Origin of the sequence: Phenylobacterium sp. NIBR 498073, assembly GCF_027286305.1 — a bacterium.
Classification (GTDB): Bacteria; Pseudomonadota; Alphaproteobacteria; order Caulobacterales; family Caulobacteraceae; genus Phenylobacterium.
Genome location: NZ_CP114599.1, coordinates 822,729 through 1,711,654 on the forward strand (window position 1 = coordinate 822,729; position 888,926 = coordinate 1,711,654).

Below are 888,926 nucleotides of genomic sequence, written 5' to 3' on the forward strand. Positions count from 1 at the left end.
TCCGCCGAATCGAAGTGCCCCTCCTGCACGCCGCCGCGCTCGCCCCAGCGCGGCCAGGGCCCCATGTTGTAGGGGATCTTGCTCCAGTTCACGACAACCGGATTGGTCAGCTCCGCGTCGCGTCCGGGGTGCAGTTTGCCGACCACGCTGCGGGCCATGGCGATCTGCTCGGCCAGCGGGCGCTTGGCGAAGCCCTCGGCGCGCGAGCCTGAGCCGTAGCAGGCCAGCAGCATGCCGCGCTCGGTGTGCAGGCCGTTGGACGGATACCAGACCAGGCTGGTCTCGCCGCCGACGAACGAGATGCCGCCGTAGATCTGCTCCTTCTCCCAGAACCGCGGCGCGTCGAAGCCGATCTTGTTGGAGAAATCGTTGGGCGCCGAGGCGATCGCCGCCTTCACGTCCTTGGCGAAGTTGTTGTCGATCTTGGCCAGCAGCGCCAGCGGCAGGGTGATGATCGTGTAGTCGCCCTCGACCGCCTGGGTCTTGCCGCTGACGGTGTCGCGATAGGTGATCTTCACGCCCTTGCCGTCGGCCCGGATCTGGGTGACCTCGGCGTTCCTGATCACCGGGCTGCGGATGGCGCGCTCGAAGCCGGCGATGATCTGGTCCATGCCGCCGACCGGCTGGAACATCGTCGCCTGCATGTTGATGTTGTCTTCGAACAGGGTGGCGCCGATCTGCGGGTGGCCGATCAGGTCGCGGAACGCCGCCGGATCGCGCGCCTTCGCGAACTGGTCCGCCGCGCCGGGCGCCTGCAGCAGGCCCGAACGCTCGGTGCCCTTGAACGCCATGTCCTCGCCGAGGTCGCCATAGGCCTTCAGGAACGGCAGCAGCTTTTCCTTGTCCTCGAGGCTCAGGTCCTGGTCGAGGGCGCCCTTGTTCACCGCCTTGGCCAGCAGCTCGGAGATGTAGCCGCGGGTGTCGTTGACCCCCTGGCGCATCTGCAGCTTCTTGCCGCCGTCGGCCCAGAGGTAGGCGCTGCGGCTGGAGTTGATCTCGACCTCCAGCGGCACGCCCAGCTTGCTGCAATAGGACAGCAGCCCCTGGTGATGGCTGGGAATGCGCGCCGGCCCCGCGTTCATGTAGAGCCCGTCGGAGAAGCGCACGGTCTGCGTCTCCTCGCCGACCATCTCGACCTTGTCGCCGTCGCGCAGCGTCCAGTTGCGCCCGCCCAGGCGCCCGCGCGCCTCCAGCAGCGTCACGTCATAGCCGGCCCGCTCCAGCTCATAGGCCGACACCAGGCCGGCGACGCCGCCGCCCAGAATGACCACCCGCTTGCCGCGGCCCGCGTCCGCGGCCATCGCCGGCGTCGCCGCCGACGCCACCGCGCCCATCAGACCCAAGGTCCGCATCGCCGAATAGGTCGCGCCGTAGCCGCCGGTCGCGCCAAGGCGGTGAAGAAACAGACGCCGACTGATCCCCATCTCTCAAGTTCCCCGATCAACCACCAAGGCGGTCATGACCGGCCCGCTCGCCTGTCGGTTCAAGCACGCGGCCGGTCTTCGGCCGGCTCCCTCGACGGCGTGATCAAGCGCGGGGCGCCGCCCGCTTGAATATTCCGCACTCGGAACACTGTCCGAATGCCAGGAAAAACCCATCCCGCAGGTATTGGTTAAAAGCGCAGGCGCCGGTGTACGAATGTCGGGCAGCAGTCGGCCCATCGGCAGCCTCGCGGGCGGGCGCTGATTGACAGTGGACGCCTGCCGCGCGGAGTCTTCCGACGTCGCGGCGGTTCATTTTCCTGCCTGGGCGCCAGTAGCGGCAAGACAAGAAGCAAAAGATGCGCCTGCGATGCCTGTGCCAAGTCCAGACGCGCCGATGCTCTGCGCATCGCTCGCTGCGACCCTTTTTCGAAACGTTCCGCCGCGATGCGGCCAGGCCCGCGCGCGCCCGGCAACGACGCGATCATCGACTGCGCCAAGATTCAGGTGAAGTTCTGATCCGAAATGGGGCGGCCTCGCGCGGGCCGCCCGATTTCGTCTCAGATCGCCTTGCCCATCCGCACCAGCGGCACCTTCACACCGTTCGAGGTCTGCGCCTCGAACGGTTCGATGCGCTGGTAGCCGCAGGCGGCGTAGAGCGGCTCGCCGGCCATGGTCGCGGCCATCTCGCAGCGGCTGAAGCCCTCGGCTTTCGCCTTCGCTTCGCAGGTGGCCAGGATCAGGCGTCCGACCCCGCATCGGGTGAAGTCGGGACTGGTGTACATCGCCCGCACCCGCGCCGGGTCTGTGGCGGGGTCGACCAGCGCCGCGTCGCGCCCGGCCGAGTGGTCGCCGCCGAACAGGGTGGCGCGCCGGCTCCAGCCGCCGCACCCGGCGATCGCGCCGTCGGCCTCGACCACATAGTAGGTGCCGTCCTCGATCAGCTGCGTGTCGAGGCCCATCACCTCCTGCGAGGCGAGCACCTCGGCCGGCGGCAGGAAGGCGGGCAGCAGCTCCTTGATCGCGCGGTCCATCACCGCCTTCAGGGCGGGGATGTCGCCGCTGACGGCGGAGCGAATGGTCAGGGTCTGGCTCATGGACATTAGCTAGCGACGCGGGCCGCCCGCGTCACCCTTACGGCTTTCACTAGGGGACGCCTTGCCCCGGCTTGGCGCAATTCACGCAATGACGTACCAACCTGCCATGGCGAGCGCGTTCGATTTGTTCAAGTTGGGTGTGGGCCCGTCCAGCTCGCACACCATGGGTCCGATGACCGCCGGCGCGCGCTTCCTGCGGCGCCTGGGCGACCAGGGGCGCTTGGCGAAGGTCACGCGCGTGGAGGCCGTGCTCTACGCCTCGCTGGCCCTGACCGGGCGCGGCCACGCCACCGACCGCGCGGTGATCCTGGGTCTCGCTGGCTTCGTGCCGGCCAGCATCGATCCCGACGCCGCCGACGCCGCCCTGGAGACGATCCGCGCGACCGGCCGCCTGAAGCTCGGCGACGAGGGGCCGGAGATCGACTTCGACGAGGCCCGCGACATCCTCTGGGAAGGCCGCACCCGCCTGCCGCAGCATCCCAACGGCCTGGCCTTCCGCGCCTTCGGCGGCGAGGCGATGCTCGACGAAAAACTCTACTTCTCGATCGGCGGCGGCTTCGTGGTCGACGAGGCCGAGTTGGCGGTCAACGCCGCGCCGGTCCGCGCCGCGGCCGAGCCCTATCCCTACGCCTCGGGCGCCGAACTGCTGGCCCAGGCGCAGGCCGCGGGCCTGACCATCGCGCAGCTGATGTTCGCCAACGAGACGGTCGTGCGGACCCCCGCCGAGGTCGAGGTCGGCCTCGACGCCATCTTCGCGGGCATGGAGGCCTGCATCGAGCGCGGCCTGCGCCAGGAGGGCTGCCTGCCCGGCGGCCTGAAGGTCCGCCGCCGCGCGCGGCAGATCCACACCGACCTGATGAGCAAGGTCGAACGCAACATCTCCGATCCGCTCGCCGCCCTCGACTGGGTCAATCTCTGGGCGCTGGCGGTGAATGAGGAGAACGCCGCCGGCGGCCGCGTCGTCACCGCCCCGACCAACGGCGCGGCCGGGCTGCTGCCGGCGGTGCTGCGCTACTACGACCGCTTTCACCGCGGCGGGCCGGAGGGGCGGCGGACCTTCCTGCTCACCGCTGCGGCGATCGGCTCGCTCTACAAGCGCAACGCCTCGATCTCGGGCGCCGAGGTCGGCTGCCAGGGCGAGGTGGGCGTCGCCTGCTCGATGGCCGCCGCGGGGCTCACCGCCGCGCTGGGCGGGACCAACGCCCAGATCGAGAACGCCGCCGAGATCGCCATGGAGCATAATCTGGGCCTCACCTGCGACCCGATCGGCGGCCTGGTCCAGATCCCCTGCATCGAGCGCAACGCCATGGGCGCGGTGAAGGCGATCGACGCCTCGCGCCTGGCCCTGCTCGGCGACGGCCAGCACACCGTCTCCCTCGACAAGGTCATCGCCACCATGAAACGCACCGGCGAGGACATGAACGAGATCTACAAGGAGACCTCGCTGGGCGGCCTGGCCGTCAACGTCGTCGAGTGCTGAGCCGCCCGATGAACGCCCGATGAACGACCCTCTCAAGGGCAGTTCAAGGCGTCGTTTCTAGCGTTCGGTCCTGGGCTGGGCGTCCTCTGAAAGGGACACGCGACATGAAGATCCTGATCGCCGCGCTCGCTGGAGGCGCGATGCTGCTGGGCGCAACGCTCGCCGCGGCGAACCCGGCCCCGAACTCCGCGACGGCCGAGCGCCCGCTCGGCGTCGACGCCCGCATTCCGTTCGCCGCCACCACCGGCATTCGCAACTTCCAGGCCGACGGCGACGATGCCCTGTGGATCGAGGGCCAGCGCGGCGAGTGGTATCGCGCCGAGCTGTTCGGCCCCTGCATCGGCCTCGACCATGCGATGAAGGTCGGCTTCGTGCCCCGCGGGACCAGTTCGCTCGACCGCTTCGGTCAGGTGCTGGTCGACGGCTCCAAGTGCCAGATCTCCAGCCTGGTGACCTCGGCCCCGCCGCCGGCCAAGGCCAAGAAGGCCAAGGCCTCCTAGGGCGGCGACAGCCGCAGCACGACCGCCTGGCCGCCCAGCGCGCCGCCCAACAGCGCCTCGCCCGGACGGCTGGCGTCGATATCTGACAGGTAGATGTTGGAGCCTGAATCCAGCAGCTTGGGCGCGGACACCGTTCCATTGTCGCCCAGGGTCAGCACCATCGCCCCGACTCGGCTGCTCACCGTCGGGTCCAAACCAAGTTCGTCTCGAAAGTCGACCTGAGCGACCTTTGCCGCGGCCACCAGGGTCCCGCCGTCGGCGCGCGGTCCCATCGCCCGCACCTCCGACCAGCCCAGGCTGTCGTCGCGATAGACGAGGCGCGACTGCAAGCCGGCGTCCAGCGCGATCACCCCGGCCTTCAGCTCGCCGTCGCAGGCGGCCATGAAGCCGCCGCCCAGCAGCACGCGCCCGCCCTGGGCCAGGGCCGTGGGCGCCGTCCAGCCGGTCAGCTGTTGAGACCCGATCAGCGCCCCGGTGCGGCGGTCGCGCAGCTCGGCCCAGGTGATCGGCACGCCCCTACAGGGCTCCAGCTCCCAGTCATCCTCACCGAACGGCGACCTTGGCGGCTCGGGATGGCGCGCGGAGTAGGTGAGCAACAGGTGCTCGCCCAGCATTGATAGCGTCGCGTCCTCGATCGCCATAGCTCGGGGCGGCGTGACGGCGAACAGCCGCCGCGGCCCCTGCGCGGCGTCAACCAGCATCACCTGCAGGCGGTCGGCGATCTCCTCGCCGCCGGTGTGGACACGCGCGGTCCTGTCCAAGATCGCCACCGCGGCCTGGCTCGACCCCAGCGCGACGCCGGTCGCAGCCAGCAACTCCCGTCCAGGCGCGCTCTCGCCGCGCCAGGTCGCGCGCACCGCGCCGCTGGCCGTGTCCAGGGTCATCAGCACGGGCGCCATCCGTCCGTCGTCGCCTAGGGCGCCGCCGCCGGCGATGACGCTGGAGCCCAGCTCGACCAGCAACTGGGTCGGGTGGTTCATGGCGGTCTCACGTCGCCAGCGCCCGATGCTTTCCACGTGGGAGCCCGCCGGAAAGTCCAGCACCCGCGCTAGCGAGGCCTCGCCGGAGCGTCGCAGCGCGACGACCTCGCCGCCGACGCCGGAGAGCGGCTCCACCGCCACGACCCCGCCCGCCCGCGGGGCCGGCGGCGGCGGTCGCGCGCCGTCGCCCAGTACGATCAGCGGCGCCCAGAACCGCGGATGCAGGTAGGCCCGCGAGGGCGGCGCGGTCAGGAACGCTCGTTGGGCGCCGGCCAGCGCCAGGGCCGGGCTCTCGCCATGCTCGGTCCGCAGGGTCGCGAAGGTGGTCGCCACCACCTCCTTGGTGGTCTCCGAATCCACCGCCCACAGCGAGCCCAGGGTCGAGGGCACGCCGGCCACCGCAAAGGCCGAGGCCAGGGCCGGCAGCTCGCCGGCCATCTGCGCGACGTCGTAGTTGGCGGTGTTGCAGGCCGACAGCGCCACGAACCGCGCCCCCAGGTTCAGGTCGGCGATCTCCGAGGCGGTCAGCAATCCGTCGTCCCAGGAATCGATCGACGAAATTGGGGTCAGGGCCAGCGCCGGCTCGCTCAGCCCCTCGATCTCGTCGCGTATCAGCCCATGCGTGGCGAACGACAGGTAGCGGTAGGATCCCAGAAGCTGGCCGCGCACGCCGCGCTCGGTCGCCGCGTTCTGGACCAGCAGCTTGGTCGAAGCGAACCCCTTGGCCGAACGCTCCAGCTCGTCCTTGGTCTCCGGCAGCGGCGCCAGGGCGGCCAGGCCCGCGCTGCGCGAGCCCTTGAGCAGCATCCTGGCGCGGTCCTCGCCCTGGTCGGTCGCCCCGCTCAGCACCGGGTCGCCGACGCCCAGAAAGTCGAAGTCCGACGCCGGGGCCAGCGCGCCTGAGCGCGCCGCCAGGATCGCGCCCGGCGAGCCGGCGTAGCTGACCGCGTGCCGGCGCATGAGCCAGTCGGCCTGCGCCAGGTCGTAGCCTTCGCCGAGCTTCGGCGGGGCCTGGGGCAACAGCACCGACAACGGCAGCGGCGTGACCGAGGCGTCGGCCAGCCACAGCAGGTGGTCGCCGGCCTTCACGCAGCCCTCGAACGGCGCGATCAGCAGCTTGTGCATCCGCACTGCCGCGGCGGCCGGGAACTGGGCGTCGAGCTCGTCGGAGGGCGCGTGCCCGGCGGTCAGCGCCGCCTGCAGGATCTTGATGTCCAGCGTGGCCTGCCGCAGGTCGGCCGGCGCGACCAGCCGCATCGCCCGGTCCTGGCGTACGCACATATAGGCCATGCCGCCCGGAACCATGGCCACGCTGAGCGCCGCCTCGCCGGGACGCAGCGCCGCCTGGAACCGCTTGAGGTCGACGAGGTTCGACCCCGTCGCCGGCTCGAGCGAACGGTCGATCTCCGCCAATCGGACGGCGAAGTCGCGCAGCGCTGCGCGCGTCCCCCAGACATGCGTCAGCGGGACGACCGGCTCCGGCGCCCGGGGCGCGGCCAGCTTGGTCAGTTCCGCGCGCTCGTACGCATCGCGCCGCGCCCGCAGCCGCAGGCCCTGGTGGATCGCGCGGCGCTGCAGCGCGTCCTTGGCCTGGGACAGGGCGACCAGGGCGTCGGCATCGATGTTCGCCTGCATCCGTCCGGCCAGCTGGAACAGGATGAAGTTCGTGTCGTCCGCCCTGGGACCATCCTGGTCGGCCTGGGTAAGGGCGAACGAGATCAGGATCTGCTCGATCGCGGCCGGCCGGCGCGAGGCCCCGACGCCCAAGGCCGGCGCCCGCTTCGCAGCGTCTGCGATCAGGCGGCCGGTCTGCGCCAGGCCCGCCTGCCGCTCGGCCCCCGGCGGCAGCGCCAGGGCGCGTCCGGCCATGCGGTAGATCGCGGCCGGCTCGGCGTTTGCCCCCGCGCCCGCCTCAAAGGGCGCGGCCTGCGCCAGGGCCTTGGCGACGACCGGGTCGGGCCGCTGTTCGATCGCCGCGACCAGGGCCCGCGCCGCCAGATAGGTGGTTTCCTCGAAATCGGCCGGGGTTCGTCCCGCGCGGTCGTAGAGCTTGCGGTAGGGATGGGCGTCGATCGCCTCGCGCGCGCACTCCGGCTTGAGCAGGGCGGTGCAGGCGACGGCCTTGCGGGTCAGGGCCTGGGCGGTCACGTAGGCGCGGCTGTCGGCGTCCAGCTCGATGGCGCCGGCGGTGGCGGCGGCCAGGTCCAGCACCGGCAGGGCGGCGGCGAACTGACCCTGCTCCAGCAGCAGTTCGGCCTCGATCAGGCGGTACATCATCGCATCGACGCTGTGCGGCGGCAGCGAGGCGGCGATGAACCCGCTGCCGGCCCGATAGACGCCGTAGGCGCGGTCGCTCTGGCCCAGCACCCGCAGGCTGTCGATGGCGTCCGACAGCGCCCAGGCGATCAGGAAGGCGTCGTCCTGCGGGTTCCTCAGCGAGGCGATCAGCGACAGGGTCTTGTCGACGCTCACGCGGGCGCCGGCGTAGTCGTCCTGTTCGAGCTGGATGCTCGAAGCCAGCGAGAGGCGGCGCAGGTAGAGGCTGGGGTTGGCGGCGTTCTCCTGGCGCCAGAGGTCGCCCTCCAGGATCTTCGCGGTCACCGGCGCGGCCCCGTAGGTGAACTTGCCGTAGTCCAGGAAGTAGCCGGTGCGCCGGACGTCCTCGCGCCGCGCAAGCTCGTTCGCCGCGGCCGGTGGGGGCAGGGCGATGTAGTTCGGAACCTGCTCCAGGACGCAGTCGCGGTCGCGGCCGTGGATGCAGATCTCCAGCAGCGTGGCGGTCGCCGCCCGGCGTGCGGTGGGATCCAGGTCCTTGCCTGCCAGCTGGCGCTCCAGCTGCTGGCGCGCGGTCTGGGCCTTGCCCTGGAAGTACAGGCCCCATGGCGAGGTCTCGGCCGCCACCGCCGGTTGCGAGCTGAGCAACAACGCGCCTGCGAGCGCGCTCCACGCCGCTAGGCTCCGCCTGGGCGAAGTCTTCGGGGGAAAAGGCGCCATGCGGCGGCTCCAAATCTGCGCGGCGGTGGTGCTTCTAGCTTCACCATCATACGGATTAGCGCAATCGGCGGTAGGCCATGCGGGCGGCGCGATGCCCGCTCCTGGTCCCGACGCGGTCGGCGGCAAGCGCCCGGTGGGCGCCGCCCCCTCGCTGCCCGGCGCGGCCGCGGCGCGCTATGCGGCGGCCCTGGACGGGGCGGCCGCGCAGCCCCGACAGGTCACCCGCGGGGCCAAGGACGCCCAGGTCTACCAGGCCGCTGCGCCCTCGGTGGTGCTGGTGCTGGCCGGCGACGGCTTCGGTTCCGGCGCCCTGATCAGCGCCGACGGCAAGATCGTCACCAACCTGCACGTCGTCGGCGACGCCAAGGAGGTCGGGGTGGTGTTCAAGCCGGCGGCCGAGGGCGCGTCCTTCGGCAAGGCCGACGTCCGCCGCGCCAAGGTGATCCGCCGCGACGAGGTCGCCGACCTCGCCCTGCTGCAGGTCTCCGAGGTGCCGGCCGGCGCCAAGCCGCTGCCGCTGGCCGCCTCGAGCGCGGTGCAGGTCGGCTCGGACGTCCACGCCATCGGTCACCCGACCGGCCAGGCCTGGACCTACACCCGCGGCATCGTCAGCCAGGTGCGCAAAGACTACGCCTGGCGCACCGAGATGGGCCTCGACCACAAGGCGACGGTCGTGCAGACCCAGACCCCGATCAATCCGGGCAATTCCGGGGGCCCGCTGCTGGACGACAATCTCGAGATCATCGGCATCAACAGCTTCAAGAGCGACGGCGAGGGGCTGAACTTCGCGGTCTCCGCCGACGACGTACGCGTCTTCCTGGCCTTGAAGGAGGATCGCCGTGCGAACCGGTCGGCCGGGCAGCGCGCGGTCTCCGCCGGCGGCGAGTGCGAGGCGGTGGCGCTGAAGGAGTGGGCCGTCTCCGATCCTAAGGGGCTCGGCTACCTGATCGACGTCAACTGCGACGCCGAGGGCGACTTCGTGATGATCGAGCCGGCCAAGAAGAGCGAGCCCTACACCTACCTGTTCGACCACGACGGCGACGGCAAGATTGACGCCGAGATCACCGACCTCGGCCGCGACGGGAACTTCGACGAGGCGCTGCTCGACGTCGACGGCGACGGGACCTACGACCTGGTCGGCCAGTTCAAGCCCGGCGAGTCCGACCCCTACCGCTACGAGCGCATCAAATAGCCGGCGGGGTCATTCCCCGCGCTGGAAGGTGATCCCCATCTCGTCGGCGGCCGACCACCAGGGGCCAGCAGGGCGAGGATGAGTTCGAACGCTTCGACGCCGTGCATCCGCTCGGTCCCCCGACGACGGCGCCGCGCGGCCGTCCAGCTGCTGGATCTCGAACGAATCGCGCTCGTGCGCCGGCCCGGACATCAACAGCCCACGTATCCGCCGGTCAGGCGCTACGCAAAGTCGTCATTGGGGGAATTTGGCGGTGAGAGAGGGAAGAGACCCTGAACTCTGGCCGATCGGTTAAGTCCATGTTTTCACGATAGCTTTGGGTCGAGTGGGGTCAATGTTGTGGAGCTCCGGGTGGAGCATTGTGGAGCAGGTGCCGTTGGATTGACGTTCTGAGCTTCAGGGGTGAGCCTCTCACCCCGTTTGGTCATCAGTCCACCGATCAGAGAAACCCCTCATCGGTTCGCCATGCACCACCGCTACCGAGCAAGCTCGCAAGGTCCTTTTCTGGAAGGGTGATGGGGGAACCCATTTTGTACCGCTGGGGAGCGCCCAGGAGCGGCAGAGCGGCCTGGGCGGGTAGGTTGGTAGCCCCGGCAAGAGGAGCCGCTGTAGGGCCCGAAACCTGAGCTGTCCTATCCACCGCTTGCAGGACTGAAAGGCGCAGATGGTGGAGCCGTTGCAGATGACTTCCTGCAGCGTGGACAAGCGCCTGCGCCTGGCTCGATGCGGTGAGCCCATAGTAGGCCAGTTCGACAGTGGTCGCCTCGAAATGGACCCGGTCGAACTCGGGAAGGGATAGCCGGAGGTTCAGAAGCCCGCCCTCGACCGCGAACACCGCGGCGAAAAGTGCGGACAGACGTGCCTCCGGCGGGGCAGGCGCCAGGACGGAGCCGACACCGGGGGTCCGCGCGAGCATTTGCAATGCGGCCCGACCCTCGCGCGTATGCATGTCGTAGGCGGCGGATAGCAGGGGGCCGATGCGCTCCTGGTTAGGCAGGCTGTTGCTGCGCAGCTCGATCTCGCGTGTGGCACCCTGGAATATCTGCCAGAGCGGCAGGAAGCTGACGAACATGCAGCCTCCGCCCCGCGTCGCCGCCCGGTCGGCCAACCAGTAGAAGATCAATGGCATTCCGCTGTCGGCCATCACCTTCATCAGGCTCCAGCGAGGGCGCGCATTGTCCGTCGGAACATTGACGTTCCAGTACCGCTTGGTCCCTGCCAGCAGCCATGCTGCGAGCATCCGACGCTCGACAGGCTGGACGAGATCCGTCGCCAGGGTCGTAAGGTCAGAGTCGGAAAGGAACTTCCACTCGTCCATCGTGGGATGCAGCGCGCGGTTGAAGTCCACGACGACGCAAAGGTTACACGCGCTTCGGTCCTTCCACCCCGAGGCCAGCAAGGCGGCCAGCCACACCGCTGCTTTCTGCTCCCCCGCGAGCTTCCGGCTTGGCCGATGTCCTGCTAGCGCCAGAGTGGCGGCCAACCGGGCGCAGTCGTGACCGGGACGGTGACATGGTCGCGGCGGGGCGCACCTGCCGGTCAGGCGGCTGTTCGGGTTGATCTGACGAAAGGCGACGCGGGCGTGGTGACGGTGGCCTTCGCATTGAACGGCAAGGCCCACCGGCAGGAAGTCATCATCACCTCGCGGCCCTTGCCCTATGGCGGTCACCGCTACTTCTTCACCTGTCCGGATACCGAGAAGCCATGCGAAGCCCTGGCGCTTGTGGGCGACAGGTTCGCGTCCCGGCAGGCGCATCGCCTCGCTTATTGGTCCCAAAGCGAAGACGGGCTTGGTCGTCTTCATCGTCGGGTTGACGCGCTCGGGGCTCGTCTCTGGCCTGGTGATCGTGGGCGACCGCGAGGGCGAAACCGAAAACGCCTCAGCGAGGCCTGGGCCGAGGCCAGCGCTCAGCTCGAAGCGCGGCTTGAAGCGGCCCTGGGCTCCGCCGCCGCCACCGAAGCTGGCCAGGAGAAGCCGGTGGAGGCGTTCGGCCTAGGGCGGCGTCAGTGGCCCTCGGCGGCGGCTCCGAAGCGCGGACGGCTGCGTCGGCGCGGGGCCGACTGACGCGTCGGCCCCGTAGCGCTTCACGGTGGCCTCTGAGAGGCCAAAGTGCTGGGCGGTCATTTTGATGCTGGCCCCTTGCTCACGCCGCCAGGCGATCACCTGGGCGGCGTCGGCGGCCTTTGGGCGGCCTAGGCTCTCCTTGCCCCGGTGCGTCCTCCCTGTGGCCTCCAGCGACGCCCTAGCGGCCTTTCGGCCCGCCTCGGTACGCTCGCGGATCTTGCGGCGCTCAAGGTCTGCGACTTGGGCCAGCACCGCTAAGATCAGTTCGCCTATGTCGCCTGAGATGGCGCCGAGGCCGTGGACGTGCACGGTGATGCCGTCCCGCATCAACCTGCGCACGGTAGCCTGCACGTCCAAAGCATCGCGGCCCAGGCGGTCCACCGCGTAGACATGCAGCTCGTCGCCCTTGCGGATCTGCTCTAGCAGCTTTGCGAAGCCAGCGCGTTCGGCAGCCATCACAGCGCCGCTCACGCCGTTGTCGTTGAACTCCCTGTCGAACGGACCACCAAGCGCCTGGCGCTGGGCCTCAATGGACTGATCGGCGGTCGACACTCGGTAGTAGGCGAAGCGCATGGCTGGTGGCTCAAAAGATAGGGTGACGATTTCTCTAGCTCATAAGGTGGCTCACATGTGCGCGTCAAGTATGTTGTGAGCCATCGCGCAAAAGGTACAAGTTGCGCGCTATGTGGCGGCTTCGAGGAATGCTGCAGTCGATTCCCTCCCGAGAATTTTCGCGCGGCTGTGCCCCCCCCGGCCCGCGATGGGTGGCCCTGGGGGAGGGGGCTCTTAAGCTGGAAGGGCGTTCGTCCGCATCTCCTAACCCGGGGGTACTTGTTCCTCTCTCCGCCCCGAACAGGTTACTTCCGTCATGGCCAGGCTGGCGCGCGGAGCGGTTCGGCGGCAAGATCGGAAGTCATGGTTCGTGCGACCGAATTTGGCGTGCCTACCGGTAGGTTACGGCGTGTCGGGTGATGCGCTCGGGGGGAGTCGTTGGAAGAACAGTTTCTGGATGCGCTCCGCGCCCTTGGCGGGTCGGCGGGGAATGGGCGGCTGCGTGAGGCGCTCGGCTGGGACGGGGCGGCCTATGACGGCGTACGCGCGACCCTGATCGAAAAGGGGCTGGTCAAGCCCGGGCGCGGGCGCGGCGGTTCGGTGGCGCTGGCCGACGGCGAAGGCTCGACCGATGGGGGCGCGGGCGAGAAGGCGGCGGCTCCCAAGCGTGCGCCCCGCGAGAAAGCCGCCAAGTCCGCCAACGGCGGCGATCTCGGTTTCGAAGGGGAGCTGTTCAAGGCGGCTGACAAGCTGCGTGGTAACCTGGAGCCCTCGGAGTACAAGCACGTCGCGCTCGGCCTGATCTTCCTCAAATACATCTCCGAGGCCTTCGAGGCGCAGTACGAGAGGCTACAGGCCGAGGAATTCGCCGATCCTGAGGACCCGGAGGAGTACCTGGCGGCCAACGTCTTCTGGGTGCCGCAAGAGGCGCGCTGGGCCAACCTCCAGGCCAACGCCAAGCGGCCCGAGATCGAGTTCTTCGATGTCGTCACCAAGCAAACCAAGAAGGGCGACATCGGTGGCCTGATCGACAACGCGATGGAGGCCATCGAACAGGCCAACGTCGCCGTCCTAAAGGACGTGCTGCCGAAGACCTACGCCCGGCCCCAGCTCGACAAGACCATGCTGGGCGAGCTGATCGACCTCTTCTCCAACATCGACCTGATGCACAAGCACGGCGAGGCGAAGGACCTCCTGGGGCGCGCCTACGAGTACTTCATCTCGCAGTTCGCCGGGGCGGAGGGAAAGCGGGGCGGCGAGTTCTTCACCCCTCGCTCGGTGGTGCGGACCATCGTGGCGATGCTGGAGCCGACCAAGGGCCGCGTCTACGACCCCTGCTGCGGGTCTGGTGGAATGTTCGTGCAGTCCGAGGCGTTCGTCGAAGAGCACCAGGGCAAGCGATCAGACATCGCCATCTACGGTCAGGAGCGCAACCACACGACTTGGCGGCTCTGCAAGATGAACCTCGCGGTGCGGGGCATTGACGCCGACATCAAGTGGAACAACGAGGGCTCCTTCATTCGCGACGAGTTCCCCCAACTCAAGTTCGACTACGTGATGGCGAACCCGCCGTTCAACATCTCGGACTGGTGGCAGGGGAGCCTGGACGGGGACGCGCGCTGGGCGTTCGGCACGCCACCGCAGGGGAACGCCAACTTCGCTTGGCTCCAGCACATCCTCCACCATCTGGCCCCGCGCGGCACGGCGGGCGTGGTGCTGGCCAACGGCTCGATGTCCTCACAGCAGTCCGGCGAGGGCGATATCCGCAAAGCCATGGTGGAGGCCGATGTTGTTGACTGCATGGTCGCGCTGCCGGGCCAGCTCTTCTACTCCACGCAGATTCCCGCCTGTCTGTGGTTCTTGGCCCGCGACAAGAGCGCCAACGGTCACCGCAACCGGGGCGGCGAAATCCTGTTCATCGACGCCCGCAAGATGGGCCACTTGGTGGATCGGACGCGGCGGGAGCTGTCCGAGGCGGATATTCAGACCATCGCGGACACCTATCATCGGTGGCGAGGGAACCCGGAGACGGTCGCGGCGCTCGGGCTGGAGCCTTACGCGGACCAGCCGGGGTTCTCCCGGTCGGCCTCGCTTGACGAGGTGCGGAGTCACGCTCACGTGCTCACGCCGGGGCGCTATGTCGGGACCACGAACGAGGAGGAAGACGGGATCAGCTTCCAGGAAACGTTCGGGAGGCTGCGGACGAAGTTGGAGGCGCAGTTCGCCGAGGCGCGAGCCTTGGAGGCGCGAATTGAAACCGCTCTCGGAAGGCTGAACTGATGCTTAGCCGCCCACTGGGTGAAATAGCCTCTTTCGTGAACGGCGACCGGAGTTCCAATTATCCGAGCGGAACGGATTTCGTGCCTGTCGGAGTGCCGTTCGTCAGCGCCGCTGATCTGGAAAACGGGGCAGTAGATTGGGCTTCGACAAGGAAGATATCCGAGGCTGCTTTTGATCGGTTGCGAAGTGGAAAAACGCTCATCGGAGACCTACTTTTTTGTCTTCGAGGCTCCTTGGGAAAGGTTGCCCGGGTTCAGGGACGAGACAGGGCCGCCATTGCATCCTCACTCGTTATCGTCCGCGCTAAGGAAGCGGTCCTCCAGGATTACCTCTTCTATGTCTTGAGTGGCCCTGTTGGTCAAAGAGCCGCGGAAATACTAAACAACGGTTCAGTTCAGGGGAATATATCGGTCCGAGATCTGCAAAGGACACCCGTTCCCCTGCCGTCCTTGGCTGAGCAGAAAGCAATAGTAGAAGTTCTTGGCGCTCTTGAAGACAGGATCGAGCTGAACCAGCGAATGAACAAAACGCTGGAGAAGATAGCTCAGGCGATTTTCCGCGATTGGTTTGTTGAATTCGGCCCCGTTCGACGCAAGCTTGCTGGTGTTTCTGACGCCACCAAAATACTGGGAGGTCTCGTCCCCGGTGAGAATAGGGCTGCGGAGCTTGCGCAACTATTCCCCTCGAAATTTTCGCCGGATGGTGCGCCTGAGAACTGGTCGCGAGCATTTCTAGGCGACTACTTCGCTCTTGAACGCGGCCTGTCCTACAAGGGAGAGTTTCTCGCCGACGAGGGCAATCCCATGATTAATCTGGGATGCTTCTTGGGGCGCGGACGATTTTCCAACGAAAGTCTAAAGCGTTATGTCGGTGAGTACCGACCGCGGCATACGGTGTCCATCGGGGATCTGGTGATAGCGAACACCGATATGACTCAGGATCGCGTTATATTGGGAAGCCCTCACATCGTAGAGGATTGCCCAGATACCCAGCCGCTGCTGTTCTCGCATCATGTCTACGCGGCGCGGCCACGATCCCCAGGCGCAGAAGCGTGGGTTCAATTCTTCTTTTATCATTTGCTGCAACCAGCGTTCCGTGAGCGCGCAGAGGGATTTGCGACTGGAACAACCGTCCTCGCGCTGCCCAAAGACGCTATTGAGCGGTTCGAATTCGTGATGCCGTCCGAGCCACTTTACCTTGAATTTCGTGAGATTGTCGGCCCGCTAAGGGCACGCCACGCTGCCAACCAGCGCGAATGCGTCACCCTGGCTGAAGCTCGCGACTACCTCATTCCTCGCCTCATGTCTGGCGAAGTCAAGGTGCGCGATGTCGCCCGCGGATTGGCGGCATAGGTCATGGCGGAGGGCTTCTCTGAGGACGTCGTCGAGCACGCCGGGATCGAAATCCTGAAGGACCTCGGCTGGGTACATCTCCATGGGGCGTCCATCGCGCCGGACGGTCCCGTGCCGCAGCGTCAGTCTTTCTCCGAGCCGCTGCTGATCAAGCGCCTCGCGACGGCCCTGGAGAAGCTCAACCCCACCGCCCCGCAGGGCGCACGGGAGGAGGCGATCCGCAAACTGGTCACCAGCGAGACCCCGTCGCTGGTCGAGGAGAACCGCCGCATCCATCGGATGATCACCGGCGGGGTCGATGTGGAGTACCGCGCGGCGGATGGCCGGATTGTCGGCGACAAGGTCTGGCTGATCGACCTTGCCAATCCCGACGCCAACGACTGGCTGGTGGTCAACCAATTCACCCTGATCGAGGGGCGGAACAACCGGCGGCCGGACCTCGTGCTGTTCGTCAACGGCCTTCCGCTGGCGGTGATTGAGTTGAAGAACGCGGCGACCGAGTTCGCGACCATCGCCGAGGCCTATAACCAGCTCCAGACCTATCGGGAGCAGATCCCCAGCCTGTTTCGCACCAATGCGGTGCTGATCACCTCGGACGGCATGGAGGCGCGCATCGGCTCGCTGACCGCCGACCAGGAGCGGTTCATGCCCTGGCGGACGGAGACCGGCGAGGACTTCGCCCATCGCGGCACGCCGGAACTGGAGACCCTTCTGCGCGGGGTGTTCAACAGAGAGCGCTTCCTGGCGCTGATCCGCGACTTCATCGTCTTCGGCGACAAGGGCGACGGGCCGTTCAAGATCATCGCGGGCTACCACCAGTTCTTCGGGGCGCGGAAGGCGGTGCGCGAGGCTGTGGAGGCCAGCCAGCCGGACGGCGACCGCAAGATCGGCGTGATCTGGCACACGCAAGGGTCCGGCAAGAGCTTCCTGATGGCCTTCTTCGCGGGTCTGGTGGTCAAGGCTCGTGAGCTGGAAAACCCTACGGTGGTCGTGCTGACCGACCGCAACGACCTGGACGATCAGCTCTTCTCGACGTTCAGCCTCTGCCAGGACCTGATCCGCCAGACGCCGCAACAGGCCGACAGCCGCGACGCCTTGAAGGCGCTCCTGGAACGCAACTCCGGCGGGGTGATCTTCACGACGGTCCAGAAGTTCTCGCCGGAGCGGGGCGAGGAGGTGTTCCCGCAGCTCAGCGACCGCCGCAACGTCATCGTCATGGCGGATGAGGCGCACCGCAGCCAGTACGGCTTCGACGCCAAGCTGAACCGCGAGACGGGCGTGCGGCGCTACGGCTACGCGCACTACATCCGTCAGGCCCTGCCGAACGCCTCGTTCATCGGCTTCACCGGCACGCCCATCGAGGCGGCCGACGTAAACACCCCAGCGATCTTCGGCGACTACATCGACATCTACGACATCAGCCGGGCGGTCGAGGACGGCGCGACGGTGCCGATCTACTATGAGAGCCGTCTGGCGCGCATCGAGCTGAACGAGGACGAGAAGCCGAAGATCGACGCCGAGATCGAGGCCCTGGTCGAGGACGAGGCCCTCACCGAAGCCGAGAAGATGAAGGCCAAGTGGTCCACGGTGGAGGCGCTGGTCGGGTCGAAGAAGCGCCTGTCGCTGATCGCCGCCGACCTCGTGCAACACCTGGACGCCCGCATCGATGCGCTGGACGGCAAGGCCATGGCGGTCTGCATGAGCCGCCGCATCTGCGTCGAGCTCTACAACGAGATCGTGGCCTTGCGGCCGCAATGGCATTCAGACGACGATGCGGCGGGGGCGATCAAGATCGTGATGACGGGCGCGGCGTCCGACCCGCTGGAGTGGCAGCAGCACATCGGCGGCAAGCGGCGGCGCGACGACCTCGCCAAGCGCGCGCGCAATCCCGACGATCCCCTGCGGCTGGTGCTGGTGCGTGACATGTGGCTGACCGGCTTCGACGCGCCGTGCATGAACACCATGTACATCGACAAGCCGATGCGCGGGCACGGGCTGATGCAGGCTATCGCGCGGGTGAACCGGGTGTTCAAGGACAAGCCCGGCGGGCTGATCGTGGACTACATCGGCATCGCCCAGAACCTGCGCTCTGCGCTCGGCCAGTACACGTCCTCGGATCGCGAGAAGACCGGCATCGACGAGGAAGCCGCCGTCGCGGCCATGTTAGAGCGGTACGAGATCGTGCGCGGCATCTTCCACGGCTTCGACTACATGCCGGGGATCACCGGCGCGCCGATGCAGCGCCTGAGCTGTCTGGCGGGAGCCATCGACTGGGTCCTGCGGTGGGGCGAGGCGGAGGCCGCCAAGGCCAAGACGCCGGACGACAAGAAGAAGGCCTTCCGCCGCTACCAGGACCTCATGCTCGAACTCGGCAAGGCCTACGCGCTGGCGTCCTCCAGCGACGCTGCAAGGGAAGTCCGCGACGAGGTCGGCTTCTTCCAGGCCGTCCGCGCAGCCATCGCCAAGAGCACGCTCAGCGGCAAGATCAGTGCCAAGGACCGCGCCTTCGCGGTGCAGCAGCTCATCGACCGCGCCGTGGCCTCCACCGAGATCGTGGACGTGCTCAAAGTGGCCGGGATCGAGACCCCGGACATCTCGATCCTGTCGGACGAGTTCCTGGTTGAAATCCAGGGCATGGAGAAGAAGAACCTCGCCCTGGAGGCCCTGCGGAAGCTCCTGAACGGGGAGATCGTCAGCCGCTCGCGGACCAACGTCGTGGAGAGCCGCGCGTTCTCAGCGCGGCTTGAGGAGGCTGTGGCCCGCTATCACGCCGGGGCGCTGTCGGCTGCGGAGATGATTTCCGAGCTGATCGCCATGGCGAAGGACATGAAAGAGGCCCGGCTGCGGGGCGACGCCCTGGGGCTGAGCGCCGAGGAGTTGGCCTTCTATGATGCGCTCGCCGAGAACGACAGCGCCCTCGAAGCCATGGGCGACGAGAAGCTGCGGGTGATCGCCCACGAGTTGCTCGAACACCTGCGGGCCAACGTCACTGTGGATTGGCAACACCGGGAAAGCGCGCGGGCGCGGATGCGAATCCTCGTGAAGCGCATCCTCAAGCGGTACGGCTACCCGCCTGACCTCGCCGACGACGCCGTGCAGACCGTCCTGGCCCAAGCCGAAATTCTTCTTCGTGAAGTGACGGCGCAGAGCGGTAAGTGAAGCGGTGGGGCAGAGGATGTTCGCCGTCGGATTCTTGAGGCTCTGACAATCTATCTTGGTCACCGCATTCTGGACCATACGCCTATCGCCTCGCTGGTTGGCGGGGTGATTGGCGGGTCGGGACGCGAAATCGCCTAAATATTCAATGAAATCAACGGGGGTTGGCGGATCGCATAGCCAGGCGCGAACGCGTCTCCAGCCTGGCCGCCGTGGCTGACGGGACCGATGCGCGCCTCACCCGCGAGGCGCGCATCTCGTCATGCGCATTACGCGTCCGGAGCGGGCGGCTTTCTGGCGACGAGGTCGATCAAGGCGGACATGCCCGAATGGCCTTGGCCTTCGTGCAGTTCGCTGTCGTGCTCGGCAAGTTGGAGAATCTCGAAATCAGCGAAGGCCTCTTCCAGCAGGCCTCGCGTATAGAGTTGTTCGCGCTGCCTCGGCCCGCCGGTGGCGTAGGCGATCTGTTCGGGCCTGTAGCCCTCCATCAGGATAAGGCCGCCGGGCTTCAGCGTGCGCTTCATGCCCTCGAAAATCACCGATCGGAGTTGGGGGGCGGCGAACTGGATGAAGATGGCCGCGACGACGTCGAAGCATTCGGCCCGCCATTCCCAGTCTTCGATCTGCGACAGCCGATAGTCGACCGCCACGCGCTTCTCGGCGGCAAGCTGGCGGGCCTTGCTCAGACCGGTGGTCGAGGCGTCAAAGGCCGTTACGCTCAGGCCTTGCGAGGCGAGCCACACGCTGTTCCGCCCCTCGCCGTCGGCGACGGCGAGCGCGGTCTGGCCCGGTTCAAGAAGATGACCGCAGGAGATCAGGAAGCGGTTGGGTTCGACGCCGAACACATAGTCCGCCCCCGAGTATCTTTGATCCCACATCAGCTATCTCCGTTCCGGGGCCGTCATGTTGCAAGCTTGCACGAGTGAAGGGCGATGAGGAGACGTCAGCTCCAGATCGCCGCTGCGCTGCGCCACAGCATGTAGGCGGCGACCGCGAAGATCAGGAGGGCGAAGATGGTGTTGAGCGCGCCCTTGTGGGCGGACAGCCGCTTCGAGAGCGCTGCGCCGACCAGGCCCCCGACCACCCCGCCCCCGATGAATACGGCCGCGAGCAGCCAATCGACCAGACCTGAAACCGCATAGTTGAGCGCGGCCGTGAGCCCGAAGGCGGCGACGGCGACCAGAGACGAGCCGATGGCGTTGCGCATCGGCATCCCGGTCGAGGCCATGAGGCCGGGCACGATCAGGAAGCCGCCGCCAATGCCGAAGAAGCCTGAGAACAGCCCGGTCGCGGCGCCATAGCCGAGCACCTTCGGCGCGTTCTCCCGGCGGCACTGGGCGTCGGGGTCGCCCGGATCGCCGCGCGTCTTCAGCATCAGCGCGCCGACGGCGATCATCAGCAGCGCGAAGAGGAACAGCAGCTTCTGGCCGTCGAACGCCTTGCCGAGCATCGATCCGGCATAGGCGCCCGCGACGCCGGCGGCGGCGAACATGCCTGCGCAACGCCATTTGACGGCGCCTTGGCGGGCATGTGGCATCAGATTGGCCCCGGCGTTGACGGCGACCGCAAGCGCGCTTGTGCCGATCGCGACGTGCGGCGAGGCGACGCCCACGAGATACACCATGAGGGGAACGGCGAGGATCGACCCGCCGCCGCCGACCAGGCCCAGCGTAAAGCCGACGAGCGAACCCGATCCCGCGCCGAGCAGATATTGGACGGGCTCCAGCGTCATGGCGTCAGAGCCTGTTGACCGGCAGCTTCAGGTAGCTCGCGCCGTTGTCTTCCGGCTCCGGCAGGCGGCCGCCGCGCATGTTGACCTGAATGGACGGCAGGATCAGCCGTGGCATGCCGAGCGTCGCATCGCGCGCCTGGCGCATGGCGACGAACTGGTCCTCGCTCACCCCGGCGTGGACATGGACATTATGCTCGCGCTCCTCGCCGACCGTCGTCTCCCAGGCGTAGGTGTCGCGGCCCGGGGCCTTGTAGTCGTGGCAGAGATGAAGGCTGGTCTGGTCCGGCAGCGACAGCAGGCGCCGGATGGAGCGGTAGAGCGTACGTGCGTCGCCGCCGGGGAAATCGGCGCGGGCGGTCCCGTAGTCGGGCATGAACAGCGTGTCGCCGATGAACGCGGCGGCGCCGATCACATAGGTCATGTCGGCCGGGGTGTGGCCGGGGACGTGCAGCGCGATCGCCTCGATCGAGCCGACCCTGAAGCGGTCGCCGTCATCGAACAGGCGGTCGAACTGCGACCCGTCGCGGGCGAAACGCGTGCCTTCGTTGAAGATCTTTCCGAAGACCTGCTGGACGGTGAGGATGTGACGGCCGATGGCGAGCCTGCCGCCCAGCTTTTCCTGGAGATAGGGCGCGGCGGAGAGGTGGTCGGCGTGGGCGTGGGTTTCGAGCAGCCATTCGACCTCCAGGCCCTCGTTCTCGACATAGGCGATCACCTTGTCGGCGGACGCATAGGAGGTGCGCCCCGACGCCGGGTCGAAGTCGAGCACGCTGTCGATGATCGCGGCCTTGCCGGTGGCCGGATCGGAGATGACGTGGGTGACGGTGAAGGTGTCCTCGTCGAAGAAGCTGCGGATGACCGCGGGCCGCGCCTTGCTCGCGGCCGCGATGATCCGGGCGGCTTCACCGATGTGCGGGTCGGTCATGGTCCTGTCCTTTCCTGACGAGCGGGCGCCGGCTTCGCGCGACGGGCCCGCGAAGCCGGCCGACCGGCTCAGAGCGTCTTCTTGCTGAAGTACCAGTCGGTGTAGTCGTAGCCCTCGTTGGCGCGGGCCTTGGCGGCCTCGGCGGTGGCGGGCGGCGGCACGATCACCGGCTCGCCGGGCCGCCAGTTCTCCGGCGTCGCCACCTTGTTCGCATCGGACGTCTGGAGCGCGGTGAGCAGGCGGATGAATTCTTCGACCGAGCGGCCGTTCGACATCGGGTAGTAGACCATCGCCCGGACGATCCCGTCCGGATCGATCAGGAAGGTCGCCCGCACGGCCGAGGTGTCGGACGCGCCGGGGTGGATCATCCCGAACGCCTTGGCGACGTTCATCGACAGGTCGTCGATGATGGGGAACGGGATCTCGACCCCGAACTTCTCCTCGATGCTGCGCATCCAGGCGATGTGCGAATGCACGGAGTCGATGGAGAGGCCCAGCAGCTCGCAATTGAGCGCCTGGAAGCGGTCGGCCGCTTTCGCGAAGCCCATGAACTCGGTCGTGCAGACCGGAGTGAAGTCCGCGGGGTGGGAGAAGAGGACCAGCCACTTGCCCCGGTAGTCGTCGAGCGAGCGCTCGCCGTGGGTGGTCCTCGCCTTGAAGGCCGGCGCCGGCTCGTTGATGCGCGGCATCGAGGGGCGGATGTCGGTTTGGTCTGTCACCGTGATCTCCTGCGGCTATGGTGCATAGCTATGAGATACATATTTCATTTAATCATGTGAATATAATTTAATTGATGCTCAGGATCGGATTTTTCAATGGGCCTGGAAACCCTTGTGCATATTGCGCGGGCGGCGATCGGCGGAGGCGTCTCTGGACGCTCCGCTGCGTTCAATTTCTGAAACTAAGCGATGGGGCGTCGCTCAGGCGGCCGATAGGACCTGCCTTACCCATGCCATGAGATGCGTGCGGTCCATGGCGCCGGCGACTCGGGCGATCTCGTTCCCGTTCCTGAAGGCTATGAGGGTGGGGATGGAGCGTATGGCCAATCGCCCGGCCAGGCGCGGCTCTGCTTCGGTGTCGACCTTCAGAAGGCGGACGTGCGGCTCCAGCTCCGCGGCCGCGCTCTTGAACGCGGGAGCCATGGCGCGGCACGGCCCGCACCAGTTCGCCCAGAAATCCACAATGACGGGCAGGCTGCCGCGATTGATGTGGCGATTGAACGCGGCCTCGTCGACCTCGATGGGCTGGCCCTGGAACAGCGGGGCTTTGCACCGGCCGCATTTCGGTGCGGCGTCGAGCTTGGCCTCGGGGATGCGGTTGATGCTCGCGCAGGCCGGGCACGTCACCAGTACGGGGTCGGGCATGAGGGCGTCCTCCAGGGCGAATTCGGCTGATCGTTTACCCGTATGATGTAACCGTGTAAAAGATGGATTCAATCCGTTACGGGAGCGGGATTTTGAACCCCAGTGCAGACGACGACGCGCTATCGCGGCCGAGGACGGTCCAGATCGGCGACGTCGCCCCCAATTTCCAGGCGCGCACCACGATGGGCGAGATGAGCCTGTCGGACTATCGCGGCCGCTGGGTGCTGCTGTTTTCGCATCCTGCGGATTTCACGCCGGTCTGCACGAGCGAGTTCGTCGCCCTGTCGCGGGCGAGCGACCGGTTCAAGGCGCTCAATTGTGAACTGGTCGCGATCTCGGTCGACAGCCTCTACGCCCACCTGGGCTGGATACGGGCGATCCATGAGCACTTCGGCGTGACCGTCAGTTTCCCGATCGTCGAAGACCCGTCGATGGTCATCGGCCGAGCCTACGGAATGCTGGCCGAGGACGCGCCGGACGCCGCGACGCTGCGCGCGACCTTCTTCATCGATCCGGACGGCGTCGTGCGCGCCAAGCTCTGCTATCCGGCCACCATCGGGAGGTCGGTGGACGAACTTCTGCGCGTGGTCGCCGCTCTGCAACGGGTCGACAGCGACAACGTGGTGACGCCCGAGGGCTGGCGGCCGGGCGACGATGTGCTCCTCCCACCCCATCAGGATCAGGCGTCCGCGCTGGATGCGTCCGGCGAGGCGTGCTGGTTCCATCGCACCCGGCCCGACAGGCAGGCAAAGGCAGGCAAGTGACGACCTTCACGGACAAGGAACTCGATGCGATCACCGACGTCCTGAAGGCGCTGGCCCACGACGTCCGGCTGAAGCTCATGCGGACGCTGCTCGAGAACGGGGAAAAGTCGGTCGGGGAGTTGGAAACCCTCACCGGTATCGGCCAGCCGGGGCTGTCGCAGCAGCTCGCCATTCTTCGCAAGGCCGAGCTGGTGCAGACGAGGCGCGATGCGAAGCTCGTATTCTACAGCCTTTCCTCGGACGCGTTGCGGGACACGGCGAGGCTGATTTGCGCATTGGGGGGCCTTTCCCCGAAGAGCAAGCCGATGACCACGAAAAGGGCTCAGTCGCGCGCGCGGGGTTCGGCGGCCGCCTTCGCCAAGATCCTGTAGCCGGCGCGGCGCGTCATTCCTCCTCGATCGGCGGCCTCGGCCGGCCGAACTGGTCGCACAGCATATCGATCAGCTGGCGGACGCCGTCGTCGGCGAGGCGATAGTAGATCGTCGTTCCCTCGCGGCGCGTGCGCACCAGGCCGCCGGCGCGCAGCTTGCCCAGGTGCTGCGAGACGCTGGACTGCGACTGCTCGCAAAGTTCCACCAGCTTGCCGACCGACAACTCTCCCTGGGTGAGGCGGCAGAGCAGCAGCAGTCGCTGCTCGTTGGCGAGCAGCTTCAGGATGTTCGCGGCTTCGGCCGCATGTTCCGCCAACTGCGCCAACGGCGTGTCGAGGGGCATCATCGGGTCGCGGGCCTCCCATCATCCCGAAGCAACACATAGATGGCCGGGATGACCAGAACAGTAAGCAGGGTCGAGGAGGCAAGCCCGAACAGGAGCGAGATCGCCAGGCCCTGGAATATGGGGTCGGTGAGGATCACGGCCGCGCCGATCATGGCGGCGAGCGCGGTCAGGAGGATCGGCTTGAACCGGATCGTACCAGCCTCGATGAGAACGTCCCGCAGCGGCTTGTCGGCCGTGGCCGCGTGCCGGATGAAGTCCACCAGCAGGATCGAGTTGCGCACGATGATCCCGGCCAAGGCGATGAAGCCGATCATCGACGTCGCCGTGAACGGCGCCCGGAACAGCATGTGGCCGATGACGATGCCGACCAGGGTCAGCGGCACCGGGGTCAGGATGACCAGCGGCAGGCGGAAGCTGCGGAACTGCGCGACGACCAGGACATAGATCCCCAGCAGGGCGACCATGAAGGCCGCGCCCATGTCGCGGAACGTGACCCAGGTGATTTCCCATTCCCCGTCCCAAAGCATGGATGACACGCTTTCGTCCGTCGGCTGCCCGTTGAGCCGGATGACGGGCTTTGAAAGGCCCTTGCCGGCCCAATCGTACTCGTTCACGGCGCGATCGACCGCCAGCATGCCGTAGATCGGCGCTTCATAGGCGCCGGCGAGTTCGGCCGTCACCATGTCGGCGTAACGGCCGTCGCGCCGGAAGATGGCGAGGCCGCCGGTCTCGGTCCTGGCTTCGACCACGGCGCCCAGGTCGATGAGCTGACCGCTCGACGTCCGTGCGATGGGCGTGCTCGAAAGGGTCTGCGTCCAGCTCCGGTCCTTTTGCTCTAGCGCGACGGTGATCGGGAGCGGCGAGCGCCCGTTCCCACGGGCGGCGTAGCCCACGGTCTGGCTGCCCATCAGCATGGCGAGGCTGTCGGCGACCTCACGCTCGGAGAGGCCGTAATAGTCGATGCGGTCCCGCTGCAGGTCGAGGCGCAGCTTGGGCCGGGGCGCGCCGAAGCTGTTGTCCACGTCGACGATGAAGGGGACGGACTTGAAGATCTTTTCCAGTTCGGCGGCGGTCCTCTGGCGGGTGGCTTCATCTGGACCATAGACTTCGGCCAGCAGCGTCGCGAGCACCGGCGGCCCCGGCGGCGTCTCGACGACCTTGACCGAGGCCCCGACCGGCAGTTTCAGAGCCTTCAACTGCTGGCGCAGATCGAGCGCGATCTCGTGGCTGGAGCGGCTGCGGTCGCTCTTGGGGAGGAGCGTCACCATCACGTCGCCCTGTTCGGGCTGCGAGCGCAGGAAATAGTGACGAACCAGGCCGTTGAAGTTGAACGGCGCCGATGTGCCGACATAGGCCTCCATCGACGTCGCTTCGGGCAGGCCGCGCGCGACGCCGGCGACGTCCTCCAGCACACGGCTCGTGCTTTCGAGAGCCGCGCCTTCGGGCATGTCCACCACCACCTGGACCTCCGACTTGTTGTCGAACGGCAGCAGCTTCACCGTCACGGCCTTGAAGTAGAACATCGAGCAGGCGAGGAGCGTCGCCACCCCGACCCCGATCAGGAAGTTGCGGGCCGACTTGCGGGTGTCGATCACGCGATGGGCGATGCGGGCGTAGAGCCGGCCCAGCCGGCCGCCGCTCTCGTCATGTCCATGGCCGTGGCCGTGGGCGAGGGTCTTCCGCGCGAAGCGGACCATCAGCCACGGCGCAATGACCACGGCGACGAAGAAGGAGAAGATCATCGCCGCCGAGGCGTTGACCGGGATCGGGGCCATGTAGGGGCCCATCAGCCCCGAGACGAACAGCATCGGCAGCAGGGCGGCGACCACGGTCAGGGTCGCCACCACGGTCGGGTTGCCGACCTCGGCCACGGCCTCGACCGCCGCCTGGGTGCGGCTGCGCCCGTCGTTCATCGCCCAGTGGCGGGCGATGTTCTCGATCATGACGATCGCATCGTCCACGAGGATGCCGATGGAGAAGATGAGCGCGAACAGGCTGACCCGGTTGATCGTGTAGCCCATCAGGTTCGAGGCGAACATGGTGAGCAGGATCGTGGTCGGGATCACCACGGCGGTGACGCCGGCCTCGCGCCAGCCGATGGCGAAGCCGATCAGGACCACGATCGAGACAGTGGCGAGCCCCAGGTGGAACAGGAGTTCGTTGGCCTTCTCGTTCGCCGTCTCGCCATAGTTGCGGGTGACGGCGACGGTGACGTCGTCGGGGATCAGCTTGCCGTGGAGGCTTTCGACGCGTTCGAGGATGGCCTCGGACACCACGACCGCATTGGCGCCGGCGCGCTTGGCGAACGCTATGCTGACGGCGGGTGCGGAGTCCCACTTGCCGTTTTCCGCCTTGGTCCAGCGCCAGGCTCGCGCCTGGTCCTCGCGAGGCCCCTGGGTGACCGTCGCGACGTCGCGCAGATAGACGGGCGCGCCGGCGCCGCTGCGCACGGTCAGAAGCCCGACCTCCTGCGCCGACGACAAGGTCCGGCCCGCGGCGACGCCGACCGCCTTGCCGTCCTCGCGGATATGGCCGAGCGGAAAGCTGCGGTTGGCCTGGCTCGCCGCCTCGATCACATTGCCCAACGGCACGCCGTATTGGCGCAGCTTTGCCGGATCGGGCGCGATGCGGATCTCCTCCGGGCGGCCGCCGACGAGGAAGGTGAGGCCCACATCGTCGACCTTGGCGATCTCGGTGCGCAGCTTCGAGGCCAGTTCGTAGAGGCTGGCGTCGTTCCATTGGCCTGCGGCGCCCGGCTTGGGGGTTAGGGTCAGGACGACGGCGGGCACGTCGTTGATGCCCCGCACCGTCACCTTGGGGTCGGGGATCCCGACCGGCTTCCTGTCCCAGTTGGCGCGCAGCTTCTCCTCGATGCGGATGGCCGCATCCTCGGGGTTCGACCCGACGAGGAAGCGGGCCGTGACCATCACGCCGTCGTCCTGGGCCTGGGTGTAGACGTGCTCCACCCCGTCGACGCTCTTGACGATCGTCTCCAGAGGGATGCCGACCAGCTCGGTCGCGTCGGCGGCGGAGAAGCCAGGGGCCATCACCTGGATGTCCACCATCGGCACGCTGATCTGCGGTTCTTCCTCCCGAGGGATGGAGATCAGCGCCAGCAAGCCGACCGCTATCGCGGCGAGCAGGAACAGCGGCGTCAGGGGCGATGCGATGGTGGCTTTGGTGAGGCGACCGGAGATGCCGAGGTTCATTGGCCGGCCGTCCCTGCAGGCCTTGCGGGCGCCCACAGGGCGTCGCCGGGCGACACGCCGCTCAGGATCTCGACCATGCCAGGATCGTCGGTGGGCGCGATCTGCACCGGAACCATGCTCAGACGCTTGCCGTCGGCCACCACCTGGACCTGATCTATGCCGTAGCGCGTGGTGACGAAGGTCTTGGGCGCCACCAGCGCCTTGCGCGTCCCGATCTCGACGGAAGCGCTCACGCGGCGGCCGACGAACTGGGCGGTGAGGTCGGGCAGAGTCGCATCGACGCGCACCTGACCGCCGGTGATCCCGGGATAGACCTGTGTCACGCTGCCCTGAGACGAGCTCGAAGGCATGTTCGCTTCGTTGACGATCACGCGCGCGCCGGGCCGCACCTGTCCGGCGACCGATTCCGGCAGCATCAGGCGCAGGATCGGCGGGCCTGCGGTGACGGTGGCGATCGACATGCCCGGCGCGACGACCGAGCCTGCCGGAATGTCCGCCCGAAGCACGCGCCCGGTCGCCGGCGCCAGGACCGCGCCTTGCTCGGCCACGCTGGCGCTGGCGCCCTGCTGGGCGCGCGCGGCGGCGACCTGGGCATTGGCCGCATGCGCGGCGGCCACGGCCTGGTCGAGCCGCGCCTTGGCGTAGACGCCGTTGTCGTAAAGGTCCCGGATGCGTGCGAGGTCGGCGTCGGCGCGTGCGACCTCGGCCTGGGCGGCGGCGACCTGGGCGCCATAGGCGCGCGTCTCGAAGCCTAGGCGGGAATCAACGATCAGGCCGATCTTCTGGCCCTTTCGCACCTCGTCGCCCGCGCGCACCGAGAGGGATGCCAGCACGCCAGGAATGCGGGCCAGCGCCTCGGCCTGGTCGCGCGTGGCGATCTCCGCGCCGACCACCTTCAGGTCGGCGATCTCCTTTGGCGCCAGACGCAGGATGTCGCCCGCCGGCAGGGGCGGCGCCGGCGGCTCGCGCTCCGGTTCACCCCCGCAGGCCGATAGCGCCAGCAGGGCGCCCGCCAACCAGACCCACTTGGCCATGCCGTTCACCGCCCGCCTGTCCGCGCCGCTTAACCGCTGATCACCGGAAGCCCGGCGTCCCGCCATGCGCCGATCCCGCCGGCGAGGTGGGTGTCGATGGCGCTCTGGGCCCGGGCGCATTGGTCGAGCGCCTGCCCCGACCGCTTTCCGCCCGCGCATTGCAGAACCACGGTCTTCCCCTGCGGATCGGGAAGGTCGGCCGGCGAAAAGCGCGACAGCGGCATATTCACGGCCCCGGCGATGTGGCCGTTCGCGAACTCATCCGGCTCGCGCACGTCGATCAGAAGCGCTGCGCCGCCCTCCAGCATGGACTGCAGTTCGCGCGCGCCGATCTCGCGGTGGCCGCCGGTTTTCTTCGATCCGAACATGGGAGCCTCTTAAGTTTGTAGATTGCTTATAATATGTAATCGTCATATATAGTCAACGCGACCGCAAGGCGGAAGGGAGCGCAACATGGGCAAGCCGTTGATCGTCGTGCTGGGGGCCGGTCTCGGCGGCGCGACCGCGTCCTTTGAGATCAAGGCCGCCGTCAAGGATCGCGCCGATGTGATGGTTGTGTCGGACTCGGATACCTATAGCTTTGTGCCGTCCAACCCTTGGGTGGCGGTTCGCTGGCGCGAGCCCGAAGCCATCCAGGTCCGCCTCCCCCCGGTGTTCGCGAAGAAGAAGATCGGCTTCACCTCGGTGGGCGCAAAGCGTCTCCACGCCGGCGAGAAGCGGCTGGAGCTCAATGACGGCGCCTCTATCAGTTACGATTATCTTGTAATCGCGACGGGCCCGGACCTCGCCTTCGACGAGATCGAAGGGCTCGGGCCGCAAGGACACACCGTCTCAGTCTGCCAGACCTCTCACGCCGCCGCCGCGGCCGACGCCTTCGACGCCTTCGTGGAGCAGCCGGGCCCGATCGTCGTCGGCGCGGTGCAGGGCGCGTCCTGCTACGGGCCGGCCTACGAGTTCGCCCTGATCCTCGACACCGAACTGCGCAAGCGCAAGATCCGCTACCGCGTGCCGATGACCTTCGTCACCGCCGAGCCCTATATCGGCCATCTGGGCCTTGATGGGGTCGGGGACACCAAGGGCCTGCTCGAAAGCGAACTGCGCGACCGTCACATCAAATGGATCACCAATGCGCGCGTCGCCAAGGTCGAGGCCGGCTTGATGCACGTCGAGGAGGTGGGCGAGGACGGCGCCGTGAAGAAGACGCACGATCTGCCGTTCGGCTATTCGATGATGCTTCCGGCCTTTCGGGGCGTGCCCGCAGTCCGGAACATCGAGGGGCTGACCAATCCCCGCGGCTTCATCATTGTCGACAAGCATCAGCGCAATCCGGCCTTCCCGGAGATCTTCGCCCTGGGCGTCTGCGTCGCCATCGCGCCGACCGGACCCACGCCGGTTCCGGTCGGGGTGCCGAAGACGGGCTTCATGATCGAATCCATGTCGACGGCGATCGCCGCCAATCTCGTCGCCGTCCTCGAGGAGAGGGAGCCGACCGCTGAAGCGACCTGGAACGCGGTCTGCCTGGCCGACTTCGGGGACGGGGGCGTCGCCTTCGTGGCCCAGCCCCAGATTCCGCCGCGCAACGTCAATTGGGCGTCCAGCGGCAAGTGGGTCCATCTGGCGAAGGTCGGCTTCGAAAAATACTTCCTGCGCAAGGTCCGCAAGGGCGAGAGCGAGCCCTTCTACGAGAAGCTGGCGCTCCACGTCATGGGTATCCGCAAGCTGCGCTTCTGATCTTCAAATCCTTGAATGAAGGAATGAAACGATGACTCTCGACCGCGCCGTCATGGTGTTCGCCGGCTGTGTCGTGCTGCTGGGCGTCGTCCTGTCGCTCACCGTGCATCCGTGGTGGATCGCCCTGACCGTCTTCGCCGGCCTGAACATGATCCAGGCCAGCTTCACCGGCTTCTGCCCGGCCGCGATGGTGTTCAAGTCGCTGGGGGTTCGCCCGGGCGCGGCCTTCAAATGAGGCTCAAGCGGTCGCTGATCGCCTGCCTCCTCGTGGGCGTCGCCGCGCCCGCCCATGCGACCACCCTGGAAGACGCGATCGCGGCCGCCCTGCGGCACGCCCCGGAAATCCAGGCGGCGCAAGCCGACGCCGATGCCGCCGATGCCCGGATCGGAGAGGCGAGGGGGCAAGGCCTGCCCAGCGTCGCTCTGACCGGAACGGTCGGGGCCGGGCGGCTCGATCCGCTGGGCTATTTCGGGCTTCAGGCGGCGAACGTCTCCCCCCGCGCCGCCCAGCTTACGATCGAGCAGCCCCTCTTCGCGGGCGGCAGGATCAGCTCTGCAATCGCCCAAGCCCGGGCGGGGAGCGCGGCGGCCCGCGCCGGCGAAGGCTCGACCCGCAGCCAGGTCGTCATCGCGACGGTGCAAGCCTATGGCGATGTGCTGACCGCGCACCGCACGATGTCGCTCTACGAGCAGATGGTCGCTCAGATGCAGGAGATCCAGCGTCAGGCCCAGCTCCGCTTCAGGGCCGGGGACAGCCCAAGCACCGATATCGCCCAGGCCGAGGCGCGGCTGGCGGAAGCCCAGGCCGGTCTCGAACGCGCCCGCGGGGGCGCCGTCTCAGCCGAGGCGAGATTCATGAACCTGACGGGCCTGGGGCCGCGGGATCTGCAACCCCTGCCGCCAAGCCCGCCTGGGCCGGCGACCATCGAAGAGGCGTTGGACATTGCGCGGGCGAAGAACCCTGGCCTGGCCCAGGCCGAAGCTGCGCTGGCCGCCGCGCGCGCGGCGGCTCGAAGCGCACGCGCCGAGCGCCTGCCGATGGTCGGCGCCTTCGCCGAGGGCTCCACGGTGCGCGACCAGTTCTTCCCCGACTATCGCGCAGACGGCGTGACCGTCGGCGTGCGCGGGCGCTGGCAGGTGTTCGCAGGCGGACGCATTTCCGCAAGGATCGCGGAATCCGACAGCGCGGTGAGGGCGGCCGATGCGCGCCTGCGCGCGGCCCGCGCCGCTCTCGACGAGCAGACGATCGGCGCCTTTCAGGGCGTTCGCTCGGCCGCCATGGTCGAAGCGGCCGCCACCCGCCAGGCCCTTGCCGCCGCCCAGGCGCGCGACGGTGTCCGCCATGAAGTTCGCGTCGGCATGAAGCCGCAACTCGACCTGCTCGACGCCGAGCGTGAAGCGACCGCCGCCGCGGTGAACGAGGCCAAGGCTCGAAGCGATCGCATCGTCGCGGCCTATCGGCTGCTCGCCCTGCTCGGGACCTGAGAGCCGGCCCACGCCCGGCGGATGCGGGCTGCGACCTCAGCCTGCGCAATCCCTCTCGCCAACACGAAACGGTGGCGCAGCCACCTGAAGGAGACACGCCTATGTCCGTGGACATGATCAAGGAAATCAACTGTCCGTCGTCAGAAGTTTTGGGACAGTGGGGCTTTGGATTTAGCGGAGGATTGGGCTCGTCTGGGGTTGATATCTAGGCGTGTCCGGCGTCAGCGCCGATGAGACAGATTGAGGGTGCCGCATTTAGGAGGGTTTTGGTCTCGTCGTAGTGACGAAGGAACGAAGATGAGACCAAAACCCTTGGCCGCGAAGACGACGCCCGGTGAGCGGGTGGCGAAGGATATCCGGCGGGCGACGCGCCGACATTTCTCGGCGGAAGACAAAATCCGGATCGTGTTGGACGGGCTGCGTGGGGAAGACAGCATCGCGGAGCTGTGCCGCAAGGAGGGGATCGCCCAGAGCCTGTACTACGTGTGGTCGAAGGAGTTTCTGGAGGCGGGCAAGCGCCGCCTGGCGGGCGACACCGCCCGGGCTGCGACCACGGACGAGGTGAAGGATCTGCGTCGGGAAGCCACCGCCCTGAAGGAGGTCGTCGCCGAGCAGGCGCTGGAGATCCGCCTGCTCAAAGATGGCCCTGGAGCATTCGGAGCTGAGCCCTCGGGAACTGGCCGCGCGGTTCACCGACAGCCAGGGCTACTTCGTCTCGGAGGCCAGTGTTTACAGGCTCCTGAAGGCCCATGACCTGATCACCAGCCCGGCCTTCATCGTCATGAAAGCGGCCAAGGCGTTCAGCGACAAGACCACGGCGCCCAACCAGATGTGGCAGACCGACTTCACCTACTTCAAGATCATCGGGTGGGGCTGGGTCTATCTGTCGACGGTCCTGGACGACTTCTCGCGCTACGTCGTGGCCTGGAAGCTGTGCACGACCATGAAGGCCGGCGACGTCACCGACACCCTGGAGCTGGCGCTCAAGGCCTGACACCCGAAGCGGTGCGGCTGAACCCCGCGGCCGGTCGGCTGCGCAACCTCGAAGGCTACGCCGCCCGGCCGCTACCGCCGGCGCTGCAGATCAACTATCAATCCCCTGGGCTCTCACAATGATCGAGGGACCGGCGGGGGGCAGGTCAAGGGGCAAGCCCTTCATCGTTGTGGCCGCCGTGTTCTTGGCAGCCATGTTGGCTGCGCAGCTTGCTTTGACGGCCGCATTTGAGGGTGGGCTTTCGTTTGCTCAGGTTTATGCCGGGGCGCGGTTTTCCGCGTTGCTTTATGTCGTCAGCTGCGCAGGTTTCTACTCGTTCAAATTGCTGAGGCGTGTGTGGCCGGAAAAGCCGCTTTCTACCCCCGATGAGATCGAGAAGGCCGCTTTCGAGCAGTTCGTCGGACCTAAGGATTAGGGCTGCTGACGTCCGCTATCTGGCGCTGAGTCGATGTCTCCCATTGGCGCGAAGTAGTCGCCATAGACGATGCAGGCTCGGGCAGTGCGTCGGCGACCTGGGCCACATGCGCTTCACGCGAGCCATCACGATGTTGCCTGCGGAAGCTGCGGCGTCCCGGGGCTCATTCGGTGCAGTCCTGCTACCCAACCAACTTCTGCGACTGCGGCGCGGCCGCCTTAGCGGTCGTTGTAACGTTTAAGGCCGCGGATCGTTTTGCTATGATAACGTCATTGGCGAACTATGCGCAGGAATCAACGTGAGCAATTTTGACCATCTGATCGCGGGCCGCACGAGTATCTCGGCCAAGATCCGGGCGCTGCATGAAGCTGGTGTTGCAGGCAAGGAAATAGCGAACTTCCTCGGCGTGAAAGAGAACCACGTCTACTCGACGATCTCTCGCGATCGCGCGCGCAAGAAAAATGCTAACGTTAGCGATTGCAACGATGTCAATGTTGCTGATAAGACTCGCGCCGCCGGTGACCGGCCGGCGTTGGATGACGAAGAGGTTGTCATGGTTGCGAGCGTGAACGAGCAGGGCGAACTGGTGCTGTCGCCCCAGGTGACGCAGGCGTTGGGTCTGGCGAACAAGGAGCAGGTGGTGGTCTTCGTACGGCCGGGCGATCTGCGCCTGATGAGCCGCGCCAAGGCGGTGGAGCGCCTGCAGGAGAGCGTGCGCCGCGCGGCGCCCGCAGAAGCGGCGCTTGCGAGCGCGCTGCTGAAGGTGGATGCGGACACGCGCAAGTGAGCCGCCTCCGCGTTGTAGACCGGCCGCAGGTGGACTTGCGGCCCGTCGCGGAGCTCAAGCCGGCCAGGCGAGTGCTCCGTACTCATTCCGAGCAGCAGATCGCCCAGATCATGGGATCGATCCGCCAGTTCGGCTTCACGCAACCAATCCTGCTTGGCGACGACAATCGCATCGTCGCAGGTCACGGACGGGTCGAGGCGGCAAAGCGATTGGGCATGGAGACTCTGCCGACGATCGCACTGTCCCATCTCGGGCCGGAAGAACTCCGTGCGTATGCCATTGCCGACAACAAGCTCGCGCTCAATTCCGGCTGGGATGAGGAACTCCTGAAGCTCGAAGTCGTCGAGCTTGCCGAGCTTCCGCTTGAGTTCGAACTCGACGTGACAGGCTTTTCAACCGTCGATCTGGATGTCTTGTTGGACACCGCGGAGGGGAAGGCGGCCGATCCCGACGACAATGACGAGCCTCCGCGTCGATGGCCGACCACAGCCCGAGGTGATCTCTGGAGCCTTGGGACGCACCGCCTGCTGTGCGGCGACTCTCAGGAACCGGGTTCGTTCGCCCGCCTCATGGGTGCGGATCGGGCGCGAATGGTGTTTTCCGATCCGCCGTACAATGTGCGTATCGATGGTCACGTCGGCGGCCTGGGCCGCGTCAAGCATCGCGAGTTCGCGATGGCGGCCGGCGAGATGAGTTCGAACGAGTTCTGCGCGTTCCTGCGGACCGTGTTCGAGAATGCTGCCGAAGTCAGCATCGACGGCGCTCTGCACTTCCAATGCATGGACTGGCGCCACATCGACGAGATGATGACGGCGGGACGCGCGGTCTACGACGAGCTGAAGAACGTCTGCATTTGGGCCAAGGACAACGGCGGCATGGGCTCGCTATACCGTTCAAGGCACGAGTTGGTGTTCCTGTGGAAGGTCGGCTCTGCTCCCCACCTCAACAACGTGGAGCTGGGCAAGAACGGTCGCTATCGCACCAATGTCTGGAACTATCGCGGCGCGACCAAGATCGGACCTGATGCCGAGCTTGCCCTGCACCCGACGGTGAAGCCCGTCGCGATGATCGCCGACGCGATCAAGGACGTTTCGGAAAGGGGCGACATCGTCCTCGATCCATTCGGTGGCAGCGGATCGACATTGATCGCGGCCGAACGCACCAAGCGGGCGGCCAGGTTGATCGAGTATGACGCCGGCTATTGCGACGTCATCGTTGATCGCTGGCAGCGGAAGACCCGGAAGTCGGCGGTCCTCGTCGAGACGGGCGAAGCCTTCGCCGAGGTCAAGGCGCGTCGGGACGAGGAGATAGAGCGGGCCGCTGACCGCGCGCTTGCGGAGGAAGCGGCGTGAACGACCCGATCAAGCGCGATGTGGGCGGGCGGTTCGTCAAGGGCCAATGCCCCAACAGGAATGGTCGCCGGGGCGCCAAGCCACAGTCCAGCGGCATGCATCGGTTTCCGTTCGACAACAGAGAGGCGGCGATGCGGATCGCCGAGCGGAAGGTGAAGATCAAGGTCGCCGGGAAGGAGGAGGAAATGACACTGTACGAAGCCAACCTCCTTCAACTCGGGATGTCCGGCGCCGGCGGCAAGCAGATCTCTGCCGGGAGGTTCATCCGCGAGGTGCAGGCGGCGGCGATCGAGAACGACCGCCACATAGAGATGCAGACGATCTTCTACGAAGGCTGGATGGAATCTCAGAAGGAGATCGAACGGCTCAAGGAGCTGCTGCGGGAAAGCGGCAGCGTTCCGCCGGAAAATGGCGGTGTCTGGACCGCGCCTCTCCCGAGGTGGAAGCGGTTGGCTACCGAGCAGGCGCAACGCGATAGTGATCCTGACGAGAAAGCGACGCTGGATCGTGAGTGATGGTCCTCAGGTCCCGTTCGCCAAGCGAGACCGCAACCGATCCACCAGCAGATTCAGAAGCCGGGTTCGGCCCGGCGGGAGCTCCGTTCCACCAAACCTTTCGCGGCGGTGCTCCATGAAGAGGGCGACCCAGAGTTCCAGGGCGTCGCCTTCCCAATCATCCGTTTGCATCGCCCGCTGCAACGTCTGGTCAGCATATGGGGCAGCGCCGGCCAAGGTCTGACTTTTCGTCAGACCGGCGTCAAACGCCAACTCGTAGCCGTCGATAAGGTGAGCGAGGCCGGCTGCGGCTTCGAAGGTGAGGTCTTGAGGAATCGCCGCGAAGCAGCCCATGCGAACCGCATCCAGCCAGCCTTGATCCAGGGGGGTGCTCTGTCGCGGGCGGGAGGCGAGGTGCGCGCGGAGGCGGCGGTCATTGGCAGATCCGAAGAGCGCTTCGGCGATCTCGTCGATCAAGTCGAGCCGTGAGAACCGGCCCCTAGGTATGCGTCGCAGGCCGGGCCGCACAGCTTTCTCGCCCTGCGCGTTCGCCTTGCTGTGCCGGACAGGTCGGTCGCCGAGCTCAGGGAGCGGTTGGCCGGGCCGCCCACCCAGCCAGTAGTAGGGTCCGATCTCGTATGTCGTCGGATCGACGAACATCCACAGAACGCACCCGCCGGGCTTCGTAGCCAGCATCGTAGAGACATCGACGTGCGCCCGCCGTCCGCCAATATGTGAGATCTTCAGCTGGACGTGGCGGACCACCGACGCGACTTCGAGGACGACATCGTAGCCGTAGCTGTCGTGTTCCGCCTTCAGGATTTCTGGCCCGCTACCAGTCTCCATCAGCAAATAGCGGGAGAGCTCACCAAGGAACAAGTGCTCGACCGCTTTTTCGCGATGCACGGAGGCCTCCGAAGGCCAGCTGCCGCTTCTGCTTTCAGTCATGAATACTACTCGTCTCGTTAGCGGGCATCAGCCATCGAACTTGTGTCGGATCAAGCTTGAATGAGATGAGTAGGCTGTAGATGAGGAGGCAGCGCCAACGCTGTCTCCAGTTATGGAGATCGAGCGTCGGCTTGCCGAACGGGTGAGAACTTACCGCAAGGCCAAGGGCTGGTCGCAGGAAGAGCTTGCCGATCAGGCCGGTCTTCACCGGACCTTCATCTCCCAGGTGGAGCGCGCTGCTAAGCGTACGACGATCCGTTCTGTCGAAAGGATCGCGAAGGCTCTTGGCGTCAGCTTCGGCCAACTGCTCGATTAGCCGCTCAACTTCGATGTCTCTGACTGGACTTCGCCGCCGACCAGAGCGCAATTGGTTGCGCGGAAGCGACGCCCGGAAGGCGCGCGCCGCAGCCCCGGCGATAGGTCGCGACGGGGCTCTGCCCGGTGGGACCGGCACGATGGCGTGCCGGCGAACACCGGAGCACCTGATGTCCAACCTAAAGCCTGCTCAGATTGAAGTCCTGAAATCCGCCGTTGGCGGCGATCTCGTAGCCGACAGGGTCGATGCGCGCATCGCCCATGCGCTTATCAAGCGTGGCTATCTCATCGCAGTGCCACGCGATGGCGAGGCGAGTCTGCTGACGATCACCCGCGAAGGCCGCGAAGCGGCCGGTGTGCGTGCGCCGAAGGCGACGCCTGTCCGCAAGATCGAGCCGGCCGAGTCCGCGCCGGTGGTCGAAATCGCAAGCGGCTTGAAGACCGCCACCCTGCGCGCCCTGCTGGAGCGACCTGAAGGCGCGACGGTCGCGCAAATGTCTGAAACGACGGGGTGGCTGCCGCACTCGGTGCGTGGCTTCATGGCTGGAACGCTGAAGAAGAAGCTCGGCCTGCAGCTAGTATCGGAGAAGACTGCGTCGGGCCGCGTCTACCGCCTTGTCGGCGCGACCGCGTGAGCCGACACGCGAAGGCGATGGAGGAAGTCCGGGCGCTGAACGCGCTCGGGCTTCAGTCGCTGCGGGAAATCTGGCGCGCGCGGTACGGCGCGCCGCCGCCGCTTCGCTCGCCCGACCTGCTTCGGCGTATTCTGGCCTGGCGGGTTCAGGCCGAGGTGTTTGGGGGCCTCGACGCCGAGACACAACGCGCGCTGAAGTCGAACGCGCAGCCGAGGGGGCTCGCGGCCGGCACGCTGCTGGTCCGAGAGTGGCGCGGCGTGCGTCACGAGGTGGAGGTCGCCGACAGCGGCTACATCTACGATGGCGAGCGCTGGACGAGCCTTTCCGAGATCGCTCGGGCGATCACCGGCACGCGGTGGAACGGTCCGCGTTTCTTCGGCCTTCGATCGGACGACGGCAAATGAGCCGCAAGCGTTGCGCCATCTATACGCGCAAGAGCTCGGAGGAGGGGCTCGATCAATCCTTCAACAGCCTGGACGCGCAGCGCGAAGCTTGTGAAGCCTATGTCCGCTCCCAGCTCGGCGAAGGCTGGAGGGCGTTGCCGGCCAAGTACGATGATGGTGGTTTCTCGGGCGGCTCGATGGAGCGCCCGGCGCTCGACCGGCTCCTGGCCGATATCCGCGCCGGCAAGATCGACATCGTCGTGGTGTACAAGGTCGATCGCCTGACGCGTTCTCTCGCGGACTTCGCGAAGATTGTCGAGGTGATGGACAAAGCCGGCGCGTCCTTTGTCTCGGTGACGCAGGCGTTCAACACGACCACCAGCATGGGGCGTCTGACGCTGAACGTCTTGCTGTCCTTTGCTCAATTCGAGCGAGAGGTCACCGGCGAGCGCATCCGTGACAAGATCGCCGCCTCCAAGGCCAAGGGTATGTGGATGGGGGGCAATCTGCCCCTGGGCTATGACTGCGAGGATCGCAAACTGGTGCCGAACCAGCCCGAGGCCGACACCGTCCGGGCGATCTTCGAACTCTATCTCGAACTCGGCTCCGTGCCGGCGCTATGCGCGGAGTTGAACCGCCGGGGCGTTTCTTCCAAGCAGCGAATGGCCAAGGCGGGCCACATCGTAGGCGGCGGTCCATTCGCTCGTGGCGCGCTGTTTCACCTACTCCGCAACCGGGTGTACCTGGGTGAAATCGTCCATCGAGACAAAAGCTATCCAGGCCTTCACGAGCCCATCATCGCCCCGGAGCTGTTCCAGGCGGTGCAGACCGCGCTCGACGACAATGTGCGGCGACACAAGGCGAAGGCACAAGCGAGCCCGAGCCGGTTGGTCGGTCGGATCGTCGATGCCAGGGGGCGACCGATGAGCCCAAGCCACACCAGGAACCGGCACGGGGCGACCTTCCGCTACTACGCTGCGGTGGAAGCATCCCGCGGTGAAAAGCCCGCACGCATCTCGGCGCCGGTGATCGAGGACTTCGTGCTCGAAAGGCTTCGCCTTCTCGCGGGCGCATCAACGGCGTCCTGGGAGGACCTCGCAGCCCATCTGCTCAAGGTGGAGCTGATGCCCGCTGGTGTGGCCATCGAGGTAGGAACCTCTATCGGGCGGGACTGGCAGGATCGCCTGGGACCCCACGACATGCTGGAACCCGCGCCGGAAGGTACGCTTCGGCTGATCCCTGGACAGAGGCCGGAGGTTCGCGGTGGTCGGACCTGGCTGAAGGCGGCAGGCGAGCGCGCCCGGCCGGACCGGACGCTGATCCGGGCGCTACGGCGGTCGCATGAAATTCTGCGGGAAAATGGCCTCGTGCCCGTGGCCGGACGAGGCGCTCTGCCGATGGGGCGGGGCGTCGCCGATCCCTACCAGCGCAAACTTGTCGAGCTCGCCTTTCTCGCGCCGGACATCCAGCAAGCCATCATGCATGGACGACAGCCGCCAGGCCTGACCTTGCACCAGCTGCTTGACATCGATCTGCCCATCGAGTGGAGCGAGCAGCGACGGGTGCTGGATTTCGACAGGTCCTGATTCAACGGGTTGCAGGTCCTGTTACCTGCGCTTGCAGGACCTGTTCCGGCCGATAGCAGGGCCTGTTTTTCTCCTGTTCTTTTTCAGTGCGCATCGCTCAACGGCGCTAAAGAAAACCCGTTAGATCAGATGTTTGTGACTAGGCCGGCTGTGCCGCCGGCCTAGTCACGACCGATCGATTGCGGGGAAACAGGACAACAGGGTGAAACTGTGTATGGCGGGGCGCCGCGAGAGACCGGCGACGCACAGGGGCGCTATTGCGCCGCTTACAGCGGCGGTTGCGCCGGACCAGTTGGCTAGGAAGCGGGAAAAGCGCCGCATTATCCGCGGCTTGGGCGTCCAGCGTCGAAAGAGAGACGAATTTTCAGACTGAATGGCGGTGAGAGAGGGATTCGAACCCTCGATAGGCTTTCACCTATACACGCTTTCCAAGCGTGCGCGATCGACCACTCCGCCACCTCACCACAGGCCCTGAAGGGCGCGTGGCCCCTCGCGGAAGGCGCGCAATATACTCATGACGCCCTTTCGGGCAAGCGGCCTTCCACCGTGGCGCGAAGGGTTTTCGGATCGAACAGCGATTGGCCCTCGCGCCGGCTGAGCTGTCGCGTCAGCGGCGACAGGCGTTCGCGCCAGTCGACGAGGCTCAGCGGCGCCTCGGGGCGCTGGCTGCGAACCTCCTCGGCGATGGCGGCCCTCGGCGTCGCGCGTGCAATCGGCCGCCGGCGATCTTATGTTCTGGTCCAAGTTCACACTGATCGGGCCCGCCATGATCTTCGCCAAGAAAACCCTTGAGCTTCCCACGGCCGATACGGCCCTGCCGGGCCGCGCGAGCCCGCTGCCGACCGCCGAGATTTCCTTCATCAACGGCCGGCCGCTGAAGGGGCCCTATCCGGACGGGCTGGAGATCGCCGACTTCGCCATGGGCTGCTTCTGGGGCGTGGAGCGCAAGTTCTGGCAGCTCCCGGGCGTCTGGGTGACCGCCGTCGGCTATGTGAACGGGATCACCCCGAACCCGACCTACGAGGAGGTCTGCAGCGGCGGCACCGGCCACGCCGAGGCGGTTCGTGTCGTCTATGACCCGCGCGTGGTCACCTACGAGGATCTGCTCAAGGTGTTCTGGGAGAACCACGACCCGACCCAGGGCATGCGCCAGGGCGCCGACATCGGCACCCAGTACCGCTCGGGCATCTACGTCCATAACGACGCGCAAGCCGCCGCCGCGGCGGCCTCGCTGCAATCCTACCAGCAGGCGCTGTCGGACAAGGGCTACGGCGCGGTGACCACCGAGATCGCCGAAGCGCCGGAGTTCTACTTCGCCGAGGACTATCACCAGCAGTACCTGGCCAAGAACCCGAACGGCTACTGTGGGATCGGCGGCACCGGCGTCACCTGTCCGATCGGCGTCGGCGTCAGCGCGTGACGCGCGAGGAGTTCGACGCCGCCGCGCGTGGGCTTCCCGGGGCGACCTCGCACGCCCCGGTCGCCGCCAAGCTGACCCGCAAGGCTCGCGCCGAGATCGGTCCGGCATGACCCGGCAGGAGGTGGAGGCGATCGCCTTAGGCCTGCCAGCGGCGACCAGGGTCGTCCAGTGGGGCGGCGCCGACGTCTACAAGGTCGGCGGCAAGGTGTTTGCGATCTGCGGCCTAGCCGGCGGGCTGTCGTTCAAGGTCACCGAGATCGGCTTCATGGTGCTGACCGACGAGGGCGGCCCCGGCCGCCAGGCGCCGTACCTGGCCAAGGGGAGCTGGGTCATCGTCGACCTGGACGACGCCGAGGCGGGCGAAGTCGCCGGCTGGATCGCGACCTCGCACGACCTCATAGCCGCCAAGCTGACCCGCAAGGCGCGGTCTGACCTCGGCCTCTAGTCCTCGCGGTCTTCTAGCAGCCCGCGGATCTCGCTGACCGCCAGGGCCGAGGGCGAGTGGCGCTGGCGCATGAACAGCAGCGCGACCGCCGAGAGCGTCACCGCCAGGAAGGCGAACGGGCCGAACAGCCAGGCCGCCGCCGCCAGGGCGAAGTAGTAGCCGCGCACCCCGCGGTTGAACGACGACAGCGCCGGGTTCAGCAGCCGCGCGGCGGCCTCGCCATAGGTGCGCTGGAAGCCCTTGTCCTCGGTGGTCGGCGTCGCTCCGATCACCGCCAGGCAGTAGTTCATCTGGCGAATCGCCCAGATGAAGTCGAGCAACCCGCGGGCCAGGGCCAGCAGCACCAGAGCGATCTGCGCCTCGAACAGCATCCGCGAGGAGGTCTTCAGCACCATCAGGCTCGAGGCGCTGCGGAACGCGCCCTCGCCGCCGAACAGGACCCCGGCCGCCCCGGCGATCAGGATCAGGTTGGACGAGGCGAAGAACGAGGCCGAGTTCAGGGTGTGGCCCAGCAGCTGGCCGTCCATGAACTTGTTCTCGCGCCCGGCCATGGTCCGCATCCAGGCGGCGCGGACGACGGTCATGTCGCTGTTGATCAGCCCCTTGCCGCGGGCCAGCATCTTCAGCAGCGGCTCATAGGCCAGCCAGACGAGGGTGAAGACGGCGAGGGCGACGATGTCCGCGCTCGAAAGGGCGTCGATCAGTTTCACGAAGGTCGGTTCCGGTGTCAGGCGAGGCCGATGGTAGGGCGCCTCGCCCGGCGTCGGCTAGCGGTCGGCGACGTCCGCGGTGTGGACCGCACGGTCGCCCTGCTTGACGCCCAGCGCATACAGCAGGCCGATGAACCAGCCCTTGGTCACGTGCAGCAGCACCAGGGTGACGATCGCCAGCGGAATCAGCGTCGCCGGCAGCACGATGGCGGGCGAGGCCTCCCAGATCACCGGGAAGATCAGCAGCGGGGCCACGACCAGGTGGCCGACGATCAGGATGGTGAAGTAGGCCGGGCCGTCGTCGGCCGGGTACTTGGCCAGGTCCAGCCCGCAGTGCGAACAGGTCGGCTGCACCTTCAGATAGCGGCTGAACAGCTTGCCTTCACCGCAGGCGGGGCAGCGGCCCTTCAGGCCGCGGAGCATCGATTGCACGAACATGGACACGATACCTGGGTGACGTCGCGGCTCGATATGCGCTTTGACGGACGTCAATGAAAGGGGCCCCGCGGCCGCAGGAGCAGGAACATCGTCGCTTTCGCGGCTTTAAATCTGCTGGCGGACGGCCGATCTTCGGTCCAACGCGAGGGAGCGCCCATGACCGACCAGCCCCACACGCCTGTCGAGAAGGATCCCCACGGCCACGTCGGACCCGCCACCGCGGCCGAGGACATCTCGCGCAGCGCCGACCCGGCGGTGGTCCCGCCGGAGGACAAGGCCCGCATCGCCGAACAGGCGTCCCGCGAGGAGGACGCCTGAACGAAACCGGAGCTTGCCCTAGCGCTTCATGTCGTTGGCGGCGCCGGTCACGGCCGCGCCGGCGGCCTGGGCGTCGCGGCCGAGGCCCTCGATGGTGTTGCAGGCCGACGTCATCAGCGCGGCGGCGACGGCGGCCAGGACGATGATCTTGCGCATGGAATTCCCCCGAATGGCGTGGCCGCCTCTTGGCCGCGCTTCCAGGCGATTTTTAGGCCTGCGCCGGGCCTCTGATCAACGGGGCGCCGCGGCGCTAGGATGAGGCATGGAATCCTTCGCCGTGCTGGTGCTGGCCGTGCACCTGGCGGTCATCGCCTTCAACCTGTTCGGCCTGGTCGCGATCCCGCTCGGCGCCTGGCGCGGCTGGGCGTTCGTGCGGGTGCGCTGGTGGCGGGCGCTGCATCTGGCCTCGCTCGCCGTCGTGGCGCTGCAGGCGCTGGCCGGCCGCGCCTGCTTCCTCACCATCTGGCAGGACGATCTGGCCGGCGCGGGGGAGGGGCCGCTGATCATGCGGGCGGTCAACAGCGTGATCTACTGGCCGCTGCCGATGTGGGCGTTCACCGCGGCCTACGCCGCGGTGTTCGTCTATGTGCTGGCGCTGTGGAAGCTGGTTCCGCCCAACCCTAGTCGGCGTCCATCTTCAGAGCGGCGATGAAGGCTTCCTGCGGGATCTCGACCTTGCCGAACTGGCGCATGCGCTTCTTGCCGGCCTTCTGCTTGTCCAGCAGCTTGCGCTTGCGGCTCATGTCGCCGCCATAACACTTGGCGGTGACGTCCTTGCGCAGGGCGCGGATGGTCTCGCGGGCCACGATCCGGCCGCCGATCGCCGCCTGCAGCGGGATCTGGAACTGGTGCGGGCTGATCAGGTCCTTCATCTTCTCGACCATGCCGCGGCCGCGGGTCTCGGCCCTGTCGCGGTGGACCAGCATCGACAGCGCGTCCACCGGTTCGCCGTTGACCAGGATCGACATCTTCACCAGATCGCCGACCCGATAGCCCTCGATCGCGTAGTCGAACGAGGCGTAGCCCTTCGAGACGCTCTTCAGCCGGTCGTAGAAGTCGAACACCACCTCGTTCAGCGGCAGGTCGTAGACCACCAGCGCGCGGCTGCCGACATAGCTCAGCTCCCGCTGCTCGCCGCGGCGGTCCTGGCAGAGCTTGATGACCGAGCCGAGGTACTCGTCCGGGGTCAGGATCGTCGCCTTGATCCACGGCTCGCTGATGTCGGCGATCTTCACCGGATCGGGCATGTCGGCCGGGTTGTGCAGCTCGATTTCCGTCCCGTCGGTCAGGTGGATCTTGTAGACGACGCTGGGCGCGGTCGCGATCAGGTCCAGATCGAACTCGCGGCTCAGGCGCTCCTGGATGATCTCCAGGTGCAGCAGCCCCAGGAACCCGCAGCGGAAGCCGAAGCCGAGCGCGGCGCTGGTCTCCATCTCGTAGGTGAAGCTGGCGTCGTTCAGGCGCAGGCGGCCGATGGCCGCGCGCAGGTCCTCGAAGTCGGCGGCGTCGACCGGGAACAGGCCGCAGAACACCACCGACTGGGCGACGCGGAAGCCGGGCAGGGAATGTTCGGTCTGGCGCTTTTCCTCGGTGATGGTGTCGCCGACGGCGGCGTCGGCCACCTGCTTTATCTGGGCGGTGATGTAGCCGATCTCGCCGGGGCCGAGCTCGGCGACCTCGGTCTGCTTGGGACGGAACACGCCGATCTTATCCACCTGGTGGGTGGCGCCGGCGTTCATCATCCGCACCTTCATGCCGGCCTTCAGCACGCCGTCGATGACCCGCACCAGCACCACGACGCCCAGGTAGGGGTCGTACCAGGCGTCGACCAGCAGCGCCTTCAGCGGCGCCTCGCGGTCGCCCTGCGGCGCGGGCAGGCGGGCGACCACGGCCTCCAGCACCTCGGCGATGCCTTCGCCGGTCTTGGCCGAGCACAGCACCGCGTCCGAGGCGTCGATGCCGATGACGTCCTCGATCTGCTGGCGCACCCGGTCGGGCTCGGAGGCCGGCAGGTCGATTTTGTTCAGGACCGGCACGATCTCGTGGTTGTTGTCGATCGCCTGGTAGACGTTGGCCAGGGTCTGAGCCTCGACGCCCTGCGAGGAGTCGACGACCAGGATCGAGCCTTCGCACGCGGCCAGCGAGCGGCTGACCTCATAGGCGAAGTCGACGTGGCCGGGGGTGTCCATCAGGTTGAGGACATAGGTCTCGCCGTCCTGGGCCTTGTACTCCAGGCGCACGGTCTGGGCCTTGATGGTGATCCCGCGCTCGCGCTCGATCTCCATGTTGTCGAGGACCTGCTCGGTCATCTCGCGCTTGGTCAGCGCGCCGGTCTCCTGGATGAGCCGGTCGGACAGGGTCGATTTCCCGTGGTCGATGTGAGCCACGATGGAGAAGTTGCGGATGCGGGACAGAGGCGTCGTCATGGTGGCCTGCCTCTAGCACATTCGGCGAATATCGCGAGCGCGGCGTCAATCTATGAGTGGGCGAGCGGGTGCTGGTCGACGAGCGTGAGCCGACCGACGCGCGTATCCTTCGCAAAGATGGCGCCCGGTGCGACGACGGCGTTGGCGCCGATGCGCGTGCCGTCGCCTGCCAAGGCGCCGAATTTCTCGACCTGGGTGTCGATCACGTCTTGGCCGAAGCGGATGCGGATGCGCTTGTCTTCAAGCTCGTTTCGATAGTTCGCCAGGATGCTGCCCGCCTCCAGGTTGACCGCGGCGCCTAGGATGCTGTCCCCGACAAAATTGAGGTGCGCGAGCTTCGAACCCTTGAACATGAAGGTGGTCTTGAGCTCCGCGGCGGGGCCGATGATGCAGTCGTCATCCATGAACACGCCGCCGCGCAGATAGGCGCTCGCGGCCACGAAGCATCGTGGGCCGATGATGGCCGGTCCCTTGACGACTGCGCCCGGCTCGACGCTCGCCGTCGCGTGGATCGCCACGTCGTTGGCGATCTCACAGCCAGCCGGCAGCTTCCCGATGGCCTCCAGCAGATGCGTCTCAGCATGCTGGATCACGCGCCACGGTGGTTCGGCGACATCGGCGAACAGTGAACTGGACCAACGCGCCACGTACTCGGCGACAACTATCGGCATGCTCGCTCCGGTCAGCTTCGGGCCGAAGACTGCGCCTTCGCATGGTTAATCGCCCGTTAAGCCTGGCCGCCGCATTCATGCCGTCTGGGGATATGAGGCTCGTTCACGCTTCAAGGGAATTTCATGGACCGCCGCACGCTGATTGTTTCGGGACTGGCCACGCTTGGAACCGCGGGCTGCGCCACCGCCCAGCCCGGTGGGCCTGCCGGGCCGGGTGAGCTGCCGCCGCCGAGCCCGAGCGCCACCGCCAATCCCAGCTATTCGACCGGCCAGGCCGAGACCTACAGCCGCGAGGAACTGGTCAACAACGTCTCCGATTTCCTCGGCGTCACCGCGGAGGCCGCCGGCGGCGCGGTCGAACGCGCCTTCCAGGACAATGGCCGGCCCACGGCCTACATCGCTGGCGAGGAAGCCTCCGGGGCCTTCGTGGGCGGCGCCCGCTATGGCCGCGGCCTGCTCTACATGAAGAACCGCCAGCCGATCGAAGTGTTCTGGCAGGGCCCGTCCGTGGGTTGGGACTTCGGCGGCAACGCCAGCCGCGTCTTCACCCTCTGCTACAATCTCCAGTACCCGGAAGTGATCTTCCAGCGGTTCCCTGGCGTCGAGGGCTCGGCCTATCTGGTCGCCGGTCTGGGCGTGAACTACCTGCGCTCGGACGACATTATCTTGGCTCCGATCCGCACCGGCGTCGGCGTCCGGCTCGGCGCCAATGTCGGCTATCTTGGATTCAGCCGGACTCGGCGCACCCTGCCCTTCTGAGGCGACGGGGGGGCGGCGCGATGCGGCCGGTCAGCGACACCAAGTGGATCCAATGCCAGACGCCGGCCGGCGACCTGCTGGTCTTCGCCGGCCGGCCCGAGCTTCGCGACCGCCACAAGTCGGTGGTGGTGCTGATCCACGACGTGCTCTCGACGCCGGGCTCGATGGCCCCCTGGTTCGCCCGCCTGGAGCCGGAGGCGGAGGTCATGCTGGCCACGCTGCCCGGCCACGGGACGGCGCCGCCGCTCTCGGCCCACGGCTGGGACGATCTCGTCAATGGAATGGGCCAGAGCCTGCGCACCGTGCTGCCCGGGCGGCGGGTGCTGGTGGCCGGGCTCGGTCTTGGCGGGCTGCTGGCCCTGGCGCTCAACGCCCGCGGCTACGCCGCCGTGGCGTTCGATCCGTTTTTCTCGACCGCCGGGCGCTGGCCGCTGGAGGTGGTGCTCGAACGCCGCGCCGCCCAGGGCGAGCTGCCCGTACCGGAGTTCCTGTTCGAAGCGCTCGGCTGGCGTGACGGGGCCATCGTCCAGAACCGCAGCTATGGCGGCCTGCTCGACCGGCTGAAGGCGCCGGCCCTGGTGGTTTGCGGCGACGTGCCGCTGGTTCCGCCCCGGGACCTGGCCATGGCCCCGTCGCTGATGGACGAGGCCGACCACGCCCTGGCGGCCGCCTATCCGAACCTGCGCATGCAGATCGCCGCAGGCTGCGGCCACGACGTGCTCAGCCAGGCGACCGACTTCTGCCGCGACATCATCCTCGACGAGCTGGCCCGCGCCTGAAGTCGAGAAGCCCGGGACGCCGGGCCTCAGTGCTTGTCGACCTTGGCCGCCAGCCAGTCCATCAGCGCCAGCAGCACGCCCGAGATCACGAAGGTCACGTGGATGACCACCAGCCACATCAGGCTGCGGTCCGACAGATCCTTGCCTTCCGACAGCTCCATGAACGCCTTGAGCAGCGCGATCGCCGAGATCGCGACGATCGAGGCGATCAGCTTCATCTTTAGGCCCGAGAAGTCGACCGTGCCCATCCAGCTCGGCCGGTCCTCGTCGTCGGCGGTGTCGATCTTGGAGACGAAGTTCTCGTAGCCCGAGAAGATCACGATCAGCAGCAGGTTGCCGGCCAGCGACAGGTCGATGAGCTTCAGCACCATCATGATCGCCTGGTTCGGCGTCATGGTCAGCAGGCCCGACAGCTCGTGCACCGCCTCGTTGAAGAAGACGACCAGCAACGCCATCAGCGCGCCGACCAGGCCCACATAGAAGGGGGCCATCAGCCAGCGCGAATGAAACAGTCCAGCTTCCAGCACGCGTTCGGCGGCGGGTTTGGGCTTGCGGCTAGGGGTGTTCGGCATGCGGTCGGGGTCTCTCCTTGGCTTTAGGGAGAGACCCCGAGGCGCAGTTTCACGTCAAGCGCGCAGCTTGGCGCTCACGGCCTTTTCAGCGGCGGCGACCACCTTGGCCGACAGCGCCTCGATCTCGGCGTCGGTCAGGGTCTTCTCCCGCGGTTGCAGCAGGATCTCCACCGCCACCGACTTGGAGCCTTCGGCGACGCCCTGGCCGCGATAGACGTCGAACACGCGGGCCTCCGTGATCAACGCCTTGTCGGCGCCGGCCACGGCCTTGATCAGGTCGCCCGCGGCTACCGCCTCGTCGACCACGAAGGCGAAGTCGCGCGACAGCGGCATCAGCGCCGACAGCTCCAGCGCCGGCTTGGTCTTGGTCGCCTTCTTCTTCGGCTCCGGCACGTTGTCGAGGATCAGCTCGAAGCCCAGCACCGGGCCTTCGACGTCCAGCGCCTTGAGGATGCGCGGATGGATCTCGCCGAACTCGACCAGCGCGTTCTTGCCCAGCCGCAGCGCGGCCGAACGGCCCGGGTGCCACCAGTCGGCCAGCCCGCCCTGGACCGTCTGCAGCGAGCCCGTGGGCGCGCCCAGGTCGTCCAGCAGCGACAGCACGTCGGCCTTCAGCTCGAACAGGGCGTCGGCGGCGCCGCCGTCCCAGCGCCGTGGCGCGTGCGGGGCGACGATGGCGCTGATCGCGGTCAGCTGGTCGGCCGGCTGGTCGCCCTTGTAGATCGGGCCGATCTCGAACAGCGCCACGTCGGGGAAGCCGCGCCGCGCATTGCGGCCGGCCGCCTCGATCAGGTTCGGCAGGATCGACGGCCGCATGCAGTCGAGGTCCGAGGCGATCGGGTTGGTGATCACCAGCTCGGGCGCGCCGCCGCCGAACAGGGCCGCGGTCTCGCGCTTGGTGAAGCTCCAGGTGATGGTCTCGGCATAGCCCTTGGCGGCCATCGCCCGGCGGCCGGTCCGCACGCGAGTTTGGCGCGCGGTCAGCACGCCGCCGGCCGGCTGCGCCATCTCGGGCAGGGGCGAGGCGGGCAGGGCGTCATAGCCCTCGATCCGCGCCACTTCCTCGACCAGGTCGGCCTTGCCCTCGACGTCGCGCCGCCAGGTCGGCGGAAAGACCTTGTCGCCGTCCAGGACGAAGCCCAGGTCGGTCAGGATCTGGTCGATGCGCGCGGCCGGCAGGTCCAGGCCCGACAGCTGCTTCACATAGGCCCGGTCGAAGACCACGGGGTCGGGCGCAGCGGGGGCCTCGCCGACCACGGTCACTTCCGAGGCCTCGCCGCCGCAGAGTTCGAGGATCAGCTTGGTGGCCAGCTCCAGGCCTGGGACCTGGCTCGCCGGATCGACCGTGCGCGCGAAGCGGTACTGCGCGTCCGAGGTGATCCCGGTCGTGCGGCCGGTCTGGGCGATGCGGATCGGGTCGAACCAGGCGCTTTCCACGAAGACGTCGGTGGTCTCTTCCGAGCAGCCGGTCGAGAGGCCGCCCATCACCCCGCCCAGACCGATCACGCCCGAACCGTCGGCGATGACGGTGATTTCCGGCGTCACCGCATAGGTCTTGCCGTCCAGCGCCTCGACGCTCTCGCCGTCCTTGCCGGCGCGGGCCTCGATGAAGCCGCCGGAGAGCTTGCCCGCGTCATAGACGTGCAGCGGCCGGGCGCGGTCGTAGGAGATCAGGTTGGTGACGTCGACCAAGGCGTTGATGGGGCGCAGGCCGATCGAGGTGAGCTTCTGCTGCAGCCAGGCCGGCGAGGGGCCGTTCTTGACGCCGCGGATCAGCCGGCCGGTGAACTGGCGGCAGCCGTCCGATCCGTCCAGGCGGATCTCGATCGGGTTGGCGAACTGGCCGGCCACCGGCGCGACCGAGACGTCCTTCAGCTTGCCCAGGCCCGCGGCGGCCAGGTCGCGGGCGATGCCGACCACGCCCAGCCAGTCGGGGCGGTTGGGGGTGACCTCGAAGTCGATCACCGCTTCCAGACCCAGCGCCTCGGCGACAGGCACGCCCACCGCCAGGCTGTCGGGCAGCTCCATGATGCCGTCGGACTCCGACGCCGTCTCCAGCTCCGAGGCCGAGCACAGCATGCCGTGCGAGACGACGCCGCGCACCGGCTTCTCGACCAGGGTCACGCCCAGGCCGGGCACATAGGCGCCGATCGGGGCGTAGACGACGGTGATCCCGGCCCGCGCGTTCGGCGCGCCGCAGACGATCTCCTTGCGCCCGTCGCGGGTGTCCACCTGGCAGACGCGCAGCCGGTCGGCGTTGGGGTGCTGCACCGCCTCGACGATCTTGGCGACCGAGAACGCGGCCAGCTTGGCGGCCGGGTCGTCGACGTGTTCGACCTCCAGTCCGGCCATGGTCATGGCGTCGACGACCTGCTGCGTGGTCGCGTCGGTTTCGAGGTGGTCTTTCAACCAGGAGAGCGTGAACTTCATTGATCGGCTCCTTCGCCGATGATCTCGACCAGGCGGAAGCGTTCGCACCAGAGCATCATGTCGGGTGCGAAGGCGCCTTCGCGGGTGAAACAGTCTTCGTGGACGGCGGCCCAGTGGGCGTAGCTCAGGTCGCCTTCGCCTTCTTCGGCGGCGAAGTCGTCTGGAACCTCGTCGAACCGCCGCTGGACCAGTTCAGTGGACTCGATGACGACGCAGGGCGCGCCCGCGCCGTCGAGCACCACATAGCGGGCGCCGGCTGCGCTGCCCTTCAGCCCCTGCGACGCCGGCCAGCAGGTCGCGGTCTTCCTGCCCTGGAGCACCAGGGCCAGAAGCTCGTCGGCCATCGCCGGGCTGTCGCCGAAAGCAAAGTGCTCCAGCGTGCTGTAGGCGCTTGCGGGCATCAGCTCAGGCCAGAGGCCTGGTTCGGCGCCGCATAGGGGCTGAAGCCGTAGTGCTCCAGCCAGCGCACGTCGCTGGCGAACATGTCGCGCAGGTCGGGCATGCCGTACTTCAGCACCCCCAGCCGGTCGACGCCGCAGCCGAACGCGAAGCCCTGCCAGACGTCCGGGTCCAGGCCGCAGTTGCGCAGCACGTTCGGGTGCACCATCCCGCAGCCGAGGATCTCCAGCCAGTCGGTTCCCTGGCCGATCTTCACCTCGCCGCCGGAGCGGTCGCACTGGACGTCCATCTCGGCGCTCGGCTCGGTGAACGGGAAGTGGTGCGGGCGGAAGCGGGTGACCACCTCGGGCGTCTCGAAGTAGCGCGACAGGAAGGTCTCCAGCGTCCACTTCAGGTGGCCCATGTGGATGGCCTTGTCGATCACCAGGCCTTCGATCTGGTGGAACATCGGCGTGTGGGTCTGGTCTGAGTCCTTGCGGAACGTGCGGCCCGGCACGATCACCCGGATCGGCGGCTCCCCATTTCCTGAAGGAGGGCCGTTGGCGATCCAACCCGGCAGCTTCTCGTTGACCTTGTGCATGACCCGCACCTGCACCGGGCTGGTGTGGGTGCGCAGCACCTTGCGCTCGCCGTTGGCGTCCTCCGGCAGGAAGAAGGTGTCGTGCATCTCCCGCGCCGGGTGCTTGGGCGGGAAGTTCAGGGCCGTGAAGTTGTTGAAGTCGGTCTCGATGTCCGGGCCCTCGGCGACCGAGAAGCCCATCTCGGCGAACACCGCGATCATCTCGTCCATGACCTGCATGGTCGGATGCACGCTGCCCTTGCGGCGCGGCGGCGCCGGCAGGGTCAGGTCGACCTTCTCGGCCGCCAGCTTGGCGTCGAGTTCGGCCGCCTCCAGCACCTGCTTGCGCGCGGCGATGGCGGCCTGGACCCGGTCGCGCAGGCCGTTGATCTGCGGGCCGCGCTCGCGCCGCTCGTCGGGGCTCATGCCCCCCAGCGACTTGAGCAGGTCGGAAATGGAGCCGGACTTGCCGAGGGCGGAGACGCGCACGGCCTCAAGGGCGGCGGCGTCGCCCGCGCCGTCGACGGCGGCGAGGATGTCAGCTTCGAGTTGGGCGGTCATGACGGGCTGCTCTAAGGGATCGAATGGAGCGCGGGAAGCGGAGACAGCAAAAAGCCCTCCGGCGGTCCTCGCCGGAGGGCTTCTCGATTGCTCAGTTAAGTCTGTCGACTCAAACGGCCTCAAGCCAGCGCGGCGCGAACCTTGTCGGCGATGGCCTTGAACCCGGTGGGATCGTTACCCGCGATGTCCGAGAGGACCTTGCGGTCGATTTCGATCCCGGCCTTGTCCAGGCCGAAGATAAACTGCGAGTAGGTGAAGCCTTCCAGGCGAGCCGCAGCGTTGATGCGCTGGATCCACAGCGAACGGAAGTTGCGCTTGCGGACCTTGCGGTCGCGGTAGGCGTACTGACCGGCCTTGTCCACGGCCGCCTTGGCGGCGCGGATGGTGTTCTTGCGGCGCCCGTAGAAGCCCTTGGCTTGCTCGAGAACCTTCTTGTGCTTGGCGTGGGCGACAACGCCCCGTTTCACGCGAGCCATGTGTCAGTTCTCCTTAAAGGCCGTAGGGGAGCCAAAGCTTGACGATCTTGGTGTCAGCTTCGGTCATCACCTTGGTGCCGCGGTTCTGACGGATGTACTTCGCGTTGTGGCTGATCAGGCGGTGACGCTTGCCAGCGACGCCGGCCTTCAGCTTGCCGGTCGCGGTCATTTTGAAGCGTTTTTTAACGCCCGACTTGGTCTTCAACTTCGGCATTTCTCTGCGGAGCCTTGCGACCCCGTCCTCTGGCGTATTGATGAGCCGCCCTGGCATGCCTTTGGCCAGACGACTCCGAAGAGCGGGGCGTTTACGCGAAAGGGTGAGGGAAGGCAAGGCTTTGAGTCGGGTGCGGCGACTCGCCTGGGGCTGTCATATAGTCGTGACGCCCGCCTGGAACGAGGGTCCGATGACGCTGACGCCAGCCCCGCAAGCGCCCCGGCGGCGCATGCTCGGAACCTTCGTGGCGCGGCCGCGGCTGCTCGTCGCCGCCGCCGCGGGCCTGGCCGTCTGGACCGCTTGCCTGCTGATCCCCAGCGGCCTCAGCACGGTGACCACGGCGATTCTCGCCTGGGACGCCACCTGCCTGACCTTCATCGCCCTGGCGTTCCGCATGATGTGGGGCGCCGACTCTGCGCGGATGCGGGCGGTCGCCGCCACCCAGGACCAGGGGCAGGGGGTGATCCTCGCCCTGGTCATCGCCGCCGCCGCGGCCAGCATCTGGGTCATCGCCAAGGAGCTCTCGGCCGCCAAGGCCGATGTCGGCCTGGTCAAGGCGCTGCGGGTGATGCTGGTCTTCGCGACCGTCGCCGCGTCCTGGTTCATGGTCCAGCTGATCTTCGCCCTGCATTATGCGCACGAGTACTACGCGCCGGACGACGACACCCCGCGCGACGCCGGCGGCCTGCTGTTCCCCGGCGGCGAGGAGCCCGACTACTGGGACTTCCTGCACTTCTCGGTGGTCATCGGCGTGGCCAGCCAGACCGCCGACATCGCCTTCACCTCCAAGGAGCTGCGGCGCATCGGCACGGTCCACGGCGTCGTCGCCTTCACCTTCAACACCGTGGTCCTGGCCCTGACGATCAACCTTCTGGCCGGCCTGTTCTGAGCTTTCTCGTCGCTAGGGCGCGACCGCGCCTTCGTCGGCCAGCTCACGCGCCGCCGGATCGGTCAGGATCACCCCGACCGAGGCGGCGATGATCAGCCCGATCGCCAGCCATTGCGAGAGCGCCAGATACTCGCCCAGGATCAGCAGCCCGGCCACCGCCCCGGCCGCCGGCTCCAGGCTCAGCATGACCCCGAAGCTGCGTTTGGGAATGCCGCGCAGGGCGATCATCTCCAGCGAGTAGGGGATGGCGCTCGATACGATCGCCACCACCAGCCCCAGGGCCAGCAGCTTCGGGTCGAACAGCGCCGCGCCCGCCTCGATCAGGCCGAACGGCACGACGATCAGCGCCGCGGTCGTCATGCCCAGCGCCACCGACTGCCCTGCCGGCAGGTGGCCGGTCCGCTTGCCCAGCACGATATAGAGCGCCCAGCACACCGCCGCGGCCGCCGCGAAGCCCACCCCGACCGGGTCGAGCGCATGGGCCGCGTCGCGCAGCGGCAGGAGCAGCAGGAGGCCGAGGGCGGCCAGCCCGATCCAGACGAAGTGGATCGGGCGGCGCGCATGGACCAGGGCCAGGCTCAGCGGCCCGATGAACTCGATGGCGATGGCCAGCCCCAGCGGAATGGTGCGGATCGCCATGTAGAAGGAGAGGTTCATCAGCCCCAGGACCGCGCCGTACAGGGCCAGCCGGCCGAGATCGTCGCGGGTCAGCGGCTGGCGCCAGGGTCGCCAGATCAGGCAGAGCAGCAGCGCCGAGAATCCGACGCGATAGGCGGTCGCCCCCTGCGCGCCGACCAGCGGGAACAGCTGCTTGGCGAACGAGGTGCCCGCGCACAGCGACACGATCGCCCCGATCAGCGCCGCATAGGGGATCAGGGCGCGCGGCGCGGCGGCGTGTGCGGGGGATCGGGACATGGCGGCGACCTATTAGCGGAAGCGGCCCCCTCGCGTCACGCCGGCCGCGGCGACCGCTTCATGATCTGCAAGGCCATCACGGCGGCCGGCACGATCAGGATCGCCGTCACCACGAAGGCCGCGCCCGGATCGACCAGCGAGAACAGCTGGCCAGCGAAGATCGGCCCGCCGATCCGCGCCAGGGCCATGTTCGACATGTTGAGCCCCAGGGTCTCCCCCTGCCGCTCGGGCGGCGCGGCCTGCGAGATCAGCGCCGTCAGGCAGGGAAAGCAGATCGACTGGCCGAAGCAGACGAAGGCGAACCCGACCATCGCCACCGGCCAGTTGGGCGAGAAGAACTGGAAGAGCATGCCGATCCACATCGCCGCCAGGCCCGCCGTGAGGACCAGCGCCTCGCCGTGGCGGCGCACCAGCATTCCGGTCACCACCGCCTGGCAGAAGGCGCCCAGCACCCCGATGCCCATGAAGGCGAAGCCGATCTCGCGCGGGCCCCAGTTGAACCTGTGCTCTGTCCACAGGCCGTAGGTCGCTTCGATCCCGGCGAAGCCCGAAATGACCACGAAGCTGATCAGCATCACCCGCAGGATGATCGGGTGGGCCAGCGAGGCGCGCAGCACCTCCCGCCGGTTCGGCTGCGGGCCCCGGCGCGGCTCGGGCCGGCTCTCGCGCACGAATGCGAAGACCGCCAGCGCCGACAGCAGTCCAAAGCCCGCCGCCGCGAACAGCGGGATGTGGAAGCCCAGCGGTCCGAGCTCGGGCCGCGCCAGCAGCCCGCCCAGCGCCGGCCCGACCATGAAGCCGAGCGAGAAGGCCGAGCCCATCAGCCCCATCTTCGCGGCCCGCTCCTCGGGCCGGGTGATGTCGGCCAGCGCACCCTGCAGGGTCGAGATGTTGCCCGACAGGAAGCCGCCGACGAACCGCGCGGCGAAGGCCAGCCAGATGTTCGGCGCGAAGGCCAGCGCCACATAGGCCAGCGCCCCGCCGGCGATGGTGACCATCAGCACCGGGCGGCGGCCGAGCCGGTCGGACATCCGGCCCCAGAACGGCTCGCCCAGGAACTGCCCGAACGAGAAGGCCGAGAACAGGATGGCGATCTGCCAGGCTGGGGCGTCCAGCGACTTCCCGAAGAACGGCAGCAGCGGGATCACCAACCCGAAGCCGGCGATGTTGAGAAAGATCACCGACAAGAGGACGACCAGCGCCCGGTTCTCCTCCGCGCGCGAGGCGGCGGGCGGGCTCATGGCCCGGCGGCCGCGTCGTCCTGCCCCGCGGCGGCGACCTGGGCGCGGTGGGCGACGACCCGCCGGCTGGCGGCCAGCGCCAGGAAGATCGCCGGCGCCACCACCAGCGCGCCCAGGACGAACGGGCCGTTGATGTTCACCGGGAAGATCAGGCCCGCGCAGAACGGCCCCACCACCCGCGCCAGCGCGCCGGTGGCGTTGTTGAGCCCGAGGATCTGGCCCTGGCGGTGCGGGTCGGCGGTCTGCGAGATCATCGCCCCGACGTTGGGCCAGGCGACCGACTGGCCGATGGCGGTCAGGCACATCAGCGCGATGACCATCGGCATGTTGATCGAGAACGGCTGGCTGGCCGCCGCGATCACGGTCAGCCCCATGCCGATCGCCAGCATCTTGCCCTCGCCGTAGCGCTCGGACAGCCGGCCGGTGATGAAGGTCTGGGTCAGGGCCGCGGCGACGCCGGTGAAGGCGAAGACGATGCCGATCTCGCGCGGGCCCCAGTCGAACTTGGCCTGGGCCCAGAGCCCGAAGGTGCTTTCGATGCCGGTGAAGGCGAAGCCGACCATGAAGGTCAGCAGCATCAGCCGTCCGATGATCGGGCTGCCGACCACCTCGCTCAGCGCGCCCCAGCGGCTCGGCCGGTGGGTGATGGCCTTCTCGCGGGTCTTGCTCTCGCGGATGAAGACGATGATCGCCGCCACGCACAGCGCCGCCAGGCCCGAGGCGATGAACAGCGGCACCTGGAAGCCGATCGGCCCCATGTTCGGATGGGCGAAGATACCGCCGATCGACGGCCCGACGATCAGCCCGACGTTCCAGGCCGCGCCCTGGTAGGATAGCTGCCGGGCCCGCTTCTCGGGCGGGGTGACGTCGGCGATGTAGCCCTGGATGACCGCGCCGTTGCCGGCCGCCAGCCCGCCGATCAGCCGGATCACGAACGCCGCCCAGATGTTCGGGGCGAAGGCCAGCGCCAGGTAGCACAGGCAGTTGCCCATGATCGTCGAGATCAGCAGCGGCTTGCGGCCGTACTTGTCCGACAGCCGGCCCCAGAACGGCTCGCCGAAGAACGCGCCCACCGAATAGGCCGAGAAGATCAGCGCGATCTGCCAGGCCGGCGCGTCGAACGACTTGGCGTAGAACGGCAGCAACGGGACGATGATCCCGAAACCGAGCATGTTGATGAAGATGACGGCGATCAGGGACGGCGCCGCCCAGCGGGAGGGGGCCGTCTCCCGCGAAGCGGTGTCGGACATTTGAACGCTGTTAAGCGGACCCGCGTGACGCCGCAAGTCCGACCTCGGCGCTTGGTCGTTGTCGTCTGCGGGTGCGGCTCCTAGGTCGCAGTATGGCGCTCAGGCCAGTCGGATTATGGAGACTTGAGGGAGGCGAATGGTCGCGCTCAGCCGCCACCGGCGCGCGCCTCGCCATTCGCACCTTAGTCCAGGCCGCGCCGGCCGATGGCGTAGAACCGCGCTCTCCGCTGCGCGCGCAGGGCCGCCGGGTCGAGACCCTCCAGGGCGTCGAGTTCTTCCGCCAGCGCATCGCCCACCGACCTGACCGTCGCTTCCTTGTCGGCGTGGGCGCCGCCCGGCGGCTCGGCCACCACCCGGTCGACGATGTTCAATCGCAACAGATCCTGCGCGGTGATCTTCATGGCGCTGGCCGCCTCGCCAGGGGTGCGGGCCCCGCGCCAGAGGATCGAGTTGGCGCCTTCCGGGCTGATCACCGAATAGACCGAGTGCTCGAGGATCAGCACCTTGTTGGCCGCCGCCAGGGCCAGCGCCCCGCCGGACCCGCCTTCGCCGGTGATCACCGCGACATTGGCGACGCCCAGCGACAGTCCCCGCTCGATGGAGCGGGCGATGGCCTGCGCCACGCCGCGTTCTTCCGAGGCCGCGCCGGGATAGGCCCCGGCGGTATCCGCGAAGCTGACGACCGGCAGGTTGAAGCGCTCGGCCAGGTCCATCAGCCGGACCGCCTTGCGATACCCCTCCGGGCGGGCAGCTCCGAAGTTGTGCTTCAGCCGGGATGCGGTGTCGTGGCCCTTCTCGATGCCGATCGCCACCACCGGCCGCCCGCGGAAGCGGCCCAGCCCGCCGATGATCGTCTGGTCGTCGCCGAAGCCGCGGTCGCCGCGCAGCTCGACGAACTCCTCGATCAGTCCGGACAGGTAGTCGACGCAGTGCGGGCGTCCGGGGTGGCGGGCCACCTGGGTCTTCTGCCAGGCGTCGAGGCTGCGGTAGGTGTTCCGGCGCAGCTCGTCGGCCCGCGCCTTCATCGCCTCCAGCTCGGCCTCCAGGGCGCCCGACCCGAGCGTTTCGGCGAGCCTGGCCAGATCGGCGATCTTGGCTTCGAGCTCGGTGATCGGCCGTTCGAATTCTAGAGTGTTCAAGTGCGCCTCATGATTTGCCGAGGCGAAGGGTAGGGGCGCGGTTCAGCCTCTGTTACTCGACTTTCCATGTCGGCGATGAGGGCGGGGGTTCGGATGAGCGGCGTTGAAAACACTCGCAAAACGCCGCGGCAGCCGCGGGCGAAGCACTCGGTCGACGTCGTGCTCGAGGCCGCCGCTCAGCTTTTGGAGGCGACCGGCGAGGCCGGCTTCAACACCAACGCCGTGGCCGAACGGGCCGGGGTCAGCATCGGCACGCTCTATCGCTACTTCCCCGACAAGGCCTCGATCCTGCGGGCCTTGGCGCAGCGCGAGACCGAGGCGCACCGAAGCGCGGTGATGGCGGTGCTGGACGGCGGCAGTCCGGGCGTGGCGCGCGACCGGGCGATCATCCGGGCCTTCGTCCAGGCCTTCGCCGGCCGCACGAAGGCCCGGCGGATCGCCGTCTCGGCGATGCTGGCCCACGCCGACCACGGCGAGTTGGCGGCGCGGTTCACGGCCGTGGAGCACGGCATGCACGACGCCGAGGGCCGTCCGCTGACGAAGGTGCAGGCCTTCGTGCTCGGCCGGGCGGTGCAGGGCGCGATGCGGGCGGCCGTGCTCGAAGGCGCCGACTTCCTCGAGAGCCAGGAGTTCGAGGACGAGCTGGTGCGCCTGGGCCGCGCCTATCTGGGCTATTCGGTAGGGAAACGGGGCGGCTAGCGGCCTCAAACGAAAACGGCCGCCCGGGAGGGCGGCCGTTCGTCGATCTGTCGATGAACTCGAACCTAGCGCGGCGCCAGGATCATGATCATCTGGCGGCCTTCCATGCGCGGCTCGTACTCGACCTTGGCCACTTCGTCGAAGTCGGCTTTGACCTTCTGCAGCAGCTTCATGCCGAGCTCCGGGTGCGCCAGTTCGCGACCGCGGAAGCGCAGGGTGACCTTCACCTTGTCGCCTTCGTCGAAGAACCGGTGCATCGCCTTGGTCTTCACTTCGTAGTCGTGAATGTCGATGTTCGGACGGAGTTTGATCTCCTTGATCTCGACGACCTTCTGGCGCTTGCGCGCTTCGTTCTTCTTCTTCTGCTCCTGGAACTTGAACTTGCCATAGTCCAGGATCTTGCAGACCGGCGGATCCGCGTTCGGCACGATCTCGACCAGGTCGAGGCCGGCTTCTTCAGCGGCCTCCATGGCGGCCGACGTCGGCATCACGCCCTGCTTCTCGCCGTGCTGGTCGATAAGCAGAACCTTGGGGACGCGGATCTCATCATTGATGCGCGGTCCGTCTTTGACGGGCGGCGCCTGCATCGGGCGGCGAATAGGCTTTCGCTCCTAGAGCTGTTGAAACACGTGCGGCCGGCAGCGCGGGGCTCCGGTCGGGCAGCCATATATGACGAAGGCCATGCCCCCAATCAAGCGGTGCTAGGCTTGAGGCAGCAATGCGTTCGCCGCCTGTAGGACCTCGGCCACAGAAAGATCGCTCAGGCTGCCCGAGCGCAGCACCGTCACATGGCCGCGCGGGGCGGCCAGTTCCGGGTCCGAGGCGCTGGAGAACAGCACCACGGTCGGGGCGCCGGTCGCCGCGGCCAGGTGCAGCGGGCCGGTGTCGTTGCCGACCACCAGCGCGGCCTTGGCGCCCAGCATGGCGACCTTGGCGAAATCGGTGCGTCCGGTCAGGTCGCGGACATGACCGACCTCGCGCTGGATCTGCCGGGCCAGGGCGCTTTCCTGCGGGCCGCCGATGATGACGATGTCGTAGCCGCGCTCGGCCAGGATCTTGCCCAGCTGACCGTAGCGTTCGGCGCTCCAGCGCTTGTCCAGCCGGTGGGCCGAGCCGCCGGGCACGAACAGGGCGTAGGGCTTGGGCCTGACCCCGCCCGGCACCGGCCGCGTCTGGCTCGGCTTGGGCAGCACCCACGACAGGTCCGGCCCCGGCGCGCTGCCGGGTTCGGTCGGGGCGTCGGGCCAGATGCCGGCGTACTTCAGCTGGTCGGCGTGGCGCTCCAGCGTGTGCATCCGGTTGCGGTTGGGGTTCTTGTGCGGCAGCGAGCAGCCGGCCGCGATCCCCGACCATTCCGGCGGGAACGGCGCCAGCAAATGGAAAATCCGCGCCGACTGGGCCGAGGTCTGCAGGTCGTAGACCCGGTCGTACTTGGCCGCCTTGATCCGCTTGCGCAGGGCCAGCCACTCGCCCAGGCCTTCCGGCCGCCCGTCGGTCTCAACCGCGTTGAAGTACGGGCAGGCCTTGGCCAGGCTCTCGAACGGCGGGGTGGTGAGGAGGGTGATGTGCGCCCGCTTGTGGACCTGGCGGATCTTCTTCATCGCCGCCAGCGCCAGCACGAAGTCGCCCAGGGCTGACAGCTTGATGACCAGGATCTTCTTGATCTCGCGCGACATCAGCCCTGGAATCCCGAATTGCGGGCCGCCAGCACGCGGGCGTAGGCGTCCAGCGTCGCCTCGCACATGGCGTCGACCGAATAGAGCCGCCGCGCGCGGTTCGCCGCCGCCTGGCCCATGGCCGCCAGCCGCGGGCCGCCCATATCGATCGCCTTGCCCATGGCCGTGGCCCAGGCGTCGGGATCGTCGACCTTGACCAGCCAGCCGGTCTCGCCGTTCAGCACCGTCTCGGTGGTGCCGCCATGGTCGGAGGCCAGCACCGGCTTGCCCATCACCTGCGGCTCGACCGCGGTGCGGCCGAACGATTCCGGCTTGGTGGTGGGCAGCATGGCGATGTCGCAGATCTGGTAGGCGGCCGGCATGTCGTCGCAATGGCCGACCAGCCGCACATGTTCCGACAGGCCCGCCGCGACGATCGCCGCCTCGACCTCCTCGCGATAGCCGGTGCGGCCCTGGTCGTCGCCGGCGAACAGGATCAGGAAGTCCTCGACCCCGTCCTCGCGCATCCGCCGCGCGGCCTCGATGATCAGCAGGTGGCCCTTGATCCGGGTCAGCCGGCCGGCCAGCAGCAGCTTCACCCGCCGGTCGCGAGCCTCCACGCCCCAGGCCTCGCGCAGCGCCTGCACGCGCTCGGGCGTCACCCAGCTCGGGTTGAAGCGCTCCAGGTCGATGCCGCGCGGGATCGAGACGATCTTGTCGGGATCGAGCTTGTGCTCGGCCAGCACGTGGTCGCGGGTGTAGTCGGAATTGGCGATCACCAGATCGCCGCGGGTCATCACCGCGTTGTACCAGCGCTTGACGCTGTTCTTGGCCCCGTAGACGCCGTGATAGGTCGCTACGAACGGGGTACGGGTCGCCTGCGCCGCCCACAGCGCCGAGAACGCCGGGGCGCGGCTGCGGGCGTGGACGATCGACACCTTCTCCTTGCGGATCAGGTCGACCAGCCGTGCGGCGTTGCCGAGCATCACCAGCGGGTTCTTGGTCTGCACCGGCATCTGGGCCAGCCGCCCGCCGTCGGCCTCCAGCCGCGCGGCCATGCGCCCGCCGCGGGTCGCGACCAGCGCCTTGCCGCCGGCGCGCACGACCGCGTTGGCCACGTCGATGGTGGTCTGTTCGGCCCCGCCGGTCTCGAGTTCCGGCACGACCTGCAGGAGAGTGAAGTCTGGGGGAAGCGTCACGGGGTTCTGCATAGCGCAAGCCTCGGTTTGGTAAACCCTCTGCGCGCGCTTAACGATGTCACATCCGCGCGTTATGACCAGCTCATGGCTGAGACGAGCGGATTTCTGGAGCGGCCCGACGGGGCGAAACTGGCCTGGCGCGCGGTCGCCGGCGCGGGCCCCACCGTGGTCTGGCTGGGCGGCTTCCGCTCCGACATGGCCGGAACCAAGGCGCAGGTCCTCGCCGATTGGGCCCAGGCCCGGGGCCGCGCCTATGTCCGCTTCGACTATTTCGGCCACGGCGAGTCGCAGGGCGACTTCGCCCAGGGCACGATCACCCGCTGGCGCGACGACGCCCTGGCCGTGCTGGAGGCGCTGGTCGAGGGCCCGGCCGTGCTGGTCGGCTCGTCGATGGGCGGCTGGATCTCCTGCCTGGTCGCGGGCGCCGTCCCGCAGCGGGTGGCGGCCATGGTGCTGATCGCCCCGGCCCCTGACTTCACCGAAAAGCTGATGGCCCCGGAGATGACCGCCGCCGACCGCGCGCAGATGGCGGCGACCGGCGTCTGGTTGCGCCCCTCCGACTACGGCGAGCCCTATCCCATCGCCCGCGAGCTGCTGGAGGACGGGGCCCGCTGGTCGATCCTGCCCGGCCCGGTCAACATCGACTGTCCGGTCCGCATCCTGCAGGGCGGGGCCGATCCGGACGTGCCCTGGCGCCACGCGCTGGAGCTGGCCCAGGCGATCCGCGGCGACGACGTGGTCTTCAGCCTGATCAAGGACGGCGACCATCGGCTGTCGCGGCCTCAGGATCTCGCCCGCCTCACCGCCGCCCTCGACGAGCTCGGCGCCTAGCGCATGGCGCCGTCCCAGATCCCCAGCTTCTGGGAGGCGGCGCGGGTCTGGGCCCGCATCGGCGCTCTCAGCTTCGGCGGCCCGGCCGGCCAGATCGCCCTGATGCACAAGGTGCTGGTCGAGGAGCGCGGCTGGATCGGCGAGCGGCGGTTCCTGCACGCCCTCAACTACTGCATGCTGCTGCCGGGGCCCGAGGCCCAGCAACTGGCGACCTATGTCGGCTGGCTGATGCACCGCACCGCCGGCGGCCTGCTGGCCGGGCTGCTGTTCGTGATCCCCGGCGCTCTGGTCATGCTCGGCCTCAGCATCGCCTACGTGCTGCTCGGCGCCACGCCGCTGGCCGCCGCCCTGTTCCTGGGCGTGAAGTCGGCGGTGCTGGCCATTGTCGTCGAGGCGGTGCTCCGCGTCGGGCGCCGGGCGCTGAAGACCCGCGCCGCCGTGCTGATCGCCGCCGCCGCCTTCCTCGCGCTCTACGCCCTGCGGGTTCCATTCCCGCTGGTCATTCTGGCCGCGGGCCTGCTCGGCTGGTTCGCCCCGACGCTGATCGCCCCGTCGGCCCAGGGCGATGAGGCGCCCGACGCCCCCGACCTGGTCGACGCCGTGCAGGCGGCCGGGCAGGGCGGCCACCTGACCCCCTCGCGCGGCCGGGCGCTGCGGGTGCTGGCGGTCTGGCTGCCGATCTGGCTCGGCCCGCTGGTCGCGCTCTTGCTGCTAACCGGCGAGGCCAGCGTCTGGACCCGGCTGGCCGGGTTCTTCTCGACGATGGGCGTGGTCACCTTCGGCGGCGCCTATGCGGTGCTCTCCTATGTCGCCCAGGCCGCCGTCGAGGGCTTCGGCTGGCTGCGGCCCGGCGAAATGGCCGACGGCCTCGGCCTGGCCGAGACCACGCCAGGACCGCTGATCCTGGTGCTGCAGTTCGTCGGCTTCCTGGCCGCCTACCGCGAGAGCGGCGACCTCGATCCGCTGCTGGCCGGCGCGCTCGGAGCCCTGCTGACCACCTGGGTGACCTTCGCGCCGTGCTTCCTGTGGATCTTCCTCGGCGCGCCCTATGTCGAGGCCCTGCGCGGCCACCGCGCCGCCGCCGCCTCGCTCGGCGCCATCACCGCCGCCGTGGTCGGCGTCATCGCCAACCTCGCCCTGTGGTTCGGCCTGCACCTGCTGTTCGGCCAGGTGGTGCGGCTCGGCGGCGGGGGCCCCGACGTCCCGGTCCTGGCCAGCTTCGACTGGCGCCCGGCCCTGCTGGCGGCCGCAGCCGCACTCGCCATGCTGCGCTTCAAGGCCGGCCTGACCCCGACCCTGATCGCCTGCGCCCTCGGCGGTCTGGCGCTCGGGCAAATCTAGTTCCGCCCCTCCTGGGGGAGGCGGCGCGTATGCTTCGGTGTCATCCCGGTTTCGGCCGTCAGGCCGAAGACCTGGACCCATGAACGCCGGATCCAGTCAGCTCCGCCTCACCCCTTTTCTGCATGTCGGCGCGAATGGGTCCCGGTCTTGCTTCGCAAACCGGGATGACACCGCTTAGCAATCGAGGACATGTGCGATAGCCCCGCGACGTGGGGGAGCAACTAAGTCTGGCGCTCGCCGGCCAAAATCGCCGCCAGCCCCTCGCGATAGGTCGGGTAGGCCGGCCGCCAGCCCAGCTCGGCCTTGGCCCGCGCATTCGAGACCCGGCGGTTCTCGCGGTAGAACCGCTGCGCCTTGACCGGCAGGGCCTCGATGTCCAGCGGCGTCAGCGGCGGTTCAGGCAAACCCAGCAGGCGCGCCGCATAGGCGATCACCGCGCTGTTGGCCGCCGGCTCGTCGTCGACCAGGTTGTAGATCCCGCCGGCCCGCGGCCGCGCGATCGAGGCTTCCAGCCCCGCCGCCACGTCGTCGACATGCACCCGGCCGACCACATGCCCCGGCGCGTCGTAGCGCTTGGCCCGCCCCTCGCGCAGCCGCTCGAACGCCGAGCGGCCGAGGCCGTAGATTCCGGGCAGCCGGTGTACGGTGACGGTCAGGCCCATGCCGCGGCCGACCTCCAGCCAGTCGCGCTCGGCGGCCACCCGCCGCGCGCCCTCCGGCGATTGCGCGGCCAGGCGGCTGTCCTCGAACGCCCAGCCGCCGCGCCGGTCGCCATAGACGCCGGTGGTTGAGAGATAGCCGATCCAGTCGGGAAACGCCCCGGCCTTGGCCAGGGCCGGAACCAGCACCTGCAGCGCCGGGCAGCCCTCCGGCCCCGGCGGCGGCGTCACCAGCACCGCCTGCACGTCGGCCAGCCGCTCGGCGATCGCCTGCTTGTCCTCCGCGGGCAGGGGCTCGACGCCCTCGGCGCGCATCGCCTTGGCGGCGGACGGGTCGCGCCAGGTGGCCGCCACGTCCCAGCCGGCCGCCGCCATCCGCCGCGCCAGGGCGCGTCCGACGAAACCGTAGCCGTAGACTAGCAGTCGCACGGTTGCCTCCTAGAGCAGGTCCCCGATGGCCTTGCGGGCGGCGTCGGCGAACTCGGGGCGCTGCAGCGCAAAGGCGACATTGGCCCGCAGCAGGCCGATCTTGTCGCCGCAGTCAAAGGTGGTCCCGTCGTACTCCAGGGCGTGGAAGTCCTGGTCCTTCATCAGCTCGAGCATGGAGTCGGTCAGCTGGATCTCGCCGCCCGCGCCCTTGCCCTGGCGCTCCAGCAACGGGAAGATTTCGGGCTGCAGGATATAGCGGCCGGAGATGATCAGGTTCGACGGCGCGGTTCCCTGTTTGGGCTTCTCGACCATGGCGGTCATCCGGTTCAGCCGGCCCTCGCGCTGGTCCAGGGCGACGATGCCGTACTTGTGGGTCTCGCTGTCGGGCACCGGCTCGACCACGACGATGTTGCCGCCGACCTGCTCATAGGCGGCGACCGCCTGGGCCAGGGCCGGGGTCTGCGCGGCCATCAGCATGTCGGGCAGGATCACCGCGAACGGCTCGTCGCCGATGATGTCGCGGGCGCACCAGACCGCATGGCCCAGGCCCAGCGGCGCCATCTGGCGGATGAAGCTCATCGAGCCGGGCGGCAGGATGTCCCGCCGCACCTCGGCCAGGACGTCGGTCTTGCCCTTGGCCTCCAGCGCGCCCTCGATCTCCGGGTTGCCGTCGAAATAGTCCTCGATCGCGCCCTGGCCGCGGCTGGTGATGAACACGAAGTGCTCGATGCCGGCCGCCCGCGCCTCCTCGATCACATAGGACAGGATCGGTCGGTCGAAGACGTTCAGCAGGTTCTTCGGCGTGGCGCGCGCCACGGGCAGGACCCGGGTTCCCAGTCCAGCCACCGGCAGCACGGCCTTGCGCACGCGTTTGGTCATCCAAGCTCTCCCGCATTCCCCCGTACGGGATGCTCGATTGGCGAGGCCGCAACATGCCAGCCGAATGTGGACATCAGGTTTCGGCTAAGCTCGGCATCGCACGTTGGAAGAGCTTTTCAACCGATAGAGTTGCCTGAAAGCTAAGGTTTGTGAGTCGGCGCGTCAGCTCAAGCTGAGTTGAAGGGCGCTGTTTCAAAGGTGTTTCGTGATCGGCGGGCCGGAACTCACGAGGCCGTGAACGGTTCACGAGGCGCATTGGCAGTTCGAAATGGAGGGCATTCCATGAAACTTCGCACCTACACCGGTCTCATCGCGGCTTCGGCGATGGCCTTGACCTTGGCCGCCTGCGGCAAGAAGGCGGAGGAGGCGACCCCGGCCGCCGATACGACCGTGACTCCGCCAGCCGACAGCATGGCCGCGACCCCGCCGGTCGACGCCATGACCGCTACGCCGCCGGCGACCGGCTCGATGGCGACCACGCCGCCGGCTGATTCCATGAGCGCGACGCCGCCGGCCGCCGGTTCGATGGCGGCGACCCCGCCGCCGGCGACCGAAGTCCCGCCGGCGACCCCGCCGGCCAAGTAGGCCGCTACTCGACGGTCACCGACTTGGCCAGGTTGCGCGGCTGGTCGACATCCGCGCCCTTCTGGACGGCCACGTAATAGGCCAGCAACTGGATGGGCGCGGAGAAGACCAGCGGCGCGATCAGCGGATCGCAGGTCGGGGCCACGACGATCTTGACGCCCTTGGGCGCGCGCGCCGCGCCCTCGGCGTCGGTGATCAGCAGGATCGGGCCGCCCCGGGCCATCACCTCGCTCATGTTCGACATGGTCTTTTCGAAGAGGCCGTCGCTCGGGGCGATGACGATGACCGGGGTGGCCTCGTCGATCAGCGCGATCGGTCCGTGCTTCAGCTCGCCGGCGGCATAGCCCTCGGCGTGGATGTAGCTGATTTCCTTGAGCTTCAGGGCCCCTTCCAGGGCCAGGGCCGACATCGCCCCGCGGCCGAAATAGAGCACGTCCCGGGCCTTGGCCAGTTCCGGCGTCAGGGCGCGGATCGCCTCTTCGGCCTTGATGGATTCGGCGATCAGGCGAGGGGCTTCCAGCAGCAGTTTCGACAGCCGCGCTTCCTCCGCCGCGTCGATGTGGCCGCGCGCAGCCGCCGCTGCGACCGCCAACGCCGCCAGGGCGGTGACCTGGGCGGTGAAGGCCTTGGTCGAGGCGACGCCGATCTCGGGCCCGGCATGGGTCGGGAACAGCACGTCGGCTTCCCGCGCCATGGTGGATTCGTGGACGTTGACCACCGCGGCGGTCTTCAGGCCCTGGCTCTTGCACCAGCGCAGCGAGGCCAGGGTGTCAGCGGTCTCGCCCGACTGCGAGACCATCACCGCCAGCGTGCCCGGGGTCACCGGCGGCTCGCGGTAGCGGAACTCCGAGGCGACGTCGATGTCGACCGGCAGCCGCGCCAGGCGCTCGAACAGATAGCGGCTGATCAGGCCGGCGTAAAAGGCGGTGCCGCAGGCGACGATCTGCAGACGGTCGATCTTGGCGAAATCGACGCCGTCGGGCGCGGTCGCCGTGCCTGACACCGGGTCGATATAGGCCGACAGCGTGCGCTGCACGGCGTCCGGCTGGTCATGGATCTCTTTTTCCATGAAGTGGCGGTAGTTGCCCTTCTCGACCAGGGCGGCGGACGCCGAGACCACCTGCGTCTTGCGCTCCACCGGCCGGCCGGTCTCGTCGAAGATGCGCGCGCTCTTGTGGTCGATGGCGACGTAATCGCCCTCGTCCAGATAGGCGATCTTGTTGGTGAACGGGCCGACCGCCAGGGCGTCGGAGCCGATGAACATCTCGCCGTCGCCATAGCCGACCACCAGCGGGCTGCCGCGGCGCGCGCCCATCACCAGGTTGTCCTCGCCCTCGATCAGCACCCCGATGGCGTAGGCGCCGGTCAGCCGGTCGAGCGTGGCCTTCAGCGCCGCCAGCGGCTCCAGGCCGGTGGCCAGCTCGGAATCCAGCAGTTGGGCGATGACCTCGGTGTCGGTGTCGCTCTCGAACGTCCGGCCGGCCGCTTCCAGCTCGTGGCGCAGTTCGGCGAAGTTCTCGATGATGCCGTTGTGGACCAGGGTCACCTTGCCGGCGGTGTGCGGGTGGGCGTTGCGCTCCGACGGCGCGCCGTGGGTCGCCCAGCGGGTATGGCCGATGCCGACGCTGGCGTTCAGCGGATCGCTGGCGAGTACGTCTTCCAGCGCCCGGATCTTGCCCTTGGCGCGGCGGCGCTCGACCTTGCCGCCGACCACGCCGGCGATGCCGGCGCTGTCATAGCCGCGGTATTCCAGGCGCTTGAGGCTGTCGAGCAACCGGTCCTGGACCTGGATGTTGCCGACGATGCCGATGATGCCGCACATGCCGCCCTAGTTCCTTTCGCCGCTCGAAAGCGTGATAATCCTGCGTCGCCTTTAGCATTCGCAAACGCGGCGTCGACTAAATCTAAGTTTCGCATCGTTTCGGGAACACGAATGTCCAAACGCGCCTATTTCGGCACCGACGGTATCCGCGGTCAGGCCAACAGCCATCCGATGACCGCCGAAGTCGCCCTACGCGTCGGTCTGGCCGCCGCCAAGCTGTTCAAGTCCCAGGACGAGCGTCGCCACCTGGTGGTGATCGGCAAGGATACGCGGCTGTCGGGCTACATGGTCGAACCGGCCCTGGTCGCCGGCTTCGCCAGCGTCGGTATGGACGTGCGCCTGCTGGGGCCGATGCCGACCCCGGGCGTGGCGATGATGACCCGCTCCCTGCGCGCCGACCTCGGCGTGATGATCTCGGCTTCGCACAACCCCTACACCGACAACGGCATCAAGCTGTTCGGCCCGGACGGCTACAAGCTCTCCGACGACCGCGAACTCGAGATCGAGGCCCTGATGGGCCAGGACCTGCATGTGGGCCTGGCCTCGCCGACCGAACTCGGCCGCGTCGCCCGCGTCGAAGACAGCCAGGCCCGCTATGTCGAGATCGCCAAGGCGACCTTCCCGCGGCGCCTGTCGCTGTCGGGCCTGCGCATCGTCATCGATTGCGCCAACGGCGCGGCCTACAAGGTCGCCCCGGTGGTGCTCTACGAACTGGGCGCCGAGGTCATCAAGATTGGGGTCAGCCCCGACGGCACCAACATCAACGAGGACTGCGGCTCGACCCATCCGGAAGCCGTGGCCCGCGCGGTCAAGGAGTTCCGCGCCGACATCGGCATTGCTCTGGATGGCGACGCCGACCGGCTGATCATCTGCGACGAGAAGGGCCACGTGGTCGACGGCGACCAGATCATGGCCCTGATCGCCGACTACTGGGCGGGGCGCGATCGCCTCAACGGCGGCGGGGTGGTCGCCACGGTGATGTCGAACCTCGGCCTTGAACGTTTCCTGGCGGCCCGCAATCTCAAGCTCGAACGCACCAAGGTCGGCGACCGCTACGTCATGGCGCGGATGCGCGAGGGCGGCTTCAACCTCGGCGGCGAGCAGTCCGGCCACATGATCATGTCCGACTTCTCGACCACCGGCGACGGGCTGCTGGCCGCGCTGCAGGTGCTCGCCGTGCTCAAGGATTCGAACAAGCCGATGAGCGAACTGGCCCGCCAGTTCGAGCCGGTGCCGCAGATCCTGGAGAATGTCCGCTTCGCCGGCGGCAAGCCGCTGGAGACCGAGCACGTCAAGGGCGTCATCGCCGACGCCGAGCAGCGCCTGAACGGATCCGGCCGCATCGTGGTCCGCGCCTCGGGCACCGAGCCGCTGATCCGCGTCATGGCCGAGGGCGACGACGAAAAGCTGGTCCACGAGGTGGTCAAGGATATCGTCGGGGCGGTGAAGAAGGCGGCGGCTTGATGGGCGATCTGGCCGCCTTCATCCGCGGCCTGCCCAAGGCCGAACTGCACCTGCACATCGAGGGCAGCCTCGAGCCCGAGCAGATGTTCGAGTTCGCCCGCCGCAACGGCGTGAAGCTGCCCTTCGCCAGCGTCGAGGAGGTGAGGGCCGCCTACGCCTTCTCGAACCTGCAGGACTTCCTGGACATCTACTACCAGGGCGCCCAGGTGCTGCTGACGACGGCCGACTTCCACGACCTGGCCATGGCCTATTTCCGCCGCGTCGCCGCCGACGGCGCGCGCCACGCCGAGATCTTCTTCGATCCCCAGACCCACACCGATCGCGGCGTGCCGTTCGCGGTGGTGATCGAGGGGTTGCTGTCGGGCATGGACGAGGCCGAGCGGACCCTCGGCGTCACCTCCAAGCTGATCCTCTGCTTCCTGCGCCACCTCTCCGAAGAAGCGGCCTTCGTGACCCTGGAGCAGGCGAAGCCGTGGCTCGACCGCATCGCCGGGGTCGGGCTGGATTCCTCCGAGGTCGGCCATCCGCCGGCCAAGTTCGCCAAGGTCTTCGCCGCCGCCCGCAAGCTCGGCCTCAAGGTCGTCGCCCACGCCGGCGAGGAGGGGCCGCCCGACTATGTCTACGAGGCCCTCGATCTGCTCGAAGTCGACCGCATCGATCACGGCAACCGCGCCCTCGAGGACGACGCCCTCACCGAGCGGCTGGTCCGCGAGGGCATGACCCTGACCGTTTGCCCGCTGTCGAACCTCAAGCTCTGCGTGGTCGGCGACCTGACCGCCCATCCGCTCAAGCGGATGCTCGATCTTGGCCTGCGCGCGACGGTCAATTCCGACGATCCGGCCTATTTTGGCGGCTATCTGGGCCAGAACTGGATCGAGACCGCTGAGGCCCTCGACCTCTCGCGCGATGAGCTGATCGTTCTGGCGAAGAACAGCTTCACCGGCTCCTTCCTCGCCCCCGACGAAATCGCCCGCCACCTGGCCGACATCGACGCCTACGTCGCGGCGAACTGATCAAAGCTAGGTGTCATCCCGGCTTGCGAAGCAAGACCGGGACCCATGAACACCGGATCGTCCCGGATGCGGCTCGGACGTCGCCAACTCGACTGCCGCAGCGCGAATGGATCCCGGACAGCCGCTCTCGCGACTTCCGGGATGACACCTGGATCTACGCCTCCAGCGCCAGCAGCGCGAAGGTCGCCAGCCAGTGTTCGCCCATGTAGTCCCCGGCGACGTGCGCCAGCCCGGCGGCCAGGTGTTCGTCGGCGGCGGCCAGCGCCACGTCCCGGACGGGATCGCTCGCGGCCAACGACCGGGCGATCGCGCGCCAGCACCACGCCCGGCTGAGGTTCAAACCGTCCAGGTGGGCGATCTTGCCGTCGCTGCGGTCGCTGACCGTGGCGGGGGTGAACAGGGTCGCCGGCCGGCGCTCGGCGGCGTCCGGCAGGAACCTGGAGAACCACATCCGAAAATCTGGCGATGGCAGCACCCGGCGCAGGCATTCGGCCTCCATCAGGGTGGGCGACAGGAAATCGTCGCCGCTGGGCTCCCAGGCGACGGCGCCGGCGTCGCCGAGGTACCAGCCGCGGGCCGTGGTCTCGATCAGTCGGGTCAGGTCGTGGTCGCCGACCTCGCCCGCGTATTCGTGCGCCAGGGCGAGCGCAAACGCTGTGCTGTAATGGGTTCCGGTGCGGATCGGGTAGGTCGCCTTCGGCAGGAAGGCCTTGAAGCGGTCGGCGAAGGCGTGGGCCAGCGGCCGCAGGTTTGCGGCCCAGGGCCGGCCCTCGATGCGCTCCAATTCGGCGCTCAGCATCAGCAGCCAGGCCCAGCCATAGGGCCGCTCGAACCCGGCGCTGGTCGGCCGCTGCAGGTAGGCGAGCTCGCCGGCGACTTTGTCGGGGGTGAGCATCTCGTTGAACAGGCTGGCGATTTCGCGACCGGTAGGTTCTATCGGCAGGCGCCGGTAGAGCCGCGCCAGCAGCCAGTAGCCATGCACGCAGGAGTGCCAGTCGAAGCTGCCGTGGAAGATCGGGTGCAGCGTCCGCGGCGGCAGCACGTCTTCGTCGCCGGCCAGCACCTGGTCGAGCTTGAACGGGTAGGGCCGCCGTACATGGCCCAGCGCCAGCTGCGCGAACTTCAGGGCAAGGTCTTGATTCAGCTCAGAAACGGAAGACGAGGACATACATCAGCGCCGTGTTGGCCAGCAGGAGGATGATGGCGGTCGGGACCTGGGCGCGGATCACGCCGTTGCGGTCCTTGAGCTCCAGCAGCGCCGCCGGGACGATGTTGAAGTTGGCGGCCATCGGCGTCATCAGCGTCCCGCAGAAGCCCGAGAGCATCCCGATCGCGCCCATGATCGCCGGATCGCCGCCAAACCTTTGAACGATAAGCGGAAGTCCGATGCCCGCGGTCATCACCGGGAAGGCCGCGAAGGCGTTGCCCATGACCATCGTGAAGATCGCCATGCCGAAGGTATAGGCCGCCACCGCGGCCAGCCGGCTTCCGTCGGGCAGCCACTGGCCGGCCAGCTGGCCGATTACCGCCCCGACCCCGGCGGCGGCGAACACCGCACCCAGCGCCGCCAGCATCTGCGGCAGCACTGCGGCCCAGCCGACCGTGTCGAGCAGCCGGCGGCCTTCCTGCAACGGGGCTGCGGGACGCTCGCGCAGCATCGGCATGGCGATGGCCAGGGCGACGAACACCCCGAGGATCAGCGAGACCAGGGTCGCCTGCTTGGGATCGACTAGGCCGGCCAGTTCCGGGCGCTTGAAGAGGAAGGTTCCGGCCAGGGCCGTGGCGGGGATCGCCAGTGCCGGCAGGAACAGGCGGTCGCCCAGCCGCGCGGCGCTCTCGGCCCGCTCGGCCGGGCCGGTGGTCGCCGGCTCGCCGCGGCCCAGGCCGCCGAACCCGGCGACGGCGACCATGGCGATGACCACCAGTCCGTTGGCGAAGTCGGGCAGGTGCGAGCCGAACAGGAAGCTGATCGCGAACAGGCCCCAGAACGCTGTGTTCTTCCAGCGCTTGGGGTTGCTGGCGTCGCGGGCGCTGAGCACGGCGACGGCGGCGAAGAACGCCCCGCCGATGACATAGAGGACCTCCAGCCCGATCATGGCCGCCCCTGCGCCAGGGCCTGGGCCAGCCGCCGGTCCAGCAGCATCAACCGCGTCCCGTGAACCAGCAGCGCCACGAACGCCGTCGGGATCGCCCAGACCGAGAGCTGCAAGGGCTCGACGATGATTCCGTTCTGCTCAAGGAAGCCCTTGATCAGCAGGATGGAGGCGATGGCGATGAAGATGTCCTCGCCGAAGAACAGCGCGACGTTGTCGGCCGCCGCGGCGTGGGCGCGGATGGTCTGGCGGGCGTCGTCGGCCAGCGGGCCGTGGTGGGTCTCGGCGGCGGCCTCGGCCATCGGGGCGATCAGCGGGCGCACCATCTGCGCGTGGCCGCCCAGCGAGGTCAGGCCGAGCGCCGCGGACGCCTGGCGCAGGATGAAGTAGAGCAGCAGCAGGCGTCCGACCGTGGCCGCGCGGACCTGGCCGATCAGGCTCTTGGCGCGCTCCTGCAACCCGGCCCGCTCCAGCAGGCCGATGACCGGCAGCACCACCCAGACCACGGAAACATAACGATTTTCCTTGAACGCCTTGCCGAAAGTCTCGACCACCTCGACCGGCCCCATGCCGCCGGCGAGGCCCGTGACCAGCGCCGCGAGCGTGACCACCAGCAGCGGATTGAGCCGGGCCACGAACCCGACCACGACGACGGCGATGCCGATCAGTGGAAGCAATGCGTTCGGGCTCCCTGGCGGGCGCGACCAACAGCGCCGAGGCCCTGAACTCTAGCTCGCCCGGCGCGTTGCGTAATCGCAGGAAGATCCTCGGTCGACCGAGTTATCCACAGTGAAGATCGGCCAGCCGACGGGCTCTGTTCTTGCGCCTATTTGTCGCAAAGTCGCACGGGACTTTGCAGATCGGTTAATCCGTGTCAGCCTTCTCCCGTCCCCGCCGCTCGACCGGCAGGGATCAAAGAAAAGTCTGGGAGCGAAACATGCCACGACCCGTCGCCTTTGGAGGCGCATCGCGGGGAGCTGCTCGGGGCCTCACCTCGATCGCCTGCCTCGCCTTTGTCGGAATGCTCGCCATCGCCTTCTGGGCCGGCGCTCTTTGGATCGGCAACACCCTGATCCACCTGTTGGCCGGTTGACGCGAAAAAGGCGGCGCCCCTGCGAGCGCCGCCTTCATTGTTTGTGCGACGGGCCCTTTAGGCGCGGCCGATCGAGGCGTACTTGATGCCGCGGCCGCGCACGTCGTCCGGGCGATAGATGTTGCGCAGGTCGATCAGCGCCGGGGTCTTCATGACCTCCTTGACGCGATCGAGGTCGAGCGCGCGGAACTGATCCCATTCGGTGATGATCACCAGGGCGTCGGCGCCGGCCGCCGCCTCGTAGGAATCCGACTTGAACTCGACGCCGGGCAGCATGTGCTTGGCCTCGTGCGCGCCTTCCGGATCATAGGCCTGGACCTTGGCGCCCATGGCTTGCAGGGCCGGGATGATGTCCAGGCTCGGCGCGTCGCGCATGTCGTCGGTGTTGGGCTTGAAGGTCAGGCCGAGCACGCCGACGGTCTTGCCGGTCAGGTCGCCGTCCATGGTGTCTGCGACCTTCGTCGCCATGGCCTTCTTGCGTGCATCGTTGATCTCGACGGTGGCTTCGATCAGCCGGGTCGGCGCGCCGGCGGCGGCGGCGGTGCGCACCAGGGCCAGGGTGTCCTTCGGGAAGCAGGAGCCGCCGTAGCCAGGGCCCGCGTGCAGGAACTTGCTGCCGATCCGCTTGTCGAGGCCGATGCCGCGGGCGACCTGCTGGACGTCGGCGCCTACCGCCTCGCAGAGGTCGGCCATCTCGTTGATGAAGGTGATCTTCATGGCGAGGAAGGCGTTGGCCGCGTACTTGATCAGCTCGCTGGTGCGCCGGCCGGTGAACAGGATCGGCGTCTCGTTCAGGAACAGCGGGCGGTAGAGCTCGGTCATCACCGGGCGGGCGCGCTCGTCCTCCATGCCCACCACCACGCGGTCGGGGCGCTTGAAGTCCTCAATCGCCGCGCCTTCGCGCAGGAACTCAGGGTTCGAGACCACCGCGAACTGGGCGTCGGGACGCTTGGCCTTCACGATGCGTTCGATGTCGTCGCCGGTGCCGACCGGCACGGTCGACTTGGTGACGATGACGGTGAAGCCGTCCAGCAGGCCGGCGATCTCCTCGGCGGCGGCATGGACGTAGGTCATGTCGGCATGGCCGTTGTCGCGGCGCGGGGGCGTGCCCACGGCGATGAACACCGCGTCGGCCTTCTTCACCGCCTCGGCCGCGTCGGTGTCGAAGAACAGGCGGCCGGCCTGCACGTTCTTGGCGACCAGGACGTCGAGCCCCGGTTCATAGATCGGGATGCCGCCGGTGCGCAGGCGCTCGATCTTGCTGGCGTCCTTGTCGATGCAGGTCACCGTGTGACCGAAGTCGGCGAAACAGGCCCCGCTCACCAGGCCCACATAGCCGGTGCCGATCATCGTGACGTGCATGGGTTATCCTTGAGATCCGTTCCCGCCCCGTTTTTCACCACGCCGCGAGCGCCCCCGCAATCGCACGTCGATCCAGAACGGAACAATGTTGTTTTGAGTAAGCAAGCTGCGCGCCAGCGGCGCTAGACTTCCTGATTGTAGGCGCCGACCTGCGGACGTCTGGCCAGTCGCGGCTTTACTTCCTGTCGGAAGAGCGCGCGCATGTCGTCGTCGGACTGCGTGCTTTCCACCACCACGACGATCTCGGGCTTGTTGGACGAAGCCCGCACCAGCACCCAGGAGCCGTCCTCCAGCGCTACGCGCACACCGTTGACGGTGATCACCTCGACGATCTTGCGGCCGAGGATCGTGCCGCCCGAAGCGGCCAGGGCTTCGTATTCGGCGACCACGTCGGCGACGACGCCGTACTTTTCCTCGTCGGCGCAGTGCGGCGACATGGTCAGCGAGGTGAACGCCACCGGCAGGGCGGCCTTCAGCTGCGAGAGCGTCTTGCCAGGGTTGCGGTCCAGCATCGACAGGATCGCCGCCGCCGCGGTCAGGCCGCAGTCGTAGCCGTTGCCCAGGGGCGGATTGAAGAAGAAGTGGCCGCTTTTCTCGAACCCGGCCAGGGCGCCGATCTCGGCGGTCTTGCGCTTGATGTAGCTGTGGCCGGTCTTCCAGTAGACGGTGGTCGCGCCGTTGGCCTTCAGTACCGGATCGGTGGCGAACAGACCGGTGGACTTCACGTCGACCACGAAGGTCGCGTCCTTGTGCAGGGCCGAGAGGTCGCGCGCCAGCATCAGGCCGATCTTGTCGGCGAAGATTTCCTCGCCGGTGTCGTCGACCACGCCGCAGCGGTCGCCGTCGCCGTCGAAGCCCAGCGCCAGGTCCGCGCCATGCTCTTTGACGGCCTTGGCCATCTCCTTGAGCATCTCGTGGTCTTCCGGATTGGGGTTGTAGCGCGGGAAGGTCCAGTCGAGGTCACAGTCCATTTCGATGACCTCGACGCCCATGTTGCGCAGGGCCTGCGGCGCGAAGGCCCCGGCCGTGCCGTTGCCGCAGGCGCAGACCACCTTCAATGGCCGCTTGATCTGCGCGCGCTTGGAAACGTCGTCGATGAAGCTCTGGGCGAAGCCCTGCACATGGGTCAGCGAGCCGCCGGGACGGGTCTTGCCCTCGCCGCCCAGCACGATCTCCTTCAGGCGGCCCATCTCGACCGGGCCGAAGGTCAGCGGCCGCTGGGCGCCCATCTTCACGCCGGTCCAGCCGTTCTCGTTGTGGCTGGCGGTGACCATCGCCACGCAGGGCGCATCCAGCGCGAACTGCGCGAAATAGGCGGTCGGCGACAGCGCCAGGCCGATGTCGACCACCTCGCAGCCGGCGGCCACCAGCCCGACGGTCAGCGCCTGTTTGATCGACAGCGAATAGGACCGGTAGTCGTGACCGACGACGATTTTCGTCTGGCCGAGTTCCTGGATGTAGGTCCCTAGACCCAGCCCCAGCGCCTCGATCCCCAGAAGGTTGATCTCGGGCCCGAACAGCCAGCGCGCGTCGTATTCGCGGAAGCCCGTCGCCTTCACCAGCGGGGTGACTTCGTATTCGAACGTATTGGGCGTGAGATCGGCGCGCGGGACGGGCAGCATCGTAACTCCGTTATCTCTGTCTCGTGGTTCTTAAAGGCCCGCAGACCTTAAGACCATGCGAACGCGAACCTTCGAGGGACGTTTCGTGACGATCCGTCAGACCCCGGCGCGAACCAGATCGTGCACCCGCAGGATGCCGACCGGCCGCCCGTCATCGACCACGAACAGCACCGTGACCATCGGCAGCGGGTCGCTCATCAGCGCCAGGGCCTCGGCCGCCAGCATCTGCGGCGGCGCAGTTTTCTTGGGGCCTGCGGTCATCACCTCGCCGGCGGTACGGGTCAGCAGGCCGTCGAGATGGCGGCGCAGGTCGCCGTCGGTGATCACGCCCTTCAGCGCCCCGCTCGCATCGGTGACGCCGACGATCCCGAACGCCTTTTCGGTCATCACCAGCAGCGCCTCGGACATCGGCGTCGCCTCGCCGACCAGCGGCAGCTCGTCCTTGCCGTGCATCAGGTCGCCGACCGTGCGCAACATGGCGCCCAGCTTGCCGCCCGGGTGGAAGATCTTGAAGTCCTTGGCGCTGAACCCACGCCGCTCCAGCAACGACACCGCCAGGGCGTCGCCGATGGCGATCTGCAGGGTGGTGGAGGTGGTCGGCGCTTTGACCTCGGAGGTCACCTCGGTGGCGTCGGCCAGCAGCAGCGCGACGTCGGCGGCCTGGCCCAGCGGGCTGTCGGCGAAGGCGGTCAGCGCGATCAGCGGGATATGGAAGCGCCGGGAGTAGGCGATGACGTCGGCCAGTTCCTGGTTCTGGCCGGACTTCGACAGCGCCAGGATGACGTCGCCCTCGGCGATCATGCCCAGGTCGCCGTGGCTGGCCTCATTGGCGTGCACGAAGAAGGCCGGAGCCCCGGTCGAGGCGAAGGTCGCGGCGATCTTCTTGGCCACGTGCCCCGATTTGCCGATGCCGGTGCAGATCACCCGGCCCTTGGCGGCGAACAGCAGGTCGACGGCCTTCTCGAAGGCCTCGCCCAGGGTGTCGGCTTGCAGGCGCAGGGCGTCGGCCTCGGCGGTCAGCACGCGCCGACCCACGGCGACGGCGTCGAACTTGGTCATCTGGGCGGCGTCCGTCATTTCGTGGGGCTGAGCTTCTGGGCTTGGATGTCGGCGACCGCCTCGCGCGCGGCCTTGATCCGCTGCTCGGAGGCTTCGGTCTCGCGCTGCATGGCTGCCTTGGCCTGGGCGGTCTGCTGCACGGGCGTGTGGCCGAACGGTCCGGGCGAGCGGGCGCCCAGGCCCTGGGGCCAGACGGCGGCCAGCGCCAAAAGGGCGAGCGCCAGGATCGCGGCGAGCGGATAGAACAGGCGATCGGACATGGGTGCTCATATAGACAGCGCCGCCCTCATCGGCCAGCGGACCTTGACGCTGGGGGCGCCGGGCCTTAGCCCGCTGGCAACCTGCAGACGGAGCGCCGCGCCTTGCCCACCTTGATCCTTCTTCGCCACGGCCAGAGCCAATGGAACCTCGAAGACCGCTTCACCGGTTGGGTGGACGTCGACCTGACCGCCGAGGGGGAGGCCCAGGCCAGGAAGGGCGGCGAGCTGATCAAGGCGGCCGGGCTGCAGATCGACCGGGCCTACACCTCGGTGCTGACCCGCGCCATCCGCACCCTATGGCTGGCCCTGACCGCCGCTGGCCAGGTGTTCGTGCCCGAGACCAAGGACTGGCGCCTGAACGAGCGCCACTACGGCGGGCTGACCGGCCTCAACAAGACCGAGACCGCCGCCAAGCATGGCGATGACCAGGTCAAGGTGTGGCGTCGTTCGTACGACGTGCCGCCGCCGCCGCTGGCGCCGGGCGGCGAGTTCGATTTCTCCAAAGACCGCCGCTACGCCGGCGCGACGCTGCCCGACACCGAGAGCCTGAAGACCACCCTCGACCGCGTGCAGCCGTACTGGGACGCCGAGATCGCCCCGCACCTGAAGGCGGGTGAGACCCTGCTGGTTGCGGCGCATGGCAATTCTCTACGCGCGATTGTGAAGCTGCTGTTCGGCCTGTCAGACGAGGCCATCATCGGCGTTGAAATCCCGACCGGAAATCCGCTGCTGATCGAGCTCGACGCTAACCTTAAGCCGACCTCGGCGCGTTACCTCGACGAGGCCCGCGCCACGGCCCTACCGCCGGTCGCATGACCTCGGGCGCCGACCTTGCGCACATGCGCCGCGCCATCGCCCTGGCGCGGACGCATGTCGGCCTGACCGGGGACAATCCCAGCGTCGGCTGCGTTCTGGTCAAGGACGGCGTCGTCGTCGGCGAAGGGGTCACCGCCACAGGCGGTCGCCCGCATGCCGAGGAGCAGGCTATTGAAAAAGCAGGTGAAAATGCGCTGGGCGCTGTCGCCTACGTGACGCTTGAGCCGTGCGGCGCGCGCTCGTCCGGCGCGGCGTCCTGCTCGCAGCGGCTGGTCGTGGCCGGCGTCGCCGAGGTGGTGATCGCCTGCGAAGACGCCTCGCCCTACGCCTCCGGACAGGGGGCTGAGCGGCTGGCGGCGGCCGGCGTCCCGGTGCGCCTGGGCGTGCTCGCCGACGAGGCCGCGGGCCTCTATGAAACCTACCAGCCGCCCCGCAATTAACCACCGCAGCCTAACCCGCGGAAAGAGCGTGTTAATTACGCGAGCCTAGGATCGGACCCTGAAAGTCAGTGGGGTTTCCGATGTCCGCCCAGAGCGCTCCAGCCCAGGAGTTGCGCAGGCTCGATCAGCATGAGCTCGACGCCGTCTGCGCCAAGCACGACCGCCTTTGGACCTCGAAGCCGGGCGGCGCCCGCGCCGTGTTCGCGTGGAAGGATCTCTCGGGGCTCGACCTGCGCGGCAAGAACCTCTGTGACGCCGACCTGACCGGCGCCGTGCTCGCCGACTGCCAGATGCAGGGTGTCCGGCTGGACCATGCCAACCTGTTCGGCGCCGACCTGCAGAACGCCAACCTGACCGACGCCTCGCTGCGTCGGGCCGACTTGCGCGGCGCCTGCCTGCGCGGGGCCAACCTGACCGGCGCCGACATGTTCGAGGCCGACCTGCGCGAAGGCTCGATCGCCGTCGGCGACCGCGACAAGGGCCTGCGGGTGCTCGAACACATCAACCGCGTGGGCGAAGCGTCGGGCGCGATCCTGGCCGGGGCCAACCTCGAACGCTCGCGGCTGTCGGGCGTGATGGCGATCAAGGCCGACTTCAGCGACGCGATCCTCAAGGACGCCAAGCTGGTCCGGGCCAACCTGAAGCAGGCGAACATGTCGGGCGCCAATATGGCCGGCGCGGACCTGTCGGGAGCGGACCTGGCCGGCGCGGACCTGCGCGACGTCATCCTGGTCGGCGCCAAGACCTTCGCCTGGAACGTCAGCCAGGCCGACATGCGCGGCGTGCTGACCGACGATCCGGTCGGCAAGTCGGTGCAGGACCTGCCCTACAAGACGATGATCCGCGACCATGCCAAGTGGTGCGAGACCGGCGGGGCCGAAGGCACGCCCAGCGTCTTCGACAACGCCGACCTTCGGGCGCTGGAGACCATCCGCGGCTTCAACCTGACCGCCCTGTCGGCCAAGGGCGCGGTGTTCTACGGCCTCGACATGGAGGGCGTGCAGCTGCAGGGCGCGCAGCTCGACGGCGCGGACCTGCGCAACTGCAACCTGCGGCGCGCCGACCTGCGCGGCGCGCGCCTGATCGGGGCCAAGTTGTCGGGCGCCGACCTGCGCGACGCCCAGATGGGCCCGCTCCTGCTGGGGGCGGACCGCACCCTGCCGAGCAACCTGACCGGGGCGACGCTCAAGAACGCCGACCTGGCGCGCGCCGACTGCCGCCACGCGATCTTCGTGGACGCCGACCTCAGTCGCGCGAACTTCACCAGCGCCATGGTGCGCAACGCCAACCTGACAAACGCCCAGAAGTGGGGCGCGCGGGGGCTCGAAGACGTGATCTGACGCGGCTTGGGCTGACGCCCGGGCAAGAGGCTATCCTCGGCTTCAGCCAGGGAGAGCGCCGCATGCAAACCGTCAGTGTCGAAGTCCGCGGCCGCACAGCGGTCGTCACCATCGAGCGGCCCGAGCGCCGCAACGCCGTCGACGGCGCCACCGCCCAGGCGCTCTACGACGCCTTCAGGGCCTTCGACGCCGATGAGGCGCTGGATGTCGCGGTGCTGCAGGGCCGCGGCGGGGCCTTCTGCGCCGGCGCCGATCTCAAGGGCGTCAGCGAAGGGCGCGGCAATCCGGTCCACCGCGACGGCGACCTGGGGCCGATGGGCTGCACGCGCCTGGCCCTTTCCAAGCCGGTTATCGCCGCCGTCGAAGGCCACGCCGTCGCCGGCGGGCTTGAGGTGGCGGCCTGGTGCGACCTGCGCGTCGCGGCCGAGGACGCCGTGTTCGGGGTGTTCTGCCGCCGGTTCGGCGTGCCGCTGATCGATCTGGGCACTGTGCGGCTGCCGCGGCTGATCGGCCATTCGCGCGCCATGGACCTGATCCTGACCGGGCGTCCGGTCGGCGCGCGCGAGGCGTTCGAGATCGGCCTCGCCAACCGCCTGGCCCCCAGCGGCGGGGCGCTCGAGGCGGCGCTGGAGCTGGCCGCGCAGATCAGCGCCTTCCCGCAGTCCTGCCTGCGCAACGATCGGGCCTCGGCGATCGCCCAATGGTCGATGGACTGGGACAGCGCCACCCGCTTCGAGGTCGAGCTGGGCCGCGCCACCCTGGCCAGCGGCGAGGCGCGCGACGGCGCGACCCGCTTCACTTCCGGCCAGGGACGGCACGGCGCGTTCTGAGGCCAAAAGAAAGGGCGGCGCCTTGCGGAGCCGCCCTGCAAAGTCTGGGAGGGGAGTGGGGCGGCGCAGGTCGCTGCGCCGCCCCGGAGGGCTGGAAGCCGCCTCGGGGGGGAGGCTAGGCGGCCTTCTCGCCTTCGATCAGGTTGGCTTCGGTCGCGGTCGAAATCGCGATCGTGCGGGGTTTCAGGGCCTCGGGGAGCTCACGCTTCAGCGAGATGGACAGCAGGCCGTCTGCGAGCTTGGCCTCGGTGACCACCACGTAGTCGGCAAGCTGGAACCGGCGCTCGAAGTTGCGCTCGGCTAGGCCGCGGTGGAGGAACCGACGCTGGTCGTCGTTGGCAGCCTTGCGGCCCTGGACGGTCAGGAGGTTCTCCTTGACCTCGATGTTCAGTTCATCCGGACGGAAGCCGGCGACCGCGATCTCGACGCGATAGGCGTTCTCGTCGGTGCGCTCGATGTTGTAGGGCGGATAGCCCGCGGCGGCGTCGGCGCTGGCGGTCTCCAGCAGCGAGGCCAGGCGGTCGAAGCCCACGACAGAGCGGTAGAGCGGGGAGAAGTCGATCGTACGCATGAGTTGGTACCTTCTTGGCTTAAGCAAGGTTGCGTGGTTCGGACTGCACACGAGCCGCAATCGGCCTCGCCCTGTGTCCGGAAGGCCCAGATGACCAGCGCCTTCGAATGTCTAGGTGGGAGGCGATTTGTCCTGTTCAAGACCTGCGCCGGGCAACAATCGTGCATGGCCAGGCCCGCGAGCGTGCAAGCCGGGTTGTCAGCGGCGCGGGCCCCTCTAGGCTGCGCCGCGTCCAGGAAAACAACCAGAAGGCACGATGCAGATGTCCCCCCGTATGTTCGCGCTCGCCACCGCCGCGGCGATAGCCGTCATCGCCCAGCCGGCGATCGCGTCGGCCGAAGGCGCGGCCCTGAAGGCCGCCATCGCCGGCCCGCAGCGCAGCGCCGACCATGTCGCCCGCGACGCCGCGCGCCATCCCTATGAAAGCCTCGAATTCTGGGGCGTGAAGCCCAAGGCGACGGTCATCGAAATCTCACCCGGCTCGGGCTATTGGACCGAGATCCTGGCCCCCTACGCCAAGGCCACCGGCGGTACCTATGTCGCCGGCGTCGCCGATCTGGCCAATCCCAAGCTGTCGGACGGCGCCCGCAAGGGCCGGGCCGACTTCGAGGCCAAGTACGCCGACCAGGCCAAGTTCGGCCCGATCACCTATGTCGGCTTCGGCCCGGTCTCGGGTCCGCTCGGCGCGCCGGGTTCTGCCGACGTGGTGATCACCGCCCGCAATGTGCACAACTGGATGGGCCAGCCGGGCATGCTGGACAAGGTGTTCAAGGACTTCCACGACGTGCTGAAGCCCGGCGGCGTGCTGGCGGTCGAGGAGCATCGCTCCGATCCCACCCGCGCCCAGGTTCCGGGCGCTTCCGACGGCTATGTCGCGACCGACTTCGTGATCGCCACAGCCGAGAAGGCCGGCTTCAAGCTGGCCGCCAAGTCCGAGATCAACGCCAACGCCAAGGACACCAAGGACCACCCGTTCGGGGTCTGGACCCTGCCGCCGGTTCGCCGCTCGCCGGCTGCCGACAAGCCCGATCCGAGCTTCGACCGCGCCAAGTACGACGCCATCGGCGAAAGCGACCGGATGACCCTGCGGTTCGTCAAACAGTAGGGCCACGCTTTGACCATCGTCCCGGGTCAGGTAAGCCGCTCGGGACGATGGCGGGTTTGGAATTTACATGCGGCGTATTCTTGCAGGTTCGGCGGCTTCCTTCTCGCGGCGGGGCGCTCTGATCGGCGCCCTGGCGCTGGCCGCGTGCGGCAAGAAGGGGGAGGCCGAGCCCCCGCCGACCAAAGCCGCACGCAACATGACGCTGCAGGATGCGGTCGCCGGCGACTGGCGCCCGGCCGCCGACAAGGCGCGCGACGCCTGGCGCCATCCCGTCGAGACCCTTGAGTTCTGGGGCCTGAAGCCGGGCCAGACGGTGGTCGAGTTCTGGCCCGGCGCCGGCTGGTACACCGACATCCTCGCGCCGTATCTGGCGGCCAACAAGGGCAAGCTGATCGCCGCCGACCTAGAGCCGACCGACCCGGCCTCGACGGAGATCGTCGAAGCCTACCGCGCGCGTCTGAAGGCCAAGCCGAAGATCTATGGCGAGGTCGAGATCACCGCCTTCGGCCCGACCAGCGGCCCGGTGGCTCCGGCCGCCAGCGCCGACCTGGTGCTGTTCCTGCGCAACCTGCACAACTGGATGGCGGCCGGCATCGCCGAGAAGGCGTTCCGCGACGCCTTCGCCGCCCTCAAGCCCGGCGGCGTGCTGGGGATCGAGGAGCATCGCGCCCCGCCCGGCGGGGTGCAGGACGTCCTCGCCGCCAACGGCTATGTCCAGGAAGCCTACGCCGTGCGCCTGGCCCAGGAGGCCGGCTTCGTCCTCGACAAGACCAGCGAGATCAACGCCAACCCGGCCGACGACCGCGACCACCCGTTCGGGGTCTGGACCCTGCCGCCCGTGCGGCTCAGCGCGCCGCGCGGCGAACCGGCCGACCCCAACTTCGACCGGGCGCCCTACGACGCGATCGGCGAGAGCGACCGCATGACCCTGCGGCTGGTGAAACCCGCCAGCTAGAGCTGTTCCTTGTAGCTGGCGATGATCTGCTCGTTGGGGACCGGGACCTTTCCCATCTCCAGCTGCTCAAAGATCATCTCCGCGCCTGAGGGCAGGGCGCTGCGTTCGACCTGGGCGTCGGCCTCCCACAGCCGGGCGCGCATGATCGCCTTCGGACAGTGCAGGAAGACCTCCTCGACTGCGATCATCAGCACCAGGCGCGGCGTCTTGCCGAATTCGACGAACTTGGCGAGCAGGTCGGGATCGGCGGTGGCGCTGGCGCGGCCGTTGACCCGCAGCACGTCGTCGAAGCCCGGGATCATGAACATGAGGCCGATGCGGCCAGGGCCCGACAGCAGGTTGCGGATGGTGTCGAGCCGGTTGTTGCCGGGGCGGTCGGGCAGGTAGAGCGTCCGCCCGTCCTCGCTGACATGCACGAAGCCCGGCTCGCCGCCGCGGGGCGAGACGTCGATGGCGCCGTCCGGCCCGGCCGAACTGACCACGCAGAACGGCGAGAAACCGATGAAGGCGCGGCCGTGCTTCTCGACATGGTCCAACACCTTGTCGAGCACCAGCTTGCCCGGCTGGCGATAGAGCTCGTCGAGGCCGGTGAGATCGAGGGTCTTCATAGGCGTTCTCCCCGTTCTTGTTGAGAGTTGTTCGCAACATGCGCTTGATCCGGCGCGCTGTCATCCCAAGATGAACGGGCCTGCGCCCGGTTCTGTCAGCATGCAGTCACCTGCAAGCCGCTAGCCTGGCCTGAACTCGATGCGCTAAAGGCCAGAAATGCTCCGAAACGCCCCGCTCGCCCTGATCCCCGCCGTCCTGCTGCTGGCAGCGCCCGCCGCCGCCCAGGAACAGACGATCCTGCCGGGCTACTGGGACGTGACGAACAAGGTCTCGGCGATCGTCAGCCAGACCAAGACCGAGAAGCGCTGCATCACGCCGGCCGAGGTCTCGAAGTTCGTGATGGGGCCGTCCAATCGCCACTACAAATGCGACTACCCGACCCGGGTGTTCAAGGATGGCAAGATCCGCCTGAAGGGCGCCTGCGCCACCAAGAACGGCAGCAAGGCCGCGCTCGAGGCGACCGGCACCTACTCGCCGACCACCTTCACCATGAACGCCAAGATCAGCACCACCTATGCCGGGGTGCCGCTCAGCGCCAACGCCATCACCACCGCCAAGCGGATAAGCGAGACCTGCCCGGCGGCGCCGCCCGCCTCTTAACCAAGCCTGCGACGAAATCGCCGCTCAAACCCTGGCTGAGCCGTTTACTTGGCTCGCGCTTGAGGCGAAGCTGCCGCTCACGACGATGTGAGGCGGTGCGTATGACGACGACACTTGAGGAACTGACCCGGCGCGTGGCGGCGGCAGTGGGCGAGGACGCCGGCCTGGGCAGGACGTTCAAGGTCGACCTGCGCGGCGAAGGCTTCATCCATATCGACGGCGCCTCGGTGACCAACGAGGACAAGCCCGCCGACCTGACGGTTTCGATCAGCCGCAAAGACCTCAAGGCGCTGGGTGCGGGCGAGCTCAACCCGATGACCGCGGTCATCACCGGCCGGCTCAAGGTGTCGGACATGGGCCTGGCCATGTCGCTGCAGCCGCAGATGCAGGCCTTGTTCGCCAAACTGGGATGAGCATGTCGCCGGCGCCTTTGATTTCCATTCCAAGCGCGCCGGTTCCGGCCGGCGCCGAGGCGGCCTGGTTCGAGGGCGCGGGCAAGGCCCGGCTTCGGGCGGCGCTGTTCCCAGCCCGCGGCGCGGTCCGCGGCTCCATCGTGCTCAGCGGCGGACGCACCGAGCCGATCGAGAAGTATTTCGAGGTCATCGAGGACCTCACCGGCCGCGGCTATGTCGTCCTGGCCCACGACTGGCGCGGCCAGGGCCTGTCGCATCGCGAGCTTCCCGACCGGCTGGCCGGCCACGCCCGCGGCTATGACGCGTTCCTGGCCGACTACCACGCGCTGCTCGCCGCCTATGAGAGCCGGCTGCCGCAACCGTGGTTCGCCATCGGCCATTCGATGGGCGGCTGCCTGACGCTGCTGGCGCTGGCCAAGGGCGAGGCGGCGCGGTTCCAGGGCGCCATCCTCTGCGCGCCGATGCTGGAGCTGCAATTGGGCAAGACGCCGCCGACGGCGGCGCGGCTGATGGCCGGTCTCAATGTCCTGCTCGGGCGGGGCGGGGCCTATGCGCGTCCGGCCGGTCCGGCCGAGACCTTCGAAACCAACGTCCTGACCCACGACCGCGCCCGCTACGAGCGGGCCAAGGCGCAGGTGCGGGCCGAACCCAAGCTGGACCTGGGCGGGCCCACCTGGGGCTGGATCGACTTCGCGCTGAAGGCCACCGCCTACCTGTCGCGGCCCGAGACCTTGAAAAGCGTGACGATTCCGGTCGTCATCGTGTCGGCCGAACAGGATCGACTCGTCGACAACACCGCCCAGCGTGTGGCCGCGAGGAACCTGCCCGCGGGCGAGTTCGTCAATGTCGCCGGCGCGTTCCACGAAATTCTCATGGAGACGGACACAATGCGGAACATCTTCCTGCGTGCGTTGGACGCCTTGCTGGGCCGCTCGGCCCCCGCGCCGGCGGCGCCCAAGCCTCTGGAGCCGACGCCCATGACCGCCGCAGCGCCGGCTTCCGCGCCCGCGCCCGCCCCGGCTCCGGTCGCCGAGGTCAAGCCCGCGCCGGCGCCTGCGTCCAAGGCCGCTGAACCCGCGCCGGCCGCTCCGGCCGCCGTCGTAGAGGTCAAGCCGGCTGCGCCGAAGGCGCCTGCCGAGCCCAAGGCGGCGCCGAAGCCGAAGGCCGAAGCCAAGCCCGCCGCCAAGTCGGCGGCCGCTGCGAAACCCAGGGCGGCCCCGGCCGCTAAACCCGCGGCGAAGGCGGCCGCCAAGCCGGCTGCGAAGGCCGCTGCGCCCAAGGCGGCTGCTGCGCCGAAGGCGGTGAAGCCGAAGGCCGAGGCCGCGCCGAAGGCCAAGCCTGCCGCCAAGGCCGCTCCCAAGGCGGCGGCGAAGCCCGCCGCTGCGAAGGCCCCGGGGACCAGGGCCGCAGCTCCGAAGACCACGGCTCCGAAGGCGGTCGCTAAGCCGGCGGCCAAGAAGGCTCCGGCCGCGAAGAAGTAGCTATTTCGCCGAGCGGCGCAGGGCGACCAGGGCCTCGTCGAGGCAGGCCCGGTCGCCGGCGATGGCGATCTGCCCGCCGTTCGGCCCCACCGGCTGGCCACGCCAGTTGGTGACCAGGCCGCCCGCCCCTTCGATCAGAGGGATGGCGGATTCGATATCCCAGGACTTCAGCCCCGCCTCGATCACCATGTCCACCTTGCCCATGGCGACCATGGCGTAGGCATAGGCGTCGCAGCCCAACCGCGCCAGCCGCGCGGCCGCGCGCACCTGGGTCCAGGCGCCCAGTTCGGCGCCGTCGAAACAGGTCTCGGGATCGGTGGTGGCGATGGTCGCGTCGGTCAGCTTGGGACAGGCGCGGACCTTCAGGGGGGTGACCTCCCCACGGGCCAGCAGGCGCGATCCGCCCGCATGGCCGATAAAGACCTCGTCCAGATACGGCTGGCCGATGGAGCCGAGGACCGGGCGGCCCTGGTGGCGTAGGCCGATCAGCGTCGTCCAGAGCGGCAGTCCGGCGACGAAGGCGCGCGTGCCGTCCACGGGATCGAGCACCCACACGAATTCAGCATCGGGACGGTCTTCGCCGTACTCCTCGCCTATGACGCCATGTTCCGGAAAGCGGGCGGCGATCAGCTCGCGGATCGCGGCCTCCGCGCCCTTGTCGGCGGCGGTGACGGGGTCGAAGCCGCGCATGCCGCCCTTGTCCTCCAGCCCGTGGTCGGACCGGAAGTAAGGCAGGGTCACGCGCGCCGCGGCGGCGTTGAGTTCGAGAAGGAAGGCGTCGAGTTCGGCCAGACGGCCGGCGGCAAGGGCGGGCATGGCGACCGCTTTACCCCGCCGCCGGCCTCCGCGATATCCCCTGCCGGAGATCGCCAGGTCGGGCGCAAGCAGTCGGGCGTCAGGCCGCTTCGTGTTCGCCGTTCAGCGACTTGGCGAGATCGAGCAGCCGGCGGCGCGGACGTTCGCCGAGTTGGTAGTAGGCGCGGATAAGGTCGAGGGTTTCCTTGCTGCCCAGGACTTCGCCGCCGGCCTCGCCCGGACCTTCGCCCAGCGCCTGCTCGCGCTGTGCGGCGTCCGCCAGGCCGTCGTAAAAGTAGCCGACCGGTACTTCGAGCGCTTCCGACAGCTGCCACAGGCGGGCTGCCGAAATGCGGTTGGCGCCGCACTCGTATTTCTGGATCTGCTGGAACCGCACGCCGCAGGCGCCCGCCAGCTGTTGTTGGGTCAGGCCCAGCAGGCGCCGCCGCCGGCGCAGCCTTTTGCCCAGGTGAACGTCGATGTTGCTGCCCATGGGTTCCATCGCCCCCAGTCCTTCTGCTTGCCGCCCGTCTCAAAGCGAGACGACCTGGGTTCAATTTCGCAAGTCGCGCGCCAAGCGAGCGCTGTTCGCGTTGCGCGACAGGGAACGACGCGACTACTAGAGGGCATGACGCAGGCTAAGCCCCCGGTGGCGCAGGATCTTTTGTGGCGGTTGGAGGCCCTGGCCTTCGACGTGGTGATCGCCTTCGCGCGGATGCTGCCAGTCGACCTGGTGTCAGATTTCGGCGCCTGGTTCTTCAAGACCCTCGGCCCGCTGACCAGCGCCCAGAAGGTGGCCGAGACCAATCTGCGCATCGCCTTCCCGCAGGCCTCGGACGCAGAGATCGCCGATCTGCTGAAGGCGCAGTGGGACAATACCGGCCGCACCTTCCTGGAACTGCTGATCATGGACCGGATCATCGGCGCGCCCGACCGGGTCGAGATCGTGAATGGCCAGCGTTTCGATGAGATCGCCGCCAACCAGGAACCGGTGGTGTTCGTTTCGGGTCACTTCGCGAACTTCGAGGTGATGCCCGCGGCGATCGTCAACTCGCCGGTGAAGTGTCAGATCACCTATCGGGCGATGAACAACCCGCACGTCGAAAAGCGGGTGCGCGACTACCGCTTCCGCTACGGGGTCCGCTATTTCGCGCCGAAGGGCGGCGACGGCGCGCGCGAACTGCTGGCGGCGCTCGGACGCGGCGAGTCCGTGGCGCTGATGAACGACCAGAAGTTCAATGGCGGGGTCGCTGCACCGTTCTTCGGCGTCACCTGCCACACCGCGCCGGGGCCGTCGCGGCTGGCGCTGCGCTTCAACACCGTGCTGCAGCCGATGTCGGTGCAGCGGGGGCGCAAGGCCCGCTTCCGGGTGGTGGTGCACGAGCCGATCCAGCTGGAGCATACCGGCAACACCGCCGCAGACATCGACGCGGCGGTGCGCAAGATCAACGCCATGATCGAAGGCTGGGTGCGTGAGCGTCCGGCCGAATGGTTCTGGACCCACAAGCGCTGGCCCAACGAGACCTATCGGCGCAATCGCTAGAGCATTTTCCGCCGATGTGGCCGCCGGTGCGGCGAAGAAAATGCTCCAAATTCAAAAAATTCATGAGCAAGTTCGATCCGATTGGATCGGAATTGCTCTAGGCAGGTCCGGGCACGCCGACCATCAACATCGGGTTCATGTGCCGCCCGCGCCACTTCAGCCGCCAGCATAGGTGCGGGCCGGTGGCTCGGCCAGTCGACCCGACTGCGCCGATGCGCTGGCCGCGCGCCAGGCTCTGGCCGCCGGCGACGTCGACGCTGCTGAGGTGAAGATAGGCCGAGACCACGCCCTGGCCGTGGTCGATCATGACGATGCCGCCCTCGTACAGCATCCGCGGGTCGGCCAGCACCACGAGTCCGCCGGCGGGAGCGGTCACCGGCGTGCCGGTCGGGGCGGCCAGGTCGATGCCGTAGTGCGGCGGGCGCGGCCGTCCGTCGACGATCCTCTGGCCGCCGAACCGCGCCGTCACGCGGAAGTCGCGCAGCGGCGCTGAGAAGCCAGTCCTGAAGTCGTCCCGATCGGTGACGCTGGCGAAGGCGGCGGCCTTGCGGCGGCTCTCCTCGGCGATGCGCGCCTCCAGTTCGGGACTGGCCTGGCCCTGATAGACCCGCCGCAGGCCCTTGATGCGCTGGACGTCGTACTCGGCGCGGTCGATCTGCAGTTGGCGCGTCAGATCCGCGCCGCGGGCGTCGATGCGCACCCGTGCGTGGGGGCCGGCGTCGCGGTCGAAGCCGAGATAGAAGAACCCGCCGTCGGAAGCGCGAGCGACCATCTGGCCGTCGAGGAACACCTTCGCGCGCGGCGTGGTGCGGCCGATGGCGAAGCCGCTCTGCTGCATGCGCCCGCTGAGCGCCAGGTCAGCGGCCTGGGTCGGGGCGGCGAGTGCGGCGGAGGCCAGCCCGAGAACCGCCGTCCGGCGGTTCAGCGCGCCGTCAGGGATGCAGTTCCTTCCACCGCGCCAGCGCTTCGACCGGCGTGGCGTAGGCTTCCTGGAGGGCTGGGTTCCAGTAGCGCAGGGCCTCCACCGGGATCTTCACCTTGGAGACGGCGCAGATCACGTAGCGTCCCGGCTTGAGCACGACGAATTCGCCGTCGCCGTAGTGGAGCGAGGCGATGTCGGAGCCGGTGAGGTCGCGGTCGTGAGCGTTCATGGAGATCTATGTAGCGCGCCGGAGGCGGCGAGAACAGGGCGCGGCCTGACTTCGCCGCTGCGATGCGGTCAGAACAGGTCGCCCTGGTTGGAGGGGACGGGCGGCGGCTTGGGCGCGCGCGGGGGCTTCGCGGCCGGCGTCGGGGTCACGGGCGGCGCGGCGCTCGGCGTCCCGTCGATGGTCGCCTCGCGGCTCTGATCGGCGAAGACCAGCCGCACGCCTTCGCCGCTGGTCAGGGTGGCGCCTTCCCGCACCAGCGAGCCGTCGGCGCGGTGCACCCGGGCGAAGCCCCGTTTCAGCGGCGCGCTCGGGTCGACCGAGGCGTAGAGCTTCGAAAGGCTGGAGAGCCGCTCGGCGGTGCGGTCCAGGCCGCGGGTCATCGCCGGCTTCAGGCGGACCACCAGCCGCGCCAGCCGGTCGGCGTGAACCTGCTGGGGCCGTTGCAGCAGGCTAGGCGACAGCCGCGAGGAGACCCGCACCAGGTCGGTGTGGTGCGCCGCCACGTTGCGCGACAGTCCCGCGCCCAGCCGGCTGGAGGCTAGGTTGAAGCGCTGGGCGGCCATCTCCACCAGGTCGGGGACGCGGGCCAGCGCGCGGCCGGCGTGCTCGACCCGGCCGCGGCGGTCCTCGACCGTACGGCCGCCGCAGCGGTGCAGGCGGGCCGAGAGGTCGCCGATATAGGCCTTCAACTCGGCTAAGACCGGCGTGGCCATCTCGGCGGCGGCGGTCGGCGTCGGGGCGCGGCGGTCGGACACGAAGTCGATCAGGGTGGTGTCGGTCTCGTGCCCGACGGCCGAAATCAGCGGGATGCTCCCGGCCGCCACCGCGCGGGCCAGGGCCTCGTCATTGAAGGCCCAGAGATCCTCGACCGAGCCGCCGCCGCGCGCCACGATCAGCACGTCCGGGCGCGGCACGGGGCCGTCGGGCGCCATGGCGTTGAAGCGGGCGATGGCGTTGGCGACCTGTCCGGCTGCTGCGTCGCCCTGGACGACGACCGGCCAGACGATCACCCGGCAGGGCCAGCGGTCGCGGATGCGATGCAGGATGTCGCGGATCACCGCGCCGGTCGGGCTGGTGATGACGCCGACGACAGCCGGCATGGTCGGCAGCGGCTGCTTGCGGGCCTGGTCGAACAGGCCCTCGCCATGCAGCTTGGCCTTCAGGCGCTCGAGTTGGGCCAGCAGCGCGCCGACGCCGGCGGCCTCCATGGTCTCGATGACCATCTGGTAGCGCGAGCCGGCCGGATAGGTGGTGATCTTGCCGGTGACCACAACCTCCATCCCCTGTTGCGGGCGGATGGAGAGGTTCTTGACCGATCCCTTCCAGACGACGCCGTCAATGGCGGCGCGCTCGTCCTTGATGGTCAGATAGACGTGGCCGTTGGAATGATGGGTGACCTTGGAGAGTTCGCCGCGCAGACGCACGAACCCGTAGGCGTCCTCCAGCGTGCGCTTCAGCGCGAACGCGAGCTCGGAGACCGAATAGGCCTTGGCGTTGCTGTCGGTGTCAGGCGCGACGTCGGTCATAGGGCAGACATAGCGGCGTGCGACGCCAAAAAGAAGTTCGGGCGCGCCCGACAGCGAAGCTGCCGATTGGCGCGCCCGGAACCCATCCCCCCGGATACTAGATGTAGCGGCGCAGCGAGCGGGCCAGTTCGTTGGCGCCGCCGCGCTTCTTGGTCTGCACCGGCTGATAGGCGACGCGGGCGTGCTCCATGCAGTAGGGGCCCTCGTCCTGGCGGCGGCCGCAGAAGGTGAAGCTGTCGCTCGACGGATCGCCGATCGGCCACTTGCACATGTGGGCGCCCAGGGTCAGCACCGTGGCCGTGCCCGGGGCTTCCTCGACATAGCGCACCGGCGACGGCGCCGGGGTCGGCGCGGCGGCCGCGACAGCGGCCGGTTCGGCGATGCGGCGCGGCGCGGCCGGAGCGGCGGCGGCCGGACGGGCCGGACGCGGGGCCTTGAAGGCCGGGCGCGCCGGCTTCGACGGTGCGGCGCGTCCCGACAGGCCCAGGCGGTGGACCTTGCCGATGACGGCGTTGCGGGTCACCCCGCCCAATTGTTTGGCGATCTGGCTGGCCGAGAGGCCGTCCTGCCAGAGCTTCTTCAGACTCTCGACGCGTTCGTCAGTCCAACCCATGTCTGGCTCCACCCGGTTGTACGCCCCCAGCGCCGCCCCCGCGGGTGGCTGGGATCTACATCTTGTGGCAGTCCGAAATCTGACCGCCCTCAACTACTAGATATCGTAACCCATCCATTAATGGCCACAATAGGCGCCCTCAGCTTCGTCCACAGAAACTAGATATTGATTCTGTCCACAGGGTTCGCGTTTTAAGCGGCGCCGTGACGGGTGCTTGCGATCCGGCCCAAGCGGGCGCACATCCTGGGCCATGAAGGACATGCCCGCCGCCGACGCCGTCATCCCGCCGCAGCCCCGCGACTACCACGGGTTCAACTGGGCCGGGTTCGGGACCCTCTACGCCCGCGAGGTGCGCCGGTTCTGGAAGGTCGGCATGCAGACCCTGGCCGCGCCGGTGGTGACGGCGCTGCTCTACATGATGGTGTTCGTGGTGGCCGTGCGGGGCGCCGCCCCGCCGATCCACGGCACGCCGTTCGCGGTGTTCGTGGCCCCGGGCCTGATCATGATGCAGATCCTGAACAACGCCTTCGCCAACTCCTCGTCGTCGCTGCTGCAGGCCAAGTTCAACGGGCTGGTCGGCGACTTCATGACCCCGCCGCTCACCCCGGTCGAGCAGGTGCTGGCTTTCGCGCTGGGCGCGGCGACCCGCGGGGTCGTGGTCGGGGCGGTGACCTTCGCGGCGATCCTGCCGTTCGCCGCCCTGCCGATCACCCACGTCTGGGCGGTGCTCTATTTCGGGATCAGCGCGGCGCTGATCCTGGGCATGCTGGGCATCATGGCCGGGCTGTGGGCCGAGAAGTTCGACCACATGGCGGTGGTCACCAACTTCATCATCATGCCCCTGACCTTCCTGTCGGGGACCTTCTATCTGGTCGACCGGCTGCCGGAGCCGTTCCGCACGGCCAGCCACTACAACCCGTTCTTCTATCTGATCGACGGGTTCCGCTACGGCTTCATCGGCCATGCGGAAGGCTCGCTGATCGCTGGCGTCGGCATGACCGCGGGGCTGGTGCTGGCCTTCGCCTGCCTGTGCCTCTGGATGTTCGAGACCGGCTATAAGCTGAAGACCTGAGCCGGCCCCGACGGTCTCAGCGCTGCGGCACGCCCACGGCGATCATCTCGACGTGGGTCGGCGCGCCGCGGGTGATCACGGGGGTGTGGGTGTCGGTGATGAACCGCAGCTTGCCATCGACCTCGATGCGGGCCGACACCGAATAGGTGTGGCGCGGGTCGATCTTCGCGGGGTCGTAGTTCAGCGTGAACTTGTAGGGCGGCGAGCCGCCGGTCAGGACCTGGGTGTCGATCACCTTGGCGGGGGCGTCCATCATCGAGGTGTCGGCCAGCGTCACCGTGACGGTCGCGGTAGGCGGCAGCATGATCCGTTCACGATAGAGCACCGAGCCGGTGACCTGGGCCTTGGCGGCGGGCGGGGGTTCCATGGATGCGCATCCGGCGATGGTCAGGGCGGCGAGCGGAGCGAGAGCAAAGATTGGCTTCATTCGGGGCCTCCTCGGGGATAAACGTGGCCAAACATGGACCCCTGCGGCCAAGTGGTCCATGAAGCTTCACAGAAGCGGTCATTGACAGACCGTCGTTCCCAGCGGAAAACGCCAAGCCTTCCAGTCCCCGCCGCCAATGCCGCGGGGACGCTTACGTTTTCGGAGGGCATCCCCGTGACTGAAAAGACCGCGCAACAAGCCGCGACCGTTCCCAGCGACCACATCATGGGCGTCTATAATCGCGCCCCGCTGGCGTTCGAACGAGGCGAGGGCGCGCGCCTGTTCACCACGGACGGAGAGGCCTATCTCGACTGCATGGCCGGCATCGCGGTGAACGCGCTCGGCCACTCGCACCCCAAGCTGGTGCAGGCGGTGAAGGACCAGGCCGAGAAGCTCTGGCACGTCTCCAACGTCTTCAAGATCCCGGGTCAGGAAAAGCTGGCCAAGGTGCTGACCGACGCCACCGGCCTGGACGAGGTGTTCTTCACCAATTCCGGCGCCGAGGCGATCGAGTGTGCGATCAAGACCGCGCGCAAGTATCACTGGGCCAAGGGCCAGCCCGAGCGGATCGACATCATCGGCTTCGACGGCTCGTTCCACGGCCGCACCCTGGCGGCGGTCAACGCCTCGGGCAACGCGGCCTATCTCGAAGGCTTCGGTCCGCGCATGCCGGGCTTCGTCCAGCTGCCGTTTGGCGACATGGAGGCCCTGAAGGCCGCCGTCGGCCCGACCACCGCGGCGATCATCGTCGAGCCGGTGCAAGGCGAGGGCGGCGCCCGCGCTCTGACCGACCAGCAGCTCCAGGCGATGCGCCAGCTCTGCGACGAGACCGGCACGCTGCTGATCCTCGACGAGATCCAGTGCGGTCTCGGCCGCACCGGCAAGCTGTTCGCCTGGGAATGGGCGGCCGGCGTGAAGCCGGACATCGTGGCCCTGGCCAAGGCCCTCGGCGGCGGCTTCCCGGTCGGCGCCTGCGTCACCAGCGCGGCGGCGGGCGCCGGCATGACCGTCGGCTCGCACGGCTCGACCTACGGCGGCAACCCGCTGGCCATGGCCGTGGCGCTCGCCTCGATGGAGGAGCTCGCCAAGCCCGAACTGATGGACCACGTCCGCGAACTGGCCGGCTACTTCACCCAGCAGTTCAACGGCCTGAAGGACCGCTACCCGGACGTCGTCCTAGACATCCGCGGCAAGGGCCTGCTGATCGGCCTGAAGCTCGCCACCAACAACCGTGAGTTCATGCAGCACGCCCGCGACGCGCACCTGCTGATCGCCGGCGGCGGCGACAACTGCGTGCGCCTGCTGCCGCCGCTGACCCTCACGCTCGAGGAGGCCCGCGAGGCGGTCGAAAAGCTGGAACGCGCCTGCGAAGCCGCCCGCGCCAAGGCCAAAGCCGCCGCCTGATCCCCATTCCGCCGCTCATTCCCGCGAAGGCGGGAACCCAAGCCGACTCCCAAGCGCATCGCATCGGCATTGCAGCTTGGGTCCCCGCCTTTGCGGGGATGAGCGGGTTTAGGACCTCACCATGACCCAACCCGTCAGACACTTTGTCGACCTCTGGAAGATCGAAGCTTCCGACCTGCGCGCCATCCTTGACGACGCCAAGGCGCGCAAGGCCGCCCGCCGTGGCTGGCCTCAGGGCCGCGTGGACGGCGACGCGCCGGCCCGCGAGCGGACCCTGGCGATGATCTTTCAGAAGAACTCCACCCGCACCCGCTTCTCGTTCGACGCGGCCATGCGCCAGCTGGGCGGCGACGTCATCATCTCGACCGCCAACGACATGCAGCTCGGCCGCGGCGAGACCATCGAGGACACCGCCAAGGTGCTGTCGCGCATGGTCGACGCCGTCATGCTGCGCGCCAACAGCCACGAGGACGTCGAGCGGCTGGCCTACGCCTCCACCGTGCCGGTCATCAACGGCCTGTCCGACAAGGGTCATCCCTGCCAGATCATCGCCGACCTGATGACCTTCGAGGAGCATCGCGGCCCGCTGGCCGGCAAGACCCTGGCCTGGGTCGGCGACGGCAACAACGTCTGCTCCAGCTTCATCCACGCCGCGCCCAAGCTCGGCTTCAAGCTGAACATCGCCAGCCCGGCGCTGTATCACCCGGACCTGATGGACCTGGCCCGCGCCGCCGACCTGCAGGGCCAGGTATTCACCACCGACGACCCGCGCGAGGCCGTGCGCGGCGCCGACTGCGTGATCACCGACACCTGGGTCTCGATGGGCGACGTCGACCATGACGAGCGCATGGAGGCCCTGGAGCCCTATCAGGTCGACGGCGATCTGATGTCGCTGGCCGCCAAGGACGGCGTCTTCCTGCATTGCCTGCCGGCCCACCGCGGCGAGGAAGTCACCGATGACGTCATCGACGGCCCGCAGTCGTTGATCTGGGACGAGGCGGAAAACCGCATTCACGCCCAGAAGTCGATCCTCGCCTGGTGCTTCGGGGCGATCTGACCGCGACAAGGGGAGGCGAGCGCTAAAGCTCGCAACTTCGGCCTCGCCCCCCTATATGCCGCCACCATGTCCGACACCGTCATGAACGCCATCCCCGACGACATCGTCGCCCCCTTCCAGATCGAGGGCGAGGCCGTGCGCGGCCGCCTCGTCCGCCTGGGCCCGGCGGTGCACGAGATCCTGTCCGGCCACGCCTATCCCGAACCGGTCGCCAACTTGCTGGGCGAGGCCTGCGCGCTCGCCGCCCTGGTCGGCTCCAGCCTGAAGTTCGACGGCCGGCTGATCGTCCAGGCCCAGGGCGACGGCCCGGTGCGCTATGTCGTGGTCGACTACGACACCAGCGGCGCTCTGCGCGGCTATTGCCGGTTCGACGCGGACGAGGTCGCCAAGCTCAGCACCGGCTTCGCGCGACCGGGCGCCAAGAGCCTGCTGGGCGGCGGCGTGTTCATCATGACCGTCGACCAAGGCCCGGACATGGACCGCTACCAGGGCGTCACCGCCATCGAGGGCGAGACCCTGGCACTCTGCGCCGAGCAGTATTTCGCCCAGTCGGAGCAAACCCCGACCCGCGTGCGCCTGGCCGTCGGCCAGGCCGACGTCGGCCAGGGGCCGCAATGGCGCGCTGGCGGCATGCTGATCCAGAACATCGCCGAGGACGACGCCCGCGGTTCGACCACCGAGGCCTGGGTGCGCACCCAGGCGTTCTTCGAGACCATCGGCGAAGACGAACTGCTCGACCCGACGATCTCGGCCGAGACGCTGCTGTTCCGTCTGTTCCACGAGGACGGCGTGCGGGTCTTCGAGCCCAAGTCGCTGCAGGCCTTCTGCCGCTGCTCGCAGGACCGCATCGAGACCGTCTTGAAGTCCTTCGGCGACGACGAGCGGGCCGACATGGTCGAGGACGACGGCCAGATCCGGGTGACCTGCGAATACTGCTCGACGGTCTACGCCATCGACCCGGCGGCGCTTAGCTCGTAGCGGTCGTCCCGGTTTGCGAAGCGAGACGGGGACCCATGAACACATGGTGCTATAGTCTCCAGCTCGAGTCTCGCCGTTTGGCGCGAATGGGTCCCAGTCTTCGGCTGCGCCGAACCCGGGATGCTAGCCTTTGCGGGCTGGTCTCCTGCGCCCGCTGACGCGACTATGGCGGCATGGACGACGCTGACCGCGAATTTGACGAACTCGCCGCCCTGACCGGCGCGCTTCTGGGCGCCTTGGAGGCGCTCGCCTTGATCGGCCGGCGGCTGAACCCGCCGGACCTGCCCGCGTTGCTGGCCGCGGTCGGCGCGCCCGAGGCGGCCCTGCACGAACACCTCCAAAGGGCGATCGCCTGGCAGGGCCCGGTCGCGGCGCTGCGGGGGCCGTTGGAAGAGGTCGGCCAGGCGGTCATTTCCGCCTTCGAGGGCCTGCGCGCGGGCGCGGCGGCCGGCGACGTGATGCAGTCGTTCAAGGCGCTGCGCCATGGGCCGCGGGCGCTCGAAGCGCTCTATCCCCTGGCCGGCCTGCTGCCGCCGGTGAGCCGCTTCTTCCTGGAGCCTGCCGTTCGCAGTGACGCAGAACTGCAGGCGCGCTTCAACGCTCCGGCTCCGCACACCGGCGTCATGCACGGCGGCGGCGAACCGGGCGCGCGCGGCGCGTTCTCGGTCTATGTGCCGGAGTACTATTCCCCCGACCGCGCCTGGCCGCTGGTCGTCGCCCTGCACGGGGGTTCGGGAAACGGCCGGGCGTTCCTGTGGAGCTGGCTGCGCGCCGCCCGCAGCCACGGCGCGATCGTGGTGGCTCCGACCGCGATCGGCCAGACCTGGGCGCTGACCGGCCCGGATCTCGACACTCCGAATTTGGCGCACATCATCTCCGAGGTCGGCGCGCGCTGGACCCTGGACAGCCAACGCTTGCTGCTCACCGGCATGAGCGACGGAGGCACCTTCAGCTATGTGAGCGGGCTGGAGCCGGCCTCCCCGTTCACCCATCTGGCGCCGGTGGCGGCCGCCTTCCACCCGATGCTGGCCCAGATGGCCGCTCCCGAGCGCCTGCGCGGCCTGCCGATCCAGGTCGTTCACGGGGCGCTGGATTGGATGTTCCCGGTCGATATGGCGCGCGAGGCCGTCCGCGCCTTGGACGCGGCCGGCGCCGACGTCGCCTATCAAGAGCTTCCCGACCTCGCGCACGCCTATCCGCTGGAGATGAGCGCGGAAATCCTGGCCTGGCTGACCTAACCCTTCCAAGGCCGCAGCCGCGGCAGCCAGCGCGGCACGTTGGCGAAATAGGGGCCGTACTGCGCCGGAAAACTGCGGCTCAGGGTCGGCTCTTCGTAGCCGATCAGCGAGTGCGTCCGGGTCATCGCAGGGCCTCCCGATGGAAAGCCCTGCGATCAGGCGCTCAAGTTCAGGCCGCGTCCAGCGCGCGGCTGACGTCGCGGGTCAGGTCGCCGGCGCCTTCGAGCCCGACGCTCATCCGCACCCAGCCCTCGGTCAGGCCGATTTCCAGCCGCTCGGCCTCAGGCATCGAGCGGTGCGTGGTGGTGCAGGGGTGCGTCGCCATCGACTTGGCGTCGCCGAGGTTGTTGGAGATGTCGATGATCTCCAGCGTGTCCAGGAACCGCCAGGCGGCTTCGCGGCTGCCCAGGTCGAAGGCCACGACATTGCCGCCGCCGGTCATCTGGTTGGCGACGAGCGCCGCCTGCGGGTGATCGGGCCGGGTCGGATAGAGCACCGTCTTGGCCTTCGAATGGGCGGCGACGACGTCGGCGATCTTGGCCGCGTTCTGAGCCTGGCGGGTGACGCGCAGCTCCAGGGTCTCCAGGCCCTTGAGCAGGACCCAGGCGTTGAACGGCGACAGGGCCGGCCCGGTGTGGCGCAGGATGTCCTTGTACGCCTCGGTCATCAGCTGCTCGGCGCCGAGGATCGCGCCGCCCAGCACCCGGCCCTGGCCGTCGATGTGCTTGGTGGCCGAGTAGACGACGATGTCGGCGCCCAGGGCCAGCGGCTTCTGGAAGACCGGCGTGGCGAACACGTTGTCGACCACCAGCTTGCCGCCGGCCGCATGGGCGATCTCGGCGACGGCGCCGATGGCGGTCACTTCCAGCAGCGGGTTGGCCGGGCTTTCGACCAGGAAGGCCTTGGTGTTGGGCCGCACCGCGTTCTTCCAGGCGGTGAGGTCGGTGGCGTCGACATAGGTCACCTCGACGCCGAAGCGCGGCATCCAATCCGACAGGATCCAGCGGCAGGAGCCGAACAGCGCCCGGCCCGCGACGATGTGGTCGCCGGCCCGCACCAGGCCCTGCAGCGCCACATGCACCGCCGCCATGCCCGAGGCGGTGGCCTTGCAGACCTCGGCGCCTTCCAGCAGCGCCAGGCGATCCTCGAACATCTGCGTCGTCGGGTTGCCGAAGCGCTGGTAGATGAAGCCCGGCTCCTCGCCGGAGAAGCGCTTGTCGGCGGCGCCGGCGCTCTCGTACGAAAAGCTCTGGGTCAGGAACAGCGCCTCGGAAATCTCTCCGTAGGGCGTGCGCGCCATGCCGCCGCGCACCAGCTTGGTCTCGAGCTCCCAGTCGCGCTTGTCTTCGGCCATGGTGGTTCCTTTCAGCTTAGGTTGGGCGTTCTAAACCTCGGTCCTGGCCTCCGCCACCAGTGAAAATCTGCCGCAGCTTGCAGGTGAAGCGGGCCTCCAGCCTTGCCAGACTCGTGGCGGACGGCGAGTGTCGCGGCGATGAGCCACGCCCCCGGTATCCTGCCTTCCCAATCCATCGACGAGCTGATCGCTGCGGGCGCCATCACGTCATCCCGCCCGTTCGACCTCGACCAGGTGCAGCCCGCCAGCCTCGACCTGCGCCTGGGCGCGCGGGCCTGGCGCGTACGCGCCTCGTTCCTGCCCGGGCTGGGGCGCACCGTGCCGCAGCGCCTTGAGGACGTGGCGATGCACGAACTCGACCTGACCCGTGGCGCGGTGCTCGAAAAGGGCTGCGTCTACATCGCCGAGCTGCAGGAAGGCCTGGCGCTGCCCAAGGGCATCTCGGCCCGAGCCAATCCCAAGAGCTCGACCGGCCGGGTCGATGTGTTCGTGCGACTGCTGACCAACAATTCCGTCGCCTTCGACGACGTGGCCGAAGGATACGCCGGACCGACCTTCATCGAGATCGCGCCGCAGACCTTCTCGATCTTGGTGCGCACCTCCACCCGCCTGAACCAGCTGCGTCTGAAGCGCGGCGAGCCGCCGAAGCTCCAGGTGCGCAGCGTCGGGGTCGACCTCTCCGATGGCGTCGCCGGCTTCCGCGCGCGCCGCCATGCCGGGGTGGTCGACATGGACCACGTCGACGGCCACGACCCCAAGGACTTCTGGGAGCCGCTGATCCCGCGCCGCGGCGAGCTGCTGCTCGACCCGGGCGAGTTCTACATCCTGGCCTCTAAGGAGGCCGTGGAGATCCCGGTCATGGAGGCGGCGGAAATGACCCCGATCGATCCCTCGGTCGGCGAGTTCCGTGTCCACTACGCCGGCTTCTTCGATCCGGGCTTCGGCACCGAGGAGGCGGGCGGCGTCGGCTCGCGCGGCGTGCTCGAGGTGCGCAGCCACGAGACGCCGTTTCTGCTCGAGGACGGCCAGACCGTCGCTCGGCTGGTTTATGAGCCGCTGACCGCGAAACCTGCCCGTCTCTACGGCGAAGGCGGCTCGCACTACCAGCGCCAGGGGCTGAAGCTCTCGAAGCATTTCCGAATCTGGAGCTAGGCGCGTGTGCTATGCTGGCCGCCTCCCCGCGGAGGACGGCCGGCATGCTGAAGCTGGACCATGTGGTGTTTCCGGTGCGCGACGCCGGCGCCAGCCTCGCCTTCTATCGCGATGTCGTCGGGCTTGAGCTCGTCGAGGCCCACGAGGGCGACGACTGGGGCGACTACGCCTGGTTGATGATGATCTTCGCCTTGCCGGGCGGCGGCGAGATCGTGCTGGTGGAGCTGAAGGGGGCGCCGGCGCCGCTCTATCGCGACCTTCCCAAGGACGCCCGCCACTACGCGATGTCAGCCGACGCCGTCGCCGAGCTCGCCAATTGGCGAATGCGCCTGAGGGAGGCCGGCGTCCGCTACTGGGAAGAAGACCACGGCGCCCAGCAGTCGATCTACTTCCAGGACCCGGACGGGGTGGTGCTCGAGGTCACCGCTCCGCCCAGCCGCCCGCCCGCCAAAACGTCGGAACGCGCCCGGGCGACAGTTCGGCGCTGGATCGACGGCGGGCCCGGCGTTCCCCATCCTTGACCGCCGCGCCTGCGCGCGCCAAACGCTCGCTCATGAACATCCTCCTCGTCGGCTCGGGCGGGCGCGAACATGCGCTGGCCTGGAAGATCGCGGCCTCGCCGCTGGTGAAGCGTCTGGTAATGGCGCCGGGCAATCCGGGCATGGCCGCCTTAGGCGAGCTCGCGCCGCTGAAGGCCACCGACGTCGCCGGCCTGCTGGCGCTGGCCAAGGAGATGCCCGCCGACCTAGTGGTCATCGGCCCGGAGGTTTCTGTCGAGGCTGGCCTCGCCGACGCGCTCAACGCGGCGCAGATCCCGTGTTTCGGCCCGGTCGCCGCCGCCGGCCAGCTGGAATCGTCCAAGGCCTTCACCAAGGCCTTCACCGACCGCCATGGCTTGCCGACCTCCGGCTACAAGGTCTGCGACACCGCAGAGGCCGGCAAGGCCGCGCTCGACGCGTTCCAGCCGCCCTATGTAATCAAGGCCGACGGCCTTGCGGCGGGGAAGGGCGTGGTCATCGCCCAGGACCGGGCCGAAGCCGAAGCCGCCATCGACGACGCCCTGGGCGGGCGGTTCGGGGCGGCCGGCGCGCGGGTGGTGATCGAGGAGTTCCTAGAGGGCGAGATCGGCTCGCTGTTCGCGCTCTGCGACGGCAAGGACTCCATCGTCTTCGGCGCGGCCCAGGACCATAAGCGCGCCTATGACGGCGAGGTCGGTCCGAACACCGGCGGCATGGGCACCTATTCGCCGGCCCCGGTCTTTACGCCCGACCTCGTTGAGCAGGTCCGCACGCGCCTGGCCGAGCCCGCCTTCGCCGGCATCGCCGCGGAAGGCGCGCCCTACAAGGGCGTGCTGTTCGTCGAGCTGATGGCCACCAAGGACGGCCCCAAGCTGGTCGAGTTCAACGTCCGCTTCGGCGATCCCGAATGCCAGGTGCTGATGCTGCGCCTGGAGAGCGACCTGGTTCCCTATCTCGTGGCCTGCGCCAACGGCACGCTGGGCCAGATGCCGGCGCCGGTCTGGCGCGACGAGTCGGCGATCTGCGTGGTGCTGGCCGCCGACGGCTATCCGGAGAGCCCGGTCACAGGCTCGATCATCCGAGGCGCGGAACAGGACTTCGGGCCGGACGTCGCGGTCTTTCACGCCGGCACCTCGCGCGACGCCGACGGGACCCTGCGGGCCTCGGGCGGGCGGGTGCTGAACGTCTGCGCCCGCGGCGCGACCCTGCAGGCGGCTCGCGACAAGGCCTATGCGGCGATCGCGCGGATCGACTGGCCGGGCGGCTTCCATCGCACCGACATCGGCTGGCGGGCGTTGCAGCCCCGCTGACGTTCCCGCCGCGGAACGGCTTGCTCGCCATGCCGTGGCCTCGGTATGGTGGTTCAAACAACTGTACGAACCGCCGAGGGAACCGCCATGTCCGACACCGCCGAGCAGCAGCGCGAACAGCTCAACAGCGGCACCAAGGAGGTCGCCGAGTCCCATCGTTTCGATGAGGCCGCGCTGGCCGCCTGGATGCAGGCCAATGTCGAGGGCTACGCCGGTCCGCTGGAAGTGCGCCAGTTCAAGGGCGGCCAGTCGAACCCGACCTATCAGCTGATCACCCCGACCAAGAAATACGTCATGCGGCGCAAGCCGCCGGGCAAGCTGCTGCCCTCGGCGCACGCGGTCGACCGCGAGTACAAGGTGATCACCGCGCTCTACCCGACCGGTTTCCCGGTCGCTCGCTCCTACGGCCTCTGCACGGACGAGGCGGTCATCGGCACCATGTTCTACGTGATGGACATGGTCGAAGGGCGGATCCTCTGGGACCAGCAGCTGCCGCAGTACGAGCCGGCCGAGCGCCATGCGATCTTCATGGCCAAGATCAACACCCTGGCCGACCTGCATAACACCGACTACCAGGCCATCGGCCTCGGCGACTACGGCAAGCCCGGCAACTATATGGGCCGTCAGGTCGACCGTTGGACCAAGCAGTACAAGGCCTCGGAAACCGTCCACATCGAGGAGATGGAGCGGCTGATCGACTGGCTGCCCAAGACCCTGCCCGAGCAGGAGCGCACCTCGATCGTCCATGGCGACTACCGCCTGGACAACATGGTCATCCACCCGACCGAGCCGCGCGTCATCGCCGTGCTCGACTGGGAGCTGGGCACCCTCGGCGAACCGCTCGCCGACTTCACCTATCTCCTGATGAACTGGGTCAACGGCACCATCTCGCAGCTGCCCGACCTGAAGGCGCATGGCATCCCGACCATCGAGGAGGCGGTCGAGGCCTATTGCGCCCGCACCGGCCGCTCGGGCCTGCATCACCTCGACTGGTTCCTGTCCTACAACATGTTCCGCCTGGCCGGGATCTGCCAGGGCATCGTCGGCCGGGTGCGCGACGGCACGGCCAACAGCCCGCAGGCCGCGGCGATGGCCGAGCGGGTGCCTCTGCTGGCCAAGTCGGCGTGGGAGTACGCCCAGCGGGCGGGGGCCTAGCAAGGTCTCTCGCGGCGTGCGAAGAGGGCGATCGGCCGATCGCCCAACGTCCGAGTACGGAGCCCCATGACCGAGCTTACCGGCGCACCCGAAGTCGTGCGCGAACGGCCGCCGATCTGGCGCCGCCGCCCCTGGCAGATCGCCGCTGGCGCGGTGCTCGCCATGGTCGCCGTGATCGTCTTCATGGTCTGGTCGCTGCCGCTGGGGCGGGCGTTGGAGCCGTTGCCCGATCCAACGCTGGTGCTGGTCACCGCCGACGGCAAGCCGTTCGCCCGGCGCGGCTCCTACAAGGAGCAGCCGGTCGATGCGACCAAGCTGCCCAAGTATGTTCCCGGCGCGTTCATCGCCATTGAGGACCGGCGCTTCTACAGCCATTTCGGCATAGATTTGAAGGCCTTGACCCGCGCCCTGCAGCGCAATGTCTCGGCCGGCGAGGTCCAGCAGGGCGGCTCGACCATCACACAGCAGCTGGCGAAGAACGCCTTCCTCAGCAACAAGCGCAGCCTGCGCCGCAAGGCCCAGGAAGCGATGATCGCGCTCTATCTCGAGGCGCGGCTGTCGAAGGACGAGATCCTCTCGCGCTACCTTTCCACTGTCTATTTCGGCGACGGGGTGTTCGGCCTGCGGGCCGCAGCTCGGCACTACTTCGATAAGACCCCCGAGACGCTCTCGATCGGCGAGGCGGCGATGCTGGCCGGTATGGTCAAAGCGCCCTCGCGCCTGGCGCCGACAGAGGATCTCGCCGCCGCCCGCGCCCGAGCCCGGATCGTGGTCGCGGCCATGGAGGAGCAGGGCGTCATAACGCCGCAGCAGGCCCGCGGCGTCCGCCCGGCCAGCGTCCGTTCCGGCCGCGAGAAGCTGCCGGTCGGCTCTTACTTCGCCGACTGGGTCTCGTCCCAGGCGCGTGAGGCGTTCGAGGCCGCCTATGGCGAGGTGATGGTCCCGACCACGCTGGATTCGATCCTGCAGGACCGCGCCGAGGAGATCGTGCGCACGGCCCTCAAGCGCCACGGCGGCTATCTCCACGCCAGCCAGGCGGCGCTGGTCGCCATGCGCCCGGACGGCCGGGTGATCGTGATGGTCGGCGGCGACGACTACAAGACCAGCCAATTCAACCGCGTCACCGACGCCCAGCGCCAGCCGGGCTCGGCGTTCAAGCTGTTCGTCTACCAGGCCGCCCTGCGCCAGGGCATGACCCCCGACAGCCTGATCCTCGACGCCCCGGTGACCATCGCCGACTGGTCGCCGAAGAACCACGAGGGCCACTACGCCAATCGCGAAATCCACCTGCGCAACGCCTTCGCAGGCTCGTCGAACGTGGCCGCCGCGCGCCTGGCCCAGCAGGTCGGGCGCGGGGCGATCATCAAGGCCGCCGAAGACATGGGCCTGCATTCGCAATTTCCGCCCGATCTGACCCTGGCGCTCGGCACTGCGCCGACGACGCTGCTGGACCTCACCGCGGCCTATGCCGGCGTGGCGGGCGGGCGCTACCCGGTGATCCCCTACGGCGTCATCCAGGCCCGAAAGCCCGCGCCGCACGAGCTGCCAGCCAAGGAGCGCGACGGCCTGCGCGACATGCTGCGTGCGGCGGTCACCTTCGGCACCGCCAACGGCGGCAACGTCTCGCCGTACGCCTACGGCAAGACCGGCACGACCCAGGATTATCGTGACGCGCTCTATCTCGGTTACGTCGGCGATCTGGTCATCGGCGTGTGGGTCGGCAACGACGACAACAGCCCGATGAACGGCGTGGCGGGCGCAGGCCTCCCGGCCGAGATCTGGCGCGACTTCGCGCGGTTCGCGATGAGCAAGGGCGTGGTGCGCGCCAATGGCCGCCAGATCGGCCTGGCCCCCGTCGCGCCGCCGCCGGTCGAGGCCCCGGAACTGTCGATCGACGATCTCATGCCGGTGGAGCCGGCCGACCCGGCCGCGCCGCCGCCTGAGGCCGCGCCTGCGCCGTCGCCGGCCGCGCCCGCGCAACCGGAACCCGCGCAGCCGATCTTCTAGCGATAAGGGGCCAGCAGGCGTTCGAGGGCGGCCTCGTCCTCGAACACCGCGCGCACGGGCCAGGCCCGCGCGCGGTCGCGCCAGGCAGGCGGCAGCCGCACCCAGTCCTTTTCGGTGGTCACCAGGCCAGCGTCGAAGATCTCGGCGCGGCCCTCGATCAGCTTCAGGGCGGCGGCGTCATAGGCGAAGTGGTCGGGGAACGGCACGAAGTCGACCAACTCGCAGCCCGCGGCCTTCAGCGCCCGCTCGACCTTCCAGGGCATGCCGATGCCGGCGAAGCCCACCTGCGGTCCGGGAGGGGGCGGTTCGGCCGGTTCAAGGCGCGCGACCAGCACCGGCTTGGCGGCGAGCGCGGCCAGCAGCTCGGGGTCAGGCCGCTCCAGGTCGGCCGGTAACATCAGTATCACCGCGTCGGCCCGCGCCAGCCCGACCGCCAGCGGTTCGCGCAGCGGCCCGGCCGGGAACACCGAGCCGTCGCCTAGCGGCCAGACCCCGTTGCGGGTCTCGCCATCGACGACGACCAGCGACAGAGCCTTCTTCAGGCTGGGGTTCTGATGGCCGTCGTCCATGATGATGGCGGACGCGCCGGCGTCGACGGCGGCCAGGGCGCCGGCGGCCCGGTCGCGCGCGATCCAGATCGGCGCTTCGGCCGCGAGCATCAGCGGCTCGTCACCTACCTCTGCGGCGGCGTGGCGGGCCGGATCGACCCGCAGCGGGCCGTGCTCCGAGCCGCCGTAGCCGCGCGACAGGCCGTGCGCGCCGGGCAGACGGCGCAACAGTTCGCGCACCACCGGCGTCTTGCCGGAGCCGCCGACCGTCAGGTTGCCGACGCAGATCACTGGCGCCCCGGGATCGACCGGCCGGGCGCGCGCCATGCGCCGCGCCGTGGCCGCCGTCCAGATCCAGGACATCGGCTTCAGCAGAGCCCGGGTGATCGGGGCGGGCGCGCCCTCGCGGACGTACCACCAGCGTGGGGTGGAGAGCTTCATGCCGGCAGCAGGGGGCTGAGCAGCGCCAGCGCCTGGTCCAGCGCCGCGCCCTGGCGTTCGGCGTAGGCCAGCGCCGCGCGCCCGATCCGAGGCGCGATGAGCGGCTCGTTCAGCAGCCCGCGCAGGTCGCGGGCCAGGGCCGCTTCCCCGGCGCAGCGGATGGCGGCGACGCGGTCGAACATCTCCTCGTAGGTGGCCGCGGCGTTGAACACGTCCGGACCGGTGAGGATCGGAACCCCGAGCCGGGCCGGCTCCAGCGGATTGTGGCCGCCGACGCCGGGCACGAAGCTGCCGCCCATCACCACGACGTCGCAGGCGCGGAAGAGCAGGCCCATCTCGCCCAGGGTGTCGGCCACATAGGCGGTGGTCGTGGCGCTCAGCGGCTCGCCCGCCGCCCGCCGCGCCGTGGAATAGCCCAGCTGGCTCAGCAGCGCGGCGACTGCTTGGCCGCGGTCAGGATGGCGTGGGGCGACGATCAGCAAGGCGCCGGTCCCGGCGGCGGCGCGGGCGATGATCTCGTCCTCGCCCGGATGGGTGCTGGCGGCCAGGATGACCCGGCGATCGCCGATCGCAGCCCGCAGCCGTTCGAGCTCCGCCGGATCGGCGGGCAGCGGCGCGCCGATGTTCTTGAGGTTCAGATGCGGCCCGGTCGTCGCGCCCAGGGCGTGCAGCCGCGCCTCGGTGTCGGCGTCCTGAGGCAGGATCAGGTCGAAGGCGCCGAGCACCGCCCGCGCCGCCGCGGGCGCGCGGCGCCATCCGTCGGCGCTGGCCTGGGTCATGCGCGCCGAGATCAGCGCCAGCTTCACGCCGCGCGCCTTCGCCCCCAGGATCAGGTTGGGCCAGAGTTCGCTCTCGACCTGGATGGCGGCGTCCGGGCGCCAGTGGTCGAGAAAGCGTCGAACGGCGCCGGGCGCGTCGACCGGCGCATACTGGTGGATGGCGCCGGGCGGCAGGCGCTTGCCCAGAAGTTCGGCCGAGGTGCGGGTCCCGGAAGTGACCAGGAGCGCCAGCCCAGGCCGCGCCAGCGCCTGGGCCAGCGGCAGCAGTGAGAGACTTTCACCGACGCTGACCCCATGCAGCCAAATCAGCGGCCCTGGCGGGCGGGCGACGCCGGCGCGGCCGAGGCGCTCGCCGATGCGGGCAGGGTCCTCCTTGCCGCGGGCGGCGCGCCGGCGCAGGAGCCCGGGCGCCAGGGGTTCGGCCAGCCCAGTGGCGGCGGCGTAGAGCGCGAGGGGAAGCGGACGCAAGGGGCGGGCTCAGATCGTGTGGGCGTTGGCGAGCCGGCAGGCCGCCGAGTGCCCCGTCTCGACCTGGAGGGTCGCATGTCCAATGCCGAACTTGCTGGCGAGGCCTTCGCAGGCCGCGTGCAGAAAGTCGTCGCCGTCGCCGTTCTCGGGGCGCGTGACGTGAGCGGTCATGGCGGTCTCGGTGGTGCTCATCGCCCAGATATGCAGGTCGTGGACCTCGGTGACGCCCGGGCGCGTCAGCAGCCAGGCGCGCACAGCCTCGACATCCATCCCGCGCGGGGCGGCGTCCAGGACGAGGTCGACCGAATCGCGCAGCAGCGCCCAGGTGCCGATGACGATCACCGCGGCGATCAGCAGGCTGAGCGCCGGGTCGATCCACAACAGGCCGGTCAGCGCGATGGCGCCGGCGCCGATCATGACGGCCAGCGACACCGCCGCGTCGGCGGCCATGTGCAGGAAGGCGCCGCGGATGTTGAGGTCCTCGTGCCCCTTCATGAACATCAGCGCCGTGGCCGTGTTGATCACCACCCCGATGGCGGCGACGATCATCACCGGCCAGGTGGCGATCGGCGCGGGCTCGGCGAAGCGGTGGATGGCCTCGGAGACGATGACCCCGACGGCGACCAGCAGCAGCACCGCATTGGCCAGCGAGGCGAGAATGGTGGCCTTGCGCAGGCCGTAGGTGCGGCGCGAGGTCGGGGCGGACTTGGCCAGGATCGTCGCGCCCCAGGCCAGCAACAGGCTCAGTACGTCCGAGAGGTTGTGCCCGGCGTCGGCGAGCAGCGCCAGCGACCCGGACCAGACGCCGACGGCGGCCTCGGCCAGCACGAAGGCGAAGTTCAGCCCGACCCCGACGGCGAAGGCGCGGCCGAAGTCCTTGGGGGCATGGCTATGACCGCCAGGGCCGTGGGAATGGCCGTGGGCGTGATCATGGGCGCCATGATCATGGTCATGGTCGTGATCATCGTGACGATGGCCTGAGTGGTCGTGCGCCATGGCTCTATGTGTCACCCTGGCGCGGAAGGATCAACGTCGGCGGACCAGGGCTTCGGCGCGCCGCGTGGTGGCGGTCAGCTTGGCCGACAGGTCTTCGATCAGAGCCGCGATCTCGGCCTCGCCGGCGTCGGCGGGCACATAGTAGGGGCCGTCCCAGGCGGTAGCCCCGCGGCCGAACGGCCAGGCGAAGGTGACCTTGTCCCAGGTGTCGAGCACGATGGCCGGCGAGACCGCCAGGCCCATCAGATAGATCGGCGCGCCGGTCTTACGGGCGATCTGCAGCGAGCCGGGGGCGATCACCTCGGCCGGGCCGCGCGGGCCGTCCGGGGTGACGATCAGCACGCCGCCGCCGTTGACCCAGTTGATGGCCTCGCGGATCGCCGCGACCGCCTGGCGGGCCTTGTTGGTGTCGCCCTTCTTGGCTGAGGACGTGCGGATGGCCGGAAAGCCGGCCCGCGACAGGGCCTGGGCGATGAACTCGCCGTCAGCCGAGGGCGAGACCATGCAGCGGACCTTGTCGCGCCGCCACCAGACGGGCGCCAGGCCAAGACACAGCGGGATGCTGCCGTGCCAGAACAACGCCACAGCCGGTTTGCCGTCCTGCAGGATCGGCTCCACGCAGGCGAGGTTGTCGTGCGTCCAGCGGCGGCTTTTGAGCGTGATGATCAGATGCAGCCACAGCAGCCAGCTCAGAAAGGTCTGCACGCCGGGGTTACGCAGCAGGTTCTTCAAAGCACGGGTTCCATGTCGAGATCCTGGCTCTTGGCCAGCCGCGCGTAGAGGCCGCGCTTCTTGATCAGGCCCGCGTGGTCGCCGGACTCGACCACCTTGCCCTTCTCGATGACATAGATGCGGTCGGCGCCGCGCACCGTCGACAGGCGGTGAGCGATCAGGATGGTGGCGCGCCCGTGCATCAGTCGCGACAGCGCCGCCTGGACCTGGGCCTCGCTCTCGGTGTCGAGGGCGCTGGTGGCCTCGTCGAGCAGCAGGATGGGCGCGTCCTTGAGGAAGGCGCGGGCGATGGCGATGCGCTGGCGCTGGCCGCCGGACAGCCGCGCGCCGGCCTCGCCGACCAGGGTGTCATAGCCCTCGGGCAGGGCGCCGATGAACTCGTGGGCGGCCGCGGCCTTGGCGGCCTCGATCACCTGTTCCTGGGTGGCGCCCGGCCGGCCGTAGGCGATGTTGGCGCGGATGGTCTCGTCGAACAGGAACGGCTCCTGGGTGACGAGGGCGACATGGTCGCGCAGCGAGGCGAGGGTCACGTCGCGCACGTCGATCCCGTCGATGGTCACCTTGCCGCTGCTGGCGTCATAGAAGCGCGGGATCAGGTTGAGGATCGTGGTCTTGCCGCCGCCCGAGGGGCCGACCAGGGCGACCGTCTCGCCGCGCTTGACCTCGAAGCTGACACCCCGCAGCGCCGGCCGGTCCTCGGCGCTGTAGGCGAAGCCGACGTCGTCGAAGGCGACCGTGCCGTCGGTGATGACCAGCGGCTTGGCGCCGGGCCGTTCGCGGACCTCGGGCTCGACGTCGAGCGCGGCGAACAGGCGGCGCGCCGCCGACAGACCCTCGGCCATGACCGTCTGCAGGTTGGCGAGTTGGCGCAGCGACTGCGAGGCCAGGCCCAGGGCGCCGATGAAGGCGACGAAGGCCCCGACGTTCATGCCGCCAGACTGCGATCGCCAGCCGGCGTAGGCGATCACCCCGGCGGTGATCAGGGTCATCAGGGTCTCGGTGGCGGGCGCGGCGCGGGCGCGGGCGTTGGCGCCCTTGACCAGGAACTTCTGGCGGCGCTTCACGACCTCGGCGACGCGGTTTTCCTCATAGGCCTCGCGGTTTTCGATCTTCACCACCCGCACGCCGTCGAGGCTTTCCATGATCGCGGTCGAGAGCGCCGAGGTCTCGGCCATGGCCCCCTTGGTGGCCTTGACCGTGCGTTTGGAGAACCGGCGCATGACCCAAGTCGACAGCGGCGCGGCCACGACGAGGGTGAGCGACAGCATCGGGTCGTTGCTGACCATGACGACAATCGCCCCGATCACGGTCAGCAGGTGCTGGGTGTAGTTGATCACCCCGGCGGTGGCCGCCTCGCGGATCAGGCCGGCGTCGTAGAGCACCGACGACACGAACGAGCCGGTGTGCCCGGCGCGCAGGCGGGCGAGGTCGGCGCGCACCAGCTTACCGAACAGCTGCACCTGGACCTGACCGACGACCTCGTTGCCGATGCGGTTGACCTGGGTGGCCTGGATGACCTGCGACAGGCCGCGGGCGAGGGCCAGCCCGGCGATGGTCAGCGGCACCGCCAGCAGCGTTCCGGGCTTGTGATTAACCAACAGGTCGTTGATCGCCGGCTCAAGAATCTGGATCAGACTGGCGCTCAGATAGGCCACGGCGATCGCGGCGATCATGGCCACGGTCCAGCCCTTCCAGCGCGGCGCCATGTAGACGCGTGCGATCCGGGCGACGACGGCGCGGGTGGACAGTTCGGCGGCAGGCTCGCTCATCGGTCCTGGGGTCGGCTCTCGGCGCAGGGAAGTCAAGAAGGCGTCTTGGCCCGGCGCAAAGGCGGCATATGGTGTTGGTCGGGGCGAAACCGTGGCGTGCCGCCGATCCTCACCCGATCGGGCGCGCGCGGCGGTGGTCGTCGCCCCTATGGAGACTGTCATGCGCGCCGTCGCATTCATCCTGGCCTTGGCGTTGGCGCCCGCCGTCGCGGTCGGGCAGCCGACCCCGGCCACGCCCGCCGCCACGCCCGCCGCCAAGGCCGCCGCCGCGCCGCCTGCAAAGGCGGTCACGCCGCCCGCCGCCGCCAAGGCCGCGCCGGCGATCCCTGCCGTTCCGGCCCCGCCGGCCGCGCCGCCGGCCGCGCTTGGCCGGGAGCCCGAGCTGTCGCGGGCCCAGAACACCGCGATCGCCAAGTCCATCGCCGCCCTCAAGACGCCGGAAGAACGGCGCCTGGCGAGCGGCTGGAGCAACGCCAAGAAGGTGGCCGAGGTGATCTGTCGCCCGGCCGCTTTGCCGGCGCTGAAGAAGCAGGTGCCCAACGCCGATCGCGTGTTCCTGGGCACCGACGACCCCAAGACCCTGACCCTGGTCAGCACCCGCAGCCTTACCGGGGCGGGGCAGGTGCGCTCAGGCTCGGCGTGGCGCGACTTCACCTTCACCTGCGCCCTGATGCCCAGCAGCGGCAAGGTCGCAGGGTTCACGGCCGTGCTGAAGCCAGTGACCTAGGACCAGACGTCGCGCTCGGCTTCCGCTGGCGTCCCGAACCGCCTATCTAGGCGCGCGCAATGCAGGAAGCTCGCTTGGCCGATTTCGACCTCACCACGCCCAAGGGGCGCGTCGCGACCTATCTGGACTATCTCTGGAAGGATCACGCTTATCTGCGCCTGGGCTTTTCCAACGCCCATTGGATCAGCGACGAGCTGGTGCGCACCAACCAGCCCTGGCCCCATCAACTGGCCGAGTGGAAGAAGCGCGGCATCAAGACGGTGATCAACCTGCGCGGCGGGTTCGACGCCAGCTTCCATGCGCTGGAGAAGGACGCCTGCGAGCGCCTGGGCCTGAAGCTGGTGGATTTCACGATCACCTCGCGCGAGGTGCCGAGCCGCGCCCGAGTCCACGGCGCCAAGGAACTGTTCGAGACGATCGAATATCCGGCCCTGATGCACTGCAAGTCCGGGGCGGACCGGGCCGGCATCATGAGCGTGTTCTACATGCACTTCCGCAAGGGGCTGCCGATCCGCGAGGCGCTGGATCAGCTGCATATCCGCTACCTGCATGTGAAGCAGGGCAAGACCGGCGTGCTGGACTACACCTTCGAGCGCTATCTGGCCGAGGGCGAGCCCAAGGGGCAGACGTTCCTGGAGTGGGTCGACAGCGACGCCTATGACGAGGCGGGCATCAAGGCCGACTTCCGCGCCAACATGTGGGGCCGGCTGCTCACCGAGGGCGTCCTGAAGCGGGAATAGCCTCCCCCTGAGGGGAGGCTTGGCGCCCTAGTCTTCCTGCGGGTCCTTATCGGGATCCAGCAGCTTGTGGGCGTGGATCACGAAATAGCGCATGTGCGCGTTGTCGACGGTCTCCTGCGCCTTGCGGCGCCAGGCGGCGACCGCCTCGCCGTGGCTGGCGTAGGCGCCGACGAGGTCGATCTTCGTCAGATCGCGGAACGTGTTGTGCTCCAGATCCTCAAGTTCTCCGCCGATGACGAGGTGCAGAAGCTGCTTCTCGGGCATGATGTTCCCCAAAATGGTCAGTTGGGTAGGTCGATATGCCGTACGCGCTCCAGGATCAATGGGGCCAATCGCGGAGCGGCGCAAACGAGGCTCGGTTGCGCGGGTTTTGCGCCATTATACACGAACGGGCGGCCAAGATGATCGCCGACGAAGGCTCCGGCCTCGCGGGCGATGAGGTCGGCGGCGGCCAGATCCCAGTCGTACTTGGCGACCAGCGCCAGGGTGGCGTCGAAGGCGCCGGCGGCGATTACGCACATCCGGTAGGCGGTGGAGTTGCGGGCCTCGATGCGCATCTGCGGCCACGGCGTCGGCCAGGCGGGATGGGCGAACATGCGGGCGTCGCCGACCATGCCGCAGCCTTCGACCGTGTCGCGCTGCGAGGCGCGGACGTGCTGGCCGTTCAGGGTCGCGCCGCCGCCGGCGATCGCGCAGTAGGTCTCGTCGAGGTCCGGCGCGAAGACCACCCCGGCGATCGGCTTGTCGTCTTCGACCACGGCGACCGAGACCGCCCACCAGGGTCGATCCTTGATGAAGGCCCGGGTGCCGTCGATCGGATCGACGACGAACAGCCGCCGCCGCGAGCGACGGACCGGATCGTCGGCGGTCTCTTCCGACAGCCATCCATAGTCGGGGCGGGCGCTGGTCAGGATCTGCTTGATCAGCGCGTCGGTGGCCAGGTCGGCGTTGGTGACCGGCGAGTCGCCTTCCTTGTAGGCGGTCTCCAGGCCCTCGCGGCGCAGCTTCAGGGCCAGGGCCCCGGCGTCGAACGCCGCTTGGCAGATCAGTTCGAGGTCCTGGGCGGGATCCGTCATCAGCGCCCGGCGATCGCCAGGCCGTCGACCAGCAGCGACGGCGCGTTGGCCGAGCCGCGGATCTCGAGGTCTGCGCCTGGAACCAGCCGGCTGTAGATGTCGATCAGGTTCCCGGCGACGGTGATCTCGGCGACCGGGTACGCCAACTCGCCGTTCTCGAACCAGAAGCCCGAGCAGCCGACCGACCAGTCGCCGGTGTTGCCGTTCAGCGAGGGGCCGAACATCGAGGTGATCAGCAGGCCCTTGCCGGCCTGGGCGATCAGTTCAGCCTGGCTGGCGACGCCTGGCTCCACGGTGAGGTTGGTGGTCGACACTCCCGGCGCGCCGGCCAGTCCGCGAGAGGCGTGGCCGGTCGTCTCCAGGCCCAGCTGCCGGGCCGACGAGGCGTTCATGATCCAGGTGGTCAGCACCCCGTCCTCGATCAGCGCCCAGCGGCGGTTGGCGACGCCTTCGTCGTCGAACGGCGAGGAGCCGAGGCCGCGCACCCTGTGCGGATCATCGACGATGTTCACGCCCTTGGAGAACAGCTGGGCGTTCAGCTTGTCCTTGAGGAACGAAGTGCCGCGCGCGATCGAGGGCCCGGCGATGGCGCCGATCAGCGGACTGATCAGCGACATGGCCACGCGGTTTTCGAAGATCACCGGCGCGGTGGTGGAGTCGATCTTGCGCGCGCCCAGGCGCTGGGCGGCCCGCCGGCCAGCCTCTTCGCCGATCGAGCGGGCGCTCGGCAGATCGTCGCGCCAGCGGGTCGAGCGGCCGTCATAGCCGCTTTCCATGGTCTCGCCGTCGCCGGCGATCGCCGAGGCGGTGATCGAAAAGGCCGAGGCCTGGTAGACGCCCGAGAAGCCGCTCGAGGTGACCAGCCGCCAGTGGGACGATGAGGCCGAGGCCGAGCCGCCGTCGGAATTGGTGACCTTGGGGTTGGCGCGGGCGGCGTCCTCGGCGGCGCGTGCGACGTCCTCCAGGGCCTCGGGCGAGGGTTCCTGCGGGTCGTAGAGGTCGAGCTCGGCGAAGGGGCCCTTGGCCAGTCGATCCTGCGGCGCCAGGCCGCCGTAGCGATCCTCCGGCGCCAGCTTGGCCATCGCCACAGCGCGCTCGATCAGCTTGGCGCGCGCCTCGGCCGAGATGTCGGAACCGGAAACCGTCGCCTGCCGCTGGCCGACGAAGACCCGCAGGCCGAGGTCGCGGCTTTCCTCGCGCTCGACCTCCTCCAGTGCGCCCATGCGAACATTGATGCCGAGGGCGGCGCGCTGCGCCCCCACGGCTTCGGCGGAGTCTGCGCCGGCCTTGAGCGCGGCGGAGACGACATCGGCGAGCAGGTTTTCGTCCATCAAGGCCATATGGCGGGATGCGCGCCTCGCGGCAAGCTGCGGCTCACGTGATGGCGTAGAACAGCAGGGCGACGCTGGCGAAGACATAGGCCAGCCAGGTCAGGGTGACGCCGATCGATCGGGCGAACGAGGAGCCGCCGCTGCGCGACAGGCCGAAGGCGTGCAGGCCGCGGCCGACGAACAGCAAAAGGCCGGTCAGGTGCACGGCCAGCGGCGGGGCCTCGACCATGGCCAGGACCGCGATGCCGACCATGGCGGCGGGGACATACTCGGTTGCGTTGCCGAAGGCGCGGATCGCCTGCGCCAGTTCCGGGACCCCGCCGTCGCCCAGCGCCACCTTGTGCCGGCGTCGCTGGCGCACGACCAGCAGCGACAGCACCAGCAACAGGATCAGGTGCAGCCCGACCCATAGGGCCGCGGCGTGGCCGGATGTCACGGCGTCCATATTCGATTGTCCTTCATTCGCCCCCGCGAAGGCGCACAGTTGGGCTTGGTTTTACGAAAAGGGCAAGGGCGGGGCTGGCCCTGCTCAAAGCACGATGGCGAAGTCCCGGGAGATCACGGCCTTGCCGCCCCGCCGCACGATATAGGTCGCGACGTAGCGGCCCGGCGGCCAGCCGGCGGGCCGGGCGCGTTTGCCGGCGATGAGCATGTACTGCGCCTTGGCCCGCTCGAGGGCCGGTTGGGCGCTGGACACCAGGACCCGGCCATCGGGGCCGGCGAGGGTCAGTTCCTGCACGTCGCCGCCCTGCAGGTTGATGGCGCGGACATAGGCGACCAGCGCCGTTTGCCGGCCCGGCGGGGCGATCCCACCGGCCTCGATGGTCGCCATGTCGACGGCGTCGGCCGCGAAGCCGGCGTTCAGCACCGCACCGGACTTATACGCCATGGCCCGCGCCGCGTGCGGCGTCCAAAGACCGACGCCGCGTCGCGCCGGATCGCAGCCAGGCTCGGGCGAGGAGGGGGCGACCATGACGCCGTCCTTGCGGACGGTGAGGTGCAGGTGCGGATACTCGGTATTCCCCGACAGGCCGATGCGCGCGATCGGGGTTCCGGCGGCGACCGCATCGCCGACTTTCACCTTCAGGCTGCCTTGCGCCAGGTGGCAGTACTGGGTCTCCCAGCCCTGGCCGTGGTCGATGACGACGCCGTTGCCGCAATCCTGGCCCTGAAGGGCCGCCGCGCCACGGGTCCGAACCGAGACGTCGGCCACCCCGTCGCGCAGGCGCGCCACCTTGCCGGCCGCGGCGGCCAGCACGTCGACGCCGGCGGCCTGGGCGGCCATGTCGGGAATGCGGATGTCGACGCCGCCATGCGCCTCGTAGGTGCTGGAGCCGCAGCGATAGTCCTTCGCTTCGAGGCCAGGGTCGCGGTCGACGTAGTTCTGGACCTCGCAGCTCGATCCGACCGTGCAGGCGACGGGGAAGTCCAAGTGCAGACCGGCGGCCTGCGCGGCCTCTGTGGTCTGAGCGATCTGGGCGGCGGGCGGCTGGGCGCCCTGCGCCTCGGACTTCGTGGGCGGGGCGCAGGCGGCGGTCAGGCCGGCCAGCAGGATCGGTGCGAACTTCAAGCGCATCTCCTTGTCGCCCCCCGGCGGATCTGCAGGCCGACTATACCGGATCGCCGCTCCCGGGCAGGCCCAGGCGCGCCCACTTCTCGGTAACGGCGGCGACCGTCGCCTCGTCCATGCCGAGCTTCTCGCCCCACTCGCGATGCGTTTCCGGCGGCCACTTGTTGGTGGCGTCGAGGCCGATCTTCGAGCCGAGGCCGCTCTCGGGCGAGGCGAAGTCGAGATAGTCGATGGGCGTGCCCTCGACGAGGGTGATGTCGCGCGCAGGATCCATGCGGGTCGAGAGCGCCCACATGACGTCCTTCCAGTCGCGGGCGTTGATGTCGTCGTCCACGACGATCACCCACTTGGTGTACATGAACTGCCGCAGGAAGCTCCAGACGCCCATCATCACGCGCTTGGCGTGGCCGGGATAAGCCTTCTTCATCGAGACCACGGCGATGCGGTACGAGCAGCCCTCTGGCGGCAGCCAGAAGTCGATGATCTCCGGGAACTGCTGGCGCAGCAGCGGAATAAACACCTCGTTCAGCGCTTCGCCCAGCACGCTGGGTTCATCCGGCGGCCGGCCGGTGAAGGTGGTCAGGTAGATCGGGTCCTTGCGCATGGTGATGGCGCTGACCTTGAACACCGGGAATTGCTCGACCGAGTTGTAGTAGCCGGTGTGGTCGCCGTACGGCCCTTCGTCGGCGTACTCGTCCAGCATGACGTGGCCTTCGATCACGATCTCGGCCTGGGCGGGCACCAGCAGCGGCACCGTCTTGGCCTGAACCAGGTCGACCTTGGCGCCGCGCATCAGGCCGGCGAACTGGTATTCCGACAGCGTCTCGGGCACCGGCGTCACTGCCGCCAGGATGGTGCCTGGATCTGCGCCGATCACCACGGCGGCGGGCAGGGCGTCGGGCTTGCCGGCCGCTTTCCAGCGCCGGTGGTGCTGCGCACCGCCGCGGTGCGCCAGCCAGCGCATGATGGTCTTGTCCTTGCCCAGCACCTGCATGCGGTAGATGCCGAGGTTGTAGTCGTCCTCGCGGTCGTCGGACGGCCCTTTGGTCACCACCAGCGGCCAGGTGATCAGCGGCGCCGGCTCGCCCGGCCAGCAGGTCTGGATCGGGAGCTTGGTGAGGTCGATCTGGTCGCCGGTCCAGACCACATCCTGCACTGGCGCCTTCTTCACAGTCGCCGGGCGCATCGACATCACCGTCTTGGCCAGCGGCAGCATCTCGAAGGCGTCCTTGAGGCCGCGCGGCGGCTCGGGGCTGCGCAGGAAGGCCAGCAGTTCGCCGACCTCGCGCAACTCACCGGCGGTGGTGCGCTCCTGGCCTTCCAGGGTCACGCCCATAGCCACGCGCTTCACCGTCCCGAACAGGTTGACCAGGCAGGGCATGGTCGAGCGCTCGCCGTCGGCGCGCACGACGTTCTCGAACAGCACCGCCGGGCCGCCGGTCGCCAGCAGCCGGCGTTGGATCTCGGTCATTTCCAGCACGCTGGAGACCGGCTCGGTCACCCGCACCAGTTCGCCCGCCGCTTCCAGCTTGGCGATGAAATCCCTCAGCGACCGATAGGCCATGCGCTCTCCATTCGTGCTGGCGATTGGTCTAGGGCGGGGCGGCTCTGGTGTCACCTGCACGACGCCGGTAAAATCGGCGGGTCATGAAGCGCATCGATCTCGACGATCTCCCGCCCAAGCTCGCCCAGGTGCTGGCCGCCGTCGAGGCGGGCGAGGAGCTCCTGCTGGTCCAGAACGGCGCGGTGGCGGGCCGGCTCGTCGGCATGGCGACGCCCCCGCCCGAGCCGGAGCCCGAACAGTCCAGCGACGAGCGCGCCGCGGAGATCTTCGAGCAGTTCCGCTCGGCCATGGAAGACGAATTCTAGCCGCCCATTTTCGGTGGCGCGGCGGCCGCAAACCCAATATCTGTCAAGTGTTGTGGCGTAATGAGGCCGCAGAGCCCCACCGCTGCGACTTATTTCGGCAGTAGGGAAACGTCATGCTCAAAATCATCGCAGTATCGACTGCGCTCGCGCTCGCCGCGGGTGCTGCAGTCGCCGCTCCCGCCGGATACGGTTCCACCGTCGTGCGGGTCGGCGACCTCGATCTTGGCCGTCCGGCCGACGTCGAGCGCCTTCAAAGGCGCCTGGAGACCGCCGCACTCGAAGTGTGCGGCGCGCACGCCGGCAGCGTCCGGATGGTCAAGCAGGCCGTCGCACGCTCGGACTGCTACCGCGAGACCCTCGCCCAGGCGTCGGCCCAGGTGCGGACCGGCATGGCGATCCGCTAGTCAGTCGTCGTCATCGTCGAAGTCGTCGTCGCCGCCTAGGACGTCGTTCAGGGCGTCGATGATGGCGTCCATCTGGTCGGGTGAGACTTCGAGCGCAACCGGCTCGCCGCCGGCGCCGGCCACGGTCAGAAGATAGCCCTCGTCAGTCTCCTCGAACTCGAAGCGTTCGAGCGGTTTCGGCTGGGCCATGGGGACCTCCTGTCCGTTGGCGTCGCGGCGGTGCGTGGAGCATCGCCCCTCAGAGCGAATCCGCGCCATCTCCGTTCCAAGAAATCATGCGCCGGAGCTTCAGCCGCCTGCGTCTCGCGCATTGACCAGCTTCTTGGGGGCGATCTTGCGCCAGCGGCGTTCGAGGAAGTTCTGCAGCGATCCGGGATGCAGGCGCTCAATACGGGCCAGCACGCTTGGATAGTCCTTGTAGTGCGGGGTGATGTGGAAGGTCGCCGGTTCGGCTTCCATCAGCATCTCGCGTTCGTCGTGACTGACGTCGAGCAGCACTAGGCTATGGTCCTCGCTGCGCAGGCGGGTGAAGAACTTGCCGTTCACCTTGTAGGACGGCTGGCCGTAGGACGTGCCTTGCTCGGCGTCTGGAAACGCCAGGATGAGTTCGCGGACTTCGTCGGGGGTCATGGCGTTTCCCTCTTGGTCGCCGACACCAGCTTCACTCCGTCCGCGCAGGCGTCAATCAAGATCGCCATCCGCTTGGCGCGGGTCTCTGCGCCCTTGGCGCTGACCACGCGGTGGACGGCGACCTTACGGTAGGATGGCGGGAAGGCCTGGAAGGCGGCCCATGCGGGTGCGTTCGCCTGGAAGAGGGCGGTCTCGCTGTCGGAAAAGTCCTGGACGCCGCGTTCGTGCGAATACTCGTTGGTGCGGCCCCTGCCGGCCTCGAACGCGGTCAGTCCGGCAGGGTGGACCAGGCCCAGGGCGCGAAGTTCCTCGATCCGGCGGATGTTCACCTGGCTCCAGATGCCTTTCGGCCGGCGGGGCGTGAACCGGATGCGATAGCTTTCGCCGTCGATGGAATGGCGAACCCCGTCGATCCAGCCGAAGCACAGGGCCTGATCGACCGCCTGCGGCCAGGTGATAGAGGCCAGCCCCGTGCTCCGTTTGCGAAAGCCCAGCGAGAGCTCGGTCGCGGTCTCGTGGTTGGCCTCAAGCCAGGCGCGGAACGCCTGCGGCGTCGCGAAGAAGGTCGGCTCCATCAGTAGGCCAGGGCCACGCCGTCCTTGCGCATCTCGGTCGCGGCGGCATAGCGGCCGGGCCAGCGTTCGATGGCCTGATAGCCGCCGTAGCCGCCGGGATCGGGCGCGAGCGTCCAGCCGATGGCCGCCAACGCGGCCTTGGTCGCTTCCGGCACGCCGGTTTCGAGGTTGAGCACCCCGGTTCCCTTCTGCGCTTCTCCGGTCGGTTCGCTCGATCCGCCGTGATGCCAGCGCGGACTGTCGCCCGCCTCCTGCACCCCCAGGCCGAAGTCGACCATGTTGGAGATGATCTGCGCCTGGCCCTGGGGCTGCATGTCGCCGCCCATCACGCCGAACGACAGCCACGGATCGCCGCCCTTGGTCGCGAACCCCGGGATAATGGTTTGGAAGGGCCGCTTGCCGGGCGCGTAGATGTTGGCGTGGCCGTCCTCCAGCGCGAACAGTTCGCCGCGGTTCTGGAACATGAAGCCCAGGCCGTCGGGCGACAGGCCCGAGCCCATGCCGCGATAGTTCGACTGGATGATCGACACCATCATCCCGTTGGCGTCGGCGGTGGTGAAGTAGGTGGTGTCGCCCCGGCTCGGGGCCTGGCCTGGGAACGCCGGCGTCAGGATCTTGCCGGGCGAGATCAGCTTGGCCCGCTCTCGGGCGTACTCCTTCGACAGCAGCCATTCGGTCGGCGTCTTGTAGAAGTCGGGGTCGGCGTAGAACCTGGCGCGATCCTCGAAGGCCAGGCGCTTGGCCTCGACGGCATGATGGATCGCCGCCGCCGACTGGAAGCCCATCGCCTTCAAATCGAAGGTCTCCATGATGTTCAGCATCTGCAGCGTAGCCAGGCCCTGGCTGTTGGGCGACAGGCCCCAGACGTCGACGCCGCGGTAGTTGACCTTGTGCGGCGGATCCCAGCGCGCGTGGTGGGCGGCCAGGTCGGCCTTGGTCATCCAGCCGCCGATCCGCTTGAAATAGGCCTCGATGGTCTGGGCGACCTCGCCGCCGTAGAAGCCGTCGCGCCCGTTGGCGGCGATCTGCCGATAGGTGCGGCCCAGCGCCGGGTTCTTGAAGATCTCGCCTTCCTTCGGTGTGCGGCCGTCTGGGGCCCAGACCTTCCTGAAGTTCTCAGTTTCCTCGATCCCGGCGTCAGGGCGGGTGAAGTTCTTCAGCGATCGGTCCAGGTAGTAGGCGACATTCTGGGACACCGCGTGTCCCTCCTCGGCGTAGATGATCGCCGGCGCGAACAGGTCCTTCCACGGCAGCTTCCCGTAGCGCAGGTGCAGGGTCCACCAGGCGTCCACCGCGCCCGGCACGCTGACTGAGACCGCGCCGTACGAGGGGATCAGGCCGTTGCTGGCCCGGCCGCGCACGGTCTCCAGCGACAGCCCCTTGGGGCTGCGTCCCGAGCCGTTCAGCCCCTCGACCCGACGGGTCCTCGGATCCCAGACCATGACGAAGCAATCGCCGCCGATGCCGCAGGCGATCGGCTCGACCAGACCCAGCACGGCGTTGGCGGCGATCGCCGCATCTACCGCCGAACCGCCGAGCCGCAGGACGTCGAGCGCCGCCAGGCTGGCCAGCGGATGGGCGGTGGCCGCCGCGCCGTGTGCGCCCCAGGCGGCGCTGCGCGAAGCGAAGGTGGCCCCGTCGATGCGGTCGCCGCCGTGCACGTCGGGGCGATCGCGGTTGGGGTTGTCGGCGCGGCTCTGCGCCAAGGCCCCGCTGGCTAGGGCCGATGCGGGCAGGGCGGCGAGGAAGGTGCGGCGGCGCATGGCTACTCCGGAAAACGAATGCTCGACCTGGCGGCACTATAAGGCGAAGTTTGCCCCGGGTGCGGGTGTTGTGCGGCGGCTTACGCCTTGTCACAGGGACTTTCCGCCCACGTCCGATTGCCCTTTGGGGCGCGGCTCGGCTATATGCCGCGCTTGGGGATAGACATGCGAACAATCGACGCCTTGGCGGCGTCGGCGGCCTTGCTCGCCGTTCTGGCCTTCAGCCAGATGGCGGGCCAGCAGGCGTCGCCCGACGAGATCGCCGCCGAAACCTGGATGCTTGAGCAGGACATGGTCCGGCTGCTGGGCGCGATGAGCGGCCCGGCCGAGGCCTGTTATGCGATGACCTTGCCGTCGGCGAAGGCGGACGAGGGGCTGTTGCCCCTGGCCAGGGATCGTGCGGGCGTGGCGCTCGCCTCGTCCTGCGATCCGACGATGATCTCCCAACTGACCTAGTCGCTGGCCACGTCGCTCAGGATCATCGCGTACGGGACCATTATGCCGTCGCGCTCGGCGTAGCCGCTGACCAGCTTGTGCTCCGGATCGACCAGGCCCAGGTCGACGTCCTCGTGCGGAAAGACGACGATCCGCCGGTCGCCGACGCACACCACCAGCTCGCGCCCCCCCAGCGCCAGTTCCGACATCGCCTTCAGTCGGCGGTAGTAGGGCTCGCGCTTCCAGGCCCCCGGGTGGTTCGGATCGACGATGACGTTTAGCCGCTGGCCGTCCTTCTCGGTGTACATCAGGAACTTGGCCCGGTCGGGTCGCCAGGCCTCGTCCAGCTTCTCGCTGTCCAGCCACAGGCAGACGAAGCCGCGGCAGGCGGGCGGCCGCTCCTCATAGACGCCGCATCCGGCCGCGCGCTTGAAGTGCCCGCACCAGGCGCCGGCCGGCTTGTCCAGCGACTGGATCGCCAGCAGCTTGCAGCACATGCCGCACTCGCCGCAGCTCTTGCCCATGGCGCCCGTCTCCCGTCATCGTCCGGCGGCGGACGATAGCGAAGGCGCGTGACGGTTCGGCGACGGGGATCATGTGATTGGGCGGGCTTTGCTGACATTGGGTGTTGTCGCTTGCATCTTGAGCGGCTGTGTTCGCGGCGAGCGTGAGCCCGAGATGGCGCGAGCTCTCGTTGTTCTGACGAGTGCGCGGGCCGCGACCCTTTATTCCCTTCAGCCCGTCACAAGCGATGTCGAGCTTCCGCGCCTCAACGGCTATGCGATCTTAGGAAAGGCGCGACTCGGACCCGCCGATACGGTCAAGGCGACTCGCCAGATCGCTGACGGCATCGTCGAGAACGAATGGCTGGTCGCATGTTTCCAGCCCCGACAAGCTCTACGCATCGTCGCGGATGGTCGCGTCTACGACTATCTAGTTTGCGACGAGTGTAGCCGTGTCGCGGTCTATCTGGATGGCGGGGGGGTCGGCGCCGTCGATTATGCTGGGCCCTCTACAGTACTGGAGGGCCTCCTGAGCCGAGCGGGCGTTCCGCAATCAAACAGCGTACTCGCTCACCGCTAGCTCTCTGACCAGACCGCTAGCTCGTTCCCGGACGGATCGCGGAAGTGGAAGCGTCTGCCGCCTGGGAAGCTGAAGATCGGCTTGACGATGACGCCGCCGGCGGCCTGCACCTTGGCGGCCATGGCCTCTAGGTCGTGAGCGTAGAGCACCACCAGGGGCTTGTCCGTCTGGGCCGCGGCGTCGGCGTCGAAGCCGCCGTCCAGCCCTTCCTCGAACGCGGCGTAGCTGGGGCCGTAGTCGGTGAAGCTCCAGCCGAAGGCCGACTGATAGAAGCGCTTGGTGGAGACCAGATCGCCGCCCGGCAGCTCCACGTAGTCGATCTTGCCGTCTTCGCGCATGGCGCTCTCCGCTATCGAGTTCTCAATTCGTTCCAGGTTGCGCGGTCAGGCCGGCAGAGTCCAGACGGCGGTTTTCTTGACTTCGCGGTCCTCGAGTTCGCGGGTGGTCGGCACCTCGTACTCGGCCAGCTTCTCCAGCCCGACGCGCGGGAAGTAGCTGCGGCCCGGATCACCGATCAGCACTCGGGTCCCACGCACATGGGCGGCGGCCAGCCAGTCCATCACCTGCGTCGCCAGCGGCTTCTCGTAGCAGATGTCGCCAGCCAGGATGACGTCGACGTCGGGCGGCGGGACGTCCAGCAGGTTCTGGTCGGTGAAGTCGATCAGCACGCCGTTGAGCTCGCCGTTGACCGCTAGGGCCGCGCCGCAGAACGGGTCGATGTCGGTGGCCAGCACGTGGCCTGCGCCCGCTCGCATCGCCGCGATGCCGACGATGCCGGAGCCCGACGCGAAGTCGACGACGCGCTTGCCGGCGACCTCGTCGGGATGGTCGAGGACGTAGCGCGCCAGCGCCTGGCCGCCGGCCCAGGCGAAGGCCCAGAACGGCGGCGGCAGGCCGATCTCGGCCAGAGCCTCCTCGGTCAGGCGCCAGATCGGCGTGACCTCGTCGGCCAGATGCAGGCTCAGCTCCGGCGTGTGCGGCGGCGGCTGGATGCGGGTGTTTTCGAGGATGAAGGCGCGGCGGCCTTCCTGGGTCTGGATAATCACCCGCGCCCCCTAGCATGGGCGAGTGGGACGTGCGCGCACCATCGGCGGGAACCTAATGCCCAGTTTTCGCCTTTTTCCCTCCAAGCGGGAGAAGGCCATGACGACGGATCAAGGATTGCGGTCCCCAAACCCTGTGCTGAGCTTTATGTTCGAGGGCGTCTCCTGGCAGGCGATCGCCCTGCGCGGGGTCATCGGGGTGCTGTTCGGGCTGCTAGCGCTGTTCGCCCCGGTCACGACGGCGCTGTCGCTGGTGCTGGTGTTCTCGATCTACCTGATGGCCGACGGCTTTCTCGCGATCGCCAGCGCTTTCAAGGCGATGCGCGCGCGGCACTCCTGGGGGGTGTTGGCGCTCGAGGGCGTGGCCAACATTGTCGCCAGCCTGGTCCTGTTCTTCATGCCGGGCCTGGGCATGGTCGCGTTCGTCGCCATCGTCGCGGTCTGGGCGCTGTTCGCCGGCGGGGTGAAGCTGGTCACCGCCATGCGGCGCGGCCCGGTGCCTGCGCGTGGCTGGCTGGCCTTCTCGGCGGTGGTCTCGCTGCTGTTCGGGGTCGTGCTGATCCTCGCCCCGATGGCCGGCGCCGTGGTGCTGACCTGGTGGCTGGGGATTTACGGCCTGGTGTTCGGCGCGGTGCTGCTGTTCCTGGCCTTCCAGCTCCGCTCGGCGCGCAAGAAGGCGGGCCGCTAGGCGCGTTCTCTCCTGATGGCGTTGTCCGTCTTCTTGAAACTCCACCATTCCGGCGCGTGCGGCGTCAGGCGTCCTTCGCGGACGGCGGCCTCGATCTCGTCGACGGCCTTGGCGGGGTTCGCCAGGTCGAAAGCCTGACCGATCAGGTTGTAGCGCCACCATTCGAGGCCGCGGAGCCGTTCGATCATGGCTTCATCGAAGCGGTAGCGGATCGTCCTGGCCGGAACGCCGCCGACAATGGCGTAGGGCGGCACGTCCTTGGTCACCACGGCGCCCGCGGCGATCACGGCGCCGTCGCCGATGGTGAGGCCGGTCTTCAGTTTCACGCCGGCGCCGATCCACACGTCGTTGCCGATGGTCGTTCGCTTCAGTTTCTCGAAGCTCGCGACAGGCGGGCCGTCGAAGGGGCTGGGGAACAGCTTCTCGTAGGCGAAAGGACTCGTGGTCAACCCGTCGAGGGGGTGGTCCGTAAGGACCGAAACATGGTCCCCGATGGAGCAGTATCGCCCAATGTCCGTGTAGTGCAGCGTGGTCTGCGGCGAGATGTAGGAAAAGGCCCCGCCCCGGACGTTGTTCAGGACGACGTTCGCCATGACCCTGAAGGGGGTCTCCAATACGACGAGGCCGTTCAGGAAGGTCTGGGGGCTAATGACAAAGGTCGCTTGGGTCATGGGACTCCCGGAGGCGCTGCGGCGACGCCATGGCGTTGGAGGCCTTGCCGACGACGATTCGGATCAGCGCGACAAGCTTCAAGAGGCTGGTGCTATGCGGCCTTGCCGGCCGCCAGCGCCAGCACCTTCAGGTAGCCGCCCGGCTCGATCAGCATCTGCTCGCCGACGCCCTTGGCCCGCAGCAGGCGATGCACGCGGGGCAGGTTGTAGCAGGGCACATGCATGAACATGTGATGCTCGCAGTGATAGTTCACATAGTAGGGCGCGATCAGCAGCCGCTCGACGAAACCGGCCTTTGTGGTGCGCGCCTGGCGCATGGGGTCGGGCTCGCCCACGTCGATGCAGGCGTGCTCGGCGATGTTGCGCAGCCGGGTGACCAGCGGCAGCCAGGTCGCCTGCGGCAGCACCCATAGCACCGGCCAGGCCCACCATAGGCCGAACGGCGCCCCCAAGGCCGTGACGATCAGGCCGAACCCCAGCCAGCGGCGCTTGTCCTTGATCTCCTGGACGATGATCGGAAGCAGCGGGTCACCGGCCTTGCGCTTCTTCAGCTTGGCGACGAGGCCCCCGAACCGCTGCTTGAAGAAGGTCTGGCCGGTCAGGTCGCGGATGATCTTGCGGCGCAGCGACAGACGGGTGATCGGAAATGGCGCCGACAGCACCAGGTCGGGGTCCTCGCCCTGCTGGGCGAAGCGGTGGTGCGTCAGGTGATAGGGCCGGTAGCGGTGCAGGCCGCCGGGCGTCAGCCACTCGCCGAGGAAGTCGTTGACCTTCAGGTTCTTGTGCAGGGCGCCGTGGGCGGCGTCGTGCATCAGGATCGCCAGCCCGAGCTGGCGCGTGCCGATGATCATCACCGCCAGCGGCAGGGTCAGCGGCCAGACCACGACCATCGCGCCGGCCGCCAGGATCAGCGCCCAGGCGTGGGCGATCATGGCCGGGCCGCGCCAGGACGAGCGGGCCGAGATCGGCGCCCATTCCTGGTCGGTGAAGAAGTCCTTGGGCGAAAGGCGGGCGGCCGCGGCCATCAGTCGTGTCCTCCGTTGGCGCCGTGCCGCATCAGGGCGAGCATCTCGTCGACGGCTTCCTGCGTGGTGGCGCCGGTCGCCCCGTCGCGCAGGGCCACTCCTAGGCCCAGGGTCCAGAACCGCCGTGCGGTGACGGCTGGGTCATCGCCGCCGCTCCAGCCGCGCCTTGCCTTGGTCTCGGCATAGGCGCGGTCGCCCTGGGCGTGCAGCCGCTCGAACGTGCGCTCGACCTGCGGGACCAGGTCCTGCCGCCGGCGGGTCAGGGACAGCGCCTCGACGAACAGCGCCAGGCCCGGCGATCCGATCACGGTCTCGACCAGCACGCGGTTGTAGTGCGGCCCGCTGGCCGCCCCGGCGGCGGCCTCTTCAGCCTGGCGGGCGACATAGAGCACCTCGCGGCAGGCGGCCTCGACGAACAGGGCCTCCTTGGTGCGAAAGTAGTAGGTGATCTGGCTGGGGAACGCGCCGGCCGCCGCGGCGATGTCGGCCACCGCCACGCCCGCCAGCCCCTGGTCCTTGAACAGCGTCACGGCCGCGTCGAGCAGGCGCGAACGCATCCGCTTGCCCGGCTCGCGCACCGCCCGCATCGCCTTCAGGGGTTGCACCTTCGACATGACGTTATTTGTACGTCATACAAGGAATGCGGTCAATCAACCGGGGTGCGGCGAACGCGTCAGGCGTTGCGCGCCATCAGGCCTCCGTCCACCGGAATGGTCACGCCGGTGATGTAGGAGGCCGCCGGCAGGCATAGGCTCAGGGTGATGTGGGCGACCTCGTCGGGCTGGCCGTAGCGGCCGAGCGCCGTGCGCCGTTTGGCGAACACCGCCTTCTGGTCGTCCGGGATGGCCGCCGTCATGCCGGTGGCGATCGGCCCGGGGCAGATGCAGTTGACCGTGATCCCTTCGCGGCCCAGCTCCACCGCCAGCGCCCGGGTCAGGCCGGTGACCCCGGCCTTGGCCGCCGCGTAGGGGCTGTCCATCGCCGTCGCCCCCAGCGCCTCGGTCGAGGCGATGTTGACGATCCGCGGGGCGGGCGAGGCGCGCAGGAACGGCAGGGCTGCGCGGATCACCCGCTGGTGGGCGCTGAGCAGGATCGCCAGCGAGCGGTCCCACACCACCTCGTAGTCATCGCTGTCGATCGGCGAGAAGGCCGAGATGCCGGCGTTGTTGATCACGGCGTCGAGCCCGCCCAGTTCCGCAGCGATCTGCGGTACGACGGCGGTAATCTCCGCGGCGTCGGAGACGTCCAGTTTCCACGCCCGTGCGCTCAGGCCGCGGGCCGCCAGCTCGTCGGCGACCGCGGCCGCTGGCGCCAGGGCGTGGTCGGTGACCGCCACGTGCGCGCCTTCTTCGGCGAACACCTCGGCCGTCGCCCGACCCATGCCCGAGCCGGCGCCGGTGACCAGCACCCGCGCCCCCTTCATCGATCGGCTGAGGCGGCTCACAGGCTCAATCCTCCGTCCACGACCAGGGTCTGACCGACGACATACGAGGCTAGCGGGGAGGCCAGGAACAGCGCCGCCCCGGCCATGTCGGCGGGCTCGCCCATGCGGCCGGCCGGGATGCGGCTCAGCGCCCCGCGCAGCCGGTCGGGATGCTCGGTGGTGACCTTGGTCAGCTTGGTGTCGACCAGGCCGGGGGCCAGGCCGTTCACCCGGATGCCGTCGCTGGCCCAGGCCTGGCCGAGGGTCTTGGTCAGGCTGACCGCTCCGGCCTTCGAGGCGGCATAGGCCGGATTGCCGCGATTGGCCTGGAAGCCGGACACTGAGCTGACGATGATGATCGAGCCCTTCGCCGCCGCCAGCATGTCGTGGAACTTGGCCGCGCAGGCCATCAGGCTGTCGAGGTTGACCGCCATGACCTGGTCCCAGCCGGCGCGCTCGAACTCGCCGCGCCGGTAGACCACCGTGCCCTGGCACAGCACCAGCACGTCCAGCTGCTCGAAGTCGGGAAGGGTGTCGGCGATCGCGTCCCGATCGGCCACGTCGACCTGGGCATAGGCCAGTCCCATGAGGTCGGAACCTTCCACGCCGGCATAGTCCGCGGCGCTCGGGCGGGTGCCCCAGACGTGGACCTCCGCGCCGCGCGCCCGGAAGCCTTGCGCGATCCCGTTGCCGATCCCGCTCGAACCGCCGACGACCAGTACGGTCCGGCCGGTGAAGTCCAGTTCACCCATCGTCTCGTCCTCCCATTTTTCGACATCCTCACGCCGCAGGGAGGGGTGCGGCAATGCTCACCCAACGTCAGCATTGACGTGAACGTAAGGTCAGGGAACTGTTCGTGGTGACGGGCGCGGAACAAGCCCCGCGCTTCAGAGACAAACGGGAGGTACAGATGCTCCAGAAGCTTCGCCGTCCGGCGACGACTTTCACCATCACCCAGCTTTGCCGCGAGTTCGGAACGACCCCACGGGCGCTCCGCTACTACGAGGAGCAGGGCCTGCTGTCGCCCAGCCGTGAGGGCCAGGCGCGCATCTACACCTATCGCGACCGCGCGCGGCTGACCCTGATCCTGCGCGGCAAGCACGTCGGGCTGTCGCTCGCGGAGATCCGCGACATCCTCGACCTCTACGAACGTGACGACGACCTGACCGCCCAGAACACTCAAGCCCTTGGCAAGTTCAAGGAGCGGATCAAGGCGTTCGAGGAGCAACGCCGCGAGATCGATCAGGCGATCGACGTGCTGCACGACGCCAGCGCCCGGCTGGAAGCTGCGCTCGCCGAGCGCGCCGGCCGCGCCGCCTTCGGTTAGGGGCGTCCCGTGGCGGTCTAGAACCCCGCCACGGGGCCTTTCCAGGCCCCGGCCGCCAGGGCCAGGAACAACAGCAGCCCGGCCAGATAGTTGGACCTGAACAGCGCCAGCGCCAGCGGGCCATCGTTGACGTCGATCCGGGCCGCCTGCCGTGACAGGTGCATGCCGAACAGCGCCGCCAGCGGCAGGAACAGCGGGCCCATGCCCCCGGCCCAGGCGGCCGCCAACGCCAGGGCGAAGCTCAGCACGTAGAAGATCAGCACGCCCTTCTGGACGTTCGCGCCCAGGCGGCGGGTCGACGACTTGATCCCGGCCAGGGCGTCGTCCTCCAGATCCTGGATCGCGTAGATCGTGTCGTAGCCGAGCGTCCAGAAGATCCCGGAGGCGTAGAGCAGCGCCGCCGCCAGGGTCAGCCGCCCGATCTCCAGCTGGTCGGCTGGGACCAGCGCCGCGCCGCCGGCCTGCGCCGCCAGCCAGCCATAGGCGCTGACCGACCCCGTGGCCGCGGCGAAGCCGAGTAGGGCGCCCCAGTTGAAGGTCAGGCCCAGCCACGCCTGCGGCCACCAGGTGATGCGCTTCATGAACGGATAGCCCGCGACCAGCGCCAGGGAGAGCACGCCCAACCCTACCGCCAGCGGCGTCATGCTGAGCAGCAGGCCCAGCGAGATCAGGCTACAGACGACGATGAAGCCCCAGGCCTGGCGCACGCTGATCTGGCCCGACGCCACCGGTCGCATGGCCGTGCGGGCGACCTTGGCGTCGAAGTCGCGGTCGACGATGTCGTTGAACGCGCAGCCGGCCGCCCGCATCAGCGCCGCGCCGACGAAGATCTTGGCCAGCAACAACAGGTCGGGCAGCTTGCCGTCCATCGCCGCGGCCAACGCCGCGCCCTGCCAGCCGGGCAGCATCAGCAGCCAGATCCCCGCCGGTCGGTCGAAACGGCCCAGCTTCAGCCAGGGCTGCACCGCAGCGGGCGCGTGGCGGTCGACCCAGTTGCTGGGCGCGGCGTCGGGCAGTTGGGTGGTCATGGGTTGGCTTTACTCCGCCTGTGGCGTTGCGGCCACTCCTGCGCTGCAACTCTGCGGTGCGGGTGAAATAACGCCGGTCATTGCGATTGACAGGGCGAATCCATGCGCGCAGTTTGCGTCCCGTCGTCGTCCGGCCCCGCAACCATCTGACAGGGAGGTGATCATCGTGGCAGCACTAAATCATCGCCTGCAGATGCCGTCTGTCGCCGTGATCGCCTTCGCAGGACGGTTCCGCGACTAAGTCGCGCCCGGCCCCGGCAGCGGGCTGATCTGCACCTCCATCGCCAGTCTGAAAGCGCGTTCGTTCGCGCAGCTCTGGCGCTCCCCGATTCCACGGATTTCCCCATCGCAACGCGCGAAATCCGTCCGTCTCGAAAGACGACGACATGCCTATCGCAGAACCCATTTCGGTTCCGACCAACGCCCCCCATCCCAATCGCTACGGGGCGATTTGCACAGAGGTCTACGACCTCGACAAACCGCCGGGCTCGCTGCCCGACGTGCCGTTCTATCTGGAGCGGCTCGCGGGGACCGACGGTCCGATCCTCGAGGCCGGGGTCGGAACCGGCCGCCTGCTGATCCCGCTGCTCGAGGCTGGACTGGAGGTGGAGGGCTTCGACCGCTCCGCCGACATGCTGGCCTCGTGCGCCCGCCACTGCGCCGCGCGAGGCCTTGCGCCCGCGCTCCGCCAGGCGCGGTTCCAGGACTTCGGCTACGAGCACGACTTCGCGGCGATCCTCGTGCCGGTCGGGACCTTCACCCTGCTGGACGACTTCGCAGAGGCGCTGGCGGTGCTGAAGCGGTTCTTCGATCACCTCCGTCCCGGCGGGCGGCTGCTGATCGACCTGATGCCGCTCGGCTACCTGGTGAGCGAGCAACCGGACATTCGCACCTGGACGACGCCCTCGGGCGACGTTCTGCGGATCGAAGGCCGGGCCGTGGAGATCGATCTCGTACGCCAGCGTCGGGTCACCCACGACCGCTACGAGCGCTGGCGCGACGGCCGGCTGGTCGAGACCGAGCTGGAGGTGATGGCCTTCCGGCTCTGGGGCTTGAAGGAGTTCGAACTGGCGCTCGCCGCGGCGGGCTTCACGGACATCCTCGTAAGCGCCGACCACCAGCCCGGCCGGCCGCCCGGCCGGTCGAGCCGCATACTCAATTTCGAGGCCCGGCGACCCGTCTAGGGGCGCGGCAGCGGCGCTGGGGTCCGTGCTCCCCCACGGGCCCCGGCGCCCACCCTCGATGTCTCAATTTACCCCCGGCGGCTGCCGGGCCGATTTGCGAAACGCGTTATGACCGACATTCTCGACGACGACCTCGACCGTCCCCGAACCCTGACCAACCGTCAGGTGCTCGGCTTCATGGCCGGGCACTGGATGCGCGAGCCGAAGAAGTTCGCCCTGATCATCGGCTTTGGCCTGATCGCCACGATCTGCGACCTGTCGATCCCCTGGGCGACGCGCGGCCTGATCAACGCCGTCTCCAGCCCGGACAAGGTGACCGACGCGGCCTGGATCGCCTGGGCCTCGCTCTCGGGCCTCTATCTGGTGTTCTACATGTCCCGGACCAGCATGTTCCGGGTGATGAACGGCTTCTACGCTCGGATCATGTCGCGCATGGTCAAGGAAGGCTTCGCCCGCGTGCAGGCCTTCTCCTCGGACTGGCACGCCTCGAACTTCGCCGGCGCCACGGTGCGGCGCGTCAGCCGCGCCATGTGGGGCTATGACAGCGCTGCCGACGCCCTGATCGCCATGCTGCTCCCCACCGTCCTGGTGCTCGGCGGCCTGGCGATCTCGCTGGGCCTGCGCTGGCCGCTGGCGGGGCTGTTCGTCGCGGTCGTGATCGTCGCCTTCGCGACCTACAACATCCTGATGTCGGTGCGTTTCGTGCGCCCGGCCAACCTGCGGTCCACCGCCCTCGACTCCGAGATCGGCGCGGCCCTGGCCGACGCCATCGGCGCCAACCCGACGGTCAAGAGCTTCGGGGCCGAGGAGCGCGAGGAGGCCCGTTTCGCCCAGACCGCCGACGCTTGGCGCTGGGCGGTGAACAAGACCTGGGACCGCTTCAACGTCGTGGGCCTGGGCCAGAACCTGCTGCTGATCATCCTGCAGGCCGGCCTCACCGGGTTCCTCGTCCACGCCTGGGCGCAAGGTCAGGCGACCCCGGGCGACGTGGCCTTCGCGATCACCTCGTTCATCGTCATGGCCGGCTACATGCGCAACTTCAGCGAGATCACCCAGATGCTCCAGAAGGGCCTGGACGACATGCTGGACGTGGCGACCTACATGCGCACCGAGCCGCAACTGAACGACCACGCGCAGGCGCGGCCGTTCCGCGGCGACCTGGGCGAGGTCATCTTCGACCGGGTCACCTTCGGCTACGCCAACCAGCCGCGGCCGCTCTACGAGGGCTTCACCCTGATCGTCGCGCCGGGCGAGCGCATCGCCCTGGTCGGCCCGACCGGGGCGGGCAAATCCACCTTCGTGAAGCTGATCCAGCGTCTGTACGACGTACAGAGCGGCCGGATCCTGATCGATGGTCAGGACATCTCCAAGGTCGGCCAGACCAGCCTGCGGCGCGCTATCGCCGTGGTGCCGCAGGACCCGGCCCTGTTCCACCGCAGCATCGCCGAGAACATCGCCTACGCCAGACCCGATGCGACGGCGGACGAGGTGATACTGGCCGCCAAGCGGGCCCGCGCCCACGACTTCATCGCCCGCCTGCCGAACGGCTACGACACGCCGGTCGGCGAGCGCGGGGTGAAGCTGTCGGGCGGCGAGCGCCAGCGGGTGGCCATCGCCCGCGCCTTCCTGGCCGACGCGCCGATCCTGGTCCTCGACGAGGCGACCTCGTCGCTGGACGTGGAGACCGAACGCCTGGTCCAGGCGGCGATGGAGGAACTGATGGTCGGGCGCACGACCATCGTCATCGCCCACCGGTTGTCGACCATCCGCGGCGCCGACCGGATCCTGGTCTTCGACCGCGGCCGGATCGTCGAGGAGGGCCGCCACGCCGAACTGATCGACAAGGGCGGCGCCTATGCGCGGCTGCACGCCGTGACCGAAGGAACCGAGCTGTGACCGACCACTACGAAGACGCCGAGGACCAGAAGCAGCGGACCCTGCCCAACCGCAAGGTCATCGGCTTCGTCATGCGCTACTGGCTGCGGCGCCCGGGCCTGCTGAGCGGCATGGTCCTCTTCTCGCTGCTCTCCATCGCCGCCGACATGGCCATCCCGCTGGCGGCGGGGCGGCTGGTCGACGCCGTCGCCGAGGGACCGCAGGCGGCGAACGTCGCCTGGGGCGCCTGGGCGGTGTTCGTCGCGCTGTACCTGGTGCTGTCGGTGGTGCGGAACATCGCCAACAAGTTCTGGAACCCGTTGGCCGCGCTGAACATGCGTGACCTGACCGACGAGGGCTTCGCGCGGGTGCAGTCGTTCTCGGCCGACTGGCACGCCGACGCCTTCGCCGGCGCCACGGTGCGCCGGCTGTCACGGGCGATGTGGGGCTACGATCTGGTCTCCGACGCCATCGTCATGTGGATCGGCCCAGCCCTGCTGGTGCTCATCGGCCTCTCGGTGATGATGATCGTCCGCTGGCCGATGGTGGGGCTCTTCTCTCTCGCCATCGTCGCGCTCTACATCGCCTCCAACGTGATCCTGACGGCCAAGTACGGCCGTCCGCTGAACCAGCGTTCGGTGGCCCTGGACTCCCGGATCGGCGGCGCGCTGGCCGACTCCGTCACCGGAAACGCCACCGTCCGCAGCTTCGGCGCCGAGGCCCGCGAAAGCGCCCGCATCGGCGAGATCACCGAGACCTGGCGCGGCGCGGTGGTGCGCACCTGGAACCGCTTCACAGATCTCTGGCTGATCCAGAACATGTTGCTGGCGGTGCTGCAGGGTGGGCTGACGGGCCTGCTGCTGCTGCTCTGGTCCCAAGGCAAGGCGACCCCCGGCGACGTCGCCTTCGGCATCACCGCCTTCCTGGTGATGAGCGGCTACCTGCGCAACATCGGCGAGAACGTCCGCATGCTGCAGAAGGGGCTCGACGACGTCGAGGACGTGGCCCGCTTCGCCGAGATGGCGCCCCAAGTGGCCGATGCGCCTGACGCCGCGCCCCTCGCCGGGCAACTGGGTGAGGTGGTCTTCGAGAACGCCACGTTCCGCTACAAGTCGGTGAACGAGCCGCTGTTCCGGAATTTCTCCCTGACCATCCGTCCGGGGGAACGCGTCGCCCTGGTCGGCCCGACCGGGTCGGGCAAGTCGAGCTTCGTCAAGCTGGTCCAACGGCTCTACGATCTCGACGAGGGCAGGATCCTGATCGACGGTCAGGACATCGCCCGGGTGCAGCAGGGCTCGCTGCGCCGCGCCATCGCCGTGGTGCCGCAGGACCCGGCGCTGTTCCACCGGACCATCGCCGACAACATCGCCTATGCCCGCCCCGAGGCCACGGCCGACGAGGTGGCGCTCGCCGCGCGCCGCGCCCGGGCGCATGAGTTCATCATGCGGCTGCCCCTGGGCTACCAGACCCTGGTGGGCGAGCGCGGGGTGAAGCTGTCGGGCGGCGAGCGCCAGCGCGTGGCGATCGCTCGGGCCTTCCTGGCCGACGCGCCGATCCTGGTCTTCGACGAGGCCACCTCGTCGCTCGACGTGGAGACCGAGCGCGACGTGCAGGCGGCGATGGAGGAGCTGATGGTCGGGCGCACAACCATCGTCATCGCCCACCGCCTCTCGACCGTGCGCAACGCCGACCGGATCCTGGTCTTCGACCAGGGCCATATCGTCGAGGAGGGGCGCCACGCCGACCTGGTGAAGCAGGGCGGCGCCTATGCCCGCCTGCATGCGGTGAGCGAAGGCGCCGTCTGACGGCTGACACGGGCATGGCCGCCCGTGCTAAATGACCCCCAGGACCCGAGCGGTCCTGGGGGAGACGCATGACCTACGTCGAGCAGGTGGTTCAGTGGTTGCGTGACCGTCTGGCGCGCGAGCCGTCGCTAGCCAATCCGCGTGAACTGAATGTCGCCCTGCGGGTGCTGGCGATCTGGCGCTCGCGCGCGATCGCCGACGCCTATGTCCGTCACTATGGCGCGAGGATCATGCAGGGGCCCTTCGCCGGCATGGAATACGTCACCTCGGCGACTGAGGGGGCCCTGACCCCGCGGCTGATCGGGACCTACGAATCGGAACTGCACCCCTATCTCGCGACCTTTGCGGCCAAGCCGCTGGACTGCGTGATCGATGTCGGCTGCGCTGAGGGCTACTACGCGGTCGGCCTGGCGCGGTTGATGCCGGGCGTCACGGTCCACGCCTTCGACATCCAGGACAAGGCGCGTCTGGCCTGCGCTGAACTCGCCGCCAAGAACGGCGTGACGGACCGGGTCGTCATCGGCGAACGCTTCGAGCCCGACGGTTTCGAGGCGTTCAAGGATCGCCGCTGCCTGGTGCTGGTCGACATCGAGGGGGCCGAGGATGACCTGCTGCGTCCTGACCTGTCGCCGGCCCTGGCCGGCATGGATCTGATCGTCGAGACTCACGACGTCTATCGGCGGGGCGTGTTGGATCGCCTGGTCGAGCGGTTCGGCCCGACGCACGACATCGTCCGCCTCGATCCGCACCCCAAGACCCTGCCGCTGCCCGACTTTCTCAAGGGCGCAAGCCACCTGGACCAACTGCTGGCGGTCTGGGAGTTCCGCCTCCAGGCGACCCCCTGGTTGGTGATGACGCCGAAGGCTAGCTGAGCGCGCCCGCCAGCCGCGCCGCAAGGTCGCCCTTCGGCGCGACCTCGACCCGGTCGAGGCCCAGCCAACCGGCCATGAGCTTCAGCTCGGCGGCCAGCAAGGCCGGCGTCTCGCCGTTCGCGGCGGGCTCGGCATGGGCGGCCTGGACCATCAACAGCCCCTTTTTGCGCTCGGCCTTCAGGTCGACCCGGGCAGTGATCGCCTCGCCCTGCAGGAACGGCAACACGTAGTAGCCGTGCACCCGCTTGTGGGCCGGGGTGTAGATCTCCAGCCGCACCCGGGTCCCGAACAGCCGCTCAGTCCGCTCGCGGAACCAGATCAGGTTGTCGAACGGCGAGAGCAGGGCGTTGGCGGTGACCTTGCGCGGGCGTCTCGCATCGCGGTGGAGATAGGCCCCGTTCTCCCAGCCCTTGACCTTCACCGGTGTCAGGTCGCCGGCCTCGACCAGTTCGGCCAAACGCGCCCTGGTCTCGGCCACGCCCATGCGGAAGTAGTCGCGCAGGTCCCGTTCCGTGGCCACGCCCTGGGCCCGCGCGGCGATCCGCAGCAATTCGCGCTGCGCTTCCTCGCGGGGCGGCGGCTCTTCGAGGGCGGCCTTGGGCAGCACTCTCTCGGGCAGGCCGTAGACCCGTTCGAAGGTCCCGCGCCGGGTGGCGGTGGTCAGGTCGCCGACCCAGAACAAGGATTCCAGCGCCCGCTTGCCCTCGCTCCAGCCCCACCAGCTGCCGGCGCCCTTGGCGCCCAGGCTGAGCTCGGAGGCCGGAATCGGCCCGCGGGCGGCGATCTCGTCCAGGCACTTGTCGATGAAGTCGCCGTGGCTGCGCAGGAACCGGGCGATGCCCTTCCAGGTGCCGACCCCGGCGCGGGCGTCGTCCATCCGCCAGCGCAGCAGCCGGTGGGTCGCGGCGGGCAGCAGCGAGGCCTCGTGCGCCCAGTACTCGACCAGGGCCGGGCGCTTGCCCCAGGCGATCTCCTCCAGCAGCGGCCGCGGATAGGCGCCGAGCCGCGAGAACATCGGCAGATAGTGGGTGCGCGACACCACGTTGACCGAGTCGATCTGCACGACCCCCAGCCGCTCGATAGTCTTCAGCAGGTGGCGCTTGCCGGGGGCGGCCGGCCGCCGCTCGGCGAAGCCCTGCGCGGCCAGCGCGATGCGCCGAGCCTCGCGGGCCGAGATCTCCTCCACTCCTGGCACGCGTGGTTACTTGTTCAGGCGGCCTTCGGCGATGGCGCCGATCTCGAACGGGAACAGCACCTGGCTGTCGGGAGCGTCAACGCCGTCGGCGATCTCCTGCGGTGCGATGGTCTTGATCAGGTGGCGCATGACGTTAATGCGCGCGACTTTTTTCTCGTCGGTGACCACGCAGGTCCAGGGCGACAAGGTCTGATGGGTGCGGGTCAGCATCTCGTCGCGCGCGGCGCTGTAGTCGGCCCATTTTTCCTGGGCTACATCGTCCAGAGGGCTGGTCTTCAACGCCTTGAGCGGATTTTCACGCCGCTCCTTCAGCCGCTCTCCCTGCTCTTTCCGGCTGATATCGAGCCAGATCTTCACCAGCTTCAGACCGCTCTCGATCTGCATTTCCTCGAAGTGCGGGACGTCGCGCAGAAAGATCTCCTGGTCCTTTTGACTCGAGAACCCCATCACCCGCTCGACCCCGGCGCGGTTGTACCAGGAGCGGTTGAAGATCACGACCTGGCCGGCCGACGGCAGGTGCGGGACATAGCGCTGGAAGTACCACTGGCTGGATTCCAGCTCGGTGGGCTTGGGCAGGGCCACCACCCGCGTGGCGCGGATCGACATGTGCTCGGTGATCCGGCTGATCGCGCCGTCCTTGCCGGCCGCGTCGCGGCCTTCGAAGATCACCAGCACCTTGTCGCCCGCTTTCATCGCGTGCTGCTGGTAGCGCACCAGGGCCAGCTGCAGCTCCGCGAGCTCGGCCTCGTACGCGTCGTCGCCGTTGTCTGACTTCGCCATGGATCGAAGCCTAGTCCTGAACCGCCGCCCAGGGCTAGAACCTCGTGCATGATCCGTCTTCACGTCGCCGCCGACCTTTCCCAGGACGTCGCCCTCGGGCTCGACCATGGCCAGAGTCACTATCTGACCTCGGTTATGCGCCGGGCGGTCGGCGACGAGGTGCTGGTCTTCAACGGCCGGGACGGGGAGTGGCGCGCGGCGATCGAGGTGTCCGGCAAGCGCGGAGTCATCCTTCGGCCCAAGGCGTTGGAACGGCGCCAAGCGTTCGGTCCGGACCTCGACCTGGTGATCGCCCTGGTCAAACGCTCGCGGGTCGAGACCATCGTCGAGAAGGCGGCCGAACTCGGCGCACGCCGCGTGCGGTTGGTGATCACCGAGCGGACCAACGCAGAGCGCACCCGCGTCGACCGCCTGGCGGCCATCGCCGCCGAAGCCGCGGAACAAACCGGCCGCCTCGACGTGCCGGAGATTTTCGAGCCGGTGAAGCTGGCCAAGCTGATCGAGGGCTGGGAGGCCCCGCGCCGGCTGTTGTTCTGCGACGAAGCGGGGGATGCGCGGCCGGTGTTGCAGGCCCTGGAAGGTGCGGCGCCAGCGCCCTGGTCCATCCTGATCGGCCCTGAGGGCGGCTTCTCGGCCAGCGAACGCGAGGCCTTGCGGAACCTTCCCTACGCCACGCCCGCTACCCTGGGGCCGCGGATTCTGCGGGCCGATACCGCCGCCATCAGCGCCCTTACCCTCTGGCAGGCCGCTCAGGGCGACTGGCGGAGCCATGAGGTTTCCTGAGGCGCCTTGAGGTTTCCTGAATTGCGCCCACCTGTCTGAGCGGCGTAAAGATCGCGCCGCTTTTGGCTGGATTGGGCTGGGGAGAACGAGATGGCCGACGTCGTGACCGACGAGCGACCCCTCACGCTGGAGGACCTGGTCCGCTGGTTCGAGGCCGGGGAAAAGCCCGCCAGTGCTTGGCGCGTGGGCGCTGAGCACGAGAAGTTCGTGTTCCGCCTCGGGACCGCCGAGCCGATTCCGTATGACGGCCCGGCCGGCATCCAGGCCCTGCTCAACGGCCTGACGCGATTCGGCTGGAAGGGCGTCTACGAGGGCGACAACATCATCGCCCTGGAACGCGGCATGGCCAATGTCAGCCTCGAGCCCGGCGGCCAGTTCGAACTCTCCGGCGCGCCGCTGGAGACCATGCACGAGATCTGCGAGGAGACCGGCCAGCACCTCACTGAGGTGAAGACCGTCGCCGACGAACTCGGTCTTGGCTTCCTCGGCCTCGGCTTCACGCCGCTCTGGCGGCGGGACGAGATCCCGGTGATGCCCAAGGGCCGCTACAAGATCATGCGCGAGTACATGCCCAAGGTCGGCAAGCTCGGCCTCGACATGATGTTCCGCACCTGTACGGTCCAGGCCAATCTCGACTTCGGCTCGGAAGCCGACATGGTGGCAAAGTTCCGCACCAGCCTGGCCCTGCAGCCGATCGCCACTGCACTGTTCGCCAATTCGCCGTTCATCGAAGGCAAGCCCTCGGGCTTCCTGTCGGCCCGCGCCAATGTCTGGACCGACACCGATCCCGACCGCACCGGCATGCTGGACTTCGTGTTCGCCGACGGTTTCGGCTACGAGACCTACGCCAACTACGCCCTCGACGTGCCGATGTACTTCGCCAAGCGCGACGGCAAGTACGTCGACCTCGCCGGCAAGTCGTTCCGCAAGTTCATGGCCGGCGAACTGGCCGAACTGCCCGGCGACCGCCCCAGCCTCAAGGACTGGGCCGACCACACCACCACCGCCTTCCCCGAAGTGCGCCTCAAGCAGTACCTGGAGATGCGCGGCGCAGATTCCGGGCCCTGGAGCCGCCTCTGCGCCCTGCCGGCGCTGTGGGCTGGGATTTTCTACGACCAAGCCGCGCTCGCCGCCGCCTGGGACCTCTGCAAGGACTGGCAGGTCGAGGACCACGAGCGCCTGCGCGCCGACGTCGCCCGCCTGGGCCTCAAGGCGCAGGTCAACGGCCGCAGCGTCCAGGATGTGGCCAAAGACATGGTCGCCATCGCCAAGCAGGGTCTGAAGAACCGCAACCGGCTCAGCGCCGGCATGGTCGACGAGAGCGGCTACCTGGCCGAGCTCGAGGACATCGCCGACAGCGGGATCACCCCGGCCGAACGCCTTCTCGAACTCTACCACGGCCCCTGGAAGGGCGACGTGCGCCGGGTGTTCGAAGACTTCGCCTACTGACCATGCTGGCCGGCTCGTGCCACTGCGGAGCCGTGCGCTTCCAGGTCGAGGCGGAGATCACCGAACTCACCACATGCGACTGCTCGCTGTGTGTGAAGAAGAACGCTGTGATGGCCAAGGTGCACGAGAGCGCCCTGATCGTCACCGCGGGCGAGGACGCGCTCTCGCTCTATCGCTGGAACACCGGGATCGCGCGGCACTACTTCTGCAACCGATGCGGAATCTACACCTTCCATCGCAAGCGGGCCGCGCCCGACCACTTCGGAGTCAACGTCTTCTGCCTGGACGGCTTCGATTGGGCCGCCGTCCCGGTGCGCGCCACAGAGGGCGTCGGCATGACGCTGGAGGATCCAGACGCGCGCCCGGAATGGCCCGGGCCGCGCGCCTGACGGCGCCTAGCTTTCGGGGGGCGGCGAGGTGACGTTCGGCGGCCAATGGTCGCGCTGGCTGGCGCCGGCGCCGCTGTCGGTGTGTTGCACGATTTGGTCGACCGCCGCATGCGGGTGCTTTGGATCGACGAGCATGTCCTCGACCGCGTAGACCTCGACCTTGTCCGGATAGAAGGCCAGCCGGCCGCGGATCGCGTCCATCGCCGGGTAGGGCTCCTCGTAGGTCCAGACCGCGTTCTCGGCGAACCGGCCGTCCATCAGGATCGTGTAGTAGGCCGCGTCGCCCTTGTACGGACAATGGGTTTGGCGCTCGCTGCGCGAGAAGTACTCCATCGACACGTCGGCCCGCGGGAAGTACGCGACCGGCGCATAGCTCGCCTCGGTGAGGATCAGGACATCGCCGCTGTCGGCGATCACGTGCTCGCCGTACATGGCGCGCCAGCGGGTCTTGGCCGGGGTGATGTCGATCGGATGGTCGGGGCCGGGGGTCAGCATGGGGACGCTCCTCCTTCGTGCAGATGCAACGCTCAAGGTGGGGGACAGGCTCCCTCATTGCCAAGCTTCAGGCGCCCGATTGCTTGTGCTCGGCCCGGCCGCGTGATCTTCTCCCGCCAAATTAGCCCGACGGGGGCGAAAACGACCCTCTGAAGAGCCGGCAGTCCAAGGAATCGGAATACCGCCCTCATGAACATCGTAATCCTTTTGGGGATCGTCATTACGTTGGCGACCGGGATCCCCGTCCTCATGCAGTTGCTCAAGCAGCATCCGCGAGGGCTGATCATCCTGTTCTTCGCCGAGATGTGGGAGCGGTTCTCCTACTACGGGATGCGCGGCATCCTGATCTTCTTCCTGACCCAGCACCTGCTGTTCGACGACGCCACCGCCGGCGCGCAATACGGCTCCTACACTAGCCTGGTCTACCTGCTGCCGCTGATCGGCGGCCTGCTCGCCGACCGCTATCTCGGCACCCGCAAGGCGGTGGCCTTCGGCGCCCTGCTGCTGGTCGCCGGCCACCTGACCATGGCGGTCGAGGGCAAGCCCGCGACCCAGCAGCTCGTCTATGGCGGCCAGAAGTACGAGGTCGTCGCCGAAGGCCGGATGGAATCGCGCACCGTCAAGCTGATGGTCGGCGACAAGGCCTATGATTTCGGTCCCGCCGAGGGCGGCGGCCTGGAGATCAAGGGCCTGCAGGCCGGCGGCCCGCTGCCGGCCGTCCTGGCCAAGGACAGCTACACCATGGAGAAGCAGGTCGATCCGCTCGGCAAGAACGCGTTCTACCTGGCGGTTTCGCTGATCATCATGGGCGTCGGTTTCCTGAAGCCGAACATCTCCACCATCGTCGGCCAGCTCTATCCGCAGGGCGACCCGCGTCGGGATTCCGGCTTCACCCTCTACTACTACGGCATCAATCTTGGGGCCTTCTGGGCCTCGGTGCTCTGCGGCCTGCTCGGGCAGACGGTCGGCTGGTGGGCGGGCTTCGGCCTCGCCGGCGTCGGCATGGCCCTGGGCTGGGTGGTCTTCGTGTTCGGCAAGCCGCTGCTGCAAGGCAAGGGCGAGCCGCCGAATCTCGAACTGCTGAAGGCGCCGGTCGCCGGCCCGATCAACCGCGAATGGCTGATCTACATCCTCGCCATCCTCGGCGTAGCACCGATCTGGCTGCTGGTGCAGAGCAACCAGCTGGTCGGCTGGGCGCTTGGGATCTCCACCGTCCTGGCCCTGCTGTTCATCGGCTACTTCCTGACGGTGAAGTGCGACAAGATCGAGCGCGAGCGGATGCTGCTGGCGCTGGTGCTGATCTTCGGCTCGGTCGTGTTCTTCACCCTGTTCGAACAGGCAGGCACCTCGCTCAACCTGTTCGCTGCCCGCAACGTCGATCTGATGGGCATCTCCGCGGCCCAGACCCAGTCGTTCAACGCCGGCTTCATCCTGATCTTCGCGCCGATCTTCGCGGCGATGTGGGCCTGGCTGGGCGCGCGCGGCCGCGATCCGAACCCGACGCTGAAGTTCGGCTTCGGCCTGCTGCAGGTCGGCCTCGGCTTCCTGGTGGTGGTCTGGGCCCAGGGCCTGGCCGACGACAACTATCGCCTGCCGCTGATCATGCTGGCGCTGCTCTACATGCTGCACACCACGGGCGAACTCTTCCTCTCGCCGGTCGGCCTGTCCGAGATCACCAAGCTTTCAGTGGCCTCGGTGGTGTCGTTCATGATGGCCGTGTGGTTCCTATCCTCGTCGATCGCCCAGTACGTCGGCGGCATCATCGCCGGGGCGATGGGAACCGAAACGGTCGGCGGCCAGGTGCTGGATCCGGCCGCGGCGCTGGCCACCTCGATGGATGGTTTCAACAAGCTCGGCTGGGCCGGCGTCGCCGTCGGCCTGGTGTTCGTGGCGCTGAGCTTCTTCATCAAGCACTGGGCCCACGGCGCCAACGGCCCGGGCCACGCCCAGCCCGAGCCGATCGCCCCGGTGCTGGACGGTGAACGCCAAGCCGTGAACCCGGCCGCCATCCGGGCCGACCGCGAGAGCTGATGCGGCCTGTCTGAGGCATGACAAAAGGGCCGGACGCAGCGATGCGTCCGGCCCTTCTTCGTTGGAACTGCGTCAGGCGCCGAACGTCTTGCGGATGCGGACGTAGTACATCCGCCCGAACTCCAGCTTGCGGTCGTCGGTGAACAGCACCTGGCTCGATCCGCGCGGGCCGTCATAGACTGTGCGTGTGCGGCGCAGGCCCCGTTCGGTGATGTTGGGCAGTTCGAAGCGGACGATGATGTCCGGCCGCACCCGCCACTCGGCGAAGGGCCGCACGAAGGTCCCCAGCTTGAAGGTCGAGACCTCGTTGAACCGATAGCTGGTCTCGCGCCAGCCGCCATAGACGTCGACGCCCCAGGTCGTGCGCCACTGCGGCAGATCCTGAGAGAAGGTCGCCTCCCACTCCACCGGGCGCAGCTTGGAGATCTCGCGGCTCTCGCCGGTGGTCGGGTCGGTGACGTCCGACCGCCGCCAGGTCGCCTCGCCCTTCAACTGGGCGCCGGTCAGGCCGAAGCGGCCCAGCGGCGCGGTCAGGTTCAGCACCAGCTCGTCCTTGGTCCCGTCGCCGATGTTGGCCGGCGAGTCGAAGATCGCGAACTCGGTGATGATCGGGGCCCGGTCGATCACGTCGGTCAGGGCCGAGCGGCGCAACGTCACGCCGACCACGCCTTCCTTCCAGAACCGCTGTTCGACTGCGACCTCGCTGACCCAGGCCTGTTCGGGGTTGAGGTCGGGATTGCCGGCGGTCACCACGCCCGTGTTCAGCGACGAATCGGCCACGAAGTCGTCGAACGACAACTGCCCGACCACGCGCTCGAAGCGCAGGCGCACCTGCGTCGCCTCGGTCGGCGCCCAGGTCGCCGCAAGCCGCGGCTTCAGGAAGTTCAGGCTCTTTTCCAGCGCCACGTCGCCGGACGAGGAGATCGACGAGGCCTCGTAGCGCAGGCCACCCTCGAGCGTCCATTTGCTGCTGGGCCGCCAGACGCTCTTGGCGAACACCTCGCCGCGGGTCTCTTCGACGACCACGTTGGCGGCGGGCAGCGGGATCGGCGTGCCGCTCACGGTCAGGCGGGTGTCGCTTTGGAGCTTGTTGAACGCGCCTTCGCCGCCGGCCTCGAACGAGAGGGTCTCGCTGGACCGATAGGACAGCACGCCCCGCCCGATGGTCTCGCTGCCTTCACGCTGCAGGTTGAAGCGGTCCTCTTCGAGCGCCTCGGCATAGACCGAGGAGATGTCGCGGTCGCGCGTCTGCCGCAGGCCGATCAGGTCCAGCGTCGCGCGCGAGCCGAGGTCGCGCGTGAAGCGCAGGCCGAGCTCGGTCTCATCGGTGTGGTTGATATCGTCGGTCGTCGCCAGGCCCGCCTCGGGCAGGACGATGAGGTTGTCCTCCTTGAACTTGTACTTCTCCCAGAACAGCCGCCCGTTGATGCGGAACTTGCCGCCCAGCACCGGCTGCTCGTAGGCGCCGGTCAGGGTCTGGTTGCCGATGCCGCCGGTCGAATCGATCTGGCTGACGCGGAGCGGCTGACCATCGGGACCGAGGACCACGCCGGGGCCGAAGTCGCCGCCGTCGTCGGCGCCGAAGCCGTAGCGGGCCGAGCCTTCCCAGTTGCGGCCCTCGCGGCCGCCGGACAGCTCCAGCCGGAATCCGTGCAGGTTGCGGCCGTCATAGATGTGGTTGTTGGCGACGGCGACCAGGCCCTGCAGGCCGCCGCCGGGCTTGCGGATCACGTTGGCGATCACCGTGCGGCCCTGCATGTCGATGCCGGGCGCGCCGCCGCGGATCAGGTCGATACGCTCGATCTGCGCGACCGGCACCCGGCGCAGCAGTTCGTCCAGCGGGTCGGTCTTGCTGGTCGGGCGCTGGCCGTCGATCAGGGCGTTGCCGCCGCCGCCCTCGAAGCCGCGGATCTTGTCCCCGGTGTCGAGCGTGAAGCCGGGCAGCCGCAGCAGCATCTCCCAGGCGTTGGCCGCCTGGCTGTCGGCGAAGAAGGCCGCGGGGTAACTGATCACACCCTCGGCGGCGGGCGCGACGGCGGCGGGCTGAGTGGAAATCCCTGCCGCCGCCTCGGGCGCGGCGAGGGCGAGTGCAGAGGCCAGGGCCGGCGCGATCATGTAACATTGCTCCCCAAAGACGCAGGCAAGTGACCTGCGCCCCCGGGTGCGCGCCAATTAAATCCAGGAAATGTGGATTAATTTCCTGAAATAAATCCGATGATTACGGGTTCGTAACCATCGGTTTCAGGTCTAGATGCTGGTGCCGCCGACGGTCAGGCCGGTCAGCTTCAGCGAGGGTTGGCCGACGCCGACCGGCACGCTCTGGCCCGACTTGCCGCACACCCCGACGCCGGCGTCGAAGTCGAAGTCGTCGCCGATCATCGTCACCCGGGTCAGGGCCGAGGGGCCGTCGCCGATCAGGGTCGCGCCCTTGACCGGGGTGGTGATCTTGCCGTCCTCGATCAGGTAGGCCTCGGTGCACTGGAAGACGAACTTGCCGTTGGTGATGTCGACCTGGCCGCCGCCGAAGTTGGCGCAATAGAGCCCGCGCTTGGTCGAGGCGATCATCTCCTCGCGCTTGTGCTGTCCGCCCAACATGGCGGTGTTGGTCATCCGCGGCATCGGCATGTGCGCATAGGATTGGCGCCGGCCGTTGCCGGTGGCGGTCATGCCCATCAGCCGCGCGCTCATCCGGTCGTGCATATAGCCGACCAGAATGCCGTCCTCGATCAGGATCGTGCGCTCGGTCGGGGTGCCTTCGTCGTCGACGGTCAGCGACCCGCGGCGGCCGGGCAGGGTGCCGTCGTCGAAGACCGTGACCCCCGGGGCGGCGACGCGCTGGCCGATCTTGCCGGAGAACGCCGAGGTGCCCTTGCGGTTGAAGTCGCCCTCCAGCCCGTGGCCGACCGCCTCGTGCAGCAGCACCCCGTTCCAGCCTGGGCCCAGGACCACGTCCATCTCGCCGGCGGGGCAGGGGACGGCGTCCAGGTTGACCAGCGCCTGACGGATGGCCTCGTCGGCCTGGCCCTGCCACTTGTCGGGCGCGATCCAGGCGTCGAAGCCGGCGCGGCCGCCGGCGCCGGAATAGCCGCTCTCGCGCTTGCCGTCCTTCTCCAGGGTGACCTGGACGTTCACCCGGCACAGCGGGCGCACGTCGCGGATCAGGCGGCCGTCGGCGCGCAGGATCTCCACGATCCGCCGCTCGCCGGCGATGCTGGCCATCACCTGCACCACGCGCGGGTCGCGCGCCCGCACCCAGGCGTCGATTTCCTGCAGCAGGGCGACCTTGTCGGAAAAGGCGGGCGAGGCGGTCGGATCGTCCTCGCCATAGAGCTTGGTGTTGGTGGCGCGCGGGCCCTCGGCCGACACGCCGGAATAGCCGCGCTTGGCCAGGGCCGACGATTGTCCCGCACGCTTGATCGCCGCTTCGGACACCTCGCTCGAATGCGAGTAGCCGGCGGTCTCACCGGCGACCACCCGTAGGCCGAAGCCTTCGGACGAATCGTACGAGGCCGACTTCAATCGCCCGTCGTCGAACAGGAAGGCCTCGCTCTCGGAGCGTTCGACGAACAGTTCGCCGTCGTCGGCGCCGGCCAGCGCCTCGCCGAGGATCTCGCGGGCGCGTTCGGGGGCGACTCCGACGGAATCGAGAATCGAGGCGGCGGGGGCGAGGGCGTTCATCGTCAGGTCTGCTTTCGGAAGGCGAGCCCACAGAAATAGGTGCTTGCGCCCCGGACGTCACCCCAATCCGCCGCCGACCGTTCGTGTCGGCCGGCGCCTTGATGAAAACCCGACGGCTTAACCTTCCGCAGTTATGCGAAAGCGGCCTTTTTCGGGCGTGGGCGAACCGTCCGAAGCGTCTCCATGTCGAGACATTGCGCCATAGGGGGTCTTAGCGCCTTGGCAAGCTACGGGAGAGCGCGTATGCACCCCGGCTTAAGGGCGGGGCCTCGCGGTTTGCGCGGCGCTACGTCTTGATTCAGTCGGCGGGGGCGATCGTCTTTCGCGAGGCGCGGCCGGCCAAGCAGACCGAGGGGACATGAAGTCTAGGGTTCAGGGCATGCGGACGTGGGCGGCGGCAGCCGCGGCGGGCGCAACGTCGGCGTTCTGGGGCGTCCAGGCGTTCGCAGAGGAATTGATGGGGCAACCGACCCCGGGCGGCATCGGGCTGCAGCCGGCCGCTGCGCCGCTGAAGCACGCTGCGCACGATTTCCACAATCTTATCCTGCTGCCGATCATCACGATCATCAGCCTGTTTGTGCTGGCTCTGCTGATCTGGGTCGTCGTGCGCTACAACAAGCGCGCCAACCCGGTTCCGGCGAAGTGGAGCCACAACACGCTGATCGAAGTGATCTGGACGGTCGTGCCGGTCCTGATCCTGATGTTCATCGCGATCTTCTCGTTCCGCCTGCTGTTCGCCTATCACGACATGCCCAAGCCGGATTACACGGTGAAGGCCACCGGTTATCAGTGGTACTGGGGCTACGAGCTTCCGGACCAGAAGGTCGGCGAGTTCGTCTCGAACATGCTGCCCGAGGAAGAAGCCGAGAAGCGTAAGGTTCCGTTCCGCCTGGCTTCGACCGAACCGCTGGTCGTTCCGGTCAACAAGACCGTCCGCGTGCTGGTCACCGGCGCCGACGTCATCCACGCCTTCGCCCTGCCGGCGTTCGGCCTGAAGATCGACGCGATCCCCGGCCGTATCAACGAAACCTGGTTCAAGGCCGAGCGTACCGGCACCTTCTACGGCCAGTGTTCGGAACTCTGCGGCGTCGACCATGCGTTCATGCCGATCGAGATCAAGGTCGTGACCCAGCCGGAATTCGAGGCTTGGGTGGCTTCCAAGGGCGGTTCGATGACCCCCGACGCCCCGGCTCCGGCGGCACCCGCCGCCGCGGCCGCCCCGGCCGCCGAAGGCGCCGCGACCCCGGCCGCCGCTACGGCGCCCGCCGCGGCTGCTCTGGCCGCCGCCGCGCCGGCCCCGACCTCCACGCCCGCCGCGCCCGCCGCGGCGCCGGCCGCGAAATGAGCCTAGGACATAGTAAGATGGCACAAGCCGCAGCTCACGATCACCACGAAGCCGAGCACAAGCCAGGCTTCATCGCGCGTTGGTTCTTCTCGACCAACCACAAGGACATCGGCACCCTCTACCTGCTGTTCGCCATCATGGCGGGCCTGGTCGGCGGCGCCCTTTCGGGCCTGATCCGCTGGGAGCTCGCCGAGCCGGGCATCCAGATCTTCAAGGAAGGCTCCTCGATCCAGCTGTTCGGGCTGGTTGAGCAGTCTAAGCATGGCTACAACGCCGTAGTCACCGCACACGCCCTGATCATGATCTTCTTCATGGTCATGCCGGCCATGATCGGCGGCTTCGGCAACTGGTTCGTGCCGCTGATGATCGGCGCGCCGGACATGGCCTTCCCGCGGATGAACAACATTTCGTTCTGGCTGCTGGTGGCCGCCTGGATCCTGCTGCTGGTCTCGATGTTCGTCGACGGCGGCCCGGGCAAGGGCTTCGGCGGCGGCTGGACGGCTTATCCGCCGCTCTCGACCACCGGGCACGCAGGTCCGTCGATGGACGCCGCTATCCTGGCGCTCCACCTCGCCGGCGCTTCGTCGATCCTCGGCGCCATCAACTTCATCACCACGATCTTCAACATGCGCGCGCCGGGCATGACCCTGCACCGCATGCCGCTGTTCGTGTGGTCGGTTCTGGTCACCGTCTTCCTGCTGCTGCTCTCGCTGCCCGTCCTGGCCGGCGCGATCACTATGCTGCTGACCGACCGTAACTTTAACACCCACTTCTTCGATGCGGCCGGCGGCGGCGACCCCGTCATGTACCAGCACCTGTTCTGGTTCTTCGGTCACCCGGAAGTGTACATCCTGATCCTGCCGGGCTTCGGCATCGTCAGCCACATCGTCTCGACCTTCTCGCGCAAGCCGGTGTTCGGTTACCTGGCCATGGCCTACGCCATGGTGGCCATCGGCTTCATCGGCTTCGTCGTGTGGGCCCACCACATGTACACCGTGGGCATGAGCATCAACCTGCGCGCCTACTTCGTGGCCGCCACGATGGTCATCGCGGTTCCGACCGGCGTGAAGATCTTCTCCTGGATCGCCACGATGTGGGGCGGCTCCATCGACTTCAAGACGCCGATGCTCTGGGCGATGGGCTTCATCTTCCTGTTCACCGTGGGCGGCGTCACCGGCGTGGTCCTGGCGAACGCCGGCATCGACTACACCCTGCACGACACCTATTACGTGGTCGCGCACTTCCACTACGTGCTGTCGCTGGGCGCCGTCTTCGCGATCTTCGCGGGCTTCTACTACTGGTTCGAGAAGATCTTCGGCGTGAAGTACCGCGAGTGGCTGGGCCAGCTGCACTTCTGGATCATGTTCGTCGGCGTGAACCTGATCTTCTTCCCGCAGCACTTCCTTGGCCTGCAAGGCATGCCGCGCCGCTACATCGACTATCCGGACGCGTTCACCCTCTGGAACCACGTGTCTTCGGTCGGCTACCTGGTGACCCTGGCTGCGGTCGGCGTCTTCCTGGTCGTCCTGCTCGACGCGATGATCTTCCGCCGCAAGGCCGAAGCCAATCCGTGGGGTGAAGGCGCGACGACGCTGGAGTGGACCCTGTCCTCGCCGCCGCCGTTCCACCAGTTCAACGAACTGCCGGTGGTCAAGCCGGACCTCCACTAGGTCCGGCTCCCAAAGACCTCTGTGGGGCGCGGGCTGGGACATTCCAGCGCGCGCCCTTCGGTCGTTTTGAGAGTATTGTGATGGCCATGTCGCCAGCCCTTCCACGCTCCAGCGCGCCCCCGCGGTGGCAGGACTACGTCCAGCTGCTGAAGCCGCGGGTCATGTCGCTGGTCATCTTCACCGCCATTACCGGGCTGGTCTGCGCCAACGCGCCGGTCAATCCGGTGCTGGCCGCGGTGGCGATCCTCTGCATCGCCGTCGGCGCAGGAGCGTCGGCCGCCTTCAACATGTGGTATGACGCCGACATCGACGCCAAGATGCGCCGCACCCGCGCGCGTCCGGTGCCGTCCGGCAAGGTGCAGGGCGCCGACGCCCTGGCCATGGGCGTGGTGCTGTCGCTGTTCTCGGTGATGCTGCTGGGCATGACCACCAACTGGCTGGCCGCCGGCCTGCTAGCCTTCACCATCTTCTTCTACGCCGTCGTCTATACGATGTGGCTGAAGCGCTCGACGCCGCAGAACATCGTCATCGGCGGACTGGCCGGCGCGCTGCCGCCGGTGATCGGCTGGGCGGCGGCGACGGGAACCGCGCCGCTGAACGCCTGGCTGCTGTGCGCGATCATCTTCATGTGGACGCCGCCGCACTTCTGGGCGCTGTCGCTCTACACCAGCGAGGACTATCAGAAGGCCGGGGTGCCGATGATGCCGGTCACCGCGGGCGCGGCCTCGACCCGCAAGCAGATCCTGATCTACAGCCTGCTGTTCATCCCGCTGTGCATCGTGCCGGCCTTCACCGGTCTCGGCGGCATGACCTATTTGGCGGTCGCAGGCCTGGGCGGGCTGGTGTTCCTGGTCCTCGCCTGGCGCGTGTTCCGCAGCCGGGCCGGCGAAACCGGCGGGCAGCGCAACGATGACGGCCTCTACGACGTGAAGGCCAGCTCCAAGGACGCGCGCAACCTGTTCGCGTTCTCGATCCTCTACCTGACCCTTCTGTTCGCGACCCTGCTGGCCGAGCACCTGCTCGACCTGCCCGCCGTCGGAGTTTTCCAGTGAGCGAGCCCACCCCCGATCCGACCGTCGAAGCTCGCGCGCGGCGCGGCCGCAACATCGCATTGGCGTTGGGCCTGGTGCTGTTCGTCGTCCTCGTCTTTGTGGTGACCATCGTGCGTCTGGGAGGCAGCGTTGGCCACCGGCCCTTCTAAGCCCGAACGCACGCCGCTGCAGAAGCGCAACCGCAAGGTCGCCCTGATCGCGGCCGGCGGCTTCGTGGCTATGGTCGGGGCGGCGTTCGCCTCGGTGCCGCTCTACAAGGCGTTCTGCCAGGTCACCGGTTTCGACGGCACCGTGCGCAAGGCCGAGGCCGCGCCCGACAAAGCGCTCGATCGCAAGCTGACGATTCGCTTCGACGCCAATATCCGCGAGCTGCCGTGGACCTTCACGGCCGAGCAGGTCACCCAGGAAGTGAAGATCGGCCAGACGGGCCTCGCCTTCTTCAAGGTGACCAACAACAGCGACAAGCCGCAGACGGGCCGTGCGATCTACAACGTCGTGCCCGAATCGGCCGGCGCCTATTTCCAGAAGCTCGAGTGCTTCTGCTTCTCGGATCAGACGATTCCGGCGAAGACGACCATCGAATTCCCGGTCGTCTACTTCGTCGATCCGAAGTTTGCGGACGACTTCGAGACCAAGGGCAAGGGCGAAGTGACCTTGTCGTACACGTTCTTCCCGTCGGTGGAGGCCGCGCGCGCCGAGAAACGCGCCGACGCCACAGCGGCAAAGCACTCTTCCGCCCTTGGCGTTCCGGCCAAGGCGGGGCTATAGCACACGCGAATTGTCATTCGCCGGTCCGAGAGAGGGGCAGGCGTCTGTGAGATCTGAGAGGGGTTAGGACCGAAATGGCCCACGGCGAAGTTAAGCACGACTACCACCTGCTGCCGCCCAGCCCGTGGCCGCTGGTGGGCTCCGCCTCCGCGACCATCATGGCGATCGGCCTGGTGATGTGGATGAAGGGCCTGTTCGGCGTCGAGAAGTCGCCGTGGCTGTTCCTGGCCGGCCTGGCCGGCGTCCTCTACACCATGTTCGGCTGGTGGTCGGACGTGATCAAGGAATCCAAGGCTGGCGACCACACGCCGGTCGTCTCGATCGGCCTGCGCTACGGCATGATCATGTTCATCGCTTCCGAAGTGATGTTCTTCGTCGCCTGGTTCTGGATCTTCTTCGAAATGGCCCTGTTCCACGGCCACCGGACCCTGTCCTCGATCGAGGAAGTCCGCGCCGCCTGGGCCACCTGGCCGCCGGCCGGCATCGAGACGGTTCCGGCCTGGAACCTGCCGCTGCTGAACACCCTGATCCTGCTGCTGTCGGGCACCACCGTGACCTGGGCGCACCACGCACTGCAGCAAGGCGACCGCAAGGGCACGAAGATCGGTCTGGCGCTGACCATCGCGCTCGGCGCCATCTTCACCATGGTGCAGGTCTACGAGTACCACCACATCCTCGAGCACAAGTACTTCTTCGGCGGCGAGGGCGCGGAGAACTCGGGCCTCTACGGGTCGGCCTTCTTCATGGCCACCGGCTTCCACGGCTTCCACGTCCTCATCGGGACGATCTTCCTGGCCGTTTGCCTGATCCGCCTGCTGCGCGGCGGCATGACCCCGCAGAAGCACTTCGGCTTCGAAGCCGCCGCCTGGTACTGGCACTTCGTTGACGTCGTCTGGCTCTTCCTGTTCGCCTTCATCTACGTGGTGTTCGGCGGGGCGGGCCACTAGGGCCCGCCGATATGGACAGTCCCAATCCGCTGCTGGCGGGCCTCCGCGGCCGCTGCCCGAACTGTGGAGAGGGACGCCTGTTCCAAGGCTTCCTGACCGTAGCCCCCGCCTGCGAGCGGTGCGGCTACGATCTGGCCAAGGCGGACTCTGGAGATGGTCCCGCGGTCTTCGTGATCCTGATCGCGGGCTTCCTCTGCGCCTTCGCCCTGCTCTTCACCGAGCTGGCGTTCTCGCCCCCGATCTGGGTGCACATCGTCGTCTTTCTGCCCCTGACGCTGTTCGTATGCCTTGGCCTGCTGCGGCCGCTGAAAGGCGTGCTGCTGGCCGCTCAGTTCGCCAACAAGGCTTCGGAAGCGCGCCATGACTGATCGCGCCCGGCGCTTTCCGGTCGGCCTGACGATCGCCGTCGCCATCTCCCTCGCCATACTGATCGGCCTCGGCAGCTGGCAGCTGCAGCGGCTGCACTGGAAAGAAGCCCTGCTGGCCCGCGTGGCGGCCCTGCAGGCGGCCCCCGCGACGAGCGGCGAAGCGGCGCTGGAACGGATGGCCGCCGGCGCCGACCTCGATTTCGCGCGGATCCGGCTGACGTGTCCGGGTCTGGCCAGCGCCCCCTATCTCGAGCTGTATTCGGTCCGCGAGGGTAAAGCCGGTTCGCGGCTGATCTCGGCCTGCCGCGTGGTCGGCGGCAGCTATCGGAGCATCCTGGTCGACCGCGGCTTCGTGCGCGACGACGTCTCCGCCCGGCCGCGGGTCAACGTCTCGGACCTGGCGCCGGTCGAGGTGGTCGGCGTGCTGCGCGTCCCCGAGGCCGGCAACCGGTTCAGTCCCGTCAACGACGTCGCCGCCAACCGTTGGTACGTCCGCGACGTGCCCGCCATGGCCCAGGCCCTGAACGTCGATGCGCCCGCGCCGCTGTTCCTGATGGCCGAGACCTCGTCCAACCCCGGCTGGCAGGCGCTGGACCCGGCCCCGTTGCCGGCCGAGATCTCCAACCGACACCTCGAATACGCCCTGACCTGGTTCGGCCTTGCCGCCGCCCTGGTCGGCGTCTATGCCGCCATGCTCTGGCGAACACGGAAGTCTTGATGCGGTACGTCTCTACGCGGGGGCAGTCGCCCTCGGTCGGCTTTGTCGATGCGGTCCTGGCGGGTCTCGCCCCGGACGGCGGGCTGTACGTCCCGCAGGAGTGGCCGAGCTTCACCCGCGACGAGATCGCCGCCTTCGCCGGGCGGCCCTACGCCGAGGTCGCCACCGCGGTGCTCGCCAAGTTCGTCGGCGACGAGATCGACGGCGAGACCCTCGCCGTGATGTGCGCCGAGGCCTATGCCAGCTTTACCCACGCCGCGGTCGTGCCGGTGCGCCAGATCGGCCCCGGCGGCTTCATCGCCGAGTTGTTCCACGGTCCTAGCCTGGCCTTCAAGGACGTGGCCATGCAGTTGCTGGCCCGCCTGTCCGACCACGTGCTGGGCCAGCAGAAGCGCACCCAGACCATCCTCTGCGCCACGTCCGGCGACACTGGCGGGGCGGCGGTCGAGGCCTTCCGCGGCCGCGCCAACACCAAGATCGTCGTGATGTTCCCGGACGGCCGGATCTCCGAGGTCCAGCGCCGCTTCATGACCACGGCCGAGGAGGACAACGTCCGCTGCGTGGCCGTCGCCGGCGACTTCGACGACTGCCAGGCGATCCTCAAGACCTCGCTGTCCGACGCCTCGCTCAAGCAGTCGGTCGGCCTGTCGGCGGTCAACTCGATCAATTTCGCCCGCATCGTCGCCCAGAGCGTCTACTACTTCACCGCCGCCGTGGCGCTGGGCGCGCCGCATCGGCCGGTCTCGTTCGCCGTGCCGTCGGGCAACTTCGGCGACGGGTTCGCCGGATATGTCGCCAAGCGCATGGGCCTGACCATCGACCGCATCATCGTGGCGACCAACTCCAACGATATCCTGGCCCGGGCCTTCGAAGACGGCCGTTACGTCCGCGGGGTCACCGCTCCGACCCAGTCGCCGGCCATGGACATCCAGTCGGCCTCGAACTTCGAGCGACTGTACTTCGAATGCGTGCGTCGCGACGGGGTCGAGACCGCCCGCGCCTTCGCCGCCTTCGCCGAGACCGGCGGCGTCGACATCCCGCCTCAAGCCCTGGCCGCCATGCGCGAGACCTTCACTGGCGTTGCGGTGGGCGAGGGCGACACCACCCGCACCATCGTCGCCACCCTGCGTGACGCCGGCGAACTGATCGATCCGCATACCGCCGTCGGTGTGTGCGGCATGCAGCGGGCCCGCGGCGTGACCACGGCCCCGATCGTGGTGCTGTCCACCGCCCATCCCGCCAAGTTCCCCGAGACGGTCGAGGCCGCCACCGGCGAGACCCCGGTGATGCCGCGCACCGCCGCGCACCTGGCCGGCAAGCCCGAGCGCTTCGACCGCCTGCCGGCTGACGCCGAGACCATCAAGGCCTATGTCAGGGCCTTTGCGGAAGGCTGAGGCTCTGCCCAACATTCATACCCTGAAGAACGGGGTCCGGGTCGTCTGTGACCCGATCGACGGTCTTGAGACACTGGCGCTGTCGGTCGTCGCCGGCCGCGGCGCGCGATCCGAGGACGAGGCCCGCTCCGGCTGGTCGCACCTGCTCGAACACATGGTGTTCAAGGGCGCTGGCGATCGTTCGGCCCGCGACATCGTCGAGGTGATCGAGGCCGAGGGCGGCCAGATCAACGCCGCCACCGGCTATGAGCGCACCAGCTTCCAGATCCGCGCGCTTAAGGGCGGGTTGGATCTTGGCAGCTCCGTGGTCGCCGATCTCGTCCTGCGTCCGACCATGGACGCCGGCGACCTCGCCCGCGAGATCCAGGTCGTCGGCCAGGAGATCGCCGAGGCCGCCGACACCCCCGACGACCACGTGTTCGAGATGGCCCAGGACGCGGCCTTTCACGGCCAGCCGCTGGGCCGGCCGATCCTAGGCACCGACGAGTCGATCGGCCGCGCCGACCCAGGCGCCCTATCTGCCTGGCGCAGCGCGCTCTACGCCCCCGACGCCCTGGTGATCTGCGCTTCCGGCGCTGTGGACGAGGACGAGTTGCTGGCCCTGGCCGAACGCGACTTCGGCGCCGCGGCCGGGCAGGGCGCCTGCGAGCCGGCGGCGGCCGCCTTCGTCGGCGGCGTGCGCACCACGCCTAAGGCGCTCGAGCAGGCCAACCTGGTCTTCCTGCTGCCGGCGGTAGGCGTGCGCGAAGAGACCTATTTCGCGCTGCGGCTCTACGCCGAGATCCTCGGCGGGGGCATGGCCTCGCGCTTGTTCCAGGAGGCCCGTGAGAAGCGCGGCCTGGCCTATGCGGTCGACGCCTATTCCGAGACCTATGCCGACACTGGCGTGCTCGGGGTGTTCGCCGGCTGCGCGGCCAAGGACGCGGTCGAACTGGCGAAGGTCGCGGCCGAGGAGATCAAGGGCATGGCCGGGGGCGTGCAGGCCGCGGAACTCGCCCGCGCCAAGGCCCAGCTCAAGGCTTCGATGTTCATGGCGCGCGAGCAGCCGCTGTCGCGGGCCGAACAGGCCGCCGCCCAGGTGCTGCTGTTCGACCGAACCCTGCCGCCGGCCGAACTCGCCGCCCAGATCGACGCCGTCGAGGCCGCCGACATCTCCCGTCTGGGCGCGCAGATGCTGTCCCCCGGCGCGGCAGCCGCCAGCATCCTCGGCCCCAAGGGCGCGATGAAGGCCGGCGAGGCCTTCCATCGGGCGCTGTTCGGCTGATCTCAGGCGGCTTGACGGATTCCACGCATCCCGCGAGGTTCCGCCCATGGCCTTGTTGGACTGGATCGCGCCGGAAAGCGGACTTCGCATCGAGGGCGACGGCGTGCGCCTGCGTCCGCCCCGCGCCGCCGACTTCGCCGAGTGGCGCGAACTGCGCATGCAGTCCAAGGAGTTCCTGCAGCCGTGGGAGCCGACCTGGCCGGCCGACGATCTGACCCGTGCGGCCTTCCGCCGCAGGCTCACCGCCTATGCGCGTGATCGCGAGGCGGGAACGGCCTATCCGTTCTTTGTTTTCCGCACGCGGGACGACGCACTGACCGGCGGGATCACGCTGTCGAACGTCCGCCGCGGCGTCGCCCAGATGGGCTCGATCGGCTACTGGTGCGGCCAACCCTTTGCCCGGCAAGGCCAAACCCTGGGGGCCGTGCGGGCCCTGACGGTCTTCGCCTTCCGCACGCTGGCCCTCCACCGGCTGGAGGCGGCCTGCCTGCCCAGCAACGAGCCGTCGCGGCGACTCCTCAACCGTGCCGGGTTTCGGGAAGAAGGTCTCGCCCAGGCTTATCTGAAAATTAACGGCGTCTGGCGCGATCATGTGTTGTTCGGCCTTGTGTCTCCCCTGCGGGCGCACGAGGGCCCGGACGAAGGAGTGTCTGTTTAGCGCTCGGCTGTCGTGGGCCGATCCGCTCTGCGGCGCGTTGGCCGGAATGTCTTGAGACGATGCCGAACGATCGTTGGAGCTGGGACGCAACCGCGACCTTGGAGGCGCTAGGCGCCGCCGATGTGGCCCTGTGGCTCTGGGAACCCGAAAAAGACCGCCTGCATCTGACTGGCGCTTCGCGCGCGCTGGGGCTGGGTCCGCTTGCGCCGGAATGTTCGTCGGCGGCCATGCGCGCCCTGGCCCTGCCGCCGGATCGGGCGCTGGCCGAGGACGTCCTGCGCGTCCAGGAACCGGGCACCGAGATTTCAGTTCGACTGCGCATGCGCGGCGGCGGCGTCTGCATCTGGCGCGGCGTGTGGCTGGAGGAAGGCCTGCGCGCCGCCGGGGTGGTTGCGCCGGAAGCCAAGTTCGCCGCCTCCGACCAGGACGGCCTGACTGGTCTGCTCGACCGCAAGAGTTTCGTCGCCCGCGCCCGCGAGCGCCTGGCCCATGCCGGCCAGCATGAGTTGGTGGTCGCCGACCTCGACCGCCTGCGCCGCCTGAACGAGGCGCTGGGCCACGAACGCGCCGACCTGGTGCTGGCCGCGCTCGGCTCGCGCCTGGCCGCCGCCTTCCCGCCGCACGCGCTGCTCGCGCGGGTCGGCGAAGACGAATTCGCCGTGCTGACCACGGTCAGCGACCAGCCGGCCGCCGAGACCCTGCGACAGGCGCTTGAGCAGCCGCTGCGGGTCGCCGGCTTCGATATCCACCCGACCCTGTCGATTGGCGCCGTCGAGGCCCTCGGCGGCGAGGATGCGCCGGAGGCCGCCGAACTGCTGCGCCGGGCCGAACTGGCGGTGGAAGCCGCCAAGAGCGGCGGGCGGGGGGGGGCGGCCGCGTATGGCCGCAGCCTGGAGAGCGACGGGCTTTCCAGGCTGGCGCTCGAAAGCGACCTGCGCGGGGCGCTCGGCCGCAATGAAATCGTACCGTTCTACCAGCCCATCGTGCGCCTCTCGACCGGTGCGCTGTCCGGCTTCGAGGCGCTGGTCCGCTGGCGCCACCCGCGCCGCGGCCTGCTGACCCCCGACCAGTTCCTGCCGCTCTGTGAAGAGATGGGACTGATGAGCGAGCTCGGCGCGCTGATGATGCGTCAGGCCGCGTCCCAGCTCGCCCGCTGGCGGCAGGACCACCGCGCCGCCGGCGAACTGACCGTGGCGGTCAATCTTTCGACCGGCGAGATTGATCGCCCCGACCTGGTGTCGGACGTGCTGGAGATCCGGCGCGAGACGGGTCTGCCGCCCGGCGCGCTGAAGCTGGAAGTCACCGAAGGCGACGTCATGCGCGATCCCGACCGCGCGGCGATCATCCTGTACAAGCTGCGCGAGGCGGGCGCGGCCCTGGCGCTCGACGATTTCGGCACGGGCTTCTCGTCGCTCAGCTACCTGACCCGGCTGCCGTTCGACACCCTGAAGATCGACCGCTACTTCGTGCGCACCATGGCTACCAACGAGGGCTCGGTGAAGATCGTCTCGTCCGTCGTCAAGCTGGGCCAGGACCTGTCGCTGGAAGTCGTCGCCGAGGGCGTCGAGAACGCCCAGATGGCCCGCCAGCTGCTCTCGCTGGGCTGTGACTACGGCCAGGGCTTCGGCTATGCGCCGGCGCTTTCGCCGCAGGAGGCCGAGGTCTATCTCAACGAAAGCTATGTCGACGGCGCAGCGCCCGTGAAGGCGCGCGGCTAGGGCGCGCTAGGCGCGGCCCGCGGTCGAGGTCAGCAGGCTGGCGTCGACCCCGATCTTGGCCAGGGCGTTCGACCACTTGTGGGCATGGTCCGTCCCGAAGATCAGCGTCTCGTCCGGCTCGCAGGTCAGCCAGACGTTCTCGCGCAGCTCACGTTCCAACTGGCCCGGGCCCCAGCCGGCATAGCCGAGCGCCAGGGTCGAGCGACGCGGCGGATCGCCATGGCCGGCGATCGCCTCCAGCACCTCGCGGGTCGCCGTCAGGGCGACGCCGCAGCCGACGTGCAGGCTGTTCTCGCCGGCGGTGTAGTCGTCTGTGTGCAGGACGAAGCCGCGTTCACGGTCCACCGGCCCGCCCAGCAGCACCAGTTCCGCCGGGATCTCGATGCTCGGCTTGACGTCCAGCCGGCCCAGCAGGTCGGGCAGGGTCAGGCCCTCGACCGGCCGGTTCACGGCGATGCCCATGGCGTGGCTCTCGTCGTGGGCGCAGATCAGCACCAAGGCGCGCTCAAAGCGCGGGTCGCCGATGCCGGGCATGGCGATCAGCATCTTGCCGGAAAGAAATTCGCCGTCTCCCATGCTCCGAATGTGACGCCGATCGCGCCGCTTTCAAGTCATCACGTTACACAAGGCCGTTGATGCCTGCGCCGGGGTCGCTATCTGGTGGGGCTGAGCTGATCAGGGAGACAGACCATGACCATCAAAGTCGGCGACAAGCTGCCCGCCGCCACCTTTTCCGCCGGGACCGCCGAAGGTCCCAAGCCGATGACGACGGACGAGATCTTCGCCGGCAAGAAGGTCGCGCTGTTCGCGGTGCCCGGGGCCTTCACCCCGACCTGCTCGGCCCGCCACCTGCCGGGCTTCAAGGACCACCTCGCCGACTTCAAGGCCAAGGGCGTGGACGCCATCGCCTGCGTGTCGGTCAACGACGCCTTCGTCATGAAGGCCTGGGGCGAGAGCCAGTCGGTGCTGGGCGACATCCTGATGCTGGGCGACGGCAACGGCGACTTCACCAAGGCGCTGGGCCTGGAGATGGACGCCTCGAAGTTCGGCATGGGCGTCCGCTCGCAGCGCTACTCGATGATCGTCGAGGACGGCGTCGTGAAGGAGCTCAATGTCGAAGCGCCGGGCGAGTTCAAGGTTTCGGCCGCCGACTACATGCTGGCCCAGCTTTAAGGCCGCTTGGCTCTGGGCGTCAGGCGCCCAGAGCCTCCGCGCCGACGGCTTCGAGGTCGTCGGCCCCTTCCATGACCCCGGCGGCCAGGCCCGGAGCCTGGGCCAGGACCTGGCTGGCGAACACGCGGGCCAGGGCGGCCTTGCTCTTGCTCCAGCCGTCGTCGCCGCCGGCGACCGCCTGGGCCTGGCGGGCCAGCATCCAGCCTCCGACCACGTCGCCGGCCAGTTTCAGATAGGGCGTGGCGCCGGCCAGGGCGTTGGGGCCCTTGTTCTGCAGCACCCAGTCGGTGGCGCGCTCCAGCGCCGCCACCCCGGCTTCGAGATAGGCCGCGACGCCGCCGAGGGCCGGATCGCCCTGTAGCGCCTGGACCGTCTCGTGCATCTCGGCGCAGAGCGCGTCCATCACCGCCCCGTCCTGCATCGCGACCTTGCGGCCGATCAGGTCGATGGCCTGGATGCCGTTGGTGCCTTCGTAGATCGGGGCGATGCGGGCGTCGCGATAGTGCTGAGCCGCGCCCGTCTCCTCGATGAAGCCCATGCCGCCGTGCACCTGCACGCCCATCGAGGCGACCTCGACGCCGACATCGGTCGACCAGGCCTTGGCGATCGGGGTCAGCAGTTCCTGCCGGGCCTTGGCGGTGGCGCGCTCGGCCTCGCTCGGCGCCAGGCGGGCCTGGTCGGCCAGCACGCCGGTGGTCATGCAGATGCCGCGGGCGGCCTCGATCTTGGCCTTCATCAGCAGCAGCGAGCGGCGCACGTCGGGGTGGCCGTAGAGCGGGGCCGGGTATTCGGCCGACCACACCGCACGGCCCTGCTTGCGCTCCTGGGCGAAGGCTAGGGCCTGCTGGAAGGCGCGCTCGGCGATGCCGACGCCCTGGACGCCGACCTGCAGCCGGGCGGCGTTCATCATGACGAACATATGGGCGATGCCGTTGTTGATCTCGCCGACCAGCTCGGCCTTGGCGCCCTCGAACAGCATCACGCAGGTGGGCGAGCCGTGGATGCCCAGCTTGTGCTCGATGGAGCCGGCGCGAAGATCGTTGGCGATCCCCAGGGAGCCGTCGTCCAGCACTTCGCGCTTCGTCGCCAGGAACAGCGAGATGCCTTTCACGCCGGGCGGCGAGTCGGGCAGGCGGGCCAGCACCAGGTGGCAGATGTTGTCGGCCGCGTCGTGGTCGCCCCAGGTGATGAAAATCTTCTGGCCGTACAGGCGATAGCCGCCGTTCCCGTCAGGCTCGGCGCGGGTGGTGACGGCGGCGAGGTCCGAGCCGGCCTGCGGCTCGGTCAGGTTCATCGTCCCGGTCCATTCGCCCGAGACCAGCTTGGGCAGCACCAGGGACTTCTGGCGCTCAGTGCCGTGCAGGTCGAGCGCCTCGATCGCGCCCTGGGTCAGCATCGGGCAGAGGCCGAAGGCCATGTTCGAGGCGTGCACCATCTCGAACACCGCCAGCTCCATGGCCTTGGTCAGGCCCTGGCCGCCGTGCTCGGGGTCGGCCGACAGCGAGTTCCAGCCGCCGGCGACGAAGGCCTGGTAGGCGTCGGCGAAGCCGGGCGCGGCGATCACCGCGCCGTTCTCGTAGCGCGCGCCGACCTGGTCGCCCTTGCGGTTCAAGGGGGCGAGCTGCTCCTCGGTGAAGGCCCCGGCCGCTTCCAGCACGGCGGCGACCGTATCGTCATCGAGTTCGGCAAAGGCGCCGGATACCAGCGCCGGATGGCCGGCGATCTGCAGCGAGAGGGCGAGGTCACGGACGGGCGCGCGATAGGACATGCTGAACTCCGATATGTCAGGCGTTCTTTAGGGGAGGTGCGGCGGCGCTCCAAGCGTTCACGAGTTGCGAAACGCAAGCCGTTGATTGCACGAGGGTTGAGCGCGCGCCGCCGGGCCCTCGCGCAGGCCGCGGCCGGCGTCGCGGGCCTAATGTTGCAGCCGGCGGAACAGTGCGTTGCCGCGCGCGGCGCGGTTCGGGGCTAGCGAGATCGGCCGGTCGGCCCATATGGAAATCTGGAACGCAACTGCGCCTTAGCGGCAGGTTTTCCAGGACGGCGTCCACGAACCTGCCACAGGGTGCGACGCGCTCGCCGTCGCGTCGAGTTAGAGTAGAGCGTCCATGTCCGAGCCCGCCCAGGCGCACACCCGCTACAGCGCCGTCGCGATCGTCCTGCACTGGCTGATCGCCGCGGCCATCGTGTTCCAGGTCATCATCGCCTGGCGGATGGGCGGCGGGCGGACCCCCGAGGGCTTCGCCCTCATCCAACTTCACAAGTCGATCGGGATCACCGTCCTGCTGCTCAGCCTGGTTCGGCTGGCCTGGCGCCTGACCCACCGCCCGCCGCCGCTGCCGGCCGGCATGGCGACCTGGGAGAAGGCGCTGGCCAAGGTCGCGCACATCGGGCTCTACGTGATCATGATCGGTCTGCCGATCACCGGTTGGATCATGGTTTCGGCGAGCCGGATCCAGGTGCCGACCCTGCTCTACGGCGTCATTCCCTGGCCGCACGTGCCCGGACTGGCGCACCTGGCCGAGCCGGCCAAGAGCGCCTGGCATGGCTTCGGCGAGACCGGGCATGAGGTCCTGACCTGGGGCGCCTATGCCCTGGTCGCGCTGCACGTGGCCGGGGCGCTCAAGCACCAGCTGTTTAGCAAGGACGAGCCGGTGCTGGCGCACATGGTCCCCGGGGCCCGTCCCGGCGCCTGGTTCGACCCGCGGCTGGTCGCCATCGCCGCCGCCGCCCTGGCGACCGTCGCCGCCGGCTACGCCGTGCGGCCTGCGCCGCCGGCCAGCAAGCCACTGCCGCCTCCGCCCGCAGTGGTCGAGGCCGCGCCGAGCGAAGCGCCGCAGGTCGCCGCGCCGGTGGTCGTCGAAACCGCGCCCACCACGGATACGCCGACTGAGACGGCCGCGCCGGCCTGGAAGGTCGACGCCGGATCGACCCTGGGCTTTGCGACCGCCTGGGGCGGGGTGGCGATCGAGGGCCGCTTCGACCGATGGAACGCCGACATCCTGTTCAGCCCCGAGGCGCTCGACCGATCCAAGGTCAGCGTCGGCATCGACCTGGCCTCGGCGGTCAGCGGCGATGCGCAGCGCGACGAGTCCCTGCAGGGCGCGGACTGGTTCGACACCGCCGAGCACCCGAAGGCGACCTTCACCGCCACCCGCTTCGAGAAGACCGGCGAGAACCGCTACGTCGCCCATGGAACTCTCGCCCTGCGCGGGGCGAGCCACCCGCTGCGGCTGCCGTTCACGCTCAAGATCGAGGGCGACAAGGCGCGCGTCAGCGGTGTAACCACCCTCGACCGCACGGCCTTTGGCGTCGGACAGGGCGAGTGGAAGAACACCGATCAAATTCCGGCCGAGGTGAAGGTGAGCGTCAACCTGACGGCGACGCGGCGCTAGACGCCGCCGTCCGGGCGCTGCGCGAGGGCCAGCTGGTCATCCTGCCCACCGAGACGGTCTACGGGCTGGCGGGCGACGCCGGTGATCCGCGGGCGGTGGCGGCGATCTTCGAGGCCAAGGGCCGGCCGAGCTTCAACCCGCTGATCTCGCACGTCGCCGACCTGGCGGGCGCCCAGAGGATCGCGGTCTTCGACGACCGCGCCCGGGCGCTGGCGCAGGCGTTTTGGCCCGGTCCCCTGACCCTGGTGCTGCCGGTCGCCGACCCCGTGGCGGTGAGCGACCTGGCCCGCGCCGGCCTCGACACCGTGGCGGTGCGCGTTCCGGTCCATCCGCTGGCCCGCGCGCTGCTGGCGCGGTTCGGCGGGCCGGTGGTGGCGCCGTCGGCCAACCGCTCGGGACGGCCCAGCCCCACCAACTACGCCGACGCCATGGAAGAGACGGGCGACAAGGTGGCGGCCGCGCTCGACGGCGGCCCCTGCGAGGTCGGCCTTGAGTCGACGGTGGTCGCGCTGCTCGACCAGCCGCGGCTGCTGCGGCCGGGCTCGGTCACGCGCCAGCAGATCGAGGCGGTGATCGGCCCGCTGGCCGAGGCCGAGGCCGACGCCAAGCGCTCGCCCGGCCGGCTGGCCCGCCACTATTCGCCCAAGGCTCCGGTCCGGCTGAACGCCGACGCCCCGCAGCCGGGGGAGGCTTATCTCGCCTTCGGGCCCGGCGAGCACCGCTGGAACCTCAGCCCCACGGGCGACCTGCGCGAGGCCGCCGCGCGCCTCTTCGCCTATCTGCGCGACGCCGACCGCACAAACCCGGCGGCCATCGCCGTTGCCCCGATCCCGCAGGAGGGGCTGGGCGAGGCGATCAACGACCGGCTCAAGCGCGCCGCCGGTTTCGTCGGCTAGATGTCGGGGCGAGAGCTATGACGCCGATCGAGTATCGCCTCGAGCTCTACGACACCTCCGGCCGGCATCGGCCGATCGCCGTCCTCACTGCGGCCGGTCCTTTCACACCTGTGTCGGTCGGCGACCGGTTCGACGACGAAGGCTGGCCGCGCCTGGATGCAGACGATCCGCCGGGCGCGCCCACGAGCCCGCGGCGCTACACGGTTCATTCCGTCAAGCATGTGGTGATCCAGCAGGGCGACCGCATCGTCGCGCGCTACTGCCTCAACCTGACCCCGTTCGACGGCGAGCGGTCGCCGGTGTGGGGCGCGGAGTAGCGGCGTGCCGCGGGCGTCTATGGCGGCCGGCATCTGTACCCGAGCGGCTTGAACTCAAGACTCTTCGGAGACTGTTCGAGATCGGTCGGCAGCTGGAAATCGGCATAGGCCAAGCGGCCTGAGATCTCGCCGCCGGGCGCGACGTAGGTCGCACAGCCGCCCGGGCAATAGCCGGTGTTGAAGCCTCGCAGGGCGAACGTCCGCCCGGCGACGTGCAGAAAGACCCGGTCGCCGTCCTGGTCGATGGCCCCGCCCCGATTGGGCCAATGCTCGGGCAAGACGCAGACGCCGCTGTCGCCGGTGTTGCGATACCGGACCACCACCCGCCGATCGGCAGGCTGATCCTCAAAGCTGTAGGCAAGCGGCTGAAGCGTCGTCGTCGTCGCACATCCGGCGGCCGCAGCGACCCATGCGGCGACCATCCACCTGGTCCGACCTTTCGGCCTGCTCATGACTTGGAGCTTGGTCTGGCGGCAAGGCCTCCGCAACTGGCCCTGCCCGCAAAGGGAACTTGCGCGCCCTGGCCAGTGATGTTTCGTTCGACTATCCGGCATATGCCCTAATCGCGGCTACGCGACGTGGAGTACGACAACGTGACAGCATCACTCGCGACAATTGCTCATCCGTTCGCCGAGACGATGAAGCTCTGTGTTGACGAGCGAAGCGCAGGGCGCAGCATCTGCTCAATCGAGATCGAACCGGGCATTCACCACAATCCGCACCACGTCGCCCACGGCGCCGTGTTTTACGCCTTAGCTGACACGGGCATGGGGGCGGCGCTCTACCCCACCCTGGATGCGGGTGAGACGTGCGCCACCATTGAAATCAAGATCACCTATTTCCGTCCTGCTCCCGCGGGCACTATCCGGTGCGAGACGGTGGTGCTCAATCGCGGGCGGACAATCGCAAATCTCGATTCTCGCCTCAATCTCGGCGACACGTTGATCGCGCAGGCCAATGGCAATTTCGCAATCCTGAAGCAGAAGGAAACTGCCGCGGCCGCTGCATAAGCGACATGGCCCGGCAAAGGCGGTCACTACCCCGGTGATTCCGAAAAGTTGCATGGGCGCCCAGGCGGCCCATGGAGATCCTGCCCTGCCTGGAGCTGCGCAAGGCCTCCAGCGCATTCGCGGGTGGGTGCGGCCAGGTGGCGAACATGGCGTCCGCTGGGGGCGCCTTCGACTGGAAAACCGGCCTTGATGCGCGCAAGCTGAAACCGAACGTCGCCACCAGTCATTGGGAGGCCCAGGGATGGAAGTTCGCGCTGCTGAGATCGCCGACGGGGTCTATCGCTTCTCGACCTTCGTGCCTGACATCGCGCCGCCGCTCGGCTTCACCTTCAACCAGTATCTGATCACCGCCGAGGAGCCGTTGCTGTTCCACACCGGCCCCAAGCGGATGTTCCCGCAGATCTCGGAGGCGGTCAGCCGCATCCTGCCGCTTGAGGCGCTGCGGTGGATTTCGTTCGGCCATGTCGAGTCCGACGAGTGCGGGTCGATGAACGAGTGGCTGGCCGCGGCGCCCGCCGCCACGGTCGCGCATGGCGTCACCGCCTGCATGGTTTCGCTGAACGATCTCGCCGACCGACCGCCACGCGTGCTCGCCGACGGAGAGGTGCTGGATCTCGGCGGCCGGCGCGTGCGCTGGCTCGACACGCCGCATGTGCCGCATGCCTGGGAGTCGGGCCTGATCTACGAGGAAGCCGGCCGCACCCTGTTTTCCGGCGACCTGTTCACCCAATGCGGGGACGGCCCGCCGCTCACCGAGGCGAGCATCGTCGAGGCGGCGATCAGCGCCGAGACCATGTTCCAGGCCAGTTCGCTGACGCCCGAGCTGGGAACGACCATCCGCCGCCTGGCGAAGCTTAGCCCCAGCAAATTGGCGGTGATGCACGGGTCTTGCTTTGAGGGCGATTGCTCAACTCAGCTGGAGCGTCTCGCCGCGTTCTACGACGGCGCGCTTGAAGCGGCCTGGAGCAGCGCGCACGGCTGAGAGCGGAGGCACGGTCAGAACGCGACGGGCGGCAGGTCCCTAAGTCGCGGCGCGGAGCGGTCCCGCCCGGAGAGGATGGCGTCGTGGGGATCGACGCCCCAGTCGATGCGCAGGTCCGGGTCGTCCCAGGCGATAGCGCCCTGGTGCTGCGGGGCGTGGGGGCGGTCGACCTTGAGGAGCAGTTCGCTGTCGTCGGCGAGGGTGACGCATCCGCGGGCGAAGCCGCGTGGCGAGTAGAGTTGCTCGCCGCCTTCGGCGCTCAGCCGCGCGCCTGCCCACCGGCCGAAGGTCGGCGAGCCGGAACGGATGTCCACGGCGACGTCATAGGCGGCTCCGCGCAGCACGCGCATGAGCTTGGCCTGCGCAAAGGGCGCGGCCTGGAAGTGAAGGCCGCGGACCGTGCCGGCGCGCCGCGAGTTCACCTGATTGTCCCGCAGGAAGTCGGCCTCGATCCCCGCCGCCGCCAGGCGCGAGCGCTCCCAGGTGGCCGAGACCCATCCGCGTGCATCCTCGCGGCGCTCTGGAACCAGCAGCCGCACTTCGGGGAGGGCCAGCGAGGCGACCTTCATCGATGCGGCCTCCCCTGGGCGCCGGTCAGCCGCCGGCGGCGACAATCTCGATCTGCAGCGGGCCGCCACCGGCGACGATCTCGAGCAGGCGGTCGATATTCGGGTGCGCGCCGGGGCGGCTGCGGGCGTCGGCCGTGTGCTCGGCGAACACCGCCAGGCCATGCTCGGCCGCCTGCGCATCCAGGGCGCCGAAGGCCTGCTTGAGGTACTGGTAGACGGCCAGCGAGCCTTGCTTGCCAGGCTGGTTCTCGATGCTGGCGAGGACCTTGCCCTGGGCGTCGATGAGGTCGATGCGCTGCACGCCGTCGATCGCCGGCAGTCGCTGCAGGTTGTCCTTGAAGGTCGCGCCCGGGTGAATCATCGCCAGCCTGTCTCGAAGTTGATCGCAGGAGGCGTGTAGCACTTGCCGGGCCGAACGCCAGGACGAGACGAAGGCGGGGTCCAAGGGGGCGGGCGCGGGCCCGCGAGCGTGGCCATGCCCAAACGAATAATCAACCTATGGTGCAAAGCATGGTCCGCTTTCGCGAATGACGTGGGCCATGCAGAAGAATCTCGAAAGTGGAGCGGTGCGCGCGCGCGCCGAAGTCCGACCGTCGGACCATCGCCGTCTCCTGTTCTCCGCCGCCCCGCTGATGTTTGCATTGGCCAGCGCGGCGCCGGCCTTGGCCCAGTCCGTGACGGGCGGCGGCGATCTAAACCAGAGTCCCATCCAGACGCCGGACTGGGTCGTCGCCGGCGATCTCATCGTGGGCGTTGCGGGCCCCGGTACGCTGACCATCGAGGACGGCGGAACCGTGGAGAACGACTCCGGATATGTCGGCGACGGCGCCGCCGGGCAGGGGACGGTCACGGTCTCCGGCCAGGGCGGCGGACAGGCTTCGACCTGGACCAACAATGGCCTGCTGGCGGTCGGCCAGTCGGGCACGGGCACGCTGACCATCGAGGATGGCGGCCTGGTGACCAGCCAGTACAGCTATGTCGGCGCGGACCCCACCGGCGATGGCACGGTGACCGTGCGCGGCCGTGGCGCCGACGGCGTCGCGTCGACCTGGACCAACGGTGATCTCCACCTCGGCGATCTCGGGATCGGCCGGCTGATCATCGAGAACGGCGGCGTGGTGAGCAACGCCTACGTGACGATCGGCGGCGGCGGGCCAGGCGTCAGCAGCGTGACGGTCTCGGGCCGCGACGCCCTGGGCGTGTCCACCTGGACGAGTTCGGGGCCGGTGTATGTCGGCGCGTTCAGTACAGGCTCCCTCCGCGTCGACGGCGGGGCCCTGATGCACAGCGACCAGGGCATAATCGGCGGCGAGATAGGCAGTCCGGGCGTTGGAACGGGCTCCGTGGTGATCTCGGGCACCGACGGCGCGGGCGCCGCCTCGACCTGGAACAGCGCGAACCTCTACGTCGGGGCCTATAGCAACGGCACGCTGACGATCGAGGACGGCGGCGTGGTGAACACGACCGGCGCCGGCTATGTCGGTTACAACGGCGCCGGGCTGGGCACGCTGGTGATTTCCAGCAGCACCGGCGACGTCTCGACCTGGGACGTCTCGAACGAGATTTTCGCCGGCTTCGACGGGCATGGCGACCTGACCATCGAGAACGGCGGCAGGGTCATTGCGGGAGCGGGCGTCGTCGTCGCCAGAAACGCCGGGTCGGTCGGAGCCTTGAGCCTGCGGGGGGACGCCGGCGGGCGCGGCGTGCTGGAAGCCAGTTCGGTGTCTGGAGGACTCGGCGCGGCCACCCTCGATCTCGACGGCGGCGTGCTGCGAGCAACGTGGGGATCGTCGAATTTTCTTCCCGGGTTCAGCTCGCTGACCATCGGGGGCGAGGGCGCCTGGTTCGACACCAACGGCTATGACATCGGCGTCGCGTCGGACTTCTCCGGGACGTCGAGCTTCAACAAGCTTGGTCTGGGAAAACTGACGCTCACCGGCGACAGCTCGGCGTTCACGGGCGCGACCACCGTCTCTGCGGGCAAGCTGATGGTTGGCGAGACCGGCGCCGCCGCCGCGCTGGGCGGCGACGTCGACGTCCGGGCGGGCGGCGCCCTGGGCGGCGTCGGAAACATCGGCGGAAACGTGAACGTGGCCGGCTCCGGTGTTCTCTCTCCCGGCGGTTCGACCGCTCCGGGGACTCTGACGATCGGCGGCGACCTGACGCTCTCCGGCTCCTCGGTGCTGAACTTTCGGCTCGGCCAGGCGGGCACGGTCGGAGGCGGGTTGAACGATCTCCTGGTCGTCGGCGGCGCCCTGACTTTGGACGGCACGCTGAACGTCACGGCGCCGCCGGGCGGAACCTTTGGGCCGGGCGTCTACCGCCTGATCAGCTACACCGGGGCCCTGACAGACGCAGGCCTGGGCCTCGGCGCTCTGCCGGCTGGAGGGACCAACACCATCCAGACTTCGATCGCCAACCAGGTGAATCTGGTCAACACCGCCGCGCCGGGCGGCGGTGGCGGCGGCGGTCCAACCAGCCCTCCGGACCCGCCTCCGCCGCCTCCGCCGCCTCCACCGCCGCCGCCAGGGCCGTTCGACTTCTGGGACGGCGCAGGCGGGGTGGCCGACGACGGGGCGATCCAGGGCGGCGACGGGTTATGGCAGGTCGGCGGCCCGAACAGTTGGACGCAGGCCGCCGGCGCGACCAACGGGAGTTTCCGCAACGGCGTCTTCGCGATCTTCGCCGCGAAGTTCGGCTCGGTTACAGTGGACGACAGCGCCGGCCCGGTAGCGGTCAGCGGCATGCAATTCGCCTCCGACGGCTACAGGCTGTCAGGCGACGCGATCACCCTGCAGTCGGGCGACGCCGTGGTGCGGGTCGGAGACGGGACGGCGGCGGGCGCCGGCTTCACGGCGATCATCGACGCTGCGCTCAGCGGCCCAGGCAAGCTGGACAAGACCGATCTCGGCACCCTGATCCTGACCGGCGCCAGCAGCCATACGGGTGGGACCAGGGTCTCATCGGGGACCTTGCAGGTCGACGGCGAGGTCGGCGGCGCCCTGGATGTCTCCCCCGGCGGGCGGCTCAGCGGGTCCGGCAGAGTGGGGCCGACGTCCAACCAGGGCGTGATCGCGCCGGGAGCCGGAGGATTCGGGACACTGACGATCGCCGGGGACTATGCCGGGTTGGGCGGCAGGCTCGAGATCCAGGCCAGGCTGGGCGCAGACGACTCGCCGGCCGATCGCCTGGCGGTGACCGGGGCTGTTTCGGGGCTCACGCCGGTCGTGGTGACCAATGTCGACGGCCAGGGCGCTGCAACCACGAAGGGGATCCTGGTGGTCCAGGTCGATGGCGCGTCGAACGGGCGGTTCGCGCTGGCCGGCGGGGACTACAGCATTGGCGGGCAGTCGGCGCTGGTCGCCGGCGCCTACGGCTATGTTCTGGAGAAAGATGCGGCGGACGGAGACTGGTACCTGCGTTCCAGCCTGCCAGATCCCGGCGGCGCGGCCGGCGGGTCGAACACGTCGCGCCCGCCGCTGTTTCAGCCCGGCGTCCCGGTCTATGAGGCCTATGCCGACGTGCTGCTCTCGCTGAGCGAGGCTTCGTCCCTGCGTCAGCGCGTGGGCGATCGCCGCTATGACCCGGCCGATGCCGACCAAACGGGCGTCTGGGCGCGGATCGAGGGACGGACCAACCACCTTGAGCCTTCGGTCACCGCGACGGGGGTTCATCACGACACCGACAGCTGGAAGATGCAGTTCGGCGTCGACCGCGTGCTGGCCGGCGGGGAGGGCGGCGCGCGCCTGATCGCGGGCGTCAAAGCCCAGCTCGGCGCGGCCGACACGAGGCTCTCTTCTGCGCATGGGGGCGGGGACATCGACACCGACGCTTACGGGATCGGCGTCGCCATGACCTGGTATAGCCCACGCGGAGGCTATCTCGACGCCCAGGCGCAGTCCGTCTGGTTCGACAGCGAGCTGACGTCGAGCCTGGCCGGACGCCAGACTTCGGGGCAGAAGGGCCGCGGCGTCGGGGCGAGCCTGGAGGCCGGCAAGGCGTTCGTCCTGGGCGCCGATCTTGCGCTCACGCCGCAGGCCCAGCTCAGCTACGCCTCGACGGATTTCGACAGCTTCAACGACGGGTTCGGCGTCCGCGTCGACAGCGCCAAGGGAGAGAGCCTGCAGGGGCGCGTCGGCGTGGGCCTCGACCACGCCCGCGTCTGGCGGAGCGCCGGCGGCGAGACGCGGCAGGTCAAGCTCTACGGCCTGTTCAATTTGAAGTACGAGTTCCTTGACGGGGCCCGCGTGCTGGTGGCCGGGACGCCTCTCGACAGCCGGCAGAGCCGCACCTGGGGCGGGCTTGCCGCCGGCGCGGACTATAGCTGGGGCGACGGTCGCTACGCCCTCTATGGGCAGGCGGCCGCCGATACCGGTCTGTCGTCCTTCGGCGAGAGCTATGCGGTCACGGGCGGCGCGGGCTTCAGAATGCGGTTCTAGCCGCGCGGACGAGCAAGAATTGGGTTCAAGCGCGCCGTACGTCGGCCTAGGGTCGCGCCATGACCGTTTCCGTGCCCGCCGACGTGATCTCCCGCCTGAAGGCCGTGCTCGGCGAGGGCGGCTGGAGTCAGGATCCGGAGCGGCTGGCGCCCAAGCTGGTCGAGTGGCGCGACCGCTGGCAGGGGAACACCCCGTTCCTGGCGCTGCCGAAGACGACGGCCGAGGTCGCGGCGGTGATCGGCGTCTGCGCGGAGTCCGGCACGCCGGTGGTGCCGCAGGGCGGCAATACGGGCCTGGTCGGCGGGCAAATCCCGCTGGGCGAAATCCTGCTGTCGACCGAGCGGATGCGGACGATCCGCGACGTCGACGCCTTCGACGACGTGCTGGTGGCCGAGGCGGGCGTCACCCTGCAGGCCGCGCACGAGGCGGCGCTGGCGAAGGGGCGGCGCTTTCCGCTGGACATCGCCTCGCAGGGGACGGCGACCATCGGCGGCATCATCTCGACCAACGCCGGCGGCACCGCGGTGCTGCGGTACGGCAACACCCGCGAGCTGGTGCTGGGGCTGGAGGCGGTGCTGCCCAACGGCGAGATCTGGAACGGGCTGAAGCGCCTGCGCAAGGACAACACCGGCTATGACCTCAAGCAGCTGCTGATCGGGGCCGAGGGCACGCTGGGCGTGGTCACCGCCGCCAGCCTGAAGCTGTTCCCGGTGCTGGTCTCGCGCGCCACCGCGATCGCCGCGGTCGCTGACCCCGAGGCGGCGATCCAGCTGCTGGCGCGGGCCAAGGACGCCGCCGGCGGCGCGGTCGAGGCCTTCGAGCTGATGGGCCGGCGCGGGATCGACTTCGTGCTCAAGAACATTCCGAACCAGCGTGACCCGCTGAGCGACATCCATCCCTGGTACGTGCTGATCGAGATCGCGTCGGGCGAGCCGGGCGCGGCCGAGAGCGCCATGGAGCGGCTGCTGGGCGCGGCGCTGGAGGACGGGCTGGTGCGCGACGCGGCCGTCGCCCAGAGCCAGGCCCAGGCCCAGGCGTTCTGGTCGGTGCGCGAGAACCAGTCGCCGGGCCAGAAGCCTGAAGGCGCGACCTGGAAGCACGACGTCTCGGTGCCGGTCAGCCGGGTGGCGGAATTCCTGGGCCAGGCGACGGCGCAGATGGAGGCGCTGGTTCCCGGCGCGCGGGTCACCGCCTTCGGCCATGTCGGCGACGGCAACATCCATTACGACGTGATCCGGCCGGACGGCGGCGACGACGCGGCGCATTCGGCGCTGCGCAGCGAAGGTTCGCGCATCGTCCACGACATCGTCGCCTCGATGGGCGGCTCGATCTCGGCCGAGCATGGGCTGGGATCGATGAAGACCGAGGAGGCGAGGCGCTACAAGTCGCCGGTCGAGGTTGCGGCGCTCTCGGCGATCCGGCTAAGCCTGGACCCGAAGCGGATCATGAATCCGCGAGTCCATTTCTGAGTCCCCATGCTGATCGTCATCTCCCCCGCCAAGGCGCTCGACTTCACGCGACCGGACGGCGCCGCGCCGATGACGACGCCGCAGATGGCCGAGGACATCGCCGAGCTGAGCGTCACGGCCAAGAAGCTGAAGGTCTCGGACCTCAAGAAAATGATGGACCTGTCGGACAAGCTGGCCGAGCTGAACCGTGAGCGGTTCGCCGCCTTCGATCCGGCGATGGAGGACGGGCTGCAGGCGGCGTTCGCGTTCAATGGCGACGTCTATTCGGGGCTGAAGGCGCGCGAGCTGGACAAGAAGGGCCTGAACTACGCCCAGAAGCACCTGCGGATCCTGTCGGGCCTGTACGGCGTGCTGCGGCCGCTGGACGCCATCCAGCCCTATCGCCTGGAAATGGGCGTGCGGATCAAGACCAAGCGCGGCGCCAGCCTCTACGACTTCTGGGGCGACAGGATCGCCGGAGTGCTGAACGAGGCCGGGGCCGGGCACAAGGATCCGACCCTGGTGAACTGCGCCAGCCAGGAATACTTCGGCGCCGTGGACCGGAACGCGATCAAGCTGCCGGTGGTGACGGCCAAGTTCTTCGAGGAGAAGGACGGCTCGTCCAAGATCATCTCGTTCTACGCCAAGAAGGCGCGGGGGCTGATGGCCCGCTACGCCATCGACCACGGGATCGAGAAAGCCGAGGATCTGAAGGCCTTCGACAGCGAAGGCTACCGCTTTCAGAAAAGCGCCTCGAGCGACACCGAGTGGGTGTTCTCGCGGCCCCAGCCTCCGCCGCCGTCGGCGGCCAAGAAGCAGAAGGACTGAGCCAATGGCCGTCGACTATGGGCTGCAGGGCCATGTGGCCGTGATCACCGGCTCGACCAGCGGCATCGGCCAGGCGATGGCGGCGTCGCTCGCCGAGCAGGGCGTCAATGTCGTGCTCAACGGCTTCGGCGACCCGGCCAAGATCGAGGCCGACCGCGCGGCGCTGGAGCAGCGGACCGGCGTTAAGGTCCGCTACCACGGCGCCGACATGCTGAAGGCCGACGAGGTCGCCGACATGGTCGACTTCGCTCGCCGCGAGTTCGGACGGCTGGACATCCTGGTCAACAACGCCGGCTTCCAGCACGTGGCGCCGATCGACGAGTTCCCGGTCGAGACCTGGAACAACCTGATCGGGGTGGTGCTGACCTCGACCTTCCTGGCGACCCGCGCGGCTCTGCCGATCATGAAGGCGCAGGGCCGTGGCCGGATCGTCAACATCGCCTCCGCCCACGGCCTGGTCGCCTCGCCATTCAAGTCGGCCTATGTGGCGGCCAAGCACGGGGTGGTCGGCTTCACCAAGGTCACGGCGCTGGAAAACGCCCGGCTGGGGATCACCGCCAACGCCATCTGCCCCGGCTATGTGAAGACCCCGCTGGTCGAGGCCCAGATCGCCGACCAGGCCAAGGCGCGCGGCATCCCCGAGGACCGGGTGATGGGGGAGGTCATCCTGGCCGCCCAGCCGAACAAGCAGTTCGTCGAGTACGAACACCTGGCCGGGATGCTGCTCTATCTGGTGTCGGACATGGGCGCGTCGGCGACCGGCGCGGCGATGGTGCTGGACGGCGGCTGGACGGCGACCTAGAGCATTTTCCGCCGATGTCGAAGAAAATGCTCTAGATTCAAAGAGTATTGAGCAATTTCCGATCCAATCGGATCGGAAATTGCTCGGGCCGGTCGTCGCCTGAAGCGCGCTATTTCTTGAAGGTCAGTTCGCGGGCGGTCAGGCCGCCGCGCAGCACGCGGATCTGTTCGCGCGAGACCGCCGCCTGGTTGCTCTTGGTCACGCTGCCGAACGCCTTGGCCATGACAGCCTCGTTCTCGTCGAGGCTGCGGTCGAACACGGCCATGTTCTTGTACTCGATCATCAGGATGACGTCGGCCTCGCCGTCGCGCGGGTTGTCGACGGCCAGCACCCGATAGTCGAGCACGTCGCCGCGGGCCTTGTCGGTCTCCTGGATGTTGCGCCAGGTCGAGTTCAGATAGGCCATGTAGTCGTCGAACATGCCCGGCTTGGTCTCGATGTAGGAAATCTGCCAGACCGGACCGAGGTCGTAGGTCCTGGGCGCGTTCTGGGCCATGGCGGCGCTGCTGAGACCCAGGGCCAGGGCGGCTGCTGCAAGAACAGTTCTCACGCAAACTCTCCTGTCATCTTCGCGCGGGTTTGCGCGGCGGGAGCTTGCTCTGCTGTAATTGAAAGAACAACGTTATTCAGGTTGTGGCAGCGCTCGCAGGGTCCACAGCGCCCAGATCGAGATCGGCAGGTTGACCAGGACCGCGCTCGCCACCCCGGGCGCGTAGCCGCCGAACGTCCAGGCCGCCAGCACGTGCGGCAACGGCACGTTGACCAGCAGCACCACGGCGATGGCCCGCAGGGTGAGGACCTTGCCGCCCGTGGTCGCGCCGGTCGCCGCCCACCCGGCCAGGGCGCCGACCGACAGGGTGAACGCGGTCAGCAGCAGGGCGAACACCGCCGGCTCTGGCCGCCACCAGGTGATGCGGTAGACGTCGAGCATGGCGGCTGTCTGTTCGTGCAGCAGCGCGTAGGCCAGCCCCTCCTCAAGGTCGTGCAGGGCGAGGGCGGCGATCAGCGCCAGCCCGACGGTCCGGCGAGCGCTCATGCTAGCGGCCTGGGCCGGCGGGCGAAATCGGGTGGTCGTGGAGCTTGAGCATGGTGAGGCGCCCTCCGGCTTTCGTGATCGAGCCGCCTTCGCGCGGCGGAAGTCAACACGGGCGCTTGACGGCCCCGGCGGAAGGACGCTCCTGTTCGGCCAACAACTGTTTGAAAATGAGGGAGGCGCCCGTGGCCTACAAACCATTCGACTTGACCGGCAAGGTGGCCCTGGTGACCGGCGGCAATGGCGGCATCGGCTTCGGCATGGTCGAGGCCATGGCCCAGGCCGGCGCCGACATCGTCATCTGGGGCTCGAACGCGGGCAAGAACGCCGACGCGGCGGAGAAGCTGAAGGCGACCGGCGTGCGGGTGCTGACCCAGCAGGTCGACGTCGCCGACGAGGAGGCGGTGCGCGCGGGCATGGCCGAGGCGGTAGCCAAGATGGGCCGGGTCGACACCGTCGTCGCCAACGCCGGCATCGGCGGCGGCGCCAAGTCGTTCGCCGAGTTCCCCACCGACACCTATCGCAAGGTGCTGTCGGTCAATCTGGACGGCGTGTTCTTCACCTTCCGCGAAGCCTGCAAGCACATGGTCGAGCGGGCCGGCCAGGGCGACCAGGGCGGCGGCTCGCTGGTGGCGATCTCCTCGCTGTCGGCGCTGGACGGGGCGGCGCGCAACGAGGCCTATGCGGCGACCAAGGGCGCGCTGATCCCGATGGTCCGCGCCATCGCCGTCGAGCACGCCCGCTACGGCGTGCGGGCCAACTGCATTCTGCCCGGCTGGATCGCCACCGACATGACCGCCGGCGCGCAGGACAACGAAAAGTTCAACGACAACGTCATCAAGCGGGTGCCGATGCGTCGGTGGGGCAAGCCGGCCGACTTCGGCGGTATGGCGGTCTACTTCGCCTCGGATGCTTCGGCCTTCCACACCGGGGACTCGGTGCTGATCGACGGCGGCTACGCGATCTTCTGACCTGCAATGATGTCATCCCGGTTTCGCCGAAGGCGAAGACCGGGACCCATTGCCGCCTGACGTCGGAGGGCGGGCGCGGCCGAGCCGCATCCTGGTCGATCCGGTGTTCATGGGTCCCGGTCTTGCTTCGCAAACCGGGATGAAAGCCTTGCTTTGAACTGGCGTATGACGTCGGGTCATAGTTTCCATCGCAGCCGCCCGGCGCCATCCTCCCGGCCATAAAATTCGGGAGGATTTCGATGAGCCTGCATACTCCGCTTTGCGACCTCTTGGGTGTGAAGCACCCGATCATGCTGGCCGGGATGGGCGGCGTCTCCTACGCCGAGCTGGCGGCCGCGGTGTCGAACGCCGGCGGCTATGGCGTGCTGGGCATGGCCGGCCGCAACCCGGATTTCATCCGCGAGGAGATGCGCAAGGTCAAAAGCCTGACTGACAAGCCGTTCGGCGTCGACCTGCTGGCCGCCAGCCCCGAGAGCCTGACGGCCTCGGTGGAGATCATCATCGAGGAGGGCGCCTCGTCGTTCGTGGCGGGCCTCGGCGTGCCGATGCCGATCATGGAAAAGCTCAAGAAGGCCGGCCTCAAGGTCATGGTCGTCTGCGGGGCGGTGAAGCATGCGGTGAAGGCCGAGCAGGCCGGCTGCGACGCGGTGATCTGCCAGGGCGGCGAGGGCGGCGGGCATACGGGTCTGGTCGGCACCATGCCGCTGGTGGCCCAGGCGGTCGAAGCGGTGAATATCCCGGTGGTGGCGGCCGGCGGCCTCTATGACGGGCGCGGCCTGGCTGCGGCCCTGACCCTGGGCGCCACCGGCGTCTGGATGGGCACCCGGTTCATCGCCTCGCAGGAAGCCCATGCCGGCGACCTTTACCGCCAGGCGATCCTGGAGGCGGCCGACGAGGACACTGTTCGCACCCGCTCGTACTCGGGCAAGCCGATGCGCGTGAAGAAGAACCCCTATGTCGAGGAATGGGAGACCCGTCCGCAGGACATCCAGCCGTTCCCGATGCAGGCGATGCTCTCGACCCGCGAGGGCGTGATGGGCGGCATCGGCGGCCAGATCGAGGGGCTGGACCCCGACCGTTCGTGCTTCGCCATGGGCCAGTCGGCCGGCGGGGTGCACGAGGTGCTGCCGGCGGCGACGATCGTCGCCAACCTGATCAAGGAAGCTGAGGCGGCCATCGACCGGACCGCGAAGCTGCGCGCCGGCGTGCCGGCCTAAACGCCAAAGAGCCCGCCCCCGGGGCTGGCGGGGACGGGCTCGGCGTTGCGGCGGAAGGGGTGTGCGGCCTTCCGCCGGCGTCCCGGACGTTACGCTGCGACCTTGGCCGCAATCTGGGCCAGGTGGCGGCCTTGGAAGCGCGCGCCGTCCAGTTCGTTGGCGCTGGGCTGGCGCGAGCCGTCCCCCGCGGTGATGGTCGAGGCGCCGTAGGGGCTGCCGCCGGTGATCTCGTCCAGCTTCATCTGGCCGGCCCAGGCGTAGGGCAGGCCGACGATCACCATGCCGTGGTGCAGCAGCTGGGTGATGGTCGAGATAATGGTCGTCTCTTGGCCGCCGTGCTGGGTGGCGGTCGAGGTGAAGACGCCGCCGACCTTGCCGACCAGGGCGCCCTTGGCCCACAGGCCGCCGGTCAGATCCCAGAACGCGGCCATCTGCGAGGCCATGCGGCCGTAGCGGGTGCCGACCCCGACGATGATCGCGTCGTAGTTCGCCAGGTCGTCGACCGTGGCGATCGGCGCTTCCTGGTCGAGCTTGTAGCCGAACGTCTTGGCGAGCTCCGCCGGGACGGTCTCGGGGACGCGCTTGATGTCGACGGTCGCGCCGGCCTCGCGGGCGCCTTCGGCGACCGCCTTGGCCATGGTTTCGATATGGCCGTAGGTCGAGTGATAGAGCACGAGGACTTTGGTCATCGGGGGTTCCTGGCTTTCGAAGGGGAGAGAAGGGGCGGCCCGGACGGGGGAGCGTCCGGACCGCTTTTGCGTCAGGCGGCGTCGACGAGGACGAGTTCAGCGTCCTCCAGGGCCGTGACGCGGATGGTCGCTTCGTCGCGGATGGCCACGCCGTCGCGGGCGTTGGCCTTGACGCCGTTGACTTCGATCACGCCGGTGGCCGGCACGAGGTAGGCGTAGCGGCCTTCGCCGAGCTGATATTCGGCGGTTTCGCCGGCCTTCAGCGTGGCGCCGGCGACCCGGCCGTCGGCACGGATCGGCAGGACGTCTTTATCGCCTTCGACGCCGCTGGCCAGGGTCACGAACTTCCCGGCGCGGTCGCCCTTGGGGAAGGGCTTGGCGCCCCAGGAGGGTTCGCCGCCGGCCTTGGTCGGCAGGATCCAGATCTGGAACAGCGTCGTGTCTTCGTTCTCGACGTTGTACTCGGCGTGGCGGATGCCCGAGCCGGCGCTCATCACCTGTACGTCGCCCGCCTCGGTCCGGCCCTGGTTGCCCAGGCTGTCCTGGTGGGTGATCGCGCCCGAGCGGACATAGGTGATGATCTCCATGTTCGCGTGCGGGTGCGGCGGGAAGCCGGAATTCGGGGCGATCTTGTCGTCGTTCCAAACGCGCAGGGCGCCCCAGCTCATCCGCTTGGGATCGTGGTAGTCGGCGAACGAGAAGTGATGCTTGGCGTCGAGCCAGCCGTGGTTGGCGCCGCCGAGGGTGTTGAAGGGCCGAATGTCGATCATCTTCGTAACTCCGGGGGACGGGTTTGCTTGGGCCGTCCGTTCGAGAAAAAGGTAGCGATCCCCGGGATTTTAGAAATAGAAACGATGGAAGCAGATTGTTTCCAAAAATGGCATGTCAAAGCTCCCTGACTTCGAAGCCTGGGCGATCTTCGCCCGCGTCGCCGAGACCGGCTCGTTCGCCCGTGCGGCCGAAGAGCTCGAGCTCTCCAAGGCCACCGTCTCCAAGGCTGTCTCCCGCCTGGAAGCGCGTCTGGGCGCCAGCCTGTTCCATCGCACCTCCCGGCGGCTGTCGCTGACCGAGAGCGGCCGCAACGCCCTGGAGCGCGCCAACCGCATCCTGGCCGAGGGCGAGGCGGTGGAGGCCGAGACCGCGGCGCAGTCGGTGATCCCGCGCGGGGTGGTGCGGCTGGCCGCGCCGGTGTCGTTCGGCCTGCTGCACATGGCCGACATCCTTCCCGACTTCCTGGCCCGCTATCCGGAGGTGACGCTCGACGTGAACCTGGCCGACCACCAGGTCGACCTGGTGGCCGAGGGCTATGACCTGGCCGTCCGCATCGCCCGGCTGCAGGACTCCTCGCTGCTGGCCCGCCGGATCTGCGACATGCGGGTGCTGCTGGTCGGGGCGCCGCACTATTTCGAGGCGTTCGGCAAGCCGCAGCACCCGCGCGACCTGGCCCAGCATCGCTGCTTCACCTACGCCAACGTCGAGACGCCGGACCTGTGGCGGTTCACCAACGCCGCCGGCGAGGAGCAGAGCGTGACGGTGACCGGGCCGATGCGGGTCAACAGCTCCGAGAGCCTGAGCGCCTCGCTGCGGGCCGGGCTGGGGGTGGCGCTGCAGCCGGAGTTCATCTGCTGGCGAGACCTGAAGGAGGGGACGCTGGAGACGGCGATGTGCGACTGGCGCCCCCCCAACCCGGCGCTGCACATCGTCAGCCCGCCGGGGCGGCTGCGGCCGGTGCGGGTCAAGGTGCTGATGGACTTCCTGGCCGAGCGGTTGGCCGCCGCGCCGTGGCAGACGGGGCTTTAGGCGCCGGGGAGGAAGGCCTGCGGCTCGCGGTTGAAGCGACCAAAGGTGGAAAGGCAGCCCTGCCAGACGCCGAGGTGCTGCTTCATCTCGGCGGCGTTGGTGCGGGCGGTGACCATGGCGCCGTACATGACGTTGGCGCGGCCATCGTCGGTCAGGTAGCCGCGGCAGGCGACCTGGCTGCGGTTGAAGACGTTGATCTGCGCCAGGTTGGCGCCGCGCCGGTCGAAGGCGGTGGAGAAGGCGACCATGCCGCAGGCCTTGCCGCCGGCGTCGCAGTCGACGAACTGGGCCCCGAACCGGCCGCCGGGGGTGGCGATGTCGAGCACCACCACGCCGTCGTTGGCGCCGAGGACGGTCGCCTTGGCGTCCATCGAGGCCAGCAGTCCGATCAGGGCGGCCGGATCGCGGGCGTCGAACGCGGCCGGCTTGGCCGCGGCCTTCGGGGCCGGCTTGGCCGGTTCGGCGGCGAACGCCGGGGCGGCGCAGCCGAGGGCGATGAGGACGGCGAGGGCGCGCATGCGGTCGTGGCTCCAGCGTGGAGCAGGAGGGCTAGCGTTTCCGGGCCGTGGGTGACAAGCCGCGGCCGGGGGATTTAAGTGCGGCCCATGCGCCGCGTCCTGCCCATCGTCGCCGCCCTGCTGCTGGCTCCGGTTCCGAGCCTGGCGCAGGAACGCTCGCCCGAAATGGCCCAGACTCTGGCCGAGCTAAGCCGGGTGCTGGGCGAAAGCCACGCGCTGCGCCAGGCCTGCGAGGGGAGCGGCGACCAGTACTGGCGCGCGCGGATGAACCGGCTGGCGGAGACCGAGGCCGGGGATCCGGAGCTGGAGGCCCGGCTGAAGGACAGTTTCAACGCCGGCTTCGCCGAGGGCCGGCGGCTCTATCGCGGCTGCGACGACGATACGCGGCGCGCGCAGGGACTGACGGCCGCGCGCGGACGCGAGCTGGCGACGACGCTGTCGCGCGCCCAGTACCGCAGCGGCGTCATCCAGCCGGCGCCGCAAGAGGAGGGCGTGACGGCGGAGCCTGCACCGCGTTAGTGTGGCCTCCGTTTCTCGGGGAGGTTGTCATGGAACTGACTGCTGTCGTCGTCCTGCTGATCCTGGCCTTGGTGATCTTGTTCGGGGCCATCAAGATCGTGCCGCAGGGCCGCGAGTTCACGGTGGAGCGGTTCGGCCGCTACACCCGCACCCTCTCGCCCGGAATCAGCTTTCTGACCCCGTTCGTCGAAGGGATCGGGCGCAAGGTGAACATGATGGAGCAGGTGCTCGACGTGCCGCGCCAGGAAGTGATCACCAAGGACAACGCCGTGGTCCAGGTCGACGGCATCGTGTTCATCCAGGTGATGGACGCCGCGGCGGCGGCCTATCGCGTCGACAACCTCAACTACGCCATCGCTCAGCTGGCGATGACCAACCTGCGCACGGTGGTCGGCTCGATGGAGCTGGACGAGGTGCTGTCGCAGCGCGACCAGATCAACAGCCGGCTGCTGCACGTGATCGACTCGGCCACCGGCCCCTGGGGCGTGAAGGTCGCGCGGATCGAGATCAAGGATCTGCAGCCGCCGCCGGACATCACCAGCGCCATGGCCCGGCAGATGAAGGCCGAGCGCGAACGCCGCGCGGTGATCACCGAGGCCGACGGCGAGAAGGCCGCGGCGATCGCGCGGGCCGAAGGCGCCAAGCAGGCCGCGATCCTGGAAGCCGAGGGCCGCCGCGAAGCGGCTTATCGCGACGCTGAGGCGCGCGAACGCGAGGCCGAGGCCGAGGCCAAGGCGACGGCCATGGTGTCGGAGGCGATCGCCCGCGGCGACGTCAACGCCATCAACTACTTCGTCGCCCAGAAGTACGTCGAAGCCTTCGGCCGCCTGGCCGACAGCCCGCAGCAGAAGACGGTGATCGTGCCGGCCGAGATGGGCGCCCTGGTCGGCTCGCTGGCCGGGGTCGGCGAGCTGGTGAAGACCATCCGCACCGATGATCCGCCGCAGCGCCCGGTTCCGCCGCGCGCCGCACGCGGCGCAGTCCCGCCGACCGGAGCCTGACCCGATGAGCCCGCTGGCCGAGTTCTATGTCGCCCACGGCTTCTGGCTGTGGGCCGCGATCGGGGCCGCGGTGCTGGCGGTCGAGATCGCGTTCGGCTCGGGCTGGCTGCTGTGGCCTGCCGCCTGCGCCGCCGTGGTCGCGGTGGTCAGCCTGTTCACCCGCAACGCGGTGGTCGAGATCGGCCTGTTCGCGGTGTTGACCATCGTCACCACCCTGGCCGCCCGACGGTTCTGGCCGCGCGAGCGGGCCCCGGCCACGGACATCAACGACAATGTCGCGCGGCTGGTCGGGCACCAGGGGCGGGTCTCGGCCACCTTCGTGCACGGCGCGGGCCGGGTGCTGATCGACGGCAAGGAATGGGCGGCCGAATCCGAGGACGGCGCGCCGCTGGAGCTCGAGGCGATCGTCGAGGTCACCGGCCTCAGCGGCGGCTCTCGGCTCCGGGTGCGGGCCCAGCGCTGACCTCCTCGAGGAAGCGGCGCAGGTTGCGCAGGAACGGCAAGGCCTGACGGAACTCGGCGTCGGTGAAGCCCTCGCGCAGCAGTTCCATCTTCCACTTCATGGCCTTGATGACGGCGGCGTGCTGCTCGAGCCCGGCGCGGGTCAGGCGCACCCGCTTCTTGCGCCCGTCGGCGACGTCGCCCAGCACGCTGACGAACCCGAGCTCGCCCATCTTCTGCAGGATGTTGGTCAGGGCGGCTTTTGACAGCAGCATCACGCGGGCCAGCTCGGCCGGGGTCTGGCCGTCGCCGTTGCGGATGAAGTGCTGCAGAAGTTCGAAATGCGCGAAGGTCATGCCGGAGGGCAGGTGATGCTGCACCGACTGGCGGATCAGGTGCTCGATGACGCCGATCTCGCCGAACACGGCGACGTCGGGACGATCCTGCAGGGTCGGGGCCATGGTTCGGCCTCCTGTTGTTCAAGCCCGAACATGGTTGTCGTTCGGGCCCGAACGGTCAAGCCTTGCGCGCGTCCGTCAGACCCTTGCGGGCGAGCGCGTCGGCCCGCTCGTTCAGCTCGTGGCCGGCGTGGCCCTTGACCCAGTTCCAGCTGACGTCGTGGCGGGCGCGGGCCGCATCGAGCCGCCGCCAGAGGTCGTCGTTCTTGACCGGCTTGTTGTCGGCGGTCTTCCAGCCGCGGCGCTTCCAGCCGTGGATCCACTCCGAGATGCCCTTCATCACGTACTGGCTGTCGGTGTGAAGCTCGACCTTACAGGGCTTCTTGAGGGCTTCCAGCGCCTGGATGGCGGCCATCAGCTCCATGCGGTTATTGGTGGTGCCCGGCTCGCCGCCGCTGATCTCCTTGAGGTGGGTTCCGGAGATCATCACCGCGCCCCAGCCGCCGGGGCCGGGATTTCCCGAGCACGCGCCGTCGGAATAGATGACGACCGCAGGCGTCACGAAACCTCGCCCAGCAGGACGAGGTCGGGGGCCGAGCGGTGGACGGCCAGCTTGCGCTCGTATTCCAGCGGGTCCTTGGGACGCACCAGGGCTCCGGCCGGGGTGGCGTCCCAGTCGTGCAGCCGGGTCAGGAAGAAGCGCATGGCCGCGCCGTGGGCCAGGGCCGGCAGGGCGGCGCGCTCGGCCGGGCTCAAGGGGCGGTGGGCCTCGTAGCCGGCCAGCAGGGCGCGGGCGCTGGTGATGTTGAAGCTGCCGTCGGCCTCGAAGCACCAGGCGTTCAGCGCCACGGCGATGTCGTAGGCCAGGAAGTCGTTGCAAGCGAAATAGAAGTCGATGGTCCCGGCGAACTTGCCGCCCGGATGGAAGAAGACGTTGTCCGGGAAGTAGTCGGCGTGGATCACGCCGCTGGGCAGGTCCTGGGGCCAGGCCGCGGCGAGGCGCTGCAGGTCGCCGTCGATGACCGCGGCGAGACCCGGCTTCAGCGCATCGGCCTGGGCCTTGAGGCCCTCGAACATCGGCGCCCAGGCCTCTTGGCCGAGGTCGTTGGGCCGGGTCATGGAAAAGCCGTCGGCGGCCAGATGCAGGCGGGCGAGGCCCTCGCCGGCCTCGCGGCAGTGGGCGGCGGTCGGGCGGCGCACCGACAGGCCCGGCAGGAACGAGAAGATGGCGCAGGGCTTGCCGCGCACGCGCTTCAGCGCCTCGCCGGCCTTGTCGATCATCGGGGTGGCCGACGGGTAGCCGTGCTGGGCCAGCCAGCGGGTGAGGCCGAGGAAGTACGGCAGCTCGTCCTCGCGCACCCGCTTTTCGTAGACGGTCAGGATGAACTGGCCGGCCTCGGTCTCGAGCAGGAAGTTCGAGTTCTCGACCCCTTCGGCGATGCCCTTGAACGCCAGCGGCGCCCCGAGGTCGAAGTCGGAGAGGAGCGCGTTCAGCTCCTCGTCGGAGATGTCGGTATAGACGGCCATGGTGGCGCCGGGATGCGTGAGCGCGGGCGGCCGGTCAAGTCGACTTGAGGTATTACATACGTTATAACGGTCGCCGCGCTCACGCGGAGGCCGCCATGATCACCCTGAAACTCACACAGATCGGAAACTCCGTTGGAGTGGTGCTCCCCCGGGAAGCGCTCCTCAAACTCGGAGTGGAAAAAGGCGACACGGTCTATTTGACCGAGGCCGCCGGCGGCGAGATGCGGCTTTCCGCTTACAGCCCGGAGGTGGCCGAGGAGGTCGCCCTCGGCGAACAATTCATGGAACAGTACCGGGATACGTTCCGGGCGCTGGCCAAGTGAACGAGCCGCGCTGGATTTCCAAGGACGCGCTTTTGATCCTGCACGACCGCAGCATCGCGCTGCATGGCGGAGCATCTGGCGTGCGGGACGATGTGCTGTTGGAATCGGCGTTGCAGCGGCCGATCAACCGGTTCCACTACGAGGAAATCGACGACCTGCATGTGCTGGGCGCGACCTATGTGGTGGGTGTGGCGGCCAATCATCCCTTCGTGGACGGCAACAAGCGCGCGGCTTTCCTGGCGGGCGGCTTATTTCTGCTGCTGAACGGGCTGCAATTGATCGCCGAACAGGCGGACGCGGCGCTCACCGTGCTGGGCGTGGCGGCCGGGAGCCGGGACGTCGATCAGTTGGCCGACTGGATGCGGGCGCGGACCGTCAGGCGCTAGCCAGCGCCCGCGGCAGCTTGAAGCTGACGGTCTCGCGCACGGTGTCGACTTCCTCGACCATGACGTCGAAGGCTTCGGCCAGACGGTCGATCAGCCCCTGGACCAGCAGCTCTGGGGCGGAGGCCCCGGCGGTGACGCCGACGCTGGCCGCTCCGTCCAGCCAGGCGAGGTCCAGGCCGCGGGCGTCGTCGATCAGATAGGCGCCCTTGGCCCCCGAACGCTTGCCGACCTCAACCAGCCGCACCGAGTTGGAGGAGTTGGCCGAGCCAAGCACCAGCAGCACGTCGGCGCGGGCCGAGATCGCCTTGACCGCCTCCTGGCGGTTGGTGGTGGCGTAGCAGATGTCTTCCTTGTGCGGCGCGGCGATGTCCGGGAACCGCTCGCGCAGGGCCGCGACGATCTCGGCGGTGTCGTCGACCGACAGGGTGGTCTGGGTGGCGAAGGCGACGTTGGCCGGGTCGATCGGATTGAAGGCGCGAGCGTCCTCGACCGTCTCGATCAGCTTCACGACGCCGTCGGGCAGCTGCCCCATGGTGCCGACGACCTCGGGGTGACCGGCGTGGCCGATCAGCACGATCTCCTTGCCGGCGTCGTAGTGGCGCTGGGCCTCGACGTGGACCTTGGAGACCAGCGGGCAGGTGGCGTCGAGATAGAGCATCTGGCGGCCCTTGGCCTCGGCCGGCACCGACTTGGGCACGCCGTGGGCGGAGAACACCACCGGGCGGTCGGTCGGGCACTCCGACAGCTCCTCGACGAACACCGCGCCGAGATCCTTCAGCCGCTCGACCACGTGGCGGTTGTGGACGATCTCATGGCGCACATAGACCGGGGCCCCGTACTTCTCGATGGCTCGCTCGACGATCTGGATGGCGCGGTCGACCCCGGCGCAGAAGCCGCGCGGCGTGGCCAGCAGGACCGTCAGCGGAGGGCGGGGGCGGGGCTCTTGCAACATGGGCGGCAAGTTAGGCGTTCAGGCCCGTGTCCGCCAGCCGCGTTGCGGCCTCAATCGATAGCCATTACTAGGGGCGATGCACGCGCACCGCCCGAGCGGCGGCGCGCCCCTCTGGTTTGGACGTCCTTGATGCGCCGCTCCCTGATGCTGCTTGCCGCCGGCCTGATCGTGGCGGGGTCCACGGTTCCCGAGCTGGCGCTCGCGCAACGCCGCGGCAACGACGAACAGCGCCAGCAGGAAGAGGCGGCCAAGAAGCGCAAGCGCGAATCGGAATGGGCCGACGTCCAGGCGCCGCTCCCGCAGCTGCGCAACGCCGGCCCGTGCCCGTATGTGAAGGTGCTCTACGACGCGGCCCGCTACGTCGAGTTCAAGGACAATCGCGAGGCGTCCTCGGCGGTCGGCTATTCCGGCGAGATCCAGGGCATTTCGGCGGGCTGTCAGTACAAGGACGAAGAGCCGATCAAGGTGACGATGGAAATCCTCTTCGAGCTGGGCAAGGGCCCGCAGGCCGAGGGTTCCTCGAAGAACTACCGCTACTGGGTGGCGGTGACCCAGCGCGGGCAGTCGGTGATCGCCAAGGAATACTTCGACCTGCCGATCAACTTCCCGGCCGGCCAGGACCGCATCTACGCCACGGAAACGATCAACCAGATCACCATTCCGCGCGCCACCATGACCACCAGCGGCGCCAACTTCGAAGTGCTGGTCGGTTTCGACGTCACGCCGCAAATGGCGGCCTTCAACCGCGATGGTAAGCGCTTCCGGCTCAACGCCGGTTCGGCCGTCGCCGGGAACACCAACGAAAACAAATGAGCGACCTGAAAAGGGGCCTGAGCGAAGCGGTCGCCGCCGCTTTCGCCGCGGCGGGACTACCGGCCGAACTCGGCCGGGTGACGCCGTCTGACCGGCCCGACCTGGCGGACTTCCAGTGCAACGGGGCCCTGCCCGCAGCCAAGGTGGCCAAGCGCGACCCGCGCGGCATCGCCGCCGAGGTGGTGGCCAACCTGACCGGCGACCCGCGGCTGGCCTCGGTCGAGGCCGCGGGCCTCGGCTTCATCAACATGCGCGTCAGCGACGGCGCCCTGTCGGCGCGCGCCGCCGAGATCGCCGCCGATCCGCGCCTGGGCGCGCAGGCGGTCGAGACCGCGCGCAAGGTGATGATCGACTACGGCGGCCCCAACGTGGCCAAGCCGATGCACGTCGGCCACCTGCGTTCGTCGATCATCGGCGAATCGCTGAAGCGCATCTACCGGTTCCGCGGCGACACCGTGGTGGGCGACGCCCACTTCGGCGACTGGGGCTACCAGATGGGCCTGCTGATCGGGGCGGTCACCGACGAGGACGCGGCGATCGCCAAGGTCGTCGAGGAGCTCAACGCCAAGGGCGAGGTCAACGAGGCCGACGAGGCCGCCGCCTTCGCCCTGTTCGACGAGAAGGTCAGCCTGGCCGACCTCGACCGGCTCTATCCGATGGCGGCCGCGCGCGGGAAGTCCGAGCCGGAGTACCGCGACCGGGCCCGCAAGCTGACCGCCGAACTGCAGGCCCGCAAGGCCGGCTACTTCCTGCTGTGGCGCCACTTCGCCAAGGTGACCAAGGTCGCCCTGGAGCGCGACTTCCACGCCCTGGGCGTCGATTTCGACCTCTGGAAGGGCGAGAGCGACGTCGACGACCTGATCGAACCGATGGTCGCCGAACTGGACGCCAAGAGCTTGCTGGTCGACGACCAGGGCGCGCGGATCATCCGCGTCGCCAGGGAAGGCGACAAGCGCGAGCTGCCGCCGCTGCTGGTGGTCTCGTCCGAGGGCTCGGCCATGTACGGCACGACCGACCTGGCGACGATCCTCGACCGCAAGCAGAGCTTCGGCCCCGACCACGTGCTCTACGCCGTGGACCAGCGCCAGGCCGACCACTTCGAGATCGTGTTCCGCGCCGCCTACCTGGCCGGCTATGCGGCCGAGGGCAGCCTGGAGCATGTCGGCTTCGGCACCATGAACGGGACCGACGGCAAGCCGTTCAAGACCCGCGAGGGCGGCGTCCTGAAGCTGAACGACATGATCGTCATGACCCGCGACAAGGCGCGAGAGCGCCTGCACGAGGCGGGGCTGGGCGCCGAGCTCGATCCCGACACCTTCGAGGACACCGCCCACAAGGTGGCCGTCGCGGCGCTGAAGTTCGCCGACCTGCAGAACTTCCGCGGGACGTCCTACGTCTTCGATCTCGACCGCTTCTCGAGCTTCGAGGGCAAGACCGGGCCGTACCTGCTGTACCAGGCAGTGCGGGTGAAATCGCTGCTGCGCAAGGCGCAGGCCGAGGGCGCCGAGCCGGGGCCGATCGTGGTCGCCGAACCGGCCGAGCGCGACCTGGTGCTGCTGCTGGACGCCTACGACCAGGCGCTGGCCGACGCCTACGACAAGAAGGCGCCGAACTTCGTGGCCGAGCACGCCTACAAGCTGGCCCAGGCGTTCTCGAAGTTCTACGCGGCCTGTCCGATCCTCAGCGCCGAGCCGGCGGTCAAGGCTTCGCGCCTGGCCTTGGCTGAGACCACGCTGCGCCAGCTCGAACAGGCGCTGGAGCTGTTGGGCATCGAGGCGCCCGAGCGGATGTAGGCCAGGTCTCGGCCGGGGCGCTCAGGCGTCCCAGGCCTGGACCGTCACCTGGTTGCGGATCTGGCCGTGATCGAGGTCGAGCATCGCCGTGCAGAACACGCGGGTCCCGTCCGGATAGGCGCAGGACTCGCTGAACGCCATGTGCGCGTCGTCGGCGACGGCCGACTCCAGCCTGTGGGTCATCGCCCGGCCGCAGACGTCTTCATAGTAGCGGGCGATCTGCGCCTTGCCGCGCAGCTCCAGCGGGGCGCTGGGCGGGTGGTCGCGGTCAATGATCTGGATGACCGCATCGTCGACATAGAAGCCGATCAGCGCCGAGGCGTCGCGGCCTTCCAGCGCAGTTTTCAGGGTCTTTGGGGTGATCGAGGACATGGGGCCGCCTCCGCCAGGCGGGTCCCCGCGGCCAAGGCGGTCGCTGTCGCGCCTGACGCACCAACGTAGCATGCGGCGCCCCGGCCCGCGACCTCCGCGCGCAGATCGTCACAAGCGTCGGCCATGGAACGCGTGGCGCATTGACTCCCATTCGGCGATCGAAGAGTTATGCGACGACTCTCGCGGGAGAGATCGGGCCTTTCGGGGCCCGGAGCCGAAGGCGCAACCGCCCCGGAAACGCTCAGGCAAAAGGACCGCGCGAGCTGATGAACGCTGGAAAGCAGCGTCGGGAAACCGGCGCTCGCCGAAGGAGCAAGGGACCGCCTGGTCCTGAAATCTCTCAGGCTCAGGGACAGCGGGGGCGCGAACGTCGCAAGGGCATTGCCTTGTCGAACGCTCGCGAGGTCATCAGCCGGAGTCCGTCGTGTCCGAAGAAAACTTGAAGACCACCCCGCTCAACGCCGCGCACATCGCCGCGGGCGCCCGCATGGTGCCGTTCGCCGGCTATTCGATGCCGGTGCAGTACAAGGACGGGGTGCTGAAGGAGCACCTCTGGACCCGTGAGAACGCCGGCCTGTTCGACGTCTCGCACATGGGCCAGGCCCGGCTGCGCGGGGTCTCGCCGCTGTCGGCCTTCGAAGAGGTCACCCCCGGCGACTTTATCGGCCTGAAGCCGGGCAAGCAGCGCTACTCGGTGCTGCTGAACAAGAAGGGCGGCATCATCGACGACCTGATGGCCGCGCGTCCGGATGACGACGGCCTGTTCGTGGTGGTCAACGGCGCCTGCAAGGACAACGACTTCAAGGTCATCGACGACGAGCTGGCCGGACAGGTGCGCATCGAGCGCCTCGAGGACCGCGCGCTGCTGGCGCTGCAGGGTCCCAAGGCCGCCGAGGTGCTGGCGCAGCACGCTCCCGAGGCTGCGAGCATGGTGTTCATGGACGCCCGAGCAATGAACGCCTTCGGGACCGACGCCATCGTCTCGCGCTCGGGCTATACCGGCGAGGACGGCTACGAGATCTCGATCCCGGCCTCGGAGGCCGAGCGGGTCTGGAACACCCTGCTGGCCGATGACCGCGTCAAGCCGATCGGCCTGGGCGCGCGCGACAGCCTGCGCCTGGAAGCCGGCCTGCCGCTCTACGGCCATGACGTTGACGAGACCGTCAGCCCGATCGAGGCGGACCTGGCGTTCTCGATCTCCAAGAAGCGCCGCGACGCCCGCGACTTCCCGGGCGCGGCCCGAATCGCCAAGGAGCTGGCCGAGGGCGCGAGCCGCAAGCGCGTCGGCCTGGTCGTGCTGGAAGGCGCGCCGGCCCGCGAGGGCGCCGAGATCGCCGACGAAGCGGGCAATGTGATCGGCGTCGTCACCTCCGGCGGCTTCTCGCCGAGCATGGGCAAGCCGATCGCCATGGGCTTCGTGCCGCCGGCCTATGCGGCGGCCGGCTCGAAGCTGAAAGTCATCGTTCGGGGCAAGGCCCAGACCGCCGAGGTCACGGCCATGCCCTTCGTTCCTCATCGTTACGTTCGCAAGCTCTGAGAGAGGGCCACCTATGCGTTTCACCAAGGATCACGAGTGGGTCGTCGTCGACGGCGACGTGGCCACCATCGGCATCACGGCCTATGCCGCCGAACAGCTGGGCGACGTCGTGTTCGTCGAGGTCCCGGAAGCCGGCAAGACCGTGAAGGCCGGCGACAACCTGGCCGTGGTCGAGAGCGTCAAGGCCGCCTCGGACGTCTACGCCCCGATCTCGGGCGAAGTCGTTGAGGGCAACGCCGCGCTGGGCGATGCGCCCGAGACGGTCAACGACCAGCCGGAAGGCTCGGGCTGGTTCGCGAAAATCAAGCTCGCCAATCCGGCCGAGGTCGAGGCGCTGATGGACCGCGACGCCTACGAAGCCTTCCTGGGCACGCTGTAAGCCCGACCCGCCAAGCTGATGCGCCGCTTGGATCCCGGCTTTCGCCGGGACGAGCGGGGAGTAGAGACACCATGAGATACCTGCCCCTTTCCCCGGCCGACCGCGCGCAGATGCTGGCGACCATCGGCGCCGGTTCGGTCGACGACCTGTTCGTCGACGTGCCCGCCGCGGCCCGCAAGGCCGAGCTGTTCGACCTGCCGCTGCATGCTGGCGAACTGGAGGTCGAGCGCGAGCTGGCCGGGCTGGCGGCGATGAACCGCCCGGCCGGGGCAGGGCCGTTCTTCTGCGGGGCGGGGGCCTACAAGCACCACGTCCCGGCGACGGTGGATCACATCATCCAGCGCTCGGAATTCCTGACCAGCTACACGCCCTACCAGCCGGAAATCGCGCAGGGCACGCTGCAGGTGCTGTTCGAGTTCCAGACCCAGGTCGCGGCCCTGACCGGGCTCGAGGTGGCCAACGCCTCGATGTACGACGGCTCCACGGCCTGCGCCGAGGCGGTGATGATGGCCCAGCGCGTCACCCGCCGGAAGAAGGCGGTGCTGTCGGGCGGCCTGCATCCGCACTATGCGGCGACCACCCAGACCATCGCCCATGCCGAGGGCATGGACATCGTGCGCCAGGCCGCAGCGATCGACGCCGAGGCCGCCGTGCTGGACGCCATCGACGCCGACACCGCCGCAGTGGTCGTGCAGACCCCGAATGTGTTCGGCGTCGTGACCGACGTCAGCAAGATCGCCGAGGCGGCCCACGCGGCCGGCGCGCTGCTGATCGTGGTGACGACGGAGGCGGTCTCCTACGGCCTGCTGAAGTCGCCGGGCGAGATGGGCGCGGACATCGCCGTGGCGGAGGGCCAGTCGATCGGCAACGGCCTGAACTTCGGCGGCCCGTATGTCGGCCTGTTCGCCTGCCGCGAAAAGCTGGTGCGCCAGATGCCCGGCCGCCTCTGCGGCGAGACCGTGGACGCCGAGGGCCGCCGCGGCTTCGTGCTGACGCTCTCGACCCGCGAGCAGCATATCCGCCGCGAGAAGGCGACCTCGAACATCTGCACCAATTCGGGCCTCTGCGCCCTGGCCTTCACCATCCACCTGTCGCTGCTGGGCGAGCGCGGCCTGCGCGACCTGGCCGCCCTGAACCACGCCAAGGCCCGCGAGCTGCGCGACGCCCTGGCTGGCGTGCCGGGCGTGGAAGTGCTGACCCCGCGGTTCTTCAATGAGTTCGCCATCCGCCTGAAGGGCGATGCGGCCGCTGCGGTCGACGCCCTGCTGGCCGACGGCGTCGTCGCCGGCGTGCCGTTCTCGCGGCTCGATCCGGGCGCTGGCATGGACGACGTCCTGCTGGTCGCTGCGACCGAGACCACCACCACCCAGGACATCCAGACCTTCGCCCAGGCGCTCGCCGGGAGGACCGCGTAATGACCATGCTGAATGTTGGCCGTCCGACCCGTCCGGAAGGCGCCGCTGAATCGACCGGCCATACCTCGCTGACGGGCGGCCGCGGGCTGCTGCAGGACGAGGCGCTGATCTTCGAACTGGGCGGCTGGGACAAGACCGGCGTCGACCTGGCTCCGGCCGCGCAGGACGCCTCGGACCTGGGCGACCTGGTCCGCGCCGCGCCGATCGGCCTGCCGGGTCTGTCGGAGCCGGAGGCGATGCGCCACTACGTGCGCCTCTCCCAGAAGAACCACGCCATCGACCTGGCGCTCTATCCGCTGGGCTCGTGCACGATGAAGCACAACCCGCGCCTGAACGAGAAGATGGCCCGGCTGGCCGGCTTCGCCGACCTGCACCCGCTGGCCCCGCAGGCCACGGTGCAGGGCGCGCTGGCGCTGATGGACCGTCTGGCCCATTGGCTGAAGACCCTGACCGGCATGCCGGCCGTGGCCCTGTCGCCGAAGGCCGGCGCGCATGGCGAGCTCTGCGGTCTGCTGGCCATCAAGGCCGCTCACGAGGCGAACGGGCAGGGGCATCGCCGCACGGTGCTGGTGCCGACCTCGGCCCACGGCACCAACCCGGCCACCGCCGCCTTCGTCGGCTATTCGGTGGTCGAGATCGCCCAGACCGAAGACGGCCGCGTCGACACCGCCGACCTGGCGGCCAAGCTGTCGCCGGACGTGGCGGCGATCATGGTCACCAACCCCAACACCTGCGGTCTGTTCGAGCGCGACATCCTGGAGATCTCGCGCCTGACCCACGAGGCCGGGGCCTACTTCTACTGCGACGGCGCCAACTTCAACGCCATCGTCGGCCGGGTGCGCCCGGGCGATCTGGGCGTCGACGCCATGCATATCAACCTGCACAAGACCTTCTCGACGCCGCACGGCGGCGGCGGGCCGGGCGCTGGCCCGGTGGTGCTGTCGGCGGCCCTGGCGGCCCATGCCCCGGCCCCCTGGGTGGTGGCCGGCGAGGACGGCTTCAAGCTGGTCGAGGAGACCACGGAGGAGGCCGCCCAGGGCTTTGGCCGGATGAGCGCCTTCCACGGCCAGATGGGCATGTTCGTCCGCGCCTACGCCTACATGGTCAGCCATGGGGCCGACGGGCTGCGCCAGGTCGCCGAGGACGCAGTGCTGAACGCCAACTATATCAAGGCCCGCCTGTCGCCGGTGATGAGCGCGGCCTTCCCGGACGGCCCGTGCATGCACGAGGCGCTGTTCGACGACGCCTGGCTGGACGGCACCGGGGTGACCACGCTCGACTTCGCCAAGGCGATGATCGACGAGGGCTTCCACCCGATGACCATGTACTTCCCGCTGGTCGTCCACGGGGCGATGCTGATCGAGCCGACCGAGACCGAGCCCAAGCACGAGTTGGACCGCTTCTGCGAGGCGCTGATCGCCCTGGCGCACGCCGCCAAGGCCGGCGACGCCGACCGCTTCAAGGGCGCGCCCTACCTCGCGCCGCTGCGCCGGCTGGACGAGACGCTGGCGGCCCGCAAACCGCGGCTGACCTGGCGGCCGGAAGCGGCAGGTGTGTCTCCGGCGCCGCTCGCCGCCGAATAGCCGCAAGTGGACGAAATTTAACCGCAGGGTCGCCTTTACGAGTCCTAGATACGTTCTCATATCGCAGGACGCCCGACCGCTGGTCCTCCCCAGTTCGGCGCGCGGGCTCAATCCAGGTCTGAACGTGTCACTCGCCATGCCCAGCGTGCGCGGCAATCGCGCCACCGACGACGTCACCCGCGATCTCGCGGGGCGACTCGTGCGCTTCGGCCTGGTCGTGGTCGGCGGCTTGATCGTGATCGCCGGCGTGCTGATCGCGCCGCTGCCGGGCCCCGGCGGGATCCCGGTGATCGTCGTCGGCCTGATGGTGATCCTGCGCAACTCGTTCAAGGCGCGGCGGCAGTTCGTCCGCCTGCATCACGCGCACCCGCGGGTGATCTCACCGATCCGGCGGCTGCTGCGGCGGGACCCGCAAATCCTGAAGATGTCCTGGCATCAGGCTTTGAAGATCGAGCGTCTTCTGGCGCCTAAGGGCCTTCGCTTCATGGTTCGCAGCCGGCGCCTTTTCAGACGCCGGCGCTAAACCGTTAGTTCCTACTGGAGCTTGGAGCCCAGCTGGCTGATCGCACGGTCGACCAGCGGATCAGTCTTCACGCCCGGGAGGCGCTGGGTCAGCACCACCTCGGCGGCCTGGGCCGCCAGATCGGCGGCGGCGGCCTTCACCTCGGCCGCGGCTTGCGCCTCGGCGTTGGCGATCTTGCGCTCGGCGAGCTGCTGACGGCGAGCCAGGCTCTCCTCCAGCTTCGCCTTGGCGTCGGCCTCGTAGCGGCGGGCCTCTTCCTGGGCGGCGGCCAGCATGTCCTTGGCTTGCGCCTCGGCTTCGGCGCGCTCGGCCTTCAGTTGGGTCAGCAGGCGCTGGGCTTCCTCGCGGATGCGAGCCGCTTCGTCCAGGTCAGCCTGGATCTTGGCGGACTTGGCGTCCAGGGCGGCGTTGATGGCCTTCGGGGCCTTGGCCACGAAGATCACAATGCCGAGGAAGATCAGCAGGCCGACGCCGACCCAGAACTCCGCGTTGGCGGGATTAAGGAAAGCAGGCATCAGGCGGCTCCTTGAACGCGAGCGGCGAGCGCCGCGTCGATCTCGGCCGCAGTCACCTTCTGACCGGTCAGCTTCTCGACCATGGCCTGAGCCGTCTCGCCAGCGATGCCGCGGACGTTGGACATGGCTTGGTCGCGCAGGCCGCGGATGCGGGCCTCGGCCTCATCCATCTGGGCCTGAAGACGGGAGTCTTCGGCCTTCTGGCTGGCGGCGAGTTCAGCGGCGGCCTTGGCCTTGGCTTCGACGGCGAGGCCGCGCGCGCGAGCACGGGCTTCGTCGATCTCGGCCTGGGCGGCCTTGGCTTGCGCCTCGGCTTCAGCCTGAACGCTGCGGGCCTGGGTCACCGCGTCGGCGATGGTCGCCGCGCGGGTGTCCTGGATCTTGCGGAGCCGCGGAATGAAGACCTTGGCCAGCAGGATGTAGAGGACGGCGAAGATGAGGAAGAGCCAGACGATCTGGCCGCCCCAATGTTCGAATTCGAACTGGGGCAGGCCACCTCCGCTCTCGCCGCCGCCATGGGCGGCGACTTCCGTCGTGCCGGCGGGAGCGTGAGCCCCGTGATCGGCGGCGACGGCCTCGTGGGATGTGGTCTCGGCGGCCATAAGGCTTAGACGTCCTTATAAACGCAGGTCAGGGCGCGACGATGACGACGCGCCCCTCGGGACCTGCGGATCTGGCTTTAGGAGAACAGGATGAGCAGGCCGAGCACGAAGGCCAGAATGCCCAGAGCTTCGGTCAGAGCCGCGCCGAGGATGAGGTTGGTGAACTGGCCGCCGGCGGCCGACGGGTTGCGCGTGGCGCCCGCCAGGAAGTGGCCGAAGATGGTGCCCACGCCGATGCCGGCGCCGATCATGCCCAGGGTAGCGAGGCCAGCGCCGATGAACTTAGCGGCTTCAGCGTCCATAGTTTTCAGTCCCGTTTGAAAGTTGAAGAGGGTTGTTGAGTGCGACGGCCGATCAGTGGTGATGGCCGAGGTTGACCACGTCGTTGAGATAGACGCAGGCCAGAACCGCGAAGACGAACGCCTGCAGGAAGGCGACCAGGAACTCCAGCGCCGTCAGGGCGACGACGCCGCCGAGCGACAGGGCCGCCGCCACATAGGCGAGGGAGGCGACGCCGCCGGTGGCGGCCAGAGCGCCCAGCGAGATGATGAAGCCGGCGAAGACCTTCATAGCCACGTGGCCGCCCAGCATGTTGCCGAACAGACGCAGGGCGAGGGTCACCGGGCGCAGCAGGAAGGACAGGATCTCGATCGGGGTGACCAGGATCAGCATGTACCAGGGGATGCCGGACGGGACGAACAGCTTGTACATGTTCGCGCCGTTGCGCAGCACGCCGTAGATGATGACGATCAGGATGGTCATCACGGCCAGCGAGGCGGTCACCGCCAGCTGCGAAGTCGCCGTGAAGACGAGGAACATGCCCAGCATGTTCATCATCAGAATGAACATGAACAGGGTCAGGATGTAGGGGAAGAACTTGCGCCCTTCGTGGCCGATGATCCCGGCGACGAGGTCGTCGATGTAGCTGAACATCCCCTCGCCGATGACCTGCAACCGGCCCGGCACGACGGCGGCCTTGGCGGTGGTCACCGCGAAGAACAGGACCACCAGAGCGGCCGCCGCCAACATGGCGACAGTCGAATTGGTGATCGACATGTCAATCGCGCCGACGCCCGGCAGAGTGAACGAAGGCAGATCCACGACCTTGTGGATCTCGAACTGATGCATCGGGTCGGCCATGCCGCCTCGAACTCCCTCAATCGTCCTCGTCGTCGGGGGGGAGGTCCTGAACGGGACCCCACTCCCTCGCCGCTTCGGCGGTCATGCGCTGGGCCGAACGAACGGCCATCCAAATAGAAACGCCGAAGCCCACGAGGACTCCGATGATCATCCCCCAAGGCGCCGTCTTCAGAACGACGTCCGCCCCGGCTCCGAAGCCCAGTCCCACAAAGACCCCGCCTATCAGCACGCCCATGAGGCGATAGCCGTAGCCGGCGGCCTTGGAACCGTAGTCGCGCGGCGTCTGGGTCGTGCGCTCTTCAAGCGCAGCGGCCCTTTCGTCGAGGCGCCTGATCGCCTCGTCGCGCGAATTGTCCGGATGCGGCATGCGTCGAGCGGCCTTTTGGAACCACGACGTCGCCCGCCGCGGCCGGGGCTTCAAGTCGCGCGGAACCTATAGGCGCGGGTGCGGTGCGTCAAGGCTGGGGTTGTGTGATTTAGCGCATTGTAATTGCTGAGAAAAATGACGTCGCGACAACTCGTCCACCGCCCGCGGGGCCAGACCGCCGGGGGCGAAGGTTAGGAACGGCGCAGATTCCCTTGCGGAACCTCGACTTATTGCGCCGCCATGGCTTCGGCCTGGCGCAGGTCGACCGAGACCAGCTGCGAGACGCCGCGTTCGGCCATGGTCACCCCGAACAGGCGGTCCATGCGGGCCATGGTCACCGGATTGTGGGTGATGGTGATGAACCGGGTCTCGGTGCGGCGGCGCATCTCGTCGAGCAGGTTGCAGTAGCGGTCGACATTGGCGTCGTCGAGCGGGGCGTCGACTTCGTCCAGCACGCAGATCGGGGCCGGCTGGGCCAGGAACACCCCGAAGATCAAGGCGCAGGCGGTCAGCGCCTGCTCGCCGCCGCTCATCAGGCTCATGGTCGAGAGCCGCTTGCCGGGCGGGCAGGCGTAGATTTCGAGGCCGGCCTCCAGCGGGTCGTCGGATTCGACCAGCCGCAGTTCGGCCTGGCCGCCCTGGAACAGGGCCTGGAAGAGCGCCTTGAAGTGCTCGTTGATCACTTCGAAGGCGGCCAGCAGACGCTCGCGACCCTCGCCGTTCAGTTCATCGATGCCCTGGCGCAGACGGGCGATGGCGCCCGTCAGGTCGGTGCGCTCGCTCATCATGGTCTCGAGGCGGGCGGCGTGCTCGCCGGCCTCTTCCTCGGCGCGCAGGTTCACCGCCCCGATCGAATCGCGCTGGCGCTCCAGGGCGTAGAGGTGGGCCTCCATGCCGCCGGCGTCGGTCGGGATGGCGACCGCCTCTTCGGCCAGCTGGCGGCCGAGCTGCTCGGGCTCGATGCGGGCGGTCTCGCGGATCTGGCTGGTGATCTCGGTCAGGCGTTCGATCGCCGCTTCCAGCTTGGCGGCGAGCGAGGCGCGGAGCTCGCGGGCCTCGCCGGCGGCGCCCTGGGCGGCGCGCAGGGCGCGGTCGGCCTCGGTGCGGGCGGCCTCGGCCTGGGCCAGCGCGTCCGAGGACTGGGCGCGGCGGGCCTCGGCGGCGGCGAGCTCGTCCAGCAGCTTGCCGAGCCGCTCCTGGTGCGAGGCCGGGGCCTCGAGCGCCTGGTCGAGATTGGCCTGCACCTTGGCGCGGCCCTCGGCCAGGTCGTCCAGGCGGCGGGCGGCGGTCGCGCCGCGCCGGGTCCAGTCGTCGCTGTCGCGCTTGAGGTTCTCGTGCCGACGGGCGCGGCCGTCGCGCTCGCGCACTTCCAGTTCGAGGGCCGAGCGGGCGGCGGACGCGGCCTCCCGGGCCGGACCGGCGGCGGCGCGGGCGGCGGCCAGCCGCTCGACGAGGTCGCCGGCCTCGCCCTGGCTGGAGGTCTCGGCGACGGCGGTGGCCAGGATCTGCTCGGCGTCGGCCAGTTCGGCCTCGAAGCGGCCGATCATGTCGTCCAGCGACTGGGCCTGCGCCTCGCGGCGGGTCGCCTCGCGGTCGAGCTTTTCCAGATTGCCGCGGGCGATGGAGACCTTCTGCTCGGCCGCCGGCGGTTCGCGGCGGGCGTTGCGGACGGCGTCCTCGGCGGCGCGGACCTTGGCGGAGGCGGCGGCCAGGGCTTCCTTGGCGGTCGCCGCGCGCGGCGAGACGGCCTCGATCTCGGTCTCGACCTCGGCCAGCCGGGTCTTCTGCTCCATGCGGATGGCGGCGGGCTTGGGGGCGTCGGCGCGGGCGACGAAGCCGTCCCAGCGCCAGAGGTCGCCTTCCTTGGAGACCAGCCGCGCGCCCGGGGGCAGCGCGGCCTGCAGGCGGTCGCCGTCCTCGCGGGGGACCACGGCGATGTGCGCCAGGCGGGCGGCCAATGCGTCGGGGGCTTTCACCTTCGGGGCCAGCGGCTCGACGCCGGGCGGCCAGGCGGCGGACGAGGCCTCGCCGCCGCCCCAGAAGGCCGGAGCCTTGGGGTCGAGGGCGGCGTCCAGGTCATCGCCGAGCGCGGCGGCGACCGCGCGTTCATAGCCGCGGGCCGGAACCACGGAGTCGAGGGCCGGGGCGAAGCCGGCGCGGCGCTGCTGGGCGACGATCTGGGCCAGCGCGCGGGCCTCGGCGGTCAGTCTGCCGAGGTGCTCGTCCTGCTTGCGGGCGGCCTCGCGCGCTTCGGCCTCGGCGGCGGCGGCCTTGCCGCGGTCCTCCTCGGCGGTCTCCAGCGCGGCGCGGACGGCGATCAGCGCGGCCTGGGCGCGCTCGAGCTCGGCGCGGGCCTCCTCGATCTGCGGAGTGACGGCGGGGCCGAGCTGGGCGCGCTCGCTCTTGGCCTGGTCGAGGGCGCGGCGGGTGCGCAGGACGCGATTGTTGGCCTCGTCGACGCGGGCGGCGCCGGCGCGGCGGCGGGCCTCGTCGGCGGCGGCCAGGGCGGCGAGCTCCTCGACCGCCTTGTCGGCGGCGATGCGGGCCTCCTCGGCGGCGCGGGCGGCCTCTTCGAGTTCGGGCACGCGCTCGGGGGCGGCGGCGATGGCGGCCTCCAGCGCCTCCAGGTCCTCGGCCATGCGGGCCAGGGCGGCCTGGGCGTCGTGGGCGATCTGTGTCTCGCGGGCGCGGTCCCCGTCGATGCGGGTCAGGTCGCCGGTCAGGCGCTCGACCTCGGCGGCCAGGGCCTCGCCCTCGCGCTCCAGGCGGTCCTTGTCGATGGCCAGGCGATGCAGGATCGCCGCGGCGATGGTCTCGGCCTCGCGCAGCGGCTTGATCGCCTCCTCGGCCTGGGCGGCGCGGGTGGTGGCGCTCGCCGCCTCCCTGGTGTTGGCCTCGACCGCGGCGACCGCGGCGGCGGCTTCCTCGCGCAGGCGCACGGCGGCGTCGCGGGCCTCGGACCAGCGGGCGAAGAGGACGGCGCCCTGCAGGGCGCGGATCTCGGCCGACAGCTTCTTGTAGCGCTCGGCCTGACGGGCTTCGCGGCGTAGGCGGTTGAGCGCCGTCTCCAGCTCGCGCGAGACGTCGTCGAGGCGGGCGAGGTTGGTCTCGGCGGCGCGCAGCCGAAGCTCGGCCTCATGGCGACGCGAATGCAGGCCGGAGACGCCAGCGGCCTCTTCCAGGATCAGCCGGCGGTTCTGCGGCTTGGCGGCGATCAGTTCGGAAATCTGGCCCTGGCGCACCAGGGCCGGGGAGTTCGAGCCGGTCGAGGCGTCGGCGAACAGCAGCTGGACGTCGCGGGCGCGCACCTCGCGGCCGTTGATCTTGTAGGTCGAGCCGGCGCCCTTATCGATCCGCCGCACGACCTCCAGCACCGGGGCGTCGTTGAACGCCGGCGGAGCGCGGCGGTCGGAATTGTCGATGGTCAGGACGACTTCGGCGTGGTTGCGCGAGGCGCGATTGCCCGAGCCGGCGAAGATCACGTCGTCCATGCCGCCGGCGCGCATCGCCTTGGCGGAATTGGCCCCCATCACCCAGCGCAGGGCTTCCAGCAGGTTCGACTTGCCGCAGCCGTTCGGTCCGACGATGCCCGTGACTCCGGGCTCGATCCGAAACTCGGTCGGATCGACGAAGGACTTGAAGCCGGAGAGTCGGAGCCTCTGGAAGTGCACGGGCCGGGGGCGCCTCCTACCGCTTGGAGGCCGCGGCGACCGCGGCGTCGAGTTCGTCGGCGGTCATCTCGCCTTCCTTCACCTTCACGCCGTTGAACACGAAGGTGGGGGTGCCGGCGATCTCGCCCTGCTTGGCGTTGCGCGAGACGCGGGCGTTGAGGGCTTGAAGCGCAGCCTCGTCGGAAAGGCAGGCTTCGAACTGGGCTTCGCTGAGGCCGCCGGCCTGCGCCGCGGCGACCAGCACCGCACGGGCGTCGCCGGTCTTGACCATCTCGTCATGGCCGCGGAACACCGCATCGACGACAGTGAAGTACTTGTCCTTGCCGGCGCAGCGGGCGGTCATATAGCCGGCGGCGGCGACCTGGGCCGGCGGCGTCAGGATCTCGCGCAGGGTGTAATGGACCTTGCCGGTGTCGATGTACTTCTTCTTGAAGGCCGGAAAGACCTCGTTGTTGAACACCGCGCAGTGGGTGCAGCTGAGCGAGGCGTACTCGACCAGCTTCACCTTGGCCTTGGGATTACCCAGCGACATGTCGTCGGGCAGCGGCGGGGCGGCCAGGGCCGAACCGGCGCAGAGCGCGACCGCCCCGAGGACGGCGACGGCGATGCGACGGTTCGGCTGGCGCATGGCTTACTTCGAGGCCTCGGCGACGGCCGCGTCGAGCTCGGCCATGGTCATCTCGCCTTCCTTGAGCTTCTTGCCGTTGATCATGAACGACGGGGTCGCGGTGATCTTGTCGACCTTCACGGCCTTTTCGACGCGCTCGTTCAGGGCCTTCAGCGCCGCTTCGTCGGTGATGCAGGCGTTGAACTTCTCTTCGGTCATGCCGGCCGACTGGGCGGTGCGCAGCAGGATCCCGCGCATGTCGCCGGTGGTGAACATCTCCTGCTGGGCATGGAAGATGGCGTCGGTGACCTGGAAGTACTTGTCCTTGCCGGCGCAGCGCGCGGTCAGGAAGCCGGCGGCGGCCACCTCGTTCGGCGGGGTCAGGAATTCCTTGAAGGTGTAATGCACCTTGCCGGTGTCGATGTACTTCTTCTTGAACTCGGGGAAGACCTCGTTGTTGAACTTGCCGCAGTGGCTGCAGGTCAGCGAGGCGTACTCCACCAGCTTCACCTTGGCGTTGGGATCGCCCAGGGTCATGTCGGCGGTGTCGACGGACCCGGCGCCGCCGCTCTTGGAGCAGCCGGCCAGGGCGAGCGCGCCCAGGGCCGCGACGACGAGAAGGCGACGGTTGAAGTTCGGCATTTGCACCTCTGCGGAATTCCGAATGAAAGATTAAAGCGCGATTCCCGGCCCGTGGAACGTGGGCGCCGGGGCGAAGTCAACCAGGCTCAGCCGGCTCCCCGCCGCATAACGCCCCGACCGAGCCTCAGCAATGCGGCTTTCAGGGGGCCGTCGGGCGCGTGTTCGAGTCCGCGGGCCAGTTCGGCCTCCTGGGCGGCGTCCAGCGGCGCGGCGCGCCGGCGGGCGGGTTTGGTCTCGGCCCCGGCCGTGCGCAGCGGCCCCTGGACGATACGCAGCTTGTTCACCGCGCCCTCGCCGAGGAACAGGTTCACCCGTGAGACGATCTCATGCGCCTGGTGCTGGATCAGGGCGGCCGAGGCGCCGGCGACGCGGATCTCCAGCGCGCCGGGGCCGCCGCCGCGCGGCTTGGTCAGCTTCACCGGCTCGGTGCGCTTGGCCAGCTCGACGCCGACGATCTCGCGCCAGCGCGCCTGCAGCGCGCCGGGCCCCTGTCCGTACTTGGCGTCCAGTTCCCTGAGCAGCTTGGACAGCCCCCGCCCGGCCACCGGCGGCGGCCGGTGCTGGGGCCGCGTGCGCTTGCGCGCGAGGATCTCGGCGGCTTCGGCGGGAGTGGGCAGGGGGCGAGGCATCGGCCGCCACCTTACAACAAGGCTCCCGCCCGAGGCGAGGATCGGGTAGCTGAGACCTGGTGACGCCCGAGATGCTCCGCGACCGCCTGCTGGCCTGGTACGACGCCAACGCCCGCGACCTGCCCTGGCGGGTGGGGCCGGCCGACCATGCGCTGGGCGAGCGCGCCGATCCCTACCGCGTATGGCTGTCGGAAGTGATGCTCCAGCAGACGACGGTGCCGCACGCCGCGCCCTATTTCCTCAAGTTCACCCGGCGCTGGCCGACGGTCAGCGACCTGGCGGGCGAGGACGACGGCGAGGTGATGGCCGCCTGGGCGGGGCTCGGCTACTACGCCCGGGCCCGCAACCTGCTGGCCTGCGCCCGGGCCGTCGCGCGCGACCACGGCGGGGTGTTTCCCGATACCGAAGAAGGTCTGCGCGCCTTGCCGGGGCTTGGGCCGTACACCGCCGCGGCGGTCGGGGCGATCGCCTTCGACCGGCCGACCAATGTGGTCGACGGGAATGTCGAGCGGGTGATGTCGCGGCTGTTCGCGGTTGAGACGCCGCTGCCCGACGGCAAGGCCGAGCTGAAGGCGTTGGCCGGGGGGCTGGTGCGCGATCATCGTCCCGGGGACTGGGCGCAGGCGCTGATGGACCTGGGGGCCACGATCTGCCGGCCCAAGGCGCCGCTGTGCGATCGCTGCCCGCTCAGCGCGGCTTGCGCGGGCCTGGCCGGCGGCGAGCCGGAGACCTATCCGCGCAAGACGCCCAAGGCCGCGCGGCCGCATCGCAACGGCGTCGCCTACATCCTGACGCGCGGCCACGAGGTGGCGCTGGTGCGCCGCCCGCCCAAGGGGCTGCTGGGCGGCATGCTGGCCTTGCCGACCAGCGACTGGCGCGCGAGCGTCTGGAGCGATGCGGAGGCCGCCGCGTCCGCGCCGGCGCCGGCCGACTGGCGGGCCGCGGGCGAGGTCGAGCACGTTTTCACCCACTTCAGCCTCACCTTGCGGCTGCTGCGGGCCGAAGGCGACGCCGAGGGGCTGATCTGGACGCCGAGGGCCGGGCTCGACGCCCTGCCGAGCGTGTTCCTCAAGGCCGCGCGGGCGGGGTTGAGCAATCTGCTCTAGGCCAGGGCGGCGAGAATGAACTCGGACTTGCCGGCGGTGTAGGCGGCGCGGTCGGTGGGATGCTCGGCGACCAGCCGGGACTTCAGCTGCTCGTAGGCCGAGCGCAGACCGGCGTCGGCGCGAAGCATGTCGCGAAACCGCAGCGTGGCGACCCACTCGGCGCCTCCGTGCACGACGAAGTGGGCCAGATGGGTGCGCGCCGCGCCCTTGCCGAAGATCCGGTGGCCGTCGACGCCGCCGTTTCCGGAGTCGTCGTAGCCCAGCGCGAGCATGGCCGGCGCATGGCGGTCGGCGACGGAGAGGTCCGCCACGCCGACCAGCAGATCGATGATCGGCTTGGCGCAGAGCCCTGGCACCGACGTGCTGCCATAGTGTTCGATGGCCAGGACGTCAGGGCCGGCGGCGGCGCGGATGCGGGCGGCCTCCTCTTCGAAAGCCCGCCCCCATAGCGGGTTCGGCGCGGCCAGCCGGTTGGCGGTCCGCTCAAGTCCCAGGCCGTACGGCATGCCTCAGGCCTGCGGCATCGCCGAGCGGATCTTGGCGCGCAGCACGTCGATGGGGGCCAAGCCCTTGTCGGACTTGAAGTGCCAGTAGGTCCAGCCGTTGCAGGCCGGAGCCGACTGGACCATGGCGCCGACCTTGTGGATCGAGCCGGAGAGGTCGCCGACCACCAGGCTGCCGTCGGCGCGCACGCGGGCCATGCGTTCGCCCTTGGGGCAGTAGAGCGCGTCGCCGGGGCTGAGCAGGCCCGCTTCCAGCACCTGGCCGAACGGCACGCGCGGTTCGGACTTCTTGGAGCCGGTGACCTCCAGGTCGCCGGGGGCGATGGGGACGATCTTCGAGATGCGGTCCTTGGCCAGGGCGACGTACTTCTCGTCCTGCTCCAGGCCGATGTAGCGGCGGCCCAGGCGCTTGGCGGCCGCGCCGGTGGTGCCGGTGCCGAAGAACGGGTCGAGGATCACATCGCCGGGCTTGGTCGACGACAAAATCACGCGATGCAGCAGCGCTTCAGGCTTCTGGGTCGGATGGGCCTTGGCGCCGTTTTCGTCCTTCAGGCGCTCCTCGCCGGTGCACAGCGGGAAGGTCCAGTCCGAGCGCATCTGGACGTCGTCGTTGGCCATTTTCATGGCGTCGTAGTTGAAGGTGTAGCGGCGCGAGCCGCGGCCCTTGGCGGCCCAGATCAGGGTCTCGTGGGCGTTGGTGAACCGGGTGCCCTTGAAGTTCGGCATCGGGTTGGTCTTGCGCCAGACGATGTCGTTCAGCAGCCAGAACCCCAGGTCCTGCAAGGCGACGCCGACCCGGAAGATGTTGTGATAGCTGCCGATCACCCAGAGGGCGCCGTCGTCCTTGAGCACCCGGCGGCACTCGGTCAGCCACTCGCGGGTGAACTTGTCGTAGGCCGCGAAGCTCTCGAACTGGTCCCAGTGGTCATCGACGGCGTCGACCTTGGAGTTGTCGGGACGCAGCAGTTCGCCGCCGAGCTGGAGGTTGTAGGGCGGGTCGGCGAAGACCAGGTCGACCGACTTCGCAGGCAGCTTCTTCAGCTCCTCGATGCAGTCGCCGTGAATGATCGTGTCGGCCTGAACGCCCATAAGCTCACCTCGATGTCCGGAGTCAGAATCCTGAGTCCTCGTGGTGAACGCGGCTTTACCGAACGTGGTTAACGGCTGTTGATCTTGGTTAACCGGTCCACCTGGCCGAGGCGCCGTGGGCATGAACAACCGCCAGGATCCGCTCTTCGCCGCCGGGCCATATCGTAAGCCGCACCTCCATGATCGCCGTGTTCTCGGGCGGGGGCTCCATGCGCAGCCAGGCGAGCGGGGCGTCGTTCGTGGCTGAGGCGCCAAGATATTCAATGGCTTGGCGTAGCGCGGCTTGGCTCACGGCGGGCATGTATTGCCAGAACACCGAGTGGTAGATCACCGTCGCGGCGCCCGGAGACGGGCGCGCCGACCGTGCGGTCCAGTCGACGGCGTCGGCCGCCTCGACGTTTACGTCGTTGGCCAGCGCGACGTCGATCGCTGCGCGAATTCGCTCCAGCCGGTCGAACTGATCGGGCCAGACATAGGCTACCAGACGTCGGCGTTGCACGGGGTCCTTAAGGTCCACCGGACGGCGGTCGCAGGCCTGGCGATGAACGACGCGGACCTGGGCGTCCAGCGGCGGCAAGGCGCCGGACCAGTCAGAGGGCAGCAGGACCGGGCTGTCCGGCCCCCAGGCGGAACCCGAAAGATCGTAGCGATAGCGGTCCCAGGAAAGGTTGAGGCCGGCGCTGGCGGCGATCTCGAAACAGCGCAGCGGCAGGCCGGTCTCGCGGGCCACAGTCAGGAAGCCGCCGAGCAGGGCCGCCGAGCGGCGGACCTCGTTGGTCTGCGGCTCGTGGTCCATGAAGGCGGCGAGGCGGTCGCCGTGCTGGGCCATCGCGCGGCGGGCCTGGCGCCAGGCGGACCCGGCGTCGAAAGCCTTGCCAGGCTGGGGATAGGCGTCGGCGAGGGCGGGATCCTCGCCGCTTAGCACCAGGTCGTGCAGGGCCCCCAGCAGTCGCAGCGGGACGGCCGCGGCCATCAGGGCGCGCAGGTCCTGACCGGTCCAGGGGGCGAGCAGGCGGGCGGTCGGCCCGCCAGCCTCCAGGTCATCGGCGGCGAGGTCCAGCACCCCGGCGTGAAGGGGCGAGCCGAGGGCCAGGCAGGCCTTGGCCTGCAGTCGGAGCGAGGGGGCGAGGGCGCTGTCCATGTCCCCGCGATCGGTCCGCGGGGCCGGGGCGTCAATCTTGATTCAATGGATCAATCGACGACGTCGACGATCTCGCCGCGCTCGATCAGGGCCAGGCGGATCGGCTCCCAGCCTCGGCGGTGGATCGGGCAGGGGCCGAGGGTCCGCAGCGCCTCGACATGGACCTGGGCGTGGTAGCCCTTGTGGCCGGCGAAGCCGTAGCCGGGATAGAGGCCGTCCATCTCGACCATCAGCCGGTCGCGGGCGGTCTTGGCCAGGATCGAGGCCGCGGCGATCGAGGCGCTGATCGAGTCGCCCTTGACCACGGTCTTGATTTCGCAGGGCAATTTGAACTTGTAGTTGCCGTCCACCAGGGCGAAGGCCGGGGCGATGGCCAGCGCCTCGACGGCGCGGCGCATGGCCAGGCCGGTGGCGTGCAGGATGTTCAGCTCGTCGATCTCGTCGACGCTGGCGAAGCCGACGCCCCAGGCCAGCGCGCTCTGCTTGATCTCCAGCTCCAGGGCGTCGCGGGCCTTGGCGCTGAGCTTCTTCGAGTCGTTGAGGCCGGCGGGCACGCGGTCCGGATCGAGGATCACCGCGCCGGCGCTGACCGGTCCGGCCCAGGGGCCGCGGCCGGCCTCGTCCACCCCGCAGACGGGGCCCGTCGGACAGGCCAGTTCGAGCATCATGTCGGGCATACTAACGCACCAGCCGTTTGACTTGTTCGTGGCGGTGGCAGCAGGTCAGGTGGTCGTTGACGACGCCGACAGCCTGCATGAAGGCGTAGACGATCACCGGGCCGACGAATTTGAAACCCTTGGCTTTCAAGGCCTTGGACATCTCCTCGGCGACGCGGGTCTGGGCCGGGACCTGGCCGATCTCGCTCCACTGGTTCTGGACCACGCGGCCGTTGGTGAAGCTCCAGATGAACTGGCTGAAGTCCTCGCCCTGCTCGCGCATGTCGAGATAGATCCGCGCGCCGGCGATGGCCGCGTCGATCTTGGCGTTCGAGCGGACGATGCCGGGATTGGCCATCAGGGCCGCGCGCTCGGCCTCGCCGAAGCGGGCGACGACGTCGGGGTCGAAGCCGGCGAAGGCCTCGCGGAAGGCGTCGCGCTTTCGCAGGATCGTGATCCAGGCGAGCCCGGCCTGGAAGCCGTCGAGCACGAGCTTTTCCCACAGCGCGCGGGAATCGTACTCGGGCACGCCCCACTCGCTGTCGTGATAGGCCTCGTAGAGCGGGTCGCCGGCCATGCCGCGCCAGCCGCATCGAATCAGGTCGCCGGTCATGGAGCGCAGTCTTGGCTTTCGGCAGGGAGCGTCACAAGCCTGCCGATAGAGGGCCTATCGGCAGGTTTCGCCGCCGATCTTGCAGCAAGCCGCCGATAGCTGCGCCAGGGCGCGGTTTGTCGCGGGCGTTTCAATGTCTATCGGCGTCTATCGGCGCACGGCAGGTTTTTGTCGGTCCTGACGAACGGCCGCAACAAGAGCGACGGAAACTTCCTCATCCCCCGTTCAGGAGGATGGGGGCAGTTCGTCGCACGCCTCCATCCTCCCCAATGACTGGATCGTACCTCGTGAGTTCATCGCCTTCTCGACACCGTTTCGCCGACCGCCTGCTGTGCGGGGTCGCGGCGGCCACGCTCTGCGCTGGCGGCGCGCTGGCTCAGACCGACGAGCATGACCAGGAGACGGAGGTCGAGGAACTGGTGGTCGTGGCCGGCGCCCGTAATCTGCCGGGCTCGGTGATCGGCGACATCACTCCGGAGCTGTCGATCTCGCCGCGCGAGATCCGGGCCTATGGCGCGGCCAGCGTCACCGACCTGCTCGACGCGCTGGCGCCGCAGCTGACGAGCGGCCAGGGTTCGGGCGGGCGGCCGGTGGTGCTGATCAACGGCGGTCGCGTCACCGGCTTCGCCGAGATCCGCGACCTGCCGACCGAGGCGATCGCGCGGGTCGACATCCTGCCCGAAGAGGTGTCGCTGAAGTACGGCTACCCGGCCGACCAGAAGGTCGTGAACTTCGTGCTGCGCCAGCGTTTCAAGGCCACCCTCGCCGAGGCCTCGGGCTCGACCCCGACGCAGGACGGCGGCGGCCAGAGCGCCATGGCGCATGGCTCGGTGCTGAACATCCTGCGCGGTCAGCGGCTGATGCTGGACGCGCGGCTGACCGACACCCAGCCGATCTACGAGGGCGACCGCGACATCGAGGGCGGCGAGGGCGACCTGCGCACCCTGACCTCGGACACCACCGCCCTGTCGTTGAACGGCGTCTATGCGCGGCCGCTGGGCGAGGGCGTCAACGGCACCATCAACGCCGGGCTCGACTTCACCGACAGCCAGGGCAAGCTCGGCCTGTCGCCGTTCTCGGACGACGCGCTGCTTCGCCGCTCGGAGACCACGTCGGGACGGCTCGCCGCCGCCGCGGCCGGCGCCTATGGCGGCTGGCAATGGTCGTACACCGGCGGGCTGACCCAGGACGTCGCCAAGTCCTCGACCGACCGCGACTTCAGCGGCGTGCCCTATACCGACCGCAGCAAGAGCACGACCACGACGGCGCAGTCCGACATCGTGCTGAACCGCGCGCTCTGGGAGTTGCCGGCCGGCAAGGTCAGCACGACCCTGACCGCGCGGGCCTCGGCCACCCGGTTCGAGAGCGAGGCCGACCGCTTGGGGGTGTCCACCTCCAATACCCTGGACCGTAACATCGGCCAGCTGCAGGCCAATTTCGACGTGCCGCTGATCCGCGCCGGCGAGGGGCTGGGCGAGCATCTGGGCAAGCTGTCGGCCAATGTGAACCTCGGCTACCAGAACCTTTCGGATTTCGGCGACCTGCAGACGCTCGGCGGCGGCCTGAACTGGACCCCGATCAAGCCGCTGCGGGTGCTGGCCTCGTTCACGCGCACGGACCAGGCTCCGACCATGAACCAACTGGGCGACCCGCTGACCGCGACGCCGGGCGTGCGGGTGTTCGACTTCCAGACCGGCCAGACCGTCGAGGTGACCCGCGTCAGCGGCGGCCTCTCGACCCTGGACGCCAGCCAGCGCGACACCTTCAAGCTCGGGGTGACCTACAAGCCCTGGGACAAGGTCAACCTGAACTTCCAGGCCAACTACGTCTCGACCCGCACCGACGACGCGATCGCCGCCTTCCCGTCGGCCTCGACCCAGATCGAGGCGGCGTTCCCCGACCGCTTCGTGCGCAACGCGGCCGGCGAACTGACGTTGATCGACGCGCGGCCGGTGAACTTCGCGCGGCAGTCGCGCGACGAGCTGCGCTACGGCTTCACCTATTCGCGCCCGGTCGGCCCGCAGCCGACCCCGGAGCAGATCACGGCGATGCGCCAGCGGTTCCAGGCCGAGCGGCAGGCGCAGCAGACCCAGCAGGCTCAGGGCCAGCAAGGTCAGGGGCGACAAGCCCAAGGTCAGCAGGCCCAAGGTCAGCAGACTCAGGGCCAGCGCCAAGGGGAGGGCCCGCCGGACGGTCCGCCGCCTGGCGAGGGTCCGCCGCCCGGCGGCGGCATGGGCGGCGGCTTCGGCGGTCCGGGCGGCGGCGGCCCGCGCATGGGCGGCTTCGGGCCCGGCGGCCCGCGCAACGGCGTGTTCCAGTTCGGGCTCTATCACACCGTGGCGTTCAAGGACGAAGTGGAGATCCGGCCGGGCGTGCCGACCCTAGACCTGCTGGACGGCGGGGCGCTGGGCTCGGGCGGAGGCTCGCCGCGCCACCAGGTCGACCTGCAGGCCAACTACACCCGCGGGGGCCTCGGCGTAGCGGCGAACGCCAAGTGGCAGAGCGCGACCAAGGTCGTCGGCCTGACCGCGGCGGACGACCTGGAGTTCTCGGACCTGACGACCGTGAACCTGCGGCTGTTCGCGGACCTGGGCATGCAGCCGATCGCCCGCGAGCAGAAGTGGCTGCGCGGCATGCGCGCCACCCTGTCGGTCGACAACCTGTTCGACGAGCGCCAGGACGTGAAGACTCCGCAGGGGACCACGCCGATCAGCTACCAGCCGGACCTGCTGGACCCGGTCGGCCGCTCGGTGAAGTTCACGGTGCGCAAGCTGTTCTTCTAGGGGCCGATTGCTCCCCCGCTGGGGGAGCTGTCGGGCCGAATGGCCGACTGAAGGGGGCTTCTGACTCAGCAAGCCCCCTCCGTCTCGATGCTGCGCGTCGATCCACCTCCCCCAGCGGGGGAGGAATTGCGATCGCCGTCCTCCCGCTACGCAGGCGGGCAAAAGTCGGTCATGGTGCGGACCCAGCAAGGGAGACCGCCCATGGCCAGGCTCGTCTTTGGCATGAACCAGTCGCTGGACGGCTATGTCGACCACATGCGGTTCGCGCCCGATCCGGCGCTGTTCCAGCACTTCGTCGAGCAGGCGCGCGAGCAAACCGGCGCGATCTACGGGCGCGGTCTCTATGAGCTGATGCGCTACTGGGACGAAGACGACGGGGGCTGGAGCGCGGCGGAGCACGACTTCGCGCGGGCCTGGCGGGCGCAGCACAAGTGGGTGGTGTCGCGCTCGCTGACCGAGGTCGGGCCGAACGCAACCCTGGTCGGCGAGGACTTCGAGGCCGTGCTGCGCAAGGTGAAAGCCGAGTATCCGGGCGAGATCGAGGTCGGCGGCCCGGTGCTGGCCAAGAGCCTGGGCGAGCTCGGGCTGATCGACGCCTATCGGATCTATCTGCACCCGGTCGTGCTGGGCGACGGCAGTCCCTACTTCGTCGGCCCGCGGCCGCGGCTGCGCCTGGTGGCGCACGAGCGGATCGGGCCGGACGCGATCCGGTTGACCTACGTCCCGGCGTGACCAGTTAGGGTACGAAGGAGTGCGCCATGGCCTTTGACGGTTTCAAGCTCGAGCGGGTGAGCACCGGCGAGGCGGTGCTGCGGTTTCGGATCGGCGGTTCGGGGCCGCCGCTCCTGCTGCTGCACGGCTATCCGCAGACGCACATGATGTGGGGCCAGATCGCCGGCGAGCTGGCCAAGGACTTCACTGTGGTGGCCCCGGACCTGCGCGGCTACGGCGGCAGCTCGGGACCGCCGACGACGCCGGACCACGAGCCCTATTCGAAGCGGGCGATGGCGCGCGACGTCGTGGCGCTGATGAGAATCCTGGGGTTCGCGCGGTTCGACATGGTCGGCCACGACCGCGGCGGGCGCACCGCCTATCGGCTGGCGCTGGATACGCCGCAGGCGGTCCGCAAGCTGAGCATCCTCGACATCATCCCGACCGCCGACGTCTGGCGGTTGGCCGACCGGCGGTTCGCGCTGGGCTACTGGCACTGGAGCTTCCTGGCCCAGGCCCATCCGTTCCCCGAGCACTTCATCGCCGCCGACCCGGTGCATTTCGCCTTCCGCATCGCCCAGGGCGCGACCTATTTCGAGCCGGCCGCCTATGCCGACTATGTGCAGGCCCTGGCCGACCCGGCGGTGATCCATGCGATGTGCGAGGACTACCGCGCCGGGGCGACCTATGACGTCGCCGCCGACGAGGCCGACCGCGGGGTGAAGAAGATCGCGGCGCCGACCCAGGTGCTGTGGGGCGCCAAGGGGGCGGTCGGCCACTGGTACGATGTGCTGGAGGTCTGGCGGCCCTGGTGCGAGGACCTGCGCGGCCAGGCGATCGAGGGGGCCGGGCACTTCCTGGCCGAGGAGAAACCCGCCGAGACGCTGGCGGCGCTGCGGGGGTTTTTGCTTAGCGGGTGACGTGGCGGGGCGGCGGATGAAGAGCGCCGAGGAAGCCGGCGCCATTTGCATGCCGGGTCAGGCGGCGAGCGCCGCCGCCCTGCGGCGCCGAACGGCGACGCCGACAACGCCGAAGCCGGCGATCATCATCGCCCAGGTCGCCGGCTCGGGGACGGCGCTCGTCGGGGCGAAGGTGGCCAGGGTGTAACCCTGCTCCGACCAGGGGAATCCGTTTGGAACCCCGTAGCCGTCAGGGGGCATCCATCCTCCCGCGATTTCAGCGTAGAAGCCCCTTTCATCGGCGGCATGCGGAACCAGCACGCCCGCGAATTCTTCGTACGGGAAGAACGCCTGGAACTCGGAACTGGCGAGGATGGCGGCCAGCGCCTCGATGGCTTGCGCGCGCGTGTTGAAGGTAAGGTTTCCGTCGAAGGCGTCGCCGGTGAACGTGACATCGTACTTCGCACCGCCGATCGAAAGGTTGTGCAGGGTGACGCCGTCCAAGAGCGTGGCCGCGTTCGCCGAGGTCGAGGGGAACGCCAACATCATCGCGGCGAACGCCGCCGCGACCGTCGATTTCAATTTCTGCATAGGTTTCCTCCCTGGCGGGCCGCGCCCGGCTTTGTAGTGGCGCTCGGCGCCGGCGGCCGTGTCCCTGTCCGCATCAGTGGACCAGCACTGGCCCGCGCAGAAACTGCGAAAAGGCTCGGGGCGTCTCAGCGAAGCAGCCAATTGCCGCGATCTGTCTCATCCGACGGAAAATAGTTGGCCGGAGCCGGAAAGCTGGGCCATTCGATTCCGATGGAAAGAGTCATGAACGCGTCCGGAGGCGAGCTCGTGCTGGGCCAGCCCATCCCGCGCGTTCGCCACGCGCTCCTGCCGGGCGAGGCGCGGCTGGACTTTGCGCACCGCCTCGCGCAGTCCGTGGCGTTCGCCTTTTCCGTCGATCCGGCCCGGATGGCGGAACAGCCGGACTTCGCCTTTTCCGCCGACGCCTTCGTGCTGCCGGAAGCGGTCGTCTCGCGCTCGAAGCTGCGCGGCCGGATGACGCTGACGCGAGACGACGAGCTCATCGCCGCCACCGGCGCGGACCAGCTGTTCGTCTATGTGGTCGAGGACGGCGCGCTCGACGTGCAGCCGACGCGGTCCGGCCGGCGCCTGCGCGCCGGGGACATCCTCGTCCTCGACCTGGCGCATGCGGCCACGGTGACGGAGGCCGACTATGCGGCGATTATGATGGTCATGGCCCGTGGGGCGCTGCCCGAGCCCCTGCGCCACCTCGATCTTCACTGCGCGGAAATCCGCGGCGACCACCCGCTGGCCCGCGTGATCGCCAGCACGCTGGCCTGCCTCTGCGAGGACGCGCCGGAAATGACCCAGGCGCAGGGCTCGCTGGTGTTGCGCGCGGCGATAGAGATGCTGGGCATGGCGCTGACCGACGTCAGGCGCGCCCGGCACGCGCCACCGGCGCTCAAGGCCATGGCCGAGGCGCTGGTCGACGACCACCTGAGCGAACCGGCCTTGTCGCCGGCCTGGATCGCGGCGCGGCTCGACGTCTCGCGCGCCACCCTCTACCGCGCCTTCGCCCCGTACGGCGGCGTCACCCGCTTCATCAACGACCGGCGCCTGCAGAACGCCTGGATCCTGTTGACGTCGGACGACCATCTCCCGCTTGGCGAGATCGCCGCGCGCTGCGGCTATGTCGGCCGGACGCGGCTGTTCCAGGCCTTCAACGAGCGCTTCGCAATGCCGCCCGACGCCGTGCTCTCGGCTAGCGAGGACGACCGCGCCATGCTCCGGGAGCATGCCGCGCGCGCGATGATGGACGTGTGGGACCGGCGCACCGGCAGAGCCGTCGGCTGAGCCGGCGCTCTAGTCGGCTTCCAGCCAGTCCGGCTTTTCGGCGCGGGCGGGTTGGCCGTCGGCGGTGAGGGCGCCTTCGAGGCGGTCGAGGCGGACGAGGGCGATGGCGCGGGTTCCCTGGCCGGACAGCACTTCGCCGGCGCGGCGTTCGCCGCCCTGCAGGAGTTCGGCGCCGGCGGCGGGGGGCGGGCCGTCGAAGGCGAGCGGCAGCATGCGGTTCTTGATCTGGCCGCGGCGCTTCATGCGCGAGGTGGTTTCCTGGCCGATGAAGCAGCCCTTGTGGAAGTCGATGCCGTGCAGCAGGTCGAAGTTGGCCTCGATCGGGTAGGTCTGCTCGACGCCCCAGTCTGCGGGGCCTGGCACGCCGAGCGCCAAGCGGTGGGCGTCGTAGGCGGCTTCATCGGCGGTCGGCGCGGCCTCGAGGCCGTAGCCGCGCCAGCCGAGCGCGGCCAGCCGCGGGTCGGGCGCCCAGCCGTGACCGGGATCGTCGCCCCAGGCGGCGAGCACCGGGGTCTCGTCGGCGGCGATCTGCACCTTGGCGCGCAGGCGGTACATGGTCAGCCGCAGGATGAGAGCCTCGCGGCTGGCCCGTTCGACATCGAGGAAGGCGCCGTCGTCCCGTCCGACCACGAACAGATCGAACAAAAGCCGCCCCTGGGGGTTCAGGAGAGCGCCGAACCGCACCTCGCCGGGCGCGAGGGTCTCGACGTCCTGGGTGATGAGGCCGTGCAGGAAACTGCGCCAATCCTCGCCCGAGACGGCGATCAGGGCTCGGCTGGACAGGGCTGCGATCGGGGGCTGCGTCGACATGGAACAGGAGTTAAGGGCTGCGCGGGTGGAGCGCCAGCGTCAGGAGCCCTATAGAAGGACGATGGCGCACGGGTCCTTCCCGATTCTGTTCATCACCGCGACCCGGATCGGCGACGCGGTGCTGTCGTCCGGCCTGATCAAACGATTGCTGGACGAGGTTCCGAACGCGCGCTTCACGATCGTCGCCGGCAAGGCGGCCGCGCCGCTGTTCGCCGAGGTCCCGCATCTCGACCGCCTGATCGTGCTGGAGAAGGCCAAGAACGGCGGCCACTGGCTGAAGCTGTGGCGCGAGGTGCGGCATCGCAAATGGGGGCTGATCGTCGACCTGCGCGGTTCGGCGATCTCGCAGTTCCTGCGCCGCGAGCGGCGGGCGGTGTACAAGCGCGGCTCCGGCGGCGGGGTCCACAAGGTGATCGAGGCCGCGCGGCTGCTGAAGATCGAGGACGAGCCGCCGGCCCCGTACCTGTTCACCTCTGCGGCGACCGAGGCCTATGCCGACGAACTGACCGCCGGCAAGGGGCCGATCCTGGCCATGGCGCCGGCCGCCAACTGGGTCGGCAAGACCTGGCCGGCCGAACGCTTCGCGCAAGTTGCGATCCAGTTGCTGGGCGGGCCGATGGCCGGCGGGCGGTTGATGCTGCTGGGCGGACCGGACGACAGCCAGGCGGTCGCGGCGCTGCGCAACGTGGTCCCGCGCGAGCGGACCATCGACCTGGCCGGCAAGGTCGAACTGCTGGCCAGCTACGCATGCCTGAAGCGCGCCCAACTGTTCATCGGCAACGACAGCGGGCTGATGCACATGGCCGCTGCGGCCGGGACCCCGACCATCGGGCTGTTCGGCCCCTCGGACGACAAGCTCTATGGGCCGTGGGGCGAGAATACGCGGATCGTGCGCGGCATTCGCAGCCTGGACCAGATCCGCGAGGTTGACCCAGGGCTCTCGCAGGCGCTCTGTCACATGATGGACCTGCCGGTGGATTGGGTGACCAACGCCGCCCGGGACCTGCTCGCCCAAACCAGTTCCAAAGCCAGTTAAGCCCAGAGACGCAACATGCCCGAGACCTTCGACCTCATCGTGAGGGGCGGCGAGGTGGTGAACCATGCCGGCCGCGGCCTAGCCGACGTCGGCGTGCGGGCGGGCAAGATCGTCGAGATCGGCGACCTCAGCCAAGCCAGCGCCGGGCAGGTGTTCGACGCCAAGGGCCTGACCGTGTTGCCCGGCGTGATCGACACCCAGGTGCATTTCCGCGAGCCGGGCCTGGAGTGGAAGGAAGACCTGGAGACCGGATCGCGCGCCGCGGCGATGGGCGGGGTCGTGGCGGTGTTCGAGATGCCGAACACCGAGCCGACCACCACCGACCCGGACGCCCTGGCCGACAAGCTGCATCGCGCCGCCGGCCGGATGCACACCGACCACGCCTTCTATGTCGGCGGCACGCATGAGAACGCGCAGTTCCTGGGCGAGCTGGAGCGGCTGCCCGGCTGCTGCGGGATCAAGGTGTTCATGGGCGCCTCGACCGGCAGCCTGCTGGTGCAGGACGACGAGGGCATCGAGCAGGTGCTGCGCCATGTGAACCGCCGCGCGGCGTTCCACTCCGAGGACGAATACCGGCTGGCCGAGCGCCGGCCGCTGGCCCGCACCGGCGACTGGACCAGTCACGAGGAGGTGCGCGACGCCGCCTCGGCGCTCGAATCCACCCACCGGCTGGTGCGGATCGCCAAGGCGCTGGGCAAGCGCATCCACGTGCTGCACGTGACGACGCGCGAGGAAATCGAGTTCCTGGCGCTGCACAAGGACGTGGCCAGCGTCGAGGTCACGCCGCAGCACCTGACCCTGACCGCGCCGGAAGCCTATGAGCGGCTGAAGGGCTATGCCCAGATGAACCCGCCGATCCGCAACGCCTATCACCAGGCCGGGCTGTGGCACGGGATCGCGGCGGGGATCGCCGACGTGCTGGGCTCGGACCACGCGCCGCACACCAAGGACGAGAAGGCCCGGCCCTATCCGGCCTCGCCGTCGGGCATGCCGGGGGTGCAGACCCTGGTGCCGGTGATGCTGACCCACGTGAACGAGGGCCGCCTCAGCCTGGAGCGGTTCGTCGACCTGACCAGCCATGGCGCCAACCGGGTGTTCGGCATGGCCGACAAGGGCCGGCTGGCGGTCGGCTACGACGCCGACATCACCGTCGTCGACATGAAGGCCCGCCGCACGATCAAGCACGAGGACATGGCCACCCGCGTCGGCTGGACCCCGTTCGACGGCTTCGAGGCCAAGGGCTGGCCGACCGCGACGATCATCCGCGGCACGGTGGTGATGCGCGACGACGAGCTGGTCGCCCCGAGCATTGGTCAGCCGGTGCGCTTCGCCGAGACCCTGGGCGGGTAGGCATGCCGACGGCGCCGCCGGGCGAATGCGTGGTGCTGCTCCACGGGCTGGGGCGCAGCGCCGCCTCGATGGCCCCGATCGGCCGTGATCTGAGCCGGCGCGGCTATACGGTGGTCGCCCGCAGCTACCCTTCGACGCGGCTCAGCATCGAGGCTGCGGCGGCCGGCGTCGAGCAGGACATCGCCCGCTGCCGGCGGGCGCGGGCCACGCGCATCCATTTCGTGACCCACTCGCTCGGCGGGCTGCTGCTGCGCGGCTACTTCCAGGACCATGAGGTTCCCGAGGCCGGGCGGGCGGTGATGCTGGGGCCGCCCAACGGCGGCAGCGAGATCGCCGACGAGCTGAAGCACCATTGGTGGTTCCGGCGCGCGCTGGGCCCCGCCGGCCAGGCCCTGGGGACGCGCGAGCCGATGGCCTTCGCCCGGCCCTTGCCGCTGGAGGTCGGGGTGATCGCCGGCACCCGGAACTACGAGCCGTGGTTCGCCGGCTGCTTCGGCGGGCGGCCCAACGACGGCAAGGTGAGCGTTGCGAGCACACGGCTGCCGGAAATGGCCGATTTCCTGACGGTGCGGGCCGGCCACACCTTCATGGTCCGCTCGGGCCTGGTGCAGAACCAGGTCGCCGCCTTCCTGCAGGACGGCCGCTTTACGCCTTAGTTCCCGCAGGGCGCGAAGCTGCGGGCGCGAGGTTCGGGTCTCGGCAATACTTTCACCTTCATACTATCGTGAGTGGGAAGTAACCGGCGCACTCGCGCGCCGCAGGCTCGTCGCGGGGGAGTAGATGTCGCGATCGAACGCCGCCGAGTCGGGCGGCCCGAGTCTGACGCTCGTGCAGCGACTGGATGCGCGGGGCTTCCTGTCGCTCACCCTGCGCCATGGGGCGCCGAACCTGCTCACCCTCGGGCTCCACGGGTTCTGGGGGCGCAGCGCGATACGCCGGCGATTGTGGGCGGCCACGGACATGAACGGCGAGCCGCTGGACTATGGCGGACTGGGCATCGAGCTGCTGATCGGCGCGCTGGCCAAGCTGCTGGTCGTCGCCGCTGCGCTGGCCGCGGCCCTGGCGGCGGTGCAGGGGCTGGGCGTCTGGGGCGCGCCGGTGGCGCTGATCGCGGCGGCGAGCGTGGCGCTGTTCATGGGCTTCTGCCGCTTCGTGAGCTTCGTCTATCTGGCCACCCGCACCGAATGGCGCGGGCAGGTGTTCGAGGTCGACGGCTCGTCGGCCGCCTTCGCGCTGGGCGAGCTGCGCGACGCGGCGCTCATCGCGCTGACCCTTGGCTGGTGGCGGCCGGCGGCCGACCGCCGGCGGGACGCTTTGCTGTGGGGCGGCCTGCATCATCCGCATCGCCCGGCCGCCTATGACGCCGCCGCCGCCGCGCGCCGCCCGCTTTACAGCGCCTTTGCGATCGGCTGGTTCGCCAGCGTGATGATCGGATTGTTCGCAGGCGGGGTGGCGATGGGGCTGGCGGCCGGCTTCCTGCCGACCCCGGCGCTGGGGACCGTGCCGACCCTGGTCGAGCTGGCGGCGCTGGGCGCGCTGGCGCTCGGCCTGTGGCTGGCGCTGACGGTCGCCTGGGCGCCGTACCAGGCCGCGCGGCGCACGGCGGCGGCGGCGGGACTGGGGCTGGGGCTGCCGCTCTGCTGGCGGGCCTGGGCGCGGCTGCAGGCGGGCAACGCCGCCCTGCGCATCGTCTCGCTGGGCGCGCTGGCGCCCTATGCGGCGGCCCGCGAGAGCGCCTTCGTGTTCGCCCGGCTGGAAGAGGCGCGGCGGCGCTCGAAGCGGGCCAGGGCCGCCCGCCAGGCGGCCGCGGTGGCCTTCACGCCGGTCGAGATGAAGGCCGGGGCCTAGGCGCGGGCCGCCGATCTGTGAGTCTCGGCGCGCCTAAGGGTGGCCGCTTGGGGTGCCGCCGTCCTTGCATAGCCTGGGGCCCGATTGGATTTCCCAGCCCTTGACGTCCTCCATCGAGACTTCGCGGCCGTCGGCGTAGACGAGCGCCGCACCGGTCGCGCAGAAGCGCGTCGCGACCGGATCTTCCGGACACCGAGGCTCCTTCTCGGGAAGCAGCTGGCATTCCTGCGTCGTGGGCCCGGGGAGCGGCGGGCCGCCGCTGCACGAGGCGAGGATGAGGGCCGCCAGCAAAACAGCGCATCTCATGACGATCGAGCTTCCTCCCCGGACCCTTCTGAAACTCACCCGACCGGACGGCCGATGCAACTTGCGTTCCGCCGCTTTCCCCCTTGCGCCTCGCCCGCTAAGGCTATGCGCATCATGGACGCTAGAATCCGCCCCACAGACGCCCCGTTCCGCGACGCGCGCTATGCGCCGCCGCAGCTGGACATCGAGGAGAGGGGCGGCGGCGAGCTGATCCTGTCCAATCCGACCCCGTTCTCGGGCGAGTTCACCACCATGACCCAGGCGCTGGACCGCTGGGCACGCGAGGCGCCGGGGCGGACCTGGCTGGCCGAGCGGTCGGGCGAGGGCTGGCGGCGGACCAGTTTCGGCGAGGCGCGCGAGCAGGTGCGGGCGATCGCCGGCGGCTTGCGCGAACTGGGCGTGGTCGGGACGCGGCCGCTGCTGATCCTGGCGCGCAACGGCATCGACCATGGGCTGGTCGGCTACGCGGCGATGAGCCAGGGCATGCCGATCGCGCCGGTCTCGCCGCAGTACGGCCTGCCGGGCGCGAACCTGACGCGGCTGGCCCATGCGGTCGAGGTGCTGAACCCCGCGGCGGTCTACACCGAGGACGCCAGCCTGTTCTCCGAGGCGCTGGAGGCGCCGTTCCTGGCCGGGCTGCCGGTGATCGCGGGCAAGAACCCGCGGCCGGGCGACGTGCCGCTGGCGCGGCTGCTGAGCGCGGCCGGCGTCGAGGCCACCGCCCAGCCTGACGACCACGCCAAGTACCTGCTGACCTCCGGCTCGACCGGCCTGCCCAAGGCGGTGATCTGCCTGCATCGCGGCATCGCGCTGAACTCGGCGCAGATCGCCGCCTGCTACGCCGACGACGAGCCGCCGGTGATGGTCAACTCGGCCCCCTGGAGCCACAGCCTGGGGGCCAACTCGATCCTGCACATGGCGCTGCATCGCGGTGGAACGTTGCATATCGACGCCGGCCAGCCGGTGGCCGGGCGGTTCGGCGAGACGCTGCGCAACCTGAAAGAGGTGGCGACCACCTATCACAACATGGTCCCGGCCGGCTGGATGCTGCTGGCCGGCGAGCTGGAGCGCGACGAGGATCTGGCGCGGACCTTCTTCGAGCAGGTGCGGGTGCTGCAGTACGGCGGCGCGGCCCTGGGCCAGGACGCCTGCGACCGCATCCAGGCCGTCGCGGTGGCGAGCGTCGGCGAGAAGATCAGCTTCGCCTCGGGATATGGCGCGACCGAGACCGGGCCGACCGCCTGCAACGTCCACTGGCGCAACGACCGCATGGGGCTGATCGGCCTGCCGGTGCCGGGCACTTCGGTCAAGCTGACCCCGGCGGCGGGCAAGCTGGAATTCCGGGTGAAGGGGCCGCAGGTCTCGCCCGGCTATCTGGGACGCCCGGAGCTGTCGGCGCAGAGCTACGACGCCGACGGCTTCTACCTGCTGGGCGATGCGGCGCGGTTCGTGGACGAGGCCAGCCCGAAGGCGGGCCTGGCCTTCGACGGGCGCATCTCGGAGAACTTCAAGCTGGCCAGCGGCACCTTCGTCACGGTCGGCGACCTGCGGGTGAGGGCGGTCTCGGCGGTGGGCGACGCGGTCACCGACGCGGTGGTCTGCGGCGAGGGCCGCGAGGCGGTCGGGCTGCTGTTCTATCCGAACCCGAACATGGACCGCGCGGCGATCGAGGCGGCGGTTCGGGCCGGGATCGAGCGCTTCAACGCCGGGGCCAAGGGCTCGGGCGGCAAGGTGGCCCGGGCCCTGGTGCTGGCCACGCCGCCGGACGCCAACGCCGGCGAGATCACCGACAAGGGCTATATCGCCCAGCCCGTCGCCCGCGCGCTGCGGGCGTCCGAGGCCGAACGACTGTTTTCCGATGCTGCTGATGTGATGGTGTTCTGATGAACGGCGCCGACGCCCTGATTACCACCCTCGTCGAAAACGAGGTCACCGCCTGCTTCGCCAATCCCGGTACCAGCGAGATGCAGTTCGTCGCCGCGCTGGACCGTGAGCCGAAGATGCGGCCGGTGCTGTGCCTGTTCGAAGGCGTGGCGACGGGGGCGGCGGACGGCTATGGCCGCATCGCCGAAAAGCCGGCCTGCACCCTGCTGCACCTGGGTCCCGGCTACGGCAACGGGCTGGCGAACCTGCACAATGCGCGGCGGGCGTTCACCCCGGTGGTCAACGTGATCGGCGACCACGCCACCTATCACCGCCAGTACGACGCGCCGCTGAACTCGGACATCCCGACCATCGTCGGCCCCAACTCGCTGTGGGTGAAGTCGGCCGACAGCCCCGACACCGTCGCTGAGCTGACCGCCGAGGCGGTGACCGCCAGCTACGGCCCGCCGGGCGGACCGGTCAGCCTGATCCTGCCGGCCGACTCGGCCTGGCTGGAGACCGCCAAGGGCGCGGTGAAGGCGAGCGTCCCGACCCGCGCGGCCCCGGCCGGCGGCGTGGTCGAGGACGTCGCCAGGAAGGTCCGCGCGGCGGCGAAACCCGTCGTGCTGCTGGGCGGGCAGGGGACCAGCGCCAAGGCCCTGGAACAGGCCGCGCGCCTGCAGGCCGCCGGCGTGCGGGTGATGGCCGACACCTTCTGCGCGCGCCAGCCGCGCGGGGCCGGCGTCTTCCAGCCGGCGCGGATGCAGTATTTCGGCGAGGCGGCGCTGGCCGACCTCGAAGGCACGGACCTGATGGTGTTCGTCGGCACCGTGACGCCGGTGGCGTTCTTCGCCTATCCCGACCGCCCCAGCGTGCTGGTCCCGGAAGGCTGCGAGACCATGACCCTGGCGCAGCGTTCGGAAGACGCGGTCGCCGGCCTGGCGGCGCTGGCCGACGCTTTGGGCGCGCCGGCGAGCGGCCCGGCCCAGCCCTACAAGGTGGCGGGCGCCGCCCCGACCGGGCCGCTGACCCCGCAGTCGGCGGGCGTGTCGGTGGCGCGCCACCTGCCGGAAGGCGCGATCATCTGCGATGACTCGGTGACCTCGGGCGGCGGCATCGCCGTGCCCTGCGCCACCGCCAAGGCGCACGACGTGCTGGCCCTGACCGGCGGGGCGATCGGCATCGGCGGCCCGCTGGCGATCGGGGCGGCGGTCGCCGCGCCGGACCGCAAGATCGTCTCGCTGAACGGCGACGGCTCGGCGATGTACACGGTGCAGTCGCTATGGACGATGGCGCGCGAGAACCAGGACGTGACGGTGGTGGTGTTCGCCAACCACTCCTACCGCATCCTCAACATCGAGATGGGCCGCACCGGCTCGGGCAATCCGGGCCCGTCGGCCAGCAAGCTGCTGGACCTGGGCGATCCGAAGATCGACTGGGTGTCGCTGGCCAAGGGCCTGGGCGTGCCGGCGGTGCGCTGCGAGACGGCCGAAGAGTTCGACGCCGCCTTCGCCAAGGCCATGGCCGAGCCGGGGCCGAAGTTCATCGAAGCGGCGATCTGAGCCGGGCGACGGAGGCTCCCCCTCCGGGGGGGCTTGACCTCAAGTGTGGTCCAGAGCCGAAGAGTCCGCCTATGTGCTGGACCGCGATGTCGGCTTTCGCGAAAGGCGCCACCTCAAGACCCGTCGTCGCCGGGCGCCGGGCGCACGGCCGCCCTGGAGTCGGCGCCCGGCGACGACGGGTCAGAGGCCGCGACCTTGTTCGCGCGTCTTCCACAGGGACCAGCCGATGCCCGCGAAAAGCAACGCCGCAGTAATGGCCAGCGAGACCGGCGCGGGAAATTTCTCCCAGCCCATCATCTCGGCGAAGAACACCTTGCCGCCGATGAACACCAAAAGCGCCGCCAGCGCATGCTTCAGGTAGGCGAAGCGCGCCACCACCGCCGCCAGGGCGAAATAAAGGGCGCGCAGCCCAAGGATGGCGAAAATGTTTGAGGTGTAGACGATATAGGGATCGGTGGTGATTGAGAAGATCGCAGGCACCGAGTCGACCGCGAACACGACGTCGGCCAGTTCGACCATGATCAGCGCCATGAAGAGTGGCGTGGCGAACCAGACTAGTTTTCCCGTCCGGCCAGGCTGTTTCACGAAAAAGCGCGAGCCGTGAAGTTCGGGAGTGACCCGGATGTGGCGCACCAGCCAGCGGTAGACCGGGTTGTCATGAGGATCCTCTGGCGCCTTGTCGGCAAAGAACATCTTTGCGCCCATCACAACCAGGAAGGCCGCGAAGATGAACAGCATCCACTCAAAGCTGGCCACCAGGGCCGCGCCGAACCCGATCATCACGCCGCGCAGGACGATTACGCCCAGGACGCCCCAGAACAGCACCCGGTGCTGATAGGCTCGCGGCACGGCGAACGCCGCGAAGATGGTCGCGATGACGAATATGTTGTCTAGCGCCAGGCTCTTCTCGATCAGAAAGCCAGTGATGTACTCAATGCCGGACTCGCGGCCCAGCTGATGCCAGACCCAGCCTCCGAAGGCCAAGCCGAGACTGAGATAGCCGGCTGATAGGAACAGACTCTCTCGCACCCCGATTTCGTGCTGGTCCCGGTGCAGAATCCCCAAATCCAGGGCGAGCAGAGCGATGACAAGGCCGGCGAACGCCAGCCACATCCACAAGGGCTGACCGAGGACGGCCGCCGTAAGCATGTCCATGATGTGAGCTCCCGAGGGCGCGGGCGGCGCATTCGGCGCCGCCCGGCAAGGCTAGTGACGCGAGCGTACGGGAATGGGCGCCAGCGCCAGTTTGGCGCGGCCCATCGCGCGTCGACGCTCATCGCGGTCCTGCAGCAAGGCGCTTGCGTCGGCTCGATGCGAAGGCTCCTGCCGGATGCTGCAGATCAGGCGTAGAAGCCGACGATAGCGGTGGCGCAGGCGCCAGATTTGGATGTTTGTCATGTGCTCCTCCTGGTTGGAGGCGCGCCCGGAAACCGTCAGGCAAGCGGGAATAGCAACGGACCCCAGGGCGCACCTGTGCGGTCCGACATCACGATCGCCGTTGATCGTCAGAGGGGCCCGGTACCGCGCGTTTCAGATTGGTGCGCCATGCAGGTTTCGCAAGAGACCTCAGAGCGAAGGCGACAAGGCGTATTTCAGCCGGTCCTAACCAAGACGGCGCAAACTCTCGCGCACCGAGTGAACGTTCGCTGCCCCCTTCTCAGTCCTACAGGTGAGGGCCCCGCAGAGTTGGCTCAGTTTCCGGAGTCGTCCCGATCCTGGTGGACGAGCAGCTTGCGGTTCATGCCGTCACTGTAGGTGATCGCGCCGTCGCCGCGTTCGGCAAAACTCAGACCCAGCCGGTCGTCGGCGACGAAGTCGTCGATCACAGACCAACCAGCCGCGCCCTCCGCGATGGCCACGTAACGGCTCTTGCCTGCCCGCGGAATTTCGAAGACGAGCACGCGCCATTCGCGCTGACCCGTCGACGCCCTGGCCTGTAGCGACCGCGAGCCATAGCCCGGGAACTTCAACTCCAGGACGGCGGAGAACGCTTCCTCACGATCGGCGAACCGCTTGGGCAAGCGCGCCTGGGTCATCAGGCGCTCGACGTGTGCGTTTTCAGTTGGATCGATATTGTTCGGATCCTGCTGGTAGTCCTCATAGGAGGACGAGTAGTCGCGCGACAGGCGCACAACCTCGCCATCGTAAATCACCGATCGCCCGTCGTCGCTTATCTCCACGCGCGGAGATCGCTCGGGCGACGCGGCTTCGGCGAGACCCGCAGAGGCGCCGATCGCCAACGCGCCCAATACAATCTTGAGGAGGCCCCGCATCACGCGAGACTAGAGGTGGAGGTTGCGGACGACAACGCCTGCCTTGGGGGGAGGCGCGGTCCCGCTACGTCTCGTCGCCGCCGCTGATCCAGCTTCCCCGACGGGAGGAGGCAAGGGCGTTCGGGGTGCTGCTTGCTGCAACTGCGAACAGGTCTGCGCCAGCCGCGGCAGGGGATTTCCGCCGCTCGGCTATGATCCGCCCAGCTTCACATTTTTCATCACAATCGGAAATATTGCGTCGCACCATTGATTTTGTGTGCGTCGCAGCATAGATAGGCTTCAGCATTTGGAGGCGATCATGCTGTTTGCTGAATACGAAAACGTCGAAGGCCAGCTGGCTTTCTACCGCGCGGTCAACGCGTTCGTGAGCAAGGTCGTGGCGCGCCTGCGCGGCGACGCCGAGCACCTGCTCTCGCACGCCTAGGGCGCGCCCCCCGAACTGACGAGAAAGGCCCGCGGAGCGATCCGCGGGCCTTTTCGTTTGGGCTTTCCCGCCGTGTCATCCCGGTTTCGGCGCAGCCGAAGACCGGGACCCATTCGCGCCCGGGTTCGTCGAGTTGGCGAGGCGCGAGCCATTTGCTGAACCATCCGGTGTTCATGGATCCCGGTCTTGCTTCGCAAACCGGGATGACAGGGGAGGGGATGACACCCTTGGGGCGAGGTGACAGAGCTTGGGCATGAAGACGCTCATCGATCCGCGCAATGCGCTGAGCCAGGGGCTGGAGGCGCTGCGCGTCCGCTTCAAGGTCCCGGAAGGATTTCCGCCGGAGGTGGTGGCGGCGGCGCAGGTCGCGGCGCAGCGGGCGCCGAGCGAGCATGTCGACCGCACCGAGCGGCCGTTCGTGACCCTGGACCCGGCGAGCTCCACCGACCTCGACCAGGCGTTCGCGATCGAGGCCAGCGGCGCGGACCTGCTGCTGCACTACGCCATAGCCGACGTGTCGTGGTTCGTGCGCGACGGCGACTTGCTGGACGTCGAGGCCTGGAAGCGCGGGGCGACGCTCTACCTGCCGGACGGCAAGGCCAGCCTTTATCCGCGCGAACTGAGCGAAGGCGCCGCCAGTCTGCTGCCGAGCGGGCCGCGGCCGGCGGTGGTGTTCACGGTGCGGGTCGACCCGGACGGCGAGGCGAGCCTGGACGGGGCCGAGCGGGCGATCATCCGCAGCGTCGCCAAGCTGGGCTATGAGCAGGTGACGGCCGCTGAGCTGCCGGCCGGGTTCGCCGAACTGGCCGAGCGGGTGCGCGCGGCCGAGGCGCGGCGCGGAGCCTCGCGGGTCGATCCGCCGGAGCAGGAGGTTGCGCGGCTGGACGACGGGCGGCTGCAGTTACGGTTCCGGCCGCGGACGCAGGCCGAGGACCAGAACGCGGCGCTGTCGCTGGCGACCAACCTGGCGATCGCCCAGGTGCTGCTGGCCCATCGCACGGGCCTGTTCCGGGTGATGCCCGAACCCGACGCGCGGGCTGTGGGGCGGCTGCGCCAGACCGCGCGGGCGTTCGGCCTGGAATGGCCCGAGATGGCCAGCCTGGCGCAATACGAACTGACGCTCGACCCGGGCGAGGCCAAGCAGGCGGCGTTCATGATGGCGATCCGGCGGGCCAGCACGGCGGCCTCCTACGTACCCTACACGCCGGGCGAGATCCCCTGGCACGCGGCGATGGCGGCGACCTATGCGCATGCGACCGCGCCGCTGCGCCGGCTGGCCGACCGCTATGTGGTCGACACCGTGCTGGCGATCGCCAACGGCCGGCCGGCGCCGGCCGCCGCGACCCTGGCCTTCGCCAAACTGCCCAAGGTGATGGCGCGGGCCGACAACCAGGCCGGCCAGATCGACCGCGTGGTGATCGACTTGGCCGAGGCCGCGATGCTGCAGGGGCAGATTGGCGAGGCCTTCGAGGCGGTGGTCACCGACATCGACGAGCGCGGCGCGCGAATGCAGCTGTGCGAGCTGCCGGTGGTGGCGCGGGTGACCGCCCACAAGGTCGAGGTCGGCGAGCGGCTGGTCGTGCGGCTGACCGCCGCCGACCCGGCCCAGGGGACGGCGCAGTTCGAGCGGGTGGCCTAGGCCCAATACCGCTCATCCCGGCGAAAGCTGCTGATCGAGAGCTACGCCAAGGCGCGGGCGGGGGCGACCAACCACGAGGCTCCGGATTCTCAGTGGGGCTAGCGTCCAACGCTGCGGCCAAAGAAAAAGGCCCGGGGTCGCCCCCGGGCCTTTCGCTTTGGTTTGGTCGGCCGGGCTTAGGTGTTGCCCGGCAGCTTGCACTGGCCCGAGAAGGCGCAGCCAATGGCTTCGACCGGCTTCAGGTCGGCGGTGTACTCAAGCACGTAGCCCTTCAGGCCGTCCGAGCAGGCGACTTCCATGTAGGTCGTGCCCTTGGCGGACTTGCCGATGATGCGGGCGTTGGACACCGTGCAGGAGTCCTTGCCGGCCGCCTTCAGGTCGGCGGTAACGGCGCTGTAGCTGCCCGTGTCGAGCTTGGTGAACGAGCAGCGGTAGCCGGCGATCGGCGCGCGGGCGCAGTCATAGACGACCGGCTTGTCGTTCGGGCCGCCGAACACGCCGACGCCGCCGTCCGGACGGTTCGAACAGGCCATCTCGACGATGTCCTTGTTGTTGGCGCTCGGGAACGGCGCGTACTTGGAGACGTCGCAGTTGAAGCCCGCGGCCTTGGCCAGCTTGGTGTAGAGGCCGTTCTGCTCGGTGACCGCTTCCTTGGTGTCGGTCAGGGTGCAGCCGCCCATGACGCCCTGCGCCTTGGCGCAGTCGTAGGTCTGGGTCAGTTTGCCGGCGTCGACGCGGTAGAGGTAGCCCTTGCCGTCGGCGCAGGCGGCTTCGAAGAACGACGAGCCGGTCTGGGACATGCCCATGTACCGCTTGTCCTTCACGGTGCAGCCGTTGTTGGCCTGGGCCGCGAAGGCGTCGATCACCGCCAGGCGCTGTTCCTTGGTGCGCAGGGTGCAGGAGATGTTCGACTGGCCGCCGTCATAGAGCATGCAGTCGGTGGCCTCGACCGGCTTGGCCGCATCGATCGGCGCGCTGGTCTTCAGGACGTAGCCCTGGGCCGAGCCCTGGCAGGCGACTTCGAGATAGGTGGCGGTGGCGCTTTGGCCGATGCCGCGGGCGGCCTCGGGGGTGCACTGCACCTTGCCGGCGGCGAGCACGCCGGCCAGGTCGGCCTTCGGATCGGCGTTGCCGGGCAGCTTGCAGGCCAGGTTCGAGGGCTTGCCGTCCGGACCCGGGGTGCCCGCTTCGATACAGGTGAACGAGGTGGTCGCGCCGCCCTCGACCGCCGACAGCACGAAGCCGACGCCCTGGTCGCAGTCGATCTCGTAATAGGTGGTGTTGGTCTTGGTCTTCTTGTCGCTGGTCTTGCCGACGAACAGCGCGTCGGTGACGTTGCAGGAAATGCCAGCGGCCTTGGCGAGGGCCGGAGCCTCGGCCATCCCCTGGGTGCGCGCCTTATCCGAGATCTCGGCGGCTTTCTTGCCTTGCGAGACGGCCGCCGGCGCCAAGGCCAGCAAGGCCAAGGTGGCGGCCAGCCCCGTGATGAATGGCCTCATGGTTGAAAAACTCCTGGGTGGTTCCCTATTGCGCGGACATAAGCCCCCACAGCGCCAGTGGGTCAAGTTCGTCGTGAACGACGTCTGAACCGGGCCGCGGTTGCATTTGCCCTGACCAGTTATGCGGTCAAAAATGGGGCGGAGAACGAGGGGCACGGCTTTGCGCGACGGATTCGAAGAGACGCAGGAACAGGCGGCGAGGGCGCGGCTGAGCTATCCGTTCGTCGAGGGGCCCGAGCTGGGCGAAGCGGTGGACGTCGCGCCGGGGGTGAAGTGGCTGCGGATGCCGCTAGGCGGCTCGCTGGCCTTCATCAACGTCTGGGCGATCGAGGACGGCGAGGGCTGGGCGATCGTCGACACCGGCATGGGCGGATCGGACACCCAGCAGACCTGGCGCAAGGCGTTCGCCGGCGCGCTGGGCGGCAAGCCGGTCACGCGGGTGTTCGTCACCCACATGCACCCCGACCACATCGGCATGGCCGGCTGGCTGACCCGCAAGTTCCAGTGCCGGCTGTGGATCAGCCGGCTGGAGTTCCTGATGTGCCGCTCGCTGGCGGCCGACACCGGCCGCGAGGCGCCGGCCGAGGCGCTGGACTTCTACCGCGCGGCCGGCTGGGACGACGATGCGCTGGAGGACTACCGCGCCCGCTTCGGCGGCTTCGGCAAGGGGCTGCACGCGCTGCCCGACACCTTCCGGCGACTGTCCGACGGCCAGGTGGTGGAGATCGGCGGGCGGCCCTGGGAGGTGGTGGTCGGATCCGGCCATTCCCCTGAGCATGTCTGCCTCTGGCAGAAGGACCTGAAGCTGTTCATCAGCGGCGACCAGGTGCTGCCGAAGATCTCCTCGAACGTCTCGGTGTTCCCGACCGAGCCGGACGGCGACCCGCTGACCGAGTGGCTGACCACCCTGGCGGCGATCAAGGACCGGGTGGACGACGAGGTGCTGGTGCTGCCGGCGCACAACGAGCCGTTCTATGGCCTGCACGCGCGCATCGACCACCTGATCGGCGGCCATGAGCGCGGGCTGGCGCGGCTGCGCAAGCTGATCGCCGAACCGAAGCGGGCGGTCGACGTGTTCTCGGTGCTGTTCCGCCGCAAGATCGACCAGCGGGTGCTGGGCATGGCCACCGGCGAGAGCCTGGCGCACCTCAACTGTCTGATGACCCGCGGCGAGGCGACCGCGCAAGCCGACGAGGCCGGGGTGATCTGGTACCGGGCGGCGTAGGGCGGCCTTACGGTGTCATCCCGGAAAGCGCGCGGCGCTTGTCCGGCATCCATTCGCGCCGGAGTGGGCGAATGGGGCGCGGCAGAGCCGAGTTCTGATCTATCCGGTGTTCATGGGGCCCGGTCTTCGGCTGCGCCGAAACCGGGATGACACAGGAAAAATAGCGCTTCGATCCTTGCCCTGCGCCGCGTTAGCATACGGCGTAAGTCTAGGAGCGCATTTCAATGTCCGACCATATTCTGATCGAGAAGTCCGGCGGGGTCCTGACCCTGACCATGAACCGTCCCGACAAGAAGAACGCCCTGACCCGGGCGATGTACCAGGCGCTGGGCGACGCCATCGATCAGGCCGAGTTCGACAAGGACGTGCGCTGCGTCCTGATCCAGGCCAACGGCGACATGTTCACCGCCGGCAACGACATCAGCGACTTCGCGGCGGTCAACGCCGGCGAGTCGTCGGCCAACGAGGCGCGGCGCGGCGGCAACCCGCTGCTGGCGGCGCTGGCGCGGGCCAAGACCCCGCTGATCGCGGCGGTGAACGGCCGTGCGGTGGGCGTGGGCACCACCATGCTGCTGCACTGCGACCTGGTCTATGTGGCCGAGAACGCGCTGCTGACCACGCCGTTCGTGAACCTGGCGCTGGTGCCGGAGGCGGCCTCCAGCATCACCCTGCCGAGCCGCATCGGCCATGCGCGGGCGTTTGCGATGTTCGTGCTGGGCGAGGCGGTCGACGCCAAGAAGGCGGTCGATTGGGGTATCGCCAACGAGGTCGTGCCGCTGGACCAGCTGCGCGCCCGGGCCCGCGCCGCCGCCGAGGCCGTCGCCGCCCGCCCGCCGGCCGCGGTGGTGATCACCAAGGCGCTGATGCGCGACGAGACGGCCCTGTCTCAGCGCATGGACGAGGAGGGGACGCACTTCGCCGCCCAGCTGAAGTCCGCCGAGGCCAAGGAGGCGTTCGCCGCCTTCGCCGAGAAGCGCGTTCCCGACTTCAGCAAGGTGTCCTGACCCATGATCCGCTCCCGCTTCGGCGCCTTCACCCCCGCCCGCGTGGTGGCCGGTGACCACGATCTCTCCGGCCGCAACGTCATCGTCACCGGCGGGGCGAGCGGCATCGGCTACGAGACGGCCAAGGCGCTGGCCGCGGCGGGGGCGGACGTCATGCTGGCGGTCCGCGACCGTTCGGCCGGCGAGAAGGCGGCCGTGGCCATCAACGAGGCGATCGGGGCCGACAATGTCGTGGCCGGGACGCTGGACCTGGCCAGCCTGGCGAGCGTCGGCTCGTTCGTCGACGCCTGGGGCGACCAGCCGCTGGACATCCTGATCAACAACGCCGGGGTGATGGCCACGCCCCTGCTGCGGACCGCCGAGGACCTGGAGCTGCAGATCGGCACCAACCACTTCGGCCACTTCGTGCTGGCGGTGGGGCTGACGCGGGCGCTGCTGAACGCCGCCGAGGACGAGCGCACGGCGCGGGTGGTGGCGCTGTCCTCGATCGGCCACCGGCGCAGCGACATCCATTGGGACGACCCCAACTATCTGAGCCGGCCCTACGACAAGTGGGAGGCCTATGGGCAGTCGAAGACCGCCAACTCGCTGTTCGCGGTCGGCTACAACGCCCGCTTCGAGGAGCACGGCATCACCGCCAACGCGGTGATGCCGGGCGGCATCATGACTCCGCTGCAGCGCTACCTTCCCAAGGAGGAGATGGTGGCGATGGGCTGGATGGACGAGGAGGGCAATGTCCGCGAGGGCTTCAAGACCCCCGAGCAGGGCGCCTCGACCAGCGTCTGGGCCGCGGTCGGCGAGGAGCTGGAGGGGATCGGCGGGCTCTACCTGGAGGACTGCGCCGAGGCGCCGCCCTGGAACAAGGACAACCCGATGAAGGGCGTGATGCCCTACGCCATCGATCCTGACGCCGCCGACCGGCTGTGGGCGCTGTCGGAAGAGATCACGGGAGTGACGGCATGAGCCTGAACGGCAAGACGCTCTTCATCACCGGGGCCAGCCGCGGCATCGGCCTGGCCATCGCGCTGCGGGCCGCCAGGGACGGGGCGAACATCGCCATCGCCGCCAAGACCGCCGAGCCGCACAAGCACCTGCCAGGCACGATCTACACCGCCGCCGAGGAGATCGAGAAGGCCGGCGGCAAGGCGCTGCCGCTGATCGTCGACGTCCGCGACGAGGCCAGCGTCTATGAGGCGGTCGAGAAGACCGCCGCTGCGTTTGGCGGGATCGACGTCTGCGTCAATAACGCCTCGGCCATCCAGCTCACCGGCACCCTGGCCACTGACATGAAGCGCTACGACCTGATGAACCAGGTCAATGCGCGCGGCACGTACCTGACGTCGAAGGCCTGCATCCCGCACCTGAAGAAGGCGGCCAATCCGCACGTGCTTATGCTGTCGCCCCCGCTGGACATGAGTCCCAAGTGGTTCCAGGGGCACGTGGCCTACACCATGGCCAAGTTCGGCATGAGCATGTGCGTGCTGGGAATGGCCGAGGAGTTCCGCGAGGACGGGATCGCCTTCAACGCCCTGTGGCCGCGCACCGGCATCGCCACGGCTGCGATCCAATTCGCGCTGGCCGGCGAGGAGGGTATGAAGGCCTGCCGCACGCCGGAGATCATGGCCGATGCTGCCCATGCGATCTTCGAGAAGCCGAGCCGCGAGTTCACCGGCAACTTCCTGATCGACGACAGCTTCCTCTACGCGGAGGGCGAGCGGGACTTCGACAAGTACCGGGTCGATCCGACCGCGCGGCTGATGCCGGACTTCTTCGTGCCCGAGAGCAGCAAGCCGCCGCCGGGCGTGGTGGTGGGGTGACGCAATTGCGTTGCCTATGGGGGAACTAGGTTCAGCGCTTCTTCCCGACCTTGGCGCGCATCGCCGCGTCGAGGGCCCGCGTGGCCCAGGCGGTCAATTCGTCGGGGTCTTCGAGGGCTTCGAGCGGCAGCGTCCAGTAGCTCATCGCCTTGTCGCCGCCGAACGGCTTGAAGGGCTCGCAGCCGGCGGCCTCGAAGTCGGGGACGCTGACCGCGTCCGCCTTGAAGTAGAGCACGTCGTCGGCGATGAGGGCGAAGAACAGCTCATGGCGCGAGAGGCCGACGCCGCCGAACATCCGGCGGTGAGTGATCCCGCCGAGGGACGTGAGCTGCTCGAGCACGTAGTCGAGGAAGTCGGGAGAGACGGGCATGGGCCAGGAGAAGACCGCCGCGGCGGCCAAGGTGCAAGTGCGGCCGGCGAGCCCGGCGGACGCCAGCCTGATCTACGGCTTCATCCGCGGCCTGGCCGAGTACGAAAAGCTGCTGCACGAGGTCGAGGCGACGCAGGCCGATGTCGAGGCGGCGCTGTTCGGGGAGACCCCGCGGGCGTTCTGCGACATCGCCGAGGCCGACGGGACGCCGGTCGGCTTTGCGCTGTGGTTCTACAACTATTCGACCTTCCGCGGCCGGCACGGGATCTATCTGGAGGACCTGTTCGTGGTCCCGCAGGCGCGGGGCCTCGGGGCGGGCAAGGCGCTGCTGCGGCGGCTGGCGCAGCGTTGCCAGGACGAGGGGCTGGCGCGGCTGGAGTGGTCGGTGCTGGACTGGAACGCGCCGTCGATCGCGTTCTACGACTCGCTGGGGGCCAGCGCGCAGACCGAGTGGATCGTGCGGCGGCTGACGGACGGGCCGCTGAAGGCGCTGGCGGAGAGCTAGAGCTTCAGGCCGAATCTTGGGCCGAGCCAGGTCATCGCGAAGTAGAGGCCGATGGTCAGGATGCAGCCGATGGCGAGGGCCGGCCAGAAGGTCACGCCGCGGCGCAGCAGCGCGGGAATCAGCAGGAACATCGGCAGCGAGGGCAGCACGAACCAGAAGGTGCCTTCGGCGTGGGCGGCCATCCGCTGGACGTCGTGGGTATCGCGCCACAGCCACATCATGCCGAGGATGGACACGAGCGGCAGGGAGGCGACCAGGGCGCCGAAGCCGGGGCTGCGCTTGGCGATCTCGGACACCGCCGCGATGATTGCGCCCGACAGCAGCGCCTTGATGATCAGATAGCCCACGCCCGAACTCCCCCCAGTTCTCGAGGCGTTAGGCGCCAGCCTGCAGCCTCAGTTCGCCGCGAGCTTGCCGGATGATCGACGTGGCGGTCGAGAGGAACAGGCTGGCCATGATCGCGGCGACCGCCAGGTCGGCCCATTTCGTGGCCGTGTAGGCGACGATGCCGGCGGCGCAGAGCACGGCGACATTGCCGATGGCGTCGTTGCGCGAGCAGAGCCAGACCGAGCGGACATTGGCGTCGCCGTCGCGGAAGCGCAGCAGCAGCAGGGCGGAGATGACGTTGGCGCTGAGCGCCAGGGCACCGACCCAGCCCATGGTCACCGCGTCGGGCGCGCCGTCGACGAAGGTGCGCCAGAGCGCGGCGGCCAGGACGTAGACGCCCATCAGGGCGAGACTGACGCCCTTGACCAGGGCCGCCTTCGATCGGAACGCCAGGCTTTGAGAGAGGGCGAACAGCGACAGGCCGTAGGTGGCCGCGTCGCCGGCGAAGTCGAGGGCGTCGGCCTGTAGGGCCATGGAGCCGGCCAACTGGCCCTGGACCACCTCGAGGCCGAACATGCCGGCGTTCAAGGCCAGCACGATCCAGACGGCGCGGCGGAAGGCGGGAGAGCCGTTCTCGACGGCGGCGGCGGTGGCTTCGCAGCCGCAGCCGGCGGTGGCGCAGGCGGCCCCTTCGGGGGCGGGCGGCGGCGCCTTGCGGTGGACGATCTCGTAGGTCATGCCTAAGTGATGGATCCTATAGTCACTATAGGAGCAAGCGGCGAATGACGGGCGACCTTTCGATCGGCGAACTTTCGCGCCGGGCTGGCGTGAAAGTGACCACCATCCGCTTCTACGAAGGCGCCGGGCTGATGCCCAAGCCGCCGCGCAGCGAGGGCGACCGGCGGCTCTATGACGATGGGCACGTGCGGCGGCTGAGCTTCATCCGGCACGCCCGCGAGCTGGGCTTCGAGATGGACGACCTGCGCACGCTGCTGGAGCTCAGCGACAGTCCGGACGGGTCGTGCGGGCCGGTCGACGAGATCGCCGGCCGGCACCTGGCCGCGGTCGAGGCGAAGATCGCCAAGCTGACAGCGCTGAAGGGCGAGCTGGCGCGGATGCTGAAGAGCTGCAGGCATGGGGCGGTGGCCGAGTGCCGGGTGATCGAGGCGCTGGCCGACCATTCGCACTGCGGCGGTGAGCACTAAGCGGCCTTCAGGGGTGTCATCCCGGTTTGCGAAGCAAGACCGGGCCCCATTCGCGCTGGGCTGGCTGAATGGGGCGGGGCCATGCGCTGTCTGAAGGATCGGGTGTTCATGGGGCCCGGTCTTCGGCTGCGCCGAAGCCGGGATGACACGTGAGGTCGCGCGTTAGCCAGCCTCGGCGATCGCTAGCCGCAGGTTGGTCTCCAGCAGTTCGTCGGCCAGCGGGCCGTCGGGGACGGCTCTGGCCAGCATCAGGGCGCCGGCCATGCGGGTGACGACGCCCAGGGCGCGGGCGCGGCGGTCCGGGGTGTCGGGGAGGCGGGCCTCCACCGAGGCGATCATCTGCTCGACGCCGCCGGCGAAGGCGGCCTTCACATCGTCTGATCCACGGCCGGCGTCGCCGCCGAGCGCGGCGGCGGGGCAGCTCCTGCCCGGGGCCTTGCGGGCGGCCTGAGAGAGGTAGTGGGTCAGCATCTCGGCCAGGTCGCGGGCGCGTTCGCGGTGGCCGGCCATGGCGGCGAAGGCGCTTTCCAGCGCCAGGGCGGCCAGGGCGTCCTTGGACGCGAAGTGGTTGTAGAAGCCGCCGTGGGTGAAGCCGGCCGCCTTGGAGAGGTCGCCGACGCTGACCCCGTCGAAGCCGCGCTCGCGGAACAGGGTCGAGGCCGCCCCGACGATGCGTTCGCGGTTTTCCTGCGCCTGCGCCTTGCTGATCTTCATCGGCCTGCCTCTTGACGTCTCTGCGGACTCAATGATGATAATCATCATTATTGAAGTCAAGGAGCCGGCCCATGCCGCTATGGAAGATTTATCACCCGGTGGGAGCGTTCAGCCTGGAGGACAAGAAGGGGTTGTCGGAGGCGATCACCGCGCTCTACGCCCGCGGCCTGCCGAAGTTCTATGTCGGGGTGGTGTTCCAGGAAGTGGCCGCCGACTCGTTCTTCATCGGCGGCGAGAGCGTCGACAATTTCGTGCGGATCTGGATCGACCACATCGCCCGGACCATGCCGACGGCGGAGATCCGCGCGAAGTTCATCGAGATGGTCGATGTGGCGCTGGCCCCCTATGTGCGCGACCGGGGGCTGAACTGGGAGTACCACATCGACGAGACGTCGTATGAGCTGTGGTCGATCCAGGGCTACCGGCCGCCCTTGCCGGGGACTGAGGACGAGATCCGCTGGCGGGCGGAAAACAAGCCGAGCCCGGTGGGGCCGCGGGAGGTGGCGTGACCCCGCCACCGCTCGTCCCGGCGAAGGCCGGGATCCAAGCGGGGTATCCGTTGCGCTCAGATCGCCAAGCAAAGCGCGGCCGCTGACCCGGCTTGGGCCCCGGCCTTCGCCGGGGTGAGCGGCGAGATGTTCAGACCGAGATGTCGATGATCATCGGCTTGGCCGGTTCGCCGCGCTTGGCGGCTTCGGCGGCCTCGGTATTGAGGGCCTGTTCCATGGCCTCCTTCACCAGACGGGCGACCTCGCTGTCGATGGTCGCCGGGTCGGCGTCGGGGTTCGCTGAGCGGACCTCGGCTTCGATCTTTTCCTTCAGCTTTTCGAGCTTCTGCTCCTGGGCCCAGGCGTAGATGCCCTTTTCGCGAATCTCGTCGAGGACGGCGCGCTGGCTGGACTTGGCGAGCTCGGCTTTGCGCGCAGCTTCGGCCGCCGCGGAGGGTTTTGCCGAGTCGGTTTTGCCGAGCTGGCCGATCTTGCTCAGCGTGTCGGTGGCGAAAAGGCCGTCTACGAGGTTTGAACTGCCGACTTGCATGCGGAGGCTCCTTGACTGGGCTATGCTGGAGCAAAGGCCGGGCCAACCGGCGGTAGAGGAGGAAACCCCATGAGCGCCCCGCCCATGACGGTGCTGCAGGTCAGCGCAGAGGAGGAGGCGGCGATCCGCGCCGCGGTGCGCGGCGCCGGCGGCGCAGAGATGGTCATCGCCGGGCCGCAGCACGTGGCGGGACTGACGGCGCTGCTGGCCGACCCGAAGGTCTCGGACCCGATCTACGACCTGCCGCGGCCGATCAACGAGGCCAATGTCGGTCGTTGGGTGGCGGACAGCGAGGCGCTGCGCCAGCGGGGCGAGTGCATCCTGAGCGTGTCGCTGGACGAGGCCGGGGCCGTCGCCGGCTATTCACGGTTCACGGTCTGGCCGGACCGCTCGGCGGCAGAGATCGCCGGGGCGCGGCGGGCGGACCTGCAGAATTCCCACAGCGGCAAGGCCGGCGTGGCGCGTTCGATCGCCTTCATGTTCGAGCAGCTGGGCGTGCGGCTGATCGCGCTGACCGCGGCGCTGGACAATGTGCGCTCGGCCGCCTCGATCGATGCGGCGGGCTTTCGGCGGATGGGCGAGATCGACAGCGTGCGGCCGGACGGGACGACGCGCCGCTCGCTCTACTGGGAGATGACCCGCGAGGAGTGGGTGCGCCGGCACCGGCTGTAGTCAGACGCGCAGGTCGACGACCGCCCCGGATGGATCGCGGCCCTGGGCGGCGCGTTGGTCGGCCGCGCGCCGGGCGTCGTCCTCAAGGATCTTCTGGAAGTCGCCGGCGGCCATGCCGGCGAGCGTCTTCCTGAGCTTCTCTTCCTCTTCCGGCGTCAGCGTCCGGTCGGGCCTTGCCGGCTCCTCGATGCGCAGCTTGCCGGAGTTCTCGCTCTCCTTGGCCTTGCCGGCGGGGGAGGCGAACTGCGGCTGGGCGTACCAGCTGGCGGGGCCGACGTTGCTCACGGACATGGGGCGCTCCTGACGAAGGGACGCCTGGCGCTAAGCAAGTTTCGGGCCAAAATCCTTGCCGCGTAAGCGATTGCGCGGGTGCAAAGAAAAAGCGGCGGCCCCGTGAGGAGCCGCCGCCTTGAAGTCCTAAGCTACCTGGCCGATCAGCCGGCCTTGGCCGGGGCCGCGTCGCCGCCCTGGCTCGCCAGCGGCGGGCGCGAGAGCGGGGTGAACTTCGGCTCCATCTTCGGAATGGCTTCCGAGAGGATGGACTGCACCGTCCAGCCTTCTTCCTTGGTCACGGTCTCGACCGGACGCGGCTGGCTGTAGAGGATGATGTTCTCGCCCGAGGCGCCGAAGATCTGGCCCGAGACGCTGGCCGCAGCCGGGGTGATCATGGCGACGGAGAAGCGGGCCGGCTGGTCGGCGCGGATCTTCTCGGCCATCACCGCGCGGCGGGCGGCGGCGGCTTCGTCCTTCACCGGCACCGACTGGGTCATGCGGGTCCAGGCGACCGGAGCCAGGCAGTTGGAGCGCACGTTGTTGCGCGCGCCTTCCATGGCGATGATCCGCGACAGGCCGGCGATGCCCATCTTGGCCGCGCCGTAGTTGGCCTGGCCGATGTTGCCGAGCAGGCCCGAGGTCGAGGTGAAGAACATGTAGGCGCCGTCGTTCTGTTCGCGGAACAGCTCGATGGTGGCGCGGGCGACGTTGAACGAGCCGCGCATGTGGACGGCGATGACCGCGTCCCATTCAGCTTCGGTCATCTTGTGGAACATCACGTCGCGCAGGATGCCGGCCGGGTTGATCACCGCGTGCAGGCCGCCGAATTCCTTCTTGGCCTGCTCGACCATGCCGTAGACGGCGTCGAGGTCGGTGACGCTGTCGGAGTTGGAAACCGCTTCGCCGCCCGCGGCGCGGATTTCCTGAGCAACCTGTTCGGCCGGACCCGCCGAACCTTCGTCCTCGCCCTTGAGGCCGCCGCCGAGGTCGTTGACCACGACCTTCGCGCCTTCGGCGGCCGCGATCAGCGCGCAGTCACGGCCAATGCCGTTGCCGCCGCCGGTGACCAGAACAACTTTCCCTGAAAGCGAACCCATCGATCAATCTCCCTAAAAGAATGGCGTTGTTGTTATTCGAGCCGGTCGGCCTTGCGCAAGGCGGGAAACAGTTTCGCCCAGACCCCGGTGACGATCAACGCGGCGACGCCGCCCGAGACCGCGGCGCCGACCGCGCCCATGAAGCGGGCCGCCACGCCGGTGCGGAACTCGCCCAGCTCGTTCGAGGCACCGATGAACAGCGAGGAGACGGCGGCGACGCGGCCGCGCATCTGGTCGGGAGTGACGATCTGCACCAAGGTCTGGCGGACATAGACGCTGAGCATATCGGCGCCGCCGAGCACGGCCAGGGCCACGACCGACAGCCAGAAGCTCTGCGACAGCCCGAAGACGACGGTCGCGAGCGCGAAGATCGCCACGCCGACGAACATGATCGGCCCGGCGTTGGTGCGGATCGGATGGGCGGCCAGCCACATGGCGACCAGGGTGGCGCCGATGGCCGGGCCGGCGCGCAGCATGCCGAAGCCCTCGGCCCCGACGTGCAGGACGTCGCGGGCGTAGACCGGCAGCAGGGCCGTCGCCCCGCCCAGCAGCACGGCGAACAGGTCCAGCGAGATCGCCCCGAAGACGATCTTGTTGTGCCAGACGTAGCCCAGGCCCTCCTTGATCAGGGTCCAGCGCGAGCCGGCCTGGGCCACCGGCTTGGTGTTCATGGCGATCAGCGAGACGGTGAGCACGGCGACCAGATAGAGGCCGCTGGTGGTCCCGTAGGCGACGGCCGGCGAGATCGAGACCAGGGCGCCGCCAAGCGCCGGGCCGATGATCGAGCCGCCCTGCCAGGCCAGCGAATTCCAGGCGATGGCGCGCGGCAGCAGGCTGCGCGGCACCAGCATAGGGCCCATGGCGGTGCCGGCCGGGCCCATGAAGGCGCGGCTGGTCCCGAACAGCACGGCGACGCCCAGCAGCAGCGGGATGGTGGCGAACCCGAACAGGCTGGCGGCCAGCAGCAGCAGCACCGAGGCGATTTCGCCGGCGTAGCAGAGCTGGAGGATGCGCTTGCGGTCGTAGCGGTCGGCGGCCTCGCCGGCCCACAGCGCCAGCAGCAGCACCGGGATGAAGGTCACCAGCCCGATCATGCCGACATAGAAGGCCGACTGGGCGACGCTGTGGGTCTCGCGGGCCACGGCGTAGACCTGCCAGCCGAGCGCCACGCTCTGGATCTGCACGCCGAGGGTCGAGGCCACGCGGGTCGACCAGAACAGCATGTAGTCGCGGTGGGCTAGGAGCTCGCGGGCGGTGGTCGGCTGGTCGGCGGCGTCGGTCGGTTCAGACATGCGAGCTCGGTACTCGAGGACGGCGAAGGCCGGGCAACTTGGACCGCGACGACCTGCGCCGCAACGCGCGATTGACGCGGGCCCGTCATGGCCTTATGCGCCGCGCTTCCAACGTGAACGATCTGGAAGACGTCCATGCGACGCCAGCGACGAACCGGGCGCGCCCGCCGCGCCAGCTAGAGCCCCGCTCGCCTGCGCCGATGCGCGTTGGCGGCGGCCCCCGTCGCCTTCCGCCCGCAAAGACGTCCATGATCGTTCCCGCCGAACAGGCCCTTACCTACACCCAAGAAGACCCCGCCGACGAAGCCGCCATCGAGGCGCTGCTGGACCATGCCTTCGGGCCCGGCCGCTTCGTGAAGGCGTCCGAGCGCGTGCGCGAGTTCGCCGAGTTTCGCCCCGACATGTCGTTCTGCGCCTGGGACCAGGGCGCCCTGGTCGGCGTCGTGCGGATGTGGAAGGTGCATGTGGGCGGCGCGCCCGCGATCTTCCTGGGGCCGCTGGCGGTGCAGGCCGAGGGCCGCAAGTTCGGCGTCGGCGGCGAACTGGTGCAGCGCGCCTGCGCCGCGGCGCAAGCCGCCGGCTATCCGGTGCTGCTGGTCGGCGATGCGCCCTATTTCAGCCGCTTCGGCTTCTCGGCCGCGCCCTGCAAGGGCGTGCGGATGCCCGGGCCGGTCGACCAGCGCCGGGTGCTGGCGCGCGGCGTGGACTTGCTGGACGGGCCGGTCACGGCCTGAGCCCGTCTAGGCGAAGGTGCGCGAGGTCGCGTCTTTCCGCCGACGGATTGCGCGAACCTTATTGAACGCGGCCAGTGCGATGGCGAGCGGGTAGCCGATCCAGGGCGCCCAGTGCTGCTCCATGAGGCCCCCCGCAGTCGCCGCGACCACGATCCCGATGGCGACCCAAATGAAAAAGTTCGGCCCCAAGACGCTCAGCCCTTCTTCGGCTTCTTCTTCGAGGCGCTGTTGAGCGCGGCGGCGGCCTGAACCAGGGTCTTGAAGGCCTCTTCGTCCAGGGCTGCGCCCTGCGGGATGTCGATGGCGCGGCGGACGTTTCCCTCAAGGCTGGAGTTGAACAGGCCGGCGGGGTCGTCGAGGGCGGCGCCCTTGGCGAAGGTCAGCTTGACGTAAGCCTTGTAGGTCTCGCCGGTGCAGATGATGCCGTCATGCGACCAGACCGGCGTGCCGCGCCACTTCACTTCCTCGACGACCTCCGGGACCGCCTGGTGGATCAGGGCGCGGACGCGGGCGAGGGTCTCGCCGCGCCAGTCGCCGAGCGCAGCGATGCGAGCGTCGATCTCGGCGGAGGCGGTGTCGGTCGGCGTCATGTGGCGTGTCCTTCGGCGGCGGGCGCCACCTTGCGGCGAATGAAACGACGATGTCGAGGCGCGCGATCCATGCGTCTTGTGGAAGAACCCCGTTGAGGCGACGCGCGCGGGTCCTTACCTTTGCCGCATGGGAGAGACGACGACGAAGCCCGGCCTCGAGGGCGTAATCGCAGCGGCCAAGCAGGCGCCTGGGCGCGGCTTGCCGCCGGTGCACCTGTGGAACCCGGCCCACTGCGGCGAGATCGACATCGTGATCCGCAAGGACGGGACCTGGTTCCACGAGGGCACGCCGATCGGGCGCGAGGCGCTGGTGCGGCTGTTCTCGACCGTGCTGCGCAAGGACCCCGACGGCTTCCACCTGGTGACCCCGGTGGAGAAGATGAAGATCACCGTCGAGGATGCGCCGTTCATCGCCACGCGGGTGGACCGCGAGGGCGAGGGGCTGACGTTCCTGACCAATGTCGGCGACGAGGTGGTCGCAGGTCCTGAGAACGAGATCCGGGTGGAGATGGACGCCGTGACCGGCGAGCCGCGGCCCTATCTGCACGTGCGGCGCGGGCTGGAGGCTCTGATCGCCCGGCCGGTGTTCTATGAGCTGGTCGAGCTGGCCCAGGAGCGCGACACCCCCGAGGGGCCGCGCCTGGGGGTCGAATCGAACGGCGCCTGGTTCCCGATCGGCCCGGCCGGAGCCCACCAGCTGTGAGCCCGAACGCGCCGCCGGACGAAATGCGCGAGTGGATCGCCGGCCATCTCGATCCGCTCGACGGCGAGCCGGCGAGCACGGTCGCGTCCGATTTCGACCTGGGGCCGAACGCCTTTCCCAACGAGCCGGTCAGCCTGAAGCCGGCGGCGGTGCTGGTCGGGCTGATCGAGCGCCCCTTCGGCTATTCGGTGCTGCTGACCCGGCGGGCCGACACCCTGCGCAGTCACACCGGCCAGATCGCGCTGCCGGGCGGTCGCTCCGATCCGGGCGAGACCAGCCCGATCACCGCCCTGCGCGAGGCGCACGAGGAGGTGGGGCTGGCCCCGGACTACGTGACCCTGGCGGGGCTGTCCTCGCCGTACCGGACGGGGACGGGGTTCCTGGTGACGCCGGTGGTGGGGTTCATCCAGCCGGGGTTCTCGCTGACGCCCAACCCGGCCGAGGTGGCCGACATCTTCGAGACGCCGTTCGGGTTCCTGATGGACCCGGCCAACCACGAGCGGCACGAGCGCCAGGGACCCGACGGCCAACTGCGCCGTTTTTACGCCATGACCCACGAGGATCGCTTCATCTGGGGCGCGACGGCCGGGATGCTGCGGGCGCTCTACGACCGGCTCTACGGGGCGGCGGTTGCTTAGGGAGCTGGCCCCGCGGCTGCTGCTGATCGCAGCCCCCTTCGTCATCTGGTTCATCTGGCGCGGCGTGGCGCTGCGCACGGGGCGGCCGATGGGGGCGACGCCGTGGACCTGGCTGGTGGCGATCGCCGGGGTGCTGCTGGCGGCTTCGCTGCTGGCGACCGGTCTTTTCCATGGCGACAACCGCGGGGAGACCTATGTTCCTGCGGAGGTCGAGGCCGGCGGCCATGTGGCGCCGGGACATTTCGAGAAGAAGGCGCCCGCGAAGTGACGCAGAGCATCGGCGAAAAGCCCTGGATGAAGCCCGCCGCGCCGGTCATGGAGGCGCTGGAGGCGGTCGGCGGGGCGGGCTGCGCGCGGTTCGTCGGCGGGGCGGTGCGCAACGCCCTGTTGGGCGCGCCGGTGGGCGATGTCGACATCGCCTGCACCCTCACCCCCGACCAGGCGACCAAGGCGCTGGAGGCGGCCGGGATCAAGGTCGCGCCGACCGGAGTGGACCATGGCACGGTCACCGCCATCGTCGGCGGCGAACCCTTCGAAGTGACGACCCTGCGCCGCGACGTCGAGACCGACGGGCGGCGGGCGGTGGTGGCCTTCACCCAGGACTGGGGCGAGGACGCCCAGCGCCGCGACTTCACGATGAACGCGGTCTATGCCGACCGGCTGGGGAACCTGACCGATCCGACGGGGACCGGCGTGGCCGACGCCCAGGCCGGGAGGCTGGTGTTCGTGGGCGATCCTGCGACCCGGATCGCCGAGGATTCGCTGCGCATCCTGCGCTATTTCCGGTTCCTGGCCTGGTACGGCAAGGGCGAGCCGGACGCCGCGGCGCTGGCCGCCTGCGAGGCCGGGCGCGAGCTGATGAGCAATCTGGCCGCCGAGCGCGTGGCCAAGGAGCTGCTGAAGCTGTTGGCGGCCTACGATCCGCGGCCGGCGACGGCGCTGATGGCCAAGACCGGGGTGCTGACCCGCCTGCTGCCGAGCGCCACGGATCTGACGGCGTTCAACCAGCTGATCGAGGTCGAGACCGAGCAGCTGTTCACCTGCGACCCGCTGCTGCGGCTGGCGACCCTGCTGCCAGGCAACGAGGTCGGCGTCGGCAAGGCGGCCGAAGCCTTGCGGCTTTCCAACGACCAGCGCGACCGGCTGGTGGCGGCGATGGGCAAGACCCCGCGCATCACCTCGTGGATGAGCCCGCGCGAGAGCCGTCGGGCGGTTTACCGAATCGGCGTGCAGGCGTTCAGCGACCGCATCAAGCTGGCCTGGTCGCGTTCGGAGCGGTCGGCGGCCACGCACCAGTGGCGCGGCCTGTTGGCGCTGGCCGAGAGCTGGACCCCGCCGCCGTTCCCGCTGACCGGCGAGGACGTGCTGAAGTCGGGCGTGCCCAAGGGGCCGATGGTCGGCCAGGTGCTGCGCGAGGTCGAGGACTGGTGGATCGACCACGATTTCATCGACGACAAGTTCTCGGCCATCGAGAAGCTGAAGGCCGTGGCCCAGGGCATGGCGTACTAGACGTGTCATCCCGGCTGGAGCGAAGCGGAAGGCCGGGATCCATTCGCACCGTTCGCGCTCATCAGGGCGCGGATTTCGCCTCGTCCTGGTCCATCCGGTGTTCATAGGTCCCGGTCTTCGGCCAAAGGCCGAAACCGGGATGACAATTGAGTTTGAGGTTCAAGCTTCATGAAACTCGGCATCCTGGAGACCGGCGCGCCGCCGGAGGAGATCCGCGGGCGGTACGGCAGCTATCCGTCGATGTTCCGGCGGCTGTTCGGCGAAAGCGCCTATGACTACGCCGTCTACGACGTGGCGGCCGGCGAGATGCCGACAGGGGTCGACGCGTGCGGGGCGTGGCTGGTGACGGGCTCGTCGGCGGGCGCCTACGATCCCGAGCCGTGGATCGCGCCGCTGGAGGATTTCCTGCGCGCGGCCAAGGGACAGGCGCCGCTGGTCGGGATCTGCTTCGGCCACCAGATCATGGCCCAGGCGTTCGGCGGCAAGGTGATCAAGTCGCCGAAGGGCTGGGGGCTGGGCCTGCAGCGCTATCGGCTGGCCGAGAGCCTGCCCTGGATGGACAGCGGCGAACCGATCGCCGTGCCGGGATCGCACCAGGACCAGGTGGTCGAGGCGCCGCCCGGCGCGCGGGTGATCGGCGGCAACGAGTTCTGCGAGTTCGGGATGCTGGACTATGGCGAAGGCCGGGCGGTCTCGCTGCAGCTGCATCCGGAGTTCGAGCCCGACTACGCAAAGGCGCTGATCGAGACTCGGCGCGGGACGCGGCTGACGGTTGAGGAGGCCGACCGCGCGGTGATGAGCTACGAGCAGCCCGACGACCGCCAGCGGGTCGGCGGCTGGCTGCAGCGGTTCATCGAGACCGCCTAGGGCCTCCGGGCGCCGCTGGGCGGCGCGCACCCCTCACCCGACCTCTCCCCTTGAAAGGGGAGAGGGGAAGGATGGTGCGTCTGCGAGGCTGCGTTCCTCTCCCCCGCGGGGGAGAGGGTAGGGTGAGGGGGCGAGGCGTCTCCGCTCTCACTGAGGCCGAAGGGCACCGCTGACGCGACGCGGACCCCTCACCCAGCCTCTCCCCTTGGAAGGGGAGAGGGGAAGTCGGAGGGCTGTGTCCTCTTCGGAGCTTGGGCGTCGCTAGATCCAGCTGACCATCGGCGGCATCGAGGACAGGATGGTGTCGATGTTGCCGCCGGCCTTGAGGCCGAACATGGTGCCGCGGTCGTAGAGCAGGTTGAACTCGACGTAGCGGCCGCGGCGAACCAGCTGTTCCTGGCGGTCGGCCTCGGTCCAGGGTTCGTCCATGTGGTGGCGGACGATCTTCGGATAGACGTCAAGGAAGGCCTCGCCGACCGCGCGGGTGAAGGCGAAGTCCTTTTCGAAGTCGCCGCTGTTGTGGCGGTCGTAGAAGATGCCGCCGATGCCGCGGGGCTCCTTGCGGTGGGGCAGGTAGAAGTACTCGTCGCACCAGGCCTTGTACTTGCCGTACCACTCAGGATCGTAGGGATCGCAGGCGGCCTGCATGGCCGCGTGGAACAGCTTGGTGTCGTCGGCCTCCTGGTTGCGCTGGGCGTCGAGCATCGGCGTCAGGTCGGCGCCGCCGCCGAACCAGCTTTCCGCCGTCGACAGGAAGCGGGTGTTCATGTGCACGGTCGGCACGCGCGGCGAGACCGGATGCACGATCAGGCTGATGCTGGCCGAGACATAGGTCGGGTCCTGGTCGGCGCCGGGCATCTGGGCCGCCATCTCCGGCGAGAAGCGGGCCAGGGCCGCAGAGGTGTGCACCCCGGCCTTCTCGAACAGCCGGCCCTTGAGGTGGCCGCCGATCCCGCCGCCGGTTCCGGTCTCACGCGTCCAGGGGCGGGATTCGAACTGGCCGGGCGCGCCGGGATAGAGGTCGGCCGGGGCTTCCTCTTCCAGCCGTTCGAGCTCGGCGAAGATTCGAGTCTGCAGGCTTTCGAACCATTCCTTGGCGCGGTCGCGCCGGGTTTCGATCTCGGGAGAAATGTTGGTCATCGCGTACCGCAGTCAGGAAATTTGCATGGGCTTAGGAAATTGATCGGTCTGCCGCAACGCCTCCGAAAGGCCGATGGCGGCCGAAACGGTGACGTTCAGCGAGCGCCGGCCGGGCGTCAGCGGAATGAAGACGCGAGCGTCGGAGGCGTCGTGAACCTCGTCCGGGACGCCGAGGCTTTCGCGGCCGAACAGCAGGATGTCGTCGGGCCGAAAGGCGAATTCGTGCAATGGCTGCGCGGCCTTAGTGGAGAACAGCACTATGCGGGCGGCGCCCTTGGCGGCCTGAAAATCGCTCCAACCGGCATGGCGCACGACATCGGCAGGTTCGCCGTAATCCATGGCCGCGCGGCGGATCGCCTTGTCGGAAAGCGGGAAACCACAAGGCTCTATGACGTGTACGGGCACCCCCATACAGGCGCCGAGGCGAAGGGCCGCGCCAAGGTTTTGCGGAATGTCCGGTTGAAAAAGCGCGAGCAGCATTCTAAGCGGTCCAGCCACGGGATTAGCCGGGGCCAGGGGCGAATCACGGAAGGGTGGGGTGCGAGATGCAATCCAACTGTCTTCCGCGGGTTTGCCCGGCGCCAGCGTTCAGTTCCGGTGGCCCTTACCAGAACCGCTGGCAGGGGTCGAAGGCGGGATCACTCCGGAATTATCCGTAGTGATCTGACGGGCCGCGGTCGCGCGGCCCCAAACGAAGGGTAGCTTTAAGGTGGCCGACACCGTCGCGGGCGCAAATCCCGATACGCATGCCGCGGGCGACGACCCGAACCGGCGTGATTTCATTCATATTGCGGCGGCGGCCGCGGCCGGCGGCGCTGTCGCGGGCCTCGCTTGGCCGTTCATCGACCAGATGAACCCGTCCGGCGATACGCTGGCCCTGGCGTCGGTCGAATTCGACCTGACCAAGGTCGAGGAAGGCCAGCAGGTCACCATCAAGTGGCGCGGCAAGCCGCTGTTCATCCGCAATCGGACTGGCGCGGAGATCGCCAAGGCCATTAAGGATGACGGCGCGAGCATGCCCGATCCGCAGAAGGACGAAGACCGTCACAAGCCGGGCAAGGCCCAATGGCTCGTGCTGGTCGGCACCTGCACGCACCTCGGCTGCGTGCCGACGTTCGGCGGCGGCGACTACGGCGGCTGGTTCTGCCCGTGCCACGGTTCGCACTACGACGTGTCGGGCCGCATCCGTAAGGGTCCGGCGCCGAAGAACCTGGCGGTGCCCGACTACACCTTCCTTTCCGACACCAAGGTCAAGGTGGGCTGACCCAGATGAGCGGACATTCCAATTACGAACCGAAGACCGGCATCGAGCGTTGGCTCGACACCCGTCTGCCTGTCGTGCGCCTGGCGTACGACTCGATGATCGACTTCCCGACCCCGAAGAACCTGAACTACTGGTGGACCTTCGGCGGCATCCTGGCGGTCTGTCTCGGCATCCAGCTGGTCACCGGCATCGTGCTGGCCATGCACTACGTGCCGCACGTCGACCACGCCTTCGCCTCGGTCGAGCGCATCATGCGTGACGTCAACTACGGTTGGCTGATCCGCTACATGCACGCCAACGGCGCCTCGATGTTCTTCATCGCGGTCTACATCCACATGTTCCGCGGGCTGTATTACGGCTCGTACAAGGCTCCGCGCGAAGTGCTGTGGATCCTGGGCTGCGTGATCTACCTGCTGATGATGGCCACCGCCTTCATGGGCTACGTGCTGCCCTGGGGTCAGATGTCCTTCCACGGCGCCGTCGTGATCACCAACCTGTTCGGCGCGCTGCCGGTCGTGGGGGAAGCGATCACCACCTGGCTGTGGGGCGGCTTCGCGGTCGACAACCCCACCCTGAACCGCTTCTTCTCGCTGCACTTCCTGCTGCCGTTCATGATCGCGGGCGTCGTCGGCCTGCACATCTGGGCGCTGCACGTCCCGGGCAACAACAACCCGACCGGCGTGAACGTGAAGTCGAAGGAAGACACCGTTCCCTTCCATCCGTACTACACGGTGAAGGACGGCTTCGCGATCGTGGTGTTCCTGATCCTGTTCGCGACCTTCGTGTTCTACAACCCGAACGCCCTCGGCCACGCCGACAACTATATCCCCGGCAACCCGCTGGTGACCCCGGCGCACATCGTTCCCGAATGGTACTTCCTGCCGTTCTACGCGATCCTGCGCGCGGTTCCCGACAAGCTGGGCGGCGTGATCCTGATGTTCGGCGCCATCGCGGTGCTGTTCGTCCTGCCCTGGCTCGACACCTCCAAGGTGCGCTCGATGCGCTACCGGCCGACCGCGAAGCTGTACTTCTTCATCTTCCTGCTGGCCTGCCTGGTGCTCGGCTACTGCGGTGGTCAGCTGCCGGACAACCACGTGATCCCGGGTCTGTCGACCTTCAAGCTGGGCGACGCCGACCTGAACTCGATGGTGTGGCTGTCGCGGGTCGCGACCCTGTACTACTTCGCCTACTTCCTGGTCATCCTGCCGATCCTGGGCCTCACCGAGACCCCGCTTCCGCTGCCGGAATCGATCAGTGAACCTGTGCTTTCGCATCCTGCCAACGCGCCGGCCGGCGCCGCGGCTTCGCCTGAAAAGAGGGGTTGAGCCTAAGATGCTGCGTAAAGGTATCGCGCTCGCGGCGCTTGGCTTGGCCGTTCTCGCGGCCCCGGCGGCTCAGGCCGCCGGCGGCGCCCTGCCGCCGAAGCACGTGGAATTCAGCTTCGAAGGTCCGTTCGGCAAGTTCGATCAGGCTGAGCTGCAACGGGGCTACAAGGTCTATCGGGAGGTCTGCTCGGCCTGCCACTCGATGAACCTGATGTACTTCCGGAACCTCGGCCAGAAGGGCGGGCCGTTCTACGATCCGAAGTACAAGAACCCGAACGACAACCCGTATGTGAAGTCGATCGCCAAGGACTATCAGATCAAGGACATCGACTCGGAAACGGGTGATGTGATCGAGCGTCCGGGCACCTCGGCCGACAAGTTCCCGTCGCCCTTCCCGAACGAAGCGGCGGCGCGGGCCTCGAACGGCGGCGCCTACCCGCCGGACCTGTCGGTGATGGCCAAGGCGCGTCACAACGGGCCGCAGTACATCTACTCGCTGCTCACCGGCTACAAGAACCCGCCCGCGGGTCTGAAGGTCGGCGTCGGCCAGCACTACAACCCGTACATGGCCGGTGACGTCACCGCGTCGTGGTCGGGCCCGCACGACAAGGTCCCGCCCGGCGGCTTCATCGCCATGGCCCCGCCGCTGGCGGCCGGCCAGGTGACGTTCGACGACGGCACCAAGTCGACGCTGGAGCAACAGGCCAAGGACGTTGCGGCCTTCATCGCCTGGGCTTCCGAGCCCAAGATGGAAGAGCGCAAGGCCTTCGGCATGGCTGCGATGATCTACCTCTTCATTTTCGCGGGCCTGCTGTACGCCAGCTACCGCAAGATCTGGAAGAACGTCGCCCACTAGGGCGCTGCGCTTCCGACGAATTGGAAAGGCCCCGGAGCGATCCGGGGCCTTTTTTCGTCACCCCCGCCTTGCTTGACTTTGCGTCGCCCGAAAATCAACGATACGCCAAATGCTGGCGGAGGGCCGCGATGGGTACCGGGTTCAAGACTGCGGCGCTCGCCGGATTGGGGCTGTCGTTGACGAGCCTTTCCTTCGAGGCGCCGATCTCCCCGCAGGTGCTAGCCGCCCTCGATCCGACGCTGATCGCCTCGTCGATCTGCGGAAATCCCAAGACCGCCGGGGGGCTGAGCCGCAGCCTGCTGCTGGCCCGGGCGGTGGCCGCGCCGGCCAGCCAGGCCGGGCCGATCCCGCTCTACGAGGACCTGACGACCTCGCCGTTTCCGCTGACCACCGCCACCTCGCAGGCCAAGCGGTACTTCAGCCAGGGCCTGCTGCTGACCTACGGCTTCAACCATGCCGGGGCGGTGCGCTCGTTCCGCGAGGCCCAGCGGCTCGATCCGACCTGCGCGATGTGCTGGTGGGGCGAGGCCATGGCGCTGGGACCCAACATCAATGCCCCCATGGACGAGCGCGACCGCGATGCGGCCTTGGCGGCGATGGACAAGGCCATGGCGCTGCGCGAGCGCGCCTCGCCGATGGAGCGGGCGCTGATCGAGGCGGTGGCGAAACGCTATTCGCGCGATCCGAAGGCCGACCGCGCGGCGCTGGACGGCGCCTATGCCGACGCCATGCTGGAGGTCGCCCGCCGCTTCACGGCCGACGACGACGTCGCGCTGCTGGCCGCCGAGGCGGTGATGGACACCACGCCCTGGAACTACTGGGAGCCCGACAAGAAGACCCCGGTCGGGCGCAGCGGCGAGGCAGTGCGGCTGGTCGAGACGGTGATCGCCCGCAATCCAGGCCACGTCCAGGCCGGCCACCTCTATATCCACCTGCTGGAGGCCGCCGACGCCCAGCGGGCCGAGGCCGCGGCCGACCGGCTGGGCGCCCCGACCGCGCCCAGCGCCGGGCACCTGGTGCACATGCCCTCGCACATCTACCAGGCGCGCGGCCGCTACGCGGACTCGATTCGGGTGAACGTGGCGGCGGCGCGGGCCGACGAGGCGTATATCCGCAGCGCCGGCGACCACAGCCTGGTGCGATACGGCTACTACCCGCACAACGTGCACTTCATCGTCACCTCGGCCCAGTTGGCCGGCGACATGGAGACCGCGATCAGCGAAGCCGAGCGCCTGCGCATGCTGATGGACACCGACACCTCGGCGAAGATCGGCTGGGTGCAGATCATCGAGGCCGCGCCCTACCTGGCGATGGCGCAGTTCGCGGCCCCCGAGGCGATCCTGGCGATGCCGACGCCCGACGCGCGCCTGCCGTACGCCACGGCGATGCGCCACTACGCGCGGGCGGTGGCCTACGCCCAGCAGCGCAACAAGGTCGGCTTCGACGGCGAGATCGCGGCGATGGACGCCCTGACCAAGGCCGACGCCTTCGCCGACCTGACCGCCCAGCTGGTGCCGGCGGTCGATCTCGTGGCCATGGCCCAGGAGGTGGCCCGCGGGCGGTTCTCGACCGCTGAAGGCCGCTATGACGAGGCCGCCGGCCACTACCGCCAGGCCATCGCCATCGAGGGCCGCATTCCCTACACCGAGCCGCCGTACTGGTACTATCCGGTCAACCAGTCGTTGGGCGCGGCGCTGTTCCTGGCGGGCAAGCCAGCCGAGGCCAGCGAGGCGTTCCGCGCGGCCCTGGCGCAGTCGCCGCGCAACGGCTGGGCGCTGTACGGCCTGGCCCGGAGCGAGGATGCGCTAGGACGCAAGGCCGAGGCCGAGGCGGCCCGCCAGGCCTTCGTGCGGGCCTGGGCCGGCCAGCCGCAGTGGCTGAGGATGGAGCGGCTGTAGCCGCCTAGCCGGCCGGCGCGAGGAGCAGCTTGCCGCCCGGAAAGTCGAAGCGCAGGCGCCAGCGGGCGAGCAACGGCGCGCCGATGATCCCGTCGGCCTCCGTGTCGGCGAGTCCGCTGGGAAGGTTCTCGAACAGGGTTCCGGCGAAGGACGCCGCGCGCAGCTGGGCCCGGGTCTCGCCGTAGGGGAGCAGGTCCTGCGGCTTGGCCGCCCCGGGGACGGATGCGAGGCTTTCAGAGACACGCACGGCGGTGTCCGAGCCGGTGGAAATCACGAAGTCGCCGGCCAGGGCCCTGGGGCCGTCGGCGACTGCGGCGTGGGCGGTGGCGACCCCGCCGGCGAGGCGCAGCGGCACCTGGCGGACGGCGGCGCGCACGCGCGGGGCCTGGGCGCGCGGATAGATGGCGACCTTGCAGGGCGCGAAGCTGACCTCGACCACATAGGCCGACAGCAGGTCCGCGCCGATCACCCCGGCGATCGGGGTCGGGAAGGCGTAGGTCCGGGCGTCCAGGTCGGCGATCACGAACGGACGGTCGGGCAGGGTGAGGCCGGCGATGCGGACCGGGCCGCGCTGGTCCGGCTCGACCAGGCCGGCCCCCTGGGCCTTGGTCTCGTGCAGCTGGGTGATGGCGGAACCGGTGTCGAGGATGTAGTCGCCGGCCAGGCCGTCGATGGAGGCTGGAGCAACGATCACCCCCTGCTCGAACCAGCAGGCGGTTTCGCCAGCGTGGGCGGCGACCGGCAGGGCAGCGGCGGCGAGAGCCAGGACGAGGGGCTTCATGGGATCCCGGGGGGAGAGAGCGCCGGGGCGCTTGGCGGCCCCTTTGTCTGCAGCATAGACGTGGATCGCAGCTGCGGCGACGGGCAGCGCGTGGGGCGCGGCGGCTAAAGCGGCGATTGGGCCTTACCCCTGCCGCAACGATCCCCTAAGTCGGAGCCATGAGCTTCATCAAGCCCTGGCGGGACTTCCGGCGGATGCAGGACGTGGCGGTCGGCGCGGCGGTGCTGATCTATGCCGGGGCGGTGGTGAACGCCTTTCGGGTGCTGCCGGGCGGCGTCGAGCTGATCGCCCAGCGCACCCTGATCTGGCCCGGCGTGTTCCTGATCGCGTCGCTGGCCGCGCCGCTGCTGATCGCGCCGCTGAAGCGCGGGCTGGCGCGCTATGTGTGGCTGAGCTTCCAGGCCGGGTTCGGCCAGACGCCGGTCTCGGTGCTGACGGGGGTCGGGCTGCTGGCGGCCGCGGCGCTGTTCATCTACTGGCAGGTCTGGGCGGTCGGTCATGGCGGCCGCTATCCGGCCGGCGTGTTCTCCGGCTATGCGGCCGGGATCGGCATCCTGGCGGCCCAGGCGATCCTGGTGCGGGCGCTGGAGACGGTGCCGGAAGTCCGCAAGCAGATCGAGGAGCGCGAGCCTTAGGATTTTTGAATTTAGAGCATCTTGCTCGCCGAACCGGTGTCCACTTCGGCGGAAATGGCTCTAGCCGGCGGCGGGCTGGTCGAACTCCAGGTGCAGCCGCAGGGTGGGCAGGCCGAATTCGTCCTGCTCCTCGCCGACCACGACGAAGCCGAGCTTTTCCAGGATGCGCCAGGAGGCGAGGTTGGCCGGGTCGATAGTCGCGTCCACAGCCTCCGCCTCGGGCGAGCAGGCGGCCAGCAGGCCGCGGGCCGCCTCGGTGGCGTAACCCAGACCCCAGTAGGCGCGGGCGAAGCCGTAGATCAGCTCCAGGCGATTGGGATGCGGCGTGGGGATAAGGCCGACCCAGCCGATCAGGACGTCGCTGTCGCGCAGCACCACGGCGCGGCTGCCGACCTCGCTGATCTTCAGGCTGGCGGCGGCGTTGTTGATCCAGAGCGCGGTGGCCGCCCGGCTGAGCGGCACGCCGTCGCCGACATGGGCCATGACCTGCGGATCGGCGGCGATCGCGCAGAGGGCGTCGAGGTCGCTGGTCGCCAGCGGCCGGAGCCGCAGCCTGGTGGTTTCGAGTATCACGCCGAACTTCGCCCCCCGCCGTTGTTGGAGAACAGGGCCAGGGTCCGCAGGCGCGCCAGCCGGGCGCTGTCGGCGTCATAGTCGGCCCGCCGGTCGGACACGAAGCCGTGGCCGGCCGGATAGAGATGGATCGGGATCTCGGGATGGCGCTCGCCGATCTCCTCGACCCGCTCGGGCGGGATCGAGGCGTCGGTCTTGCCGAAGTGCAGGATGATCGGAACCTTGGGCGTTTCGTCCTTCAGCTCGCTGATCCGCCGGCCGTAGAAGCTGGCCGCGGCCGAGAGGCCGGTGCAGCGGCAGGCCGCCAGCCAGGTCGCCGCTCCGCCCCAGCAGAAGCCGGTGACAAAGACCGGGGCCTTCAGGGCGTCGATGGCGGCCTGGGCGTCGCCGGCCACCTGGTCCCAGGGCGTGGCTTGCGAGTACTCGACGCCCCTGGCGATGGCCGCTTGGCTGTAGTCGGCCTGGAAGCCCGGCTCGAGGCGGTCGTAGAACGAGGGCGCGATGGTCTCATAGCCGTCGGCGGCGAACGCGTCGGCCAGCTCCCGGATGTGCGCGGTGACCCCGAAGATCTCCTGGATCAGCAGCAGCCCGCCGCGGCGGGCGTCGGTCGGCCGGGCGTGGTACGCGCCGAGCTCGAAGCCGTCGAAGGGGCTCTTGAGGGTGATCTGCTCGCCCATGCTTCACGCGTTCTCGAACAGCTCGCGGGTGCGGGCGCGGGCGAGGTCGGCGGCCTCTTCGTTGTAGCGCTCGGGGCTGTCGTTGTTGAAGCCGTGGCCGGCGCCTTCGTAGATGTAGACAGGGACGTCGGGATTGTGTTCGCGCACGGCCTTCTCGACCTCGTCGGCCGGAATCCCAGGATCGGTGTGGCCAAGGTGGACGATGGTCGGGCAAAGCGGCCGGAGTGCGGCGTTGGCCTGCACGAGGCTGCCATAATAGCTGGAGGCCGCGGCGATTCCCTCGACCTTGGCCGCGGTCAGCCAGGTGAGCGAGCCGCCGTAGCAATAGCCGACCACGAACACCTTGCCGCGTTCGGCCAGGAAGTCGCGGCAGGCGGCGATGTCGGTGAGCGCCTGGTCCAGCGGCGTGGCGCGCGCGTGGGCGACGCCGGCGGTCATGCCCGCGGCGTCGTGGGCGGCGGTGAAATGGCGTTCGCGGCGGTCGTAGAGCGAGGGGGCGATGGCCTCGTAGCCGGCCTTGGCCCAGCGTTCGACGTCGGCGCGGATGTGCCGGTCGATGCCGAAGATTTCCTGAAGCACGATGACCCCGCCCTTGCGCGGGGTGAAGGCCTGCTCGTGGTAGGCCGAAAAGTCGAAACCGTCCGCGCCCCGAAGGGTGATCGTCTCGCCCATGCGTTTCTCCCGTCTTGTTAGACGCGAGCTAAGCAGAGAACCACAGCGCGGGGGAGGGATAGCGGCGCGGAAAGTCGCGCCGCACCTGGTTTCTCCTCTCCCCGGGGGGAGAGGGAACGCATCGTGTGGGCCTCAGACGTTGAAGCGGAAGTTCATCACGTCGCCGTCCTTGACGACGTATTCCTTGCCTTCGGCCCGCAGCTTGCCGGCGTCACGGGCTCCGGCCTCGCCCTTGAGGTTCACATAGTCCTCGTAGGCGATGGTTTCGGCGCGGATGAAGCCCTTTTCGAAGTCGGTGTGGATCACGCCGGCCGCCTGCGGGGCGGTGTCGCCCTTGTGGATGGTCCAGGCGCGGGCTTCCTTGGGGCCGACCGTGAAATAGGTCTGCAGGCCCAGCAGGTGGTAGGCCTCGCGGATCAGCTTGTTGAGGCCCGGCTCGGTCAGGCCGAGGGTTTCCAGGAATTCGGCGCGTTCGGCCTCGTCCAGCAGGGCGATTTCGCTCTCGATCTGGGCCGAGATCACCACATGGTCGGCGCCGTCGCGCTTGGCGCGCTCGGCGACCTGGTTCGACAATTCGTTGCCGGTGGCGGCCGAGGCTTCGTCGACGTTGGAGACGTAGAGCGCCGGCTTGGAGGTCAGCAGCTGCAGCATCCGCCAGGCCTTGTCGTCCTCGGCGGAAACCTGCGCCTTGCGGGCCGGGCGGCCGGCGTTGAGTTCGGCCAGGGCGACATTGACCAGGCGCAGGGTCTGGGCGCTTTCCTTGTCGCCGGTCTTGGCGCGCTTTTCGAGGTTGGCGACGCGCTTTTCGAGGCTCTCGAGGTCGGCGAGCATCAGCTCGGTCTCGATGGTCTCCAGGTCGGCGAGCGGGTCGATCTTGCCTTCGACGTGGGTGATGTCGTCGTCGATGAAGCAGCGGGCGACGAAGGCCACGGCGTCGCAGTCGCGGATGTTGGCCAGGAACTGGTTGCCCAGGCCCTCACCCTTGGAGGCGCCGCGCACCAGGCCGGCGATGTCGACGAAGTTCATCCGCGCCGGAATGATCTCCTTGGACGGGATGACCGCGGCCAGGGCGGTCAGGCGCGGCTCGGGCACGGCCACGTCGCCGGTGTTCGGCTCGATGGTGCAGAACGGATAGTTGGCGGCCTGGGCCGCGGCCGTCTGGGTGAGCGCGTTGAAGAGGGTCGACTTGCCGACGTTGGGCAGGCCGACGATCGCGACTTTGAGAGCCATGGGGAGAGCTGTTCCTGAAATTCGAGCCGGCGACCTAGCACGTTAGGGGGCAAGGCCCAAGGGGCGGGGGCTTCCGGCCGTAGATCCTCCCGCTCTGGGGCGGGCGGCTGGAGGGGAGCGTCTGGAACGGCTCCCTCGCCCCCTTGGGGGGAGAGGGCTGGGGTGAGGGGGACTGTTGACTCAGCAGAGCGCCGCTCCGCGCCGTCAACCCCTCACCTAACCTCTCCCCTCAAGCTGGGAGAGGAACTGGCATTGCTGCCTCCGGGGGGAGAAGCGCGTTAGGCGCGGCCTCTGGGCACGTCGCTCTTGTCGGCGGGGGCCAGGCGCATGACCTCGGTCTGGTATTTCTCGTCCTCGCCCTCGGCGAGCAGGGGGGCGGCGTCGGCGAGCGCGCGCAGCAGCGCCTCGACCCAGGCCTGATCGACCTTGTGGAAGTCGGAAAGCACGTGGCCCTGGACGCGGTCCTTGTGGCCCGGGTGGCCGACGCCGAGGCGGGCTCGGCGGAAGTCGGGGCCGATATGGGCGGTGAGCGAGCGCACGCCGTTGTTGCCGGCCGCGCCGCCGCCCAGCTTCATGCGGAAGCGGCGAGGCGCCATGTCGATCTCGTCGTAGAACAGCACGAGGTCGGCAGGCTTGAGCTTGTAGAACTTCAACGCCTCGGCCACGGAGCGGCCGCTCTCGTTGTAGTAGGTCTGAGGCTTGAGGATCAGGGTGCGGACCGGGCCGCTGGGGGTTTCGATCTCACCCTCGCGTACGAGGGCGGAGAAACGGGATCGTTCGGGACCGAAGCGCCAGCGGCGCGCGATCTCGTCAACGGCCATGAAGCCGATGTTGTGCCGGTTGCCCGCATAGCGGGCTCCCGGGTTGCCCTGGCCGGCCAGGACGAGCATGCGCTGCCCCCTAACCGGCCGTCAGGGACTTAGCCTTCGGCTTCGCCGGCGGCTTCTTCAGCGGCTTCCGAGGCGCTCGCGGCCGAACCGGCGATGGTGGCGATCACGAAATCGCGGTCGACGGTCGCGGTGACGCCCTTCGGCAGCTCGAAGGCGCCGATGCGGATGGTGTCGCCGATTTCCAGGCCGGTCAGGTCGAAGACCAGCTCTTCCGGAATGGCGTCGGCCGGGCAGGCCAGCTCGACTTCGTGACGGACGACGTTCAGCGTGCCGCCCTTCTTCAGGCCGGGCGAGGCTTCCTGGTTCTTGAAGTGAACCGGGACCGAGATCTTGATCGTCTGGTGCGCGTCGACGCGGAACAGGTCGAAGTGCATCGGCTCGTCGGTCACCGGGTGCATGTCGACGACCTTGGCGATCACCGGCTGGGTTTCATTGCCGTGCTTCAGGGTCACCAGGTGGCCCAGCAGCTTGCCGGTGTAGAGCGCCTTGCGGAACTCGTTCGACTTGACGGTGATCGCCACGGGATCCTTGTCGCCGCCGTACAGCACGCCGGGGACCAGACCCTCACGACGGGCGGCGCGCGCACCACCGGTTCCAATGCGCTCGCGCAGTTCAACGTTCAGGATGATATCGGCCATGGCCTCGCCTCAAAACGAAGCCGCCGCGCGAAGACCCGCGCGGCGACGGAACGACCCGTAAGGGCCGAAAGGTGCGCGTAGATACACAAAACCCCCGCCCGTGGCAACGGGCTGGGGGAAGGATTTCTAACCCTTTTTCGCCGGCTTCTTCGTCGCAGGCTTCTTGGCCGGGGTCGGCTTGTAGCTGGCGTTCTCGCGAACGGTCGGCACGAAGCGCGGTTCGAACGGCTCGGGCTGGCCCGAGGCTTTGATGACGCAACGGGCGGTGTCCATCATCGCGTGCTGGCCCAGGCAGAAGACGTCCTCGTAGTGCGGCTTGGACACGGCCAGGCACTGGTAGAGGTTCAGCTTGGCCATGTTGGCGCAGGAGGCGACGTTCGGCTCGACCATGATGGCGTTGAGCGTGGCGACGTTCGGTTCGCTGGCCTCGCCGAGCACGGCCAGGGCGGCGACGGCGAGACTGCGAATCACCGCCGGGGTGAACGGCGGGGCGGCCGAGGTTCCGGTGACGCCGAGCGGCTGGGCGCCGGCGATCGCCTGCTGCAGGCGGGTGGTCTGGGCGAGGTCGCCGGCGGCGGGGGTCGAGCCGAGCAGCTTGGCCTGGGACAGGCGCGCGTCGCGGCCGACGACGTCGGCCTTGGACCAGGACTGCTTCTGCACGTCGTAGGCGGCCTGCTTCACGGTCTTGCCGGCCTGGTAGAACTTGTTTCCGTCCTCGCCGAGGGCGGCGATCACGGCGCCGGCGCCGCTGGACGAGCCGGGCAGGCCGACCACGTAGGCCGGGTCCTTCATGATCTCGTAGGCGATCTGCTGGCGTTGGGCGGCGGCGCCCGCGTACTGCCGGACGCCGGCGACGAAGGTCGGGTCCTGCAGGGCGACGATGGCCCCATAGGCGATGGCGCCCTTCAGGAACTGCTTGGGCTCATAGGAGGCGGCGACCTTCAGCCCCTCGGCGACCATCTGGCCGTCGACGAACGCAGGCGAGATCGCGGCGGCCTTGTCCACATAGTAGCGGTAGGCCGAAGCCTGCTCGATGACGCTGGGCGCCAGGCTCACGGCCGGGGCCGGCGGCTCCGCCGGCTTGGGCGGCGGCGGCTCGGCGCACGAGGCCAGAATTGTGGCGAATGCGATAGCGACGGCCGTCAGGCCCGCGCGAGAAGCCGAAATCATCCAGTGCCTTCCCCAGGATATAAGGCGTGGGAGCCTAGTCCCTCCAGCGGGCGAGAATGTGACCGCGAGGGGTTAACGAGGCTTAACCAAACCGAGGCTCAGTCAGGGTCTGACGCTTTTGTGACCTGTCGCGCCGACCAGGGCGGGAACATAGGATCAGGCCGGCGGGCGGTCGATGACCGCCGCGGCGGTGGGCCGTTTAGCCGCGGGCGCGTCGGGGCCGACGGCCAGGCCGCGGCGGCGCGAAGGCCGCCGCAGATCGTCCAGGTCAGTCAAAGAGCTTGGAGACCGACTCTTCGTTGGCGATGCGGCGGATGGCTTCGCCCAGCAGCTTGTCGCAGCTGACGTAGCGGATCTTGCCGCCTTCGAGGGCGCGGTCGGGGGCCGGGATGGAGTCGGTCATCACCAGCTCCTTGAGCACCGAGCCGTTGACCCGTTCGACCGCCGCGCCGGACATCACGCCGTGGGTGACATAGGCCGAGACCTCGGTCGCGCCTGCGTCGATCAGCGCCTGGGCGGCGTTGCAGAGCGTGCCGCCGCCGTCGATCATGTCGTCGAACAGGATGCAGCGGCGGCCGTCGACGTCGCCGATGACGTTGGCGACTTCGCTCTTGCCGGGGCCCGAGCGGCGCTTGTCGACGATGGCCAACTCGGCGTTGAGGCGCGAGGCGACGGCCAGGGCGCGGACCACGCCGCCGACGTCCGGCGAGACGATCATGATCTCGGACGGCTTCTCGTAGTTTTCCTTGATGTCGGTGGCCAGCAACGGCGCCGAGATCAGGTTGTCGGTCGGGATGTCGAAGAAGCCTTGGATCTGGCCGGAGTGCAGGTCCATGGTCAGGACCCGGTCGGCGCCGGCGCGCTCGATCAGGTTGGCGACCAGCTTGGCCGAGATCGGCGTGCGGCCGCCGGTCTTACGGTCCTGACGGGCGTAGCCGAAATAGGGCATCACCGCGGTTATCCGCCGGGCCGAGGCGCGTTTCAGCGCGTCGATGCAGACCAGCAGCTCCATCAGGTTGTCGTTGGCGGGATAGTTGGTCGACTGAAGGATGAAGACGTCCTCGCCGCGGACATTTTCGTCGATGGTCACCCAGACCTCGTTGTCGGCGAAGCGCTTGACCTGCGCGCGGGTGAGGGGGAGGTCGAGGCGCGAGGCGACAGCCTCCGCCAGCGCACGGTTGGAGTTGCCAGCCAGCAGCTTCATCGGTCCCCCAGGGGCAGGTATCGGTAATTGCCGGGCTTTTAGCAGGCGAGGGCCGGGGGGCAAGGGCTCAGAACAGCGCAGGACGAGATCGCATAACAATCTTGCGGGTTGGCAGGGTTCGTCTCGCGGCGTGGCGACGCTTGGTTTACGTTGCGCGCCATGCCCAAAATCGGACTCCCGGCCTGGACCTGGCTCTCCCCCATCATCGGCTCGCTGCTGCTTTTCGGATCTAAGCTCGGCGGGCCGTACGACATAGTTCTGGCGATCGGCCTGGTGGCCTGCGTCCTGGCTGCGGTCCACCATGCCGAAGTGGTGGCCCACAAGATCGGCGAGCCCTACGGCACACTGGTGCTGGCGGTCGCGGTGACGGTGATCGAGGTTTCGCTGATCGTCTCCCTGATGCTGTCCAGCGGCCCGGCCGGCGCGGGGCTTGCCCGCGACACGGTGTTCGCCGCGATCATGATCATCCTCAATGGCCTGGTGGGTCTGTGCCTGTTGCTCGGCGGCGCGCGCCACATGGAGCAGCGTTATGGCCAGGCCGGGGTCAGCGCGGCGCTGGCGACCCTGGCGGCGCTCGCGGTGCTGACCATGGTGCTGCCCAACTACACGACCTCGGCCGCCGGCCCGGTCTATTCGAACAGCCAACTGGCCTTCGTCGGCCTGGTGTCGCTGGTGCTCTACGGAACCTTCGTGCTGGTGCAGACCATGCGCCACCGCGACTACTTCCTGCCGACCGGCGCAGCGGCCCACGACGAGGAGGCCCACGCCGCGCCGCCGACCGCCCTGGCGGCCTGGGTGAGCCTGGGTCTGCTGGTGGTGGCGCTGGTGGCCGTGGTGCTGCTCGCCAAGGCGCTGGCCCCGACGCTGGAGGCCGCGGTCGCCAACGCCGGCGCGCCCAAGGCGGTGGTCGGGGTGATCATCGCGGCCCTGGTGCTGGCGCCCGAGAGCCTGGCCGCCGTGCGCGCGGCGCGGGCCGACCGTCTGCAGACCAGCCTCAACCTGGCTCTCGGCTCGGCGCTGGCCTCGATCGGCCTGACCATCCCGGTGGTGGCGGTCGTCTCGCTGGTGATGGGCTGGCCGCTGTCGCTGGGTCTCGACGCCAAGGCCATGGTTCTGCTGATGCTGACCTTGCTGGTCACGACCCTGTCGCTGGCCACCGGCCGCACCACGGTGCTGCAGGGCGTCGTGCACCTGGTGCTGTTCGCGGTCTACTTGTTCACGACAATTGTGCCTTGATCCATTCCTGAGCTGTCGCGTTTGTTGACGGACCCAGGCCGGCGCGGCCGGCGCAAGTTCGAGAATAATCGAGACATGATGGAGTGGATGGAGGGCGTTGCGCCCTCGTGGCTGCCTGCGTGGCTGCTCAGTCTGGTGGTTCTGGCGGCCGGCGCGGCGCTGGCGCTGGCGGCCCACCAGGTGCTGGTGACGATCGTTCGGCGGCTGATCGCCTCGCGCGACGAGTTCTGGCGCGAGCTGGTCATCCGGACGCGGCGCCCCAGCCGGCTGGCGGCGCTGATCCTGGGCCTGGGCGCGGCCGCACCGCTGGCGAGGCTGGGGCCAACGGAGCTCGACGTGCTCGGCCGCGTGCTGCTGATCGGCTTCATCGTGCTGTGCGGTTGGGCGGCGCTGACGGCGCTGGACATCGCCACGCTGATCTATACGCGCCGCTTCCGGGTCGACGTCGAAGACAACCTGCTGGCCCGCAAACACATCACCCAGACCCGCATCCTGCGGCGCACGGCCGCCGGTCTGATCGTCGTGCTGACCATCGCCTTTGCGCTGATGACCTTCAACGGCGTGCGCCAGTACGGGGTCAGCCTGCTGGCCTCGGCCGGGGCGGCCGGGATCATCGCCGGCCTGGCGCTGCAGCCGTACCTGACCAACCTGATCGCCGGCATCCAGATCGCCACCACCCAGCCGATCCGGCTGGACGACGCGGTGATCGTCGAGGGCGAGTGGGGCCGCATCGAGGAGATCGGCTCGACCTATGTGGTGGTCAAGCTGTGGGACTGGCGCCGGATGGTGCTGCCGCTGACCTATTTCATCCAGAAGCCGTTCCAGAACTGGACCCGCGAGAACGCGTCGCTGATCGGCACGGCGATGGTCTATGTCGACTACTCGGCCCCGATCGAAGTGCTGCGCCGGAAGCTCGAGGAGATCGCCGCGGCCTCGCCGCTGTGGGACCGCGACGTGGTCAACCTGGCGGTGACCGAGCTTAGCGAGCGGACGATGCAGGTCCGCTGCCTGACCAGCGCGCGCAACGCGGGAGAGGCCTTCGACCTGCGGTGCGAGGTGCGCGAGAAGATGGTGGCGTTCCTGCAGGCCGAACTGCCGCACGCGCTGCCGCGCGAGCGGTTCGACATGCGGGCGGCCGCGCCGACCTAGTCGAGGGCGATGGCCGACATCAGCCGGCCGAAGTCCGGTTCGCCGCGCTTGAAGGCCCGGCGGTTGGAGAAGAACAGCGCCTCCTCGGCGCAGGTGTCGCGGCCCAGCCACTCGCAGGCGCCGACGCCGGCCCGGCGCAGGCGGTGCAGGACGTAGCCCGGCAGGTCGAACATCGCCTTGTCGGGCGTCTCGCCGGGCTCGAAGAACTCGACGTTCTCGGCGGCTTCGGCCGTGAACGCGTCAAGAAACTCCAGGCCGACCTCGTAGGAGGCCTGGGCGATGCAGGGACCGACGACGGCGACGATGTCGGCGGGGCGGGCGCCAAGTTCCTGCATCTTCAGGACGGTGGCCCCGGCGATGCCCGCGAGCGCGCCCTTCCAGCCGGCGTGAGCGGCGGCGACGACGCCGGCCTTGGGATCGGCGAACAAGATCGGCGCGCAATCGGCGGCCAGGGCGCCGCAGGCCACGCCAGGACGATTGGCGACGACGCCGTCAGCCTGGGGCCGTTCGCCGTTCCAGGGCCTGTCGGCGATCAGGGCGGTGGCGGAGTGGACCTGGTAGCAGCTGTTGAGCGCCCCTTCGGGCAGGCCGAAATGCTCGGCGGCGCGGCGGCGGTTCTCTATCACGTCGTCGGGCGCGTCCTTGGAGCCGCGGCCGACATTGAGGCTGGCGTAGAGGCCGGTCGAGACCCCGCCCTGGCGCGTGAAGAAGGCGTGGCGGATCCCGGCCAGATCGAGCAGCGGCGAGGTCAGGACGGGCAGGGTCTGGATAGTCTGGTCGGTCACGTCAGCGTCTCGAAGGCCGGCGGTTCGAAACCGGCGGAGTGAATGCAGGCGGCCTTGAACAGCTCGCCCATCTGATCGGGCGAGACGAGGCGTTCGAGTTGGCGCTCGATCACGTCGCCGAGGTCAGGGCGGGCGTTGGCCAGGGCCTCGGCGCGGGCGCCGACCCCGAGCCGGACGAGCAACTCGCCCTGGGTCAGGATCTGCGGGGTCTGGGCGCCGCGGGCGGCGGCGGCGGCCATCACCGCCGGAAAGTCGGCGTGGACGGTGAGATCGGCCTCGCCCGGTCCGGCCAGCGGACTTTCCTTCTGGTGCCGGCGTAGGGCCTGGAGCGTGTCGCCGAAACCGGGCGCCGCGCGGCCGTAGTCGATGAGCAGGGCCGCGCCGCCGTCGGCCACGACGCGCAGCGCCAGCGCCTCGCCCAGCGCGGCCTGGGCCGGGGAGTGCTCGAGGATCGCCCCGACCGGGGCCAGGCGGTCGATTCCCGGCGCGCCCGCCATGCCGAAGGCCAGGGCGCCGGCGTTGTCGAGACCGACCATGCGCTCGGCCCAGCCCTTTTCGGTGCGCACGTACTGGCGGGCCGGCAGGCAGTCGAGCAGCTCATTGGCGATGAGGATCAGCGGCGCCTCGCCGGGGACTTCGTCCAGGGAACCGGCCCAGGAGACATGATCTCCGAGCGTCTGGCGCTGGCGGTCGCGCAGCGGCTGGGAGACCTCGACCAGCCAGACGTCGGCGGCTTCGGTGAACTCGCGCGAGAGCCGGGCGGCGCGTAGCAGGTCGCTCATCAGGGTGCCGTCGCCGGGGCCCATCTCGACCAGCCGGAACTGCGCCGGGCGGCCGAGGCGGCTCCAGGTCTCGACCGCCCAGAGGCCGATCAGCTCGCCGAACATCTGGCTGACCAGCGGGGCGGTGATGAAGTCGCCGGCTTCGCCGAGCGCCGGGCGGGTCGCGTAGTAGCCGTAGTCCGGGTCGTGGAGGCAGGCGTGCATGTACTGGGCGACGCTCATCGGCCCGCTGGCCCGGATCTGGGCCGTCAGGCGGTCGCGCAGGCTCATGGCGTCTCGGTCTTGGCTTGGCCAGGCGGCGGGGCGGCCTCAGTCGCCAGCGGTTCACGCATGCCGCGCCAGATCAGGTAGAGGCCGCCGATCACCATCGGCGCCGACAGCATCATCCCCATGGTCAGGCCGAACGGGAAATGCTGCAGGTAGCGGTCCGGCTCGCGGAAGTTCTCCACGAAGGTGCGGAAGACGGCGTAGCCCAGCAGGAAGATCCCGGCCACGACGCCGCGCCGCTGGAGCAGGCCGGCGCGATGGGTCGCCCAGCGCAGGATGAGGAAGAGAACGACGCCTTCCAGCGCTGCTTCGTAGAGCTGGCTGGGGTGGCGCGGGGTGACGCCGTCAGCCTGGGGGAAGATGAACGCCCACGGGACGTCGGACGGACGGCCCCAGAGCTCGCCGTTGATGAAGTTGGCGATGCGCCCGAAGAACAGCCCGATCGGCGCGCAGGCGGTGACCGCGTCGCCGAGACGCAGCACGTCGATCTTATTGACGTAGGAAAAGCCGAACACGGCGATCAGCACGCCGAGCGCGCCGCCGTGGAAGCTCATCCCGCCTTCCCAGACCTTCACGATCTGCAGCGGGTCCTGGAGCACGATCTGGGGGGTGTAGAAGAACACGTGGCCGAGCCGGCCGCCGAGAATGATGCCGAGCGTGATCCAGAGGATCAGGTCGTCGACCTGGGCCGGCGTGGCCGGCGCGCCGCGGGGCCCCCACAGCGCCTGATTCTTCATCATCCCCGCGACATAGCGCCACCCCAGCAGGATGCCGGCCACATAGGCCAAGGCGTACCAGCGGATTGCGAAAGGCCCGATCTGGACGAGGACCGGGTCAAAATCGGGGAATGGCAAGGCGGGCGTCTCCGAATGCTTCGCGATCAAGGTTTAGACGAGAAGCCCTTCGCTTTCATCCCCCGGCGGGCCATATAGGGCCCATGCAGACTCAGAACCCCTTTCTGGACGAGTTCGCCAAGCTGACCAGCGCGGCGATGGGCCTGGCCCAGACGGCCGGAGACGAAGCCAAGGCGGCGTTCCGCGCCCAGGCCGATCGCTTCGTGGCCGATTTCGACCTCGTCCGCCGCGACGACCTCGACGCCCTCAAGGCCGAGATCGCGGCGCTGCGCGCCGAGGTGGCCGAGCTGAAGCAGCAGGCGCCCAAGAAGGCTGCGAAGAAAGACTAGGTCTCGATACACGCGAATGTGGCTCGCTCGGGAAAAGAAACCCGATGACGCGAACGCCGCGAAGCAGCTTACTTTCAATATCGCAGGCGATTCGATGGCCGGCCCGGCCGCGGACGCCCTCTGCGAAAGGACCTCTGGTCTAATGGACACCTCTCAGCCTGACGAAGACGTCCTGGTCACTCTCGACCCGCTAGACGTGGTCGAGCATGTGCTGACCGCCGAAAACCTGCAGTTCGATCGTACGGAAGACGGCGATCTCGCCTTTGCGCTGACCGGCGACTGGAAAGACTACGAACTGTGGTTCGCCTGGCGTCCGGAAGCGGACTGCCTGCAACTTTGTCTTTCGGTGAACCTGCAAGCCACGCCCGAGCAGAAGGCGGCTGCCTACGAGCTGATCTCCACCCTGAACCAGCGCGTCTGGCTGGGCCATTTCGAAGTCTGGGACGACGGCGAGATCATCTTCCGCCACTCGATGGCGCTTATGACCGGCGAGCGTCCGAGCCTGGCCCAGGCCGCGGCGATGATCGACGTGGCGATGGAGGCGGCCGACCGCTTCTATCCGGCGTTCGACTTCCTGGTGCGCGGGTCGAAGTCGGCGGCCGACGCCGTGGCCGCCTGCATGTTCGAGACCGTCGGCGAAGCCTAGAGCGTGACAGCTTCAAGTGGAAGCCGGTTGAAGCGGCCGTCACGCTCTAAGTTCTTGAAGATAGACTCTTTTTGTCCGGTTCAGGTGATTCCGCCTGAACCGGAAAGGGTCTAGGCGTCGCCGAGCGAAACCATTAGAGCGTGATGGCCGCCGGACCGCGCCGGCTGTCACGCTTGAGGTTTTCCGATGACGCCGATCCTGATGCTGGGCGCCGGCCGCATGGGCGGGGCGCTGATCGAGGGCTGGCGCATGGCCGGGGCCTTCCAGGCCTCCGATCTGCTGATCCGCGAACCCTATTCAAACCCGACCTTGGAGGCGGCCCAGGCGGCCGGCGCGCGCGTCAATCCGCCGAACGCCGAGCTGGCGCAGGCGCAAACCGTGGTGCTCGCGGTCAAGCCGCAGCTGTGGCGCGAGGCGGCCGCCCAGGTCGCCGGTCACCTGGCCCCCGACGCGGTGATCGTCTCGATCGCCGCCGGCGTGCGCGCGGCCGACATCTCGCAGGCGTTCGGCGGCCGCGCGGTGGCGCGGATCATGCCGACCACGGCGGTCGCGGTCTGCCAGGGCACGGCCAGCATCTTTGCGGCCGACGGCGAGGCCAAGGCCCGGGCCCACGCGCTGTTTTCGCCGGTCGGGACGGTGGTCGATGTCGCCGACGAGGAGCTGATGCACGCGGCGACCGGAGTGTCCGGCTCGGCGCCGGCCTATCTCTACGCCTTCGTCGAGGCGCTGGAGGCGGCTGGCGCGGCGGCCGGGCTGCCGGCCGCCGACAGCGCCCGGCTGGCGCGTTCGACGATCGCCGGCGCCGCGGCGCTGATGGCCCGCAGCGGCGAGGAGCCGGCCGAACTGCGCAAGCAGGTCACCTCGCCCGGCGGGACCACCCAGGCGGCGCTGGAGGTGCTGCTGGCCGACGGCGGCTTCCCGGACCTGTTGCGCGAGGCGGTGGCTGCGGCGGCGCGGCGCTCGAAGGAACTGGGCGGGTAGGGCGCCTCCCGGTCCTGGGGGTATGCATATCAGGTGTCATCCCGGTTTCGGCGTAGCCGAAGACCGGGACCCATGAACACCCGATCCATCAAAAGCCGTCGCGGCCTCTCCTTGCCCTGCAGCTCGGCGCGAATGGTCCCGGTCTTGCTTCGCAAACCGGGATGACACCATCCATCAGGGGGAGCTCCTAGCTCGCGCGCTTCCAGGTCTGGGCCTGGCAGACGACGGCGACGCAGCCCTCGACTTTGAGCGTGCCGTCGGGATTGGCGCTCATCTTCGAGCCGTAGGTCTTGCCCGAGTTGGGATCGTAGATCTTGCCGCTGGTCCATTTGCCGGCGCCGGCCGGCTTGAAGTCACGGATCATCAACATGCCCATGATCGGGCGGCTGCGCAGGGACGCGTCGGGATTGTTGGCGTCCTTGGCGCCCGGCGTCTTCAGCCAGGCGACCTGGCCGCACATTTTGGACTTGTCGCTGGCGCAGGGGGCGACCTTGACCTTGGCGGTGCCGGCCTGGACCAGCCACAGGCCCTCGACCGGATCGGCGGCCAGGGCGGGCGAGGCGATCGCGACGGCCAGGGCGGTCGCGGCGGCGAGGCGGACTAGGGACATCGGGAACTCCTCCGGCGGTGGCGCGCGGCGGAGACTGACCGAACCCGGTTATCCAGGCAACCTGACAATCGCCCTAAGGCCGCCCAGCGGTGAGCGGTCGAGCACGATGTCGCCGCCGTGGCTGCGGGCCACGTCACGGGCGATGGCGAGCCCCAGGCCGACGCCCTTCTCGTTCTGGTTCCGGGAGTCGTCGAGTCGGTTGAACGCCTTGAAGGCGTCCTCGTAGCGGCCCTCTGAGATGCCGGGGCCATCGTCGTCGACGACGATCTCGACCCCGCCCGAAGTGCGCGGCGCGGCGGCGACCTGGACGGTCTCGCCATGGGCCGCGGCGTTCATGATCAGGTTGGAGAGCGCCCGCTTCAGCGCGTTGGGGCGCACCGCGGCCAGCAGGTCCGGATCGGCGTCCACCCGCACCTGGGCCCCCGCGCGCACGGCGCCTTCACTGACCTCGTCGATCAGCGACTTCAGGTGGACGGTCTCGACGGCCTCGCCGCCTTCGCCACGAGCGAAGGCGAGGTACTCGTCGATCATGTGCTCCATCTCGGCCAGGTCGCGCTTCATCTCGGCCGTGCGCGGTCCGGGCTCGGCCAGGGCGAGCTCCAGCTTCAGGCGGGTCAGCGGGGTGCGCAGGTCGTGGCTGACGCTGGCCAGCAGGGCGGTGCGCTGGTCGATGTGGCGCTGGATGCGCGACTTCATGGCCAGGAAGGCCTGCGCCGCCTGACGCACCTCGCGCGCGCCGCTGGGCTTGAAGGTGGGCGCATCGACGCCCTTGCCGAAGGCGTCGGCGGCGGTGGCCAGGCGCTCGATGGTGCGGGTCTGGTTGCGGATGAACAGGATGGCGATGGCGGTCAGCAGGATCGTCGCCATGGCCAGCCACAGCACGAAGATGTGGCCCTGGGTGGCGAAGGCGCGGTCGCGGGGGGCGAGGATGCGGATCACCCCCTGGTCGATCTTCACCCGGATGTCGACATAGGCCGGGTAGCGGGTGGTATCGAACCAGTAGGGGGCGTCCAACCGCTGGGAGAGCGCCCGGTCGATCGCCCGGTCGACGACGGCGAAGGCGTTGGTGCGCCGGCCCTGCGGCAGCTCGCGGCCCGGCTGCAGGGCGATTGAGAGGTTCAGCGATTTCTCCGCCCGGTCGGCGATCGTCGCCATGGTCTGGGGGCTGGGATCGTCCTGATAGCTTTCGACCGCCCAGGCGACCTCGCCGGCTAGGCCGTCGGACAGCCGGCTGGTGACGGTCTGCCAGTGGGCGTCGAAGAAGATCCAGGTCACTGCGATCTGCATCAGCGCCACCGGCAGCACGATGATCAGCAGCGAGCGGCCGAACAGCGAGGTCGGCAGGCTGCGCTTGATCAGCCGCTGCACCAGGCGCGGTTCGAGGCGGCGGGGAAGTTTCACTTTCCGGTTCCTCCCCTCTTGGGGGAGGTGGATCGACGCAAAGCGTCGAGACGGAGGGGGACTGCTCTTGCGGAGTCAAAGTCCCCCTCAGTCAGCCGTTCGGCTGACAGCTCCCCCAGAGGCGGAGCAATTATGCGGCGCCCAGCCATCAATCGGGCGCCAGCAGGTAGCCGACGCCGCGGACGGTCTGCAGGTAGCGCGGGGTCTTGGGATCGTTCTCGATCTTGCGGCGCAGGCGGGTGACCTGGACGTCGACGGCGCGGCCGGAGGGATCGACGGTCTCGCGGGCCAGTTCCAGGCGATCGACGGGCTCGTGCGGGTTGCGGGCCAGGCGGCGCAGCAGCGCCACCTCGGCCTCGGTCAGGCGCACCGGGACGCCGCCGCGGCTCAGCTCTCCCCGCTCCAGGTCGAAGGCGCAGGCGCCGAGCGAAAGGCTGCCGTTGGCGGCGCCGGCCGGGCGCTGGTCGGAGCGGCGCAGGATCGCTTCGATCCGCAGCAGCAGCTCCTCGGGCTCGAACGGCTTGGCCAGGTAGTCGTCAGCGCCGAGCTTCAGGCCCTCGATGCGGTCCTCGGCCAGGCCGCGGGCGGTCAGCATCAGCACCGGGGTGCGGCCGGCCGCGCCCTTGCGTTCGCGCAGCCAGCGGACGAGCGAGAAGCCGTCCTCGCCGGGCATCATCACGTCGAACACCGCCAGGTCGAAGTCGATGGTCTCGATCAGGCTGCGGGCGTGGGCGCCGCCGGGCGCGGTGGTCACGCGGAAGCCGTGCCGGGTCAGGTACTGCTTGAGCAGGTCGCGGATGCGGTCGTCGTCGTCGACCACCAGCAGGTGACGTTCGGCAGTCTCGACCGCGGCCATCAGGCGCCTCCGCTCTTCATCCGACCGCCGGCCAGGGCCGACAGGATCTGCCTGGCGCCGGCCACGCCGTCCAGGCCGCCCATCCGATAGGACCGGGCGAGCTGGGCGCGCAAGCGTTCTGAGATGCGGTCCTCGAAGGCTGCGCCGGCCTGCGTCAGGCTGACGGCGCGGCGGCGGCCGTCGAGGTCGCCGGCGATTTTCTCGGCCAGGCCCTTGGCCTCAAGGTCGGCGACGATGCGGCTGGCGGCCTGCTTGGAGAGGCTGGTCAGGTGGGCCAGTTCCTGCACCCCGACCCCCGGCCGGCGCTTGAGCAGAAAGGCCGCGCGCCAGTGCGAGCGGCCAAGACCGAGGGCTGATTCCGTCTCCAGTCCGGCGTCGACGCCGGCCCATAGCGCGGCCTCGGCGAGCAGCAGCATTTCGAGCCCGCCGTCGAGTTCCTCGTCGCGCAGAATGAGCCTTGGATCGGCTGCGACCATTACACTTTGAAACCCATTTTGTTTGACGCAGGGGGCAAGGAAGTCTGTAAGGGGGCCAGATTGAAAGGAGGACTTTCCCTCATGTCTCTAGTGCCCTTTGACGATCGCGACGGATGGATCTGGCTGGACGGCCAGTTCGTGCCCTGGCGCGAGGCGAAGGTGCACGTACTGACCCACGGCCTCCATTACGCCTCGGCGGTGTTCGAAGGCGAGCGGATGTATGGGGGAGAGATCTACAAGCTGCGTGAACATACCGAGCGTCTGTTCAAGTCGGCCGAGATGCTGGACTTCGAAATCCCCTTCACGGTGGAGGAGATCGACCAGGCCTGCAAGGACACCTGCGCCAAGAACGGCCTGACCGACGCCTATCTGCGTCCGATCGCCTGGCGCGGTTCGGAGATGATCGGGGTCTCGGCCCAGAACACCAAGATCCACGTCGCCATCGCGGTGTGGGACTGGCCGAGCTACTTCAGCCCGGAAGAACGCGCCAAAGGCATCCGCCTGACCTGGGCCAAGTACAAGCGCCCGTCGCCGGAGACCGAGCCGGTCCACGCCAAGGCCACCGGCCTCTACATGATCTGCACCATCTCCAAGCACGCCGCCGAGAAGGCCGGCTACACCGACGCGATGATGCTCGACTATCGCGGCTACATCGCCGAGAGCACGGGTTCGAACGTGTTCTTCGTCAAGGACGGCGCGCTGCACACCCCGACCCCGGACTGCTTTCTGAACGGGATCACCCGCCAGTCGGTGATCGCGCTGGCCAAGTCCAAGGGCATCGAGGTGATCGAGCGCCACATCAAGCCGGAGGAGCTGGCGGGCTTCACCGAATGCTTCGTGGTCGGCACCGCCGCCGAGGTGACCCCGGTCGGCGAGATCGGCGAATACCGGTTCACGCCGGGCGCCCTGTCGCTGGGCCTGGCCGATGACTACGCCCGCATGGTGCGCCGCGAGAGCGTGCCGGCCTAAGCGGCCCCACGATCACGCAGACAAGTTCGCCGCCTGGATCGTTCCAGGCGGCGTTTTTGTTTCTGAGCCCGATGACGAATGGGGATGGGGGGATTCGCCCTCCAGCCGCCCCTGGACCGTCGCTCGCGCTCCCCCGCAGCAGCGCCAGACCAGGTTGGCTACGAACCCCCCCGCGCCGTCGCCCCCCATGGCGTCGACGAGGGCCGATGCTGCCAAAGCAGGGGGAGGGGGTCTAGTGCGGGGGCGCCACAGGCCGGGCGCGACAACGGCCGCGCCGCCCTTTCGAGCGGCGCGGCGCTGCGATTGCCGTCAAATCAGCCAGGTGTTCGGCCGCGGATAGGCCTGGTCCTGCGAAACGTAGACCAGACCGATGATGCAGCGGACGGCGAACCAGACCCCGACCGCGCCCCAGAGGAAGAGGAACAGCATCAGGAACGGGATCCCGATCAGCACCAGGGACAGCACCGCGCTGATCCCGATCAGCAGGCCCAGCGACAGGAAGATCGCCAGCCCGATCCAGAAGGTGCGGATCTGGAAGTCGTAGTGGCTCCGCATCCGCGGGCCGGCCTTGTCGAGGTTGATGTAGGCCACCACCAGTCCAACCAGGATGGTCAGGCCGTTCACCAGCCCGAGCAGGTAGAGGCCGTAGACCACTGCCGGCAGGACGCGGTCCTCGGTCGTCACAACGGTGGTTTCGGTTTGGCTCAATTCAGTCTCCCAAGCGAAATGCCTGAACAGGATGTGGCCCTGATCAGCGCGAATTCCAGCTTAATTCGCGTTCATGTCGCTTGGTCGGGCGGCGATTACCGCGGCTTGCGCCCCAGCCACGGCAGCACCGCGGCGCCCAGGATCACCACGAAGACCAGCCGCGCGGCCAGGGCGACGCCCAGCAACCAGGCTCCGGCGACGCCGGCGGCCAGCAGCACGGCCGCCGCGCCGACCGCCATCAGGCCCATGATCCAGAGCACGGCTTCGGCGTTCGGCGAGGGGCGGCGGATCGGGCGGTCAGGGGCGGCCTGGGACAGGGCCGTCAGAAACGCCTCGAAGGTCTCGGCCTGGTCCTGCGGGCGCAGGGCCTCGCCATAGGTGAGGGCCGGGATGGTCAGGCGGCGGCGCTGGAACTGCAGCACCGCGCCGCGGCCGGCGCGGGTGACGCCGCGCAACTCGGCCAGCGGGAAGCGGCGCTCGCGCCCGGTGCGGCGCTCGACGATGGCGGATTTCTCGATCGTCCAGACGGTTTCGCCCTGCAGCGGCGAGAGGCGCGCGGCGTAGCTGGCCATCAGCCCCGGACGACGGTGATCTCGACCCCGGCGGCGGCGGCGTGGGGCGCCAACGCCTGCGGCTTTTCCACCCGCACGCGGGCGCGCATCACTCGCGGATCGGCGAGGCAGGCGCGGGCCAGGCGCTCGGCGAAGTCCTCGACCAGCTGGATGTGGCCGGCGGCGGCGATGGCGCGCGCCGACTCCCCGATCGTCTCGTAGTTGACGGTGTCGGCCAGGCGCGTGGCGCCGGCGGTCGGCACGTCGAGCTCGACATCGACGATCAGCGGCTGGGAGGCGCCCTTCTCGTGGGCGTAGACGCCGATCTCGGCATCGACCTTCAGGCCGGTGACGAACACCTTGGTCATGACCACGCGTCCCTGCGGCTCGGGGGACGGAGCCTCAGGCGAACTTTGCTGCAACGATGGAAGAACCAAGGGGGCTCCGTTCCCGGGGAAGCGGCTCAGGCCAGGTGCTGGCCCGCGTCGACGGCGATCATCTGGCCCGTCACCGACCTTGCGTCAATGAGGTACCGCAGCGCATGGCCGATCTCGGCCGGATCGACCGGGCGCTTGAGCAGGGTGCCTGCGACTTCGTCATCGAAATCGCTGCCCTGCTGGTGGATCGAGGGCAGGGTGGGGCCAGGGCCGATGCCGTTGACCCGGATGCGCGGGGCCAGCTCCTGGGCCAGCATCTGGGTGGCCGCCCAAAGCGCGCTCTTGGACAGCGAGTAGCTGAAGAATTCGGGGCCGGGCGCGAACACCCGCTGGTCCAGGATGTTGACGATCTGGCCCGTGCGATCGGCCGGCAGCCGGCGGGCGAAGGCCTGGGCCAGCACCAGGGGGCTGCGCAGGTTCGTCTCCAGGTGGGCGTCCCAGGAGGCGCGGTTCATGCTGGCGAAGGCGTCGTTCTCGAACACCGAGGCGCAGTTGACCAGCAGGGTGACGGGGCCGAGTTCGCTCTCGGCCGCGCCGACCAGCGGGGCGGTGGCCCCCTCGTCGCGCAGGTCGCAGGCGTGGATGGAGGCCTTGCGGCCGCGGGCGCGGACGTCGGCCGCGGCGGCCTCGGCGTCGTCGTCGATTGTGCGGACGTGGATGGCGACATCGAAACCCGCGTCGGCGGCGGCCTGGGTCAGGACCCGGCCGATCCTGCGCGAACCCCCGGTGATGAGGGCCGCGCCGCGCGCGGTGTCAGCCAACGAGCGCCCTTAGTCGAGCCGGCCGAACTCGAAGTAGTTCAGCCCGCCGATGACGACGATGAAGGCAAGGATGGTCAAGATCGCGGTCATAGCAAGCTCCGGCGTTATGGGACCGGCTTTAGAGCGGGCGGGGGGCGTTCGCAAGGGGGAGGTCAGGGCCGCGGGCCGACACCCGGCGGCAGCGGGCCGCTGGCGCCCTCGGCCACCACCCAGTCGCGGAAGGCTACGGCGAGAGGATCGGGCGTCGCGCGGGCCCGCACAAACACGCAAGGAGTCAGCGCCTGGACGAAGCCGAACGGCGCCAGCGGCGCGCCGCTCTCGATCTCGGCCTTGACGGCGAACCAGGAGCCGATGGCGCAGCCCAGGCCCGCTGCGCCCTGCAGATAGCGAGCGAACTCGATGACGCCCGTGGGCGCGGGCAGATCGACGCCGGCCGCCTGCTCCCATTCGCCCGGATAGGTCCGTGAGATCAGGCGGGGCATACGCATATTGCGCGGGCCAATCGCCGTGCGCATGACGCTGGCGAGGGCGCCTGGCAGGGGCTGGCCTTCGCGCTCGATCCGAAGACCTACGGGGAGTGAGGCCGGCCTGTCCGGCGAGGGAACCGGAAGCCGCCTCAAGCCTTTGCTTTGGCGGGGCGTCGCCCTGCGGCTTCGCCCGACGGCAGGAGCATCTAGATGATTAAAGACCAGGAGTCCTTCGAGGCGGCCCTTCAGCGGGTGGCGGACCTTCTGGAACACCCCCCGGCGCACGGCAGCCGGGAGGACCACGAGTTCCTTCAGCTGCTGCACGACATCGAGGTCTTTCATCCGACCGCGCTGACGGCGCCGCCGGATTCGAACTTCGCCCAGCTTGGCCGCGACGCGAAGGCGCTGATGTCGCGGGCCAACGACTTCCAGGCCAAGCGCGAGGCGCGCGAGAAGCGGGAAAAGTGGATGACCTTCCCCGAGGACGGCGAAGGCATCGGACCGACGACGGGCGTCTAGCGCCTTTAGAACTTGCGCACGTAGGCCACGGCCCAGGCGTCGGCGGGGGCGTCGTCGCCGAACTCGTGGCGGGTGTAGTCGATCCGCACCCCGTTGGCGCCGGCGAAGAAATACTGCGCGCCGACGCCGAAGCTGAAGGCGTCTTCGGTGCGGTCTACGTCCATGGATTGGCCGAGATAGCTGGCCTTGGTGTTGAGCTTGGCGTAGCCGAAGCCCAGCCGGGCGAAGACCTCGGCGTTCTCGGTGATCGGCAGGAAGCCCACCGCGTAGAGTCCCGCCTGGTGCTGGAGTTCCTCACTCCAGGCGTAGCCGAGGACGGGCATGTCGACCTGGTCGTCATCGACGCCGAAGGCAAGCTCGCCTTCAATTCCCAGGTGCGGCGCGAGGCGCGCGCCGAAGCGGCCCTGGACGGCGCCCAGACTCGTGTCGAGCTGCTTGGTTTCGAACTGCGCATAGCCGAGCGAGCCATAGAGATCTGCGGCGTGGGCCGAACCGGCGACGGCGCATGCGGCGGCGAGCAGCGGCAGCTGAGTGAGTTTCATGGGCGCTCCCTAGCGGTGTGTTTTCATTTTGTCGCACCTTATGCGGGTGTCGTTGGGGCGGAAAGATGTCCGTCGCTTGCCCAATCCCGACTGCGCAGGCCAAGCTGGCGAAAACGCCGGAGGAAACGCCATGCCCCTATCGCCCATCGCGCCGGGCGACCTGACCAAGGTCGCCGTGGGGATCGATCGTCCGGAGGACGTCGTGGTCGGCCCGGGCGGGCGGGTCTTCGCGTCCGACCACCAGTGCGCGGTGGCCGAGATCTTTCCCGACGGCTCGTTCAAGCGGATGGGTCCCAAGGGCGGGGCACCGAACGGGATCAACATGGACCGCCAGGGCCGGGTGCTGATCGCCAATTTCGGCATCTATGACCGCGAGGACGGGCCGCTGCAGCGGTTCGATCCGGCGACGGGAGCGCACGAGACCCTGCTGACGGAAGTCGGCGGGCGGCGGCTGACCAGCGCCAACTATCCGGTGATCGACCGGGCCGGGAACATCTGGTGCGCCAACTCCACCCATGCCGAGACTTGGCCGCAGGCGCTGGACGGACGCGCCGACGGCTTCATCTTCGTGCTGCGGCCGGACGGCTCGAGCGAGGTCGTGGCCGAGGGGCTGAAGTTCCCGAACGGCATGGCCCTGTCGGCCGACGAGCAGTACCTGTTCTGCGCCCAGACCAGCGGGGCGGACGTGCTGCGTTTTCCGGTCCACGCGGGCGGCAAGCTGGGGGCCGGCGGCCGCTACGGGCCGGTGCTGGGCAAGCTGCAGGCCCCGGGCCCCGGGGTCGATCACAACGATCTCGGCTACACTGACGGGATAGGTCTCGACGCCGAAGGCAATCTCTGGGTCTGCCTGCCGGCCGCCAACAAAGTGGTGGCGATCACGCCGGCGCTGGAGGTGACGACGGTGATTCACGATCCGTCGGGCGAGGTGGTGAACCATCCGACCAACGTCACTTGGGGCGGCCCGGACCTGAAGGACCTTTACATCGGCTCGATCCGGGCCGGTTATGTCCTGAAGGGCCGCAGCCCGGTTGCGGGACAGCCTCACGTGCACCAATTGGAGGGGCGGGTTTCGGCCTGAATTCCTCAGGGTTTGAAGGTTGCCTCTTCCACAGTGATCAATGATCACTAAAATGCTTGTTTGAAGCCGTCGGGGGATCTCGTCGGCGCGCCAATAATCCAACGAACGCCTCCGGGAGGACGTCATGCGCGAGTACCTGCAGTTCTATATCGACGGTCAATGGGTCGATCCGGTCGAACCCAAGACGCTCGACGTCATCAACCCGGCGACCGAGAAGGTCGCAGGCAAGATCTCGCTTGGCTCGGCGGCCGATGTGGACAAGGCCGTGAAGGCCGCCCGCAAGGCGTTCGCGACCTGGTCGCAGACCACCCGCGAAGAGCGTATGGATGTGCTGAACCGCATCCTGGCCGAGTACCAGAAGCGCTTCGGCGACCTGGCCGTCGCGGTCACCGAGGAAATGGGCGCCCCGGCCAGCCTGGCTCAGCGCGCGCAGGTTCCGATCGGCATGGGGCACCTGGGCACCGCGGTGGCGGTGCTGAAGGACTACAAGTTCACCGAGGACCGCGGACCGACGATGATCGTCAAGGAACCGATCGGCGTCTGCGGCTTCATCACCCCCTGGAACTGGCCGCTGAACCAGATCGTCTGCAAGGTGGCCCCGGCCATCGCGACCGGCTGCACCATGGTGCTGAAGCCGTCGGAAGTGGCGCCGTTCACCGGCCACATCTTCGCTGAGATCATGCATGCCGCCGGCGTGCCGGCCGGCGTGTTCAACCTGGTCCAAGGCGACGGCGTCGGCGTCGGCGTGCCGCTGTCGAGCCATCCGGACGTGGACCTGATCTCGTTCACCGGTTCGACCCGCGCCGGCATCGAGGTGGCCAAGAACGCCGCCCCGACCGTCAAGCGCGTGGCGCAGGAACTGGGCGGCAAGAGCCCGAACATCGTCCTGGACGACGACGCCTTCGCCAAGGGCGTGGGCCGCGGCGTGGCCACGGTGATGACCAACTCCGGCCAGTCCTGCAACGCCCCGACCCGCATGCTGGTCCCGCAAAAGCGTATGGACGAGGCGATCGCGGTGGCGAAGGAAGCGGCCGCCCAGGTCACCGTCGGCGATCCGAACGGCAACAGCCAGCTCGGCCCGGTGGTCTCCGAAGTGCAGTTCAATAAGATCCAGAAGCTGATCCAGGCCGGCATCGACGAGGGCGCGACCCTGGTCGCCGGCGGCGTCGGCCGTCCGGAGGGCCTGGACGTCGGCTACTATGTCAAGCCGACCGTGTTCGCCAACGTCACCCCGGACATGACCATCGCCAAGGAAGAGATCTTCGGCCCGGTGCTGTCGATCCTCGGCTACGAGAATCTCGACCAGGCCGTCCAGATCGGTAACGACACCGAGTACGGCCTGGCCGCCTACGTTCAGGCGGCCGACCTCGCCAAGGCCCGCGAAGTGGCGTCCAAGCTGCGCGCCGGCCAGGTGTCGATCAACGGCGGCGGCGGCGACCTGATGGCGCCGTTCGGCGGCTACAAGATGAGCGGCAACGGGCGCGAGTGGGGCGATTTCGCCTTCAACGAGTTCCTCGAAGTGAAGGCCGTCCTCGGCTACGCGCCGAAGGAAGCCGCCGAGTAAGGACGACGACGCCTCTTCCTTCAGGAAGGGACCATCCTTGAGGCGGGCCGGCGAGAGAGGATCTTGCCGGCCCGTTTTCATAAGACATTTCAACGGCCCCCGCGTGAGAAGGCCGTGCGCTGAGCGCAGTCATTAGGAAGAACCAGATGCTCGACCCCAACTTCAAAGCGATGATCGACGCGGCCGCCGAGCAGGCCGCGAACGCCCCGCCGCTGGACGCCGTGCCGCCCGCCATGATCCGCATGGGCTACCAGATGCAGCGCAAGGCGACCGACCAGAACCCGCCGCAGGACGTCACGACCAAGGACCTGCAGGTCGGCGGCGGAGCCGGTTCGATCCCAGCGCGGCTGTACACCCCGGCGGGCGCCCAGACCCCGAGCGGCGGCCTGGTCTATTTCCACGGCGGCGGCTTCACCATCGGCGACCTGGAGACCCATGACGGCCACTGCAGGCGGCTGGCCTCGCTGGCCGGCGTGCGGGTGCTGGCGATCGACTACCGGCTGGCGCCGGAGCATCCGTTCCCGGCCGGCCACGACGACGCGCTGGCGGCGACCAAGTGGGCGTTCGACCACGCCGCCGAACTGGGCATGGATCCCAAGCGCATCGCGGTCGGCGGCGACTCGGCCGGCGGCAACCTGGCGGCCTCGGTCTCCATCGACCTGAAGAACGATCCGGCCCGCAAGATCGCCTTCCAGCTGCTGCTCTATCCGGGCATCTGGCCGGAGGTGGAGACAGCCTCGCGCAAGGAGCTGGACGGGCCGATCCTGACCAAGGCGGCGCTGGCCTGGTTCGACAAGTCGCTGGCCGCGATCGGCCATGCACAATCGGGCCGCGCCTTCCTGGGCGGCGCCAAGCTGAGCGGCGACCTGCCGCCGGCCCTGGTGGTGACGGCTGGGTTCGACCCGCTGAAGGACGAGGGCCGCGACTATGCCCGCCGCCTGACCGAGGCCGGTGTTTCGGCGACCCACGTCGAGTATCCGGGGCTGATCCACGACTTCTACGTCATGCCCGACGTCTCGCCGGCGGTGCATGAGGCGGTGAAGGAAACCGCTGCGGCGCTGAAGGCGGCGGTGGGATAGGCGGCAGCTAACCCCTCCCCCTTTGGGGGAGCAATTAGAGGTCCGACAGCACCTTGCGGATCGCGCCGGTGAGCTGGGCGAGTTCGGCGTCGGTGGTGACGTAGGGCGGGGTCAGGTAGACGACCTTGCCCATCGGGCGGATCCAGCAGCCATGCTCGGCGAAGGCCATGCAGAGCGGGCCGCTTTCGACGTGGCGGTCGAACTCGACGACGCCGATGGCCCCGTAGGTGCGCACGTCGACGACGCCGGGGGCGGCGCGGCAGGGCTCCAGCCCGGAGGCCAGGGCGGCGTTGATGCGCGCGACGTCGGCCTTCCACTGGCCGGTCTCGAAGAGGTCGAGGCTGGCGTTGGCGGCGGCGCAGGCCAGCGGGTTGGCCATGTAAGTCGGGCCGTGCATCAGGGCCGCGCCGGCGTCGTCGGACCAGAAGGCCTCGAACACCCGGCTGCGGGCGATGGCCGCCGAGAGCGGCAGGGTGCCGCCGGTCAGCGCCTTGGACAGGGTGACGATGTCGGGCGTCACGCGCGAGCCGGAACAGGCGAACAGGTCGCCGGTGCGGCCGAAGCCGACGAAGATCTCGTCGAAGACCAGCAGCAGGTCGTGCTTGTCGGCCAGCCGGCGCAGGGTGCGCAGCACCTCGTCGGAATGGAACAGCATGCCGCCGGCGCCTTGAATGCGCGGCTCGACGATGATCGCGGCGATCTCGCCGGCCTTCTCACCCATCAGGGCGTCGAGGGCCGCTTCCGAGGCGGCGTCGACCGGCAGGGCGGTGACGATCTGAGACGGCATCACCCCGGAAAACAGGCTGTGCATGCCCTCATCGGGATCGCAGATGGTCATCGTCGCCAGGGTGTCGCCGTGATAGCCGCCCTGGAACGACAGGAACCGGGTGCGGCCGGCTACGCCGCGATTGATCCAGTACTGCAGCGCCATCTTCATGGCGATCTCAACCGCCACCGAGCCGCTTTCGGCGAAGAAGACGTGGTTGAGGTCGCCGGGCAGCAGGCCTGCAAGCCGGGAGGCCAGCCGATAGGCCGGTTCGTGCGCCAGGCCGCCGAACATCACGTGCGGCGCGCGCTCCAACTGCGCGGTCACCGCCGCGCGGATGTGCGGATGATTGTAGCCGTGACAGGCGGTCCACCAGGAGGCGACGCCGTCGATCAGTTCGCGGCCGTCCTCCAGGATGATCCGCGCGCCTTCGGTGCGGGCCACCGCCAGCGGCGCGGGCGCCGTCTTCATCTGACAATAGGGGCGCCAGACGTTGCGGGCGCCTTGGGTAAGCCAGTCCGGTGTCGGGAAAGTCATGAGCCGTGGCTTTAACCGAACGCCGGCCTCGTGCATACCGCGCGCCGTGATGGACAGCCTGACCGCCTTCGCCCAGTCCAAGCTCGATGCGCTCGAGGCGCGCAGCTTGAAGCGCACCCTGGTCCCGACCCGCCGGTTGGACGGGTTGTGGGTCGAAAGGAATGGACGGCGGCTGCTGTCGTTCTCGTGCAACGACTACCTGAACCTGTCGCATCATCCGGCCGTGAAGGCCGCGGCGCTGGCGGCGGTCGAGGAGCACGGGGTCGGATCGGGCGCCTCGCGGCTGGTGACCGGCGACAACCCGATCTTCGGCGAGCTCGAGGCGCGGCTGGCGGCGCTCAAGGGCGCAGAGGCCGCCTGCGTGTTCGGCTCGGGTTACCTGGCCAATTCGGGGATCATTCCGACCGTCGTCGGCGAGGGCGACCTGATCCTGATCGATGACCTGGCCCACGCCTGCATCTGGTCGGGCTCGCAGCTGTCGCGGGCGAAGATCGTACCGTTCGCCCACAACGACGTCGCCGATCTGGCGGCGAAGCTGGCCGCCTATCGCGGCGAGGCGGACCGCGCGCTGATCGCCACCGACGGGGTGTTCTCGATGGACGGCGACGTCGCGCCGCTGGACGAGATCAGCGCCCTGGCCCAGGCGAACGACGCCTGGCTGCTGGTCGACGACGCGCACGGGCTGGGCGTGGTCGGCGAGGGACGCGGGACAGCGGCGATGTTCCCCACCGCCAAGGTCGACCTGGCGATGGGCACCTTCTCCAAGGCGCTGGGCGGTTATGGCGCCTATGTCTGCGCCAGCGCCCCGGTGATCGACTTCATCAAGACCCGCACACGCACGGTGGTCTACACGACCGGCCTGCCGCCGGCGAACGCGGCCGCGGCGCTGGCGGCGCTGGACGTGATCGCTGCGGAGCCGCAGCGGGTGGCCGCGGTGCTGGCCAAGGCGCGGCGCTTTACGCGAGCGCTGAACCTGCCGCTGGCGACCAGCGCGGTGGTGCCGATCGTGCTGGGCGAGGCGGGCCGCACCCTGGCGGCGGCGCAGGCGCTGGAGGCGCAGGGCTTCCTGGTGGTGGCGATCCGCCCGCCGACCGTGCCGGCCGGTACGGCGCGGCTGCGGGTGGCGTTCACCGCCGGACATCCGGATGAAGAGATCGATCGCCTGGCGGCGGCGGTGCGCCCGCTGATGGAGGAGGCCTGATGCGCCAGCTGTTCGTCACCGGCGCCCATACCGACGTCGGCAAGACCTATGTCGCCTGCGCCATGCTGCGCGCGGCCCGCGCCAAGGGCCTGAGCGTCGCGGCGCTGAAGCCGGCGGTGAGCGGGATAGACGAGGCCGACTGGGCGCAGAGCGATCCGGGACGGCTGCTGGCGGCGATGGGCCGGCCGCTGACCCTGGCCGAGCTGGACGCCATCGCGCCGCTGCGCTTCACCGCCCCGCTGTCGCCGCCGATGGCCGCGCGGCGCGAGGGCGTGGACCTGCGGATCTCGACCCTGACCGACTTCTGCCGGGCCGGACTGGCGGCCAGCGCCGCGGACCTGATGCTGGTCGAGGGCGCCGGCGGGGTGATGTCGCCGATGGCCGAGGACGGCACCGGCCTCGACCTGATGGCGACGCTCGGCCTGCCCAGCGTGGTGGTCGGCGGATCGTATCTTGGCGCGATCAGCCATACCCTGACGGCGATCGAGACCCTGCGTGCGCGCGGCCTGCCGATCGCCGCGGTGGTGGTCAGCCAGAGCGGCGAGCCGGACGCGCCGGACTTCGCCCAGACGGTGGACAGCGTGGCCGCCTTCGCCGGCGAGGTGAGGATCATCGCCGCCGCGCGGGGCGAGGAGCTCTGGGCGCGCGAGCTGGTCTGAGGCCGCGCCCCGCCTGAGGCGTTCTGCTGCGCGGGGAGCGGATGGGCGCTAGTCGTTGGCCTCATTGCGCTGGCGCTGGGCGTAGGCGAGCACGCCCATGCCTACCAGCGCCGAGAGGATCGAACCGGCGATGACGCCCATGCGCACCTCGGTCTGGGCCAGGGTGTCGTTGGGGTCGAAGGCCAGGCCGCCGATGAACAGACTCATGGTGAAGCCGACGCCGCAGAGCAGCGAGACGCCGTAGAGCTCCAGCCACTTGGCGCCGGTGGGGCGGCGGGCCAGCTTCAGACCGATCACCGCCGCCGAGAAGCCGAAGACGCCGATCTGCTTGCCGACGAACAGGCCCATGGCGATGCCGAGCGGCACCGGGTTGGCCAGGGTCGAGAGCGACAGACCCTGGAACGAGAAGCCGGCCGCGGCGAAGGCGAACAGCGGCAGGATCAGGTAGGCGACATAGGGGTGCAGGCTCTCCATGAAGTGCTTCAGCGGCCCCTCATGGCCCGGCTTGCGCGGGTCGATCGGCACGGTCATGGCCGCGGCGACCCCAGCCAGCGAGGTGTTCACCCCACTCTTCAGGCAGAAGGCCCAGGCAAGCGCGAAACAGGCCGCGTAGAACAGGTAGGGCGCCGATTTCCACTTCGACATCAGCGCCATCAGGGCGATGGAGGCGGCCGCCCCGCCCAGGGCGTACATGTTGACCTCGGAGGTGAAGAGAATGGCGATCAGCGCCACCGCGCCGAGGTCGTCGGCGATGGCCAGGGTCAGCAGGAAGATCCGCAGCGAGGACGGCAGCCGCGGCCCGGCCACGGCCAGCGCCGCCAGGGCGAAGGCGATGTCGGTGGCGGTTGGGGTCGGCCAGCCCTGCGGGGCGCCCCCCTGGCCGAGGTTGAGCATCAGATAGACCCCGGCCGGGGCGATCATGCCGCCGAGCGCGGCCAGCACCGGCAGGGCCAGGCGGCGGGGATTAGATAGCTCGCCGCGCAGGATCTCGTGTTTGATCTCAAGCCCGACGACGAAGAAGAAGATCGCCATCAAGCCTTCCTTGATCCATCGGTAGACCGGCTTGGCCTCGTGGAAGGCCCCGATCTGGATGGTGATCTCGTGCTTGATGAAGGCGAAGTAGTGATCGGCCCAGGGCGAGTTGGCCAACGCCACGGCCAGCAGCGCGGCGGTGGTCAAGATCACGCCTGAAGCCGTTTCGGTCTTCAGGAAGTCCAGGGTCAGTCGTCTCGCCATGGCTCCGGTTACCATGCGGGCGCCGCGTGAAATACCTCAATCGGTCGTTGCTGGCGTCGATGTGATCGCGCATCTGATGGACATGCCCGTCTCGCCCGCCTATCGCCCCGATCCGCATGTCCAGGACCTCGGACCGGTGTTCTTCGATCCGGTGGCGGCGGCCGATTTCCCGATGACTTTCCTGCGCTTCCGCAATGACCGGGCCGCGGCCAGCGTGGGACTCGACGCGCTGAGCGACGACGAATGGGTGGCGCACTTCGGCCGTTTCGAGCCGCTGCCGGGGCAGCTGAGCGCCCCTCTGGCCATGCGCTATCACGGCCACCAGTTCCGTGTTTACAACCCCGACCTTGGCGACGGCCGCGGCTTCACCTTCGCCCAGATGCGCGAGGTCGGGACCGGGCGGCTTCTGGAGCTGGGGACCAAGGGTTCAGGGACGACGCCCTGGTCGCGGGCCGGCGACGGACGGCTGACCCTGAAGGGCGGGGTGCGCGAGGTGCTGGCCACGGCGATGCTCGAGGCGCTGGGCGTGCCGACCTCGCGCTCGTTCTCGCTGATTGAGACCGGCGAACAGCTGATGCGCGGCGACGAGCCGAGCCCGACCCGATCCTCGGTGCTGGTGCGGCTCTCGCACAGCCACGTCCGGTTCGGGACCTTCCAGCGCCAGGCCTATCTGCAGGACGCGGCCGCCACTACGCGTCTGGTCGAGCATGTGGTCGAGCTCTACTACCCAGAGCTGGGGAACGCTCCGGACAAGGGTGCGGCGCTGCTGGAAGCCGTGGCCGGACGCGCGGCGCGGCTGACTGCGCGCTGGATGGCCGCCGGGTTCGTGCACGGGGTGCTGAATACCGACAACATGAACATCACCGGCGAGAGCTTCGACTACGGCCCCTACCGGTTCCTGCCGCACAACGACCCGAACTTCACGGCCGCCTATTTCGACACCGCCGGGCTGTACAGCTTCGGCCGCCAGCCCGAGGCGGTGTTCTGGAACCTGCAGCAGCTGGCCGGGTGCCTGGCGCAGGTCAGTCCCGACGAGCCGCTGATCGCGGCGCTGAACGGATTTGGGCCGCGCTATCGCCGGGAGTTGGCCGGGGCGCTGCTGAACCGCCTGGGGCTGCAGCGCGGCGAGGCGGCCAGGGAGGTGGCTTTCGCCAACGCCACGTTCCGCGCCATCGCCCAGGGCGGCGAGCGCCTGCGCTGGGAGCCGTTCTTCTTCGACTGGTTCTGCGGCGACGAGGCCCGGGCGCTGGCGAGCGCGCGCGGCGACATCTACGGCGGGGAGGACTTCGCCGAGTTCCGCGAACTGCTGAAGGGCTTTGCGCCCGAGCGGCCCGAGCGGCTGGCCGATCCGTACTTCGCAAGTCCTGAGCCGCAGGAACTGCTGATCGATGAGATCGAGGCGATCTGGGCGGATATCGCCGAGCGGGACGATTGGAGCGCGTTCCACGCCAAGCTGGCGGCGATCGAGGCGGCGCGGACCGCCTGGGCGCTGAGCTAGGCGCTGGGAACCATCGCCGCCGCGCCGGGTTGCCCCTGCCTCAGCAGGAGGAGTGTTCGTCATGCCTCGCGGAGACAAGTCGAAATACACCGACAAGCAGGAACGCAAGGCCGACCATATCGCGCAAGGCTACGAAGCCAGGGGCGTGCCCGAGAAGGAGGCCGAGCGCCGGGCCTGGGCGACGGTCAACAAGGACGACGGCGGCGGCAAGGCGCCGGGCGGTTCGGGCCGCGGCAAGCACACCGGCCATCCGGCGGCGCACAAGGGCGGTCGGAAGGGCGGGGCGGCTTCAGCCGGTCGCACAGCCGCCGAGCGCTCGGCGTCGGCCAAGAAGGCCGCGGCGACCCGCAAGCGCAACGCCGAGCATCACGCGGCGCATTGAGGACTAGAGGATCGTCAGATCCACTTGCGAAGATTGGGCCTCGACCGCGTCGAGCCGCGCGGGATCGGCGAGCAGGGCGCGCAAGGCGAAGCGGGCGCTCGCCCTGGCCTGCGCCTGAGGGGAGGCCGGCAGCGTGGCCAGGACGCTGGTCTCGCTCATCTGCAGCATCTGTTCAGCGGCCAGGTCGGGCAGGTCGCACTGCAGCGCCCCGCTCGCCAGTCCCGCCTCGATCAGCCGCCGATAGTGAGCGACCAGCGCCGCGCGCGCCTGCTGCGCCGGCCCAAACTGCGGCTTTTGCAGTTCCGGCAGGTAGAAGATCGCCGGCAACGTCCGGTCTACCGAAGCGACGAGAGCTGCTTCCTCAAACAGGCTCTTGAACAGCGCGACTTCGGGCGGGAGGGCCAGGGCCGCCAGACGCGCGTAGAAATCGAGCGAAGGGGCGGCGAGATAGACCACCAGTTCGTTCAGCAGCGCGTCCTTGTTGGGGAACAGATTGAACAACGAGGCCGGCGCCGCGCCCAGCGCCTGGGCGATCATGCGGATGCTGGCGCCGGTGTAGCCCTCGGCGCTGATGAGCCGCGCGGCGGCCAGGAGCGCCTCGTCGCGGGTCAGGTGGGGCCGCCCGTCGCCGCGCGGGCGGCCGACGGGGCGACGGGCGGGCGTCGGCGTCATGGAAATCCCATACTCCCGACGGCGTAATCCGTCCAATTTAAAACGATCGATCAAAATAATTGACTCCCGGTCCTTCGGCGACGTATCGAGCGACAACGCCAAGGGAGGCGACGAGATGGAAGCGAGCCTATTGCCCGGCCTCAGCGCCGAGGAGATCGCGCGGTCGCGGCGGCAGCTGGAAGACGCCTGGACGCTGCCTGCCGCCGCCTATGTGCGTCAGGATATCCATGCGCTGGAGACCGAGCGGATCCTGCGGCGCAGCTGGACGCCGCTGGCGCGTGTGGACCAGGTCCCTGAGCCCGGCGACTTCATCGCCATGGACCTGGCCGGCCAGCCGGTGCTGTTGGTGCACGGCTTGGACGGGACGTTCCGGGTGATGGCCAATGTCTGCCGTCACCGGGCCGCGCCAGTCGCGCAGGGGACGGGGCGGCGAAAGCTGTTCACCTGCCCCTATCACGCCTGGAGCTACGACACCGAAGGACGGCTGGCGGCCGCGCCGCTGATGGAGGGGGCGAGGGATTTCCCCTCCGACGACTGCCGCCTCACCCAGTTCCGCAGCGAGGTGTGGGAAGGCTTCGTGATGGCCAATCTCGACCCGCAGGCGCCCCCCTTCGCGCCGCAGGTCGAGAGCCTGCGCCGCTACTTCGAGGCGTTCGGCGTCGGCGACATGGTGGTCGCGCGAACCCTCACCTACGACAGCGGTTGGAACTGGAAGGTTCTCGTCGAGAATTTCATGGAGGCCTACCACCACCTGGCCGCCCACGCGCAGACCCTGGAACCGGGGTTTCATGCCCGGGATTCCTCGGTTCCCGACAATGACGGGCCCTGGTCAATCCTGCACATGCCGGCAGCGGCGCCCGATCCCGGCCGTCCGCGGCTGGTCCAGGGCCTGCCGGACTGGCAGGCCGGGGCGCTGTTCGCGGCGGTGGCGTTCCCGCACTTCATGTTCGCGCTGCATGGCGACGGCATGGCCTGGTACCAGGTCCTGCCCACTGCGGGCGACCGCTTCGTGCTGAAGATCCACGTCTGCGTTCCGCGCCATGTGCTCGAGATGGAGGGGGCTGACGACGTGCTGGCGCATCTGGAGCAGGCGACGGCGGCGATCCATGCTGAGGACATCGTCGTCAACGACCTCGTCTGGCGCGGCCTGAACGCACCGGCGAGCGGCCAGGGGCGACTCTCGCCGCTGGAGCGGTCGATCTGGCAGATGAACCAGTGGTGGCTGGCCCGGATGGGCGCCTAGGCGCGTCGGCGCGAGGCGGCCTGGGACAGGACCACGCCGAAGAGGGCGATGGCGCCGCCCAGCGCCTGCAGCGGACCGAGCGCTTCGGAGAACAGCAGCCAGCCGAGCAGGGCGGCGACCACCGGCTGGATCAGCACCACCACCGAGGCGGTGGCGGCCGGCAGCCGGCCGAGCGCCCAGGCGATCGAGCCCTGGCCAGCGACGTGCATGACCCCCAGGCCGAGGACTGCGCCCCAGCCGCCGAGCGTCAGCGGCAGGACGTTCTCGCCCATCAGGACGGCGGCGACCAGCAGCAGCGGGGCGCTGGCGGCGCTGGACCAGAACATCACCCGCGCAGCCCCGACGCTGCGGCGGGCGGCGCTGATGGCCAGGAAGTATAGCGCGTACCAGAGCGCCGTGGTCAGGGCCAAGGTGTCGCCCAGCGGCGGGTTGGCGCCGGGCGCGTGGGCGCCACGTCCGACGGCCATCAGCCAGGCGCCGGCGACGGCCAGGGTCACGGCGGCGACGAACAGCTTGGCCGGCCGCTGCTTGAGGAAGATCCAGGCCGCGGCGGTGACCACCACTGGCGTCAGGTTGGTCAGCACCGTGGCGTTGGCCACCGAGGTGAAGTGGATGCTGTAGTGCCAGAAGCCGAGGTCGCAGGCGAAGGCCAGGCCCGCCAGCAGGGCGAAGCGGTTGGGGCGTCCGACCCCGCCGTCGGTGCGCAGCGCCATCAGGCCGAGCAGCGGCATGGCGAAGGCCACGCGCCAGAAGCCGACCGCGGCCGGGCCGGCGTCGGCCAGCCGCACCAGGATCGGCGCCAGGCCGATGATCGCCGCGCCGGCGACCAGCACCGCCAGCGCCTGGGCCTGGCCGCGGTCGCGCGAGGCCGTCATCTCAGTCAAATCCCATCTCCGCTCGCAGCTCGCCGGGGCTCACGCCGCGGGCGCGCAGGTCGCGCAGCGTCTCGGCGTGGTCGCGCTTGGCGAAACGCTTTCCATCGGGACCGGTCAACAGGCGATGATGGCGATAGATGGGCGTCGGCAGGTCGAGCAAGGCCTGCAGCAGCCGCTGGACGTGCGCGGCCTCGAACAGATCCTGTCCGCGGATCACGTGGGTGACGCCCTGCAGCGCGTCGTCGACCACGACGGCCAGATGGTAGGCGACCCCGACGTCCTTGCGCGCCAGCACGACGTCGCCGCCCGCCAGGCCCGGGTCGATGGCGACGGTCCCATGCTCGCCGCCGGGGCCTTCGCCTTCCTCGACGAAACTCAGCGGGCGGCCGGCGAGGGCCTGCTCGGCGGCGTCGAGCGAGAGCCGCCAGGCGAAGGGGCTGCCGGCGGCCAGGCGCTCGGTTTCCTCAAGGGGCGGCAGCGGCCCGCCGCGGAAGGTCTCGGCCCGCCCGTGCGGGGCGCTGGCGGCGGCCTGGGCCAGTTCCTTGCGGGTGCGGAAGCAGCGATAGGTCAGGTGGTCGGCGGTGAGCGCGGCGAGGGCGGCTTGATAGTCGTCGAGATGCTCGGACTGGCGGCGGACCGGGGATTCCCAGGCGATGCCGAGCCAGTCGAGGTCCTCGTAGATGGCGTCCTCGAACTCGCGCCGGCTGCGGGTGACGTCGATGTCCTCGATGCGCAGGATGAAGCGCCCGCCCACGGCGCGAGCGGCCTCGAACGCGGTCAGGGCCGAAAAGGCGTGGCCACGATGCAGGTAGCCGGTCGGCGAGGGGGCGAAGCGGGTGACGAACACCCGATCAGCTTTATCCCTGGTGGGTCTTGCCGAAAATGCCCATGTGCTCGAACACGCCGCGCAGGAAGGCGTCGTCGCCGCCCAGCGACTCCTTCAGATGGTCGAACTGCCGGAAGGAAAACATCTCGGCCAGGCCGTGAGCCGCGCTCCAGGCCGCGGTCGTGGCCAGCTCGAGTTCCTGTTCGTCCATCGGGCCGGCGCCGGCCTCGATCAGGGTGTCGCGCACCTGACAGTAGGCGCTGTCGTTCTGCGCGTGGACGTGCTCGGGCAGGCTGTCCTTGTCGCGCGAGCAGTCGTACATCACCCGATAGAGGGCGGGGTTGTCGCGGGCGAAGCGGACATAGGCGACGCCAAGCGAGGTGAGCTTGTCGCGCACCGAGGTCTGGCTGGCGCGGGCCTGGGTCATCTGATCGTTGAGCAGGTCCCACCCCTCGTGGGCGACGGCCTCGAGCAGATCGCTCTTGTCCTTGAAGTGGTGGTAGGGCGCGGCCGGGCTGACCCCGGCTTCGCGCGCCACGGCCCGCAGCGACAGCGCCGTCGGCCCCTCGGACTCCAGCAGCCGCTGGGCCGCGTCGATCAGCGCGCGGCGCAGGTCGCCATGGTGGTAAGGGCGATTGTCGGCGGCTGCAGCTTCTCTCATAGCGGTCACTCTAAAACTGAATCTGGACGCCGTAAAGATCATCTTGACGACGTTCAGATCGCTGTTATCTTAGCGGTGTTCAAATTACAAAGCCCTCGCTCCCCCGAGGGTGCCAACTTGGAAGGTGTGTGTGATGTCTCTCGCTCGTTTCCATCGTTTCGAACGTCTCTTCGACCGTATTGCGCCGGTCGTGCTGATCGCCCTGAGCGTCAGCCTTGCGGGCGCTACGCTCGCTGTCGGCGCGTAAACGGCCGATCTTCCAGTCAGTGTCGAAAGGGGGCCGGCTTCGGCCCCCTTTTTGTTGCGCGATCCTCTAAGGGCAGGGCCTTATCCAGTCTCGGGGAGGGGCGGATGTCTCGCGATCTACTTGGCGACATGTTCGGCGCGCTGGCGACTGATCGCCAGGAGGCGGCGCGCGTGGCGTTGCGACAGGTGGCCGGTCGGCGGTCGATTTCCAGCCTCTCGTCGGTATCGGGCGGTGCGTCGGGCGCAGCGATATTCCGCGCCGAGATCGAGGGGCGGAGCTATCTGCTGCGGGTGGAGGGCCCCGAGCTTCCGGGCTTGCCGCGCAATCCACATCGGCACGAATGCGCGCGGCTGGCCGCCGAGGCCGGGATCGCCCCGGCCATTCGCCATCTCGACGAGACGTCGGGGGTCATGGTGACCGACTTCGTCGAAGCGCAGCCATTGGAGGCGTTTCCAGGAGGAGAGCTGGCGCTGGCGCGGGCGCTCGGCGAGCTTGTCCATCGGGTCCAGTCCGGCCCCGCGTTCCCGCCGCTGGTCGACTATCTGGAGTTGATGGAACGACGGCTGGCAGGTCTTGTAACCTCTGGGCGGTTCGTCGCCGGGGCTCTGGACCCCCATGGTGAGCGTCTCGCGGCCATCCGGCTGGCGCGGCAGGAAGAGCCGCCGTCGCTGGCGCCGAGCCACAACGACCCCAATCGCGGCAACATCCTGTTCGACGGTCAGAGACTCTGGCTGATCGACTGGGAGTCCGCCTACCGCAACGACCCTTTCGTAGACGTCGCGATCATGCTCGACAGCCTGGCGAGCGGCCCCGCGTTCGAGGCCGGCCTGCTGGAGGCCTGGCTCGGCCGGGCCCCGAACGCGACCGATCGGCGGCGTCTGGAACTGGCCCGTTCGCTCGCGCGACTCTACATGGCCTGCTTCCTGCTCGACATCGGACCGCCGGCGGCTGCGGCCGCCGCCATCGACGCGCTGGATCCGGCCGACGTGCTAGGGGCGATCATCGCCGGCAGGCTGGCCCCGGGCACGCCCGAGACGGCGCAGGCTCTGGGGCGGATCTATCTGAGCGGCTTCCTGACTGGCGCGGCCGTGCCGGGTCTGGCCGCGGCCGTCTCCGCCGCCATGGGACTGCCGAAGGCGAGCTGGGACCCGCCTGCATAGTTCCATGCATTTCTGAATAGCTTACATTGTAAAATGTATCTGTACATCGTTCAGATGTGGGCCTATCTAAACATCGTCCAGATGGACCTGGGCCGGCGCCGCCGCCCCGGATCAACCAAGGGAGTGCAGATCATGACCATCCTCAGCCAACTCGGCCGCATCTTCGACGCCAGCGTCAGCGTCGTCTTCATCGCCATCAGCCTGGGCTTGGCCGGCGCCACCGCCGTAGTTGGCGCCTGATGCTTGGGCAGCGCGCCCCGTCCGCCCGGACCTGCGCCTCCGGACGGGGCCGCCGAGCTTCATTTCATGGAGCTGTCTCAAAAACCGGCCTATAATTCCCTGGCTACGGGAATTCCCCCAGTGGGCGATTCGCCGAGCGCTCGGATCGCGAAAGGGGGCCTGTCTTCAGTCTCTACGCGTACGACATAGGGGGGACCGCCCCCGCCCGGAGGGCCGACCATGCAGGTGCTTAACCACCCGCCGTCCGGCTGGCCCTGCCTTGTGCTGAATGCGGACTTCCGTCCCCTCAGCTACTATCCGCTGTCCCTCTGGCCGTGGCAGGAGGTGATCAAGGCGGTGTTCCTCGATCGCGTCGACGTCGTCTCGACCTACGATCAGGAAGTCCACTCTCCATCCTTCGCGATGAAGCTGCCCAGCGTGGTGTCGCTCAAGCACTACGTGCCGCAGGATCGGCCGCCGGCCTTCACCCGCTTCAACCTGTTCCTGCGCGATGCCTTCAGCTGCCAGTATTGCACGGCCGGCGAGGAGCTGACCTTCGACCACGTGGTGCCGCGCTCGCGCGGCGGGCGCACGACCTGGGAAAACATCGTCACGGCCTGCGCGCGCTGCAACCTGATGAAGGGCGGGCGCACCCCGCACGAGGCGCACATGCACCCGTTCAATGCGCCGCGCCGCCCGAGCGCTCACGAGCTGCAGGAGCGCGGCCGCAGGTTCCCGCCGCATCACCTGCACAAGAGCTGGCTCGACTACCTCTACTGGGACATCGAGCTGGAGGCCTAGATCAGCATCGAGTTCGGCGGCAGGCCGATCAGGCTGCGGCCGTGCAGCTCATTGGCGGTGTCGACGTCGAAGACGACGTGGCTCGACAGCACGTTGAGGTCGCGCACCGACCGCTGGAACGGCTGGTCAAGCATCTGGGCGCTGGAGCCGGCGGATTCGCCGAGCAGCGCGACCGCCTCGCGGCAGACCGAGACGGCGTAGGCGATCAGGGCGCGGGTGCGCACTCGTTCGGCCACCTGTTCATCGCCCCCCAGCGCGCCGGCCGCGACGTTGTCGCGACCGGCCTGGCGGATGATCCCCTCGGCGGCGTCGATCATGGCGCTGGCCCGGCCGAGCCGCATCTGGGCGGCGGGCTTGTCGCCCTGGTTGGAAAGGCCGCCCATTCGCACGTGGCCGGCCAGTCGTTCGCGATAGGCGCCGAGCGCGCAGCGCGCCGCCCCCACCGCCGAGATCGCCGCCGTCATCGCCAGGAACGGCAGCATCGGCATGCTGTAGATCGGGTTCGCATAGCCGCGGGAGCCGGGCCCGCGGCCGGCGGCGATCAGATCGAAGCGCGCGGTGCGCGCCTCCGGCACGAAAAGGTTCTGGACGACGATGTCGTTGCTGCCGGTGCCGACCATGCCGGCGACGCGCCAGGTGTCGAGCACGCGGGCGTCCCCGGCCGGCAGCAGGCAGCTCAGCAATCGCGGCGGCCCCTCGTCGCCGGTCAGCAGCGCGCTGCCGACGATCCAGTCGGCGTGCATGACGCCGGTGCCCCATTTCCAGTGCGCGGTGACCTTGTAGCCGCCGGGGACGCGCACGGCCTGGCCGGGCGGGGCGCTGACCACCGGGGCGACGACATAGGGATAGTCGCCGCCGAACAGGGCCTGTTGGGTCTCCTGCGGGAAGTGGGCCAGGAACCAGTTGTGCTCGGCGCAGAACGAGGCGGCCCAGCCGGTCGAGGGGCAGGCCTCGGCGATCGGCAGGCTGATGTCGATGAACTGGTCGGTGGTGACCTCCAGGCCGCCGAACGCCTTGGGGACGAACTGGTAGAAGTAGCCGGCCGCGCGCAGGGCGTTCCAGATCTCGTCGACCGGGCGGCGCAGGCGCTCGGCGTCCGGGGCGGCCGCCGCGATCCGCGGGGCCAGCGCCTTCATGCGCTGCACCAGCAGTTCGGGGGTCAGCTCGGCGAGGGCCTGCGCCGAGAGGAAGTCGCCGCCCGCCGGGATGCGGCGGTCGGCGAGCGGCGGGTCGATGCTGTCATAGCTCATGGCCGGCCTCAGGCGACCGGCGGGGCGGTGTAGGAGGCCATCTGGGTCAGCACCTCGTCGGGCGTGGCCAGCAGGCGCTCATAGACTTCCTTCGGATAGACCATGTGCGGCATGGCCGGGTCGTAGGGCGGCTGCGGCACCGGCGAGGGGCCGTCGTAGGCCGCCGGCGCCTTGAAGCGGGCAGCCTCGTCCGGAGAAATGCCGGCCTTGGCCAGCACCGCCGGGTCGATCCAGGCGGCCGGGTCGAGCGTCTTCTCCGAGGTCGCCACCTCCAGCGTCATCTGGTCGGGACCGGCGAAGTAGATCGACTTGCACATGCCGTGGTCGATCGGGCCGATGACGTTGACGCCCTTGCTGCGCATGCGGTCGCGCATGGCGATGAGATCGGCCTCGGTCTCCACGCCGAAGGCCAGGTGCTGCAAGGTTCCCGCCGCGCTGGGCAGGGCGCCGGAACCGGCGTGCGTGCGGCCCAGCTCGATCGGGATGTCGGCCACCGCCGGCAGCTGCACGATCGAGAAGTAGCAGTGGTCGTTCAGGCGCAGGAAGGCGTGCAGCCCGCCGGGAACGCCGTGCATGTCGAAGAGCGCCACCAGCGGACAGCCCATGACCTCGGAAAAGAAGGCGATGTGCTTCTTGATGTCCGCGGCCATGAAGGCGAGGTGGTGAATGCCGTTGGGTTGCTGGCTCACTGGGCTTCCTCCCGGGCTCTGCGGCCCTTTTCAGTCAGGAAGCCGCCGAGGACGGCCTCCAGGATCATCTCGTCGTGAATCTCGCGGGCGGCGGCGACGTCGCAGTCGAAGGTCGTGCGCATCATCGGCGCCAGGTTGATCACCCCGACCGCGGCGGTCTGCAGCGTCACCACGATCTGTTCGGGCGGGTAGGGGGCCAGGTCGCCGGCGGCGACCGCCTCGGCGGCGATGGCCGCCAGCCGGCGGTTGCGCGGGCCGAGCAGGTGGCGGTCGAGCCATTCCAGCCGCTCGCCCCCGGCCATGCCTTCCAGCGCCACGATCCGGCCGAGCGCCGGGTGCTTCCAGCTGATCTGCAGGAAGAGGCGCATGGCGACCCGAAGCTGGGTCAGGGGCGGGGCGTCGGCGGCGGCCTCGATCAGCCGCTCCTCCTCCTGGATCACCGCGCGCAGGCCGAGCATGGCGCTGCGCCAGAGGTGGGCCTTGTCCTCGAAATGATAGTGCAGCGCCGGCTGCGACACGCGCGCGGCCCTGGCGATGCCGCCCATCGTCACTCGCTCGAAGCCCAGCTGTGAGAACTGGTCCAGCGCGACCGCGCGGATGCGCGCGGCGGTAGCTTCGCCCTTGGTCGTCGCGGCCCATTCACCGTCGTGCGGCATGACGATTGACTCTGTAATCAGCTTTTCTGATTTTGTAGTCAGAAATTGAGGGCGCCACAAGCTGCGCCCCAGGGGAGGGACAGATGGCGGTCGTTCGTGAGCCCTACGGCTTCGTCCATGCGGACAAGAGCCGGCTGAAGGAGGTCTATGGCGGACCGACCGGCCAGGTGTTCGTCGAGTGCATGCGGGTGCGACCGGACGTCGGCGAGTCCAAGACCGTCATCCTGTTCAGCCATCCGGTCGGCGGCGGCTCGTTTCTGCCGCTGGTCTCGGCCCTGGCCCGCGCCGGGCGGCACGTCGTCTACTGCAACCCGCGCTATCGCGGGAACGACACGGCGCTGATCATGGAGAAGTGCGTCCTCGACCTGGGGGCCTGCATCGCCGATCTGAAGACCCGCTTCGGCTACGAGAAGGTGGTGCTGGGCGGCTGGTCCGGCGGCGGATCGCTGTCGCTGTTCTATCAGGACCAGGCGCAGACCCCGACCATCACCCATACGCCCGCGGGCGACGAGGTCGACATAGTCGGGGCCGGGCTGCAGGCCGCCGACGGCGTCCTGCTGCTGGCCGCGCACATCAGCCGCTCGGTGACCATGACCGAATGGCTCGACCCCTCGATCCTCGACGAGGCCCGGCCATTCGAGCGCGACGTGAGCCTCAACCTCTACGATCCGGCGTTCCCAGAAACCGCGCCCTATTCGCCCGAGTTCGTGCAACGGTTCCGGCAGGCGCAGATCGACCGCAACCGGCGGATCACCGCCTGGGCCAAGGCCCAGCTCGCCGAGCTGAAGGCGGCCGGCGATCCGGACGCCGAGCGCTGCTTCGTGGTGCAGGGCACGATGAGCGACGTGCGCTGGACCGACCCGACCCAGGACCCGTCCGACCGCCGGCCCTACGCCTGCTATCTCGGCGATCCGAAGATCGTGAACGACGGGCCGGTGGGGCTGGGCCGCTTCACCACCCTGCGCTCGTGGCTGTCCCAGTGGAGCTATGACGAGAGCCGGGCCAACGGGGTGGTCAATGCGGGGCGGATCTCCTGCCCGGTGCTGGTGGTCAACAACACCGCCGATCTGGCCTGCACGCCCAGCCATGCTCAGCGCCTGTTCGACGCCGTCGCCTCGGCCGACAAGAGCCTCGTACACATCGAGGGGGCCGACCACTACTACGCCGAGCGTCCGGACCTGCTGCCGCGCGCGACGGCGGCGATCGGCGAATGGCTCGACGCGCGAGGTTTTTGAGCCTGGGGCCGACCCTCGGAACGCGGCCGCCCCCGCTTCGGGGTTTCGCCTGATGCCGCCGGCGGCTCATCGGCCTGTAGCCTGAGCATCCAGGGCGTGTGCGGCCTGCTGCAGGCGCCGTCAGTTCGCGATGGGCCCCATCGCTGTGCCGACAGGGTGAGCCCCGATGTCCGTCGCGGATGCAGCTGCGCTCGTCAAACGCCTCGTCATCCTGACCTGCGTGCTCGGTGTGATGTGGCTCGGGGTCTGGATCGCACCGGCCTTCGGCCAGGAGCAGCATCCCCCGACACGGCCGAAGGTCGGCCTGGTGCTGTCGGGCGGCGGGGCGATGGGCATGGCCCATGTCGGCGCCATCCAGACGCTGGAGACACTCGGCATCAGGCCCGACCTGGTGGTCGGAACCTCGATGGGCTCGATCGTCGGCGGGCTTTACGCCTCGGGCATGAGCGGCGCCGAGCTCGAGCACGCCATCGAGACCATGAACTGGGATCTGATCTTCGACACCTCGCCGCCGCGCGAGGGGCTGACCTATCGCGAAAAGCAGCTGCAGGCGGCGTTTCCGGTGAAGGCAAGCATCGGGGTCGCGGGCACGCGGCTGCGCTCGCCCGACGCGCTGATCTCGGACGCCAACCTGTTGCTCGAGCTGCGCCGTCTGGTGCGTGTGCGCGCCGCCGTCCCTACCTTCGACGATTTGCCGATCCCGTTCCGGGCGGTCGCGACCGATATCGAGACAGGGCAGAAGGTGGTGCTCGACCGCGGCGAACTGGCCGGGGCGATGCGGGCTTCGATGTCGGTGCCGGGGGTGTTCGCCCCCTACAGCCTGAACGGCCGGCTGCTGGTCGACGGCGGCATGTCCGACAATGTGCCGATCGACGTGGCGCGCGAGATGGGGGCGGACGTCGTCATCGTAGTGGCCACCCAGACGCCGATGCTGCCGGCCGATCAACTGCGCAGCCTCGGCGGCATCCTCGGCCAGACCGTCACCATGCTGATCCTGGCCAACGAGCGCCAGCAGCTGGCGACGCTGAAGCCCACCGACGTGCTGATCAGCGTCAACACCGGCGACCTGACCGCGGCGGACTTCAAGCGCGGCGCGGAGTTCATCGCGATCGGGAAGGCCGCGTCCGAGAAGCAGCTCGGCGGCTTGCGCCGCATCGCCGCGCTTGTCCCGTCGCAGCCGGCGATCAGCATCGCCAAGCCGCCGCCGACCATCGACTACGTCAAGGTGGAGAACGACTCCCGCCTGTCGGACAAGATCCTGCTACGGCGGATCGAGCCGTTCGTCGGCAAGCCGATGGCGCCCGACGAGGTCGGGACGGCCATGCGGGACATCTACGCCATGGGCATGTTCTCCCGCGTCGACTACCGGATCGAGCAGGACCCGGGCGGGCGCACGGGCCTAGTCGTCAACGCGGTTCAGCGGCCGGGCGACGCCAACCGCCTGCGTCCCGGCGTGACCATCGCCGCCTCCAGCGAGAGCGGCACCGAGTTCGACTTCTCCGCCGAGCTGCGCCTGGTGCAGCTGGACAGCTATGGATCGGAGGCCCGCTTCGTCGGCGCGCTGGGCGAGCGCATGTTGTTCTCGGCCGAGTACTTCAAGGTGCTCGACAGCTACCAGCGTTGGTTCGTCGACGTGATGGGATCGGTGCAGAAGCGTCCGATCAAGGTCTACGACGACACCGGCTTCCGGCTTGGCGAGTACGACGCCTCGTATGGCCTGTTCTCGCTGGCCCTGGGGCGGCAGTTCGGGACCGTCGGCGAGCTGCGGGCCGGCATCGACCTCGGAACCGGATCGGCCTCGCTGCAGGAAGGCGACCTGACGCCGAGAGATTTCGACCTCGACTGGGGTCAACTGGCCTTCGTCGCCGGGGCCGACACGCTGGACAACCCGTACTTTCCCAGCCGGGGCATGAGCGGGCGCCTGCAGTGGAACGTCGGCCTGGAGGGGCTGGGCAGCGAGACCGACTTCCAGACGCTGAGGCTGGACAGCATCTTCGCCGTCAGCAGGGGACGCCAGGCCTTCAATCTCAATATCTCCGGGGGCGACACGATCCAGGGCGACCTGCCGCTGGCGTCGCTGTTCACCCTGGGCGGGCCGTTCAGCTTCCCCGGCTATTCAGTCGAGGAACTGACGGGCGAGACCTTCGCCGTCGCGCGCGGCATGTACCGCTACAAGCTGACCGACAGCTCCAAGAGCCTGTTGAAGGTGCCGCTCTATGTCGGCGCGACCTTGGTGGCCGGCAACGCCTGGGCGCGCCATGGCGATGCGGAGGCCAGCGACCTGCGGGTCGGCGCCAATGTGTTCCTCGCGGCCGACACCGTGATCGGACCCGTGTTCATCACCGCCGGAGCGGCCGACGACGGGCGCACGGCGCTCTACTTCTTCGTGGGAAAGCCGTTCTGAGAGTCGAAGATCTTCTTGACACTGACCGGTGGTCAGTAGATGGTGACCAAAGGTCAGTAGGAGGTCCGCGATGGACAAGCCGCTGCGTCGCCGCCTTCGGCCGGAGGCGCGGAAACTCGAGATCATCGAGGCGGCCGAACGGCTGCTGCTGGCCCAGGGCCCGCGCGTGCGGGTCGAGGACGTGGTCCGCGAGGCCGGCGTCGCCAAGGGCACCTTCTTCCTCTATTTCCCGACCTGGGATGATCTGCTGGAGACGGTCCGCGAACGGCTGGTCTCGGCGTTCGACGCCGCCAATCCGATGCCTACCGAGGTCGAAGGACCGATCGACTGGCCCGAACTGGTCGAGGCCCAAGCCTGCGCCTTCATCGATTTCACGCTGTCGCGGCGCGGGTTCGGCGACGCGGTGTTCCATTCCGAGTTCGCTGAGCGCCGGCCGTTGGCCGACAACGGCGTCATGCGCATCGCTGCGGTGATCCGCGCCGGCCAGGAGGCGGAGGCCTTTGGCCCGGTCGATCCGGACCCGACTGCACGGCTGCTGTTCGCGGCGATCCATGAGGCGGCCGACACGATCGCCGCCGGATCCGACCACGACGAGGTGCTGGCCGCGTTGAAGAGCCTGCTGCGCCGGGCGCTGGCGCCCTGACCATCCCCAAGGAGGACCACTGATGAGTGAGACCCCCGTGAACGTGCGCTACATGGTCGACGACGTGATCGTGTCCGCCGATTGGTATGTCGAAAACCTCGGCTTCAGCCGGTTGCCCAATGCCTCGCCGGCGTTCGCGGCGGTGGAGCGAGGGCCCCTGAGGCTGTTGCTGAGCGGCAAGATGAGCTCCGCCGGCCGGCCGATGCCGGATGGCCGCCAGCCGCAAGCCGGAGGCTGGAACCGCTTCCAGTTCATCGTCGACGACATCGAGGCCGAGGTGGAGCGGCTGCGCGGCCGCGGCGTGCAATTCCGCAACGACATCGTCACCGGCCCGGGCGGCAAGCAGATCCTGGCCGACGACCCTTCCGGCAACGTGGTGGAGCTGTTCCAGCCGGCGGCCTGGGGCTGACCCTCAGGGGGAACTTCGCTGCGTAGCGGGCGGTTGCCCCAGCGGAGGCAGCGACGACCATGGCCCAGGCCAGGCATACGCGCGCAGAAAGCGAGACGCAGGGACGGCCGCGCTCACGGCTGGACGGCCACCGGGCGATCCTCTGGATCCTGGCGCTGGCGTTCGCGGTGTTCGTTGTGGTGTTCCTGACCAGCCCGAAGGAGACGGCCGATCCGGTGACGGGCGCGCCGCCGGGCGAGGTTCCGGCGGCGCAGCCCTGAGGCGGTCTATTTCGCGGGCAGCACCCGCTGGGCGATCATTTCGCGGCCGGTGCGGCTGATGCCGTACAGCACGCCGCGGTCGGTTTCGTCCCAATCGATCGCCTGGCCTTCGGTGGCCACGCCTATGGTGTCCATGTGGTCGAGCACCGCGCCGCCCTGCGTCGGCAGGGCCAAGACGTAGAGCTCGGGATGGTCGTGGCCGGTGATGTAGAGCTTGCCGTCCGGGCCCCAGGCGCCGCCCGACGAGCTCATCGGCTTGAAGCGGTCGAGCACCGACTGCGGGAAGCTCCAGCTCTGCGTCTGGCGCCAGTCGTCGTCGAAGCGGACCAGCACCGAGTGGCGGTGATCGCGCGGGGCCTCGCCGCCCTTGCCGTCATAGTTGGCGAAGGCCGCCCACCAGGCGCCGTCCTTGCGGTCGACCCAGGTGATCGAGCCGCGGCCGGGACCGAGGGCGACCGTGCGCAGGTGCTTCATGCTGACGGGATCGAAGAACTCGACGGCGCTCCAGTGCGGCACGGCCGGGAAGTTGGAGCTGGCGCAGACCAGCTCCTTGTCGATCACCGCGCAGGAATTGATGTGCGGATAGCGGACCGGGTCGCCCTTCCATTCGGCGAGCTTGGCGCCGGTCTTCTTGTCGTACTTGGCGATGGTCGAGTTGGCGACGGCGTAGACGTGTGCGGCGTCGACCGCCACGCCCTGCCGCGCCTCAGGCGCCGCATAGCGGCGCAGCACCTCGGCCGTGCGGGACGGAGCAGGGGCCTCTTGGGCCACGGCAGGGGCCAAGGCGGGGGCCGAGGCGGCGAGCGCCCCGGCCAGGATCAGCGAACGGATCATCCCGCGCGCGCCTAGAAGTTCACCGCCGCGCCGACCCAGTAGGTGCGGCCGTAGTTCGCCCACTCCTGCAAGTAGCGGCGACCCGGGCCGGTCACTTCCTGGCGGCCGGTGTTGGACAGGTTCTGGCCCTCGACGAACACCGTGAAGTGGTCGTTGAAGCGATAGGACAGGCTGGCGTCGAAGACGTGGCGGCCCTTCCAGTACTGGTCGGAGTTGGGGTTGGCGTCGTTGATCGTTTCCAGCTGGCCGCCGATGTAGTTGTGCGAGACCCGGGCCTCGAACGGACCGCGCTGGTAGTAGATCGATTCGTTGGTGGTGATTTCCGGCTGCTGGAACAGGCCCGTGACCCGCGGGCCGGCCGAGGTCAGGAATGTGAATTCGGTGTCCAGCCAGGTGATGTTGCCGTTGAAGCCGAAGCCGTCGAGCGGCGCGGGCAGGAAGGTGAACGCCTGCTGCACGGCGAACTCGACGCCGCGGATCTTGGCGCTTTCGGCGTTGCGCGGGGTGGAGACCAGCACGCTCTCCGGGCCGCGGCCGACGTCCAGGGTCTCGGTCGAGGACAGGGTGAAGATCTCGTTCTCGATGTCCTTGGAGAACACCGCCAGCGAGATCATGCCGTCAGTCGGGTAGTATTCGACCGACAGGTCCAGGCCGCGGCTCTCGCGGGCCTTCAGGCCCGGGTTGCCGCGCGACAGGGTCGGCTGGCTGCCGTCGAAATTCAGACCCTCGGTCGCCGCCAGCGATTCATAGTCCGGTCGGCCGATGGTGTTGGTCCACGCGGCGCGGACGATGACGTCCTCCCGCGGCTTCCATTCTAGGTGCAGGCTGGGCATCCAGTTGCCGTAGGAACCGGAATTGCTGACCGGAGTCAGCACCCCGCCGGTGGCGCGCACGGCGTCGGATTCGACCTCGGTGCGCTCGTAGCGGACGCCACCGAGCACTGTGAAGTCGCCCCACGAGTAGCTGGCCTGAGCGTAGGCGGCGTAGATGTCTTCCTGGACCTTGTAGTCGCCGGTCGGGGCGGCGGTGGTGGTCGTGAACCGGCTGCGGTTGGCGTTGAAGAAGTCCATCGCCGCGCTGGCGTCGATGCGCGGCGAGAGCAGGTAGCGGTCGGCGATCAGTTCGCTGGGGCCGGGCTTGTCGACCTCGGCCAGGGTGTAAACGAAGCCGGAGCCGGCGCGGTAGTTGATCTGGCTGGAATTGTACTCGCGCTTGGTCGAGCGCAGCAGGCCGCCGAACTTGGCCTTCAGGTTGCCGTCGGCGTTGCCATCGTCGAACGCGAGGTCGAAGCGCGCCTGGGCGGTCTTCTCGTCGGTCTTGGTCAGCGAGTCGCGGTGCTGCTGCAGCAGGTAGTTGGCCGGGTTGCGGGCGGCCGCATCGTTGACCGGCGCGAACACCGGGAACAGCGGGTTGGTGGTGTCGTAGTTGAAGGCGTAGTTCGCGCCCTGGGCGTCGACGGTGCGGAACTCGACCGAATGATTGGGAACTTCCAGGCCGGCCTGCGAGTAGACGAGGTCGCCGCTGGCGGTCCACTCCGGGGCGAAGCTCCACTCGAAGCCGCTGCGCAGCAGGCCGATCTCACGCTTGGTGATCGGCTGGTTCAGCTGGATGACGCCGCGGCCGCGAGCGAAGGAGCCGCTGGTCTGGGTCTGGTTGGCGACGTTGCCGAGCGGTTCGAGCCGGTACTCGATACGCTCCTCGTCGTCCTCCATGCGCGAGAACAGGCCGGCCGCTTCCCAGCGGAAGTCGTCGGTCGGCCGGTACTCGATCTTGGCGTTCACGCCGCTGCGCTGCTTGGTGTTGTTGTACCAGAACAGCCTCTGAAAAGTCGGCACCTGGATGCCGTTGCCGAGCGGCGAACCGGAGACGACCGGCGCGCCGGCGGCGGTGTATTCGCGCACCGACGGGCTCTGCGACTCGACCTGCGGAATGTCGTAGTCGAGCTGCTCGTGCGAGGCGCCGATCACGACGCCCCACTGGTCGGCGTCGCCGAAGGTCGTGCCGGTGGCGAAGGCCAGTCGATAGGACGGCTTGTCGTTGCGGACATCGCCGCTGCGCTCATACATCCCGTAAGACGCCAAGCCGTTGAAGAACGGGCGGCCCATGTCGAAGGCGCTGCGGGTGGTGACGTTGATCACCCCGCCGATGGCGTTGCCGTCGTTTTCGGGCGTCACCGTCTTGATGACTTCCAGGCGGCCGGCCATCACCGAGGGCACGATGTCCATCGGCACGGTGCGGCCGCTTTCGTCGACCGAGGCGACCAGGGCGCCGTCGATGGTGGTGCGGTTGTAAGTCGAGCGCAGGCCGCGGATGACCGGGAAGCGCGGCTCGCCCTGGTCTTCCATCACCGAGATGCCGGGGATACGGCGCAGGGCGGCGGCGGTGTTGTGGTCGGGCAGCTTGCCGATGTCGTCGGCCGAAACGACGTCGGCGACCACGAACGACTCGCGCTTCACCTCGATGGCGGCCCGCTGGGCTTCGCGTTGGCCGGTGACGACGATTTCCTCGACGGCGGCCTCGTCATTGGCGAACGCCGGCGTCGACAGCGCCGTACTGGCGAGCAGAAAAGCAAGGCAACCCGTGATGCGCGGGACAAAAGGCATGTGCACCCCCGAAGAACTGGAACTGGCGCGGACCAGTAGGGAGGGCGCACGACGGTCCGGTGACGGACCTATGAACGGAATGCGAAACCGGTCAGGCTTGATTGAGCCAGAACAGGGCGAGCACGAGCTGTGCGATCAGGATCGCCAGCAGGGCGCTGGCGAAGGGCTGTTTGCGGGTCTTGTGGCGGAAGACCTGTTGGGCGAGCGCCGCGCCGAGGCCGCCGCCGGCCAGGGCGAGGGTGAGCAGAGTGCGCTCCGGGATCCGCCGCTCGCCGTGGCGGGCGCAGGACTTGTCCCATCCCATTGCGGCGAAGGCGGCCAGGTTGGCCAGCGCCAGATAACCGAGGGCGGCGATCACTCGGGCGCGCGCGCCTCGCGCCACATAGCCCACATCTCGGGCGCGTCCGGCGTGGCCTTGAGCACCTCGACCACCTCGAAGCCGTAGCGGCGGTAGAGCGGCACGTTGGCGGGGCTGGAGCTTTCCAGATAGGCGGGCAGGCCCTTGGCGTCGACGCGGGCCAGGCCCGCGGCCAGCAGGCGCGAGCCGACCCCCAGGCCCTGGGCGTCCGGCCGCACGCCCAGGAACCAGAGATAGGCGTGGGGCGGGGCCTTCGGGTGGTGGGCGTCCATCATCCGGCGCATGGCCGAGATGCGCGACAGGCGCGAGAAGCCGGTGGCGCCGATGATCCGGGGCAGGGCGCGCAGCTCCTGCAGCAACGGGGTCGGCCCAAGGCTTTCGGAGGGCAGCCAGATCGAGGCCGCCCCGCCGCCGGCCGGGCGGAACACCTCGCCGTCGGCCAGGCCCATGGCGATCAACGCCTGGAACAGCTTCAGCCGCGCGGCATCGTGTCGGGCGTCGGCGCGCAGGAACCAGTTGAACACCGGGTCGGTGGAAAAGGCGGCCGAGAGGTCCTGGGCGACGGCGCCGATGTCCGCCATGCCGGCGGCGACCGGGGCTTCGGCGCCCCGGCGCAGGTCCAGGATCTCCGCTTCGGTCATATCTTCTCGCTGATCTTGATGGCGGTGCGGCAGCCGGCACGGATCACCGCGGCCAGCAGCGGATAGCCGGGCGCGTCGCGCGCGCCTTCTTCGAGGGCGTGGTCGCGATGGGCGATCTCCTCGTCGCGGAACTTGGTCAGTTCGGCGGCGAGTTCGGGCTCGCGGCCCTCCAGCTCGGTGATCTGGGCGGCGTAGTGGCGCTCGATCACGTCCTCGACCGCCTCGGTGCAGGCGTGCGCGGCCTTCTCGCCGAGCAGGGCGGTGCCTGCGCCCAGCGCGAAACCGGCCACGCGCCACAGCGGGGCCATGGCGGTGGGGCGGACCTTATGCTCGTTCAGCAGCTTGTCGAAGCGGGCCAGATGGTCGGCCTCGTCCTGCTCCATCTCCGCCAGTTGGCTGGCGATCCGCTCGCGGCCCTTGCCGGCGCGCAGGACCGCCAGTTGGCCGCGATAGATGTGGACCGCGCCCAGTTCGCCGGCATGGTCGACGCGCAGGATCTCGGCCAGGCGGCCGGCCATCGCGCCGACGCCGGGGCGCGGGGGGATCGGCTTGTCGCTCATGACGGCTTCCTTTTCTCGTGACGCACGGCCAGCAGGCTGAGCGCGGTCAGGCCCAGCGAGGCCAGGGCGTTCCATCCGGCCATCGACAGGCCCAGGAACACCCAGGCGGCCTTGTCGCAGGCCGGGGGCGCGATCTTGGCGCCGCCCAGCAGGTCGGCCATCTGGCCGGCGCTGACCGAGCCGCCGCCGCCCGAGCACGCGGTCGGGCCGGGCCACCACTTCCACTCGACGCCGGAATGATAGACCGCCAGGCCGACACCGAAGGCGAACACTGCGGCCAGGGCGGCGTCGAACGCCCAGCGCCAGCGAGCGCCGGCGGCCATCCGCGTGACCAGCATTCCGGCCAGGGCCAGGCCCGCGGCGACCCAGTAGACCTCGCGCGCGCGCAGGCAGAGCGCGCAGGGGGCCAAGCCGCCGAAGGTCTCGAAGGCGTGGGCGACGGCCAGCATCGCCAGCGAGGCGACCAGGGCGGTCAGCCGCCAGCGTTCGAGGAAGGGGTTAAGCAACGCGCTCATCGGCGGGATATGACCTCAAAAGCTTCACCGCCCCAAGCGATCAGATGAGCACCTTGAGGACCACGATCAAGCCGACCAGGGCGATCAGGCCGAGGGTGCCGTAGAGCGCCATCCGCTTTTCGAACTCGGCCAGCATGGCCGGGCCGAAGTACTTGAGGATCGCGGCCACCGCGAAGAACCGCAGGCCGCGGGTCAGGACCGAGGCCCAGATGAAGGTGACCAGCGAGAACTGCGCCAGGCCCGCGGTGATGGTCACCAGCTTGTAGGGGATCGGGGTCGCGCCCTTGATCAGGATCACCCACAGGCCCCAGTCGGCGAACCACTTCTCGAACGCGGCCTTGCCGTCCGGGTGGCCCATCAGGTTCAGCAGCCACATGCCGACCGGCTCAAGATAGAAGCCGATCGCGTAGCCCAGCAGGCCGCCCACCACCGAGGCGGCGGTGCAGATGCCGGCATAGACGAAGGCGCGGTCCGGGCGCGCCAGCACCATCGGGGCCAGCATCACGTCTGGCGGAATCGGGAAGAACGAACTTTCGGCGAAGGAGACGACCGCCAGGCTCGCGGGGGCATGGCGAGATCCGGCCAAACCCATGACCCAGTCGTACAATTTGCGAAACATGCTGATCCGGCCCGACGTTCGTCGCCTTGCTAGCAGGCCGCTGGGCGCTTGTCTCGGGCCGCGCGCTCAGGCAATTCCATCCTTATGCGCGTCCTTACTCTCGCCGCGGCGATCGCAACCCTGATGACCAGCCAGGCCCAAGCCGCCCCGCCACCTGCGCCCAAGTGGGCGATCGTCGTGCACGGCGGCGCCGGCGTCATCGAACGCAGCCAGCTGACCCCCGAGCAGGAGAAGGCCTATCGCGCCGCCATGACTCGGGTGACCGAGGTCGGCGCCAAGGTGCTCAAGGACGGCGGGTCGGCGATGGACGCTATCGAGGCGACCATCCACCTGCTGGAGGACGATCCGCTGTTCAACGCCGGCCGCGGGGCGGTGTTCACCGCCGAGGGCCGCAACGAACTGGACGCGGCGATGATGGACGGCCGGAGCCTGAAGGCCGGCGCCGTCGCCGGCGTCACCCGCACCCGCCATCCGATCTCGCTGGCCCGCGTGGTGATGGAGAAGTCGCCGCATGTGATGTTGATCGGGCCGGGGGCCGACGCCTTTTCCAAGGCTCAAGGGTTGGAGCAGGTCGATCCCAGCTACTTCTTCACCGAGCGCCGCTGGAAGAGCCTGGAGAGCTTCCTGAAGGCCAACAACCTGCCGATCCCGCCCAAGCCGGCCGGCGGGGCGCCCGATCCGGCCCAGGGCCTGGCCCACGATGAGGGCAAGAAGGGCACCGTCGGCGTCGTCGCCCTCGACAGCCATGGCGACGTGGCGGCCGGGACCTCGACCGGCGGCACCACCGGCAAGCGTTGGGGCCGGGTGGGCGACGCCCCGATCATCGGCGCCGGCACCTACGCCTCGAACACTTCTTGCGCGGTCTCGGCGACCGGCACGGGCGAGTACTTCATCCGCCTGACCGTGGCGCGTGAGGTCTGCGCCCTGGTCGAGCTGAAGGGCATGAGCCTGCAGGCCGCCGCCGACCAGGTGATCCAGAAGCAGCTCACCGCCCTGGGCGGCGACGGCGGCGTCATCGCCGTGGCCCCCGACGGCCAGATCGCCTGGAGCTACAACACCTCGGGCATGTACCGCGCCAGCGCCGCGGAAGGTCGGCCGTTGACGGTGGGCATCTACAAGGACGAGCCCTAAGTTAGGGCCATGGCCCATATCGACCCGCAACTCGACCTGACCGAAGCCGCCGACGAGGAGATGGAGCGCGCCTGCGCGCTCAGTCGGCGCGACATGGCTGCCTGCACGCCCTGGGGCGACACATACGAGGGCTACACGCCGGCCGGCCGCGACGTGTGCTTCGAGCGCAATTATTTGTGGGTCGACGAGCCGGGCGGAGACATCTGCGTCGAGGTCGTGGTCTACTTCCCCGAAGCCTACGAAAGCGGCGTGCGCGTGACACGTACGGTGGGCCGGGAGGAATGAATGAAGCTCGCCTCTCTGAAGGGGGGACGTGACGGCCGTCTGGTCGTTGTCTCGCAGGACCTCGCCTGGTGCGCCGATGCGGGCGCGATCGCGCTGACCTTGCAGGCCGCGCTGGACAACTGGGGCGATATCGAGCCGCAGCTGCGCGGCCTGGCCGAGAGTCTGGAGCACGGCTCCATTCCCCGCGAACGGTTCCACGAGCACGAGGCGGACAGCCCGCTGCCGCGAGCTTATCAGTGGGCCGACGGCTCGGCCTATGTGAACCACGTCGCCCTGGTGCGGAAGGCCCGCGCCGCCGACATGCCGGGCAGCTTCTGGACCGATCCCTTGATGTACCAGGGCGGCTCGGACGGGTTCCTCGGCCCGCGCGATCCGATCCCGCTCGCCGACGAGGCGTGGGGCTGCGACATGGAGGGCGAGATCGCCGTCGTCACCGGCGACGTGCCGCTGGGCGCCAGCCGCGAGCAGGCGCTGGCGGCGATCCGGCTGGTGATGCTCTGCAACGACGTCTCGCTGCGCAACCTGATCCCAGGCGAGATCGGCAAGGGCTTCGGCTTCTTCCAGTCCAAGCCGGCCTCGGCCTTCTCGCCGGTGGCGGTGACGCCCGACGCCCTGGGCGAGGCCTGGAAGGACGGCAGACTGCACGGCGCGCTTGAGGTCGAGTTGAACGGCGCGCCGCTGGGCTGCGCCGACGCCGGGGTCGACATGACCTTCGATTTCGGGACTCTGATCGCCCACGCGGCCAAGACCCGGGCGCTGGGCGCGGGCACGATCATCGGCTCGGGCACGGTGTCGAATCGTGGTCCTGACGGCGGTCCAGGAAAAACCATCGCCGAAGGCGGCGTCGGCTATTCCTGCCTCGCTGAGTTGCGGACGGTGGAGACCCTCGCCCAAGGCGACCCCAAGACGCCGTTCATGAAGGCGGGCGACGTGGTGCGCATTGAGATGCGCGACGGGCGGCGGCATTCCATCTTTGGAGCGATCGAGCAGCGCGTGGCGGCCTCATGACCGGACCATCCCACATCGTCGAGGGCGACCAGGCGGCCGCGTCGCTGCAACTGGACGCCTATCTGCCCTATCGGCTGTCGGTGGCCTCGAACGCGGTCAGCGGCCTGATCGCGCGGGCCTATGAGGATCGCTTCGCGCTCAGCGTGCCGCAGTGGCGGCTGATCTGCGTGCTGGCCGAGGACGGCGGCAAGACCCAGCGCGAGATCGTCGACCGCACGGTGATGGACAAGGTGACGGTCAGCCGGGCGGCCCGCGGCCTCAGCGCCAGACGGCTGATCGGCCGGTCGGAGAACCGGGCCGACGGACGCTCTCACGTCCTGACCCTGACCGAGGAGGGGCGGCGGCTGCATGCGGAAATCGCGCCGCTGGCGCTGGCCTACGAGGCGGCCTTGATCTGCGGCCTGGCGCCGGCCGAGGTCGCCCAGCTCAAGCGGCTGCTGGCGCGCCTGCAGCACGCGGCCGGAACCCTGGCCGGCGGCGCGGCGCCGCTGGCCGATCCGGGGCTGACCGGGCTCTAGCCTAGTGCGCCGTTGCGGCCTTCAGGCCCCAGCGGTGCGAACCTTCGCCGAAGCGCAGGTGGAAGCCGTAGAGCGCGCGCCGGGCCTCGTCGCGCCAGATCTCCTCGAAGGAGACGATCACGGCGCTTTCGAAGTCTTCGGGGATGTTCTTCACGTCCACCCCGACCTCGCGCGCGACATTGGCGATGACGTCGCGACGGTGGGCTTCGCCACCGAAGTACAGAAGCGTCTCGCGGATGCGCTCGACGAGATGTTCGCTCGTCGGACGCTTGGCGGCCTTGCGCCGCGGTTGCTTGAGAGTTTGGTCCATTCTAGTCCCCACCCAATGATGGAAAGCTAGAACCACCGGTTTATCGGAGGGTTAATCGCCGTGCTTAATGTCGCCTTCAGGTTGAGGGGGCGTCAGCCCCCTCCCAGCGCCACGGCCGTGTGATAGACGATGAACGAGGCGAGGTAGGCCAGCGTCACCATGTAGCCGAACATCACCGTCGGCCAGACCCAGCTGTTGGTCTCGCGCTTCACCACCCCCAGGGTCGGGGCGCACTGCGGCGCGAAGATGTACCAGGTCAGGAACGACAGGCCCGTGGCCAGCGACCAGTGGTTGGCCAGGGTCGTGGCCAGGGCGCCGACATTGTTCTCGGCGTCGCCCACCGCATAGACCGTGCCCAGTGTGGCGACGGCGACCTCGCGCGCGGCCATGCCGGGAATCAGGGCGATCGACATCTGCCAGTTGAAGCCGATAGGGGCCAGGACCGGCTGGATGAAGTGGCCGATCATGCCGGCGAAGCTGTAGTCGATGGCCGGGCCGGTGGCGCCTTCCGGCGGATAGGGGAAGGTCGACAGCACCCAGATGATGATCATCATCGGCAGGATGATGCGGCCGGCGCGGTTGATGAACATCTTGGCGCGCAGCCAAAGATTGCGCAGCACGCTCTTGGGCTCCGGCAGCTTGTAGGTCGGCAGTTCCATCAGGAACGGCTCGACAGTGCTGCGCCAGAAGATCCGGCGGGTGACGAACGAGACGATCAGGGCGCTGAGGATGCCGGTGGCGTAGAGCCCGAACATCACCAGGCCCTGCAGGCTGAACAGGCCCCAGACCTGGGTGTTGGGAATGAAGGCCCCGATGATCAGCGTGTAGACCGGGATCCGCGCCGAGCAAGTCATCAGCGGCGCGACCAGGATGGTGGTGATGCGGTCCGGCTTGGAGTCGATCACCCGCGTCGACATGATCCCCGGGATCGCGCAAGCGAACGACGACAGCAGTGGGATGAAGGCCCGGCCATGCAGGCCGGCGCCGCCCATGATCTTGTCCATCAGGAATGCGGCCCGGGCCATGTAGCCGAGGTCTTCGAGCATGATGATGAAGAAGAACAGGATCAGGATCTGGGGCAGGAACACCAGCACGCTGCCCACCCCGGCGATCAGGCCGTCCGAGACCAGGCTGTGCAGCAGTTCGTTGGGGATGTACTGGCCGACCGCGACGCCCAGCCAGCCGAAGGCGGCCTCGATGGCGTCCATGGCTGGGGTGGCCCAGGTGAACACCGCCTGGAACATCAGGAACAGCAGGCCGAGCAGGATGGCCAGGCCCGCCACCGGGTGCAGCAGCACCGCGTCGAGGCGGCCGGTCCAGGTGTCGGGGTGCTCGGGCGGGCGCACATAGGTGCGCACCAAGCGCTGGGCCTCGGCGTGGGCCTGGCGGATTTCGGCCGCGTTCGGTTCGCGCCAGACGTTGTCGGCGGCCAGGTGTCCGGCCTCGACCAGGGCGTCGACCTGGGCGAGCAGGTCGGAAATGCCGCGCTTGCGGGTGGCCACTGTGGTGACGATCGGGGCGCCGATCTCGCGCGAGAGGCCCTCGATGTCGATCCGCAGGCCCTGGCGCTGGGCGATGTCGTACATGTTGAGCGCCAACACCATCGGCCGCCCGACCTGCTTCAGCTCCATGGCCAGGCGCAGCACCAAGCGCAGATTGGTGGCGTCGGCGACGCAGACGACGATCTCGGGCGGCATCTCGCCGGCCAGGCGGCCGAGCACCGCGTCGCGGGTCACCGCCTCGTCCGGGCTGCGGGCGCGCAGCGAATAGGTGCCGGGCAGGTCCAGCACCATCAACTGGCGGCCGGCCGGCGAGGTGACGACGCCTTCCTTCCGCTCGACGGTGACGCCGGCGTAGTTGGCGACCTTCTGGTGCGCGCCGGTCAGGGCGTTGAAGAGGGCGGTCTTGCCGGAGTTCGGATTGCCGACCAGGGCGACGCGGGCCGGGGACAGGGTCTCGCTCATGCGGGGCGCTTGCCCAGCAGCACGTAGACGTCTTCGGCGTCGCGGCGGCGCAGGGCCACGCGCATGTCGTCCAGCCGCACGGCGATCGGGTCGCGGCCGATGGCGCCCTCGTGGATCACCTCGATGTGCGCGCCCTCGACGAAGCCGAACTCCAACAGCCGGCGCTGCAGTTCCTCGACGCCGACGCCGTGCGCGGTCGAATTCTGCTCGGCGCGGACTTCGAAGATGACCCCTGCGTCCCCGACGGACGCTTCGCTCAGGCGCACGACGACGCCCTCCGTTGCGGCTCCAACGGCCGCCGGCCGGGTCGAGATATTGTTCATCCAGAAATCCCTACGCGCACTCTTGAGAATGATTATCATTTGACCGCCGCCCCGTCGAGAGCTTTACCGAGGTCTAGGCTGGACTGGCGCCGGGGGCGGCTAGCCTTCGCCGTCGCCGCTTGATAAACGGATCGCCCTCACGCATGCGGGCGTGGTGAAACTGGTAGACGCGCCGGACTCAAAATCCGGTTCCGAAAGGAGTGTCGGTTCGAGCCCGACCGCCCGCACCAATCCTTCCGATTTTCCAGCGGGGAGCAGCCGGCGGCCGCGCTCGGTCCAGCGAGCATCGGCGCCGTGGCCAGCGCAGGCCGCATGTGCCGCTTCCGATAGGGAAGGGCGCCGCTGCGGGCGGAATTTCTCCCGCGGTTCGCCGTTGTATCGGCTGTTGAAAGCCGCCCCCAGGCGGACTTTGATCCCGCGCAATGCGTTGGCGATCCGGGTTTGACCGAATGTGATCGGATGTGGAGGACCTGAGATGCGCAAGGCAATTCTTGTTCTTGTTTCCGCTTCACTTCTCGCTGGGCCCGCTTTCGCCCAGCAGGATCGCACGCCTCAAGGCGCGCCGCCGAAGACCGAGCGGACCGACGCTGCGCCTACGCCCGAGATGTGCAGGGCCCTGATGAGCCGGCACATGGAAGGAAGGCCGCCGAACGGCCATGGACACGAACGGATGGGACCGATGACGTGGCCGGACGGAAAGCCGCTGACGGCGGCGGAAATGGAGAGAATGCACCGGGACTGCGCCGCGAAGATGCACAATCCCGCCTCTCCGCCGCCGCCGAGATAGCAAGTTTTGGCGTAGGAACTGGCGGGTAGGCCGCTGATCTTGCGATGGCGCTCTGCTTGTCGAGCGTCGCCCTATGTATCGGCGATCCGCCGCGTCGCGTGCACCCTGATCGCCTTGGTTCTGGTGCTGCCTATCCCGTTCGCGAATCTGGCGCCGGCTGCTGCGCTGGGGGGCTTCGCCCTTGGCTTGTCGCGTAGAGACGGACTCGTGGTGCTCAGCGGATACGGGCTTTTGGCGCTCGCGTTCCTGGTTGTCGCGTTAGGCGTTCATGGCGCGGCCGTGGGGATAAGGCATCGAATGAGCTAGTCGCGCTTCAGCGCTGGCGACCGCCACGCTCAATTGACCCGGATCAAGGCCTGGGCACGGGCCTTGGCCCATGGTCACCGAGGAGGCGGCTTTGTTCGGCCAACGGACGGAACACGCCGCATGTCACAAAGAGGCTATGCTGTGGCGTACGATGATCTGTTGGTCTGCTTTAGCAGCTACCCCGAAGCCACCCCGCCAGGCGTGGTCAGCGAGGCCGCGCGGGTGACGGCGGCGCTTGGAGCCTCCGCCTGCGCGGTGGCAGGCCACATCGAGATACCCCTTAAGAGCAATCAGCTGGCCGAGATGCTCCTGCACCTCTCCGATCTGGCGCGAGACGAAGAAGCCAAGAGCCTGCAAAATGCGCAATCGGTGATGCAGGGCTTCAAGAGCGCCGCGCAGAGCCATGGTCTGTCGGCGACAACCACGATCATCCACGCTGAGCTTCACACACTCGTCGATCGTCTTACCCAAATGGCGCGCACGCGCAGCCTGACGATCCTCCCCATCGAGGCGTTTGCATCGGTCCCGGGCGGGCTCGCTGAAGCGCTTATCTTCGGCTCGGGCCGCCCGGTGGTGGTGTTTGCGCACGGCCAACGCATGCCGCCCCGTCCGCGCTTTGAGCGGATCGTCGTCGCCTGGGATGGCGGGCGGGCCGCCGCGCGCGCGGTTGCGGACGCAATGCCGCTGCTGCGTCGCGCCGAGGAAGTGTCCATCCTCGCCGTGATCGGCGACAAGCCCTCCGTGCCGAAGGGCGCCCTTGGCGAACTGGTCCGTCATCTTGCTGCCTGCGGAGTGGCTGCGGTCCCGCAAGAGGTCACTAAGACCGATCCCGACATCGGCCGCGTGATCAACGACTATGCCGTCGCGACCGGCGCTGACCTTCTGGTTATGGGAGCTTTCGGGCACTCCAGGGTTCGGGAATTCGTGCTCGGGGGCGCAACCCAGAGCCTGCTCACCGAAGCGAGCATTCCGGTCTTCATGTCCCACTGACCGGCGGGCCGGGGTTGATGTCCAGGCGCCTCCAGGCCTCGTGCAGGAGCGGCAGCAGGCTCTTGTGAATCCGCGCTAGCGCGACTTCGGCGCCGCAATACTCATAGGCGTCGATCTCGGGCGCCGAGCGCGGTGTTCCCCGGCGATCCGTGAACTCGAAGGTGTTGCTGCTGGCCTTGCTCAAATCGAGATCGGCCTCGGCCATCCAACAGAACGTCAGACCGCCTCGCGAGCGCTTGACTGGTGAGAGCGGAAGAAAGGGGCCATCGACCTCTAGGCCGGTTTCCTCCCTGAACTCACGCCTGGCGGCCGCCAACGGTTCTTCGTCTGGACCGATATGGCCCTTGGGAAACGACCAGGCGCGGAGGTCCTTCCCGCGCCAGTACGGACCCCCGGGATGCACCAAGAGGACTTGAGGACCGCCAGGGCGTCGGCGGTAGACGAGCAGGCCGGCGCTGCCGGCGTTGGCGCCGCTGGCCCTTTCCGCCGCACTCACGCTGCGGGCCGCGGAAGCGCCTCCTCCATGATCTCTACATCGCTCACAAGGTGGTGCACGTCCTTGGGATGGCAAAGTTCCGTGCCGGAAGCTCGAACCGCGGCGGCGCCTCCGGCGACGCCAAAGCGGAACGCTTCCAAATCCGATCGGCCCGTCGCCATGGCCCACACCATCGCGCCGAGGAAGCTGTCGCCGGCGCCGACCGAGCTGACCGGATGGACGGGCAGCGCTGCCGCGCGCCAAGCTCCTTCTCCGGTCACGAGCAGCGCCCCCTCCGCGCCGAGGGTGACGGCGACGGCGGCGACGCGGCGATGCTCTATGAGCCCGCGGCAGGTGGCGAGCAGCGCGTGGTCGCTGTCGAGCGCCTCGCCGGAGATCTCGCGTAGTTCGCGCAGGTTGGGTTTGATGAGATCGACCCTGGTTTCAAGCGCGGCGCGCAAGGGAGCGCCGGAGGTGTCGAGAACGAAACGTGCGCCGTGGTTGCCGGCGACTTCTGCGAGGCGCGCGTAGAAGTCGTCGGGTACTCCGGGGGGCAGGCTGCCGCTGGCGCAAATGATGTCGGGGCGAGAGCTCAAATTCGCCAGGGCGCCCAAGCATTCCATCCACTCGGGGCCCCGAAGGCGCGGGCCCGGAAGGACGAATCGATATTGCTCGCCCGAGCCCTCATCAAGCACCGTGAAGTCTGTTCGGGTCTCCTCGGCGATCGCGATGGGATGCGCGCGGACGAGCTCGTCCGCCATCAACTGGTTGAGCAACTGTCCGACGTGGCCTCCGGCTGGATAGACGGCGAGGGTCGGAACCCCAAAGCGGTGAATGACCCGCGCCACGTTCACGCCGCCGCCGCCAGGATCACGCCGAGACGACCGGCAGCGCAGTTTATGGGTGGGTTCGACCCGGGCGGTCGATGCGCTGAGGTCGACGGCGGGATTCATGGTCAGGGTGACGACGAACGGCATCGGCATGTCCTCAAATAGCCCGGCCAGCCTCGATCATCGGAGCGCAGGAGGGCTTGATCGAGATCAAGGTCGGTCAGCGCCGCTAGCGCAAAGTGCGCCGATCCAAGCCAACGGCGGTTCAAGCTCCGATGAAGACCCAGTCCCCCTTTGCGGTCCCGTCCGACCTTCCTCCCGACTTGGCGCGTGTACTGGCCTATTGGCGGGGCCTGCTGCGCGGTAACGCCGACATGCCGTTTGCCGATGATGTAAATCTCGCCGACCTGCCAGATTTGGCGGGTCGTCTCTTTCTGGTCGGCGCCTTCGCCCGTCCGGAGCGATTTCGATTCGATCTCATTGGCGACGACATCAAGTGCGACGGCTGGACGGGGCTCTTTCTCGACGAGGCGTCGCCGGTCACGCCGTTTGAGTTCCTAAGCGCGCAATGCGCGGCCGCCCGAGAAGCCGCCTCTCCGACCTACTACGGGCGCGGGGATGCTCAGGGATATGGGCGACTCCTGCTCCCACTTTGGGCCGACGGCCGCATCTCAATGTTGCTGGGTGCTGTCGATTTCGCCTGATCGGCGCCGCCGCGCCGACCGGCGAACCGAACTTCAAGCGCCGATCTCGATGTTGTTTTCAACTTCGGTGACCCCGGTGGTCGACCACGCCGCCTGCTCGGCCATGTGTTGCTCATGCCAGGTATGGGCCGTGCCGCTCAGGATGACCTTCGAACCTTCGACTGCGATGTGAATGCGAGACCGCTCGACCTCGGCGTTTCGATGCAGTGCGCGGGCGATGACCTTGCCGACATCTTCGGCCGCCAGCTTCGGATCTAGGCGCAGTTCGTTTCTCACGCCCTTGACCCCAGCTAGCTGGGCGACGAGTTTTTCGGCCGCCTGGCGCTCATATTGCCAGTCGACCTGGCCCCTGAGGATGATGGTCCCCTCGCTGACAGTGACCTTCACATTCCGTAATCTCGGCGAGGCGTGCCAGGCCAGGGTTTCGGAGGCCCGCTCGGCGATCGCCTCATCGGATTGAGTCTCCGCCTCTGGCACCCGCACGTCCAGTTCGAGCACGACGGCCCGCACACCCCTGATCCGCTGGGTTCGGGCTTCCGCCAGCCTTTTGTGATTGAGCGATGGGACGTGGCCGGTGAGGGTCACTACGCCCGAATGGGCCGCGACGCCGATCGAAGCGGCATCGACGCCGGGTTCATGTTCCAATTCCTCTTCGACAGCCCGTCGAAGGTTTTGGTCCTCAATGGAACTGGTCATACCGCACCTATCGAGATTGCACCCCGCGAGGATGTGGCAGTCGGCCAAGGCCGCATGTGATCTGAGTCAATTCGCGGCCTCGTTCGGATTGATTGCGCTCAATGCCGGGCGCCGCGTCGCGCTCATCGTCGGACCATCGACATGGAGTGCGGGCGATGACCTCGAGCTTCCGATACATTCGCGCCTTCGACGATCTGACGCTCGACGACCTCCCGCTGGTCGGGGGCAAGACGGCGTCGCTCGGCGAACTGCGCCGACTGCTGTCAGACGGACCGGTGCGGACGCCAGACGGCTTTGCCGTCACCGCCGACGCCTACCGACAGGCTATCTCGAGCTCGCCACGCTTGGATGAACTTCAGGCTCTGTTCCGGGGCCTTGATGTCACCGACGTCGGGACTCTGGCGCGGACCGCCGCACGAGCCAGGGAAATCGTCTATGAGGCGACGGCCGAGGCTGCGCTGGCGGACGAAATCAAGCAGGCCTATCGGGATCTGGAGCGGCGCTATGGCCCGGACCTGAGCGTCGCCGTGCGTAGCTCTGCGACCGCAGAGGACTTGCCGGACGCCAGTTTCGCCGGACAACACGACAGCTTCCTGCATGTCCGAGGTGAGGAGGCCGTGGTCGAGGCCAGTCGTCGCTGTTTTGCGTCATTGTTCACCGATCGGGCGGTGGTCTACCGGGCTAATCTCGGGTTCGACCATTTCAAAGTCGCTCTTTCGGTCGCTGTCATGCAGATGGTGAACGCTGACGATCAGGTCAGCGGAGTGATCTTCACGCTCGATCCCGATAGCGGCTTTCGTGACGTGGTGCTCGTGTCGGCCTCGTACGGTCTGGGAGAGGGGGTGGTGCAGGGCCGCGTCGATCCCGACGAGTTCTATGTCCACAAGCCTACCTATCGCGACGGCGCGCGCGCAGTCTTGAGCCGCCGGCTCGGCGCAAAGCAGCTCCGCTACGCTTGGAAGCATGGCCGGGGCGGCGCGTCGGTGCGCACTGCGCCGACCTCTACCGCGGAACGGCGCCGCTACTGCCTCGCCGATGACGATGTACTGGCGCTTGCGGGAGCCTCGATCCGGATCGAACTGCACTATTCGGAGCGTGCGGGGCGTCCTGCGCCCATGGACATCGAGTGGGCGCGAGATCGCGATGGGCGGCTGTACATCGTGCAGGCGAGGCCCGAAACAGTCGCCTCGCGCCGGCCGGCTGATGAGCTCGAGAGCTTTCACCTGGCGCAAAAGGGTGTGACGCTGGCGCGTGGCCGCGCGGTGGGCGAGCAGATCGCATCAGGTCCTGTCCGGGTGATCCGCAGCACGGCCGACCTTGTCGCCTTCAAGGCCGGCGAGGTGCTCGTGGCCGCGGCCACCAGTCCAGATTGGGAACCTGTCATGAAGATCGCGGCGGCGGTGGTGACCGACCGCGGGGGACGTACCTGCCATGCCGCGATCGTCGCTCGCGAACTTGGCCTCCCGGCCGTCGTCGGCGCCGGCGACGCGACAAGACGGCTGGCAAATGGGCGGTTGGTGACCGTCTGTTGCGCCGAAGGCGCCGAGGGGCGCGTCTATGACGGAGAGGTCCCCTACAAGATCGAGCGGCTTTCGTTCGAAACGCTCCCGCACACCGAAACGCCGGTGATGCTCAACATAGCTCAACCTGACCTCGCCCTGCGCGCTGCGCAGCTTCCGAGTGGAGGCGTCGGTCTTGCGCGGCTGGAATTTATCATCAGCCAGCAGATCGGAATCCACCCGATGGCCGTCGCCCATCCCGAGAAGGTAGCGCTCGGCAAACGCGGCGCCATTATGCGTCGGGCTCGAGCCGACGCCTCGGTTCACGACTTCTTCGTCCGCTCGCTTTCGGAGGGCGTGGCGCTGATCGCCGCCGCCTTCCATCCACGTCCCGTGATCGTCCGCTTGTCGGACTTCAAGACCAACGAGTATGCGCGGCTGCTCGGCGGGCGCGAGTTCGAGCCGAAAGAAGAAAACCCGATGATCGGCTTCCGCGGGGCAGCGCGCTACGCTCATCCGCTTTACGCCGACGGGTTCGCCCTCGAGTGCGAAGCCCTGGCGCGGGTGCGCGACGCCATGGGGCTGCGCAATCTCAAGGTGATGGTGCCGTTCTGCCGGCGGGTGGAAGAGGCGAAAGCCGTCCTGGACGCGATGGCCGCGCACGGTTTGGCGCGAGGCCATGACGGGCTCGAGATCTACATGATGTGCGAGATCCCGAACAATGTGGTCCAGATCGACGCCTTCGCATCGCTCTTCGATGGTCTGTCGATCGGATCGAACGACCTCACCCAACTCGTGCTTGGCGTCGATCGCGATTCCGACATCGTCGCCTTCGACTTCGATGAACGCGACCCCGGCGTGCTGGAGATGCTTCGACAGGCTGTCCAGGGCGCGCATCGCGCTGGCCGCCCGATCGGCGTGTGCGGCGAGGCGCCGGCGACCTATCCGGAGATCGCCGAATTCCTCACCCGTCTTGGCGTCGACAGCCTCAGCGTCAATCCGCAGAGTCTTGGCCGGACCCTGGCGACCGTCGCTTCTGCGGAGGCCGCCCGGGCAAGCCGACCAGGCTCGCGGTCCCACCGAACCGTAGGCGGGACGGCGCGTCGCTAGGCGCGGCCGATGCACGAAACCGTCCTCGGACCTGGATTGGATGACGCCGAAGCTGCGCGGCGGCTGGCGGCCTTCGGACCCAACGAGCCGCCGGCCGGCCCGCGACGGACCTGGTTGAGGATCGCGATCGAGGCGTTGCGCGAGCCCATGTTTGGCCTGCTGCTTCTTGCCGCCGCTCTATACCTCCTGCTTGGCGACCTCGGCGAAGGGCTCTTTCTGGCGGCGGGCGCCGCGCTCTCCATCGGTCTGGTCGTGTTCCAGGAGGCTCGGAGCGAACGCGCTCTGGCCGCCTTGAAAGCGCTCGCCGCCCCCAGCGTGCGGGTGGTGCGCGGCGGGACCGAGCGGCGCATCCCAGAGCGCGAGCTGGTTCCTGGTGACTTGATGCTGGTGGGGGAGGGGGAGCGGCTGGCCGCCGACGCGTCGCTGATCGAAGGCGATGTGCTCGACCTTGATGAGTCCGTGCTGACGGGGGAAGCCGCTTCCGTGGCCCGTCGCCCGCGCCGATCGGGCGAGACGTCTGCGGACGACGAAGCGTGCCTGCTGCAGGCCGGCGCCCTGGTTCTCAGCGGCGCAGGAACGGCGGAAGTGCTGCGAACGGGCGGGCAGACGGCGCTTGGCCAGATTGGCGCGGACCTCGCCCGTATCGAGGAAACGCCGAGCCCCCTACAGATGAAGACGCGGCGGCTCGTGGGCTGGCTTGGGGGCCTCGCCATTGGCTTTTGCGTCTTGGTGGCGCTCGCCTACGCCCTCAGAGATGGTGACTGGGTGGCGGGGACGCTCGCCGGGATCACCGTCGCGATCGCGCTGATCCCCGAGGAGTTCCCCATGGTGCTGGCGATCTTCTTCGCGCTTGGCGCCTGGCGCCTGGCGCGACGGCAGGTCCTGGTGAGGCGGACGGCTGCGATTGAGACGCTTGGCGCGACCAGCATCCTGTGCGTCGACAAGACCGGCACCCTCACCGCCAATCAGATGACCCTGGCGAGACTTTGGGTCGACGGACGAGATGCGCCAGCCGAAGACGCCGGCGGTCCAGGTCCTGCAAGGGCGCTGCTCTTGTCGGCCGCTCGCGCCTCGAGTCGGCAGTCCATCGATCCGATGGACCGAGCCGTGCTCGCCTTGTGCGCGCCAATCGAAGGCAACGAGGCCGCACGCCTTGTAAGCTCGTGGCCGTTGCGACCGGAGCGGCTGGCGGTCGTGCAGTTATGGGAGACTGCGGATGGACTGAGTGCGGCGGCGAAGGGCGCGCCTGAAGCCATTTTCGACATGTGCGAGCTCGGCGAAGCCCGTCGAATGGAGCTGAGCTTTGCGGTTCAATCGCTGGCCGAACGCGGGATGCGGGTGTTGGGGGTGGCCAGGGCCGCGGTCGCCGCCGGATCGATCCATGACCCAGCGCTTTGGCCGTTCGAATTTCTGGGCTTGCTCGGATTTGTTGACCCTCTCCGGGCCGATGCGCCTACGGCGCTGGCGGAGGCGCGAAATGCGGGCGTCCAGGTCGCGATGATCACGGGCGACTATCCAGCGACCGCCCTGGAGATTGCGCGGCAGGCCGGGATCGACACTAAGCCTGGCGTCCTGTTGGGACGGCAGATCCAGGCGCTGTCGCCAGACCAGCTTCGCGCGAAAGTTCGGACCGTCCGCATCTTCGCTCGTGTGCCGCCGAGCGAGAAGCTTCGCCTCGTCGAAGCGCTGAAGGCGAATGGAGAGGTGGTGGTCATGACGGGCGACGGCGTCAACGATGCGCCAGCGCTGGAAGCCGCGCACGTCGGCGTGGCGATGGGGCGGCGGGGCTCAGCGGTGGCGCGGGAGGCTGCCGACATTGTTCTGCTGGACGACAGTTTCGCCTCGATCGTTGGGGGCGTGAAGCTTGGGCGGCGGATCTTCACCAATCTGCGCAAGGCGCTGGGCTACATCACCGCCATCCATGTCCCCATAGCTGGCCTGGCCCTTGCGCCATTGATGTTCGGGTGGCCGCCACTCCTGTTGCCGATGCATGTCGTTCTCCTTGAGTTGCTGATCGATCCGATCTGCTCCCTGGGGTTCGAGGCCGAACCGAGCGACCCCGATGCGATGCGCCGGCCGCCGCGGAAAATCGCCGAACCTTTATTTGGGCGGCGTCAGGTGCTGACCGCTGGCCTGCAGGGGACTGTAATCCTGGCGACCGTGCTACTGACGTACGGGCTGGCCCTTGCCGACTTCGGCGAAGCCATGGCGCGGGGCGCGGCGTTCGCGGGGCTCGTGGTGGCCAATCTATCGCTGGCCTATGCGACCGCCGCCACGGGCGCCGCTGGCCCCTTCCACCGATCCCGCCTCGTCTTCTGGGGCATATGCGCGATCGCCGTGGCCGGATTGGCCGCCGCGTACACGATCGCCCCATTGGCCGGAGTGTTGGGGGTCGCCATGCCGGCCGGAGCGCTTTGGTCGTTCGTCCCGGCATCGCTCCTGGCGGGAGGTTGGCCGATCCTCATCCGTTCAGCCTCGAGACGACTGCGCCGCTCGCAGGCCGCGATTGCTTAAGGTCGAGCTTCTCGCCGACCTTTGATTGGGATCAAAGGTCGGCGCACTGGAACCGCTCAGATTGGCGAAACGCCGGACGGAGCTGCGTCATGAGCATTCGCGACATTCTGGTCCAAGTCGACGAGCATGAAACATCGGCGCCGCGTTGCGAGCTGGCGGCTGTGCTGGCCCGAGCTTGGGACGCCACACTGACGGGCGTCTATTTGGTTACCCCCTATCCAAGCGACGTCTTCGCTGCTGAAAGGTTGGCCTACCTCCCCCGGTCGGCCGCGGAGGCGCTGAAGACGCAGCATGACCTAGTCGCCAAGCGCGCCGCCGAGGCGGCTCAGCAGATCCTTCGGCGTGCGGCGGACGCCGCCTCGACCCCTTTCGAGTGGCGTCAGATCGACGGCGGCGGCGACAATGAACTCATCCGTGTGGCGCGCCGCACCGATCTTGTGGTCTTCCCGCCATGCGCGATGACCAGCTTGGGGGGGCGCGTGATCGAGGCCGCCACGCTGGGTTTGGCCTGTGGCGGCCCAGTGCTCATCGCGCCTGAGGCGTGCGCCTGGACTGAGCCCCCCAAACGGATTCTCGTCGCCTGGAAGAATACTCGGGAGGCCGCTCGAGCGTTACACGACGCTTTGCCTTTTCTCGAGACGGCGGAGGAGGTGACGGTGGTCATGGTGCGCCCCTCTGGCGAGGAGAGCGCCGAAGCCGCCCTCTCCGAGCATTTGAAGCGTCATGGCTGCAACGCGCGGATCATGGTCGAACGTCACGAAGACCTGTCCGCCGCCAGAATACTGCGTCGCCAAGTAGAGGCGCTCGGAGCCGATCTCGTTGTCATGGGGCTCTATGGCCGTCCGCGGGTGAGCGAATGGGTGCTGGGGGGCGTGAGCCGCGAGTTCCTCGACGACCCGCCTGCGCCGTTGCTGGTGTCGCACTGAGATGCGCCAGATGGCGGACTTGCTGATGGTGGCGGGCAATGGCCCGGCCGACGCTTACCACGCAAGATCCTTAGCCTTGGCGCGACGCCTCAAGGCGCGGATCACCGGCGTGTTTGTGCGCCCTGTCCTGCCTCTGCCCTATGGCGTCGAAGGCGGGTGGATGTCGGACGACCTGCTTCGCCAAATGATCGCGGCGCGGCGCTCGGCCGCGGAAGACGACGAGGCGCGAGCGCGCGCCGACCTCATGGAAGCGGCCGGCCAGGCCGGGCTCGAAGCCGACTGGGTCGCGGTTGACGCCGTTGGACGATTGGTTGAGCGCGCGCGGCTGAGCGATCTGGTGATCGCGCCGGTCGGTGGACTTGCCGGCGGCGGTGACGTGGACTTCGACGCGGGCCGACTGGGGCTAGCCTGTGGCCGGCCGCTAGTGGTGATATCCCAGACCGAGCCGGCGAGATCCATCGCCCGCCGCGTCATGATCTGCTGGAGTGGGACGCGCGAGAGCGCCCGGGCCTGGCGGGACGCTTGGCCGATCATCCTGGCGGCGGACGAGGTCGCCCTGGCGCTCGTACGTCCCAAGGTCGATTTCGACGACCTGGCGGAATTGAGATTTCGGCTCTCGCGGTGGGAGCGGCGTGTCGACACCCTCGTCGAAGCCGCCGACGAGGGGCTTGCGGCCGAAGTTCTTCGCCGCCATGCGAGCGAATGGGGATGCGATCTGCTGGTCATGGGCCTCTACGGACGGTCGCGCCTGTCGGAACAATTCTTTGGCGGGGTGAGCCGCGAGTTCATCGCCGATCCCCCGTGTCCGCTACTGGTGTCACACTAGATCGTCAGCCTCCGAGCGTCGGTCCGCCGATCAGCTCGCGGATGGTCGCGAACAAGGCGTCTGTCAGCAGGGGCTTCTCGACGATCGGTATGGCCAAGGTCGTCGCCCGAATCCTCAGATGCGCCGGCAGGTTGGTGGTGATCAAGACGGACGGCGTAGCGACACCCGATGCGCGCAGCCGCATGATGAGCTCCAAGCCGGTCGTGTCGGCCAGCTTCTGGTCGATCACAAGGCAGGCTGCGTGCGCGCCGTGGGCCGCCTCGAGCAGTGCTCTTCCGGTCGCGAAGGCGCCGACCTGGTAGCCCTCCAATTCCAGGGCGAACCTCAGTGCGTTGAGGACTTCACGGTCGTCATCGGCGATCAGCACAAGGCGGGGGTCGGGCGGGGTGATCATCTCCATCCCCCGAACAGCGGGAACAAGACCACCTTGGAGGATTCGGCAGGCGCCGACTTGATATGGCGCAAGTCCCTCAGAGGCCGGCGGACAATGCGATCCGCATCAGTTCGGAGAAGTTACGGGCGCCTGTCTTGGCCATCAGATTTGCCCGATAGATCTCGACGGTTCGGGGACTGATCTCCAGTTCATGTGCGATCACCTTGTTTACCTTGCCGGCGACGACGCCAGCCAGCACGTCTCGCTCTCGGGGGGACAGCGCCTCCAAACGGCGTTCCGCGTCGAATCTAGCGTCGTGAGGATCATGACCGCGACGAAGGGCCTCCTGCACTGCAGAAATCAGGGTCTCGTTCGCGAAGGGCTTTTCGATGAAGTCGATGACGCCAGCCTTCATCGCCTCGACGGCCAGGCCGATATCTCCATGACCGGTCATAACGATCACCGGCGAAACGACGCCCTCTGACTTGAGTTTGCGAACAAGCTCAAGGCCGGTCATGTCGGGCATGCGCACGTCGGTGATGATGCAGTCGGCTCCGCGTCCTCCAGCCGAGTTCAGGAAGGCGTTGGCCGATTCGTGCTGCCGAGATTCAAAGCCCTGGACGTCCAGGAGAAACGCAACGGAGTGACGCATCGCTTCATCGTCGTCGATGATGTCGATGACCGGCTTAGCGCTCATCGGACGTCTCCAATTCCGCCAGGGGCAAAGTAAAGCAGAAGGTGGCGCCGCCGTCCTCGTTGCTATCGGCCCAGATCCTTCCCCCGTGAGCCTCGACGATCGTTCGGCAGATCGACAAACCGACACCCATGCCTTTGAGCTTGGTGCTGACAAACGGCTGGAAGAGCCGCGCCAGCACCTCCGGATCGACGCCACTTCCGGTATCCGCGACCGAAACGCGGGTCGAATGCCGATCATCAGGGTCCGTTGCCACGGAGATGGTCAAGCGACGAACGGGGTGGCCGTCCATGGCGTCGATCGCGTTGCGGATCAGATTCAGGGCCACCTGCTGGACCTGGACCTTGTCGACGACGACTTGGCCGACATTCCGTTCGAAGCGCAGGTCGATCCGCACGCCCTGTTCACGTGCCCCGACAAGGGCGAGGGCGCTGGCCTCTTCCATCAGCCGCACCGGATCCTCGAGCGTATGCTGGGTCTCTCCTCGCGCCACGAACTCACGCAACCGCTTGATGATGTCGCCCGCGCGCAGGGCTTGCTCGTAGGCGCGTTCGAGCGGCTCCTTGAGGCGTCCCGGATCGAGGCCCGGAGAGGAGAGAAGGGTGGCTGACCCCCTCATGTAGTTCGCAATGGCCGAGAGCGGCTGGTTGAGTTCATGGGCGAGCGAGGAGGCCATTTCCCCCATAGCTGATAGACGTGAGACGTGGACCAGCTCCGATTGCAGTTCCTGCAAGCGGCGCTCCTGAGCTCGGCGCTCGGTCAGATCCCGGACGAAGCCCGTGAAGAACCGGCTCGGTCCGACTCGCGCTTCGCCCACGGCCAGTTCCATCGGAAAGGTGGAGCCGTCCCGGCGCTCGCCGACGACGATCCGGCCGGTGCCGATAATGCGCCGCTCGCCCGTCGATTTGTAGCGGTCAAGATAGCCGTCGTGTTCTTCGCGAAACGGCGCCGGCATCAGCATATTGACGTTGCGCCCGATCGCATCGGCAGGCTGCCAGCCGAACAACTTCACCGCCGCGGCGCTGAACGATCGGACAATTCCATCTTCGTCGATGACGATCATGGCCTCCGGCACGGTGTCGAGGATCGACTGAAGGTGCACCTCCCTGGCGCGCGCCGCCTGGCTCTGACGGCGTGCATGGTCGCCGACCATGCCGAGTATCGGCCCGAGCAGGGCGAAGAAACCTAGGTCGAGAAGGTTGGCGGTGCTCCACGTCGCCTCACGCAGGAAGGCCCAACTGATGGCGATGCATAGGGTGGCGGCCAAGTAGGCGGGCATGCTGCCGCCGATCAAAGCGGCCGCTAGGACAGCCGGTGTGTAGATGATGACCAAGGAGCGATCTGCGAAGTGGGGACTAAGCAGCCACTGCAGGACGCCACCAACCGCTGCTCCAGCCACGGCCACCGCAAACCCGACCAAGGTCGTCCGCTCGACGGACCTGTCGCGCCTTAGGGACACTGAACGCCCAACCGGCATAGCAGAGCTCCTGGATCTCCCCAGTCGACAGGTCAATGCAAGGCATTGATCAAGGTGCGCGCCGACTGCGGTGAGATCGCGCGAATACTGGCGCCAAAATATGAGCGTGAAAATGCGAGACCAGAGCCATTTCTACGCGCTGGTGTGGATCAGGTGTTTCTTTGCACTTGTCCCCGTAGGGCGTTTCTAGGCGGTCGCCGGGGCAGGCGATCGACCGCCAGTTCCCCTCAATGGCTCAGCAGAACGAAGCGGCGATCCTGCTCGAGCAAGCTACGGGTAACGCCACCGAAGGCCCACTCACCGAGCCGCGTATGCCCGTAGCCACCGGCCACTACGAGGTCGGCGCCGAGCTGAACTGCTCGTGCGAGAACCGCTTCTCCCGTCTTGCCCGGAGGACTTAGGACTTCCGTCCGCGCCTTCACCTGATGGCGGGCCAGTGCAACAGCAATGTCTTCAATCCTGGCCATAGCTGGCCCGGGATCGGCCTCCGACGAACACTCCAGGATCAGGACATCGCAGCTCCGCTGCAAAAGCGGTAGCGCATCGGCGACCGCACGACGTGCCTCGCGGGTATCCTTCCAGGCCACGAGGACCGGCGCGTCACTGAGGTAGCTGCCGCTGGACGGGCAGACCAAGACCGGACGTCCGGCCTTGATCACCAGAGGGCCGACATCGACTTCGGTGTAGCGATCGGGATGGCTGGAGCTCGGATGTCGAACGACGATGAGGTCCCCGCCGCGCGCGGCTGCGGTCAGGGCCACGGTCGGCTCGGCCCAACTTGTTCGCCAAGTCTTTTGCCGATCGCCCGTCGCCGCATCGAACACCCGGCAGGCGGCTTCCATCGCCATGTCGTGCTGCTCGCGCAGGATGGCGAGCCATTGACTATCGACCGCGGCATAGGCTCCGCCTGATCGCCCGGCGAAAGGGGGCACAGCTGCCGCTCCAACGCCGACAACGGTCGCTTGGAACTCGTCGGCCAGACTGGCTGCACATTGGACATGTGCGGCGAGGTCTGCTTGCGGCGGCACGTGGCATAGAAGGCTCTTGAACGGCATGGGGCCTTGCTCTTCAGCTAGGCGGCCACCAGCCGCGAAAGCCCCGCTGGTCGAACCACCTGGAAGTTCCTGTAGCCGGCGAACCTCACGAGGCCGTCTGACTGAAGCTGGGTCAGGGTTCGCGAGACCGTTTCGATCGTCAGACCAAGATAGTCGGCGATATCCTGCCGGCTCATCGCCAGCGGCGTAAGGTCAGACTTCGCCCGCTTGGCGGCGCTCATCAGGAAGCTCGCCACCTTTTCGCAGGCGCCCCTGCGGCCCAGAATAAAAAGATGCTCTTGAGTGCGAGCGAGCTCCTGCGCCGTGGCCGTCCAGATCAAATCCTCCAGCCTCTCACGCTGGTCGCCGCAGTGCCGGACCGCTGAACGTTTGGCCGCCAAGATGGTGCAGTCGCCGAGGGCGTCGGCCGAAAAGCTGTGCTTGTCCCCGGGTTCCATTCCGAACAACTCACCGGGATAGTAGAAGTCGCCGATCTGTCGTCGACCGTCGCTGAGCAGGCGGTTGGTTCGGACGGCGCCTTCCAACACCTGATAGATTAGGTCGGCGTCTTCTTCCTGGGCGTAAATCTCTTCCTCGGCGGCGAAGTGCATGCGCACGCCGATAGCGCCAAAGGCGTCGATGGATCGCGCGGAGGGAAGTTCATTGAACACCTGGACGGGCATCGTCGGTCTCCCTGTCGATACCCAAATCGGTACGACCGGTGAGCGAACGGCGATATTCGTGGTCGGTGCTTAAGGACCCTCGCTTAAGTAGATCTACGGAGGCCGGGCGAAGCTGCCCGATCGGGGCCCGATTGATCGAGGTCAAGACGGTGACGTCCGCATCGTGGCGTTCTGCCGCCGATAGGAGAGCAGCCCGATGACAAGATCCAAGTCTCAACGGCTCGCGCACGCTGCAGAAGGTATTCTGCAGGACGCTGGGCAGGACCTACGAGCCGCCGCAGGCCGCTTCGTGGAAGAAGCCGGCGAGGCGGCCTCCGCTGGCGCCATCGGCCTTGCTCATGCCGCCGAGGAGTTCGTCGAGGACGCCGCCGCGTGCTCCCGCGACCTTGCAACCAAGGCCCGAAGAGAAGCCGCACGGCGGCCCCGGGTCGTCGCTGTGCTGGCGGGCGCCGCCATCGCGCTTGTGGGCCTAGGTCTACTGCGCCGGATCGGTCGCGCTTAGGGCCAACCAGGGTGAAGTGACATGAACACGGACGCGCCAGGGTCCCAGGCGATCAAGCTGACGTTCCACGGAGCGGCCGGATGCGTGACCGGCTTCTGCGCCCTCATTGAAACAGGCGCGGCCCGATTGCTCATCGACTGCGGGATGTTTCAGGGATCCAAGACCCTGAAGGCCCTCAACTACGACGCGTTCCCATTTGACGCCGCGACGATCGACGCGGTTCTGCTGACCCATGCGCATATCGATCACTCGGGGCTGCTCCCCAAGCTGATGAAGGCCGGCTTCGAGGGGCCGATCTATGCGACGGCGGGGACCCGCGATCTCTGCGCCGTGATGTTGCCGGACGCCGGGAGCATCCAGGAGAGTGAGGTGCGGCATCTCAATCGCCGCAACCAGCGACGCGGCCGACCGGCGGTCGAGCCGATCTATACCGAGCGCGACGCGGTCAAGACGCTTGAACTCTTCGAGCGAGTAAAGCTGAGCGAGGAGACCCCGATCCTGCCCGGGGTCAGCGCGACCTACTGGGAGGCGGGACACATATTGGGTTCAGCTTCCATCGAACTGAAGGTCGAAACCGCTGATGGACCGATATCGCTGCTGTTCTCCGGAGACCTTGGCCCGGGCGGACGCGACTATTCCCCAGATCCGGAAGGCCCCAGCGGGGTGGATCATCTGATCGTGGAATCCACCTACGGTGACCGCCGCCGGCCAATGATCGATCCTGCCGAGCGGCGTCGCATCCTGGCCCAAGAACTTGCGGCGGCTCATGCCGCCGGCGGCCCACTGTTGATCCCGGCATTTGCCGTCGAGCGATCACAGGAACTCCTCGCCGATATCCTGACGATCATGAAGGAGGGCCGGGCGCCCGAGGCGGACATCTTCCTGGACTCGCCGTTGGCGATCGAAGCGACCGAGGTGTTTCGCCATCGCGGCTGGAACCGCTCAACCGGGGTCAACCCGTTCGAAGGCCTTTATGCGCGCGACAGGCTCAAGTTTCTTCGCGCGCCTGATGAAAGCGACGGCCTCGATCGGCTGTCAGGCTGGCATATCATTCTCGCCGCGAGCGGCATGTGCGACGCTGGCCGGGTGCGCAAGCATCTCAAGCGTCTCTTGTGGCGTAAGCAGGCGACGGTGCTTCTTGCCGGATACCAGGCTGTCGGCACTCTTGGGAGATTTCTGCAGGAGGGCGCTGCGCGGGTGCGCATCGAGGGCGATGATGTTCGAGTCCAGGCCCGTATCCGGTCGCTCGACATCTATTCAGCGCACGCCGACGCTGATGGTCTGGTTGGTTGGGTGAAAGCCCGTGGCCCTGTGAAAGGCACGGTTTTTCTGGCTCATGGCGAGCCCGACGCCCTGCATGGCCTGAGGTCGCGTTTGACTGCGGCGGGTCTTGTTCCGCAATCCCTTGTCATCCCCGACCTGGACGAGAGCTTCGTCTTGCAGGGAGGGGCTGTGAGCAGCGAGGGCGGGCAACAGCCGCGCTTGCCGGCGACGGCTGTCGCCGCGCTGGATTGGCACAATGAACGTGCGGCGCTCCTTTTGGAGTTCGACGCCTTGCTCGAAGGGGCGCGTTCCGACGCCGCAAGGGCTGCGCTGATCGATCACATGCGCGCGGCGCTCGTTGAAATCCAGGACAGGCGTAGGCGGGGCGCTTCTCTTCCTGCCACGTGACGGGGAGAGCCTTGTCGCAGGTTCACAAGCTGCTGTTTCTGATCGCCTCCAAGGGGCGGTGGAGACTTGTGCTGCCGGCGTCAGATGGCCGGTATGCAACCTGTGTGCGTGCGGGCCCCGAGATGGCGGCCCAGCAGCTGGCGCGAAAGGCTCGGCACATCCTGGCCGAGCACCATCTAGAAGGGCTTGTCATCGTCGCACCTGAAGATGAACTCGACACGCTGCGGGGCGAGCTTGAAGCGCTTTTGGTTCTCGTCGGCGTCCTTGCCGAGGATCTCTATGACATGTCGGACGATGAGCTGGGACACGTCCTGGACAAGGCGATTCACGCCCCCTGGCCCGAGAGATGAGCCCAGGGGCTAGGCCAGACCAGTGACTTGACCGAAGTCAAAACCCGTCGGGCCGCGCCATCTATCGTGACAGTCGGAGATGACCGAACCCTTCGGCTGACCTGACGAGATGGCGATGATGGATCAACCAACTTCGTGCGACGATTGCCGGCTGTGGCGAGAAGCCGATCACCGTATCGCCAATCACCTGGCCATGCTGGCCGCCTTCGTGCGGCTCAAGGAACTGGAGATCGACCGCGAAAGGGTCACGCCCGAAGCAGTGCACCTGCTTTTGGAGACCATCAGGACCCAGACCGACGCGGTCGCCAGCTTACACCGAATGCTGAGCGCTCAGGGCGCCGACGCCGCCGCAGACCTTGCCCGCCACTTGCAGGCGACCTGCACGCCGCTCGCCGCCCTGCTGGCCGGCCGCGTAGAGATCGGGGTCGAGTGCTCACCCGATTGTCTTGTGACCCCCGACAAGGTGCTTCCCGTCACTCAGATCGTGTCCGAGGCCGTCACCAACGCCGTCAAGTATGCCTATCAAGATGGTTGCGAAGGGAAGATCCACGTGCGCGGACGCAAGGACGGGGCGTCGGTGGTCGTCGAGATCGCTGATGAGGGGCCGGGCTTGAAGAGCGGGCTGGACCCGCGCTTCGGCGGCGGGCTCGGCCTGAGATTGATGCGCGCGCTCAGCAAGCAGCTTGGCGGCGAACTGGAGTTCGTTTCGAAGAGTTCTGGGCTGGTCGTACGGGTGACGTTCCCAGCGGGGCTGAACAGCAACGGTGCGCAGGCGCCGCGCCGCTAGTTGAAAGTTGGCGGCGGGAAAGGGGCCGTCCGTGACGGCCTCCTTTGCCGCTTTGTGCTATCCGACCCTCAGGTGATCGACGACCATCTGAACGCCCGGCGCTGACCAGGCCCACATCGGCTTCGCGCCGGAGAGCCGATTGAATCGCCTTGGGGCCGCCGACGACCCGGCGTCTCCGCCTGATCGCTGGCGGCCCGCGCATCGACCCTGTTGAGGCGGCTATTTCAGCGGCTTTCTTCAAGTTCGAAGGTGACTTTGGCGTTGATCCGGTAGCTAACGATCTGGTCGTCGGCGACCTGCGCCTCGAAGTTCTTGATATAAATCGAGCGGACATTGCGCAGCGTCCGACTGGCCTCCTCAACGGCGGAACGAGCGGCAGCTTCCCAGCTGGTCTCGGACTCTGCGAGGACCTCAATGACTTTCAGCATCGCGATATCTCCAGCCACAGGGATCGTGGCGCTCTCATTCTGGGGCAGGCCCCAGGGCGGGAGTTGATGCAGGTCAAGCGGCGGTCAGGCGCGTTCAGGCCGCCGTATGAGCGTGTCAGCGCGGTGGGAGCCTGGCGGTGGGAACGTCGCCAATCCATTGCTCCAGACGCTCGACTGGTGTCTTGGTAAGGTCCTTGCCGAGTGTTCCGGCTAGAGAGGCCTTGTCGCGAAGTCGAGCTTCGAGCGGGCCGATCAACCGGGCCGGCGCGGCTATGAAAATGCCGGAAAATCGCTCGCGACGGCAGGTCGCGGCGGCGTGCTCGGCGACCCGATCAAGGAAGCTCTCCTTGGCCGCGCGGACCGCGTTGTCGCCTTCAATCGCCGAACGTCGAGGGGTTGTGCTTGATTGCGTCCGCGGAAGCGTTCGCGAGCGAACCTTCTCGCGCACCGCATCGAGATCCTTGAGCGCTCTCAACTCGTCGAAGGCCTCAAAGTGACCGGTGGCTTGGGACTTCCTGACGAAGCGTGCGCGACCGCCGTCGGTCAGGACGAACAATAGCTGCGATGGGGTTCTCATGTGTAACTCTCCTGCCGCCGGGCGGCTGGATCATGGCTGCAGGACTGGGCGGAGCCCTTTCGGAAGCATCCTGGCCAATTTGCTGACCTCGCCCGGGTCCAACTGTTGTCGTAGGACTGCGAAGACGGCCTGCGCCACATCCTGTCCGGCGCGTGGGAAGCCTTCAGGAAGCCGGGTTTCGACCTCATCGGCGAAGTCCGCGGCGTCGTGGATGTCGAGCGGGGATTCTGGCTCCCACCCTTCCAGGAAGAAGCCGCGGATGAGCATGGGCAGCTGGGCCGACAGTCCCAGCACGGCCTCATGCGGAAGCCTGTCGCGCAGCACATGCAGCACCGTCCGCAGGGCTTGATAGGCGTCCTGCTTCCCGCAAGGGGGTAAGCCCGCCTCAATCTGGTTCAGCCACGCATTGGTTTCCTGCACGGTGGTGTCGAACACGGCAAGTCCGGTGGTCATCGACGTCTCTCCCGGCTCAACCTCAGAGGAACGGCCTATGCGGTCGGCCGGATCTCGATCGTCCGCGGCTTGGCCTGATCGCTCCGCGGCGCCTTGAGTGTCAGCACCCCGTCGCGCATGGACGCCTCGATCTTGTCGGCCGAGACGCTGCTCGGGAGCGCGATGCTGCGGGTAAAGGCGCCATAGCTGCGCTCGCTAACCCGATAGTCGGCCTGGTTGGTTTCCTTCTCAGTCTTCTTCTCGCCGCTGATCGTAAGGATGTCGTCCTCGACCGCGATTTTCACATCTTTCCTGTCGATCCCCGGAAGCTCGACGGTGATCTCCAGCCCCTGATCGGTGTCTCGGACATCCATCCGCGGACCGTCTCCCCAACCCTCGCCGAGCCTTTCGAAAAGGCGATCAAACTCACGCTGGATGGGCGCAAGGACGCTGATTGCGGAACGATGGTTCGTGGCCGGCGGGGTCTTGGCTGGTGTTTGAGCGGTCATCTGCGTCTCCTTTGGCTTCAGCCAACTCGGGAAGCCAGCACATCACGGGGCCAGCGCCGCGGAGTTGACGCCGATCAATCGTCGACTTGCGCCGGCCTTTGCCGAGGGATTGAGCAGGCTCAAACTTGGTCGCCCCGCCATGGATAGGGTTCCCGAAAAGGAGCGTGGCATGAGCGAAAAACTGACGGATGACGTGCTCGAACTGCTGGAAGGGCGCCATGACATGACGCTCGCGAGCCTGCTGCCGGACGGCGGGCCGCACGCCGTGGTGGTCAGCTACGCCTCACGCGGCCTTTCACTCTACTTCGGCTGCGATCCATCATCTCAGAAGGCGGCGAACATTGCGCGAGATCCGCGCGTCGCCATTACGATCACCTCGCCCTACTCGGATTGGTCTCAGATCCGCGGCCTGGCCATCTCCGGGCACGCAAGGCGCCTCAATGGCGAAGCCGCGGAGAGAGCCGCTGAGTGTTTCATGAAGAAGTTTGATGAGATCGCCCAGTACATCACGACCGGAGCCGAAATCGCGCTGTTCGAGATCGTGATCCAGCGCGTGAGCCTGCTCGACTACCGACGCGGGTTTGGCCACGTCGCCCGCGGTCGCGCTTCGTCTCGTCAGGACGGAGGACTGACCTGGGACGATGCCGCTGCGTCCGCCTAGCGGGGCATGTCCGCCTTGCTACGGGCGTTCAGGCCGTTCCACGCCAAAGCGAAGAGAGCGCCAGCGATAAATCCAAGCAGCGCCGTCACGCCCACCAGGGCGCCGGCGGTGGCCCAGTCAAAGCGCGCGACCCGGAGCGGCAGGTCGATGAAGTGTAGTTTCAAGATGTAGTCTAGAAAACTCTGGCCTATGCCGAGCATGACCAGAAGCGCCCAAAGTGCGTGCCAGCTTCCGACAGCGGCTCCTACCGCCAACCCAGTCTTCGTGACGCTGAGAAAAGGCATGATGAAGCTCCTTCGGCCTATCGTCGTCATGGCGCGACCCGAGCAACCTTGACCGCGATCAATCGGTTCGTTGCGCGGACCTTTGCGTAAGACCAAGGCTCCGCTGCGCGATAGCTTGGAGCGGGATGTAGCCAGCGAGGCTGCTGCTCAAGATCGCCTGGTCAGTTCGCCACAGGTTCCAGGCGCCAGTCCTCGATCACCCGCATCAATCGGCGGGCGCCCGGCGGCTTCGTGTAGTCGACTAGGGATATGATCTCCGGCCTGGCTTCCATGATGGCGACAAGCGGCGAGCTTGGATGGGGTGTGAAGGCCGCAGATTTGGATCGCGCCTGCATGGCGCGGTTCAGTTGCTTGATCCGTTCGCCGTCCCGAACTTCCATCGCTCGAGCCGCAATTGACAGGCCGCGCGGGCTTTGAATCCCGCCAAGCGCGATGGAAACGCGGGGATCACGGTCGATATTCGCGAACTTTTGACTGTCGCGCGAGACTACGAAGTACAGCGCGTGATCAAGCCGGAGATAGTTGACCTGCGTTACATGCGGCCAGCCGTCGCTCCGGACCGTTCCGATCGACATGATCCGGTTCTCGTCCAGGATTTCGAGGCACATGGCTCGAGGGTCGAGGCCGCCGACGGTGTCAGGCGCGATGGACGGGATATGTCTTGAAGGCGTCATCGGAAGCCTCGCTGGGTTCCATCACTACGACCGTTGAACCACCAACGAGGCGCATTGGTTCTTGGGTCGCGCCTCATTGGCAGGTCGGCGCTCAGCTCTTGGAGGGCGGGGGCGGGCGGAGCGACGCCTCGGCCGCCTCAAGCGCCTTCTTGGCCTCGGCGGCGGCCTGCTTCGCCTGAACTCGGGCCGCTTCCAGAGCCGCCTTGGCGGCTGTCCGATCATTGGCGATCACGGTGGCGAGTGCATCGCCCGCCTGCTTGGCTGCCGATTTCGCCGATTGCGACGAGCGCTCAAACGCCTTGCGGTTCTCAGACGAGGCCTCCTTGAAGGCTGCGCGGCCGTCGTTGGCGGCGGCTTCCGCCGCGGCGGCGGCCTTCTGCGCGGCGTCGCGCGAGGCCGTCGCCGCCTCCTTGCTCATCTGCTCGGCCGCCTTTTCCGCCTTCTCGACCGCCGCGTTCGCGGCGTTCAGCGACGCCTGCGCGCTATCACGGGCCCGCTTCAGAGCTGCCTCGGCCTTTGCATCCAGGCTTTGGACCTCGGCCTGTGCGGCTACCGCGGGTTTGGGGGCTTCCGCGGCGGCATGGCCGGCGAAGCAGAACGGCAGCGCTGCCGCGACGAGGGTCAAGCGAAGCGACATGATTACCTCCTGAGGGATTGAGCCCGCGGAGCATGGCTTGCAGGACGGCGAGTGCTTTGCGCCTGATCAATTCAAGACGCCGCGACCTCCCGCACTAGCGCAAGGCCCGCGGCTTGACCTGGGTCAAGTCGGGGCGTCGACGCCGCGCTAGGCTGTACCCAACGGAGGCGCACATGGACTATCGCGATATCCTCATCCTGATGGATTCGACAGCTGCGGGATCTTACCGCGCCAAGTTCGGCGCAGATCTCGCCCACCGCTGGAAGGCCCATCTGACAGGGGTCTTTCTCACTAGCGAATTCATGCTGCAGTTCGGCGCGGGTGAGTCACTCTATGGCCTGCCCCCCGACGACATCGATTGGCTCTTGAGGGACCACGCCAAAGGCGTGGAGGAGGCCAGCGAGGTCGCAAAGCAGATGTTCCGAGACGGGGTCGGCGAGGGCAACGTCGAGTTCGATTTCATGAAAGTCAGCGGCGACCATCCCGACGCTTTCATCGCATGCGCTCGTAGAGCCGATCTCGTGGTCATGCCTGCCCGAATGTCGGTCTACATGGGGCAGAAGCATGTGGCGGCGGCGGACGTTGCGATGGCTAGCGGTGGGCCAGTCCTGGTGACGCCGACCGACGATTACGCCCCGCCCGTCGGCAAACGCGTGCTTGTCGCCTGGAATGGTTCGCGTGAAGCCGCGCGTGCGCTTCGCGATGGGTGGCCATTCATCCGGGGCGCTGACGAAATTCACGTCCTGATGGTCTCGCCTTCCGGAGCAGACGAGACCGATGGGATGCTGCTGCGCTTGCTGGAGCGTCACGGCGTCAAACCCAATCTCATCGTCGACAGCAGCAAGGACGAACACGCAGCGGATGTCATTGTGCGGCAGATGGCCGAACTCGACATCGACCTCTTGATCGCCGGCCTGTACGGCCATCCCAGGCTGCAGGAATGGGTGTTGGGCGGGGTCAGCCGTCAGCTCCTGCACGACGTGCCCGCGCCGCTTCTTCTTTCTCACTGAAACGCGGCGGCGCGAATAGCGAGGGCTTACAAGCGCGAGAGAGCCGCCTGAAGCTTGCCGCCTACCGCCGCAGCGACGCCGCGCAGATCGGGATTGTCGATGGCGCCCATCGAGGCGATCGGATTGACGGCCGCGACTTCAACGTCCTGGCCGTTTGGCAGAAGCTGAACCACGACGTTGCATGGCAACATGGTCCCGACCTTGTCCTCCAGCAGCAGGGCCTGATGGGCCATGGCGGGGTTGCATGCCCCGAGGATGAGATACGGCCGGAAATCGACGTCGAGTTTGGCCTTCAGCGTCGCCTGGACATCGATCTCGCTGATGACTCCGAAACCTTCGGCGGCGAGCGCGCGCCGGGTTGCTGCTACGACGTCGACGAAGTCGCCCGCCACAGACTTGGCGAAATAGTACATGTGCCGCTCCAATGGGTATTGAAGGCGACAGGCTGGCGCCGAAATGCGAGGTCGGCATTGCGCTGGCTCAAGGTCGATGGCCGGTGCGACCGCCGGCTGGCGGCTTGGCGGTATCATTTCAAAGTCTTGGCCGCCGTCGCCTAGGTGCGCGATGATCCCCGAGGCTCGCGTGCGATGAGGGCCGCGCCGGAGAACGTGATGATCACTGAGAAGGCTGCCGAAAAGGGCGCTTCCAACCCCGGGAGCCAGCTCCAACGACTGATGCGGATGGCCGAAGATCAGCCGCCGCTTTTGACGGCCGTGGTCCATCCGGTCGACGTTCTATCCCTGACGGGCGCGATAGAGGCGGCGAAACGCGGGCTGATCGCCCCGATACTCATTGGCCCCAGGGCGAGGGTCGAGGCCGCGGCCCGAGACGCCGACCGGGATATTTCGGCGTTCGAACTGGTGGATGTCGAGCACAGCCATCAGGCCGCAGCGACAGCTTGTGCGATGGCGTCGAAGGGACAGGCGGCCGCTATCATGAAGGGCGCGCTGCATACGGACGAACTGCTGGAGGCGGTCGTAGCGCCAACCTCGGGCCTGAGAACAGACCGCAGGATGAGCCACGTATTCGTTCTGGACGTGCCGAGCTACCCGCGGCCGTTGCTGATCAGCGATGCGGCGCTGAACATCTCGCCGGATCTCGCCACCAAACGTGACATTGTGCAGAACGCCATTGATCTGGCTCACGCGATGGGCGCGCCGCTACCCAAAGTGGCCATTCTTTCGGCTGTCGAAACCGTCAATCCCAAGATGATCTCGACGCTCGATGCGGCCGCCTTGTGCAAGATGGCTGATCGCGGGCAGATCGTCGGGGGGCTGCTGGATGGGCCGCTGGCTTTCGACAATGCTGTATCGCCTGAAGCGGCAAGGGCCAAAGGCATCGTCTCGCCGGTAGCAGGCGAAGCTGACATCCTGATCGTCCCCGACATTGAATCCGGCAACATGCTGGCCAAGCAGCTCTTCTACCTGTCGAACGCGCAATCGGCGGGGATCGTTCTCGGCGCCCGTGTCCCCATCATGCTTACAAGCCGCTCCGAACCGGAAGCTTCGCGCCTAGCATCTTGCGCGCTGGCGATCCTCGTCACCCAACACAAGCCCGCCAAGTATGTGAGATGAGAGAGGGGGGCTCCATCCTGACCCTGAACGTAGGGTCTTCCAGCCTGAAGTTCGCCGTCTATGAAGCCTTGGCGGGGCTGCCCTTGAAAATGGAGGGCCAGATCTCCGGGTTGAATGGAACGCCCCGGATGCGCGTCCGCGTCGAAGGCGCCACGCGGCTTGACGAGCTCTGGGGGGAACAACTGGGCCTCGAGGCCGTGCTCGAGCGGCTGTTCGACTGGCTGACGCTCGACGGATGGACAGCCGGCTTGGCGGCGGTCGGGCACCGTATCGTGCATGGCGGACGGGATTTCCGCCAGCCTCGCGTCCTGTGCGGGGAGGTCCGCGCGAAGTTGGAGGAGCTGTGCTCGCTTGCGCCCCTTCACCAGCCTTTCAATCTGCGCGGAGTGGAGATCGTGGGGCGGCGCCTCCCGAGCGTACTGCAGGTTGGAGTGTTCGACACCGCCTTCCATGCGGATGAGCCGGAGGTTGTCCGACTCTATGCCCTGCCACGAGACCTGATCGATGACGGCGTCGTGGCCTATGGCTTCCATGGTCTGTCCTATGACTACATCGCTGGCGTGTTGCGCGAGCGGGATGCAGAAAAAGCCGGCGGTCGGGCCATTGTTTTGCATCTTGGCAGCGGGGGCTCTCTCTGCGCCATGGACCGCGGCCGCAGCATCGCCACGACAATGGGCTTTTCCGCGCTCGAGGGGCCGCCCATGAGCACCCGCAGCGGATCCATAGATCCGGGCGTCATCCTATATCTGCTCCAATCCAGGGGCATGAGTCCGGCGGCCGTAAGCGATCTGCTCTACCGACGGTCGGGTCTGCTGGGCCTCTCGGGGCTGAGCGGGGACATGGTCACGCTGTTGGCCAGCAGCGCGCCCCACGCCAAGCAAGCGCTGGAAGTCTATGTCTACCGCATCGCCCGTGACATCGGCTCTCTGGCGGCCGCGTTGGGCGGCCTGGACACCCTGGTGTTCACGGCGGGTGTCGGAGAGAACGCCCCGGCGATCCGCGAGCGCGTTGTCGAGCTTTGCGGATGGCTTGGCGCAAGGCTCGACACGGCGGCGAACCAGGCCGGAGCGGGCCGGATCAACGCCGGTGGCGAAGTGGAAATCCTTGTCGTTCCGACCGACGAGCAGTTGGTGATCGCGCGAGGCGTATACGGCTGCATTCAAGGAGAGCTAGCGCCGGCTGCGCCTGGGGCGATGCAGAAGCTTGCGCGCTCCGCCGCTCGTCAAGAGGGCGACATCTGAGAGTGCGATCAGGGGATTCACGTCGGGATCGGCGGCGAGGAAGATGTCGCGCCATGTGGGCGTGAACTTCTCCTTGTATTCGCGCAACCCCTGGAACCCATAGAGGCTGTTCGCAGTGCGAAAGATCCAGGCCTCGACATGGGTGGAAATGGGCGCCACGGCGTTCAGCGGCAGCCCCGAGAGCGGGGCCATGCCAAGCTCGAAGACGCCCAGTTGCTGCGCCTTGCCCCACAGAATGAGATGCCCCAATAGCGCGTCGGTCGTCCCATGCGGCGCGTCCGCGTCTGCGCGTACCAGATCCGGGCCGAACCGGGCGCGGTCCGGTGTGATCATGACGTTTGCGAAGGCTACCACCTGTTCGCCCCGGCGAAGGACGGCGATCGGGAACTGGCGCAGATAGCCGACATCGAAGGAGCCCAGGCTGAACGTCTTTTCGACGCCGGCGTGCGCATCGAGCCAGCTGTCGGACACCGCCTCCAGATCATGCCAGGGCGTTGTCGGCGCGTCGGCCGCCAGCACGTCAAATCGCAGGTGCGAGCGAGAGGCGCTATTGAGCGCATGACGCAGGTCCTCGTGCGCCTTGCCCTTCAGGTCGAAGTGGGCGAGGTCGACGGACCCGCTTTCGCCGATCTTTTGGGCTGATAGTCCGGCGGCAAGAAGCGTCGGCAGACTGGCGGCTTCGACCGCATAAAATACAGCTTTGGCGTCGGCGGCGTCCGCCGCTGCAATGAAGGCCTCGATCGCGGCCGAACGATCGCCGGGCGGTCCGACTGGGTCGCCCATGGCGATCCAGCGGCCATGATAGGCGCGGAACATCACGAAGCTGAGCCCGGACGGGGAGAACACAAAAGACTTGTCGCCCATCCGATAGAGCAGCGCGTCGCAGGATATGCCGCTTGCAGCGTCCACGATGCGCGCTGCGCGCGCCATCTCGTCCTTGGACGGCCGCCGCGGCTCGCGCGGGCTGGGACTGGCCAGCCACCAGATCGCGATCAGCAGGCCGAGCGACGCTAGTCCGGCTGCCACCGCCGCGACGCCGAAGTCGCCGCCGGGGCGAAGCCATCGCCACCACGGCTGATCGGCCAAGGCTCGAACGTCCCGGGTCGCCAACGCCAGTACAAGGCTGGAGACGCCGGCCAAGCCTGCCGCTGCGAGCCATGCTGGCGAGATCACATGATGGAAGCCGGCGGACTGACGGTCGAACGCACGCCGGCTGAGGGCGAGCGCAGCGGCCAGGACGAGGAGCGGTCCTGCGGTGGCTACGCCGAAGCCGCGCCAGAGCTCCATCGCCGCCCCGAGCGAGAGTAGGGCGAAGGTCGCATAGAAGCCTGCCTCCAGGCGTCTCCAAAGCGCCATCGCGACGATGACCAGCAGCGCCCCCAAGAGGCTCGTGGCGAGCGGGCGGCTCGGTAGAGCCGCCATCCATGGCTCCGGGGGCGGGAGCGGCATGGGTAGGTTGGCCGCAGCCAGAAGCAGCGCGGCGCCGAAACAGAACACGAGGGTCGCCAGGATGGCCGGGGCGATGGCCTCGGCGATCCGAAAGCCGGTCGTTGTCGCCGCGCGGTCCAGCCGCCGCAGCTGATATCCTGCCAACCCCAACGCTGTCAGCGCCAGCGGGCCGACAACATAGATCAAACGATAGAGCAGAAGTGCAGCCACGTTTTCGTGGGTCGCTCCGAACCGGTGGCTGAGGCTCAGCAGGATCGCATCGAAGACGCCAATTCCGCCCGGAAGGCCGCTCGCTGCGCTGACCAGCGAGCCCAGGACGAAGATCACCATGAACGGCGCAAAATCGGCGAAGGTCGGCGCGGGCAGAAGGATGTAGAGCGCAAGGCCGGAGAACACCCAATCGGCGATCCCCGCTGCGATGGCGCTGAAGCGAAGCGCTGGGCCCGGCCTCGTGAATTCGACCCCTGGCAACAGCGCTGTTCGCCGAGGGGGACGCAGCAGCCAGAAAGTCGTCGGCACGATGGCGAGCGCCCCGATCCAGGCGAGGATCGGGGCCGCGCCTGGGATCAGGAGGATCGCCATGCCGGCGCAGACAACTCCGCCGAGGGTCACCGCTGCGCCCGCCAGGAGCGTGACGGCCGTGACCTCCGCGAGGCTTAGGCCCCACGCGCGATAGAAGCGCAGGCGCGCAGCGCCGCCCGTCGCGGCGCTGAATCCTAACCCGTTTGAGAGGGCGTAGGATACGAAGGTGGCCAGCGCGATCCGCAGCGGCGAGAGCGATCGGCCTATGGCGGCCAGCGCCCAACGCTCGGAAACCGCAAGGCAGGCGTAGCTGGCCACAGTGGCGCCTGCCGCCAGGAGCAACGCCGTCGACGAAACCGAACCAAACGCCCGCGCGATGCTGTCGAAGTTCTGCCCCTGGAGCTCCTGCCGCAGAACCCCGAGAGCGGCGGCGAAGACCAGCACGGCGAAGCTGATGCGGAAGGCGTCTGAGTCGACGACCTGGCGAAGCCACAGCAGCTTTGGCCCCCATCGCTCCCCGCGGGAGATCGGCCGATCAGAGTTGGAAGTGCGCGTGTCCATGGCCGCCTCACGATGCGTCAGCGACGTTGAGGCCTGCGATCTGGGCCGCCTTGACTTGGCGCAACGCCGGTACGGAGGGCGGAGGATGGTGTTCCTTTAGCTGAAGGACTTCACATCCCCGCCTGCGTCCGAAATCGGCGACGTGTCGGCGTTTTCGGTTGAGGCGGGGGAAGCGGCGAGGCCGACATGCGCGCCATGCGATTGCGACGAATCCGCGAGCCTCTCATCGCCGAGGTTTGCGTCGATCCGACGCCGGGACCAGGTGAGGTTCGGCTGCGGGTGCGAGCGTGCGGGGTCTGCCGCACGGACCTCCATATTGTCGATGGGGAGCTCTCGCCGATCAAAAGTCCCGTCACGCCCGGTCACGAGATCGTCGGTCTGGTCGAGGCGGTTGGTCCGGACGTGACGGATGTTCGCCTTGGGGAGCGCCTTGGCGTCTGTTGGCTGGCGGCGACATGCGGCGTCTGCCGGTTTTGCCGCGAGGGGCGGGAAAACCTCTGCGATGCCGCCGAGTTCACGGGTTGGAGCCGCGACGGCGGATACGCCGACTACGTGATCGCCAGAGCCGACTTTTGCTGCCCGATACCTGCGGAGTTCAGCGACGAAGACGCTGCGCCGCTGCTGTGCGCCGGCTTGATAGGATTTAGAGCGTGGCGGGCGGCCTGTGCGGGGGGCGGGGTTCGCCATCTCGGCCTCTATGGGTTTGGCGCCGCCGCGCATCTGCTAGCTCAGCTCGCGATCTTCGAGGGGCAGACGGTCTATGCGTTCACCCGCGACCAAGATGACCTGGCGCAGGCGCTGGCGATGGACCTGGGGTGCGCATGGGCTGGAGGTTCGAGTGAACAGGCGCCGATGGCCCTCGACGCCGCGATCATTTTCGCTCCGGCCGGTGAACTCGTGCCCCTCGCCCTCGCCGCCGTGCGCAAGGGGGGAGCCGTCGTGTGCGGCGGCATCCACATGAGCGATATCCCGAGTTTTGGGTATGAGTTGCTTTGGGGGGAGCGGCGTCTCGTCTCCGTCGCCAATCTCACTCGGCAAGATGCGAAGGACTACTTGCCATGGGCGGCTGCTGCGGGCGTCCGGCCGCACGCGATCAGTTATCCCCTGGCCGAGGCGAACCAAGCGCTCGACGATCTGCGTTCGGGCGCCTTCGCCGGCGCGGCGGTGCTTAGGCCGTAGTCCTCATCGCTGAGCTAGTGCTCACCTGCCGGCGGATGGATCCGACGGCATAACGCTTCAACAGCTCGGCCGAGGCCAGATAGATGCCGACCAGGAAGCCCAGGCCGAGCCCGACCTCTAGCGGCGGCGGTTGAAAGCCGAACCACTTCCCGATCGGCGTGAATGGCGCAGCCATGGCCACCGCCAGGGCGCAAAGCGTCGATGCGGTCAGCAAAGGACGCGGCGCATCGCGCCATGGACGACCATTTGTGCGGATGATGAATATCACGAGGATCTGGGTGGCCATGGACTCCAGGAACCAGGCAGTCTGGAACTGCGGGACCGAAACGTGGAAGGCGGTCAGGAGCAGGCCGAAGGTCAGCAGATCGAATACCGACGAGAGCGGCCCCATCACGGCGGCGAAGCGTATCAGCGCGTGCATGTCCCAGACTTGCGGCCGCGCTACCGCTTCCGGGCGCACCGTATCGAACGGGATTCCGATTTCCGAGACGTCGTAGAGCAGATTGTTCAGGAGAATTTGCGTCGGCGCCATCGGCAGAAACGGCAAAAAGAGCGAGGCCGCCGCCATGGACAGCATGTTGCCAAAGTTGGAACTCGCACCCATGCGTACGTACTTGAGGATGTTCGCAAACGTCCGCCGGCCTTCCCCAACGCCGTCGGCGACCACCTCAAGATGGGATTCCAGGAGGATCATATCGGCCGCGGCCTGTGCGACGCCGCTGGCCCCGGCGACGGACAGACCGATGTGAGCGGCCTTCAGGGCCGGGGCGTCGTTTATGCCATCGCCCAGATACCCGACGACCTCGCCGCTCGCCTGAAGGGCCTTGATCAACCGTGATTTCTGGTCGGGCGTCAGGCGCCCGTACGCGTCGACCTGGCGGACCCGCACCGCGAGCGCGTCATCTCCGAGCTTGGCGACGTCGGCGCCCGAGAGCACGGTCTCGGCCCTTAGGCCCACCAGTCCAGCGAGATGCTGCACGACGACGGGGTCATCGCCGGAGAGAACCCTGAGTTTCACGCCGGCGGCGGCCAGCCCGGCGATCGCGGCCGCCGCACTTTCCTTCGGCGGGTCGGCGAAGGCGCATAAGCCTTCAAAAACGAGATCGCCTTCGTCGGTGGGCGCGATCTTGTCCTGGGTCGGCTCAGCCGGCTTGCTCGCGATGGCTATCGAACGCAGGCCATCCTGGGCGAGCGCGCGCATCTGCTTGAGCACCGCTGCATGTTCCTGCGGACCAAAGGGGGCGACCCCGGCGGGGAGCCGGACCGACCCGCACAGCGGCAACACCGCCTCAGGCGCCCCCTTGACGATCAGCAGGGCGCCGCTCGGACCCGCGACGAGGATCGAACCAAGCCGGCGAGAATAGTCGAACGAACACTTGGCGGTCGCGCGCCATCCTGAGACGTCAGGTCGGCGGGCGGCCAAGGCGGCGTCCAGGGCCCCTCTGTCGCCCCCCAAGATCGCAGCAATCGCGCCCAGATCCGCGGGGCGAGGGTCGTCTTCGCCGGACAGGGAAAAGCTCCGGGCGAGCGCGATTTCCGCCGACGTGAGCGTTCCAGTCTTGTCGGTGCACAGCACGGTCATGGCGCCCAGGTCGTGGATCGAGGCCAGCCGCTTTACGATCACCTTTCGCGCCGCCATCCGAACGGCTCCACGCGACAGGGTCACGGTCGTAATCATCGGCAGCAGTTCGGGCGTCAGGCCCACCGCCAAGGCGACGGCGAACAGCAAGGACTGAAGCACCGGTCGGCCGAAGAGGACGTGGGTCGCCAACACCACCAGGACCAGGGCGATAGTCAGTCGAGCGGTCAGGAGGCCGAAGGCGCGTAGGTCTCGTTCAAATGGAGAAACCTCTGTTGGTTGGTTGAGCGCGGACGCAGCAGCGCCAAACAACGTCATGCGTCCGGTGCCTGCCACCAGTCCCAGGGCCTCGCCGGTCTGGGCGACAGCGCCGCGAAACAGCGCGTTGGAAGCCTGGCTGGGCGTGAGACCGGTGCTCCTCTTCGGCGTCTTTTCGACTGGATAGGGTTCGCCGGTCAGCGCCGCCTCGTTTGCAGTGAAGGCGGCGCACTCCAACACTAGGGCGTCCGCCGGCACGATGTCGCCCGCGCGGACGCGAATGACATCACCTGGGACGACGTCCTCGACGGCTACGCGCACGAAGGTTCCGTCTCGCAGCACCTCCGCCTTCAAGGCCACGGAAGCACGTAGCGCGGCGGCGGCGCGGCTGGCTTGGCCCTCCTGGAAGGTGTCCAGACCAATGGAGAGGCCGAGGATCGCAACGATGATGACCCCGCCCGTCGTGTCCCCTGTCGCGGCCGATACCGTGCCGGCTACCAACAGAATGAGCGACAAGGGCTCGAGCAGCCTCCGGACGATAGCGCGGACGAGGCCGGGCTGACGCGCCGCGGCGTCGGCGTTGGGACCATAGGTCGCCAGGCGGGCGAGGGCCTCGGCGGTCGTGAGGCCGCTTGATCGGCATCCGAGCTGCCCGCACAATTCTCCGATGGTCAGCGTCCAGAAAGGCGCTTTCCAGCTGATGTTCGAGCGGGCGGGACGACGCGGTTCCACGGCGGCGTTTGGGATTTCAGGCGGCTTTCGCGCAAACGGGAACGCCATGAGAGCTCCAACATGCGCCCGTTCGTAGCCTGCCGCGGCCGATCAGGAGTTCTGAACTCCGAAATGCTGAGCGGCGGCTACCCGGACTCGGGCGAATACTTCGGCCGCGGACTCTTCGGTGATGTCCGAAACCACGCCTCCGAAGTGGAGGTGGTCGACGACGGTCAGGCCGCAGGTTCCGGCCAGGTGATTGTCGAACAATTGGGTCAAGGCGGTCATCGCACCCGTATCGCGAACCCAATGATCGGGGGCGCCAGACGTCGTGAAGCTTATCAATCGACGGCCGGTGAGAGCGGGGGCGTTGCCGCCTAGCCCAGGTTGAAATCCGAAGCCCATGCCGAAGATCCTGTCGACGTATCCCTTGAGGATCGCAGGCGGCGCGTTGAACCAGAGCGGATAGACAAAGACGAACACGTCGACGTCCGCCAATCGCGCGCGCTCCCGAAGCACGTCGTCGCGGAACACCGGCGCCTTGGGCCCGGGGATTTCGGCGGCCTTGAGGCAGGGGTCGAAGCGCATGGCATAGAGATCGCGTACAGCGACCGAGTGGCCCAATTTCTCGGCGGCCGTGCGATAGGTTTGCGCAATCGACGCATTGAGACTTTTTCGGGCGGGATGCGCGACGATGACGGCGTGTTTCACGGTGACTTCCGTAGCCTGCGGTCAGAACGCGGGGAGGCGCGGGCGGTTCGCAGCCGCCAAACCGTCCAGGGGGTCAGCGCCATCGCCAGAAGACCAAGTGGCATCAATCCGCCGTGGATCAGATCGTAGTCGGCCGACACGCGGCTCCAATCGGCGCCCACGATCCAGCCGATCCCCAACTCGAAGGCGAGCGTGAGCAACGCCCACATGACGCCGATCGCCAAGGCCTGGGGCGTCGTGCGGATCCGCATCCAGGGCAGCAACGCCCAGGTGATCGCGAAGATGACGGCGACTCCGACCATCACCGAGAGCTGATGCAGCGCCAACTCCAGCGCCGGGGAGAGAAACAGGTGGCGCAGAACGCCCTGCAGGCTCTCGGCGGCCATCAACAGCAGCCAGACGAGGGCGCCGCGGGAAAGGGCGTTGAGGATCGCGGACATGGCGCTCCTCACCGTGCGGTATAGCCGCCGTCGATCACCAGCTCGGCGCCGGTGACGAACTTGGCTTCATCGGAGGCGAGGTAGACGCAGCCCCAGGCGATGTCGTCCGGCTCCCCGATGTGGCCGAGCGGGTGCAGCGCGTCGACCGCGAGACGGCCCTGCGCCAAGTCACCATGGGCCTTCAGATAGCCCTCGACCATTGGCGTCCAGATGAAGCCAGGGTGGACGGAGTTCACGCGAATTTTCTCTGGCGCGTAGAGCAGCGCGTCGGTCTTGGTCATGAGGCGCACCGCCCCCTTGGAGGCGTGGTATGGCGGCACGTCGGGCGCGCTGATCAGACCATAGATCGAGCTTAGGTTGATGATGCTGCCACCGCCGGCGCGGCGCAGGTGGGGGATCACATGCTTGACGCCGAAGAATACGCCTTTGACGTTCACCGCCTGGACCGCGTCCCATTCCGCTTCCGTCAGTTGGTCTGTCGGTTTGTCGGCTCCCGCGACGCCGGCGTTGTTCACCAGGATGTCGATATGGCCGAACCGCCTAGCGACCTCGCTAAGCACCTTCTCGAATTCGGCTTCGCTGGATACATCCAGGCGCCAGGCTGCCGCTTGAAGGCCGCGCTCGATGAACTCATCGACGAGCGCGTTGGCTTCATCGAGCCGCACGTCGCAGACGGCGACCGCAGCGCCCGCCTCGGCCATTCGCAACGCTGTGGCGCGTCCGAGGCCCAAGGCGCCGCCGGTGATCACCGCGACCTTGCCGTCTAGCCTGCCCATGGAGACCTCCTTAGTCGTCTCCTGAGAACCTAGGCGCCTGGAGCGCGGGGACTTTGCGCCGGATCAATCGGCGCTGCGGCGCAAGACCTCCAGACGAGCGATCATCGTTCCCGGTTCTATGAGTGCGCCGTCGGCGAGAAGCCGCACGATGCGGCCATCGCCTGGGGCGACGATGTCATGCAGGCACTCTTCGATGCGTACCTCCGCTATGGTGTCTCCACGACGGACCGGTGCTCCGTCCATTACCCGCCAGCGCTCCAACACACCCTCCGGCGCCATTGCGGTCGCCCAGAGTTCTTCGCTTATTCGAATGTCCATGTGGCTCTCCGCTAATGCGGACAAATTGACCTGCGCGGAGCAGCCTACCTTGTGGCAGATCAATCCCTCGCCAGCGACGTCCTGATGGTCAGCGCGGCATGAGGCGACGACGTACATCATCCACCAGGGCAGGGAGAGGTCGGTCGCAGTCGAGGTTGATCCAGGCGCCAAGGGATCGAGGTTCGACCTGATTCAAGGCGACCTCGACCGTCGCATCCGAAGCGTCGCCTTCGCGCTGGGCGACGCGGGCGGCCCGGACCTCCGGCGGCGCGCTCAACCAAAGACCCTGAAACTCATGGCCGTGGCTCGCGATCTCAATCCTGGCGCGGAACGAGGCATCGCTGAAGGTGGCGTCCGCGACCACGGAGATCCCGGCGCCAAGGGCCTCGCGCGCGAGACTGGCCAGGGCGTCGTAGACACTGGCTCGCGCGGCGAAGCGGTAGGAATCTTCGGCAAGCCGATCATGTGGCGTCGCTCCGGCCAGACGCTTGCGGATGACGTCGGTGCGGAGAACGCGTGCGCCGCAACAGCCGGGAAGCTCGTGGGCTACAGCACGGGCGAGGGTGCTTTTGCCGCTCCCGGACAGGCCCCCGATCGCGAGCAGCCGGGGCGAAGAGGGGGCGAGCAAGTTCCTCCCCAGGGCGCGGTAGGAGTCGGCCTCAACGAGATTTCCGGCTTCGGTGGCGACCGCCATGCGGACGGCGGCGCGGAGGGCCATAAATAGCGGTAACAATGAAAGTGCCGCTTCCGCCTCGCCGGTGGCGTCCCAGTAGGTGTTCATGGCGACGTTGGCGAGGCCCCTCAGCCCGCGTGCTCGCAGATCCATCAGCAGAAAAGCCAGATCGTAGAGGACGTCTGCGCTGGACAGGGCGGGATCGAACTCTAAGGCGTCAAACGGCGTGACGCGCCCCTCGAAGACGCAGATATTTCGCAAGTGCAGATCGCCGTGGCCGCGGCGCACAGACCCGGACTCTCGCCGCGCCTCAAGCACGGGCGACAGGCGCGATATCGTCCTCTCGAGCGCCTCGAACAGAGGTTGAGAGGCTGGGGCGACTCCAAGCGCTGCAGCGCCTTCCGCCTCCGTCTGGCGCAGGCCTTCCACGATGCGCCGATAATCGACCGCGTGTCCGGTTCGGCCCAGAGGAGCTAGAGATGCATGGAAACGGGCTATTGTCTCAGTAGCCTCGGCGATGAGATCGGGCGTGAGGGCGCCTTCGTCAGCCAGCTCGGAAAAGAGCGCTCCATCCGGGAAGCGCCGCATCTCCACCACCCAATCCTCGGTCTGGCCCTGGCCGCCGATCCGGAGGTCGCCGCGCACATCGCGGGTGATCGGAAGCACCCGCCGATAAAGGTCAGGGGCAAGCTGACGATTGACTTCTAGTTCCGCTTCGCAAGCCACGCGTCTCGCCTCGACCGACGACATGTCGCCGAACGGATGCCTGACGCTGCGCTTGAGTTTGTAGACGTGATCTCTGCCCAGGAAGACGTGCGACATGTGCGTGTCGACCCGCCGAAGCGGCCCTTCATTCCCCGCCGCGCCGCTTTCGATCGCATCGACAATCGCGCGCTGACTTTCCTGCACGGCTGACTTGGAGTTGCGCATCAACACCTCACGCCTGGTCCGTTCGCTCTCGGTCAAACGAAACTGCAGCATTCTGACATTCGGGCGTCTCGAGCACGATTGACCTGGCTCAACGCGGGCGCGGGGCGAAGCCTCAAACTTGATTTGGTCGGGCTCGCTCGGGAGAAACGGCATGTTCCCAAATCGCACGGAGGCCGGGCGCCGGCTGGCGGACGCCCTCGCCGCGCGCAACTTCGCAGCGCCGATCATCTACGCCTTGCCGCGGGGCGGCGTGCCGATCGCGATAGAGATCGGGCGACGGCTAAACGCACCGGTCGATATCGTACTGGTGCGGAAGATCGGCGCGCCGGGCTCGCCGGAACTCGCAGTCGGAGCTGTGACGGATGGCGCCGAGCCCCTTACCATCATCAATCCCGACGTGGCGCGCCTAACTGGAGCCGGCGACGAGTATCTCCAGCAAGCGCGGGCGCGTGAATTGGCTGAGATCGAGCGCCGCCGTAAGCTCTACCTTGGGGATCGTCCACGGCCGAGCCCGACAGGTCGCACGGCGATCATCGTCGATGATGGCCTTGCGACCGGCGCTACCGCTCGCGCGGCCGGCGCTGCGTTGAGAGCGCAGGGAGTTGCGCACCTAGTGCTCGCGACGCCGGTGGCGCCAGCTGAGGCGATTGCGGCCCTCGCGGGCTCGTTCGACGACATTATTTGTCTCGAAAAGCCTGAACCCTTCTATGGCGTGGGCGCGTGGTATCAGGATTTCCATCAACTGTCGGACGAAGAAGTCATCAAGGCCCTCCGAGAGTATTCGGTGGATTGCTAGCGTTCACGACGCTGATAACTCCCCTATCGGCGACGCGACGGCCACGTCTATGGGCGCGGCCTGCGAAGGCGCGCCCGATGTGTATCCTTTCGGATTATAGGGCCTCGCTCATTTGATCTCGGGAACCTCCGGGCAGGGGCCAAAACCTTTCCAGCGCGTCGCGGCGATCCAGGAAGCGCCCGTATTCGTAGTAAGGCGGTAGCTTGGAGATGCGCCGTGAAAATCGTGGTTTCATACCTTCTGACGTTGGCGACGTTCGCTGTGATCGACACCGTTTGGCTGGGCGCGATGGCCGGCCGTCTCTACCGTCCCCTCATCGGCACGATGCTGGCTGAAGAGTTCCGGCTGGTCCCGGCAGTGTTCTTCTATTCCCTGTATGCGGCCGGGCTGACGATGTTTGCTGTCTTGCCGGCCCTGGCGACTGGCGAGTGGAAGAAGGCGCTGGTCTGGGGCGGGCTGCTCGGGCTGTTCGCCTATGGGACCTACGATCTGACCAACCTGGCGACGCTGAAGACTTGGAGCCTGAAGCTCGCGATCATCGACATGGCTTGGGGCGCGACTCTAAGCGCCGGCTCCTCGGCGATCGCTTGCGTCCTGGCGATGCGTCTGCTGCGCGCCAGCTAGCGGCGCGGGGGACGCAGGAAAAAGGCGCTGGTGCGAGCGGCGTAGGCAGCAAAGGCCTCGGGGCGCGAGCGAAGCATGTGCGCCTCCAACAGCGGTACGCCGGAGACCCGCGTCAGCAGCCAGTACATGTAGGCCGGCCCGGTTAGGGCCAGCCATCCCCAGGGCCAAGCCCCGCCGATATCGATCGCCAGGATTGGCCAAGCGCACCATCCGAGCCACTCGAAGAAGTAGTTGGGATGTCGCGACCAGGCCCAGAGACCACGGTCGCAGACCGCCCCTCGATGAGAGGGATCGGCCTTGAAGGCAGCCAGCTGGCGATCGGCCGCCGCCTCGCCAATGACGGCGATCGCCAGGATCAGGGCGGCCAGACCGTCCTGCGCCGTTAGGTCCGCGCCCGGCTTGCGCGCCGCCGCCAGGACGCTAAGGGCCAGAAAGGCCGCAGCGCCGGCCTGCAACATCAGGAAGCCGAACATTCGGGGTTGGAAGCGCGAGCCCCATTCCCTGCGCAGCTGGGCGTACCGTGCGTCCTCGGGCTCCTTTGCGGCGCGCGCGGCGATGTGGAGACCCAGCCGTAGGCCCCATGCGCCGATCAAGACGGCGGCCAGGAACTGACGCGAAGACGGCGAGGCCCCATTGAGCGGAAAAAGCGCGACGAGCACGCCCGCCGCGCCCAGGCCCAGCGACCAGAACGCGTCGGCCCAGCCGCCCTGGCCCGTGAGACGTTGGACCAGCCAGGCCGCGGTCATGACAAGGACGAGAAACGCAGCGGCTCCCGTCCAGAGCGCGAGGAGGTCGACGATCACAGCCTGACGAAGGGCTGGATCAAGCGGCCAAGCCAGCCGTCGAGCAGGATCTGCCCATCTAGGGCGGCGACGCACAGACAGGGCTCGTCCGAGACGACACGCGGCCGGTGCAAGACGGATTCGTCGGCCTCCTCCAGGTCGCCGACCTCAAACCTGGTGGTCTCGGTGGCGTAGGCGCCTGAGAGGACGCACGTCAATTCGACCCCGCCGTGAGTGTGGCGGGGCGTCTCGCGGCCGGGATCGATCTTCAGCAGGATGACGCGGCAGTCGCCGTCGCGCGGCGCATGGACGTCGCGCACCCTCATCCCGGGGCCGACCCAGCGCCAGGGCCCAAGCTCATAGCGTCGCAAAGGCGCGGGCAGTTCGGGCATATCGTTCAGCGGGGCGGGCGCTCTTGCCTCGCCGGCATCGGTCTCGATGCGCGCCAAGGCCCGCGCCAGGGCATCGTGCGAGAGCGCGGAGGGATCGATGGTCTGCAAGAACTCACCGCCGACCGCCTGCAGGCGCCGTACCCAGGCGTCGTTGGCCGGTCGCAACGCCAGATGCGCTGCGACCACCACCGCTTCGGGCGGGCTGAGCGTTCCAGCGGCGTAGGCGATCAAGCGTTCTTCAGAGGGATTCTGCGTGGAGTTCATCGGGGAGACTCCTCGGAGGGTTCGAGGATGGCGCGTAGTTTGATCATGGCGTTGCGGATGCGGGACTTGACCGTGCCCAGTGGCAGGTCGAGCCGGCGGGCTATTTCGGAATGGGGATCGTCGAGGAAGAACGCCAGGCGCAGCACCTCGACCTGATCCGGTTTCAGCTGGGTGAGGGCCTCGCGTACCCGTCGGGCTTCGTCGGCCTGAACAAGGATGTCATCGGGACGCGGAAGATCGTCCTCGTCCTCGATCTGGGGCGACGGCAGGGCTCGGGCGTCGCGGCGTAGGACATCCAGGCGTCGGTTGCGGGCGATGGTGAAGATCCAGGTCGCTGCTCGCGCCTTTCGGGCGTCGAACAGGTCCGCCTTGCGCCAGACGCTCAACATGGCGTCCTGGGCAAAGTCCTCGGCCGCAGTCGAGCTGACCCCCGACTTCCTGAGCCAGGCTTTGAGGCGGGGAGCAAAGTGCTCGAACAACTGAACGAAGGCCTCGCGGTCACGCCGCAGTGCGACGGCCTCGATAAGGCGGTCGTAAAGGAACTCGTCTTCCACGTCGCCGCTCATCGCGCCAGCGGGCTTTTCAGACGATGTGAAAGACGGAGCTTTGACATGCATGGACCCTAATACGCTTGGCGGAAAAGTCTGGATCAATCCCGATCCGCTCGGGCTGTCCGGCCGTATTGGTCAGGCTCGCGTCGATGTCGGACGCGGGATTGGCCGGAGCTCCCATGTCGTCAACTATCGCCCATAGCTCCCCTGCGCCGCTGAAGATCGCCGTCGTCGGCTCCGGCGTCGCCGCCCTGTCCTCGGCGTGGCTTCTGTCTCAGCGCCATCGGGTCACAGTCTACGAAAAGGCCGACCGTCTCGGCGGCCACTCCAACACGGTCGTGGCGGAGACGCCGGAGGGGGGGGTGGCTGTAGACACGGGTTTCATCTGCTTCAACGACGCCACCTACCCGAATCTGATCGCGTTGTTCGACAAGCTGGGCGTGACGTCCCGCGCCACCGACATGTCCTTCGCGGTGTCACTGGATCAGGGAGGGTTCGAGTATGCCGCGCCGGGCCTGTTTGCTCAGCGCCGCAATCTCGTGCGGCCGCGCTTCTGGTCCATGCTGGGCGAAATTCTGCGTTTCTATCGTCAGGCGCCGGAGGATCTGGAAGGGCTGACCGATCCTCAACTCACCCTCGGCGAATATCTGAAACGTCAAGGCTTCAGCGAGGCGTTCCGGGACAATCACCTCCTGCCGATGGCGGCGGCGATATGGTCCTCGCCGGCCCACACGCTCATGGATTATCCGGCCGAAGCCTTTATTCGCTTCTGCGGCAACCACGGCCTCCTGAAACTCGTCGATCGTCCGATGTGGCGGACTGTCGAAGGAGGCAGCCGCGTCTACGTCGAGCAATTGGCTCGTGCGATAGCCGACATTCGGCTCGGCGCCGGGGTGCGGGCGGTGCAGCGCACCGGCGACGGCGTGCTGGTTCAGGATGATCAGGGGCGCGCCGAACGCTTCGACCATGTCATCATTGGAGCCCACGCGAACCAGGCCCTGGCGATGCTGGCCGAGCCGAGCGACCAGGAAAAGGAGACGCTCGGCGCGATCAAGTACAGTCGCAATCTGACCGTGCTGCACACGGACAGCGATCTGATGCCGCGCCGACGGCGGGCGTGGGCGAGCTGGAACTATATTGGCGTGGGCGATGGGCTGTGCGTCACCTATTGGATGAACCGCCTGCAGGGCCTGCCCGGCCAGGATCTGTTCGTCACCCTCAATCCGCCCCGCGCTCCCAGGGCCGGCGCGCTTTTGCGCAGCGAGATCTACGAGCACCCGATTTTCGATCCGGCCGCCATTCAGGCCCAGAAGAGGCTCTGGAGTCTCCAGGGCCGCGGCGGAGTCTGGTTTTGCGGCGCGTATTTCGGCGCCGGCTTCCATGAAGACGGCCTGCAATCGGGCCTGGCCGTTGCAGAGCAACTCGGGGGCGTGCGGCGGCCCTGGTCGGTTCGTGATGAGAGCGGGCGGATCCACCTGGCGCCACTCGACGAGAGCGCCTGGGGGAGGGCCGCATGACGCCTGTCTCCTCGGCGCTCTACATCGGCGGCGTAACGCACCAGCGACACCGGCCCGTCAAGCACCGGCTGAAGTACCGCGCCTTCTGGCTCTTGCTCGAACTCGACGAAATTGACGGGCTAAACCACAGCTTGCGCCTCTTCTCGCGCAATCGGTTCAACCTGATCTCATTTTACGACCGCGACCACGGCGACGGATCACAAGGCCCGCTGCGTGTCCAGATCGAGGGCTGCCTTCAAAGGGCCGGTGTGGACATTGGCAGCGGGCCAATCCGCATCCTCGCCATGCCTCGCCTGCTGGGTTACGTCTTCAACCCGATAAGCCTCTACTTCTGCCATGGGCCCGACGGTCGCTTGGCGGCGATGGTCTATGAGGTGACCAGCACCTTTGGTCGCCGCCATTCCTACGTGCTCCCTGTCCCAATCGACGATCAGGCCGACGGCGTGATCAGGCAGGGCGCAGCCAAGGCCCTCTATGTCTCCCCCTTCATGGGCATGGAGATGGATTACGAATTCCGCGGCCGCGTTCCGGCGCAGCGTTTCGGTCTGACAGTGAGGGGGGTGGACGCCGATGGGGTGTTGATCACCGCCGGAATGACCGCCAGGCGCCGTGCCCTGCGGGACTTCGAGCTACTTTCGGTATCGTTCCTGCAGCCGTTGATGACCCTGAAGGTCGTGGCCGCAATCCATTGGGAGGCGCTCAAGCTCTGGCTCAAGCGCGTCCCGTTGACCAGACAGCCTTCGCCGGCCCCCGACAAAGTCGCGGTCCAGGACGGCCCGCGTGAGAGCCGCCTTGGTCGATGAGCTCCCTACGGCCGCGCGTTCGGTGCAGGCGCCGGATCGATTGAGCCGGCGGCCGCCGCAAGTCGATCGGACCGCTCGCCAATTCCCAGCCCACCGAAGCGTTCGGCGATAGCCGACGTGCGCAACTGAAAAGGCCTCGCCTTTCACTGGCGAGAAGGATGCAGCATGACCCATGCCATAACACGACATCAACCGCGCGTGGCTCCGATCGTTCGAGCCGGAAGGAACGGGCATGCGCCGCCGCGGGCTGTCGAGATGCTGTTGCGGAAGCTCATGGCCAATTGGACATGGGGGCAGCTGACCCTCGATTTGCCGGACGGCTCCAGGCGTGCGGCAAGCGGAACCGAGGCCGGTCATGCCGCCGAGATGACGGTCGCCGACTATCGCTTTGCGACGCGGGTCTTCACGCGGGGCGATATCGGCTTCGCCGAGGGCTATGTGGCAGGCGAATGGGACAGCCCCGATCTCGCTGTTCTGCTTGAAGCCCTGGCTGACAACTACGATCACATTCGCCGTCTGCACGAAGGGGACATGGCGAACTGGGCGATCAATTGGCTCGGACATCAGCTGAACCGCAACAACCGCAGCGGATCCCGGCGCAACATCCACGCTCACTATGATTTGGGCAACGCGTTCTATCGGGCGTGGCTGGATCCGACGATGACCTATTCGAGCGCGCGGTTCGATCACCCGGGCCAGCCGCTGGCCGAGGCTCAGATCGCCAAGTACCGCTCCATCGCGCGCATGTTGAATTTGCACGCCGGGCAATGCGTTCTTGAAATTGGATGCGGTTGGGGCGGCTTTGCGGAGTTCGCGGCGCGCGAAATCGGGGCCTTAGTGACAGCCGTCACCATCTCGCGCGAACAATACGAGTTCGCATCCCGTCGAATGTTCGAAGCCGGCTTGTCTGAGCGCGTGGACGTTCGGCTCGTTGACTATCGGGACATTGGCGGACAGTTCGACTGCGTCGCCTCGATCGAGATGTTCGAGGCCGTCGGGCGGGAATACTGGCCGACCTATTTTCGCAAGATCCACGATCTATTGAAGCCCGGCGGGCGAGCGGGGCTGCAGATCATCACCATTCAGGACGCCCTGTTTGACGACTATGCGGCGCGTACGGACTTCATCCAGAAGTATATATTTCCGGGTGGTTGCCTGCCTTCGGAGCGGAAGATAGCGCCGATTATCTCTCGCGCAGGCCTGACCCAGATCGACGTCGAACGCTTTGGTCGTGACTATGCGGACACCTTAGCGCAGTGGGCGCAGCGGTTCGACGCCGCGTGGGATGAGATCCGCGCGCAGTCACCGACCTTCGACGAGCGTTTCCGACGCCTGTGGCGCTTCTATCTCGCCTATTGCGAGGCCGGCTTCCGCTCTGCGCGCACGGACGTAGTTCAACTCGCGCTTGGGCGCGCGGCGTAGGCGCGCAAGGCTGGCTGGGTCTGGCCAGTTGTCCCACCTTGGTTAACTACAAGAGCAAGATGGCTATCAATCGCAAGTCGATCACTTTTATCGGTCTGGCGGGTGTCCTGGCGGCCGGCCTGGGAGTGCTCGTTGCCGTCACACGGCCGCAGGAGATCCTCACCTCGACGGTGACAATGCAGAAGACTGAGCGCGTTATCGCGGTCGTCGGGCGAGCTCGGCCCGTCGATCGCATTGACGTGAGGCCGCTGTACGCCGGTCAAGTGGTTCGATTGCTGCATGACGAGGGCGACACCGTTGCGGCGGGAGAGCCTTTGGCGGTCATCAAGGCCGACGTCGAGCAGGCCCAAACTCAGTCCGAACTGGCGCGCGCGCAGTCGGCTCGCGCGCGGGCCGCCGAGGCTCTGCAAAGCTATCAGCGGACAAAGACCCTTTTTGATCGCGGCTTCGCGGCGGAGGCCGCGCTGGATCAAGCGAGCGCCGCACTGCGCGCGGCCCAGGCTGACGTGGCGGCCGCCGAAGCCACGGCAAAGGTCGCTGCGGCGCGCACGAGGGAGTTCGTCGTCCGTGCGCCCAACGCCAGCCTCGTGCTTGCTCGGCCTATCGACGCCGGCCAGGTCGTCGATACGAACACGACGCTTTTCGAGCTCGGCAGCCTGACGGGCGGCGAGATCGAGGCCGAGGTGGATGAGGCTTACGCTGACGCCATCCAACCGGGAATGGCCGCACGATTTGCGGCGACCGGCTCCAAAGCCACCTTCGGCGGCCAGGTGAGTGAAGTCTCTCCCCGGGTGGACGCTGCTACCGGCGGCCGGCTGGTCAGGCTGACCTATGGCGAAATGCCCGGTCTGGTCCCTGGCCGGTCGGTCGACGTCACCATTGTCGTGCGGCCCGCTGAGAAGGTGATCCTGGTTCCACGCAGCGCGGTGCTGGGCGCCTCGGTGGCGCCGAAAGTTTATGTCCTGGGGAAGGACGGCGTAGTGGGCGTTCGCACGGTGCGCATTGCAGACTGGCCTTCTGGCGATGCGATCGTGGAGAGCGGGTTGGCCGAGGGCGATCGCGTCTTGCTTCAACCGGCAATGGCGTCGCCGGGCGAGCGGGTACGGGGAAGGGCGGAGCGTTAGGATGTTCGCCTTCATGGTGGCGCGGCGCTACCTCGCTTCGAACCCGGCTCAGACAGCGCTGCTCTTGGCGGGCGTAGCCCTGGGCGTCGTGGTGTTCGTGTTCATTACGGCGCTTATCGAGGGGCTGGCGGTGCGCCTGACGGACGAAGTCACGTCCAACAGCGCTCATGTCAGCTTGGAGCCGGATATCCAGCGAGGGCGGATTCTCGCCACGCCGGGGGTTAGGAGCGAAGGCCCGGCTCTGGTCTCGACGTTCCAACGTCAGCAGATCCGCCAATGGCGCGCCGTCGTCGATCAGATCCGTGCTCAAGGCGGGGTGGCCGGCATCAGCCCTCAGATTACGGGAAGCAGCTTCCTGCTACGTGGGGAAGCGGTTCAACCGGTCTCGGTCACCGGCCTTGAGCCGGACGGCTTGGACGTGATCTCGCCGATCAGTACGCACATCATAGCTGGGACCGCAGTGCTCGGCGCGGACGGCGTGCTTGTGGGCGAACGCCTTGCCGACGAACTCGGCCTGGGGACCGACCAGCCGGTGCTGCTTCGCACCGATCGGGGAGCCGAACGATTGCTTACCGTTCGCGGAATATTCCGTACTGGCCTGGAGAGCCTGGACTCGCGGGTTCTATTTCTGAATCTGCAGACGGCAAGGCCGCTATTCCGGTTGCCGGAAGGCGTCTCAAACATCGAGATCAAGCTCGACCGACCGGCCGAGGCCGTCGCCGTCGCCCGCGCGCTCAAGGAAGCGACAGGGCTGCGCAGCACGCCCTGGCAGAAGAAAAACGAATCCCTGGACGACGCACTGCGTGCACAAGGCCAGACCGGTCGATTGATCCAGCTGTTTTCTCTCGTATCGATCATCATCGGCGTGGCCAGCGCGCTAGTCCTTTCGGCTTATCGCCGACGGCCTGAAATCGGGATCATGCGGGCGACAGGCATCTCATCAGGCTTCATCGCGCAGGTTTTCGTCCTGCAGGGCCTGATCATCGGGCTCGTCGGCGGGGCGATCGGGTGCCTGGTCGGATATGGTCTCTGCCAAGGCCTGGCCTCGATCGCCGGGCCGGACGGCCGCCCGGCCTTGCCGATCGCGCCCGAACGCGGGGGTTACCTGACGGTGTTCGTGTTGGCGACACTTGGCGCCGTCGCCGCTTCGGCGTGGCCAGCGCGCTCGGCGTCGAAGGTCGATCCCCTGGATGCGATCCAGCTATGAACGCACTGCTCAGCGCCAGAAGCGTCGATAAGCGCTTTCAAAACGGGGACGATGTTACGCAGGTGCTCAAGGGGATTGATCTCGAGCTCCGGAGCGGGGAACTCGTAGCCCTCGTCGGAGCCTCGGGGTCTGGCAAGTCGACGCTGCTTTCAATTCTCGGCCTGCTGCTGAGACCCTCCGCCGGCGAGATCTGGGTCAACGGAGAGCGGATTGACGACCTGCCCGAAAACAAACGCGCTGCCTACCGCAACCAGAAGCTCGGATTCATTTTCCAGGCCCATCATCTGCTTCCGGATTTCAGCGCGCTTGAGAACGTAGCCCTTCCAGCCGCAGCCCCGGCTGGGGGCATTTCCAAGTCGATCCGCGCCCGCTCAACCGAATTGCTGGGCCGCGTCGGATTGGAAGACCGAATGGACTTCCGGGCTACCCGGCTTTCCGGGGGGCAGAAGCAGCGGGTGGCGATCGCAAGGTCGCTCATCAACGGCCCGCTGCTGGTGCTTGCCGACGAGCCGACGGGAAACCTCGATCGTGAGTCGGCCGATCAGGTCCTTTCCCTGATGCGGGAAATGAACCGGCAAGACGGCGTCACGTTCCTGATCTGCACTCATGATGAGCACGTCGCATCCCAGTGCTCACGCCGCATCGTGCTCGTCGATGGGCGGGTTGGCAGTGAGAGCTCATCCTCCAACCCCTAGTCTGGACGCTTAAGGCCTTGCGGCGCTTAGCCCGGCCGTGTGGCCGATAGCCCGTACATCAGCGGAATCCTGGGCATGGACGGGGGCGGGGCGAGGCGGCCGCCGCTGAGATCCTGCATGTTCGCGAACGCCGCCCAGCCGTTCGAATAGGGGTACTCCACCAGCCGCTCGAGCGTCAGGCCGGCCTCGACCAGGGCGCTGACGACCTCGCCCACGCCCCAGTAGAATTCAAAGGCCGGATTGGGATTGCGGAACCCTTCTACCCCGGCGTGGTAGGCGTCGAGCGCCAGGGTCTCGCCGGAATCGGCCAAATAGTCGCCGACGCCGTCCGGCTCCTCGATCGGCCCTTCGGCGAAATAGTCGTGGCGCGGCGTCCACTGCGGGTCGAACACCAGCGAGAAGGGGTGGAACTCGACCATGCCGAAGCGGCCGCCGGGCTCCAGCAGGTCGGCGACCCCGCGCCCCCAGGCCTTCAGGTCCGACAGCCAGCAGATCGTGCCGTAGGAGGTGAAGACCCGTTCGAATCTGCGGCCTTCCGTCCGGGCCTTGGCGAACCAGTCGAACAGGTCTGAGCGTTCGAAGCGGGCAGCCACCCCGCTCTCGGCCGAGAGCCTGGCGGCGAAGGCGACGGCCTCGTCGGAGATGTCGACGCCGGTCACCCGCGCGCCGAGCCGGGCCAGGCTCAGGCTGTCCTGGCCGGAATTGCACTGCAGGTGCGCGAGGCTGCGCCCGGCGACGTCGCCCAGCATGTCCAGTTCTTCGGGATAGAGCGTCGATCCGCCGGCGCGGAAGAACGCCGCCTGGTCGCCCTTGTGGCTGTTGTGGGCGCGGGTGGCCTCGTTCCAGGAGCGGCGGTTGGCTTCGTGCAGGTCGGGTCGCATGTCAGCTGTTCCTCAGTGTTCGTGAACCGGCGCCCGCCGGCCCTTGGGCTTGGGGTCAGCCGGCAGGGTCCCCTGGGTCAGGTCGGCGAGGATCGGGCAGTCGGGGCGGTCGTCGCCGGCGCAGCAGTGCGACAGGTGACGCAGGGTGTCGGCCATGGCCTGCATCTCGGCGATGCGCGCGTCGAGGTCGGCCAGGTGCCGCTCGGCGATCGCCTTGACCTCGCGGCTGGGGCGCACGCGGTCGCGCCACAGCGACAGCAGCTGGGTGATCTCCGGCATCGAGAAGCCGAGCGAGCGGGCGCGGCGGATGAAGCGCAGCTCGTTGATCTCCCGCTCGTCGTACTCGCGATAGTTGGAGTCGGTCCGCGCCGAGGGCCGCACGAGCCCGATCTCGTCGTAGTAGCGGATCATCTTGGTCGTCACGCCGGATGCCTTGGAAGCCTGGCCGATGTTCATGGGGATCTCCTCTAGACGGCGACCGGAGGCCGGAAGGCCTTCAGCCGCAGGGCGTTGGTCAGGACGCTGACGCTGGACAGCGCCATGGCGCCGGCCGCCACCATCGGCGACAGCAGCAGGCCGAAGATCGGGAACAGCACCCCCGCCGCGACCGGGATCAGAATGACGTTGTAGCCGAACGCCCAGACCAGGTTCTGGCCGATGTTGCGCATCACCGCCCGGCTCAGGGCGGCGGCGGTGGCCACGGCCCGCAGGTCGCTGCGCATCAGCACGACGTCGGCGCTCTCGATGGCGACGTCGGTGCCCGCGCCCATGGCGATCCCGACGTCCGCCGCGGCCAGGGCCGGGGCGTCGTTGACCCCGTCGCCGACGAAGGCGATGGCGCCGAACCGTTCGCGCAGGGCCTTGACGGCTGCGACCTTGCCGTCCGGCAGCACCTCGGCTTCGATCTCGTCCAGGCCCAGCTTGGCGGCCACCGCGCGGGCGGTGTGGGCGTTGTCGCCGGTGATCATCGCCACCTTCAGCCCCATGGCGTGCAGGGCGGCCAGCGCCTCCGGCGTCGTCGGCTTGATCGGGTCGGCGACCGCCAGGATGGCGGCCAGCTTGCCGTCGACCGCGACATAGAGCGGGCTCTTGGCCTCGGCCCCCAGACGCTCGGCGGTGGCGGCGAACGCGCCGACGTCGAGGCCCAGCTTGGCCATGAAGCGGTCGGCGCCGACCTGCACCAGCCGTCCGCCGGCGCGGGCCTGGGCGCCGAAGCCGGGAACCGCCTCGAAGTCCTGCGGCTCGGCGATCGCCAGGCCCTTGGTCTTGGCCGCCTCGACGATGGCCTCGGCGATCGGGTGCTCCGAGCGGCTCTCGACCGCCGAGGTCAGGGCCAGGACCTCGTCCTCGCCGAAGCCGCCGGCGGCCTGCAGGTCGGTCAGGGCCGGACGGCCCTCGGTCAAGGTGCCGGTCTTGTCGAAGGCCACCACCTTGACGTCGCGCAGCGCTTGCAGCGCCTCGCCCCGCCGGAACAGCACGCCGAGCTCGGCGGCCTTGCCGGTGCCGACCATGATCGAGGTCGGCGTCGCCAGGCCCATGGCGCACGGGCAGGCGATGATCAGCACCGCCACCGCGTTGACCAGGGCGAAGGCGAGCGCCGGGCTCGGCCCGAACACCATCCAGGCGGCGAAGGTCAGCAGCGCCGCGGCGATCACTACCGGCACGAACCAGGAGGTCACCTTGTCCACCGTCGCCTGGATCGGCAGCTTCGAGCCCTGGGCGGCTTCGACCATGCGCACGATCTGCGCCAGCATGGTTTCGGAACCGACCTTGGTGGCGCGGAATCGGAAGGCCCCGGTCTTGTTCACCGTCCCGCCGACCACGGTCGCGCCGACCGTCTTCTCCACCGGGATCGGTTCGCCCGTGATCATGGATTCGTCGATGAACGAGGCGCCGTCGACCACTTCGCCGTCGACCGCGACCCGCTCGCCCGGACGCACCGCGACGACGTCGCCGGCGACCACCTCGGCGATCGGGACCTCGACTTCCTCGCCGCCGCGCACGACGCGGGCGGTCTTGGCCTGAAGGGTCATCAGCCGCTTGATCGCCTCGCTGGTGCGGCCCTTGGCCTGGGCCTCGAACAGCCGGCCCAGGAGGATCAGGGTGACGATGACCGCGGCGGCCTCGTAATAGACGTGGTCGGCGCCGGCCGGCAGCAGGACCGGCGCGAAGGTCGCCACCGTCGAATAGACGAAGGCGGCGGTGGTTCCCAGCACCACGAGCGAGTTCATGTCCGGGGTGCGGCGGATCAGGTTCGGCACGCCCTTGCGGAAGAACCGCAACCCCGGCCCGAACAGCACGATCGCGGCCAGCACGAAGCTGGCCAGCCGCCAGGGCTGCTCGCCGATGCTCGCGGCCAGCCAGTGGTGGACGCCGGGGATGAAGTGGCGGCCCATCTCGATCACGAACAGCGGCAGGGTGCCGGCCGCGGCGACCGCGACGGCGCGCTTCAGGCCGGTGATCTCGGCCTCGCGGGCCTCGCGTTCGCGGTCGGCCAGGTCCGGGGCGGCGGCGCGGTCGATATCCTCGGCGCCATAGCCGATGGCTGCGACCGCGGCGATCAACTGCGCGGTTTCGGCGCCGCCGGCCAGGGCGCGGACCTGCGCCCGCTCGGTCGCCAGGTTCACCTGGGCGTCCAGCACGCCGGGGACGGCCTTCAGCGCCTTCTCGACCTTGGCCACGCAGGAGGCGCAGGTCATGCCCTCGATCTTGAGGTCGACGGTGCGGTCCAGCGGCTCGTAGCCGGCCTTGCGGATCGCCTCGACCACGGCGGCGGTGTCGCCTTCGGGCGTCAGCTCCACATGCGCCCGCTCGGCGGCGAGGTTGACGCTGGCGGTCGCCACCCCGGGCACGGCGGCGATGGCCTTTTCCACGCGGCCCACGCACGAGGCGCAGGTCATGCCCAACACGGGGATGTCCAGCGGCTTCAGGGGTATCTGCGACATGACGGGCTCCTCGAACTCTTGATGCCCGTCATCCATGAACTCTCCCATCATGGGAGGGTCAAGCGGCGATTTTCAGTTTGACCTTCCTGTCGTGGGAAGGTGCAGAACCGCTCCAGAGTGATCCTCAAGGAGTAGATCGGATGATGAATTTCCAGGTTGAAGGCATGTCCTGCAGCCACTGCGTGCAGTCGGTGACCAATGCCGTGCAGGCGGTCGAGCCCCAGGCCAAGGTCACGATCGATCTGGCCAGCGGGCGGGTCGCCGTCGACGGAAGCGAACGCCGCGACGCCGTCGCCCAGGCGATCAAGGACGCAGGTTACAGCGTCGCGGCGGGGGCCTAACGGTCAGTTGCGGCGGCTGCCGTCTTCCCAATAGTACCGGCGCGCGCCGGGGTCGTAGTAGTAATACCGCCCCGCGCGCTCGTCATAATATTGGCGGCGGTTGACGTTGTTGTCGTGCTTGGGCGTGGTCGCCGCGCCCAGCGCCGCCCCGGCCGCGCCACCGACCAGGGCGCCCGTCCAGGAGCTGTCGACAGCGGCGCCCAGCGCCGCCCCGGCCAGGCCGCCGGTCGCCGCGCGCTCGGTCGTGGTGGTGCCGCAGGCGGCCAGGAGCAGGACCGAACCGACTGCGGCGGTCTTCAGACTGAGTGTCATCGCGAACCTCTCTGGGTTACGCCGTCCCGCTGGATCGAACGGGCGCGCGCCTAGGGTGGTTCCCTAATCCGGCCGGGCCCAGGCCTTTCCGGCCATCGCGTTTTCCTCGCCCAGCTTGAACAGCCTTCGCATGCTCTCGGGCTCGAAGTTCAGGCTGCCGCTCTCGGCGTCGCGCGGCACCTCGGCGATCTCGAATTCCATGTGGTTGCGCTCGGCGAAGGCGCGGTTGGCGGCGATGTGGGCGCGCAGGTTGGTCTTCATCATGGTGTCGAAGGCCCGGCCCAGGATGGTCGGGGCCCGGCCGCGCACCACCGCGAAGGTCGGGTCCAGCTTGCCGTTGACCAGCACGAAGATACGCCCGGGCGTCATCGCCTGGCCTTCGGGAGCCTCCCAGAAATAGAGCCCCTCCGGGATCGAGACGAACGGCGCGGTCACCCCGCCATCGACATGCATCTCGTCGATCTGGTGGCCGTCGGCGTCGCCGATCGGGATGATCACCGGCGGGAAGACGCCGGGGATGGCGGCCGAGGCGACCAGCACCTCGCGGAACAGCTTCAGCGCGTCTGGGCCGCCGCGCGAGGCGATCGCTCCCATGTCCCAGACCACGGTCTGCTGGCTGTCGAGGTTGGTGGTGGCGATCAGCAGCCGCCGGCCCTTGGCGTGCTCCTGGGCGATCTCGTGCAGCATCACCGAGGTGCAGTAGGTCTCGACCAGGCCGCGCAGGTGCTCGGGGCTGTAGAGGCTGGACGAGAACAGCACCCCCAGGCCCTGGCCCTTCAGCACCGTGCTGGCCCGGCCGCCGGCATAGGCTTCGCGCAGCGTGGCGTCCCAGCGCGGACCCAGGAAGGCGAACGGCGCGATCAGCGCCCCGGTGCTGACCCCGGTGACCACCTCGAAGCTCGGCCGGGTGCCGGCCTTGGTCCAGCCGGCCATCACCCCGGCGCCATAGGCGCCGTCGGCGCCGCCGCCGGAGATCGCCAGCACGTCGACCCGCCGGTCGCCGGTGTTCGCCAGCTGCCGCTGGGTGCGGCTGGTGAAGGCCAGCGCCGAGGCCTGGTCCGAGGCGTCGAAGCGGATGTCGGCGGCCGTCGGCGGCAAGGCGCGGTGCGCCTCGTCGGCGGTGAAGTCCTCGCGAGAGAACGATGCGCAGCCCGCCAGCGGGGCGGAGGTCAACGCCAGGACAAACGCGGCCAGTACTGAACGACGCAACATCGGCTCTGTTGCCGCACGCTGGGCGTGCGGCGTCAAGCGGCCTTCGCGCCGTTAGGGCAGCAGGATCGCCTGGGCGATCATGCCAAGGCCCACGATGCTGACCAGCCAGGCCAGCGAGCGCAGGTGGCGCACGCCCCAGGCGTAGAGCGGCACATAGGCGACCCGGGCCCAGAAGTAGATCTGCGCGCCGAGCGCGGTGGTCTCGTTCTCCTTGCCCGCGACGTGGGCGATCAGCACCGCGCCCAGGAACAGCGGCAGGGTCTCGAACAGGTTGTCCTGCGCGCGCTTGAGGCGCTGGGCCCGGTCGCTCAGCGGCGGCATCTCGCCGTCGCGCGGGCCGGTGTTCCACTTCAGGCCGTACTGAGCGGTCCTGGCGATGTCGAAAAGCAGGATCTGCGCGAAGGCCAGGACCAGCGTCCAGGCCGCCATCATCAAACCGATCGTCATGCCGAATCTCCCCGAGTTTGACCCCCAGTGTGGGGCCAGCAGCCCGTGGCGGCGAGTCGCAACCGTCGCGGCCGGGGCCGGCGGCTATGGCGCTGGGCGGGCAGGGCCTCTATGCACGGCGATTCCAAGGAGAGACCAGTGCCCGCCGACCCGCCGTCCCACGCCGTCACCCAGAGCAACGGCGCGGGGATCGCCCTGCGCGTGGCGGCGATGGCCTGCATGGCCGTGCTCGCCGCGCTGGTGAAGGCCTGCGCCGAACGCGGCGCGCCGGTGCTGGAAATCGTCTTCTTCCGCAACGCCTTCGCCTTCGTGCCGGTGCTGCTCTACGTCTCGCGGACGACCGGGTTCTCGGTGCTGAAGACCAACCGCCTGGGCGGCCACGCCACCCGTGCGGCGGTGGGGCTGGTGGGCATGGTCTGCGGCTTCACCGCGGTCTCGATGCTGCCGCTGACCGAGTCGACGGCGCTGTCCTTCGCCTCGCCGCTGTTCATGACCGCGCTGTCGGCGCTGATCCTCAAGGAGGTGGTCGGGGTCCATCGCTGGGCCGCGGTCGCCATCGGTTTCGTCGGGGTGCTGATCATGGTCCGCCCCGATCCCGGCCACATGGCCAATCTGGGCGCCGCCTTCGCGCTGCTCGGCGCGCTGGGCGCGGCCGGGGCGATGATCGCCATCCGCGAGATCGGCCGCACCGAACCGGGCCCGACCATCGTCTTCTACTTCACCCTGGCCGGCATGCTGCTCGGCCTGGCCAGCCTGCCGTTCGGGGGCTGGACGATCCCCGACCTGACCACCCTGGCCATGCTGATCGGCGCCGGCCTGATCGGCGGCACGGGGCAGTTGTTCCTGACCGAGGCCCTGCGCCGCGCCCCGGTCGCGGTGGTGGCGCCGTTCGACTACAGCCAGCTGATCTGGGCCGGGATCATCGGCTACCTGGTCTGGGACGAGATCCCCCGCGCCGCCACCATCGCCGGGGCGCTCGTGGTCGCCGGCAGCGGCGTCTACATCCTCTATCGCGAGACCCGCCGCCTGCGCCGCGGCGCCTGACGGCGCTCTGCCTTGACATTGACAGACCGGCGTTACGGGAGGACCCTTCCGGATGCCGGACGAACGCGCGTCGGGCCCTTCCCAGCCTGACTCCGGCCGTCGCGGACACACGGAGGCTGACGATGTTCAAGGGGGTCCTGCTCGCGATGATGGCGCTGGCGATGCTGGCGATCGCGACGACAGCGGAGGGCGCGGTCAGCGTGTTCGGCGGCGGCTTGGCCCAGGATTGCGCCGACGCCGCCATCCGCGGCGAGGACGATCCCAAGTTTCAGGATTCCTGCACCCTGGCGCTGGAGACCGAGTTGCTCGATCCGCGCGACCGGGCCGGCACCTTCGTCAATCGCGGCGTGCTCAAGTTGCGCCGCGCGGCCTTCTCGGACGCCGCCCGCGACTTCGATTTCGCTGTCCGCCTGCAGCCGGAAATGGGTGAGGCCTATGTCAACCGCGGCGCGGCCTCGATCGGCCGCAAGCGCTACGCCGAGGGGCTCAGCGACATCAACCGCAGCCTCGAACTGGGCGTCAGCGAGCCGGAAAAGGCCTACTACAACCGCGCCCTGGCCCACGAAGGTCTCGACGACCCGAAGTCGGCCTATTTCGACTACCAGAAGGCGTTGGAAATCGCCCCCGATTGGGACGCGCCGCGCCAGCAGTTGAGCCGCTTCACGGTTTCGCGCCGCTGATGCGGAGCCTTGCGGCCGGTTTGGACGTTTGATGACCATGCGAACGATGCTCCTCGCCCTGGCCGTTCTCGCCGCGTCCGCTTCGCCGGCTCCGGCCCAGGCGCCGCGCGATCCCGTCGCCCGCGACCTGACGATCCGCAACCAGGAGCTCCAGGCCCAGCAGATGATCGACCGACAGCGGTCGGTGGCGCTGGAGAACGACCTCAACGCTCTGGACGCGCGGATCCAGAGCCAGGAACGCCTGCAGGGTCTGCAGGCCCAGCGCGGCCCGACCCTCGCGCCGCTGGACCCCGAGGTGCGGCCGCCGCTCCTCAACATGGGCAGCTACGCCTCGATCCCCGACGCGGCCCTGGCGGCCTCGAACGCCCGGGTGCGGGAAGCTTCGCAAAACAAGCGCTGACAGCCGCGCCGTTCGGCCGCATCCTCTCGCCGGGCTGGGGCGTTGAGGGGCCACGGGAAGGATTGAGATATGCGTTGGCAGGGCGGCCGAAGAGGCGGCAACATCGAAGATCGCCGCGGAATGAGCGCGGCCGGGGTCGGGGGCATCGGGCTGGGCGGCCTGGCCCTGGCGCTGATCGGCTACTTCGTCTTCGGAATCGATCCGTCGACCACCATGTCTGTGGTTCAGGGAACCGGCGGCCAGGCCGAGCAGCAGGAGGGCGTGCGCGGCACGACCCAGGACGCTGGCGGCCAGTTCGTCGACGTCATCGAACAGTCGACCACCGATGTCTGGAGCCCGATCTTCGCGGCCGAGGGCCAGCGCTATCGCCGCCCGGCCGCGGTGGTGATCTATGACCAGGCGACCGGCACCGGCTGCGGCATGGGCCAGTCGGCGATGGGGCCGTTCTATTGCCCAGCCGACCAGAAGATCTATCTCGACCTGGCGTTCTGGAATGAGCTGGAAAGCCGCTTCGGCGCCAAGGGCGAGGCGGCGCGCGCCTATGTCATCGCCCACGAGGTCGGCCACCACGTCCAGAACCTGACCGGCGCCACCAACAACGTCGAGCGCGGCTCGCGCGGCGCAGACTCCTCAGCCGTGCGGCTGGAACTGCAGGCCGACTGCTATGCGGGCGTCTGGGTCGCCCACGCCCCGGCCGCGTCCGGCGGCCAGGTGGCGCTGGATCCCGCCGACATCGAGGATGGCATCCGCGCCGCCGCCGCGGTCGGGGACGACGCGATCCAGAAGCAGGCCCAAGGCCGCGTCATGCCCGACGCCTTCACCCACGGCTCCAGCGAGCAGCGCATGCGCTGGTTCCGCATCGGGGTGGAGAAGGGCGATCCGGCCGCCTGCGACACGTTCCGGGCCGGACGGCTCTGACCCAGGCCCTGTCCCGGTCGGCTTGAGAGCCCTTCTTATCCACTCACCATGATCCAACGTGAGTGGGAAGGGCTCTAGTCGGGCGCCTTGAGGAACTCGACGTAGAAACGGACCGGGCCGGTCAGCGCGACGTGGTGCTTGATCTGCGGCTCCACGACGCCGGGCCGGCCCTCCGGGGTCAACAACCGCTCGCTCGCCTCGCGTCGTGGATCGGTGACGCGGTAGAGCAGGGCTCCCTCCATCACCTGGATCCGTCCCCAGACCCCGGCCTTGGTGTTGTGCTCGCTGAGCAGGCCGGCGGGCGTCGTCGTCGCGTCGAACTCCGGGGTGCGGCGATAGGCGACCACGTCGTCGGGAAATCTGTCGGCCGGCCTGGTCATGGCTTGATCCCTCTGCTGGGTCCGCGGAGAGTGGCACGACTTCCGGCGGGGCGCAGTGATCGTCGTCAAAGGCGCGGCGACCAAGGGGGCGAGCCATGATCACGTCGCGTCTACATCCCTTCGGGCCCGAGATCTGGCTCGCGGACGGCGGCCAGGCGCAGGTCGCCGGGTTTCGCTATCCGACGCGGATGGCGGTGATCGGCCTGACCGGCGGCGGCCTGCTGGTCTGGTCGCCAGTGGGGCTCGACGACGACCTGGCCGCGGAGCTTGCAGCGCTGGGCGAGGTCGCTGTCCTGGTCGCGCCCAATTCGCTGCACGACCTGCATCTGGCGCAATGGAGCTCGGCGTTCCCGACCGCTCGGCTGTACGCCGCGCCGGGGCTGGCGGCCAAGCGGGCCGACCTGCGCATTGACGTCGAGCTTGGGGAGACGCCGCCAGGCGACTGGCCGGCCGACCTCGACTACGTGCTGATGGCCGGCAACGCGATCACCACCGAGGCGGTGTTCTTCCATCGCCCCAGCCGCACGGTGCTGTTCACCGACCTGCTGCAGCAGTTCCCGCCCGGCTGGTTCACCGGCTGGCGGGCGCTGGTCGCGCGGCTGGACCTGATGACGCAGCCCCAGCCCGCGGTGCCGCGCAAGTTCCGGGTCGCCTTCACCGACCGCCGCGCCGCCCGCGCCAGCCTGGCGCGCATTCTCGATTGGCCGAGCGACAAGGTGGTCATGGCCCATGGAACCCCCGTGGAACGCGACGGTCGCGCGTTCATCGCCGGCGCCTTCGGCTGGCTCACAGCCTAGGCGCGCTGGGCGAACAGGCCGTCCAGCATGACGTCCAGCAACTGCGTTCCCGGCGACCAGCGATGCTCGCTGACGGTGATCAGGTTGTGCGCTACGCCGATCATCATGCAGAGCAGCGCCTCGCCCTTGGCGGTCTTGTCGCCGGGCGCGATTTCGCCGGCGGCCTGGCAGTCGGCGATGGCTTCGGAGAACACCGCGTGGCGGTTCGCGGTCTCCGGCAGGTGGGCGTAGAAGACCTCGCCGTCCTCCACGCGGTCGTCGTTTAGATAGACCAGCCGGTATTGGTCCGGATGCGCCAGCCAGTAGGCGAGATAGGCCTGGCACATGGCGCGCAGGCGCTGCTGCGGGGTAGCCGCCATCGCCGCCGCTTCGACGACCGAGGCGAACAGCGGGTCGAAGAACTGCTCCCAGACGTGGCGCAGCAGTTCGTTCTTGTTGCGGAAATAGCCATAGAGCGCCATCGGCGAACAGCCGGCCTCGGCTGCGACCTTGCGCATCGAGACGCTTTGGAAGCCTTCGGCCGCGAACAGGCCGCGCGCGGTGGCGATGATGCGCTCGCGCATGGCGTCCACCTGCTCCGGCGAACGCCGGGGCCGTCCCCTCCGAGCCTGCGTCATCCGTCCTCCGTGGCCGCACGAACCCTATTGCACGATCGTCGTTCGTCGATTTAATTATACGCGTATAATTAAATAATCGGAGGCGAGGATGCAGAACCAACCTGATCGGCGCGCGGTGCTTACGGCGTCGATGGCCGGCGCCGGGGCCATGGCGGTCGGCGGATCGGCCGGGGCGTCGACGCCGGCGGCCCAGACCGCCGACGTGATAGTGGTCGGCGGCGGCTTCTCCGGCCTGGCCGCGGCCCGCGCGCTCAAGGCGGCCGGACGCCGGGTGGTGGTTCTGGAGGCCCGCGATCGCGTCGGCGGGCGGGTCAAGCCGGGCCGGATCGCCGGGGTGACCATCGATCTGGGCGGCATGTGGCTCGGTCCGACCCAGACGCGGCTGGCCGAACTGGCCAAGGGCTACGGCGTGGCTGCCTATCCGACTTTCCTCGACGGCAAGAACCTGTTCGAGGTGAACGGCGTGCGCGGGATGGGGCGGGGCGAGGACTCCTTTTCGGCCCTGCCGCCCGACGCCCTGGCCGACTTCGCCGCGATGGTCGGCGAACTGGAGCAGATGGCCGGCAAGCTCAAGGGCGTGGCGCCCTGGGCCGCGCCCGAGGCCGAGGCGCTGGATCGGATCACCTTCGCCACCTGGCTCGACGGCCACGCCAAGACCAAGGGCGGGCGCGGGGTGTTCGAGATGCTGATCCCGGCCCTGCTGTGCGCCCAGCCGCACGACGTCTCGTTGCTGTTCGTGCTGTTCTACCTGCAGTCGGCCGGCGACCTTGCGACGCTGATCTCCTCGGGACCGGGCGGGGCGCAGAACTTCCTGTTCGTCGGCGGGCTGCATCAGGTCGCCGCGCGGATGGCCGCCGAGCTCGGCCCGGCGGTGAAGCTGAACAGCGCTGTCCGCACGATCCGCCAGGACGCCTCGGGCGTGGAGGTGGTCTGCGACGACGGTCGCTACACCGCCCCGCGGGTGATCGTCGCCCTGCCGCCGCCGCTGGCCGGCCGCATCGACTACGCGCCGATGATGCCGCACGCGCGCGACGCCCTGACCCAGCGGATGCCGATGGGCTCGTGCATCAAGGTCTGGGTGGCCTACGAGACCCCGTTCTGGCGCAAGGCGGGCCTGAACGGCTCGCTGTTCAGCGACGCCTTCGCCTTCGGCCCGGCCTTCGACGTCAGCCCGCCGGGGCAGCCGCGCGGCCTGATCGCCGGGTTCTTCGACGGCGCCCATGCCGGCGAGTGGAGCCCGCGCTCGCCCGCCGAGCGGCGCGCCGAGGTGCTGCGTCTGCTGGTCGAGGGGCTGGGGCCCCAGGCGGCGACGCCGCTCGACTATGTGGAGCAGGACTGGTCGACCGAGCAGTGGTCGCGCGGCTGCTACGGGGCCTTCGCGCCGCCCGGCGTGCTGTCGGCCTACGGGCCGTCGCTGCGCGCGCCGGTGGGCCGGGTGCACTGGGCCGGCACCGAGACCGCCGAGATCTGGACCGGCTATGTCGAGGGCGCGATCCGGGCCGGCGAGCGCGCCGCCGCAGAGGCGGTCGCCGCCGGCTAGTGGGCAGGAACCGGTTCGAGGCCCAGGCAGACCGCCACGCAGCGGCGCGCCAGGGCTTCGCCGGCGTCGATGAACGGCAGCCGGCCAGAGCCGGCCTCGATCACCAGCGGAACCTCGGTGCAGCCGGCGATGATCGCCTCGGCCCCGCCGGCCGCGAGGTCGGCGGTCAGGGCGGCCATACCGCTGCGCACGTCGGGTCCGCGCTCGCCGGCCTTGATCCGATACAGCAGCGCCATGAAGTCTTCCTGGCGCTCGCGCTCCAGGGTGACCATGCCCATCCCCAGGGCGGCCAGATACTCGCGATAGAGCTTCAGCGCCTCGCGGGTGCCCAGCACCCCGGCCCGCCGCGCGCCGCTGTCGCGGGCGGCCGCCGAGGCCGTGCCGATCATGTCGATCAGCGGCAGCCCGCTCGCGCGGGTGATGACGTCGGCATAGGCGTGGGCGGTGTTGCAGGCGATGGCCAGCACGTCGGCGCCGGCCCCGCGCAGGGCCCCGGCCATCTCGGCCAGCACCGGGCCGGGCCGGTTCACCGGGTCGTTGCGGTCGGGCACCTGCGGGTTGATGTCGACCAGGGTGCGGATGTGGTCCTGGTCACGCTCGGCGGGCGTCAGCGCCTGCAGCTTGGCGAGGAAGTCCAGCGTCGCCGCCGGTCCCATCCCGCCCAGCACGCCCAGGACCAGGCTCACGTGAGCGATCCTTCGAGCTCGCTGTGATAGCCGAACAGGCCCTGCGCTCCGCCGGTGTGCAGCAGCACGACCGTCTCGTCCTTGAAGGTCCCCTTGCGGGCCAGGTCGATCAGGCCCTTGACCGCCTTGCCGGTATAGACCGGGTCGAACAGCAGGCCCTCGGTCCGCGCCGCCAGTTTCAGGGCGTCGATCACGCCCTCGTCGATCAGGCCGTAGCCGGCGCCGACATAGTCGCAATTGGCGAGCGTCATCTCGCGGGTGACGCGATCGCCGTGACCCAGCAGGGCGGCGGTCTCGACCGCCAGTTTGTGAACGTTGGCTTCCTGGACATCTCTCGGCGCCCGCACCCCGATCCCCAGCACGGGGATGTCGGCCCCCAGCAGGGCAAGGCCGGCGACCAGACCGGCGTGCGTACCGGCGCTGCCGGTCGCCGTGACGATACGGTCGATGGTCAGGTTCTCGGCGTCCGCCTGGCGCACCAGCTCCAGCGCGCAATCGACATAGCCGAGCGCCCCGATCGCGTTCGAACCCCCGCCTGGAATAACGTACGGCTTGCCGCCGCGCTCGCGCACCGCCTGGGCGGATTTTTCGAGCTCGGCGTTCATGTCGGTCCCGCCCGGCACGTTCCTGATGGCCGCGCCGAGCAACCTGTCGAGAAGCACGTTGCCCGAGCCGTTATAGTCGGCCGCGTTCGACCCGGTGCGGGCCTCCAGGATGACCTCGCAGGCCAGGCCGAACTTGGCGGCGGCCGCCGCCGTCTGGCGCACGTGATTGGATTGAACGGCGCCTTGGGTGATCAGCGTATCGGCGCCTTTCGCCAGGGCGTCGCCGACCAGGAATTCCAGCTTGCGGGTCTTGTTGCCGCCGCCGGCCAGGCCCGTGCAGTCGTCACGCTTCACGTATAGCGACTTGATCCCCAGCTCGGCCGCGAGCCGCGGGGCGGGCTCCAGCGGGGTGGGAAGGTGCGCGAACCGCGCGCGCGGGAACCTGGCAAGCTGCATGGGATACTCCTCAAGCGCCTGCCTAGCACGCGGCCAAGGTCGCTCGCGAGCCCAGATTCTCTGGCCCAGCTAGGGCTTGATCTTGGGCGGCAGGGCGGCGGCCTGCTCGGGCGTCAGTTTGGTTATGTCTTTGATGATGCAGGGAGAAAGCATCCCGGGATTGGTGTGGACCTTAATGTCTAGATCCAGCGGCCGGCAGATCAGGTCGACGCCCGCGGTCGGCGCCATGACCAGCGCGTCGTTCGAGCTGGCGCCGGCCAGGCAGTTGCCGGACATCCCCAGGCGATAGACGTCGCGGTGGCGCACCGACAGGTAGACGGTCTGGTCGTCGCCCTTGGTGTGGTTGTCGATCTGGCTCATCCGAAAGCATTGGTTGGACGGGCCGGCCGGCTTGGCGGGCTCCTGGGCCAGGGCCGGCGCGGCGAGCGCGGCGGCGGCGAGGGCGGCGAGGATAAGGCGTTGCATGGCGATCCTCCTGAGACGGCCAGTCTAGGCGCCAGATTGCGGCTGGACGGCGGCGCTTTCAATTGGCGGCGTTCGCGCCTATGACTGGCGCTTGTCCTCGGGGGGCCGCGCTTAGGCGGCTGAGAGGCGGGCGAGCCCGCGACCCGTAGAACCTGATCCGGGTCATGCCGGCGAAGGGAAGGCGTTCCGAGCATGCGCATGCCCGGATTCCCGGTCGCCGGCAGGCCTTCTGGCCGCATAGGAGCTTGCCGGTGAACATTCAGACGCCCGTCAAAGACGCCATACCCACCGGCGAGCGCCCCGGCTCGCGCAAGGTCTATCAGCCCGGCGTACTGTGGCCCGACATCCGCGTGCCGTTCCGCGAGGTGGCGGTGCATCCGTCGGCGAACGAGCCGCCGGTGACCATCTACGACCCCTCCGGCCCCTACACCGATCCCAAGGCGAAGATCGACATCGACCAGGGTCTGGCCCGCGTGCGCGAGCCCTGGGTCGTCTCCCGCGGCGACATCGAGGTGGTTGAAAATCCTCGCGAAGTGAAGCCCGAGGACAACGGCTTCGCCAAGGGCGAGCATCTGGCTCCGCAATTCTCGGCGCCGCGCCGGGTCTACCGCGCCAAGGGTGGGGCGGCCGTCACCCAGCTCGAATACGCGCGCCGCGGGATCATCACGCCGGAGATGGAATACGTCGCCATCCGCGAGAACCTGCGTCGCCAGGAGAACGACGGGGCGATCCGCGACGGCGAGGACTTCGGCGCCTCAATCCCCGACTTCGTGACGCCTGAGTTCGTCCGTGACGAGGTGGCCCGCGGCCGGGCGATCATCCCGGCCAACATCAACCACACCGAACTCGAGCCGATGGCCATCGGCCGGAACTTCCTGGTGAAGATCAACGCCAACATCGGCAACTCGGCGGTGCTGTCGACCGTCGCCGACGAGGTCGACAAGATGGTCTGGGCGATCCGCTGGGGCGCCGACACGGTCATGGACCTGTCGACCGGCAGGAATATCCACAACATCCGCGACTGGATCATCCGCAACAGCCCGGTCCCGATCGGCACGGTTCCGATCTACCAGGCGCTGGAAAAGGTCGGCGGCGTCGCCGAGGACCTGAACTGGGAGGTCTTCCGCGACACCTTGATCGAGCAGGCCGAGCAAGGCGTCGATTATTTCACGATCCACGCAGGGGTCCGCCTGCCGTTCATCCCGCTGACCGCCAAGCGCGTCACCGGCATCGTCAGCCGCGGCGGCTCGATCATGGCCAAGTGGTGCCTGGCGCACCACAAGGAGAACTTCCTCTACGAGCATTTCGAAGAGATCTGCGAGATCATGCGGGCCTACGACGTGTCGTTCTCGCTGGGCGACGGCCTGCGCCCCGGCTCGATCGCCGACGCCAATGACGCCGCGCAGTTCGCCGAGTTGGAGACCCTGGGCGAGCTGACGCCGATCGCCTGGAAGCACGGCGTCCAGGTGATGATCGAAGGGCCGGGCCACGTGGCCATGCACAAGATCAAGGCCAACATGGACAAGCAACTGGCGGCCTGCGGCGAGGCGCCGTTCTATACCCTCGGCCCGCTAACCACCGACATAGCGCCGGGCTACGACCACATCACCAGCGCCATCGGCGCGGCGATGATCGGCTGGTTCGGCACCGCCATGCTTTGCTACGTCACGCCCAAGGAACACCTGGGCCTGCCGGACCGAGAGGACGTCAAGGAAGGGGTGATCACCTACAAGATCGCCGCCCACGCCGCCGACCTCGCCAAGGGCCACCCGTCGGCGCGGATGTGGGACGACGCGCTCAGCCGCGCGCGGTTCGAGTTCCGCTGGGAGGACCAGTTCAACCTCGGCCTCGATCCGGAAACCGCGCGCCAGTACCACGACGAGACCCTGCCCAAGGAGGCGATGAAGACCGCGCACTTCTGCTCGATGTGCGGCCCGAAGTTCTGCTCGATGAAGATCAGCCAGGACATCCGCGAGGCCGCCGCCAAGCAGAACGACGTCGCTGCCGGCATGGAGCAGATGAGCGAGAAATTCCGCGCCGAGGGCGGCGAGATCTACGTGAAGACCGAGTGATCCGATCCACCGCTCGTCCCGGCGGAAGCCGGGATCCATGCGGCCTTACCGCTTGCGACCGATTCCGACGTGGATAGGGCTTAGTCAGCTTGGGCCCCGGCTTTCGCCGGGGTGAGCGGAGGTGATGATGGCGATCGAACTCAAGGCTGGCGTGAAGGTCGCCGATCTGGACCTGTCGGATCTCGACTTTACGGACGCCGACTTGACCGACGCGGTGTTCGAGGGCTGCACGCTCAAGGACGGCCACGTTCAGGGGGCGATCCTGCAGGGTGCGCGGTTCAAGGACTGCCGGCTGGTCCGCTGCCGTTTCACCCACGCCGATCTGCGCGAGGCGGTGTTCGAGGGCTGCAGCTTTGCCGACGACGAGGGCCACGTCGGGACGGTGTTCGCCTTCTGCCGGCTGGAGGAGGCGCGGCTGCGCAAGTGCGACCTGTCGTTCGCGCGGCTTGAGCGTTCGAGCCTTTGGGGCGTGGAAATGGAGGCCTGCAACCTGCGCGGATCCGCCTTCGTCCGCGCCGACTTCGGGCGAGCCTTCGGGCGTAATGTCGTTCAGTGGGCCGGGGCGCTGAAGGGCTGCAACCTGGAGCTCGCGGACCTGACCCAGCTGCGGCTGCCCAAGGGCGACCTCAATCGCTCAAACTTCCGCGAGGCGGTGTTGGTCGACGCCGACCTGGAGGGGGCGGACCTGCGCGAGTGCGACCTGTTCCAGGCCCTGACCGTCGGCGCAAAGCTGGCCGGCGCCGATCTGCGCGGCGCGGAGGTGAGCGGCCTGAACCTCACGGAACTGGCCACCCTGCAAGGCATGAAGATCACGGTCGATCAGCAGTACAGACTGCTGAATGCGATGGGCGTGGACGTCCACGCCGAGTGATCAGTCGCGGTCGGCGCGGACCTTCACCGGCTCGGCCTTCCAGACGCGGACGGCGACGGCGGCGGTGATCGAGGCGAGCACGGCGGTGATGGCGCCACACCACTGCAGGGTGTTCATGCCCTCGGCGGCGAAACGGCCGACGGCGGCGCTGACGAAGAACACCAGGGCCGCGGTGCCCCACTCGGCGCCCCAGCTCGAAAACAACAGCTTCAGCATCAACAAGACCTCACGATCGCGACTGCGGCCGGCAAAAGCCACAGAGAACGGCGTTCGGGAATGCGGCAAGGGGTCGCTTGGCCGTTAGGCGGCGACGGCCACCGTCTGGCGATCGGCGACGGCCTGCAGCACCCCGAACAACTTGGCCGCCTCGATCGGCTTGGCCATGTGCAGGTCGGCGCCGGCGCTCAGGCTCGCGGCCTGGTGCGAAGGCAGGGCGTTCGCGGTCAGCATGACGATCGGGGTGTGGCTCATGCCCCGCAGGCGTTCGCGCTCGCGGATGGCCCGCACGGCGGTCAGGCCGTCCATCACCGGCATCTGCATGTCCATCAGCACCAGGTCGAAGCGCTGGACGGCGAAGGCGTCGCAGGCCTGTTCGCCATTCTCGACGCAGACCAGGTCGACCGGCAGATCGGCGAACAGCACCTGGACGACGCGGCGGCTGGTTGGGTGATCGTCGGCCAGCAGCACGCGTAGCGGCCGGTCCGGCGCCGCCTCGGCCTCGATCTCGGGATCGACCTGAACCGGCGCGGCGACCACGGTCATCGGCAGCCTGACGGTGAAGGTCGCACCTTCGCCGGGGGCGCCGGTCGCGTCGATCTCGCCGTTCATCAGTCCGACCAGATGCTTGGCGATGGTGAGGCCAAGGCCGGCCCCGCCGTGGCGGCGGGTGCGCGAGCGGTCGCCCTGCTCGAAGCGTCCGAACAAGCGGTCCTTGTCGGCCGGATCGAAGCCCATGCCGGTGTCCTGCACGTCGATACGCCAGCGGTCGGGGCCGTCGGTGCGCACCGCGATCGCGACATAGCCTTCGCTGGTGAACTTCACGGCGTTGGCGAGCAGGTTGACGAGCACCTGCTTCACTCGCACGGCGTCGCCGACCACCACCGTCTCGGCGGCGGGGTCCAGGTCGAGTATGACGTCGAGGGCCTTCTCCTGCGCCCGCGGGCCGGCCAGGGCGGCGACGGCGCGGATCGCCTCGCCCAGGTGGAACGGCCGGGTGACGACCTCGACGTCGCCGGTCTCGATCTGCGAAAGGTCCAGCACGTCCGAGAGCAGCCGCTCCAGCGACTCGCCCGAGCCCTGGATGATGCCGACCATCTCGGCCTGCGAGGCGGTCAGGGAGGTCTTGCCCAGCGCCGCGGCGATGGCGTTGACTCCGTTAAGCGGCGTGCGGATCTCGTGGCTCATATTGGCGAGAAACTCGCTCTGCGAGCGGTGGCTGGCCAGGAACTCCAGCGCCGCCTTGCGGATCCGGGCGATCATCACCGCACCGACCAGGCCGAAGGCCAGCAGCACCAGCGCCACCGGCAGGGCGGCGGCGCGAGCCAGGGCCGCGCCGGGCTTCTGGGGCGTCCAGCTCAGATAGAGCGGGGTCTCGCCCTGGCCGGTCGGCAGCTTCAGTTCGGCGTCGCCCGAGGCGGCGCGCGAGGCGCCGACGCCTGAGCGCAGGTTCTGCAGTTGCAGCCGCTCCTGCAGCTTGCCCAGCGAGGCCGGGTCGATCTTCAGAGCCATGACGATGATCGGCGCATAGGCGCGCAGCGGCACGGCGGTTGCGAAATCCGGCTGCACCAGGGTGGCCGTGACCAGGTAGACGGCGCCGTCGTGGGCGATGAAGTCGCTGGCCTGGATCGCGTGCGAGACGGGCTCACGCGGTCCCCCAGGGCCGCGCCGTCCGATCGGGCCGCGCTCGGCCTCTGCCTGCCGGACCTGGGCGATCAGCGGCTCGGCGCCACGGAACCTCTGATAGGTGGACGGATCGACGGTCTGGCGATGCAGCCGCGCATAGAGCGGGCGGTTGTCGCCATCGAGGACGAACAGGTGCTCGAAGTCGATATTCTGGGCGAAGTAGTCATTGAGGTTGGCGTCGGCCCAGGCCGCGTCGAAGCGGTTGTCCAGGTTGACCACCGCCTCGTCCCAGTTGGTCTCGGGAAGGATCGAGCGTTCGATCTCGGCGATGCTGGTCAGGACCCCGCGCTCGACCAGCGCGATCTCGCGGGTGCGGACGTCGGCATCGACTTGCCGCGCCCAGATCAGCAGGCTGGCGACGAACACGGCCATCGCGCCCAGGGCCAGCGCGACCAGCGGCGCCAGCAACCTAAACTCGGACTCCCGCCGCATTTGCCCCCGGCCCCTCGATCGGCGCTACAGATCGCGACAGTGGCGACAAGGTGGTTAAGGGAGGGTGTGGTCCGGCAAGTTGCACGAAATAGGCGAATGACCCGCAGGTTTCGCCCTGAGCTTCAGCCCCGCTCGCGCGGGTTGAGCTCTGCGATGGAGCGCACGATCCGATCCGGCCGGATCGGACTGCCGGCCGGCAGGCCCTCGCCGAGATGGTCATGCCAGATGGCGTAGATGCCCAGGCGCTGCGGCGCGGCGACTTCCCACTCGAGGTTGTCGCCGACCATCCAGGTTTCATGCGGCTGCACGCCAAGCACCTGCATGGCGTGGACGTAGGCCTGTTCTGCCGGCTTGCCGAATCCGGCCTCGCCCTCGATCTGCACGTGCTCGAACAGCGGCGCGAGGTTGAAGCGCTCGACCTTGGCGCGCTGCGGCTCGGCCGCGCCGTTGGTGACCAGGGCCAGCTTCACGCCCAGGTCGCGGAACGCCTGGATCGTCTCCAGCGCGCCGGGGAAGAACTTGGCCTGCTGCTCGCGATAGATGTGAAAGCGCTCGCCGAAGGCATGGGCGAATCCGGCGGTCAGGCCGGGCGCACGGTCGCGAAGTTCCGCGAAGCCTTCCTCGACCGCCAGGATGCGGCCGGCGCCCAGGTTCTGACGCCAGATGGCGGCCCGGGCCTCGTCCGACCAGAACCGCCGGAACCCGGCCTCCATGACCATGCCGGCGGCCTCGGGCGTCACCGGGGCGAAGCGGGCGGCGAACTCCTCGATCACCGCTTGCAGGATCAGCCGACGCGATCCGAAGGAGATGATGGTTTCGTCCAGGTCGAACAGAATCGCTTTGGGCAGGCTGCTCATGGCGCGTTGGGATGCCAGCGAAAGCCCGGCGATTCCAGCCCCGCCGCCGCCGGGTGAGTCCTTTCCGCCACGCTCGCGCTCGCCTGACGCGTGTGTGACCGGATGCGGCCATGGCCCAGCTTGACCCCCCTGACCGGGCGCCTCCAAGGTGGCGTCACGTCGGAGAGAATGAATGCGACTCAAGGCGCGTCTGGAGCGTGATTGGCGGTTCTTTCGCAGTCTGAGACGCACCCTCAAGCGGGTGAAGTCGATTGCGCCGACCTCGGACAACCTGATCTGCGACGACATCCAGGCGGCGGTCGAGCAGTGGCGCGAGCGTCCGGCCCTGACCTTCGAGCACAAGACGCTGACCTATGGCGAGATGGACGCCGTGGCCAACCGCTTCGCCCACTGGGCCAAGGGGATCGGCGTGCGGCGCGGCCAGACCGTGGCGCTCTTCCTGCCTAACCGGATCGAGTACTTTCCGATCTGGTACGGCCTGACCAAGATCGGCACCGTCACCGCCCTGATCAACAACCAGCTGACAGGCGCGCCGCTAGCCCACTGCCTGAACCTCTCGGGCGCGGCGCATGTCATCGTCGACGGCGAAACCTCGCCGGCCTTCGAGCAGGCCAAGGGGCTTCTGGAACGGCCCATGCAGCAATGGGTGCTCGGCCAGGCGCATGGCGACCAGCGCGACCTGAGCCAGGCGCTGAAGAGCTGCAGCCAACTGCCGCCCGACCGCTCCGTGCGCGACGGCATGACCGCCAAGGATACGGCGCTCTACATCTACACCAGCGGCACGACCGGCCTGCCGAAGGCAGCGCGCATCACGCATGTCCGGGCCCAGCTCTACATGCGCGGATTCGCCGGCTCGACCGGGGCGACCGACAAGGACCGCGTCTATGTCACCCTGCCGCTCTACCACGCCACCGGCGGGCTCTGCGCGCTGGGCGCGGCGCTGCTGAACGGCGGCTCGGTGGTGCTGCGCAAGAAGTTCTCGGCCAGCCACTTCTGGGACGACGTGGTCGAAGAGAATTGCACCATGTTCGTCTATATCGGCGAGCTGTGCCGCTACCTCGTAAACCACGAGGAGGTCGAGGCCGAGCGGGCGCACAAGATCCGCCTGGCCTTCGGCAACGGCCTGCGCGCCGACGTCTGGGCGCAGATGAAGAGCCGGTTCCGCATTCCCGAGATCCTCGAGTTCTACGGCGCGACCGAGGGCAACGTCTCGATGTTCAACTTCGACGGCAAGGTCGGGGCGATCGGGCGGGTGCCGAAGTGGCTGAAGGAGCGGTTCAACTTCCGGCTCGTCCAATTCGACGTCGAGAAGGAAGAGGAGGTTCGTGGCCCGAACGGCCTCTGCATCGAGGCCGGTCCGGGGCAGATCGGCGAGTGCATCGGCAAGATCGGCCACGACGCGCGCAGCGAGTTCACCGGCTATGTCGACAAGGCCGCCTCGGACAAGAAGATCCTGCGCGACGTGTTCGCCAAAGGCGACGCCTGGTTCCGCACCGGCGACCTGATGAAGACCGATGTCGACGGCTACTTCTATTTCGTCGACCGCATCGGCGACACCTTCCGCTGGAAGGGCGAAAACGTCTCGACGGGCGAGGTGGCCGGCCACCTGCAGGCGATCCCCGGCGTGGCCGAGGCCAATGTCTATGGCGTTGCGGTCGAGGGCGCGGACGGACGTGCCGGCATGGCCGGGCTGGTCGTCGATCCCGACTTCGACATCAAGGTCTTCGAGGAGATCGTGAACCGCGAGCTGCCGTCCTACGCCCAGCCGGTGTTCGTGCGCATCCTGCCGGCTATCGAGACCACCGGCACCTTCAAATACCGCAAGATCGACCTGGTGGCGGAAGGATTTGATCCTTCCGCTTTCAAGGGCCCGGTCTATTACAAGGACCCGACCAAGGGTTATGTGAAGATGACCAAGCCCGGCCACGCCAAGATCCTGGCCGGCGGGGTGAAGCTCTAGCGCCGCGCGCCCTACGCCGCGGCGCGGACTCGCCTATATTGGCGACATGCCGACCGAAGTGACCGCCGACGCGCCCCTGCAGGGCGCAGCCCTGATCAAGGACGAGGTGCGCCGCCTGCCGGACGCGCCGGGCGTCTATCGCATGATGGGCGAGGGCGGAGAGGTGCTCTATGTGGGCAAGGCGCGGTCGCTGAAGAAGCGCGTGCTGCAGTACGCGCAAGGCCGCTTCCACACCCAGCGCATCGCCCTGATGGTCGACCTGACCCGGTCGATGGAGTTCGTCACGGTCCGCACCGAGACCGACGCCCTGCTGCTGGAAATCAACCTGATCAAGCAGTTGAAGCCGCGCTTCAATGTGCTGCTGCGCGACGACAAGAGCTTTCCAGAGATCGTCATCCGGCGCGAGCATCCGGCCGCCCAGCTACGCAAGCATCGCGGCGCGCACACCATCAAGGGCGACTATTTCGGGCCGTTCGCCAGCGCGCTTTCGGTCAACAGGACCCTGAACACCCTGCAGAAGGCGTTCCTGCTGCGCTCGTGTTCGGACAGCGTCTACGAGAGCCGCACGCGCCCGTGCATGCTGCACCAGATCAAGCGCTGCGCGGCGCCGTGCACAGGGCTGATCAGCCTGGAGGACTACGCCGGCCTGGTCGATCAGGCCGAAGACTTCCTGCGCGGCAAGAGCCGGGCGGTGGTCGGCAGGCTGTCGGCCGAGATGCAGGCGGCCTCCGATGAGATGGAGTTCGAGCGCGCCGCCCGCATCCGCGACCGTATCCGCGCGCTGGCCTCGGTTTCGCAGGAACAGCAGATCAACCCCGAGACCCTGGAGGAGGCGGACGTCTTCGCGCTCCATGCCGAGGGCGGACAGGCCTGCGTGCAGGTGTTCTTCTTCCGCGCCGGCCAGAACTGGGGCAACCGAGCCTACTTCCCGCGGGTCGACAAGTCCGACGAGGACCCCGACGTCATGTCGGCGTTCCTCGGCCAGTTCTACGACGACAAGCCGATCCCCAAGCTGATCCTGACCAATATCGAGCCGGCCGAGTGCGAGCTGCTGTCGGAAGCCTTCGCCGTGAAAGCCGGGCGCAAGGTCGAGATCAACCAGCCCAAGCGCGGCGAGAAGGCCCAGTTGGTCGAGCACGCCCTGACCAACGCGCGCGAGGCGCTTGGCCGCAAGATGGCCGAAAGCTCGGCCCAGTCGAAACTGCTGGCCGGGGTCTGCGAGGCGTTCGGCCTGGAAGCCAATCCCGAGCGGATCGAGGTCTACGACAACGCCCACATCTCCGGGACCAACGCGGTCGGCGGCATGATCGTGGCGGGGCCCGACGGCTTCCAGAAGGGCCAGTACCGCAAGTTCAACATCAAGGGGACCGACCTCACCCCCGGCGACGACTACGGCATGATGAAGGAGGTGATGCGTCGCCGCTTCTCGCGCCTGGTCAAGGAGGAGGAGGCCGGCGAGAACCCGGTGCGCCCAGACCTGGTGCTGGTCGACGGCGGCGCAGGGCAACTAGCCGCGGTGCTGGAAGTCATGGCTGACATCGGCGTGGACGACATCAACGTCGTCGGCGTCGCCAAGGGGCCGGACCGCGACGCCGGGCTGGAGCGGTTCTTCATCGAGGGCAAGACGCCCTTCATGCTCGAGCCGAAATCGCCGGTGCTCTACTACCTGCAGCGCCTGCGCGACGAGGCCCACCGCTTCGCCAACGGCAGCCACCAGACCCGCCGGGCCATGGACATCAAGAAGAACCCGCTTGATGAGATCGACGGGGTGGGGCCTGGCCGCAAGCGGGCCCTGCTGCACGCCTTCGGCTCGGCGCGCGGGGTCAGCCGCGCCTCGGTCGACGATCTGGCCAAGGTGGACGGGGTGAGCGAGGCGCTCGCCCAGAGGATTTTCGACTTCTTCCGCAAAAGCTAGATCTGCGGTTAGTCTGCCGCCCCGACGAGGAGAGGCCCATGATCCGCATCGCCGCCGTCGCCGTGTTCGCGACCATGGTCCCCGCGGCCAGTGAGGCGAGCTCGCCCGACGCCTGGGAGGAGTTCCGCGCCGACGTCGCCGCCAAGTGCCTGGCCGCGGCCAAGACCACCGGCATGACGTCTCCGGAGGTGTTGGTTCATCCGCTGGGTACGCAGACCTACGGGCTTGCCGTGCTACGGGAAGGCGCGGACAAGCGAATCTGCGTCTATGTCAAGCAAACCCAGAAGGTCGAGCTGACGCCGGCCACCTAAAGGACCGCACTGCGTTAAAGCCGCCATGAAAGCTCTACCGAACATCCTGACTTCGCTGCGGCTGGTCCTGACCCTCTTCGTGTTTCTGGCGCTGGCGACGGCGGCCGGGGCGGTGCCCTATGTCAGCGAGCACCTGACGCCCGAGGCGCAGTTTTCGCTGCAGCGCTGGGCCTTCTGGTCGTTCGTGATCGCCGCGGTCACCGATTTCTTCGACGGCTGGCTGGCGCGCAAGCTGGACGCGGTCAGCGTCTGGGGCGCGATCCTCGACCCGATCGGCGACAAGGTGCTGGTCTGCGGCGCGATCCTCGGCCTGCTGGCCATGGGCGGCCAGCCGGCGGTGGTGCTGCCGGCCGGGCTGATGCTGTTCCGCGAGTTCACGGTCAGCGCGCTGCGCGAGGTCGGCGCCGGCAAGGGCGTGAAGCTGCCGGTCACCATGCTGGCCAAGTGGAAGACGACGCTGCAGCTCACCGCCCTGGCGGCCGAGCTGCTGGTCGCCTCGTGGGGCGCCTTCGGCCTGCCGCCGGAACCGGCCATCGAGCAGCCGGTCACCCTGTTCGCCCATGGCCTGATGTGGCTGGCGACCATCGTCACCCTGATCACCGGCGCCCAGTATTGGGAGCAGACCCGCAAGGCGCTCAGCGCCCTATAGACTGCCGTCGACGTGTCATCCCGGAAGTCGCATAGCGACTGTCCGGGGCCCATGAACACCAGATGGGCACGTGCTGGCGCGGCCGCGCCTCATACCGCCAGGACAGCGCAAATGGGTCCCGGTCTTCGGCTGCCCCGAAACCGGGATGACACCCCTAGCGCCGGGCTGAGCTCCGTCAGGCCGGCGCTTTCTCGGCGGCGCGGGCCTTCACGCGCTCGACCCAGGCGACGATGTTCTTGTTGTCCGGGTTGATCGGCTGGCCGACCGAGGCGCCGAACTGCAGGAAGCAGAACAGCAGGATGTCGGCCAGGGTGAAACGGTCGCCCGCCACCCAGGTCTTGCCGGTCATCAGGCCGTCCAGCCAGGTGATCTTCTCCTGGGCCAGTTCCTTCAGGTCGCCGGCGGCGTGCGGGATGGTGCGCAGGCGGCTCTGGAACAGCGGCAGGCCCTCGGCGAACCGGAAGCCGTTGGCCATCGGCTCGCAGATGTTGAGGTCGATGCGGCGCACCCACATGCGGGTGGCGGCGCGCTCCTCGGGCGTCGAGCCGATCAGAGACGGGCCGGCGAACTTCTCGTCGAGGTATTCGCAAATGGCGGTGATCTCGGCCAGGTACGAGCCGTCGTCCAGCTCCAGGCAGGGCAGCTGGCCGGCCGGGTTCTTGGCGACGTAGGGCGGCTGGCGGTTTTCGCCGGCCATCAGGTCGACCTTCTCGGTCGGAACCTGCGCGCCTTTCTCGGCCAGGAACATGGCCACGACGGCCGGATTGGGGCCCATCGACGTGTAGAGTTTCATGCCGTCCTCCCTGGACTTTTGTGCGGCCGGCATTTGGCGCGGTTTACGTTGGGGCTATCAAGCCCCAAGCGCCCTCAGGACATGGGATTGGCCGCCGGCGGCGGCTCGGGCAGGGGGATGAATTCCTGGTCGTCGGCGTCGGGCAGCTTCATGCGTCCGGCCCGCCAGTCGGCCTTGGCCTGTTCCAGGCGGTCCTTGGACGAGGAGACGAAGTTCCACTCGATCAGGCGTGGGCCGATCGGCTCGCCGCCCAGCAGCATGACGATGGCGTCGCTGATCGCAGTGAACAGGACCGGCTGGCCGGGCTCGAAGACCAGCATCTGGCCCTCGTGGAACTGGCGCCCGTCAACCTCGACCATGCCCTGGGCGACATAGGCCGCGCGCTCGGGGTACTCGGCGGGAAGCTGCGCCCGGGCGCCGGCGTTCAGGTGCCAGTGGACATAGAACATCGGCGAATGGGTTTTTACGGGGGACGAGGCGCCGAAGGCCTGGCCGGCGATCAGCCGCGCCCACATGCCCTTTTCCTCATGCGTCGGCAGGACGTCCGGCGAGTAGTGGTTGAACGCGGGGGCCATCTCCTCGTCTTCGACCGGCAGGGCGATCCAGGTCTGGATGCCGTTCATCCGGCCGCCCTTTTCGCGCAGGGTCTCGAAGCGCTCGGAATGGGTGATGCCGCTGCCGGCGGTCATCCAGTTCACCTCGCCCGGCCGGATCGGCTGGGTGACGCCGACGGAATCGCGGTGAGTCATCTCGCCCTCGAACAAGTAGGAGAGCGTCGAAAGCCCGATGTGCGGGTGGGGGCGCACGTCGACCTCGCGGCCGAAGCCGGCCTGGAAATCTGCCGGCCCCATGTGATCGAAGAAGATGAAGGGGCCGATCATCCGACGCTTGGCGAACGGCAGGACGCGGCCGACTTCGAACCCGCCGAGGTCTTTGCGGCGTTGGTCTATGACGAGGTCGATCATGGTCCGGCTCCCTGCGCAGGTTCCTGCGAGGGAGCGCAGGAACGAGGCTAGCCTTGCGCGCTCACATAGGGGCTGACAAGGCCGAGCGGCGCGGCGGTGGTGTTCTTCACCGACCGGATCACGATGCGGCTCTCGATGTTCGACACCAGGCCCAGCGACAGGATCTTGTCGCGCAGGAAATCGTCGAACGCATGCATGTCGCGGGTCACGACGCGCAGCTCGTAGTCGGCCGCGCCGGTGACGGTGGCGCACTGGACCACCTCGGGCAGCTTGGTGATCGCGGTCTCGAAGGCGTCGAGGTTGTCCTTGGTCGGCAGGCTCAGCTTGACGGTGCAGTAGACCTCGAAGCCCAGGCCCAGCAGGTCGCGGTCGAGAATGGTCACCCGGCGCTGAATGACGCCCGTATCTTCCAGCCGCTTGATCCGCCGCCAGCAGGGGCTGGAGGACAAACCGACCCGTTCAGCGATCTCGGCGACCGACAATCCGGCGTCGTGCTGGATGAGATCCAGAATCTTGGCATCGACCGCGTCGAGGGCCTCGGACAATTTTTCCTCCATCAAACCGCATAATTCGGCGTCAATCTTGCCCCGAAATGACCTTGCGGGGGCACGCCTTTGGCAAGCAATTCCATCGATCTTATATGATCTTCTATTGGCATTGGGGAGCCGAAAAGGAAAGATATTGCTATGCGGCACGCTGACGTGACGCTCGACGACAAATTCCTGCTCACGGAAGGTCGAGTTTTCATCACGGGCGTCCAGGCGCTGCTCCGGGTGATGATCGATCAGCACCGTCTGGACAAGGCCGCGGGCCTCAACACGGCCGGTTTCGTCTCCGGTTATCGCGGTTCGCCGCTCGGCGGGCTGGATCAGCAGGCGCATCGCGCCGCCAAGTTCCTCAAGGACGCCGAGGTCGTCTTCAAGGAGGGCCTCAACGAGGACCTCGCCGCGACCGCGGTCTGGGGCAGTCAGCAGGCCAACCTGTTCCCGGGGGCCAAGTTCGATGGCGTCACCGGCATGTGGTACGGCAAGGCCCCCGGGGTCGACCGCACCGGCGACGCCTTCAAGCACGCCAACTTCGCCGGCACCTGGGCCAAGGGCGGCGTGCTGGCGGTGGCCGGCGACGACCACACCTGCAAGTCCTCGACCCTGCCGTCGCAGTCGGAATACGCTTTCCAGGACTTCGAAATGCCGGTGCTGTCGCCGGCCGACGTGCAGGAAGTGCTCGACTTCGGCCTGATGGGCATCGCCATGTCGCGGTTCTCAGGCCTGTGGGTCGGGCTGATTGCGCTGGCCGACACCATGGACTCCGGCGTCACCATCGACGTGTCGGTCAATCGCCACCAGATCACGACGCCGACGAACTTCACCATGCCGGCCGGCGGCCTCGGCATCCGGCTGAAGGACCAGCCGCTGGAAAAGGAGCGCCGGCTCCGCAACTTCAAGATCCCGGCCGCTTTGGCCTTCGCCCGGGCCAATCGCCTGGATCGGGTGATGCTCGGCTCCTCGCGCCCGCGCCTGGGCATCGTCTGCCAGGGCCAGGCCTACAAGGACGTCATCGAGGCGCTCGCGGCCATGGGCATCTCGGCCGCCCAGGCCTCGGACCTCGGCGTCGCCATCTACAAGGTCGGCATGCCCTGGCCGCTGGAGCCGACCGGACTGCGCGCCTTCGCCGCCGGCCTCGAGACCCTGATGGTGGTCGAGCACAAGCGCCCGCTAATCGAGACACAGGCCCGCGCCGCCCTCTACGACCTGCCGGCCCACGCCCGCCCGAAGATCATCGGCAAGGTGGACGAGCAGGGTCACCCGCTGCTGTCCGAGCTCGGCTCGCTATCGGTGGCCGAGGTCGCGCTCGCCATCGCCGACCGGCTTCCGCCCGGCCCGCACATGGAGCGGGTGCACGACTACCTTTCCCGCGTCTCGGCCGCCTCGATGGCCGCCGTGACCCTAGCCGCCGACCAGCAGCGCAAGCCGTTCTTCTGCTCCGGCTGCCCGCACAACACCTCGACGCGGCTGCCGGAGGGGACCCGCGCCCTGGCCGGGATCGGCTGCCATTACATGGCCAGCTTCAACGACCCGCAGACCGACCTGAACAGCCACATGGGCGGCGAGGGGCTGACCTGGGTCGGCTCGGCGCCGTTCACCAGCGAGCCGCATGTGTTCGTGAACCTGGGCGACGGCACCTACAACCACTCCGGTTCGTTGGCGATCCGCGCGTCGGTCGCGGCGAACAGCCACGTCACCTACAAGCTGCTGTTCAACGACGCCGTCGCCATGACCGGCGGCCAGGCGGCCGAGAGCGGCTTCACGCCCGCCCAGATCACTCGCCAGCTGGCCTCGGAGGGCGTGACCAAGACCGTCATCGTCGCCGACGATCCCAGCCGCTACGAGGGCGTCACCGACCTCGCGCCAGGCGTCGAGGTCAAGCCGCGCTCCAAGCTGATGGACGTGCAGAAGATGCTGCGCGAGACGCCCGGCACCACGGTTCTGCTCTATGATCAGGTCTGCGCCACGGAGAAGCGCCGTCGCCGCAAGCGCGGTTCGATGGAGGTCGCCACCAAGCGCGTCTTCATCAACCCCCTGGTCTGCGAGGGCTGTGGCGACTGCTCGAAGAAGTCGAACTGCGTCTCGGTCGAGCCGCTGAACACCGAGTTCGGCCGCAAGCGCAAGATCAACCAGTCGAGCTGCAACACCGACTATTCCTGCCTGCAGGGGTTCTGTCCGTCCTTCATCACCATCGAAGGCGGCGAAAACGCCCAGGCCAAGTCGATGCCGGCCCTGACCGCCGACTCCACTCCGCTGCCGACGTTCGAGCCGCTGGAAGGCGTGCGCAACATCGTCTTCACCGGCATCGGCGGCACCGGCGTGACCACCGTGGCTTCGATCCTGGCCATGGCCGCACACGTGGACGGGCGCGCCTCGTCGGTGGTCGACATGACGGGCCTGGCCCAGAAGGGCGGGGCGGTGTTCTCCCACGTCCGCATCGGTGAGACCGAAGAGACCGTGGTCGGCGGCCGCGTGCCGGCCGCCTCGGCCAACGTGCTGATCGCCTGCGACATCCTGTCGGCCGCAGGGGCCGACGCCCTGGCGCTCTACGCCAAGGACCGCACCGCGGCGGTGGGGAACGAGGACTTCGCCCCGACCGCCGATTTCGTCAGCGACCGCGACGTGCGCTTCGACGCCGGCCTGATGTCGCGCAAGATCAAGGCGGCGACCAAGACCTATGACGAGTGCCCCGCCCATCACTTGGCGGAGAGCAACTTCGGCGACGCCATCTACGCCAACATGATCATGGTCGGTTTCGCCTGGCAGAAGGGCCTGATCCCGCTGTCGAGCCGGGCGGTCTATCGCGCCATCCGCCTGAACGGCGTCCAGGCCGAGGCCAATCTCCAGGCCTTCGAGCTGGGCCGCCGCGTCGCCCACGACCCGAGCCTGGCCCGGGCGGCCGAGGATCACACCCCGACGCCGGAGACCATGCCGCTGGACGAACTGATCGCCCACCGCACCCGCGAGCTGACCGGCTATCAGGATGCAGCCTACGCGCGCCGCTACGCCGACCAGGTGGCCAAGGTCGCCGCGGCTGAGGAGCCGCTCGGTTCGGACAAGCTGACCCGCGCGGTGGCGGTCAACCTCTACAAGCTGATGGCCTACAAGGACGAGTACGAGGTCGCCCGCCTCTATACTGACGGTCGTTTCACGCAGGAGCGCAACGCGGCCTTCAAGGGCGGCAAGACCAAGATCCTGCTGTCGCCGCCGCTGATCGCGCCCAAGGGGCCGGACGGTAAGCCGAAGAAGATCGAGTTCAGCGGCTGGATGCTGGAGACCGCCTTCCCGATCATGGCCAGGATGAAGGGGCTGCGCGGCGGTCCGCTCGACATCTTCGGCCGCACCGAGGAGCGCCGTATGGAACGCAGCCTGATCGCCGACTACGAGGCGGGCCTGGCCAAGCTGCTGGCCGGCCTCGACGCCGAACGCCTGCCGCTGGCGACCAAGATCGCCGCGGTCCCGCAGGCCATCCGCGGGTTCGGGCACATCAAGGAAGTCGCGGTAAAGGTCGCCAAGGCCGAAGAGGCCAAGCTGTGGGCCAAGTGGGAGGCCTAGTGCCTCCCACTTGGGCGCCGTGGCTCGACGGTCGCCTGCATCGCCAAGGCTGGTCGTCGCTCCCATGTCCATCGCATGGGAGAGCGTTCTGAACCGGACATCGAGACTGCGCAGCCTGCTCTGCGCGTCGAGTTGTTCGTTCATGACGTCAGGCGTTCGGTCGCCTTCTATCGTGATGTTCTCGGCTTCGAAGTTCTGCGCGAGGCGCCCGGCGGCTACGTCTCCATCGGCCGTGGAGGCGCCGTCCTCGGGCTCAGTGCCGCGTCTCAACTTCCAGCGGGTCATCCGGTTCGCCCCGAGCCTGGCTGCAGGGTGGGGCTCGGCGTCGAACTGGTCGTCGCGGTCGACGATGTTGCATCTGTCCACGCCCGCGCTGTCGCCAGCGGAATGGCGGAGATCACCGCGCTCGTCGATCAACCCTGGGGGCTGACCGATTTCCGCATCCTGGATCTCGACGGCTACTACGTGCGGATCACCGGTCGATCACCCCTCGCCTAGACGTGAGGGGCGCTGCATCAGACCGGCAGCGCGTTCGCCCGTTCGGCCAGCAAGGCGTCGCGCAGCGGCAGGTCGCCGTTGCGGGCGGCGGCCTCGATGATCGTCAGGTCGATGACGTCGCGTTGGGCGTGGCTCCCGCCGAAGCGTGCAGCGCGGCTGCGCACGTCGCGCAGGCGGTTGAGCGTCAGGGCGTAGCGGCCCTCGCCGAAGGCGTGCAGGGCCTCCATCACCGGCAGGCCGACGTCGCGGACGAAGCCGGCGTTGTCGCGGTCGCCGGCCAGCAGCTGCCTTTGAAGGTCAAGCAGGGCCCTGGCCGCCTCAGTGCGGCCGGCGCCGACGAAGGCCATCATCGCGTGGGCGTCGTCGAAGGCGTAGGTCCCCTTGTCGATTTTGGCCTCGTAGGCGTCGGCCAGCGCGGCCCAGCGCTCGCCCAGGTCGACGCCGCGCAGGTGCAGCCGCCAAAGCAGGGCCGCGGCGTCGACCATGTCGAAGGCCATCTCCGATTTGGCGCCCCAGATCGGGCCGTCGTAGAGAGCCAGCACTTCATCCACTTCGCCGAGGCCGAGATGGAACAGCGCCAGATGCCACCAATTGTGCACCTGGAAGAAGCTGTCGCCGGTCCAGGCCGGCAGGTCGCCGCGGAACCAGGCCACGCCGTCGCGGCGGCGGTCCTGCATCTCCATCACGTGCGCCACCGCATGCCATGACCAGCCGTTGCGGGGATTGAGATCGAGGGAGCGGCGAGCGGCCTCCTCGGCGCGGCCGTACTGGCCGGATTCCTCCAGGCCGAATGCGTGCATGCCGAGCACGGCGTGATAGCCCGGCGCCGTCGGCGACCAGGAGGGCAAGGCCCGGCCGATGCGGTCGCGCAGCATGCGGCTGTCGCCGACCAGGAAGTCGATCAGGTGTCCGACCTGCAGCGCCAGTCCGTCGCGCGGATTGGCGATAGCCAGATCCTCCAGCACGCGCCCTGCAGCCTTCAGCGCGCCGTCGCGGAGGTGGGCGAGGGCGACAAGGTGCCCCCGCTCGCGGTCGTTGGCCGGCACGCCCTCGGCCCTGGCCAGGGCCTGGACGCCAAGGGCGGCGGCCTCGGCGTTGGTCCCGATCATGGTCAGATAAGCCTTCAGGGCATGGCCCATGACGAACTGCGGGCTGTCGGCGAGCGCCTCCTCCAGCAGGGCCAGAGGATCGCCCGCGTAGCAGTAGAAGGCCTCGAGGGCGCTCTCGTAACGCTCGGCGGCCAGGGCGCTGGCGCCGGTGAGGACATCGCCTGAATGCGCTTTCTGCACCGTATCCCCTCCTTGGGGCGAGATACGGCGGCCAGAATACGCTCGGCGCTGGAGCCCAGCAATTACAAGCTGTTACTTGGCGGCCTGCCGCACCGCTTGAGCGAACGCCATCTGCGCCTGCCAGAGCTCGTCCTTCGACGCCGCCGGCCAGGCGGAGTTGACCGCGATGACCAGCTTCTCGGCCGGATAGACGAAGATCTGCTGGCCGAAGATGCCTTCGGCCGCATAGCCGTCGGGGATGATCCACCAGAAATAGCCGTAGCCGGTCTCGATCCCGCCGGGCGGGAAAGACTGGTGGGCGCGGGTGGCGTCGGCGACCCAGCCGGCCGGCAGCACGTCCTGGCCATTGACCTTGCCGCCTTCCAGCATGAACTGGCCAAGCCGCGCGTAGTCGCGGGCGGTCATCGACATGCAGCAGCCGCCGCGTTCGTGGCCGGCCGGGTCCTTCACCCAGATGGCGTCCTGCTCCATGCCGTAGGGAGCCCAGATCTTTTCCGAGAGATAGGTCGACAGCGGCTTGCCGACGGCGTTGGAGACCAGGATCCCGGCCAGGTCGGTCTCGCCGGTCTTGTAGACGAACTTGGCTCCGGGCTCGGCCTCTCGCGGCAGCTTGCGCATGTAGCTGACGATCGGGTTCATGCCCGGCTCGCCCGGAGTCGTTCCGGCCTTGGCCACGTCGGAATTGAGGTCGGTGTAGTCCTCGTTCCACTTCACGCCCGAGGTCATGGTCAGCAGCTGGCGGACCGTCACGCCCTCATAGGCGCCGCCCTTGAGCTCGGGAATGTAGTTGGTGACGACGTCGTCCAGGCTCTTGATCTTGCCGTCCTTGATCGCCGCCCCGACCAGGGTGGCGGTGACCGACTTGGCGACCGAAAACGAGGTCCAGCGCTCAGTCGGCTTGCGATCGAGGCCGTAGCGTTCAAGCACGATCTGGCCGTCCTTCAGCACCACCACGCCGGAGGTGTTCATCGCGGTCATGTAGCCGTCGAGCGTCTGGGCCTGGCCGTTCCAGGTCCACTTGGGATCGATCTGGCGGGCGGCGAGCGGCAACTCGCGCACATGCGCGCCCCGCGGCACGACCTGAACCGGCGTGACCTTCTCCATGTTGCGATAGCCGTAGCGCTGCTGATCCGGCGTCCAGGCCAGGATCGAGCCGCCGGCTGGCGGCGGGGCAGGGTCCTGAGCCAGCGCAGCGCCATGCAATCCGCCGGCGACCGCCAAGGCCATCAGTGTGAGTCTGCTCGCGTGCATGGGCGCCCTCCCGCTCTATTTGTGATTGATGGCCAAGCTAGACAGCGGTGGGCGGTTTGCATACCGCCGTCGTTCGGCTAGGCCTTGGCCATGGCGGATTTCGATTTCGACGCGGTGGTGGTCGGGGCTGGCGCGGTGGGCTTGGCCTGCGGCTATGCGCTTAGCAAACGTGGCTTGGTGGTCGCGGTGCTGGAGGCCGGGCCGATCATCGGCGAGGGGGTCTCGGCCCGCAATTCCGAGGTCATTCACGGCGGGCTCTACTATCCGACAGGTTCGTTGAAGGCGCGGCTCTGCGTCCAGGGCCGGCGGGCGCTCTACGCCTTCCTCGACGCGCACAAGGTCGCCTACGATCGCTGCGGCAAGCTGGTGGTCGCGACCAACGCAGACGAGGTCGGCAGACTCGACGGCATTCTCGAGCAAGCCGAGGTCAACGACGTCGAAGGCATGGCGCGGCTGACCAAGGCCCAGGCGCTCGCGCTAGAACCGCAGCTCAACTGCGAGGCGGCGCTGATCTCGCCCGAGAGCGGCGTCTTCGACAGTCACGGCTACATGCTGGCCTTGCAGGGCGAGATCGAGGCGGCCGGCGGCGCGGTGGTCACCTCGACGCCGTTCGAGGGCGCGACGCCGCTGGACGGCGGCGGCTACAGCGTCCGCGCCGGCGGCGCCGAGCCTACCACGCTCACCGCCCGGCTGCTGATCACCGCGCCGGGCCTCTCGGCGCAGGCCGTCGCCGGCGAGATCGAGGGCTTTCCCAAGGCGAGCATCCCGCCGCTGCACTACGGCAAGGGCGTCTACTTCCGGCTCAGCGGCAAGGCGCCGTTTGCGCGGCTGATCTATCCGCCGCCGATCCCCGGCGCGCTCGGCACCCACTATCGCCGCGACCTTGGCGGTCAGGCCGTGTTCGGCCCCGACCTGCACTATGTCGACGAGCTCGACTACAGCGTCGATCCGGCCCTGGGCGACGAGTTCTACGCCTACATCCGCAAGTTCTGGCCGAGCCTGCCGGACGGCGCCCTGGCGCCCGACTACGCCGGTATCCGGCCCAAGCTGCACGGCCCAGGCGAGCCGCAGCCCGATTTCCGCATCGACGGCCCGGAAAAGCATGGCCTGGCGGGCCTCGTCACCCTGTTCGGCATCGAGAGCCCGGGCCTGACCTCCTCGCTGGCGATCGGCGAAGAGGTCGCGGGCCGGCTGGGGCTCTAGCCCTTCGGCGTGACCTTCAGCACCCGGCCGTTCTTGCTGTCGGTGGCGAGATAGAGCGCCCCGTCGGGGCCGACGACGACGTCGCGGATGCGCTCGTTGAGGTCGGTCAGCAGCCGCTCCTCGCCGACCACCTTGCCGTCTTGCATGACCAGCCGCACCAGCGCCTTGCTGCCCAGGCCGCCGATCAGGATGCTGCCCTTCCAGGCCGGGAACAAGTCGGCCTCATAAAAGGCCATGCCGGCCGGGGCGATCACCGGATCCCAGTAGTAGACCGGCTGCTCCATGCCCTCCTTGGCGGTCAGGCCGGCGCCGACAGGCTTGCCGGAATATTCCAGGCCATAGGTGATGGTCGGCCAGCCGTAGTCCTTGCCGGCCTGCGGCTGGTTCAGCTCGTCGCCGCCGCGCGCGCCGTGCTCGACTTCCCACAGCTTGCCGGTCTTCGGGTCGATCGCCGCCGAGAGGATGTTGCGATGGCCGTAGGACCAGATCTCCGGCCGCACGCCGGGTTTGCCCACGAACGGGTTGTCCTTCGGGATCGAGCCGTCGGAATTGATGCGGACCACCTTGCCCAGCGTGCCGTCCAGGCGTTGGGCCTGGGCGCGGCCCTCGAGGATCGAGCGCTCGCCTGTGGTGACGAACAGCGTGCCGTCCGGCGCGAACACCAGCCGCCCGCCATAGTGCTTGGTCGAGTTCATCGACGGGGTCTGGCGGAAGATGACCTGGACGTTCTCGATCCGGTCGCCGGTCAGCTTGCCGCGCGCGACGGCGGTGTTGTTAGTCCCGTCGGCGGCCGGTTCGGCGTAGCTCCAGTAGATCAGGCCGTTGTCTGGGAACTTCGGATCGACCGCCACGCCCAGCAGTCCGCCCTGGTCGGCGCCGACCACGGCGGGCAGGCCGATGATCGGGCCCGACAGCTTGCCGTCGGTTCCGAGGATCTGCAGCTGGCCGAGGTGCTTTTCGGTGATCAGCAGCCGGCCGTCCGGCAGGAAAGCCAATCCCCACGGCATGTCCAGGCCCTCGGCCAGCGTCGTCACCTGCAGGGCGAGGTTCGACTTCACCTCCGGCGCGCGGGTCTGGCCGGCGAAGGCGGGCTGCTGGTCGGGCGCATTGGCGGGCTTGGAGGCGACCGGCGCGCCGGCCGCGCCGGACTGCGCCTGGCCTTCGGTTCCGCCGCAGGCGGCGACCAGGGCGGCGAGGGCGGTGGTGAGGACAAGACGGCGCATCGGAACTCCTGGGGTCAAGTGCGGCCGGCCACGGCGGCCAAGGCGTCGCTCGGCGCGGCGCCTTCGAGGTGGATCAGCGACCAGACCGCAAAGAACAACAACGGCCAGCGCCCGGTTTCCTGCGCCGCAAAGGCGGCGTTCGCCTCCGGCCCAAGGATGCGCCTCACCGCCTCGACCTGGCCGATCCGCGCGGCGATCTCGCCGGCGCGCGGCGCGATCCAGGCGTCGACCGGCACGGTGAAGCCCTTCTTGCGGCCCCAGGGATCGGCGGCGGGGCAAGCCTGCTCCAGCCACTTGCGCAGCAGCCATTTGCCGTAGCGGCCCTGGACCTTCATGCGGTCGGGCAGGGGAAAGGCGAAGTCGGCGACCTGCGGGTCCAGAAACGGCGTGCGCCCCTCCAGCCCGTGGGCCATCAGGCAGCGGTCCAGCTTCAGCAGCAGGTCGTTGGGCAGCCAGGTGGCGATGTCGGCCCACTGGGCCCGCTGCAGGCCCGAAAGGCCCTTCGGGGCCTGGGCCGCGGCGCGCCAACGCTCGACCACGCCCTTGTCTTCGTGACGCGGTTCGGCTGGGCGTCCGCCCAGCCAGGCCGGGCGCAGGGCGCGGCGATAGCGGCCGTAGCCGCCGAACAACTCGTCGCCGCCTTCACCGGTCAGGACCACGGTCAGCGTGCCCTTGGCCGCCTCGGCCAGCTTGTAGGTCGGCAGGGTCGCGTAGTCGGCGGTCGGATCGTCCATCGCCCAGGCGACCTGCGGCAGGATCCGCCAGAAGTCCTCCTCGCCGAAGCTGGTCTCGCGCCAGTCGAGGTTCAGCGCCGCCGCCACCCGCTCGGCCTGGGCCCGCTCGTCGCGGGCGCCGGGCGCGTCGAACCCGCAGGTGAAGGCGGTGACCGGGCGCGCGTTCAGCCGCGCCATGAGGGTGGCGATGGTCGCGGAGTCGATCCCCCCGGACAGGAACAGGCCGTAGGGCACGTCCGAGCGCTGGTGCACGCGCACGCTGTTTTCCAGCACCGTGTCGAGCCGCTTGATCAGGTCTGCTTCGTCGCCGCCCCGGGCCGGCGGCCGCGCGATGACGGCCGGGTGGACTTCGCGCGGGACGATCCTGCCGTCCACCACCTCGACGATTTCGCCCGGCGCCAGGCGGCGCAGGCCCTGGAAGATCGTCTCGCCGGTCAGGGTGTAATTGAAGGCCAGAAGTTCGCGCGCCCGGTCCGGCGACAGCTCGGCCCCGATCATCCCTGCGGCCAGGAACGCGCGGGGCTCGGAGGCAAAGGCCACCGAGCCCTCGTGCTCGAGCAGATAGAGCGGCTTGATGCCGAACGGATCGCGCGCCAGCCAGGTCCGGCCGTCGTTCCCGACCAGGCAGAAGGCGTACATGCCCCTCAGTCGGTGGAAGGCGGCGGGGCCTTCCTGGGCGTAGATATGCAGCAGCGGTTCGAAGTCCGAGCCGGTGCCCATCCGGCCCTCAAGGCCGAACTCCTGCGCCAGCTCGACATAGTTGTAGATCTCGCCGTTGCCGATGACCGTGCAGCCGGCGCCGTGCAGCGGCTGCCAGCCGCCCTCCAGGTCGATGATCGACAGCCGCGCATGGGCCAGGGATCGGCCGTTCGCCTCCTCGACGAACACCCCGTCGGGGCCGCGATGGGTCAGGGCCTCGATCATCGGTCGGGCCGAACCGTTCGCGCCGAGAATCCCGGCGATGCCACACATCAGACCGCCCCGTAGTCGGCGAACAGCCGCCGCCACTGGGCGACCACCGCGGCGGGCGAGAAATCGGCCTCCACCCGTTCAGAGCCGTTCTGCACCATGCGGATGCACAGCATCGGGTCGGCGATCATCCGGTTCACAGCCTCGGCCAACGCGCCAGCGTCGTCGATGGGGACCAGCAGGCCGTCCTCCGCGTTGCGGATCAGCGCCGAAGGGCCCTGGCTGGCGGCGGCGACCACCGGCAGCCCATGCGCCCACGACTGGATCACGACATTGCCCAGCGGCTCGTAGCGCGAGGGGAAGACGCAGATGTCGGCCGCTCGGTAGAGCGCCGAGGGATCATTGCGCCAGCCCAGGAAGCGAACCCGCGGCGCGACGCCCAGCGCCTCGGCCATGGCCCGCAGCTTGGCTTCCAATGGCCCGGCGCCGGCGATCCAGAGGTAGGCCTCGGGAATCCGGGCCAGGGCCTCCAGCGCCACGTCGTGGGCCTTGGCCTCGTGCAGCCGGCCCATGGCCAACAGCAGCGGGACGTCCTCGGGGGTTCGCAGCTCGGCGCGGTCGGCCGGCGCGGTGTCGGGCGGGGCCAAGGCGAAGTTGGGAATGTAGCGGACCTTGCCGGCCGGCCAGCCCTGGCTCACCACCCAGTCGGCGATGTCCTCGGTGTTGGCCACCAGCTCTTCGAAGCCCTTGTAGTACTTCAGGCTGTAATAGCCGCCCAGCCGGCCGATCCGCGCCCAGGGCCCCGACGGAGTGTGCCGCGCCGCCCGGTTCATCCAGGCCAGAGCCAGTTTCACGTCCTGGCGGCCGGCGAAGGCCTTCAGTTTCGGCCGCGTCAGCAGGTCGATGGGCCCGCCGAATCGGAAGACTCCGGTCGGGACGTCCAGCCGCCGCAGGGCCGCTTCGCGATTTGGATTGGCGCGGATAGCGGCGGCCTGCTTGACCCCGTCGTCGGCCAGGGCCGCGATCAGATCGAGGAAATAGGTCTCCGCGCCGCCTTCGCCGGCCGTTCCCAAAAGATGCAGGACGCTCATGCCGGGGCGACCCTAGTGTGGGCCGCGCTAAAACGGAATCCGCTTTTGGGCGACAGGTCGCATCCTACCCGCTTGAAGATGCGAAAAACCCAATCTATAACCCGCGCCTCGCCGAATGGCCCGGCGGCTGGGTAGCTCAGATGGTTAGAGCGGTGGATTCATAACCCACAGGTCGGCGGTTCGATCCCGCCCCCCGCCACCACCTTTTACAGGCGCGATTTCAAGCCCCCGTGGGGGCGGTGTCATCGCCTGATCCCTATTCCTGTTGTCTTTGCAAGGCGCACGTTCGATGTCGCGCAGAACATCGGTGCTGGCGGCGTCGCCAGCACCGACAAGAAAGGCGGGTCGAGCGGCATGCGCCCGACCCAGGGAATCAACTGCTAGGCCGGCGGCGCCGTGAACAGGGTCGCCAGACCGCTGTCCGGATCGCCGGGGATCGCGTAGCGCCGGGGAGTCAGCGCGTACGAGCCGTAGTCGCCCCGGTTCGGCATGCCGGCGTTCCACTCTTCCAAGGTGCCGGCGAAGTACCACTGGTTTTGACCCCACGGGCCTGCGCCGTTCGGTCCCCAATCCGCGTTGTAGGCGAACTGCGGGCCGGTGAGGTTCGCCGGGAGCGGCAACGTATTGTCGCCCCAACCCAGCGTGATCTCGCTGATCGCGCCATGAAATGCGTCATTGCCGCTGCCGTTCGCGAACGCGAAGAATCCGTTCGCGAACATGGTCGTCATCTGGCCGACCCAGGTCCCGTCCAGCGTGCCCGTCGACGAGCTGATGTCGACCTCGTACCCGCCGTCATCCCAATACACGGCCAGCCGCTTCGCGGTCGTTTGCGTGAGCGCCGAGCCGTCGAACATCATGTGCATGGTGATGACTTTGCCGACAGGCAGATCATCCAGCAGATACGGCGCACGAATGCTTTGGCCCACCGACCCGCCGAACGTAACCCGGAGCGCCTGCGTGGAAGCGGCGTAGACGCGGAATGTGGCCGTCGAGCCGGTAGACACGGATACGATATTCTCGTTCGCCGCCATCTTGGACTTCAGCATGAAGCGAACGGAGAACCGCCAACGGTTGAGCGTTTGCGAGCGCGGCGTACCACCTCCGCTGAACTGGCGATCGGCCTTGACCGCGCCCGAGTAGGCGAGGTCTTTGGAAATCGGTCCCGCCGGGAGTTTGCCGGTGTTGTTCGTGGCGGCGCCGACCGTCACGGTCGCTGGCGCTACCCCGCCAAGATTATGCACATAGCCGGCGCCAGGCGTGGTGTAGCCGATGGTGACCAGCTGGGTGTCGGTGGTCAGCGGAGCCGGCAGGACCGCGACGAGCGTGCGGTTGTAAGCGAACACGTTGTGGAAGGTGATCGGCTGGGCGGAGAACGCATTGGCGATCAGCGATGAGATGCCGACGCTCAGCCCGTTGACGCTGGTCACGAACGTATCCGCCGCGAGCGACCCACACTCGACGCGCTGGCCGACCCGAATTCCCGCTGCGCTGGCGACGGTGATCAGCGGGCTCGACACGTTCGTCGAGCCGCTCGACTTCACGCCGGACGCGGTCGTCGAGACAGGCGCCAGCGAGACCCCCGCGCCATCGACGGTTACGGCGAAGTCGGCTGCGACGGGCTGAGCCAGAAGTGAGAAGGGTTCGTTGAACTCGATCCAGGCATATCGAGCGTTTGCAGCCCGGCGAACCAGGGTCGGCGCGGTGGCGTCGCTGAATGCCGGCGCGTAGGTCTCGTAGTGGTCCCACACCATGAAGCGGTTGTAGGCGTAGAAGTACGGGTCGGTCGCCCGGCCACGATAGACCCACTTATTGTAATATGTGTCGCAGTATTCGAAGAATTTCGGATTATTCCACATGGTTTCGGCGCCAAGAAGACGCGCCACCAAGACCTGTGAGAGCCAAGGGTAGCTGTTGACCGTCCGGTAGGCGAGTTCATAGGCTAGGCCGCAACTGGCGAGGTTGCTGGGTTTGGCCAGCCAGTCGACGCTGTTCTCGCTCCAGTCCGGGTAGCCGACGGGAGCCAGGCGCGTATTGATCGGCTCGTAGGGCATGCTCTCGATCATCTCGCGCGTGATCGAGAAGGTGCACATGTCTTCGGCGAAGATGCGGGCGGCGCCGCCGTCGCACCATGCCGCAAGCTTGTTGCGTTCGGTGACGTTGGCCGCGTTGCGCAGGAGCCGCGCTGCGTAAACCAGCAGAATCTTCAGCCACTGGTGCGCGCCGCCGAAGCTGAACGTGGCGCTGGACCAGCGCCTGCCGGCCTCCGTGGCGTCATAGACGTCGAGCCCCGCCTGGATCAGCCGGTACGCCACGGCGTTGCGATCGGCGGTGCTGGTCCCCGCGGTCATGGTGAACAGCATCGCCTGGCTGATGTCGTTTGCGATATCTGCGCCGTACGCCTGCTGCGCGAGGTATGGAGCGATGCCCCGCGCATACAGTTGCTGGTTCATGTAGGTCTGAAGCGGGCCAAGCTTGGCGATCAGGTCCGCGGCCGTGAGCGTCGTCGCCGCGGCGGGTTTGGCGATGCTCGGCAGCACCGTCCAATCGATGTCCGACGCGAAGAAGATCGGCGTCTTGCTCGCGCAGCCAGCCCAACGGCGGAAGGCGCCGTCCGGGGGCGTGGCGTCCAGGATGGTCAGAAGCGACACGTTCTCGAGCTTCGCGCGGCTCGATGCGTCCACCCCGTCCAGAATGGACTTCGTTTTGACCAGAGACTTGACGCCGCTAAGGCTCAGCCCGGTCGCGCCGGGATCGAGATTGAGCGCGTGATCGTACGCGAACTCCGTCACCGACGGGGCGTAGGCCGGGGACTTTTGCAGGCTGTCGAAGCCTTGCGGAGTGACGCTTGGGTTCGCGCCGGAGCCGCCCTCGCTGCCGGGGTTGACCATGAGGCCGTGGACCCACCGTGCGGTATAGGTCTGCGCGTCGTTGTACGTGCCGTCGTCCTGGACGCTCGCCGGGACCGTACTCGTTACGACGCCACCAACGGCGAAATAGTCGCCGCTGATGAACTTGCCGACCGGGGCCGCCGCGGCGAGGTTCCAGGTGATGCCGCGTTCGGAGAAGGTCGCGAGGTTCTCGGTCGGGGTCAGCGCCGGCGGTTCGGCGAGATTGGCGACCAGCGCTGCGTGGCCGGTCGCGATCATGTCCAGGGCGTCTTGGTTCGAAATCGTCTCTGCCATCAATGGTCCTTTCAAGACAGCCGACTGCGGCCGCGCCGCCGTGGCGGCTGGCTTTCGCGGCAAGGTTAAGAGAAGCGCGGCCGCGCCAGGCGGCGCGCACCCGCGGGGGTGGGCGTCAGACTAGCCAGCTGGCGGTCGCCACGGCCCTCTCGCCATGGCTGGCCGCCCCTAACGGGCCGGTGGTTGGTCTAAATTGAAGGGTGACGCCAATGTGCGGCCGGGGCGTCGCCGGCGGTCTGCTGACCTTCGCAAAGGTTAGTCGAAAAAGGCCGGCGCATCAAGAACAAATAGTGAACATTTGGCCAATCTTGGACCTGTGCGCCGGGGCCTGAGCGCCGCCAGGAAGGGCGTTGCAGAGCGTCGCGGCGGGTCAGCCGGCGGCTGCTTCGGCCGCGATGGTGCGGATGGCCCGTTCGAACGCAGCGGCGGGCTGGCCGCCTGAAATCAGGTAGCGGTCGTTGATGATCACCGCCGGCACCGAGCTGATTCCGGCCTGATGCCAGTGGCGTTCGGCGGCGCGGACCTCGTCGGCGTAGCGTCCGCTGGCGAGCACCTCGCGCGCGGCGTCGGTGTCGAGGCCCGCGGCCTGAGCGGCGGCGACCAGCACCTCGTGATCGGCCGGGCTCTGGTTGTTCGTGAAATAGGCCTCGAACAGCGCACCCTTCAGCGCATGCTGGCCGCCCACGATCCCGGCCCAGTGCAGCAGCCGGTGCGCGTCGAAGGTGTTGTAGATTCGGCTCTGTTCGTTGGTCTTCATGGCGAAGCCGACCTCGGCCGCACGGGCGTGGATGGCGGCGCGGTTGGCGGCCGACTGTTCGGGCGTGGCGCCGTACTTCTGGCCGACGTGCTCGACGATGTTCTGGCCCTCCGGCGGCATGTCCGGATTGAGCTCGAAGGGATGGAAGGTGATCTGCGCCTGCACCAGGTCGTCGACCCTGCGTAGCGCCTCCTCCAGGCCGCCCAGCCCGACGATGCACCAGGGGCAGGAGACGTCGGAGACGAAATCGATCTTCATGGGCTGGGTCATGGGGGCTCCCTGGGCCTGGACGAACAACGCCCGCGCCGGGGGGAAGGCGCGGGCGTTTCTCTGTGGACGCGAGTCCCGGTGGGGGAACCGGGGAGGGGGTCTCGCCGTCGAACAAGAGATTGGGATCGGCGGCGCGAAGTTCAATAGGCGTTTGTCGCTACTGCGCCATTTCGGCGACCCATCGGCTCAGGGCGGCCATCTCCTCACGCGAGCGCGAGATGTCCTGGCGGATCACCACGCAGGCCGACGGATCGATGACGCCGTTCTCCATGTGAATTTCCAGCGCGGCGATTAGGGCCTCCTGCGCGGCTTCCACGCGCGAGACCGGATAGGTGTTGGACAGCGCACTACTCCCGATTGCAACAACCTTGGCCTTGGGCGAGGAGGGGCGTCAACTGGCGACGGCTTGTTTGTTGTGAACGCTCACATTGCCCGCAGGGCGCCAGTGCGCGATGATCGCCGGTATGAAACGAGGGGCGATTGCGTTGAGATCGTGGGTCTTGTTCGCTGTGCTGGCGGCGACGGCGGGGGGCTGTTCGCCGCGCGAGTTCAAGGACCGCGCCGGCGAAATCCAGCTCTGGGCCCAGCGCGGCTTCGCCGAATCGCAGGCCGACTACGGCGACAGCTTTCCGACCGGCGGCGGCGGGGGCGGGGTCTATCCGCGGCCGCAGACCGATCCGGCCGCGGAAAAGGCGGCTGCCGAGAAGGCCGCGGCGGACGCGGCCCCGCAGCCGCCTCCGCCCAAGCAGCAGTACGTGGTGATCATCCCCTGATCAGTCGGGGCGTTGGCCTTCCAGTTCGCGCAGCGCCTTGAGGCCGCGCGCATCGGTTGCGTGCCAGAGGGCCGGCAGAAAGCGGCGCAGGCCGGTGCGCCAGCGCTTGCGGTAGCGCCAGCGCTCGCCGTCGGCGGCGATTTCGAGTTCGTAGGCCGCGGGCGCCTTGTCCATATTCGATCCTCACGCGCAACGTTCAGGCCGTTGCGAGCAGGATCGGCGCCATCCTGGCGCGGGGGTCAGCGGTCGTCGCGCAGATAGACGACGTTCGAGCGGGCGGCGCTCATCAGATGACCGATCAGGAAGCCGGCCAGCGCGGCGGCGGCCAGGGCGACATAGGGCCGCTCGTGCACGAACAAATCGGCCTCCTCGGCGCGCTGCTTGGCCTGGACCTTCAGCTTGCCGTACTGGACCTCGGCCTCGCGGCGGGCCTTGCCGACCTTGTCTTCCATCACCGAGCGGGCGTCCCGCGCAAAGGTGGTGGCCGCTTCGGCCAGGGCGCCGGACGCAGCCACGGCGCTCTTCTGGGCGCGCTTGGCGGCGCGCTTGGTTTCAGCCCGCACGTCGCTGGCCGCGTCCTTGAAGGTGTCGGCAGCTTCGCGCACGGCCTCGCGGGCTTCGTCGCGTGTTCCATAGGCGTTGGTCATGGGTCCTCTCCGCTCGGTGGACGCGGCGCGCCCTGATCTCCTGGGGGTGAGCCCTTGAAACGGGAGCGGAAAGCGAGGGTTCCGATCGGCCCGGCGAAAAGGCGCCGCGGCGGCCTAGGCGCCACGGGTCGCAAAAATACTGGGCGCCTACATCAATCTGACATTGCGCTGCAGCAGAATAGGGGTACCTCGACTTTTGCAAGTGCACAGTTGCGTAGACCCTCGACGGGTCAAATTGAGGCAAGTCCGATGATCATGACGTCCCTTCGTGTTTTCCCGAGCCTGTTCATCGGTCGGCGGGAAGTCCTTCAGGCGGTCGAAAGCCCGGTGGTCTCGGAGAGCGAAGCGGGCTCGGTGTTCCTCTGCGGCGCCTGCGAAGAAGTCGTGATGACCGGCCGCGACAACGCGCAGATGCGCGACGTCGTCGTGAAGTGCCGCTGCGGCGAGTACAACCAGCTCTAGATCGAGACGATCCAGCCGCCGGTCAGGCTGGCCGAGGCCACGCCGACCAACACCAGTTGGGCGCCCCCGCTCAGGACGACGACGGTGTCCGCGTCCACCTGGCTCACGGTCCAGGTCGCGCCCTCGCTGACCAGCACGCGGTCGCCTTCGGCCCGGTTGAAGTCCATGACGCGGTCGATGCCCGCCTCGGACCAGGTATGGAAGCTGTCGGCGCCGGCGCCGCCCGTCATGGTGTCGTCGCCGCGGTCGCCGGACATCCAGTCGTCGCCGGCCTCGCCGTACATGACGTCGTTGTGCTGGCCGCCGCGCATGAGGTCTGCGCCGACGCCGCCGTACATCGTGTCGTCGCCCATGTTGCCATAGACGATGTCGGCGCCGTTCTCGCCGAACAGCAGGTCGTTGTGCTGGCCGCCGACGACCCAGTCGTCGCCGTCGCCGCCATAGGCGGTGTCCGCCCCCTGGTTGCCGTGGATGTCGTCGAAGCTCGCGCCGCCGACGATGTAGTCGTCGCCCGTCTCGCCGCGCAGGAAGTCCTGGCCGTCGCCGCCGTTCAGGTTGTCGTTCCCGACCCCGCCATAGATGATGTCGTCGCCTGCGCCGCCGGTCAGGGCGTTGGCCGCGGCGTTGCCGGTCATGGTGTCGGCGGCGCTGCCGCCAATGGCGTTCTCGATGGTGACGCCGACGGCCACCGCGACATTGCCGACCAGTCCGCCGACGTTCGAGAACGCCCCCGCGCGCAGGTCGATCAGCTGGCGGACTGCAAAGCCCGAGAAATCGAAGGTGTCGACGCCGCCGGCGTCCCAGGCTGCGAAGATCAGCTTCTGTCCAGAGGCGATCGCGTCGAACCACGGCCGGCCGGCGGTGGAGTTGAAGCCGTAGACCGTGTCGCCCGTGCGGGTCGACATGTTCGCCCCGTACTCCAATTGGGCGGCGGCGATGTCGTCGAGCAGCGGCGCGGCTGAATAGCGGCCGCCGAAATTGGCCCCGGTGTTCTGTTCTTCGAAGTAGCTCATCACCGTGAATTGGCGGGAGTCTTCGTAGTAGAGCGCATCGGCGCTGTAGCTCGGCTCGCCCTCGGCGTCGTAGTCGGCCGGGTGGGCGAGACCGATGGCGTGGCCGATCTCGTGGACCAGCACCATGCCGCCATAGTTGCCGGTGGTCGGATTGGTGTTGCTGCCCGAGGTCGAGTTCAACCACACGTCGCCCGACTGGGCGGAGGCGGCGCTGGAGCCGGGGAAGTAGGCGAAGGCGGCCGAGCCTTCGGAGCCGCTCGAATAATTGCCGAACAGGATGGTCGCAGAGTCGGAATAGGCCGCCTCGCTGCCGGTCCCGACCCCGACCCGCATGAAATGGATATTGGCGACGTCGCTCCAGCCGTGCAGGGCCAGTTCGGCCTGGGTGATCTGGGCGGCGTTGAAGCGCGAGAAGCCGGCGGTATCGTCCGGCATGGTGGCCGGGGCGCTGGCGCGGAACGCATAGGTGACGGTGGCGGGGGCGCCCAGCACGTTCGACCAGCCCGGCTCGCCGCGGATGATCTGGTCGGCCGCTTGCGTCACGGTGTAGCTCTGCTTGCCGTTGACCAAGCCGCCGCGGGCGTCGGCGTTGAGGAAGAATTGCGGGGCGGAATCAAGCGACATGGGTAAGCTCCGAGCGCCTCTGGCGGGCGCATGCGGCAGGTCCGGCTACAGGGCGCCGGTGTGTGCATCCACTCCTAGCGCCGTGAACTTGAAAAACAATTTACGCGGGCGTTGCTGCGCCCCACTCGTTCCACCCGGCAAAGCGCGGGGTTCCCGGCAGGTACATCGTCTCTGAGCTTTCAATGTGGAAACCGGCGTCCGCGATCGCCCGCGTCACCGGTCGGGTCAGGTGGCACCCGCCGGCCAGGCGCTTCCACGGCGGCTCTATGCGGCGCTGCCATTTGGCGACGTCCGGGTCGGGCGCCAAGCCGTGCTCGCAGTACAGCAGCCGCCCGCCGGGCTTCAGGACCCGGCGCGCCTGCGCCAGGGCGGCGGAGGGGGTATGCACGGAGCAGAGCGTGAATGTGCAGACGACGGTGTCGAACGCGTCGTCTTCGAACGGCAGCGCCTCGGCCGTCCCGTCGGCGATCGTCACGTTCAGCCGCGGATCGCGAGGCGCGGCCATGGCCTGGGCGCGGAGCTCGGCCGCGGGGTCCACGCCGGCGACGCTGGCGACCTTGGTCGCGTCGTAGAGCGCCAGGTTCAAGCCCATGCCGACGCCGAGCTCCAGGACCTTGCCTTGCGCCAGCGGCACGATCTTCGCGCGCTGCTTCATCATCGGCGGCGAGGCGCACGCGCAGGTCAGCAGCTTCGGCAGGATCCGGCGTTCGTAGAAATTGGCCATGCGCCGACGATGACCCCAGTCGGCGGGCGCGACTAGCCCTTACGCAGCGGCAGCGTCGTCGCTCGAGCCGCCGAGGTTTTCCTGCAGGGTGCGCAGCAGGTGCTCCGGCTTCATTGGCTTTTCGACCACCCCGTTCATCCCGGCCTTCAGATAGCCGGCGGCGTCTTCGGGATCGGCGTTGGCGGTCAGGGCGATGATCGGCACGCGGCCGGCGGCGCCGGGCAGGGCGCGGATCTCGCGTGTGGCGGTCACCCCGTCCATGCGCGGCATCTTGATGTCCATCAGGATTAGGTCGAAGCGCCCGGTTCGGGCGGCCTCCACGGCTTCGATCCCGTCGGTGGCCGACTCCGAGGTGCAGTCGAACATTTCGCACAGGGTCTCGGCGACCATCCGGTTGGTGGCGTTGTCGTCGACCACCAGGATGTGGGCGGCGCGCTCGGTCTGGCCCAGGGTTTCCTCGGCCGGGACCTCCTCGTAGGCGGTTGGCACAGCGACCTCGAAGACCAGGGTCTCGCCCGCCCCGACATTGGCCTCGGCCCGGACCTGGCCATGCATGGCGTCGACGATCTTGCGGCTGAGCGCAACGCCCAGCGCCGTCTCCAGCCCGAACAGAGCTTCGATTTCCCTCAGGTCCAGCGCCCGGTCGCCCATCACCCGGTCGGCCGCGCCGCGGATGCGGCCTTCCAGTCGGGTGGACTCGCCGTTGGCCACGGCCCTCAGCGTCGCCTCGACGGCGCCGCGGCGGACGCCGGCCAGCGCCTGGGCGATGAAAGCGTCGAAGATCTGGTTGATGCGCCCGCTGTCGACCATCACCAGCGCGTCGGGATCGCCGTCATAGGAAACCAGCAGGGTGACGCCGCCGTCGGTGGCGCGTTCTTCCCAGCGGGCCTGGACGTCGTCGGCCAGCTCTGCGGCGCGCCGCGGCTGTAGATCGAACGACAGCCCGTCGGCGGCGGCGGCCTTCAGGTCGGATGACGACACAAGGATCTGGCGCACCGCGCGGGCGGCCTCGGTGACGCCGGCGACGCAGGCCTGCGCGTCCGCGCCCATCGGTTGGCGGGCAAGGCGTTCGGCGAGAGCCAGAACGCCCTCCATCTGCTGATGGATTTCGCTCGTGACGCGCTCGTAGAAGAACTCGGGCAGAGACATGAACGCCAGGGTCCAAAGGGAACTTATGCTCAGCATGGGCCTAAGCGCTTGCGGAGACGTTAAATTCCACCCAGGGTTAGCGTAAATTGACGCTATGTCGAAAAGAGGCGTCGGGTTCCCGACAACGGAAAGGGCGGCGGGATTTCTCCCGCCGCCCTTCGCTGTTCCAGGTCTGGTCCGCCTTTAGAAGCGGTACTGCAGTTCGACCCCGTAGGTGCGCGGCTGGATCAGACCGCGGGTGATCGCGGTGCTGGTCTGGCGCAGATAGGTGTTTCCACCGACCACCAGGCCCGTGTTCGGGTTGGCGAACACCGCCGTCGGGTTGGTCGAGGACGTCGAGGTGAAACCCTCTTCGTCGGTCACGTTCTTCACGTAGCCGATGAGCGAGTAGCGGTCCTGGGCGTCCTTCCACAGCACCCGCAGATCGGCGGTGCCATAGGACGGCACGGCGAAATCGGGGTTGTCGAAGGGCTGATAGGTGGTCTCGTCGGTCCAGGTGTAGCTGCCCGACAGGATCAGCGAGCCCGGCTCGAAGTCGAAGGTGTAGTTGGCGTTCAGCGCGAACTTGTTTTCCGGCGATTGGTAGATCTTCGATCCGGCCAGGTCCTGGAACACCAGCAGCACGCCGTTGGTCACCGCGGTGCCGCCCGACGGACGCGCCGTCGACTTCAGGGCGCTCGGGTCCGCCGGGTCGTAGAAGCAGCAGCCCTTGGTGATCTCGGTGTGCAGATAGCCGTACGAGGCGGAGATCTGCAGCGGCTGGATCGGCTGCCACATGGCCTCCAGTTCCAGGCCGTAGGCTTCGGCGTCGACGTTGACGAAGTTGTTGGAGGCCGAGGTGCCGGCCGCGTTCAGCTGGGACAGGTTCAGCTGCAGGCCTTCGAAGTCGTTGTAGAAGGCCGAGGCGTTCAGGATCAGGCGCCCGCCGATGGTCTGCTTCACGCCCACCTCGTAGGCGTTGACGGTCTCTTCGTCGGCGGTCGGCTTCGGCGCCAGGGTGCCGAGCAGGAAGCCGCCCGACTTATAGCCGCGGCTGTACTTGGCGTAGACCAGGGTGTCGTCGTTCGGCGTCCAGTCGAGGTTCAGGGTGCCGGTGACCGCCGACCAGCTGTCGGACAGGTTCCGGAAGTTCTGCACGCCGGGGCGGGACGCGTCCATGTCGCTGGAAACGTCGACGGCGGCCGGGCCGAATGCGCCGGCCGGGTTGAACAGCACCAGACGCTGGGATTCGAAGCCGTCCTTCTCATCCTTGGTATAGCGCAGGCCGCCGGTCAGCGCCCACTGGTCGTTGAACTTGTAGGTCGCCTGGCCAAACGCGGCCCACGCCTTGGATTCCAGTTCGGCGTAGTTGTCGGCGAAGTTGCGGGTCGGGTTGGTCGACGGCAGTCCGGCCGCCGCGAGACTGGCGACGCCAGCCGCCGCGCCGTTGATCGAGCCGTAGTAGAAGGCCGGGGTGGCCAGCTGCGCCTGCAGCGGGCTGCCGAGCTGGATGCGCTGCTTGTACTCTTCCTTGTACTGGTAGAGGCCAAGGATCCAGTTCAGCGGGCCGTCGCTGTTCGACGAGAGGTTGATCTCGTTCGAATAGTACTTCTTGTGCTCGTCGAAGTCGGTGGTCAGGTCGCTGAAGACCTGGGTGCCGAGCGGGCCCGAGGCGTACGAAGTCGTGCGGTTGGTGCCGTCGTAGTCGCCGCCGGTCTGGTAGTTGTACTGCTGGAAGCCGCCGATGTACTTCAAGCTCGCCCAGCCCAGATCGTAGGTGATCGAGGTCGTGAACAGGTGGTTGCCGCGCAGCTGGCCATAGCCGTCGCGGTTGGTCGATTGCTTGTACGGATCGGCCACGCCCGGATTGGCGGTGGTCATGCCGAACTGGCCGTTCGGCACCAAGCCGCCGATCGGCTGGAACGGACGGGTCGTGTCGTAGGGGGTGATCTGGTTGGCGAGACGGTCGCCGACGCCGGTCGAGTCGTCCCAGTTCGAGCGCGAGTAGCGGGCCCAGATGTCCAGGTTGTCGCCCAACTCGGCCTCGGCCTGAATCTCGAAGTAGGTGCGCTTGATGGTGGCGCCGTCGTTGGCCCCGCCGATGTTCTCGATGAAGCCTTCGCGCTGCCAGTCCTGGCTGCCGCCGATCTTGAAGCGCAGGTTGTCGGCCACCGGCACCGAGAGGACGCCCTCGATCTTGGTGCGGTCGAAGTTGCCGTAGCCGGCGCGGATCTCGCCGCCGAATTCATGCGACGGGCGCTTGGAGATGGTGTTCAGCGCCCCGCCCATGGCGTTGCGGCCGTAGAGCGTGCCTTGCGGGCCGCGAAGGATTTCGGTCCGCTCGACGAACAGCGAGCTCTTGAACAGCTCCGAGGACGAGGCGGAATAGAAGCCGTCGGTGTAGGCGGCCACGCCCGGGTCGTTGCCGATGTAGAAGGTGTTGCGGCCGGCGCCGCGCAGCGACACGCGGTCGGTGCCCGAATAGTTCATGCCGGGCGTGAAGTTCACGAAATCCTGGATGCCGGTCATGCCGCGCACGTCGCGCTGCTCCGACGTGTAGGCCGAGACGGCCACCGGCACGTCCTGCAGCGCCTGCTCGCGCTTCTCGGCCGTGACGACCAGTTCTTCGATCTGGAAGGCCTCCTGCGCGAAGGCCGGCGCCGAAATTGCCGAAAGTGTCAGAACTGACGCGCTCAGGGCCAGCAGGGTCCGCAGGCGCGGGGCGTTGGTAGCCATCAAGTATCCTCCCTGGGCGGAGGGGCGTGGAGCGCCCTCTTCATTTCCGCCCGCATGATGTGTGTAATCCGGCGCGGGGAGGCGCCGAGGAGGGGGAGCCTCCGCCCGACTGACGTGGCCGTCAATGTGAACCCCGATAACTGAACGCAATTCATCGGCGCTTTTGAAGTTCTGTGGCCGAAATACCGCGCTTTCAAATCGCGCGCACAAAAATGACCGTCGTTCTGCGTGGGTTTATGAATCAAAGGAAAACAAGGGGTGGGCGCGCGTCGGCGCATGCGGGCGTCGTACCCAAAACGCAAATCTGCGTTCAAATTCCACTGTCACGCCAAAGAAAAAGGCCGCCGTCCCGAAGGGCGGCGGCCAAGGCCTTACGGCTGGGTAAATCAGGTCGTCAGAAGCGCTTCTGCAGCGACACCCCGTAGGTGCGCGGTTCGGTGTAGAAGGCGTTGCGGAACAGGCCCGAGGAGTCGTCGGTCAGGTAGAAGTCGGTGATCGCCTCCTCGTCGGTGGCGTTCTTGACGTAGGCGCCGACCTCCCAGCCGTTGACCGGGTTGCTCAGCGTCAGGGTCAGGTTGACGTTCTGCCAGTCGTCGATCCGATCCGGCTCGGTGTTGTAGATCCGGGCGAAGGTCTCGGTCTGCTTGTAGTAGTCGCCCCGGGCGGTCAGCGACCAGCCATTGCCGAATTCCCAGGTGTACTGGGCGCCCAGCGAGACGGTCCAGTGTGGGGCGTTCGGCAGTTCCTTGCCCTCGAGCGACATCGGGACGCCGTCGCTGACCAGGCCGCCGAAGGCGTTGGTGCCCACCGCCAGCGCGCCGCTGCCGATGTTGGTGCCCGCGCCGGCGGTCGAGACCGGGGTGCAGACGCCCAGCAGGGCGAACGGGTTGTTGGTGGCGTTCGAGACAGCGAGGGCCGTCTGGGCCGCGGCCATATTGACCACGCAGTTCGACGCCGCGCTCGACTTCACCAGCACCAGGTTCGGATTGCCGCCGGTGCGGTTGAAGGTGTCGATCGAAGATCCCTAACCGATCTCGGTGTCGAGCCAGCCGATCTGGGCGTTGAGGCGCAGGCCTTGCAGCGGTTGCCAGACGGTCTCCAGCTCGACGCCCTTGATCTTGGCGTCGATGTTCTCGTTGGTGGAGGCGCGGTTGACGATCTTCGAGACCTGATAGCCCTGGTAGTCGTAGTAGAAGGCGGTCAGGTTCAGGGTCATCGTGCCGTCGAGCACCGTGTTCTTGGTGCCGATTTCGTAGGCGTTGATGAACTCCGGGTCGAAGGTCGGCGGGCCGCAGATCACGCCTTGCCCGCCGCTGCAGGGGGAGTTCAGGCCCCCGGCCTTATAGCCGCGCGAGAAGAAGGCGTAGATCAGGGTGTCGTCGGTGAAGTCGAGGTCCGGCTTCCAGTCGAAGCCGATCCGGCCGGTCGTCTCCTTGAACTCCACATGCAGGATGTCGGGCGTGCCCGGAATGGGGCCGGCGATGCCGACGCCCGGGATGCCCAGGTTGACCTGGTGGTTCTCGACTTCCTTGTCGTCGACCGTGTAGCGCAGGCCGCCGGTGAACTTCAGGGTGTCGGTCGCCTGCCAGTAGAGCTCGCCGAAGAAGGCGTGCGAGCGCAGGTCATAGGGGCCGTAAGCGTCGTAGTAGTTCCGGCCGACGCGGTTCGGCTCGTAGTTCGGGTCGATAGACACGCACGGGGCGGCGCCGATGCAGTTCGGGTTGCCGGTGCTGAACAGGTTGTTGATCTGGTAGTAGCCTGTCCCGGTATTGAACATCACGTAGTAGTCGCCGGTCGCCTGGTAGCGAACCATGATCCCGCCGACGTTGAAGTTGAACGGGCCGTCATAGGCCGACTGCAGCCGCACTTCCTGGCTCCAGCCCTTGGTATAGGCTGAAGAGATGTCGCTGGTCGTGAAGCGATTGAAGGGCTTGTTCTGGGCGTCGTTGATCACGCCGCCGGGGAACAGCGCCGCATAGATCGCGGCGTAGCCGGGCACCGCGGCGAAGGCGTTCACCGGGTTAGGGCTCGTGTTGAAGCTGTTGCTGGGGACGTAGCGGTTGTAGTCCTGGCGCGTGTAGAGGTCGAAGTCCGTATAGGACGTCAGCCAGGTCAACCGCAGTTCGTCGGTCAGGTCCCAGTCGACGTTGAACTGATAGATGTCGGTCGTCGATTGGTAGATCGGGTCGAAGGTCGACTCGATGTCCCGCACATTGGTCGTCTGCATCTTGCCGGCGTAGGCGTCGCCGGTCTGGAAACCGCCGAGGGCGCCGAACAGGCCGCCCAGGGTCGCCTGCGAGTTCACCGTTCCCAGGGCGCCGGCCGAATAGAGCGAGGTCGCCGAGCAGCCCTGGCTGAACAGGCCGCGCTGGATCTGGCCTATCAGGCCGCCCGCCGCTGCCGAGTAGCCGAGGCCGCCGACGTTCGACGGGCCCAGGTCCTTGGTGCAGAACTGCTTGCCGATCCGCGAGCGGTTGTCGTCCTCGTCGAAGTGATCCCACAGGAAGTAGGCGTGGAAGGTGTCGGTCGGGTTGAACGCCAGGGTCGTGCGCGTGCCGAACAGGTCGCGGTCGTCGGCGTCGTTGCCGGTCACCAGGTTGTCGCCGAACCCGTCGCGCTTCAGCCACGAACCGGCGACGCGCAGGGCGAACTGGTCGCCCAGCGGCACGTTGATCATGCCGCGCAGCTTCATGGTGTTGTAGTTGCCGACCTCGCCGCGGATCATCGCCTCGAATTCGTCGATCGGCTTGGCGGTGATCATGTTGACCACGCCGCCGGTGGCGTTGCGTCCGTAGAGGGTGCCTTGCGGCCCGCGCAGCACTTCGACGCGCTCGACGTCGTAGAACTCGGTCTCGAACAGGTTGTTGGAGAGCAGCGGGGCGTTGTTCAGGTGGATGCCGGTGCCGGCGTCGCCCGAGCCGGCGACCAGCTTGGAGCCGATGCCGCGGATCTGGAAGTTGTAGCCGGTGAAGTTCCCCTTCGAGAAGTTGACGTTCGGAACGGCGATGACCAGGTTCGGACCGCCGTCGATCTTGGCCTTCTCAAGGGTGTCCTGATTGAACGCCGACACCGCGATCGGCACGTCTTGCAGCGCCTCCTCGCGTTTCTGGGCGGTGACCACCAGCTCCTGAATGACGTTCTGGGACCAGGCCGGGGACGCAACTGAACTCAACGCTACAGCAGACGCGCCAACGATCAGTGCGCTCCGCAAATGCAGAGTATTCAACATTCCAGGTTCCTCCCAAGACGCCCACGGCTCTCTACAAACCGGCCTGGTGCGTCACCTTTCGCCGCACGGAGAATTCGTCCTGGGTTGGCGGCCACACCCGCGACAAGGCAAAGGCTCGCGCCCAGTTGTGGAGTCTGTCAACGTGACGATGTTAAGTTATCGGTGATTACGTCGAAACTAAACAAGCTCTGTTGCTGAAATGCACAAGCTTCGACTTCTTTCAATTCAAAGTGGTTGAATCGCGCTGTCTTGGGTGGAAGCTTGGGCGCATGCGGTATTCGTTGTGCTGCATGTGCGAAATAGTTGTTTCTGTGAGGGTTTCGGATTCGGTGGTATGGCGCGGACGGCGGCGCGGCGACGCGCCGGGCTTCCGATTTGCGCCGCGCGCGCGCATATGGGGCCGATGAGCCAAGCTTCTCCGCAGTCCCGCGCCCTGGTCCTGTTCTCGGGCGGCCAGGATTCCAGCGTCTGCCTCGCCTGGGCGCTGGCCCGGCACGACCATGTCGAGACCGTCGGCTTCGACTACGGACAGCGGCACGCGGTCGAAATGGAACAGCGTTCTGTGGTTCGCGAGGCGATCCGCGCACGGTTCCCGCAGTGGGCCGGCAAGCTCGGCGAGGATCACGTCCTCGACCTGACCGGCTTCGGCGCGGTGGGCGACACCGCCATGACCCAGGAGCGGGCCTTCGAGATCACCGAGAAGGGGCTGCCGAACACCTATGTTCCCGGCCGCAACCTCGTTTTCCTGACCTATGCGGCCGCCCTGGCCGATCGCCGAAAATTGAAATTTCTAGTGGGCGGCATGTGCGAAACCGATTTCTCCGGCTACCCGGACTGCCGGCGCGAGACGCTCGACGCCCTGGAGCGGGCGCTGAACCTCGGCATGGCCCAGGACTTCGTCGTCGAGACCCCGCTGATGTGGCTGACGAAGGCTGAGACTTGGGCGCTGGCGAAGGGCCTCGGGGGCCAGGCGCTGGTCGACGTCATCGTCGCCGACAGCCATACTTGTTACCGGGGAACCCGCGGGGCGCTGCACGATTGGGGACATGGCTGCGGCGACTGTCCGGCCTGCGACCTGCGCGCCAGGGGCTGGGCCGAATGGGTCGCCAGCGGCCGTCCGGAGCTGACGCCATGAGCTACGCCGTCAAGGAGATCTTCCTGACCCTTCAGGGCGAGGGCGGCCAGGCCGGCCTGCCGGCGGTGTTTTGCCGCTTTGCGGGATGCAACCTGTGGTCGGGCCGGGAGGAGGATCGCGCCAAGGCGGTCTGCACCTTCTGCGACACCGACTTCGTCGGCATGGACGGCGAGGGCGGGGGACGCTTCACCCGCGCCGAGGATCTGGCCGCGGCGGTCGAGGCGGCCTGGACCGGCGGCCCCGACCATCGCCTGGTGGTCTGCACCGGCGGCGAACCGCTGCTCCAGGTGGACGGGCCGCTCATCGCGGCGCTGCACGCCCGCGGTTTCCGCATAGCGCTGGAAACCAACGGCACCCTACCGGTCCCCGACGGCGTCGACTGGATCTGCGTCAGCCCCAAGGCCGACGCCGAGGTCGTGCAGACGAGCGGTCAGGAACTGAAGCTGGTCTTTCCCCAGCCGCTGGCCGATCCGGCGCGCTTCGAGCACATGGATTTCGAGCGTTTTCTGCTGCAGCCGATGGACGGCCCGGCGCGCGTCGAAAACACCCAGGCGGCGATCGCCTATTGCCTTGCGCACCCGCGGTGGCGTTTAAGCGTCCAGACCCATAAGTATCTCGGCATTCCGTGACACGCGCGCCAAGCGCGGCCGGACGCCTTCAGACCCTCCCAGATGACCCAGCCAGTCTTTGAAATCACCAAGGCGGCGACGTTCGACGCCGCGCACTATCTCCCCGAGGGGCCCGAGCATCGCCCCTACCGCAACCTGCACGGCCACTCGTTCAAGGTCGAGGCGACCGTGCGCGGCGCCCCGGCCGAGCCGGTCGGGTGGGTGGTCGACCTCGCCGACCTCGACGCCGAGCTGAAGGCGGTCGCCGCCGAGCTCGACCACGGGCTGCTCAACGAAAAGCCGGGCCTCGAGCGTCCGACCCTTGAGCACATCTGCCTCTACTTCGCCCAGCGCCTGAAGCCGAAGTTCCCGGGCCTGTCGCGGATTGTCGTTTCGCGCCCGACGATCGGCGAGAGCTGCGCCATGGCGGTGGCCTGACGCGCTTCAGAGGTCGGCGACCTTGAGCACCGTCTTGCCGAGCCCCTGTCCGGTAAGGGCGAACTCCAACGCCTCGGCGTAGCGGTCGAGCGCAAACGCCCGCCCGAGCGGCGGGGCCAGGCGCCCTTCGTCGGCCCAGGCCAGCAGCTGGCCCAGGCGCGCCCGCGCGCGGTCCGGCTCCAGCAGCATGAACTGGCGCACGTCCACCCCGACCAGAGCCGCGCCCTTCATCAGGGTCAGGTTGGCCGGGAGGGCGGGGATCGGTCCGCCGACGAAGCCGAGCACCAGGTGACGGCCGCGCCAGCTGAGCGAGCGGAACGCGGCTTCGAAAAGCGGGCCGCAGACGGGATCGAACACCACGTCCGGCCCGCGTCCGCCGCAGGCCGCCTTCAGCCGCTCGCGCCATCCCTCGCCGTCGGTGTCCAGCACCTCGTCGGCGCCGAGGTCGCGGCAGAAGTCGCGCTTAGCCTCGCTTGAGGCCGCCGCGATCACCCGCGCGCCCAGCAGTTTGGCGACCTGCAGCCCCGCGACCCCCAGGCCGCCCGCCGCGCCTAGCACCAGCACGGTCTCCCCAATCTGCAGGTTCGCCCGATCGGCCAGGGCGTGCAGGGCGGTGACGTAGTTGATGTGGAAGCCGGCCGCCTGCGCAAACGCCATCGGTTCCGGGATCGCGCGGACCGCAGCGGCCGGGGCCAGGGCCTGCTCTGCGAAGCCGCCGCGGACGCTCGCCATGACCCGGTCCCCCGGCGCCAGGCCGGTGACGCCCGCGCCGACCCTGGCCACCCGGCCTGCGGCCTCCTGGCCGGGCGTGTGCGGCAGCGGCGGCTTGACCTGATAGCGGCCGAGCGCCACCAGCGCGTCGACATAGCCGACGCCGCAGGCCGCCACGTCGATCAGGACTTCGCCCGGTCCGGGCTCGGGGGGATCGGTCTCGATGATCCGATAGTCGTCTATCGACGACAGCGTGGTCGCCTGAACTACGCGCATGGGCGCCTCCCTTGAGCCGTGACCGTAAGGTCGCTGACGCCCGGGCAGTCCAGGGGCCTAGTTGCGCTTGTCGTCCCTGTCGCCTCTGTCGTCCTTGTCGTCGCCGTACGGGATGACCGCCCCGATGGCCATGCCGGCGCCCTTGGCGGTGACGCCGACCGCCGCGCCGGTGACGCCGACCGCGGTTCCGACCACCGCGCCGGTGGCGGCGACCGCCAGGCAGCCCGACAGGCTCAGGGCCGCGCCCGCCAGCAGCGACAGCTGGGCGAGAAGGCGAAGGGCGCGCATCGAGGGATCCTCCGACAGGGTCGATCCCTGCCTAGCGGTCGAACATCACCAAATGGTGGCGAACGCTAAAGCTCGATGGCGCGGACGTTCTGGCGGTCGCCCGAACGCCGCATCGGGCCGTCGTACTGGGGATCGTGGCGCCGCCGCCGATCGGGACCGAAATAGTCGTCGGTGCGGATGAACGGGCGGGCGTGGTCGACCACCTGGGCCAGCCGTTCGATCACCCCCCGGGCGGTGATCGGTTTGCCCATGAACTCGTTGACCCCGGCGTCGCGCGCCTCCTGCAGCCGCTTCATCGTCGCATGGCCGGTGATCATGATCACCGGGAGCATCGGGCCGGGGCTGTCCCGGCCGGTCCGTAGCGAGCGGACAAACTCGATGCCGTCCATAGGCTCCATCGCCAGGTCGGTCAGCACGATGTCTACGGCGTGGTTGCGCAGCGCCGCCAGGCCCTCGACGCCGTCCGCCGCCTCAATGGTCTGGGTGATCCCCAGCGACCGCAGGATCTGCGCCAGCAGCAGGCGCGTGTGCTTGTTGTCGTCGACGATCAGAACCTTGAGGCGATCGAGGCGCACGGTCACCGCGCTGTCTGAGGGGCCGAAGTCAGCACGGTGATTGCACCGCCGACAACAGGTGATTAGCGGCGAGAAAGCTGCGCGGTCAATGTCAAAAAACGCCGGTTCGCGAGCGCCGGGTTCCCGACCTCAGCCACCGGTCAGCGCCGTTCGGAAACGCCTGGAACATAGGCGCCGCCGCCGGTCTGGGCCCGGTGGCGCAGATAGGCGTCGGCCAGCACGCAGGCGGTCATCGCCTCGACCACCGGCACGGCGCGCAGGCCCACGCACGGGTCGTGGCGGCCCTTGGTGCGCAGGTCGACCTCTTCTCCGGCCTCGTTCAGGCTGCGGCGCGGGGTCAGGATCGACGACGTCGGCTTGAACGCTACCCGCGCCACCACGGGGGCGCCCGACGAGATGCCGCCCAGGATGCCCCCAGCGCTGTTGGACAGGAACAGCGGCTGGCCGTCATTGCCCATCCGCATTTCGTCGGCGTTCTCCTCGCCCGAGAAGGCGGCGCTCGCGAAGCCGGCGCCGATCTCTACGCCCTTGGAGGCGTTGATCGACATCAGGGCGGCGGCCAACTCGGCGTCCAGCTTGCCATAGATCGGGGCGCCCCAGCCCGCCGGCACGCCGACCGCCTCGACCTCGACGATCGCCCCGGTGGACGAACCGGCCTTGCGGACCTTCTCCAGGTGTTGTTCCCAGACCGGTACGGTCTCGGCGTCCGGACACCAGAAGCCGTTCTCATGGCGCTGGTCCCAGTTGAAGCGGCTGCGGTCGATGGCGTGCGGGCCGATCTGCACCACGGCGGCGCGGACGGTGACGCCCTCGATGATCTTGCGGGCCACCGCGCCGGCCGCGACCCGTGCTGCGGTCTCGCGGGCCGAGGCCCGGCCGCCGCCGCGATAGTCGCGCACGCCGTACTTGGCGAAATAGGTGTAGTCGGCGTGACCCGGCCGGAACTGGGTGGCGATTTCGCCATAGTCGCGCGAACGCTGGTCGACGTTCTCGATCAGCATCGAGATCGGCGTGCCAGTGGTGACTTGGCCGTCGGTCCGCTCGTCCTGGAACACCCCCGACAGGATCTTCACCGCGTCCGGCTCCTGGCGCTGGGTGACGAACTTGCCCTGGCCAGGACGCCGCTGGTCCAGCCACACCTGCACCTCCTCGGCGGTCAGGCCGATGCCGGGAGGGCAGCCGTCGACGACGCAGCCCAGCGCCGGTCCGTGGCTCTCGCCCCAGGTGGTCACGCGAAACAGATGGCCGAAGGTGTTGTGCGACATGGCGGCGTTCTTAAAGCCGGGGCCGCTGTAAGGCTAGGCCGCCCAGGCGGCGGCGAACCGGCGGCGCAGGGCGCGCGCGGCGGTGTCGGTGGTGCGGGTCTGCTCGGTCAGGCGTAGGAATAGATGCCCCTGCGGGTGATCGCCGCGCGCCGGCAGGCCCTGGCCGGCCAGCCGCACTAGGCCGCGCTCGCCGACTTTTTTGGTGACCCAGACCACACGGCGGCCCAGGGGAGTGTCCACCGCCACCCGGCCGCCCTGGGCGAGGACGTGCGGGTGCAGCGGCGTGGTGACCCACAGGTCGTGGCCGCGGACCATGATCTGCGCATCGCCGCGCACGGCGATCTCGAACATGTCGGCGCCGGCCCGCAGCAGGTCGCCCGAGCGCAGGCCCGCGGGCAGGGTGATCTTCAGGCTGCGCCCGTCGGCCGTCTCGCGCAGCACGACGCCGCCGTTCAGGGCGATCAACGGCGTGATCGGCAGGGTCCTGTCGTCCTGGGCGTTTTTCCTGACGGTGGCGGGCGGCTGGACGATGGCGCCCGTGGGGACCGGATCGGTCAGCAGGCGATAGGCCTCGACGGCCTGGCGGAAGCGCTCGGCGTCGCCGCCGGGGCGATCGGGGTGGGCGCTCTTGGCGGCTTCGCGAAAGGCGCGACGCAGTTCGGCCGGCGTGACCCCCGGTGCGACGCCCAGCACGGCGCGCGCCAACTTTCTGTCCAGCATGGGTGACTTGGGCGCGGCCATCCGGCGACTGTGGACGGGTCATGGTCAACGGTGCGTTAAGCATGGCAAGCGCGCGGCAAGGCGCTATATCGACGGCATGAGCGACAAGGCCGCGATCCCCCCCTCGCCCAGCGAGGATGACTATGTCCGCCAGGTGGCCGCGGCCGAGCCGCCGCCCCTATTGTCCGCGCAGGATCCGTTCGCGCTGTTCGCCGAATGGATGAAGGAGGCGACCGCCAAGGAGCCCAACGATCCCAACGGCATGGCGCTGGCCACGGTGGACGAGACCGGCATGCCCGACCTGCGCATGGTGCTGCTTAAGGACGCCGGCCCAGACGGCTTCGTGTTCTATACCAATCTCGGCAGCGCCAAGGGCCGGCAACTGGCGGCCAATCCGAAGGCGGCCCTGCTGTTCCACTGGAAATCCCTGCGTCGTCAGGTGCGGGTCCGCGGTCTTGTCGAGCCGGTGACGGCCGAAGAGGCCGACGCCTATTTCGCCACCCGTGCCCGTCCGGCCCAGATCGGCGCCTGGGCCTCGGAGCAGTCCCAGACCCTGCCGGACCGCCTGGCCCTGGAAAAGCGCATCGCCGAGATCGGCCTGAAGTTTGGTCTGGGCAAGGTGCCGCGTCCGCCGCACTGGTCGGGCTTCCGCGTCCGCCCCGAAGCCATCGAGTTCTGGCGAGACCGGCCCTTCCGCCTGCACGAACGCCTTGTCTTCGAGCGCGTGGGGGAGGGCTGGACCACCCAGCGCCTCTATCCTTGACCGACGCCGAAGAAGCCGAAGTCGTCGCCTGGCTGGAAGGCGAGGCCCAAACCAAGATCGAGACTGGCTGCGCCTGGGTGTTCCTGGCCGGCGACACCGCCTTCAAGGTCAAGAAGCGGGTTGATCTGGGCTTCCTCGACTATTCGACCCTGGACCTGCGACACTGGGCGCTGGAGCGCGAGCTGCGCTTCAACCGCGCGGCCACCTCGGACATCTACCGCGCCGTGCGGACCATCACCCGCAAGCCCGGCGGCGGGCTGGAACTGGACGGCGCCGGCGAGGTCGTCGAATACGCGCTTGAGATGCGCCGCTTCGACGAGAGCTTCGTGCTCGCCGCCCGGCCCTGGGCGGTCGACGGGCCGCTGGCCGAGGCCATGGGCCGCGAGGTCGCGTCCGTCCACGCCAAGGCCGAGCTGCGCCCGCAAGGCGGCGGCGGCAAGGCGCTGAAATACACCATCGACTCCAACGCCAAGCTCCTGCGCGAACTGGCCGGCAAGCTCGGCGAGGCCCGGGTCGAGGCGCTGGTCGCCGCCACCGACGTCGAGTTCGTCCGTCGCCAGCCGCTGCTCGACGCCCGCCGCGACGCGGGCTTCGCGCGCCTGTGCCACGCCGACCTGCACCTGGGGAACATCCTGCTCGAAGACGGCAGGCCGGTGCTGTTCGACTGCATCGAGTTCAACGACATCCTCTCGGATATCGACGTCCAGTACGACCTGGCCTTCCTGTTGATGGACCTCGACTTCCGCCGCCGCCGCGACGCCGCGGTGCGGGTGCTGTCGGCCTATGTCGACGAAGGCCGCCGCCATTTCGGCCCCGACCTGCTGGCTGGGCTCGCCGCCCTGCCGCTGATGATGTCCGTGCGGGCCGGGGTGCGGGCCCACGTCCAGGCCCACAGCGGTGACCTCGAAGGCGCCAGCGCCTATCTCGATGCGGGCTTGGCGCACCTTGCGCCGCCTCCGCCGAAGCTGACGGCCGTCGGCGGGCTCTCGGGTTCGGGCAAGTCGACCTTCGCGCGGCTGATCGCACCCGGCCTGGGCGCCTCGCCGGGCGCCGTGGTCCTGCGCACCGACGAGATCCGCAAGCGCCTGTTGGGCGTGGCGCCCGACGCCAGCCTGCCGGCCAGCGTCTATTCGCCGGCCTTCTACGCCGAGGTCTACGACACCCTGTTCGCCGAGGCCCGCGCCCTGCTGGACGCCGGCCGCGCGGTGGTGGTCGACGCCACCTTCATCCAGCCCGAACTGCGCGCCCGCGCCGCGAGGCTGGCCCAGGGGGCCGGCGTCCCGTTCCACGGCGTCTGGCTGCAGGCCGCCCCGGAAGTGTTGGCCCAGCGCATCGAGGGGCGGGAGGGCGACGCCTCGGACGCCACCGTCGCTACCTTGAAGATGCAGCTCGACCGCGACGTCGGCCCCATCGACTGGGTCCGCGTCGACGCCTCGGGCCCGGCCCAGGACGCGGCCGAAGCCTGGTCCATCACACACGGCGGCGCGCCGCTGGCCTAGGTCGCCGCAAAGACGTGTCATCCCGGTTTGCGAAGCAAGACCGGGACCCATGAACACCTGATGCGGCAAGCAATCGCGTGGCCTCGCCTCATTCGGCCTGCTCGGCCCGAATGGGTCCCGGACAAGCGCTTTGCGCTTTCCGGGATGACACATTGCTTCGGCTGCTAAACCGCCTGTCCGGCCACCCAGCCCGACGACCATGCCCACTGGAAATTATACCCGCCCAGCCAGCCGGTGACGTCGACCACCTCGCCGATGAAATAGAGCCCCGGCACGGCCTTGGCCTGCATGGTCTTGGACTCCAGCCCATTGGTGTCGACGCCGCCCAGCGTGACTTCCGCCGTGCGATAGCCTTCCGAGCCGACCGGCTTCACCGTCCAGGCGTTCACCGCCGTGGCGATGCGGCCGACGGCCTTGTCCGACAGGTCGCCGGCATTGGCCGGGGCGGCGGCCTCGTCCAGGATCATCTGCGCCACGCGGCGCGGGAGGTGCTCGGACAGCACGGTGATCGCCGCCTGTTTGCCGCGGGTCTGGCGGGCCGCCTTCAAGGTCGCGGCGATGTCCACGCCCGGCGCCATGTCGACGGTGATCGCCTGGCCTTCGCGCCAATAGGACGAGATCTGCAGGATCGACGGCCCTGACAGCCCGCGATGGGTGAACAGCATCGCTTCGGCGAACCTGGTCTTGCCGCAGGACACCACCGCGTCCACGGCCACGCCGGCCAGCGGCTTCAGCCGCTCCAGCATGCCGATCTCGAACGTCAGAGGCACGAGGGCCGGACGGGTCTCGACGATGTTCAGCCCGAATTGCCGGGCGATGTCGTAGCCGAAGCCGGTCGCGCCCATCTTGGGGATCGACTTGCCGCCGCTGGCGATCACCAGCGCCTCACAGGCGACCGGCCCGCCGCTGGTCGAAAGCAGGAAGCCCTCGTCCTCCTGCTCGACCCGCTCGACCGTGGTCTTCAGTCGCAGGGTGACGCCGGCCTGACGCATCGCCCCCGTCAGCATGGCGATGATCTCCTTGGCCGAGCCGTCGCAGAACAGCTGGCCGAGGGTCTTTTCGTGATAGGCGACGCCCTCTCGCTCGACCCAGGCGATGAAGTCCTTGGCGGTGTAGCGGCGCAGCGCCGAGATCGCGAAATGCGGGTTGGCCGAGATGAAGTTGGCCGGCGCCGCATTGATGTTGGTGAAGTTGCAGCGCCCCCCGCCGGAGATGCGGATCTTCTCGCCCGGCGCGTCGGCATGGTCGATCACCAGCACCTTGCGGCCGCGCTTGCCGGCTTCGACGGCGCACATCATGCCCGCCGCCCCGGCGCCGATCACCACGACGTCGAACTGATCCACTAGGTCCTCGCGCCTTGGATGAAGGAAAGTCGGCCCTTCGATAGGACCAGCCCCCATAAGTCAACCGACGGTTTGCCGCGCCTGGTCCTCGGCGCCCGCCACGCCGCGGCCCCTATTCTTGCGCAAAACAGCATGTCGCAGCGTGGTCTGGCCACAAGCCCCTGTTCACCGAGCCGCGTTGCGTTAAGGACTTGGTGAATCTAGCTTGCGCCAGCCCCAGAGAGGGCGGCGTCGTCGGGAGGGACTAAGAGTATGCAAGGCTTGATGCAGGACTGGCCGCTGACGGTCGACAAGATCCTCGACCACGCCAAGGCCTGGCACGGCGGCCGCGAGGTCGTCAGCCGTTCGGTTGAAGGGCCGATCGTCCGCACCACCTACGGCGCGATCCACGAGCGCGCCAAGCGCGTGTCGAATGCGCTGAAGGCCCTCGGCGTCGTCCCCGGCGACCGCGTCGCCACCCTGGCCTGGAACACCGGCCGCCACATCGAGGCCTGGTACGGCATCATGGGCATGGGCGCGGTGTGCCACACCCTGAACCCGCGCCTGTTCGCCGAGCAGCTCGTCTACATCATCAACCACGCCGACGATAAGGTCATCTTCACCGACCTGACCTTCCTGCCGATCCTGGCCGGCATCCGCGACCAGATCCCGGGCGTGAAGCACTTCGTGGTGCTGTCCGACGAGGCCCACCTCGGCGACCAGCTGCCCGGCGCGCTGGCCTACGAGAGCCTGATCGAGCAGGCCTCGCCCGACGTGACCTGGGGCGGCTTCGACGAGAACACCGCCGCCGGCCTCTGCTATACCTCCGGCACCACCGGCAATCCGAAGGGCGTGCTCTACTCGCACCGCTCGAACTTCCTGCACACCCTGGTCACCATGGGCGGCGACGTCCTGGGCATCCGCGCCACCGACACCGTGCTGCCGGTGGTGCCGATGTTCCACGCCAACGCTTGGGGCTTGGCCTTCTCGGCCCCGGCGGTCGGCGCCAAGCTGGTCATGCCGGGCCAGAAGCTCGACGGCGCCTCGGTGCACGAGCTGATCGAGACCGAGGGCGTGACCTTCTCGGCCGCGGTGCCGACCGTCTGGCAGATGCTGTTGCAGCACCTGCGCGCCACCAAGAGCCAGCTGACCACCCTCAAGCGCGTGGTGATCGGCGGCTCGGCGGTGCCCGAAAGCATCGTCCGCGGCTTCCGCGACGAGTTCGGCGTCGACGTCACCCACGCCTGGGGCATGACCGAGACCTCGCCGCTCGGCACCCAGGCCACGCCGAACGCGGCCATCGCCGCCATGGACGCCGAGACCCAGCTGCAGTTCAAGCTCAAGCAGGGCCGCGCCCCGCTCGGCATCGAGCTGAAGCTGGTCGACGACGAGGAGAGGGATCTGCCGCACGACGGCACGACCTTCGGCCGTCTCAAGGTCGCCGGCCCGTTCGTGGTCGGCCAGTACTTCAAGTCCGAGGGCGGCAACATCCTCGACGAGGCGGGCTTCTTCGACACCGGCGACGTCGCCACCCTCGACGAGCACGGCTTCATGCAGATCACCGACCGCGCCAAGGACGTGATCAAGTCGGGCGGCGAGTGGATCTCCTCGATCGAGATCGAGAACATCGCCGCCGGCCACCCGAAGGCCGAGCTGGCCGCGGTCATCGGCGTCGCCCACCCCAAGTGGGACGAGCGCCCGCTGCTGCTGGTCAAGCTGAAGGCCGGCGAGACCGCCACCAAGGAGGAGTTCCTGCAGTTCCTCGAGGGCAAGATCGCCAAGTGGTGGACGCCGGACGACGTGGCCTTCGTCGACGAGATCCCGCTCGGCGCCACCGGCAAGATCGACAAGAAGCTGATCCGCGACCGCATGAAGGACTATGTCCTGCCGACGGCGGCGGGGGGCGGGGCCGCGGCGCTGGCCGTCTCGCCGGAACCGAAGATCTACGCCCCCGAGCCGCCCGCTGCGGGCGCGGGGCATGACGACGGCTCCTGGCTGCAGTGGACGCCGGGGCCCGACCAGGCGGTCGACCGCGCGGCCTCGCCGCCGCTCGCGGCTGCGAAAGCCGAGCCGCAGTCGCCGGAGGCCCCGGCGGACGCCGTGCGCCCTTTTCGGCGGAGCTGACCGCGACCGAGCCGGCTCCCGCGCCAGCTCGGCCCTCGGTCCAGCAGCGTGAGCCGGCCGTCTCGCACGGCTTCGCCGACATCTATCTGTCGGGAGCGACGCTGATCGCCCTGGCCCCGGCCTTCCTGGTCGTGGTCGGGCTGGTCGGGCCGCGCCTCGGCCTGATGAGCGAGGGGGTCGGCGTCGGCCTCCTCGCCATGCAATGGGCGCCGCACGTGGCCCTGGCCAGCGTCGCGGCCGGGGTGTTCGGCGTAATCGTCGCCGTGCTTGCCGGGTTCTCGCGGTTCTGGCTGCGTGCATTGCTGGTGCTTGCGATCACCACCGCGACCTTGTTCGCCTATGTCTGGGACCGCGAAGTGCGTCAGCCCGCCGCTGAGGCGCAGGTGACGCTCCGCTGAGGCGGAGCAGCGCCCCCGAATGACCCGATCTTGCCGGCGCCTTCCAGCGCGCCCATAATTGCGTCTGGCGTAAAGTCTATATTTTTGCTATAAGCCAAAATCGAAGTTCGCTTTTGGTCGGTTGTTCTCATCGCTTTTTCTTAAAGAAGCGGCCCGAGCCGACCTTAACCTTCTCCGAAAATTTGATCCGCCGCCCTGTACCGGGCGCGCGAAAACTTGCGCCTGAAAGGTGACGATTATGACGACCGGCATTGTTAAATGGTTCAATCCGACCAAGGGCTTTGGCTTTATTCAGCCTGATGACGGTGGGGCCGACGTGTTCGTGCACATCAGCGCCGTCGAGCGTTCCAGCCTCGGCTCGCTCGAGGAGGGCCAGAAGCTCGGCTATGAACTGGAACTGGACTCGCGCAGCGGCAAGATGGCCGCCGTGCAATTGCAAGCCGTCTAAGCGTCTTGCCCTCCGCCCGGACCGGCCCGGCTTCTCCGACCGGCTCGGCGGAGGAACGCTCATGACCATCTCCACTATCGAGCGCGCGTTCCAGATCGCCCGCTCGGGTCAGGTGCGCGACGTCGCCACGCTCAAGCTGAGGCTTGAAGAGGACGGGTGTCGCGCGGTGGAGGCTCTGCTCGCGCCGCGATCCTTGCGCCGTCACCTCGAGGCCATCTGCGTCGCGGCGTTCAAGCCGGCGCAGATCGATCCACCCGCGCACAACCGAAAGCACAAATGAACGAAACCCAACGCACTGAATTCGCCGAGCGCCTGAAGACGGCCGCCGAAGCGCGCAGCGCGCTTCTGGCCAAGCTTCGGCCGAAGCCCACTATCACCGCCGCCCAGACCCCCGATCGCAGCGCCGCGCGCGCCGCCGAGCTCGAACAGGTCCGCGCCGCCCGCCGCCAGGCCAAGGCGGACAAGCAGCAGGCGGCGTCCGACGCCCAGGAAGCCGCCCGCCAGGCGGGCGAAGCCGCCGCCGCAGCGTCGCTCGACGCCAAGCGCGGTGAACGCAAGGAGCGCAAGGCGCTCACCAAGGCCGAGCAAAAGGCGAAGCGCGACCAGCGCTACGCCGCGCGCAAGGCCCGCCAGTAGTCACCCACAGGAGCACCGATGGCGAGGAAGCCGAATTACCAGTTTGAGCGCATGGAGCGCGAACGCCTGAAGGCGAACAAGACCGCGGCCAAGGCGGCGGAAAAGCATGAAGAGCGCGAACGCGCGCGGGCGCTCTCAGCCCCGGAAGAGGACAAGTAGCCCATGTCGACCAGCGTCGTTTACAGCCGGTCAGTCGCGACGGGCAGGTCTTCTCCGACTGTGAGTTCCTCAGGTTCCGCCTGATCTACGCGGGCGGCGAGCCGCCGATCTTCGAAAACTGCCGTTTCCAGAACTGCGAGTGGCGGTTCGACGGCCCGGCGGGCAACACGCTCGCCTACCTCAAGAACCTGTGGGGCGCGGGCGAAAAGGCCTCGGTCCAAGCCGCCATCAAGGAAATCACCGGCGTCGCGCGCTGACGCTCACCCCGCCAGCCGGTACTCGCTGTCCAGCCCGGGATAGCGGTCGTCGCTGACCACCACCCCGCGGCGGGTCAGGTCGATCATGTGGCCCAGCACCGATCGCGCCGCCGCCGGCCACAGCCGCTTGTCGACCTCGGCATAGAGCACCGGCACCATGTCCTTGATCCTGCCGTGGCCTTCGCCGACCGCCTTGACCACCTGGGCCTCGCGGGCGCGGCGGTGGGCGATATAGGCGTCGATGAACGGTTCGACCTTCAGCACCGGGGGGCCGTGGGTCGGCCACAGGATGTCGAAACCGCGCGCCTTCACCAACTCCAGGCTTTCCATGTAGGCGGTCATGTCGCCGTCCGGCGGCGAGACCACCGTCGTCGACCAGCCCATGATGTGGTCGCCGGAGAAGAGGGCGTTTTCTTCCTTCAGCGCGAAGCAGATGTGGTTGGAAGTGTGGCCCGGCGTGGCGATCGCCTCCAGCGTCCAGCCGGGGCCGGTGAACACCGCCCCGCCGCCACAGATGTCGATGTCGGGGGTGAACGACAGGTCGTGCCCGGCCTCGGTGATCACCGTCGAGTCGGCGGCTTTCGCGCCCACCGCGCAGCCGTAGATCTTCGCCCCGGTCTTCGCCTGCAGCGGGCCGGCGAGCGGCGAGTGGTCGGAGTGATGGTGCGTCACCAGGATGTGGGTGACGGTCTCCCCCTCCAGCGCGGCCATCAGGGCGTCCAGGTGCTCGGGCATGTCGGGGCCGGGGTCGATCACCGCCACCTCGCCCTTGCCGATGATGTAGGTGCCGGTGCCCAGATAGGTGAACGGACCGGGATTATTGGCCACCACCCGGCGGATCAGCGGCGAGACCTGATCGCAGGCGCCGTACTCGAACTGAATCTCACGAACATAAGGGATCATCGAAAAATCCTTGGGCGGCGCCCGTCTTGCTGCTCCGGCCTCGAACCTGGAATGCGAGGTCGGTCATGGCGACGGACACGGCGAATTATGTATCAAAACGACTTCAGAGGGTGGCCTTCGCGTTGCTCTGTCTCGTCGCGCTCCAGCTGCTGCTGGCCGTCGCGAGTTGCGAGCCCGAGCAGGTAGCCATGGGCGCCACGCGGGTGCAACTCGATCCGGGACGATAGGCGGCCGCAACCGTCGATATTCTCAGGCTTCGCGGCCCTATCCGCGGCGCATCAGCCTCTCGCCCAGGCCCGGGGCCACCCGCATGAGGATCGGCAGCAGCTTGGCGCGGTCGACATAGACCTCGTCGCGGCCACGCTTGATGGCGGCGATCACCTCGCCGGCGGCCTGGGCGGGGCTGATCTTTCCGGTCCCGCGGCCGGCGGTCATGTCCGTGTCGACCAGCGCCATCACGGCCTCCATCACCCGCACGCTGGGGGCGCCGTCCTCGCACTGGTAACGCAACGCCTTGGTGAAGGTCCGCACCGCCGACTTGGTCGCGCAATAGACCGGCGAGGAGGTCTTCGGGGCGAGCGCCAGGCCGCTGGTGACATTGACGATCATCGCCGAGGGCTGACGTCGCAGGTGCGGCAGCAGGCCCGTGGACACCGCCACCACCGCCTCGAAGTTCAGCGCGATCTCTTCCTGCAACGCGGGGCGGAAGGCCGCGGGGTCTTCGCCCATGAAGTCGGTCAGGGTCTGCACGCCCGCGTTGTTGACCACGACCGAGAGCGTCGGGTGGCGGCCTGGCAGGTCTCGAATGAACGCGTCGGTGGCCTTCGGATCGGAGAGATCCAGCGCCCAGCAGCTGACCTGGCCTGGCGCGGTGAACTGCAGCCGCGCCAGGCTGGCGCGGTCGCGTCCCACCGCCACCACATGTGCGCCCTCGGCGACGAATTGCCGGGTGAGTTCAAGCCCGATGCCCCGGGCGCCGCCAGTGACCAGGACTGTCCTGCCGTTAAGTTGCATGTTGTTCCACCTTGGCGGTCGGGCCGAGCAGCAGGTCGACCAGGGCCTTCGCCGAACTCGGGTCGGGCCGGACCTGTCGCACCAGAAGTTGGAAGAAGGGCGCGCCCAGCAGCAGGTCGAGCAACAGGCCGACGTCGGCGTCGGGCGCGACCAGGCCCTGGCGACGGGCCTCCTCGACGAGCGGGCGCAGCGCCCCATGCTCGCGGGCCCCGGCCAGGATCATCGCCATGGCCGCTGAGAGCTCCGGCTCGTGCGCCGCGTGCGAGATGACGGCGCGGATCGCGCCGCCGAGCGGCCCATCGGACAGCGCCCGCATCTTCGCGGCCAGGGCCTCGGCCAGGTCCGCGCGCACGTCGCCGGTCAGCACCGGGGCCTCGTGCGCCTCGCGCAGGCCCTGCTGGATGGCCTCGGCGACCAGGGCGACCTTGCTCGGCCAGCGACGGTAGACGGTGGCCTTGCTGGCGCGCGCCGCGGCGGCGACGTCGGCGGTGCTGGTCCCGCCATAGCCCTGCGCCGCCAGCAGCCGCAGCGTCGCGGTGAGGATCGCCGCCGTGGCGTCCTCGTCGCGCGGCCGTCCGGGACCGGTAGGCGATATATCGGTACTCATGGGTACCGATTGGGCCTCAGTAATTGAGTACCGTCAAGTACCCGTAACGCGGGTGGCTAGCGCGGGAAGGCGCCCGAGAGGTCGTAGCCGGCCTGGGCGCCCAGTTCGACGAGCTCGTCGGCCGAGCGTTCGTCGGCCTGGAACTGGCCCAGCGACCAGGTGACGATCGAGCGGGTGCCCGAGCGGCAGAAGGCCAGCACTGGACCGCCGGCGGCTTCTACGGCGCGATAGTTGGCTTCGACCTGGTCGGGGGTCGGTCCGCCGCGCACCGGGATGTGGACATAGGCCAGGCCGGCCGCCTTGGCCGCCGCCTCGATCTCGGCGCTGCTCGGCTGGCTCGGGTCCTCGCCGTCCGGGCGGTTGTTGATGACCAGCTTGAAGCCTTGGGCCGCGGCCTGCGCCAGGTCGGCGGTGGAAATCTGCGGGGCGACCGAGAGCTGGTCGGTGACGCGTCGGAAGTCAGTCATCTGCAATACCGCTAGGAGGGGAGGGGCGATCGTTTGACATCATCGGGGCCCGGTGAAAGTTTCGCAACGCTTGGCCTGCGATCGGCCGCCACCTCGAGCCCCTGATGTTCCGCTTCATCGGCCGCCGCCTGCTGGTGGCCATCCCGACCCTGTTTCTGGTGGTGACCGTCGCGTTCTTCATGATGCGCGCCGCCCCCGGCAGCCCGTTCGACATGGACCGCAAGCTCTCGCCCGAGATCGAGCGGAACGTGATGGCCAAGTACGGGATGGATAAGCCGCTGCACGAGCAGTACTTCAACTATCTCCGCGACGTGACCCGCGGCGATTTCGGCCCGTCGCTGAAGTACAAGGACAAGAGCGTCCTCCAGATCCTCCAGGAGAACTACAAGGTCAGCCTGACGCTCGGGCTAGCGGCGATCATCCTGGCCAGCGTGGTCGGGGTGACCCTGGGGGTGCTGGCGGCGCTGCGCCAGAACCGGATGATCGACTACGGGGTGATGGCGGTGGCCATCGTCGGGGTCTGCATCCCGACATTCGTCACCGCGCCGCTGCTCGTGCTGATATTCGGCTCGAAACTGCAGCTTTTGCCTTCTGGCGGTTGGAATGGCGGGGCGCTCGCAAACCTGATTTTGCCGGTAGCGGTGCTCGCCCTGCCGCAGATCGCCATCATCTCGCGCCTGACGCGGGCCGGCATGATCGAGGTGCTGCGCTCGAACTACATCCGCACCGCCCGCGCTAAAGGCATGCCGGAACACAGGATTGTCGCCAAGCACGCCCTGCGCGCGGCGATTCTGCCGCTGGTCAGCTATCTCGGCCCGGCCTGCGCGGGGCTGCTGACCGGCAGCTTGGTGGTGGAAAAGATCTTTAACCTGCCGGGACTGGGCAAGTTCTTCGTTATTTCCGCGCTTCAGCGCGACTACACCGTGGTGATGGGGATGGTGATCTTCTACGCCGCCCTGATCCTTGTCCTGAACCTGATCGCCGACCTTCTCTATGCGGCGCTCGACCCCCGCGTGAGGCTGTCGTGATCCTGGCTCCCGGTTCGCGCGCCGGCGCGCAAGTCATGGAAAAGGCTGTGAAAGGCCGCAGCCTGTGGGACGACGCGCGCCGCCGCCTGCTGCGCAACGGGGCGGCGGTCAGCGGCATGGTGGTGCTGGCTATCCTGGTTCTGGTCGCCATCATCGGGCCGCACCTGGTCCCGTTCAGCTACGACCAGATCAACAAAGACGACGTCTGGGCCCCGCCGATGACCGCCGGCCACCTGCTCGGGGCCGACTCCCTGGGCCGCGACCTGCTGGCCAGGTTGCTTATGGGCCTTCGGGTTTCGCTGGCCATCGGGCTGGTGGCGACCCTGGTGTCGCTGGTCATCGGCATCGCCTGGGGCGCGGTCGCCGGCTATGTCGGCGGCGCGCTCGACGAGATCATGATGCGCGTCGTCGACGTGCTCTACTCGCTGCCTTTCATCTTCTTCGTGATCCTGCTGATGGTGACTTTCGGGTCGAACATCATCCTGATCTTCATCGCCATCGGCGCGGTGGAGTGGCTGACCATGAGCCGCATCGTCCGCGGTCAGACGCTCGGCTTGAAACACAAGGAGTTCGTGGAGGCCGCCCGCGCCGCGGGGCTGAGCCAGGGCGGGGTCATCTCGCGCCACATCATCCCGAACCTGTTGGGGCCGGTGGTGGTCTATGTGACCCTGACGATACCTGCCGTTATCCTGGCCGAGAGCTTCCTCAGTTTCCTTGGCCTCGGCGTCCAGCCGCCGATGGCCTCGCTCGGCACCCTGATCGCGGGCGGGGCGCAGGACATGGAACTCGCGCCCTGGCTGCTAATCTTCCCCGCCCTGACGATGGTCGTCACGCTGATGAGCTTCAACTTCATCGGCGACGGCCTTCGGGACGCGATCGACCCGAAGGACCGCTAGGCCTAGCGCAACCGCTTGGCGCGCGCGCCCGACTGCCCGTCGAGGCTGAGGAAGTAGCCGCCGACCGCGCCCTTGCGCACCTCGACCTTGCCGCCCTTCTTCGGCTGCCGGCCGAGGTCGGCGGCGTCATAGTACTGCCAGACCGCGCCGCCGGTCAGTTCGAACACCCACTTGCCGTCGCCGCCGCGATAGGCGCGCTCGATGGTGTCCTCGATGCGATTGGCCTCCTCGGGGCTCGCCTCGGCCTTGTTGAACATGTCCAGGGTCGGCAGGCTGAGGCCGAAGGCCTGCTTGCGGGCGGCCTTGGCCTGCTCACGGTCGACGACCACGATGTCGCCCTTCTGCTCGGCGGTGTCGATGGCGCCTGCGGCGGCGTCATAGCAGGCCAGCCGCTCGGTCGGATCAGTCTTGGCCTTGCAGTCCAGCAGCGACTGGAGGACGGCGGCGCGGCCCTCGGGCTTGGCTTGGGCGGCGGCCTGGCCGGCGGCGGCGAAGGCCGCCAGCAGGGCGAGGGCGGTCAGCTTTGAGCGCGTGGGAAAGTGTGTCATCCGTGACCCATGGTTTCGACGTTCCGCATTGATAGGGCGCTCAGGGCGCTCGGCAATACGCTGATGCTTGGCCTGGCGGCGTTTTCGCTTCCCGCCTGCGCCCCCAAGGGCCCCTCGCGTCCGCCATGCCCGGCGGGCCAGGTCTGCATCCAGGCCGGCAACGTCTCCGAACCGGTGACCCTCGATCCGCACAAGTCGACCGGCACATGGGAAGACCGGATCATCGCCAACCTGCTGATCGGCCTGACCGACTCCGATCCCCAAGGCAAGGCGGTGCCGGGCATGGCCGAGCGCTGGGAGGCCAGCCCCGACGGCCTGGTCTGGACCTTCTATCTGCGCGATGCGAACTGGTCGGACGGCGTGCCGGTGACGGCGGACGACTTTGTCTTCTCCCTGCGGCGCATCCTGCTGCCGGAGACGGCGTCGGAGTACGCCTCGGTCCTCTATCTCATCGAGAACGCCCAGGCGGTGAACGAGGGTAAGGCGCCCAAGGAAGCGCTTGGCGTGCGCGCGCTCTCGCCGAAGGTGCTCCAGATCACCCTGAACCATCCGGCCCCGTACCTGCCCGAGCTCGCCAAGCACCACACCATGTCGCCAGTGCCCAAGCACCTGCTCGACAAGGTGGGCGAGAAGTGGGTGCAGCCAGGCAACTATCTCTCCAACGGCCCCTACATCGTCACCGACTGGAAGCTCGGCGATTATGTGCGGCTGGTGAAGAACCCGCGCTTCTATGAGGCGTCCAAGGTCTGCGTCGACCAGATCTACCTTTATCCGACGCCGGATGCGGCGATGGCCGAGCGGCGGGTCGCGCGCGGCGAACTGGATATGAACGCCGACATCCAGTCGAACCGCATCGCCTTCCTGCGCGAGACCATGCCCGGCTACGTGCGGACCCACACCTTCCTGGGCGTGACCTACCTGGCGTTCAACTCCAACGTCCCCGCCTTCAAGGACAAGCGCGTGCGTCAGGCCTTGGCGATGTCGATCGACCGCGACTTCATTACCGAGAAGCTGCTGCGCGGCGGACAGAAGGCGGCCTACACCTTTGTCCCGCCGGGCGTGGCCGAGTACACGCCCGCCCAGCCGCCGGCCTGGGCCGCTTGGCCCCTGGAGAAGCGCCAGGCCGAGGCCCGTCGCCTGCTGGCGCAGGCCGGCTACGGTCCCAAGAACCCGCTGCGCTTTGAGATCAAGCACCGCAATACCCCCGACCCGATGCTGTTCATGCCGGCCATCCAGGCCGACTGGAAGGAAATCGGGGTCGATGCGCGGCTGGTGCAGAACGAGGCGCAGATCGCTTATGCGGCCTTTCGATCGCGCGATTTCGACGTCGCCGACGCGGCCTGGATCGCCGACTACAACGATGCCATGAGCTTCCTTTACCTGCAGCAGTCGGCGACGGGTCCGCAAAATTATGGCGATTATCGCAATCCCGCCTATGACGCGCTGCTGGCCAAGGCCGACGCCGAAGTCGACGCCAAGGTCCGCGCCGGCTATCTCGCTCAGGCCGAGGCGCTGATGCTGGATGATGCGCCGGTTGCGCCTATCTACTTCTACGTGAACAAGAATCTCGTCTCGCCGAAGGTCACCGGCTTCGTCGACAACCTCGTTGACCAACATCGCGCGCGTTACTGGTGTGTCGCCAAAGGCACGCCCGTCACAGCGAATTCCGTTACGTCAAAAGGGTGAAATCGTGCGCGTCAACACCGCTGGGGCACAATCTGTGACCAGAATGCGACAGGTTGGCGTCCACAACATTGCGGCCGCCTAATCTGCGTTGACCCTCCCGCTGTAAGCCTCGTAACTCCAAGGTAACCGGGTTCGAATTCGAGTCCGGGACCGAACCTTTTGTGGGGAGCGGGAATCGCCACCGTCTCGGTGGGCGGACCGCTGGAGGATCTAGACCTTGAAAATGACTACGCAACGTGGACGCCTGCTGGCGTCGTCGATGATTTGCGGAATCGTCGCTCTCGGCGCCGGCCAGGCGGTCGCCCAAGAGTCGGAAGTTTCCGAAATCGTCGTCACCGGCTCGCGCATTCCGCAGCCGAACCTGACCAGCGTCAGCCCGGTCCAAGTGGTCGGCTCGCAGGAAGTCACCCTCGGCGGCCGTCCGGTCACCGCTGACTTCCTGAACCAGCTGCCGCAAATCTCGCAGAACGCTGCGACCGGCCTGTCGTCGACCTCGAACCCGCTGTCGGGTCCGGGCGGCGTGGCCACCATCGACCTGCGCGGTCTGGGCCAAACCCGCACCCTGGTTCTGGTCGACGGCCGTCGCCTCGGCATCGGCGACCCGAACACCGGCAACCCGAACCCCTCGCCTGACATCAACCAAATCCCGAGCCAGCTGATCGACCGCGTCGACGTGCTGACCGGCGGCGCCTCGGCGACCTACGGTTCGGACGCCATCGCCGGCGTCGTGAACTTCGTGATGAAGCGCGACTTCGAAGGCCTGCAGATCGACGGCAACTGGGGCGTCTACCAGCACAGCCAGCACAATGAGTTCGTGCAGAGCCTGCTGGGCCCGCGTCAGGTCGCCAAGCCGAAGGACGACACTTGGGACGGCGCCTCGCGCGATCTGAGCATCGTCTACGGCGCCAACACCGAAGATGGCCGCGGCAACGTCACCGCCTACTTCACCTACCATGACCAAGAGCCGGTCACCCAAGGCAAGCGCGACTGGTCGGCCTGTCAGGTGGTCGCCAACGCCGCTGGCGTCGCCAGCTGCGCCGGTTCGCCGAACTCGAACCAATGGCTGCTCGCCAGCGGCGACCCGATGACCCTGCCGGACGGCCGCGTCGCCGACCAAGTGGCCGTGGTCGGCAACCAATTCGTTCCGTACAGCACGAGCGCGGCCACCACCCCGCCGCCGTTCTTCAACTCGAACGAATACTCGTACCTGATGCAGCAAAGCACCCGCTACACCGCGGGCTTCTTCGCCAAGTACGACATCAACGACCACTTCAAGCTCTACTCCGACTTCTCGTTCATGAACGACCGGACGAACGTGCAGATCGCACCGACCGGCCTGTTCCAAGGCAGCGGTCCGTCGGCCACCAGCGGCTTCCTGGTCAACTGTAACAACCCGCTGATGAGCGCCCAGCAGCAGAGCGCCATCGGCTGTAACGCCGACATGATCGCCGCTGGCGACAGCGTCGATATGTATATCGGGCGCCGGAACATCGAAGGCGGCGGTCGTAACGGTTACTACGAGCACCAGAACTACCGGGTGGTCATGGGCACCCGCGGTGAAATCACCGGCCCCTGGACCTACGACCTGTACGGTTCGTACTACTATACCAGCCTGTATCAAGCCTCGCAGAACTACCTCTCGATCTCGAAGATCCAGAAGGCTCTGCAAGTCGTTCAGGGCGCCAACGGCCCGGCCTGTATCGACCAGTCGGACGGCTGCGTCCCGTACAACATCTTCCGCGACGGCGGCGTGACCTCGGAAGCCCTGGCTTACCTGGACGTCACCGGCACTTCGCGTGGTGCCGTCAGCCAGCGGATCGTGGAAGGCACCGTCACCGGCGACCTGAGCGAGTACGGCGTGAAGTCGCCGTGGGCGAACGACGGCGTCGGCGTCAACTTCGGCTTCCAGACCCGCCGCGAGCACATGGAATACGCTCCGGACGTGGCCCAGCTGAGCGGCGACCTGTCGGGCGCCGGCGGCGCTTCGGTGTCGATCGACGAGAGCATCGCCGTGACCGAAGGCTTCGGCGAAGCCCGCATCCCGCTGATCCAGGACATGGCCTGGGCCAAGGATGTCGTGCTCGACGTCGGCTACCGCTACTCGGACTACTCGACCGGCATCACCGCTGACACCTACAAGGTGGCTCTGCAGTGGGCGCCGACCGACGACGTCCGCTTCCGTGCGTCGTTCAACCAGGCGATCCGCGCTCCGAACCTGCTCGAGCTGTACACCCCGCAGTCGGTGACCAACACCAGCCAGGTGTCGGAAGACCCCTGCGCCCAGGGCGCCGCGCGTCCGGCCAGCCTGGCCGCCTGCCTGAACACCGGCATCACCGCGGCTCAATACGGCAACATCCCGCAGTGCCCGTCCGGCCAGTGCGCCGTGCTGCAGGGCGGTAACCCGGACCTGCAGTCGGAAGAAGCCAAGACCTACTCGGTCGGCTTCACCCTGACGCCGACGTTCCTGACCGGCCTGACCGCCAGCGTGGACTACTTCACGATCGACCTGGAAGGCACCATCGGGAACATCCCGCTCGGCGTCATCCTGCAGCGCTGCCTGGAGACCGGCGACCAAGCGTTCTGCTCGCAGATCGTGCGTAACCCGATCAACGGCGCTCTGTTCGGTGACGACGTCGCCGCCGGCGGCTACTTCAACGGCGCCAATGTCAACATCGGTTCGGGCACCACCTCGGGCGTCGACGTCCAGGTGAACTACAACCTGCCGATGGACATGGTCGGTCTGGAAGAGTACGGCCGCGTGTCGGTCGCCCTGAACGGCGCCTACCTGATCGAAGCGACCACGGTTCCGCTCCCGGGCGACCCGGAATACGACTGCGCCGGCCTCTACGGCCCGCAGTGCCAAACCGTGAACCCGAAGTGGCGTCACCAACTGCGCGTCAACTGGACCACGCCGTGGGACATGACGTTCTCGGCCGCCTGGCGCTATATCGGCGAAGTGAAGCTCGAGCGTGACACCAACGAGCCGACCATCGGTCAGAACGGCAACGACCCGTTCAACCACCTGCTGCCGGCTCGCAGCTACCTCGACCTGTCGGGCGTGTGGAACATCAACGACACCTTCACGGTGCGCGCTGGTATCAACAACATCCTCGACCAAGACCCGCCGCTGGTGAACTCGCGTATCGCCGGCACCGGTCTGCCGAACACCTACCCGACCTACGATCTGCTGGGTCGCAAGATGTTCATTGGCTTCACGGCCAACTTCTAAGACGCGTTCCCGCAAGGGGAGGGAAGGGCGGCGGAGCAATCCGCCGCCCTTTTTCTTTGCCTACGGGCCTGTCGCACCGCCTACGCGTTTGAGCGCAGCGGCCCTGGACAGGATCGCGGCCCGCCCACACCTTCTGTGCAGAGATCGATGTCCGGCGCTGGCGCCGGGCGCGTGGGAGGACCGAGGTGCAGGCTTACGACAGGCGGACGGTCGGGCTTGGCCTGCTGGCGCTGACCGGCTGCGCGGCGCCGGTGGGCCCGCCAGTGATGATCAACATGGCGGGCGCTGTCCCGCCGCCGCCGGCGCAGGCCGGAGACGACGGCGCGGCGCTGGAGACCGACGCCGACATGTCCGGCCGGGTGACCGCGCCGGTGCGGATCAACGGGCAGGGGCCCTTCGACTTCGTCGTCGACACCGGCGCAAACCGCACCGTCATCACCCAGGAGCTGGCGGCGAGACTGGGCTTGCCCGACGCCGGGCCGGCCGACGTGCATGGCGTCGCCGGCGTCGAGCCGTCGAACACCGTCACTATCGATGTGCTGGAAGTTGACGCCGTCGCCACCCGGGCCATTCGGGCGCCGACCCTCAGCCGCATGCGTCTCGGGGCGGACGGCCTCTTGGGGGTCGACGTGCTGCGCGGCCGGCGCGTGACCGTCGATTTCCTGAACAACGCATTCCGCATCACGCCGTCACGCGGCCCGGGCGCACCCGGGAGCACCATCGGCGTGAACGCGGCGGCTGCGAGCCGCCTGCCCAGCGGCGATGCGGTCTCGTCCCGTCAGGTCGTGGTGCCGGCCCGCTACCGGTTCGGTCAGTTGATCATCATCGGGGCCGACGTGGCCGGCCGCCCGGTGACCGCGTTCCTCGACTCTGGGTCGCAGAGCACGGTGGGCAACGAGGCGCTGCACAAGCTGGTCATCGGCACTGAGGAACTGCGTGCGCCGCGCTACGTGGTGCCGGTGCTGAGCGCCACGGGCCAGACAGCCCAGGGCGAACTGGCGGTGCTGCCGCTGCTGCGGATCGGCGGATTTGACATCATGCGGCTGACCACGGTGTTCGCCGACCTGCACGTCTTCGACATCTGGGACCTGAAGGCCAAGCCCAGCCTGCTGATCGGCGTGGACGCCATGCGCCAGTTCGACGCCATCACCCTCGACTACGGGCGCCGGCAGGTGATCTTCACCCTGCCGGCTGGCTCCCCACGACGGCGGCGGCCGACGACCTGACCCTACTTCACCGGTGTGGGAGACAGGACCATCGCGCCAGAGCTGCGCATCCGTTCCTGAGCCATTTCGTCGAGCAGCCCCTTGGCGCGCGGGTCGCCGAAGATCCAGGCCGCCGCCGCCAGGGTGCGGGCCGAGTTCGCCGACACGCCCAAGGCGCCTTCGAGGGCCTCGAAGGGCGAAACCTGGGTGGTCATGCGCTTGAGGCGCACGTCGCCCTGCAGCCCGGCCAGGGCCTTGGCCTTGTCGACCGCCTGGTAGAAACCCCCGACCTCGTCGACGAGGCCGATCTCGCGGGCCTGGGCGCCGGTCCAGACGCGGCCCTTGGCGATTTCGCGCACGCGCTCGGGCGGCAGTTTGCGGCCCTCGGCCACGCGGTCGATGAAGTTGCCGTAGATGCGATCCATCCAGCCGGAGAAGGCCGCGCGCTGCGCCTGGTTCATTTCGCCGCCCATGCCGAAGGCCCCGGCGTACTCGCCGCCGACCCCGACCTGACGCACGTCGACACCGAAGCGCTCTAGGGCCGGGCCAAGAGCGAACTTGCCGCCGAACACACCGATCGACCCGGTCAGGGTGGTGGGGTGGGCGACGATTGCGGACGCCTCGCTCGACACCCAGTAGCCGCCCGAGGCGGCGTAGGTTCCCATCGACACGACCACCGGCTTCTTGGCGGCCTTGGCGGCTCGCACCGCGGCGAGAATCTGCTCAGACGCGGTGTCCGAGCCGCCGGGCGAGGAGACGCGGAAGACAATGGCCTTCACGTCCTTGTCCTCAATGGCGTCGTAGAGCGCATCGGCGACGTCGTCGGAATACATGGCCGAGGAGGAGGAGAACGGATTGGCCGTGCCGTCGTGGCCGGTCATGATCGCCCCTTCGCCTTCCACGATCGCGATGGCCGGGCCGGGCCGGGGCACGCGCTCGCGGCTGGAACGCATGTACTTTTCGAACTCGACGAGTTCGGCGCCTTTGCCGGCCCGGGCCAGGGCGGCGGTTTCGGCGTCCTTCACCTGGCCGACCTTGTCGATCAGCTTCAGTTTCAGGGCGTCCTCGGCAATGTAGGGGCCGGCCTCAAGGCTGGTGCGCAGAACCTGCGGCGCCTGCTTGCGGTCGCTGGCGGCGTTGACCAGGGTCGAGCCATAGACCGATCCCATCCAGGACAGCTGGGCCTCGCGGTGCGGCGCCGTGTAGTCGCTGTAGAGATACGGGTTGACCGCGTTCTTGAACTCGTAGCGCTGCTCGTAGTCGGCCTTCACGCCGTACTTGTCGAAGAAGCGCTTGAAGAACACGTCCTCGGACGCCAGGCCGGTGGCCTGCAGCGAGGCGCCGGGCTGCATCCAGAACTCATCGGCGGCCGCGCCCAGCATGTAGGTCGAGGTGATGACGCCGGACGGGTAGAGCCCCTGGCTGTGGGCGATCACCGGCTTGCCCGAGGCCCGGAACTTCTTCAGCGCCAGGCGGATCTCGTCGGCGGCGGCCGGGGGCATGCCGCCCTCCGGCAGGCGCACCAGCACCGCCTTGATCTTGCCGTCCTTGCCGGCGCGGTCGAGGGTCTCGATCACCGACATCACCGACATCGAGCGGCGGCCGATCGAGGCGAACGGATTGACCGGATCCTGGTCGGTCAGCGGATCGCGCAGGTCCAAGGCCAGCACAGTGTGGGCCGGGGTCGGCGTTGGCTTGGCGGCGCCTGCGGCCATGACGATCAGCAGGAACGGAACGCCGATCAGAAACAGCACCAAGCCTGCGAAGACGCCGGCCATGGTGAGGAGGAATTGCTTCATAGGGAGTCGCCAAGCAGGGAGGTAAGCGCCGCACAAGCTACATGCGTGCGCGTTGCGTTCAAATGAAGACGTTGTCAGGACTTGGCGGGCAGCCGCCGCTGCGACGCGACGGGCAAATTTATCCCCCTGAACGGCGATATGAATCGCATTCTTGCCGCTTGGCGCCTAGCTGTACGCATTCGGGGATGGGTTGGGCCCGCCTCGACAGTTCAGTGATGAGTACCGGGGGTGCAGATGAGCGTGGTTCGGAACGGTTGGCGTGCGGTCGGACTGGTCGCCGCAGGCGGGGCCTTGGCGTTCGCCGCGTCGGCGCAGGCGCAGGGGCGGCCGGTGGCGATCATCGGCGCGACAGTGTTCGATGCGACGGGCGCGGCGCCGCATCTGGCCAATGTGGTGATCCAGGACGGTCGCATCGCCGAGGTCGGCCCCGGGGTGAAGGCGCCGCGCGGCGCCGTGGTGATCGACGCCAAGGGCAAGGCGCTGCTGCCCGGTTTCTTCGATGTTCACACCCACTGGACCCCGGCCGGCGACCCGCGGATCTCGCCGCAGATCGCCAACGCCTACATCGCCGCCGGCGTGACCACCGTGAACGACTTCCACCAGCAGCCCGAGTCGTTCGAGCCCCGCCGCCGCTGGATCGCCTCGATGGCCTCGCCGCATGTGAACTTCGTCGCGCGCATGAGCACCCCGGGCGGGCACGGCGCGGACTGGGCCGACCGCGCGACCACCAAGTGGGTGAACTCGCCCCAGGGCGCGCGCATGGAGGTGAAGGCGCTGGTTCCCTACAAGCCGGACTTCATCAAGGCGTTCGCCGACGGCTGGCGCTATGGCGCGTCGGCCGACAACACCAGCATGGATGAGGGCACGCTGAGCGCCCTGGTCGACGAGGCGCACCGCAACAACCTGAAGGTTCTCACCCATACGGTCACGGTCGACCGTGGCGCGATCGCTGGGCGCGCCAAGGTCGATGTCATCGCCCACAGCCTGCAGGACCGCGAGGTCGACCAGGCGACCATCGAGGCGATCAAGGCTGGCGGCACCGCCTATGCGCCGACGCTCGCGGTCTATGATCCGGCCAAGGCGGGCCCCGCCCAGAGCCCCGAGGCCCGCCGTCGCAGCGAGCAGAAGTTCGGCTATGCCCTGCACAACGTGAAGGCCCTGCACGACGCGGGAGTCACCATCGCGCTCGGCACCGACGCCGGCATGACCGGCACGCCGCACGGCGTCTCGACGCTCAAGGAGCTGGAGCTGCTGGTCCGCGCCGGGCTGACCCCGTCGCAGGCGCTGATCGCCGGGACCGCCAACAGCGCCAAGGTGCTGGGCGAACTGGACGATCGCGGCACCATCGAGAAGGGCAAGCGCGCCGATATTGTGCTGATCGCCGGCCAGCCCTGGAGCGACATCGCCGACGTCTACAAGACCGACCGCGTCTTCGTGGACGGCGTGCAGGTGCATGGCCCGGGAACCAAGCTGCCGGCCGCCAACGGCCAGGCGTCGATGCCGGTGATTAAAGCTAAGGGCCCGCTGATCGACGACTTCGAGAGCGCTCGCTCCAGCTACGACACCCTGCGCATGGACGACATGGACGGCGGCATCGACCGGACCGTCCAGGTGGCGCAGGTGATCAACCGCACCGCGACCGATCACGCACTCAGCATCGCCGCGCGGATGTCGGCCAAGGACGAGGCCAACGCCGGGGTGATCATTCCGCTCAGCCGCGGCTCCGTCGAGCCGGTCGACGTGCGGGTCTTCAAGGGCGTGCGCTTCGATCTGCGTGGCGACGGCCAGGCCTACGACCTTGGCGTCAACACGCAGAACGGCCGGTGGATCGCTGAAGTCGCCTCGGGCTCGGAGTGGCGGACGGTCGAAGTTCCGTTCAGCGCCCTCTCGCGGACCAGCGGGCGGGGCGCTGGAACGGGTCCCTGGACCGGCGACGACGTGCTCGAAATCACGATCGATGGCGGCCGCCCTGCCGGCGAGAAGATGTGGCTCGAGATCGACAACGTCAGTTTTTACTGAGGATCTGAAGTTCCACTGCGTCTGGACGCCAAGCGCGCGGCGACCGCCGCGCGCTTGGCGTGAGCGTCGCGCACTGCAGCCCGTTCAAGTCACTACTCAGTCGTGGTGAATGGCCGCGGAGGTTCAGGCCGAGCCGGTGGCTGCAATGCCACAGACAACGTTATTTCTCGCCCGGTCAAAGCGAGAAGGGTGACGTAGCGGCAATGTTCATGTGTTTGTCCTGCCGACGTCGATTTTGCGACCCTGGCTGCAAATCGACATAATACTCTTATTGGTTGAGGGGGTAATCTCAATGAATTCTCGCATGTCTTGGCGCAACGCCATGCTCGCGACCTCTGCGCTCTGCGCGCTTTCGATCGCCGGCGCGGCCCGCGCCCAGACGGATGGCGACCTGGTCGAAGAAATCGTCGTCGTCGGTTCGCAGATCGAAGGCGCGAAGGTCACGGCGGCTCTCCCCGTCACCGTGGTCGACTCCGCCCAACTTGCGAACGTGGCCGCCACCTCGGGCGACGACCTGTTCCGCTCCATCCCGCAGATGGGCGACGTCAGCTTCAACTCGAGCTACCTGCCGAACTCCAGCAACAGCGCCCGCGGCGACGTCGGTTCGGTGAACCTGCGCAATCTCGGCGTCGGCAACACACTGGTCCTGCTGAACGGCCGCCGGGTCGTGGCCCACCCGACCAGCCGCGCCGACGAGAACTTGGTGCCGGTGCTGACCTACAACACCAACGCCATTCCCGTGAACGGCCTGAAGCGCCTGGAAGTCCTGCGCGACGGCGCCGCTGCGCTATACGGCTCGGACGCCGTGGCCGGCGTCGTCAACACCGTGCTGCAGGACGACTTCGACGGCCTGACTGTCGAGGCCCAATACGGCGCAGCCGAAGGCACTCACCTGCGCGAAGGCGAGTTCAACATCCAGGCCGGCCGCAACTTCCACGAAGGCCGCGGCAACATCAGCCTGTTCGCCAACTACACCAATCGCACCTCGCTGAACGCCTGGGACCAGGATTTCACCTCCTCGTCCGACAAGACGCCGCTGTTCGTCGGCAGCTCGTACGCTGGCAACGTCACCCTCGACGACCGCCTGACCGCCTCGCCGTGGGCCAGCCTGACCGCTCTCACGGCCGTCCGTCAGAACGGCGCGCTGCTGACCTCGACTGGCGGCGTGTTCCACATCCAGCCGTCGACCAACGCGACCTGCGCTGCACAACTGGGCGGCGGCATCTGCCTGGCCACCGGCGCGGCGACGAACTCGGCGACCGGCGCTGACCGCAACCTGCGCTTCGACACCGGTACCTTCAATACTTCGGTCATGCCCGAGCTGGAGCGGGTGAACCTGTTCCTGACCGGCAAGTACGACATCAGCGACGACCTGCGGGCCTTTGGTGAGTTCGGCTACTACACCGCCACGACCCACGCGGTTCAGACTTCGACGACGAACCTCAGCAGCCTGCCGATCGCAATCGCCGCGTCGAACTACTACAACCCCTTCGGCGCCACGACGCTGCCGAACGGTCAGGCCAACCCGAACCGCCTGCCGGGGCTGAGCGTCGGTCCGGCCGGCGTCGCCGCGAGCATGGCCGCCTACAATTTCGTCGACGTCGGCCCGAACCGCGTCGACGTCGAGAACGAGCAATGGCGCTTCCTCGCCGGCTTGAAGGGCGAGAAGTTCGGCTTCAACTGGGAAGGCGCGCTGCTCTATTCGAAGGCGACGGTCGAGGACACCTCGGACGGCATCAGCGCCACGGCACTGCAGCGCCAGATGGCTCTCGCCACGCCGGACGCCTACAACCCGTTCAACGGCGGCAGCCTCGACAACCCGAGCATCGGCGACAACCGTCCGAGCTCGCAGGCCGCGATTGACGCCATCCGCGTCAAGACCGTCCGCAAGAACACGAGCTCGCTGGCCTTGGCCGACTTCAAGGTCTCGAAGGTCGACCTGTTCCAGGTTCCGGCCGGCGACGTCGGCTTCGCCGCCGGCGTCGAGTATCGTCGTGAAACCCAGAAGGACGACCGTGACGCCCGCCTGGACGGCACGATCACCTTCACCAACGCCAACACCGGCGTGACCTACGCCAACGACCTGGTGGGTTCGAGCCCGTCGCCCGACACCAAGGGCTCGCGCAACGTGACCTCGGCCTATCTTGAGTTCGCGATCCCGATCGTCTCGCCGGACATGGACATCCCCTTTGTCCACAACCTGGAAGCCCAGGTTGCAGGCCGCTACGAGAGCTTCAGCGACGCTGGCGACGTGGCCAAGCCGAAGGTCGCCATGGCCTGGGACGTCATCGATGGCCTGCGCTTCCGCGGCTCCTGGGCCCAGGGCTTCAAGGCCCCGAACCTCGAACAGGTCAACGCCACCCTGGTGACCCGTTCGAACAACCGTCGCGACTGGTATCGCTGCGAAGCCGAGGTGCGCGCCGGCCGCCTCAGCAACCTCCAGGCGTGCTCCGCGCCGGCCACCGCCGAGCGCCGTTCGGGCAACCCGGAACTGAAGCCGGAAGAGTCGGAGACCTGGGGCGTCGGCGTGGTCTATGAGCCGCGCTTCATCCCGGAGGACTTCGGCCGCTTCACCTTCACCGTCGACTACTGGCGCGTGAAGCAGGACGGCATCGTGGGCCTCTTCGGCGGCGGCAACGCCATCACCGCCGACTACTACGCGCGCCTGAACGGTTCGTCGTTCGCCAACGTGGTTCGCGCTGCGCCGACCGCCGACGACATCGCCGCCTTCGCGGGCACTGGCTTGGCTCCGGTCGGCCAGATCCTCTACATCACCGACCAGTACCAGAACTTGCTGCCGCAAGAGGCGCGCGGCCTGGACATCGGCGTGATGTGGAACCTGCGCGGCACCCAGTACGGCGACTTCAACGTCAACTTCAACGCCGCCCATCTGATCAAGTTCTACCGCTCGCCCTCGCCGGGCGTGGCCGAACTCATCGCCGCCCAGGCGGCTGGCGAGATCGACCCGACGATCTTCATCGGCGGCGGCGGCGACCTGGTTCGCCAGGATGGCCGTCCGGAGTGGAAGTGGTCTGCCTCGGCGACCTGGAGCTACGACCAGTGGACCGTCGGCGCCTTCACCCAGTACGTCAGCGACGTGGATGACACGCAGCTGCTCGATTCCACTGGCACGGCCTGGGTGGTCGACTCGCAGCTCACGGCCAACCTCTACGGTCAGTACGAGTTCACCGAAGGCCTGGCGTCGAACACCCGCCTGCGGGTCGGCGTTCGCAATCTGACCGACGAGAAGCCGCCGCTGGCGTCGGACGGCTACCTGGGCGCGCTCTACCAGCCCTACAGCCGCTACTGGTACGTGAGCGTCCGCAAGTCGTTCTAAGGACTGACGGAAACTCGAAAGACCAAGCGCCGGCCGGTTCCGTGAGGGACCGGCCGGTTTGCTTTTGGGCGGACGCGGCGTGACCGCGTCGATCATCGCCGCACCGCCGCGCGTGCGACCGTCACAACGCGCCAAAGCCGCATCGTCCCGAGGCTAGAGATGACAACGACGAGACAATTGGTTTTGGAGGCGCGCCTTGAAGCTGTGGGGCCAGATATCGATCGAACTCAATGTCGGCGACTATGTCGAGGCGGCCGAGCACCAGCGCCGCCTGGAGGCGATCCTGGCGCAGGTGAGGGCGGTCTATCCGGAAGCGACGCTGGCGATGCGCGAGCGGCGTGAGCGGCGGCCGACGCCGGCGGTGCGGGCGCTGCCAGCGGAACTGGCGGCGCGGGGCGCCGCCCGCGCGGACGGTTGATCCGGTGCGGCCGCGGAGCGTGCTCGTTGAGGCCCTGGCGCTGTTCCGGGATCTCAACCCGACGATCACCGTCAACGAGATCTCAACGTTCCTGCATGCCTGCGACCAGGAAGGCCTGACCATCCAGGAGTTGGCCGATCTGGCGCGCATGACCGAACCTACGGCCTCGCGCAGCATCCGCTCGTTCGGGCCGCCGGGGACCGAGTGGGCGAGGGCGCCTGCCTGCGGCCTGGTCGAGGCGTTCCTCAATCCCAAGGACGGTCGCAGCCGCGTCCTGCACCTGACGCCGGCGGGTCGCGCCGTGCGTGATCGGCTCGATGCGATCATCGGCGCAGCCTCCTGAGCCGACGTCTGGTTTCATCGGTGAAATCGCGCTTTGACGCGCGAGCGTCGCCGTTTGTCGCGAACGCCATGACCCATCCGGCATACCGAGTCATTCGATGGCCGTGCACGGCTGGAGGGCGTTGCGATGGAGTTGGAGCTCGACCGGCTGGACCTGCGGATCCTGTCGGCATTGCAGGTGTCGAACCAGACCAGCGCGCAGGAACTGGCCCACAAGGTGCCGCTGTCGCCCTCGGCGATCCAGCGGCGTATCCGCAGCTATCGAAGCAACGGCGTGATCGCGGCGGACGTCTCGGTGCTCGACCCGCGGCTGGCGGGGGACCACATCTCGGTGATGGTGATGATCCAACTGGCTCAGCAGGGCCCGGCGCGGGTCGCCGACGTGCGAGCCAGGCTCAGTCGCTCGCCGCATGTGCAGGTGGTGATGGAGCTAGCCGGCGCCTACGACCTGATGTGCATCACGGTCTTCGAGACCATGGAGACGTTCAATGCGTTCGTTGACGCCGAGATCGCCGAGCATCCGTCGGTCGGGCGGTTCGAGACGGTGTTCATACGGCGGCGCGTGAAGTTCGGCGCCACGATCCCGCTGACCTAGGGCTCGATGGCGGCCTGAATGACCTTGGCGAGCCGCTGACGCAGCGCGGCCTGTCCGTCGGCGTCGAGGTCGTGATCGTCGGTGATGGCGCGGGAGATCGCCACGCCCATGATCAGGTCGCCGGCCAGGCGCGCACGGACGTCGGCCTCCGGGCCGCCGAGATAGGCGGCAAACGGATCGTGGAACCAGGCGCGCATCGATCGCCGCAACGGCTCGGCCGCCGCGGGCGACGAGGCTGAGCGCAGCATGATCAGCAGGTGCTCAAGGCCGTCATGGCGATCCGGATCGTCCATCAGGCGGCCCGCGACGCGTTCGCCGAACTGGCTGAGTTCGCCCTGGAATAGCTCCGTCGCGTCAGGTCCGCAGTTGAGAACCTCGACGAAGAGCTCTTCCTTCGAGCCGAAATAGCGAGAGACCAGCGCCGCGTCGACACGAGCGTCGGCGGCGATTTCGCGAAGGCTCGCGCCGTCATAACCCTCTTTGGCGAAACGGTTTTTCGCCGCATCAAGGATCGCTTGTCTCGTCGCCGCCGCGTTGCGCGCGCGCACCGGCGCCACATTCTCGGCCATTTTCGCCGTTCGCTCCCTTGTTGTCATCGGCTGTTGACATATGTAGGCCCTGTCGATGTAGAAGTCATCAACCGTTGACTTGGGCGCTCCCCCGCCCGTGGGATAAATCATGCGAAAGTTTCTCGCGCCGTTCGTCGCAACGGCCGCCGCTGCATTGGTTCTGGCTGGGTGCGGCAAGCCTGAAGGCCCCCCGCAGATGCCGGCGCCAGAGGTTTCCGTCGCCACACCGCTGCGGCAATCGGTCGTCGATTGGGACGATTTCACCGGCCGATTCGAGGCGCCCGAGCGCGTCGACGTGCGCGCCCGCACCAGCGGCTACTTGCAGGCCGCCCATTTCCGCGAAGGCCAGTTCGTCAAGAAGGGCCAGCTGCTCTACACACTAGACCCGCGTCCAGCCGAAGCCCAGCTCGCCGCCGCCCGCGCGCAGGCCAAGCTGGCGGCCGCCGACCTCGCCCGCGCCGAGACCCTGCTGAAGGTTCAGGCCATCAGCCGCGAAGAATACGACAACAAGCGCGCCGCCAGCGAAGTCGCCCAGGCGACGGTTCAGGCCCGCGCGCTAGACCTCGAGTTCACCCGTGTCACCGCCCCGACCTCGGGCATCGTCTCAGATCGCCGCGTCGATCCGGGCAACGTGATTTCCGGCGGCGGGGCCGGCGCGGACGTGCTGACCACGATCGTCTCGACCACGCCGATCCACTTCCTGTTCGACGCCTCCGAGGCTCAGCTCCTCAAGGACCAGCGCGCGACGGGCAAGGGCGGCAAGGTGCAGATCCGTCTGCAGGATGAGGCCGATTATCGTTGGGCCGGTCAGATCGACTTCACTGACAACAGCATCGACGGTGCGTCCGGAGCGATCCGCATGCGCGCCGTGGTCCCGAACCCGAACGGCTTCCTGAAGCCCGGGATGTTCGGCAAGGCCAAGGTCGAGGGCGGCCAGGCCTATGACGCGCTGCTGGTGCCGGAAGCCGCCATCGTCGCCGACGGCGCCCGCAAGGCGGTCAACGTCGTCTCGGCCGATGGTTCGGTGACCCTGAAGCCGGTCGAGCTCGGCCCGACCACCCAGGGCCTACGGGTCATCCGCAGCGGCATCAAGCCGGACGACAAGGTCATCGTGAACGGCGGCGTGCGCCTGATGGGGCCGGGCATGAAGGTCAAGGCGAAGGTCGTGACCATCGAGCCCAAGACGGCCGCCGCGCAGGCCACGTCCACCGTCACCATTCCCGTGGCCTCGAGCGCCACCCCGGCCGGCGCCCGCTAAGGGCCCGACCCAGGAACGGAATCATGCGTTTCTCGCACTTCTTCATCGACCGCCCGATCTTCGCGGGCGTGCTGTCGGTGTTCATCGCCCTGATCGGGGCGTTCGCGCTGCCGCTGCTGCCGCTGTCGCAGTATCCGGACATCGCGCCGCCGACCATCGCGGTCACCGCCACCTACCCGGGCGCCTCGGCCGAAACCCTTGCTGAGACCGTCGCCGCGCCGATTGAGCAAGAGATCAACGGCGTCGAGGGCATGCTCTACATGACCTCGTCGTCCACCGCCGACGGCATGGCGACGATCTCAGTGACGTTCGAACCCGGCACCGATCTCGACGCCGCCCAGGTGCTCGTCCAGAACCGCGTCGCGCTCGCCACGCCGCGCCTGCCCGAGCAGGTGCGCCAGGTGGGCGTCACCGTGAACAAGCAGCTCTCGGGTTTCCTGCTGCTGGTCGCCCTGACGTCGGATGATCCCAACGCCGACCTCGACCACATCGGCAACTTCGCGAACTCCACGGTTCGTGACCGCCTTCTGCGCATCAAGGGCGTCGGCGGCGTGCAGGTGTTCGGCGGTGGCTTCTACTCCATGCGGGTCTGGATCGACCCGGGCAAGGCCTCAGCGCGCAACCTAACCTCGGACGAGATCGTGGCGGCGCTGCGGGCGCAGAACGTCCAGGCCGCGGGCGGCGCCCTCGGCCAGGCCCCGAACGACACTGGCGCGGCCTTCCAGCTGCCCGTGCAGGTCGAGGGCCGGCTGGCCGATCCCGAAGAGTTCGCCAACATCGTCATCCGCACGGACGCCGACGGCCGCGTGACCCGCGTGCGTGACATCGGCCGCGTCGAGCTGGGCGCCCAGGACTACGGGATGCGCGGCTACTTCGACGGCAAGCGCGGCATCGGCCTGGCGATCATCCAGCAGCCGGGCGCCAACGCCCTGTCGACCGCCGCCGAAGTCATGAAGGCGGTCGAGGAACTGAAGCCGTCCATGCCGCAAGGCGTGAGCTACTCGATCCCCTACAATCCGACCGAATTCGTCGAAGCGTCCGTCGCCTCGGTGCAGAGCACCCTGTTCGAAGCGGTGATCCTCGTGGTCGTCGTGATCATGGTGTTCCTGCAGACCTGGCGGGCGGCGATCATTCCGATCCTGGCGATCCCCGTCGCGCTGGTCGGCACCTTCGCGGTGCAGCTCGCGCTCGGCTACTCGCTGAACTCACTGTCGCTGTTCGCCCTCGTGCTCGCGGTCGGCATCGTCGTCGACGACGCCATCGTCGTGGTCGAGGCGGTGGAGCGGAACATACGCCGGGGCATGACGCCAAGGGAGGCGGCCTACAGGACAATGGACGAAGTGTCCGGCGCCCTGATCGCCATCGGCCTGGTCCTGCTGGCCGTGTTCGTGCCGACCGCCTTCATGCCGGGCATCCCGGGGATGTTCTTCCGCCAGTTCGCGGTGACCATCTCGGCCGCCTCGGTGATCTCGCTGATCACCTCGCTGACCCTGTCGCCGGCCTTGGCCGCCATCCTGCTCAAGCCGCATGTCGAACACTCGCTCGACACCGGCCCGCGCTGGCTGCGTCCGATCAAGATGGCCGGTCACAAGTTCAACAGCGGCTTTGACTGGCTGAGCGACAAGTACGGCGCCCTGACTGCGCGTCTGGTGCGCGCCAGCATGATCGTGCTGGTGGTCTATGCCGGCCTGATCCTGTTGACCGGCTGGCGCCTGACCGCCACCCCGACCGGCTTCATCCCGCAGCAGGACCAGGGCTTCCTGATCGGCGTCGTCCAGCTTCCGCCGGGCTCCTCGCTCGAGCGCACCGACGCGGTGGTCCGCCAGGCCAGCGCCATCGTCCAGGACACCCCCGGCGTTCAGGGCGTGTCGGCCTTCGCCGGTCTGGACGGGGCCAGCTTCTCGGCCATGTCCAACGGCGGCGTGTTCTTCGTGAAGCTCGACGACTGGTCCAAGCGCGGCAAGGAACTGAGCGCCGACGTCATGGCCGGCCAGGTCATGGGCCGCCTGTCGGGCATCCAGGAGGCCAACATCTTCTTCCTGGCGCCTCCGCCCGTCGAGGGCATGGGCAACGCCGGCGGCTTCAAGATGATGGTCCAGGACCGCTCGGGCGCCGGCTACGCCGCGCTGGAGCAGGCCGCCAACGGCCTCGTCGGCGCCGCCGCGCAGAGCCCGCAGAGCACGGTCGGGGTCTTCTCGCAGTTCAACACCGGCTCGCCCCGGGTGACCGCCGAGATCGACCGCGACAAGGCCCTGCTGATGGGCGTGCAGCCTGGCGCCGTCTACGACGCCATGAGCACCTATCTCGGCTCCACCTACGTGAACGACTTCAACCTGCTCGGCCGCACCTTCCGGGTGACCGCGCAGGCGGAGTCCGACGCGCGGGACGATCCGTCCGACATCGCCGGCATCAAGGTCCGTTCGGCGTCGGGCGGCATGGTGCCGCTGGGCTCGCTGGCCACGGTGAAGGACGAGACCGGCCCGGTCCGCGTGGTGCGCTACAATCTCTTCCCGGCCGCCGAAGTGCAGGGCGGGGCGCCTCCGGGCGTCGCCTCGGGCGATGCGCTCAAGGCTATGGAGGAGCACGCCGCCGAGGTGCTGCCGGCCGGCTTCAGCTACGAGTGGACGGAACTCGCCTATCAGGAGAAGGCGGCCGGCAACTCCGGCGTCCTGATCTTCGCTCTGGCGGTGGTGTTCGTGTTCCTGGTGCTGGCCGCCCAGTACGAGGCCTTCACCCTGCCGCTGGCGGTCATCCTGATCGTGCCGATGTGTATCCTCGCGGCCATATTGGGCGTGAACCTGCGGGGCCAGGACAACAACATTCTGACCCAGATCGGCCTCATCGTGTTGGTCGCCCTGGCGGCGAAGAACGCGATCCTCATCGTCGAATTCGCCAAGCAGGCGGAAGAAGACGAAGGAGCCGACCGGTTCGAAGCGGCCATCAAGGCGGCCCGGACCCGTCTGCGGCCGATCCTGATGACCTCCTTCGCCTTCATCCTGGGCGTGCTGCCGCTGGCGATCGCCACCGGACCGGGGGCGGAGATGCGTCAGGCGCTGGGCACGGCTGTGTTCTTCGGGATGCTGGGCGTGACCATCTTCGGCCTGATCTTCACGCCGGTCTTCTACGTGCTCTGCCGCTGGATCGCTGCGCGCCTCCCGAAGGCCAAGGGCAAGGAAGAGAAGACCTATCCGACCACCGGGGGCGGCACGCCGCACCACCCGCTTGAGTATGAAGGAGGCGCGAAGTGATCCGCCTTAAGCTGATCCCCGCGCTGCTGGGCGCCACGGCGCTGACCGCCTGCGCCGCCGGACCGAACTACCAGGTCCCGGCGCCGGTCGTCTCCGGGCAGGGGGCGTTCGTGTCGGCCGAGCCGGCGGTCGCTGTCGCCGAGGCTCCCCCCGGCGACTGGTGGCGGCTGTTCCAGGACCCGACCCTCGATGGTCTGGTCCAGGAGGCTCTGGTCGCCAACAAGGACGTCGCCGTCGCCGCCGCGAACCTCTCGCGGGTGAGGGCGGTGCTGAGCGAGACCCGTTCGGGCCTGCTGCCCTCGACCACGATCTCGGCGTCGGGCCAGCGCGTCCGCGGCCAGGACCTGCTGACGGGCCAGTTCGACGACGGCGACCAGTATCGAGCCGGCTTCGACATGTCCTACGAGGTCGACCTGTTCGGCCGCGTGCGCCGCAGCCTGGAGGCCAATCGCGCCGACGTGGCCGCCGCGCAGGCGGCGCTGGACGTGGTGCGGGTCTCGGTCGCGGCCGAGACCGCCCGCGCTTATGCCGACATCTGCGCCGCCAACGCCCAGATCGCGGTGACCAGGCGGACCATCGAGCTGCAGCAGAGCACCTACGACCTGACGGTTCGCCAACTCGACGCCGGCCGTGGCACCGCGGCCGACACCTCGGCGGCGGCGACCCAGCTGGAGACCTCGAAGGCGGCCTTGCCGTCGCTCGACGCCCAGCGGTCGGCGGCGCTGTTCCGCCTCGCCCTGCTGACCGGCAAGACGCCGGCCGAGGCGCCGCAGGCGGTGCTGAGCTGCCAGGCGGCGCCGCAGGTCGCCCAGGCGATTCCGGTCGGCGACGGGGCCGGCATGCTCGCCCGGCGTCCGGACGTGCGCCAGGCTGAGCGCGACCTGGCGGCGGCGACCGCGCGGATCGGGGTGGCGACGGCCTCGCTCTATCCGTCGGTGACTATCGGCGGCGGCATCGCCACCACCGGCGCGCGGACGGGTGACCTCGGCGATGACTACACCTTCAATGTCGGGCCGCTGATCAGCTGGAACTTCCCGAACATCCTGGCCGCCCGCGCCCGCGTGAAGCAGGCCGGGGCCGGGGCGGAGGCCGCGCTGGCCACTTTCGAGAAGGTCAACCTGACCGCCTTGCAGGAGACCGAGACGGCGCTGACCCAGTACGCCCGGGAGCTTGATCGCCGCGCGGCGCTCAGGCGCGCGCGCGACGAAGGCGCCAAGGCCGCGCGGCTCGCCCGGCTGCGCAATGAAGCCGGCGCCGACAGCTTGCTGGCCGTGCTGGTGGCAGAGCGCCAGCTGGCCTCCCTGGAGGCCCAGCTCGCCCAGTCCGACGCCCAGGTGACCACCAACCAGATCGCACTGTTCAAGGCTCTGGGCGGCGGCTGGGAAACCGCCGGCGACTAACGGGCGCAGAGGGCGGGGGCGCAGGCCCTCGCCCTGCCGCTCGCTGCGGTTTGGCTCCCAGCTGCGGCAGAAAATCTCCATTGAGACGATAATTCCTACTGACATTGTGGGAATATGGCGGCGGGCGCACTGGGCGGCGCCGCTCTCATTGGAGGACGACCATGATCGTGAGCGCAGAATCGGCGCGTCGAACCCTGCTGACCGCGGGAGCGATGCTGGGGCTAATGTCGGCGCCGGCGTTGGCCGCTGACGCCGCGACGGTTCACAACCGGGCCCTGGTCCTCGATAGTCACGTCGACGTGCTGCTGCCGGGGACCAATGCGCGCTACTACGCGCCCGACGGCAAGTCGTTCACCGAGCTCGACAAGCTCAAGGCCGGCGGCGTCGACGCCCTGGTCTATGCGGTCGCCGTGTCGACCGGTCCCGACACGCCCGAGGGGCATGCCGCCGCCCGCGTGGAGGCCGACGCCAAGCTGGCCGCGATCCGCAAGCTGGCCGCCGATCATCCCGCCGACGTCGCCATCGCCTACTCGGCCGGCGACGTGCGCAAAATCGTCGGTCAGGGCAAGATCGCGGTGCTGATCGGATTCCAGAACGCCTATTCGCTGAAGCCCGACGTCGCCGAGTTCGATCATCTGCAGGCCGATGGCGTCCGGGTCGCTGCACTGAATCACGCCGGAAACAACGCCTTCGCCGACTCCTCGCGGCCCCAACAGGGGACAGGCGAACAGCACGGCGGCCTCTCGCCGCTGGGCAAGGCGGCAGTCGGCCGGCTGAACGACCTGGGCGTCCTGATCGACGTGTCGCAACTGACACCCAAGGGCGTGTACCAGACGCTGGAATTGACCCGCGCGCCGGTCGTGGCGACGCACTCTGCGGCGCGGGGCCTTGCCGACAACAGCCGCAACCTGTCGGACGCCGAGCTCGACGCGATCAAGGCCAATGGGGGCGTGGTGCAGGTGGTCCCGTTCAACGCCTATCTGCTGCCGGCGCCGACCGATTATGCGCCGCGGCTGCGGGCGCTGCGGGCGCAGTATGGGCTCGCCCCGGACAAGCCCGGCTACCAAGGGGCCGACGACCTGCCCGCCGAGCGGCGCGAGGCCTTCTTCGTCGCCTACCGGGCCCTGTCGCCGCAGGCCACGTTGAAGACCTATGTCGATCACATCGACTACATCGCCAAGCGCATCGGCGTCGACCATGTCGGCGTCGGCACCGACTTCAACCACGGCTCGGGCGTTCCCGGGTTCGGGGACGAGGCCGACGCCGGCAACGTCACGCGCGAGTTGCTGGCGCGCGGCTACAGCGAGGCGGAGGTGGATGCGATCTGGGGTGGGAACTTCTTGCGCGTCCTGGCCGCCGCCGAAGCTGCGGGGCAAGGCCGGGCGAAAGCTGACTAGAGACAGGGCGGCGAGCGGGCTGCATCAGCAGACAAGCGGACGCGAACTAGGGGATTCGCCGGGTATAGGTGCTCAGCAGATTAGGCGACCATTCGTCCTCAACCATAGAGGACGTGCGAAATGGTCCGACTGATGAATCCCTGGGCGAGCGTACGCTTCGTCTCGATCCTGGCGGTGGGCGGGTTGGCTTTGAGCGGCTGCGCCACAACCAAATATGTTGATGAGCAGATCGCCTCGGTGAACGGGCGCGTCGATGCTGTCGACGCCAAGGCGACCGATGCGATTCAGCGCGCCGACGCGGCCAACAGCACGGCCCAGGCCGCGGCCAACGACGCGCGGACCGCCAACCAACGGCTCGACCAGCTGACGGCTCGCGTGGACCGGAACGAGCAGATGGCCATGCAGGCGGCTCAAACCCGCGCGGGAAAGATGCCAAGAAACTGATCGTCCCAATTTCGACGATCTGCGCCGTCATACGTTCGTTCTTTGCGCCGTCTGTTGCGGCGTTGGGTTGGTGGGACGAATCTCATGCGCGATGCTTTGAAAGCGGTGTTGGCGGCTTGGGCGCTAGGCGTGCTGTCGGTCGGGGTCTCTGCAGCCTCGACCGCAGCCGCCGCAACGCCCGCACATGAGGGCAAGTCCGAGCAGACCCCGGCCTCAGCCGAAGTCGTGCGCTTGGCCGACTGGGTGATCGCCTCGAACGACTACGACGGTCTGCCCTTCATGATCATCGACAAGGTCTCGGCCGAGGTGTTCGTGTTCGGCGGCGACGGCCGCCTGCGCGGCGCTGCGCCGGCCTTGCTGGGCCTCGCGCGCGGCGATGATTCGGCCCCCGGCATCGGCGAAAAGGAACTCTCGAAGATCCCCCCCGAGGAGCGCACGACGCCCGCGGGGAGATTCGTCGCCAGTTTCGGCGAATCGCCGACCGACAACGACATCCTCTGGGTGGATTACGAAACCGCGGTGTCGCTGCACCAGGTGGTGACCAATAATCCCAAGGAGCATCGGCTGCAGCGGCTGCAGTCGCCGGGCGTGGACGATAACCGGATCACCTTCGGCTGCATCAACGTGCCGGTGGAATTCTACCAGAAGATCGTGCTGCCGACCTTCACCGGCACCAAGGGCGTCGCCTACGTGCTGCCCGAGACCCGGCCGCTGGAACAGGTCTTCATGGACTATCGGCCGCAGGAGGGCGCGCGCTCGGAACTGGCCGCCACGAGCGCCACGGGCGTCGATACCGCCTACACAGTCGGGGACGGTCCGACGGACGTCTTCCCTTATTCGAAAACCAAGCATTGAGGCTGAAGAAGCGCTGAACGCTTCTGGCGCAGCGTCCCACCGCCGTGCCTTGAATCCGCCCTCGGGAAAGGCGGGAAAAGATGGTCGTGTGTGCAGTCGCTGGGCAAAAGGTCTCCCGAAAAATGGGAGACAAATCAGCCTGAATCGGGCCTCCTCGATACAGCCGAGGGCGTGTGCTTCTAGGGCGGGATGGCGCGCAAGCAATTGATAATATTATTGTATTTGCCGATCCCGGCGCGTCCCTTTGAAGTCGCGTCGGCGCGGTTGGTCTCAATTGGCTTCCATCGCATCGTGGCTTCAGCGTGAGTTCCGCGTCGCGACCCGCTCATTCCTCACGACTGCGAAGGGCCCACCCCGCTCCAAATCGGCTGCAGTCCATTCGTGAGGCAAGGGGACTGAGTGTCGCCGAGCTTGCGCGGCGCGTCGGTGTGACCCCTCAGGAAATTGGCTACCTGGAAACGGGTAAGCGGCAGCTTACAGTCACCTGGCTGAAGCGCCTGGCCGAGGTCCTTGATTGTGCGCCATGGTCCATCGTCACGGACGAGACATCCGACCTGTCAACCGATGAGCAACAGCTGGTCGATGCCTATCGGCGAATGCCGAAGGAGTTGCAGGCAGAACTACTCCTACGCCTCTCTAGCGATAAAGGCTCAGCTTGCTCCGAGCTTGAGCTTAAGCATTAGGTTTACGCCGCGCATTCCTAAGAGCTTGCGGCGAACGTAACAATCTGTTTCCTTAAAATCATGAGATCATGATTGAGGAGAGCGGCAATGGCCGCTTCCGGTGGCACAGAAGTTGATGCCTCCAAGCCGGGCGAGACGCGCTTGCGCGCGGCTCAGTACGTGCGCATGTCGACAGACCACCAGCGCTACTCCACCGAGAACCAGGCCGACGCCATTCTGAAGTATGCCGAGACCCACGGCATGGAGATCGTTCGGACCTATTCTGACGAGGGTAAGAGCGGGCTCAATATTGGCGGCCGCGAAGGCCTTCAGCGGCTTCTCGAAGATATTCAGGGTCGGTCCGCCCACTTCGAGGTCCTGCTCGTCTACGACATCAGTCGCTGGGGGCGATTCCAGGACGCGGACGAAAGCGCCTACTACGAATACCTGTGCCGCCGAGCCGGCGTGCGCGTGGTCTATTGCGCCGAGCCGTTTGAGAATGACGGCACGCCGATGGCCACCATTTTCAAGAGCGTGAAGCGGGCGATGGCGGGCGAGTATAGCCGCGAGCTCTCTTCAAAGGTCTTCGCTGGTCAGTGCCGCCTGATCGAACTCGGCTTCCGCCAGGGCGGAGTGGCGGGCTATGGGCTTCGCCGCTTGTTGGTCGATGACAAGGGCCAAGCCAAGGGCATACTCGGCCCGGGCGAGCACAAGAGCCTGCAGACCGACCGGGTCATTCTAGTGCCGGGGCCCGCCGACGAAGTCGCCATCGTCAAACAAGTTTATCAGCGCTTCGTCGTCACGGGCATGACCGAGCGGGCGATCGCAGCCCAGCTGAACGTAGAGGGTGTCGCAGCAGACCAGGGTCGCCCGTGGACGCGCGGCGCTGTGCATCAGCTGCTCACCAACGAAAAGTATGTTGGCCATAACGTCTTCAATCGCTCCTCCTTCAAGCTGAAGCAAAAGCGGGTCCGAAATCCGCCCGAGATGTGGGTTCGCGCCGAAGGCGCGTTTGAACCGGTCGTGCCCGAACATCTCTTCCAACAGGCGCGCCAGATCATCCTCGAACGTTCGCGGCGGTTCACCGACGAAGAGATGCTGGCCAAGCTGCGCCGGCTCTTTGAGACGAAGGGGCCGCTGTCGGGGCTCATCATCGACGAGGAGGAGGCGATGCCGTCCAGCAGCGCCTACCGCTCTCGGTTCGGGAGCCTGCTGCGCGCTTATCAGCTGATCGGCTACCGTCCCCAGCGCGATTACCGCTACCTACGCATCAATGCCCGGTTGCGAGACCTCTATCCAACCGTGGTGGCGCAGGTCGTAGCGGGCGTGCGCGAGGCGGGCGGCACGGTCGCCGGTCCCGGGCCCGATGGTCTCTTGCGGGTCAACGATGAACTCACCCTGTCGATCGTCATCGCCCGTTGCCGTCAGACCCAGGCGGGCAGTTATCGTTGGCGCCTGCACTTCGACACCAGCCTTGCCCCCGACATCACCATCGCGGTGCGGATGGACGCCGCCAATCGCGCCATACTGGATTTCTATTTCTTCCCGCGCATCGATCTCATCTCTGATCGGCTGCGGCTGGCGGAGGAAAATGGCCTGTCGCTCGACGCCTACAGGTTCGACGACCTGAGCGACCTGTTTGCGCTGACGGCCCGAATTCCATTCGCGGAGGCGGCGTGATGGACCAGCCCGACATCATCGTTGAGATGATCCCGATCGATCAGATTGGCGTCCTCAATCCGCGAGCCCGCAACCGGAAGAACCATCGCGAAATCACCGACAACATCGAGGAGATCGGGCTGAAGCGCCCGATTACGGTGGCGCGTCGCAGGCTTCCCGGCGGCCAAGTTCGCTATGACCTCGTGTGTGGTGAGGGCCGGATCGAGGCGTTCCAGGCGCTTGGGCAGAGCCAAGTCCCGGCGATTGTCGTCGACATGCCGGAAGAGGACTGCCTTGTCCGAAGCCTCATTGAAAACATCGCCCGGCCCCAACATCGGGGCGTCGATAATCTGCGCGAGGTCGGCGAGCTGCGGAAGCGCGGTTACACCGACGCCGAGATCGCCCAGAAGATCGGGACATCGCCCTCATGGGTGAACATGATCATCACGCTCCTGGAGAAGGGCGAGGAGCGTCTGATCGCCGCTGTGGAGAGCGGCATAATTCCAATCACCCTCGCCATGACGATCGCGCGCAGCGATGACGCTGGCATCCAGCAGGCTCTTGCCGACGCCTATGCAGATGGAAAGATCAAAGGGCGGAACGTCGAGATCGTTCGCCGCCTGCTCGACCAGCGGCGGCGCAAGAGTGGATTGGCCGAGGCGCGCTTCGGCCGAGCGTCACATGGCAGACGACCTACTCCGGAGCAACTGGTCGAGGTGTTTCGACGCGAGGCGGACCGGCAGCGCTTGATCACCAAGAAGGCCGATTTCGTTCAGAGCCGGCTTCTGTTCGTCATCCAGGCGTTGAAGGAACTGCGCGCCGACCAGGCCTTTGCCACCCTCCTACGCGCCGAGCAGTTGGACACCATGCCGCGAGCCCTGGACGCCCGTGTGGCGGGCGGCGTGCGATGAGCGACCAGACGAACCTGGCGGGAGTACGGCTCGCCTTCGAGCGGCGTGGTGTCCGTCTGCCGATCGCGTCATTGACACCAATGAAGCGCCTGCGGCCCAGCGTGAAACTCAGTTCGAAGTACCGGCAGATTCTCACTTCGGTGCAGGCGGTGGGCCTGGTCGAACCGCCGGTGGTCATTGGAGATCCGGCTGATCCAAGCCGCCACCTCCTGCTCGACGGCCACCTGCGGATCGAGGCGCTGAAGGACCTCGGCGAAACGGAGGTGACCTGTCTGGTCGCTACCGACGACGACACCTTCACCTACAACAAGCGGATCAGTCGTCTGTCGGCGCCCCAGGAGCACCGAATGGTAGTCCGCGCCATCGAACGTGGCGTAGCGCCGGAGAGATTGGCCGGGGCGCTTGGCATCAATGTGCAGTCCATCCAACGGCGCGCGCAGTTGATGGACGGGATCTGCGAGGAGACAGCCGAGCTTCTCAAGGACACGCCCTGTCCGATGGCCGTCTTCGACGTGCTGCGGAAAATGGCGCCGTTCCGTCAGCTCGAGACCGCCCAGATGATGATCAACCAGGGCAACTTCGGAAAGCCGATCGCCATGGCTATGCTGGCGGCGACGCCAGAGGGTCAGCTTGCCAAGCCGCGGCGCAAGGGCGCCGCGACGAACGCGGTGACGCGCGAGCAGGTCGCGCGGCTGGAGCGCGAACTCGCCAGCCTGCAGGTCCAGATCAAGTCGGTCGAAGAGACCTTCGGTCTCGACAATCTGCATCTCACGGTCGCCAAGGCCTACCTCACCAGATTGCTCGGCAACGCGCGCGTCGTTCGCTGGCTCGCGCAACAGCGCCCGGAATACCTCACCGAGTTCCAGGCGATCGCCGAGCTCACCAATCTGCCAGCCGAGGTGAGCGCCGCGGCGCCAAACTAGGGGACCGGGACCCTTCAAGCGCCGGGACCGTCGGAGACGCCGTCGTGTGGGGCGGATCAAGGGCGGTGGCGGGGATGGCGGCGAACCCGCGCGGAGCCCGCTAGGCCGGTCGTTATCAGATCGGCCGAGATCAGCGCGCCGGGCGAGTTGGTCGCCCGGCGCGTTCAAGCGCCTTTAGGAAAGTGGCCTCTCAGGTGGCATCATGCCCCCCTTTCCGCGTTGCTATTCTTGAGGATCCGCGCGCGCCCTTGAAATGGCGTCGGTTACGCTACCTCACTCGCCGAATTGGGACTCCAGTGCAGAATGCGCTGGTTCTCCTGGCGCAATGCCCCCTGGAACTCGCCATCGAACCTATCATTGCGAGGCTTGGCATGCCTTGGACGTCTCGCGACCGCGAAAGGTGTATCCTGTTCCGCATCGGAGGGTGCCACTCACGCGCCGCCCCGTTCGGTCGCCGCGTCACGTTCCGAATGATCGTGAGTTGCTATCAATTGCGCCCATTCCCCCGGATCGGCGACGGTTCTCGCCAGTAGTATTGAAACCTCGGACGCTGAGTCCCGAACCATCAGGCGTCCGGCAATCGCGGCGGCAGAAGGATCATCTTGCGCCTGGCAGAGGTACCGTTGTCCGGGTCCGGCAGCCTCGCTCTGTCGGATTTCGACTGCCCAATAGCCCGGCATCTGCGAGCGATGGATTCTTTGAGAAATCGTGCTCATGAGGGTGAGCTTTCAGGACCGGGGCCAGAGCTACGCTGCGCGTGTCCTTTCCGTCCCTGAGGGGCGGTCAGCCACTCTCAATCATTGTTCTAATAGCGCAACCGCGCCGAATAGTCCCATATAATCGGCCAATGGCCCTAGATGATGTCGACTTTGCCATTCGGAATCGGTCACGTCTTTCGGAGTAGTGCAGTCAAGCTCTGCACGGCTTGGGTTAGCGCAAGGACCTCTTTTTCACGTAGCTGGTCGATTTTCTCGTGGAGGAGCTCAATTTCGAGCTCGGCCTTCACATTGATTCTATAATCGTTGGCCGCTTCCCGGCGGTCCACGTCCTGTTGGCGATTCTGGCTCATCATGATGAATGGAGCCGCGTAGGCAGCCTGGAACGAGAGCGCCAGGTTCAGCAGGATGAAGGGGTAGGGGTCCCACTTGTGGACATAGGCAGTGATATTCAACGTCACCCACAGGACTAGCAAGGCCGACTGGATCACAATGAAGCGCCAGGAACCCATGGTCGCTGCAACCAGGTCCGCAATACGCTGGCCGAGCGTGAGCGGCGCAGTGACGACGTTTGGCGCAAGAGCCCGCTGACTTCGGCGCAGGGTTCTCAGCTCGGCCAGTAGCCTGGCTTCTTCGTCGTGCAGTTCATGCCGTAGATTCAGCGCGCACATGATCATTGCCTTCCGGTCGGTCCGCAGCGCCTGGTCGTGACGTCAGCCGCCCAATATCACCGGAACAACGGCCGTTCGCCCGCCGATGAGCGGAGGCGACTCGCGGCTATCGTGGCGCCTCGAAGATCAGCTCCGCGTGACCGCCCTGATCAGCGATGTCGCGCGCTGCTTTTGTCGCTGCGTCCCGAGCTGGACCTTCCGCCAGATAGTCTCCAAGGAAAACGTGGTCGCGCGTTACGTGCCAGACCCCGCCCACCCGCGAGGTGCGGATCGCAATGGGCGGATGGAGGCCGCTGGCTTTCGCGACCGGCGTGTTCGAGTGGGACCTCACGGAAGGCCGCTCGGCGGCTTTCGCGTCTTGAAGGCGTCCGAGCCGCGCCACTTCGTGCAAGAAGGCCTCGGCGTAGTCGGCGGTTTCGACGTAGTCGTGCTCGTGTGCCCCGCGGCGCGTGTTGGCGAAACGCTCATGCATTCGGCTCAAAAAGCCGGGCTGCCCTTCCGCCAACTGAGCCATTAGGGCCTGAAGGATCTGTTCGTGCGCCAGCACGCGGCGCTCCAGGTCGGTGTTTTCGACGGCCATTCTGACCTCCATGGGAACATTGTGTGTTCCTTGGTCGGGGCCGACTCGCAGCTCGAGCCTCGCCCGTACCTCATGTAGTGATGCGCTAGGTCCTCCGCCATGCAGGTCGGCCAGGAGATAACTTGATTGAACTTTTAATCGTCCAGCTTCGAGACCTCGGCCTATGATTGAAAACTCTGCAGCTCGACTGGCGTCGCGTGGGTATGGACCAAGGAAATAGCGGTCCCAGGGTGCGCGTCCGCGACCTGGACGCGTGCGCGCAGCTGGCTTGCGAGCGCCGCGACGATGCTGGTCCCAAGACGGGGAGAGGCGCTCGGGGCGTCCTTGGGCATGCCGACCCCGTTGTCCGTGACGGACAATGTCCAGTTTGGGCCGTCCGCGTGGTACCCGACCACGATCCTGCCTGGCTGCGCGCTGGGAAAGGCGTGCTTCAACGCGTTGATCACGAGTTCGGTGACCGCCAGTCCAAGGCTTACAGAAGTGTCCGCAGGAACGGCGCTAGCATCCACGTCCACCTCCAGGCTCAAATGGCCGGGATCGCGGATCATCGATGCGCCGATGCTCTCGCAAAGCTGCGTGAAATAGCCCAGCAGCTCGACGTCGCCCAGGCGAGATGCGGCTAACTGCTGCTGCAGGGTGGCAACCGACATAATCCGGCTGTGAGCTTCCTTCAGATGGCTCCGCGCCTCTTCCGACTGCACGCGGCGCGCGCTCTGGAGGATCACGCTGGCGATGATCTGAAGGCTGTTTGCCACTCGGTGCTGGATCTCCTGAAGGAGGACGACCTTTTCTCGAAGGAGGTCTTCCTTCAGTTTGTCGGCGAGCCGCGCGTCGGTGACGTCGGTCACTGAGAGCAGGATTCGAACGTGCTCTGGATTGCCGTAGTCGAGCCTATGCGCATTGACCACCAAACGTCGCGGTTCGGTCCAGTCGCCCATCAGATCCATCTCATAGGCGTCGATCTGGGCGACTCCGGCCGCCGTCGCTTTCAGCAAAGTCCGCAGCTGAGGGACATTCCAATCACCTGAGCGCAGTTCGAAAATGGTACGCCCCTCCGTTTCCCCGCGAGCGAGCTGGAAAGCGTGGAAGAATGACGCGCTCGCCGCCACGACCCTGAAGTCGCCGTCGAGGAGGATCAGTGGCGCGGTCGAGGAACCGACGACGGCCAAAGCCAACGCAATGCCGGCATCTGGATCAATCTTGGCCCGAGCAGCGATGGCTGTCCCTCCAAAACCCGGAGTCTCGCGAAGCGAAAGACGTATCCCGGCCGAGATCGGGACACCGAGGCGTCCTCAGTTAATAGATCTATGCTAGCACGTCCTAAAGCGCCGCGCCCGCCCCAGGATCGTGCGATCGGATATGCTTACCCAATGCGTGTGGCTCTAGCCGGCATGCTTGCGGGGGGCTGATGGCCGCGCCTTGACGCTCATGCTTCTTCGAGCTCAGGACGAAGGTCTCCGAACCCATGTCCTCAAGCAGAGCGGCTTGGGCTCCGGACGCGGGCATGTCCTCCAACTTTGCACTCATCGTCCCTGAAGTCTCCACACGCCAGCGCTTAAGAGGACGGTGCGCGCGGCCGGCAGGCAGGGAGCCTTGAGTTCATGAAGAGCCCCTTCAAGCGGCTGGCCGCGATGTCGCTCACCGCGGCTCTAAATTTCGGCCCTGATATCGGCTTCGGTTGGAGCGATGCCTCGGAACCAAGACACGAGAATCTTGGTCGCGTTCCTAACGGTCCCGGAAATCCAGGTAACGCAAGTGGCGCCGCGGCTGGCTTGGGCCGGGCCTGCTTGGGTTTTCGCGGCTCCCGGCTGGATCGCTTCTGGCCTTTGGCCATCGTCGGCGCCTTTCAGGTTTGAGGATGAGGATGTGCGAACGCAAAGCTGAGCAGCACATCGTTCGCGTGCGCGCCGGCGCGTGCGGGATTGAAGAATCCGATGTCCAACTGGCTCGGCGTATCGTCCAGGACGGTCAGCCTGTCGTCCCGCCATTCGCCGCCGTCCAGTGCGTGCTGCCCCCGCACCTCGAGCCGGCAGTCAATGTCCTGCGCGGGTATGTCGATACGTTGTTCACGATCTTGACCGCCGATCTGAGAGCCGTAGACGAGCCGCGCCGGCGTCGCGGCCGTCGCGCCGACGCCATGCACCTGAACCGCCCAGCGATGGACGCCCGTCTGCGGCCCAGCGGTGGCAGTAAGTCGAACGGTCGAGCCGGTCGGCATAATCATCTTGTGCATCGCACGTCCTTTCAACTGGACCGCATTAGGTTGCTCGTGACGAAGGCTTGGTTCATCGCGACAAGCTGGCGGGACGTCTCATCTTCAGGGACGCGCTCGCCGCCTCACACCTTCGCCACATGACTACTGGCCTCCGCTGAGCGGATTTGGCGGCCGGATGGGGGCGCGGCCGTGCAAGCGCTCCACGATCTGCCTCAGGCGTTCGACCTCAGCCGACAGCGCGGTGACATCGCTCTGGAGTTGGTGGTTTCTCTGGCGCAGGTAGGCGTTCTCCCGCGCGAGATCGTTCGGAGGAGCGAGAGTCATCGCTTCGGCCTCCAGTTCAGCAACGAGAAGGCCTTAGGCAAAAGCATCGCGCTCACGACTAGGAGCGCGGACGCTACGAAGAGCGGGGACATTGCGGTCTCGGATACGTGCGCCGCCTCGGGGACGATCGACCGCTTCGGTCGCGGCACACGCCCGATGGCGCCTACTTCATATGGGGACGCGCATCCGAAAAGCTAGGACGGAGCAACGACCAGGTCCGTCTGAATAACCGAGGCACAGCTACGGAACGGATATCGAACGTGGATCGAAGTCCCCGGACGCTGTAGGCTTCCGGATCTTGCGACGCCGATATCGTTGAAGAGCCGGAGCCGTCGCAGGCTTGCCCGGTGGACGGCGCGATCCATCCGAGCCCGCGTTCATCGAGGCGGAAAACTGCATCGCCTTGGCCTGCGAGCCCACGGCGCTTGCCCAAGCACGGAAGCCGATAGAGAGGCGCGATGCACCATACTCCGCTGATCGCCATGATCGCCGCCGGCTTCGCGTCCGCCCTCCTCTTGGGGATGCTCGCCAGCCGCCTGCGGCTTTCCCCGATCGTTGGATATCTGGCGGCCGGCGTGCTGGTCGGCCCCTATACGCCTGGCTTTGTCGGCGATGCGGAAGTCGCCGCCGAGCTTGCCGAGATCGGCGTCATCCTGCTGATGTTCGGCGTCGGATTGCACTTTTCCTACCGGGACCTCATCGCGGTTCGGAAGATCGCCCTTCCAGGCGCCTTGGTGCAGATCCTCGTCGCCACCCTGCTCGGCATGGGTTTGGCGTGGTGGCTCGGCTGGTCGCCGGCCGCGGGGCTTGTCTTCGGGCTGGCCCTTTCGGTCGCTAGCACGGTGGTTCTTCTTCGAGCTCTGACAGAGCGGCAACTGCTCGACACACGAAGCGGCCACATCGCCATCGGCTGGTTGATCGTCGAGGACATCGCGATGGTTTTCGCGCTCGTCCTGCTGCCGATCTTGGCTGGGGCTCTGTCAGGCGACACCGGGGGGCCGGGGCCGCTCATCCTCTCGCTGGGGCTTACCCTGGCCAAGCTTGTGGCGTTCGGCGTGCTGATGATCGTCGTCGGCCGGCGCCTCATTCCGTGGCTCCTCGCGCGTGTAGTGAGGACTGGTTCGAGCGAGCTCTTCACCCTGTCGATCCTGGCGGCGGGGATCAGTATCGCCTACGGCGCCTCGGCGCTGTTTGGCGTGTCGTTCGCCCTGGGGGCCTTCTTCGCCGGCATGATCCTCAAGGAATCCGAGCTCAGCCATCGGGCCGCCGCCGACACCCTGCCGCTGCGCGACGCCTTCGCCGTGCTCTTCTTCGTATCGGTCGGGATGCTGTTCGACCCCGCCGTGCTCGTCGAGCAACCCCTCGCAGTTCTTGCAACGGCGCTGATCATCATCGTCGGCAAGTCCATCGCCGCCTTCGCGATTGTGAAAGCCTTCCGCAAGCCTACGGACACCGCCGTCCTCATCTCGGCGAGCTTGGCCCAGATCGGCGAGTTCTCGTTCATCCTCGTCACCCTGGGGCTCAGTCTGGGCCTGTTGCCTCCTGCAGGCCGCGATCTCGTGCTCGCCGGGGCGGTGATCTCCATCATCCTCAATCCCCTGGTCTTCCTGTTTGGGGACCGCGCCCGCGCCCGGCGCGCCGCGGCCTTGGCCCGGGAAGTCGAGGCCGAACGAGAGCATCAACCCTACAGGACCACGGCTTCCGATCATGTGATCGTTGTCGGCTATGGGCGGGTCGGAAGGCTGGTCGTGGAGCGGATGAAGGAGACTGGGCGGGTCTGTGTTGTGATCGAGGACAGCCTCGAACGCGTCGAAGAACTTAGAACGAGTGGCTTTGACGCCGTCCTGGGGAACGCCACAAGGGCGGCGGTTCTTGCCGCGGCTGGCATCGGCCGCGCCAAGAACCTGATCGTCACCGTCCCGAATAGCCTCGAGGCCGGAGAAATCATTGCTCGCGGACGAAACGCGAATCCGAGCCTGCGAATTGTCGGGCGCGCGCAATCCGACCGTGAAATCCAGCATCTGCAGGAGCGAGGCGCGGACCGGGTGATCATGGGCGAGCGAGAGATCGCGCGCTTGATGAGCCTGGAAGTCTAGGCGATCGCCTCGTGATTGGCCCTGCGCTCTCCTCGAGCAGGGATGCTGGCGGCGACCTGGTCCAGCGCCCGCCGGACCGGCGGGCGGTATGGCGGGAGAGTGGTTCGGCAATCTCGTTGGCGTCGACGGGTGATGTCGGGTCGGAGTTTGATGCGTTACGATTGCAGTTCCGGCTTCCGGCGCAGGCGCGTGAAGGTGGTCTGTCGATCGAAGTGTGCGCGCCGCGGCCTATTGAGCTCGGGCTTGACCTCCGAGGAGACCCCATGATGACTACCAAAGACATCGCCCTCGACGCGCGCTTTCTCGCGCAGGAGCGCATCGTTGACGCGCTGCTCCGCGCCTTGGCGATTCGACAGCCGGAATTGCTGAGCGCCATCCGCGGCATATTGGTGGACACTGAGTTCTCACACTCGGGCAAGCCGGGAGAGCATGAAACGGTGCATCAACAGATCAAGAGCCGGCTCGACCTCGCCTCACAGTTCGCCGACGCTCATGGAACCGCCCAGGACTGACTGTGCCGTAAGAAGACGCTGGGTGCGTAAGGTAACAGGAGTTCGTCAAGCGCGGAGCTGCTGGGAAATCGAGGGCTTCGAGGACGAGGACTGATTTTCACGAGCCTTCTCAAGCGTGCAAACTCGGCCGTGTCGGGCCCTGCCCGAGGGGCGCCGTGGTCAGGCTGCGGGGATTAAGGCGGATAATCGCCGCATAATGTGCGGCGAAAGTGCTTGCCTGTGCGGAGAATGGGCGCCATTTTCACCGCAGAAAGTGCGGAGAAAATGGCGCCCTACATCCACGAGCAAGGCGACTGGCCCCATCTAACTTGGGACCATAAGCAGCTCGAGGCGCAGCTTGCTGCAGTCCGCCTTCGGCAGGGCAAGCTCATTGGCAGGATGGAGACGCTAGGATTTCAGCGTCGAGCGGAAGCCGTCCTTGAGACCCTCACCGCCGATGTCCTCAAATCGAGCGAGATTGAGGGGGAGCAACTCGACAAGGGCCAAGTCCGCTCCTCTATCGCGCGGCGCCTGGGGATGGATATCGGCGCGCTCACGCCGGCCGACCGACATGTCGAGGGCGTCGTCGAGATGATGTTGGACGCCACCCAAAATTACGGTGCGCCGCTCACCGACGAGCGCTTATTCGCGTGGCACGCCGCGCTCTTTCCGACGGGCCGGAGCGGGATGAGCCGCATCCTGGTCGGCGCGTGGCGCGACGCAGCCTCTGGCCCCATGCAGGTCGTCTCCGGCCCAATCGGGCGTGAGCACATTCATTTTGAAGCGCCGCCTGCCGAGCGGATGGAGGCCGAGATGTCGGCCTTCCTCGTCTGGTTCAACGGCGATGACACTTTAGATCCGATCCTGAAGGCGGCCCTCGCTCACCTTTGGTTCGTCACCATCCATCCCTTCGCCGATGGGAACGGCCGGATCGCGCGCGCCATCGCCGATCTTGCGCTGGCCCGCTCCGAAGGCAGCGCGCAACGCTTCTACAGCATGTCCGCGCAAATTCGCCTCGAGCGGAACGCCTACTACGCCATCCTGGAGCGCACCCAGAAGGACGGCCTCGACATCACCGCCTGGCTGCAATGGTTCCTGGGGTGTCTCGATCGTGCGTTTGACGGCGCCGAGACCACTTTGGCGAATGTCCTTCGTAAGGCGCGCTTCTGGGAGGCCTTGGCGGGGCAGGCGTTCAACGAGCGTCAGAAGCGCATGCTCGACCTGCTCCTTGAAGGATTTGAGGGGAAGCTGACCAGCTCGAAGTGGGCGATCGTAACCAAGACCTCACCAGACACGGCGCTTCGGGACATCGACGATCTTTTGCGCCGCAGGATCCTGGTCAAGGATCCGGCCGGTGGGCGCAGCACGAGCTACTCCTTGATCGAGACGCCTGCGGAAGCTCTGCGGGCCGTCGCCGCCTATACTCGCGCGCATGCGGCCATCTCCGCCTGGGATGGGCCGCGTATGCCGACACCGGCGGAGACGGCGGCGCGCCAGCGCCAGATTGAAGACCTCGCTGGTGAGATTGAGGCGTTGGCGCAGCGCAGCGAGCAGGCTGCCGTGACCTACCGCGAATTCGAGGCTTGTCTCACGGCGCTCCATCAGCAGGGGTTTCATCCCGACCCGCCATTAGTCTCGGCTGTCGCCCACGCTCTAAGCCGGGTGGCCTGAGGGGGTCGCGAGTGGCGTTCGGCTCGCCTTGTGAGAGCCTGGTCGCGAGAACCCCAGACGCCCGGGCTGAGCGAAATCCTAGGGTAGGGGAAAGAGCTTCCTGTTGCCTCTGGGTACCGCCGGCGACTTGCCATGCCGAGCCGTCCTACGGATTCGCCATCCGCCCTTTTGGTGAAGATCGAGCTGATCCTCGCAGGGGTGTCGGTATTTATTCGGCGATCCGTAGGAGGCGACCGCCACAGAGTGCTTGGCGCAAGGGCTCGGCGGTGGAGTCGCACCCTTGCCGCCGTGATGGGGAATCATGACGGCCGTGAGATCGGACTGAAGATCGGTGGGAATGGCGTGATATCCGGCGTCGCCCGTGAGCAGCACGGCTTGTCCATCATACGCCACGCGCATCGCGTACCCGGAGTTGTTGCGGTCGCTCGCAGGTCCATTGCAGCGCTTCAACTTGAAGCCGCCCAGGTCGAGCGAGCCCGAGATGAAATTCAGGTTGGAGCCGAGCGACTTCTGAAACTTCGCCGTGCGTGGTCCGACCGGCTGGTCAGGGGCGTACCACTTCAACGTCCGGAGGATCGGATGTTCGTAGGCCAGCGCATAGTGGTCGAAGTCACAGTGGGAGAGGATGATGAAACCCTTGTTGCAGGGCGTATGGTCAGGGCGTCGTGGGAATGATCCACGGTTGAAGAAGATCGGGGCTCCAACATCGAAATAGCCGACGCACTGTCCCTGTCGCCAAAAGGCGACGCACGCAGCCTGCCCGACATCAATCGCTTCAATCCGAGACGTCTGGCTGGGGGCCAAGAAAGCAATGGCATCGATTTCGGGCGCCTCGATCCGCGTCGTGTGAGGAGAGGCGCAGGCCGTGGTTAGGAGTGCGACCGCGTCGGGGCCCAACGCGTCTCCAGCTGTGACTGCGACCGCATTGGTGGCGATGGGATCACCGAAGCCATCACCTTCTGAGGGGATCAGCCAAGTGCGCGGGTTGCCGGGCGACTTCTCGGTGGTGAGGCTCACCCACGAGCCTTCCTCCGGGATGGCCCGATCGACGCCGATATATTCTCGGAGCCGGTCTGGTGTGGTCAGCAATCTGACCAGGAAGAGGGCGTCGTCCCGCTCGATGGCAAGAGGATCGGCATCAAACAGGTCGGCGTCGACGGCGTCCAGATGAAGCGCCAGCCGCGAGCGCGGGTTTTCGTCCTCTGCCGGGATCACAGAGTCCACGAACCCATAGAGGCGGCGCGGCAGCCGCCTTTCGGTAGGCCGAGGTGTTTGACGGCGCGCCATGGTCAATCTCGCTCATTCTCAGAGCGCATTTTCCGGGCGCAATCGTAAGTAGTTGTTGACGGCGCGTCTGCAGAGTCGCCCGCGCAAGACGCCTTTGGGCAATCCGCCGAGGAGGCCCATCTCGATCGCGCGCCGCGTGCGGTCGCGCCTCCTAATAGAACGAGGGATAGACGGTGATCCGCAGCGGCGTTGTCCTTGCCATGGCCCTTTCGGTTCCGCACTTGGCGCATGCTGATCCATGCACGGCGCCGTTGCCGTCCGCCGGGACCGTTTTTTCCGGAGCGGTTCGCTACGTTGGTGATGGAGACAGCCTCTGCGTGGGGTCTTCGGCCGACCCAGGTACATGGATCGAAGTACGTCTGTCGGACTTCTATGCGCCGGAACTTGCCGCGCCGGGCGGGCATGAAGCCAAGAACGCGCTGAGCGATCTTGCCGAGGGCAGGAAGGTTAGCTGCCGGGCGGGCAAGCGTTCCTACGACCGGGTTGTGGCGCAGTGTTCGCTGAACGGCGCCGACTTGGGCGACCTGCTGCGTCGACGTGGTGTGATCGAGGGTGGGAACGGCTGGCGCTGACGACGATGCGGCCAACACCTTGACGCTGATTGTCTCGTTCGCAACCGTGGGGTGGGAGCTGGGCCATGGAACACCTCACCAAATCTCGGATCGCCGAGTACGAGCAATGCGAGAAGCGCTTCTGGCTCTCCCTGCATCGGCCCGAATTGGCCGCAGTCGCCAGCGGGGCCTTGTTCGCCGGCGGCAATCAGGTCGGAGGACTGGCGCGCGCGCTTCTCCCGAACGGTGTGGCCGTAACTGAGATCGATGCCGTCGCCGCTGTCGAGCAAACGGCCGAGCTAGTTCAGGCTCACCCGGACCGCCCGATTTTCGAAGCCGCGTTTCGACATGAACGCGTCCTTGTGCGGGCCGATGTGCTGCTGCCTGAGGAGGGCGGCTGGCGCATGATCGAGGTCAAGAGCAGCGGGTCGGTGAAAGCCTACCAACTCGCCGACCTCGCCACTCAGGTCTGGGTGACTCAAGGCGCAGGTTTGCCCCTCGCTGGCGCCGTCATTCGGCACGTGGACACCAGCTTCACCTACCCTGGTGGCGGCGATTACGCGGGCCTGTTCAAGGATGCTGATGTCCACGGCGAGCTTGGCCCCCTGGTCTCAGGACGCGCGGACCTGGTCCGCGAGGCCTGGGGACTCGCGCTGGCTGGCGAGCCGGCGAAGGAGCCGGGTCCGCACTGCTCAGACCCTTTTGAGTGTCCATTCACTGCCTATTGCCTACAGAATGCGCCGACGCAGCCTGACTATCCCGTCACACTCCTGCCCGGCGTCGCCGGCAAGAAGATCGCGGCTCAGCTCTCAGCGGCGGGGTACAACGATCTCCGTGACGTGCCGGTCGGCGCTATCGAGCCGCCCGCCCAAGTCCGCATTCACGAAGCGACGCGCTCTGGCGTGCCCTACCACGACCGCGCCGCGTTCGCCGCTGCGGTCGGCGCATGGTCATTCCCGCGCCACTACCTCGATTTCGAGACGATCGCCCATGTGGTTCCTCCCTGGGCCGGCACCCGGCCTTACCAAGCCGTCCCGTTCCAATTTTCGTGTCACGTTGAAGAGGCCGACGGCGCGCTCACGCATGCCGGCTTCCTCGACTTGTCAGGCGATGATCCGAGCCGCGCCTGCGCCGAGGCTCTGATCGACTGCATCGGCGATGAGGGAGCAATCATCACCTACAATGTCGCCTTTGAACGCGGTTGCATCACCGGTCTAGCTGCCAGGTTTCCGGACCTCAGCGACGCGCTGATGGCCCGTGCTGAGCGTCTCGTCGACGCGCTCCCGCTTGTTCGAGCGCACTACTATCACCGCGACATGAGGGGATCGTACTCCATCAAGGCGGTGCTCCCGGTGGTGGCGCCGCATCTCTCCTACTCGGACCTGGAGGGTGTGCGGGATGGGCAGGGCGCGCAGATCGCATATCTTGAAGCCACCGCGCCGGAAACGACGCTGCAACGCCGAGTCCAGCTGCATGGCCAGCTCAGCAGCTATTGTGGGCTCGATACCCTGGCCATGGTCGAGCTGGTGCGGGCGCTTTCGGCATGAAACGCTTGGATGAGGTGGTGGTCCACCTCCTTCGGCCTCATCCGAGCAGAATATTGAAGAGGATTGGCCTGGCCGTCCAATCACCCTCAGCGAGGCGCGCGGCAGGGTTCTGGATTGCCTGCACCTGCGCGCGATCGGTCAAACAATTTGCCACAAGATAGAGCCAGAATTTATCGCCATGAGTTTGGGCCGCACGAAGTTCGCCGGCGGTGAAGTCGATGCTGGTGAAGGCTGCGGACACGGTTCCTTTCACCTCGACGCGCTGCAGTTCACCGGATGAGTCGACATAGTCGATGTCCCAGCCCGGCCTTTCGCCCTCGGCGGCTCGGTGCACCAAAGTTGCTGGGCCCAGAGTATGACGAATGAAGGCGAGGGCGGCGCGTTCAGCCCAATCGCCAACTTCCTTAGCGCGCTTGGATTTCCGGTAGCCACCATTGGGTCCGCCGCCCACAGTTTTGCCTCTGGGTACGATCAGGTTATCGGCGGCTTGCGGCGTGGCTGGCTGTGGAACGATGGTCGGGGCGCTTGTGCCCGTCGGGCGTCCGGCGGCCGCGACAATCCGTTCAAACACGTCCTGATCGAGGGTGCGGACGCCGTTGCGCCACATGTTTGGGGCGATCTGCTCGTAGAAGACGCCATCCGGCTTGGCGGGGACGGGCGGTGTAAACGGCACATAGTCTTCAATGGTGCAGAACCAGGACGGCCGCGAACTCCCCGTTGTTGCAGGATCTTGCCGGATTTCCCCGATCCGGCCGCGACCAAAGTATTCGGCCTGGCCGCGAGGACCATCCTTCCAGTGAACGCCGCGGTAGTAGACGAATGGTTCGCCCGTCCGGATCTTGTTCTTGTACTGATTGGGGTAGTGATACTGGACGCCCGTGATGTCGTTCCAGGCGTGGTCGGGATTGAGAACAACGTCGTTGGTGGTCAGGACAATCGGCATCAGGCGGTTCTGTATGAGAATGGCGGACGCCAAATGGGCAACCGTATTCATTACAGTGGCACGTCGATGTGAGGCGGCGCCAGCCTCTGAACTGGCCAGCACGGGTGGCTGACGGTTGCAGGCGTAGACGTCACACGCGCTGTTCGCTTGCCCGCCTGCCCACCGGCTGCCCGATGGGTTCGTTCATGCTATGTCCCGGAAGCGCAACTCGCGCCCTGCTTGATTCGGAATTGAGCGTCGGTGACGGATTTCAGCTTCTACGAGTTTTTCGCCGGCGGCGGCATGGCGAGAGCTGGCCTAGGGCCGGGCTGGACGTGCCTGTTCGCCAACGACTTCGATCCGATGAAGGTTCGCGCCTATGCTGACAATTGGGGCGACGAGCATCTTGTCTGCGAGGATGTGGCCAAGATCGCTGTGGCCAACCTTCCGGGTCTAGCCGACCTCGTCTGGGCCTCGTTTCCTTGCCAGGACCTTTCGCTAGCCGGGGACTACAAGGGACTTGGTCGTCACGATGCCAACGAAGTCACCCGTTCGGGAACCTTCTGGCCGTTCTGGCGACTGATGCAGGACCTGAAGAGGGAGGGGCGTGCTCCGCCCGTCATCGTACTCGAGAACGTGCTCGGCGTGCTGACCTCAAAGCGGGGCGCCGACTTCGCTGCGATCGCAGAGACCTTAGCAGCCAGTGGATATTGCTTTGGTGCGCTCGTGCTCGACGCCCGGTGGTTTGTCCCCCAGTCGCGGCCGCGGGTGTTCGTGGTTGCGGTGCGCGAGGATATCGAGGTTCCCGCTGAACTCACGCTGCATGAGGCCGGCGACGGCTGGTCACCGGCAATGTTGCGCAACGCGCATTCGAAGCTGACACCGTCCCTAGCTGCTCGCTGGATCTGGTGGAAACTTGCTGAGCCGACCAACCCGCAGCCGAGGTTCGCTGACCTTCTGGAAGAGGAGCCGCAGGACGTAGAATGGCACGATCCCAGCCAGACAAAGAAGCTCCTGGAAAGCATGTCTGCGTTGAACCGGCGGAAGGTCGAGCTAGCCAAGACGGCGGGGCGCCGGATGGTGGGCACGCTCTACCGCCGGACGCGTCCTGATCAGGATGGCGGTCGCTCCGTAAAGGCTGAAGTCCGCTTCGACGACATTGCCGGATGTCTACGGACGCCCGCTGGCGGGTCCTCTCGCCAGAGCCTTTTGATTGTGGATGGTGAGCAGATCCGCTCGCGATTGCTGTCGCCGCGCGAGGCGGCACGCCTGATGGGGCTGCCTGACAGCTACAGTCTGCCGACGCGCTACAACGACGCATATCATCTAGTTGGTGACGGCGTTGTCGTTCCGGTCGTCCGGCACCTTGCCAATCAATTGCTCGAACCGCTCGTGCTTGCTGTGCGCGGTTCGGACCGGATGGCGGCCGAGTGAGCGCCCCCTCTGCGATCGAAGACGCCAAAGCACTCGATCTGGAGGCAGCACTCACGCATTTCGCGGAGGCCCACGGCGTACGCTCCAAGGGCGCGCTCTGCCTTCCACTGGTTGTCACTGACCACGCCCGCGTCATGGGCCTGCCGCTCGACCCGAACCGGTTGCGCACAGACAAGGAAGGTCAGGTGCTCGGCCTCGGCAAAGGTAAGGTTCAACAGATCCTTGCCCGGCACGGCATCGACCGCGTGCTAGCGGAGGAGGGCGGGCGGACGAGCCGCGGATCGCTTGGCAAGATGAGTGCGTATGTCGCCTTCTTGAACGCCCGATCGGCCGAAGGCGCGTTCGATCTGGATGCGGTGGAGAAGTTCTGGATTGCACGGGTGCGCGAGTTCTTCGCGGCAAAGCCCTTTGTGCTGCGCATCGATCCTACCCTGAGCCTGCGATCCGCCTTCCGCCATCTCTTCGCCCAGGCGGAGGCGCGCCAGAAGGAGATGCAGGGAACAATGGTCGTGGGTACGATCATGCAGCATCTGGTCGGGGCTAAGCTCGAAGGTGTCTTTGGCGCGACCATTGGCCACCATTCTGCCTCGACCAAGGACGAGGGACAGGCCAGGCCTGGCGACTTCAACATCGGTGACCTCGCCATTCACGTCTCAACGGCGCCGGGCGAAGCGTTGATCCGAAAGTGCCAGGCAAACCTTGCTTCCGGGCAGCGGCCAGTAATCGTTACCACGGCTCGCGGGGTGACAGTCGCTGCTGGTCTCGCGGAGAATGCAGGCATCGCCGAGCGACTGGATGTCTTCGACGTAGAGCAGTGGCTGGCTGCCGAGATTCTCGATCGCGCTGGCGACAGCATCGTTGGCCGAAATCAGGCGGTGGTTCAGCTGCTTGATCGCTACAACGCCATCATTGGTAAGGTGGAAACCGACCCTTCGCTAAGGATCGAAGTGGCTGCAGCTGGGCGCGGCGGTTGAGCCCATGGGCTTCTTGAAACGTCCCTTCGGCTTGGATCGTCCGCAATCCCGCGACGCCTCCGAATCCTCCCAACGCTCAATGATCGTCCAAAGCTCCAGCGAACAGAGCGGCGACGTGATGGATCGCTACTATGACAGTATGGGGCGCATCCAGGCGGCTAGGCATGCCTCCACGACCATCCCAGCAGGGAAGCCTTGAGCCAGATCATTAGCGGGAGCGGGCCTGGCCCCTAAGTTTTTATGTATGAAGCGCATTCTCTTCCTTTGCGTCACCAACTCCGCACGCAGCCAGATGGCCGAGGGCTTGGCCAGAAGCATCCTGGGAGACCGGGCCATCGTAGGAAGCGCCGGGTCGGCACCCACGGCGCTCAACCCCAACGCGGTTGAGGTGATGAACGAGATCGACGTGGACATTTCCCATCACGCCGCGAAATCCCTGGATGCCGCCGACGTAGAGGTCGTCGATCTCGCGGTGACGCTCTGCATGGACGAGGTCTGCCCCGTGCGGCCGGGACGCATGCGTCGATTGCACTGGCCCGTTGCGGACCCGGAGTCCGGCGATCCCTCGCTCACGCCCGAAGACCTGCGGGCGCGCTTCCGGACCGCGCGGGACCAGATCAAGGCCCGCATCGAGGTCTTGGCGGGTCTGCTCGATCTCCCGCCGGGGCCCGACGCCCAGGAATTCCACAGCAGCATTCGTGTCGGAGACTTGGCCGCCAGCACGCGGTTCTACGCTTGGCTGCTCGGGACCTGGCCCAAGGAGTGGACGCACCGCTACGCGACCTTCATCCGCAGTGACCTGAAGCTCAATTTCGTCCTGCTCGTCTCGGACGGAAAGACGCTGAACCACGACACCCTCTATCACCTCGGAATCGAGGTCGCGGATCGCGAGGCGGTGGTCGCCGCCTACCACAAGGCGCTCGGCCTCGGGGCCAAGGTGGAGAAGCCGCCGCGGACGACGTGGAAGGGGACGCCCCTGCATGAGCTGTGGCTCACCGATCCAGACGGCAACCTGATCGAGGTCTATGCGCGTCTGACCGAGCTGCAACTGTCTGAAAAGCCAGCGGACGAATCGCCGGTGTTCCTAGTTCCCGGCACAGCCTGAGGTCCCCGATGCTCGAGTACCATGTCTCCGCGCGACGGCAGGACCAACACGGCAGCTTGGCCGCCTGCAAAGACGCCGAGATCGTCCTGGACACGGACATGAACGGACGCCCCGACGCATTCAATCCGGCGGAGCTGTTCCTCGCTTCGATCGCCGCCTGCATGATCAAGGGCATCGAACGGGTGACGCCCATGCTGAAGTTCGATCTGCGCGGCGTCGAGGTCAGGCTGCATGGCGTGCGCCAGGACGCCCCGCCGATGATGGTCTCGGTGGACTACGAACTCACGGTCGACACCGACGAGGACGATCAGCGCCTGGAACTTCTGCACAAGAACGTCCGCAAGTACGGCACGATCTCGAACACGGTGGCGCAGGCGACGAAGCTCGTAGGCGTCATTAAGCGCAAGGCCTGACGGTCCTTGGACGGCCTGCTTGCACCAACGCGAGCTTGGCGCGGGGCCGATCCGTCGCTGCGAGACGAGGAGAGAACGAAATGAGCCAGGATTTTGCACAGGTCGCCGATGACGTGATCGCCGGTGTCGGTCTGCTGCGCCACGGCGCGCCAGAGGCGATGAAGGCCTTTGCGGGGCTGGCGACAGCGGCCACGTCGACCCAGACCATCGACAGCAAGACAAAGGAGTTGATGGCTCTGGCGATCGGCATCGCGGTCCACTGCGACGGCTGCGTCGCTTACCACACCAAGATGGCGCACCAGCACGGCGCCACCCGGGAAGAGGTCGCCGAGACGGCCGCGCTGGCCATCTACATGGGCGGCGGCCCGGCGGCGGTGTACGGGGCCGACGCGCTGCGCGCTTATGACCAATTCAGCGCCATCGGCGGTGGCTAGATGCGCCCGTGTGCGCGGCACGGCCAATGACCAGCAAATCGCGCCCACAGACGCTGCTGGAGGTGCTCGACCGGGGGCCTAGGCACCTGTTCTTCACCGGCAAGGGTGGCGTCGGCAAGACCTCGCTGGCCTGCGCCAGCGCGGTCCAACTGGCCGACGCCGGGCGTCGCGTGCTGTTGGTGAGCACCGATCCGGCCTCAAATCTCGACGCGGTTCTGCAGACGGAACTGGCAACCGCCCCGAGAGCGGTCGCCGGCGTCGAGAACCTTCAGGCGATGAACATCGACCCTGAGCAGGCGGCCCGAGACTATCGGGAGCGGACGACCGCACCCTATCGCGGCGTCCTGCCGGCCCACGACCTGGCGGCGCTTCAGGAACGGCTGTCCGGGGCCTGCACGACCGAGGTCGCCGCCTTCGACGAGTTCGCGCTGCTGGTCAGCGACCCCGAGAGAACAGCGGCGTTCGATCACATCATCTTTGACACTGCGCCCACGGGGCACACCCTACGGCTACTCGAACTGCCGGCGGCCTGGAGTGGGTTTCTGGAAACCGCGCCGGGGGACGTCTCCTGCCTGGGCCCCCTGTCGGGCCTGAAGACGCAGCACGACCGCTATACGCAGACGCTCGCGGCCCTGGCTGATCCCGCCCTGACGGCGATGGTCCTGGTCGCGCGCCCCGATCGTATCGCCCTCCTCGAAGCCGCCCGGACCCGGACCGAACTGCACGGCCAGGGTATGGACAACCAGCTGCTGGTCATCAACGGCGTCTTTCACGCGACCGATCCCAGCGATCCGCTGGCCGTCGCCTTCGAACGCCGCGGCGCTTCCGCCCTGTCGCAGATGCCGCACGAGCTGATCGGGCTGCCGCGAACCGACATCGCGCTGCGTCCCACCAACATGGTGGGGCTCGACGCCCTGCGCTCGCTTCTGAAGCCGGCGGAACGGCTGACGCCGAGTCCACCCGCGCCCGTCACCGTGCCGTCCGGCGTGTCCAGCCTGTCCGCACTGGTCGACGAGATCGCCCGGTCCGGGCATGGCCTGGTGATGGTCATGGGCAAGGGGGGCGTCGGGAAGACCACCGTGGCCGCCGCGGTCGCCATCGGCCTGGCCAAGCGTGGACTGCCGGTGCATCTGACCACTACCGATCCGGCGCAGCACATTCGCGAGACCCTGCAGTCCGAACTCGTCGGGCTGCGCGTGAGCTACATCGACCCAAAGCAGGAAGTGCAGCTCTACCGGGCGCGCACGGTAGAGGCGGCGCGATCGACGCTGTCCGCCGAGAAACTCGCGCTCCTTGAAGAGGAGTTGAGATCACCCTGCTACGAGGAGGTCGCCGTGTTCCAGGCGTTCTCCCGCATCGTCATAGCCGGACGCAAAGAGTTCGTGGTCATGGACACGGCCCCGACCGGCCACACGCTTCTGCTTCTCGATACGGCGGGAGAATACCACCGACAACTGACCCAGCACCCGGTCAGAGGCGTCCGAATCCGAACGCCTCTGATGCTGCTGCAGGATCCGGACTTTACGAAGATTCTGATCGTCGCCCTGCCTGAAACGACCCCGGTGCTTGAGGCGAGCGCCCTCCAGGATGATCTCCGCCGAGCGCAGATCGAACCGTTCGCCTGGGTGATCAACGGGAGTCTCGCCGCCGCGCATCCGAGCGATCCGGTGCTGCGAGCTCGGGCCGCCGCCGAAATATCGCAAATCCGCAAGGTCAGGGGGCACCTCGCGCGACGGGTCGCCCTGATCCCGTTCCAGATTGAGGAGCCGGTCGGCATCGACCGCCTGGGCGCTCTCGCCATTGACGGAGGGTCATGACGCGCACACGGGAAGGGGGCCGGGCCGCGCATCCCCGGCGCTCAGGGTCTTCATGACGACCACGGGCGCAAAGCCCCCGCCCGGCGTGCGGAAATTGGTCGTCTGCCCCTGGTAGAGGCGCGCGGCCGCTAGGAGCGTCTCGCCGGCATAGGTGTAGAGCCGGACGTCCAGCTTCCGGGTCTGCGGGTCGCCGTCCACCTGGACCCGCCGCGCACTCGGCGCGGCGAAAGCCTGGGCGATGAAATCGCCCTCCAGGATGCCCGCCCAGGCCCCGCGCGTCAGCTTGTCGCCGCGATAGACCGCCTTGCCGGCATGGCCGCCGGCGGGCTTAAAGAACAGCGACTTCCGTTCCGCCCAGAGCTCCGCGGCGTTGCCCGCCGTCACCCGCTTCGCCTTCGGAAGCGCTGCAAGGATCCGACGCTGCTCGGCGTCGACACCTAAGGCTTCGAGTTGCTCGGGATCCGAGAGGAGGGTGAGGTTGCGCTTGTCGGCTAGCAGCGCGTGGTTGCGCGGGTTGGGCGTCACGACGACGGCGTCGGCGAGATAGGCCTGCTTCAGCGCGGCAGACTCCGGGCGGTCGAAGGTGAAGTCGACGAGGCGGTTGTAGACGAGGTCGATATTGAGCTCCCCCAGGACCAGACGTCCTCTGTCGAAGCGAAGATCACCCGGATCGGCGATCACCGCTTCGAGGCCCTGGCGCGCGAAGAACGCCTGGGCCAGCAGGAACTCGGGATAGAGGTATTGGTCTGCTGGAGCATCATCGACGATGGCGACGACCCTCGGGCGGCCGGTTCGACCTTGCAGTTCCCATTCGGCCGAGAACATCCCCCACACTGCAGCTTCGAAGTCCGCCAGGGGATCGGCAGCGGGGACCAGCGCGCGGACCTCGGGACAGCAGGCGACCTGGGCCTGCGCCAGAAGCGCATTCAGGAAGGCCCCGCCGGCGTTGGTATTGACCTCAATCAGCTTGGGGCCGGTTGGCGTCAGGTGGAAGTCGTAGCCCATGAACGCGCCGCGTGGGCCGGTGGCGACCTTGGCGATTTCCGGCGCCCAGGCGAGAACCGTCTCTTGATAGCTCGCGAGTTGGGCCGTTGCTTCGATGGCCTGGACGATCTTGCTCATCGCCGCCAGGTCGGCCTCGGACAGGAAGACCGGCGCGCTGGAGAAGAGATGGGCCCGGTGCTGCTTGAGCAAGTTGACGGGCACGACGTCGGCCGCCGCCTGCTCGACCGCGGCCCAAACCTGGGCTTGGTCGATGTCGATGCAGAAGCAATCCTGGTTGAGCCGCTCCTCCAGGGTGAGCGAGTTCATCAGCCGGCCTTGCGCTCATGGATCATCGCCATGGCTCCCAGTTCATCGCCAGCCGTGACGCGGCCGTCGGCCTTACGCTCACTGTAGCGGTCGACGAGGTAGTCCGCGCGGTCGCGCGTCAGCAGGGTGAATTTGTAGAGTTCCTCCATCACGTCCACGACGCGGTCGTAGTAGGCCGACGGCTTCATCCGGCCGTTCTCCTCGAACTCCAGATAGGCCTTGGCCACCGAGGACTGGTTCGGGATGGTGATCATCCGCATCCAGCGGCCGAGCAGCCGCAGAGTGTTCACGGCGTTGAACGACTGCGACCCGCCGCTGACCTGCATCACCGCCAGGGTCCGCCCCTGGGTCGGTCGCACGCTGCCGACCTCGAGCGGAATCCAGTCGATCTGGGCCTTCATCACGCCGCTGATTGCGCCGTGGCGTTCGGGGCTGCACCAGACCTGTCCCTCCGACCACTGTGACAGCGCCCGCAGTTCCTGCACCTTCGGATGGTCCGGCGTCTCGGCGTCCGGCAGCGGCAGGCCGCGCGGATCGAAAATCCGGGTCTCGGCGCCGAACCGCTGTAGGATGCGCGCGGCCTCTTCGGTTAGGAGGCGGCTGTAGGACCGTTCCCGCAAGGAGCCGTAGAGCAGCAGGATCCGGGGCGGATGGGTCGAGACCGCAGGCGGCTCCAGCTTCTGCAGCGTCGGCGTGTCGAGGAACTGCGGCTGCAGGGCGGGGAACTCGGACATCATGGCCTCAAAAGAAACGCGAGCGACTTCCAACTGTCGCAATATTCTTATATCGTGGAAATATGGAAACGAAACCTGCCGTCGCAATCCTCGCCGCCCTCGCGCACGAGGGCCGCTTGGCCACCTTCCGCCTGCTGGTGCAAGCCGGATCGCAAGGTTTGGCCGCCGGCGAAGTCGCGAGGCGGCTCGACGTGCTGCCGAACACACTTTCCGCCAGCCTCAGCGTGCTGAGCCACGCGGGCCTGATCACTTCGCGCCGGGAGGGCCGCTCGGTGATCTACTCCGCCAACTATGACGCCATGCGCGAGCTGCTCGCCTTCCTGATGGAGGACTGCTGCGCAGGCACCCCCGAAATCTGCGCGCCGCTTGCCGCCCTCGCCAGCCAGGGCTGCAAGGCCGAAGCCCTGCGCGCTTGAGGAACCGCCATGACCGACAAGATCTACAACGTCCTCTTCCTCTGCACCGGCAACTCGGCGCGCTCGGTGATTGCCGAGGCGCTGATGAACCGAGAGGGCCGCGGCCGCTTCAAGGCCTTCTCGGCCGGATCGATGCCGACCGGGCGCGTCAATCCTCATACGCGACCGATCGTCGAGAGCCTGGGTTTCGACTTCGGCGATTTCCGCTCGAAATCCTGGGAGGAGTTTGCCCAACCCGGCGCGCCTGTGCTCGATTTCATCTTCACCGTCTGTGACAACGCCGCCGGCGAGGTCTGCCCGGTCTGGCCGGGCCAGCCGATGACCGCCCACTGGGGCGTGCCGGACCCGGCGGCGGTCGAGGGTTCCGAGGCCGAGATCGGCGCGGCCTTTTCCGAGACCGCTCGGCTGCTGGGCAATCGGATCCGCCTGTTCCTGAACCTTCCGCTCGACAAGCTCGACCGGATGTCCCTGCAAGCTAGGCTTCGCCAGATCGGCGAAGCCGCCCATGAGACGAATCCCGCCCAATGACCATCGCAACGCCGGCCGTCGCCGAGGCCCCCAAGCCCATGTCCCGCTTCGAGCGCTTCCTCACCGTTTGGGTGGCGTTGTGCATTGTGGCCGGGGTCGGCCTCGGTCACCTCTTCCCAACCGCTTTCCAGTCGATCGGCTCGGCCGAGGTCGCCAAGGTCAACCTGCCGGTAGCGGTGCTGATCTGGCTGATGATCATCCCGATGCTGATGAAGGTCGACTTCGGCGCCATGCGCCAGGTCGGCCGGCACTGGCGGGGTATCGGGGTGACCCTGTTCGTCAACTGGGCGGTAAAGCCGTTCTCAATGGCGGCCCTGGGCGCCTTCTTCATCGGATACCTATTCCGGCCCTACCTGCCGGCCGGAGAGATCAACAGCTACATCGCCGGCCTGATCCTACTGGCGGCGGCGCCCTGCACCGCCATGGTGTTCGTCTGGAGCAATCTGACGCGCGGCGAGCCCAATTTCACGCTCAGCCAAGTGGCCGTGAACGACGCGATCATGATCGTGGCCTTTGCGCCCATCGTCGGCCTGCTGCTCGGCCTCTCGGCGATAACGGTGCCGTGGGAGACCCTGCTGATCTCGGTGGGCCTCTACATCATCGTGCCCGTCGTGATCGCCCAACTGCTGCGCACGGCGCTCATGCGGCGTGGCGGCGAGGCGCACCTCCTGCAAGTCCTGGGCAAGATCGGTCCGGTCTCGCTGACGGCACTACTTGCCACCCTGGTGCTGCTGTTCGGTTTCCAGGGCGAGCAGATCATTTCGCAGCCGGCGATCATCGCGATGCTCGCCGTGCCGATCCTCATCCAGGTCTACTTCAACTCGGCCCTGGCCTATTTCCTGAACCGGTTCACCGGCGAGGCGCACTGCGTGGCCGGCCCTTCGGCTCTGATCGGCGCCAGCAACTTCTTCGAGCTCGCCGTCGCCGCCGCCATCAGCCTGTTCGGCTTTACCTCCGGCGCGGCGCTCGCCACCGTGGTCGGCGTGCTGATCGAGGTGCCGGTGATGCTCACTGTCGTCGCCATCGTGAACCGGTCGAAGGGCTGGTACGAGCGCGGCGGCGCAGTTCAACGGGTGGCGGCGCAAAGCGCCCCGCCGATCATACGGTGACAGCCATGTCCGATTTCCCGATCACCATCTTCCACAATCCGGCTTGCGGCACCTCCCGCAACACGGTGGCCATGGTCCGGGCCGCCGGCTACGAGCCGGAAGTCGTCGAGTACCTGCAGGCCGGTTGGACGAAGCCCCAGCTTAAGGACCTGCTCGCCGCCATGGGCGCAGGTCCGCGCGACATCCTGCGGGAGAAGGGTACGCCCGCGGCCGAACTCGGACTCCTGGCCCCCGGCATGTCGGATGAGGCGATCCTGGATGCCATGGTCGAGCACCCCATCCTCGTGAACCGGCCGATCGTCGTCACGCCCAAGGGCGTGAAGCTTAGCCGCCCGTCGGAAGTGGTGCTCGACCTGCTGGAGCGGAAGCCTGAGAGCTTCATCAAAGAAGACGGCGAGGTCGTGCGACTGCGCGCATGACGCGCTTCGCCTCGACCGCAATGGCGTCGGCCGCTTGGGGCGTGGCGGGTGTCGCGGCGGCGCTGCTCCTGGTTCAGCTTCTCGCGCCCTTGGGGGCGACGGGGTCGTTACTGGCGTTGTCGGCGGCGGCCGGTTACGCAAGCCTGACGGAGTTCGGCGCGCGGCGGGGGCGGGATCCGGCGCTCGGCTCGCTGGCCGAGGCCGCAGCGGCCGGTCTGGTCCAGTTTCTGGGTGTCTGGACGCTTATAGCGCTTACCGGGCCCTGGGCGGCCCAGGCCGATGAGTTCCTCACGACCACGCGCTTTCGATTCTACGCCGCCGTGGCGCTGGGCGGCGCCTTCACCGTTTCGCTGCTGCTGCGGCTGGTCGCGCAGCGGCGCCCGGATCTTCCGGGACGACTTCTCGTCCAGGGCATGACCTTCTGGGTGAGCCCGTTCTTTGGCTTCTTCAGCCCGGTGGTGTTCGCGGCCATGTCGGTCTCTGGCTTCGGCGGAGCGCCGACTGGTTTGGCCGGGCTTGGTGTCGCGGCGGGTATGGTCGCGACGCATCTCGCCGGCCGCTTCCTGGCCGATTGGTTCACCGAAGCCCGCTGACCTTGAGGTGCCCTAAGCCGGCGCAAGCGCCTCGGCGATCTGGCGCGCGGTCTCACGTGCGGATCGCATGACGCCCGTCAAGGTCGCGGACGCAAAGCCCGTCCACTCGCCATAGCCGACTAGCCACAGGCGCGGCTCCTTGACTGAGCGCGTGCCCTCGACCGCCACACGTCCGGACGGTTCAACTACGTTCAGGTCGGCCAGATGCTGCAGGGCCGGTCGGAAGCCGGTGCACCAGATCACTGCATCCACCTCGGTTTCCCGCCCGTCGGGCCACACGACACCGCGAGGGGTGAAGCGCCCGAAAGGACGGACCGCCTTCAGCACGCCGCGGTCGCGGGCCGCCCTCACGGGCGGCACCATGACGACATCGCCGAGCCCGCCCGGAGGCGGCGCGTCGGCGCCGATCCCTTGCTTTGCCTGCCAGCGAGCGGTGGCCCGCTCGAACAGCACGCGGCCGTCCACGTCATCCGGGAGGAAGGTCGGCGGTTCCGGTGTCACCCAGGTTGCGTCGGCGACCTGCGACACCTCGGCGAAAATCTGCGCCCCGCTGTTGCCGCCGCCGACCACCAGTACCCGTTGGCCCTTGAAGACCTCGGGGTTTCGATATTGCGCCGAGTGGATCTGCACGCCTTCGAAGCGCGGCTGGTCGGGATAAGGCGGCCAGTAGGGCGCGCGCCAAGTGCCGGTTGCGCTAACCACGGCTCGAGTTCGCCATGTGGCGGGGCAGGTCTCGACCACGAGCGCACCCGCCTCCGCGTGGACGAGGTCAACCTCGGCAGGCCGGATGACCGGCAGTTCGTAGCGCGCCTCATACGCGGTGAGATATGCGATCACCTCATCGCGGGTCGGATAGGCTTCGCCGCTTGACGGCATGGGCCAACCGGGAAGCGAGCTCCACTCAGCGGGCGAGAACAGCCGAAGCGAGTCCCAGCCGTGGCGCCAAGCCCCGCCGGGGTCGGGCTCGCCATCGACGATCGCAAAGCGCAGGCCAGTCCGGCGCAGGAAATATCCTATGGCGAGCCCAGCCTGGCCGCCGCCGATGACGATGACGTCGAAGCTCGTTGGAGAGGACTTCGTCATGCGTATTTGCCTCCTGTAGTCGGCAATACCTCAAGATGGAGCCTGGGGCGCTGCTCAGCATCCCCCGCCGGTCTCTCGATTTTCTGAGACTGGAAGTTGATAGTTGACCCCGAGCGCCGGCGGTAGCGGCCGGCTGGCCGAAGCCGGCGCGATGCTTCGCGACCCAAATACCTAGCCGACGAGCTCTGCCAGCGGCGCGGCCAGAGCCCCGGCGATCTTCTCCAGCACAGTGATCGTCGGATTGCGAACGCCCCGCTCGACGCCAGAGACGTAGGTGCGATGCACGCCTGCGCGGTCGGCGAGGTCCTCCTGCGAGATGCCCTGAGCCTCCCGCAGCCGCTTCACGTTGAGCCCCACTCGCCGACGCACGTCCATGGCCCGAAGGGGCCGGGACGCAGCCTTTTGATCTACAGCCTATGAGTCTCAATTGAGTTGACTGCTCGCCACTGCGTATGGCTGCTCAACCTCCAGTGAGACTCATAGGATACGGAGAAAGCAATGGGTGCGGGCGGCCAGAGCCAAGACGAACAGGCGAAGGGGATACTGGCGCCGGCCAGCCAGAAGGTGTGGGTGATCACCATCGGGGTCGCCTGCCTGATCGCGGGCGTCATTATCACCAACACGCGGAATGGCGGAGACGAGCATAAGAGCGTCGTCGGGAGCGCAGACACCTCGGCGGCCTCCGCCACCCTGACAGAGGAAGCGACCGCCATCTGGACGCAGTTCGAGACTTCGGCTCAGGCTTGCGATCAGGCGAGCGACCGGGTGAAGGCCGAACTGCAATCGCCGGACGGGACGCCCTATTCGACCTATCCCCTGGCGAAGGACGCCGTCTATGCCTGCGACGCCGCCACGAGCGCCATCTTCGCGCTTGAGCCGCCGAAGGGCGCGCCGGACGCCCTGAAGGCGGAGTTTCAGACTGCGCTCAGCGCCTGCTACCGGGCCTACCGGGGCAAGCAAAACGTCTTCCAGCGCCTCACCAAAGTCTTGGACGGCGACGCGCGGCCATCGACCATGCAGGCGGTTCAGAACGAGATGCAGACGGCCGAGGGCCACATGGTAACCTGCGTGCCCGGCCTGATGGCCGCCGTCGAACAGGCGACCGGCAAGTTCCCCGAACCCGCACAGCGGTGATCACCGCCGCACCACCTCTCGGCGCTCGACCACCTGTCTTCGCTCAGGCGTTCGGCGCACCAGCGGCCCGCTACGGGCGTTGCGGCCGGTAAGATAGTCGAGCGCCTGGCTGGTCGCATCGACCTGGTCGTCGTGCTTGCCAGCAGGGAAGGCGAGCAGCTCCCTCACATACTCCCCCAGCCAGGGCGCTTCCTGGGGCAGGTGTACCTGTCCCGCTTCGAAGCGCGCGGACTGCGCCTCCAGTCGCACGCGCTTCTCATGATAGGGCCGGATCAGGATCGGGCGCAGAAGGCCGGCCCGCCGCAAGTCCTGCCCCAGCGCCCGCCCAAGCTCGGTGTCTTCGATGATGGTCGTGTCGGCCTCCCAGCGCATGGCGACATCAACGATGGTGCGACGCAGATCCGGCGCCTCCAGCCGGTCGCGCACGACATCGAGCAGATAGTAGTCGAGCCCCTTGGCGCCCCACACCTGACCGACCGACCAGTCCGAGGTCTCGTTCAAGGTCGAGGCCGTATCCCAGGAGACGATGACCCGGTCGAAGGTCTCGGGCAGGGCGTCGCAGTACCTCAGCCACTCGCGCCGAATGACGTTGCCGCCAGCCGGCGCCGGCTGCTGCTGGTACTGGGCCTGGAAGAGCAGACTGCCCTGGGCGCGGCGAAGCTCGTTCAGCACCTCGATCGGTTCGCGCTCGGGCATGAGGAGATCGCCAGCGCGCCGACAATGCATGTCGCCGCGACGACCACTTAACGGGTGGACCGTGTCCTCGGTGGCGATGGCGGGGAAGGAGACCACCTCCCAGTCACCGCGCTCCAGCACGTGGCCGACGAGATCGTCTTCGTGCAGCCTCTGCATGATGATCACTACCGCCCCGCGGGTCTTGTCATTGAGACGGGTGATCAGGGTGTTGTCGAAGAAGTCATTGACCCGCCGGCGCGACGCCTCCGAGAGGGCGTCCAAGCCCTTCAGAGGGTCATCGACAATGATGACGTCCGCCCCGCGGCCGAGGATTGCGCCGCCCACGCCCGAGGCGAAGCAGGAGCCGAAGCGCGAGGTTCGAAGCTCCAGATCCCGGAGCCGGGCCATCTGGGTGTCGGGGAACAGCGACTGATACCAGTCGCTCTCGGCGATTGCCCGACGCTTGATGCTGAAATCCCGCGCCAGGTCCTCGGTGTGCGAGACGCAGATCATCTTCAGGGTCGGATCATGCCCCCAGAGGAACATCGGCCAGGCGATGGTCGCCAGGACCGATTTTCCCGACCTAGGCGGGACATTAATGATCAGCCGGCGGCATTCGCCGCGCATGACGCGGGCGAGCTGCCAGGCGATCGCCTCGTAATGCCAGCCCATGACGAACTGGGTTCCGGGATCGATGTCCCGGAACACGCGCTGTACGAAGGCCAGCAGATCCTGACGTAGAACGGCTTCGAGAAGCCTTGTCCGATCAGACACCGGCGCCTCCGCGGCCGAGCCGTCGCAGCGCTTCGGCGAGGAGTGCGGCGTCCTCGTCGGTCATGCCCTCGCCGTCGGCGTCGGTCTTCGGCTCCAGGGCCGAGAGCATGTCGACGATCATCGGAAAGGTCCTGATCGCGATCTTTGGATCGTTGACGGCGGCCCCCATCATGCGGCGAAGGACCGCTTCCATGACCGTGAGTTCCCGGTCGCCCGCTGAGATTGAGCTTTTCAGGACCTCGACGAGGATCTGGTGGAGCTCGTCCTTTAGCGACGGCGGCTTCTTCGCCCGCCGTCCCGCGGGGTTAGGGGATGGGCCGCCCTTCTTCCACTGGTGCTCCTTGCCGATGTTCTTGTAGCCGGGCTTGCCGTCACCGGGCTGACGGCCGGCAGGCTGATTGCGGTGCTTTCCCATGACGGCGACCTCACGCGGCGGCCGCGGACGAGGCCGCGCGCTGGTCGAGGAGGGCCTCCAGGGTGAGGCCGGTCTCCTCATGGATCATGGGGCGATCCACGACCGCCTGCAGCCGGCGAACCGCCACCTCGAAGTAGATCGGGTCGATCTCGACGCCGACGCCCACCCGGTTCACCCGGTTGGCGGCGACGATGGTCGAACCGGTGCCCATGCAGGGGTCGAGGACCACATCCCCGACGTTCGTCACGTCCAGGATCGCCTCGGACAGAAGCTGGACCGGTTTGACGGTGGGGTGAGCCTCCAGCGCGGCCTTCCGATCGACGCCGAACTGAGCCATGCCGCTGCTGGACCACAGGGTCGTCCGATTGCGGCCGTGCTTGCCGAGCTGGACGTTGTTGACGGCAATGCGCTCACCCTTGGCCAGCACCAGCACGAATTCCACCTGGTGGCGGTAGATGCCGCCCATGCCGCCGGCGGTCTTGTCCCAAGCCACCGTGCAGATGTGGCTCAGCCCCAGCGACCGCGTGGCCTGGGTGAGGCCGTACATTCCGCGGTGGTCGATGAAGAGGAAGACCGCGCCGTTCTGGACGACGTGCGGCACCGAGGCTCCCAGCAGCTCGGTGAAGAAGCTGATCGCCTCCGGCTCGCTCATGGAGGCGCCTTCGACGAAGTCCTTATGCCTGGCGCTGACGACGCCCTCGATGGGCACCAGGCCGTAGGGGACATCGGAGAACAGCATCCGGACCGGCCTTCCACTAAGCGCCTGGCCGATGATGGCCGGATCCTTCGCGTCGCCGCAGACGAGCCGATGCGCCGGCGCGCCATCGGCGGCGGGGTCGAAGATGAAGGCGTCGCCATGCCGGAGGAGGGAGGTCTTCTCCGCCGTGGGGATGTCGTCGTCGGCCGGCTTGTCGAAGCCGGAAAGGAGCAGGCCGTCGATCTTGCCCATCGGGAGCAGAGTGTGGGCGACCAGATCCGGGTCGATCTGAATCAGGCCCTCGACGCTGAGCTTAAGCTGCTCGACGTCCCATTGCCCCATCTCCAGCAGGGCGTGATGGGCGATGCGGAACGTCTCGACCTCCGCTTCGCTCAAGTGGTCAGCGCGCTGGACGTAGACGGTGGTGTGGCCAAGCGTCTTCAGCGCCTCCCAGAGGAGGTGGCCGTCGATGATGCGGTTGGCCTTGTCGACCAGGATCGGGGCGACCACGCCGAATCGGCGAATGGTCGAGACGAGCTTGTCGAGCTTGCCGCGCGGGTGTTTGCGCACCCGACGCTCGGCAGGCTTCAGCTGGTCGATTGGTATCTGTGCGAAGGTGGAAGGACGCTCAGATTGTAGAGCTGTCGAGGTCTGGGGGCGCTGGCGAACGCGCACGGCGTTCGAGTTTGGCTGGGGCATTTGGGCCTCCGAGAAGACGTGAACCCGGCCATCGACGTCGTTCACCTCATTTCAGAGGCGCCAGTTCGTTGATTAGCCAGCTTCGCCGCTGCTCAGAACCATTCGGTCCCAAAATGCCGCTCACTGTCCGTTGGGTGTGCGGACATCGGCATGCTGGCGCGATTCGGCGAGTTGTGAAGATTGGGGCAGTTTCTGTGTCAAAGCGGACCCCCCAATCTATAGGGGGCGATGTCTCAGTTGGGCTCATCAGAGACATTGGGAATGTCTGCCTTAGGGCAGCGGAGCTGGTCGCTATCGCTTTCGTCGCCTAGTACCCGCTGCAAGACGTCGACGTAGGCTCGGGGATGACGTTGAGACTGCGGCGTGCCCTGACCTAGGTTCGTTCAGCCGACGTTCCGCCAGCGCGGAGGCGCTCGGAGGCCAGCGTTCCGGCTTGGCGATAGGCTGCCTGGTCGCGTTGCGACCAAACTTGACTCTAGAGACGACAGTCGGACTCGCGCTAACGTTGTTGGAACCCACGCCGCGACCGGGAATTACCTTGCCTTCATATATCATCATGATAGTCAGCCGGTGACGGCTACTGGAGGGTGGTCAAGAGCTGAGGCAACGCGCCGGATTCGAAGCTGCGCTTCGATGCGGCGCCTTAATGCGCACTGGAAAGAATTTGCGCTCGCTCAACTGGCGGAATGCGGACTGTGCTCCGGAGACGTCTATCACGTCCTTAGACGAGGGCGAGTTGTGAAGACGCCCACGAGTTTGTCGAAGGGCGCTCATCGATGCGAGATCGCCTCGTGTACGCCGAACTCGCGTCGAACTGTTGTGGTCACGGTCGTTCTGAACGGCGGCCGTGATTTGAAGATTATGAACGTGTGTTGGAAGGAACCGTCATGACCAAGCGCTCCGACGTGGGATACCACTACACCCAATGCGGTCTGGATGACGTCTATCTGGTGAACCTGCCTTCTGCGTTCGATCGGGCTGGCGACACCACGATCACATTCCCCAATATTAACGAGCTGCATGCCGTGATCCGAGAACAGGTCGCCCTGAAGCTCTCACGTCTGAATGGCCGCGAGATCAAATTCCTGCGCACGGAGCTGGGGCTGACCCAGGCCGCGCTGGCAAGACACCTTCATAAGGACTCGCAGACCGTGGGCCGGTGGGAGCGCGGCGAGACGGATATCGACGGCGCGTCCGAGACATTGCTACGGGTCATGGCGCTCGAGGACACCTCGGTGCAGGGGACTTCCGTGCGCGAACTGGGGCAACGCGTCGTCGCCCCAGCAGGGCCTACACCCTATCGCATCGAAGCTTCCGACCCGGAGCACTATCGACCGGCGGCTTGATCGTTTTCGACCTATCACCGTGATAGGTCGCATTGCGAATCGACTATCACCATGATATTTCCGAGTTACACCTATCACGGTGATAGGTGCGCGTTTGCTTGGCGGCGGCGCGAGACAACGAGGACAACGCATGGCGAAGAATACTGGCGACGGCTTCCGTCGCGGCGCTGTTACCGGTCGTACCCAGTTCGAACGACCCGACGGAATGTTTCAGAAGCGCGATGAGCGCACAGGGCACTTCATGGAGGTCAAGCAATCTCCGGGAAAGTTCAAAGGTGTCGCGACTGAGCCTGACGGCCGCGACACCGAGAACTCCTAAGTCCCGAAAGAGGCCCGCTTCACGCTTGGGTGGCGGGCCTCTCATTCAACGCGCACTCGCGCACCTTACATCAACAAGGGAAACAGCGATGGCGCGGCGCGTCTTCTTCAGCTTCCATTTCGACAACGATTTCTGGCGAACCCAGCAGGTCCGCAACATGAACGCGCTGGAGGGTCAGCCCCTCTGTACCCCGAATGCCTGGGAAGAGGTGAAGCGCAAGGGCAAGGACTCCATCGAACAGTGGATCGACGACAACATGAGCGGCAAGAGCTGCGTCGTGGTTCTGGTCGGCGCGCAGACCGCCGAGCGTCCGTGGGTGCGCCGCGAGATCGTCAAGGGATGGGACGCCGGCAAGGGCGTCGTGGCCATCCGCGTCCACAAGCTGCTCAATTCCAATGGCTACGCTGCGAGTGCTGGCGATAACCCGCTCGACAGGATCAACTACGGCTCCACCGGCAAGAAGCTGTCGGCGATCGCTCCGATTTATTCGCCGGCAGGCGCGGACAGCAAGGCAGCTTACGCCACGATCAAGGACAACATCGAAGACTGGATCGAGAAGGCAATCGCGATCCGCAAGGCCAGCTGACGGAGGACGACCATGGCCTTCTACACCTTCGACCAGGTCCGGGCGGCGGCGCAGGACGTGCGCCGCCGCACACAGAAGAGCGATCACCAGTTGCTCCGCGAGGCGCGCGACACGCAGCGGAATAGCTTCGACATTTTCCTGTCGCACTCGAGCCGCGACAAAGAGCTGGTGATCGGCGCCAAGAAGCTCATCGAAGACCGCGGCTACAGCGTCTATGTGGACTGGATCGAGGACTCCGAGCTTGATCGGGCGGCCATCGATCGTGGGCGCGCCGACCATCTGCGTCGACGGATGAGGCAATGTGAGAGCCTGTTCTACGTGCACACACCCAACGCAGCGCTGTCGCGATGGTGCCCATGGGAGCTCGGCTTCTTCGACGGTCTGCGCCAGCCGGAGCGGCGGGTGTTCGTGTTTCCGATCGTGCGAGCCGGCGAGCCCTACAAGGGCCAAGAGTACCTTACGCTCTATGACACCGTGGACCTGACGACCTGGGTCCGGCCGACCGGCCGCCGCCCACCGACTGTCGATCCTCTGGAGCAGCGGCTCCTTGCCGACCGTTTGGGCATCCTGCGTCGCCCCGGCCACATTCTCTAGGGCGCGTGCCACGTGAAACGGGACGCGGAGCGCTTCATTGTCGACTTCCTCAAGGAGATTGAGGCGGGTAACGCAGCCATCTTCGCCGGTGCTGGGCTCTCCGCGCCGGCGGGGTTCGTCGACTGGCGAGGCCTGCTGCGGGAACTCGCCGAAGAGATTGATCTGAATATCGATCTGGAGACCGATCTCGTCTCGGTCGCGCAGTTTCACGTCAACCATTCGGGCTCAAACCGTAATCGCCTGAACCAGGCGATCATCGAGGCGCTTGCGGCGGACAACCCTCCGACGCTGAACCATCGCGTGCTCGCTAGGCTGCCGATCGCCACTTGGTGGACAACCAACTACGACCAGCTGATTGAGCGCGCTTTGCGGGAGGTGGGCAAGGTAGTGGACGTCAAGGCCGATGTGCCACAACTGGCGAACACTCGCCCGCGGCGGGACGCCATCGTCTACAAGATGCACGGCGACGTCGAACGCCCGCATGAGGCCGTCGTCACCCGCGACGACTATGAGCGCTACGAGCGCGATCGCGGCGCGTTCACCAGTGCCTTGGCCGGCGACCTGGTCTCCAAGACGTTCCTCTTTCTCGGGTTCAGCTTCTCGGATCCGAACCTGGACCAGGTGCTCGCCCGGGTTCGGCTGAACTTCCGCGAAAACCAGCGGCGCCACTATGCGATCTTCAAGCGCCGCGCGCGCCAAGCTGACGACACTGACGAAACCTTCGCCCATGCACAGGCGCGCCAGCTTCTGGTCGTGCAGGACCTGAAGCGTTTTCACATCGAGGTGCTGCTCGTCGATGAGTACCAGGAGATCGATGTGATCCTGGCCGAGATCGAGCGTCGTTACCGTCGCACCACGGTGTTCGTCTCGACAAGCGCCGACGACTTCGCGCCATGGGGCGAACGCGAGGTGGAGGCGTTCATGCGCGATCTCGGCGCCGTCCTGGTCGACAATGGCTTGCGCATATCCACAGGCCTGGGGCTGGGGGTTGGCAACCCGTTGTTCACCGGCGCGGTGGAGCGCGTACTCACGGGGCAGGGACGCCACATCGAAGACATCATCACCGCAAGGCCCTTCCCGCAGGCAATCCCCAACGAAGCCGAGCGCAGGCAAGTTTGGGAAGCCTTCCGCCAGGACCTCATCGGACGCGCCGGGCTCGCCCTCTTCCTATTCGGCAACAAGCGCGACGGCGACAACATCATGGCCGCGGATGGCATGGTGCGGGAATATGAGGTGGCCTGCGAGCTAGACCTCGTGGTCCTGCCGGTCGGGGCGACAGGATCGGTGGCGGCCCGCCTCGCCGCGCAGGCGCTGGCTACCCCGGACGAACACCTTGCGGAGCTGAACCGGGAGGCGCGGGAGATTCTCAAGGCGCTCGCCGAACCCGTCGAGCATCTTGCAGATTTGCTCGATCCTATCGTGCGGCTGCTCGTGAGCTTAAGACGCTCGACCTGAACTCCGACCCACGCGCATGCGCAGCCGAGACGCTCGTGGCATCTGCTTCTCGGCTCGAAGCCAGGTTCAGCCAATCACCAGGATGTGCGTCGCTAGCATGTCGATGAGACGTCATCGACCGGGGAGAACTGCGCATCATTGGGGGGGCGGACGTGCCCGCGCTTTACTTCGTCGAGGTTCGCCGACGTGCGCGAAGGTCTTCGTGTAGCGCGCCATCTGCCGAAGTTTCGACCTCTGTCAGCAGCCGCTCCCACCAGCTGATCGCCTCCTTGATGACTGCCCGCTGCGGCACTATCCGGTCGCCCAAGAACACCGGCGCATCAAGGGCCGGTACACTGTCCTCTGCGACGGGTTGAACGAGGCGTGCGCCGATCTCGTACTCCTTGGCGATCGAGTTTCGCTCTTGCTCGATGAAGTCGTGGAAGATGAGGTTGTCGGCACGGTAGGACTTTACGCGCGCCCACTCTCGGTCGATTGCCCCGCGCAGGTAGGGCGAACGTGCCCCGTCCACCTTGTCGAGTACGTGGCCCACTGTGCGCAGGAGCACGACCGTCGTAATCCACCGCAATCGCCAGGTGGCCGGGGTCGTTGCCTGGGCGAGTTCCCGGGCGCTTCGGTGACAGTCGCGCAGAACAGCCCGAGCGGCAGTGGCGTCGCTGCGCGCGAATGGGTCATTCTGTTGCGCGCGGGGGCTCTTGCCGCGCCGGGTCCAAGTCTTCGCCATGCAGCGAGCCTAACTCAAGCGAGGCGTACGCAGACTGGCCGCAAACCCGATTTTTCTAGCACCTGCAGCCGGCGGACGAGCGGCAGCTATACCGACGGGCCACAGCTTCGCACACAGCGCTGAGTGTCTGGTCCGGGGCGCGAAGCCAATGTCTTCTAGTGGCGCCAGGCAGTCATTCGACCGCCCAGTTCGCCGGCGGACGCGTTGGAAGTCTCTGTGGGGGTGGCTAGCGGTCACACCGCTCGCACGCCGCTTAGCCGGCGGTCGCTCGCCTGTAATTGACGCCCCCTGAGAGCCGCCGATACAATTTCAAGCTGAATAGCGAAGAGCGAGCAAGAGCGACAATGGCTTTCACTATGACGTGCCCGAGTTGTGGGGGCGATGCTGAGCTGTCGGGCGGCGTATTCTGCTTGTGCGACAAGGATTTCTGCACCGGCCAAAGGTGCGGCGCGAACGAACTTCATGCCAAATATACATGCCCGAATGGCCACAGTGGTACGCCTCCCGAGACGCTGGAATACCGCAAGCGCTATCTAGGAGATTAGGCGAGCGTAGCCCTTTACGTCTGCTTTGGGTCGGATTCAGCCGTGGCCAACGGGCCGGCAATCGGACCTTCGTCGTTGCCGAGCAGCGTCCGGAATCCGGCCCTCAGCCAACGACAGCAAGTGGCGGTTTTCGGCAATCGGAATCTTTAGGCCAGTAAGACGGATGTCCGGTTTCATGCCATTATGGGGCTTCTGCTCGTGGCGCGCTTCGACCAGTAGCTCCTTGCCCGATAGCCTCGGCACGGCCCCTCTAGGGCCGTCCGAAACGACGTTAAGGTTCAGCTTGTGTGTGGCGGGGCGTTAGCCGGTGGCAGTAGAGATCACTTTCTCGAACCGCGCTTATGGCGAAAAGTGGTTCGACGATGTGCGTGTATCCAATCCTGCACAGTACGCCGTGATCGAGGCGATCATCGAAGCAATAGACCGTGCCGACGGGCACGAGATCAATCAGGCAGAAATATTCAAGCGACACCCGGCGGTAGCGCGATATGTGCAAGATCGGCGCTTTAAAATTGTGCCCTCCAATGGGCAGCTATTGATCGCCAATGGTCGCGGGATCCGACACGCGAAGTACTCGCCTTCGAAGAGCGTGGCGGTCGTGTGGGAGAAGATCCGCCGAACGGTCTATGTCACTTTCGACGATCACGCGCCGATGCCCTACCATCGAGCTATCTGGCATCTGCGCGACATTCGCCTAGGCAGACCGACCCTAGCAAAGAAGGCGCGGACAGGCCGACGCCTTCTGCAAAAGCTCGAAGCTTACAAATCCGGTAAACATCTTTCCGACATGCGGCGCTTCAACCCAAAGAGCCGGTTCTATAGGTAGCGCTCTCTGATGGTGCATGCGGTAAGCGTCGGGTTTTCGGCATAGTCCCAGAGTCCGCAACTGACGCAGGAAAGATCAGCCTCGTTTAAGCCTAGCTGGCGATGAGTGGGCTCCCTCAGTTACGCCGAAGCCTTCTTTGATGCGCCCTTGATGAAGAACGCAGCAGGTCTCGAGGCTTCGTAGAAGGCGCTCTCAAGTTCATCCGCCTTCCCGAGGAAGAATTCGCCGCCCAGAGACTTGAAGCGATCGGCGAAGCGCGCCTTCAAGTGGTCTTCCGCCAATTTTGCGTCGACGCCGCTTGGGAAGGGCTTTGATGTGAGCGAAAGAAGCCATCGGGTCGCCGCCGCTGGTGGCAGGGTCTGGTTGTGGTCCTCGCAGCGCTGTTTCGGATTGTTTGAGAGGCCCACCTTGACGACGACGCGGGTTCCGACCTCTCGACCGAGAAGCGCCGACGCCTCTCCCGCGAAAACCAGCATGTAGAGGCGCGTGTCGCCGTCGACATAGTTGCTTTCCCGTTGGCCAAAGCTGGGGGTGAAGCCCTTCGATGGTGAGAACGCGGCGTTCATCGTCTGCTCGGGGGCGGTGGCAGCGGCCACTTCGAGGGGCGGCTCGCCGAACACGTCCATGGGGATGACGGGGAGCTGAAGCGCAACGAGGGCCTCGTCGGCGCTCAAGATTTCGCCCTGGGACGCGATTACTCGCGCTCGGTCCGACGTATAGGTATCTGGAGCGATGTGCTTGACCTGAATGCGTCGCTCGACTCGCCATGCGCGACGCACAGGAACGGCGTGAGTCCAGCGATCTCCACAGCCCATCGCCACCTTGCGGTCCCAGCCTTGCTGCGAGCAGCGTTCGCGATCCGTCACGGGGATGGGCTCGCACTCGAGAAATCCTAGGGCCTGGCGACGATCCTCGGCGTCGGTCTCCTTGGTGTCGGCGCCGTATATCAGCACCAGGTCACCAGGTTGGTGCTCGCGGATGAAACGATTCCGGTCGCCTGGGCGAGTGAAGCCCAGGTAGCCGTCTTGCGTCGGATCGAACCCCCAGAACGCTTTAAGCCAGACGCGGCGCTTCGCCGTTGTCTGTGAGGATAGCTGCTGGGGGGCGCGGGCTGCCCTCGCCCGGAGGAGCTCGAACGCACGCCGGATACGACGACGAGAGGGTTCGCCCACGTGCTCGGCAGGGACATAGCCGCGAAGCCACGGCTCGCCGTGCTCCTGCATGACTGCTGAGATGTTGCGCATGCGGTAGTCAAAGGACTGCTTGGAGCGTGCCGCGAGTGGGCCGTCCCGGTACTCACGAGAGACGGCGGCTTTCTGGTACGGTTCGCCCCTCTGCTCATAGCCAAGCATTCGGAGATAGGCCTCGACCGCTGCTTCGAACTCAGCGTCGCTCCATCCGTCGTCTTCGCCCAAGCCTGGCTCCCCCTATTGGCAGGGGGCTAGCACGGATAGCGACCGCCCCCCTCGAAACAGAGCAGCGCTCTTTGCGTTCTGCAAGCTCGCCTAGGAATTCCTAGTCCGCGGCGATCTGGATTCCGTTTATGGCAGCCGCCCCAATGTCCAGTCATGGCGCGAAGCTGAGCTGAGTGCGCCCAAGAAAAGATTGCTTAGCGCTTGGCAAGGCCTGAACCGGGCCGAGCCGGCCGTTTCGGGCAACCATCTAGCCGAGGCCCGCCTGAAAGGCAGCTCGGCCCCCTCTGAGCGCATTCACGAGTTCCAGCGAGGCGTGGTGTGCGGCCAGCGCCTCGGCCGGCGTACAGGGCTCCTCGCCGTAGCGGATGCCCGGCGTGCACTGGATCGCTGCAACGAGAGCTCTGAAATCGCCGATCACGCCGACACCGGCGACCTTGTCCGCCAACCGCGAGAGGTCGTGGGTGAAGGGGAAACGGCCGCCGCCCAAGGCGATGGCGGCCTTCAGGGTTTTCTCCGCCGCCTGAAGAGACGCCCACTTGGATTCTCCCGCCCGATCGTGACGATCCATCAGAGCCGTGACAGCTGTCGCCACGTCCGACCGCGCAGACGACAGCAGGTCGTGAGCGGTCGCCTCCAGGGTGTAGCTGGCGTAGAGTGCCGCGCCGAAGGCTTTCTCGACCGCTTTCAGATCAGCATCGGTCAGGCGCGCGGCCTTCCGGGGGGTCATATGCTCGATCAGTTGAACGATGTTGCATAATCCCGGACCTTGCAGGGATACCCGCTCGGGAAGGAAGTCGCGGGTAACGACGAACTGGATACTGCCGAAAATTCGAGGGATGCTGAGCGCATAGAGGTCGCCGTCCAGCCGAACGACGGTGCGGCCGGCTTTCATGTCGACCTTCAGCCGGTCGCCATAGGTCTCCTGATACCAGCGGCTGATGGCGGCGCCCAACGGCGCATAGGCGGCGATTTCGGGTGGGAGGCGACTGGGATCTTGGTCGCCGATCGGGATCGGCACGCCGTGGAGGAGGCTGACTTCCCGGCCGGCATGAATCGGGCGGTCCTCGATCCCATAGCCGTCCCGCCCCAAACGGGCATCGATCTCCTGCATCATGGCCTCGAACGCAGGGCCTTCGTGGGGAACGGTCTTGGCTGCAGTCATGGTGCGAGCGGGCCCCTCGGCGGTTGATTTTCGATTATACGCTCGCCTGGCTAGGGCGACGGCGAAACGAAAGCCCTGCCGGTCATGGCGTTTTTCCCAGACATAGTTGCCTCGGCGCGCCCACCAAGTGCGGTCCCGCTTTGAATGTCGGCTTAGGGCCAGTGATCCAATGACTGCTTCTGGCGCGACCCGGCCATCGGTCACCAAGATTCCCGCTCGAAGTTCCAGGCAGCGTGGTCCTGAACACTGCTGGACTTCGGCCCGCAAGGAAGCGGTAGTCCACACACGCCCGGGGAGCCGGGCTCGTCTCAGTACGGGGACCGCGATGGGCGGCCTCGATGAATGGAGGCGAGTATGACCAAGCCAAAGACCAAGACCCAGTCCGCTGAGACCGCGCGCGCAGCCGGTGACGTCGGAGGCCCGAAGGGCAAGCTCGGGACCCTGGTGGCGCTGCTGCTGCGCTCGGAGGGCGCGACGCTCGAGACCATGCAGGCAGCGACCGGCTGGCAGGCGCATTCAGTGCGTGGCGCCATCGCGCGCTCGATCAAGAAAAAGCTTGGTTTCGAAGTCACGTCGGAGAAGGCCGAAGGCGGTCGGGTCTATCGCATCGCGAAGGGAGCCGGCGCGTGAGCGCCGGCGACCACCTGGCCGGGCTGGATGCGCTGTCGCTTGCCGAGTTGCGTGCCGCCTGGACCGAACGGCTCGGCGGCGAATTACCTAAGCTGCGTACACGCGAGCTGATGGCGCTCGCTCTGGCGCATCGACTGCAGATCCGCGTCCACGGTGATTTGCCCGGGTCGTCAAAACGCCGAATGGCCGAGCTGGCGCGAAGGTTTCGCGAAGACCGTGGCTACACGCCCACGCCCGGTCCGAACTTGAGACCTGGCACGACCCTGATCAAGGAATGGCGCGGCGTGCGTCACGAGGTCTGGGTGCTGGAGGAGGGGTTTAGCTACATGGGGCAGCGGTTCGGCTCCTTGAGCGAGGTCGCCCAGCACATCACAGGCACGAAGTGGAACGGCAGGGTGTTCTTCGGCCTGAAAGAGCGGCGGCGATGAGCGTCGTGCGCCTGCGTTGCGCCATCTACACCCGCAAGTCCTCGGAGGAGGGGCTGGAGCAGAACTTCAACAGCCTGCATGCCCAGCGGGAGGCCTGCGAAGCCTATGTGCTATCCCAAGCCGGTGAGGGCTGGAACGCCGTCAAAACGGCTTACGACGACGGTGGCTACTCGGGCGGCTCTATGGATCGGCCTGGTCTGCAGCAGCTCATGGCCGACATCCAGCGCGGCCTGGTCGACGTCGTGGTGGTCTATAAGGTCGACCGCCTGACCCGCTCGCTGGCCGACTTCGCCAAGATCGTCGAGTTGTTCGACGCTAAGGGTGTCTCCTTCGTTTCGGTCACCCAGGCCTTCAACACGACCTCCAGCATGGGGCGCCTCACGCTCAATGTGCTGCTCTCCTTCGCCCAGTTCGAGCGGGAGGTGACCGGCGAGCGCATCCGCGACAAGGTCGCCGCGTCCAAGGCCAAGGGCCTGCGCATGGGGGGGCAGCCGCCGCTCGGCTACGACATCGTGGATGGGCGGCTGGCGGTGAACAAGGTCGAAGCCGCGCGGGTGCAGCGAATCTTCCAGCGGTACCTGGAGCTGGGCACGCTGCTGGACCTGGTACGCGAGGGCGTCGAAGCGAAGCGCTGGGTCAACAAATCCGGCCGAATGGTCGGCGGCGGCATGATGGGACGTGGCGCGCTCCACTACCTGCTGACCAATCCTGCCTACCGCGGAATCACTCGCCACCACGAAAAGCGGTACGAAGACACCCATCCGGCCATCATCGACGCTGGACTATGGGATGCTGTGCAGACCCGATTGGCGGCCACCAACGCCAGCCAACCGAAGACCGAAAAGCGCGGGGAAGCATCCAAGCTCGAGGGGTTGATCTTCGACGACCGCGATAACCTCATGGTCCCGGTTCATACGAAGCGCGTCGCCCGGCGCTATCGCTACTATGTAAGTCGCCCGGTCCTCACCGGCCAAGGACGGGCTGGGAGCCTGCATCGGATTCCGGCGGGCGTCTTGGAGCAGTTCCTCGCCGAGCGCATCGGCCCGATGTTGGCGCCTGCCTGGAGGCCGGCCGAGGACTTGCTCGACCGCATTGTCGCGGCACTGAGGAGCGCGACCCTTAGCGAGGACCAGATCGCGGTGCGTCTCGTTGCCGACGCCTTGTCCCCTGCGGCGACCAGCGCGTCGGCAGTCCCGATCGACGATGACGGCTGCGCCACCCTGCGCATCGCCTTCTTCATGCGGCGTCGTGGAGCGATCGTGCTGCAGGCTCCGGGCGCAGCGGCGGCGCCCGCCGATAGAATCGACCGGGCGCTGGTCAGAGCCATTGCGCTTGCTCGCGTCTGGGCGGTCGAACTAGAGAGCGGCCAGGTGGATTCCATCAAGTCCCTCGCCAGGCGTGAAGGGCTCTGCAACCACTACGCCACGAGGCTTCTGCCGCTTGCCTATCTGGCCCCGGACCTGATCGATGAAATCCTCGAGGGGCGCCAGCCCCGCAATCTGACCCTGAGTGCACTAACGGCCGAGCCGCTGCCGCTGGATTGGGGCCGGCAGCGCGAACGGTTCCGGGAGCTTGCAGCGAGCTGAGGAGTCCGCTGTTGCGCTCATAGCTGCGCCTGAAGATCGCTGTTCTCAGCCTCGCCCTCGCGCCCAGCGCGGGGCGAAGTCATTGAGGAGCAAGCGCTTCTCGCGACACGCGACGCGGATTCGATCGGGCGAATTTCCGGATATCGCTGTTGAATTCGCTGTTAGCAGTGAATTCTCCCCCGCGCGGCGAAAGGTACACTTATGGAATGGGCCGAGAGAGAGGCGGGGCAATAGGCCCCGCATCGCGCGGTGAGGGGCTCTCAGAGAGCCACGCGCATCGGCCTTAGCCCGCCTAACCGGCGGACTTCTCGAGGGTATTCTAGGGGCGGGAAATCACCCCGTGTTAGCGGGGGAATGAATGGTCGCAGATTGAGGATGCGAATGTTGCACACCCGCCTGATGCGCTTCCGATAACGCCCCATCGGCGCGCCGGATTCGCGACCCCGACCGAAACCTACACTTCTGGAATGCGCCCAGAGAGAAGGCCTCGAAATCGGGCCTATCGACCCGAAATCCGGCTCTCGGAGAGCCAGAACCATGGCGCCAATAGGCGTCAAGTGGCGGAATTGTCGTGAGAATTTCGGGGGCGCTCGGGAGGCGCCGTACCCCAGAAGACTTGTTGGTCGGAGTGGCAGGATTCGAACCTGCGACCCCCGCGTCCCGAACGCGGTGCTCTACCAGACTGAGCCACACTCCGACTTGGGAGGGCGCCTTATAGAGGCGATCTTTCGAGACCGCAAGCGGGTCAGAAAGACCTTTTTTGGGGCGTTGCATCCGGCGAACTGTTGGGCTATCTCCACGCCCTCGCCGCGGGGGACACGTTCCTCCGAGCCGTTCCTGCTGGGGAATGGTGTAATGGTAACACTGCGGTTTTTGGTACCGTCATTCTAGGTTCGAGTCCTAGTTCCCCAGCCACTTCTCCCCCTTAAGTTCAGCGACCGCCTCGGCGACCGCGCGCCGGATCCGCGCGTGGGGCGGAGGCTTGTCGTGGCGGCTGTGCCAGTACATCGCACCTCCCGCGCGGGGCTGGGGATCGGCAGCTGGAAGAGCTCCAGGCCCGTCCCCTCGGCAACGGCGCGTGCGTACTGGACGGGCAGGGCGGCGATCAGGTCGCTGCGCCCCACGGCCAGCGCCACGCTCTGGAAATGCGGCAGCCCGAGCACGACCTCGCGCCGAGCGCCGATGGCATCGTCCATGCTGGGGAGACGGTGGTCGGCTCAAAGGGCGTGCCGCACGGCTTCGTCGTCGAATCGTCGGCCGGCGCCTGCTGCCTGGTGATGACCCGCGGCGGCGACTTCGAGGGATTCGTGGGCGAAATGGGACGGCCGGCCGCCACGTCCGGGTTGCCGGCTCCGGTCAAGCCGACGCCGTCGATGCAGGCGGCGTTGGGGCAAGTCGCGGCCGCCCACCGCATCGCCCTGGTCTGACCGCCTCTGGCGGCGCTCTAGGCCCCGCCCAGGACCATGCCGGCGGCGTCGGGCGCGCTGGCGTCGCCGCCGTTCAGCGCCTTGCGCATCCAGACGATGTCGACCCAGCGCCCCTTCTTCCAGCCCAAGCCCTTGCCGACGCCGGCGTGCTCGAACCCAAGCGAGCGGTGCAGGCCGATCGAGCCGGCGTTCTCGGAGTCGCCGATCACCGCGACCACCTGGCGGATGCCGAAAGCCTCGCAGGCGTCGATCACAGCGCCCAGCACCGCCCTGCCGACCCCGCGGCCGAGCGCGTCGGGCGCGATGTAGACGCTGTCCTCGACCGTGTAGCGATAGGCGGCTCGCGGCCGGAACGGGCCGGCATAGGCGAAGCCGAGCACGCGGCCGGCGTCCTCGGCGACCATATAGGGCAGGCCGCGCTCGACGATGGCCTGACGGCGGGCGGCCATGTCCTGGACGCTCGGCGGGACCTCCTCGAAGGTCCCGAAGCCGTTCAGCACGTGATGGCCGTAGATCTCGGCCAGCGCGGTAGCGTCCTCCGTCGTCGAAGCCCTGACGATCACTGTTCCCAACCCCGTTCCTGCGCCCAGATCGCGAAGGCGTAGTCGAGCGCGATCTCCTTGAGGAAGTCGAAACGGCCCGAGGCCCCGCCGTGGCCGGCCTCCATATTGATCTTGAGCAGGATCGGAGCATCGCCGGTCGTATTGTCGCGCAGCTTGGCGACCCACTTCTGCGGCTCCCAATAGGTCACGCGCGGATCGCTGAGCCCGCCGGTGGCCAGGATCGGCGGATAGGGCTTGGCGGCGACCTGATCGTAGGGGCTGTAACCGGCGATGCGGTCGTAGGCCTCGGCGTCTTCCAGCGGATTGCCCCACTCTGGCCATTCCGGCGGGGTCAGGGGCAGGGTGGTGTCGCTCATGGTGTTGAGCACGTCGACGAACGGCACGGCGGCGATGATGCCGCTCCAGAGGTCTGGACGCATGTTCACCACCGCGCCCATCAGCATGCCGCCGGCCGAGCCACCATAGGCGACCATCCGGCCGGCCTTGCCGTAGCCGTTGGCGCTCAGATGCTCGGCGCAGGCGATGAAGTCGGTGAAGGTGTTGGTCTTCTTCTCCTTGCGGCCGTCGAGGAACCAGCCCCAGCCCTTGTCCGAGCCGCCGCGGACATGCGCCACCGCCCAGATCCAGCCGCGGTCCACGAGGCTGAGGTTGCGGATCGAGAAGGTCGGCTCCATGGCGTGGCCGTAGGAGCCGTAGCCGTAGAGCAGCAGCGGCGCCGAGCCGTCGAGCGGCGTGTCCTTGAGCATCAGCACCGTGATCGGCACCTGGGCGCCGTCATGGGCCGTGGCGTAGAGACGGCGCGCGACATAGCGGGCCGGATCGTGGCCGGAGGGGATCTCCTGGGTCTTGCGCAGGGTTCGTTCGCGGGTCGCCATGTCGTAGTCGAACCACTGCCGCGGCGTGGTCGGCGACTGGTAGACGAAACGGGTCAGGGCGGTGTCGTACTCCAGCCCGCTCTCCAGCGAGAGCGCATAGGCTTCCTCGTCGAAGGCGATCTCGTGGCTGACGCCGTCGCGGGCCATGACCACGATGCGGTCATTGGCGTTCACGCGTTCCAGCCGCGCGAGGAAGCCGGCGAAGGCGGCGAAGCCGGTGATGAAGCGGCCGGGCTCGTGTGCGACGAAGTCGGTCCAGGTCGAGCGGGCCGGGACCGGCGCGGCCGACTGGGCGAGTTTGAAGTCCACCGCGCCGTCGGCGTTGGTGCGGATCACCCAGCGGTCGGTCCAGTGGTCGAGTTCGTACTTCACGCCTTCCTGGCGGGGCTCGGCGACTACGGGCGCGGCGGTCGGGTCGGCCGCCGGGATGAGCCAAAGCTCAGTGGTCTCCTGGTTGCCGACATGGATCAGGATGTGGCTGCGGTCGGAGGCGACGCCCACGCCTAGGAACATGCCCTCGTCGGCCTCCTCGTAGACCAGGACGTCCTCGCCGCCACGGGCCGGGCGGCGGAAGACCTTCGAGGGCCGTGCGTTCTCATCGCGCCAGATCCAGAAGATCCATTGGCTGTCAGGTGAGAAGGCGAAAGAGCCATAGGCGCTGTCGATCGCGTGATCGAGGGTCTGGCCGCTCTCCAGGTCCTTGACCCGGATCGTATAGTACTCCGAGCCCTGCTCGTCGGCCGCCCAGGCGTAGAGCTTGTGGTCGGGGCTGTGGCTGGCCGCGCCGACTTGGAAGAAGGCCTTACCCTTGGCGAGGGCGTCCTCGTCCAGCAGCACCTGTTCGCCGGAGGTCTGGCCGCGCGGCCGGCGGCCATGGACCGGGTGCTCGGCGCCGATCTCGTAGCGGGCGTAGTATTCCCAAGGGCCGTCGGCGGCCGGGACGCTGGAGTCGTCCTCCTTGATGCGGCCCTTCATCTCGGCGAACAGCTGGGCCTGCAGGGCATCGGTCTTTTCGAGCAACGCCTTGGTGTAGGCGTTCTCGGCTTCCAGGTGCTCGCGGATGTCCGCCTGCAGGACCTTGGGGTCGCGCAGCACCTCGCGCCAGTTGTCGTCCTTCATCCAGGCGTAGTCGTCGGTGCGGGTGCGCCCGAGTTGTTCGATGACCTTCGGGCGGCGGGCGGCGGCGGGGGGCTTGAGAGCGCTCATGGCCAGCTACATGCGCCGCCGCGGGCCGCGTCTCAAGGGTTAGAGCAAGACCGCGTCCACCGCTGTGCAGGCGAATTCCTCGATGGTGTTCTCGACCGCCAGCTTCTCGATCACCGCGTCCCTCAGGATCATCGTGTAGCGCGCGCTGCGCTCGCCCAGATGGAAGCTGTCGGCCCGGACGCTGAGGCCGAGCTTGCGGGTCAGTTCGAGGTTTCCGTCGGAGAGGAAGCGGATCTTGCGATCAGGGTCGAGTTCCTGCGCCCAGCGCTCCATGACCCAAGGGTCGTTCGGCGTGATGCAGGTCAGCAGTTGGAAGCCGGCCGACCGCAATCGCTCGGCATTGGCGATATAGTCGGGGAGGTGCTTCTGGGCGCAGGTCGGGCTGAAGGCGCCGGGCATGCCCATGACGATGGCGCGCTTGCCCGCGAACAGCCGCTCGGTCGACAGCAGCGACAGCCCGCCGTTCTGCAGCTCTGCGAGGGAAGCGGGGGGAATTCGCCGTCCGGCGAAGGTACGCATCGACATGCTCGGCTCAACTCTCCGTGCGAGCCTTGCACCCGTCACCCTACCTGCCGCTTAATCACGCACAGAGGCGCCGCGCGGCAATCGGGCGCGGCCGAGCGGCCTTTCCGCTAACGGCGTTCTTAACTAAGTAGCGCTCATCGGGGAGCGTACGAGTTCTTTAGTTTCTAGGGGCGAATGCCTTGGATCTTGCAGTCGAGCTGATACACGCGACCGTCCAGTTGGAGCAGCCGTTGGGCGATGGAACGCGCACGGTCGGCACCGGGTTCCTCATCGCCGAGACCGGGCCGGACGGCGCGCCGCGCACGGTGCTGGTGACGGCCAACCACGTCCTGGCCAAGATGCCGGGGGCCGAGGCGCGGATCGGCTATCGCGTCTCCAATCCGGACGGCAGCTGGAGCTATTCGCCCCAGACGCTAAAGATTCGCGACGCCAACGGCGTCCAGCTGTGGACCAAGCACCCGTCGCGGGACGTGGCGGCTATCTCGATCACGGCGCCGGAGGCGTTCGCCAAGTCGGCCATTCCCCTGCAATGGCTGGCTGGCGACGACACCTTTCAGTCCAACCATATCGGCGCCGGCGACGAGATGATGGCGCTGGGCTTTCCGCGCGGTCTGGCGGCGAACCAGGCGGGTTTCCCGATCCTGCGCTCGGGGCGGGTCGCCTCGTTCCCGGTGGCGCCGGCTCAGGTGTTCCCGACCTTCTTGCTGGACTTCACTGTCTTCCCGGGCAACTCGGGCGGGCCGGTGTTCATGTCGCAAGCCGCTCATCGGCGGGTGGGCGCGGTCGACGCCGGCGAGGATGTTCAGTTCATCGCCGGCCTGCTGACCCAGCAGGTCGAACTGAACAACGAGCGGCTCGAGATCGGCATCGTCACTCACGCCAAGTTCATCCGCGAGACCATCACGCTGATGGACGACCCCCACGCGCCGATCACCGTCGCCCGGGTCGAGCCGATGACAGGCGCTCGCGCGGCCTCGGCGGAAGAAGCGGTCTCGCCGCAATAAAAAACGCCGCCCGTCTCGGAGACGGGCGGCGTCTTCATTTCGATCGGCCGTGCGCTTAGGCGCCGTAGACCACCGAGATGGTCTCGGCGATGCAGGCGGGCTTGGTCTCGCCTTCGATCTCGATGGTGCACTCGTTCTTCAGCTGCATGCCGCCGGCCTTGGCTTCGGCGCCGATCAGCTTCTGGCGCATGCGCACGCGCTTGCCGACGCGGACCATGTTGATGAAGCGGACCTTATCCGAACCGTAGTTGATGCCGCGGGTCACGCCCTTGATCGGCAGCATGCCGGCGCCCAGGAACGGGATCAGCGACAGGGTCAGGTAGCCGTGGGCGATCGGGCCGCCGATTTCCTTGGTCGCGCGCTCGACGTCGACGTGGATCCACTGATGGTCGCCGGTGGCTTCGGCGAATTGGTTGACCCGCTCTTGGGTGATTTCCACCCAGTCCGACACGCCGACTTCCTGACCGACCAGGCCGGGCAGATCCTTGAACTCCACCGGGTTCATCGTTTGCTCCCAAATCAATTGAAACAGATGTTCGAGGTCTAGCACCTGTCTGGGCGCTCGCAACGCCTTTACGCCGCCGCCAGGGACATTAAAGAGCGCCGTATGCAACGAGCTCTCAGCGTCAGCCGGATGACCGGCAACAAGTCGACCTTCCCCGACTGGTATCAGGCGATCGTCCGCGAGGCGGACATGGCTGAATCCAGCCCTGTGCGCGGCTCCATGATCATCAAGCCGTGGGGCTATGGTGTCTGGGAACGGATCCAGCAGACCATGGACCGGCGCATCAAGGAGATGGGCGTCGACAACGCCTACTTCCCGCTGTTCATCCCGCTGGGCTTCTTCGCCAAGGAGGCCGAGCACGTCGACGGATTCGCCAAGGAGATGGCGGTGGTGACGCACCATCGCCTGAAAAGCATCGACGGCAAGCTGCAGCCCGATCCGGAGGCGAAGCTGGAGGAGCCGCTGATCGTTCGTCCGACGTCGGAAACGATCATCGGCGACGCCTTCTCGCGTTGGGTGAAAAGCTATCGGGACCTGCCGCTGAAGATCAACCAGTGGGCCAACGTCGTCCGCTGGGAGATGCGCACGCGCCTGTTCCTGCGCACCTCGGAGTTCCTCTGGCAGGAGGGCCATACCGCCCACGCCACGCGCGAGGACGCGCTGGCCTCGACCCTGCTGGCGTTGGAGATGTACCGGGAGTTTTCCGAGAACGTCTTGGCCATGCCGGTGGTGGCCGGCGAGAAGCCCGAGAACGAGCGCTTCCCGGGCGCCGACAACACCTTCTCGATCGAAGCCATGATGCAGGACGGCAAGGCGCTGCAGGCCGGCACGTCGCACTATCTGGGCACCAGCTTTTCGCGGGCCCAGAACATCCGCTACCAGAGCGACAGCGGCGAAATGGAGTTCTGCCACACCTCCAGCTGGGGCACCTCCACCCGCATGATCGGCGGGGTGATCATGACCCACGGCGACGACGACGGCCTGCGCCTGCCGCCGGCCATCGCGCCGCGTCAGATCGTCATCGTGCCGATGCTGCGGGGCAAGGAGGAGGACGCTCAGGTCCTGGCCTATGCCGAGGCGCTGGTGAAGGACCTGGGCGCCCAGGTCGCGCTCGGCGAACCGATCCGCGCCCTGCTGGACGTCAAGGACCAGAAGTCGAGCGACAAGCGCTGGAATTGGGTGCGCCGCGGGGCCCCGGTGATCGTCGAGCTTGGTCCGCGCGATGCGGCCGGCGGCCAGGTCAGCTTCATGCGCCGCGACCGGCTGCGCGACGGCGACAAGGTGAAGTCCCAGGCCCTGGCCCGCGATGAGTTCGTCGCCCAGGCGCCGGCGCTGCTGGCTGAAATCCAACAGTCGCTGTTCGACGAGGCCAAGGCCCGGCTCGAGGCCAACATCCGCAGCGACTTGACCAGCTTCGAGCAGGTCGCCGAGTACTTCGGTCAGCTGTCGGACGAGGACGAAGAGACTTCGGCCTTCAAGGGCTGGGTGCGCGCGCCCTGGAGCCGGCCGACCGGCGCTGAGCTCGACAAGGTGGTCGAGCGCCTCAAGGCGCTGAAGCTGACCCTGCGCAACGCGCCGAGCCAGCAGCCTGACAGCTTCGGCCCCTGCGTCTTCACCGGCGCGCCGGGCGTCGAGGAAATTTTGATCGGCCGTTCGTACTAGGACCGGAATATCGGCGAGGCGTTGTCGCCTCGCCGATATCTTGAAGCTCAGTAGGCCTCAAAGGTATCGGGGCCCAGAAGTTTGAAAATATCTTCCACACTGCCGGCAGCGCGCACTTGCGCCATCAGTGGAAGCAGGACCGTCTCGTGCTCATCGAAGAGGCAGTAGTCGTCTGGAAAGGCCTCCAGCGTCTCGCAGGCGCGAGCCTTCACCTCATCCAGAGTCGCCTTTTCACGCCGCTCTAGACTGTACTCGATCCTGTACTGTGGGCCCGCCAGCATCGCCCCTATGAGCCAGGGAATAAGGGGGCGCGCCCGGCCTCTGTCATGGATAGCCGTGACGCGGCAGCGAAGCCCGTCGCCATCTATGAGTTCCATCCCCAGCGATTTGCCCTCGCGCAGCGTCAGCTTTCCGCAGGTCGTCAGCGACCTTCGATCGGGAAAGCCCCAAATCTCTCGGTCGGGCGTGAAGCCAATCACCGGGAAGTTGAAATCGACAAGATCAGAGGTGATCGCGTCAGCGTCGGATGAGCTCATCGGCGCGGTGTCCCTCGCGGCTGAACAAAGTTCTGCACGCCGTCGGCGAGGTTCGCCGCCATCGCTGTGGGCAGCGCCTTCTGCCAGTCGGTGGTGCCGTACCAAACGCGACGTACCGGATCGTAGCGAGGCTTGCCCTTCCAACTTCCGGTCAAACGACGATGCTGCTCGACCGGCAGCACCTTGAGGAGCGCGTAGTGGTTGCGAGGATCCTGGGCGGTGCGGCTCAGGCCCTTCAAGGGAATCGTGTGATGAATCTCCTGCCCCTTGCCAGCCAAGCCCTTCGCCCGAATCTCATTGGCGGCGGCTTTCGCCGTGACCGAGCCCTTCCTCACGACTCCGATGCCCTTGCTCGCTGCTCGAACACCCTTCGCCGCGATCCCGATCGGCAGGACGTCAGCGATGGCCATCGCTCCATTGAAGGCCGCGCCCGCATAGTTCCCGTCCTGATAGTCCGCAACGGCCTCCCAGGCTGGACCGACCACAGGAATGAACGATTGCGCGAGACTGGGCCGGGCGATCTTCGTTCGCCCGGCTTCGGCCTCTTCTCGCCGCCTCCTAAGGTCGGCCATGTTGGCGTCGTAGAGTTCGCCCTCCGGGTCAGGTACGGAGCGCGGCTGCCCTTTCGGCATCGTCGTCATTCAGGGTTCCTGTCGATCTCAACATCGAAGATGCGTCCCCCGGTCACGAGGCCAGACGCCGATGTCACTGTCGCATAGATTGCAAGCGCGGCAAGAACAAAATGAGAACATTACGATGGGCGCTCGCCCCTCACACGATCCGAGAGCCTTCCTTGCCCCAGTAGGCGTCGCGGATCAGGCGCTTGTAGAGCTTGCCGGTCGGGTGGCGCGGCAGCTCCTGCATGAAGTCGATGACCCGCGGCGACTTCACGTGGCTGAGGTTGGCGCGGCAGAAGGCGGCCAGTTCGGCCTTGAGGTCCTCGCCCGCCGCTGCCCAGTCGATCGGCTGAATCACCGCGATGACCTGTTCGCCCATCTCCTCGTGCGGTCCGCCGACCACGGCGGCGTCGGCGACCTTCGGGTGAGTGATGAGCAGGTTCTCAAGCTCCTGCGGATAGATGTTCACCCCGCCGGAAATGATCATGAAGCTCTTGCGGTCGGTCAGGTAGAGGAAGCCCTCCTCGTCCAGCCAGCCGACGTCGCCGAGTGTGGTCCAGCCGTACTTGTTGGTGTTCTCGGCTACCTTGTCCGGAGCGTTGTGATAGGTCAGCGGCGTGCCGCCGGCGAAATAGACGACGCCTTCGCTGCGTGGAGGCAGGGGCTCGCCATCCTCGCCGCAGATCTTGACTTCGGCGGTCGTGCCGCGCCCGACCGATCCCTTATGGGCAAGCCAGTCGTGGGGGCCGATGTAGCAGAAGCCGTTGCCTTCGCTGCCGGCGTAGTACTCGTGGATGACCGGCCCCCACCAGGTCATCATTTGCTCCTTGACCGGGATCGGGCAGGGGGCGGCGGCGTGGACGGCCGAGCGCATCGAAGAGACGTCGTACTTGGCGCGCACCTCAGGCGGCAGTTTCAGCATCCGGACGAAATGCGTGGGCACGAACTGGCCGACGTCGATCTTGTACTTTTCGATCAGCCCCAGCGCGTCTTCCGGGTCGAACTTCTCCATCACCACGACCGTGCCGCCCAGGCGGTGGACGCTCATGCACCAGCGCAGGGGCGCGGCGTGATAGAGCGGCGCGGGCGAGAGATAGACGCTGTCGTTCTGAAAGCCGAACAGCCCCTGGGCCATCATCGCCAGCGGGTTTGGGGCGTCGATCGGCGCGCCGGTCAGCGGCGGCTTGATGCCCTTCGGCCGGCCGGTGGTGCCCGACGAATAGAGCATGTCCGTGCCGGCGCTGCCGTCAGGGATCGGCGTCGCGGGTTGGGCGTCGCGCGCCGCCTCGAAGCTCTCGTAGGGCGCGCGCGGCTGGCCGACCATGAACAGCTTCACGCCCGGCAGCAGCGCCGGAAGTTCGTCGACCACGCCGCCGACGCCGGTCGAGGTGATCAGGACCTTCGCCTCGCAGTCCTTCATGATGTACTCGATCTCGCCGGCCGTCAGCTTCGAGGAGATGCAGGCGAAGTAGAGGCCCGCTCGTTGCGCGGCCCAGGCGATCTCGAAGAACCGCGGGTGGTTCTCCATCAGGATGGCGATGACGTCGCCGGTCTTCAGGCCCAGCGACCGGAAGAGTTGAGCGCCCTGGTTCGACCGGTCGTCGAGCTCCTTGTAGGTGACGGTTTCGCCCGTTGCGGCCATCACGAAGGCGGCGCGGTCGGGGTGGGTCTGGGCGTGATTGGCCGGATGCATGTACTCTTCCTTGCGGCGGCCGGGGCGCTTTCGGCGTCTCGACCGTCCTCCCAAAGTTATCGTTGTTAAGGCGAGTATGCGGGCCTTGACGGACCGTCCGTCAAGCGGCGCGGACTAAACGAAATTTCAGGGAGGATCTGATGGCCACGCACAGTTTCGAGACCCTCGGCTACGACGTCGAGGATGGGGTGGCGACGATCACCCTCAACCGTCCGGAGAAGCTCAACGCCTTCAACACGCAGATGATGAAGGACCTGATCGCCGCGTTCGACGTGACTGACGCCGACGATGCGGTGAAGGCTGTGATCGTCACCGGGGCGGGCCGCGCCTTCTGCGCCGGGGCCGACCTGTCGGCCGGCGGTGAGACCTTCGACTACGACAAGCGCGGCGGCGAGGATCGCGCTGCGCGCACCCGTCAGGGCGTGCAGCGGGACGGCGGGGGGCTGGTCTCGCTGCGGATCTATGACAGCCTCAAGCCGGTGATCGGGGCGATCAACGGTCCGGCGGTCGGCGTCGGCGTCACCATGCAGCTGCCGATGGATATCCGCATGGCATCGACCGAGGCCCGCTTTGGCCTGGTGTTCGCGCGCCGCGGCCTGAACCCGGAAGCCGCCTCGTCCTGGTTCCTCCCGCGGCTGGTCGGGGTCCAGACGGCGCTGGAGTGGTGCTATACCGGCCGCGTGTTCCCGGCGCAGGAAGCCCTCGACCGCGGTCTGGTGCGTTCGCTGCATGCGCCGGACGAATTGCTGCCGGCGGCCAAGGCGCTGGCGCGGGAGATTGTCGACAACACCGCCCCCGTCTCCATCGCCCTGACCCGGCAACTGCTGTGGCGAATGGCGGGAGCGGCCCATCCCATGGAGGCGCATCAGGCCGACAGCCGCGGCATCCAGACCCGCGGGGCCATGGCCGATGCCCGCGAAGGGGTGATGTCGTTCCTTGAGAAGCGCCCGCCGTCGTTCCCGAACAAGGTCTCCAGCGACCTGCCGAACATCTGGGAACAGTGGTCCGCGCCGACCTTCAAGTGAACACACGGTTAAGCGCAGTGTGATTCGATAGCGGCGGGTATTCGCCGGGACCCCGCATGAACCTGCCGACGCCGATGACCGAACTCGACGCCCCGCCCGCCTCGCGGGCGCGGGCGAACCTGCTCAAACGGCTGGCGGACGTCGTCTGCCTGCCGCTGTCGCGGATCAACGCCTTCGAGCGGGCGATGACCGCAGACCTGCTGGCCGACATGCTACGCGAGGCCGAGCCGGCGGAGCGCAAGAAAGTCGCGCACCGGATATCCGGCCTGGCTGAGATACCGGCCACCCTGGCGCGGCTGCTGCTGCGCGACGAGGTGGACGTCGCCGAAGAGCTCCTGCTCAACGCCGCCACGCTGTCGGACGCCGACCTGCTCGACTGCGCGCGGTTGATGAATCTCGAACATCGGCGGCTGATCGCCCTGCGCCGGGGGGTCAGCGAGGTCGTGTGCGACGTGCTGATCGAATTCGGCGAAGTGCTGGTGCTCGAATGTCTGCTGAAGAACGACGAGGCGAAGCTCTCGACGGGCGGCATCGAGGCGGTCGTGGCCCTGACCCGTGGCGACCCGCGGTTGACCAGCATGCTGCTGCGCCGGCCCGAACTGCGCCCCGCGCACGCCTATGTGCTGTTCTGGTGGGCCGACGCCGAAGCGCGCCGGGCGATCCTCCAGCGTTTCGCGGTCTCCCGCGAGGTGCTGCAGGAGGCGACCAGCGACATCTTTGCGATGGCTGCAGCCGAGCACTGGCAGGAGCCGTTGTCGCGCAAGGCGCTGCAGTTCATCGAGCGGCGCCAGCGCAACCGCGCGGCCGTCGATCGTAGCCCCTACGACAATCTGGAAGCGGCGGTCGCCGCTGCAGCTGACGGTCTGTCGCGTGAAGTGGCCGAGGAGATCTCGTACCTGTCGGGCCTCAAGCCGATGACGGGCGCCAAAATCTTCACCGACAGCGGCGGCGAGCCGCTGGCGATCCTCTGCAAGGCCACGGGCCTGCCGAAGTCCGCGATTCGGGCGCTGTGGCGCGGTCTCAAACGCGAGGAGACCGAGGCGGACGGCTCGCCATCCGGCGCGTTGGAACGTGCGATACTGGTCTACGACATGATCGCGGTCGACCGGGCGCAGACGGTGCTCAGGTATTGGAACTGGTCTCTGACCTCGGCGCTGACGCCAGCTCTGCTACGCGCAATCCGCGATGGCGACGAAGACGGATTTGACGAATACTCAGCTCCGCAGAAGGCCGCCATGCTGGCGTTTTCCAAGGATTTTGGACGCTGAGCACTACAGGTTGCGACGCATTGCCGCGCTGCAATAGTAGGTGTTGCACAACCGATCGGTGCATCGTGACAGCTAAACTTAACGATGATCGTGTTCGTTGAAGAACAGCGGCGTATTGTTTGCTTGTGCTTCAGTTGGGTTCCAGATATTAACGCGTCCACTGATGTCGTGAATCAGTCATCCCCCAACTTGGTGCACCCGCACTCACGGAACCGAGAAATATGGACGAGAAGTCGGAAGTCATTGAGATGACGGCGGATATTGTTTCCGCTTATGTCGGGAACAATTCGGTGGCTGCGGCCGATCTTCCCAACCTGATCCAGAGCGTCCATCGGGCTCTGGCGGGTATTTCCACCGGTTCAGACGTTCAGGAAGTCGCGCCGAAGGAGCCGGCCGTGCCTGTGCGCCGGTCGATCACGCCCGATCATCTGGTCTGCCTGGAAGACGGTCGCAAGTTCAAGTCGCTGAAGCGTCACCTGCGCACCAAGTACAACATGAGCCCCGAAGAATACCGCGCGAAGTGGGGTCTTCCGAAGGACTACCCGATGGTTGCGCCGAACTACGCCAAGGCGCGCTCGGATCTGGCCAAGCAAATGGGCTTGGGGCAGGGCGGCCGTCAGGCGCCGCGCAAGCGCTCCAAGTAGAGCCGCCCCGAATTCGAGATGCGAAGACGCCCGCCTTTTCAGGCGGGCGTTTTTTGTTGCCCCGCAGGGGTTGGTGTTACGCGACGGGTGGCCTGATTTCTGCTCCAGGCCGGGGGCGCCCGGTTGACTGCCGCGCCGAGGCCGCGAGGGGCGCCGGCGCTGCCGCTCAAGGTCAAGCTGCGCCACCTTTCGGCCCGAATTCTTTCCGGGAATTAGGATTTCCCCTTGCCCGAGAATCACCCTCTGGGCGATAAGTGATTCGTCGCGATTCCAAGGGGTTGTTAAGGAATCTGAATATGGCCGCACAGATGGGGGCTTCGGCGGCGGCCGCGCGCGCACACGAGGAGCTGTACGCCTACTGGGCCGGGTTGCGGCGCAGCGGGCGCCTGCCAGGTCGCGACGACATCCATCCCGATGATTTCAAGCGACTGCTGCCGACAATCAGTCTGATCGACGTGCATCGCAACCCGCTGGAATTCCGCCTGCGGCTGGCCGGCACCGGGCTGTACGGAGTCTATGGTCGCGAGATCACCGGGCGCACCCTGGCCGAGGCCTACAGCGCCACCGCCGCGGACTACTGGCGGCGCGAACTGACCAAGGTCGTCGAAGAACGCCGGCCGTCGGTGGGCGTGCACAGCCTGGCTTGGCGCGGCGCCGCGCACATCTCGATCCTCTGGTTGCGCCTGCCGTTGGCCTCGAACGGCGCCGACGTCGACATGATCCTCGGCTACGACGCGGTGGTCGGCGTGCAGGGCGACACGTTCGCCAGCGGCATCCGCGCCGCCTGAACCGTCAGGCCGCGGTCAGCGCCTCGGCGTCGCGGTGAATCCGGGCCGCCATCGAGGCCAGTCCGTTGGAACGCTGAGCCGACAGATGTCCGGCCAGGCCGAGCCTGTCGAACGCCGACTTCACATCGAAGGCGACGATCTCGTCGGGGCGGCGCCCGGAGAACAGCCGCAGCAGCACCGCGATCAGGCCGCGCACGATATGGGCGTCGGAATCGCCGCGGAACATCACCGCCCCGTCGGCCTGGGGTTCGGTCACCAGCCAGACTTGGCTGGCGCAGCCGCGTACCTTGTTCGCCTCGCTGCGTTCGCTGTCGGAGAGCGGCGCCAAGTCGCGGCCCAGCTCGATCACATAGCGATAGCGCTCTTCCCAGTCGCCAAGAAGGTCGAACTCTTCGACCAGGTCGGCCAGGGCGTCGTCGATCGTATTCATAGCAATGGCGACTTAGGCGCCGCAGAGGCCTTGCGCAACGGCTTTCGCCGCGTCTTGCCCGGTGTTGCGCCTAGCCGGCGGGCAGGTGGACGCGAGCGGTCAGGCCTTGGCCCGGCGCCGAGCTGAGCTTCAGCCGGCCGCCCATGGCCGTGCAGAGCAGCTCGACGATCGGCAGCCCCAGCCCTGCACCCTCGCTGCGCCGGGTCAGCGCGTTCTCGCCCTGCTCGAAGGGGCGCAACAGGCGGGGAATGTCGTGCGGATCGACGCCAGGGCCATCGTCGGCCACGACGATCTCCACCTGCTCGCCCATGCGTGCAGCGTGCACGTGCACCACCGCGTGGTCCGGCGAGAAGATGACGGCGTTCTGGATCAGGTTGCCGAGCAGGTTGCGCAGGCCGCGAGCGTCGGCGGTCACCGTCGGCAGCGCGCCGCGCTGAAGGACGACTACCTCGACCCCGCGGGGGGCGGCGTCCTCGCGCAGGCTGTCCAGCACGTCGTCGAGCGCGTGGTCGAGGGACTCGGTGCGCAGGTCGAAGTCCATCGCGCCGCCTTCCAGGCGGGCGATCTCGAGCACCTGGTTCACCAGCCGCAGCAGGCGCGCCCCGCTGGTGTGGATGATGCTCGCATATTCCTTGTACTGAGGCGCCCCGAGCGGGCCGTAGAGCTCTGACTGCAGAATCTCGGAAAAGCCGAGGATCGAGTTCAGCGGCGTACGCAGCTCATGGCTGGCCATGCGCAGGAACGAACGCTTGGCTTCGTCGGCGACGATGTCCCGACGCTGGCGAGCGGCCGACCTGGCCTCCGGCTCGGACGCCGGATCGCTAGGCGGGTCGGGCGGGAAGTGAGCCGCTTGGGCCATCTGCAACTTACGAGCCTCGCGGTCTGTACTGCTCGCAGACTACCGGTCGCCCACTTACGATTTGGTTTCGAACGGCGCGGAGCCGCAGCCGGCTATGTACCCAAGTCGGGTCGCCCGCGGCGCGAGCGGCCTCGCAGGGACTCGCTGGTGTCGCTAAAGTTAAGAATAAGAATCCTCAGTCGAGTCGCCCGCCAAGGGAGCCGCGAACCCGCCCGTGATCGAAAGTCCGCCCGCCAGGATGCTATCGACGACCCGGCCCGCAGGCCTGGCCTCGATCCTCGCGATCGCCGGCCTCGGCGCGGCGGCGGCGAGCGCGGCCGCGCTGACCGGCGGTGTAGGCAGCCCGCTGGCGGTCTGGTGCCTGGCACCGCTGGTGGCGGCGGTAGGCTTTGGGCGCGGCGAGCGGCTGGCGCTCGGCGCAGCGGTCTCGCTGGCGGCGGTCGGCGTGGCGGCGATCGGCGGGCTGACGCTCTCCGGTTATGTGCTGATCCCGGCGGCGGCCGCGGTGGTCAGCGCCTTCGCCTTGACCTCGACCGTGCTGGGCCTTGCAGCGGCCCTGGTGATCCTGCAGCGCAATATGGGGCGCGAGGACCGGCGGCTACGCCTGGCCTTGGCGCAGCTCCGGCAGGTGCTGGACGAGCAGCCCTTCTTGTTGGCCACGCTGGATCGAAATGGCCTGATCGGGCGGACCTGGGGGCGCGAACCTGCGGGTGCGCGGGGCATTTCGAGCACCGGCCTGACCATCGTCGATATGGCCAGCGAGGCCGATCGGCCGCAGTTGCGTCAGGCGTTGGCGGCCGCGCGGGCGCACGGCGGGGCCGAGGTGGCCTTCGCGCCGGCGGCCGAGCCGCAGGCCTGGCTGGCGATCAGCCTGCGCCGCACGAGCTCTGGCCGGTTGATCGGCGTGCTGCGCGACGCCGCCGCCGCCCACGCGCGTGAATTGGAGTTGGAGCAGGCCCGCTGCGAGGCGGAGGCCCAGAACGCGGGCAAGTCACGCTTCCTGGCCAATATGAGCCATGAGCTGCGCACGCCGCTGAACGCGATCATGGGTTTCTCGGACATCATGCGTCAGGGGCTGTTCGGGCCGTTGTCGGACCGCTACGCCGAGTACGCGGAGCTGGTCCACGAATCCGGCGGGCACCTGCTGGACCTGATCAACGACGTGCTCGACATGTCGAAGATCGAGGCCGAGCGGTACGAGCTGGCGCGCGAGGCGTTCGACGGGCGCGAGGCGGTGTCGAGCGTCCTACGACTGATGCGCGGCCAGGCCGACCGGGCCGGGGTGCAGCTGCGCGGCCTGCTGCCGCGCGAGCCGCTAGACGTGCTGGCGGATCGCCGCGCGCTGAAGCAGATCGCGCTCAACCTGATCTCCAACGCCCTGAAATTCACGCCGCGCGGCGGGGCCGTGACGGTGACGTTGCAGGCGGACGGCGCGGTGATGGAGCTGCTGGTCGCCGACACCGGCATCGGCATCGGGCCGGAAGATCTCCAGCGCCTGGGACGGCCGTTCGAGCAGGCCGGCGGGGCCGCGCAGCGGGCGGCCGGCACCGGCCTTGGCCTGTCGCTGGTGCGATCGTTCGCCCAGCTGCATGGTGGCGAGATGATCATCGAGAGCCGGATGGGCGAGGGAACCACGGTCTCGGTCCGGCTGCCGGTGATCGACCAGCCGGAGGCTGCGAACGCGCCTTAATGGGCGGTCAGCGCGTCGCGACCTGCAGAAAGGCGCGGCCGGCGGCGAAATCGCCGACCTCGACATAGGCGCGGCGAACCAACTCGCCGTCGGGACCGGCGAACAGGAACTCGACGGCCACCGCCTCGCGCGGGTCGAGTTCGGCCAGGGCGTGGGCGGCTGCGGCCGGGAAGCGGAACGCCCACCCGGATTTGAAACCCTTGGGCAACAGGTCCTGGCCGGCCGGGCTGCGAGCCTCGGCGCTATAGGCGTTGCGGGCGGTCGGCGGCGGCAGGCGCCGCGCCAGCGGCAATTTGCTCAGCGGCTGGCCGCGGGCGTCGAGATAGGGGCCCAGCGTCGCGTCGGTGTCGCGCAGCACCAGCCGCGCGCCATAGGGGGTCTTGCCGTCGGCGAAATTGGCGACCGTCATCAGCGCGTTGGCGCCTTCGCGGCCGGCCAGGCCGAACACCATCTTGTTCCAACCGAAGCTGGCCGACTGCTGCAGCCGCCAGCGCACGCCGCCGGAGCGGTCGGCCCGCCATTCGGACACCTCGCCAGGATAGGTCATGCGCGAGAGCTGGGCGTAGCCTTCGAAGGCCTCGCGCACGCGGCTTGCGGCGAGGGTCATGTCGGCGGACTTGCAGGGCGTGGCCGCAGCCTTGGCGCGGGCGCGGCGTTCCAGCTGCGCCAATTCGGCCTTGTCGGCGCCGGCCCTGATGGCCGCGCCGTGCGCCTGCATCCGCCCAGCCGCCAGCGCCGCGCCGACCGGCGGCGCGAACAGGCCGCACCTGGCGTCGGCGGCGGTCATCACCGTGCGTTCGTAGAAGAGGTCGGCGGCGGCTGCGACCGAAACTCCGGGCGCTGCGAGAAGCCCCCCCGCCGCGGCCAGCCCCATCCATCCACACACGACGCGCCGCGCGGTTCTGCGCGTACTCGTCATGCCTTCTGTTTTTCTCGTATAGGTTCGAGATCTTGCGGCCGAGCCTAACGGCCCGGTCTTTCCGTTCCGTTATCGAGACGCCGTCGACGCCAATGCTGCTTTCCTCCGACATCTGGGTCGCTGCGCTGATCCGCCGCGTGGAGCTGGGCGGCGGCTTCGCCGTCGTGGTGCGCAAGGGTGATGCGCGGGCCGGCAGCGTACTGGTCAAGGTGCTGAACCGCGGCGACGGCTCGGTCCGGCTCTACGCCGAGGCCACCCGCGGCGACGGCGAGCGGGTCTGGATGCGCCCGGCTGTGTCGGACCAGGAAGCCGACCTCGACAAGTACATCGAGCGTGCGATCCGCATCGACCCGGACATTTGGGTCGTGGAGATCGAGGATCGGGAAGGCCGCCACTTTCTGATCGAACCGGTCGAACAGGGCTAACGAGCGCGGTTACCGCGCGATTCACCGCCTTTCTCAACGGGGCCGAAAGCACGCTCGTGGCACACAGCGGCGTTCCACGAACGCGAGCGCTTGCTTGGTATGCTCTTCCTGCTGAACGACGTCGTCCTGAACCTGAGTGGAGCGAAGCTGTCGCCGAAGATGGCGGGCCGCAGGTTCCGGGCGCTGCCGTTCAACGTCGTCAGCAAGCTGGGCCAGGAGCTCTACGCCGAAGATCCGCTGCTGCATTTCGACAGGCCCGAGCGCGCTCGGCGTCTGGCCACCCTGATCATAGCCAAGGCGCCTTCGATCAACGCGGCGCTGTTCGTCGCGCCGGCCTACGGCTGCGCGCCCGAGGACGTGACCCTGCGCTACGCCAATGTCGACTTCGAGGTGATGGCGCGTCTGTCGAGCCGCCAGGACCAGGGGATGCTCGACACCGTTTGGACCGATCGGCAGGTCTGGCGGCGCCTGGCCGCATAAGGCGGGCTTTCGCACAGCGCCGCGCTGCGCTAAGCGCCGTCCATGAGCACCTCTCCCGCCGCCGAGGCCGCGCGCCGGCGCACCTTCGCCATCATCTCCCATCCGGACGCCGGTAAGACGACCCTGACCGAAAACCTGCTGCTGGCCGGCGGGGCGATCCGGGCGGCCGGCGCCGTGCGCGCCCGCGGCGAGAACCGCCGCACCCGGTCGGACTGGATGAAGATCGAGCGCGAGCGCGGGATCTCGGTCTCGGCCAGCGTAATGACGTTCGACCACGATGGTCTGATGTTCAACCTGCTCGACACTCCGGGCCACGAGGACTTCTCGGAAGACACCTATCGCACCCTGACGGCGGCCGACGCGGCGGTCATGGTGCTGGACGCCGCCAAGGGCATCGAGCCGCAGACCCTGAAGCTGTTCGAGGTCTGTCGCCTGCGCGACATCCCGATCGTGACCTTCATCAACAAGATGGACCGCGAGGCCCAGGACCCGATCGAACTGCTCGACGAGATCGCCTCCAAACTGGCGCTCGATCCGGCGCCGCTGTTCTGGCCGGCGGGGTCGGGCGGCCGCTTCAAAGGCATGCTGGACCTGCGCAACGAGCAGTTCGTGCCCTTCGCCAAGAAGGGCGCCGATTCCGAAGAGGGCCATCCGGCGCCGGTCGCCTTCCGCGGCAACGCGATCGTCAGCTACCTCGATCCGGACGAACAGGCCGAGCTGGAAGAAAACGCCATGCTCGTGCAGGAGGCGTCCAAGCCGTTCGATCCAAAGGCGTTCCTTGAAGGCCACATGACCCCGGTGTTCTTCGGTTCGGCCCTGCGCCACTTCGGCGTCGACCAACTGCTGGCCGGGCTGGGCGCCTATGCGCCGCCGCCGAAGGCCGTCGCGGCCGTGCGCGGGGGCGAGCCGACCCATGTCGCCCCGGGCGACAAGGAGGTCACCGGCTTCGTGTTCAAGGTCCAGGCGAACATGGACCCCAACCACCGCGACCGGATCGCCTTCCTGCGGTTGACCTCGGGCAAGTTCCAACGCGGCATGAAGCTCAAGGTGCAGAACACCGGCCGCCAGCTGTCGGTCAACGCGCCGATCATGTTCTTCGCCTCGGACCGCGAGCTGGCCGAAGAGGCCTATGCCGGCGACGTCATCGGCATTCCGAACCACGGCGTCCTGCGGGTCGGCGACAGCCTGTCGGAAACGGGCACGCTGCGCTTTGCGGGCCTGCCGAACTTCGCGCCTGAAATCCTGCAGCGCGTTCGAGTCAAGGATCCGCTGAAGGCCAAGCACCTGAAGAAGGCGCTGGAAGGTCTGGCCGAGGAGGGCGTCACCCAGCTGTTCCGGCCGGTGATCGGGGCGGACTTCATCGTCGGGGCTGTCGGCCAGCTGCAGTTCGAGGTCATGGCCGACCGCCTAGCCAACGAGTACCAGCTGGAGGTGATCTTCGAGGGCTCGCCCTATGCCGAAGCGCGTTGGCTGTCGGGCGACAAGGCCGACGTCGAAGATTTCGCCAACAAGCACAAGGGCGCCATGGCGAGCGACATCGACGACCAGCCGGTGTTCCTGGCCAAGTCCGCTTGGGAAATCGGCTATGTCGGCGAACGTTTCTCGAAGATCGGCTTCGAGCGTTCCAAGGAACGTGCTTAACAGCCGTTAAGCAAATTCGGCGCCAGAGCGCGGCTGGCGCCGAACACATTTTATTTAGTTATTGTTAACTATAACTCGCGCGTTAACCACTTGTTTACGATCTCGGCTCCGGCTTTGCTGTCTCCGGTCTGAACCTTCCGTAGGCGTCCCGTGTTGAGACGTCGCGAGGTGATCGGAGCCTTCGCATGTTCGAGTTCGGTCGAGAGCTGAAGCGTCTGTTCGGCGCAGATGCGGTGAACGCCCCCCGCGACGGACTGACCGGCGGCGACGCATCGCTGCTGGAGATGCTCGACTTGCGGATGATCGCCGAGGAGGGCCGAGCCGCGGACATCGCCGCCGGCCGGGTCGGCGCCAAGGACAAAGCCCAGCGCCGCCTGGAGAGCGCCATCGTCTGGCGTGAGGTCGCTCGTCGCTCGGGCGACGCCGCAGTCCTGCGCAAGGCCGCGGCGACGGCCGAGGCGGCGGCCGAGGCCTTCGACCGCGAGCGCCGGCCCGACGGCTGGGCCCGCGCCCGCTGCGAGCAGGCGTTCTGCGCCATGCTGGGGGCCGAACTGTTCGGCGACGACGGTCTCAACGCCGCGGCGGACGTGGCTTTCCGCGAGGCTCGCGCCGCGGCCCGTGGGGGCCTCTCGCTGCCGCTGGCCGATATCGGCATCGCAGCCATCGAGGCGCGCGAGCAGATGGCGAGGGGGGACGCCCGCGCCGCCCGCGCGGTGGCCATGCGCTTCGCCGCCCCGATCGCCGGCCTTGAAAGCCTGACCAAGCGGTGCAGGGCCGCGCGGCTGCTGGCCGTCGAAGCGCGGCTGGTGCTGGCCGACATTCTGATCGGCTGGGGGGCGCGGCTGCGCGATGACGATGTCCTGGCGGCCGGCCGCGAGCAGGCCGAACGCGCCGCCGAGGGGCTGGATCCGGCCTACGAACCGCTGAGCTGGGCCCGCGCCGCGTCGCTGCGCGGCCACGCCATGGCGCTGCAGGGCGAGAGCGCCGGGGAGGTCGAGGTGCTGGCCCAGGCGGTCAGCGCCCTGGCCGACGTCGCGGGCGAGCTTTCGCGCGACCACAGTCCGCTCGATTGGGCCCGCGTGCAGACGGCCCTGGCCCAGGGCCTGCAGGCGTTGGGCGAGGCGGGCGCCTCGGAACGCGCCTACGAGCAGGCGGTCACCTGCTACGACCGCGCCGCCCATGTGCTGAAGAGCGCGCCCGGCCTGTCGCTGCGGGCGTTCGGGGCCTCGAATCGGGCGCTTTGCCTGGCGCGCTCGGCCGAGCTGTCGGGCGACCTGACCGTGCTCGACGCGGCTGAAGCCGCCTTCAAGATCGAACTGGCGGCGATCTCGGCCAAGCGCGAGCCGGCCGCGTGGGCGCTGCTGCAGGTCAATCTGGCCCGCCTCTATGAAGCGCGCATGGACATCACCGGCGTCGACCGCGGCGAGCGGGCGAGCGCGGCCTTTGCGCTCAACGCCGCCCTGGACGTGTTCGGGGAACTCGGCCTGCGCTCGCTGAGCATCATCGCCGCCGACGCGCTGGAGCGGTTGGCCAGCGCGGGCGCTTCTGCGCGCTCCGCTTCATAGCGAGGCCTGTACAACTCTTGGTCGGCTATGCCACCGTCGCGCAACGACGGGGGGAGCCATGGGCTCGAGATCGCTTGCGATAGCGCTTTGCCTGCTAACGGCGGGGGCGGCCTGGGCCGAGGAGGGCGAAAAGCTTGATGTCCGCCCCAATTGGCTGCAGCGCCCGAGTGAGCGGGACATCATGGCGGTGTGGCCGAGGGAGGCCTGGGCCAAGGGCCTGGGCGGGCGCGTAACCCTGAGATGCCGGGTCAGCCTGCGCGGGACGCTGACCGATTGCACGGTCGCCGCAGAGGAACCCGAGGGTGCCGGATTCGGGGAGGCCGCCCTGGCCCTGGTGCCGCAGTTCCTGCTGAAGCCGGGGCTGCGTGACGGCAAGCCCGTCGAAAGCGACATCGGCATTCCCATCAGGTTCGCGACCCCCGATCTGCCGACCGGCACCTATATTCCCGGCGCCGGGACCGTGGGCGGCAAGACCAGTCTCAGCAACATCGTCTGGCTGGAAGCGCCGGCCTATGACGAGGTCGTGGCGGCCTATCCCCGCAAGGCCCGCGAGAAACGCCAGGACGGCCGCGTCGCGCTCAACTGCCAGTTCAAGGCGGACGGCAGGCTCGGCTACTGCCAGACGATCCAGGAGGAGCCGAGCGGCTATGGACTCGCCGCCGCGGCGAAGACGCTGACGCCACGCTTTCTCGGGCCAGATCAGCTGCCGAACGGAGACAGCACCAAGGGTATGGTCGCTCAGATCGCCTTTGTGTTCGACAGCGACATGCTCGACGCCGACAAGCGGGTCGTCGGCAAGCCGTCCTGGGCCAGGCTGCCGACCGGAGCCGAGGTCGTGGCGGGTTATCCCGCGGCTGCCGCGAAGGCCGGCGTCCGGGGCGCGCGGGTCGTGGTCGGTTGCACGGTTGCGGCCCAGGGCCGGCTTGGGACGTGCGCGGTCGAAAGCGAGGACCCGACCGGCTACGGCTTCGGTGCGGCGGCCCTGACGCTTGCTCGCTCGTTCCAGGTCAAGCCGTGGAGCGACGAAGGTCTGCCGATGATCGGCGCGAAGCTTCGTGTTCCGATCCGGTTTCAGCTTCCGGACGCGCCGCCAGCCCCCTAAGCGGCGGCCATGTCGCCGGCCTTGCGGCGCATCCGCCAGAAGCGGATCGTGCGCTGGGCGGCTTCGCGGGGCAGGTTCTCGTAGAGCTCGCCATACTCGCGCGCGCGGCCCATGGCGTTGGCGTCGCGGTCGAGGATCAGCACCGCGAAGGTCAGGTAGAGCGAGCGCTCGAACCCGGCCGCCTTGCAGACGATCGACAGGGCGTCGAGTTCGCGACGCTCCAGGATCCGGCGGGCGGTGTGGAAGTCGATGTCGGCCAGTTCGCTCAGCGCGACCAGGAACTTGGTGGTCTCGCGTGCGCGCAGGAAGCCGGCCAGCACCTGGGGCGTGATTGCGCCGCGCAGGCGCAGCACGCGGATCTGCTTTTCGGCCTCGGCGTAGTCGGAGGGCAGGGCCCCGTCGCGGAACGCCAGCTGCTTGCGGCCGGCGGCCAGGGCGGCGTCCAGCTCGGCCGGGTCGACCGCCTCGTTGCGGGCCAGGATCTCGCCGCGCAGCCGCGCCTCGACCACGAAATACATCTCGTTCAGCAGGTCGACAGGCAGCGACTTGCGGGTGACCACCGCCTCGTGCAGCGCCGGGTTCTCGACCGCGCGGTCGACGACCATCTCCTGCACCTCGCGCGACATCGCCGCGCCCTCGTTGGCCAGCAGCACGCCCAGGGTGGCGTCGTCGCCGCGCTCGACGATGGCTTCGGACACCGCCTCGGAGACTACCGGTCGCTGCGAGATGGCGCGCAGGTGGTCCTGGCCGCGGGTGCGGGCCACCGAGAGCAGGTCGTCGTCGGTCAGCGCCCGGGAGTTCGCCAGGACGGGGCGGGCGACGTCGATGGAGACGTCGCGGGCCAGGTCGCGCAGCAGGCTCCGCGGCGGGGCTGCGGCGGTCGACATCCGCAGGGCCAGTTCCCCGCGCACGGCTTCCTCCATCTCACCAGCCAGCTGGCTGAGCACGTCGTCGAACAACTCCATCTCCTCGCCGCCGCGCACGTCGTCGCTGGAGAAGAACAGGTCGGTGACCCCGCGCAGCAGCTCGCGCCGGCGCTCGCTGGACGGCTCCTTGGCCATCTCGATCAGGTCGTGAAGCTTGCTGCGGGCCATGTAAGCGTCTTCTTCAGAAGGCGTCCGGACGGGCGTCCGGTGCGACGGTCTTGGCGCGCGGCGGCGCATCGGGCTGTTCGCGCGCGCCGGCGGTCCGGTCCGCGGCGGTCAGCGGGCGGGCGGGGCCGACGACGATGGCGAGAACGGCGCGCATGTCGCCATCGTTAACCGCAAGCCGCTTAAAGCTCGCCTAACGGCTGAGCTTAACGCCCGCGCCACCATGTCAGGCCCACTCGCTCGGCTCGGTCCAGCAGCGCATGCAGCGCCACGCCCATCAGACCCAGCACCACCAGGGCCGCGATCATCCGAGCGGTCTGCAACTTGTTGCCAGCGTCGAGGATCTGCCAGGCCAGGCCCCGAACCCCGCCGGATCCGGCCCCGAACTCGGCGACCACCGCCCCGATGATCGCCAGGCCGGCGCCGACCTTGTGGCCCTCGAGCAGGAACGGCACGGCCGACGGCAGGCGCAGCCGCATGACCCGCTGCCAGCGCCCGGCGCCGTAGAGGTCGAACAAGCGCTCCAGGTCCGGATCGGCCGCCCGCAGGCCAGTCACCGCGCCCGAGAAGATCGGGAAGAACGCCACCAGCACCGCCAGGGCGACGATGGCGCGCTGTGGATGGTCTATGCCGGCCCAGATCAGCACCAGCGGCGCGATGGCGACGACCGGCGTGACTTGCAGCACCGAGGCCAGCGGCCGCACGGCGGCCTCCAGCAGCGGGTTGAGGCCGACGATAACCGCCAGACCGACGGCGATCAGGCTGGCCACGACCAGGGCGATAAGCGCGGTCGAAAGTGTGATCCAGGCCGCTGCGGCCAGGCTGGGCAGGTTCTCGACCAGCGCGACCGCCACGCCGGACGGCGGCGGCAGGAAGTAGGCGGGGACGCCCAGGGTGCGCACGGCGATCTCCCAGGCCGCCAACAGCAGGGCGACCAAGGCCAGGGGGGCGAGGATGCGGCTCATCGGGCGGCCTCCATCCCCTGGGCCAGCAGGCTCGACACCTGCTCGACTGCCGCGCGAAAGACTTCCGAGGTGCGGAACCCTGGCGAGCGCGGCAAGGGGGCATCGATGCGGGCGACGCCGGCCAGACGTCCGGGGCCGCGGGTCAGCACCGCGACGCGGTCGGCCATGTAGACCGCTTCCTCGACATTGTGGGTCACGAAGACGATGGCCGGGCGCGAGGCGTCCCACAGGGCCAGCACGTCGTCGGCCAGGGTGCGGCGGGTGATCTCGTCCAGCGCCGCGAAGGGTTCGTCCAGCAGCAGCAGGCGTGGCTCGGTGACCATGGCGCGGGCCAGGGAGGCGCGCATCGCCATGCCGCCCGACAGCGTCGCGGGGCGCGCGTTCTCGGCGCCGGCCAGGCCGACGCGGACCAGCGCCTCGCGGGCGCGCCGCCGGGCTTCCTCGGTGGGCGTCCCGCCGAGCTCGAGCGGTAGGGCGACATTGGCCTGCGCCGTCAGCCAGGGGGCGAGGGTCGGGGCCTGGAACACGACTGCGGTCTCGCCGCGGCCGGGCTTTCGTTCGAGGGTTCCGCGGGTCGGCGCCTCCAGCCCGGCCAGCAGCCGCAGGGCCGTGGACTTGCCGCAGCCCGACGGCCCGACCAGCGCCAGGATTTCACCGGCCTCGACGCCCAGGTCGATCGGCCCCAGCGCGCGGCCGCGCCCCGGATAGTCGACCTCGACGTCATTCAGCGCCGCGAGGGTCACTTCGCCGCCGGCGCCACGAACTGCAGCGTGTAGGCGCTCTTGTAGTCCATGTCCTTGGGGTAAACGCCCTGACTGGACGCGACGTTGAAGAACTCGGCCCAGCGGGCGTCGGTCATCACGCCGACGCCGGCGGTCTGGGCGTCGCCCGAGTCGACGATGCCGTACGACTTCAGCTTCTCGCGGGCCTGGTCGAGGACGTCCTGGGTCATTTCCGGGTTGTCCTTGCGGATCAGCGCGTCGCCGGGCGCAGCGTCGCCGTGGAGATAGCTCTTCCAGCCGGCGGCCGAGGCCTCGACGAAGGCCTTCACGGCGGCGGGGTTCTTGGCGATCAGGCTGTCGGGAACCAGGACCATGGTCGCGTAACCGGGATAACCCTCGTCGGCGAGCAGGAACACCTTGGGTTTCAGGCCGGCCTGCTTCTCGATGGTGTAGGGCTCGGAGGTCACATAGCCCTGCTGGACGACGCGCTTGTCGGCGAGGAACGGCGCGGCGTTGAAGGTGTACTTGCGCACCTGGTCGTCGGTGAACCCGTACTTCGACTTCAGCCACACCCAGAAGGCGGTGACCGAGGCGTCGGACAGCAGGATCGGGCGGCCCTTCAGGTCGGCGATCTTCTCTAGGCCCTGGTCGGGGTGCGCGATCAGGACCTGCGGGTCCTTCTGCATCATCGCGGCCACCGCCTTCACCGGGATCTTCTCCTTGGCGAGGTTCATGACGATGAAGCTGTTGGAGCCCATGCCCGCCTCGACTGCGCCGGAGGCCAGCAGCTGCGGCACGTTCACGCCGGGGCCGCCTTGCACGATCTGCACGTCCAGGCCGCGCTTGGCGTATTCGCCGGTGGCCAGCGCCTGGTAGAAGCCACCCTGTTCGGCCTGGGCGCGCCAGTCGGTGGCGAAGCGGATGGTGGTGCGTCCGTCGGGGGCCTTGGCGGCCTCGTCCTTCTGGCTCGGAGAGCAGGCGCAGGCGAGGGCCGCGAGCGCGACGGCGGCGAGACGCAGGAGTTTCATCGAGTTCCCCAACTTTCAGCGCGGCGAGCCTAAGCGCAGGCGCGCGCCGTTCCAAGGCCGGCGGAGCTGAAAATCAGGCCGCGGCTACGCCCCCGGGCTCCCCGAGCCAGCGGGTCAGGACGTCGTGCAGGGCCTGGATCTGGATCGGCTTGCCGACCGCAGCGTTCATACCGGCGCGCAGGCAGGCGGCCTCCATCTCCGGCATGACGTCGGCGCTCATGGCGATGATCGGCACCGCGGCGCAGACGCCGCCCAGGGCGCGGATGGCGCGCGTCGCCTCCAGCCCGTCCATGCGCGGCATGTGGACGTCCATCAGGATCAGGTCGCAACCGCTGGTCTGGGCGGCGGCCACCGCCTCTTCGCCGTTTTCCGCCAGGATCACCTCGCAGCCCAGCAGGCTCAACACGGTAGCCCCGAGCTCGCGATTCATCGGATGGTCGTCCACCAGCAGCACGCGGGCCGCCAGCGGAGCGGCGGCTTCGGGGGAGGCGGCCTCGCGAACCGGTCCAGCGGCGCGGCGGGCCGGGATCTCAAACCAGAAGGTCGCCCCGGCGCCCGGCTTGCTCTCGACCCCGATCTTGCCGCCCATCAGCTCGGTCAGACCCCGGCAGATGGCCAAGCCCAGTCCAGTGCCGCCATGGGTTCGGCTGACCGAGGAGTCGCCCTGGCTGAACCGCTTGAACAGCCGCGCGGCCTGCTCGGAGGGGACGCCCGGCCCCGTGTCGGTGACGCGGAAGCGCAGCAGCACGCCGTCCGGCTCCTCGATGGCCTGCAGGTCGAGGCGCACCCGACCATGGTCGGTGAACTTGATGGCGTTGGAGAGCAGGTTGAGCAGGATCTGCCGTACCCGCAGGTCGTCCAGCATCACCGGCGCCTCGACCGGGCCGATGAAGCCGAGCTGCAGATCCAGACCCTTGCGGCGGGCGGCCTCGGCGACGATGGCCATGGCGTCTTGCGCGACGTTGCGTGGATTGATCGGCGCGGGGGAAAGCTCGACCTCGCCGGCCTCGACCTTCGAGAAGTCCAGGATGTCGTTGACCACGGTCAGCAGCGAGGCGCCGGCTCGGTCGATCAGCGCCAGCTGCCGCCGCGCGGGCTCGGGCAGGTCCTCGCGCTTGAGCAGCACCTCGGTGAAGCCGACGATCGAACTCATCGGCGTGCGGATCTCGTGGCTCATCGTGGCCAGGAATTCGGTCTTGGCCTGGCCTGCGGCCATCGCACGAGCCTGGGCGGCGCGGGCGATGCGCGTGCGCCGCGCCCACAGGCGCTTCATGCGCTTCTGGTCGGCGATGACCATGGCGGTGGCCAGGCTTGTGAAGAAATTGATGGCGATCAGGAACTGGAAGCTGCGGGTCCGCTCGGCCAGGCTCCAGGTCGCCCCGCCCGGCGGCGAGGGCAGGCTGACGACGAGGCTCGACAGCACCACGGCCATGATCATCGCCCCGACCGCCGCCCCGCGCGGCCCTAGCCGGAAGGCCAGCAGGGCCATGAGCGGAAACAGCAGCAACGGCATGGGGAAGCGGATCGGCAGGACGCTGACGAAGCTCATCGCCGCGACCAGACCGTAGAGGCAGATCTGCTCGAACGGCGTGCGGCGGAAGTCGCGGACCATGTCCGGGCGGACGACCATCAGGCTGGCCGGCAGCATGATCGCCATGCCCAGGGCGTGACCATAGAACCACCCCGACAGCACGGTGTTGAAGCTGCGTCCGTAGAGGGTGAAGACGTCGGCGGCCAGGATCGCGGTCAGTGCGGTGGCCGGCGCGACGACCAGCAGCAGCAGGCGCGCGACCCGGCTCATGCTGGTCAGGCGCATGGTTTCGCCGCAGACCTTGCGCGCCAGCCATGCGGCGGCGGCGGCCTCGCCAATGGTCAGCGCCGGGAAGGTCGCCGCGGCGGCGAGCGGATTTCCGACCAGCAGGTTGTAGGCGAACTGGACTGTGAAGCAGGCCGTGGCGGTGGCGAGCCCCCAACGCCTGGGCAGCAGCAGGAAACCGGCCGCCAGGATGCCGCCAGCCAGCCAGATGGTGGCGATGCCGGCGCCTTCACGGGTCAGGCTCAGGCTGAACGCCATGCTGGCGCCGTAGGCCACAGCCACGCCGCCGCTAAGCGCCAGATTGTAATACCAGGTCCGAGCCGTCATGGGGTTCCCGCGCGTCCGCACGATGCTGCGCTCGGGTTGGACACCAAACGCTTAAGGGGACGGCCAAGGGACGGTATGTCGCAGGCGCCTGGAATCTGGGCGAAGCGGTGCTGACCTTTGCGCCTCGACCCGAACCATGCGACCTCCTTCAGGTGTGATCGCGAGACAATGGGGGCCGATCGGTGCGCGCGCGGTTCGGATGGGCAGGAATGCTGGCCATGCTGGCGATGGCCCACAGCGCGCACGCCGACGGAGCGCAGAACGCCCGTGAGCGCCGCGCCGTGTCGGCAAGCGGTCTGCCCGCCGCCGCGGTGGTGTACGTGAAGTCGGACCTGGTGGTGGCGATCCGAAGCCGCGGGACGCCTGCGGCCGGCGGCGGTGTGATCGAGGGCATCGTCCTGCAGGGAGAGGTGATCTCTGACGAGGCCGAGCGGGTGATCGGCTACCGCTCGATGCGCTCGACCGTGAATGTCGACTGCGTCCGGCGGCGGGACCTGGTGGTCAAGATGACCGTATTCTCCGAGCCGCAGGCCAAGGGCGTGGCGATCAATCGCCAGGTGCCGGGCGGCTGGGTCCAGCCTTCGCCTGACGCCTATCTGGGCAGGGTGCTGCGGGCGGTCTGTGGTCCGGCCCAGCAGGTCGAGGCTGCGCCGTCGCCCGAACCCGCCAAGCCCGTGAAGGCGACGCCGGCCAACGCCGTCCCGTTCAAGCCCGCCGCCAAACCTGCAAAGGGCGCGCCGGCGAAGGTCGCCGCGCTCGCGCCCGATCCGCCGCCGGCCGGGCCGCCGGTTCCCGACGAAGAAGCGCCGATGCGCACCGCGGTCGGGGCGCCGCCGACCGTCCCTGCGCCGGTCGCTGTCCCCGCGCCGCCGGTCGCGCCGTCGGCCGAGGCAGCGTCGCGTCCGGCCCTGGCCCTGCGGCCTCTGACCCCCGCGGCGGTGCGCGAGGCGGCCGCTAAGCCGAAGACGGCCGGCAAGGTCGCCGTGCAGATCGCCGCGGCCTCCAGCGAGCCGCTGGCCCGCGAGGCCCTGGCCAAGATCAAGCGCAAGGTGACGCCGCCGCTCTCCAGCGCCGTGCGCAGCGCCGTGGTCGACGGCAAGACATTTCACCGCGCGCTGGTGATCGGCTTCCAGACCCGGGCCGAGGCCCAGGCGTTCTGCGACGGCCTGAAGGGCGACTGCTTCGTGCGCTAGCCGCCGAAGCCGCTAGCGGGCGAGGGCCTCACGGCGCTCTTCCAATTCCAGCCACTCCTCTTCGGACGCGGCGAGCTCCTGCCGCGCAGCTTCGAGCGCGGCGCTGAGCTTGGCGAAGCCAGAGGGATCGCGCGTGTAGAGGTTCGGATCGGCCATGTCGGTTTCGAGCTTGGCGATCTTGCCGGGCAGGGCGGCGATGGCCGCGTCCAGTTCCTGCAGGCGGCGTTGGTCCTTGTAGGACAGCTTGCTGGGCTTGGACGGTTCGGCCCGCGGCGCGGCCGGCTTCGGCGCGGCCGGCGCAGGGGCGGCCCCGGCTGCGACGGATTTGAAGAAACCGGGGTTCTGCGAGAGGAAGTCCTGCCAGCCGCCGGGCGTCTCGACGACCCTGCCGTGACCGTCCAGGGCGATGGTCGAGGTGGCGAGGCGGTCGACGAAGTCGCGATCGTGGCTGACCAGGATCAGCGTGCCCTCGTAGTCGGCCAGCAGGTCCTCGAGCAGGTCCAGCGTGTCCATGTCGAGGTCGTTGGTCGGCTCGTCGAGCACCAGCAGGTTGGCCGGCGTGGCCAGGGCGCGGGCCAGCAGCAGGCGGTTGCGCTCGCCCCCAGACAGGCTGCGGACCGGCTGGCGCAACTGGTTGTCGGTGAATAGGAATTCCTTGGCGTAGGCGGCGACGTGCTTGGGCTGGCCGCGGACCATGACCTGGTCGCCGCCGAGCGGAGTCAGCACGTCGCGCAGGGTCATCTCGGGCTTCAGGTCGACGCGGCCCTGGTCGATATAGGCGATCTCCAGGTTCACCCCGAGGTTCACCGAACCGCTGTCGGGCGGCAGTTCGCCCAGCAGCAGCTTGACCAGAGTGGTCTTGCCCGCGCCGTTCGGACCGACGATGGCGACCCGGTCGCCGCGCAGAATCCGGGTCGAAAAGTCCTTGACCAGGGTGCGGTCGCCGAACGCCTTGGCGATGTTCTTGACCTCAGCCACGCGTTGGCCCGACAGGCCCGACGAGGCCAGGCCCATCGACAGGTCGCCGCGCACTTCGCGCATGCGCTCGACCTTGGTCTTGCGAAGTTCCATCAGCGCCCGGCGGCGGCCCTCGTTGCGGGCGCGGCGGCCGGTGACGCCGCGACGCAGCCAGTATTCTTCCTTCTCCAGCTGCTTATCGAGGCGGCGGCCCTCCTCGGCCTCGGCGGCCAGGATGCGCTCCACCCACTCGTCGAAGGCGGCGAAGCCCTTCTCCAGGCGACGCACCTTGCGATGCTCCAGCCAGAAGCAGCGATTGGTGACGCGCTCCAGGAAGGCGCGGTCGTGGCTGACGATGACCAGCGCCGCACGGGAGTTCGCGAGCTCGGCCTCCAGCGTTTCGATGGCCAGGATGTCGAGGTGGTTGGTCGGCTCATCCAGCAGGATGACGTCCGGCTCCTCGGCGAAGGCGCGGGCCAGGGCCGTGCGGCGGATTTCGCCGCCCGACAGGCCCTCGGCGGGCTTGGCCGGGTCGATGCCGAACAGCTCCAGCGCCGCTTCGCCCCGGTGCGGCTCGGCCCCGCCGGCGACCACGTAGTCCAGCAGCGTCTCGCCGGCGATGTCCGGCTCCTGGGGGACGTAGGCGATGCGGATCGAGGGCTGGACGGTGCGCTCGCCCTCGTCGGCGGCGATCTGTCCGGCCAGGATCTTCAGCAGGGTCGACTTGCCCGCGCCGTTGCGGCCAACCAGGCAGGCGCGCGAGCGCGGCTCGACGGCCAGGTCGACGCCGTCGAACAGCATCTTGGGACCGTCGGCGAGGCGGACGTCCTTGAGGGCGAGAACGGGGGGCTTCATGGGCGCCTGCACATATAGGGAGCCGCGCGCCGAGGCGACCCCTCAGTTCGGCGCAGGCTCGGCGTCCGGCTCCACGACGTCGGGGACCGGCGGCTGCGAGAACGGCTCCGGCGGCGGCGCGGCGTCGTGCTCGGTGGTTTCGAAGTCGTAGGCCAGGCCTTCGTAGAAGCCGTTGCGCGGGTCGTCTTCGTAGACCGGCTCGGGGTCCGGCAGCAGCCATTCGAATTCGCGGCTCGGCAGGTTCATGTGAGCCGTGACCATGTAATCCTTCCAGATGGCCGCGGCGACCTGGCCGCCAGTCACCTGGTTCATGGGCCTGTCGTCGTCGTTGCCGACCCAGACCCCGGCGACGTAGTCGGGCGTGAAGCCGATGAACCAGGCGTCGCGGAAGTTCTGGCTGGTGCCGGTCTTGCCCGCCGCCGGCCGCCCGAAGTTGGCCCGCGTGCCGGTGCCGGCGGTCACCACTTTCTGCATCATCTTCACCATCATGCTGGCCCAATGGATGTCGTAGGCCGGCACGGGCGACGAGGTTTGATGGGTGTAGATCACCTGGCCGTCGGTGGTCTGGATCTGCGCGACGATGTAGGGCCGCAAGCGGCTCCCGGCCTGCTGGAACACCTGGTAGGCCGAGGTCATCTCGATCAGCGGGACCTCATAGGCGCCCAGCGACACCGAGAGGTTCGGGGTCGGCGGCAGGGTGGTGATGCCGAAGCGCCCGGCCAGGTTGGCGATCGCCGCCGGGCCGACTTCCTCGCCCAGCTTGACCGCCACGGTGTTGAGCGAGCGGGCCAGGGCCGACTCGACGGTCACGGCGCCGGCGTACTTGCCGCCGTAGTTCTTGGGTTCCCAGCCGCCGATCTTCACCGGCTCGTCGACGCGCGTGTCGGTGGGCAGCACGCCCTTTTCCAGCGCCGCCGCATAGATGAACGGCTTGAAACTGGACCCAGGCTGGCGCTTGGCCTGTACGGCGCGGTTGAAGACGCTCTTGGTGTAGTCGACGCCGCCGACCATGGTGCGGATGGCGCCGGTTGAATCCAGGGCGATCATCGCGCCCTGGCTGGCGCCGCTGGCCTTGCCGTCGACTTCTATGATCCGCCGCAGCACCTGGGCGCCGGCCGATTGCAGACGCGGGTCGACGGTCAGGGTGACGTTGAGGTCCGGCGAGTTCTGGCCGACCATCCGCAGGACCTCGGCCTGGGCGTAGTCGATGAGGTAGCCGTTGTCGCCTTCATTGGCCAAGGCGGTGGCCGCCAGCCTGGGCGGGGCGGCGAGGGCGGCGCGCATTTCGGCGTCGCTGATCCAGTTCTCGCCGCGCATCCGTTCCAACACCAGACGCTGACGTTGCAGCGCCTTGTCCATGTTGCGGTGTAGCGCCATCCGCGACGGCGCCTTGGGCAGCGAGGCCAGCAGCGCGGCTTCCGAGAGATTCAGCTGGGTGGCCGGTTTGCCGAAGTAGGTGCGCGAGGCGCCGTCCAGCCCAAAGGTGTTGGCGCCGAAATAGATACGGTCGAGGTAGAGCTCCAGCACCTCGTCCTTCGACAGCATCTGCTCAAGCTTGTAGGCGAGCGCCGCCTCTTGGATCTTGCGCTTGAGGTTCTGGTCGGGGCTGAGGAACATCCCCTTGGCGAGCTGCTGGGTGATGGTCGAGCCGCCCTCGACGACGCGGCCGGCCTTCTGATTGGCGCGAGCGGCGCGCGCGATCGCCCACGGATCGACAGCGCCATGCTGGTAAAAGCGCCGGTCCTCGGCCGCCAGGAACGCCTTGGGGACATAGTCGGGCAGGGAGGCAAGTCGCACGTTCTCGCCGTACTGCGGTCCGCGCGAAGCGATGAACTGGCCGTTCATATCGTAGAACTTGATCGCCGGCGCGCGGGTGGAGGCATAGAGCTCCTGGCGGGTCGGGACCTGCGGCAGATCCTGGAGGTAGGTCTTGTTGACGTGGTTCCAGGCCATGCCGGCGGCGACGAGCCCGGCCGCGAGCAGCAACAGCATGGCGACGCCGGTCCATTTGAGCACCGCCCACAGTCGCGACCGCCTGCCGCGCTTGCCTTTGGCCGGCGAACCGGTCAGGTCAGCCTCGGGAGGCTCCCGGCGCTGGCCGAAAGGCGATTTGGCGCCGTGGGAGTCGTTGTTGTCGTCGGTCACGGGTAATCTGGGGCGGCTGGACGTGGATTGTGTAGGACGCCTGTAGCATGCCTTCGAGGCCTTTCTGGGAAACGAAGTCGCTTGAGCAGATGACGGTGCGCGAGTGGGAGAGCCTGTGCGACGGCTGCGGGCTCTGCTGCCTGGTGCGTTTCGAGGACGAGGACAGCGGCGAGGTCTTTCCGACCCGCGTGCACTGCAAGCTGTTCGATTCCGAGCGCTGCACGTGCACGAACTATCCGGAACGCAAGAAACACGTCCCCGACTGCATCAAGCTGACGCCGCAGAATATCGACGCCCTGCAGTGGATGCCGCTTAGCTGCGCCTATCGCCGCATCAACGAGGGCCGCGGCCTGGCCGACTGGCATCCGTTGATCTCGGGCGACCCTGAAAGCGTTCACAAGGCCGGGGTCTCGATCCGCGGCGAGACCATCAGTGAAGTGGAATTGGACGATCCGGAGGACGCCATCCAATATGCGGCCTGGGATCTTCTGGAAGAGCGCGGCCGCGACTAGCGGGTGTTGGGCTGATTGTGGTAAATATGTCACAATGAGGCTTGCGCCGTCCGCCAAACGGCCTAATTGAGTGACCCGTAGTTTCCCCCCGAAGGTTTTGAGAGGTCCTTTCTTTGGCGCGCGACCCCTATCAGGAGCTGGGCGTCTCACGCAGCGCGAGCGCTGACGAGATCCGCAAGGCGTTCCGCAAGCTCGCCAAGCAGCACCACCCTGACACCAATCCGGGCGACAAGGCCGCCGAGGAGCGCTTCAAGCAGGTCAGCGCGGCCTTCGACATCCTTGGCGACGCCGAGAAGCGCAAGAAGTTCGACGCCGGCGAGATTGACGCCGACGGCCGCGAAACCATGCGCGGCTTTGGCGGCGGCGGAGGTCCGTTCGGCCAGCAGGGCGGCCCGTGGGGCGGGCAGGGGCGCTACTCCGAGACCATGGAAGGCGGCGACCTCGGCGACCTGTTCAGCGAGATTCTCGGGCGGCGCGGCGGCGGAGGCGGCGGCTTCGGCGGCTTTTCGCAGCGCGGCTCGGACGTGCGCGCCAAGCTGGAGATCGATCTGGAGGAGGCTATCCACGGCGCCAAGAAGCGCATCGCCTTCTCGGACGGCCGGACGATCGACGTCACCATTCCCAAGGGCGCCGAGGAAGGCCAGACCCTGCGCCTGAAGGGGCAGGGATCGCCTGGACGCGGCGGGCCCGGCGATGCTTTCATCGAACTGGTCATGCGGCCGCACCCGATTTTCCGCCGCGAGGGCGAGGCGCTGGTAATGGATCTGCCGGTGTCGATCCCCGACGCGGTGCTCGGCGGCAAGGTCGAGGCGCGTACGCCTGACGGCGCGGTGACGCTGACCGTCCCCAAGGGAGCCAACAGCGGCCAGTCGTTGCGGCTGAAGGGCAAGGGGTTGTCGGACAGCCGCGGCAAGCGCGGCGATCTGCTGGCGCGGATCGTGCTGATGCTGCCGGACAAGCCCGACCAGGAGTTGGAAGGCTTCGCCGAACGTTGGCGCAAGGAGCGTCCCTACACGCCGAGGAAGAAGTAGCCGCCCGTGACAGCGTCGGGGCGGGCCTTCATAACTTCCGTATTCAGGCTCGGTTCAGTGATCTGGATCTAATGCTGCGGTTCATGAAACGCCTCCTTGTCATCGCCGCGATGCTGGCGGCCGCGCCTGCGGTCGCCCAGCCGTACCCTGACTATGGCCGTCCGTCTTACGGGGGCCGGCACGATCAGGATGCGGCCCGCGATGCTGTGCGTGGGGGGCGCCAGGTGCCGTTGTCGCAGGTGATCGCCAATATCGCCGCGCGCACGCCGGGCCGTCAGCTCAACACCACCCAGGGCGATGCGGGCGGGCGTCCGGCCTACTTCGTGCAGTGGCAGACCAACGACGGCCGCGTGATCATCTTCGTGGTCGACGCCCAAAGCGGCCAGATCATCTCTCGCCAGGGCGGCTGAGGAGTTCCATGCGTATTCTACTGGTCGAGGACGATCCAGACCTGTCGCGCCAGCTCAAGGCGGCGCTCGGCGACGCCGGCTATGCGGTGGACCACGCCGCGGACGGCGAAGAGGCCCAGTTCCTGGGCGAGACCGAACCCTATGACGCGGTGATCCTGGACCTGGGTTTGCCCAAGGTCGACGGGGTGTCGGTGCTGGAGCGCTGGCGGCGCGAGAGCATGGCGGTGCCGGTGCTGATCCTGACCGCGCGCGGCGCCTGGAGCGAAAAGGTCGCCGGCTTCGACGCCGGGGCCGACGATTACCTGACCAAGCCGTTCCACACCGAGGAGCTGCTGGCCCGCCTGCGCGCGCTGCTGCGCCGGTCGGCCGGCCATGCGGCGCCGAGCCTGTCGCTGGGCGGCCTGCGCCTCGATCCACGTGCGGCCCGGGCCAGCGTCAATGGCGAGCCGCTGCGGCTGACCTCGCTGGAATACCGCCTGCTGCATTATCTGATGATGCACCAGGGGCGGGTCATCAGCCGGACCGAACTGGTCGAGCACCTCTACGACCAGGACTTCGACCGCGATTCCAACACCATCGAGGTGTTCATCGGCCGGCTGCGCAAGAAGATCGGCGCCGAACGGATCGAGACCGTCCGCGGCCTCGGCTACCGGCTGACCGCTCCGGCCGAGGAACTGGGGGGCGGGGCGGCCGGCTCGTGACCATGCCGACCCTCGGCCAGCCCTCGCTCGTCCGGCGGCTGGTGATCCTGGCCGCGGGCTGGAGCCTGGCCGTCCTGGTGGTCTGCGCGCTGGTCCTGGCCCTGCTGTTCCAGCAGGCGGCGTTGCGCCGCTTCGACCAGGGACTTTCCGAACTGATCGACAACCTGACCGCCGGCACGACCATCGCCGAGAAGGGCGAGGTGGTCGCGCCGGCCCTGACCGACCTGCGCGCGCTGCGCGCCTTTTCCGGCAAGTACTGGCAGATCGCCGAGCCCGGAGAGGGCGGCAAGCTGCGGGTGCTGGTGCGCTCGCGCTCGCTCTGGGACAGCGAACTGAAGTCTCCGCCCGACATCGTCGGCCGCCTCGACGCCGAGCCCGGCAAGCCGATCTCGTACGACACCTTCGGCCCGCTAAATGAGCCGCTGCGGGCGATGGCGACCCAGGCCAAGTTGCCGGGACGCGCTGCGCCGGTGGTGTTCATGGCCGCCGAGGACCGCAGCCCCGTCGACCGCGACGTGAGAGGCTTCGTCACCGCCACCGCGATCGCCTTCGTTTTCCTGGCGGTCGGCATGATCGCCGCGGTGGTCATTCAGGTCCGGGTCGGCCTCAACCCGCTGTTCGCCCTGCGCCGCGAGGTGGCCTCCGTGCGCCGTGGCAAGGCCGAACGCGTGCAGCGTGCCTATCCCAGCGAACTGTCGCCGCTGGCCGACGAGCTCAACGCCCTGATGGCCCACAACCAGGAGGTCGTCGAGCGCCAGCGGACCCATGTCGGCAACCTCGCCCACGCGCTGAAGACGCCGCTGTCGGTGATGCTGACCGAGGCGCGCCAGACCGGCGGGCCGCTAGCCGACGTGGTCGAAAGCCAGGCCGAGGCCATGCGCATGCAGGTTGATCATCACCTGCGCCGGGCCCGGGCGGCCGCGCGGACCCAAGGTTCGGGCGAGCGCACCTTGGTGGCCGACGTGCTCGACGAGTTGTCGCGCACCCTGGAACGCATCTTCATGGACAAGGGTGTCGAGATCGACTGGGACGCCGACGACGACCTCTATTTCCACGGCGAACGCCAGGACCTGCTGGAGCTGGCCGGCAACGCGATGGAGAACGCCGGCAAGTGGTGCAAGGGGCGGGTCCGCGTTCGCGCCGCCGCTGCGCCGGGCGAGCGCCTGCGCCTGAGCGTCGAGGACGACGGCGAGGGGCTGACCCCGCAACAGCGTGAGGCGGTCGTGCGGCGCGGCGAGCGGCTGGACGAAAGCGCGCCGGGCTCGGGGCTTGGCCTGTCGATCGTCGATGAACTGGCCCGAGCCTACGGCGGTTCGCTGAAGCTGGGCGAGGCGCGGCTGGGCGGGCTTCTGGTCGAGCTCGATCTGCCGCGCGCTGAGGCCTGATTTTGCAGGACATTTCGTAAATCCTTAACTCGGCGGCGCGATGTTCACGACATGCGGGAGACGTGCGCCCGCAGTGGAGCGTCTTTGCAAAATGGCCGGCCTGCCCGACGCCAAGATCGACATTGTGCGCACCCTCGTGGCCGGCGCGCCCGACAAGGTGGTCAGCGGCCTGCGCAACGCGTTGGCGGCGGCGGACGGCGACACGGCCCTGGCCGGGGTGCGCCGGGTGGTCGAGGCCGAGGTGGCCGAGCGGACCCTGCGCAACAAGGCGCTGCAGCCCATCGCGCCGCTGTTCGTCGATCGGCGCGGCGATCCCGACCGCCTGGCGTTTCCGCCGCGCGCCCTGCCGATGCTTTGGCGCGCCCTGCGCGACGTCGCCGGCGAGGATGTCGCGAGCGCGGCCCTGGTCATGGCCGACTTCGAACCCGGCGTGACCTCGAACGAGGCCTTCGACCGGCTGACCGCGCGGCTGGTGGAGGAGATCGAGGCGCGCACCCAGCGCGACATCATCGCGGCCCTGGACATTGTGGAGGCGGACCAGGCGGGCGGCGCGGCGACGCTGCGGAGCTGCCTGGCGATGTCGCCGGTGGTGCGCAGGGCGACTGAGAAGCTGCCCGAGTGGATCAACCGCACCACGCAGGAACGGGCCGCGGCCGCCCGGCTGGCCTATCGCGATGCCTGCCGCGCCGGCGACGACGCCGGGCCGCGGTTCTTTGAGATGCTAGGCGCCCAGCTCGCCGAGCCGTGGACCATCTTGCGGATCGTCTCGGCGGTCATGGACCATCCGACCGAAAGCTACCTGTCCGGATCGGAGCTGGCTGCGTTCGCCACCCGGCTGATGGACTCGGTCGACGCCAACTTGAAGCTCGTGGCCGCCTTTGACCTGAACGGGGGCGCGCCGACCGGCGAGGTCGCGGCCGCCACGGTCGAGATCCTCACCCTGCAGGTCACCGAGCTGGAAAACGCCATCGACCTGGCGCGGGAAGGCGGCTGGGGCGCACGAATCCAGAAACAGAAGCAATCCCTGGCTGGGGTGGTCGAGAAGCGCCTGCGCGAGTTGCCGCGATTGCAGGCGGCGGCCTTGCCGAGCCAGAGGGTACGGGTGGCGCGGGCCCTGGTCGCAGAACCGGAGCTGACCTCGCCCCCGGATCAAGGCCACGTGGAGCGTTGCCGCAGCCTGCTCAGCTTCGCCGAGGGAATCCGCGCCAGCGCCAACTACGGCGGCTTCGCTTCCACGCGGGCCAAGGTGATGGAGGCGGCCGGCGAGGCGCTCGATCAATATGTCGAGGACGTGCTGGCCCGCGTCCGGGACGGGGAGGCGGCGGACCGCGAGGTCGCGGCCCTGCGACTGCAGGTCGCCGCCGAGTTCGCCGGCCTGATCCACGAACCGCGCGCCCGCGAGATTGTTCGGCGTCGCGCCGCCAGCGCATTCGGCGCGGTCACGGCGCCGCGACCGGCCTGGGAGGATCCGGCCCGGCCGCTGTAAACTCGGCCTGCGCCCATCGGACCTGTGGAACTGGGGCCGTCTTTCGGCTAAAGCCGCGCCATGATCGCGTTCTGGGTGGTTGCGGGCGTGCTTTCTGCGCTCTGCGCTGGTCTCGTTCTCTGGAAGTCGGCCCGCGCGGCGGCGCTCGCCGGCGCCGATGATCCGACCGCGGCGGTTTACCGCCGCCAGCTGCGCGAAATCGACGATTTGGCCGAGCGCGGCCTCATTCCCGCTTCCGAACGGGCTATCGCTCATGCGGAGGCCGCCCGCCGCCTGCTTGGCGCTTCCGACGCCAAGGCATCGCCCTGGACGGTCGATCTTTCGCAACGCAAGGCGGTGCTGGCGTTTGCGGCCCTGACGCCGCTGCTGGCGCTGGGTCTTTACTTCGCGGTCGGCTCGCCGGGCATGGCCGACCAGCCGTTCAAGGCGCGGGTTGCGGCCTGGCGCGGCGCCGACCCGTCCGCGCTGACGCCGCCTGAAATGGCGGTGGTGCTGAAGTCGCTGATCGCCGAGCGCGGGGGCGACCCCGAGGCCTATGGGTTCCTGGCCCAGGCCGAAATGGCGTCCGACAATCCCGACGCCGCCGCGCGCGCGCTGCGCCGCGCAATCGAGCTGGCCCCGGGCCGCGCCGATCTCTGGGAAGGGCTGGGCGAAGTGCTGGTCGTCCAGGCTCAAGGCGAGGTCACGCCCCAGGCGCAGCGCGCCTTCCAGGAGGCGGTGAAGCGCGATCCGAAGTCGGTCAGCGCCCGTTTCCATCTGGCCCGGGCTCAAGTCGCCGCCGGCCAGCGGGCCGAGGGCCTGGCCGCCTGGCGCGCGCTCGCGGCGGAGCTGCCGGCGACCGATCCGCGCCGCGCGGCCGTGCAGCAGGTCATCGCCGAGGCTGCGGGTGCGCCGGCGCCGAAGTTCGACAACGCCCAGATGGCGGCCGTGGAGGGCATGGTCGCCAGCCTTGCGGCCAAGCTCGAGGACGAGCCTGACGATCCTGAGGGCTGGGTGCGCTTGGTCCGCTCCTACGCGGTGCTCGGCGACACGGCCAAGCGCGATGCGACTTTGACGGAAGCCAAGGCGCGTTACGCCGGCAAGGCCGATGTTCTCAAGGCCCTGGACCTGGCGGCGAAGACGGAACCGATGCGATGAGCGGCTGGCTGCCCAAATCCCCGAAGGCGCGTAGGCGCCTCTATCTGGTGGCCGCCATCGCGCCGGTGCTGGCGCTTGCGGTCGGGCTGACCCTGTGGGGTCTCTCGGATTCGATCTCGTTCTTCTACACCCCGGCGCAGGCGGCCGAGGCCAAGCCGCCGGTCGGCCGCTCGATCCAGCTCGGCGGGCTGGTGCAGCCGGGCAGCGTCGTCAAGCATCCGGACGGACGCGTCGAGTTCGTGGTCTCTGACCAACTGGCCTCGACCAAGGTCAGCTATTCCGGCGACCTGCCGGACCTGTTCCGCGAAGGTCAGGGCATTGTCGCGACCGGCGCGTTCCAGGCCGATGGCGACTTCAAGGCCAAGCAGGTGCTGGCCAAGCACGACGAGAAGTACATGCCGCGCGAGGTCGCCAAGGCCATCAAGGAGCAGGGCGAGTGGCGCGGCGAAGGCGCGCCGGCGCCCAGCTATTCTGCGGAACCGGCGGCGCGATGATCGTCGAAATCGGGGCGTTTTCGCTGGCGCTGGCCCTGGCGCTGTCCGTCGCTCAGTCGCTGGTTGGGGGGCTCGCCCGTTGGCGGCGCTCGCCGGTGATGGCCGGGGCGGCGCAGGGCGCGGCGATCGGCGCCTTCGTGGCGCTGCTCGTCGCCTTCGCAGCGCTGATGTACGCGTTCGTGACCTCTGACTTCTCGGTCGCCAACGTCGCGGCCAACTCCCACACCGCCAAACCGCTGCTCTACCGCGTGGCCGGGACCTGGGGCAGCCACGAAGGCTCGATGCTGCTGTGGTGTCTGGCGCTGACCGGCTGCGGCGCGGCGGTGGCGCTGTACGGCCGCGACCTGCCGGCGGGCTTGAAGACCCTGACCATCGCGGTGCAGGGCCTGCTGGGCGTCGTCTTCCTGGCCTATACGGTCTTCGCCTCTAACCCATTCAACCGCGTGCTCAACGCGCCGGTCGAGGGGCGCTCACTCAATCCGCTGCTGCAGGACCCCGCGCTCGCCTTCCACCCGCCGGCGCTCTACGTCGGCTATGTCGGCATGTCGGTGGTGTTCTCGTTCGCGGTCGCGGCCCTGATCGAAGGCCGCGTCGACGCGGCCTGGGCGCGCTGGGTGCGGCCCTGGACCCTGGCGGCGTGGAGCGCCCTAACCGTGGGCATCACGCTCGGCGCATTCTGGGCCTACTACGAACTCGGCTGGGGCGGCTGGTGGTTCTGGGACCCGGTCGAGAACGCCAGCTTCATGCCCTGGCTCATCGCCGCGGCCCTGCTGCACTCGGCGATCGTCACCGAAAAGCGCGGCGCGCTGGCCGGCTGGACCGTGTTCCTGGCGTTGGCGGCCTTCACCTTCTCGATGCTGGGCGCCTTCCTGGTGCGCTCGGGGGTGCTGACCTCGGTACACGCCTTTGCGGTCGACCCGACCCGCGGGGTGCTGCTGCTGACCATCCTGGGCGTCACCGCCGGCGCCGGCTTCGCCCTGTTCGCCTGGCGCGCGCCGCTGTTCGCCCGCGGCGGGGTCTTCGCCCCCGTCAGCCGCGAAAGCACGCTGGTGCTCAACAACATCCTGCTGGCGGCGGCGACCGCCACGGTCCTGCTCGGCACGCTCTACCCGCTGATGCGCGAGGCGGCGACCGGGGAGGCGATCTCAGTCGGTCCCCCGTTCTTCAACCTGACCTTCACCCCGCTGATGGCGGCCCTGGCCATCATCCTTCCCGCCGGGCCGCTGCTGGCCTGGAAGCGCGGCGACCTGAACGGCGTCGTCCAGCGCCTCTGGCTGGCCGCGCTGATCGCGCTCGCCTGCGGCCTGGCCGCCTACGCCCTGATCAGCCCGCGCAAGGCGTTTTCCGCCGCCGGCGTGGCGATGGGCGCCTGGCTGGTGATCGGGGCGCTGGTCGAGCTGGCCGAGCGCACCCGGATGTTCCGCGTTTCGGCGGCCGAGACCTTGCGGCGGCTCGGCGGCCTGCCGCGCGGCGCCTGGGGCATGACCCTGGCGCACCTGGGCCTGGGGGTGTTCGTGCTCGGCGCCTGCTTCGAGACCGGATGGAAACTCGAGGCCGCTGAGACCCTGCCGATCGGCGGACGGCTGAACCTTGGCGAGTACAGCCTCGTGCTCGACGACATCCGTGGGGTCGAAGGGCCGAACTACGAGGCCGAGCGGGGCCTGCTGCGGGCCTTCAAGGGCGAGACGCAGATTTGCGCCCCCAAGCCCGAGCGCCGCTTCTATCCGGCCGGCGGCCAGACCACGACCGAGGTGGCGATCTGTACGCGTGGTCTGGATCACCTCTATGTCGTGCTTGGTGAGCGGCGTGACGCCGCTGGCGAACCGGTCTGGCTGGTGCGCGGCTATTGGAACCCCTGGGCGCTGCTGATCTTCATCGGTCCGGCGATCATGGCGCTCGGCGGCGTGGTTTCGTTGTCCGATCGCCGGCTGCGCCTGGCGGCCGGCCGCAAGCAGCAGGCGGTCGCCGCATGAAGCGGCTGGCGGCGATCCTGGGCGCGGTGCTCTGCATCGCCGCGGCGTCCGACCCGGCCGAGCGGCTGCCCGACCCGGCGCAGGAGGCGCGCGCGCGCGAACTCTTCCGCGAGGTCCGCTGCCTGGTCTGCCAGAACGAGTCGATCGACGATTCCAACGCTGAACTGGCCGCCGACCTGCGCCGGCTGGTGCGCGAGGAGGTCAAGGCCGGCAAGACCGACGCCGAGGTGCGCAAACACCTGACCGACCGCTATGGCGAGTTCGTGCTGCTCAAGCCGGCCTTCTCGCTGGGCAACGCCGCGCTGTGGGGCGCGCCAGTGGTGGTGCTGCTGCTGGGCCTGTGGCTGCTGCTGCGCACCCTGCGCAATCGCCCGGCGGACGAGGCGCTGTCGCCTGAGGAAGCCGCGCGCCTGGACGACCTGTCGCGCGATTGAGCAGCGTGACAAGATTGCGCCAAACATTGAACGCTATGAAGAGCCGAGCGTGACCTAAACGTAACTTGAGAGACATTGCGCTCTTTGGCATCGAACATAGGTTGTCGGGGACGTGCTCGTGTTATCTGACACCGGCGCCCACAGGGAAATTGAAGGCTTATGACCTCGAAGAAGACCGGTTATCTCCTTGGCGCCCTGGCGGGCGTTGGAGTCGCGACGGCCGCCCTCGCTGGCGCCAATCTCGCGGATCAGCCGCGAGCAGAGTCCAGCGTCGACCGCGGCCTGCTGATGCGGACGTCAACCGCGCCGATCTTCGCCCCGCCGCCGGGCGCGCCGCTGTCCTTCGCCGACATCTTTGAAAAGGTCTCGCCGGCGGTGGTCTCGATCAACGTCACCTCCGACGTCGACCCGTCCGCCCTGCGCCGCGTGCCGGGCTTCGAGAACTTCCCCTTCGACATCGTCCCGCGCCAGGGGCCGGGCGGCGGTGACGACGAGGAGGGCCAGCAAGGCCAGCAGGGGCAGCAAGGCCAAGGCCAGGGACGCGGCCAGCCGCGCCTGCCCAGCCAGCAGTCGTCCGGCTCGGGCTTCTTCATCTCGTCCGACGGCTACATCGTCACCAACAACCACGTCGTCGAGAACGCCAAGGAGATCAAGGTCGTGCTCAAGGACGAGCGCGAACTCGACGCCGTCGTCGTCGGTCGCGACGAGGGCACCGACCTGGCCGTCCTGAAGGTCAAGGGCAACGGCTTCCCGTATGTGAACTTCGAAAACGCCGGCAAGCCGCGCGTCGGCGACTGGGTCATCACGGTCGGCAACCCGTTCGGCCTCGGCGGCACGGCGACGGCCGGCATCATCTCAGCCTACGGTCGCGACATCGGCGAGACCTTCGTCGACTACATCCAGATCGACGCGCCCATCAACCGGGGCAACTCGGGCGGCCCGACGTTCGACGTCTATGGCCGGGTGATCGGCGTCAACACCGCGATCTTCTCGCCGTCGGGCGGTTCGGTCGGCATCGGCTTCGCGATCCCTGCGGACGTCGCCGATTCGATCACCAAGCAGTTGATCGCGGGCGGCAAGATCACCCGCGGCTACATCGGCGCTTCGATCCAGAACTTCACCGCCGAGATGGCCGAGGCCCAAGGCCTGGGCGCCCAGCGCGGTGCGATCGTCGCCAACGTGACCCCGGGCGGACCGTCCGAGCGCGGCGGACTGCAGTCGGGCGACATCGTCACCTCGGTGAACGGCGTCAACGTCAAGACCTCGTCCGAGCTGACCCGCGAGGTGGCCAAGGCCAAGCCTGGCGACGTGCTGCGGCTGGACGTGCTGCGCGCTGGCAAGCGCAAGGCCGTCGAGATCCGCTCGGGCGTGCGACCGACCGAACGTGAGCTCGCCGCCAACGACAACCAGCAGGGCGGCGCGAACCGCGGCGGCGGCGACAAGCCCGACGCCCAGGCTCAGCGTCCGGTCGTGCTCGGTCTGGCCCTGGCGCCGCTCGACGAGGCTTCGCGTCGGCGTCTCAACCTCGATCCGGGCTTCAAGGGCCTGCTGATCGCCAGTGTCGACCAGTCGTCGGACGCCGCGCAGCGCGGCCTGCGCAAGGACGACATTCTCGTTCAGGCGAACGGCGAGCCGGTGACCACGGCGGCGGAATTCTCGGCGGCGGTCGCCAGCGCCAAGAAGGCCGGTCGTCAGAGCATCTTGGTCGGGGTGCATCGCGGCGGTCGCACGTCCTTCCTGCCGCTGAAGATCTCCGGCTAGGCTGCGTTCAATCCTGGGGGCCTGAACCGATGCGGATTCTGATTGTCGAAGACGATCTCGAGGCGGCCGAGGTCATGGACCGCGGCCTCACCGAGGCCGGCCATGAGTGCGTTCGGGCCAGCGACGGGGAGGCGGGCCTCTCCGCCGCCCAGGCCGGCGAGTTCGACGTCATGATCGTCGACCGCATGATGCCGCGGATGGACGGCGTCTCGATGGTCCAGGCGTTGCGGCGTGAGGGCGACCAGACCCCGGTGCTGTTCCTGTCGGCGCTGGGCGAGATCAACGACCGCGTCGAGGGCCTCAAGGCCGGCGGCGACGACTATCTGGTCAAGCCCTATGCCTTCGTCGAGCTGATCGCTCGGGTCGAGGCGCTGTCGCGGCGGCGCGAGACCGGGTCGGTCCAGACCCTGCTGCGGGTCGGCGAGCTGGAGATGGATCTGATCGCCCGCACGGTGCATCGCCAGGGCAAGGAGATTGACCTGCAGCCGCGCGAGTTCCAGCTGCTGGAGTTCCTGATGCGCCACGCCGGCCAGTCGGTGACGCGCACCATGCTGCTCGAGAAGGTCTGGGAGTATCACTTCGACCCGCAGACCAATGTCATCGACGTGCACGTCTCGCGACTGCGCTCGAAGATCGACAAGGGCTTCGACCGAGCGATGCTGCAGACCGTCCGCGGGGCGGGCTACCGCCTCGACCCCTAAGGCCGGGCGCGCGCCATGCGCCTGCCGAGGCTCTTTCGGACCACGCCGTTCCGGCTGACGCTGCTGTTCCTGGCGCTGTTCGCAGCGGCGGCCAGCGCGTTCCTGGCCTACATTTATCTGGCGACCGCGGGCGAGGCGACGCGGCGCACCGACCAGAACATCACGCGCGAGATGCGCTCGCTGGTGGCAGCCTACGACCGGGCCGGCGTCGATGCAGTGAACCAGTCGCTAATCGAGCGGGCGGCCAGCGAGCGGCCTTTCCTCTATCTTCTGATGAAGCCAGACGGCGCGCGGATCTCCGGCTCGATCGCAGAGTCGCCGATCGAGGACGCCGGCGCGGCGGTCGGCGTCTCCACCCGCGCCAGCTTCTCGGTCACCGACGAGGACGCGCAGGGCCGGCTGGTGAAGCACCCGGCCCGGGGAATCCAGGAGCGGCTGAGCGGCGGCGAGATCCTGTTCGTCGGCGCCGACATCAGCGAAGACCAGGCCTACGTCGTGAAGATCACCCGCGCGCTCTGGGGGGCCGGGGCGCTGGTGATCGTGCTTGGCCTGGCCGGCGGCCTGCTGGTCAGCCGCAACGTCTCGCGCAGTATGGGCGCCTTGAACGACGTGGTGGCGGCGGTCCGCAACGGCGACTTCGACGCCCGCGCCGCGGTGCGCGGCGCCCGCGACGAGTTCGACGAGCTGTCCGAAGGCATCAATGAGATGCTCGACCGCCTGCAGCGTTCGATGGCCGGCCACCGTCACGCCGGCGACGCCATCGCCCATGACCTGCGCTCGCCGCTCACCCGGTTGCGGGCGCGACTGGAGACCGCCTATCTCGATGTCGAGGCCGGCAAGGGCGACGCCGAAGAGGCGCTGGCCCAGGCGCTCGACGACACCGACGGGGTCCTGAAAACTTTCGGCGCTGTGCTGGCCATCGCCCGGCTGCAGGCCGCCGGCCAGGCGCCCGACCAGCACCTGTTCGATCCGGCCGAGCTGGCTGCCGACCTGGCCGAACTCTACGAGCCGACCTGCGAGGACAAGGGCCTGGAGTTCGGGGCCGAGTTGGCCAGGAACCTGCAGGTCCGCGGCAATCGCGAGTTCCTGGCTCAGGCGCTGGCCAACCTGCTGGACAACGCGGTGAAGTACACGCCGGCCGGCGGGGCGATCATGCTGCGGGTGCGTCGCCGCTCGTCCGGCGAGATCGAGTTTTCGGTGACCGACACCGGACCAGGGGTGCCCGACGAGGATCGCGCCCGCGTGGTCGAGCGCTTCGTGCGCCTGGAGAACAGCCGCAGCGAGCCGGGCTCCGGGCTCGGGCTCTCGCTGGTCGCCGCCGTCGCCGAGGCGCATGGCGGCCGGCTTGAGCTGTCGGAAGGGCCTGGCAAGGTCGGCGAGATGGGGCCGGGCCTACGGGTGGCGCTGATCCTGCCGCGGGCGGCCTGATCGGCGAGCGCCGTGGGTGGCGCGGCGGCGTCGCCCGGCTAATGTCGTTCCCCGATGACTCGATTGATTGACGCTATCCGCCCCTGCGGTCCGATCGCCGACGAGAAGGCAGCCGAGCGCGCCCGCAATGTGCTGGAGGAGGCCGCGGCCCGCGACAGCTGGACCACCCAGCTGGAACGCGCCTGGCCGGCCTTAGCGCCGGTGTTCGGCGCTTCGCCCTACCTGACCGGCCTGGTGCGCCGCGATCCTGGCCGGTTGCGCGATCTGCTCGACAGCGAGCCGGCGGCGCGGTTCGACGACCTTCTGGAGCGGACGGCGGCGCTGGCCCAGGCCGATTGGGACGCCGCCAAGGCCGGGTTACGCAAGCTGAAGGCCGAAGCGCACCTGCTCATCGCCCTGGCCGACCTCGGCGGGGTCTGGAACCTCGATGAGGTGACGGGCTCGCTGACCCGTTTCGCCGATGCGGCGCTGGCCTCGGCGCTGACCGTGGCGGCGCGGGGGGAGCTAGAGGCCGGCCGCCTGGCCCGCATGGGCGAGGGCGAGGAGGGCCCGGTCCCGGGCTGGTTCTGCATCGCCATGGGCAAACACGGCGCCTATGAACTCAACTACTCCAGCGACATCGACATCTCGGTTTTCTACGAGCCTGAGGTGCTGCCGCTGGCCGACGGGATCGAGACCCAGGCCTTCGCGGTCCGCCTGACCCATCGGCTGGCCGACATGATGCAGGACAAGACCGGCGACGGGTACGTGTTCCGCGTCGATCTGCGCCTGCGGCCCGATCCGTCGTCGACGCCGCCCGCCGTGCCGGCCCCGGCGGCGTTCGATTATTACGAGAGCGTCGGCCAGAACTGGGAACGGGCGGCCTTCATCAAGGCGCGGGCGGCGGCAGGCGACATCGGCCGCGGCCAGGCGTTCCTCGACGAGCTGGCGCCCTTCATCTGGCGCAAGAACCTCGATTTCGCGGCCATCGCCGATATCCATTCGATCAAGCGGCAGATTCACGTCCACAAGGTCGACGAGCGCCTGACCGCCAAGGGCGTCGACCTCAAACTCGGCCGCGGCGGCATCCGCGAGATCGAGTTCTATGTCCAGACCCAGCAGCTGATCCTCGGTGGTCGCCACCCCGAGCTGCGCTCACCGCGCACGCTCGATGCGCTGCGCGCCCTGGAGGCGGCCGGCCACGTCTCGGTCCAGGCCGCCGACGAACTGACCGAGGCCTATCGCCAGCTGCGCAGCGCCGAGCACCGGGTCCAGATGCTGGCCGACGAGCAGACCCACCGGCTCTCCGAATCCGACGGCGAGCGCAAGCGGGTGGCCGCGCTCTCGGGCTTTGATCGCGTGCGCAGCTTCGACGCCGCCATCGAGCGTACCCTGAAAACCGTCAATGGGCGGTATGGCGAGCTTTTCCCCGACGAGGAGCAACTTTCCTCCCGGTTCGGCAGCCTGATCTTCACGGGGGTCGAGGACGACCCGGAGACCCTGGCGACGCTGTCGCGGATGGGGTTCTCGCATCCGGCCACGATCTCGCAGACCATCCGCAGCTGGCACCACGGCCATATCCAGGCGACCCGCACGGCGCGCGGGCGCGAGCTCTTCACCCGGCTGGCGCCCAGGCTGCTCGATGCGGCCCAGGCCAGCGGCGCGCCGGATGCGGCCTTCACCCGCTTCGAGGCGTTCTTCTCCAAGCTGTCGTCCGGAGTGCAGCTGCAGTCGTTGTTCCTGGCCCAGCCGAAACTGTTCGAGCTGATGGTCCAGGTCATGGCCTTCGCGCCGCGGCTGGCCAGCACCTTGGCGCGTCGCCCGGCGGCGCTCGACGCCCTGCTCGACGGGGCCTTCTTTGCGAGCATCGACAGCGAGGAGGACCGCAGCGTTATGGCCCACGCGGTCGGCCGCGCCGATGGGTTTGAGGAGGTTATGGACGCGGTGCGCCGCATCCATCGCGAACAGGCGTTCCGCGTCGGGGTGCAGGTGATGAGCGGGGCCGCCAGCGCCGAGCTCGCAGGCCGTGCGTTCGCCGACCTCGCCGACATCTGCATGGAGGCCCTGGCTCCCGCGGCGCTGGCCGAGGCCGAGCGGCTTGGGGGGAGCTTCCCGGGCGAGGTCGCGGTCATCGCTCTCGGCAAATGCGGGTCGCGCGAGATGAGCGCCGGTTCGGACCTCGACCTGATGACCCTCTATCGGGCGGCCGAGCCGGGCGCGATCTCGTCGATTAAGGAGTGGAGCGCCGACGTCTTCTATGGCCGCTTCACCCAGCGCCTGATCGCTGCGCTCTCGACCCCGACCGGGGAGGGCGAGCTTTACGAAGTCGACATGCAGCTGCGCCCTTCCGGGACCAAGGGGCCGGTGGCGGTCAGCTTCACGGCTTTCGAGGACTACTACGAACGGGAGGCCGAGACCTGGGAGCTGCTGGCTCTGACACGCGCCCGCGTGGTCTGGGCCAGCTCGTCGCAGTTCGCCGAGGCGGCTGCGGGCGCGGTCGAATCCGCCCTGCGCCGCCCGCGCGACCGGGCCCGGACCGCGGCCGACGTCCGCGACATGCGCGCGCTGCTGGAGCGTGAGCGGCCGCCGAAGGGCGAATGGGATCTGAAGCTTTCGCCGGGCGGCCTGGTCGATATCGAGTTTGCGGCCCAGTACCTGCAACTGGCCCACGCCGCCGATGGCGGCCCGCTGCGCCAGAACACCGCCGAGGCGCTGGCCGCCTTCGACGGGCTCGCTCCAGCCGACGCGCTCGCCGCCTTGCGCAAGGCCTGGGCCCTGCAGCAGAACCTGACGCAGCTGCTGAAGGTCGCGCTGGGCGACAACGCCGATCCGACGGACGAGCCGAAGGCGTTTCGCACGCTGCTGGCCCGAGCCGGGGACGTGCGCGACTTCCGCGCGCTCCGCAACAAGCTGGAGAGCTCGCGGAAAGGCGCGCGGAGCGCCTACGAGACGATTGTCGGGGCGTGAGCGACGGATCGGGCCGGCCGTCGCGTTGAACAGGCGGCAGGGCGTAAGAGGCGCCCTGCGCCAGAACAGAGGCCGTGACGGCGATTGAACGACATTGCAGGCTCCCATCCCTCGCAGGCGAGGTGACGTTTGAGCGATCCGGACGAGGAGCTGCTGACGCGCGTGGGCGAGGGCGACCCGGCGGCGGTGCGCGCGCTCGTCGCCCGCAAGCTGCCGCGGTTGCTCGCCCTGGCGGGCCGCATGCTGGGCGATCCCGCCGAGGCCGAGGATGTGGCCCAGGAGACCTTCGTGCGGGCATGGAAGCAGGCGCCCACTTGGCGGCCGGGCGGCGCGCGGTTCGACACCTGGCTGCACCGGGTGACTTTGAATCTCTGCTACGACCGGCTCCGCCGTCGGCGCGAAGTGGTCACCGACAGCCCGCCGGAGCAGGCCGACGAGGGGCCGGCGCCGGACCGTGGCCTGGAGGCCAAGGATGTCGGCGATCGGGTTGCGGCGGCCATGCAGCGCCTGCCCGAGCGGCAGCGGGAGGCTATCGCGCTGTGTCACTACCAGGAGCTCTCGAACATCGAGGCGGCGGCTCTGATGGGCGTCAGCGTCGAGGCCCTGGAAAGTCTTTTGGGGCGGGGGAGACGCGCTTTGCGCGCAGCGTTGGCGGATATGGTGGGAGGTTGATCGGATGACCCACGAACGTTTCGAGATACTGGCGCACGCCTATGGCGGCGACATCGCCCGCTGGCCGGCCGCCGAGCGTGACGCCGCCGCACTGCTGATGGCCGCCGAGCCGGAGTTTGCGCGGATCGTGCTTGGCGATGCCGGCGAGCTGGACGCCGCCCTCGACCTATGGGCGCCGTTGGCGGTAACCGCGACCTTGCGTGAGGCGGTGGTCGCCTCGGCGCCCCTGCGTCGCTGGGGGTTGAACGCCTGGTTCCTGCGGGCCGGCGTTGGGGCCGGTCTGGCCGCGGCCTGCGCCGCCGGCCTTGTCGTCGGCGTGATGCTGTCCGACCTCACTCAGGCGACGGCCTCGGACGACACGGTCAGCGCCACGCTCAGCAACTATGACGACCTGTCGGGCCTGGTGACGCTGGAGGGCGCATAGATGAGCCGCAAGACCCTGATGATCGCGCTTTTCGCCTCGCTGGCGGTGAATCTCTTCCTGGTCGGTGCTGTGGCCGGCGGCCTGGTCGTCGGCCAGAAGGTGCGGGCCGAGCGTCCACATATGGCCCAACGTCAGAACCCGCCGCTGTGGCGCGCCGGGGACGCCCTGCCGCCGGACCGCGCGCAGGCCTATCGCAGCGCCCTGCGCGACCAGAGTCCGGAAGTGCGCGAGGCGATGCGCGCGGCCCGCGCGGCCCGCATGGAAGCCTGGCGCTCGATCGGACGGGAGCCTTTCGATCCGGCCGCCGCCAAACGCAGGCTGGCGGCCATCCGCGCCCAGGAAGCCGACGCCCGCGGCCAGATCGAAGACGACATGATCGATTTCGCAGCCGGGCTCTCGCCCGAGGATCGCAAGGTCCTGGCGCGGGGCCTGACGGAGCGGCCCCGCGGACCGCGGCCGCCGATGGAGGCGCCGCAGCGCTAGTCGATTGGAATTTGCGCTAGGCGGCCGCGAAGCCGCCGACGGGCCGGGCCGCCCCGCTCTGATGCAGCGGAATGGTGAACGACACCAACGTGCCCTCGCCCGGGGCGCTCTGCATGTCGAGCATGCCGCCGTGCATCTCGACCAGCGACTTGGTCAGCGCCAGGCCGAGGCCCGTGCCCTGGGTGGTCTTGGAGTGTTGGCTTTCGACCTGCTCGAAGGGGCGGGCCAGGCGCGCCAGATCGTCCTGTGCGATGCCGATGCCGGTGTCCTGAACGCTGACGCGGATGCTCTCGCCGGTCGGGTCTCGCCGGCCTTCGGCGCGCACGGTGACGCGGCCGCCGCGGGGCGTGAACTTGATGGCGTTGGACAAGAGGTTCAGCAGCACCTGCTTGACCGCGCGATAGTCGGCCTCGACCTCGGGCAGGTGAGGGAAATCGATAGTCAGCGTCAGGCCGGCGGCCTCGGCGCGGTTGCGCACCAGCCGGGCAGCGTCCTCAGCCACCTCCTCGAGCGCCAGCGGCTCGAGCTTCAGGCTCATCTTGCCGGCCTCGATCTTCGACATGTCCAGGATGTCGTTGATCAGCGCCAGGAGGTGCTGGCCCGATGACAGGATGTCCTGTGCGTAGCCCTTGTAGCGGGGGTCGCCGAGAGCGCCGAACATCTCGCCGACCATGATCTCGGAGAAGCCGTTGATGGCGTTCAGCGGCGTGCGCAGCTCGTGGCTCATATTAGCCAGGAACTCGCTCTTGGCCTTGTTCGCCCCCTCGGCGCGAACCTTCTCCATCTCGTACTTCCGCGCGAGCTCCGAGAGCTGCTCCTGGCTGCGCTCCAGGTTCTCGACCGCGCGCTGCAGCTGCTCCTCGTTCTGGCGGCGCGCCGCCTCCTGGGTCTTGATCGCGGTGATGTCGGCCGCGGTCATCACCAGGCCGCCTTCGGCCGTCCGGCGTTCCGAAATCTGGATCCAGCGGCCGTCGGCCAGCTGAGCTTCACGCACACCCTTGCGGCCGTCGGGGCTCGGCCCCTCCTGCTGGATCGCCAGCTGGGCGAAGCGGCTGACGTCATCGCGCAGGGCGCCCGGCTTCAGCAGGCGCGGCTCCAGGGAGAAGACGCTCCGGAAATTCTGGTTGCAGAGCAGCAGCCGTCCGTTGCGGTCCCAGAGCACGAACGCCTCGGAGACGCTCTCGATGGCGTCGCGCAAACGTCCCTCGGCGGCCTGGGCGCGGGCCTGGGCCATCCGCTCCTCGGTGACGTCAAGGGCTACGCCGATGATCCGTGAATAGCCGTCATGACCCGGCCGGCCGAAGGCCTGGCCTCGCGCGTCGATCCAGATCGGCCGGCCGCCCTGCAAGGAGGGCACGCGGAACGACACGTCGAACCCGCCGTACATGGCGGCGGTGGAAAGCGCCTGACGCACCCGCTCGCGATGGTCGGGCGACACGCGGTCCAGCACCTCCTGGCCCGACACCACCCCGCCGCCGCCCCAGCCGAGGATCGCGCCGGTCACGTCGGACATGAACATCTGGTCGGTGGTCAGGTCCCATTCCCAGATCCCGCAGCGGGCTGCCTCCACCGCTAGGCGGAAACGCTGTTCGGAATCGATGAAGGCCTGTTGCGCGCTTTCGATGCGGCGGCTCTGGTTGAGCAGCAGCAGGCCGAGCGCGAAGGCCACCACCAGTGGTGCGGTCAGCCAGGCGATCTCGCGGCTCGCCGACGTACCTTCCTGCGCGCTCGACGGTGTGGCGGCGATGGTCAGCAGCGCCCCGCCCATCGCCGGCCGGGCGACGATGTTGACCGGCGCACCGTCGGGTTTGACGCCCTTCAGCGGGCCGCCGGCCCGGCCGAGGTCGGCGGTCGAGACGCCAAAGCCTCGCCGGACATCCGGCGCCTGCGACAATCCGCCCGCGCCCAAAGCGGCGATGATGCGCCCGTCGGCGGCGGCCAGCGCCTGATCGGGCGCCAGGGCGGCGCCCAACCGCGTCGGGTCGCCGATCGCGACGATTCTGCGCCGGCCTTTCGGCGTCATGGCTTCGATCGCGGCTGCCAGGGCCGGCGAGCTCTGGGCTGAACCGCCGTACCAGATCGCATCGCCGCCGCGCTCGATCTCGCTCGACAACGTGCGCCAATCGACGCCCGGCGCCTTGCCGGCCAGGGCGATCACCCCCTGGTCGTCGAGGATCGCGACGGCGGAAGCGGCACCGGCCGCGGCCGCCAGGCCGGTTTCGGCGGCGTCCAGGGGCGGGTCCGCCTTGCGTTGCAAGGTCTCGCGGGCGGCCAGCAGCCCGCCACGCAGGGCCGCGCCTTCCGTCTCGACGCGTCCCGCCAGCGCCTCGGCGCGGCCGGGCAGCGCGGCGTTCTCCAGCGTCTGGGCTTGGGGCTCGCGGCTGATCCGCACCACCGCCACCGCCGTGTAGACGGCCAGCAGCAGCAGGGTCGACAGGATGACGATGCGCACGAAACCCTGGTGGGCGAGCAGCCTCGATCCGGGCGCAGGGGCGCGCAGGTGGCCGGGCCGAGCCCCGGCCGTGTCCTTGCCCCCGCGATTCGCCAAAGCCCAGCTGCTCCCCTGCGCGCCGATTCACCTTAACGATGAGTCTACGCAAGCGGGCAGGTCGCGTCACGAGCCGTCTAGCTTGACCGTCCGGCTTTCGCGCGCCGATCCGAGCCGGGTGGCCCGAACCCGTCGCTAGTCGGCCAGGGCCTTGCTCGCCAGCTCGTAGACGTTCTTCGACAACCCCTCGGTGGCGGCGATGCGCGCCAGTTGCGCCTTCATCAGCGCGCCGAGTTCGGGCTTGTAGCGCCGCCACCCGCCCAGCGGCTCGACCAGGCGTGCGGCGGTCATCGGATTGAAGCCGTCGACGGCGAGGATCTGGTCGGCCAGGAACCGATAGCCGGCGCCGCTCGGGTCATGGAACCGGGCCGGGTTGAAGTTGGCGAAGGTCGAGACCAGCGCTCGCAGGCGGTTCGGGTTCTTCTGGTCGAAGGCCGGGTGCGCGGTCAGGCCTATGACGCGGCCGAGGGCCGACTCGTCCGGGTCGCGGGCCTGCAGGGCGAACCACTTGTCGATCACCAGCGGCTCGGATTTCCAGCGGTCGAAGAAGTCGGCGAGGGCGCTCTCGTAGAGCTCGCCGCCCACCAGCATCAGGGCCGAGAGGCCGCCGATCGCGTCGGTCATATTGGCCGCCGCGCGATAGTGGCCGTCGGCCAGCTCGCCGATCTCGGCGCGAGGATTGGCGGCCATCAGATCCAGCGCGGCGTTGCGCAACGCCCGCCGCCCGGCGCTTACCGCGTCCGGCGAGAACTCTCCCAGTTCCTGCAGGCCGATATGCAGCCGCTTCAGGTCGTCGGTCAGGTGCAGGGCCAGCCGGGTGCGCAGGGCCTCGCGCGCCGCGTGGATGGCCGCCGGGTCGGCTGGCTGAATCGCCAGGGCCAGGTCGGACTCGCTCGGCAGCGACAGCAGCAGGGCCTTGAACGCCGGATCCGAGGCCTGGTCGGCGAGGGCGCGGCCGAGGGCCTCGGCGAAGCGCTCCTCACCGACTTCGTCGGGGGTCCCCAAGGCGCGGGCGATGATGAGGGCGCGGGCCAGTTCCTGGCCGGACTCCCAGCGATTGAACAGGTCCGGATCGCCGGCCAGCTGGACATAGCGGTCAGACGGCCGGGCGTCGGTCCGCAGGGTCACGGGCGAGGAGAACCCGCGCAGGGCCGAGACCACCGGCGCCGCGTCGACGCCGGTCAGGATGACGGTCTTGGCGGCCCCGTCGAGGACGACCAGCGTCTCGTCCACCGCCTGTCCGTCGCGTTCAAAGGCCAGGGTGCGGCCCTCGGTGTCGAGCAGGCCGACGATCACCGGCACCGGCAAGGGTCGCTTGTCCGACTGTCCGGGCGTGGGCGGTGTGGTCTGCGAAAGCTCCAGCGTCAGCGTCCGGGCCTCCGCGTCGTAGCGGTGCGCCAGCGACACCTTCGGCGTGCCGGCCTGTTCGTACCAGGCGAAGAAGTCGGTCAGGTCCTGGCCGCTGGTCTCGGCGAAGCAGCGGATGAACTCCTCGACCGTGGTGGCGTGACCGTCCCAGCGCTCGAAGTAGAGGTCCATGCCCTGCCGGAACGCCTCGGCCCCGATCAGGGTCTTGAGCATCCGGATGACCTCGGCGCCTTTCTCGTAGATCGTCGCGGTGTAGAAGTTGTCGATCTTCATGTAGCTCGACGGGCGCACCGGGTGGGCCAGGGGGCCCTGGTCCTCGGGGAACTGGCGCGCGCGCAACGCCTTGACGTCCTTGATCCGTTGGACGGCGTGGCCGCGCATGTCGGCCGAGAAGCTCTGGTCGCGGAAGACGGTCAGGCCTTCCTTCAGGCACAGCTGGAACCAGTCGCGGCAGGTGATCCGGTCGCCGGTCCAATTGTGGAAGTACTCGTGGGCGACCACGCTCTCGATACGCTCATAGTCGAGGTCGGTGGCGGTCGCCGGATCGGCCAGCAGCAGCGAGGAGTTGAAGATGTTCAACCCCTTGTTCTCCATGGCCCCGAAGTTGAAGTCGCGCACGGCGACGATCATGAACAGATCGAGGTCGTATTCGCGGCCGAAGGCTTCTTCGTCCCACTTCATCGAGCGCTTGAGCGCGTCCATGGCGTAGGCGGCGCGCGGCGCCATGCCGGTGTCCACGAAGATGCGCAGATCGACGGTGCGGCCGGTCATGGTGACCAGCTTGTCTTCCAGCACGTCGAGTTCGCCGCCGACCAGGGCGAACAGATAGGCGGGCTTGGGGAAGGGGTCGTTCCAGACCGCGAAGTGGCGGCCGCCCGGCAGGTCGCCGGCCTCCAGCAGGTTGCCGTTCGACAGCAGGTGGCGGAACGCCTTGTCGGCCTCGATGCGCACAGTGAAGCGCGACAGCACGTCGGGCCGGTCCGGATACCAGGTGATCTTCCGGAAGCCCTCGGCCTCGCACTGGGTGCAGAAGCGGCCGCCGGACATGTAGAGACCCTCGAGGGCCTTGTTGTTCTCCGGGTCGATCTCGACTTCGGTCTCCAGCACGAAGGCGTTGGGCACGTTCGGTACGGTCAGGAACTCGGCGTCGATGGCGCGCTCGCCCTCGGCCAGCACCCGGCCGTCCAGCGTCACCGAAATCGGCTTCAGCCGCTCGCCGTTCAACACCAGCGGACCTGCATGCTCGCCGTTGCGCCGGATGCTCAGGCGGGCCTTCACCCGCGTGGTGTTCGGCGCGAGGTCGAAGTCGAGGCGGACCTCGTCGATGAGGAAGGCGGGCGGGGTGTAGTCGGCGAGCCGGATCGCCTGGGGCGTTTCTGTGCGCATGGGCCGCATTTAGCCACGCCCCGCGCCGTTCGCCAGTGCGCCGATTTGAGGTCGGTCAAGGCGCAGCCGCCGGATCGGCGGGATGTCTCAATTGGCAATAGCCACAAGAAATATGGGGATATTTATGACGACCGTTCGTTTCGCCCTGGCCCTGGGCGCCGCCCTCGCCATCGCCGCGCCTGCCGCCGCCCAGGACTTCCGGCCCAAGGAGAAGGGGCTGCTGATGCTGAACGCTCGGGTCAGCGGCGTGCTGACCGATGCGGAGGATCCGATCCTGACCGCCGGCGGCGTCGACAGCGGCCTGAAGGCCAAGGTCGGCGACGACGTGATGCCGACGCTGGGGCTGACCTATTTCCTCACCGACAACCTGGCCATCGAAGCCATCGCCGGGACGACCCAGCACGAGGTCAAGGCGGTCGGCCCGGGCACGGACGTCAAGGTGCATGAGACCTGGGTGCTGCCTCCGGTGGTGTCGCTGCAGTATCACTTCGCGCCGCAGGCCAAGGTCAGCCCTTATGTCGGCGCGGGGATCAACTACATGATCTTCTACGGCGGCGAGGATGAGAACGGCTTCAAGGTCGATATCGACGACGGCTTCGGTTACGCCCTGCAGGCTGGCGTGGATGTGGCCCTGCAAGGGCCATGGAGCGCCAACCTCGACGTCAAGAAGGTGTTCTTCGAGACCGACGCCTCGATCAACGGCGGGGCGCTCAAGAGCAAGGTGAAGCTTGACCCGTGGGTTGTCTCGGCAGGGTTTGGCTACAAGTTCTAGCCACCTGACGGCGCGCGCCGCGGCCGCCTTTCAGCGGGTCATAGGGCATTTGCACTATTGAGGGGCGCACGGGCTGGCGGTGATACTGATGGCGAACAAGCAACGCGTGGACCTGCTGAGGCTAGGCCGGTTGCTGGTTTGCGGAAGGGGCCGAGACGCGGCGCCTACCGACCATCAGGGTCCGTCGTCCTGGCGCGCTGCCTGTCCCCGAGGATTTGCGCTCAGGCCACGGCCGCTCTGACGGGAGCAGGGCTCGCCGTCGGCGCTTCACGGAAGTGCCGGTCCAGCTTGGCGATCTCCTCGGCGATGCGTTGCAGCTCGGGCGGCGCATCGCCGGCGCTCTCGTCGACCAGCCGCACCACTTCGCGAGCCAGCGCCAGGAGGTGCGGCGCTCGCGCGATCAGCCGGGCCTGGAATTCGATCTTGTGCGGATCGCGGTCGTACTCAGCGCCCGGCACCCGCCAGCCGCCCCAATCGGCCGCATCGGTCACCACCACCGGATAGGTTCCCGGATACGGGTGATGGCTGGCGTCTTCCTCGGTCTGCCACTTGTTGCGCGCGCGCATGAGCCGCCAGGGCGGCGCGCCGCCGCCCAGCGCCTCGGCTCCGCTTTCCTGCTCCGGCCGCAGTTCGTGGGCCTGGAACTCGCGGCCCAGGCCGACGTCGTAGGTGACCCGCACGGGTTCGTCGAAGCCCTTGGCCCAGACCGGCACGATCTTCTCGATCATCGCCCAGACGCCGACGCTCTCGACCCAGACCTTCTGGTTTCGCTGGTAGATCGCCTTGGCCATGCGCGCCTTCCGGAGCTTTTGTTCAGCGGGCCATAAAACCCTGAATTTCTTGACGCGAGGTCAATCTTTTCAAGGCGCGTCGGGTGCGTATGGTGGCCGCCAAGCAAGCATCAACCGGCCGCACAGACGGCGGAATGGGCGGAAATGAATTTCGATTTCTCCGACGACCAGAAGTTCCTGAAGAACGAGGCGCGCAAGTTCCTCGACGCCAACTGCCCGACCTCGCGGGTGCGCAAGGTGCTCGACGACGACGGCAAGGCCTATGACGCCGATCTCTGGAAGGCCGTCGCCGCCCAGGGCTGGCTCGGCGCCGCCATCCCGGAGGCGCACGGCGGCCTCGGGCTGGGCCATCTCGAACTCTGCGTGATCGCCGAAGAGCTAGGCCGCGCGGTGGCGCCGATCCCGTTCGCCTCGACGGTCTACTTCCTGGCCGAGGCGGTCATGCTGGCGGGCGACGACCAGCAGAAGGCCGACCTGCTGCCGAAGATCGCCGCCGGCGAACTGATCGGCGCGGTCGCCACCTCGGAAGGCCCCGGCGTCGTCACCGCCTCGAACCTCCAGGCCAGCGTCGTCGACGGCAAGCTGAGCGGCGTGAAGGTTCCGGTGACCGACGGCGACATCGCCGACGTCGCGCTTGTGCTGGCCAAGGAGAACGGCAAGCCTGGCCTGTTCCTGGTCGACCTCAAGGCCGCTGGGGTGACCCGCGAGGCGGTCAAGACGCTCGACCCGACCCGCGACGCGGCCAGGCTCACGTTCAACGGCGCGGCGGCCCGCCGCCTGGGCGGCGCCGGCGACGGCCTCGAACTGCTGGAGCAGGTCTTCGACCGCGCCGCGGTGCTGCTGGCCTTCGAACAGACTGGCGGCGCGGACCGCTGCCTGGAGATGGCCAAGGAATACGCCCTGGAGCGCTACGCCTTCGGCCGGGTCATCGCCTCCTACCAGGCGATCAAGCACAAGCTGGCCGACATGTACGTCAAGAACGAGCTCTCGCGCTCGAACGCCTACTATGGAGCCTGGGCGTTGAACACCAACGCGCCCGAACTTCCGGTCGCCGCCAGCGCCGCGCGGATCGCGGCCAGCGAGGCGTACTGGTTCGGCTCGAAGGAGAACATCCAGACCCATGGCGGCATCGGGTTCACCTGGGAAATGGACTGCCATCTGCACTACCGGCGCTCGCGGCAGCTCTCGCTCGTGGCCGGCGCGCCGCGCGTCTGGAAGGAGCGTCTTGTCAGCCACCTCGAACGCCGCAACGTCGAAGCCGCCTAAGGGAGAGCAGGATCATGGATTTCAACGACACTCCCGAAGAAGCCGCTTACCGCAAGCAGGTCCGGGACTGGCTCGACGCCAACGCCCCGAAAAAGCAGGAAGGTTCGGCTGATCCTGAAGCTGGCGACGGCATGGCAGCCTCCAAGGCCTGGCAGGCCAAAAAGGCCGCGGCCGGCTACGCATGCATCACCTGGCCCAAGGAATGGGGCGGGCAGGGCGGTACGCCGGTGCAGCAGGTGATCTTCAACCAGGAAGAAGCCAAGCACCCTATCCCAGGGAATCCCTTCCAAATCGGTCTGGGCATGTGCCTGCCGACGGTGATGACATTCGCCGACGAGGAGACCAAGAAGCGCTTCGTCGGGCCGGCCATTCGCGGTGAGGAGATCTGGAGCCAGCTGTTCTCCGAACCGTCCGGCGGGTCCGATGTCGCGGCGTCGCGCACCAAGGCCGAGCGCGTCGACGACGGCTCGGGCGACTGGGTGATCAACGGCCAGAAGGTGTGGACGACGGGCGCCCAGTTTTCGGACTACGGCATTGTCATCGTTCGGACGAATCCGGACGTGCCGAAGCACAAGGGCCTGACCATGTTCTGGCTCGACCTCAAGGACCCGGGGGTCGAGGTCAAGCCGATCCACCAGATGTCGGGCGGTTCGGGCTTCAACGAGGTGTTCTTCACCAATGTGCGGGTCAAGGACAGCCAGCGGCTGGGCGCGGAGGGCGACGGCTGGAAGGTCAGTCTGGTCACGCTGATGAACGAGCGCCTGGCCGTCGGCGGCGCCACCGGCGCCGGCTGGAGCCAGTTCATGGAGGCGGCGCGCAAGACCCCCGGCCTCGACGGCGCCTCGGCGCTGCAGGACCAGGCGCTGCGCGAGAAGCTGGCCGACTGGTACGTCCAGGCCGAGGGCCTGAAGCACACCCGCAACCGCACCATGACCGCACTGTCTCGCGGCCAGACGCCGGGTCCTGAGAGCTCGATCGGCAAGATCATCTCGGCCGTGCAGATGCAGGAGCTGGCCAATACCGCGGTGGAAATGCTCGACCAGTACGGGATCATCAGCGACGAGGACTTGGCGCCGCTCAGCGCGGCGTTCCACTGGTCGCTGATGTTCGCGCCGGGCTTGCGGATCGCCGGCGGCACCGACGAAATCCTGCGCAACATCATCGCCGAGCGCGTGCTCGGCCTGCCGGGCGACATCCGCGTCGACAAGGACGTGGCGTTCAAGGACATGCCGACCGGCCGCTGAAAATCTGGACGCCGACGAGTTGGGAGGCGTTCCGGCCTTGAAGGCTCCCCGCGAGGGGAGCCTTTCTTTTTCAGACGATCAGGCCCGCAGGGGCACGATCTCGGCGGCGCTGCGCTGGGCGACCAGTTCCCCGTAGAGCCGCGTCAGACCCTCGAAGGTGTTGTCCCAGCGATGGCGTTGTTCGGCGCGACGCCGGGCGGCGCGCTTCACATGCTCGAGGTCGCGGGCGAACAGCGCCTCGATCGCCTCGGCCATTCCGGCCGGATCGACGCTGGCGGCGCGCTGGCCGACACGCTCGTCGATGAGTTCGGAAATGCCGCCGCGGGAAGGGCCGACCACCGGCAGCCCAGCGGCCAAGGCCTCCAGCACCACCAGGCCGAACGGCTCGTTCTCGTTGGCGTGCACCAGGGCGTCGCAACTGGCGATGACCCCGGCCAGCTTCACCGGATCGCGCTCGTAGCCCATGGGGATCACACGCGGCGAATAGTGGGCGTCTTTGGCCGCGCCGACCAGCAGCAGGTAGTAGGGCGCACCCAGTCGCTCGACCGCGCAGATCAGGCTCTCGATGTTCTTTTCGCGCGCGGGGCGTCCGGCGAACACCAGCAGCCGCGCGTCCGCCGGCAAGCCGAGGCGGCGCTTCAGCCGCTCGCCGTCCGCCCGACTGGGGTGGAACAGGTCGGTGTCGACTCCCAGCATCTGCACGCTGACCTTCTCGACCCCGGCCTCCGAGAGGCGCTGGGCGATGTGTCGGCTCGGGGCGACCACCCGGTCGAAGCGCTGGAAGGTGGCGGCCCAGTGCTTCATGGCCGGCGCTTCGGCCCACTCTCCGAAGTGCAGGGCGGCCAGGGCGGCCGCGTCGGTATGGCAGAAGCCGACCACCGGCACGCCGAGCGCCTCGCCGGCGTCGAGCGCCGCGTGGCCGGGCACGAACATGTCGCCGGCCTCGATGATATCGGGCTCCAGCATCCGGATTACGGTTTCCCACTTCGTGGTCGAGGCGGGCATCCGGTAGCCGTCGCCGAACGGCAGCCGGGCGGCGGCGACGCTGACGATCCCATGGGCAGCCAGGCCGGTGGTCGGGCCGGGTACGACCATGGTGTGGCTGATGTCCGGCCGGCGCTTGGCCAGCCAGTCGCGCTTCTGATGCAGGTATCGTTTCACGCCGCCCGAGCGCGGCGCGTACATCATGGTGGTGTCGATCAGGTGGAAACCCATGCGACCCGGTGCACCAAAATGCGGAGCTTCTGTCGGATCGAGTCGTATCAGATTCTCAGAGCGCGAGTCGGTGACGTCGAACACTCGCCGCCTCCCTCTTGTTGGACTGAGGGCTAACGAACGGGCGAGGGATTGGTTTCTGATCGGGAGGAATTGGCCGGGGCCGCCGATCGGCGCGCCGCGGCGCCGGCCGGCGGGAGATTAGTCCGCCCGCGGCTCGGCCTCTCCCGCGGCGCGGACCAACTGCACGAATTCGGCGCGGACGCCGAACGGGTCGTCGCCGCGGGCGCTCTGCGCCAGCGCGGCCACGTCGTTCCAGCCATAGCCGGCGTCGACACGCGGGTCGGCCTTGAGCATCTGGCCGAAGGCGGCGACGGCCAGGGCCCAGCGGGTCGCTTCGGGCGCGGCCTGCACAGTCGGATAGACGTCGCGCGCCCCGATCGGACGTTCGATCAGATTCGAGGTCGCGCCGCCGGGCAGCTTGTAGCGGATCTTCAGGTAGGCGAACTCGCGCGCGCCGGCGGGGGCGGCGGCCGGCTCGGCCGCGCCGTAGCGCAGGCGATCGCTGGAACCGCGTGCGCCGGCGGGGGTGATCTCATAGAGGGCGGTGACGGAGGCGCGTGAACCGACCTCTCCGGCGTCCACCTGGTCGTTGTTGAAGTCCTCTCGCTGCAGCATCCGGGTTTCGTAGCCGATCAGCCGGTACTCGCTGACGGTCGCCGGATTGAATTCGACCTGCACCTTCACGTCATCGGCGATAGGGAACAGCGAGCTGGCGAAGTCGTCCCGCAGCAGCTTGCGCGCCTCATTCAGGGTGTCGATGTAGGCCGCTGTCCCGTTGCCGTTCTGAGCCAGGGCCTGCATCATCACGTCGTTGTAGTTGCCGCGACCGAAGCCGTAGACCGACAGATAGGTCCCTTCCTTGCGCTTGGCGGCGACCAGGTCCTTGAGCTTGGCGGGATCGGCGACGCCGACGTTGAAGTCGCCGTCGGTCATCAGGATCACCCGGTTGACCGCCTTCGGATCGAAGTTCTGCTTGGCCAGATCGTAGGCGAGATTCAGGCCTTCGCCGCCGGCGGTGGAGCCTCCGGCGCGCAAGGCGCCGAGCGCGCAGCGAACCTTCAGCTTGCTCCGTCCGTCGGTGGGGGCGAGCACCGCGCCGGCCGACCCGGCATAGGCGACGATGGCCACGCGGTCCTGAGGGCGCAACTGGTCCACCAGCAAGTTCAGCGACTTGATCGCCAGCGGCAGCCGATCCTCGCTCCACATCGAGCCGGAGGTGTCGACCAGGAAGACCAGGTTCAGCGGCGGCTCGGAAGTGCGCGGCAGATCGTAGCCCTGCAGCCCGATGTGCACGATCTGGCGGTCCTTCGCCCAGGGCGAGGGCGTCACGGCGACATAGGGGCGGAACGGCGTCGTCCGGTCGGCGGGCAGGGCGTAGCCGTAGTCGAAGTAGTTGACCAACTCCTCGACCCGGACGGCGTCGCTCGGCGGTCGCGCGCCGTCGTTCAGGAAGCGTCGGACATTGGCGTAGGAGGCGGTGTCGACGTCGACCGAGAAGGTGGAGACGGGTTCCTCCGCCACGCGCTTGATCGGATTGGCCTGGACACCGGGATAACGCTCCGTGTCCATCGACGGGTGCAACGACGGTCCCGGCAGGACAACCGCCGGGCGCGGCGGCGCGGGCGGCATGGCCATGCGGGATTCCGCTTGGTCTGCGCGCTTCTGCACCGGCGGCACCGGTAGCGGCGGGACCCGCAGTTCCTCGACCGATCGGGGCAAGGACATGGGCGGCGGCGCCGGCATCGGCGCCGCGCGATAGGCCTGGCGCGGCAGCGCGCCGCTATATCCGGCCGGCTGGGCGGGGAAGCCCAACGCCTCGCAGGCGGCCGGGGTCGGAACGCCGTCGCGAATCGCTGGCCGCGCCTGGGACGCGGTCGGGGCGGCGGCGAGCGTCGTCAGCGCCGCCAGGCTGGTGACGGAGGCGCTACGCAACATCTTACGCACGGACATGGCGAACCTCTCGGTTGGGATCCATGGCGCAGCTTGGCGCGCGGCCTGCGGCGAAATGTCGGCGCCATCGCGACCTGTGCGAGGCATCACAACTACGTCAGGCATTTGCGAATAGGTCTCATAAGCGATTGCATCTGAGTTCGAGCGTGTTAGTGCGACCTAATCGCATGTAGCTTGAGCGTAGGGGATAGCTTTGTTCGCGCCGATTACCCGTGCCCTGGTGAGGACTAGCGCGGGCGTTTGCCTCGCCTTTTCCGGCGGCGCCGCCTTCGCAGAGGTCGAGGCCGAGGATCACCGCGGGCCCCCAGCGGTTCGAGCGGTCAGCGCTGACAGCGCGGCCAGCGACGTCAATGACGTCGAAGGCGTCGTCGTCACCGCCGCCGGCTTCGAGCAGAAGATCGTCGAGGCGCCGGCGAGCGTGACCGTGATCTCCCGTACCGAACTGCAGCAAATGCGGGCCACCAACCTGGCCGAGGTCCTCTCGACCGTGGAGGGGGTCGACGTCGGCGGTTCGGTCGGCAAGACCGGCGGGCTCAACATCAACATCCGCGGCATGGGCAGCGACTACACGCTGATCCTGATCGACGGCCGCCGCCAGAACACCGCCGGCAGCGTCACGCCGAACGGCTTTGGCGAAACCTCGACCAGTTTCCTGCCGCCGGTCAGCGCCATCGAGCGGATCGAGGTGGTCCGCGGGCCGGTCTCGACGCTGTATGGCTCGGACGCCATGGGCGGGGTCGTGAACATCATCACCCGCAAGGTCGGCGAAAGCTGGGGCGGCTCGGTCACCCTGGACGGCACCCTGCAGGGCGACGATGAGTTCGGGAACATCTACGGCGGCAACCTCTACGTCAGCGGACCGCTGGTCCCGGGCCTGCTTGGCCTGACCCTGCGCGGCTCGTTCGTCGATCGCGAGGCCTCGACCCTGACCTTCGAGAACGTCAACGGCCAGCCGACGCCGGTGGCCGGTTTCGGCCGCAGCCCCACCAAGAGCGAGGTCCGCGGCTATGGCGCGCGGCTGAGCTGGACGCCGACCGACGACATGGACTTCTGGCTGGACGCCGATGTCGGAACCCAGTGGTACGACAACTCCAAGGGCCAGATGGGCACCAACACCACGGCGGGCGGCTACGCCGACGCCCTGGAGTTCAACCGCCAGCAGTACGCCCTGGCTCACAACTGGCGCCTGCCGTTCGGCGTGCTGGAAAGCAATCTTTCGCGCGGAATCACCGAGACCAAGGGCCGGATCATTCCCAACGGCGTGAAGGGCGCCGGCGGCCCGCGGACGCTGGAGTCGACCAACACCATCTTCGACACCAAGTTCTATTCGCAATGGCGCGACCACACGTTCACGGTCGGCGGCCAATACTGGGACGCCGAGATGGTCGACGGCGTGGCCCCGGGCGCCTTCGAACACCAGCAATGGGCGATCTACGCCGAGGACGAGTGGCGCTTCACCGAGACGCTCGCCCTGACGCTCGGGGCCCGGCACGACGACCACAGCAAGTTCGGCGGACATTTCAGCCCGCGTGCCTATCTGGTCTGGAACCCCAATCCGCACTGGACGCTGAAGGGCGGCGTCAGCCAGGGCTTCAAGACCCCGCGGCTGGAGCAGCTGGCCAGCGGCATCAACGGCTTCGGCGCCCAGGGCCGCCTGCCGCTGCTGGGCACCCCGACCCTGACGCCTGAGACCAGCACCAGCAGCGAGATCGGCGTCTACTACGACAGCCTGGAAGGCTTCTCGGCGAACCTCACGGTCTTCGACAACCAGTTCAAGGATAAGATCGCCACCGGCGTTCCGGTCGCCAACTGCAGCGCCGGCATGACCCAGGCCCAGTACAATTCCGGCGCCGGGCGTCCGGCCGGCTGCGTCGATGTCGGCTTCTTCCCCGGCTACCCGACCTTCGGCCAGAGCGTGAACATCGACGAGGCCGTGACCCGCGGCGTCGAAATGGCGATGCGCGCCCGTTTCCTTGAGGCTTGGACCCTCAGCGCCAACTACACCTATACCGACAGCGAGCAGAAGAGCGGCGCGGCGGCCGGCCAGAAGCTGACCGACACCCCCGAGCACATGGCCAACGCCGACCTGCGCTGGCAGGCGACCGACCGGCTGACGGCCTGGCTTCGGGGCGAGTACCGGAGCGAACGGTTCCGCAGCGACGCGCCGGCGCGCGCGGCGCTTGGCGACTTCAAGGCCTACAGCCTGTTCCACGTCGGCGGCTCGTTCCAGGTGACCGAGCACGTGACGGTCAACGCGACAATCTACAACCTGTTCGACAGGGACTTCGTGCGCCTGCTGCCGTACGGCTCGCCGGTCGCCTACGGCGCCGAGTACACCAACAACCAGGAGCCGCGTCGCCTGTGGCTGTCGGTGAAGGTCGACTTCTAGTCCGGGAGGCCGAGCGGACATGAGAAAGGCCGCGCCTGCTGGGCGCGGCCTTTTTTCATGCCGGGGCGTGGCTAGTGCTTGAGCGCGTTGCGCGCGGCCTCCTTGATGTCGCCGACGCCCTTCTGAATCTTGCCTTCGGTCTTCTCAAGGCCGCCCTCGGCTTCGAGACGGCGATTGCCTGTCGCCTTGCCCGCGGCCTGCTTGATGGAGCCAGCGGCTTCCTTGGCGGCGCCTTTGATCTGATCCTTGTGCATCACGTACTCCTCGCAACTGGTGCGAAGGAGTACGCGGCGCGGCGGCGATCGTTCCCTGGCTCAGGTCGTGGCCGAGGCGATCCAGCAGCGCGCCGAACGCCGTCCGCGCCGCCTTGCGGGCGCTTGAATCCTCCAGCATCCGCCGCGCAACGTCGCCGCCTGCAATCGCCTGGCCGACTGGAGGCGGGCCGAAGAACAACTGGCCGCGAAATGGTCGGGGCCCCGCCGCCCGCCTCTGTTCCTGCTCGAGGCGGGCGGCGTTTTTCTGCGGTGCGATGGGGCCTGAGAGTCCCGCACGTTGCACCTTGCGTCCGCGGCGGGTATCTCCCTCGTCGAATTCCCTGATCTTTTCGGCAGAGCGAGCGCGGACGCCTCATGGCGCAGCAGTATATTTTCCAGATGCAGGGCCTGACCAAGGCCTATCCCGGCGGCAAGAAGGTGTTCGAGAACATCTGGCTGTCGTTCTACTCCGACGCCAAGATCGGCGTGGTCGGGGTCAACGGCTCGGGCAAGTCGACCCTGCTGAAGATCATGGCCGGGATCGACAAGGAGTTTAACGGCGAGGCCAAGGCCGCCGACGGCGTGAAGATGGGCTACCTGCAGCAGGAGCCGCACCTCGACGAACAGCTGAACGTCTGGGGCAACGTCATCGCCTGGTGCGAAGAAAAGAAGATCTTCGACCGCTACAACGAGATCGCCGCCAAGCTCGGCGAGGACTATTCCGACGAGCTGATGGAGGAGATGACCGCCCTCCAGGAGAAGATCGACGCCGGCGATCTGTGGGACATCGACAGCCGCGTCGAGATGGCCATGGACGCCCTGCGCTGCCCGCCGAACGATTGGCCGGTGGACAAGCTGTCGGGCGGTGAGAAGCGCCGCGTGGCGTTGGCTCGCCTGCTGCTCTCCAAGCCGGACATGCTGCTGCTCGACGAACCGACCAACCACCTGGACGCCGAGTCCGTGGCCTGGCTGCAGCATCACCTGGAAGCCTTCCCGGGCTGCGTTATCCTCGTCACCCACGACCGCTACTTCCTCGACCAGGTCACCAAGTGGACGCTGGAGCTCGATCGCGGCAAGGGCCACCCGCACGAGGGCAACTACTCCAGCTGGCTGGAAGCCAAGACCAAGCGGATCGTCCAGGAGCAGTCGGAGTCCGAGGCCCGCCAGCGCGCCATGACCCGCGAACTGGAATGGGTGCGTTCGGGCGCCAAGGCCCGCCAGGCCAAGTCCAAGGCCCGTCTGGCCGCCTATGAGGACATGGTGCGCGAACAGGAGAACTCCCGTCAGGCGCAGACCTTCTCGACTATCCAGATTCCGCCGGGCCCGCGCCTGGGCAACGTGGTCATCGAGGCCAACAACCTGTCGAAGGCCTACGGCGACAAGGTGCTGTTCGAGAACCTCTCGTTCAGCCTGCCGCCGAACGGCATCGTCGGCGTCATCGGCCCTAACGGCGCCGGCAAATCGACGCTGTTCCGGATCATCACCGGTCAGGAGCAGCCCGACAGCGGGACCTTCCGTCTCGGCGAGACGGTGAAGCTCTCGTACGTGGACCAGAGCCGCGACGCGCTCGATCCCAACAAGACCATCTGGCAGGAGGTCTCCCAGGGCCTCGATATCCTCACGGTCGGCAAGCGCGAGATCAACACGCGCTCCTATGTGGGCTCGTTCAACTTCAAGGGCGGCGACCAGCAGAAGAAGGTCGGCCTGCTGTCGGGCGGTGAGCGCAACCGCGTCCACCTGGCCAAGACCCTGACCACCGGCGGCAACGTCATCCTGCTCGACGAACCGACCAACGACCTGGACATCGAAACCCTGCAGAACCTCGAAGAGGCGCTGGAGGAATTCGCCGGCTGCGCCGTGGTTATCTCCCACGACCGCTGGTTCCTCGACCGTCTGGCCACCCACATCTTGGCCTTCGAAGGCGACAGCCACGTCGAGTGGTTCGAAGGCAACTTCGAAGCCTACGAAGAGGACAAGAAGCGCCGCCTGGGCGCCGACAGCCTGATCCCGCACCGGATCAAGTTCCAGAAGTTCACGCGCTAGACGAGAGCTTCAACCAAACGATTGGGCCGGCGGAGACGCCGGCCTTTTTCGTTCCTAGGCGGCGCGGCCCACCACCACGCCGGTCATGCTGATGGCGCCCAGGTCGATGGCGTCGTTGAAGAACCTCACGGCGTCGTCCTGGCCCTGCGCCCCCAGTACATAGAGCAGCGGCAGGTAGTGCTCGTCGGTCGGGATCGACAGACGAGCGTCCTGGCCCAGGCTCATCCAGTCGATCAGCGGGCCGTGATCGTGGGCGGCGATCAGTTCCTTGACCGTTTCGTTGAAGCGGTCGGCCCAGTCGAGCGGCTCGGCGCTCTGGGCGCGGATCGCCAAGCGCAGGTTGTGCACCCAGTCGCCGGATCCGATGATCAGCACGCCTTCGTCGCGCAGTTCCGCCAGCCTGCGCCCCAGGTCGTAGTGGAACTGCGGCGGTTGGCGCAGGTCAATGGAGAGCTGCAGCACCGGAATGTCGGCCTGCGGGAACATGTGCATCAGCACCGACCAGGCCCCGTGATCGAGGCCCCAGTCGTGGTCATGCCGCACCAGAACCGGCGTCAGCAGGTCGCTGACCCGCTCGACCAGCCAGGCGTCGCCGGGCGCCGGGTACTGGATGTCGTAGAGCGGCTTGGGGAAGCCGTAGAAGTCGTGGATCGTGCGCGGCTGGCTCATCGCCGTGATCGCGGTCTCCTCGACGTACCAGTGCGCCGAGACGCAGAGGATCGCCTTGGGCCGCGGCAGGCTGTCGCCGAGCTCGCGCCAGGTCCGCGCATAATCGCCGCCGAGGGCGTTCATCGGGCTGCCGTGGCCGACGAAGATCGCCGGCATATGGGGGACGCGTTCGCTCATGACGCCCTTCTAGATCGGTGCAGCTTGGTCGCTCGTCAATCGACCGCGGCAATCTCGCGCAATTCGCGCAGCGGCGACAGCGTTCCGATCACCGGCAAGAGGGCGAAACCGAGCGCGGCGACCAGCAAAGCGGCCCTCGGCCCGATAGCCGCGCCGAGCGCCCCGCCGCCCAGGGCGCCGATCACCGCCATGGCGCCGGGACCGGCCTGGAACGCGCCGGCGACGCGGGCGAGCGCGGCCTGCGGAACCAGCGTCTGCCGCAGGCTGGCGGCGAGCACGCCGCCCGCGACCGCCAGGGCGTCGCCGACGAACTGGGAGACCACCAGCATCGCCAGGCCGGTGGTGGGCGACGCTGGCGCGAACGGCGTGATCAGCACCGCCAACCCCGCGCCGGCCATGGCGGCCAGAATCGCCGGCCCGTGCCCCAGGCGGCGTGCGAGCAGCGGCGCAAGACCTGCGCCGAGCAGCGCGCCGGCGCCGCCGGCCGCGATCGCCAGGCCCAGCATCGAGGGCGAGAGGCCGAGCGTGCGCACGGCGAACAGGACGTAAAGGGCGCTGAACACCCCACCAAACAGGCCCTGGGCCGATTCCATGGCCAGGAGCGGGCGCACATGGCGCTCGGACCAGGCCGTGCGGAACCCTGACGTCAGTTCCTTCGGCCAGTTCTCGGCGGGCGCTGGGCGGGGGTGCTCCTCTGGCGTGCGGATCACAGTCAGGAAGGCCGCCGAAACGGCGTATGTCGCGGCGTTGGCGGCGACGGCGAGCGGCGCGCTTAGCCACTGGAACAGCAGGCCGGCCAGGGCCGGGCCGCCGACCTCGGCCGTGGCGTCGGTCGAGGCGAGGCGGGCGTTTCGCTCGAGCAGGCGCTCGCGGCCCACCAGGGCCGGCAGGTAGGCGTGGCTGGCTATCTCGAAGATCGCGCTGGCGCCGGCGATCAGGGCGCCGACGATGAAGACCTGCGGTAGATCCAGGACGCCCATCAGGGCGGCGATGGGAATGGAGGCGAGCAGCGCGGCGCGCAGCAGGTCCATCCCGATCAGCACCGGCCGCCGGCGGGCGCGGTCGACGAACGGTCCGGCGGCGAGCGCGGCGACTAGGGCCGCGCCGCTGGCCGCGGCGGCCAGCAAGCCCAGGGTGGCGGCCTGGGCCCCCAAGGCGATCACCGCCATGATTGGCAGGCCCTCGCGGGTGATGCGGGCCCCGAACGCCGAAACCGTCTGCGCCGCCCAGAGCCTGTGGAAGTCGGTGTTCACGGCGCGATCTCCGTTACGAAGCCCGAAATCGCCCGATCGCCCTGGAGCCTGCGGAGCCGGACGCCAAGCGCGCGGGCCAGCCGCGACTTGCCGCTGCCGGAATTGCCAGGGATCACCACGCGGCGCATGACGGCCTCCCTGGACCCTGGCTATAGGACGTCAAGTTTCCGGAGAATCCCATGACCGACGCCGCCAAGCCGCTAGTCCTGATTTCGCACCAGATGCTGTCGCCCGTGCAACAGGCGCTGGAGGCGGCTGGCTACGAGGTGGCCCGGCGTTGGGAGTTGGCCCCCGGGCAGGCCGAACGGGTGCGGGCGATCGTGCATGCCGGCGAGATTCCGCTGAGCCACGACTTCCTGGAAGGCCTGCCGCAACTCGGTCTCATCGCCAATGTCAGTGTCGGCTATGACGGCGTCGATGTCCCGTGGTGCCGCGCCCGCGGGATCGAGGTGACCCATGCCAAGGGGCTCAACGCCGACGACGTGGCCGATCATGCGATCGGCCTGCTGATCGCCGGTTGGCGCAACATCGTGGCCGGCGACGCGGTGGTGCGGGCCGGCGGCTGGCGTGACGACCCTCGGGTCGGCAATCGACCTGGCCTGCGAGGGCGCAAGCTCGGGGTCATGGGGCTTGGCGCGATCGGCGAGGCGGTGGCCGTGCGCGGCGCGGCCATGGGCATGGAGGTCCTGTGGTGGGGCCCGCGGGAGAAGCCGGAGGCTGCGTGGCCTCGGGCCGAGAGCCTGGTGGCGCTGGCGCAGGCGAGCGACATCCTGGTCGTCGCCTGCCGTGCTGACGAGTCCAACCGCAAGGCCGTGAACCGCGAGGTTCTCGACGCGCTCGGCGGGCGCGGCATGCTGGTCAACGTCGCCCGTGGCTCGATCGTCGACGAGGACGCCCTGATCGCGGCGTTAAAGGAGGGGCGGCTGGGCCGTGCGGCGTTGGATGTGTTCGAGACCGAGCCGACGCCCGCCGCGCGCTGGGCAGGCGTCCCGAACACCGTGCTGACGCCCCACAGCGCTGGCGGGACGGTGGATTCCATTCCGCGGATGGTCGGACAAGCGCTCGAAAATGTTCGTCGCTTCGCTGCCGGAGAGCCGGTGATGAGCGCGGTCTAACCGCGCTCCGCCAGCGCATGCTATAAGCGGCTCCTCAAGCGGGTTTGCGCATCTCCCTTGGCTTGACATAAAGACATAAAGATATCTTTATGTGGTCATGACGCTCTCCACGAGTCAGGCGGTGGAAATCTTGCGCGCGGCGGGCGAGCCGACGCGCTTGCGGATCCTTGCGCTGCTCGCGACCGAGGAACTGGCGGTCCTGGAGCTTTGCCGGGTATTGGACCAGAGCCAGCCGCGGGTCTCGCGTCACCTGAAGCTCCTGGCCGAGGCGGGTCTCGTCGAGCGGTTTCCCGACGGCGCCTGGGTGTTCTACCGACTGGTCACCTCCGGGGATGCGCGTCATCTGACCGACGAGGCGCTCGGCCTCATTGATCCGACCGACGAGGTCGTGGTTCGCGACGCCGAGCGGCTGCAGGCCGTGCGCGGCGAACGCTCGGCCGAAGCCGGGGAGTACTTTGCGCGCAATGCTGCGCGTTGGGACGAGATCCGCTCGCTCTACGTTTCCGAAAGCGCCGTCGAGGCGGCGATCATCGACGCGGTCGGACCCGGCCCGTTCAAGCGCCTGGTCGATCTCGGTTCAGGTACGGGGCGAATGCTGACCTTGCTCGGGCCGCACGCCGAGGCGGCGATCGGCCTCGATCTCTCCCAGCAGATGCTCAATATCGCGCGCAATCATGTCGCTGAGGCCGGGCTGGAAGGTTTCGAGCTGCGTCATGGCGACATCTTCGGCACCCGCCTGCCAGGCCAGAGCGCCGATCTGGTCGTCGTCCATCAGGTGCTGCACTACTTGGCCGACCCCGCCGCCGCGGTGCGTGAGGCCGCGCGTCTGGTCGCCGAGGGCGGCCGGCTGCTGATCATCGATTTCGCCCCCCACCACCTCGAGTTCCTGCGCGAGCAGCACCAGCATCGGCGTCTCGGCTTCGCAGAGCCGGAAATGGCCCGCTGGCTGGAAGAAGCGGGGCTCTCTGACGTCCGTGTGACCGCGCTGCCGCCCGTCCGGGCCGAGGGGCTCACCGTGAAAATCTGGGTCGCCGAGCGCGCCCGTTTGCCGCAAAGGAGCGCCGCATGAGCCCTCATGAAACCGCGCTCGGACCCGTCGCCCGCGCCGCCGCTGGAAATGCGCGTCGCCCGTCCGTGTCGTTCGAGTTTTCGCCCCCCAAGACGCCCGAGGCTGAAGTGAGCCTATGGGAGGCGATCCGCCGGCTCGAGCCGCTGAATCCGTCCTTCGTTTCGGTGACCTACGGCGCCGGCGGCTCCACCCGCGACCGCACGCACCGCACGGTGGTCAGGATGCTGAAGGAGACCACCCTTAAGCCTGCCGCTCACCTGACCTGCGTCGAGGCTTCGCGCGTCGAGGTCGATGAGGTCGTGCAGGCCTATTGGGACGCCGGCATCCGCCACATCGTCGCCCTGCGCGGCGACCCGCCGGGCAACATCGGCGGCGTCTACGTGCCCCGTGCCGACGGCTATCTGAACGCCACCGAGCTGGCGGCCGGCATCAAGGCCGTGGCCCCGTTCGAGGTCAGCGTCAGCCTCTATCCGCAGATCCACCCGGAAAGCCCGTCGATCGACCACGACATCGACGTGCTGAAGGCGAAGATCGACGCCGGGGCGACGCGCGCCATCACCCAGTTCTTCTACGACATCGACGCTTTCCTGTTTTTCATGGACAAGCTGCGCAAGGCGGGCGTCGACATTCCGGTTTCGCCGGGGATCATGCCGGTGTCGAACTACAAGGGCCTGAAGAAGATGGCCGGGCCGGTCGGCATCCCGCTGCCGGCGTGGCTGGGCAACCTGTTCGAAGGGCTCGACAAGGACCCCGAGACCCGCAAGCTGATCGCCGCCTCCGTCGCCTCGGAAATGTGCGTGCGGCTGGCGGAGGAAGGCTATTCCGACTTCCACTTCTACACGCTGAACCGCGCCGACCTGGTCTATGCGATCTGCCGGGTGCTGGGGGTGCGCGAGACGCCGACCGAGCCGGCGGAGGCGGCGGCGTGAGGGCGATCGCACTTGGCCTGAGCATCGCCCTGCTGGGCGGGGCGGCGACGGCGCAGGGCCCGGCCAACTGGACCGCGCCCACCGAGCCGTTCCGGATTGGGGGCAACCTCTACTATGTCGGCACGGCGGGCCTCGGCGCCTACCTGCTGACTTCGCCCCAAGGTCACGTGCTGATCGACGGGGCGATGCCGACCAGCGCCAAGATGATCGAGGCCAATATCGAGAGGCTCGGCTTCAAGCCGGGCGACGTGAAGGTGCTGCTGAACACCCACGCCCACTTCGATCACGCCGGCGGCCTGGCCGAACTGAAGAAAGACACCGGCGCCAAGCTCTATGCCGCGGCCGGCGACCGCCAGGCGCTGGAAACCGGGACTTATGTCGGCTCCGAAGACGTCAAGGCTTTCGACTTCGCCCCGGTGAAGGTCGACCACGTGCTGAAGGACGGTGAGGAGGTCCGACTAGGGAGCATCGTGCTGAGCGCGCACCTGACGCCGGGCCATTCGGGAGGCTGCACCACCTGGACCTTCCCGGTGAAGATCGACGGCGTCGAGCGCCAGGCCTTGCTCTATTGCTCGACCTCGGTGGCGGCCAATCGGCTGGTGTCGAAGGCCAAGGGCCCTCAGTACCCGGGCATCGTCGCCGACTACGAGACCACCTTCGCCAAGCTCAAGACCCTGCAGGCCGACGTCTTCCTGGCCCCGCACGCCGAGCAGTTCGGCCTGGCGGGCAAGCGCGCCAAGCTGGCGGCCGGAGAGCCGAACCCGTTCGTCGATCCCGGCGAACTGCAGCGCACCGTCGCGGCGTCCGAAGCGGCGTTCCGCGCAGATCTCGCCAAGCAGCAGGAGGCTGCCCGATGACCGCACGTCAGGACCGTATCGCCGCGCTCAAGCAGATCGCCAAGGAGCGCATCCTCATCCTCGACGGCTCGTGGGGGGTGATGATCCAGAAGCGCGGCCTGGCCGAGGCCGACTATCGGGGCGAGCGCTTCGCCGGGCACGCCCTGGAGCTCAAGGGCAACAACGACCTCTTGTGCATCACCCGGCCGGACATCATCGGCGACCTGCACGACCAGTACTACGCCGCAGGGGCCGACATCTCCGAGACCAACACCTTCTCGGCGACGGTCATCGGCCAGGCCGAGTACGACTGCGGCGAGGCGGTGTACGACATCAACTTCCAGGGCGCGAAGATCGCCCGCGAGCGCGCCGACGCCTGGACCGCCAAGGAGCCGCACAAGCCCCGCTTCGTGGCCGGCTCGGTCGGGCCGCTGCCGAAGATGCTGTCGATGTCGTCGGACGTGAACGATCCGGGCGCGCGCCTGGTGACCTTCGAGGAGGTCTACCAGGGCTATCGCCAGCAGATGATCGCGCTGCACGACGGCGGCGTGGACATGTACCTGATCGAGACCATCACCGACACGCTGAACTGCAAGGCCGCGATCAAGGCCATCCTCGACCTCGAGGACGAGGGCTACGAGCCGCTGCCGATCTGGATCTCCGGCACCATCACCGACCGGTCGGGCCGCACCCTATCGGGCCAGACGGTCGAGGCGTTCTGGAATTCGGTGAAGCACGCCAAGCCGTTCGCCATCGGCCTGAACTGCGCGCTGGGCGCGGACCTGATGCGGCCGCATATCGCCGAACTGGCGCGGGTCGCCGACACCCTGGTCTCGGCCTATCCGAACGCGGGCCTGCCCAACGCCATGGGCGAATATGACGAGCAGCCGCACCAGACCGGCCACCAGTTGCACGAGTGGGCCGAGCAGGGGCTGGTCAACATCCTGGGCGGCTGCTGCGGCACCACCCCCGACCACATCCGCCACGTCGCCGAAGCCGTCGCCGGCGTCGCCCCGCGCCAGCCGCCCGAGCGGCCCAAGGCGATGCGGCTGGCCGGTCTGGAACCGTTCGAGTTGGTTTGATCCCGGCTTTCGACTACCCACTGGCTTCGGCCGATTTCTAATTCAGCTTGGGTCCCCGCCTTCGCGGGGATGAGCGGTTTGATTGCGATGCGCCCCACCTTCATCAATGTCGGCGAACGGACCAACGTCACCGGCTCGGCCAAGTTCAAGAAGCTGATCGTCGAGGGCGACTACAGCGCGGCGCTGTCGGTCGCGCGCCAGCAGGTCGAGGCGGGCGCGCAAGTCATTGATATCAATATGGATGAGGGTCTGCTGGACTCCGTCCAGGCCATGCGGACCTTCCTCAACCTATTGGCGGCCGAGCCTGACATTGCACGCGTGCCGATCATGGTCGACTCCTCCAAGTGGGAGGTCATCGAGGCCGGCCTGCGCTGCGCCCAGGGCAAGTGCATCGTCAACTCGATCTCGCTCAAGGAAGGCGAGGCCAAGTTCATAGAACAAGCGAAAGCGTGTTTGCGCTACGGCGCGGCCGTGGTGGTCATGGCCTTCGACGAGGTCGGCCAGGCCGACACCGCCCAGCGCAAGTACGAGATCTGCAAGCGCGCCTACGACATCCTGACGGAGCAGGTCGGCTTCCCGCCCGAAGACATCATCTTCGACCCCAACATCTTCGCCGTCGCCACCGGCATCGAGGAGCACGACAACTACGCCGTCGACTTCATCGAGGGCACGCGGGCCATCAAGCAGAACCTGCCCTACGCCCGCGTCTCGGGCGGCGTCTCCAACGTCTCGTTCAGCTTCCGCGGCAACGAGCCGGTCCGCCGGGCGATCCACTCGGTGTTCCTCTACCACGCCATCGCCGCGGGCATGGACATGGGCATCGTCAACGCCGGCGACCTGCCGGTCTATGACGACATCGACCCGGAGCTGCGCGAAGCCGTCGAGGACGTGATCCTCAACCGGCCCCAGCGCACCAACGTCTCCAACACCGAGCGGCTGGTCGACCTGGCGCCGAAGTACAAGGGCGAGAAGGGCCAGGCCAAGGTCGTCGACCTGGCCTGGCGCCAGGCCTCCGTCGCCTCGCGCCTCAGCCACGCCCTGGTCCACGGCATCACCGACTATATCGACGCCGACACCGAGGAGGCCCGGCAGGCCGCGCAGCGCCCGCTGCACGTCATCGAAGGCCCGCTGATGGACGGCATGAACGTGGTCGGCGACCTGTTCGGCGCCGGCAAGATGTTCCTGCCCCAGGTGGTCAAGTCGGCGCGGGTGATGAAGCAGGCCGTCGCCTACCTGATGCCGTTCATGGAGGCCGAGAAGGACGGCCAGCCGCAGTCCAGCGCCGGCAAGATCCTGATGGCCACGGTCAAGGGCGACGTCCACGACATCGGCAAGAACATCGTCGGCGTGGTCCTGCAGTGCAACAACTACGAGGTCATCGACCTCGGCGTCATGGTCCCGGCCGACCGCATCCTCGACGCGGCGCTGGAGCACAAGGTCGACATCGTCGGCCTCTCGGGCCTGATCACCCCCAGCCTCGACGAGATGGTCTATGTCGCCGGCGAGATGGAGCGCCGCGGCTTCACCATCCCGCTGCTGATCGGCGGCGCCACCACCTCAAAGACCCACACCGCGGTCAAGATCGAGCCCGCCTACAAGGCCGGCTCCACCACCTATGTGCTCGACGCCAGCCGCGCGGTCGGGGTGGTCGCCGGCCTGCTCTCGCCCACCGAGAAGGACCGCATCGCCGCCGAAACCCGCGCCGACTACGCCAAGGTCCGCGAGAGCTACGCCAGAGGGCAGGGCGCCCGCGCCCGCGCCAGCCTGGCCGAGGCGCGGGCCAACGCCTTCCAGCCGGACTTCGAAGCCTATACGCCGCCCAAGCCGAGCTTCCTCGGCACGCGCAGCTTCGTCGCCTACGATCTCGCCGAACTGGCCCGCCACATCGACTGGTCGCCGTTCTTCGCCTCCTGGGAGCTGATCGGCCGCTTCCCGCAGATCCTTGAGGACGACGTGGTCGGCGCGGCGGCCCGCGACCTCTATCGCGACGCCCAGGAGATGCTGAAGAAGATCATCGAGGAGAAGTGGTTCGAGGCCAGAGGCGTGGTCGGCTTCTGGCCGGCCGCCGCCGACGGCGACGACATCGTGCTCTATACCGACGAGTCCCGCAGCGCCGAGCTGACCCGGCTGCACAGCCTTCGCCAGCAGATGCCCAAGGACAAGAGCCGCGAGGACGGCGGCCGCGCCAATGTCGCGCTGGCCGACTTCGTCGCCCCGGTCGGCGGCAAGCCCGACTGGGTCGGCGGCTTCGCCGTCACCGCCGGCCACGGCGAGATCGAGGTCGCCAGGAAATTCAAGGAGGCCGGCGACGACTATTCGGCGATCCTCGCCACCGCGCTCGCCGACCGCCTGGCCGAGGCCTTCGCCGAAGCCATGCACCGCAAGGTCCGCACCGAGCTCTGGGGCTACGCCCCGGAGGAGCCGTTCGACATCGACGCCCTGGTCGCCGAACAGTACCGCGGCGTGCGCCCGGCCCCCGGCTACCCGGCCCAGCCCGACCACACCGAAAAGGCGACCCTGTTCAAGATCCTGGACGCCGAAGCGGCGACCGGCATGGAGCTGACCGAAAGCTTCGCCATGAACCCGCCGGCCAGCGTCTCAGGCCTCTACTTCGCCCACCCGGAGGCGCACTATTTCGGCGTCGGCCGGATCGAGAAGGACCAGGTCGAGGACTATGCGGCGCGCAAGGGTTGGGAGCTGAAGACGGCGGAGCGCTGGTTGGCGCCGATCCTGAATTACGAGCCGTAGGGGGCGTTTCAAAGAGCTGCGTTTCGCTTCTTTGCGCTCGTGAATCGACGTCTGAGACTAGCCCGGTGACCCGAGGCCAAGGGGCGCCCCTCAGCATCTAGACGTAGCGATTGCAGGGCTGTGGTTGGGTCCACTCCCATGTTCGTTAGCACTTCCGCGTACTCTCCCGGTGCGGGGATGAGGCCGTCGTCCATGGGAGCTGCAAAGTTCGCTCGGATTACGTGCGGAGCCCTTTTTCCCATCTTTTCCACAGCCATTTCCGCATGCTTGATAAGCCGTTCAATGAGCACTGTGCCAAATAGAATGGCAGAGTCGACGTAGTTCTCTGCCGCGTCCAGTAAGTCTGGATAGCGGCTGTCTTGTCGGCCATCGGGCATGCGTTGGCCAAAATAGAGTGCCGCGGCTTCTGGCGCTGGGATGGCACCACGGGCTAACATCTGTGCTACGTAATCGTCGCGTTGCTTCAAAGTTTTTCGAAGATGTTCAATAGTCCCGTTGAGCATATTGATAAGCGTGATAGGGTGTGCTGCGTCTATACGATTGAATATTAGCTCCGTCAAAGCGTCGGTCGGTACTTCGGTCCATGGAAAAATCTGCCAGTCGGCGGTGTATGCGAACAATCCGCCGCGGCCTGACGTGATCGTCTCGATAAAGCGCGTTCGATCTGTCCTGTATTGCTGAAGAAGCGGTCGAAGGTGTTGCCGCTTAAGCGCGATGAGCGCGTTGACCGTGAATATGGCTAGAGACGAGGCGGCATTTGTGGCGCGAAGCTCCTCGAGAGCCCTCCGTCTGGCGGCATCGCGCTCGGCGATCAATTGCGCTCCGTAGGCCCCTGCGAATGAGCCGGCCAATGCCGAAAGAAGCGCTATTGCGAAGCCGCTGTTCGCGAGAGTCCAGGCCGAGCTCAACGCCGCTTGAGCCTTTGTGGGGAGCCATAGCGCCAAATACGTCCCGGTCTCGACGGACGATGAGGAAGTCGGATCGATCAGTTGCATGCCTTGATTAAGAGGTCGGGACGAGGGCTAGCACCTGCGAAGCGGCCTCAAGATCGACGAGAGCTGTATGCCGGCGAGTTCGGGGGAGTGTGTGGGACTGCCCTACTGCTTGCAAGGCGCGCTTTGGCAACCTTGACGGATAGGTCTCACCATCCGAACCTTTTAGCTGTGCTGGGGAGGTGCGTATGGCGAAGTTGCCCAAGAAGTTCATCGATCGCGTCCAAGCGAAGCTGAAGCCCTATCAGGGGATCGTCACGTCGCACCGGAGTCGTGATGTGTCCGAGGCCGACACCGTGACGGTGGTAAAGGACGTGCTGGCCGATGTATTCGGCTACGACAAGTACGCAGAACTGACCAGCGAGCAGCAGATCCGTGGCACGTTCTGCGACCTAGCCATCCAGATCGACGGTAGCATCCGGTTCCTAATTGAGGTGAAGGGCGCGGGCAGCACGCTGAGCGATGCCCATCTGCGGCAGGCGGTGAACTATGGTGCTCACCAAGGAATTGAGTGGATCATCCTGACCAATGCCGTCGAGTGGCGCTTCTACAAGGTCGAGTTCGCTCAGCCGATCAGCTGGGATGAGATCACGAGGTTCACCCTGCCGGAGCTAAATCCGAAGTCGCAAGGCGACTTGGAGAAACTGTTCTTGCTGGCGCGCGAGGGGCTGCCGACCAACGCGATCAGCGCCTATCACCAGCATCAGCAGGTGGTGAACCACTTCACTGTCGCGCAGATGCTGCTGTCGGAGTCGGTGGTCGGCGTTGTGCGGCGGGAGATGCGGCGGCTGTTTCCGGAATTGAAGGTTGAGCCCGCTGACATCGCAGACCTGCTGGTCAACGGCGTGCTGAAGCGCGAGGTCGTCGTCGACGGGGAGCGGGTGCAGGACGCGCGCACGCGGATCAAGAAGGCAGAGCAGAAGTTGCAGCGTGTGGCGAAGAGGGCGGCTGAGGCGGCGGAGTAGGTGGTCCCCTAGAGCACGGCAAGCCGGTCGGCGAGCGCGGAGCTTTGAGCGCTCAATGTACTGCGCCGGCAAACGCCTCGCGATGATGCGCCAAGAACGCTGGATGTGGCCAATGCCGCCGCTCCGTCGGCATGTGCAGGCCTTCATGCTCCGGTCTGAATAGTCGCCGCAGTTCGGTGGGCACCCGGTTGTGAGCTACTAACAGACGATGGTTCTCGTCGATGGAGATCAGATGGCGGTCGAACAGCCAGTGAACTGTCGCTGAAAGCGCGATGCCATTTTGGACGACATCGGGGCCGCCGACCGCCACTGGCTTGATGTGCGCCGCTTGGACTTCGGCACGACCGCCGCCGTTGATGATCTTTAGGCCCGTCACCGCGCAGCGGTCGTCGTAGGCTCGGCAGACCTCAAGGCGGAAGTTGGCATCGCGGATTTTCCGGTTCACCAGCATTTCCTCGATGCGTCGTTCCGCAGTTTCGGCGACGCCGTAGTCCGTAGGCAACGGAGGAAATTCGGCCGTGGGAAAGTCGAGACCGAGACGAATGGCGTTCTCTGGAGCCAGCGTCTCACTCAACCCGGCTAGCACGATAGCGTTGAAGTCCTCCGGGAGGATGGCGCGCATCGACTTGCCTTGTAGCGCCTGCCCGACGCGATTTGGGTCGGGAATTTCGCGCAGCGACGCCTCGGCGTAGCGTCCGTTCCTCACGAGGGGTACGGGCGTCGGGAATTCAAGGTAGTCGGCCACGTAGGCGTAGTAGTGGCCTGCACGATCAATGTCGGGTTGAACGCCGACTACGCGCGCCGTCGCAACATAGGCCCGTCGGCCACCATTGCGTTGGGGTTCGCGAAACAACACCCAGTCGCCGACCGCGTTGCGTGCAGCCTCGAGGTAGTTGCTCCTAGCGGGAAAGTGGTAGCGGTGGGTGATGTCGTCATCGTACCCCGATCCGGGTTTAACATCGAAAACGGCTTTCACGAACGCACTCCATCTTGCATCGCAAAGTAGAGCTTAGTTGCGCCCGGAGTGAAGGGCTCTGCCCCCACTGCATGCACCGCAAAGATTCGGTACTTGCCCTCCTCGCAGCCGACGAAACGCTCGCCGTCGATGGCCGCCTTGGCGGCGTCGAAGGTGTCGAACAGGCAGTGGGCGTTGACCGGGAGTTGGTCGGCCATGGCGTTGCAGGAGAGCGGCGAGCACTCGATGACGTCGCCGTAGGCGATGACGTCGTAGCCGAGCAGGTGCTTTTCGGCGGGCGGGACCGGATGGGTGGGGGCTAGCTCGTCCGTCGGGTAGGGGCGCCAGCCTTCGTCGGGCAGGTGCTGGGTGTTCCACGCGAGTTCGAGCGGGAAGGCCTCGTAGTAGTAGAGGCGCGGGTCGGTCGGCAGGGCGAGGTCCTCGGCGGCGATGAGGTCGAAGATCGCCTGCGGGCTGTCGAACAGATCCATCCCGTTATGCCGCCAGTAGCGCGTGTAGTCGGCGAAGGGCTTGGCGAAGCAGCCGCTGACCGAGGCGATCTCGTGCACGTGCGGGGCGGTGATCCAGGTCGGGCGCGGCTGGGCGGCCTTGAGCATGTAGCCGGCGGGGATCAGGAGCGGGTTGCGGTCGGACATGGCTCGGGCTTCATTGCACGTTCGAGCCATGGTTGAGCGAATGAAACCCAGAGTCACGGTCTGTCTGCGTCCCGACGGGACTTTCAAGATGCTGATGAACGAGGCCGGGCGCGACCTGCTGGTTCGAGAGCTGCAGAGTCTGAACCGGGAGTGGGACCACTTCCATCTCGACGGCTATGACGAGCCGGAGTTGCCGACCGACGTGCCGCTGTCGGCGGTGGCCTATCATGAAGACGATCAGGTTCTTCGGCACGGCAAGGTGCTGCTGCGGCCGGACGACTGGGACCGGCAGTACTATCCGCACGTGATGGCGGAGGACGCGGCGGGCGGCGAGGGCTGAGGCGTGCCGGCGCGATCTGGTGGGCCCCGGTCTTCGGCTTCGCCGAAACCGGGATGACGCCTTACATGTTCCCATTTTGTTCTTGCGTTTCGGCGCGGCTGTGAGACACTGAAGCCTTCTCATTTGCTGTCGTGGGGGCTTGATGCCTTCGTCATTGCCGGGGCCTGGGCGGGCCGGGGGTCGGGCGCCTGTGCGGTATTCGTCGGAGCTGGGGCGCGAGATCTGCGCGCGGGTGGCGGCGGGGGAGAGTCAGCATGCTCTGGCTCGGGAGCCGGGGATGCCGTCGCGGCGGACGTTCCGCGACTGGGCGCTGCGCGATCCTGAGTTCGGGGCGGCGTTCGAGGCCGCCAAGCAGGAGGGACGGCGGCGGCAGATCGCGGCCGACCGGGAGGCGGACCTGGCGCCGGGGAGCGGCAAGCTCTGGCGGCGGATGATGGCCCAGGCCTCGCCGAAGCGGCGGCGCGGGGGCAGCGTCTCGATCCTGACCCCGGAGCTGGCCGAGGAGATTTGTCTGAGGATCGCCGGCGGCGAGAGCGTGCTGGCGCTGTCGGCCGATCCGGACATGCCCTGCGCCGGCTCGATCTATGGCTGGGCGCGGCGCGAGGACTGGTTCCGCGAGATGTACGTGCGCGCCAAGGAGATCGCCGCCGACGTTCATTTCGACCTGGCCTACGAGGTGGCGATGGAGGCGACCGAGGACACCGTGCGCGGCGACCGGCTGCGGGTGCAGGTGCTGCGCTGGCGGCTGGCCCTGATCGAGCCGAAGAAATACGGCGTGCGGCGGATGCTGGGGCCGGCGGCGGAGGGCGAGCGCGACGGGGAGAGCGGGCCGCAGCCGTTCGGGATCGAGCTGGTGAACTTCGTGCCGGGGCCGGGCGGCGGCTGGCGGGAGTTGGAGTAGCGGCGGCGCGGCCCCCCTCACCCTAGCCCTCTCCCCCACGGGGGCGAGGGGACGTTTGGGGGCAGGGTGCGAACATCTTCTCCTCTCCCCGCTTGAGGGGAGAGGTTGGGTGAGGGGAGGCGGCGCGGAGCGGCGCTCTGCTGGGTCGGCGGCGGCGATGCGGAGGGGCTGTGGCCCCCCTCACCCTAGCCCTCTCCCCCACGGGGGCGAGGGGACGGTGCGTTGTGGGGGCAGGCGTCTGCTCCTCTCCCCGCCTTCGCGGCGGGTTCCTTACGCGCGGCGCATGGTGGTGATCGGGACCGGGGGCTTGAGCCACTGGCCGCGCTGGTCCTTGAACTTGGTCTCGCCGTTGGTGGGCAGGGAGAGGATCTTTTCGACCACGCCCATGCCCTGGACCACGCGGCCGAAGGCGGCGTAGCCGAGGTTGTCGCCCTTGGCCGCCGGGTTGGCGTCGAGATAGGGCTGGTCGCCGACGCAGATGAAGAAGTTGCTGGTCGCCGTGCCGGTGGCGAAGCGGCCGAGCGAGATCGTGCCGTTGAGGTGCTTCAGGCCGGTCTTGGTCGTGCTCTCGTGGGCGATCGGCGGGAACGGGCGGACCTTGGCGTCCGGGGCGCCGACGATGGTGCCGTCCTTGGCTGCGCCCGGCGTGCGGGCGGCGCGGAAGAAGGTCCCGCCGTCATAGGACCTGGCGTCCACATAGCGCAGGAAGTTGGCGACGGTGAGCGGGGCGCGGCGCGGCTCCAGCTCGACGACGATCACGCCGCGCGGGGTCTTGATGGCCACCCGCGGCTTGGCGGCGGCGGCCAGCGCGCTCTGCGGGGCGGCGAGGATCAGGCCGCCGGCGGCGATCAGGCGGCGTCGGGTGGGGGCGTCCATCTTGGGCTCCTCGGCGGCGGGGGCGTTCGGCTTAGCAGGGATCGGGGGGCGGTTCAGCCCTTCGGGCGGCCGCGGCGTGCGGCTTCGCGCAGCGGGCCGCGGCCGTCGGTCCCGTGCCAGATCTGCATCTGCACGCCGTCCGCGTCGGTCGCATAGCGGAACTGGCCGCGGGTGAGGTCGGGCGTGCCGAGGATCTCCGCGCCCTCGCCGCCGAGCCCGTGGCAGGACGCGCAATGGGCCTGGTAGAGCGGCACGGCGCGGACGATGGCGGCCTGGTCGCGCGGGGCGCCGGCCAGGGCCAGGACGTATTCGGTGAGGTCGGCGATCTCCGAGGGGGCGAGCTCGCCGGTGTCGCCGAAGGCCGGCATGGCGGCGGTCTGCGGCCAGGCGGTGAGGCGGGCGGTCTCGGAGGTTCGGGGGGTCTGCTGCAGGGCGGCGGCGCCGAGGCCCAGGGCGGCGACCAGGCCGGCGCAGAGGAAGGCGGGTACGCGGGACATCGGCGCACTCTAGGGCCGGCGGGGGGCGGGCGCCTAGACGGGCGTCAAACTCTCGCGCCGGCGGACGGGGGCTGCTCAGCGCGGGGCCAGGGCGCCGGCGAAGTCGATCACGCACATGGCGCCATAGGCCGCGTGCGGGCCGCAGGCGACGCCGGCCAGGCTGTAGCCGGCCCCGAAGATGGTCTTGCGGTGGCCGCGGCCGGGGACGCGGCTGTCGACGATCAGCTGGACCACCACCTCGCGGGCCTCGGCGTAGCCGTAGGAGATGGCCTCGGCGCTGAGGCCGGCCCAGACGCCCTCGGTCTTGAGCCGCGCGGCCAGGCCGCCGGCGGCCGCGCCGTGGCCTTCGGTCCCGCGGCGGGCCTGGGCGCGGACATGGGCGCCGGCCGCGGCCTGCAGCCCGGCATGGGCGCGCAGCGGCGGCAGCGGCCGCTGGGCCAGCAGGAAGCCGATCGCCTCGTCGACCACGCGCGGGTCCTCGTCGCGCAGCGCCCAGCCGCCCGAATCCAGGGCTTGCGACAGCTCGTCGGCGTACCGGGCGGGATTGGCGCGGGCGTAGTTGAGCTCGGCCAGCACCTGCGCCTCCAGCCCGCGGGCCTGGGCGGGGAGCGGCAGGGCGAGCGCGGCGAGCAGCACGGCGAGGCGCGCGCGAAGGGACATCGTGACCACGCACGAACTCCAGCTAGTCAGACGTCCCCCGGCCAAGCTCTAGCGGGGTTCGCGCCGGCCGCGCCCTGCGGCAAAGCGCGCCGGCTCTAGAAGCCGACGAACACCGTGGCCTCGTCCACCGACCTGCGTTCGGAGACCACGGCGTTGGCCGGGAAGCTCTCGTCGGGCCAGCCGAGGGCGACCGCCTTCATGATCACCTGGTCGTCGGCGATGCCGGCGTGCTCGCGCACCACCGGCGACTGCATGATGCCCTGGCTGTTGATCACCGCGCCGAGGCCGCGCGACCAGGCGGCGTTGACGAGGGCCGTGGTCACCGCCCCGCAGTCGAACGGGGTGTCGTCGCTGCCGGCCAGCACCCGGTCGTAGGTGACGATGACGCAGACCGGGGCGTCGAACTGGCGGAAGCCGCGCAGCACCCAGTCCTGGCGCATCTCCTTGTCCTCGCGGGCGATGCCCATGGCCGCGAACAGCTGCTTGGCGACCCCGACCTGGCGATCGCGGTGCGAGCCGGCGAAGGCCTCGCCGGTGCGGAACTCGCGCGAGTGCGGGATGCCGGCCAGGTTGCGTTCGGTGTTGCCGGCGCGGATCCTGTCCAGCGGCTCGCCGGTGAGGACGTAGAAGTTCCACGGCTGGGTGTTCATCGACGAGGGCGCGCGCATGGCCAGGCCGATGATCTCCTCGATCAGCGCGCGCGGGACCGGATCGGGCTTGTAGCCGCGGATGCTGCGGCGGCCGAGGATGACGTCGTCGAACTGCATGATGGGGCCCAGATTCATTGGCGCAGGCGCAGAGAACTGCCAGCATTCCGCAGCGAAAGCCAATGGGGCTGTGTTCGCGCGCCGCGCGGCGAGCCGACGGCGCGGGCCGCTAGTCGATGATGTCGACGACGGCCCCGACGGCGCCTCCGATGGCCGCGCCCTTGCCGGCGTTGCCCGACAGGCTGCCAATCCCCGCCCCGACGGCGGCGCCGGTGGCGGTGGCGCAGGCGGCGAGCATCACGCTGAGGGCGATCGCCGCGAAGGTGGAGCCGAGCCTGTTCATGTCGGGGTCCTACTTGGCCGGAGGAAATTGCGGTTTGGCGATCTCGCGCCAGACCACGGAAAGGATGGGCTTGTTCAACTGGGTCGGGTTGGCGCGGTACCAGCCGTCGACCACGCGGACGGCTTCTTCCAGATCGGTGTGCTTGAGGCCGCGTTGGGCGGTCCGCGAGAACGTCTGTTCGGAGCCTGGCAAGTTCTTGGCGTCCCATGCGGCGCCGACGGAGATCATGTTCGAGACGCCCGCGAGATAGGCCCGTTGCTGCTCGATCGAGGAGCGCTTCCAGTCGTTGCCGTCTGCGAGGTGGGTGAGGATCGGCTGGGCCGCGGCGGGCCAGGCCGCCAGCAGCGCGACGGCGACAAAGAGCGGCGAGCGGCGGCGCATACGCAGGTCCTTCCTTCGTGCGAGAGCTCCTGCGCGGCAGCTGTACGACGGCGTCGCCGGAAGGTGGATCGGGCGAAACCCGCAATGCGGGGCGCGGGCGGGCCTGACGCCCTGGGCGAGCGCTGCGCTTACGAGCGCAAGCCCGTGGCCTGGTAAGCGCGCAGCCTGCCGAGATGCTCGCGCAGCAGGCCGTCGGCGGCGACGAAGGCGCGGCGCGCGACCACGCCGACGGCGAAACTCAGGGGCACGGCCAGGGCGATGTTCGCCGGGTCGGACAGGCCAAGCGGCCTCAGGCCGTGGATCACGACCGGATGCAGCAGGTAGACGTAGAGCGTCGCGGTTCCGAGGCTGGCGGCCAGGCGCGCGAGGGCGCGCGGCGCCGGGATCGACAGCCGCAGCGCCAGGACGGCCAGCGCCGCGGCGGCGACGCCGAGCACCTGCAGGCTCATGTCGATCTGGACCAGCAGGGCGAGGGTGAGGGCCGCCATGGCGAGGGTGACTGCGACCTGCCGCGGGCCGCGCATGGTCTGCATCAGCCAGCCGATCACGAAGATGCTGAACGCCTCCGGCAGGCCGCGCTGAGCGACATAGGGCAGACCCGGCCCGTGCTCCACGAGCGCCAGGCCCGCCAGCGCGAGCGCCAGCAGCCCGGACACCGCCAGCCCCGATCGCCAGGGCCGCGTCGCCGCCTGCCGTCGCAGGCCGGGGACGGCGGCGACCAGCGCCATCGCCGCCACGATCTGGGCGTAGAGGCTGACGAACCAGAACGGTCCGAGCAGCGAGCCGAACATCAGCGGCTGGTAGTTGCCGAGCAGCAGGACGTAGCTGAGCGGCGGGGCCTCGCGCGCCAGGCCATAGGCCGCCAGCAGCGCGAAATAGATCGGCACGATCGGGTAGAGCATGCGCCGGGCGAACCCGATGGCGTCGCCTTCGGCGATCGGCCGAAGCTGAAAGCGGCCCATGGAGAAGCCCATGACCGCGATCAACGCCCAGGTCCCGCCGCGGAGGGGATAGGCGCTGGCGTGCTGGGCGACGACGAGCGAGATCGCCGCCAGCCGCAGCAGCAGGTCGGTGTCGATCCGCGCCGGCGGCGGGCGGGTCGCGCTGGCCGGGACCAGGGCCTCGAGCGCCGCCAACGGCATGTTCTCCCAGCCCGGCGGGGCGCGGCCCAGGCGTTCCTCGAGCGCCATCTGCATGGTGAGGTAGCTCAGCGAGTCGCCGCCGAGCCCGGTGAAGCTGTCGCTTGGCCCGACCTTGGCGCTGCGGGTGGCTTCGCGCAGGATCGCGGCCAGGCTGCCCGACAGGACGGCGTGGCGACGGGCGGCCATGGCTGCGTCGGCCGCCTCGGCGGCGATCTGCTCCAGCGCCTTCTGGTCGATCTTTCCCGACGGCAGGAGCGGCGGCTCGGGCAGCGGCGCGGCGGCGATCTCGGCCGGCGGCAGGTTGTAGAGGCCGGCCACGGCGGCCCGTGCGGCCTCGACCTGGCCGGCCTGACGCACCAGCAGCACCAGCCGGTCGCCGGCGGCGACGGCGTGCGCCGGGACGCCGGCCTCGCTCAAGGCCTGCTCGATCTGGTCCAGGCTGAGCCGAAGGCCGAACAGCTTCACGAAGCGCTTCATGCGCCCGACGATGCGGTAGTAGCCCGCGGCCGTGCGCTCGGCGATGTCGCCGGTCCGTAGCTGAGCTGGCCCGGGCGGGGCGGCGAGCCCGGCGCGATCGACGGCGTAGCCCATCATCACATTGGGGCCTTCATAGACCAGTTCGCCCGGCCGGCCGGGGCCGAGGATCTCGCCGCCGGACTCGTCGGCCAGCCAGATCCGCCCGCCCGGGATCGCCTGGCCGATGGTGTCGGCGGCTTCGGGCAGAGCCGAGGGCGGCGTCCAGGAGATGCGCGGCGCGGCCTCGGTCTGCCCGTACATCAGCACCAGGTCCCAGCCGCCGTCGCGGCCGAGCGCCGCAAAGCGCCGCGCGGTCTCCGGGGCGAGCCGGCCGCCGGCCTGGGTGACATAGCGCAGGCGCGGCAGCTCGACGCCGGAGAAGCCGGCCGCAGCCAGGAGGTCGAACTGGTGCGGCACCAGGGCCAGGCTGGTGACCCCGGCGGCACGCGCCTCAGCGAAGAACGCCGGGTCGGACACCGAGCGGTCGGTCAGCGCCAGCGTCGCCCCGGCCGACAGGTACGAGTTCAGGACCGACATTCCGTAGGAGTAGAAGAACGGCAGGGTGGTCGCGGCCCGGTCCTGGGCGCTCAGGCCGAGGTACTCGGCGATGGACGCGGCGTTGGCGGCGATGTTGCGGCGCGAGAGGCGGACCATCTTCGGCTCGCCCGTGCTGCCGGACGTCGACAGGAGAAGCGCCAGGTCGGGATGCGGCGGCGGCCAGGCCGCGTCCCGCCAGCCGGCCCGCGCCTCGGCGGCGAGTCGTCCGTCGGCGCCCGCCTTCAGGTGAATGTCGGGGGTCCATACCTGCTGGATGCGGCTGCCGGGCGGGCTCGAGCCGGGTTCCTGGAGCATCACCGGAAAGCCGGCGCGCAGGGCGCCCAGATAGGCCGCGACGGCCTCGCCCGTCGTGGGGAAGTCGAGCAGCACCAGCGGGACGAAGTCGCCGGCCAGCGTCCGCAAGCGATCGGCCCAAGCCTCGGCGTTCTGCGAGAGCGTCCGGTAGCTCGTCTCGCCGCCCTGGGCCGAGACCAGGGCCGGCCTGTCCGGGTCGGTGACCTCCAACGTCCAGAACGGCCCCATTGCTACCCCGAAAAGTAGTTCCCCGTTGCGCAACTCTACATTGGGGCCGGCGTCTGTCCATCGGTCAGGCTCAGGGGGAGGCCATCGAGATGCTCGATGGATCTGGCCAAATTGGGCGTGTCGGATCGATGTCCTTGCGGCCCATCGAGCGATCGCCGAAGCTCGGCAACCGAACGTTGCGGGTGCGCGTGGCGCGCGGCGTCGGCAGGAGGGTCGGACCATGGTCTTGCGACGGGTTCTGGCGGCGAGCGGACTGATCCTGGCGTCCGCGGCGCCGGCCGTGGCGCAGGAGGCCCCGACGCTGCTGGGCTGGACGCTCGACAGCGTCCGCGGCGGCGTTCGCTACGCCCCCGACTACCTCGGATCGGACGACTACCGGGCCTGGTTCACCGGCGCGGTGGTGCTGGTGCGGCGCGACGCGGCGCCGACCCCCAAGGGCGCGCCGGACGACGGGGTGAGCCTGGGCCTGATCGGGACCGGGCCGGTGACCGCCGGGGTGGTCGGACGATGGCGCTCGTCGCGCGAGGACGACAACGACCTGCGCGGCTTCGAGAAGATCGACGCGACCGTGGAGGCCGGCGGCTTCGTCAACTGGTGGCCGACGGACTGGCTGCGATTGCGGGCCGAGGCCCGCCGCGGCTTCGGCGGGCATGACGGCTGGGCGGGCGATTTCGCCGCCGACGCCATCGTCCGCGGCGAGCGTTGGACGTTCACGGCCGGGCCGCGCCTCGACTGGGGCGACGACGACTTCACCAGCACCTATTTCGCGGTCACGCCGCAGGACGCCGCGCGCAGCCCGCTCGGGCTCGCGGCTTATGCGCCGAGCGGCGCCACCTGGTCGCCCGGGCTGGTCGCCAGCGCCGAGTATCGGGTGACGCCGCGCTGGAGCGTGCAGAGCGTGGCCACCTATTCGCGGATCACGGGCGATGCGGCCGACAGCCCGATCGTCGAGGACCTGGGCTCGCCGGACCAGTTCAGCATCAGCCTCAGCGCGCGCTACACCCTCGGCCAATGAGGGGGGCGACATGAGCTGTCGACCTAAATCGTTGAAATTGTTCGGTTATGACCAGATCTCGACCGAGCCCTCGAACGCCTGAGCTTTGGTCGCGACGAATCCAATTCTCCGAAACGTCCGCAATGGGCGCGGCGCTGCGAGCATCCGCAACGGGTCGGAGCCGAATTGGCCCGCCCAGCCGACGGCGGCCGCCGAGAGCGCTTGGCGAAGGGGCCTGCTTTCGACCGATTGCGGACATCGACGACGGGGCAGCGACCTGACTGCTCAGGGCTCTTGGCGGACCACCGCTACGGCCGCTTCTGGGCGCCAAGCCTGGTGCGGGTCGTCATGAGTGGCCTTGGCGCAGAACTGACCTCCCTCACTGTGAAGTCTTTCTGAGTGGCTGTAGGCCAGGGGCAGGGCTTTCCTGGGAGGCCGCTAACCCGATTGGGCTGAGTGGTGAAAACTAAGAAGCCCGGCGGTCAGTGCGAACGACGCAGCTATGGCGAGCCCCAGTTTTGGCGCATCGGCCCCGACCGTCAGACTAAATAGCAAGGTCATGATGAGGGCGCCGATGATCTGGCCGGCGACGCGGGCGGTGCCCTGCATGCCTCCGGCCGCTCCGCTGCGTTCCGCCGGGGCAGACAAGAACATGTTTCGATTGTTCGGCGTCTGGAACAACCCAAAGCCAATTCCGCATAGAGCGATCGCGGCGATGAGCGCAGGGGGCTGTTCAAGCAGGGCGCAGGTCGCGGCGCCGGAGAGGCCGGCGCAGAGGCTTAGGGCCCCGATGACGCAAAGCCTGCTTGTCGGCACGCGATCTGCCAGGCGACCGGCGACGATGGCGGTCGCGGCGACGCTCAGCGGCCAGGGCGTGAGGTAAAGTCCGGTCGCGAACGGGGTGAGCTTCAGTTCGTGTTGGAGGTAGAAGGGCAGCGCCAGGAGCCCGGCCGATTGCGCGGCGAAACAGCTGACCGACGCAAAGACGGACGTTCGAAATGGCCGGGCGCGCAGCAGATCCAACGGGAACATCGGGGCGCGCTTCTTCGCCTCCCGCTGGACGAGCAGCGCAAGCCAGGCGATAGCCAGGGTTAGAGACGCTGCCGCCCAGAACGGGGCGCTAGTGGCCAACTCGGTCGACAGGATGAGCAGCGCAAACATGCCGGCGTTCAAGGCGATGCTCATCGGATCCAGCGACGTCGAGCGCTCCGGCGACGCCGGCATTGCGCGGGTCGCCGCGGCCGCCACGATCGCGAGAGGGAGCGGCGCTGCAAACAGCCACGGCCAACTCGCGTGGGCCAGGATGGCGGCGCCGAGGCCTGGCGCCGCAGCCGAAGCGATAGCGACGGTGAGCGCATTCCATCCGATCGCGGCGCCAAGGCGGCTGCTGGGAACCGCGAGGCGAAGGAGCGCGACGCCCAGCGCCATCACCGCGGCGCCGCCAATCCCCTGAACCAACCGGGCCGCCACTAGCCACTCTAGAGATGGAGCTTTTGCGCATAACACCGATGCTGCGGCGAAGGTCGCAACACCGAGCGTGAACACCCTGCGAAAGCCAAACCGCTCGCCGAGCGCACCACACGGCAGCAGCGCCATGACCAGGCCCGCCTGGTACGCAGTGATGATCAGGATGGACTTTGCGGGTGTCACATTCAGGGCGCGGCCGAGGCTCGGCAGGGCGACATTGGCGATCCCGGCGTCCAGCACGACCAACGCCATGGCCGACAGAACGCCCGCGATGGTGACGCCGGAACGCAAGCTTGAGAGCTGTGCGCTCGGCGTGGCGGGACTCGGGGCAAGAGCGGTCATCTCGCGGCCGGCGCCCACACGCCGCTCTGCTCGACATAACGGGTCAGCCTGCGTTCGACGCGATCCTCGACCCGAAGATCACGGTCCGTGAACCTGAAGAGCAGGGCGGACTGCGAGCGGCATCGCGTGTCGTGGACGTCGCCGGGAAGATAGACCTGCACCTGGCCGCTTTGAACGACGGTGCTGTTGCGCTGAACCAGTCGGATTGGCCCGTTCTGATCCTCCACAGGAGCATAGGTCCGCATTTCGATCTCACCATCCTGAATGGCGTAGATCACCCAGCCTCGACCGTGGTCATGGGGCGCGCGGTAGAGGCCAGCCTGCTCTGTGTGCGCGAGCAGCACGAAGCCATGTTCGGGATCGCGATAGAGTTCCTGGTTGGCCGGTGCGGTCCGGAGAAGCTCCGCGAGCCAAGCTTCCGAGGCAGGTGTCTTCACGAGCTCAGTTAGGTAGCTTTGGCATTCCGTGACCAGTTCCGTGGTCAGCGGACCCCAGGCGGCTCGCACCTGCTCGACAAACTTCTGAAGGGAGTTGGTGGGCATGAATTCATCCTTCGCGGTTGACGGATGAAGCGTACGGGCCTTCAACGCATGGCGGAACGCGCAGCAATTGCACTCTAATAGTGCGTCTGACGCCATGTATTGGAAGCCGCCATGTCGACGCCCGACCTCAATCTGCTGTTCGCCCTGGACGTGTTGCTGGCTGAGGGAAGCGTTGCGGCTGCAGCGCGGCGCCTTCGGCTCAGTCCATCGGCGATGAGCCGCACGCTTGCGCGATTACGAGAGACGACTGGCGACCCTCTCCTTGTGAGGGCCGGGCGAGGGCTTGTAGCGACTCCGCGTGCGATCGCGCTACAGCCGCAAGTCAGTCAGATCGTAAAGGAGGCCGCAGCATTGCTTGCGCCGGTGGAGGGCCTGGATATCGCAACCTTGGCGCGGACCTTCACGCTGCGGACCAGCGACGGCTTCGTTGAGTGTTTCGGCCCTAGTCTGATCGCCAAAGTGAGCGCGGAGGCTCCGACTGTCCGCCTCAACTTCCTGCAGAAGCCCGACAAGGACAGCGGTCCGCTGCGTGAAGGTCGGGTCGACCTCGAAACGGGCGTCGTCGATGCGTCGCTGGGCCCGGAGCTGCGCACCCAGGCGCTGTTCCTCGACCGTCTCATCGGAGTTGTGCGGGCGGGGCACCCCCTTGCGAACGGCGAGGTCACGGCCAAGCAGTACGCGGCGGCGCGTCACGTCATTGTTTCGAGGAGCGGCTTTGAGGCGGACGCCGTGGATCGTCCCTTCCTGCCGGAGGATCTGACACGCCAGGTGGCGAGCGTCGTGGGCGGCTTCGCGGTCGCCTTGTCGTTGGCGCGCACCTCCGACTTGGTAGCGACGGTTCCCGAGCGCCATAGCGAGATCCTGCGCGAGGGGATGTTCAGCTTCCCAATCCCCGCAGACACCAAGCCATTCACCGTGGCCATGCTTTGGCATCCTCGCCTTGACGCCGATGCCGCGCATCGCTGGTTGCGGGGATGCGTGCGCGAGGTCTGTTCGTCCACGGCGGGCAGCTCAGGGCCAGCCTAGGGCATTTTTCATCCCCTATATGGCATGTCCGATTGCGGCGCCCTTCTAAAGTTCCGCTCCTGGCGCAACCCAGACCGTCCACCCACAATGGGCGCGCGTTATCGAAACTGGCGTCCGGCCCAGCTATGTGGCTGCACTCACAGAGGATTAGGCTCGCGCCGAGCGACGGCATGCCGCTACGAATTCACCGATTTCCGGGCCCAGGGAATACTTTGGTTTGCGGATCACATCGAACCGACGCAGGGAGCGGCCGTGAGACATTGCGTCTAGAGTCTTGAGCAGCCGAGGCTCCGATCGCTCATCCGCGACATAGCGATAGCTAAGTCGCCCAGCGCCCGACCAGTGTTCAAAGATCTCACGGTTGAAGGCGAGTGTCTGGGTTGGTCCCCAGTCGATCCGAAAGGGCATTTCTCGAACGGGGGGTGGCTGCCATTCGTGCTCCGGATTGTTCGTTTGAGGTACTTGAGCTCCCCAGTCCAGAACCATGCGAACGGCGCCACTCCTGAGACACTGGACCGCGAGGGTGTCGGGAATTGGCAAGCCGATCAGCGGTGGCCGTGCTGCTTGCTTTAGCTCCGAAGCGATGTGTCCCAGGTCGTGGCTTTCAGGCGCGTAGCTCTTCCACGGAGCGGAGCGCGGTGCGCAGCTTGCTGGGAACGCGCTCGCTAGTATCGTGAGAACTAATAACACCTGCCTTGGTGACACGCTGTGCTCCGCGCGAGGTGGGAGGCTCCTGGACGTGCAAATTTGTGTCTGCTTCCCGGACACAGTCCAGAGTCCGCTGCTGGCGCTGAGGAGACATTCATCGACGGAGTGTCGGCCTTTAGTCGTGAGCTAGGCCGTCGATGTCATCGGGTGATGACTTTCCGCGCAGGGGCCGGTGGGCTCCGCCTCCGGCCCCGTGTTTTGCGGGCTCCTGTCGCGGCTAGGCCGCGACCGCCGGGCCAGGATAAGCGATGCTTGCCGAACGAATATGCGCGTCCCGCGCCGGACTGAGGAAGCGGGCCGCCAAGCTGCCGTCCTTCAGATAAAGTTGGATTTCACTCCAGATCCCGGCCCGAGCTAGTCGATCGGCCAGGCGACGGGCCGCTCTTTCGGCCTCGCGACCGCTTCGGAAGATCATATCATTGGAGACGTTGTCGATCGTAAGTTTCCAGCCGTCAGGCAAGGCTGTGACTGCGATCACCCGCACGAGTCATTCCCCTCCATCTCGCGGTTTCAGGCTCGCGGAGCGCCGTCGCCGGCGGCCGAGCCCGGTCGGGCCTGGTCGGAAATCACCCAGTTGGTCGAGCCGAGCAATCGCCGCTCGTATCTCATCCAGACGTACGGGCTCCGGCGTCCCCAGAAGCCAGCGCAATCTCGGCTCGTCCTGTACAGCCGAGGCGTCAGACGCCCACGAGCAGAGAATTTCGCGCTTCTGCTGCGTGGTGAGATGGGGATCCTTGAGGACATCCAGCGGATCGATGAAGCCGACCGCGGGACGCACGCCGCGTTCGAGTATGGCTTTGAGGCCGTGGGACGCTCCGAGCCCCTGGCCCCAGATGAGACCTTCGGACGTCGCAAGACGCATCGTCAGACTCCCTTGGTTCCTACCTTTCTGTTTCTCGCCTGATCCGTATTGGAAGGCGCGCCGATGAATTGGAGGGGCCAACCCAAATTTCAAGAGGGCGCCTGTCGCGGTCGGAACCTGGCGTAAGTCTGTCTATCCGCGGAGGTCTCGCCTTTGATCTCCAGCAGGCGCTACTTGAGCTGGCTGCCCTTGCCGACACGCACCGTAGCGCTGGCGATCCAGACGCTCATCCTGGGGTTGGCCACTCAACGGGAACGCGCTCCCGACAAGGTGACCGAGGACGTCATGGCGGCCGCCCCCGAAGCCCTGGCTGCCGGCGCGACGGCCCCAAGGTAGCGCCCGGGATCGGGGCCCTGGGGCGGACACCCCTCGGCGCGCCTGCGGACTCTCGGGGTCCGCCGGTGCTTGACCCCAAAGTCAGTCGCGCAGCGTCCGACCGAACATTTCGCCATATTTACTTGCGCAAACACGATTATTGGCGCATTGATCGCACTCAAAATTCGCTCAGGTTCGCTTGGCGCTGACCCCGAAATCAAGAATTTCGGTCCCGTTTTAGCAAAAGTTCCTCCTCGAAAATTTGATGCTTGCGCCTAGCTCGCGCGCATAAACCTTTGCCTTGAGGTGGGTGATCTTTGCGAACGACAACATTCATTCGGTTCAATCGCCAAGTGGACGGGGGCCGACTGATCCTCCAACCGGGCGGGCGTCTACGGCGGCGGCCCGCCCTGCAATCTGCGACCGCTCACCGGGCGTGAATTTCAGATACCGAGCCGCCCGCGAGGCGGTGCTCAGCGACATTCTTGCGCGCGACCCACGGGCCAGCCTGCACGACATCCGACACGCCCACCCCAGCCTTCGGCACATATCGCAGGACCAACTGGGCCTAAGGGTCGGCCGCCTGCTGGAAAGGCGGGGCGCCGATGACCTCAAATAGCTGGAGCCGCCGTGATGGACATTAACGTTCCCGTGGAACCCGCACTCGAAAAGCTGCGCCTGAGGGCGGAGGAATACAGAGCCCGGGCGAGCCAGGCCTCGGCCGCCGCCCGTGACGCCACGCTGGACCGGGTTCGTGAGCAGCATCAGACCGCCGCCGACACCTGGACGGATCTGGCCTGCGCCGAGGACGGGCGCCTCGCTTCCCGCCTCGCCCGTATTGCCGAAGGCGCCAAATGAACACGACCGACATAACAACCTACGCCGATCGCTTGAAAGCCGCCCAAGCCGCGCGAAAGGCCATGCTCGCCAAATTCCGGCCGAGGGTCGCGGCGCCCGCCGCCGCCGCCATCGACCGTTCCGCTCGCAAGGCCGCCGCCCTTGTCGTGGTGCGCGCCGAGCGCGAGGCGGCGAAGAGCGCCAGACGGGAGGCCGCAGCGCTCGCCCTGCAGCACGCCCATGAAGCTGCCGAAGCGTCGGCCGCCGCCGAGCTCGGCGCCAAACGCGCCGCGCGGAAGGAGCGCAAGTCGCTGAGCCAAGCGGAAGCCAAGGCCAAGCGTGACGCCCGCTACGCGGCGCGCAAGGCCCGTAAGTAGTCAAGAGTCGAGGATAGTCATGGCCAAAGAAGAACCCGTCGAATTCGACGGTCAGATCACCGAGCTTTTGCCGGAAGGACGATTTCGCGTACGCCTGGAGAACGACCACGAGATCCTGGCCTATACGGCCGGCAAGATGCGAAAGAACCGGATCCGCTCCATGGTCGGCGACAGGGTCACCGTGGAGATGACGCCTTACGACATGAACCGCGGCCGAATTACCTTCCGGCACCGCGACACCGCGCCCAGGGCGGGCGGGGGGGCGGGCCGTCCGCAGTTCAGGCGGCGCTAGCAAAAGCCGCGGCCGACGCGCTGCAGACCTTCGGATTTGAACCGCAGCGCTAGCTCAAGGGCCATCGAGCGCAGCATTGCGCTCGACCGCGCCCGTCTTTGCGACGTCCCCATGAAACGGATCGATCTGCGCAGACTTGAGGTGCAGCTCATCGATAGGCGCTGGCTTGGCCTCGACGAAGACGTTCATCCAACCGGACATACGCCCAGTTCCGTTTTACATCTCGGAGTCTTCGTCTCCTCCTGCCGCCCATCCGACCTACCGACAAGCGAGTTGCACCCTCGGGGCGGCAGGGCGTCTGAGCGAACGTCACGTCCCCAGCAGCCTTTGGCGCCTTGGGCTGGTAGGGCGAACTGAACCTTGCAGAACGTTGCGCGCTGCGTCATCGAAGGGAAGGGCCACCAGCAGGGAAGTCGCGCGCCATGCCGAAGTTCGCCGCGGGCGTAGTAAAATTTCAGCACGACGTTTTTCCCGGCAACGCCGCGCTATTTGAGAAGTTGGCCGAGGGCCAGGCGCCTGAGGCCCTGTTCATCACCTGCTCCGATTCTCGGATCGAGACAGGCATGCTGACCCAGAGCCAACCGGGCGACCTGTTTATCGTCCGGAACGCCGGCAATATCGTGCCTCCCCACACCAACGAGACTGGGAGCACAACGGCTGCCATCGAGTATGCGTGCATCGCTTTGAACGTCCCTCACATCGTCATCTGCGGCCACACCCAATGCGGCGCAATGCATGGCGCCATGCACCTAGAGGGGCTCGGCGAGCTACCTCACGTCAAAGAGTGGTTGTCCTATGCCAGGGCCGCCGTCGAGATCACGAACGAACTGGGCAAGAATCTGGACGAGCGCGCTCGCAGCCTGATGCTCTTGGAACAGAACGTCATTCTTCAGCTGACGCACCTGCGAACGCATCCGGCTGTGGCGGTGCGGCTCGCCCGGGGCGACCTGCGACTGCACGGCTGGGTGTACGACATCGTCGACGGGGAGGTGTACGCTTTGGACGAAGCTGGAAAGAGCTTTGAGCCCGTCAGCCAACGCTACGCGGCTGAGGTGGCGAAGCATCTGGCGCTCCACACCCACAATTAGACCGTGGGGGCTTGGCCCACATCTTTCGGCTTGGCTGGAACCTCACGCGCTCGCTTGCGATCCGCGGACGACCAAGGTCTTCTCGGCCTCGTTCAGGCGTCCCGAGCCGTCAGTTCTGTTCGAGGCGACTAGGACTTCGTCATGGCCTGGAACACACTGGCCAGCTTCTTGACCGCGACCTCGATCTCGTCGGGCGTGTAGGCGGCGAAACCCATCAGAAAGCCGGGAGGGCCGCCGTCGCCGGCGTAGAGCCCTGATAGCCCGAGCAGCTCGATCCCGGCTCGCCGCGCTGCTTGGACGACCGCGCCTTCGGAGAGGCCGCAGGTCAGCAGACAGGGCATCTGAAGGCCTCCCGCCGGAGGCTGGGCCTCGACGAAATCCGACAGGTGCGTTGCGACGAGGTCGACCAGGACGCCCAGCCGTTCGGCGTAGACGCCGCGCATGGATCGGACATGCGCGCCGAAGTGCCCGCCTTCCATGAACCGCGCGAGCGTCAGTTGCGCGATCGGGGCGGAATGCCCGTCAAGCAGGGTGCGGGCCACCGTCATCGGCTCCACGAGTTGGGGCGGGAGCACGACGTAGGCGATCCGCAGTCCGGGGAAGAGGGACTTGGTGAAGGTGCCGACATAGAGGGTCCGGTCGTGCGGATCGAGGCCCTGAGCGCAGGCCGTCGGTTTGCCGGCGTAGTGGAACTCGCTGTCGTAGTCGTCCTCGATGATCCAGGCCTGCCGCCGGGCCGCCCACTCGATAAGCGCCAGGCGGCGATCGAGCGACAGCGTCGCCCCGGTCGGGAACTGATGGGAAGGCGTAAGAAACACGGCCTTGGCGCCGCGCGGATCGTCCAGGATCTGTTCGACCAGCAGGCCATGACGGTCGAGGCCGACGGGCGCGCACTCCAGGCCCGCCGCGTCGAACGCTCGGCGCGCGCCGTAGTAGACCGGGTCCTCGATGAAGATGCGATCGCCAGGGTCCAGCAGCATGTTCGCGCAGAGCGTCAACGCCTGCTGTGAGCTGGTAAGGACCAGAACCCGGTCAGCCGAAGCGCGCGCGCCGCGCTCGAGGTTCACATAGTCGGCGACGACGCGCCGCAGCGGCTCGACACCTTGCGGGTCGGCGTGGAGGAGAGCCTGCGTGCCGCTCTCCTTCAGCACCTGCCGTTCCAGCCGCTCCCAAAGATGGAGCGGGAACGTGCGCGTCTCCGGCGCTCCGTGAGCGAACGGTCGTAGTGAAAGCCGCTCGCGGACCCCGCCGCTGCGGAACACAGCGCTTCCGCGCTTGCTGAGGTTAAGGGGCCCCGATGGCGCGGCCTGCGGGGTGGACCGCCGGCTGGTCGTGAGCTCGGTGACCTGCGCCACGAAGCTACCGCTGCCGACGCGGCGCTCGATGAACCCTTCAGCGTGAAGCTGCCCATAGGCCGCCTCGACCGTGTCGCGCGACACCCCGAGCGATTTGGCGAGCGCGCGCGAGGCCGGCAACGGTTTGCCCGCGCCCAGCGCACGATCGAGGATCAATTGGCGGATCGCCCGTTGAATTCGCGCGTGAAGCGGCATGGCCGCGTGGGCGGGGTGGGCGAGCCAGGCCTTCACGGACTCAAGCTGCGAATGTCTGAACAATTGGTCTGGATGGGTCGGGCTGAATGGTGGGGCTACTCAGGCCATTGCGCGGCTAGGTGTCAACCCGCCGCGCCGGCCCGCGCCCAGACTCAGGAGCTTCCATGTCCCCCAGCCCATCGTCCGTCCGCCTGCGCGACCTGACGCATCCGGTCGTGGCCGGGCTGATCTCCGTCGTCGTCAACTACGGCGGCACGTTCATTCTGGTCTTCCAGGCCGCCAAGGCGGCTGGTCTCAGCCCGGAGCTGACCGCCTCCTGGGTCTGGTCCGTCTCGATCGGCGTCGGACTGTCCGGCCTCTTTCTGAGCTGGCGGTATCGGGAGCCGATCATCACCGCCTGGTCGACGCCGGCGGCGGCGTTCCTCGTTACCGCGTTGGCCACGACGCCCTATGGCGAGGCGGTCGGCGCCTATATGGTCTCGGCGGCGGCTTTCGTCGCCCTCGGACTGTCAGGCTATTTCGACAAGGTGATCCGCCTGATCCCGCCGGCGATCGCCTCCGGCCTGCTCGCGGGCATCCTGCTGCAGTTCGGGATCGGCGCATTCGGCGGCGCCGGCGTCGATCCGCTGCTGGTCGGTCTGCTGATCGTCGCCTATCTGGTGATGAAGCGTTTCCAGGCTCGCTATGCGGTGGTCGGCATCCTCGTTCTCGGACTGGCCTTCCTGCTCGCGCAGGGCAGGGTCGATCTGGCGGGGCTGAAGCTGGAGTTCGCAGCCCCGGTCTTCACCAGGCCGGAATTCTCGCTCAACGCGCTGCTCTCGGTCGCGCTGCCGCTGTTTCTCATCACCCTGACCGGCCAATACATGCCCGGGATGCTGGTGCTGCGGAACGACGGCTTCAAGACCAGCGCCGATCCGATCGTCACCGCGACGGGGCTTGGGTCGCTGATCATGGCGCCGTTCGGCTCGCACGCCTTCAACATCGCAGCGATCACCGCCGCGATCGCCACCGGCAGGGAGGCCCACGAAGATCCGACCAGACGCTGGGTCGCCGGTATCGCCGCGGGCTGCTTCTACGTGCTGGTCGGGGTGTTTGGCGTGACGCTCGCCGCCGTCTTCATGGCGTTCCCGGCGACCTTCATCACAACGCTCGCCGGCCTCGCCCTGCTCGGCACGATCGGCGGCGCCCTCGCCAGTGCGATGGCCGATCCGGCGTCGCGCGAGGCGGCGCTGATCACCTTCCTGGCCTCGGCCGCGAACATCAAGCTGCTCGGCGTGGGCGGCGCGTTCTGGGGGCTGGTGATCGGCCTTTTCGCCTATCTCGTCCTGAACGGCGTCCTGCCGCGCCGTGCCCGCGCGCGCCTTTCCGCCTAGGCCGTGTGTCGCGGCTTCCGTGAGGCGTGGAGCGGAAGACCGGCGCCGTAACGGCGCCCGAACGTCCGACAACCCTGGACGCTGGCGCCTTGAATCGCGCACGACGCCGCGTGGATCAGCGCCGCGCCAATTCAGGGCGATCGCCGGGGGCGTCGAGTTCGGCGAAGATCTGCCAGACGCCTCGCAGGCGCCTTGGAAAGTCGGGCGCTTGCTCCTGAAGCAGCTGAGACGCCCGTCGTCGCCGAAAGCCGGGTGACGACGCCATCATCCTCGCAAGGGATTTTCGCGCGACGGCTGATCTGCTTGCACCCACCCCGCGTAAATCGATCGCTGTCTGACAGGGCGCCGGCGTTTCGTGCGCCAGCGAAAAGTCACTTGGCGCCTCGGCCGCGTTCGCGACGCAACCTCGCTTTGCTGCGGGGGCGGAAGGCGAAGCGTGATCGGCGTCCAGAAAAAAGAGGGATGAAGATGTTCAAGACGATTTTGCTTTCATCGGTCGTCGCGCTCTGCGCGGTCGGAGGGGCGCAGGCGCAGACCGCGCCCGGCCGCTGGATGTTCAGCCTGGAGGGTGGCGCCGAGTTCCCGACCAGCGGCGAGGTTCATGGCGGGGCCACGGCTGCCGTGCCAAATCTTGGCCCGCTGAATCCGGCTTTGGCTGGCGTGAACGCCGAGCTCCGAATCCAGTCCCGCAGCTTCGACGACATCTATGGCGAGGGCATGAACCTGGGCGCCGAGTTCGCCTATGGCATGAGCGACAACGCCGAAGTTTTCGGGGCTTTCCGCTATATGCAGGCTGACGAGGGCCAGGTTCAGGTGGGCGGCACCTTCGTCCCGGCGCTCAACACCACGCTGCCGGTCTACGGGACCTTCAGCAAGTATGAGGCCTACGCGCTGGAAGCCGGCTATCGGCAGTACTTCGGCTCGGGCGCGCTGAAGCCATACGTCGCTGGGCGCCTGGGCGCGGTCTTCACTGACAAGATCAACGCTACGTTCGAGATTCCGGACGCCGCCATCACAATCGCCAACGTCCCCTTCTACGACAGCTCCACCAGCTTGACGGCTGGTCTGGATGTAGGCGTTTCCTATGCCGTCAATGACCGGTTGTCGCTGCAGGCCGAGACGGGCGTTCGCTACATCTCCAGTCTCAGCGACGACGACAGCGCCATCGGTGGTCTCGGACTTTCGTCGATCAACGGCGCTGGCGAGCGCACATATGTGCCCGTGACCCTGCGGGCCAAGTTCGCGTTCTAAGCCCAAGCCCCGGGGCCTATGATTGGCTCCGGGGCCTCTTCATGGAGATGTGGCCGCCCGGCGCGGACCCTATGGCCAGCCGTTTCGTGGCCAATCGCGATCGTCAGAGAACCTCACGCGGCCCAGTCGGACACCGCTCGTCGTTCTCGCTGTGGCCGTGCTGGGCGGCCTTGTCGTGACGGCGGCGGGGTCGTCATCTCACGGGCTCGGCGTGTCAGTTCCCGCGATAGGTGCTGTATCCGAAGGGACTGACCACGACGGGCACGTGATAATGGAGCGTCGGATCAGATACCTGGAATACGACATCGATCTGCGGGAAGAAGGCCGGCTGGCCCGTCGCGCCGTAACCGGACATGTCGAAAGTCAGCCTGTAGGTTGCGGCCTGGGCTTGCACACCATGGCCGAAGGAACGAACCCGACCGTTCTCATCCGTCCTGGCCTTGGCCACCTGACGCCAGCCGCCGTCAGTCTGCCTGATTTCCAGCGTGACGGGTACGTCCTTGCCGCCGACGCCGCGAGCCAGATCCAGCACGTGGGTCGAAATGCCGTCTGCGAGGGCAGCCGTGGCGGACAGGGTGAGGGCCGCGCTGAGGCCGGTTAGCGAAAAATAGCGCATCAACATCTCCTCTGAGAAATGGGCCGCTTCAGTAGTCTGAGACCATGTCGCAAGCGTGGCCGTGATCGCCCCGCACCATGCCTTCCGGCGTCATCACGACATGTCGCTGCGCGGGTGAACCAGCCCAAACCGCACTGGACTTTCCACGGGACACGGACGCGCTCAGCGAGATCTGGCGTTTGCTGGTCGCCGATCGAGCGGGCCCAGCTTCGCGGATCGGCCACCGCGGCGCGGACGTTCGCAGGCGCTGGAACCAGGAGGGCCGTTTTGACAGGATGGAGCCGCTAGCCTACCGACCGATCGTCAGCCTTTGCGGCCGCTTTCAACGTCAAGACAATGCGCTCAGATGTTTCTGGAGTGAGAATGGCGCGCTTGAGCCCCACGCCCTACGGGCCCGGGATGGCGAGGCGTGCGGCGCAAAGGGCGGCCCTAACCCCCCTTAGCCGTCGTGCGGGAAACCCAGCCCTTTTTGCCTGCGTCATCCCTCTCATCGCGCGATGATGTCGTCAGTTCGCCATGCCTCCGATCAGACGGACGGGCGCGCGCTTAGCCTCGGCGAAACGTGCTGGCGCATCGAACCTTCAGAGCGGGCCGCCCTTCTTATCGACAACAAGAGTTATTTTGCGACGCTCAAGGAGGTCCTGCAGTCGGCGAGGCGGTCAGTCTACATTCTGGGCTGGGCGTTTGATCCGCGCACGCGGCTGGCTCCTGATGGAGCCGAGGGCCCGGACGATCCCGATGAGGTCGGGAGAGTTCTCATTGGGCTGGTCCACGCCAGGCCCGCGTTGGATGTGCGCGTACTGGTGTGGAAATCTCCGTTCGGCGTCATGGGACATCAGGATGTCCGCGGCCATCGTGCAAAGCGGGCGTTCGCTCGGACGGGAGTCCAGTTCCGCGAAGCTGACGATCTCCCGTTCGGGGCCTGTCATCATCAGAAGCTGGTGGTCATTGACGATCAGCTGGCCTTTTGCGGCGGTGGCGACATTGTCACCAACCGGTGGGACAGCCCAGCTCACCGCGACATCGAACCTCGCCGGCTATTGCCCAACCACGCACGCCATCCAGCGCGGCATGAGGTCACCATGATGATCGAGGGCGCTGCATCCCAAGCGCTTGGAGATCTCTTTCGCGAACGTTGGTCTCAGGCTGCTGGAACGCTGCTTTCGTCGCCGACGCCTGCGCCGGCGCAGCCAATCTGGCCAAGCGCGGTGACGTCTCACCTGTCAAATGTGCAGGTCGGCATATCGCGCACCCGGCCGCGTCGGATGGGTCTGCCCGCCATCGACGAAATCCGCAGGCTGACCCTGAGATGCATCGCAAGCGCGCGCCAAACGATCTATCTGGAGAACCAGTACTTCACCTGCCGCGCCGTCGCCGCGGCCCTGGCGGCTCGCCTGGCTGAGCGCGATGGCCCTGAGGTCATTCTGCTTCTTAGCGGACGCGCTCCAAGTCTGCTTGATCACCTGACGATGGATTACGCACGAAACCCGCTGATCCGCAGCCTGCGCGCCGCCGACGCCTTCGGCCGTCTTCGGGCGGTGTCGCCACGAACGGCGGCCGGTGCGCCGATTGTGGTGCACTCGAAAGTGACGGTGATCGACGATCGGATCGTCCGTGTCGGTTCAGCCAATCTCAACAACCGATCTGGCGGCTTCGACACCGAGTGCGACCTTGCGGTGGAGAGCCAGGCCCCGAAGACCTCGCGAGCCATCGGCCGTTTCCGCGACCGGCTCTTGGCGCACTATCTCGGCGTCAGTCCTGATGCGGTGTCTCGCGCTCGCGGCGAGGGAGGGCTTGTGGGCGCAATTGACGCTTTGAACGTGCATGGACGGCTTGCGCCGGTGGCGCTGCATGCGCCCTCCTGGTGGGAGGGTGTCGTGGCCCCACGCAATCTCGGAGATCCCGCCTGCGTCGAGGAGAGCTGGCGCTGGCGGCGGCAATGGCGCGGAGAGGAGCCCCGGCGGGCAGGCGAGGGCGCAGGGTCATGAAGCTGCTGACGTGGAACATCCAGGCAGGCATCGGGACGAGCCGTTATCGCGACTATCTGCTCCGCGCTCACCTCCAGCTCGTGCATGCGCCGTCCAAGACGCGGACCCTGGAGAACATCGCCAGGGAGATCGCCCCTTACGATGTCGTCTGCCTGCAAGAGGTCGACCTTGGGGGCCGGCGCGCAGGCTATCGCTCGCAGGTGGAGGATATTGCCGAGCTCTCCGGCCATGACCACGTCGCCGTCCAGGAAAACAGGCGGATTCCCGGAATCTCGCGTCACGGCAACGCAATCCTCAGCCGTTGGCCGATAGCCAATGTTCACGATCTTAAGCTTCCCGGTCGGGTGACTGGACGCGGCTGCCTCGTCGCTGAAATCGCCGGCCGCCATGATCTGACGGTCGCCTGTCTCCATCTTAGTCTCGGTGCGTCGGACCAGCACCTGCAGTTAGACGCAGTGGCGCAGGCGCTAAGCGGCGCACCGTCGTGGGCGGTGCTGGGAGATTTCAACTGCGGAGCGCGAAGCGCGCCCTTCGAGGCGTTCCGCGAGGCGACCGGGGCTCGCCTGCACAGGCCGGCGCCGCCGACATTTCCGGCCTGGCGACCTACGCGGGATTTCGATCACATCGTCATTGGGGGAGACGTCTTGTTGACCCACTATCAGTGTGAGCCCGCGACCTTCTCCGATCATCGAGCGGTGTCCGCTGTCGTGCAGCCCCGAGCGGCGAGCTAGTCGCCATGGGGGCGGGCTGGGGCTTTCAGGAGGTCTATCGGCCTCGGCGGAGGGTAGACAGGCGGCCGTCGGACAGGCCTGGCCGCCGGGTTGGACCTTGCAGCTAGCGTTCTTCGGTCAGCCAAAGCTCGTGGGCGTCGAGGGCGAGCTTGAGGAGCGCGCGGTGGGCGTCCGCGCGGGCTTGGAGTTCCATTCGCCGCGCATCAAAGGTTTGTCGGTCTGCCAACAGGCGATCGGAAAGGTCCCGCTCGCCCAGTTCATAGGCCCGCGCGGTGCGGCCTGAGGCCTTTTGGGCTGCATCCAAGGCCAATGCGGCGCTGCGCCAGGCTTCGAGCGCGGCTGTTGCTGCGATGACGTCGCCTTGAGCGGCGGCGCGGATTTCTCGCGTGGACATCGCCAGACGGGCTTGCGCAGCCGACGCCGACGCGGACTGCTGCTCAGCGGCGGCGCTGCGACGCGCACCACTGAACGGCGCTGAGATGAAAATGCCGACCCCCGTCTCTTCGCCGCCCCGCTCATTGAAGGTGCGGACGCCGACAGTAGGGTCCGGCGTGCGATCGCGACTTAAGCGCTGCGCAAGCCATCGCTCGCGATCGGCAAAGGCTCTGGCGATAACGAGCTCATGACTGCGCTCAACAATCAGGTCGGCCCATTGCGAGAACGGCCGGAGCGGCGCTTGCGGCGGCGGCAGCCGCGGCGCGACGGGGGGCGCCAGATCGCTATAGCGGGCGTCCAGTTCGGCCCGCGCAGCCCGTTCGGCGCCCTGTGACCGTGCGAGCGCGGCTTGGGCCCGGGCCTCAGCGCCCCTGGCCAGCTCCAGATCAAGCTGCGCCGCATCCTTCAGCTCGACGCGACGGGCGAGACCATGGACCTCACGGCCGTAGGTCTCCAGCTCCTCGGCGTCGATCAGGCGAGCCTCCGCCGCAGTCACCCAAGTCAGGTAGCTTTCGGCCAGGGCCAGCGAGGCCTGATGGCGCGCATCTTCGAGCCCGTTCTGCGCCGCTACGATCCCGGCCTCGCCAGCGGCGCGGTCGAGGGCGGCCTTGCCCGGAAGGCGGATCGCCCGGCTCGCCTGGACCGACCACTCCGAATACGAGCCGTCGTTACGCACGCGACGCTGGTCCAGCGCCGCTATCAGGGTTGTTTCGTGATCGCCCGCCGCCAGCATTCTTGCCTGCGCGCGCGCCCCGCCGAGTACGGCGCGCGCTTCCATCAACGGCGGAGAGGCCTCAAGAACCTCAAGGATCTTGGCGTCGTCCGGAAGGAAGGACGGCGAGGTCAGGCCTCGCTCGGCCGCGGCGGCCGGAGCGGCGAGGGCGGCGAGGGCCGCAATCAGGAAGGTGCGCATCAGGCGGTCTCCTGGGCCGCAGCGCCAGGTTCGAGACCAAAGCGCCGATAGAGAATGGGAAGCAGGACGAGGGTGAGCAGGGTCGATGTCACGAGCCCGCCGACCACGACGATGGCCAGTGGGCGCTGAATCTCCGACCCCGGACCGGTGGCGACCAACAGCGGCGCCAGGCCCAGCGCGGTGATGCTGGCGGTCATGAGCACGGGCCGGAGGCGTCGGCGGGCCCCTTCGGTCACGGCGGCGGTGACGTCGCGCCCGCGCTGCACCAGTTCGTTGAAGTGCGTCACCAGCACCAGGCCGTTCAGCACCGCAATTCCGAGCAGGGCGATGAGGCCCACCGAGGCGGGCACCGACAAGTACTCGCCCGAAATCCAAAGGGCCACGATCCCGCCGATCATGGCGAACGGGATGTTGGCCAGGATCAGAAGCGATTGGCGTGTCGACTTCAGGCTGATGAACAGCACCAGGAAGATCAGCGCCAGGGCCATCGGAACGACCACGCCAAGCCGCGCGGCGGCGCGCTTCTGATTTTCGAACTGGCCGCCCCAGGCGATGCGGTACCCGGGCGGAAGCGGCACGTCCCGGGCGACGTTGGCCTGGGCTTCCTTGACGAACCCGACGAGGTCGCGACCCTGCACATAGGCCTGGATGACGGCGAAGCGCGAGGCGTTTTCACGGTCGATCTTCACCGGTCCTAGCCGTCGCTCGACGCTCGCCACATCGCCGGCCCGAAGCAGGCCGCCGTCCGGGGTGGCGATCTGCGCCTGTTCGAAGAGCGCTGGGTCCTGTCGCAGGTCCTCAGGCCCGCGGACCAGGATCGGCGTGCGTTGACCCTGTTCGAACACGACGCCGGCCGGCGCGCCCTCAAGCTGGGCTCGCAGTTCGCGTTGCAGAACCTCGGCGGAGAGGCCGGCCCGCACGGCCGCCGCGCGGTCGAGGTTCAGTTGCAGATAGGTCACGCTGTCGCCGGCGACCGTGTAGACATCGGACGCGCCGCGGGTCTTGTTCAATGTCTGTTCGATCCGTGCGGCCAGATCTCCCAGCGTTTTCAGATCGGGTCCGAACACCTTGACCGCCAGGTCGCCGCGGCTGCCCGTGAGCATCTCTGCGACCCGCATCTCGATCGGCTGGGTGAAGGTGGCCTCAACCCCAGGAAATTGCGTCGCGGCCTTGCGGATTTCCTCCGTAAGCCAGGCCTTGTCCTGCCGGCGCCAATCCTTGCGGTCGGCCAGCACGAGGAAACTGTCGGTCTCGTTGAGCCCCATGGGATCGAGCCCCAGCTCGTCCGAGCCGACGCGGGCGACGATGCGCTTGACCTCGGGGACCTGAGCCAGGATCGCACGCTGAACGGCCATGTCCTGGCTGGCGCTGGCGTCGAGATTGATCGACGGCAGCTTGGCGAGCTGCATCAGAATGGCGCCCTCATCCATGGTGGGCATAAAGCTCTTGCCGATCAGGACATAGGCGAGCGCCGCCAGAACCATGCCGCCTCCGGCGGCCGCATACACCGGCTTGGGCCTCGCCAGCGCGCGCGCCAGTTGGCGCTCATAGAACGGCCCGATCTTGCGCATGATCCAGGACTCCCGATGCTCGTGCGCCTTCAGCAGCAACGAAGCCAGGACGGGGATCACCGTAAGCGAGAGCAGGAGCGAGGAGCCGAGGGCGAAGACGATGGTCAGCGCGACGGGCCCGAACAGCTTGCCCTCCAGCCCCTGCAGGCTCAGCAGCGGCAGGAAGACCAGGCAGATGATCAGCACGCCCGCGCTCACCGGCGCGGCCACTTCGGACACGGCTTCGTAGATCACGTGAAGACGCCGTGCGCCGGTGATGCCTGGACTGTCGAGCCGCTCGACGGTGTTTTCGACCACGACGACCGCCGCATCGACCAGCATGCCGATGGCGATGGCCAAACCCCCAAGGCTCATCAGGTTGGCCGAGAGCCCGAACCCGCGCATGAGCAGAAAGGTCGTCAGCACGGCCAGCGGCAGCGTGACTGCGACCACCGCCGCCGCACGCAGATCGCCCAGAAACAAAAGCAGCAGGACGACCACCAGCACGCTCGCCTCGACCAGGGCTTTGTTGACCGTGCCGGTGGCGCGTCCGATCAGGTCGGAGCGATTGTAGAAAGGGCTGATTTTGACGCCTTCGGGAAGCGAAGGCTGGAGTTCGGCCAGTCGCTGCTCGACGGCTCTGACGACAGCCTTGGCGTCCGCCCCGCGCAGGGCGATGACAATCGCCTGGGCCGCCTCGCCCCTGCCGTTCTGGGTGACCGCGCCGTAGCGGGTGAGGGCGCCTTCGCGCACCTCGGCCAAATCGCCCAGACGGACGGCTCCGCCTCCCGGCAGCGGCACGGCGGTGTCTCGCAGATCCTCCAGGCTCGTGATCGCCCCGGCCACGCGAACGACCAAGGCCTCTTCGCCCTCGTTCAGGCGTCCGGAGCCGTCATTTCGGTTCGAGGCGGGAATAGCCTCGACGAGCGCCTGGGCGGTCAGGCCCGTGGCGGCCAGGGCGGCCGGGTCGGGAGAGACCTCGAACGTCTTGGCCCGGCCGCCCAGGACGTTGACGTCGGCGACGCCAGGCAGGCCTCGCAGGGCCGGCCGGATCGTCCAGTCCAGCAGCGTCCGCTTCTGCTCGAGGGTCAGGCGTTCGCCTTCGAGGGTGAACATGTAGACGTCCGACAGCGGCGTGGAGATCGGCGAGAGCCCCCCGCTCACGCCAAGGGGCAAGGCTCCAAAGGCGTTCGATAGCCGCTCGCTGGTCTGCTGGCGGGCCCAGTAGACGTCGGTGCCCGGCGCAAAATCGATGGTGAGGTCGGCGATCGCATACTTCGCGGTCGAGCGCAGCATGGCTTGCCGGGGAATGCCGAGGAGCTCCATCTCCAGCGGCGTGATGACTTGGCTCTCGACCTCCTCAGGGGTCATACCCGGAGCCTTGAGGATGATCTTCACCTGGGTGGGCGATATGTCGGGGAAGGCGTCGACAGGCAAGTTGAGGAACGCGTGGACGCCGAGACCGACGATAGAGATGGCGAGCACCGCGGCCAGCAGCCGCTGCGACAAGGCCAGGGCGATGAGCTTGCGCATGCTTATCGTCCCAGGGCCGACTTCAGCTGCGCGGCGCCTGCGGCCGCGACCCGCGCCCCCGTCGGAAGGCCGGTGACGACCGCCTCGGCGCCCGCCACGCCGACGACGGCGACGGGGTGAGCCTGGTATCCTGAGCCGGCTTTGACGAAGACCTTTGCGCCGTCTGGCGCCTGCAGGAGCGCGCTGCGGGGAATGGATTGGGCGCCGGCCGGCGCAGGAACCAGCAGAGTGACGCTGACCGCCTGGCCGGGCGCAAGATCGGCGACCCCGTCCAGTTCGGCGCGCAGCGGCAGCGAGCGGGTCTTCGGATCGATGCTGGCGCCTAGCGCGACCACACGACCGCTGGTCGCGCCGACCCGCACGCTATAGCCGACCTGCAGCTTGCGAGCGATCGCCGGCGAGATCCGCGCCTCGATCCATAGCTTATCGGCGCGATCGAGGGTGACCGCGGGCGCCATGGCCTCCAGTCCGCCGCCGGGTTGAGCATGCAGAACAGCCACCCGCCCGGCGACCGGCGCGCGCAGAACATACTCGCCCGATCCTCCTCCTCCCCCCGATAGCAGGCGGCGACGCTCATTGACGAGCGCGCGGGCTTGAGCGGCCCGGGCCTGAGCCTCCTCGGCGCGGGCCCCTGCGATCACCCCTTCACTGGCCAGAAGCTGCGCTCGGCGCGCGGCCGCGTCAGCGACGCGCAGCTCAGCCTGGCTCTGGGCCAGCTCAGACGAGATCGTCAATACGTCCCGGCTGAACAGCGTCACGAGCGGCGCGCCGCCCTTCACGGTCTGTCCTTCCAGGACGTGCACCCGAGACACCGTGCCGGCGAAGGGCGAGGAGACCACGCGCCTTCCGTTCAGAGGCGGGGTGACGGTCGCCGGCGCCGCCGCCAGGGGAGCGCTGGATGCAGGCTTGGCGGTTGCGAGCACGACGCCCATCGCCGCCTCCTGCGCAGCGCTGAGGGCAAGGGGCTTTGCGGCCAAGGAAGGCGTGGTCGCTGCAGCCAGGGCGAGGCAGGCGACAAGGCTGGTACGGATGGCGGGCATGGAATCCTCGTGGCTTGCGCCGCCTGTTGCGCCGCCAGCCTGAAGCCCGCCTGAAGTGAAGCTGAAACGAACCTGACAACCGTCAGTCAGGTTCGTTTCAGCCGTGAGTGCTAATAGGGTCGCCGGTTAAGGGAGCCGCCGCCTATTCGTGTCCTGCTCGTTGAAGATGATCCCGAGATCGCCCGCCGCCTTGCGGCGGCGCTCATGCATGCCGGCTTCGTCGTCGAGAGCGCGCCAGACGGCGAAACCGGGCTGCTGCTGGGCCAGACAAACGACTTCGACGCGGTGATCCTCGATCTCGGGCTGCCGCGCCTTTCAGGTCTGGACGTCCTGAAGCAATGGCGGCGCGAAGGCCAGGACGTGCCAGTGCTGGTGTTGACAGCGCGCGATGGATGGACCGATCGCGTCGAAGGCCTGAACGCTGGGGCTGACGACTATCTTGGCAAGCCCTTTCAGAACGCCGAGGTCGTGGCCCGGCTGCGGGCGCTGACGAGGCGTTCGGCCGGCCGCTCCTCCCCGATCATGCAGCGCGGCGACATCGTGCTCGATCCCACCGCTGGGACGGTGGAGCGCGCAGGCGAATTGATCGAACTCACCGCCAGGGAATTGAAGGTGCTGGTCTATCTGATGCATCGCGCTGGCCGTGTCGTGTCGCAGGGCGAACTGATCGATCACGTCTACAGTCTGGACGAGATGCGCGAGTCCAACACGATCGAGGTCTATGTGGCGCGGCTGCGCAAAAAGCTCGGCAAGGATGCGATCCGCACGATCCGGGGGCTGGGGTACAAGTTCGTCTAATGCGCCGGATATGGACGAGTTTCCGCACGCGGCTGATCCTCGGCGCGGTCGTTTGGATCATCGCCGGGCTGGCGCTGAGCGGGTTCGTATTGTCCGAGCTCTTCAAGGCGCACGTGACCCAGCAGTTCGATGACGAGCTGCATGGCCATGCCGCAGAGCTCGCGGTTCTCGTCGGCGTCTCGCCCAATGGCGAACTATTTCTTCACAGGCGCCTGAGCGATCCGCGTTTCCTGCCGAAGGATTCGGGCTTCTATTGGCGGGTCGAGGCTGAAAACGGGGCCTCGATCGGCTCGCCCTCTCTGGCTGGACGGCCGCTGCCCTTGCCCGCCGGGATATCGGGCGGCGGCGAGCGCCACGTCTATGTGAACGGCCCGTCCGGCCCTTTGCGCCTGGTCCAGCGCACGTTCGCCGCTCCGGGCGCAGGGCCTTTGCGCATGGGCATCGGCGTCGACCAGCGGCTGCTGGACGAGGTGCTGGCCCGCTTCAATTGGACGTTGTTTCTCTCTCTCGCCATCATCGCTTGCGGGCTGATTTCGGCCGCGATCCTGCAGGTGTGGTTCGGGTTGCGTCCGCTCAGTGGAATGCGCCACGCGCTATCGGAAGTCCGAATGGGCCGGGCCAGTCGCCTCCCGGAAGATCTTCCCAGCGAGGTGCGCCCTTTGGCGGCCGATCTCAATGCGTTGCTGGAGGGCAATCTTGAGATGTTGCGGCGAGCCCGCACCCAGGCGGGCAACCTTGCTCATGCCCTCAAAACGCCTCTGGCCATTCTCCTGGACGAGGCCCAGCGGCTGCGCGCCGCAGGCCATGAGGAGGCGGCCGAGGTGATCACGCTGCAGTGCGATCGGATGCGCAGACAGATCGACTATCAGATCGCCCGAGCCAGGGCCGCCGCCCTCACTCGCGCGCCCGGGGTCGCTGCGGACGTCAAGGCGACGCTTGAGCCCGTCGTCAAGGCGATGCGCAGGCTTCATGGCCGCCGTGGCGTCACCTTCAGCGTGGCCTATGAGGCTGACGGAGCCGTGGCGGTCGATGCGCAGGACCTGGGAGAAATCGCAGGCAACGTGCTCGATAACGCTGGCAAGTGGGCCGACGGCCGCGTTGAAATTCTCGTGCGCCGGAAGGGGGAACTTATAGAAATCGTGGTCGACGACGATGGCCCCGGTTTGCCGCCCGAGAGCTACGAACACGTCTTTGGCGTGGGTGAGCGACTTGACGAGCGTATGCCTGGCCACGGCCTGGGGCTTTCGATCGTCAAGGATCTGGTGGGTCTCTACGAAGGTCAGGTCGCTCTGGACGCCGCTCCGCTTGGAGGCCTTCGCCTGACCCTGGCCTTCAGGACGATCAGCTAGGCGGCTTGTTCGCGCAGGCGCCTCCGTCCTGCGAACGACCGCCGAAGTCTGTCGGGCCTATTGCCTTCACCGGCGGGTTTCATTCTGATGATCTTGGACGGGGCGCGGACGTCTGGGTCCGCATTGCTGGTGGAGCGATAAGCCATGGCTTTTGCAGATCTTCTGCTTCCCGTCCTCAGCTACCCCGACGCCACGCCTGATCGGGCCATTCGCGCTGGCGTGGCGCTCGCCAAGCGGTTTGGGGGCGGGCTTACTCTGCTCACGATGCGCGTGGACATCCCGCAGTTCGGCAACATTCTGGCCAATGCGCTGATAGACCTTGATCGCCAGGGCGAGCGTGAGGAAGCGCGCAGCGCCGCCACGGCTCGGCTGGAAGCCTTATGCGCCCAGGTCGCGGCCGAGACCTTCGGCGAACCGCTGCGCGTGGAGACCCGCTGCGCCCCCCTTTATGAGGAAGGGAACGCCGTGGCCGAAGCGGCGCGAACCTACGATCTGTGCCTGACGCCTCAAGGCGTGGCGGTGGAGGGCGACCGTAGCTTGGCGGAGGCTGTGCTGTTCGGTTCCGGCCGGCCGGTGTTGCTCTATCCTGACGACCAGGAAATCGCGCCCGGCTCGGGGATCGGCAAGGTCGCTATCGCCTGGGACGGCAGCGCCAGGGCCGCAAGGGCGGTGGCGGACGCCCTGCCTCTGCTTGCGCGCGCTTCGGAGGTCCGCGTGTTTGTCGCTCTCGGGGAAAAGCCGCAGGCCAAGTCCGGAACCGCGAGCGATCTGCTGCGTCATCTGGAGGCTCACGGCGTTTCCGCCTTCGCTGATGAACAGCCCTCTGACGGTCAATCGATCGGCGTCTTGATGGCGAACTACGTAAGGACTGAGCGCGTGGATTTGCTGGTCATGGGCGGCTTCGGACATGCGCGCATTCGGCAATTCGTCCTCGGCGGGGCGACCGACGCCGTTCTGAAGGCGCCCCCATGTCCGGTTCTGATCTCGCACTGAAAGCCCTCGCCGGAGGCTTCGAAGCGGCCATCTAGGTCCCCGAGGTCGAGGCGCCCGACTCCGAAGATGCGCGCACGCGCACGCCGTTCGTCACGCGTTGACCAGGGTGCAGGATCAGCCGCGCGCCCGGCGCAAGGCCACGGCGGATTTCTGCGGTCTCGTCATTCATCCGGCCGATTTCGACGGGCGTCAGACGAGCTCGCCCGTCTGCGTCGACAACGAACACTTTCCAGCGCCCGCCGCTTCGAAACAGCGCGCTCACCGGCGCCTGCAGAACGTGGTCCTCCGCCCAGACCACGATCCGCACCGTGGCGCGATACCCGTGGCCAAGCCTTCCCCACGCCTCCCGCGGGGCGACGAAGTCGATCACCACATTGACTCGCTGCTCTTCGACCCCCAACGCCGAGACCTTGGTGAAGCCGGACGGTTCAACGAGACGTACGCGACCGGCGAGCGGCGCCTCTCCGCCCCAGGCGATGATCTCGACCCTTGCGCCGGGCTGCACCTGCACCGCGTCGGCCGAAAGCAGATCGGTCACGATCTCAAGGTGAGCTGGATCCCCGATCTCCACCAGCGGCGTGCCGGCCGCAACCACGCGAGAACTTTCCTGCAGGACTCGCAAGACATAGCCAGACACCGGGGACGTCACGGCCGCCGCGCCCCGCCCCCTGGCTCCTCCGTCTGCGACGATCAGCGCGCCGCGCGCCACCTCGAGCCGTTGAGCGGCGATCTCGACCGCCTGAAGCGCCTGTTCATGCGCAGAGCGCGCCCGATCCAACGCCGCCTGCGCCACAAATTCCCGCCGCGCCAACGGCTCGACCCGCGTCAGCTCCCGCCGCGAGAGAGCTTCGAGTTCGCGCGCAGCCGCCAGGTCTGCTTGCAGGGCGCCTATATTGGCCTGGGCCTGCCGCAACAGGCGCGCGTCCAGCGGTCCGGGCTCGGCCGGTTGAATGCGCGCGAGCAGGGTCTGCTTAGCGACGACCTGCGCGCCTGGCTTCAGAGCCACCCGCAGGAGCTCGCCGGTGATCGGTGCGGAGACGGTGTAAAGATCGGTGACCCGAGTCTCACCGAGGTCTTCGACGCTCACGGCCATGGGACCTTGCCTGACCACGCCGATGTCAACCTCAACGGGCGGGGAGCGCAGGAGGACGGCAAGGCTCAGAGCCAGCGCCGCGATCACGAGCGCGCCGATGATCCTCGGTCCTGTGAGAAAGTTCTTCATCTCACTCGCGCGTCTTCAGGGCCCGGATGAGATCCAGCCGATCGAGCCGATCGCGCAGAAGCAAGGCGGTGACCGCCGCAGCTCCGCCGACGACCAGGACGCCTTGCGACAGGGTCTGCGCGTTCACCGTCACGGGCAGGGTGTAAAGGTCGCCGCTGAACCGCTCGATCAGAAACCGCGAGAGCCCGACCCCGAAAAGCAAGCCGATTGGAAGCGCGAGCAGCACCAGCAACGCCAGTTCCCCAAGCAGCACGTAAGCGACCTCCCGCCGGCGGAATCCCAACACGCGAAGCGACGCCAGGTCGCGGGCGCGTTCAGCAAGACTGATCCGACCGCTGTTGTAGACGACGCCGAAGACAATCAGCACGGCGAAGCCCACATTGAAAAGATTCAGCAGACCGATGCTCTGAGCGATCGTGTCTTCGATGCCCTGCAAGGTGGCGTCACGCACAGTTACGCTGACGAGATCGGGCGTCTTTTTCAGCGCCGCGTAGAGCGCGGACAGCTGTGCGCTATCCACCCGAAGGTGGGCGCCGGAGAGGCTGTCGCCCTCCTGCAAAAGCCTGTTCAACACGGACCGATCGAGCATTACGGATCCGCCGATAGGGGTCTCGGTCACCGCGCCGACCTTGATTGCGATTTTGAGCCGTTCGCCCTCGGTGACTTCTGCGGTGAGAGTGTCGCCGGGCTTGATATTCAGAAGGCGTGCAAGTCGGCTGGAGACCAGGGCGCCGCGGGCAGGGGGCTCGAGCACGTGGCCGTCTAGGTCCACCAGGCGACTGAGGTCGCCGCCGCTCTCGCCGCCGCTTAGAGCTTCCCGCTCTTCTCGCGGGCCTGCCTTCAGGCGGGCGTCTGCAAATCGGAAGGGCTCGACGCGCATGACGCCGGGCATGTGCTGGAGTTCGTAAAGGGCCCGCGCGTCGCGCGCTTCTGCGAAGGTCACCGTGACGTCGCTTCGCTGAGCTTGCCCGAAAGCGATGTCGATCAAGGAATCCACGCTATCGTCCATGCTGGCCGACGCGGTGTAGAGCGCTAGCGCGCAAGCTATTCCCAGCACGGTGAGACCAGAACGCACCGGGCGCCGCACGAGGCCGCGCAGGATCATTCGCGAAGGCTCATCCAGCCAGAACACGGGGGTGCGGGGCGCGGCGCTTGAAGAGAAGTCGCGGGGAGCCGGGGGGCGCATGGCCTCGGCGGGCGTCAGCCGGGCGGCGCGCCACACTGCGCTTAACGCACCGACCAGGACGGCTGTCAGCGTCGCTCCGAACGCCACGAGAAAGGCGTCCGCTCCAGCGCGGAATTCGAGGAAGGGAAAAGCGAAATAGGTCTGGTAGAGGCCCGCTGCGGCCCGCCCTAGCCAGACCCCGAACAGCCCGCCAAGCAGGAGGCCGCTCAGACACAACAGAAGAGCTAGCTCAGCATAATGGAGCATGATCGCGCCGTTGCGATAGCCGAAGGCCTTCAAGAGGCCGATCACTTCACGCTCAGCATCGACGACTCGGCCAAGCACGATATTCAGCAGGAATGCGGCCACGCCGAGGAAGATCGGTGGAAGGACCTCGACGGTCGCCGCAAGCTGGTCGATCTCGTTCGAGACGAAGCGATCCGAAGCCTGTTCGTGGCGGGTGTAGGCGCCCTGAGCTCCATAGGGTTCGAGCAACGCGTCCAGCCGGCGCGAAACATCCTGCGGCTCGGCGCTGGGTGAGAGCGTAGCGACAATCTCGTTGAAGGCGCCGGTGAGGTCGAGCGCCGCCGCAAGGGACTCCCGCCCCATCCACAGAACCCCATAGCGCCTGTTGTCCGGGAAGATCCCCCCAGGCGCGACGGCGTAGACGTACTCCGGGGATAGCGCCACGCCGACAAGCGTCAGCTTGATCTGGTGACCGTGTATGAGCGCGGAGAACTGGTCGCCGGGCTCAAGGCGCGCAGCTTTCGCAAATGCTTCGCTCGCCACCGCTTCACCGGCCCGCATAGGGTCCGGCAGACGCCCGGAGCGCAGCAACAACCGGTTCAGCGCCGGCTGCCCGGTTGATGGCAGCGAATGGACCCGTGCTGTGACCGGCTCAGCGACGCCAGCGATGTCCAAAATTGCGGTTGTGCTGATGCGGCTCTCGGCGGCTGCGACGCCTGGCAGCGCGCTCACATCCCCTATCACCGACTCCGGCGCGCGGCGCACCGGCGCAAAGACATCGGCAAATCGGTACTGATCATAATAGGCCGAGCGTGTCGCCTCGAGCGAACGGATCAAGCCAAACGACATGATGACCATGCCGACGCCGGCGGCGACCACCAGGGTGATGGCCAGCGACTGGCTCCGCAAGCGCCACACATCCCGCAGGAGCTTGACGTAGAAGACGGAGCGCGCGCCGATCACCATGCGAGTTCTGAGGGCGCCTTTCGACTTTGATTTCTATGGCGGCGTGAGATCTGCCCGTCGCCGAACATGATCACCTCGTCGGCCATGTCCGCGATGACCGCGTTGTGAGTGATGACGAAGCAGGTGGTGCCCAGCTCTCGGTTCACCCGGTCGATGGCTGACAGCACGCGTACGCCGGTCACGCTATCGAGCGCGCCCGTCGGCTCGTCGCACAACAACACTTGCGGCCGCTTGGCGATGGCTCGGGCGATGGCCACGCGCTGCTGCTCTCCGCCGGAGAGCTGGGCTGGGAAGTGATCGAGCCTGGCCTCCAGACCGACGAGCGCGAGCGCGTCTGCCGGCTGCATCGGATTTGCTGCGATTTCTGTGATGAGGGCGACATTCTCCCGCGCGGTTAGGGAGGCGATCAAGTTGTAGAATTGAAAGACGAATCCGACGCTGGACCGGCGATACTCCGTCAAGGCGTCGTCGTCGCAAGCGGTCAGGTCGCTATCGTAGAACCATGCGTGGCCAGCCGAGGCCGTATCGAGTCCGCCCAGAATGTTCAGCAAGGTCGATTTGCCGGACCCCGAAGGGCCCAGCAGGACCAGAAGGTCGCCCTTCACAACGTCAAGATCGACCCCTCGCAGGGCGTCGATCCTGTTCACGCCTTGGCCATAGGTCTTGGTAAGACCTCGGACCCGATAAACCAAAGGTTTGGTCTCAAGCATGCGCCCGACATCCATGCGGGGAGGCGGGAGGCTACACGACCGCCCGAAGCGATCCTATCCGAGACATCGCGTGCAGCTCGGGATGGGTTCTCAGTCGGGTCATTTCGCCCCCCCGGGAGGTATGTTCAGTATTGGCGCGCCGCATGCGTTGCGCAGCTGTCGGACCCCAGATCCTCGACCAGGCCGCCGGGACGATCGAAGCTGGCGGTACGGGCCAGCCTCACTTGGGCGCGCCTCGCCGCTGAACGGCGTCACGCCCTTCGAGGCTTCGGAGGTAGTCCACGAGCGCGTTGGTCTCGTCTTCCCCTAACTCCAAAGCCGGCATGCGAGGATGAATCGGCGGCGCGCCCTCTTCAAGGGGTCTCGGCCAGTTCTTGATCATTCCCTCTTCGAGCAGCTGAGCCAGTCCGCCTGGGCCATATCTGTACTTGAGACGCGCAAAGGGCGGGGCTTCCTTCAACGGACTTTCGCCATCGCCGATGGCGTGGCACGCCGCGCAATTGCGTTCAGCAACCTTCCTGCCGGCCGTCACCGACGGACGCTCGGCCGCCGCCGCCCACGAGCTGATTGACAGCACGGTCAGCGACGCAGCTGCCGAAGCCAGGAGTTTGCAGGTTCTGAGCATGTAGATGTCGCTCGCTTCAAGGAAGAGGCAGCATGACAACAGCCAATCAGGGGAGCAAGGCGCTAGGCGAGAGGCGCCATCGCAGGCGCTTAGCGCGTCATCGGCGTGGATGACCCTGAGCTTCGATCGCACCCCGGTGTCATGCGATCGCTACAGAAGCCTCACCGCGATGACATCAAGCTTCACTAGGTAGCCGGCTCCATCGTCCTGGCGACAGCGGGGGCGGGGAGTGGGGCGCGCTGCAAATGGCGCAAGTTGAAAGCCGTAAAATGTTGTTTGTTTCTCGGTTCCTGGTGACCGTGTCAGCCCTGGCGCTCGCCTCGGCGGCGCATGCGCAAACCTTCGCCGACGACGCCTCATCCGAAGCCGGCGGCGCCGTCGAGGAGTTGGTGGTCACCGGCAGCACCCTGCGCAGCCAGGAGGCGGTGAGAAACCGCCGCGAAAGCGTCGCGGTCGTCGACACCCTGACCCAGGACGACACGGGCGACCTGGCCGACGAGACCCTGGCCGAGGCGCTGATCCGGGTGCCCGGCGTGTCATCGATGCAGACCCTCTATGGTGAGCAGGAGGCGGCCTATGTCTCGGTGCGCGGCATCTCGCCCGACCTCAACTTCACCTCGTTCGACGGCATGGCGATGTTCTCGTCGGCCAATGACGGCGACGGCCTGCGCCGCGTCGACCTGAACCTGATCCCGACCCAGATCTCGCGGACCACCGAGGTCTTCAAGACCTTCACCCCCGACCTCGACGTCGGCGCCATCGGCGGCGTCACCAACATCATTCCGCGCAGCGCGCTGAACGATCCCGACACCACCTATCTCGACGTGTTCGGGACCTACCAGTCCGGCAAGGGCAAGTACGTGCCCGGAACCAACAGCCTAGGCGACTACAACGACACGCCCTGGGGCGGCGGGGTGAAGGGGCTGCTGGCGCGCTCTTTCGGGGACCGGCAGCAGTTCGGCGTCGTGCTGTCGGGCGTCTATCGTCAGAAGACCTTCGACTACACCAAGCGCAACGCCAACGGCCGGGTGTTCTACACGCCGGCGGGCACGCCCGGGAACGCCGACCTGTCCAACTGGGACGGCCAGCAGCCGCTGCCGTCGCTGATCCGGCCGATGGACTACACCCACTTCACCAAGACCTACGGCGGCTCGGCCCAGTTCGAGTACGAGCCCATGCCAGGCCTGCAGCTGTCGGTCCTTGGCTACGGCTACCGCCAGCAGGAAGACCAGACGTTCAACCAGTTCCAGGTCCAGAACTATTCCAACCTGCAGCGCCTGAGCCCCGAAGTCGCCCGGCTGAAGATCGGCAACACCACCTCGGGCTATGACTACGACCGGTTCGAGAACGAGACGGGCGGCGCCATCTTCAAGGCCGTCGCCGACCTGGGCGACAAGGGTTCGCTTGAGTTCCGCGCCGGCTGGAACATCAACCGGTTCCACGACACCGACCTGGGCGCCTACTACGCGTTCACGCCGCCGAACTCGTTCATCACCTTCGACATGTCCGGCCTGTCGGACCAGATCACGATCGAGAACAACGACGCGCTGATCAACATCGCCAACTACCGGCTGTCGACCGCCTCGGACCTCTATGTCGACGCCGAGATGACCTCCAAGGAGGCCAAGCTCGACTACAAATGGAACTATGGCGGCGAGGCCCGCGGCTTCGGCTTCGCAGCCGGCGCTGACCTGCGCCAGGTCGAGACCGAACGCGACTCCAGGACGATCACCTACGTGTCCAACAGCAGCCCGATGGGCGCCGTCGGCTTCGTGCCGGACATCAGCTCGTGGATGTACGAGTACCCGGTCGTCTGGGTGAACTACGACCGGTTCGCCCAGTCGGTGAAGCCGGGCCTGGCGATCAACCAGACCAGCACGAACAACGCCGCCTGGTCGGCCGACTACCGCTATGAGGAGACCGTCCTGGCCGGCTATGCGGCCCTGTCCTATGCGACCGACACCTTCAGCGCGGTCGCCGGCCTGCGCTACGACAAGGTCGACTTCACCGCCCAATCGCCGCTGGCCACGGCTGGCCGCTATGACGGGACGTTCGCCCAGCGCGACGGAGAATACGACCACCTGCTGCCGTCGTTCATCGCCACCCAGCGCCTCTCCGACAACCTGCGGATCAAGGCCGGCTACAGCCGGACCCTCGGCCGGCCGGCCTTCGGCGACATCGCGCGGGCCGAGAACGTCAACACCCAGAACCTGACGATTTCCCGCGGCAACCCGGACCTGAAGCCCCGCCGGTCCGACAATTTCGATCTGGCCGCGGAGTACTATTTCGGCGGCAGCGGCCTGGTCTCGATCAGCGGCTTCTACAAGAAGATCAAGGACGACATCTTCACCCAGACCACCCAGCAGACGATCAACGGCGCCACCTACGACGTCTCGCAGCCGATGAACGCCTCGCAGTCGACGATGAAGGGCATCGAGTTCCAGGTCGTCACCGACGCCGTTCCTTACCTGCCGGGCTTCCTGGAGGACAAGGTGGGCTTCTCGGCCAACGCCACCCGCATGTGGGCGGAGATGGACTACGCGTCGGGCAAGACCTGGGTGCACCTGGACGCCCTGCAGTACCAGGCCGACTGGCTGGTCAATGTCAGCACCTTCTACCGCCTGCCGCGCAACGGCGAGATCCGCCTCGCCTACAACTGGAAGAGCCGCAGCCCGATCTCGCTGGGCGCATATCCGTGGACGACCTACTGGCTTGAGGAGCGCGGCCAGCTCGACGCGGCGGTCCGCTACACGCTCGCCGACAACCTGATCGCCAAGTTCCAGGTCAACAACATCCTCGAGGACCCGGAGCAGCAGGGCTACTACGGCGTGCCATACGAAATGCGCCGCTACGAGCTGACCCGGAACCGCTCGTTCCAACTCGACCTGATCTACAAGTACTGATGGTGGCCGGGGGTATGAAGCAGCGGCTTCTAGGCCTGGCGAGCGCCGCCGTCGTCATGGCGACGGCGGCCGGCGCTCAGGCCGCGGGCTATCGGTCGGGCGACTGCGGCGAGTTCACGGTGGCCATGATCCCGGACACGCAGAACTATGTCGACTACCGCCACCAGAAGTGGTCGGGCTTCCCCTTCGACGCGGCCGAGCAGTACTACGCGCAGCTGTGGTGGGTGGGCGAGCACGCCGCCGGCGCCGGCGGCGACATCGTCTTCGCCACCCACATGGGCGACGTCTGGCAGCACTATTCGGAGTGGATGGACGAGGGCCACGCCGCCCGCGGCTTCAAGTGGATGCCCAATTTCGGGGGCTCCGAAGTCGCGGTCTCGCCCAAGGCCCACACGCGGGCGTTCGAGATCCCCACAGCGGTCCGCGGCTATCAGCTGATCGACGGCAAGCTGCCGTTCTCGGTGTTGCCGGGCAACCACGACTTCGACGCGCTGTGGACCGACCCGGCCCATCCGCCGCACCCTGAGGCCAAGAAGGACGGCCTGAGGCACGTCGGCGGGCTCACCGGCTTCCAGTCGGCGTTCTCGGCGGACTCGGCGTTTTTCAAGGGCAAGCCCTGGTACGTGGGCTCCCACGACGGCGGCGCCGACAGCGCCCAGGTGTTCACCGCCGGCAAGTGCAAGTTCCTGCACATCGCCCTGCAATACCACGCGCCGGACGCCTCGCTGGCCTGGGCCGCGAAGCTCATCCAGCGGTATCCCGGCCTGCCGACCATCGTCTCGACCCACGACTATCTCGACCGTGACGGCAAGCCGAACCGGCGCTCAAACCCGAACAACAGCCGGCTCGACCGCCAAGACAACGACCCGCAGATGATCTGGGACGAGTTCATCAGCCGCCAGGACCAGGTGTTCCTGGTGCTGAGCGGGCACGTCGGAGGACAGGGCTACAGCGTCGCGGCCAACGCCTTCGGCCACGAGGTCCACCAGATGATGGCGGACTACCAGGGCCGCGGTCAGACCGCCAACGAGGCAGGCGCGACCGGGGAGGACGTGGGCGACGGCTGGCTGCGGCTGCTGAAGTTCAAGCTGGACGGCGAGCGGCCGACGATCGAGGTCCGCACCTATTCCACCCACTACGGCAAGTTCGCCTCGGAGATCCCGGAGTACGGCGCCTGGTACAAGGCTCATGACGGCCAGGCGGGGCTCTCCGACGCCGACTACCTGAAGCGCGACGAATTCGCGCTCACCCTCACCGATTTCCACCAGCGCTTCGGCGCGCCCGCGGCGCCGTCGCGGCAAAAGCCTTGATCGAAAGGGCAGCCAGCTCATGCTTATTCGCGATCGCCGCGACCTCATTAAGGTGGCCGGCGCCTTGGCCCTCGTCTCGGGCTTTGCGCCCCAGCGGGTGATCGCCGCGCCGACTGGCGCCTATCCGTTCGCACTGGGCGTGGCCGCGGGCGATCCGTGGCCCGACGGCTTCGTGATCTGGACGCGGCTGGCGCCCAAGCCGCTGGAAGAGCACGGCGGCATGCCGCAGAGCGCGGTGAAGGTCGGCTGGGAAGTCTCCGAAGACCAGCGCTTCGCCAAGATCGTCCGCAGGGGTGAGACGTTGGCCCGGCCCGAGCTCGCCCATTCGGTCCATGTCGAGCTCTCCGGCCTGCGGCCGCACCGCCACTACTGGTACCGCTTCACCCTGGCCGGCGGCGAGGCCAGCCCGATCGGCATGGCCCGCACCGCCCCGGCCGCCGGCGGGCTGGCGACCAGCATCCGCATCGGCGTCGGCGGCTGCCAGCACTGGGAGGCCGGATTCTTCGACGCCTGGGGCCACATGGCGCGCGAGCCCGATCTCGACCTCGTGTTCCACTACGGCGACTACATCTACGAGCGCGCCGGCCGGCCGCTGGGCGAAGGCGTCGTGCGCCAGCACGTCGGCGACGAGATCTACAGCATCGACGACTACCGCCGCCGCCACGCCCAGTACAAGTCCGACCCGCACCTGCAGGCGGCGCACGCAGCCTGCGCTTTCGCGGTCTCGTTCGACGACCACGAGGTCGACAACAACTGGGCGGGCGAACTCGATCAGGACGGCACGCCGCCGGAGTTCTTCGCGCTGCGCAAGCTGGCGGCCCTCCAGGCCTGGTACGAGCACATGCCGGTGCGCCGCGCCCAGTTGCCGGGCCCGGGCGGGATCACCGCCTATCGCCGGCTCGACTATGGCGGCCTGCTGCGCATGCATGTTCTCGACACGCGCTCATACCGCTCCGACCAGCCCTGCAACGACGGCAAGCTCAAGCCGTGCCCGATCGAGGCGCACGTCGCCCCGACCATGCTCGGCGCCAGCCAGGAGGCCTGGCTCGACGAGGGGCTGGGCAACAGCGCGGTGTGGAACCTGCTGGCCCAGCAGGTGCTGGTCACGCCCTACCAGCGGCACAACCCGGGGGAGTCAGCGTCCTTCACCTCGTTCGACACCTGGGACGGCTACCGTCCGGCGCGGGCGCGGCTGGTCGACGCCATCCGCAAGCGCGAGCTGACCAATGTCGTGATCGCCTCGGGCGACTTCCACCGCAACATCGTCAGCGCGGTGCCCGAACGCGAGGAGGCGCCCGACGGCAAGGCGGCGGCGGTGGAGTTCCTCGCCACCTCGATCACCTCGAACGGCGACGGCGGCCCCCTTGCCCAGGCCGAACGCGAGCTGTCGACCAATCCGCACATGAAGATGATCAACAACTTCCGCGGCTACCACGTCTTCGACATCTCGCCCAAGCGCTGGGAGACCAGCGTCAAGGTGATGGACAAGGTCCAGACCCCCGGCGGCAAGATCAGCACGATGGCGCGATACGCGGTCACTCCGGATCAGCCCAAGGTGTACGAGGCCTAGGAGCCGTAGCGTGCGGCGTGGCTCCGGCGACGCCAGCCCCAGGCGGTCTTCACGGGGCGGCGCGCTCCCTCGGTCTCGCCCGCCGCCAGCGCACGGTCGGTTCCGGCGCGCCAGCCGCTCGCCGCCGGGCCAGCGTCAGAAGGCCGTGGCGCCCAGCCGTCGGACATATGCGGCGACATCGCCAGGCCAGCGGCTGATCAAGCTCTCGAAGCGTTCGGAGACGCCGCGTATAGGGCCCTTAGCGCGTCCTCATAGCCTGCGAGGTGCCCGGCCAGGGCGTACATCACCCGATAGGTAGCCGTCTGCGCCTTGCGGGCGCGGTCGATGTCGGCGCTGTCCTGCTGGGCCTGTTCGACCAGCCGGCGGAGCGCGGCCGAGGCGCCGCCTGGCTGCTCCTGCAACCAGGTCCAGTGCTTCGGCAGCAGGGTGACTTCGCGCGCCGTCACCCCAAGGCGGGGACGGCCACGGGGACGCGGCGTCTCGCTTTGAGGCGGTTCCGGGACGCGAAGACGGTCAAGGACGTCCTGCTGGCCGCCTCTATCTCTCGCCCCCAGCGGTCGACCAGCTTGCTTCGCATGTCAATCTGCCCGGGTAAAAATGGCGGGTAGAGGCCCAGTCCGCAAAGCGTCTACCGGGGCGGGCGGCCCTCCGCTGACGGAACATGGGGGGGGGCGGCGCCAACCTTATCTGCGAGGCCGACTTGAGCAGCATCAAGGTGGAGGGGATCGCTCCTTTGGAAGGTGCGTCGAGCCAGAGTGCGGCTTTGGATGTCGACGAGGGTGCTTCCGTAAAAGTCCAAGGCGCTTTGCATGGGAGACACTGCATGTTCGAAAATCGGACTGACGCTGGACAGCGGATCGCCGAAGCGATCGCGGAACGCAGCTACGACGAGCCGATCGTCTAAGCGCTGCCGAGAGGCGGCGTGCCCATCGCAATTGAAATAGGGCGGCGGCTCGGCGCCCCGATCGACCTTGTGCTCGTGCGCAAGATCGGCGCTCCAGGATATCCGGAGGTGGCGCTCGGCGCGGTGACGGACGGGGAGGAGGCGCTGACGGTCGTTAATCCGGAGGTCGCTCGCCGCAGCGGCGCGAGCCCCGCCTATTTGCAGCAAGCGCGCGCCCGCGAACTGGCCGAGATCGAACGTCGCCGCGCGATCTACCTTGGGGAGCGTCCTCGACCGAACCCCAAGGGGCGCACGGCGATTGTCGCCGATGATGGTCTGGCCACCGGCGCAACCGCTCGGGCCGCCGGAGCAGCGTTGCGCGCGCAGGGGGCGGCGCGACTGGTGCTTGCCGCGCCCGTCGCCTCTCGCGACGCTGCCGCCGCACTGACCGATATCTTCGATGATGTGATCTGCCTGGAACAGCCGGAGCCGTTCTATGGGGTGGGCGCCTCCTATCGGGACTTCCATCAACTGTCCGACGCCGAGGTTGTCGACGCCCTGCGCGACTTCAGTCTTCGCGGCTGAGTTGCTTTTGCATGACGCCGGGTCCGAGATGGTCGTGGAACCAGGCGATTGCGAGGTCCGTGACCGCTTGGAGCGCGCCCGGTTCCTCGAAGAGATGGGTTGCGCCGGGAACGATGGCGAGTTCGACGTGAGCCGACATCTGCTGGGCGGCGTGGCGGTTCAACGCGATCACGGCTTCGTCGCGGCCGCCGACCACGAGAAGGGTTGGCGCCTGGACGTCCGGTAGGGCTGCGCCGGCGAGGTCGGGCCGCCCGCCACGGGACACGACGGCGCGCACCCGAGCAGGTCTTTCAGCCGCCGCGCGGAGCGCTGCGCCGGCGCCGGTGCTGGCGCCAAACAACCCAATGGGAAGATGAGCGAGCGCCGGCTGGTTGCTCGCCCAATCGATAGCCTGGACGAGCCGCTCGCCGAGCAGGGGCATGTCGAAGACGTTGGCGCGCTCGGCTTCTTCGCCTTGGGTCAGCAAGTCCATCAGAAGGCTCGCCAGGCCGCTTGCGACCAGCGCCTGGGCTACGGCCTGATTGCGTGGACTGCGCCGGCTCGAGCCGCTGCCATGCGCGAAGATCACCAAGCCGCGCGGCAGGGGCGCGGCTTGGAGGTCGGCCTCAAGCTGCAGAGGGGGAATTCGTACGCGTGTAATTGGCGGCTGCATCAGGCTTCTCCCGCACTTGTCCTGATGCGTAGCCCCTCTGACGATCCATGCTTTGACGCGGCTCAAGCCCCGAGCCGACGCAACACGTTATCGCAAAGGCGCTCTCGACGCCTGAGGAGGAACGTCATGACGCACGCAGATGCAGCGTTGGACCTGTCCGCCAAAGTTCGGGAGGCCGCGCGACCGCTGCCCGACTATGACGATCCGGCCTTCGGCGCCGCCTTCGACAGTTTCGGCGACGCTCGGATCGTCCTGCTCGGCGAATGCACGCACGGCACGTCGGAGTTCTATCGGGCCAGAGCCGCCATCAGCCGGCGCCTTATCGAGCGGCACGGCTTTCGGATCGTGGCGCTGGAAGCCGACTGGCCCGACGTCGCCGACCTCGACCGGTTTGTGCGCAATAGAGGCATCTGGGGCCAACAGGACAGCTTCTTGAGGTTTCCGCGCTGGATGTGGCGCAACGCCGAGTTCCACGGCTTTCTGCGTGACTTGCGCGCGTGGAACCTGCCCCGCGAGCCCGATGATCGCGCGGAACTCCGCGGACTCGATGTCTACAGCCTCACGGAATCGGCAGCCCAAGTCATCGCCTATCTAGATCGCGTCGACCCCGCGGGGGCGGCGCAGGCGCGCCGCCGCTACGGATGTCTCAGTCCCTTCTTTGAGCATCCGACCCACTACGGCGCGGCCGCCCGCCTAGGATCCGCCGACTGCGAGGACGCCGTCGTGGGGCAGTTGGCGTCCATGATCCATAAGCGCTTCGCCTACGGCGCCATGGATGGGCAGGACTATTTGGACGCCGAGCAGAACGCTCGCGTCGTGGCGGCGGCCGAAACCTACTATCGCGCCATGTACCGCAGTTCGGTCGAGAGCTGGAACCGCCGCGACGGGCACATGTTTGCGACCCTGCTGCGGCTCATGGAATCGCGCGGATCTGACAGCAAGGCGATCGTATGGGCGCACAACTCCCACATCGGCGATGCGGCAGCGACCGCCATGGGGGCGTCGGGCGAGTTCAATATCGGGCAACTCTGCAAGGAGGCGTTCGGCCCGCGCTGTGTTTCGATCGGCTTTAGTACCGATCGGGGGAGCGTTCTTGCAGCCGATGAATGGGGTCTTGAGCCACGGAAGATGAGCATTGTCCCTGCTCGGCGGGAGAGTTGGGAGCATGTCTTCAACGCCGGGGGACGCCCACGCGCTCTGATCGACTGGCGCGCAAACCCCGATCTTGCGCAGTCGCTGTCTTGGGCTCGACTGGAACGCGCCATCGGAGTGATCTATCGCCCCGACACTGAGCTTCAGAGCCACTATTTCCACGCGAACTTGTCACGGCAATTCGATGCGCTTGTCTGGATCGCAGAGACGACTGCGGTGAACCCGTCGCCAGGCATTTCGGCAGAGGGGGAGCCGGACATCTATCCCTTTGGCCTCTAGACGCGACACGAGCGCGGCGGCGAGCGCCACGCGGCGGAATGCCTCCTGGTGATCGGCGCAGCTCGTAGCTTGGCGCCGAACTGGCTGACCTCCTGCGCCTGCTCGTCGGTTGGGTTGAGCGGGGGCCAGACCGGGCCCGGGGCGGCGGCGTCGACCCGGATGCCTTGGGGGTCAGGTGGCCGGCCAGCGCCCGGCGCTTGGATCGAAGCCATCATCAAACTGTTACGCAGAGCGTCTTTAGGAGCGCAGCCTGCATTTGCCGGGGGCTGCCCGGGCCTGCAGCCCAATGGAGAACCGGCGGTCGCATCCCATGAATGGCGAGCGGGACATCATTACGGCTTGGATCGCCCGGGAAATCGTCCCCCACGAAGGCGCCATGCGCAAGTGGCTGGCGCGGCGCTGGCGCGGCGCGGTCGATGCGGAGGACGTCATCCAGGAAGCCTATTGTCGCCTCGCCGGACTGGCGCAGGTCGACCATATCGACAATCCGGCCGCCTATTTTCACCGCACCGTCCATACCGCGGCCACCGACATGGCGCGGCGGGCCGGCGGAAATAATCTCGTCTCGGTGAGCCAGGACGACTGGTTCGGCGTCATCGATAACAGGCCCCTGCAGGATCGCACGCTGGAGGCGAGCGAGGAGCTGCGGCGGGTGAACATGCTGCTGTCGAATCTTTCCGACACCTGCCGACGGGTCATCGAGCTGCGGCGCATCGAGGGGCTGACGCGCAAGGAGACCTCCGAGCGGTTGGGTGTGAGCGAAAACGAGGTGAAGAACCTGTTGGTGCGCGGGCTGCAGAAGGTCCTGAAATCGATGGCCGAGCAGGACGCTGAGGGCGAAGGCGAGGCGAGCGCCCCACGGAAGGTGCAGGCGAATGGCTAACGCAGCTTCAGCGGGCGTCATCGACGAGCAGGCCGCGCAGTGGGCGGTCGAGGCCGCGTGCGGCGAGCTTACCGCGCAAGGGCGCGCCGAGCTGAAGGCGTGGCTGGCGGCGGACCGGCGCCATCGCGGCGCCTATGCGCGGGCGCGGGCGGTGTTCATGGCCATGGAAGACGCCGTGGTCGGCGCCCGGCCCCCGGCAAGGGCGCCGCAGCCGGTGTTGGTGCATGAGGCGCCGGGGCCGCTCGCCACGAGGCCTGCGCGCCGGAGCGGAGGGAAAGTATTCGGCGCGGCGCTGGCCGCCTCGCTTGCCGTGGTGGTGGCGGTCGGGGCGCTGGTCGCCGCGCGTCCTCTGCCGGTCGGTCCGGCGGCCGAGCAGGTCGTCCGGCTGCAGGACGGCTCGGTCGCCACACTGCAGGGCGATGCGCGGATCGACGTGGCGCTGTCGCCGGACGCCCGGCGCATCACCCTGCTGAGCGGCGGCGCCACCTTCCGGGTGGCCAAGGACCTGGCTCGCCCGTTCGTGGTGCGGGCCGGCGAGGTGAGCGCCCAGGCGACAGGGACGGTCTATTCGGTGGAACGGGTCGGCGAGCGGGGCGGAACGGTGAAGGTGCTGGAAGGCAGCGTGCTGGTCTGGCGCGGCGAGGCGCGGGAAGCGGCGGCGCTGCTGCGCGCCGGCCAGTCGCTGACCCTCGACCCGTCAGCGCCCGCGGCGCGGCCGCGGGTGGAGAAGGTGACGAGCCGGGCGCCGGCGCGGCCAGTCGCGCCGGCGCAGATCGCCCTCGACGACACGCCGATCGCGGAGGCGGTGGTGCGCTTCAACCGCATCAACAGGACCAAGATCGTGCTGGCCGACCCGGAGATCGGCGACATCCGCATCGTCGGCCTGTTCAAGGCGGACGATCCAGAAGAGTTCGCGCGCATGGCGGCGGCGGTGTCGGGGGGCGAGGTCGAGCGCGGCGGCGGGACGATCGTAATAAAACTGAGATAAATCAGAGCAGAACATTTCACAGATCTGGCCCGATCCAAATCCGGGAGAGCCCCTGTCGAGAGATTGAAAGACGTCAATCTTCGGGGGTCCACTAAGTGCGTTCCATGTTCCAGTCGACTGCTTCCGCCGCTGCGGTCGCAGCGATGCTCTGCGTTCCGGCATTGGCTCAGGCCCAGACGCGCAACTTCGATGTAGCGGCGCAGCCCGCCTCGAGCGGCATCCAGGAATTCGCTCGCCAGGCGGGAATCCGGATCATCGCCACGGCCGCCGACACCCGCGAGCGCCGGACCAACGCGCTGCAGGGCAGCCTCGACACCCGCGCGGCGATGGAGCGGCTGCTGTCGGGCACCGGGCTTTCGGTGCGCAGCTTCGACGGCTCCACCGCGGTGCTGAGCGCCTCCGACGGACGCAGCGAGGCGGACGCCGAGGTCGAGACGCTGGTCGTCACCGGCAGCCGCATCGCCCGCCCGGAGCTGGACTCGTCCATGCCGGTCAGCGTCGTTTCGTTCGACGCGGCCAAGGATTTCGGCCGGTTCACCGCCTATGACGCGCTGAAGCAGGTGCCGGCCATCGCGCCGGGCCTGGGCGAATGGAGCTCGCGCAGCCAGGCCTATGACAAGGGCGTCGCCAACATCAACCTGCGCAACATGGGCGCGAACCGATCGCTGGTGGTGGTCGACGGACACCGCTGGGTCTCGGGCGGCGCGCGTACGATGGCGGTCGACCTCAACACCATTCCCTCGGCGCTGATCGAGCGGTTCGAGGTCGTCACCGGCGGGGCGGCGGCGATCTACGGCGCGGACGCGGTGACCGGTGCGGTCAACGTCATCATGAAGAAGCAGATGGACGGCGTTTCGGCCTCGGCGACGGCCGGGGTCTCCGAGGACGGCGACGCCGAACAGTACCAGTTCTCCGCGGCGACGGGCTTCAAGTTCGCGGGCGACCGCGCCCGCGTCGTGATCGGCGGCAACTACATCTATACCTCTCCGGTGCTGGCCACTGACCGCTACCCGAAGAACTGGGCCTATCAGGTCAATCCGGACAACACAGGACCGAACGACGGCATCCCGGACAACATCATCGTCGACACCAAGCAGTTCTACCGGTCGAACTACTCGACCTTCTGCCTCTTCGACCGCCAGGGATGCGGCACGACGCGGAACGGGGACTGGTATCAGCTGATCAACGGCCAGGTGGTGCAGATCCCGCGCGACTCCTATCGCGTCATCACCACCGGCGAGCTGGGCACCCAGGCGGGCGGGCCGGACACCGCCTTCGGCACCCTGACCAACATCACCATTCGCGATGAGTCCAAGAAGGCGTCGGCCTACGCCAACCTGTCCTACGACCTGACGCCGGACATCGTCTGGAACACCTCGTTCGGCCTGGCGCAGAGTTGGGTCAGCGGCAGCAGCTCATGGCCGCACTATCGCGACGATTTCCGGCCGACCAACTGGTGGGGGATAAATCCTGCCACCGGAGCGGGCCACTCGGGGGAAATCGCGCGGCTGACCGATCCCTTTCTGCCGGAATCGCTGCGCCAGTTCATGGTGGCCAATGGCCTGACCTCGATCCCCCTGAACCGCCAATACACCAACCTGCCGATCCAGCAGGAGATCCACGACCGCACGGCCTTCACCCTGGGCTCCGACGTCGGCGGCCCGCTGACCGGGCGGCTGAACTGGCAGGCCTTCGCCCGCTACGGCCAGGTGAAGGATGAGGTCCGCTACACCAACATGCTCGGCAAGCGCGAGTGGCTGTATGGGCGCGACGCCATCATGCTGGACGGGCAGGTCGTCTGCGCCGACGCCGGCGCCCGCGCGGCCGGGTGCGTGCCCTTCAACTTCTACACCACCGACGCGCCCAGCCAGGCCTGGGTGGACTATGCGATGTACGACCGCCACGAGCGGACGAAGAACCGTATGCTGAACGCCGGCGTCGGCGTCGACGGGAGCCTTTTCACGCTGCCGGCCGGCGACGTGCTGGTGGCCGCCGGGCTTGAGTGGCGGCAGGAGAAGCTCAACACGCGCGACGATCCTGACGTCGCCAAGCTCAGCAACATCATCTGGGCGCCGGGCATGGACCACTCGGTGCACCCGTCGATGGACGCCACCCGCAACGTTTCGGAAGCCTACGCGGAGCTGGTTGTCCCCGTGCTCAGCGACGTTCCGTTCGCGCACAAGCTCACGGTCGAAGGGGCCTATCGCTACTCCCACTATAACGACAACCCGTCGACGGACACCTGGAAGGTCGGGTTCAACTGGGCGCCCATCGCCGGCCTCACCGTGCGTGGGGCCAAGTCGTACAGCGTGCGCGCGCCCAACTTCGGCGAGCTCTTCTCGCCTGTCGGCGTGCAGAACCTGGGCAATATTTCCGACCCCTGTGAAGCACGGCTCATCACCCAGGACAAAGACCGGGCGGCCAATTGCGCGGCCACGGTGCCAGGGTGGAACGGGCCGCTGCCCGACGCCAACCTCAACGCCCCCAGGATCTTCACCGGCGGCAATCCGAACCTGACGCCCGAGACCGGCGACACGCATTCGTTCGGCGTCGTCGTGCAGCCGAGCTTCGTCCCCGGCTTCGACCTCACGGTCGACTATTGGGCGATCGACATCGAGAATGTCGTCACCTCGATCGCGTACACCACCATCATGAACAACTGCGTGGACGCTAGCGGAGGCCCGGACATGGGCTACTGCCGGTTCGTGCATCGCCACGCGAGCAGCGGACCGGGCCACCTGGCCGGCCAGGTGGACTATGTGGAGGCGCAGTTCGCCAACCTGGCCGCGCGCCGCTCGCGCGGGATCGACTATTCCGCCAACTACCGCGTCCCGATCGGCGACGGCACGCTGCGGCTCAGCTTTATGGGATCGCAGCTGCTCGAGCAGACCACGATCGCCCAGTCCGGCGGCGCGGGCAGCGATGCGGCCGGGCAGTGGAACAACCCCAAGTTCAGGGGCGCGCTGACGGCCGGGTACGAGATCGGGCGGTTCAGGCTCGGCGTGAACACCACCTACACCTCGGCCAGCCGCTTCAACGTCAACGACCAGTCGGACGAGACGCGGGAGAAGTCCGAGGTCCCCGCGTACGTCAACCACAACCTGAGCCTGACGTTTAGCCCGACGGATCAGTACAGCGTCCAGTTCGGGGTGCGGAACTTCACCAACAACAGGATCGACCATCCGGTGCTGCAGTGGACCTATGCCGGCCCGAACCAGACTGAAGGAAACGCACAAGGCGTCGCCTTCATGGACGCGGTCGGCCGCTACTTCTACCTCACCCTCAAGGCGGACTTCTGACCATGCGGATGCTTCTCTCGATCATCGCTTCCGCCGCGATGCTCATGCCGGACGTCTTGGCGCACGCAGCCGAGCCCAGCCGGCCGATCGTCATCGCCCACCGCGGCGGTGCATTGCTGATGCCGGAAAACACCTTGCCGGCCTTCGATCACGCCATCGCGCTCGGCGCCGAAATGCTCGAGTTCGACATGGTGGTGACCGCCGACGACCAGCTCGTTGTGCAGCATGACCCCACGGTCAACGCGACCTTCTGTACGCCCGAGCCCGGCTCCGGCGTCTCGCCGGGACCTATCCGGGCGATGAAGCTGGCGGACGTGCTCAAGTTCGATTGCGGTTCGAAGCACCGGGCCATCTATCCGACCCAGGAGCCTGTTCCCGGGGCGCGCATGCCGACGCCTGACGCGGTGTTCGCCCGCTATAGGGACACGCCGGTGCTGTTCTTCGGCGAGACCAAGATGCCCAAGCCTGCGGAGGGGCAAGTCGATCCGGTGGCGTTCGCCCGCCTGGTCGAGGCCGCCGTTCGCAAGCACGGCCTGGAGGACCGCTTTATCCTTCAGTCCTTCGACTGGAGGACGCTGGAGGCGATGCACGACATCAACCCGCGCATTCGCACCTGCCTGCTGGGCGCCAAGGCCGAAAAGGGCGCGTATCTGCCGCTGCTCCGCCAGCATCACGCCAGTTGCCTCACCTTGAGCTCCAGGGTCACGGACGCGGCCGAGGTGAAGCAGCTGCGCGACGCCGGAGTGATGGTGATCTCCGATGTCGTCGATGACGAAGCCGGCTGGCGCATCAATCGTGAGCTAGGCATGAGCGCGATCTTCACGAACGACCCTGCGGGCCTGATCGCATTCCTCAAGCGCTCGCCCAACTGACCCGCTGCGCGCAGGGCGAGGCGTTGGTCCGCTCTGGCGTCAGGCTCGAATGTCCGCAGCTGGCGCATCTGAGACAATGGAGCTACGCCGCCCGCGACGTCCCAGCCGTGTTTACTGGAACGTATAGGGCTAGGGCCGCCCTGGCGCAGAGCTAGAAAAACAGAAAGTCGCCAGAGGTGAGGCTGCTCATCGGGACGCCGGCAAGGACGATCGTCAGGCCATCCAGGCTGATCACCGTATCGGCGCCCACCATAGCCATCTTGCCGAACAGGGCCTGGAAATCGGCCGCCTGCGCGGCCGACAGCCGGATGTGATCGCCCTGCGCGTGGCTGAAGTCCGCAATGACGTCGCGGCCCGCCCCGTTCACGAAACTGAAGAGATCTGCGCCCGCCCCGCCGATTAGGACATCGTCGCCCTTGTCTCCGGAGAGGTAGTCGGCCCCGTCGCCGCCCATGATGAGGTCGTCGCCCTGGCCGCCCAGAACGGTATCGTCGCCGAGGTCGCCCAGCAGCACGTCGTCGCCCGCGTTGCCGTGGACGAAATCGTCGCCCTTGCCGCCGGAGACGGCGTCGTCGCCGAGGTCCCCGAACAGCAGATCGTTCCCCTGGTTGCCATTGAGGAAGTCATCCCCCTGACCGCCGTTGACGATGTCTGCGCCCGCCCCCGCGGAAATGCTGTCGGCGCCGGTATTGCCCTGCAGGACGTCGTTGTTCTGCCCGGCGATCAGGGTGTCGTTCCCCGCGCCGCCGGCGATCGTATCGGCCCCGCTTCCACTCCACTCGATGAGATTGGCCGCGCCGTCGCCGGTGATCAGGGAGCCGGACGGCGTCACGATGGTGACGACCGACGGCGGCGGCGGTTCGGGAGGCGCCGACGCCTCAATGGTGATCTGCAGACCCGCGCCGGCGGGCGACGCGTTTCCCGCCAGATCGGTGATCGTGGCCGAGATCGTGTGTTGGCCGACCGCCAGGGTGCTCGACGTGATCGACCAGTTTCCCGAGCCGTCGGCGGTCGCCGTCCCCAGCACGGTCGTTCCGTCGGTGTCGAACAACGAAACGGCCGCGTTCGCCTCGCTCGTGCCGGTGAAGGTGGGCGTGGCGTCGCTGGTGATGTTGTCGGTGTTCGACGCCCCGGTGTCGGACGCGGCGCTCAGGTCCGGCGCGGAAGGCGCGGCGGCGGACGTGTCGAGCACGTAGCCTGTGAAAGCCGTGTTGGCGTTGCCCGCGACGTCGACGACCTGAACCTTGAGGACGCCGCTGCCGGCGAGCGTGACGCCGTTCCAGCTCAAGGTCGTGCCGCTCACCTTGGAGGTGATGTCGGTCCAGGTCGCGCCGTTGTCCAGCGAGCCCAGTACCTGGTCTCCTGCCGCCAGCCCGCCGCTCAGCACGCCGCTGATGGTTTGCGCTGAAACCTTGGTGACGAAATCGGTCGAGGAAGCGCCGGTGTCGCTCGAAAGGGACAGGCTGCTGACGCTGGCCGGCGCGACCATGTCGTACACATAGGCCTGGCTGAGGCGCGTCCCCTCATTGCCGGCCGTATCGACGACCCGCGCCTGCAGCGTGCTACTTTGGACGAGGGTGACGCCGCTGAGCGACCACGTATTCTGCCCGACCGTCGCGTTGGCGGTGGTCCACGAGGCGCCGTTGTCCATCGAGACCTGAACTTGCTCGGCCGTCGACAGATTGGCTGACAGCGTTCCGCTGACCGTCTGCGCGGCGGTCTTGGTGATGAAGTCGGAGCTGGAGGTCCCCGTGTCGGCCGAAAGGGCGAGCGACGAGATGGTCGTCGTCGGCTGCGTGGTGTCGAGCACGTAGGCCTGGGAGGCGACTGTGCCGTAATTGCCCGCCGTATCGGCGATCCGCACCTTCAGCGTGTCGCTGCCGGCGAGTGTAGCGTGCAGGGACCAGGTGTTCGCGCCCGCCGTGGTGGAGACCACCGTCCAGGTGGCGCCGTTGTCGAGCGAAACGTGAACCTGGTCGCCCGCCGCAAAGGCGCTCGACGCCGTGCCGCTGATGGTCTGCGCAGCGGCGTTGGTGATGAAGTCGCTCGAGGAACTGCCGGTGTCGTTGGACAGGCTGATGCTGCTGACGCCGGACGGCGGCGTGGTGTCGAGCACATAGGCGAAGGACGCCGCCGAGCCCTGATTGCCTGCGGCGTCGTCGACCCGCACCTTCAGCGTGTCGCTGCCTGCGAGGGTGACGGGCGTCGGGAGGTTCCACGTGCTCCCGGACGCCGTGGCCGTTGTCCAGGACTGGCCGTCGTCGAAGGACACAAGAACCGTTTCCCCTGTCCCCAGAGGGCCTGTCAGCGTCCCGCTTACCGACTGCGAAGGCGTGTTCGTGATCAGGTCGCTGTTGGAGAGCCCGGTATCTGCCGAAAAGACCACGGTAGCGCCGGTGACCGTGGGCGCGGCGGTGTCGATGACGATGTTGGCGTTGGCGCCTAGCGAGCCGGCCGCGCCGGGCGTGGCCAGCGTCAGGACGACGGCTGCATGAGTCACGGCGTCGGTGATCGCCGCGCCGTTCAGCGCAAGCGCCGAGGTCGAGGCGTAGTCCAGATCGGCGCTCGTTTCGCCGGCGCCGACCGTGTAGCTGAAGGTCAGGGTCGAGGAGCCGCCGCCGCCCATGTAGGTGGCGGCCCCGCCGCTGTTCAGCGAGAGTGTCGGCGCGCCCCCTGTAGTGTCCACGAGCACCGCGCCGTCGAAGTCGACGGTCAACGTCACTGTGGCGCCGGCCTTGTAACTGCCGCTGGCGGTGACCGCGGTGACGTTGGCGATGTTCGTCATACTAAACTCTCACTGTCCGGAGGATCCGCGATCTGACTGCCGGTCGCTCAAGCGCCCAGCTTTCCGGACGATTTTCTACAGAGCTTGTTAAGACACTCTCGACGCGGGGCTTCACCGGTCCGGCCGCTGCAGGTTTTCCCAATGGTCGCAAAGGACGCGTTCAGAACAACCCACGCGACGAGAAGCGGGACATCGGCGAGCCCGCTTCCTGCCACGCGCCAACGCCCGGATTTGGCGCATGGATATTGCGGGGAGGCTGCTACGGTGCCCCAGCGGCGCGACCGCGCTTGAACGGCGGCCTCCTTCCCCAACTACAGAACTAACGAACAGAGTGAATAGAAAGGACGGCGATATGGCTTTGCTTGACGAGCTCAAAGCTGACCAACTAGCGGCACGTAAGTTGAACGACCGTCTGAAGGCTGACCTGCTCACCACTCTGATCGGCGAAGCTACGCAGATCACGACCGAAGAGTTCAAGCGCGGCGTGACGGAAGTCACGGATGAAAAGGTCGCCGCAACCGTCGCGAAGTTCCTGAAGAATACGAAACTGACGCTGGAGAACCTCGCGAGTGAGCGCGCCCGCCTGATCGAAGCCGGCGGCGATGCGTCGAAGGTCGATCAGCGCACCAAGGCTGCTGAAACCGAACTGGCAATTCTTTCCTCGTATGGCCCAAAGCAGATGACGGAATCGGAACTGCGCAAGGCCATCGACGATTTCCGGGCCAAGAACCCCGACGCTAACGTCGGGACCATCATGGCCCACCTGAAGACTAGCTTCGGCGGCCAGTATGACGGCAAGGCAGCCAGCGCGTTGGCCAGGGGGTGAATGAAGGACACCCCCGCCGTCTGGAGCTGAGCCGCCCATCGCCCGCAATGAGTTGGAAGCGGACCCCGATCTGCGAATGACCACTTACCGCGCGGGGCCCAATGTCCGTATCTGGCGCGAAGCAGCCATCCCTATGTCGTCACGCCAGGGACCTCGGCGTTAACGCATGACCGTTGGGGGGAGGAGCCGCCTTCGAGGTCAGCAGGAGTTACAGGCGGCGGCCCGGGCGCAAGCCGGGGCCGCCGCGCGCCGTTAGCGGGCCATGTTCAGGACCTGGACCTGGGTGAACTCCTTCAGGCCCTCTTCGCCCAGTTCGCTGCCGACGCCCGAGAGCTTGGCCCCGCCGAACGGCAGGTGCGGCTGCAGGTCGGCATGCTTGTTGATCCAGACGGTGCCGGACTCCATGCCCGCGGCGAGGTCCCAGGCGCGCTCGGCGTCCTTGGCCCAGATCGAGCCGCCGAGGCCGTAGTCCGAGGCGTTGGCGCGGGCCACCGCGTCGGCGGCGTCCTTGAACTTGATCAGCGGCAGCACCGGACCGAACTGCTCCTCGTCGACCAGCTTGGAGCCGTCGGTGATGTCGCGCACGATGGTCGGGCGGATGAAGTAGCCGGTGTCACCGGCGCGGGCGCCGCCGGCGATGACCTTGCCGTCGCGCTTACCGGCCTCGATGTAGTCGAGGACCTTGTCGAACTGGGCCTTGTTCTGCAGCGGGCCGAACTGGGTGCCCTGCTCCAGGCCGTCGCCGACCACGGCCGCGTCGGCGAGCTTGGCCAGCTCCTCGCACATGGCGTCGTAGATGCTCTCGTGGATGTAGACCCGCTTGGCGGCGATGCAGACCTGGCCGGAGTTCTGGAAGGCGGCGGCGAAGATCTTCGGCGCGGTTTCGACCGGGTCGACGTCGTCGAGCACGATGGCCGCGTCGTTGCCGCCCAGCTCCAGGGTGACGCGCTTGAGGGCGTCGGCGGCGCCGGCCATCACCCGCTTGCCGGTCTCGGTGGAGCCGGTGAAGCTGATCTTGCGGATGTCGGGATGGCCGGTGATCGCCGCGCCCAGGTCGTTGGCGTCGGCGATGACGTTGAGCACGCCTGGCGGGACCAGGTCCTTGACCAGTTCGGCGATCTTCAGGGTCGAGAGCGGCGTGGTCGCAGCCGGCTTCAGGACGATCGTGTTGCCGGCCAGCAGGGCGGCCGGAACCTTGAAGGACATCAGGATCAGCGGGAAGTTCCAGGGCACGATGGCCCCGATCACGCCCAGCGGCTTGCGGCGGATCTCGACGCGGCCGGCGGCGTCGTCCTGGACGGTCTTGGCCGGCAGGTCGAGGCTGGCGAAGTAGCGGAAGAAGGCCGCGGCCCCGAACACCTCGCCCATCGCCGCCTGCAGCGGCTTGCCCTGTTCCTGGGTCAGCAGGCGCGCGAGCTCGGGCGCGGCGCCCTGGATGGCGTCGGCCATGGCCAGCAGCGCCTTGCGGCGCTCGTCGATCGAGGTGGCGGCCCAGGCCGGGAACGCGGCCTTGGCGGCGGCGACCGCCTGGTCGAGCTGGGCCTTGGAGGCGCGCGAACAGACCGCGACGCGCTGCTCGGTGGCCGGGTTGATCACGTCCATCGTCGCGTCGCCGGCCACCAGTTGGCCGCCGATCAGGAGCTTGAAGTCAGGCGTAGCAGTCATGGCGGAGCGTTCCTTCCCAAATATTGGCCCGAAATTTTGGGCGCCACGCTCGGCCTGTTACGCAACGGCGGTCAAGTCGGGATCTAGTCGGGCAGGGCGAAGGCCACGACCTGGTCGCCGCGCCTGGTGTCGCCCTTGGCGTGGCCGCCGGCGGCGATGACCACGTACTGGCGGCCCTTCCAGACATAGGTCATCGGAGTGGCCTGGCCGCCGGCCGGCAGGCGGCCCTTCCAGAGCTCGCGGCCGGACTTGGCGTCGAAGGCGCGCAGGTAGTCGTCCATCGCCGCGCCGATGAACACCAGGCCCGAGGCGGTGGCGATCGGGCCGCCGAAATTGGGCGTGCCGACGCCGCGGACGAAGAACTGCGAGCCGGGCGCCAGGTCGCCGGTGGCGCCGAGCGGAGTGCGCCAGAGCACCTGGCCGGTGGTCATGTCGACGGCGCTCAGCAGGCCCCAGGGCGGCGGGTTGCAGGGCAGGCCGAGCGGCGAGCGCAGCAGCTCGCGCCGCATGCCGAAGGGGGCGCCGGCCTGGGGGCTGATCTCAAGGTCGGGGTTGGCCTGCTTCTCGCCGGCGACCTTGCCCGCCGGGATCAGGGTGACCTTGTGCAGGGCCGAGGAGGTGTTGATGAACGCCACGCCCCGGCGCGGATCGAAGGCGATGCCGCCCCAGTTCGAACCGCCGCCGGTGAACGGGTAGAGGATCGTCCCCCGGGTGCTGGGCGGGGTGTAGAGCCCCTCGTTGCGGGCCCCGGCGATCAGCTTGCGGCAGGCGTCCTTGTCCCAGGGCGTCAGGCCGAAGGCGTCGTCCGGGGTGATGCGGCTGGGCGCCAGCGGCGCGGGCGCGACCGGGAACGGCTGGGTGGGGGAGAGCACCTCGCCGACCTCGCCGCCCTGGGGGACCGGGCGCTCCTCGACCGGGATGATCGGCTGGCCGGTCTCGCGGTCGAGGGTGAAGACCAAGCCCTGCTTGGTGGTCTGGATCACCGCGGGGCGGACCGGGCCGCCGCGGTAGCCGAGCATGGCCAGGGTCGGCTGGGCCGGGACGTCGTAGTCCCAGACGTCGTGGTGGGTGGTCTGGAACGCCCAGGCGACCTGGCCGGTGGCGGCGTGGACGGCGACCACCGAGTTGGCGTGGGCGGCGTTCCCTGGGCGCGCGGCGCCGTAGAAGTCGGGGCTGGGGCTGGAGGTCGGCAGGAACACCAGGCCGCGGGCCAGGTCGGCCGACATCGGGGCCCAGACGTTGGCGGCGCCGGCGACGACGCCGGGGCCGGACGCCTGCAACGGGTCGTAGGTCCAGCGCAGCGCGCCGCTGAGCGCGTCGAAGGCACGGACCGCGCCGGGCGTCTCGCGGACCCGCTGGTTGTCGTCGATCGAGGAGCCGACCACGACGATCCCGTCGATCACCACCGGGGCCGAGGTGATCTGCGCCCCGTCAGGCCGCGCCAGCTGGGCGCCGGGCATGGCGTCGACCTGGCCGCCCTGGCCGAAGCCGGCGCAGGCCTTGCCGGTGGCCGCGTCGAGCGAGAACAGCCGCCGGTCGTTGGTGGCCATGAAGATGCGCTCGGCGCAGGGGGCGTCGGCCGGGGCGGCCGGATCGCGCCAGTAGGCGACGCCGCGGCAGTTGAAGCTGTTGGGATAGCGGGCGCCGGCGTCGATCTTCGGGTCGAAGGTCCAGAGCGCGCGGCCCGTGGCGGGGTCGTGGGCGCTGGCGACGTTGAACGGGCTGCAGAGGTAGAGCCGGCCGCCGGCGAGGATCGGGGTCGCCTCGAACGCCGCACGCTGGACCGCGTCGGCATGGGTCTTCATGTGGCCGGTGGAGTACGTCCAGGCGAGCTTCAGCCCTTTCACGTTGGCCGGGGTGATCTGGGCGGCGGGCGAGAACCGCTGACCCCCGGCGTCGCCGCCGTAATAGGGCCAGTCGGCCTCCGGGGCCGCGGCGGGCGGCGCCGCCGGCGGACTGCAGGCGGCGAGGGCGCAAAGCGCGGCGACGGCGAGACGCTGGATCATGGCCCGATGTTTCGCGCCGGCCGCGGCTCTGAGAAGCGCCCTGGGACGAGCGGCGAGCCGGGCGGGGCGAATGGTGGGCGCCGAGTGCTTCCCGGAGCGTGCGTCTAGGGTTTCTACCGATAGCGAGGGGGCGCCGACGGGCCGACAATCGTGGCCGTCAGGAGGGCCGGCCCGCCGGTCCTCGCCGAACCCAGAGAACGACCATGCGGACCCTTCCGGCCATCGTCAGTTCCGTCGCATTTCTCCTTGCCGGTCCCGGGGTCGTCCTGGCCCAGCCGAAGCCCGCGCCGGCCGCGTCGGCGCCGGGGGCCGGGGCGGAGCTGCCGCCGCAGGAGGTCGAGGAGGACGCCCTGAAAGCGCTCAAGCGCATGGGGACCTATCTGGACACGCTGAAGACGTTCGGCATCACGGCGAACACCACTATCGACGTCGTCACGGTGGACGGCCAGCGACTGCAGCTGGACGGGGTGACCACCTACAAGGTCCGGCGTCCCAACGGCTTCGTCATCGATCTGAACAGCGACATCAAGAAGCGGACCTTCATCTACGACGGCAAGACGTTCACGGTCTCCGCGCCGGAGCTGAAATACTACGCCACGGTCGATGCGCCGGCGACGAACGCCGCGACCCTGGACGCCATCTACGACAAGTTCGGCATCGCGCTGCCGCTCGAGGACCTGTTCCATTGGACCGGCGACAAGACGCGCGAAGACAAGCTGATCTCCGGCTTCGTCGTCGGGCCGGCGACCATCGACGGCGTCGAAACCCAGCACTACGCCTTCCGCGAAAAGGACATGGACTGGCAGATCTGGATCCAGCAGGGCGACAAGCCGCTGCCCAAGAAGCTGGTGATCATCGACCGCACTGATCCGACCGGGCCGACCTACGTCGCGCGGCTGAGCTGGATCGAGAACCCCGTCTACACCCAGCAGGATTTTGCCTTCACGCCCGCGAGCGACGCCAAGCCGATCAAGTTCATGGCGGCGCGCTGAGGAGGATGCGGCGATGACCAGAGCGCGCTTCTATCGAGCGACCCTCGCCACTGCGATCGTCTCGATCGTCTGCATGGCGGCCTTTGACAGTTACGCGCGTGGCCGAGGCGGGGGCGGCGTCCGCGGCGGCGGCATGTCGAGCATGAGCCGCGGCTCGTCGATGAGCCGCGGCAGCATGGGCGGCGCCTCGCGCAGCATGGGCTCGCCGCCGCGGCAGAGCAGCTCGATGAACCGGTCCAGCTATGGCGGAAGCCGGCCGCAGGGCGGCAATGCCGGGTCGCGACCGGCCGGCGGACAGGGCGCCTACGCCGGCAATCGTCCGGCGGGCGGGCAGGGAGCAAACGCCGCCAATCGTCCCGCCGCCGGGCAAGGCGCCTATGCCGGCAATCGCCCCGTCGCAGGACAGGGCGGCCGCGCCGACGCGGGCCAGCTGCCGGCGCGCGGCGACGGCAATCGCGGCAACAACAATGTCAACCGCGGCAACAACAACAATATCAACCGGGGCAACATCAATGCGGGCAACGACATCAATATCGACGCCGACAACGACTGGGGCTGGGGCGGCTGGGACGACCATCCGATCGGCGCCGGCGTCGCCTTCGGCGCTGCCGCGGCGGTGACCTCGGCGGCGATCTACGGGTCGATGTACTACGCGCTGCCCTACGGCTGTTCGCCCTACTACGGGTCCTACTATTCGTGCGGCGGCATGTACTACGAGCCCCGCTACGAGGGCGACACGGTGGTCTATGTGACGGTGCCGGATCCGGCGCAGGAACAGCCGCCACCCCCTCCACCGCCGCCGCAGTAGGTCCGCCATGACTCGCAAACGCCTTCGACCGGCCGCGCTGGCCGCCTGCGCCCTGGTCCTGGCCGGGCTGCCCGGCCTGACCGCGGCGGCGCCGGCGGGCGCACCGCCAAAGCCCCCTCCGACCCCGCCGGTCCCGACCTTCAAACGCAGTCTGGCGTCATTTTCGAAGGCGAACTCGAGCCCGCAGTGCTTCGATCGCCAATCCGAGCCCTATACTGGCGTCTCGGATGCCCACTTCCATCCGCGGCCTTTCGGCGGCCAGGCGATAGAGCCGACGACCCTCTTCCAGTATTTCGACAAGGCCGGGGTGCGGTTCGTGACCTACATGGGCATCGGCCAGTCGCTCGATATGAAGTCGGACTGCACCTACTACCTGAACTGCCCGGGGGTGAAGGCGCTGCCCAGCATCAAGAACGACTTCGTCAACGGGCAGGAGATGAAGGTCTATCCGCACGACAACGTCCACATCACCCTGTCGATGACGTTCGTGGATCTGGCCCATCCCGAGGGCGCGGTGGAGACCATCAAGCTCTATGACCGCGAGTTCCCGGGCATGTTCGCCTGGATGGGCGAGGCTAACGTCATGAAGCAGGCGTTGCTGGGCAACGGATTCGAGCCGCCGACGTTCGAGAGCATCAACCGCTGGGCCCCGTTCATGAAGGTGCTCGAGCAGCGCGGCATCCCGCTCACCGTCCACGCCGACCTGGGCAACGACGCCGAACCGACCAAGTTCGTGCCGCTGATGCAGCACGTGCTGAAGACCTATCCGAACAACAAGATCGTCTGGGCGCATATGGGGCTCTCGAAAGAGCTGACCAAGATGAACCCCAAGCTGCATGTGGCGATCATGCGCAAGGCGCTGGATACCTATCCGAACCTGATGCTCGATATATCGTGGGACGTGATCTACAACGCCTACTACCAGTACGGGCAGGACTTCATAGACTTGTTCAACGCCTATCCGACCCGGATCCTGAACGGCAGCGATTTCGTCGCCTCCGCCGACAAGCCGTTCGAGCAATACTGGAAGGAGCTGGAGGTCACGAGCCGGGTCAACCGGCGCCTGAACGACGAGGCGTTCCGCCAGATCGCGCTGGGCGAGAATTACTTCCGGCTGCTGAACCTGGACTACGTCGCGCCGCCGGTCTGCCGGGCTGGCCGCTAGCCTCAGAAGGCCAGCGAGAGGTCGGTGACGAAGGTGAAGCCGTTGCCGCCGACCGGAATGGGATAGGCGGTGTAGCCGACCGGCGAGTTCTTGACCCACAGGCCCATCATGTTCACCCGCAGGTCGCGGCGCTGGAACGGGTAGTAGTTGAGCCCGAGGGCGAGGTCCCAGGGATCGCCGTACTGGCCGAAAACTTGCGATCCCGACGCGTAGAGCATCAGCGTCTTGGGGATGACCATGGCCGAGGCCTGGAGCGAGTAGCCCTGATCGAAGAAGTCGTCACGGGGGATGACGCCCTCGACCTTCAGCGGGTCCAGCCAGCGGGCGTAGTACTCTCCCTCCAGCGCATAGCCCTTGTATTTGAAGGCCGCGGCCAGGGCCATCATCTGATAGCGCACCTCGGTGATCCGCCCGGTCCCGAAGGCGGTGGTGTTGAAGATCAGGGTGCCGTCGGACAGCCGGATCTGGGTGTTCTCGATCGACTCGGTACCGGGCTGCGATTGCGGCGTCTCGGTGCTTTGCGTGTAGTGCGCGCTGAACAGGGTCGCGAACTTCTGATGATCCTCGAAGTCGCCCATGCCGTTCGCCGGGCCGAACTCCTTGGTCGTCGGCATCCAGGTCAGGGCGCCGGAGAAGGTGTCGATATTGGCGTCGAGCTGGCGGGCCTGGACGCCGAGCGCGCTGAGGTTGTTGGCGACCATCACCCGGTATTCGAGACCATCGATGATCTTGCCGTCGGCCCAGATGCCTTGGGTGTAGGACCCGCGGAAAAACTCGTCGGCGATCGGCCGGTTGTCGTTGCGCAGCCAGTAAGGGAATGTCCGGTTGGTCGAGCGGGTCGAGGGCACCGACTGGACCCCGAAGTAGGCCCGGAAGTGCTCGTTGAAGGTCCAGTTGAGGTTGCCGGCGGCGACCACCTGGGCGCCGAGACCCTGGCTGGCGTTGGACGTCCAGACGTAGGCGTTGTAGCCGAACCGCGGATTGAACAGCCAACCACGCAGGGTGATCTGCACCTTGGCGAGCTGGAAATCCTCGCGCGGGGTGACATCGAACGGCTGGCCGAAGCTGCTCGTATAGGTGTCGTCCATGCCGTGCTGGTTCAGGTAGCGCAGGTAGCTGACCAGGCCGAGGTTCACCTCGCCGACATCCGACCGCATCAGGATCAGACCCTTGCCCGGCTCGAAGCCGCCCCACTTGGCGCCCTTCGGCGGGGCCTCGGAGCGTTGACTGAGCTGGAGGTTCGGTTGCGCGTCAGGGATCAACGGCGGCGGCGCGGGGGCGCCGGCCACGAGGCTGAACTGGCGCGAGAGGGCGTCGATGCGCCGGGCGCGGGCTTCCTCGGCGGCCTTGGCGGCGGCCGACTCCGCTTTCAACGCCTCGATCTCGCGGCGGATGTCGGCGAGCGCCGCGTTCGAGGCGCCGGGCGCCGCCGGCGGCGGGGCGGTCGGCTGGGCTTCGTCGGCCGCGGCCGCTGGGCAACCGATCGCCAGCAGCAGGGCCGCGCCGCCGGAGCCGGCCGCAAGCGCCCTGCGCACTCTTCCCCCGCCACGCATCACTTTCTCCGACTAGACCGGCCGCACCGAGTAAGGATTGCCGCCGAGGGCGTTCGAAATCGCGGTGATCGCGCGCTGGCCGCGGACGCTGTTGCCGGCCGCGTCGAGCGGCGGGGCGAAGGTTCCGATCCCGAACTTGCCAGGCGAGACCGCGATGATGCCGCCGCCGACGCCGCTCTTGGCCGGCAGGCCGGTGTGGAACAGCCACTTGCCGCTGTCGTCGTAGAGGCCGGCCGTGGCCATCACCGCCAGGATTCCGGGCACATGGCGCGGATCGATCACCTGCTTGCGGGTGACGGGGTTCTTGCCGCCGTTGGCCAGGGTCGCGGCCATCACCGCCAGGTCCTTGGCGTTCACGGCGATGGCGCACTGACGGGTATAGAGGTCGACGGCCTGGGCCGGGTCGCCCGGGAACCGCTCATAGGCCGACATCAGCTGGCCGATCGCCCGGTTGCGCTGATTGGTGTCGGCCTCGGACTTGTAGACCACCTGGTCGACGTCGAGCTGGCGGCCGGCGAAGTCGCTGTGGATGCCCAGGATCTTGCGCCAGACCTCGTCCGCGCTCGATCCCTTGACCATGCCGGTGGTGGCGATGGCTCCCGGATTGACGAAGGGATTCATCTCCTTGCCCTTGTACTGCTCCACGGCGGTGATCGAGTTGAACACCTGGCCGGTCGCGTCGACGCCGATGCTGTTCTCGATCAGGTCCTCGCCGGACTCCTGGAACACCAGGGCCAGGGTGAAGACCTTGGAGATCGACTGGATCGAGAACTTCGGCTCGATGTCGCCGACGAAGGACGACTTGTTGGTCGGGGTGACCAGACCGATCCCGAAATAGTGCGAGGGCACCTGGGCGAGGGCCGGGATGTAGTCGGCGTTCTTGCCTTCGTTCAAGGTCTTGTACTGGGCGTGCGCGGCCTTCACGGCGGCGTCGATGTCGCCGCCGCCAGTGGAGGATTGGGCGAGCGCCGGGGCGGCGGCGGAGGCGGTGGCGAGGAAGGCGAAGGCCTTGGCCAGGTCCCGCCGGGAAGCGTTGGCTTGCATGATCGAGTGCTCCCTGATCAGCGGAAGTCGTTGCTGGAAAAGGCGTATTTGAACGAGACCTGAAGACGGTAGTCCTCGCCTTCCTCGCCGTCTTTGTCCTCGCGCGTGCCCCAAAGGAACTCGCCACCCATCATGATCTTGTCGGACGGCGTGTAGAGCAGGTTCACCGAGGCGTATTGGGCGGTCTGGAAGGCCGTCGCCTCCTGGAAGTTGGTGTTGTCGACCTGCACGCGGCTGTAGCCGATCGACGAACTCCATTGATCGTTCCAGTAGTGGTCGTAGTAGGCCATCATCCCGAACAGGGGCACGACCTCGCCGCGCAGGCCGATCGGCGGCGGCTGGCCAGGGGCCGGCGGAGGGGCGCCGAGGCGGTCGGCTTCCGGCGCCAGATCCATGCCGCCATCGTTCATGTAGCTGGCGATGCCTTCGCCGTAGACCGCGCCGAGGTGGATGACGTCCTTCTCGAGCAGCTTGATGTTCGAGGTGAGGTTGACGCCCCAGCCGGTCTTGCTGTCGGAGGGCTCGTTGTTCGGCGTGCCGGCGGTTTCGAAGCCCACGCGGCGCAGGATGCCGGCCACCTGGACGTGGCCCCAGCCGCCGTCGTAGCGCCAGTGCGCGGTCAGGTCAGGCAGCTCCTCGTCGCCCTGCAGGCCGGTGGCGATGTCGGAGTCGATGAGGCGGATATTGCCAGGGTCGATGTCGTTGCTGGGCTGCTCGACGGCGACGGCGAACTGGTGCGGCCCGGTCTTGTAGGTGTAGCGGATCTGCGGATTGCGCAGGAACACCATGCCGTTGGGCCCCCAGTAATCGATGGTGTTGGGGAAGGTGTCGCCATCCATGAACAGGCTGTTGGTCTGGCCGGCCAGGATCGGCCCCCATTCCCCATAGGCGTGACGCAGCCGGAATGTGGTCTGCCCGGCGTCGCCGCCGACGCCGTAGAGGTCGAACTCAAACCGGACGAAGAGGTCCTGTCCGCCGATCGGCTGCTTGGCCCGCACCCCGAAGCGGGTTTGCCGGGCGCTGAGGATGGCCTGGCCGTCGTCGCCGTAGATGCCGTCGACGGTCGGGATCTTCGACGGGCGCAGGGTCGCGTCCCAGTCAGGGTGAACCCGCTTGAAGTCCTGGATGTAATCCAGCTGGGCGAAGCCGTAGACCTCGAAGTTGCGATCGTCCTGGGCCGCGGCCGCGCCGCCGGCGCCCAAGCCGAGCGCCAAGGTCGCCGCGCACGCGCACCGCTGCGCTGTGACGCCTGAGTATTTCACCATTACCAGCCCTCCGTTCGCCCCTCTCTGCCCGCGGAGCGTGGCCGCAACTCTGAGCACCTGCCAGCCGGGTGGCTATCGGGTCGAATACTGAGCTGGGCTGCAGGTTCAGCTGAAGGTTTGGACGATCATGGTCGCGAAGGCCGCGCCGCCGAGCGCCAGCAGCAGGCCGGCGACGACGAAGGTGGAGCGGATCTGGTAGCCGCGCGGCGCGCCGGGCGGCAGCGGATGGCGACGGCGGACGACCGCCAGGAAGCGCGACTGGCTCCAGAGACCCCAGCCCAGGTTCAGCAGTCCCAGCGTCAGCAGGGCCAGGCCGATCCGCCGCGCCACCTGGTCGATGTCGACGCCGAGCGAGGCGCCGGCGTCGGCGTTCTGCAGGAAGGCGTGGATGGTGAAGCCGAAGCCGATCATCGAGATCGAGGTCTGCACGATCTGGATCATGGTGCGCTCGACGTCGCGCAGGGCGATGTCCCTGGCCGCGGCGATCGCGTCGACATCGGACCGGGCGGCGGGATCGGACATGGGGGCTCCTAGAACGAGTACCGAACGCGGATGGCGAGGATGTCGAGCTCCTGGCCGATCTGCACCCCGACCGGCGGCGTGGCGGGCGGCGCGCCGAACGGGGCCGGATCGTCGAATCCCGCCGGATTGAGGCGGTCGACATCGACGTGGAGGTAGTTGGCCATGACCCGGACGCGGGGCCGCGGGTACCAGAGCAGCGCCGCGCCGAGGATCTGCTGGCGCCCGCCGCGCACCCCGCCGACCGGCGTGGGCTGGCCGGCCTCGCCCTCGTGGTCGTTGAGGTCCATGACGCTGTAGCGGAAGGCCAGCTCCAAGGCGCCCCAGCCGCCCGCGCCGATCGGGGCGAGCGGCTTGGGGAAGGCGAAGGCGGCGAGCGTCTGGTCGAAGCGCCGGGCTTCGCCGGTGAGGATCCAGCTGCCCTGGACGTAGTAGCCGCCGAAGCGGGCATCTCCGCCCGGGCCGTGCCGGTCGACGCCGAACAGAAAGCCCTCGGCCTGGAGGTAGAAGTTCCTGCGTTGGGCGGCGAACTCCAGGCCGAGTACCTGGGCCCGGTCGGCGTTGATCTCGCCGGTGTCGATCAGCGGGGTGTCGTCGACGTCGATCTCCGGGGTGTTGAGGAAGCGGACCGGAAAGCGCTCGGGCCGGCCGGGGTCCTTCTCGCTGGACGGCGCCAGGACGAAGGTCCCGTTGACGCCGACGTGGAAGCGATAGTCGTTCGACCCTTTGAAGGCGCGGGCATAGCGAGCAAGGATCGCGGTTCTTGGCGCGTAGTCATCGCCGGAGTCGAGCTTGGGGCCGGTCAGGCTGAGCGCGATCATCGAGCCCGGCACGACGCGCCTGACCGTTACGCCGACCCGGCCGTCGCCGCCGCCGAGCGAGCGGGCGAGGTCCGCGGCGGTCGCCCGTTCAAGGAACAGGGTGCTGTCGGACCCGGTCGCGCCCTCCATGTTGGTCGGCGGCGAGAAGGCTCCGACCCGGATCGAGTAGGGTTTGCGGATGTAGCTGGCCCAGACCTCGGCGATCCGCGCTTCGCCGGCCTCGTCGGCGTCGCCGAACTCGAACATGGCGCGATAGGCGACGTGCTCGCCGTGCGAACCCTCCCAGCCCAGGCGCGCGCGCCGCAGGTAGGATCCGTCGTTGAGGCTGCGCGCGCCCAGCGGGTCGCCGAGGCGCACGCCGCCGCGCCGGAAGTCGCTCTCCGGAGGACCTTCGGCGGCCTGGTCGTAATTCGCCCCGTCGTACTGCAGGTAGCCATGAAAGGTCCAAGGCCCGAGCTGGAAGTCGAGGTCGAGCAGGGAGCCGAGCGTGAAGCCGCCGCTGTCGGCGGAGGGTTGCGGGGCTGGAGCCGCCTGCGCCGCCGGCGGCGACTGCTCGCCTGATATCGCCGCTGCGAGCGCGGCGCTCGTCGTGGCAATGGCGTACACGATCACCGGCCTCCCATGCGGGGATCGGCAGGGTCGGAGAACTGGCGGCGCGGCGACATAGGGCGAACACCTGAGGGCGGCGCGCGAATAACCTCCAGCATTCGGCGCGGCCGGGGCGTCGACGAAGGTGGCGCCGATCCTGAACCGGCTGCCGGTGTGGAACGTTAACTGTCCCAGTCGCGAACGGCCCCGCCGGGCGCACATGGGCCACGCTCGCTCGGAGGGCTGTGGGATGAGCTATCGCAAGGCGGCGGTCGCCGCCGTGGGTCTGGTGCTGCTGGCCAGCGGCGCGCGCGCCGCGCCGTTCGAAGCCGTCAGCTTCAAGAAGGGGCAGAGCGCCCTGGTCTACGATGTCGGCAGCGTCCGGCGCGAAGGGGCCATGGCCCAGGCCTGGGTCTACCAGATCGTCGCCCACCCGATGGACGGGGCGAGCATGGTGGCCACGTTCCGCGAGTTTTCCTGCGCCATGCGCCGCACCCGCGACCTTGCCCGCCGCTTCGTCTCGCCGGACGGTGAAACCCTGCGCGCGGTGGAGACGCCGGGCGAGTGGCAGGACGTGGCTCCCGGCGACGAGCGGTACGAGCTGATGCAACAGGTCTGCATGGGCAAGCCGCAGCGCATCGCCGGCCAGCAGATGTCGGTGTTCGACTTCCAGACCGTGGTCCGCGACGCCCTGAGCGCGCCCTAGGCTTTACATTTCCGCACGAAGCGATGGCCGATCCGCAACAGCGGCGATCGCGTGCTTGCGCGCGAGCGGGCGGCTGGCCACGGTGTCGCGATGACGACGTGGATCGACCAAGCCGAGCTGACGGCCATGGCCCAGCGCCAGTCGGGCGTGGAGGTCCTGCGCCAGCTCTACCCGCCAGGGCGCGTCGCCCACGTCGAAAAGCTCGAGTTCGTGCCGGTCGAGGAGGGGCTGTTCTGCTCGCTCAACGCCTGGAGGACCGCCGAACCGACCACCGACCATACGGTGGTTCGCAATTCGATCGGGCTGCAGTTCGTGCAGGCCGGGTCGGTGCGCCAGACCCTGGCCGGACACGGCCGCTACCTGCACGCCGGCGCACGGGTCTGCCTGACCACCTTTCCGAAGGAGACGCGGCAGGTGCGCCGCTATGGCGCGGGTCTGGACGTCAAGTATATCGGCGCCTGGGTGGCGCCTGACCTGCTGGTCGACAAGTTCGGGCTGGAGGTCGAGGCGCTGCCCGCGCCGCTGGCGGCGTTCTTCCGCGGCGAGACCAGCCAGCCGTTCTGCATGAGCCTGCTGCTGCCGCCGCGGCTGTGGCTGGCGCTGGACGAGGTGTTCGCGAGCGGCTTTTCCGGCAAGCTGCGCCAGACCTATCTGGCGACCAAGATGACCGAGCTGGTCTGCGAACTGACCGCCTCGCTGGCGCGCGCGCCGACGCCGGGCGCGGGGGGCGGCGACCAGGACGAGCTGTCGCCGCGCGAGCAGGTGCTGATCGAGACCGCGGCGATGATCTACATGCGCGAACTGGCCGCCCCGCCGTCGGTTGAGGCGCTGGCCGCGCGCATCGGCCTGAACCGCAACCGGCTGTCGGAAGGGTTCCGGCAGGTGTTCGGCTGCACGCCGCACGACTATTCCAAGCGCCAGCGGATGGACTGGGCCCGGCGGCTGATCCTGGACGGGACCATGCGGCTGGGCGAGGTCGCGCAGGCGGCCGGCTATGCGAGTCTGTCGAGCTTCAGTCGCGCCTTCACCGACCACTTCGGATTTCCCCCCTCGGCGGCGCCGTCCGCCGCGACCGCTGAATAAAGGACCTGGCATGGCTGGCTTTCTGATCGTCAACGCGCGGCTGCTCGACCTGGAGGCCGGGGTGCTGCGGGGCGGCGCCTCGCTGCGCACCGAGGGCGACAAGATCGTCGAGGTGGCCGAGGGCGGACGGGAGATCGCGGCCGGCGAGGGCGTGCAGGTGATCGACGCCGGCGGCCGCACCCTGATGCCGGGGCTGATCGACGCCCACGTCCACGCGGCCCTGACCACCATGGACTTCGCGGCGCTGGCGCGGCGGCAGACCTCGTGGCGGGCGATCGAGACCAAGTTCATCCTCGAAGGCATGCTGGCGCGCGGCTTCACCACGGTGCGCGACGCCGGCGGGCTGGACCCGGGCATCGCCAACGCCCTGGATCGCGGGCTGGTGAAGGGGCCGCGGGTGTTCCGCTCCGGGCGGGTGCTGAGCCAGACCGGCGGCCACGGCGACAGCGATCTGCCGCAGGAGAGCCCGCAGCTTTGCGCCTGCTCGATCCGCTCGTCCTATTTCAGCCACGTCGCCGACGGCGCCGACGCGGTGCGCAAGGCCGCGCGCGAGGAGCTGAAGTCCGGCGCCCACCAGATCAAGGTGATGGCCGGCGGCGGGGTGGCCACGCCCTCCGACCCGATCGACATGGTGCAGTACACCGAGGAGGAGATCCGCGCGGCGGTCGAGGAGGCGCGGGCGCGCCGCACCTACGCCTTCGCCCACGCCTACATCCCCGAGGCCATCGAGCGGGCGGTGCGGGCCGGCGTGCGTTCCATCGAGCACGGCAACCTGGTCGACGCGGCTTCGGCGCGGGCGATGGCGGCGGCCGGCTGCTTCCTGGTGCCGACCCTGGTGACCTACGACCAGATCGCCGAGACCGGAAAGCAACTGCGCTTCCCGAGCGAGAGCCTGCGCAAGCTCGGCGAAGTGCTGCACGCCGGGGTCGGGGCGGTGCAGATCGCGCTCGACGCCGGGGTGAAGGTCGGATTCGGCACCGACCTGCTGGGCGAGACCCATCCGGCCCAGTCCAAGGAGCTGCTGCTGCGCGCCCAGGTGCAGAGCAACGCCGACGTGCTGCGCTCGGCCACCCTGGTCAACGCTGAGCTGCTGCAACGCCAGGGCCAGCTGGGTGAGCTGGCGCCAGGGGCGTTCGCCGACCTGTTGCTGGTCGACGGCGACCCGCTGGCCGACCTCAACGTGCTGTGCGGCCAGGGCGAACGGATCGACCTGATCATGCGCGGCGGCGTGCTGGCCAAGAGCGCCCTGTGAGTGGGGCGGTGCGCAGCGTCATCCGCTTCACGGTCAAGCCGGGGCGGGAGGCCGAGTTCGAGGCCGCTTTCGCCGCCTGCGGGATGCTCACCCGGCCGCGGGCGATCGAAGGCTTCGTCGAGGCTGAACTGGTGCGGGGGCTGGAGAACCCCGCCGAGTACCTGGTGATCGGCCGCTGGGCGGACCCAGCCGCTTACGCCGCCTGGCAGGCCTGTTCGATGGCGGGCGTCACGGCGCAGCAGCGCCGGGCCCTGCTGGAGACCCTGGTCGATCCGCGCCCCGGCGCGGCCTATGCGGTGGCGGCCGTGGGCTAGCTTGCAGGCGCTGGGCGGGTTAACTGCCTGCCATGGCGCGCACCAAGCACAGCGACGAGTTCGAAATCGAGGTCGACGGGGAGGCCTATGTCTGGTGGCTCCACCGCCGCCCGCAATGGTCCAGCGACGCTGCGAAGTGGCGCGGCATGGCGATCGCCGTGCGCCACCAGGAAGGCAAGCGCGAAGCAGTTCTGGAGTTCCCCCCAGGGCCGCAGCCGCGGTTCGGCGCCCCGCAGCTGCAGGCTTCGCAGATTGCTCGACCCCTCGTCGCGACCGCCATCGCCTCGGCGTTGGAGGCCGGATGGGAGCCGCTGTCGCGCGGCAAGACCGTCACCATCGTCGTGGACGAGACCGGCGGCTGAACCCAGCACGGCGCCCCCCTCGCCAAGGCGAGGGGGGCTGTCTTGAGGTCGGCGGAAGCGCAGGCGTCGCAAGGCGCCTACGCCAAGCTGAACGCTGCGCCCTTCACGATATCAAACCGCACTTTTCCGCCCCCACGTCGAGGGGCTCAGCCCTCCTGGTGCAGGGTCTTGGCCGCGGGCTGCGCGGCGGCCAGGTCCTCGTGTTCGGCGTCGCGGACGGCGCGCGAGACGTTCAGGCGCGTGAACAGTTGTCCCGGCGCGTCGGCGAGGCTCGCCTGGGCCAGTTGCTTGGCGCGCGACAGGTCGCTGCAGACGCCGAGGCCGACGATGGTCACCTCCGGACCTTCAAACGCCAGGACGGCGAAGTTGCCCGCCGTCGGCGTGTGATGATCGCTCTCCGGCCAGGCCCGGAAGCGGTAGGCGGCGCCCGAAGCGCCCCGGAGTTCAACAAATTCACGCATCAACACTATCCAAGCGCCCAACAGGCGCCAATTTCCAGAACTATCGGACCGGAGAATCACCGATCCACGAACAGGGAGCCGAACCGGCGCATGGCCGAGTCTATCGAGCGCTTTCTGCGCCGTCGCCCCACGATCTCAACACATGCGCCACTTGGCCGCGTGTTCAATGTCCTGCGCGAGACCTGGCGGCTGGACGACGACCCCAAACGCACAACCCCCGACAGCGGTTTCATCGCCACGGGACGAACCGCGGCCGAGGCCGCGGACCTCGCCCGCGAGTGGACCGGACGGTACGCCCGGCACGGCTTCGACAAGGCCTCCGGCGCCTGGTGGGCGGTGGAGGGCGCGCGGATCCACCGCATCACCGTCGGCCCGCGTCGGCGCCGCTCGCTGGGGCTGGCGCTGGGCCTGGGGGCGGCTGGCCTGGCGGCGGTGCTGGTCGCCCGCGGCGCTTCGGGGCGCCGCGCCGGCCGCTAGAGAATGCTCTAACAGGCGTAGCGCCGCTCGATGGTCACGCGCCGGCCGATGTAGGGGTCGTAGACCCGCTCGCGGCTGACGCAGGTGCGCGGGGCGTAGCCGTAGCCATACGCGTAAGGTCGGGCATAGCTATAGCCGCGGCCATAGTAGCCGTCGCCGTAGTCGCGCGACCCGCCGCGGTAGTAGCCGCCGCCGTTGTAGTAGCCGTTGTTATAGTAGCCGTCGCCGTAATAGCCGCTGTCGTAGCTGCGGTTCTTACTCGATCCGGCGATGGCTGCGCCGAGCGCCAGGCCCAGCACGCCGCCGACGATGGCGGCCGCCGCAGCGTCGTTGTCGTCGTGGTCGCGATGGTAGCGGTAGGGCTCGGCCTGCGCCGAACCGGCGCTCGCGGCGATGGCGCCGGCCGCGGTGACCGCCGCGATCGTCGTTGTCAGGAGCTTCTTCATGCTCGCCTCCTTCCGGCCCCGTCCGAATATGGGGAGGCCGGTCTCAGGCGGCACGATCGCAAGGTCACGCTGAACGCAGGCTGAATGGGTTAACGCGCGGCGCGGGCGGTTACGAACGGGGCGCGGTCTCGGATGTGCGGGGCAAGGCGCGGGCGCTCCACGGATCGCCGCGCGGGGTCACGACGGTGAAGTCCGGGCCGCTGATCAGGGCGACCATCGCGCCGGCCTGCGGCCCCGTCTGCGGGGTGCGATCGGCAAAGGTCGGCGTCTCGGCCGCCGAGGCCGAGGCGATCGCGACAAGAAAGACGGTCGTTGCCAACACCTTCATCTTAGAACCCTTGCTGTACCGCGGCCGGGTACCCATCAAGAATCCGCCCCTCGCGCCGGCTTGTGCGAGAAATCGGCGCGACGTTCCACTCGATTCAACTCTGTCACGAAAGTTTATCGCCGCTGCGATGCTTACAGGCGTGCAGATGACTGCTGATTGGGCGCCGTCCGCGGTCGGTGAGGCGGCGGCGACTCTGACCTGGAGTAAATTCCGATCTGCCGTCACGCGCTCGCCATGTTCGCGCTGTTAAGCGTTCCGCCCTTGCGCCCGGCGTTTTCGGGCGCGTGTCGGACGGAGTAGACGGTGAAAGCAATTTCCATGGCGATCCTCGCAGCGGCGGCGCTGGGACTGGCGGCCTGCGGCGAGAAGACGGCGGGGGCGCAGGGCGGCGACCCGAACGCCGGCCTGGATGTCGCCATCCGCAGCTGGCACGCCGAGCTGAAGGCCAACGACCCGCAGTGCAAGGGCAAGCCCGAGGGCGAGCAGTGCCGGGCGTTCGAGGTGGCCTGCAAGGGCCTGCGCGAGGTCAGTCCCGACGAGGCGGCCCACGGCATGACGGCCAAGATCGGCGCGGCCATCGGCTGGGAGGCCTGGGACGTTGCGCGCTCGGAGTATCGCCCGACCTCGGCGACGGCCGAATTCCAGAAGGTGGGCGGCGAGTGGAAGCGGCTGGCCACCGGGCCGGTCAACCTGTCGACCTGCGTGGCCTCCTAGGTTTAGGAACCACGCCGCGGGTAGTCGCGCAGGACCGGGTCCTGCGCGGCGCAGTCGAGGATCCACTCGCGGAACGCCCGGATTTTCGGCGCGCGGGCGCGGTCGGCGCGATAGGCCAGCCAGTAGGCGCCGCCGTAGTGGGCGACGGTCTTGAACGGCATGACGAGGCGCCCCGCCTCCAGGTCGGCATTGAAGAAGAACGGGCAGGCCAGCGCTACGCCCTGTTCGCCGAGCGCCGAAGCGACCTCCACGGTCTGGCTGTCGCCGATGATGCGCGGCGTGCGGATGTCGGCGGCGTCTTGGCGTCCGACGCCGACCGCGGCGAACCAGATCGCCCACTCTTGGGGCGAGCCGATCAGCGGGGCCTCCAGCAGGTCCTCGGGGCGGGCCAGGCCGCCCAGCCGCTCGCGCATGGCCGGGGTGCAGAGCGGCGCATGGATGTGCGGGAACAGGTAGTGGCTCTCGATGCCCGACCAGTCGCCTTCGCCTGAGCGCACGGCGACGTCGAAGTTCTCGTGCGCCAGGTCGACCAGCCGCGTCGAGGTGTCGAGCCGCACGGCGATCGACGGGTGCTTGAGCTGGAACGCGCCGATCCGCGGCGCCAGCCATTGGTTGGCGGCGGTGGCCAGCGAGGTGATGGAGAGCACGCCTTCGCCGGTTTCGGTGATGTCCATCAGCGCCGTGCGCAGGACGCCGACCGCTTCGCTGGCGGCGCGCGCCAGCCGCTCGCCCGCGGCGGTGAGCGCCACCTCGCGCGGCAACCGCAGGAACAGCGGCTGGTCGAGCCGTTTCTCCAGCGCCTTCACCTGCCAGCTGACCGCCGCCTGGGTGATCCCCAGCTCCTGGGCGGCGCGCGTGAAGCTGCGTAGCCGGGCGGCGGATTCGAACACGCGAATGGCGCTGAGCGGGATGGTGGCGAGGATGTCTGACATAAGTATTGCTAATGCATAGAGCAGGAGGACGCGTTTGTCACCACGCGCTGCTTGGCCGACATTCTCCTTGTAAAGAAGCGGTCAGAGCGGATCAGGACAATGGAAGAGCTGCACAGGCTCCATAAGGACGTTCCCTTCGGATGGGTGCTTTGGCTGCAGGAGGTCTTCGGCCAGGCCGGGCGCAAGCGCGCGGTCCGCGACCAGCAGGCCGCCAAGGGCGCGCCGACATCGGGGGGCTATGTCCCGGGCGACCTGCACTGCCTGTCGGGGCCGCACTAGGCGGTTGACCGGAATTGAACAAATAGTGAACATGCCGGAATTCTGAAAGGAGCTCGGCATAAAACCGAAGATCAGCATGATCGGCCTGGGCGTGCGCGACTTCGCCGCCTCGCTGGCCTTCTATCGCGACGGCCTGGGCTTTCCGGTCCACAACCACCAGGAGGGCGAGGATTTCGCGATGTTCGCCCTGGAAGGGACGTGGCTGTCGATCTATCCGCGCGACAAGCTGGCGGAAGATGCGACGGTGGCTGGCGACGGGGCCGGGTTTAGCGGTTTTTGCCTGGCGCACAATGTCGGCTCGAAGGCCGAGGTCGACGCGGTGTTCGCGCATGCGCTCGCGGTCGGCGCGCGGCCGGTGAAGACGCCGCGCGACGTCTTCTGGGGCGGGTATTCAAGCTATTTCGCCGATCCGGATGGCCACCTCTGGGAAGTGGCCTACAATCCGTTCACCGACCTGACGTGAGGCCTTACTCGGCCAGGTCCTGGAAGTAGGGCTCGACCTCGCCCTGCAGCTTGACGGTCATGGCGTTGCCCTTGCGGTCGACGGTCTTGCCGACGCTGAGCCGCACCCAGCCTTCGCTGACGCAGTACTCGTCGACATTGGTCTTCTCGACGCCCTTGAAGCGGACGCCGACGCCGCGCTCCAGCGCCTCGGCGTCGTGATAGGGGCTGGCCGGGTTCACGGAGAGCCGGTCGGGGGGCGTGGTCGGGCGGGTGTCGCTCATGGCGCCCGATTAGCCTTCCTGGGCGCGATTGCCAACCGTCCTAGCGGGGCGGCGGGAACACCTGCGCCCAGTCGCGCTTGACGCTGACCACCTGGATGCCGAACTCGGCGGCTCGGTCGAGGGTCTCGATCAGCGGGCTGAGCTTGAAGTCGCGGTCGTAGGCGGTTTCACGCTCGTTGTCGTCGTGATGCACCAGCAAGGCCAGGCGCGGGCCGGGGCCGTCCAGGGTGTAGCGCAGCATCGCCTGGTCGCCGTCGGAGTTGCCGAACGCCAGGATCGGCCGGCGGCCGATGTGCAGGCCGATGTTGGCCGGCTTCACGGCGCGGTCATCGAAGGTGTCCAGCTGCGCCAGCTTCATCAGCGCGAGCCGGCCGCCGGTCTCCTGCAGTTCGGTCTTCACGCTGGAGCCGATCACCTGCTCGGGCGGCACGCCGTACACCGGCTCGGCGAAGGCGCGCATGAAGTCGATGCCGCCGCCGGAGACGATGAAGGTCTTGAAGTCGTGGGCGCGAAGATAGGCCAGCAACTCCAACTGCGGCTGGTAGACGACCTGCGGGTAGGGGCGATCGAGCTTGGGGTGCCGGGCGGTGACCAGCCATTGGCGCACCTCGTCCTGGAAGGCCTCGATGCTCATCCCGGCGTGCACGGCGAAGGCGAATTCGAAGATCCCCTGCTTGCCGAGCGCATGGATGGCGGCCCGATCGTGATCCAGGAAGGCCTTGAACGGCTGGCGCTGGGCCAGCGACGGGTCGGCCGCGGCCATGGCGGCGGCGCGGTCGAAGGCGAACAGCACCTGCACCTGCAGCGGCTGCTCGCACCAGAGGGTGCCGTCGTTGTCGAAGACCGCGATCCGTTCGGGGGCGGGCACGAAGTCGGAGCTGTTCTTGTCGGTGGTCGCGGCCACGAAGTCGAGGATGGCGCGGCGCGCGGGGCCGTCGGTCCAGGATGACAGGGCTTGGGTCACGGCGGCCTCCGATGAGCCGCCAGCTTCGCGTGGGGTTTCCTGAGCGCCTATCGGGGGTTTCCCGCGGAGGGGGGCCGTCAACGCCCCCTTAAGCTGCCCGCCGCCAGGATGGGCGAGCCCCTGCGCGACGGGGGTCTTGCGACCTGGGAGGTCGGCATGTCGGTGACCCGGACGTCCAGCGTGCGGCGGTCCCACGACCATTTCGAGCCCGACGGCTCGCTCGACCCACAGGCCCAGAAGCGGCTGCGCGGGCATATCGAGCAGATCGACTACACGGCCTACGCCTCGAACCGCGAGGTGATCGGCCAGATGCTCGGCCAGGCCGACGCGGCCAAGTTTCAGAAACTGGCGGTCGCCGCGGCCCTGGCCCGCAGCCAGTGGGTGGCCCAGGCGCTGGCGCTGAGCGAGACCCCGCGTCCGCTGACCGCGCAGGAGACCGAGCGGCTCGCCGCGCTGCGCAGCGCCTATGAGGAGCTGACCGAGGCCTACGAGGCCATGCGCCGGATGGTCGAGCGCGGCTATCTGACGTTCCCGGCCTAGACCACCATCCGGCCGGCCGGTTCGCCGCTGAGGATCGCGGCGACGCCGCGCAGGGCCTGGGCGAGCACCGATTGTTTGGCCGGGCCGCCCAGCGAGATGCGCAGACCCGCGCGGGCGCCCGGCGTGGTCGCGAAGGCGTCGGCGGTGACCAGCGAGAGGCCGCGGCTCTGGGCGGTGTCGCGCAGCCGCTCGCCCGGCCAGTGGTCCGGCGTGTCCAGCCAGATGTGGATGGCTTCGGGCGAGCCCTGGGCGGCGGGCAGGATCTGGCGGGCCAGGGCCTGGCGCTCGACCGCCTCGGCGCGGACGGCGGCCAGCACCTTGTCGGCGGTTCCCTCGCGGATCCAGGCGGTGACGATGGCAGCGCCCAGCGGAGCCGGCATCAGGGTGGTGGCGCGCAGGGCCTCGGCCAGGCGCTGGGCGGCGGAGAGGTCGGGCGCGGCGACATAGGCGATGCGCAGGCCGGGCGAGAGCGCCTTGGCCGTGGTGGCCAGGCGCCAGACCAGTTCCGGGGCGAAGGCGGCGACGGCGGGCAGGGGCGTGGACGGCAACCGCCCGTAAGCGTCGTCCTCGATGATCGGAACCTTGGCGGCGCGGGCGACGGCGGCGATCTCGCGGCGTCGGCCCTCGCCCATGGTGGCGGCGGTTGGGTTCTGATGGGTGGGAATGCAGTAGATCGCCCGCGGCGCGTGCTCGGCGCAGAGGCGGGCCAGCGACTCCGGATCGAAGCCCTCGTCGTCGACCGGGCAGGCGACCAGGCGCAGGCCCAGCAGGGCGGCGACCGAACGGACGCCAGGAAAGGTCAGCGGCTCGACGATGACCGCGTCGCCGCGGCGGGCGAGCATGGCGAGGATGGCGGCCAGCGCCGCTTGGGCGCCGGGCGTGACCACCACGCGATCCGGCGACACCTCGCCTTGCCCTGGCGCGAGCCAGACGGCGCCGGCCGCGCGCTGGGCCAGCGAGCCGCCGGGCGGGTGATAGGCCATCAGCGCCTGCGGGTCGGTGCGGTCGAGCACCGCGCCGGCGGTCTCCTTCAGGAGTTTACCGAGGTTGAGTCCCTTGGGCGGCGGCGGCAGGTTCATCGACAGGTCGACGAGGCCGGCCTCGTCCTCGGCGGCGCGGCCGGCGACGTAGGTGCCGCGGCCGACCGCGCCCTCGACCAGCCCGCGGGCGCGGGCGGCGGCGTAGGCGCGGGTGACGGTGGTGAAGTCGACGCCGAGCGCGGCGGCCACGGCGCGCTGGGGCGGCAACTGCTCGCCGGCCTGCAACTCGCCGTCGGCGATCGCAGCTTCCAGCGCGCGCAGGATGGCCAGGTAGATCGGGCCGCCGCCGCGGTCGACGCGCCGCAGCCAGAGGGTCGCAGGCATGCTTGCTATCCCGCCTCAAAATCCATACATTGATATACAATTGTAGGCATCAATGCAACGATTGTATGCAGGGACCTGGACATGGCCGACGCCAACCAAACCTATGACCCGCCGCTGCCGATCATCTCGGGCCTGACCTGCCGGTGCCCCCGCTGCGGCAAGGGCAAGCTGTTCAGCGGCTTCCTGAAGATGGCCCCGAGCTGCGAGGCCTGCGGGCTGGATTTCTCGTTCGCCGATCCCGCGGACGGCCCGGCCTTCTTCGTGATGACCGCCATCGGCATGATCGTCATCGCGGTCTTCACCTGGGTCGAGGTGGCCTATCACCCGCCGATGTGGGTCCACATGGTGACGGTGTTCCCGGCGCTGATCATCGGCTGCCTGGGTACGCTGCGGCCGGTGAAGGCCTGGCTCGTCGCCTCGCAGTTCTTCCACAAGGCCGAGGAGGCGCGGTTCTCCAGCCTCGGCGGCCACGGCGAGGGCGGCTTCGGCCTGCGCGGCAAGGCTCGCGACCGGGCGGCGTAATCAGGTCGATTTCGACCCCAGGTAGGGTGTTCTCGGCGCCACGCTTCCGCATTTTGTGGTGGCAGTTCCGCCTGCGGAACAACTGCGACAAGAATGTTAATTGGATGGACTCATTGCGTCCGTCATAAAGGCGCCATCGTTTCGACGCGGCGCCGACGATGGCGACGAGGTCCGCCTGTGGGGACAGGCTAGAAGGGCGCTTCCGGTCTTGGCCGGAAGCGCCCTTTTCTTTGCGCGGCCTCAGAAGATGACGTGCTCGTGGCCCCACCAGAGCGGCGAGCGCGAGAGGTCGATGAACCGCTTTTCGTCCTCCAGCAGCAACGCCCCGGCCTCCCGCGCGGCCTGCGGTTCGGCGCTCGCCATGTCCTCGAAACTGTCCCACCAGAGCTGGGCGACGCCGTCGAAGCCCTCCGGCCCGCCACGGACGTCGCGCAGGGCGGCCGAAGCCTCCAGCGGCAGGCTGTGCAACTGCACGTAGCGCCGTATGCGCAAGGCGTCGCGGACGCTGGCCACCAGCGGGGCGTGGACGCCCAGCCAGTAATCCTGGAACTGTTCGCGGGTCAGTTCAGGGCGGCGGACGAGGGCGAAGGTGAGCTTGATCATCAGGCCAGCACCTCGCCGAGGAAGCCGGCCATGGCGGTCCAGGCCCGGTGCGCGGTGGCCTCGTGATACTCGATGCCCATGTCCGGCATATTCGCGCCGGGGTTCATGAATGCGTGCTTGGCGCCGCCGAAGGCGTGGATCTGCCAGTCGGCGCGGGCGGCGGTCAGCTCCTGGCCCAGCGCGACGACGTCGGCCGGCGGGACCATCGGATCGTCCCAGCCATGATAGGCCGCGACCTTGACAGCCATCGGGTTGACGGTCGGCAGGCCGGGCGGGGTGAACAGGCCGTGGAAGCTGGCCACGCCTTTCAGCGGGGCGCCGGCGCGGGCGAGGTCGAGCACGCAGAGCCCGCCGAAGCAGAAGCCGATCGCCGCCAGCCGATCGGCGCGAAGTTCGGGCAAGGCGGCGACCACCTCGACCACATGCAGCAGCCGCCGGCGCAGCTCGGCCCGGTCCTGGACCAGCGGCGTCATCAGCGCCTCGCACTCGGCCGGGGTCGAACCGCGCCTGCCCTTGCCGTACAGGTCGACGCAGAAGGCGCCGTAGCCGAGGCCGGCAAGGCGGTGGGCGAACTGCTCCTGGCCCTCGGAACGGCCTTCCCAGCCGTGGAACACCAGCACGCCCGGCAGGGGCTCGCGGGCGCCGTCGGGCAGGACCAGCGCCCCGTCGTGCAGCGCTTCGCCGCGATGATACTCGATGGTGCGGATGTGGCTTTCCATGCCCGGCGTCTCCCTTTGCAGCGACGCTAGGCGTGGGACGGCCGGTTTCGCAAGGCGCGCGCTGCGTTACCTGGCGGGTAATCGCGCGGCCGTCGGGCGGCCGGCAAGGTGGGGGCGTCAACAAGGAGCTGACCCATGACCACCGCCGCAGACATCGCCGAAATCTACATCGCCGCCTGGAACGAGACCGACGTCGCCGCCCGCCGGGCGATGATCGCCGACACCTGGACCGGCGACGCGGTCTATGTCGACCCGATGGCCGCCGTCGAAGGCCACGCCGGGGTCGACGCCCTGATCGCCGGGGTGCAGGAGCGTTTTCCCGGCTTCCGCTTCGCCCTGATTGGCGAGCCGGACGGGCATGGCGAGCACGTGCGCTTTTCGTGGGGCCTGGGCCCGGACGGCGCGGCCGATGCGCCCATCAAGGGCACCGACTACGTGCGCGTCGAGGACGGGCGGCTGAAGACCGTCACCGGCTTCCTGGACCAGCTCCCCGGCTGAGCTGCGGGCCGCGCGTCACCCAGCTTTGGGCGACGTGCGGTCAAGCATTCGCCTGTCGAAATCCAGCGTATGATGAATGAGTGGGTATCGTTGAGTTCTGTAGGTCTCAATTCTGCCTTTATTGGCGGCAGATCGCGGATGCGAAGATTGTTTCAGGATTGAGTAAATTCTGAAGTTGGCCCTATCAGGCTTTGACCTGATATGGGCTATCGGGGCGTGCGGCGCCAAAATGACTGCGCTGGGCGTGTCCAGCAACGCTTCGAGCGTCGATTTGTGAGGTTGTCCAGCTCGACCCGGTCCATCCGGGCAGTCTGCGGACTGAGCGCCAAAACACCTGACAATGAGAGGGGACACAGATGACTCTCAAATTCGCGTTGGCGGCGGCCTCGTGCGCTAGCCTCCTCGTTCCAGCCTCCGCCCTGGCTCAAGACGTCCACGATTGGACCGGCTTCTACATCGGCGGCAATCTCGGGGCCAGTTGGGGCGACAGCTCCATCAAGACCAAGGTCGAGCCCGGACGCGGCGCGATCGTGATCCCGCCCGGCGACTTGACGGTGATCAACAGAACGGATCCCGATGACAGCAACGACACCGGCTTCACCGGCGGAATCCAGGGCGGATACAATTACCAGTCTGGCAACTGGGTGTTCGGGTTGGAGACCGACGTCGGCTGGATGGACATCGGGCAGGATCGGTCCAATACCTTCACCTCGCCGCTCCTGATCAGCCCGCCGATCACTGCGACCATCAAGCAGGAGGTCAGCACCGACTGGGCTTGGACGCTCCGCCCGCGCATCGGCTACGCGACCGGCCCCTACCTGATCTACGGAACCGCCGGTCTGGCGGTGTCGAAGGTCAAGGTGTCCGCCAGCTATGTCGACACCCGGCTTCCGGCCAACAGCGGCAGCTTCAGCGACAGCGACACCAAGACCGGCTGGGCGGCGGGGATCGGCGGCGCCTATGCCTTCAGCGACAACATGTCGGCCCGCGCCGAGTGGCTCTATACCGACTTCGGCGATGTGAGGGCCTCCTGGGTCACGCCGAACGGCTTCGCCGCCTTCACGACCGAGGGCGACACCCGCGCCAACCTTCTGCGGGTCGGCATCGACTACAAGTTTTAGCCGAAGGCGGCCGGCGTCTCGGGGGCGCCGGCCGCAACCAGCCCGCCGCGCGGTCCGTTCTCCCTTCAAAGACAAAGGGAGGCCCGCCATGGCCGACGACAATGTCTACAAGATCCTGGAGCTGGCCGGCTCGTCGGCCAAAAGCGTCGATGACGCCATCCAGACGGCGATCACCAAGGCCAGCGCCACGGTCCGCAACATCCGCTGGTTCGAGGTGATCCAGGTGCGCGGCCATGTGGAGGGCGGCAAGGTCGCCCACTACCAGGTGCTGCTGAAGGTCGGCTTTACGCTGGAGTAGGCGCGTCCGGCTCGGTCCCCAGCCACTGGTGAAGGACCGTGAGTACGGCGGGCGCCGGCTGATAGCCGCGGTTGACGATGCCGAAGTGGCCTTCCTCGTTCGGGCCGCCGACCAGGGTCGGGAAACCGGTCACGCCGGCGCGCTGGGCGGTGGCGTAGTCGTTCCAGGTCTCGTGCTTGAGGTCGTCGGTCTCGAAGTCGGCGAGGAAGGCGTCGCGGTCGACGCCGAACTCGGCGGCGAGCTCGGCGAGCACCTGGGCCTGGGTGACGTCCTGGCCCTCGGCGTAAAAGGCGTGATGCAGGCGGGCCAGGAACAGCACGGCCTTTTCGCCGTCTTCGCGCCGGACGCGGACCACGGCGCGGGCGGCCGGATCGGTGTCGTAGAGGAACCCCGGCCGGTCGAGCACGGCGTCGTCGAACGGCAGCCCGGTCGCCTCGTGGACGTGCTCCCAATGGATCTTCAGCTCGGTCTTGGCCTGCTCGGTGGTCGGCTTGTCGTTGCCGGGGCGCAGGCCGCCCATCACCAGCTGAATCGGCAGGGCGCGGCCGAAGGTGCGCCGGATCTGCGCGATCACCGGCGAGAAGCCGTAGCACCACGAGCACATGGGGTCGGCGAAGTAGATCAGGCGGGGGGTCTGCATGGCGGCGTCCTCTCGTCTGGCCTATGTAATGTGCACGGACCGCCTGGGCGAGCCGCTTGGAGACCACGATCCTTGAAGGCCTGAACGCGCACGTTTCGCGAACCGCCTGCAAGCGCGCCTGCGCGGCGCGCACCGATCCCTCCTGACCGGACCTTCAGATGATTCATATCCGCCCTGCGCGCACCGACGAGATCGAACGCGTGCGCGAAATCGAGCGTGTTTCGGCGACCCGCTTTCTCGGCACGGACCGCGCCTGGCTGGCCCAGGACGAGCCGACCGACGCCAGGACCCTGGCCGAACGGATCGGGTCGGGCGGGCTGCTGGTCGCCACGGAGGCCGATGGGCCGATCGCCTTCGTGATGTTCCGGCCGGTCGAGGGCTGCGCCTATGTCGAGCAGATCGACGTGCTTCCCAGCCATGCGCGGCGCGGGATTGGCGCTGCGCTGCTGGCGGCGGTGGCGGGGCTGGCGCGGGCGAGGGGCTGGCCGGCCCTGACGCTGTCGACCTTCAAGGACGTGCCGTTCAACGCGCCGTACTACGCGCGGCTGGGCTTCGAGCCGGTCGAGCACCCGACGCCGGGCCTGGCGAAGATCCGCGCTGAACACGAAGCGCGCGGCCTCGACGAGACCGCGCGCGTGTTCATGCAACGAAGGGTGTGACGGGGAGGACCGCCCATCTGGGCCGATGGGGGCGGTCCTCCTCCGTCTCGGCGCGAACGCCGATGACGTCAGGCCGGGAGGCGGGCCAGCTCGGCGCGGCTGTCGGCCACCGCCTGCTCGCGGGCCTCGGGGCCGTAGCCGATCTTCTCGGCGCGGATGAAGGTCACGTCGGTCAGGCCGACGAAGCCGAGCAGCTGGCGCAGGTAGGGTTCCTGGAAGTCCAGGGCCTGGCCCGGGCCCTCGCTGTAGAGGCCGCCGCGGCTCTCGACGACGATCACCTTCTTGCCGGTCAGCAGGCCCTCAGGGCCGGCTTCGGAGTAGCGGAAGGTCTCGCCGGCCCGCAGCACGTGGTCGAACCACGAGCGCAGGGTGGTCGGGACGCTGAAGTTGTACATCGGCGCGCCGATGACGATCACGTCGGCGGCGCGCAGCTCGGCGATCAGCTTGTCGCTGAGGGCGCGGGCTTCGTGCTCGGCCGGGGTCGAGGGCTGGGCGCGGACGCCGGCCACCGTCGAGGGCAGCAGGTGCGGGATCGGGTCGGCCGCCAGATCGCGGAACACCAGCTGGGCGGCGGGATCGCGGGCGGTCAGCTCGGCGACGGCGTCGGCGACCAGCAGGCGCGAGATCGAGGCTTGGCCGCTGACGCTGCTGTTAAGAACGAGAATGTTGGTCAAGGCGCCCTCCAAGGCGTGAGTGAATTCGACGTCGACAGAGGTGAGCCCTTGATCGATGCAACAGTAGACCGATATTTCGCACTAGATTGTTGCATGATCAGGAACGCCAAATGCTTGACCTCGAAGACATTCAGGCCTTCGCCGAGGTGGCGGAGGCGCAGAGCTTCGGCCGCGCCGGACAGCGGCTGGGGTTGTCGAAATCCATGGTCAGCCGGCGGGTGGCGCGGCTGGAGGCCGAGCTCGGCGCCCAGCTGCTGAGCCGGACGACGCGCGGGGTCTCGGTCACCGAGGCGGGGCTGGAGTTCAAGGAGCGGGCCGACCGGGTGCTGGCCGAGCTGGAGGCCGCGCGCGACGACCTGGCCCAGCGCGGCGAGGAGATCGTGGGCAGCTTGCGGCTGTCGGCGCCGCTGTCGTTCGGCATGACCCACCTGTCGGCGGTGCTGGCCGAGCTGGCCGTGCGCCACCCGAAGCTGCAGGTCGAGGTGTCCTACAGCGACCGTTACGTCGACCTGATTGGCGAGCGCTATGACGCGGCCGTGCGGATCGGGGTGCTGGAGGATTCCAGCCTGGTGGCGCGCAAGATCGCGCCGATCCGGGCTGCGGCGATCGCCAGTCCGGCGTTCCTGGAGGCGCACGGCGTCCCGACCCGGCCCGAGGACCTCGACCACCTGCCGGCGGTGATGAGCGGCTCGGAGGTCTGGCGCTTCCAGGACGGCAAGCGGACGATCACCGTGCGGCCCGAAGGGCGGTTCAAGGCCGACAATGGTCCGGCGATCCTGGCCGCGGCGGCGGCCGGGCTGGGGGTGGCGATGCTGCCGACCTTCCTGGTGGGGCCGTCGATCGACAAGGGCGAGGTGCTGCCGCTGCTGCTCGACTTCCCGGCGCCGCCGCTGGGGCTCTACGTGGTGCGCCCACCGCCGGCCGCGCATATGCCGGCCAAGGTGCGGGCGCTGACCGACCTGATGCTGGAGAAATTCGGCGGCGAGCCCTTCTGGGACGCCTGCTACGCGCGGCGGGCGGCGGCGGGGCTCCCGGCCTAGGCCCAAAAAAATAGGGCGGCTCCCTTAGGAGCCGCCCCAGTCAGCGTTCTCGAGGGGGAAGACCTCTAGAACTTCTTGGTGACGCCCAGCTTGTAGTACCGGCCCAGCGGGTTCGCCGTGAACGGGTCGTAGCTGAGGTCAAGACGGGCGAACGGCGGCTCTTCGTCCAGCACGTTGATGACCGAGGCCGTCAGGGTCGTGTCCCAGGGCAGGAACACGCGATAGGCTAGGTCGTGCGTGATGAAAGCGTCGATCTTGCGGCCGTTCTGGTTGGTCGCGAAGGTCGAGGAGCCGCCACGGGTGTCGACCATGTTGTCGACGTAGCGGACGGTCCAGCGCAGGTTGTGATCGCCGCGGTTGTATTCGGCGAAGGCGCTGCCCTTCCACTGCGGCTGCGAGCCGTAGCCGAGGTAGTCCATGGTGCCGACGTAGTCGGTTTCCTTGGCGGTGACGATGCCCTCGATCGTGTTCTGAGCGACCACGTATTCGATGACGTAGGTGACGTCGGCGCCGAAGTTCATGTCGCCGCCGAAGACGTCGCGAGCCGTATAGTTGGCCGAGAAGTCAACGCCGCTGGTCTTCACGTCCGGACCGTTCACGAAGTAGTGGCGGACCCGGTTGATGTTCGCGGCTGAGCAGGCGCCGTTGAACGAGATGCGGTTCTGCAGCGCGGCGAAGGTCGGGTTGCCGCAGTTGTTCGCGCCAGCTGCGCCGTTCGGGAAGATCGCGTTGACGATCTGCGAACCGCTTTCCGAGCGGATCGGGCCTTCGAAGTCGAACGACCAGTAGTCGACCGAAGCGCGGAAGTCGCCGAAGTCGAACAAGGCGCCGAGGTTCAGCGTCTTGGCCTTTTCCGGCTCCAGGTTCGGGTTGCCCCACAGGTCATAGGCGCGATAGCCGCCGGCCGCCGTGGTGTACGACAGGTTGGTCGTCGCGGTCGGTGCGATCTGGGTCTGCGGCGGGGCGCGGAAGGTCGAGCCGGCCGAGACGCGGAACGCCAGCCAGTCCGTGGCCTGCCACTTCAGAGCGACCTTCGGGTTGGTGGTCGCGCCGATGTTGCCGCCGTAGTCCTCGTAGCGGATCGCCAACGTACCGGTCAGGCTGTCGGTGAACGGCATCTGGGCTTCGACGAAGGCCGCGCCGACCGAGTAGTCGAGGTCGTAGTCGGCCAGGGCGCCGAAGAAGCTGAACGGACCGTTCTGAGCCACGCAGGTCGCACCCGGGTTCACCGACGAGTCGGCGCAGGGGCTGACGGCGATGTTGGTGTCGTCGTTGTTCTGACGCTCCACGCCGCTCCAGCGGTACTGAGCGCCGGCGGCCCAGGCCAGCGGACCGGCGCCGAAGTCGACGCTGCCCACTTCGCCGTTGAACACCAGGTCGGCGGTGAACATGCGCGAGCGCTGCTTGTAGCCGTACTCGCCGAAGATGTAGTCGAGCACTTCGCGGCTGTTGGCCGTGGAGGCGACGTAGCCCGGGTTGGTGCGGCCGTCGATGACGTTGGATTCAACGCCGGTCGAGAACGGGTTGAACCACAGGCAGCCGTTCGCGCCCGCGGTCGTGCCTTGGCAGTTGGCGCCGCCGAAGCCCATCATCGCGCGCTGCAGCTTGCCGACCAGGATGTCGGACGTCGCCACGTCGGAGTTGGAGTCCATGTAGGTGACGGCCGCGTCCCAGCCGATGCCGCCGGCGAAGTCGAACTCGCCGTTCAGGCCGGCCGACAGGCGGTAGGTCTCGAAGTAACGGCGATCGTGCTTGGCGCCGCCGCCGAACAGATCGTTGCCGCCGACGCCGATCGGACGCCAGGCGATCGAGGTGAAGAGGCCGTTGGCCGCCGCCGCCGCCTGGGCCGGGGTCATCTGGCCGAGCATGGCCTGCAGGCCGGGGTTGCTCACCGGGATGAAGAAGCCGTTGCCCTGAACCTTCCCGGTCAGCGCCGAGGTCGGGAAGTTGTTCGGCGGGTACGACGGCGAGGAGTGTTCCTGGGGCACGTCGTGCGCCGCATACAGCACTTCGGCGTGGAACTTGGTCTTCTCGGTGAGGTCGAAGTTGATCTCGCCGTACAGCTGCCAGTGCTCTTCTTCCTCAATCAGGTTGTTGAAGCCGATGAACTGGAATTGGCAGCCGGGACCGGTGATGGTCGCGCAGCCCGGATCTTGCAGCGCGCTGGTATAGGTGACGCCGCCGTTGCTGCTGGTCAGGTAGGTGCCGGGGTTGCCGAAGCTCGACCAGCCGCCTTGCGGGTTTTCGGCGAGCGAACGCATCGCGAAGTCACGCTCGGTGACCGGCAGCGGGGTGCGCTTGCGGTAACCGGCGGTCAGCAGGATGTCGGCGTTCTCGCCTTGCCAGCCGTAGGCGGCGCTCAGGGTGTAGTCGCCATCGGTTCCGTCGATGTACGAGTAGTTGCCCGAGACTTCGAGGCCGTTGAGGTTCTTGCGGGTGATGAAGTTCACCACGCCGGCGACGGCATCGGAGCCGTAGGTCGCGGCCGCGCCGTCCTTCAGCACTTCCACGCGGCCGATGGCGGCCGTCGGGATCATGTTGGTGTCGACGTAGATCGCGCCCGGCGAGATCGACATGCGGCGGCCGTTCATCAGCACCAGCGTGCGCTCGGCGCCGAGGCCGCGCAGGTTGACGTTGCCCACGCCGGTCGATTGGGCGGCGGCGTACTGGTTGGCTTCGCCGAGGACGCCGGACACCGCCGGGATCGACTTCAGCAGGTCGACCGTGGTCGGCGAGCCCTGCTTCTGCATTTCATCCTGACCGATCACGTTGACCGGCAGAGCCGCGTTTTCGGGCGAGCCGGCGATGAACGAGCCGGTGACCACGACTTCCTCGACCGCGGTGGTGTCGTCTTGCGCGCTGGCAGGGCCGGCGAGCCCAAGGACCGCCAGGAGCGCCAGGGAGGAGGCTCCTGCGAGGTACCTAGAATGCAACATACGTTTCCCCTAATATAACGGCGTTATACGTCAAATTGACGTCTTAACGTGGCGCAGGAGAAAGCGGCCAAGGCTCGGAAGTGCAAGTCTCTTTTCCGTCACGGAAAGAATAACGCCGCTTTTGCGACGTAATAGAATGGCGTTATTCTAAAAGTGGCGTTCGAATTTTCGGTGTAAACGCAAAATCGTACCGGCCGTTCGAATTTGACGGCAATTTTTCCATAAAAATCAGTCGCGAATTTTGAAATTGCCGTCAATTTTGCCGCGCTGCTCAGAAATGTCGCTTCCGAGCCACAGGTGGCGCGGATTCGAATTCGAGTCATCGGTATGTGAGGTCGCGGCTTAATGGAAACGCCGTTTGTTTGATTTTCGTCAAACGGTGTGGGGCGCGGCGGCGCGTCAGTTTGAGGGGGTGGTAGGCGTTTTGAGCAGGTCGAGGATCGAGGTGAGGTAGGCCTCAGCGTTGGCCCGGGCCGCGGGCACCCCGCTGACGCCCGAGGCCTCCAACCGGTCGAAGCCGCCGCCCACCGCGAACAGGGTGCGGAAGGCTTCCTTCTCGATCAGCGGGATTGGCAGAATCTCGATCTCGCTGGTGCGCAGCTGGGCCACGACGTCCTTCAGCGAGCGCGGACGCAGGGCGGCCGGCACGCGGGTCAGCAGGCAGCGGTGGGGCAGAGGCCGTCCAGCCCGCCGGCCGAACTGGGTGACCATCTCGGCGGCCTTGATCGCCTGGATCGCCTCGAGCTGCGAAGCGGCCAGAGGGGTGACCACGAGGTCGAGGCGCATGGTCGTGAAGGCCATCGCCCCGCGGATCGAACCCTCGGTGTCGAGGATCAGCCAGTCGGGCTGCTTGCGCTGGGCCTCGCGCAGGGCGTCGCGCATATCTTCCATGGTCGGGGCGGGGTGGATGCTGACCTTGTCGGGCCGGCCGGGCAGCGAGGCCCAATGCACCAGCGGCTTGTTGGGATCGGAATCGATCATCGCCACGCGTTGCCCGCGCTCGACGAGGCCAAGGGCAAGCAGCAGCGCCGCGGTGGTCTTCCCCGCGCCCCCCTTCGGATTGACAAAGGCGACTGTCGGCAAGCCGATCTCTCTGCTGAGGCGCCCCCCGTCGGGACCCAGGCGTAAACCATAACGGTCTGCGACCGGACTATCGAGCGGGTATGCGGCGCTACTTTGTCCTAGGAGCGGGGGAAGCGCCCTGAACCCCGGTGTCATTCCGGTTTGCGGAGGCTCGGTCTTCGGCTGCGCCGAAACCGGGATGACGGTTGTGGAGCTAGCTCGTCGGGGCCTCGGCGGGCGGCGGGGCGTCTGGGGCGGCGGCGGCTTCCAGGCCGGCGGTCGGGTCGAAGGCGGCGCCGAGCAGCTTGGCGTTCTTCTCCAGGCGTTCGGCGGTCGGGCCGCAGCGCACGGGCAGCGACCAGCTCATCCACTCCTGGGCGAGGCGGGCCTTGGTCAGGTTCGGGGCGCCGGCCCAGACCGCTTGGCCCTTCTTGATCGCCGCCGCGCCGATCGGTCCGAGCGGCCGGATGCTGGCCTTCTCGGCCGCTTCGATGGCGCGCTCGAACGCCTTCAGGTCCTTGCGGCTCTGCTTCTGCATGTCGGCGTAGACCTTGAGGTCCTCGGCCAGCGGGCGGTTCGGCGGCCGGTAGGTGCTCTCGATGCGGGTGACCTCGGGCATCACCTGGTCGTGCAGATCGAGGTAGCCGCTCAGCGCCCCGTGGCACCACGAGACCAGCCCGTAGTCGTCTTGCGGCGCGCCGACCGGCCAGGGCAGCTCCTCGACGCCGGCCGGCGTCGCGGGCGTGGCGGCGGCCGGCTCGGCGGCCTGGTCGACGGCCAGAAGGGCGAGAGCGATGAGTAGCGCTGGCATGGAACCTCGTTGAAGACTGGATCAGGCGGCGGCCCCGAAACCCCCGCCCCCGGGGGTTTCGATCTCGATGACGTCGTCGGGCTCGACTGTAAGCGAAAAACAGCCCGGCAGTTCCTTTACCGCGCCGTCGGCGCCGATCAAACGCTGAGCGCCGGACAGGGCGGCCCCGCCGCCGCCGATCCCTTGCGGCGCATGGGCGCGGCGGGTGGAGAGCAGGGCGGCCTCCATGGGGGCGAGGAAGCGGATGCGCCGCCGCGCGCCGTCGCCGCCGGGCAGGGCGCCGGCGCCGGCCGAGCCGCGACGAATCGAAAAGTCCTCGACCCGCACCGGGAAGCGGCGCTCGAGGATCTCCGGGTCGGTGAGCCGCGAGTTGGTCATGTGGGTGTGGACGGCGCTGGTCCCGGCCCGGTCGGCGGTGGCCCCGGCCCCGCCGCAGATGGTCTCGTAGTACTGCCGGGTCTCGTCCCCGAAGGTGAAGTTGTTCATCGAGCCCTGGGCGTTGGCCATCACGCCCAGCGCCGCATAGAGCGCGTCGACGACGTGCTGGCTGGTCTCGACATTGCCGGCGACCACCGCGGCCGGATAGCGCGGGGCCAGCATCGAGCCCTCGCGGGTCAGGATCTTCAGCGGCTCCAGGCAGCCGGCGTTGAGCGGGATGTCGTCGTCGACCAGGCTGCGGAACACGTAGAGCGCGGCGGCGTCGACGATGGCCGAGGGGGCGTTGAAGTTCGAGCCGAGCTGGGCGGCGGACTCGCGGAAGTCCAGCACCGCCTCGCCGGCCGCCGCATCGACGATGGTGCGCACGACGATCTCGCCGCCGCCGTCCATCGGCACGCGGGCCGCGCCGTCCTTGAGCTTGCCGACTGCGCGGCGGACCGAGGCGGCGGCGTTGGCCTGGACGAAGCCCATATAGGCCGCGACGGCGTCGCCCCCAAAGGTCTCGATCATGCCGCTGACCGCCGCGGCGCCGGCCTGGCAGGCGGCGATCTGGGCCTTAAGGTCGGCGATGTTGCGGTCCGGCGCGCGGGACGGATAGGGCCCGGCGGCCAGGGCCGCGCGCACGGCGTCCTCCAGGAAGACGCCGCCGGTCATGATCGGCAGGGCGTCGAGCAGCACGCCCTCTTCCTCCAGCGTGTGGGAGAAGGGCGGCATCGAGCCGGGCTGGATGCCGCCGACATCGGCGTGGTGGCCCCGGGCGGCGACGTAGAAGGCGGGGCGGGCGGCCGCTTCCACGAACACCGGCATGACCACGGTGATGTCGGGCAGGTGGGTGCCGCCGGCATAGGGATTGTTCAGCGCGAAGGCTTCGCCGGGGTTGAGCTGCGGATGGCGGTCGCGGACGGCGCGCACGCTGGCGCCCATCGAGCCGAGATGCACGGGCATGTGCGGGGCGTTGGCGACCAGGCCGCCCTCTGTGTCGAAGAGGGCGCAGGAGAAGTCGAGGCGCTCCTTGATGTTCACCGAATGGGCGGTGCGCTCCAGGGCCGCGCCCATCGCCTCGGCCACGCCCATGAACCGCTTGTTGAAAAGTTCGAGGGTGACCGGATCGGGCGTGTCGAGCGCCAGGGCGGCGGCCTTGCGGCGGCCGGCCTGGTCCAGGCGGATCATGCCGTCGGGGCCGGGCGTTGCGGTCCAGCTGGGGGCTAGCGCGATCTGGGTGTCGGGCCGGACGATCAACGCCGGGCCCTCGACGGCGGCGATCAGGGCGTCGGCGGCGATCACCGGCGCGTCATGCCAGGCGCCGTGGAAGAACATGGAGGTCATACTCCCTCTCCCCCCGTCTCCCGGGGGGAGAGGGTAGGGTGAGGGGGGCCTCTCGGCCGCGCCGTCGAGGGGGAAAGGTTGCGTTGCGTCGCTCTGCGACGCGCCCCTCACCCCACCCTCTCCCCATGAATGGGGAGAGGGAGCGTGAGCCCCGCTCACCGCTTCGGCCTCGACCGAGGCGATGACGATCGGGAGGCTGGCTTCGACGAAGCCGAACAGGCGCTTGTGCGCCGCCTCGAAGCCGTCGCGGACCTGCGCCAGCCCACCGAGCGCGACCGGCAGTTCGGCGTCGGCGCCTTCGTAGCGCAGACGCAGTACGCGGCGGACCTCGCCGGCCTCCGCGCCCTGCTCGGCGAGGGCGGCGCGGGCGGCGGCCTCGGCCTGATCGGCCGCCGCTTGGGCCCGTTCCAGGCCGGCGGCGTCGAGCCGCGCGCCGAGGCCGACCTGGCGCAGGCTGGCGAGTTGCGCCTGGCCGATGCCCCAGGCCGAGAGCACGCTGCCGTAGCGCGGGCAGATCACCTGGGACGGGCCGAGGGCCTCGGCGACCTCGCAGGCCACCTGGCCGGCCGCGCCGCCGAACGCGGTCAGCACATGGTCGCGGGGGTCGAAGCCGCGCTCGGTGGAGATGCGGTCGGTGGCCCGCGCCATCTGCTCGACGGCGATGGCGACGAAGCCCTCGGCGGCGGCTTCGAGGCTGCCCGCGCCCATGGCGTCGGCTAGGGTCTGCAGGGCCGCGCGGGCGGCGGCGACGTCCAGCGGGGCCTCGCCGTTCGGCCCGAAGATCGCCGGAAAGAAGCGTGGATCGAGCCGGCCCAGCACCAGGTTGGCGTCGGTGACGGTCGCCGGGCCGCCGCGCCCGTAGGCGGCAGGGCCGGGGTCGGCGCCGGCGCTCTGCGGCCCGACCCGGGCGCGCAGGCCGTCGAAGGCCAGGATCGAGCCGCCGCCGGCCGCGACGGTCTCGACGTCGAGCATCGGGCTGCGCAGCTTGACCCCGGCGACCTTGGCGCTGTCGCGGCGCTCCAGCAGGCCGGCGTAGCGGCAGACGTCGGTCGAGGTGCCGCCCATGTCGAAGCCCAGCGCCTGCTCGGCGCCGGCGACCTGCGCCGTGCGCGCGACCCCGACGACGCCGCCGGCCGGGCCGGAGACCACGGCGTCGCGGCCGCGGAACGTCTGGGCATGCACCAGGCCGCCGGCCGAGGTCATGAAATAGAGCGGCGCGCCCTCGACCGCGGCGGCCACGCGCTCGACATAGGCCTGCAGGATCGGGGTCAGATAGGCGTCGGCGACGGTGGTCTCGGCCCGCGGCACGAACCGGGGCAGGGGCGATACCTCGTGGCTGAGGGCGACGAACGGAAACCCGGCCGCCCGCGCCAGTTCGCCGGCGCGGGCCTCGTGGGCGGGGTTGAGGTCGGCGTGCATGAAGGCGATCGCCGCCGAGGTGAAGCCTTCGGCCCGCGCCTGGCGCAGCGCGGCCATCAGCGCCGCCTCGTCGAGCGTGCGGACCACCGCGCCGTCGGCGGCCAGCCGCTCGGCGGCCTCGACCACGCCGCTATAGAGCGGGGCCGGCCGCTCGATGTTGAGGGCGAACAGGTCGGGGCGCGCCTGGTCTCCGATCACCAGGGCGTCGGCGAAGCCCGCGGTGACCACCAGCAGGGTCTTGGCCCCGGCCCGCTCCAGCAGGGCGTTGGTGGCGACCGTGGTGCCCATCTTGATCGCCTGGACCCGCGCGGCGGGGAAGGGATCGCCGGGCGCGGCGCCCAGCACGCGGCGCATGGCCTCGACCGCGGCGTCGGCATAGGCGGGGGAGGCAGAGAGCAGCTTGAGGGAGACTTCCTGGCCGTCGTCCGCGCGGGCGATCACGTCGGTGAAGGTGCCGCCGCGATCGATCCAGAAGCTCCAGAGCCTGTCCAAACTGTAACCTTTCGCGGGGGCGATCTGCATTGTCAGGACCGACGCCGGGCCTTACAGCTTGGATACTCCCATGAGCTTCTGGCGCAACATTGCTGGGCTCGCAGTCAAGAAGCCCGACGCGGGCGACTGCGCCGATTGTCCGGCCACCCGGCCGGGCGAGGATCCCGCCTTTTCCACCGCCGTCACCGCGCTGGGCGCGAAGCTGGCCAAGGCCGACGGGCGGGCCAGCATCGGCGAATTCGACGCCTTTTCGCAGGTGTTCCAGCCGGACGCCGCCTCCGAGCGCAACATCCACCGCCTGTACGACCTGGCCCGCCAGACGACCCGTGGCTTCGAGAGCTATGCGCGGCGGCTGGCCAAGCGCTACGCCGGGTGCCCGACCCTGCTGGAGGACGTGCTCGACGGGCTGTTCCACATCGCAGCGGCCGACGGCGTGGTGACCCAGGACGAGCTCGACTACCTGGAGCAGGTCTCGGATCTGTTCGGCTTCTCGCCGCTGGTGTTCCGCCGGCTGAAGGCCGTGCACCTGGGGATCGGCGCCGACGACCCCTACGGCGTGCTCGAGGTCGCGCACGACGCCTCCGACGCCGAGGTCCGGGCGGTCTGGAAGGCGGCCCTGTCCGAGGCGCACCCAGACCGCGCCCGCGCCCGCGGCCTGCCCAGCGAATTCATCGAGGTCGCCGAAGCCAAGTCGGCGGCGATCAACGCGGCGTTTGACGACATCATGCGCGAACGCCGGGCGATGGCGCTCGAAGGGGCGGCATGATGCGGCCACTTTGTCGTGTTCTTTCCGGTTCTCGTTGACGTCGGGGATCGTCCGACCGAATTATCCGTTTAGCCGTAACAAGCGGCGCCCTTGAGGATGCTCATGGTTCGCGAATTCGCCAGGAAGCACGGGTCCACCCTTCGCGGTCTCGCCGCGGTCGGAGGGGCTCTGGCCACCGCCGCCGCCATCGCGGTCGGGGCGGTGCTCGCCGTCTTCTTTGCGGCCACGGTGGTGGTGATCGCGGTCATGGCCTCGGCGCTGCTGGCGCTGGCGGGGCTCGCCCTGCGCGCCAAGAAGGCCCGCGCCACCCGTCGCGACGACGGCGTCATCGAAGCGCGCCACCTGGGCGGCCATCACTGGGTGGCCTACGGCTGGAACGAGCGCCAGGGCCGCTAGGGCCTGACTCCATGTACATTCTGAGGCCCTTCCGCCCCGGCGACGAAGCCGGGGTGATCGCAGTGCTGGACGACACCTTCGAGAGCACCTGGGGCCCGCAACTGCGGCCCGAAATCCTGGCCAAACGCCGCCGCGAGCAGCCGGCCCGGGCCTATGTGGAGGCGATGGCCGAGGCCTTCGTGCTGGCGCTCGAGGGCGAGCAGGTCGTCGGCATGGTTCACTGGGACGGCGACTTCGTCCATGCGTTGCACGTGATCGGCCCGGCCCAGGGCCGCGGCGTGGGGCGGGCGTTGCTGGCGCACGCCGAACAGGCGATGGCCGTAGCGGGCGAGGTCTCGGCGCGGCTGGAGACCGACACCTTCAACACCCGCTCGCGCGCTTTCTACGCCGCGCTCGGCTATCGCGAGATCGACTCCTATCCGGACCTCGAGTGGGAAAGCGGCCTGACGACGCTCTTGCTGGAGAAGCCGCTGGGCTAAGAGACGTCCGCTTCGGAGAGTACGCGCACCCGTGGCGGAACATTGCCGTCCATGCGCCGTTCGCCGCGCTAGTTTGGCGGCAGCTTGAAACGGATCGGGATCAGGGCGACCGTGCCGGGCGGCGCCGGGGTGTCCGGCGGAGCCTTCAACTTCATAATGCAGGCGAGCTTGGCCGCCGTCGCGCCGAAGACGAACCCCGGCTTGTCTTCCTCCTGCCAGGTGCAGGCGGTGGGGCGGTGCTTCTCGTCGAGCCGGCACTGCGCCAGGGCTGAGCCCTCGACCCGGAGGCGCATCGCCACGGGCGGATAGTAGCGGGGCGGAGGCTTCCCGTCGCAGAGCCACCATGGGTTCGACGTCGGCTGCTCGACCGGAAGGATGCGCAGGCCCTGTGCGAGCGCCGGCCCGCCGGCCAGGAGGGCGAATGCGATCCCTGCCGCGTAGATGTTCATGCGAGCCCCCGCTGCGTGTCGACAAGACGTAGCGAAAAGCTGCGGCTGACGCCATCAGGCGTTGTGGGCGCCGTCAGGTTCCTGCGAGCCTGCGACGAGAACCTGCCGTTGAAACGGCCTATCGGCCGCTTGCCCGAGCGCCGCGCCGCCTCTAGGTTCGAGTTCAAACAATCGTTGGGAGAAACGGCATGATCGGCGTGGTGGCGACCCTCAAGGTCCAGGACGGCAAGCAGGCGGAATTCGAGGCGATCTTCACCGATCTCGCCAAGCAGGTCCGGGCCAACGAGCCGGGCAACATCGCCTATCAACTGACCAAGAGCCGCACCGACCCGACCGTCTACAAGGTGCTGGAGCTCTACAAGGACGAGGACGCCCTGAAGGCTCACGGCGGCACCGACTACTTCAAGGCCGCCGGCGCCAAGATGGGCCCCTGCATGGGCGGCCGTCCCGAGATCGAATATCTCGACGCTGTGGGGTAGGGACCATGGATCTCGAATTCTCGAAGGAAGACCTCGCGTTTCGTGACGAGGTCCGGGCCTTCATCGCCGAGGCCTTCGACGACGACATGCGCGCCCATTCGGCGCAGTCGAAGAATGCGCACATCGACAAGGCCGGCCAGGTGCGCTGGCTGAAGCGGCTGAACGACAAGGGCTGGATCGCCCCGGATTGGCCCAAGGAATACGGCGGCACGGGCTGGAGCCACGCCCAGAAGTACATCTTCGACATGGAGATGGCCCTGGCCGGCGCGCCCTCGACCTCGAACATGGGGCTGAAGATGTGCGCCCCGGTGGTGATGGCGTTCGGGACCCCCGAGCAGAAGGCCCAGCACCTGCCGAAGATCCTGTCGACCGACGTCTGGTGGTGCCAGGGCTACTCCGAGCCGGGCTCGGGGTCGGACCTCGCCTCGCTGTCCATGAAAGCTGAGAGGGACGGTGATCATTACGTCCTAAACGGTTCAAAAATTTGGACAACTTACGCCCAGTGGGCCGACTGGATGTTCTGCCTGGTGCGGACCTCGAACGAGGATATCCGGCAGAAGGGCATCTCGTTCCTGCTGTTGGAGATGAACACCCCCGGCATCACCATCGTGCCGCTGCCGACCCTGGACGGTCCGCCCGAGGGCGACCAGGAGATCAACCAGGTGTTCTTCGAGAACGTCCGGGTTCCGGTGGCAAATCGTATCGGCGAGGAAGGCCAGGGCTGGACCTACGCCAAGTACCTGCTGCAGTTCGAACGCGGCAATCCGTACGCCGCGGGGCTGACCAACCAGCTGCAGAAGGTCCGCAAGATCGCCAGCCTGGAGCCCTCGGACGGCGGCGGCCGGATGATCGACGACCCTGACTTCCGCAAGAAGCTCAGCGAGATGCAGATCAAGGTCGACGTGCTCAACGCCACCGAGCTGCGGATGTTCTCGGCGCGGACCTCGGGCGAGGCGATGGGGGCGGCGTCCTCCATGCTGAAGCTCGAGGGCAGCCAGGCCCAGCAGGCGGTGACCGAGCTGGCCCTGGAGGCGGCGGGCATCTACGCCCAGCCGTTCGTGCGCGACACCTGGGCCGAGATTCGCGGCGAGCGCAACGAGCCGCGGGCCGGGCCGGACTATGCGGCGACGCTCGCCCCGACCTACTTCAACTACCGCAAGACCTCGATCTATGCGGGGTCGAACGAAATCCAGCACAACATCATGGCCAAGATGGTGCTGGGCCTGTAGCGGGCGAACTTGGGAGGTTGCGGCTGAGCCGCAACCTCCTGAAGTCCCTGAACGGGCAAACTCCGTGGCTCCAAGGGCGCCAGGCCCTGGCGCGCCCGCCGCATGTGGCGAAGCGGTCCGTCGACGCGCGCAAGGCGCTGCTGGAGGGGGCTGTCCGGGCGACCTATAACTAGAATTGATCGTGTGTGACGAATAATGCGCGCGGCCAAAGCAGCCGGCGCGCCAGTGGAGGAATCGCCGATGGTCCCGGGTCTGATGCAGCCGGCGCAACTGCAGATCGCCAGCATCCTTCGCTATGCGCAGCAGGCGCATGCCGGCCGCGAGATCGTCTCGCGGCAGATCGAGGAGCCGATCTGGCGCTATGACTACGCCGGCTTCGCCAAGCGGGTGGAGCGGGCGGCCAAGGCCCTGCTGCGGCTGGGCGTGAAGCCCGGCGACCGGGTGACCTCGCTGGCCTGGAACACCCACCGGCATCTGGAGCTGTTCTACGCGGTCACCGGCATCGGCGCGATCCTGCACACCGCCAACCCGCGGCTGTTCGACGAGCAGATCGCCTACACCGTCAATCACGCCGAGAGCGGGGTGCTGCTGTTCGAGCGCAACCTGGCGCCGGTGGTGGAGCGCCTGGCGCCGCAACTGGCGACGGTGCGGACGCTGGTCAGCCTGACCGCGCAGCCGATGGTCGGCGCGCTTTGCTATGAAGATCTGATCGCCGCCGAGAGCGACGGATTCGACTGGCCCGCCTTCGACGAGAACGCCGGGGCCTTCCTCTGCTACACCTCGGGCACGACGGGCGACCCGAAGGGCGTGCTTTATTCCCACCGCGCAGTGGTGCTGCACGCGATGGGCGCGGCGCTGAACGCGGCGTTCGGCTTCACCGCCTTCGACGTGGTGATGCCCTGTTCGTCGCTCTATCACGCCACCGCCTGGGGCCTGCCGTTCGTGGCCCCGATGTGCGGCGCCAAGCTGGTGCTGCCGGCCGACAAGATGGACGGCGCCAGCCTGCAGGAGCTGATCGCCCAGGAGGGCGTGACCTTCACCGGCGGCGTGCCGACCATCTGGACCATGTACCTGGCGCACCTGGAGCAGACCGGCGAGACGCCCGGCGTCCTGAAGCGGGTGATGATCGGCGGGTCGGCGGTGCCGCGCGCCATGGCCGAGGCGCTGAAGACCCGCTACGGCGTCGACACCCTGCAGATCTGGGGCATGACCGAGACCGCGCCGATGGGCGTCATCTCCTCGCCGACGCCGGCGCTGGCCGCCCTGGGCGAGGCGGAGATGCAGGAAGCGATCTGGTCGCGCCAGGGGCGGCTGCAGTTCGGGGTCGAGCTGCGGATCGTGGGTGACGACGGCCAGGCGCTGGCCTGGGACGGCGAGACGCCCGGCGCCTTGCAGGTGCGCGGGCCGTGGGTGGTTCAGCGCTACTTCCGCCAGGAACAGGACGCGGCCGGACCGGACGGCTGGTTCGACACCGGCGACGTCGCGACGATCGACGCCAACGGCTTCATGCGGATCACCGACCGGACCAAGGACGTCATCAAGTCGGGCGGCGAGTGGATCAGTTCGATCGACCTTGAGAACGTCGCGGTCGGCTGTCCGGGCGTGAAGATCGCCGCGGTCGTCGGCGCGCCGCATCCCAAATGGGAGGAGCGCCCGGTCCTGATCGTCGAGGCCCATGACGGCGCCGACGTCACGGCCGAGCAGATGCGGGACTACCTCGCGCCGCGGATCGCCAAGTGGTGGATGCCGGACGACGTAGTGTTCGCCAAGGTCCCGCTGACCGCCACCGGCAAGATCGACAAGAAGGTGCTGCGCGAGGCCTACCGCGGGCGCCTGACCGACAGCCGATCGACCTGACCGCCGCTGGGGGGACGCTCAGGCGCGTGTTTGCCGCCTTGGCCCCGCGTCCTGCTTCCTCTAGGGCTGGAGGCAACAAAGAAGGCGAACAGGGAGGAACGCCATGATCAAGACCCGCATTACCGAGATGTTCGGTGTCGAAACGCCGCTTATCATGGGGGGCATGACCGGGGTGGGCTATGCGCCGCTGGTCGCCGCGGTGGCCAACGCCGGGGCCCTGGGCTTCATCACCGCGCACCATTCGCCCACCGCCGAGGCGCTGTGGGAAGAGATCAAGCGCTGCCGCGAGCTGACCGACAAGCCGTTCGGCGTGAACCTGACCCTGCTGCCCTCGCTCAACCCGATCCCCTACGATGAGTACCGGCACGCGATCATCGAGTCCGGGATCAAGATCGTCGAGACCGCCGGCCGCAATCCGACCGAACACCTGCCGGCCTTCAAAGAGGCGGGGGTCAAGGTGATCCACAAGTGCACCTCGGTTCGCCACTCGGTGACCGCCGCCAAGCACGGCGTGGACGTCATCTCGATCGACGGCTTCGAGTGCGCCGGGCACCCGGGCGAAGACGACGTCGGCCTGGTGGTGCTGCTGCCGGCGACGGTCGACGCGGTCGACATTCCGGTCATCGCCTCGGGCGGCATGGCCGACGGCCGCAGCCTGGCCGCGGCGCTGGCGCTGGGCGCCGAGGGCGTCAACATGGGCACCCGCTTCATGGCCACGCAGGAATGCGCCATCCATGAGAACGTGAAGAAGAAGATCGTCGAGAACACCGAGCGCGACACGCTGCTGACTAACCGCACCCTGCGCAACACCAGCCGGGTGGCGCGCAACGCGGTGTCCGAGGAGGTCGTGCGCATCCAGCAGGACCCGACCAAGACCATCGAGGACGTGCGCCACCTGGTCGCCGGCGTCCGCGGCCGGACGAACGTCATGGGCAAGGGCGACACCGACGACGGCATCTGGACGGTCGGCCAAAGCCAGGGCCTGATCCACGACATCCCCACCACGGCCGACCTGGTGCGCAACATCATGCGCCAGGCCGAGGAGGTGCTCGAGCGCAGCGCCCGCCGGCTCCAGACCGCCTAGCAGACTGGAGCCGAGCGCGATGGAAGGGGATGGTTCTCAGACCGCGACGGTCACCTTGAGGAAGGTGGCCGGGATCTCCGTCCGTCCGGCGTCGCCGCGGTTCTGGCTTTCGAACAGCGCCGAGAGCTCGGACTGCAGCTGGGCCTCGCGGCCGTCCTCCCTGGCGGCGGCGAAGGCGTTCATCGTCGGCCCGTAGTAGTCGCGGAACACCGCCAGGAAACTGTCGGGCGAGCCGGGGTGGCGGAAGGTGTAGGTCGCCCGCTCGCAGCTGATGCGGTCGGTCGGGACGCCGGCCTGGCCGAAACGTTCGCGGACATTGTCCTCCAGACCCCAGGTGACCGGGCTGACGAAGCCCTCGGGCGGCGGCGGCGTATAGGCCGCGCTGGTCTGCAGGATCTTGGCGATCAGGGTCGGGTCGCCCGGAATCCAGTTGCCCATCACGATGCGCCCGCCCGGTCGGGTGACGCGCACCATCTCGCGCGCGACATCGAACGGGCGCGGGGCGAACATGGCCCCGAACATGCTGACCACTAGGTCGAAGCTGTCGTCTGCGAGGCCTTCGAGATTGGAGGCGTCGCCCTCCTCGAAGCGCAGGTTCGACAGGCCCGCGGCCTTGGCCCGTTCGCGGCCCGCGGCCACCAGGTTGGAGGCGATATCGACGCCGAGCACGTTGGCGCCTCGCTGCGCCGAGGGCAGGGCGGTGGTGCCGTCGCCGCAGCCGAGGTCGAGGACGTCCATCCCCGCGCCGACGTCCAGGCCGGCGACCACTTCGTCGCCGCTTTCACGCATGGTGGAGGCCAGGCGCGTGAAGTCGCCCTTTTCCCACAGAGCCTTGTTTGCATTCATTTTGTCATGCTCCGAGATAACATCGTTATCGATACTATCTTCGGAGCGTTCGCGCCATCGGGCGTGCACCGCAGGGAGCGGGCGGCGGAGCCCTGGCGCCTCAGCGCAGGACCGTGCCGATGAAATTGTCGATGAAACGCGCGACGGCGGCGTCGACCTGGGGTCGGGGCGGCATCTCGGTCGAGGTGGTGAAGTGTTCGCGGCGGATCAGGGTGAGGCCGGCGGCGAACATCCGCGCAGTTTCGCGCGGGTCGGGCGCGACCAGGCCGTGGGCCTGGGCGAAGTGGGCGCAGTAGTCGGCGAGCAGCTGGATCTCCTCGCGGTACAGGGCCTGGTTGAACCGCTGCTGGCCCGGGCCGCCGGGCCCCTCCTTGCTGATCATCGCCATGTAGCGATGCTCGCGCGGGTCGATCCAGCGATCGACCAGATGCCGGCCGCAGAGCCGGAAGAAGGCCGGCGGGTCGTCGGCCAGGGCGCGGTATTCGGGGCTCTGCAGGCGCTGGACGAACTCGGCCGGGCCCCATTGGGCGATCAGGGCGTTGTAGAGGTCGTCCTTGCCGGCGAAGTGGTTGTAGAGGCTGCTCTCGCGCAGGCCGGCCGCCCGGGCCAGCATCCGCATCGAGGCGCCGGCGTAGCCGTGCTGGGCGAACAGCTCGAGCGCGGCGTCCATGATCCGCCGCCGGGTCGTGCCTTCTTCAGCCCTGTCCAACTCCTGCATGGCCCGGTGGTACGCCGAAACCGCCCGGTTCAACAATCGCTCTTGTGAGGCGAACGAACGTTCGTTACGGGTGACGCCAATGAGGCGAACGATCGTTCGTCGAAAGCGCCCACAGAGGCGAGGCGGTCGCCGCGCCGCCAGCGGAGGAACCAGGAGGAAGCATGAGCCGGGTATTCGGGAAGGTCTGCCAGAACGGCTACGTGGTCCGCGACATCGAGGCGGCCATGAAGCACTGGATCGACGTCATGGGCGTCGGGCCCTGGTTCTACATCGAGGACGTCAAGACCGACTGGTTCAAGCACCGGGGCGTCCTATCGGACGTGAAGATGTCGATCGCGCTCGCCAATTCCGGCGACCTGCAGATCGAGCTGATCCAGCAGCGCAACGATGCGCCCTCGATGTACAAGGAGTTCATCGATGCGGGCCTAGAGGGCCTGCAGCACATGTCCTACTGGACCCACGACTATCAGGGCCTCTACGACAAGGCGCTGTCGTTGGGCTACGTGGTCGGCCACGAGGGGGCGATCGGCGGCGAGAAGGGGCGGTTCGCCTATTTCGACACCCAGGCGCATCCGGGCACGGTAGTCGAAATCTCCGACATCAGCGGCACGAAGGGCCGCACCTTCGAGCACATCCGCAAGGTCGCCGAGGGCTGGGACGGGACCAATCCGATCCGGACGTTCAAGTGAGCGTCCAACTTCGGAAAAATCGTCCTGACAACCGCGCCGGAGGCGCCGCGATGAACTATCCCGATCTGGAAAACCTGTCGCCGGAGCTCAAGGAGATCCTGGCCGGCAAGCGCGAGGCCAACGTCTACAAGATGCTGATGCACTCGCCGAACATGGCGCCGGGGTTCACGGCCCTGGCCGACGCGGCGATGTGGAGCAAGAAGTGGCCGGCGACCTGGCGCGAGCTGGCGATCGTCCGGGTCGGGCGGCTCTACAACTCGCCCTATGAAGTTCATCAGCACGAGCAGATCGGGCGGCTGATGGGCCTGAACGACGCCCAGCTGGCGGCCTGCGCGATCGGTGCGGACCAGTCGGTGCTGTCCGACGACGAGAAGACCATCCTGCGCCTGACCGACGCCCTGGTGGAGCGCCACACCCTGAACGCCGCCGAGCGCGCCGAGGGGCTGAAAATCCTCGACGCCAACGGGTTCGCCGACTTCGTGATGACGGTCGGCTTCTACCAGCTGGTCAGCAACTTCCTGAACGTCTTCGAGGTCGAGATCGAGCCGCACGACCTGTTCCCCAAGCCGGACGGGCGCAAGAAGCAGGGAGCGAGCGCGTGAGCGGCCTGACGGGCAAGGTCGCCGTCGTCACCGGCGGCGACGCCGGCATCGGGCGGGCGATCAGCCTGCGGCTGGCGCGGGACGGCGCCGACGTGGTCGTCGTCTCCAACGTCGCGGCGCAGGCGCAGGCCGTGGCCGGCGAGGTCCAGGCCCTGGGGCGCCGGGGCGTGGCCCATACCGTGGACGTCACCGACGTGGCGGCGGTGGCGGCGCTGGCCGAGGCGGTCGAAGGCGAGTTTGGCAGGGCCGACATCCTGGTCACCAGCGCCGGGCTGATGGGCGCGCGGGCGTTCCTGACCGACACCCCGGTCGAGGAGTGGCGCAGGACCATCGAGGTGAACCTCAACGCCGGCTTCTACTGCATCAAGGCGTTCCTGCCTGGGATGCTGGCCCGCGACAGCGGCCGGATCATCACCATCTCGTCGATCTCCGGGAAGCTGCCGGCGGCGATGAACAGCGACTACGCGGCCTCCAAGCACGGGGTGATCGGCCTGACCAAGGCGCTGGCGCTGGAACTGGGCATCCTGGGCAAGAACGGGATCACCGCCAACGCCCTGTGCCCGGGGACGACCGACACCCCGATGATGGACCAGATCACCGACCACATGCCGCCCAAGGGCCGGATGACCCGCGACGAGTTCATCAAGAAGGCGGTGGCGTCCAAGAGCATCCAGCGGCGGCTGCTGGACCCGGACGAGATCGCCGACATGGCCGGGTTCCCGGCCTCCGACCAGGCCCGGGGGGGCACCGGCCAGGCGGTCAATGTCTGCGGCGGCGCGGTGCTGTTCTAGAGCATCTTCCGCCGAAGTGGATACCGGTTCTACGAAGAAAGTACATTAAAATCAAATAATTGTTGGCAACTTCCGATCCAATTGGGTCGGGGTTGCTCTGGAGCTTCAGTCGGTCTGGCCGCCGCCGAGCGCGATGTAGAGCGACACCTGGTTGCGGAGGTTGGCCCCGCGCAGCTGCAGCAGCGACTGCTGGGCCGAGAACAGGTTGCGCTCGGCGTCGAGCACTTCGAGGTAGATGGCGATGCCGTTGGCGTAGCGCAGGCGGGCGGTCTCGGCGAGGCGCTCCTGGGCGGCGACCGCGAGTTCCTGGGCGGTGATCTGGTCGGCGATGTAGCGGCGGCCGGCCAGGGCGTCGGCGACGTCCTGGAACGCGCCCTGCACGGTGCGCTGGTAGGCGGCCGCGGCGATGTCGCGCTGGGCGCGGGCGGCGTCGAGCTGGCCGCGGCGCGCGCCCCAGTCCAGCAGCGGCAGGACGATCCCGGCGCCGTAACTCCAGGCCTGGCGGTCGGACCCGACCAGGTCGTTGAGTTCGCGCGAGGCGTAGCCGGTCGCCCCGGTCAGCGAGATCCGCGGGAAGTAGGCGGCGCGGGCCGCGCCGATATCGGCGTTGGCCGCGCGCAGCTGGGCCTCGGCCTGCATGATGTCGGGGCGGTTGACCAGCAGGTCGGAGGGCAGGCCGACGTCGAGGCGGTCGAACATCTGCTGCTCGGCCAGCGGCAGAGCCCGGGGCAGGGTGGAGGTGTCGACCGGGCCGCCGACCAGGACGGTGAGCAGGTTGATCGCCACGGCCTCGGTCCGCCGCAGCTCGGCCAGCTGGGTCTGGGCGTCGGTCAGCAGGGACACCGACTGGTCGTAGTCGGCCGACGAGGTGACCCCGGCCTCCAGCCGCAGGCGGGCGATCTCGAGCCCCTCGCGCCGCGAGGCGAGGGTGCGTTCGGCCAGGGCGATGCGCTCGCCGTTCTCGCGCAGGGTCATGTAGGCGATGGCGACCTGGCGGATCAGCGACAGGCGGAAGGCGCGCTGGCCCTCGACGCTGGCCAGGTAGCGGTAGCGGGCGGCGTCGGAGAGGTTGCGGACCCGCCCCCAGAAGTCGAGCTCGAAGGCCGATATGTGGAGGTCCAGGTCGTAGGATTCGGCGGTGATCGGCAGGCCGGTCGCGGTGACGTCGCCGGGCTGGCGGGCTCGCGCGCCGGTCCCCTCGAGGCCGACATTGGGCAGCTGGGCCGAGCGGGCGATGCGGTACTGGGCGCGGGCCTGCTCGACCTGGGCGACCGACACCGCCAGGTCGCGGTTGTTGGCCAGGGCCTTGGCGATGACGACTTCCAGGCGCGCGTCGTTGAAGAAGTCGCGCCAGCTGAGCTGGGTCGCCTTGACGGCGCCGTCCGGCGTCACGCTGTAGGACGGGAAGGTCTCGGCGACCGGCGGGACCGGCTGCTCGTAACGCGGGGCCAGGGAGCAGGCGCCGAGCGCCAGGGCAAGCAGCAGCGGCCAGCTACGCATGGGGCGGCTCCTGCGGGAGCTCGCCCGAGTGCAGGTGACCGCGGGTCAGCCAGCGGCGGGCCGAGAGGTAGAACAGCGGCGTGAGGAAGACCCCGAGCAGGGTGACGGCGATCATGCCGCCGATCACCCCGGTGCCGACCGCCTGGCGGCTGGCCGCGCCGGCGCCGCTGGCCGTGAACAGCGGCACCATGCCGAGGATGAACGCGAGCGAGGTCATGACGATGGGGCGCAGGCGCAGGCGGGCGGCTTCCAGGATGGCCTGGCGGGCGCCCATGCCGGCCTCTTCCTGCTCGATGGCGAACTCGACGATCAGGATGGCGTTCTTGGCCGACAGCCCGATGATCGTGATCAGGCCGACGTTGAAGTAGATGTCGGCCGACAGACCGCGCAGCAGGGTCAGCAGCACCGCGCCCATCACCCCTATCGGCACGCCCAGCAGCACCGAGAGCGGGATCGGCCAGCTCTCATAAAGCGCGGCCAGCACCAGGAAGACGATCAGCATCGACAGCGCCAGCAGGGCCGCGACCTGGGAGCCGGCCTGCTTTTCCTCGAACGCGATGCCGGTCCACTCGTAGCCGAAGCCGGCGGGCAGGACGCGGTCGGCGATCTTCTCCATCTCGGCCAGCGCCGCGCCGCTGGACTGGCCGGGGGCGGCGGCGCCGGAGATGGTGAGGGAGGGATAGCCGTTGTAGCGCTGGAGCTGGGGCGGTCCTGCGGTCCATTTGGTGCGGCTGAAGGCGGAGAACGGGACCATCTGGCCGCCGGAGTTGCGGACCTGGAGGTTGAGCAGGTTCTCCGGGGTCATGCGCTGTTCGGCCGAGGACTGGATCAGCACCCGGGCGATGGCCCCGCTGTGGGTGAAGTCGTTGGCGTAGGACGAGGCCAGCGCGATCGACAGGGTGTTGTTGATGTCGCCGATGGCCACCCCCAGGGCACGGGCGCGGACCCGGTCGATGTCGAGATAGAGCTGCGGCGCGTCGGGCTGGCCCTCGGGGCGGACGCCGACCAGCAGCGGGTTGCGCGAGGCCTCGGCCAGCACCTGGTCGCGGGCGGCGGTCAGGGCCGCGGCGTCGGCGCCGCCGCGGTTCTGGATCTTCATGCTGAAGCCGCTGGAGGTTCCGAGCGCGGGGATCGGCGGCGGGTTCAAGGCGAAGATGTTGGCGCTCTTGACCCCGGAGAGCGCGGCCATGGCGCGAGCGCTGAGGGCGTCGACGCTGTGGGCGGCGCCGGGCCGCTCCTCCCACGGATGCAGGGCGATGAAGCCCATGGCGGCGTTCTGACCCTGGCCGAAGAAGTTGAAGCCATGGATCATCACGATGTTGCGCACTTCGGGCTGGGCCTTGAAGAAGGCGCTGGCCTCGTCGATCGCCGCCTGGGTCCGCTGGGCGGTGGCGCCGGGCGGGGCGTCGATGGTGACCAGCATCACGCCCTGGTCCTCGGAGGGCAGGAAGCCGCCGGGCAGGCGCATGTAGAGCAGGCCGGTGAGCAGCACCGCCATCACGAACACCGCCAGCCAGCGCAGCGGCGCGCTGAGGATCCGGCCGACCCCGGCCTCGTAGCGGTGGGTGACCGTCGCGAAGCCGCGGTTGAAGCCGCCCAGCAGGCGGTCGACGAAGGCGAGGACGGGGTTCCGCGGCGCGCCATGCGCCCGATGCGGCTTGATCAGGGTCGCGCAGAGGGCCGGCGTCAGGGTGAGCGCCAGCAGCGCCGAAAAGCCGATCGACACCGCCAGGGTGACCGAGAACTGCCGATAGATGCCGCCGGAGGTGCCCGGAAAGAACGCCATCGGCAGGAAAACGGTCATCAACACCAGGGTGATGCCGATAATCGCCGAGGTGATCTGGCCCATCGCCTTCACCGTCGCCTCGCGCGGGGACAGGCCCTCCTCGGCCATGATGCGCTCGACGTTCTCGACGACCACGATGGCGTCGTCGACCAGGATGCCGATCGCGACCACCATCCCGAACAGCGACAGGATGTTGATCGAATAGTTGAAGACCAGCAGACCGAAGCAGGCGCCGGCCAGGGCCACGGGAACGACGATGGTCGGGATCAGGGTGGCCCGCCAGTTCTGCAGGAACAGGAACATGACGATGAAGACCAGGACCATCGCCTCGATCAGGGTCTTCACCACCTCGTCGACCGAGGCGCGGATGAAGGGCGTGGTGTCGTAGGGCGTCGACCAGGCGATGTCCTCGGGGAAAGTGCGCGACAGCTCGTCGAGCCGGGCGCGGACCCCCTCGGCGGTGGCCAGGGCGTTGGCGCCCGAGGCCAGCTGGATGCCGATGGCGGCCATGGTGGCCCCGTTGAGCGTCGACCCGGTGAGATAGTTGTCGGCGCCCAGCTCGACCCGCGCGACGTCGCCGAGGTGGATGGTCGACCCATCGGGATTGGCGCGCAGGATGATCTGGCGGAACTGCTCAGGATCGGTGAAGCGGTTCTGGGTGACGACGGTGGCGTTGAGCTGGGTCTTGCCGGCGGTCGGCTGGTCGCCGAGGCTGCCGCCGGCGGTCTGGCTGTTCTGTTCCTGGACGGCGGCGAGCACTTCCGAGGCCGAGAGGCCGTAACCGGCCAGCTTCTGCGGATCGAGCCAGATGCGCATGGCGTACTGGGTCCCGAACAACCGGACGTCGCCGACCCCCGACACGCGCCGCAATTCATCGACGACGCTGTTGGCGGCGAAGTCGCCGAGTCCGAGAGTGTTGGTGCGGCCGGTCTTCGAAGTCAGCGCGACCAGCATGAGGAAGCCGGAATTGGCGGCGTTGACCTGAACACCCTGGCGGCGGACCTCCTCGGGCAGGCGCGGCTCGACCCGGCTGAGCCGGTTCTGGACCTCCATCTGGGCGACGTTGATGTCGGTTCCCGACCTGAAGGTGACGGTCAGCGAAGCGGTGCCGTTCGAGCGGCTGGTGGCCTCCATGTAGAGAAAGCCGGGAACGCCGTTCATCTCCTTCTCGATCACCGAGGTGACGTTCTGGTCGAGGGTGGCGGCGTCGGCGCCGGGATAGGTTACGGACAGGGTGAGCGACGGCGGGGCGACGGTCGGGTACTGCTCGATCGGCAGCGAGCGCAGGGCGATCAGGCCGGCCAGCAGGATCCCCAGGGCGATGACCCAGGCGAAGACCGGGCGATGGGCGAAGAAGCTGCTGTTCATGGCCCGCCCTCCCTGGTCCTAAGGCTTTCCGGCCGGGGCGGGCGCGGCCTTGGGCTTGGCCAGCGTCACCTTCTGGCCGGGCTTGATCTTCTGCAGGCCGTCGGTGATCACCCGCTCGCCGGGCTTGAGGCCGGAGGCGACGACGAACTGGTCGCCGATCATCGCCCCCAGCTCGACCGGTCGGGCCGCGGCGGTTCCGTCGGCGGCGACGACCATGACGCTGGCCTTCTCGCCCGACATCTGCACCGCACGCTGCGGCACGGTCAGGGTGTTGGGATTGGGCGCGCCGGCCAGCCGCGCACGGACGAACTGGCCGGGTAGCAGTTCGCGCTCCGGATTGGGAAACTCCGCGCGCAGCAGCAGGCCGCCCGTCGACGGGTCGACCGCCTGGTCGAGGAAGTTGAGGCGCCCGACCGGGCCGTAGGTGCTGCCGTCCTCAAGCACCAGCCGGACCTCGACCCGGTCCAACTGCGGCAGGGCGAGCTTGGCCGCGGCGGCGCGGCGTCGCAGCTCGAGGATCTCGGCGTTGGGCAGAGAGAAGCGGACATAGATCGGGCTCAGCTGCTCGACCCGGGTCAGCAGCGTGGCCTGGGACGCCGACACCAGCGCGCCTTCGGTCACCTCGGCGCGGCCGACCCGGCCGCCGATCGGGGCGGCGACGGTGGTGTAGCTGAGATCGAGCTTGGCTTTTTCGAGCGCGGCCCCAGCCGAGGCGACGTCGGCCTCGCCCTGGCGGACGGCGGCCTGGGCGGCATCGAACTCCTGGGCGCTGATCGCCTTGCGCTGGACGAGCGGGGTGTAACGGGCGAGGTCCTTGCGGGCATTGGCGAGGGTCGCCTCGGCCCGTTGCAGCGCCGCGCGGGCGCTGGCCTCGCTGGCGCGCTTTTCACGGGGGTCGATGGCGAACAGCGGCGCGCCTTCGCGCACGTCGGTGCCCTCGGCGTAGAGCCGTCGCTCGACGATGCCGTCGACTCGGGCGCGGACGTCGGCCGTGCGCACAGCCTCGACCCGGCCGGGAAGCTCGACGATCTCGTCGACCGTGCGCGGCGTGAGGACGACGGCGTCGACCTCCATCGGCGGCGGCGCGCCGGCCGGCTGGCCGCCGCGGCCGCACCCAGCCAGCACCACCAAGCCTGCGAGGGCGCCAACGGCGAGGGCCCGCGAGGCGCAGCGTGGATGACTACCGACCATGGTCGCGCCCCCCAAACGTCCGGTTCAGCTTGTTCTGAACGCGGGAACGGTCGATCGGGTTTCGAAGATCGGTGTTCGGGGCTAGTCGCCGGCGGCGGCCTCGATGCGCCAGTCGGCGCCGGTCGCGGCGAACAGGCGGACGGCGTCGGCCAGCCGTTGGCCTTCCGCACGGGCCAGGGACGCGCGGCCCTCGTTGACGCGCCGTTGGGCGTCGAGCACCTCGAGGAAGGCGCCGCCGCCGCGTTCGTAGGCGACCTTGGCCAGGCGCAGGTTCTCGTCGGCCTGGGACAGGCTGCGCTGGTGCGCGGCGCGCGAGTCCTCGTCGGCTGAGAGCGCAGTGAGGGCGTCGGCCACCTGGGCGAAGGCGGTGAGCACGGTCTGCTGGTAGCGCGCCGAGGCCGCGCCGGCCGCCTCGCGCGCCTGCTGGCGGCGGGCCTTCAGCGCGCCGCCGTTGAACAACGGGGCGGTCAGGCCGGCGCCGATGTCCCAGCCGCTGACGTCGTAGCCGAACAGGTCGCCGACCTTCAGCGAGCCCTGGGTGATCGAGGAGGTCAGTCGGATCTTCGGATAGAGGTCGGCGGTCGCCACGCCGATGTCGGCGGTGGCGGCGTGCAGCTCGGCTTCGGCCGCCAGGATGTCGGGCCGGCGGCGCACCAGCTCGGACGGCAGGGCGACGGGAACCGGCGCGGCGAGCGTCAGGTGCGAGAGCTGGAAGTCCGGCGCGGTCCAGTCGGCGGGCGCGTGGCCGACCAGCACGGCCAGGGCGTGGCGCGCGGCGGCGAGTTGGGCGCGCAGGGGCGGCAGCAGGGTGCGGTCCTGTTCCAGCTGGCTCTGGGCCGCGACGCGGGCGGTGCTGGTCGAGCCGCCCAGCGCGTTGGCCTTGCGGACCAGTTCGACGTTGGCCTGATCGGCGGCGATCATCTGCTCGGTGGCGTCGATCTGGGCCTGGAGGGTGGCGATGGTCACCGCCTGCAGCGCGACATTGGCGGTGAGGGTGAGATAGGCCGCCTCGGCGCGCCGGGCCTGCGCCTCCATGCGCGCGGCCGCGCCTTCGATGCGGCGACGCTCGCCGCCGAACAGGTCGAGGTCGTAACCGACGCCGCCGCCGACCGAGTAGAGCGTGAAGGTCGGGTTCTCCAGCTGCATGTCGCCAAAGCCGGTGAAGCCGAACGCCTGGAGATTGGCGCGTTCGCGGCGGACACCGGCGTTGAGGTCGGCCTGGGGGCCGGCCTCGCCGCGGGCCTGGGCCAACGCCGAGCGGGCCTGGCGCAGGGTGGCGTCGGCCTCGGCCAGGGTCGGGCTGCCGGCGATCGCCTGGCGGATCACGGCGTCGAGCTCGGGCGAGCCGAGCGCGCCCCACCAGGGGCCGCTGGCGGCGGTCGCCGGATCGAGCCGGGCGGCCTCCGGCGCCGCGTCGCCGGCCATGGCGTAGCCGCCGGCGCTCGGGGCGTCGGGCGACCTGAAGTCGGGCCCCACCGTGGCGCAGGCCGTCAGCAGGATGGAGAGGCTCGCGCCGAGCAGCGCGCGGCGGCGGGATCTAGTCGACAGCGACATGGTGGTCCGTCTCGGTCTTGGTCTTGGGGGAGCGCATCAGCAGGATCAGCGGCGCGCAGAGGATGGTGATGCCGAGCATCAGCCGGAAATCGTCGATGTAGGACAGCATCGCCGACTGGCGGGTGATCATTCCGTTGAGCCCGGCGATGGCGCTTTGGGTCTGGAACACCAGCGGCGCATAGGCGTGGTAGAGCGGATTGTCGGGGCGGGCGTGCTCGACGAGGGTCGAGTGGTGGACCTCGATGCCGGTGACGAAGCGCGCCTGCATGATCGAGATGCCGGCCGCCGAGCCGATGTTGCGGATCAGGGTGAAGAGGCCGGCGCCTTCGGCCCGGTGCTCGGGCCGCACGGTGGCGAAGGCGATGGTCGACAGCGGCACGAAGATCAGGCCGGTGCCGACGCCCGACAGGAAGCCCGACACGATGATCAGGTGGGTGTCCATGTCGAGGCTGAAGTGGGTCATCTGCCAGAGCGAGACGGCGCTGATCGACAGGCCGGCGATCAGGATCAGCTTGATGTTCACCCGGCCGATGAGCTGGCCCACCGCGAACATGGCGATGAACGAGCCGACGCCGCGCGGCATGCTGACCAGGCCGGTGAAGGCGACCGGGTAGCCGAGCAGGGTCTGCATCATCGGCGGCAGCAGGGCCAGGGTCGAGTAGAGCAGGATGCCGATGAAGAAGCCGAATACGCAGCAGGTGACGAAGTTGGCGTCGGCGAGCAGGGCGCGGGCCACGAAGGGCTTGGGCGCGGTCGCCATCTGCACGGCGAACATCCAAATCGCGATCACCGCCACGACCAGATAGGTCCAGATCTCGGCCGAGCCGAACCAGTCCTGGCCCGGCCCGCGGTCGAGCATCATCTGGAAGGCCCCGATCGCCAGGGCCAGGGTGGCGAAGCCGATGGCGTCGAACGGCCGCTTTTCCGAACCCTTCTTCTCGGAGAGGAACAGGAAGACCCCGGCGAAGGCCAGGACGCCGATCGGCAGGTTGATGAAGAACACCCAGCGCCAGTCGAGATTGTCGGTCAGCCAGCCGCCGAGCGCCGGGCCGAGGATCGGGCCGAGCACCGCGCCGGCGCCCCAGACGGCCATGGCCTGGCCGTGCTTCTCAGGCGGGTTGATGTCGAGCAGCACCGCCTGGGAGAGCGGAATCAGGGCTGCGCCGAACAGGCCCTGAAGCAGGCGGAAGAGAACGATCTCGGCCAGGTTGCCGGCGACGCCGCACAGCATCGAGGCGACCGTGAAGCCGGCGATGGAGACCAGGAACACCGTCTTGCGGCCAAGCCGGTCGGAGAGGAACCCGGTCAGCGGCGTCATGATCGTGGCCGCGACGATATAGGAGGTCAGGACCCAGGTGATCTGGTCGGTCGAGGCCGAGACGCTGCCCTGGATGTGCGGCAGGGCGACGTTGGCGATCGTCGTGTCCAGCGAGTTCATCACCGTCGCCAGCATGACGGAGATGGTGATCGCCGCCACGTTGACGCCATCGCCGGGCTTGGCGGCGGCGCTGGTCATTTCCCGAGCGCCGAGCGGACGTCGACCTTGGCGACGGCGCTGAGGCCGGAGCTGAGATTGGGGGCGGCCTCGTCGAGCGCCAGGCGCACGGGCAGGCGCTGGACGACCTTGACCCAGTTGCCGGTCGCGTTCTCGGCCGGCAGCAGCGCGAAGCTGGAGCCGGTGCCAGGGCTGAAGCTGACGACGTGGGCCTTCAGCTCGTGGTCATAGGCGTCGACCTTGACGCTCGCCGGCTGGCCGACCCGCATGTGGGCGAGCTGGTCTTCCTTGAAGTTGGCCTCGATCCAGGGCGTGCCGGAGATCAGCCAGAACAGCGTCTGGGCGGTGGCCACGCGGTTGCCGGGCTGGAGCTGCTCGACCTTGGCGACGACGCCGTCGGCGGGGGCCAGGACAGTGGTGTAGGAGAGGTTGAGGCGGGCGCGTTCCAGCTCGGCCTTGGCCTGCAGCACCTTGGGATGCTGGTCGGGCGAGGCGCCGGCGCGGCCGCCGATGTCGGCGAGGGCGGAGGCCATCTGCTGGCGGACCACCGCGACCTGGCGGCGGGCCTGTTCGGCCTCGTGCGCGGCCTGGTCGGCCTGGGCCTGGGTCGAGACGCCGGCGGCGGCCAGGCCCTTCTGGCGAACGGCCTCGCGCTCGGTGTAGCTGACCCGCTCCTGGGCGGCGGCGAGATCCGCGCCGCGCTGAGCGTAGACGCCCTGGGTGCTCTCGACGTCGAAGCGCGCGGCCGCCAGGGCGGCCTCGGCCCGGGCGACGGCGACCTCGTAGTCGGCCGGGTCGAGCTTGAACAGCACGTCGCCCTTGTGAACGGCCTGGTTCTCCTTGACGCCGACCTCGATCACTCGCCCGTCGATGCTGGGGCTGATCGCCGTGCGGGCGGTCTGGACGTAAGCGTTGTCGGTGGTCTCGTAACGCCCGCCGGTCAGCACGAAGTAGCCGACCACGGCCAGCACGAGGGCCGGGCCGCCGATCATCAGCGGCAGCCGCAGCTTCTGGCCAAGGGTGCGTTCCGGCGGCCGGTGGCTGGCTGCTTCCTGTTCGGCCTCGGCGATCGCCTGATAGCCTTCCGCGTCGCTCACGCGCTGCTCCAACGTCTGCGCGCGGCCGGTGGATCGCCGTCCGCGCAGGGTTCCGATTTGTGACGAGGCGGGGGCGGGGAGGCCCAAGCCGGAGCGCGGCAGATATGCCTCCCCTTTCCATGAGCCAAATGATAGTTCGTCACTACGAAAATGAATGATGCGCATTTCAATACGCTGGATCTGAACCTGCTGCGGGTGTTCCAGGCCCTGCTGGAAGAGCAGAGCGCCACCCGGGCCGGCGAGCGGCTGGGTCTGACCCAGTCGGCGGTCAGCCATGCCCTGGGGCGGTTGCGCGCCTCGTTGGGCGACGACCTGTTCGAGCGCGGGGCGTCGGGCCTGCAGGCGACGCCGCGCGCCCTGGAGATGGCGCCGGCGATCCGCGCGGCCCTGAAGATGCTGGAAGACGCCGTGTCGCCGAGCCGGTTCGATCCGGCGACGACCGATCGGCTGTTTCACGTCGCCGCCAGCCCCTACGCCAGTTCGGTGATCATGCCGGCGGTGGTGCGGCGGCTGCTGGCCGAGGCGCCCGGCGCCAAGCTGCACCTGGTGTCGCCGACCTCGAACGTGGTCGAGGACCTCGACCGCGGCCGGCTGGACATGGTGATCGGCGCCTTCGACCATGTCGACGACCGCTTCGAGCACGCGCCGTTGTTCGACGAGACCGGGGTCTGGGTGATCCGCGCCGGACATCCGGCGCTGTCGCCCGGCATTTCCGACGAGGTGCTGGCCAAGTTGCCGCGGTTGCTGATTTCCGGGGCCGAGCCGCGCGAACCGGCGCGCGGCCGGGGGCTTGGCCTGCAGCGGCTGTCCAACTGGCACGACTCCTACGCGCTGGGCGGGGTCGCGTTGCGCGAGGTCGACAGCCCGGTCAGCGTGCCGGACGCCTATTCGGCCCTGGTCATGGTGGGCCAGACTGATGTCGCCGCGCTGATGCCGCGGCGGCTGGCCATGCTGGCCGAGCAGGCCGGCCGGGTGGTGGTGATCGAGTCGAGCGGCGCCTCGCCGCCGTTCACCCTGGGGGCGGTGGTGCGGCGGGGCGAGCGCGGCGCGGTCGCCTGGCTGCTGGCCCTGATCGCCGAGGTCGGGCGGAAGATCTAGGCGCCGCGACGATTAGATCGGCCGGTTCGGTGCTGAGACCTTGATCGGCTGCGTCTTATGGACGAGCAGGTACGCCGGCTGCGGCGCAGCTCAGAGTCGGGCAGGCCGCTGGGGGGCGTCGTTATTTTCAAGTTGTCAGCCTTGGCCTGCGCGGGGGCGCTCGCCGCCGGCGCTGCGCCGGCCGCCGCCTCGGACGTGGACTTCCATTGGGACGGACGCCAGTTCGTGACCGCCGACGGCGGTTTCAGCCTGCGGCCGAAGGGGCGGCTGCTGCTGGACGCCTCGACGACCGACGGGTCGGCCTTCGCCGCCCGCAACGTCGTCGGCGACGAAATCCGGGCGCTGCGGTTCGGCGTCGAAGGCATGGTCGGCGAGCACCTGTTCTACACCGCCGAGGGCGATTTCGCCGGCGACAAGGCGATCCTGCGCGGGACCTACCTGGCCTGGCGCGACCGCTGGGCGGGCAAGGACGTCGAACTGGTGCTGGGCAACCGCCTGAGCGAGCGCGGGCTGGACGGATCGAGCAGCTCGGACGGGACGCCGTTCCTGGAGCGCAACGCGGTGGCGCTGTTGGTCATTCCGCTGAAGGGGTTCTACGGCTGGGGCGGCATCGCCAAGGTCTACGGCCCCGACTGGCATGTGACGGCCCAGGTGGCGGGCGACGATCCGGGCAATCTGGGGGTCGCCAAGGACGTGACCACCTATCTGGCGCGGACGCACTGGAACCCGGTGAAGTCGGCGGCCGGCGTCGTGCACCTGGGGGCCTGGGGCTTCTACGAGGACTTCCCGCCCGGGATGGACAGCCACTCGCGCAACACCGCCTGGGCCGGTCACCTCAACAAGGAGGTCCAGGTCCCGCTCGGCGCCTTGGCCGATCCGGTCTACGGGGCCGGGTACGGGGTGGAGCTGGGCGCGGCGCGCGGTCCGGTCTGGGGGTTCGTCGAGGCCGGCCGGCGGGTGATCGACACGCGCACCGACCACGTGACCGCCGATGCGACCGCCTGGACCGCCGGCTGGATGATCACCGGCGAGAACTCGGCCTATTCCAGCCGGGGCGGGACCTTTGTGAAGATTGCGCCGCGCGCGCCGGTCTCGAAGGGCGGACCCGGCGCCTGGGAGGTGGCGGTGCGCTACCAGAGCGTCGACAACACCGACGCGCCGCTGGGCGGCAAGGGCCAGGAGGCCGAGGTCGGGGTCAACTGGCGGCTGGAGGATTGGCTGCGGCTGATGGTCAATCTCAGCCACTGGGAAGTCACGCATCGGGCTGGCAAGTACGCCGGGGTCGACGACGGCGACAGCCTGGCGGGCCGGCTGCAGATCGCGTTCTAACGGACCCGGGCGGCGAGTGCGGCACGGTCGATCGCCTTCCACATCTGCGTGCGCGAGGCCAGCTTGGCGTCGTCCTCGCCATGGTAGCGGTGGACGGGCGTGCCCAGGATCAGCAACTGAACGTCGGTCGGCCGGCTGCGGTCGAAATAGGCTGGATTGAACTCGACCAGGGTCCGCTCGGGCGGGCAGGCGGGGTTAGCCGACAGTTCATATCCGGAGACCATGCAGGCTGGCTGGAGACGGCGGGCGGGGCTGAGGGCGGCGAGCGCCGTCTCGGTCTCGCGCACGACGATGTCCGCACCGTCGCGGCGGGCCTGCTCGATCTTCTCCCGCAGATAGCGCTCCATGCTGACCGGTCGGAAGGCGGGCGCGCGCCCATGGGTGATGATCGCGTAGTCGTCGCCGTTCAATTCGTACTCGACCAGCCGAGGATTGCGGGCCGGTTTGAAGGCCAGCACGTACCAGTCGCCGTCGCGCTCGTCGCGCCGAACATTGGCGCGGCTCGGGTCAAGCCCGGCGCCGGGCATGTTGACCTTCAGGATGATCCCGCCGCCGGTCATCCGGCTGCAGCGCCCGTCCCCAAAGCTGATCGGGGCCATGACCGCGATTTCGGCCCCCATGACCCCATGGGGATTGATCAGCTCGATCCACGACTTGAGCCGGTGACAGACCGGGGCGGGCGGCGCGTTGACGGCCGGCATGGCCGCAAGCTGCTCGATGATCGGCGAAATGGCTCGGCGAAACGCCGCGACCTCGCCTGGGCCGAAGCCGTCGGAGCGTGTCTTGGCGTCGATCTGGCGCTCGAAACGGCCGCCGGCGCCGGCCGGGACGATCGGAACGTCCTGCGCTCGGGCGGACGTGGCGGCGAGGATAGCGAGGGCGGCGATCAGTAGGCGCATAAACAGCTTCCGGTGATTGACCGGTCGCCGCTATGCGGGGGCGGGGCAGCTCTCAACGGCCCCGCTACGAAGGCGGCCTACGCTTCGACGTAGGCCGCCCTTGGCGCGATCAGTACCGCGACGGGATGACCACCTTCATCACCTCGTAGCCCTTCACGAAGGACGAGAGGACGCGCTTGGGCTCCTCGACCACGTCGATCGACGGGAAGCGCTGAAGGATCTCTTCCCAGAGGATCTTGAGCTGCAACTCGGCCAGGCGGTTGCCCACGCAGCGATGGATGCCGAAGCCGAACGACATGTGGTTGCGGGGCCGCTCGCGGTCGATGATGTAGGCGTTCGGATTGTCGATCACCTCGTCGTCGCGGTTGCCCGAGACGTACCACATGATGACCTTCTCGCCCTTTTTCATCTGCTTGCCCTGGAACTCGAAGTCCCGGGTCAGGGTGCGGCGCATGTGGGCCAGAGGGGTCTGCCAGCGGATGGTCTCCGACACCATCGACGGGATCAGCGACGGGTTGTCGTAGAGCTTCTTCTTCTGGTCGGGGTTCTGGTGCAGGGCCAGAACCGAGCCGGTCATGGTGTTGCGGGTGGTGTCGTTGCCGCCGACGATCAGCAGGATCAGGTTCCCGAGATACTCCATGCGGTCCATGTTCCGCGTGGCCTCTCCATGGGCGAGCATCGAGATCAGATCGCCCTTCGGCGGTTCATTGACCCGTTCGTTCCAGAGCCGCGTGAAGTAGTCCACGCACTCGAACAGCTCCATCTTGCGTTCTTGCTCGGCGACCTCGGGATCGGTGGAGCTGAACAGGCCCGACTCCGGGCCGGCGGTGGCCACGTCCGACCAGCGGGTCAGCTTGCGGCGATCTTCCCAGGGGAAGTCGAACAGCGTGGCCAGCATCTGGGTGGTCAGCTCGATCGAGACCTTGTCGACCCAGTCGAACTCCTCGCCGATCGGCAGGCTGTCGAGCGTGCGCTGGATGCGCTCGCGGATCAGCGGCTCAAGCGCATGCAGGTTGGCCGGCGAGACGATCGGGCTGACGGTCTTGCGCTGGACGTCGTGCTTGGGCGGGTCCATCGCAATGAACATCGGGAGGGTGAAGTCCTCCTTCTGATCGAAGATCGTGATCGACGGCTCGGACGAGAACACCTCGTGATTGGTGTCGATCGCCATGATGTCGTTGTACTTGGTCACCGACCAGTAGGGGCCGTCGTCGTGCAGGCCTTCCTTGTGGTAGTGGACAGGATCCTCCTTCCGGAGGCGCTCGAAGTAGGGCCACATGGTTTCGGAGCGGAACAGCTCCGGGTCGGCCACATTGAACTCATCGAGCGGCAGGGCGTAGGCCTTGGCCCGAGCTTCAGACTTAAGATCGACGGCGCCGTCGCTCATCACATTTCCTCCGAGTCCGGCCTTGAGTGACCGCTGTTCACCTGACAATGGCGCCGGAATGGCTTCAGGGGAAGTTGCTGGCGTGCAACAGAAAATCTGAACTGACAAAACGACCGGTCGTGCGTAAATCCAGGGTTCGCGAACACCTGTTTGAAACCGGAGCGACCATGTCGGCCGACATCCTCTTTAAGCCCTTTGAATTCAAGGGTCTGCGCCTTCCCAACCGTATCGTCATGGCGCCCATGACGCGTTCATTTTCGCCCGGCGGCGTGGCGACCGACGAGGTGGCGCAATATTACAAGCGACGCGCCGCGGCCCAGGTCGGGCTGATCGTTTCGGAAGGCGTGGGCGTCGATCGGCCCGCCTCGCTTAACGACAAGAACGTTCCGCGATTCCATGGCGACAAGGAGCTGGCCGCCTGGAAGCACGTGATCGACGAAGTTCATTCGGTCGGCGGGGTGATGGCGCCGCAGCTCTGGCACGTCGGCAACGTGCGGACCCGCGACCCGGAATGGAACCCGCCCGGCCCCTATGACAGCCCGTCCGGCCTGTCGCGCCCCGGCAAGGAATTCGGCGCGCCGATGACCGACGAAGAGGTCGCCGACGCGATTCGCGCCTTCGCCGAGGCCGCCGCGGCCGCCAAGGCGCTGGGCTTCGAGGCGATCGAGCTGCACGGGGCGCACGGCTACCTGATCGACCAGTTCTTCTGGGAGGGCACCAACCAGCGCGAGGACGCCTATGGCGCCAAGGACCTGCCGGGACGGGCGCGCTTCGCCGCCGACATCCTGAAGGCCGTGCGCAAGGCGGTGGGGCCGGACTATCCGGTGATCATCCGCATCAGCCAGTGGAAGCAGCAGGACTACGACGTGAAGCTGGCCCAAAACCCGGCGGCGCTGGAAGCCTGGCTTGGCGCGCTGGTCGATGCGGGCGCCGACATCCTGCACTGCTCGCAGCGCCGGTTCTGGGAGCCGGAGTTCGAGGGCTTGGACCTGAACTTCGCCGGCTGGGCCAAGAAGCTCACCGGCGTGCCGACGATCACCGTCGGCTCGGTGGGGCTGTCGGGCGAGTTCATCGCCGCCTTTGCGGGCGAGGGCTCCAAGCCGGCGTCGCTGGAGGAGCTTGAGCGCCGGCTGGACCGCGGCGACTTCGACCTGGTCGGCGTGGGCCGCGCGCTGCTGCAGGATCCGGAGTGGGTCGTGAAGATCCGCGAGGGCCGCACGGGCGAGCTCAAGAGCTTCGAGCGCGAGGCTCTGGCGACGCTGTACTAGGGGACCGGTAGATTCTCCCCTGTTGGGGGAGGTGGTCGGCGCATCGCGCCGAGACGGAGGGGGACTGCTCTTAGCTCAAGATTATCAAAGTCCCCCTCAGTCAGCCGTTCGGCTGACGGCTCCCCCAGCGGGGGAGCATTTGATCCTTAGGCGTTGAAGTTCAGCTTCAGGCCGGGACGCGGCCAGGTGGTCTTGTAGAGCTTGCCGGTCGAGGAGGCGGTGATCCAGGCCGTCTTCATGTCAGGGCCGCCGAAGCAGATGTTGGTGGTGATGAAGTCGGGCACCGGATAGTGCTCGACTGTTCCGTTCGGGTCGAACGCGGTGATCCCGCCATTGAGGATGGTCGCCACGCAGACCTTGCCGGAGGCCTCGACCGCCAGGCTGTCGAGGAACTGCACGCCGGGCAGGTTGCAGACCGAACGGCCGGGCGCGAAGCCGGCCGGCGGGGCCAGCACGCCCGGCTCGACGATGTCGAAGGCCCAAAGGCGCCCGAGCTGAGTGTCGGCGAGATAGACAGTCTTCTCGTCCGGAGACAGGCCTACGCCGTTCGGGGCGATCAGGTGGTCGCGCTGGCGGCTGACATGGCTGCCGTCGATCTTGGCGTAGTAGAGCGCGCCGAAGCGGCGGCCATCGGGCGTGCTGGCGCCGTGGTCGGAGAACCAGAAACCGCCCTGCTTGTCGAACACCAGGTCGTTGGGGCCGACAAAGGGGCGCCCGTCGCAAGCGTCGTAGAGCGTCTTCAGCTCGCCGGTGGCGAGGTCGAAGCGCTGGATGTAGCCGCCCTTGTGGGTGTCGGGGGTCGGGCCCGGGATGGTCAGGCCGTCCTGCTGGGGCCAGGTGAACGAGCCGCCGTTATTGGTGATGTAGATCGCCCCGTCCGGGCCGATGGCCGCGCCGTTCGGGCCGCCGCCGGTCTCGACGACCGTCTCCTTGCGCCCGTCCGGATAGACGCGGGTGAGGCGCTGGGCCTTGATCTCGGTGAGGATCACCGAGCCGTCGTTCATGGCGATCGGGCCTTCGGGGAATTCGAAGCCCTCGGCGACAAGCTGCATGTCCATGGTCGCGGTCCCTCCTTGGCTCGCCACTCGCAGCGGTGGCGTTGAGGCCGCGACTATGACCGATCAGCGCCGTTCCAACACCCGAATTTTAAACGCGTGTTCGTCGCCTTCGCCGGCGGGATGAGAGGTGCTGCTGACTTCGGTCCAGCGGCTCTCGTCGATCGGCGAGAGGGTGACGTCGCCGGTCACCTCGGCGTCGACCTCGGTCAGGTAGATGCGCTGGGCGCGGGTCAGGGCCAGTTCGAACAGCGAAGCTCCGCCGATGACGCAGAATTCGTCCACGCCGTCCTCGGCGGCCTGCTCGCGAGCGATCGAGACGGCCTCGCTGAAGTTGTCGCAGACCACGGCGCCCTTGGCCTCGAACGAGCCGTCGCGGGTGAGCACGATGTTGGTGCGGCCGGGCAGCGGCTTCTTGGGCAGGCTCTCCCAGGTCTTGCGGCCCATGATCACCGGCTTGCCCATGGTCACCGCCCGGAAGTTGGCGAGATCGGTCTTAAGCCGCCAGGGCAGGGAGCCGTCCTTGCCGATGACGCCGTTGCGGTCGCGGGCGAGAGGGCCAGCGGTGAGGATCGGGATGCTCATGTCACGCTCATAGCAGAGTCCTGGGATGGGCGACCCAGCCGATTGTCGGCCAGGCCGATCACCGCCCTCAGGCCGGGATGGGCGTCCTCCAGCTCGAGGGTCCCGCCATGCAGCTTGGCGCAGGCCGCCGCGATGGCCAGACCCAGCCCGCCCCCCGGCTTCGAGCGGGCCGTGTCCAGCCGCACGAACCGCTCGCGCACCCGGCCGCGGTGCTCCTGCGCGATGCCGGGGCCGCTGTCGCTGACCACGATGCGGATCAGGCCGGGCGTCTCTTCGAGGGCCAGGCGGACGACCGCGCCCTCGCCGGCATGGTGGGCGGCGTTGTGCAGCAGGTTGCCGACCGCCTGGCGCAGGATCAGTTCATGGCCCTGGACGACCAACGGGCCGCGCGGCTCCGGCGCGACGAAGGTCTGGCCGGCGTCCTCGATCACCGGGGCGAACAGTTCGCCGACCTCGGCGACCAGGGCGGCGAGGTCGAGCGGGGCCATCATGTCGCGTGAGAGCCCGGCTTCGGCGCGGGCGATGTCCATCAGCGCCGAGAGGGTCGAGAGCGCGCGGTCGGCCTCGCCGTGAGCCTGCTCGATGGCGTCGAGGCGGTCTTCCTCGCCGATCTGCGGCTCCAGGGCGCGGGAGAGGTCGGCGCGCATGCGGGTCAGCGGCGAGCGCAGATCGTGGGCGAGGCTGTCGGTGACCGTGCGCATGCCGGTCATCAGCTCCTCGATGCGGTCGAGCATGGCGTTCATGGAGAGGCCGAGCCGGTCGAACACGTCGCCCTTGGGGTGAACCTCGGTGCGGGCCGAGAGGTCGCCGTCGGCGATGCGGCCGGCGGTGACCGCCAGGGTCTCCATGCGCGCCAGCAGCAGGCTGTTGAACCAGATCGCCGCCAGCAGCACCGCGCCGATCGCCGCCAGCAGGGCCGCGGCGGCGCTGGCCAGCAGGGCGCGGCGGAAGGCGATGCGCTCGCCGATGTCCTCATAGACCACCAGGGAGCCGCCCATCGACAGCGGCTGGACCAGCACCCGCCAGGGCGAGCCGCGCCCGTCCTCGACGATGTCCAGCTTGGCCGCGCCGGAGGCCGGCAGCTGTTGGGCCGCCTCCAGGCGCGCGCCGCCGAGCAGCCGCCCGTCCGCGTCGTAGAGCGCGTAGCGGAAGGCGCCGCCCGGATCGGTCTTCTCACGCAGGTCGAGCGCGCGGGCCAGCGGCGCCAGGCCTTCCTCGTGGGCGAAGGCGACGAAGTAGTCGCGCGCGGCCTCGGCGACCTCGCGCTGGCGCTTGCCGATGATCGCTTCGCCGACCCGGTCGATCGTCAGCAGGCCGACCGCCAGGGCCGAGAGCGCCACCGCCAGCAGGACGAAAAACACCGCCCCTGGCCGCAGGCGCGAACCGAGCGGCCTCACGGCTCCTGCGACAGGCGGTAGCCCGTCCCGCGCAGGGTGTGCAGCAGCGGCTGGGCGAACCCCTCGTCGATTTTCTTACGCAGGCGGCTGATGTGGGTGTCGACGACGCTGGTGTGCGGGTCGAACCGATAGTCCCAGACTTGTTCGAGCAGCATGGTGCGGGTGACGACCCGATCCTTGTGCCGCATCAGGTACTCCAGCAGCTTGAATTCGCGCGGCAGCAGATCGAGCGTGCGCCCCTCGCGGCTGACCCGACGCGACAGCAGGTCGATCGAAAGGTCGCCGCAGACCAGCTTGGTCTCGACCTCCGCCCCGGAGCGGCGGCGCATGAGGTTCTCGAGTCGCGCCGACAACTCGGAATAGCCGAAGGGCTTGGTCAGATAGTCGTCGCCGCCGGCCCGCAGGCCCTTCACCCGCTCGTCCAGGTGGCTGAGCGCCGAGAGGATGATGATCGGCGTGGAAATGGAGGCGGCCCGCAGGGCCTTGATGACGCTCAGGCCGTCCATGCCCGGGACCATGCGGTCCATGACGATGGCGTCGAAGCCCTCGCCGCTGGCGGCGTAGAAGCCGTCGCGGCCGTCGGCGACGTGCTCGGCCGTGTAGCCTTCCTCGCGCAGGCCCTTGAGGATGTAGTCGGCCGTTTCGGCGTCGTCCTCGACCAGCAGGATGCGGCGGCTCATGGGCGGCGCTCCGAATTGCTCGGCGACGAGGATGGCGCGGTTTTGACGGGGCTCCAAGACGGTCGGGCGGCCGCGGGAGACCGGCCGCCCGACCAACGCACACTGGCGGAGCTGGGGATCACCCCTTGGCGACGCAGGCCTTCACGAAGGCGGCCTTGTCGCCGGTGTGCGTCTTCTGGCTGTTCCATGCCTTTTCGCACTCGGCCTTCTTGGCGGCCGGAGTCGGCTTGGCGGCCGGGGCCGGCTTGGCGGCCATGGCGGTCTTGGGCGGGGGGGCGGGCGCCGGGGTGGCGGCGAACGCGGCCGAGCCTGCGATCAGGCTGAGGGCGATGGCGGCGGGGGCGATGAGATGGCGCATAAGGCTCTCCTAGAGAATGTCGGCCGGATCCTTCCGGACGAGGAGAGCAGACACCGCAGGGCCCTCAGCCCCCGGTCGGCGAACTCGCAAGTTTGTAAGGTTAGACCGCGATCGGGGCTTCGATCTTGTCGTGGGCCTTGTAGCCGCGGAGCTTGAAGTCCTCGAACTCGAAGGCGAAGAGATCTCGCTTGTCGGCGATCTCCATGACCGGCAGCGGCAAAGGCTGGCGGGCGAGCTGCTCGCGGGCCTGGTCGAGGTGGTTCAGGTAGAGGTGCGCATCGCCCAGGGTATGCACGAACTCGCCGGGCTGCAGGCCGGTCACCTTGGCGACCATCATGGTCAGCAGGGCGTAGGAGGCGATGTTGAACGGCACGCCGAGAAACACGTCGGCCGAGCGCTGGTAGAGCTGGCAGGAGAGCTTTCCGTCAGCCACGAAGAACTGGAACAGGCAGTGGCAGGGCGGCAGCGCCATGTCGTCGACGTCGGCCGGGTTCCAGGCCGAGACGATGTGGCGGCGCGAGTTGGGCATGGTCTTCAGCCCCTCGACGACATTTGCGATCTGGTCGATCACCCGGCCGTCCGGCGCGGTCCACGAGCGCCACTGCTTGCCATAGACGGGGCCGAGTTCGCCGCTTTCGTCCGCCCATTCGTCCCAGATGCTGACGCCGCGCTCCTGCAGCCACTTCACGTTGGTGTCGCCGCGCAGGAACCAGAGCAGTTCCAGGATGATCGACTTGCGGTGCAGCTTCTTTGTGGTCAGCAGCGGGAAGCCCTTGGCCAGGTCGAAGCGCATCTGGCGGCCGAAGACGCCGAGCGTGCCGGTGCCGGTGCGGTCGCCGCGCTGGACGCCGTTATCCAGGATGTCCTGGAGCAGGTCGAGGTACTGCCGCTCGGGATGATCGGCGGCAGCTTCGGCGATGGCGACGTGGGCGTTCATCAGGCGGGACCGCTGGCTGTTCGGAACGTGATTCGGTGATGATTCGGTCTCGGCGTGAACGCCCCAAAGGGGAGTTCGTCCACAGCTGGACGGCAAAACCCAGATATCGCAGATTGTCTAGAGAAACCCCATGGTTGCGCTGTCGCCCGGCGCGCCGGCTTCAGGACCTGCTCGATGTTCGCTTCGCTCGCCTTCGCCGCGGTGCTGGCCGCTTCCGGCGCCGCTCCCGAAACCCCGTCGCCGCCCCCGCAGGCGGCCGCGACGCCTGCGGCTCCAGCCCCCGCGCCCGCCGCGGCCCCGGACAAGGCCAAGGAAGAAAAGCTCGTCTGCAAATACGAGATGGAGACCGGCAGCCGGTTCTCCAAGAAGGTCTGCATGACCTCGACGCAGGCCAAGGCCCGCCGCGACGAGGCCCGCAAGGCGGTGTCCGACATTCAGGCCAACTCCGCGATCGCTCCGGGCGTCGGGCCCTAGGCTCCTTGGATTTGGAGCATTTTCCTCGCCGAACCGGCGCCCGCTTCGGCGGAAAATGTCCTAGCCCGCGAAGCCGCCGTCGCTCAGGAACGCCAGCTCCTCGGTGGTGCTGACCCGCCCGAGGCAGGCGTTGCGGTGGGGGAAGCGGCCGAACCGGACGATGATCTCGCGGTGCAGGTCGGCCCAGCGCAGCGATTCCGCATCGCCGGCGTCGTCCTTCAGGCGGGTGAACAGGCGCACCGCCTCGTCCTGGTCGGCGAGATCCTCCGAATGCTCGAAGGGCAGGTAGAAAAACTGCCGCAGGCCCGCCTCGGTCGCGCGGTCGTGGCCTGAGGCGAGGGCGTTGCGGGCGACGTGGCGCGCCTTGGGGTCGGTGGCGAAGGCGTGGCCCGAGCCGCGGTAGAGATTGCGCGGGAACTGGTCGAGCAGGAGCAGCAGCGCCAGCGACCCCTCGGCCGAGGCCATCCAGCCGTCGTACTCGCCGCGGGCGGCGGCATGGTGCACGGGTTCGAAGCGGAGCGCGATCGCCTGGTCGAACTTGGTGCTCTTGGCGAACCACTTCTGGGGGCCGGCCGCCGTCCAGAAGCCGACCACGTCCTTGGGTGTCGCCGCCATTCATCGCCCTCCAGTCTGGATAGTCTATGTCCGACAGCGGCGGTTTCGGTTCAAGGGCATGCGTGCGCATTCAGTTTTTCCGGCGAAACGCCGCATCGCAGCGAGCTTCCCTTGACCTGCGCGCAAAATTCCCCTCCATAGCCCGGCCTTTGCTGCGGCGCCGTTGCGCGGAACCGTGGCTACCTTCGACTTCAGGAGAATGATCATGCGCGTCTACTATGACCGCGACGCCGACCTCGCCCGCATCCTGGACAAGAAGATCGCGATCGTAGGCTATGGCAGCCAAGGTCGCGCCCACGCGCTCAACCTTAAGGACTCCGGCGTCAAGGACGTCGTGGTAGCCCTGCGTCCGGGTTCGGCCACCGCCAAGAAGGTGGAAGCCGACGGCCTGAAGGTGATGACCGTCGCTGACGCCTCGGCCTGGGCCGACGCCATCATGGTGCTGGCGCCCGACGAACTGCAGCGCGGCATCTACGCCAACGAAATCGCCCCGAACATCAAGGACGGCGCGGCGCTGCTGTTCGCGCACGGCCTGAACGTGCACTTCAACCTGATCGAGCCCAAGGACACCATCGACGTGCTGATGGTCGCGCCGAAGGGCCCGGGTCACACCGTGCGCGGCGAGTACCAGAAGGGCGGCGGCGTGCCGTGCCTGATCGCCATCCACCACAACGCCACGGGCAACGCTCTCGACCTCGGCCTGGCCTACGCCTCGGCTATCGGCGGCGGCCGCTCGGGCGTGATCGAGACGACCTTCCGTGAAGAGTGCGAGACCGATCTGTTCGGCGAACAGGCCGTGCTCTGCGGCGGCCTGGTGGAACTGATCCGCGCCGGCTTCGAGACCCTGGTCGAGGCGGGCTACGCGCCCGAAATGGCCTACTTCGAGTGCCTGCACGAGGTGAAGCTGATCGTGGACCTGATCTACGAAGGCGGCATCTCGAACATGAACTACTCGATCTCTAACACGGCCGAGTACGGCGAGTACGTCACCGGCCCGCGCATGGTCACCCCGGAGACCAAGGCCGAGATGAAGCGCGTGCTGGAAGACATCCAGTCGGGCCGCTTCGTTCGCGACTTCATGCTGGAGAACGAGGCCGGCCAGCCGAGCCTGAAGGCGACCCGTCGCCGGGCTTCCGAGCATCAGATCGAAGACGTCGGCCAGCGCCTGCGCGCCATGATGCCGTGGATCACCAAGAACAAGCTGGTCGACACCGCCCGCAACTAAGGGCGCTGAACGCAGCGGAACATCGGAAGGCCCGGGTGCAAGCCCGGGCCTTTTGCTTTAGGCGCCGAAGCGGGTGACGTAGCGCTCGGTAAGGACCGCGGTGGCGTCCATCCGCTGACGGTCGGGGCCCATCAGTTCCAGATGGACGTGGTCGGTCATGCCGCCCGGATAGCGGGCCTGCAGGCCGTGGGCCGCGCCGATGTCCTGGCCCAGGCGGACCACGTCGCCCTCGGCGACGCTGGGGTCGATGTAGAACACCCGCGCCACGTAGCTGATCGCCGGATTGGTGATCTCGACGAACTTCAGGTGCTTGTCGTCGGCGTAGGCCATGCCGACCTTGGTGACGTAGCCGGAAATCGGCGCGGCGACCGGCTGGCCGGCCTGGGCGATGAAGTCGACGCCCTCGTGCTGGCGCGCGCCGCCGTCGCGGGAGGCGCCGAACGCCCCGAAGCCGTAGGCGTCGTGGGTGCGCGGGGCCTGGCCGGTCGGATTGACGAAGTCGGCCGCGCCGTCGCCGTCGACGTCCTTGCCCTGCCACGCCAGAACCTTCTCGCCGTTCGCCGGCGGGGCGACGGGCTCAAGCGCCAGGGCCAGCGGCTTGGTCCCATGGGCGCTGGTGAAATTGGCGCGGGCGGCGGCATGGGCGCCGGCCTGGAGGAAGCCTGCGGCGAGGACGGCGGCGCCCAGGGTCAGCCAGGTCTGCGTCATCCAGATCTGGAACTTGTCGGCGGCAGGCGTCGTCGTGGCGCGGAGCATGCGTCTGTTGTTTCCTCTTCCGGCGGCTGATCGGCGCGGGACGCTGGGCCTAGCTTCGCCCCTGGCGGTCCATATGGAGACTCGCGCCGGGCTGCAGCATGTGACCGGGTGTCGCTGGTCTATTTCCGCAAGGTCACGGTTGCGTGAGGCTGGGCGACGCGCCCCTGAGATGTGTTACAGAAGGGCCGCGAGTTGTTCGCAGTATCGCCCCGATGTCGGCGCGAGGGAGTGGGCGGAGCGTCCGCTTCGATCTGACCCGTTCGAGCGTTGCGTTTCAGATGTTCTGATCGCGGCCAGAGAAAGTCTCAAATACTGTTTGTAGAATTGAAATCTATACAAGGGCGTGCCCGCAAAGTGGCGGGGTGCGCGCGATGAGTCGTCTGATCGTCGTGTCCAATCGGGTGCAGCCGCCCGGCGACGGCGGCGAGGGGGCGGTCGGCGGCCTGGCCATGGCGCTGGCGGCGGCGCTGCGCGAGCACAGCGGCGTCTGGTTCGGCTGGAGCGGCCAGACGGTCGAGGAGTATTCCGGCCAGATCGCCGTCCAGAAGGTCGGCGGCGTCACCGTGGCGACGGTGGATCTCGAGGAGCAGGACCGCCAGGAATACTACAACGGCTACGCCAACCGGACGCTGTGGCCGTTGTTCCACTACCGGGTCGATCTCAGCGCCTATGAGCGGTCGTTCAGCGAGGGCTATGGGCGGGTCAATGCGCGCTTCGCCGATGCGCTGACCCCGCTGATCGGCCCAGACGACCTGATCTGGATCCACGACTATCACCTGATCCCGCTGGCCCAGGAACTGCGGCGACGCGGGGTGCGCAACCGCATCGGCTTCTTCCTGCACATCCCCTGGCCGGCGCGGCGGCTGCTGCTCACCCTGCCGGACCACGAGGCGCTGGTGGAGGCGCTGTTCGCCTATGACCTGCTGGGGTTCCAGACCGAAGATTCAGCCAGCGCCTTCCGCGACTATGTGATCTCCGAAGCCGGCGGCCGGGTCGACGACCAGGGCGTGGCCCATGCCTTCGGGCGCTCGGCGCGGGTCGGGGCGTTTCCGATCGGACTGGACGTCGAGAGCTTCGAGGCCGCAGCGTCCGGCGAGGTCGCCAAGGCCGAGTTCGAGCGGATGCAGGTCAGCCTCAACGGCCGGGCGATGATCGTCGGGGTGGATCGCCTGGACTACTCCAAGGGCCTGGAGGAGCGGTTCCTGGCCTACGAGCAGGTGCTGGCCGATCGTGAGGAACTGCGCGAGCAGGTGTTCCTGCTGCAGATCGCGACGCCGAGCCGCGAGGAGGTCGACGCCTATCAGGAAATCCGTGCGCGTCTGGACGCGGTGACTGGCCGCATCAACGGGGCCTTCGCGACCATCGACTGGGTGCCGATCCGCTATGTGAACCGCGGCTATCGCCGCGATGAGCTGGCGGGGGTTTACCGCGCCGCGAAGATCGGTCTGGTGACGCCGTTGCGGGACGGGATGAACCTGGTCGCCAAGGAGTATGTCGCCGCCCAGGATCCAGCCGATCCGGGCGTGTTGGTGCTGTCGCAGTTCGCCGGGGCCAGCGAGCAGATGGGGCAGGCGCTGATCGTCAACCCATTCAATCGCGAGGAGGTGGCTGAGGCCATCGTGCGGGGCCTGGCCATGGAGCGGGCCGAGCGGGTCGAGCGCTGGAGCGCCCTGATGGACGACCTGCGGCGGACCGACGTGTCGGCCTGGCGTGACGCCTATGTCGCGGCGCTGGCCGGCGACTAGACCGGCCATATCCCCTGATGGAGGACCACGCGGTAGCCGTCGGGGTCCTCGTAGGTGACGCCCTCACGATCCCAGTACGGATTGAACGAGTCCACCGGGCGGTGGCCGCGCCGCTGCATGACCCCGATCATCCGACTCCAGGCACGGGCGTCGGGCATGTAGACCACCAGCAGGTTGTCGGGCGTCGGCGCACGGCCGGCGGACCGGCCGTGGGCGTGGGTGAACTCCAGGTGATAGGGCGCGCCCGGAAAGCCGAGGATCGCGCCGTCGAACCCGTCATGGCCGGAAAAGCGGGTGAGCTCGGGAAAGCCCAGGCCGTCACGATAGAAGGCGACGACGGCGTCCATCTGATCGGTCGGCCGCACCACGCGCAGAACGCACCCGGCCAGCGGCGGTCGTTCGAGAGTGATCGGCGACATTGCGGCCTCCTGATTTGGAAAGGTTATGCTTTCCTAAAATGACCGACTAATTTTGTAAACTATGGGCTTTGCAAAAAGCGATGGCCTGCGAGGTCATCGACGCCGGCGGCGCGGCCGGTCACGCTGGACCGATGACCGACGCCTCGACCGGACTGCATCCCCTCGACGACGCCGTCCGCCTGGAGCCGACGGGGCCTGGCGCCTACCGCGACGCGACCTCGGCCGCCTACTGGAACATGGCTGGGCCGTTCGGCGGGACGACCGCGGCGATCCTGATGAAGGCCGTGCTTGATCATCCGCAGCGACGCGGGCGGCCAGTGGCCCAGACCGTCAATTTCTGCGCGGCGGTGGCCGAAGGCGCGTTCGACGTGAGCGTGCGGCTGGTGCGTGACGGGCGCTCGACCCAGCACTGGCAGGTGGAGATGCTGCAGGCCGCCCAAAGCCCGGTGCTCGACACCGCCGACCGGTCCGGTTGGCGCGGCCGCTACGAGTTCCGCTTCGAGGGCGGGGAGCCGGTCGCCGGGACGGCGAGCCCGCAGACGCCCGGGGGCGGCCTGTCGCACAGCTGGGTGCGGGACGAGCCGCCGCGGCCGTTGGATTACGCGTCGTTGGCGGCGATCTGCGACACCTTCGTGGTCAAGATCCTGCAGGTGCGCGGCGACATCCCGCCGGTCGCGACGCTCTCGCTGTCGAGCTGCTTCATGGCCGACGAGGCGGCGCTGGCCCGCCAGGGCGCGCGCCCGGTGCTGGGCGTGGCCGAGGCCCGCGTCTTCCGCCACGGGTTCAACGACCAGAGCGCCGGGATCTGGTCCGACGACGGCGTGCTGCTGACCATCTCGCACCAGGTGGTGTGGTTCAAGGGCTAGCTCCAGCCAAGGGCGGCCTCGCCTCGCAGGATAGCTTCGGCCTCGTCGGTGTGCTTGGCGCCTTCGCGCGGATGCAGGATGAGCGCGGGCAGTAGCTGCAGCGGCGCCTTGCCGGTCTTGAGCGCGCGGACCAGCACGCGCTTGGCCGGCGCGTCGACGTGGGAGTGGATCGGCCTGATCAGGAACGAACCGGCCTTGGGCGCGAGCAGGGTCAGGATGTCGGCCAGGCGGTCGGCCCGGTGGATCAGGGTGATGGAGCCGCCCTCCCGCACCGCCTTCAGCAGAAAGCCGGTCCAGGCGGCCAGGCCGCCGTCGGCCATCCAGGCGCCGGTCTTCTCGGGCGCCGGCGCGCGCAGGACGCCTGGATCGTCGAAGAACGGCGGGTTGGCCATGACCGCGTCAAACGGCGCCAGGCCAAGCTGCTTAAAGGGCAGGGCGACGTCGCCCTCCAGGATTTCGACTCGGGCCTGCAGGCCGTTGGCCTCAACGTTGCGGCGGGCGAGGGCGGCGGCGGCCGGATCGCGCTCCACGCCGACGAAGCCGGCGCCCGGGCGGCGGCTCGCCGCAGCCAGCAGAGCCCCGCCGGCGCCGCAGCCGGCCTCCAGCACCCGCGCGCCGTCGGCGGCGTCGCAGGCGGCCGCCAGCAGGGCCGCATCCATACCCGCGCGGTATCCCCTTACACCCTGGCGTAGCAGCACTCGCCCGCCGAGCAGGCGGTCTTCTGAATTTGCTGGGTCTGTCAGGTCTGACACTGGTTCCATTTGCGCTCGGAGACGGCTAAGCCCGCCTTGACCCTGGTCTATCCCGTGACCATTGTCGCCCGCAAACGCCGGCCCCCCTGTGCGGGGCGCCGAACGCCTTGGAGTTTCGGTATTTTGGACGCCGCCAGCGCCGCGATCGCCCGCGAAAAACCCGTCTCGATCGACGGGCTCCTGGAGCTCGCGAAGCCCGACATGGCCAAGGTCGACGCCCTGATCCGTGATCGCATGCAGAGCCCCGTTTCGGTGATCCCGGCCCTGGCGGAGCACCTGATCGGCGGGTCGGCCAAGCGCCTGCGGCCGCTGCTGACCATCGCCGCCGCGCGGGTGGCCGGGGCCCAGGACGACGCCTGCCTGAAGCTGGCCGCGGCGGTCGAGTTCATCCACACCGCCACCCTGTTGCACGACGACGTGGTCGACTCCTCGCAGCTGCGCCGCGGCAAGGTCGCCGCGCATCTGATCTGGGGCGCGCCGGCCAGCGTGCTGGTGGGCGACTTCCTGTTCGCGCGCGCCTTCGAGTTGATGGTCGAGGCGGGCTCGATGCAGGCGCTGGAGATCCTGGCCCGTGCGAGCCGGGTGATCGCCGAGGGCGAGGTGCTGCAGCTGACCCGCGCCCACGACCTGAACCTGTCGCAGGATCTCTATCTGGAGATCATCAAGGCCAAGACGGCCGAGCTGTTCGCCGCCGCCGCCGAGGCCGGCGCAGTGTCGGCCGGCGCCAGCCCGGAAGGCTGCGAGGCGCTGCGCAGGTTCGGCCAGGACCTGGGCCTGGCCTTCCAGCTGGTCGACGACGCGCTCGACTACAGCGGCGACGCCGCCACCCTGGGCAAGAACGCCGGCGACGACTTCCGGGAAGGCAAGGCGACGCTGCCGCTGCTGCTGGCCATCGCCAAGACCGGCGCGGCCGAGAAGCCGTTCTGGGATCGCACGGTCGGCCGCCGTGAGCAGACCGACGAGGACTTCGAGCGGGCCCGCGGCCTGGTCGCCTCGACCGGCGCCGACGCCGCCACCCTGGCCCTGGCCGGCGACTACGCCGCGACCGCCAAGGCGCAGCTGGCCGATTTCGCGTCGAGCAACAGCTGGCGCTCGGCGCTGGAGGACCTGGCCGACTTCGCGGTTCAGCGGAAGTCGTAGGCTCAGAAGCCGGTAAAGAGACTGTCGAGTACGCGGCGTATGGCGTCTTCGTGTTCGCGAAGACTGCTGACGGGCCTTTGCAGGTGACGCGTTTCGATGACGGCCAGTTCGCCGATCAGAACAATGTAGCCGCCGTCCCCGACGCGCACGTCGATGCTGGTCTCGGTGAAGGCCGAGCGGCGGTCGTGCGGAATCATAGGGGCGACCAGCGTCGTGTTTGACACGAACAGGTGCGACTGGACGACGACCACAAATGGAATCCGCTCACGCGAGCGTGACGATGGATTCGGATAGACGTCGAACTGCTTCAAAACCTACCAGGTCCGCAGGTCTTCGCCGAAGATCCCGACCGCGTCGATGCGCTCGCGCTGCGCCTTGATCGCTTCGGCGTTCTCTTCGGCCCAGCGGCGGGCCTTCTCTTCGTCGCTCAGCGCCTGCTCGACGGCGAAGTCCGGCGCGCCGTCTTCGGCGACGCCGCGCGGCGGCAAGGCGTGCCGGAGCGCGTCTTCGACAAGCCCAGCAATGTCCAGCCCACGCTCACGGGCCTGCTCCAGAAGCGCTTCGTCGACCTCGATATTCAGTTCGGCCTTGCCCATCGACGGAGGCTAACCCGGAAAGGCGCCTCCGTCACGCAAGGGGCCTGGATCAGCCGGGGCTGATCATCTTTTCTGGGCGCACCAGGGCGTCGAACTCTTCGTTGGTCACGTAGCCGCCGCCGACGGCTTCCTCGCGCAGGGTGGTGCCGTTCTTGTGAGCCGTCTTGGCGATCTTGGCGGCGTTGTCGTAGCCGATCTTGCCGTTAAGGGCGGTGACCAGCATCAGTGAGCGCTCGAGCGCGGCCTTGATGTTGTCTTCGCGGGCTTCGATGCCGACCACGCAGTTGTCGGTGAACGAGATCGCCGCGTCGGCCAGCAGGCGGCAGGACTGCAGGAAGTTGTAGGCCATCACCGGGTTGAAGACGTTCAGCTCGAAGTGGCCCGAGGCGCCGGCGAAGGTCAGCGTGGCGTTGTTGCCGAACACCTGGGTGCAGACCATGGTCAGGGCCTCGCACTGGGTCGGGTTGACCTTGCCCGGCATGATCGACGAGCCGGGCTCGTTTTCCGGCAGGGCCAGTTCGCCGAGGCCCGAACGCGGGCCGGAACCCAGGAAGCGGATGTCGTTGGCGATCTTGAACAGCGAGCCGGCCATGGTGTTGATCGCGCCGTGGCTGAAGACCATGGCGTCGTGGGCGGCCAGGGCCTCGAACTTGTTCGGGGCGGTCACGAACGGCAGGTGGGTGATGTCGGCGATCTTTTTGGCGACCAGTTCGGCGAAGCCGACCGGGGCGTTGAGGCCGGTGCCGACCGCGGTGCCGCCCTGGGCCAGTTCATAGAGGCCGGCCAGGGTGTCCTTGATCCGGCGCACGCCGTTGGCGACCTGTTGCGAGTAGCCGGAAAATTCCTGGCCCAGCGTCAGCGGCGTGGCGTCCTGGGTGTGGGTGCGGCCGATCTTGATGATGTGGTCGAAGGCCTTGACCTTGACCTTCAGCGCCGCGTGCAGGTGCTCAAGCGCCGGCATCAGTTCCTTGGCGACCTGCTCGGCGCAGGCGACGTGCATGGCCGTCGGATAGGTGTCGTTGGACGACTGGCTCATGTTGACATGGTCGTTCGGGTGCACCGGGCTCTTGGAGCCCATGACCCCGCCCAGCATCTCGATGGCGCGGTTCGAGATCACCTCGTTGGCGTTCATGTTCGACTGGGTGCCGGACCCGGTCTGCCAGACCACCAGCGGGAAGTGGTCGTCGAGCTTGCCGTCGATGACCTCCTGGGCGGCCGCGACGATAGCCGCACCGATCTTCGGGTCGAGCTTGCCGAGCTCCATGTTGGCTTCCGCGGCGGCGCGCTTGACGATGCCCAGGGCGCGGATCACGGACTTGGGCTGGCGTTCCCAACCGATCTTGAAGTTGCCGATCGAGCGTTGCGACTGCGCGCCCCAATAGACGTTGGTCGCGACCTCGATGGGTCCGAAGGTGTCGGTCTCGGTGCGGGTCGCGGTCATGATGTCTTCAGCTCCGGTGAGTTCGCAGCGCCGGTTTAGCGAACGCGCGCGAGACTGCAAGGCGCGCAGGCCCTAAGGAAGGGCATGGACGGCGATTGGATATCCCACGGAAAGGTGCGCGCCCGCGAGAGCGAGGGCGCCGTCGAGGTCGTGGTCGACGGCCTGACCACCCAGACCAAGTACTACAAGCCGCTGGTCTATGAGTTCTTCCGGAAGGCCTGGCGCGGTTCGCGGCCGAGCTGGGGCGAGTTCGGCGTCGACATCGTCATGGAGTATGTCGGCGACCCGCCGTGGATCGACCTCGACAACCTGGCCAAGGCGATCCTGGACGCGATCAAGGGGTACACCTTCCACGACGACGCCCAGGTGGCGCGGCTGCTGGTGGAGCGGCGGGCCGGCGAGCGCGAGCAGATCACGGTCACCGTGCGCAAGCTGTCGGACGTCAATCTCCTGGGCGCGGCCTACCGGCGCTGAAAACGAAAGCGGCCGCGCCCTTGCGAGGCGCGGCCGCGGTTCGCTGACCCCGGAGGGGTTCTACTGGGTCAGCGGTACTGCTGCAGACGGGTCGTGCGCAGGCCGGCGAGGCCATGGCGATCGATCGACTTTTGCCAGGCGAGGAATTCCTCGTTGGTCAGGGAGTAGCGCTCGCAGGCTTCGTCGAGCGTCAGCAGTCCGCCGCGCACGGCGGCGACCACTTCGGCCTTGCGACGGATCACCCACCGGCCAGTGTCCGGCGGCGGCAGATCCTTGATCGTCAGGGGCGCACCCGTCGGACCAATGACGTACGCCTCGCCGCGGCTGTTCGTGCGCGTCTGCTGTTGTTGCAACATGGCTTTACGCCTTTCCGACCATCACTGTTCGGGAAGAATGTAACGAGTGGGACATAACGGGCGGTGAATCACGATAGTAAACAATTCCTTGCTCATGATTCGCCGTTGTCCGTTTTTGGTACAGTCTAAGTTATCGAGTGATGTTGAGAGTTGTTAACGGGAAATATTACCTCTTAATATTGATCAACTCCTCAAGCATCTGATCGGCGGTCGTGATGATCTTCGAAGATGCAGAATAGGCTTTCTGGGTCGTGATCAGTCCAGTGAACTCGGCCGACAGGTCGACGGTCGAAGCTTCCAACGTGCCCGGAGCAATTTCACCGGCGCCGCCGATGCCCGGCTGCTTGATCACGAACTCGCCCGAAGGGATCGTCGGGCGGTAAGCATTGCCGCTGACCGGGGCCAGGCCGTCAGGATTGGCGAAGCTGGCCAGGCCGATCTTGGCGATCTTTCGGACTTCCGAGTTGTCGAAGATCGCGGACACGACGCCGTCTTCGCTGACCTCGACGCCGACCACGTTGCCGACGTTGGCGCCGTCAGAATTGGCCGAGTTCAGGGTCGAGGGCGAGGCGTACTGGGTGACCTTGCTCCAATCGAGGGCGATGTCCGAAGCCTCGACGCCGAGGCTGTCGGCCCAGCGGGGCGATCCCGCGGTTCCCGAGGCGCCGAGGTTCAGGGTGGCGGTCGGGCCAAACAGGGTGGTGTCGACGTGAGCGAGGTCGAGCTGACCGTCGGCGGTGAACATGACGTTGCCCGACGCGATCAGACCGTTGGTGGTCCCATCGTCGATATCGGTGGCGGGGACGGCGTACATTTCCGCCTTCCACATGTTCGGCGTCGAGTCGTCTTTAATGAAGGCCACGGCGACCTTGTGAGTGGCGCCCACCGAGTCGATGACGTTCATCTCGAAGGTGAAATCGGGCTGCACGCCGGTCGCCGGATCCTGGGTGAGGGCCCACTCGGCCATCGCGCCGGGGCCGAGCGTCGTGTAGCTCGTGTTCTTGGTCGCGTCGGCGGTCAGGCTCTTATTGAGGTTGGCGTTGACCACGACGTTGCTGGTCGCGCGGACCGCGGCGCCCAGGTTCTTGACGTTGATCGACTGCATCATGTTCAGGTCGGACGGGTTCGTGTTGAACGTGCCGTCGTCCTGCACCGGCCAGCCCTGCAGGTAGAGCTTGGCGTCGTTGACCAGATAGCCGTCGGCGTCGACGCTGAACGAGCCCGAACGGGTGAAGACCCGCTCGTCGTTCGCGGTCAGGGTTCCGCCCTTGGTTGCGACGACGAAGAAGCCGTCGCCCGAAATGCCGAGGTCGGTCGGCGAGGTCGCCGACTGGATCAGGCCCTGCTGGCTGATGAACTGGCGGGTGACCGCCTGAACGCCGCCGGCCGAGTAGCGGCCCTTGACCGCCTGGGCGGTCACAACGTTGGCGAAGTTCACCTGGTTGCGCTTGTAGGCGGTGGTGTTGACGTTGGCGATGTTGTCGGAGATCGCCGCGAGGGCCGAGGAGTTGGTGATCAGCCCGGAAACGCCGGAGAGCATGGCGCTGTTGATGCTCATGGGTGTCTACCTTTCTATGCGAATGGGGTGAGGGCGCGCGCTCAGGTGGCGGCCTGTTCGGACGGCGGGTTGTCGCTGTCCGAGTTGTCGGGGTTCGTATCGGCGGCGGCCGTCTGCTGGGGCGCCTCGGCGATCGAGGTGACCTTTTCCCAGCCGATCTGCACGCCGTTGATGGTGATCAGGGTCTTGCCGTCGGTCTGTTCGACGCCGGTGACGACGCCCTTGATGAAGTTGGTGACGCCGACAGTCGCGCCCGCCGAGTCCTTGGCGGTGATGCGCAGGGTGTAGGTGTCGCCGTTCGGCAGCTGGGCGCCGGTGCGGTCCTTGCCGTTCCACGAATAGGTGTGGTCGCCGGCCTTGAGGTCGTCGCCGCTGGCCTTCTCGACCTGGACGACCTTGCCGAGGCTGTTGACCACCTCGATGGTCACCTCTGTCGCCTCCCGGTCGAGCTTGTAGGACCAGTCGGCCTTGCCGGCTGAGAGCTTGGCTTCGTTGTGCAGGGCGCGGACCTCGCGACCCAGCAGGCTGACCGAGGTCTGGATGCCCGAGCCGGTGTTGGTCACGAGCTTTTCGAGCAGATCGTTGGTCAGCAGCTGCTGTTCCACGCCGGTCATCTGGACCAGCTGCTGGGTGAACTGGGTCGAGTCCATTGGTGACAGCGGATCCTGGTTTTTGATCTGCGCGGTCAGGAGGTTCATGAACGTCTCGTAGCTGTCGGCCAGGCGCGTGCGCCCGGTGCTCGAGGCGCTGGCGTTGCCGGCCGCTGCGGTCGCGTCGATCGCCATGGCGGTCTCCCTAGATCCGAATATCCACGCCGGTCGCGGACCGGCGGGCGTATTGAAGGGCGGCGACGGCCGCGGTCTCGGCCGCCTCGCCGGCGGTGCCGAGCACCGCCTGGAAGGCCCGGCCGCGCGAGGCTCCGTCGTTCTGCTGTTGCTGCTGGCCCAGGCCGCGGCCGTCGTTGCCGCGCTCGCCGTTGACGTCGAAGGACAGGCCGCCGGTCAGGTCGAAGCCGGCCTGCTCGAGGGCGCGCTGCAGCTCGTGCGAACGGGCGCGCACCTCGGCGGCGGCCTGCGGCGAGTCGAACGACATCGCCGCGGTCATCTTGCCGCTGGCGGCGATTTCGACCGAGACGCTGACATGGCCGAGACCGGCCGGGGTCAGCTCAACGTCGAATTTCGTGGCCCGGCCTTCCAGCTTCTTGCTGATCTGGGCGGTCAGGTTGGCGATGGTCTCGGAGGTGGTGACGCGGCCCGGGGCGGCCTGGCCGCCGACATGGGCGTGGGCGGCGGGAGCTGCATGGGCGGGAAGCTGGACGTCCGGCGCGTCGGCGGCGGCGGCCGGTTCGCTCTTGGCGTCCTTGGGGGCGGGCGGGGCGAGTTCGGTCTCGAGCGAGGCGGCGGCCTTGCCGGCGTCGCCGGCGCTGGCCGCAGCGGTCACCGCATTGGGCGACACGACGCCGTCGGCCGTCGGAGCGGGGGCGGCGGCGTGGGCGACGTCGCCGCGACGGCGAGCGTTGTCGGCGTGGCGCGCCGGGCGGGCCGCCTGTTGCGGCTCCTGCGGCTTGACCTCGTCGGCGATGGCCGGGGTGGCGGCCTCGGCCTGGGCGAGCTGGGCTTGCGGCGCGTCGGTCGCCGCAGCCGCGACGGCCGCCTGGGGCGCCGGAGTCGGCTGCGCGGCTTGGGTTTGAGGCGCCGGAACCGCAGGGCCGTTCGACTTGGGCTTGGTCTGCGGCTCAGCGGCGACGGCGGGCTTGGCCTGGGGCGTGACGGCCGCGAGCGTCTCGGCCGTTACCGGCGTCGGCTGAGCGAGGTCGGGAGAGGCCGCTGCCGGCGCATCGGTCTGGACCTTCGACGCGGCGACGGGCGCTGCATCCGCGGCCGCGAGCGGCGCGAAGGCGGCGGCCGGAGCCGTGGGCGTCGGGGCGGGCGGCTCGCCGGATACCTCGCCGTCGGCGGCGATCGGCGCCTGGGGTTGCGGCTGGGGGACGACCTGCGGGGCGATGAGCAGGGCGGCCATGGTCATGGCGTCGGGCGCGGCGGCGGTCGTCGGCGCTTCAGGCTCCGCCTCGCCGGCGGGGGCCAGCTCGCCGTCGGGAGACTCGGACGTCGCGGCGTCGGTGGGAGGCGCGAATAGGCCCGCCGTGGCGCCGGCGCCGGCGGCGGTCTGATCTGTCGGCCCGAAGAACGCGGCCAGCAGCGCCTCGAAACCGCCCAGCGCGCCCTGGCCGCCGTTGGTGGCGGCGGAGGGCCCGGCGATCGGGCTCGTCATCGGCAAATTGAACAGTGGCGCTGTCATGGCTTCCGGTGAATCCGCCCGGCGCGTGTCCGGGCTTATCGATGGGAGCGCTTCTGCGCCGCGTACATTCGGCGTTCTCCGAGCAACCTTTGCGCCAACTGCGCAGAGCATTGATAAATATACGGAAATGTCACTTCCGATGGGGCGGCGAGGTGGTCGGCGTGGCGTTTTTTGCCGGGCCGAAGCTGCGCGATGGGTCGTCCCTGCCGCCCTGGTCGCGGGAGGTCGCGTGGCATGGGGCGGCGGGGCGCTGCAGAACTGGCGCCGGTCTTGCGCCGGATCATGGCGGTTCGGCGGGCCTCAAAGCGAGGTTCGTTGAAAAGATTGGATTTTTGCATGGCCCACGCGCGGGCGTTCACCAGTATCCCGGCAGATTTCGCCGGGTCGCGCGTCAGGCTTTGCCGGGCGGAGGGTAAACCGTGTCACTGACGGCTATGCTAAAAACGGCTTCGTCCGGGCTGAACGCGGCCCAGATGAACCTGCGGGTCACGTCGGACAATATCGCCAACGTCAACACGTCCGGCTACGTCCGCAAGCAGGTGGACCAGGCGCCGCTGGTGGTCGGCGGCAAGGGCATGGGCGTCGACATCGTGGGGGTGCGGCGTATCACCGACCAGTACCTGCAGCTGGCCTCGCTCACCGCCTCTTCGGACGCGGCGCGATGGGACGTGTTCTCGCAGTACCTGGACAACGCCCAGAGCCTGTTCGGCAACCCGGGCAAGGAGACCTTTTACTTTTCGCGCCTGGACCAGATCTTCTCGGCCTTCGCGGCGGCGGCGGACGATCCGTCGTCGAGCCTGCTGCGCAGCCAGGGCATCTCGAAGGTCGAGGATTTCCTGACCGAGACCGGCCGGATCAACTCCCAGATCAACGAGCTGGGCGAGACGGTGGACGCGCGGATCTCGTCGGATGTGAACCGCATCAACGACCTGCTGCGCCAGATCAATCAGATGAACGCCGACATCAGTCGCGCGAAGCTGACCAGCGGCGATGCGTCCGGGTCGGAGAACATCCAGAGCCAGCTTGTCGACGAACTGTCGACCCTGATGAATGTGCAGGTGGCCCAGCGCGCCAACGGCGGGGTGACCGTCCGCTCGGCCGAAGGGCTGCTGCTGGCCGGCGACGGCAAGGCTGCGACCCTGACCTACAACCGCACTGACGCCACCAAGGGCTATATCGCGGTCGAGCCGGACGGCGGGGTCGGATTCGCCCAGCCGATCCAGATCTCCGGCGGCGAGATCCGCGGGCTGATGGACCTGCGCGACGAGACCCTGCCGGGGATGGCCGACCAACTCGGCGAGTTCATCTCGCGCACGGTCGAGCAGATCAACGCCGCGCACAACAAGACCACCGCCTCGCCGCCGCCCAAGGCGCTGAGCGGCCGCGACACCGGCCTGGACCTGCCGACCGCGGTGGGCGGCTTCACCGGCAAGACCACGGTGGCGATCCTCGACAAGGACGGCGTGCTGCAAAGCCGCGTCGACATCGATTTCGACGCCGGGACGATGGTCCCGGGCGGCGCGTTCACGCCCGCGAGCTTCCTGACCACGCTCAACACCGCCATGGGCGGGGCCGCGACGGCGTCGTTCACCGACGGGGCTTTGAGCATCGCCGGGACCGGCGACAACCGGCTGGCCATCGACGAAGGCACGTCGGCCAAGGCCGGCCGCGGCTTCTCGCATTTCTTCGGCCTCAACGACCTCGTCCGCTCCGGTGGGATGATGAGCTACGAGACCGGCCTGAGGGGGACCGACCCGCACGGGTTCACCCCCGGCCAGACGATCAGCTTCCGGCTGGCCCAGGCCGACGGCAAGCCGATCCGCGACATGACCTTCACCGTGCCGGGACCGCCGGTCACCTCAATGAACGATCTGGTCGCCGCCCTGAACGACCCGGCGACCGGGGTCGGCGTCAACGGCGCCTTCAGCCTGGACGCCAAGGGCGCACTGACCTTCACGGGCTCGGCGCCCCAGAACGCGACGCTGTCGGTGACGCAGGACCAGACACAGCGCGGGGCCACCGGGCCGTCGATGAGCCAGCTGTTCGGCCTGGGCGTGATCGAACGCAACGCCCGCGCTGGCCGCTTCGAAGTGGACAAGGCGATCGCCCAGGACCCGATGAAGCTCGGCCTGGCGACGCTGGACCTGTCGGTGGCGGCGGGCAAGCCGGCGGTCACGGCCGGCGACGGCCGCGGCGCGCGGCTGCTGGCGGCGGCGGGCGACGCGACCACGACCTTCTCGCCGGCGGGCACGCTCGGCGCGGTGACCATGACCCTTTCGCGCTATGCGGCCGAGTTCGGCGGCTCCATCGGCCGCCAGGCCGAGGCGGCCGATAACCGCAAGAGCGCGGCGGAGTCGGTATCCAACGAGGCCCAGGCGCGCCGTGACGCGATCGAGGGCGTGAACGTGGACGAGGAACTCGTCCGCCTGACGACTTATCAACAGGCCTTCAACGCTTCGGCCCGCATGATCCAGGCGGCCAAGGAGCTGTTCGACGTCCTGACGAACATGGTTTAACGGAGCCTGACGATGTATCGCGTCACGACCGGCGGCAATTACAGCCTGGTTCTTCGGAACATCATGCTGGCCCAGCAGAAGCAGATGAACGCGGGCGACCGCGTGGCGACCCAGGAAAACGGGGCGAACCTGAAGGATTACTCGCGCAACGCCGAGATGCTCACGGCCATGCGTTCGGTGGAGACCCGTATCGGCGGCTATCTCGACCAGAACAAACTGATCGCCGACAAGCTGACCACCCAGGACTTCGCGATGACCCAGCTGGGCGACGCGGCGGCCGGCACCAAGCAGGCGATCGAGGAGGCCATCGCCACCGGCCGCACCGACACCCTGATGCAGGAGATCGAGGCGCAGTTCCGCAACGCCGTGTCGTCCATGAACTCGCGGTATGGCGGCAAGTACCTGTTCGCCGGCGGCAAGATCGACACCATGCCGGTCACCGCCGACGCGCTGTCGGACCTGACCAACCCGCTGACCCCGCTGATCTCCGACTTCTTCCAGAACGACGACTTCATCACCGAGCACAAGGTCGACGACGCCACCACGGTGAAGACAGGACTGCTGGCCGACAACCTGGGGACCGACCTGCTGCAGGCCTTCAAGACCCTGCAGGCGTTCCACGAGGCGACGCCGTTCGGCGGCACGATGACCGACGCCCAGCGGACCTTCCTGACCAACGAGCTGGCCAACTGGGACTCGGTGTCCAGCGACATCATCGACAAGACCGCCCGCAACGGGATGGTGCAGGCGCGGGTGGACGACGTGAAGGTCGATCTGACCGCCCGGCAGAACAGCCTGAAGGGCATGATCGGCGATATCGTCGACGCCAACATGCCGGTGGCCTCGGTCGAGCTGGAGAAGGCGACGTTGGCGCTGCAGGCCTCGACCCAGGTGTTCATCACCCTGCGCGACTCCTCGCTGCTGAACGCGCTGAAGTAAGGCCGGCGCGCTCGCGGCCTCGCAAATCGGGGCGCCAACCGCTACATAGCGCGCCATGAACGCGCTTTTCGCAGACGCCGCCGTGGAAGCCGCGCGCGCCGCCGTGGGCCTGAAGCCCGGCGCGCGGGTGGTCGCGGCCATGTCCGGCGGTGTGGACTCCACCGTCACCGCCGCCCTGCTGGCCAGGGCCGGCTACGACGTGGTGGGCGTGACGCTGCAGCTCTACGACCACGGCGCGGCGATCCAGAAGAAGGGCGCCTGCTGCGCGGGCCAGGACATCCATGACGCGCGGACCGCCGCCGACGTCATCGGCATCCCGCACTACGTCCTCGACTACGAAAGCAAGTTCAAACAGCAGGTCATCGAGGACTTCGCCGACGCCTATCTGCGCGGCGAGACCCCGGTCCCGTGCATCCGCTGCAATCAGACGGTGAAGTTCCGCGACCTTCTGGACGTGGCGCGCGACCTGGGCGCCGAGGCCATGGCGACCGGCCACTATGTCCAGCGCGCCGAGGGGCGCGACGGGGCGCAGCTGCTGCGCGCCAGCGATCCGGCCCGCGACCAGAGCTACTTCCTGTTCGCGACCACCCGCGAACAGCTCGATTTCCTGCGCTTTCCGCTGGGCGGCCTGCCCAAGCCGGAGGTGCGGCGGGTGGCGGCGCAGCTCGGTCTCGCCGCGGCGGACAAGCCCGACAGCCAGGACATCTGCTTCGTGCCGGAAGGCCGCTACACCACGGTGATCGACCGTCTGCGGCCGCAGGGCGCGGAGGCCGGCGATGTCGTGCACATGGACGGCCGCGTGCTCGGCCGCCACGAGGGGGTGACCCGCTATACGATCGGCCAGCGCCGCGGCCTGAACATCGCGGTCGGCGATCCGCTGTTCGTGGTCAAGATCGACGCCGAAAAGCGCCAGGTGGTCGTGGGCCCCCGCGAGGTGCTGCTGACCAGCGCGCTGACGCTGAAGGAAACCAACTGGCTGGGCGAAGGCGACGACATGGCCGGCGCCGCCGGTCGGCCGGTGCTGGCGCGCGTGCGCTCGACCCGCGAGCCGGTCCCTGGCCGCCTGGCCGTGCGCGGCGGCGTCGCGGCGGTCGAGCTCGACACTCCCGAAGAAGGCGTGGCCCCTGGCCAGGCCTGCGTGCTCTATGCGCCCGAGCAGCCGGAACGGGTGCTGGGCGGCGGCTTCATCGACAAGACCGAGCGGGCGATCTAGCCCGCCTGTCCTGACCGGCGCCCTTGAGTGCTGACGCTGCGGCAGCATTCCAATTCGCCAGGCGGAGAATTATATCGGCGGTATGACCCAAGCCGCCGATCCCGTCGTCATCGCTTCCTACGCCCGCACCCCGATGGGGAGCTTCCAGGGCGCGCTGAGCGCGCTCAAGGCTACCGAGCTCGGGGCCGCCGCCGTGCGCGCGGCGGTCGAGCGGGCAGGGGTCTCGCCCGAGGCGGTAGAGCAGATCTTCATGGGCTGCGTGTTGCCCGCCGGCCTTGGCCAGGCGCCGGCCCGCCAGGCGGCGCTGGGCGCGGGACTGCCGAAGTCGGTCGAGGCCACGACCCTGAACAAGATGTGCGGTTCAGGGATGCAGGCGGCGATCATGGCCCATGACGCCCTGGCGGCCGGCAGCGCGGACATCATCATCGCCGGGGGCATGGAGAGCATGACCAACGCGCCGTACCTGCTGAACAAGCACCGCGGCGGCGCGCGCATCGGTCACGACACGGCCTTCGACCACATGTACCTGGACGGCCTGGAAGACGCCTACGAACCGGGCCGGCTGATGGGCTCGTTCGCCGACGAGACGGCGCGCGCCTACCAGTTCACCCGCGAGGCGATGGACGAGTTCGCGATTTCGTCGCTGGCCCGCGCCCGGGCCGCGACCGAGAGCGGGGCGTTCGCGCGCGAGATCGTTCCGGTCGAGGTCGTGAGCCGCAAGGGCAGCGAGACGGTGGCGACCGACGAGCAGCCGTTGAAGGCCGATCCGGCCAAGATCCCGACCCTGAAGCCGGCGTTCGGCAAGGACGGCGCGATCACCGCGGCCAACGCATCGTCGATCTCGGACGGCGCGGCGGCGCTGGTGATGACCCGCGCCTCGGTCGCCGAGAAGCTGGGCCTGACGGTGGTCGCCAAGGTGGTGAGCCACGCGGCCCACGCCCATCAGCCGGGGCTGTTCACCACTGCTCCGGTGCCGGCGATGCAGAAGGCGCTGAAGAAGGCGGGCTGGAGCGTGGGCGACGTCGACCTGTTCGAGGTCAACGAGGCCTTCGCGGTGGTGGCGATGATCGCCGAGCGTGAACTGGGCATCGACCGCGCCAAGCTGAACGTCAACGGCGGCGCCTGCGCGCTGGGCCACCCGATCGGGGCCAGCGGCGCACGCATCCTGGCCACCCTGATCGCCGCCCTGGAAGCCCGCGGCGGCAAGCGTGGAGTCGCCAGCCTGTGCATCGGCGGCGGCGAGGCCACCGCCATGGCGGTGGAACTGGTCTAGAGGCTGGCGGACGGCGCCGAACGATGAGCAGCGAACTTCGCGATAACAAGGTCGAGCAGCGGTTCGAGATGACCGAGCAGGGCATGACCTCCTGGGCCGACTATCGCCTGGCCGGCGACCGGCTGTTCATCGATCATGTCGAAAGCCCGGTCCCGCTGCGCGGCACGGGCGCGTCAGGCCGGCTGATGGCGGCGCTAGCCGCCGACGCCCGCGCGCGCGGCCTGAAGATCGTGCCGATCTGCGGGTTCGCCGCCGCCTGGCTGCGGCGTAGTCACGAGTTTCGGGGCCTGTTGGCTTAGGTTCGGCCGGCCAGCGCCTTGATTGTGTTGCCGCTGGCCTCGCACTCGGCCGACAGCCGTCGGGCGATCTCACGCACCCCGACCGGATAGGCCTCGCCGCCGTCGGCGATCTCGCCCGACAGCCGTTCGACCTCGGCCATGGCGGCTTCCAGCGCGGCAATATGCTCGCGCGCCAGACTCCGTGCTTGAGCCTGCAGGCGGCCGATCCGGTCGGCGAGGCTGGGCGCCGCCGCCGCGGCTTGATGTCCGGCCACCACGCTGAGGGCCGCTGACGCACGCATCCGATTGACCATCTGACGCTCCCAATGCTGCACAGTCCGGAAGCGCTGCTGCAGAATGCGGGCCAAAGACGGGTCAGACGCGTGAGGAGATCGCCTCGAGGGTCTGCACCTTGGCTTCGCAATCCTCGGCCATGCGGCGAGCAAGTTCTCGGACGCCCGCGGGATAGGCCTCGCCGCCGTCGGAGATCTCGGCCGAGAGGCGCTCGACCTCGATCAGGGCCAGGCTCAGGGCCTGGATATGCTCGCGAGCCAGGGACTTGGCTTCCGCCTGGAGCCGCCGAATGCGTTCGGACAGCTCACGGCCAGTAAGCGGCTTTGACTTGTCGGCCGAGTTGTCGGCCACCACGGAAAGCGGAGGCGTCATGGGGTGTTCCCTAGGCGGAGCATCCTGCCCGCGGCCCCCGTCGGACCACCTCGACAGCGCTCCCCAATCGACAGCACTACGCACGAAGCGGGGCCGTGGTTCCGACGACCCGAAACTTAACGATAGGGGCCTGTTGCACTGTGGAGTTTGGGTGACAGGCGTGCGGTCAAGCTGGCGCCACGCTCGGTTGTTTTTCGAGCCGGTACAAGGGGTTGTCCCTATTGCGGGCCTAGCGTTTCCCCTTGCGGAACCGCTCCTGAGCTTCGGCCCGGGCCTCGGCGCGGACCTTCTTGACCACCTCGCGGTCGGCGGTCTCGCCCTCGCCGGTGAGGGCGTCGTTGGCGAACTCCAGGTCGAGCAGCTTGAGACGCTTGATCTCGTCGCGCAGGCGCGCGGCGGTCTCGAACTCCAGGTCGGCGGCGGCCTGGCGCATCTTGGCCTCGAGGTCGCGCAGGGTGGCCTTGAAGTTGTCGCCCAGGAACGGCTTGCCGGCCTCCTCGGCGACGCCGGCCGGGACCAGCACGCGGTCCTTCTCGTAGGGGGAGGCGAGGATCTCCTTGATCTGGCTCTTCACGCTCTCGGGCGTGATGCCGTGCTCGAGGTTGTAGGCCTCCTGCTTCTCGCGGCGGCGCTGGGTCTCGGCCATGGCCCGTTCCATCGAGCCGGTGATGTGGTCGGCGTAGAGGATGACCTTGCCGTCGACGTTCCGGGCTGCGCGGCCGATGGTCTGGATCAGCGAGGTCTCCGAGCGCAGGAAGCCTTCCTTGTCGGCGTCGAGGATGGCGACCAGCCCGACCTCGGGGATGTCGAGGCCCTCGCGCAGCAGGTTGATGCCGATCAGCACGTCGAACGCCCCGAGCCGCAGGTCGCGGATGATCTCGATGCGCTCCATGGTGTCGATGTCCGAGTGCATGTAGCGCACGCGCAGGCCCTGCTCGTGCATGTACTCGGTCAGGTCCTCGGCCATCTTCTTCGTCAGGACGGTGATCAGGGTGCGGTAGCCGCGGGCGATCGTGTCGCGCGCCTCGGCGATGACGTCGTCGACCTGGCTGTGATTGTCCTTGGAGACCGGGCGCACCTCGACCGGCGGGTCGATCAGGCCGGTGGGGCGGATCACCTGCTCGGCGAAGACGCCACCGGACCGCTCCAGCTCCCAGGCCGCCGGGGTGGCCGAGACGTTGACCGTCTGCGGCCGCATCGCGTCCCACTCCTCGAACTTGAGCGGGCGGTTGTCGAGGCAGGAGGGCAGGCGGAAGCCGTACTCGGCCAGGGTGAACTTGCGCCGGTAGTCGCCGCGGTACATGGCCCCGATCTGCGGCACCGCCTGGTGGCTTTCGTCGATGAACAGCAGGGCGTTCTCGGGAATGTACTCGAAGAAGGTCGGCGGCGGCTCGCCCGGTCGGCGGCCGGAGAGGAAGCGGCTGTAGTTCTCGATGCCGGCGCAGGAGCCGGTGGCCTGGATCATCTCCAGGTCGAAGGTGGTGCGCTGTTCCAGCCGCTGGGCTTCCAGCAGCTTGCCGTTGGCGACCAGCCAGTCGAGCCGTTCCTTGAGCTCGTCGCGGATCTGAATGACTGCCTGGTTGAGCGTGGGGCGCGGCGTGACGTGGTGGCTGTTGGCGTAGATCTTGATGCCTTCGAGGTCGGCGGTCTTCTTGCCGGTCAGCGGGTCGAACTCGCTGATCGCCTCGACCTCGTCGCCGAACAGGGAGATGCGCCAGGCGCGGTCCTCATAGTGGGCGGGGAAGACTTCGATGGTGTCGCCGCGGCGGCGGAACGAGCCGCGCTCGAACGCCTGATCGTTGCGCTTGTACTGCAGGGCCACCAGGTCGGCCATGAGCTGCTTCTCGTCGAGCCGCTGGCCGGGCTCGATGGTGAAGGTCATGGCGGTATAGGTCTCGACCGAGCCGATGCCGTAGATGCAGCTGACGCTGGCCACGACGATGACGTCGTCGCGTTCGAGGATCGCGCGGGTGGCCGAGTGGCGCATCCGGTCGATCTGCTCGTTAATCGACGAGTCCTTCTCGATGTAGGTGTCGGTCCGCGGCACGTAGGCCTCGGGCTGATAGTAGTCGTAGTACGAGACGAAGAACTCGACGGCGTTGTCGGGGAAAAAGGCCTTGAACTCGGAATAGAGCTGGGCGGCCAGGGTCTTGTTGGGCGCGAGGATCAGCGCCGGTCGCTGGGTCTCCTCGATCACCTTGGCCATGGTGAAGGTCTTGCCCGAGCCGGTGACGCCCAGCAGCACCTGGTCCTGCTCGCGGCCCTCCAGGCCGGCCACGAGGTCGGCGATAGCGGTCGGCTGGTCGCCGGCCGGCTGGAAGTCGCTGACCAGCTTGAACCGCTTGCCGCCTTCGGACTTCTCCGGGCGGGCGGGCCGGTGCGGCTTCCACAGCATCGGCATGGCGGTTTCGTCGTAGTCGAAGCTCGCCGACATGTCGGCGACGCCGGGGCCTGGAGCAACTGAGCGGGGCATGGACGCCAAGGTAGGATCGTTCATGGTCCGATGCTAGCGGGAGCGGGCGCCAGAACCTGTCAGCAGGCTGTCAGCCGGCGGAGCCCTCGACCCTGTTGATCCCAGTTGGCTTGATTCAAGCCCACTGGGACAGGGGCTAGCGCTCGGCGCGCTGGGCGCGGCGTTCGAGCGCCTCGCACCTGGCGGGCGTCACCTGCGGCCAGGGGCCGGGATCGGCGCCGATGCGGCGCAGCGCCTCGTCTTCGCTGATCCGCTCGCTGATGGCGAGCTGCGCGGCTGCGCGGTCGGCGAAGGCGCGGCCTGAGCGCATGGCGCTGTCGAACTGCGCGCGGGCCGCGGCGTCCTCGCGACGGGCGACCGCGACGCGGGCCCCGCCAGTCGAGACGGTGGTGGCCTCGCGGCCCCAGGTCGAGCTCGGGAAGGCCGGCGTCGCCCGAAGATAGCGTTGCATCGCGCAGGCCTGCTGCACCCGCCAGTTCGGCGCGGCGACGGCGGGCGTCGCGAGCCCGACCGCAGCGGTCAGCAGGATGATGAGCTTCAGCATCGGCGTCAGTTTGAGATCAGAATTGGGGCGCGGCCGTGGCGAACTGCGCCTTCGCGGGCTGCAGGTTGGCATGCGCGCGCGCCGTTAACCAGACTCCGTTCGACGAACGCTGGCTGAAAGCGGCGGGTGCGCGCCGCGTCAGGCGGGGAAGACCCCGCCCTCGCGGCGCGCGGGCGATCCTTTCCGGGGGGAGAGGATCCTGTTGGTGACTACTTGTCGGCCGCCTTGCTCACGACGGTGCCTGCGGCCGCGCCGGCGACCGCGCCGACCGGTCCGCCGACCACCGCGCCCGCCGCCGCGCCGGTGGCTGCGCGCTGCTCGACGTTATGTCCGCAGGCCGCCAGCGTCAGGGCGAGGCCTGTGGCGGCGAGCAGGGCGAGGGACTTGCGCATGAGGTGACGTCTCCGCGTTCTGAAAGCTTCGCAGCCGGAACGGCGGGACCTGCTGGAGGTTCCCTGCGCGGGTTCGCGTCGTTAACGAAACCTGAAAAAAATCGCGTGCTGCGACGCAATATCCCATTGCGAATCCGCTCGGCGATGGTCATAAACCACCTCAACTTCGCCGTAGCCTGTCACTCCACGTGTAATCGACAGGCTCTCAGTCGCGCCGCCGCCAGCATGAGCAGGGGCCCCGCGACGACGATGTCGGGGGGCGGTTTCGCCCTCGCCACACGGGACACGATCTTCTTGAAATTCAATGGTAAGGCTCGCGCCGAATGGCGTGCGCCCGCATGCGCCGCATTGATCGGTTCAGGCATTGGCCTGGCCCTGGGCGCGACATACATGGCCGGCGGCTTGGCCCGCACGGCGGCCGACGACGCTCGCAACGCGCGTATCGCGCAGGCGGCGGCGGGCGGCTTCTCGGAAGCCACGCTGCAGGCCGCCGCCATGGACCCCGGGGTCCTGCGCGTCGCCACCCGGCATGATCCGCTCAACGCCGGCGGCACGGCCCAACGCGATCGCCAGAGCGCGATCCTGGCGGCGCGGCTGGAGAAGGCGCCCAGCGCCAAGCCGGACATCCCGCTGCGCGGCGTGATCGACGCGGCGCTGCCGGTCGCTGCGCCGTTCCGGCTGGCCGGCGCGCTGGAAAGCTCGCGCGAGCTCGAATGCCTGACCCAGGCCGTCTACTTCGAAGCCCGCGGCGAGACCCCGGCCGGCCAGGCCGCGGTCGCCCAGGTAGTGCTCAACCGGGTTCGTCATCCGTCGTTCCCCAACAGCGTATGCGGCGTGGTCTTCCAGGGCGCCGGCAAACGGGTCGGCTGCCAGTTCAGCTTCGCCTGCGACGGCTCGATGCGGCGCGGCCGCGAGGTCGCGGCCTGGAACCGAGCCCGGAAAGTCGCCTCCAAGGCGCTGGCGGGCGGCGTCATGGCGTCGATCGGCGACGCCACCCACTTTCACACCACCAACGTCGCTCCGAACTGGGGCCCGCGCCTGGTGCGCACGGCCGAGGTCGGGATGCACGTCTTCTATCGCCTCGGACGTGGCGGCGGCGCTGCGCCGAAGGCGCAGGACCGCGTCTACTACGCCAGCTATGCGGCGACCCCGGCGCCGGCGGCGATCGAGGTGACGGGCGACATGCGCGCGGCGCTGATGAAGACCGAGCGCAAGCCGGACGCCGTCGGCCAGGCCGACCTGAAGCCGGAACTGCTCAAGGAAGCCGACACGGCGGCGCCGAAGCTGCTGCCGATCGCGGCCCATCCGGCCAAGGGGCCGGCCTCGCGGCCGGCCGCCGAGGCCGAGGCGATGGTCGGAGACGACTGATCGCGCGGGCCCGAAGGGGCCCGTTCTCCTCGGCCTCGCCCTGAGCCATGCTCCATCATACTGGAGCAGGCCCAGGGCGAGTCGAGCGAGGTGCGTAATGAGCGATGCGGCGGCGCGTGACGAGCTGGCCCGGGGCCTGCTCAACTGCAGCTATGACGACCTCAATCCGGTCCAGAAGAGCGTCATCGACCTCATCGTCACCGAAACCCCCAGCCGGGCGCCGGGGCTGACCCGCGACGATCGGCGGTTCGGCGAGCGGCTGGCCGACAGGGTCGCGGCCTTTGGCGGCTCCTGGGCCTTCATCATCGGCTTCGGCGTCGCATTGCTGCTCTGGATGGGGTGGAACGTCGCGACCCGCTCGCTGCACCTGGCCTTCGACCCCTATCCGTTCATTTTCCTGAACCTGGTGCTCTCGACGCTGGCGGCCTTGCAGGCCCCGGTGATCATGATGAGCCAGAACCGGCAGAGCGTGACCGACCGCAAGGCGGCCGAGTACGACTACGTGGTCAATCTGCGGGCCGAGCTGGAGATTCTGCGGCTGCACGACAAGCTTGACGCGCTGCGCGGCGAGGAACTGGCGGCGTTGCTGGTGGAGCAGGGCGACCGGATCGAACGGCTGAGCCGCGAGGTCGCCGCGCTGTCGGACGCACGCCGCTAGGCGCGCGCGGCCCGGCGCAGGGCCTGGGGCGGCTGACCGAAGGCGCGCAGGAACGCCCGCCGCATGCGCTCGGGATCGCCGAAGCCGGTCGCTGCGGCTACCCGGTCGATAGGGTCGGCCGAGCCCTCGACGCGCTCGCGGGCGGTCTCCAGGCGCAGGCGCTCAACCGCCTTGGCTGGGGTCATGCCGGTCTCGGCTGCGAACGCGCGGGCGAAATGGCGCGGGCTCATCGCCGCCTGATCGGCCAACCGCTCGACGCCGAGCGGTTCGGCGAGCCGCTCGCGAATCCAGTCCAGCAGGCCCGCGAACCGGCCGCCCTGGCCGCCCATCTCCAGCAAGGCCGAGAACTGCGACTGGCCCCCGGGGCGGCGATGATAGACCACGAGTTGCTGGGCCACCGCGCGCGCCAACTCCTCGCCGTGGTCGTCGGCGACCAGGGCCAGCGACAGATCGATGCCGGCGGTGATCCCGGCCGACGACCAGACGTCCCCGTCGCGGACGAAAATCCGGTCCGGCTCCAGCCGCACCTTGGGATAGCGGCGTGCGAAATCGGGGCAGCGCTGCCAGTGGGTGGTGGCCCGCCGCCCGTCGAGCAGCCCGGCCTCGGCCAGGATATAGGCGCCTGAGCAGACGCTGGCGGTGCGCCGGGCCTGCGCCGCGGCGCTGCGCACCCAGTCGAGGGTGCGTGCGCAGATCGCCGGCCCGCGGGTGCCTTCGCCGCCGGCGACCACCAGGGTGTCGAGCGGCGCGCTGGTCATCGGCGCGGCCAGCACCTGAACGCCGGAACTGGACGTCACCGGACCCGGATCGCGCGCCACCAGTTGCAGCGCGTAGGCGCCCGGCACGAAGCGCGCCGCGATCTCGAACACCGCCACCGGGCCGGTGGCGTCGAGGATCTGGAAGTCCGGAAAGACGAGCAGTCCGACAGTGCGGGTCATGGCGTGAAACGAGGGATGTTTGTCATTTCGGCCGGAGGCTAGGTCGCGCACAGTCGGTCGTCAAATCTCTTTGGAGGCCGCATGCCCAAGCTGCAGATCGTCATCGCGCTCTATCCGGGCGTCACCCACCTCGACTTCACCGGGCCGCATCAGGTGTTGTCGCGGCTGCCGAACGCCGATGTCGTGGTCGCCTCGCTCGGCGGCCAGGACATCGAGGCCGAGGGGCTGACCTTCGCCAAGCTGGCCGACCTTGCGGCGCTCGAGCGTTGCGACGTGCTGTGCGTGCCTGGCGGGCTGGGCACGACCGACGCCATGCAGGACGAGGCCTTCATGGCGCAGATCCGGCGGCTGGGCGCGGGCGCGACGTACCTCACCAGCGTCTGCACCGGGTCGCTGATCCTGGCCGCGGCCGGGTTCCTGAAGGGCAAGCGCGCCGCCTGTCACTGGGCCTGGCGCGAGTTGCTGGTCCCGTTCGGCGCCATCGTCGACGAAAGCCGAGTGGCGCGGGACGGGAACATCATCACCGGCGGCGGGGTGACGGCGGGCCTGGACTTCGCCTTCGTGCTGATGGCCGAGCTGGCCGGCGAGACCCTGGCCAAGTCGGTGCAACTGGGCCTCGAATATGCGCCGGCGCCGCCGTTCGCCTCCGGCCGGCCGGAGCTGGCCTCGCCCGAGATCGTGGCGGCGGTCAGGGCGCGCATGGAGCCGCTGGCCGGCGGCCGACGCGAGGCCGTCGAAGCGATGGCGGCGCGCCTGGAGGCCGCCGTCTAGGTTCAGGCCGCCAGGGCGCGAACCAGGGCGGAGGGCTCGATCGGCTTGCTCAGATAGCCATTGAAGCCGAGCGCCAGCAGGCGCTCGCGCTCGCCGGTCATGGCGTCGGCGGTCAGGGCGACGACCGGCAGCGCCTGGCGGCCGGCGGCGCGGATGGCCGCCAGCGTCTCGATGCCGTTCATCTCCGGCATGTGAATGTCCATCAGCACAACGTCGAAGTCGGCGTCCTCCAACCGCGCGAGGCCTTCGGCCCCGCTGGACGCGGTGGCGACGCTGGCGCCGATGGCCTCCAGCAGGGCGCGGGCGACCTCCCGGTTGGTCGAGTTGTCGTCGACGACGAGCACCCGCAGGGCCGCTTCCAGGTCGCCGGGGGCGTCGGCGAACTCGTCCTGCGCCTCGACCTGCGGCAGCGGCAGTTGGAGCGTGAATCGGGCGCCGTCGCCGAGCCGGCTTTCGACAGTGAGATCGCCGCCCATCAGCCTGGCCAACTCGCGCGATATGGCCAGGCCGAGCCCGGTCCCGCCGAACCGGCGCGAGATGCTGCTGTCGGCCTGGGTGAAGCCATGAAACAGGCGCGCCTGGGTCGCTGCGTCGAGACCTGGGCCGGTGTCCGAGACGGTGAAGGCGAGACCCGAAGCGGTGCGCTCGATGGTCAGCCGCACCTCGCCCGAGGCCGTGAACTTGACGGCGTTGGACAGCAGGTTCTGCAGGATCTGGCGCAGGCGGGCGTCATCGCCGGAGACCCAGCGCGGGATGTCGGCGGGGGCGTCACAGGTCAGTGACAGGCCTTTGTCCTCGGCCGTGTGGGTCCAAAGGTCGAGGGTGCGGGCGACCGTCTGGTGCAGGTTGAAAGGGCGCGTATCGATGTCGAACTTGCCCGCCTCGATCTTAGCCAGGTCGAGGACGTCGTTGAGGATGGTCATCAGCCCGCCGCCGGAACGCAGCAGGGTCTTCACGTACTGGGCCTGGCGCGCGTCCAGGTCGGTGCGGTCGAGCGCGTGGGCCATGCCGAGCACGCCGTTCATCGGCGTACGCAGTTCGTGGCTCATCATCGCCAGGAAGGTCGACTTGGCCTCGCTGGCCGCGCGGGCCGCGCGGGTCTGTTCCTCAAGATCGCTCAGGGCGGCGCTCAACTGGCGCGAGGCGGCCACGCCGCGGGCGGCCGAGATGACCGCGTAGCCCACATAGACCATCACCCCGAGCGTCACGAAAGCCTGCTGCGGGCCATGGAAGCGGGGGAGGATCAGCGGCGAGAGCAGGATGCACAGGCCGCTCGGCGCGCCGAAGACCAGCGAGGCGAGGGGGGAGCGGTAGGCGTGGCTCATGCCGTTGAACAACAGGGCCGACCAGACCAGCAGCGCGAAGTACTCCGAGCCTGGGAAGTCGGCCATCCAGTAGGCGACGCCGAGCCCGACCCAGACGCCGTTGATGGCGATGGCCGAGCCGAGATACGAGATGCGCTGAGCGCGGGTCGGAACGCCCCGCGCGTGCGGGGCGGTGGCGATCATCGTCCAGACCTCGGCGAGGGCGAAGGACGCGACCCATCCGACGGCTATGGCCGGCGACAGGGTCCAGGCGACCAGGATGGCGTAGACCGCCACCGTGATCCATCGCGACGGCGCCATCCTGCGGGCCGCCCGTGCGACGCCGTCGAAGCCCTCGTCAAACTCAAAAACCGGTAACTTCATTACGCCGCCCGACCAACTAGGGCGCAGCTTGCAAAGAAAATGCGCAAAAGAGGCTTAACGCCTCAAAAGTGGTCTTTGCGGAACGGTGCTATCCAGGGGCGAGCGTCAGCGATCCTGGGTGCGGGCATGCACGGTGTCGACGTTCTGATGAAGGTTGCCTTGCCGGCCCTGGCTCTTGAGGTTGAAGTCGTCGCCATGGCCGGGCGAGAAGACGCCGGTCTTGGCGTCGCGGCGGTCGCGGGCGTCGCCCTGGATGTCAGGCCGCTGTCCGCGGAAGGACCGTTGTTCCTTGGGGATCGGGGGCGCCTTGCTCATGGGAGGCTCCTTTCCGTGATCTGGAAGGAACCGCGCGAGGGCCGGCTTGTTCCCCGCTCAGACCGCGTCGAGGCCGATATCGAGCACGCTGGCCGAATGGGTGAGGGCCCCGACGCTGATCACCTGCACGCCACTGGCGGCGATGCCGCGTACGGTCTGCAGGTTGACCCCGCCGGAGGCCTCCAGGGTGGTGCGGCCGCCGGTCATGGCGACGGCCTTGGCCAGGTCCTCGAGGCTGAAATTGTCGAGCATGATCACGTCGGGACGATGGGGCAGGGCCTCTTCGAGCTGGGCCAGGCTGTCGACCTCGACCTCGATCTTCATGAGGTGGCCCGCCGCCGCCCGCGCCCGGCGCAGGGCTTCGCCGACCCCGCCGCAGGCCGCAACATGGTTGTCCTTGATCAGGATTGCGTCATCCAGGCCGAAGCGGTGGTTGATCCCGCCGCCGCAGCGCACGGCGTATTTTTCCAGGTGACGCAGGCCGGGAGTCGTCTTGCGGGTGTCGGCGATGCGCGCGCCGCTTCCGGCGACGGCCTGGACGTAGTCGCGGGTCAGGGTGGCGACGCCCGACAGCCGGCCAAGAAGGTTCAGGGCGGTGCGCTCGGCCGACAGCAGCGCGCGGGCGTTGGCCTCGACCTTGGCCAGGACCTCGCCCGGCTGAACCTCGTAGCCGTCGGCGACCATGGCCTCGAACTTCGCTGCGGGGTCGAGGGCCAGGACCGCCAGGCGCGCGCAGGCCAGGCCCGCGACTACTCCGTTCTGGCGGGCGGCGAACACAGCGGTGAGGCGCGCATGGGCCTCGATGCAGGCCTGGGCGGTGACGTCGCCCGCGCGGCCGAGGTCTTCGGCCAGGGCGGCGGACACCACCGGCTGGATGAGCAGGTCAGGGATGGGAGCGATCATTCGGCGGCGAGGCTGGCGGCCGGGGAGGCCAGGTTGAGAAACGTGCGGACCGGTGCGGCGTCGGGCGGGCCGTCGGCGCGGAAGTGGGCGCCCAGGCTGGCGGGACGGTCGAGCGCGGCCTGGGCGACCAGGCGGGCGGCGACCAGCGGCGGCGCCTGGCCGTGGGCGGCCTCCAAAGCGTCGATCAGGCCGATCAGGCGGGTCAGGCCGGCGGCGTCGCGCACCACGCCGGCGTCGCGGCTCATGGCCGCGCGCAGCTCTGCCAGCGCAGCGTCCGGCAGGTCGGGGGCGGCGGCCGCGCGCAGCGGCCGGGTCTTGGGATCCTCGAACGCGACGGCGGCGCGGCCGGCGCGGGCGCCGAACACCGCCGCTTCGAGCAGCGAATTCGAGGCCAGACGGTTGGCGCCGTGGACCCCGGTCGAGGCGCACTCGCCGGCGGCGTAGAGGCCGGGCAGGCTGGTCGCGCCGTCGGCGTCGGTGACGATGCCGCCCATATGGTAGTGGCAGGCGGGCGCCACCGGGATCGGCTGCACGCGGGGATCCACGCCGCCGGAGAGGCAGGCGGCGAACACCGCGGGGAACTCGTCGGGGAAGTGGGCGCCGACGGCGGTGCGGGCGTCGAGGAAGGCGCCGCGACCGGCCTCGCGCTCGGCGTGGATGGCGCGGGCCACCACGTCGCGCGGCGCCAGCTCGGCGTCGGGATGATAGCGGGCCATGAACGCCTCGCCGGCCCCGTCGATGAGCTTGGCGCCTTCGCCGCGCAGGGCTTCCGTCGCCAGCGGCGCCGGATCGCGGCCGATGTCGATGGCTGTCGGGTGGAATTGCACGAACTCGGGATCGGCGATCATCGCCCCGGCCAGGGCGGCCAGGGCCAGGCCTTCGCCCTTCAGTTCGGGCGGGGTGGTGGTCACGCCATAGAGGCCGCCGACGCCGCCGGTCGCCAGGATGACGGCGGGCGCGACGAACTCGATCAACTGGCCGTCCTCCTCGGCCAGCACGCCGCGCACGCGGCCCTCGGCGTCGCGCAGCAGGCCGCGCAGCCGGCAGCCGGCGCGGACCTTGACGTGGCGGGCCGAGAGGGTGGCGGCGATCACCGCGTCCATGATCGCGCGGCCGGCCTGGTCGCCCTTGACCCGGGCGACGCGGGCGCGCGAATGAGCGGCCTCAAGGCTGGTGGCGAAGTCGCCGTCGGCGGTGCGGTCGAACGGCGCGCCAAGCGCGGCCAGGGCGCGGACGGCCTGCGGCCCTTCCTGCGCCAGGATCGCGGCCATGGCCGGATCGACTAGGCCTGCGCCGGCTGCAACGGTGTCGGCCGCGTGCAACTCGGGCGCGTCCTCGCCGCTGAGGGCGGCGGCCATGCCGCCCTGCGCCCAGGCCGACGAGCAGCCTTGGCTCAGCGGAGCGCCGGTCAGGACCAGAGCCTTTCGCGGCGCGGCGGCCAGAGCTGCGGAGAGCCCGGCCAGGCCGGCGCCGACGATCAGCACGCCGTCGTGCTTGATCCGCTCCATGGTCAGATCAACTCGACGTCCACGTGGTGACGAGCCTTCACCAGATCGTAGCGGGCCGGAACCGCCGGCGGCGGCAGGTCGACCATGCGCTGGACGGCCAGGCGCGCGCGCTCGGCGATCGCCGGATCGACGGTGACCTCGAAGCGGTTGTGCAGCAGCGCCTCGTAGATGTTCTGGAGGCTGATCTTCTTCATGTGCGGGCAGAGGTTGCACGGGCGCACGAACTCGGTCCCGACCGCGTCGGCGGCGACGTTGTCGGCCATTGAGCACTCGGTGATCAGCACCACCTGCTTGGGTTTGCGCTGCAGGACGTAGTCGTTCATCGCCGCGGTGGAGCCGGCGAAATCGGACACTTCCAGCACTTCGGCCGGGCATTCCGGGTGGGCCAGGATCTCGGCGTTCGGATAGGACGCCTTGAGCTCCAGGATGTCTTCGGCCGTGAAGCGCTCGTGCACCTCGCAGCGGCCCTTCCAGGCGATGATGCCGACGTCCGTCTGGCGCGCGACGTTGCGGGCCAGGAACTCGTCGGGGATCAGGATGACGCGGTCGACGCCCCATTCCTTGGCGACGTGCTCGACCACCTGCACCGCGTTGGCGCTGGTGCAGCACACGTCGGTCTCGGCCTTCACGTCGGCGGTGGTGTTGACGTAGGTGACGACCGGCAGGCCCGGATAGCGCTGCTTGATCAGCCGCACGTCAGCGCCGGTGATCGAAGAGGCGAGGCTGCAGCCGGCGGTCAGGTCCGGGATCAGGATGGTCTTTTCCGGCGACAGGATCTTCGAGGTCTCGGCCATGAAGTGCACGCCGGCCTGGACGATGATCGCCGCATCCGACTTGGCCGCTTCCTTGGCCAGGCCCAGGCTGTCGCCGACATAGTCGCCGACCCCGTGGAAGATCTCAGGCGTCATGTAGTTGTGCGCCAGGATGACCGCGTTCTTCTCGCGCTTCAGGCGATTGATCTCGGCGATCAGCGGGGCGTGGAGGCGCCACTCCATCGGAGTGACGTGATGCTTCACCTTCTCCCACATGGGCGAGGTAGCGGCTTCGACAGCAGGCGTGAACGCGAATTGCGAACCGTCAGCCATTGTATCCCTCCTTATGCTCAAATTGAGCATTTCGTCGGCCTCAAAAAACGCCGCGGGATGTCTGCAGCGCCCCGTCGGCGTCCTGATTATGCTCAAAACGAGCAAAACCGATGACTGTTGATATAGACCCGCGTCCCGGCGCGCACAAGCCCACAATATCTTGAAGCCCTGTGAGGGAAGGCGTCAGGCGGCCGGGATCCGCGGGGCGACGTTTTCGGCCAGGGCGCGGCCCAGGGTGTCGGCGGCGTAAGGCTTTCGCAGCAGCGGCCAGGGCGTTTCGGCGGCGAGCGGCTGGGCCTCGCCGGCATAGCCGGTCGAGAGGATGACCGACAGGCCTGGGCGCCGCTCGCTGACCGTGGCGGCCAGATCGAGGCCCGAGCGGCCGCCCGGCATCACAAGGTCGGTGAGCACCACGTCCAGCTCCGGATGGCGGTCGAGGGCGGCCAGCGCCTGGTCGACGTCGACGGCGCGGACGACCGCATGGCCGAGTTCGGCGAGCATGGCGCTGACCATCGCTCCGACCTCGGCGTCGTCCTCGACCAGCAGCACGTTCAGCCGCCGTGCGGGCGGGGCTTGCGCGCGCTCGGACTCGGCGGGCGCGGACTGGGCTGGGCCCTCGCCGCAACGGGGCAGGTAGAGGCTGACGACCGTCCCCTGGCCGGGGGCGGTCTGGATCGCGACGCCGCCGCCGCTCTGGCGCGCAAAGCCGTAGGCCTGAGAGAGGCCGAGCCCCGTGCCCTTGCCGATCTCCTTGGTGGTGAAGAAGGGCTCGAAGGCGCGGGCGAGGACATCGGGGGCCATGCCGACGCCGTCGTCACGCACCTCCACGCGGACATAGTCGCCGGTCGCGACGTCCTGCACCTCGCCGTCGGCGAGGGCGCAGGCCTCGGTGCGGATTTCGATCGCGCCGCCCTGACCCACGGCGTCGCGCGCATTGACCACCAAGTTCATGATCGCCGCGTCGAACTGGCCCTGGTCGATCATGGCCACGGCCTGCGGCGCGCCGGCCGTCAGGGTGAGCTGGACGGCCTCGCCGACCGCCCGGCGCAGCAGCGGTTCGCTTTCGGTCAGCAGGTCGTCGATGCGCACCGCCGCGGGCTTGAGCGCCTGGCGGCGGGAGAAGGCGAGCAACTGGTGGGTCAGGCGCTCGCCGCGCCGCGCCGCGCCCAGCGCCGCCTCGATCATCCGATCGCGACGCTCGACGTCGTCGGGCCGGCGCTGGATCAGGTCCAGCGCGCCGGTGATGACGGTCAGCAGGTTGTTGAAGTCGTGCGCTACGCCGCCGGTGAGCTGGCCGACGGCCTCCAGCTTCTGGGCGTGATGCAGCCGGGCCTGCGCCTCGTCGCGCTCGGCCAGGGCCGCTGCGACGCGTTCAGCCAGCAGGTCGTTGATGTCCTGCAGGTCGTGCTCGGCCTCCTTGACGTCGGTGATGTCGATGCCGATGCCGATGAAGCCGGAGAAGGTCCCGTCCGGTCCGAAGCGCGGTTGCGAGACCGAGCGGATCCAGCACCACTCGCCGGTCTTGCGCCGATAGCGCGCCTCCAGCCGGAACGGCTTGCGGGAAGCCTCGCCGGCCACCTGCTCCTCCAGGATCCGCTGCAGGTCGTCCGGGTGGAGCGCCTCGCGCCAGTCGAACTCAAGGGCCTGCTCGTAGGGCCGCCCGAGATAGTCGACATAGGCTTGGTTGACGAACTCCCGGCGGCCGTCGGGCCGGGAGACCCAGAGCAGGGCCGGAGCGCTGTCGGCCAGGACCCGGAAGCGTTCTTCGCTTTCGCGAAGTTTTTCAAAAGCATGGCGGCGATCTGTGATGTCGATGTTGACGCCGACGGCGCGCACGGCTCGCCCCATGCCGTTGACCAGCACCTCGCCGCGCGAGAGCAGCCAGCGGATTTCGCCGTCCGGCCGGACGATGCGGTACTCGCAGGGCGCCATCTGGCCGCTGCGGATCGCCGCCATGTTGTTCTGGCGCACCCGCTCGCGGTCTTCAGGGTGGACCACGTCGAGCAGCTTGCGCACGCCGGCCCGGGTGCCGATCGGCAGCCCGAGATTGCGATAGAGGGCCGGCGACCAGAAGCCTTCGCCGCTCTCGGCGTCCCAGTCCCAGAGCCCGACATCGCCGGCGTTCTGGGCCATCTGCAGCCGCGCCTCGCTGCGGTCCAGCGCGGCCTGGGCCTCGTCGAGGCGCAGGACGATCTCGCGCAGGGTGGCGGCCACGAACACCGTGACCGCTCCGGAGAGCACGTAGAGGACCGCGCCGGCCCGGATCGCCGGATCGGTCGGCACGCCGCCGCGCACCGCCAGCGAGGTCGCCAAGGCGGCGACGAGGCTGATCCAGCCCCAGCGCTGGCCGGCGAACAGGGTGGCGACGATGAATGCGGGGAAGTGGGTGACCGAGAGGGCGAAGGCGGTGTCCCAGCCGGCGAACAGGCCGCGGATCGCGACGGCGGCGGCCATCGCCCCGAAGCTGATGGCCAGCGCGGCGAGCAGCGGCGGCGAGCGTCGCGGTATGAAACGCAGCTGTGATCCGACGGGCGTCATGTCGGCGGACGCTCTGCTGATTCCGGCCCCGAACGGGTCGTTACCAGGACCATGCGAGCCTGGGCGCATGGGTGCAACACTCGATCTTGGCGGGTTTGGCCCCTATCTTGCCAGTTTCCGGCTGCATGGAGCCGGGACTGAAACAGATCGGGACTTCGCCGCTGCCACTGTCGCAGATCATCTCCCAACGCGGCCTGATTGCGGCCCTGGCGGCGACCTGCGGGTTGGCGGTGATACTGCTTGCCTGCGCGAACCCCCGCTACGCCGATGGTAGCGACGGGCGGTCGCAGGGCCTGGCGCAGGTGGCGCGGACCTTCTCCGAACGTGGGCTGACGCGGCTGACCGCCGACATGGACCCGGCGATGCTGGCCCTGGCCAAGCGGCACGATCCGCTGGCCCGGCAAGCCGATCCGTGGGGGCGGACGGTCGGGTGGACCAGCCTCGACATCTCCAAGATTCCCGACCTCGGGCTCGACACCAGTTCGGTGGAGACGGCCGAGGAGATCAACGCCATGCGGGCGTTTTCCAAGCTGCCGATCCGCCCGATGCGGCCGTTCGTGCTGCACGCCGGCGGCCAGGACGCAGGCCGGGCGCTGAAGTGCCTGTCGGAGGCGGTCTATTACGAAAGCGCGCGCGAGCCGCGGCTCGGCCAGGAGGCGGTGGCCCAGGTGGTGCTGAACCGGGTGCGTCATCCGGCCTATCCGAAGTCGGTCTGCGGCGTGGTCTATCAGGGCTCGGCCCGGACCACCGGCTGCCAGTTCAGCTTCACCTGCGACGGCTCGCTCCGCTACGCGCCGGAACCGGGCCTGTGGCGGCAGGCGCAGGAGGTGGCCCGGCGCGCCCTGGCCGGCCACGTCAACAAGACCGTCGGCTCGGCCACCCATTATCACGCCGAGTATGTCGCGCCGTACTGGGCGCCGACCCTGGTCAAGATGAAACAGGTCGGGCTGCACATCTTCTACCGCTGGACCGGCCCTTGGGGGGAGCCGCCGGCCTTCACCGGCCGTTATGCCGGCGGCGAGGCCTTCATCTCGCCGGCGATCCTCGGCGGGCTGGACGCGCGCACCAACGGATTGCTCAACCCTGAGACCCAGGGGATCGGCGGCGGCCGGCAGGTCACCCTGGCCGTGGCCGGCGAGGTGCGGACCTACAATGTCGCCGACGCGTCCGCGGCGGGCGGCGAACGGACCCGGGTGCTCGGCACGCTCTACGCCCCGCGGCGCAAGCCGACCGCCCAGGAGATCCAGGAGATCAACCGCTCGCTGGCGGCCATGGAGACCAAGGACGACGCCGGCGTGGCCGACGCCCCTGCGCACAAGACCTCGCCCGATACTGGCGCAGGCGCGCTGCAGGAGTAAGCTTGGCGGTCATGACCGCCGTTCTCGCGATCCACGCGCATCCCGACGATATCGAAACCCTCTGCGCCGGCACGCTCGCCGTGCTGGCCGCGGCGGGGCATCAGGTTCGCATCGCCACCGTCACTGGCGGGGATCTCGGCTCGACGGTCACCGCGCCGCATGAGACCTCGGCCATTCGTCAGGCCGAGGCGGCGCGGGCCGCCGCCCTGATCGGCGCGGAGTACCGCTGCGGCGGGGTTCCCGATCTCGGCGTCTTCAACGACGACCCGACCCGTCGCCGGGTGACCGAGCTGATCCGCTGGGCCCAGGCCGAGGTGGTGATCACGGCCTCGCCGGCCGACTACCATCCCGACCACGAGGCCGTGAGCCAGCTGGTGCGCGATGCGTGCTTCGCCGCCTCGGTGCCGAACTATGCGACCGGCGAGGCGGCGCCGTTGGCGGCCATTCCGCACCTCTACTTCATGGACCCGATCGGCGGGCGCGACCGCGAGGGCGTCTGGACGGATCCCGACTTCGGCGCCGACGTCGCCGCCGTGTTCGAGACCAAGCGCGCGATGCTGGCCTGCCATGTCAGCCAGGACGCCTGGGTGGCGCGCCAGCACGACATTCCCGACCACCTGGCCTCGATGGAGAGGTGGACCCGCCGCCGCGCCCGCGATTTCGGGGCCGAGCTGGCCGAGGGCTTCCGCCAGTATCGGCACCACCCCTATCCAAAGACCCCGCTGCTGCAGGAGATGCTGGGCGCGAGCCTGCTGGCGCCGCCGCCTCAGGCTCCGCGCGCGGCGTCGTAGCGCGCCCACATCGGGCCGCAGTCGAGCATCTCGCCGGTCTGCATCGCCTCGTCGATGGCCATGACCGTGAGGCCGGCCTCCATCGACTCGAACGGCGTCACCGGGAAGTCCTGACGCCCTTCCAGGGTCGCCAGCAGATCGCGGGCCATGGCCTGGTCGGCACCGTTGTGGCTGTCCTCGGTGCGTCCGCCGTAGTCGATGCGCTCGGGCTTGCCGCGGTCCATGGCGCGGCGGACCATCAGCTTGTTGCGCACCAGATCGGCGATCAGCGTGCCCTCGGTCCCGGCCACGTACCAGCGGCGCTCGGGCAGGGCGACGTGGCTGTTGGCGTGGAACGACAGCCGCACGCCGTTCTCGTACTGCACCAGGGCGTTCTGGTGGTCGGTGACGTCCATGTCGGAGTGGAAGGCGTCGTTGGCGCTGGCCCAGCCGGCGTCGCGCAGGGCGTAGGCGAGCTGGCCGTCGCTGTAGGCGTAGTGGCCGGCGCGGTCGGGGGTGAAGATGTCGCGGCCGCCGAAGCTGGCGACCTTGGCCGGCCGCGAGCGGGTCAGGCGGCCGAAGATATCGAAGTCGTGGCAGACCTTGTCGAGCAGGTACGATCCGCCATAGGCCTGCTTGCGCCGCCAGTTGCGGGCCAGATAGCCGCCGTGCTCGGGCGGCAGGTGCTCGGTGGCGTCGATGGAGATCACCTGGCCGAGCTGGCCGCCGTCGACCCGCGCGATCGTCTCACGCACGATCGACATCGAGCGCATGACGAGGCCGATATAGAGCGGCGGACCGCCGCCGGCGGCCAGTCGATGGGCCAGGGCCAGGGTCTCGGACTGGGTCCGCACGATCGGCTTCTCGGCGAAGATCGGCCAGCCGGCGTCGAGGGCCAGGTTGAGGTGCTCGAAGTGCAGGTGGTTGGGCGAGCCGATCATCACCAGGTCGTAGGGGCCCTGGGCGAGCAGCGCGGCGGCGTCGGGGAGTGCCGGGCCGGGATCGATGCCGGCGGCCGCCAGGATCGGCGCGCCGACTGGGGCCGGATCGGCGTGCGCGACGACCTGCAGGCTCCAGCCGACCTCCTGCATCGCCGCCAGCACATGAGCGATGCGCTGGCCCAGTCCGATGACGCCGATACGGTAGGTTTTCATGGCCGCCTTCCAGAAAGCTGACGGCGCGAGCTTAGCGCGGACGCGGCGGCCGGCTAGTGGCCTTCGCCGCCGCCGAAGGCGTCCGGGTAGGCGACCAGCAGGGGACCGTCGAGCGCCCCGTCCTCAAGCGCCAGGGCCATGAAGGCCGGACTGCCGGAGTAGGGCGACTTCACCTGGGCGGCGGCCTGAGCGCTGAAGCCGAACTTCGGATAGTACTCGGGATGGCCCAGCACGATGACCGCGTGGGCGCCGAAGTCCTTGGCGGTCTCGATCGAGGCGGCGGTCAGGCGCTTGCCGACGCCGTCGCGCTGGCGGTCCGGGCGCACGGCGAGCGGTGCGAGCGCGGCGTAGAGGTTCACGCTGTCGGCCCACAGCCGGCTGTAGAGGATGTGGCCGACGACCTCGCCGTTCTCCTCCTCGACCAGTTCGAACATCACGTCGTCGGCGGCGCGCAGCCGCTCGACGAGGTCGGCCTCGTCGGCTTGCCCGAAGGCGGCGGCGACGATCTCGCGGATGGCGGCGTGGTCGGCGGGGCGGGCGTGGCGGATCATGCCGCCAGACTAGGCCGCTTTCACTTCAGGGGAAGGCAGATTTCAGTAAGCAACTCGGCTGGCGGCGTATTGCTAGGATTGTTCAGGTTGACCTCGAACAGCGGGGCGTCGGCGGGCTCCTCGCCGCTGGCCGTGAGCCAGGCGAACAAGGCGTCGTAGGTGCGGGGCAACTCGGCGTAGGGGCCCTTGTGCAGGGCGACGGCGTGCTTGCCGCCGGGGATGTCGTGGATCGCGACTCCATCGCTCCCGGCGATGGCCGGGCCGACGGTCAGGCCGACGAGGACGTGCCGGCCGGGGGGCGGGGCGTTGCAGTGATCCCCCTCGGGGTAGACCGCCACGCCATACGACGTCGAACCGAGCATGCCGCGAGGTCCGGCCCAGGCGGCGAGGCGCTGGAAACTGCGGCCGATCTCGGCGTAGGGCCCGGCGTGCTCGATGGCGGCGATGCGCAGGGGCGGGAGGTCCCTGACCTCAATGGTCATGATGCGGGCTCCTTGAGACATGCGGGCGGCCAGATTCAGGCGGTGCGACTTGCGGAAAGCGTCGGGCGGCTGGCCGTAGGCGGCGGAGAACGCGCGACTGAAGGCGGCGTCAGACCCGTAGCCGGCGCGGCGGCGGACGTCGGCGACTGGAAATGCGGTGCGCGCCAGGTCGGTTGCGGCCCGGGCGAGACGCAGGCGCGTCAGAGTCTCGGCCGCCGTTTCGCCCATCGCGGCCCGGTAGACGCGGTGGAAATGATGGGGCGAGTAGCAGGCGATCTGCGCCAGCCGGGCCAAGTCAAGCGGCGCGTCCAGATTGGCCGCGATGTGGTCCGCCACCCGTTGCAGGCGGCGTCCGTAGTCGAGGCTGGTGTTGGCTCTCTGCATGAAGAGACCATACCGCGCCGCGGTTGATCGCGATTGCGGACTATCGAGGCCTACTCCGCGGCCAGGGCCGTGGGCGCGGCCTGCGGGCCGCGGATCAGCTTGCCGGGCATTTCGCCGGTGGCCTCTCCGTGCTCGAAGGTGATCACCCCGTCGACGACCGTGGCGCGATAGCCGCTGGCCCGCTGGACGAGCCGGCGGCCGTCGGCCGGCAGGTCGAAAACCATCTCCGGCGCGTGGATCTGCAGCGCGTCGAAGTCGATGACGTTGAGGTCGGCCTTCATTCCCGGCGCGATGACCCCGCGGTCGTTCAGCCCGTAGAACTGGGCCGTCTCGCGGGTCTGCATGGAGACCACCTTTTCCAGCGGCAGGCGCTGGCCGCGCGAGCGGTCCCGCACCCAGTAGGTCAGCATGTAGGTCGGGAAGCTGGCGTCGCAGATCACCCCGCAGTGCGCGCCGCCGTCCGACAGGCTGAGCACGGTGTTGGGGTCGTGCATCATCTCGACGATGTGGTCGAAGCTGTGCTCGGCGTAGTTCAGCAGGGGCAGGTAGATGTACCCGGCGCCGTCGTTCTCCATGAGCATGTCGTAGACGGCGGCCTCGGGCGTGACGCCCTGGCGGGCGGCCTCGGCGGCGACGGAATCCTCGGCGCGCGGCTCGTAGTCGAGCCGGCCCTCGCGCTCCAGGCGGAACATGTTGCCGAAGTCCTGCAGCAGCGCGCCCATGGCCGGAGCCTGGGGCGTCACCTCGGTGATGATCGCCTCGCGGACCGTCGGATCGCGCAGGCGCTCCAGCCGCTCTGCGAAGGGCAGGGCGGCGATCGCCCGATAGGCGGTCTTGCGGATGAACGGGTGCACCGTCGACTGCCAGCCCAGCACCATGCCGGTGGGGCGACAGGCGATGCCGGCCTTGATGTTGGCGCCCTCGGCCTGGGCCTTGGCGGTCAGGGCCAGCATGTCGCGCCACTTGTTGGGCTGGAACGGCGACTGCAGCAGGCTGTAGTTGACCGGCAGGCCGGTCTCCTTGGCGAACGCAGCCATCCAGGCGAATTCGTCCTCGGGGATGGTCATGTCGGAGGCCAGCTCGAACACGCCATGGCCGGCCTCGCCGAGGGCGCGGCCGATGCCGATCATCTCGTCGGCGCCGGCGAAGGTGCCGGGGATGACCTCACCGTCCTTGGTCCGGTGCAGGGCCGTGCGCGAGGTCGAGAAGCCGACCGCGCCGGCCTGGACCGCCTCGCGGGTGATGCGGGCCATCTCGGCGATGTCCTCGGGGGTGGCCACCTCGTTACGCGCGCCGCGTTCGTCCATGACATAGGCGCGGATGGCGCTGTGCGGGGCCTGGGCGGCGACGTCGAGGACGCGCGGCTTGCGCTCGAGGCTGTCGAGATATTCGGGGAAGGTCTCCCAATCCCATTTCATGCCCTCGGCCAGGGCTGCGCCGGGGATGTCCTCGACCGCCTCCATGATGCCGATCAGCCACTCGTGGCGGTCGGGCCGGGCGGGGGCGAAGCCGACGCCGCAGTTGCCCATGACCACCGTGGTGACCCCGTGCCAGCAGGAGGGGCTGAGGTAGGGATCCCAGGTCACCTGGCCGTCGTAGTGAGTGTGGATGTCGACCCAGCCCGGAGTGACCAACAGCCCGTCTGCGTCGATCTCGCGGCGGCCCTTCTCTGGAACAGCGCCGACCTTGTCGATGACGCCGCCGGACACCGCGACATTGGCCTGACGGGGCGGAGAACCCGTACCGTCGACCACCAGACCACGCCGAATGACCAGATCGTACATGGCTTCCTCCCAGGAAATTTTTGGAAGGCTAGGTACGGTGACGCAACGTCATTCAAGAGGGCGCGGCGGGCGCTGTGGGACGGTCTGCTGAACCCACGTCCTCCGGGCGCGTTCCACAAGACCAGCGCAACTCGAGAGGGGCGACATGTCCATCAACAACCGCCGCGAACTCAGCCTGCTCAACCACGACGAAGGCGAACTGATCCGGGCCTCGCACCATCCGGCCATCGCCCAGCTCGACGCCAAGGATCTGGCCGAGACGCGCAAGCGTCTGCGGGCGATGCGCGATAAGGAGCGCACCCTGGCCCGGCAGAAGGTCCGCGAGGTCCGCGGCAAGGGCGAGCCGCGCGGCGGCGGCACGGCTGAGCATCTGCAGGAGCGCAAGCAGGTGTTCGCCAGCGCCCTGCGGCGGGTGAACAAGCAGGCGCACCGGATGGAGGTCGAAGAGGCGCGGGCCGCGCATGTCGAGGCCGCGAAGAAGGCCCTGGCGATGCGCCGGGCGGCCGGCGCATCGTCGCGTCCGGCCCCAGGCAAGACCGCCAGCGCCGGGATGAACCCGGTCGCGAACCAGAAGACCGCCTCCAAGGTCGCCCCGGCCAAGGTCGGCAGCGTCTCGCAGGCGACCAAGAACGCCCAAGCCAAGCGGGATAACTGAATTGCCGCGAATTGCTCCCCCTACGGGGGAGCTGTCGGCCGAATGGCCGGCTGAGGGGGATTGCTGAGTCAGCGAGCCCCCTCCGTTGCGCTGCGCGCGCCACCTCCCCCAGGGGAGGAATTAGGTTGCGTCAGTCGCCGGCGACCCAGCTGACGTCGGCGCCGAGGGCGTTGAGGTTCTCGACGAACTTCGGGTGGGCGCGCTGGATCGGCGAGGCGTTGAGGATGGTGCTCTCGCCCTCGATGCTGGCGGCCAGCATGAAGAGGGCGATGGCGACGCGGATGATGTAGGGGCTCTCGACCGTCGCCGGGGTCAGCGGCTTGCCGCCCCAGGTGATCAGGCGGTGCGGGTCGCAGAGCAGGGCGTGGGCGCCGAACTTGCCGAGCTCCGAGTGCCAGCCGAGCGCGCCGTCATAGACCTTGTTCCAGAACATCACCTGGCCTTCGGCGCGCACGCCGAGCGCGACGAAGATCGGCAGCAGGTCGGCCGGGACATAGGGCCAGGGCGCGGCCTCGACCTTGGTCAGGATGTTCGACGTGAAGGGCTCGCGCACCTTCAGCTTGCCGTCGACGCGGGCGCGGCTGAAGCCGTTCTCGTGGGTCACCTCGACGCCGAACTTGGCGAAGGTGCGGTCCAGCAGCGGGAACTGTTCGACCGAGCCGTTCTGGACGGCGATCTCGCCGCCGGTGATCGCGCCCATGGCCAGAAAGGTGGCGACCTCGTGGAAGTCGTCGGCGAAGGTGAACTCGACCCCGCCCAGGCTGTCTACGCCCGAGACGGTCAGGCGCGAGCCGCCGACGCCCTGGATGCGCGCGCCCATGCCGGCCAGGAACTCGCAGAACTCCTGGACGTGCGGCTCGCAGGCGGCGTTGGTCAGGCGCGAGAGGCCCTTGGCGGTAGCCGCGCAGAGCACGAAGTTCTCGGTGGTGGTCACCGAGGCGTAGTCGAGCCAGTGCTGGGTGGCGGTGAAGCCCTTGTCGGCGTTGATCACCGTCGCGCCGGGTTCGCTGGTGACCTCGGCCCCGAAGGCGCGGAACACCTCGATGTGCGGGTCGATCTCACGCGAGCCGAGGGTGCAGCCGGTGACGTCCTCTTCCAGGCTGGCGCGGCCGAAGCGGTGCAGCAGGGCCGGGATCAGCATGATCGACGAACGCATGCCCAGCGGCAGGTGCGCCGACTTCGGGTCCAGGTCGCGGCCGTGGTGCAGCCGCAGCGTGCCGGTGGCGTAGTCCATCTCGACCGACGAGCCGAGCTTTCCGAAGAAATCCAGCAGCTTGCGGACGTCGGTGATGTCCGGCACCCGGTGCAGGATGATCGGCTCGTCGCTGAGCAGGGTGGCGCAGAGCACCGGCAGGACGGCGTTCTTGTTGGCGGACGGCGTAATGGTTCCACGCAAGGCGCGGCCGCCTCGCACGATCAGGTTCGTCATGGCGGCGCGTGGCCTCGTCTTTCGGGATGGGGCGGCCGGCGGCCGCCCGCTAAGTTGAACTCGTGGGCGCTGTCAGAATGTCACCAGGCGCCGATGCGCTGGGCCTCGTTATGGCTGATCGGGTGCTTGGCCTTCTCGTGATCCTCTTCGGCCAGCAGTCTTACCGCTTCCAGCGCCGCCATGCAGCCCATGCCGGCGGCGGTGACGGCCTGGCGGTAGACGTCGTCGGTGACGTCGCCCGCGGCGTAGACGCCCTTGATCGCGGTCGCGGCGCTGCCGGGGACGACCTTCAGATAGCCCGAGCCGTCCATCTCCAGTTGGCCCTTGAAGAGTTCGGAAGCCGGGGCGTGGCCGATGGCGATGAAGACGCCGTCGGCGGGGATTTCGCGGACGTCGCCGGTGTTCACGTCCTTCAGCTTGACGCCGGTGACGCCGAGCGGCTCGGAAGTGCCGACCACCTCGTCGATGGCGACGTTCCAGATCACCTCGATCTTCGGGTGGGCGAACAGGCGCTCCTGCAGGATCTTCTCGGCGCGGAACTCGTCGCGGCGGTGCACGACGGTGACCTTGGAGGCGAAGTTGGTCAGGAACAGCGCTTCCTCGACGGCGGTGTTGCCGCCGCCGACCACCACGACCTCCTTGCCGCGATAGAAGAAGCCGTCGCAGGTGGCGCAGGCCGAGACGCCGAACCCCTGGAACTTCTGCTCGGTCTCCAGGCCCAGCCACTTGGCCTGGGCGCCGGTGGCGATGATCAGGGTCTCGGCCAGCCAGACCTCGCCGGAGTCGCATTCCAGGCGGAACGGGCGTTGGCTGAGGTCGGCCTTGACGACGATGTCGTTGATGATCTCGGTGCCGACATGGGCCGCCTGGGCCTGCATCTGCTCCATCAGCCACGGGCCCTGGATGACGTCGGCGAAGCCCGGATAGTTCTCGACGTCGGTCGTGATCGTCAGCTGGCCGCCGGGCTGGATGCCGGCGATCAGCACCGGTTTGAGCAGGGCGCGCGCGGCGTAGATGGCGGCGGTGTAGCCGGCCGGGCCGGAGCCCAGGACGAGGCAGCGGGTGGTGCGAGGAGCATTCTGCGACATGGCGTCTATGTAGGGGAGATTCTGAGCCGTTGCGACAGGCGCCGGGCGCGGTCGGTCAGCGCACGGCTGCGCGGCCTCAGACGCCGGGATCGCGGGCGGCCAGCCGCGGGGCGGAGATCACTTCCAGCAGAGCTTCGGCGGCGCGCTCGGCGCCCCGGCCGTCGCAGAGCTCCAGGCTGGCGGCGGTCAGGCGCGTGCGGGTGGCGGTGTCGTTGAGCAGCCGTACGGCGGCCCGGTCGAACGCGGCGGCGAAATCCGGATCAGCGGCGTCGACCACCAGGGCCGCGTCACGGTCGGCCAGGGCGCGGGCGGCCGGGCGCTGGTTCTCGGCCAGCACCAGCAGCACGGAAGGCAGGCCCAGGGTGCAGCGCTCCCAGGTGGTCGATCCGCCGGCCCCGAAGGCGACGTCGGCCTCCAGCGTCAGGCGAGCCATGTCCTGGGCGTCGATGTGCAGCATGACGCGCGGATCGTGAGCGGCGACGCGGGTGAGGCCGGGCAGGCTGGGCGCCTCGGAGCCGAGCACCACGTCGAAGGCGAGGTGGCCGTTGCGCTGGCGCAAGCGGTCGAGCACCCGCGAGGTGACGCCGCCGACGTCGGTGAGGCCCAGGGCGACCAGCACCCGCTGCACAGGCCCGCCGCGGCGAGCGATCGCGGCCTCGCGCAGGGCGGCGAACTCCGGCCGCAGCGGCGCATAGCGCGGACCGAGCAGAAGGCGCGCGCCGCCAGCGAGGTCGGCGTAGTCTTCCTCTGTGCGGGCCGGGCCGGAATCGAGCACCACGTCGGCGGCCAGCGGCCGGTCGGCGAGGTCGTCGATGACCAGGGTCGGGCGGCCTTGGGCGATGAACTGGTGATCGGCGCGGCCCAAGCCGTAGTGGTCGAACACCACGGCGTCGAAGGCCAGGCCGGCGACTGCGGCGGGCAGGTCCGCGGCGGCGACCGAGGCCACCGCCTCACGGCTCATGTCTGGTGCGAAGGCGTCGAGGATGCCGGCGACGACCGGCGGGGCCAGGAACACGCACTCCGCGCCGTGCTCGCCCAGCGCCCTGGCCAGGCTGAGTGAGCGCATCACATGCCCGCCGCCGACCGCCGGGCCGGCGTTGGCGATGAAGAGGATGCGTGGTCGCAGAATCATCTTGCAACCATGGGACGCCGAAAGCTGCGGCTTGGAAAGGGGCGGAGCTCAGCGCGGCAGGCGCACGAAGAACAGCTCGGGATCGCCGGGATCCAGGTGGTCGACCTGCCCGGCCGGCAGGTAGCCGCGCGCGAGCAGAAGGGCGCGCATGATCGCGTTGGAGACATTGGTCGAGACGAACAGCTTCTCGGCGGCGTGCTTCCGCTCGATCTCGTCCAGCAGCGCGCTGGCCACCCCGCGGCGCCGGAACCGCGGATCGGTGACGATCAGGTCCAGGAAGGGGTTGCTGAAGAACCGGCCCATCACGGCGAACCCGGCAGGTCGGCCGTCGAGATAGGCCATCTGCGCCCCGCGGCCTTGCTCCCCGGCGAAGGCGCGGCGCAACCAGTCGGCGCGGTGGGCGCTGGTCGCGGCGGCCGGATCGATCGCCAGGGCGATGGCGGCGTCGTCGGCTCCGGCCAGGCGGATCGCGACGGCCATGGTTCAGGCCTTGCGGGCGTCCAAGCGGCGCAGCACCTCGTCGGCCGCGCGCTCGGTCTCGGCCAGCGGCTCGTAGGTCCAGCGGTGGAAGGCGCCGCCGAACGGTCGGGCCGCGCCCAGGCGCTCCAGGTCCTCGTGGAACAGCCGGAACTTCAGGCTCTCGCCGTCCATCTTCATCACGAACACCGGCTTGCCGGTCGAGGCGGCGTCGGTGGCCAGGTTGGTCGAGTCCTCGGTGACCAGGATGTAGTCGGCCGCCGCCAGGTAGGCGAAGTAGGGATTGTCGCCTTCGCCGTCCCAGATGACGCCGGGCAGGTGTCTGAGGCGGGCCTCGAGGAGGTTCTTGGCCGGCTCGGGGGTGCGGCGGGTGAAGCTGACCATCACCGAGCCGCCTTCCTGAACGACCGGCAGCTCGATCTCGCGGGCCATGGCGGCGGCGCGCTCGGGCGAGATGTCATGGGCCTTGGACTTGCCGCCGATGATCACCGCCACGCGCGGGCGGGGCAGAGCGTCCAGCTGTGCCTGAAAGCGCTGCAGGTCGACGGCCATGCGCTCGGCGTTCACGCGACCGGGCGAGCCGGTGATCGGAAAGACGTTGTCGCCCTCCAGCCGGTCATGCCGGGGCGGAATGACCAGATCGAACAGCCGGGTCGGCATGCGCGGGTCCTGGACCTGGACGACATAGGTCCGGCGGCCCGACCAGCGTCTCATGCGGATCGACAGCGGCAGGGTCGCGCGGCCGGCGGCGATCCAGAGGTCGGGCCAGGGGGGGGCGATGTCGCTCTGCGGGGTCAGCAGCCGGCGCGGAAAAGGCGTCAGCCACCACGGTAGGCGGCCGATCCAGCTCTTCCAGCCGATCTGCTTGACGACGACCTGGGCGGGGCGCTTGCGCGCGATCGCATTGGCCAGACCGACGACTTGGGCCTCGATGCCCGCGCGCCCGTCGGACACCGCCCAGATGACGAGCGGCGCGGTGGGCGGCGGGTTTTGAGCTGACAAGCCGGGAGGGCCTAGATCCACTCGACCTTGAGGATCTCGTAGGCCTTGCCGCCGCCGGGGGTGTTCACCTCGACGACGTCGCCGGTTTCCTTGCCGATCATGGCGCGGGCCAGGGGCGAGACGATGGAGATCTTGCCCTGTTTCACGTCGGCCTCATGTTCGCCGACGATCTGGTAGCGGGCCTCTTCCTCGGTGTCCTCGTCGACCACCGAGACGGTGGCGCCGAACTTCACCTGAGTGCCGGAGAGCTTGGATACGTCGATGACCTGAGCGCGGGCCATCTTGTCCTCGATCTCGGCGATCTGGCCTTCGATCCAGCCCTGGCGCTCCTTGGCGGCATGGTACTCGGCGTTCTCGGAGAGGTCGCCATGCGAGCGTGCTTCAGCGATCGCAGCGATCACAGCGGGACGCTCGATAGTCTTCAAACGCTTCAGTTCATCGTCGAGAGCTTGCCAGCCCTCGGCGGTCATCGGGACTTTTTCCATCGTGGATGAGGACTCGGATTCGCCCTTTTGGGAGTTCGTTGCCGGCCGCGGGCGCAGGCGTCCGGGGGGCTAGAGATTAGATGTCGCAGCAGAAAAACTCAAGGGTGCGCGGGCAGGCGGCCCCTGGAACTGGGTTCGAAAGCTGTTGAGAAGCGTGCGGGACGCTACGGAGTCAGGTGCTTTCGGAGACGATTGCGCCTTGCAGCTCGCTGGCGTCGGGCGCCTCGAACACTCCTTCGATGAAGTCGAACATCTCTGGCGTCACCCCGATGGCGAAGGTCTCGCCGCGGACCTCGTTGCGCTCGAGCACGCGCGCGCGGCGCACCTCTTCTGGGGCGGTCACGAAGTGGAACTGTATCGGCAATTCCACGGCCTGGGCGATCTCGGCCACGCGGGCGCGGTCGGAGCGCCGCAGCAGGCCGAGGTCAAGCACCACCGAGGTTCCGGCGGCGATGACGCCAGCAGCGGTGGACCAGATCTGGGCTTCGCAGCGTTCGACCCGCTCCATCATCCAGTGATATTCGATCGGCTCGGGCATGTCGGCCGCGAACAGCCGCGCCATCCAGTCGTCGATGGCGAAGTGGACCGCCGGTTCGCGCCGGGCCAGTTCCTTGGCGTAGGTGGACTTTCCGGCCCCCGAAGGGCCATAGACGACGTGAAGCATGGCGGTCATGCCCCGCCCGTAGAACATTTCCGCCGGGGCGGAAATGCCGAACGGTCGGGGCCGCCGCGACTATTTCACCGAGAGGCCGCCGTCGATGACCAGTTCGGCGCCGGTGACGTAGCGGCTCTCGTCCGAGGCCAGCCACAGCACGCCGTTGGCGATGTCTTCCGGATAGCCCTTCACGCCGAGCGGCACGCCTTCGGCGCTCATGGCGTCCAGCGCCGCGCCGCGAGGCGGACGGGCGTTGTCGCCGACCTCGCCGGTCCCGACGATGGTGTCCCAGATCGGGGTCTCGATGATGCCGGGGTGAACCGAATTCACGCGCACGCCGTCCTTGGCCGCCGCGCATTCCATGGCCACGGCCTTGGTGAACAGGCGCACCCCGCCCTTGGTGGCGCAGTAGCCGGCCAGGATGGCCGAGCCCTTGAGGCCGGCGACCGAGGACATGTTGATGATCGAGCCGCCGCCGTTCTCGCGCATCAGCGGGATCGAGTGCTTCACGCCGAGGAAAACGCCGTCGAGATTGACCGCGGTCTGCTTCTGGAAGTCGGCGAGGGTCATGGTCAGCACCGAGCCGCCGATGCCGATACCGGCATTGTTGACCAGGATGTCGAGCCGGCCGTGCTTGGCCTTCACCGACGCCACCGCGTCGATCCAGGCCTGCTCGGAGGTGACGTCGTGGTGCAGGTAGCTGGCCTTGCCGCCCATCGCCTCGATGGCGGCGACGGTCTGGGCGCCCTTGTCGTCCTGAAGGTCGGTGACGACCACCACGGCGCCTTCCTGAGCCAGCCGTTCGGCGCAGCCGCGCCCGATCCCGCTCGCCCCGCCGGTGACCAGCGCGACCTTACCCTCGACCCGACCGGCCATGCTTCGACTCCCTAAGTGATCGTTGTTCAGTTTTCTTACGCCTAGCCTAGCTTGGCGATTGAGGCCAGCCTCCCGACCCAGTGAAAGATTCGGAGTTACGGTATGTCGATCAGCATTCGTCCCTGCGTATCCGGCGACGAGGCGGCCCTGGCCCTGGTCGGGCAGGCGACGTTCCTGGAGACCTACGCCGGCGCGCTGCCGGCCGGCGACATCATCGCCCACTGCCGCACCCAGCACGCCGAGACGCTCTACGCGCAATGGCTGGGCAAGCCCGGCTATCGGCTGTGGCTGGCAGAGATGGAGGAGGGCGGGGCGCCGGTCGGCTATGCGGCGCTGACGCCGCCCGACCTGCCGGTGGCGACCGGGGAGGGCGATGTGGAGCTGAAGCGGATCTACCTGCTCAACCGCTTCCACGGCACGGGGCTGGGCGGTCGGCTTATGGCGACGGCGCTGGACAGCGCAGCGCATGCGGGCTTCACCCGCATGCTGCTGGGCGTGTTCGGCGGCAACGCGCGCGCAATCGCCTTCTACGCGCGCCAAGGCTATGTCGAGGCGGGCGTGCGCAAGTTCCGCGTGGGCGCCAACGAGTACGACGACCTGGTCCTGGCTAGAGCGCTCTGACCGGCGCCGTACTCGCGTTTAGGGTTGGCGTCCTACCAGGTGACCTTGCCGTTGGCGGTGAGCAGGCCAATCAGCATGGCCGCGCCGAGAGCGATGATCAGACCCACAACGATAAGGTCTGTGTACCCCTCGAAGCGCTCCAGCAGGTGCTTGTTCTTGTGATGGTGGACCTCACCTTCGTGGTGTCCGGATTGCATGGCGTTTCCCTTCGCACACTGAGACAGAGGACACGTCCTCGCCAGACTGCGACAGGCGCCCATGCGGGCCGACCGGCTGGTCATCAGGGGCCGCCGGAACGCGCCCACTACGCGCCTGCAAAAGCATGGCGACGCTCTGAGGTTGCGCCCCGGAATAACGTCGGTCAATCAGCAAATGCGCGTAAGTGTTTCACAAGCTTGCGCTTGCGAGGCGCTCGCATGCAGCGTCTTCGCGCTTAGATAGAGGTCTGAGGTCGGGACAGATGATGGATCGCAAGACCTATCTGAGACTTCTGCGCGGCGCCCAGGGGCGAACGCGTCGCGCCGGCGAAGCCGAGGACCTGCTTCAGGCCGCGCTGCTTTGCGCGGTCGAGGCCGGGCGTGGCGATATGAGCGCGAGCGAGAACCGGCGCTGGCTTGGCGGGGTGTTGCGCAACCGGGCCCTGCACGAAGCCCGTTCCGCCGCTCGCCGACGTCGACGTGAAGCCGACTACGCACTCGACGCCGCAGCGGAGGCGGAGGCGGGGGCCAGCGCCACCGATCCGGCCGACTTCATCGCGACGCTACCGCCCGGTCTGCGGACGACGGCCCTGCTCGTCGTGACCGGTCATACGAAGCCGGAGATCGCCTGGTTGCTGAATCTGTCGGACGTCGCCCTGCGCCAGCGGATCAGCGAGTTGAAGCGGCGCTGCCTGCAATTGGGCCTGCGCGGCGCGATCGGGGGCCGGGCCTTGCTGGGGGATCTGCCGTTCGGCCTTCTGCGCCGAGCCCTGATCGGCGTGGTTCGCCTGGTCGCGACCGAATTCGGAACGCACGACCCAGACGGGCATCTGTTCGTCGTGTCCTCACAAATCGACGTTGCGCGGCAACTAGGGGCGTCCAACATCTGAAAGGGAGAGACACATGTTCGGCAAAGTGCGGATTGGGACCGTCTGCTTCTATGTCACCGATATAGCGCGAACCGAAAAATTCTACCGTGACGTACTCGGGCTCGACGTCACCAACATGGGGGACGACGGCGCCGGGAACGACTGGCTTCAGGCCAACACCGTGGGCGGCGTTGAGCTGATCTTCTTCAAGGCGGAGTGCCGGCCGGGCAACTCGCCGATCATCGTCTTCGATCTGGCTGAAGGCGGCATCGACACCGTCGTCGCCGCGCTCGCCGAAAAGGGGGCGACGATCGTAACGCCGGTCAGTCATGCGCCAGGCGGATGGTCGGCGGAGATTTCCGACCCGGATGGGCACATGATTTCCATGTACCAGTCCGAGGAGGCTCCGCGGGCGATGGTCTCTGCGTAGAGTTCGGCCGCGAGAGGCGTTCTTCGCCTCTCGCGGCCGGTCTGTCAGGCGTAGCTTTGCAACGGACGCACGTCGAGGGTGTCCTCGACGGTGGCCACGATGGCCTGGGCCGCGGCCAGGGCGCCGGCGGCCGTGGTGAAGTACGGGGTCTTCATCATCAGCGCGGTGCGGCGGATTTCGAAGCTGTCGGCCAGCGATTGCTTGCCCTCGGTGGTGTTGAACACCAGCTGGACCTCGCCGTTCTTCATCGCGTCGACGATGTGCGGGCGGCCTTCCAGCACCTTCTTCACCTGCTCGACCTCAAGGCCCTGTTCGGCCAGGTAGTCGCCGGTGCCGGCGGTCGCGAGGATCTTGAAGCCCTGGGCGAGCAGCAGCTTCACCGGCTCGACGATCCACGGCTTGTCGCTGTCCTTGACCGAGACGAAGACGCTGCCGGTCTTGGGCAGCTTCACGCCGCCGCCGAGCTGGCTCTTGGCGAAGGCGCGGGCGAAGGCCGCGCCGTTGGTCTCGCCCGGGCGGATCCAGTCCAGGCCCATGACCTCGCCGGTGGAACGCATTTCCGGGCCCAGCACCGTGTCGACGCCGGCGAAGCGGGCGAACGGGAACACCGCCTCCTTCACCGCGATGTGGTCGTAGGGCTTTTCGGTGAGGTCGAAGCTGGCGAGCTTTTCGCCGGCCATCAGCTTGGCGGCGATCGAGGCCAGCGGCTGGCCGATGGTCTTGGCGACGAACGGCACCGTGCGGCTGGCGCGCGGGTTCACTTCCAGCACGTAGATGCGCGGATTGTCGGAGTGCGGCTCCTCGATGGCGAACTGCACGTTCATCAGGCCGCGGACTTCCAGGGCGCGGGCCATGGCCTCGGTCTGGCGCTTCAGCTCGGCGATGGTCTCCGGCTTCAGCGAGAACGGCGGCAGCGAGCAGGCGCTGTCGCCCGAGTGCACGCCGGCTTCCTCGATGTGCTCCATCACCCCGGCGACGAACACTTGGCCTGCGTCGTCGCACAGGGCGTCGACGTCCACCTCGGTGGCGCGGCTCAGGTACTGGTCGATCAGCACCGGGCTGTCGCCGGACACCTGCACGGCGGTGTTGACGTAGCGCTCAAGCTGCTCGTCGTCGCGGATGATCTCCATCGCCCGGCCGCCCAGCACGTAGGAGGGGCGGATGACGATCGGGTAGCCTACCTTGTGCGCGCCCTCGAAGGCCTCTTCGCGCGAGCGGGCGATGGCGTTGACCGGCTGGGCGATCTTCAGCTTGTGCAGCAACTGCTGGAAGCGCTCGCGGTCCTCGGCCAGGTCGATGGCGTCCGGCGAGGTGCCCAGGATCGGGATGCCGGCGTCTTCCAGCGGCTTGGCCAGCTTCAGCGGGGTCTGGCCGCCGAACTGGACGATGACGCCCAGCAGCTCGCCGCGGGCCTGCTCGACGGCGATCAGCTCCAGCACGTCTTCGGCCGTCAGCGGTTCGAAGTACAGGCGGTCTGAGGTGTCGTAGTCGGTCGAGACGGTCTCGGGGTTGCAGTTGACCATGATCGACTCCACCCCGATGTCGTCGAGGGCGAAGGCCGCGTGGCAGCAGCAGTAGTCGAACTCGATACCCTGGCCGATCCGGTTCGGACCGCCGCCGAGGATGATCGCCTTCTTGCGGTCGCTCGGCTCGCTCTCGCACTCGGGGATCTGGCCGAGCACGCCGGTCTCGTAGGTCGAGTACATGTACGGCGTGGCGGCGCGGAACTCGCCGGCGCAGCTGTCGATGCGCTTGAACACCGGGCGCACGCCATGGGCGCGGCGCTGTTCGCGGACCTCGGCCTCGGTGGTGTGGGTCAGCTTGGCCAGGCGCGCGTCGGAGAACCCCTGGGCCTTCACGGCGCGGAACTCGGCGGCGGTGGCCGGCAGGCCGCGGTCGCGGATCTGGGTCTCGACCGCGATCAGGGCCTGAAGCTGGCGCAGGAACCACGGCTCGTACGAGCAGGCGGCGTTAACCTCCTCTACGCTCAGGCCGTGGCGGAACGCCTGGGCGATGACCAGCAGGCGGTCGGGGGTCGGCTGGCCCAGCGCGCGGATCACCGCGGCGCGGCCGGTCTCGGCGTCGTGGGCGCCTTCGATCTCGACCTCGTCCAGGCCGGTGAGGCCGGTCTCAAGGCCGCGCAGGGCCTTCTGCAGGCTCTCGGCGAAGGTGCGGCCGATGGCCATGACTTCGCCGACCGACTTCATGGCGGTGGTCAGGGTCGGTTCCGAGCCCGGATACTTCTCGAAGGCGAAGCGCGGAATCTTGGTGACGACGTAGTCGATGCTGGGCTCGAACGAGGCCGGCGTCGCGCCGGTGATGTCGTTCATAAGCTCGTCGAGCGTGTAGCCGACGGCCAGACGCGCGGCGACCTTGGCGATCGGGAAGCCGGTGGCCTTCGAGGCCAGGGCCGAGGAGCGCGACACCCGCGGGTTCATTTCGATGACGACCATGCGGCCGTCAGCCGGGTTCACCGCGAACTGGACGTTGGAGCCGCCGGTCTCGACGCCGATCTCGCGCAGCACGGCGATCGAGGCCGCCCGCATGCGCTGGTATTCCTTGTCGGTCAGGGTCAGGGCCGGGGCGACGGTGATCGAGTCGCCGGTGTGCACGCCCATCGGATCGATGTTCTCGATCGAGCAGACGATGATGCAGTTGTCCGCCTTGTCGCGGACGACCTCCATCTCGTACTCCTTCCAGCCCAACACGCTTTCCTCGATGAGGACCTCGGTGGTGGGGGACAGGTCGAGACCGCGTTCGACGATCTCTTTGAATTCCTCGACATTGTAGGCGATGCCGCCGCCGGTGCCGGCCAGGGTGAAGGACGGGCGGATGATCGCCGGCAGGCCGACGAACTCCAGGCCTTCCATGGCCTCGTCCATCGAGTGGGCGGCCTTGGACTTCGGGCTCTCGAGGCCCAGCTTGTCCATGGCGTCGCGGAACTTCTGGCGATCCTCGGCCTTGTCGATGACCTCGGCCTTGGCGCCGATCATCTCGACCCCGTACTTGGCCAGCACGCCGCGCTCCTCGAGCGCCAGGGCGGTGTTCAGCGCGGTCTGGCCGCCCATGGTCGGCAGCAGCGCGTCGGGGCGCTCCTTGGCGATGATCTTCTCGACCATCTCCGGGGTGATCGGCTCGATGTACGTGGCGTCGGCCACGTCCGGGTCGGTCATGATCGTGGCCGGGTTCGAATTGACCAGCACGATACGGTAGCCCTCAGCGCGCAGGGCTTTACAGGCCTGGACGCCGGAGTAGTCGAACTCACAGGCCTGTCCGATCACGATCGGCCCGGCGCCGATGATGAGGATCGAGGAGATGTCAGTGCGTTTCGGCATGTCCACTCGCGCGCATGGGCGGTCGCACTCTTCAAGCGCGCCCGGTCCCGGTCAATCTGCAGGTTAAGGGGGCCGTTTAGAGGGGGAGTCGCCCGCGCGCAAGCGGCGATGGCGGCAATCTCGCCGCAGGCGGCCGCTTCCGGCCCGTCACGGACGACGCATACGAAAACGGGCCGGCGTTTCCGCCGGCCCGCAGCCGTTTCGATGCAAGGGCCCAGGGGCCGTTTGCGGAACCGCTTAGACTTGCAGGTTGCCGGCGGCCATCTTGCCGCTGCGACGGTCCTGCTCGAGTTCGTAGGTGATCTTTTGGCCTTCGTTCAGGCTGCGGAGTCCGGCGCGTTCAACGGCCGAGATGTGAACGAAGATGTCCGCGCCGCCATCGTCGGGTTGGATGAAGCCATAGCCCTTGGTTCCGTTGAACCATTTAACAGTGCCGGTAGCCATAGAAGTGTCGTCCTTGGGTAAGTCGTTCCGCAACCCAAGCCTTTTGAGTCACGCATCAAATTTCGGGAGGGTCGGGGAGCAGGTTCGGTGCGCCAGGAATGTGGAGCGTCGAAAATCAGCCGAACCATACGAGTTTGACGGACTGAGCCTAGCGCGCTTCAAAGCCCCTCGCAAGGCGCTCCATGGAACGGCGCTCTGCCTCGTGAAGCGAACCCCAGCAAGCGATCCCGGCCCTTTCCTGCCGGCGCGAAGTGCGGCAGCTTCGGTGGTCTTCACGGTAGGGACCGCCGCAATCGCCACGCCTGACCCCTTGGCCGAGCTGATGCTGCAGATCGCGGCGGGCGATCGCACGGCGATGCGCCGGCTCTATGACGCCACCTCCGCGAAGCTTTTCGGCGTCTGCCTGCGTATCCTCTCCGACAAGGACGAGAGCGAAGACGTGCTGCAGGAGGTCTATCTCACCATCTGGCGACGGGCCGACCGCTACGAGGCCGAGCGGGCCAGCGTCATGGCGTGGATCTCGACCATCGCCCGCAACCGCGCCATCGACCGGCTGCGGGCGCGGGGCCCGCTCGCCTACGCCGAGCCGGTGGAGGACCTGCAGCTTGAGGACGGGGCTCCGCGGGCCGAGGCGCTGCTGGAGGCGGCCCAGGACGGCCAGGCGCTGGCCCGCTGTCTCGACGAACTGGACCCCAGGACCCGGGGTGCGATCCGCACCGCCTTCTTCGAGGGGCTGACCTATGAGGCCCTGGCCAGCCGACTGGACGCGCCGCTGGGCACGGTGAAGAGCTGGATTCGGCGCGGCCTGCTGAAGTTGAGGGGTTGTTTGGAGCGATGAGCGACCTCGGCCCCGAACTGCCGGACGACGAAGCCCTGGCGGCCGAACATGCGCTTGGCGTGCTGACCGCGCAGGAGCGTGCGGCCGCCGAGCAGCGGATGGCGCGAGACCCGGCCTTCGCGGCGCAGGTGCTGGCTTGGCGCGCGCGACTGGCGCCGCTGGCTTCGGAGACGGCGCCGGCAGCGCCGCCCGCCGGCCTGTGGCCGCGGATCGAGCGGCGGCTGGCGGTCAACGACAACGCCGCCGGCGTGCGCCGGCGGCTGCGGTTCTGGCGCGCGGCGACGCTCGGCTCGATGGCGGTCACGGCGGCCAGCCTGGCGGCGGTGGCGTTCCTGGCCGCCCGCCCGCCCGAGCTGGTCACCCAGCCGCGGCCGCCGATGGGACCGATGATGAACGCCCGGCTGATGAGCGGCGGCGGCCAGCCGATGTTCCTGGCCGCCTACGATCCGGAGCGGAAGGCGATCATGGTGGCCTCGCTGGTCCCGCCGGGGGCCGATCCCGGCCACAGCCACGAGCTGTGGCTGATCCCCGCCGACGGAAGGCCGCGCTCGCTGGGGCTCATCGACCCCGGCGCCTCCAAGGCTATGCCGATGTCCGAGCCGATGGCGGAGATGACCAAGGAGGGGGTTTCCCTGGCCGTCACGGTCGAACCGCGCGGCGGTTCGCGCCGGGACGGGCCGTCCGGGCCGATGGCGGCCGTCGGCAAGCTCACGCGGCTCTAGAACAAGATCCGATTGGATCGGATCTTGCTCAGGACTCGTCGAAATTGGGACATTTTCTTCGCCAAACCAGGAAGCCCTGCGGTGAAAAATGCTCTAGCGGCGCTGGTGCGGCGCGGGCGAAGCGCCCTATGTTCGCCGTCCAGTTGAGAGGTTTCTAGTCCATGAGAATGAGTCTGCTTGCGGCGAGCGCCGCGGCCCTGCTGCTGTCGGCCGGCGCAGCGTCGGCGGCCCCCGAACTGCACAAGGACGGCATGACGGTGAAGGAGATCCAGGCCTGGCTGCTGGAGAGCGGCTACAAGGCCGAGCTGAAGAAGGACGACGGCGAAGGCTACGTCTCCAGCTCCGCGGAGGGCGTCAGCTTCGAGGTCTATCCCAACGACTGCGACGCCGGCCGCTGCGCCTCGATGCAGATGGTTGCGGCCTTCAACGTGAAGACCAAGCTGAACGCCGAGAAGGCGAACGAGTGGAACTCGGCCAAGCGCTATGTCGACTGCTACATCGACGACGAGGGCGATCCCTGGTTCACCTACGACATCAATGTCAGCCCGGGCGGCACGCGCGCGTCGCTCGACGACGACTTCAGCGTCTGGCTGAGCTTCCTGCCCGACATCAAGGAACACATCGGGTGGTAGAACGAGAAAGGCCGGCGCCTGAGCGCCGGCCTTTCGTCTATTTCGGCGGCGTTTCGCCGGGGCCTATTTCTTCGCGGCGTCCATGTAGCCGGCGAAGCGCTCGAACAGGTAGAGCGAGTCCGTCGGGCCGGGGGACGCTTCCGGGTGGTGCTGGACGCTGAACACCGGGCGGTCCTTCAGGGCGATGCCGGCGTTGGTGCCGTCGAACAGCGAGACGTGGGTCTCGACCACCGGCTCGGGCAGGCTGTCGCGGTCCACGGTGAAGCCGTGGTTCATCGAGACGATCTCGACCTTGCCGGTCGTCACGTCCTTCACCGGGTGGTTCGCGCCGTGGTGGCCCTGTTCCATCTTGACGGTCTTGGCGCCCAGGGCGCGGGCCATCATCTGGTGGCCCAGGCAGATGCCGAACACCGGCACGCCGCTCTCGACCAGCTTCTTGATCTCCGGAACGGCGTATTCGCCGGTCGCGGCCGGGTCGCCTGGACCGTTCGACAGCAGCACGCCGTCCGGCTTACGGGCCAGGACCTCCTCGGCGGTGGTCTTGGCCGGCACGACGGTGACCCGGGCGCCGATCGAGGTCAGGGCGCGCAGGATGTTGCGCTTCACGCCGTAGTCCAGGACCACGACCTCGTACTTGGCCTCCGGCACGGGCTTGGCGTAGCCCACGGGCCAGTTCCACAGGCCCTCGTCATAGACGAACGGCTGCAGGCAGGAGGCGTCCTTGGCCAGGTCCGCACCTTCGAGGCCGGCCCAGGCCTTGGCCTTTTCGACCAGGGCGGGAATGTCGAACTTGCCGTCCGGATCATGGGCGATGACGCCGTGCGGCATGCCGTTCTCGCGGATCGAGCGGGTCAGGGCGCGGGTGTCGACGCCGGCCAAGCCGATGACGCCGCGGCGCTTCATCCAGGTGTCGAGGTCGCCGTCGGCGCGCCAGTTGGCTGGCGCGGTGGGCACGTCGCGGAAGATCGCGCCGCGCGCCGCGGTTTCGGCTGAGCCGGACATCTGCTCGATGTCTTCGACGTTCACCCCGACATTGCCCATGTGCGGGAAGGTGAAGGCGACGATCTGCGACATGTAGGAGGGGTCCGTCAGGATCTCCTGATAGCCGGTCATGGCGGTGTTGAAGCAGACCTCGCCGACCGCGTCGCCGGTCGCGCCGACGCCGACGCCCTGCAATACGGTTCCATTGGCGAGAACCAGAACGCCCGTGACACCCGGGAGCAGTTCAACAGTCATCTGGCGTCTCCATTAGAGGGGGCATGCTCGCAAAAAGACGGGCCAGGGAGAACCCCGCCCGTTCTTCAACTGTCCGCATGTTTCGGCAAACGGCCGCGTACCTACTGACTCGCGCCGGGCGGGTCAATGCGGCGCGCCGGCCTTCCGTCGGGTTTCGCCTCGAGGTCAGCCGGTCAGCACGCCGGAGATCGCCTCGAACAGGGCGTCGGCGCGCACCGGCTTGCCGATGTGCCGGTCGGCGCCGGCTTCGGTCGAGGACCTCAGATCATCCGGCGAGGTGTTGGCGCTGATCACGATGATCGGCGCGCGGGGCAGGCCGTGGCCCTCGGCCTTGCGGATCGCGCGGATCGCGGTCAGGCCGTCCATCACCGGCATCCGCAGGTCCATCAGCACCAGGTCGAAGCCGCCGCGCCGCCAGGCCTCGACCGCCTGCTCGCCGTTCTCGACGCTGGTCACCTCCGCGCCGGCCGCACCCAGCATCAGCTCGAGCACCTTGCGATTGGTCGGGTTGTCGTCGGCGGCCAGGATCCGCAGGGCAGGGGCCTCGCCGTCCTGGATCGGGGCCTGGGCGGCGTCGGTCTCATGCGCGGCGTCGCCGTAGTCCAGCAGGCCGCCGACAAGCCGGTCGAGCTGGCGCGCCGAGCCCCGGATGTCGGCGATCAGGCCGTGCTGCTCGGCGGTGAGCGACGTGCGTTCGAGCGCCGCGATCAGGCCCAGGACGCCGTTCAGCGGCGTGCGCAACTCGTGGCTCATGTCGGCGACGAACTCGGTCTTGGCGCGGCTGGCGACCTCGGCGCGGTGCAGCGCGTCCTCCAGCGCCGCGGCCTGGCGCTTCATCTCCGTGATGTCGACCCGCAGGCCGATCACCCCGCCGTCGGCGGTGCGCCGTTCCTCGATCATCAGCCAGCGGCCGTCGGCGAGACGCTGTTCGTGACGCTCGCCGGTGGGGTTCTTCAGCTTGGCCAGGCGCGCAGCCAGCCATTCCTCTTCGCGACCGACGGCGTCGGGATAGTCGCCGCGGGCGACGCCCGTGCGCAGGGTGTCGGCCAGGGTGACCTGCGACGAGAACAGGTCGGCTGAGCGATGGTAGATTTCGGCGTAGCGCTTGTTCCAGAGCAGGTAGCGCCCGTCAGCGTCGAGGAAGACGATGCCTTCGGGCAGCAGGTCGAGCGCCTCGCGCAGGCGCTGGCCGGCGATGACGGCCTGCGCGTTGGCGGCGGCCAGCGCCCGCCCGCCCAGCAGGCGGGCGATCCGTTCCCGAAGTCTGACCTTCGGCATCTCGCTCCCCGACGACTCGCTCCAAGACGCCCATGAAGCGCCGATCGTCCTGTCGCCATGCTCACGGAGGCGCGTGGGAGCGAGGATCGCGCGTTAAGCCCAAGCTTTGGGCGCCGGGGTTCGCTTTTCGCGCGCGAGCGTCTATTTCGGCGGCCATGAGCATTACCACGGTCGGCCTCGATGCCGATGACACCCTCTGGCACAACGAGACGATTTTCCGGCTGACCCATGACCGGTTCAGCGAGCTGTTGTCCGACGTCGCCGACAAGGCGACGCTGGAGACGCGGCTGGCCGAGGTCGAGAAGCGCAATCTGCGGCTCTATGGCTACGGGGTGAAGGGCTTCACCCTGTCGATGATCGAGACGGCCATGGAGATGACCGGCGGCGAGGCGCCCGGCCACGTGATCCGCGAGATCCTGGCGGTCGGCCGCGAGATGCTGAGCGAGCCGGTCGAGCCGTTGCCCGGGGTCGACGACACCCTGGCTGAGCTTTCCAAGCGTTACCGGCTGGTGCTGATCACCAAGGGCGACCTGCTGCACCAGGAGCAGAAGCTGGCCGCCTCGGGCCTCGGCGACCTGTTCGCGGCCGTCGAGATCGTCAGCGAGAAGGACGCCTCGACCTATAGCCGCGTCTTCGCCCGCCACGGCACCGGCGCCGAGCAGGCGGTGATGTGCGGCAACTCCATGCGCTCTGACATCCTGCCGGCGATCGAGGCCGGGGCCTACGGCGCCTATGTGCCCTATCCGCTGGTCTGGGCGCACGAGATGGCCGACGCGCCGGAGGGGCATGCGCGCTTCGCCGAACTGGCCAGCATCCGCGACCTGCCGGCCTGGATCGACGGGCTGGACTGACGATTTTTTCGTCGCCGGCGTCACAGCCGGCGACGCCGGGCCGTCCTTAGGGGCGATGGTTCGGAGAAATCACATGTCGCGCATTCTCGTCGGCGCCTTGGCGCTGCTGCTGGGCCTCAACGCCCTGGCCATGCTGTTTGCGTCCTTCTGGTGGTACAACGCCGTGCCGGGCGTCATCGCCACCGGCCCCTACAATCCCCATTTCGTCCGTGACATCGGGGCGACCTATCTGGTCGTCGCCGGCGGCTTGGCCTGGTTCGCCATGAGGCCGGTCCAGGGCTGGCCGGCGCTGGTCGCCGGCGCCGCCTTCCTGGTGCTGCACGCCGCCGTCCACGTGTTCGACGCCAGCTGTTCGGCCGATCCGATCGCCGATCTGATCCGCGACCTGCCGGGCGTGTTCGCCCCGGCGCTGATCGCCGCCGCCGTCGCCGTCTTCAACCGCCCCGCCAGGACAGGAGCCGCCTGATGCTGAAAGCCCTGCTCGCCCGCCAGATCGGCAAGATGGAACGCCGCTGGGGCTATGACGCCAGCTATCTGCGCCATGTCCTGGCCGCCAATACCGCCAGCCTGTTGCGGTTCGGGCTGGTCGGTTCGATGGTCGACGCCAAGGCCGCGCCCGCCTCGGCCATCGCGGCGGCCAAGCTGGTCGGGACCCTGGCCGAGGACTGCGGACCCTGCACCCAGATCGTCGTCGACATGGCTTCGGCCGGGGGCGTCTCGCCGCAGATCCTGCGCGCCCTGCTGGCGGGCGACGAGGCGGCGATGGGCGAGGAGGCGGCCCTGGCCTGGCGCTTCGCCCGCGCCAGCCTGGCCCGCGACATGCCCGTCGCCGACCCGCTGCGGGACGAAATCGTCCGCCGCTGGGGCGACCAGGGGCTGGTGGCGCTGGGCCTCGCCCTGACGACCGCACGCATGTACCCGACGCTCAAATACGCGCTCGGCTACGGCAAGAGCTGTTCAAAGGTGACCGTGGGCGGCCAGGCCGCTCCGGTGGCCCACGCCACGCTGGCGGCGTAGGGTCCCGTCCATGGTCGCCGACGTCGAAACCTTCGAGACCCAGCGCCAGCGCCTGACCCGGCTGGCCTATCGCATGCTGGGCTCGGTCGCCGAGGCCGAGGATGTGGTCCAGGACGCATGGCTGCGCTGGACGCGGACGGACGAGGAGGTCCGCGATCCCGCCGGCTGGCTGGTGCGGGTGACCAGCCGGCTGTGCATCGACCGTCTGCGCTCGGCCAAGGTTCAGCGGGAGGCCTATCGTGGCCCCTGGCTGCCCGAGCCGCTGATCGAGGAACTGAGCGTCGATCCGCTCGAGCGGGCCGAGGACGTTTCGGTCGCCTTCCTGTTGGCGCTTGAGCGGCTGTCGCCGCTGGAGCGGGCGGTGTTCCTGCTGCACGACGTGTTCGACGAGGACTACGCCTCGGTCGCCGAGACCCTGGGACGCAACGAAGCGGCGGTGCGTCAGCTGGCCGCTCGCGCTCGCACCCACGTCAAGGACAGCAAGCCGCGCTTCAACGTCAGCCAGGAAGACGCGGCCAAGCTCGCCGCCGCCTTCATGGCCGCGGCCGCCCAGGGCGATATGAAGGCGCTGTCGGCCGTGCTCGCCGAGGACGCGGTGCTGATCTCGGACGGCGGCGGCAAGCGCACTGCGGCGCTGCGGCCGATGAGCGGGCGCGAGGACATCATCCGCCTGCTGGAGGGCCTCGCCTGGCGTGCAGGCGGTTCGCCCCTGTGGCCGGTCAGCTTCCGCGCGGTGCGGATCAACGGCTATCCCGGCGTGATCATGGAACGCGAGGACGGCCCGATGACGGTGGCGTTCCAGCCGGGGGAGGACGGCAAGCTGGCGGCGATCTACCTGGTGCGCAATCCCGACAAGCTGGCGCGCCTGCCGACCTCCTAGTGCAAATTCTCTAGTGCGCAGCGGCGTTGCGCTTCGGCGCCAGGTGCAGGACGCCGGCGATGATCGCGCCGATCACGGAGCCGACGATCGCCGAGCCGACGGCGAAGGTCAGCCAGCCGGTGACCGGCCCGATCGCCGGAACCTGGCCGGCCCAGTGCGCCGCGCCTTCGACCCAGACCGGAATCGGCGTCAGGTGGAAGTGCTCCAGGCCGTGGACGATGATGCCGCCGCCCACCCACAGCATGGCCGCGGTGCCGATGACGGTCAGCCAACTCATGACCACCGGCATGCCCTTGACGAGGCCGCGCCCCAGGGCCCGGCCGCCGCGCGACTTGCCGCGGGCCATGTGCAGGCCGATGTCGTCCATCTTCACGATCAGGCCCACCACGCCATAGACCGCCGCGGTGATGAGGATCCCGACCAGCAGCAGCGCGCCGGCCTGGACGCCGATCGGGCGGTCGGCGACGTCGGCCAAGGCGATGGCCATGATTTCGGCCGAGAGGATGAAGTCGGTGCGGATGGCGCCGGCGACCTTCAGGTTCTCGAGATCCTTGGCGCTGAGCGCCAGTTCCTCGGGCTCGTCGGCTTCGTCGTGACCGCTGATCGCCTCGATGATCTTCTCGGTGGCCTCGAAGCAGAGATAGGCGCCGCCCAGCATCAGCAGGGGCGTCACCGCCCAGGCGGCGAAGGCGCTGAGCAGCAGCGCGCCCGGCAGCAGGAACAGCAGCTTGTTGCGCAGGGAGCCGACCGCGATGCGCATGACAATCGGCAGTTCGCGGTCCGGCGTGAAGCCCATGGCGTAGCCCGGCGTCACCGCCGTGTCGTCGACCACAACCCCGACCGCCTTGGCCCCGGCCTTGCCGGCGGCGGCGCCGACGTCGTCGATCGAGGCGGCGGCGACCTTGGCTATGCCTGCGACGTCGTCGAGCAGCGCGACAAGTCCGGAAGCCATCGGGAACCTCTGCTGATTGAAAGACTTGAGCCAGTACCATGGGTCGGTACGAGCTAACCGCGCGAGCGTAAAGGCCGCTTCGCTCCTCCGTCCCGGCGGGCTGTGGATGGGATTGGTTTCGATGCAACGGCCGAGCAAGGATCGAGATCCTGCGCCGTTTGTGGTCGGCGACAGTCGGATGATCCGGCTGGTGCGCGAGTTCGACTGGGCGGCGACGTCGCTCGGCGCGGCTTCCGGCTGGCCGCCCGAGCTCAAGACGATGGTCAACTTCATCCTGGAGTCGCAGTTTCCGGCCGCCATCGTGTGGGGCAAGGATCTGACGACGATCTACAATGACGCCTTCCTGCCGATCCTCGGCGACAAGCCTGAGGCGCTGGGGCGCTCGTTCGCCGACGTCTGGGCCGAGGTCTGGGACCAGATCGGACCCATCCTGGATCGCGCCTTCGCGGGCGAGGCTACGTTCATCAAGGACTATCCGTTGATCGTGAACCGTTCTGAGCTGCCTGAGCAGGCCTGGTTCACCTTCTGCTACAGCCCCTTGCGCCTGGCGAGCGGCGACATCTGCGGCGTGGTCGACACGGTGGTCGAGACCACCGCGACCGTCCGGGCGCATGCCGATGTGGACCTCCTGGCCCAGGAGATGAGCCACCGTCTCAAGAACACCATGGCCACTGTCCAGGCGCTGGCCGCCCAGTCGCTGAAGGAGGTGGTGGAGCGCAGCGTGGTCGAGGAGTTCCTCGATCGCATCGTCACCCTCGGCAACGCGCACGACGTGTTGTTCCGCCAGAACTGGCAGGCAGTGCCGCTGCGCCGGGTGGCAGAGGCGACGCTGGCGCCGATCGACGGGCTTGGCCAGATCCACATGAAGGGGCGCGAGGTGCAGATCGGCGTGCGCACGACCATGACCCTGTCGCTGCTGTTGCACGAACTGGCTACCAACGCCGCCAAGTACGGAGCGCTCTCGACGCCGCAGGGCCGTGTCGACCTGGAATGGGGCGTGCGGGCCGGGACCTTCCGCCTGCGCTGGCGCGAATGCGGCGGCCCGCCGGTGCGCCCGCCCGCCCATACAGGCTTCGGCTCCCGGCTAATCGACCTGGGGCTCACGCCGGACGGCTCGGTGGAGCGGCGCTACGGCGCCCAGGGCGTCGAGGTCGACATCGAAGCGCCTGTGCACGGATTGCTGGATCAGTAAGCTAGGGGCTACGCCGAAGCCTCGCGCGCTGTATCATCGCCGCCGTGCGGGTCGACGAACATTTCCTGGATGAGATCAAATCGCGCCTCCGCCCGTCGGATGTGATCGGGCGGACGGTGAAGCTGCGTAAGCAGGGCCGCGAGTATGTCGGCCTGTCGCCGTTCAACAAGGAAAAGACGCCGTCGTTCTATGTGAACGACGAGAAGGGTCAGTTCTTCGATTTCTCGTCGGGCAAGAACGGCGACCTGATCACCTTCCTCCAGGAGACCGAGCGCCTGACCTTCATGGAGGCGGTCGAGCGGCTGGCCGCCGAGGCGGGCCTGTCGATGCCGGAGGTCGACGCCCGTTCGGCCGAGCAGGAGCGCCAGCGCCAGGGCCTGTCCGACTGGATGGAGGCGGCCGCCCAATGGTTCGAGGGCGCCCTGCGCCGGCCCGAGGGCAAGGAAGCCCGCGCCTATCTGGAACGTCGCGGCCTGCCGGAGTCAGAGTGGGCCCGATTTCGCCTCGGCTTTTCGCCGCCGGGCCGGACGGCGCTGAAGGACTATCTGGTCACCAAGGGCGCGCGACCGGGGGAGCTGGTCGAGGCCGGCCTGCTGATCGCGCCGGAGGAGGGCGGGGCGCCCTATGACCGTTTCCGCGACCGGATCATCTTTCCGATCTCCGACCACCGTGGCCGGATCCTGTCGTTCGGGGGGCGGGCGATGGACCCGCAGGCCCGCGCCAAGTACCTGAACGGTCCGGAAAGCCCGCTGTTTCACAAGGGGCGTACGCTCTACGGCGTAGGCGAGGCCCGCAAGATCCTCGGCGCGGCCCCCAGCGGCGAGAACCCGTCCCTCGTCGTGGTCGAAGGCTATATGGACGCGATCGCCTGCCAGCGGGCCGGGATCGCCGCGGTGGCTCCGCTGGGCACTGCGCTCACCGAAGAGCAGATGGAGATGCTCTGGCGGCTGCACGGCGAGCCGACCCTCTCGTTCGACGGCGACCGGGCCGGGCGCCAGGCGGCCTCGCGATCCATCGACCGGGCGCTGCCGCTGCTCAAGCCCGGTAAGAGCTTCAAATTCGCGATCGTCGAAGGCGGCAAGGATCCCGACGAGGTGCTGCGCGAGCAGGGCGCGCCGGCGCTCCGCGCCCAGTTGTCGCAGACCACGGCGTTCGTCGATGCGCTGTTCACCCGCGAACACGATCTCGAACCGCTGGACACGCCCGAGCGGCGAGCCGGCTTCAAGAACCGCCTGCGCAACGCCGCCGGGCAGATCGCCGACAAGGACCTGCAGCAGGCCTATCGTGAAGCGTTGATGGAACGGTTCGACGCGACCGGCCCGAAGGCGCGCGCGGCCCCCGAGCAAGGCGCCCGGCCGCAACGTGGAAATGCAGGCGGTTCAAGAGGTTGGCGCGGCGGCGGGCGCGAATGGATCGACCCGGCGCCGACCGAGGCCGGGCGCGAGGCGGCGCGCCGGCTGGCCGTGTCGATCGACCCGGTGGCGGCCGCCCTCGCCAAGTATGCGATCGCCGATCCGGGCGTTCTGGACGAACATCTGGAGAACTCGTTCCTCGCCAAAGGCTTCGGTGTGGAAGCTCTAGCGAAGCTGACGGGCGAGACCATTGGTTTCAGATTGGAAGCTGATCATCTTGACAGCGCGACTCTCGCACGCCATCTGGCGTCTTGCGGGTTTAATGCGCTGCTGACAGACATCGACCGGGCCGCTGCGAAATCGGGCGCGCCCATCTTGAAACCGGATGTCTCCCTCGACGTCGCTAGATCCCAGTGGTCGCAAGCTTTCGCAGGCCTTTCACGGCTTGCGGCGCTCGACGAGGCTATTGCGTCCGCAAAGGGTAACCTTAGCGGTCGTTCCGATATGGAAGCTCTCGAGCGTCTGAAAGGCGAACGCGACACACTGAAACGCGCGATCAGAACGGGAACGATTTGGGCGGGAGAAGGGTCGTAAGGAAGTACGACCGTCTTATCGCTATTGGAGCATCTTCGGCCCGCGCCTTGCATGGCGCAGCCGAAATCCGGAGACCTAGATGAGCACCAACACGGCTGAAGCGGAAACCACGGAAACGACTGGCGGCGATGGTCCGCTGCTCGACCTCACCGACGCCGGCGTAAAGAAGTTCATCAAGCAGGCCAAGGCCCGCGGCTACGTCACCATGGACGAGCTGAACAAGGTCCTGCCCTCTGAGGAAGTCACCTCCGAGGCGATCGAAGACACCCTCGCCATGCTCTCGGAGATGGGCGTCAACGTCGTCGAGGCCGAAGAAGACGCCGAAGGCGGCGAGGTCGCCGTTCGCGAGGAAACCGCCGTCGTCGAGACGACCAAGGAGCCGGCCTACGACCGCACCGACGACCCGGTGCGGATGTACCTGCGCGAAATGGGCTCGGTGGAACTGCTCTCGCGCGAGGGCGAAATCGCCATCGCCAAGCGCATCGAGGCCGGCCGCGACACGATGATCCGCGGGCTGTGCGAAAGCGCCCTGACGTTCGAAGCCATCATGGTCTGGCGCGAGGAGCTCGGCTCCGGCCGCATCCTGCTGCGCGAGGTCATCGACCTCGAACAGACCTACGGCGGCGCCAACGCCGCGGCGGCCGAACTGGCCGGCGGGGCTGAAGGCGAGAGCGAAGAAGAAGAGACCACCGAAGACGGCGAGGCCGTCGCCAAGGCCGAGGGCGCCGACGACGACGACGACTTCGACGACGGCGCCGGTCCGACGATCAGCGCCATGGAAGGCGAGCTGCGCGAAGGGGTCATGGCGACCCTCGACGCCATCGCCTCGGAGTTCGACTCGTTCCGCGCGCTGCAGGAAAAGCTGGTCGGCAAGCGCCTGAAGGGCGAAGACCTCTCGGACGCCGACCGCAAGGCCTACACCAGCGCCTCGCTGGCCATCGTCCAACACCTGAAGACGCTGAAGCTGAACAACAACCGCATCGAGGCGCTGGTCGAGCAGCTCTATGCGATCAACAAGCGCCTGATGGGCCTGGAAGGCCGCCTGCTGCGTCTGGCGGACAGCTACGGCATTTCGCGCTCGGAGTTCCTCAAGGCCTATTTCGGCCAGGAGCTGTCGCCGAACTGGACCGACCAGGTGAAGCCGCTGGGCGTGCGCTGGACCAAGTTCGTCGAGAACGACGCCGGCCAGATCGGCGACATCCGCGCCGAGGTCGCCGCCCTGGCCACTGAAACCGGCGTGCCGATCGACGACTACCGCCGTATCGTTCAGACCGTCCAAAAGGGCGAGCGCGAAGCGCGTCAGGCCAAGAAGGAAATGGTCGAGGCCAACCTGCGCCTCGTGATCTCCATCGCCAAGAAGTACACCAACCGCGGCCTGCAGTTCCTGGACCTGATCCAGGAAGGCAACATCGGCCTGATGAAGGCCGTCGATAAGTTCGAGTACCGCCGCGGCTACAAGTTCTCGACCTATGCGACCTGGTGGATCCGTCAGGCGATCACCCGCTCGATCGCCGACCAGGCCCGGACCATCCGGATCCCGGTGCACATGATCGAGACGATCAACAAGATCGTCCGCACCAGTCGCCAGATGCTGCACGAGATCGGCCGCGAGCCGACCCCGGAGGAACTGGCCGAAAAGCTGGCCATGCCGCTGGAAAAGGTCCGCAAGGTCCTGAAGATCGCCAAGGAGCCGATCTCGCTCGAAACCCCGATCGGGGACGAGGAAGACAGCCACCTGGGCGACTTCATCGAGGACAAGAACGCGATCCTGCCGATCGACGCGGCGATCCAGTCGAACCTGCGCGAGACGACCACCCGCGTGCTGGCGTCGCTGACGCCGCGCGAGGAGCGCGTCCTGCGCATGCGCTTCGGGATCGGCATGAATACCGACCACACCCTCGAAGAGGTTGGTCAGCAGTTCAGCGTCACCCGCGAACGGATCCGTCAGATCGAGGCCAAGGCGCTTCGCAAGCTGAAGCACCCGTCGCGTTCGCGGAAGCTGCGCAGCTTCCTCGACAGCTAAGACTATCCGGCGCTGGCAGCGCCCTGACGCCCCCGACCGGAAGCGGTCGGGGGCGTTTTCGTGTCCGCCAATCGGCAGCGGTGACAGAACGCCGATAGGCGAGCAAGCTTGGCTCATCAGAATGAGGTGGGCGACATGCGCCGGACGATGCTCGGGTTCGCTTTGGGACTGACCCTCACCGCGGGGGCGCAGGCGCAGACGGTGGTCCCGCCGCCCAAGATGAGCCAGGTCGAAGGTGTCCAACTGTTCGAGGCTGGGGGGTTCAAGGTCGCCGGCGGCAAGGCGATCAATGTCTGCGGGACGGCCTCGCAGCCGAAGTTCGCTTTCATGGACCTGAACGGCGACGGGGCGCTGGAGGCCGCCGCCGTCGACAAGAACCCGTCCTGCTACGGCGGCGACGGACTGTGGTTCACGCTGCTCGCCAAGGGCGGCGACGGTCGTTGGCGCGCTATTGCGCGGGATAGTGGAGCCCTGGGCTTCGAAACCTCACGAACGAACGGTTGGCTGGACGTCCGCGTGACCGGCGATTGTGTGCGTATCTGGAAGCATGCCGGCGACGGCTATCGGCGTCCCGCCGCCTGTGCGCCGGCCTCGTTCGCAAAGGCCCAGACCGCCACCGGCGTCACCGCCGCCGACCGCGCCGCGGCCTTGCGGGCTGCGGGGTTCGTCTCCCAGGGCGGGCGCTGGCTGGGCGGCGAGGGCCATTGCGAAGCGGCGATCGAGCCCAGCGACATCCGCGACCTCAACGGCGACGGTCGCCAGGAGATCGTCATCACCGAGACCGGGACCTTCTGCTACGGCAATACCGGCCAGGGATTCTACGTCATGGAACGCGCCGGAAACGGCTGGCGCACGCTGTTCCAGTCCCAGGGAATTCCGGAGTTCCTGCCGACCAAGGGCGCCGGCGGCTGGCCGGACATCGTGCTGGGCGGCCCGGGCTTCTGCTTCCCGGTGGTCCGCTTCAACGGCAAGGCCTACGCCAATCACCGCCAGAAGGAAGAACAGCCCGGCGCCTGCTCGGGCCGCTAGCGCCAAGCGTAGTTGAAGCTGACCGAGATCCGTTCCTTGCGCGCGGCGTTGGCCGGAACTTCGTGGCGCAGCCAGCTTTCCCACATCAGGACCGTGCCGGGCTCGGGCTGGAGGTAGATGAAGCTGCGGGCGTCCTCAGGGGCGTCGGTTTCGCGTGGCGGCGCGGCCATCATCAGCGGCAGGCGCGGGTCTTCCAGCTTCAGCGCGCTGGCCCCCTTGGGGATCGCGACATAGACGGTGCCCGACAGCACGCTGTGCGGATGGATATGGCCCGAATGGGCGGCGCCGGGCTTGAGGATATTGACCCACAGGCTGTCCAGCTTCAGCCGGCGGCGGCCGAGGTCGAGGTGCAGCGCCTTGGCGTAGGCGGCCGCGTGCTTGTCGAGCTTGCGCTTGAGGTCCTCGAAGATGCTGGCGCGCATCGGCAGGTCGTCGAGCGAGGCGTAGGAGGTGTAGCCTCCATAGCCGTGCTCGCGGCACCACGCCTGGCCGGCGATGTCCTCGTCGGCCAGCATCCGGCAGGCGTCTTCAAGTTCGGCGTTGAAGTCGGTGAAACCGCGCTCGCCGGCGAGGCTGGCTTCATAGACCTGGGTGACGAAGAGGGTGCGCAGGCTCATGGCCCGGCGCTAATGCCCCGCGCGCCGGATGTCAAAGCTAGGCGAGGATGTCCAACAGTTCGCCGGTCATGTCCTGGGCGCTGCGGATCACCGCGGCGTTGGCGGCGAAGGCGGTCTTTGCGGTGATCTGCTCAGCGATTTCCGCCGGCAGGTCGACGGCTTCGCCTTCGACGCCCATCCGGGCCGTGCGGCTGGCCGAGGCGTCGAACCGGCGGCTGGCGGCCAGCATGCCGTACTGAGCGGTGGCGATCGGATCCATGGCGAGCCCCTTCCACCGTGGATCCTGCGCCTTGGGCGGTTAAGCCTTCGCGCAGCGACATGATGAAGAGGCCGCTCACCATGCGGCGCCTGAAACCCGCCACGCTCGGCGCGTGTTATGGTCAAGTCGAACTGGAGGTTAGTCCGATGATCCGCACCACCCTGATCGCCGCCGCGGCGTTTGTCGCCGCCGTGGGCGCGGCCTCCGCCCAGGCCCCGCTGTCGCAGAACCCGCCGACCCAGACCATCATCTGCCTGGACGTGAACGGCCAGACCCTGCCGGTTTCGTGCAAGGTGCCGGCCAGCCGTCTCGACAAGCGCGAGGACTTTTGCACCTGCCGCACCGGCATGCAGGTCGACATCGCGATCTGCCCCGACGGCGTGAAGCCGCCGGCCGAAAACCGCGCCTACGAGAAGGCCCGCAAGGCCGCCGTGAAGAGCGGCAGCCTGCTTGGCGCCACCTATGAGGGGCGGCCGATGTGCGTCACCGGCCGCAACACCTACTAGAGCGGCCCTTCTAAAGCGGCTTGCCGAGCGCGGCGTAGGTCAGTTTCTGGAACACGGGCAGGGCGGCGCGCCCGCCCATCCGCTGCCCGGTGGCCAGCTGCGAGGCGGCCTCCGGCTCCAGCGGGATCGAGTTCTGGATCAGGTAGATCATGACCATGTCCTCGACGGGGTCGGCCTGCCACCAGGTGCCGAACGCGCCGGGCCAACCGAACGAGCCCTCAGAGCCTGCGCCCATCCAGGCCTGCTTTTCCGGGTCGGTGATCACCGAGACGCCGAGCCCGAAGCCCTGGCCCAGCCAGAACGGGATGCCCATGAACGGCACATCGCGCTGGGCCGGCGTCAGGCGGTTCTCGCGCATCGCCTCGAGCGTCTCGCGCTTGACGTAGCGCACGCCGTCCAACTCGCCGCCGTTCAGCATCATGCGGGCGAAGCGCAGGTAGTCGTCGGCGGTCGAGATCAGGCCGCCGCCGCCGGCGCAGAACTCCGGCGGACCCGGCAGATGCGGGAAGGAGATGTCCTCCATCGCGTCGGTCTTGGGATTGATCCGGTAGAGCTTGGCCATCCGGTCGCGCTTCTCGGGCGGGCACCAGAAGTCGGTGTCGTGCATGCCCAGCGGCTTTAGGATCCGCTCCATGATGAACTCGCGATAGTCCTGGCCGGCCACGCGGCCGACCAGGAAACCGAGCACGTCGGTGGCGTGGCTGTAGTGGAAGCGCGCGCCCGGCTGGTAGGAAAGCGGAAGCTCGCCCAGCGCCTTCAGCCATTGGTCGGGGCTGAGGTGGCCGCCTAGCGGCGAGCCCAGCGCGGTCTCATGGGCCTGGGCGATCGGGCCCATCGAGGTGAAGGCGTAGGCCAGGCCCGAGCGGTGGGTCATCAGGTCGTCGACAGTGATCTCGCGCGCGGCCGGGACGGTGTCGTCGACCGGGCCGGTGGCCGATTTCAGGACCCGCATGTCCTTGAATTCGGGCATCCATTTGGTGATCGGGTCGTCGAGCCGAAGCTTGCCTTCCTCCATCAGCATCAGGGTGGCGATCGAGGTGATCGGCTTGGTCATCGAGGCGATGCGGAACAGGGTGTCGCGGGTCATCGGCGCTTTGCCCGCCACGTCGCGGTAGCCGAGCGTATTGACCTGGGCGACTTCGCCCTTGCGCCACAGCAGGGTGACGAAGCCCGACAGGTCGCCAGCGTCGACGATCGGCTGCAGCGCCGCGGGGATCGCCGCCAGACCGTTGGAAGAAAAGCCGCCCAGAGCCAGATCGCCGTCCATGTCGCCTCGCCAGATGATCCGCCGAGGTCCGATGCCAGGGCGTTTTCCCAGCTATGCCCTGGCTGACGTGGAGCCCGTCAACATACTTTTTGTTCGAACTATTGGCGGGCCGGCGCTTCGTAGGTGGCCATCATCTCGCCTTGGGCGATGGTGTGGCCCTTAAAGATGTTCAGCAGCTCGTGCAGCGGGGTGTCGGGCCCCACCTCCAGCTGCTGGTCCAGGGCGAAGACCTGGAAGTAGTAGCGGTGCACGCCATGGCCGACCGGCGGCCGCGGCCCGAACCAGCCATAGTCGCCGTCGTCATTGCGGCCCTGGATGATCGGGTGCGGCGGGTCGATGTACTGGACCTGGGGCACGCCCTCGGGAAGGCCGCCGGCCTCCGCTGGAATGTTCCAGATCATCCAGTGGACGTAGGGCTTCTCCATCGGGGCGTCGGGGTCTTCGACGATCAGCGCGTAGCTCTTGGCGCCTGCGACCTCGGTCCAGGTCAGGGGCGGGGAGAGGTTCTCGTGATAGGCCGAGTGGCGGTCGGCGAGCCGTCCGTCCGGGTCCTGGGACGGAGACATCACGACCAGGCCGCCCGGGGCTCGGGGCTCGACCTTGAAGATGGCGATGGTTTCACCGGAATGGGCGGGTGACGGCATCGGGCTGCTCCTTTTCCCCCCAGGCAGAAGCGCGCCGCCTACGGCTTGGTTGCGGCGATCCGGAAAAGGCCCTAGCCGGTGGCGCATGATCCTGCGTCACGTGTCCGCTTCGGTTCGCCTTGCCGTCATCGCCGTCCTGGCGGGCGCCTGCGCGGCCTGCACGCCGCTCGGGGTGTTCGCAACCTTCACGCCGCGCGATCCGGCGATCCTGACCGCGCATGACCAGCCCTACGGCCCCGGCGGGCGCCAGAGCCTCGACGTCTACGCGCCGCGGCGGATGGATGCGGCCCGGCCGGTGGCGGTGTTCCTCTACGGCGGCGGCTGGAAGCGGGGGCGCAAGTGGGACTATGGCTGGGTCGCCCAGGCCCTGGCCGCGCGCGGCTATGTGGTGGTGCTGCCGGACTACCGGCTCTATCCGCAGGTGCGGTTTCCCGAGTTCCTGAACGATAGCGCCCAGGCCGTGCGTTGGGCCGTCGATCACGCCGCCGCCTATGGGGGCGATCCCTCGCGCATCGTGCTGCTGGGGCACTCGGCCGGAGCCTACAATGCGGTGATGCTGGGATTGGAGCCGAATTATCTGCGCCAGGCGGGCGTCGATCCGGCCCGCGTCGCCGGCGTGGTCGGCATTGCGGGGCCCTACGATTTCGTCCCCCTGAAGGGCCACATGGCCGATGTGTTCGGGACGGGCGATCCGTCCGCCACCCAGCCTGTGCGGCTGGCGCGCGCCGACGCGCCGCCGATGCTGCTGGTCACTGGATCGGCGGATGCGATCGTCGATCCGCGGGAGACCGCCTCGCTGGACGCCGCCCTGCGCGCGGCCGGCGCCCAGGTCGAGAGCCGCAGCTATCCCGGCGTCGGCCACAACGAGATCATGGCGGCGATGTCGCGCCCGTTCCGCGACCGGGCGAGCGTGCTGGACGACGTCACCGCGTTCATGGCTCAGGTCGCTCACGTCCCGTAAGCTCACGGGTTTGTCACCGGCGACGCTTCATGATCCAGCGTCGGATAATTTTGAAGCAAGTCCCGGAATAAGTGAGCAAAATGCCTGTTCGTGGAGCGTTGTTCGTCCGCGACATATTGCCGTTAGGTCAACCTTGCTGCGCCGCCGCAATTGTGGTGATCCCCATTCGACGCTATATCCGGCGGCCCTTCGTTTTTGAAGGTTTGTGCGCCGCAGTTAGAAGGACCGCCCATGCTGGTGACCCTGATGAAGGCCAAGCTTCACCGCGCCACGGTGACCCAGGCCGATCTCGAGTACGAAGGCTCGATCGCGATTGACCGCGATCTGCTGGACGCCTCGGGCATCCTTCCCCATGAGCAAGTCGACGTTCTGAACATCACTACGGGCGCGCGGTTCACCACCTACGCCATCGAGGCGCCGCGCGGATCCAAGGTGATCGGCGTCAACGGCGCGGCGGCGCGTCTGGTCCAGAAGGGCGACAAGGTGATCGTGGTCACCTACGGCATGCTGCCGGCCGAGGAAGCCCGCAACTATTCGCCGAGCGTCGTGCTGCTCGACGACGGCAACGAGATCAAGCAGGCCGCCTGATGCGCGCCCTGGCCGCCGCGCTGGGCTTGTCCGTCGCGGTTCTGGCCGCCTGTTCGCCGACTGCGCCCAAGGGGGTGGACAAGGCCGTCCTCGACGAAGCCGTCTCGCGCGCCATCGGCGACCCTGGCACCTGCCTGCTGATCGCTGAGGGCGGCAAGACGGTCTACCAATACGGCACGCATATGGTGTGCGGCCGCTCGCTGCCGACCTGCGAAGGGGCCGGGACGCAGACGCTTGAGCAGTTGCTGAAGGCGACGCCGGCCGACGCCGAGCGCAAGACCGCCAGCTGCCGCAGCAATTCTGAAGGCACCCGCATCGTCGCTTGGGCCAGCGGGCCGGTCGAAGGACGCGCCGGCATGACCTATGCGGCCGTGATGGAGGCCAGCGAGGCTCCGCCCGGCATCGTCATAGCCGACAAGCTGGCGACGGCCTTCGCGCGGGCCGGCCTCGGCCCGAAATAAGCCCTCCCCCGAAGGGGAGGGCCGCTCGCTTACCGCGACAGTTCGTAAAGACCGGTGATGTCCACCCGGACGTTCAGTTCGCCCGCGGCGATCGGCGCGCCGGCGTCCGCCTTTTCCATGCGGGCGTAGGCCATCATCGGCGCCGGCGGCGGGGAGGGCATGTAGCCGCCGCCTTCGCTCAGATTCACCAGCCGGCTGACGCGATGGCCGGTGGCCTTGGCGTAGAGGTCGGCCTTGGCGGCCAGCGCCTTGACCGCTTCCTGACGGGCGGCGTTCTCGGCCGCGCTCGGGTCCTTCAGGCCGAAGGAGATGCCGTTCACCTGATTGGCGCCGGCCTTGACGGTGGCGTCGACCGCCGCGCCCAGCTTGGCCAGGTCGTTGACGGTGATCGTCACCTGGTTCGAGGCCTGGTAGCCGCGCAGCTTCGGCGGCTCGTTCTGCACGTAGTCGTACTGGGCGTTGAGGTTCAGGCCCGAGGTCTGGATGTCCCTTTCGGCGATGCCGGCCTTGCGCAGGGCGGCGATCACCGAGTTCATCTTCTCGTTGTTGGCGGCCAGGGCGCCGGCGGCGGTCGGGGCCTCAGTGACGACGCCGAGGTTGATGGTCGCCTTGTCGGGGGCGACGCGGGTTTCGCCGTACGCCGAGAGGTTGAGCGTGGTCGTCTGGAACATCGAACCTGCCGAAGGTTGGGCGGTTTGAGCGAAGGCGGCGGGCGCGGCGGCGGTGGCGAGCAGCAGGGCCATGGCGCCGGCGCGGACGAGGGTCTTCATCGAAATCTCCACAAACGCCCCGGGGGTAGGGCGGGATCGAGGTCTCCAAACGCCGAATGACGGTGGAGGTTGCAGTTCTGACAAAGCCAAGCTGAACGGCAGCTTTAAGGCGCGTGCAGGTCGTGGTAACCCGCAGCCCTGCATCGCTGCAGGGGCCTGTAGCTCAATGGTTAGAGCCGACCGCTCATAACGGTCTGGTTGTAGGTTCGAGTCCTACCGGGCCCACCAGCGATGCGTGCGAGGGATGCCAGGGCGTCCTGGAGTTCGGCAATCATCTTAAAAGACGACGTGAAAATGTCCGGGGCGCTTGTGGGGCGGGTCATCTCGGTTGGCGGCCTCGCCTGGCCGCGATGAGGCGACGGAAGCCCGGCGTGCGCCCGTCGCCCCGGTCGTCAGAAGTTCGCCTTGAGCTCGATTCCGACCTGGCGCGGGGCGCCCCAGGCGACGAAGCGCGAGCCGAAGTTGTCTGAGGAGTCCATCTGCATGATGTAGGCCTCGTCGGTCACATTGGTCGCGTAGAGATGCACGCGGTACTTCTTGTCCGAGCTGTCCCAGATGAGCGCCAGGTTCAAGAGCGAGTAGGCCTTTTGCTCGTCCAAGGGGCCGTTGAACTCGCGGAAATAGACGTCGGGGCGATAGCTCAGATCGGCGCGGGCGGTGAGGCGGCCGAAGCTCAGCGGGTCAGTCCGGTACGCCGCCCCGACGTTCACCGATTGCTTGGGCGCGTTGTTCAGATAGTGGCCGGCGACGTCCTGCGGGCCCAAGGCCGGGGCGAGGGAGTCTATATTGGTGAAATCGGTGTACTTGGCGTCGAGCAGCGACAGTTTGCGTTGATGGTCCAGTGGATATCCGGCTGCCAGACGGCCTCGAGTTCGGCCCCTTTCACCTCGGCGGCGGCGGCGTTGGTGATCAGCCGGATCAGTCCCACCACCTGGCTGAGCTGCAGGTCGCTATAGTCATAATAGAAGGCCGAGGCGTTGAGTGTCAGGATGTTGTCGAACAGCCGGTTCTTGATCCCGATCTCGTAGGCGGTGAGCTTTTCGGGATTGTACTGGTTGTTGCAGGAGTCGGGGTTGAAGCCGCCGATCTTGAAGCCCTTGGAGAACGTCGCATAGACGTTGTTGCCGGCGCTCAGCTCGTACTGGGCGCCCAGGCGCGGCGTCGTCGAGGTGAAGGCGATCTCGTTGGTCTGCAGCGGACAGGTCGCGATCCGCATCGCCGGACCGAAATTCATGTAGCTGTCCTGCGTGACCCGCTGCTCGTCACGAGAGTAACGCACGCCACCGAGCCGACGCAGGCGGGTGGAGAGACGCCAGGTGGCGTCGGCGAACGCGGCGTAGGTTTTGGTGACGTAGCCGATCGCCTCATGCTGAAGCGAACTGTTGGGGGGAGCGGGAAGATCCCCTGTGGGAACTCGTAGTGCAGCTTCGTATAGTTGCCGTCGCGCATGTAGAACGCGCCGACCACCCGCATCGACCGGGCCCAGTGAGCCGCTGACGTTCAACTCCTCGCTGCAGGTGTTGGAGCGCGAGATGAAGTGCGACGGGAATGCGCTGAGATTGATGCTGTCGTCGTCGCCGATGTTCTCGTCGGCCAGCCGGGAGTAGCTGCTTATGGACTTGATGGTCGCGCCCCCCACCTGCCAGGCGAGGGTCGCGGCGCCGCTGGCATAGCTGCGGCTCGCGTCGATCGGATCGTTGGCGCAGGTGCGGTGGGGCTCCAGCGGCACGACGGCACCGGCGAGGAAGTGGTTCAGCGCCACCGCCTGAGCGGTCGGGAGATTGTGCAGGGTGAAGTAGTTGGTGGGGCCAGAGCCGTGCAGGCCTGTCGCGCTGAGGTCGAGGGGCAGGGCGTCGGTCAGGTCCGCGCTCACCCGCAGCCGCGCCGACAGGGTATCGCCCTTGTCGACGTCCTGGCCCCCGGCGTGGCGTTCTCTACGAAGCCGTCGTCCCGATTCCAGCGGTCAAGCACCAGACGCGCGCGAACACGGTCGCTGTCTGGGATGTTGACCACCCCCTGAAGGCGGGTTTCGTCGTAGCTGGCGTAGCTGGCGTAGCTGGCGTAGCTGGCCAGGGCCTGGCCGCCGAATGCGCCCGTCGGAGCCTCGGTCACGAAGTTGATGACCCCGCCGTTGGCGTTGCGCCCATAGAGCGTGCCTTGGGGGCCACGCATCACCTCCACGCGGGCGATGTCGATTTGGGTGAGGTCGGAGGATCCCTTGATTTCTCCGGCGAAGGCCGACCTCGCGAGCTTGCCCCCGCTGTTCATCCAGGTGGGCGCCGATGAAATCTTGCTCAGCGACGCGATTGAGTTCGCTCGCCGCGCCGCGCCGGTTGGCGCGCTGAGCAAGTCGCAGGAGCAGCATTGCAACGCGATCGAGGGCGCAGCACATGCGCCCCTCGCCGCCAGCGAACTAGGCCGGCCTGAGTTCGGGCAGAAGAAAGTCTCCGTCGAGCATCGCCGGTTTGGGCCGGTAGGCGCGGAAGCTCAACAGGAACGGGCGACCGGAGCGCGGCGCCGGAAGCCAGACCGCCTTGGTTCCGCCAGACGGCGCCGCCGGGGAGATGAGGATTTCGATGTCGTCCGCGGCGCCGGCGAGTTCGGGCGAGCGGTCGCTGATCGCATAGCGCTGGAGGGGGTTGTCGATCAGGAAGGCCTGTCCTTGCGGGGTGACCTCGTAGATGGTCAGCGACCAGAAGCCGTCGACGGGCGGCAGCGCCCCCTTGCGCAACGTCAGCTTCCAGGGGCGTCGGCTATCGATCTCGCCGCGGCCGTCGGGTGAAAGCGCTCGCAGGTAAAGCGCCTCGTCGATGGGCAGCGCGGCCAGGCCGCTCAGCGCGATCTGGGCGCGGTATCGGTAGTCGTCGCCGAAGCGTCCCAGGTTCGGTTTGGGGTAGAGCCAGCCGCCGCGCCGCTCGCCCGACTCGTCGCCGCGGCCCGCGATCTCCAGGGCATCGGCGAGACCTGCAGCGATCTGCGCGCCCTGGTCGGGCGAAAAGCGCCGCGGGTCGAAGGCGCCAGGCGCGATCAAGCCGGCGGCGCGCGCACCTGCCAGAGGTCCATCGGATCTAGGTGGGGGCGTGTCGGCCAGCAGCGCCTGGACGCCTGCGAAGTACTCGGACCAGGGGGCCGAGCGAAGCGGCGCGTCGATGACGCGGCGGTTGGACGCGCCTTGGGCGACGAGGCCGTCCTGGACCAGGTGAGCGGCGGACAAGTCTGCGGGGCCCGCGACGAGCGTCCGGCCTAGCGCCCAGACCCAGTCGGTCGGCGCGCGGATGGCGCCTGGCTGGCTGGGGGCGTGCGGACCGATGACAATGACCTCTTGGACCGATCCCGCCCGAAGCACCGCGAAGTTGTTGGTGAACATGTCCATCAGCGCCAACGAGACGTAGCGCTCGCCGGCCCGGGGCAGGGCGAGTCGCACCGGGCCGGCCGACAGGTCCAGCCAGGCCGTCGAGTAGAGCGTATCGTTGTTAGGTTGGGTGACGGTCTGGCTACGAGCGTCGGTCAGCTTGCGGACATGGCGAAAGCGGTTGGCGATCAGGCCGTTGCGGAAAGCCCGGCCTCGCGTGCCGGCCATTTCGATAAGCGGCAGCCCGTAGAGCGCGAGCTCACGGGCCGCAGCGCGCAAGGGCGAGGGAGCCGCCCAGGCCGCTGGCGGGGGCGCCGCCAAAGCGGCCGCTGCTCCCGCCAGGAAACGACGTCGACCGGGGCCCCTCACCAGCTGTAGCGCAGTTGCAGGCCGCTGACGCGTGGGCGGCTGTAGCGGCGGATGGTCGGGTCCTGGGCGACGATGAAGACGCTGTCGAAGAGGTTGTCGACATAGGCCGCGATCTGCACCTTGCCGAGGTCGACGCCGAACCGGGCGTTGACCACCTGGAAGTCCGAGAGTTTCGGCGTGGTGGTGCTGAGTTCCTGCACGCCGCCCCACTGGGCGTTGTAGGCGAGGTTGCCGAACGCCTCGAAGCCGGCGACCGGAACGCGGTAGTTGGCCTCGGCCGAGGCCAGCCAATCGGGCGTTTGCGGAAGCGACAGACCAGCGTACCGACCGGAGGTCACCTCGCCGCCCTGGCGCGAGCCGTTCAGTGAAAGCCGCAGTTGTCCGTCGCCGAGGTCGTAGCGGGCGGTCAGCTCGGCTTCGAGGCCCCAGGAGCGGGCGTCGCCCGCATTGGTGAGGAAAGCGGTGGCGGCGACCGGACAGACGGGGTTGGTGACCCGGCAGCCATTGTCGAGCTGGGCGATCATGTCGGTCAGGTCGGTGCGATAGCCGGCCACAGCCATGTAGAGGTTCGGCAGGGGCGCGCCCTTGAGGCCAAGCTCGTAGCTGCGCGAGGTCTCGTCGTCATAGGCGACGGGGATCGGGACGGGCTGGCGCAGGTCGCCGAGATTGCGGTTGAATCCGCCGGCGCGGTAGCTGGTGCCGACCTTGGCGTAGACCAGGAGGTTCAACGGTAGGCGGTAGGACGCCGTGGCGTTGTAGGAGAGGTTCTCCGGCGAGCTGGTCCCGTCGACGATCCGGGCCGGGCCTCCGGTCAGCTGGTTGGTGATCCGGTCGCGCAGCCGCGAGGTCAGGCTCTTGTCGTCGGAGGTGTAGCGCAATTCGCCCGTCAGGCTGAGGTCGCTGGTCACATCGTAGGTGAGCGCGCCGTAGGCGGCCCAGGAATCGTAGTTCTGAACCGCCGATTCCACGGTGCCGGTCGACGGGGCGGCGGTCGTGGGCGTGCGGGCCAGGGTGACCGAGTAGCGGCTCTCCTGGGTCATGGCTTCGACGCCGGCCAGCCAGTCGAGGCGGCCGTCGAGCACCTGGCCGGCAAGGCGCAGGTCCTGGCTAAGGGTTTTAGTGCGGTCGGCGGTAACCGCCGCCCCGTTCGGATCGATGGGCGTGGCGGCGCCGACCTGTCCCGCGGCGCGGGCGCGGGCCAGCTCCTGTGGGTTCACGCCATCGCTGTCGAGCGCATACATCGACTCCCGAACCCTGAATGCGCTGGTGGAGCTGAGCTGGGCCCAGCCAAGATCGACCTCCGCCGACAGCATGGCCGCGCTGATGTTCTGCTTGGCCAGCGGGGCCGTGTTCCAGGGATAGCTGAACTGATCTTGGATGTAGCCGCCGGGAAAGCCTGGCGAGCCCGCCGGAATGGCGATCTGGTAGGTGATGGTCGGGGTGGTCAGCTGCTGATTTTCGACCAGCAGGGTGATGTCGGCGGGCCCCTTGGCCAGGCGCGCCTGAGCACGCAGTCCAAGGCCCTTTTCCTGGTCGAAGTGGACGTCGTGGACCGGGTTGTAGAAGAAGCCGTCGTCCTGGTTCACGTAGTCGGCGCCGAACCGGAAGGCCAGTTCGTCGCTGGCGGCCAGGTTGAGGGCCGCCTGCACCTGGGCGCGCTGCGTTTCAAACCCGTACTTGGCGTCGACAAAGCCGCTGTTGCTGAATTCCGGGCGGGCCGAGACGATGTTGACGGCCCCGCCGACAGCGTTTCGCCCGTAGAGGGCGCCTTGCGTGCCGCGCAGCACCTCGACGCGGCCGATGTCGAAGGTGTCCAGCCGGGCGAAGTTGCGCCCCCCGATGCCCCCGCCGCCAATATAGGCCCCGTTGCGATAGAGGCCGACGCTCGGGTCGCCGTTGGTCGCCCGGGCGGTTGACGAGGCGCGCATCGAGACCTCGGAGGTGATCGATGAGGTCAGGTTGTTGAAGCGCACGCTGGGTTGGCCGGCCAGGAGTTCGCCGGTGGAGACCGCGCCGCCGCGGTCGACCAGGGCTGCGGCCGACACGACCGAGGCGGCCACCGGAACGTCGATCAGGCGCTCTTCGCGGCGGCGGGCGGTGACCACCACTTCGCCCAGCTCCGCCGGCTCCTGCCGCTCGGCCTGGGCGGCCGCTTCTCCGGCGAGCAGCGAAATCGCACTGACGCAGGCCAGAGCGGCCGCTTTGTAGCTGATCATCGACGTCATCCCCCAAATTGTTCTGGGTCGCTCCCAGGCGACTGGAAGGCGTGTAATGCGTCAGGCCCAAAAGTGTCAATAATCGACATTATGGGATTGGGTCTTTGAGGATGAGCCGGACGAACTCCGCATCCGACCAGCGGCTCTCCGCGCGCAGGCGGGCTTGGCGGACGACGACGAGCTTGTGCGAGGCGATGACGTAGAGCCGCTGATCGCCGGCTCCCGCGGCCATCACCAGGTCGCGCGGAATGGCCTCGCCGCCATCTCCGAGGTCGGTACTCGCCGTGACAGCCCCGGGGCCGGGATTGGGCAGCCACCAGCCCACGGCGTAGGCGTGGTTGGTCTCGGAGGGCATGAAGAGGTCGCGATAGGCGGCGCGGCGAGCGCGCACCTGCTCGCCGATCTTGGCCCAATCGCGCGCGGTCATCGCCGCGCCCTGGGGCATCATGGCCTGGCCGTCCGGACCGCGCCGCCAGGCCGCTGCGACCGCGCCCGCCGGCTGCAGGACCCGGCGCTCCAAGTAGGCGAGGGGATCGGGGGCCTGGCCGCCGGCCTCCAGCTTGCGGCGCATGACCTCGCCGAACGCCTGATATGGCGCGGGCCCGTACTGGAATCGCTCGCCGGGGGCGGCGTTGAACGGTGCTGCGACCGCTACGGCATAGGTTGGGACTTCGCCGATCCGGCTGGGCAAGCCCGACGACATGGTGAGCAGTTGACGTAGTGTGACGCGCGATTTGACCGGGTCCTGGCGCCATTCGCCTAGCGTGTCGGCCGCCGGTTCATCGAGCGACAAGTGTCCGTCTTCGACAGCTGCGGCGGCCATCAACGCGACGAGGCTCTTGGTCCCGGAGTAGAGCGGCAGCGGCGTTGTCGCGGCCGCGCCCTGTGCGTAGGCCTCGCACACCGGCCGGCCGTCAATGAGGACCAGGAGGCTCAGGCCGTCACGGGCCTCCGAGTAGGCGCTGAGCGCCTTGCAGTCGGGGGGCGCGGCCAGGGCCGGCGTGGCGGCCGACAACAGGGCGGAGAGGGCGATCAGCTGCGTGCGCATGCGGAACCTTTTCTGATGTAATTGTCGATTATTGACATTATTGAGCAGCTAAGCCTAGTTCCCCGGCTACAGAGGAGTTCGTCATGGCTACCCGCCGCAATGTCATCCTGGGCGCGGGGATCGGCGCCATGAGCCTGGAGGGCGCGATGGCCGGCGCCAGCGATGTGTTTGCGACCCGCCAGGTCCAAGACGATCTGGCGCGCTACGACGGGTTCGGCCTTAAGGCCTCCGGCGGGGCGGGTGACGAGGCGTCGGGCGCCTGGCTTACCCGCGAGCTACAAGGGCTGGGCTTCGAAGTCCGTCGACAGGCCATCGAGGTCCCGTACTTCGAGGAACGGCAAGTCAGTCTGGCGCTCGGCGACAAGGTGGTGGCCGCGCTCGTCCAGGCCCCGGTGACGTTGACCCCGGCCGGCGGGCTGTCGGCCCGCCTGGTCCGGCTTGAAGTCGGGCAAGGGGCGGACGCTGCGACGGGTGCGATCGCCATCGCGCGCCTACCCTATGGGCGGTGGTCTACGCGGCATGCGGGCGCCGTCGCCAAGGTCGTGAGGGCGGCCTTAGGGCAGGGCGTCGGCGCCCTTATCCTGGTCACCGAGGGGCCGACGGGCCAGCCCCTGGCGTTGAATGCGGCGCCGGACGGTGTCGAGCGGTTTCCGATCCTCGCGGTCGGATCGCGTGAAGGCGAGCTGCTGGCGGCCGCAGCCGCCAGGGGCGAGCGGGCGACTTTGCGGATCGAGGGCATGAGCGGGCGCCGCCCAGCCTTCAATCTGGTCGGGCGCCTGGACCGTGGAGCCGGGCGCGAGCTAGTGGTTTCAACCCCCCGGTCGGGTTGGTTTGGCTGCATGGGGGAGCGCGGCGGGGGCGTGGCCGCATGGCTGGGCCTGGCGCGTTGGGCTAGCCGGGCATGCCCGCTGGACCTGACGTTCGTGGCGACCTCGGGTCACGAATATGAAAATCACGGAGGCGAGGTGTTCCTCCGTAGCGCCCTGGCGCCACGTCCGGACGTCACGGCTCTCTGGGTCCATCTGGGCGCGGCGCTCGCGGCGCGGGACTGGCATGAGGCGGAGGGACGCTTGGCGCCCCTGCCCAGTGTGGATCCGCAGCGCTATCTGGTCGCGCGGCCGCAGTTGGTCGCGCCGCTGCGGACAGCGTTCGCCGGTCAGCCGGGGCTCGAAGCGGTCTATGGCGATGAGGCTGGGGCCGGCGGCGAACTGGGCGAAATCCTCGCGGCGGGCTATCCTCGCGCCTTCGGAATCCTTGGCGCGCATCGCTTCCATCACTCGCCAAATGATGACATGCGGTGCGTCGACGCCGAGCATGTGGCCACGACCGGCCGGGCCCTGCTTGCCGCCGTCCAGGCGCTCCTGGCCTGAGGCGGCGTGGTGACGAAGAATCGGCGATGATCGCGCATGGCCGCTCAAGGCCGCTTGAAGGAGGCGCCTTGTCCGGCGGCGCGCATGATGGTCCCGCGGCCAGCGGGACGTTCGATCCGATGGTCGAGGCCGTGCTGCGGGCGGTGCTCGCCGGCGTGCTGCGTCCTGGCGAACGGCTGCCGGAACGATGGATCGTCGAAGCCTGCGGTTGCACGCATTCGGCTGCGCGCGACGCGATCAGTCGCCTGCAGTCGCTTGGGGCGGTGGTGGCGCCCGAGCGGCGCGGGGCAAGCGTGATTTCCAGTCGCGAGGCGCCCCTAAGCGAGGTCGACCGGGTTTGGCGCCAACTGTCGCCGTTGCTGGAGGCGTCGGGCGGTGCGCTGCCGATGGGAGGGGGGCGCGCGTCCTGGGAGCGCCTGAGCCAGGAGCAGTCCGCCCTCGAGGCCGCCCGGCCGGCGGCGGGCGATCGGTTGACTGACCTTCTCCGGCGCGTCTCGCTCCAGCGGGCCATTCTGGGGATGACTTAGAATGCCGACACGGCTGGAAGCATTTCTGACCTCGACCGCGCCGTTGGCGGCGCTGGCGGAAAGCATGCCGGAGGGTCTGCCGGGCCAGATCGCCAGTGCGCTGCGCGAACGGATCCAGGCCGGTGAGTTCAAGCCGGGTGATCCCTTGAAGGCTGCCCCGTTGGCGGTGGCCTTCGGATGCAGCCGTGGCCCGGTACGCGAGGCATTGCGCCGCCTGGAGCGTGAAAAGCTCGTCGTGATCGCGCCGCGAACCGGCGCCGCCGTCGCCCAGATGAACGCCCAGGCCCTGGAGGCGCACTTTCGATTGCGCGCTGAGGTCGGTGCTCTTTTCGTGCGCCTCGCCGCCGAGCGCGTGCAGCGTCCGCCGGCCCTCGTGGCGGCGATCCTTGAAGGCGCCGAGGTGCTTGCGGAGGTGGCCGCCGACGAGAGCGCCCAGGTCGGCGACTACATCCGCGCTCGCCGGCGGCTGACCGACCTGATCGCGACCTTGGCGGCCGCGCCCTATGTCTCGGAGCTTTCTCAGGAACTCGAGCGGGAAGTGGCGATCCTGTGGGCGCCGATGAATTCAGCCGCGCGCCGTCGGCGATCGGCTGGCGGTTGGCGCAAGATTGCGCGCGCCATCGCCTCCGGCGATCCCGAAGCGGCCGAGGCCGAAGGACGCCGCATGGTGCTGGAGTCCCTCGACGAAGTGCGCCGCATGGAGGCCTTGGACTAGAAGGGCCTGCTCGCCGCCTCGCCGAGCGCGGTGAGGGCCTTCAGCGCCCGCAACTGGACCTGCAAGGCTGCGGCTCGCCTGTGGGGATACTCACCGCTCCGGTTTCGCCCAGGCCGGGCGTCCTGATCGGCTGAACGGCGCCTTGCCCCAAAGGCGACGTTTCGGCCAGCGCCGCGGCCAGTGCGGGCCAGTGCGATCAGCAAAGCGGCAGGTCGGCCTCAGTCCGCTGCTTGAAACGCCATCAGATCGATCACTTCCTGGGCGGTGCGCGATTTTTGCGTCATTGCGCTTGGCGTGAGTGATTGTCGTGTCGATTGTGCGTATGCGCGCCGCTTTTCATCAAGAATGCGGAATATGTTGAAGAAAACGGGCGCTGAAGCGTGATTTGAGTTTCGGTGGCGTCGAGGGGCGGGGCTTGGGGCGGCGCTCAAGGGCGTTGGTCGCGGTCGTCGTGGTCGGTCGAACCCTGTCCCAAGGCTCGTCGGAGCGATCTGGCGAATTTCAACAACCCGTGGGGGCGAAGAATGAAGAACACTGCGAAGTCGCTGACGGCGATCCTGCTGGCGAGCGCGATAACTTTGCCGGCGGTTCCCGCCAATGCGGAGCCGACGCCCGAGATGAAGAGCGCGGCCCTGGCTGGCGTCGAGGCGCGCGCCAAGCTGAGTCAGGAAATGGTGGACTCGGTGTTCAGCTTCGCCGAGCCGGGGTTTCAGGAAGTAAAGACCGGGGAGTACCTGACGGGGATCCTCGAGAAGAACGGCTTCAAGATCACCCGCGGCGTCGCCGGCATTCCGACCGCGTGGACGGCGACCTGGGGGGCTGGCGGCCCGAAGATCGCGCTGGGCAGCGACATCGACGGCCTGCTGGGCCTATCGCAGTACCCGGGCGATCCGAGCATCAAGCCGATGGTCGAGGGCGCGCCGGGGCACGGCGAAGGGCACAACTCCGGCCTGCCGTTGATCATCGTGGCGGCGCTCGCGGCCAAGGATGTGATGGAGAAGAATAAGATCCCCGGGCAGCTGATGGTCTGGCCGGGCGTCGCCGAAGAACTGCTGGCGACCAAGGCCTTCTATGTGCGCGCTGGCCTGTTCAAGGACGTCGACGCCTCGATCTTCACCCACGTCAGCCGGGATTTTTCGACCCAATGGGGGCCGGCCGGCAACAACGGCATGGTCTCGGTGGAATACACCTTCCATGGCAAGACGGCCCACGCCGCCGGCCAGCCCTGGTCGGGGCGCAGCGCCCTGGACGGCGTTGAGCTGATGAACACCGCCTGGAACATGCGCCGCGAACATCTGCCGCTGACCCAACGCTCGCACTACGTCATCACCGACGGCGGCGGGCAGCCCAATATCGTGCCGGGCGTGGCTTCGGTCTGGTACTACTTCCGCGAAAACTCCTTCCAGTCGATCCGCGAACTCTACGAGCTGGGGAACACCATCTCGCAGGCGGCCGCGATGGGCACCGGCACGACGGTCGAGCGCAAGGTGCTCGGCTATGCAGCGCCGAACTACGGCAACAAGCCGCTGGCCGAAGCCGCCTACGCCAACATCAAGGCGGTGGGGATGCCGAAGTGGTCCGCCGACGACCAGGCCTTCGCCAAGGCGGTGCAGGTGACGCAAGGCTTCAAGCTCGAGCCGCTGGCGACCGAAGTTTCGCCGCTGACCACGCCGGAATCGCGTGGTCCCTCGATGGGCGGAGGGTCCGACGACATCGGCGACATCATGTGGACGGCGCCCACGATCACCATCCGCTATCCGTCCAATATCCCGAATGCGATCGGCCACAACGTGACCTCGGCCATGGCGATGGCGACCCCGATCGCCCACAAGGGCGTGGAGGTGGGCTCCAAGGCGGTGGCGCTGACCATCCTCGATCTGGTGACGACGCCAAAGCTGGTCGCCGATGCGAAGGACTACTTCAACAACGTTCAGCTGAAGGATCAGAAGTATGATCCGGTCCTGGCGGCGACTGACATGCCTGCGATCCACTTGAACGCCGAAATCATGAAACAGATGCGGCCGAAGCTGGAGCCGTACTACTATAACCCCAAGAAATATAAGACCTATCTGGATCAGCTCGGCGTCAAGTACCCGGCTGCCGCCGTCCCGCCGGCAAAGTAGTCCGCGGCGCGGTCCCATAGTTCGGGGCGTATCAGACGGGGAGGCGCGACGAGCGCCTCCCCGTTTCGCTTTTCTAGACCTTGTCCTTGAAGACGATCGGCGGCGTGCCGCGCCGCGCGACCTCCCGCATGACGAAGCTCGATCGGATCTTGGCCACGTGCGGGAGGATGGAGAGTTCCCGGCGATAGACCCGGTCGTAGTCCTCGAACGACGCCACGTTCAGCATGATCAGGAAGTCGGTGTCGCCGGAGACGAAGCCGCAATAGGAAACCGAAGGGCATTTCACCACTTCGCGCTCGAACTCGTTCAGCGCCTTCTCCGCCTGGGAGCTGAGCTCGATGGCCACGAAGACGACGACGCTGTAGCCGAGCATCGGCATGTTGAGATTGGCCGAATAATTGAGCACCGCCTGACGCTCTTCGAGGTTTCGTCGGCGTCGCGCTACCGCGGTGCTGGAAAGGTTGATCTGCTCGCCCAGCCAGACGTCTGAGGCTCGGCCGTCGTCGCAAAGCTCCTTCAAAATCCGATAATCCACGTCATCAAGATCAAGGTGTTCGGATTTCGACATCGAAGGCGCTTCTCCGTGCATAAAACGGCGGCAATTATGGATTCCTCGCGCAGATAATCCATCTCGCCGCGGACAGCTCCATGTCTGACGATAATCTAGTTCGTGCGACGGGCAAGGGAACGGCCAGCCTAGGGAGAGGGCGACGCCGACCAAAAGCGCCAACCGCGCACCGCCACTATTGAGCGGTAACTAGAGGTGGCGCTGGGGAGATCAGCAAGGCGAGGCGAAACGCCGCGAGCCGCATCGTTGGGGCGAGGGGCCTGAGCGATAGCCGTAAGAGGCGCAAGTATCCGAACGGAAGTTTAGCGATCCGCCGACAGTTTGGGCGGAGCGGGACCGTTTTGTTCAAATTTGACCAAGTCGGCGAAGTAAACAAGCCGACATAGATGCGAAATTACTTATCAAAATCTATCCGAGGGGGTGGTGATGAAGTTTTCGAAAAGCATCCAGCTGACGTCGAATGCGCGCCGTTGCGCGTTGGCCACGGTCAGCATCGTGGCGCTCCTGGGCTGCGGATCCGCGGCCCTGGCTGACGAAGCCGCAGCTGGTTCCGATCTGGAGGAGGTGGTGGTGACCGGCTCGCGGATCGCCCGCGACGGCTTTGACACACCGACGCCGGTCAACGTCCTGGGGGCGCAGGAAATCGCCGCATCGGCGCCGGCCAATATCGCAGATTTCGTCAACACGCTGCCCTCGGTGGCCGGCTCGATCACGGCGGCCAACTCGTCGGGATCGCTCAGCAACGGCGCAGCCGGGATCAGCGCGCTCAACCTGCGGGCGCTGGGAACCGGCCGGACGCTTGTTCTGTTCGACGGGCAACGCTCGGTGGTCTCGGCCTCGACCGGGCAGGTCGACACCAACACCTTCCCGCAGTCGCTGATCGAGCGGGTCGAGGTCGTGACCGGCGGGGCGTCGTCCGCCTATGGCTCGGACGCCGTCGGCGGGGTGGTCAACTTCATCCTGGACAAGGACTACACCGGCCTCAAGTCGTCGCTCGAATACGGCGAGACCACCTACGGGGACGGCGAAAACTGGAAGTACAACATCACCGCCGGCGCGCCGTTCGCGGGCGGCAAGGGCCATGCTCTGTTCAGCGCCGAGTGGGTCGGCCAGAGCGGCGTGCAGACCATCGATCGTGATTGGAACAAGAGCGGCTACTTCGCCGTGCGCAACACCGACCTGTCGGCCGGCGCGCCCTACTACATCACCTCCAAGAATGTCGGCATCGGCATCTACACGCCCGGCGGCCTGATCACGAACACGGCGCTGCGCGGGACCTATTTCGGCGTCAACAGCACGGTGAACCAGTTGGCCTACGGGGCCACGACCGGTCAGTGGATGATCGGCGGCGACTGGGCCTATTCGATCTCGGACATGCTGGGGTCCAACACCCTCATTCCCGAGGAGGACCGCAGCAGCTACTTCGGCCGCGTCAGCTATGAGGTCGCACCGAACATTTCGGTCTTCGCTCAGGCGTCGTGGGCCAAGTACGAGGGGCTCAGCTACTACATCAAGCCGACCCAGACCGGGATCGTGATCCAGCGGGACAACGCTTACCTGCCCACCGCCGTGCGCAACCAGATGACCGCGCTCGGGATCACTTCGTTCCAGATGGGCACCAGCAATGTCGACATGCCGGCCTCCGGCAGCCAGATGTCGCGGGAGACCGAGCGCTATGTGGTCGGCGCCAATGGCGACTTCGAGGCGTTCGGCCTCGATGTGGACTGGGACGCCTACTACCAGCACGGCAAGACCACGACCCACGAGCAACTGACCCCGACCTGGAACAACGCCCGCCTGGCGCTGGCCACCGACGCGGTGGTCAACCCTGCCAACGGCCAGATCGTCTGCCGCTCGACCCTGACCACCCCGACCAACGGCTGCGTGCCGCTCAATCGCTTCGGCCAAGGCGTGGCCAGCCAGGCGGCCCTGAGCTACGTGCTCGGCACACCCTATCGGGACCAGGAGTTCACCCAGGACGTCGCGGCGTTCAACTTCTCAACCAACAGCATCGAGGGCTGGGCCGGCCCGATTTCGCTTGCGGCCGGGGCCGAGTTCCGTCGCGAGGAGATGGGAGGCTTCGTCGAGGCCCAGTACATGTCGGGCTGGAAGTACGGCAATTTCCGCGTCACCAGCGGGAAGTACGACGTCAAGGAAGCCTATATCGAGACCGTGGTGCCGCTGTTCGAGGGCATGGATTTCAACGGCGCTTTCCGGCTCACCGACTACTCGACCTCCGGGACCGTCAAGACCTGGAAGGCCGGCCTGACCTACGCGCCGATCGAGGACATCCACTTCCGCGCTTCGGCCTCGCGCGACATCCGGGCCGCCAACATGAGCGAGCTCTACGACGCCGGCACCGCGCGCTCCAACTCGGTGAACATCGCGGGGGTCTCGACCCCGTTCGTGCAGAACCTGCAGGGCAATCCGAACGCGCAGCCTGAGGTCGCGGACGGCTACGGCGTCGGCATGGTCGTCTCGCCGCGCTGGATCCCGGGCCTGCAGGCCTCGATCGACTACTACGACATCAAGGTCGACGGGGTGATCAGCTTCGTCACCGCCCAGCAGGTCGCCGACTACTGCTACATCCAGAAGGTGGCCTCGTATTGCAGCCAGCTGGTGTTCAACGGCGCCGGCGTGCTGCAGACCATCAATCTCTACTACGACAACCTCAACAGCATGACCGCCAAGGGGCTCGACATCGAGGCCTCGTACCGCACCAGCCTCGCCGATCTGGCGTCCTGGGGCGCCGGCGACCTCGTCCTGCGCGCCATGTTCACCCACTATATCGAGAACGTGACCGACGACGGGGTGACCGCGATCGACCAGGCCGGCGCCAACACCAGCGCGACGCCAGACTGGATCTACCGGCTGTCAGCCAACTACGATCTGGAGCCCTGGTCGTTCAACGTCACGGCCCGGGGGATCAGCGACGGCAAGGTCAGCAACGCCTACACAGAGTGCCTGTCGAGCTGCCCGGCCAGCGTCGCGCCGTACTACACGATCAACGACAACAGCGTTGAGGGCGCGCTCTACTGGGACGTCTCGGCGAGCTACGACTTCGAAGTGGCAAGCGTGAAGGGCGAGGGGTTCATCTCGATCAAGAACCTGTTCGACACGGACCCGGTGCTGGTCGGCAATCCGGCCAACTTGGGGGCCGAGAACACCCCCGGCTATCCGCAGACCAACCGCAGCCTCTACGACACCAACGGCCGAACCTTCCGGGTCGGGATCCGGCTGGAATACTGATCGCGTTCCTCTGCGCCGCCCGTTCCGCATAGGTCTATCCGGAACGGGCGGCGGAGCTCCACATGGATCTGAGCCGCCATTGTCTCCCCAGGGCGGCTCAACCGCCGAGGCCTCAGTAGATCGCGACCCGCCGTGAGCTCGACCACGGCCACCCTTGCGAAGGCCTCGGCGGCCTCCTTTGCCTCCGGTCGCCCCGCTACGCATACGGCGGGTCTTGCCGAACAGTCGCCGAATGCCGATTGATGCCGCGCAAGCGACCCGGGCGAGTCTCAAGCCCGGGCGCGGCAAAGCCTGCGCTTCCGAGCGAAGCAAAAAGAGCGGGCAAGGAGGAAGACAGTTGACCACGCAGATCCTACCGAGCGCGATCGGCATGTATCTCCCGGACTTCGTCCATGGGGTCGAGCGCGCCGGCGCTCAGCGGCGGCACCAACACCAGATCGATACGCTCCGCAGCAAGACCTTGGCCTCAGCCGCCGAGGTTCTCGCGGCCATCGGTCATGACCGGCTGAGCCTGAAGCACATCGCCGATCACGCAAAGGTCGGCATCGCCTCGATCTACTACTACTTCGCGAGCAAGGACGAGTTGCTGACGAGCCTGGCGATCCAGGGGTTCGAGGATCTGCGGCGCGACATGATCCACTTCGGGCAGGTCCTGGACTTCACCAGCCCGATGAGCGCGGCGACCAACGCGTTCCTGATGTTCGCCGAGGAACAGCCGGAACTGCTGTCCCTGATGTTCAGCGAACGGCTGATGGCCCGCTCGGTTGATCTGCGGCAAGCCGAACAGGCGACGCTTGAGGCGTATTGCGCCGCGGTGGAGGCCGATGAGCGCTTCCCGCGCCAGCACCGGCGAAACGCCGCGCGAGCGGTGTGGGTGCTGGGCCGTGGGATCGCGAATATGGCCGCATCCTACCCCGACCGCCGTATTCCTCGTGAGATCTTCGCAGACCTGTTGGCCGGCGCATCCTTTCTGATCCAGCCGCTTCAGCCGGCAGAGACAGTCGATCGTCCGTGAGGACGGGCGGCGAGGCTGCAGGCATGGATGCCTGAGGACCGCTGGAGCCAAGCTTAGCAAAAAAAAGGGCGAGCAGTCAGGCTGCTCGCCAAGTCGCAGGAAAGCGCGCGACAGGGAAGGGCGCCGTGCGCTGTCGCCGGTCACGTACGCGGCTCTTTGAGGCGTACGCGGAACGGGGCGTTGGGCGTCGGAAGATGCTGGGCCGCCGATCTGGCGGCCCCGTTGAACGCTAGAAGCGGTACTGCAGCTCCAGCCCGTAGGTACGCGGATAGATCAGGCTCACCTGGCGGCGCGCGCCGACAGCGGTGGGCGCCGTCGGGCTCGGCACCGAGCTGCCGAAGCCGACTTCATCGGTCACGTTCTTGACGAAACCGATCACCGTGTAGCGGCGATCGGCGTCGCGCCAGAGCACGCGCACGTCGCCGGTCGTGAACGACGGGGCGGTATAGATCGGGTTGTTGAACAGCCCCGATTGCTGGTCGTCCACATAGGTCGCCGTGCCGTTGAAGATCAGCGAGCCGGGCGTAAAGTCCACGGTGTAGGTGGCGCCCAGGGTCAGCTTGTGGTGCGGCGACAGCGGCAGGTCGTTGCCGACCAGCGACTGCAGCACGCGGCCGTTGGTGGCCGGGCCGACAGGCCGTGCGCCAGACGCGGTGGCCAGCGGGTCCACCGTGTCGACGAAGCAGCAGCCCTCTTTGATCTCGGTGTTGAGATAGGCGTAGTTCGCGATGAACTGCAGCTCGCGGATCGGCGCCCATTGGGTTTCCAGTTCCAGGCCCCAGATGGCCGCGTCCAGGTTCAGGAACTGCGTCGCCGTGATGGTCCCCAGCGGCACGGTCAGCGGAGCCTGGAAGCCCTTGTAGTCGGTGTAGAACAGGGCCGAATTGACCTGCAGGCTACGGCCGATGTTCTTCTTGGCGCCCAGTTCGAAGGAGTTGACGTACTCCGGATCGGCGTAGGGATCGGGCGACAGGCCGTTGGAGCCCAGCCAGCCGCCAGCCTTGTAGCCGCGCGAGTAGCGCAGATAGAGGTTGGTGTCGGAGTCCGGCTCCCACTGCAGGCCGAGCGTGCCGGTGAAGGCGTCCCAATCGCCCGAGAGCTCGCGCCGCAGGCCGCCGGTCGCATTCGCCTTCAGGTCCGCGGTCAGCGGGTTGGCGGCGCACGAGGCGAGCGTCGTGCCGCCGCAGACCTGCTGGGTGGTGACGTCGACGGCGAAGCCTTGGGCGACGGCCGGCGGAACCGCGGCGCCGAAGGCGAGCGCCAGGGTCGGGATGCGCGCGACATAGCGGGCGATGTCGTAGCCGTCTTTCTCGTCATAGGTGTAGCGAAGGCCGGCGGTCAGGGTCCAGTTCTCGGCGAACTCCCAGTCGATCTGTCCGAAGGCCGCGTAGGACTTCGTCTCCAGGTGGCCGTCCACATAGAGGAAGGCGCCGCGGTCGTTACGCGCCGCCGGCGTGCCCTGCAGGCTCAGCGGCTGGAACATCGCCGCATCGCCCATCACCTGGATGCCCTGCGGCTGATCGTAGGTCTGGGAGTACTGGTAGACGCCGACGATCCAGTTCAGCGGGCCTTCGCCGTTGGACGCCAGGTTGATCTCGTTCGACAACCAGCTCTGGCGCTCTTCGTAGAAGGTGCGCGCGTCGGTGGAGACGCCGCGTGCGGTGAAGGCGGCCAGGGGGCCCGGTCCGTCGAGATCGACCAGGATGTCCTGCGCCGCGGTGCGGGACGCGCCGTCGGAGTCGGTCGAGGTGTTGTAGTCGTACTGCTGGTAGCCGCCGAGATACTTCAGCGTCGCCCAGCCGAGGTCGGTCGTGACGTCCAGGTGCAGGCGGTGGTGGTTGTCGAGCGAGCCGTAGTTCCGCGAATTGACGTTCTGGGTGTACGGATCCTTGAGCCCGGGGTTGGTCTGGGTCAGGCCATAGTTGGTGTTGTAGTACAGCGCGCTGGTGCCCGCGCCGGTGAAGGACGTCGTGTCGTAGGGCGACAGGTTGTTGGTGAAGGTGTTGCCGATGCCGTAGCCGTCGTCCCAGTCGAACTTGGTGTAGCGCAGACGGGCGGTGGTGTTGTCGCCGAGATCGGCCTCGATCTGGGCCTCGAGGGTGTAACGGTTGGCCGTCGCGCCGCCTTCAGCCGAGCCGGCGTTGTTCAGGAAGCCGCGCTCGCGCCGCTCCATCGATGCGCCCACCAGGAAGCGCAGGTTGTCAGCCACCGGGCCGCGCACCATCGCATCGAAGCGGTAGGATTCGTAGTTGCCGACCATGGCGCGGACTTCGCCGTTGAAGTCCTCGGTCGGGCGCTTGGCGATGATGTTCATCGCGCCGCCGATCGAGTTGCGGCCGTAGAGCGTGCCTTGCGGGCCGCGCAGAACTTCCGTGCGCTCGATGAACAGCGACGGCGTCGAGGCGTCGGCCATGGAATTGGAGAAGATGCCGTCCGAGTACAGCGCCACCGAGGGATCGGTGCCGATGGCGTTGGTCAGGCGGCCGATGCCGCGGACCGACATGCGGTCGTTGCTCGTATAGCTCAGGCTCGGCGTCATACGGGCTAGGTCTTCGACCGTGTTGACGCCCATGACGTCGCGCTTCTCGCTGGTGTAGGCGGAGATTGCGACCGGGACGTCCTGCAGGCTCGCGTCGCGCTTTTCGGCGGTGACCACGATCTCTTCGACCAGCGAACCTGAATCGGTGTCGGCCGATTGGGCCAGCGCCTGCGGGGCGACGGCGCTCAGAGCGGTCGCAGAGGCCCCGGCCACCAGCAGCGCGCGCCAGCGCGATCCTGCCTTAAACGTGCGGCGCACGCCGCCAAGGTGAGTGGTCATGAGGTCCTCCAAAACGGTTACTGTTTTTCGTTGCGGCGGACCAGGGCGACTCGAATCCGATTTGAAAACCCCCAAAGGTGGCAATGCGCTCTACGTGAGGTGGTCGCCGCCGTTTGTGGCGCGAAGGACACGTTATGGCCCGCCCAGCCCGGCCGTTTTGCATACCGACGCCAAAAACCGACCACTGAAGTCTGCTTCCGCGAGGAAGCCGCCGACTCAAAAATGGGCAACTGTCAGCCGGGAGGCGTCGGCTGGAGATTCTGCAGACGCCGGTATCGAAGCGGGGTTGCCGAGGCCGACGTCATGGCCGTCCGGCCCCAGCGAGGGATCAGACGGCTGGAGGCCCTGCGTCTGGCGAAGGTGGGGCGGGCTTCGCCCCAAGGGGGGAGGGGAAGCGAAAAGGCCCAGGGTTCTTCCACCGGAGGGGGGAAGCCGGGCGGGGCCCCAATGGCCTACGCCCGGCTCAGGCGGGGTGGCTCGCTGCGAGCGCCTCCCCCCGGCCGCCTTGCGGCGCGGCGATCCCGCCGTCCCTCAACGACATCTGGTGAGCCCCATGCGAAGACTGCTTCCGTTCCTCGTTCCTCTGGCCCTGGCCGCCTGTTCACAGAATCCTCCGGCTCAAGGCGCCGGCGCCGTCGACAAGGCGGACGCCGGAGAGGCCCCGCTCGCCGGGCTCTGGAAGACCACCACCACAGTCAACGGCCGCAAGGCGCTCGGCGAAAACCAGACCTGTTTGGCCGCGGACGCCCTCGCGACCGGCGCGCCCGAGGGCGAGGCGGCTGCCGCGGGCTGCACCACCACCAGCCGCCAGGCGCGAGCCGGCGGCTACAGCTACGAACTGGTCTGCGAGCAGGACGGTGTGCGCAGCGTCGTTTCGGGCGAGGTCCGGCGCGCGGCCCGCCGCACCACCGCGACCTCTACGACCCGGATGTTCGGACCCGATGGGAAGGAGGCCGCGCCCGCGGCGACCGTGGTGGTTGAAAGCACCTTCGCCGGGCCGTGTCCGGCGGGGATGAAACCCGGTGACTTCGTCCAGCAGGGCGTCGGGTGAGCGGCCCCAGACGAGGATCCGAGATGAAGCGATACCTGTTGCGGGCCGCCTTGGCGTCGGCCCTGCTGCTGGCCGGCGCCGGTCAGGCGAGCGCGGCCCAGTCCGGCATGACCCCGTTCGTGCCGCCGCCGCCGAGTGGCTGGACCTCGACCATGCCGCCCAGCGAAACCGACGATGAGAACGGCATCGAGCCGATGGTGAGCCAGGGTTATGGCCCGGCGACGCCCGGCGCGCCGGGGAGCATGTCGATCACCTTCACGCATCCCAGCCCGCACGACATGCCCAGCCGGTTCGAGCATCCTCGGCCGCTGGGGCCCAACCCCTTCGCCCCGCAGTTCGTGACCTCGCTGGTCAAGGTCAACGGACTGGACGCCTACCTGATCTACGACGCGCCCGGCCGCGGCGGTGTGTTGCAGGTGAGGGTCGGCCGCGTGCTGGTCGGCATCGTCGGGGGCGAGGTCACGCCCGAGCAGATCGTGGGCCTAGCCAGCAGCATCGATACGGGGCGGCTGCTCAAGTACTGAGGCGGCCGGCGGCTGGGCCTGGATGGCTCAGCCGCGCTTCAGGCGCCAACGGATCGTGTAACTGAAGCCGCCCGCCTGGTAAGTCCGGGCGCCGGCGTAGTCCTTGTCCGGCCCTGCGGTCGGCTGCGGGGGCATCCGGATCGACATGCGAAGCGCGCCGAATTCCAGGTCGCCCACACCCTGCAGGCGTTGCAGGTCGACGATCCGGGCCCCGTCGAGTTTGATCGTCGCCGGCGACATCTGCAGCGCGATCGCGCCGTCCCGGCGGTCGAGCACGGCCATGGTCTGGCACGCGACCAGTCCGGCCTCGGGCGAGTTTGGATCGGGATAGACGCCGGCCATGCGGCGCTCGCCCACCTGGTGCTCGTAGCGGACCACGCCGCAGCCGCCGCCGTTCTCGCCGGCCGCGAAGGTCAGGAAGCGGTGGTTGTCGTCGTCGCGCCGGACGACGGCGCTTTGGGCGGCGGCGGCCTGGGCGCCGTGCTCGGCCATGCGCTGTTCGTGCGCCTGGTAGCGCGCCCTGGCGGTGACGCAGGCCGGGCGTTCGTCGCCGTTGCAGGCGCCCATCATCGCTTCCAGCAGCCGGTTGGCCTCCAGCATCTCGGCGGTCCCGTCGCCGGCGCTGCTCACCGCTGCGGACATCTCGGCGATCTCCTGGTTCTGGCCCTCGGTGAAATCGCGGGCCAGCGGGTTCATGGCGTCCGCCTCGCGGGCGAAGACAGGCGTCTCGACCATCAGCCGTTGGTGCAGCGGCTTGCCGCCGGACGTCCCGGTGACTTCGATCTCATAGCTGAGCACAGCCGACTGGTTGGTTAGCGGCCCCTCCAGCGGCGCGGCCGCAGCGGCTGACGCCAGAGCCGCCAACAGGGGGGCGGCGATCGTGGAAACTAGGCGGGACATGCAAGGACCTCCGGGGCTGCGGCGCCCCGATCGGCGCCGCAGCCGAGATAGGTCGCGGCCGCTCCCGCGCCTTCCACCACGTGGGGGAAGTATCCAGGGCGGTGAATTTCTAAGAGGTCCCGCAAAAGGGGACCATCCATGTTCAAGCACTCAGTCTTCGCGCTGGCCGCGCTCGCGGCGGTCGGCGCCCATGCCGCTCCGGCCGGCCTTGATCCCGCGAACGCCAAGCGCTGCGCGGAGCTGGCCGCCGAGGCCGCGGACCTTCGCGACCAGATCGGCGCGGCGCGCGCCAAGAAGGGGGCGGGCCTGCTGGCCGGCATGGCCGGCCGGGCCCTGATTTACGCCCCGGGGATCGACGTCGGCGGCGGGCGGCTCGGACAGTACGCCGCCCAGGAGGCCGAGAGCGCCCTGCATCAGCAGGCCTCCTCGGGCCTGGACAAGGTCCGCGGCGACGGCCGGGCGGCCAGTTCGGCAAAGGCCGAGGCCCGGCTCAAGGATGTCCGAGCCCAGGCCGAGCAGCTGAGTTGTCCGAAGGCCTGATCGGGTGAATTCCAAGATCCTTCTGACGGCCTTTACGCTGGTTTCGGCCGCCATGGCCGCGCCCGACCTGGCCGCCGCGCAAGCGCAGATCGGCGCCGCCGGCGCGGACTCGCTAGACGGCCTGATCTCGCTGCAGACGGCCAGCGACCGCATGAACATCGAGTTGGACGAGGTGGTCCGGGCCGCCGTTGCGCGCGGCGTGGCCGAGCGCACAAGCATGTCGGCAAGCCGGCCGATCCAGAACTACCTGGAAGCCGTCAAGCCGGCCGTCGCCGAACCCGCGGACGCGAGCGTGCCGCCGCCCCTCGCGCCCGAAGACATTGCTCCCTTGGTGGAGAAGCACCTGCTGCTGATGGAGGAGTTGGAGCGCGAGAACCTCGCACAAGACGACGCCGCGCGCGGCGAGGTCGAGGCCTATGCCAACGCGAAGTCCAACGGCGTCGCGGTGAAGTTGCGCACCGCAGCGGCGATCGAAAGCTGGAGCCGGCTGGTGGTGATCGTCGCTCCGGGGGAAGTCATCGAGAACGATCCGATCGACGTGGCCCACGCCAGATTGGAAGACCTGACCCGGCGGCGTGAGGAACTGCAGGCTGAACTGAAGACCAAGCCTACCTCGATGGCGATGCGCTCGATCCTTCGGGAACTCGCCGGCATCGACCGGCAGATCAATGCCGCGATCTTTCAGATCACCGGCGTGGTCTGGTTCCGGCGCGCCGGCAAAGGTTCGGTCTGCCACCCGCCTGCCGTGAAAGGCCGACCCGTCGCCTGGTACAACTGCGAATACTGGGCGCTGAACACACCGTTTGTCGTCGGCCCGGCCGGGGCGAACATCATTGTCGACCGGGTCCTGATCGACGTCGATGAGGACGAACGTGGGCTCCGGTCGGCGCGCATCGCCTTCTATACCCGCGCTCAAGGCCGGCCCCCGTCTGAGGAGCCGAGTGACGGCGCCTCAGGCGAATTCCGGCACATGGCCGACGGGTCGATGCAACTGATCGCCAAGGAAGTCGACGACTCAGGCGAGGAGCGTGAGCGCGCCTATCCGATCGAACTGACTACGGACGAGGGGAGGGGACTCATTCCCGGCTTTGCCGGCTATGGGCCCTTCAAGCTCAAGTTCAGACGCGATCCGAAAGCCTACATCAGCTGGGAGGAAGCTGAGGCGATAAGCCGGGGTGTCGTCACGTCGCCCGGCCGCGAAAGCACCACCGGCAGCGCGCAGCCAGCGTCCCCTCCGCCTCCGCCGCCGGCTGTGGATTCCGAGCCATATACGGATCTGGCTCCGCTGGTGCCGGAACCGGGCGACGACGCCTACCTCGCGCCTTTGGTGCCGGAGCCGGGCGACGACGCCTACCTCGCCCCCCTCACCAAGCCGGATTGACCCCGAACGTCCGTCGCGCGGCAGCACGTTGCACGTCTGCCCGACAGCTCAGCAGAAAGACAAGGTCCATGAGATTTTCCAAGCCCTTCGCCGCGGCGGCTTCGGCGCTGACGCTCTGCCTGGCGGCCGCTCCGGCCTACGCCCAGATGGATCCGGCCTCGTTCAAGGAACACCCGGTGGTGAAGCACTACCCCGGCGCCCTGATCGACAGCCACGACGAGAAGGAGTTCGACGCCACCGACCTGGTGGTCGGCTACAAGCCCACGCCCAAGCCGGCCATCGTCCGCAAGGAGGTCGAGGGGCGGGTCTACAAGACCTTCTACATCCACCAGGGCGGGGTCTCGGCCCTGCAGGTGATGCGCAACTACGAGACGGCGCTGAAGGCCGAGGGCTTTACGGTGGTGGTCAGCGGCAAGGTCGCTGCATTGCCGTCGATGGAGACGGCGCGAGACGGGGCCCTGTTCGGCGCGTTCACCCTCGAGCGCGGCGGCCAGCCGGCGCTCTATGTGAACATCCTGATTGATCCGAATGTCGGCGAGCCGGTCTCGCGGGTGGTGGTGGTCGAGCCCGAACAGATGAAGCAGGTCTATGCGGTCGATGCGTCCAAGCTCTACGCCGGGCTCGCCGCCGATGGCCGCATTGCGGTCTATGGCGTCAACTTCGAGACCGCCAAGGCCGTCGTCAGCGCCGACTCCGAGCCGGTCTTGACCCAGGTCCGCGACATGCTGACCGCCCATCCCGAGCTCAAGCTGAAGATCGAGGGACACACCGATAATGTCGGCGCTAGCGCGGCCAACCTGACGCTATCCCAACAGCGCGCCGCGGCGGTGAAGGCCTGGCTGGTCAAGGCCGGGATCTCGCAGGATCGCCTTACGACCGCCGGCCATGGGGACAGTCAGCCGGTGGCGGCCAACGACACCGAGGATGGCCGCAGCAAAAATCGGCGTGTCGAGCTGGTGCGCGCCGGGTGACCCGCTCGCGCCGGGCGTCTAGCGCCTGGCGTCATGGCTTCTGAGCCCAGCCCTGAGAGGGAGTGGCTCAGTTATTAAGATAACAATTGGTGTCATAAATTAGAGCCGCTGTCTGCAAATTATCAGAACGCGTGTGATAAAAAAGTCGGGCGCATTCAATTGGGCGGCCGTTGCAAATTGAACGGCGGGGAGATCGAGCTATCTTCGGCCCATGGTTGAAAACACCGTCCGCCCCCAACGGGCTCGAGAGAAGGCGCAGGCTGAAAACCCGGTTCCGGCGCGGCCTCGCGGCCGGGGCCGTCCCGTGGGCGACCGGGACGCCCGGCGCGCGGAGCTGCTGAACGCGGCGATCGCGGTGATCGAGGAGGAGGGCTTCGCGGGGGCGTCCCTGCGCAAGGTCGCGCAGCGCGCCGGCTGCACGACGGGTGCGGTGACCTATTATTTCGCCAACAAGGAGGCGATGATGACGGCGGTGATCGAGAGCCGCTTCGACGTCTTCGACACCCTGCTGGGTAAGGGTGACGCGCAAATCGACCTGCGCGCCGGCTTCGAGCGCTGGCTGGACCTGACCCGGTCCGACATGGGCGGCGGCTGGGTGGCGGGGCTGCAGCTGCTGGCGCATGCGCAGCACGACCCGGCGCTCGCGGCGGTCTACCAGCGGCGCTACGGCCGCTATCGTCGGCGGTTCGCGACCATGCTGGAGGAGGGCCAGCAGCGCGGCGTGATCCGGAACGACATCCCCGCCGAGCTGCTGGCCGACCACCTCAGCGCCATGGGCGACGGCTGGATGATGTTGTTGCCTATCGAGGCTGATCGCTTCGAGCCCGCCCGCATCACGGCACTGCTCGATTCGATGATCGCCATGGTTTCGCCGCCTGGCGCTGGGCCCGCGAGTAAGCCAGCCGGGCTAGGCGGCGCCGGCGCGCGGCTGCGCGCCCATTCAACATACTGAAAGCGGCCCCCACGCCACGCCGCTCACGCGGGCGGGTCCGTCTGGACCCCGCCGCCGCCTCTTGCGCGCTGTCTCTATTGCCGTGGACCGCGACCTCGTCGCCCGCGACAGCGACCCCGACAAGGTCGCAGCAGTCTGCCTGTGCGTGCACTGGCGGGGCGGGGCCTGATCGGCCCGGTGACGGGCTGACGCGCAGCCGGGCGAAGCGGCCCGGCTGCGCTCAGACTTAGGCGAGGTCGAAGCGGTCGGCGTTCATGACCTTGGTCCAGGCCGCGACAAAGTCTTTGACGAACTTCTCGCCCGCGTCGGCCGAGGCGTAGACCTCGGAGAGGGCGCGCAGCTGGGAGTTGGAGCCGAACACCAGGTCGGTGCGGGTGGCGGTCCAACGCTCGGCCTTGGTCTGGCGATCCGTGCCGAGGAACAGCTCGTCGCCGTGGCCGTCGATCGCCTTCCAGGCGGTCTTCATGTCCAGCAGGTTGACGAAGAAGTCGTTGGTCAGCTGGCCTGGCCGAGTGGTGAGCACCCCGTGCTTGCTGCCGCCTGTGTTGGCGCCCAGCACCCGCAGCCCGCCGACCAGCACGGTCATTTGCGGGGCCGAGAGGCCGAGCAACTGGGCGCGGTCGACCAGCAGTTCTTCGGTCGGGACGTTGAAGGCCACCTGCAAATAGTTGCGGAAGCCGTCGACCCGCGGCTCAAGAACCGCGAAGCCCTCGACGTCGGTCTGCTCCTGCGAGGCGTCGGTGCGGCCCGGCGTGAACGGAACCTCGATCTTGTAACCGGCGGCGGCGGCGGCCTTTTCGATACCGACGGAGCCGCCGAGGACGATGAGGTCGGCGATCGAGACGGTCTTGGCGCCGTCGAACCCGGCCTTGATGCCTTCATAGGCCTTGAGAACCTTGGCGAGCTTGGCCGGCTCGTTGACCTCCCAGTCCTTCTGGGGCGCCAGTCGGATACGGCCGCCATTGGCGCCGCCGCGATGGTCGGACCCGCGATAGGTCGAGGCCGAGGCCCAGGCGGTCGAGACCAGTTCGGCCACGGAAAGGCCTGAGCCGGCGATCTTGTCCTTCAGCGCCTTGATGTCGGCCGCATCGATGACCGGGCCTTTCTGGGCCGGGACCGGATCCTGCCAGATCAGGTCTTCGGCTGGCACTTCCGGGCCGAGGTAGCGCGCCTTCGGGCCCATGTCCCGGTGGCAGAGCTTGAACCAAGCGCGGGCGAAGGCGTCGGCGAAGTGGGCCGGGTCGTTGCGGAAGGCCTCAGAGATCTTGCGGAATCCAGGATCGATCTTCAGGGCCATGTCGGCCGTGGTCATCATGGTCGGCACGCGGCGGTCGGGGCTGTGGGCCCCGGGCGCCATGTCTTCTGGCTTCTGATTGACCGGCTGCCACTGCTTGGCCCCGGCGGGGCTGCGCACCAGCTCGTACTCGTAGTCGAGCAGCATGTGGAAGAAGGTGTTGTCCCACTTGATCGGCGTGGGGGTCCAGGGGCCTTCCAGCCCCGAGGTGATGGTGTGGTCGCCCATCCCGCTCTCGTGGCCGCTCTGCCAGCCCAGGCCCTGCTGGGCGATGTCGGCGCCTTCCGGAGCGGCTCCGACCTTGGAGGCGTCGCCGGCCCCGTGCGCCTTGCCGAAGGTGTGGCCGCCGGCCGTCAGAGCGACGGTCTCCTCGTCGGTCATGCCCATCCGGTGGAAGGTCTCGCGGATGTCGCGGGCGGACGCCAAGGCGTCGGCCACGCCGCCGGGGCCTTCCGGATTGACGTAGATCAGGCCCATCTGGATCGCCGCCAGCGGGCTTTCCAGCACCATGTTCTTCTCAGGCTGGATGCGGGTCTCGTTGCCTTCCTGGCCGACCCACAGCTCTTCGGTGCCCCAGTAGACGTCGCGCTCGGGCTCCCAGACGTCGGCGCGGCCGCCGCCGAAGCCGAACACCGGGCCGCCCATGGACTCGATGGCCACGTTGCCGGCCAGGATCATCAGGTCGGCCCACGAGAGGTTGGCGCCGTACTTCTGCTTGATCGGCCAAAGCAGGCGGCGGGCCTTGTCCAGGTTGCCGTTGTCCGGCCACGAGTTCAGCGGCGCGAACCGTTGCTGGCCCGAGTTTGCGCCGCCGCGGCCGTCGCCGGTGCGGTAGGTGCCGGCGCTGTGCCAGGCCATGCGGATGAAGAACGGGCCGTAGTGGCCGTAGTCGGCCGGCCACCAGGGTTGGCTGTCGGTCATCAACGCAGTCAGGTCACGCTTCACGGCCTGATAGTCGAGCGCCTTGAAGGCTTCGGCATAGTTGAAGTCCGCGCCCATGGGGTCGTCGGTTCGGAGAATCTCCAGGGAGAGGTGGTTCGGCCACCAGTCCCGATTGGTGCGACCGAGCAGCGAGCGCAGCGCGCCGCGTTCCTTGCGCGGGTCATTGAGCGGGGATGCGTCATCCATGTCGAAGTTCTCCGGTAACGGCGATCTTCCGAAAGCGTAGGCCCAGGATTTCGCCCTGGCCAATGGGAAAACTCTGTCGTCGCCATTGAGAGGATCAATGGACCCGAGGCGCCTGAGCCGGGGGTTGTCCCTCGATCAATATAATGGCACGGTCAGTGTCAATAAAAGATCGGGAGGCGACGATGAAGCGGCGTTGGAAGTGGCTGGGCGCGTCGGTGCTGGTGCTGGCGGCGGGGGCCGGGCTGGCGGCGGCCAACCGCACGACGATCCTGTCGATGGTCGCCCGCGCGCAGATGCCGCCGGTCGAGGACAACCGCGCCGTGACCTGGGCCCAGGGACCGCAGGCGCCGGCCGACGGCGAACGGCCGCCGAACGTGGTGTTCATCCTGGCCGACGACCTCGGCTACAACGACATCACCATCAACGGGGGCGGGGTGGCCAACGGCGCCGTGCCGACGCCCAATATCGACGCCATCGGCCAGCAGGGCGTGGTGTTCGCGGCGGGCTACGCCGGCAACGCCACCTGTGCGCCGTCGCGGGCGGCGATCCTGACCGGCCGCTACCCGACTCGTTTCGGCTTCGAGTTCACGCCGGCCCCGGTGGCCTTCGAGCGCATGGTCGGCACCGAGGCCGAGCCCGGCGCGCTCGTGAAACCGAAGTTCTTCGCCGACCGCATCAAGGACATGCCGCCCGGCAGCACCGCGCGCAATCCGGCCGCGGTCAACGAACTCAGCATGCCGTCCGGCGAGATCACCATCGCCGAAGTGCTGAAGACGAGGGGCTACCACACTGTCCATCTGGGCAAGTGGCACCTGGGCGGCAAGAAGGGCTCGCGGCCCGAAGATCAGGGTTTCGACGAGAGCCTGGGCTTCATCGCCGGCGGCTCGATGTTCCTGCCGGAGAAGGACCCGAACGTCGTCAATTCGAAGCAGGACTGGGACGCCATCGACCGCTTCCTGTGGCCGAACCTGCCCTATGGCGTGCAGTTCAACGGCTCGCCGATGTTCCGGCCGCGCGGCTACATGACCGACTATCTGGGCGACGAGGCGGTGAAGGCGATCAAGGCCAACCGCAACCGGCCGTTCTTCCTCTACTTCGCGCCGAACGCGATCCACACGCCGCTACAGGCGACCAGGGCCGACTACGACGCCCTCCCGCAGATCAAGGACCACCGCACGCGCGTCTACGGCGCCATGACCCGCAACCTCGACGCCAACATCGGCAAGATCCTCCAGGCGCTGAAGGACGAGGGGCTGGACCAGAACACCCTGGTGATCTTCTCCAGCGACAACGGCGGGGCCGGCTATGTCGGGCTGCCGGACGTCAACAAGCCCTATCGCGGCTTCAAGTCGACCTTCTTCGAGGGCGGGGTGCGCACCCCGTTCTTCATGCGCTGGCCGGGGGCTATCCAGCCGGGATCGACCTATCGCTATCCGGTCGGGCACATCGACATCTTCGCCACCGCCGCGGCGGCGGGCGGGGCGGCGCTGCCGAGCGATCGGCCGATCGACGGCGTCGACCTGCTGCCGCACGTACAGGGCAAGAACCCGGCGCGGCCGCACCAAACGCTGTTCTGGCGCTCGGGCCAGTACAAGGCCGTGCTCGACGGCGACTGGAAGCTGCAGGTCAACGGCGCGCGCGACAAGGTCTGGCTCTACGACCTGGCCAGCGATCCGACCGAGCAGCGCGACCTGGCCGCCGCCCAGCCGGAGAAGGTCAAGACGCTGAAGGACCTGATCGCCCGCCAGGACTCCCAGAGCGTCAAGCCGATCTGGCCCTCGCTGCTGCAAGGGCCGGTGTTCGTCGACAAGCCGGGCGGCGTTCCTCAGAAGGCTGGCGACGAATACATCCTCTGGGACAACTGATGACCGCGCTGCTGCCGCCGTCGACCAACGCTCAGTACCGTGGCGCCCGCGTCTCGATCTGGGCGCTCGGCCTGGCGGCGCTGCTGATCCTTGGCCCTGGCCTGATCCACAGCTTCCTGCCCGACGGCGGGGCGGTCTCGATCGCCGGCCTCGACCTCGGAGACCGACGCGACGTGGTGGTCGGCGTCTTCGCCTGGCAGGGCGCCACGCAGATCGCCTTTGGCCTGGCCCTGCTGGCGACGGCCGTCCGCTACCGGAGCCTGACGCCGCTCATGCTGTGCCTGCTGCTGATCGAGCGAGGGCTGATGGCGCTGCAGGGTTGGTGGTTGCGGGCTCCGGCCAGCGGCCACCATCCGCCTGAGCACTATGCGAGCCTGGTCGGCGCCGGGCTCGCCCTGGTCTTCCTGGCGTTGTCGCTGCGGGCGCGGACCTAGAACCCGGCGCCAGGCTTGGTGCGGATGTTCAGCTGTCCGGCCAAGCCCGCGGTGCGGTGATGCTCGATGGCGTGCATCTGCGGCGACATCGCCATCTGCTGGAAGGCGGCAAGCGAGGGGTATTCGGCCAGGGCGATCATATCCCAGAGATCCTCGACCTCGCCGATCAGCAAGCCGGTGACATGGCCGCCGTAGCGAACCTTGCCGCCGAGACCCTCGACCAGCTTGCGCACCTCATCGGCGTAGCGGGCATAGGCCTCGGCTCCGGTCAGATGGCCGTCGGCGCCATCGGCGTACTCCGCCCTGGGCTTGAATTTCAGCAGGTTGACCATGACGAAGGGGCCGTCCTCGGCGCTTCCAAAGAACTCCATCGCCTGTTCGTGGGGCGGGTAGACGGCGTTGACGACGTTCATGGGCAGGCTCCCTAGCCGCGGCGGTTGATAAGGCCGGCGATCACCTCGACGATGGCGTCGGGGCTGTCTTCCTGCAGGAAGTGGCCGCCGTGCAGGGTGACGTGCGGCTGGCCCTGGGCGCCGGGCACGCGGGCCTGGAACGGGGCCTCGCCGCCCTTGGTGATCGGGTCGCCGTCGCTGAAGGCGGTGACCAGCGGCCGCTCGAAGCGCTCCAGCACCTTCCAGGCCTCGAGGTTCTCGGCGACTGAGGCGTGCTCGGGCGTCACCGGGACCAGCGCCGGGAACTGGCGCGCGCCCTCTTTGTAGCTCTCATCCGGATAGGGGGCGTCGTAGGCGGCGACCTCGTCCGGCGACAGGTCGCGGACCGTGCCGGCGTTGATCAGCATGCCGATCGGCATCTGCGGGACCGACTGGCTGAAGGTGAGCCAGGCCTTGAAGCCGTCGGTCATGCCGCCGCCGGTCGGCAGGCCGGTGTTGGCCACGACGACGCCGGCGAACCGCTCGGGGAAGGCGGCGACCAGCCTCAGGCCGATCAGTCCGCCCCAGTCCTGGCAGAACAGCGTCAGCCCCTTCAGGTCCAGGTCGGTCAGCCAGGCGCTCATCCAGGCCACGTGCCGCTCGTAGGTGTAGTCGGCGCGGTCGGCCGGCTTGTCGGAGCGGCCGAAGCCGATGAGGTCAGGCGCGATCACCCGGCAGCCCTTGGCGACCAGGCCGGCGATCACCTTGCGATAGAGGTAGGCCCAGGACGGCTCGCCGTGCAGCAGCAGGACCGGCGCGCCGTCGCGTGGGCCTTCGTCGACATAGTGCAGGCGCAGGGCCGTACCGTCCGCATTCGTGATCTCGTGATAGCGCGGCGCATAGGGCCAGTCGGGCAGGGCGGCGAAACGTTCGTCCGGGGTGCGCAGGATCCGCATCGGGGCCTCGGGGGCTAGCCAGTCGTTGAAACTAATGACACTATGCGTGTCATTATATTCCGGGCGGGTCAAGCCAGGGGAGGAAAGCGATGGCGCGTGGATGGAAAATCGGCCTGGCCGTAGCGGCGGCCGTCGTGGTCGCGGCGGCCGGCGTCTGGGCCTTCCGGGGCCAGATCGCGGTGGCGGCGATGGAGCGCACCTTCGACAAGGCGATGGCCCCCGATTTCTATTCGGACCTGCCGGACGGCCTGCACGTCGGGCTGTGCGGCTCGGGCTCGCCGATGCCGGATCCCGGACGGGCCGGGCCCTGCACGGTGGTGCTGGCCGGCCGCCAGCTGTTCGTCATCGACGCGGGGGCGGGGGGCACGAAGAACCTCGCCCTGATGAACCTGCCGCCGGGCAGGGTCGATGCGGTGCTGCTGACCCACCTGCACTCCGACCACATCGACGACCTGGGCGAGCTGATGCTGCAGCGCTGGGCCGGCGGCGGGCGCACCGCGCCGGTTCCGGTCTACGGCCCACTGGGCGTCGACAAGGTCGTGGCGGGGTTCCAGGACGCCTATCTGATCGACCGCGGGTTCCGCATCGCCCACCACGGTGAAAAGGTCACCCCGCCGAGCGGGTTCGGCGGGACGGCCCATCCGTTCGAGGCGCCGCGCAACGGACCGGACGTGGTGCTGATCGAGACCCCGGACCTGAAGGTCACCGCCTTCCCGGTCGAGCATGCGCCGGTGGAGCCGGCGGTCGGCTACAAGTTCGTCTACAAGGGCCGCAGCGTGGTGATCAGCGGCGACACCTCGGTCTCGGCGCGGGTCGAGGCGGCCGCCAAGGACGCCGACGTTCTGGTGCATGAAGCGCTGGCCCCCAACCTGGTCGCCATTCAGAACCGGGCCGCCGCCGAGCACGGGCGCACGAACCTGACGGCCATCACCCACGATATCCTGTCGTATCACACGGCTCCGGAGGACGCGGCGCGGATCGCCGAGCGCGCGGGCGCGCGCTATCTGCTGCTGACCCACATCATCCCGCCTCTGCCGATCCGGGCGCTGGAAGGGCCGTTCCTGGGCGACTCCCGCAAGGTCTATTCCGGCCAACTGCGGGTCGGGCACGACGGCGACCTGATCAGCCTGCCGGCCGGGAGCGACGAGATCGGCTACACTAATCGCCTGGCGATCTTCCAATAGGAGGAGTTCGAGATGAAGGACCCCATTGCGCTCTCCGGCGCGCCCGGTTCGCCCTATACCCGCAAGATGCTGGCGGTGCTGCGCTACCGGCGCATTCCCTACCGCTTCCTGCCGGCGTCGGGTCCGGCGCTCGCCGGCCTGCCGCAGCCGAAGGTCTCGCTGCTGCCGACCTTCTACCTGCCCGACAAGAACGGCGAGCTGGCGGCGGTGACCGACTCCAGCCCGATCATCCGCCGGCTGGAGCGCGAGCATGGCGGCCGCAGCCTGATCCCCGACGACCCGGCCCTGGCCTTCCTCGACGAGCTGATCGAGGACTATGCCGACGAGTGGCTGACCAAGGCCATGTTCCACTACCGCTGGGCCTATGAGGCCGACATCGCCAAGGCGGCGGCGATCCTGCCGTGCTGGCGCGGCTTCTGCGTGCCCGACGAGGAGTTGGCTGCGCGCGGCCGGCATTTCGCCGAGCGCCAGATCGGCCGCCTGCGCTATGTCGGCTCCAACTCGGTCACCGGGCCGCTGATCGAGGCGAGCTATCAGCGGTTCCTGGCGGCGTTCGAGGCGCACCTGCGCCACTGGCCCTATCTGCTCGGCCGCCGGCCGGGAGCGGGGGACTTCGCGGTGTTCGGACAGCTGACCCAGCTGGCGGCCTTCGATCCGACGCCCATGGCCCTGACCCTGCGCGCCGCGCCGCGCGTCGCCGCCTGGGTCGGGCTGATGGAAGACCTGTCGGGCCTGGAGCCGGACCAGGAGGACTGGATCGACCCCGCCGCGCCGCCGCCGACCTTGGCGCCCTTGCTGGCCGAAATCGGACGCGGCTACGTCCCGGTGATGCTCGCCAACGCGCAGGCGGTGATGGCCGGCGCGGCCGAGGTCGAGGCGAGCGTCGAGGGGCGGCCGTGGAGCCAGCAACCGTTCCCCTATCAGGCCAAATGCCTGCGTTGGCTGCGCGAGTCTCACGGCAAGCTCGACGTCGAGGCGCGCGATTTGGTCGACGCCCTGCTGGCCGGGACGGGCTGCGAAACACTGTTCACCCCTGGAGCTTGACCCCCGCAGGCCTTAGTCAGGGCGCAAAGAGACTGCGGGGACGGCGCGCTTGAGTCAGGAACGGTCGGCGGACGGACGGCGGCGGCGGGGCGAGGACAACCGCGCCCGGATCGTTGCGGCCATGCTGGAGATCATCCAGGAGGGCGAGGTGTCGCCCAGCGCCGAGCAGGTCGCCGAGCGCGCCGACGTCGGCCTGCGCACCGTATTCCGGCACTTCAGCGACATGGACAGCCTCTATTCGGAGATGTCTGAGGCGATCGAGCAGATGATGCAGGCCGCGGTCGACCGGCCGTTCAAGTCGGCTGATCCGCGTGAGCGCGTCGTCGAACTGGTCGCCCGGCGCGCGGCGGTGTTCGAGAAGATCGCCCCGTTCAAGCGCGCTTCGGACGTCCTCCGTCACCGCTCTCGGTTCCTCGAGGCCGGCAGCGAACGGCTAGTGGCGGCGCTGCGCATGATCCTGGTGCGTGAACTGCCGCCGCAGGTCGACCCACTGACGGTCGAGACCCTCGACCTGCTGCTGAGTTGGGAAAGCTGGGCGAGGCTGCGGCGCGAGCAGGGGCTCAGCCCCGCCCGCGCGCGCCAGGTTCTGGAGGCCTCGGTTCGGAGGCTGCTCGCCTAGGGGCGCGATCGCTCGGCCAGGAACACGCGGATGTCGGCGGCCAACAGCTGGGCGCTGTCGTCGCCGAGGTAGGGCATGTGTCCGGACGGATAGACCTTCATGGTCAGCCGCTCGCGCGCTAGGCCCGAGTGGCGCGCCACGTTCTCGAGCGCGCCGAAGGTGGTGACGAGGTCGTAGTAGCCCGAGCCGGTGAACACCCCGAGCGAGGGGTTGCGACGCATGGCGGTGGCGAGGTCTTCGGCATAGTTGCGCGGGCCAGGGCCCCAGTTCCAGCGCGAATTGACCTCGGTGAAGGCGATCGCCTGGTAGGTCGAGGGGGCGCGAACCTTCAGCTCCCGCTCGACATAGTCGTTGATGCCGGCGACGAAGGACGGCGTGTACTGGCCCATGGCCGGGTCGTCGGCGACCGGATCGCCGGCGCTGGCGGCCAGCGGCAGGGTGTAGCGGCCGTCATAGGCGCCGATCTGCAGGCCCTGGTCCTTCAGCAGCAGCTCGCCGAACTTCGACAGCGAAATGCGCAGGTCGGCGTCCAGCCAGGTCCGGGCCGAAAGCCCGGTCAGGGCGGCGAGCCCCTCGGCGACCTTGGCCTTGTCGGCGGCGGGCAGGTCCTCGCCCGCATAGAGGGCCGGCAGATAGACCTCGCGGGCGAACTTGCGGGCGGCCTCGGCGGCGCCTTCGGCCGAGCTCGCGGCGGCCTTGCCGTGGACCCAGGCGGTGGCGGCCATGGTCGGCAGGCTGGCCAGCGCGGCGCGATCGTCGCCGGCCCCGCCGCCGCGGTTCATGTCGAACGACGGGCCCAGGATGATGACGCCGTTGAGGGTGGTCGCGCCCAGCGCGCCGGCCGGCGACATCGGGCCGCCCATCAGGTTGGTCGCCACGACCGAGGCGCGGACCGTGCCGTAGCTTTCGCCCATCAGGAACTTCGGCGAGTTCCAGCGGCCGTTGGCGGTCAGCCAGCCCTGGATGAACTCGCTGGTGGCGCGCGCGTCCTGGGTGACGCCGTAGAAGTCCTCGGCCCGGCCGCCGGGCAGCAAGCGGCTGTAGCCGGTGCCGATCGGATCGATGAACACCAGGTCGGCGACGTCCAGCAGCGAGTACGGATTGTTCTCCAGCGCGAAGGGCGGGACGGTCGGCGGCTTGACCGGGTCGGCCATGGCGATGCGGCGCGGGCCCAGCATGCCCATGTGCAGCCACACTGAGGACGAGCCCGGCCCGCCGTTGAACACGAACACGACCGGGCGGTCGGTCTTCGCGCCCTTGGCCACATAGGAGAAGCTGAACAGGCTGGCCGCCGGCTGGCCGTTGGCGCCCTTCAGGATCGTCTCCTGCAGCGTCGTGCGGTAGGCGACCTTCTTGCCCATGAAGACGCCGGCGTGGTCGCTGGCGTAGGCCCGCGGCGCGGCGATCGCCGCTGCGGGGTCGGGGGCGGCCAGCGACGGCGGCGCGACGGCGGCGAGCAGCAGGGCGGCGGCGCCCGCCGAAATCAGATGGCGCATTGATTGTCCGGCACTTGAGGAACGCGGGCCCAGCGGTAGCCGTCCTGGGCCTGGCCGCGGGGCAGGTAGGTGATGGCGAGGTCGCGGCCTTCGCGGCGGATCTTCAGGGTGATGGTCTGCTCGGGCTTGGCCTGGACGGCGTCCAGCACTACCGCTTCGGTGACCTCGTCGCCGTCGCGGACGCCGGCGGCGGCGGCCTGAGACCCGGCGACCAGGCCCTTCACGATCCGCGGGCTGGCGGTCAGCGAGGCGCTGTCAAAGCCGAGCTCGAATGCGCGGAAGCTGGCGGCCTCGCGCTTGAAACAGGGACCATAGGCGTCCGACGGCGGGACTAGCAGCTTGCCGGCCATCATGGCGGCGTGCTCGGCGCGGACCTGCGGCCCGAGTTCGGCCGCGACGAGTTCCAGCCAGGCCTCGGTGTCGTATGACTGGCTGGCGGCGCGGCGAGCCAGCATCGCCTTGACCAGGTCGTCCAGCCGGCGCTTTCCGCCCGACTTGGCGCGCACCTGCGCGTCGACCATGGCCATGTAGAAGGCCCCGCGGTCGTAGGGCAGCTTGCGCACGCGGGTGTCGCTCCAGAACTTGGCGGCGATCCCCTCGGCCGTGGCGGTGTTGACCGGATTGCCGTAGTAGCTCTGCGCCCGCTCGTTGATCTGGGTCAGGAAATCTTCGGTGGAAATGAGGCCCGCGCGCCAGGGGATGGTCGCCGAATAGAATTCGGCCAGCCCTTCGCCGTACCAGGAGACGACGCCGTTCGGGCCGTCCAGGCCGCCCGGCCAGTTGTGAACGATCTCATGGGCCAGGTGATGGCGCATGCCCTCGACGGTCGGGGCCGGTTCGTCGCCGAAGCCCGACATGAACGAGTTGATCAGCCCGGCGCCGCCGGTCCCGGGATAGGGATTGTGGCGGAAGAACACGCGGTAGGGCTTGTCGGACTCGCCGAAGAAGGTGGCGATTGCGATGCGGGCCTTCTCGGTCCAGCTGGCCACCGCCGGTACGTCGAACGGCGGAGTTCCCAGCCAGTAGATCGCGAACGGCTGGCCGCTCGAGGCCTCCGGATAGCTCCTCAGCGGACCGGCCATGTAGAATGTGTTCGCGAGCAGCTCGACCGGGCCGACCAGCTTCAGCGGGCCTTCGCCCAGGCTCTGGGCGCCGCGCGAGCCTGTAGGCATGGCGGCCAGGTCCCAGTCGAGGCTCAGGCTGTAGGGCTTGCCGGTGTCGGGGAGCGCCAGGAAGGTCACGCCCGCGCCGTTCAGGCCGCCGGCCTCGGGCCGCAGGTCGAACGGCGGGCCCGAGCCGAGCTTGGGCCGGAAGGCCTCGGCCGCAGCCTCGTAGCGGACGCTCACGTCGCCCTCGGTGGCGCGGGCGACCTGCCAGCGGCGGAAATACATGAAGTTGGACGGGTCGACCGGGTCGTCCTTCTGGACCAGCGGGACCGGGCCCTTGGCGTCGACGACCTCGATCTGGGCCGCCTCGTACTGCTGGGTCTTCACCGAGGCGAAGACCATCGGCAGGCGCAGGAAAGGTTCGCCCGGCTTGGCGTTCGGGGCCTGCAGCTTCAGCGTCACTCCTACCTTGTCGACCGCGCCGGACGTCTGGTGCGGGGCGAGGGTCAGGTTCAGAGCCGGGGGCGCGGTCTGGGCGCCGGCGCTCGTCGCGAGCGCCAGGGCGGCCGCGGCGGCCAGCAGGGTCTTGGTCTTCATCAGGCGGGCGGGGTCCGTGGCAGCGCCGACAGCAGTCGGTCGACGTCGTTCATGTCATTGAACACCGCCAGCGAGACTCGGAAGCGGTTCTGCGAGACGGTCAGGCGGATGTTGGCGGCCTTCATCAGGTCGCCGAGCTTGGCGCGGGCGTCCTTGAGCGCGAAGGCGACCAGGGCGGTGCGCGAGTCCAGCGGGGTCATCGGCTGGTAGCCGCGGCCGCGCAGTTCGGTCTGGACGGCCCTGATCAGCGGCTGGCGCGCGGCCTCGATGGCCGGGACGCCGAGGTCCTTGATCAGGCCCAGCGAATAGTCGAGCTGGACGACGCCGGTCCACGAGGTCGTGCCCATGGCGAACTTGCCGGCCGCGTCGGGCGACATGCCGTAGGTGGCGGCGCCGGGGCCCGGCTCGTCATAGGGGAAGACGTGGGATTTGAAGGCGTTGACCTGGTGGTAGCCCCACCACGGCCGCTTGACCTTGTCCTGGATCTCCTTGCGGACATAGAGGAAGCCCAGGCCGAAATCGCCCATCAGCCACTTGTAGGAAGACGCCGCGGCGAAATCGACGCCGGCCGCGCGCAGGTCGATCGGGCTGATCCCGGCTGCGTGGACCATGTCGACATAGACGTAGGCGCCGTGGGCGTGGGCCAGGTCGCAGACCGCCTTCAGGTCGTGCGCGAAGCCGTTGGTGGTCGAGACCGCGCTGATCGAGACCAGCTTGGTTTGGTCGTTCACAGCGGCGGCCATCTGGCCCATGTCGATGCGGCCGTCCTTGGTCATCGGCAAGGTGACGACATCCATGCCGGCCTTGCCGAGTTCGCCATAGGTGTAGAACGAGCCGAAGAAGTGCAGGGCGTCGGTGACGATGCGCCCGCCGCTCTCGGGAATGCCCAGCGCGCGGATCACCAGGTTCTCGCCCATGGTCGTGGACTGGATCAGCGACAGCTCGTCCGGCGCAGCGCCGACCAGTTCGCCGAACTTGGCGATCATCGCCGTTTCCTTGGCCCCGACGCTGTAGTTCGATACCGTGCCGTCCTGGCTCTTGTAGCGGAGGTACTCCTCCAGCGCCGCACGCGCGCCGAGCGGCATCGGGTGGGTCGAGCCGGCGTCCAGATAGGTGAACGGCATCTTGGCGAAGGCGTCCTTGGCCGGCAGCCGGGCCGGGGCGGGGGACGCCGGGGCCGCCGCGGCGGCCGACTGGGCCATGGCGCCGCCGGCGGCGGCGGCGGCGACGAGGGCGCGGCGCGTCAGCTTCATGGTGATCTCGCACTCTTGCGGCCAGATCCGGCCGTGCTGGAAACGCTAGGCGCCAGCCGGCGGATTTTCTTGTCGTTCTCCAGGGCGAAGGTCGCCGCGGCGGCGAGGATTATGCGGTGACCGGCTCCGGCTCTGCATTAGTCATGCGCCTGCTCCGCGATCAGCGGAATTTGCGCGCCCGCATCGGGATGGCGGTGGTGCTCTTGGACTCGGTCAGGGTGACGATCGAGCGGACGTCGATAACGCCGGGCAGCTTCAGCAGGGTCGAGAAGATGAAGTCCTGATACCAGATCACGTCCGGCGCCAGGATCTTGAGCATGGCGTCCATCTCGCCGAAAACCGTATAGCATTCAAGGATTTCGGGGATGTCGTTGATGGCCTTGTGAAACTTCGCGCGGTCTTCGTCGCTCAGCGTCGTCATCTTCACCTGGGCGAAGATCTGCATCTTGAAGCCCAACTTCTCGCGGTCGACGATCACCACCTGCGCCTTGATGTAGCCCTCCTCGCGCATCCGCTGGATGCGCCGCCAGCAGGGCGACTGCGACAGGCCCACGCGCTCGGCGAGCTCGGCGGTCGAGAGCGAGGCGTCGCGCTGCATCAGCTCCAGGATTTTCATGTCGATGGCGTCGAGCTCGGCGGGCATATCTTATGTCCTTGGTTCAATATGCGCGCATAGCGGATGCGAGGATCGGCGCTGTCAAGGCCGAGTAAGGCAAGATAATCCCGAGTGGTGGAATAGGCTCACTTCACGATCAGCAACTGTCGCCGCACGGGCGGGGGGCAGCGCCTTGGGGGCGACGAAGTGAATATGCCGAGTAAGTCGCCCAAGCCTGCGGGGCCGCATACGCCGCCGCCCGAGGACTATTCAAACTGGGTGCGGACGGCGATGCGCAACATCGCGGCGACCCCGGATGCGGCGGTGCTGTTCGACTCCACGATCAAGGAACCGACCGATCTGCTGGCCCAGGTCGTGCGCGGCGCGTTCGGCGGCGAAATCACCGACCGCTACGAGAGCGTGTTCGCCAACGGCAACCGCTTCGTCGCCGCCGCGGTGGCGCAGCGCTACGGCGTGCAGCCGGCCAACGTGCTCTGCACCACAGGCGCCACCAGCGCGATGGCGATGGCGATCCGCGCCTTCGTCGAGCCGGGCGACCACGTGATCGTCGAGACCCCGTGCTTCGACCTGCTGCCGGGCCTGGCCGCGGCGGCGGGGGCGACCATCAGCTATCTGCCGCGCCGCGCGCCCGACTTCGCGATCGACACCGCCGAGCTGGAAGGCCTGATACGGCCGCAGACGCGCCTGGTGCTGCTCACCGACCTGCACAACCCGTCTGGCGCGTCGCTGGGGCAGGGGACGCTGCTGGCGCTGGCGGCCCTGGCCGGCAAGAGCGGCGTGCGTATCGTCATCGACGAGGTCTACGGCGACTTCGCCGGCCCTCACGTCGCGGCCGCCACCTACTCGCCCGAGATCATCAGCGTCGGCAGTCTGACCAAGGTTCAGGGCCTGTTCGCGTTGAAGTGCGGCTGGGCGATCGCCGCGCCCGACAAGATCGCCAGGATCCTGGCGGCGAGCGAGCAGGGCGACATGGGCGTTTCCAAGCTCTCCCACGCCGTCGCCGCGCGGGTGCTGGAGGACATGGCGCCCTTCGACGATCACTGGCGCGGCCTGCTGGCCCGCTCGCGTCCGGTGCTGGAGCGCCATGCACGCAGCATGATCGCCGAGGGGCTGCTGGCCGGCGACCTGCCGGCCCATGGCTGCATGTATTTTCCGCGGGTGGTGGGCGTCGCCGACACCCACGCCTTCGCCGAGTGGCTGTGGCGCGAGCACCACGTGATGGTCGCACCGGGCGAGTTCTACGGATTGCCCGGGCATGTGCGGATCGGCTTCGGCGGGGACGCCGAACCCCTGGACCGTGGCCTGGGCCGCTTCGCCGACGCCCTGCGACGGTACTCGCGATGACCTTGTGCGCTTCGCGTTTCGAATTCGCATCGGTCATGCGGGGCGAGGGCGGCAAGCGCATAAACAATCTGCGACGCTTTGGCGTCGGTTTGAAGAACGAAAAGAAAAACCGCGTTCCGGCGCCTAGCTTTTCCACAAGCGCCACAACGCAAAAGCGGAGTTTGCGGCCCGCCCCGAACGGGGAGCGGCGGGGCGCGTCGGAGCCGGAGGGGCTCCGTGACAACAGGGGGATATAAGATGGTTCAGTCGGTTCGCGGGCGCATGCTCGCCACCAGCATGATGGGCGGTCTGGCGATGGCCGCGGCGATGTCGGTCCAGCCGGCCTTCGCGCAGGACGAGGTGGCGGTCGAAGAGATCGTCGTCACCGGCTCGCGCATCCGTCGCGTCGAAACCGAGACCTCCGCGCCGGTCTCGGTCGTTACCGAACAGACCCTGACCGACCGCGGCGTGGTCCAGGTCGGCGACATGCTGAACCAGATCAGCTCCAACGTGCCCTCGTTCGCGATCGCGGACGGCACGGGCAACGAGGCCGGCAGCGGCCAGACCTTCCCGAACCTGTTCGGTCTGGGCGCCGGGCGGACCCTGACGCTGGTCAACGGCCGTCGCATGGTGACCACGTCGCAATCGCGCGCGGTCAGCGGCATCGACGGTCTCGGCGACCGCGTGGTCGACACCAACATCATTCCGACGGGCCTGGTCCAGCGCATCGACGTCGTCCAGGCGGGCGGCGCGGCGGTCTACGGCTCGGACGCCATCGCCGGCGTGGTCAACTACGTGCTGAAGGACAGCTTCGAGGGCCTGGAGATCGACGCCCAGTACGGCATTTCCTCGCGCGACGACTATCCGACCCAGGCCCTGCGCGTCACGGCGGGCAAGAACTTCCTGGACGGCCGCGCCAACATCGCCGCCAACGTCGAATGGTCGAAGACCGACTCCCTGCTGGACTACGACCGCCCGCGCACCAATCTCGGCCGGGTGACGGTGTCGAACCCGGCCAACCGCACGCCGACCGACGGCATTCCGGCGCTGGTCGAGAACCTGAACAGCCGCTTCGTGACCTTCAACGCCAACGGCGTGGTCTCGCGCGCCGGTCCGCCCTTCGCCAGCCAGATCGGCGCGGTCGCCGGCCAGCCGATCCAGAGCAACGCCGCGGGCGACGCCTTCATCCCCTACAGCGTCGGCACGCTGGTCAACCCGACGATCCCGCCCTTCACCAGCGGCGGCGATGGTCTGCCCTACCAGGAACTGGCGGCGCTGCAGGTCGGCATCGAGCGCTGGGTCGGCAACCTGATCGGCCACGTGGACCTTACCGATCGCGTCCGCCTGTCGGGCGAGTTCATGTACGCCAAGGTCGAGGGCCGTGACCCGTACGGCCAGCAGGCCAGCAACACGGTGCTGAACAACGCCGCGTCCGGCGCCGGCGCCATCGCCCTGTCGCGCACCAACCCGTACCTGACGCCGGCCATGAGCGCGGCGCTGGGCGCCGGCGGCCCGCCGCTGTTCCTGTCCAAGTTCTGGACGGACCTGCTGCCGACCCGTGAGAACGTCAGCACCACCAACACGACCCGTGCGGTCGTCTCGCTCGACGGCGACTTCGATTTCGCCGAGCGGAACTTCTACTGGAGCCTATCGGCCAGCCGGGCCGAAACCGATGGCGAGAGCGCCGGCTGGGGCGTGATCACCTCGCGCTTCAACAAGGCGGTCAACGCGGTCCGCAACAGCTCGGGCGCCATCGTCTGCGCGGTCAACGCCAACGCCAGCACCGCCGATGACGACGCGGCCTGCACTCCGCTGAACCCGTTCGGCGTCGGCAACGTCACCCAGGCCAACCGCTTGTACATGACCGCGCCGATCGGCCAGGACTACCTGAACACCCAGGACGACTATCTGGCGACCATCGGCGGCGACGTCTTCAACCTGCCGGCCGGCGCCGTGAAGTTCAGCGCCGCATACGAGCACCGCCGCGAGGAGGCCAAGTACACCCCGTTCATCGCCAACCAGCAGGGCATCGTCGGTTCGCAGGTGGCGACCCTCGCCACCAAGGCCGCCTACAACACCGACGAGTTCTCGGGCGAACTGCTGGTGCCGATCTTCGGCGGCGACTTCACTCTGCCGGGCGTCCGTTCGCTGGAGTTCGACGGCGCCTATCGCCGCGTGAAGCACTCGATCGCCGGCTCGGAGAACATCTGGGGCGTGGGCCTGCGCTGGGAGGTCTTCGAGGGCCTGACCATCCGCGGCTCGCGCAGCCGCAACTTCCGGGCGCCGACCCTGGACCAACTGGCCTCGCCGTCGCGCACCGACCTGTCGAACGCCGGCCAGGACCCCTGCGACGCCGACCGCATCAACTCCGGCCCGAACCCGGCGGTTCGCCGCGCCAACTGCCAGGCGCTGTTCGCCGCCAATCCGAGCTTCGGCCCGCTGGCGACGTTCCAGAACCCGTCCGAGAATTTCTCGAACACGCTGGTCACTTCCGGCGGCAACCCGAACCTGCGCAACGAGCTCTCGGACACCAAGACGATCGGCTTCATCTACCAGCCGACCTTCGCGCCGGGTCTGACCATCGTCGTCGATCGCATCGACGTGGACCTGACGGATGGCCTGTCGCCGTTCACGCCGCAGGACTTCATGGCCGCCTGCTATGACTCGGTCAGCCCCTCGGCCGAGATCTGCAGCACCTTCACGCGTGACTCGACGGGCGCCATCGCGACGGCCATGTCGACGACCTTCAACGCCGGCACGGTGGCGTTCCGGGGCGAGACCTACAACGTCAACTACCGCTTCCCGATCGGCCGCTTCTTCGATGACGCCGACTATGGCGAGCTGGAACTGGCGGTCGATGCGACCCACACCACCCGCTACGAGCAGTCGGTCACCGGCTTCGACGTGAACCGCTACGACGGCACCACCCGCCAGCCGGACTGGGTCGTCGACTTCGACGCCACCTACTCGCGCGGCCCGGTGCGGCTCTACTACTCGCTGCACTACCTGCCGGAAGCCAAGGTCAACAGCTTCGACACGATCGAGAGCACGCCGACGCCGGAGATCAAGGAAAACTACCGCCACAACATCTCGGCGCAGTACGACTTCGGCAAGTACACGGTGCGCGGCGGGATCATCAACCTGACCGACGAGCAGCCCTCGTTCCCGACCCGGAACTACGGCGACATCCTCGGGCGCCGGTACTATGTCGGCCTGAACGCGCGGTTCTAGGGCCACGCCACACCGTCGCGCGGAACACTCTCATCCGCGCGCGGCAGGCGGCGCTGGTCTGACCCACGGGCCGGCGCCGCCACGCATTTCGAGGGCAGGGGCATGATCTTGGCGAAGGATGATCTTGGCGACCTTGTCGTGCTCGACGCCGAAGCCGTCCGCGCCCGGCTGACCTATGAAGCGGCGATCCCGGTGGTCCGCGAGGCGATGATCGCGCTCTCGGACGGCCGCGTGCGCCAGCAGCTGCGCAGTTTCCTCCCCTGGGGCGAGGGCAAGACCTTCGCCATCATGCCGGCCGCCATGTCCGAGACCGGCGTGTTCGGGGCCAAGCTGGTCAGCGTCTTCAAGCGTCCCGACGGCGGCAAGGCCCATGAGGGCGTGGTGCTGTTGTTCGATCCGCAGAGCGGCGCGCCCGTCTGCCTGGCCGACGCCGGCGAGGTCACCGCCATCCGCACCGCCGCGGCCAGCGCCGCGGCCACGGACGCCCTGGCCCGGCCCGACGCCGCGGTCCTGACCCTGCTGGGCGCCGGCAAGCAGGCGCGCGCCCACGCCCAGGCCATCGCCAAGGTCCGCGCCCTGCGCCAGATCCGCGTCTGGGCCCGCTCGGCCGAGCAAGCCGGGGCGCTGGCCGACCAGGTCGCCGCCGACACTGGCGTCGAGACCTTGGCCGCCTCGATGGAGGCCGCGCTCGCCGACGCCGACATCGTTTGCACGCTCACCGCCGCGGCCGATCCGATCCTTGCGCTGGCGCAGGTCGCGCCTGGGACCCACGTCAACGTGGTCGGCTCCAGCGGCCCGGCCCAGGCCGAGATCGCCGGCGACCTGGTCGCAGGCGGCCGCTTCATCGTCGATCATCGCGAGCACGTGCTGGCGCACGGCGGCGAGTTCCTGCGCGCCAAGGCCGCCGGCCTGGTCGTCGACGACCACGTCGCCGCCGAGATCGGCCAGGTGCTTGCCGGTGCGCGGCCGGGCCGCACGGCGGCGGGCGAGATCACCCTCTACAAGTCGCTCGGCCACGCCGCCCAGGATCTGGCGGCGGCCGCCTGGCTCTACCAAGACGCTACCGGAACGACCCTATGACCGATCAGACCGCCCGCATGCACAAGGGCGTCGACCTGTGGGCGGTGGTCGCCCTCGGCCTCGGCACCGCCGTCGGCGTGGCCATCTTCTCGGTCATCGCGCCGGCCACCGCGCTGGCGGGGCCCGGCATGCTGCTGGCTGTCGTGGTCGCCGCCGTGCCGATGTTCGTCATCGCCATGACCTATGCGTTCATGGGCTCGGCCCTGCCGACCTCCGGCGCCTCGTTCGAGTGGTCGCGGCGGTTCGTGCACCCGTTCGTCGGCTACCTGATCGCCTGGATGCGGATCGTCTCCAACGTCGGGGCCATGCTGATCCTGGCCCTGGTCATGGTCCGCTACCTGTCGATGGTGATCCCGCTGCCGACCAAGCCGACCATGCTGGCGGCGTTCGTGATCTTCTTCTTCGCCAACTACTTCGGCGTCGGCCTGGCCGCGCGGCTGCAGGTGATCCTGATGGGCGCGCTGGTGGTGCTGTTCATCGTCTTCTCGGCCTGGGGCGCGCCGCACGTGCAGGCCGCCCAGTTCGAGCCGTTCCTGCCCAACGGCACGGCCGGGATGCTGGCGGCGATCCCGCTGCTGATCGGCCTGTTCTTCGGCATCGAGGCGGCCACCGAGATCGGCGACGAGGTCAAGGACAGCCAGAAGACCATCCCGCTCGGCATCGGCCTGTCGATCCTGACGGCGGTGGCGCTCTACCTGATGGTCGGGGCGGTGGCGATCGGCGTCATCGGCCCCGAGGCCCTGGCCAGGAGCCAGACCCCGTTGCTCGACGCCGCCCAGCCGTTCATGGGCCCGGTCGCCAAGCCGCTGATCGTCTGCGCCGCCGTGATCGCCATCGCCAAGTCGATCAACTCGCTCTACCTCGGCTTCTCGCGCAGCCTGTTCGCCATGGCTCGCGAGGGCATGCTGCCGGCCGCCCTGGCCAAGGTGCACCCCAAGTACGGCACGCCGCACGTGGCGCTGGCGACCATCCTCGGCGCCACCTGCCTGGGGCTGCTGGCGCCGATGAACCTGACCAGCCTGTTTCTGGCGGTGAACATCCCGACGCTGCTGAAATACGCCGCCACCTGCATCGCTGCGACCGTGGTCGTGCGCAAGCATCCGGACATCTACGAGGGCGCGCGCTTCAAGCTCTCCAAGGGCGCGACCGTTGGCTGGGCCTATGCCGGCTGCGCGGCCTCGCTGGTGGTGGCGGTGCTGGGCTTCTCGGCCGACTGGACGCCCTATGCGGCGCTGGCGGTCTGGGCGGCGATCGGCGTCGCCTACTATGCGGCGTCCGGACGCCAACGCGCGGCGGCCGCCTGATGCGGGTCATCGACCGCCAGGAGGTCGCGCAGCGGCTGACCTACGAGCTTTGCATCCCGATCGTGCGCGAGGCGATGATCGCGTTCTCGACCGGCCAGACGCGCCAGCTGCTGCGCTCGATCATCCCATTGGCCGAGGGCCGCATGTTCGGCCTGATGCCCGGGGCGATGGGCGAGGACGCGCCGTTCGGGGCCAAGATGATCAGCGTCTATCCCGAGAACTTCGCCAAGGGCCGCCAGTCGCACCAGGGGCTAATCGTGCTGTTCGATCCGGCCACCGGCGCGCCGGCCTGCGTGGTCCATGCCGGCGAGGTGACGGCGATCCGCACCGCCGCAGCCAGCGCCGCGGCCACCGACGCCCTGGCGCGGCCTGAGGCCCGCCGCCTGGCGGTGCTGGGCTATGGCGAGCAGGCGGCGACCCACGCGCGCGCCATCTCCAAGGTGCGGCCGCTGGAGCAGATCGCGGTGTGGGGCCGCTCGCTCGAACGGGCGCAGGCGTTCGCCGCGAGCATCGGCGACGAGCTGGGCGTGCCCGCCGCGGCGTTCGCCGACGCCAAGGATGCGGTGGCCGAGGCCGCCATCATCTGCACGGTCAGCGCCGCCAAGGAGCCGATCCTCAAAGGCGCCTGGGTCGCGCCAGGGACCCACGTCAATGTCGTCGGCTCCAGCTATGCCGGCCCGGTCGAGATCGATGACGAGCTGGTGGTACGCGCCCGCTTCATCGCCGACAGCCGCGAAGGCGTGATGGCCCAGGGGGCCGAGTACCTGAAGGCCAAGGAAGCCGGCCTGATCGACGAGCGCCACGTGGTCGGCGAGATCGGCCAGGTCTTCGCCGGCCAGCTGGAAGGCCGCCAGAACCCCTTCCAGGTCACGATCTACAAGTCCCTCGGCCATGTCGTGCAAGACCTCGCCAGCGCCTGGGCCCTCTTCAAGCAATCGGAAAACGCCTGATGCGCATGTGCTTCGCCGCCGCTCTGCTCGCCACGGTCAGCCTGGCCTCCGTGGCGCAGGCGCAGGAGCGGTTCGAGGTCGTCCTGACGCCCGGCCCGTTGGCCGCCGACGCCGAACAGGGGCATCTGGACGTGACCCTGAAGCTGTCGGGCGTGGACGTCGCCGCCGGCCAGCCGCTGCTGGCCCTGCCGGTGGTGATCGCCAACACCGCGACCGTCGCCACGACTCTGCAGAACCTGCGCGCCACGGACGCCGCGGGCGAGGTTCCGCTGAGCTTCAAGGACGATCCGGTGGCCATCGCCTATGCCCGCCACTGGATCCCGGGACGGGCGGTGAAGGGCGACCTGACGGTCAGCTACCGCGCGCCGATCGACAACACCCCGCCCAAGCGCGGCGCGGGGCCGCCCTACCAGTTGCGCACCGAGGGCGGCGGACTGTCGGGGGTGGGCAACACCTTCATCCTGATCCCGGAGGGCGCGAAGCCTTACGACATCAGCCTGCGCTGGGACCTTTCCAAGCTGCCGGGCTCGGCGGCGACCTCGAGCTATGGCGACGGCGACGTCTCGCTGGGCGTCGGGCCGGCCGGGCGGCTGATGTCGACCGTGTTCATGGCCGGGCCGATGCATCGCTATCCGCAAGTCCCCAAGGGCGGCTTCTCGGCGGTCTGGCTGGGGACCCCGCCGTTCGACCCCGCGCCCGTAATGGACTGGACCCAGCAGCTGCACAGCTGGATGATCGGCTTCTTCCGCGATCCCAGCGAGCCGCCGTATCGGGTTTTCCTGCGGTACAATCCGATCAACGCCGGGGGCGGGGCGGCGCTGACCAACTCGTTCCTGACCACCTACGGCAAGACCGGCTCGGGCGAGGCGCTGAAGGGCACCCTGGCGCACGAGATGATCCACACCTGGACCGCGGTGGACGGGCCGGGCCAGTGGTTCGGCGAGGGGAATGCCGTTTTCTATCAAGCGCTTCTGCCGCTGCGCGCCGGCCTGATCACGCCGGACGACTATCTGGCGGACATCAACGAGACGGCGCGGCGCTACTATTCCAACCCGCTGAACGACACGCCCAACGACCAGATCGCCCCGCGCTTCTGGGAGGACACCCGCGTGCGCGTGCTGCCCTATGACCGCGGCGCGATGTATTTCGCGGTGCTGGACGGCCAGATCCGCAAGGCCTCGGGCGGCAAGCGCTCGGTCGACGACCTGGTGATCGAGATGGTCGAGCGCGAGCGCCGCGGCCAGACCACCGGCGAGGCCGACTGGCTGGCGCTGCTGGACAAGGAGCTGGGCGCGGCGGGGGCCAAGACCCACGCGGCGATGCTGGCGGGCGGGCTGATGCTGCCGGAGGCCGACGGCTTCGGGCCGTGCTTCACGCGCACGACCGGCAAGGTCCGGCGGTTCGAGCTGGGCTTCGAGCCCAAGTCGCTGGTGGGCGACGTCAAGACCATCCGCGACCTGCAAGCAGGGTCTGAGGCCGACAAGGCGGGCCTGAAGGACGGCGACGTCGTGACCTACGGCCAGGCGCTGGACGCCCTGCAGGGTGATCCGGAAAAGCAGCTGACCCTGCAGGTGACGCGCGCGGGAAAGACGTTCCTGATCAGCTACTTGCCGCGGGCGGAAGAGGTTGAGATCTATCAGTGGAAGCGCGTGCCCGGGGTGCCGGACACCGCTTGTGGACGGGGCGCTTAGCGCCCCGTCACGAACGCCCGCACGTCGTTGCTGAACGCCTTGAGGGCGTCCTCGTTGGTATAGGCCATGTGGCCGCCTTCGTAGTCGTGCAGCACGACCCGGTCGGCGGGCAGGGCGCCGTGGGACTTGAGGTAGCGGGCCGGGCCGATGGTGGTGGTGGTGTCGTAATAGCCGGTGCCGATCATCAGCCGGAAGCCCGGCTTGGCCTTCAGGGCCGCGCCGAAATTGGCTTGATAATCAAAGTCGTTGAACGGGCCGCCGATGCCGCTGGTCGGCGACCAGCCCCAGCTGAGGGTCTCGGGCGCGAAGGAGCGGTAGTCGGCCATCGGCCAGGTTACCTTGAGCTCGCCGGCCATGTAGGCGTCGAAGCTCGGCTTGACCATGTCGGAGACCTTGCCGAACGGATCGACGGGACGGGCGCCGTGGGCGGGGGCCGGGCCGGCGTAGCGGGCGTCGTACATCCCCAGCACCAGGCCCTTGTCCTTGAGCAACTCGCTGACGAAATCGACCTTGGAGATGATCAGGTCGTGGGCCAGGTAGTAGTCGGCGCCGATGCCGGTGAAGGCCTGGAGCTTGCGGGCGACGGCTTGGCGCTCGGCGGCCGACAGGTCCTGGCCCTTCACGAGCGCCGGCAGATACTCATTCATTCCAAAGGCATAGGCGTCGTCGACGAAGGCCGAGATCGACTTGCCGCCGGTGTCGGCGCGGCCGTGATAGGCGGCGACGGCGGCCAGGGCGGTGATGTTGGTCGCGTAGGCGAGCATGTTGCCCGGGCGCTGGCTGGTCTCGATCATATTCACCGCCTGGCCCATGAGGATGACGCCGTCGAGCGGGGTGGTCTTGGCCAGCTGACCGGCCATCACCGCCGCGCGGATCGTGCCGTAGCTTTCGCCCAGCACGTACTTCGGCGAGGCCTCGCGGCCGTTGGCCTTGAGCCAGGCCTCGACGAAGCCGGAGACCGACTTGGCGTCGCCGTCGACCTGGTAAAAGTCGGCGCGCTTGGCGGCAGGCTGGACGCGGGTGAAGCCGGTCTCGGCCGGGTCGACGAACACCAAGTCGGCGACGTCGAGCAGGGAGTAGGCGTTGTCCACAACCTTGTAGGGCTTGGGAACTTCGGCGTTCACGTCCTGCGGCGGGGCGATCCGGCGCGGGCCGAAGGCGCCCATGTGCAGCCAGGTCGAGGCCGAGCTGGGGCCGCCGTTGAACAGGAAGATCACCGGCCGCGAAGCCTTGTCCTTCAAGCCGTCGCGCACATAGGCGGTGGTTACGAAGCGGATCGTCGGCTCGCCGGCGGCGTTGCGCAGCACGGTCTCGCCGACGCTGGCGACGTACTTCACCTTCTGGCCGTTGAAGGTCCCGACGTGGCGGGTCACGAAGCTCTGGGGGGCGGGCGCCTCGGCGGCCGGAGCCGCCTGGGCGTAGGCCTGCGGGGCGGCCGTGCAGAGGAGGGCGAAGGCGAGGGCGGCAGGCTTCAGTCGCACGCTGGTGGTCTCCGGTCGGGTTTCTATCGGCAGGTTAAGCAGCGGAGATCGCATTATCTTGCCGATGTTGGCCGATGGCCCAGGTTGGCGCGGCGGCTTTATGCAAGGACGCGTTGGAGCCGTGCATGGCCCATGCGGCCATGTCTGGCTCGCGCGTGGAAGCTATCCAAGACCGCAATGCGTAAGCGGCAGCTATCGGCATGGGGCATAAGCTATTCGGCGCCCTTGCAGGAACCTGACTAGCCTATGTGCGGCCTGGGGTCCGGAGCGGGCAGTTCGAAAAGAAATTCTGCGCGGGCGGACTATCGTATGTCCTCATCATCGGGGGAACGAATATGCGTGCGAGCCTGCGAGCGCTGTTGATGGGGGCCTGCCTGACCCTGGCGCCGATAGGCGCCGGGGCCGTCCTGGCCGCGCAGAGCGCCGCGGTCCGCGCGCCGGTGGTCGCCACGACCCAGCACGTCGGGACCTTCAACGGCCAGAAGGTCGCCTACAAGGCCATTGTCGCCGAGACCTTCCTGACCGACGGCGCCGGCGCCCCGACCGGATCGCTGGTCACCACCGCCTATGTTCGGACGGATGCGAAGGACGCCGCGCGGCCGGTGCTGTTCCTGTTCAACGGCGGGCCCGGCGCCTCGACCACGCCGCTGCACTTCGGGGCGTTCGGTCCGAAGAAGCGCACCGAGGACGGTCCGAACCAGCGGATGGTCGACAACCCCGACAGCATCCTCGACGCGGTCGACCTGGTGTTCATCGACCCGATCGGCACCGGCTACAGCCGCCCGTTCCCCGGCGTGGACGGCAAGACGTTCTGGAGCCGCAGCGGCGACGCGGCCGCGGTCAAGACGGTGATGGCCCAATGGCTGAAGGCCAATGGCCGCGAAGCCTCGCCGCGCTACATGCTCGGCCAGAGCTACGGGACGACCCGCGCGGCGCTGGTCGCGGGCATCGGGGCCGACCTGAAGCTCGACGGCGTGCTGCTGTTCGCGCTGGTCGGCAATCCGGCGGGGCTGGAGATGCCCTATGTGACGACGCTGCCGACCTTTGCGACGACGGCCTGGTATCATCGCAAGGTCGACCGCGCCGGGCGCAGCGTCCAGGACGTCCACGACGAGGCGGTCGAGTTCGCCCGCACGGCCTATGTCACTGCGCTGATCAAGGGCGCGAGCCTGCCCGAAGCCGAGAAGCGGGCGGTGGCGGAGAAGATGTCGGCGATGATCGGGCTGCCGACCGAGTTCATCCTCGCCAAGGACCTGCGGCTGAGCCGCGAGGACTTCATGTTCAACCTGCTGAAGGACCAGGGCTTGCGCACCGGCCAGCTGGACGGACGGGCGACGGCGCGGCTGGACGCCCCGGCCAGGCGGCCTCCCTATGACGATCCGGGCATGGGCTTCGCCGAGCCGCGGCCGGCCGGGCCGGCGCCGAGCGGCGTGCTGCCGGTCGCCAAGGGGATGAACGCGCTGGAGTCCTACTTCAAGGACACCCTGAAGTTCCGCACGGGCGAGACCTACAACTCGCTGAACCTCGATGTGAACGCGGCCTGGGACCACCAGGGCATGGCCGACGTCAACGGTCTGCTCGGCAAGGCCATGCAGGCCAGTCCGAAGCTGCGGCTGTTCTGGGCGGCCGGCTACTACGACGTCACCACGCCGCCCTATGGCGCGCGCTACGCGCTCGACCAGGCCGGCGTGCCCGGCGAGCGGCTGACCGCGGCCTATTTCGACGGCGGCCACTCGGTGTTCACCGACCCCGGCAACCACGCGGCGCTGAGCGCGGCCGTGCGCAAGTTCGTCCGGCCGTGAGGGCGGCCAAAGTGTCATCCCGGCTGGAGCGAAGCGGAAGGCCTGGACCCATTGACGCTGAGGTCGGGACGAGAGACGCGTCCGACGCCCCTTCCTGGTCGATCTGGTGTTCATGGGTCCCGGTCTTCGGCTTGCAGCCGAAACCGGGATGACAACTTGCGCTGTGCTCCTTCCCCCGAACGCAACCTCCTAGAAAAGTCTCCCCCGATGTTCCCCACTCGCGTCTCGTTTCTCGCCCTTTGCCTGGCTGCGGGCCTGGCCGGTCCGGCCGCTGCGGAGGTGCAGAACTTCGTGGTCATCGCCAATGGCGAGAAGGTCGGCCACCTGACCGCCGACGTGCAGGGCCGCAAGGTCGCCGTCGACTACGGCGTCAGCAACAACGGCCGCGGGCCCAAGGCCAAGGAGGCTATCGAGCTGGACGCCTCGGGCGTGCCGGTGAGTTGGTCGATCGACGGCTCGTCGCTGTTCGGCAGTCCGGTGCAGGAGCGCTTCGCCTGGAGCGCGGGCCAGGCGCAGTGGACCAGCCAGGCCGACAAGGGGCAGGTCGCGGCCGCAAAGCCGATCCTCTACGCCGCCAACGACGCCAGCCCGTGGATGCTGGGCGTCTATGTGAAGGCGCTGCTGAAGTCGCCGACCCGGACCCTGCCGCTGGCGCCCTCGGGCGAGATGCGCCTGAAGGAGGTCCGCAAGCTGACCCTGGGCGAGGGCAAGGCCGCGGCTCCGGTCACGGTCTATGAGCTGTCGGGCATCGACCTGTCGCCAAGCTATGTGCTGATCGACAAGAAGGGCGAGCTGTTCGGGACGCTGGACGGCGGCCTGATCCGCGAGGGCGCGGAAGGCACCATCCCGCAACTGCAGGAGGTGAGCCGCGAGGTCGACCTGCAGGCGGCGGTCGAGGCCCAGGCCAAGCTGGCCCACCGCTTCGAGACCCCGGTGCGCATCCGCAACGTCAAGGTCTTCGATCCCAAGACCATGACGGTCGGCGGCCTGTCGACCGTCACCGTGTTCAAGGACCAGATCACCAGCGTCGAGCCGGAGGACGCGGGCCGCGTCGTCCCGGCGGGCGAGACGGTGATCGACGGGCAGGGCGGCACGCTGGTGCCAGGCCTGCACGACATGCACTCGCACACCACCTTGCAGTCGAACCTCTTCAACCTGGCGGCTGGGGTCACGGCGGTGCGCGACCAAGGCAACTACAACGAAGAGCTGCTGGGCTGGATCGACGGGCTGGAGACCGGCAAGCTGGCCGGGCCGCGCATCGTGCGCAACGGCTTCCTCGAAGGCCGCAGCCCCTATTCGGCCCGCCACGGCTTCATCGCCGACAGTCTGGAGGGGGCGCTGAAGGACGTGCGCTGGTACGCCGACCATGGCTACTGGCAGATCAAGATCTACAACTCGATGAACCCCGACTGGGTGGCGCCGATCGCCGCCGAGGCCCACCGCCTGGGCATGGGGGTCACCGGCCACGTGCCGGCCTTCTCGAGCCCCGATCGGGTGATCAAGGACGGCTACAACGACATCGCCCACATCAACCAGCTGATGCTGGGCTGGATCCTCGACCCCAAGGAGGACACCCGCACGCCGCTGCGGCTGACCGGCATGGCGCGGGCCAAGGACCTGGACCTCAACGCCCCGCGCGTGCAGGCGACGCTGGCCCTGATGAAGGACAAGGGCGTGGCGCTGGACACCACGGCGATGATCCTCGAGCGGCTGATGCTGTCGCGCTCGGGCCAGGTGCAGGAGGGCGACGCGCCTTATATCGACCACGTGCCGGTCGGCTATCAGCGCTATCGCAAGCGCAACTTCGTGACCATCGCCGGCCCGGCGCAGGACGCCGAGTACCAGGCCGGGTTCGCCAAGGTGCTGGAGACCCTGAAGCTGCTCGACGACCGCGGCATCCAGCTGCTGCCGGGCACCGACGACGGCACCGGGTTCTCGCTGCTGCGCGAGCTGGAGGTCTATGTGAAGGCCGGGATCTCGCCGGGCAAGGCGCTGCGGCTGGCGACGCTGGACAGTGAAAAGTACTTCGGCCGCGAGCATCAGCTGGGCTCGATCGAGCGCGGCAAGCTGGCCGATTTCTTCCTGGTCGAGGGCGATCCGACCGCCGACATCAGCAACATCCGCAAGATCCGCATGACCATGCGCGGCGGCGTCGCCTACTACCCAGCCGAGATCTACGAGCACCTGAACGTCAAGCCGTTCAGCGCTCCGCCGCCGGTGAGCGTCGCGAAGTAGGGGGCGTCAGCGGGGGCATGATGAGCTTCTGTGACGAAGGGCCCAGCTAACGGACCCCTTCCGTCTCCTTGGGCGCGGAGACCTTGCGGGTCTTGGCTTGGGCCTTGGGTTTGGGGAGCAGGCGGAAGCGGGGCTGGCGCCAGGCGTAGTTGATGCCGACGTCGAGCAGGGCGTCGGATCGGCCGCAGGGGCAGGCGAACCCCATGACCCCGATGACGCGATAGGTCTCGCCGGCCTGAGGGGCACGGGGCGGCCGGTGACATGGTTGGGGGCGGCGTTGACGCAGAGAACGAGATCGCCAGGGCCGACAGCGTCACCCATGGCTTCATTTCCTAGCCTGGCAAGTCTAGACCCGGAGCGGGCAGGCGCAAGGGCGCGTTTCCGGCGGAGCTGGCCCTTAGCCCTGTTCGGCGGCGGCCTGCCGGACGGGACGCTGCGACGGCTGCGGCTTCCAGCGTAGCGCGCGCTTTTCCAGGAGGTGCCAGGAGGCGTAGCCGAGCAGCGCCGCGACGAACGTGCTGAGCGCGAAGAGCGCATGCCAGGAGATCGCGCCGACGCCGCCGGCCAGCGCCACCAAGGTCTGCTGAACCGGCCATCCGTAGAGGTACATCCCGTAGGAAATGTCGCCGAACCCCTTGAGGTCGGGCAGGCTCCAGCGGCGGGCGGTCGCGAGCATCAGCAGCGGATATGCGCCGTAGAGTGGGAAGAGGCCGAAGCTCTGGTCCGTCGCGATCGCGAGGCCGAGCAAGGCTGCGCACGGCAACAGCGGCCAGACCGGCAGGCGCTGCTGTCGCCTCCAGACGAAGAACACCAGCGCCCCGGCAAAGAAGGAGGCTGCGACCAGCAGGAAGTTGCTGATCGGCTCGGGCGCGGCGTCCGCGTTCCAGAGGCTGAGCGCCGGCAAGGTCAGCAGCAGCAACAGGGCCATCACCGGCCAGCGCAGCAGGCGCAGCGCGAACAGCAGGCCGACGATGACATAGCAGGCCAGCTCCTGCGGGATCGTCCAGAGGGAGCCGTTGAAGGTCCGGCCCATGTTGCGGGCGTCCGGGTAGAACTGGACGCTGGCGAGGTCGTAGGGCGTGCCGGGGTGCAGGATCGTCTTGATCGTGTGCTTCAGCGGAATGAGGTCCGCCAGGAAGCGGGCAGGCTCCATGCTGGTGAAGGCGAGGCCGAGCCCGAAGCTGGTCAGGGCCGCGCACGCCGCCAGCGCCGGATAGATCCGCAGCACCCGCGCCAGGGTGAAGCTGCGCAGCGTGCCGCTGTTGAAGGCGCTGCGGGTGATCAGGAAGCCGCTGATCACGAAGAAGACGCAGACCCCGTAGATGCCGAGGATGGTTCCGGTCAGCTGACGCCACGGCTCGTTCGCCTCGGTCCCTTGGGCCAGAAGGAACGAGTGGGAGAACAGGACCGCCGTGGCCGCGGCGATGCGCAGCCAGTCGAAGTTCGGATACCGGAACTGATGGGCGGTCTCGCCGCCGGTCGGACGCGCTCCGTCCGCTCCTGCCTTGTTCGCCGTCACTTCGCCCCGTGTCCCCGCAATCGTAGGGCGGTAGGACTGGCATGCGGCGAATTAAGAAGGTGTTGCTGCCCTTGATTGTGGGGCTGCTGCATGCAGCTTTGAGCGGTGGGCGCGGCCACGGGGAAGTTCCTGCCGCTGCTGCTGGGCTGCGGCGGCGAGATCTTGGCGGTGGAGCCGGTGGCGGCGATGCGCGAGCAGCTGACCGCGGCGTTCCCGCAGGTCGAGGCGCTGGCTTGAACGACGGAGGCCGTCCCGCTGCCGGACGCCTCGGTCGACGCGGTGGTCTGCGCCCAGGCTCGGTCGTGTGCAAGTGAAGTCGCTTGGTCCGCAAGCCGTCCATGCGGATGTCGGCTGGCGGCGCGCCGATCCTTTGCAGATTGGCCCGCCCCTTCTAGATTGGACGTCGTTGTCGGAGCTCGACGGCGTCAGCGGGGATCATGACCGTCTCAGCCAAGGATCAGCTTGCTCTGATGGCCCGCTATCATGGGTGGGCGACCAAGCGTTTGCTGGCGTCCATCGAACCCATGCCCGAGGACGCCTATCGCCGGCCCTGCGGGCTGTTCTTCCAGTCGGTGCACGGCACGTTGAACCACCTGCTGCTCACGGACAGCGACATCTGGTATCCTAGGTTCGCCGGGGCTGCGACGGGAAGCCTCGCGCTGGACGCCGAGATCGAAGGCGATCGGGCCAAGTTGGCGTCCCGACTGGTCGCGGCGACGGCCAGGTGGCGCGAACATGTCGAGAGCCTGAGCGAGGCTGCGCTGGCCGAGAATCTGCGCTTCACGATGACCACCGGGCAGGCGCGCACATTGCCGATGCCGGCGGCGCTGCTCCATGTCTTCAATCACGCGACGCATCACCGGGGCCAGATCACCGCCGCGATGTCGATGATGGGCTTCGAGTATCAGCCGCTCGATCTGGCTCAGCTGATCTTCGCGGAACAAGCGTCATCCGCGCCCAGATGAACGCTGGCTGCCCATTGCGGAGAGGTACGGCGATGGAACTGAAAATCCCGATCTCGTACGGCCAGCTATGCGTGTTCGATCCATCGTTCGACGCCCCGTACAACGCGTGGGCGGACGATCATGTCGCGCAGGGGTTTTCGTGGCGACCTGGCAGTGTCTCGTTCGCCGTGGATGACGATTGCGCCTTGGCGGTGGTGAAGGTCGCTGTGGCCGACGGCCCGCCGCAACTCGACGCAGCCGAGAGCGCGATCAGGACGCCTTTCGTGGCGGCGGCGACTGGGACAGTCGAGATCGGGAGCATTCTGTCGGGATTTGAGGTCGCGCTCCCGCCTGGTCCTTACGCGCTCTACTTCCTGACCCCTCGGGGTGAGACCCAACCGTTTCAGCTGATCTTCGTCCCGGCGGACGAAGTCACGCCGGCTGTCCTGAAGGAAGGCCGCAATGCGAAGATCCAGTCGCACTATCTGATGGAAGCGAGCCCCGCATAGTCGGCCGGGACATCGGACGGCCGCGCTCGACCCCGTCGCCGAAGTCGACCTAAGGTTCCCGCCCAAGGGTGAGCGCCGGGGGCGTCATGCAGAATGTGATGGTCTATCTCGTCGGGCCGCCCGGCGTCGGCAAGTACACGGTCGGCAAGCTGGTCGCCGAGCAGCTCTCGGCCAAGCTGCTGGACAACCACTTCTGGAGCAATCCGATCCTCGAGGTGGTCGAGCCGGACGGGCGCGTGCTGCCCGCCGGAGTGTGGGACCGGACCGACGACGTGCTGGCCGCGGTGCTGGAGACGGTCGCGCGGTTCGGGCCGGCCGGGCGCAACTATGTGTTCACCCACGCGGTGTCGGACGCCGGCGGACACCCTCTGGACTGGATCATCGCCGGCCGGATCCTCGGGGCCGCCGAGCGCCGGGGCGCCAGCCTGTTGGTCGTCCGGCTGGCGTGCGGCGAAGCGCAGCTGCGGGAGCGGATCTCCAATGAGGAGCGGCGCGGCAGGTACAAGACCACGGACGCCGGGCAGGCCGGGGCGCTGGCCGGCCTCGACCCGTTCCCGATCAACCACGACTGGGTCCTCGACCTGGAAATAAGCGGGCTCGGAGCGGCGGAGAGCGCCGACCGGATCGCGGCGGAGCTTAAGTCCCGCTTGCCGTCGTAGGCCGGGGCGAGGTCCGGCGGCGAGCTGCGCAATGTCGTGGTTCGACCTCAGGGTTGGGCCTGATGCCGGGGCTAGGGGCGGAGTGGTTGTCTTGGGCGGCAGGCAGGTGCGGTTCGCGCGCCGCGGCTTGGCCAAGGGGACCGGACATGGGCGTCAGCTCGGACGACGACAGCCGCAAACTCAAGGGACTGTGGGCGGCCAGCGACCGAGTCGTGCACTTGAGCCAGGCGCTGGTCATCCTGGCGGCGGAGCTGCTGGTGATCGCTGCGATCCTGGTGGCGACCTGGATCCTCTACGCCCTGTTCATCGAACGCGTGGGCGGGTCGCTCGGCGCCCTCGACACGCTGAGCGAGGTGCAGGCGGCGGTTGAGCAGGTGTTCGCCGGGGTGCTGCTGCTGATGCTCGGCCTGGAGCTGCTGAAAAGCCTGACGAGCTTCTTCACGGGCTTCAAGACCCAGGTGGAGATCATCGTGGTCGTGGCGATGATCGCCGCGGTCCGGCACGTCATGCTGATCGACCTGGAGCATACCGCCTGGACGACCCTGGTGGGGTCTGCGGCCCTTACATCCGGTCAATACCGCATGTAAGTGAGCGGCGAAGCCTTGCCGAGCCGGGGGCGGTGCGGGGATAGTGCGGCCGAGCCCTTCCAGAATCACGAGACCCGATGAGCGAACGCCCGCGCCGCATGACCCAAGCCGAGCGCACCGCCAGGACGCGGGCCAAGGTGCTGGCGACGGCGATCGACTGCCTGCACGCCGAGGGCTATGCGGCGACCACCACCTCGCTGGTGGCCCAGCGTTCGGGCAGCCGCGGGGCGATGCTGCACCAGTTCCCGACCCGCGCGGACCTGATGCTGGCGGTGGTGGAGGCGGCGTTCGAGGAGGAGATGGACCTCTACGACGCCCGGTTCGGCGCCATCGCCGACCCCAAGGAGCGGGTGCTGGCCATCCCCGAGGCGGTGTGGGAGACCCTGAGCCGGCCGGCCGGGGTGGCGGTGCTGGAGATCCTGCAGGGCTCGCGCAGCGACCCGGCGATGACGCAGAAGCTGGCCCCGGTGCTGGCGCGGATCTCCAAGGAGTCGCGCCGGCGGCTGATCAAGTGGTTCGACGCCGACTACCTGGCGCCGCCGGCGGAGATGCGGCTGATCGTCTGGGCGGTGCGCGGGCTGTCGATCTCGCAGGTGTTGGAGCCCGACGTCGGCGACGTGCGCGAGTCGATCCTGCTGCTGCGCAAGCTGATGGAAACATTGCACGGGGGAGGCAAGGCATGAGGCTGCTGCTGGGCGGGGCGATGGCCCTGGCGCTGGGGGGCGCCGCGCAGGCGGCCCCGGTCGGGATGGTCGATGATCCGTGCCCGCCGCCCGCCGCGCCCGACCCGCTGGGAAAAGAGATGTCGGAGGCGCTGGTCGCCGACGCGCCGTTCCCGCCGGCGCTGCTGGCCAAGCTGATGGACCCGGCACGGGGCGCGGAGGCAGAGAAGGCCAAGGCCGAGCAGGCGGCGCGCGACTGGGCCGACCTCTGCCGCTATCGCCCGGAGAACGCCGCCGCCTTGAACGCCAAGAATGGGGGCGTCGAGGCGGTGTTCATGGGCGACTCCATCACCGAGCTCTGGATGGTCGCCGATCCGGCCTTCTTCAGCGCCGCGCGGTTCGACCGCGGGATCAGCGGCCAGACCAGCGCCCAGATGCTGCTGCGGTTCCATGCCGACGTCGTCGCCCTGAAGCCGAAGGTGGTCCACATCCTAGCCGGCACCAACGACGTGGCGGGCAATCTGGGGCCCAGCCGACCAGAAGATTTCAAGAACAATATCAGAGCGATGGCGGAGATTGCTGATGCAAGCGGCATCGCCGTGGTGCTCGGCGCGATCCCGCCGGCCGACCGTTTCCTGTGGCGGGCGGGGCTGAAGCCGGCGGCGCAGATCGGCGAGCTGAACGCCTGGCTGAAGGGATTTGCGGCGAGCCGCGGCTATGTCTTCGCCGACTATCACGGCGCGATGGCGACGCCTGAGGGGGCGATGCGCCCGGCCTTCAGCAAGGACTACGTGCACCCCAACCGCGCCGGCTATGGCGTCATGGCGCCCATCGCACAGGCGGCGCTGGACGAGGCGCAGCGGCGCGGTCCAAGAAAGGTCGCGCTGGGAGGAAGCTAGCCATGACGATAAGGTTCGCGGCGCTGACGGCGCTGGCCGCGCTGTCGGTGGGGACCGCCTGCGGAGCGCAAATGTTGCCTAAGGACACCGAAGTCTGGACGCCCGAGCCGCCGGTGGTCGCGCCGGGCGCGCAAGCGGGCGCTGCGCCGTCCGACGCGCTGGTGCTGTTCGACGGCACGGACCTGTCCCAGTGGGTGGCGACCAAGGACAAGTCGCCGGCCGGGTGGACGGTGGAGGGCGGGGTGCTGACCGTGAACAAGGCGGCCGGCAACATCGAGACCAAGCAGAGCTTCGGCGACTATCAGCTGCACATCGAGTGGCGCGTCCCGGCGACCATCACCGGCGAGGGCCAGGCGCGCGGCAACAGCGGCCTGTTCCTGGCGTCGACCGGCGGCGGCGACGCCGGTTACGAGATCCAGATCCTCGATTCCTACCAGAACCCGACCTACGTCAACGGCCAGGCCGCCAGCATCTACAAGCAGCGTCCGCCGCTGGCCAACGCCATGCGCAAGCCGGGCGAATGGCAGACCTACGACGTCATCTGGCGCGCGCCGGTGTTCGGCTCGGACGGGGCGCTGGTGAAGCCGGCGCGGGTCACGCTGCTGCACAACGGGGTGCTGGTGCAGGACAATGTCGAGCTGACCGGCGAGACGGTGTTCATCGGCAAGCCCAAGTACAAGCCGCACGGCAGGTCGCCGATAAAGCTGCAGGCCCACCGCGACCCCAGCGAACCGATCAGCTTCCGCAACATCTGGGTGCGCGAGCTGGCGCCGGCGGGGTGAGCGCGAACCGTCTTCGCGTCGCCATCGCGCAGACGCCGGTCGGGTTCGATCCGCGGGCGAACGGCGCGGTGATCCGGGGCCAGATGCGGGAGGCGGCCGCCGCCGGCGCCCGGCTGATCCAGTTCACCGAGGGGGCGATGTCGGGCTATCCGTCGGGGCCGGGCAAGCAGGCCCTGGCCGGATGGCGGGTGGACTGGGCGGCGCTGCGCGACGAGTTGGAGGCGACCGCGGCCCTGGCGGCGGAGCTGCGGCTCTGGACGGTCGTCGGTTCGAACCATCCGCTGACGCCGCCGAACCGGCCGCACAACAGTCTCTATGTCATCTCCGACCAGGGCGAGCTGGCGGGCCGCTACGACAAGCGGCTGCTGTCGTACACCGAGGTCAGCGACTGGTATGCGCCCGGCTCGGAGCCGCTGGTCTTCGAGGTGGACGGGTTTCGCTTCGGCTGCGTGCTGTGCATCGAGATCCAGTTTCCCGAGCTGTTCGTCGAGTACGCCCGCCAGGACGTCGACATGGTGCTGCTCTCGACCTTCTCCCGCGATCCGATGTTCGCGGTGCAGGCGCAGGGGCATGCCGCCTGCGGCGCCTTCTGGCTGGGCTTCTCCGTGCCCGCGCAATGCAGCGACGCTGCGCCCAGCGGCCTGATCGGGCCGGACGGACAGTGGATCGCCGCCGGGCCCTCGGACGGCGCGGCGGCGGTGGTCGTGGCCGATATGGATCGCGGGGCGGCGGCTCTGCGCGGCGCGCTGGAGTTCGCGCGGCCATGGCGCACGCGGGCGCGGGCCGGGGAGCTGCACGACCAGGCCCGGGTCGTCGATCCGCGCAGCGCAGACGTCAGCCGCTTCTGAAGGCGTTGGCTGGGCTAGCTCGAAGCGGGGCGGGCCGAGGCTGCGCCGAACGCCGCCGCGCGGCCACGAGCATGCCCCGGGCGGGCGGTTCTTGGCCGTGCCGGGGTAGGAAGTTTAGCGCGCCTCGACGGTGAGGTGCGCGAGCTCGTGGACCGGGGCCAGGCGGCGGCGGACCTCGGCGGCGTCGAGGCCGCCGGCCACGCTGACGATGGCCGCGTGCGCCTGGGGGCCGACGCGCCAGACGTGCAGGTCGCAGATGCGCGCGTCGCCGGGGGCCTCCAGCAGATCGCGGACCTCGGCGGCGACGTGCTCGTCGGTGGCGTCGAGCAGCACGCCGGCGGTGTCGCGCATCAGGGTCCAGGCCCAGCGGGCGATGACCGCCGCGCCGACCAGGCCCATGACCGGATCGAGCCACACCCAGCCGAGCATGCGCCCGGCCAGCAGGGCGACGATGGCCAGGATCGAGGTCAGGGCGTCGGCCAGGACGTGCATGTAGGCCGAGCGCAGGTTGTTGTCGCCGCTGTTGTGGACGCCGTGGTGGCCGTGATGGTGCTCGTGGTGATGGTCATGGTCGTGATGGTGGCCATGGCCGTGGTGATCGTGGCCGTGGTGGTGATGGCCGGCGCCGAGCAGCAGGGCGCTGACCAGGTTCACCGCCAGGCCGACGACGGCGACGATGGTCGCCTCGCCGAAGGCCACGGTGGTCGGCTCCAGCAGCCGCTTGACCGACTCCACCCCGATGCCGACCGCGACGACGCCGAGCACCAGGGCCGAGGCGAAGCCGGCGAGGTCGCCGACCTTGCCGGTGCCGAAGCTGAACTTGCTGCTGCGGGCATGCTTGCGGGCGTAGGCGTAGGCCGCCGCCGACACGCCCAGCGCCCCGGCGTGGGTGGCCATGTGGAAGCCGTCGGCCAGCAGCGCCATCGAGCCGGTCCAGTAGCCGGCGACGATCTCGGCGACCATCATCAGGGCGGTCAGGGCCACGACCCACATCGTGCGCCGTGCGTGATCGTCGTGCGCCGCCCCGAGGAACACGTGGTCGTGGACGAGGTCTTCGAGTTCGGCGGCGGTGGTCATGGTCGGGTTCACTTCGAGTAGCGGCGGATGGCCGCGATGACTTCATCGGCGGCCTGGGCGCGGGCGGCGTCGTCGATGCCGGGCGCGGCGACGTGCTCGCGCAGGTGGGCTTCGACCACCTCGTCGAGGAGGCCGTTGATGGCGCCGCGGGTGGCGGCGACGAGGTGCAGGGTGTCGGCGCAGGCGGCGTGGCCGGCGATGGAGCGTTCGATCGCCTCGACCTGGCCGGCGATGCGGCGGACGCGCTTGAGCAACGCCTCGTTGTGGGAAGAGAGGTGAGCCATAGGATACCCCCCTATGGTATGTGGGCCGTGTTGGCAAGCAGGGCTTTTGTAAGCGTCCCTTAACCTTGCCACCCGACGTTGCGGATGGGCTGGCTCGCGCCAGCCGTTTTCGTTGCGGAATAGTGGGTGGGTGCGAGTGCAGAGTCGTGAAGCGGCCGAAGTTCGGTCGGAAGTTGTGTTCGTCGATACCCGTGTCGAGGATTACGAGACCATCGTCGCCGGCGTCGCCCCGGGCGTCGAGGTGGTGCTGATCGAGGCCAACGGCGACGGCTTTGCGCAGATGGCGCAGGCGCTGGCCGGTCGGACCGACCTGGCGACGATCCACATCGTCGGCCACGGCCAGGCCGGCGTCCTGATGCTGGGCTCGGCCACGCTGCGCGCTGGCGACATCGACGCCTATGCCGGCGAACTCGGAGCCATCGGCGGCGCGCTGGCGCCGGACGGGGATATCCAGCTGTGGGGATGCGAAGTCGGCGCAGGCCCCGAGGGCGCGGCCTTCGTTCAGGCCCTGGCCGCCGCCACCGGCGCCGACATCGCCGCCTCGGACGATCTGACCGGCGCGGGCGGCGACTGGACGCTGGAGACACAGATCGGAACGATCGAGACCTCGGTCGCGATTACTCCGGCGGGACAACATGCCTTCGCCGGCACGCTGGCTATCGGCAGCGAGAACTTCGACGGGCTGGGACTGATCGATGCCGTCAGAGCCACGACGCTGACCGCAGGCAACTGGCAGTTCACCAGCGGCAGCGCCGCAGATCACGTCGTAGCGTCCGCAGACGATTTCGTTGTTAGGCTCAACAACGACGAGGGTAGCACCATCGACCGTGCGGTAGTCCTCAACTACAGCGGCGATCTCATCACGAACTACACGATGAAGTCGGACGACGGGACGAACTTCGCATTGCATTCGTTCATGGTAGGACAGAGCCCAGGCTGGGCCAATACTCTGACAGTTGCAGCCTATTCCAATGGCGTTCAGGTCGTCGCGCCGGAAGCGGTCAACCTGGCTGCGTCCGACTCCACTGGGGGCATCAACTACGCGCTTGGGCTGAACGATATATACGGGGCCTACGGCACGCTCACCTTCAGCAGCGCCTATGCGAACATCGACGAAATCCGCTTCGTGTTCGACGGCGCTTCGGATCTGCATATCGACAACATCGCCGTCGCTCCGGTGGATGTCACAGCTCCCGCCTTCGTTTCCGCGGCGGTCAACGGCGCCACGCTGGTGATGACCTATAACGAGGCGAACACCCTCGACGCCGTCAATGGGCCCGCCGCCGGCAGTTTCGCGGTTATGGCTGATGGCGCTCCAGTCAACGTCAACTCCGTCGCGGTGAACGCCGCGGCCAAGACGGTGACGCTGACGTTGCAGAGCGCAGTGACCGCAGGTCAGGCGGTGACGGTGGCCTATACCGATCCGAGCGGCGGCGACGACGCCAACGCCATTCAGGACGCCGTCGGCAATGACGCCGCCTCGCTTACCTCCACGAGCGTGACCAACAACACTGTGGACCCGGCGCCCTCGATCAGCGGCAACATCGCAGTGCCGGCCAATGGCAGCTATGGCGCCGGCCAGACGCTGAGTTTCACCGTCACTTTCGACGAGAACGTCACGGTGGTCGGGACCGACAGCACGCTTGGCCTGACCGTCGGCAGTGCGGCGCGTAGCGCGGCCTACGCCTCCAAGACCGCCAATTCGATCACCTACGCCTACACGGTGCAGGCGGGCGACACCGACGCCAACGGCGTCGCGGTCGGCGGAATCTCGCTTGGCGCGACCACCATCCGCGACGGCGCCGGCAACAACGCCAACCTGACCCTGAGCGGCCACTTGCCGTCGACCGCGGGCGTCCTGGTCGACACGACCGCCCCGGAAGTCGCCAGCGTCGGCGTGCCGGCGAACGCCACCTACGTCGCCGGCCAGGCGCTGAACTTCACCGTCAACTTCGATGAGAACATCACCGTCGTCGGGACCGACAGCACGCTCGCCCTGACGATCGGCGCCACGGCGCGCACCGCCGCCTATGCGTCGAAGACGGCCAACTCGATCACCTACACCTACACGGTCCAGGCCGGGGAGACGGACGCCGACGGCGTCACCGTGGGCGCGCTCTCGGAGGGCTCCTCCACCATTCGCGACGCGGCCGGCAACGACGCCGTCCTGACCCTGAACAGCGTGGGCGCCACCGGCGGCGTGTTCGTCGACGCCACCGTGCCGACGGTGAGCGGAAACATCTCCGTTCCGACCGGCGGCATGTACATTGCCGGTCAGACGCTGACCTTCACCGTCGCCTTCGATGAGATCGTGACCTTGAGCGGCTCTCCCAGCACGCTCGGCCTGACCATCGGCGGGGCGACGCGCAGCGCGGACGTCTCGGGCACGACGGGCAATTCGATCACCTACAGCTACACGGTGCAGGCGAGCGACAACGACGCCGACGGCATCGCGGTCACGGGCATTTCGCTGAACGGCGGGACGATCCGCGACGGCGCCGGCAACAATGCGAACCTGAGCCTCAGCGGTCACGTGCCGTCGCTGGCAGGCGTCCTGGTCGACGGCGGCGCGCCCGCGGTCAGCGGCGCCATCGCCGTGCCGGCCAACGGCAGCTATGGCGGCGGCCAGACGCTGAGCTTCACGGTCACCTTCGACGAGAACGTGACCGTCACCGGGACCGACAGCGTCCTGGGCCTGACCATCGGCAGCACCGCGCGCGAGGCGGCCTTCGTTTCCAGCACCGCCAACTCGGTCACCTACGCCTACACGGTGCAGTTGGGCGACACCGACGCCAACGGCATTGCCGTCGGCGCTCTCAATCTGAAAACGAGCACGGTCAAGGACCTCGCCGGCAACGACGCCAACCTGGCCCTCGGCGGTCACATCCCGTCGACCGCGGGGGTCCTGGTCGATACGACCGCTCCGGGCGTCGCCAGCGTGAGCGTGCCGGCGAACGCCACCTACGTCGCCGGCCAGATCCTCGATTTCACCGTCACCTTCGATGAGACCGTGACCGTGACCGGCAGCGACAGCACGCTCGCCCTGACGGTCGGCTCGGCCTCCCGCAGCGCCACCTTCCTGTCGAGCAGCGGCGGCACAGCCACCTACCGCTACACGGTTCAGGCCGGGGAGACCGACGTCGACGGCATCACCGTGGGCGGCCTGTCGCTCGGGAGCTCGACCATCCGCGACGCGGCCGGCAACGACGCCGCCCTGACCCTGAACGGCGTCGGCTCGACTTCCGGCGTGCTGGTCGACGCCGTGGCGCCGAGCGTCACCGGCAATATCTCCGTTCCGGCCAACGACACCTACGTCGTGGGCGAGACGCTGAGCTTTACCGTCGCCTTCGACGAGAACGTCACCGTCACTGGGACAGACAGCACGCTCGGCCTGACTATCGGGGCCACGTCGCGCTCCGCGGCGTATGCGTCCAAGACCGCCAACTCGATCACCTACAGCTACACGGTGCAGGCGGGCGACAACGACGCCGACGGCGTCGCGATCGGGGCGATCTCACTGGGAACGAGCGCAATCCGCGACAGCTCCGGCAACAACGCCAACCTGTCGCTGACCGGCCACCTTCCATCGACCACCGGCTTGCTGGTCGACGCCGTCGCGCCTGTGTTCGCGAGCGCCAACGTCAACGGCGCCAGACTGGTGATGACCTATTCGGACACTCTGCAGCTGGACGCCGCACATCCGCCGGGGGTGGGGAGCTTCTCGGTCATGGCGGGCGGCTCGGCGGTGGCCGTAACGGCGGTGGCGGTCGACGGCGCCGCGCGCACCGTCACCCTGACGCTGGCCTCGCCCGTCGCCGCCGGGGCGGCGGTCACCGTCGCCTATACCGATCCGACCGGCGGTGACGATGTCAACGCCATCCAGGACCTAGGGGGCGTCGACGCGGTCAGCCTCGCCGCCACCAGCGTCACCAACACGACGGCGCCCCCGACGCCCCAGCCTCCGACGAACCCGCCGGTGACGACGATCGTCGACGGCGTGTCCGTGCAGACCGTGTCGGGCACGTCGCCGAGCGGTTCGGCGGTCCACACCGTGACCATCCCGGTCGTGTCGTCCACCCGCGTCGAGCAGGTGGGGAACAATCAGCTCGCCGACATCCCGCTGGTGAGCGACGGCGCAGGCTCCGCCCTGCTGGCGTTGCAGGTCCCGGTCGGGTTCGGCCTGACCGCGAGCGGCCAGTCGGCGCCCAGGCCAGCCGGCGCGTCCCTGGCCGACCTGATCCGCGAAATCAGGGAGCACACCGGCAGTTCGCAGGATCAGGGACAACTGGGCGGCGCCGGGACAGACTTCGTGAACAATCTTCCGGAGGGGACGCCTCTGCTGGTGCAGGCGATCCAGCTCCAGGCCGGCGGAGGCGCGACCGGGACGCCGCTGGTGATCCAGGGCGCCCCGCAGAGCGCCGTTCAGACGGCGCTGGTGATCGATGCGCGCACCCAGCCGGGCGCAGCGATCGAACTGCAGAACGTGGAGTTCGCGGCGATCATCGGCGCGGCCACCGTGACCGGCGGGGCGGGTTCCCAGCATGTCTGGGGCGACAGTGCGAGCCAGTCGATCTTCCTGGGCGCGGACGACGACGTCCTCAACGGCGGCGGCGGAAACGACACGGTCGGGTCCGCGGGCGGCGACGATCAGGTGCGCGGCGACGACGGCGACGACGTGGTCTTCGGCGGCGAGGGCGCCGATACCGTGCACGGCAACGCCGGCGCCGACACCGCCCGGGGAGATGCGGGCGACGACCGTGTCTATGGTGGCAAAGGAGACGACCAGGTGTTCGGCGGCGCCGACAATGACCTGCTGTTCGGCGACCTGGGCCAAGACACCTTGCAGGGCAACACCGGCCACGACACGCTCGACGGCGGCGGCGACAACGACCTTCTGTTCGGCGGTCAGAACAACGACCTGCTGCTCGGCGGCGAAGGCGATGATCGTCTCAGCGGCGATGTCGGCCAGGACACCCTGCAGGGCAACGCGGGCCGCGACACCCTGGAAGGCGGTGCTGGAGCCGACGTCCTCTATGGCGGTCAGGACAATGACGTTCTGTCCGGCGGCGAGGGCGCCGACACGCTGTTCGGCGACCGCGGCGACGACACGCTGACGGGCGGCGCCGGCGCCGACCTCTACGTGACCGGCAGCAGCCGGGGCGAGGACCGGGTCCTCGACTTCAACTTCGCCGAGGGCGATCGTGTCGGTCTGCTGGCCGGGACCGCCTATGGCGCGGCGCAGGTCGGCGCCGACACGGTGATCACGCTGAGCGGCGGCGGGCACATGACCCTGGTCAATGTCCAACTGTCCGGTTTGGGCGAGGGCTGGATCACGACGGTTTGAGGCTAGGATCGCCGACACAGAGGGCAGGGCATGGGAGGCACCTTGCGGCTATGCCTCGATCGGACGTGACGGCGCGGTCCTTGGGCTGAACGCAGCGTCCCACCTGCCCACGGGCCATCCGGTTCGCCCCGAGCCGGGCGACAGGGTGGGCCTCGGCGTCGAGCTGGTCGTCGTGGTCGGCGACGTCGCCGCCAGGACAGCCGGGGATCAGCGCGCTGGTCGACCAGCCTTGGGGGGCTGACCGACTTCCGCGTCGTCGATCCCGATGGGTACTATGTGCGGATCACGGGGCGGGCGCCTGCCTCGGCGGGCTAGACGACGGCGTAGGTCCGATCCTGGGCGTGCTGATCCGTGCTTGCAGTCATCAGGCGCTCCCACGGGTTCTCATCGGCCAGGCGCGCCGCGCGCATCCGCGCGTTGATGGACGTCAGGGTGTCGAGCGCCAGGGATGCCGCCTGATCGACGACAGGCGCCGGCTCGGCCCTGTTCGGGGTCACGGCGAGGTCGGGCGCCTCTCGGGCCGGCTCGACAGCGGCGGGGGCAGCGCGACCAGGGAGCGGAAGACTGGCGCCGCGGAGCGACAGGTATTGGGCATAGGTCTCAAGCGACCAGTCGCCGACGCCGGCCACCCCGTTGAGCGATGTCGCGCTCGTGCCCTGAGCGATGGCGTTGAAGGTCGCGCCGGCAAACGAAGCGGCGCTGGTGTCGATGCTCTGGAACCAGGCGAACTCGAACTTGGCCCCATCGAACTTGGTCCCATTCATCGAAGGGCGGGCGCCCTCCACATCCCAATGGTCGGGGTTGGTCCAGTTCGTCGGGTCGCCGTTGAAGTGCGCGCCGGTGAAGTCGAAGCCGCTGAAGTCGAGGCCGTCGAGATTGACGTTGTTGAAGCTGGCCGCCTTCGCCTCGCGCGCCACGCCGGTCAGATCCGCAACGCTCAGATTGGTGGACGAGAGGCTGGCGCCGTTGAGCGAACTGCCGGCGAACCGCGTCCCGGCCAGCGTCGTCGAGGTGACGCCCAGGTGCTTCAAAGTCGAGTTGGTGAGCGCCGCGCCGCTCAGATCGCTTTCGGCGAAGCTGAGCTTTCGGCCGGACACGCCATCGAAGTCGGCGCCCTGAAGGTTCGAGCTGCGGAAGCCGGAGACGTCGGCGTGCAGGTTGGAGAAGTCGGCCCCGATCGCCGAGGTCTGCTTAAAGGCGACGCCCTGGAGATGGGCGGCTCGGAAGCTCGCCCCGTCCAGCTTGACGTTGCTGGCGGTCAAATACCGGTCGACGTCCCAGACGGCGATGTACTGCTTGCTCTCCTTGCCGATGAAAGCGCGGTCGAAGCTGGCCTGCGAGAAGTCCGCGCCGTCGATCGTCGTATTCACCAGCGTCGCGTCGGAGAGATCCGCGCCGATCGCCGAGACGCCGTGCAGTTTCGCGCCCCTTAGAAGGGCGCTGGAGAGCGTCGCGCCGTCCAGCCTGGCGCCGGTGAAATCGAGGCCTGAGAGGTCGAGGCCGGAAAGGTTCGCGCCGCTGAGGTCGGCGCCGCGCAGGTCCAGGCTCCGAAGGTCGGTCAGCCGCAGGTCCTGGCCGCGCAGGTCGGCGGCGCCGGCCGGCGCGCTGCTCTGCTCGGCGACGAGCGCGCTCATGGCGTCGCTGGTCAGCGACGCAGGCGCAGGCGGCGGGGCGAGGGCGGCGGTCGAAGGTGTCGGTTGTGCGGCCTCGGGCGTCGAGGGCGCGGCGCGGACCTCGAGAGGGACGTGAACCTGAGGCGCAACGGCGGCGCTGGAGATCGTCGTCATAGGGCTACCCACCGTTCTTGGGGCTCTCAGACCTCGCATTTTGCAAGGTCGCCTTACGCTAGGTTGTATCGCATCCCTTAATGGGGGCTGAAGATCTCAATCATTGCGCGCATTGGTGCCCCTGCAACCCAAGTGGGGTTTGTGTGCGCCCTATACTGGGCGCGACGTCAGGACCTTGGACCACCAAGAGGACCGGTCGAGCGGCTGGAAGACGCTGGAATAGGCGGAGATCGCCGAGGTGTTGAAGTGAGCCGTCGAGATCCGCGCCCGGCGGAGGCCGAGATCCCGCAGGCGCCGGAAGCCTTCCGCCAACAAGGCCCGAGCTAGTCTGCGCCCGCGAAAGTCGGGATGCGTACCCATCGGCTCGAATATCCCGACACCACCTGCCGCGACGGTCCGGAGTTTCTCAAAAGATGCGCCAACTGCGGGGGCTTTTGGCGCGAAACCCTGCGCTTCGAACAGTGGCTCTCGCGACCTGACGCCGCCGCGCTGTTCGGGGACCCGTTCTGAGGCTCGGTTCGGCCCGCGGCCTAGCTCAGGGTCTCGCCGCGCTGGAAGGCGGCGACGCGGGGGGCGTGATAGGTGCTGACCACGTCATGGCGCGGAGTGGCCTGGACGTAGACGTCGATCTCGGCGAGCAGGGCTTCCCAGGCCCCGGCGAGCTCCGGCGTGAAGGCCGGGCCGAGCACCTCGCGGACCGCGTCGCGGACGACGGCGAAGAAGGTGGCGAACACCTCGCGCGGGACGTCGTAGCCCTCGTGGTTGATGATCTCGGTCTCGATCATATGGTCGCCGTAATGGCGCTCGCCGATGAAATCGAGGATGGCGGCGAAGGTGCGCGAGAGCATCTCGCCCTTGATGGCGTTGTTGGTGTCACGCCAGAAGTACGGCTCCATCTGCGGCTGGAGTTCGAACAATCGCTTGTAGACGACCGGGGTGGGGTCCTCGCAAAGCTCGGCCAGTTGTTCCAGGCTGGCCTCGATTTCCGCGGCGCGCACGAACGCGGGGGCTTTCGACATCGGCGTAATCTCCCATCGGCCTCCAGGACCTTGGGGAAAGCCTAGACCGGGCGCGGGCGGCTCGAAACGCGCGATCTTGGAATTCAAGACATAACCATGTGTTATGTAGCGCATGGCCGAACATGCGAAAACGAAGGGGGCGGGAGCGGCGCGGCGACAGATCGCCCAGAGCCTGCGCCAGACCAATCTCGATCTGCTGCCGGTCCTGCACGCGCTGCTGCGCACCCGCAGCGTCACGGCCAGCGCCCGCGAGCTGGGGATCAGCCAGCCGGCGGTCAGCAAGGCGTTGCGCCAGCTGCGCGAGACGTTCGCCGACGACCTGATCGTCTCGCGCGGGCGGGAGGCCAAGCTGACCGAGCGGGGGCAGGCGATCCTGGGGCCGCTGGGCGCGATCCTCTGGGACCTGGAGCTGCTGTACGAACCGCCGCGGCCGTTCGACCCGCGGAGCGAGCGGCTGCGCATCGTCATCCGGACCGCCGACTATGTGACCGTGCTGCTGGCCCCGCAGCTGGCCAAGCTGTGCGCGCGCGAGGCGCCGCAGGTGGAGTTGCTGTTCCTCGAGCAGACGCAAGGGGAGGCCGAGGACCGCGACCAGATCGACTTCTTCATCGTGCCGCGGCCGGTCGGGCGGACCTTCGGCAAGCGGATGGAGCGGATGGCGCTGTGGCGCGACGACATGGTCTGCATCGCCGCGCGCGGCGACACCCGCTGGGGCGGGGTGATCACCCCGGCCGAGTTCCGCGACGCGCGGCAGGTGGTCTACCAGGTCGGCGAGCGCAGCGCCCTGGCGCGGGCCGGGCTGATCCAGCCGACCTCGGTGCTGGAGGTCGCGCCGGTCTGCGAGGTCCCCAACTTCCTGGTCATGGGGGCGATCGTCGAGGAGGCCGAGTGCCTGGCGCTGGCGCCGCGCAAGCTGGCCCAGGAACTGGCCCGGTCACGCGACGTGCGGCTGATCGAGATCGACTATCCCGACCGGCGGCTGGACATCGACGCGTTCTGGACGGCGTCGGCGGGCGCGCGGCGCGGGCACGTCTGGTTCCAGGGCCTGCTGGCCCGGGCCGCCGCGCAATTGCCCGCCTAGGGGGATTTGACCCGCGGCCGCGGCCCTGGACAAGGTCGCGGCCGCGGGTCAGACGTGGCGCGCGGACACGGCGTTCGCCCGCCGCGGCGGCGCCCAATTCGGGGCCGCCTGGGATCGGTTCGCGCGAGGTGAGTTTGAAGACGCTGGCGGTGATCGCCCTGAAGGGGGGCTCGGGCAAGACCACGGTGGCCACGCACCTGGCGCTGGCCGCGCACCTGCGCGGGATGCAGGCGCTGCTGGTCGACACCGACCCGCAGCATTCGGCCCGCGACATCCTGGAGACTCGCGAAGGCGGCGGGCCGCAGGTGGCGGCCGCGAGCGCGCGCAACGTGCTGGCCGCGCAGTTCGGGGCGCTATCGCAGGGCAAGGACCTGCTGATCATCGACACTGCGGCCGGCGCGGTGGAGTCGGTCGGCGAGGCGATCGTGCTGGCCGATTTCGCGCTGATGGTGGTGCGCCCGACCCTGATCGACCTGTCGGGCCTGGCGCGGACGTTGAGCCTGGTGCGCAAGATCGGCAAGCCGTCGGCGGTCGTGATGAACCAGGCCCCGGTGGCGCGCGGCAATGTCGAGGCGCCGCTGGTCAAGCGGGCGATGAAGGGCCTGGACTACATGCAGGCGCAGGTCGCCCCGGCGATCCTGCGGTCGCGCTCTATCTACCAGACCGCGCTGGAGCGCGGCCGCTCGGCCGAGGAGTCCCCCGACCGCGCCGCGGCCGGCGAGATCGCTGCGCTCTGGGACTATGTGGACGGGCGCCTGCGCACGCTGGCGCCGCCGCAGGCCGACCTCAGCGCCTGACCGCGCGCAGCAGGAAACGGGAGTAGGTGAAGCGCAGCGGGCCGTCGGCCTGGATCTGCCGGTGCAGCCTGGCCAGGGTTTCGGCGTGGGCCGCGACGTCGAAGCCGTCGATCACCCAGGGGATGGCGGTCAGGAAGTAGGCGAGCGCCCCGACGTCGGCGAAGGACACCGGTCCGCGCCAGGCTTGCGCCAGTTCTAGGTCGCAGCCGAGGGCGGCGAAGGCGTCTGCGGTTCGCTCAAGCGTGTTGTCCGGATAGGCCAGGCGCGCGCCGAACGCGGCGGTCAGGTCGTCCAGATTGTCGCCCCCGACCTGCTGGGTCAGGAAGACGCCGCCGGGCTTCAGGACGCGGTGCATCTCGGCGGCGCGAAAGCCGCCGTGGCGATTGAGGATCAGGTCGAAGGCGGCGTCCTCGAACGGCATGCCTGAGGCGGTGTTGGCCTGAAAGACCTGGACGCCCAGCGGCGCCAGGCGGGCGCGGGCGACCGGCAGGTTGGGCGCGTAGCCCTCGACCGCCGTGGCGCGGCCGGGGAACGGCGCGAAGGAGGCGAGCACTTCGCCGCCGCCGGTGGCGATGTCGAGGACGTCTTCAGCCTGCGCGACCGCGGCGCGGGCGAGATCAGGATAGGACCAGGGCGGCTGCGCCTCGATCATACGGCCGTCGAGATAGGAGAAATCCCAGCCCGCAAACGGCGCGGCGGCGTCGCGTTTCCAGGCTTCGAGCAGGGCGTCCGAGGTCATGGCGGGCAGATTGCGGGCGAAGGACGCTTCGAGCAACGGCGGCGGTCGGGCTTTGTTTTTCTAAGCTTCAGCATGTATGCCGGTCGCGCCCGGGGAGGGGCGCGTGCACGATGTCGCGGATGCTGCGGGCATTCCTGGAGAACGAGAGCGGCATCCGCCGCTTTCTGTCACGGCGGGTGCGCCGGCCGCAGGACGTGGACGACCTGACCCAGGAAACCTTCCTGCGGGCCTATGCGGCCGAGGGCGAACAGGACGTCGCCGCGCCGCGCGCCTATCTTTACCGGGTGGCGAAGAACCTGGCGCTCAACGAGAAGGTACGGCACGCCAACACCCGCACGTCGTCGCTCGAGGACGAGGCGCAGCCGCCGCAGGACGTGCAGGCGCCGTCGGGCGAGGCTCATGTCTATGGCCGTCAGAAGCTGGCCCTGTTCGCCGAGGCGGTCGACACCTTGCCGCCGCAATGCCGCGAGGTGTTCCTGCTGCGCAAGGTGCACGGCCTGTCGCAGAAGGAGGTGGCGCGCCGGCTCGGGGTCTCGGAGGGGACGGTCGAGAAGCACGTCGCCGCAGGCCTGGTGAAGTGCGCGCAGTATCTGCGCCAGCGGGGTTATGATGCGGGGCGGGTCAAAGCCCCGGAAGCGGCCCGGGCCCGGGCGGGGAGCGGCCGCGATGTCTGACAAGGTCGTCCGTCTGGTTCATTCCAATAGCGTGCAAGAGGAGGCCGCGGCCTGGATCGCGCGTATCGACCGCGAGGGCGCGCGTCCGGAACTTGTGGCCGAATTCGAGGCCTGGCAGGCGCAGAGCCCGCGCCACGCGCAGGCGGCCCAGGAACTGGCGGCGTTGTGGATCGACCTCGACGACTTGGCCAAGACGGCCCCCGCGCGCCCGGCGAACGCCAGCGGACGGCGTCGGGTGCTGGCGGCGGGCGCGGCGATGGCCGCGAGCGTGGCGCTGGCGGCCGGGCTCTGGATGGCGCAGCGGCCTGCCGCCTCGCCGACCCTGTATGACGCGCCGGTCGGGACCCATCGGGTGATCGCCCTGGACGACGGCTCGAAGATCGACCTCAACACCGGCGGTCAGGTGGAGGTCCGCTATACCGGCACGACCCGCGACATCCGGTTGCTGAAGGGCGAGGCCTATTTCGAGGTGGCGCCCGACGCGGCGCGGCCGTTCTCGGTCTATGCGCAAAGCGGCGTGGTCCGGGCGCTCGGCACCGCGTTCGCCGTCCGGCTCGACGGCGACGAGGTCGAGGTCACCTTGACCAAGGGCGTGATCGAACTGGCCAAACTGGACGTTCCGGCCAGCCTGGAGCAGGCCAGCGCCGCCCCGCGCCGGCGTCTGGCCACCTTGTCGGCGGCCATGGGCGCAGAGAGCGCGACGATCGCCCCGGACGGCGGACTCAGCCGCGAGGCCGGAGCCGAGGAAGCCGACCGCAAGCTGGCTTGGCGGCGCGGCATGCTGGTGTTCGCCGGCGAAACCTTGCCCGAGGTGGTCGCCGACGTATCGCGCTATACGGACATGGACATCGAGATCGCCGATCCGGCGCTCAACGACCTGCGCGTCGCGGGCAACTTCAAGGCCGGCGAGGTCGAGGCGATGCTCGAGGCGCTGCAGACCGGGTTCGGGGTGCGGGTGGAGCGGGCCGGCGACAAGCGGGTGAGGCTGTCCGCAGGTTCGTGACGGTTTCGCCAGTCCCTAAGTTCGGCCCGCCGTGTCCGGCCCGAAAAAAAGTTTCGTCAGCCGCTGGGGGATTTCCGGCGCTCGCCTGTCCTTCCCCGCATGGCCGGTGGCCAGGCGCTGCTGTGAGCCGAACACCAGGCCAGGAGATGGGGGCCGCGCGGCGCCCGGCCCGGGGCGTTTTGCTGGCGGGTCTGGCGCTGGCTGCGGTGTTGTCGGGGCCTGCCTCGGCGCAGGGCCGGGATCCGGCGGCGCGGTGCGACGTGAAGATCGCCGAGCCGACGCTGGGCCAGGCGCTTGCGGCGCTGTCGCGCCAGTGCGGCGCGCCGCTGCTCTACCCCTATGACCTGGCGCTGACCCGGGGCGTGAGCCCCGTCAGTGGGCGGTACACAGTCGACGAAGCCCTGCGGGTCATGCTGCGGGGCCTGCCTCTCACCGGTGAACAAACGGCCAGCGGGACCATCACGGTCTCTCGGTCGGACAGCATCGGGGAGAAGAACATGTATCGAGCGGGATCCTGGATGGCCGGCGCGTCGGCCCTGGCCTTGGTGTTCGGAGGCGGACAGGCTCAGGCGGCCGAGGAAGCTCCGACGACGGTCGAGGAGCTGATCGTCACCGCGACCAAGCGGGCCGAGCCGCTGCAGAAGGTGCCGCTCAGCATCTCGGCGGTGAGCGGCGAGCAATTGTCGGACCGCGGGGTCGAGAGCTTCGCCGACCTGGCGCGGACCGTCCCGGGCGTGGTGCAGACCGGCAATGCGAGTTTCGCCAAGTTCGCGGTCCGCGGCATCCAGACCTCGAACACCACGTCCAGCCCCGGCGAGCAGAAGGCGGTGGCGGTCTACATGGACGACCTGCCGCTGACCTCGTTCTCGATCCTGACGCCGGAGATCCGGCCCTACGACATCAGCCGCGTCGAGGTGCTGCGCGGGCCGCAGGGCACGCTGTTCGGCTCCGGCACGCTGACCGGGGCGGTGCGCTTCATCACCAACAAGCCGGACGCCGGCGGCTTCGACGCCAGCCTGGACGTCGATCTGGGCGACACCCAGGGCGGCGGCGCGCGCGGCCGCTACAACGGCATGATCAACCTGCCGATCGTCGAGGACGAGCTGGCGGTGCGACTGGTCGGCTATTATCGCGACGAGGGCGGCTACATCTCCAATGACGTGCGCGGCGAGAAGAACGTCGACAGCACTCGCGGCTGGGGCGCGCGGGGCGGCCTGCGCTGGACGCCGAACGAGCTGTTCAGCGCCACCCTGACGGCGACCTACGACAAGAACGAGATCGGCGACGCCTCGGCCTTCGACCCGGCCGCGGGCTTCCGCAAGGCGACCTCGCGCATCCCGTTCGAGGCCGATATCGAGCTGACCAGCGTCAATGCGGTGCTGGCCTATGATCTCGGCTGGGCGGACCTGAGCTCGTCGACGACTTTCGCGCGGGCCGACACCGCCTGGCAGCTCGACGTCGACACGGTGCTGGCCCCGCTGGTGCAGTTCTATTTCGGCGAACAGATCGTCACGGACAGCTTTGTCGAGGACGTGCGCCTGGTGTCCAAGGGCGGCGAGCGCTTGGACTGGGTGGTCGGGGCGTTCTATCTCGACCAGAAGTCGGACTTCCTGGACGTGACCTTAGCCTCGCAATCGTATCTGAGCGCCATGGGGATCGGCGGCCTGCCGGCGACGCTGAACCGCTTCAGCCCCGGCGGCGACTACGCCCGCGACATCCGCAAGCGGAAGAACTACGAGGCGGCGCTGTACGGGGAGGGGACCTACAACTTCACCGACACCCTGTCGCTGACCGGCGGCCTGCGGATCACCAACTATGAGTACAGCGACCGCGCGCTGGACGGCTACAACGCCACCACCAACTTCCTGACCGCGGTGTTCACCGGCGGAAACCAGGCGATCGACCTGACCCCGACGCCGGCGGCGTACCTGTCCACCGGGCGCAAGACCAAGACCACCGGCAAGGTCAGCCTGAACTGGCGGCCTACCTCGGATGCGACCCTCTATGCGCTCGCCTCCCAGGGTTTCCGGCGCGGGCATCCGAACGGCGGCTCGTCGCTGAACGGCGGCAAGAGCGCGGTGGACCCCAGCGACCCGACGATCGTGCCGGCGGCGGCCGAAGCCGACTCGCTGTGGAACTATGAGCTGGGGGCCAAGACGTCCTGGCTGAACGGCCGGCTGATCGCCAACGTCGCGGCCTACTACATCCCCTGGGGCCCCATGCAGGTCAGCCTGGTGCGCCAGTCGGACAGCGCCCCGTTCGTGGGCAATATCGGCAAGGCGGTGTCCCAGGGCGTCGAGGTCGAGCTGCGCGCGCGGCCGACCCACGGGCTGGACCTGGGTCTGAACCTGACGCTGCAGGACGCCAAGGTGACGTCGGTGAACGCGACCGAAGCGCTGATTTCCGGCGCGGTCGACGGGGCGCGGCTGGCCTCGCCCAACTTCCAGGCCCAGGGCTTCGCCCGCTATACCTGGGAGCTGGCGGGCGGCGACGAGGCCTATGTGCAGGCGGCCGCTCAGCATGTCGGCTCGTACCCCAACTCGTTCCCGAACACGCCGGGCGTCGGGACGCCGAGCCCGAACTTCTTCAAGGTCCCGTCCTACGAAAACCTGGACCTGGCGGCAGGCTGGAGCCGCGGGAACCTGAAGCTCGTCGCCTATGGCGAGAACGTGCTGAACAACGACACCTATGTCGGGATCAACGCGTCCGGCTCGGCGACCAGCCGCTACTCGATCCTGCGGCCGCGCACGCTCGGCGTGCGGGTCGGCTGGAAATACTGATCGGCAAGGCCCGTTCCGACCGCAGAGCCGGGGCGGGCGCCTTTCCTGACAATCGAAGGACCACCCGATGGCTGAACCCCGCCTGCGCGCCAAGCGCGCCTGGAGCGCCGCCGTGGCAGGCGCGACCCTCGCCCTCGCGGCGTCTCCGACCCATGCGGCCGACGAGCTGCGCCAGACGCCGCTGGGCGCCTTGCGGGGGCAGAGCGACGGTGTGGTCGCGAGTTTCAAGGGCGTTCCCTATGCCGCCCCGCCGGTGGGGGATCTGCGTTGGAAGCCGCCTGCGCCGCAGGCTCCCTGGGCCGGGGTGCGCACGGCGAGCGCCTTTGCGCCGGCCTGCCTGCAGCCGTCCTCGCCGATCGCGTTCTACCGGGACGATCCGGCCGAACAGAGCGAGGACTGTCTCTATCTGAACGTCTGGGCGCCGGTCGGCGCCAGCAAGGCCCCGGTGATCGTCTGGATCCACGGCGGCTCGCTGATGATGGGCACCGCCAGCACGCCGCACCATGACGGCCGGGCCCTGGCCGCCAAGGGCGCGGTGGTGGTGACGATCAACTACCGGCTCGGGGTGTTCGGCTACCTGGCGCATCCGGAGCTGACAGCGGAGTCGCCCCAGCGCGCGTCCGGCAACTATGGCACGCTGGACCAGGTCGAGGCGCTGCGCTGGGTGCGGCGGAACATCGAGGCCTTCGGCGGCGATCCCGACAGCGTGACCGTGATGGGCGAGTCGGCCGGGGCCTTGAGCGCCGCGCAACTGATGGCCAGCCCGCTGGCGCGCGGGCTGTTCCATCGCGTCATCGCCCAGAGCGTCTATCTTCCCGCGATGCCGGAGCTGACGGCGGCGCGGTTCGGAATTCCGGCCGCCGAGGAGGCGGGGCTGGCGTTCGGCGACAAGGCCGGCGACAGACGGCTGGCGGCGCTGCGGGGGATGGACGCCCAGGCGCTGCTGGCGGCGGCGACGACCCAGTTCTACATGCCGCAGGGAACGATCGACGGCTGGGTGCACAAGGGCCAGCTGGTCGACGTCTTCGAGCGCGGCGAGCAGGCGCAGACGCCGCTGCTGGTCGGTTTCAACAGCGGCGAGGTGAGGGCCTTCGACGGGCCGTTCGGGCCGCCGGTCCCGTCGGACGCGGACGCCTATCGGGCCGCCGTGCAGGCCCGCTATTGCGGGCGGGCCGGGGACTACCTGAAGCTCTATCCGGCCGAGCGGCCTCGGGACGGGGCGTTCGACGCCGCGCGCGACGCCTTTTACGGCTGGGCCGCGATGCGGCTGGCGAGCGACCAGGCGGGCCGGGGCGGGGCCTATCTCTACTACTTCGACCACGTCTACCCGGCGGCGGACGAGCGGGGATTGGGCGCGTTCCACGCCAGCGAGGTTCCGTTCGTGTTCGGCGAGGTCGGGCCGGGCGCCACGGTTCCTGAGAACTGGCCCCTGCCGCCGACCAGCGCCAAGGACGTCGCCGTTTCAGAGGCGATGATGGACTACTGGGTCGGCTTTGCGCGCAGCGGGCGCCCGCAGGCGGACGGCCGGGCCGACTGGCCGGCGTTCAGCGTCAAGGCGCGGGGCCATATGCGCTTCGGCGACGATGGCGCGCGGGCGGGGGCGCACCTGCTGCCGGGGGCGTTCGAATTCCACGACAGCATCGTGCAGAGTCGCCGGCGTCGCGGCGATATGAGCTGGGAAATGTGGAACACCGGCCTGGCTGCGCCGGTCGCCAAGGACTGCGGCGGGACCTAACCCGCCGCCGGCGCGGCGGTGCTGGCGCGGACGACCAGGCGGTGGGGCAGGGTGACCTGCTGCAGGGTCGTGGCGCGGCCCTTGAGGATGTCGAGCAGCAGGCGCACGACCTCGTGGCCGATGGCGTCCATCGGCTGGCTGACGGTGGTCAGCTGCGGGGCCAGGTATTCGGCGAACCGGATATCGTCGAAGCCGACCAGCGAGACGTCGCGCGGGCAGGAGAGGCCGGCGCGGCGGATCGCCTCCAGCGCGCCCATGGCCATCTCGTCGCTGAAGCAGAAGATCGCGGTCGGGCGGTCCTGGCCGGCCAGCAGGGCGGTCGCCTGGTGAAGGCCGGATTCGATGGTGAAGTCGCCGGTGATCACCTGTAGCGAGGCGGCGCGGCTGTGGCGCTCGGCGGCGGCGCGCACGCCGGCCAGGCGGTCGGCGCTGAGCGGGCTGGCCAGCGGGCCGGTGATCACGCCGACGCGGACGTGGCCGAGACCGTAGAGGTGGTCCATCACCTCGGCGGCGGCGGCGGTGTTGTCGATGTGGGCGCTGGCCACGCCGAGGTCCGGCGCGAACTCGCAGCCGTTGACGATGGGCGTGCGCGGCCCCATCGCCGCGACCATGTCGGCCAGGGTGTCGGGCAGGCGGTGGCCTAGGAAGATCAGGCCGTCGGCCTCCTTGCGGCGGAGCATGGTGGCGTACTGCTCCTCGCGCTCCTCCTGGTGGCGGGTGTCGCCGAGCAACACCGAGTAGCCGGCGGCGTGGGCGGCCTCCTCGACCCCGCGGATGACCCGCGAGAAGAACGGGTTGGAGATGTCCGGCACGGTGACCAGGATCTTCTCGGTGCGCAGGGTGCGCAGGCTCTTGGCCGCGAAGTTCGGCTCGTAGCCGAGCCGGGCGACCGCCTCCATGACCTTCTGCCGGGTGCCTTCCAAAACGAGTTCGGGGGCGCTGAACACCCGGGAGACCGTCGCGGTGGAGACCCCCGCGTCGCGGGCGACATCTTGAATGGTAGGCATCGGCGCGACACTGGCGAGAAGCGCCTCCCATTTCAAGGCGTAGGTTCGCGCGGCGCCCGCCGCACAATGCAGTTGCCGGGCGATGGGGCGGCTGTTATCGATGATTTCGATTACATGGACGCGAGCGCGGGCCGATTCAGGGCCGTAAACGCCGCCGCGGGAGCCGGTCGGGGAGGGCCAGGAAGATGACGACGAACGTTCGGCTATTCCTGATGATGGTGCTGCAGCTCGCCATCTGGGGCGCCTGGGCGCCCAAGCTGTTCCCCTACATGACCATGCTGGGCTTCGAGGCCTGGCAGCAGTCGCTGGTCGGCAGCTCGTGGGGCGTGGCCGCCCTGGTCGGCATCTTCTTCTCGAACCAGTTCGCCGACCGCAACTTCTCGGCCGAGAAATTCCTGGCCGCCAGCCACCTGATCGGCGGCCTGGCGCTGGTGGGCGTGGCGTTCTCGACCAGCTTCTGGCCGTTCTTCGCCTGCTATCTGATCTACAGCCTGCTCTACGTGCCGACCCTGTCGGTGTCGAACTCGATCGCCTTCGCCAACCTGCGCGACCCGGCGGCCGACTTCGGCACGGTGCGGATGGGCGGCACGGTCGGCTGGGTGATGGTCAGCTGGCCGTTCGTGTTCCTGCTGGGCGCGCACGCCACGGCCGACCAGGTGCGCTGGATCTTCCTGGTCGCGGCGCTGATCTCGTTCGCCGCCGCCGCCTATTCGCTGACCCTGCCGCACACCCCGCCGCGCAAGGAGGCGGCCGGCATCGACAAGCTGGCCTGGCGCCGGGCGCTGACCCTGCTGGGCACGCCGTTCGTGCTGGTGCTGTTCATCGTCACCTTCATCGATTCCGTCATCCACAACGGCTACTTCGTGGTCTCGGACGCCTTCCTGACCGACCGGGTCGGCATCGCCGGCAACCTGTCGATGGTGGTGCTGAGCCTGGGCCAGGTGGCCGAGATCCTGACCATGTTCCTGCTGGGCCGGGTGCTGATCCGGCTGGGCTGGAAGGTGACGATGATCGTCGGCATCCTGGGCCATGCGGCGCGGTTCGCGGTGTTCGCCTTCTTCGCCGACAGCATTCCGGTGATCGTGGCGGTGCAGCTGCTGCACGGGATCTGCTACGCCTTCTTCTTCGCCACCGTATACATCTTCGTCGACGCGGTGTTCCCCAAGGACGTCCGCTCGAGCGCCCAGGGGCTGTTCAACCTGCTGATCCTCGGGGTCGGCAATGTGGTGGCGAGCTTCCTGTTCCCGGCGCTGATGGGCCGCCTGACGACCAGCGTCACCGGCGCCGACGGCGTGGCGCGCAACGTCGTCGATTATCCGGCCCTGTTCATGGTCCCGACCGGCCTGGCGCTGGCGGCGGTCGTGCTGCTGGCCCTGTTCTTCCGGCCGCCGACCCGCGGTCCCGTCGCCGCCGATGCGGCCGGCGACGAAACCCTGACCCCCAGCGTCGCCGCGCCGCACTGACGGCTGCGCGAGAAGGAGACCCGAGATGACACAAGGATTTCAGCGGCGCAGTGTGCTGGCGGGATTGGCAGGAATGGGAGCGGCCATGACGGGAATTGCGAACGCCAACGCGGCGGGCGGTAAGTTGTTCTTCCAGCGCCACGGCCTGCCGATCGGGCTGCAGCTCTATACGCTGGGCTCGGACGCGGCGAAGGACCTGGACGGCACGCTCGCCCAGGTCGCCAAGATCGGCTACCGCAACATCGAGCTGGCCGGCCTGCTGGGCAAGACCGCCGCGGAGATGAAGGCGGCGATGGACCGCGCCGGGCTCACCTGCACCAGCGCCCACATCCAGGGCCGGGCGATGGGCGCGCAGACCTTCAGCGGCGACCTTGCCAAGCTGGCCGACGACCTGAACGTGCTGGGCGTGAAGTCGGCGGTGATGCCGCTCTTCTACATCCCCGACCGCTTCGAGCTGAAGCCGAACCCGGGCGAGGACGGAGCGGCGTTCCTGAGCCGCATGGCCGGGCAGATGACGCTGGACGACTGGAAGTGGAACGCCGACTTCCTGAACCAGAAGGGCCAGGCGCTGAAGGATGCGGGCATCACCGTCGGCTATCACAACCACAACAACGAGTTCGCGCCGATCGGCGGCACGACGGGCATGGACGTCCTGCTGAAGGAGACCGACCCGTCGCTGGTGACCTTCGAGATGGACGCCGGCTGGGTGACCGCCGCGGGCCACGACCCGTTCGCGCTGCTCAAGGAGCACAAGGGCCGCTTCACCCTGATGCACGTGAAGGACATCAAGGCGACGACCACGTCGAACTTCGTGCTGAAGCAGGACCCGACCGAGGTCGGCGGCGGCATGATCGACTGGAAGAAGCTGCTGCCGGCGGCCTATGCGTCGGGCGTGCGCGGGTTCTTTGTCGAGCAGGAGCCGCCGTTCGCCCATCCGCGCATCGAGTCGACCAAGATCAGCCACGACTACCTGGCGAGCGTGGCCGCCTGATGACGCGTGGAGCTCCCCTGCGGCTGGCCATGGTCGGCGGCGGACCCGGCTCGTTCATCGGGCCGGTGCATCGGATGGCGGCGGAGTTGGACGGCGCCATCCAGCTGGTTGCGGGCGCATTCAGCCGCGACGGCCAGAAGAACGCCCAGGCCGCGCAGGCCTGGGGCGTGGCGGGCGACCGGGCCTATGGCGACTATCGCCAGATGCTGGCGGCCGAGGCCGCGCGCGAGGACGGGGCGCAGCTGGTGGCGGTGGTGACGCCCAACCACCTGCACTTCGAAGTCGCCGCCGCGGCGCTGGCGGCCGGCATGCACGTGATCAGCGACAAGCCGGCGACCCTGAACCTGGCCCAGGCGCAGGAGCTGGCCGGCGTGGTGGCGGGGGCGGGCAAGCTCTATGGCCTGACCTTCGTCTATACCGGCTATCCGATGGTCCGCGAGGCCCGCGAGATCATCGCCCGCGGCGAGCTGGGCGCGGTGCGCAAGGTCATCGTCGAGTATTCGCAGGGCTGGCTGTCGCGGCCGATCGAGCGCGACGGCGACAAGCAGGCCGGCTGGCGGGCCGATCCGGCTCAGGCCGGGGTCGGCGGCGCGATCGGCGACATCGGAGTGCACGCCTTCAATCTGGCCGAGTTCGTGAGCGGGGCGCGGGTCGAGCGCATCTGCGCGGACCTGGCCGCGGTGGTGCCGGGCCGCACGCTGGATGACGACTGCAACGTGCTGCTGCGGTTCGCAGGCGGCGCACGCGGCGTGCTGATCGCCTCGCAGATCTCGGCCGGGGCGCGCAACGGCCTGACCACCAAGGTCTATGGCGAGAAGGGCGGACTGACCTGGTCGCACGAGCGCCACACCGAGCTCATCGTCGACTGGCTGGACGGGCCGACCCAGATCCTGCATGCGGCCTCGGGCTATCTGGGCGCCGCGGCCCGGGCCGGCTCGCGCATTCCGACCGGACATCCCGAAGGCTTCATCGAGGCCTTCGCCAACCTCTATCGAGACTTCGCGGGTGCGATCGTCGCCGGGACGCCGAACCTGGTTCCCGACATCGGCGAGGGCGTGCGCAGCATGGCCTTCGTCGAGCGGGCGGTCGCCGCCAGCGCCGCGGGCGAGGGCTGGGTCGCGCTGCTGGGAGACGCCGCATGAAGACGCTTAAAGGCCCCGGGATCTTCCTGGCCCAGTTCATCGGCGCCGAGCCGCCGTTCGACAAGCTGGAGACCATGGCCCAGTGGGTCGCGTCGATGGGCTATGTCGGCGTGCAGATGCCGACCGGCGGGGCGGACTCGTTCTTCGACCTGGCGCGCGCCGCGCAGAGCCAGACCTATTGCGATGAGATCGCCGGGGTGCTGGCCGAGCATGGGCTGGTGATCACCGAGCTGTCGACCCACCTGCAGGGCCAGCTGGTCGCGGTGCATCCGGCCTATGACGAGCTGTTCGACGGCTTCGCGCCGCCGCAGTTGCGCGGCAAGCCGGCCGAGCGTCAGGCCTGGGCGGTCGAGCAGGTGAAGGCGGCCGCGGTGGCCAGCCGGCGGCTGGGGCTGAAGGCGCATGCGACGTTCTCGGGCGCACTGGCCTGGCCGTACTTCTATCCGTGGCCGCAGCGGCCGGCGGGCCTGGTCGAGGAAGCCTTCGCCGAGCTGGGCCGCCGCTGGCGGCCGATCCTCGACGCCTTCGAGAATGAGGGCGTCGACGTCTGCTACGAGATCCATCCGGGCGAGGACCTGCACGACGGGGCGACGTTCGAGCGGTTCCTGGATGAAGTCGGCGGCCACCCGCGCGCCAACATCCTCTACGATCCCAGCCACCTGCTGCTGCAGCAGCTGGACTACCTCGGCTACATCGACCGCTATCACGAGCGGATCCGCGCCTTCCACGTGAAGGACGCCGAGTTCCGGCCGGACGCGCGTTCGGGCGTCTATGGCGGCTACCAGGGCTGGGTCGAGCGGCCCGGGCGGTTCCGCTCGCTGGGCGACGGGCAGGTCGACTTCAAGGCGATCTTCTCGAAGCTGGCGCAGTACGACTATGACGGCTGGGCGGTGCTGGAGTGGGAGTGCGCGCTGAAGCATCCCGAGGACGGCGCCCGGGAAGGCGCACCCTTCATCCGCGATCACATCATCCGCGTCACCGAGCGGGCGTTCGACGACTTCGCTGGCAGCGCGCCGGACGCCGGACGCAATCGGCGGCTGCTGGGCCTATAGGAGTTCAAGACATGAAGCTGGGTATCATCCTGGCCGCGACCTTCGCGGCGAGCGCGGCCGTGGCCGCTCCCTCGGGCGAGGCGGTGTTCAAGCAGCGCTGCGCGGTTTGCCACTCGATCGCGCCGGCCCCGGGCAAGATGGGCCCGCCGCTGGCCGGGGTCGCCGGGCGCAAGGCCGGCACGCTGCCGGGCTACGCCTACAGCACGGCGATGAAGGGCTCGAAGCTGACCTGGAACGCGGCCACGCTCGACACCTATTTGAAGGCGCCGGCCAAGAGCGTGCCGGGCACCAAGATGCTGGTCGGCGCCCCCGACGCCGAGCAGCGGGCGGCGCTGGTGACGTATCTGGGGACGCTGAAGAACTAGGCGGCCATCGTCCCGCCAACCGGTGTCATCCCGGTTTGCGCAGCAAGACCGGGACCCATTCTCGCCGCATGGGTGGAATGGGGCGCGGCCCAGCCGAGGCTCCAGACATCTGGTGTTCATGGGTCCCGGTCTTCGGCCTGCGGCCGAAGCCGGGATGACATGGAGATCAGCGCAGCTCCTGCACCTCGATGTCCTTGAACGTGATGGGGTGGCCCTCGCTCTGCAGGGCGATGTAGCCCTCGGTCGCCTTGTGGGTTTCGAAGTAGGGCCGGGCGACGGCGGCGAAGCTGTCGGTCGGGTCGAGGGCGACGCCCGCGTAGCGGTGCACGACCGCGCCGTTGATCTTCTGGGTCACCTGGCCGCTGGGCAGGACCTCGAGCTCCAGGCTGGTCCAGGTTCCGTTGGCGATGGTGGGCGCGGTGGTCGAGGGGACGCAGTGCTCCTTGGCCTTCACCCCGTCGAAGGTGATGCTGGTTCCAGGCGTGCAGACCGCGCCGGTGGGGCGGGGGCCTGCGCCGTCGCGGCCGAGAATCTGGAACTCCACCGACATCGGGAACGGCTGGCCCAGGCTCATGCTCTGTGGGCTCTGGCTGGCGAACATCACGCCGCTGTTGCTGCGCGCCCAGGCCGGGGTGTCGGGCAGGGCTGGGTCGAGCACCTTGTAGTTCAGCCGCAGGCGATAGGCCTGGAACGGGGTCTTGTAGAACAGGTGGCCGAACTTGCCGCCGAACTTGCCGTCATACCCGGCGTAGGAGACGGTGATCGCGCCGTCCTGGACCACGAAGGTCTGGGCGTAGTTCTCGCCCGCGGGATAGCCGGCGATCTTCGGCGTCCAGCCGTCGAGGCTCCGGCCATCGAAGATCGGCGTCCACTTGCCGGCCTTCACGGCCTGGGCGTGAGCGGGGGCGGCGAGCAGGGCGAGGGCGGCCAGGGGCGCGAGTGCGGCGGCCAGTCGGCATGAGGGCATAGGGTTTCCGTTTCCTCCTGGAAGATGTGCACGCGCGTTCCGGCGTTCCCTTGTCTACTTGCAATGTAACCCATTTCATGGAACCTGGGAGATGCAAAGCGCAGCTCGGCGCCACGGCGGATTCGCGGCCGCCGCCGACGCGCGAACGAACCAGGCGGACTACGCCGCCGCACCGAGACCGGGGGGAATGATGGCCAATCTGAACGGCCGTTCGCGCCAGGAAAACACCTATGACGCCATCGTTGTCGGCAGCGGGATCAGCGGCGGCTGGGCCGCCAAGGAGCTGACGGAGAAGGGTCTCAAGACCCTGGTGCTGGAACGCGGGCCGATGGTCCGCCACCTTGAGGACTATCCCACGGCGATGACCGACCCGTGGGACACCAAGTACCCGCAGGGCAAGCTGCCGGCCGAGCAGCTGAAGGCGCAGTATCCCGTGCAGTCGCGCACCGGCTACACGGTCAACGAATACACCAAGCACTTCTTCGTCCGGGACGACGAAAACCCGTACACCGAGGAGGAGCGGTTCGACTGGATCCGCAGCTATCAGGTCGGCGGTCGTTCGCTGACCTGGGGGCGGCAGACCTATCGCCACAGCCCGATGGACTTCGAGGCCAACGCCCGCGAGGGCGTGGCGATCGACTGGCCGATCCGCTACGCCGACCTGGCCCCCTGGTACGACTATGTGGAGCGCTTCATCGGCGTCTCCGGCCAGAACGAGGGTCTGCCGCATCTGCCCGACGGCCAGTTCCAGCCGCCGATGGAGATGAACTGCGTCGAGAGGGCCTTCAAGCAGCGGGTCGAGGGCAGGTTCGGCGAGCGCCGGATCACCATGGGCCGCTGCGCGCACCTGACCGAGCCTACCGAAGAGCAGCTGAGCCTGGGGCGCAGCAAGTGCCAGTACCGCAACATGTGCATGCGCGGCTGTCCGTTCGGCGGTTACTTCAGCTCCAACTCGGCGACGCTGGTGGCGGCCGAGCGGACCGGGAACCTGCGGATGCGGCCCGACAGCATCGTCACCTCGCTGATCTATGACGCCAAGGCCGGCAAGGCGACCGGGGTGCGGATCCTGGACGCCCAGACCCTGAAGGAAGAGGAATTCTACGCCGAGGTGATCTTCCTCTGCGCCTCGGCCCTCAACTCGACCTGGATCATGCTGAACTCGACCAGCTCGCGGTTCGAGAACGGCTTCGGCAACGGCAGCGACCAGCTGGGCCGCAATGTCATGGACCACCACTTCCGGGTCGGGGCCAAGGCCGACGTCGAGGAGTTCGGCGACAAGTACTATTCCGGCCGCCGGCCGAACGGCATCTACATCCCGCGCTTCCGCAACCTGGGCGACGCGGCGACGAAGAAGGACTTCCTGCGCGGCTATGGTTACCAGGGCGGGGCCTCGCGTCCCGGCTGGGACCGCGACCTGGCGGGCGAGGGCTTCGGCGCCGACCGCAAGGCGGCCATGAGCCAGCCTGGGCCCTGGACCATGCAGCTGGGCGCGTTCGGCGAGATCCTGCCCTACGAGGACAACCGCGTGACCCTGAACCACGCGGCCAAGGACAAGTACGGCCTGCCGACCCTGTCGGCCAAGGTGACGATCCGCGAGAACGAGAAGGCCATGCGCAAGGATATGCAGGCCGCCGCCGTGGAGATGCTGGAGGCCGCCGGCTTCAAGAACGTCATGGCCGCGGACATGGGCTATGCGCCGGGCCTCGGCATCCACGAGATGGGCACGGCGCGGATGGGCCGCGACCCGAAGACCTCGGTGCTGAACGCCCACAACCAGGTGCACGAGTGCACGAACGTCTACGTCACCGACGGCGCGGCCATGACCTCGGCCTCCTGCGTGAACCCGTCGCTGACCTACATGGCGCTGACCGCCCGGGCCGTCGACCATGCGGTCCAGGCCAAGCGCAAGGGGGACCTGTGATGCTGAACCGTCGCGACGCGTTCCGGGGCCTGGCCCTGACCATGGGCATGGTGTCGGTCGGCTTCGCCGGCCCGGTCGCCGCCGCCCTGCCGCCGCTGGCCTGGACGCCCGCCGCGCTCGACGCCGAGCAGGCCCGGGCGCTGGACGCCGCCGCCGAGCTGATCGTGCCGAAGACCGACACCCCGGGGGCGCGCGAGGCCAAGGTCCCGCAGTTCGTCGACCGGGCGGTCGCCACCTATCTGGACAAGCCGCAGGCCGAGTTGCTGAAGACCGGCCTCAGCCAGATGAACGCCGACGCGCGGGCCGCGCACGGCAAGGCGTTCGCCGAGCTGACCGGCGCCCAGCAGACCGCGCTGCTGAGCCGCTACGACCAGGAGGCCGCCGCCGCCCGCAAGGCGTGGAAGCCGCGCCACTTCTTCTCGCTGCTGAAGGAGTACGTGACGATCGGCTACTTCATCTCCGAGCCTGGGGCGACCCTGGCGCTGAGGTACGAGCCGGCGCCCGGCGAGTACCATGGCTGCGTGCCGCTGGCCGAGATCGGCCGCGCCTGGGCGCTGTAGCTAGCGTCGCGTGGCGACGGGGTTCTCCGGCACCGGCGACATGGCCTTGAGTTCGTTCAGGGCGTCGATGCTGATCTTCGCCCAGCGCTGGAACAGCATGGTGAAGTCGGAGCGGTTGGTGACGCTGTTGCGCATGTAGGGGCCGGTGTCGCCGGCGATCCGCGAGTCGACGGCGCGGCCGAGCAGGGCTCCGGTCTCCGAGTCGCGGACCTCGATCACCACGGTGGCCGACCCGGCGTCCTCGCTGAAGGTCCGCGAGCGGCCGGCAGTGGGCCGGTCCGGAGCGGTGACGTAGAGGTTTGCGACGCCGGTGCGCACGCGCAGGACGTCCGGGCCAGGGGTGGTGACCACCTGGTAGCCGGCGGCGGTATAGGCCTTCTGGAACACCTCCTCGAAGCCGGTGCGGGCCGCGTCGAGCATCTTCTGGGCGTCTTCCTTGGAGATGCGCTGCGACAGGTCGAGGGTGTCGTTGTTGTAGTCGCGGACCCAGTTCTTGCGGAAAGCGACCTCGGTCGGGTCCATCATGATCTTGGTGTAGGCGCGGAAGTCGGAGCCGGGTAGCACGTAGGCCGCGTCGAAACGCTTGGATTTCACGTTGGTCAGGCCGTCCCAGGTGGCGGGCGGCGAGGCGGCGAGGGCTTGCGGGGCCGCGCTCCCGAGCAGGCAGATGGCGGCGAGCGCGGTGACGACGGCGCGACGGGTCATGGTGGGGGCTCCCTGACGAATGGCTCAGCGTCACCATGCGCCCGGCCCCCGGAGGCCGGTATCGGGGGAAACCCGTAGAGCAGGGCCGGGGAACCGCGAGGCGGTCAGGTCAGTCCGGCGGCCGGATAGCGGCGCTTGAACCAAGCCTGATAGAGGGCGCCGACGACCAGGCTGACCAGCATGAACAGCAGCACTGCGGCGGTGACGCGCTTGTCGTTGAAGGTGGTGTTGGCGATCAGCATGGCGATGCCTGGGTGGCGCACGGAACTGGCGACGGCGAGGGTGGCGCGGTCGCAGTCGGCCGGTCCGCCGAGCAGGTGGCCGCCGATCAGGGTGATGACCGTCAGCCCGGCCATGGCCGCCATCGCCCCGTCGCCGATCAGGTTGCGGATCGCCGGCCAGATCGCAGCCAGCATGGGCACGAAGACCACCACCACCAGCAGCATGCTCAGCCGGTAGACCCAGGGGCCGATGCGCTCGGCCAGGGCCGGCGCCAGCATCCGGATGACCATCCCCAGGCCGAGCGGGATCACGACGCCGGTCGCCACGGTCGCGGCGATGGTGCGGATGGGCAGGGTCCGCTCATGGCCGAACAGTCGCGCGGCGAGGTCGAAGACCAGCGGAACGGCGACGATGGTCAGCAGCGCCATGGCGACATAGACCCCGTAGGCGTACTCCTTGCGGCCGCCGATCTTGAGCTGCTTGCCGGGCACCAGGGGCGGCACCGGCGAGATGGCCATCAGCATGATCCCGGCCTTCACCGCCGGCTCCAGCGGCAGCATCCAGACCAGAGCTGCGGCGGCCAGCGGAGGAATGACCTCCACCGCCAGGATCGCTTTCAGCAGCAGGCTTGGTCGCCGCAGGACGTAGATCAGGTCCCCGCGCCCCGACTTCAGGCCGACCGTCATGACGAGGCCGGCTAGGCTGAGGGTCAGCAGGAGCGGCAGGATCTGCTTGAGGGCTTCCATGATCGAGCCGCCTCCGCGGCGTGCAGCGTCAGGGCAGAGTCCTGACCATATCGGCGAAGATGGCGTTGACGCCGGCCTGGTCGGCGTCGCTCTGGTCGAGCCGCTTCTGGGACGTGGCGCGCCACGCCAGCTTTCCGCTGGCCTTGTCGATCAGGTCGAGCATCACCGTGCCTTCGACGTAGTTGATGTTGCGGACGTCGACGTCCATCGGCGGGCCGTACATGCCCCACCCGAAGCCGCCGATGCAGCCGCGAACGCCGCAGGCGACGGGACCGCCCATCGGCGCGCCGAAGGTGTCGACGCGGGTCTCGGTCCGGTTCTGCAGGCCGATGTGGTACTGCACGAGCAGATTGGCCGACGACGGATCGGAGACCTGGCGATAGCCCCGGCCGGCCAGGGCGCCTTCGACGGCGGCCTTGATGCGGGCCTGGATGATGTCGTTGTCGATGCGCTTGTCGCCCGATCCGGGTTGCGCGCCCGGCGCCCAGGCCCAGGTCGAGCCGGGGGCGACCGACACCGTGCTGCTCTTGAGCACCGTGACGTTGCCGCCGGGGCTCTCGCACGCGGCGAGGGTGAAGGCCGCGGCGGTCAGGCCCGCCGCCAGGGCCAGGGACTTCAGAAGGCCGCTCCGCATGTGATTATCCCAAGTAGGTTGCAGGGCCGCGATCAGCGGCTGTGCCGGGAAATGTCCGGCCGCAGCCGGAGCCCAGCAATCGGGTCAAACCCTCTACCCCCGCTAGGGTGCGGCTGACGCGGCGTCCTGGCAGGCGCTGATCTTGGGGACGGCGTGGCCCCGTCGGACTTCATGCTGACGACGGTCCAGTTGCGGGCGCAGGTCTTCTCGCGCGGCGGGCGCGGCCCCTGCGCGGCGGCAAGGCCGACGGTCGTCAGTCGGCGGATGAGCGTGGTCACTTTTCCCCCTCGGGCGCGCCGAGCGGCCGGCTGAACGCCTCTAGGTCTCGTTCGAGGAAGTAGTTGAGCGCGGTGCGGATGACCGCGATCGCGGCCAGCTGGCCGATGTCGTCCCAGGTCGGAGCGATGGCGGTGCGGGCGATGTCGGCGGCGAGGGCGAATTCCAGCGCCAGGATGATCCAGCGCGCGAAACGGGTCCAAACCTGCCTGCGGGTGAGGGCCGCGGGCCCAGCGGGCATCACCATGTAGCGACCGGCCAAGTAGACGCCTTCAATGACCCCGACGGCGATGCAGAGCACGCAGATCATCTCCGCGATCAGGGCGACGTAGGTGGCCAGTTCTTGAAGAACGGATTCCATGGGGGCTGCCGAGCTGAGCCGGACGGGCGCTGTTGTGGAGGCGGCTACTTGATCTTCTTGGCGGCCGCCTTTTCGAGTTGGGCGGCCTCGCCGCGGGTGATTACGCCGTCGCCGTTGGGGTCGTGAGCCTTGAAGCGCACGGCCGTATAGGCGTCGATCTCGGCCGCGGTGACGGCGTTGTCCTTGTTGCTGTCCATGGCCTGGAACCAGCCGCCCTTGCCGACCAGGCCGGCGTGGTCGACGCCGCGCTCCTCAAGGTCCATGCGCGTGCTGGCGGCGGCGCGGTCCCATTCCTGGGGCGTGATCTTGCCGTCCTTGTTGCTGTCGGCGCGCATCAGAAAGGTGCGGCGGGAGTCCTGATATTCCTTGGGGGTGATCTTGCCGTCCTTGTCGGCGTCGGCGAGCAGCTCCTGGGCCGCGGCGCCGGAGGCCAGCAGCGAGAAGGCGGCGGCGGCGAGGACAAGACGGTGCATGGGCGTGGACTTTCGTCGGACGGATGTCGCGACGATGCTCCCGCTTCCGGCCATGCCGAACCATTGGGCGTCGACCTGAGATCGGGTGGGCGATGGGCCTGATGCGCCTTTCCCGCATCCGTCGTCCGGGTTGCACCCGATAGGCGCGCGCTAGCCCCGATGAAACCGTAGAGCCTTCACCGGGAGGGAATGCGCGAGGCCGCATGCCGTTGACGGAGGGCCGGGGCCGATCCGGCTGCGCTTCAGTTGGAGGTCACCATGAGCGCGCTGGACGACGGCCAGCCGCAATACCTGGGCCGCGGCGTGACCTATGTCGTCGCGGCGCCGCCAACCTAGGTCAGCGCATGAGCGGAAGGCGCTAAGGCATGAAGTTTAATGTATTTTTGGGTGCTGCGGTCCTGGCGGCCGCGCCAGGCTTGGCGAGCGCCCAGGAGTCCGACGTCGAACTGGCCAAGATGCTCGCCAACCCCGTCTCGGACCTGGTCAGCCTGCCGTTTCAGTTCAACTATGACTGCTGCTACGGTCCCTCGGACGGCGAGCGGGTGACGCTGAACATTCAGCCGGTCGTGCCTCTGCATCTCACCGACGACTGGAACCTGATCATCCGCACCATCGTGCCGGTGATCTCGCAGGGCGAGTCAGCGCCGGGCCTCGGCGACCAGATGGGGTTCGGCGACACCCTGCAGACCTTCTTCTTCTCTCCGAAGACCGAGGGGGTCGTGCTGGGCTTCGGGCCAGCCATCTCGTACCCCACCGGCACTGACGGCTTCAGCGCCCACCAGTGGGCGGCGGGACCCGCCGGACTGGTGCTGAAGCAACAGGGACACATGACCTATGGCCTGCTGGCGACCCAGCTATGGGCGGTGGACACCGGCCAGCCGCAAGAGGTGAACACCACCCTGCTGCAGCCGTTCTTCAACTACACTTTTCCCAACACGACCGGCGTCGTGGTCAACTTCGAGAGCACCTACGACTGGACACGTGAGCAGTGGACCGTGCCGCTCAACGTCGGCGTGACGCACATGTACAAGTTCGGTGTGAACCAGAAGGTGCAGGCCGGCGTGTTCGGCCGCTATTACCTGGACAGTCCCGACGGCGGCCCCGATTGGGGGCTGCGCTTCGTGCTGACCTACCTGATTCCCTCCTAGCCAGAGCGTCTTCCGCCGAGGCGGCCACCAGATCGGGAAATGCTCTAGGGCCGCACGATGCAGCGGAAGCCGACGTGGCTGGTCGAGGTGTCGACCGGCTGGGCGTGACGGGCGGCCGGCCGGTAGCGGCGGCAATAGGACGGGGCGCAGAGGTGCGAGCCGCCCTTCAACACCTTGCGGGGGATGCGGATCTCCGGCTGGTTCGGATCGTAGCTGGCTTCCATCGCCGCCTGGGCGCGGCTGGCGGCGCAGCAGCCCTTGAAAGGTTCGGCCGAGGCGGTCGACCACCAGTCGGCGGTCCATTCCCAGGTGTTGCCGATCATGTCGGAGAGGCCGTAGCCGTTCGGCGGATAGGAGCCGATTGGCGAGGTGCGCGGCCAGCCGGTCTTGTCGAGGTTCTCGAACGGGAAGCGGCCGTGCCAGGTCTTGGCCATCGGCTTGCCCCCGGGCTCGAAGGCGTCGCCCCAGGCGTAGATCATGCCGTCCAGGCCGCCGCGAGCGGCGTATTCCCATTCGCTCTCGGTCGGCAGCCCGGCCTCGGCCCAGGCGGCGTAGGCCTCGACGTCGGCCCAGGAGACGTGGACCACGGGATGATCCTCCAGCCCTTCGAGCGAGCTGTCGGGACCGTAGGGATGACGCCAGTCAGCGCCAGCCACGTAGTGCCACCAGGCGCGGATGTCGTTCAGCGGCACCGGCCCGGCGGTGGGCATGAAGACCAGCGAGGAGGGGGCGAGCATGGCCGGATCGGCGCCGGGATAGTCGGCCGGATCGGCTGGCTTTTCGGCGTTGGTGATCCAGCCGGTCGCCTCGACGAAAGCGGCGAAGTCGCGGTTGCTGACCGGGCGCGCGTCGATCCAGAAGCCCTCGACCTCGACCCGCCGCACGGGCGCCTCTTCCGGGTAGTGGACGTCTGAGCCCATGCGGAAGGCGCCGCCAGGTATCCACACCATGCCGGGGCGTTGCTCGGGCGCGTGTTGCTGACGCTGCATTTGGGGCATCCGATGGTGTCCTCGATCCGGTGAGGTTGTAGGCGATCTCATCACCGGCGGGAACGCTTGGCGATCCGGCGAAACCCTGAACGCGCGCTGCGCGCACGGTTAGGCCCCGCGCCCTCGAGAGCGACGCGGGGCCTGTCCAGGAGGCCGGGCCCGATGCCCGACTGACGGAGCGGTCCCCGGGGGGAGGGGAAGGAGCGTTCCGACAGCGCCATCACAGCACCGGCGCATAGGCGCGGTGATCAGGTCGGCGCCTCAGGCCGAGCGTGGATTCCCCGGAGATCGGAAGGCCTCGCCGATGTAGAAGAAGGCTGGCGTTGACGCGGTGCACGTTGGACGCGCTTGAAGCGCAGGCCGACGCCCGCCGCCGAGCGTCAGCCGGACGGCGTCCTGACGGAGATTGGCCTGTTGACCGGCGAACGCCGCCCGGCTTCGGCTATCGCGGCGCCGGAGCGACGAGCGCAAGGCGGAACACAAAGACGGCTGCCGGCACGGACCCTAGCCCGGGCGATCGACGACCACGTAGACGACGGTATCCCCCTCGTACTGGGGCGCGTAGTAGGCGCCGCCGCACGAGTAGTAGGTGAGCCCGGAATAGGGGTAGGGCGAGCAGGCCGGGGGCAGCGAGTAGTAGCGCGAGCCGATCGCCGCCGACGTCACCGCCGCGGCCGTGCCGAGGGCCACGCCCGCGGCCACCGGGTGGTAGTCGTGGTCGCCCCAACCCCAGCCGTTGTCATGGTCGACATTGACGTTGACGTTGTTGCCGACGTTGACGTTGCCGGTGTTGACCCGGTTGCCGCTGCGGTTGACGGCGGCGTTGCGGTTGACGTTGGCCTGCCGATTGGAGACCGCCGCGGTATTGCGGGCGCCGGGATGATTGGCGGCGACGTTCTGGCGGTTCACGTTCGGGTGGGCCGCAGGCGCACGGGTCGCCGCCGGACGCGCGCCCTGGACGCTGGAGCGGGCGCCGCCTCGGACTTGATGACCGCCGCCGCCGCCGCCGGGGCGCGCCTCGGCGAGGACCGGAAACAGCGCCGCCGACAACGCCGCGGCGGTCAGGGACAGGCTATGAAACTTCCACATGGCGGTGACTCCTACTTGCCGAGCGCGGTCAGGCGGATGGGCAGGGCCCCGGCGGGGGCCTGGAACGCGAAAGTCTGGGCGTCGAAGGCCGGACGGAAGTTCCACGACAGGGTGGCCGTGTACTGCGGCGAGCTGGGGTCGGTGCGGTCGGTGATGACGATCTTGCGCGGCACTGGAGAGTCGCCCTGAGCGATCCAGATCTGCCAGTCGACC

Annotated in this window: 875 protein-coding genes, 6 tRNA genes, 3 pseudogenes and 2 riboswitches (2 of these 886 cut by a window edge); of the genes and pseudogenes, 453 read left to right on the plus strand and 431 right to left on the minus strand. The window is 68.2% G+C overall.

What is annotated here, in order from left to right; genetic code table 11:
• A protein-coding gene (locus O4N75_RS04190) for an FAD-dependent oxidoreductase (protein WP_269628114.1) crosses the window boundary here: on the minus strand, positions 1–1,424 show its 5' portion. It extends 169 nt beyond the left edge of the window; only the first 1,424 of its 1,593 coding nucleotides appear in the window; the start codon lies at positions 1,422–1,424; the stop codon falls past the left edge of the window.
• 557 nt (positions 1,425–1,981) lie between these two features.
• Positions 1,982–2,518 (minus strand): GNAT family N-acetyltransferase, encoded by a 537-nt coding sequence (locus O4N75_RS04195; protein ID WP_269628115.1) that lies wholly within the window; start codon positions 2,516–2,518, stop codon positions 1,982–1,984.
• A 106-nt stretch (positions 2,519–2,624) separates the two neighbouring features.
• Here O4N75_RS04195 and O4N75_RS04200 point away from each other — a divergent pair, with 106 nt between their 5' ends.
• Both O4N75_RS04200 and O4N75_RS04205 read left to right on the plus strand, forming a co-directional pair.
• On the plus strand, positions 2,625–3,998 hold the full coding sequence (locus O4N75_RS04200; protein ID WP_269629434.1) for an L-serine ammonia-lyase: 1,374 nt from the start codon (positions 2,625–2,627) through the stop codon (positions 3,996–3,998).
• A gap of 104 nt (positions 3,999–4,102) precedes the next feature.
• The gene (locus O4N75_RS04205; protein WP_269628116.1) at positions 4,103–4,498 is read left to right on the plus strand and encodes a DUF6491 family protein; all 396 of its coding nucleotides are present in this window, start codon (positions 4,103–4,105) and stop codon (positions 4,496–4,498) included.
• On the opposite strand, the gene O4N75_RS04210 is transcribed toward O4N75_RS04205, so the two are convergent.
• A complete protein-coding gene (locus O4N75_RS04210) occupies positions 4,495–8,400 on the minus strand; it encodes a CHAT domain-containing protein (RefSeq protein WP_269628117.1) in 3,906 nt (1,301 codons plus the stop codon). The genes O4N75_RS04205 and O4N75_RS04210 overlap by 4 nt on opposite strands.
• 163 nt (positions 8,401–8,563) lie before the next feature.
• Here O4N75_RS04210 and O4N75_RS04215 point away from each other — a divergent pair, with 163 nt between their 5' ends.
• Positions 8,564–9,664, plus strand: a complete 1,101-nt coding sequence (locus O4N75_RS04215) for a trypsin-like peptidase domain-containing protein (RefSeq protein WP_269628118.1) — start codon at positions 8,564–8,566, stop codon at positions 9,662–9,664.
• A 439-nt stretch (positions 9,665–10,103) separates the two neighbouring features.
• On the opposite strand, the gene O4N75_RS04220 is transcribed toward O4N75_RS04215, so the two are convergent.
• Both O4N75_RS04220 and O4N75_RS04225 read right to left on the minus strand, forming a co-directional pair.
• A complete protein-coding gene (locus tag O4N75_RS04220) occupies positions 10,104–11,468 on the minus strand; it encodes a hypothetical protein (protein WP_269628119.1) in 1,365 nt (454 codons plus the stop codon).
• Between the two features lie 189 nt (positions 11,469–11,657).
• Positions 11,658–12,302 carry a recombinase family protein gene (locus O4N75_RS04225; RefSeq protein WP_269628120.1) on the minus strand — a complete coding sequence of 215 codons (645 nt, stop codon included), beginning with the start codon at positions 12,300–12,302 and terminating at the stop codon, positions 11,658–11,660.
• Positions 12,303–12,719: 417 nt separating this feature from the next.
• Between O4N75_RS04225 and O4N75_RS04230 the strand changes: the two genes are divergently transcribed.
• Genes O4N75_RS04230 through O4N75_RS04240 form a run of 3 tightly spaced genes read left to right on the plus strand, consistent with a single transcriptional unit; the run spans position 12,720 to position 19,072 of the window.
• Positions 12,720–14,561, plus strand: a complete 1,842-nt coding sequence (locus O4N75_RS04230; RefSeq protein ID WP_269628121.1) for a class I SAM-dependent DNA methyltransferase — start codon at positions 12,720–12,722, stop codon at positions 14,559–14,561.
• Positions 14,561–15,913 (plus strand): restriction endonuclease subunit S, encoded by a 1,353-nt coding sequence (locus tag O4N75_RS04235; RefSeq protein ID WP_269628122.1) that lies wholly within the window; start codon positions 14,561–14,563, stop codon positions 15,911–15,913. Before O4N75_RS04230 ends, O4N75_RS04235 begins: the two co-directional genes overlap by 1 nt.
• Positions 15,914–15,916: 3 nt before the next feature.
• Complete coding sequence (locus tag O4N75_RS04240; RefSeq protein WP_269628123.1) at positions 15,917–19,072, plus strand: type I restriction endonuclease subunit R; 3,156 nt, start codon at positions 15,917–15,919, stop codon at positions 19,070–19,072.
• Positions 19,073–19,338: 266 nt separating this feature from the next.
• Here the strand turns inward: O4N75_RS04240 and O4N75_RS04245 are convergent, their stop codons facing one another.
• The 5 genes from O4N75_RS04245 to trxC form a co-directional block, all read right to left on the minus strand.
• Entirely contained in the window at positions 19,339–19,947 is a 609-nt protein-coding gene (locus O4N75_RS04245; RefSeq protein ID WP_269628124.1) for a class I SAM-dependent methyltransferase, read from the minus strand.
• 65 nt (positions 19,948–20,012) lie between these two features.
• Positions 20,013–20,801, minus strand: coding sequence for a sulfite exporter TauE/SafE family protein (locus O4N75_RS04250; RefSeq protein ID WP_269628125.1), 789 nt, complete (start codon positions 20,799–20,801; stop codon positions 20,013–20,015).
• A 4-nt stretch (positions 20,802–20,805) separates the two neighbouring features.
• Complete coding sequence (locus tag O4N75_RS04255) at positions 20,806–21,726, minus strand: MBL fold metallo-hydrolase (protein ID WP_269628126.1); 921 nt, start codon at positions 21,724–21,726, stop codon at positions 20,806–20,808.
• Positions 21,727–21,794: 68 nt separating this feature from the next.
• Positions 21,795–22,445, minus strand: coding sequence for a peroxiredoxin (locus tag O4N75_RS04260; protein WP_269628127.1), 651 nt, complete (start codon positions 22,443–22,445; stop codon positions 21,795–21,797).
• Between the two features lie 201 nt (positions 22,446–22,646).
• Positions 22,647–23,090, minus strand: coding sequence for a thioredoxin TrxC (gene trxC, locus O4N75_RS04265; protein ID WP_269628128.1), 444 nt, complete (start codon positions 23,088–23,090; stop codon positions 22,647–22,649).
• Between the two features lie 92 nt (positions 23,091–23,182).
• Between trxC and O4N75_RS04270 the strand changes: the two genes are divergently transcribed.
• Positions 23,183–23,854 (plus strand): peroxiredoxin, encoded by a 672-nt coding sequence (locus O4N75_RS04270; RefSeq protein ID WP_269628129.1) that lies wholly within the window; start codon positions 23,183–23,185, stop codon positions 23,852–23,854.
• Positions 23,851–24,225 (plus strand): metalloregulator ArsR/SmtB family transcription factor, encoded by a 375-nt coding sequence (locus tag O4N75_RS04275; protein WP_269628131.1) that lies wholly within the window; start codon positions 23,851–23,853, stop codon positions 24,223–24,225. The genes O4N75_RS04270 and O4N75_RS04275 overlap by 4 nt, the downstream gene beginning before the upstream one ends.
• A 13-nt stretch (positions 24,226–24,238) precedes the next feature.
• On the opposite strand, the gene O4N75_RS04280 is transcribed toward O4N75_RS04275, so the two are convergent.
• From O4N75_RS04280 to O4N75_RS04295, 4 genes are read right to left on the minus strand one after another with little or no spacing between them, the layout of a single operon-like run.
• Positions 24,239–24,571, minus strand: coding sequence for a metalloregulator ArsR/SmtB family transcription factor (locus tag O4N75_RS04280; protein ID WP_269628132.1), 333 nt, complete (start codon positions 24,569–24,571; stop codon positions 24,239–24,241).
• Positions 24,568–27,780, minus strand: a complete 3,213-nt coding sequence (locus tag O4N75_RS04285; protein WP_269628133.1) for an efflux RND transporter permease subunit — start codon at positions 27,778–27,780, stop codon at positions 24,568–24,570. The genes O4N75_RS04280 and O4N75_RS04285 overlap by 4 nt, the downstream gene beginning before the upstream one ends.
• Positions 27,777–28,814, minus strand: a complete 1,038-nt coding sequence (locus O4N75_RS04290; protein ID WP_269628134.1) for an efflux RND transporter periplasmic adaptor subunit — start codon at positions 28,812–28,814, stop codon at positions 27,777–27,779. Before O4N75_RS04290 ends, O4N75_RS04285 begins: the two co-directional genes overlap by 4 nt.
• Before the next feature lie 29 nt (positions 28,815–28,843).
• Positions 28,844–29,182 carry a rhodanese-like domain-containing protein gene (locus O4N75_RS04295; protein WP_269628135.1) on the minus strand — a complete coding sequence of 113 codons (339 nt, stop codon included), beginning with the start codon at positions 29,180–29,182 and terminating at the stop codon, positions 28,844–28,846.
• 85 nt (positions 29,183–29,267) lie between these two features.
• Here O4N75_RS04295 and O4N75_RS04300 point away from each other — a divergent pair, with 85 nt between their 5' ends.
• The 8 genes and pseudogenes from O4N75_RS04300 to O4N75_RS04335 all read left to right on the plus strand — a co-directional run bounded on the left by O4N75_RS04300 (position 29,268) and on the right by O4N75_RS04335 (position 36,093).
• On the plus strand, positions 29,268–30,545 hold the full coding sequence (locus O4N75_RS04300) for an FAD/NAD(P)-binding oxidoreductase (protein WP_269628136.1): 1,278 nt from the start codon (positions 29,268–29,270) through the stop codon (positions 30,543–30,545).
• A 31-nt stretch (positions 30,546–30,576) separates the two neighbouring features.
• The gene (locus O4N75_RS04305) at positions 30,577–30,780 is read left to right on the plus strand and encodes a DUF2892 domain-containing protein (protein WP_269628137.1); all 204 of its coding nucleotides are present in this window, start codon (positions 30,577–30,579) and stop codon (positions 30,778–30,780) included.
• Positions 30,777–32,030 carry a TolC family outer membrane protein gene (locus O4N75_RS04310; RefSeq protein WP_269628138.1) on the plus strand — a complete coding sequence of 418 codons (1,254 nt, stop codon included), beginning with the start codon at positions 30,777–30,779 and terminating at the stop codon, positions 32,028–32,030. The genes O4N75_RS04305 and O4N75_RS04310 overlap by 4 nt, the downstream gene beginning before the upstream one ends.
• A gap of 297 nt (positions 32,031–32,327) precedes the next feature.
• A pseudogene (locus O4N75_RS04315) lies at positions 32,328–33,015 on the plus strand (DDE-type integrase/transposase/recombinase); the annotation flags it as partial.
• A 127-nt stretch (positions 33,016–33,142) separates the two neighbouring features.
• On the plus strand, positions 33,143–33,439 hold the full coding sequence (locus tag O4N75_RS04320) for a hypothetical protein (protein ID WP_269628139.1): 297 nt from the start codon (positions 33,143–33,145) through the stop codon (positions 33,437–33,439).
• 298 nt (positions 33,440–33,737) lie between these two features.
• A complete protein-coding gene (locus O4N75_RS04325; protein ID WP_269628140.1) occupies positions 33,738–34,226 on the plus strand; it encodes a hypothetical protein in 489 nt (162 codons plus the stop codon).
• Complete coding sequence (locus O4N75_RS04330; RefSeq protein ID WP_269628141.1) at positions 34,223–35,578, plus strand: site-specific DNA-methyltransferase; 1,356 nt, start codon at positions 34,223–34,225, stop codon at positions 35,576–35,578. Before O4N75_RS04325 ends, O4N75_RS04330 begins: the two co-directional genes overlap by 4 nt.
• Entirely contained in the window at positions 35,575–36,093 is a 519-nt protein-coding gene (locus O4N75_RS04335) for a hypothetical protein (protein ID WP_269628142.1), read from the plus strand. Before O4N75_RS04330 ends, O4N75_RS04335 begins: the two co-directional genes overlap by 4 nt.
• Positions 36,094–36,099: 6 nt before the next feature.
• Here the strand turns inward: O4N75_RS04335 and O4N75_RS04340 are convergent, their stop codons facing one another.
• Positions 36,100–36,978: a hypothetical protein gene (locus O4N75_RS04340; RefSeq protein WP_269628143.1), complete on the minus strand. Its 879-nt coding sequence runs from the start codon at positions 36,976–36,978 to the stop codon at positions 36,100–36,102.
• 154 nt (positions 36,979–37,132) lie between these two features.
• On the opposite strand from O4N75_RS04340, the gene O4N75_RS04345 reads away from it, so the two are divergent.
• From O4N75_RS04345 to O4N75_RS04360, 4 genes are all read left to right on the plus strand, one after another.
• Positions 37,133–37,336, plus strand: a complete 204-nt coding sequence (locus O4N75_RS04345) for a helix-turn-helix transcriptional regulator (RefSeq protein WP_269628144.1) — start codon at positions 37,133–37,135, stop codon at positions 37,334–37,336.
• Positions 37,337–37,505: 169 nt separating this feature from the next.
• On the plus strand, positions 37,506–37,970 hold the full coding sequence (locus tag O4N75_RS04350) for a DUF3489 domain-containing protein (RefSeq protein WP_269628145.1): 465 nt from the start codon (positions 37,506–37,508) through the stop codon (positions 37,968–37,970).
• Positions 37,967–38,374, plus strand: a complete 408-nt coding sequence (locus O4N75_RS04355) for a DUF2924 domain-containing protein (protein ID WP_269628146.1) — start codon at positions 37,967–37,969, stop codon at positions 38,372–38,374. Before O4N75_RS04350 ends, O4N75_RS04355 begins: the two co-directional genes overlap by 4 nt.
• The gene (locus tag O4N75_RS04360) at positions 38,371–39,939 is read left to right on the plus strand and encodes a recombinase family protein (RefSeq protein WP_269628147.1); all 1,569 of its coding nucleotides are present in this window, start codon (positions 38,371–38,373) and stop codon (positions 39,937–39,939) included. The genes O4N75_RS04355 and O4N75_RS04360 overlap by 4 nt, the downstream gene beginning before the upstream one ends.
• 374 nt (positions 39,940–40,313) lie before the next feature.
• On the opposite strand, the gene O4N75_RS04365 is transcribed toward O4N75_RS04360, so the two are convergent.
• A tRNA-Ser gene (locus tag O4N75_RS04365) sits at positions 40,314–40,403 on the minus strand.
• Between the two features lie 302 nt (positions 40,404–40,705).
• On the opposite strand from O4N75_RS04365, the gene msrA reads away from it, so the two are divergent.
• Both msrA and O4N75_RS04375 read left to right on the plus strand, forming a co-directional pair.
• Positions 40,706–41,359: a peptide-methionine (S)-S-oxide reductase MsrA gene (gene msrA / locus O4N75_RS04370; protein ID WP_269629435.1), complete on the plus strand. Its 654-nt coding sequence runs from the start codon at positions 40,706–40,708 to the stop codon at positions 41,357–41,359.
• A 106-nt stretch (positions 41,360–41,465) separates the two neighbouring features.
• Positions 41,466–41,804 carry an MmcQ/YjbR family DNA-binding protein gene (locus O4N75_RS04375; RefSeq protein ID WP_269628148.1) on the plus strand — a complete coding sequence of 113 codons (339 nt, stop codon included), beginning with the start codon at positions 41,466–41,468 and terminating at the stop codon, positions 41,802–41,804.
• Here O4N75_RS04375 and O4N75_RS04380 read toward each other — a convergent pair.
• Both O4N75_RS04380 and O4N75_RS04385 read right to left on the minus strand, forming a co-directional pair.
• The gene (locus O4N75_RS04380) at positions 41,801–42,514 is read right to left on the minus strand and encodes a DUF599 family protein (RefSeq protein WP_348649527.1); all 714 of its coding nucleotides are present in this window, start codon (positions 42,512–42,514) and stop codon (positions 41,801–41,803) included. The genes O4N75_RS04375 and O4N75_RS04380 overlap by 4 nt on opposite strands.
• A gap of 57 nt (positions 42,515–42,571) precedes the next feature.
• A complete protein-coding gene (locus tag O4N75_RS04385; RefSeq protein ID WP_267233403.1) occupies positions 42,572–42,952 on the minus strand; it encodes a DUF983 domain-containing protein in 381 nt (126 codons plus the stop codon).
• Between the two features lie 156 nt (positions 42,953–43,108).
• Here O4N75_RS04385 and O4N75_RS04390 point away from each other — a divergent pair, with 156 nt between their 5' ends.
• Positions 43,109–43,270, plus strand: a complete 162-nt coding sequence (locus tag O4N75_RS04390) for a hypothetical protein (RefSeq protein ID WP_269628149.1) — start codon at positions 43,109–43,111, stop codon at positions 43,268–43,270.
• Between the two features lie 18 nt (positions 43,271–43,288).
• On the opposite strand, the gene O4N75_RS04395 is transcribed toward O4N75_RS04390, so the two are convergent.
• Positions 43,289–43,426, minus strand: coding sequence for an entericidin EcnA/B family protein (locus O4N75_RS04395; RefSeq protein WP_267233405.1), 138 nt, complete (start codon positions 43,424–43,426; stop codon positions 43,289–43,291).
• Between the two features lie 106 nt (positions 43,427–43,532).
• Here O4N75_RS04395 and O4N75_RS04400 point away from each other — a divergent pair, with 106 nt between their 5' ends.
• On the plus strand, positions 43,533–43,922 hold the full coding sequence (locus O4N75_RS04400; RefSeq protein ID WP_269628150.1) for a DUF2784 domain-containing protein: 390 nt from the start codon (positions 43,533–43,535) through the stop codon (positions 43,920–43,922).
• On the opposite strand, the gene lepA is transcribed toward O4N75_RS04400, so the two are convergent.
• Together lepA and O4N75_RS04410 are read right to left on the minus strand one after the other, a co-directional pair.
• Entirely contained in the window at positions 43,891–45,696 is a 1,806-nt protein-coding gene (lepA, locus tag O4N75_RS04405; protein ID WP_267233407.1) for a translation elongation factor 4, read from the minus strand. The two genes, O4N75_RS04400 and lepA, sit on opposite strands and share 32 nt — an antisense overlap.
• A gap of 50 nt (positions 45,697–45,746) precedes the next feature.
• Positions 45,747–46,367 carry a hypothetical protein gene (locus tag O4N75_RS04410; protein ID WP_269628151.1) on the minus strand — a complete coding sequence of 207 codons (621 nt, stop codon included), beginning with the start codon at positions 46,365–46,367 and terminating at the stop codon, positions 45,747–45,749.
• Positions 46,368–46,490: 123 nt separating this feature from the next.
• Here O4N75_RS04410 and O4N75_RS04415 point away from each other — a divergent pair, with 123 nt between their 5' ends.
• Both O4N75_RS04415 and O4N75_RS04420 read left to right on the plus strand, forming a co-directional pair.
• On the plus strand, positions 46,491–47,126 hold the full coding sequence (locus tag O4N75_RS04415) for a DUF1134 domain-containing protein (RefSeq protein ID WP_267233409.1): 636 nt from the start codon (positions 46,491–46,493) through the stop codon (positions 47,124–47,126).
• Positions 47,127–47,146: 20 nt separating this feature from the next.
• Positions 47,147–47,905, plus strand: a complete 759-nt coding sequence (locus tag O4N75_RS04420; protein WP_269628152.1) for an alpha/beta fold hydrolase — start codon at positions 47,147–47,149, stop codon at positions 47,903–47,905.
• Positions 47,906–47,931: 26 nt separating this feature from the next.
• Here O4N75_RS04420 and O4N75_RS04425 read toward each other — a convergent pair whose 3' ends face one another.
• From O4N75_RS04425 to rpmI, 6 genes are all read right to left on the minus strand, one after another.
• Complete coding sequence (locus tag O4N75_RS04425; protein WP_269628153.1) at positions 47,932–48,477, minus strand: TIGR00645 family protein; 546 nt, start codon at positions 48,475–48,477, stop codon at positions 47,932–47,934.
• Between the two features lie 54 nt (positions 48,478–48,531).
• Positions 48,532–50,907 (minus strand): phenylalanine--tRNA ligase subunit beta, encoded by a 2,376-nt coding sequence (gene pheT, locus O4N75_RS04430; protein WP_269628154.1) that lies wholly within the window; start codon positions 50,905–50,907, stop codon positions 48,532–48,534.
• Positions 50,904–51,308, minus strand: coding sequence for an ASCH domain-containing protein (locus tag O4N75_RS04435; protein WP_269628155.1), 405 nt, complete (start codon positions 51,306–51,308; stop codon positions 50,904–50,906). The genes pheT and O4N75_RS04435 overlap by 4 nt, the downstream gene beginning before the upstream one ends.
• A complete protein-coding gene (gene pheS, locus O4N75_RS04440) occupies positions 51,308–52,426 on the minus strand; it encodes a phenylalanine--tRNA ligase subunit alpha (protein ID WP_269628156.1) in 1,119 nt (372 codons plus the stop codon). The genes O4N75_RS04435 and pheS overlap by 1 nt, the downstream gene beginning before the upstream one ends.
• A 119-nt stretch (positions 52,427–52,545) precedes the next feature.
• A complete protein-coding gene (rplT, locus tag O4N75_RS04445) occupies positions 52,546–52,902 on the minus strand; it encodes a 50S ribosomal protein L20 (protein ID WP_183771798.1) in 357 nt (118 codons plus the stop codon).
• A gap of 13 nt (positions 52,903–52,915) precedes the next feature.
• A complete protein-coding gene (gene rpmI, locus O4N75_RS04450; RefSeq protein WP_267233414.1) occupies positions 52,916–53,116 on the minus strand; it encodes a 50S ribosomal protein L35 in 201 nt (66 codons plus the stop codon).
• Between the two features lie 190 nt (positions 53,117–53,306).
• Between rpmI and O4N75_RS04455 the strand changes: the two genes are divergently transcribed.
• Positions 53,307–54,005, plus strand: a complete 699-nt coding sequence (locus tag O4N75_RS04455; protein WP_269628157.1) for a DUF1345 domain-containing protein — start codon at positions 53,307–53,309, stop codon at positions 54,003–54,005.
• Between the two features lie 12 nt (positions 54,006–54,017).
• Here O4N75_RS04455 and O4N75_RS04460 read toward each other — a convergent pair whose 3' ends face one another.
• The 4 genes from O4N75_RS04460 to O4N75_RS04475 all read right to left on the minus strand — a co-directional run bounded on the left by O4N75_RS04460 (position 54,018) and on the right by O4N75_RS04475 (position 58,550).
• Complete coding sequence (locus O4N75_RS04460; RefSeq protein ID WP_269628158.1) at positions 54,018–54,920, minus strand: DMT family transporter; 903 nt, start codon at positions 54,918–54,920, stop codon at positions 54,018–54,020.
• 35 nt (positions 54,921–54,955) lie between these two features.
• A complete protein-coding gene (locus tag O4N75_RS04465; protein WP_269628159.1) occupies positions 54,956–56,161 on the minus strand; it encodes an MFS transporter in 1,206 nt (401 codons plus the stop codon).
• Positions 56,158–57,411, minus strand: a complete 1,254-nt coding sequence (locus O4N75_RS04470) for an MFS transporter (RefSeq protein WP_269628160.1) — start codon at positions 57,409–57,411, stop codon at positions 56,158–56,160. Before O4N75_RS04470 ends, O4N75_RS04465 begins: the two co-directional genes overlap by 4 nt.
• Positions 57,412–57,593: 182 nt before the next feature.
• Complete coding sequence (locus tag O4N75_RS04475) at positions 57,594–58,550, minus strand: acetyl-CoA carboxylase carboxyltransferase subunit alpha (protein ID WP_269628161.1); 957 nt, start codon at positions 58,548–58,550, stop codon at positions 57,594–57,596.
• 93 nt (positions 58,551–58,643) lie between these two features.
• Between O4N75_RS04475 and O4N75_RS04480 the strand changes: the two genes are divergently transcribed.
• Positions 58,644–59,249, plus strand: a complete 606-nt coding sequence (locus O4N75_RS04480) for a TetR/AcrR family transcriptional regulator (RefSeq protein WP_269628162.1) — start codon at positions 58,644–58,646, stop codon at positions 59,247–59,249.
• A 65-nt stretch (positions 59,250–59,314) separates the two neighbouring features.
• Here O4N75_RS04480 and infC read toward each other — a convergent pair whose 3' ends face one another.
• From infC to O4N75_RS04495, 3 genes are all read right to left on the minus strand, one after another.
• On the minus strand, positions 59,315–59,836 hold the full coding sequence (gene infC / locus O4N75_RS04485) for a translation initiation factor IF-3 (RefSeq protein ID WP_269628163.1): 522 nt from the start codon (positions 59,834–59,836) through the stop codon (positions 59,315–59,317).
• 114 nt (positions 59,837–59,950) lie between these two features.
• A complete protein-coding gene (locus O4N75_RS04490) occupies positions 59,951–60,925 on the minus strand; it encodes a glycosyltransferase family 9 protein (protein WP_269628164.1) in 975 nt (324 codons plus the stop codon).
• Positions 60,925–62,103 carry a glycosyltransferase family 4 protein gene (locus O4N75_RS04495; RefSeq protein ID WP_269628165.1) on the minus strand — a complete coding sequence of 393 codons (1,179 nt, stop codon included), beginning with the start codon at positions 62,101–62,103 and terminating at the stop codon, positions 60,925–60,927. Before O4N75_RS04495 ends, O4N75_RS04490 begins: the two co-directional genes overlap by 1 nt.
• Positions 62,104–62,187: 84 nt before the next feature.
• Between O4N75_RS04495 and O4N75_RS04500 the strand changes: the two genes are divergently transcribed.
• Positions 62,188–62,934, plus strand: a complete 747-nt coding sequence (locus O4N75_RS04500; protein WP_269628166.1) for an alpha/beta hydrolase — start codon at positions 62,188–62,190, stop codon at positions 62,932–62,934.
• 3 nt (positions 62,935–62,937) lie between these two features.
• Positions 62,938–64,275, plus strand: coding sequence for a chromate transporter (gene chrA / locus O4N75_RS04505; protein WP_269628167.1), 1,338 nt, complete (start codon positions 62,938–62,940; stop codon positions 64,273–64,275).
• A 221-nt stretch (positions 64,276–64,496) separates the two neighbouring features.
• On the opposite strand, the gene O4N75_RS04510 is transcribed toward chrA, so the two are convergent.
• Complete coding sequence (locus tag O4N75_RS04510) at positions 64,497–65,363, minus strand: SDR family oxidoreductase (protein ID WP_269628168.1); 867 nt, start codon at positions 65,361–65,363, stop codon at positions 64,497–64,499.
• Between the two features lie 9 nt (positions 65,364–65,372).
• Entirely contained in the window at positions 65,373–66,242 is an 870-nt protein-coding gene (locus O4N75_RS04515) for a UTP--glucose-1-phosphate uridylyltransferase (protein WP_269628169.1), read from the minus strand.
• Between the two features lie 282 nt (positions 66,243–66,524).
• On the opposite strand from O4N75_RS04515, the gene O4N75_RS04520 reads away from it, so the two are divergent.
• The gene (locus tag O4N75_RS04520; protein WP_269628170.1) at positions 66,525–66,827 is read left to right on the plus strand and encodes a hypothetical protein; all 303 of its coding nucleotides are present in this window, start codon (positions 66,525–66,527) and stop codon (positions 66,825–66,827) included.
• A gap of 4 nt (positions 66,828–66,831) precedes the next feature.
• Here the strand turns inward: O4N75_RS04520 and glmS are convergent, their stop codons facing one another.
• A complete protein-coding gene (glmS, locus tag O4N75_RS04525) occupies positions 66,832–68,649 on the minus strand; it encodes a glutamine--fructose-6-phosphate transaminase (isomerizing) (protein ID WP_269628171.1) in 1,818 nt (605 codons plus the stop codon).
• Between the two features lie 111 nt (positions 68,650–68,760).
• On the opposite strand from glmS, the gene glmM reads away from it, so the two are divergent.
• Together glmM and O4N75_RS04535 are read left to right on the plus strand one after the other, a co-directional pair.
• Positions 68,761–70,113 carry a phosphoglucosamine mutase gene (gene glmM / locus O4N75_RS04530; protein ID WP_269628172.1) on the plus strand — a complete coding sequence of 451 codons (1,353 nt, stop codon included), beginning with the start codon at positions 68,761–68,763 and terminating at the stop codon, positions 70,111–70,113.
• Entirely contained in the window at positions 70,113–71,126 is a 1,014-nt protein-coding gene (locus O4N75_RS04535; protein WP_269628173.1) for an adenosine deaminase, read from the plus strand. Before glmM ends, O4N75_RS04535 begins: the two co-directional genes overlap by 1 nt.
• A 154-nt stretch (positions 71,127–71,280) precedes the next feature.
• On the opposite strand, the gene O4N75_RS04540 is transcribed toward O4N75_RS04535, so the two are convergent.
• From O4N75_RS04540 to O4N75_RS04550, 3 genes are read right to left on the minus strand one after another with little or no spacing between them, the layout of a single operon-like run.
• Positions 71,281–72,294 carry a DUF2891 domain-containing protein gene (locus O4N75_RS04540; RefSeq protein WP_269628174.1) on the minus strand — a complete coding sequence of 338 codons (1,014 nt, stop codon included), beginning with the start codon at positions 72,292–72,294 and terminating at the stop codon, positions 71,281–71,283.
• On the minus strand, positions 72,272–73,222 hold the full coding sequence (locus O4N75_RS04545) for a DUF979 domain-containing protein (RefSeq protein ID WP_269628175.1): 951 nt from the start codon (positions 73,220–73,222) through the stop codon (positions 72,272–72,274). The genes O4N75_RS04540 and O4N75_RS04545 overlap by 23 nt, the downstream gene beginning before the upstream one ends.
• Positions 73,219–73,896, minus strand: a complete 678-nt coding sequence (locus O4N75_RS04550; RefSeq protein WP_269628176.1) for a DUF969 domain-containing protein — start codon at positions 73,894–73,896, stop codon at positions 73,219–73,221. Before O4N75_RS04550 ends, O4N75_RS04545 begins: the two co-directional genes overlap by 4 nt.
• A 260-nt stretch (positions 73,897–74,156) precedes the next feature.
• On the opposite strand from O4N75_RS04550, the gene O4N75_RS04555 reads away from it, so the two are divergent.
• A complete protein-coding gene (locus O4N75_RS04555; protein WP_267233435.1) occupies positions 74,157–74,312 on the plus strand; it encodes a hypothetical protein in 156 nt (51 codons plus the stop codon).
• Between the two features lie 57 nt (positions 74,313–74,369).
• On the opposite strand, the gene O4N75_RS04560 is transcribed toward O4N75_RS04555, so the two are convergent.
• From O4N75_RS04560 to O4N75_RS04575, 4 genes are all read right to left on the minus strand, one after another.
• Positions 74,370–75,674, minus strand: a complete 1,305-nt coding sequence (locus O4N75_RS04560) for a UDP-glucose/GDP-mannose dehydrogenase family protein (protein WP_269628177.1) — start codon at positions 75,672–75,674, stop codon at positions 74,370–74,372.
• Positions 75,675–75,796: 122 nt separating this feature from the next.
• Positions 75,797–77,296, minus strand: a complete 1,500-nt coding sequence (locus O4N75_RS04565; protein ID WP_269628178.1) for a phosphomannomutase/phosphoglucomutase — start codon at positions 77,294–77,296, stop codon at positions 75,797–75,799.
• A 96-nt stretch (positions 77,297–77,392) separates the two neighbouring features.
• Positions 77,393–78,355: a KpsF/GutQ family sugar-phosphate isomerase gene (locus tag O4N75_RS04570; protein ID WP_269629437.1), complete on the minus strand. Its 963-nt coding sequence runs from the start codon at positions 78,353–78,355 to the stop codon at positions 77,393–77,395.
• 14 nt (positions 78,356–78,369) lie between these two features.
• Positions 78,370–78,615: a hypothetical protein gene (locus O4N75_RS04575; protein ID WP_269628179.1), complete on the minus strand. Its 246-nt coding sequence runs from the start codon at positions 78,613–78,615 to the stop codon at positions 78,370–78,372.
• Between the two features lie 102 nt (positions 78,616–78,717).
• On the opposite strand from O4N75_RS04575, the gene gpmA reads away from it, so the two are divergent.
• The 4 genes from gpmA to O4N75_RS04595 all read left to right on the plus strand — a co-directional run bounded on the left by gpmA (position 78,718) and on the right by O4N75_RS04595 (position 82,041).
• Positions 78,718–79,431 carry a 2,3-diphosphoglycerate-dependent phosphoglycerate mutase gene (gpmA, locus tag O4N75_RS04580; protein ID WP_269628180.1) on the plus strand — a complete coding sequence of 238 codons (714 nt, stop codon included), beginning with the start codon at positions 78,718–78,720 and terminating at the stop codon, positions 79,429–79,431.
• Positions 79,428–79,871 (plus strand): bifunctional diaminohydroxyphosphoribosylaminopyrimidine deaminase/5-amino-6-(5-phosphoribosylamino)uracil reductase RibD, encoded by a 444-nt coding sequence (locus O4N75_RS04585; protein ID WP_269628181.1) that lies wholly within the window; start codon positions 79,428–79,430, stop codon positions 79,869–79,871. The genes gpmA and O4N75_RS04585 overlap by 4 nt, the downstream gene beginning before the upstream one ends.
• Positions 79,872–79,951: 80 nt before the next feature.
• Positions 79,952–81,211, plus strand: a complete 1,260-nt coding sequence (locus O4N75_RS04590; protein ID WP_269628182.1) for a pentapeptide repeat-containing protein — start codon at positions 79,952–79,954, stop codon at positions 81,209–81,211.
• A 62-nt stretch (positions 81,212–81,273) separates the two neighbouring features.
• Complete coding sequence (locus tag O4N75_RS04595) at positions 81,274–82,041, plus strand: crotonase/enoyl-CoA hydratase family protein (RefSeq protein ID WP_269628183.1); 768 nt, start codon at positions 81,274–81,276, stop codon at positions 82,039–82,041.
• Between the two features lie 115 nt (positions 82,042–82,156).
• On the opposite strand, the gene O4N75_RS04600 is transcribed toward O4N75_RS04595, so the two are convergent.
• The gene (locus O4N75_RS04600; RefSeq protein ID WP_267234294.1) at positions 82,157–82,612 is read right to left on the minus strand and encodes an Hsp20 family protein; all 456 of its coding nucleotides are present in this window, start codon (positions 82,610–82,612) and stop codon (positions 82,157–82,159) included.
• Between the two features lie 262 nt (positions 82,613–82,874).
• Between O4N75_RS04600 and O4N75_RS04605 the strand changes: the two genes are divergently transcribed.
• Together O4N75_RS04605 and O4N75_RS04610 are read left to right on the plus strand one after the other, a co-directional pair.
• Complete coding sequence (locus O4N75_RS04605) at positions 82,875–83,717, plus strand: methyltransferase (protein ID WP_269628184.1); 843 nt, start codon at positions 82,875–82,877, stop codon at positions 83,715–83,717.
• Between the two features lie 67 nt (positions 83,718–83,784).
• Entirely contained in the window at positions 83,785–84,672 is an 888-nt protein-coding gene (locus tag O4N75_RS04610; protein WP_269628185.1) for a methyltransferase, read from the plus strand.
• Here O4N75_RS04610 and O4N75_RS04615 read toward each other — a convergent pair.
• Positions 84,669–85,280, minus strand: a complete 612-nt coding sequence (locus O4N75_RS04615; protein WP_269628186.1) for an MSMEG_1061 family FMN-dependent PPOX-type flavoprotein — start codon at positions 85,278–85,280, stop codon at positions 84,669–84,671. The two genes, O4N75_RS04610 and O4N75_RS04615, sit on opposite strands and share 4 nt — an antisense overlap.
• A 157-nt stretch (positions 85,281–85,437) precedes the next feature.
• On the opposite strand from O4N75_RS04615, the gene O4N75_RS04620 reads away from it, so the two are divergent.
• From O4N75_RS04620 to O4N75_RS04630, 3 genes are all read left to right on the plus strand, one after another.
• Positions 85,438–85,881: a DUF3617 family protein gene (locus O4N75_RS04620; protein ID WP_269628187.1), complete on the plus strand. Its 444-nt coding sequence runs from the start codon at positions 85,438–85,440 to the stop codon at positions 85,879–85,881.
• 101 nt (positions 85,882–85,982) lie between these two features.
• Complete coding sequence (locus tag O4N75_RS04625) at positions 85,983–86,294, plus strand: SCP2 sterol-binding domain-containing protein (RefSeq protein ID WP_269628188.1); 312 nt, start codon at positions 85,983–85,985, stop codon at positions 86,292–86,294.
• Between the two features lie 2 nt (positions 86,295–86,296).
• On the plus strand, positions 86,297–87,775 hold the full coding sequence (locus O4N75_RS04630; protein ID WP_269628189.1) for an alpha/beta hydrolase: 1,479 nt from the start codon (positions 86,297–86,299) through the stop codon (positions 87,773–87,775).
• On the opposite strand, the gene hisN is transcribed toward O4N75_RS04630, so the two are convergent.
• Both hisN and O4N75_RS04640 read right to left on the minus strand, forming a co-directional pair.
• A complete protein-coding gene (gene hisN, locus O4N75_RS04635; RefSeq protein WP_269628190.1) occupies positions 87,776–88,591 on the minus strand; it encodes a histidinol-phosphatase in 816 nt (271 codons plus the stop codon).
• A 79-nt stretch (positions 88,592–88,670) separates the two neighbouring features.
• Positions 88,671–89,072 (minus strand): helix-turn-helix transcriptional regulator, encoded by a 402-nt coding sequence (locus O4N75_RS04640; RefSeq protein WP_056016904.1) that lies wholly within the window; start codon positions 89,070–89,072, stop codon positions 88,671–88,673.
• Between the two features lie 126 nt (positions 89,073–89,198).
• Here O4N75_RS04640 and O4N75_RS04645 point away from each other — a divergent pair, with 126 nt between their 5' ends.
• Complete coding sequence (locus O4N75_RS04645) at positions 89,199–90,113, plus strand: lysophospholipid acyltransferase family protein (RefSeq protein ID WP_269628192.1); 915 nt, start codon at positions 89,199–89,201, stop codon at positions 90,111–90,113.
• A gap of 97 nt (positions 90,114–90,210) precedes the next feature.
• Here the strand turns inward: O4N75_RS04645 and O4N75_RS04650 are convergent, their stop codons facing one another.
• From O4N75_RS04650 to O4N75_RS04665, 4 genes are all read right to left on the minus strand, one after another.
• Complete coding sequence (locus O4N75_RS04650; RefSeq protein ID WP_269628193.1) at positions 90,211–90,951, minus strand: M23 family metallopeptidase; 741 nt, start codon at positions 90,949–90,951, stop codon at positions 90,211–90,213.
• A gap of 94 nt (positions 90,952–91,045) precedes the next feature.
• Entirely contained in the window at positions 91,046–91,264 is a 219-nt protein-coding gene (locus O4N75_RS04655) for a DUF2093 domain-containing protein (RefSeq protein WP_183771867.1), read from the minus strand.
• Positions 91,265–91,332: 68 nt separating this feature from the next.
• Positions 91,333–92,790 carry an exodeoxyribonuclease VII large subunit gene (gene xseA / locus O4N75_RS04660; protein ID WP_269628194.1) on the minus strand — a complete coding sequence of 486 codons (1,458 nt, stop codon included), beginning with the start codon at positions 92,788–92,790 and terminating at the stop codon, positions 91,333–91,335.
• A 97-nt stretch (positions 92,791–92,887) separates the two neighbouring features.
• Positions 92,888–93,403 carry a GcrA family cell cycle regulator gene (locus tag O4N75_RS04665; protein WP_269628195.1) on the minus strand — a complete coding sequence of 172 codons (516 nt, stop codon included), beginning with the start codon at positions 93,401–93,403 and terminating at the stop codon, positions 92,888–92,890.
• Between the two features lie 250 nt (positions 93,404–93,653).
• Between O4N75_RS04665 and O4N75_RS04670 the strand changes: the two genes are divergently transcribed.
• Positions 93,654–94,475, plus strand: coding sequence for an ABC transporter permease (locus tag O4N75_RS04670; protein WP_269628196.1), 822 nt, complete (start codon positions 93,654–93,656; stop codon positions 94,473–94,475).
• Positions 94,476–94,491: 16 nt separating this feature from the next.
• On the opposite strand, the gene O4N75_RS04675 is transcribed toward O4N75_RS04670, so the two are convergent.
• Positions 94,492–94,902, minus strand: a complete 411-nt coding sequence (locus O4N75_RS04675; RefSeq protein WP_269628197.1) for a YbaY family lipoprotein — start codon at positions 94,900–94,902, stop codon at positions 94,492–94,494.
• Between the two features lie 225 nt (positions 94,903–95,127).
• On the opposite strand from O4N75_RS04675, the gene O4N75_RS04680 reads away from it, so the two are divergent.
• From O4N75_RS04680 to O4N75_RS04695, 4 genes are all read left to right on the plus strand, one after another.
• The gene (locus tag O4N75_RS04680; protein ID WP_267232739.1) at positions 95,128–96,306 is read left to right on the plus strand and encodes an aspartate aminotransferase family protein; all 1,179 of its coding nucleotides are present in this window, start codon (positions 95,128–95,130) and stop codon (positions 96,304–96,306) included.
• A gap of 121 nt (positions 96,307–96,427) precedes the next feature.
• Positions 96,428–97,363: an ornithine carbamoyltransferase gene (argF, locus tag O4N75_RS04685; protein ID WP_269628198.1), complete on the plus strand. Its 936-nt coding sequence runs from the start codon at positions 96,428–96,430 to the stop codon at positions 97,361–97,363.
• A gap of 66 nt (positions 97,364–97,429) precedes the next feature.
• Positions 97,430–98,341 carry an Hsp33 family molecular chaperone gene (locus tag O4N75_RS04690; RefSeq protein ID WP_269628200.1) on the plus strand — a complete coding sequence of 304 codons (912 nt, stop codon included), beginning with the start codon at positions 97,430–97,432 and terminating at the stop codon, positions 98,339–98,341.
• Between the two features lie 173 nt (positions 98,342–98,514).
• Entirely contained in the window at positions 98,515–99,579 is a 1,065-nt protein-coding gene (locus O4N75_RS04695; protein WP_269628201.1) for a hypothetical protein, read from the plus strand.
• Here O4N75_RS04695 and O4N75_RS04700 read toward each other — a convergent pair.
• Both O4N75_RS04700 and metZ read right to left on the minus strand, forming a co-directional pair.
• On the minus strand, positions 99,576–99,704 hold the full coding sequence (locus tag O4N75_RS04700; RefSeq protein ID WP_269628203.1) for a hypothetical protein: 129 nt from the start codon (positions 99,702–99,704) through the stop codon (positions 99,576–99,578). The genes O4N75_RS04695 and O4N75_RS04700 overlap by 4 nt on opposite strands.
• A 44-nt stretch (positions 99,705–99,748) precedes the next feature.
• On the minus strand, positions 99,749–100,933 hold the full coding sequence (gene metZ / locus O4N75_RS04705) for an O-succinylhomoserine sulfhydrylase (protein WP_269628204.1): 1,185 nt from the start codon (positions 100,931–100,933) through the stop codon (positions 99,749–99,751).
• A gap of 138 nt (positions 100,934–101,071) precedes the next feature.
• Between metZ and O4N75_RS04710 the strand changes: the two genes are divergently transcribed.
• The 5 genes from O4N75_RS04710 (at position 101,072) to O4N75_RS04730 (ending at position 107,075) form a co-directional block, all read left to right on the plus strand.
• Positions 101,072–102,085 (plus strand): 2'-deoxycytidine 5'-triphosphate deaminase, encoded by a 1,014-nt coding sequence (locus O4N75_RS04710; RefSeq protein WP_269628205.1) that lies wholly within the window; start codon positions 101,072–101,074, stop codon positions 102,083–102,085.
• A 44-nt stretch (positions 102,086–102,129) separates the two neighbouring features.
• Entirely contained in the window at positions 102,130–102,606 is a 477-nt protein-coding gene (locus tag O4N75_RS04715; protein ID WP_269628206.1) for a VOC family protein, read from the plus strand.
• A gap of 32 nt (positions 102,607–102,638) precedes the next feature.
• Positions 102,639–103,913, plus strand: coding sequence for a phosphoribosylamine--glycine ligase (gene purD / locus O4N75_RS04720; protein WP_269628208.1), 1,275 nt, complete (start codon positions 102,639–102,641; stop codon positions 103,911–103,913).
• An 87-nt stretch (positions 103,914–104,000) separates the two neighbouring features.
• A complete protein-coding gene (locus tag O4N75_RS04725) occupies positions 104,001–105,068 on the plus strand; it encodes a phosphotransferase family protein (protein WP_269628209.1) in 1,068 nt (355 codons plus the stop codon).
• 66 nt (positions 105,069–105,134) lie between these two features.
• Positions 105,135–107,075, plus strand: coding sequence for a transglycosylase domain-containing protein (locus O4N75_RS04730; protein ID WP_269628210.1), 1,941 nt, complete (start codon positions 105,135–105,137; stop codon positions 107,073–107,075).
• On the opposite strand, the gene lpxK is transcribed toward O4N75_RS04730, so the two are convergent.
• Genes lpxK through O4N75_RS04755 form a run of 5 tightly spaced genes read right to left on the minus strand, consistent with a single transcriptional unit; the run spans position 107,072 to position 112,808 of the window.
• Complete coding sequence (gene lpxK / locus O4N75_RS04735; RefSeq protein ID WP_269628211.1) at positions 107,072–108,064, minus strand: tetraacyldisaccharide 4'-kinase; 993 nt, start codon at positions 108,062–108,064, stop codon at positions 107,072–107,074. The genes O4N75_RS04730 and lpxK overlap by 4 nt on opposite strands.
• Entirely contained in the window at positions 108,061–109,311 is a 1,251-nt protein-coding gene (locus O4N75_RS04740) for a 3-deoxy-D-manno-octulosonic acid transferase (RefSeq protein WP_269628212.1), read from the minus strand. Before O4N75_RS04740 ends, lpxK begins: the two co-directional genes overlap by 4 nt.
• 9 nt (positions 109,312–109,320) lie before the next feature.
• Positions 109,321–110,307, minus strand: coding sequence for a cation diffusion facilitator family transporter (locus O4N75_RS04745; protein ID WP_269628213.1), 987 nt, complete (start codon positions 110,305–110,307; stop codon positions 109,321–109,323).
• Between the two features lie 30 nt (positions 110,308–110,337).
• On the minus strand, positions 110,338–111,039 hold the full coding sequence (locus O4N75_RS04750; protein ID WP_269628214.1) for a lysophospholipid acyltransferase family protein: 702 nt from the start codon (positions 111,037–111,039) through the stop codon (positions 110,338–110,340).
• The gene (locus O4N75_RS04755; RefSeq protein ID WP_269628215.1) at positions 111,036–112,808 is read right to left on the minus strand and encodes an ABC transporter transmembrane domain-containing protein; all 1,773 of its coding nucleotides are present in this window, start codon (positions 112,806–112,808) and stop codon (positions 111,036–111,038) included. The genes O4N75_RS04750 and O4N75_RS04755 overlap by 4 nt, the downstream gene beginning before the upstream one ends.
• Before the next feature lie 160 nt (positions 112,809–112,968).
• Between O4N75_RS04755 and O4N75_RS04760 the strand changes: the two genes are divergently transcribed.
• Positions 112,969–113,535 carry a hypothetical protein gene (locus O4N75_RS04760; RefSeq protein ID WP_269628216.1) on the plus strand — a complete coding sequence of 189 codons (567 nt, stop codon included), beginning with the start codon at positions 112,969–112,971 and terminating at the stop codon, positions 113,533–113,535.
• A 74-nt stretch (positions 113,536–113,609) separates the two neighbouring features.
• Complete coding sequence (locus O4N75_RS04765) at positions 113,610–114,275, plus strand: sulfur transferase domain-containing protein (RefSeq protein ID WP_269628217.1); 666 nt, start codon at positions 113,610–113,612, stop codon at positions 114,273–114,275.
• 27 nt (positions 114,276–114,302) lie between these two features.
• Here the strand turns inward: O4N75_RS04765 and O4N75_RS04770 are convergent, their stop codons facing one another.
• From O4N75_RS04770 to O4N75_RS04795, 6 genes are all read right to left on the minus strand, one after another.
• On the minus strand, positions 114,303–114,539 hold the full coding sequence (locus O4N75_RS04770) for a DUF4170 domain-containing protein (protein WP_267232712.1): 237 nt from the start codon (positions 114,537–114,539) through the stop codon (positions 114,303–114,305).
• Positions 114,540–114,556: 17 nt separating this feature from the next.
• On the minus strand, positions 114,557–115,351 hold the full coding sequence (locus O4N75_RS04775) for a 3'(2'),5'-bisphosphate nucleotidase CysQ (RefSeq protein ID WP_269628218.1): 795 nt from the start codon (positions 115,349–115,351) through the stop codon (positions 114,557–114,559).
• Positions 115,351–116,682 (minus strand): TldD/PmbA family protein, encoded by a 1,332-nt coding sequence (locus tag O4N75_RS04780; RefSeq protein ID WP_269629438.1) that lies wholly within the window; start codon positions 116,680–116,682, stop codon positions 115,351–115,353. The genes O4N75_RS04775 and O4N75_RS04780 overlap by 1 nt, the downstream gene beginning before the upstream one ends.
• Positions 116,683–116,725: 43 nt before the next feature.
• Positions 116,726–117,127, minus strand: a complete 402-nt coding sequence (locus O4N75_RS04785) for an MAPEG family protein (RefSeq protein WP_267232709.1) — start codon at positions 117,125–117,127, stop codon at positions 116,726–116,728.
• An 84-nt stretch (positions 117,128–117,211) separates the two neighbouring features.
• Complete coding sequence (locus tag O4N75_RS04790; protein ID WP_269628219.1) at positions 117,212–118,252, minus strand: M23 family metallopeptidase; 1,041 nt, start codon at positions 118,250–118,252, stop codon at positions 117,212–117,214.
• Positions 118,253–118,292: 40 nt separating this feature from the next.
• Positions 118,293–119,816: a UbiD family decarboxylase gene (locus O4N75_RS04795; RefSeq protein WP_269628220.1), complete on the minus strand. Its 1,524-nt coding sequence runs from the start codon at positions 119,814–119,816 to the stop codon at positions 118,293–118,295.
• An 83-nt stretch (positions 119,817–119,899) separates the two neighbouring features.
• On the opposite strand from O4N75_RS04795, the gene O4N75_RS04800 reads away from it, so the two are divergent.
• Together O4N75_RS04800 and O4N75_RS04805 are read left to right on the plus strand one after the other, a co-directional pair.
• Positions 119,900–120,121 (plus strand): hypothetical protein, encoded by a 222-nt coding sequence (locus O4N75_RS04800; RefSeq protein WP_269628221.1) that lies wholly within the window; start codon positions 119,900–119,902, stop codon positions 120,119–120,121.
• 113 nt (positions 120,122–120,234) lie between these two features.
• On the plus strand, positions 120,235–120,525 hold the full coding sequence (locus tag O4N75_RS04805) for a UrcA family protein (RefSeq protein ID WP_269628222.1): 291 nt from the start codon (positions 120,235–120,237) through the stop codon (positions 120,523–120,525).
• Here the strand turns inward: O4N75_RS04805 and O4N75_RS04810 are convergent, their stop codons facing one another.
• From O4N75_RS04810 to ggt, 4 genes are all read right to left on the minus strand, one after another.
• Positions 120,526–120,714 carry a hypothetical protein gene (locus O4N75_RS04810; protein WP_267232703.1) on the minus strand — a complete coding sequence of 63 codons (189 nt, stop codon included), beginning with the start codon at positions 120,712–120,714 and terminating at the stop codon, positions 120,526–120,528.
• Between the two features lie 99 nt (positions 120,715–120,813).
• Positions 120,814–121,155 carry an MmcQ/YjbR family DNA-binding protein gene (locus O4N75_RS04815; RefSeq protein ID WP_269628223.1) on the minus strand — a complete coding sequence of 114 codons (342 nt, stop codon included), beginning with the start codon at positions 121,153–121,155 and terminating at the stop codon, positions 120,814–120,816.
• Positions 121,152–121,730, minus strand: coding sequence for a YdeI/OmpD-associated family protein (locus O4N75_RS04820; RefSeq protein ID WP_269628224.1), 579 nt, complete (start codon positions 121,728–121,730; stop codon positions 121,152–121,154). The genes O4N75_RS04815 and O4N75_RS04820 overlap by 4 nt, the downstream gene beginning before the upstream one ends.
• Entirely contained in the window at positions 121,730–123,493 is a 1,764-nt protein-coding gene (gene ggt / locus O4N75_RS04825; RefSeq protein WP_269628225.1) for a gamma-glutamyltransferase, read from the minus strand. Before ggt ends, O4N75_RS04820 begins: the two co-directional genes overlap by 1 nt.
• A gap of 165 nt (positions 123,494–123,658) precedes the next feature.
• Here ggt and O4N75_RS04830 point away from each other — a divergent pair, with 165 nt between their 5' ends.
• Complete coding sequence (locus O4N75_RS04830; RefSeq protein WP_267232697.1) at positions 123,659–123,949, plus strand: hypothetical protein; 291 nt, start codon at positions 123,659–123,661, stop codon at positions 123,947–123,949.
• Here the strand turns inward: O4N75_RS04830 and O4N75_RS04835 are convergent.
• The 3 genes from O4N75_RS04835 to O4N75_RS04845 form a co-directional block, all read right to left on the minus strand.
• Positions 123,946–124,452: a YkgJ family cysteine cluster protein gene (locus tag O4N75_RS04835; RefSeq protein WP_269628226.1), complete on the minus strand. Its 507-nt coding sequence runs from the start codon at positions 124,450–124,452 to the stop codon at positions 123,946–123,948. The genes O4N75_RS04830 and O4N75_RS04835 overlap by 4 nt on opposite strands.
• A 555-nt stretch (positions 124,453–125,007) precedes the next feature.
• On the minus strand, positions 125,008–125,349 hold the full coding sequence (locus tag O4N75_RS04840) for a VOC family protein (protein WP_269628227.1): 342 nt from the start codon (positions 125,347–125,349) through the stop codon (positions 125,008–125,010).
• Positions 125,350–125,394: 45 nt separating this feature from the next.
• Positions 125,395–126,057: a methyltransferase gene (locus tag O4N75_RS04845; RefSeq protein WP_269628228.1), complete on the minus strand. Its 663-nt coding sequence runs from the start codon at positions 126,055–126,057 to the stop codon at positions 125,395–125,397.
• A 97-nt stretch (positions 126,058–126,154) separates the two neighbouring features.
• On the opposite strand from O4N75_RS04845, the gene O4N75_RS04850 reads away from it, so the two are divergent.
• Positions 126,155–126,742: an HdeD family acid-resistance protein gene (locus O4N75_RS04850; protein ID WP_269628229.1), complete on the plus strand. Its 588-nt coding sequence runs from the start codon at positions 126,155–126,157 to the stop codon at positions 126,740–126,742.
• Here the strand turns inward: O4N75_RS04850 and O4N75_RS04855 are convergent.
• The 5 genes from O4N75_RS04855 to O4N75_RS04875 form a co-directional block, all read right to left on the minus strand.
• Entirely contained in the window at positions 126,739–127,335 is a 597-nt protein-coding gene (locus tag O4N75_RS04855; protein WP_269628230.1) for a CatB-related O-acetyltransferase, read from the minus strand. The genes O4N75_RS04850 and O4N75_RS04855 overlap by 4 nt on opposite strands.
• 170 nt (positions 127,336–127,505) lie before the next feature.
• Entirely contained in the window at positions 127,506–128,438 is a 933-nt protein-coding gene (locus O4N75_RS04860; RefSeq protein ID WP_269628231.1) for a fatty acid desaturase family protein, read from the minus strand.
• Positions 128,438–129,052, minus strand: coding sequence for a TetR/AcrR family transcriptional regulator C-terminal domain-containing protein (locus O4N75_RS04865; protein WP_269628232.1), 615 nt, complete (start codon positions 129,050–129,052; stop codon positions 128,438–128,440). Before O4N75_RS04865 ends, O4N75_RS04860 begins: the two co-directional genes overlap by 1 nt.
• Before the next feature lie 59 nt (positions 129,053–129,111).
• Positions 129,112–129,882: an SDR family NAD(P)-dependent oxidoreductase gene (locus tag O4N75_RS04870; RefSeq protein ID WP_269628233.1), complete on the minus strand. Its 771-nt coding sequence runs from the start codon at positions 129,880–129,882 to the stop codon at positions 129,112–129,114.
• Positions 129,879–130,613 (minus strand): SDR family oxidoreductase, encoded by a 735-nt coding sequence (locus O4N75_RS04875; RefSeq protein WP_269628234.1) that lies wholly within the window; start codon positions 130,611–130,613, stop codon positions 129,879–129,881. The genes O4N75_RS04870 and O4N75_RS04875 overlap by 4 nt, the downstream gene beginning before the upstream one ends.
• Positions 130,614–130,771: 158 nt before the next feature.
• Between O4N75_RS04875 and O4N75_RS04880 the strand changes: the two genes are divergently transcribed.
• Positions 130,772–131,188 carry a MerR family DNA-binding transcriptional regulator gene (locus tag O4N75_RS04880; protein ID WP_269628235.1) on the plus strand — a complete coding sequence of 139 codons (417 nt, stop codon included), beginning with the start codon at positions 130,772–130,774 and terminating at the stop codon, positions 131,186–131,188.
• Positions 131,189–131,205: 17 nt separating this feature from the next.
• Here the strand turns inward: O4N75_RS04880 and O4N75_RS04885 are convergent, their stop codons facing one another.
• Positions 131,206–132,216 carry a UbiA family prenyltransferase gene (locus tag O4N75_RS04885; protein WP_269628236.1) on the minus strand — a complete coding sequence of 337 codons (1,011 nt, stop codon included), beginning with the start codon at positions 132,214–132,216 and terminating at the stop codon, positions 131,206–131,208.
• A 386-nt stretch (positions 132,217–132,602) separates the two neighbouring features.
• Here O4N75_RS04885 and O4N75_RS04890 point away from each other — a divergent pair, with 386 nt between their 5' ends.
• The 4 genes from O4N75_RS04890 to O4N75_RS04905 all read left to right on the plus strand — a co-directional run bounded on the left by O4N75_RS04890 (position 132,603) and on the right by O4N75_RS04905 (position 137,952).
• A complete protein-coding gene (locus O4N75_RS04890; protein WP_269628237.1) occupies positions 132,603–133,400 on the plus strand; it encodes a class I SAM-dependent methyltransferase in 798 nt (265 codons plus the stop codon).
• Positions 133,401–133,508: 108 nt separating this feature from the next.
• On the plus strand, positions 133,509–135,296 hold the full coding sequence (locus O4N75_RS04895; RefSeq protein WP_269628238.1) for an ABC transporter ATP-binding protein: 1,788 nt from the start codon (positions 133,509–133,511) through the stop codon (positions 135,294–135,296).
• On the plus strand, positions 135,293–137,080 hold the full coding sequence (locus O4N75_RS04900) for an ABC transporter ATP-binding protein (RefSeq protein WP_269628239.1): 1,788 nt from the start codon (positions 135,293–135,295) through the stop codon (positions 137,078–137,080). Before O4N75_RS04895 ends, O4N75_RS04900 begins: the two co-directional genes overlap by 4 nt.
• A 68-nt stretch (positions 137,081–137,148) precedes the next feature.
• On the plus strand, positions 137,149–137,952 hold the full coding sequence (locus O4N75_RS04905; RefSeq protein ID WP_269628240.1) for a hypothetical protein: 804 nt from the start codon (positions 137,149–137,151) through the stop codon (positions 137,950–137,952).
• On the opposite strand, the gene O4N75_RS04910 is transcribed toward O4N75_RS04905, so the two are convergent.
• Entirely contained in the window at positions 137,945–139,147 is a 1,203-nt protein-coding gene (locus O4N75_RS04910) for a winged helix-turn-helix domain-containing protein (RefSeq protein WP_269628241.1), read from the minus strand. The two genes, O4N75_RS04905 and O4N75_RS04910, sit on opposite strands and share 8 nt — an antisense overlap.
• Before the next feature lie 6 nt (positions 139,148–139,153).
• Positions 139,154–139,927, minus strand: coding sequence for a polyphosphate kinase 2 (ppk2, locus tag O4N75_RS04915; protein WP_269628242.1), 774 nt, complete (start codon positions 139,925–139,927; stop codon positions 139,154–139,156).
• Positions 139,928–139,975: 48 nt separating this feature from the next.
• Here ppk2 and O4N75_RS04920 point away from each other — a divergent pair, with 48 nt between their 5' ends.
• From O4N75_RS04920 to O4N75_RS04930, 3 genes are all read left to right on the plus strand, one after another.
• Complete coding sequence (locus O4N75_RS04920) at positions 139,976–140,710, plus strand: 16S rRNA (uracil(1498)-N(3))-methyltransferase (protein ID WP_269628243.1); 735 nt, start codon at positions 139,976–139,978, stop codon at positions 140,708–140,710.
• A 90-nt stretch (positions 140,711–140,800) separates the two neighbouring features.
• Complete coding sequence (locus tag O4N75_RS04925; RefSeq protein WP_269628244.1) at positions 140,801–142,159, plus strand: glutamate--cysteine ligase; 1,359 nt, start codon at positions 140,801–140,803, stop codon at positions 142,157–142,159.
• A 2-nt stretch (positions 142,160–142,161) separates the two neighbouring features.
• Positions 142,162–142,548: a GFA family protein gene (locus tag O4N75_RS04930; protein ID WP_269628245.1), complete on the plus strand. Its 387-nt coding sequence runs from the start codon at positions 142,162–142,164 to the stop codon at positions 142,546–142,548.
• A gap of 6 nt (positions 142,549–142,554) precedes the next feature.
• On the opposite strand, the gene O4N75_RS04935 is transcribed toward O4N75_RS04930, so the two are convergent.
• Positions 142,555–143,043, minus strand: a complete 489-nt coding sequence (locus tag O4N75_RS04935) for a DUF427 domain-containing protein (RefSeq protein ID WP_269628246.1) — start codon at positions 143,041–143,043, stop codon at positions 142,555–142,557.
• A 189-nt stretch (positions 143,044–143,232) separates the two neighbouring features.
• Here O4N75_RS04935 and O4N75_RS04940 point away from each other — a divergent pair, with 189 nt between their 5' ends.
• On the plus strand, positions 143,233–145,074 hold the full coding sequence (locus tag O4N75_RS04940) for a peptide MFS transporter (RefSeq protein WP_269628247.1): 1,842 nt from the start codon (positions 143,233–143,235) through the stop codon (positions 145,072–145,074).
• Positions 145,075–145,146: 72 nt separating this feature from the next.
• On the opposite strand, the gene O4N75_RS04945 is transcribed toward O4N75_RS04940, so the two are convergent.
• On the minus strand, positions 145,147–147,189 hold the full coding sequence (locus tag O4N75_RS04945; RefSeq protein ID WP_269628248.1) for a TonB-dependent receptor: 2,043 nt from the start codon (positions 147,187–147,189) through the stop codon (positions 145,147–145,149).
• Positions 147,190–147,321: 132 nt separating this feature from the next.
• Positions 147,322–148,752: a metalloprotease TldD gene (gene tldD / locus O4N75_RS04950; protein ID WP_269628249.1), complete on the minus strand. Its 1,431-nt coding sequence runs from the start codon at positions 148,750–148,752 to the stop codon at positions 147,322–147,324.
• A gap of 358 nt (positions 148,753–149,110) precedes the next feature.
• Between tldD and coxB the strand changes: the two genes are divergently transcribed.
• The 12 genes from coxB (at position 149,111) to O4N75_RS05010 (ending at position 160,654) form a co-directional block, all read left to right on the plus strand.
• Positions 149,111–150,097 (plus strand): cytochrome c oxidase subunit II, encoded by a 987-nt coding sequence (coxB, locus tag O4N75_RS04955; RefSeq protein WP_269628250.1) that lies wholly within the window; start codon positions 149,111–149,113, stop codon positions 150,095–150,097.
• A gap of 17 nt (positions 150,098–150,114) precedes the next feature.
• Positions 150,115–151,767 (plus strand): cytochrome c oxidase subunit I, encoded by a 1,653-nt coding sequence (gene ctaD, locus O4N75_RS04960; RefSeq protein ID WP_267233246.1) that lies wholly within the window; start codon positions 150,115–150,117, stop codon positions 151,765–151,767.
• Positions 151,768–151,847: 80 nt separating this feature from the next.
• Positions 151,848–152,819: a heme o synthase gene (gene cyoE, locus O4N75_RS04965; protein ID WP_269628251.1), complete on the plus strand. Its 972-nt coding sequence runs from the start codon at positions 151,848–151,850 to the stop codon at positions 152,817–152,819.
• Entirely contained in the window at positions 152,816–152,968 is a 153-nt protein-coding gene (locus tag O4N75_RS04970; protein ID WP_183771973.1) for a hypothetical protein, read from the plus strand. The genes cyoE and O4N75_RS04970 overlap by 4 nt, the downstream gene beginning before the upstream one ends.
• Positions 152,949–153,587: a cytochrome c oxidase assembly protein gene (locus O4N75_RS04975; protein ID WP_269628252.1), complete on the plus strand. Its 639-nt coding sequence runs from the start codon at positions 152,949–152,951 to the stop codon at positions 153,585–153,587. The genes O4N75_RS04970 and O4N75_RS04975 overlap by 20 nt, the downstream gene beginning before the upstream one ends.
• A gap of 74 nt (positions 153,588–153,661) precedes the next feature.
• Positions 153,662–154,534, plus strand: a complete 873-nt coding sequence (locus O4N75_RS04980) for a cytochrome c oxidase subunit 3 (RefSeq protein WP_269628253.1) — start codon at positions 153,662–153,664, stop codon at positions 154,532–154,534.
• 11 nt (positions 154,535–154,545) lie between these two features.
• Positions 154,546–154,902 carry a DUF983 domain-containing protein gene (locus O4N75_RS04985; protein WP_267233251.1) on the plus strand — a complete coding sequence of 119 codons (357 nt, stop codon included), beginning with the start codon at positions 154,546–154,548 and terminating at the stop codon, positions 154,900–154,902.
• Positions 154,895–155,620 carry an SURF1 family protein gene (locus O4N75_RS04990; RefSeq protein WP_269628254.1) on the plus strand — a complete coding sequence of 242 codons (726 nt, stop codon included), beginning with the start codon at positions 154,895–154,897 and terminating at the stop codon, positions 155,618–155,620. The genes O4N75_RS04985 and O4N75_RS04990 overlap by 8 nt, the downstream gene beginning before the upstream one ends.
• Positions 155,620–157,014, plus strand: coding sequence for a threonine synthase (gene thrC, locus O4N75_RS04995; RefSeq protein WP_269628255.1), 1,395 nt, complete (start codon positions 155,620–155,622; stop codon positions 157,012–157,014). The genes O4N75_RS04990 and thrC overlap by 1 nt, the downstream gene beginning before the upstream one ends.
• Positions 157,001–158,278, plus strand: coding sequence for a pitrilysin family protein (locus O4N75_RS05000; protein ID WP_269628256.1), 1,278 nt, complete (start codon positions 157,001–157,003; stop codon positions 158,276–158,278). The genes thrC and O4N75_RS05000 overlap by 14 nt, the downstream gene beginning before the upstream one ends.
• Positions 158,279–158,324: 46 nt before the next feature.
• Positions 158,325–158,936, plus strand: a complete 612-nt coding sequence (locus O4N75_RS05005) for a GNAT family protein (RefSeq protein WP_269628257.1) — start codon at positions 158,325–158,327, stop codon at positions 158,934–158,936.
• Between the two features lie 59 nt (positions 158,937–158,995).
• Complete coding sequence (locus O4N75_RS05010) at positions 158,996–160,654, plus strand: bifunctional diguanylate cyclase/phosphodiesterase (protein WP_269628258.1); 1,659 nt, start codon at positions 158,996–158,998, stop codon at positions 160,652–160,654.
• Between the two features lie 6 nt (positions 160,655–160,660).
• On the opposite strand, the gene O4N75_RS05015 is transcribed toward O4N75_RS05010, so the two are convergent.
• Positions 160,661–161,230, minus strand: a complete 570-nt coding sequence (locus tag O4N75_RS05015) for a YqgE/AlgH family protein (protein ID WP_269628259.1) — start codon at positions 161,228–161,230, stop codon at positions 160,661–160,663.
• A gap of 114 nt (positions 161,231–161,344) precedes the next feature.
• On the opposite strand from O4N75_RS05015, the gene O4N75_RS05020 reads away from it, so the two are divergent.
• Positions 161,345–161,827 (plus strand): peroxiredoxin, encoded by a 483-nt coding sequence (locus tag O4N75_RS05020; RefSeq protein WP_267233258.1) that lies wholly within the window; start codon positions 161,345–161,347, stop codon positions 161,825–161,827.
• Positions 161,828–161,846: 19 nt separating this feature from the next.
• Here the strand turns inward: O4N75_RS05020 and O4N75_RS05025 are convergent, their stop codons facing one another.
• Positions 161,847–163,595 carry an acyl-CoA dehydrogenase gene (locus tag O4N75_RS05025; RefSeq protein WP_269628260.1) on the minus strand — a complete coding sequence of 583 codons (1,749 nt, stop codon included), beginning with the start codon at positions 163,593–163,595 and terminating at the stop codon, positions 161,847–161,849.
• A 340-nt stretch (positions 163,596–163,935) separates the two neighbouring features.
• Here O4N75_RS05025 and O4N75_RS05030 point away from each other — a divergent pair, with 340 nt between their 5' ends.
• Genes O4N75_RS05030 through O4N75_RS05040 form a run of 3 tightly spaced genes read left to right on the plus strand, consistent with a single transcriptional unit; the run spans position 163,936 to position 166,435 of the window.
• A complete protein-coding gene (locus tag O4N75_RS05030; RefSeq protein WP_269628261.1) occupies positions 163,936–165,222 on the plus strand; it encodes a YceI family protein in 1,287 nt (428 codons plus the stop codon).
• On the plus strand, positions 165,153–166,118 hold the full coding sequence (locus O4N75_RS05035; RefSeq protein WP_269628262.1) for an L-threonylcarbamoyladenylate synthase: 966 nt from the start codon (positions 165,153–165,155) through the stop codon (positions 166,116–166,118). The genes O4N75_RS05030 and O4N75_RS05035 overlap by 70 nt, the downstream gene beginning before the upstream one ends.
• A 17-nt stretch (positions 166,119–166,135) precedes the next feature.
• Complete coding sequence (locus O4N75_RS05040; RefSeq protein WP_269628263.1) at positions 166,136–166,435, plus strand: hypothetical protein; 300 nt, start codon at positions 166,136–166,138, stop codon at positions 166,433–166,435.
• A 17-nt stretch (positions 166,436–166,452) separates the two neighbouring features.
• Here O4N75_RS05040 and O4N75_RS05045 read toward each other — a convergent pair whose 3' ends face one another.
• Positions 166,453–166,857, minus strand: a complete 405-nt coding sequence (locus O4N75_RS05045) for a hypothetical protein (protein ID WP_269628264.1) — start codon at positions 166,855–166,857, stop codon at positions 166,453–166,455.
• A 156-nt stretch (positions 166,858–167,013) separates the two neighbouring features.
• Here O4N75_RS05045 and O4N75_RS05050 point away from each other — a divergent pair, with 156 nt between their 5' ends.
• Both O4N75_RS05050 and O4N75_RS05055 read left to right on the plus strand, forming a co-directional pair.
• Positions 167,014–167,445, plus strand: coding sequence for a PaaI family thioesterase (locus O4N75_RS05050; protein WP_269628265.1), 432 nt, complete (start codon positions 167,014–167,016; stop codon positions 167,443–167,445).
• Between the two features lie 241 nt (positions 167,446–167,686).
• A complete protein-coding gene (locus O4N75_RS05055) occupies positions 167,687–168,427 on the plus strand; it encodes an MBL fold metallo-hydrolase (RefSeq protein ID WP_269628266.1) in 741 nt (246 codons plus the stop codon).
• 14 nt (positions 168,428–168,441) lie between these two features.
• On the opposite strand, the gene rfbC is transcribed toward O4N75_RS05055, so the two are convergent.
• On the minus strand, positions 168,442–168,996 hold the full coding sequence (gene rfbC / locus O4N75_RS05060) for a dTDP-4-dehydrorhamnose 3,5-epimerase (protein WP_269628267.1): 555 nt from the start codon (positions 168,994–168,996) through the stop codon (positions 168,442–168,444).
• Positions 168,997–169,021: 25 nt separating this feature from the next.
• Positions 169,022–169,357: a DUF2322 family protein gene (locus tag O4N75_RS05065; protein ID WP_269628268.1), complete on the minus strand. Its 336-nt coding sequence runs from the start codon at positions 169,355–169,357 to the stop codon at positions 169,022–169,024.
• A gap of 178 nt (positions 169,358–169,535) precedes the next feature.
• On the opposite strand from O4N75_RS05065, the gene O4N75_RS05070 reads away from it, so the two are divergent.
• Genes O4N75_RS05070 through O4N75_RS05085 form a run of 4 tightly spaced genes read left to right on the plus strand, consistent with a single transcriptional unit; the run spans position 169,536 to position 176,513 of the window.
• A complete protein-coding gene (locus tag O4N75_RS05070) occupies positions 169,536–173,435 on the plus strand; it encodes an autotransporter outer membrane beta-barrel domain-containing protein (protein ID WP_269628269.1) in 3,900 nt (1,299 codons plus the stop codon).
• A gap of 59 nt (positions 173,436–173,494) precedes the next feature.
• Positions 173,495–174,904: an FAD-binding oxidoreductase gene (locus tag O4N75_RS05075; RefSeq protein ID WP_269628270.1), complete on the plus strand. Its 1,410-nt coding sequence runs from the start codon at positions 173,495–173,497 to the stop codon at positions 174,902–174,904.
• A 6-nt stretch (positions 174,905–174,910) separates the two neighbouring features.
• Complete coding sequence (gene yaaA, locus O4N75_RS05080) at positions 174,911–175,711, plus strand: peroxide stress protein YaaA (RefSeq protein ID WP_269628271.1); 801 nt, start codon at positions 174,911–174,913, stop codon at positions 175,709–175,711.
• A 4-nt stretch (positions 175,712–175,715) separates the two neighbouring features.
• Positions 175,716–176,513, plus strand: coding sequence for a 3-hydroxybutyrate dehydrogenase (locus tag O4N75_RS05085; RefSeq protein ID WP_269628272.1), 798 nt, complete (start codon positions 175,716–175,718; stop codon positions 176,511–176,513).
• 109 nt (positions 176,514–176,622) lie between these two features.
• Here the strand turns inward: O4N75_RS05085 and O4N75_RS05090 are convergent, their stop codons facing one another.
• Together O4N75_RS05090 and O4N75_RS05095 are read right to left on the minus strand one after the other, a co-directional pair.
• A complete protein-coding gene (locus O4N75_RS05090; RefSeq protein WP_269628273.1) occupies positions 176,623–177,063 on the minus strand; it encodes a hypothetical protein in 441 nt (146 codons plus the stop codon).
• 72 nt (positions 177,064–177,135) lie between these two features.
• Entirely contained in the window at positions 177,136–177,549 is a 414-nt protein-coding gene (locus O4N75_RS05095; RefSeq protein ID WP_269628274.1) for an HXXEE domain-containing protein, read from the minus strand.
• A 182-nt stretch (positions 177,550–177,731) separates the two neighbouring features.
• Between O4N75_RS05095 and O4N75_RS05100 the strand changes: the two genes are divergently transcribed.
• Positions 177,732–178,517 carry an SDR family oxidoreductase gene (locus O4N75_RS05100; protein WP_269628275.1) on the plus strand — a complete coding sequence of 262 codons (786 nt, stop codon included), beginning with the start codon at positions 177,732–177,734 and terminating at the stop codon, positions 178,515–178,517.
• 239 nt (positions 178,518–178,756) lie between these two features.
• Complete coding sequence (locus O4N75_RS05105; protein ID WP_269628276.1) at positions 178,757–179,734, plus strand: nitronate monooxygenase family protein; 978 nt, start codon at positions 178,757–178,759, stop codon at positions 179,732–179,734.
• An 89-nt stretch (positions 179,735–179,823) separates the two neighbouring features.
• Here O4N75_RS05105 and wrbA read toward each other — a convergent pair whose 3' ends face one another.
• Positions 179,824–180,423, minus strand: a complete 600-nt coding sequence (gene wrbA, locus O4N75_RS05110) for an NAD(P)H:quinone oxidoreductase (protein WP_267233276.1) — start codon at positions 180,421–180,423, stop codon at positions 179,824–179,826.
• Positions 180,424–180,494: 71 nt separating this feature from the next.
• On the minus strand, positions 180,495–181,193 hold the full coding sequence (locus tag O4N75_RS05115; protein WP_269628277.1) for a pirin family protein: 699 nt from the start codon (positions 181,191–181,193) through the stop codon (positions 180,495–180,497).
• A gap of 112 nt (positions 181,194–181,305) precedes the next feature.
• Between O4N75_RS05115 and O4N75_RS05120 the strand changes: the two genes are divergently transcribed.
• On the plus strand, positions 181,306–182,223 hold the full coding sequence (locus tag O4N75_RS05120) for a LysR family transcriptional regulator (RefSeq protein WP_269628278.1): 918 nt from the start codon (positions 181,306–181,308) through the stop codon (positions 182,221–182,223).
• Here O4N75_RS05120 and O4N75_RS05125 read toward each other — a convergent pair.
• The gene (locus O4N75_RS05125) at positions 182,220–182,741 is read right to left on the minus strand and encodes a hypothetical protein (protein ID WP_269628279.1); all 522 of its coding nucleotides are present in this window, start codon (positions 182,739–182,741) and stop codon (positions 182,220–182,222) included. The two genes, O4N75_RS05120 and O4N75_RS05125, sit on opposite strands and share 4 nt — an antisense overlap.
• An 87-nt stretch (positions 182,742–182,828) precedes the next feature.
• Between O4N75_RS05125 and O4N75_RS05130 the strand changes: the two genes are divergently transcribed.
• The 3 genes from O4N75_RS05130 to O4N75_RS05140 are packed head-to-tail and all read left to right on the plus strand — an operon-like array spanning position 182,829 to position 184,724.
• Complete coding sequence (locus O4N75_RS05130) at positions 182,829–183,260, plus strand: TIGR02301 family protein (RefSeq protein WP_269628280.1); 432 nt, start codon at positions 182,829–182,831, stop codon at positions 183,258–183,260.
• Positions 183,261–183,289: 29 nt separating this feature from the next.
• Positions 183,290–184,261: an SPFH domain-containing protein gene (locus O4N75_RS05135; RefSeq protein ID WP_269628281.1), complete on the plus strand. Its 972-nt coding sequence runs from the start codon at positions 183,290–183,292 to the stop codon at positions 184,259–184,261.
• A 4-nt stretch (positions 184,262–184,265) separates the two neighbouring features.
• Positions 184,266–184,724 carry an NfeD family protein gene (locus tag O4N75_RS05140; protein ID WP_269628282.1) on the plus strand — a complete coding sequence of 153 codons (459 nt, stop codon included), beginning with the start codon at positions 184,266–184,268 and terminating at the stop codon, positions 184,722–184,724.
• Here O4N75_RS05140 and O4N75_RS05145 read toward each other — a convergent pair.
• Genes O4N75_RS05145 through thrB form a run of 3 tightly spaced genes read right to left on the minus strand, consistent with a single transcriptional unit; the run spans position 184,684 to position 186,627 of the window.
• Positions 184,684–185,163, minus strand: a complete 480-nt coding sequence (locus O4N75_RS05145) for a MarR family transcriptional regulator (RefSeq protein ID WP_269628283.1) — start codon at positions 185,161–185,163, stop codon at positions 184,684–184,686. The genes O4N75_RS05140 and O4N75_RS05145 overlap by 41 nt on opposite strands.
• A 55-nt stretch (positions 185,164–185,218) precedes the next feature.
• On the minus strand, positions 185,219–185,662 hold the full coding sequence (rnhA, locus tag O4N75_RS05150; protein ID WP_269628284.1) for a ribonuclease HI: 444 nt from the start codon (positions 185,660–185,662) through the stop codon (positions 185,219–185,221).
• Entirely contained in the window at positions 185,659–186,627 is a 969-nt protein-coding gene (gene thrB, locus O4N75_RS05155; protein ID WP_269628285.1) for a homoserine kinase, read from the minus strand. Before thrB ends, rnhA begins: the two co-directional genes overlap by 4 nt.
• A 95-nt stretch (positions 186,628–186,722) precedes the next feature.
• Here thrB and O4N75_RS05160 point away from each other — a divergent pair, with 95 nt between their 5' ends.
• Both O4N75_RS05160 and O4N75_RS05165 read left to right on the plus strand, forming a co-directional pair.
• Positions 186,723–186,950 carry an AbrB/MazE/SpoVT family DNA-binding domain-containing protein gene (locus O4N75_RS05160; protein ID WP_269628286.1) on the plus strand — a complete coding sequence of 76 codons (228 nt, stop codon included), beginning with the start codon at positions 186,723–186,725 and terminating at the stop codon, positions 186,948–186,950.
• Entirely contained in the window at positions 186,947–187,336 is a 390-nt protein-coding gene (locus O4N75_RS05165) for a type II toxin-antitoxin system death-on-curing family toxin (RefSeq protein WP_269628287.1), read from the plus strand. The genes O4N75_RS05160 and O4N75_RS05165 overlap by 4 nt, the downstream gene beginning before the upstream one ends.
• Here the strand turns inward: O4N75_RS05165 and ispH are convergent.
• Positions 187,326–188,288, minus strand: coding sequence for a 4-hydroxy-3-methylbut-2-enyl diphosphate reductase (gene ispH, locus O4N75_RS05170; protein ID WP_269628288.1), 963 nt, complete (start codon positions 188,286–188,288; stop codon positions 187,326–187,328). The two genes, O4N75_RS05165 and ispH, sit on opposite strands and share 11 nt — an antisense overlap.
• A gap of 129 nt (positions 188,289–188,417) precedes the next feature.
• Here ispH and O4N75_RS05175 point away from each other — a divergent pair, with 129 nt between their 5' ends.
• Both O4N75_RS05175 and argS read left to right on the plus strand, forming a co-directional pair.
• A complete protein-coding gene (locus O4N75_RS05175; protein ID WP_269628289.1) occupies positions 188,418–189,101 on the plus strand; it encodes a Tat pathway signal sequence domain protein in 684 nt (227 codons plus the stop codon).
• Positions 189,098–190,894, plus strand: a complete 1,797-nt coding sequence (gene argS, locus O4N75_RS05180; RefSeq protein ID WP_269628290.1) for an arginine--tRNA ligase — start codon at positions 189,098–189,100, stop codon at positions 190,892–190,894. Before O4N75_RS05175 ends, argS begins: the two co-directional genes overlap by 4 nt.
• Positions 190,895–190,915: 21 nt before the next feature.
• Here argS and O4N75_RS05185 read toward each other — a convergent pair whose 3' ends face one another.
• A complete protein-coding gene (locus O4N75_RS05185) occupies positions 190,916–191,266 on the minus strand; it encodes a nuclear transport factor 2 family protein (protein WP_269628291.1) in 351 nt (116 codons plus the stop codon).
• A 173-nt stretch (positions 191,267–191,439) separates the two neighbouring features.
• Positions 191,440–191,533: riboswitch (glycine riboswitch) on the plus strand.
• Positions 191,534–191,690: 157 nt separating this feature from the next.
• Between O4N75_RS05185 and gcvT the strand changes: the two genes are divergently transcribed.
• From gcvT to O4N75_RS05210, 5 genes are all read left to right on the plus strand, one after another.
• The gene (gene gcvT / locus O4N75_RS05190) at positions 191,691–192,803 is read left to right on the plus strand and encodes a glycine cleavage system aminomethyltransferase GcvT (protein ID WP_269628292.1); all 1,113 of its coding nucleotides are present in this window, start codon (positions 191,691–191,693) and stop codon (positions 192,801–192,803) included.
• Positions 192,804–192,816: 13 nt separating this feature from the next.
• Positions 192,817–193,182 carry a glycine cleavage system protein GcvH gene (gene gcvH / locus O4N75_RS05195; RefSeq protein ID WP_267233291.1) on the plus strand — a complete coding sequence of 122 codons (366 nt, stop codon included), beginning with the start codon at positions 192,817–192,819 and terminating at the stop codon, positions 193,180–193,182.
• A 71-nt stretch (positions 193,183–193,253) separates the two neighbouring features.
• Positions 193,254–194,597, plus strand: coding sequence for an aminomethyl-transferring glycine dehydrogenase subunit GcvPA (gene gcvPA / locus O4N75_RS05200; protein WP_269628293.1), 1,344 nt, complete (start codon positions 193,254–193,256; stop codon positions 194,595–194,597).
• Positions 194,597–196,180 carry an aminomethyl-transferring glycine dehydrogenase subunit GcvPB gene (gene gcvPB / locus O4N75_RS05205; RefSeq protein ID WP_269628294.1) on the plus strand — a complete coding sequence of 528 codons (1,584 nt, stop codon included), beginning with the start codon at positions 194,597–194,599 and terminating at the stop codon, positions 196,178–196,180. Before gcvPA ends, gcvPB begins: the two co-directional genes overlap by 1 nt.
• A gap of 124 nt (positions 196,181–196,304) precedes the next feature.
• Positions 196,305–196,703 carry a PGPGW domain-containing protein gene (locus O4N75_RS05210; RefSeq protein ID WP_269628295.1) on the plus strand — a complete coding sequence of 133 codons (399 nt, stop codon included), beginning with the start codon at positions 196,305–196,307 and terminating at the stop codon, positions 196,701–196,703.
• Between the two features lie 11 nt (positions 196,704–196,714).
• Here the strand turns inward: O4N75_RS05210 and O4N75_RS05215 are convergent, their stop codons facing one another.
• The 9 genes from O4N75_RS05215 to O4N75_RS05255 all read right to left on the minus strand — a co-directional run bounded on the left by O4N75_RS05215 (position 196,715) and on the right by O4N75_RS05255 (position 204,876).
• Positions 196,715–197,218 (minus strand): F0F1 ATP synthase subunit B, encoded by a 504-nt coding sequence (locus O4N75_RS05215; RefSeq protein WP_269628296.1) that lies wholly within the window; start codon positions 197,216–197,218, stop codon positions 196,715–196,717.
• A complete protein-coding gene (locus O4N75_RS05220; protein ID WP_269628297.1) occupies positions 197,218–197,820 on the minus strand; it encodes a hypothetical protein in 603 nt (200 codons plus the stop codon). The genes O4N75_RS05215 and O4N75_RS05220 overlap by 1 nt, the downstream gene beginning before the upstream one ends.
• A gap of 77 nt (positions 197,821–197,897) precedes the next feature.
• Positions 197,898–198,122: a F0F1 ATP synthase subunit C gene (locus O4N75_RS05225; RefSeq protein WP_183772054.1), complete on the minus strand. Its 225-nt coding sequence runs from the start codon at positions 198,120–198,122 to the stop codon at positions 197,898–197,900.
• Positions 198,123–198,174: 52 nt separating this feature from the next.
• Positions 198,175–198,960 carry a F0F1 ATP synthase subunit A gene (locus tag O4N75_RS05230; protein ID WP_267233297.1) on the minus strand — a complete coding sequence of 262 codons (786 nt, stop codon included), beginning with the start codon at positions 198,958–198,960 and terminating at the stop codon, positions 198,175–198,177.
• Between the two features lie 16 nt (positions 198,961–198,976).
• Entirely contained in the window at positions 198,977–199,327 is a 351-nt protein-coding gene (locus O4N75_RS05235) for an AtpZ/AtpI family protein (RefSeq protein ID WP_267233298.1), read from the minus strand.
• Between the two features lie 227 nt (positions 199,328–199,554).
• A complete protein-coding gene (locus O4N75_RS05240) occupies positions 199,555–202,998 on the minus strand; it encodes an AAA family ATPase (protein ID WP_269628298.1) in 3,444 nt (1,147 codons plus the stop codon).
• A 16-nt stretch (positions 202,999–203,014) separates the two neighbouring features.
• Positions 203,015–203,626, minus strand: coding sequence for a thioredoxin domain-containing protein (locus tag O4N75_RS05245; protein WP_269628299.1), 612 nt, complete (start codon positions 203,624–203,626; stop codon positions 203,015–203,017).
• A gap of 3 nt (positions 203,627–203,629) precedes the next feature.
• Positions 203,630–204,247 (minus strand): DsbA family protein, encoded by a 618-nt coding sequence (locus O4N75_RS05250; protein WP_267234320.1) that lies wholly within the window; start codon positions 204,245–204,247, stop codon positions 203,630–203,632.
• Positions 204,248–204,333: 86 nt separating this feature from the next.
• Positions 204,334–204,876 carry a DciA family protein gene (locus O4N75_RS05255; protein WP_269628300.1) on the minus strand — a complete coding sequence of 181 codons (543 nt, stop codon included), beginning with the start codon at positions 204,874–204,876 and terminating at the stop codon, positions 204,334–204,336.
• A 56-nt stretch (positions 204,877–204,932) separates the two neighbouring features.
• Here O4N75_RS05255 and mutY point away from each other — a divergent pair, with 56 nt between their 5' ends.
• The gene (gene mutY, locus O4N75_RS05260; RefSeq protein WP_269629328.1) at positions 204,933–205,982 is read left to right on the plus strand and encodes an A/G-specific adenine glycosylase; all 1,050 of its coding nucleotides are present in this window, start codon (positions 204,933–204,935) and stop codon (positions 205,980–205,982) included.
• Here mutY and O4N75_RS05265 read toward each other — a convergent pair.
• From O4N75_RS05265 to O4N75_RS05285, 5 genes are all read right to left on the minus strand, one after another.
• Entirely contained in the window at positions 205,979–206,488 is a 510-nt protein-coding gene (locus tag O4N75_RS05265; protein WP_269628301.1) for a GrpB family protein, read from the minus strand. The two genes, mutY and O4N75_RS05265, sit on opposite strands and share 4 nt — an antisense overlap.
• Before the next feature lie 3 nt (positions 206,489–206,491).
• Positions 206,492–207,574, minus strand: a complete 1,083-nt coding sequence (locus tag O4N75_RS05270) for a site-specific DNA-methyltransferase (RefSeq protein WP_269628302.1) — start codon at positions 207,572–207,574, stop codon at positions 206,492–206,494.
• Between the two features lie 88 nt (positions 207,575–207,662).
• The gene (locus O4N75_RS05275; protein ID WP_269628303.1) at positions 207,663–208,715 is read right to left on the minus strand and encodes a DUF2332 family protein; all 1,053 of its coding nucleotides are present in this window, start codon (positions 208,713–208,715) and stop codon (positions 207,663–207,665) included.
• Between the two features lie 50 nt (positions 208,716–208,765).
• On the minus strand, positions 208,766–209,392 hold the full coding sequence (locus tag O4N75_RS05280; RefSeq protein ID WP_269628304.1) for a ribonuclease HII: 627 nt from the start codon (positions 209,390–209,392) through the stop codon (positions 208,766–208,768).
• Between the two features lies 1 nt (position 209,393).
• Positions 209,394–209,984 (minus strand): DNA-3-methyladenine glycosylase I, encoded by a 591-nt coding sequence (locus tag O4N75_RS05285; RefSeq protein ID WP_267234314.1) that lies wholly within the window; start codon positions 209,982–209,984, stop codon positions 209,394–209,396.
• A gap of 287 nt (positions 209,985–210,271) precedes the next feature.
• Here O4N75_RS05285 and O4N75_RS05290 point away from each other — a divergent pair, with 287 nt between their 5' ends.
• The 3 genes from O4N75_RS05290 (at position 210,272) to O4N75_RS05300 (ending at position 214,398) form a co-directional block, all read left to right on the plus strand.
• Positions 210,272–212,767, plus strand: coding sequence for a hypothetical protein (locus O4N75_RS05290; RefSeq protein ID WP_269628306.1), 2,496 nt, complete (start codon positions 210,272–210,274; stop codon positions 212,765–212,767).
• 201 nt (positions 212,768–212,968) lie between these two features.
• A complete protein-coding gene (locus O4N75_RS05295; RefSeq protein ID WP_269628307.1) occupies positions 212,969–213,499 on the plus strand; it encodes a dihydrofolate reductase family protein in 531 nt (176 codons plus the stop codon).
• 26 nt (positions 213,500–213,525) lie between these two features.
• On the plus strand, positions 213,526–214,398 hold the full coding sequence (locus tag O4N75_RS05300) for an alpha/beta hydrolase (protein ID WP_269628308.1): 873 nt from the start codon (positions 213,526–213,528) through the stop codon (positions 214,396–214,398).
• Positions 214,399–214,455: 57 nt separating this feature from the next.
• Here the strand turns inward: O4N75_RS05300 and O4N75_RS05305 are convergent, their stop codons facing one another.
• A complete protein-coding gene (locus O4N75_RS05305) occupies positions 214,456–215,109 on the minus strand; it encodes a PEPxxWA-CTERM sorting domain-containing protein (protein ID WP_269628309.1) in 654 nt (217 codons plus the stop codon).
• 81 nt (positions 215,110–215,190) lie between these two features.
• On the opposite strand from O4N75_RS05305, the gene O4N75_RS05310 reads away from it, so the two are divergent.
• Positions 215,191–216,240, plus strand: a complete 1,050-nt coding sequence (locus O4N75_RS05310) for a helix-turn-helix domain-containing protein (protein WP_269628311.1) — start codon at positions 215,191–215,193, stop codon at positions 216,238–216,240.
• Positions 216,241–216,249: 9 nt separating this feature from the next.
• Here O4N75_RS05310 and O4N75_RS05315 read toward each other — a convergent pair whose 3' ends face one another.
• On the minus strand, positions 216,250–217,050 hold the full coding sequence (locus O4N75_RS05315) for a folate-binding protein YgfZ (protein WP_269628313.1): 801 nt from the start codon (positions 217,048–217,050) through the stop codon (positions 216,250–216,252).
• Between the two features lie 61 nt (positions 217,051–217,111).
• Between O4N75_RS05315 and O4N75_RS05320 the strand changes: the two genes are divergently transcribed.
• From O4N75_RS05320 to O4N75_RS05345, 6 genes are all read left to right on the plus strand, one after another.
• Positions 217,112–218,086 (plus strand): glycosyltransferase family 9 protein, encoded by a 975-nt coding sequence (locus O4N75_RS05320; RefSeq protein WP_269628315.1) that lies wholly within the window; start codon positions 217,112–217,114, stop codon positions 218,084–218,086.
• Positions 218,087–218,101: 15 nt separating this feature from the next.
• Positions 218,102–219,436 carry a dihydroorotase gene (locus O4N75_RS05325; protein ID WP_269628316.1) on the plus strand — a complete coding sequence of 445 codons (1,335 nt, stop codon included), beginning with the start codon at positions 218,102–218,104 and terminating at the stop codon, positions 219,434–219,436.
• A 2-nt stretch (positions 219,437–219,438) separates the two neighbouring features.
• Positions 219,439–220,092, plus strand: a complete 654-nt coding sequence (locus tag O4N75_RS05330) for an alpha/beta fold hydrolase (RefSeq protein ID WP_269628317.1) — start codon at positions 219,439–219,441, stop codon at positions 220,090–220,092.
• A gap of 124 nt (positions 220,093–220,216) precedes the next feature.
• Positions 220,217–221,284 (plus strand): DUF898 family protein, encoded by a 1,068-nt coding sequence (locus O4N75_RS05335; RefSeq protein WP_269628318.1) that lies wholly within the window; start codon positions 220,217–220,219, stop codon positions 221,282–221,284.
• Between the two features lie 420 nt (positions 221,285–221,704).
• Positions 221,705–223,474, plus strand: coding sequence for a feruloyl-CoA synthase (locus tag O4N75_RS05340; RefSeq protein WP_269628319.1), 1,770 nt, complete (start codon positions 221,705–221,707; stop codon positions 223,472–223,474).
• Entirely contained in the window at positions 223,474–225,015 is a 1,542-nt protein-coding gene (locus O4N75_RS05345) for an acetolactate synthase large subunit (RefSeq protein ID WP_269628320.1), read from the plus strand. Before O4N75_RS05340 ends, O4N75_RS05345 begins: the two co-directional genes overlap by 1 nt.
• Before the next feature lie 180 nt (positions 225,016–225,195).
• On the opposite strand, the gene O4N75_RS05350 is transcribed toward O4N75_RS05345, so the two are convergent.
• Together O4N75_RS05350 and O4N75_RS05355 are read right to left on the minus strand one after the other, a co-directional pair.
• The gene (locus O4N75_RS05350) at positions 225,196–226,170 is read right to left on the minus strand and encodes a TerC family protein (RefSeq protein WP_269628321.1); all 975 of its coding nucleotides are present in this window, start codon (positions 226,168–226,170) and stop codon (positions 225,196–225,198) included.
• Positions 226,171–226,706: 536 nt separating this feature from the next.
• The gene (locus O4N75_RS05355; RefSeq protein ID WP_269628322.1) at positions 226,707–227,288 is read right to left on the minus strand and encodes a hypothetical protein; all 582 of its coding nucleotides are present in this window, start codon (positions 227,286–227,288) and stop codon (positions 226,707–226,709) included.
• Between the two features lie 298 nt (positions 227,289–227,586).
• Between O4N75_RS05355 and O4N75_RS05360 the strand changes: the two genes are divergently transcribed.
• Both O4N75_RS05360 and O4N75_RS05365 read left to right on the plus strand, forming a co-directional pair.
• Entirely contained in the window at positions 227,587–227,712 is a 126-nt protein-coding gene (locus tag O4N75_RS05360; RefSeq protein WP_269628323.1) for a hypothetical protein, read from the plus strand.
• Positions 227,713–227,965: 253 nt separating this feature from the next.
• Positions 227,966–229,351 (plus strand): RNB domain-containing ribonuclease, encoded by a 1,386-nt coding sequence (locus O4N75_RS05365; protein ID WP_269628324.1) that lies wholly within the window; start codon positions 227,966–227,968, stop codon positions 229,349–229,351.
• Between the two features lie 176 nt (positions 229,352–229,527).
• Here O4N75_RS05365 and O4N75_RS05370 read toward each other — a convergent pair whose 3' ends face one another.
• A complete protein-coding gene (locus tag O4N75_RS05370; protein ID WP_269628325.1) occupies positions 229,528–230,850 on the minus strand; it encodes a hypothetical protein in 1,323 nt (440 codons plus the stop codon).
• A 160-nt stretch (positions 230,851–231,010) separates the two neighbouring features.
• Here O4N75_RS05370 and O4N75_RS05375 point away from each other — a divergent pair, with 160 nt between their 5' ends.
• The 4 genes from O4N75_RS05375 (at position 231,011) to O4N75_RS05390 (ending at position 234,896) form a co-directional block, all read left to right on the plus strand.
• Entirely contained in the window at positions 231,011–232,075 is a 1,065-nt protein-coding gene (locus tag O4N75_RS05375; protein WP_269628326.1) for an MBL fold metallo-hydrolase, read from the plus strand.
• 224 nt (positions 232,076–232,299) lie between these two features.
• Positions 232,300–233,079, plus strand: a complete 780-nt coding sequence (locus tag O4N75_RS05380; protein ID WP_269628327.1) for an enoyl-CoA hydratase-related protein — start codon at positions 232,300–232,302, stop codon at positions 233,077–233,079.
• Positions 233,080–233,082: 3 nt separating this feature from the next.
• A complete protein-coding gene (locus tag O4N75_RS05385) occupies positions 233,083–234,042 on the plus strand; it encodes an oxidoreductase (protein WP_267230620.1) in 960 nt (319 codons plus the stop codon).
• The gene (locus tag O4N75_RS05390; protein WP_269628328.1) at positions 234,039–234,896 is read left to right on the plus strand and encodes an NAD(P)-dependent oxidoreductase; all 858 of its coding nucleotides are present in this window, start codon (positions 234,039–234,041) and stop codon (positions 234,894–234,896) included. The genes O4N75_RS05385 and O4N75_RS05390 overlap by 4 nt, the downstream gene beginning before the upstream one ends.
• A 31-nt stretch (positions 234,897–234,927) precedes the next feature.
• Here the strand turns inward: O4N75_RS05390 and O4N75_RS05395 are convergent, their stop codons facing one another.
• Positions 234,928–235,266 carry a TfoX/Sxy family protein gene (locus O4N75_RS05395; RefSeq protein WP_269628330.1) on the minus strand — a complete coding sequence of 113 codons (339 nt, stop codon included), beginning with the start codon at positions 235,264–235,266 and terminating at the stop codon, positions 234,928–234,930.
• Between O4N75_RS05395 and O4N75_RS05400 the strand changes: the two genes are divergently transcribed.
• Entirely contained in the window at positions 235,265–235,771 is a 507-nt protein-coding gene (locus O4N75_RS05400; protein WP_269628331.1) for a GNAT family N-acetyltransferase, read from the plus strand. The genes O4N75_RS05395 and O4N75_RS05400 overlap by 2 nt on opposite strands.
• On the opposite strand, the gene O4N75_RS05405 is transcribed toward O4N75_RS05400, so the two are convergent.
• Positions 235,768–236,118 carry a DUF3147 family protein gene (locus tag O4N75_RS05405; RefSeq protein WP_269628332.1) on the minus strand — a complete coding sequence of 117 codons (351 nt, stop codon included), beginning with the start codon at positions 236,116–236,118 and terminating at the stop codon, positions 235,768–235,770. The genes O4N75_RS05400 and O4N75_RS05405 overlap by 4 nt on opposite strands.
• Before the next feature lie 28 nt (positions 236,119–236,146).
• On the minus strand, positions 236,147–236,836 hold the full coding sequence (locus O4N75_RS05410) for a cation transporter (RefSeq protein ID WP_269628334.1): 690 nt from the start codon (positions 236,834–236,836) through the stop codon (positions 236,147–236,149).
• 44 nt (positions 236,837–236,880) lie between these two features.
• Between O4N75_RS05410 and O4N75_RS05415 the strand changes: the two genes are divergently transcribed.
• The gene (locus tag O4N75_RS05415; protein ID WP_269628336.1) at positions 236,881–237,303 is read left to right on the plus strand and encodes a helix-turn-helix domain-containing protein; all 423 of its coding nucleotides are present in this window, start codon (positions 236,881–236,883) and stop codon (positions 237,301–237,303) included.
• Between the two features lie 162 nt (positions 237,304–237,465).
• On the opposite strand, the gene O4N75_RS05420 is transcribed toward O4N75_RS05415, so the two are convergent.
• Positions 237,466–238,017, minus strand: coding sequence for a TetR family transcriptional regulator (locus tag O4N75_RS05420; protein ID WP_269628337.1), 552 nt, complete (start codon positions 238,015–238,017; stop codon positions 237,466–237,468).
• A 71-nt stretch (positions 238,018–238,088) separates the two neighbouring features.
• Here O4N75_RS05420 and O4N75_RS05425 point away from each other — a divergent pair, with 71 nt between their 5' ends.
• Positions 238,089–238,526: a tautomerase family protein gene (locus tag O4N75_RS05425; RefSeq protein WP_269628338.1), complete on the plus strand. Its 438-nt coding sequence runs from the start codon at positions 238,089–238,091 to the stop codon at positions 238,524–238,526.
• A gap of 130 nt (positions 238,527–238,656) precedes the next feature.
• On the opposite strand, the gene O4N75_RS05430 is transcribed toward O4N75_RS05425, so the two are convergent.
• Positions 238,657–239,055 (minus strand): hypothetical protein, encoded by a 399-nt coding sequence (locus tag O4N75_RS05430; RefSeq protein WP_269628339.1) that lies wholly within the window; start codon positions 239,053–239,055, stop codon positions 238,657–238,659.
• A 69-nt stretch (positions 239,056–239,124) separates the two neighbouring features.
• Between O4N75_RS05430 and O4N75_RS05435 the strand changes: the two genes are divergently transcribed.
• Positions 239,125–239,727 carry a GNAT family protein gene (locus tag O4N75_RS05435; RefSeq protein WP_269628340.1) on the plus strand — a complete coding sequence of 201 codons (603 nt, stop codon included), beginning with the start codon at positions 239,125–239,127 and terminating at the stop codon, positions 239,725–239,727.
• Here the strand turns inward: O4N75_RS05435 and O4N75_RS05440 are convergent, their stop codons facing one another.
• The 3 genes from O4N75_RS05440 to O4N75_RS05450 all read right to left on the minus strand — a co-directional run bounded on the left by O4N75_RS05440 (position 239,728) and on the right by O4N75_RS05450 (position 242,389).
• Positions 239,728–240,018, minus strand: coding sequence for a hypothetical protein (locus O4N75_RS05440; RefSeq protein WP_269628341.1), 291 nt, complete (start codon positions 240,016–240,018; stop codon positions 239,728–239,730). It lies immediately after the preceding gene.
• Positions 240,019–240,161: 143 nt separating this feature from the next.
• Complete coding sequence (locus tag O4N75_RS05445) at positions 240,162–241,097, minus strand: SDR family NAD(P)-dependent oxidoreductase (protein WP_267230631.1); 936 nt, start codon at positions 241,095–241,097, stop codon at positions 240,162–240,164.
• Positions 241,098–241,129: 32 nt separating this feature from the next.
• Complete coding sequence (locus tag O4N75_RS05450) at positions 241,130–242,389, minus strand: MFS transporter (protein WP_269628342.1); 1,260 nt, start codon at positions 242,387–242,389, stop codon at positions 241,130–241,132.
• A gap of 248 nt (positions 242,390–242,637) precedes the next feature.
• On the opposite strand from O4N75_RS05450, the gene O4N75_RS05455 reads away from it, so the two are divergent.
• Positions 242,638–243,123 (plus strand): N-acetyltransferase, encoded by a 486-nt coding sequence (locus O4N75_RS05455; RefSeq protein ID WP_269628343.1) that lies wholly within the window; start codon positions 242,638–242,640, stop codon positions 243,121–243,123.
• Positions 243,124–243,317: 194 nt separating this feature from the next.
• Here O4N75_RS05455 and O4N75_RS05460 read toward each other — a convergent pair whose 3' ends face one another.
• Entirely contained in the window at positions 243,318–243,713 is a 396-nt protein-coding gene (locus tag O4N75_RS05460; protein WP_269628344.1) for a DUF1801 domain-containing protein, read from the minus strand.
• A gap of 127 nt (positions 243,714–243,840) precedes the next feature.
• On the opposite strand from O4N75_RS05460, the gene O4N75_RS05465 reads away from it, so the two are divergent.
• From O4N75_RS05465 to O4N75_RS05485, 5 genes are all read left to right on the plus strand, one after another.
• A complete protein-coding gene (locus O4N75_RS05465) occupies positions 243,841–244,416 on the plus strand; it encodes a DUF1285 domain-containing protein (protein ID WP_269628345.1) in 576 nt (191 codons plus the stop codon).
• Between the two features lie 23 nt (positions 244,417–244,439).
• The gene (locus O4N75_RS05470) at positions 244,440–245,054 is read left to right on the plus strand and encodes a CoA pyrophosphatase (RefSeq protein ID WP_269629329.1); all 615 of its coding nucleotides are present in this window, start codon (positions 244,440–244,442) and stop codon (positions 245,052–245,054) included.
• Positions 245,047–245,322 carry a DUF6111 family protein gene (locus tag O4N75_RS05475; RefSeq protein WP_269628346.1) on the plus strand — a complete coding sequence of 92 codons (276 nt, stop codon included), beginning with the start codon at positions 245,047–245,049 and terminating at the stop codon, positions 245,320–245,322. The genes O4N75_RS05470 and O4N75_RS05475 overlap by 8 nt, the downstream gene beginning before the upstream one ends.
• A gap of 26 nt (positions 245,323–245,348) precedes the next feature.
• Complete coding sequence (locus O4N75_RS05480) at positions 245,349–246,563, plus strand: CCA tRNA nucleotidyltransferase (protein ID WP_269629330.1); 1,215 nt, start codon at positions 245,349–245,351, stop codon at positions 246,561–246,563.
• Between the two features lie 168 nt (positions 246,564–246,731).
• On the plus strand, positions 246,732–247,430 hold the full coding sequence (locus tag O4N75_RS05485; RefSeq protein WP_269628347.1) for a type 1 glutamine amidotransferase: 699 nt from the start codon (positions 246,732–246,734) through the stop codon (positions 247,428–247,430).
• Between the two features lie 261 nt (positions 247,431–247,691).
• On the opposite strand, the gene hemF is transcribed toward O4N75_RS05485, so the two are convergent.
• A complete protein-coding gene (hemF, locus tag O4N75_RS05490) occupies positions 247,692–248,570 on the minus strand; it encodes an oxygen-dependent coproporphyrinogen oxidase (protein WP_269628348.1) in 879 nt (292 codons plus the stop codon).
• Positions 248,571–248,582: 12 nt separating this feature from the next.
• Positions 248,583–249,050, minus strand: a complete 468-nt coding sequence (locus tag O4N75_RS05495) for a tRNA (cytidine(34)-2'-O)-methyltransferase (RefSeq protein ID WP_269628349.1) — start codon at positions 249,048–249,050, stop codon at positions 248,583–248,585.
• A 229-nt stretch (positions 249,051–249,279) separates the two neighbouring features.
• Here O4N75_RS05495 and petA point away from each other — a divergent pair, with 229 nt between their 5' ends.
• The 4 genes from petA (at position 249,280) to O4N75_RS05515 (ending at position 253,913) form a co-directional block, all read left to right on the plus strand.
• Entirely contained in the window at positions 249,280–249,834 is a 555-nt protein-coding gene (gene petA, locus O4N75_RS05500; RefSeq protein WP_267230640.1) for a ubiquinol-cytochrome c reductase iron-sulfur subunit, read from the plus strand.
• Between the two features lie 5 nt (positions 249,835–249,839).
• Positions 249,840–251,159 (plus strand): cytochrome b/b6, encoded by a 1,320-nt coding sequence (locus O4N75_RS05505; protein ID WP_269628350.1) that lies wholly within the window; start codon positions 249,840–249,842, stop codon positions 251,157–251,159.
• Positions 251,160–251,166: 7 nt separating this feature from the next.
• The gene (locus tag O4N75_RS05510) at positions 251,167–252,015 is read left to right on the plus strand and encodes a cytochrome c1 (protein ID WP_269628351.1); all 849 of its coding nucleotides are present in this window, start codon (positions 251,167–251,169) and stop codon (positions 252,013–252,015) included.
• Positions 252,016–252,143: 128 nt separating this feature from the next.
• Positions 252,144–253,913 (plus strand): tetratricopeptide repeat protein, encoded by a 1,770-nt coding sequence (locus O4N75_RS05515; RefSeq protein WP_269628352.1) that lies wholly within the window; start codon positions 252,144–252,146, stop codon positions 253,911–253,913.
• Between the two features lie 4 nt (positions 253,914–253,917).
• Here O4N75_RS05515 and O4N75_RS05520 read toward each other — a convergent pair whose 3' ends face one another.
• The gene (locus O4N75_RS05520) at positions 253,918–254,694 is read right to left on the minus strand and encodes a hypothetical protein (protein WP_269628353.1); all 777 of its coding nucleotides are present in this window, start codon (positions 254,692–254,694) and stop codon (positions 253,918–253,920) included.
• Between the two features lie 158 nt (positions 254,695–254,852).
• Between O4N75_RS05520 and O4N75_RS05525 the strand changes: the two genes are divergently transcribed.
• Complete coding sequence (locus O4N75_RS05525) at positions 254,853–255,329, plus strand: hypothetical protein (RefSeq protein ID WP_269628354.1); 477 nt, start codon at positions 254,853–254,855, stop codon at positions 255,327–255,329.
• Positions 255,330–255,389: 60 nt separating this feature from the next.
• Here the strand turns inward: O4N75_RS05525 and O4N75_RS05530 are convergent, their stop codons facing one another.
• The 8 genes from O4N75_RS05530 to O4N75_RS05565 all read right to left on the minus strand — a co-directional run bounded on the left by O4N75_RS05530 (position 255,390) and on the right by O4N75_RS05565 (position 262,383).
• Entirely contained in the window at positions 255,390–255,902 is a 513-nt protein-coding gene (locus O4N75_RS05530; protein ID WP_269628355.1) for a GNAT family N-acetyltransferase, read from the minus strand.
• The gene (locus O4N75_RS05535; protein ID WP_269628356.1) at positions 255,899–256,579 is read right to left on the minus strand and encodes a dienelactone hydrolase family protein; all 681 of its coding nucleotides are present in this window, start codon (positions 256,577–256,579) and stop codon (positions 255,899–255,901) included. Before O4N75_RS05535 ends, O4N75_RS05530 begins: the two co-directional genes overlap by 4 nt.
• 3 nt (positions 256,580–256,582) lie before the next feature.
• The gene (locus O4N75_RS05540; protein ID WP_269628357.1) at positions 256,583–257,251 is read right to left on the minus strand and encodes a dienelactone hydrolase family protein; all 669 of its coding nucleotides are present in this window, start codon (positions 257,249–257,251) and stop codon (positions 256,583–256,585) included.
• A 132-nt stretch (positions 257,252–257,383) separates the two neighbouring features.
• Complete coding sequence (gene ychF, locus O4N75_RS05545) at positions 257,384–258,481, minus strand: redox-regulated ATPase YchF (protein ID WP_269628359.1); 1,098 nt, start codon at positions 258,479–258,481, stop codon at positions 257,384–257,386.
• A gap of 278 nt (positions 258,482–258,759) precedes the next feature.
• Positions 258,760–259,371 (minus strand): aminoacyl-tRNA hydrolase, encoded by a 612-nt coding sequence (gene pth, locus O4N75_RS05550; protein WP_269628360.1) that lies wholly within the window; start codon positions 259,369–259,371, stop codon positions 258,760–258,762.
• Positions 259,372–259,400: 29 nt separating this feature from the next.
• Positions 259,401–260,009 (minus strand): 50S ribosomal protein L25/general stress protein Ctc, encoded by a 609-nt coding sequence (locus tag O4N75_RS05555; RefSeq protein WP_269628361.1) that lies wholly within the window; start codon positions 260,007–260,009, stop codon positions 259,401–259,403.
• 126 nt (positions 260,010–260,135) lie between these two features.
• Positions 260,136–261,179 carry a hypothetical protein gene (locus O4N75_RS05560; protein ID WP_269628362.1) on the minus strand — a complete coding sequence of 348 codons (1,044 nt, stop codon included), beginning with the start codon at positions 261,177–261,179 and terminating at the stop codon, positions 260,136–260,138.
• Between the two features lie 268 nt (positions 261,180–261,447).
• The gene (locus O4N75_RS05565) at positions 261,448–262,383 is read right to left on the minus strand and encodes a ribose-phosphate pyrophosphokinase (RefSeq protein ID WP_269628363.1); all 936 of its coding nucleotides are present in this window, start codon (positions 262,381–262,383) and stop codon (positions 261,448–261,450) included.
• A 159-nt stretch (positions 262,384–262,542) separates the two neighbouring features.
• On the opposite strand from O4N75_RS05565, the gene O4N75_RS05570 reads away from it, so the two are divergent.
• Positions 262,543–263,619, plus strand: coding sequence for an ionic transporter y4hA (locus tag O4N75_RS05570; RefSeq protein ID WP_269628364.1), 1,077 nt, complete (start codon positions 262,543–262,545; stop codon positions 263,617–263,619).
• Between the two features lie 75 nt (positions 263,620–263,694).
• Positions 263,695–264,768 (plus strand): mechanosensitive ion channel family protein, encoded by a 1,074-nt coding sequence (locus O4N75_RS05575; protein ID WP_269628365.1) that lies wholly within the window; start codon positions 263,695–263,697, stop codon positions 264,766–264,768.
• Here the strand turns inward: O4N75_RS05575 and pgeF are convergent.
• Genes pgeF through lgt form a run of 3 tightly spaced genes read right to left on the minus strand, consistent with a single transcriptional unit; the run spans position 264,765 to position 267,456 of the window.
• A complete protein-coding gene (gene pgeF, locus O4N75_RS05580; protein ID WP_269628366.1) occupies positions 264,765–265,553 on the minus strand; it encodes a peptidoglycan editing factor PgeF in 789 nt (262 codons plus the stop codon). The genes O4N75_RS05575 and pgeF overlap by 4 nt on opposite strands.
• Positions 265,550–266,605, minus strand: coding sequence for a class I SAM-dependent methyltransferase (locus O4N75_RS05585; protein ID WP_269628367.1), 1,056 nt, complete (start codon positions 266,603–266,605; stop codon positions 265,550–265,552). The genes pgeF and O4N75_RS05585 overlap by 4 nt, the downstream gene beginning before the upstream one ends.
• On the minus strand, positions 266,602–267,456 hold the full coding sequence (gene lgt / locus O4N75_RS05590) for a prolipoprotein diacylglyceryl transferase (RefSeq protein ID WP_269628368.1): 855 nt from the start codon (positions 267,454–267,456) through the stop codon (positions 266,602–266,604). Before lgt ends, O4N75_RS05585 begins: the two co-directional genes overlap by 4 nt.
• Before the next feature lie 83 nt (positions 267,457–267,539).
• On the opposite strand from lgt, the gene O4N75_RS05595 reads away from it, so the two are divergent.
• The 3 genes from O4N75_RS05595 (at position 267,540) to proC (ending at position 269,412) form a co-directional block, all read left to right on the plus strand.
• Positions 267,540–267,785: an accessory factor UbiK family protein gene (locus tag O4N75_RS05595; protein ID WP_269628370.1), complete on the plus strand. Its 246-nt coding sequence runs from the start codon at positions 267,540–267,542 to the stop codon at positions 267,783–267,785.
• A gap of 142 nt (positions 267,786–267,927) precedes the next feature.
• Positions 267,928–268,431, plus strand: coding sequence for a YbjN domain-containing protein (locus tag O4N75_RS05600; RefSeq protein ID WP_269628371.1), 504 nt, complete (start codon positions 267,928–267,930; stop codon positions 268,429–268,431).
• 186 nt (positions 268,432–268,617) lie between these two features.
• Positions 268,618–269,412 (plus strand): pyrroline-5-carboxylate reductase, encoded by a 795-nt coding sequence (proC, locus tag O4N75_RS05605; RefSeq protein ID WP_269628372.1) that lies wholly within the window; start codon positions 268,618–268,620, stop codon positions 269,410–269,412.
• A 187-nt stretch (positions 269,413–269,599) separates the two neighbouring features.
• Here proC and O4N75_RS05610 read toward each other — a convergent pair whose 3' ends face one another.
• The 4 genes from O4N75_RS05610 to O4N75_RS05625 all read right to left on the minus strand — a co-directional run bounded on the left by O4N75_RS05610 (position 269,600) and on the right by O4N75_RS05625 (position 272,755).
• Positions 269,600–270,022, minus strand: coding sequence for a DUF2147 domain-containing protein (locus O4N75_RS05610; RefSeq protein ID WP_269628373.1), 423 nt, complete (start codon positions 270,020–270,022; stop codon positions 269,600–269,602).
• Between the two features lie 48 nt (positions 270,023–270,070).
• Entirely contained in the window at positions 270,071–271,423 is a 1,353-nt protein-coding gene (locus tag O4N75_RS05615; protein ID WP_269628374.1) for an ATP-binding protein, read from the minus strand.
• A 148-nt stretch (positions 271,424–271,571) separates the two neighbouring features.
• Entirely contained in the window at positions 271,572–272,279 is a 708-nt protein-coding gene (locus O4N75_RS05620; protein WP_267230664.1) for a response regulator transcription factor, read from the minus strand.
• Positions 272,279–272,755 carry a MarR family transcriptional regulator gene (locus tag O4N75_RS05625; protein WP_269628375.1) on the minus strand — a complete coding sequence of 159 codons (477 nt, stop codon included), beginning with the start codon at positions 272,753–272,755 and terminating at the stop codon, positions 272,279–272,281. The genes O4N75_RS05620 and O4N75_RS05625 overlap by 1 nt, the downstream gene beginning before the upstream one ends.
• 81 nt (positions 272,756–272,836) lie before the next feature.
• Here O4N75_RS05625 and O4N75_RS05630 point away from each other — a divergent pair, with 81 nt between their 5' ends.
• A complete protein-coding gene (locus tag O4N75_RS05630) occupies positions 272,837–273,724 on the plus strand; it encodes a branched-chain amino acid aminotransferase (RefSeq protein WP_267230666.1) in 888 nt (295 codons plus the stop codon).
• A gap of 309 nt (positions 273,725–274,033) precedes the next feature.
• Here O4N75_RS05630 and O4N75_RS05635 read toward each other — a convergent pair whose 3' ends face one another.
• The 5 genes from O4N75_RS05635 to O4N75_RS05655 all read right to left on the minus strand — a co-directional run bounded on the left by O4N75_RS05635 (position 274,034) and on the right by O4N75_RS05655 (position 276,669).
• Positions 274,034–274,432 carry a hypothetical protein gene (locus tag O4N75_RS05635; protein ID WP_269628376.1) on the minus strand — a complete coding sequence of 133 codons (399 nt, stop codon included), beginning with the start codon at positions 274,430–274,432 and terminating at the stop codon, positions 274,034–274,036.
• A gap of 95 nt (positions 274,433–274,527) precedes the next feature.
• Positions 274,528–275,004 carry a hypothetical protein gene (locus tag O4N75_RS05640; protein WP_269628377.1) on the minus strand — a complete coding sequence of 159 codons (477 nt, stop codon included), beginning with the start codon at positions 275,002–275,004 and terminating at the stop codon, positions 274,528–274,530.
• Positions 275,004–275,351 (minus strand): dihydroneopterin aldolase, encoded by a 348-nt coding sequence (folB, locus tag O4N75_RS05645; protein ID WP_269628378.1) that lies wholly within the window; start codon positions 275,349–275,351, stop codon positions 275,004–275,006. Before folB ends, O4N75_RS05640 begins: the two co-directional genes overlap by 1 nt.
• A gap of 95 nt (positions 275,352–275,446) precedes the next feature.
• Positions 275,447–276,181, minus strand: a complete 735-nt coding sequence (locus tag O4N75_RS05650) for an SDR family oxidoreductase (RefSeq protein ID WP_269628379.1) — start codon at positions 276,179–276,181, stop codon at positions 275,447–275,449.
• Positions 276,182–276,333: 152 nt separating this feature from the next.
• Positions 276,334–276,669 (minus strand): hypothetical protein, encoded by a 336-nt coding sequence (locus tag O4N75_RS05655; RefSeq protein WP_269628380.1) that lies wholly within the window; start codon positions 276,667–276,669, stop codon positions 276,334–276,336.
• Between the two features lie 189 nt (positions 276,670–276,858).
• On the opposite strand from O4N75_RS05655, the gene O4N75_RS05660 reads away from it, so the two are divergent.
• Positions 276,859–277,167, plus strand: coding sequence for a hypothetical protein (locus tag O4N75_RS05660; RefSeq protein ID WP_269628381.1), 309 nt, complete (start codon positions 276,859–276,861; stop codon positions 277,165–277,167).
• A 5-nt stretch (positions 277,168–277,172) separates the two neighbouring features.
• On the opposite strand, the gene O4N75_RS05665 is transcribed toward O4N75_RS05660, so the two are convergent.
• A complete protein-coding gene (locus O4N75_RS05665; protein ID WP_269628382.1) occupies positions 277,173–277,709 on the minus strand; it encodes a porin family protein in 537 nt (178 codons plus the stop codon).
• A 130-nt stretch (positions 277,710–277,839) separates the two neighbouring features.
• Here O4N75_RS05665 and O4N75_RS05670 point away from each other — a divergent pair, with 130 nt between their 5' ends.
• From O4N75_RS05670 to O4N75_RS05680, 3 genes are all read left to right on the plus strand, one after another.
• Positions 277,840–278,787: an SMP-30/gluconolactonase/LRE family protein gene (locus tag O4N75_RS05670; RefSeq protein WP_269628383.1), complete on the plus strand. Its 948-nt coding sequence runs from the start codon at positions 277,840–277,842 to the stop codon at positions 278,785–278,787.
• Positions 278,788–278,911: 124 nt separating this feature from the next.
• The gene (locus tag O4N75_RS05675) at positions 278,912–280,351 is read left to right on the plus strand and encodes an aldehyde dehydrogenase family protein (protein ID WP_269628384.1); all 1,440 of its coding nucleotides are present in this window, start codon (positions 278,912–278,914) and stop codon (positions 280,349–280,351) included.
• 146 nt (positions 280,352–280,497) lie between these two features.
• The gene (locus O4N75_RS05680; RefSeq protein ID WP_269628385.1) at positions 280,498–281,430 is read left to right on the plus strand and encodes an alpha/beta hydrolase; all 933 of its coding nucleotides are present in this window, start codon (positions 280,498–280,500) and stop codon (positions 281,428–281,430) included.
• A 34-nt stretch (positions 281,431–281,464) separates the two neighbouring features.
• Here the strand turns inward: O4N75_RS05680 and O4N75_RS05685 are convergent, their stop codons facing one another.
• Positions 281,465–282,733, minus strand: a complete 1,269-nt coding sequence (locus O4N75_RS05685) for an adenosylmethionine--8-amino-7-oxononanoate transaminase (protein WP_269628386.1) — start codon at positions 282,731–282,733, stop codon at positions 281,465–281,467.
• A 49-nt stretch (positions 282,734–282,782) separates the two neighbouring features.
• Between O4N75_RS05685 and bioF the strand changes: the two genes are divergently transcribed.
• Positions 282,783–283,934 carry an 8-amino-7-oxononanoate synthase gene (gene bioF, locus O4N75_RS05690; RefSeq protein ID WP_269629331.1) on the plus strand — a complete coding sequence of 384 codons (1,152 nt, stop codon included), beginning with the start codon at positions 282,783–282,785 and terminating at the stop codon, positions 283,932–283,934.
• Positions 283,934–284,593, plus strand: coding sequence for a dethiobiotin synthase (gene bioD / locus O4N75_RS05695; RefSeq protein ID WP_269628387.1), 660 nt, complete (start codon positions 283,934–283,936; stop codon positions 284,591–284,593). The genes bioF and bioD overlap by 1 nt, the downstream gene beginning before the upstream one ends.
• Positions 284,594–284,641: 48 nt before the next feature.
• On the opposite strand, the gene nhaA is transcribed toward bioD, so the two are convergent.
• A complete protein-coding gene (gene nhaA, locus O4N75_RS05700; RefSeq protein WP_269628388.1) occupies positions 284,642–285,829 on the minus strand; it encodes a Na+/H+ antiporter NhaA in 1,188 nt (395 codons plus the stop codon).
• A gap of 82 nt (positions 285,830–285,911) precedes the next feature.
• On the opposite strand from nhaA, the gene O4N75_RS05705 reads away from it, so the two are divergent.
• Both O4N75_RS05705 and O4N75_RS05710 read left to right on the plus strand, forming a co-directional pair.
• Entirely contained in the window at positions 285,912–287,327 is a 1,416-nt protein-coding gene (locus tag O4N75_RS05705) for a protein adenylyltransferase SelO (RefSeq protein ID WP_269629332.1), read from the plus strand.
• A 61-nt stretch (positions 287,328–287,388) separates the two neighbouring features.
• A complete protein-coding gene (locus O4N75_RS05710; protein ID WP_269628389.1) occupies positions 287,389–287,709 on the plus strand; it encodes a plasmid stabilization protein in 321 nt (106 codons plus the stop codon).
• Positions 287,710–287,712: 3 nt separating this feature from the next.
• On the opposite strand, the gene O4N75_RS05715 is transcribed toward O4N75_RS05710, so the two are convergent.
• The gene (locus tag O4N75_RS05715; protein WP_269628390.1) at positions 287,713–288,483 is read right to left on the minus strand and encodes a TetR/AcrR family transcriptional regulator; all 771 of its coding nucleotides are present in this window, start codon (positions 288,481–288,483) and stop codon (positions 287,713–287,715) included.
• Between the two features lie 13 nt (positions 288,484–288,496).
• Here O4N75_RS05715 and O4N75_RS05720 point away from each other — a divergent pair, with 13 nt between their 5' ends.
• The gene (locus O4N75_RS05720) at positions 288,497–289,624 is read left to right on the plus strand and encodes an aromatic ring-hydroxylating dioxygenase subunit alpha (protein WP_269628391.1); all 1,128 of its coding nucleotides are present in this window, start codon (positions 288,497–288,499) and stop codon (positions 289,622–289,624) included.
• Here the strand turns inward: O4N75_RS05720 and O4N75_RS05725 are convergent.
• The 3 genes from O4N75_RS05725 to O4N75_RS05735 are packed head-to-tail and all read right to left on the minus strand — an operon-like array spanning position 289,621 to position 291,986.
• On the minus strand, positions 289,621–290,499 hold the full coding sequence (locus O4N75_RS05725) for an EamA family transporter (RefSeq protein ID WP_269629333.1): 879 nt from the start codon (positions 290,497–290,499) through the stop codon (positions 289,621–289,623). The two genes, O4N75_RS05720 and O4N75_RS05725, sit on opposite strands and share 4 nt — an antisense overlap.
• A gap of 1 nt (position 290,500) precedes the next feature.
• Positions 290,501–291,346, minus strand: a complete 846-nt coding sequence (gluQRS, locus tag O4N75_RS05730; RefSeq protein WP_269628392.1) for a tRNA glutamyl-Q(34) synthetase GluQRS — start codon at positions 291,344–291,346, stop codon at positions 290,501–290,503.
• Positions 291,347–291,356: 10 nt separating this feature from the next.
• The gene (locus tag O4N75_RS05735; protein ID WP_269628393.1) at positions 291,357–291,986 is read right to left on the minus strand and encodes a TetR/AcrR family transcriptional regulator; all 630 of its coding nucleotides are present in this window, start codon (positions 291,984–291,986) and stop codon (positions 291,357–291,359) included.
• Between the two features lie 375 nt (positions 291,987–292,361).
• On the opposite strand from O4N75_RS05735, the gene O4N75_RS05740 reads away from it, so the two are divergent.
• The 3 genes from O4N75_RS05740 to O4N75_RS05750 all read left to right on the plus strand — a co-directional run bounded on the left by O4N75_RS05740 (position 292,362) and on the right by O4N75_RS05750 (position 294,413).
• A complete protein-coding gene (locus tag O4N75_RS05740) occupies positions 292,362–293,393 on the plus strand; it encodes a choline kinase family protein (RefSeq protein ID WP_269628394.1) in 1,032 nt (343 codons plus the stop codon).
• A gap of 33 nt (positions 293,394–293,426) precedes the next feature.
• A complete protein-coding gene (locus O4N75_RS05745) occupies positions 293,427–293,633 on the plus strand; it encodes a hypothetical protein (RefSeq protein ID WP_269628395.1) in 207 nt (68 codons plus the stop codon).
• 219 nt (positions 293,634–293,852) lie between these two features.
• Entirely contained in the window at positions 293,853–294,413 is a 561-nt protein-coding gene (locus O4N75_RS05750) for an HNH endonuclease (protein ID WP_269628396.1), read from the plus strand.
• On the opposite strand, the gene O4N75_RS05755 is transcribed toward O4N75_RS05750, so the two are convergent.
• The 3 genes from O4N75_RS05755 to O4N75_RS05765 are packed head-to-tail and all read right to left on the minus strand — an operon-like array spanning position 294,410 to position 297,008.
• Complete coding sequence (locus O4N75_RS05755) at positions 294,410–295,663, minus strand: hypothetical protein (RefSeq protein ID WP_269628397.1); 1,254 nt, start codon at positions 295,661–295,663, stop codon at positions 294,410–294,412. The two genes, O4N75_RS05750 and O4N75_RS05755, sit on opposite strands and share 4 nt — an antisense overlap.
• Before the next feature lie 8 nt (positions 295,664–295,671).
• Entirely contained in the window at positions 295,672–296,352 is a 681-nt protein-coding gene (locus O4N75_RS05760; RefSeq protein ID WP_269628398.1) for a VOC family protein, read from the minus strand.
• The gene (locus O4N75_RS05765; protein ID WP_269628399.1) at positions 296,349–297,008 is read right to left on the minus strand and encodes a TetR/AcrR family transcriptional regulator; all 660 of its coding nucleotides are present in this window, start codon (positions 297,006–297,008) and stop codon (positions 296,349–296,351) included. The genes O4N75_RS05760 and O4N75_RS05765 overlap by 4 nt, the downstream gene beginning before the upstream one ends.
• Positions 297,009–297,091: 83 nt before the next feature.
• Between O4N75_RS05765 and O4N75_RS05770 the strand changes: the two genes are divergently transcribed.
• From O4N75_RS05770 to O4N75_RS05790, 5 genes are all read left to right on the plus strand, one after another.
• Entirely contained in the window at positions 297,092–298,243 is a 1,152-nt protein-coding gene (locus O4N75_RS05770) for an alpha/beta fold hydrolase (protein ID WP_269628400.1), read from the plus strand.
• Positions 298,244–298,409: 166 nt separating this feature from the next.
• The gene (locus O4N75_RS05775; protein WP_269628401.1) at positions 298,410–300,647 is read left to right on the plus strand and encodes a patatin-like phospholipase family protein; all 2,238 of its coding nucleotides are present in this window, start codon (positions 298,410–298,412) and stop codon (positions 300,645–300,647) included.
• A 70-nt stretch (positions 300,648–300,717) separates the two neighbouring features.
• Positions 300,718–301,290: a TetR/AcrR family transcriptional regulator gene (locus O4N75_RS05780; protein ID WP_269628402.1), complete on the plus strand. Its 573-nt coding sequence runs from the start codon at positions 300,718–300,720 to the stop codon at positions 301,288–301,290.
• 22 nt (positions 301,291–301,312) lie between these two features.
• Positions 301,313–301,699: a VOC family protein gene (locus tag O4N75_RS05785; protein ID WP_269628403.1), complete on the plus strand. Its 387-nt coding sequence runs from the start codon at positions 301,313–301,315 to the stop codon at positions 301,697–301,699.
• Positions 301,700–301,758: 59 nt separating this feature from the next.
• Positions 301,759–301,959: a hypothetical protein gene (locus O4N75_RS05790; RefSeq protein WP_269628404.1), complete on the plus strand. Its 201-nt coding sequence runs from the start codon at positions 301,759–301,761 to the stop codon at positions 301,957–301,959.
• A 6-nt stretch (positions 301,960–301,965) separates the two neighbouring features.
• On the opposite strand, the gene O4N75_RS05795 is transcribed toward O4N75_RS05790, so the two are convergent.
• The 7 genes and pseudogenes from O4N75_RS05795 to O4N75_RS05825 form a co-directional block, all read right to left on the minus strand.
• Positions 301,966–302,793, minus strand: coding sequence for a hypothetical protein (locus O4N75_RS05795; RefSeq protein ID WP_269628405.1), 828 nt, complete (start codon positions 302,791–302,793; stop codon positions 301,966–301,968).
• Positions 302,794–302,804: 11 nt separating this feature from the next.
• Positions 302,805–305,357: pseudogene (locus tag O4N75_RS05800) on the minus strand (TonB-dependent receptor); the annotation flags it as partial.
• A gap of 130 nt (positions 305,358–305,487) precedes the next feature.
• Positions 305,488–305,754 (minus strand): DUF1294 domain-containing protein, encoded by a 267-nt coding sequence (locus O4N75_RS05805; RefSeq protein WP_269628406.1) that lies wholly within the window; start codon positions 305,752–305,754, stop codon positions 305,488–305,490.
• Entirely contained in the window at positions 305,751–306,395 is a 645-nt protein-coding gene (locus O4N75_RS05810; RefSeq protein WP_269628408.1) for a GNAT family N-acetyltransferase, read from the minus strand. Before O4N75_RS05810 ends, O4N75_RS05805 begins: the two co-directional genes overlap by 4 nt.
• Positions 306,392–306,955: a demethoxyubiquinone hydroxylase family protein gene (locus O4N75_RS05815; RefSeq protein WP_269628409.1), complete on the minus strand. Its 564-nt coding sequence runs from the start codon at positions 306,953–306,955 to the stop codon at positions 306,392–306,394. Before O4N75_RS05815 ends, O4N75_RS05810 begins: the two co-directional genes overlap by 4 nt.
• Complete coding sequence (locus tag O4N75_RS05820) at positions 306,952–307,470, minus strand: disulfide bond formation protein B (RefSeq protein WP_269628410.1); 519 nt, start codon at positions 307,468–307,470, stop codon at positions 306,952–306,954. The genes O4N75_RS05815 and O4N75_RS05820 overlap by 4 nt, the downstream gene beginning before the upstream one ends.
• 40 nt (positions 307,471–307,510) lie before the next feature.
• Positions 307,511–308,089 carry a YqaA family protein gene (locus O4N75_RS05825; protein WP_267230700.1) on the minus strand — a complete coding sequence of 193 codons (579 nt, stop codon included), beginning with the start codon at positions 308,087–308,089 and terminating at the stop codon, positions 307,511–307,513.
• An 84-nt stretch (positions 308,090–308,173) separates the two neighbouring features.
• Here O4N75_RS05825 and O4N75_RS05830 point away from each other — a divergent pair, with 84 nt between their 5' ends.
• Genes O4N75_RS05830 through O4N75_RS05845 form a run of 4 tightly spaced genes read left to right on the plus strand, consistent with a single transcriptional unit; the run spans position 308,174 to position 311,031 of the window.
• Positions 308,174–309,220 carry an isoaspartyl peptidase/L-asparaginase gene (locus O4N75_RS05830; protein WP_269628411.1) on the plus strand — a complete coding sequence of 349 codons (1,047 nt, stop codon included), beginning with the start codon at positions 308,174–308,176 and terminating at the stop codon, positions 309,218–309,220.
• A gap of 9 nt (positions 309,221–309,229) precedes the next feature.
• Positions 309,230–309,505 carry a hypothetical protein gene (locus O4N75_RS05835; RefSeq protein ID WP_269628412.1) on the plus strand — a complete coding sequence of 92 codons (276 nt, stop codon included), beginning with the start codon at positions 309,230–309,232 and terminating at the stop codon, positions 309,503–309,505.
• Positions 309,506–310,513, plus strand: coding sequence for a fumarylacetoacetate hydrolase family protein (locus O4N75_RS05840; protein ID WP_269628414.1), 1,008 nt, complete (start codon positions 309,506–309,508; stop codon positions 310,511–310,513). It abuts the gene before it with no gap.
• Complete coding sequence (locus O4N75_RS05845; protein WP_269628415.1) at positions 310,510–311,031, plus strand: MarR family winged helix-turn-helix transcriptional regulator; 522 nt, start codon at positions 310,510–310,512, stop codon at positions 311,029–311,031. The genes O4N75_RS05840 and O4N75_RS05845 overlap by 4 nt, the downstream gene beginning before the upstream one ends.
• Before the next feature lies 1 nt (position 311,032).
• Here the strand turns inward: O4N75_RS05845 and O4N75_RS05850 are convergent, their stop codons facing one another.
• From O4N75_RS05850 to O4N75_RS05860, 3 genes are all read right to left on the minus strand, one after another.
• Entirely contained in the window at positions 311,033–311,341 is a 309-nt protein-coding gene (locus O4N75_RS05850; protein WP_183772262.1) for a hypothetical protein, read from the minus strand.
• Positions 311,342–311,433: 92 nt separating this feature from the next.
• On the minus strand, positions 311,434–313,305 hold the full coding sequence (locus O4N75_RS05855) for a ferrous iron transporter B (RefSeq protein WP_269628416.1): 1,872 nt from the start codon (positions 313,303–313,305) through the stop codon (positions 311,434–311,436).
• The gene (locus tag O4N75_RS05860; protein WP_269628417.1) at positions 313,302–313,628 is read right to left on the minus strand and encodes a FeoA family protein; all 327 of its coding nucleotides are present in this window, start codon (positions 313,626–313,628) and stop codon (positions 313,302–313,304) included. The genes O4N75_RS05855 and O4N75_RS05860 overlap by 4 nt, the downstream gene beginning before the upstream one ends.
• Before the next feature lie 145 nt (positions 313,629–313,773).
• Here O4N75_RS05860 and O4N75_RS05865 point away from each other — a divergent pair.
• The 3 genes from O4N75_RS05865 (at position 313,774) to O4N75_RS05875 (ending at position 315,711) form a co-directional block, all read left to right on the plus strand.
• Positions 313,774–313,858: transfer RNA gene (locus O4N75_RS05865), tRNA-Leu, on the plus strand.
• A 596-nt stretch (positions 313,859–314,454) separates the two neighbouring features.
• The gene (locus tag O4N75_RS05870; RefSeq protein ID WP_269628418.1) at positions 314,455–314,721 is read left to right on the plus strand and encodes an exopolysaccharide biosynthesis protein; all 267 of its coding nucleotides are present in this window, start codon (positions 314,455–314,457) and stop codon (positions 314,719–314,721) included.
• Positions 314,722–314,862: 141 nt separating this feature from the next.
• Complete coding sequence (locus O4N75_RS05875) at positions 314,863–315,711, plus strand: universal stress protein (RefSeq protein ID WP_269628419.1); 849 nt, start codon at positions 314,863–314,865, stop codon at positions 315,709–315,711.
• On the opposite strand, the gene O4N75_RS05880 is transcribed toward O4N75_RS05875, so the two are convergent.
• The gene (locus O4N75_RS05880) at positions 315,698–316,207 is read right to left on the minus strand and encodes an NUDIX domain-containing protein (RefSeq protein ID WP_269628420.1); all 510 of its coding nucleotides are present in this window, start codon (positions 316,205–316,207) and stop codon (positions 315,698–315,700) included. The genes O4N75_RS05875 and O4N75_RS05880 overlap by 14 nt on opposite strands.
• Positions 316,204–317,163 (minus strand): 1-phosphofructokinase family hexose kinase, encoded by a 960-nt coding sequence (locus O4N75_RS05885; RefSeq protein WP_269628421.1) that lies wholly within the window; start codon positions 317,161–317,163, stop codon positions 316,204–316,206. Before O4N75_RS05885 ends, O4N75_RS05880 begins: the two co-directional genes overlap by 4 nt.
• Positions 317,164–317,291: 128 nt before the next feature.
• On the opposite strand from O4N75_RS05885, the gene O4N75_RS05890 reads away from it, so the two are divergent.
• Positions 317,292–317,720 (plus strand): hypothetical protein, encoded by a 429-nt coding sequence (locus O4N75_RS05890; protein ID WP_269628422.1) that lies wholly within the window; start codon positions 317,292–317,294, stop codon positions 317,718–317,720.
• A gap of 33 nt (positions 317,721–317,753) precedes the next feature.
• Here the strand turns inward: O4N75_RS05890 and O4N75_RS05895 are convergent, their stop codons facing one another.
• Positions 317,754–318,416, minus strand: a complete 663-nt coding sequence (locus tag O4N75_RS05895; protein WP_269628423.1) for a BON domain-containing protein — start codon at positions 318,414–318,416, stop codon at positions 317,754–317,756.
• Between the two features lie 155 nt (positions 318,417–318,571).
• On the opposite strand from O4N75_RS05895, the gene ppsA reads away from it, so the two are divergent.
• The 4 genes from ppsA to O4N75_RS05915 all read left to right on the plus strand — a co-directional run bounded on the left by ppsA (position 318,572) and on the right by O4N75_RS05915 (position 325,291).
• Positions 318,572–321,025: a phosphoenolpyruvate synthase gene (gene ppsA, locus O4N75_RS05900; RefSeq protein WP_269628424.1), complete on the plus strand. Its 2,454-nt coding sequence runs from the start codon at positions 318,572–318,574 to the stop codon at positions 321,023–321,025.
• 9 nt (positions 321,026–321,034) lie between these two features.
• On the plus strand, positions 321,035–323,539 hold the full coding sequence (locus tag O4N75_RS05905; protein WP_269628425.1) for a cation-translocating P-type ATPase: 2,505 nt from the start codon (positions 321,035–321,037) through the stop codon (positions 323,537–323,539).
• An 89-nt stretch (positions 323,540–323,628) separates the two neighbouring features.
• On the plus strand, positions 323,629–324,465 hold the full coding sequence (locus O4N75_RS05910; protein WP_269628426.1) for a universal stress protein: 837 nt from the start codon (positions 323,629–323,631) through the stop codon (positions 324,463–324,465).
• A 10-nt stretch (positions 324,466–324,475) separates the two neighbouring features.
• Entirely contained in the window at positions 324,476–325,291 is an 816-nt protein-coding gene (locus tag O4N75_RS05915; protein WP_269628427.1) for a universal stress protein, read from the plus strand.
• Positions 325,292–325,295: 4 nt separating this feature from the next.
• On the opposite strand, the gene O4N75_RS05920 is transcribed toward O4N75_RS05915, so the two are convergent.
• From O4N75_RS05920 to O4N75_RS05940, 5 genes are all read right to left on the minus strand, one after another.
• On the minus strand, positions 325,296–325,685 hold the full coding sequence (locus tag O4N75_RS05920; RefSeq protein WP_269628428.1) for a response regulator: 390 nt from the start codon (positions 325,683–325,685) through the stop codon (positions 325,296–325,298).
• 76 nt (positions 325,686–325,761) lie between these two features.
• Complete coding sequence (fixJ, locus tag O4N75_RS05925; protein WP_269628429.1) at positions 325,762–326,361, minus strand: response regulator FixJ; 600 nt, start codon at positions 326,359–326,361, stop codon at positions 325,762–325,764.
• Entirely contained in the window at positions 326,351–327,817 is a 1,467-nt protein-coding gene (locus O4N75_RS05930) for a PAS domain-containing sensor histidine kinase (protein ID WP_269629334.1), read from the minus strand. Before O4N75_RS05930 ends, fixJ begins: the two co-directional genes overlap by 11 nt.
• Before the next feature lie 245 nt (positions 327,818–328,062).
• Entirely contained in the window at positions 328,063–328,890 is an 828-nt protein-coding gene (locus tag O4N75_RS05935; protein ID WP_269628430.1) for a universal stress protein, read from the minus strand.
• Positions 328,891–328,907: 17 nt separating this feature from the next.
• A complete protein-coding gene (locus O4N75_RS05940) occupies positions 328,908–329,552 on the minus strand; it encodes a helix-turn-helix domain-containing protein (RefSeq protein ID WP_269628431.1) in 645 nt (214 codons plus the stop codon).
• Positions 329,553–329,748: 196 nt separating this feature from the next.
• Between O4N75_RS05940 and O4N75_RS05945 the strand changes: the two genes are divergently transcribed.
• The 4 genes from O4N75_RS05945 (at position 329,749) to O4N75_RS05960 (ending at position 332,862) form a co-directional block, all read left to right on the plus strand.
• Positions 329,749–330,054 (plus strand): hypothetical protein, encoded by a 306-nt coding sequence (locus O4N75_RS05945; protein WP_269628433.1) that lies wholly within the window; start codon positions 329,749–329,751, stop codon positions 330,052–330,054.
• A gap of 21 nt (positions 330,055–330,075) precedes the next feature.
• Complete coding sequence (locus tag O4N75_RS05950) at positions 330,076–331,725, plus strand: MBL fold metallo-hydrolase (RefSeq protein ID WP_269628434.1); 1,650 nt, start codon at positions 330,076–330,078, stop codon at positions 331,723–331,725.
• A gap of 11 nt (positions 331,726–331,736) precedes the next feature.
• Positions 331,737–332,075 (plus strand): hypothetical protein, encoded by a 339-nt coding sequence (locus tag O4N75_RS05955; protein WP_269628435.1) that lies wholly within the window; start codon positions 331,737–331,739, stop codon positions 332,073–332,075.
• A gap of 115 nt (positions 332,076–332,190) precedes the next feature.
• Positions 332,191–332,862, plus strand: a complete 672-nt coding sequence (locus O4N75_RS05960; protein ID WP_269628436.1) for a sensor histidine kinase — start codon at positions 332,191–332,193, stop codon at positions 332,860–332,862.
• 224 nt (positions 332,863–333,086) lie between these two features.
• On the opposite strand, the gene O4N75_RS05965 is transcribed toward O4N75_RS05960, so the two are convergent.
• The 4 genes from O4N75_RS05965 to O4N75_RS05980 form a co-directional block, all read right to left on the minus strand.
• On the minus strand, positions 333,087–333,290 hold the full coding sequence (locus O4N75_RS05965; protein ID WP_269628437.1) for a dodecin family protein: 204 nt from the start codon (positions 333,288–333,290) through the stop codon (positions 333,087–333,089).
• 115 nt (positions 333,291–333,405) lie between these two features.
• Positions 333,406–333,867, minus strand: coding sequence for a host attachment protein (locus tag O4N75_RS05970; protein ID WP_269628438.1), 462 nt, complete (start codon positions 333,865–333,867; stop codon positions 333,406–333,408).
• A gap of 30 nt (positions 333,868–333,897) precedes the next feature.
• Positions 333,898–334,320, minus strand: coding sequence for a DUF2267 domain-containing protein (locus O4N75_RS05975; RefSeq protein WP_269628439.1), 423 nt, complete (start codon positions 334,318–334,320; stop codon positions 333,898–333,900).
• A 35-nt stretch (positions 334,321–334,355) separates the two neighbouring features.
• Positions 334,356–334,808, minus strand: coding sequence for an Hsp20/alpha crystallin family protein (locus tag O4N75_RS05980; protein ID WP_269628440.1), 453 nt, complete (start codon positions 334,806–334,808; stop codon positions 334,356–334,358).
• Positions 334,809–334,977: 169 nt separating this feature from the next.
• On the opposite strand from O4N75_RS05980, the gene O4N75_RS05985 reads away from it, so the two are divergent.
• Positions 334,978–335,469, plus strand: coding sequence for a pyridoxamine 5'-phosphate oxidase family protein (locus O4N75_RS05985; protein ID WP_269628441.1), 492 nt, complete (start codon positions 334,978–334,980; stop codon positions 335,467–335,469).
• Here O4N75_RS05985 and O4N75_RS05990 read toward each other — a convergent pair.
• The 3 genes from O4N75_RS05990 to O4N75_RS06000 all read right to left on the minus strand — a co-directional run bounded on the left by O4N75_RS05990 (position 335,466) and on the right by O4N75_RS06000 (position 337,064).
• The gene (locus O4N75_RS05990) at positions 335,466–335,753 is read right to left on the minus strand and encodes a hypothetical protein (RefSeq protein WP_269628442.1); all 288 of its coding nucleotides are present in this window, start codon (positions 335,751–335,753) and stop codon (positions 335,466–335,468) included. The genes O4N75_RS05985 and O4N75_RS05990 overlap by 4 nt on opposite strands.
• A 161-nt stretch (positions 335,754–335,914) precedes the next feature.
• Positions 335,915–336,361 (minus strand): pyridoxamine 5'-phosphate oxidase family protein, encoded by a 447-nt coding sequence (locus O4N75_RS05995; RefSeq protein ID WP_269628443.1) that lies wholly within the window; start codon positions 336,359–336,361, stop codon positions 335,915–335,917.
• Positions 336,362–336,518: 157 nt separating this feature from the next.
• A complete protein-coding gene (locus O4N75_RS06000) occupies positions 336,519–337,064 on the minus strand; it encodes a hypothetical protein (RefSeq protein ID WP_269628444.1) in 546 nt (181 codons plus the stop codon).
• Between the two features lie 173 nt (positions 337,065–337,237).
• Between O4N75_RS06000 and O4N75_RS06005 the strand changes: the two genes are divergently transcribed.
• Entirely contained in the window at positions 337,238–338,074 is an 837-nt protein-coding gene (locus O4N75_RS06005) for a universal stress protein (RefSeq protein ID WP_269628445.1), read from the plus strand.
• Between the two features lie 26 nt (positions 338,075–338,100).
• Here the strand turns inward: O4N75_RS06005 and O4N75_RS06010 are convergent, their stop codons facing one another.
• Positions 338,101–338,487, minus strand: coding sequence for a DUF302 domain-containing protein (locus O4N75_RS06010; RefSeq protein ID WP_269628446.1), 387 nt, complete (start codon positions 338,485–338,487; stop codon positions 338,101–338,103).
• A 174-nt stretch (positions 338,488–338,661) separates the two neighbouring features.
• On the opposite strand from O4N75_RS06010, the gene O4N75_RS06015 reads away from it, so the two are divergent.
• Together O4N75_RS06015 and O4N75_RS06020 are read left to right on the plus strand one after the other, a co-directional pair.
• On the plus strand, positions 338,662–339,648 hold the full coding sequence (locus tag O4N75_RS06015; RefSeq protein WP_269628447.1) for a bifunctional enoyl-CoA hydratase/phosphate acetyltransferase: 987 nt from the start codon (positions 338,662–338,664) through the stop codon (positions 339,646–339,648).
• Entirely contained in the window at positions 339,645–340,889 is a 1,245-nt protein-coding gene (locus O4N75_RS06020) for an acetate/propionate family kinase (protein WP_269628448.1), read from the plus strand. Before O4N75_RS06015 ends, O4N75_RS06020 begins: the two co-directional genes overlap by 4 nt.
• Here the strand turns inward: O4N75_RS06020 and mprF are convergent.
• Positions 340,818–343,421 (minus strand): bifunctional lysylphosphatidylglycerol flippase/synthetase MprF, encoded by a 2,604-nt coding sequence (mprF, locus tag O4N75_RS06025; RefSeq protein ID WP_269628449.1) that lies wholly within the window; start codon positions 343,419–343,421, stop codon positions 340,818–340,820. The genes O4N75_RS06020 and mprF overlap by 72 nt on opposite strands.
• Positions 343,422–343,607: 186 nt before the next feature.
• Between mprF and O4N75_RS06030 the strand changes: the two genes are divergently transcribed.
• The gene (locus O4N75_RS06030) at positions 343,608–344,600 is read left to right on the plus strand and encodes a zinc-dependent alcohol dehydrogenase family protein (protein ID WP_269628450.1); all 993 of its coding nucleotides are present in this window, start codon (positions 343,608–343,610) and stop codon (positions 344,598–344,600) included.
• On the opposite strand, the gene mgtA is transcribed toward O4N75_RS06030, so the two are convergent.
• The 6 genes from mgtA to O4N75_RS06060 all read right to left on the minus strand — a co-directional run bounded on the left by mgtA (position 344,590) and on the right by O4N75_RS06060 (position 351,047).
• Positions 344,590–347,217 carry a magnesium-translocating P-type ATPase gene (gene mgtA, locus O4N75_RS06035; RefSeq protein ID WP_269628451.1) on the minus strand — a complete coding sequence of 876 codons (2,628 nt, stop codon included), beginning with the start codon at positions 347,215–347,217 and terminating at the stop codon, positions 344,590–344,592. The two genes, O4N75_RS06030 and mgtA, sit on opposite strands and share 11 nt — an antisense overlap.
• Before the next feature lie 42 nt (positions 347,218–347,259).
• Positions 347,260–347,859: an NAD(P)H-dependent oxidoreductase gene (locus tag O4N75_RS06040; RefSeq protein WP_269628452.1), complete on the minus strand. Its 600-nt coding sequence runs from the start codon at positions 347,857–347,859 to the stop codon at positions 347,260–347,262.
• Positions 347,856–348,299: a hypothetical protein gene (locus tag O4N75_RS06045; protein WP_269628453.1), complete on the minus strand. Its 444-nt coding sequence runs from the start codon at positions 348,297–348,299 to the stop codon at positions 347,856–347,858. The genes O4N75_RS06040 and O4N75_RS06045 overlap by 4 nt, the downstream gene beginning before the upstream one ends.
• Positions 348,300–348,307: 8 nt before the next feature.
• Positions 348,308–349,075, minus strand: coding sequence for a glucose 1-dehydrogenase (locus tag O4N75_RS06050; RefSeq protein WP_269628454.1), 768 nt, complete (start codon positions 349,073–349,075; stop codon positions 348,308–348,310).
• A gap of 63 nt (positions 349,076–349,138) precedes the next feature.
• Complete coding sequence (locus O4N75_RS06055; RefSeq protein WP_269628455.1) at positions 349,139–349,393, minus strand: lipoyl domain-containing protein; 255 nt, start codon at positions 349,391–349,393, stop codon at positions 349,139–349,141.
• An 88-nt stretch (positions 349,394–349,481) separates the two neighbouring features.
• Positions 349,482–351,047 (minus strand): bifunctional aminoglycoside phosphotransferase/ATP-binding protein, encoded by a 1,566-nt coding sequence (locus O4N75_RS06060; RefSeq protein WP_269628456.1) that lies wholly within the window; start codon positions 351,045–351,047, stop codon positions 349,482–349,484.
• A 100-nt stretch (positions 351,048–351,147) separates the two neighbouring features.
• Between O4N75_RS06060 and O4N75_RS06065 the strand changes: the two genes are divergently transcribed.
• Together O4N75_RS06065 and O4N75_RS06070 are read left to right on the plus strand one after the other, a co-directional pair.
• The gene (locus tag O4N75_RS06065; protein ID WP_269628457.1) at positions 351,148–351,792 is read left to right on the plus strand and encodes a phosphoribosyltransferase family protein; all 645 of its coding nucleotides are present in this window, start codon (positions 351,148–351,150) and stop codon (positions 351,790–351,792) included.
• A 225-nt stretch (positions 351,793–352,017) separates the two neighbouring features.
• Positions 352,018–352,416, plus strand: coding sequence for a DUF2177 family protein (locus tag O4N75_RS06070; protein WP_269629335.1), 399 nt, complete (start codon positions 352,018–352,020; stop codon positions 352,414–352,416).
• Here the strand turns inward: O4N75_RS06070 and O4N75_RS06075 are convergent.
• Genes O4N75_RS06075 through O4N75_RS06085 form a run of 3 tightly spaced genes read right to left on the minus strand, consistent with a single transcriptional unit; the run spans position 352,413 to position 354,408 of the window.
• Positions 352,413–353,162, minus strand: coding sequence for a DUF1295 domain-containing protein (locus O4N75_RS06075; protein WP_269628458.1), 750 nt, complete (start codon positions 353,160–353,162; stop codon positions 352,413–352,415). The two genes, O4N75_RS06070 and O4N75_RS06075, sit on opposite strands and share 4 nt — an antisense overlap.
• Before the next feature lie 53 nt (positions 353,163–353,215).
• Positions 353,216–353,854: a ChrR family anti-sigma-E factor gene (locus O4N75_RS06080; protein ID WP_269628459.1), complete on the minus strand. Its 639-nt coding sequence runs from the start codon at positions 353,852–353,854 to the stop codon at positions 353,216–353,218.
• Positions 353,851–354,408: a sigma-70 family RNA polymerase sigma factor gene (locus O4N75_RS06085; protein WP_269628460.1), complete on the minus strand. Its 558-nt coding sequence runs from the start codon at positions 354,406–354,408 to the stop codon at positions 353,851–353,853. The genes O4N75_RS06080 and O4N75_RS06085 overlap by 4 nt, the downstream gene beginning before the upstream one ends.
• Positions 354,409–354,584: 176 nt before the next feature.
• On the opposite strand from O4N75_RS06085, the gene O4N75_RS06090 reads away from it, so the two are divergent.
• The 6 genes from O4N75_RS06090 to O4N75_RS06115 all read left to right on the plus strand — a co-directional run bounded on the left by O4N75_RS06090 (position 354,585) and on the right by O4N75_RS06115 (position 361,173).
• Positions 354,585–355,922, plus strand: coding sequence for an FAD-dependent oxidoreductase (locus O4N75_RS06090; protein WP_269628461.1), 1,338 nt, complete (start codon positions 354,585–354,587; stop codon positions 355,920–355,922).
• Positions 355,919–356,725, plus strand: coding sequence for a DUF1365 family protein (locus O4N75_RS06095; protein ID WP_269628462.1), 807 nt, complete (start codon positions 355,919–355,921; stop codon positions 356,723–356,725). The genes O4N75_RS06090 and O4N75_RS06095 overlap by 4 nt, the downstream gene beginning before the upstream one ends.
• Before the next feature lie 255 nt (positions 356,726–356,980).
• The gene (locus tag O4N75_RS06100) at positions 356,981–358,147 is read left to right on the plus strand and encodes a cyclopropane-fatty-acyl-phospholipid synthase family protein (protein WP_269629336.1); all 1,167 of its coding nucleotides are present in this window, start codon (positions 356,981–356,983) and stop codon (positions 358,145–358,147) included.
• Positions 358,148–358,206: 59 nt separating this feature from the next.
• Positions 358,207–359,271, plus strand: a complete 1,065-nt coding sequence (locus tag O4N75_RS06105) for an efflux RND transporter periplasmic adaptor subunit (protein WP_269628463.1) — start codon at positions 358,207–358,209, stop codon at positions 359,269–359,271.
• Between the two features lies 1 nt (position 359,272).
• Positions 359,273–360,478 carry an ABC transporter permease gene (locus O4N75_RS06110; RefSeq protein ID WP_269628464.1) on the plus strand — a complete coding sequence of 402 codons (1,206 nt, stop codon included), beginning with the start codon at positions 359,273–359,275 and terminating at the stop codon, positions 360,476–360,478.
• Positions 360,475–361,173 carry an ABC transporter ATP-binding protein gene (locus O4N75_RS06115; RefSeq protein ID WP_269628465.1) on the plus strand — a complete coding sequence of 233 codons (699 nt, stop codon included), beginning with the start codon at positions 360,475–360,477 and terminating at the stop codon, positions 361,171–361,173. Before O4N75_RS06110 ends, O4N75_RS06115 begins: the two co-directional genes overlap by 4 nt.
• Before the next feature lie 26 nt (positions 361,174–361,199).
• Here the strand turns inward: O4N75_RS06115 and O4N75_RS06120 are convergent, their stop codons facing one another.
• From O4N75_RS06120 to O4N75_RS06130, 3 genes are read right to left on the minus strand one after another with little or no spacing between them, the layout of a single operon-like run.
• Positions 361,200–362,054 (minus strand): class I SAM-dependent methyltransferase, encoded by an 855-nt coding sequence (locus O4N75_RS06120; RefSeq protein WP_269628466.1) that lies wholly within the window; start codon positions 362,052–362,054, stop codon positions 361,200–361,202.
• 12 nt (positions 362,055–362,066) lie between these two features.
• Entirely contained in the window at positions 362,067–362,510 is a 444-nt protein-coding gene (cueR, locus tag O4N75_RS06125; RefSeq protein WP_269628467.1) for a Cu(I)-responsive transcriptional regulator, read from the minus strand.
• A gap of 11 nt (positions 362,511–362,521) precedes the next feature.
• Complete coding sequence (locus tag O4N75_RS06130) at positions 362,522–364,999, minus strand: heavy metal translocating P-type ATPase (RefSeq protein WP_269628468.1); 2,478 nt, start codon at positions 364,997–364,999, stop codon at positions 362,522–362,524.
• A gap of 140 nt (positions 365,000–365,139) precedes the next feature.
• Between O4N75_RS06130 and O4N75_RS06135 the strand changes: the two genes are divergently transcribed.
• Positions 365,140–365,340, plus strand: coding sequence for a heavy-metal-associated domain-containing protein (locus tag O4N75_RS06135; RefSeq protein WP_269628469.1), 201 nt, complete (start codon positions 365,140–365,142; stop codon positions 365,338–365,340).
• Between the two features lie 3 nt (positions 365,341–365,343).
• Here O4N75_RS06135 and O4N75_RS06140 read toward each other — a convergent pair whose 3' ends face one another.
• From O4N75_RS06140 to O4N75_RS06150, 3 genes are all read right to left on the minus strand, one after another.
• Entirely contained in the window at positions 365,344–365,652 is a 309-nt protein-coding gene (locus O4N75_RS06140; RefSeq protein ID WP_269628470.1) for a hypothetical protein, read from the minus strand.
• A gap of 63 nt (positions 365,653–365,715) precedes the next feature.
• On the minus strand, positions 365,716–366,861 hold the full coding sequence (locus tag O4N75_RS06145; RefSeq protein WP_269628471.1) for a patatin-like phospholipase family protein: 1,146 nt from the start codon (positions 366,859–366,861) through the stop codon (positions 365,716–365,718).
• A gap of 54 nt (positions 366,862–366,915) precedes the next feature.
• Positions 366,916–367,311 (minus strand): MAPEG family protein, encoded by a 396-nt coding sequence (locus O4N75_RS06150; RefSeq protein ID WP_269628472.1) that lies wholly within the window; start codon positions 367,309–367,311, stop codon positions 366,916–366,918.
• Positions 367,312–367,449: 138 nt separating this feature from the next.
• On the opposite strand from O4N75_RS06150, the gene O4N75_RS06155 reads away from it, so the two are divergent.
• The 4 genes from O4N75_RS06155 (at position 367,450) to O4N75_RS06170 (ending at position 370,353) form a co-directional block, all read left to right on the plus strand.
• Positions 367,450–368,355, plus strand: coding sequence for a DMT family transporter (locus tag O4N75_RS06155; RefSeq protein WP_269628473.1), 906 nt, complete (start codon positions 367,450–367,452; stop codon positions 368,353–368,355).
• Positions 368,356–368,477: 122 nt separating this feature from the next.
• Positions 368,478–369,035: a tetratricopeptide repeat protein gene (locus tag O4N75_RS06160; protein ID WP_269628474.1), complete on the plus strand. Its 558-nt coding sequence runs from the start codon at positions 368,478–368,480 to the stop codon at positions 369,033–369,035.
• Positions 369,036–369,072: 37 nt separating this feature from the next.
• Entirely contained in the window at positions 369,073–369,435 is a 363-nt protein-coding gene (locus O4N75_RS06165) for a hypothetical protein (protein ID WP_269628475.1), read from the plus strand.
• 69 nt (positions 369,436–369,504) lie between these two features.
• Positions 369,505–370,353 carry a neutral zinc metallopeptidase gene (locus O4N75_RS06170; RefSeq protein ID WP_269628476.1) on the plus strand — a complete coding sequence of 283 codons (849 nt, stop codon included), beginning with the start codon at positions 369,505–369,507 and terminating at the stop codon, positions 370,351–370,353.
• Between the two features lie 74 nt (positions 370,354–370,427).
• Here O4N75_RS06170 and O4N75_RS06175 read toward each other — a convergent pair whose 3' ends face one another.
• On the minus strand, positions 370,428–370,733 hold the full coding sequence (locus O4N75_RS06175; RefSeq protein WP_269628477.1) for a DUF1971 domain-containing protein: 306 nt from the start codon (positions 370,731–370,733) through the stop codon (positions 370,428–370,430).
• A 95-nt stretch (positions 370,734–370,828) separates the two neighbouring features.
• Between O4N75_RS06175 and O4N75_RS06180 the strand changes: the two genes are divergently transcribed.
• Positions 370,829–371,530 carry a DUF4336 domain-containing protein gene (locus tag O4N75_RS06180; RefSeq protein ID WP_269628478.1) on the plus strand — a complete coding sequence of 234 codons (702 nt, stop codon included), beginning with the start codon at positions 370,829–370,831 and terminating at the stop codon, positions 371,528–371,530.
• Here O4N75_RS06180 and O4N75_RS06185 read toward each other — a convergent pair.
• Entirely contained in the window at positions 371,527–372,093 is a 567-nt protein-coding gene (locus tag O4N75_RS06185; protein ID WP_269628479.1) for a TetR/AcrR family transcriptional regulator, read from the minus strand. The genes O4N75_RS06180 and O4N75_RS06185 overlap by 4 nt on opposite strands.
• 142 nt (positions 372,094–372,235) lie before the next feature.
• Between O4N75_RS06185 and O4N75_RS06190 the strand changes: the two genes are divergently transcribed.
• The gene (locus tag O4N75_RS06190) at positions 372,236–373,687 is read left to right on the plus strand and encodes an FAD-dependent oxidoreductase (protein WP_269628480.1); all 1,452 of its coding nucleotides are present in this window, start codon (positions 372,236–372,238) and stop codon (positions 373,685–373,687) included.
• Here O4N75_RS06190 and O4N75_RS06195 read toward each other — a convergent pair.
• From O4N75_RS06195 to O4N75_RS06205, 3 genes are all read right to left on the minus strand, one after another.
• On the minus strand, positions 373,684–374,373 hold the full coding sequence (locus O4N75_RS06195) for an amino acid racemase (protein ID WP_269628481.1): 690 nt from the start codon (positions 374,371–374,373) through the stop codon (positions 373,684–373,686). The genes O4N75_RS06190 and O4N75_RS06195 overlap by 4 nt on opposite strands.
• Positions 374,370–375,374 carry a D-cysteine desulfhydrase gene (locus O4N75_RS06200; protein ID WP_269628482.1) on the minus strand — a complete coding sequence of 335 codons (1,005 nt, stop codon included), beginning with the start codon at positions 375,372–375,374 and terminating at the stop codon, positions 374,370–374,372. Before O4N75_RS06200 ends, O4N75_RS06195 begins: the two co-directional genes overlap by 4 nt.
• A 69-nt stretch (positions 375,375–375,443) precedes the next feature.
• The gene (locus O4N75_RS06205; protein WP_269628483.1) at positions 375,444–375,839 is read right to left on the minus strand and encodes a DUF6491 family protein; all 396 of its coding nucleotides are present in this window, start codon (positions 375,837–375,839) and stop codon (positions 375,444–375,446) included.
• An 88-nt stretch (positions 375,840–375,927) separates the two neighbouring features.
• A riboswitch (TPP riboswitch) is annotated at positions 375,928–376,035 on the plus strand.
• A 55-nt stretch (positions 376,036–376,090) separates the two neighbouring features.
• On the opposite strand from O4N75_RS06205, the gene thiC reads away from it, so the two are divergent.
• Positions 376,091–377,911, plus strand: coding sequence for a phosphomethylpyrimidine synthase ThiC (gene thiC, locus O4N75_RS06210; RefSeq protein ID WP_269628484.1), 1,821 nt, complete (start codon positions 376,091–376,093; stop codon positions 377,909–377,911).
• Between the two features lie 127 nt (positions 377,912–378,038).
• The gene (locus O4N75_RS06215) at positions 378,039–378,782 is read left to right on the plus strand and encodes a pentapeptide repeat-containing protein (protein WP_269628485.1); all 744 of its coding nucleotides are present in this window, start codon (positions 378,039–378,041) and stop codon (positions 378,780–378,782) included.
• On the opposite strand, the gene O4N75_RS06220 is transcribed toward O4N75_RS06215, so the two are convergent.
• The 3 genes from O4N75_RS06220 to O4N75_RS06230 all read right to left on the minus strand — a co-directional run bounded on the left by O4N75_RS06220 (position 378,783) and on the right by O4N75_RS06230 (position 381,973).
• Positions 378,783–378,998: a hypothetical protein gene (locus O4N75_RS06220; protein WP_267230776.1), complete on the minus strand. Its 216-nt coding sequence runs from the start codon at positions 378,996–378,998 to the stop codon at positions 378,783–378,785.
• 84 nt (positions 378,999–379,082) lie between these two features.
• Positions 379,083–381,116 (minus strand): ATP-binding protein, encoded by a 2,034-nt coding sequence (locus tag O4N75_RS06225; protein ID WP_269628486.1) that lies wholly within the window; start codon positions 381,114–381,116, stop codon positions 379,083–379,085.
• Positions 381,117–381,238: 122 nt separating this feature from the next.
• Positions 381,239–381,973 carry an HAD family hydrolase gene (locus O4N75_RS06230; protein WP_269628487.1) on the minus strand — a complete coding sequence of 245 codons (735 nt, stop codon included), beginning with the start codon at positions 381,971–381,973 and terminating at the stop codon, positions 381,239–381,241.
• 172 nt (positions 381,974–382,145) lie between these two features.
• Here O4N75_RS06230 and O4N75_RS06235 point away from each other — a divergent pair, with 172 nt between their 5' ends.
• From O4N75_RS06235 to pgsA, 4 genes are read left to right on the plus strand one after another with little or no spacing between them, the layout of a single operon-like run.
• Positions 382,146–383,933 carry a long-chain-acyl-CoA synthetase gene (locus O4N75_RS06235; RefSeq protein WP_269628488.1) on the plus strand — a complete coding sequence of 596 codons (1,788 nt, stop codon included), beginning with the start codon at positions 382,146–382,148 and terminating at the stop codon, positions 383,931–383,933.
• A 46-nt stretch (positions 383,934–383,979) separates the two neighbouring features.
• Positions 383,980–385,848 (plus strand): excinuclease ABC subunit UvrC, encoded by a 1,869-nt coding sequence (gene uvrC, locus O4N75_RS06240; protein WP_269628489.1) that lies wholly within the window; start codon positions 383,980–383,982, stop codon positions 385,846–385,848.
• Between the two features lie 38 nt (positions 385,849–385,886).
• Positions 385,887–386,159, plus strand: a complete 273-nt coding sequence (locus tag O4N75_RS06245) for a hypothetical protein (protein ID WP_269628490.1) — start codon at positions 385,887–385,889, stop codon at positions 386,157–386,159.
• Positions 386,160–386,184: 25 nt separating this feature from the next.
• Positions 386,185–386,808 (plus strand): CDP-diacylglycerol--glycerol-3-phosphate 3-phosphatidyltransferase, encoded by a 624-nt coding sequence (gene pgsA / locus O4N75_RS06250; RefSeq protein WP_269628491.1) that lies wholly within the window; start codon positions 386,185–386,187, stop codon positions 386,806–386,808.
• A gap of 175 nt (positions 386,809–386,983) precedes the next feature.
• Here pgsA and O4N75_RS06255 read toward each other — a convergent pair whose 3' ends face one another.
• From O4N75_RS06255 to O4N75_RS06265, 3 genes are all read right to left on the minus strand, one after another.
• Complete coding sequence (locus tag O4N75_RS06255) at positions 386,984–387,601, minus strand: glutathione S-transferase family protein (RefSeq protein ID WP_269628492.1); 618 nt, start codon at positions 387,599–387,601, stop codon at positions 386,984–386,986.
• A 74-nt stretch (positions 387,602–387,675) separates the two neighbouring features.
• Entirely contained in the window at positions 387,676–388,566 is an 891-nt protein-coding gene (locus O4N75_RS06260) for a pirin family protein (protein ID WP_269628493.1), read from the minus strand.
• A 47-nt stretch (positions 388,567–388,613) separates the two neighbouring features.
• Positions 388,614–389,111, minus strand: coding sequence for an Lrp/AsnC family transcriptional regulator (locus O4N75_RS06265; protein WP_267230785.1), 498 nt, complete (start codon positions 389,109–389,111; stop codon positions 388,614–388,616).
• A 141-nt stretch (positions 389,112–389,252) separates the two neighbouring features.
• On the opposite strand from O4N75_RS06265, the gene O4N75_RS06270 reads away from it, so the two are divergent.
• The gene (locus O4N75_RS06270; RefSeq protein ID WP_269628494.1) at positions 389,253–392,666 is read left to right on the plus strand and encodes an indolepyruvate ferredoxin oxidoreductase family protein; all 3,414 of its coding nucleotides are present in this window, start codon (positions 389,253–389,255) and stop codon (positions 392,664–392,666) included.
• A 75-nt stretch (positions 392,667–392,741) separates the two neighbouring features.
• Entirely contained in the window at positions 392,742–393,164 is a 423-nt protein-coding gene (locus O4N75_RS06275) for a VOC family protein (protein ID WP_269628495.1), read from the plus strand.
• Positions 393,165–393,181: 17 nt separating this feature from the next.
• On the opposite strand, the gene O4N75_RS06280 is transcribed toward O4N75_RS06275, so the two are convergent.
• A complete protein-coding gene (locus tag O4N75_RS06280; protein ID WP_269628496.1) occupies positions 393,182–394,453 on the minus strand; it encodes a tetratricopeptide repeat protein in 1,272 nt (423 codons plus the stop codon).
• 72 nt (positions 394,454–394,525) lie between these two features.
• Positions 394,526–395,704 carry a serine hydrolase gene (locus O4N75_RS06285; protein WP_269628497.1) on the minus strand — a complete coding sequence of 393 codons (1,179 nt, stop codon included), beginning with the start codon at positions 395,702–395,704 and terminating at the stop codon, positions 394,526–394,528.
• Between the two features lie 90 nt (positions 395,705–395,794).
• On the opposite strand from O4N75_RS06285, the gene O4N75_RS06290 reads away from it, so the two are divergent.
• A complete protein-coding gene (locus tag O4N75_RS06290; RefSeq protein ID WP_269628498.1) occupies positions 395,795–396,907 on the plus strand; it encodes an NAD(P)/FAD-dependent oxidoreductase in 1,113 nt (370 codons plus the stop codon).
• On the opposite strand, the gene O4N75_RS06295 is transcribed toward O4N75_RS06290, so the two are convergent.
• From O4N75_RS06295 to O4N75_RS06305, 3 genes are read right to left on the minus strand one after another with little or no spacing between them, the layout of a single operon-like run.
• Positions 396,904–398,130 carry a PQQ-dependent sugar dehydrogenase gene (locus tag O4N75_RS06295; RefSeq protein ID WP_269628499.1) on the minus strand — a complete coding sequence of 409 codons (1,227 nt, stop codon included), beginning with the start codon at positions 398,128–398,130 and terminating at the stop codon, positions 396,904–396,906. The genes O4N75_RS06290 and O4N75_RS06295 overlap by 4 nt on opposite strands.
• Positions 398,131–398,144: 14 nt before the next feature.
• On the minus strand, positions 398,145–399,836 hold the full coding sequence (gene asnB, locus O4N75_RS06300) for an asparagine synthase (glutamine-hydrolyzing) (RefSeq protein WP_269628500.1): 1,692 nt from the start codon (positions 399,834–399,836) through the stop codon (positions 398,145–398,147).
• Entirely contained in the window at positions 399,836–400,864 is a 1,029-nt protein-coding gene (locus tag O4N75_RS06305; RefSeq protein WP_269628501.1) for a glycosyltransferase, read from the minus strand. Before O4N75_RS06305 ends, asnB begins: the two co-directional genes overlap by 1 nt.
• A gap of 125 nt (positions 400,865–400,989) precedes the next feature.
• On the opposite strand from O4N75_RS06305, the gene O4N75_RS06310 reads away from it, so the two are divergent.
• A tRNA-Met gene (locus O4N75_RS06310) sits at positions 400,990–401,066 on the plus strand.
• 178 nt (positions 401,067–401,244) lie between these two features.
• Here O4N75_RS06310 and O4N75_RS06315 read toward each other — a convergent pair.
• Together O4N75_RS06315 and O4N75_RS06320 are read right to left on the minus strand one after the other, a co-directional pair.
• Positions 401,245–404,046 carry a hypothetical protein gene (locus O4N75_RS06315; protein ID WP_269628502.1) on the minus strand — a complete coding sequence of 934 codons (2,802 nt, stop codon included), beginning with the start codon at positions 404,044–404,046 and terminating at the stop codon, positions 401,245–401,247.
• A 370-nt stretch (positions 404,047–404,416) separates the two neighbouring features.
• The gene (locus tag O4N75_RS06320; protein WP_269628503.1) at positions 404,417–405,073 is read right to left on the minus strand and encodes a DsbA family oxidoreductase; all 657 of its coding nucleotides are present in this window, start codon (positions 405,071–405,073) and stop codon (positions 404,417–404,419) included.
• A 500-nt stretch (positions 405,074–405,573) separates the two neighbouring features.
• On the opposite strand from O4N75_RS06320, the gene O4N75_RS06325 reads away from it, so the two are divergent.
• Entirely contained in the window at positions 405,574–405,846 is a 273-nt protein-coding gene (locus tag O4N75_RS06325) for a hypothetical protein (protein ID WP_269628504.1), read from the plus strand.
• Here O4N75_RS06325 and O4N75_RS06330 read toward each other — a convergent pair whose 3' ends face one another.
• Both O4N75_RS06330 and O4N75_RS06335 read right to left on the minus strand, forming a co-directional pair.
• The gene (locus O4N75_RS06330; RefSeq protein WP_269628505.1) at positions 405,847–406,020 is read right to left on the minus strand and encodes a hypothetical protein; all 174 of its coding nucleotides are present in this window, start codon (positions 406,018–406,020) and stop codon (positions 405,847–405,849) included. It abuts the gene before it with no gap.
• Positions 406,021–406,085: 65 nt separating this feature from the next.
• On the minus strand, positions 406,086–406,493 hold the full coding sequence (locus O4N75_RS06335; protein WP_269628506.1) for a hypothetical protein: 408 nt from the start codon (positions 406,491–406,493) through the stop codon (positions 406,086–406,088).
• Positions 406,494–406,748: 255 nt separating this feature from the next.
• Between O4N75_RS06335 and O4N75_RS06340 the strand changes: the two genes are divergently transcribed.
• A complete protein-coding gene (locus tag O4N75_RS06340; RefSeq protein ID WP_269628507.1) occupies positions 406,749–406,955 on the plus strand; it encodes a hypothetical protein in 207 nt (68 codons plus the stop codon).
• On the opposite strand, the gene O4N75_RS06345 is transcribed toward O4N75_RS06340, so the two are convergent.
• The 6 genes from O4N75_RS06345 to O4N75_RS06365 form a co-directional block, all read right to left on the minus strand.
• Entirely contained in the window at positions 406,952–408,592 is a 1,641-nt protein-coding gene (locus tag O4N75_RS06345; protein ID WP_269628508.1) for a M10 family metallopeptidase C-terminal domain-containing protein, read from the minus strand. The genes O4N75_RS06340 and O4N75_RS06345 overlap by 4 nt on opposite strands.
• 100 nt (positions 408,593–408,692) lie before the next feature.
• Positions 408,693–409,316 (minus strand): class I SAM-dependent methyltransferase, encoded by a 624-nt coding sequence (locus tag O4N75_RS06350; RefSeq protein ID WP_269628509.1) that lies wholly within the window; start codon positions 409,314–409,316, stop codon positions 408,693–408,695.
• A gap of 39 nt (positions 409,317–409,355) precedes the next feature.
• Positions 409,356–410,465 (minus strand): response regulator, encoded by a 1,110-nt coding sequence (locus O4N75_RS06355; protein ID WP_269628510.1) that lies wholly within the window; start codon positions 410,463–410,465, stop codon positions 409,356–409,358.
• Positions 410,466–410,648: 183 nt separating this feature from the next.
• Complete coding sequence (locus O4N75_RS06360; RefSeq protein WP_269628511.1) at positions 410,649–413,180, minus strand: TonB-dependent receptor; 2,532 nt, start codon at positions 413,178–413,180, stop codon at positions 410,649–410,651.
• A gap of 394 nt (positions 413,181–413,574) precedes the next feature.
• Positions 413,575–414,156: a TonB-dependent receptor gene (locus O4N75_RS21290; protein WP_348649528.1), complete on the minus strand. Its 582-nt coding sequence runs from the start codon at positions 414,154–414,156 to the stop codon at positions 413,575–413,577.
• 48 nt (positions 414,157–414,204) lie between these two features.
• Complete coding sequence (locus O4N75_RS06365; RefSeq protein WP_348649529.1) at positions 414,205–416,352, minus strand: TonB-dependent receptor; 2,148 nt, start codon at positions 416,350–416,352, stop codon at positions 414,205–414,207.
• A 460-nt stretch (positions 416,353–416,812) separates the two neighbouring features.
• Between O4N75_RS06365 and queC the strand changes: the two genes are divergently transcribed.
• Genes queC through O4N75_RS06380 form a run of 3 tightly spaced genes read left to right on the plus strand, consistent with a single transcriptional unit; the run spans position 416,813 to position 418,590 of the window.
• Positions 416,813–417,544: a 7-cyano-7-deazaguanine synthase QueC gene (gene queC / locus O4N75_RS06370; protein WP_269628512.1), complete on the plus strand. Its 732-nt coding sequence runs from the start codon at positions 416,813–416,815 to the stop codon at positions 417,542–417,544.
• On the plus strand, positions 417,541–418,173 hold the full coding sequence (gene queE, locus O4N75_RS06375) for a 7-carboxy-7-deazaguanine synthase (RefSeq protein WP_269628513.1): 633 nt from the start codon (positions 417,541–417,543) through the stop codon (positions 418,171–418,173). The genes queC and queE overlap by 4 nt, the downstream gene beginning before the upstream one ends.
• A 42-nt stretch (positions 418,174–418,215) precedes the next feature.
• Positions 418,216–418,590: a 6-carboxytetrahydropterin synthase gene (locus tag O4N75_RS06380; RefSeq protein WP_269628514.1), complete on the plus strand. Its 375-nt coding sequence runs from the start codon at positions 418,216–418,218 to the stop codon at positions 418,588–418,590.
• 6 nt (positions 418,591–418,596) lie between these two features.
• Here O4N75_RS06380 and O4N75_RS06385 read toward each other — a convergent pair whose 3' ends face one another.
• The 5 genes from O4N75_RS06385 to O4N75_RS06405 form a co-directional block, all read right to left on the minus strand.
• Positions 418,597–419,577, minus strand: coding sequence for an NADPH:quinone oxidoreductase family protein (locus O4N75_RS06385; protein WP_269628515.1), 981 nt, complete (start codon positions 419,575–419,577; stop codon positions 418,597–418,599).
• 57 nt (positions 419,578–419,634) lie between these two features.
• Entirely contained in the window at positions 419,635–419,865 is a 231-nt protein-coding gene (locus O4N75_RS06390; RefSeq protein WP_269628516.1) for a hypothetical protein, read from the minus strand.
• Between the two features lie 65 nt (positions 419,866–419,930).
• Positions 419,931–420,446 carry a response regulator gene (locus O4N75_RS06395; protein ID WP_348649530.1) on the minus strand — a complete coding sequence of 172 codons (516 nt, stop codon included), beginning with the start codon at positions 420,444–420,446 and terminating at the stop codon, positions 419,931–419,933.
• Positions 420,447–420,580: 134 nt separating this feature from the next.
• The gene (aroC, locus tag O4N75_RS06400) at positions 420,581–421,705 is read right to left on the minus strand and encodes a chorismate synthase (RefSeq protein WP_269628517.1); all 1,125 of its coding nucleotides are present in this window, start codon (positions 421,703–421,705) and stop codon (positions 420,581–420,583) included.
• Positions 421,706–421,738: 33 nt separating this feature from the next.
• Complete coding sequence (locus O4N75_RS06405) at positions 421,739–422,425, minus strand: DnaJ domain-containing protein (protein ID WP_269628518.1); 687 nt, start codon at positions 422,423–422,425, stop codon at positions 421,739–421,741.
• Positions 422,426–422,522: 97 nt separating this feature from the next.
• Between O4N75_RS06405 and pdxH the strand changes: the two genes are divergently transcribed.
• Positions 422,523–423,188 (plus strand): pyridoxamine 5'-phosphate oxidase, encoded by a 666-nt coding sequence (gene pdxH, locus O4N75_RS06410; RefSeq protein WP_269628519.1) that lies wholly within the window; start codon positions 422,523–422,525, stop codon positions 423,186–423,188.
• A complete protein-coding gene (locus O4N75_RS06415; RefSeq protein WP_269628520.1) occupies positions 423,185–424,687 on the plus strand; it encodes a bifunctional aminoglycoside phosphotransferase/ATP-binding protein in 1,503 nt (500 codons plus the stop codon). The genes pdxH and O4N75_RS06415 overlap by 4 nt, the downstream gene beginning before the upstream one ends.
• 164 nt (positions 424,688–424,851) lie before the next feature.
• Here the strand turns inward: O4N75_RS06415 and O4N75_RS06420 are convergent, their stop codons facing one another.
• On the minus strand, positions 424,852–426,030 hold the full coding sequence (locus O4N75_RS06420; RefSeq protein WP_269628521.1) for an NAD(P)/FAD-dependent oxidoreductase: 1,179 nt from the start codon (positions 426,028–426,030) through the stop codon (positions 424,852–424,854).
• A 252-nt stretch (positions 426,031–426,282) separates the two neighbouring features.
• Here O4N75_RS06420 and O4N75_RS06425 point away from each other — a divergent pair, with 252 nt between their 5' ends.
• The 6 genes from O4N75_RS06425 to O4N75_RS06450 all read left to right on the plus strand — a co-directional run bounded on the left by O4N75_RS06425 (position 426,283) and on the right by O4N75_RS06450 (position 429,774).
• Positions 426,283–428,133 (plus strand): long-chain-fatty-acid--CoA ligase, encoded by a 1,851-nt coding sequence (locus O4N75_RS06425; protein ID WP_269628522.1) that lies wholly within the window; start codon positions 426,283–426,285, stop codon positions 428,131–428,133.
• A 131-nt stretch (positions 428,134–428,264) separates the two neighbouring features.
• Complete coding sequence (locus tag O4N75_RS06430; RefSeq protein WP_269628523.1) at positions 428,265–428,531, plus strand: hypothetical protein; 267 nt, start codon at positions 428,265–428,267, stop codon at positions 428,529–428,531.
• A gap of 238 nt (positions 428,532–428,769) precedes the next feature.
• Complete coding sequence (locus O4N75_RS06435) at positions 428,770–428,979, plus strand: cold-shock protein (protein ID WP_267230819.1); 210 nt, start codon at positions 428,770–428,772, stop codon at positions 428,977–428,979.
• A gap of 61 nt (positions 428,980–429,040) precedes the next feature.
• Positions 429,041–429,259 carry a hypothetical protein gene (locus O4N75_RS06440; protein ID WP_269628524.1) on the plus strand — a complete coding sequence of 73 codons (219 nt, stop codon included), beginning with the start codon at positions 429,041–429,043 and terminating at the stop codon, positions 429,257–429,259.
• A complete protein-coding gene (locus tag O4N75_RS06445; protein ID WP_269628525.1) occupies positions 429,256–429,615 on the plus strand; it encodes a DUF6481 family protein in 360 nt (119 codons plus the stop codon). The genes O4N75_RS06440 and O4N75_RS06445 overlap by 4 nt, the downstream gene beginning before the upstream one ends.
• A gap of 18 nt (positions 429,616–429,633) precedes the next feature.
• A complete protein-coding gene (locus O4N75_RS06450) occupies positions 429,634–429,774 on the plus strand; it encodes a hypothetical protein (RefSeq protein WP_269628526.1) in 141 nt (46 codons plus the stop codon).
• 260 nt (positions 429,775–430,034) lie between these two features.
• On the opposite strand, the gene O4N75_RS06455 is transcribed toward O4N75_RS06450, so the two are convergent.
• The 4 genes from O4N75_RS06455 to O4N75_RS06470 form a co-directional block, all read right to left on the minus strand.
• A complete protein-coding gene (locus O4N75_RS06455; RefSeq protein ID WP_269628527.1) occupies positions 430,035–430,934 on the minus strand; it encodes an MBL fold metallo-hydrolase in 900 nt (299 codons plus the stop codon).
• A gap of 264 nt (positions 430,935–431,198) precedes the next feature.
• Entirely contained in the window at positions 431,199–431,948 is a 750-nt protein-coding gene (locus O4N75_RS06460; RefSeq protein ID WP_269628528.1) for an SDR family NAD(P)-dependent oxidoreductase, read from the minus strand.
• Positions 431,938–432,555 carry a TetR/AcrR family transcriptional regulator gene (locus O4N75_RS06465; protein WP_269628529.1) on the minus strand — a complete coding sequence of 206 codons (618 nt, stop codon included), beginning with the start codon at positions 432,553–432,555 and terminating at the stop codon, positions 431,938–431,940. Before O4N75_RS06465 ends, O4N75_RS06460 begins: the two co-directional genes overlap by 11 nt.
• 56 nt (positions 432,556–432,611) lie before the next feature.
• Complete coding sequence (locus tag O4N75_RS06470) at positions 432,612–433,022, minus strand: TIGR01244 family sulfur transferase (protein ID WP_269628530.1); 411 nt, start codon at positions 433,020–433,022, stop codon at positions 432,612–432,614.
• Positions 433,023–433,126: 104 nt separating this feature from the next.
• On the opposite strand from O4N75_RS06470, the gene oppB reads away from it, so the two are divergent.
• Together oppB and O4N75_RS06480 are read left to right on the plus strand one after the other, a co-directional pair.
• Complete coding sequence (gene oppB / locus O4N75_RS06475; RefSeq protein ID WP_269628531.1) at positions 433,127–434,050, plus strand: oligopeptide ABC transporter permease OppB; 924 nt, start codon at positions 433,127–433,129, stop codon at positions 434,048–434,050.
• Positions 434,047–434,946 carry an ABC transporter permease subunit gene (locus O4N75_RS06480; protein WP_269628532.1) on the plus strand — a complete coding sequence of 300 codons (900 nt, stop codon included), beginning with the start codon at positions 434,047–434,049 and terminating at the stop codon, positions 434,944–434,946. Before oppB ends, O4N75_RS06480 begins: the two co-directional genes overlap by 4 nt.
• Before the next feature lie 2 nt (positions 434,947–434,948).
• Here O4N75_RS06480 and O4N75_RS06485 read toward each other — a convergent pair whose 3' ends face one another.
• Positions 434,949–435,494, minus strand: coding sequence for a hypothetical protein (locus tag O4N75_RS06485; protein ID WP_269628533.1), 546 nt, complete (start codon positions 435,492–435,494; stop codon positions 434,949–434,951).
• Positions 435,495–435,557: 63 nt separating this feature from the next.
• On the opposite strand from O4N75_RS06485, the gene O4N75_RS06490 reads away from it, so the two are divergent.
• From O4N75_RS06490 to O4N75_RS06500, 3 genes are all read left to right on the plus strand, one after another.
• Positions 435,558–437,180: a peptide ABC transporter substrate-binding protein gene (locus O4N75_RS06490; RefSeq protein ID WP_269628534.1), complete on the plus strand. Its 1,623-nt coding sequence runs from the start codon at positions 435,558–435,560 to the stop codon at positions 437,178–437,180.
• A gap of 223 nt (positions 437,181–437,403) precedes the next feature.
• A complete protein-coding gene (locus tag O4N75_RS06495; protein ID WP_269628535.1) occupies positions 437,404–440,409 on the plus strand; it encodes a TonB-dependent receptor in 3,006 nt (1,001 codons plus the stop codon).
• Positions 440,410–440,594: 185 nt separating this feature from the next.
• Complete coding sequence (locus O4N75_RS06500) at positions 440,595–441,635, plus strand: aspartyl protease family protein (RefSeq protein WP_269628536.1); 1,041 nt, start codon at positions 440,595–440,597, stop codon at positions 441,633–441,635.
• Positions 441,636–441,637: 2 nt separating this feature from the next.
• On the opposite strand, the gene sppA is transcribed toward O4N75_RS06500, so the two are convergent.
• Complete coding sequence (gene sppA, locus O4N75_RS06505) at positions 441,638–443,413, minus strand: signal peptide peptidase SppA (RefSeq protein WP_269628537.1); 1,776 nt, start codon at positions 443,411–443,413, stop codon at positions 441,638–441,640.
• A gap of 234 nt (positions 443,414–443,647) precedes the next feature.
• Between sppA and O4N75_RS06510 the strand changes: the two genes are divergently transcribed.
• The 5 genes from O4N75_RS06510 (at position 443,648) to O4N75_RS06530 (ending at position 450,124) form a co-directional block, all read left to right on the plus strand.
• The gene (locus tag O4N75_RS06510) at positions 443,648–445,432 is read left to right on the plus strand and encodes a CIA30 family protein (protein WP_269628538.1); all 1,785 of its coding nucleotides are present in this window, start codon (positions 443,648–443,650) and stop codon (positions 445,430–445,432) included.
• 322 nt (positions 445,433–445,754) lie between these two features.
• Positions 445,755–448,769, plus strand: a complete 3,015-nt coding sequence (locus O4N75_RS06515; protein ID WP_269628539.1) for a TonB-dependent receptor — start codon at positions 445,755–445,757, stop codon at positions 448,767–448,769.
• 196 nt (positions 448,770–448,965) lie between these two features.
• A complete protein-coding gene (locus O4N75_RS06520) occupies positions 448,966–449,187 on the plus strand; it encodes a hypothetical protein (protein ID WP_269628540.1) in 222 nt (73 codons plus the stop codon).
• Between the two features lie 19 nt (positions 449,188–449,206).
• Positions 449,207–449,530 (plus strand): MarR family winged helix-turn-helix transcriptional regulator, encoded by a 324-nt coding sequence (locus O4N75_RS06525; protein WP_269628541.1) that lies wholly within the window; start codon positions 449,207–449,209, stop codon positions 449,528–449,530.
• 126 nt (positions 449,531–449,656) lie between these two features.
• On the plus strand, positions 449,657–450,124 hold the full coding sequence (locus O4N75_RS06530; RefSeq protein WP_269628542.1) for an Lrp/AsnC family transcriptional regulator: 468 nt from the start codon (positions 449,657–449,659) through the stop codon (positions 450,122–450,124).
• On the opposite strand, the gene O4N75_RS06535 is transcribed toward O4N75_RS06530, so the two are convergent.
• The gene (locus O4N75_RS06535) at positions 450,121–450,693 is read right to left on the minus strand and encodes a TetR/AcrR family transcriptional regulator (RefSeq protein ID WP_269628543.1); all 573 of its coding nucleotides are present in this window, start codon (positions 450,691–450,693) and stop codon (positions 450,121–450,123) included. The genes O4N75_RS06530 and O4N75_RS06535 overlap by 4 nt on opposite strands.
• A gap of 109 nt (positions 450,694–450,802) precedes the next feature.
• Here O4N75_RS06535 and O4N75_RS06540 point away from each other — a divergent pair, with 109 nt between their 5' ends.
• The 9 genes from O4N75_RS06540 (at position 450,803) to O4N75_RS06580 (ending at position 463,450) form a co-directional block, all read left to right on the plus strand.
• Entirely contained in the window at positions 450,803–451,951 is a 1,149-nt protein-coding gene (locus tag O4N75_RS06540) for an efflux RND transporter periplasmic adaptor subunit (RefSeq protein WP_269628544.1), read from the plus strand.
• 23 nt (positions 451,952–451,974) lie between these two features.
• On the plus strand, positions 451,975–455,199 hold the full coding sequence (locus tag O4N75_RS06545; RefSeq protein WP_269628545.1) for a multidrug efflux RND transporter permease subunit: 3,225 nt from the start codon (positions 451,975–451,977) through the stop codon (positions 455,197–455,199).
• Complete coding sequence (locus tag O4N75_RS06550) at positions 455,196–456,599, plus strand: efflux transporter outer membrane subunit (RefSeq protein ID WP_269628546.1); 1,404 nt, start codon at positions 455,196–455,198, stop codon at positions 456,597–456,599. The genes O4N75_RS06545 and O4N75_RS06550 overlap by 4 nt, the downstream gene beginning before the upstream one ends.
• Before the next feature lie 161 nt (positions 456,600–456,760).
• Positions 456,761–457,996, plus strand: coding sequence for a dipeptidase (locus tag O4N75_RS06555; RefSeq protein WP_269628547.1), 1,236 nt, complete (start codon positions 456,761–456,763; stop codon positions 457,994–457,996).
• Between the two features lie 120 nt (positions 457,997–458,116).
• Complete coding sequence (locus O4N75_RS06560; protein ID WP_269628548.1) at positions 458,117–458,440, plus strand: hypothetical protein; 324 nt, start codon at positions 458,117–458,119, stop codon at positions 458,438–458,440.
• An 84-nt stretch (positions 458,441–458,524) separates the two neighbouring features.
• On the plus strand, positions 458,525–459,295 hold the full coding sequence (locus O4N75_RS06565; protein ID WP_269628549.1) for a L,D-transpeptidase: 771 nt from the start codon (positions 458,525–458,527) through the stop codon (positions 459,293–459,295).
• 770 nt (positions 459,296–460,065) lie between these two features.
• Positions 460,066–461,637, plus strand: coding sequence for a recombinase family protein (locus O4N75_RS06570; protein WP_269628550.1), 1,572 nt, complete (start codon positions 460,066–460,068; stop codon positions 461,635–461,637).
• On the plus strand, positions 461,637–462,527 hold the full coding sequence (locus O4N75_RS06575; protein ID WP_269628551.1) for a plasmid partitioning protein RepB C-terminal domain-containing protein: 891 nt from the start codon (positions 461,637–461,639) through the stop codon (positions 462,525–462,527). Before O4N75_RS06570 ends, O4N75_RS06575 begins: the two co-directional genes overlap by 1 nt.
• Positions 462,524–463,450: a plasmid partitioning protein RepB C-terminal domain-containing protein gene (locus O4N75_RS06580; protein WP_269628552.1), complete on the plus strand. Its 927-nt coding sequence runs from the start codon at positions 462,524–462,526 to the stop codon at positions 463,448–463,450. Before O4N75_RS06575 ends, O4N75_RS06580 begins: the two co-directional genes overlap by 4 nt.
• Before the next feature lie 886 nt (positions 463,451–464,336).
• On the opposite strand, the gene O4N75_RS06585 is transcribed toward O4N75_RS06580, so the two are convergent.
• From O4N75_RS06585 to O4N75_RS06595, 3 genes are all read right to left on the minus strand, one after another.
• Positions 464,337–464,837, minus strand: coding sequence for a DUF1003 domain-containing protein (locus O4N75_RS06585; RefSeq protein WP_269628553.1), 501 nt, complete (start codon positions 464,835–464,837; stop codon positions 464,337–464,339).
• 106 nt (positions 464,838–464,943) lie between these two features.
• Positions 464,944–465,417 (minus strand): hypothetical protein, encoded by a 474-nt coding sequence (locus tag O4N75_RS06590; protein ID WP_269628554.1) that lies wholly within the window; start codon positions 465,415–465,417, stop codon positions 464,944–464,946.
• A gap of 161 nt (positions 465,418–465,578) precedes the next feature.
• Entirely contained in the window at positions 465,579–466,586 is a 1,008-nt protein-coding gene (locus O4N75_RS06595; protein ID WP_269628555.1) for a PAS domain-containing sensor histidine kinase, read from the minus strand.
• A gap of 432 nt (positions 466,587–467,018) precedes the next feature.
• On the opposite strand from O4N75_RS06595, the gene O4N75_RS06600 reads away from it, so the two are divergent.
• Positions 467,019–467,273, plus strand: coding sequence for a hypothetical protein (locus O4N75_RS06600; RefSeq protein ID WP_269628556.1), 255 nt, complete (start codon positions 467,019–467,021; stop codon positions 467,271–467,273).
• Here O4N75_RS06600 and O4N75_RS06605 read toward each other — a convergent pair.
• Positions 467,264–467,650 (minus strand): hypothetical protein, encoded by a 387-nt coding sequence (locus O4N75_RS06605; RefSeq protein ID WP_269628557.1) that lies wholly within the window; start codon positions 467,648–467,650, stop codon positions 467,264–467,266. The genes O4N75_RS06600 and O4N75_RS06605 overlap by 10 nt on opposite strands.
• A 764-nt stretch (positions 467,651–468,414) precedes the next feature.
• Here O4N75_RS06605 and ybaL point away from each other — a divergent pair.
• The 3 genes from ybaL to O4N75_RS06620 all read left to right on the plus strand — a co-directional run bounded on the left by ybaL (position 468,415) and on the right by O4N75_RS06620 (position 472,214).
• Complete coding sequence (ybaL, locus tag O4N75_RS06610; protein ID WP_269628558.1) at positions 468,415–470,052, plus strand: YbaL family putative K(+) efflux transporter; 1,638 nt, start codon at positions 468,415–468,417, stop codon at positions 470,050–470,052.
• A 263-nt stretch (positions 470,053–470,315) separates the two neighbouring features.
• Complete coding sequence (locus tag O4N75_RS06615; protein WP_269628559.1) at positions 470,316–470,564, plus strand: hypothetical protein; 249 nt, start codon at positions 470,316–470,318, stop codon at positions 470,562–470,564.
• 228 nt (positions 470,565–470,792) lie between these two features.
• Positions 470,793–472,214 (plus strand): Fic family protein, encoded by a 1,422-nt coding sequence (locus tag O4N75_RS06620; RefSeq protein WP_269628560.1) that lies wholly within the window; start codon positions 470,793–470,795, stop codon positions 472,212–472,214.
• Positions 472,215–472,292: 78 nt separating this feature from the next.
• Here O4N75_RS06620 and O4N75_RS06625 read toward each other — a convergent pair whose 3' ends face one another.
• A complete protein-coding gene (locus tag O4N75_RS06625) occupies positions 472,293–473,501 on the minus strand; it encodes a hypothetical protein (RefSeq protein WP_269628561.1) in 1,209 nt (402 codons plus the stop codon).
• Positions 473,502–473,674: 173 nt separating this feature from the next.
• On the opposite strand from O4N75_RS06625, the gene O4N75_RS06630 reads away from it, so the two are divergent.
• Positions 473,675–474,073: a nuclease gene (locus tag O4N75_RS06630; RefSeq protein ID WP_269628562.1), complete on the plus strand. Its 399-nt coding sequence runs from the start codon at positions 473,675–473,677 to the stop codon at positions 474,071–474,073.
• 65 nt (positions 474,074–474,138) lie between these two features.
• Positions 474,139–475,599, plus strand: coding sequence for a DUF2779 domain-containing protein (locus O4N75_RS06635; protein WP_269628563.1), 1,461 nt, complete (start codon positions 474,139–474,141; stop codon positions 475,597–475,599).
• A gap of 37 nt (positions 475,600–475,636) precedes the next feature.
• Here the strand turns inward: O4N75_RS06635 and O4N75_RS06640 are convergent, their stop codons facing one another.
• Positions 475,637–476,542, minus strand: a complete 906-nt coding sequence (locus tag O4N75_RS06640; protein ID WP_269628564.1) for a DUF3883 domain-containing protein — start codon at positions 476,540–476,542, stop codon at positions 475,637–475,639.
• Between the two features lie 240 nt (positions 476,543–476,782).
• Here O4N75_RS06640 and O4N75_RS06645 point away from each other — a divergent pair, with 240 nt between their 5' ends.
• The 6 genes from O4N75_RS06645 (at position 476,783) to arsA (ending at position 482,698) form a co-directional block, all read left to right on the plus strand.
• Positions 476,783–477,955: a DNA cytosine methyltransferase gene (locus O4N75_RS06645; RefSeq protein ID WP_269628565.1), complete on the plus strand. Its 1,173-nt coding sequence runs from the start codon at positions 476,783–476,785 to the stop codon at positions 477,953–477,955.
• Positions 477,952–478,929, plus strand: coding sequence for a DUF4928 family protein (locus O4N75_RS06650; RefSeq protein WP_269628566.1), 978 nt, complete (start codon positions 477,952–477,954; stop codon positions 478,927–478,929). The genes O4N75_RS06645 and O4N75_RS06650 overlap by 4 nt, the downstream gene beginning before the upstream one ends.
• A gap of 244 nt (positions 478,930–479,173) precedes the next feature.
• Positions 479,174–480,034 carry a VOC family protein gene (locus O4N75_RS06655; protein WP_269628567.1) on the plus strand — a complete coding sequence of 287 codons (861 nt, stop codon included), beginning with the start codon at positions 479,174–479,176 and terminating at the stop codon, positions 480,032–480,034.
• Between the two features lie 8 nt (positions 480,035–480,042).
• Positions 480,043–480,447, plus strand: coding sequence for an OsmC family protein (locus tag O4N75_RS06660; RefSeq protein WP_269628568.1), 405 nt, complete (start codon positions 480,043–480,045; stop codon positions 480,445–480,447).
• Between the two features lie 80 nt (positions 480,448–480,527).
• Complete coding sequence (locus O4N75_RS06665; protein WP_269628569.1) at positions 480,528–480,881, plus strand: carboxymuconolactone decarboxylase family protein; 354 nt, start codon at positions 480,528–480,530, stop codon at positions 480,879–480,881.
• Between the two features lie 26 nt (positions 480,882–480,907).
• Positions 480,908–482,698, plus strand: coding sequence for an arsenical pump-driving ATPase (arsA, locus tag O4N75_RS06670; RefSeq protein ID WP_269628570.1), 1,791 nt, complete (start codon positions 480,908–480,910; stop codon positions 482,696–482,698).
• On the opposite strand, the gene O4N75_RS06675 is transcribed toward arsA, so the two are convergent.
• Positions 482,693–484,009 carry a hypothetical protein gene (locus tag O4N75_RS06675; protein WP_269628571.1) on the minus strand — a complete coding sequence of 439 codons (1,317 nt, stop codon included), beginning with the start codon at positions 484,007–484,009 and terminating at the stop codon, positions 482,693–482,695. The two genes, arsA and O4N75_RS06675, sit on opposite strands and share 6 nt — an antisense overlap.
• Positions 484,009–484,743 carry an arsenical resistance protein ArsH gene (gene arsH, locus O4N75_RS06680; protein ID WP_269628573.1) on the minus strand — a complete coding sequence of 245 codons (735 nt, stop codon included), beginning with the start codon at positions 484,741–484,743 and terminating at the stop codon, positions 484,009–484,011. The genes O4N75_RS06675 and arsH overlap by 1 nt, the downstream gene beginning before the upstream one ends.
• Before the next feature lie 62 nt (positions 484,744–484,805).
• Between arsH and O4N75_RS06685 the strand changes: the two genes are divergently transcribed.
• The 5 genes from O4N75_RS06685 to O4N75_RS06705 are packed head-to-tail and all read left to right on the plus strand — an operon-like array spanning position 484,806 to position 487,808.
• On the plus strand, positions 484,806–485,159 hold the full coding sequence (locus O4N75_RS06685) for a metalloregulator ArsR/SmtB family transcription factor (protein ID WP_269628574.1): 354 nt from the start codon (positions 484,806–484,808) through the stop codon (positions 485,157–485,159).
• 9 nt (positions 485,160–485,168) lie between these two features.
• Positions 485,169–485,687: an arsenate reductase ArsC gene (locus tag O4N75_RS06690; protein ID WP_269628575.1), complete on the plus strand. Its 519-nt coding sequence runs from the start codon at positions 485,169–485,171 to the stop codon at positions 485,685–485,687.
• A gap of 38 nt (positions 485,688–485,725) precedes the next feature.
• Positions 485,726–486,796, plus strand: coding sequence for an ACR3 family arsenite efflux transporter (gene arsB, locus O4N75_RS06695; RefSeq protein ID WP_269629338.1), 1,071 nt, complete (start codon positions 485,726–485,728; stop codon positions 486,794–486,796).
• Between the two features lie 5 nt (positions 486,797–486,801).
• A complete protein-coding gene (gene arsC, locus O4N75_RS06700) occupies positions 486,802–487,215 on the plus strand; it encodes an arsenate reductase (glutaredoxin) (RefSeq protein WP_269628576.1) in 414 nt (137 codons plus the stop codon).
• Positions 487,212–487,808, plus strand: a complete 597-nt coding sequence (locus O4N75_RS06705; protein ID WP_269628578.1) for a hypothetical protein — start codon at positions 487,212–487,214, stop codon at positions 487,806–487,808. Before arsC ends, O4N75_RS06705 begins: the two co-directional genes overlap by 4 nt.
• A 12-nt stretch (positions 487,809–487,820) precedes the next feature.
• Here the strand turns inward: O4N75_RS06705 and O4N75_RS06710 are convergent, their stop codons facing one another.
• Entirely contained in the window at positions 487,821–488,891 is a 1,071-nt protein-coding gene (locus O4N75_RS06710) for an ArsO family NAD(P)H-dependent flavin-containing monooxygenase (RefSeq protein WP_269628579.1), read from the minus strand.
• A gap of 171 nt (positions 488,892–489,062) precedes the next feature.
• Positions 489,063–489,266: a helix-turn-helix transcriptional regulator gene (locus O4N75_RS06715; RefSeq protein WP_269628580.1), complete on the minus strand. Its 204-nt coding sequence runs from the start codon at positions 489,264–489,266 to the stop codon at positions 489,063–489,065.
• Positions 489,267–489,389: 123 nt separating this feature from the next.
• Here O4N75_RS06715 and O4N75_RS06720 point away from each other — a divergent pair, with 123 nt between their 5' ends.
• Positions 489,390–490,025 (plus strand): hypothetical protein, encoded by a 636-nt coding sequence (locus tag O4N75_RS06720; protein WP_269628581.1) that lies wholly within the window; start codon positions 489,390–489,392, stop codon positions 490,023–490,025.
• On the opposite strand, the gene terL is transcribed toward O4N75_RS06720, so the two are convergent.
• From terL to O4N75_RS06735, 3 genes are read right to left on the minus strand one after another with little or no spacing between them, the layout of a single operon-like run.
• On the minus strand, positions 490,026–491,474 hold the full coding sequence (gene terL / locus O4N75_RS06725; protein WP_269628582.1) for a phage terminase large subunit: 1,449 nt from the start codon (positions 491,472–491,474) through the stop codon (positions 490,026–490,028).
• Entirely contained in the window at positions 491,467–491,889 is a 423-nt protein-coding gene (locus tag O4N75_RS06730) for a DUF5681 domain-containing protein (RefSeq protein ID WP_269628583.1), read from the minus strand. Before O4N75_RS06730 ends, terL begins: the two co-directional genes overlap by 8 nt.
• Positions 491,890–491,899: 10 nt before the next feature.
• Entirely contained in the window at positions 491,900–493,285 is a 1,386-nt protein-coding gene (locus O4N75_RS06735; protein WP_269628584.1) for a DNA methyltransferase, read from the minus strand.
• Between the two features lie 887 nt (positions 493,286–494,172).
• On the opposite strand from O4N75_RS06735, the gene O4N75_RS06740 reads away from it, so the two are divergent.
• From O4N75_RS06740 to O4N75_RS06760, 5 genes are all read left to right on the plus strand, one after another.
• The gene (locus tag O4N75_RS06740; RefSeq protein ID WP_269628585.1) at positions 494,173–494,631 is read left to right on the plus strand and encodes a helix-turn-helix domain-containing protein; all 459 of its coding nucleotides are present in this window, start codon (positions 494,173–494,175) and stop codon (positions 494,629–494,631) included.
• Between the two features lie 130 nt (positions 494,632–494,761).
• Positions 494,762–494,950, plus strand: a complete 189-nt coding sequence (locus O4N75_RS06745; RefSeq protein ID WP_269628587.1) for a hypothetical protein — start codon at positions 494,762–494,764, stop codon at positions 494,948–494,950.
• 88 nt (positions 494,951–495,038) lie between these two features.
• Positions 495,039–495,536 (plus strand): TIR domain-containing protein, encoded by a 498-nt coding sequence (locus O4N75_RS06750; protein ID WP_269628588.1) that lies wholly within the window; start codon positions 495,039–495,041, stop codon positions 495,534–495,536.
• A gap of 12 nt (positions 495,537–495,548) precedes the next feature.
• On the plus strand, positions 495,549–496,130 hold the full coding sequence (locus O4N75_RS06755) for a toll/interleukin-1 receptor domain-containing protein (RefSeq protein ID WP_269628589.1): 582 nt from the start codon (positions 495,549–495,551) through the stop codon (positions 496,128–496,130).
• A gap of 12 nt (positions 496,131–496,142) precedes the next feature.
• Positions 496,143–497,585, plus strand: coding sequence for an SIR2 family protein (locus O4N75_RS06760; protein ID WP_269628590.1), 1,443 nt, complete (start codon positions 496,143–496,145; stop codon positions 497,583–497,585).
• Between the two features lie 163 nt (positions 497,586–497,748).
• On the opposite strand, the gene O4N75_RS06765 is transcribed toward O4N75_RS06760, so the two are convergent.
• Entirely contained in the window at positions 497,749–498,309 is a 561-nt protein-coding gene (locus O4N75_RS06765) for a hypothetical protein (protein ID WP_269628591.1), read from the minus strand.
• Between the two features lie 852 nt (positions 498,310–499,161).
• Between O4N75_RS06765 and O4N75_RS06770 the strand changes: the two genes are divergently transcribed.
• Complete coding sequence (locus tag O4N75_RS06770; protein ID WP_269628592.1) at positions 499,162–499,680, plus strand: hypothetical protein; 519 nt, start codon at positions 499,162–499,164, stop codon at positions 499,678–499,680.
• A 119-nt stretch (positions 499,681–499,799) separates the two neighbouring features.
• Here the strand turns inward: O4N75_RS06770 and O4N75_RS06775 are convergent, their stop codons facing one another.
• Positions 499,800–501,095: a hypothetical protein gene (locus O4N75_RS06775; protein WP_269628593.1), complete on the minus strand. Its 1,296-nt coding sequence runs from the start codon at positions 501,093–501,095 to the stop codon at positions 499,800–499,802.
• Between the two features lie 247 nt (positions 501,096–501,342).
• Positions 501,343–502,257 (minus strand): HEPN domain-containing protein, encoded by a 915-nt coding sequence (locus O4N75_RS06780; protein ID WP_269628594.1) that lies wholly within the window; start codon positions 502,255–502,257, stop codon positions 501,343–501,345.
• Positions 502,258–502,611: 354 nt separating this feature from the next.
• Between O4N75_RS06780 and O4N75_RS06785 the strand changes: the two genes are divergently transcribed.
• Genes O4N75_RS06785 through O4N75_RS06795 form a run of 3 tightly spaced genes read left to right on the plus strand, consistent with a single transcriptional unit; the run spans position 502,612 to position 504,901 of the window.
• Entirely contained in the window at positions 502,612–502,887 is a 276-nt protein-coding gene (locus tag O4N75_RS06785) for a DUF3489 domain-containing protein (RefSeq protein WP_269628595.1), read from the plus strand.
• A complete protein-coding gene (locus tag O4N75_RS06790) occupies positions 502,884–503,315 on the plus strand; it encodes a DUF2924 domain-containing protein (RefSeq protein ID WP_269628596.1) in 432 nt (143 codons plus the stop codon). The genes O4N75_RS06785 and O4N75_RS06790 overlap by 4 nt, the downstream gene beginning before the upstream one ends.
• Positions 503,312–504,901: a recombinase family protein gene (locus tag O4N75_RS06795; protein WP_269628597.1), complete on the plus strand. Its 1,590-nt coding sequence runs from the start codon at positions 503,312–503,314 to the stop codon at positions 504,899–504,901. The genes O4N75_RS06790 and O4N75_RS06795 overlap by 4 nt, the downstream gene beginning before the upstream one ends.
• Positions 504,902–505,521: 620 nt before the next feature.
• Here O4N75_RS06795 and O4N75_RS06800 read toward each other — a convergent pair.
• Positions 505,522–505,598: transfer RNA gene (locus O4N75_RS06800), tRNA-Pro, on the minus strand.
• 144 nt (positions 505,599–505,742) lie between these two features.
• On the opposite strand from O4N75_RS06800, the gene O4N75_RS06805 reads away from it, so the two are divergent.
• Together O4N75_RS06805 and O4N75_RS06810 are read left to right on the plus strand one after the other, a co-directional pair.
• Positions 505,743–505,816: transfer RNA gene (locus O4N75_RS06805), tRNA-Gln, on the plus strand.
• Positions 505,817–506,046: 230 nt separating this feature from the next.
• Positions 506,047–506,328 (plus strand): hypothetical protein, encoded by a 282-nt coding sequence (locus O4N75_RS06810; protein WP_269628598.1) that lies wholly within the window; start codon positions 506,047–506,049, stop codon positions 506,326–506,328.
• A gap of 17 nt (positions 506,329–506,345) precedes the next feature.
• Here O4N75_RS06810 and O4N75_RS06815 read toward each other — a convergent pair whose 3' ends face one another.
• Genes O4N75_RS06815 through O4N75_RS06825 form a run of 3 tightly spaced genes read right to left on the minus strand, consistent with a single transcriptional unit; the run spans position 506,346 to position 509,497 of the window.
• Positions 506,346–506,891 carry a GNAT family N-acetyltransferase gene (locus O4N75_RS06815; RefSeq protein WP_269629339.1) on the minus strand — a complete coding sequence of 182 codons (546 nt, stop codon included), beginning with the start codon at positions 506,889–506,891 and terminating at the stop codon, positions 506,346–506,348.
• Positions 506,888–508,972, minus strand: coding sequence for a S9 family peptidase (locus O4N75_RS06820; RefSeq protein ID WP_269628599.1), 2,085 nt, complete (start codon positions 508,970–508,972; stop codon positions 506,888–506,890). The genes O4N75_RS06815 and O4N75_RS06820 overlap by 4 nt, the downstream gene beginning before the upstream one ends.
• A 39-nt stretch (positions 508,973–509,011) precedes the next feature.
• Positions 509,012–509,497, minus strand: coding sequence for a peroxiredoxin (locus O4N75_RS06825; RefSeq protein WP_269628600.1), 486 nt, complete (start codon positions 509,495–509,497; stop codon positions 509,012–509,014).
• 179 nt (positions 509,498–509,676) lie between these two features.
• Between O4N75_RS06825 and O4N75_RS06830 the strand changes: the two genes are divergently transcribed.
• Positions 509,677–510,501 (plus strand): serine protease, encoded by an 825-nt coding sequence (locus tag O4N75_RS06830; protein ID WP_269628601.1) that lies wholly within the window; start codon positions 509,677–509,679, stop codon positions 510,499–510,501.
• 55 nt (positions 510,502–510,556) lie between these two features.
• Here the strand turns inward: O4N75_RS06830 and O4N75_RS06835 are convergent, their stop codons facing one another.
• Positions 510,557–511,006 carry a MaoC family dehydratase gene (locus O4N75_RS06835; RefSeq protein ID WP_269628602.1) on the minus strand — a complete coding sequence of 150 codons (450 nt, stop codon included), beginning with the start codon at positions 511,004–511,006 and terminating at the stop codon, positions 510,557–510,559.
• Between the two features lie 102 nt (positions 511,007–511,108).
• Between O4N75_RS06835 and O4N75_RS06840 the strand changes: the two genes are divergently transcribed.
• A complete protein-coding gene (locus O4N75_RS06840; RefSeq protein ID WP_269628603.1) occupies positions 511,109–512,668 on the plus strand; it encodes an aminoacyl--tRNA ligase-related protein in 1,560 nt (519 codons plus the stop codon).
• A 47-nt stretch (positions 512,669–512,715) separates the two neighbouring features.
• On the opposite strand, the gene O4N75_RS06845 is transcribed toward O4N75_RS06840, so the two are convergent.
• The 3 genes from O4N75_RS06845 to O4N75_RS06855 all read right to left on the minus strand — a co-directional run bounded on the left by O4N75_RS06845 (position 512,716) and on the right by O4N75_RS06855 (position 515,514).
• On the minus strand, positions 512,716–513,204 hold the full coding sequence (locus O4N75_RS06845; RefSeq protein ID WP_269628604.1) for a hypothetical protein: 489 nt from the start codon (positions 513,202–513,204) through the stop codon (positions 512,716–512,718).
• On the minus strand, positions 513,201–513,845 hold the full coding sequence (locus O4N75_RS06850; protein WP_269628606.1) for a hypothetical protein: 645 nt from the start codon (positions 513,843–513,845) through the stop codon (positions 513,201–513,203). The genes O4N75_RS06845 and O4N75_RS06850 overlap by 4 nt, the downstream gene beginning before the upstream one ends.
• 130 nt (positions 513,846–513,975) lie before the next feature.
• A complete protein-coding gene (locus O4N75_RS06855; RefSeq protein WP_269628607.1) occupies positions 513,976–515,514 on the minus strand; it encodes an acyl-CoA synthetase in 1,539 nt (512 codons plus the stop codon).
• A 140-nt stretch (positions 515,515–515,654) separates the two neighbouring features.
• Between O4N75_RS06855 and O4N75_RS06860 the strand changes: the two genes are divergently transcribed.
• The 4 genes from O4N75_RS06860 (at position 515,655) to O4N75_RS06875 (ending at position 519,239) form a co-directional block, all read left to right on the plus strand.
• Positions 515,655–516,539 carry a crotonase/enoyl-CoA hydratase family protein gene (locus O4N75_RS06860; RefSeq protein WP_269628608.1) on the plus strand — a complete coding sequence of 295 codons (885 nt, stop codon included), beginning with the start codon at positions 515,655–515,657 and terminating at the stop codon, positions 516,537–516,539.
• Positions 516,540–516,595: 56 nt separating this feature from the next.
• Positions 516,596–517,807 (plus strand): DUF2336 domain-containing protein, encoded by a 1,212-nt coding sequence (locus tag O4N75_RS06865; RefSeq protein ID WP_269628609.1) that lies wholly within the window; start codon positions 516,596–516,598, stop codon positions 517,805–517,807.
• A gap of 221 nt (positions 517,808–518,028) precedes the next feature.
• Positions 518,029–518,451, plus strand: coding sequence for a MucR family transcriptional regulator (locus O4N75_RS06870; RefSeq protein ID WP_056015959.1), 423 nt, complete (start codon positions 518,029–518,031; stop codon positions 518,449–518,451).
• A 296-nt stretch (positions 518,452–518,747) separates the two neighbouring features.
• Positions 518,748–519,239 carry a PAS domain-containing protein gene (locus O4N75_RS06875; protein WP_269628610.1) on the plus strand — a complete coding sequence of 164 codons (492 nt, stop codon included), beginning with the start codon at positions 518,748–518,750 and terminating at the stop codon, positions 519,237–519,239.
• Positions 519,240–519,243: 4 nt separating this feature from the next.
• Here the strand turns inward: O4N75_RS06875 and O4N75_RS06880 are convergent, their stop codons facing one another.
• Positions 519,244–519,669, minus strand: a complete 426-nt coding sequence (locus O4N75_RS06880) for a SufE family protein (protein ID WP_269628611.1) — start codon at positions 519,667–519,669, stop codon at positions 519,244–519,246.
• A gap of 70 nt (positions 519,670–519,739) precedes the next feature.
• On the minus strand, positions 519,740–520,528 hold the full coding sequence (locus tag O4N75_RS06885) for a HAMP domain-containing sensor histidine kinase (protein ID WP_269628612.1): 789 nt from the start codon (positions 520,526–520,528) through the stop codon (positions 519,740–519,742).
• A gap of 238 nt (positions 520,529–520,766) precedes the next feature.
• On the opposite strand from O4N75_RS06885, the gene O4N75_RS06890 reads away from it, so the two are divergent.
• Positions 520,767–522,218 carry a HAMP domain-containing sensor histidine kinase gene (locus tag O4N75_RS06890; RefSeq protein WP_269628614.1) on the plus strand — a complete coding sequence of 484 codons (1,452 nt, stop codon included), beginning with the start codon at positions 520,767–520,769 and terminating at the stop codon, positions 522,216–522,218.
• A 7-nt stretch (positions 522,219–522,225) separates the two neighbouring features.
• Here the strand turns inward: O4N75_RS06890 and O4N75_RS06895 are convergent, their stop codons facing one another.
• Positions 522,226–523,137, minus strand: coding sequence for a hypothetical protein (locus O4N75_RS06895; protein ID WP_269628615.1), 912 nt, complete (start codon positions 523,135–523,137; stop codon positions 522,226–522,228).
• 92 nt (positions 523,138–523,229) lie between these two features.
• Here O4N75_RS06895 and O4N75_RS06900 point away from each other — a divergent pair, with 92 nt between their 5' ends.
• From O4N75_RS06900 to O4N75_RS06920, 5 genes are all read left to right on the plus strand, one after another.
• Complete coding sequence (locus O4N75_RS06900; protein WP_267233537.1) at positions 523,230–523,562, plus strand: DUF1491 family protein; 333 nt, start codon at positions 523,230–523,232, stop codon at positions 523,560–523,562.
• A 99-nt stretch (positions 523,563–523,661) separates the two neighbouring features.
• A complete protein-coding gene (locus O4N75_RS06905; protein ID WP_267233548.1) occupies positions 523,662–524,042 on the plus strand; it encodes a hypothetical protein in 381 nt (126 codons plus the stop codon).
• A gap of 42 nt (positions 524,043–524,084) precedes the next feature.
• On the plus strand, positions 524,085–525,683 hold the full coding sequence (locus O4N75_RS06910; protein ID WP_269628616.1) for a peptide chain release factor 3: 1,599 nt from the start codon (positions 524,085–524,087) through the stop codon (positions 525,681–525,683).
• A 185-nt stretch (positions 525,684–525,868) separates the two neighbouring features.
• Positions 525,869–527,248 carry a hypothetical protein gene (locus tag O4N75_RS06915; RefSeq protein ID WP_269628617.1) on the plus strand — a complete coding sequence of 460 codons (1,380 nt, stop codon included), beginning with the start codon at positions 525,869–525,871 and terminating at the stop codon, positions 527,246–527,248.
• A gap of 58 nt (positions 527,249–527,306) precedes the next feature.
• Positions 527,307–528,350, plus strand: coding sequence for a TonB family protein (locus O4N75_RS06920; protein WP_269628618.1), 1,044 nt, complete (start codon positions 527,307–527,309; stop codon positions 528,348–528,350).
• Here the strand turns inward: O4N75_RS06920 and O4N75_RS06925 are convergent.
• The 6 genes from O4N75_RS06925 to O4N75_RS06950 form a co-directional block, all read right to left on the minus strand.
• Positions 528,347–529,444 (minus strand): DUF2336 domain-containing protein, encoded by a 1,098-nt coding sequence (locus O4N75_RS06925; protein ID WP_269628619.1) that lies wholly within the window; start codon positions 529,442–529,444, stop codon positions 528,347–528,349. The genes O4N75_RS06920 and O4N75_RS06925 overlap by 4 nt on opposite strands.
• Positions 529,445–529,457: 13 nt before the next feature.
• Positions 529,458–529,598, minus strand: coding sequence for a hypothetical protein (locus O4N75_RS06930; protein ID WP_269628620.1), 141 nt, complete (start codon positions 529,596–529,598; stop codon positions 529,458–529,460).
• A 49-nt stretch (positions 529,599–529,647) separates the two neighbouring features.
• Complete coding sequence (locus O4N75_RS06935; RefSeq protein WP_269628621.1) at positions 529,648–530,406, minus strand: ABC transporter permease; 759 nt, start codon at positions 530,404–530,406, stop codon at positions 529,648–529,650.
• Positions 530,403–531,149, minus strand: a complete 747-nt coding sequence (locus O4N75_RS06940) for an ABC transporter ATP-binding protein (RefSeq protein WP_269628622.1) — start codon at positions 531,147–531,149, stop codon at positions 530,403–530,405. Before O4N75_RS06940 ends, O4N75_RS06935 begins: the two co-directional genes overlap by 4 nt.
• Positions 531,146–532,156, minus strand: coding sequence for an ABC transporter substrate-binding protein (locus O4N75_RS06945; protein WP_269628623.1), 1,011 nt, complete (start codon positions 532,154–532,156; stop codon positions 531,146–531,148). Before O4N75_RS06945 ends, O4N75_RS06940 begins: the two co-directional genes overlap by 4 nt.
• A 73-nt stretch (positions 532,157–532,229) precedes the next feature.
• A complete protein-coding gene (locus O4N75_RS06950; RefSeq protein ID WP_269628624.1) occupies positions 532,230–534,299 on the minus strand; it encodes an ATP-binding protein in 2,070 nt (689 codons plus the stop codon).
• Positions 534,300–534,508: 209 nt separating this feature from the next.
• Between O4N75_RS06950 and O4N75_RS06955 the strand changes: the two genes are divergently transcribed.
• Positions 534,509–535,492 carry an SPOR domain-containing protein gene (locus O4N75_RS06955; RefSeq protein ID WP_269628625.1) on the plus strand — a complete coding sequence of 328 codons (984 nt, stop codon included), beginning with the start codon at positions 534,509–534,511 and terminating at the stop codon, positions 535,490–535,492.
• Between the two features lie 12 nt (positions 535,493–535,504).
• Here O4N75_RS06955 and O4N75_RS06960 read toward each other — a convergent pair whose 3' ends face one another.
• Entirely contained in the window at positions 535,505–537,316 is a 1,812-nt protein-coding gene (locus O4N75_RS06960; RefSeq protein WP_269628626.1) for an ATP-binding cassette domain-containing protein, read from the minus strand.
• 30 nt (positions 537,317–537,346) lie between these two features.
• On the minus strand, positions 537,347–539,449 hold the full coding sequence (locus O4N75_RS06965; protein ID WP_269628627.1) for a PBP1A family penicillin-binding protein: 2,103 nt from the start codon (positions 539,447–539,449) through the stop codon (positions 537,347–537,349).
• Positions 539,450–539,496: 47 nt separating this feature from the next.
• Between O4N75_RS06965 and O4N75_RS06970 the strand changes: the two genes are divergently transcribed.
• From O4N75_RS06970 to O4N75_RS07050, 17 genes are all read left to right on the plus strand, one after another.
• Positions 539,497–539,961 carry a YcgN family cysteine cluster protein gene (locus O4N75_RS06970; RefSeq protein WP_269628628.1) on the plus strand — a complete coding sequence of 155 codons (465 nt, stop codon included), beginning with the start codon at positions 539,497–539,499 and terminating at the stop codon, positions 539,959–539,961.
• A gap of 113 nt (positions 539,962–540,074) precedes the next feature.
• The gene (locus tag O4N75_RS06975) at positions 540,075–540,992 is read left to right on the plus strand and encodes a J domain-containing protein (protein WP_269628629.1); all 918 of its coding nucleotides are present in this window, start codon (positions 540,075–540,077) and stop codon (positions 540,990–540,992) included.
• A gap of 83 nt (positions 540,993–541,075) precedes the next feature.
• The gene (locus O4N75_RS06980) at positions 541,076–541,402 is read left to right on the plus strand and encodes a PepSY domain-containing protein (protein ID WP_269628630.1); all 327 of its coding nucleotides are present in this window, start codon (positions 541,076–541,078) and stop codon (positions 541,400–541,402) included.
• Positions 541,403–541,410: 8 nt separating this feature from the next.
• Entirely contained in the window at positions 541,411–542,103 is a 693-nt protein-coding gene (locus tag O4N75_RS06985; RefSeq protein WP_269628631.1) for a response regulator transcription factor, read from the plus strand.
• 2 nt (positions 542,104–542,105) lie between these two features.
• On the plus strand, positions 542,106–543,488 hold the full coding sequence (locus tag O4N75_RS06990; protein ID WP_269629340.1) for a sensor histidine kinase: 1,383 nt from the start codon (positions 542,106–542,108) through the stop codon (positions 543,486–543,488).
• A 91-nt stretch (positions 543,489–543,579) separates the two neighbouring features.
• On the plus strand, positions 543,580–544,974 hold the full coding sequence (locus O4N75_RS06995; RefSeq protein ID WP_269628632.1) for a hypothetical protein: 1,395 nt from the start codon (positions 543,580–543,582) through the stop codon (positions 544,972–544,974).
• A gap of 60 nt (positions 544,975–545,034) precedes the next feature.
• Positions 545,035–546,111 (plus strand): c-type cytochrome biogenesis protein CcmI, encoded by a 1,077-nt coding sequence (gene ccmI, locus O4N75_RS07000; RefSeq protein ID WP_269628633.1) that lies wholly within the window; start codon positions 545,035–545,037, stop codon positions 546,109–546,111.
• A complete protein-coding gene (gene ccmE, locus O4N75_RS07005) occupies positions 546,108–546,605 on the plus strand; it encodes a cytochrome c maturation protein CcmE (RefSeq protein ID WP_269628634.1) in 498 nt (165 codons plus the stop codon). Before ccmI ends, ccmE begins: the two co-directional genes overlap by 4 nt.
• On the plus strand, positions 546,602–548,578 hold the full coding sequence (locus tag O4N75_RS07010; RefSeq protein ID WP_269628635.1) for a heme lyase CcmF/NrfE family subunit: 1,977 nt from the start codon (positions 546,602–546,604) through the stop codon (positions 548,576–548,578). The genes ccmE and O4N75_RS07010 overlap by 4 nt, the downstream gene beginning before the upstream one ends.
• Positions 548,575–549,012: a cytochrome c-type biogenesis protein gene (locus O4N75_RS07015; protein ID WP_269628636.1), complete on the plus strand. Its 438-nt coding sequence runs from the start codon at positions 548,575–548,577 to the stop codon at positions 549,010–549,012. Before O4N75_RS07010 ends, O4N75_RS07015 begins: the two co-directional genes overlap by 4 nt.
• Before the next feature lie 159 nt (positions 549,013–549,171).
• On the plus strand, positions 549,172–550,773 hold the full coding sequence (locus tag O4N75_RS07020; RefSeq protein WP_269628637.1) for a Do family serine endopeptidase: 1,602 nt from the start codon (positions 549,172–549,174) through the stop codon (positions 550,771–550,773).
• Between the two features lie 29 nt (positions 550,774–550,802).
• Positions 550,803–551,474 (plus strand): response regulator transcription factor, encoded by a 672-nt coding sequence (locus O4N75_RS07025; RefSeq protein WP_269628638.1) that lies wholly within the window; start codon positions 550,803–550,805, stop codon positions 551,472–551,474.
• A 15-nt stretch (positions 551,475–551,489) separates the two neighbouring features.
• Positions 551,490–552,902 (plus strand): HAMP domain-containing sensor histidine kinase, encoded by a 1,413-nt coding sequence (locus tag O4N75_RS07030; RefSeq protein ID WP_269628639.1) that lies wholly within the window; start codon positions 551,490–551,492, stop codon positions 552,900–552,902.
• A 54-nt stretch (positions 552,903–552,956) separates the two neighbouring features.
• Positions 552,957–555,848, plus strand: coding sequence for a bifunctional [glutamine synthetase] adenylyltransferase/[glutamine synthetase]-adenylyl-L-tyrosine phosphorylase (locus O4N75_RS07035; RefSeq protein ID WP_269628640.1), 2,892 nt, complete (start codon positions 552,957–552,959; stop codon positions 555,846–555,848).
• Positions 555,849–555,977: 129 nt separating this feature from the next.
• Positions 555,978–556,520, plus strand: coding sequence for an RNA polymerase sigma factor (locus O4N75_RS07040; protein WP_269628641.1), 543 nt, complete (start codon positions 555,978–555,980; stop codon positions 556,518–556,520).
• A gap of 4 nt (positions 556,521–556,524) precedes the next feature.
• Positions 556,525–556,944 (plus strand): hypothetical protein, encoded by a 420-nt coding sequence (locus tag O4N75_RS07045; RefSeq protein WP_269628642.1) that lies wholly within the window; start codon positions 556,525–556,527, stop codon positions 556,942–556,944.
• On the plus strand, positions 556,945–557,427 hold the full coding sequence (locus tag O4N75_RS07050) for a periplasmic heavy metal sensor (RefSeq protein ID WP_269628643.1): 483 nt from the start codon (positions 556,945–556,947) through the stop codon (positions 557,425–557,427).
• 16 nt (positions 557,428–557,443) lie between these two features.
• Here the strand turns inward: O4N75_RS07050 and O4N75_RS07055 are convergent, their stop codons facing one another.
• Positions 557,444–559,975 (minus strand): ATP-binding protein, encoded by a 2,532-nt coding sequence (locus tag O4N75_RS07055; protein ID WP_269628644.1) that lies wholly within the window; start codon positions 559,973–559,975, stop codon positions 557,444–557,446.
• A 135-nt stretch (positions 559,976–560,110) separates the two neighbouring features.
• Positions 560,111–562,729 (minus strand): aminopeptidase N, encoded by a 2,619-nt coding sequence (pepN, locus tag O4N75_RS07060; RefSeq protein WP_269628645.1) that lies wholly within the window; start codon positions 562,727–562,729, stop codon positions 560,111–560,113.
• 124 nt (positions 562,730–562,853) lie between these two features.
• On the opposite strand from pepN, the gene O4N75_RS07065 reads away from it, so the two are divergent.
• A complete protein-coding gene (locus O4N75_RS07065; RefSeq protein WP_269628646.1) occupies positions 562,854–563,501 on the plus strand; it encodes an OmpW family outer membrane protein in 648 nt (215 codons plus the stop codon).
• A gap of 221 nt (positions 563,502–563,722) precedes the next feature.
• Here the strand turns inward: O4N75_RS07065 and O4N75_RS07070 are convergent, their stop codons facing one another.
• Positions 563,723–564,292 (minus strand): hypothetical protein, encoded by a 570-nt coding sequence (locus tag O4N75_RS07070; protein WP_269628647.1) that lies wholly within the window; start codon positions 564,290–564,292, stop codon positions 563,723–563,725.
• A gap of 144 nt (positions 564,293–564,436) precedes the next feature.
• Here O4N75_RS07070 and O4N75_RS07075 point away from each other — a divergent pair, with 144 nt between their 5' ends.
• Positions 564,437–565,558, plus strand: a complete 1,122-nt coding sequence (locus O4N75_RS07075; RefSeq protein WP_269628648.1) for an acyl-CoA dehydrogenase family protein — start codon at positions 564,437–564,439, stop codon at positions 565,556–565,558.
• A 14-nt stretch (positions 565,559–565,572) separates the two neighbouring features.
• A complete protein-coding gene (locus tag O4N75_RS07080) occupies positions 565,573–566,802 on the plus strand; it encodes an acyl-CoA dehydrogenase family protein (protein WP_269628649.1) in 1,230 nt (409 codons plus the stop codon).
• Positions 566,803–566,880: 78 nt separating this feature from the next.
• Here O4N75_RS07080 and O4N75_RS07085 read toward each other — a convergent pair whose 3' ends face one another.
• Entirely contained in the window at positions 566,881–568,017 is a 1,137-nt protein-coding gene (locus O4N75_RS07085; RefSeq protein WP_269628650.1) for a glycosyltransferase, read from the minus strand.
• A gap of 201 nt (positions 568,018–568,218) precedes the next feature.
• Positions 568,219–570,030, minus strand: coding sequence for a VWA domain-containing protein (locus tag O4N75_RS07090; protein ID WP_269628651.1), 1,812 nt, complete (start codon positions 570,028–570,030; stop codon positions 568,219–568,221).
• Between the two features lie 193 nt (positions 570,031–570,223).
• Between O4N75_RS07090 and O4N75_RS07095 the strand changes: the two genes are divergently transcribed.
• Positions 570,224–572,419, plus strand: a complete 2,196-nt coding sequence (locus O4N75_RS07095; protein ID WP_269628653.1) for a TonB-dependent receptor — start codon at positions 570,224–570,226, stop codon at positions 572,417–572,419.
• 71 nt (positions 572,420–572,490) lie between these two features.
• Here the strand turns inward: O4N75_RS07095 and O4N75_RS07100 are convergent, their stop codons facing one another.
• Positions 572,491–572,673, minus strand: coding sequence for a CsbD family protein (locus tag O4N75_RS07100; protein WP_269628654.1), 183 nt, complete (start codon positions 572,671–572,673; stop codon positions 572,491–572,493).
• A 375-nt stretch (positions 572,674–573,048) separates the two neighbouring features.
• On the opposite strand from O4N75_RS07100, the gene ettA reads away from it, so the two are divergent.
• Positions 573,049–574,716, plus strand: coding sequence for an energy-dependent translational throttle protein EttA (ettA, locus tag O4N75_RS07105; protein ID WP_183774523.1), 1,668 nt, complete (start codon positions 573,049–573,051; stop codon positions 574,714–574,716).
• 54 nt (positions 574,717–574,770) lie between these two features.
• On the opposite strand, the gene ygiD is transcribed toward ettA, so the two are convergent.
• Genes ygiD through O4N75_RS07120 form a run of 3 tightly spaced genes read right to left on the minus strand, consistent with a single transcriptional unit; the run spans position 574,771 to position 576,943 of the window.
• Positions 574,771–575,562, minus strand: a complete 792-nt coding sequence (ygiD, locus tag O4N75_RS07110) for a 4,5-DOPA dioxygenase extradiol (RefSeq protein WP_269628655.1) — start codon at positions 575,560–575,562, stop codon at positions 574,771–574,773.
• Positions 575,563–575,597: 35 nt separating this feature from the next.
• On the minus strand, positions 575,598–576,815 hold the full coding sequence (locus tag O4N75_RS07115) for an MFS transporter (RefSeq protein WP_269628656.1): 1,218 nt from the start codon (positions 576,813–576,815) through the stop codon (positions 575,598–575,600).
• Positions 576,812–576,943 carry a hypothetical protein gene (locus O4N75_RS07120; RefSeq protein WP_269628657.1) on the minus strand — a complete coding sequence of 44 codons (132 nt, stop codon included), beginning with the start codon at positions 576,941–576,943 and terminating at the stop codon, positions 576,812–576,814. Before O4N75_RS07120 ends, O4N75_RS07115 begins: the two co-directional genes overlap by 4 nt.
• A gap of 51 nt (positions 576,944–576,994) precedes the next feature.
• On the opposite strand from O4N75_RS07120, the gene O4N75_RS07125 reads away from it, so the two are divergent.
• From O4N75_RS07125 to metH, 6 genes are all read left to right on the plus strand, one after another.
• Entirely contained in the window at positions 576,995–577,930 is a 936-nt protein-coding gene (locus tag O4N75_RS07125; RefSeq protein ID WP_269628658.1) for a 2-hydroxyacid dehydrogenase, read from the plus strand.
• 97 nt (positions 577,931–578,027) lie between these two features.
• Positions 578,028–578,999, plus strand: a complete 972-nt coding sequence (locus O4N75_RS07130; protein WP_269629341.1) for a metalloregulator ArsR/SmtB family transcription factor — start codon at positions 578,028–578,030, stop codon at positions 578,997–578,999.
• Positions 578,996–579,928, plus strand: a complete 933-nt coding sequence (gene metF / locus O4N75_RS07135; RefSeq protein ID WP_269628659.1) for a methylenetetrahydrofolate reductase [NAD(P)H] — start codon at positions 578,996–578,998, stop codon at positions 579,926–579,928. The genes O4N75_RS07130 and metF overlap by 4 nt, the downstream gene beginning before the upstream one ends.
• Positions 579,925–580,785, plus strand: a complete 861-nt coding sequence (gene bla, locus O4N75_RS07140) for a subclass B3 metallo-beta-lactamase (RefSeq protein WP_269628660.1) — start codon at positions 579,925–579,927, stop codon at positions 580,783–580,785. The genes metF and bla overlap by 4 nt, the downstream gene beginning before the upstream one ends.
• The gene (locus tag O4N75_RS07145) at positions 580,782–581,846 is read left to right on the plus strand and encodes a homocysteine S-methyltransferase family protein (protein WP_269628661.1); all 1,065 of its coding nucleotides are present in this window, start codon (positions 580,782–580,784) and stop codon (positions 581,844–581,846) included. Before bla ends, O4N75_RS07145 begins: the two co-directional genes overlap by 4 nt.
• 87 nt (positions 581,847–581,933) lie before the next feature.
• Positions 581,934–584,594 carry a methionine synthase gene (gene metH / locus O4N75_RS07150; RefSeq protein ID WP_269628662.1) on the plus strand — a complete coding sequence of 887 codons (2,661 nt, stop codon included), beginning with the start codon at positions 581,934–581,936 and terminating at the stop codon, positions 584,592–584,594.
• Positions 584,595–584,602: 8 nt separating this feature from the next.
• Here metH and O4N75_RS07155 read toward each other — a convergent pair whose 3' ends face one another.
• Positions 584,603–585,589 carry a hypothetical protein gene (locus O4N75_RS07155; protein ID WP_269628663.1) on the minus strand — a complete coding sequence of 329 codons (987 nt, stop codon included), beginning with the start codon at positions 585,587–585,589 and terminating at the stop codon, positions 584,603–584,605.
• A 185-nt stretch (positions 585,590–585,774) separates the two neighbouring features.
• Between O4N75_RS07155 and O4N75_RS07160 the strand changes: the two genes are divergently transcribed.
• On the plus strand, positions 585,775–586,551 hold the full coding sequence (locus O4N75_RS07160; protein WP_269628664.1) for a type I restriction enzyme HsdR N-terminal domain-containing protein: 777 nt from the start codon (positions 585,775–585,777) through the stop codon (positions 586,549–586,551).
• A gap of 52 nt (positions 586,552–586,603) precedes the next feature.
• Here O4N75_RS07160 and O4N75_RS07165 read toward each other — a convergent pair whose 3' ends face one another.
• Together O4N75_RS07165 and O4N75_RS07170 are read right to left on the minus strand one after the other, a co-directional pair.
• Positions 586,604–587,527, minus strand: a complete 924-nt coding sequence (locus tag O4N75_RS07165) for an HNH endonuclease (RefSeq protein ID WP_269628665.1) — start codon at positions 587,525–587,527, stop codon at positions 586,604–586,606.
• Positions 587,524–588,162, minus strand: a complete 639-nt coding sequence (locus O4N75_RS07170; protein WP_269628666.1) for a hypothetical protein — start codon at positions 588,160–588,162, stop codon at positions 587,524–587,526. The genes O4N75_RS07165 and O4N75_RS07170 overlap by 4 nt, the downstream gene beginning before the upstream one ends.
• Before the next feature lie 40 nt (positions 588,163–588,202).
• On the opposite strand from O4N75_RS07170, the gene O4N75_RS07175 reads away from it, so the two are divergent.
• Both O4N75_RS07175 and O4N75_RS07180 read left to right on the plus strand, forming a co-directional pair.
• Positions 588,203–588,502 carry a hypothetical protein gene (locus O4N75_RS07175; RefSeq protein ID WP_269628667.1) on the plus strand — a complete coding sequence of 100 codons (300 nt, stop codon included), beginning with the start codon at positions 588,203–588,205 and terminating at the stop codon, positions 588,500–588,502.
• 142 nt (positions 588,503–588,644) lie between these two features.
• Positions 588,645–589,403, plus strand: coding sequence for a hypothetical protein (locus tag O4N75_RS07180; protein WP_348649532.1), 759 nt, complete (start codon positions 588,645–588,647; stop codon positions 589,401–589,403).
• A 270-nt stretch (positions 589,404–589,673) separates the two neighbouring features.
• On the opposite strand, the gene O4N75_RS07185 is transcribed toward O4N75_RS07180, so the two are convergent.
• The 7 genes from O4N75_RS07185 to O4N75_RS07215 all read right to left on the minus strand — a co-directional run bounded on the left by O4N75_RS07185 (position 589,674) and on the right by O4N75_RS07215 (position 595,605).
• Positions 589,674–590,279, minus strand: a complete 606-nt coding sequence (locus O4N75_RS07185) for a peptidylprolyl isomerase (RefSeq protein WP_269628669.1) — start codon at positions 590,277–590,279, stop codon at positions 589,674–589,676.
• A 53-nt stretch (positions 590,280–590,332) separates the two neighbouring features.
• The gene (locus O4N75_RS07190) at positions 590,333–590,776 is read right to left on the minus strand and encodes a c-type cytochrome (protein ID WP_269628670.1); all 444 of its coding nucleotides are present in this window, start codon (positions 590,774–590,776) and stop codon (positions 590,333–590,335) included.
• 75 nt (positions 590,777–590,851) lie between these two features.
• Positions 590,852–591,436 (minus strand): CAP domain-containing protein, encoded by a 585-nt coding sequence (locus O4N75_RS07195; protein ID WP_348649544.1) that lies wholly within the window; start codon positions 591,434–591,436, stop codon positions 590,852–590,854.
• Between the two features lie 95 nt (positions 591,437–591,531).
• Positions 591,532–592,221 carry a nitroreductase gene (locus O4N75_RS07200; RefSeq protein WP_269628672.1) on the minus strand — a complete coding sequence of 230 codons (690 nt, stop codon included), beginning with the start codon at positions 592,219–592,221 and terminating at the stop codon, positions 591,532–591,534.
• Between the two features lie 91 nt (positions 592,222–592,312).
• A complete protein-coding gene (locus tag O4N75_RS07205; protein ID WP_269628673.1) occupies positions 592,313–592,486 on the minus strand; it encodes a hypothetical protein in 174 nt (57 codons plus the stop codon).
• 9 nt (positions 592,487–592,495) lie between these two features.
• Entirely contained in the window at positions 592,496–592,867 is a 372-nt protein-coding gene (locus O4N75_RS07210) for a hypothetical protein (protein ID WP_269628674.1), read from the minus strand.
• A gap of 128 nt (positions 592,868–592,995) precedes the next feature.
• Complete coding sequence (locus O4N75_RS07215) at positions 592,996–595,605, minus strand: non-ribosomal peptide synthetase (protein WP_269628675.1); 2,610 nt, start codon at positions 595,603–595,605, stop codon at positions 592,996–592,998.
• Between the two features lie 220 nt (positions 595,606–595,825).
• Here O4N75_RS07215 and O4N75_RS07220 point away from each other — a divergent pair, with 220 nt between their 5' ends.
• Positions 595,826–596,620 carry a MipA/OmpV family protein gene (locus O4N75_RS07220; RefSeq protein ID WP_269628677.1) on the plus strand — a complete coding sequence of 265 codons (795 nt, stop codon included), beginning with the start codon at positions 595,826–595,828 and terminating at the stop codon, positions 596,618–596,620.
• A 417-nt stretch (positions 596,621–597,037) separates the two neighbouring features.
• Here O4N75_RS07220 and O4N75_RS07225 read toward each other — a convergent pair whose 3' ends face one another.
• A complete protein-coding gene (locus O4N75_RS07225; protein ID WP_269628678.1) occupies positions 597,038–598,408 on the minus strand; it encodes an MFS transporter in 1,371 nt (456 codons plus the stop codon).
• Positions 598,405–598,950: a hypothetical protein gene (locus O4N75_RS07230; protein WP_269628679.1), complete on the minus strand. Its 546-nt coding sequence runs from the start codon at positions 598,948–598,950 to the stop codon at positions 598,405–598,407. Before O4N75_RS07230 ends, O4N75_RS07225 begins: the two co-directional genes overlap by 4 nt.
• 111 nt (positions 598,951–599,061) lie before the next feature.
• Here O4N75_RS07230 and O4N75_RS07235 point away from each other — a divergent pair, with 111 nt between their 5' ends.
• Positions 599,062–599,976, plus strand: a complete 915-nt coding sequence (locus O4N75_RS07235) for a LysR family transcriptional regulator (protein ID WP_269628681.1) — start codon at positions 599,062–599,064, stop codon at positions 599,974–599,976.
• A gap of 925 nt (positions 599,977–600,901) precedes the next feature.
• On the opposite strand, the gene O4N75_RS07240 is transcribed toward O4N75_RS07235, so the two are convergent.
• Positions 600,902–601,168: a hypothetical protein gene (locus O4N75_RS07240; RefSeq protein ID WP_269628683.1), complete on the minus strand. Its 267-nt coding sequence runs from the start codon at positions 601,166–601,168 to the stop codon at positions 600,902–600,904.
• Between the two features lie 3 nt (positions 601,169–601,171).
• Positions 601,172–601,546 carry a hypothetical protein gene (locus O4N75_RS07245; protein WP_269628685.1) on the minus strand — a complete coding sequence of 125 codons (375 nt, stop codon included), beginning with the start codon at positions 601,544–601,546 and terminating at the stop codon, positions 601,172–601,174.
• Positions 601,547–602,494: 948 nt separating this feature from the next.
• Here O4N75_RS07245 and O4N75_RS07250 point away from each other — a divergent pair.
• From O4N75_RS07250 to infA, 3 genes and pseudogenes are all read left to right on the plus strand, one after another.
• Positions 602,495–602,719 carry a hypothetical protein gene (locus tag O4N75_RS07250; protein ID WP_269628686.1) on the plus strand — a complete coding sequence of 75 codons (225 nt, stop codon included), beginning with the start codon at positions 602,495–602,497 and terminating at the stop codon, positions 602,717–602,719.
• Positions 602,716–603,075, plus strand: a complete 360-nt coding sequence (locus tag O4N75_RS07255; RefSeq protein ID WP_269628687.1) for a DUF6481 family protein — start codon at positions 602,716–602,718, stop codon at positions 603,073–603,075. Before O4N75_RS07250 ends, O4N75_RS07255 begins: the two co-directional genes overlap by 4 nt.
• Positions 603,076–603,094: 19 nt before the next feature.
• Positions 603,095–603,310 (plus strand): annotated as a pseudogene (infA, locus tag O4N75_RS07260) (translation initiation factor IF-1); the annotation flags it as partial.
• Between the two features lie 111 nt (positions 603,311–603,421).
• Here infA and O4N75_RS07265 read toward each other — a convergent pair.
• Positions 603,422–603,556, minus strand: coding sequence for a hypothetical protein (locus O4N75_RS07265; protein ID WP_269628688.1), 135 nt, complete (start codon positions 603,554–603,556; stop codon positions 603,422–603,424).
• Between the two features lie 233 nt (positions 603,557–603,789).
• On the opposite strand from O4N75_RS07265, the gene O4N75_RS07270 reads away from it, so the two are divergent.
• A complete protein-coding gene (locus tag O4N75_RS07270; RefSeq protein WP_269628689.1) occupies positions 603,790–604,455 on the plus strand; it encodes a carbonic anhydrase in 666 nt (221 codons plus the stop codon).
• A 128-nt stretch (positions 604,456–604,583) separates the two neighbouring features.
• Here O4N75_RS07270 and O4N75_RS07275 read toward each other — a convergent pair whose 3' ends face one another.
• The gene (locus tag O4N75_RS07275) at positions 604,584–606,041 is read right to left on the minus strand and encodes a PLP-dependent aminotransferase family protein (RefSeq protein ID WP_269628690.1); all 1,458 of its coding nucleotides are present in this window, start codon (positions 606,039–606,041) and stop codon (positions 604,584–604,586) included.
• 128 nt (positions 606,042–606,169) lie between these two features.
• Here O4N75_RS07275 and O4N75_RS07280 point away from each other — a divergent pair, with 128 nt between their 5' ends.
• Positions 606,170–607,378, plus strand: coding sequence for a benzoate/H(+) symporter BenE family transporter (locus O4N75_RS07280; RefSeq protein ID WP_269628691.1), 1,209 nt, complete (start codon positions 606,170–606,172; stop codon positions 607,376–607,378).
• A 468-nt stretch (positions 607,379–607,846) separates the two neighbouring features.
• On the plus strand, positions 607,847–608,629 hold the full coding sequence (locus O4N75_RS07285) for a hypothetical protein (RefSeq protein WP_269628692.1): 783 nt from the start codon (positions 607,847–607,849) through the stop codon (positions 608,627–608,629).
• Between the two features lie 214 nt (positions 608,630–608,843).
• Here O4N75_RS07285 and uraH read toward each other — a convergent pair whose 3' ends face one another.
• On the minus strand, positions 608,844–609,245 hold the full coding sequence (gene uraH / locus O4N75_RS07290; RefSeq protein ID WP_269628693.1) for a hydroxyisourate hydrolase: 402 nt from the start codon (positions 609,243–609,245) through the stop codon (positions 608,844–608,846).
• Between the two features lie 500 nt (positions 609,246–609,745).
• On the opposite strand from uraH, the gene O4N75_RS07295 reads away from it, so the two are divergent.
• Both O4N75_RS07295 and O4N75_RS07300 read left to right on the plus strand, forming a co-directional pair.
• Entirely contained in the window at positions 609,746–611,233 is a 1,488-nt protein-coding gene (locus O4N75_RS07295; RefSeq protein WP_269628694.1) for a phospholipase D-like domain-containing protein, read from the plus strand.
• Positions 611,230–611,964 (plus strand): endonuclease/exonuclease/phosphatase family protein, encoded by a 735-nt coding sequence (locus O4N75_RS07300; RefSeq protein ID WP_269628695.1) that lies wholly within the window; start codon positions 611,230–611,232, stop codon positions 611,962–611,964. Before O4N75_RS07295 ends, O4N75_RS07300 begins: the two co-directional genes overlap by 4 nt.
• Positions 611,965–612,067: 103 nt before the next feature.
• Here O4N75_RS07300 and O4N75_RS07305 read toward each other — a convergent pair whose 3' ends face one another.
• The 3 genes from O4N75_RS07305 to O4N75_RS07315 are packed head-to-tail and all read right to left on the minus strand — an operon-like array spanning position 612,068 to position 617,435.
• Positions 612,068–613,312: a TolC family protein gene (locus O4N75_RS07305; protein ID WP_269628696.1), complete on the minus strand. Its 1,245-nt coding sequence runs from the start codon at positions 613,310–613,312 to the stop codon at positions 612,068–612,070.
• Positions 613,312–616,395 (minus strand): efflux RND transporter permease subunit, encoded by a 3,084-nt coding sequence (locus O4N75_RS07310; protein WP_269628697.1) that lies wholly within the window; start codon positions 616,393–616,395, stop codon positions 613,312–613,314. Before O4N75_RS07310 ends, O4N75_RS07305 begins: the two co-directional genes overlap by 1 nt.
• A gap of 2 nt (positions 616,396–616,397) precedes the next feature.
• On the minus strand, positions 616,398–617,435 hold the full coding sequence (locus O4N75_RS07315; RefSeq protein WP_269628698.1) for an efflux RND transporter periplasmic adaptor subunit: 1,038 nt from the start codon (positions 617,433–617,435) through the stop codon (positions 616,398–616,400).
• Positions 617,436–617,579: 144 nt separating this feature from the next.
• Between O4N75_RS07315 and O4N75_RS07320 the strand changes: the two genes are divergently transcribed.
• From O4N75_RS07320 to O4N75_RS07330, 3 genes are all read left to right on the plus strand, one after another.
• Positions 617,580–618,233, plus strand: coding sequence for a response regulator transcription factor (locus O4N75_RS07320; RefSeq protein WP_269629342.1), 654 nt, complete (start codon positions 617,580–617,582; stop codon positions 618,231–618,233).
• Entirely contained in the window at positions 618,233–619,582 is a 1,350-nt protein-coding gene (locus O4N75_RS07325; RefSeq protein WP_269628699.1) for a HAMP domain-containing sensor histidine kinase, read from the plus strand. The genes O4N75_RS07320 and O4N75_RS07325 overlap by 1 nt, the downstream gene beginning before the upstream one ends.
• A gap of 144 nt (positions 619,583–619,726) precedes the next feature.
• Positions 619,727–620,575: a universal stress protein gene (locus O4N75_RS07330; RefSeq protein WP_269628700.1), complete on the plus strand. Its 849-nt coding sequence runs from the start codon at positions 619,727–619,729 to the stop codon at positions 620,573–620,575.
• A gap of 31 nt (positions 620,576–620,606) precedes the next feature.
• Here the strand turns inward: O4N75_RS07330 and O4N75_RS07335 are convergent, their stop codons facing one another.
• From O4N75_RS07335 to O4N75_RS07350, 4 genes are all read right to left on the minus strand, one after another.
• The gene (locus tag O4N75_RS07335) at positions 620,607–621,797 is read right to left on the minus strand and encodes an efflux RND transporter periplasmic adaptor subunit (RefSeq protein ID WP_269628701.1); all 1,191 of its coding nucleotides are present in this window, start codon (positions 621,795–621,797) and stop codon (positions 620,607–620,609) included.
• A gap of 1 nt (position 621,798) precedes the next feature.
• Complete coding sequence (locus O4N75_RS07340; protein WP_269628702.1) at positions 621,799–624,174, minus strand: ABC transporter permease; 2,376 nt, start codon at positions 624,172–624,174, stop codon at positions 621,799–621,801.
• The gene (locus O4N75_RS07345) at positions 624,168–624,884 is read right to left on the minus strand and encodes an ABC transporter ATP-binding protein (RefSeq protein WP_269628703.1); all 717 of its coding nucleotides are present in this window, start codon (positions 624,882–624,884) and stop codon (positions 624,168–624,170) included. The genes O4N75_RS07340 and O4N75_RS07345 overlap by 7 nt, the downstream gene beginning before the upstream one ends.
• Before the next feature lie 220 nt (positions 624,885–625,104).
• Entirely contained in the window at positions 625,105–625,509 is a 405-nt protein-coding gene (locus O4N75_RS07350; protein ID WP_269628704.1) for a cytochrome c, read from the minus strand.
• A 269-nt stretch (positions 625,510–625,778) separates the two neighbouring features.
• Between O4N75_RS07350 and O4N75_RS07355 the strand changes: the two genes are divergently transcribed.
• Genes O4N75_RS07355 through O4N75_RS07365 form a run of 3 tightly spaced genes read left to right on the plus strand, consistent with a single transcriptional unit; the run spans position 625,779 to position 631,292 of the window.
• A complete protein-coding gene (locus tag O4N75_RS07355) occupies positions 625,779–628,412 on the plus strand; it encodes a TonB-dependent receptor (RefSeq protein WP_269628705.1) in 2,634 nt (877 codons plus the stop codon).
• A 14-nt stretch (positions 628,413–628,426) separates the two neighbouring features.
• Positions 628,427–629,722, plus strand: coding sequence for a serine/threonine protein phosphatase (locus O4N75_RS07360; protein WP_269628706.1), 1,296 nt, complete (start codon positions 628,427–628,429; stop codon positions 629,720–629,722).
• 19 nt (positions 629,723–629,741) lie between these two features.
• Entirely contained in the window at positions 629,742–631,292 is a 1,551-nt protein-coding gene (locus O4N75_RS07365) for an alkaline phosphatase D family protein (protein ID WP_269628707.1), read from the plus strand.
• 197 nt (positions 631,293–631,489) lie between these two features.
• On the opposite strand, the gene O4N75_RS07370 is transcribed toward O4N75_RS07365, so the two are convergent.
• Complete coding sequence (locus O4N75_RS07370; RefSeq protein ID WP_269629343.1) at positions 631,490–631,846, minus strand: DUF2239 family protein; 357 nt, start codon at positions 631,844–631,846, stop codon at positions 631,490–631,492.
• 146 nt (positions 631,847–631,992) lie between these two features.
• Here O4N75_RS07370 and O4N75_RS07375 point away from each other — a divergent pair, with 146 nt between their 5' ends.
• Together O4N75_RS07375 and O4N75_RS07380 are read left to right on the plus strand one after the other, a co-directional pair.
• Entirely contained in the window at positions 631,993–632,196 is a 204-nt protein-coding gene (locus O4N75_RS07375; protein ID WP_269628708.1) for a hypothetical protein, read from the plus strand.
• Between the two features lie 3 nt (positions 632,197–632,199).
• On the plus strand, positions 632,200–632,760 hold the full coding sequence (locus O4N75_RS07380; RefSeq protein ID WP_348649545.1) for a phosphoribosyltransferase family protein: 561 nt from the start codon (positions 632,200–632,202) through the stop codon (positions 632,758–632,760).
• On the opposite strand, the gene O4N75_RS07385 is transcribed toward O4N75_RS07380, so the two are convergent.
• Positions 632,744–633,412, minus strand: a complete 669-nt coding sequence (locus O4N75_RS07385) for an alpha/beta family hydrolase (protein WP_269628710.1) — start codon at positions 633,410–633,412, stop codon at positions 632,744–632,746. The genes O4N75_RS07380 and O4N75_RS07385 overlap by 17 nt on opposite strands.
• 126 nt (positions 633,413–633,538) lie before the next feature.
• Between O4N75_RS07385 and O4N75_RS07390 the strand changes: the two genes are divergently transcribed.
• The 5 genes from O4N75_RS07390 to O4N75_RS07410 all read left to right on the plus strand — a co-directional run bounded on the left by O4N75_RS07390 (position 633,539) and on the right by O4N75_RS07410 (position 640,885).
• Positions 633,539–634,843, plus strand: coding sequence for an erythromycin esterase family protein (locus O4N75_RS07390; RefSeq protein ID WP_269628711.1), 1,305 nt, complete (start codon positions 633,539–633,541; stop codon positions 634,841–634,843).
• Between the two features lie 376 nt (positions 634,844–635,219).
• Entirely contained in the window at positions 635,220–635,726 is a 507-nt protein-coding gene (locus O4N75_RS07395) for a sigma-70 family RNA polymerase sigma factor (protein WP_269628712.1), read from the plus strand.
• Positions 635,719–636,714: a FecR domain-containing protein gene (locus tag O4N75_RS07400; protein ID WP_269628713.1), complete on the plus strand. Its 996-nt coding sequence runs from the start codon at positions 635,719–635,721 to the stop codon at positions 636,712–636,714. Before O4N75_RS07395 ends, O4N75_RS07400 begins: the two co-directional genes overlap by 8 nt.
• 104 nt (positions 636,715–636,818) lie before the next feature.
• The gene (locus O4N75_RS07405; protein ID WP_269628714.1) at positions 636,819–640,013 is read left to right on the plus strand and encodes a TonB-dependent receptor; all 3,195 of its coding nucleotides are present in this window, start codon (positions 636,819–636,821) and stop codon (positions 640,011–640,013) included.
• A gap of 2 nt (positions 640,014–640,015) precedes the next feature.
• On the plus strand, positions 640,016–640,885 hold the full coding sequence (locus O4N75_RS07410; protein ID WP_269628715.1) for a glycerophosphodiester phosphodiesterase family protein: 870 nt from the start codon (positions 640,016–640,018) through the stop codon (positions 640,883–640,885).
• Between the two features lie 151 nt (positions 640,886–641,036).
• Here the strand turns inward: O4N75_RS07410 and O4N75_RS07415 are convergent, their stop codons facing one another.
• Positions 641,037–643,670: an Ig-like domain-containing protein gene (locus O4N75_RS07415; protein ID WP_269628716.1), complete on the minus strand. Its 2,634-nt coding sequence runs from the start codon at positions 643,668–643,670 to the stop codon at positions 641,037–641,039.
• A 352-nt stretch (positions 643,671–644,022) separates the two neighbouring features.
• On the opposite strand from O4N75_RS07415, the gene O4N75_RS07420 reads away from it, so the two are divergent.
• The gene (locus O4N75_RS07420; protein ID WP_269628717.1) at positions 644,023–644,496 is read left to right on the plus strand and encodes a GatB/YqeY domain-containing protein; all 474 of its coding nucleotides are present in this window, start codon (positions 644,023–644,025) and stop codon (positions 644,494–644,496) included.
• Between the two features lie 252 nt (positions 644,497–644,748).
• Here O4N75_RS07420 and O4N75_RS07425 read toward each other — a convergent pair whose 3' ends face one another.
• Entirely contained in the window at positions 644,749–646,161 is a 1,413-nt protein-coding gene (locus O4N75_RS07425; protein ID WP_269628718.1) for an aldehyde dehydrogenase family protein, read from the minus strand.
• A gap of 83 nt (positions 646,162–646,244) precedes the next feature.
• Complete coding sequence (locus tag O4N75_RS07430) at positions 646,245–648,167, minus strand: pyrroloquinoline quinone-dependent dehydrogenase (protein ID WP_269628719.1); 1,923 nt, start codon at positions 648,165–648,167, stop codon at positions 646,245–646,247.
• Between the two features lie 203 nt (positions 648,168–648,370).
• On the opposite strand from O4N75_RS07430, the gene O4N75_RS07435 reads away from it, so the two are divergent.
• From O4N75_RS07435 to O4N75_RS07445, 3 genes are read left to right on the plus strand one after another with little or no spacing between them, the layout of a single operon-like run.
• Positions 648,371–649,159: a DUF2092 domain-containing protein gene (locus O4N75_RS07435; protein WP_269628720.1), complete on the plus strand. Its 789-nt coding sequence runs from the start codon at positions 648,371–648,373 to the stop codon at positions 649,157–649,159.
• Between the two features lie 13 nt (positions 649,160–649,172).
• Positions 649,173–649,967, plus strand: coding sequence for a hypothetical protein (locus O4N75_RS07440; RefSeq protein WP_269628721.1), 795 nt, complete (start codon positions 649,173–649,175; stop codon positions 649,965–649,967).
• A 7-nt stretch (positions 649,968–649,974) separates the two neighbouring features.
• Positions 649,975–651,132: an amidohydrolase family protein gene (locus O4N75_RS07445; protein WP_269628722.1), complete on the plus strand. Its 1,158-nt coding sequence runs from the start codon at positions 649,975–649,977 to the stop codon at positions 651,130–651,132.
• A 2-nt stretch (positions 651,133–651,134) separates the two neighbouring features.
• Here the strand turns inward: O4N75_RS07445 and O4N75_RS07450 are convergent, their stop codons facing one another.
• The 5 genes from O4N75_RS07450 to O4N75_RS07470 all read right to left on the minus strand — a co-directional run bounded on the left by O4N75_RS07450 (position 651,135) and on the right by O4N75_RS07470 (position 656,940).
• Positions 651,135–652,667, minus strand: coding sequence for a hypothetical protein (locus O4N75_RS07450; protein ID WP_269628723.1), 1,533 nt, complete (start codon positions 652,665–652,667; stop codon positions 651,135–651,137).
• Positions 652,668–652,697: 30 nt separating this feature from the next.
• Positions 652,698–653,729 (minus strand): glutaminase A, encoded by a 1,032-nt coding sequence (gene glsA, locus O4N75_RS07455; RefSeq protein WP_269628724.1) that lies wholly within the window; start codon positions 653,727–653,729, stop codon positions 652,698–652,700.
• A gap of 17 nt (positions 653,730–653,746) precedes the next feature.
• A complete protein-coding gene (locus O4N75_RS07460) occupies positions 653,747–654,943 on the minus strand; it encodes a DcaP family trimeric outer membrane transporter (RefSeq protein WP_269628725.1) in 1,197 nt (398 codons plus the stop codon).
• 156 nt (positions 654,944–655,099) lie between these two features.
• Positions 655,100–655,516 carry a DUF202 domain-containing protein gene (locus O4N75_RS07465; protein ID WP_269628726.1) on the minus strand — a complete coding sequence of 139 codons (417 nt, stop codon included), beginning with the start codon at positions 655,514–655,516 and terminating at the stop codon, positions 655,100–655,102.
• Positions 655,517–655,524: 8 nt separating this feature from the next.
• Entirely contained in the window at positions 655,525–656,940 is a 1,416-nt protein-coding gene (locus O4N75_RS07470) for a porin (protein WP_269628727.1), read from the minus strand.
• A 232-nt stretch (positions 656,941–657,172) separates the two neighbouring features.
• On the opposite strand from O4N75_RS07470, the gene O4N75_RS07475 reads away from it, so the two are divergent.
• The 5 genes from O4N75_RS07475 (at position 657,173) to O4N75_RS07495 (ending at position 660,639) form a co-directional block, all read left to right on the plus strand.
• On the plus strand, positions 657,173–657,628 hold the full coding sequence (locus O4N75_RS07475; protein ID WP_269628728.1) for a surface-adhesin E family protein: 456 nt from the start codon (positions 657,173–657,175) through the stop codon (positions 657,626–657,628).
• A gap of 90 nt (positions 657,629–657,718) precedes the next feature.
• Positions 657,719–658,711, plus strand: coding sequence for an AraC family transcriptional regulator (locus O4N75_RS07480; RefSeq protein WP_269628729.1), 993 nt, complete (start codon positions 657,719–657,721; stop codon positions 658,709–658,711).
• 10 nt (positions 658,712–658,721) lie between these two features.
• Positions 658,722–659,963, plus strand: coding sequence for an amidohydrolase family protein (locus tag O4N75_RS07485; protein ID WP_269628730.1), 1,242 nt, complete (start codon positions 658,722–658,724; stop codon positions 659,961–659,963).
• Entirely contained in the window at positions 659,960–660,277 is a 318-nt protein-coding gene (locus O4N75_RS07490) for an antibiotic biosynthesis monooxygenase family protein (RefSeq protein WP_269628731.1), read from the plus strand. Before O4N75_RS07485 ends, O4N75_RS07490 begins: the two co-directional genes overlap by 4 nt.
• Before the next feature lie 32 nt (positions 660,278–660,309).
• Positions 660,310–660,639, plus strand: a complete 330-nt coding sequence (locus O4N75_RS07495) for a hypothetical protein (protein WP_269628732.1) — start codon at positions 660,310–660,312, stop codon at positions 660,637–660,639.
• A gap of 146 nt (positions 660,640–660,785) precedes the next feature.
• Here the strand turns inward: O4N75_RS07495 and O4N75_RS07500 are convergent, their stop codons facing one another.
• Entirely contained in the window at positions 660,786–661,100 is a 315-nt protein-coding gene (locus tag O4N75_RS07500; RefSeq protein ID WP_269628733.1) for a hypothetical protein, read from the minus strand.
• Between the two features lie 90 nt (positions 661,101–661,190).
• Between O4N75_RS07500 and O4N75_RS07505 the strand changes: the two genes are divergently transcribed.
• Entirely contained in the window at positions 661,191–661,577 is a 387-nt protein-coding gene (locus O4N75_RS07505; RefSeq protein WP_269628734.1) for a hypothetical protein, read from the plus strand.
• Positions 661,578–661,585: 8 nt separating this feature from the next.
• Here O4N75_RS07505 and O4N75_RS07510 read toward each other — a convergent pair whose 3' ends face one another.
• Entirely contained in the window at positions 661,586–662,023 is a 438-nt protein-coding gene (locus O4N75_RS07510; RefSeq protein WP_269628735.1) for a hypothetical protein, read from the minus strand.
• 109 nt (positions 662,024–662,132) lie between these two features.
• Positions 662,133–662,351, minus strand: coding sequence for a hypothetical protein (locus O4N75_RS07515; protein WP_269628736.1), 219 nt, complete (start codon positions 662,349–662,351; stop codon positions 662,133–662,135).
• A gap of 303 nt (positions 662,352–662,654) precedes the next feature.
• Here O4N75_RS07515 and O4N75_RS07520 point away from each other — a divergent pair, with 303 nt between their 5' ends.
• Entirely contained in the window at positions 662,655–663,065 is a 411-nt protein-coding gene (locus O4N75_RS07520) for a hypothetical protein (RefSeq protein WP_269628737.1), read from the plus strand.
• A 2-nt stretch (positions 663,066–663,067) separates the two neighbouring features.
• Here O4N75_RS07520 and O4N75_RS07525 read toward each other — a convergent pair whose 3' ends face one another.
• Complete coding sequence (locus O4N75_RS07525; protein ID WP_269628738.1) at positions 663,068–663,997, minus strand: LysR substrate-binding domain-containing protein; 930 nt, start codon at positions 663,995–663,997, stop codon at positions 663,068–663,070.
• A 99-nt stretch (positions 663,998–664,096) separates the two neighbouring features.
• On the opposite strand from O4N75_RS07525, the gene O4N75_RS07530 reads away from it, so the two are divergent.
• Entirely contained in the window at positions 664,097–664,276 is a 180-nt protein-coding gene (locus tag O4N75_RS07530; protein WP_269628739.1) for a hypothetical protein, read from the plus strand.
• A gap of 76 nt (positions 664,277–664,352) precedes the next feature.
• On the plus strand, positions 664,353–664,739 hold the full coding sequence (locus O4N75_RS07535) for a VOC family protein (RefSeq protein WP_269628741.1): 387 nt from the start codon (positions 664,353–664,355) through the stop codon (positions 664,737–664,739).
• 4 nt (positions 664,740–664,743) lie between these two features.
• Here O4N75_RS07535 and O4N75_RS07540 read toward each other — a convergent pair whose 3' ends face one another.
• Both O4N75_RS07540 and O4N75_RS07545 read right to left on the minus strand, forming a co-directional pair.
• Entirely contained in the window at positions 664,744–665,001 is a 258-nt protein-coding gene (locus O4N75_RS07540; RefSeq protein WP_267233637.1) for a DUF3297 family protein, read from the minus strand.
• 40 nt (positions 665,002–665,041) lie between these two features.
• The gene (locus O4N75_RS07545) at positions 665,042–665,965 is read right to left on the minus strand and encodes an HAD family hydrolase (RefSeq protein ID WP_269628742.1); all 924 of its coding nucleotides are present in this window, start codon (positions 665,963–665,965) and stop codon (positions 665,042–665,044) included.
• A 156-nt stretch (positions 665,966–666,121) separates the two neighbouring features.
• On the opposite strand from O4N75_RS07545, the gene O4N75_RS07550 reads away from it, so the two are divergent.
• Positions 666,122–666,505 (plus strand): hypothetical protein, encoded by a 384-nt coding sequence (locus tag O4N75_RS07550; protein WP_267233635.1) that lies wholly within the window; start codon positions 666,122–666,124, stop codon positions 666,503–666,505.
• Here O4N75_RS07550 and O4N75_RS07555 read toward each other — a convergent pair.
• Positions 666,502–667,869, minus strand: a complete 1,368-nt coding sequence (locus tag O4N75_RS07555) for a PLP-dependent aminotransferase family protein (protein WP_269628743.1) — start codon at positions 667,867–667,869, stop codon at positions 666,502–666,504. The two genes, O4N75_RS07550 and O4N75_RS07555, sit on opposite strands and share 4 nt — an antisense overlap.
• 81 nt (positions 667,870–667,950) lie before the next feature.
• Between O4N75_RS07555 and O4N75_RS07560 the strand changes: the two genes are divergently transcribed.
• Positions 667,951–668,391 (plus strand): DUF983 domain-containing protein, encoded by a 441-nt coding sequence (locus O4N75_RS07560; protein WP_267233633.1) that lies wholly within the window; start codon positions 667,951–667,953, stop codon positions 668,389–668,391.
• A 240-nt stretch (positions 668,392–668,631) separates the two neighbouring features.
• Here O4N75_RS07560 and O4N75_RS07565 read toward each other — a convergent pair whose 3' ends face one another.
• Together O4N75_RS07565 and O4N75_RS07570 are read right to left on the minus strand one after the other, a co-directional pair.
• Complete coding sequence (locus O4N75_RS07565; protein ID WP_269628744.1) at positions 668,632–668,994, minus strand: EthD domain-containing protein; 363 nt, start codon at positions 668,992–668,994, stop codon at positions 668,632–668,634.
• Positions 668,994–669,713, minus strand: coding sequence for a dienelactone hydrolase family protein (locus tag O4N75_RS07570; protein ID WP_269628745.1), 720 nt, complete (start codon positions 669,711–669,713; stop codon positions 668,994–668,996). Before O4N75_RS07570 ends, O4N75_RS07565 begins: the two co-directional genes overlap by 1 nt.
• A gap of 135 nt (positions 669,714–669,848) precedes the next feature.
• Here O4N75_RS07570 and O4N75_RS07575 point away from each other — a divergent pair, with 135 nt between their 5' ends.
• The 3 genes from O4N75_RS07575 to O4N75_RS07585 all read left to right on the plus strand — a co-directional run bounded on the left by O4N75_RS07575 (position 669,849) and on the right by O4N75_RS07585 (position 671,630).
• Positions 669,849–670,211 (plus strand): nuclear transport factor 2 family protein, encoded by a 363-nt coding sequence (locus O4N75_RS07575; RefSeq protein WP_269628746.1) that lies wholly within the window; start codon positions 669,849–669,851, stop codon positions 670,209–670,211.
• Between the two features lie 356 nt (positions 670,212–670,567).
• Positions 670,568–671,332, plus strand: coding sequence for an outer membrane protein (locus O4N75_RS07580; protein ID WP_269628747.1), 765 nt, complete (start codon positions 670,568–670,570; stop codon positions 671,330–671,332).
• A gap of 88 nt (positions 671,333–671,420) precedes the next feature.
• On the plus strand, positions 671,421–671,630 hold the full coding sequence (locus tag O4N75_RS07585; RefSeq protein ID WP_269628748.1) for a dodecin: 210 nt from the start codon (positions 671,421–671,423) through the stop codon (positions 671,628–671,630).
• Here O4N75_RS07585 and O4N75_RS07590 read toward each other — a convergent pair.
• Positions 671,617–672,270, minus strand: coding sequence for a DsbA family protein (locus tag O4N75_RS07590; RefSeq protein ID WP_269628749.1), 654 nt, complete (start codon positions 672,268–672,270; stop codon positions 671,617–671,619). The genes O4N75_RS07585 and O4N75_RS07590 overlap by 14 nt on opposite strands.
• Before the next feature lie 158 nt (positions 672,271–672,428).
• Between O4N75_RS07590 and O4N75_RS07595 the strand changes: the two genes are divergently transcribed.
• A complete protein-coding gene (locus O4N75_RS07595; RefSeq protein ID WP_269628750.1) occupies positions 672,429–672,929 on the plus strand; it encodes a GNAT family N-acetyltransferase in 501 nt (166 codons plus the stop codon).
• A gap of 68 nt (positions 672,930–672,997) precedes the next feature.
• On the opposite strand, the gene O4N75_RS07600 is transcribed toward O4N75_RS07595, so the two are convergent.
• Positions 672,998–673,603 (minus strand): FMN-dependent NADH-azoreductase, encoded by a 606-nt coding sequence (locus O4N75_RS07600; RefSeq protein ID WP_269628751.1) that lies wholly within the window; start codon positions 673,601–673,603, stop codon positions 672,998–673,000.
• A 110-nt stretch (positions 673,604–673,713) separates the two neighbouring features.
• Between O4N75_RS07600 and O4N75_RS07605 the strand changes: the two genes are divergently transcribed.
• Positions 673,714–674,643, plus strand: a complete 930-nt coding sequence (locus tag O4N75_RS07605; RefSeq protein WP_269628752.1) for a LysR family transcriptional regulator — start codon at positions 673,714–673,716, stop codon at positions 674,641–674,643.
• Between the two features lie 65 nt (positions 674,644–674,708).
• Here O4N75_RS07605 and O4N75_RS07610 read toward each other — a convergent pair whose 3' ends face one another.
• From O4N75_RS07610 to O4N75_RS07625, 4 genes are all read right to left on the minus strand, one after another.
• Entirely contained in the window at positions 674,709–677,579 is a 2,871-nt protein-coding gene (locus O4N75_RS07610) for a TonB-dependent receptor (RefSeq protein WP_269628753.1), read from the minus strand.
• 399 nt (positions 677,580–677,978) lie between these two features.
• Positions 677,979–678,662 (minus strand): ParA family protein, encoded by a 684-nt coding sequence (locus O4N75_RS07615; protein WP_269628754.1) that lies wholly within the window; start codon positions 678,660–678,662, stop codon positions 677,979–677,981.
• Positions 678,663–678,855: 193 nt separating this feature from the next.
• On the minus strand, positions 678,856–679,452 hold the full coding sequence (locus O4N75_RS07620; RefSeq protein WP_269628755.1) for a hypothetical protein: 597 nt from the start codon (positions 679,450–679,452) through the stop codon (positions 678,856–678,858).
• A 21-nt stretch (positions 679,453–679,473) separates the two neighbouring features.
• Positions 679,474–683,127 (minus strand): hydantoinase B/oxoprolinase family protein, encoded by a 3,654-nt coding sequence (locus O4N75_RS07625; RefSeq protein ID WP_348649533.1) that lies wholly within the window; start codon positions 683,125–683,127, stop codon positions 679,474–679,476.
• A gap of 70 nt (positions 683,128–683,197) precedes the next feature.
• Here O4N75_RS07625 and O4N75_RS07630 point away from each other — a divergent pair, with 70 nt between their 5' ends.
• The 3 genes from O4N75_RS07630 to O4N75_RS07640 all read left to right on the plus strand — a co-directional run bounded on the left by O4N75_RS07630 (position 683,198) and on the right by O4N75_RS07640 (position 684,768).
• Positions 683,198–683,893 (plus strand): DnaJ family molecular chaperone, encoded by a 696-nt coding sequence (locus tag O4N75_RS07630; protein WP_267233549.1) that lies wholly within the window; start codon positions 683,198–683,200, stop codon positions 683,891–683,893.
• Between the two features lie 102 nt (positions 683,894–683,995).
• Positions 683,996–684,289, plus strand: a complete 294-nt coding sequence (locus O4N75_RS07635; RefSeq protein ID WP_267233550.1) for a hypothetical protein — start codon at positions 683,996–683,998, stop codon at positions 684,287–684,289.
• Positions 684,290–684,300: 11 nt separating this feature from the next.
• Complete coding sequence (locus tag O4N75_RS07640) at positions 684,301–684,768, plus strand: GNAT family N-acetyltransferase (protein ID WP_269628757.1); 468 nt, start codon at positions 684,301–684,303, stop codon at positions 684,766–684,768.
• 68 nt (positions 684,769–684,836) lie between these two features.
• On the opposite strand, the gene O4N75_RS07645 is transcribed toward O4N75_RS07640, so the two are convergent.
• Entirely contained in the window at positions 684,837–685,217 is a 381-nt protein-coding gene (locus O4N75_RS07645; RefSeq protein WP_269628758.1) for a hypothetical protein, read from the minus strand.
• 188 nt (positions 685,218–685,405) lie between these two features.
• Here O4N75_RS07645 and O4N75_RS07650 point away from each other — a divergent pair, with 188 nt between their 5' ends.
• The 4 genes from O4N75_RS07650 to O4N75_RS07665 all read left to right on the plus strand — a co-directional run bounded on the left by O4N75_RS07650 (position 685,406) and on the right by O4N75_RS07665 (position 689,866).
• Positions 685,406–685,696 carry a putative quinol monooxygenase gene (locus O4N75_RS07650; protein WP_269628759.1) on the plus strand — a complete coding sequence of 97 codons (291 nt, stop codon included), beginning with the start codon at positions 685,406–685,408 and terminating at the stop codon, positions 685,694–685,696.
• Positions 685,697–685,701: 5 nt separating this feature from the next.
• Positions 685,702–686,925 carry an acyl-CoA dehydrogenase family protein gene (locus O4N75_RS07655; RefSeq protein ID WP_269628760.1) on the plus strand — a complete coding sequence of 408 codons (1,224 nt, stop codon included), beginning with the start codon at positions 685,702–685,704 and terminating at the stop codon, positions 686,923–686,925.
• A gap of 240 nt (positions 686,926–687,165) precedes the next feature.
• Entirely contained in the window at positions 687,166–688,782 is a 1,617-nt protein-coding gene (locus O4N75_RS07660) for a long-chain fatty acid--CoA ligase (protein WP_269628761.1), read from the plus strand.
• Between the two features lie 103 nt (positions 688,783–688,885).
• Entirely contained in the window at positions 688,886–689,866 is a 981-nt protein-coding gene (locus O4N75_RS07665; RefSeq protein WP_269628762.1) for a nitronate monooxygenase family protein, read from the plus strand.
• A 36-nt stretch (positions 689,867–689,902) separates the two neighbouring features.
• Here O4N75_RS07665 and O4N75_RS07670 read toward each other — a convergent pair whose 3' ends face one another.
• Together O4N75_RS07670 and O4N75_RS07675 are read right to left on the minus strand one after the other, a co-directional pair.
• The gene (locus O4N75_RS07670; RefSeq protein WP_269628763.1) at positions 689,903–690,781 is read right to left on the minus strand and encodes a class I SAM-dependent methyltransferase; all 879 of its coding nucleotides are present in this window, start codon (positions 690,779–690,781) and stop codon (positions 689,903–689,905) included.
• 31 nt (positions 690,782–690,812) lie between these two features.
• Positions 690,813–691,463: a TetR/AcrR family transcriptional regulator gene (locus O4N75_RS07675; protein WP_269628764.1), complete on the minus strand. Its 651-nt coding sequence runs from the start codon at positions 691,461–691,463 to the stop codon at positions 690,813–690,815.
• Between the two features lie 128 nt (positions 691,464–691,591).
• On the opposite strand from O4N75_RS07675, the gene O4N75_RS07680 reads away from it, so the two are divergent.
• Genes O4N75_RS07680 through O4N75_RS07690 form a run of 3 tightly spaced genes read left to right on the plus strand, consistent with a single transcriptional unit; the run spans position 691,592 to position 693,512 of the window.
• A complete protein-coding gene (locus tag O4N75_RS07680; protein WP_269628765.1) occupies positions 691,592–692,119 on the plus strand; it encodes a VOC family protein in 528 nt (175 codons plus the stop codon).
• 50 nt (positions 692,120–692,169) lie between these two features.
• The gene (locus tag O4N75_RS07685; protein WP_269628766.1) at positions 692,170–692,721 is read left to right on the plus strand and encodes a carboxymuconolactone decarboxylase family protein; all 552 of its coding nucleotides are present in this window, start codon (positions 692,170–692,172) and stop codon (positions 692,719–692,721) included.
• Complete coding sequence (locus O4N75_RS07690) at positions 692,718–693,512, plus strand: SDR family NAD(P)-dependent oxidoreductase (RefSeq protein ID WP_269628767.1); 795 nt, start codon at positions 692,718–692,720, stop codon at positions 693,510–693,512. Before O4N75_RS07685 ends, O4N75_RS07690 begins: the two co-directional genes overlap by 4 nt.
• Before the next feature lie 105 nt (positions 693,513–693,617).
• Here the strand turns inward: O4N75_RS07690 and O4N75_RS07695 are convergent, their stop codons facing one another.
• From O4N75_RS07695 to O4N75_RS07720, 6 genes are all read right to left on the minus strand, one after another.
• Complete coding sequence (locus O4N75_RS07695) at positions 693,618–695,012, minus strand: efflux transporter outer membrane subunit (RefSeq protein ID WP_269628768.1); 1,395 nt, start codon at positions 695,010–695,012, stop codon at positions 693,618–693,620.
• On the minus strand, positions 695,005–698,166 hold the full coding sequence (locus O4N75_RS07700) for an efflux RND transporter permease subunit (protein WP_269628769.1): 3,162 nt from the start codon (positions 698,164–698,166) through the stop codon (positions 695,005–695,007). Before O4N75_RS07700 ends, O4N75_RS07695 begins: the two co-directional genes overlap by 8 nt.
• A gap of 18 nt (positions 698,167–698,184) precedes the next feature.
• Positions 698,185–699,357: an efflux RND transporter periplasmic adaptor subunit gene (locus O4N75_RS07705; RefSeq protein WP_269628770.1), complete on the minus strand. Its 1,173-nt coding sequence runs from the start codon at positions 699,355–699,357 to the stop codon at positions 698,185–698,187.
• An 81-nt stretch (positions 699,358–699,438) separates the two neighbouring features.
• Positions 699,439–700,911 (minus strand): efflux transporter outer membrane subunit, encoded by a 1,473-nt coding sequence (locus tag O4N75_RS07710; RefSeq protein ID WP_269628771.1) that lies wholly within the window; start codon positions 700,909–700,911, stop codon positions 699,439–699,441.
• A complete protein-coding gene (locus O4N75_RS07715) occupies positions 700,895–702,427 on the minus strand; it encodes an MDR family MFS transporter (RefSeq protein WP_269628772.1) in 1,533 nt (510 codons plus the stop codon). The genes O4N75_RS07710 and O4N75_RS07715 overlap by 17 nt, the downstream gene beginning before the upstream one ends.
• Complete coding sequence (locus tag O4N75_RS07720) at positions 702,424–703,503, minus strand: HlyD family secretion protein (RefSeq protein WP_269628773.1); 1,080 nt, start codon at positions 703,501–703,503, stop codon at positions 702,424–702,426. Before O4N75_RS07720 ends, O4N75_RS07715 begins: the two co-directional genes overlap by 4 nt.
• A gap of 150 nt (positions 703,504–703,653) precedes the next feature.
• Here O4N75_RS07720 and O4N75_RS07725 point away from each other — a divergent pair, with 150 nt between their 5' ends.
• Together O4N75_RS07725 and O4N75_RS07730 are read left to right on the plus strand one after the other, a co-directional pair.
• A complete protein-coding gene (locus O4N75_RS07725; RefSeq protein ID WP_269628774.1) occupies positions 703,654–704,601 on the plus strand; it encodes a LysR family transcriptional regulator in 948 nt (315 codons plus the stop codon).
• 57 nt (positions 704,602–704,658) lie between these two features.
• Complete coding sequence (locus O4N75_RS07730) at positions 704,659–705,930, plus strand: porin (protein WP_269628775.1); 1,272 nt, start codon at positions 704,659–704,661, stop codon at positions 705,928–705,930.
• Here the strand turns inward: O4N75_RS07730 and O4N75_RS07735 are convergent.
• Positions 705,927–706,829 (minus strand): hypothetical protein, encoded by a 903-nt coding sequence (locus tag O4N75_RS07735; RefSeq protein WP_269628776.1) that lies wholly within the window; start codon positions 706,827–706,829, stop codon positions 705,927–705,929. The genes O4N75_RS07730 and O4N75_RS07735 overlap by 4 nt on opposite strands.
• A gap of 109 nt (positions 706,830–706,938) precedes the next feature.
• Positions 706,939–708,216 (minus strand): cytochrome P450, encoded by a 1,278-nt coding sequence (locus O4N75_RS07740; RefSeq protein WP_269628777.1) that lies wholly within the window; start codon positions 708,214–708,216, stop codon positions 706,939–706,941.
• A gap of 167 nt (positions 708,217–708,383) precedes the next feature.
• Here O4N75_RS07740 and O4N75_RS07745 point away from each other — a divergent pair, with 167 nt between their 5' ends.
• Positions 708,384–709,484: an NADH:flavin oxidoreductase gene (locus tag O4N75_RS07745; protein ID WP_269628778.1), complete on the plus strand. Its 1,101-nt coding sequence runs from the start codon at positions 708,384–708,386 to the stop codon at positions 709,482–709,484.
• A 146-nt stretch (positions 709,485–709,630) separates the two neighbouring features.
• Here O4N75_RS07745 and O4N75_RS07750 read toward each other — a convergent pair whose 3' ends face one another.
• From O4N75_RS07750 to O4N75_RS07775, 6 genes are all read right to left on the minus strand, one after another.
• Positions 709,631–710,542 (minus strand): SMP-30/gluconolactonase/LRE family protein, encoded by a 912-nt coding sequence (locus O4N75_RS07750; RefSeq protein WP_269628779.1) that lies wholly within the window; start codon positions 710,540–710,542, stop codon positions 709,631–709,633.
• Between the two features lie 63 nt (positions 710,543–710,605).
• Positions 710,606–711,124 (minus strand): dihydrofolate reductase, encoded by a 519-nt coding sequence (locus O4N75_RS07755; RefSeq protein ID WP_269628780.1) that lies wholly within the window; start codon positions 711,122–711,124, stop codon positions 710,606–710,608.
• Entirely contained in the window at positions 711,121–712,521 is a 1,401-nt protein-coding gene (locus O4N75_RS07760) for a HAMP domain-containing sensor histidine kinase (RefSeq protein ID WP_269628781.1), read from the minus strand. Before O4N75_RS07760 ends, O4N75_RS07755 begins: the two co-directional genes overlap by 4 nt.
• Positions 712,518–713,201 carry a response regulator transcription factor gene (locus tag O4N75_RS07765; protein ID WP_269628782.1) on the minus strand — a complete coding sequence of 228 codons (684 nt, stop codon included), beginning with the start codon at positions 713,199–713,201 and terminating at the stop codon, positions 712,518–712,520. The genes O4N75_RS07760 and O4N75_RS07765 overlap by 4 nt, the downstream gene beginning before the upstream one ends.
• A 118-nt stretch (positions 713,202–713,319) precedes the next feature.
• Positions 713,320–713,559, minus strand: coding sequence for a hypothetical protein (locus O4N75_RS07770; RefSeq protein ID WP_269628783.1), 240 nt, complete (start codon positions 713,557–713,559; stop codon positions 713,320–713,322).
• Between the two features lie 100 nt (positions 713,560–713,659).
• Positions 713,660–714,496, minus strand: a complete 837-nt coding sequence (locus O4N75_RS07775; protein WP_269628784.1) for a thymidylate synthase — start codon at positions 714,494–714,496, stop codon at positions 713,660–713,662.
• A 174-nt stretch (positions 714,497–714,670) separates the two neighbouring features.
• Between O4N75_RS07775 and O4N75_RS07780 the strand changes: the two genes are divergently transcribed.
• Positions 714,671–714,970: a hypothetical protein gene (locus O4N75_RS07780; protein ID WP_269628785.1), complete on the plus strand. Its 300-nt coding sequence runs from the start codon at positions 714,671–714,673 to the stop codon at positions 714,968–714,970.
• Positions 714,971–715,030: 60 nt separating this feature from the next.
• Here the strand turns inward: O4N75_RS07780 and O4N75_RS07785 are convergent, their stop codons facing one another.
• A complete protein-coding gene (locus tag O4N75_RS07785; RefSeq protein ID WP_269628786.1) occupies positions 715,031–715,585 on the minus strand; it encodes a DUF924 family protein in 555 nt (184 codons plus the stop codon).
• 205 nt (positions 715,586–715,790) lie between these two features.
• On the opposite strand from O4N75_RS07785, the gene ilvC reads away from it, so the two are divergent.
• On the plus strand, positions 715,791–716,810 hold the full coding sequence (gene ilvC, locus O4N75_RS07790; protein WP_267233578.1) for a ketol-acid reductoisomerase: 1,020 nt from the start codon (positions 715,791–715,793) through the stop codon (positions 716,808–716,810).
• 57 nt (positions 716,811–716,867) lie between these two features.
• Here the strand turns inward: ilvC and O4N75_RS07795 are convergent, their stop codons facing one another.
• Positions 716,868–717,566, minus strand: coding sequence for a peptidoglycan DD-metalloendopeptidase family protein (locus tag O4N75_RS07795; protein WP_269628787.1), 699 nt, complete (start codon positions 717,564–717,566; stop codon positions 716,868–716,870).
• Between the two features lie 371 nt (positions 717,567–717,937).
• On the opposite strand from O4N75_RS07795, the gene otsA reads away from it, so the two are divergent.
• The gene (otsA, locus tag O4N75_RS07800) at positions 717,938–719,311 is read left to right on the plus strand and encodes an alpha,alpha-trehalose-phosphate synthase (UDP-forming) (RefSeq protein WP_269628788.1); all 1,374 of its coding nucleotides are present in this window, start codon (positions 717,938–717,940) and stop codon (positions 719,309–719,311) included.
• On the opposite strand, the gene O4N75_RS07805 is transcribed toward otsA, so the two are convergent.
• Positions 719,308–719,730, minus strand: a complete 423-nt coding sequence (locus tag O4N75_RS07805; RefSeq protein WP_269628789.1) for a VOC family protein — start codon at positions 719,728–719,730, stop codon at positions 719,308–719,310. The genes otsA and O4N75_RS07805 overlap by 4 nt on opposite strands.
• An 80-nt stretch (positions 719,731–719,810) precedes the next feature.
• Between O4N75_RS07805 and O4N75_RS07810 the strand changes: the two genes are divergently transcribed.
• A complete protein-coding gene (locus tag O4N75_RS07810; protein WP_269628790.1) occupies positions 719,811–720,596 on the plus strand; it encodes a thioesterase family protein in 786 nt (261 codons plus the stop codon).
• Here O4N75_RS07810 and O4N75_RS07815 read toward each other — a convergent pair.
• A complete protein-coding gene (locus O4N75_RS07815) occupies positions 720,593–721,357 on the minus strand; it encodes a methyltransferase (protein WP_269628791.1) in 765 nt (254 codons plus the stop codon). The two genes, O4N75_RS07810 and O4N75_RS07815, sit on opposite strands and share 4 nt — an antisense overlap.
• Positions 721,358–721,471: 114 nt before the next feature.
• Here O4N75_RS07815 and O4N75_RS07820 point away from each other — a divergent pair, with 114 nt between their 5' ends.
• Complete coding sequence (locus O4N75_RS07820; protein WP_269628792.1) at positions 721,472–722,488, plus strand: polyprenyl synthetase family protein; 1,017 nt, start codon at positions 721,472–721,474, stop codon at positions 722,486–722,488.
• A 2-nt stretch (positions 722,489–722,490) separates the two neighbouring features.
• Here O4N75_RS07820 and O4N75_RS07825 read toward each other — a convergent pair whose 3' ends face one another.
• The 3 genes from O4N75_RS07825 to fumC are packed head-to-tail and all read right to left on the minus strand — an operon-like array spanning position 722,491 to position 724,525.
• Complete coding sequence (locus O4N75_RS07825) at positions 722,491–722,799, minus strand: CcdB family protein (RefSeq protein WP_269628793.1); 309 nt, start codon at positions 722,797–722,799, stop codon at positions 722,491–722,493.
• 3 nt (positions 722,800–722,802) lie between these two features.
• Positions 722,803–723,084 (minus strand): type II toxin-antitoxin system CcdA family antitoxin, encoded by a 282-nt coding sequence (locus O4N75_RS07830; protein WP_269628794.1) that lies wholly within the window; start codon positions 723,082–723,084, stop codon positions 722,803–722,805.
• A gap of 49 nt (positions 723,085–723,133) precedes the next feature.
• The gene (fumC, locus tag O4N75_RS07835; RefSeq protein WP_269628795.1) at positions 723,134–724,525 is read right to left on the minus strand and encodes a class II fumarate hydratase; all 1,392 of its coding nucleotides are present in this window, start codon (positions 724,523–724,525) and stop codon (positions 723,134–723,136) included.
• A gap of 84 nt (positions 724,526–724,609) precedes the next feature.
• Between fumC and O4N75_RS07840 the strand changes: the two genes are divergently transcribed.
• Positions 724,610–724,999: a RusA family crossover junction endodeoxyribonuclease gene (locus O4N75_RS07840; protein ID WP_269628796.1), complete on the plus strand. Its 390-nt coding sequence runs from the start codon at positions 724,610–724,612 to the stop codon at positions 724,997–724,999.
• 68 nt (positions 725,000–725,067) lie between these two features.
• Here the strand turns inward: O4N75_RS07840 and O4N75_RS07845 are convergent, their stop codons facing one another.
• The 4 genes from O4N75_RS07845 to O4N75_RS07860 all read right to left on the minus strand — a co-directional run bounded on the left by O4N75_RS07845 (position 725,068) and on the right by O4N75_RS07860 (position 729,184).
• Positions 725,068–725,355, minus strand: a complete 288-nt coding sequence (locus O4N75_RS07845) for a DUF1153 domain-containing protein (RefSeq protein WP_267233343.1) — start codon at positions 725,353–725,355, stop codon at positions 725,068–725,070.
• Between the two features lie 166 nt (positions 725,356–725,521).
• Positions 725,522–726,913, minus strand: coding sequence for a flagellar hook protein FlgE (locus O4N75_RS07850; protein WP_269628797.1), 1,392 nt, complete (start codon positions 726,911–726,913; stop codon positions 725,522–725,524).
• A 41-nt stretch (positions 726,914–726,954) separates the two neighbouring features.
• A complete protein-coding gene (locus O4N75_RS07855) occupies positions 726,955–727,698 on the minus strand; it encodes a flagellar hook assembly protein FlgD (protein WP_269628798.1) in 744 nt (247 codons plus the stop codon).
• A gap of 10 nt (positions 727,699–727,708) precedes the next feature.
• Positions 727,709–729,184, minus strand: a complete 1,476-nt coding sequence (locus O4N75_RS07860; RefSeq protein ID WP_269628799.1) for a flagellar hook-length control protein FliK — start codon at positions 729,182–729,184, stop codon at positions 727,709–727,711.
• A gap of 446 nt (positions 729,185–729,630) precedes the next feature.
• Between O4N75_RS07860 and flgK the strand changes: the two genes are divergently transcribed.
• The 5 genes from flgK to O4N75_RS07885 all read left to right on the plus strand — a co-directional run bounded on the left by flgK (position 729,631) and on the right by O4N75_RS07885 (position 735,451).
• Positions 729,631–731,727: a flagellar hook-associated protein FlgK gene (gene flgK, locus O4N75_RS07865; RefSeq protein WP_269628800.1), complete on the plus strand. Its 2,097-nt coding sequence runs from the start codon at positions 729,631–729,633 to the stop codon at positions 731,725–731,727.
• A 12-nt stretch (positions 731,728–731,739) separates the two neighbouring features.
• Entirely contained in the window at positions 731,740–732,666 is a 927-nt protein-coding gene (locus O4N75_RS07870) for a flagellin (RefSeq protein WP_269628801.1), read from the plus strand.
• Between the two features lie 55 nt (positions 732,667–732,721).
• Positions 732,722–733,879, plus strand: a complete 1,158-nt coding sequence (mnmA, locus tag O4N75_RS07875; protein WP_269628802.1) for a tRNA 2-thiouridine(34) synthase MnmA — start codon at positions 732,722–732,724, stop codon at positions 733,877–733,879.
• 82 nt (positions 733,880–733,961) lie between these two features.
• On the plus strand, positions 733,962–735,152 hold the full coding sequence (locus O4N75_RS07880; RefSeq protein ID WP_269628803.1) for an acetyl-CoA C-acyltransferase: 1,191 nt from the start codon (positions 733,962–733,964) through the stop codon (positions 735,150–735,152).
• Positions 735,153–735,175: 23 nt separating this feature from the next.
• Positions 735,176–735,451, plus strand: a complete 276-nt coding sequence (locus O4N75_RS07885) for a GNAT family N-acetyltransferase (RefSeq protein ID WP_269628804.1) — start codon at positions 735,176–735,178, stop codon at positions 735,449–735,451.
• Here O4N75_RS07885 and O4N75_RS07890 read toward each other — a convergent pair.
• The 5 genes from O4N75_RS07890 to O4N75_RS07910 form a co-directional block, all read right to left on the minus strand.
• Positions 735,448–735,744 carry a hypothetical protein gene (locus O4N75_RS07890; RefSeq protein WP_269628805.1) on the minus strand — a complete coding sequence of 99 codons (297 nt, stop codon included), beginning with the start codon at positions 735,742–735,744 and terminating at the stop codon, positions 735,448–735,450. The genes O4N75_RS07885 and O4N75_RS07890 overlap by 4 nt on opposite strands.
• A gap of 61 nt (positions 735,745–735,805) precedes the next feature.
• A complete protein-coding gene (locus tag O4N75_RS07895; RefSeq protein ID WP_269628806.1) occupies positions 735,806–736,096 on the minus strand; it encodes a hypothetical protein in 291 nt (96 codons plus the stop codon).
• A gap of 229 nt (positions 736,097–736,325) precedes the next feature.
• Positions 736,326–738,530: an excinuclease ABC subunit UvrB gene (uvrB, locus tag O4N75_RS07900; protein ID WP_269629344.1), complete on the minus strand. Its 2,205-nt coding sequence runs from the start codon at positions 738,528–738,530 to the stop codon at positions 736,326–736,328.
• A 175-nt stretch (positions 738,531–738,705) separates the two neighbouring features.
• Positions 738,706–739,113, minus strand: a complete 408-nt coding sequence (locus tag O4N75_RS07905; protein WP_269628808.1) for a hypothetical protein — start codon at positions 739,111–739,113, stop codon at positions 738,706–738,708.
• Between the two features lie 209 nt (positions 739,114–739,322).
• Complete coding sequence (locus tag O4N75_RS07910) at positions 739,323–739,505, minus strand: hypothetical protein (protein ID WP_269628809.1); 183 nt, start codon at positions 739,503–739,505, stop codon at positions 739,323–739,325.
• A 390-nt stretch (positions 739,506–739,895) separates the two neighbouring features.
• Here O4N75_RS07910 and O4N75_RS07915 point away from each other — a divergent pair, with 390 nt between their 5' ends.
• Positions 739,896–740,873, plus strand: a complete 978-nt coding sequence (locus tag O4N75_RS07915; RefSeq protein WP_269628810.1) for a cell wall hydrolase — start codon at positions 739,896–739,898, stop codon at positions 740,871–740,873.
• Between the two features lie 97 nt (positions 740,874–740,970).
• Complete coding sequence (locus tag O4N75_RS07920) at positions 740,971–741,531, plus strand: DUF1003 domain-containing protein (RefSeq protein WP_269628811.1); 561 nt, start codon at positions 740,971–740,973, stop codon at positions 741,529–741,531.
• Here the strand turns inward: O4N75_RS07920 and O4N75_RS07925 are convergent.
• Entirely contained in the window at positions 741,528–742,469 is a 942-nt protein-coding gene (locus O4N75_RS07925; protein WP_269628812.1) for a GlxA family transcriptional regulator, read from the minus strand. The genes O4N75_RS07920 and O4N75_RS07925 overlap by 4 nt on opposite strands.
• An 81-nt stretch (positions 742,470–742,550) precedes the next feature.
• Between O4N75_RS07925 and O4N75_RS07930 the strand changes: the two genes are divergently transcribed.
• Positions 742,551–743,240 carry a DJ-1/PfpI family protein gene (locus O4N75_RS07930; RefSeq protein WP_269628813.1) on the plus strand — a complete coding sequence of 230 codons (690 nt, stop codon included), beginning with the start codon at positions 742,551–742,553 and terminating at the stop codon, positions 743,238–743,240.
• Between the two features lie 2 nt (positions 743,241–743,242).
• Here O4N75_RS07930 and O4N75_RS07935 read toward each other — a convergent pair whose 3' ends face one another.
• The 6 genes from O4N75_RS07935 to O4N75_RS07960 form a co-directional block, all read right to left on the minus strand.
• A complete protein-coding gene (locus O4N75_RS07935; protein ID WP_269628815.1) occupies positions 743,243–744,865 on the minus strand; it encodes an ATP-binding protein in 1,623 nt (540 codons plus the stop codon).
• 168 nt (positions 744,866–745,033) lie between these two features.
• Entirely contained in the window at positions 745,034–745,243 is a 210-nt protein-coding gene (locus tag O4N75_RS07940) for a hypothetical protein (RefSeq protein WP_269628816.1), read from the minus strand.
• Between the two features lie 57 nt (positions 745,244–745,300).
• Complete coding sequence (gene nadC, locus O4N75_RS07945) at positions 745,301–746,146, minus strand: carboxylating nicotinate-nucleotide diphosphorylase (RefSeq protein ID WP_269628817.1); 846 nt, start codon at positions 746,144–746,146, stop codon at positions 745,301–745,303.
• Positions 746,143–747,660, minus strand: a complete 1,518-nt coding sequence (locus O4N75_RS07950; protein ID WP_269629345.1) for an L-aspartate oxidase — start codon at positions 747,658–747,660, stop codon at positions 746,143–746,145. The genes nadC and O4N75_RS07950 overlap by 4 nt, the downstream gene beginning before the upstream one ends.
• Positions 747,657–748,769, minus strand: coding sequence for a quinolinate synthase NadA (gene nadA / locus O4N75_RS07955; protein WP_269628818.1), 1,113 nt, complete (start codon positions 748,767–748,769; stop codon positions 747,657–747,659). Before nadA ends, O4N75_RS07950 begins: the two co-directional genes overlap by 4 nt.
• 153 nt (positions 748,770–748,922) lie before the next feature.
• Positions 748,923–751,277, minus strand: a complete 2,355-nt coding sequence (locus O4N75_RS07960; RefSeq protein ID WP_269628819.1) for a PAS domain-containing protein — start codon at positions 751,275–751,277, stop codon at positions 748,923–748,925.
• A 107-nt stretch (positions 751,278–751,384) separates the two neighbouring features.
• Between O4N75_RS07960 and O4N75_RS07965 the strand changes: the two genes are divergently transcribed.
• Positions 751,385–752,635 (plus strand): cell wall hydrolase, encoded by a 1,251-nt coding sequence (locus tag O4N75_RS07965; protein ID WP_269628820.1) that lies wholly within the window; start codon positions 751,385–751,387, stop codon positions 752,633–752,635.
• Positions 752,636–752,646: 11 nt separating this feature from the next.
• The gene (locus O4N75_RS07970) at positions 752,647–753,426 is read left to right on the plus strand and encodes a PIG-L family deacetylase (protein ID WP_269628821.1); all 780 of its coding nucleotides are present in this window, start codon (positions 752,647–752,649) and stop codon (positions 753,424–753,426) included.
• Here O4N75_RS07970 and O4N75_RS07975 read toward each other — a convergent pair.
• Genes O4N75_RS07975 through O4N75_RS07990 form a run of 4 tightly spaced genes read right to left on the minus strand, consistent with a single transcriptional unit; the run spans position 753,402 to position 757,760 of the window.
• Positions 753,402–754,559 (minus strand): Gfo/Idh/MocA family oxidoreductase, encoded by a 1,158-nt coding sequence (locus O4N75_RS07975; protein WP_269628823.1) that lies wholly within the window; start codon positions 754,557–754,559, stop codon positions 753,402–753,404. The genes O4N75_RS07970 and O4N75_RS07975 overlap by 25 nt on opposite strands.
• 53 nt (positions 754,560–754,612) lie before the next feature.
• The gene (locus tag O4N75_RS07980) at positions 754,613–755,110 is read right to left on the minus strand and encodes an N-acetyltransferase (RefSeq protein WP_267233315.1); all 498 of its coding nucleotides are present in this window, start codon (positions 755,108–755,110) and stop codon (positions 754,613–754,615) included.
• A 20-nt stretch (positions 755,111–755,130) separates the two neighbouring features.
• Positions 755,131–755,976, minus strand: coding sequence for an AraC family transcriptional regulator (locus tag O4N75_RS07985; protein WP_269628825.1), 846 nt, complete (start codon positions 755,974–755,976; stop codon positions 755,131–755,133).
• A gap of 50 nt (positions 755,977–756,026) precedes the next feature.
• On the minus strand, positions 756,027–757,760 hold the full coding sequence (locus tag O4N75_RS07990) for an amidohydrolase family protein (RefSeq protein ID WP_269628826.1): 1,734 nt from the start codon (positions 757,758–757,760) through the stop codon (positions 756,027–756,029).
• Between the two features lie 145 nt (positions 757,761–757,905).
• Here O4N75_RS07990 and O4N75_RS07995 point away from each other — a divergent pair, with 145 nt between their 5' ends.
• Positions 757,906–758,415: a hypothetical protein gene (locus tag O4N75_RS07995; RefSeq protein WP_269628827.1), complete on the plus strand. Its 510-nt coding sequence runs from the start codon at positions 757,906–757,908 to the stop codon at positions 758,413–758,415.
• A gap of 130 nt (positions 758,416–758,545) precedes the next feature.
• On the opposite strand, the gene O4N75_RS08000 is transcribed toward O4N75_RS07995, so the two are convergent.
• The 8 genes from O4N75_RS08000 to O4N75_RS08035 all read right to left on the minus strand — a co-directional run bounded on the left by O4N75_RS08000 (position 758,546) and on the right by O4N75_RS08035 (position 765,559).
• Positions 758,546–759,844: a UDP-N-acetylglucosamine 1-carboxyvinyltransferase gene (locus O4N75_RS08000; RefSeq protein WP_269628828.1), complete on the minus strand. Its 1,299-nt coding sequence runs from the start codon at positions 759,842–759,844 to the stop codon at positions 758,546–758,548.
• Positions 759,845–759,924: 80 nt separating this feature from the next.
• Positions 759,925–760,932 carry a thioredoxin-disulfide reductase gene (gene trxB / locus O4N75_RS08005; RefSeq protein ID WP_269628829.1) on the minus strand — a complete coding sequence of 336 codons (1,008 nt, stop codon included), beginning with the start codon at positions 760,930–760,932 and terminating at the stop codon, positions 759,925–759,927.
• Positions 760,933–761,008: 76 nt separating this feature from the next.
• Entirely contained in the window at positions 761,009–762,064 is a 1,056-nt protein-coding gene (pseG, locus tag O4N75_RS08010; RefSeq protein WP_269628830.1) for a UDP-2,4-diacetamido-2,4,6-trideoxy-beta-L-altropyranose hydrolase, read from the minus strand.
• A gap of 48 nt (positions 762,065–762,112) precedes the next feature.
• On the minus strand, positions 762,113–762,544 hold the full coding sequence (locus O4N75_RS08015; protein WP_269628831.1) for a GNAT family N-acetyltransferase: 432 nt from the start codon (positions 762,542–762,544) through the stop codon (positions 762,113–762,115).
• A 3-nt stretch (positions 762,545–762,547) separates the two neighbouring features.
• A complete protein-coding gene (locus O4N75_RS08020; protein WP_269628832.1) occupies positions 762,548–763,543 on the minus strand; it encodes a mitochondrial fission ELM1 family protein in 996 nt (331 codons plus the stop codon).
• Positions 763,544–763,554: 11 nt separating this feature from the next.
• On the minus strand, positions 763,555–764,028 hold the full coding sequence (gene greA / locus O4N75_RS08025; RefSeq protein WP_269628833.1) for a transcription elongation factor GreA: 474 nt from the start codon (positions 764,026–764,028) through the stop codon (positions 763,555–763,557).
• Positions 764,029–764,200: 172 nt separating this feature from the next.
• Entirely contained in the window at positions 764,201–764,701 is a 501-nt protein-coding gene (locus O4N75_RS08030; protein WP_269628834.1) for an ATP-binding protein, read from the minus strand.
• A 60-nt stretch (positions 764,702–764,761) separates the two neighbouring features.
• Complete coding sequence (locus O4N75_RS08035; protein ID WP_269628835.1) at positions 764,762–765,559, minus strand: glucose 1-dehydrogenase; 798 nt, start codon at positions 765,557–765,559, stop codon at positions 764,762–764,764.
• Positions 765,560–765,661: 102 nt separating this feature from the next.
• Between O4N75_RS08035 and O4N75_RS08040 the strand changes: the two genes are divergently transcribed.
• Positions 765,662–766,180 carry a GNAT family N-acetyltransferase gene (locus O4N75_RS08040; protein WP_269628836.1) on the plus strand — a complete coding sequence of 173 codons (519 nt, stop codon included), beginning with the start codon at positions 765,662–765,664 and terminating at the stop codon, positions 766,178–766,180.
• A gap of 32 nt (positions 766,181–766,212) precedes the next feature.
• Here O4N75_RS08040 and O4N75_RS08045 read toward each other — a convergent pair whose 3' ends face one another.
• Positions 766,213–766,377: a hypothetical protein gene (locus O4N75_RS08045; protein ID WP_267233302.1), complete on the minus strand. Its 165-nt coding sequence runs from the start codon at positions 766,375–766,377 to the stop codon at positions 766,213–766,215.
• A 263-nt stretch (positions 766,378–766,640) separates the two neighbouring features.
• On the opposite strand from O4N75_RS08045, the gene O4N75_RS08050 reads away from it, so the two are divergent.
• Together O4N75_RS08050 and O4N75_RS08055 are read left to right on the plus strand one after the other, a co-directional pair.
• Positions 766,641–767,267 carry a sigma factor gene (locus O4N75_RS08050; protein WP_269628837.1) on the plus strand — a complete coding sequence of 209 codons (627 nt, stop codon included), beginning with the start codon at positions 766,641–766,643 and terminating at the stop codon, positions 767,265–767,267.
• A 13-nt stretch (positions 767,268–767,280) separates the two neighbouring features.
• The gene (locus O4N75_RS08055) at positions 767,281–767,676 is read left to right on the plus strand and encodes a VOC family protein (protein WP_269628838.1); all 396 of its coding nucleotides are present in this window, start codon (positions 767,281–767,283) and stop codon (positions 767,674–767,676) included.
• A 44-nt stretch (positions 767,677–767,720) separates the two neighbouring features.
• Here O4N75_RS08055 and carB read toward each other — a convergent pair whose 3' ends face one another.
• A complete protein-coding gene (gene carB, locus O4N75_RS08060; RefSeq protein ID WP_269628839.1) occupies positions 767,721–771,011 on the minus strand; it encodes a carbamoyl-phosphate synthase large subunit in 3,291 nt (1,096 codons plus the stop codon).
• 237 nt (positions 771,012–771,248) lie between these two features.
• Positions 771,249–771,455: a cold-shock protein gene (locus O4N75_RS08065; protein ID WP_183774102.1), complete on the minus strand. Its 207-nt coding sequence runs from the start codon at positions 771,453–771,455 to the stop codon at positions 771,249–771,251.
• Between the two features lie 265 nt (positions 771,456–771,720).
• Here O4N75_RS08065 and O4N75_RS08070 point away from each other — a divergent pair, with 265 nt between their 5' ends.
• The 3 genes from O4N75_RS08070 (at position 771,721) to O4N75_RS08080 (ending at position 773,647) form a co-directional block, all read left to right on the plus strand.
• On the plus strand, positions 771,721–772,293 hold the full coding sequence (locus tag O4N75_RS08070; protein WP_269628840.1) for a sigma-70 family RNA polymerase sigma factor: 573 nt from the start codon (positions 771,721–771,723) through the stop codon (positions 772,291–772,293).
• Positions 772,290–773,015, plus strand: coding sequence for an anti-sigma factor (locus O4N75_RS08075; protein WP_269628841.1), 726 nt, complete (start codon positions 772,290–772,292; stop codon positions 773,013–773,015). Before O4N75_RS08070 ends, O4N75_RS08075 begins: the two co-directional genes overlap by 4 nt.
• A 161-nt stretch (positions 773,016–773,176) precedes the next feature.
• Positions 773,177–773,647 (plus strand): YbjN domain-containing protein, encoded by a 471-nt coding sequence (locus O4N75_RS08080; protein WP_269628842.1) that lies wholly within the window; start codon positions 773,177–773,179, stop codon positions 773,645–773,647.
• Positions 773,648–773,710: 63 nt separating this feature from the next.
• On the opposite strand, the gene carA is transcribed toward O4N75_RS08080, so the two are convergent.
• Together carA and O4N75_RS08090 are read right to left on the minus strand one after the other, a co-directional pair.
• Positions 773,711–774,883, minus strand: a complete 1,173-nt coding sequence (gene carA, locus O4N75_RS08085) for a glutamine-hydrolyzing carbamoyl-phosphate synthase small subunit (protein WP_269628843.1) — start codon at positions 774,881–774,883, stop codon at positions 773,711–773,713.
• Positions 774,884–775,048: 165 nt separating this feature from the next.
• On the minus strand, positions 775,049–776,161 hold the full coding sequence (locus tag O4N75_RS08090; protein ID WP_269628844.1) for a response regulator: 1,113 nt from the start codon (positions 776,159–776,161) through the stop codon (positions 775,049–775,051).
• Positions 776,162–776,316: 155 nt separating this feature from the next.
• On the opposite strand from O4N75_RS08090, the gene O4N75_RS08095 reads away from it, so the two are divergent.
• The 4 genes from O4N75_RS08095 (at position 776,317) to sigJ (ending at position 778,909) form a co-directional block, all read left to right on the plus strand.
• A complete protein-coding gene (locus O4N75_RS08095) occupies positions 776,317–777,012 on the plus strand; it encodes an HAD family hydrolase (protein ID WP_269628845.1) in 696 nt (231 codons plus the stop codon).
• Between the two features lie 73 nt (positions 777,013–777,085).
• The gene (locus O4N75_RS08100; protein ID WP_269628846.1) at positions 777,086–777,478 is read left to right on the plus strand and encodes a hypothetical protein; all 393 of its coding nucleotides are present in this window, start codon (positions 777,086–777,088) and stop codon (positions 777,476–777,478) included.
• Complete coding sequence (locus O4N75_RS08105) at positions 777,478–778,029, plus strand: hypothetical protein (RefSeq protein ID WP_269628847.1); 552 nt, start codon at positions 777,478–777,480, stop codon at positions 778,027–778,029. The genes O4N75_RS08100 and O4N75_RS08105 overlap by 1 nt, the downstream gene beginning before the upstream one ends.
• A 10-nt stretch (positions 778,030–778,039) precedes the next feature.
• A complete protein-coding gene (sigJ, locus tag O4N75_RS08110; RefSeq protein ID WP_269628848.1) occupies positions 778,040–778,909 on the plus strand; it encodes an RNA polymerase sigma factor SigJ in 870 nt (289 codons plus the stop codon).
• 10 nt (positions 778,910–778,919) lie between these two features.
• Here sigJ and O4N75_RS08115 read toward each other — a convergent pair whose 3' ends face one another.
• A complete protein-coding gene (locus O4N75_RS08115) occupies positions 778,920–779,861 on the minus strand; it encodes a DUF808 domain-containing protein (protein ID WP_269628849.1) in 942 nt (313 codons plus the stop codon).
• 121 nt (positions 779,862–779,982) lie between these two features.
• On the opposite strand from O4N75_RS08115, the gene O4N75_RS08120 reads away from it, so the two are divergent.
• The 4 genes from O4N75_RS08120 to O4N75_RS08135 all read left to right on the plus strand — a co-directional run bounded on the left by O4N75_RS08120 (position 779,983) and on the right by O4N75_RS08135 (position 786,051).
• A complete protein-coding gene (locus tag O4N75_RS08120; protein ID WP_269628850.1) occupies positions 779,983–781,053 on the plus strand; it encodes a PAS domain-containing sensor histidine kinase in 1,071 nt (356 codons plus the stop codon).
• Between the two features lie 44 nt (positions 781,054–781,097).
• Positions 781,098–782,999: a DNA primase gene (gene dnaG / locus O4N75_RS08125; protein ID WP_269628851.1), complete on the plus strand. Its 1,902-nt coding sequence runs from the start codon at positions 781,098–781,100 to the stop codon at positions 782,997–782,999.
• 79 nt (positions 783,000–783,078) lie between these two features.
• Positions 783,079–785,022, plus strand: coding sequence for an RNA polymerase sigma factor RpoD (gene rpoD, locus O4N75_RS08130; protein ID WP_269628852.1), 1,944 nt, complete (start codon positions 783,079–783,081; stop codon positions 785,020–785,022).
• Positions 785,023–785,130: 108 nt separating this feature from the next.
• Positions 785,131–786,051, plus strand: a complete 921-nt coding sequence (locus tag O4N75_RS08135; protein WP_269628853.1) for a hypothetical protein — start codon at positions 785,131–785,133, stop codon at positions 786,049–786,051.
• On the opposite strand, the gene O4N75_RS08140 is transcribed toward O4N75_RS08135, so the two are convergent.
• Positions 786,048–786,668, minus strand: coding sequence for a TIGR02466 family protein (locus tag O4N75_RS08140; RefSeq protein ID WP_269628854.1), 621 nt, complete (start codon positions 786,666–786,668; stop codon positions 786,048–786,050). The two genes, O4N75_RS08135 and O4N75_RS08140, sit on opposite strands and share 4 nt — an antisense overlap.
• 37 nt (positions 786,669–786,705) lie before the next feature.
• Positions 786,706–786,927 (minus strand): flagellar basal body rod C-terminal domain-containing protein, encoded by a 222-nt coding sequence (locus O4N75_RS08145; protein ID WP_269628855.1) that lies wholly within the window; start codon positions 786,925–786,927, stop codon positions 786,706–786,708.
• 146 nt (positions 786,928–787,073) lie between these two features.
• On the opposite strand from O4N75_RS08145, the gene O4N75_RS08150 reads away from it, so the two are divergent.
• A complete protein-coding gene (locus O4N75_RS08150) occupies positions 787,074–787,433 on the plus strand; it encodes a hypothetical protein (protein ID WP_269628856.1) in 360 nt (119 codons plus the stop codon).
• Positions 787,434–787,443: 10 nt separating this feature from the next.
• On the opposite strand, the gene O4N75_RS08155 is transcribed toward O4N75_RS08150, so the two are convergent.
• Together O4N75_RS08155 and O4N75_RS08160 are read right to left on the minus strand one after the other, a co-directional pair.
• The gene (locus tag O4N75_RS08155; RefSeq protein WP_269628857.1) at positions 787,444–788,700 is read right to left on the minus strand and encodes a serine hydrolase domain-containing protein; all 1,257 of its coding nucleotides are present in this window, start codon (positions 788,698–788,700) and stop codon (positions 787,444–787,446) included.
• Positions 788,701–788,798: 98 nt separating this feature from the next.
• Positions 788,799–789,344 (minus strand): YbhB/YbcL family Raf kinase inhibitor-like protein, encoded by a 546-nt coding sequence (locus O4N75_RS08160; protein WP_269628858.1) that lies wholly within the window; start codon positions 789,342–789,344, stop codon positions 788,799–788,801.
• A gap of 100 nt (positions 789,345–789,444) precedes the next feature.
• Between O4N75_RS08160 and O4N75_RS08165 the strand changes: the two genes are divergently transcribed.
• The 3 genes from O4N75_RS08165 (at position 789,445) to O4N75_RS08175 (ending at position 791,354) form a co-directional block, all read left to right on the plus strand.
• A complete protein-coding gene (locus O4N75_RS08165) occupies positions 789,445–790,305 on the plus strand; it encodes an alpha/beta hydrolase (RefSeq protein WP_269628859.1) in 861 nt (286 codons plus the stop codon).
• A gap of 231 nt (positions 790,306–790,536) precedes the next feature.
• Positions 790,537–790,893 (plus strand): aspartate 1-decarboxylase, encoded by a 357-nt coding sequence (gene panD, locus O4N75_RS08170; RefSeq protein ID WP_056025476.1) that lies wholly within the window; start codon positions 790,537–790,539, stop codon positions 790,891–790,893.
• Positions 790,893–791,354, plus strand: coding sequence for a hypothetical protein (locus tag O4N75_RS08175; RefSeq protein WP_269628860.1), 462 nt, complete (start codon positions 790,893–790,895; stop codon positions 791,352–791,354). The genes panD and O4N75_RS08175 overlap by 1 nt, the downstream gene beginning before the upstream one ends.
• Before the next feature lie 29 nt (positions 791,355–791,383).
• Here the strand turns inward: O4N75_RS08175 and O4N75_RS08180 are convergent, their stop codons facing one another.
• Positions 791,384–792,124: an SIMPL domain-containing protein gene (locus O4N75_RS08180; protein ID WP_269628861.1), complete on the minus strand. Its 741-nt coding sequence runs from the start codon at positions 792,122–792,124 to the stop codon at positions 791,384–791,386.
• 152 nt (positions 792,125–792,276) lie between these two features.
• Here O4N75_RS08180 and O4N75_RS08185 point away from each other — a divergent pair.
• Positions 792,277–792,352, plus strand: a tRNA-Ile gene (locus O4N75_RS08185).
• Between the two features lie 164 nt (positions 792,353–792,516).
• Here the strand turns inward: O4N75_RS08185 and O4N75_RS08190 are convergent.
• The 6 genes from O4N75_RS08190 to O4N75_RS08215 form a co-directional block, all read right to left on the minus strand.
• The gene (locus tag O4N75_RS08190) at positions 792,517–792,888 is read right to left on the minus strand and encodes a hypothetical protein (protein WP_348649534.1); all 372 of its coding nucleotides are present in this window, start codon (positions 792,886–792,888) and stop codon (positions 792,517–792,519) included.
• 17 nt (positions 792,889–792,905) lie between these two features.
• The gene (locus O4N75_RS08195; RefSeq protein ID WP_269628862.1) at positions 792,906–793,997 is read right to left on the minus strand and encodes a TonB-dependent receptor; all 1,092 of its coding nucleotides are present in this window, start codon (positions 793,995–793,997) and stop codon (positions 792,906–792,908) included.
• Positions 793,994–794,392, minus strand: coding sequence for a TonB-dependent receptor plug domain-containing protein (locus tag O4N75_RS08200; protein ID WP_348649535.1), 399 nt, complete (start codon positions 794,390–794,392; stop codon positions 793,994–793,996). Before O4N75_RS08200 ends, O4N75_RS08195 begins: the two co-directional genes overlap by 4 nt.
• Before the next feature lie 145 nt (positions 794,393–794,537).
• Positions 794,538–795,755, minus strand: a complete 1,218-nt coding sequence (locus tag O4N75_RS08205; protein WP_269628864.1) for a DUF1254 domain-containing protein — start codon at positions 795,753–795,755, stop codon at positions 794,538–794,540.
• A gap of 86 nt (positions 795,756–795,841) precedes the next feature.
• On the minus strand, positions 795,842–798,061 hold the full coding sequence (locus O4N75_RS08210; protein ID WP_269628865.1) for a TonB-dependent receptor: 2,220 nt from the start codon (positions 798,059–798,061) through the stop codon (positions 795,842–795,844).
• An 88-nt stretch (positions 798,062–798,149) separates the two neighbouring features.
• Positions 798,150–799,109, minus strand: a complete 960-nt coding sequence (locus O4N75_RS08215) for a serine hydrolase (protein WP_269628866.1) — start codon at positions 799,107–799,109, stop codon at positions 798,150–798,152.
• 83 nt (positions 799,110–799,192) lie between these two features.
• Between O4N75_RS08215 and O4N75_RS08220 the strand changes: the two genes are divergently transcribed.
• From O4N75_RS08220 to O4N75_RS08235, 4 genes are all read left to right on the plus strand, one after another.
• Positions 799,193–800,479: a hypothetical protein gene (locus O4N75_RS08220; RefSeq protein WP_269628867.1), complete on the plus strand. Its 1,287-nt coding sequence runs from the start codon at positions 799,193–799,195 to the stop codon at positions 800,477–800,479.
• 68 nt (positions 800,480–800,547) lie between these two features.
• Positions 800,548–801,006 carry a GntR family transcriptional regulator gene (locus O4N75_RS08225; protein WP_269628868.1) on the plus strand — a complete coding sequence of 153 codons (459 nt, stop codon included), beginning with the start codon at positions 800,548–800,550 and terminating at the stop codon, positions 801,004–801,006.
• Position 801,007: 1 nt separating this feature from the next.
• Positions 801,008–801,721, plus strand: coding sequence for a GntR family transcriptional regulator (locus O4N75_RS08230; protein ID WP_269628869.1), 714 nt, complete (start codon positions 801,008–801,010; stop codon positions 801,719–801,721).
• Positions 801,722–802,245: 524 nt separating this feature from the next.
• The gene (locus tag O4N75_RS08235; protein WP_269628870.1) at positions 802,246–803,844 is read left to right on the plus strand and encodes a peptidase dimerization domain-containing protein; all 1,599 of its coding nucleotides are present in this window, start codon (positions 802,246–802,248) and stop codon (positions 803,842–803,844) included.
• A 73-nt stretch (positions 803,845–803,917) separates the two neighbouring features.
• Here O4N75_RS08235 and O4N75_RS08240 read toward each other — a convergent pair whose 3' ends face one another.
• The gene (locus O4N75_RS08240) at positions 803,918–804,412 is read right to left on the minus strand and encodes an Lrp/AsnC family transcriptional regulator (RefSeq protein WP_267232982.1); all 495 of its coding nucleotides are present in this window, start codon (positions 804,410–804,412) and stop codon (positions 803,918–803,920) included.
• Positions 804,413–804,838: 426 nt separating this feature from the next.
• On the opposite strand from O4N75_RS08240, the gene O4N75_RS08245 reads away from it, so the two are divergent.
• On the plus strand, positions 804,839–807,661 hold the full coding sequence (locus O4N75_RS08245) for a TonB-dependent receptor (protein WP_269628871.1): 2,823 nt from the start codon (positions 804,839–804,841) through the stop codon (positions 807,659–807,661).
• 337 nt (positions 807,662–807,998) lie between these two features.
• A complete protein-coding gene (locus O4N75_RS08250; RefSeq protein ID WP_269628872.1) occupies positions 807,999–808,676 on the plus strand; it encodes a TetR/AcrR family transcriptional regulator in 678 nt (225 codons plus the stop codon).
• 229 nt (positions 808,677–808,905) lie between these two features.
• On the opposite strand, the gene O4N75_RS08255 is transcribed toward O4N75_RS08250, so the two are convergent.
• A complete protein-coding gene (locus O4N75_RS08255; RefSeq protein WP_269628873.1) occupies positions 808,906–811,494 on the minus strand; it encodes a TonB-dependent receptor in 2,589 nt (862 codons plus the stop codon).
• 553 nt (positions 811,495–812,047) lie between these two features.
• On the opposite strand from O4N75_RS08255, the gene O4N75_RS08260 reads away from it, so the two are divergent.
• The gene (locus tag O4N75_RS08260; protein ID WP_269628874.1) at positions 812,048–812,545 is read left to right on the plus strand and encodes a DUF3617 family protein; all 498 of its coding nucleotides are present in this window, start codon (positions 812,048–812,050) and stop codon (positions 812,543–812,545) included.
• Between the two features lie 23 nt (positions 812,546–812,568).
• Entirely contained in the window at positions 812,569–813,069 is a 501-nt protein-coding gene (locus O4N75_RS08265) for a hypothetical protein (protein WP_269628875.1), read from the plus strand.
• A 27-nt stretch (positions 813,070–813,096) separates the two neighbouring features.
• Here O4N75_RS08265 and O4N75_RS08270 read toward each other — a convergent pair whose 3' ends face one another.
• Positions 813,097–813,969: a hypothetical protein gene (locus O4N75_RS08270; protein WP_269628876.1), complete on the minus strand. Its 873-nt coding sequence runs from the start codon at positions 813,967–813,969 to the stop codon at positions 813,097–813,099.
• Between the two features lie 138 nt (positions 813,970–814,107).
• On the opposite strand from O4N75_RS08270, the gene O4N75_RS08275 reads away from it, so the two are divergent.
• The 4 genes from O4N75_RS08275 (at position 814,108) to O4N75_RS08290 (ending at position 817,813) form a co-directional block, all read left to right on the plus strand.
• A complete protein-coding gene (locus tag O4N75_RS08275; protein WP_269628877.1) occupies positions 814,108–814,509 on the plus strand; it encodes a hypothetical protein in 402 nt (133 codons plus the stop codon).
• Positions 814,510–814,513: 4 nt separating this feature from the next.
• A complete protein-coding gene (locus O4N75_RS08280) occupies positions 814,514–815,890 on the plus strand; it encodes a hypothetical protein (protein ID WP_269628878.1) in 1,377 nt (458 codons plus the stop codon).
• A gap of 68 nt (positions 815,891–815,958) precedes the next feature.
• Positions 815,959–816,861: an OmpA family protein gene (locus tag O4N75_RS08285; protein WP_269628879.1), complete on the plus strand. Its 903-nt coding sequence runs from the start codon at positions 815,959–815,961 to the stop codon at positions 816,859–816,861.
• Between the two features lie 304 nt (positions 816,862–817,165).
• Positions 817,166–817,813, plus strand: coding sequence for a TetR/AcrR family transcriptional regulator (locus O4N75_RS08290; protein ID WP_269628880.1), 648 nt, complete (start codon positions 817,166–817,168; stop codon positions 817,811–817,813).
• A 226-nt stretch (positions 817,814–818,039) separates the two neighbouring features.
• Here O4N75_RS08290 and katG read toward each other — a convergent pair whose 3' ends face one another.
• Complete coding sequence (gene katG / locus O4N75_RS08295) at positions 818,040–820,235, minus strand: catalase/peroxidase HPI (RefSeq protein WP_269628881.1); 2,196 nt, start codon at positions 820,233–820,235, stop codon at positions 818,040–818,042.
• A 182-nt stretch (positions 820,236–820,417) separates the two neighbouring features.
• Here katG and O4N75_RS08300 point away from each other — a divergent pair, with 182 nt between their 5' ends.
• Both O4N75_RS08300 and O4N75_RS08305 read left to right on the plus strand, forming a co-directional pair.
• Positions 820,418–822,100 (plus strand): sulfatase-like hydrolase/transferase, encoded by a 1,683-nt coding sequence (locus O4N75_RS08300; protein WP_269628882.1) that lies wholly within the window; start codon positions 820,418–820,420, stop codon positions 822,098–822,100.
• A complete protein-coding gene (locus tag O4N75_RS08305) occupies positions 822,100–822,534 on the plus strand; it encodes a hypothetical protein (protein WP_269628883.1) in 435 nt (144 codons plus the stop codon). Before O4N75_RS08300 ends, O4N75_RS08305 begins: the two co-directional genes overlap by 1 nt.
• Here the strand turns inward: O4N75_RS08305 and O4N75_RS08310 are convergent.
• A complete protein-coding gene (locus O4N75_RS08310; RefSeq protein ID WP_269628884.1) occupies positions 822,531–822,947 on the minus strand; it encodes a DUF1330 domain-containing protein in 417 nt (138 codons plus the stop codon). The genes O4N75_RS08305 and O4N75_RS08310 overlap by 4 nt on opposite strands.
• Positions 822,948–822,958: 11 nt before the next feature.
• Positions 822,959–823,861, minus strand: coding sequence for a haloalkane dehalogenase (locus O4N75_RS08315; RefSeq protein WP_269628885.1), 903 nt, complete (start codon positions 823,859–823,861; stop codon positions 822,959–822,961).
• A gap of 89 nt (positions 823,862–823,950) precedes the next feature.
• On the opposite strand from O4N75_RS08315, the gene O4N75_RS08320 reads away from it, so the two are divergent.
• From O4N75_RS08320 to O4N75_RS08330, 3 genes are read left to right on the plus strand one after another with little or no spacing between them, the layout of a single operon-like run.
• On the plus strand, positions 823,951–825,045 hold the full coding sequence (locus O4N75_RS08320; RefSeq protein WP_269628886.1) for an MBL fold metallo-hydrolase: 1,095 nt from the start codon (positions 823,951–823,953) through the stop codon (positions 825,043–825,045).
• Between the two features lie 12 nt (positions 825,046–825,057).
• On the plus strand, positions 825,058–826,089 hold the full coding sequence (locus O4N75_RS08325) for a glutathione S-transferase family protein (RefSeq protein WP_269628887.1): 1,032 nt from the start codon (positions 825,058–825,060) through the stop codon (positions 826,087–826,089).
• A gap of 49 nt (positions 826,090–826,138) precedes the next feature.
• Positions 826,139–826,708 (plus strand): TetR/AcrR family transcriptional regulator, encoded by a 570-nt coding sequence (locus O4N75_RS08330; RefSeq protein ID WP_269628888.1) that lies wholly within the window; start codon positions 826,139–826,141, stop codon positions 826,706–826,708.
• On the opposite strand, the gene O4N75_RS08335 is transcribed toward O4N75_RS08330, so the two are convergent.
• From O4N75_RS08335 to O4N75_RS08350, 4 genes are all read right to left on the minus strand, one after another.
• Positions 826,705–828,204 (minus strand): hypothetical protein, encoded by a 1,500-nt coding sequence (locus O4N75_RS08335; protein WP_269628889.1) that lies wholly within the window; start codon positions 828,202–828,204, stop codon positions 826,705–826,707. The two genes, O4N75_RS08330 and O4N75_RS08335, sit on opposite strands and share 4 nt — an antisense overlap.
• Positions 828,192–829,907 (minus strand): hypothetical protein, encoded by a 1,716-nt coding sequence (locus O4N75_RS08340; protein ID WP_269628890.1) that lies wholly within the window; start codon positions 829,905–829,907, stop codon positions 828,192–828,194. Before O4N75_RS08340 ends, O4N75_RS08335 begins: the two co-directional genes overlap by 13 nt.
• Positions 829,907–831,160, minus strand: a complete 1,254-nt coding sequence (locus O4N75_RS08345) for an aminotransferase class V-fold PLP-dependent enzyme (protein WP_269628891.1) — start codon at positions 831,158–831,160, stop codon at positions 829,907–829,909. Before O4N75_RS08345 ends, O4N75_RS08340 begins: the two co-directional genes overlap by 1 nt.
• Before the next feature lie 160 nt (positions 831,161–831,320).
• A complete protein-coding gene (locus tag O4N75_RS08350; RefSeq protein WP_267233244.1) occupies positions 831,321–831,803 on the minus strand; it encodes an Lrp/AsnC family transcriptional regulator in 483 nt (160 codons plus the stop codon).
• A 165-nt stretch (positions 831,804–831,968) separates the two neighbouring features.
• Between O4N75_RS08350 and O4N75_RS08355 the strand changes: the two genes are divergently transcribed.
• From O4N75_RS08355 to O4N75_RS08380, 6 genes are all read left to right on the plus strand, one after another.
• Positions 831,969–833,120 (plus strand): pyridoxal phosphate-dependent aminotransferase, encoded by a 1,152-nt coding sequence (locus tag O4N75_RS08355; RefSeq protein WP_269628892.1) that lies wholly within the window; start codon positions 831,969–831,971, stop codon positions 833,118–833,120.
• Between the two features lie 237 nt (positions 833,121–833,357).
• Positions 833,358–836,330: a TonB-dependent receptor gene (locus O4N75_RS08360; protein WP_269628893.1), complete on the plus strand. Its 2,973-nt coding sequence runs from the start codon at positions 833,358–833,360 to the stop codon at positions 836,328–836,330.
• A 102-nt stretch (positions 836,331–836,432) separates the two neighbouring features.
• Positions 836,433–837,410: an ornithine cyclodeaminase family protein gene (locus O4N75_RS08365; RefSeq protein ID WP_269628894.1), complete on the plus strand. Its 978-nt coding sequence runs from the start codon at positions 836,433–836,435 to the stop codon at positions 837,408–837,410.
• Entirely contained in the window at positions 837,407–838,714 is a 1,308-nt protein-coding gene (locus tag O4N75_RS08370; protein WP_269628895.1) for an amino acid permease, read from the plus strand. The genes O4N75_RS08365 and O4N75_RS08370 overlap by 4 nt, the downstream gene beginning before the upstream one ends.
• A complete protein-coding gene (locus tag O4N75_RS08375; protein WP_269628896.1) occupies positions 838,714–839,664 on the plus strand; it encodes an ornithine cyclodeaminase family protein in 951 nt (316 codons plus the stop codon). The genes O4N75_RS08370 and O4N75_RS08375 overlap by 1 nt, the downstream gene beginning before the upstream one ends.
• Positions 839,664–841,355: a hypothetical protein gene (locus O4N75_RS08380; protein WP_269628897.1), complete on the plus strand. Its 1,692-nt coding sequence runs from the start codon at positions 839,664–839,666 to the stop codon at positions 841,353–841,355. Before O4N75_RS08375 ends, O4N75_RS08380 begins: the two co-directional genes overlap by 1 nt.
• On the opposite strand, the gene O4N75_RS08385 is transcribed toward O4N75_RS08380, so the two are convergent.
• A complete protein-coding gene (locus O4N75_RS08385; protein WP_269628898.1) occupies positions 841,352–842,836 on the minus strand; it encodes a hypothetical protein in 1,485 nt (494 codons plus the stop codon). The genes O4N75_RS08380 and O4N75_RS08385 overlap by 4 nt on opposite strands.
• 335 nt (positions 842,837–843,171) lie before the next feature.
• On the opposite strand from O4N75_RS08385, the gene O4N75_RS08390 reads away from it, so the two are divergent.
• Both O4N75_RS08390 and O4N75_RS08395 read left to right on the plus strand, forming a co-directional pair.
• A complete protein-coding gene (locus O4N75_RS08390) occupies positions 843,172–844,638 on the plus strand; it encodes a peptidase S10 (protein ID WP_269628899.1) in 1,467 nt (488 codons plus the stop codon).
• Positions 844,639–844,845: 207 nt separating this feature from the next.
• Positions 844,846–846,873 carry an amidohydrolase family protein gene (locus tag O4N75_RS08395; protein WP_269628900.1) on the plus strand — a complete coding sequence of 676 codons (2,028 nt, stop codon included), beginning with the start codon at positions 844,846–844,848 and terminating at the stop codon, positions 846,871–846,873.
• A gap of 46 nt (positions 846,874–846,919) precedes the next feature.
• Here the strand turns inward: O4N75_RS08395 and O4N75_RS08400 are convergent, their stop codons facing one another.
• The gene (locus tag O4N75_RS08400) at positions 846,920–847,078 is read right to left on the minus strand and encodes a hypothetical protein (protein WP_269628901.1); all 159 of its coding nucleotides are present in this window, start codon (positions 847,076–847,078) and stop codon (positions 846,920–846,922) included.
• Positions 847,079–847,270: 192 nt separating this feature from the next.
• Positions 847,271–848,392, minus strand: a complete 1,122-nt coding sequence (locus O4N75_RS08405; RefSeq protein ID WP_269628902.1) for an acyltransferase — start codon at positions 848,390–848,392, stop codon at positions 847,271–847,273.
• A 105-nt stretch (positions 848,393–848,497) separates the two neighbouring features.
• Between O4N75_RS08405 and O4N75_RS08410 the strand changes: the two genes are divergently transcribed.
• The 9 genes from O4N75_RS08410 to O4N75_RS08450 all read left to right on the plus strand — a co-directional run bounded on the left by O4N75_RS08410 (position 848,498) and on the right by O4N75_RS08450 (position 854,282).
• Positions 848,498–848,629: a hypothetical protein gene (locus O4N75_RS08410; protein WP_269628903.1), complete on the plus strand. Its 132-nt coding sequence runs from the start codon at positions 848,498–848,500 to the stop codon at positions 848,627–848,629.
• Between the two features lie 200 nt (positions 848,630–848,829).
• Positions 848,830–849,357 carry a DinB family protein gene (locus O4N75_RS08415; RefSeq protein WP_269628904.1) on the plus strand — a complete coding sequence of 176 codons (528 nt, stop codon included), beginning with the start codon at positions 848,830–848,832 and terminating at the stop codon, positions 849,355–849,357.
• A gap of 32 nt (positions 849,358–849,389) precedes the next feature.
• The gene (gene comJ / locus O4N75_RS08420; protein ID WP_267233229.1) at positions 849,390–849,845 is read left to right on the plus strand and encodes a competence protein ComJ; all 456 of its coding nucleotides are present in this window, start codon (positions 849,390–849,392) and stop codon (positions 849,843–849,845) included.
• A gap of 86 nt (positions 849,846–849,931) precedes the next feature.
• Positions 849,932–850,504 carry an AAA family ATPase gene (locus O4N75_RS08425; protein ID WP_267233228.1) on the plus strand — a complete coding sequence of 191 codons (573 nt, stop codon included), beginning with the start codon at positions 849,932–849,934 and terminating at the stop codon, positions 850,502–850,504.
• 146 nt (positions 850,505–850,650) lie between these two features.
• A complete protein-coding gene (locus tag O4N75_RS08430) occupies positions 850,651–851,091 on the plus strand; it encodes a phosphate-starvation-inducible PsiE family protein (protein ID WP_269628905.1) in 441 nt (146 codons plus the stop codon).
• Positions 851,092–851,168: 77 nt separating this feature from the next.
• Positions 851,169–851,774 carry a TetR/AcrR family transcriptional regulator gene (locus O4N75_RS08435; protein ID WP_269628906.1) on the plus strand — a complete coding sequence of 202 codons (606 nt, stop codon included), beginning with the start codon at positions 851,169–851,171 and terminating at the stop codon, positions 851,772–851,774.
• Complete coding sequence (locus O4N75_RS08440) at positions 851,771–852,652, plus strand: GDSL-type esterase/lipase family protein (RefSeq protein WP_269628907.1); 882 nt, start codon at positions 851,771–851,773, stop codon at positions 852,650–852,652. The genes O4N75_RS08435 and O4N75_RS08440 overlap by 4 nt, the downstream gene beginning before the upstream one ends.
• Positions 852,653–852,654: 2 nt before the next feature.
• Positions 852,655–853,434 (plus strand): DUF1080 domain-containing protein, encoded by a 780-nt coding sequence (locus O4N75_RS08445; RefSeq protein WP_269628908.1) that lies wholly within the window; start codon positions 852,655–852,657, stop codon positions 853,432–853,434.
• Positions 853,431–854,282, plus strand: coding sequence for a carbon-nitrogen hydrolase family protein (locus tag O4N75_RS08450; protein WP_269628909.1), 852 nt, complete (start codon positions 853,431–853,433; stop codon positions 854,280–854,282). The genes O4N75_RS08445 and O4N75_RS08450 overlap by 4 nt, the downstream gene beginning before the upstream one ends.
• 114 nt (positions 854,283–854,396) lie before the next feature.
• On the opposite strand, the gene dmeF is transcribed toward O4N75_RS08450, so the two are convergent.
• Both dmeF and O4N75_RS08460 read right to left on the minus strand, forming a co-directional pair.
• Complete coding sequence (dmeF, locus tag O4N75_RS08455; protein WP_269628910.1) at positions 854,397–855,359, minus strand: CDF family Co(II)/Ni(II) efflux transporter DmeF; 963 nt, start codon at positions 855,357–855,359, stop codon at positions 854,397–854,399.
• A gap of 8 nt (positions 855,360–855,367) precedes the next feature.
• On the minus strand, positions 855,368–855,643 hold the full coding sequence (locus O4N75_RS08460) for a metal/formaldehyde-sensitive transcriptional repressor (protein ID WP_269628911.1): 276 nt from the start codon (positions 855,641–855,643) through the stop codon (positions 855,368–855,370).
• Between the two features lie 175 nt (positions 855,644–855,818).
• Here O4N75_RS08460 and O4N75_RS08465 point away from each other — a divergent pair, with 175 nt between their 5' ends.
• Positions 855,819–860,987 (plus strand): DUF4347 domain-containing protein, encoded by a 5,169-nt coding sequence (locus O4N75_RS08465; RefSeq protein WP_269628912.1) that lies wholly within the window; start codon positions 855,819–855,821, stop codon positions 860,985–860,987.
• Positions 860,988–861,298: 311 nt separating this feature from the next.
• Here the strand turns inward: O4N75_RS08465 and O4N75_RS08470 are convergent, their stop codons facing one another.
• Both O4N75_RS08470 and O4N75_RS08475 read right to left on the minus strand, forming a co-directional pair.
• Complete coding sequence (locus O4N75_RS08470; RefSeq protein ID WP_269628913.1) at positions 861,299–862,774, minus strand: pentapeptide repeat-containing protein; 1,476 nt, start codon at positions 862,772–862,774, stop codon at positions 861,299–861,301.
• Positions 862,775–863,304: 530 nt separating this feature from the next.
• Entirely contained in the window at positions 863,305–863,793 is a 489-nt protein-coding gene (locus O4N75_RS08475) for a globin (RefSeq protein ID WP_269628914.1), read from the minus strand.
• 112 nt (positions 863,794–863,905) lie between these two features.
• Here O4N75_RS08475 and O4N75_RS08480 point away from each other — a divergent pair, with 112 nt between their 5' ends.
• Both O4N75_RS08480 and O4N75_RS08485 read left to right on the plus strand, forming a co-directional pair.
• A complete protein-coding gene (locus O4N75_RS08480; RefSeq protein ID WP_269628915.1) occupies positions 863,906–864,874 on the plus strand; it encodes a LysR family transcriptional regulator in 969 nt (322 codons plus the stop codon).
• 128 nt (positions 864,875–865,002) lie between these two features.
• Positions 865,003–865,671 carry an AAA family ATPase gene (locus tag O4N75_RS08485; RefSeq protein ID WP_269628916.1) on the plus strand — a complete coding sequence of 223 codons (669 nt, stop codon included), beginning with the start codon at positions 865,003–865,005 and terminating at the stop codon, positions 865,669–865,671.
• Here O4N75_RS08485 and O4N75_RS08490 read toward each other — a convergent pair.
• On the minus strand, positions 865,661–866,446 hold the full coding sequence (locus O4N75_RS08490) for a class I SAM-dependent methyltransferase (protein WP_269628917.1): 786 nt from the start codon (positions 866,444–866,446) through the stop codon (positions 865,661–865,663). The genes O4N75_RS08485 and O4N75_RS08490 overlap by 11 nt on opposite strands.
• 83 nt (positions 866,447–866,529) lie before the next feature.
• On the opposite strand from O4N75_RS08490, the gene O4N75_RS08495 reads away from it, so the two are divergent.
• The 4 genes from O4N75_RS08495 (at position 866,530) to O4N75_RS08510 (ending at position 872,602) form a co-directional block, all read left to right on the plus strand.
• The gene (locus O4N75_RS08495) at positions 866,530–867,084 is read left to right on the plus strand and encodes an RNA polymerase sigma factor (protein WP_269628918.1); all 555 of its coding nucleotides are present in this window, start codon (positions 866,530–866,532) and stop codon (positions 867,082–867,084) included.
• Entirely contained in the window at positions 867,077–868,087 is a 1,011-nt protein-coding gene (locus O4N75_RS08500) for a FecR domain-containing protein (RefSeq protein ID WP_269628919.1), read from the plus strand. Before O4N75_RS08495 ends, O4N75_RS08500 begins: the two co-directional genes overlap by 8 nt.
• Positions 868,088–868,209: 122 nt before the next feature.
• Positions 868,210–870,867, plus strand: a complete 2,658-nt coding sequence (locus O4N75_RS08505) for a TonB-dependent receptor (protein ID WP_269628920.1) — start codon at positions 868,210–868,212, stop codon at positions 870,865–870,867.
• 67 nt (positions 870,868–870,934) lie between these two features.
• Positions 870,935–872,602: a carboxylesterase family protein gene (locus O4N75_RS08510; protein ID WP_269628921.1), complete on the plus strand. Its 1,668-nt coding sequence runs from the start codon at positions 870,935–870,937 to the stop codon at positions 872,600–872,602.
• Here the strand turns inward: O4N75_RS08510 and O4N75_RS08515 are convergent.
• Positions 872,599–873,609: a LacI family DNA-binding transcriptional regulator gene (locus O4N75_RS08515; protein ID WP_269628922.1), complete on the minus strand. Its 1,011-nt coding sequence runs from the start codon at positions 873,607–873,609 to the stop codon at positions 872,599–872,601. The genes O4N75_RS08510 and O4N75_RS08515 overlap by 4 nt on opposite strands.
• Before the next feature lie 185 nt (positions 873,610–873,794).
• Here O4N75_RS08515 and O4N75_RS08520 point away from each other — a divergent pair, with 185 nt between their 5' ends.
• From O4N75_RS08520 to O4N75_RS08540, 5 genes are all read left to right on the plus strand, one after another.
• Positions 873,795–875,072 carry an MFS transporter gene (locus O4N75_RS08520; protein WP_269628923.1) on the plus strand — a complete coding sequence of 426 codons (1,278 nt, stop codon included), beginning with the start codon at positions 873,795–873,797 and terminating at the stop codon, positions 875,070–875,072.
• A gap of 85 nt (positions 875,073–875,157) precedes the next feature.
• On the plus strand, positions 875,158–876,063 hold the full coding sequence (locus O4N75_RS08525) for a sugar phosphate isomerase/epimerase (RefSeq protein ID WP_269628924.1): 906 nt from the start codon (positions 875,158–875,160) through the stop codon (positions 876,061–876,063).
• Positions 876,063–877,205 carry a Gfo/Idh/MocA family oxidoreductase gene (locus tag O4N75_RS08530; RefSeq protein ID WP_269628925.1) on the plus strand — a complete coding sequence of 381 codons (1,143 nt, stop codon included), beginning with the start codon at positions 876,063–876,065 and terminating at the stop codon, positions 877,203–877,205. The genes O4N75_RS08525 and O4N75_RS08530 overlap by 1 nt, the downstream gene beginning before the upstream one ends.
• Positions 877,202–878,257 carry a sugar phosphate isomerase/epimerase gene (locus O4N75_RS08535; RefSeq protein WP_269628926.1) on the plus strand — a complete coding sequence of 352 codons (1,056 nt, stop codon included), beginning with the start codon at positions 877,202–877,204 and terminating at the stop codon, positions 878,255–878,257. Before O4N75_RS08530 ends, O4N75_RS08535 begins: the two co-directional genes overlap by 4 nt.
• An 11-nt stretch (positions 878,258–878,268) precedes the next feature.
• Positions 878,269–878,622, plus strand: a complete 354-nt coding sequence (locus O4N75_RS08540; RefSeq protein WP_269628927.1) for a c-type cytochrome — start codon at positions 878,269–878,271, stop codon at positions 878,620–878,622.
• Positions 878,623–878,788: 166 nt separating this feature from the next.
• On the opposite strand, the gene O4N75_RS08545 is transcribed toward O4N75_RS08540, so the two are convergent.
• On the minus strand, positions 878,789–879,589 hold the full coding sequence (locus O4N75_RS08545; RefSeq protein ID WP_269628928.1) for a DUF1080 domain-containing protein: 801 nt from the start codon (positions 879,587–879,589) through the stop codon (positions 878,789–878,791).
• 190 nt (positions 879,590–879,779) lie between these two features.
• Here O4N75_RS08545 and O4N75_RS08550 point away from each other — a divergent pair, with 190 nt between their 5' ends.
• Together O4N75_RS08550 and O4N75_RS08555 are read left to right on the plus strand one after the other, a co-directional pair.
• Complete coding sequence (locus O4N75_RS08550; protein WP_269628929.1) at positions 879,780–881,510, plus strand: GMC family oxidoreductase; 1,731 nt, start codon at positions 879,780–879,782, stop codon at positions 881,508–881,510.
• Complete coding sequence (locus tag O4N75_RS08555) at positions 881,510–882,070, plus strand: gluconate 2-dehydrogenase subunit 3 family protein (protein ID WP_269628930.1); 561 nt, start codon at positions 881,510–881,512, stop codon at positions 882,068–882,070. Before O4N75_RS08550 ends, O4N75_RS08555 begins: the two co-directional genes overlap by 1 nt.
• Here O4N75_RS08555 and O4N75_RS08560 read toward each other — a convergent pair whose 3' ends face one another.
• The 5 genes from O4N75_RS08560 to O4N75_RS08580 form a co-directional block, all read right to left on the minus strand.
• Positions 882,071–882,775, minus strand: a complete 705-nt coding sequence (locus O4N75_RS08560) for a DUF3313 family protein (protein ID WP_269628931.1) — start codon at positions 882,773–882,775, stop codon at positions 882,071–882,073.
• A 104-nt stretch (positions 882,776–882,879) separates the two neighbouring features.
• On the minus strand, positions 882,880–883,743 hold the full coding sequence (locus O4N75_RS08565; protein WP_269628932.1) for a hypothetical protein: 864 nt from the start codon (positions 883,741–883,743) through the stop codon (positions 882,880–882,882).
• A gap of 28 nt (positions 883,744–883,771) precedes the next feature.
• Positions 883,772–884,377 carry a DUF4136 domain-containing protein gene (locus O4N75_RS08570; RefSeq protein ID WP_269628933.1) on the minus strand — a complete coding sequence of 202 codons (606 nt, stop codon included), beginning with the start codon at positions 884,375–884,377 and terminating at the stop codon, positions 883,772–883,774.
• A 274-nt stretch (positions 884,378–884,651) separates the two neighbouring features.
• Positions 884,652–885,014, minus strand: a complete 363-nt coding sequence (locus O4N75_RS08575) for a DUF1622 domain-containing protein (RefSeq protein ID WP_269628934.1) — start codon at positions 885,012–885,014, stop codon at positions 884,652–884,654.
• Positions 885,015–885,058: 44 nt separating this feature from the next.
• Positions 885,059–885,487: a hypothetical protein gene (locus O4N75_RS08580; protein WP_269628936.1), complete on the minus strand. Its 429-nt coding sequence runs from the start codon at positions 885,485–885,487 to the stop codon at positions 885,059–885,061.
• A gap of 383 nt (positions 885,488–885,870) precedes the next feature.
• On the opposite strand from O4N75_RS08580, the gene O4N75_RS08585 reads away from it, so the two are divergent.
• Positions 885,871–886,635 (plus strand): hypothetical protein, encoded by a 765-nt coding sequence (locus O4N75_RS08585; RefSeq protein WP_269628937.1) that lies wholly within the window; start codon positions 885,871–885,873, stop codon positions 886,633–886,635.
• A 44-nt stretch (positions 886,636–886,679) separates the two neighbouring features.
• Here the strand turns inward: O4N75_RS08585 and O4N75_RS08590 are convergent, their stop codons facing one another.
• The 3 genes from O4N75_RS08590 to O4N75_RS08600 form a co-directional block, all read right to left on the minus strand.
• Entirely contained in the window at positions 886,680–887,624 is a 945-nt protein-coding gene (locus tag O4N75_RS08590) for a formylglycine-generating enzyme family protein (RefSeq protein ID WP_269628938.1), read from the minus strand.
• A 504-nt stretch (positions 887,625–888,128) separates the two neighbouring features.
• A complete protein-coding gene (locus tag O4N75_RS08595; RefSeq protein WP_269628939.1) occupies positions 888,129–888,713 on the minus strand; it encodes a hypothetical protein in 585 nt (194 codons plus the stop codon).
• A gap of 11 nt (positions 888,714–888,724) precedes the next feature.
• A protein-coding gene (locus O4N75_RS08600) for a DUF2092 domain-containing protein (RefSeq protein ID WP_269628940.1) crosses the window boundary here: on the minus strand, positions 888,725–888,926 show its 3' portion. 575 nt of this gene lie beyond the right edge of the window; the window shows 202 of its 777 coding nt (coding positions 576–777); its start codon lies beyond the right edge, outside the window; it ends in the stop codon at positions 888,725–888,727.

Excerpts from the sequence above, each read along its gene's own strand:
- O4N75_RS05380 (WP_269628327.1), top strand. The coding sequence starts at position 232,300 with ATGTCCGACCATATTCTGATCGAGAAGTCCGGCGGGGTCCTGACCCTG.
- O4N75_RS05725 (WP_269629333.1), bottom strand. The coding sequence starts at position 290,499 with ATGACGGCCTCGCGCGACCGCGGCCAGGCCCAGGCGCTGGCGGTGCTG.
- O4N75_RS07075 (WP_269628648.1), top strand. The coding sequence starts at position 564,437 with ATGAATTTCGATTTCTCCGACGACCAGAAGTTCCTGAAGAACGAGGCG.
- O4N75_RS07665 (WP_269628762.1), top strand. The coding sequence starts at position 688,886 with ATGATCAAGACCCGCATTACCGAGATGTTCGGTGTCGAAACGCCGCTT.
- O4N75_RS04425 (WP_269628153.1), bottom strand. The coding sequence starts at position 48,477 with ATGCCGAACACCCCTAGCCGCAAGCCCAAACCCGCCGCCGAACGCGTG.
- O4N75_RS07480 (WP_269628729.1), top strand. The coding sequence starts at position 657,719 with ATGACGACGTGGATCGACCAAGCCGAGCTGACGGCCATGGCCCAGCGC.
- pgsA (WP_269628491.1), top strand. The coding sequence starts at position 386,185 with ATGAAAGCTCTACCGAACATCCTGACTTCGCTGCGGCTGGTCCTGACC.
- O4N75_RS04690 (WP_269628200.1), top strand. The coding sequence starts at position 97,430 with ATGTCCGACACCGTCATGAACGCCATCCCCGACGACATCGTCGCCCCC.
- O4N75_RS08430 (WP_269628905.1), top strand. The coding sequence starts at position 850,651 with ATGGGCGTCAGCTCGGACGACGACAGCCGCAAACTCAAGGGACTGTGG.
- O4N75_RS08560 (WP_269628931.1), bottom strand. The coding sequence starts at position 882,775 with ATGACCCGTCGCGCCGTCGTCACCGCGCTCGCCGCCATCTGCCTGCTC.
- O4N75_RS05215 (WP_269628296.1), bottom strand. The coding sequence starts at position 197,218 with ATGCCTGCTTTCCTTAATCCCGCCAACGCGGAGTTCTGGGTCGGCGTC.
- O4N75_RS05440 (WP_269628341.1), bottom strand. The coding sequence starts at position 240,018 with ATGTCCGTGAGCAACGTCGGCCCCGCCAGCTGGTACGCCCAGCCGCAG.
- O4N75_RS06705 (WP_269628578.1), top strand. The coding sequence starts at position 487,212 with ATGACGCGCTTCGCCTCGACCGCAATGGCGTCGGCCGCTTGGGGCGTG.
- asnB (WP_269628500.1), bottom strand. The coding sequence starts at position 399,836 with ATGTGTGGCATCGCCGGGATTCTCGGCGCGAACGGTTCGGCCCGACCG.
- O4N75_RS08415 (WP_269628904.1), top strand. The coding sequence starts at position 848,830 with ATGACCGTCTCAGCCAAGGATCAGCTTGCTCTGATGGCCCGCTATCAT.
- hisN (WP_269628190.1), bottom strand. The coding sequence starts at position 88,591 with ATGCCCGCCCTTGCCGCCGGCCGTCTGGCCGAACTCGACGCCTTCCTT.
- O4N75_RS07710 (WP_269628771.1), bottom strand. The coding sequence starts at position 700,911 with ATGTCGCTGTCGACTAGATCCCGCCGCCGCGCGCTGCTCGGCGCGAGC.
- O4N75_RS08265 (WP_269628875.1), top strand. The coding sequence starts at position 812,569 with ATGAAGCGATACCTGTTGCGGGCCGCCTTGGCGTCGGCCCTGCTGCTG.
- O4N75_RS04460 (WP_269628158.1), bottom strand. The coding sequence starts at position 54,920 with ATGTCCCGATCCCCCGCACACGCCGCCGCGCCGCGCGCCCTGATCCCC.
- O4N75_RS05710 (WP_269628389.1), top strand. The coding sequence starts at position 287,389 with ATGCCTCGCGGAGACAAGTCGAAATACACCGACAAGCAGGAACGCAAG.
- O4N75_RS07475 (WP_269628728.1), top strand. The coding sequence starts at position 657,173 with ATGAGCTATCGCAAGGCGGCGGTCGCCGCCGTGGGTCTGGTGCTGCTG.
- O4N75_RS05025 (WP_269628260.1), bottom strand. The coding sequence starts at position 163,595 with ATGTCCTATCGCGCGCCCGTCCGTGACCTCGCCCTCTCGCTGCAGATC.
- O4N75_RS07395 (WP_269628712.1), top strand. The coding sequence starts at position 635,220 with ATGCGCAAGTGGCTGGCGCGGCGCTGGCGCGGCGCGGTCGATGCGGAG.
- O4N75_RS04700 (WP_269628203.1), bottom strand. The coding sequence starts at position 99,704 with ATGACCCGGACGCACTCGCTGATCGGCTACGAAGAGCCGACCCTGAGC.
- O4N75_RS04985 (WP_267233251.1), top strand. The coding sequence starts at position 154,546 with ATGGACAGTCCCAATCCGCTGCTGGCGGGCCTCCGCGGCCGCTGCCCG.
- O4N75_RS06605 (WP_269628557.1), bottom strand. The coding sequence starts at position 467,650 with ATGCACAAGATGATTATGCCGACCGGCTCGACCGTTCGACTTACTGCC.
- queE (WP_269628513.1), top strand. The coding sequence starts at position 417,541 with ATGAGCTACGCCGTCAAGGAGATCTTCCTGACCCTTCAGGGCGAGGGC.
- O4N75_RS04410 (WP_269628151.1), bottom strand. The coding sequence starts at position 46,367 with ATGCCGATAGTTGTCGCCGAGTACGTGGCGCGTTGGTCCAGTTCACTG.
- O4N75_RS08550 (WP_269628929.1), top strand. The coding sequence starts at position 879,780 with ATGGCCAATCTGAACGGCCGTTCGCGCCAGGAAAACACCTATGACGCC.
- O4N75_RS08565 (WP_269628932.1), bottom strand. The coding sequence starts at position 883,743 with ATGGAAGCCCTCAAGCAGATCCTGCCGCTCCTGCTGACCCTCAGCCTA.
- O4N75_RS06535 (WP_269628543.1), bottom strand. The coding sequence starts at position 450,693 with ATGGCCGAGAATGTGGCGCCGGTGCGCGCGCGCAACGCGGCGGCGACG.
- O4N75_RS05825 (WP_267230700.1), bottom strand. The coding sequence starts at position 308,089 with ATGTTTCGCAAATTGTACGACTGGGTCATGGGTTTGGCCGGATCTCGC.
- O4N75_RS05225 (WP_183772054.1), bottom strand. The coding sequence starts at position 198,122 with ATGGACGCTGAAGCCGCTAAGTTCATCGGCGCTGGCCTCGCTACCCTG.
- O4N75_RS08030 (WP_269628834.1), bottom strand. The coding sequence starts at position 764,701 with ATGACCGCCATGCTTCACGTCGTCTATGGCCCTTCGGGGGCCGGAAAG.
- O4N75_RS06150 (WP_269628472.1), bottom strand. The coding sequence starts at position 367,311 with ATGACGATCGGTTTGATGATGGCGGCCTGGACGCTGGTCCTGGCCTTC.
- O4N75_RS05855 (WP_269628416.1), bottom strand. The coding sequence starts at position 313,305 with ATGAGCGAGACCCTGTCCCCGGCCCGCGTCGCCCTGGTCGGCAATCCG.
- O4N75_RS07180 (WP_348649532.1), top strand. The coding sequence starts at position 588,645 with ATGCCTTCGTCATTGCCGGGGCCTGGGCGGGCCGGGGGTCGGGCGCCT.
- O4N75_RS05275 (WP_269628303.1), bottom strand. The coding sequence starts at position 208,715 with ATGGACAGCGCCCTCGCCCCCTCGCTCCGACTGCAGGCCAAGGCCTGC.
- O4N75_RS07035 (WP_269628640.1), top strand. The coding sequence starts at position 552,957 with ATGACTCGATTGATTGACGCTATCCGCCCCTGCGGTCCGATCGCCGAC.
- O4N75_RS05450 (WP_269628342.1), bottom strand. The coding sequence starts at position 242,389 with ATGTCTGAACCGACCGACGCCGCCGACCAGCCGACCACCGCCCGCGAG.
- O4N75_RS07995 (WP_269628827.1), top strand. The coding sequence starts at position 757,906 with ATGTCCATCAACAACCGCCGCGAACTCAGCCTGCTCAACCACGACGAA.
- O4N75_RS07265 (WP_269628688.1), bottom strand. The coding sequence starts at position 603,556 with ATGAACGTCTTCGTCGAGGCCAAGCCAGCGCCTATCGATGAGCTGCAC.
- O4N75_RS07100 (WP_269628654.1), bottom strand. The coding sequence starts at position 572,673 with ATGCACAAGGATCAGATCAAAGGCGCCGCCAAGGAAGCCGCTGGCTCC.
- ygiD (WP_269628655.1), bottom strand. The coding sequence starts at position 575,562 with ATGAGCGAACGCGTCCCCCATATGCCGGCGATCTTCGTCGGCCACGGC.
- O4N75_RS07145 (WP_269628661.1), top strand. The coding sequence starts at position 580,782 with ATGACCGCACGTCAGGACCGTATCGCCGCGCTCAAGCAGATCGCCAAG.
- O4N75_RS06290 (WP_269628498.1), top strand. The coding sequence starts at position 395,795 with ATGGCGGATTTCGATTTCGACGCGGTGGTGGTCGGGGCTGGCGCGGTG.
- O4N75_RS04860 (WP_269628231.1), bottom strand. The coding sequence starts at position 128,438 with ATGGCCGCGGCCGCCCGCCTTTCGCCCAAGGACTTCTTCACCGACCAG.
- O4N75_RS08325 (WP_269628887.1), top strand. The coding sequence starts at position 825,058 with ATGAAGGACCCCATTGCGCTCTCCGGCGCGCCCGGTTCGCCCTATACC.
- O4N75_RS07765 (WP_269628782.1), bottom strand. The coding sequence starts at position 713,201 with ATGAGCCGCCGCATCCTGCTGGTCGAGGACGACGCCGAAACGGCCGAC.
- O4N75_RS04305 (WP_269628137.1), top strand. The coding sequence starts at position 30,577 with ATGACTCTCGACCGCGCCGTCATGGTGTTCGCCGGCTGTGTCGTGCTG.
- O4N75_RS07755 (WP_269628780.1), bottom strand. The coding sequence starts at position 711,124 with ATGAGCATCCCGATCCTCACCGCTGGCCCTCTCGCCCGCGACCGCAAC.
- O4N75_RS08345 (WP_269628891.1), bottom strand. The coding sequence starts at position 831,160 with ATGAAGCTGACGCGCCGCGCCCTCGTCGCCGCCGCCGCCGCCGGCGGC.
- yaaA (WP_269628271.1), top strand. The coding sequence starts at position 174,911 with ATGCTGATCGTCATCTCCCCCGCCAAGGCGCTCGACTTCACGCGACCG.
- O4N75_RS04665 (WP_269628195.1), bottom strand. The coding sequence starts at position 93,403 with ATGGGTTGGACTGACGAACGCGTCGAGAGTCTGAAGAAGCTCTGGCAG.
- O4N75_RS06635 (WP_269628563.1), top strand. The coding sequence starts at position 474,139 with ATGGAACACCTCACCAAATCTCGGATCGCCGAGTACGAGCAATGCGAG.
- uraH (WP_269628693.1), bottom strand. The coding sequence starts at position 609,245 with ATGCGCTATTTTTCGCTAACCGGCCTCAGCGCGGCCCTCACCCTGTCC.
- O4N75_RS06985 (WP_269628631.1), top strand. The coding sequence starts at position 541,411 with ATGCGTATTCTACTGGTCGAGGACGATCCAGACCTGTCGCGCCAGCTC.
- O4N75_RS08040 (WP_269628836.1), top strand. The coding sequence starts at position 765,662 with ATGTCGATCAGCATTCGTCCCTGCGTATCCGGCGACGAGGCGGCCCTG.
- O4N75_RS06115 (WP_269628465.1), top strand. The coding sequence starts at position 360,475 with ATGAACGCACTGCTCAGCGCCAGAAGCGTCGATAAGCGCTTTCAAAAC.
- O4N75_RS04850 (WP_269628229.1), top strand. The coding sequence starts at position 126,155 with ATGACGACGGATCAAGGATTGCGGTCCCCAAACCCTGTGCTGAGCTTT.
- O4N75_RS07680 (WP_269628765.1), top strand. The coding sequence starts at position 691,592 with ATGAGCCGGGTATTCGGGAAGGTCTGCCAGAACGGCTACGTGGTCCGC.
- O4N75_RS07740 (WP_269628777.1), bottom strand. The coding sequence starts at position 708,216 with ATGAGCGACGGCGCCGTCGATCTTAAGTCTGAAGCTCGGGCCAAGGCC.
- O4N75_RS06555 (WP_269628547.1), top strand. The coding sequence starts at position 456,761 with ATGATCGTGAGCGCAGAATCGGCGCGTCGAACCCTGCTGACCGCGGGA.
- trxB (WP_269628829.1), bottom strand. The coding sequence starts at position 760,932 with ATGTCGCAGAATGCTCCTCGCACCACCCGCTGCCTCGTCCTGGGCTCC.
- O4N75_RS07130 (WP_269629341.1), top strand. The coding sequence starts at position 578,028 with ATGACGCTCTCCACGAGTCAGGCGGTGGAAATCTTGCGCGCGGCGGGC.
- O4N75_RS08240 (WP_267232982.1), bottom strand. The coding sequence starts at position 804,412 with ATGTCGAAATCCGAACACCTTGATCTTGATGACGTGGATTATCGGATT.
- O4N75_RS06920 (WP_269628618.1), top strand. The coding sequence starts at position 527,307 with ATGGGCTCGAGATCGCTTGCGATAGCGCTTTGCCTGCTAACGGCGGGG.
- O4N75_RS07705 (WP_269628770.1), bottom strand. The coding sequence starts at position 699,357 with ATGGTCGGTAGTCATCCACGCTGCGCCTCGCGGGCCCTCGCCGTTGGC.
- ispH (WP_269628288.1), bottom strand. The coding sequence starts at position 188,288 with ATGTTGCAAGAGCCCCGCCCCCGCCCTCCGCTGACGGTCCTGCTGGCC.
- O4N75_RS06755 (WP_269628589.1), top strand. The coding sequence starts at position 495,549 with ATGGCCTTCTACACCTTCGACCAGGTCCGGGCGGCGGCGCAGGACGTG.
- O4N75_RS06675 (WP_269628571.1), bottom strand. The coding sequence starts at position 484,009 with ATGAACTCGCTCACCCTGGAGGAGCGGCTCAACCAGGATTGCTTCTGC.
- O4N75_RS06330 (WP_269628505.1), bottom strand. The coding sequence starts at position 406,020 with ATGGACAAGGCGCCCGCGGCCTACGAACTCGAAATCGCCGCCGACGGC.
- O4N75_RS08230 (WP_269628869.1), top strand. The coding sequence starts at position 801,008 with ATGCCGACACGGCTGGAAGCATTTCTGACCTCGACCGCGCCGTTGGCG.
- O4N75_RS05460 (WP_269628344.1), bottom strand. The coding sequence starts at position 243,713 with ATGACGCCGACCGACACCGCCTCCGCCGAGATCGACGCTCGCATCGCT.
- pheT (WP_269628154.1), bottom strand. The coding sequence starts at position 50,907 with ATGAAGTTCACGCTCTCCTGGTTGAAAGACCACCTCGAAACCGACGCG.
- O4N75_RS06045 (WP_269628453.1), bottom strand. The coding sequence starts at position 348,299 with ATGTCCGCGATCCTCAACGCCCTTTCCCGCGGCGCCCTCGTCTGGCTG.
- O4N75_RS04810 (WP_267232703.1), bottom strand. The coding sequence starts at position 120,714 with ATGGCCCAGCCGAAACCGCTCGAACGCTTCGAGTTCGAGGAGACTGAC.
- O4N75_RS06515 (WP_269628539.1), top strand. The coding sequence starts at position 445,755 with ATGCTCGCGACCTCTGCGCTCTGCGCGCTTTCGATCGCCGGCGCGGCC.
- O4N75_RS05390 (WP_269628328.1), top strand. The coding sequence starts at position 234,039 with ATGAGCCTGAACGGCAAGACGCTCTTCATCACCGGGGCCAGCCGCGGC.
- O4N75_RS05680 (WP_269628385.1), top strand. The coding sequence starts at position 280,498 with ATGCTCGACCCCAACTTCAAAGCGATGATCGACGCGGCCGCCGAGCAG.
- O4N75_RS07970 (WP_269628821.1), top strand. The coding sequence starts at position 752,647 with ATGACCGCCGTTCTCGCGATCCACGCGCATCCCGACGATATCGAAACC.
- O4N75_RS07445 (WP_269628722.1), top strand. The coding sequence starts at position 649,975 with ATGACTCGCAAACGCCTTCGACCGGCCGCGCTGGCCGCCTGCGCCCTG.
- O4N75_RS07810 (WP_269628790.1), top strand. The coding sequence starts at position 719,811 with ATGGCCTGCGAGGTCATCGACGCCGGCGGCGCGGCCGGTCACGCTGGA.
- O4N75_RS05420 (WP_269628337.1), bottom strand. The coding sequence starts at position 238,017 with ATGAAGATCAGCAAGGCGCAGGCGCAGGAAAACCGCGAACGCATCGTC.
- O4N75_RS08335 (WP_269628889.1), bottom strand. The coding sequence starts at position 828,204 with ATGCGCCATCTGATTTCGGCGGGCGCCGCCGCCCTGCTGCTCGCCGCC.
- O4N75_RS04725 (WP_269628209.1), top strand. The coding sequence starts at position 104,001 with ATGTCCGACACCGCCGAGCAGCAGCGCGAACAGCTCAACAGCGGCACC.
- O4N75_RS05585 (WP_269628367.1), bottom strand. The coding sequence starts at position 266,605 with ATGAGCCTGCGCGACCGCCTGACGGCCCAGATCCGGGCCAGCGGGCCG.
- O4N75_RS05010 (WP_269628258.1), top strand. The coding sequence starts at position 158,996 with ATGCCGAACGATCGTTGGAGCTGGGACGCAACCGCGACCTTGGAGGCG.
- O4N75_RS07735 (WP_269628776.1), bottom strand. The coding sequence starts at position 706,829 with ATGCGCCTACTGATCGCCGCCCTCGCTATCCTCGCCGCCACGTCCGCC.
- O4N75_RS06935 (WP_269628621.1), bottom strand. The coding sequence starts at position 530,406 with ATGAGCCGCATCCTCGCCCCCCTGGCCTTGGTCGCCCTGCTGTTGGCG.
- O4N75_RS05770 (WP_269628400.1), top strand. The coding sequence starts at position 297,092 with ATGGCGGTCGTTCGTGAGCCCTACGGCTTCGTCCATGCGGACAAGAGC.
- O4N75_RS07125 (WP_269628658.1), top strand. The coding sequence starts at position 576,995 with ATGACCGACGCCGCCAAGCCGCTAGTCCTGATTTCGCACCAGATGCTG.
- O4N75_RS05020 (WP_267233258.1), top strand. The coding sequence starts at position 161,345 with ATGACCATCAAAGTCGGCGACAAGCTGCCCGCCGCCACCTTTTCCGCC.
- O4N75_RS08495 (WP_269628918.1), top strand. The coding sequence starts at position 866,530 with ATGCTGCGGGCATTCCTGGAGAACGAGAGCGGCATCCGCCGCTTTCTG.
- O4N75_RS05145 (WP_269628283.1), bottom strand. The coding sequence starts at position 185,163 with ATGGCCCCGACCCTGCAGGATCGTCCCGACGTCGCCGTGTTCGGCGAG.
- O4N75_RS05840 (WP_269628414.1), top strand. The coding sequence starts at position 309,506 with ATGAAGCTCGCCTCTCTGAAGGGGGGACGTGACGGCCGTCTGGTCGTT.
- O4N75_RS05765 (WP_269628399.1), bottom strand. The coding sequence starts at position 297,008 with ATGCCGCACGACGGTGAATGGGCCGCGACGACCAAGGGCGAAGCTACC.
- O4N75_RS05125 (WP_269628279.1), bottom strand. The coding sequence starts at position 182,741 with ATGCGCGCCCTCGCCGTCCTCATCGCCCTCGGCTGCGCCGCCCCGGCG.
- O4N75_RS05810 (WP_269628408.1), bottom strand. The coding sequence starts at position 306,395 with ATGACCGAAGCGGAGATCCTGGACCTGCGCCGGGGCGCCGAAGCCCCG.
- nhaA (WP_269628388.1), bottom strand. The coding sequence starts at position 285,829 with ATGGCGAGACGACTGACCCTGGACTTCCTGAAGACCGAAACGGCTTCA.
- trxC (WP_269628128.1), bottom strand. The coding sequence starts at position 23,090 with ATGCCCGACCCCGTACTGGTGACGTGCCCGGCCTGCGCGAGCATCAAC.
- O4N75_RS07725 (WP_269628774.1), top strand. The coding sequence starts at position 703,654 with ATGAATGATGCGCATTTCAATACGCTGGATCTGAACCTGCTGCGGGTG.
- O4N75_RS06305 (WP_269628501.1), bottom strand. The coding sequence starts at position 400,864 with ATGAGCGTCCTGCATCTTTTGGGAACGGCCGGCGAAGGCGGCGCGGAG.
- O4N75_RS06585 (WP_269628553.1), bottom strand. The coding sequence starts at position 464,837 with ATGTGCGCGCTGAATCTACGGCATGAACTGCACGACGAAGAAGCCAGG.
- O4N75_RS07010 (WP_269628635.1), top strand. The coding sequence starts at position 546,602 with ATGATCGTCGAAATCGGGGCGTTTTCGCTGGCGCTGGCCCTGGCGCTG.
- O4N75_RS08105 (WP_269628847.1), top strand. The coding sequence starts at position 777,478 with ATGCTGAAAGCCCTGCTCGCCCGCCAGATCGGCAAGATGGAACGCCGC.
- O4N75_RS06745 (WP_269628587.1), top strand. The coding sequence starts at position 494,762 with ATGGCGAAGAATACTGGCGACGGCTTCCGTCGCGGCGCTGTTACCGGT.
- O4N75_RS06140 (WP_269628470.1), bottom strand. The coding sequence starts at position 365,652 with ATGACACTCAGTCTGAAGACCGCCGCAGTCGGTTCGGTCCTGCTCCTG.
- O4N75_RS06435 (WP_267230819.1), top strand. The coding sequence starts at position 428,770 with ATGACGACCGGCATTGTTAAATGGTTCAATCCGACCAAGGGCTTTGGC.
- O4N75_RS05820 (WP_269628410.1), bottom strand. The coding sequence starts at position 307,470 with ATGAGCGCGTTGCTTAACCCCTTCCTCGAACGCTGGCGGCTGACCGCC.
- O4N75_RS07225 (WP_269628678.1), bottom strand. The coding sequence starts at position 598,408 with ATGACCGCTCTTGCCCCGAGTCCCGCCACGCCGAGCGCACAGCTCTCA.
- O4N75_RS06890 (WP_269628614.1), top strand. The coding sequence starts at position 520,767 with ATGCTATCGACGACCCGGCCCGCAGGCCTGGCCTCGATCCTCGCGATC.
- lepA (WP_267233407.1), bottom strand. The coding sequence starts at position 45,696 with ATGACGACGCCTCTGTCCCGCATCCGCAACTTCTCCATCGTGGCTCAC.
- ccmI (WP_269628633.1), top strand. The coding sequence starts at position 545,035 with ATGATCGCGTTCTGGGTGGTTGCGGGCGTGCTTTCTGCGCTCTGCGCT.
- comJ (WP_267233229.1), top strand. The coding sequence starts at position 849,390 with ATGGAACTGAAAATCCCGATCTCGTACGGCCAGCTATGCGTGTTCGAT.
- O4N75_RS07025 (WP_269628638.1), top strand. The coding sequence starts at position 550,803 with ATGCGGATTCTGATTGTCGAAGACGATCTCGAGGCGGCCGAGGTCATG.
- O4N75_RS07030 (WP_269628639.1), top strand. The coding sequence starts at position 551,490 with ATGCGCCTGCCGAGGCTCTTTCGGACCACGCCGTTCCGGCTGACGCTG.
- O4N75_RS06460 (WP_269628528.1), bottom strand. The coding sequence starts at position 431,948 with ATGCAACTTAACGGCAGGACAGTCCTGGTCACTGGCGGCGCCCGGGGC.
- O4N75_RS06990 (WP_269629340.1), top strand. The coding sequence starts at position 542,106 with ATGCCGACCCTCGGCCAGCCCTCGCTCGTCCGGCGGCTGGTGATCCTG.
- O4N75_RS05945 (WP_269628433.1), top strand. The coding sequence starts at position 329,749 with ATGACAAGATCCAAGTCTCAACGGCTCGCGCACGCTGCAGAAGGTATT.
- O4N75_RS04435 (WP_269628155.1), bottom strand. The coding sequence starts at position 51,308 with ATGCCCGCAAGCGCCTACAGCACGCTGGAGCACTTTGCTTTCGGCGAC.
- O4N75_RS05515 (WP_269628352.1), top strand. The coding sequence starts at position 252,144 with ATGGGTACCGGGTTCAAGACTGCGGCGCTCGCCGGATTGGGGCTGTCG.
- O4N75_RS06010 (WP_269628446.1), bottom strand. The coding sequence starts at position 338,487 with ATGTACTATTTCGCCAAGTCTGTGGCGGGCGACTTCGTCGACGTCGTA.
- O4N75_RS08595 (WP_269628939.1), bottom strand. The coding sequence starts at position 888,713 with ATGTGGAAGTTTCATAGCCTGTCCCTGACCGCCGCGGCGTTGTCGGCG.
- O4N75_RS06080 (WP_269628459.1), bottom strand. The coding sequence starts at position 353,854 with ATGAACTCCACGCAGAATCCCTCTGAAGAACGCTTGATCGCCTACGCC.
- O4N75_RS06245 (WP_269628490.1), top strand. The coding sequence starts at position 385,887 with ATGATCCGCATCGCCGCCGTCGCCGTGTTCGCGACCATGGTCCCCGCG.
- O4N75_RS07590 (WP_269628749.1), bottom strand. The coding sequence starts at position 672,270 with ATGCAGACCCCCCGCCTGATCTACTTCGCCGACCCCATGTGCTCGTGG.
- mnmA (WP_269628802.1), top strand. The coding sequence starts at position 732,722 with ATGAACGCGCTTTTCGCAGACGCCGCCGTGGAAGCCGCGCGCGCCGCC.
- O4N75_RS04905 (WP_269628240.1), top strand. The coding sequence starts at position 137,149 with ATGACCTACGTCGAGCAGGTGGTTCAGTGGTTGCGTGACCGTCTGGCG.
- carA (WP_269628843.1), bottom strand. The coding sequence starts at position 774,883 with ATGACTGTTGAACTGCTCCCGGGTGTCACGGGCGTTCTGGTTCTCGCC.
- O4N75_RS06445 (WP_269628525.1), top strand. The coding sequence starts at position 429,256 with ATGAACGAAACCCAACGCACTGAATTCGCCGAGCGCCTGAAGACGGCC.
- O4N75_RS06870 (WP_056015959.1), top strand. The coding sequence starts at position 518,029 with ATGGACGAGAAGTCGGAAGTCATTGAGATGACGGCGGATATTGTTTCC.
- O4N75_RS04235 (WP_269628122.1), top strand. The coding sequence starts at position 14,561 with ATGCTTAGCCGCCCACTGGGTGAAATAGCCTCTTTCGTGAACGGCGAC.
- O4N75_RS07045 (WP_269628642.1), top strand. The coding sequence starts at position 556,525 with ATGACCCACGAACGTTTCGAGATACTGGCGCACGCCTATGGCGGCGAC.
- O4N75_RS04715 (WP_269628206.1), top strand. The coding sequence starts at position 102,130 with ATGCTGAAGCTGGACCATGTGGTGTTTCCGGTGCGCGACGCCGGCGCC.
- O4N75_RS05175 (WP_269628289.1), top strand. The coding sequence starts at position 188,418 with ATGCGCCGCTCCCTGATGCTGCTTGCCGCCGGCCTGATCGTGGCGGGG.
- O4N75_RS06685 (WP_269628574.1), top strand. The coding sequence starts at position 484,806 with ATGGAAACGAAACCTGCCGTCGCAATCCTCGCCGCCCTCGCGCACGAG.
- O4N75_RS08000 (WP_269628828.1), bottom strand. The coding sequence starts at position 759,844 with ATGACGAACCTGATCGTGCGAGGCGGCCGCGCCTTGCGTGGAACCATT.
- O4N75_RS05555 (WP_269628361.1), bottom strand. The coding sequence starts at position 260,009 with ATGGCCGATATCATCCTGAACGTTGAACTGCGCGAGCGCATTGGAACC.
- O4N75_RS04565 (WP_269628178.1), bottom strand. The coding sequence starts at position 77,296 with ATGCTGCCCGTCCCGCGCGCCGATCTCACGCCCAATACGTTCGAATAC.
- O4N75_RS05135 (WP_269628281.1), top strand. The coding sequence starts at position 183,290 with ATGGAACTGACTGCTGTCGTCGTCCTGCTGATCCTGGCCTTGGTGATC.
- O4N75_RS05340 (WP_269628319.1), top strand. The coding sequence starts at position 221,705 with ATGGACGCTAGAATCCGCCCCACAGACGCCCCGTTCCGCGACGCGCGC.
- O4N75_RS07085 (WP_269628650.1), bottom strand. The coding sequence starts at position 568,017 with ATGGGTTTCCACCTGATCGACACCACCATGATGTACGCGCCGCGCTCG.
- O4N75_RS04745 (WP_269628213.1), bottom strand. The coding sequence starts at position 110,307 with ATGGCGCACGACCACTCAGGCCATCGTCACGATGATCACGACCATGAC.
- O4N75_RS06950 (WP_269628624.1), bottom strand. The coding sequence starts at position 534,299 with ATGACGGCTCGGACCTGGTATTACAATCTGGCGCTTAGCGGCGGCGTG.
- O4N75_RS05495 (WP_269628349.1), bottom strand. The coding sequence starts at position 249,050 with ATGCTGCTCGCGCTTTTTCAACCGGACATTCCGCAAAACCTTGGCGCG.
- O4N75_RS05985 (WP_269628441.1), top strand. The coding sequence starts at position 334,978 with ATGAGCGAAAAACTGACGGATGACGTGCTCGAACTGCTGGAAGGGCGC.
- aroC (WP_269628517.1), bottom strand. The coding sequence starts at position 421,705 with ATGTCGCACAACACCTTCGGCCATCTGTTTCGCGTGACCACCTGGGGC.
- O4N75_RS04600 (WP_267234294.1), bottom strand. The coding sequence starts at position 82,612 with ATGCGTACGATCGACTTCTCCCCGCTCTACCGCTCTGTCGTGGGCTTC.
- O4N75_RS05625 (WP_269628375.1), bottom strand. The coding sequence starts at position 272,755 with ATGGTCGCAGCCGATCCAAGGCTCATTCTGCGCGACGAGGAACTCGAC.
- O4N75_RS05610 (WP_269628373.1), bottom strand. The coding sequence starts at position 270,022 with ATGTCCCTAGTCCGCCTCGCCGCCGCGACCGCCCTGGCCGTCGCGATC.
- O4N75_RS08055 (WP_269628838.1), top strand. The coding sequence starts at position 767,281 with ATGTTCGGCAAAGTGCGGATTGGGACCGTCTGCTTCTATGTCACCGAT.
- O4N75_RS08150 (WP_269628856.1), top strand. The coding sequence starts at position 787,074 with ATGATCCGCACCACCCTGATCGCCGCCGCGGCGTTTGTCGCCGCCGTG.
- O4N75_RS06020 (WP_269628448.1), top strand. The coding sequence starts at position 339,645 with ATGAGAGAGGGGGGCTCCATCCTGACCCTGAACGTAGGGTCTTCCAGC.
- O4N75_RS05270 (WP_269628302.1), bottom strand. The coding sequence starts at position 207,574 with ATGGGCGTTCAGGCCGACACGATCATTCACGGCGACTGCATCGAGGAG.
- O4N75_RS05070 (WP_269628269.1), top strand. The coding sequence starts at position 169,536 with ATGCAGAAGAATCTCGAAAGTGGAGCGGTGCGCGCGCGCGCCGAAGTC.
- O4N75_RS05600 (WP_269628371.1), top strand. The coding sequence starts at position 267,928 with ATGGACACCTCTCAGCCTGACGAAGACGTCCTGGTCACTCTCGACCCG.
- O4N75_RS07245 (WP_269628685.1), bottom strand. The coding sequence starts at position 601,546 with ATGCGTCTTGCGACGTCCGAAGGTCTCATCTGGGGCCAGGGGCTCGGA.
- ilvC (WP_267233578.1), top strand. The coding sequence starts at position 715,791 with ATGCGCGTCTACTATGACCGCGACGCCGACCTCGCCCGCATCCTGGAC.
- O4N75_RS04880 (WP_269628235.1), top strand. The coding sequence starts at position 130,772 with ATGCTCCAGAAGCTTCGCCGTCCGGCGACGACTTTCACCATCACCCAG.
- O4N75_RS05815 (WP_269628409.1), bottom strand. The coding sequence starts at position 306,955 with ATGAGCGACAAGCCGATCCCCCCGCGCCCCGGCGTCGGCGCGATGGCC.
- O4N75_RS05410 (WP_269628334.1), bottom strand. The coding sequence starts at position 236,836 with ATGACCTACGAGATCGTCCACCGCAAGGCGCCGCCGCCCGCCCCCGAA.
- O4N75_RS06345 (WP_269628508.1), bottom strand. The coding sequence starts at position 408,592 with ATGTCGCTTGATTCCGCCCCGCAATTCTTCCTCAACGCCGACGCCCGC.
- O4N75_RS06850 (WP_269628606.1), bottom strand. The coding sequence starts at position 513,845 with ATGACGACGATGCCGAAAGGGCAGCCGCGCTCCGTACCTGACCCGGAG.
- O4N75_RS06600 (WP_269628556.1), top strand. The coding sequence starts at position 467,019 with ATGAAGAGCCCCTTCAAGCGGCTGGCCGCGATGTCGCTCACCGCGGCT.
- O4N75_RS06075 (WP_269628458.1), bottom strand. The coding sequence starts at position 353,162 with ATGACCGCGGCCTGGCTGGTCCAACGTCTCACGGGCCAGGGCGGCTGG.
- O4N75_RS07210 (WP_269628674.1), bottom strand. The coding sequence starts at position 592,867 with ATGCGCCGCCGCTCGCCGCTCTTTGTCGCCGTCGCGCTGCTGGCGGCC.
- O4N75_RS06860 (WP_269628608.1), top strand. The coding sequence starts at position 515,655 with ATGGCCACGCACAGTTTCGAGACCCTCGGCTACGACGTCGAGGATGGG.
- O4N75_RS05975 (WP_269628439.1), bottom strand. The coding sequence starts at position 334,320 with ATGACCACCGGACTTGCCGTGTTCGACACCACCGTGCAGGAAACCAAT.
- O4N75_RS07090 (WP_269628651.1), bottom strand. The coding sequence starts at position 570,030 with ATGTCCGTGCGTAAGATGTTGCGTAGCGCCTCCGTCACCAGCCTGGCG.
- lpxK (WP_269628211.1), bottom strand. The coding sequence starts at position 108,064 with ATGAAGCTCTCCACCCCACGCTGGTGGTACGTCCGCGAGGGCGCGCCC.
- O4N75_RS05565 (WP_269628363.1), bottom strand. The coding sequence starts at position 262,383 with ATGAAGCTGCTGGCTGGCAACTCCAACCGTGCGCTGGCGGAGGCTGTC.
- O4N75_RS06360 (WP_269628511.1), bottom strand. The coding sequence starts at position 413,180 with ATGGCTACCAACGCCCCGCGCCTGCGGACCCTGCTGGCCCTGAGCGCG.
- pdxH (WP_269628519.1), top strand. The coding sequence starts at position 422,523 with ATGAGCGACAAGGCCGCGATCCCCCCCTCGCCCAGCGAGGATGACTAT.
- O4N75_RS07870 (WP_269628801.1), top strand. The coding sequence starts at position 731,740 with ATGTATCGCGTCACGACCGGCGGCAATTACAGCCTGGTTCTTCGGAAC.
- O4N75_RS07300 (WP_269628695.1), top strand. The coding sequence starts at position 611,230 with ATGAAGCTGCTGACGTGGAACATCCAGGCAGGCATCGGGACGAGCCGT.
- O4N75_RS06580 (WP_269628552.1), top strand. The coding sequence starts at position 462,524 with ATGAGCGACCAGACGAACCTGGCGGGAGTACGGCTCGCCTTCGAGCGG.
- O4N75_RS06135 (WP_269628469.1), top strand. The coding sequence starts at position 365,140 with ATGATGAATTTCCAGGTTGAAGGCATGTCCTGCAGCCACTGCGTGCAG.
- O4N75_RS06910 (WP_269628616.1), top strand. The coding sequence starts at position 524,085 with ATGAGCACCTCTCCCGCCGCCGAGGCCGCGCGCCGGCGCACCTTCGCC.
- O4N75_RS05850 (WP_183772262.1), bottom strand. The coding sequence starts at position 311,341 with ATGGACCAAACTCTCAAGCAACCGCGGCGCAAGGCCGCCAAGCGTCCG.
- O4N75_RS07575 (WP_269628746.1), top strand. The coding sequence starts at position 669,849 with ATGACCACCGCCGCAGACATCGCCGAAATCTACATCGCCGCCTGGAAC.
- O4N75_RS06200 (WP_269628482.1), bottom strand. The coding sequence starts at position 375,374 with ATGCAGCTTGCCAGGTTCCCGCGCGCGCGGTTCGCGCACCTTCCCACC.
- O4N75_RS08440 (WP_269628907.1), top strand. The coding sequence starts at position 851,771 with ATGAGGCTGCTGCTGGGCGGGGCGATGGCCCTGGCGCTGGGGGGCGCC.
- O4N75_RS04560 (WP_269628177.1), bottom strand. The coding sequence starts at position 75,674 with ATGCACGTCACGATGATCGGCACCGGCTATGTGGGCCTGGTGAGCGGG.
- O4N75_RS07750 (WP_269628779.1), bottom strand. The coding sequence starts at position 710,542 with ATGGACATGCAGCTTGTCGCCGAGGGCTTCGAATTCCCCGAAGGCCCG.
- O4N75_RS06470 (WP_269628530.1), bottom strand. The coding sequence starts at position 433,022 with ATGACTGACTTCCGACGCGTCACCGACCAGCTCTCGGTCGCCCCGCAG.
- O4N75_RS04400 (WP_269628150.1), top strand. The coding sequence starts at position 43,533 with ATGGAATCCTTCGCCGTGCTGGTGCTGGCCGTGCACCTGGCGGTCATC.
- O4N75_RS04570 (WP_269629437.1), bottom strand. The coding sequence starts at position 78,355 with ATGACCAAGTTCGACGCCGTCGCCGTGGGTCGGCGCGTGCTGACCGCC.
- O4N75_RS05315 (WP_269628313.1), bottom strand. The coding sequence starts at position 217,050 with ATGTCGACGCAGCCCCCGATCGCAGCCCTGTCCAGCCGAGCCCTGATC.
- O4N75_RS06000 (WP_269628444.1), bottom strand. The coding sequence starts at position 337,064 with ATGTCGCTTCGCTTGACCCTCGTCGCGGCAGCGCTGCCGTTCTGCTTC.
- O4N75_RS08315 (WP_269628885.1), bottom strand. The coding sequence starts at position 823,861 with ATGCGGATCCTGCGCACCCCGGACGAACGTTTCGCCGCCCTGCCCGAC.
- infC (WP_269628163.1), bottom strand. The coding sequence starts at position 59,836 with ATGCAGGCGCCGCCCGTCAAAGACGGACCGCGCATCAATGATGAGATC.
- O4N75_RS06015 (WP_269628447.1), top strand. The coding sequence starts at position 338,662 with ATGAGGGCCGCGCCGGAGAACGTGATGATCACTGAGAAGGCTGCCGAA.
- O4N75_RS04535 (WP_269628173.1), top strand. The coding sequence starts at position 70,113 with ATGGGCGATCTGGCCGCCTTCATCCGCGGCCTGCCCAAGGCCGAACTG.
- O4N75_RS06845 (WP_269628604.1), bottom strand. The coding sequence starts at position 513,204 with ATGAGCTCATCCGACGCTGACGCGATCACCTCTGATCTTGTCGATTTC.
- O4N75_RS07050 (WP_269628643.1), top strand. The coding sequence starts at position 556,945 with ATGAGCCGCAAGACCCTGATGATCGCGCTTTTCGCCTCGCTGGCGGTG.
- O4N75_RS04350 (WP_269628145.1), top strand. The coding sequence starts at position 37,506 with ATGTCCAACCTAAAGCCTGCTCAGATTGAAGTCCTGAAATCCGCCGTT.
- mgtA (WP_269628451.1), bottom strand. The coding sequence starts at position 347,217 with ATGGCGTTCCCGTTTGCGCGAAAGCCGCCTGAAATCCCAAACGCCGCC.
- O4N75_RS06905 (WP_267233548.1), top strand. The coding sequence starts at position 523,662 with ATGCTCTTCCTGCTGAACGACGTCGTCCTGAACCTGAGTGGAGCGAAG.
- gcvPA (WP_269628293.1), top strand. The coding sequence starts at position 193,254 with ATGAGATACCTGCCCCTTTCCCCGGCCGACCGCGCGCAGATGCTGGCG.
- O4N75_RS07425 (WP_269628718.1), bottom strand. The coding sequence starts at position 646,161 with ATGACTGCTACGCCTGACTTCAAGCTCCTGATCGGCGGCCAACTGGTG.
- dmeF (WP_269628910.1), bottom strand. The coding sequence starts at position 855,359 with ATGACCACCGCCGCCGAACTCGAAGACCTCGTCCACGACCACGTGTTC.
- O4N75_RS04480 (WP_269628162.1), top strand. The coding sequence starts at position 58,644 with ATGAGCGGCGTTGAAAACACTCGCAAAACGCCGCGGCAGCCGCGGGCG.
- O4N75_RS06765 (WP_269628591.1), bottom strand. The coding sequence starts at position 498,309 with ATGGCGAAGACTTGGACCCGGCGCGGCAAGAGCCCCCGCGCGCAACAG.
- O4N75_RS06620 (WP_269628560.1), top strand. The coding sequence starts at position 470,793 with ATGGGCGCCATTTTCACCGCAGAAAGTGCGGAGAAAATGGCGCCCTAC.
- O4N75_RS05230 (WP_267233297.1), bottom strand. The coding sequence starts at position 198,960 with ATGGCCGACCCGATGCATCAGTTCGAGATCCACAAGGTCGTGGATCTG.
- O4N75_RS07605 (WP_269628752.1), top strand. The coding sequence starts at position 673,714 with ATGCTTGACCTCGAAGACATTCAGGCCTTCGCCGAGGTGGCGGAGGCG.
- O4N75_RS04375 (WP_269628148.1), top strand. The coding sequence starts at position 41,466 with ATGACCCGGCAGGAGGTGGAGGCGATCGCCTTAGGCCTGCCAGCGGCG.
- arsC (WP_269628576.1), top strand. The coding sequence starts at position 486,802 with ATGTCCGATTTCCCGATCACCATCTTCCACAATCCGGCTTGCGGCACC.
- O4N75_RS05895 (WP_269628423.1), bottom strand. The coding sequence starts at position 318,416 with ATGACCAGTTCCATTGAGGACCAAAACCTTCGACGGGCTGTCGAAGAG.
- O4N75_RS05995 (WP_269628443.1), bottom strand. The coding sequence starts at position 336,361 with ATGTGCCTCGAAATCCTGGACGAGAACCGGATCATGTCGATCGGAACG.
- O4N75_RS06340 (WP_269628507.1), top strand. The coding sequence starts at position 406,749 with ATGACGTCCCTTCGTGTTTTCCCGAGCCTGTTCATCGGTCGGCGGGAA.
- O4N75_RS07235 (WP_269628681.1), top strand. The coding sequence starts at position 599,062 with ATGTCGACGCCCGACCTCAATCTGCTGTTCGCCCTGGACGTGTTGCTG.
- O4N75_RS05005 (WP_269628257.1), top strand. The coding sequence starts at position 158,325 with ATGGCCTTGTTGGACTGGATCGCGCCGGAAAGCGGACTTCGCATCGAG.
- O4N75_RS08080 (WP_269628842.1), top strand. The coding sequence starts at position 773,177 with ATGAGAATGAGTCTGCTTGCGGCGAGCGCCGCGGCCCTGCTGCTGTCG.
- O4N75_RS06110 (WP_269628464.1), top strand. The coding sequence starts at position 359,273 with ATGTTCGCCTTCATGGTGGCGCGGCGCTACCTCGCTTCGAACCCGGCT.
- O4N75_RS07305 (WP_269628696.1), bottom strand. The coding sequence starts at position 613,312 with ATGCGCACCTTCCTGATTGCGGCCCTCGCCGCCCTCGCCGCTCCGGCC.
- O4N75_RS06930 (WP_269628620.1), bottom strand. The coding sequence starts at position 529,598 with ATGCGCGCCGTTCTCGCCATCGTCGTCGGCCCCGCCCGCCCGCTGACC.
- O4N75_RS06590 (WP_269628554.1), bottom strand. The coding sequence starts at position 465,417 with ATGGCCGTCGAAAACACCGACCTGGAGCGCCGCGTGCTGGCGCACGAA.
- O4N75_RS05675 (WP_269628384.1), top strand. The coding sequence starts at position 278,912 with ATGCGCGAGTACCTGCAGTTCTATATCGACGGTCAATGGGTCGATCCG.
- O4N75_RS08245 (WP_269628871.1), top strand. The coding sequence starts at position 804,839 with ATGAAGTTTTCGAAAAGCATCCAGCTGACGTCGAATGCGCGCCGTTGC.
- O4N75_RS08360 (WP_269628893.1), top strand. The coding sequence starts at position 833,358 with ATGGTTCAGTCGGTTCGCGGGCGCATGCTCGCCACCAGCATGATGGGC.
- O4N75_RS07280 (WP_269628691.1), top strand. The coding sequence starts at position 606,170 with ATGTCCCCCAGCCCATCGTCCGTCCGCCTGCGCGACCTGACGCATCCG.
- O4N75_RS07650 (WP_269628759.1), top strand. The coding sequence starts at position 685,406 with ATGATCGGCGTGGTGGCGACCCTCAAGGTCCAGGACGGCAAGCAGGCG.
- O4N75_RS07815 (WP_269628791.1), bottom strand. The coding sequence starts at position 721,357 with ATGGAACCAGTGTCAGACCTGACAGACCCAGCAAATTCAGAAGACCGC.
- O4N75_RS07285 (WP_269628692.1), top strand. The coding sequence starts at position 607,847 with ATGTTCAAGACGATTTTGCTTTCATCGGTCGTCGCGCTCTGCGCGGTC.
- O4N75_RS08590 (WP_269628938.1), bottom strand. The coding sequence starts at position 887,624 with ATGCAGCGTCAGCAACACGCGCCCGAGCAACGCCCCGGCATGGTGTGG.
- O4N75_RS05890 (WP_269628422.1), top strand. The coding sequence starts at position 317,292 with ATGAAGACCCAGTCCCCCTTTGCGGTCCCGTCCGACCTTCCTCCCGAC.
- O4N75_RS06615 (WP_269628559.1), top strand. The coding sequence starts at position 470,316 with ATGATGACTACCAAAGACATCGCCCTCGACGCGCGCTTTCTCGCGCAG.
- O4N75_RS07695 (WP_269628768.1), bottom strand. The coding sequence starts at position 695,012 with ATGCGTAGCTGGCCGCTGCTGCTTGCCCTGGCGCTCGGCGCCTGCTCC.
- O4N75_RS04920 (WP_269628243.1), top strand. The coding sequence starts at position 139,976 with ATGATCCGTCTTCACGTCGCCGCCGACCTTTCCCAGGACGTCGCCCTC.
- O4N75_RS08090 (WP_269628844.1), bottom strand. The coding sequence starts at position 776,161 with ATGCCGAAGGTCAGACTTCGGGAACGGATCGCCCGCCTGCTGGGCGGG.
- O4N75_RS05355 (WP_269628322.1), bottom strand. The coding sequence starts at position 227,288 with ATGCGGGGCCTCCTCAAGATTGTATTGGGCGCGTTGGCGATCGGCGCC.
- fixJ (WP_269628429.1), bottom strand. The coding sequence starts at position 326,361 with ATGAGCGCTAAGCCGGTCATCGACATCATCGACGACGATGAAGCGATG.
- O4N75_RS05740 (WP_269628394.1), top strand. The coding sequence starts at position 292,362 with ATGTTCGGCGCGCTGGCGACTGATCGCCAGGAGGCGGCGCGCGTGGCG.
- O4N75_RS08260 (WP_269628874.1), top strand. The coding sequence starts at position 812,048 with ATGCGAAGACTGCTTCCGTTCCTCGTTCCTCTGGCCCTGGCCGCCTGT.
- O4N75_RS08540 (WP_269628927.1), top strand. The coding sequence starts at position 878,269 with ATGAAGCTGGGTATCATCCTGGCCGCGACCTTCGCGGCGAGCGCGGCC.
- O4N75_RS05630 (WP_267230666.1), top strand. The coding sequence starts at position 272,837 with ATGTCTCTAGTGCCCTTTGACGATCGCGACGGATGGATCTGGCTGGAC.
- O4N75_RS08275 (WP_269628877.1), top strand. The coding sequence starts at position 814,108 with ATGTTCAAGCACTCAGTCTTCGCGCTGGCCGCGCTCGCGGCGGTCGGC.
- O4N75_RS05395 (WP_269628330.1), bottom strand. The coding sequence starts at position 235,266 with ATGCCCGTCTCTCCCGACTTCCTCGACTACGTGCTCGAGCAGCTCACG.
- O4N75_RS07805 (WP_269628789.1), bottom strand. The coding sequence starts at position 719,730 with ATGTCGCCGATCACTCTCGAACGACCGCCGCTGGCCGGGTGCGTTCTG.
- O4N75_RS07200 (WP_269628672.1), bottom strand. The coding sequence starts at position 592,221 with ATGAATCTGGGCCCCATCATGCAGTTCGACGACGTCATCCTCGGCCGC.
- O4N75_RS04820 (WP_269628224.1), bottom strand. The coding sequence starts at position 121,730 with ATGGAGCCGACCTTCTTCGCGACGCCGCAGGCGTTCCGCGCCTGGCTT.
- O4N75_RS06510 (WP_269628538.1), top strand. The coding sequence starts at position 443,648 with ATGAGCGTGGTTCGGAACGGTTGGCGTGCGGTCGGACTGGTCGCCGCA.
- O4N75_RS05845 (WP_269628415.1), top strand. The coding sequence starts at position 310,510 with ATGACCGGACCATCCCACATCGTCGAGGGCGACCAGGCGGCCGCGTCG.
- O4N75_RS07335 (WP_269628701.1), bottom strand. The coding sequence starts at position 621,797 with ATGAAGAACTTTCTCACAGGACCGAGGATCATCGGCGCGCTCGTGATC.
- O4N75_RS07845 (WP_267233343.1), bottom strand. The coding sequence starts at position 725,355 with ATGTTGCAACAACAGCAGACGCGCACGAACAGCCGCGGCGAGGCGTAC.
- O4N75_RS07940 (WP_269628816.1), bottom strand. The coding sequence starts at position 745,243 with ATGAGCAAGGCGCCCCCGATCCCCAAGGAACAACGGTCCTTCCGCGGA.
- O4N75_RS08180 (WP_269628861.1), bottom strand. The coding sequence starts at position 792,124 with ATGAAGACCCTCGTCCGCGCCGGCGCCATGGCCCTGCTGCTCGCCACC.
- O4N75_RS04575 (WP_269628179.1), bottom strand. The coding sequence starts at position 78,615 with ATGTCCGATCGCCTGTTCTATCCGCTCGCCGCGATCCTGGCGCTCGCC.
- O4N75_RS04605 (WP_269628184.1), top strand. The coding sequence starts at position 82,875 with ATGTCCCCCCGTATGTTCGCGCTCGCCACCGCCGCGGCGATAGCCGTC.
- O4N75_RS05965 (WP_269628437.1), bottom strand. The coding sequence starts at position 333,290 with ATGCTGAAAGTCATTGAGGTCCTCGCAGAGTCCGAGACCAGCTGGGAA.
- O4N75_RS07960 (WP_269628819.1), bottom strand. The coding sequence starts at position 751,277 with ATGACGCCCGTCGGATCACAGCTGCGTTTCATACCGCGACGCTCGCCG.
- O4N75_RS06270 (WP_269628494.1), top strand. The coding sequence starts at position 389,253 with ATGCGGCACGCTGACGTGACGCTCGACGACAAATTCCTGCTCACGGAA.
- O4N75_RS05665 (WP_269628382.1), bottom strand. The coding sequence starts at position 277,709 with ATGAAACTCACTCAGCTGCCGCTGCTCGCCGCCGCATGCGCCGTCGCC.
- O4N75_RS07620 (WP_269628755.1), bottom strand. The coding sequence starts at position 679,452 with ATGCCAGCGCTACTCATCGCTCTCGCCCTTCTGGCCGTCGACCAGGCC.
- O4N75_RS08305 (WP_269628883.1), top strand. The coding sequence starts at position 822,100 with ATGACCGCGCTGCTGCCGCCGTCGACCAACGCTCAGTACCGTGGCGCC.
- O4N75_RS05220 (WP_269628297.1), bottom strand. The coding sequence starts at position 197,820 with ATGGCCGCCGAGACCACATCCCACGAGGCCGTCGCCGCCGATCACGGG.
- ccmE (WP_269628634.1), top strand. The coding sequence starts at position 546,108 with ATGAGCGGCTGGCTGCCCAAATCCCCGAAGGCGCGTAGGCGCCTCTAT.
- O4N75_RS07885 (WP_269628804.1), top strand. The coding sequence starts at position 735,176 with ATGAGCAGCGAACTTCGCGATAACAAGGTCGAGCAGCGGTTCGAGATG.
- O4N75_RS07595 (WP_269628750.1), top strand. The coding sequence starts at position 672,429 with ATGATTCATATCCGCCCTGCGCGCACCGACGAGATCGAACGCGTGCGC.
- O4N75_RS06640 (WP_269628564.1), bottom strand. The coding sequence starts at position 476,542 with ATGCCGATTGTCCTGACCACCAACGACGTTGTTCTCAATCCCGACCAC.
- O4N75_RS06165 (WP_269628475.1), top strand. The coding sequence starts at position 369,073 with ATGCGAACGATGCTCCTCGCCCTGGCCGTTCTCGCCGCGTCCGCTTCG.
- O4N75_RS06175 (WP_269628477.1), bottom strand. The coding sequence starts at position 370,733 with ATGACCAGGCCGGCCGACAGATTTCCCGACGACGTGGTCGCCTATCGC.
- O4N75_RS04925 (WP_269628244.1), top strand. The coding sequence starts at position 140,801 with ATGGCCGACGTCGTGACCGACGAGCGACCCCTCACGCTGGAGGACCTG.
- O4N75_RS07730 (WP_269628775.1), top strand. The coding sequence starts at position 704,659 with ATGGACGAGCAGGTACGCCGGCTGCGGCGCAGCTCAGAGTCGGGCAGG.
- O4N75_RS05685 (WP_269628386.1), bottom strand. The coding sequence starts at position 282,733 with ATGACTTTCCCGACACCGGACTGGCTTACCCAAGGCGCCCGCAACGTC.
- O4N75_RS05140 (WP_269628282.1), top strand. The coding sequence starts at position 184,266 with ATGAGCCCGCTGGCCGAGTTCTATGTCGCCCACGGCTTCTGGCTGTGG.
- O4N75_RS06955 (WP_269628625.1), top strand. The coding sequence starts at position 534,509 with ATGCTGGCCATGCTGGCGATGGCCCACAGCGCGCACGCCGACGGAGCG.
- O4N75_RS05885 (WP_269628421.1), bottom strand. The coding sequence starts at position 317,163 with ATGCCGTTCGTCGTCACCCTGACCATGAATCCCGCCGTCGACCTCAGC.
- O4N75_RS05670 (WP_269628383.1), top strand. The coding sequence starts at position 277,840 with ATGCCCCTATCGCCCATCGCGCCGGGCGACCTGACCAAGGTCGCCGTG.
- O4N75_RS08355 (WP_269628892.1), top strand. The coding sequence starts at position 831,969 with ATGCCGAGTAAGTCGCCCAAGCCTGCGGGGCCGCATACGCCGCCGCCC.
- O4N75_RS06490 (WP_269628534.1), top strand. The coding sequence starts at position 435,558 with ATGCTTGGCCTGGCGGCGTTTTCGCTTCCCGCCTGCGCCCCCAAGGGC.
- O4N75_RS07515 (WP_269628736.1), bottom strand. The coding sequence starts at position 662,351 with ATGAAGGTGTTGGCAACGACCGTCTTTCTTGTCGCGATCGCCTCGGCC.
- O4N75_RS08065 (WP_183774102.1), bottom strand. The coding sequence starts at position 771,455 with ATGGCTACCGGCACTGTTAAATGGTTCAACGGAACCAAGGGCTATGGC.
- O4N75_RS04785 (WP_267232709.1), bottom strand. The coding sequence starts at position 117,127 with ATGGACGCCGTGACATCCGGCCACGCCGCGGCCCTATGGGTCGGGCTG.
- O4N75_RS04280 (WP_269628132.1), bottom strand. The coding sequence starts at position 24,571 with ATGATGCCCCTCGACACGCCGTTGGCGCAGTTGGCGGAACATGCGGCC.
- O4N75_RS06050 (WP_269628454.1), bottom strand. The coding sequence starts at position 349,075 with ATGGGCAGGCTAGACGGCAAGGTCGCGGTGATCACCGGCGGCGCCTTG.
- O4N75_RS04500 (WP_269628166.1), top strand. The coding sequence starts at position 62,188 with ATGGCTGAGACGAGCGGATTTCTGGAGCGGCCCGACGGGGCGAAACTG.
- O4N75_RS04935 (WP_269628246.1), bottom strand. The coding sequence starts at position 143,043 with ATGCTGACCCCCGGCCCCGACCATCCGATCGACATCACCCCGGCCAAG.
- O4N75_RS05620 (WP_267230664.1), bottom strand. The coding sequence starts at position 272,279 with ATGGCCGCGGTCGAGACTGCCGAACGTCACCTGCTGGTGGTCGACGAC.
- pseG (WP_269628830.1), bottom strand. The coding sequence starts at position 762,064 with ATGATTCTGCGACCACGCATCCTCTTCATCGCCAACGCCGGCCCGGCG.
- hemF (WP_269628348.1), bottom strand. The coding sequence starts at position 248,570 with ATGACCAACATTTCTCCCGAGATCGAAACCCGGCGCGACCGCGCCAAG.
- O4N75_RS05055 (WP_269628266.1), top strand. The coding sequence starts at position 167,687 with ATGGAAGTTCGCGCTGCTGAGATCGCCGACGGGGTCTATCGCTTCTCG.
- nadA (WP_269628818.1), bottom strand. The coding sequence starts at position 748,769 with ATGCTCAATTTGAGCATAAGGAGGGATACAATGGCTGACGGTTCGCAA.
- O4N75_RS04200 (WP_269629434.1), top strand. The coding sequence starts at position 2,625 with ATGGCGAGCGCGTTCGATTTGTTCAAGTTGGGTGTGGGCCCGTCCAGC.
- O4N75_RS06665 (WP_269628569.1), top strand. The coding sequence starts at position 480,528 with ATGAGCCAGGATTTTGCACAGGTCGCCGATGACGTGATCGCCGGTGTC.
- O4N75_RS06455 (WP_269628527.1), bottom strand. The coding sequence starts at position 430,934 with ATGATCCCTTATGTTCGTGAGATTCAGTTCGAGTACGGCGCCTGCGAT.
- O4N75_RS07015 (WP_269628636.1), top strand. The coding sequence starts at position 548,575 with ATGAAGCGGCTGGCGGCGATCCTGGGCGCGGTGCTCTGCATCGCCGCG.
- O4N75_RS04625 (WP_269628188.1), top strand. The coding sequence starts at position 85,983 with ATGACGACGACACTTGAGGAACTGACCCGGCGCGTGGCGGCGGCAGTG.
- O4N75_RS07745 (WP_269628778.1), top strand. The coding sequence starts at position 708,384 with ATGTCGGCCGACATCCTCTTTAAGCCCTTTGAATTCAAGGGTCTGCGC.
- O4N75_RS06335 (WP_269628506.1), bottom strand. The coding sequence starts at position 406,493 with ATGACCAACGCCTATGGAACACGCGACGAAGCCCGCGAGGCCGTGCGC.
- O4N75_RS06215 (WP_269628485.1), top strand. The coding sequence starts at position 378,039 with ATGGCGATCGAACTCAAGGCTGGCGTGAAGGTCGCCGATCTGGACCTG.
- O4N75_RS04730 (WP_269628210.1), top strand. The coding sequence starts at position 105,135 with ATGACCGAGCTTACCGGCGCACCCGAAGTCGTGCGCGAACGGCCGCCG.
- O4N75_RS06970 (WP_269628628.1), top strand. The coding sequence starts at position 539,497 with ATGCCTTCGAGGCCTTTCTGGGAAACGAAGTCGCTTGAGCAGATGACG.
- O4N75_RS08435 (WP_269628906.1), top strand. The coding sequence starts at position 851,169 with ATGAGCGAACGCCCGCGCCGCATGACCCAAGCCGAGCGCACCGCCAGG.
- O4N75_RS07550 (WP_267233635.1), top strand. The coding sequence starts at position 666,122 with ATGTCGGTGACCCGGACGTCCAGCGTGCGGCGGTCCCACGACCATTTC.
- O4N75_RS05185 (WP_269628291.1), bottom strand. The coding sequence starts at position 191,266 with ATGTCCTCGATCACCCCAAAGACCCTGAAAACTGCGCTGGAAGGCCGC.
- O4N75_RS04590 (WP_269628182.1), top strand. The coding sequence starts at position 79,952 with ATGTCCGCCCAGAGCGCTCCAGCCCAGGAGTTGCGCAGGCTCGATCAG.
- O4N75_RS07655 (WP_269628760.1), top strand. The coding sequence starts at position 685,702 with ATGGATCTCGAATTCTCGAAGGAAGACCTCGCGTTTCGTGACGAGGTC.
- O4N75_RS05655 (WP_269628380.1), bottom strand. The coding sequence starts at position 276,669 with ATGCGTATGCCCCGCCTGATCTCACGGACCTATCCGGGCGAATGGGAG.
- O4N75_RS06730 (WP_269628583.1), bottom strand. The coding sequence starts at position 491,889 with ATGGGAAAGCACCGCAATCAGCCTGCCGGCCGTCAGCCCGGTGACGGC.
- O4N75_RS07325 (WP_269628699.1), top strand. The coding sequence starts at position 618,233 with ATGCGCCGGATATGGACGAGTTTCCGCACGCGGCTGATCCTCGGCGCG.
- O4N75_RS06900 (WP_267233537.1), top strand. The coding sequence starts at position 523,230 with ATGCTGCTTTCCTCCGACATCTGGGTCGCTGCGCTGATCCGCCGCGTG.
- O4N75_RS04585 (WP_269628181.1), top strand. The coding sequence starts at position 79,428 with ATGACCTCGGGCGCCGACCTTGCGCACATGCGCCGCGCCATCGCCCTG.
- O4N75_RS07895 (WP_269628806.1), bottom strand. The coding sequence starts at position 736,096 with ATGACGCCTCCGCTTTCCGTGGTGGCCGACAACTCGGCCGACAAGTCA.
- O4N75_RS07190 (WP_269628670.1), bottom strand. The coding sequence starts at position 590,776 with ATGTCCCGCGTACCCGCCTTCCTCTGCGCCGGCCTGGTCGCCGCCCTG.
- O4N75_RS05480 (WP_269629330.1), top strand. The coding sequence starts at position 245,349 with ATGAAGCCCGCCGCGCCGGTCATGGAGGCGCTGGAGGCGGTCGGCGGG.
- O4N75_RS05330 (WP_269628317.1), top strand. The coding sequence starts at position 219,439 with ATGCCGACGGCGCCGCCGGGCGAATGCGTGGTGCTGCTCCACGGGCTG.
- O4N75_RS06660 (WP_269628568.1), top strand. The coding sequence starts at position 480,043 with ATGCTCGAGTACCATGTCTCCGCGCGACGGCAGGACCAACACGGCAGC.
- O4N75_RS07120 (WP_269628657.1), bottom strand. The coding sequence starts at position 576,943 with ATGCGCCGCGTGGTGATCCCTGGCAATTCCGGCAGCGGCAAGTCGCGG.
- O4N75_RS07525 (WP_269628738.1), bottom strand. The coding sequence starts at position 663,997 with ATGTCAGACATCCTCGCCACCATCCCGCTCAGCGCCATTCGCGTGTTC.
- O4N75_RS05040 (WP_269628263.1), top strand. The coding sequence starts at position 166,136 with ATGACGCCGATCGAGTATCGCCTCGAGCTCTACGACACCTCCGGCCGG.
- O4N75_RS07205 (WP_269628673.1), bottom strand. The coding sequence starts at position 592,486 with ATGAACAGGCTCGGCTCCACCTTCGCGGCGATCGCCCTCAGCGTGATG.
- O4N75_RS06735 (WP_269628584.1), bottom strand. The coding sequence starts at position 493,285 with ATGCCCCAGCCAAACTCGAACGCCGTGCGCGTTCGCCAGCGCCCCCAG.
- O4N75_RS08035 (WP_269628835.1), bottom strand. The coding sequence starts at position 765,559 with ATGGCCGGTCGGGTCGAGGGTAAGGTCGCGCTGGTCACCGGCGGGGCG.
- O4N75_RS06160 (WP_269628474.1), top strand. The coding sequence starts at position 368,478 with ATGTTCAAGGGGGTCCTGCTCGCGATGATGGCGCTGGCGATGCTGGCG.
- ybaL (WP_269628558.1), top strand. The coding sequence starts at position 468,415 with ATGCACCATACTCCGCTGATCGCCATGATCGCCGCCGGCTTCGCGTCC.
- O4N75_RS05280 (WP_269628304.1), bottom strand. The coding sequence starts at position 209,392 with ATGCCCGACATGATGCTCGAACTGGCCTGTCCGACGGGCCCCGTCTGC.
- O4N75_RS07495 (WP_269628732.1), top strand. The coding sequence starts at position 660,310 with ATGGCGCGCACCAAGCACAGCGACGAGTTCGAAATCGAGGTCGACGGG.
- proC (WP_269628372.1), top strand. The coding sequence starts at position 268,618 with ATGACGCCGATCCTGATGCTGGGCGCCGGCCGCATGGGCGGGGCGCTG.
- O4N75_RS07405 (WP_269628714.1), top strand. The coding sequence starts at position 636,819 with ATGTTCCAGTCGACTGCTTCCGCCGCTGCGGTCGCAGCGATGCTCTGC.
- gcvH (WP_267233291.1), top strand. The coding sequence starts at position 192,817 with ATGCGTTTCACCAAGGATCACGAGTGGGTCGTCGTCGACGGCGACGTG.
- O4N75_RS08270 (WP_269628876.1), bottom strand. The coding sequence starts at position 813,969 with ATGTCCCGCCTAGTTTCCACGATCGCCGCCCCCCTGTTGGCGGCTCTG.
- O4N75_RS04945 (WP_269628248.1), bottom strand. The coding sequence starts at position 147,189 with ATGATCGCGCCGGCCCTGGCCTCTGCACTCGCCCTCGCCGCGCCCGAG.
- O4N75_RS06425 (WP_269628522.1), top strand. The coding sequence starts at position 426,283 with ATGCAAGGCTTGATGCAGGACTGGCCGCTGACGGTCGACAAGATCCTC.
- O4N75_RS05915 (WP_269628427.1), top strand. The coding sequence starts at position 324,476 with ATGGCGGACTTGCTGATGGTGGCGGGCAATGGCCCGGCCGACGCTTAC.
- O4N75_RS07780 (WP_269628785.1), top strand. The coding sequence starts at position 714,671 with ATGTTCGCTTCGCTCGCCTTCGCCGCGGTGCTGGCCGCTTCCGGCGCC.
- ctaD (WP_267233246.1), top strand. The coding sequence starts at position 150,115 with ATGGCACAAGCCGCAGCTCACGATCACCACGAAGCCGAGCACAAGCCA.
- O4N75_RS08425 (WP_267233228.1), top strand. The coding sequence starts at position 849,932 with ATGCAGAATGTGATGGTCTATCTCGTCGGGCCGCCCGGCGTCGGCAAG.
- O4N75_RS08555 (WP_269628930.1), top strand. The coding sequence starts at position 881,510 with ATGCTGAACCGTCGCGACGCGTTCCGGGGCCTGGCCCTGACCATGGGC.
- O4N75_RS06540 (WP_269628544.1), top strand. The coding sequence starts at position 450,803 with ATGCGAAAGTTTCTCGCGCCGTTCGTCGCAACGGCCGCCGCTGCATTG.
- O4N75_RS04805 (WP_269628222.1), top strand. The coding sequence starts at position 120,235 with ATGCTCAAAATCATCGCAGTATCGACTGCGCTCGCGCTCGCCGCGGGT.
- O4N75_RS07070 (WP_269628647.1), bottom strand. The coding sequence starts at position 564,292 with ATGGCCAAGGCGATCTACCAGCGAAACCAGAAGGTCTGGGTCGAGAGC.
- fumC (WP_269628795.1), bottom strand. The coding sequence starts at position 724,525 with ATGACCGCGACCCGCACCGAGACCGACACCTTCGGACCCATCGAGGTC.
- O4N75_RS05990 (WP_269628442.1), bottom strand. The coding sequence starts at position 335,753 with ATGCCTTTTCTCAGCGTCACGAAGACTGGGTTGGCGGTAGGAGCCGCT.
- arsH (WP_269628573.1), bottom strand. The coding sequence starts at position 484,743 with ATGTCCGAGTTCCCCGCCCTGCAGCCGCAGTTCCTCGACACGCCGACG.
- O4N75_RS05400 (WP_269628331.1), top strand. The coding sequence starts at position 235,265 with ATGGGCCAGGAGAAGACCGCCGCGGCGGCCAAGGTGCAAGTGCGGCCG.
- O4N75_RS05295 (WP_269628307.1), top strand. The coding sequence starts at position 212,969 with ATGGCCAGGCTCGTCTTTGGCATGAACCAGTCGCTGGACGGCTATGTC.
- pepN (WP_269628645.1), bottom strand. The coding sequence starts at position 562,729 with ATGCGCACAGAAACGCCCCAGGCGATCCGGCTCGCCGACTACACCCCG.
- O4N75_RS08350 (WP_267233244.1), bottom strand. The coding sequence starts at position 831,803 with ATGCCCGCCGAGCTCGACGCCATCGACATGAAAATCCTGGAGCTGATG.
- O4N75_RS05525 (WP_269628354.1), top strand. The coding sequence starts at position 254,853 with ATGAGCTTCATCAAGCCCTGGCGGGACTTCCGGCGGATGCAGGACGTG.
- O4N75_RS05365 (WP_269628324.1), top strand. The coding sequence starts at position 227,966 with ATGAAGACGCTCATCGATCCGCGCAATGCGCTGAGCCAGGGGCTGGAG.
- O4N75_RS04220 (WP_269628119.1), bottom strand. The coding sequence starts at position 11,468 with ATGAAGACGACCAAGCCCGTCTTCGCTTTGGGACCAATAAGCGAGGCG.
- O4N75_RS04465 (WP_269628159.1), bottom strand. The coding sequence starts at position 56,161 with ATGAGCCCGCCCGCCGCCTCGCGCGCGGAGGAGAACCGGGCGCTGGTC.
- O4N75_RS05510 (WP_269628351.1), top strand. The coding sequence starts at position 251,167 with ATGCTGCGTAAAGGTATCGCGCTCGCGGCGCTTGGCTTGGCCGTTCTC.
- O4N75_RS06785 (WP_269628595.1), top strand. The coding sequence starts at position 502,612 with ATGACCAAGCCAAAGACCAAGACCCAGTCCGCTGAGACCGCGCGCGCA.
- O4N75_RS08285 (WP_269628879.1), top strand. The coding sequence starts at position 815,959 with ATGAGATTTTCCAAGCCCTTCGCCGCGGCGGCTTCGGCGCTGACGCTC.
- O4N75_RS07230 (WP_269628679.1), bottom strand. The coding sequence starts at position 598,950 with ATGCCCACCAACTCCCTTCAGAAGTTTGTCGAGCAGGTGCGAGCCGCC.
- O4N75_RS06230 (WP_269628487.1), bottom strand. The coding sequence starts at position 381,973 with ATGAGCAGCCTGCCCAAAGCGATTCTGTTCGACCTGGACGAAACCATC.
- O4N75_RS05745 (WP_269628395.1), top strand. The coding sequence starts at position 293,427 with ATGTATCTGTACATCGTTCAGATGTGGGCCTATCTAAACATCGTCCAG.
- O4N75_RS06185 (WP_269628479.1), bottom strand. The coding sequence starts at position 372,093 with ATGCGCGAGCGCATCATCGCCACCGCGCGCGGCCTGTTCGCGGCCGAA.
- cueR (WP_269628467.1), bottom strand. The coding sequence starts at position 362,510 with ATGAACATCGGCCAGGCTTCCAAGGCATCCGGCGTGACGACCAAGATG.
- O4N75_RS08445 (WP_269628908.1), top strand. The coding sequence starts at position 852,655 with ATGACGATAAGGTTCGCGGCGCTGACGGCGCTGGCCGCGCTGTCGGTG.
- O4N75_RS04770 (WP_267232712.1), bottom strand. The coding sequence starts at position 114,539 with ATGCCCGAGAAGCAGCTTCTGCACCTCGTCATCGGCGGAGAACTTGAG.
- O4N75_RS05455 (WP_269628343.1), top strand. The coding sequence starts at position 242,638 with ATGATCGTTCCCGCCGAACAGGCCCTTACCTACACCCAAGAAGACCCC.
- O4N75_RS05750 (WP_269628396.1), top strand. The coding sequence starts at position 293,853 with ATGCAGGTGCTTAACCACCCGCCGTCCGGCTGGCCCTGCCTTGTGCTG.
- O4N75_RS05030 (WP_269628261.1), top strand. The coding sequence starts at position 163,936 with ATGTCCGAGCCCGCCCAGGCGCACACCCGCTACAGCGCCGTCGCGATC.
- O4N75_RS05935 (WP_269628430.1), bottom strand. The coding sequence starts at position 328,890 with ATGCCGTTCAAGAGCCTTCTATGCCACGTGCCGCCGCAAGCAGACCTC.
- pth (WP_269628360.1), bottom strand. The coding sequence starts at position 259,371 with ATGCTCGTCCTGGCCGGCCAGGGCAACCCGGGAGCCCGCTATGCGGGC.
- O4N75_RS06405 (WP_269628518.1), bottom strand. The coding sequence starts at position 422,425 with ATGCTGGACAGAAAGTTGGCGCGCGCCGTGCTGGGCGTCGCACCGGGG.
- O4N75_RS08575 (WP_269628934.1), bottom strand. The coding sequence starts at position 885,014 with ATGGAATCCGTTCTTCAAGAACTGGCCACCTACGTCGCCCTGATCGCG.
- sigJ (WP_269628848.1), top strand. The coding sequence starts at position 778,040 with ATGGTCGCCGACGTCGAAACCTTCGAGACCCAGCGCCAGCGCCTGACC.
- O4N75_RS07390 (WP_269628711.1), top strand. The coding sequence starts at position 633,539 with ATGACGCACGCAGATGCAGCGTTGGACCTGTCCGCCAAAGTTCGGGAG.
- O4N75_RS08460 (WP_269628911.1), bottom strand. The coding sequence starts at position 855,643 with ATGGCTCACCTCTCTTCCCACAACGAGGCGTTGCTCAAGCGCGTCCGC.
- O4N75_RS07160 (WP_269628664.1), top strand. The coding sequence starts at position 585,775 with ATGGCGAAGTTGCCCAAGAAGTTCATCGATCGCGTCCAAGCGAAGCTG.
- O4N75_RS08155 (WP_269628857.1), bottom strand. The coding sequence starts at position 788,700 with ATGGACGGCGATCTGGCTCTGGGCGGCTTTTCTTCCAACGGTCTGGCG.
- O4N75_RS05640 (WP_269628377.1), bottom strand. The coding sequence starts at position 275,004 with ATGGCCAGCTACGCCGCGCGCCTCTCGCCGCTGCAGGGCGAAACCGTC.
- O4N75_RS04890 (WP_269628237.1), top strand. The coding sequence starts at position 132,603 with ATGCCTATCGCAGAACCCATTTCGGTTCCGACCAACGCCCCCCATCCC.
- O4N75_RS04840 (WP_269628227.1), bottom strand. The coding sequence starts at position 125,349 with ATGCGCGAAGACGGCAAGATCGACTACGTGGAGCTGCCGGGCGGCGAT.
- O4N75_RS08100 (WP_269628846.1), top strand. The coding sequence starts at position 777,086 with ATGTCGCGCATTCTCGTCGGCGCCTTGGCGCTGCTGCTGGGCCTCAAC.
- O4N75_RS05350 (WP_269628321.1), bottom strand. The coding sequence starts at position 226,170 with ATGGACATGCTTACGGCGGCCGTCCTCGGTCAGCCCTTGTGGATGTGG.
- coxB (WP_269628250.1), top strand. The coding sequence starts at position 149,111 with ATGAAGTCTAGGGTTCAGGGCATGCGGACGTGGGCGGCGGCAGCCGCG.
- O4N75_RS04390 (WP_269628149.1), top strand. The coding sequence starts at position 43,109 with ATGACCGACCAGCCCCACACGCCTGTCGAGAAGGATCCCCACGGCCAC.
- metF (WP_269628659.1), top strand. The coding sequence starts at position 578,996 with ATGAGCCCTCATGAAACCGCGCTCGGACCCGTCGCCCGCGCCGCCGCT.
- O4N75_RS04710 (WP_269628205.1), top strand. The coding sequence starts at position 101,072 with ATGAGCCACGCCCCCGGTATCCTGCCTTCCCAATCCATCGACGAGCTG.
- O4N75_RS04980 (WP_269628253.1), top strand. The coding sequence starts at position 153,662 with ATGGCCCACGGCGAAGTTAAGCACGACTACCACCTGCTGCCGCCCAGC.
- O4N75_RS06740 (WP_269628585.1), top strand. The coding sequence starts at position 494,173 with ATGACCAAGCGCTCCGACGTGGGATACCACTACACCCAATGCGGTCTG.
- O4N75_RS07580 (WP_269628747.1), top strand. The coding sequence starts at position 670,568 with ATGACTCTCAAATTCGCGTTGGCGGCGGCCTCGTGCGCTAGCCTCCTC.
- O4N75_RS06825 (WP_269628600.1), bottom strand. The coding sequence starts at position 509,497 with ATGTCGATGCGTACCTTCGCCGGACGGCGAATTCCCCCCGCTTCCCTC.
- metH (WP_269628662.1), top strand. The coding sequence starts at position 581,934 with ATGCGCCCCACCTTCATCAATGTCGGCGAACGGACCAACGTCACCGGC.
- O4N75_RS04620 (WP_269628187.1), top strand. The coding sequence starts at position 85,438 with ATGCTCCGAAACGCCCCGCTCGCCCTGATCCCCGCCGTCCTGCTGCTG.
- O4N75_RS06120 (WP_269628466.1), bottom strand. The coding sequence starts at position 362,054 with ATGCGACCCGACCTGCACGAAGCCAACCGCCGCTCCTGGAACGAGGCC.
- O4N75_RS06880 (WP_269628611.1), bottom strand. The coding sequence starts at position 519,669 with ATGAATACGATCGACGACGCCCTGGCCGACCTGGTCGAAGAGTTCGAC.
- O4N75_RS08530 (WP_269628925.1), top strand. The coding sequence starts at position 876,063 with ATGACGCGTGGAGCTCCCCTGCGGCTGGCCATGGTCGGCGGCGGACCC.
- O4N75_RS04345 (WP_269628144.1), top strand. The coding sequence starts at position 37,133 with ATGGAGATCGAGCGTCGGCTTGCCGAACGGGTGAGAACTTACCGCAAG.
- O4N75_RS04225 (WP_269628120.1), bottom strand. The coding sequence starts at position 12,302 with ATGCGCTTCGCCTACTACCGAGTGTCGACCGCCGATCAGTCCATTGAG.
- O4N75_RS05085 (WP_269628272.1), top strand. The coding sequence starts at position 175,716 with ATGGCCGTCGACTATGGGCTGCAGGGCCATGTGGCCGTGATCACCGGC.
- ettA (WP_183774523.1), top strand. The coding sequence starts at position 573,049 with ATGGCGCAGCAGTATATTTTCCAGATGCAGGGCCTGACCAAGGCCTAT.
- O4N75_RS05950 (WP_269628434.1), top strand. The coding sequence starts at position 330,076 with ATGAACACGGACGCGCCAGGGTCCCAGGCGATCAAGCTGACGTTCCAC.
- O4N75_RS06385 (WP_269628515.1), bottom strand. The coding sequence starts at position 419,577 with ATGCGCGTAGTTCAGGCGACCACGCTGTCGTCGATAGACGACTATCGG.
- O4N75_RS04240 (WP_269628123.1), top strand. The coding sequence starts at position 15,917 with ATGGCGGAGGGCTTCTCTGAGGACGTCGTCGAGCACGCCGGGATCGAA.
- O4N75_RS08510 (WP_269628921.1), top strand. The coding sequence starts at position 870,935 with ATGGCTGAACCCCGCCTGCGCGCCAAGCGCGCCTGGAGCGCCGCCGTG.
- O4N75_RS04755 (WP_269628215.1), bottom strand. The coding sequence starts at position 112,808 with ATGAGCGAGCCTGCCGCCGAACTGTCCACCCGCGCCGTCGTCGCCCGG.
- O4N75_RS04320 (WP_269628139.1), top strand. The coding sequence starts at position 33,143 with ATGATCGAGGGACCGGCGGGGGGCAGGTCAAGGGGCAAGCCCTTCATC.
- bioD (WP_269628387.1), top strand. The coding sequence starts at position 283,934 with ATGCGCCAGCTGTTCGTCACCGGCGCCCATACCGACGTCGGCAAGACC.
- O4N75_RS04865 (WP_269628232.1), bottom strand. The coding sequence starts at position 129,052 with ATGTCGAAGGTGCAACCCCTGAAGGCGATGCGGGCGGTGCGCGAGCCG.
- rpmI (WP_267233414.1), bottom strand. The coding sequence starts at position 53,116 with ATGCCGAAGTTGAAGACCAAGTCGGGCGTTAAAAAACGCTTCAAAATG.
- O4N75_RS07975 (WP_269628823.1), bottom strand. The coding sequence starts at position 754,559 with ATGAAAACCTACCGTATCGGCGTCATCGGACTGGGCCAGCGCATCGCT.
- O4N75_RS04385 (WP_267233403.1), bottom strand. The coding sequence starts at position 42,952 with ATGTTCGTGCAATCGATGCTCCGCGGCCTGAAGGGCCGCTGCCCCGCC.
- ppsA (WP_269628424.1), top strand. The coding sequence starts at position 318,572 with ATGACCTCGAGCTTCCGATACATTCGCGCCTTCGACGATCTGACGCTC.
- O4N75_RS07530 (WP_269628739.1), top strand. The coding sequence starts at position 664,097 with ATGGAAGAGCTGCACAGGCTCCATAAGGACGTTCCCTTCGGATGGGTG.
- O4N75_RS05780 (WP_269628402.1), top strand. The coding sequence starts at position 300,718 with ATGGACAAGCCGCTGCGTCGCCGCCTTCGGCCGGAGGCGCGGAAACTC.
- O4N75_RS05795 (WP_269628405.1), bottom strand. The coding sequence starts at position 302,793 with ATGATCCGTTCGCTGATCCTGGCCGGGGCGCTCGCCGCCTCGGCCCCC.
- O4N75_RS05790 (WP_269628404.1), top strand. The coding sequence starts at position 301,759 with ATGGCCCAGGCCAGGCATACGCGCGCAGAAAGCGAGACGCAGGGACGG.
- O4N75_RS07635 (WP_267233550.1), top strand. The coding sequence starts at position 683,996 with ATGGTTCGCGAATTCGCCAGGAAGCACGGGTCCACCCTTCGCGGTCTC.
- chrA (WP_269628167.1), top strand. The coding sequence starts at position 62,938 with ATGGCGCCGTCCCAGATCCCCAGCTTCTGGGAGGCGGCGCGGGTCTGG.
- O4N75_RS06810 (WP_269628598.1), top strand. The coding sequence starts at position 506,047 with ATGCGGCAGCCCGAGCACGACCTCGCGCCGAGCGCCGATGGCATCGTC.
- O4N75_RS05560 (WP_269628362.1), bottom strand. The coding sequence starts at position 261,179 with ATGATTTCGGCTTCTCGCGCGGGCCTGACGGCCGTCGCTATCGCATTC.
- O4N75_RS07295 (WP_269628694.1), top strand. The coding sequence starts at position 609,746 with ATGTCGTCAGTTCGCCATGCCTCCGATCAGACGGACGGGCGCGCGCTT.
- O4N75_RS06820 (WP_269628599.1), bottom strand. The coding sequence starts at position 508,972 with ATGAGCGCTCTCAAGCCCCCCGCCGCCGCCCGCCGCCCGAAGGTCATC.
- O4N75_RS05540 (WP_269628357.1), bottom strand. The coding sequence starts at position 257,251 with ATGGGCGAGACGATCACCCTTCGGGGCGCGGACGGTTTCGACTTTTCG.
- O4N75_RS07560 (WP_267233633.1), top strand. The coding sequence starts at position 667,951 with ATGGCCGACGCCAACCAAACCTATGACCCGCCGCTGCCGATCATCTCG.
- O4N75_RS07440 (WP_269628721.1), top strand. The coding sequence starts at position 649,173 with ATGACCAGAGCGCGCTTCTATCGAGCGACCCTCGCCACTGCGATCGTC.
- O4N75_RS04670 (WP_269628196.1), top strand. The coding sequence starts at position 93,654 with ATGAAGGACATGCCCGCCGCCGACGCCGTCATCCCGCCGCAGCCCCGC.
- O4N75_RS07645 (WP_269628758.1), bottom strand. The coding sequence starts at position 685,217 with ATGAACATCTACGCGGCAGGGATCGCATTCGCCCTCCTGGCCGGCGGG.
- O4N75_RS05385 (WP_267230620.1), top strand. The coding sequence starts at position 233,083 with ATGATCCGCTCCCGCTTCGGCGCCTTCACCCCCGCCCGCGTGGTGGCC.
- O4N75_RS08525 (WP_269628924.1), top strand. The coding sequence starts at position 875,158 with ATGACGGGAATTGCGAACGCCAACGCGGCGGGCGGTAAGTTGTTCTTC.
- O4N75_RS07785 (WP_269628786.1), bottom strand. The coding sequence starts at position 715,585 with ATGGCGGCGACACCCAAGGACGTGGTCGGCTTCTGGACGGCGGCCGGC.
- O4N75_RS04895 (WP_269628238.1), top strand. The coding sequence starts at position 133,509 with ATGACCGACATTCTCGACGACGACCTCGACCGTCCCCGAACCCTGACC.
- O4N75_RS07685 (WP_269628766.1), top strand. The coding sequence starts at position 692,170 with ATGAACTATCCCGATCTGGAAAACCTGTCGCCGGAGCTCAAGGAGATC.
- O4N75_RS05520 (WP_269628353.1), bottom strand. The coding sequence starts at position 254,694 with ATGAAGCCCCTCGTCCTGGCTCTCGCCGCCGCTGCCCTGCCGGTCGCC.
- O4N75_RS07905 (WP_269628808.1), bottom strand. The coding sequence starts at position 739,113 with ATGCTGAAGCTCATCATCCTGCTGACCGCTGCGGTCGGGCTCGCGACG.
- O4N75_RS07435 (WP_269628720.1), top strand. The coding sequence starts at position 648,371 with ATGCGGACCCTTCCGGCCATCGTCAGTTCCGTCGCATTTCTCCTTGCC.
- O4N75_RS07355 (WP_269628705.1), top strand. The coding sequence starts at position 625,779 with ATGTTGTTTGTTTCTCGGTTCCTGGTGACCGTGTCAGCCCTGGCGCTC.
- O4N75_RS08310 (WP_269628884.1), bottom strand. The coding sequence starts at position 822,947 with ATGAACGTCGTCAACGCCGTCTACCCGCCCCACGAACAGGCGATGGAG.
- O4N75_RS07910 (WP_269628809.1), bottom strand. The coding sequence starts at position 739,505 with ATGCGCAAGTCCCTCGCCCTGCTCGCCGCCACAGGCCTCGCCCTGACG.
- O4N75_RS08120 (WP_269628850.1), top strand. The coding sequence starts at position 779,983 with ATGCAACGGCCGAGCAAGGATCGAGATCCTGCGCCGTTTGTGGTCGGC.
- O4N75_RS08115 (WP_269628849.1), bottom strand. The coding sequence starts at position 779,861 with ATGGCTTCCGGACTTGTCGCGCTGCTCGACGACGTCGCAGGCATAGCC.
- O4N75_RS05505 (WP_269628350.1), top strand. The coding sequence starts at position 249,840 with ATGAGCGGACATTCCAATTACGAACCGAAGACCGGCATCGAGCGTTGG.
- O4N75_RS07850 (WP_269628797.1), bottom strand. The coding sequence starts at position 726,913 with ATGAGCATCAACAGCGCCATGCTCTCCGGCGTTTCCGGGCTGATCACC.
- O4N75_RS04615 (WP_269628186.1), bottom strand. The coding sequence starts at position 85,280 with ATGAAGACCCTCGATCTCACCGGCCTCGACGAGCTCTATCGCCAGCCG.
- O4N75_RS07795 (WP_269628787.1), bottom strand. The coding sequence starts at position 717,566 with ATGCTCCGCGCCACGACGACGCCTGCCGCCGACAAGTTCCAGATCTGG.
- O4N75_RS07415 (WP_269628716.1), bottom strand. The coding sequence starts at position 643,670 with ATGACGAACATCGCCAACGTCACCGCGGTCACCGCCAGCGGCAGTTAC.
- O4N75_RS06005 (WP_269628445.1), top strand. The coding sequence starts at position 337,238 with ATGGACTATCGCGATATCCTCATCCTGATGGATTCGACAGCTGCGGGA.
- katG (WP_269628881.1), bottom strand. The coding sequence starts at position 820,235 with ATGGATGACGCATCCCCGCTCAATGACCCGCGCAAGGAACGCGGCGCG.
- O4N75_RS08095 (WP_269628845.1), top strand. The coding sequence starts at position 776,317 with ATGAGCATTACCACGGTCGGCCTCGATGCCGATGACACCCTCTGGCAC.
- O4N75_RS06255 (WP_269628492.1), bottom strand. The coding sequence starts at position 387,601 with ATGAAACTCTACACGTCGATGGGCCCCAATCCGGCCGTCGTGGCCATG.
- arsB (WP_269629338.1), top strand. The coding sequence starts at position 485,726 with ATGTCCCGCTTCGAGCGCTTCCTCACCGTTTGGGTGGCGTTGTGCATT.
- O4N75_RS07175 (WP_269628667.1), top strand. The coding sequence starts at position 588,203 with ATGAAACCCAGAGTCACGGTCTGTCTGCGTCCCGACGGGACTTTCAAG.
- O4N75_RS04195 (WP_269628115.1), bottom strand. The coding sequence starts at position 2,518 with ATGAGCCAGACCCTGACCATTCGCTCCGCCGTCAGCGGCGACATCCCC.
- O4N75_RS08535 (WP_269628926.1), top strand. The coding sequence starts at position 877,202 with ATGAAGACGCTTAAAGGCCCCGGGATCTTCCTGGCCCAGTTCATCGGC.
- O4N75_RS05105 (WP_269628276.1), top strand. The coding sequence starts at position 178,757 with ATGAGCCTGCATACTCCGCTTTGCGACCTCTTGGGTGTGAAGCACCCG.
- O4N75_RS06655 (WP_269628567.1), top strand. The coding sequence starts at position 479,174 with ATGAAGCGCATTCTCTTCCTTTGCGTCACCAACTCCGCACGCAGCCAG.
- otsA (WP_269628788.1), top strand. The coding sequence starts at position 717,938 with ATGAGTCGTCTGATCGTCGTGTCCAATCGGGTGCAGCCGCCCGGCGAC.
- O4N75_RS04775 (WP_269628218.1), bottom strand. The coding sequence starts at position 115,351 with ATGACGGATCCCGCCCAGGACCTCGAACTGATCTGCCAAGCGGCGTTC.
- O4N75_RS06260 (WP_269628493.1), bottom strand. The coding sequence starts at position 388,566 with ATGATCGACCTCGTCATAGACCAACGCCGCAAAGACCTCGGCGGGTTC.
- O4N75_RS08470 (WP_269628913.1), bottom strand. The coding sequence starts at position 862,774 with ATGACGACGATCTCCAGCGCCGCCGTTGCGCCTCAGGTTCACGTCCCT.
- O4N75_RS07065 (WP_269628646.1), top strand. The coding sequence starts at position 562,854 with ATGACGACCGTTCGTTTCGCCCTGGCCCTGGGCGCCGCCCTCGCCATC.
- O4N75_RS05245 (WP_269628299.1), bottom strand. The coding sequence starts at position 203,626 with ATGCGCCAGCCGAACCGTCGCATCGCCGTCGCCGTCCTCGGGGCGGTC.
- O4N75_RS08300 (WP_269628882.1), top strand. The coding sequence starts at position 820,418 with ATGAAGCGGCGTTGGAAGTGGCTGGGCGCGTCGGTGCTGGTGCTGGCG.
- O4N75_RS04360 (WP_269628147.1), top strand. The coding sequence starts at position 38,371 with ATGAGCCGCAAGCGTTGCGCCATCTATACGCGCAAGAGCTCGGAGGAG.
- O4N75_RS04780 (WP_269629438.1), bottom strand. The coding sequence starts at position 116,682 with ATGGACGAAAACCTGCTCGCCGATGTCGTCTCCGCCGCGCTCAAGGCC.
- O4N75_RS04875 (WP_269628234.1), bottom strand. The coding sequence starts at position 130,613 with ATGGGTGAACTGGACTTCACCGGCCGGACCGTACTGGTCGTCGGCGGT.
- O4N75_RS05905 (WP_269628425.1), top strand. The coding sequence starts at position 321,035 with ATGCACGAAACCGTCCTCGGACCTGGATTGGATGACGCCGAAGCTGCG.
- msrA (WP_269629435.1), top strand. The coding sequence starts at position 40,706 with ATGATCTTCGCCAAGAAAACCCTTGAGCTTCCCACGGCCGATACGGCC.
- O4N75_RS05830 (WP_269628411.1), top strand. The coding sequence starts at position 308,174 with ATGCGCGTCCTTACTCTCGCCGCGGCGATCGCAACCCTGATGACCAGC.
- O4N75_RS05445 (WP_267230631.1), bottom strand. The coding sequence starts at position 241,097 with ATGGGTTCGCTTTCAGGGAAAGTTGTTCTGGTCACCGGCGGCGGCAAC.
- O4N75_RS06885 (WP_269628612.1), bottom strand. The coding sequence starts at position 520,528 with ATGGCCCAAGCGGCTCACTTCCCGCCCGACCCGCCTAGCGATCCGGCG.
- O4N75_RS08375 (WP_269628896.1), top strand. The coding sequence starts at position 838,714 with ATGCGGGTCATCGACCGCCAGGAGGTCGCGCAGCGGCTGACCTACGAG.
- O4N75_RS07660 (WP_269628761.1), top strand. The coding sequence starts at position 687,166 with ATGGTCCCGGGTCTGATGCAGCCGGCGCAACTGCAGATCGCCAGCATC.
- O4N75_RS06295 (WP_269628499.1), bottom strand. The coding sequence starts at position 398,130 with ATGCGCCGTCTTGTCCTCACCACCGCCCTCGCCGCCCTGGTCGCCGCC.
- uvrB (WP_269629344.1), bottom strand. The coding sequence starts at position 738,530 with ATGTCGGCGAGCTTCGACTACGACGAAACCGCCATGCCGATGCTGTGG.
- O4N75_RS04285 (WP_269628133.1), bottom strand. The coding sequence starts at position 27,780 with ATGAACCTCGGCATCTCCGGTCGCCTCACCAAAGCCACCATCGCATCG.
- O4N75_RS07340 (WP_269628702.1), bottom strand. The coding sequence starts at position 624,174 with ATGGTGATCGGCGCGCGCTCCGTCTTCTACGTCAAGCTCCTGCGGGAT.
- O4N75_RS05860 (WP_269628417.1), bottom strand. The coding sequence starts at position 313,628 with ATGAACAATATCTCGACCCGGCCGGCGGCCGTTGGAGCCGCAACGGAG.
- O4N75_RS05235 (WP_267233298.1), bottom strand. The coding sequence starts at position 199,327 with ATGCCGCATCCGGACAATTCGCGCGACGAGGCGATCAGGCGCCTCGAC.
- O4N75_RS07930 (WP_269628813.1), top strand. The coding sequence starts at position 742,551 with ATGCCCAAGCTGCAGATCGTCATCGCGCTCTATCCGGGCGTCACCCAC.
- O4N75_RS06715 (WP_269628580.1), bottom strand. The coding sequence starts at position 489,266 with ATGGACGTGCGTCGGCGAGTGGGGCTCAACGTGAAGCGGCTGCGGGAG.
- O4N75_RS05970 (WP_269628438.1), bottom strand. The coding sequence starts at position 333,867 with ATGAGAACCCCATCGCAGCTATTGTTCGTCCTGACCGACGGCGGTCGC.
- O4N75_RS07990 (WP_269628826.1), bottom strand. The coding sequence starts at position 757,760 with ATGTACGATCTGGTCATTCGGCGTGGTCTGGTGGTCGACGGTACGGGT.
- O4N75_RS08255 (WP_269628873.1), bottom strand. The coding sequence starts at position 811,494 with ATGACCACTCACCTTGGCGGCGTGCGCCGCACGTTTAAGGCAGGATCG.
- O4N75_RS08050 (WP_269628837.1), top strand. The coding sequence starts at position 766,641 with ATGATGGATCGCAAGACCTATCTGAGACTTCTGCGCGGCGCCCAGGGG.
- O4N75_RS05755 (WP_269628397.1), bottom strand. The coding sequence starts at position 295,663 with ATGAGCTATGACAGCATCGACCCGCCGCTCGCCGACCGCCGCATCCCG.
- O4N75_RS05045 (WP_269628264.1), bottom strand. The coding sequence starts at position 166,857 with ATGGTCGCCGCATGGGTCGCTGCGGCCGCCGGATGTGCGACGACGACG.
- O4N75_RS08390 (WP_269628899.1), top strand. The coding sequence starts at position 843,172 with ATGCGTGCGAGCCTGCGAGCGCTGTTGATGGGGGCCTGCCTGACCCTG.
- O4N75_RS05265 (WP_269628301.1), bottom strand. The coding sequence starts at position 206,488 with ATGCCGTACGGCCTGGGACTTGAGCGGACCGCCAACCGGCTGGCCGCG.
- O4N75_RS05325 (WP_269628316.1), top strand. The coding sequence starts at position 218,102 with ATGCCCGAGACCTTCGACCTCATCGTGAGGGGCGGCGAGGTGGTGAAC.
- O4N75_RS06560 (WP_269628548.1), top strand. The coding sequence starts at position 458,117 with ATGGTCCGACTGATGAATCCCTGGGCGAGCGTACGCTTCGTCTCGATC.
- O4N75_RS04555 (WP_267233435.1), top strand. The coding sequence starts at position 74,157 with ATGCCACGACCCGTCGCCTTTGGAGGCGCATCGCGGGGAGCTGCTCGG.
- O4N75_RS08235 (WP_269628870.1), top strand. The coding sequence starts at position 802,246 with ATGAAGAACACTGCGAAGTCGCTGACGGCGATCCTGCTGGCGAGCGCG.
- O4N75_RS06190 (WP_269628480.1), top strand. The coding sequence starts at position 372,236 with ATGCAGAACCAACCTGATCGGCGCGCGGTGCTTACGGCGTCGATGGCC.
- O4N75_RS08140 (WP_269628854.1), bottom strand. The coding sequence starts at position 786,668 with ATGAGCCTGCGCACCCTCTTCGTCACCCAGGTCTATGAAGCCAGCCTC.
- O4N75_RS08580 (WP_269628936.1), bottom strand. The coding sequence starts at position 885,487 with ATGCACCGTCTTGTCCTCGCCGCCGCCGCCTTCTCGCTGCTGGCCTCC.
- O4N75_RS08570 (WP_269628933.1), bottom strand. The coding sequence starts at position 884,377 with ATGCGGAGCGGCCTTCTGAAGTCCCTGGCCCTGGCGGCGGGCCTGACC.
- O4N75_RS07505 (WP_269628734.1), top strand. The coding sequence starts at position 661,191 with ATGGCCGAGTCTATCGAGCGCTTTCTGCGCCGTCGCCCCACGATCTCA.
- bioF (WP_269629331.1), top strand. The coding sequence starts at position 282,783 with ATGGACAGCCTGACCGCCTTCGCCCAGTCCAAGCTCGATGCGCTCGAG.
- O4N75_RS06575 (WP_269628551.1), top strand. The coding sequence starts at position 461,637 with ATGGACCAGCCCGACATCATCGTTGAGATGATCCCGATCGATCAGATT.
- O4N75_RS05960 (WP_269628436.1), top strand. The coding sequence starts at position 332,191 with ATGATGGATCAACCAACTTCGTGCGACGATTGCCGGCTGTGGCGAGAA.
- O4N75_RS07510 (WP_269628735.1), bottom strand. The coding sequence starts at position 662,023 with ATGAAGAAGCTCCTGACAACGACGATCGCGGCGGTCACCGCGGCCGGC.
- O4N75_RS06390 (WP_269628516.1), bottom strand. The coding sequence starts at position 419,865 with ATGCGCGCCCTTCGCCTTCTCGCCCAGCTGTCGCTGCTGGCGGGCGCG.
- O4N75_RS08545 (WP_269628928.1), bottom strand. The coding sequence starts at position 879,589 with ATGCCCTCATGCCGACTGGCCGCCGCACTCGCGCCCCTGGCCGCCCTC.
- O4N75_RS07315 (WP_269628698.1), bottom strand. The coding sequence starts at position 617,435 with ATGCCCGCCATCCGTACCAGCCTTGTCGCCTGCCTCGCCCTGGCTGCA.
- O4N75_RS05285 (WP_267234314.1), bottom strand. The coding sequence starts at position 209,984 with ATGACCGGCGACCTGATTCGATGCGGCTGGCGCGGCATGGCCGGCGAC.
- O4N75_RS05120 (WP_269628278.1), top strand. The coding sequence starts at position 181,306 with ATGTCAAAGCTCCCTGACTTCGAAGCCTGGGCGATCTTCGCCCGCGTC.
- O4N75_RS05300 (WP_269628308.1), top strand. The coding sequence starts at position 213,526 with ATGGCCTTTGACGGTTTCAAGCTCGAGCGGGTGAGCACCGGCGAGGCG.
- O4N75_RS05415 (WP_269628336.1), top strand. The coding sequence starts at position 236,881 with ATGACGGGCGACCTTTCGATCGGCGAACTTTCGCGCCGGGCTGGCGTG.
- O4N75_RS08370 (WP_269628895.1), top strand. The coding sequence starts at position 837,407 with ATGACCGATCAGACCGCCCGCATGCACAAGGGCGTCGACCTGTGGGCG.
- O4N75_RS04545 (WP_269628175.1), bottom strand. The coding sequence starts at position 73,222 with ATGATCGGGCTGGAGGTCCTCTATGTCATCGGCGGGGCGTTCTTCGCC.
- O4N75_RS07630 (WP_267233549.1), top strand. The coding sequence starts at position 683,198 with ATGAGCTTCTGGCGCAACATTGCTGGGCTCGCAGTCAAGAAGCCCGAC.
- O4N75_RS07925 (WP_269628812.1), bottom strand. The coding sequence starts at position 742,469 with ATGACCCGCACTGTCGGACTGCTCGTCTTTCCGGACTTCCAGATCCTC.
- O4N75_RS08015 (WP_269628831.1), bottom strand. The coding sequence starts at position 762,544 with ATGGCCGTCGCGATCCGCCTGGCCGGAGCCGACGACGCCGCCATCGCC.
- O4N75_RS04310 (WP_269628138.1), top strand. The coding sequence starts at position 30,777 with ATGAGGCTCAAGCGGTCGCTGATCGCCTGCCTCCTCGTGGGCGTCGCC.
- O4N75_RS04645 (WP_269628192.1), top strand. The coding sequence starts at position 89,199 with ATGACGCAGGCTAAGCCCCCGGTGGCGCAGGATCTTTTGTGGCGGTTG.
- O4N75_RS05255 (WP_269628300.1), bottom strand. The coding sequence starts at position 204,876 with ATGCCTCGCCCCCTGCCCACTCCCGCCGAAGCCGCCGAGATCCTCGCG.
- O4N75_RS07220 (WP_269628677.1), top strand. The coding sequence starts at position 595,826 with ATGGTCTTGCGACGGGTTCTGGCGGCGAGCGGACTGATCCTGGCGTCC.
- O4N75_RS04415 (WP_267233409.1), top strand. The coding sequence starts at position 46,491 with ATGGACCGCCGCACGCTGATTGTTTCGGGACTGGCCACGCTTGGAACC.
- O4N75_RS04215 (WP_269628118.1), top strand. The coding sequence starts at position 8,564 with ATGCCCGCTCCTGGTCCCGACGCGGTCGGCGGCAAGCGCCCGGTGGGC.
- greA (WP_269628833.1), bottom strand. The coding sequence starts at position 764,028 with ATGGAAAAAGTCCCGATGACCGCCGAGGGCTGGCAAGCTCTCGACGAT.
- O4N75_RS04640 (WP_056016904.1), bottom strand. The coding sequence starts at position 89,072 with ATGGAACCCATGGGCAGCAACATCGACGTTCACCTGGGCAAAAGGCTG.
- O4N75_RS07350 (WP_269628704.1), bottom strand. The coding sequence starts at position 625,509 with ATGCTCAGAACCTGCAAACTCCTGGCTTCGGCAGCTGCGTCGCTGACC.
- O4N75_RS04940 (WP_269628247.1), top strand. The coding sequence starts at position 143,233 with ATGAACATCGTAATCCTTTTGGGGATCGTCATTACGTTGGCGACCGGG.
- O4N75_RS05940 (WP_269628431.1), bottom strand. The coding sequence starts at position 329,552 with ATGCCCGTCCAGGTGTTCAATGAACTTCCCTCCGCGCGATCCATCGAC.
- O4N75_RS07565 (WP_269628744.1), bottom strand. The coding sequence starts at position 668,994 with ATGATCAAGCTCACCTTCGCCCTCGTCCGCCGCCCTGAACTGACCCGC.
- O4N75_RS06060 (WP_269628456.1), bottom strand. The coding sequence starts at position 351,047 with ATGCTGCAGTTTCGTTTGACCGAGAGCGAACGGACCAGGCGTGAGGTG.
- O4N75_RS06380 (WP_269628514.1), top strand. The coding sequence starts at position 418,216 with ATGACCCAGCCAGTCTTTGAAATCACCAAGGCGGCGACGTTCGACGCC.
- purD (WP_269628208.1), top strand. The coding sequence starts at position 102,639 with ATGAACATCCTCCTCGTCGGCTCGGGCGGGCGCGAACATGCGCTGGCC.
- O4N75_RS06285 (WP_269628497.1), bottom strand. The coding sequence starts at position 395,704 with ATGCACGCGAGCAGACTCACACTGATGGCCTTGGCGGTCGCCGGCGGA.
- O4N75_RS04680 (WP_267232739.1), top strand. The coding sequence starts at position 95,128 with ATGGGCGTCTATAATCGCGCCCCGCTGGCGTTCGAACGAGGCGAGGGC.
- O4N75_RS07555 (WP_269628743.1), bottom strand. The coding sequence starts at position 667,869 with ATGCCTGCGACCCTCTGGCTGCGGCGCGTCGACCGCGGCGGCGGCCCG.
- O4N75_RS05370 (WP_269628325.1), bottom strand. The coding sequence starts at position 230,850 with ATGAGGCCATTCATCACGGGGCTGGCCGCCACCTTGGCCTTGCTGGCC.
- O4N75_RS07640 (WP_269628757.1), top strand. The coding sequence starts at position 684,301 with ATGTACATTCTGAGGCCCTTCCGCCCCGGCGACGAAGCCGGGGTGATC.
- O4N75_RS04855 (WP_269628230.1), bottom strand. The coding sequence starts at position 127,335 with ATGGCGAACGTCGTCCTGAACAACGTCCGGGGCGGGGCCTTTTCCTAC.
- O4N75_RS04695 (WP_269628201.1), top strand. The coding sequence starts at position 98,515 with ATGGACGACGCTGACCGCGAATTTGACGAACTCGCCGCCCTGACCGGC.
- O4N75_RS07915 (WP_269628810.1), top strand. The coding sequence starts at position 739,896 with ATGGCCGGCGGCTTGGCCCGCACGGCGGCCGACGACGCTCGCAACGCG.
- O4N75_RS06440 (WP_269628524.1), top strand. The coding sequence starts at position 429,041 with ATGACCATCTCCACTATCGAGCGCGCGTTCCAGATCGCCCGCTCGGGT.
- O4N75_RS07250 (WP_269628686.1), top strand. The coding sequence starts at position 602,495 with ATGGACATTAACGTTCCCGTGGAACCCGCACTCGAAAAGCTGCGCCTG.
- cyoE (WP_269628251.1), top strand. The coding sequence starts at position 151,848 with ATGGCCATGTCGCCAGCCCTTCCACGCTCCAGCGCGCCCCCGCGGTGG.
- glmM (WP_269628172.1), top strand. The coding sequence starts at position 68,761 with ATGTCCAAACGCGCCTATTTCGGCACCGACGGTATCCGCGGTCAGGCC.
- O4N75_RS07700 (WP_269628769.1), bottom strand. The coding sequence starts at position 698,166 with ATGAACAGCAGCTTCTTCGCCCATCGCCCGGTCTTCGCCTGGGTCATC.
- O4N75_RS06235 (WP_269628488.1), top strand. The coding sequence starts at position 382,146 with ATGCGACTCAAGGCGCGTCTGGAGCGTGATTGGCGGTTCTTTCGCAGT.
- O4N75_RS08200 (WP_348649535.1), bottom strand. The coding sequence starts at position 794,392 with ATGAACAGCGGGGGCAAGCTCGCGAGGTCGGCCTTCGCCGGAGAAATC.
- O4N75_RS07860 (WP_269628799.1), bottom strand. The coding sequence starts at position 729,184 with ATGACGAGCCCGATCGCCGGGCCCTCCGCCGCCACCAACGGCGGCCAG.
- O4N75_RS08160 (WP_269628858.1), bottom strand. The coding sequence starts at position 789,344 with ATGCCGTCACCCGCCCATTCCGGTGAAACCATCGCCATCTTCAAGGTC.
- O4N75_RS06995 (WP_269628632.1), top strand. The coding sequence starts at position 543,580 with ATGGCCGGCCTGCCCGACGCCAAGATCGACATTGTGCGCACCCTCGTG.
- O4N75_RS05575 (WP_269628365.1), top strand. The coding sequence starts at position 263,695 with ATGATGGAGTGGATGGAGGGCGTTGCGCCCTCGTGGCTGCCTGCGTGG.
- O4N75_RS07775 (WP_269628784.1), bottom strand. The coding sequence starts at position 714,496 with ATGAACGCCCACGTCGCCATCGCCGAAGCTGCCGCCGATCATCCCGAG.
- O4N75_RS07020 (WP_269628637.1), top strand. The coding sequence starts at position 549,172 with ATGACCTCGAAGAAGACCGGTTATCTCCTTGGCGCCCTGGCGGGCGTT.
- O4N75_RS05535 (WP_269628356.1), bottom strand. The coding sequence starts at position 256,579 with ATGGGCGAGCAGATCACCCTCAAGAGCCCCTTCGACGGCTTCGAGCTC.
- O4N75_RS08515 (WP_269628922.1), bottom strand. The coding sequence starts at position 873,609 with ATGCCTACCATTCAAGATGTCGCCCGCGACGCGGGGGTCTCCACCGCG.
- O4N75_RS06495 (WP_269628535.1), top strand. The coding sequence starts at position 437,404 with ATGACTACGCAACGTGGACGCCTGCTGGCGTCGTCGATGATTTGCGGA.
- O4N75_RS06030 (WP_269628450.1), top strand. The coding sequence starts at position 343,608 with ATGCGCGCCATGCGATTGCGACGAATCCGCGAGCCTCTCATCGCCGAG.
- O4N75_RS07360 (WP_269628706.1), top strand. The coding sequence starts at position 628,427 with ATGAAGCAGCGGCTTCTAGGCCTGGCGAGCGCCGCCGTCGTCATGGCG.
- O4N75_RS06925 (WP_269628619.1), bottom strand. The coding sequence starts at position 529,444 with ATGGCCCGCAGCAAGCTTCACGACCTGATCGAGATGGCCAAGGAGCCG.
- O4N75_RS05435 (WP_269628340.1), top strand. The coding sequence starts at position 239,125 with ATGAGCGCCCCGCCCATGACGGTGCTGCAGGTCAGCGCAGAGGAGGAG.
- O4N75_RS08210 (WP_269628865.1), bottom strand. The coding sequence starts at position 798,061 with ATGATCAGCTACAAAGCGGCCGCTCTGGCCTGCGTCAGTGCGATTTCG.
- uvrC (WP_269628489.1), top strand. The coding sequence starts at position 383,980 with ATGCCGACCGAAGTGACCGCCGACGCGCCCCTGCAGGGCGCAGCCCTG.
- O4N75_RS04455 (WP_269628157.1), top strand. The coding sequence starts at position 53,307 with ATGACGCTGACGCCAGCCCCGCAAGCGCCCCGGCGGCGCATGCTCGGA.
- O4N75_RS07365 (WP_269628707.1), top strand. The coding sequence starts at position 629,742 with ATGCTTATTCGCGATCGCCGCGACCTCATTAAGGTGGCCGGCGCCTTG.
- O4N75_RS05015 (WP_269628259.1), bottom strand. The coding sequence starts at position 161,230 with ATGGGAGACGGCGAATTTCTTTCCGGCAAGATGCTGATCGCCATGCCC.
- O4N75_RS06180 (WP_269628478.1), top strand. The coding sequence starts at position 370,829 with ATGATCACGTCGCGTCTACATCCCTTCGGGCCCGAGATCTGGCTCGCG.
- O4N75_RS07890 (WP_269628805.1), bottom strand. The coding sequence starts at position 735,744 with ATGGTCAATCGGATGCGTGCGTCAGCGGCCCTCAGCGTGGTGGCCGGA.
- O4N75_RS04930 (WP_269628245.1), top strand. The coding sequence starts at position 142,162 with ATGCTGGCCGGCTCGTGCCACTGCGGAGCCGTGCGCTTCCAGGTCGAG.
- O4N75_RS08175 (WP_269628860.1), top strand. The coding sequence starts at position 790,893 with ATGCGCGCCCTGGCCGCCGCGCTGGGCTTGTCCGTCGCGGTTCTGGCC.
- O4N75_RS05130 (WP_269628280.1), top strand. The coding sequence starts at position 182,829 with ATGCGCCGCGTCCTGCCCATCGTCGCCGCCCTGCTGCTGGCTCCGGTT.
- O4N75_RS05115 (WP_269628277.1), bottom strand. The coding sequence starts at position 181,193 with ATGATCGACATTCGGCCCTTCAACACCCTCGGCGGCGCCAACCACGGC.
- O4N75_RS07770 (WP_269628783.1), bottom strand. The coding sequence starts at position 713,559 with ATGCGCCATCTCATCGCCCCCGCCGCCATCGCCCTCAGCCTGATCGCA.
- ggt (WP_269628225.1), bottom strand. The coding sequence starts at position 123,493 with ATGCGCCGCCGCACCTTCCTCGCCGCCCTGCCCGCATCGGCCCTAGCC.
- O4N75_RS07465 (WP_269628726.1), bottom strand. The coding sequence starts at position 655,516 with ATGTCCGATCCCGCCGCCCGGTCCGATGTCGACGCGATCGCCGCGGCC.
- O4N75_RS08395 (WP_269628900.1), top strand. The coding sequence starts at position 844,846 with ATGTTCCCCACTCGCGTCTCGTTTCTCGCCCTTTGCCTGGCTGCGGGC.
- rplT (WP_183771798.1), bottom strand. The coding sequence starts at position 52,902 with ATGGCTCGCGTGAAACGGGGCGTTGTCGCCCACGCCAAGCACAAGAAG.
- O4N75_RS04515 (WP_269628169.1), bottom strand. The coding sequence starts at position 66,242 with ATGACCAAACGCGTGCGCAAGGCCGTGCTGCCGGTGGCTGGACTGGGA.
- O4N75_RS07920 (WP_269628811.1), top strand. The coding sequence starts at position 740,971 with ATGAGCGATGCGGCGGCGCGTGACGAGCTGGCCCGGGGCCTGCTCAAC.
- O4N75_RS06720 (WP_269628581.1), top strand. The coding sequence starts at position 489,390 with ATGGGTGCGGGCGGCCAGAGCCAAGACGAACAGGCGAAGGGGATACTG.
- O4N75_RS05335 (WP_269628318.1), top strand. The coding sequence starts at position 220,217 with ATGTCGCGATCGAACGCCGCCGAGTCGGGCGGCCCGAGTCTGACGCTC.
- O4N75_RS05660 (WP_269628381.1), top strand. The coding sequence starts at position 276,859 with ATGATTAAAGACCAGGAGTCCTTCGAGGCGGCCCTTCAGCGGGTGGCG.
- O4N75_RS04250 (WP_269628125.1), bottom strand. The coding sequence starts at position 20,801 with ATGACGCTGGAGCCCGTCCAATATCTGCTCGGCGCGGGATCGGGTTCG.
- O4N75_RS06545 (WP_269628545.1), top strand. The coding sequence starts at position 451,975 with ATGCGTTTCTCGCACTTCTTCATCGACCGCCCGATCTTCGCGGGCGTG.
- O4N75_RS04610 (WP_269628185.1), top strand. The coding sequence starts at position 83,785 with ATGCGGCGTATTCTTGCAGGTTCGGCGGCTTCCTTCTCGCGGCGGGGC.
- O4N75_RS05920 (WP_269628428.1), bottom strand. The coding sequence starts at position 325,685 with ATGATCACCCCGCCCGACCCCCGCCTTGTGCTGATCGCCGATGACGAC.
- O4N75_RS07430 (WP_269628719.1), bottom strand. The coding sequence starts at position 648,167 with ATGATCCAGCGTCTCGCCGTCGCCGCGCTTTGCGCCCTCGCCGCCTGC.
- O4N75_RS05835 (WP_269628412.1), top strand. The coding sequence starts at position 309,230 with ATGGCCCATATCGACCCGCAACTCGACCTGACCGAAGCCGCCGACGAG.
- O4N75_RS05320 (WP_269628315.1), top strand. The coding sequence starts at position 217,112 with ATGGCGCACGGGTCCTTCCCGATTCTGTTCATCACCGCGACCCGGATC.
- O4N75_RS04800 (WP_269628221.1), top strand. The coding sequence starts at position 119,900 with ATGAAGCGCATCGATCTCGACGATCTCCCGCCCAAGCTCGCCCAGGTG.
- O4N75_RS07410 (WP_269628715.1), top strand. The coding sequence starts at position 640,016 with ATGCGGATGCTTCTCTCGATCATCGCTTCCGCCGCGATGCTCATGCCG.
- O4N75_RS07385 (WP_269628710.1), bottom strand. The coding sequence starts at position 633,412 with ATGCAGCCGCCAATTACACGCGTACGAATTCCCCCTCTGCAGCTTGAG.
- O4N75_RS07345 (WP_269628703.1), bottom strand. The coding sequence starts at position 624,884 with ATGCTTGAGACCAAACCTTTGGTTTATCGGGTCCGAGGTCTTACCAAG.
- O4N75_RS04520 (WP_269628170.1), top strand. The coding sequence starts at position 66,525 with ATGAAACTTCGCACCTACACCGGTCTCATCGCGGCTTCGGCGATGGCC.
- O4N75_RS06980 (WP_269628630.1), top strand. The coding sequence starts at position 541,076 with ATGAAACGCCTCCTTGTCATCGCCGCGATGCTGGCGGCCGCGCCTGCG.
- O4N75_RS08380 (WP_269628897.1), top strand. The coding sequence starts at position 839,664 with ATGCGCATGTGCTTCGCCGCCGCTCTGCTCGCCACGGTCAGCCTGGCC.
- O4N75_RS05160 (WP_269628286.1), top strand. The coding sequence starts at position 186,723 with ATGATCACCCTGAAACTCACACAGATCGGAAACTCCGTTGGAGTGGTG.
- argF (WP_269628198.1), top strand. The coding sequence starts at position 96,428 with ATGACCCAACCCGTCAGACACTTTGTCGACCTCTGGAAGATCGAAGCT.
- ppk2 (WP_269628242.1), bottom strand. The coding sequence starts at position 139,927 with ATGGCGAAGTCAGACAACGGCGACGACGCGTACGAGGCCGAGCTCGCG.
- O4N75_RS07880 (WP_269628803.1), top strand. The coding sequence starts at position 733,962 with ATGACCCAAGCCGCCGATCCCGTCGTCATCGCTTCCTACGCCCGCACC.
- O4N75_RS06465 (WP_269628529.1), bottom strand. The coding sequence starts at position 432,555 with ATGAGTACCGATATATCGCCTACCGGTCCCGGACGGCCGCGCGACGAG.
- glsA (WP_269628724.1), bottom strand. The coding sequence starts at position 653,729 with ATGCAAGCCAACGCTTCCCGGCGGGACCTGGCCAAGGCCTTCGCCTTC.
- O4N75_RS06565 (WP_269628549.1), top strand. The coding sequence starts at position 458,525 with ATGCGCGATGCTTTGAAAGCGGTGTTGGCGGCTTGGGCGCTAGGCGTG.
- O4N75_RS06450 (WP_269628526.1), top strand. The coding sequence starts at position 429,634 with ATGGCGAGGAAGCCGAATTACCAGTTTGAGCGCATGGAGCGCGAACGC.
- O4N75_RS06570 (WP_269628550.1), top strand. The coding sequence starts at position 460,066 with ATGGCCGCTTCCGGTGGCACAGAAGTTGATGCCTCCAAGCCGGGCGAG.
- pheS (WP_269628156.1), bottom strand. The coding sequence starts at position 52,426 with ATGACCGCCCAACTCGAAGCTGACATCCTCGCCGCCGTCGACGGCGCG.
- O4N75_RS08320 (WP_269628886.1), top strand. The coding sequence starts at position 823,951 with ATGGCGCGTGGATGGAAAATCGGCCTGGCCGTAGCGGCGGCCGTCGTG.
- O4N75_RS06355 (WP_269628510.1), bottom strand. The coding sequence starts at position 410,465 with ATGTCTCTGCCCGAGTTCTTCTACGAGCGCGTCACGAGCGAAATCCAT.
- O4N75_RS07330 (WP_269628700.1), top strand. The coding sequence starts at position 619,727 with ATGGCTTTTGCAGATCTTCTGCTTCCCGTCCTCAGCTACCCCGACGCC.
- O4N75_RS04290 (WP_269628134.1), bottom strand. The coding sequence starts at position 28,814 with ATGGCCAAGTGGGTCTGGTTGGCGGGCGCCCTGCTGGCGCTATCGGCC.
- O4N75_RS06105 (WP_269628463.1), top strand. The coding sequence starts at position 358,207 with ATGGCTATCAATCGCAAGTCGATCACTTTTATCGGTCTGGCGGGTGTC.
- O4N75_RS04830 (WP_267232697.1), top strand. The coding sequence starts at position 123,659 with ATGCGAACAATCGACGCCTTGGCGGCGTCGGCGGCCTTGCTCGCCGTT.
- metZ (WP_269628204.1), bottom strand. The coding sequence starts at position 100,933 with ATGGCCGAAGACAAGCGCGACTGGGAGCTCGAGACCAAGCTGGTGCGC.
- O4N75_RS04655 (WP_183771867.1), bottom strand. The coding sequence starts at position 91,264 with ATGAACGCTCACGACCGCGACCTCACCGGCTCCGACATCGCCTCGCTC.
- O4N75_RS06485 (WP_269628533.1), bottom strand. The coding sequence starts at position 435,494 with ATGACACACTTTCCCACGCGCTCAAAGCTGACCGCCCTCGCCCTGCTG.
- O4N75_RS04205 (WP_269628116.1), top strand. The coding sequence starts at position 4,103 with ATGAAGATCCTGATCGCCGCGCTCGCTGGAGGCGCGATGCTGCTGGGC.
- nadC (WP_269628817.1), bottom strand. The coding sequence starts at position 746,146 with ATGATCGCTCCCATCCCTGACCTGCTCATCCAGCCGGTGGTGTCCGCC.
- O4N75_RS06350 (WP_269628509.1), bottom strand. The coding sequence starts at position 409,316 with ATGGCCAATTTCTACGAACGCCGGATCCTGCCGAAGCTGCTGACCTGC.
- O4N75_RS06915 (WP_269628617.1), top strand. The coding sequence starts at position 525,869 with ATGTTCGAGTTCGGTCGAGAGCTGAAGCGTCTGTTCGGCGCAGATGCG.
- O4N75_RS06625 (WP_269628561.1), bottom strand. The coding sequence starts at position 473,501 with ATGGCGCGCCGTCAAACACCTCGGCCTACCGAAAGGCGGCTGCCGCGC.
- folB (WP_269628378.1), bottom strand. The coding sequence starts at position 275,351 with ATGACCAAGGTGTTCGTCACCGGCCTGAAGGTCGATGCCGAGATCGGC.
- O4N75_RS07840 (WP_269628796.1), top strand. The coding sequence starts at position 724,610 with ATGGACGGCGATTGGATATCCCACGGAAAGGTGCGCGCCCGCGAGAGC.
- O4N75_RS05910 (WP_269628426.1), top strand. The coding sequence starts at position 323,629 with ATGAGCATTCGCGACATTCTGGTCCAAGTCGACGAGCATGAAACATCG.
- O4N75_RS07420 (WP_269628717.1), top strand. The coding sequence starts at position 644,023 with ATGGCTTTGCTTGACGAGCTCAAAGCTGACCAACTAGCGGCACGTAAG.
- O4N75_RS05345 (WP_269628320.1), top strand. The coding sequence starts at position 223,474 with ATGAACGGCGCCGACGCCCTGATTACCACCCTCGTCGAAAACGAGGTC.
- mprF (WP_269628449.1), bottom strand. The coding sequence starts at position 343,421 with ATGGACACGCGCACTTCCAACTCTGATCGGCCGATCTCCCGCGGGGAG.
- O4N75_RS07255 (WP_269628687.1), top strand. The coding sequence starts at position 602,716 with ATGAACACGACCGACATAACAACCTACGCCGATCGCTTGAAAGCCGCC.
- O4N75_RS06895 (WP_269628615.1), bottom strand. The coding sequence starts at position 523,137 with ATGACGAGTACGCGCAGAACCGCGCGGCGCGTCGTGTGTGGATGGATG.
- O4N75_RS07170 (WP_269628666.1), bottom strand. The coding sequence starts at position 588,162 with ATGTCCGACCGCAACCCGCTCCTGATCCCCGCCGGCTACATGCTCAAG.
- carB (WP_269628839.1), bottom strand. The coding sequence starts at position 771,011 with ATGCCGAAACGCACTGACATCTCCTCGATCCTCATCATCGGCGCCGGG.
- O4N75_RS07535 (WP_269628741.1), top strand. The coding sequence starts at position 664,353 with ATGATCGGCCTGGGCGTGCGCGACTTCGCCGCCTCGCTGGCCTTCTAT.
- O4N75_RS07400 (WP_269628713.1), top strand. The coding sequence starts at position 635,719 with ATGGCTAACGCAGCTTCAGCGGGCGTCATCGACGAGCAGGCCGCGCAG.
- O4N75_RS05095 (WP_269628274.1), bottom strand. The coding sequence starts at position 177,549 with ATGAGCGCTCGCCGGACCGTCGGGCTGGCGCTGATCGCCGCCCTCGCC.
- O4N75_RS05075 (WP_269628270.1), top strand. The coding sequence starts at position 173,495 with ATGACCGTTTCCGTGCCCGCCGACGTGATCTCCCGCCTGAAGGCCGTG.
- O4N75_RS04300 (WP_269628136.1), top strand. The coding sequence starts at position 29,268 with ATGGGCAAGCCGTTGATCGTCGTGCTGGGGGCCGGTCTCGGCGGCGCG.
- O4N75_RS04650 (WP_269628193.1), bottom strand. The coding sequence starts at position 90,951 with ATGCAGCAGAGCGGCTTCGCCATCGGCCGCACCACGCCGCGCGCGAAG.
- O4N75_RS05705 (WP_269629332.1), top strand. The coding sequence starts at position 285,912 with ATGCCCGTCTCGCCCGCCTATCGCCCCGATCCGCATGTCCAGGACCTC.
- O4N75_RS04835 (WP_269628226.1), bottom strand. The coding sequence starts at position 124,452 with ATGGGCAAGAGCTGCGGCGAGTGCGGCATGTGCTGCAAGCTGCTGGCG.
- O4N75_RS05360 (WP_269628323.1), top strand. The coding sequence starts at position 227,587 with ATGCTGTTTGCTGAATACGAAAACGTCGAAGGCCAGCTGGCTTTCTAC.
- O4N75_RS07980 (WP_267233315.1), bottom strand. The coding sequence starts at position 755,110 with ATGATCCGCCACGCCCGCCCCGCCGACCACGCCGCCATCCGCGAGATC.
- O4N75_RS07310 (WP_269628697.1), bottom strand. The coding sequence starts at position 616,395 with ATGCGCAAGCTCATCGCCCTGGCCTTGTCGCAGCGGCTGCTGGCCGCG.
- xseA (WP_269628194.1), bottom strand. The coding sequence starts at position 92,790 with ATGACCGACGTCGCGCCTGACACCGACAGCAACGCCAAGGCCTATTCG.
- O4N75_RS06170 (WP_269628476.1), top strand. The coding sequence starts at position 369,505 with ATGCGTTGGCAGGGCGGCCGAAGAGGCGGCAACATCGAAGATCGCCGC.
- O4N75_RS08365 (WP_269628894.1), top strand. The coding sequence starts at position 836,433 with ATGATCTTGGCGAAGGATGATCTTGGCGACCTTGTCGTGCTCGACGCC.
- rfbC (WP_269628267.1), bottom strand. The coding sequence starts at position 168,996 with ATGAAGGTCGCCTCGCTGGCCCTCCCCGAAGTGCGGCTGCTGGTTCCA.
- oppB (WP_269628531.1), top strand. The coding sequence starts at position 433,127 with ATGTTCCGCTTCATCGGCCGCCGCCTGCTGGTGGCCATCCCGACCCTG.
- glmS (WP_269628171.1), bottom strand. The coding sequence starts at position 68,649 with ATGTGCGGCATCATCGGCATCGTCGGCAACATCCAGGTCCAGGACCGG.
- O4N75_RS06320 (WP_269628503.1), bottom strand. The coding sequence starts at position 405,073 with ATGACCCAGCCCATGAAGATCGATTTCGTCTCCGACGTCTCCTGCCCC.
- O4N75_RS07855 (WP_269628798.1), bottom strand. The coding sequence starts at position 727,698 with ATGGCGATCGACGCGACCGCAGCGGCCGGCAACGCCAGCGCCTCGAGC.
- O4N75_RS05775 (WP_269628401.1), top strand. The coding sequence starts at position 298,410 with ATGTCCGTCGCGGATGCAGCTGCGCTCGTCAAACGCCTCGTCATCCTG.
- ychF (WP_269628359.1), bottom strand. The coding sequence starts at position 258,481 with ATGGCTCTCAAAGTCGCGATCGTCGGCCTGCCCAACGTCGGCAAGTCG.
- O4N75_RS04295 (WP_269628135.1), bottom strand. The coding sequence starts at position 29,182 with ATGTTCGGATCGAAGAAAACCGGCGGCCACCGCGAGATCGGCGCGCGC.
- O4N75_RS07540 (WP_267233637.1), bottom strand. The coding sequence starts at position 665,001 with ATGAGCGACACCCGCCCGACCACGCCCCCCGACCGGCTCTCCGTGAAC.
- O4N75_RS07935 (WP_269628815.1), bottom strand. The coding sequence starts at position 744,865 with ATGGCGCCGTCGCGATGGATCACGGTGGCGGTCTACGCCATCCTGGTC.
- O4N75_RS06690 (WP_269628575.1), top strand. The coding sequence starts at position 485,169 with ATGACCGACAAGATCTACAACGTCCTCTTCCTCTGCACCGGCAACTCG.
- O4N75_RS07585 (WP_269628748.1), top strand. The coding sequence starts at position 671,421 with ATGGCCGACGACAATGTCTACAAGATCCTGGAGCTGGCCGGCTCGTCG.
- O4N75_RS07570 (WP_269628745.1), bottom strand. The coding sequence starts at position 669,713 with ATGGAAAGCCACATCCGCACCATCGAGTATCATCGCGGCGAAGCGCTG.
- O4N75_RS05735 (WP_269628393.1), bottom strand. The coding sequence starts at position 291,986 with ATGAGAGAAGCTGCAGCCGCCGACAATCGCCCTTACCACCATGGCGAC.
- thrC (WP_269628255.1), top strand. The coding sequence starts at position 155,620 with ATGCGGTACGTCTCTACGCGGGGGCAGTCGCCCTCGGTCGGCTTTGTC.
- O4N75_RS06855 (WP_269628607.1), bottom strand. The coding sequence starts at position 515,514 with ATGCATCCGGCCAATCACGCCCAGACCCACCCCGACCGCGCCGCCTTC.
- O4N75_RS08215 (WP_269628866.1), bottom strand. The coding sequence starts at position 799,109 with ATGCGCACGCAGCTGATCGCCCTCTCCGCCCTGTTGTCGGCCGCCACG.
- O4N75_RS08045 (WP_267233302.1), bottom strand. The coding sequence starts at position 766,377 with ATGCAATCCGGACACCACGAAGGTGAGGTCCACCATCACAAGAACAAG.
- O4N75_RS07985 (WP_269628825.1), bottom strand. The coding sequence starts at position 755,976 with ATGCAGAGAGCCAACACCAGCCTCGACTACGGACGCCGCCTGCAACGG.
- O4N75_RS06780 (WP_269628594.1), bottom strand. The coding sequence starts at position 502,257 with ATGACTGCAGCCAAGACCGTTCCCCACGAAGGCCCTGCGTTCGAGGCC.
- O4N75_RS04675 (WP_269628197.1), bottom strand. The coding sequence starts at position 94,902 with ATGAAGCCAATCTTTGCTCTCGCTCCGCTCGCCGCCCTGACCATCGCC.
- O4N75_RS05570 (WP_269628364.1), top strand. The coding sequence starts at position 262,543 with ATGCCCAAAATCGGACTCCCGGCCTGGACCTGGCTCTCCCCCATCATC.
- arsA (WP_269628570.1), top strand. The coding sequence starts at position 480,908 with ATGACCAGCAAATCGCGCCCACAGACGCTGCTGGAGGTGCTCGACCGG.
- rpoD (WP_269628852.1), top strand. The coding sequence starts at position 783,079 with ATGAGCACCAACACGGCTGAAGCGGAAACCACGGAAACGACTGGCGGC.
- O4N75_RS04395 (WP_267233405.1), bottom strand. The coding sequence starts at position 43,426 with ATGCGCAAGATCATCGTCCTGGCCGCCGTCGCCGCCGCGCTGATGACG.
- O4N75_RS04595 (WP_269628183.1), top strand. The coding sequence starts at position 81,274 with ATGCAAACCGTCAGTGTCGAAGTCCGCGGCCGCACAGCGGTCGTCACC.
- O4N75_RS04540 (WP_269628174.1), bottom strand. The coding sequence starts at position 72,294 with ATGTCCTCGTCTTCCGTTTCTGAGCTGAATCAAGACCTTGCCCTGAAG.
- O4N75_RS08220 (WP_269628867.1), top strand. The coding sequence starts at position 799,193 with ATGGCTACCCGCCGCAATGTCATCCTGGGCGCGGGGATCGGCGCCATG.
- O4N75_RS05430 (WP_269628339.1), bottom strand. The coding sequence starts at position 239,055 with ATGCAAGTCGGCAGTTCAAACCTCGTAGACGGCCTTTTCGCCACCGAC.
- O4N75_RS05425 (WP_269628338.1), top strand. The coding sequence starts at position 238,089 with ATGCCGCTATGGAAGATTTATCACCCGGTGGGAGCGTTCAGCCTGGAG.
- wrbA (WP_267233276.1), bottom strand. The coding sequence starts at position 180,423 with ATGACCAAAGTCCTCGTGCTCTATCACTCGACCTACGGCCATATCGAA.
- O4N75_RS08145 (WP_269628855.1), bottom strand. The coding sequence starts at position 786,927 with ATGGATCCGATCGCCACCGCTCAGTACGGCATGCTGGCCGCCAGCCGC.
- O4N75_RS06100 (WP_269629336.1), top strand. The coding sequence starts at position 356,981 with ATGCTGTTGCGGAAGCTCATGGCCAATTGGACATGGGGGCAGCTGACC.
- O4N75_RS04255 (WP_269628126.1), bottom strand. The coding sequence starts at position 21,726 with ATGACCGACCCGCACATCGGTGAAGCCGCCCGGATCATCGCGGCCGCG.
- O4N75_RS04420 (WP_269628152.1), top strand. The coding sequence starts at position 47,147 with ATGCGGCCGGTCAGCGACACCAAGTGGATCCAATGCCAGACGCCGGCC.
- O4N75_RS07610 (WP_269628753.1), bottom strand. The coding sequence starts at position 677,579 with ATGTTGCATTCTAGGTACCTCGCAGGAGCCTCCTCCCTGGCGCTCCTG.
- O4N75_RS06130 (WP_269628468.1), bottom strand. The coding sequence starts at position 364,999 with ATGTCGCAGATACCCCTGAAGCCGCTGGACATCCCCGTGTTGGGCATG.
- O4N75_RS06090 (WP_269628461.1), top strand. The coding sequence starts at position 354,585 with ATGTCGTCAACTATCGCCCATAGCTCCCCTGCGCCGCTGAAGATCGCC.
- O4N75_RS06835 (WP_269628602.1), bottom strand. The coding sequence starts at position 511,006 with ATGAACCCGGTGGAGTTCAAGGATCTGCCCGGCCTGGTCGGTCAGGAA.
- O4N75_RS05720 (WP_269628391.1), top strand. The coding sequence starts at position 288,497 with ATGGAAGCGAGCCTATTGCCCGGCCTCAGCGCCGAGGAGATCGCGCGG.
- O4N75_RS05470 (WP_269629329.1), top strand. The coding sequence starts at position 244,440 with ATGCGCGAGTGGATCGCCGGCCATCTCGATCCGCTCGACGGCGAGCCG.
- O4N75_RS06865 (WP_269628609.1), top strand. The coding sequence starts at position 516,596 with ATGAACCTGCCGACGCCGATGACCGAACTCGACGCCCCGCCCGCCTCG.
- O4N75_RS07185 (WP_269628669.1), bottom strand. The coding sequence starts at position 590,279 with ATGGACGCCCCCACCCGACGCCGCCTGATCGCCGCCGGCGGCCTGATC.
- O4N75_RS06875 (WP_269628610.1), top strand. The coding sequence starts at position 518,748 with ATGGCCGCACAGATGGGGGCTTCGGCGGCGGCCGCGCGCGCACACGAG.
- O4N75_RS06225 (WP_269628486.1), bottom strand. The coding sequence starts at position 381,116 with ATGCGGCGGGAGTCCGAGTTTAGGTTGCTGGCGCCGCTGGTCGCGCTG.
- O4N75_RS08520 (WP_269628923.1), top strand. The coding sequence starts at position 873,795 with ATGACGACGAACGTTCGGCTATTCCTGATGATGGTGCTGCAGCTCGCC.
- O4N75_RS04795 (WP_269628220.1), bottom strand. The coding sequence starts at position 119,816 with ATGGCCTATCGGTCGCTGAGGGATTTCATCGCCAAGCTGGAAGCGGCG.
- gcvPB (WP_269628294.1), top strand. The coding sequence starts at position 194,597 with ATGACCATGCTGAATGTTGGCCGTCCGACCCGTCCGGAAGGCGCCGCT.
- O4N75_RS06220 (WP_267230776.1), bottom strand. The coding sequence starts at position 378,998 with ATGCTGAAGCTGTTGTTTTCGAGCTGGGGCGCCGAGTGGGGCACCGCG.
- O4N75_RS05250 (WP_267234320.1), bottom strand. The coding sequence starts at position 204,247 with ATGCCGAACTTCAACCGTCGCCTTCTCGTCGTCGCGGCCCTGGGCGCG.
- O4N75_RS06275 (WP_269628495.1), top strand. The coding sequence starts at position 392,742 with ATGGGAGAGCGTTCTGAACCGGACATCGAGACTGCGCAGCCTGCTCTG.
- O4N75_RS06315 (WP_269628502.1), bottom strand. The coding sequence starts at position 404,046 with ATGGCAGAGACGATTTCGAACCAAGACGCCCTGGACATGATCGCGACC.
- O4N75_RS04630 (WP_269628189.1), top strand. The coding sequence starts at position 86,297 with ATGTCGCCGGCGCCTTTGATTTCCATTCCAAGCGCGCCGGTTCCGGCC.
- O4N75_RS05065 (WP_269628268.1), bottom strand. The coding sequence starts at position 169,357 with ATGATTCACCCGGGCGCGACCTTCAAGGACAACCTGCAGCGACTGCCG.
- O4N75_RS07215 (WP_269628675.1), bottom strand. The coding sequence starts at position 595,605 with ATGGGGCCGTTCTGGACGTTGGAGGTCACCGACCCGGACAGGCCGGCC.
- O4N75_RS04760 (WP_269628216.1), top strand. The coding sequence starts at position 112,969 with ATGCGCGCCGTCGCATTCATCCTGGCCTTGGCGTTGGCGCCCGCCGTC.
- O4N75_RS04245 (WP_269628124.1), bottom strand. The coding sequence starts at position 19,947 with ATGTGGGATCAAAGATACTCGGGGGCGGACTATGTGTTCGGCGTCGAA.
- tldD (WP_269628249.1), bottom strand. The coding sequence starts at position 148,752 with ATGAACGCCCTCGCCCCCGCCGCCTCGATTCTCGATTCCGTCGGAGTC.
- O4N75_RS06530 (WP_269628542.1), top strand. The coding sequence starts at position 449,657 with ATGGAGTTGGAGCTCGACCGGCTGGACCTGCGGATCCTGTCGGCATTG.
- O4N75_RS04470 (WP_269628160.1), bottom strand. The coding sequence starts at position 57,411 with ATGTCCGACACCGCTTCGCGGGAGACGGCCCCCTCCCGCTGGGCGGCG.
- O4N75_RS05310 (WP_269628311.1), top strand. The coding sequence starts at position 215,191 with ATGAACGCGTCCGGAGGCGAGCTCGTGCTGGGCCAGCCCATCCCGCGC.
- O4N75_RS07485 (WP_269628730.1), top strand. The coding sequence starts at position 658,722 with ATGGCTGGCTTTCTGATCGTCAACGCGCGGCTGCTCGACCTGGAGGCC.
- O4N75_RS05485 (WP_269628347.1), top strand. The coding sequence starts at position 246,732 with ATGAAACTCGGCATCCTGGAGACCGGCGCGCCGCCGGAGGAGATCCGC.
- O4N75_RS08480 (WP_269628915.1), top strand. The coding sequence starts at position 863,906 with ATGGCCGAACATGCGAAAACGAAGGGGGCGGGAGCGGCGCGGCGACAG.
- O4N75_RS06840 (WP_269628603.1), top strand. The coding sequence starts at position 511,109 with ATGCAACGAGCTCTCAGCGTCAGCCGGATGACCGGCAACAAGTCGACC.
- O4N75_RS04990 (WP_269628254.1), top strand. The coding sequence starts at position 154,895 with ATGACTGATCGCGCCCGGCGCTTTCCGGTCGGCCTGACGATCGCCGTC.
- O4N75_RS06065 (WP_269628457.1), top strand. The coding sequence starts at position 351,148 with ATGTTCCCAAATCGCACGGAGGCCGGGCGCCGGCTGGCGGACGCCCTC.
- O4N75_RS06710 (WP_269628579.1), bottom strand. The coding sequence starts at position 488,891 with ATGACGAAGTCCTCTCCAACGAGCTTCGACGTCATCGTCATCGGCGGC.
- O4N75_RS07080 (WP_269628649.1), top strand. The coding sequence starts at position 565,573 with ATGGATTTCAACGACACTCCCGAAGAAGCCGCTTACCGCAAGCAGGTC.
- O4N75_RS04815 (WP_269628223.1), bottom strand. The coding sequence starts at position 121,155 with ATGACCCCCGACGAAGTCCGCGAACTCATCCTGGCGTTTCCAGACGCC.
- O4N75_RS04885 (WP_269628236.1), bottom strand. The coding sequence starts at position 132,216 with ATGACCACCCAACTGCCCGACGCCGCGCCCAGCAACTGGGTCGACCGC.
- O4N75_RS08500 (WP_269628919.1), top strand. The coding sequence starts at position 867,077 with ATGTCTGACAAGGTCGTCCGTCTGGTTCATTCCAATAGCGTGCAAGAG.
- O4N75_RS06205 (WP_269628483.1), bottom strand. The coding sequence starts at position 375,839 with ATGCAACGCCTTATCCTCGCCGCCCTCGCCGCCGCCGCGCTCGCCGCG.
- O4N75_RS07195 (WP_348649544.1), bottom strand. The coding sequence starts at position 591,436 with ATGTCCCTTCGCGCGCGCCTCGCCGTGCTGCTCGCCGCGCTCGCCCTG.
- queC (WP_269628512.1), top strand. The coding sequence starts at position 416,813 with ATGAGCCAAGCTTCTCCGCAGTCCCGCGCCCTGGTCCTGTTCTCGGGC.
- panD (WP_056025476.1), top strand. The coding sequence starts at position 790,537 with ATGCTGGTGACCCTGATGAAGGCCAAGCTTCACCGCGCCACGGTGACC.
- O4N75_RS06095 (WP_269628462.1), top strand. The coding sequence starts at position 355,919 with ATGACGCCTGTCTCCTCGGCGCTCTACATCGGCGGCGTAACGCACCAG.
- O4N75_RS06795 (WP_269628597.1), top strand. The coding sequence starts at position 503,312 with ATGAGCGTCGTGCGCCTGCGTTGCGCCATCTACACCCGCAAGTCCTCG.
- argS (WP_269628290.1), top strand. The coding sequence starts at position 189,098 with ATGAGCGACCTGAAAAGGGGCCTGAGCGAAGCGGTCGCCGCCGCTTTC.
- sppA (WP_269628537.1), bottom strand. The coding sequence starts at position 443,413 with ATGAAGCAATTCCTCCTCACCATGGCCGGCGTCTTCGCAGGCTTGGTG.
- O4N75_RS04490 (WP_269628164.1), bottom strand. The coding sequence starts at position 60,925 with ATGTCGCGCGAGATCAAGAAGATCCTGGTCATCAAGCTGTCAGCCCTG.
- O4N75_RS05785 (WP_269628403.1), top strand. The coding sequence starts at position 301,313 with ATGAGTGAGACCCCCGTGAACGTGCGCTACATGGTCGACGACGTGATC.
- O4N75_RS06750 (WP_269628588.1), top strand. The coding sequence starts at position 495,039 with ATGGCGCGGCGCGTCTTCTTCAGCTTCCATTTCGACAACGATTTCTGG.
- O4N75_RS07500 (WP_269628733.1), bottom strand. The coding sequence starts at position 661,100 with ATGCGTGAATTTGTTGAACTCCGGGGCGCTTCGGGCGCCGCCTACCGC.
- O4N75_RS06055 (WP_269628455.1), bottom strand. The coding sequence starts at position 349,393 with ATGGACATTCGAATAAGCGAAGAACTCTGGGCGACCGCAATGGCGCCG.
- O4N75_RS07155 (WP_269628663.1), bottom strand. The coding sequence starts at position 585,589 with ATGCAACTGATCGATCCGACTTCCTCATCGTCCGTCGAGACCGGGACG.
- O4N75_RS08475 (WP_269628914.1), bottom strand. The coding sequence starts at position 863,793 with ATGTCGAAAGCCCCCGCGTTCGTGCGCGCCGCGGAAATCGAGGCCAGC.
- O4N75_RS05980 (WP_269628440.1), bottom strand. The coding sequence starts at position 334,808 with ATGACCGCTCAAACACCAGCCAAGACCCCGCCGGCCACGAACCATCGT.
- O4N75_RS08075 (WP_269628841.1), top strand. The coding sequence starts at position 772,290 with ATGAGCGACCTCGGCCCCGAACTGCCGGACGACGAAGCCCTGGCGGCC.
- thrB (WP_269628285.1), bottom strand. The coding sequence starts at position 186,627 with ATGGCCGTCTATACCGACATCTCCGACGAGGAGCTGAACGCGCTCCTC.
- O4N75_RS06945 (WP_269628623.1), bottom strand. The coding sequence starts at position 532,156 with ATGAAACTCCTGCGTCTCGCCGCCGTCGCGCTCGCGGCCCTCGCCTGC.
- O4N75_RS08400 (WP_269628901.1), bottom strand. The coding sequence starts at position 847,078 with ATGGGGTTCGCCTGCCCCTGCGGCCGATCCGACGCCCTGCTCGACGTC.
- O4N75_RS05595 (WP_269628370.1), top strand. The coding sequence starts at position 267,540 with ATGCAGACTCAGAACCCCTTTCTGGACGAGTTCGCCAAGCTGACCAGC.
- O4N75_RS07830 (WP_269628794.1), bottom strand. The coding sequence starts at position 723,084 with ATGGGCAAGGCCGAACTGAATATCGAGGTCGACGAAGCGCTTCTGGAG.
- O4N75_RS05465 (WP_269628345.1), top strand. The coding sequence starts at position 243,841 with ATGGGAGAGACGACGACGAAGCCCGGCCTCGAGGGCGTAATCGCAGCG.
- O4N75_RS08340 (WP_269628890.1), bottom strand. The coding sequence starts at position 829,907 with ATGAAGACCAAGACCCTGCTGGCCGCCGCGGCCGCCCTGGCGCTCGCG.
- O4N75_RS07715 (WP_269628772.1), bottom strand. The coding sequence starts at position 702,427 with ATGACCAGCGCCGCCGCCAAGCCCGGCGATGGCGTCAACGTGGCGGCG.
- O4N75_RS07270 (WP_269628689.1), top strand. The coding sequence starts at position 603,790 with ATGCCGAAGTTCGCCGCGGGCGTAGTAAAATTTCAGCACGACGTTTTT.